787 protein-coding genes, 64 pseudogenes and 2 riboswitches (2 of these 853 cut by a window edge) are annotated in these 922,746 nt (G+C 70.8%); of the genes and pseudogenes, 392 read left to right on the top strand and 459 right to left on the bottom strand.

All coding sequences use genetic code 11. The features are described from left to right. On the top strand, positions 1-1,164 hold the 3' portion of the coding sequence (locus OG332_RS39460) for a transposase (RefSeq protein ID WP_327414540.1). It extends 459 nt beyond the left edge of the window; the window shows 1,164 of its 1,623 coding nt (coding positions 460-1,623); the start codon falls outside the window, past its left edge; the stop codon is at positions 1,162-1,164. A 152-nt stretch (positions 1,165-1,316) separates the two neighbouring features. Next, positions 1,317-2,855 carry a DUF6056 family protein gene (locus tag OG332_RS39455; RefSeq protein WP_327417950.1) on the top strand — a complete coding sequence of 513 codons (1,539 nt, stop codon included), beginning with the start codon at positions 1,317-1,319 and terminating at the stop codon, positions 2,853-2,855. A 374-nt stretch (positions 2,856-3,229) separates the two neighbouring features. On the opposite strand, the gene OG332_RS39450 is transcribed toward OG332_RS39455, so the two are convergent. Next, a complete protein-coding gene (locus tag OG332_RS39450) occupies positions 3,230-3,745 on the bottom strand; it encodes a hypothetical protein (RefSeq protein ID WP_327417949.1) in 516 nt (171 codons plus the stop codon). A 55-nt stretch (positions 3,746-3,800) separates the two neighbouring features. Beyond that, positions 3,801-4,874: an FAD-dependent oxidoreductase gene (locus OG332_RS39445; RefSeq protein ID WP_327419513.1), complete on the bottom strand. Its 1,074-nt coding sequence runs from the start codon at positions 4,872-4,874 to the stop codon at positions 3,801-3,803. 180 nt (positions 4,875-5,054) lie between these two features. Between OG332_RS39445 and OG332_RS39440 the strand changes: the two genes are divergently transcribed. Continuing rightward, positions 5,055-5,645, top strand: coding sequence for a TetR/AcrR family transcriptional regulator (locus tag OG332_RS39440; RefSeq protein ID WP_327417948.1), 591 nt, complete (start codon positions 5,055-5,057; stop codon positions 5,643-5,645). Next, on the top strand, positions 5,624-6,583 hold the full coding sequence (locus OG332_RS39435) for an ADP-ribosylglycohydrolase family protein (RefSeq protein ID WP_442816281.1): 960 nt from the start codon (positions 5,624-5,626) through the stop codon (positions 6,581-6,583). The genes OG332_RS39440 and OG332_RS39435 overlap by 22 nt, the downstream gene beginning before the upstream one ends. Here the strand turns inward: OG332_RS39435 and OG332_RS39430 are convergent. Both OG332_RS39430 and OG332_RS39425 read right to left on the bottom strand, forming a co-directional pair. Further along, positions 6,538-8,163, bottom strand: coding sequence for an ABC-F family ATP-binding cassette domain-containing protein (locus OG332_RS39430; RefSeq protein WP_327417946.1), 1,626 nt, complete (start codon positions 8,161-8,163; stop codon positions 6,538-6,540). The two genes, OG332_RS39435 and OG332_RS39430, sit on opposite strands and share 46 nt — an antisense overlap. Before the next feature lie 144 nt (positions 8,164-8,307). Then, positions 8,308-9,099 carry a glutamate racemase gene (locus OG332_RS39425; protein WP_327417945.1) on the bottom strand — a complete coding sequence of 264 codons (792 nt, stop codon included), beginning with the start codon at positions 9,097-9,099 and terminating at the stop codon, positions 8,308-8,310. A gap of 435 nt (positions 9,100-9,534) precedes the next feature. Between OG332_RS39425 and OG332_RS39420 the strand changes: the two genes are divergently transcribed. The 5 genes from OG332_RS39420 to OG332_RS39400 all read left to right on the top strand — a co-directional run bounded on the left by OG332_RS39420 (position 9,535) and on the right by OG332_RS39400 (position 15,852). Beyond that, positions 9,535-10,713 carry a glycosyltransferase gene (locus tag OG332_RS39420; protein ID WP_327417944.1) on the top strand — a complete coding sequence of 393 codons (1,179 nt, stop codon included), beginning with the start codon at positions 9,535-9,537 and terminating at the stop codon, positions 10,711-10,713. 246 nt (positions 10,714-10,959) lie between these two features. Continuing rightward, positions 10,960-11,466, top strand: coding sequence for a DUF6643 family protein (locus tag OG332_RS39415; RefSeq protein WP_327417943.1), 507 nt, complete (start codon positions 10,960-10,962; stop codon positions 11,464-11,466). A gap of 52 nt (positions 11,467-11,518) precedes the next feature. Further along, on the top strand, positions 11,519-12,343 hold the full coding sequence (locus OG332_RS39410) for an MOSC domain-containing protein (RefSeq protein WP_327417942.1): 825 nt from the start codon (positions 11,519-11,521) through the stop codon (positions 12,341-12,343). Positions 12,344-12,562: 219 nt separating this feature from the next. Beyond that, a complete protein-coding gene (locus OG332_RS39405) occupies positions 12,563-13,174 on the top strand; it encodes an Rv1733c family protein (protein ID WP_327417941.1) in 612 nt (203 codons plus the stop codon). 212 nt (positions 13,175-13,386) lie between these two features. Then, a complete protein-coding gene (locus OG332_RS39400; protein WP_327417940.1) occupies positions 13,387-15,852 on the top strand; it encodes a right-handed parallel beta-helix repeat-containing protein in 2,466 nt (821 codons plus the stop codon). On the opposite strand, the gene OG332_RS39395 is transcribed toward OG332_RS39400, so the two are convergent. After that, complete coding sequence (locus OG332_RS39395; RefSeq protein WP_327417939.1) at positions 15,794-18,202, bottom strand: hypothetical protein; 2,409 nt, start codon at positions 18,200-18,202, stop codon at positions 15,794-15,796. The two genes, OG332_RS39400 and OG332_RS39395, sit on opposite strands and share 59 nt — an antisense overlap. Positions 18,203-18,378: 176 nt before the next feature. Between OG332_RS39395 and OG332_RS39390 the strand changes: the two genes are divergently transcribed. Continuing rightward, positions 18,379-18,867, top strand: a complete 489-nt coding sequence (locus OG332_RS39390) for an SRPBCC family protein (protein ID WP_327417938.1) — start codon at positions 18,379-18,381, stop codon at positions 18,865-18,867. On the opposite strand, the gene OG332_RS39385 is transcribed toward OG332_RS39390, so the two are convergent. Further along, the gene (locus OG332_RS39385; protein ID WP_327417937.1) at positions 18,839-19,624 is read right to left on the bottom strand and encodes a hypothetical protein; all 786 of its coding nucleotides are present in this window, start codon (positions 19,622-19,624) and stop codon (positions 18,839-18,841) included. The two genes, OG332_RS39390 and OG332_RS39385, sit on opposite strands and share 29 nt — an antisense overlap. A 141-nt stretch (positions 19,625-19,765) precedes the next feature. Then, positions 19,766-20,911 carry a PLP-dependent cysteine synthase family protein gene (locus OG332_RS39380; RefSeq protein ID WP_327417936.1) on the bottom strand — a complete coding sequence of 382 codons (1,146 nt, stop codon included), beginning with the start codon at positions 20,909-20,911 and terminating at the stop codon, positions 19,766-19,768. A gap of 199 nt (positions 20,912-21,110) precedes the next feature. Here OG332_RS39380 and OG332_RS39375 point away from each other — a divergent pair, with 199 nt between their 5' ends. Then, positions 21,111-21,659, top strand: coding sequence for an ATP-binding protein (locus tag OG332_RS39375; RefSeq protein ID WP_327417935.1), 549 nt, complete (start codon positions 21,111-21,113; stop codon positions 21,657-21,659). 89 nt (positions 21,660-21,748) lie between these two features. On the opposite strand, the gene OG332_RS39370 is transcribed toward OG332_RS39375, so the two are convergent. Continuing rightward, on the bottom strand, positions 21,749-23,008 hold the full coding sequence (locus OG332_RS39370; RefSeq protein ID WP_327417934.1) for an ROK family protein: 1,260 nt from the start codon (positions 23,006-23,008) through the stop codon (positions 21,749-21,751). Between the two features lie 43 nt (positions 23,009-23,051). Beyond that, on the bottom strand, positions 23,052-23,723 hold the full coding sequence (locus OG332_RS39365) for an alpha-ketoglutarate-dependent dioxygenase AlkB family protein (RefSeq protein ID WP_327417933.1): 672 nt from the start codon (positions 23,721-23,723) through the stop codon (positions 23,052-23,054). Between the two features lie 39 nt (positions 23,724-23,762). On the opposite strand from OG332_RS39365, the gene OG332_RS39360 reads away from it, so the two are divergent. Then, the gene (locus tag OG332_RS39360) at positions 23,763-24,506 is read left to right on the top strand and encodes a maleylpyruvate isomerase family mycothiol-dependent enzyme (RefSeq protein ID WP_327417932.1); all 744 of its coding nucleotides are present in this window, start codon (positions 23,763-23,765) and stop codon (positions 24,504-24,506) included. 69 nt (positions 24,507-24,575) lie between these two features. Then, positions 24,576-24,827: a DUF6332 family protein gene (locus OG332_RS39355; protein ID WP_327417931.1), complete on the top strand. Its 252-nt coding sequence runs from the start codon at positions 24,576-24,578 to the stop codon at positions 24,825-24,827. A gap of 4 nt (positions 24,828-24,831) precedes the next feature. Here OG332_RS39355 and OG332_RS39350 read toward each other — a convergent pair whose 3' ends face one another. Together OG332_RS39350 and OG332_RS39345 are read right to left on the bottom strand one after the other, a co-directional pair. After that, complete coding sequence (locus tag OG332_RS39350; RefSeq protein ID WP_327417930.1) at positions 24,832-25,800, bottom strand: spherulation-specific family 4 protein; 969 nt, start codon at positions 25,798-25,800, stop codon at positions 24,832-24,834. A gap of 348 nt (positions 25,801-26,148) precedes the next feature. Then, positions 26,149-26,847 carry a TetR/AcrR family transcriptional regulator gene (locus OG332_RS39345; protein ID WP_327417929.1) on the bottom strand — a complete coding sequence of 233 codons (699 nt, stop codon included), beginning with the start codon at positions 26,845-26,847 and terminating at the stop codon, positions 26,149-26,151. A 157-nt stretch (positions 26,848-27,004) separates the two neighbouring features. Between OG332_RS39345 and OG332_RS39340 the strand changes: the two genes are divergently transcribed. Then, entirely contained in the window at positions 27,005-27,466 is a 462-nt protein-coding gene (locus OG332_RS39340) for a nitroreductase/quinone reductase family protein (protein ID WP_327417928.1), read from the top strand. Between the two features lie 128 nt (positions 27,467-27,594). Here the strand turns inward: OG332_RS39340 and OG332_RS39335 are convergent, their stop codons facing one another. Beyond that, positions 27,595-27,792: a hypothetical protein gene (locus OG332_RS39335; protein ID WP_327417927.1), complete on the bottom strand. Its 198-nt coding sequence runs from the start codon at positions 27,790-27,792 to the stop codon at positions 27,595-27,597. A gap of 77 nt (positions 27,793-27,869) precedes the next feature. Here OG332_RS39335 and OG332_RS39330 point away from each other — a divergent pair, with 77 nt between their 5' ends. Further along, positions 27,870-28,079 (top strand): hypothetical protein, encoded by a 210-nt coding sequence (locus tag OG332_RS39330; RefSeq protein WP_327417926.1) that lies wholly within the window; start codon positions 27,870-27,872, stop codon positions 28,077-28,079. Here OG332_RS39330 and OG332_RS39325 read toward each other — a convergent pair. Beyond that, a complete protein-coding gene (locus tag OG332_RS39325; protein WP_442816280.1) occupies positions 28,076-29,434 on the bottom strand; it encodes a geranylgeranyl reductase family protein in 1,359 nt (452 codons plus the stop codon). The genes OG332_RS39330 and OG332_RS39325 overlap by 4 nt on opposite strands. 183 nt (positions 29,435-29,617) lie before the next feature. Between OG332_RS39325 and OG332_RS39320 the strand changes: the two genes are divergently transcribed. Both OG332_RS39320 and OG332_RS39315 read left to right on the top strand, forming a co-directional pair. Continuing rightward, complete coding sequence (locus OG332_RS39320) at positions 29,618-30,982, top strand: dipeptidase (RefSeq protein ID WP_327417925.1); 1,365 nt, start codon at positions 29,618-29,620, stop codon at positions 30,980-30,982. Positions 30,983-31,089: 107 nt separating this feature from the next. After that, positions 31,090-31,788: an MBL fold metallo-hydrolase gene (locus tag OG332_RS39315; protein ID WP_327417924.1), complete on the top strand. Its 699-nt coding sequence runs from the start codon at positions 31,090-31,092 to the stop codon at positions 31,786-31,788. Between the two features lie 55 nt (positions 31,789-31,843). Here OG332_RS39315 and OG332_RS39310 read toward each other — a convergent pair whose 3' ends face one another. Beyond that, positions 31,844-32,881: an NUDIX hydrolase gene (locus OG332_RS39310; RefSeq protein WP_327417923.1), complete on the bottom strand. Its 1,038-nt coding sequence runs from the start codon at positions 32,879-32,881 to the stop codon at positions 31,844-31,846. A 188-nt stretch (positions 32,882-33,069) separates the two neighbouring features. Between OG332_RS39310 and OG332_RS39305 the strand changes: the two genes are divergently transcribed. Next, positions 33,070-34,059, top strand: coding sequence for a LacI family DNA-binding transcriptional regulator (locus OG332_RS39305; RefSeq protein WP_327419511.1), 990 nt, complete (start codon positions 33,070-33,072; stop codon positions 34,057-34,059). Here OG332_RS39305 and OG332_RS39300 read toward each other — a convergent pair. Further along, positions 34,049-34,249, bottom strand: coding sequence for a hypothetical protein (locus tag OG332_RS39300; protein ID WP_327417922.1), 201 nt, complete (start codon positions 34,247-34,249; stop codon positions 34,049-34,051). The two genes, OG332_RS39305 and OG332_RS39300, sit on opposite strands and share 11 nt — an antisense overlap. Before the next feature lie 180 nt (positions 34,250-34,429). On the opposite strand from OG332_RS39300, the gene OG332_RS39295 reads away from it, so the two are divergent. After that, positions 34,430-36,787 (top strand): WD40 repeat domain-containing protein, encoded by a 2,358-nt coding sequence (locus OG332_RS39295; protein ID WP_327417921.1) that lies wholly within the window; start codon positions 34,430-34,432, stop codon positions 36,785-36,787. A 30-nt stretch (positions 36,788-36,817) separates the two neighbouring features. Here OG332_RS39295 and OG332_RS39290 read toward each other — a convergent pair whose 3' ends face one another. From OG332_RS39290 to OG332_RS39270, 5 genes are all read right to left on the bottom strand, one after another. Further along, complete coding sequence (locus OG332_RS39290; protein WP_327417920.1) at positions 36,818-38,116, bottom strand: DUF6986 family protein; 1,299 nt, start codon at positions 38,114-38,116, stop codon at positions 36,818-36,820. Between the two features lie 174 nt (positions 38,117-38,290). Further along, positions 38,291-39,253: an electron transfer flavoprotein subunit alpha/FixB family protein gene (locus tag OG332_RS39285; protein WP_327417919.1), complete on the bottom strand. Its 963-nt coding sequence runs from the start codon at positions 39,251-39,253 to the stop codon at positions 38,291-38,293. Positions 39,254-39,313: 60 nt separating this feature from the next. Continuing rightward, a complete protein-coding gene (locus tag OG332_RS39280) occupies positions 39,314-40,099 on the bottom strand; it encodes an electron transfer flavoprotein subunit beta/FixA family protein (RefSeq protein ID WP_327417918.1) in 786 nt (261 codons plus the stop codon). 200 nt (positions 40,100-40,299) lie between these two features. Further along, complete coding sequence (locus tag OG332_RS39275) at positions 40,300-40,857, bottom strand: flavin reductase family protein (protein WP_327417917.1); 558 nt, start codon at positions 40,855-40,857, stop codon at positions 40,300-40,302. 301 nt (positions 40,858-41,158) lie between these two features. Beyond that, positions 41,159-41,458 carry a TlpA family protein disulfide reductase gene (locus OG332_RS39270; RefSeq protein WP_327419510.1) on the bottom strand — a complete coding sequence of 100 codons (300 nt, stop codon included), beginning with the start codon at positions 41,456-41,458 and terminating at the stop codon, positions 41,159-41,161. A gap of 414 nt (positions 41,459-41,872) precedes the next feature. Between OG332_RS39270 and OG332_RS39265 the strand changes: the two genes are divergently transcribed. Beyond that, positions 41,873-42,595, top strand: coding sequence for a lysophospholipid acyltransferase family protein (locus OG332_RS39265; RefSeq protein ID WP_327417916.1), 723 nt, complete (start codon positions 41,873-41,875; stop codon positions 42,593-42,595). Between the two features lie 75 nt (positions 42,596-42,670). On the opposite strand, the gene OG332_RS39260 is transcribed toward OG332_RS39265, so the two are convergent. From OG332_RS39260 to OG332_RS39225, 8 genes are all read right to left on the bottom strand, one after another. Beyond that, positions 42,671-44,950 carry a tetratricopeptide repeat protein gene (locus OG332_RS39260; protein WP_327417915.1) on the bottom strand — a complete coding sequence of 760 codons (2,280 nt, stop codon included), beginning with the start codon at positions 44,948-44,950 and terminating at the stop codon, positions 42,671-42,673. Next, the gene (locus OG332_RS39255; RefSeq protein WP_327417914.1) at positions 44,947-45,336 is read right to left on the bottom strand and encodes a hypothetical protein; all 390 of its coding nucleotides are present in this window, start codon (positions 45,334-45,336) and stop codon (positions 44,947-44,949) included. The genes OG332_RS39260 and OG332_RS39255 overlap by 4 nt, the downstream gene beginning before the upstream one ends. A gap of 40 nt (positions 45,337-45,376) precedes the next feature. Next, positions 45,377-46,576, bottom strand: a complete 1,200-nt coding sequence (locus OG332_RS39250) for an alginate lyase family protein (protein ID WP_327417913.1) — start codon at positions 46,574-46,576, stop codon at positions 45,377-45,379. A gap of 159 nt (positions 46,577-46,735) precedes the next feature. Beyond that, positions 46,736-47,311: a transglutaminase family protein gene (locus tag OG332_RS39245; protein WP_327417912.1), complete on the bottom strand. Its 576-nt coding sequence runs from the start codon at positions 47,309-47,311 to the stop codon at positions 46,736-46,738. Positions 47,312-47,388: 77 nt separating this feature from the next. Further along, positions 47,389-48,483, bottom strand: coding sequence for a threonine aldolase family protein (locus OG332_RS39240; RefSeq protein WP_442816279.1), 1,095 nt, complete (start codon positions 48,481-48,483; stop codon positions 47,389-47,391). Further along, entirely contained in the window at positions 48,462-49,223 is a 762-nt protein-coding gene (locus OG332_RS39235) for an SDR family oxidoreductase (protein ID WP_327417910.1), read from the bottom strand. The genes OG332_RS39240 and OG332_RS39235 overlap by 22 nt, the downstream gene beginning before the upstream one ends. 26 nt (positions 49,224-49,249) lie before the next feature. Then, a complete protein-coding gene (locus OG332_RS39230; RefSeq protein ID WP_327417909.1) occupies positions 49,250-50,656 on the bottom strand; it encodes a DUF6421 family protein in 1,407 nt (468 codons plus the stop codon). Positions 50,657-50,892: 236 nt separating this feature from the next. Beyond that, entirely contained in the window at positions 50,893-52,014 is a 1,122-nt protein-coding gene (locus tag OG332_RS39225; RefSeq protein WP_327417908.1) for an LLM class flavin-dependent oxidoreductase, read from the bottom strand. A gap of 49 nt (positions 52,015-52,063) precedes the next feature. On the opposite strand from OG332_RS39225, the gene OG332_RS39220 reads away from it, so the two are divergent. Both OG332_RS39220 and OG332_RS39215 read left to right on the top strand, forming a co-directional pair. Beyond that, positions 52,064-52,771, top strand: a complete 708-nt coding sequence (locus tag OG332_RS39220) for a PadR family transcriptional regulator (protein WP_327417907.1) — start codon at positions 52,064-52,066, stop codon at positions 52,769-52,771. Positions 52,772-52,961: 190 nt separating this feature from the next. Further along, positions 52,962-53,651, top strand: a complete 690-nt coding sequence (locus OG332_RS39215; protein ID WP_327417906.1) for a glycerophosphodiester phosphodiesterase — start codon at positions 52,962-52,964, stop codon at positions 53,649-53,651. Positions 53,652-53,684: 33 nt separating this feature from the next. Here OG332_RS39215 and OG332_RS39210 read toward each other — a convergent pair whose 3' ends face one another. Continuing rightward, positions 53,685-54,224 (bottom strand): GNAT family N-acetyltransferase, encoded by a 540-nt coding sequence (locus tag OG332_RS39210; RefSeq protein WP_327417905.1) that lies wholly within the window; start codon positions 54,222-54,224, stop codon positions 53,685-53,687. Positions 54,225-54,355: 131 nt separating this feature from the next. On the opposite strand from OG332_RS39210, the gene OG332_RS39205 reads away from it, so the two are divergent. From OG332_RS39205 to OG332_RS39190, 4 genes are all read left to right on the top strand, one after another. After that, a complete protein-coding gene (locus OG332_RS39205) occupies positions 54,356-54,907 on the top strand; it encodes a DUF5134 domain-containing protein (RefSeq protein ID WP_327417904.1) in 552 nt (183 codons plus the stop codon). 81 nt (positions 54,908-54,988) lie between these two features. Further along, on the top strand, positions 54,989-55,924 hold the full coding sequence (locus OG332_RS39200) for a M56 family metallopeptidase (protein WP_327417903.1): 936 nt from the start codon (positions 54,989-54,991) through the stop codon (positions 55,922-55,924). Positions 55,925-55,983: 59 nt separating this feature from the next. Continuing rightward, on the top strand, positions 55,984-56,667 hold the full coding sequence (locus OG332_RS39195; RefSeq protein ID WP_327417902.1) for a phosphatase PAP2 family protein: 684 nt from the start codon (positions 55,984-55,986) through the stop codon (positions 56,665-56,667). A gap of 103 nt (positions 56,668-56,770) precedes the next feature. Further along, positions 56,771-57,400 carry a TetR/AcrR family transcriptional regulator gene (locus OG332_RS39190; RefSeq protein ID WP_327417901.1) on the top strand — a complete coding sequence of 210 codons (630 nt, stop codon included), beginning with the start codon at positions 56,771-56,773 and terminating at the stop codon, positions 57,398-57,400. 11 nt (positions 57,401-57,411) lie between these two features. On the opposite strand, the gene OG332_RS39185 is transcribed toward OG332_RS39190, so the two are convergent. Further along, positions 57,412-58,902: an LVIVD repeat-containing protein gene (locus OG332_RS39185; RefSeq protein WP_327417900.1), complete on the bottom strand. Its 1,491-nt coding sequence runs from the start codon at positions 58,900-58,902 to the stop codon at positions 57,412-57,414. A gap of 79 nt (positions 58,903-58,981) precedes the next feature. Here OG332_RS39185 and OG332_RS39180 point away from each other — a divergent pair, with 79 nt between their 5' ends. Together OG332_RS39180 and OG332_RS39175 are read left to right on the top strand one after the other, a co-directional pair. Next, positions 58,982-59,677 (top strand): DUF305 domain-containing protein, encoded by a 696-nt coding sequence (locus OG332_RS39180; RefSeq protein ID WP_327417899.1) that lies wholly within the window; start codon positions 58,982-58,984, stop codon positions 59,675-59,677. Positions 59,678-59,729: 52 nt separating this feature from the next. Further along, positions 59,730-61,088: an FAD-dependent oxidoreductase gene (locus OG332_RS39175; protein WP_327417898.1), complete on the top strand. Its 1,359-nt coding sequence runs from the start codon at positions 59,730-59,732 to the stop codon at positions 61,086-61,088. Positions 61,089-61,129: 41 nt separating this feature from the next. On the opposite strand, the gene OG332_RS39170 is transcribed toward OG332_RS39175, so the two are convergent. Beyond that, complete coding sequence (locus OG332_RS39170) at positions 61,130-62,641, bottom strand: IS1634 family transposase (protein WP_327417896.1); 1,512 nt, start codon at positions 62,639-62,641, stop codon at positions 61,130-61,132. Between the two features lie 168 nt (positions 62,642-62,809). Here OG332_RS39170 and OG332_RS39165 point away from each other — a divergent pair, with 168 nt between their 5' ends. Further along, complete coding sequence (locus OG332_RS39165; RefSeq protein ID WP_327417895.1) at positions 62,810-63,217, top strand: hypothetical protein; 408 nt, start codon at positions 62,810-62,812, stop codon at positions 63,215-63,217. Here the strand turns inward: OG332_RS39165 and OG332_RS39160 are convergent. The 3 genes from OG332_RS39160 to OG332_RS39150 form a co-directional block, all read right to left on the bottom strand. After that, positions 63,214-63,558, bottom strand: coding sequence for an ArsR/SmtB family transcription factor (locus tag OG332_RS39160; RefSeq protein WP_327417894.1), 345 nt, complete (start codon positions 63,556-63,558; stop codon positions 63,214-63,216). The genes OG332_RS39165 and OG332_RS39160 overlap by 4 nt on opposite strands. 138 nt (positions 63,559-63,696) lie before the next feature. After that, the gene (locus OG332_RS39155; protein ID WP_327417893.1) at positions 63,697-64,806 is read right to left on the bottom strand and encodes an NADH:flavin oxidoreductase/NADH oxidase; all 1,110 of its coding nucleotides are present in this window, start codon (positions 64,804-64,806) and stop codon (positions 63,697-63,699) included. Between the two features lie 78 nt (positions 64,807-64,884). Beyond that, a complete protein-coding gene (locus tag OG332_RS39150) occupies positions 64,885-66,252 on the bottom strand; it encodes a wax ester/triacylglycerol synthase family O-acyltransferase (protein ID WP_327417892.1) in 1,368 nt (455 codons plus the stop codon). 228 nt (positions 66,253-66,480) lie between these two features. On the opposite strand from OG332_RS39150, the gene OG332_RS39145 reads away from it, so the two are divergent. Both OG332_RS39145 and OG332_RS39140 read left to right on the top strand, forming a co-directional pair. Beyond that, a complete protein-coding gene (locus OG332_RS39145; protein ID WP_327417891.1) occupies positions 66,481-67,572 on the top strand; it encodes a WD40/YVTN/BNR-like repeat-containing protein in 1,092 nt (363 codons plus the stop codon). 49 nt (positions 67,573-67,621) lie between these two features. Continuing rightward, positions 67,622-68,617, top strand: coding sequence for a MerR family transcriptional regulator (locus OG332_RS39140; RefSeq protein ID WP_327417890.1), 996 nt, complete (start codon positions 67,622-67,624; stop codon positions 68,615-68,617). Here the strand turns inward: OG332_RS39140 and OG332_RS39135 are convergent. The 4 genes and pseudogenes from OG332_RS39135 to OG332_RS39120 all read right to left on the bottom strand — a co-directional run. Further along, positions 68,612-69,238, bottom strand: a pseudogene (locus OG332_RS39135) (sigma-70 family RNA polymerase sigma factor); the annotation flags it as partial. The gene OG332_RS39140 and the pseudogene OG332_RS39135 overlap by 6 nt on opposite strands. 132 nt (positions 69,239-69,370) lie before the next feature. Then, on the bottom strand, positions 69,371-70,741 hold the full coding sequence (locus tag OG332_RS39130) for a cryptochrome/photolyase family protein (RefSeq protein WP_327417889.1): 1,371 nt from the start codon (positions 70,739-70,741) through the stop codon (positions 69,371-69,373). Positions 70,742-70,818: 77 nt separating this feature from the next. After that, positions 70,819-72,495, bottom strand: a complete 1,677-nt coding sequence (locus OG332_RS39125) for an SDR family oxidoreductase (protein WP_442816278.1) — start codon at positions 72,493-72,495, stop codon at positions 70,819-70,821. 120 nt (positions 72,496-72,615) lie between these two features. Continuing rightward, positions 72,616-73,293: a uracil-DNA glycosylase gene (locus tag OG332_RS39120; protein WP_327417887.1), complete on the bottom strand. Its 678-nt coding sequence runs from the start codon at positions 73,291-73,293 to the stop codon at positions 72,616-72,618. 153 nt (positions 73,294-73,446) lie between these two features. Between OG332_RS39120 and OG332_RS39115 the strand changes: the two genes are divergently transcribed. Beyond that, positions 73,447-74,361, top strand: coding sequence for a sirohydrochlorin chelatase (locus OG332_RS39115; RefSeq protein ID WP_327417886.1), 915 nt, complete (start codon positions 73,447-73,449; stop codon positions 74,359-74,361). Positions 74,362-74,491: 130 nt separating this feature from the next. Here the strand turns inward: OG332_RS39115 and OG332_RS39110 are convergent, their stop codons facing one another. From OG332_RS39110 to OG332_RS39100, 3 genes are all read right to left on the bottom strand, one after another. Then, positions 74,492-75,556, bottom strand: a complete 1,065-nt coding sequence (locus OG332_RS39110; RefSeq protein WP_327417885.1) for a lactonase family protein — start codon at positions 75,554-75,556, stop codon at positions 74,492-74,494. A 55-nt stretch (positions 75,557-75,611) separates the two neighbouring features. Then, positions 75,612-76,748 carry a nitric oxide synthase oxygenase gene (locus OG332_RS39105; RefSeq protein WP_327417884.1) on the bottom strand — a complete coding sequence of 379 codons (1,137 nt, stop codon included), beginning with the start codon at positions 76,746-76,748 and terminating at the stop codon, positions 75,612-75,614. A gap of 236 nt (positions 76,749-76,984) precedes the next feature. After that, positions 76,985-77,566, bottom strand: coding sequence for a GNAT family N-acetyltransferase (locus tag OG332_RS39100; protein ID WP_327417883.1), 582 nt, complete (start codon positions 77,564-77,566; stop codon positions 76,985-76,987). A 90-nt stretch (positions 77,567-77,656) separates the two neighbouring features. Between OG332_RS39100 and OG332_RS39095 the strand changes: the two are divergent. Then, positions 77,657-80,053, top strand: a pseudogene (locus OG332_RS39095) (HelD family protein). Here OG332_RS39095 and OG332_RS39090 read toward each other — a convergent pair. From OG332_RS39090 to OG332_RS39075, 4 genes are all read right to left on the bottom strand, one after another. Beyond that, positions 80,043-81,545, bottom strand: a complete 1,503-nt coding sequence (locus OG332_RS39090) for an FUSC family protein (protein WP_327417882.1) — start codon at positions 81,543-81,545, stop codon at positions 80,043-80,045. The pseudogene OG332_RS39095 and the gene OG332_RS39090 sit on opposite strands and share 11 nt — an antisense overlap. A 297-nt stretch (positions 81,546-81,842) precedes the next feature. Beyond that, entirely contained in the window at positions 81,843-82,271 is a 429-nt protein-coding gene (locus OG332_RS39085; RefSeq protein WP_327417881.1) for a universal stress protein, read from the bottom strand. A 9-nt stretch (positions 82,272-82,280) separates the two neighbouring features. Then, entirely contained in the window at positions 82,281-83,789 is a 1,509-nt protein-coding gene (locus OG332_RS39080) for an APC family permease (RefSeq protein WP_327417880.1), read from the bottom strand. Positions 83,790-83,839: 50 nt separating this feature from the next. Continuing rightward, complete coding sequence (locus OG332_RS39075; protein ID WP_327417879.1) at positions 83,840-84,433, bottom strand: histidine phosphatase family protein; 594 nt, start codon at positions 84,431-84,433, stop codon at positions 83,840-83,842. 70 nt (positions 84,434-84,503) lie between these two features. Here OG332_RS39075 and OG332_RS39070 point away from each other — a divergent pair, with 70 nt between their 5' ends. From OG332_RS39070 to OG332_RS39045, 6 genes and pseudogenes are all read left to right on the top strand, one after another. Then, positions 84,504-85,274 (top strand): YoaK family protein, encoded by a 771-nt coding sequence (locus tag OG332_RS39070; protein WP_327417878.1) that lies wholly within the window; start codon positions 84,504-84,506, stop codon positions 85,272-85,274. 25 nt (positions 85,275-85,299) lie between these two features. Beyond that, complete coding sequence (locus OG332_RS39065) at positions 85,300-85,779, top strand: Lrp/AsnC family transcriptional regulator (RefSeq protein WP_327417877.1); 480 nt, start codon at positions 85,300-85,302, stop codon at positions 85,777-85,779. A 45-nt stretch (positions 85,780-85,824) separates the two neighbouring features. Then, the gene (locus OG332_RS39060; RefSeq protein ID WP_327417876.1) at positions 85,825-86,502 is read left to right on the top strand and encodes an HAD family hydrolase; all 678 of its coding nucleotides are present in this window, start codon (positions 85,825-85,827) and stop codon (positions 86,500-86,502) included. 119 nt (positions 86,503-86,621) lie between these two features. Further along, complete coding sequence (locus tag OG332_RS39055; protein ID WP_327417875.1) at positions 86,622-87,998, top strand: cytochrome P450; 1,377 nt, start codon at positions 86,622-86,624, stop codon at positions 87,996-87,998. A gap of 77 nt (positions 87,999-88,075) precedes the next feature. After that, positions 88,076-88,358, top strand: a pseudogene (locus OG332_RS39050) (alkanesulfonate monooxygenase); the annotation flags it as partial. Between the two features lie 57 nt (positions 88,359-88,415). Beyond that, positions 88,416-89,507 (top strand): FAD-dependent oxidoreductase, encoded by a 1,092-nt coding sequence (locus tag OG332_RS39045; RefSeq protein WP_327417874.1) that lies wholly within the window; start codon positions 88,416-88,418, stop codon positions 89,505-89,507. 15 nt (positions 89,508-89,522) lie between these two features. Here the strand turns inward: OG332_RS39045 and OG332_RS39040 are convergent, their stop codons facing one another. From OG332_RS39040 to OG332_RS39030, 3 genes are all read right to left on the bottom strand, one after another. Further along, positions 89,523-90,425, bottom strand: a complete 903-nt coding sequence (locus OG332_RS39040; RefSeq protein ID WP_327417873.1) for a hypothetical protein — start codon at positions 90,423-90,425, stop codon at positions 89,523-89,525. A 93-nt stretch (positions 90,426-90,518) separates the two neighbouring features. Further along, positions 90,519-91,382, bottom strand: coding sequence for an endolytic transglycosylase MltG (mltG, locus tag OG332_RS39035; protein WP_327417872.1), 864 nt, complete (start codon positions 91,380-91,382; stop codon positions 90,519-90,521). A 63-nt stretch (positions 91,383-91,445) separates the two neighbouring features. Next, positions 91,446-93,308, bottom strand: coding sequence for an ABC transporter ATP-binding protein (locus OG332_RS39030; RefSeq protein WP_327417871.1), 1,863 nt, complete (start codon positions 93,306-93,308; stop codon positions 91,446-91,448). A gap of 145 nt (positions 93,309-93,453) precedes the next feature. Here OG332_RS39030 and OG332_RS39025 point away from each other — a divergent pair, with 145 nt between their 5' ends. From OG332_RS39025 to OG332_RS39010, 4 genes are all read left to right on the top strand, one after another. Next, positions 93,454-93,906 (top strand): MarR family winged helix-turn-helix transcriptional regulator, encoded by a 453-nt coding sequence (locus tag OG332_RS39025; RefSeq protein ID WP_327417870.1) that lies wholly within the window; start codon positions 93,454-93,456, stop codon positions 93,904-93,906. A gap of 40 nt (positions 93,907-93,946) precedes the next feature. After that, positions 93,947-96,883 carry an FAD-binding and (Fe-S)-binding domain-containing protein gene (locus OG332_RS39020; protein ID WP_327417869.1) on the top strand — a complete coding sequence of 979 codons (2,937 nt, stop codon included), beginning with the start codon at positions 93,947-93,949 and terminating at the stop codon, positions 96,881-96,883. A gap of 160 nt (positions 96,884-97,043) precedes the next feature. Beyond that, complete coding sequence (locus tag OG332_RS39015; RefSeq protein WP_327417868.1) at positions 97,044-98,933, top strand: ABC transporter ATP-binding protein; 1,890 nt, start codon at positions 97,044-97,046, stop codon at positions 98,931-98,933. Further along, positions 98,930-100,711, top strand: coding sequence for an ABC transporter ATP-binding protein (locus tag OG332_RS39010; RefSeq protein WP_327417867.1), 1,782 nt, complete (start codon positions 98,930-98,932; stop codon positions 100,709-100,711). Before OG332_RS39015 ends, OG332_RS39010 begins: the two co-directional genes overlap by 4 nt. Before the next feature lie 53 nt (positions 100,712-100,764). Here the strand turns inward: OG332_RS39010 and OG332_RS39005 are convergent, their stop codons facing one another. The 3 genes from OG332_RS39005 to OG332_RS38995 all read right to left on the bottom strand — a co-directional run bounded on the left by OG332_RS39005 (position 100,765) and on the right by OG332_RS38995 (position 104,205). Further along, a complete protein-coding gene (locus OG332_RS39005; protein WP_327417866.1) occupies positions 100,765-101,685 on the bottom strand; it encodes an AMP-binding protein in 921 nt (306 codons plus the stop codon). An 86-nt stretch (positions 101,686-101,771) separates the two neighbouring features. Further along, entirely contained in the window at positions 101,772-103,310 is a 1,539-nt protein-coding gene (locus OG332_RS39000; RefSeq protein ID WP_327417865.1) for a carboxylesterase/lipase family protein, read from the bottom strand. 103 nt (positions 103,311-103,413) lie between these two features. Beyond that, positions 103,414-104,205, bottom strand: coding sequence for a metal-dependent hydrolase (locus OG332_RS38995; RefSeq protein WP_327417864.1), 792 nt, complete (start codon positions 104,203-104,205; stop codon positions 103,414-103,416). Positions 104,206-104,350: 145 nt separating this feature from the next. Between OG332_RS38995 and OG332_RS38990 the strand changes: the two genes are divergently transcribed. From OG332_RS38990 to OG332_RS38980, 3 genes are read left to right on the top strand one after another with little or no spacing between them, the layout of a single operon-like run. Further along, positions 104,351-106,873, top strand: coding sequence for a DEAD/DEAH box helicase (locus OG332_RS38990; protein ID WP_327417863.1), 2,523 nt, complete (start codon positions 104,351-104,353; stop codon positions 106,871-106,873). A 52-nt stretch (positions 106,874-106,925) separates the two neighbouring features. Next, on the top strand, positions 106,926-107,840 hold the full coding sequence (locus OG332_RS38985) for an acyl-CoA thioesterase (RefSeq protein ID WP_327417862.1): 915 nt from the start codon (positions 106,926-106,928) through the stop codon (positions 107,838-107,840). A gap of 8 nt (positions 107,841-107,848) precedes the next feature. After that, complete coding sequence (locus tag OG332_RS38980; protein ID WP_327417861.1) at positions 107,849-108,250, top strand: YchJ family protein; 402 nt, start codon at positions 107,849-107,851, stop codon at positions 108,248-108,250. Here OG332_RS38980 and OG332_RS38975 read toward each other — a convergent pair. Then, complete coding sequence (locus OG332_RS38975) at positions 108,214-109,065, bottom strand: DUF6397 family protein (RefSeq protein WP_327417860.1); 852 nt, start codon at positions 109,063-109,065, stop codon at positions 108,214-108,216. The genes OG332_RS38980 and OG332_RS38975 overlap by 37 nt on opposite strands. Before the next feature lie 172 nt (positions 109,066-109,237). After that, on the bottom strand, positions 109,238-109,636 hold the full coding sequence (locus tag OG332_RS38970) for a roadblock/LC7 domain-containing protein (protein ID WP_030384197.1): 399 nt from the start codon (positions 109,634-109,636) through the stop codon (positions 109,238-109,240). A 105-nt stretch (positions 109,637-109,741) separates the two neighbouring features. Here OG332_RS38970 and OG332_RS38965 point away from each other — a divergent pair, with 105 nt between their 5' ends. After that, positions 109,742-110,179, top strand: a complete 438-nt coding sequence (locus tag OG332_RS38965) for a PPOX class F420-dependent oxidoreductase (protein WP_327417859.1) — start codon at positions 109,742-109,744, stop codon at positions 110,177-110,179. A gap of 28 nt (positions 110,180-110,207) precedes the next feature. Here the strand turns inward: OG332_RS38965 and OG332_RS38960 are convergent, their stop codons facing one another. The 5 genes from OG332_RS38960 to OG332_RS38940 all read right to left on the bottom strand — a co-directional run bounded on the left by OG332_RS38960 (position 110,208) and on the right by OG332_RS38940 (position 115,226). Further along, positions 110,208-110,879 carry a GTP-binding protein gene (locus OG332_RS38960; protein WP_442816277.1) on the bottom strand — a complete coding sequence of 224 codons (672 nt, stop codon included), beginning with the start codon at positions 110,877-110,879 and terminating at the stop codon, positions 110,208-110,210. After that, on the bottom strand, positions 110,879-111,259 hold the full coding sequence (locus OG332_RS38955) for a DUF742 domain-containing protein (RefSeq protein ID WP_327417858.1): 381 nt from the start codon (positions 111,257-111,259) through the stop codon (positions 110,879-110,881). The genes OG332_RS38960 and OG332_RS38955 overlap by 1 nt, the downstream gene beginning before the upstream one ends. A 17-nt stretch (positions 111,260-111,276) precedes the next feature. Continuing rightward, positions 111,277-111,726, bottom strand: a complete 450-nt coding sequence (locus OG332_RS38950) for a roadblock/LC7 domain-containing protein (RefSeq protein ID WP_327417857.1) — start codon at positions 111,724-111,726, stop codon at positions 111,277-111,279. Then, the gene (locus tag OG332_RS38945; RefSeq protein ID WP_327417856.1) at positions 111,726-114,302 is read right to left on the bottom strand and encodes a sensor histidine kinase; all 2,577 of its coding nucleotides are present in this window, start codon (positions 114,300-114,302) and stop codon (positions 111,726-111,728) included. Before OG332_RS38945 ends, OG332_RS38950 begins: the two co-directional genes overlap by 1 nt. 141 nt (positions 114,303-114,443) lie before the next feature. Next, positions 114,444-115,226, bottom strand: coding sequence for an MHYT domain-containing protein (locus OG332_RS38940; RefSeq protein WP_327419508.1), 783 nt, complete (start codon positions 115,224-115,226; stop codon positions 114,444-114,446). Positions 115,227-115,403: 177 nt separating this feature from the next. Between OG332_RS38940 and OG332_RS38935 the strand changes: the two genes are divergently transcribed. Beyond that, positions 115,404-116,003, top strand: coding sequence for a class I SAM-dependent methyltransferase (locus OG332_RS38935; RefSeq protein WP_327417855.1), 600 nt, complete (start codon positions 115,404-115,406; stop codon positions 116,001-116,003). 51 nt (positions 116,004-116,054) lie between these two features. Here the strand turns inward: OG332_RS38935 and OG332_RS38930 are convergent, their stop codons facing one another. Then, complete coding sequence (locus tag OG332_RS38930; protein WP_327417854.1) at positions 116,055-116,969, bottom strand: oxygenase MpaB family protein; 915 nt, start codon at positions 116,967-116,969, stop codon at positions 116,055-116,057. Between the two features lie 135 nt (positions 116,970-117,104). Here OG332_RS38930 and OG332_RS38925 point away from each other — a divergent pair, with 135 nt between their 5' ends. Continuing rightward, a complete protein-coding gene (locus tag OG332_RS38925; protein ID WP_327417853.1) occupies positions 117,105-117,884 on the top strand; it encodes a hypothetical protein in 780 nt (259 codons plus the stop codon). Between the two features lie 380 nt (positions 117,885-118,264). Next, entirely contained in the window at positions 118,265-119,263 is a 999-nt protein-coding gene (locus OG332_RS38920; RefSeq protein ID WP_327419507.1) for a polyprenyl synthetase family protein, read from the top strand. 190 nt (positions 119,264-119,453) lie between these two features. On the opposite strand, the gene OG332_RS38915 is transcribed toward OG332_RS38920, so the two are convergent. Further along, complete coding sequence (locus OG332_RS38915) at positions 119,454-119,636, bottom strand: hypothetical protein (protein WP_319721643.1); 183 nt, start codon at positions 119,634-119,636, stop codon at positions 119,454-119,456. Between the two features lie 189 nt (positions 119,637-119,825). Between OG332_RS38915 and OG332_RS38910 the strand changes: the two genes are divergently transcribed. From OG332_RS38910 to exaC, 4 genes are all read left to right on the top strand, one after another. Next, entirely contained in the window at positions 119,826-122,879 is a 3,054-nt protein-coding gene (locus OG332_RS38910; protein ID WP_327417852.1) for a DEAD/DEAH box helicase, read from the top strand. 3 nt (positions 122,880-122,882) lie between these two features. Then, positions 122,883-124,199, top strand: a complete 1,317-nt coding sequence (locus OG332_RS38905; RefSeq protein ID WP_327417851.1) for an SWF or SNF family helicase — start codon at positions 122,883-122,885, stop codon at positions 124,197-124,199. A 164-nt stretch (positions 124,200-124,363) separates the two neighbouring features. Beyond that, positions 124,364-125,686 (top strand): helix-turn-helix domain-containing protein, encoded by a 1,323-nt coding sequence (locus tag OG332_RS38900; protein ID WP_327417850.1) that lies wholly within the window; start codon positions 124,364-124,366, stop codon positions 125,684-125,686. 55 nt (positions 125,687-125,741) lie between these two features. Continuing rightward, positions 125,742-127,265, top strand: a complete 1,524-nt coding sequence (exaC, locus tag OG332_RS38895) for an acetaldehyde dehydrogenase ExaC (protein WP_327417849.1) — start codon at positions 125,742-125,744, stop codon at positions 127,263-127,265. Positions 127,266-127,886: 621 nt separating this feature from the next. On the opposite strand, the gene OG332_RS38890 is transcribed toward exaC, so the two are convergent. The 7 genes from OG332_RS38890 to OG332_RS38860 all read right to left on the bottom strand — a co-directional run bounded on the left by OG332_RS38890 (position 127,887) and on the right by OG332_RS38860 (position 137,193). Continuing rightward, positions 127,887-128,447, bottom strand: coding sequence for a hypothetical protein (locus tag OG332_RS38890; protein WP_327417848.1), 561 nt, complete (start codon positions 128,445-128,447; stop codon positions 127,887-127,889). A 115-nt stretch (positions 128,448-128,562) separates the two neighbouring features. Beyond that, the gene (locus OG332_RS38885) at positions 128,563-129,924 is read right to left on the bottom strand and encodes an IS110 family transposase (RefSeq protein WP_327416098.1); all 1,362 of its coding nucleotides are present in this window, start codon (positions 129,922-129,924) and stop codon (positions 128,563-128,565) included. Between the two features lie 948 nt (positions 129,925-130,872). Beyond that, positions 130,873-131,556 (bottom strand): hypothetical protein, encoded by a 684-nt coding sequence (locus OG332_RS38880; protein ID WP_327417847.1) that lies wholly within the window; start codon positions 131,554-131,556, stop codon positions 130,873-130,875. Between the two features lie 403 nt (positions 131,557-131,959). Then, positions 131,960-133,081, bottom strand: a complete 1,122-nt coding sequence (locus OG332_RS38875; protein WP_327417846.1) for an MFS transporter — start codon at positions 133,079-133,081, stop codon at positions 131,960-131,962. Between the two features lie 419 nt (positions 133,082-133,500). Further along, positions 133,501-134,733, bottom strand: a complete 1,233-nt coding sequence (locus OG332_RS38870) for a DUF5685 family protein (RefSeq protein ID WP_327417845.1) — start codon at positions 134,731-134,733, stop codon at positions 133,501-133,503. A 977-nt stretch (positions 134,734-135,710) separates the two neighbouring features. Then, the gene (locus OG332_RS38865; protein ID WP_327417844.1) at positions 135,711-136,253 is read right to left on the bottom strand and encodes an EF-hand domain-containing protein; all 543 of its coding nucleotides are present in this window, start codon (positions 136,251-136,253) and stop codon (positions 135,711-135,713) included. Positions 136,254-136,392: 139 nt separating this feature from the next. Continuing rightward, positions 136,393-137,193, bottom strand: coding sequence for a hypothetical protein (locus tag OG332_RS38860; protein ID WP_327417843.1), 801 nt, complete (start codon positions 137,191-137,193; stop codon positions 136,393-136,395). A 149-nt stretch (positions 137,194-137,342) separates the two neighbouring features. On the opposite strand from OG332_RS38860, the gene OG332_RS38855 reads away from it, so the two are divergent. Beyond that, positions 137,343-138,836 (top strand): methyltransferase domain-containing protein, encoded by a 1,494-nt coding sequence (locus OG332_RS38855; protein WP_327417842.1) that lies wholly within the window; start codon positions 137,343-137,345, stop codon positions 138,834-138,836. Positions 138,837-138,844: 8 nt separating this feature from the next. Here the strand turns inward: OG332_RS38855 and OG332_RS38850 are convergent, their stop codons facing one another. Next, entirely contained in the window at positions 138,845-140,035 is a 1,191-nt protein-coding gene (locus OG332_RS38850; RefSeq protein WP_327415308.1) for an IS110 family transposase, read from the bottom strand. 273 nt (positions 140,036-140,308) lie between these two features. Here OG332_RS38850 and OG332_RS38845 point away from each other — a divergent pair, with 273 nt between their 5' ends. Beyond that, positions 140,309-141,595: a cytochrome P450 gene (locus OG332_RS38845; RefSeq protein WP_327417841.1), complete on the top strand. Its 1,287-nt coding sequence runs from the start codon at positions 140,309-140,311 to the stop codon at positions 141,593-141,595. 76 nt (positions 141,596-141,671) lie between these two features. Then, a complete protein-coding gene (locus OG332_RS47985) occupies positions 141,672-142,826 on the top strand; it encodes a site-specific integrase (protein ID WP_442816276.1) in 1,155 nt (384 codons plus the stop codon). 191 nt (positions 142,827-143,017) lie between these two features. On the opposite strand, the gene aspA is transcribed toward OG332_RS47985, so the two are convergent. The 5 genes from aspA to OG332_RS38820 all read right to left on the bottom strand — a co-directional run bounded on the left by aspA (position 143,018) and on the right by OG332_RS38820 (position 148,578). Further along, complete coding sequence (gene aspA, locus OG332_RS38840) at positions 143,018-144,427, bottom strand: aspartate ammonia-lyase (protein ID WP_327417840.1); 1,410 nt, start codon at positions 144,425-144,427, stop codon at positions 143,018-143,020. A 56-nt stretch (positions 144,428-144,483) separates the two neighbouring features. Next, positions 144,484-145,500 (bottom strand): asparaginase, encoded by a 1,017-nt coding sequence (locus OG332_RS38835; RefSeq protein ID WP_327417839.1) that lies wholly within the window; start codon positions 145,498-145,500, stop codon positions 144,484-144,486. Between the two features lie 89 nt (positions 145,501-145,589). Beyond that, positions 145,590-147,029: an amino acid permease gene (locus OG332_RS38830; RefSeq protein ID WP_327417838.1), complete on the bottom strand. Its 1,440-nt coding sequence runs from the start codon at positions 147,027-147,029 to the stop codon at positions 145,590-145,592. Continuing rightward, a complete protein-coding gene (locus OG332_RS38825) occupies positions 147,026-147,754 on the bottom strand; it encodes a FadR/GntR family transcriptional regulator (protein ID WP_327417837.1) in 729 nt (242 codons plus the stop codon). The genes OG332_RS38830 and OG332_RS38825 overlap by 4 nt, the downstream gene beginning before the upstream one ends. Before the next feature lie 32 nt (positions 147,755-147,786). Next, the gene (locus OG332_RS38820; RefSeq protein ID WP_327417836.1) at positions 147,787-148,578 is read right to left on the bottom strand and encodes a gamma-glutamyl-gamma-aminobutyrate hydrolase family protein; all 792 of its coding nucleotides are present in this window, start codon (positions 148,576-148,578) and stop codon (positions 147,787-147,789) included. Positions 148,579-148,838: 260 nt separating this feature from the next. On the opposite strand from OG332_RS38820, the gene OG332_RS38815 reads away from it, so the two are divergent. From OG332_RS38815 to OG332_RS38790, 6 genes are all read left to right on the top strand, one after another. Then, complete coding sequence (locus OG332_RS38815; RefSeq protein WP_327417835.1) at positions 148,839-149,747, top strand: LysR family transcriptional regulator; 909 nt, start codon at positions 148,839-148,841, stop codon at positions 149,745-149,747. Positions 149,748-149,957: 210 nt separating this feature from the next. Further along, positions 149,958-150,947, top strand: a complete 990-nt coding sequence (locus tag OG332_RS38810) for a hypothetical protein (RefSeq protein WP_327417834.1) — start codon at positions 149,958-149,960, stop codon at positions 150,945-150,947. Next, on the top strand, positions 150,899-151,222 hold the full coding sequence (locus tag OG332_RS38805) for a hypothetical protein (RefSeq protein ID WP_327417833.1): 324 nt from the start codon (positions 150,899-150,901) through the stop codon (positions 151,220-151,222). The genes OG332_RS38810 and OG332_RS38805 overlap by 49 nt, the downstream gene beginning before the upstream one ends. Positions 151,223-151,750: 528 nt before the next feature. Then, a complete protein-coding gene (locus OG332_RS38800; RefSeq protein ID WP_327411484.1) occupies positions 151,751-152,992 on the top strand; it encodes an IS256 family transposase in 1,242 nt (413 codons plus the stop codon). Between the two features lie 55 nt (positions 152,993-153,047). Beyond that, positions 153,048-153,371 carry a putative quinol monooxygenase gene (locus OG332_RS38795; RefSeq protein ID WP_327417832.1) on the top strand — a complete coding sequence of 108 codons (324 nt, stop codon included), beginning with the start codon at positions 153,048-153,050 and terminating at the stop codon, positions 153,369-153,371. 827 nt (positions 153,372-154,198) lie between these two features. Continuing rightward, a complete protein-coding gene (locus OG332_RS38790) occupies positions 154,199-154,576 on the top strand; it encodes an FKBP-type peptidyl-prolyl cis-trans isomerase (protein WP_327417831.1) in 378 nt (125 codons plus the stop codon). Positions 154,577-154,685: 109 nt separating this feature from the next. On the opposite strand, the gene OG332_RS38785 is transcribed toward OG332_RS38790, so the two are convergent. From OG332_RS38785 to OG332_RS38685, 21 genes are all read right to left on the bottom strand, one after another. Then, positions 154,686-155,669, bottom strand: coding sequence for a hypothetical protein (locus OG332_RS38785; protein WP_327417830.1), 984 nt, complete (start codon positions 155,667-155,669; stop codon positions 154,686-154,688). Continuing rightward, positions 155,666-157,531, bottom strand: coding sequence for a LodA/GoxA family CTQ-dependent oxidase (locus tag OG332_RS38780; RefSeq protein ID WP_327417829.1), 1,866 nt, complete (start codon positions 157,529-157,531; stop codon positions 155,666-155,668). Before OG332_RS38780 ends, OG332_RS38785 begins: the two co-directional genes overlap by 4 nt. 10 nt (positions 157,532-157,541) lie before the next feature. Further along, positions 157,542-158,975, bottom strand: coding sequence for a radical SAM/SPASM domain-containing protein (locus OG332_RS38775; protein WP_327417828.1), 1,434 nt, complete (start codon positions 158,973-158,975; stop codon positions 157,542-157,544). Continuing rightward, the gene (locus tag OG332_RS38770; protein ID WP_327417827.1) at positions 158,972-160,315 is read right to left on the bottom strand and encodes a hypothetical protein; all 1,344 of its coding nucleotides are present in this window, start codon (positions 160,313-160,315) and stop codon (positions 158,972-158,974) included. Before OG332_RS38770 ends, OG332_RS38775 begins: the two co-directional genes overlap by 4 nt. A gap of 130 nt (positions 160,316-160,445) precedes the next feature. Continuing rightward, positions 160,446-161,981: a DUF6519 domain-containing protein gene (locus tag OG332_RS38765; RefSeq protein WP_327417826.1), complete on the bottom strand. Its 1,536-nt coding sequence runs from the start codon at positions 161,979-161,981 to the stop codon at positions 160,446-160,448. A gap of 61 nt (positions 161,982-162,042) precedes the next feature. Continuing rightward, on the bottom strand, positions 162,043-164,178 hold the full coding sequence (locus OG332_RS38760) for a hypothetical protein (protein WP_327417825.1): 2,136 nt from the start codon (positions 164,176-164,178) through the stop codon (positions 162,043-162,045). Further along, positions 164,175-167,390 (bottom strand): putative baseplate assembly protein, encoded by a 3,216-nt coding sequence (locus tag OG332_RS38755; RefSeq protein ID WP_327417824.1) that lies wholly within the window; start codon positions 167,388-167,390, stop codon positions 164,175-164,177. The genes OG332_RS38760 and OG332_RS38755 overlap by 4 nt, the downstream gene beginning before the upstream one ends. Next, positions 167,387-170,641, bottom strand: a complete 3,255-nt coding sequence (locus OG332_RS38750) for a putative baseplate assembly protein (protein ID WP_327417823.1) — start codon at positions 170,639-170,641, stop codon at positions 167,387-167,389. Before OG332_RS38750 ends, OG332_RS38755 begins: the two co-directional genes overlap by 4 nt. After that, a complete protein-coding gene (locus OG332_RS38745) occupies positions 170,638-171,000 on the bottom strand; it encodes a GPW/gp25 family protein (protein ID WP_327417822.1) in 363 nt (120 codons plus the stop codon). The genes OG332_RS38750 and OG332_RS38745 overlap by 4 nt, the downstream gene beginning before the upstream one ends. Positions 171,001-171,005: 5 nt before the next feature. After that, positions 171,006-171,347, bottom strand: coding sequence for a hypothetical protein (locus OG332_RS38740; RefSeq protein ID WP_327417821.1), 342 nt, complete (start codon positions 171,345-171,347; stop codon positions 171,006-171,008). Between the two features lie 10 nt (positions 171,348-171,357). Next, the gene (locus OG332_RS38735) at positions 171,358-171,897 is read right to left on the bottom strand and encodes a phage baseplate assembly protein V (protein ID WP_327417820.1); all 540 of its coding nucleotides are present in this window, start codon (positions 171,895-171,897) and stop codon (positions 171,358-171,360) included. Then, the gene (locus OG332_RS38730; RefSeq protein ID WP_327417819.1) at positions 171,894-173,015 is read right to left on the bottom strand and encodes a hypothetical protein; all 1,122 of its coding nucleotides are present in this window, start codon (positions 173,013-173,015) and stop codon (positions 171,894-171,896) included. Before OG332_RS38730 ends, OG332_RS38735 begins: the two co-directional genes overlap by 4 nt. Beyond that, positions 173,012-173,338 (bottom strand): LysM domain-containing protein, encoded by a 327-nt coding sequence (locus OG332_RS38725; protein WP_327417818.1) that lies wholly within the window; start codon positions 173,336-173,338, stop codon positions 173,012-173,014. Before OG332_RS38725 ends, OG332_RS38730 begins: the two co-directional genes overlap by 4 nt. Before the next feature lie 44 nt (positions 173,339-173,382). Then, entirely contained in the window at positions 173,383-174,036 is a 654-nt protein-coding gene (locus tag OG332_RS38720; RefSeq protein ID WP_327417817.1) for a hypothetical protein, read from the bottom strand. A gap of 92 nt (positions 174,037-174,128) precedes the next feature. Further along, entirely contained in the window at positions 174,129-174,380 is a 252-nt protein-coding gene (locus tag OG332_RS38715) for a hypothetical protein (RefSeq protein ID WP_327417816.1), read from the bottom strand. Beyond that, positions 174,377-176,524 (bottom strand): ATP-binding protein, encoded by a 2,148-nt coding sequence (locus OG332_RS38710; protein ID WP_327417815.1) that lies wholly within the window; start codon positions 176,522-176,524, stop codon positions 174,377-174,379. Before OG332_RS38710 ends, OG332_RS38715 begins: the two co-directional genes overlap by 4 nt. Further along, positions 176,521-177,717, bottom strand: a complete 1,197-nt coding sequence (locus tag OG332_RS38705; RefSeq protein ID WP_327417814.1) for a DUF4255 domain-containing protein — start codon at positions 177,715-177,717, stop codon at positions 176,521-176,523. The genes OG332_RS38710 and OG332_RS38705 overlap by 4 nt, the downstream gene beginning before the upstream one ends. Next, positions 177,714-177,914 carry a hypothetical protein gene (locus OG332_RS38700; RefSeq protein WP_327417813.1) on the bottom strand — a complete coding sequence of 67 codons (201 nt, stop codon included), beginning with the start codon at positions 177,912-177,914 and terminating at the stop codon, positions 177,714-177,716. The genes OG332_RS38705 and OG332_RS38700 overlap by 4 nt, the downstream gene beginning before the upstream one ends. 737 nt (positions 177,915-178,651) lie before the next feature. Continuing rightward, a complete protein-coding gene (locus OG332_RS38695) occupies positions 178,652-179,434 on the bottom strand; it encodes a hypothetical protein (protein ID WP_327417812.1) in 783 nt (260 codons plus the stop codon). 4 nt (positions 179,435-179,438) lie between these two features. After that, on the bottom strand, positions 179,439-179,963 hold the full coding sequence (locus OG332_RS38690; protein ID WP_327417811.1) for a phage tail protein: 525 nt from the start codon (positions 179,961-179,963) through the stop codon (positions 179,439-179,441). A 14-nt stretch (positions 179,964-179,977) separates the two neighbouring features. Continuing rightward, on the bottom strand, positions 179,978-181,714 hold the full coding sequence (locus tag OG332_RS38685; protein ID WP_327417810.1) for a phage tail sheath family protein: 1,737 nt from the start codon (positions 181,712-181,714) through the stop codon (positions 179,978-179,980). 361 nt (positions 181,715-182,075) lie between these two features. Here OG332_RS38685 and OG332_RS38680 point away from each other — a divergent pair, with 361 nt between their 5' ends. Next, complete coding sequence (locus OG332_RS38680) at positions 182,076-185,147, top strand: DUF4157 domain-containing protein (protein ID WP_327417809.1); 3,072 nt, start codon at positions 182,076-182,078, stop codon at positions 185,145-185,147. A 118-nt stretch (positions 185,148-185,265) separates the two neighbouring features. Here the strand turns inward: OG332_RS38680 and OG332_RS38675 are convergent, their stop codons facing one another. Genes OG332_RS38675 through OG332_RS38665 form a run of 3 tightly spaced genes read right to left on the bottom strand, consistent with a single transcriptional unit; the run spans position 185,266 to position 188,944 of the window. Next, positions 185,266-186,519, bottom strand: coding sequence for an acyltransferase family protein (locus OG332_RS38675; protein WP_327417808.1), 1,254 nt, complete (start codon positions 186,517-186,519; stop codon positions 185,266-185,268). Positions 186,520-186,521: 2 nt separating this feature from the next. Next, the gene (locus tag OG332_RS38670; RefSeq protein WP_442816403.1) at positions 186,522-188,609 is read right to left on the bottom strand and encodes a bifunctional polysaccharide deacetylase/glycosyltransferase family 2 protein; all 2,088 of its coding nucleotides are present in this window, start codon (positions 188,607-188,609) and stop codon (positions 186,522-186,524) included. Between the two features lie 26 nt (positions 188,610-188,635). Next, positions 188,636-188,944: a hypothetical protein gene (locus OG332_RS38665; protein ID WP_327417807.1), complete on the bottom strand. Its 309-nt coding sequence runs from the start codon at positions 188,942-188,944 to the stop codon at positions 188,636-188,638. A 618-nt stretch (positions 188,945-189,562) separates the two neighbouring features. Between OG332_RS38665 and OG332_RS38660 the strand changes: the two genes are divergently transcribed. Beyond that, entirely contained in the window at positions 189,563-190,501 is a 939-nt protein-coding gene (locus tag OG332_RS38660) for a glycoside hydrolase family 16 protein (protein WP_327417806.1), read from the top strand. 107 nt (positions 190,502-190,608) lie between these two features. Here OG332_RS38660 and OG332_RS38655 read toward each other — a convergent pair whose 3' ends face one another. From OG332_RS38655 to OG332_RS38625, 7 genes are all read right to left on the bottom strand, one after another. After that, positions 190,609-192,162, bottom strand: coding sequence for an alpha/beta fold hydrolase (locus tag OG332_RS38655; RefSeq protein WP_327417805.1), 1,554 nt, complete (start codon positions 192,160-192,162; stop codon positions 190,609-190,611). Positions 192,163-192,396: 234 nt separating this feature from the next. Beyond that, positions 192,397-193,737 carry a diacylglycerol/lipid kinase family protein gene (locus OG332_RS38650; RefSeq protein ID WP_327417804.1) on the bottom strand — a complete coding sequence of 447 codons (1,341 nt, stop codon included), beginning with the start codon at positions 193,735-193,737 and terminating at the stop codon, positions 192,397-192,399. A gap of 165 nt (positions 193,738-193,902) precedes the next feature. Then, positions 193,903-195,249, bottom strand: a complete 1,347-nt coding sequence (locus OG332_RS38645; RefSeq protein WP_327417803.1) for a cation:proton antiporter — start codon at positions 195,247-195,249, stop codon at positions 193,903-193,905. A 503-nt stretch (positions 195,250-195,752) separates the two neighbouring features. Then, a complete protein-coding gene (locus tag OG332_RS38640; RefSeq protein WP_327419505.1) occupies positions 195,753-196,121 on the bottom strand; it encodes an SAVMC3_10250 family protein in 369 nt (122 codons plus the stop codon). A 21-nt stretch (positions 196,122-196,142) separates the two neighbouring features. After that, the gene (locus OG332_RS38635; protein ID WP_327417802.1) at positions 196,143-200,318 is read right to left on the bottom strand and encodes a caspase family protein; all 4,176 of its coding nucleotides are present in this window, start codon (positions 200,316-200,318) and stop codon (positions 196,143-196,145) included. Next, on the bottom strand, positions 200,315-201,250 hold the full coding sequence (locus OG332_RS38630; RefSeq protein ID WP_327417801.1) for a hypothetical protein: 936 nt from the start codon (positions 201,248-201,250) through the stop codon (positions 200,315-200,317). Before OG332_RS38630 ends, OG332_RS38635 begins: the two co-directional genes overlap by 4 nt. 78 nt (positions 201,251-201,328) lie before the next feature. Further along, positions 201,329-202,090: a maleylpyruvate isomerase family mycothiol-dependent enzyme gene (locus OG332_RS38625; protein ID WP_327417800.1), complete on the bottom strand. Its 762-nt coding sequence runs from the start codon at positions 202,088-202,090 to the stop codon at positions 201,329-201,331. Between the two features lie 227 nt (positions 202,091-202,317). Here OG332_RS38625 and OG332_RS38620 point away from each other — a divergent pair, with 227 nt between their 5' ends. Further along, complete coding sequence (locus tag OG332_RS38620) at positions 202,318-202,809, top strand: helix-turn-helix domain-containing protein (RefSeq protein ID WP_442816275.1); 492 nt, start codon at positions 202,318-202,320, stop codon at positions 202,807-202,809. A gap of 31 nt (positions 202,810-202,840) precedes the next feature. Here the strand turns inward: OG332_RS38620 and OG332_RS38615 are convergent, their stop codons facing one another. From OG332_RS38615 to OG332_RS38595, 5 genes are all read right to left on the bottom strand, one after another. After that, positions 202,841-205,837, bottom strand: coding sequence for an NHLP bacteriocin export ABC transporter permease/ATPase subunit (locus OG332_RS38615; protein ID WP_442816274.1), 2,997 nt, complete (start codon positions 205,835-205,837; stop codon positions 202,841-202,843). 1 nt (position 205,838) lies between these two features. Continuing rightward, positions 205,839-208,151, bottom strand: a complete 2,313-nt coding sequence (locus OG332_RS38610; protein ID WP_327417798.1) for an NHLP family bacteriocin export ABC transporter peptidase/permease/ATPase subunit — start codon at positions 208,149-208,151, stop codon at positions 205,839-205,841. After that, a complete protein-coding gene (locus tag OG332_RS38605; RefSeq protein ID WP_327417797.1) occupies positions 208,148-208,954 on the bottom strand; it encodes an HlyD family efflux transporter periplasmic adaptor subunit in 807 nt (268 codons plus the stop codon). The genes OG332_RS38610 and OG332_RS38605 overlap by 4 nt, the downstream gene beginning before the upstream one ends. Before the next feature lie 99 nt (positions 208,955-209,053). Next, a complete protein-coding gene (locus tag OG332_RS38600; RefSeq protein WP_327417796.1) occupies positions 209,054-209,293 on the bottom strand; it encodes a hypothetical protein in 240 nt (79 codons plus the stop codon). Between the two features lie 441 nt (positions 209,294-209,734). Then, complete coding sequence (locus OG332_RS38595; protein ID WP_327417795.1) at positions 209,735-210,430, bottom strand: hypothetical protein; 696 nt, start codon at positions 210,428-210,430, stop codon at positions 209,735-209,737. 192 nt (positions 210,431-210,622) lie between these two features. Here OG332_RS38595 and OG332_RS38590 point away from each other — a divergent pair, with 192 nt between their 5' ends. After that, on the top strand, positions 210,623-210,805 hold the full coding sequence (locus OG332_RS38590) for a hypothetical protein (RefSeq protein WP_327417794.1): 183 nt from the start codon (positions 210,623-210,625) through the stop codon (positions 210,803-210,805). 37 nt (positions 210,806-210,842) lie between these two features. On the opposite strand, the gene OG332_RS38585 is transcribed toward OG332_RS38590, so the two are convergent. The 3 genes and pseudogenes from OG332_RS38585 to OG332_RS38575 form a co-directional block, all read right to left on the bottom strand. Beyond that, positions 210,843-212,912 (bottom strand): ATP-binding SpoIIE family protein phosphatase, encoded by a 2,070-nt coding sequence (locus OG332_RS38585; protein WP_327417793.1) that lies wholly within the window; start codon positions 212,910-212,912, stop codon positions 210,843-210,845. A gap of 252 nt (positions 212,913-213,164) precedes the next feature. Further along, positions 213,165-213,365 (bottom strand): annotated as a pseudogene (locus OG332_RS38580) (ATP-binding cassette domain-containing protein); the annotation flags it as partial. A 168-nt stretch (positions 213,366-213,533) separates the two neighbouring features. Further along, a complete protein-coding gene (locus OG332_RS38575) occupies positions 213,534-214,685 on the bottom strand; it encodes an agmatine deiminase family protein (RefSeq protein WP_327417792.1) in 1,152 nt (383 codons plus the stop codon). Between the two features lie 156 nt (positions 214,686-214,841). Between OG332_RS38575 and OG332_RS38570 the strand changes: the two genes are divergently transcribed. Beyond that, on the top strand, positions 214,842-215,477 hold the full coding sequence (locus OG332_RS38570; RefSeq protein ID WP_327417791.1) for a TetR/AcrR family transcriptional regulator: 636 nt from the start codon (positions 214,842-214,844) through the stop codon (positions 215,475-215,477). A 22-nt stretch (positions 215,478-215,499) separates the two neighbouring features. Here the strand turns inward: OG332_RS38570 and OG332_RS38565 are convergent, their stop codons facing one another. The 10 genes from OG332_RS38565 to OG332_RS38520 form a co-directional block, all read right to left on the bottom strand. After that, on the bottom strand, positions 215,500-216,297 hold the full coding sequence (locus OG332_RS38565; protein WP_327417790.1) for an ABC transporter ATP-binding protein: 798 nt from the start codon (positions 216,295-216,297) through the stop codon (positions 215,500-215,502). Further along, positions 216,290-217,285, bottom strand: a complete 996-nt coding sequence (locus OG332_RS38560; protein WP_327417789.1) for an ABC transporter ATP-binding protein — start codon at positions 217,283-217,285, stop codon at positions 216,290-216,292. Before OG332_RS38560 ends, OG332_RS38565 begins: the two co-directional genes overlap by 8 nt. Before the next feature lie 41 nt (positions 217,286-217,326). After that, positions 217,327-218,181 (bottom strand): ABC transporter permease, encoded by an 855-nt coding sequence (locus OG332_RS38555; RefSeq protein WP_327417788.1) that lies wholly within the window; start codon positions 218,179-218,181, stop codon positions 217,327-217,329. Further along, the gene (locus tag OG332_RS38550) at positions 218,178-219,137 is read right to left on the bottom strand and encodes an ABC transporter permease (protein ID WP_327417787.1); all 960 of its coding nucleotides are present in this window, start codon (positions 219,135-219,137) and stop codon (positions 218,178-218,180) included. Before OG332_RS38550 ends, OG332_RS38555 begins: the two co-directional genes overlap by 4 nt. Further along, the gene (locus tag OG332_RS38545; RefSeq protein ID WP_327417786.1) at positions 219,134-220,810 is read right to left on the bottom strand and encodes an ABC transporter substrate-binding protein; all 1,677 of its coding nucleotides are present in this window, start codon (positions 220,808-220,810) and stop codon (positions 219,134-219,136) included. Before OG332_RS38545 ends, OG332_RS38550 begins: the two co-directional genes overlap by 4 nt. A gap of 95 nt (positions 220,811-220,905) precedes the next feature. Continuing rightward, positions 220,906-221,940, bottom strand: a complete 1,035-nt coding sequence (locus tag OG332_RS38540; RefSeq protein WP_327417785.1) for an agmatine deiminase family protein — start codon at positions 221,938-221,940, stop codon at positions 220,906-220,908. 92 nt (positions 221,941-222,032) lie between these two features. Then, entirely contained in the window at positions 222,033-223,781 is a 1,749-nt protein-coding gene (locus OG332_RS38535) for an urease subunit alpha (RefSeq protein ID WP_327417784.1), read from the bottom strand. Beyond that, complete coding sequence (gene ureA / locus OG332_RS38530) at positions 223,778-224,482, bottom strand: urease subunit gamma (RefSeq protein ID WP_327417783.1); 705 nt, start codon at positions 224,480-224,482, stop codon at positions 223,778-223,780. The genes OG332_RS38535 and ureA overlap by 4 nt, the downstream gene beginning before the upstream one ends. A gap of 397 nt (positions 224,483-224,879) precedes the next feature. After that, positions 224,880-225,461: a TetR/AcrR family transcriptional regulator gene (locus OG332_RS38525; protein WP_327417782.1), complete on the bottom strand. Its 582-nt coding sequence runs from the start codon at positions 225,459-225,461 to the stop codon at positions 224,880-224,882. Between the two features lie 414 nt (positions 225,462-225,875). Continuing rightward, positions 225,876-226,358: a hypothetical protein gene (locus OG332_RS38520; RefSeq protein ID WP_327417781.1), complete on the bottom strand. Its 483-nt coding sequence runs from the start codon at positions 226,356-226,358 to the stop codon at positions 225,876-225,878. 111 nt (positions 226,359-226,469) lie between these two features. On the opposite strand from OG332_RS38520, the gene OG332_RS38515 reads away from it, so the two are divergent. The 4 genes from OG332_RS38515 (at position 226,470) to OG332_RS38500 (ending at position 232,826) form a co-directional block, all read left to right on the top strand. Next, complete coding sequence (locus tag OG332_RS38515; RefSeq protein WP_327417780.1) at positions 226,470-227,090, top strand: TetR/AcrR family transcriptional regulator; 621 nt, start codon at positions 226,470-226,472, stop codon at positions 227,088-227,090. A 183-nt stretch (positions 227,091-227,273) separates the two neighbouring features. After that, on the top strand, positions 227,274-228,425 hold the full coding sequence (locus OG332_RS38510; protein WP_327417779.1) for an agmatine deiminase family protein: 1,152 nt from the start codon (positions 227,274-227,276) through the stop codon (positions 228,423-228,425). A 95-nt stretch (positions 228,426-228,520) separates the two neighbouring features. Then, the gene (locus tag OG332_RS38505; RefSeq protein ID WP_327417778.1) at positions 228,521-230,002 is read left to right on the top strand and encodes a hypothetical protein; all 1,482 of its coding nucleotides are present in this window, start codon (positions 228,521-228,523) and stop codon (positions 230,000-230,002) included. A gap of 73 nt (positions 230,003-230,075) precedes the next feature. After that, positions 230,076-232,826 carry a P-loop NTPase fold protein gene (locus OG332_RS38500; protein ID WP_327417777.1) on the top strand — a complete coding sequence of 917 codons (2,751 nt, stop codon included), beginning with the start codon at positions 230,076-230,078 and terminating at the stop codon, positions 232,824-232,826. Positions 232,827-232,885: 59 nt separating this feature from the next. Here the strand turns inward: OG332_RS38500 and OG332_RS38495 are convergent, their stop codons facing one another. After that, a complete protein-coding gene (locus OG332_RS38495; RefSeq protein ID WP_327417776.1) occupies positions 232,886-233,071 on the bottom strand; it encodes a hypothetical protein in 186 nt (61 codons plus the stop codon). Positions 233,072-233,374: 303 nt separating this feature from the next. Beyond that, positions 233,375-233,601, top strand: a riboswitch (cobalamin riboswitch). Between the two features lie 370 nt (positions 233,602-233,971). On the opposite strand from OG332_RS38495, the gene OG332_RS38490 reads away from it, so the two are divergent. The 3 genes from OG332_RS38490 to OG332_RS38480 are packed head-to-tail and all read left to right on the top strand — an operon-like array spanning position 233,972 to position 236,924. Beyond that, entirely contained in the window at positions 233,972-234,961 is a 990-nt protein-coding gene (locus tag OG332_RS38490) for an ABC transporter substrate-binding protein (RefSeq protein WP_327417775.1), read from the top strand. Positions 234,962-234,984: 23 nt separating this feature from the next. Continuing rightward, a complete protein-coding gene (locus tag OG332_RS38485) occupies positions 234,985-236,079 on the top strand; it encodes a FecCD family ABC transporter permease (protein ID WP_442816402.1) in 1,095 nt (364 codons plus the stop codon). Continuing rightward, positions 236,049-236,924 (top strand): ABC transporter ATP-binding protein, encoded by an 876-nt coding sequence (locus tag OG332_RS38480; protein WP_327419502.1) that lies wholly within the window; start codon positions 236,049-236,051, stop codon positions 236,922-236,924. The genes OG332_RS38485 and OG332_RS38480 overlap by 31 nt, the downstream gene beginning before the upstream one ends. 10 nt (positions 236,925-236,934) lie before the next feature. Here OG332_RS38480 and OG332_RS38475 read toward each other — a convergent pair. Then, positions 236,935-237,663: pseudogene (locus tag OG332_RS38475) on the bottom strand (hypothetical protein). Between the two features lie 143 nt (positions 237,664-237,806). Here OG332_RS38475 and OG332_RS38470 point away from each other — a divergent pair. From OG332_RS38470 to OG332_RS38445, 6 genes are all read left to right on the top strand, one after another. Next, entirely contained in the window at positions 237,807-238,037 is a 231-nt protein-coding gene (locus OG332_RS38470) for a hypothetical protein (protein ID WP_327417774.1), read from the top strand. A gap of 53 nt (positions 238,038-238,090) precedes the next feature. Further along, positions 238,091-240,346, top strand: a complete 2,256-nt coding sequence (locus OG332_RS38465; RefSeq protein WP_442816401.1) for a heavy metal translocating P-type ATPase — start codon at positions 238,091-238,093, stop codon at positions 240,344-240,346. Next, positions 240,343-240,867 (top strand): copper chaperone PCu(A)C, encoded by a 525-nt coding sequence (locus tag OG332_RS38460; RefSeq protein WP_327417772.1) that lies wholly within the window; start codon positions 240,343-240,345, stop codon positions 240,865-240,867. Before OG332_RS38465 ends, OG332_RS38460 begins: the two co-directional genes overlap by 4 nt. A gap of 154 nt (positions 240,868-241,021) precedes the next feature. After that, complete coding sequence (locus OG332_RS38455) at positions 241,022-241,657, top strand: metal ABC transporter ATP-binding protein (protein ID WP_327417771.1); 636 nt, start codon at positions 241,022-241,024, stop codon at positions 241,655-241,657. Then, positions 241,654-242,520 carry a metal ABC transporter permease gene (locus tag OG332_RS38450; RefSeq protein ID WP_327417770.1) on the top strand — a complete coding sequence of 289 codons (867 nt, stop codon included), beginning with the start codon at positions 241,654-241,656 and terminating at the stop codon, positions 242,518-242,520. The genes OG332_RS38455 and OG332_RS38450 overlap by 4 nt, the downstream gene beginning before the upstream one ends. Further along, on the top strand, positions 242,478-243,305 hold the full coding sequence (locus OG332_RS38445) for a metal ABC transporter solute-binding protein, Zn/Mn family (RefSeq protein ID WP_327417769.1): 828 nt from the start codon (positions 242,478-242,480) through the stop codon (positions 243,303-243,305). The genes OG332_RS38450 and OG332_RS38445 overlap by 43 nt, the downstream gene beginning before the upstream one ends. 111 nt (positions 243,306-243,416) lie before the next feature. Here OG332_RS38445 and OG332_RS38440 read toward each other — a convergent pair whose 3' ends face one another. Together OG332_RS38440 and OG332_RS38435 are read right to left on the bottom strand one after the other, a co-directional pair. Beyond that, positions 243,417-245,177 carry a class I adenylate-forming enzyme family protein gene (locus OG332_RS38440; protein ID WP_327417768.1) on the bottom strand — a complete coding sequence of 587 codons (1,761 nt, stop codon included), beginning with the start codon at positions 245,175-245,177 and terminating at the stop codon, positions 243,417-243,419. Beyond that, positions 245,174-246,961, bottom strand: coding sequence for a CoA transferase (locus OG332_RS38435; protein WP_327417767.1), 1,788 nt, complete (start codon positions 246,959-246,961; stop codon positions 245,174-245,176). The genes OG332_RS38440 and OG332_RS38435 overlap by 4 nt, the downstream gene beginning before the upstream one ends. 143 nt (positions 246,962-247,104) lie before the next feature. Here OG332_RS38435 and OG332_RS38430 point away from each other — a divergent pair, with 143 nt between their 5' ends. Then, positions 247,105-248,301, top strand: coding sequence for an acyl-CoA dehydrogenase family protein (locus OG332_RS38430; protein WP_327417766.1), 1,197 nt, complete (start codon positions 247,105-247,107; stop codon positions 248,299-248,301). On the opposite strand, the gene OG332_RS38425 is transcribed toward OG332_RS38430, so the two are convergent. Together OG332_RS38425 and OG332_RS38420 are read right to left on the bottom strand one after the other, a co-directional pair. Further along, a complete protein-coding gene (locus OG332_RS38425) occupies positions 248,288-249,328 on the bottom strand; it encodes a sugar ABC transporter permease (protein ID WP_327417765.1) in 1,041 nt (346 codons plus the stop codon). The genes OG332_RS38430 and OG332_RS38425 overlap by 14 nt on opposite strands. Before the next feature lie 59 nt (positions 249,329-249,387). Continuing rightward, positions 249,388-250,566, bottom strand: coding sequence for an MFS transporter (locus OG332_RS38420; RefSeq protein WP_442816273.1), 1,179 nt, complete (start codon positions 250,564-250,566; stop codon positions 249,388-249,390). Positions 250,567-250,797: 231 nt separating this feature from the next. Here OG332_RS38420 and OG332_RS38415 point away from each other — a divergent pair, with 231 nt between their 5' ends. The 3 genes from OG332_RS38415 to OG332_RS38405 all read left to right on the top strand — a co-directional run bounded on the left by OG332_RS38415 (position 250,798) and on the right by OG332_RS38405 (position 253,686). Beyond that, a complete protein-coding gene (locus OG332_RS38415) occupies positions 250,798-251,592 on the top strand; it encodes a hypothetical protein (protein WP_327417764.1) in 795 nt (264 codons plus the stop codon). Between the two features lie 151 nt (positions 251,593-251,743). Next, positions 251,744-252,457 (top strand): sigma-70 family RNA polymerase sigma factor, encoded by a 714-nt coding sequence (locus OG332_RS38410; RefSeq protein ID WP_327417763.1) that lies wholly within the window; start codon positions 251,744-251,746, stop codon positions 252,455-252,457. A gap of 134 nt (positions 252,458-252,591) precedes the next feature. Beyond that, positions 252,592-253,686, top strand: a complete 1,095-nt coding sequence (locus OG332_RS38405; RefSeq protein WP_327417762.1) for a PI-PLC domain-containing protein — start codon at positions 252,592-252,594, stop codon at positions 253,684-253,686. Positions 253,687-253,765: 79 nt separating this feature from the next. On the opposite strand, the gene OG332_RS38400 is transcribed toward OG332_RS38405, so the two are convergent. Next, positions 253,766-254,965 (bottom strand): S8 family peptidase, encoded by a 1,200-nt coding sequence (locus OG332_RS38400; RefSeq protein ID WP_327417761.1) that lies wholly within the window; start codon positions 254,963-254,965, stop codon positions 253,766-253,768. Between the two features lie 288 nt (positions 254,966-255,253). Between OG332_RS38400 and OG332_RS38395 the strand changes: the two genes are divergently transcribed. Next, positions 255,254-255,463, top strand: a complete 210-nt coding sequence (locus tag OG332_RS38395; RefSeq protein ID WP_327417760.1) for a hypothetical protein — start codon at positions 255,254-255,256, stop codon at positions 255,461-255,463. 94 nt (positions 255,464-255,557) lie between these two features. On the opposite strand, the pseudogene OG332_RS38390 reads toward OG332_RS38395, so the two are convergent. Further along, positions 255,558-256,016, bottom strand: a pseudogene (locus tag OG332_RS38390) (pentachlorophenol monooxygenase); the annotation flags it as partial. Positions 256,017-256,165: 149 nt separating this feature from the next. On the opposite strand from OG332_RS38390, the gene OG332_RS38385 reads away from it, so the two are divergent. Both OG332_RS38385 and OG332_RS38380 read left to right on the top strand, forming a co-directional pair. After that, complete coding sequence (locus OG332_RS38385; protein WP_327417759.1) at positions 256,166-258,247, top strand: DUF4139 domain-containing protein; 2,082 nt, start codon at positions 256,166-256,168, stop codon at positions 258,245-258,247. 8 nt (positions 258,248-258,255) lie between these two features. Next, positions 258,256-259,818 carry a DUF4139 domain-containing protein gene (locus tag OG332_RS38380; RefSeq protein ID WP_327417758.1) on the top strand — a complete coding sequence of 521 codons (1,563 nt, stop codon included), beginning with the start codon at positions 258,256-258,258 and terminating at the stop codon, positions 259,816-259,818. A 36-nt stretch (positions 259,819-259,854) separates the two neighbouring features. On the opposite strand, the gene OG332_RS38375 is transcribed toward OG332_RS38380, so the two are convergent. Further along, positions 259,855-260,283, bottom strand: a complete 429-nt coding sequence (locus OG332_RS38375; protein WP_327417757.1) for a Fur family transcriptional regulator — start codon at positions 260,281-260,283, stop codon at positions 259,855-259,857. Positions 260,284-260,472: 189 nt separating this feature from the next. On the opposite strand from OG332_RS38375, the gene katG reads away from it, so the two are divergent. Together katG and OG332_RS38365 are read left to right on the top strand one after the other, a co-directional pair. After that, complete coding sequence (gene katG / locus OG332_RS38370; RefSeq protein WP_327417756.1) at positions 260,473-262,662, top strand: catalase/peroxidase HPI; 2,190 nt, start codon at positions 260,473-260,475, stop codon at positions 262,660-262,662. Positions 262,663-262,754: 92 nt separating this feature from the next. Further along, positions 262,755-263,111, top strand: coding sequence for a VOC family protein (locus OG332_RS38365; protein WP_327417755.1), 357 nt, complete (start codon positions 262,755-262,757; stop codon positions 263,109-263,111). A 25-nt stretch (positions 263,112-263,136) separates the two neighbouring features. On the opposite strand, the gene OG332_RS38360 is transcribed toward OG332_RS38365, so the two are convergent. The 3 genes from OG332_RS38360 to OG332_RS38350 all read right to left on the bottom strand — a co-directional run bounded on the left by OG332_RS38360 (position 263,137) and on the right by OG332_RS38350 (position 267,213). Beyond that, positions 263,137-265,080, bottom strand: coding sequence for a tetratricopeptide repeat protein (locus OG332_RS38360; protein ID WP_327417754.1), 1,944 nt, complete (start codon positions 265,078-265,080; stop codon positions 263,137-263,139). 109 nt (positions 265,081-265,189) lie between these two features. After that, on the bottom strand, positions 265,190-265,693 hold the full coding sequence (locus OG332_RS38355; RefSeq protein ID WP_327417753.1) for a hypothetical protein: 504 nt from the start codon (positions 265,691-265,693) through the stop codon (positions 265,190-265,192). Beyond that, on the bottom strand, positions 265,690-267,213 hold the full coding sequence (locus OG332_RS38350; protein ID WP_327417752.1) for a hypothetical protein: 1,524 nt from the start codon (positions 267,211-267,213) through the stop codon (positions 265,690-265,692). The genes OG332_RS38355 and OG332_RS38350 overlap by 4 nt, the downstream gene beginning before the upstream one ends. A gap of 100 nt (positions 267,214-267,313) precedes the next feature. On the opposite strand from OG332_RS38350, the gene OG332_RS38345 reads away from it, so the two are divergent. After that, positions 267,314-268,132: an alpha/beta fold hydrolase gene (locus OG332_RS38345; RefSeq protein WP_327417751.1), complete on the top strand. Its 819-nt coding sequence runs from the start codon at positions 267,314-267,316 to the stop codon at positions 268,130-268,132. A gap of 76 nt (positions 268,133-268,208) precedes the next feature. On the opposite strand, the gene recQ is transcribed toward OG332_RS38345, so the two are convergent. Then, the gene (gene recQ, locus OG332_RS38340; RefSeq protein ID WP_327417750.1) at positions 268,209-270,209 is read right to left on the bottom strand and encodes a DNA helicase RecQ; all 2,001 of its coding nucleotides are present in this window, start codon (positions 270,207-270,209) and stop codon (positions 268,209-268,211) included. 533 nt (positions 270,210-270,742) lie between these two features. Between recQ and OG332_RS38335 the strand changes: the two genes are divergently transcribed. From OG332_RS38335 to OG332_RS38320, 4 genes are all read left to right on the top strand, one after another. Continuing rightward, positions 270,743-270,895: a hypothetical protein gene (locus tag OG332_RS38335; protein ID WP_327417749.1), complete on the top strand. Its 153-nt coding sequence runs from the start codon at positions 270,743-270,745 to the stop codon at positions 270,893-270,895. 155 nt (positions 270,896-271,050) lie between these two features. Next, complete coding sequence (locus OG332_RS38330) at positions 271,051-272,271, top strand: MMPL family transporter (protein ID WP_327417748.1); 1,221 nt, start codon at positions 271,051-271,053, stop codon at positions 272,269-272,271. Beyond that, complete coding sequence (locus OG332_RS38325; RefSeq protein ID WP_327417747.1) at positions 272,268-276,404, top strand: type I polyketide synthase; 4,137 nt, start codon at positions 272,268-272,270, stop codon at positions 276,402-276,404. Before OG332_RS38330 ends, OG332_RS38325 begins: the two co-directional genes overlap by 4 nt. A gap of 130 nt (positions 276,405-276,534) precedes the next feature. Further along, complete coding sequence (locus OG332_RS38320) at positions 276,535-278,985, top strand: SpoIIE family protein phosphatase (protein ID WP_327417746.1); 2,451 nt, start codon at positions 276,535-276,537, stop codon at positions 278,983-278,985. A 45-nt stretch (positions 278,986-279,030) separates the two neighbouring features. Here OG332_RS38320 and OG332_RS38315 read toward each other — a convergent pair whose 3' ends face one another. The 4 genes from OG332_RS38315 to OG332_RS38300 all read right to left on the bottom strand — a co-directional run bounded on the left by OG332_RS38315 (position 279,031) and on the right by OG332_RS38300 (position 282,362). Beyond that, a complete protein-coding gene (locus OG332_RS38315; protein ID WP_327417745.1) occupies positions 279,031-280,023 on the bottom strand; it encodes a serine/threonine-protein kinase in 993 nt (330 codons plus the stop codon). Positions 280,024-280,318: 295 nt separating this feature from the next. After that, positions 280,319-280,927 (bottom strand): hypothetical protein, encoded by a 609-nt coding sequence (locus OG332_RS38310; RefSeq protein WP_327417744.1) that lies wholly within the window; start codon positions 280,925-280,927, stop codon positions 280,319-280,321. Positions 280,928-281,168: 241 nt separating this feature from the next. Continuing rightward, positions 281,169-281,654 (bottom strand): hypothetical protein, encoded by a 486-nt coding sequence (locus OG332_RS38305; protein WP_327417743.1) that lies wholly within the window; start codon positions 281,652-281,654, stop codon positions 281,169-281,171. A gap of 102 nt (positions 281,655-281,756) precedes the next feature. Then, positions 281,757-282,362, bottom strand: a complete 606-nt coding sequence (locus tag OG332_RS38300; protein WP_327417742.1) for a hypothetical protein — start codon at positions 282,360-282,362, stop codon at positions 281,757-281,759. 334 nt (positions 282,363-282,696) lie between these two features. On the opposite strand from OG332_RS38300, the gene OG332_RS38295 reads away from it, so the two are divergent. Next, complete coding sequence (locus tag OG332_RS38295) at positions 282,697-283,665, top strand: zinc-binding dehydrogenase (RefSeq protein WP_327417741.1); 969 nt, start codon at positions 282,697-282,699, stop codon at positions 283,663-283,665. A 561-nt stretch (positions 283,666-284,226) separates the two neighbouring features. On the opposite strand, the gene dacB is transcribed toward OG332_RS38295, so the two are convergent. Further along, on the bottom strand, positions 284,227-285,867 hold the full coding sequence (gene dacB / locus OG332_RS38290) for a D-alanyl-D-alanine carboxypeptidase/D-alanyl-D-alanine endopeptidase (RefSeq protein WP_327417740.1): 1,641 nt from the start codon (positions 285,865-285,867) through the stop codon (positions 284,227-284,229). Positions 285,868-286,059: 192 nt separating this feature from the next. Here dacB and OG332_RS38285 point away from each other — a divergent pair, with 192 nt between their 5' ends. From OG332_RS38285 to OG332_RS38270, 4 genes are all read left to right on the top strand, one after another. Beyond that, positions 286,060-286,785 (top strand): TetR-like C-terminal domain-containing protein, encoded by a 726-nt coding sequence (locus tag OG332_RS38285; protein ID WP_327417739.1) that lies wholly within the window; start codon positions 286,060-286,062, stop codon positions 286,783-286,785. A gap of 40 nt (positions 286,786-286,825) precedes the next feature. Continuing rightward, positions 286,826-287,986, top strand: a complete 1,161-nt coding sequence (locus OG332_RS38280; RefSeq protein ID WP_327417738.1) for an MAB_1171c family putative transporter — start codon at positions 286,826-286,828, stop codon at positions 287,984-287,986. A gap of 303 nt (positions 287,987-288,289) precedes the next feature. After that, positions 288,290-288,742 (top strand): helix-turn-helix domain-containing protein, encoded by a 453-nt coding sequence (locus OG332_RS38275; protein WP_327417737.1) that lies wholly within the window; start codon positions 288,290-288,292, stop codon positions 288,740-288,742. Continuing rightward, the gene (locus tag OG332_RS38270) at positions 288,739-289,317 is read left to right on the top strand and encodes a toxin (protein WP_327417736.1); all 579 of its coding nucleotides are present in this window, start codon (positions 288,739-288,741) and stop codon (positions 289,315-289,317) included. The genes OG332_RS38275 and OG332_RS38270 overlap by 4 nt, the downstream gene beginning before the upstream one ends. A 10-nt stretch (positions 289,318-289,327) precedes the next feature. On the opposite strand, the gene OG332_RS38265 is transcribed toward OG332_RS38270, so the two are convergent. Then, positions 289,328-292,624 carry an aminotransferase class I/II-fold pyridoxal phosphate-dependent enzyme gene (locus OG332_RS38265; protein ID WP_442816400.1) on the bottom strand — a complete coding sequence of 1,099 codons (3,297 nt, stop codon included), beginning with the start codon at positions 292,622-292,624 and terminating at the stop codon, positions 289,328-289,330. A gap of 71 nt (positions 292,625-292,695) precedes the next feature. Then, positions 292,696-293,637 (bottom strand): NAD-dependent epimerase/dehydratase family protein, encoded by a 942-nt coding sequence (locus tag OG332_RS38260; protein WP_327417734.1) that lies wholly within the window; start codon positions 293,635-293,637, stop codon positions 292,696-292,698. Positions 293,638-293,840: 203 nt separating this feature from the next. On the opposite strand from OG332_RS38260, the gene OG332_RS38255 reads away from it, so the two are divergent. Together OG332_RS38255 and OG332_RS38250 are read left to right on the top strand one after the other, a co-directional pair. Then, on the top strand, positions 293,841-296,369 hold the full coding sequence (locus OG332_RS38255; RefSeq protein ID WP_327417733.1) for a CHAT domain-containing protein: 2,529 nt from the start codon (positions 293,841-293,843) through the stop codon (positions 296,367-296,369). A gap of 21 nt (positions 296,370-296,390) precedes the next feature. After that, complete coding sequence (locus tag OG332_RS38250) at positions 296,391-296,714, top strand: hypothetical protein (protein ID WP_327417732.1); 324 nt, start codon at positions 296,391-296,393, stop codon at positions 296,712-296,714. A 66-nt stretch (positions 296,715-296,780) separates the two neighbouring features. Here OG332_RS38250 and OG332_RS38245 read toward each other — a convergent pair whose 3' ends face one another. Together OG332_RS38245 and OG332_RS38240 are read right to left on the bottom strand one after the other, a co-directional pair. Next, positions 296,781-301,832: a pentapeptide repeat-containing protein gene (locus OG332_RS38245; RefSeq protein WP_327417731.1), complete on the bottom strand. Its 5,052-nt coding sequence runs from the start codon at positions 301,830-301,832 to the stop codon at positions 296,781-296,783. Continuing rightward, positions 301,808-302,635 (bottom strand): TIR domain-containing protein, encoded by an 828-nt coding sequence (locus tag OG332_RS38240; protein ID WP_327417730.1) that lies wholly within the window; start codon positions 302,633-302,635, stop codon positions 301,808-301,810. Before OG332_RS38240 ends, OG332_RS38245 begins: the two co-directional genes overlap by 25 nt. Positions 302,636-302,732: 97 nt before the next feature. On the opposite strand from OG332_RS38240, the gene OG332_RS38235 reads away from it, so the two are divergent. Next, complete coding sequence (locus OG332_RS38235; protein WP_327417729.1) at positions 302,733-303,920, top strand: SLC13 family permease; 1,188 nt, start codon at positions 302,733-302,735, stop codon at positions 303,918-303,920. Between the two features lie 136 nt (positions 303,921-304,056). Here the strand turns inward: OG332_RS38235 and OG332_RS38230 are convergent, their stop codons facing one another. The 3 genes from OG332_RS38230 to OG332_RS38220 are packed head-to-tail and all read right to left on the bottom strand — an operon-like array spanning position 304,057 to position 306,457. Then, on the bottom strand, positions 304,057-304,890 hold the full coding sequence (locus tag OG332_RS38230) for an inositol monophosphatase family protein (protein WP_327417728.1): 834 nt from the start codon (positions 304,888-304,890) through the stop codon (positions 304,057-304,059). Beyond that, positions 304,871-305,494, bottom strand: coding sequence for a hypothetical protein (locus OG332_RS38225; RefSeq protein WP_327417727.1), 624 nt, complete (start codon positions 305,492-305,494; stop codon positions 304,871-304,873). The genes OG332_RS38230 and OG332_RS38225 overlap by 20 nt, the downstream gene beginning before the upstream one ends. Before the next feature lie 18 nt (positions 305,495-305,512). Beyond that, positions 305,513-306,457: a hypothetical protein gene (locus OG332_RS38220; RefSeq protein WP_327417726.1), complete on the bottom strand. Its 945-nt coding sequence runs from the start codon at positions 306,455-306,457 to the stop codon at positions 305,513-305,515. A 133-nt stretch (positions 306,458-306,590) separates the two neighbouring features. Between OG332_RS38220 and OG332_RS38215 the strand changes: the two genes are divergently transcribed. Further along, entirely contained in the window at positions 306,591-308,411 is a 1,821-nt protein-coding gene (locus OG332_RS38215; protein ID WP_327417725.1) for a serine/threonine protein kinase, read from the top strand. A 13-nt stretch (positions 308,412-308,424) separates the two neighbouring features. Here the strand turns inward: OG332_RS38215 and OG332_RS38210 are convergent, their stop codons facing one another. The 8 genes from OG332_RS38210 to OG332_RS38175 form a co-directional block, all read right to left on the bottom strand. Beyond that, positions 308,425-309,642, bottom strand: coding sequence for a glycosyltransferase (locus tag OG332_RS38210; protein WP_327417724.1), 1,218 nt, complete (start codon positions 309,640-309,642; stop codon positions 308,425-308,427). A gap of 206 nt (positions 309,643-309,848) precedes the next feature. After that, positions 309,849-310,817, bottom strand: a complete 969-nt coding sequence (locus OG332_RS38205; RefSeq protein WP_327417723.1) for an LLM class flavin-dependent oxidoreductase — start codon at positions 310,815-310,817, stop codon at positions 309,849-309,851. Between the two features lie 13 nt (positions 310,818-310,830). Beyond that, positions 310,831-311,349 carry a hypothetical protein gene (locus OG332_RS38200; protein ID WP_327417722.1) on the bottom strand — a complete coding sequence of 173 codons (519 nt, stop codon included), beginning with the start codon at positions 311,347-311,349 and terminating at the stop codon, positions 310,831-310,833. A gap of 86 nt (positions 311,350-311,435) precedes the next feature. Beyond that, positions 311,436-312,290: an alpha/beta hydrolase gene (locus OG332_RS38195; RefSeq protein WP_327417721.1), complete on the bottom strand. Its 855-nt coding sequence runs from the start codon at positions 312,288-312,290 to the stop codon at positions 311,436-311,438. A gap of 73 nt (positions 312,291-312,363) precedes the next feature. After that, on the bottom strand, positions 312,364-313,791 hold the full coding sequence (locus OG332_RS38190) for an MFS transporter (RefSeq protein ID WP_327417720.1): 1,428 nt from the start codon (positions 313,789-313,791) through the stop codon (positions 312,364-312,366). Positions 313,792-313,861: 70 nt separating this feature from the next. Next, entirely contained in the window at positions 313,862-314,863 is a 1,002-nt protein-coding gene (locus tag OG332_RS38185) for a ParB/RepB/Spo0J family partition protein (RefSeq protein WP_327417719.1), read from the bottom strand. A gap of 195 nt (positions 314,864-315,058) precedes the next feature. Beyond that, positions 315,059-315,964 (bottom strand): UTP--glucose-1-phosphate uridylyltransferase GalU, encoded by a 906-nt coding sequence (gene galU, locus OG332_RS38180; protein ID WP_327417718.1) that lies wholly within the window; start codon positions 315,962-315,964, stop codon positions 315,059-315,061. Between the two features lie 57 nt (positions 315,965-316,021). Next, positions 316,022-316,618 carry a helix-turn-helix domain-containing protein gene (locus OG332_RS38175; RefSeq protein WP_327419500.1) on the bottom strand — a complete coding sequence of 199 codons (597 nt, stop codon included), beginning with the start codon at positions 316,616-316,618 and terminating at the stop codon, positions 316,022-316,024. Positions 316,619-316,955: 337 nt separating this feature from the next. Between OG332_RS38175 and OG332_RS38170 the strand changes: the two genes are divergently transcribed. Next, positions 316,956-318,173, top strand: coding sequence for an IS701 family transposase (locus OG332_RS38170; RefSeq protein WP_327417717.1), 1,218 nt, complete (start codon positions 316,956-316,958; stop codon positions 318,171-318,173). A 288-nt stretch (positions 318,174-318,461) separates the two neighbouring features. Here OG332_RS38170 and OG332_RS38165 read toward each other — a convergent pair whose 3' ends face one another. From OG332_RS38165 to OG332_RS38155, 3 genes are all read right to left on the bottom strand, one after another. Further along, positions 318,462-319,829 (bottom strand): phosphomannomutase/phosphoglucomutase, encoded by a 1,368-nt coding sequence (locus tag OG332_RS38165; RefSeq protein ID WP_327417716.1) that lies wholly within the window; start codon positions 319,827-319,829, stop codon positions 318,462-318,464. Positions 319,830-319,934: 105 nt separating this feature from the next. Further along, entirely contained in the window at positions 319,935-320,888 is a 954-nt protein-coding gene (locus tag OG332_RS38160) for an NAD-dependent epimerase/dehydratase family protein (RefSeq protein ID WP_327417715.1), read from the bottom strand. Then, positions 320,885-321,562, bottom strand: coding sequence for a ScbR family autoregulator-binding transcription factor (locus OG332_RS38155; protein WP_327417714.1), 678 nt, complete (start codon positions 321,560-321,562; stop codon positions 320,885-320,887). Before OG332_RS38155 ends, OG332_RS38160 begins: the two co-directional genes overlap by 4 nt. Before the next feature lie 102 nt (positions 321,563-321,664). Between OG332_RS38155 and OG332_RS38150 the strand changes: the two genes are divergently transcribed. Beyond that, the gene (locus tag OG332_RS38150) at positions 321,665-322,636 is read left to right on the top strand and encodes a ScbA/BarX family gamma-butyrolactone biosynthesis protein (RefSeq protein ID WP_327417713.1); all 972 of its coding nucleotides are present in this window, start codon (positions 321,665-321,667) and stop codon (positions 322,634-322,636) included. A 105-nt stretch (positions 322,637-322,741) separates the two neighbouring features. Here OG332_RS38150 and OG332_RS38145 read toward each other — a convergent pair whose 3' ends face one another. Further along, a complete protein-coding gene (locus OG332_RS38145) occupies positions 322,742-323,098 on the bottom strand; it encodes a zinc ribbon domain-containing protein YjdM (protein WP_327417712.1) in 357 nt (118 codons plus the stop codon). A gap of 162 nt (positions 323,099-323,260) precedes the next feature. On the opposite strand from OG332_RS38145, the pseudogene OG332_RS38140 reads away from it, so the two are divergent. Further along, positions 323,261-324,543 (top strand): annotated as a pseudogene (locus OG332_RS38140) (AMP-binding protein). 132 nt (positions 324,544-324,675) lie between these two features. Beyond that, on the top strand, positions 324,676-325,878 hold the full coding sequence (locus OG332_RS38130) for a serine hydrolase domain-containing protein (RefSeq protein WP_327417709.1): 1,203 nt from the start codon (positions 324,676-324,678) through the stop codon (positions 325,876-325,878). A gap of 24 nt (positions 325,879-325,902) precedes the next feature. Here OG332_RS38130 and OG332_RS38125 read toward each other — a convergent pair whose 3' ends face one another. Further along, positions 325,903-326,187 (bottom strand): hypothetical protein, encoded by a 285-nt coding sequence (locus OG332_RS38125; protein WP_327417708.1) that lies wholly within the window; start codon positions 326,185-326,187, stop codon positions 325,903-325,905. A gap of 198 nt (positions 326,188-326,385) precedes the next feature. Here OG332_RS38125 and OG332_RS38120 point away from each other — a divergent pair, with 198 nt between their 5' ends. Beyond that, complete coding sequence (locus tag OG332_RS38120) at positions 326,386-326,598, top strand: hypothetical protein (protein WP_327417707.1); 213 nt, start codon at positions 326,386-326,388, stop codon at positions 326,596-326,598. Between the two features lie 65 nt (positions 326,599-326,663). Here OG332_RS38120 and OG332_RS38115 read toward each other — a convergent pair whose 3' ends face one another. After that, the gene (locus OG332_RS38115; protein WP_327417706.1) at positions 326,664-331,496 is read right to left on the bottom strand and encodes a hypothetical protein; all 4,833 of its coding nucleotides are present in this window, start codon (positions 331,494-331,496) and stop codon (positions 326,664-326,666) included. A gap of 251 nt (positions 331,497-331,747) precedes the next feature. Between OG332_RS38115 and OG332_RS38110 the strand changes: the two genes are divergently transcribed. Together OG332_RS38110 and OG332_RS38105 are read left to right on the top strand one after the other, a co-directional pair. Further along, the gene (locus tag OG332_RS38110; RefSeq protein WP_327417705.1) at positions 331,748-333,814 is read left to right on the top strand and encodes a galactose-binding domain-containing protein; all 2,067 of its coding nucleotides are present in this window, start codon (positions 331,748-331,750) and stop codon (positions 333,812-333,814) included. A 139-nt stretch (positions 333,815-333,953) separates the two neighbouring features. After that, positions 333,954-334,628 (top strand): TetR/AcrR family transcriptional regulator, encoded by a 675-nt coding sequence (locus OG332_RS38105; protein WP_327417704.1) that lies wholly within the window; start codon positions 333,954-333,956, stop codon positions 334,626-334,628. Between the two features lie 18 nt (positions 334,629-334,646). Here the strand turns inward: OG332_RS38105 and metE are convergent, their stop codons facing one another. Next, complete coding sequence (metE, locus tag OG332_RS38100) at positions 334,647-336,971, bottom strand: 5-methyltetrahydropteroyltriglutamate--homocysteine S-methyltransferase (RefSeq protein ID WP_327417703.1); 2,325 nt, start codon at positions 336,969-336,971, stop codon at positions 334,647-334,649. Between the two features lie 174 nt (positions 336,972-337,145). Beyond that, positions 337,146-337,371, bottom strand: a riboswitch (cobalamin riboswitch). Between the two features lie 112 nt (positions 337,372-337,483). Next, positions 337,484-339,199 carry an FAD-dependent oxidoreductase gene (locus OG332_RS38095; protein WP_442816272.1) on the bottom strand — a complete coding sequence of 572 codons (1,716 nt, stop codon included), beginning with the start codon at positions 339,197-339,199 and terminating at the stop codon, positions 337,484-337,486. Between the two features lie 102 nt (positions 339,200-339,301). Here OG332_RS38095 and OG332_RS38090 point away from each other — a divergent pair, with 102 nt between their 5' ends. Both OG332_RS38090 and OG332_RS38085 read left to right on the top strand, forming a co-directional pair. Continuing rightward, the gene (locus OG332_RS38090) at positions 339,302-340,492 is read left to right on the top strand and encodes a SchA/CurD-like domain-containing protein (protein ID WP_327417701.1); all 1,191 of its coding nucleotides are present in this window, start codon (positions 339,302-339,304) and stop codon (positions 340,490-340,492) included. Positions 340,493-340,505: 13 nt separating this feature from the next. Continuing rightward, positions 340,506-340,763 carry an acyl carrier protein gene (locus tag OG332_RS38085; RefSeq protein ID WP_327417700.1) on the top strand — a complete coding sequence of 86 codons (258 nt, stop codon included), beginning with the start codon at positions 340,506-340,508 and terminating at the stop codon, positions 340,761-340,763. A gap of 102 nt (positions 340,764-340,865) precedes the next feature. On the opposite strand, the gene OG332_RS38080 is transcribed toward OG332_RS38085, so the two are convergent. Next, entirely contained in the window at positions 340,866-341,930 is a 1,065-nt protein-coding gene (locus OG332_RS38080) for a methyltransferase (protein WP_327417699.1), read from the bottom strand. 34 nt (positions 341,931-341,964) lie between these two features. Continuing rightward, on the bottom strand, positions 341,965-343,113 hold the full coding sequence (locus OG332_RS38075; RefSeq protein WP_442816271.1) for a right-handed parallel beta-helix repeat-containing protein: 1,149 nt from the start codon (positions 343,111-343,113) through the stop codon (positions 341,965-341,967). A 324-nt stretch (positions 343,114-343,437) separates the two neighbouring features. On the opposite strand from OG332_RS38075, the gene OG332_RS38070 reads away from it, so the two are divergent. Further along, positions 343,438-343,800, top strand: coding sequence for a hypothetical protein (locus OG332_RS38070; protein ID WP_327417698.1), 363 nt, complete (start codon positions 343,438-343,440; stop codon positions 343,798-343,800). A gap of 147 nt (positions 343,801-343,947) precedes the next feature. Beyond that, on the top strand, positions 343,948-347,739 hold the full coding sequence (locus tag OG332_RS38065; protein ID WP_327417697.1) for an nSTAND1 domain-containing NTPase: 3,792 nt from the start codon (positions 343,948-343,950) through the stop codon (positions 347,737-347,739). Between the two features lie 157 nt (positions 347,740-347,896). Here the strand turns inward: OG332_RS38065 and OG332_RS38060 are convergent, their stop codons facing one another. After that, a complete protein-coding gene (locus OG332_RS38060) occupies positions 347,897-349,123 on the bottom strand; it encodes an MFS transporter (protein WP_327417696.1) in 1,227 nt (408 codons plus the stop codon). 637 nt (positions 349,124-349,760) lie between these two features. On the opposite strand from OG332_RS38060, the gene OG332_RS38055 reads away from it, so the two are divergent. Further along, a complete protein-coding gene (locus OG332_RS38055; RefSeq protein ID WP_327417695.1) occupies positions 349,761-351,023 on the top strand; it encodes an MFS transporter in 1,263 nt (420 codons plus the stop codon). A 149-nt stretch (positions 351,024-351,172) separates the two neighbouring features. Here OG332_RS38055 and OG332_RS38050 read toward each other — a convergent pair whose 3' ends face one another. The 5 genes and pseudogenes from OG332_RS38050 to OG332_RS38030 form a co-directional block, all read right to left on the bottom strand. Continuing rightward, positions 351,173-352,747 (bottom strand): hypothetical protein, encoded by a 1,575-nt coding sequence (locus OG332_RS38050; protein ID WP_442816270.1) that lies wholly within the window; start codon positions 352,745-352,747, stop codon positions 351,173-351,175. Between the two features lie 136 nt (positions 352,748-352,883). Further along, on the bottom strand, positions 352,884-353,078 hold the full coding sequence (locus OG332_RS38045) for a hypothetical protein (protein WP_314251510.1): 195 nt from the start codon (positions 353,076-353,078) through the stop codon (positions 352,884-352,886). Positions 353,079-353,176: 98 nt separating this feature from the next. Then, the gene (locus OG332_RS38040) at positions 353,177-353,773 is read right to left on the bottom strand and encodes an ATP-binding cassette domain-containing protein (protein WP_442816269.1); all 597 of its coding nucleotides are present in this window, start codon (positions 353,771-353,773) and stop codon (positions 353,177-353,179) included. Continuing rightward, a pseudogene (locus tag OG332_RS38035) lies at positions 353,770-353,931 on the bottom strand (ABC transporter substrate-binding protein); the annotation flags it as partial. The gene OG332_RS38040 and the pseudogene OG332_RS38035, both read right to left, overlap by 4 nt. Beyond that, entirely contained in the window at positions 353,874-354,095 is a 222-nt protein-coding gene (locus OG332_RS38030) for a hypothetical protein (RefSeq protein ID WP_327419590.1), read from the bottom strand. The pseudogene OG332_RS38035 and the gene OG332_RS38030, both read right to left, overlap by 58 nt. 181 nt (positions 354,096-354,276) lie before the next feature. On the opposite strand from OG332_RS38030, the gene OG332_RS38025 reads away from it, so the two are divergent. Together OG332_RS38025 and OG332_RS38020 are read left to right on the top strand one after the other, a co-directional pair. After that, positions 354,277-355,236 (top strand): fibronectin type III domain-containing protein, encoded by a 960-nt coding sequence (locus OG332_RS38025; protein ID WP_327417694.1) that lies wholly within the window; start codon positions 354,277-354,279, stop codon positions 355,234-355,236. Between the two features lie 63 nt (positions 355,237-355,299). Further along, positions 355,300-357,393, top strand: coding sequence for an ATP-binding protein (locus tag OG332_RS38020; RefSeq protein WP_327417693.1), 2,094 nt, complete (start codon positions 355,300-355,302; stop codon positions 357,391-357,393). Positions 357,394-357,551: 158 nt separating this feature from the next. Here the strand turns inward: OG332_RS38020 and OG332_RS38015 are convergent, their stop codons facing one another. Then, positions 357,552-357,737 carry a DUF5999 family protein gene (locus tag OG332_RS38015; RefSeq protein WP_327417692.1) on the bottom strand — a complete coding sequence of 62 codons (186 nt, stop codon included), beginning with the start codon at positions 357,735-357,737 and terminating at the stop codon, positions 357,552-357,554. Between the two features lie 156 nt (positions 357,738-357,893). On the opposite strand from OG332_RS38015, the gene OG332_RS38010 reads away from it, so the two are divergent. Together OG332_RS38010 and OG332_RS38005 are read left to right on the top strand one after the other, a co-directional pair. Next, entirely contained in the window at positions 357,894-358,331 is a 438-nt protein-coding gene (locus OG332_RS38010; protein ID WP_327417691.1) for an SRPBCC family protein, read from the top strand. A gap of 63 nt (positions 358,332-358,394) precedes the next feature. Next, complete coding sequence (locus OG332_RS38005) at positions 358,395-359,189, top strand: LppU/SCO3897 family protein (RefSeq protein ID WP_327417690.1); 795 nt, start codon at positions 358,395-358,397, stop codon at positions 359,187-359,189. Between the two features lie 48 nt (positions 359,190-359,237). Here the strand turns inward: OG332_RS38005 and OG332_RS38000 are convergent, their stop codons facing one another. Beyond that, positions 359,238-360,467 (bottom strand): acyl-CoA dehydrogenase family protein, encoded by a 1,230-nt coding sequence (locus OG332_RS38000; protein ID WP_327417689.1) that lies wholly within the window; start codon positions 360,465-360,467, stop codon positions 359,238-359,240. Positions 360,468-360,683: 216 nt separating this feature from the next. On the opposite strand from OG332_RS38000, the gene OG332_RS37995 reads away from it, so the two are divergent. Continuing rightward, positions 360,684-361,328: a TetR family transcriptional regulator gene (locus tag OG332_RS37995; RefSeq protein WP_327417688.1), complete on the top strand. Its 645-nt coding sequence runs from the start codon at positions 360,684-360,686 to the stop codon at positions 361,326-361,328. A 209-nt stretch (positions 361,329-361,537) separates the two neighbouring features. Here OG332_RS37995 and OG332_RS37990 read toward each other — a convergent pair. Further along, positions 361,538-363,118: pseudogene (locus OG332_RS37990) on the bottom strand (IS1182 family transposase). A 51-nt stretch (positions 363,119-363,169) separates the two neighbouring features. Then, on the bottom strand, positions 363,170-363,733 hold the full coding sequence (def, locus tag OG332_RS37985) for a peptide deformylase (RefSeq protein ID WP_327417687.1): 564 nt from the start codon (positions 363,731-363,733) through the stop codon (positions 363,170-363,172). Between the two features lie 123 nt (positions 363,734-363,856). Here def and OG332_RS37980 point away from each other — a divergent pair, with 123 nt between their 5' ends. From OG332_RS37980 to OG332_RS37955, 6 genes are all read left to right on the top strand, one after another. Next, complete coding sequence (locus OG332_RS37980) at positions 363,857-365,095, top strand: MurT ligase domain-containing protein (RefSeq protein ID WP_327417686.1); 1,239 nt, start codon at positions 363,857-363,859, stop codon at positions 365,093-365,095. Positions 365,096-365,123: 28 nt separating this feature from the next. After that, a complete protein-coding gene (locus OG332_RS37975; protein ID WP_030841891.1) occupies positions 365,124-365,852 on the top strand; it encodes a type 1 glutamine amidotransferase in 729 nt (242 codons plus the stop codon). Between the two features lie 215 nt (positions 365,853-366,067). Then, complete coding sequence (locus OG332_RS37970; protein WP_327417685.1) at positions 366,068-367,093, top strand: 6-phosphofructokinase; 1,026 nt, start codon at positions 366,068-366,070, stop codon at positions 367,091-367,093. 89 nt (positions 367,094-367,182) lie between these two features. Further along, entirely contained in the window at positions 367,183-368,139 is a 957-nt protein-coding gene (locus OG332_RS37965) for a cytochrome c oxidase assembly protein (RefSeq protein ID WP_327417684.1), read from the top strand. Positions 368,140-368,171: 32 nt separating this feature from the next. Next, complete coding sequence (locus OG332_RS37960) at positions 368,172-368,330, top strand: hypothetical protein (RefSeq protein WP_327417683.1); 159 nt, start codon at positions 368,172-368,174, stop codon at positions 368,328-368,330. Between the two features lie 84 nt (positions 368,331-368,414). Next, positions 368,415-369,125 (top strand): lysophospholipid acyltransferase family protein, encoded by a 711-nt coding sequence (locus OG332_RS37955; RefSeq protein WP_327417682.1) that lies wholly within the window; start codon positions 368,415-368,417, stop codon positions 369,123-369,125. A gap of 54 nt (positions 369,126-369,179) precedes the next feature. Here OG332_RS37955 and OG332_RS37950 read toward each other — a convergent pair whose 3' ends face one another. The 8 genes from OG332_RS37950 to OG332_RS37915 form a co-directional block, all read right to left on the bottom strand. Further along, positions 369,180-370,799, bottom strand: coding sequence for an IS1634 family transposase (locus OG332_RS37950; protein WP_327412294.1), 1,620 nt, complete (start codon positions 370,797-370,799; stop codon positions 369,180-369,182). A gap of 130 nt (positions 370,800-370,929) precedes the next feature. Then, positions 370,930-372,591, bottom strand: coding sequence for an alpha/beta hydrolase (locus tag OG332_RS37945; RefSeq protein WP_327417681.1), 1,662 nt, complete (start codon positions 372,589-372,591; stop codon positions 370,930-370,932). Between the two features lie 182 nt (positions 372,592-372,773). Then, positions 372,774-373,535: an urease accessory protein UreD gene (locus tag OG332_RS37940; RefSeq protein ID WP_327419496.1), complete on the bottom strand. Its 762-nt coding sequence runs from the start codon at positions 373,533-373,535 to the stop codon at positions 372,774-372,776. Positions 373,536-373,585: 50 nt separating this feature from the next. Beyond that, complete coding sequence (gene ureG, locus OG332_RS37935) at positions 373,586-374,281, bottom strand: urease accessory protein UreG (RefSeq protein WP_327417680.1); 696 nt, start codon at positions 374,279-374,281, stop codon at positions 373,586-373,588. Between the two features lie 22 nt (positions 374,282-374,303). After that, positions 374,304-374,978 carry an urease accessory protein UreF gene (locus tag OG332_RS37930; protein WP_327417679.1) on the bottom strand — a complete coding sequence of 225 codons (675 nt, stop codon included), beginning with the start codon at positions 374,976-374,978 and terminating at the stop codon, positions 374,304-374,306. Positions 374,979-375,009: 31 nt separating this feature from the next. Next, entirely contained in the window at positions 375,010-376,731 is a 1,722-nt protein-coding gene (locus OG332_RS37925; protein ID WP_327417678.1) for an urease subunit alpha, read from the bottom strand. Continuing rightward, a complete protein-coding gene (locus OG332_RS37920; protein ID WP_327417677.1) occupies positions 376,724-377,035 on the bottom strand; it encodes an urease subunit beta in 312 nt (103 codons plus the stop codon). Before OG332_RS37920 ends, OG332_RS37925 begins: the two co-directional genes overlap by 8 nt. 14 nt (positions 377,036-377,049) lie before the next feature. Further along, positions 377,050-377,352 (bottom strand): urease subunit gamma, encoded by a 303-nt coding sequence (locus OG332_RS37915; protein WP_327417676.1) that lies wholly within the window; start codon positions 377,350-377,352, stop codon positions 377,050-377,052. Positions 377,353-377,480: 128 nt separating this feature from the next. Between OG332_RS37915 and OG332_RS37910 the strand changes: the two genes are divergently transcribed. Together OG332_RS37910 and OG332_RS37905 are read left to right on the top strand one after the other, a co-directional pair. Beyond that, positions 377,481-379,166 (top strand): ISAzo13 family transposase, encoded by a 1,686-nt coding sequence (locus OG332_RS37910; protein ID WP_327417675.1) that lies wholly within the window; start codon positions 377,481-377,483, stop codon positions 379,164-379,166. A gap of 299 nt (positions 379,167-379,465) precedes the next feature. Next, entirely contained in the window at positions 379,466-379,858 is a 393-nt protein-coding gene (locus OG332_RS37905) for a VOC family protein (protein ID WP_327417674.1), read from the top strand. Between the two features lie 6 nt (positions 379,859-379,864). Here OG332_RS37905 and OG332_RS37900 read toward each other — a convergent pair whose 3' ends face one another. After that, complete coding sequence (locus OG332_RS37900) at positions 379,865-380,320, bottom strand: ATP-binding protein (protein ID WP_327417673.1); 456 nt, start codon at positions 380,318-380,320, stop codon at positions 379,865-379,867. A gap of 197 nt (positions 380,321-380,517) precedes the next feature. Here OG332_RS37900 and OG332_RS37895 point away from each other — a divergent pair, with 197 nt between their 5' ends. Continuing rightward, complete coding sequence (locus OG332_RS37895) at positions 380,518-381,402, top strand: helix-turn-helix domain-containing protein (protein WP_327417672.1); 885 nt, start codon at positions 380,518-380,520, stop codon at positions 381,400-381,402. Between the two features lie 11 nt (positions 381,403-381,413). Beyond that, entirely contained in the window at positions 381,414-381,635 is a 222-nt protein-coding gene (locus tag OG332_RS37890) for a DUF397 domain-containing protein (protein WP_327417671.1), read from the top strand. Positions 381,636-381,641: 6 nt separating this feature from the next. Here the strand turns inward: OG332_RS37890 and OG332_RS37885 are convergent, their stop codons facing one another. Further along, complete coding sequence (locus tag OG332_RS37885; RefSeq protein WP_327417670.1) at positions 381,642-382,814, bottom strand: 8-amino-7-oxononanoate synthase; 1,173 nt, start codon at positions 382,812-382,814, stop codon at positions 381,642-381,644. A gap of 157 nt (positions 382,815-382,971) precedes the next feature. Between OG332_RS37885 and bioB the strand changes: the two genes are divergently transcribed. The 4 genes from bioB (at position 382,972) to OG332_RS37865 (ending at position 387,230) form a co-directional block, all read left to right on the top strand. Next, positions 382,972-384,225, top strand: a complete 1,254-nt coding sequence (gene bioB, locus OG332_RS37880; protein ID WP_327417669.1) for a biotin synthase BioB — start codon at positions 382,972-382,974, stop codon at positions 384,223-384,225. A 106-nt stretch (positions 384,226-384,331) separates the two neighbouring features. Beyond that, the gene (locus OG332_RS37875; RefSeq protein ID WP_327419495.1) at positions 384,332-385,570 is read left to right on the top strand and encodes an adenosylmethionine--8-amino-7-oxononanoate transaminase; all 1,239 of its coding nucleotides are present in this window, start codon (positions 384,332-384,334) and stop codon (positions 385,568-385,570) included. A gap of 1 nt (position 385,571) precedes the next feature. Beyond that, positions 385,572-386,324, top strand: coding sequence for a dethiobiotin synthase (gene bioD / locus OG332_RS37870; RefSeq protein WP_327417668.1), 753 nt, complete (start codon positions 385,572-385,574; stop codon positions 386,322-386,324). Positions 386,325-386,552: 228 nt separating this feature from the next. Beyond that, positions 386,553-387,230: a class I SAM-dependent methyltransferase gene (locus OG332_RS37865; RefSeq protein WP_327417667.1), complete on the top strand. Its 678-nt coding sequence runs from the start codon at positions 386,553-386,555 to the stop codon at positions 387,228-387,230. Here OG332_RS37865 and OG332_RS37860 read toward each other — a convergent pair. Next, positions 387,202-387,636 carry a GNAT family N-acetyltransferase gene (locus OG332_RS37860; protein WP_327417666.1) on the bottom strand — a complete coding sequence of 145 codons (435 nt, stop codon included), beginning with the start codon at positions 387,634-387,636 and terminating at the stop codon, positions 387,202-387,204. The genes OG332_RS37865 and OG332_RS37860 overlap by 29 nt on opposite strands. 206 nt (positions 387,637-387,842) lie before the next feature. Between OG332_RS37860 and OG332_RS37855 the strand changes: the two genes are divergently transcribed. The 5 genes from OG332_RS37855 (at position 387,843) to mug (ending at position 393,104) form a co-directional block, all read left to right on the top strand. Beyond that, positions 387,843-389,177, top strand: a complete 1,335-nt coding sequence (locus OG332_RS37855; RefSeq protein WP_327417665.1) for a hemolysin family protein — start codon at positions 387,843-387,845, stop codon at positions 389,175-389,177. Further along, positions 389,174-390,199: a hemolysin family protein gene (locus OG332_RS37850; protein ID WP_327417664.1), complete on the top strand. Its 1,026-nt coding sequence runs from the start codon at positions 389,174-389,176 to the stop codon at positions 390,197-390,199. The genes OG332_RS37855 and OG332_RS37850 overlap by 4 nt, the downstream gene beginning before the upstream one ends. A gap of 66 nt (positions 390,200-390,265) precedes the next feature. Then, positions 390,266-391,048, top strand: a complete 783-nt coding sequence (locus OG332_RS37845; RefSeq protein WP_327417663.1) for an SGNH/GDSL hydrolase family protein — start codon at positions 390,266-390,268, stop codon at positions 391,046-391,048. Between the two features lie 71 nt (positions 391,049-391,119). Beyond that, positions 391,120-392,553: an adenylosuccinate lyase gene (purB, locus tag OG332_RS37840; protein WP_327417662.1), complete on the top strand. Its 1,434-nt coding sequence runs from the start codon at positions 391,120-391,122 to the stop codon at positions 392,551-392,553. Continuing rightward, positions 392,550-393,104 carry a G/U mismatch-specific DNA glycosylase gene (gene mug / locus OG332_RS37835; RefSeq protein ID WP_327419494.1) on the top strand — a complete coding sequence of 185 codons (555 nt, stop codon included), beginning with the start codon at positions 392,550-392,552 and terminating at the stop codon, positions 393,102-393,104. Before purB ends, mug begins: the two co-directional genes overlap by 4 nt. On the opposite strand, the gene OG332_RS37830 is transcribed toward mug, so the two are convergent. The 3 genes from OG332_RS37830 to OG332_RS37820 are packed head-to-tail and all read right to left on the bottom strand — an operon-like array spanning position 393,101 to position 395,281. Further along, positions 393,101-393,538: a hypothetical protein gene (locus OG332_RS37830; RefSeq protein WP_327417661.1), complete on the bottom strand. Its 438-nt coding sequence runs from the start codon at positions 393,536-393,538 to the stop codon at positions 393,101-393,103. The two genes, mug and OG332_RS37830, sit on opposite strands and share 4 nt — an antisense overlap. Before the next feature lie 40 nt (positions 393,539-393,578). Beyond that, on the bottom strand, positions 393,579-394,328 hold the full coding sequence (locus OG332_RS37825) for an ABC transporter permease subunit (RefSeq protein WP_327417660.1): 750 nt from the start codon (positions 394,326-394,328) through the stop codon (positions 393,579-393,581). A 41-nt stretch (positions 394,329-394,369) separates the two neighbouring features. Then, positions 394,370-395,281, bottom strand: a complete 912-nt coding sequence (locus OG332_RS37820; protein ID WP_327417659.1) for an ABC transporter ATP-binding protein — start codon at positions 395,279-395,281, stop codon at positions 394,370-394,372. A 108-nt stretch (positions 395,282-395,389) separates the two neighbouring features. Here OG332_RS37820 and OG332_RS37815 point away from each other — a divergent pair, with 108 nt between their 5' ends. The 3 genes from OG332_RS37815 (at position 395,390) to OG332_RS37805 (ending at position 398,474) form a co-directional block, all read left to right on the top strand. Further along, complete coding sequence (locus OG332_RS37815) at positions 395,390-396,565, top strand: sensor histidine kinase (protein WP_327417658.1); 1,176 nt, start codon at positions 395,390-395,392, stop codon at positions 396,563-396,565. A gap of 4 nt (positions 396,566-396,569) precedes the next feature. Beyond that, on the top strand, positions 396,570-397,220 hold the full coding sequence (locus tag OG332_RS37810) for a response regulator transcription factor (protein WP_319722585.1): 651 nt from the start codon (positions 396,570-396,572) through the stop codon (positions 397,218-397,220). A gap of 99 nt (positions 397,221-397,319) precedes the next feature. Further along, entirely contained in the window at positions 397,320-398,474 is a 1,155-nt protein-coding gene (locus tag OG332_RS37805) for an ROK family transcriptional regulator (protein ID WP_327417657.1), read from the top strand. Between the two features lie 54 nt (positions 398,475-398,528). Here OG332_RS37805 and OG332_RS37800 read toward each other — a convergent pair whose 3' ends face one another. After that, positions 398,529-399,299, bottom strand: coding sequence for a GntR family transcriptional regulator (locus OG332_RS37800; protein WP_327417656.1), 771 nt, complete (start codon positions 399,297-399,299; stop codon positions 398,529-398,531). Positions 399,300-399,587: 288 nt separating this feature from the next. Here OG332_RS37800 and OG332_RS37795 point away from each other — a divergent pair, with 288 nt between their 5' ends. The 4 genes from OG332_RS37795 (at position 399,588) to OG332_RS37780 (ending at position 405,778) form a co-directional block, all read left to right on the top strand. After that, complete coding sequence (locus OG332_RS37795) at positions 399,588-400,439, top strand: alpha/beta fold hydrolase (protein ID WP_327417655.1); 852 nt, start codon at positions 399,588-399,590, stop codon at positions 400,437-400,439. A gap of 123 nt (positions 400,440-400,562) precedes the next feature. After that, complete coding sequence (locus OG332_RS37790; protein WP_327419493.1) at positions 400,563-402,122, top strand: alkaline phosphatase D family protein; 1,560 nt, start codon at positions 400,563-400,565, stop codon at positions 402,120-402,122. Between the two features lie 213 nt (positions 402,123-402,335). Then, positions 402,336-403,802 carry a GNAT family N-acetyltransferase gene (locus tag OG332_RS37785; RefSeq protein WP_327417654.1) on the top strand — a complete coding sequence of 489 codons (1,467 nt, stop codon included), beginning with the start codon at positions 402,336-402,338 and terminating at the stop codon, positions 403,800-403,802. A gap of 272 nt (positions 403,803-404,074) precedes the next feature. Continuing rightward, positions 404,075-405,778, top strand: a complete 1,704-nt coding sequence (locus OG332_RS37780; RefSeq protein WP_327417653.1) for a DUF885 domain-containing protein — start codon at positions 404,075-404,077, stop codon at positions 405,776-405,778. Positions 405,779-405,864: 86 nt separating this feature from the next. Here the strand turns inward: OG332_RS37780 and OG332_RS37775 are convergent, their stop codons facing one another. Beyond that, positions 405,865-406,383, bottom strand: coding sequence for a rhodanese-like domain-containing protein (locus OG332_RS37775; RefSeq protein ID WP_327417652.1), 519 nt, complete (start codon positions 406,381-406,383; stop codon positions 405,865-405,867). 94 nt (positions 406,384-406,477) lie between these two features. Between OG332_RS37775 and OG332_RS37770 the strand changes: the two genes are divergently transcribed. Next, positions 406,478-406,924, top strand: coding sequence for an Lrp/AsnC family transcriptional regulator (locus OG332_RS37770; protein ID WP_030008650.1), 447 nt, complete (start codon positions 406,478-406,480; stop codon positions 406,922-406,924). On the opposite strand, the gene OG332_RS37765 is transcribed toward OG332_RS37770, so the two are convergent. From OG332_RS37765 to OG332_RS37750, 4 genes are all read right to left on the bottom strand, one after another. Next, positions 406,914-409,925: an SMC family ATPase gene (locus tag OG332_RS37765; RefSeq protein WP_327417651.1), complete on the bottom strand. Its 3,012-nt coding sequence runs from the start codon at positions 409,923-409,925 to the stop codon at positions 406,914-406,916. The genes OG332_RS37770 and OG332_RS37765 overlap by 11 nt on opposite strands. After that, positions 409,922-411,091 (bottom strand): exonuclease SbcCD subunit D, encoded by a 1,170-nt coding sequence (locus OG332_RS37760; RefSeq protein ID WP_327417650.1) that lies wholly within the window; start codon positions 411,089-411,091, stop codon positions 409,922-409,924. Before OG332_RS37760 ends, OG332_RS37765 begins: the two co-directional genes overlap by 4 nt. Before the next feature lie 22 nt (positions 411,092-411,113). Continuing rightward, the gene (locus tag OG332_RS37755) at positions 411,114-412,163 is read right to left on the bottom strand and encodes a tyrosine-type recombinase/integrase (RefSeq protein ID WP_327417649.1); all 1,050 of its coding nucleotides are present in this window, start codon (positions 412,161-412,163) and stop codon (positions 411,114-411,116) included. Positions 412,164-412,372: 209 nt separating this feature from the next. Then, entirely contained in the window at positions 412,373-412,846 is a 474-nt protein-coding gene (locus OG332_RS37750) for a helix-turn-helix domain-containing protein (protein WP_327417648.1), read from the bottom strand. Positions 412,847-413,524: 678 nt separating this feature from the next. Here OG332_RS37750 and OG332_RS37745 point away from each other — a divergent pair. Beyond that, positions 413,525-413,863 carry a hypothetical protein gene (locus tag OG332_RS37745; RefSeq protein WP_327417647.1) on the top strand — a complete coding sequence of 113 codons (339 nt, stop codon included), beginning with the start codon at positions 413,525-413,527 and terminating at the stop codon, positions 413,861-413,863. 265 nt (positions 413,864-414,128) lie between these two features. Then, positions 414,129-414,791: a hypothetical protein gene (locus OG332_RS37740; RefSeq protein WP_327417646.1), complete on the top strand. Its 663-nt coding sequence runs from the start codon at positions 414,129-414,131 to the stop codon at positions 414,789-414,791. Between the two features lie 464 nt (positions 414,792-415,255). On the opposite strand, the gene OG332_RS37735 is transcribed toward OG332_RS37740, so the two are convergent. The 5 genes from OG332_RS37735 to OG332_RS37715 all read right to left on the bottom strand — a co-directional run bounded on the left by OG332_RS37735 (position 415,256) and on the right by OG332_RS37715 (position 425,230). Then, positions 415,256-416,908, bottom strand: coding sequence for a serine/threonine-protein kinase (locus OG332_RS37735; protein ID WP_327417645.1), 1,653 nt, complete (start codon positions 416,906-416,908; stop codon positions 415,256-415,258). A gap of 75 nt (positions 416,909-416,983) precedes the next feature. Continuing rightward, positions 416,984-420,205 carry a type I restriction endonuclease subunit R gene (locus OG332_RS37730; RefSeq protein WP_327417644.1) on the bottom strand — a complete coding sequence of 1,074 codons (3,222 nt, stop codon included), beginning with the start codon at positions 420,203-420,205 and terminating at the stop codon, positions 416,984-416,986. 11 nt (positions 420,206-420,216) lie between these two features. Then, a complete protein-coding gene (locus tag OG332_RS37725; protein WP_327417643.1) occupies positions 420,217-421,467 on the bottom strand; it encodes a restriction endonuclease subunit S in 1,251 nt (416 codons plus the stop codon). Between the two features lie 5 nt (positions 421,468-421,472). Then, positions 421,473-423,503 carry a type I restriction-modification system subunit M gene (locus OG332_RS37720; protein ID WP_327417642.1) on the bottom strand — a complete coding sequence of 677 codons (2,031 nt, stop codon included), beginning with the start codon at positions 423,501-423,503 and terminating at the stop codon, positions 421,473-421,475. Beyond that, positions 423,500-425,230: an N-6 DNA methylase gene (locus tag OG332_RS37715; protein ID WP_327417641.1), complete on the bottom strand. Its 1,731-nt coding sequence runs from the start codon at positions 425,228-425,230 to the stop codon at positions 423,500-423,502. Before OG332_RS37715 ends, OG332_RS37720 begins: the two co-directional genes overlap by 4 nt. 163 nt (positions 425,231-425,393) lie before the next feature. On the opposite strand from OG332_RS37715, the gene OG332_RS37710 reads away from it, so the two are divergent. Further along, positions 425,394-425,966, top strand: coding sequence for a hypothetical protein (locus tag OG332_RS37710; protein ID WP_327417640.1), 573 nt, complete (start codon positions 425,394-425,396; stop codon positions 425,964-425,966). Positions 425,967-426,397: 431 nt separating this feature from the next. Further along, on the top strand, positions 426,398-426,976 hold the full coding sequence (locus tag OG332_RS37705; RefSeq protein WP_327417639.1) for a hypothetical protein: 579 nt from the start codon (positions 426,398-426,400) through the stop codon (positions 426,974-426,976). Between the two features lie 127 nt (positions 426,977-427,103). Here the strand turns inward: OG332_RS37705 and OG332_RS37700 are convergent, their stop codons facing one another. Then, positions 427,104-427,907, bottom strand: a complete 804-nt coding sequence (locus OG332_RS37700) for a class I SAM-dependent methyltransferase (RefSeq protein ID WP_327417638.1) — start codon at positions 427,905-427,907, stop codon at positions 427,104-427,106. Between the two features lie 818 nt (positions 427,908-428,725). Here OG332_RS37700 and OG332_RS37695 point away from each other — a divergent pair. Together OG332_RS37695 and OG332_RS37690 are read left to right on the top strand one after the other, a co-directional pair. Further along, positions 428,726-429,736, top strand: coding sequence for an AAA family ATPase (locus OG332_RS37695; protein WP_327417637.1), 1,011 nt, complete (start codon positions 428,726-428,728; stop codon positions 429,734-429,736). Further along, on the top strand, positions 429,733-430,281 hold the full coding sequence (locus OG332_RS37690) for a guanylate kinase (RefSeq protein WP_327417636.1): 549 nt from the start codon (positions 429,733-429,735) through the stop codon (positions 430,279-430,281). The genes OG332_RS37695 and OG332_RS37690 overlap by 4 nt, the downstream gene beginning before the upstream one ends. Before the next feature lie 25 nt (positions 430,282-430,306). On the opposite strand, the gene OG332_RS37685 is transcribed toward OG332_RS37690, so the two are convergent. Both OG332_RS37685 and OG332_RS37680 read right to left on the bottom strand, forming a co-directional pair. Further along, a complete protein-coding gene (locus tag OG332_RS37685; RefSeq protein WP_327417635.1) occupies positions 430,307-431,179 on the bottom strand; it encodes a DUF1932 domain-containing protein in 873 nt (290 codons plus the stop codon). A 12-nt stretch (positions 431,180-431,191) separates the two neighbouring features. Next, the gene (locus tag OG332_RS37680; protein ID WP_327417634.1) at positions 431,192-431,842 is read right to left on the bottom strand and encodes an HAD family hydrolase; all 651 of its coding nucleotides are present in this window, start codon (positions 431,840-431,842) and stop codon (positions 431,192-431,194) included. A 390-nt stretch (positions 431,843-432,232) separates the two neighbouring features. Between OG332_RS37680 and OG332_RS37675 the strand changes: the two genes are divergently transcribed. Then, on the top strand, positions 432,233-433,216 hold the full coding sequence (locus OG332_RS37675; RefSeq protein ID WP_327417633.1) for an ATP-grasp domain-containing protein: 984 nt from the start codon (positions 432,233-432,235) through the stop codon (positions 433,214-433,216). Positions 433,217-433,800: 584 nt separating this feature from the next. On the opposite strand, the gene lysX is transcribed toward OG332_RS37675, so the two are convergent. The 8 genes from lysX to OG332_RS37635 all read right to left on the bottom strand — a co-directional run bounded on the left by lysX (position 433,801) and on the right by OG332_RS37635 (position 443,554). Beyond that, positions 433,801-435,291 (bottom strand): bifunctional lysylphosphatidylglycerol synthetase/lysine--tRNA ligase LysX, encoded by a 1,491-nt coding sequence (gene lysX / locus OG332_RS37670; protein WP_327417632.1) that lies wholly within the window; start codon positions 435,289-435,291, stop codon positions 433,801-433,803. 509 nt (positions 435,292-435,800) lie between these two features. Then, entirely contained in the window at positions 435,801-437,063 is a 1,263-nt protein-coding gene (locus tag OG332_RS37665) for an aminotransferase class I/II-fold pyridoxal phosphate-dependent enzyme (protein ID WP_327417631.1), read from the bottom strand. After that, a complete protein-coding gene (locus tag OG332_RS37660) occupies positions 437,060-437,890 on the bottom strand; it encodes a hypothetical protein (RefSeq protein WP_327417630.1) in 831 nt (276 codons plus the stop codon). Before OG332_RS37660 ends, OG332_RS37665 begins: the two co-directional genes overlap by 4 nt. Then, positions 437,890-438,585, bottom strand: a complete 696-nt coding sequence (locus tag OG332_RS37655) for an SDR family oxidoreductase (protein WP_327417629.1) — start codon at positions 438,583-438,585, stop codon at positions 437,890-437,892. Before OG332_RS37655 ends, OG332_RS37660 begins: the two co-directional genes overlap by 1 nt. After that, on the bottom strand, positions 438,585-439,289 hold the full coding sequence (locus OG332_RS37650) for a hypothetical protein (RefSeq protein ID WP_327417628.1): 705 nt from the start codon (positions 439,287-439,289) through the stop codon (positions 438,585-438,587). Before OG332_RS37650 ends, OG332_RS37655 begins: the two co-directional genes overlap by 1 nt. Continuing rightward, positions 439,286-440,251 (bottom strand): radical SAM protein, encoded by a 966-nt coding sequence (locus OG332_RS37645; protein WP_327417627.1) that lies wholly within the window; start codon positions 440,249-440,251, stop codon positions 439,286-439,288. The genes OG332_RS37650 and OG332_RS37645 overlap by 4 nt, the downstream gene beginning before the upstream one ends. Further along, positions 440,248-441,096, bottom strand: a complete 849-nt coding sequence (locus OG332_RS37640; protein ID WP_327419492.1) for a phosphotransferase family protein — start codon at positions 441,094-441,096, stop codon at positions 440,248-440,250. The genes OG332_RS37645 and OG332_RS37640 overlap by 4 nt, the downstream gene beginning before the upstream one ends. A gap of 1,579 nt (positions 441,097-442,675) precedes the next feature. Then, the gene (locus OG332_RS37635; protein WP_327417626.1) at positions 442,676-443,554 is read right to left on the bottom strand and encodes a GNAT family N-acetyltransferase; all 879 of its coding nucleotides are present in this window, start codon (positions 443,552-443,554) and stop codon (positions 442,676-442,678) included. 318 nt (positions 443,555-443,872) lie between these two features. Here OG332_RS37635 and OG332_RS37630 point away from each other — a divergent pair. Together OG332_RS37630 and OG332_RS37625 are read left to right on the top strand one after the other, a co-directional pair. After that, positions 443,873-444,057, top strand: a pseudogene (locus tag OG332_RS37630) (XRE family transcriptional regulator); the annotation flags it as partial. Next, entirely contained in the window at positions 444,044-444,511 is a 468-nt protein-coding gene (locus OG332_RS37625; RefSeq protein WP_327417625.1) for an NUDIX hydrolase, read from the top strand. The pseudogene OG332_RS37630 and the gene OG332_RS37625, both read left to right, overlap by 14 nt. Here OG332_RS37625 and OG332_RS37620 read toward each other — a convergent pair. Both OG332_RS37620 and OG332_RS37615 read right to left on the bottom strand, forming a co-directional pair. Then, positions 444,499-444,996, bottom strand: a pseudogene (locus OG332_RS37620) (metal-dependent phosphohydrolase). The gene OG332_RS37625 and the pseudogene OG332_RS37620 overlap by 13 nt on opposite strands. Before the next feature lie 407 nt (positions 444,997-445,403). Then, positions 445,404-445,868 (bottom strand): SAM-dependent methyltransferase, encoded by a 465-nt coding sequence (locus OG332_RS37615; protein WP_327417624.1) that lies wholly within the window; start codon positions 445,866-445,868, stop codon positions 445,404-445,406. 44 nt (positions 445,869-445,912) lie between these two features. On the opposite strand from OG332_RS37615, the gene OG332_RS37610 reads away from it, so the two are divergent. Continuing rightward, on the top strand, positions 445,913-446,458 hold the full coding sequence (locus OG332_RS37610) for a GNAT family N-acetyltransferase (RefSeq protein WP_327417623.1): 546 nt from the start codon (positions 445,913-445,915) through the stop codon (positions 446,456-446,458). 16 nt (positions 446,459-446,474) lie between these two features. Here the strand turns inward: OG332_RS37610 and OG332_RS37605 are convergent, their stop codons facing one another. Together OG332_RS37605 and OG332_RS37600 are read right to left on the bottom strand one after the other, a co-directional pair. Further along, on the bottom strand, positions 446,475-447,209 hold the full coding sequence (locus tag OG332_RS37605; RefSeq protein WP_327417622.1) for an HAD family hydrolase: 735 nt from the start codon (positions 447,207-447,209) through the stop codon (positions 446,475-446,477). 2 nt (positions 447,210-447,211) lie between these two features. Beyond that, positions 447,212-448,528, bottom strand: coding sequence for a helix-turn-helix transcriptional regulator (locus OG332_RS37600; protein ID WP_327417621.1), 1,317 nt, complete (start codon positions 448,526-448,528; stop codon positions 447,212-447,214). Positions 448,529-449,008: 480 nt separating this feature from the next. On the opposite strand from OG332_RS37600, the gene OG332_RS37595 reads away from it, so the two are divergent. The 7 genes from OG332_RS37595 (at position 449,009) to OG332_RS37565 (ending at position 456,261) form a co-directional block, all read left to right on the top strand. Next, complete coding sequence (locus OG332_RS37595; RefSeq protein ID WP_327417620.1) at positions 449,009-449,203, top strand: hypothetical protein; 195 nt, start codon at positions 449,009-449,011, stop codon at positions 449,201-449,203. 200 nt (positions 449,204-449,403) lie between these two features. After that, complete coding sequence (locus OG332_RS37590) at positions 449,404-450,420, top strand: hypothetical protein (protein WP_327417619.1); 1,017 nt, start codon at positions 449,404-449,406, stop codon at positions 450,418-450,420. Positions 450,421-450,499: 79 nt separating this feature from the next. Continuing rightward, on the top strand, positions 450,500-452,035 hold the full coding sequence (locus OG332_RS37585) for an amino acid permease (RefSeq protein ID WP_327417618.1): 1,536 nt from the start codon (positions 450,500-450,502) through the stop codon (positions 452,033-452,035). Beyond that, positions 452,035-453,480: a glutamine synthetase family protein gene (locus OG332_RS37580; RefSeq protein ID WP_327417617.1), complete on the top strand. Its 1,446-nt coding sequence runs from the start codon at positions 452,035-452,037 to the stop codon at positions 453,478-453,480. Before OG332_RS37585 ends, OG332_RS37580 begins: the two co-directional genes overlap by 1 nt. A 105-nt stretch (positions 453,481-453,585) precedes the next feature. Further along, on the top strand, positions 453,586-454,059 hold the full coding sequence (locus OG332_RS37575; protein ID WP_327417616.1) for a LuxR C-terminal-related transcriptional regulator: 474 nt from the start codon (positions 453,586-453,588) through the stop codon (positions 454,057-454,059). Positions 454,060-454,189: 130 nt separating this feature from the next. Further along, a complete protein-coding gene (locus tag OG332_RS37570) occupies positions 454,190-455,098 on the top strand; it encodes an aminoglycoside phosphotransferase family protein (RefSeq protein ID WP_327417615.1) in 909 nt (302 codons plus the stop codon). Between the two features lie 5 nt (positions 455,099-455,103). Further along, a complete protein-coding gene (locus tag OG332_RS37565; protein WP_327417614.1) occupies positions 455,104-456,261 on the top strand; it encodes a phosphotransferase enzyme family protein in 1,158 nt (385 codons plus the stop codon). A 130-nt stretch (positions 456,262-456,391) separates the two neighbouring features. On the opposite strand, the gene OG332_RS37560 is transcribed toward OG332_RS37565, so the two are convergent. From OG332_RS37560 to OG332_RS37550, 3 genes are all read right to left on the bottom strand, one after another. After that, positions 456,392-456,859: a hypothetical protein gene (locus tag OG332_RS37560; RefSeq protein WP_267757397.1), complete on the bottom strand. Its 468-nt coding sequence runs from the start codon at positions 456,857-456,859 to the stop codon at positions 456,392-456,394. Positions 456,860-457,168: 309 nt separating this feature from the next. After that, entirely contained in the window at positions 457,169-457,600 is a 432-nt protein-coding gene (locus OG332_RS37555; protein ID WP_327417613.1) for a hypothetical protein, read from the bottom strand. Then, positions 457,597-458,427, bottom strand: a complete 831-nt coding sequence (locus OG332_RS37550) for an IS5 family transposase (protein WP_267757399.1) — start codon at positions 458,425-458,427, stop codon at positions 457,597-457,599. Before OG332_RS37550 ends, OG332_RS37555 begins: the two co-directional genes overlap by 4 nt. A 31-nt stretch (positions 458,428-458,458) precedes the next feature. Between OG332_RS37550 and OG332_RS37545 the strand changes: the two genes are divergently transcribed. The 10 genes from OG332_RS37545 (at position 458,459) to OG332_RS37500 (ending at position 465,369) form a co-directional block, all read left to right on the top strand. Continuing rightward, positions 458,459-458,770, top strand: a complete 312-nt coding sequence (locus OG332_RS37545) for a hypothetical protein (RefSeq protein ID WP_327417612.1) — start codon at positions 458,459-458,461, stop codon at positions 458,768-458,770. Beyond that, on the top strand, positions 458,767-459,453 hold the full coding sequence (locus OG332_RS37540; RefSeq protein ID WP_327417611.1) for a 3'-5' exonuclease: 687 nt from the start codon (positions 458,767-458,769) through the stop codon (positions 459,451-459,453). Before OG332_RS37545 ends, OG332_RS37540 begins: the two co-directional genes overlap by 4 nt. A gap of 258 nt (positions 459,454-459,711) precedes the next feature. After that, the gene (locus OG332_RS37535; RefSeq protein WP_327417610.1) at positions 459,712-460,545 is read left to right on the top strand and encodes an endonuclease/exonuclease/phosphatase family protein; all 834 of its coding nucleotides are present in this window, start codon (positions 459,712-459,714) and stop codon (positions 460,543-460,545) included. A gap of 38 nt (positions 460,546-460,583) precedes the next feature. After that, positions 460,584-461,222 carry a 2'-5' RNA ligase family protein gene (locus OG332_RS37530; protein WP_327417609.1) on the top strand — a complete coding sequence of 213 codons (639 nt, stop codon included), beginning with the start codon at positions 460,584-460,586 and terminating at the stop codon, positions 461,220-461,222. Further along, a complete protein-coding gene (locus OG332_RS37525; protein ID WP_327417608.1) occupies positions 461,219-461,866 on the top strand; it encodes a 2'-5' RNA ligase family protein in 648 nt (215 codons plus the stop codon). The genes OG332_RS37530 and OG332_RS37525 overlap by 4 nt, the downstream gene beginning before the upstream one ends. Before the next feature lie 67 nt (positions 461,867-461,933). Then, positions 461,934-462,725, top strand: a complete 792-nt coding sequence (locus OG332_RS37520; RefSeq protein WP_327417607.1) for a tetratricopeptide repeat protein — start codon at positions 461,934-461,936, stop codon at positions 462,723-462,725. Positions 462,726-462,812: 87 nt separating this feature from the next. Further along, positions 462,813-463,211 carry a hypothetical protein gene (locus OG332_RS37515; protein ID WP_327417606.1) on the top strand — a complete coding sequence of 133 codons (399 nt, stop codon included), beginning with the start codon at positions 462,813-462,815 and terminating at the stop codon, positions 463,209-463,211. After that, positions 463,208-463,642: a hypothetical protein gene (locus OG332_RS37510; RefSeq protein ID WP_327417605.1), complete on the top strand. Its 435-nt coding sequence runs from the start codon at positions 463,208-463,210 to the stop codon at positions 463,640-463,642. Before OG332_RS37515 ends, OG332_RS37510 begins: the two co-directional genes overlap by 4 nt. A gap of 135 nt (positions 463,643-463,777) precedes the next feature. Further along, a complete protein-coding gene (locus OG332_RS37505) occupies positions 463,778-464,554 on the top strand; it encodes a class I SAM-dependent methyltransferase (RefSeq protein ID WP_327417604.1) in 777 nt (258 codons plus the stop codon). A gap of 554 nt (positions 464,555-465,108) precedes the next feature. Next, on the top strand, positions 465,109-465,369 hold the full coding sequence (locus tag OG332_RS37500) for an HAD family hydrolase (RefSeq protein ID WP_327419491.1): 261 nt from the start codon (positions 465,109-465,111) through the stop codon (positions 465,367-465,369). Positions 465,370-465,525: 156 nt separating this feature from the next. Here the strand turns inward: OG332_RS37500 and OG332_RS37495 are convergent, their stop codons facing one another. The 8 genes from OG332_RS37495 to OG332_RS37460 all read right to left on the bottom strand — a co-directional run bounded on the left by OG332_RS37495 (position 465,526) and on the right by OG332_RS37460 (position 474,783). Continuing rightward, positions 465,526-466,431, bottom strand: a complete 906-nt coding sequence (locus tag OG332_RS37495) for a carbon-nitrogen hydrolase family protein (RefSeq protein ID WP_327417603.1) — start codon at positions 466,429-466,431, stop codon at positions 465,526-465,528. A 559-nt stretch (positions 466,432-466,990) separates the two neighbouring features. Further along, the gene (locus tag OG332_RS37490; RefSeq protein WP_327417602.1) at positions 466,991-467,845 is read right to left on the bottom strand and encodes a hypothetical protein; all 855 of its coding nucleotides are present in this window, start codon (positions 467,843-467,845) and stop codon (positions 466,991-466,993) included. Between the two features lie 235 nt (positions 467,846-468,080). Next, the gene (locus tag OG332_RS37485; RefSeq protein WP_327417601.1) at positions 468,081-468,380 is read right to left on the bottom strand and encodes a hypothetical protein; all 300 of its coding nucleotides are present in this window, start codon (positions 468,378-468,380) and stop codon (positions 468,081-468,083) included. Positions 468,381-468,632: 252 nt separating this feature from the next. Next, the gene (locus tag OG332_RS37480; RefSeq protein WP_327417600.1) at positions 468,633-469,628 is read right to left on the bottom strand and encodes an endonuclease domain-containing protein; all 996 of its coding nucleotides are present in this window, start codon (positions 469,626-469,628) and stop codon (positions 468,633-468,635) included. A gap of 367 nt (positions 469,629-469,995) precedes the next feature. Continuing rightward, positions 469,996-471,714, bottom strand: coding sequence for a hypothetical protein (locus tag OG332_RS37475; protein WP_327417599.1), 1,719 nt, complete (start codon positions 471,712-471,714; stop codon positions 469,996-469,998). 396 nt (positions 471,715-472,110) lie between these two features. Then, on the bottom strand, positions 472,111-472,740 hold the full coding sequence (locus OG332_RS37470) for an HAD-IA family hydrolase (protein ID WP_327417598.1): 630 nt from the start codon (positions 472,738-472,740) through the stop codon (positions 472,111-472,113). 214 nt (positions 472,741-472,954) lie between these two features. After that, positions 472,955-474,190, bottom strand: a complete 1,236-nt coding sequence (locus OG332_RS37465) for an MAB_1171c family putative transporter (protein ID WP_327417597.1) — start codon at positions 474,188-474,190, stop codon at positions 472,955-472,957. Positions 474,191-474,336: 146 nt separating this feature from the next. Then, positions 474,337-474,783: a hypothetical protein gene (locus OG332_RS37460; RefSeq protein ID WP_327417596.1), complete on the bottom strand. Its 447-nt coding sequence runs from the start codon at positions 474,781-474,783 to the stop codon at positions 474,337-474,339. 484 nt (positions 474,784-475,267) lie between these two features. Here OG332_RS37460 and OG332_RS37455 point away from each other — a divergent pair, with 484 nt between their 5' ends. Beyond that, complete coding sequence (locus tag OG332_RS37455) at positions 475,268-475,480, top strand: hypothetical protein (protein ID WP_327417595.1); 213 nt, start codon at positions 475,268-475,270, stop codon at positions 475,478-475,480. 3 nt (positions 475,481-475,483) lie between these two features. Continuing rightward, on the top strand, positions 475,484-475,723 hold the full coding sequence (locus OG332_RS37450) for a hypothetical protein (protein ID WP_327417594.1): 240 nt from the start codon (positions 475,484-475,486) through the stop codon (positions 475,721-475,723). A 148-nt stretch (positions 475,724-475,871) separates the two neighbouring features. On the opposite strand, the gene OG332_RS37445 is transcribed toward OG332_RS37450, so the two are convergent. Beyond that, on the bottom strand, positions 475,872-476,747 hold the full coding sequence (locus OG332_RS37445) for a helix-turn-helix domain-containing protein (RefSeq protein ID WP_327417593.1): 876 nt from the start codon (positions 476,745-476,747) through the stop codon (positions 475,872-475,874). Between the two features lie 732 nt (positions 476,748-477,479). On the opposite strand from OG332_RS37445, the gene OG332_RS37440 reads away from it, so the two are divergent. The 9 genes from OG332_RS37440 (at position 477,480) to OG332_RS37400 (ending at position 485,523) form a co-directional block, all read left to right on the top strand. Beyond that, complete coding sequence (locus tag OG332_RS37440; RefSeq protein ID WP_327417592.1) at positions 477,480-477,800, top strand: transcriptional regulator; 321 nt, start codon at positions 477,480-477,482, stop codon at positions 477,798-477,800. Then, positions 477,800-478,861, top strand: coding sequence for a hypothetical protein (locus OG332_RS37435; protein WP_327417591.1), 1,062 nt, complete (start codon positions 477,800-477,802; stop codon positions 478,859-478,861). Before OG332_RS37440 ends, OG332_RS37435 begins: the two co-directional genes overlap by 1 nt. Further along, positions 478,858-479,595, top strand: coding sequence for an ATP-binding protein (locus OG332_RS37430; protein ID WP_327417590.1), 738 nt, complete (start codon positions 478,858-478,860; stop codon positions 479,593-479,595). The genes OG332_RS37435 and OG332_RS37430 overlap by 4 nt, the downstream gene beginning before the upstream one ends. Before the next feature lie 112 nt (positions 479,596-479,707). After that, on the top strand, positions 479,708-480,328 hold the full coding sequence (locus OG332_RS37425; RefSeq protein WP_327417589.1) for a WhiB family transcriptional regulator: 621 nt from the start codon (positions 479,708-479,710) through the stop codon (positions 480,326-480,328). Beyond that, entirely contained in the window at positions 480,325-481,470 is a 1,146-nt protein-coding gene (locus tag OG332_RS37420; RefSeq protein WP_327417588.1) for a DUF2637 domain-containing protein, read from the top strand. Before OG332_RS37425 ends, OG332_RS37420 begins: the two co-directional genes overlap by 4 nt. Before the next feature lie 517 nt (positions 481,471-481,987). Next, a complete protein-coding gene (locus tag OG332_RS37415) occupies positions 481,988-482,455 on the top strand; it encodes a plasmid mobilization protein (protein ID WP_327417587.1) in 468 nt (155 codons plus the stop codon). A gap of 11 nt (positions 482,456-482,466) precedes the next feature. Beyond that, positions 482,467-484,203: a relaxase/mobilization nuclease domain-containing protein gene (locus OG332_RS37410; RefSeq protein WP_327417586.1), complete on the top strand. Its 1,737-nt coding sequence runs from the start codon at positions 482,467-482,469 to the stop codon at positions 484,201-484,203. An 80-nt stretch (positions 484,204-484,283) separates the two neighbouring features. Further along, entirely contained in the window at positions 484,284-484,745 is a 462-nt protein-coding gene (locus tag OG332_RS37405; protein WP_327417585.1) for a hypothetical protein, read from the top strand. Between the two features lie 85 nt (positions 484,746-484,830). Next, on the top strand, positions 484,831-485,523 hold the full coding sequence (locus OG332_RS37400; protein WP_327417584.1) for a hypothetical protein: 693 nt from the start codon (positions 484,831-484,833) through the stop codon (positions 485,521-485,523). 111 nt (positions 485,524-485,634) lie between these two features. Here OG332_RS37400 and OG332_RS37395 read toward each other — a convergent pair whose 3' ends face one another. The 4 genes from OG332_RS37395 to OG332_RS37380 all read right to left on the bottom strand — a co-directional run bounded on the left by OG332_RS37395 (position 485,635) and on the right by OG332_RS37380 (position 487,933). Continuing rightward, positions 485,635-486,324: a DUF317 domain-containing protein gene (locus OG332_RS37395; protein ID WP_327417583.1), complete on the bottom strand. Its 690-nt coding sequence runs from the start codon at positions 486,322-486,324 to the stop codon at positions 485,635-485,637. 67 nt (positions 486,325-486,391) lie between these two features. Next, on the bottom strand, positions 486,392-486,679 hold the full coding sequence (locus tag OG332_RS37390) for a hypothetical protein (RefSeq protein ID WP_266876231.1): 288 nt from the start codon (positions 486,677-486,679) through the stop codon (positions 486,392-486,394). Between the two features lie 57 nt (positions 486,680-486,736). Further along, the gene (locus tag OG332_RS37385) at positions 486,737-487,090 is read right to left on the bottom strand and encodes a DUF317 domain-containing protein (RefSeq protein ID WP_266876232.1); all 354 of its coding nucleotides are present in this window, start codon (positions 487,088-487,090) and stop codon (positions 486,737-486,739) included. A 306-nt stretch (positions 487,091-487,396) separates the two neighbouring features. Then, positions 487,397-487,933 (bottom strand): hypothetical protein, encoded by a 537-nt coding sequence (locus OG332_RS37380; protein ID WP_266876233.1) that lies wholly within the window; start codon positions 487,931-487,933, stop codon positions 487,397-487,399. Positions 487,934-488,086: 153 nt separating this feature from the next. Between OG332_RS37380 and OG332_RS37375 the strand changes: the two genes are divergently transcribed. Next, positions 488,087-488,407 (top strand): DUF6087 family protein, encoded by a 321-nt coding sequence (locus tag OG332_RS37375; RefSeq protein ID WP_327417582.1) that lies wholly within the window; start codon positions 488,087-488,089, stop codon positions 488,405-488,407. A 3-nt stretch (positions 488,408-488,410) separates the two neighbouring features. Then, positions 488,411-489,193, top strand: coding sequence for an aminoglycoside phosphotransferase (locus OG332_RS37370; protein ID WP_327417581.1), 783 nt, complete (start codon positions 488,411-488,413; stop codon positions 489,191-489,193). Positions 489,194-489,207: 14 nt separating this feature from the next. Here OG332_RS37370 and OG332_RS37365 read toward each other — a convergent pair whose 3' ends face one another. The 10 genes from OG332_RS37365 to OG332_RS37320 all read right to left on the bottom strand — a co-directional run bounded on the left by OG332_RS37365 (position 489,208) and on the right by OG332_RS37320 (position 497,053). Beyond that, entirely contained in the window at positions 489,208-489,639 is a 432-nt protein-coding gene (locus tag OG332_RS37365) for a hypothetical protein (protein WP_327417580.1), read from the bottom strand. A 71-nt stretch (positions 489,640-489,710) separates the two neighbouring features. Further along, positions 489,711-490,676 (bottom strand): MSCRAMM family protein, encoded by a 966-nt coding sequence (locus tag OG332_RS37360; protein WP_327417579.1) that lies wholly within the window; start codon positions 490,674-490,676, stop codon positions 489,711-489,713. Between the two features lie 122 nt (positions 490,677-490,798). Next, positions 490,799-491,284: a hypothetical protein gene (locus tag OG332_RS37355; RefSeq protein WP_327417578.1), complete on the bottom strand. Its 486-nt coding sequence runs from the start codon at positions 491,282-491,284 to the stop codon at positions 490,799-490,801. Between the two features lie 24 nt (positions 491,285-491,308). Then, positions 491,309-492,184, bottom strand: coding sequence for a DUF317 domain-containing protein (locus OG332_RS37350; protein ID WP_327417577.1), 876 nt, complete (start codon positions 492,182-492,184; stop codon positions 491,309-491,311). Then, on the bottom strand, positions 492,184-493,470 hold the full coding sequence (locus OG332_RS37345; RefSeq protein WP_327417576.1) for an ATP-grasp domain-containing protein: 1,287 nt from the start codon (positions 493,468-493,470) through the stop codon (positions 492,184-492,186). The genes OG332_RS37350 and OG332_RS37345 overlap by 1 nt, the downstream gene beginning before the upstream one ends. 91 nt (positions 493,471-493,561) lie before the next feature. After that, positions 493,562-493,918 (bottom strand): hypothetical protein, encoded by a 357-nt coding sequence (locus OG332_RS37340; protein ID WP_327417575.1) that lies wholly within the window; start codon positions 493,916-493,918, stop codon positions 493,562-493,564. Positions 493,919-493,939: 21 nt separating this feature from the next. Then, positions 493,940-495,211: an MFS transporter gene (locus OG332_RS37335; protein WP_327417574.1), complete on the bottom strand. Its 1,272-nt coding sequence runs from the start codon at positions 495,209-495,211 to the stop codon at positions 493,940-493,942. A 144-nt stretch (positions 495,212-495,355) separates the two neighbouring features. Beyond that, positions 495,356-496,033, bottom strand: a complete 678-nt coding sequence (locus OG332_RS37330; protein WP_327417573.1) for a winged helix-turn-helix transcriptional regulator — start codon at positions 496,031-496,033, stop codon at positions 495,356-495,358. Then, entirely contained in the window at positions 496,030-496,893 is an 864-nt protein-coding gene (locus OG332_RS37325) for a winged helix-turn-helix transcriptional regulator (protein WP_327417572.1), read from the bottom strand. The genes OG332_RS37330 and OG332_RS37325 overlap by 4 nt, the downstream gene beginning before the upstream one ends. A gap of 25 nt (positions 496,894-496,918) precedes the next feature. Then, positions 496,919-497,053, bottom strand: coding sequence for a hypothetical protein (locus OG332_RS37320; protein ID WP_327417571.1), 135 nt, complete (start codon positions 497,051-497,053; stop codon positions 496,919-496,921). 33 nt (positions 497,054-497,086) lie between these two features. Between OG332_RS37320 and OG332_RS37315 the strand changes: the two genes are divergently transcribed. Next, complete coding sequence (locus OG332_RS37315; RefSeq protein ID WP_327417570.1) at positions 497,087-497,362, top strand: hypothetical protein; 276 nt, start codon at positions 497,087-497,089, stop codon at positions 497,360-497,362. On the opposite strand, the gene OG332_RS37310 is transcribed toward OG332_RS37315, so the two are convergent. The 8 genes from OG332_RS37310 to OG332_RS37275 all read right to left on the bottom strand — a co-directional run bounded on the left by OG332_RS37310 (position 497,331) and on the right by OG332_RS37275 (position 502,423). Continuing rightward, positions 497,331-497,756 (bottom strand): hypothetical protein, encoded by a 426-nt coding sequence (locus OG332_RS37310; RefSeq protein ID WP_327417569.1) that lies wholly within the window; start codon positions 497,754-497,756, stop codon positions 497,331-497,333. The two genes, OG332_RS37315 and OG332_RS37310, sit on opposite strands and share 32 nt — an antisense overlap. Then, a complete protein-coding gene (locus OG332_RS37305) occupies positions 497,753-498,178 on the bottom strand; it encodes a hypothetical protein (protein ID WP_327417568.1) in 426 nt (141 codons plus the stop codon). Before OG332_RS37305 ends, OG332_RS37310 begins: the two co-directional genes overlap by 4 nt. Before the next feature lie 139 nt (positions 498,179-498,317). Then, positions 498,318-498,911, bottom strand: coding sequence for a hypothetical protein (locus tag OG332_RS37300; RefSeq protein ID WP_327417567.1), 594 nt, complete (start codon positions 498,909-498,911; stop codon positions 498,318-498,320). A 142-nt stretch (positions 498,912-499,053) separates the two neighbouring features. Next, a complete protein-coding gene (locus OG332_RS37295) occupies positions 499,054-499,728 on the bottom strand; it encodes a hypothetical protein (RefSeq protein WP_327417566.1) in 675 nt (224 codons plus the stop codon). Further along, on the bottom strand, positions 499,694-500,173 hold the full coding sequence (locus OG332_RS37290) for a GNAT family N-acetyltransferase (protein WP_327417565.1): 480 nt from the start codon (positions 500,171-500,173) through the stop codon (positions 499,694-499,696). Before OG332_RS37290 ends, OG332_RS37295 begins: the two co-directional genes overlap by 35 nt. A gap of 268 nt (positions 500,174-500,441) precedes the next feature. Next, entirely contained in the window at positions 500,442-500,867 is a 426-nt protein-coding gene (locus tag OG332_RS37285) for a hypothetical protein (protein WP_327417564.1), read from the bottom strand. 47 nt (positions 500,868-500,914) lie between these two features. Continuing rightward, positions 500,915-501,532, bottom strand: coding sequence for a DUF4913 domain-containing protein (locus tag OG332_RS37280; protein ID WP_327417563.1), 618 nt, complete (start codon positions 501,530-501,532; stop codon positions 500,915-500,917). Positions 501,533-501,667: 135 nt separating this feature from the next. Beyond that, positions 501,668-502,423, bottom strand: coding sequence for a DNA-methyltransferase (locus OG332_RS37275; RefSeq protein WP_327417562.1), 756 nt, complete (start codon positions 502,421-502,423; stop codon positions 501,668-501,670). A 472-nt stretch (positions 502,424-502,895) separates the two neighbouring features. On the opposite strand from OG332_RS37275, the gene OG332_RS37270 reads away from it, so the two are divergent. From OG332_RS37270 to OG332_RS37215, 12 genes are all read left to right on the top strand, one after another. Beyond that, a complete protein-coding gene (locus tag OG332_RS37270) occupies positions 502,896-504,029 on the top strand; it encodes a C40 family peptidase (RefSeq protein ID WP_327417561.1) in 1,134 nt (377 codons plus the stop codon). A gap of 154 nt (positions 504,030-504,183) precedes the next feature. Continuing rightward, entirely contained in the window at positions 504,184-504,492 is a 309-nt protein-coding gene (locus tag OG332_RS37265; RefSeq protein WP_327417560.1) for a DUF6112 family protein, read from the top strand. A 35-nt stretch (positions 504,493-504,527) separates the two neighbouring features. After that, positions 504,528-505,184 carry a hypothetical protein gene (locus OG332_RS37260; protein ID WP_327417559.1) on the top strand — a complete coding sequence of 219 codons (657 nt, stop codon included), beginning with the start codon at positions 504,528-504,530 and terminating at the stop codon, positions 505,182-505,184. Between the two features lie 33 nt (positions 505,185-505,217). Beyond that, positions 505,218-506,582 carry an SCO6881 family protein gene (locus OG332_RS37255; protein ID WP_327417558.1) on the top strand — a complete coding sequence of 455 codons (1,365 nt, stop codon included), beginning with the start codon at positions 505,218-505,220 and terminating at the stop codon, positions 506,580-506,582. Between the two features lie 130 nt (positions 506,583-506,712). Then, on the top strand, positions 506,713-508,155 hold the full coding sequence (locus tag OG332_RS37250; RefSeq protein ID WP_442816268.1) for an SCO6880 family protein: 1,443 nt from the start codon (positions 506,713-506,715) through the stop codon (positions 508,153-508,155). Between the two features lie 37 nt (positions 508,156-508,192). Continuing rightward, entirely contained in the window at positions 508,193-508,648 is a 456-nt protein-coding gene (locus OG332_RS37245; RefSeq protein WP_327417556.1) for a DUF6238 family protein, read from the top strand. A 34-nt stretch (positions 508,649-508,682) separates the two neighbouring features. After that, complete coding sequence (locus tag OG332_RS37240) at positions 508,683-510,197, top strand: ATP-binding protein (protein WP_327417555.1); 1,515 nt, start codon at positions 508,683-508,685, stop codon at positions 510,195-510,197. Positions 510,198-510,265: 68 nt separating this feature from the next. Beyond that, a complete protein-coding gene (locus tag OG332_RS37235) occupies positions 510,266-511,048 on the top strand; it encodes a ParB/RepB/Spo0J family partition protein (RefSeq protein ID WP_327417554.1) in 783 nt (260 codons plus the stop codon). Then, positions 511,045-511,596 carry a hypothetical protein gene (locus OG332_RS37230; protein WP_327417553.1) on the top strand — a complete coding sequence of 184 codons (552 nt, stop codon included), beginning with the start codon at positions 511,045-511,047 and terminating at the stop codon, positions 511,594-511,596. The genes OG332_RS37235 and OG332_RS37230 overlap by 4 nt, the downstream gene beginning before the upstream one ends. Then, on the top strand, positions 511,593-512,057 hold the full coding sequence (locus OG332_RS37225) for a hypothetical protein (RefSeq protein WP_327417552.1): 465 nt from the start codon (positions 511,593-511,595) through the stop codon (positions 512,055-512,057). The genes OG332_RS37230 and OG332_RS37225 overlap by 4 nt, the downstream gene beginning before the upstream one ends. A 20-nt stretch (positions 512,058-512,077) precedes the next feature. Then, on the top strand, positions 512,078-512,752 hold the full coding sequence (locus tag OG332_RS37220) for a hypothetical protein (RefSeq protein WP_327417551.1): 675 nt from the start codon (positions 512,078-512,080) through the stop codon (positions 512,750-512,752). 32 nt (positions 512,753-512,784) lie between these two features. Beyond that, complete coding sequence (locus OG332_RS37215) at positions 512,785-513,033, top strand: hypothetical protein (RefSeq protein ID WP_327417550.1); 249 nt, start codon at positions 512,785-512,787, stop codon at positions 513,031-513,033. A 363-nt stretch (positions 513,034-513,396) separates the two neighbouring features. Here OG332_RS37215 and OG332_RS37210 read toward each other — a convergent pair. Then, positions 513,397-514,756: pseudogene (locus OG332_RS37210) on the bottom strand (IS4 family transposase). 225 nt (positions 514,757-514,981) lie between these two features. Here OG332_RS37210 and OG332_RS37205 point away from each other — a divergent pair. The 7 genes from OG332_RS37205 to OG332_RS37175 all read left to right on the top strand — a co-directional run bounded on the left by OG332_RS37205 (position 514,982) and on the right by OG332_RS37175 (position 518,900). Then, positions 514,982-515,377, top strand: a complete 396-nt coding sequence (locus OG332_RS37205) for a hypothetical protein (RefSeq protein ID WP_327417549.1) — start codon at positions 514,982-514,984, stop codon at positions 515,375-515,377. Between the two features lie 122 nt (positions 515,378-515,499). Then, positions 515,500-516,009 (top strand): hypothetical protein, encoded by a 510-nt coding sequence (locus OG332_RS37200; RefSeq protein ID WP_327417548.1) that lies wholly within the window; start codon positions 515,500-515,502, stop codon positions 516,007-516,009. After that, positions 516,006-516,437, top strand: coding sequence for a hypothetical protein (locus tag OG332_RS37195; protein ID WP_327417547.1), 432 nt, complete (start codon positions 516,006-516,008; stop codon positions 516,435-516,437). The genes OG332_RS37200 and OG332_RS37195 overlap by 4 nt, the downstream gene beginning before the upstream one ends. Positions 516,438-516,506: 69 nt before the next feature. Continuing rightward, positions 516,507-516,947: a hypothetical protein gene (locus OG332_RS37190; RefSeq protein ID WP_327417546.1), complete on the top strand. Its 441-nt coding sequence runs from the start codon at positions 516,507-516,509 to the stop codon at positions 516,945-516,947. Between the two features lie 54 nt (positions 516,948-517,001). Next, positions 517,002-517,499: a hypothetical protein gene (locus OG332_RS37185; protein WP_327417545.1), complete on the top strand. Its 498-nt coding sequence runs from the start codon at positions 517,002-517,004 to the stop codon at positions 517,497-517,499. A 103-nt stretch (positions 517,500-517,602) separates the two neighbouring features. Continuing rightward, positions 517,603-518,034: a hypothetical protein gene (locus tag OG332_RS37180; protein WP_266876271.1), complete on the top strand. Its 432-nt coding sequence runs from the start codon at positions 517,603-517,605 to the stop codon at positions 518,032-518,034. Then, positions 518,031-518,900, top strand: a complete 870-nt coding sequence (locus OG332_RS37175) for a hypothetical protein (protein WP_327417544.1) — start codon at positions 518,031-518,033, stop codon at positions 518,898-518,900. The genes OG332_RS37180 and OG332_RS37175 overlap by 4 nt, the downstream gene beginning before the upstream one ends. 23 nt (positions 518,901-518,923) lie before the next feature. Here OG332_RS37175 and OG332_RS37170 read toward each other — a convergent pair whose 3' ends face one another. Next, the gene (locus OG332_RS37170) at positions 518,924-519,469 is read right to left on the bottom strand and encodes a hypothetical protein (protein WP_327417543.1); all 546 of its coding nucleotides are present in this window, start codon (positions 519,467-519,469) and stop codon (positions 518,924-518,926) included. A 148-nt stretch (positions 519,470-519,617) separates the two neighbouring features. On the opposite strand from OG332_RS37170, the gene OG332_RS37165 reads away from it, so the two are divergent. From OG332_RS37165 to OG332_RS47980, 15 genes are all read left to right on the top strand, one after another. After that, a complete protein-coding gene (locus OG332_RS37165; protein WP_327417542.1) occupies positions 519,618-520,373 on the top strand; it encodes a hypothetical protein in 756 nt (251 codons plus the stop codon). A gap of 27 nt (positions 520,374-520,400) precedes the next feature. After that, positions 520,401-520,787, top strand: a complete 387-nt coding sequence (locus OG332_RS37160; protein ID WP_327417541.1) for a hypothetical protein — start codon at positions 520,401-520,403, stop codon at positions 520,785-520,787. A 252-nt stretch (positions 520,788-521,039) separates the two neighbouring features. Then, on the top strand, positions 521,040-521,429 hold the full coding sequence (locus tag OG332_RS37155; RefSeq protein ID WP_327417540.1) for a hypothetical protein: 390 nt from the start codon (positions 521,040-521,042) through the stop codon (positions 521,427-521,429). After that, complete coding sequence (locus tag OG332_RS37150; protein ID WP_327417539.1) at positions 521,426-522,235, top strand: DUF317 domain-containing protein; 810 nt, start codon at positions 521,426-521,428, stop codon at positions 522,233-522,235. The genes OG332_RS37155 and OG332_RS37150 overlap by 4 nt, the downstream gene beginning before the upstream one ends. Before the next feature lie 21 nt (positions 522,236-522,256). Next, a complete protein-coding gene (locus OG332_RS37145; protein WP_327417538.1) occupies positions 522,257-522,604 on the top strand; it encodes a hypothetical protein in 348 nt (115 codons plus the stop codon). Then, positions 522,601-523,437: a DUF317 domain-containing protein gene (locus tag OG332_RS37140; RefSeq protein WP_327417537.1), complete on the top strand. Its 837-nt coding sequence runs from the start codon at positions 522,601-522,603 to the stop codon at positions 523,435-523,437. The genes OG332_RS37145 and OG332_RS37140 overlap by 4 nt, the downstream gene beginning before the upstream one ends. 84 nt (positions 523,438-523,521) lie before the next feature. Then, the gene (locus tag OG332_RS37135) at positions 523,522-523,950 is read left to right on the top strand and encodes a hypothetical protein (RefSeq protein ID WP_327417536.1); all 429 of its coding nucleotides are present in this window, start codon (positions 523,522-523,524) and stop codon (positions 523,948-523,950) included. Positions 523,951-524,099: 149 nt separating this feature from the next. Continuing rightward, positions 524,100-525,890, top strand: coding sequence for a type IV secretory system conjugative DNA transfer family protein (locus OG332_RS37130; RefSeq protein ID WP_327417535.1), 1,791 nt, complete (start codon positions 524,100-524,102; stop codon positions 525,888-525,890). Between the two features lie 104 nt (positions 525,891-525,994). After that, the gene (locus OG332_RS37125) at positions 525,995-526,672 is read left to right on the top strand and encodes a hypothetical protein (RefSeq protein ID WP_327417534.1); all 678 of its coding nucleotides are present in this window, start codon (positions 525,995-525,997) and stop codon (positions 526,670-526,672) included. Positions 526,673-527,044: 372 nt separating this feature from the next. Next, a complete protein-coding gene (locus OG332_RS37120; protein ID WP_327417533.1) occupies positions 527,045-527,911 on the top strand; it encodes a hypothetical protein in 867 nt (288 codons plus the stop codon). 62 nt (positions 527,912-527,973) lie between these two features. Continuing rightward, positions 527,974-528,861, top strand: a complete 888-nt coding sequence (locus tag OG332_RS37115) for a hypothetical protein (protein WP_327417532.1) — start codon at positions 527,974-527,976, stop codon at positions 528,859-528,861. 273 nt (positions 528,862-529,134) lie between these two features. Continuing rightward, positions 529,135-530,370, top strand: coding sequence for a DNA cytosine methyltransferase (locus tag OG332_RS37110; RefSeq protein ID WP_327417531.1), 1,236 nt, complete (start codon positions 529,135-529,137; stop codon positions 530,368-530,370). Further along, complete coding sequence (locus OG332_RS37105) at positions 530,370-531,488, top strand: DnaB-like helicase N-terminal domain-containing protein (protein ID WP_327417530.1); 1,119 nt, start codon at positions 530,370-530,372, stop codon at positions 531,486-531,488. Before OG332_RS37110 ends, OG332_RS37105 begins: the two co-directional genes overlap by 1 nt. 58 nt (positions 531,489-531,546) lie before the next feature. After that, entirely contained in the window at positions 531,547-532,932 is a 1,386-nt protein-coding gene (locus tag OG332_RS37100; RefSeq protein ID WP_327417529.1) for a DUF317 domain-containing protein, read from the top strand. A gap of 244 nt (positions 532,933-533,176) precedes the next feature. Further along, positions 533,177-534,261 (top strand): IS630 family transposase gene (locus OG332_RS47980; RefSeq protein WP_442816267.1). Its coding sequence is split into 2 segments (ribosomal slippage): positions 533,177-533,620 and positions 533,623-534,261, totalling 1,083 coding nucleotides; the frame shifts between segments, so codons are not numbered across the junction. Between the two features lie 72 nt (positions 534,262-534,333). Here the strand turns inward: OG332_RS47980 and OG332_RS37085 are convergent. Beyond that, positions 534,334-535,056 (bottom strand): DUF5677 domain-containing protein, encoded by a 723-nt coding sequence (locus OG332_RS37085; protein ID WP_327417527.1) that lies wholly within the window; start codon positions 535,054-535,056, stop codon positions 534,334-534,336. An 88-nt stretch (positions 535,057-535,144) separates the two neighbouring features. Beyond that, positions 535,145-535,294, bottom strand: a pseudogene (locus OG332_RS37080) (IS701 family transposase); the annotation flags it as partial. A 149-nt stretch (positions 535,295-535,443) separates the two neighbouring features. On the opposite strand from OG332_RS37080, the gene OG332_RS37075 reads away from it, so the two are divergent. Next, positions 535,444-536,232 carry a class I SAM-dependent methyltransferase gene (locus OG332_RS37075; protein ID WP_327417526.1) on the top strand — a complete coding sequence of 263 codons (789 nt, stop codon included), beginning with the start codon at positions 535,444-535,446 and terminating at the stop codon, positions 536,230-536,232. A gap of 22 nt (positions 536,233-536,254) precedes the next feature. Continuing rightward, positions 536,255-537,166: pseudogene (locus OG332_RS37070) on the top strand (IS5 family transposase). 68 nt (positions 537,167-537,234) lie between these two features. On the opposite strand, the gene OG332_RS37065 reads toward OG332_RS37070, so the two are convergent. Further along, on the bottom strand, positions 537,235-537,684 hold the full coding sequence (locus OG332_RS37065) for a hypothetical protein (protein WP_327417524.1): 450 nt from the start codon (positions 537,682-537,684) through the stop codon (positions 537,235-537,237). A 261-nt stretch (positions 537,685-537,945) separates the two neighbouring features. Here OG332_RS37065 and OG332_RS37060 point away from each other — a divergent pair, with 261 nt between their 5' ends. Continuing rightward, positions 537,946-538,857, top strand: a complete 912-nt coding sequence (locus OG332_RS37060; protein WP_327417523.1) for an ArsR/SmtB family transcription factor — start codon at positions 537,946-537,948, stop codon at positions 538,855-538,857. Here the strand turns inward: OG332_RS37060 and OG332_RS37055 are convergent. Beyond that, positions 538,854-539,765, bottom strand: a pseudogene (locus OG332_RS37055) (IS5 family transposase). The gene OG332_RS37060 and the pseudogene OG332_RS37055 sit on opposite strands and share 4 nt — an antisense overlap. A 171-nt stretch (positions 539,766-539,936) precedes the next feature. Between OG332_RS37055 and OG332_RS37050 the strand changes: the two are divergent. Further along, positions 539,937-541,193, top strand: coding sequence for an IS701 family transposase (locus OG332_RS37050; RefSeq protein ID WP_327417522.1), 1,257 nt, complete (start codon positions 539,937-539,939; stop codon positions 541,191-541,193). A gap of 321 nt (positions 541,194-541,514) precedes the next feature. On the opposite strand, the gene OG332_RS37045 is transcribed toward OG332_RS37050, so the two are convergent. Further along, positions 541,515-542,780, bottom strand: a complete 1,266-nt coding sequence (locus tag OG332_RS37045; RefSeq protein ID WP_327417521.1) for an IS701 family transposase — start codon at positions 542,778-542,780, stop codon at positions 541,515-541,517. A 121-nt stretch (positions 542,781-542,901) separates the two neighbouring features. Between OG332_RS37045 and OG332_RS37040 the strand changes: the two genes are divergently transcribed. Then, positions 542,902-544,131: an IS701 family transposase gene (locus OG332_RS37040; RefSeq protein ID WP_327419489.1), complete on the top strand. Its 1,230-nt coding sequence runs from the start codon at positions 542,902-542,904 to the stop codon at positions 544,129-544,131. Between the two features lie 120 nt (positions 544,132-544,251). Here the strand turns inward: OG332_RS37040 and OG332_RS37035 are convergent, their stop codons facing one another. From OG332_RS37035 to OG332_RS47975, 10 genes and pseudogenes are all read right to left on the bottom strand, one after another. Further along, positions 544,252-544,464, bottom strand: a complete 213-nt coding sequence (locus OG332_RS37035) for a cold-shock protein (RefSeq protein WP_327417520.1) — start codon at positions 544,462-544,464, stop codon at positions 544,252-544,254. Positions 544,465-544,922: 458 nt separating this feature from the next. Further along, a complete protein-coding gene (locus OG332_RS37030; RefSeq protein ID WP_327417519.1) occupies positions 544,923-545,669 on the bottom strand; it encodes a DUF5655 domain-containing protein in 747 nt (248 codons plus the stop codon). 77 nt (positions 545,670-545,746) lie between these two features. Continuing rightward, the gene (locus OG332_RS37025) at positions 545,747-547,018 is read right to left on the bottom strand and encodes a hypothetical protein (RefSeq protein ID WP_327417518.1); all 1,272 of its coding nucleotides are present in this window, start codon (positions 547,016-547,018) and stop codon (positions 545,747-545,749) included. Positions 547,019-547,377: 359 nt separating this feature from the next. Continuing rightward, positions 547,378-547,716 carry a helix-turn-helix domain-containing protein gene (locus tag OG332_RS37020; RefSeq protein ID WP_327417517.1) on the bottom strand — a complete coding sequence of 113 codons (339 nt, stop codon included), beginning with the start codon at positions 547,714-547,716 and terminating at the stop codon, positions 547,378-547,380. Next, positions 547,713-548,780: a tyrosine-type recombinase/integrase gene (locus OG332_RS37015; RefSeq protein WP_327417516.1), complete on the bottom strand. Its 1,068-nt coding sequence runs from the start codon at positions 548,778-548,780 to the stop codon at positions 547,713-547,715. Before OG332_RS37015 ends, OG332_RS37020 begins: the two co-directional genes overlap by 4 nt. Before the next feature lie 115 nt (positions 548,781-548,895). Then, positions 548,896-549,126: a hypothetical protein gene (locus OG332_RS37010; RefSeq protein WP_327417515.1), complete on the bottom strand. Its 231-nt coding sequence runs from the start codon at positions 549,124-549,126 to the stop codon at positions 548,896-548,898. 752 nt (positions 549,127-549,878) lie between these two features. Next, complete coding sequence (locus OG332_RS37005) at positions 549,879-550,505, bottom strand: YigZ family protein (protein WP_327417514.1); 627 nt, start codon at positions 550,503-550,505, stop codon at positions 549,879-549,881. Between the two features lie 166 nt (positions 550,506-550,671). Next, positions 550,672-551,721 (bottom strand): annotated as a pseudogene (locus OG332_RS37000) (IS701 family transposase); the annotation flags it as partial. A gap of 24 nt (positions 551,722-551,745) precedes the next feature. Continuing rightward, positions 551,746-553,365: an IS1634 family transposase gene (locus OG332_RS36995; RefSeq protein WP_327417513.1), complete on the bottom strand. Its 1,620-nt coding sequence runs from the start codon at positions 553,363-553,365 to the stop codon at positions 551,746-551,748. Positions 553,366-553,493: 128 nt separating this feature from the next. Then, positions 553,494-553,613 (bottom strand): annotated as a pseudogene (locus tag OG332_RS47975) (IS701 family transposase); the annotation flags it as partial. Between the two features lie 197 nt (positions 553,614-553,810). Here OG332_RS47975 and OG332_RS36990 point away from each other — a divergent pair. Together OG332_RS36990 and OG332_RS36985 are read left to right on the top strand one after the other, a co-directional pair. Beyond that, positions 553,811-554,653, top strand: coding sequence for an IS5 family transposase (locus tag OG332_RS36990; protein ID WP_327414200.1), 843 nt, complete (start codon positions 553,811-553,813; stop codon positions 554,651-554,653). A gap of 542 nt (positions 554,654-555,195) precedes the next feature. After that, a pseudogene (locus OG332_RS36985) lies at positions 555,196-556,484 on the top strand (IS110 family transposase). Between the two features lie 561 nt (positions 556,485-557,045). Here the strand turns inward: OG332_RS36985 and OG332_RS36980 are convergent. The 3 genes and pseudogenes from OG332_RS36980 to OG332_RS47970 all read right to left on the bottom strand — a co-directional run. Continuing rightward, positions 557,046-558,761 carry a transposase gene (locus OG332_RS36980; RefSeq protein WP_327417512.1) on the bottom strand — a complete coding sequence of 572 codons (1,716 nt, stop codon included), beginning with the start codon at positions 558,759-558,761 and terminating at the stop codon, positions 557,046-557,048. A gap of 162 nt (positions 558,762-558,923) precedes the next feature. After that, positions 558,924-559,382, bottom strand: a pseudogene (locus OG332_RS36975) (transposase domain-containing protein); the annotation flags it as partial. Between the two features lie 103 nt (positions 559,383-559,485). After that, positions 559,486-559,602 (bottom strand): annotated as a pseudogene (locus OG332_RS47970) (IS630 family transposase); the annotation flags it as partial. Between the two features lie 206 nt (positions 559,603-559,808). Between OG332_RS47970 and OG332_RS36965 the strand changes: the two are divergent. Continuing rightward, entirely contained in the window at positions 559,809-561,059 is a 1,251-nt protein-coding gene (locus tag OG332_RS36965) for an IS701 family transposase (protein ID WP_442816399.1), read from the top strand. Positions 561,060-561,315: 256 nt separating this feature from the next. Further along, a pseudogene (locus OG332_RS36960) lies at positions 561,316-562,313 on the top strand (IS5 family transposase). 128 nt (positions 562,314-562,441) lie between these two features. Here OG332_RS36960 and OG332_RS36955 read toward each other — a convergent pair. From OG332_RS36955 to OG332_RS36925, 7 genes are all read right to left on the bottom strand, one after another. Then, positions 562,442-562,891: a hypothetical protein gene (locus OG332_RS36955; RefSeq protein ID WP_327417511.1), complete on the bottom strand. Its 450-nt coding sequence runs from the start codon at positions 562,889-562,891 to the stop codon at positions 562,442-562,444. A 455-nt stretch (positions 562,892-563,346) separates the two neighbouring features. After that, complete coding sequence (locus OG332_RS36950) at positions 563,347-564,258, bottom strand: IS3 family transposase (protein WP_327417426.1); 912 nt, start codon at positions 564,256-564,258, stop codon at positions 563,347-563,349. Continuing rightward, positions 564,255-564,584, bottom strand: a complete 330-nt coding sequence (locus tag OG332_RS36945) for a transposase (protein WP_062760722.1) — start codon at positions 564,582-564,584, stop codon at positions 564,255-564,257. Before OG332_RS36945 ends, OG332_RS36950 begins: the two co-directional genes overlap by 4 nt. A 35-nt stretch (positions 564,585-564,619) precedes the next feature. Continuing rightward, positions 564,620-564,766: a hypothetical protein gene (locus OG332_RS36940; protein WP_327417510.1), complete on the bottom strand. Its 147-nt coding sequence runs from the start codon at positions 564,764-564,766 to the stop codon at positions 564,620-564,622. A gap of 10 nt (positions 564,767-564,776) precedes the next feature. Continuing rightward, a complete protein-coding gene (locus OG332_RS36935; RefSeq protein ID WP_327417509.1) occupies positions 564,777-566,123 on the bottom strand; it encodes a transposase in 1,347 nt (448 codons plus the stop codon). A gap of 79 nt (positions 566,124-566,202) precedes the next feature. After that, positions 566,203-567,087 (bottom strand): IS3 family transposase, encoded by an 885-nt coding sequence (locus OG332_RS36930; protein WP_327417508.1) that lies wholly within the window; start codon positions 567,085-567,087, stop codon positions 566,203-566,205. Between the two features lie 29 nt (positions 567,088-567,116). Beyond that, positions 567,117-567,422, bottom strand: a complete 306-nt coding sequence (locus tag OG332_RS36925) for a transposase (protein WP_327417507.1) — start codon at positions 567,420-567,422, stop codon at positions 567,117-567,119. Positions 567,423-567,609: 187 nt separating this feature from the next. Here OG332_RS36925 and OG332_RS36920 point away from each other — a divergent pair. Beyond that, a pseudogene (locus OG332_RS36920) lies at positions 567,610-568,815 on the top strand (IS4 family transposase); the annotation flags it as partial. Between the two features lie 426 nt (positions 568,816-569,241). Here the strand turns inward: OG332_RS36920 and OG332_RS36915 are convergent. The 4 genes and pseudogenes from OG332_RS36915 to OG332_RS36900 all read right to left on the bottom strand — a co-directional run bounded on the left by OG332_RS36915 (position 569,242) and on the right by OG332_RS36900 (position 571,806). Beyond that, entirely contained in the window at positions 569,242-570,054 is an 813-nt protein-coding gene (locus OG332_RS36915) for a transposase (protein WP_327417506.1), read from the bottom strand. Positions 570,055-570,404: 350 nt separating this feature from the next. After that, positions 570,405-570,915: pseudogene (locus tag OG332_RS36910) on the bottom strand (winged helix-turn-helix domain-containing protein); the annotation flags it as partial. 58 nt (positions 570,916-570,973) lie between these two features. Next, positions 570,974-571,501 carry an ATP-binding protein gene (locus tag OG332_RS36905; RefSeq protein WP_327417504.1) on the bottom strand — a complete coding sequence of 176 codons (528 nt, stop codon included), beginning with the start codon at positions 571,499-571,501 and terminating at the stop codon, positions 570,974-570,976. Further along, positions 571,498-571,806, bottom strand: a complete 309-nt coding sequence (locus tag OG332_RS36900; RefSeq protein ID WP_327417503.1) for a hypothetical protein — start codon at positions 571,804-571,806, stop codon at positions 571,498-571,500. Before OG332_RS36900 ends, OG332_RS36905 begins: the two co-directional genes overlap by 4 nt. A 254-nt stretch (positions 571,807-572,060) precedes the next feature. Here OG332_RS36900 and OG332_RS36895 point away from each other — a divergent pair, with 254 nt between their 5' ends. Further along, a complete protein-coding gene (locus OG332_RS36895; protein WP_327417502.1) occupies positions 572,061-573,176 on the top strand; it encodes a DnaB-like helicase N-terminal domain-containing protein in 1,116 nt (371 codons plus the stop codon). A 21-nt stretch (positions 573,177-573,197) separates the two neighbouring features. On the opposite strand, the gene istB (OG332_RS36890) is transcribed toward OG332_RS36895, so the two are convergent. Both istB (OG332_RS36890) and istA (OG332_RS36885) read right to left on the bottom strand, forming a co-directional pair. Beyond that, positions 573,198-573,971: an IS21-like element helper ATPase IstB gene (gene istB / locus OG332_RS36890; RefSeq protein ID WP_327411911.1), complete on the bottom strand. Its 774-nt coding sequence runs from the start codon at positions 573,969-573,971 to the stop codon at positions 573,198-573,200. Beyond that, positions 573,968-575,386 carry an IS21 family transposase gene (gene istA / locus OG332_RS36885; protein WP_327411910.1) on the bottom strand — a complete coding sequence of 473 codons (1,419 nt, stop codon included), beginning with the start codon at positions 575,384-575,386 and terminating at the stop codon, positions 573,968-573,970. The genes istB (OG332_RS36890) and istA (OG332_RS36885) overlap by 4 nt, the downstream gene beginning before the upstream one ends. Before the next feature lie 450 nt (positions 575,387-575,836). Between istA (OG332_RS36885) and OG332_RS36880 the strand changes: the two genes are divergently transcribed. Beyond that, positions 575,837-576,337 (top strand): hypothetical protein, encoded by a 501-nt coding sequence (locus OG332_RS36880; RefSeq protein WP_327417501.1) that lies wholly within the window; start codon positions 575,837-575,839, stop codon positions 576,335-576,337. A gap of 61 nt (positions 576,338-576,398) precedes the next feature. On the opposite strand, the gene OG332_RS36875 is transcribed toward OG332_RS36880, so the two are convergent. After that, complete coding sequence (locus OG332_RS36875) at positions 576,399-577,463, bottom strand: PhlD (protein ID WP_327417500.1); 1,065 nt, start codon at positions 577,461-577,463, stop codon at positions 576,399-576,401. A gap of 1,776 nt (positions 577,464-579,239) precedes the next feature. Between OG332_RS36875 and OG332_RS36870 the strand changes: the two genes are divergently transcribed. From OG332_RS36870 to OG332_RS36830, 9 genes and pseudogenes are all read left to right on the top strand, one after another. Then, on the top strand, positions 579,240-579,434 hold the full coding sequence (locus tag OG332_RS36870) for a hypothetical protein (protein WP_327417499.1): 195 nt from the start codon (positions 579,240-579,242) through the stop codon (positions 579,432-579,434). A 310-nt stretch (positions 579,435-579,744) separates the two neighbouring features. Further along, positions 579,745-581,372 (top strand): annotated as a pseudogene (locus OG332_RS36865) (IS4 family transposase). A 29-nt stretch (positions 581,373-581,401) separates the two neighbouring features. Beyond that, the gene (locus OG332_RS36860; RefSeq protein ID WP_327417498.1) at positions 581,402-581,572 is read left to right on the top strand and encodes a transposase; all 171 of its coding nucleotides are present in this window, start codon (positions 581,402-581,404) and stop codon (positions 581,570-581,572) included. A 59-nt stretch (positions 581,573-581,631) separates the two neighbouring features. Continuing rightward, a pseudogene (locus OG332_RS36855) lies at positions 581,632-582,837 on the top strand (IS4 family transposase); the annotation flags it as partial. Between the two features lie 347 nt (positions 582,838-583,184). Next, positions 583,185-584,348: an IS701 family transposase gene (locus OG332_RS36850; protein ID WP_327419487.1), complete on the top strand. Its 1,164-nt coding sequence runs from the start codon at positions 583,185-583,187 to the stop codon at positions 584,346-584,348. A 243-nt stretch (positions 584,349-584,591) separates the two neighbouring features. Beyond that, the gene (locus OG332_RS36845) at positions 584,592-585,161 is read left to right on the top strand and encodes a transposase domain-containing protein (protein ID WP_327417497.1); all 570 of its coding nucleotides are present in this window, start codon (positions 584,592-584,594) and stop codon (positions 585,159-585,161) included. A gap of 64 nt (positions 585,162-585,225) precedes the next feature. After that, entirely contained in the window at positions 585,226-585,534 is a 309-nt protein-coding gene (locus OG332_RS36840; protein WP_327417496.1) for a transposase, read from the top strand. Then, positions 585,531-586,427 (top strand): IS3 family transposase, encoded by an 897-nt coding sequence (locus OG332_RS36835; protein WP_327411458.1) that lies wholly within the window; start codon positions 585,531-585,533, stop codon positions 586,425-586,427. Before OG332_RS36840 ends, OG332_RS36835 begins: the two co-directional genes overlap by 4 nt. Before the next feature lie 7 nt (positions 586,428-586,434). Beyond that, the gene (locus OG332_RS36830) at positions 586,435-586,932 is read left to right on the top strand and encodes a hypothetical protein (RefSeq protein WP_327417495.1); all 498 of its coding nucleotides are present in this window, start codon (positions 586,435-586,437) and stop codon (positions 586,930-586,932) included. Here the strand turns inward: OG332_RS36830 and OG332_RS36825 are convergent. Continuing rightward, positions 586,929-587,183: a hypothetical protein gene (locus OG332_RS36825; RefSeq protein ID WP_327417494.1), complete on the bottom strand. Its 255-nt coding sequence runs from the start codon at positions 587,181-587,183 to the stop codon at positions 586,929-586,931. The two genes, OG332_RS36830 and OG332_RS36825, sit on opposite strands and share 4 nt — an antisense overlap. A gap of 76 nt (positions 587,184-587,259) precedes the next feature. Here OG332_RS36825 and OG332_RS36820 point away from each other — a divergent pair. Together OG332_RS36820 and recD2 are read left to right on the top strand one after the other, a co-directional pair. Then, positions 587,260-587,847, top strand: a pseudogene (locus OG332_RS36820) (NF041680 family putative transposase); the annotation flags it as partial. Between the two features lie 329 nt (positions 587,848-588,176). Then, positions 588,177-590,414, top strand: a complete 2,238-nt coding sequence (gene recD2, locus OG332_RS36815; protein WP_327417493.1) for an SF1B family DNA helicase RecD2 — start codon at positions 588,177-588,179, stop codon at positions 590,412-590,414. A gap of 97 nt (positions 590,415-590,511) precedes the next feature. Here the strand turns inward: recD2 and OG332_RS36810 are convergent, their stop codons facing one another. The 5 genes and pseudogenes from OG332_RS36810 to OG332_RS47965 all read right to left on the bottom strand — a co-directional run. Next, a complete protein-coding gene (locus OG332_RS36810; RefSeq protein ID WP_327411792.1) occupies positions 590,512-591,873 on the bottom strand; it encodes an IS110 family transposase in 1,362 nt (453 codons plus the stop codon). Positions 591,874-592,281: 408 nt separating this feature from the next. After that, positions 592,282-593,256 carry an aldo/keto reductase gene (locus tag OG332_RS36805; RefSeq protein WP_327417492.1) on the bottom strand — a complete coding sequence of 325 codons (975 nt, stop codon included), beginning with the start codon at positions 593,254-593,256 and terminating at the stop codon, positions 592,282-592,284. Further along, positions 593,253-594,785, bottom strand: coding sequence for an AMP-binding protein (locus OG332_RS36800; RefSeq protein WP_327417491.1), 1,533 nt, complete (start codon positions 594,783-594,785; stop codon positions 593,253-593,255). Before OG332_RS36800 ends, OG332_RS36805 begins: the two co-directional genes overlap by 4 nt. A gap of 870 nt (positions 594,786-595,655) precedes the next feature. Then, positions 595,656-595,850 carry a hypothetical protein gene (locus OG332_RS36795; RefSeq protein WP_327417490.1) on the bottom strand — a complete coding sequence of 65 codons (195 nt, stop codon included), beginning with the start codon at positions 595,848-595,850 and terminating at the stop codon, positions 595,656-595,658. Between the two features lie 186 nt (positions 595,851-596,036). Next, positions 596,037-596,309, bottom strand: a pseudogene (locus tag OG332_RS47965) (hypothetical protein); the annotation flags it as partial. A gap of 1,532 nt (positions 596,310-597,841) precedes the next feature. On the opposite strand from OG332_RS47965, the gene OG332_RS36790 reads away from it, so the two are divergent. From OG332_RS36790 to OG332_RS36745, 10 genes and pseudogenes are all read left to right on the top strand, one after another. Beyond that, positions 597,842-599,338, top strand: a complete 1,497-nt coding sequence (locus OG332_RS36790) for an HAL/PAL/TAL family ammonia-lyase (protein ID WP_327417489.1) — start codon at positions 597,842-597,844, stop codon at positions 599,336-599,338. A 1-nt stretch (position 599,339) separates the two neighbouring features. Further along, positions 599,340-600,179 carry a hypothetical protein gene (locus OG332_RS36785; RefSeq protein WP_327417488.1) on the top strand — a complete coding sequence of 280 codons (840 nt, stop codon included), beginning with the start codon at positions 599,340-599,342 and terminating at the stop codon, positions 600,177-600,179. Continuing rightward, positions 600,176-600,865: an O-methyltransferase gene (locus OG332_RS36780; RefSeq protein ID WP_327417487.1), complete on the top strand. Its 690-nt coding sequence runs from the start codon at positions 600,176-600,178 to the stop codon at positions 600,863-600,865. Before OG332_RS36785 ends, OG332_RS36780 begins: the two co-directional genes overlap by 4 nt. A gap of 1,319 nt (positions 600,866-602,184) precedes the next feature. Next, positions 602,185-603,366 (top strand): cytochrome P450, encoded by a 1,182-nt coding sequence (locus OG332_RS36775; protein ID WP_327417486.1) that lies wholly within the window; start codon positions 602,185-602,187, stop codon positions 603,364-603,366. A gap of 95 nt (positions 603,367-603,461) precedes the next feature. After that, positions 603,462-604,625 (top strand): cytochrome P450 family protein, encoded by a 1,164-nt coding sequence (locus tag OG332_RS36770; protein WP_327417485.1) that lies wholly within the window; start codon positions 603,462-603,464, stop codon positions 604,623-604,625. A 14-nt stretch (positions 604,626-604,639) separates the two neighbouring features. Beyond that, positions 604,640-605,065, top strand: a complete 426-nt coding sequence (locus OG332_RS36765; protein ID WP_327417484.1) for a hotdog fold thioesterase — start codon at positions 604,640-604,642, stop codon at positions 605,063-605,065. 71 nt (positions 605,066-605,136) lie between these two features. Further along, positions 605,137-605,340, top strand: coding sequence for a hypothetical protein (locus OG332_RS36760; RefSeq protein ID WP_327417483.1), 204 nt, complete (start codon positions 605,137-605,139; stop codon positions 605,338-605,340). After that, complete coding sequence (gene car / locus OG332_RS36755) at positions 605,337-608,816, top strand: carboxylic acid reductase (protein ID WP_327417482.1); 3,480 nt, start codon at positions 605,337-605,339, stop codon at positions 608,814-608,816. The genes OG332_RS36760 and car overlap by 4 nt, the downstream gene beginning before the upstream one ends. Positions 608,817-609,084: 268 nt before the next feature. Further along, positions 609,085-609,846, top strand: a pseudogene (locus OG332_RS36750) (ISAs1 family transposase); the annotation flags it as partial. Next, positions 609,843-610,112 (top strand): hypothetical protein, encoded by a 270-nt coding sequence (locus OG332_RS36745; protein ID WP_327412651.1) that lies wholly within the window; start codon positions 609,843-609,845, stop codon positions 610,110-610,112. The pseudogene OG332_RS36750 and the gene OG332_RS36745, both read left to right, overlap by 4 nt. A 126-nt stretch (positions 610,113-610,238) precedes the next feature. Here the strand turns inward: OG332_RS36745 and OG332_RS36740 are convergent, their stop codons facing one another. After that, positions 610,239-611,399: an ISAs1 family transposase gene (locus tag OG332_RS36740; protein ID WP_442816266.1), complete on the bottom strand. Its 1,161-nt coding sequence runs from the start codon at positions 611,397-611,399 to the stop codon at positions 610,239-610,241. Positions 611,400-611,616: 217 nt separating this feature from the next. Here OG332_RS36740 and OG332_RS36735 point away from each other — a divergent pair, with 217 nt between their 5' ends. The 5 genes and pseudogenes from OG332_RS36735 (at position 611,617) to OG332_RS36715 (ending at position 617,332) form a co-directional block, all read left to right on the top strand. Further along, positions 611,617-613,353, top strand: a complete 1,737-nt coding sequence (locus tag OG332_RS36735; RefSeq protein WP_327419485.1) for an IS1182 family transposase — start codon at positions 611,617-611,619, stop codon at positions 613,351-613,353. Positions 613,354-613,376: 23 nt separating this feature from the next. Then, positions 613,377-613,772: pseudogene (locus OG332_RS36730) on the top strand (IS701 family transposase); the annotation flags it as partial. Between the two features lie 1,534 nt (positions 613,773-615,306). Further along, positions 615,307-615,762, top strand: a complete 456-nt coding sequence (locus OG332_RS36725; protein WP_327417480.1) for a hypothetical protein — start codon at positions 615,307-615,309, stop codon at positions 615,760-615,762. Between the two features lie 125 nt (positions 615,763-615,887). Next, complete coding sequence (locus OG332_RS36720) at positions 615,888-616,910, top strand: SgcJ/EcaC family oxidoreductase (protein WP_327417479.1); 1,023 nt, start codon at positions 615,888-615,890, stop codon at positions 616,908-616,910. A gap of 56 nt (positions 616,911-616,966) precedes the next feature. Then, a complete protein-coding gene (locus OG332_RS36715; RefSeq protein ID WP_327417478.1) occupies positions 616,967-617,332 on the top strand; it encodes a VOC family protein in 366 nt (121 codons plus the stop codon). Between the two features lie 248 nt (positions 617,333-617,580). Here the strand turns inward: OG332_RS36715 and OG332_RS36710 are convergent, their stop codons facing one another. From OG332_RS36710 to OG332_RS36700, 3 genes are all read right to left on the bottom strand, one after another. Continuing rightward, a complete protein-coding gene (locus OG332_RS36710) occupies positions 617,581-618,144 on the bottom strand; it encodes a transposase (RefSeq protein ID WP_327417477.1) in 564 nt (187 codons plus the stop codon). A 270-nt stretch (positions 618,145-618,414) separates the two neighbouring features. Further along, the gene (locus tag OG332_RS36705) at positions 618,415-619,578 is read right to left on the bottom strand and encodes an IS701 family transposase (RefSeq protein WP_327419120.1); all 1,164 of its coding nucleotides are present in this window, start codon (positions 619,576-619,578) and stop codon (positions 618,415-618,417) included. A gap of 255 nt (positions 619,579-619,833) precedes the next feature. Further along, positions 619,834-621,225 (bottom strand): IS1380 family transposase, encoded by a 1,392-nt coding sequence (locus tag OG332_RS36700; protein WP_327417476.1) that lies wholly within the window; start codon positions 621,223-621,225, stop codon positions 619,834-619,836. A 178-nt stretch (positions 621,226-621,403) separates the two neighbouring features. Between OG332_RS36700 and OG332_RS36695 the strand changes: the two genes are divergently transcribed. Then, positions 621,404-623,089: an ISAzo13 family transposase gene (locus tag OG332_RS36695; protein WP_327417475.1), complete on the top strand. Its 1,686-nt coding sequence runs from the start codon at positions 621,404-621,406 to the stop codon at positions 623,087-623,089. Positions 623,090-623,102: 13 nt separating this feature from the next. Here OG332_RS36695 and OG332_RS36690 read toward each other — a convergent pair whose 3' ends face one another. After that, positions 623,103-623,822, bottom strand: coding sequence for a hypothetical protein (locus tag OG332_RS36690; RefSeq protein ID WP_327417474.1), 720 nt, complete (start codon positions 623,820-623,822; stop codon positions 623,103-623,105). A gap of 380 nt (positions 623,823-624,202) precedes the next feature. Here OG332_RS36690 and istA (OG332_RS36685) point away from each other — a divergent pair, with 380 nt between their 5' ends. Together istA (OG332_RS36685) and istB (OG332_RS36680) are read left to right on the top strand one after the other, a co-directional pair. After that, entirely contained in the window at positions 624,203-625,621 is a 1,419-nt protein-coding gene (istA, locus tag OG332_RS36685) for an IS21 family transposase (protein WP_327411910.1), read from the top strand. Further along, a complete protein-coding gene (gene istB / locus OG332_RS36680; protein WP_327411911.1) occupies positions 625,618-626,391 on the top strand; it encodes an IS21-like element helper ATPase IstB in 774 nt (257 codons plus the stop codon). The genes istA (OG332_RS36685) and istB (OG332_RS36680) overlap by 4 nt, the downstream gene beginning before the upstream one ends. 64 nt (positions 626,392-626,455) lie before the next feature. Here istB (OG332_RS36680) and OG332_RS36675 read toward each other — a convergent pair. The 9 genes and pseudogenes from OG332_RS36675 to OG332_RS36635 form a co-directional block, all read right to left on the bottom strand. Next, positions 626,456-627,556, bottom strand: a pseudogene (locus OG332_RS36675) (ISAzo13 family transposase); the annotation flags it as partial. An 872-nt stretch (positions 627,557-628,428) separates the two neighbouring features. After that, complete coding sequence (locus tag OG332_RS36670) at positions 628,429-629,451, bottom strand: radical SAM protein (RefSeq protein WP_327417473.1); 1,023 nt, start codon at positions 629,449-629,451, stop codon at positions 628,429-628,431. Between the two features lie 213 nt (positions 629,452-629,664). Further along, on the bottom strand, positions 629,665-629,934 hold the full coding sequence (locus OG332_RS36665) for a hypothetical protein (protein ID WP_327412651.1): 270 nt from the start codon (positions 629,932-629,934) through the stop codon (positions 629,665-629,667). Then, positions 629,931-630,815 carry an ISAs1 family transposase gene (locus OG332_RS36660; protein WP_327417472.1) on the bottom strand — a complete coding sequence of 295 codons (885 nt, stop codon included), beginning with the start codon at positions 630,813-630,815 and terminating at the stop codon, positions 629,931-629,933. The genes OG332_RS36665 and OG332_RS36660 overlap by 4 nt, the downstream gene beginning before the upstream one ends. A 407-nt stretch (positions 630,816-631,222) precedes the next feature. After that, positions 631,223-632,134 (bottom strand): IS3 family transposase, encoded by a 912-nt coding sequence (locus OG332_RS36655; RefSeq protein ID WP_327417426.1) that lies wholly within the window; start codon positions 632,132-632,134, stop codon positions 631,223-631,225. Next, on the bottom strand, positions 632,131-632,460 hold the full coding sequence (locus tag OG332_RS36650) for a transposase (protein ID WP_062760722.1): 330 nt from the start codon (positions 632,458-632,460) through the stop codon (positions 632,131-632,133). The genes OG332_RS36655 and OG332_RS36650 overlap by 4 nt, the downstream gene beginning before the upstream one ends. 162 nt (positions 632,461-632,622) lie before the next feature. Continuing rightward, a pseudogene (locus OG332_RS36645) lies at positions 632,623-632,829 on the bottom strand (IS30 family transposase); the annotation flags it as partial. Positions 632,830-633,072: 243 nt separating this feature from the next. After that, positions 633,073-633,372, bottom strand: coding sequence for a hypothetical protein (locus tag OG332_RS36640; RefSeq protein ID WP_327419589.1), 300 nt, complete (start codon positions 633,370-633,372; stop codon positions 633,073-633,075). Positions 633,373-633,522: 150 nt separating this feature from the next. Continuing rightward, positions 633,523-633,901: pseudogene (locus OG332_RS36635) on the bottom strand (ISL3 family transposase); the annotation flags it as partial. Positions 633,902-634,418: 517 nt separating this feature from the next. Between OG332_RS36635 and OG332_RS36630 the strand changes: the two are divergent. Further along, positions 634,419-634,817, top strand: a pseudogene (locus OG332_RS36630) (transposase); the annotation flags it as partial. Positions 634,818-634,848: 31 nt separating this feature from the next. On the opposite strand, the gene OG332_RS36625 reads toward OG332_RS36630, so the two are convergent. From OG332_RS36625 to OG332_RS36615, 3 genes are all read right to left on the bottom strand, one after another. Then, on the bottom strand, positions 634,849-635,166 hold the full coding sequence (locus tag OG332_RS36625) for an IS3 family transposase (RefSeq protein ID WP_327417471.1): 318 nt from the start codon (positions 635,164-635,166) through the stop codon (positions 634,849-634,851). Between the two features lie 101 nt (positions 635,167-635,267). Continuing rightward, positions 635,268-636,188: an IS3 family transposase gene (locus OG332_RS36620; RefSeq protein WP_327411594.1), complete on the bottom strand. Its 921-nt coding sequence runs from the start codon at positions 636,186-636,188 to the stop codon at positions 635,268-635,270. Beyond that, positions 636,185-636,688 (bottom strand): transposase, encoded by a 504-nt coding sequence (locus OG332_RS36615; protein ID WP_327411595.1) that lies wholly within the window; start codon positions 636,686-636,688, stop codon positions 636,185-636,187. The genes OG332_RS36620 and OG332_RS36615 overlap by 4 nt, the downstream gene beginning before the upstream one ends. On the opposite strand from OG332_RS36615, the pseudogene OG332_RS36610 reads away from it, so the two are divergent. The 4 pseudogenes from OG332_RS36610 to OG332_RS36600 form a co-directional block, all read left to right on the top strand. Continuing rightward, positions 636,614-637,342: pseudogene (locus OG332_RS36610) on the top strand (transposase domain-containing protein); the annotation flags it as partial. The gene OG332_RS36615 and the pseudogene OG332_RS36610 overlap by 75 nt on opposite strands. Positions 637,343-637,409: 67 nt before the next feature. Further along, positions 637,410-637,631: pseudogene (locus OG332_RS47960) on the top strand (transposase); the annotation flags it as partial. Between the two features lie 67 nt (positions 637,632-637,698). Then, positions 637,699-638,610: pseudogene (locus OG332_RS36605) on the top strand (IS3 family transposase); the annotation flags it as partial. A 33-nt stretch (positions 638,611-638,643) separates the two neighbouring features. Next, positions 638,644-639,545 (top strand): annotated as a pseudogene (locus OG332_RS36600) (transposase); the annotation flags it as partial. A 74-nt stretch (positions 639,546-639,619) separates the two neighbouring features. Here OG332_RS36600 and OG332_RS36595 read toward each other — a convergent pair. Together OG332_RS36595 and OG332_RS36590 are read right to left on the bottom strand one after the other, a co-directional pair. Beyond that, positions 639,620-640,186 carry an IS3 family transposase gene (locus tag OG332_RS36595; protein ID WP_327417470.1) on the bottom strand — a complete coding sequence of 189 codons (567 nt, stop codon included), beginning with the start codon at positions 640,184-640,186 and terminating at the stop codon, positions 639,620-639,622. Beyond that, positions 640,183-640,686: a transposase gene (locus OG332_RS36590; RefSeq protein WP_327411595.1), complete on the bottom strand. Its 504-nt coding sequence runs from the start codon at positions 640,684-640,686 to the stop codon at positions 640,183-640,185. The genes OG332_RS36595 and OG332_RS36590 overlap by 4 nt, the downstream gene beginning before the upstream one ends. Here OG332_RS36590 and OG332_RS36585 point away from each other — a divergent pair. The 4 genes and pseudogenes from OG332_RS36585 (at position 640,612) to OG332_RS36570 (ending at position 646,383) form a co-directional block, all read left to right on the top strand. Continuing rightward, positions 640,612-642,239 (top strand): annotated as a pseudogene (locus tag OG332_RS36585) (IS4 family transposase). The gene OG332_RS36590 and the pseudogene OG332_RS36585 sit on opposite strands and share 75 nt — an antisense overlap. Before the next feature lie 96 nt (positions 642,240-642,335). Then, a pseudogene (locus OG332_RS36580) lies at positions 642,336-643,190 on the top strand (IS256 family transposase); the annotation flags it as partial. Positions 643,191-643,213: 23 nt separating this feature from the next. Continuing rightward, positions 643,214-644,566, top strand: coding sequence for an NF041680 family putative transposase (locus OG332_RS36575; protein WP_327417469.1), 1,353 nt, complete (start codon positions 643,214-643,216; stop codon positions 644,564-644,566). Positions 644,567-644,766: 200 nt separating this feature from the next. Next, positions 644,767-646,383 (top strand): IS1182 family transposase, encoded by a 1,617-nt coding sequence (locus OG332_RS36570; protein WP_327419484.1) that lies wholly within the window; start codon positions 644,767-644,769, stop codon positions 646,381-646,383. Positions 646,384-647,204: 821 nt separating this feature from the next. On the opposite strand, the gene OG332_RS36565 is transcribed toward OG332_RS36570, so the two are convergent. Next, on the bottom strand, positions 647,205-647,342 hold the full coding sequence (locus OG332_RS36565) for a hypothetical protein (protein ID WP_327417468.1): 138 nt from the start codon (positions 647,340-647,342) through the stop codon (positions 647,205-647,207). Between the two features lie 255 nt (positions 647,343-647,597). Here OG332_RS36565 and OG332_RS36560 point away from each other — a divergent pair. Continuing rightward, a pseudogene (locus OG332_RS36560) lies at positions 647,598-648,009 on the top strand (Tn3 family transposase); the annotation flags it as partial. 124 nt (positions 648,010-648,133) lie between these two features. Further along, entirely contained in the window at positions 648,134-649,525 is a 1,392-nt protein-coding gene (locus OG332_RS36555) for an IS1380 family transposase (protein ID WP_327417467.1), read from the top strand. Positions 649,526-649,732: 207 nt separating this feature from the next. Here the strand turns inward: OG332_RS36555 and OG332_RS36550 are convergent, their stop codons facing one another. The 5 genes from OG332_RS36550 to OG332_RS36530 form a co-directional block, all read right to left on the bottom strand. Then, positions 649,733-650,740: a LacI family DNA-binding transcriptional regulator gene (locus OG332_RS36550; RefSeq protein ID WP_327417466.1), complete on the bottom strand. Its 1,008-nt coding sequence runs from the start codon at positions 650,738-650,740 to the stop codon at positions 649,733-649,735. Positions 650,741-650,907: 167 nt separating this feature from the next. Next, the gene (locus OG332_RS36545; protein WP_327417465.1) at positions 650,908-652,107 is read right to left on the bottom strand and encodes an MFS transporter; all 1,200 of its coding nucleotides are present in this window, start codon (positions 652,105-652,107) and stop codon (positions 650,908-650,910) included. A 35-nt stretch (positions 652,108-652,142) separates the two neighbouring features. Next, positions 652,143-653,090: a glycosyltransferase family 2 protein gene (locus tag OG332_RS36540; RefSeq protein ID WP_327417464.1), complete on the bottom strand. Its 948-nt coding sequence runs from the start codon at positions 653,088-653,090 to the stop codon at positions 652,143-652,145. An 11-nt stretch (positions 653,091-653,101) separates the two neighbouring features. Continuing rightward, positions 653,102-654,124: an IS3 family transposase gene (locus OG332_RS36535; protein WP_327417463.1), complete on the bottom strand. Its 1,023-nt coding sequence runs from the start codon at positions 654,122-654,124 to the stop codon at positions 653,102-653,104. Between the two features lie 285 nt (positions 654,125-654,409). Beyond that, entirely contained in the window at positions 654,410-655,255 is an 846-nt protein-coding gene (locus OG332_RS36530; RefSeq protein WP_327417462.1) for a ScbR family autoregulator-binding transcription factor, read from the bottom strand. Between the two features lie 925 nt (positions 655,256-656,180). Between OG332_RS36530 and istA (OG332_RS36525) the strand changes: the two genes are divergently transcribed. Both istA (OG332_RS36525) and OG332_RS36520 read left to right on the top strand, forming a co-directional pair. Next, positions 656,181-657,449: an IS21 family transposase gene (gene istA, locus OG332_RS36525; RefSeq protein ID WP_327417461.1), complete on the top strand. Its 1,269-nt coding sequence runs from the start codon at positions 656,181-656,183 to the stop codon at positions 657,447-657,449. An 86-nt stretch (positions 657,450-657,535) separates the two neighbouring features. Then, a pseudogene (locus OG332_RS36520) lies at positions 657,536-657,819 on the top strand (IS701 family transposase); the annotation flags it as partial. A 31-nt stretch (positions 657,820-657,850) separates the two neighbouring features. On the opposite strand, the gene OG332_RS36515 reads toward OG332_RS36520, so the two are convergent. Both OG332_RS36515 and OG332_RS36510 read right to left on the bottom strand, forming a co-directional pair. Then, positions 657,851-658,771: an IS3 family transposase gene (locus tag OG332_RS36515; RefSeq protein ID WP_327411594.1), complete on the bottom strand. Its 921-nt coding sequence runs from the start codon at positions 658,769-658,771 to the stop codon at positions 657,851-657,853. Then, complete coding sequence (locus OG332_RS36510) at positions 658,768-659,271, bottom strand: transposase (protein ID WP_327411595.1); 504 nt, start codon at positions 659,269-659,271, stop codon at positions 658,768-658,770. The genes OG332_RS36515 and OG332_RS36510 overlap by 4 nt, the downstream gene beginning before the upstream one ends. Here OG332_RS36510 and OG332_RS36505 point away from each other — a divergent pair. The 5 genes and pseudogenes from OG332_RS36505 (at position 659,197) to OG332_RS36485 (ending at position 665,011) form a co-directional block, all read left to right on the top strand. Then, positions 659,197-660,824, top strand: a pseudogene (locus OG332_RS36505) (IS4 family transposase). The gene OG332_RS36510 and the pseudogene OG332_RS36505 sit on opposite strands and share 75 nt — an antisense overlap. Positions 660,825-660,917: 93 nt before the next feature. Then, positions 660,918-661,091, top strand: a pseudogene (locus tag OG332_RS36500) (IS701 family transposase); the annotation flags it as partial. 289 nt (positions 661,092-661,380) lie between these two features. Continuing rightward, positions 661,381-662,826, top strand: a complete 1,446-nt coding sequence (locus tag OG332_RS36495) for an NF041680 family putative transposase (RefSeq protein ID WP_327417460.1) — start codon at positions 661,381-661,383, stop codon at positions 662,824-662,826. A 72-nt stretch (positions 662,827-662,898) separates the two neighbouring features. Further along, positions 662,899-664,107 carry an IS4 family transposase gene (locus tag OG332_RS36490; protein WP_327417459.1) on the top strand — a complete coding sequence of 403 codons (1,209 nt, stop codon included), beginning with the start codon at positions 662,899-662,901 and terminating at the stop codon, positions 664,105-664,107. Between the two features lie 379 nt (positions 664,108-664,486). Beyond that, positions 664,487-665,011: a hypothetical protein gene (locus tag OG332_RS36485; protein WP_327417458.1), complete on the top strand. Its 525-nt coding sequence runs from the start codon at positions 664,487-664,489 to the stop codon at positions 665,009-665,011. Here the strand turns inward: OG332_RS36485 and OG332_RS36480 are convergent. Continuing rightward, entirely contained in the window at positions 664,959-665,753 is a 795-nt protein-coding gene (locus tag OG332_RS36480) for an IS5 family transposase (RefSeq protein ID WP_327417457.1), read from the bottom strand. The genes OG332_RS36485 and OG332_RS36480 overlap by 53 nt on opposite strands. A gap of 569 nt (positions 665,754-666,322) precedes the next feature. Between OG332_RS36480 and OG332_RS47955 the strand changes: the two genes are divergently transcribed. The 5 genes from OG332_RS47955 to OG332_RS47945 all read left to right on the top strand — a co-directional run bounded on the left by OG332_RS47955 (position 666,323) and on the right by OG332_RS47945 (position 669,247). After that, the gene (locus OG332_RS47955) at positions 666,323-666,535 is read left to right on the top strand and encodes a Rieske 2Fe-2S domain-containing protein (protein WP_442816265.1); all 213 of its coding nucleotides are present in this window, start codon (positions 666,323-666,325) and stop codon (positions 666,533-666,535) included. 353 nt (positions 666,536-666,888) lie between these two features. Then, positions 666,889-667,092, top strand: coding sequence for a hypothetical protein (locus tag OG332_RS36475; protein ID WP_327417456.1), 204 nt, complete (start codon positions 666,889-666,891; stop codon positions 667,090-667,092). 291 nt (positions 667,093-667,383) lie between these two features. Next, positions 667,384-668,400 (top strand): aminotransferase class I/II-fold pyridoxal phosphate-dependent enzyme, encoded by a 1,017-nt coding sequence (locus OG332_RS36470; protein WP_327417455.1) that lies wholly within the window; start codon positions 667,384-667,386, stop codon positions 668,398-668,400. 129 nt (positions 668,401-668,529) lie between these two features. Continuing rightward, positions 668,530-668,601: a hypothetical protein gene (locus tag OG332_RS47950; protein WP_442816398.1), complete on the top strand. Its 72-nt coding sequence runs from the start codon at positions 668,530-668,532 to the stop codon at positions 668,599-668,601. 19 nt (positions 668,602-668,620) lie between these two features. Beyond that, a complete protein-coding gene (locus OG332_RS47945) occupies positions 668,621-669,247 on the top strand; it encodes a DUF3050 domain-containing protein (protein WP_442816397.1) in 627 nt (208 codons plus the stop codon). Here OG332_RS47945 and OG332_RS36460 read toward each other — a convergent pair. Beyond that, positions 669,151-670,388, bottom strand: a protein-coding gene (locus OG332_RS36460) for an IS3 family transposase (protein ID WP_442816264.1) whose coding sequence is annotated in 2 segments (ribosomal slippage) — positions 669,151-670,058 and positions 670,058-670,388 — 1,239 coding nt in all. Because the reading frame shifts where the segments join, the coding sequence is not laid out codon by codon here. The genes OG332_RS47945 and OG332_RS36460 overlap by 97 nt on opposite strands. Before the next feature lie 140 nt (positions 670,389-670,528). On the opposite strand from OG332_RS36460, the pseudogene OG332_RS36455 reads away from it, so the two are divergent. Further along, positions 670,529-671,087 (top strand): annotated as a pseudogene (locus OG332_RS36455) (transposase); the annotation flags it as partial. A gap of 57 nt (positions 671,088-671,144) precedes the next feature. On the opposite strand, the gene OG332_RS36450 reads toward OG332_RS36455, so the two are convergent. The 4 genes and pseudogenes from OG332_RS36450 to OG332_RS36435 form a co-directional block, all read right to left on the bottom strand. Continuing rightward, complete coding sequence (locus OG332_RS36450) at positions 671,145-671,615, bottom strand: hypothetical protein (protein ID WP_327417451.1); 471 nt, start codon at positions 671,613-671,615, stop codon at positions 671,145-671,147. Between the two features lie 185 nt (positions 671,616-671,800). Then, a protein-coding gene (locus tag OG332_RS36445) for an IS5 family transposase (protein WP_327417450.1) occupies positions 671,801-672,609 on the bottom strand; the annotation gives its coding sequence in 2 pieces (ribosomal slippage) (positions 671,801-672,289 and positions 672,292-672,609; 807 coding nt in all). Between the two features lie 112 nt (positions 672,610-672,721). After that, positions 672,722-673,603, bottom strand: a pseudogene (locus OG332_RS36440) (IS3 family transposase); the annotation flags it as partial. Between the two features lie 32 nt (positions 673,604-673,635). Further along, positions 673,636-673,941, bottom strand: coding sequence for a transposase (locus tag OG332_RS36435; protein ID WP_327417449.1), 306 nt, complete (start codon positions 673,939-673,941; stop codon positions 673,636-673,638). Positions 673,942-674,031: 90 nt separating this feature from the next. On the opposite strand from OG332_RS36435, the gene OG332_RS47940 reads away from it, so the two are divergent. The 16 genes and pseudogenes from OG332_RS47940 to OG332_RS36360 all read left to right on the top strand — a co-directional run bounded on the left by OG332_RS47940 (position 674,032) and on the right by OG332_RS36360 (position 691,370). Further along, positions 674,032-674,169 (top strand): WhiB family transcriptional regulator, encoded by a 138-nt coding sequence (locus OG332_RS47940; RefSeq protein ID WP_442816263.1) that lies wholly within the window; start codon positions 674,032-674,034, stop codon positions 674,167-674,169. 113 nt (positions 674,170-674,282) lie between these two features. Then, positions 674,283-674,867 (top strand): DUF6431 domain-containing protein, encoded by a 585-nt coding sequence (locus tag OG332_RS36430; RefSeq protein ID WP_327417448.1) that lies wholly within the window; start codon positions 674,283-674,285, stop codon positions 674,865-674,867. Between the two features lie 105 nt (positions 674,868-674,972). After that, positions 674,973-675,638: pseudogene (locus OG332_RS36425) on the top strand (DDE-type integrase/transposase/recombinase); the annotation flags it as partial. A 184-nt stretch (positions 675,639-675,822) separates the two neighbouring features. Continuing rightward, positions 675,823-676,899, top strand: a complete 1,077-nt coding sequence (locus OG332_RS36420) for a tyrosine-type recombinase/integrase (protein ID WP_327417447.1) — start codon at positions 675,823-675,825, stop codon at positions 676,897-676,899. Next, on the top strand, positions 676,896-677,216 hold the full coding sequence (locus OG332_RS36415; protein WP_327417446.1) for a helix-turn-helix domain-containing protein: 321 nt from the start codon (positions 676,896-676,898) through the stop codon (positions 677,214-677,216). The genes OG332_RS36420 and OG332_RS36415 overlap by 4 nt, the downstream gene beginning before the upstream one ends. Before the next feature lie 215 nt (positions 677,217-677,431). Beyond that, complete coding sequence (locus tag OG332_RS36410) at positions 677,432-678,406, top strand: hypothetical protein (protein WP_327417445.1); 975 nt, start codon at positions 677,432-677,434, stop codon at positions 678,404-678,406. Beyond that, entirely contained in the window at positions 678,345-678,728 is a 384-nt protein-coding gene (locus tag OG332_RS36405; protein WP_327417444.1) for a hypothetical protein, read from the top strand. Before OG332_RS36410 ends, OG332_RS36405 begins: the two co-directional genes overlap by 62 nt. A gap of 210 nt (positions 678,729-678,938) precedes the next feature. After that, complete coding sequence (locus tag OG332_RS36400) at positions 678,939-679,604, top strand: Mu transposase C-terminal domain-containing protein (RefSeq protein ID WP_327417443.1); 666 nt, start codon at positions 678,939-678,941, stop codon at positions 679,602-679,604. Positions 679,605-679,778: 174 nt separating this feature from the next. Next, a pseudogene (locus tag OG332_RS36395) lies at positions 679,779-682,873 on the top strand (Tn3 family transposase). A 121-nt stretch (positions 682,874-682,994) separates the two neighbouring features. Beyond that, a pseudogene (locus OG332_RS36390) lies at positions 682,995-683,992 on the top strand (IS5 family transposase). A 416-nt stretch (positions 683,993-684,408) separates the two neighbouring features. Beyond that, the gene (locus OG332_RS36385) at positions 684,409-684,915 is read left to right on the top strand and encodes a fascin domain-containing protein (protein WP_327417442.1); all 507 of its coding nucleotides are present in this window, start codon (positions 684,409-684,411) and stop codon (positions 684,913-684,915) included. A gap of 324 nt (positions 684,916-685,239) precedes the next feature. After that, on the top strand, positions 685,240-686,094 hold the full coding sequence (locus OG332_RS36380; RefSeq protein WP_327417441.1) for a recombinase family protein: 855 nt from the start codon (positions 685,240-685,242) through the stop codon (positions 686,092-686,094). 344 nt (positions 686,095-686,438) lie between these two features. Further along, complete coding sequence (locus OG332_RS36375; protein WP_327417440.1) at positions 686,439-688,142, top strand: tyrosine-type recombinase/integrase; 1,704 nt, start codon at positions 686,439-686,441, stop codon at positions 688,140-688,142. Positions 688,143-688,329: 187 nt separating this feature from the next. Next, the gene (locus OG332_RS36370) at positions 688,330-689,457 is read left to right on the top strand and encodes an IS30 family transposase (protein ID WP_327419483.1); all 1,128 of its coding nucleotides are present in this window, start codon (positions 688,330-688,332) and stop codon (positions 689,455-689,457) included. A gap of 199 nt (positions 689,458-689,656) precedes the next feature. After that, positions 689,657-690,898 carry an IS256 family transposase gene (locus OG332_RS36365; RefSeq protein WP_327411484.1) on the top strand — a complete coding sequence of 414 codons (1,242 nt, stop codon included), beginning with the start codon at positions 689,657-689,659 and terminating at the stop codon, positions 690,896-690,898. 91 nt (positions 690,899-690,989) lie between these two features. Continuing rightward, positions 690,990-691,370: a WhiB family transcriptional regulator gene (locus tag OG332_RS36360; protein ID WP_327417439.1), complete on the top strand. Its 381-nt coding sequence runs from the start codon at positions 690,990-690,992 to the stop codon at positions 691,368-691,370. 250 nt (positions 691,371-691,620) lie between these two features. Here OG332_RS36360 and OG332_RS36355 read toward each other — a convergent pair whose 3' ends face one another. From OG332_RS36355 to OG332_RS36330, 6 genes are all read right to left on the bottom strand, one after another. Continuing rightward, the gene (locus OG332_RS36355) at positions 691,621-692,673 is read right to left on the bottom strand and encodes an IS630 family transposase (RefSeq protein ID WP_442816262.1); all 1,053 of its coding nucleotides are present in this window, start codon (positions 692,671-692,673) and stop codon (positions 691,621-691,623) included. 215 nt (positions 692,674-692,888) lie between these two features. Next, the gene (locus OG332_RS36350) at positions 692,889-693,311 is read right to left on the bottom strand and encodes a hypothetical protein (protein ID WP_327417438.1); all 423 of its coding nucleotides are present in this window, start codon (positions 693,309-693,311) and stop codon (positions 692,889-692,891) included. Between the two features lie 39 nt (positions 693,312-693,350). Beyond that, entirely contained in the window at positions 693,351-694,262 is a 912-nt protein-coding gene (locus OG332_RS36345; RefSeq protein ID WP_327417426.1) for an IS3 family transposase, read from the bottom strand. Further along, positions 694,259-694,588 carry a transposase gene (locus OG332_RS36340; RefSeq protein WP_062760722.1) on the bottom strand — a complete coding sequence of 110 codons (330 nt, stop codon included), beginning with the start codon at positions 694,586-694,588 and terminating at the stop codon, positions 694,259-694,261. The genes OG332_RS36345 and OG332_RS36340 overlap by 4 nt, the downstream gene beginning before the upstream one ends. A 35-nt stretch (positions 694,589-694,623) precedes the next feature. After that, entirely contained in the window at positions 694,624-696,402 is a 1,779-nt protein-coding gene (locus OG332_RS36335; RefSeq protein ID WP_327417437.1) for a recombinase family protein, read from the bottom strand. Positions 696,403-696,534: 132 nt separating this feature from the next. Next, positions 696,535-696,882, bottom strand: a complete 348-nt coding sequence (locus tag OG332_RS36330; RefSeq protein WP_327411920.1) for a hypothetical protein — start codon at positions 696,880-696,882, stop codon at positions 696,535-696,537. Between the two features lie 114 nt (positions 696,883-696,996). Here OG332_RS36330 and OG332_RS36325 point away from each other — a divergent pair, with 114 nt between their 5' ends. From OG332_RS36325 to OG332_RS36315, 3 genes and pseudogenes are all read left to right on the top strand, one after another. Next, positions 696,997-697,383, top strand: coding sequence for a reverse transcriptase domain-containing protein (locus OG332_RS36325; protein WP_327412657.1), 387 nt, complete (start codon positions 696,997-696,999; stop codon positions 697,381-697,383). Further along, complete coding sequence (locus OG332_RS36320; protein ID WP_327417436.1) at positions 697,380-697,610, top strand: group II intron maturase-specific domain-containing protein; 231 nt, start codon at positions 697,380-697,382, stop codon at positions 697,608-697,610. The genes OG332_RS36325 and OG332_RS36320 overlap by 4 nt, the downstream gene beginning before the upstream one ends. Positions 697,611-697,723: 113 nt before the next feature. Beyond that, positions 697,724-698,278 (top strand): annotated as a pseudogene (locus OG332_RS36315) (transposase); the annotation flags it as partial. On the opposite strand, the gene OG332_RS36310 reads toward OG332_RS36315, so the two are convergent. Then, positions 698,192-699,103 (bottom strand): transposase, encoded by a 912-nt coding sequence (locus OG332_RS36310; RefSeq protein WP_327417434.1) that lies wholly within the window; start codon positions 699,101-699,103, stop codon positions 698,192-698,194. The pseudogene OG332_RS36315 and the gene OG332_RS36310 overlap by 87 nt on opposite strands. Before the next feature lie 207 nt (positions 699,104-699,310). On the opposite strand from OG332_RS36310, the pseudogene OG332_RS36305 reads away from it, so the two are divergent. Then, positions 699,311-699,553, top strand: a pseudogene (locus OG332_RS36305) (transposase); the annotation flags it as partial. Positions 699,554-699,803: 250 nt separating this feature from the next. Here OG332_RS36305 and istB (OG332_RS36300) read toward each other — a convergent pair. Both istB (OG332_RS36300) and istA (OG332_RS36295) read right to left on the bottom strand, forming a co-directional pair. Continuing rightward, on the bottom strand, positions 699,804-700,577 hold the full coding sequence (istB, locus tag OG332_RS36300) for an IS21-like element helper ATPase IstB (protein ID WP_327411911.1): 774 nt from the start codon (positions 700,575-700,577) through the stop codon (positions 699,804-699,806). Then, positions 700,574-701,992: an IS21 family transposase gene (gene istA / locus OG332_RS36295; protein ID WP_327411910.1), complete on the bottom strand. Its 1,419-nt coding sequence runs from the start codon at positions 701,990-701,992 to the stop codon at positions 700,574-700,576. The genes istB (OG332_RS36300) and istA (OG332_RS36295) overlap by 4 nt, the downstream gene beginning before the upstream one ends. A gap of 136 nt (positions 701,993-702,128) precedes the next feature. Here istA (OG332_RS36295) and OG332_RS36290 point away from each other — a divergent pair. Together OG332_RS36290 and OG332_RS36285 are read left to right on the top strand one after the other, a co-directional pair. Then, a pseudogene (locus tag OG332_RS36290) lies at positions 702,129-702,716 on the top strand (transposase family protein); the annotation flags it as partial. Between the two features lie 71 nt (positions 702,717-702,787). Then, positions 702,788-704,474: pseudogene (locus OG332_RS36285) on the top strand (ISAzo13 family transposase). Positions 704,475-704,708: 234 nt separating this feature from the next. Here OG332_RS36285 and OG332_RS36280 read toward each other — a convergent pair. After that, positions 704,709-705,923 (bottom strand): acetyl-CoA C-acetyltransferase, encoded by a 1,215-nt coding sequence (locus OG332_RS36280; RefSeq protein WP_327417432.1) that lies wholly within the window; start codon positions 705,921-705,923, stop codon positions 704,709-704,711. 204 nt (positions 705,924-706,127) lie between these two features. On the opposite strand from OG332_RS36280, the gene OG332_RS36275 reads away from it, so the two are divergent. The 9 genes and pseudogenes from OG332_RS36275 (at position 706,128) to OG332_RS36240 (ending at position 713,852) form a co-directional block, all read left to right on the top strand. Continuing rightward, positions 706,128-706,673: a transposase gene (locus OG332_RS36275; protein WP_442816261.1), complete on the top strand. Its 546-nt coding sequence runs from the start codon at positions 706,128-706,130 to the stop codon at positions 706,671-706,673. A gap of 711 nt (positions 706,674-707,384) precedes the next feature. Then, entirely contained in the window at positions 707,385-708,653 is a 1,269-nt protein-coding gene (locus OG332_RS36270; protein ID WP_327417431.1) for a Rieske 2Fe-2S domain-containing protein, read from the top strand. 215 nt (positions 708,654-708,868) lie between these two features. Next, positions 708,869-709,711 carry an SDR family NAD(P)-dependent oxidoreductase gene (locus OG332_RS36265; protein ID WP_327417430.1) on the top strand — a complete coding sequence of 281 codons (843 nt, stop codon included), beginning with the start codon at positions 708,869-708,871 and terminating at the stop codon, positions 709,709-709,711. A 90-nt stretch (positions 709,712-709,801) separates the two neighbouring features. Continuing rightward, positions 709,802-710,569 (top strand): SDR family NAD(P)-dependent oxidoreductase, encoded by a 768-nt coding sequence (locus OG332_RS36260; RefSeq protein ID WP_327417429.1) that lies wholly within the window; start codon positions 709,802-709,804, stop codon positions 710,567-710,569. 31 nt (positions 710,570-710,600) lie between these two features. After that, a pseudogene (locus OG332_RS36255) lies at positions 710,601-710,771 on the top strand (DDE-type integrase/transposase/recombinase); the annotation flags it as partial. 67 nt (positions 710,772-710,838) lie between these two features. Continuing rightward, positions 710,839-712,216: pseudogene (locus tag OG332_RS36250) on the top strand (IS30 family transposase). Positions 712,217-712,280: 64 nt separating this feature from the next. Further along, a pseudogene (locus OG332_RS47935) lies at positions 712,281-712,454 on the top strand (integrase core domain-containing protein); the annotation flags it as partial. A 292-nt stretch (positions 712,455-712,746) separates the two neighbouring features. Continuing rightward, on the top strand, positions 712,747-712,899 hold the full coding sequence (locus OG332_RS36245) for a hypothetical protein (RefSeq protein ID WP_327417428.1): 153 nt from the start codon (positions 712,747-712,749) through the stop codon (positions 712,897-712,899). Then, a complete protein-coding gene (locus OG332_RS36240; RefSeq protein ID WP_327417427.1) occupies positions 712,896-713,852 on the top strand; it encodes a flavodoxin family protein in 957 nt (318 codons plus the stop codon). The genes OG332_RS36245 and OG332_RS36240 overlap by 4 nt, the downstream gene beginning before the upstream one ends. Before the next feature lie 174 nt (positions 713,853-714,026). Here the strand turns inward: OG332_RS36240 and OG332_RS36235 are convergent, their stop codons facing one another. From OG332_RS36235 to OG332_RS36175, 13 genes and pseudogenes are all read right to left on the bottom strand, one after another. Further along, positions 714,027-714,938 carry an IS3 family transposase gene (locus OG332_RS36235; protein ID WP_327417426.1) on the bottom strand — a complete coding sequence of 304 codons (912 nt, stop codon included), beginning with the start codon at positions 714,936-714,938 and terminating at the stop codon, positions 714,027-714,029. Then, positions 714,935-715,063 (bottom strand): hypothetical protein, encoded by a 129-nt coding sequence (locus OG332_RS36230; RefSeq protein ID WP_281277985.1) that lies wholly within the window; start codon positions 715,061-715,063, stop codon positions 714,935-714,937. Before OG332_RS36230 ends, OG332_RS36235 begins: the two co-directional genes overlap by 4 nt. 91 nt (positions 715,064-715,154) lie before the next feature. Beyond that, a pseudogene (locus OG332_RS36225) lies at positions 715,155-715,268 on the bottom strand (transposase); the annotation flags it as partial. Between the two features lie 35 nt (positions 715,269-715,303). Continuing rightward, positions 715,304-715,486 carry an AAA family ATPase gene (locus tag OG332_RS36220; RefSeq protein ID WP_327417425.1) on the bottom strand — a complete coding sequence of 61 codons (183 nt, stop codon included), beginning with the start codon at positions 715,484-715,486 and terminating at the stop codon, positions 715,304-715,306. A 258-nt stretch (positions 715,487-715,744) separates the two neighbouring features. Beyond that, a complete protein-coding gene (locus OG332_RS36215) occupies positions 715,745-716,758 on the bottom strand; it encodes a TIGR03842 family LLM class F420-dependent oxidoreductase (RefSeq protein WP_327417424.1) in 1,014 nt (337 codons plus the stop codon). A gap of 39 nt (positions 716,759-716,797) precedes the next feature. After that, entirely contained in the window at positions 716,798-718,186 is a 1,389-nt protein-coding gene (hydA, locus tag OG332_RS36210) for a dihydropyrimidinase (RefSeq protein ID WP_327417423.1), read from the bottom strand. Positions 718,187-718,388: 202 nt separating this feature from the next. Then, positions 718,389-718,865 (bottom strand): annotated as a pseudogene (locus tag OG332_RS36205) (amidohydrolase family protein); the annotation flags it as partial. 10 nt (positions 718,866-718,875) lie between these two features. Continuing rightward, a complete protein-coding gene (locus tag OG332_RS36200) occupies positions 718,876-720,171 on the bottom strand; it encodes an aspartate aminotransferase family protein (RefSeq protein ID WP_327417422.1) in 1,296 nt (431 codons plus the stop codon). Then, positions 720,168-721,010, bottom strand: a complete 843-nt coding sequence (locus OG332_RS36195) for a nitrilase-related carbon-nitrogen hydrolase (RefSeq protein WP_327417421.1) — start codon at positions 721,008-721,010, stop codon at positions 720,168-720,170. Before OG332_RS36195 ends, OG332_RS36200 begins: the two co-directional genes overlap by 4 nt. Before the next feature lie 511 nt (positions 721,011-721,521). Further along, positions 721,522-723,378 carry a hypothetical protein gene (locus OG332_RS36190; protein ID WP_327417420.1) on the bottom strand — a complete coding sequence of 619 codons (1,857 nt, stop codon included), beginning with the start codon at positions 723,376-723,378 and terminating at the stop codon, positions 721,522-721,524. A 45-nt stretch (positions 723,379-723,423) separates the two neighbouring features. Then, positions 723,424-723,804: a PPOX class F420-dependent oxidoreductase gene (locus OG332_RS36185; RefSeq protein WP_327417419.1), complete on the bottom strand. Its 381-nt coding sequence runs from the start codon at positions 723,802-723,804 to the stop codon at positions 723,424-723,426. A 26-nt stretch (positions 723,805-723,830) separates the two neighbouring features. Continuing rightward, the gene (locus OG332_RS36180; protein WP_327417418.1) at positions 723,831-724,031 is read right to left on the bottom strand and encodes a hypothetical protein; all 201 of its coding nucleotides are present in this window, start codon (positions 724,029-724,031) and stop codon (positions 723,831-723,833) included. Between the two features lie 111 nt (positions 724,032-724,142). Then, positions 724,143-724,394 (bottom strand): helix-turn-helix domain-containing protein, encoded by a 252-nt coding sequence (locus OG332_RS36175; RefSeq protein ID WP_327417417.1) that lies wholly within the window; start codon positions 724,392-724,394, stop codon positions 724,143-724,145. Between the two features lie 65 nt (positions 724,395-724,459). Between OG332_RS36175 and map the strand changes: the two genes are divergently transcribed. Further along, the gene (map, locus tag OG332_RS36170) at positions 724,460-725,227 is read left to right on the top strand and encodes a type I methionyl aminopeptidase (RefSeq protein ID WP_327417416.1); all 768 of its coding nucleotides are present in this window, start codon (positions 724,460-724,462) and stop codon (positions 725,225-725,227) included. Between the two features lie 86 nt (positions 725,228-725,313). On the opposite strand, the gene ggt is transcribed toward map, so the two are convergent. After that, entirely contained in the window at positions 725,314-727,119 is a 1,806-nt protein-coding gene (ggt, locus tag OG332_RS36165; RefSeq protein WP_327417415.1) for a gamma-glutamyltransferase, read from the bottom strand. 159 nt (positions 727,120-727,278) lie between these two features. Here ggt and OG332_RS36160 point away from each other — a divergent pair, with 159 nt between their 5' ends. Then, the gene (locus OG332_RS36160; RefSeq protein WP_327417414.1) at positions 727,279-728,007 is read left to right on the top strand and encodes a hypothetical protein; all 729 of its coding nucleotides are present in this window, start codon (positions 727,279-727,281) and stop codon (positions 728,005-728,007) included. On the opposite strand, the gene OG332_RS36155 is transcribed toward OG332_RS36160, so the two are convergent. The 6 genes from OG332_RS36155 to OG332_RS36130 form a co-directional block, all read right to left on the bottom strand. After that, the gene (locus tag OG332_RS36155; RefSeq protein WP_327417413.1) at positions 727,967-729,259 is read right to left on the bottom strand and encodes a cytochrome P450; all 1,293 of its coding nucleotides are present in this window, start codon (positions 729,257-729,259) and stop codon (positions 727,967-727,969) included. The two genes, OG332_RS36160 and OG332_RS36155, sit on opposite strands and share 41 nt — an antisense overlap. 68 nt (positions 729,260-729,327) lie before the next feature. Beyond that, entirely contained in the window at positions 729,328-729,861 is a 534-nt protein-coding gene (locus tag OG332_RS36150; protein ID WP_327417412.1) for a hypothetical protein, read from the bottom strand. Continuing rightward, on the bottom strand, positions 729,858-731,303 hold the full coding sequence (locus OG332_RS36145) for a HAMP domain-containing sensor histidine kinase (RefSeq protein WP_327417411.1): 1,446 nt from the start codon (positions 731,301-731,303) through the stop codon (positions 729,858-729,860). The genes OG332_RS36150 and OG332_RS36145 overlap by 4 nt, the downstream gene beginning before the upstream one ends. 6 nt (positions 731,304-731,309) lie before the next feature. After that, positions 731,310-731,993, bottom strand: a complete 684-nt coding sequence (locus OG332_RS36140; protein ID WP_327417410.1) for a response regulator transcription factor — start codon at positions 731,991-731,993, stop codon at positions 731,310-731,312. Between the two features lie 40 nt (positions 731,994-732,033). Then, complete coding sequence (murJ, locus tag OG332_RS36135; RefSeq protein WP_442816260.1) at positions 732,034-733,701, bottom strand: murein biosynthesis integral membrane protein MurJ; 1,668 nt, start codon at positions 733,699-733,701, stop codon at positions 732,034-732,036. After that, the gene (locus OG332_RS36130; RefSeq protein ID WP_442816396.1) at positions 733,698-734,804 is read right to left on the bottom strand and encodes a lipid II:glycine glycyltransferase FemX; all 1,107 of its coding nucleotides are present in this window, start codon (positions 734,802-734,804) and stop codon (positions 733,698-733,700) included. Before OG332_RS36130 ends, murJ begins: the two co-directional genes overlap by 4 nt. 306 nt (positions 734,805-735,110) lie before the next feature. On the opposite strand from OG332_RS36130, the gene OG332_RS36125 reads away from it, so the two are divergent. Then, positions 735,111-736,280, top strand: coding sequence for a L,D-transpeptidase (locus OG332_RS36125; protein ID WP_327419481.1), 1,170 nt, complete (start codon positions 735,111-735,113; stop codon positions 736,278-736,280). Between the two features lie 133 nt (positions 736,281-736,413). Then, positions 736,414-738,009 (top strand): CocE/NonD family hydrolase, encoded by a 1,596-nt coding sequence (locus OG332_RS36120; protein WP_327417407.1) that lies wholly within the window; start codon positions 736,414-736,416, stop codon positions 738,007-738,009. Between the two features lie 21 nt (positions 738,010-738,030). On the opposite strand, the gene OG332_RS36115 is transcribed toward OG332_RS36120, so the two are convergent. The 9 genes from OG332_RS36115 to OG332_RS36075 form a co-directional block, all read right to left on the bottom strand. After that, positions 738,031-738,774, bottom strand: coding sequence for an amino acid ABC transporter ATP-binding protein (locus tag OG332_RS36115; RefSeq protein ID WP_327417406.1), 744 nt, complete (start codon positions 738,772-738,774; stop codon positions 738,031-738,033). 96 nt (positions 738,775-738,870) lie between these two features. Further along, positions 738,871-739,311, bottom strand: a complete 441-nt coding sequence (locus OG332_RS36110; protein ID WP_327417405.1) for a DUF6278 family protein — start codon at positions 739,309-739,311, stop codon at positions 738,871-738,873. A 91-nt stretch (positions 739,312-739,402) separates the two neighbouring features. Next, positions 739,403-740,188 carry an exodeoxyribonuclease III gene (locus OG332_RS36105; RefSeq protein ID WP_327417404.1) on the bottom strand — a complete coding sequence of 262 codons (786 nt, stop codon included), beginning with the start codon at positions 740,186-740,188 and terminating at the stop codon, positions 739,403-739,405. Between the two features lie 30 nt (positions 740,189-740,218). Then, positions 740,219-740,851 carry an MBL fold metallo-hydrolase gene (locus tag OG332_RS36100; protein WP_327417403.1) on the bottom strand — a complete coding sequence of 211 codons (633 nt, stop codon included), beginning with the start codon at positions 740,849-740,851 and terminating at the stop codon, positions 740,219-740,221. A 30-nt stretch (positions 740,852-740,881) separates the two neighbouring features. Beyond that, positions 740,882-741,475, bottom strand: coding sequence for a hypothetical protein (locus OG332_RS36095; RefSeq protein ID WP_327417402.1), 594 nt, complete (start codon positions 741,473-741,475; stop codon positions 740,882-740,884). Further along, complete coding sequence (locus OG332_RS36090; RefSeq protein WP_327417401.1) at positions 741,472-742,644, bottom strand: ROK family glucokinase; 1,173 nt, start codon at positions 742,642-742,644, stop codon at positions 741,472-741,474. The genes OG332_RS36095 and OG332_RS36090 overlap by 4 nt, the downstream gene beginning before the upstream one ends. Further along, the gene (locus OG332_RS36085; protein ID WP_327417400.1) at positions 742,641-743,501 is read right to left on the bottom strand and encodes an ATP-binding cassette domain-containing protein; all 861 of its coding nucleotides are present in this window, start codon (positions 743,499-743,501) and stop codon (positions 742,641-742,643) included. The genes OG332_RS36090 and OG332_RS36085 overlap by 4 nt, the downstream gene beginning before the upstream one ends. Beyond that, the gene (locus OG332_RS36080) at positions 743,498-744,532 is read right to left on the bottom strand and encodes an ABC transporter permease (protein ID WP_327417399.1); all 1,035 of its coding nucleotides are present in this window, start codon (positions 744,530-744,532) and stop codon (positions 743,498-743,500) included. The genes OG332_RS36085 and OG332_RS36080 overlap by 4 nt, the downstream gene beginning before the upstream one ends. Beyond that, the gene (locus OG332_RS36075) at positions 744,529-745,539 is read right to left on the bottom strand and encodes a substrate-binding domain-containing protein (RefSeq protein WP_442816259.1); all 1,011 of its coding nucleotides are present in this window, start codon (positions 745,537-745,539) and stop codon (positions 744,529-744,531) included. Before OG332_RS36075 ends, OG332_RS36080 begins: the two co-directional genes overlap by 4 nt. 195 nt (positions 745,540-745,734) lie before the next feature. Here OG332_RS36075 and OG332_RS36070 point away from each other — a divergent pair, with 195 nt between their 5' ends. Next, on the top strand, positions 745,735-746,748 hold the full coding sequence (locus OG332_RS36070) for a Gfo/Idh/MocA family protein (protein ID WP_327417398.1): 1,014 nt from the start codon (positions 745,735-745,737) through the stop codon (positions 746,746-746,748). Between the two features lie 33 nt (positions 746,749-746,781). Here the strand turns inward: OG332_RS36070 and OG332_RS36065 are convergent, their stop codons facing one another. Beyond that, on the bottom strand, positions 746,782-747,747 hold the full coding sequence (locus tag OG332_RS36065; protein WP_327417397.1) for a DMT family transporter: 966 nt from the start codon (positions 747,745-747,747) through the stop codon (positions 746,782-746,784). Positions 747,748-748,129: 382 nt separating this feature from the next. On the opposite strand from OG332_RS36065, the gene OG332_RS36060 reads away from it, so the two are divergent. After that, positions 748,130-748,252: a hypothetical protein gene (locus OG332_RS36060; protein ID WP_327417396.1), complete on the top strand. Its 123-nt coding sequence runs from the start codon at positions 748,130-748,132 to the stop codon at positions 748,250-748,252. 27 nt (positions 748,253-748,279) lie between these two features. On the opposite strand, the gene OG332_RS36055 is transcribed toward OG332_RS36060, so the two are convergent. Beyond that, on the bottom strand, positions 748,280-748,894 hold the full coding sequence (locus OG332_RS36055; RefSeq protein WP_327417395.1) for a dihydrofolate reductase family protein: 615 nt from the start codon (positions 748,892-748,894) through the stop codon (positions 748,280-748,282). A gap of 184 nt (positions 748,895-749,078) precedes the next feature. Here OG332_RS36055 and OG332_RS36050 point away from each other — a divergent pair, with 184 nt between their 5' ends. Beyond that, positions 749,079-749,810, top strand: coding sequence for an SDR family oxidoreductase (locus OG332_RS36050; RefSeq protein ID WP_327417394.1), 732 nt, complete (start codon positions 749,079-749,081; stop codon positions 749,808-749,810). Between the two features lie 20 nt (positions 749,811-749,830). On the opposite strand, the gene OG332_RS36045 is transcribed toward OG332_RS36050, so the two are convergent. The 4 genes from OG332_RS36045 to allB all read right to left on the bottom strand — a co-directional run bounded on the left by OG332_RS36045 (position 749,831) and on the right by allB (position 753,293). Beyond that, a complete protein-coding gene (locus OG332_RS36045; RefSeq protein WP_327417393.1) occupies positions 749,831-750,019 on the bottom strand; it encodes a hypothetical protein in 189 nt (62 codons plus the stop codon). A 152-nt stretch (positions 750,020-750,171) separates the two neighbouring features. Next, complete coding sequence (locus tag OG332_RS36040) at positions 750,172-750,648, bottom strand: pyridoxamine 5'-phosphate oxidase family protein (RefSeq protein ID WP_327417392.1); 477 nt, start codon at positions 750,646-750,648, stop codon at positions 750,172-750,174. Between the two features lie 186 nt (positions 750,649-750,834). Next, positions 750,835-751,947, bottom strand: a complete 1,113-nt coding sequence (alc, locus tag OG332_RS36035) for an allantoicase (RefSeq protein ID WP_327417391.1) — start codon at positions 751,945-751,947, stop codon at positions 750,835-750,837. A 2-nt stretch (positions 751,948-751,949) separates the two neighbouring features. Then, on the bottom strand, positions 751,950-753,293 hold the full coding sequence (allB, locus tag OG332_RS36030) for an allantoinase AllB (protein ID WP_327417390.1): 1,344 nt from the start codon (positions 753,291-753,293) through the stop codon (positions 751,950-751,952). A gap of 327 nt (positions 753,294-753,620) precedes the next feature. On the opposite strand from allB, the gene OG332_RS36025 reads away from it, so the two are divergent. Then, positions 753,621-754,424, top strand: a complete 804-nt coding sequence (locus OG332_RS36025; protein ID WP_326587139.1) for an IclR family transcriptional regulator — start codon at positions 753,621-753,623, stop codon at positions 754,422-754,424. A gap of 113 nt (positions 754,425-754,537) precedes the next feature. Here the strand turns inward: OG332_RS36025 and OG332_RS36020 are convergent, their stop codons facing one another. Together OG332_RS36020 and OG332_RS36015 are read right to left on the bottom strand one after the other, a co-directional pair. Next, positions 754,538-755,257 carry an ABC transporter ATP-binding protein gene (locus OG332_RS36020; protein ID WP_327417389.1) on the bottom strand — a complete coding sequence of 240 codons (720 nt, stop codon included), beginning with the start codon at positions 755,255-755,257 and terminating at the stop codon, positions 754,538-754,540. Beyond that, the gene (locus OG332_RS36015) at positions 755,254-756,339 is read right to left on the bottom strand and encodes an ABC transporter permease (RefSeq protein ID WP_327417388.1); all 1,086 of its coding nucleotides are present in this window, start codon (positions 756,337-756,339) and stop codon (positions 755,254-755,256) included. Before OG332_RS36015 ends, OG332_RS36020 begins: the two co-directional genes overlap by 4 nt. A gap of 134 nt (positions 756,340-756,473) precedes the next feature. Between OG332_RS36015 and OG332_RS36010 the strand changes: the two genes are divergently transcribed. The 3 genes from OG332_RS36010 to OG332_RS36000 all read left to right on the top strand — a co-directional run bounded on the left by OG332_RS36010 (position 756,474) and on the right by OG332_RS36000 (position 758,891). Beyond that, positions 756,474-757,676, top strand: coding sequence for a sensor histidine kinase (locus OG332_RS36010; protein WP_327417387.1), 1,203 nt, complete (start codon positions 756,474-756,476; stop codon positions 757,674-757,676). A gap of 2 nt (positions 757,677-757,678) precedes the next feature. Continuing rightward, positions 757,679-758,314, top strand: coding sequence for a response regulator transcription factor (locus tag OG332_RS36005; RefSeq protein WP_327417386.1), 636 nt, complete (start codon positions 757,679-757,681; stop codon positions 758,312-758,314). Between the two features lie 106 nt (positions 758,315-758,420). Beyond that, a complete protein-coding gene (locus OG332_RS36000; RefSeq protein WP_327417385.1) occupies positions 758,421-758,891 on the top strand; it encodes a hypothetical protein in 471 nt (156 codons plus the stop codon). Positions 758,892-758,906: 15 nt separating this feature from the next. Here the strand turns inward: OG332_RS36000 and yczR are convergent, their stop codons facing one another. Next, positions 758,907-760,394: a MocR-like transcription factor YczR gene (gene yczR, locus OG332_RS35995; protein ID WP_327417384.1), complete on the bottom strand. Its 1,488-nt coding sequence runs from the start codon at positions 760,392-760,394 to the stop codon at positions 758,907-758,909. Between the two features lie 88 nt (positions 760,395-760,482). Between yczR and OG332_RS35990 the strand changes: the two genes are divergently transcribed. From OG332_RS35990 to OG332_RS35975, 4 genes are all read left to right on the top strand, one after another. Continuing rightward, complete coding sequence (locus OG332_RS35990) at positions 760,483-760,665, top strand: hypothetical protein (RefSeq protein WP_327417383.1); 183 nt, start codon at positions 760,483-760,485, stop codon at positions 760,663-760,665. Then, positions 760,632-761,243, top strand: coding sequence for a nucleotidyltransferase family protein (locus OG332_RS35985; RefSeq protein WP_327417382.1), 612 nt, complete (start codon positions 760,632-760,634; stop codon positions 761,241-761,243). The genes OG332_RS35990 and OG332_RS35985 overlap by 34 nt, the downstream gene beginning before the upstream one ends. Before the next feature lie 252 nt (positions 761,244-761,495). Next, on the top strand, positions 761,496-763,115 hold the full coding sequence (gene aceB / locus OG332_RS35980) for a malate synthase A (protein WP_327417381.1): 1,620 nt from the start codon (positions 761,496-761,498) through the stop codon (positions 763,113-763,115). Positions 763,116-763,452: 337 nt separating this feature from the next. After that, positions 763,453-764,643: a GDSL-type esterase/lipase family protein gene (locus tag OG332_RS35975; protein WP_327417380.1), complete on the top strand. Its 1,191-nt coding sequence runs from the start codon at positions 763,453-763,455 to the stop codon at positions 764,641-764,643. Between the two features lie 4 nt (positions 764,644-764,647). Here the strand turns inward: OG332_RS35975 and OG332_RS35970 are convergent, their stop codons facing one another. From OG332_RS35970 to OG332_RS35930, 9 genes are all read right to left on the bottom strand, one after another. Then, positions 764,648-765,034 (bottom strand): VOC family protein, encoded by a 387-nt coding sequence (locus OG332_RS35970; protein WP_327417379.1) that lies wholly within the window; start codon positions 765,032-765,034, stop codon positions 764,648-764,650. Between the two features lie 358 nt (positions 765,035-765,392). After that, a complete protein-coding gene (locus tag OG332_RS35965) occupies positions 765,393-767,078 on the bottom strand; it encodes a hypothetical protein (protein ID WP_327417378.1) in 1,686 nt (561 codons plus the stop codon). A 272-nt stretch (positions 767,079-767,350) separates the two neighbouring features. Further along, positions 767,351-768,751 carry a nucleobase:cation symporter-2 family protein gene (locus OG332_RS35960; protein WP_442816258.1) on the bottom strand — a complete coding sequence of 467 codons (1,401 nt, stop codon included), beginning with the start codon at positions 768,749-768,751 and terminating at the stop codon, positions 767,351-767,353. Between the two features lie 378 nt (positions 768,752-769,129). Beyond that, on the bottom strand, positions 769,130-770,533 hold the full coding sequence (locus OG332_RS35955) for an 8-oxoguanine deaminase (protein WP_327417376.1): 1,404 nt from the start codon (positions 770,531-770,533) through the stop codon (positions 769,130-769,132). 190 nt (positions 770,534-770,723) lie between these two features. Next, positions 770,724-771,647 carry a factor-independent urate hydroxylase gene (gene pucL / locus OG332_RS35950; protein ID WP_254381168.1) on the bottom strand — a complete coding sequence of 308 codons (924 nt, stop codon included), beginning with the start codon at positions 771,645-771,647 and terminating at the stop codon, positions 770,724-770,726. Position 771,648: 1 nt separating this feature from the next. Next, entirely contained in the window at positions 771,649-772,044 is a 396-nt protein-coding gene (gene uraH, locus OG332_RS35945; protein WP_327417375.1) for a hydroxyisourate hydrolase, read from the bottom strand. An 8-nt stretch (positions 772,045-772,052) separates the two neighbouring features. After that, positions 772,053-772,568 carry a 2-oxo-4-hydroxy-4-carboxy-5-ureidoimidazoline decarboxylase gene (gene uraD, locus OG332_RS35940; RefSeq protein WP_327417374.1) on the bottom strand — a complete coding sequence of 172 codons (516 nt, stop codon included), beginning with the start codon at positions 772,566-772,568 and terminating at the stop codon, positions 772,053-772,055. A gap of 154 nt (positions 772,569-772,722) precedes the next feature. Continuing rightward, positions 772,723-773,118 carry a helix-turn-helix domain-containing protein gene (locus OG332_RS35935; protein ID WP_327417373.1) on the bottom strand — a complete coding sequence of 132 codons (396 nt, stop codon included), beginning with the start codon at positions 773,116-773,118 and terminating at the stop codon, positions 772,723-772,725. Then, positions 773,115-773,366 (bottom strand): thiamine-binding protein, encoded by a 252-nt coding sequence (locus OG332_RS35930; RefSeq protein ID WP_326587156.1) that lies wholly within the window; start codon positions 773,364-773,366, stop codon positions 773,115-773,117. Before OG332_RS35930 ends, OG332_RS35935 begins: the two co-directional genes overlap by 4 nt. 125 nt (positions 773,367-773,491) lie before the next feature. Between OG332_RS35930 and OG332_RS35925 the strand changes: the two genes are divergently transcribed. The 5 genes from OG332_RS35925 to OG332_RS35905 all read left to right on the top strand — a co-directional run bounded on the left by OG332_RS35925 (position 773,492) and on the right by OG332_RS35905 (position 779,704). Beyond that, positions 773,492-774,325, top strand: coding sequence for a TIM barrel protein (locus OG332_RS35925; RefSeq protein ID WP_327417372.1), 834 nt, complete (start codon positions 773,492-773,494; stop codon positions 774,323-774,325). A 75-nt stretch (positions 774,326-774,400) separates the two neighbouring features. Further along, complete coding sequence (locus tag OG332_RS35920) at positions 774,401-775,291, top strand: 2-hydroxy-3-oxopropionate reductase (RefSeq protein WP_327417371.1); 891 nt, start codon at positions 774,401-774,403, stop codon at positions 775,289-775,291. A gap of 228 nt (positions 775,292-775,519) precedes the next feature. Beyond that, positions 775,520-776,977: a catalase gene (locus OG332_RS35915; RefSeq protein ID WP_327419479.1), complete on the top strand. Its 1,458-nt coding sequence runs from the start codon at positions 775,520-775,522 to the stop codon at positions 776,975-776,977. 745 nt (positions 776,978-777,722) lie between these two features. Next, positions 777,723-778,421, top strand: a complete 699-nt coding sequence (locus OG332_RS35910; RefSeq protein ID WP_327417370.1) for a GDSL-type esterase/lipase family protein — start codon at positions 777,723-777,725, stop codon at positions 778,419-778,421. After that, positions 778,418-779,704, top strand: a complete 1,287-nt coding sequence (locus tag OG332_RS35905) for an MFS transporter (RefSeq protein ID WP_327417369.1) — start codon at positions 778,418-778,420, stop codon at positions 779,702-779,704. Before OG332_RS35910 ends, OG332_RS35905 begins: the two co-directional genes overlap by 4 nt. 319 nt (positions 779,705-780,023) lie before the next feature. On the opposite strand, the gene OG332_RS35900 is transcribed toward OG332_RS35905, so the two are convergent. From OG332_RS35900 to OG332_RS35885, 4 genes are all read right to left on the bottom strand, one after another. After that, positions 780,024-781,220 (bottom strand): macrolide family glycosyltransferase, encoded by a 1,197-nt coding sequence (locus OG332_RS35900; protein WP_327417368.1) that lies wholly within the window; start codon positions 781,218-781,220, stop codon positions 780,024-780,026. A gap of 149 nt (positions 781,221-781,369) precedes the next feature. After that, a complete protein-coding gene (locus OG332_RS35895; RefSeq protein WP_327417367.1) occupies positions 781,370-782,935 on the bottom strand; it encodes a CocE/NonD family hydrolase in 1,566 nt (521 codons plus the stop codon). A gap of 217 nt (positions 782,936-783,152) precedes the next feature. After that, entirely contained in the window at positions 783,153-784,088 is a 936-nt protein-coding gene (locus OG332_RS35890; protein ID WP_327417366.1) for a nitrilase-related carbon-nitrogen hydrolase, read from the bottom strand. Beyond that, positions 784,085-784,615, bottom strand: coding sequence for an agmatine deiminase family protein (locus tag OG332_RS35885; RefSeq protein WP_327417365.1), 531 nt, complete (start codon positions 784,613-784,615; stop codon positions 784,085-784,087). The genes OG332_RS35890 and OG332_RS35885 overlap by 4 nt, the downstream gene beginning before the upstream one ends. Positions 784,616-784,786: 171 nt before the next feature. Here OG332_RS35885 and OG332_RS35880 point away from each other — a divergent pair, with 171 nt between their 5' ends. Then, complete coding sequence (locus tag OG332_RS35880; RefSeq protein WP_327417364.1) at positions 784,787-785,368, top strand: TetR/AcrR family transcriptional regulator; 582 nt, start codon at positions 784,787-784,789, stop codon at positions 785,366-785,368. A 157-nt stretch (positions 785,369-785,525) separates the two neighbouring features. Here the strand turns inward: OG332_RS35880 and gcl are convergent, their stop codons facing one another. Next, the gene (gene gcl / locus OG332_RS35875; RefSeq protein WP_327417363.1) at positions 785,526-787,313 is read right to left on the bottom strand and encodes a glyoxylate carboligase; all 1,788 of its coding nucleotides are present in this window, start codon (positions 787,311-787,313) and stop codon (positions 785,526-785,528) included. Between the two features lie 267 nt (positions 787,314-787,580). Between gcl and OG332_RS35870 the strand changes: the two genes are divergently transcribed. Beyond that, the gene (locus OG332_RS35870; RefSeq protein ID WP_327417362.1) at positions 787,581-788,510 is read left to right on the top strand and encodes a hypothetical protein; all 930 of its coding nucleotides are present in this window, start codon (positions 787,581-787,583) and stop codon (positions 788,508-788,510) included. A 116-nt stretch (positions 788,511-788,626) separates the two neighbouring features. Further along, positions 788,627-789,115 carry a glutathione peroxidase gene (locus OG332_RS35865; RefSeq protein WP_327417361.1) on the top strand — a complete coding sequence of 163 codons (489 nt, stop codon included), beginning with the start codon at positions 788,627-788,629 and terminating at the stop codon, positions 789,113-789,115. An 83-nt stretch (positions 789,116-789,198) separates the two neighbouring features. On the opposite strand, the gene OG332_RS35860 is transcribed toward OG332_RS35865, so the two are convergent. The 3 genes from OG332_RS35860 to OG332_RS35850 all read right to left on the bottom strand — a co-directional run bounded on the left by OG332_RS35860 (position 789,199) and on the right by OG332_RS35850 (position 792,845). Then, a complete protein-coding gene (locus OG332_RS35860) occupies positions 789,199-790,890 on the bottom strand; it encodes an AMP-binding protein (RefSeq protein ID WP_327417360.1) in 1,692 nt (563 codons plus the stop codon). Positions 790,891-791,038: 148 nt separating this feature from the next. Further along, a complete protein-coding gene (locus OG332_RS35855; RefSeq protein ID WP_327417359.1) occupies positions 791,039-791,632 on the bottom strand; it encodes an O-methyltransferase in 594 nt (197 codons plus the stop codon). Between the two features lie 97 nt (positions 791,633-791,729). After that, positions 791,730-792,845, bottom strand: a complete 1,116-nt coding sequence (locus tag OG332_RS35850; protein ID WP_327417358.1) for a winged helix DNA-binding domain-containing protein — start codon at positions 792,843-792,845, stop codon at positions 791,730-791,732. A gap of 153 nt (positions 792,846-792,998) precedes the next feature. On the opposite strand from OG332_RS35850, the gene OG332_RS35845 reads away from it, so the two are divergent. The 3 genes from OG332_RS35845 to OG332_RS35835 all read left to right on the top strand — a co-directional run bounded on the left by OG332_RS35845 (position 792,999) and on the right by OG332_RS35835 (position 795,785). Next, on the top strand, positions 792,999-794,165 hold the full coding sequence (locus OG332_RS35845; protein ID WP_327417357.1) for a magnesium and cobalt transport protein CorA: 1,167 nt from the start codon (positions 792,999-793,001) through the stop codon (positions 794,163-794,165). 327 nt (positions 794,166-794,492) lie between these two features. Continuing rightward, positions 794,493-795,023 carry an SMI1/KNR4 family protein gene (locus tag OG332_RS35840; RefSeq protein ID WP_327417356.1) on the top strand — a complete coding sequence of 177 codons (531 nt, stop codon included), beginning with the start codon at positions 794,493-794,495 and terminating at the stop codon, positions 795,021-795,023. Positions 795,024-795,200: 177 nt separating this feature from the next. Further along, positions 795,201-795,785, top strand: coding sequence for a hypothetical protein (locus OG332_RS35835; protein WP_327417355.1), 585 nt, complete (start codon positions 795,201-795,203; stop codon positions 795,783-795,785). On the opposite strand, the pseudogene OG332_RS35830 reads toward OG332_RS35835, so the two are convergent. Beyond that, positions 795,770-796,072: pseudogene (locus tag OG332_RS35830) on the bottom strand (tyrosine-type recombinase/integrase); the annotation flags it as partial. The gene OG332_RS35835 and the pseudogene OG332_RS35830 overlap by 16 nt on opposite strands. Before the next feature lie 23 nt (positions 796,073-796,095). On the opposite strand from OG332_RS35830, the gene OG332_RS35825 reads away from it, so the two are divergent. After that, positions 796,096-796,317 (top strand): hypothetical protein, encoded by a 222-nt coding sequence (locus tag OG332_RS35825; protein ID WP_327417354.1) that lies wholly within the window; start codon positions 796,096-796,098, stop codon positions 796,315-796,317. Positions 796,318-796,427: 110 nt separating this feature from the next. Here OG332_RS35825 and OG332_RS35820 read toward each other — a convergent pair whose 3' ends face one another. Beyond that, the gene (locus OG332_RS35820) at positions 796,428-796,982 is read right to left on the bottom strand and encodes a flavoprotein (protein WP_327417353.1); all 555 of its coding nucleotides are present in this window, start codon (positions 796,980-796,982) and stop codon (positions 796,428-796,430) included. Next, positions 796,979-798,253 carry a helix-turn-helix domain-containing protein gene (locus tag OG332_RS35815; protein WP_442816395.1) on the bottom strand — a complete coding sequence of 425 codons (1,275 nt, stop codon included), beginning with the start codon at positions 798,251-798,253 and terminating at the stop codon, positions 796,979-796,981. The genes OG332_RS35820 and OG332_RS35815 overlap by 4 nt, the downstream gene beginning before the upstream one ends. Here OG332_RS35815 and OG332_RS35810 point away from each other — a divergent pair. The 6 genes and pseudogenes from OG332_RS35810 to OG332_RS35785 all read left to right on the top strand — a co-directional run. Continuing rightward, positions 798,228-798,827 (top strand): annotated as a pseudogene (locus OG332_RS35810) (UDP-N-acetylglucosamine 1-carboxyvinyltransferase); the annotation flags it as partial. The gene OG332_RS35815 and the pseudogene OG332_RS35810 sit on opposite strands and share 26 nt — an antisense overlap. Then, positions 798,824-800,044: a bifunctional metallophosphatase/5'-nucleotidase gene (locus tag OG332_RS35805; RefSeq protein WP_327417351.1), complete on the top strand. Its 1,221-nt coding sequence runs from the start codon at positions 798,824-798,826 to the stop codon at positions 800,042-800,044. The pseudogene OG332_RS35810 and the gene OG332_RS35805, both read left to right, overlap by 4 nt. Further along, on the top strand, positions 800,041-800,577 hold the full coding sequence (gene dcd, locus OG332_RS35800) for a dCTP deaminase (protein ID WP_327417350.1): 537 nt from the start codon (positions 800,041-800,043) through the stop codon (positions 800,575-800,577). The genes OG332_RS35805 and dcd overlap by 4 nt, the downstream gene beginning before the upstream one ends. Beyond that, the gene (locus OG332_RS35795; protein WP_327417349.1) at positions 800,574-801,110 is read left to right on the top strand and encodes a dCTP deaminase; all 537 of its coding nucleotides are present in this window, start codon (positions 800,574-800,576) and stop codon (positions 801,108-801,110) included. Before dcd ends, OG332_RS35795 begins: the two co-directional genes overlap by 4 nt. Beyond that, positions 801,107-802,204, top strand: a complete 1,098-nt coding sequence (locus OG332_RS35790; RefSeq protein ID WP_327417348.1) for a glycosyltransferase family 4 protein — start codon at positions 801,107-801,109, stop codon at positions 802,202-802,204. Before OG332_RS35795 ends, OG332_RS35790 begins: the two co-directional genes overlap by 4 nt. Before the next feature lie 87 nt (positions 802,205-802,291). Beyond that, positions 802,292-803,323 (top strand): serine hydrolase domain-containing protein, encoded by a 1,032-nt coding sequence (locus OG332_RS35785; RefSeq protein WP_327417347.1) that lies wholly within the window; start codon positions 802,292-802,294, stop codon positions 803,321-803,323. A gap of 126 nt (positions 803,324-803,449) precedes the next feature. Here the strand turns inward: OG332_RS35785 and OG332_RS35780 are convergent, their stop codons facing one another. The 6 genes from OG332_RS35780 to OG332_RS35755 form a co-directional block, all read right to left on the bottom strand. Further along, on the bottom strand, positions 803,450-803,917 hold the full coding sequence (locus OG332_RS35780) for a Pycsar system effector family protein (protein ID WP_327417346.1): 468 nt from the start codon (positions 803,915-803,917) through the stop codon (positions 803,450-803,452). A 71-nt stretch (positions 803,918-803,988) separates the two neighbouring features. Then, positions 803,989-804,642, bottom strand: a complete 654-nt coding sequence (locus tag OG332_RS35775) for a hypothetical protein (RefSeq protein WP_327417345.1) — start codon at positions 804,640-804,642, stop codon at positions 803,989-803,991. Positions 804,643-804,908: 266 nt separating this feature from the next. Continuing rightward, entirely contained in the window at positions 804,909-806,984 is a 2,076-nt protein-coding gene (locus OG332_RS35770; RefSeq protein WP_327417344.1) for a hypothetical protein, read from the bottom strand. Further along, complete coding sequence (locus OG332_RS35765) at positions 806,981-807,880, bottom strand: hypothetical protein (protein WP_327417343.1); 900 nt, start codon at positions 807,878-807,880, stop codon at positions 806,981-806,983. Before OG332_RS35765 ends, OG332_RS35770 begins: the two co-directional genes overlap by 4 nt. Positions 807,881-808,009: 129 nt before the next feature. Continuing rightward, positions 808,010-808,651: a Crp/Fnr family transcriptional regulator gene (locus OG332_RS35760; RefSeq protein ID WP_327417342.1), complete on the bottom strand. Its 642-nt coding sequence runs from the start codon at positions 808,649-808,651 to the stop codon at positions 808,010-808,012. A 195-nt stretch (positions 808,652-808,846) separates the two neighbouring features. Beyond that, positions 808,847-810,427, bottom strand: a complete 1,581-nt coding sequence (locus OG332_RS35755; protein WP_327412293.1) for an IS1182 family transposase — start codon at positions 810,425-810,427, stop codon at positions 808,847-808,849. A 963-nt stretch (positions 810,428-811,390) separates the two neighbouring features. Here OG332_RS35755 and OG332_RS35750 point away from each other — a divergent pair. From OG332_RS35750 to OG332_RS35730, 5 genes and pseudogenes are all read left to right on the top strand, one after another. Beyond that, on the top strand, positions 811,391-811,795 hold the full coding sequence (locus OG332_RS35750) for a hypothetical protein (RefSeq protein ID WP_327417341.1): 405 nt from the start codon (positions 811,391-811,393) through the stop codon (positions 811,793-811,795). 55 nt (positions 811,796-811,850) lie between these two features. After that, a complete protein-coding gene (locus tag OG332_RS35745) occupies positions 811,851-813,500 on the top strand; it encodes a DUF262 domain-containing protein (protein WP_327417340.1) in 1,650 nt (549 codons plus the stop codon). Then, the gene (locus OG332_RS35740; RefSeq protein WP_327417339.1) at positions 813,490-814,683 is read left to right on the top strand and encodes a type II toxin-antitoxin system HipA family toxin; all 1,194 of its coding nucleotides are present in this window, start codon (positions 813,490-813,492) and stop codon (positions 814,681-814,683) included. The genes OG332_RS35745 and OG332_RS35740 overlap by 11 nt, the downstream gene beginning before the upstream one ends. A gap of 471 nt (positions 814,684-815,154) precedes the next feature. Next, positions 815,155-815,340, top strand: a pseudogene (locus tag OG332_RS35735) (CorA family divalent cation transporter); the annotation flags it as partial. 226 nt (positions 815,341-815,566) lie between these two features. Beyond that, the gene (locus tag OG332_RS35730) at positions 815,567-815,689 is read left to right on the top strand and encodes a hypothetical protein (RefSeq protein WP_327417338.1); all 123 of its coding nucleotides are present in this window, start codon (positions 815,567-815,569) and stop codon (positions 815,687-815,689) included. Between the two features lie 291 nt (positions 815,690-815,980). On the opposite strand, the gene OG332_RS35725 is transcribed toward OG332_RS35730, so the two are convergent. The 7 genes from OG332_RS35725 to OG332_RS35695 all read right to left on the bottom strand — a co-directional run bounded on the left by OG332_RS35725 (position 815,981) and on the right by OG332_RS35695 (position 823,067). Then, a complete protein-coding gene (locus tag OG332_RS35725; protein ID WP_327417337.1) occupies positions 815,981-816,955 on the bottom strand; it encodes a Gfo/Idh/MocA family oxidoreductase in 975 nt (324 codons plus the stop codon). 5 nt (positions 816,956-816,960) lie between these two features. Further along, positions 816,961-818,268 carry a protocatechuate 4,5-dioxygenase subunit alpha gene (gene ligA / locus OG332_RS35720; RefSeq protein WP_327417336.1) on the bottom strand — a complete coding sequence of 436 codons (1,308 nt, stop codon included), beginning with the start codon at positions 818,266-818,268 and terminating at the stop codon, positions 816,961-816,963. Positions 818,269-818,293: 25 nt separating this feature from the next. Further along, on the bottom strand, positions 818,294-819,211 hold the full coding sequence (locus tag OG332_RS35715) for an amidohydrolase family protein (RefSeq protein ID WP_327417335.1): 918 nt from the start codon (positions 819,209-819,211) through the stop codon (positions 818,294-818,296). A 12-nt stretch (positions 819,212-819,223) separates the two neighbouring features. Next, entirely contained in the window at positions 819,224-819,913 is a 690-nt protein-coding gene (gene ligK, locus OG332_RS35710) for a 4-carboxy-4-hydroxy-2-oxoadipate aldolase/oxaloacetate decarboxylase (RefSeq protein WP_327417334.1), read from the bottom strand. Positions 819,914-819,931: 18 nt separating this feature from the next. After that, positions 819,932-820,957, bottom strand: coding sequence for an amidohydrolase family protein (locus OG332_RS35705; protein WP_327417333.1), 1,026 nt, complete (start codon positions 820,955-820,957; stop codon positions 819,932-819,934). 26 nt (positions 820,958-820,983) lie between these two features. After that, positions 820,984-822,195: a 4-hydroxybenzoate 3-monooxygenase gene (locus OG332_RS35700; RefSeq protein WP_327417332.1), complete on the bottom strand. Its 1,212-nt coding sequence runs from the start codon at positions 822,193-822,195 to the stop codon at positions 820,984-820,986. Between the two features lie 104 nt (positions 822,196-822,299). Next, complete coding sequence (locus tag OG332_RS35695; RefSeq protein WP_327417331.1) at positions 822,300-823,067, bottom strand: IclR family transcriptional regulator; 768 nt, start codon at positions 823,065-823,067, stop codon at positions 822,300-822,302. Positions 823,068-823,172: 105 nt separating this feature from the next. Between OG332_RS35695 and OG332_RS35690 the strand changes: the two genes are divergently transcribed. Continuing rightward, on the top strand, positions 823,173-823,841 hold the full coding sequence (locus tag OG332_RS35690; protein WP_327419478.1) for a substrate-binding domain-containing protein: 669 nt from the start codon (positions 823,173-823,175) through the stop codon (positions 823,839-823,841). A gap of 190 nt (positions 823,842-824,031) precedes the next feature. Here OG332_RS35690 and OG332_RS35685 read toward each other — a convergent pair whose 3' ends face one another. Genes OG332_RS35685 through OG332_RS35670 form a run of 4 tightly spaced genes read right to left on the bottom strand, consistent with a single transcriptional unit; the run spans position 824,032 to position 827,927 of the window. Next, positions 824,032-824,490 (bottom strand): MaoC family dehydratase, encoded by a 459-nt coding sequence (locus OG332_RS35685; protein WP_327417330.1) that lies wholly within the window; start codon positions 824,488-824,490, stop codon positions 824,032-824,034. Between the two features lie 54 nt (positions 824,491-824,544). After that, positions 824,545-826,098, bottom strand: a complete 1,554-nt coding sequence (locus OG332_RS35680) for an acyl-CoA synthetase (protein WP_327417329.1) — start codon at positions 826,096-826,098, stop codon at positions 824,545-824,547. A 28-nt stretch (positions 826,099-826,126) separates the two neighbouring features. Continuing rightward, a complete protein-coding gene (locus tag OG332_RS35675; RefSeq protein WP_327417328.1) occupies positions 826,127-827,014 on the bottom strand; it encodes an amidohydrolase family protein in 888 nt (295 codons plus the stop codon). Position 827,015: 1 nt separating this feature from the next. After that, on the bottom strand, positions 827,016-827,927 hold the full coding sequence (locus OG332_RS35670; RefSeq protein ID WP_327417327.1) for an SDR family oxidoreductase: 912 nt from the start codon (positions 827,925-827,927) through the stop codon (positions 827,016-827,018). 179 nt (positions 827,928-828,106) lie between these two features. On the opposite strand from OG332_RS35670, the gene OG332_RS35665 reads away from it, so the two are divergent. Further along, positions 828,107-828,520, top strand: a complete 414-nt coding sequence (locus OG332_RS35665; protein WP_327417326.1) for a MarR family winged helix-turn-helix transcriptional regulator — start codon at positions 828,107-828,109, stop codon at positions 828,518-828,520. Here OG332_RS35665 and OG332_RS35660 read toward each other — a convergent pair. The 5 genes from OG332_RS35660 to OG332_RS35640 all read right to left on the bottom strand — a co-directional run bounded on the left by OG332_RS35660 (position 828,509) and on the right by OG332_RS35640 (position 832,813). Beyond that, positions 828,509-828,769, bottom strand: a complete 261-nt coding sequence (locus OG332_RS35660) for a carboxylesterase family protein (RefSeq protein ID WP_327417325.1) — start codon at positions 828,767-828,769, stop codon at positions 828,509-828,511. The genes OG332_RS35665 and OG332_RS35660 overlap by 12 nt on opposite strands. 51 nt (positions 828,770-828,820) lie before the next feature. Continuing rightward, entirely contained in the window at positions 828,821-829,894 is a 1,074-nt protein-coding gene (gene surE, locus OG332_RS35655) for a 5'/3'-nucleotidase SurE (protein ID WP_327417324.1), read from the bottom strand. Positions 829,895-829,939: 45 nt separating this feature from the next. Further along, the gene (locus OG332_RS35650) at positions 829,940-830,224 is read right to left on the bottom strand and encodes a hypothetical protein (RefSeq protein WP_327419587.1); all 285 of its coding nucleotides are present in this window, start codon (positions 830,222-830,224) and stop codon (positions 829,940-829,942) included. Positions 830,225-830,410: 186 nt separating this feature from the next. After that, positions 830,411-831,805, bottom strand: a complete 1,395-nt coding sequence (locus OG332_RS35645; RefSeq protein ID WP_327417323.1) for an NAD(P)/FAD-dependent oxidoreductase — start codon at positions 831,803-831,805, stop codon at positions 830,411-830,413. A gap of 297 nt (positions 831,806-832,102) precedes the next feature. Then, the gene (locus OG332_RS35640; protein ID WP_327417322.1) at positions 832,103-832,813 is read right to left on the bottom strand and encodes a TetR/AcrR family transcriptional regulator; all 711 of its coding nucleotides are present in this window, start codon (positions 832,811-832,813) and stop codon (positions 832,103-832,105) included. A gap of 91 nt (positions 832,814-832,904) precedes the next feature. Here OG332_RS35640 and OG332_RS35635 point away from each other — a divergent pair, with 91 nt between their 5' ends. Continuing rightward, positions 832,905-834,542, top strand: coding sequence for an amidohydrolase (locus OG332_RS35635; RefSeq protein WP_327417321.1), 1,638 nt, complete (start codon positions 832,905-832,907; stop codon positions 834,540-834,542). Here OG332_RS35635 and OG332_RS35630 read toward each other — a convergent pair. Next, positions 834,509-835,621, bottom strand: a complete 1,113-nt coding sequence (locus OG332_RS35630) for a LacI family DNA-binding transcriptional regulator (protein WP_327417320.1) — start codon at positions 835,619-835,621, stop codon at positions 834,509-834,511. The genes OG332_RS35635 and OG332_RS35630 overlap by 34 nt on opposite strands. A gap of 131 nt (positions 835,622-835,752) precedes the next feature. On the opposite strand from OG332_RS35630, the gene OG332_RS35625 reads away from it, so the two are divergent. The 6 genes and pseudogenes from OG332_RS35625 to OG332_RS35600 form a co-directional block, all read left to right on the top strand. Beyond that, positions 835,753-837,387 carry an ABC transporter substrate-binding protein gene (locus OG332_RS35625; RefSeq protein WP_327417319.1) on the top strand — a complete coding sequence of 545 codons (1,635 nt, stop codon included), beginning with the start codon at positions 835,753-835,755 and terminating at the stop codon, positions 837,385-837,387. Continuing rightward, positions 837,384-838,337 carry an ABC transporter permease gene (locus OG332_RS35620; RefSeq protein WP_327417318.1) on the top strand — a complete coding sequence of 318 codons (954 nt, stop codon included), beginning with the start codon at positions 837,384-837,386 and terminating at the stop codon, positions 838,335-838,337. Before OG332_RS35625 ends, OG332_RS35620 begins: the two co-directional genes overlap by 4 nt. Then, entirely contained in the window at positions 838,334-839,233 is a 900-nt protein-coding gene (locus OG332_RS35615; RefSeq protein ID WP_327417317.1) for an ABC transporter permease, read from the top strand. The genes OG332_RS35620 and OG332_RS35615 overlap by 4 nt, the downstream gene beginning before the upstream one ends. Before the next feature lie 5 nt (positions 839,234-839,238). After that, positions 839,239-840,234 carry an ABC transporter ATP-binding protein gene (locus tag OG332_RS35610; RefSeq protein ID WP_327419477.1) on the top strand — a complete coding sequence of 332 codons (996 nt, stop codon included), beginning with the start codon at positions 839,239-839,241 and terminating at the stop codon, positions 840,232-840,234. Then, on the top strand, positions 840,201-841,052 hold the full coding sequence (locus tag OG332_RS35605; protein WP_327417316.1) for an ABC transporter ATP-binding protein: 852 nt from the start codon (positions 840,201-840,203) through the stop codon (positions 841,050-841,052). Before OG332_RS35610 ends, OG332_RS35605 begins: the two co-directional genes overlap by 34 nt. 372 nt (positions 841,053-841,424) lie before the next feature. Then, a pseudogene (locus OG332_RS35600) lies at positions 841,425-841,616 on the top strand (CorA family divalent cation transporter); the annotation flags it as partial. Positions 841,617-841,976: 360 nt separating this feature from the next. Here the strand turns inward: OG332_RS35600 and OG332_RS35595 are convergent. Next, positions 841,977-842,249, bottom strand: coding sequence for a hypothetical protein (locus tag OG332_RS35595; RefSeq protein ID WP_327417315.1), 273 nt, complete (start codon positions 842,247-842,249; stop codon positions 841,977-841,979). A gap of 934 nt (positions 842,250-843,183) precedes the next feature. On the opposite strand from OG332_RS35595, the gene OG332_RS35590 reads away from it, so the two are divergent. The 8 genes and pseudogenes from OG332_RS35590 to OG332_RS35555 form a co-directional block, all read left to right on the top strand. Beyond that, positions 843,184-844,431 (top strand): ATP-binding protein, encoded by a 1,248-nt coding sequence (locus OG332_RS35590; RefSeq protein ID WP_327417314.1) that lies wholly within the window; start codon positions 843,184-843,186, stop codon positions 844,429-844,431. Next, positions 844,428-845,270 (top strand): roadblock/LC7 domain-containing protein, encoded by an 843-nt coding sequence (locus tag OG332_RS35585; RefSeq protein WP_327417313.1) that lies wholly within the window; start codon positions 844,428-844,430, stop codon positions 845,268-845,270. The genes OG332_RS35590 and OG332_RS35585 overlap by 4 nt, the downstream gene beginning before the upstream one ends. After that, the gene (locus OG332_RS35580) at positions 845,263-845,658 is read left to right on the top strand and encodes a DUF742 domain-containing protein (protein ID WP_327417312.1); all 396 of its coding nucleotides are present in this window, start codon (positions 845,263-845,265) and stop codon (positions 845,656-845,658) included. Before OG332_RS35585 ends, OG332_RS35580 begins: the two co-directional genes overlap by 8 nt. Before the next feature lie 4 nt (positions 845,659-845,662). Next, positions 845,663-846,223, top strand: coding sequence for a GTP-binding protein (locus OG332_RS35575; protein WP_030237619.1), 561 nt, complete (start codon positions 845,663-845,665; stop codon positions 846,221-846,223). A 10-nt stretch (positions 846,224-846,233) separates the two neighbouring features. Beyond that, entirely contained in the window at positions 846,234-847,610 is a 1,377-nt protein-coding gene (locus OG332_RS35570; RefSeq protein WP_327417311.1) for a cytochrome P450, read from the top strand. A 104-nt stretch (positions 847,611-847,714) separates the two neighbouring features. Then, positions 847,715-848,962: a cytochrome P450 gene (locus tag OG332_RS35565; protein WP_327417310.1), complete on the top strand. Its 1,248-nt coding sequence runs from the start codon at positions 847,715-847,717 to the stop codon at positions 848,960-848,962. After that, positions 848,959-849,744, top strand: coding sequence for an enoyl-CoA hydratase/isomerase family protein (locus tag OG332_RS35560; RefSeq protein ID WP_327417309.1), 786 nt, complete (start codon positions 848,959-848,961; stop codon positions 849,742-849,744). Before OG332_RS35565 ends, OG332_RS35560 begins: the two co-directional genes overlap by 4 nt. 543 nt (positions 849,745-850,287) lie before the next feature. Beyond that, positions 850,288-850,473: pseudogene (locus OG332_RS35555) on the top strand (CorA family divalent cation transporter); the annotation flags it as partial. Between the two features lie 194 nt (positions 850,474-850,667). Here the strand turns inward: OG332_RS35555 and OG332_RS35550 are convergent. Together OG332_RS35550 and OG332_RS35545 are read right to left on the bottom strand one after the other, a co-directional pair. Next, the gene (locus tag OG332_RS35550; RefSeq protein WP_327417308.1) at positions 850,668-851,165 is read right to left on the bottom strand and encodes an RICIN domain-containing protein; all 498 of its coding nucleotides are present in this window, start codon (positions 851,163-851,165) and stop codon (positions 850,668-850,670) included. Between the two features lie 123 nt (positions 851,166-851,288). Further along, complete coding sequence (locus OG332_RS35545) at positions 851,289-851,924, bottom strand: hypothetical protein (RefSeq protein ID WP_327417307.1); 636 nt, start codon at positions 851,922-851,924, stop codon at positions 851,289-851,291. Positions 851,925-852,127: 203 nt separating this feature from the next. Between OG332_RS35545 and OG332_RS35540 the strand changes: the two genes are divergently transcribed. Next, on the top strand, positions 852,128-853,183 hold the full coding sequence (locus tag OG332_RS35540; RefSeq protein ID WP_442816257.1) for an RICIN domain-containing protein: 1,056 nt from the start codon (positions 852,128-852,130) through the stop codon (positions 853,181-853,183). 51 nt (positions 853,184-853,234) lie between these two features. Here the strand turns inward: OG332_RS35540 and OG332_RS35535 are convergent, their stop codons facing one another. Next, positions 853,235-854,218, bottom strand: a complete 984-nt coding sequence (locus tag OG332_RS35535; RefSeq protein ID WP_327417305.1) for a family 43 glycosylhydrolase — start codon at positions 854,216-854,218, stop codon at positions 853,235-853,237. 2 nt (positions 854,219-854,220) lie between these two features. Then, positions 854,221-854,676: pseudogene (locus tag OG332_RS35530) on the bottom strand (family 43 glycosylhydrolase); the annotation flags it as partial. Between the two features lie 578 nt (positions 854,677-855,254). On the opposite strand from OG332_RS35530, the pseudogene OG332_RS35525 reads away from it, so the two are divergent. Beyond that, a pseudogene (locus tag OG332_RS35525) lies at positions 855,255-855,653 on the top strand (serine hydrolase); the annotation flags it as partial. 49 nt (positions 855,654-855,702) lie between these two features. Here the strand turns inward: OG332_RS35525 and OG332_RS35520 are convergent. The 4 genes from OG332_RS35520 to OG332_RS35505 all read right to left on the bottom strand — a co-directional run bounded on the left by OG332_RS35520 (position 855,703) and on the right by OG332_RS35505 (position 859,890). After that, entirely contained in the window at positions 855,703-856,206 is a 504-nt protein-coding gene (locus tag OG332_RS35520) for a hypothetical protein (protein WP_327417304.1), read from the bottom strand. Between the two features lie 295 nt (positions 856,207-856,501). Then, positions 856,502-856,627, bottom strand: coding sequence for an ALQxL family class IV lanthipeptide (locus OG332_RS35515; RefSeq protein WP_250744215.1), 126 nt, complete (start codon positions 856,625-856,627; stop codon positions 856,502-856,504). Positions 856,628-856,715: 88 nt separating this feature from the next. Next, positions 856,716-859,583, bottom strand: a complete 2,868-nt coding sequence (lanL, locus tag OG332_RS35510) for a class IV lanthionine synthetase LanL (RefSeq protein WP_327417303.1) — start codon at positions 859,581-859,583, stop codon at positions 856,716-856,718. 109 nt (positions 859,584-859,692) lie between these two features. Continuing rightward, positions 859,693-859,890 (bottom strand): hypothetical protein, encoded by a 198-nt coding sequence (locus OG332_RS35505; protein WP_327417302.1) that lies wholly within the window; start codon positions 859,888-859,890, stop codon positions 859,693-859,695. A 212-nt stretch (positions 859,891-860,102) separates the two neighbouring features. On the opposite strand from OG332_RS35505, the gene OG332_RS35500 reads away from it, so the two are divergent. Then, positions 860,103-861,128, top strand: a complete 1,026-nt coding sequence (locus OG332_RS35500) for a hypothetical protein (protein WP_327417301.1) — start codon at positions 860,103-860,105, stop codon at positions 861,126-861,128. Positions 861,129-861,241: 113 nt separating this feature from the next. Next, on the top strand, positions 861,242-861,430 hold the full coding sequence (locus OG332_RS35495) for a hypothetical protein (protein WP_327417300.1): 189 nt from the start codon (positions 861,242-861,244) through the stop codon (positions 861,428-861,430). Positions 861,431-861,448: 18 nt separating this feature from the next. Here the strand turns inward: OG332_RS35495 and OG332_RS35490 are convergent, their stop codons facing one another. The 3 genes from OG332_RS35490 to OG332_RS35480 all read right to left on the bottom strand — a co-directional run bounded on the left by OG332_RS35490 (position 861,449) and on the right by OG332_RS35480 (position 865,538). After that, positions 861,449-862,372: a DUF6801 domain-containing protein gene (locus tag OG332_RS35490; RefSeq protein WP_327417299.1), complete on the bottom strand. Its 924-nt coding sequence runs from the start codon at positions 862,370-862,372 to the stop codon at positions 861,449-861,451. An 80-nt stretch (positions 862,373-862,452) separates the two neighbouring features. Continuing rightward, positions 862,453-865,242, bottom strand: coding sequence for a trypsin-like peptidase domain-containing protein (locus OG332_RS35485; RefSeq protein ID WP_327417298.1), 2,790 nt, complete (start codon positions 865,240-865,242; stop codon positions 862,453-862,455). After that, positions 865,239-865,538, bottom strand: a complete 300-nt coding sequence (locus OG332_RS35480) for a trypco2 family protein (protein ID WP_327417297.1) — start codon at positions 865,536-865,538, stop codon at positions 865,239-865,241. Before OG332_RS35480 ends, OG332_RS35485 begins: the two co-directional genes overlap by 4 nt. Before the next feature lie 118 nt (positions 865,539-865,656). Between OG332_RS35480 and OG332_RS35475 the strand changes: the two genes are divergently transcribed. Then, on the top strand, positions 865,657-868,548 hold the full coding sequence (locus OG332_RS35475) for an AfsR/SARP family transcriptional regulator (RefSeq protein ID WP_327417296.1): 2,892 nt from the start codon (positions 865,657-865,659) through the stop codon (positions 868,546-868,548). Between the two features lie 112 nt (positions 868,549-868,660). On the opposite strand, the gene OG332_RS35470 is transcribed toward OG332_RS35475, so the two are convergent. Both OG332_RS35470 and OG332_RS35465 read right to left on the bottom strand, forming a co-directional pair. Next, on the bottom strand, positions 868,661-872,401 hold the full coding sequence (locus OG332_RS35470; protein ID WP_327417295.1) for a HEAT repeat domain-containing protein: 3,741 nt from the start codon (positions 872,399-872,401) through the stop codon (positions 868,661-868,663). Between the two features lie 45 nt (positions 872,402-872,446). Beyond that, on the bottom strand, positions 872,447-873,340 hold the full coding sequence (locus OG332_RS35465) for a hypothetical protein (protein ID WP_327417294.1): 894 nt from the start codon (positions 873,338-873,340) through the stop codon (positions 872,447-872,449). Positions 873,341-873,600: 260 nt separating this feature from the next. Between OG332_RS35465 and OG332_RS35460 the strand changes: the two genes are divergently transcribed. Beyond that, complete coding sequence (locus tag OG332_RS35460) at positions 873,601-873,768, top strand: hypothetical protein (protein ID WP_327417293.1); 168 nt, start codon at positions 873,601-873,603, stop codon at positions 873,766-873,768. A 56-nt stretch (positions 873,769-873,824) separates the two neighbouring features. On the opposite strand, the gene OG332_RS35455 is transcribed toward OG332_RS35460, so the two are convergent. The 20 genes from OG332_RS35455 to OG332_RS35365 all read right to left on the bottom strand — a co-directional run bounded on the left by OG332_RS35455 (position 873,825) and on the right by OG332_RS35365 (position 895,459). Then, on the bottom strand, positions 873,825-874,004 hold the full coding sequence (locus OG332_RS35455) for a hypothetical protein (protein WP_327417292.1): 180 nt from the start codon (positions 874,002-874,004) through the stop codon (positions 873,825-873,827). Between the two features lie 124 nt (positions 874,005-874,128). Beyond that, entirely contained in the window at positions 874,129-874,836 is a 708-nt protein-coding gene (locus tag OG332_RS35450; RefSeq protein ID WP_327417291.1) for a hypothetical protein, read from the bottom strand. After that, positions 874,833-878,933 (bottom strand): CHAT domain-containing protein, encoded by a 4,101-nt coding sequence (locus OG332_RS35445; protein ID WP_327417290.1) that lies wholly within the window; start codon positions 878,931-878,933, stop codon positions 874,833-874,835. Before OG332_RS35445 ends, OG332_RS35450 begins: the two co-directional genes overlap by 4 nt. 285 nt (positions 878,934-879,218) lie before the next feature. Further along, positions 879,219-880,280, bottom strand: a complete 1,062-nt coding sequence (hypE, locus tag OG332_RS35440) for a hydrogenase expression/formation protein HypE (RefSeq protein WP_327417289.1) — start codon at positions 880,278-880,280, stop codon at positions 879,219-879,221. Next, positions 880,273-881,415 (bottom strand): hydrogenase formation protein HypD, encoded by a 1,143-nt coding sequence (gene hypD / locus OG332_RS35435; RefSeq protein WP_327417288.1) that lies wholly within the window; start codon positions 881,413-881,415, stop codon positions 880,273-880,275. Before hypD ends, hypE begins: the two co-directional genes overlap by 8 nt. Further along, complete coding sequence (locus tag OG332_RS35430; RefSeq protein WP_327417287.1) at positions 881,412-881,747, bottom strand: HypC/HybG/HupF family hydrogenase formation chaperone; 336 nt, start codon at positions 881,745-881,747, stop codon at positions 881,412-881,414. The genes hypD and OG332_RS35430 overlap by 4 nt, the downstream gene beginning before the upstream one ends. Further along, positions 881,716-884,136, bottom strand: a complete 2,421-nt coding sequence (gene hypF, locus OG332_RS35425; protein ID WP_327417286.1) for a carbamoyltransferase HypF — start codon at positions 884,134-884,136, stop codon at positions 881,716-881,718. Before hypF ends, OG332_RS35430 begins: the two co-directional genes overlap by 32 nt. After that, positions 884,136-884,969: a hydrogenase nickel incorporation protein HypB gene (gene hypB, locus OG332_RS35420; protein WP_327417285.1), complete on the bottom strand. Its 834-nt coding sequence runs from the start codon at positions 884,967-884,969 to the stop codon at positions 884,136-884,138. Before hypB ends, hypF begins: the two co-directional genes overlap by 1 nt. A 3-nt stretch (positions 884,970-884,972) precedes the next feature. Beyond that, complete coding sequence (locus tag OG332_RS35415; RefSeq protein ID WP_319728727.1) at positions 884,973-885,368, bottom strand: hydrogenase maturation nickel metallochaperone HypA/HybF; 396 nt, start codon at positions 885,366-885,368, stop codon at positions 884,973-884,975. A gap of 113 nt (positions 885,369-885,481) precedes the next feature. Next, the gene (locus OG332_RS47930) at positions 885,482-885,586 is read right to left on the bottom strand and encodes a DUF6893 family small protein (protein ID WP_442816256.1); all 105 of its coding nucleotides are present in this window, start codon (positions 885,584-885,586) and stop codon (positions 885,482-885,484) included. After that, positions 885,583-886,128 carry a hydrogenase maturation protease gene (locus OG332_RS35410; RefSeq protein ID WP_327417284.1) on the bottom strand — a complete coding sequence of 182 codons (546 nt, stop codon included), beginning with the start codon at positions 886,126-886,128 and terminating at the stop codon, positions 885,583-885,585. Before OG332_RS35410 ends, OG332_RS47930 begins: the two co-directional genes overlap by 4 nt. Beyond that, the gene (locus tag OG332_RS35405; RefSeq protein WP_327417283.1) at positions 886,125-887,579 is read right to left on the bottom strand and encodes a hypothetical protein; all 1,455 of its coding nucleotides are present in this window, start codon (positions 887,577-887,579) and stop codon (positions 886,125-886,127) included. Before OG332_RS35405 ends, OG332_RS35410 begins: the two co-directional genes overlap by 4 nt. Then, entirely contained in the window at positions 887,576-888,280 is a 705-nt protein-coding gene (locus OG332_RS35400) for a DUF6084 family protein (RefSeq protein ID WP_327417282.1), read from the bottom strand. Before OG332_RS35400 ends, OG332_RS35405 begins: the two co-directional genes overlap by 4 nt. Next, entirely contained in the window at positions 888,277-888,933 is a 657-nt protein-coding gene (locus OG332_RS35395; RefSeq protein ID WP_327417281.1) for a DUF5947 family protein, read from the bottom strand. The genes OG332_RS35400 and OG332_RS35395 overlap by 4 nt, the downstream gene beginning before the upstream one ends. Then, positions 888,930-889,457, bottom strand: coding sequence for a hypothetical protein (locus OG332_RS35390; RefSeq protein WP_327417280.1), 528 nt, complete (start codon positions 889,455-889,457; stop codon positions 888,930-888,932). Before OG332_RS35390 ends, OG332_RS35395 begins: the two co-directional genes overlap by 4 nt. After that, entirely contained in the window at positions 889,454-891,238 is a 1,785-nt protein-coding gene (locus tag OG332_RS35385; RefSeq protein WP_327417279.1) for a nickel-dependent hydrogenase large subunit, read from the bottom strand. Before OG332_RS35385 ends, OG332_RS35390 begins: the two co-directional genes overlap by 4 nt. An 85-nt stretch (positions 891,239-891,323) precedes the next feature. Then, on the bottom strand, positions 891,324-892,379 hold the full coding sequence (locus OG332_RS35380; RefSeq protein WP_327417278.1) for a hydrogenase expression protein HypE: 1,056 nt from the start codon (positions 892,377-892,379) through the stop codon (positions 891,324-891,326). A gap of 72 nt (positions 892,380-892,451) precedes the next feature. After that, entirely contained in the window at positions 892,452-894,293 is a 1,842-nt protein-coding gene (locus OG332_RS35375) for a hydrogenase maturation protein (protein ID WP_327417277.1), read from the bottom strand. 185 nt (positions 894,294-894,478) lie between these two features. After that, positions 894,479-894,850, bottom strand: a complete 372-nt coding sequence (locus OG332_RS35370; RefSeq protein ID WP_327417276.1) for a hypothetical protein — start codon at positions 894,848-894,850, stop codon at positions 894,479-894,481. Between the two features lie 105 nt (positions 894,851-894,955). Beyond that, positions 894,956-895,459 carry a hypothetical protein gene (locus OG332_RS35365; RefSeq protein WP_327417275.1) on the bottom strand — a complete coding sequence of 168 codons (504 nt, stop codon included), beginning with the start codon at positions 895,457-895,459 and terminating at the stop codon, positions 894,956-894,958. 202 nt (positions 895,460-895,661) lie between these two features. On the opposite strand from OG332_RS35365, the gene OG332_RS35360 reads away from it, so the two are divergent. Further along, entirely contained in the window at positions 895,662-896,516 is an 855-nt protein-coding gene (locus OG332_RS35360) for an alpha/beta hydrolase family protein (RefSeq protein WP_327417274.1), read from the top strand. A gap of 25 nt (positions 896,517-896,541) precedes the next feature. Here OG332_RS35360 and OG332_RS35355 read toward each other — a convergent pair whose 3' ends face one another. The 3 genes from OG332_RS35355 to OG332_RS35345 form a co-directional block, all read right to left on the bottom strand. Beyond that, entirely contained in the window at positions 896,542-897,555 is a 1,014-nt protein-coding gene (locus tag OG332_RS35355) for a TolB family protein (RefSeq protein ID WP_442816394.1), read from the bottom strand. A 2-nt stretch (positions 897,556-897,557) separates the two neighbouring features. After that, positions 897,558-898,898 (bottom strand): MFS transporter, encoded by a 1,341-nt coding sequence (locus OG332_RS35350; protein WP_327417272.1) that lies wholly within the window; start codon positions 898,896-898,898, stop codon positions 897,558-897,560. 123 nt (positions 898,899-899,021) lie between these two features. Next, the gene (locus OG332_RS35345) at positions 899,022-899,900 is read right to left on the bottom strand and encodes a glycosyltransferase (protein ID WP_327417271.1); all 879 of its coding nucleotides are present in this window, start codon (positions 899,898-899,900) and stop codon (positions 899,022-899,024) included. 327 nt (positions 899,901-900,227) lie between these two features. Here OG332_RS35345 and OG332_RS35340 point away from each other — a divergent pair, with 327 nt between their 5' ends. From OG332_RS35340 to OG332_RS35310, 7 genes are read left to right on the top strand one after another with little or no spacing between them, the layout of a single operon-like run. Further along, complete coding sequence (locus OG332_RS35340) at positions 900,228-901,319, top strand: Gfo/Idh/MocA family protein (protein WP_327417270.1); 1,092 nt, start codon at positions 900,228-900,230, stop codon at positions 901,317-901,319. Between the two features lie 55 nt (positions 901,320-901,374). Then, the gene (locus OG332_RS35335; protein ID WP_327417269.1) at positions 901,375-902,403 is read left to right on the top strand and encodes an NAD-dependent epimerase/dehydratase family protein; all 1,029 of its coding nucleotides are present in this window, start codon (positions 901,375-901,377) and stop codon (positions 902,401-902,403) included. Continuing rightward, the gene (locus OG332_RS35330) at positions 902,400-903,557 is read left to right on the top strand and encodes a DegT/DnrJ/EryC1/StrS family aminotransferase (protein ID WP_327417268.1); all 1,158 of its coding nucleotides are present in this window, start codon (positions 902,400-902,402) and stop codon (positions 903,555-903,557) included. The genes OG332_RS35335 and OG332_RS35330 overlap by 4 nt, the downstream gene beginning before the upstream one ends. Further along, on the top strand, positions 903,554-904,321 hold the full coding sequence (locus OG332_RS35325) for a NeuD/PglB/VioB family sugar acetyltransferase (protein WP_327417267.1): 768 nt from the start codon (positions 903,554-903,556) through the stop codon (positions 904,319-904,321). The genes OG332_RS35330 and OG332_RS35325 overlap by 4 nt, the downstream gene beginning before the upstream one ends. Then, positions 904,318-905,433, top strand: a complete 1,116-nt coding sequence (locus tag OG332_RS35320) for a DegT/DnrJ/EryC1/StrS family aminotransferase (protein WP_327417266.1) — start codon at positions 904,318-904,320, stop codon at positions 905,431-905,433. The genes OG332_RS35325 and OG332_RS35320 overlap by 4 nt, the downstream gene beginning before the upstream one ends. Before the next feature lie 34 nt (positions 905,434-905,467). Then, a complete protein-coding gene (locus tag OG332_RS35315) occupies positions 905,468-908,773 on the top strand; it encodes a DUF4082 domain-containing protein (RefSeq protein WP_327417265.1) in 3,306 nt (1,101 codons plus the stop codon). Continuing rightward, positions 908,770-909,819, top strand: a complete 1,050-nt coding sequence (locus tag OG332_RS35310) for a glycosyltransferase (RefSeq protein WP_327417264.1) — start codon at positions 908,770-908,772, stop codon at positions 909,817-909,819. The genes OG332_RS35315 and OG332_RS35310 overlap by 4 nt, the downstream gene beginning before the upstream one ends. Here OG332_RS35310 and OG332_RS35305 read toward each other — a convergent pair. Continuing rightward, positions 909,732-910,514, bottom strand: a complete 783-nt coding sequence (locus OG332_RS35305; protein ID WP_327417263.1) for a hypothetical protein — start codon at positions 910,512-910,514, stop codon at positions 909,732-909,734. The two genes, OG332_RS35310 and OG332_RS35305, sit on opposite strands and share 88 nt — an antisense overlap. A gap of 62 nt (positions 910,515-910,576) precedes the next feature. Between OG332_RS35305 and OG332_RS35300 the strand changes: the two genes are divergently transcribed. After that, positions 910,577-912,610, top strand: coding sequence for an O-antigen ligase family protein (locus tag OG332_RS35300; RefSeq protein ID WP_327417262.1), 2,034 nt, complete (start codon positions 910,577-910,579; stop codon positions 912,608-912,610). Next, entirely contained in the window at positions 912,544-913,527 is a 984-nt protein-coding gene (locus OG332_RS35295; protein ID WP_327417261.1) for a glycosyltransferase, read from the top strand. Before OG332_RS35300 ends, OG332_RS35295 begins: the two co-directional genes overlap by 67 nt. Before the next feature lie 246 nt (positions 913,528-913,773). On the opposite strand, the gene OG332_RS35290 is transcribed toward OG332_RS35295, so the two are convergent. Further along, positions 913,774-914,013: a DUF397 domain-containing protein gene (locus tag OG332_RS35290; protein WP_327417260.1), complete on the bottom strand. Its 240-nt coding sequence runs from the start codon at positions 914,011-914,013 to the stop codon at positions 913,774-913,776. Then, positions 914,010-914,699: a DUF5753 domain-containing protein gene (locus OG332_RS35285; protein ID WP_327417259.1), complete on the bottom strand. Its 690-nt coding sequence runs from the start codon at positions 914,697-914,699 to the stop codon at positions 914,010-914,012. The genes OG332_RS35290 and OG332_RS35285 overlap by 4 nt, the downstream gene beginning before the upstream one ends. A gap of 99 nt (positions 914,700-914,798) precedes the next feature. Here OG332_RS35285 and OG332_RS35280 point away from each other — a divergent pair, with 99 nt between their 5' ends. Both OG332_RS35280 and OG332_RS35275 read left to right on the top strand, forming a co-directional pair. Further along, entirely contained in the window at positions 914,799-915,527 is a 729-nt protein-coding gene (locus OG332_RS35280) for a phosphotransferase (protein WP_327417258.1), read from the top strand. Continuing rightward, positions 915,524-916,531 (top strand): sulfotransferase, encoded by a 1,008-nt coding sequence (locus OG332_RS35275; protein ID WP_327417257.1) that lies wholly within the window; start codon positions 915,524-915,526, stop codon positions 916,529-916,531. The genes OG332_RS35280 and OG332_RS35275 overlap by 4 nt, the downstream gene beginning before the upstream one ends. Positions 916,532-916,634: 103 nt before the next feature. Here the strand turns inward: OG332_RS35275 and OG332_RS35270 are convergent, their stop codons facing one another. The 6 genes in view from OG332_RS35270 to OG332_RS35245 are tightly spaced (at most 22 nt apart) and all read right to left on the bottom strand, a layout consistent with a single transcriptional unit that may run on beyond the window. After that, a complete protein-coding gene (locus tag OG332_RS35270; RefSeq protein ID WP_327417256.1) occupies positions 916,635-917,438 on the bottom strand; it encodes a glycosyltransferase family 2 protein in 804 nt (267 codons plus the stop codon). A gap of 13 nt (positions 917,439-917,451) precedes the next feature. Beyond that, entirely contained in the window at positions 917,452-918,516 is a 1,065-nt protein-coding gene (locus OG332_RS35265; RefSeq protein ID WP_327417255.1) for a hypothetical protein, read from the bottom strand. Between the two features lie 4 nt (positions 918,517-918,520). Further along, positions 918,521-919,969 (bottom strand): oligosaccharide flippase family protein, encoded by a 1,449-nt coding sequence (locus OG332_RS35260; RefSeq protein ID WP_327417254.1) that lies wholly within the window; start codon positions 919,967-919,969, stop codon positions 918,521-918,523. Next, complete coding sequence (locus OG332_RS35255; RefSeq protein WP_327417253.1) at positions 919,966-920,715, bottom strand: chain length determinant protein; 750 nt, start codon at positions 920,713-920,715, stop codon at positions 919,966-919,968. The genes OG332_RS35260 and OG332_RS35255 overlap by 4 nt, the downstream gene beginning before the upstream one ends. Positions 920,716-920,737: 22 nt before the next feature. Next, on the bottom strand, positions 920,738-921,880 hold the full coding sequence (gene wecB, locus OG332_RS35250; RefSeq protein ID WP_327417252.1) for a non-hydrolyzing UDP-N-acetylglucosamine 2-epimerase: 1,143 nt from the start codon (positions 921,878-921,880) through the stop codon (positions 920,738-920,740). A gap of 4 nt (positions 921,881-921,884) precedes the next feature. Beyond that, positions 921,885-922,746 carry the 3' portion of a nucleotide sugar dehydrogenase gene (locus OG332_RS35245; RefSeq protein ID WP_327417251.1) on the bottom strand. Its footprint extends 395 nt past the window's final position, so only the last 862 of its 1,257 coding nucleotides appear in the window; the start codon falls outside the window, past its right edge; it ends in the stop codon at positions 921,885-921,887.

Raw genomic sequence — 922,746 nt, 5'->3', positions numbered from 1 at the left:
CAGGTCCTGGAGCACCGGCTCGATGCCGCTCGCGCCGACCGGGAAGCCGGGCGCGTGCACGTGGTGCGCGGCGGGCGACGGCTCCTCAACAACCGGCACAACCTGGAGAAAACGCAGATCACCGAGGCCGAATGGCGGCAGCGGTGGGAGGCGGAGCGCTGGTTCCTGGCCGCTGACGGCGAGTCGGGCAAACGGTTGGGGAACGAGACCATCCGCGTCACCCCCGACGGCGAAGTGCCGATCAAGCTCCCGACCCCGCTCGCACACCTGGCCAACAGCAAGCACGGCCGGTACATCCTCATGTCCAGGGTGTCGTTTCAGCACCGGGGCGAGGAATGGGCCGATCGCATCGAGGACAACCGGGCCGTCGCGTACCGCATCCACCTGGATGTCTCCCGCGGGCGCTGGTACCTCAGCGCCTCCTGGCAACGTCCGGTTGTCCAGACGATCCCGCTCGCGACCGCCCGCGCAAACGGCATGGTCGGCGTGGACACCAACGCCGACCACTTCGCCGCCTACCGCCTCGACACCCACGGCAACCCAGTAGGCGAACCGCACCGTTTCTACTACGACCTGTCCGGGTCGGCCGACCACCGAGACGCGCAAATCCGCCATGCCATCACCCAGGTACTGCACTGGACCAAGAGTGCCGGGGCCAAGGCCATCGGCCTGGAAGACCTCGACTTCGCTGCGGAGAAGACCCGTGAGAAGCACGGCCGCAGGAAACGGTTCCGGCAGCTCGTTTCCGGTATGCCGACCGGCAGGCTCAAGGCCCGACTCGTGTCGATGGCCGCCGAAGCCGGTCTTGTCATCGTCGCAGTCGATCCCGCTTACACCTCGCAGTGGGGAGGCCAGCACTGGCAGAAACCGCTGGTCACCCCACGCCGCACGATGTCCCGTCACGATGCCGCCGGCATCGCGATCGGACGACGCGCCCTCGGACACCCGATCCGGCGTCGGACGGCACCGCCCCCACACGACCAGAGTGATCGTGTGGGGCATCGGACCGTCCAGGCCGAACGCGGTGTCCGAGGACGTGAGGAAACCCGCCGCCCCGTCACGGAACATGCACACGATGCACGTGCCCGGACGGGGAAACACCAGGGAACGCGGGCGACCAGTGCATCCAAAACCGTTCGGGATGCGCGCAGTGCCAGGCAGTGAGTCCAAGACTCACTCCTGCTCACTGACTAGGAACGGTTTCACTGCTCCGTACCCGTCCAGGCGCACCCGGGATGCAGGTGGCAGCGGGCCGTGCACACGATGGGTGTTCCCGGGCCCCGCGAAGAGCGGCCCCCGCTGCGAAGAGGTGGGGAATGAGCGCTGCTGCGATAGAGGACGAGGACGTCCGGGCCCCTGGTCCCGCGGCGGGCGGGGAAACGGGCCGCCGCCCCGTCCTGCGCAGGCTCCTCCCGGCGGCCGGGGCGACGCTCGTCGCCGCGGCCGGAGCCCTGATCGCCGTCGGATGCTTCCTCGGTCTCTACGTGCGGCCCACCTCCGACGACTGGTGCGCCGCGTGGAAGACCCGCGACCTGGGAGTCCTCGGCATCACGTCCGACTTCTACCGGACCCAGAACGGCAGGATCGCCAACGCCTTCCTGAGCGGCGTCGTCTACGGCGACGGACCGGCCGGGACCAAGATCGTGCCGACGGTCATCGTCGTCTGCTTCACCGCCGGACTGGTCCTGCTGGGGCGTGAGCTCGTCCGGTTCCTCGGCGGCAGGCCCCGGCTGCTGGTCCTGACCGCCTGCGCCCTGGTCGTCCAGGCCCTGGTCTACTTCGCGGGCACCCACAGCTACCAGGTACTGCTGTGGGCCCCGGCGACGATCTCGCACACCGTGCCGAGCGTCATCGGCGTGTGGGCGATCCTGCTGGCCCTGTGGACCGTCCGCCGCCCCCGGGCCCCCGCCCGCGTGGCCGGCTTCGTCTCGGCGTTCCTCCTCGCCTTCGCGCTCGGCACCCTGAGCGAGCCGTTCGCGCTCGTCAGCGCCCTGCTCGCCGGCCTGGTCGGGCTGGTCTGCGTGCCCAGGTTCGGCCTGGCGCGGAACTGGCACCCGTTCACCTGGTGCCTGCTGTGGTGCTCCGGCCTCGCCTGCGGTCTGGCCGTGCTGTACACCTCCCCCGGCGCCCGGTGGCGGCGGGCCCAGCAGCTGAACCAGGAGTCCGTGCTCTCCGCGGGCGAACTCCGGGGCGCCTTCGCGGACTGGCTGCGCGTGTGGGACGTCGTCACCGGCCAGTGGGCGTACCTCGGAGCCGCGGCCGTCGGCGTCCTGTTGGGCCTGGCGTGCTGCCTGCGCGGGCGGGCGCCCGGAAAGCGGGAGCCGCGGCGGACCGTCCCGCGCCGGGCGCTGACCGCCGCGCTGCTTCTGCCGGTGCCCGTGGTGGTGCTGGGATCGTTCGCGGTGGTGGTGGGGCTGCACAGCGGCTACGGCCCGAGCGGGTGGACCTTCGCCCGCGCCTGGACGAACTTCATCGTGCCGATGGAACTCGCGCTCTGCGGCTACGGCGCACTGCTGGGAGCCCGGGGCGGCCGGTGGCTCGCCGGCCGCCGCTCCCCCGACGCGGCTCTCGCGACCGGCGCCGTGGCGGCGGGCTGCCTGGCGCTGGCCTCGGTGACCGCGATCGTCCCGAGCGTCGTGGAACTCACCACCACGACGGTCGCCCGCTCCGTGGCCTGGGACGCCCAGAACACCCGCATCCTCACCGAGACCGCGCAGGGCGCCACGGACGTGGGCTACCAGCCCACGTACATCGGGGTCCTCTCCGAGCCCTTCTTCACGGAGGACTACGAGCGGGACTGGGTCGCCGCGTGCGTGTCGAACTGGTACGGCGTCGACCGCATCCACCGCCTCTGACGGTCGGGGAACCGCGGCGCCTGCACGAGCTGTCCTTCCTCGGCTGCTTCGGCCACGACCGGCACGCGCTGGTCGACTGCCTGCACGACTGGCCGGCCCCGGGCCCGGCGAACGGGACGTGGCCGTCCTGATCCACCGGGCGAACCTGCAGCTCGACGCAACACGAAGTGCAGGGCGAACGGCGGCCGGCCCTCGTGCGGCACGCCGTCGGCCGTTTCGAAGGGCAGCGACGTCGGAGTGGCCCTCGCGGACGGGCGCCTGACCGCGACCCTGACCGACGACGGCTCCCGGCCAGGCGCCGACCCGGCCACGGCGTTCCCTGGGCTGCCCCTTCGGCCTTGGTGGCGCCGCGGTGTGTTCCGGAAGAGGCCCGCTCAGCGGGCGAGGGCTCGCAGGTGGGTGCGGATGACGCGGACGGCGTCCTCCGCGTCGTCGACGGTGACCGTGAAGAGCTTTCCGTCGCCGAGCCGGAGTTCCAGGCCCTCGCCGCGGCGGACGATCACGGCCGTGCCCTTCTCGGGTCGCCAGCGGTAGCCCCAGCCGCCCCACTGCTGCGGGGTGATCCGCGGCAGGAACTCGGCGGAGGTCACCTCGGCGAGCCGGATCGTGCGGCGCGGCAGCCCGATGTGGCCGCAGCGCACGACCAGGGCCTCGGAATCGATGGTGACGGCGACGTGCACGAAGGCGAGCGTGCCGTAGAGGATGAGCAGCCCGGCCGCGAGGCAGCCGGCCACGGCCATGAGGAGCGGGACGAAGCCCGAGGTCCAGGCGTTGTCGACGGCGAGCTCGATCCCGAGCGCCAGACAGGCCGCACCGGCCGCTGCGAGCAGCCACTGCACGCGGTTGGAGGCCCGGCCCGTCCAGAACGGACCCGGGGGGTGAGCCGTCATGTGTAGCAGCGTACTCACGTTGCGCCGGTACGCCACTGCCGCTCGCCCAGTCGGATCAGCGCGCCGGATCAGCGCGCCCGCTGGGCCCGCCACCGGGCAGCAGGCGGACGAGCGCGTCGCGCAGAGCGGGCCGGCGGGCGGTCACGAAACGGTGCAGGTTCCGGGAGCCGAAGGCGACGCGCTGGGCGCTGCGGCGGCGCTCGGCGTCGTACGCGCGCAGGGCGCCGGGCAGCCCGGCCGGTCCGCCCACGGCGCCGATGCCGGCGACGGCGCGGGTCAGCGCCTCGGCGTCGAGCAGGGCGGTGCAGGCGCCCTGGCCGAGGTTGGGTGTCATGGCGTGGGCGGCGTCGCCGACGAGGGCGATCCGGCCGTCGGCGACGAAGGTGGGGAGCGCCGGGTAGAGGTGGCGCATCTCGTACCGGATCCAGGTGGCGGGGTCGGTCTCGGCCAGGACGCGCGGGACGGGGTCGTGCCAGTCGGCGAAGGCGTCCCGTACGTCACGGGCGGTGGTGGCCTCGGGGACGGTGGCGTACCAGTCGGTGCGGCCGGGTTCCACGGGGGTCATGCCGAAGAAGCGGCCGTCGCCCCAGGTCTCGCCGTACAGGCCCATCTCGAATCCGGCGATGCCGATCCAGGCGACCGTGCCGATCGGGCGCGGGCGGCTGCGGCGGCCGAAGTACGCCGTACGGACCGCGCTGTTGATGCCGTCGGCGCCGACGACCAGGTCGGCCGGGGCCGCGGCGAGCGCGGCCGGGTCGGTGAGGCGGTGCCCGTACGCGATCCGCACGCCGCCGAGCCGGTCGAGCTCGGCGAGCAGTGCGTCGATCAAGTAGGGCCGGGATAAGAGCAGTTCCGGCCTGCCCGCCTTGCGTTCGATCCGTTCGAGCGGGAGGGCGGCGAGCACCGTGCCGTCGGGGCGGCGGATACGGGCGCCGCGGTACGGGACCGCGCGCGCCCGCAGCGCGTCGCCGAGGCCGAGCCGGTCGAGCGCGGCCTGGGCGGTGGGGTGGATCCCGAAGGCGGTGCCGTAGCGGTCGAGTTCCGCACGACGCTCCAGGACGGTCACCGTCCAGCCAGCGCGGCGCAGGCCGATGGCGGTGGCGAGCCCGCCGACCCCCGCCCCGACCACGACGGCCGTACCCGCGCCGCGCGCCCGCCCGCTCTCAGCCCGGGCCCCTGCCCCGGTCTTGGCCTCGGTCTCGGTCTCGGTCTCGCTGCTCATGGCGCGTCCCCTCACCTGCGTCCCCGGCCGACCACCACATCCGTGGTACTACATCTGTGGTACCACGGATGTAGTTAGGGTGGCAACGTGAATCAGGACCGGAGGGACCGGCTGCGGGACGCGGCCGTCGCCGTACTGGCCGAAGCGGGCGGGCGCGGGCTGACGCACCGGGCCGTCGACGCGGCCGCCGCCGTGCCCACGGGCACGGCCAAGAACTACTTCCCGACCCGGGACGCCCTGCTGCGGGCCGTCGCCGAACGCTGCGTGGAGCAGTACCGGGCGCTGGCCGCATCCCTGGCCGGGCCCGGGCCGGGGCCGGCCGACGCGCAGCAGCTCGCGGCACTGCTCGCCGGGCTGCTGCGGGATGTCGCCGGGCCGGGCCGGCCGCGCGTCCTCGCGTACCTAGAGCTCCAGAGCGAGGGGACGCGACGGCCGTGGCTGGCCGGGCTGCTGGACCCGATCGCCGCGGCGGACTTCGCCGCGCACGCGCACCTGTTGCGCGGGGCGGGGCTGCCGGCCGGGCCGGAGCGGGCCCGCGCGCTCACCCTCGCGCTGCACGGCGCCATCCCCCACCTGCTGTCCGGCGCTCCCGCCACCCTGGCGGCGGCCGGCCTGGACGACCTCGACCGTTTCGCCCGCGCCCTGCTGGCCGCCGTATGCCCCGAGGAGATGTCGTGACCACTCGCCTCGACCGCGCCGTGGGGGCCGTCCTGGGCTCGGCGGCGGGCGACGCGCTCGGCGCGCCGTACGAGTTCGGCCCGGCGGGTCAACTGACCGCGCGCGGGGAGGAGATGTGCGGGGGCGGCGGGTGGGATCCGGGCGAGGCGACCGATGACACGCAGATGGCCGTGCTGGTCGGCGAGTCCCTGCTGGAGCAGGGCGGCCTCGAACTCCCGGACGTCTTCGCCCGGTTCCAGCGGTGGTCGGCCGGACAGCCCAAGGACATCGGCCTCCAGACGGAGGACGTGCTGACGAACGGCGAGCCGTGGAACCTCGCGGCCGCCCTGCACTTCCAGGTCAACACCCGTGCCGCGGGCAACGGTTCCCTCATGCGGGCCGCCACCTCCGCGGTGTACTTCGCCGGCGCCGGGCGGGAGCGGACCATGGACGCCGCGCGCCGGATCGCGGCGCTGACGCACGGCGACCGGGCCGCCTGGGAGGGAACGGCAGTTTTGCACGAGCTCGTCCGCGTCGCCTTGGACGGGGCGGATCCGCTCGCCGCCCTCCCGGGGACGCTCGCCGCGGTGCACCCGGACCACCGCGAGCGCTACGGCCGCGTACTCGGCCCCGACTGGCACCCCGAGATGGCCACCGAGTTCAACGGGGCGGTGTGGCCCTGCCTGGGCTCCGCGGTGTGGGCACTGCGCACCACCACCGGGTTCGCTGACGCCGTACGGGCGGCGGTGGACCTCGGCGGCGACACCGACACGGTGGCCGCCGTGACGGGAACCCTGGCCGGGGCCCGGTACGGACAGGGGGAGGTCCCGGAGGCCTGGACGGCCGCCCTGCACGTGCCGCTGCCCGGGTTCGGGGAACGGGTCCTGGACGCGGACGGCCTGCGGGCGCTGGCTCAGTGCCTCGAGGCGGCCGGCCGGCTGGTCGCCGGCTCCCGCTGAAGCTCCAGGCGGCGCCCCCGGAAGGCCGCGCGCAGCCTCCGGTCGTGCGTGACCAGGACCAGGGTCCCGCCGAAGCGGGCCAGGGCCGCCTCCAGTTCCTCCACCACGGCCGGGGCCAGGTGGTTCGTCGGCTCGTCCAGGAGCAGCAGGTCGAGCGGGCGGGCCACCAGCCGGGCCAGCTCCAGCTTGCGGCGCTGGCCGGCCGAGAGGAGGCGTACCGGCCGGATGAGGTCGTCCGGGGCGAGCAGGCCGTGCCGGGCGACCTGGTCGGTGTACTCCTCGCCGAACACCTGCACGGCTGAGCGGAGTTCGCGGGCCCATCGGTCGTCCTGCCGGAGGAGTCCCACGCGCGGTGGCGTCCGTACGAGGCCCTGTGCGGGCTCCAGTTCACCGGCCAGTAGGTGCAACAGAGTTGATTTTCCGGTCCCGTTGGGTCCGGTCAGCAGGAGCCGCTCCCCCGGCGCGAGCGTGAGCGAGACGGGTTCGAGCCGTCCCGGCACGGCCGCGCCGGCCAACTCCACCGCCCCTGCGGCACCTTCGGTGAACCGGCCGGTGAAGACGAGCGGCTGCGGGGGCGGCGGAACGGGGTTCCCGGTCAGCCGGTGCAGGCGTTCGCGGGCGGCACGGATGCGGCCGGCGGCGCCGTGGATCCGGGAGCGGGCCCGGAAGGCGCCGGCTCCGCTGAAGCCGCGGGGCAGCTTGCGGGGGATGGCGGCGAAGCGCCCGATGTTGGTGTCGGCGAGCCGCTCGGCGCTGCGGACCTCCTCGCGCCACTCCTCGTACTCCCTCTCCCAGCGGGCGCGCTCGGCGGCGCGGGCGGTCAGGAACCCGGCGTAGCCGTTGCCGTAGCGGCGGACCGTCCGGCGGTCCTGGTCCACCTCCAGAACGGCGGTCGTGACGCGGTCGAGGAAGAGCCGGTCATGGGTGACGGCGACGACGGTTCCGGGGTGGGCGCGCAGGTGCTCCTCCAGCCAGCCGACCGCTTCGTCGTCGAGGTCGTTGGTCGGTTCGTCGAGCAGCAGCAGCTCCGGTTCGGCGGCGAGGGCCGCCGCGAGCGCGAGCCGGGAGCGCTGACCGCCGGAGAGGGTGCCGAGCCGGCGGTCCGGGTCGAGCGCGTGGCGTTCGCCGAGGTGGCGCAGGGTGGTCGCGACGCGGCGTTCAACGTCGCGGCCGCCGCGGGCCTCGTAGGCGGCGAGGAGGTCCCCGTACGCGGCGAGTTCCTCGGGCCCGGCCCGGTGCAGGCGGGATTCGGCGGCGCGGATCCGGCGTTCGAGGGCGCGCAGGTCGGCGAGGGCGAGGTCGACCGCCTCGCCGACGCGGGCGGAAGGCGGGAGGTCGAGGGTCTGCGCGAGGTGCCCGAGACCGCCGAGGGCGGTGACGGTGACCTCACCGCGGTCGGGCCGTTCCCGTCCCGCGAGGAGGCGGAGCAGGGTGGACTTGCCGGAGCCGTTGTCGCCGACGACTCCGACCCGCTCGCCGGGCCGGACCGTACAGCTCACGCGGTCCAGGACGACACGGGTGCCGTAGCTCTTGGTGACCTCGGACAGGACGATCCGGGTGGAGGCGAGTGGAGCACGCAAGGGCGATCCCCCTTCGAGTGACGGGAGTGCTGAGAGAAGTCGAGCAAGACGAACCGTCTCGTCTCGTTATAACCGCAACCGTAGACGACGCTCGAACCTTACGCAAGACGGTTCGTCTCGTTGTCTCTCGTCAGCGAGCGGCTGTCAGCCGACGGGCGCGCCCTGGCCCGCCAGCAGCCGGCCCTCCGCGTATTCGAGCGCGGCTGCCGGCAGGGACCCCTCGCGCCCGCTGCGCAGTACGGTCAGCGCGCCCGTGCGGGGCAGAGCGGGCTCGGGCCGGGAACCGAGGCGGCGCAGCGCCTGGACGGCGACGGCCTCGGCGGAGCCGTGGTAGACCAGCTCGGCTCCCCCCGTCCGCGCGGCGAGGGCGGCCCTGATGGCGCTCTCGACCAGCTCGTAGTGCGTGCAGCCGAGCACCACGTCGGTGACGTCGGCCGGGGTCAGCGCGGCGGCCGCGGCCACGGCGTCCGCCACGGCGGCGTCGTCGGCGGCCTCCACGGCGTCGGCGAGCCCGGGGCAGGGCACCTCGGTGACGCGGACCCCGTCGGCGAAGTCGCGGATCAGCCCGCGCTGGTAGGCGCTGCCGGTGGTGGCGGGGGTGGCCCAGATCGCGACGCGGCCGCCGGCGGCCGCGGCGGGCTTGATCGCCGGTACGGTCCCGACGACCGGAATGACGGGCTCCAGCTCCGCGCGCAGGGCGTCCAGGGCGTGCACGGTGGCGGTGTTGCAGGCCACGATCAGCGCGTCCGGGCGAAGCGCGGCGGCGGCCCGGGCGACGGCGAGCGCCCGCTCGGTGAGGTCGGCGGGAGTCCGCGGGCCCCAGGGCATGCCGTCGGGGTCCGAGGACAGGACCAGGTCCGCGTCCGGCCGCAGCCGGCGCACCGCCGCGGCCGCCGCGAGGAGGCCGATTCCGGAGTCCATGAGCGCGATCTTCACCGGGCCACCTTAGTCGACCCCCACCCCGCCCGGGCCGCCACCACCGACACCCCGCCCCCGACCGCCGCGCACGGGGCCACCCGGCACCGAGGTCACGGGCACCACCCCGGCCACTCCGGTCCCAGCGACCGTCCCGGAACCGCGCATCCCGCTTCAGGGACCGCCCCGGGCGGCAACCCAACCACCCCGACCACCCTGCCCCCCGCCACCCCCGACCGGCTGCCGGCTGCCGGCTGCCGGCTGCCGGCTGCCGGCTGCCGGGGCCACCCGACCAGCCCGGTCACGGGGACCGACCGGCTCGGCCCGGCCGCAGGCCACGCGGGGCACGCGCCCACGGGGCACCGGCCGTGTCCCGCCCACCCGCCCGGCGAGGGCCGCCGCACCCGACGCGGGCGGATGCGCGACCCGCCCGCCGGGGCCCGGCACACTGCCGCCATGGGCCTCTTCACCGCCGCCTGCGCGGCCTACGCATCCCTCGCCGCCTGGCTCTGGCTCACGTTCGCCCAGGGCATGTTCTGGCGGACCGACGTCCGCCTCCCCCCGCGCACCGCCCCCACCCGCTGGCCGTCCGTGGCGATCGTCGTCCCCGCCCGGGACGAGGCCGAGGTGTTGCCCCTGAGCCTGCCCTCGCTCCTGTCCCAGGACTATCCCGGCGAGGCCGAGGTGATCCTCGTCGACGACGGCAGCACCGACGGCACCGGCGGCCTCGCGCTCCGGCTCGCGGCCGGCCAGCCGGGGCTCCCGCTCACCGTGGCCTCCCCCGGCGACCCCGCCCCCGGCTGGACCGGCAAGCTCTGGGCGCTGCGCCACGGCATCTCACTGGCCCGCACCGCGCACGCCACCGAGCCCGAGTTCCTCCTCCTCACCGACGCCGACATCGCGCACGAGCCCGACAGCCTGCGCGAGCTCGTCGCCGCCGCGACCTCAGCCGACCTCGACCTCGTCTCCCAGATGGCCCGCCTGCGCGTGGCGGGCTTCTGGGAACGGCTCGTCGTACCGGCCTTCGTGTACTTCTTCGCCCAGCTGTACCCCTTCCGCCGGATCAACCGGCCCTCCGCCCGGACCGCGGCGGCCGCCGGAGGCTGCGTGCTGCTGCGCACCGAGGCCGCCGTGCGGGCGGGGATCCCCGACTCCATCCGCCAGGCGGTCATCGACGACGTCTCCCTCGCCCGCGCGGTCCACCGCTCCGGCGGCCGGATCTGGCTCGGACTGGCGGAGCGGGTGGACAGCGTGCGCCCGTACCCGGCGCTCGCCGACCTGTGGCGGATGGTCTCGCGCAGCGCCTACGCGCAACTGCGCCACCAGCCCCTCCTGCTGGCCGGTACGGTCGCCGGGCTGGTGCTCGTCTACCTCGTGCCCCCGGCCGCCCTCCTGACGGGGCTCGCGACCGGACACCCCGGCGTCGCCTGGGCCGGGGGGCTCGCCTGGCTCCTGATGGCAGGCACGTACCTGCCGATGCTGCGCTACTACCGGCAGCCCGCCGCGCTCGCCCCACTGCTTCCGCTCACGGCCCTGCTGTACCTCCTGATGACCATCGACTCGGCCGTTCAGCACTACCGGGGGCGCGGTGCATCCTGGAAGGGGCGTACCTATGCCCGTCCCAGCGACGCCTGAAACGACGAACTGCTGCCCGGAAGCGAGTCATCCGAGGTCACCGCGTTGTGACGCTGCGTCAGCGCGAAGTCGGTGCAACACCCAACCGGTGAGTACGAGTAGGAACAAGGTGGGGCGGAAGTGGTGAATCGTGCACGTGAACGTGAAGTGAAAGGTGAGGCCCTGACCTGCGAAGATGCAGGTCAGGGCGGTGTTGACGGCACCTCGCTATGGACCCGGTGAAGTCGTGGGCTTAACTTAGGTCCCATGACCTCCCCCCGCTCCACTTATGGCGGCGGTTACTACTCCGCGCCCTCCTTCCCGGACACCCCCATCTACGACTCCCTCGTCGCCGAACGCGGCACCCCGCAGATCGCCCCGATCCGCGTTCCGGCCGCCTACGAGTCTCCGAGTGCCGGATATTCGAGCGGCGGGTACCTGCCGGCCCTGGCGTCGGCGCTGCCCGCGCTGCCGCCGGCCCCCCAGCAACAGCAGGCTCCGGCCTACGGATACCCGTACCAGCAGCAGGCCGCCCCGCAGCCGATGCCGCTGCAGCACGCGCCCGCCCCGTACATCCCGCAGCAGCAGCCGGTTCCGGCGCGTACCGGATACGTGCCGCAGCCCCAGCCGCAGCAGCCCCGTCCGGCGGCCATGGCCACCGGGTACGAGGCGATGCGCCCGGCCGCGCCGCGTCCGATGCAGGTGCCCGCGCCGGTGCCCGCGGCCTCGTACGAGGACCCGTACGGCCGCCAGTACCAGGGGCGTGGTTACTGACCGGGCCGCTGACCGGCGCCGGGAGGGCGGAGGGGGCTGGCAGTATTCCCCCATGTCGAAATTGCACGTCCAGGCGCTCCACGTCCATCCCGTCAAATCGGTAGCGGGGGCCGCTCCCGACGAGGCGGCCGTGGAGCCCTGGGGTCTGTCCGGAGACCGGCGGTGGGCGCTGGTCGACTCCGGGGGCACGGTCATCACCCAACGCCGCCATCCGCAGCTGACCTTGGCGGCGGCCCGTCCGATGGCCGGCGGCCGGATCGCGGTGACCGCGCCGGGCATGGCGGAGCTGGTCGTGGAGGTGCCCGAGCCGGGTCCGCTGGAGCCGGTCGTCCTGTTCGGGAAGAAGGTCGAGACCGTGGTCGCGGCGAGCGCCGCGGCCGACTGGTTCAGCACGTACCTGCAGGAGCCGGTGCGGCTGGTACATCTGGACGATCCGTCCGTACGCCGTCCCGTGGATCCGGACTACGCACTGCCCGGCGAGATGGTGAGCCTGGCCGACGGCTATCCGCTGCTGATCACCACCCTCGCCTCGCTGGACGCGCTCAACTCGCTGATCGCGCAGGGGGACCATCCCGAGGAGGGTCCGCTGCCCATGAACCGTTTCCGCCCCAATGTGGTGGTATCCGGTGCCGAGGCGTGGGCCGAGGACGGCTGGCGGCGCATCGCTATCGGCGACGCCGTCTTCCGCGGGGCACGGGAGTGCGGCCGGTGCGTCGTCACCACCACCGACCAGGCGACGGCGGAGCGGGGCAGGGAACCCCTGAAGACCCTGGGGAAGCACCGGCGGATCGGCAAGTCGCTGGCGTTCGGGCGGCTCCTCGTGCCGGTGCGGCTGGGCACGGTGCACGTCGGCGACGAGGTTCGCGTCCTGGAATGACGCAAATGATGTGAATAGCGCGAATGATGCCCCTGCCCGGGACAACACGGGTGCGCATGGCACGGATGACACGGATGCCCCGGCACTGACCAGCCGACCCGGATTGACACCTTCGGGGGGCTCCGCATCCACGCTGGAACCAACAGGCACGACCGCGCCGTTGGATCAGTCAGGACACGTGGGCAGAGGGAGACTGGCACAAGTTGGGGGAGCCGGACCGTGCGGACAGCAATGGGTGTGTGGCGTTGGCGGCGCAATCCGCTGCGCCGGCCGACCGATCTCTTCGAGGCGTGGGTGGCGTTCGCCGCGCTGGTGTGCGTGCTCGTGGTGGCTCCGGCCGTCGGATGGGTCGCGGGCCTGCGGGTGGACGGCACACTGCAGCAGGCCGCGCAGGAGCAGCGGCAGGAGCGTCATCTCGTTCCGGCCGTGGTGGTCCGGCCGGCGCCGGAGTCGGCGGCGGACGTGACCGCCGACCAGTCGGCGCAGCGGACCGCGCCGCACCGTACGCAGATCGTGGCCTCGTGGACCGCGCCGGACGGCAGCAGCCACGAGGGCACCGTGCCGGCCGCGGAGGAACCGCCTCGCGCCGGCGACCGGTTCCGGATATGGACCGATGCGCACGGCAGGCTCGTCGGGCAGCCGCTCGACCCGTCCTCGGCCGCCTTCCACGCGGGGATGGCCGGCCTGGCCGCAGCGATCGGGGTGGCCGCGCTGGGCGAGACGGTCCGGCGGCTGGTCGTACGGCGGCTCGTGCATCGGCGGTACATACGTCTGGACCGGGCCTGGGCGGCCGCCGGACCGGACTGGGGTCGAGCGGGCGCGGGGAGTTGACCTGGCACCTCTTCGGCTCCGCGCGCGCTACGGTGGGGCGGCCGGATCGATCGCTCCAGCAGCTTCGGTGGCCCCAGCCGTTCCCACGGCGCTGAACCACACGGAGCGGCTGCGGCGGATCCGGTGAGTTCAGTGGTTCCGGTGGCTTCAGACGTCAGTGGCTTCGGTCGCATCGGGCAGCGCGAGTACGAGGGTGGGGGTACGACAGCACCATGGTTCAGGGCACGGTCCAGGTGACGCACGGCGGGTCTTCGCGGTGGCGGCGCCGCTCCGGTGAATATCCGACGCTGGCCGCCGCGCTCGCCGCCGCGGGAGACGGGGACGTGCTGACCGTCGCCCCCGGCACCTACCGGGAGAACCTGGTACTGCACCACGCCGTCACCCTGCGCGGGCCCGAGGGCGGGCTGGGGTCGGTGCGCATCGCCCCGCTCGACGGGGTCGCGCTGACCGTCCGCGCCTCGGCCGTGGTCCAGGACCTGTACCTGGAGGGCCAGGACCGGGCGGCGCCCGCGCTGCTGGTGGAGGACGGCTGCCCCGAGCTCACCGATCTGCGGGTCAGCACCCACTCGGCGGCCGGCATCGAGGTACGCGGCCCCGGAGCCCGGCCCCTCGTGCGCCGGTGCACGGTGGAGAACCCGGCCGGTGTCGGAATCGCCGTGCTGGACGGCGGCGGCGGGGTGTTCGAGGAGTGCGAGGTCGTGGCCGCCGGGCAGACCGGCATCTCGGTGCGCGGCGGCGGCCGGCCCCGGCTGGAGCGCTGCCGCGTCCACCACGCCACGGGCGCGGGCATCGGGGTCACCGGCGAGGGCTCGGGCCTGGAGGCGCTGGGCTGCGAGGTGTACGAGGTCAAGGGCTCCGGGGTGCAGATCGCCGCCCGCGCCACGGCCCGGCTCACCGACTGCGCGGTGCACCGCACCTCGGCCGACGGGGTCACCCTCGACACCGACGCGGTCCTCACCCTGGCCGGCTGCGACATCCACGACATCCCGGAGAACGCCGTCGACCTGAGGTCCCGTTCGGTGCTCACCCTCAGCCGCACCACGGTCCGCCGCTTCGGCCGCAACGGGCTGTCGGTGTGGGACCCGGGCACCCGGGTGGACGCCGAGTCCTGCGAGATCCACGACAGCACGGGCGACTATCCGGCGGTGTGGATCAGTGACGGCGCCACCGTCGCCCTCGATTCCTGCCGGGTGCACGACGTGCCGGACGCGCTGTTCGTGCTGGACCGGGGCTCGCGCGTCGACGTGGTCGACAGCGACCTGTCCCAGGTGCGCAACACCGCCGTCTCGGTGAGCGACGGGGCGACCGCGCAGCTCGACGACTGCCGGATCCGCGAGGCGGCCACCGGGGCGTGGTTCCGCGACCACGGCAGCGGCGGCACGCTCGCCAACTGCACCATCGACGCCGTGCAGACCGGCGTGATCGTCACCAAGGGCGCCGATCCCGCTCTGGAGCGGTGCACGGTCACCTCCCCGGCCGAGGCCGGGTTCTACGTGTCGGCGGGCGGCCGCGGCACCTTCACGGCCTGCCGGGTGACGGGCAGTTCCGGTTTCGGCTTCCACGTCATGGACGGCTGCCGCACCACGCTGACCCGCTGCCACACCGAGCGCTGTGCCCGCGGGGGCTACGAGTTCGCGGAGGACGGGCCGCTCGCCGAGGAGTGCACGAGCGACAAGTCCGGCCCGCGCCTGGCTGCCCAGTCGGCCTCGGGCGGCGGACTCGCGGGGGCGCAGGCGGGGATCCGTACGGTCACGGCGGCACAGAGCTCCGTACCGCAGCCGGCCCGGGCGCCCGCCACCGTACCGCGGCCCGCGGCGGACCGGCCGGAGGGCGGCGCGGCGGCGGGCGTGCGGGGTTCCGGCGAGGTGCTGGGCCAGCTCGACGCCCTGGTGGGCCTGGACAGCGTCAAGCGCGAGGTGCGCGCGCTCACCGACATGATCGAGGTGGGCCGGCGGCGGCAGCAGGCGGGCCTCAAGGCGGCCTCGGTGCGCCGGCACCTGGTCTTCACCGGCTCCCCCGGCACGGGCAAGACCACCGTCGCCCGGCTGTACGGGGAGATCCTCGCCTCCCTCGGGGTACTGGAGCGCGGTCACCTGGTCGAGGTGTCCCGCGTGGACCTGGTCGGCGAGCACATCGGCTCCACGGCCATCCGCACGCAGGAGGCCTTCGAGCGGGCGCGCGGCGGGGTGCTGTTCATCGACGAGGCGTACGCGCTGGCCCCGGAGGACTCGGGCCGGGACTTCGGGCGCGAGGCGATCGACACGCTGGTGAAGCTGATGGAGGACCACCGGGATGCGGTGGTGGTGATCGTCGCCGGGTACACGGCGGAGATGGACCGCTTCCTGACCGTCAACCCCGGTGTGGCCTCGCGGTTCTCCCGGACCATCACCTTCGGCGACTACGGGCCCGGGGAACTGCTGAGGATCGTGGAGCAGCAGGCGGAGGAGCACGAGTACCGGCTCGGGGAGGGCACCTCCGAGGCCCTGCTGACCTATTTCACGGAGCTCCCCAAGGGTCCGGCCTTCGGCAACGGCCGCACCGCGCGCCAGACCTTCGAGTCGATGGTGGAGCGGCACGCGGGCCGGGTGGCCCAGTTGTCGGAGCCCAGTACGGACGAGCTCACCCTGCTGTTCCCGGCGGACCTCCCGGCCCTGCCGGCCCTGCCCGCTCCTTGCTGACGGGGGCCCGCTGAGGGGGTACGTCGCCCCGTGCGGCCGCGTCCAGCCGGGCGAGCAGGGCGTCGCGTTCGGCGGCGAAGGCCGGATCGGCCTGGTAGTCGGAGTGGCCCAGGATCGGCGCGGGCAGCGGGTGGCGGGAGCTGCGTCCGTAGGCGATCGGGTCGGCGAGCGGGCCGCGGTCCACGTCCTGCCCCGCCCCGGGAAGCGCCGGGCCGCCGATGGGGTCGGTGGCCCGCCAGAGGTTGCGCCAGCAGTCGACCTCCTGGTGCAGGGCGGCGAGCGGCCCGGGACCGAAGTAGGCGGGGAACCAGCGGCCGTAGAGGCGGCCGAGCGGGGATCCGTACGTGAGCAGGGCGACCCGGCGCCGGGCGGGCGGCGGGAGTTGCCAGACGGCCGCCGCGGCGAGCACGCTTCCCTGGGAGTGGCCGGAGATCACCAGGCGGCCGCCGGTGCGGCCGGTCCAGCCGGCCATCCTCCAGGTCAGGTCGGGGACGGCGCGCTCGGCGTAGCAGGGCGGTGCGAAGGGGTGGGCCGCGCGCGGCCAGAAGGTGCCGACGTCCCACAGGATGCCGATGGTCCGGCGGGCGGAGGGGTCCCGGTAGGCGCGGCGGCCCCAGGTGACGAAGACGGCGATGCCGAGTCCGATGAGCCAGGACCCGGCGTCCTGGGCAGCGCGGGCGGCGCCCTCCAGCAACGGCTGGGTCCCGCGGGCCGCTTCGCCCGGCACCTGTCCGCTGAGCCAGGCTCCGGCGAGGGCGCCCGCGCCGAGCACGAGGGTGATCCCGGAGACGGCCGCCACGAACCAGGGCGCGGAGTCGGTGAGCGCGGCCGCGGTCCGCGCCCCGGCGATCCGGCGGCTGCGGGCCCCGTCCGGCGCCTCTCCCGGGTACTCGGCGGCCACGGCTGCGGCGAGCCGGGCCCGGGAGCGGGCACCGCGCACCGCGAAGCAGACGGCGAGCAGGGCCAGCACGAGGAGCATGGGCGGTAACACCGCGGCCTGCCAGGACAGCAGCACCGGCGGCCCGGGCAGCGGGGTGCCGGCCATCCCGGGGGTGGCACCGCCGTCCAGCCAGTCGGCGACGCGCTGGGCGACCCCGCCGGACATCACCCCGCCGAGCGCGCAGCCGAGCATGGCGACGGCGGGCCCGCCGAGGCCGTGCAGGGCGGCCGACGGATCGGGGGCCCGTCGGTGCAGGGACCGGGCCACGGCGGCGAGGGCGAGCACGCAGCAGCCCTGCCCCAGCATGAGCAGGCCGAAGGCGAAGTCCCCGGGGAGCCGTCCGGTGGAGGCCCAGCCGGGGCGCGACCAGCAGGCGTGGAGGAGGACGGCGGCGAGGAGGGCGAGGGCGGCGCCGGGCAGCAGGGTGGCGGCGGCCCGGTCGAGCCGGTGGTCGGCCCGGACTTCGGAGCGGCCGCGCCTGCAGACGACCCAGGCCACGGTGACGGCGCCGGCGGCGAGCAGCGCCTGGATGGTCCAGCCGAGGGCTTCGAGGGCGGGGGCGCCGGCCCGCCGGTCGTAGCGGGCGGTGGGCACGGCGACGGCCACCGCCACGGTGAGCAGCCCGGCGGCGGTGTGCGCGGCGCGCAGCCGGGCCACGATCCGGCGCCCGTACCAGAATCCCGGGCGGCCGAGCGCGGGCGCCGTGTCGGAGGCGGCGTCCGGGTCGGCGGAGCCGGCGGGCGGCGGCTGGGACTCGTAGGCGCTCCAGGTGCGGTTCGAAAGGAACCAGAGCAGCCCGGTCAGTGCGGCGGGGACCAGCGCTCCGAGGGCGAGGCGGCGCCCCGGCTGGGCCCACCAGCCGCCTCCGGGCGCGAGGAAGCCGAGCCGGGAGCGGGAGCCGGTGCAGGTGCGGGAGCCCGCGCACTGCCAGGCGAACAGGTCGAGCGCGACCTCGCAGGCGGCCGCGATCAGCAGCACGGTCAGGCTGAGCGCGAGGATCCGTACGAGGACCCCGTACGTGCGCACCGCGCGCGGGGCGGGGTCGGCGGGGGGCGTGGCGGGCCGGGCCCAGTGGGCGAGGTTGGCCACCATGAAGGGCAGGAGCAGCAGCCACAGGGCGCGGGCGCCGTTGCCGGAGGTGAGCCGGGACCAGCAGTAGGCCTCGGGGACGGGCCGCCCGGCGTACCGCTCGGGGTGCGCTTCGGCGTCGGCGTCCTCGGTGCGGCGGAAGACGGCGGCGGTGGAGTCTCCGGTGACGCGGACGGTGCGCGGGTCGCCGAGCAGCTCGCCGGGGGCGGCGCCGGCGACTCCGTGGACGAGGAGTTCGAGGGCGAGGGGATGGTCTGGCGTGGGACGGTCCGGCACAGCGGCCTCCGCTCGCGGGGGGCGGGATCGGCGCGACTCCAGCATCCCGCGTGCCGCCTCCCGTGCCCAGGCCCCACGCCGCACGAATCCCCCACGCGGGGTGAAAGTGCCGAGACCGGATCCGGGACGGGAATCTGCGCGGGATCGCAGCGGACATCTCGGGGCCGCCCGGCTATGGTGACGCCCACGCAGACCCGCACCTCGTCCCAGGGGGTACCGTCATGGCTCGCCGACTCCGTCCGGTGGGGCTGGACTTCATCGACGACGCGCCGATCCGGCTGGTCTTCGCCACCGAGGCGGCGGCGCCGCCCGAGGCCGTGTACCAGGCGCTCGCCGAGGAGGTGGCGGGCTGGCCGAGCTGGTTCAAGGCGGTGACCCTGGCCCGGCCCACGCACGGCGGCGCGGGCCGCGAGGTCAGGTTGATGGGCGGGGTGCGCCTCCAGGAGACGATCATGGCCGCGGATCCCGAGCAGCGCTACGCGTACCGGGTCGACACGACCAACGCCCCCGGAGTACGGGCGCTGCTGGAGGAGTGGCGGCTGACGCCGGCCGGCTCCGGCACGCACGTCCGCTGGACCTTCGCCGCGGACGGCTCGGCCCCGTTCCGCCTCGGCCTGACCGCCGCCCGGCCGGGGCTGGGCCACTCCTTCCGCACGGCGGTCCGCACGCTGGACGGGCGGCTCACCGCCCGGCGTGCGGCGGATCAGTAGCCGGGTCCGCCACCGCGCCGGTCGCACGGTGCACTTCGGCCAGCTCTCCGTAGCCCCCCGCGCCCCAGACCGCTCTGCGGAACTCCTGCAGGGTCATCGCCGGCCCGGTGCCGAAATGGACCACGGCGCACCGTGCGCAGCACCAGCCGCGGGACCAGACCTCCTCGGCGGCGTCGCGGCCGGCCGCGATCCGGGCCCGGAACGCCCGTTGGACCCGCACGGTCGAGACGATCAGCAGAACCGCCCCCAGCAGGGCGAAACCCGAGATCCAGGCCAGGAACAGGAGCTCGGCCCCGGGCTCGGGCGCCGGGGCCCACGTCGCGCCGCCCCACAGCGTCATCGACCCGTGGTTCACTTCGGCCGCGGGCTCGTCGGCGAACCAGTGCCCGCCCTGCGCGCCGCCGGTGAACGTACCGATCGACACCAGGACCAGCAGCACTCCCAGCGCCGTCCGCCCCGCGGTCACCGGCGGCGGCGGGGCCACGGCCAACGCCTCGGCCAGCCGCGGGACGACCTCGCGGGCGCCGACGCGCCGGTCGCCATCGTCCTCCTGGTACCTGGTGTGCCCGCTCACGCAGATGGCGGGGACGGCCCGCACCTGGTCGCGGTGATGGCAGCGCGGACACTCCAGCTGCGCCGCCCGGGACTCGGCCCGGGGCCGGTCCGGCCGGTCAACCGGCTGCGGCCGCCCGGCCGCACCGGTCTGGGCCCGTGTACGCGCGTCCCGTTCCGGTCTGTTGTACTCGATGCCCGCCATGGCTCCCCCGAAGCTGCGCCGCGCTGAAAAGTCCGCACAGCGTAGCCAGCCGACTCGGCTCCGCCCAGGGCGTTTTCGTCCCCGGACGGTCACGGTCGCGCCACAGGCCGGTCGGGCCGGCCGCTCCCGCCACGGGCCCGGTCAGGCCGACGGCTCGCGCCAGACCCCGGTCGTCAGCAGGGTGTCGATGGTCTTCGTGTACGGGGCGATGTCGAGCCGCTGCGCCGCCAGCCACTCGTCGGAGTAGTACTTGTCCAGGTAGCGGTCGCCCGGGTCGCACAGCAGGGTGACGACGCTGCCGGTACGGCCCTCCGCCACCATCTCCGAGATGATCTTCAGGGCGCTCCACAGGCCGGTGCCGGTCGAGCCGCCCGCCCTGCGCCCTATCGCCGTCTCCAGCGCGCGGCAGGCGGCGACGCTCGCCGCGTCCGGGACCTTCATCATGCGGTCTATGGCGCCGGGCACGAAGCTCGGTTCCATCCGCGGCCGGCCGATGCCCTCGATGCGCGAGCCGCAATCGCTGCTCGCGTTCGGGTCGTTGTTGGTCCAGCCGTCGAAGAAGCAGGAGTTCTCCGGGTCCGGGACGCAGATCCGGGTGTCGTGCTGCATGTAGTGCACGTAGCGCGCGATGGTCGCCGAGGTGCCTCCCGTACCGGCGGTCGCCACGATCCAGGCGGGCTCGGGGAAACGTTCCAGCTTCAGCTGCTGGTACATCGATTCGGCGATGTTGTTGTTGCCGCGCCAGTCGGTGGCCCGCTCGGCGTACGTGAACTGGTCCATGTAGTGCCCGCCCGTACGCGCGGCGAGCTCCGCCGACTCCTCGTACATCTTCATCGAGTCGTCAACGAAGTGGCATTCTCCGCCGTGGAATTCGATGAGCCGGCACTTCTCCGGGCTGGTCGTGCGCGGCATGACGGCGATGAAGGGAACGCCGATCAGCTTGGCGAAGTAGGCCTCGGAGACGGCGGTGGAGCCGGACGAGGCCTCGATCACCGGGCGGCCGGGGCGGATCCAGCCGTTGCAGAGCGCGTACAGGAACAGCGAGCGCGCGAGGCGGTGCTTGAGGGAGCCCGTCGGGTGGGTGGACTCGTCCTTGAGGTAGAGGTCGATGCCCCATGCCTCGGGGAGCGGGAAGCGCAGGAGGTGGGTGTCCGCAGAGCGGTTGGCGTCGGCCTGGACCTTGCGGACCGCTTCCTTCAGCCAGGCGCGGTAGTCCGCGTCGCTGCGGTCGACGTCCACGGTGGTGACCGTCGTACCGGTGCTGCTGGTGGTGCCGGTGGTGCTCATGCGCCGCGCTCCTTCATGGGTGCAATTCGCCCCCTCCTTTCGCAATGTACCTCGCCCACCTGCACAAACGTTCGCTTTGGGTTTCCATGCACATCCCTTTCGATCGCGTTCGGTTGCACTGTGCGGCACCGTGGGTGACCCTGGTGGAGCATTACCGAGGGTGCAGCACCCGTAACACTCATGTCGGGGAGTCGCAGCCGTGATCACTCATTCCCGCAGGCACTGCGTCGTCGAACTGCAGGCCTTGCCGTCGCGGATCGGCCAAATCCGCAGAATCGTTTCAGCGCAGCTGCGCCACTGGCAGCTCGATCCGCTCATAGACCGGGCTGCGCTCGGCGTGACGGAACTGCTCACGAACGTCCATCGCCACGCGCAGCCGGACAAGACCTGCACCGTCGAGATCGAACTCCGCCTCGGGCGCCTCACCGTCTCGGTGATCGACAGCGATCCGCGGCTTCCGGTGCTCCACGAAGCGCAGGTCGGCTCGCTGGAGACCTCTGGACGGGGCCTCGCCCTCGTGGCCGCGCTCAGCGAGTCCTGGGGCGCGCGGCAGCAGTCCGACGGGCCGGGCAAGGTGGTGTGGTTCTCGCTCACGGCGGCTCCCGCCCAGGCGGCACGCCCGCAGCCGGTGCGGATCGAGACCAGGCCCGTACGAGAACCCGCGCGGACGGTGCTCGTCGCCGTCGACCCGGGGGCCGTCGGGACGGGCGTGCCGGTGGCATCCCCGGTCGGGGCCGGGCCCGGGTAGACCCACCAGCCCCGCCCCGCCCGCCAAGGCCCCGCACCCGGTGGGGTTCCGCATCCGGCAGGGTTCCGGAGGAGAGGGCCTAGGCCGGCCTAGGCCAAGGCTCCCAGCGGGTCGTCGAGCACCGGCTGCCAGGCCAGTTCCGCCGCGCCCACCAGGCTATTGTGGTCCAGGGTGCACGGCAGGATCGGCACGCCGCCGCTGCGCCCCCACAGGCTGCGGTCGGCGACCACCGCGCGCAGCCGTTCCGGGTCGGCGTGCAGCAGTTCCCGGTGCAGGCCGCCCAGGATGATCCGGTCCGGGTTCAGGATGTTCACCAGGCCGGCGAGGCCGAGCCCGAGCCGGTCGATCAGCTCCTGTGTGGCGGCCCGTACCGCGGGCTCCGCGGGTTCGTCTCGCAGCAGGTCGCGGGCCTGCTGGAGCAGCGAGACCTCGGGGCCGGGGCTGCGGCCCGCCGCGGTGAGGAAGGCCAGTGGGTCCGCCTCCACGTCCAGGCAGCCGCGCCCGCCGCAGTGGCAGGCCCTCCCCTCGGGGTTCACGGTGAGGTGACCGACCTCCAGGGCCAGGCCCGAACTGCCGCTGTGCAGGCGGCCGTCCAGCACCAGGGCCCCGCCGACCCCGCGGTGCCCGGTCGCCACGCACAGCAGGTGCTGTGCGCTGCGCCCCGCGCCGTGCCGGTGCTCCGCCAGTGCCGCGAGGTTGACGTCGTTCCCGGTCAGGGCCGGGCCGTCGATCCCGGCCGCCTTCACGCACTCCGCGAAGATGGCCCGTACGGGAGAACCGGCCGGCCAGGCCAGGTGCAGCGGGTTCAGCGCGGTGCCCTCCGGCTCCGCGACCGCCGAGGGGACCGCGAGCCCCGCGCCGACGCAGCGGCGGCCGCTGTCCGCGAGCAGTTCGGCGCCCGCCTCCACGACCGCGCCGAGCACCTGGGCCGGGTCGGCGGAGACGGTGACCTTGCCGGGGGCGGTGGCCACGATGCGGCCGCCGAGGCCGACCAGGGCCGCCCGGAAGCCGTCCGAGTGCACCTGGGCCGCGAGGGCCACCGGGCCGTCCTCGGCCACGGAGAGGCGGTGCGAGGGGCGGCCCTGGGCGCCGCCGGCCCCGCCGGGGCGGGAGTCGACGCGGATCAGCCCGAGTGCCTCCAGCTCGGCGGCGACGGCTCCGGCGGTGGCGCGGGTGACCCCGAGCTCGGCCGTCAGGACCGCGCGGGTCGGGGCGCGGCCGGTGTGGACGAGCTCCAGCGCCGGCCCGAGCGCGCCGCGACCGCGTTCCAGCCTGGTCCGCGTGGCGGCCGTGGACGCGGATGGCGTGGTCACATCCCCCACCCGCGGCGGGGCCCCGTTGCCGTTCATGGCATCGATCCTCGCATGATCGGAGGGTGCCGGACGCCGCCGCTCAGCCCAGCCCGCCGACCCGCAGTGTGATGTTCAGCCGCCCGGTCAGCCCGAGGGCCCGCGGGCCCGTGCCCGGCAGGACCTTCGGCACTCCGTGGTAGGCCAGCCGGCTCGCGCCGCCGAAGACGAAGAGATCACCGCTGTGCAGCTCCACGTCCCGGTACGGGCGGCCGCGCGAGGTGGTGTTCCCGAAGCGGAAGACGCAGGTGTCGCCGAGGCTGAGCGAGACCACCGGAGCGGCGGACTTCTCCTCGGCGTCGCGGTGCATGCCCATGCGGGAGTCGCCGCCGTAGAAGTTGATCAGCGCGATGTCGTAGGCCGCCGCCGGGTCCGGCAGGTCCGCCGTGCCCCCCGGGCCCCCGTACGCGGCGGCCACCGCCTCCCGCCCCAGCTCGGCGAGCCACCCCGGCATCGGCTTGACCGGCGCCCCGTCCCCGTCGACGGCGGTGCGGGCGTACCCGTACGGAAACCAGTGCAGCCCGAGGCACACCTGCCGGGCGGTCATCACCCCGCCGCCCGGGGTCCGTACGGTGCGCAGGCCGGCCGGCGGACGGGCCCACGCGCGGCAGGCCGCCAGCAACTCGCCCTGCCGCTCGGCCCCGAGCCAGTCGGGCACGTGCACGGCGCCGGGAGCGATCACGGCCCGCTCGCGCGGGAAGAGTTCCCCATCCATGTCCCCCATTGTCGCGGGCGGGCTGATAAGACTCCCGGTATGGAGATCACCGAACTTGTGAAGACCCTCGCACGAGAAGGCGAGCTGCTCGCCGACGTGGCCGAACAGGCCGGTACGGACGCTCCGGTCCCCACCTGCCCGGGCTGGCACGTCACCGATCTGCTGCGCCACACCGGGTCGGTGCACCGCTGGGCGGCCGGGTACGTCGCGGAGCGGCGGCTGGAGCCGGTCGGCTTCCCGGACGCGCCGGAACTGGCCGGCGGCGAACTGCTGGCGTGGTTCCGGCAGGGCCACGCGGACCTGGTGCGCACCCTGACCGAGGCCCCGGCCGACATGCAGTGCTGGACCTTCCTCCCGACGGCCCCGCCCTCGCCGCTGGCGTTCTGGGCGCGGCGGCAGGCCCACGAGACGACCGTGCACCGGATGGACGCGGAGGCCGCGCGGGGTGTGGCGTTCTCCGCGGTGGAGCCGGAGTTCGCGGAGGACGGGGTCGACGAGCTGCTGACCGGCTTCCACGCACGGCCGCGCAGCCGGGTGCGTACGCCGGAGCCCCGGGTGGTAAGGGTCCGGGCCGCCGACACGGGCGCGGTGTGGACCGTGCAGCTGTCGCCGGAGCCGGCCAGGACGGTACAGGGTGACACGGGAGAGGCGGCCGACTGCGAACTGACCGGGGAGGCGGCCTGGCTCTACGCGGCCCTGTGGAACCGGCTCCCGCTGGCGGGTCCGGGAGTGACGGGCGACCTGGCGCTGGCCCGGCTGTGGAGCGAGACGGCCGGGATCTGAGCCGGACGGCGGGAGCGGCGCGGCGCAGGCCTCCTTGTGACGGGCAGTGCGGACTGTGACACTGCACGCATGGAGCAACGTACTCAGGCGGACCGTGACGCGATCACGATCGAGATCGGCTACGCCCTCGTCAGCGCCTGCTTCGCGGCCGCCCTCGCCTTCGGCGCGGTGTACGGGCCCGCGCCGGCGTTCTCCCTGTCCCCCGCGGCCGGCCGCGCCCTGGCGGTGGCCGGAGGAATCGTGGCGGGCGCGGTGTTCCTCCTCCGGGTCACCCACGTCCTGTGGCGCTTCGCCCGCCGCCCCGAGAACGACGGCCGCTGAACCGCTAGGTCGCCGGGCCCACCGCGGCCCACCGGGCGGCCAGCCGGTCGGCCATCGCGCCGGTCCGGTGGTCGACGGGGCACCGCCGACGGAGTCCGGGTGGGCATCGGGCCGGACTGCCACCCGGCGCCGAGTGCCGCCGCCGGATGTCGACCACTGCTCCAGACGCGACTGCCTGGCCGAGGGTGGCCGCGTAGGTGGTCTGGGCGCGGTACTTCCATGTCGGGCCCGCGTTCCAGGGGTTGGGCATGACCGTGCTGGTCGCGTACGCGTAGCCCGCGCCGCGGTCGAAGGCGGTGCGCAGGGTGGCGCGCATGGCCTCGGCGTCGGGGACGTCGTGGACCAGGTGCCAGAACGCCGTTCCGCTCGGATCGAGTTCGGTTCCGGCGCGGTAGCCGGACAGGGGGTCGAAGACGTTGCCGCCGAGCCAGCCGCCGCCGGTGTACGCGGCGTAGGTGTCCTCGTAGGTGACGAAGACGTCCGCGGTGCGGCGCCCCGGCTCCAGGTAGCAGTCGGCTATGGCGGTGCCGGGGTTGTTGACGACGAGGTCGGGGGCGGCCGGGTCGGCGGCGTTCATCGTGTCCTGGACGTAGCGGCGCAGTTCCGCGTAGTGGTCGCGGGTGGTGTTGGCGGGGCCGCAGTCGCGGCTGACCACGTCGAAGAAGATGCCGTCGACGTGGAGGCGGCCGTCGGGGGTCTTGAGGTAGTTGTCGACGGAGGCCTTGACGGCGGCGATGTCGCGGATGCCGTGGTCGGTGTGGACGTAGCCGAGCACCTTGGTCTTCTCGCCGGTGGAGGTGGTGCGTTTGCGCAGCGCGTCGGCGCGGGCCCGCCAGGGGGCGCCGAACGGGGAGTCCCCGTTGCCCGGGTTCAGGACGACCACCGAGGCGGCCGGACCGGTGGCGGTGAGGTCGGTCAGCATGGCGTCGTTCGCCCAGACGTACGCGGGGATGCCGATCTCCAGGCCCCGCACGCCAGGCATCCGGGGCTTGGGGGGGCGGAGCGGGGATCGGGGCGGCGGCCGTCACCGCATCGCGCGCCGACGCGGTGACGGCCGGCGCCGGCGCGGCCAGTAAGAGGGTGGCCAGGACGGCGTACAAGGCCTTTACGGCGCGAGGCATGAACGTTCCTCCGGCGGCGGCAGGGGGGCGACCCGAGGAACACTAGACGGGCGGCCCATCGGGCAAGGCCGAACCGCCCGCATTGGTATGAGGAACAGAAGAGCGAGTCATCGCCTCATCATGTGAATCTCCGGAAGAGGCCCGCCCCGCCCACCCCGGTCCCAGCCGTCGCCCCCGCCCCCGCCCCGCCCCCGCCCCCGTCATACGGCGGGCAGGCCTACGCCGTGACCCAGTTGGGCGGCGGCGTGCGCGAAGAAGGCGGCACGGTCCTCGACTACGCGGTTGAACTGGCCGAACAGTTCGAAGGAGACGAGGCCGACCAGTTGGGCCCAGGCGGCGACGAGGGCGGCCGTGACCTGCGGGGGCAGGCCCTCGGCGAAGTCGGCGGTCATCCGGTCGGCCTCGGGACGCAGGGCCGGCGGCAGCGGCGGGAGGGCGAGGCCGCGCCCCTCGTAGGCGGCGCGCAGGATGCCGACGAGGGAGTTGCCGACCCGGGAGGCGGGGCCGATCGTGTCCATGGGTGCGCTGTAGCCGGGCACCGGCGAACCGTAGATGAGGGCGTACTCGTGCGGGTGCTCCAGCGCCCAGGCGCGGACGGCCTCGCAGACCGCGATCCAGCGGGTGCGGGGCGGGGACCCGGCGGCGAGGGCGCTGGCGTCGGCCTCCTCGGCGGCGGCGCCGATGCTGTCGTACGCGTCGATGATCAGCGCGGTGAGCAGCTCGTCGCGGCTGGGGAAGTAGCGGTAGAGGGCGGAGGAGACCATGCCCAGCTCGCGGGCCACGGCGCGCAGGGAGAGCTTGGCGGCGCCCTCGGCCGCGAGCATGCGGCGCGCCTCGTCCTTGATGGCGGCGGTGACCTCGATGCGGGCCCGTTCCCTGGCCCCTCGCACGGTGTTCATGCGGGTCAGTGTGCCACGCGTCTGGAGCACTGGCCAGAAACCGGACCTCTGCTCCATTTCGAGAGCACTGCTCTTGCTTTGATGCATCGATCCGTGCACACTGTTCTCAAGCGAGAGCAGTGCTCTCTCAAAGCGGAAAACGGCCCCGGAGGTCACCATGAACGCGACGCCCACCCCGTACTACGTACAGGCCGGCCCGCTCGCCACCCGCTTCAACTCGCTCTTCGGCAAACTGGCCCGCTTCGGCATCAGCCTCGCCGGCAGTGCGGAGATGTCGGTGCGCGGGCGCAAGTCCGGCAAGATGCAGCGGATCCCGGTCAACCCGCACATGTACGAGGGCGCCCAGTACCTGGTCTCGGCCCGCGGCCACTCCCAGTGGGTCCGCAACATGCGGGTCGCGGGCGGCGGCGAGCTGCGCGTGGGGCGCAAGGTGCGGACGTTCACGGCCACGGAGCTGACCGACCCGGTCCAGCAGGCCGCCGTCCTGCGCACCTACCTGGAGAAGTGGGGCTGGGAGGTCGACCGGTTCTTCCAGGGCGTCTCCGCGAAGTCCTCCGACGCGGAGATCCAGGCGGCCGCCGCCGACCACCCGGTCTTCCGGATCACGGTGTCGAACTGACCCGGCGGACGTGCCTCGGCGACCGCCACGACCGCCACACCCCCTCGTCCGGCCATGACCGCGACCACGACCACGACTGCGGAAGCGACGGCGACGGCGACGGCGACGGCGACGGCGACGGCGAACGCTCAGCCGAACGGTCGGCGCAGCCGCTCGACCAGCCGTTCCCACAGGTGGTGGCACCACAGCCAGAGCGGGAGCTCCCAGTGCGGCACGAAGGACCACAGGTCGTCGTCGGCCTCGTTGCCGCGGGGGCAGCGGCGCAGCAGTGCCAGGCAGCGCCGGTCAGCCGTGCGGTGGAGCCGCGCCACATGCGCCAGGGCCACCACTCCCTGCCGGCGACCTCCCGGTCCGCCGACTCCAGCGCCCTGGCGACCACGGGCAGCACGGCCGCGGGATCGGGGTGGTTGAGGGCCGGCGCGATCACCGCCACGCCGACGGACCGCTCGCCGCGTTCGAAGGCCGCGAGGACCTGCTCCGACCGCTCGACCTCGTTCAGGTCCAGGCCGCCCCACCAGTTCGGACCGCCCGCACCCGCAGCACCCTGCGCCCCGCCTGCGCCCACGCCCGCGCCCACACCCCGGACCACGCCCCCTCCCTGGTCCTTCCCTAGTCCTTGCCGCCGCTCCGGGCCGCCGCCGCCTGCCTGGCGTCCAGCATGTTCAGCGCCTTGCGGGCCAGCGGGTACGTACACACCAGGTCGGCCAGGGTCGTCGAACCCCGCGTGATGCGGGCGAAGGCCCGCCACGCCGGACGGAAGCCGGTGATCGCCGCGTGCAGCATCCGCGGCCGGGCCGCGAAAACGGTCAGCATCCGCTTGCCGACGCCCATCTCGACGCCGAGCCCGGCCTTCACCGCGAAGGCGTAGTTGAGGGCCTGCCGGCGCGCGTCCACCGCGTCCTGCGCCTCGGAGATCTTCACCGCCCACTCCCCCGCCAGCCGCCCCGAACGCAGCGCGAAGGAGATGCCCTCGCGGGTCCACGGCTCCAGCAGTCCGGCCGCGTCGCCCGCCACCAGGACCCGGCCGCGCGACAGCGGCGAATCGGGCTTGCGGCAGCGGGTCAGGTGCCCGGAGGAGACGGCCGGTTCGAAGCCGGCGAGCCCGAGCCGGGCGATGAAGTCGTCCAGGTACCGCTTGGTCGCGGCACCTTCGCCCTTGGCCGAGATGACCCCGACGGTGAGCGTGTCGCCCTTGGGGAAGACCCAGCCGTAACTGCCGGGCAGCGGGCCCCAGTCGATCAGCACCCGTCCCTTCCAGTCCTCCGCGACCGTCGCGGGAACGGGGATCTCCGCTTCCAGGCCGAGGTCCACCTGGTCCATCTCGACGCCGACGTGCGCGCCGATCCGGCTCGCGCTGCCGTCCGCGCCGACCACCGCGCGGGCCAGGACGGTCTCCCCGTCGGCGAGCACCACGGCGACGGTGCGCCGGTCGGGCACGGCGGTGCCGTGCTGTTCGACGCGGGCCACGGCCGTACCCGTACGGACGGTGGCGCCGGCCTTCTCGGCGGCGGCGACCAGGCCGGCGTCGAACTCGGGCCGGTTGATGAGCCCGAACAGCATCTGCTTCGAGCGCCGGGTGCGGGTCAGCTTCCCGTCCATCGAAAAAGTGACCGCGTGGATGCGGTCCTTGAAGGGCAGGACGAAGCCCGGGGGCAGGGCGTCGCGCGAGGGGCCGATGATGCCGCCACCGCAGGTCTTGTAGCGGGGCAGTTCGGCCTTCTCCAGCAGCAGGACGCGCCGGCCGGCCGTCGCCGCCGCGTATGCCGCCGAGGATCCGGCCGGTCCGGCCCCGACCACGACCACGTCCCACACTTCGCCGGTCCCGCCGCTCCCCCCGGCCGCCCCCTGGACGGCCTGCCCCGCGTCCACGCCTGCGTCTGCGCCCTCGCCCGGGCCCAGGCCTGCGTCTGCGCCCGCGTCCTCGCCTGCGCCCGCCCCTGCGTCGCGTACGTCGTCGTCGCTGCTCACGATGTGTTGCCGCTCCTGATCACCCGGTTGCTCCGATGCCGGGGAAATCCTACGGCGAGACGACGCACCACCCCGCTGTGCGAGGATCTGGACTGTCTTTTTCGCCGTACCCGGCATACGCACATCCCGCGGATGCGGGCGGCGTACACGGAGAACAACGTCGCACCCAAAAGGAGCGTGCCCATGTCCCAGAATCCGATCGCCGAGACCATCGCCTCGCTGATGCCCCGCGCCAAGCAGGAGCTGACCGAGCTGGTGGCCTTCCAGTCGGTGGCGGACTGGGCGCAGTTCCCCAAGAGCGAGAGCGAGGCGGCCGCGAACTGGGTGGCCGATGCCCTGCGCGTCGAGGGTTTCCGGGACGTGGCGCTGCTCGACACCCCCGACGGCACCCAGTCCGTGTACGGCTTCCTGCCCGGCCCCGAGGGCGCGCCGACCGTTCTGCTGTACGCGCACTACGACGTCCAGCCGCCGCTGGACGACGCGGCCTGGATCTCCCCCGCCTTCGAGCTGACCGAGCGCGACGGCCGCTGGTACGGGCGCGGCTCGGCCGACTGCAAGGGCGGGTTCATCATGCACCTGCTGGCGCTGCGCGCGCTGAAGGCCAACGGCGGTGTCCCGGTGGCCGTGAAGATGATCGTCGAGGGATCCGAGGAGCAGGGCACGGGAGGCCTCCAGCAGTACGCCGAGGCGCACCCGGAGCTGCTGACCGCCGACACCATCGTCATCGGTGACGCGGGCAACTTCCGTCTCGGCCTCCCGACGGTGACGGCCACGCTGCGCGGGATGTGCCTGCTCAAGGTGAAGATCGACACGCTGGGCGGCAACCTGCACTCCGGCATGTTCGGCGGCGCCGCCCCGGACGCGCTGGCCGCGCTGATCCGCGTACTCGACTCGCTGCGCGCGGCGGACGGTTCGACGACGGTGGACGGGCTCGCCTCGGACGGGGTGTGGGACGGCCTGCAGTACCCGGAGTCGGACTTCCGTGCCGACGCGAAGGTCCTCGACGGGGTCGAGCTGATCGGCGAGGGCACGGTGGCGGACCGGCTGTGGGCCCGCCCGGCCGTGACGGTGCTCGGCATCGACTGCCCGCCGGTGGTCGGCGCGACGCCTTCGGTGCACGCGAGCGCCGGCGCGCTGATCAGCCTGCGCATGCCGCCGGGCGTGGACGCCGCCGAGGCCATCAAGCTGCTGCAGGCCCACATGGAGGCGCACACTCCGTGGAAGGCGCGCCTCGAACTCGAGGTGGTCGGCCAGGGCCAGCCGTTCCAGGCGGACACCGACAGCCCGGCGTACGCGTCGATGCGGTCGGCGCTGGAGGCCGCGTACCCCGGCCAGGAGATGCAGATCAGCGGCATGGGCGGGTCGATCCCGCTGTGCAACACGCTGACGTCCCTCTACCCGGAGGCGGAGATGCTGCTGGTCGGGCTGAGCGAACCCGAGGCGCAGATCCACGCGGTCAACGAGAGCGTGTCGCCGCAGGAGCTGGAGCGCCTGTCGGTGGCGGAGGCCCTCTTCCTCGTCAACTACGCGGAGTCCAAGCGCGCCTGACCCCCGTACGGGGTGCGTGTACGCCCAGGGCGGAGTGCGCCTTGGGCGTACTCCGCTTCCGGCGAAGTCGCGTGTGCGAGCCGGGCGGCCGTGCCTACGGTCGACGCATGGATCTTGTAGAAGTACTTCCGGACCGGCTCCACATGCTCCGCTTCCCCATCGGCCAGGCATACCTCTGGCAGGACGGCGAGGCCCTCACCCTGATCGACGCGGGCAACGCCGGGTCCGCCGCCGAGATCGAGGGGGCGATACGTTCCCTCGGGCTGCTGCCCGAGCGGCTGGAGCGGATCGTCCTCACCCACTGCCACGGCGACCACATCGGCGCCGCCGGTGAGCTCGCCGCCCGCTGGGGCGCGCAGGTGCTCGCGCACCGCTTGGACGCGCCGGTGATCCGGGGAGAGCGGCCCGTTCCCGAACCGGTGCTGCTCGACTGGGAGATCCCGCTGTACGCGCGCGCCCTGACCGGAGTCCCCGAAGCCCCGCCCACCCCGGTCGACCGCGAGCTGGAGGACGGGGACGCGCTGGGCTTCGGGGACGGGGCGTACGTCGTCCACGCCCCGGGCCACACGGACGGCAGCATCGGGATCCACCTCCCGCGCCACGGCGTGCTGTTCGCCGGCGACTGCATCGCCGCCGTCGGCCCGCTGATGCTGGGCGTCTTCAACGTGGACCGGGGCCGGGCGATCGACTCCTTCCACCGCCTGGCCGGGCTCTCCCCTTCGATCGCCTGCTTCGGCCACGGCGATCCCCTGACGGCGGACACGGCGGCCGCACTGGTCAAGGCGGCCGCCGCAACCCCCGCCTGACGGCTCGGTCTCCCGTCCTCGGTCTCCCGTCCTCGGCGCCCGTCCGTCGCCGGGCTCAGCCGACCGGGGTGCCCGTCTCCAGGTAGAGGGGGCGGCCGCGCTCCCGGGCGCGCAGGGCCCAGCGCAGGCGTTCGTGACGGTGCGGCGGGAGGAGGCCGCCGGCCTCGGCCTCCGTGACGAAGCGCCAGGCCCTCAGTTCCGGGCCCGGAAGGCGGAGCCGGGCCGTCGCCTCCGGGGAGAGGCGGCCGCCGTCGAAGAGCAGGCGCAGTCCCCCGTACCCGGGGGGCTGCGGGGACTCCCAGTCGACCACGAGCAGGCCGGGCGCCCGGTCCAGTACGAGGCCCAGTTCCTCCGCGACCTCCCGTACGCCCCCGCACGCGGGTGCCTCGCCCGCTTCGACGACGCCGCCCGGGAACTCCCAGCCGGCCTTGTACGTCGGATCCACCAGCAGCACCCGGTCCTGCTCGTCGAAGAGGAGTACCCCGGCCGCCACCGTCTCCCGCGTGGGCTCCGGGGTCTGCACGATGTCGCAGACCGGGGCCGTCTCGGAGCGGACGGCCTCGGCGATGCGCTGCGCCGTCTCGCGCGGCGTCAGGCTGCTGTTGTCGATGACGTGCGCGTCGCCCGAGAGCCAGCCGAGGGCCTGCTGGTAGACCGGGATGTGGTCGTAGGCCCACTGGCGGACCCGGAGGTCCACCTCGTCCGGCTCCCCCGGCTCCTCCCGGGTCGCGATCCGCTCGCGAAGGATCGTTTCCGCAGGGGCCAGCAGCACGTGCCGCACCGGTATCCGGCGTGCCGCGAGCCCGCCGAAGATCTCGTCCCGGTACTCTTGGCGCAGCAGCGTCATCGGCACGACGAGCACTCCGCCCAGCTCCGCGAGCATCGCCGCCGCCGTGTCCACCACCAGCCGCCGCCAGCTCGGCAGGTCCTGGTAGTCGGTGACCTCCGCCAGCCGTTTGGCCGGCAGCAGCACGCGCAGCGCGTCGCCGATGAACTCCGGGTCGAACAGGGTGCTGTCCGGCAGGATTCCGGCCAGTTCGCGGGCCGTGCTGGTCTTTCCCGCGCTGAATGTGCCGTTGATCCAGACAATCACGTCTACCCCTCTCCCCATGGCTCGTCCGGAGCCCCCAGTGGCTTGCCCGCACCAGCCTGCCACGGAAACCTCACTATCGGCCGAGTGCTTATCCTCAAGGTCACAGCCCTGCCCGAGACTCCGGAGGATTCACGACCGTGCCCCACAACCGCCGCCCGTCCGATCCCCGCTACGGCAACCGGCCGACCATGAAGGACGTGGCGGCCCAGGCGGGCGTCGGCCTGAAGACGGTGTCTCGGGTGGTCAACGGCGAGCCGGGCGTCACCCCCGAGACCGAGAAGCGGGTCCAAGAGGCCATCGATGCCCTGGGGTTCCGCCGCAACGACAGCGCGCGCGTCCTGCGCAAGGGCCGTACCGCCACCGTGGGCCTGATCCTGGAGGACCTCGCCGACCCCTTCTACGGCCCGCTGAACCGGGCCGTGGAAGAAGTGGCCCGCTCGCACGGGGCTCTCCTCATCAACGGCTCCAGCGCCGAGGACCCCGATCGCGAACGGGAGTTGGCGCTCGCGCTGTGCGCCCGCCGGGTGGACGGCCTGATCGTGATCCCGGCCGGGGACGACCACCGCTACCTGGAGCCGGAGATGCGGGCCGGTGTGGCCACGGTGTTCGTGGACCGCCCGGCCGGGAGGATCGACGCGGACGTCGTGCTCTCGGACAGCTTCGGCGGCGCCCGTGGCGGAGTGGCCCACCTGATCGCGGGCGGCCACCGCCGGATCGGCTTCGTCGGCGACCACCCGCGCATCCACACGGCGGCGGAGCGCCTGCGCGGCTATCGCACCGCCATGGCCGACGCGGGTCTGCCGGTGGACGATTCCTGGGTCTCCCTCGGCTCCACCGACCCGGGCCGGGTGGCGGCGGCGACGAGGTCGATGCTCGCGGACCAGGACCCGGTCACCGCCGTCTTCGCGGGCAACAACCGCGTGACGGTCACGGTGGTACGGGTCCTCGCAGCCCTGGAGCACCCGGTGGCCCTGGTCGGCTTCGACGACTTCGAGCTGGCCGACCTGCTCCGCCCCGGCGTCACGGTGGTGGCCCAGGACCCGGCGACCCTCGGCCGAGTGGCCACGGACCGCCTCTTCCAGCGCCTGTCGGGAGCCGCCCTCCCGACGACGCGCACCGAACTCCCGACCCGACTGATCCCCCGCGGCTCGGGCGAGCTCCCCCCGTTCAGCGGATGAGGGTCCGCAGCACCGGAACGGCGCCACCGGCGGCGGTCAGCCCGGCGAGCACGCCGAGCGCGGCACCGGAACCGCCGAGGAAGGTCAGGCCGCCGGCCGTGACGCCGATCAGGATCGCGGCGAGCAGCACGACGGCGGTGTGCAGGGACAGGAACGGCTCGGGGTCCGTCGGGTTCTGAGGTGTGGTCATGGCCCGATTGCAGTCGACGGACCGGACCGTTCCCGCACGGGCGGAACGGATCCGCGGCCATCGCGATCACTACCGAACCCGCCCGGAAATCCCGGGGTGTTCGCCGCTGTTCCGGAAAGTCCGGGACTGTTCGGCGGACCGCGCCCTAGCCTGGCCTTCCGCACGGTCCAGGGGGCGCAGGTGGGTTCGAACAGTGGCTTCGAGGAGGAACTGAGCCGCCTCGCGGGCGACTTGCGCCGACTGCGGATCGAGCGCGGCAACCCCTCGTACCGGAAGCTGGAGAGCCGGGCGGCGAAGTCCCGGATCGGGATCCAACTGCCGGTGGCCACGCAGAGCGACGCGTTCCGGGGGCAGCGGCTGCTGGGCCTCGACAAGCTGATGGCCTTGGTGCGGGTCCTGTACGCGTACGACGAGTACGGGCAGGAAACGGCCGTTCCGCCGCACAACTCCCCACGGCTGGACCCCTGGCGGAGCCGCTGGCGCGCGCTGGCCGCCCTCCAGCCTCCGGCGCCGGACCGGCGCGAGGCGACCGCTCCCGAAGCCGCCCCGGCGCCCCCCGTGCCGCCCCGGATCTCCGCTCCTGCGCCCGCTTCCGTGCCCGCCCCTGCCCCTGCCCCTGCTCCTGCTCCTGCTCCTGCCCCATCGTCCGCCGCGCCCCCGCCCGCCGGTGAGACCGGGTTCTTCGTGGCCTGCCTGCTGACCGCGAACACGAACCACCCCCGCAGCGCGGCGTTCTCTCCCGACGGGCGGCTCCTGGCGACCGGCGGCGAGGGGATGGTGCAGTTGTGGGACCCCGTCCGCGGCCGGTCCGCGGGCGAGATCAAAGTCGACGTCTACAAGGTCAGCGCCATGGCGTTCTCGCCGGACGGCCGCACGCTGGCCACGGGTGCCGGCAACTGCACCGCGCGACTGTGGGACCTGTCGACCCTTGCCGCGACGGGTCCGGCCCTGCCCGGCCACGAGGAGTCCGTCGAGGTCGTGGCCTTCTCCCCCGACGGCCGCACGGTGGTCACGGCCGCCGACGACGAGAGCGTGCGCAGGTGGCACGCGACCACCGGCGAGCCCGCCGGACCACCGCTCATCGGGCACTTCGGGGAGGTCGGGGCGTTGGCCGTCCTCCCCGACGGTGGCCTGTTGGCCGCGCTGAAAGGCAAGCACGCCATCCGGGTGTGGGACCTCATCACGGGATCGAGCGTCGGCGAGCCCCTCATCGGGCACGAGGGCGAGGTACAAGGGATGGCCTTCTCCCCGGACGGCCGCCTGCTGGCCACCGCCGGCGTCGACGGGGCCCGACTGTGGGACACCTCCACCGGCGCCGCCGTCGGCGGGCCGCTCGCCGGTCCCGACCCGTTCACTTGGGGCGTGGCGTTCTCCGCGGACGGCCGCCTGCTGGCCACCGGCTGCGACGACGGGACCGTACGGCTGTGGGACCCGGCCACCGGCGCCCCCGTGGGTCCTCCCCTGACCGGGCACGAACGGCCGGTCCACAACGTCGCGTTCTCGCCGGACGGCCGCGTCCTGGCCGCCTGCGGCGAGAGCGAGGTCATGGTCGTCTACCACCTCGATCCGGACGTCGCCTCGCGGGCTCCCTCGCCGCTCGGATCCCGGGCCCTGACCGCCGCCCTGCGCCAGGGGCACGCCGTACCCCTGCCTGCCACCTCGGGCAAGGCCGGGACGCCGCTGCGCCGGCTCGCCTTCTCTCCGGACGGCGGCCGGCTCCTCGTCCACAGCGAGGACCAGAGGGTCCTGGCCTGGGATCCTGTGACGCGCGAGTCACTGCCCGACGAGCTGGCGCTGCCGGCGGACACCCCGTGGGGACTGGAGTTCCCTGTCGAGGGCGGCCCGGCCGGAGTGTGGACCCCGGGCACGGACCCGTCCACTGCGCTGGTCCGGCCCGTGTCGTTGAAGAGACGCGTCGCCTTCGCCGCCGATGGCCGGTGGGCGGCGACGATCGACGCGACCGGCCGGATCTTCTTCTGGGGGGTGGAGGCCGGTCTGTGGGCCACCCCGCGGGTGCCCGACGGGGTGTCCAGCGTCTACGCCCTCGCGGTCTCCCCCGACGGGCGCACACTGGCCGCCGCGATCGACGAGAAGGTGGCTCTCTGGGACCGCACCACCCGTGATCCGTCCAGCCTGGAGCTGGACGCCCACCGGGCCTCGATCCTCGCGCTGGCCTTCTCGCCGGACGGCCGTCTGCTGGCCACCGGTGACATCGGCGGCACCATCCGGCTCTGGCACCTGCCCGCCGGGCCGTCGCGCAGCCTGACGCTGTCCGGGCACACCGGGCAGGTGTACGACCTCGTCTTCTCCCCGGACGGCCGGCTCCTGGCCAGTGCCGGTACGGACGGCACGGTGCGGCTGTGGGACGCGCATGCGGGCGAGTCCGTCAGCGCTCTGCCGCTGACCGGGCACACCGGCGCCGTCCGGGGCGTCGCCTTCTCCCCCGACGGCAGCCTGCTCGCCTCCGCCGGAGAGGACGGCACCCTGCGGTTCTGGGTGCTTCCCGGCCCGCATGCGCCGACGGCCCGGCCCCGGTGAACCGGGGCCGGGCCGCTCGAGCCGTCCGGATCAGGCGGTCGCCGTCAGGGTCGCCGAGCGGCGGGGGATCGCGAAGGCGTCCAGTTCCGCGCGGGTCAGGCCGGTCAGGGCGGTGACCTCCTCGGGGCCCACGGCGCCGCAGTCGAGGCCGCGGACCAGGTAGCCGGCCAGGGCCTTGGCCGTGGCGGGCTCGTCCATCACGTCGCCCTCGATCTTGGCGACGTAGGCCTTGAGGCGGGCCGCCGCGGTCTCCAGGCCCTCGCGGTAGAAGGTGAAGACGGCAGCGTAGCGGGTCGGCAGGTGGCCGGGGTGCATGTCCCAGCCCTGGTAGTAGGCGCGGGCCAGGGCCCGGCGGGTGAGGCCGTAGTGCAGCTTCCAGGCCTCGTGGACCTTCTCGGTGGCGCCGATCGGCAGGACGTTCGTCGATCCGTCGGAGACGCGTACGCCGGTGCCGGCGGCCGCGACCTGCATGATCGCCTTGGCGTGGTCCGCGGCGGGGTGGTCGCTGGCCTGGTACGCGGCCGAGACGCCGACGCAGGCGCTGTAGTCGAAGGTGCCGTAGTGCAGGCCGGTGGCACGGCCCTGGGAGGCCTCGATCATGCGGGCCACGGTGGCGGTGCCGTCGGAGGCCAGGATCGACTGGCTGGTCTCGATCTGGATCTCGAAGCCGATCCGGCCCGGGCGCAGACCGCGGGAGGTCTCGAAGGCCTCCAGCAGCTTGACGAACGCGGTGACCTGCTCGGCGTACGTGACCTTGGGAAGGGTCAGGACCAGGTTGTCCGGCAGGCCGCCGTGAGCGAGCAGGCCGGAGAGGAAGACGTCCGTGGTGCGGATGCCGCGGTCGCGGACGTTGGACTCCATGCACTTCATGCGGATGCCCATGTAGGGAGCGTTGGTGCCGTTGGAGTACGCCTCGGAGATCAGGCGGGCCGCGCGGGCCGCGGCCTGGTCCTCCTCCTCGTCGGAGCGGACGCCGAAGCCGTCCTCGAAGTCGACGCGCAGGTCCTCGATGGGCTCGCGCAGCAGCTTGGCGCGGACGCGGTCGTAGACCGGTACGGCCAGCTCGCCGGAGATGCCGAGCACCTTGGCGAAGGTCGCGGCGTCCGGGGCGTGCTCGTCGAGGGCGGCGAGGGCCTGGTCGCCCCAGGAGCGGATGGTGTCGGCGGCGAAGACGTCACCGGGTACGTAGACCGTGTGGATGGGCTGCCGGGTGCCGGGGTCGCCCGGGTAGTGGCGCGCGAGCTCCGCGTCCACCGGCGCGAGGGAGGCGCTGATGCCCTCGCTGACCGCGCCTGCGAGGCTCGTCGCCACCTTCTCCTGCTGACCCATCGTGCACTCTCCTCTTTTCCGCTTCACGGAAGCTTAGATCCGCATAGCAGAATTTAGTCACGGGGTTCCGCTCCGTCAATGGTCCCTCCGACGCGTGGGACGAACGACTCGGGGCCGTGCGGTGAGAAACACCACACGGCCCCGGAGAAGTGGAGCTACGAACAGAAGCGCAGGTCAGCCCTTACGCGCCTTGATCTCGTCGGTCAGCTGCGGGACGACCGCGAAGAGGTCGCCGACCACGCCGTAGTCGACGAGGTCGAAGATCGGGGCCTCGGCGTCCTTGTTGATGGCGACGATGGTCTTCGAGGTCTGCATGCCGGCCCGGTGCTGGATCGCGCCCGAGATGCCGGAGGCGATGTAGAGCTGCGGGGAGACCGACTTGCCGGTCTGGCCGACCTGGTTGGAGTGCGGGTACCAGCCGGCGTCGACGGCGGCACGCGAGGCGCCGACGGCCGCACCGAGGGAGTCCGCGAGGTCCTCGATGATGTGGAAGTTCTCGGCACCGTTGACGCCACGGCCGCCGGAGACCACGATCGCGGCCTCGGTCAGCTCGGGGCGGCCGGTCGACTCGCGCGGGGTGCGGCCGGTGACCTTGGTGCCGGTGGCCAGGGCGCCGAAGGTGACGGCGAGCGCCTCGACGGTGCCGGCGGCCGGGGCGGCCTCGACCGGGGCCGAGTTCGGCTTCACGGTGATGACCGGGGTGCCCTTGGAGACGCGGGACCTGGTGGTGAACGACGCGGCGAAGGCGGACTGCGTCGCGACCGGGCCCTCGTCACCCGCCTCCAGGTCGATGGCGTCGGTGATGATGCCGGAGCCGATGCGGACGGCCAGGCGCGCGGCGATCTCCTTGCCCTCGGCGGAGGACGGGACCAGTACGGCGGCCGGGGAGACGGCCTCGTACGCGGCCTGGAGCGCGTCCACCTTCGGTACGACGAGGTACTCGGTGAACTCGGGGGCGTCGGCGGTGAGGACCTTGACCGCGCCGTGCTCGGCGAGCACCGCGGCGGTGGCGTCGGCACCGGCGCCCAGGGCGACGGCGACGGGCTCGCCGATGCGGCGGGCCAGCGTCAGCAGCTCGAGGGTGGGCTTGCGGACGGCGCCGTCCACGTGGTCGACGTAGACGAGAACTTCAGCCATGGGACTGCTCTCCTGCGATTGCGAAGTGTCTGGGGGCTATGGAGGGGTTGGCCGAAGCTCTTAGATGAACTTCTGGCCGGCCAGGAACTCGGCCAGCTGCTTGCCGCCCTCGCCCTCGTCCTTGACGATCGTGCCGGCGGTACGGGCCGGGCGCTGCGCCGCGGCGTCGACCGCGGTCCAGGAGCCTTCCAGACCGACCTCGTCGGCCTCGATCTCCAGCTCCTCCAGGTCCCAGGACTGAACCGGCTTCTTCTTGGCGGCCATGATGCCCTTGAAGGACGGGTAGCGGGCCTCGCCCGACTGGTCCGTCACCGAGACGAGCGCGGGGAGGGAGGCCTCCAGCTGCTCGCTCGCGGTGTCGCCGTCACGGCGGCCGGTCACGGTGCCGTCCTCGACCTTGACCTCGGAGAGCAGGGTGACCTGCGGGACGCCCAGGCGCTCGGCCAGGATCGCCGGCAGCACGCCCATGGTGCCGTCGGTCGACGCCATGCCCGTGATGACCAGGTCGTAGCCGGCCTTCTCGATGGCCTTGGCGAGCACCAGCGAGGTGCCCATGACGTCGGAGCCGTGCAGGTCGTCGTCCTCGACGTGGATGGCCTTGTCGGCGCCCATCGAGAGCGCCTTGCGCAGCGCGTCCTTGGCGTCCTCGGGGCCCACCGTCAGAACGGTGATCTCGGCGTCGTCGGCCTCTTCGGCGATCTGCAGCGCCTGCTCGACGGCGTACTCGTCGAGCTCCGACAGCAGGCCGTCGACGTCGTCACGGTTGACGGTCAAGTCCTCGGTGAACTGCCGGTCGCCAGTGGCGTCGGGCACGTACTTCACACAGACAACGATCCTCAGGCTCACGCCGGCTCTCCTACCGCATCGTCTTTTCTGGTACCGCCTTATGCAGGCAGCATAGGCGCCTTGTCGGGCGGATCCCGGTCGGGGCGGCCCGCGCTCCGAAGGGAATGTTACTCGTCAGTACACAGTGGGTCCCGCCAAGTCGCAAGGCTGGTGAACTGTGATCTGCCCAACGCCGCCCGACCCTCCCAAGCAGGGACGATTCAGTCGCGCAGCGCGTTGAAGCGTCCCTGGTGGTACAGCAGCGGGCGGCCTTCGCCGGCCGGATCCCCGGCGACCGCCGCGGCGATGATCACACGATGCTCCCCGGCGGGCACCCGTGCCACCACCCGGCAGACCAGCCAGGCCAGTACGCCGTCGAGCAGCGGGACCCCGTGCGGCCCCGGGTTCCAGCCGGTGGCCGGGCCGAAGCGGTCGGCTCCGCTGCGGGCGAACAGCCCGGCCAGCTCCCGTTGGTGCTCGCCGAGTATGTGGACGCCGAGGTACTCGCTGTCGCGCACCCCCGGCCAGGTGGAGGCCCCCGTGCCGATCGTGAAGGACAGCAGCGGCGGGTCGGCGGAGACCGAGTTGAGGGAGGTCGCGGTGAAGCCCACCGGCCGCGCGCCGTCCTTAGCGGTGATCACGGCGACTCCGGCGGCGTGCTGCCGGAAGACCGAACGCAGGAGGTCGGGCGAGCCGGGACGGCCGTCGCCGGAACGGGGAGGACGGGGGCTACGGGGGGACGGAGCGGTGTGGACCGTCGGGACCGTCGGAGCAGTCATCAGGGTTCTGCCTTCTGCCGCGGGACACGCGGGCGCTGTCGGAGATCGGGGGCCGGGGGCGTTCAGCGATTCCGACAGCGCGCGCTCGCGTATCGGACGAGGTCAACGTGGACCCGTCCGTAGAGCAGGAGTTCATACCGCATGCCGCCAGCCTGGCGATCTCCCGTGGACGCAGTCAAGCGGGAACGGGCAGATGTCAGGCGCGTCACGCTGCGTGCGGGCGCGCGCACCGGCGCGCCCGGTGCCCCGGGCCCCGAGTCAGACCCGGGCCCGGCCGCCGGGCCCCGTCGGGAACCGCCCGTCATACGGCGGCCCCCAGCGCGGCGATCACGTCCACCTTGCGCGGCATTCCGGCCGCCCGCCGGACGATCCGGCCCGCCGAGTCCAGGACGAGCACGGTCGGGGTCTTCTCGATCCCGAGGGCGCGCACCAGCCCGAGCCGTTCCTCGGCGTCGATCTCGATGTGCGCGACCCCCTCGACCATCGCCGCGACCTCGGCGAGGATCCGCCGCGTGGCCCGGCAGGGCTGGCAGAAGGCGCTGGAGAACTGCACCAGGCTGGCCCGCTCCCCCGGCTCCGCGCCCAGTTCCGCGGCGCCCAGCCGAGCCGGACCGCCGTCCGGTCCGAGCTCCGGCCCGTGCTGCGGTCCGTGCTGCGGTCCGTGCTGCGGTCCGTGCTGCGGTCCGTGCTCCGGTCCGTGCTCCGGTCCGCCGGCCCGTACGCCGGCCGGCCGGCCGTCCCGGCCGCCTTCCGGCCCTTCCCGCCCGTCCTGCCCGAGCACCCGCGCTCCCCTCGCCGCCTTCGTCCGCGTACGTCATGCTCGTACGCTCGTACGTGGATCGGAGCATCCTGGAGACGTACGACATTCCCGGCGTGACGAGAATCTCCCCGGGCACGGGCCTCTGGGCTGGCCAGCAGCCCTCGTATGGGGCACCATCCCCATGGTCGCGTACCTACGCTTCCGTAACTTCCGGCCGGGAGCACCTCCCCAGGCAGAAAGCGGGGTCTCCCCACCATGGCTGAGCTCGTCTACCCTCCGGTGATCGGCGCCGCGCACGGACTCTTCCGTGCGCTCGACATCCGAATCGACATGAAGGGCACCGAGAACATCCCCCGCAAGGGCGGTGCGGTCCTGGTGTCGAACCACATCGGATACCTCGACTTCATCTTCGCCGGCCTGACTGCGCGGCCGCAGAAGCGCCTGGTGCGCTTCATGGCGAAGGAGTCGGTGTTCCGGCACAAGATGTCCGGTCCGCTGATGCGCGCGATGAAGCACATCCCCGTCGACCGCACGCAGGGTGAGGCCGCGTACCAGCACGCCCTGGACTCGCTGCGGTCGGGCGAGATCATCGGTGTCTTCCCGGAGGCCACGATCTCCCAGTCGTTCACCCTCAAGAGCTTCAAGTCGGGTGCGGCCCGGATGGCGCAGGAGGCCGGGGTCCCGCTGATCCCGGTGGCGCTCTGGGGCACCCAGCGGCTGTGGACCAAGGGCCGCCCGAAGAACCTCAAGCGCAGCCACATCCCGGTGACGATGCGCGTGGGCGAGCCGATCGAGGCCCCCGCCGACCAGTACGCCGGCGCCATCACGCGTCGGCTGCGCGAGCGCGTGCAGGAGCTCCTGGACGCCGCCCAGCGCGCCTACCCGGCCAAGCCCAGCGGCCCCGAGGACTCCTGGTGGCTGCCGGCCCACCTGGGCGGCACCGCGCCGACCCCGGCCCAGGTCCGCGAAGCGGGCTGAGGCCCGGGCGCACTCCGCGTACGGCGACGGCCTCCAGGACCACTGACAGGTTCCGGAGGCCGTGTCGGCATGCGGTCAGCGCAGGTCCTCGAGCTGCCGCTCCGCCCTCGCCAGGGCCCCGGCGAAGCGCCCGGGATCGGCGTCGGCCAGTCGGCGCAGGACGCCGACGCGTTCCCGCGTGGTGCTGTGGGCCTCCCGCCGTCGGCCCAGCAGGGCGAGCTGGTGGGTGAGCACACCGAGCAGCTGTTCCAAGTGCTGGGCGTAGAAGGCGAAGTCCCCGGCCGCCTGCGTCCGGCGGATGTCGGTGGCCTCCCGCAGCGGTGCCAGCGACTCCTCGTGGCGCCCCAGCTCATGGAGCGCCACGCCGAGGTTCTGCAGGGCCCCGGCCAGCTCGACGTCGTCCGGGACCGAGTCGCCGTGGACGAGGCCGCGGCAGGCTTCCACCGCCTCCTGAGCCACGGTGAGGCGCTCCGCGGGACCGAGGAGCTCCCGGCCCGCGAGATTGGCCAGGGCGTAGGTCAGCCGCCGCTGGAGCCTGCCGTACACCTCAGGCTCGCCCCTGTGGCGTGCTGCCAGCTCCTGGAAGAGGCCGGCGCACGTCCTGGTGCACTCCAGGGCCCGCACGTGGTCGCCCTTGAACTCGTACATGATCCCGGCCCAGTCCAGACAAGCCGCCAGCCGCTCCACGTAGGGGTCACCCTGCCCGGCCAGTTCCTCGTGGAGCCTGATGGACTCCTCGATCCGGGTGACGGCGGCCGCGTACGCACCGATCGTGTAGAGGCGGTGGGCGAGGTCGCTGTGGATGTTCGCCAGCGCTGCCGCGTCCCCGCCCGCACGCCGTAATCGGAACGGGGTGACGTGCCGGGCGATCTCTGCGGCGCCGGCGTCGAGTTCCGGGTTCCGGAACGGCAGGCCCGACTCGATGGCGTCCAGCAGCTCCGGCGGCAGGGACCGGATCCGTACGAGCGCGGAGAGCGCGGCGGACCCGGCCCGGTGCACCAGCGTGGGCTGAGCGGTGAGCAGCGGTACGAGCTGCCGTTCGGCGACGTGGTCCCAGCGCTGGGCCGTCTCGATCAAGGTGATCAGCGCGCGCCTGGGCCAGGACAGGCCCTCGGCCGGCTCGTCGGAGAGGGCGAACAGCCGCTGAGGAGCCTGCGTGGTCCATGCCGTGCTCAGCACGGAGCGCATCGGGCCGTTCGGCAGCATCAGGGCGATGAAGTCCTCGCCGAGCCGGTCCGGGTACAGCGGTTCCAGTACGGTGTCCTGCTCGCGTGCCGGGTAGGCGACGCCGTGGTCGTCGAGGGCCAGGCCCGGATCGCCGGGGTTGACGTCGAGGCGCGTGAGCACCTCGTGCGCCTGCGGCCACGGCAGGGCGCCGGTGAGCGTGGCGGCGTACACGGTCCGGGCGAACGTGGCGGGCGGGATGGACGCCTGCCCGGCGGCCCGCAGCTGCTCCCAGTACGTCTGCTCGCGCAGGAGCAGGTACGTGGAGATCTCGGCCGGGCTGCGCGGTGGATCCTGGCCCCGGCGCAGGGAGTCCACCTCGGCCAGCGCCGCCATGTGCACCGCCAGTACGGTGGCGAACCCGTCGCCGCTCAGCTCGGGCGGTGTGCGGGGCGGGGCCGTGACGCCCAGGGCCGCGCCGAAGTGGCCGCGGGCCGCCGCGAACAGGGTGGCGCGGTCGATCTCCTCGGTCAGGGCGGGCAGTTCGCGTTCCTCGACCTGCGCGCCGAGATCCCACAGGTGCTTGGACGGCGTGCTCCACCAGCCGGTGGCCGCGCGGGCGATGAACAGCATCCGCAGCGCGGGGTCGCCCTGCCCCGTGCAGTCGGTCATGAAGTCCGTCAGGTCCCGGCCGGGCCAGCGATCGGCGTAGTCGACGATCAGCAGGAGCCCTTCGGAATCGCCGTCCGCCTCCGGTGGGGCGGACCGGGTGTGCGGGCGGGTCATGCGGTCGCTCCCGTGCCGCACCTGGAACACGGTCCAGCCCGCCTCCCGGGACTCCCGCGCCAACTCCTCGGCCACGCGCGACTTTCCCTGACCGCCCGGCCCGTGGAGCAGCAGCGCCGAGGAGGCGGCCTTGGCGCCGCGCCACTCCCGCAGGTCCCCGAGCAGCGCGGCCCGACCCACGAACTCCGGTTGCGGGTACCGGGGGTTGAGCAGCTGACTCGGGTGCTCGCGCACCTTCTCCCGGTCGATGTCGAGGGGGGCACGGGTGGCGGGCCCCAGGTGGTAGAGGGGCGGCTGATCGAAGTTCTGCACGACGGAGCTGCCGACCCGCTCGACGACCGTCATGTTGCCGTGCACCGTGACCTGCTGCCCCGGCCGGGCGAGCCAGCCGCGCCGAGGGGTCACCGCTCCTCGACCACTGACTCGCCCGCACCGTCGATCTGGACGTGGTTCCCCTCGATGCGGGAACCGGGCGTCGGCGGGGCCGGGACGGTCCGCCGGTTCCGGCCGAGTCGCCTCAGCGTCACCCGCGAGCGGCCCCGTACCCGGCGGACCGAGACCTGCGACCCGCCGACGTACTCGGAACCGGGCGCGGGCGGCGCCGTGGTGCGGTGTGCCATGATCAGGGAGAACACCTGGCCCGCCAGTCCGAGCAGGGTGACCGGCAGGCCGATGCTGCTCGCCAGTTTGTCCGCCTGGTCGAGCCCGACCGTGACGAAGTACGCGATGAGGCCCGCAGCGGTGAGCACCCAGACCACACCGCAGATCCAAGCCGTTCTCTGCCAAGTCATACGGTCAGCATGGCCGTCACCGCCCGGCGGTGAAACCCGTTCAGTTGGGGTTGTCGGCGTGGGTGAGGGTCTCCCAGGCCTCGAAGTGGTTCTCGGTGCCCGCCGGGCGACGCCCCTCGGTGAGCCTGCGGGTGTTCTCCATCGTGACGCCGAGCCGGGTGTGCAGGGCGTTGTAGCCGACCTCGGTCGCCGGACCGATGCCCTTGGTCAGGCTGCCGCCGCAGAGCCAGGAGGGGACCGCCGCGCCGAGCTCGTACGTGGCGTGGAAGCCCAGCGCGTGCCGGAACCGGTCCTTGAACTGCGGGTAGAGGTCGCGGCCCTGGATGCGTGAGGTCTCGGCGACGTGCATGGCCGCGGCGATCCCCATGCCGGTGTGGCCGAAGTCCCGGCAGGTCTCCTGCGCGAGGCCGTCCACGAAGGTGCTCTGGCCGTGCCAGTAGTCGATCAGCTCGCCGCGGGTGTCGATGGACGAGCGCGGCGGGTACGCGGGCTGCGCGCCGTCGGACGCCAGGTAGAAGTAGGCGGGGACGCGGCCGAGGTAGATGCCCATCGCCTTGTCGTAGCTCGCGCGGTCGTCGAGGTGCACGGCGATTCCGGCGGCCGCGTCCATCATGATCAGTTCCCAGTTGCCGTTGCTGTTCGGCCGCCCGTTGATCACCTCGGGCAGGTAGACGTCCCGCAGCATCGTCGCGAAGCGCCCCTGGTTCGGCCAGCCGCCCGTGTACGTGTGCTTGATGATCTCGGCGGCGCGCGGCCAGGTGGAGCCCGCCCAGCCGCTCTGCAGCGGTGCGTTGCTGTTGGTGTGGTCCTTGATCTTCGCGGACCACGCGTCCATCAACTCGATGGACTTGCGGGCGTATCTGGCGTCCCGGGTCACGTACCAGGCGAGGGCGTGGCTGTACGCGGCGATGGCGTCCTCGCGCTCGTCGGTGCAGCCGATGTTCGGGTTCGAGTACGAGCCGCACTCGACGACCTCGCGCGGCTTGGGCGTGCGCGACAGCGAGCCGTACTTGCTGGCCAGCATCTGGTCGTAGGCGGCCTTCCACGGCTGCCGGCCGGCCTGCACCTGCGTGCGTACGAAGTCCAGTTGCGCGCGGCTGTTGAGGACTCCGGGGTGGGCGAACTGCGCGGGTGCGGCCGCGGTTCGGGGTGTTTCGGCGACTGCGGCGTGGAGGGGGGCGAGGGTTGCGGCCAGGCCGAGGGCCAGGGCGGCCAGCCCGGCGGGAATTCCGTAACGCATGAAGCGCCTTCCGGTCGGAGGTGGGGGATTCCGGGATTCCGGGGTCTCCGTGGGGGGATTCCGCAACCGAATCTACTCATACCCATGCCAATCCGACAACGATGTCAGACAGGAAACCTTCCTATTAACCAAACGTCAAAGAGCCGTCGGCAGCTTCGTCTACAACTCCGGCCGGCCGACGGCCCCCCGGAGGGCGCTCAGCGCGGCCGGATGCGGGGCGGCGTACAGCTCGGGATAGTCGATCTCACCGAGCTCCGGCCGCACAGGGAAGGCCAGTTGCTCGCGGTCGAGGCTGAACTGCGCGTCCACCCCCGGCCTGTTGCCGCGGGGGTCCAGGCGGGACCAGCGGGCACTGCCCGGCAACCGGACGGCCACCAGGCCGTGGACGACCGGGTTCGATCCGTCGTCGCCGGTCAGCCGCTGGTAGCAGAGGGCCGCCGGGATGCCCTGGGCGCGCAGCAGGGCCGCGAGGGCGTGGGCCTTGGGGTAGCAGATGCCGTTGCGCGTGGCGAGGACGTCGGAGGCGCGCCAGGAGACCCGCAGGTCCCCGGAATCAGCCGAGTGCGGGATCGTGTCGCGGACGAACTCGAAGGTCGCCTTGGCGTATGAATATGCGTCGCCGATGCCAGACCAGAGGGCGTCGGCGGTTTCCTGAACGAGTGGGTGCCCATGGTCGATGGCGTCGTCCGACGCCAGATAGGCATGAATATCAGGGTTCTCCTGGATCAACTGCATGCCCCGGAGCATAGATATGCCCCCGACCGCTGATCAATAGATCTACAGTCGAGGGCATATCTATGCATACACCGGCGCTAGCGCGCCATCTCTTCCTTCAGGGCCTGCAGGAAGCCGTCCACGTCCTCTTCCCGGGTGTCGAAACCGCACATCCAGCGGACGTCGCCCGCGGCCTCGTCCCAGAAGTAGAAGCGGTAACGCTTCTGCAGTCGCCGCGAGACCTCGTGCGGCAGCCGCGCGAACACCGCGTTCGCCTGCACCGGGTAGAGGATCTCCACCCCGTCCGTCTCGCGCACGCCGGCGGCCAGCCGCTGCGCCATCGCGTTGGCGTGCCGGGCGTTGCGCAGCCACAGGTCCTTGGCGAGCAGCGCCTCCAGCTGCACCGACACGAACCGCATCTTGGACGCGAGCTGCATCGACATCTTGCGGATGTGCTTCATCTGCCGGACCGCGTCCGGGTTGAGCACCACCACGGCTTCGCCGAACATCATGCCGTTCTTGGTGCCGCCGTACGACAGCACGTCCACGCCGACGGTGTTCGTGAACGTGCGCATCGGCACGTCGAGCGAGGCCGCGGCGTTGGCTATCCGGGCACCGTCGAGGTGCACCTTCATGCCCAGGCCGTGCGCGTGCTCGCAGATGGCACGGATCTCGTCCGGCGTGTAGACCGTGCCGAGTTCGGTGTTCTGCGTGATGGAGACGACCTGCGGCATCGCCCGGTGCTCGTCCTCGAAGCCCCAGGCCTCCTGGTCGATCAGCTCGGGGGTGAGCTTGCCGTCCGGGGTGGGGACGGCGAGCAGCTTGATGCCGGCCATCCGCTCCGGCGCGCCGCCCTCGTCCACGTTGATGTGGGCGGTCTTGGCGCAGATCACGGCGCCCCACCGGTCCGTCATGGCCTGCAGGGCGACGACGTTGGCGCCCGTGCCGTTGAAGACCGGGAAGGCCTCCGCGTACGGACCGAAGTGGCTGCGGAAGATCTTCTGCAGGTGTTCGGTGTACTCGTCCTCGCCGTACGAGACCTGGTGGCCGCCGTTCGCCAGGGCGACGGCGGCGAGCACCTCGGGGTGCACCCCCGCGTAGTTGTCGCTCGCGAAACCGCGCACCGCCGGATCGTGGTGGCGCCGGGCGTCGGTCTTCCCGGCATCGGTTCTCACGGTTGCGGAGTGAGCCACAGACGCTGTCCGTTCACATCGGTGGCGGGCCGCTCCCAGACGCCGGCGATGGCCTCGGCCAGCTCCGTCACGTCGGTGAAGCCCGCGAACTTCGCATTGGGACGCTCGGCGCGCATCGCGTCGTGCACCAGTGCCTTGATGACCAGGATCGCAGCTGCCGCACCCGGGCCCTCGTCACCCCCCATCTTGCGGAAGGAGTCCGCCATCGCCAGGGTCCAGGCCTCGGCCGCCGCCTTGCCCGCGTTGTACGCGGCGTTGTTGGCGACCGGCTTGTGCGCGCCGGACTGGCTGACCAGGACGTAGCGGCCGCGGTCGCTGCGCAGCAGTCCGTCGTGGAAGGCCAGCGAGGTGTGCTGGACCGTGCGGATGAGGAGCTTCTCCAGGAAGTCCCAGTCCGCGAGGTCGACGTCGGTGAAGGTCTTGCTGCCGCGCCAACCGCCCACGAGGTGGACCAGCCCGTCGATCCGGCCGAACTCCTTCTCGGTCTGCTCGGCCCAGGCCTGGGTGGCGGCCAGGTCGAGCAGGTCCACGGTGTCACCGGTGATGGTGGCGCCGCCGTGGGCGTAGCGTGCCGCGTCCACGGCCTCCGCGAGCCGCGCCGCATTGGCGTCGGACGCGACGACCACGGCACCCGCCTCGGCGAGGCGGAGCAGGGTGGCACGGCCGGCGGGGCCACCGGCCCCGGCCACCGCCACCACCGCTCCGTGCAGCTTTCCGTTGCCGTTCCCGGAGCCGTTCATCTGTCCAGCCTCCTGTGGGCGAGCGCTCACGCGGCGACTCGCTCGGCCTGCTCTGCATTCAGGGCGGTGATGCCCTCCGTGGAGGCGATCACTCCCTTGAGCTTCTTGGCGAGCGCCTCAAAGAACATGCTGAGCGGAAACTCGTCCGGAAGCACGTCGTCCACGAGCTTGCGCGGCGGCTGCGTCATGTCGAGGGCGTCGGGACCCTTGGCCCACTTGGAACCCGGGTGCGGGGCGAGGTACGTCGAGACCAGCTCGTAGGCCTTGAACCAGTGCACCAGCTTCGGGCGGTCGATGCCGGCCCGGTAGAGGTCCTCGATCTCGGCGCACAGCTGGTTGGTGACCTGCGGGGCGCGCATCCAGTCGATCTTCAGCTTGTTGTCCGTCCAGCGCACGACGTCGTGCTTGTGAAGGTACGCGAAGAGCAGCTGGCCGCCGAGGCCGTCGTAGTTGCGGTTGCGGTCGCCGGAGACCGGGAAGCGGAACATCCGGTCGAAGAGGACGGCGTACTGCACGTCACGGCCGTGCTCGTTGCCCTCGGACTCCAGCTTCACGGCCTCCTTGAAGGCGGTGAGGTCGCAGCGCAGCTCCTCCAGGCCGTACATCCAGAACGGCTGGCGCTGCTTGATCATGAAGGGGTCGAACGGCAGGTCGCCGTGGCTGTGGGTGCGGTCGTGGACCATGTCCCACAGGACGAAGGCCTTCTCGCAGCGCTCCTGGTCAGTGACCATGGCGGCGATGTCGGCGGGCAGCTCGACGCCGAGGATGTCGACGGCGGCCGAGGTGACCTTGCGGAAGCGCGCGGCCTCGCGGTCACAGAAGATGCCGCCCCAGGTGAAGCGCTCGGGGGCCTCGCGCACGGCGATGGTCTCCGGGAAGAGCACGGCGGAGTGGGTGTCGTAGCCCGCGGTGAAGTCCTCGAAGGTGATGCCGAGGAAGAGCGGGTTGTCGTACCGGGTGCGCTCCAGCTCGGCGAGCCACTCGGGCCACACCATCTTGAGGACGACGGCCTCCAGGTTGCGGTCCGGGTTGCCGTTCTGCGTGTACATCGGGAAGACGACGAGGTGCTGGAGCCCGTCCGCGCGCTCGGCGGCCGGGTGGAAGGCCAGCAGCGAGTCGAGGAAGTCCGGCACCTGGAAGTCGCCCGCAACCCACTTGCGCAGGTCGGCGACGAGCGCCTCGTGGTACGCGGTGGCGTGCGGGAGCAGCGGGGAGAGCGTCTCGACGGCGCGGATCACGCGACCGACCGCGGCCTCGGCGGTGTGTCGGGCGGGGGCGCCCTCGGCCTCGAAGTCGATGGAGCCGTCCTTGGCCTGCCAGGGGCGGATCTCCTCCACGGCGGCCTTGAGCTCGGGCCACGCCGGGTGGTCGACCACCCGCGCCTCGGCGGTTATCACGGCGCCGCCGGTACCCGGCACAAGAGTTTCCGTCATGTCACTTCCTCCACAGGAGAACCTCACGTCAAGGCAGCGTATGCGCGTGAGGCTCTTCCGTTCAAGAGGTGGCTCGGGAAATTATCCTGTGACACCCCCCGCTTCACCGGAAGTCTTCCCGTTCGCCAGCGCGGAATCGACCACTCCGCCCAGTTGCGCCAAGGCTTCTCCCGGCCCGTGGCCGGTTCTGGCCGGACAGGGCCGGGCGGGGCCGGGGCGCGCGGCGGAGTCGGACATCACATGCCGCGGAAGTGCGGGATGACCTTCTCCCCCCACTGCCTCAGGGTCTCCAGGCAGGCCTCCTGCTCCACCGTGCCCATCTGGATCAGGCACATGATCTCGTCGGCACCCGCCTCCCTGAGCCGTTCCGCGTACGCGATGGCGTCGTCGGCGCTCCCGTAGGCGTGGTCGGCGTTGAAGGTGGCCGTCGAGGCCGGCCGGACCGGGATGTGCAGCTCGTGCAGCCGGGCCACCACCTGCTCGGCGGCCCTGCGCATCTCCGCGGCCTCGTCGGCGCCGGCGACGACGGCCTCGTCCGGGACCCCCGCGCCGCCGTACCAGTGGCCGATCGACTGGGCGAAGAACCGCTGGCCGCGGACGCCGATCCGGCGCGCCTCCTCCCGGTCGTCGAGCACGATGGTCGGGCACAGCACGGAGAAGTGGTCGTTGACCACGGTGGACACGAACCGGCTGCCGTCCCGCCCGGCGATCGCGGCGTCGTAGACGGAGCGCATCTGCGCGATCGACCCGGGTCCGGCGAAGCCCATCACCAGCGCCCCGATCCCCAGCTCGGCCGCCCGAACGAGCGTCTCGCCACGGCTGCACGCCAGGAACAGCGGCGGATGCGGGGTCTGCCGCGGCCGCGGCAGGATCGGATGCGGGTCTATGTCGATCAGCTCGCCGTGGTACTCCAGCTCCTCCTCCCGCCAGGCACTGCCGATGATCCGCAGGGCCTCCTCCACCTCCGCCGCGGTGCGCTCCCGGTCCACCCCGCACAGCGAGGTCTCCTGCTCGGTGCCGCCGCGCCCGGCTCCGAGGTCGAGCCGGCCTCCCGACAGCAGGTCGAGCATCGCGGCCCGCTCGGCGACCCGGACCGGGTGGTTGAAGTTGAAGGGCATGCACACGACGCCGTGGCCGATGCGTATGGTGCTGGTCTTGGCGGCGACCCAGCTGAGGAAGATCTCTGGGGCGGACATGTGCGCGTACCACTTCAGCGAGTGGTGCTCGACCGCCCAGATCCGGTCGAATCCCATGCGTTCGGCCAGCACGGCCTGCTCGACGCAGTCGCGGATGACCTGGTGCTCCCGCTCGACGGTCGGATCGGCCAGCTGAGCCTCGAAGATCACGGAGAATTCCACGGTGCCCCCAGGGTTGCGTCGCGTGCCCGGTCTCACTTCAATTAGTAACATGACTAGTAGTCAGGAAGCGAAGAAGCAGGAGCTTCCGCCGACCGCGTGGGCCGTGCTCGGCCTGCTCTCCTTCCCCGGCGAGCGGACCGGCTACGAGCTCAAGAAGTGGGCGGACTCCTCGCTCCGCTTCTTCTACTGGTCACCGGCCATCAGCCAGATCTACGCGGAGCTGCGCCGTTTGGAGGAACTCGGTTACGCCGCCTCCGTGCGCTCGGGACCCGAGGAGGCTCGGGCCAAACGGCGGTACGCCATCACCGACGCGGGCCGCGCGGCCCTGACCGGCTGGGCGGCCGACACCTCCGAGGCGGGACCACCGGTGCTCAAGCACGGTCTGCTGCTGCGGATCTGGCTCGGCCACCTGGCCGAGCCGGAGCGGCTGCGCGCGATGGTCGACGAGCACATGGAGCGCACGCGGGGCGAACTGGCCGCCGTACGGGAGGCCATGGAGCAGGCGGGCGGCGTACCGGAATGGGCCTTCCCCACCCTCGCCCTGCGCTGGAGCGAACGCCAGCACCTGGCCGAGCTGGAGCTGGCCGAAGCCCTGCTCACCGACCTGGCGACGCTCCCGGAGGCCGAAGCCGCAGGCAGCGCGCGGACCGGCTCCGAGCCCGGCTCAGAGGTCGGCTCAGAGGTCGGCTCCGAGCCCGGCTCAGAGGTCAACGCCGGGGGCCGTCAAGCCGACGGGGACGCGCCCACGCCCGGGTGACGCGGCGGGCCCGGCGCCGGCCGCCGCGGGGCGCACAACCCTGGCGGGAAGCGGCCCGAGTGCCCTTTCGGGGCGGTGCACGGACGGTCCCTTCGCACCTTCGGCGCACTAGCATGCGTCCTCATCGCGCGCGGCCGGTCGGGACACCGCGACCGCGCGGGGAGCCGCCGTCGACGGAAGCGAGAGAACCTTGACTTTCCTCACCATCGGTCACCGCGGGGTCATGGGTGTCGAACCGGAGAACACCCTGCGGTCGTTCGTTCGAGCGGAACGTTCCGGCATGGACGTCATCGCCCTGGATCTCCGACTGAGCAAGGACGGCGCCCTCGTCGCCCTGCACGACCCCGAGGTGGACCGGACCACCGACGGCTCGGGGGCCGTCGCCGATCTGACCCTGGCCGAGCTGCGCGAGCTGGACGCCGGTCAGGGAGAGCGGGTGCCGGTCCTCGAGGAGGTCCTGGAGGCGGTCCGGGTGCCGCTCCAGGCGTCCGTACGCGACCGGGCCGCGGCCGGCGTGCTGGCGGAGCTGATCCTGCGCCGCGACCTGACCGCCCGGGTGGAGGTGGCCTCCGCCGACGGGGCGTTGCTCGCCGAGGTGGCCCGGCTGGTGCCCGGCGTGCGGAGCACTCTGTACGCGGCCCCGGGTGGCGCCGCCGGGGGCATCGTGGACCGGGCGCTGGCCGCGGGCGCCGCGACCATCGCCGTGGACATCCACCTGCTCTCCCTGGAGACGGTGGAGTCGGCGCACGCGGCCGGGCTGCGGGTGACCGCGCTGGCGGTCAACACCCTGGACCAGCTGAGGCTGGCGCGGGCACTCGGGCTGAACGGCGCGGCCACGGACCTCCCGGAGATCCGCAGCACGGGCCGGTTCACCGCCTGACAGCCTGCGGGCCCTCACGGTCCTGACGACGAGTCAGAGCGCCTTGACGAGCAGCTCGAAGGCGAGATCGTCGCGGAGCGGGACGCCGAAGCGCTCGTCGCCGTCGGGGAAGGGGCTCAACTCGCCGGTGCGCAGGTAGCCGCGGCGCACGTAGTAGGCGATGAGCTCCTCCCGCACGTTCACCACCGTCATCCGCATCTCCTTCGCACCCCACCTCTCGCGGGCGCGGCGCTCGGCCTCGGCCAGGATCTCCTTGCCGAGGCCGGCGCCCTGGAGTCCGGGGCGGACGGCGAACATGCCGAAGTAGGCGTGGTCCCCTCGGTGTTCGAGCTGGCAGCAGGCGACGGTCTCACCCGCGCGCTCGACGACGAGCAGGACGCTGTCAGAGCTCTCGATGACGGCGCGGACCCCGTCCGGGTCCGTGCGCTGCCCGTCCAGGTAGTCGGCCTCGGTGGTCCAGCCGGCCCGGCTGGCGTCCCCGCGGTACGCGGACTCGACGAGCACCACCAATTCCGGTATGTCCGCCTCCACGGCGCTGCGGAAACTGAGGGCGGCTGACTGGGCGGTCGACATCGGGCGCTCCGTTCGGTGCGGTGGCATATGACATGCCTGGTGCGGCAGGGAGAGCGTATCCCGGGCCCGCGTGAGCGCCGTGTGAGAGGGGCATCTCTCCCCGTGACGCCGACGAACCGGGAGGTTCCGCCGTGCACGGTTCAGCCACGTCCCTTTCCTCCTCCGTTTCCGTGTCCGCCTGGCTGCTGGTGCTGCTGTGCGCGGTGAGCGGTGGGTACTGCCTCCGGCGGGTGCGCACGTCGGGCGCAGCGGCGGCCGCGGAGGCGGTGATGGGGTTCGGCATGGCGCTGATGGCCGTGCCCCTGGCCCGCGCCGACGGGTGGCGGGCTCCCGTGCTGGCGGTGGTCTTCTGCGGCGCGGCCCTGCACGCGCTGTGGCTGCTCCGGGGCGGGGTGCACCACACGCACCACCTGGTGGGCTCCCTGACGATGGTCTACATGAGCTTGGCGGCGGCCGCCGGGAACGGTCACGGGCACGGCCAGGGCGCCGGGCCGCCACTGCTGACCGGGGCGCTGCTCCTCTACTACGCCGGGTACGTGGTGCTCGGGGGCGCCCGGCTGCTCACCTCGGGGGGTCCGGCCGGGCAGCCGGTGGCCGCGGGCCGGGGCGGACCGGCCGAGTTGATCCGCGCCTGCCGACTGGCCATGGGAATGGGGATGTTGGCGATGCTGCTCACGATGTGACGGCGCCGGCGGACGTGTCCTGCGTCACCAATGCCCCGAGGCCGTACCCGCAGGTAGTCCTGCGCTCATAGGCTGGCGACCATGATGGTCCCCGCCGTTCTCCTGATGCTCGGCGCCCTGACCGCGGTGCTCGCCCCCCGTCTGCTGGCCCGGGCCCGATGGCCTGAGCGCGAGCCGGTCGTGGCGCTGTGGGCGTGGCAGTGCGTGGTCGGTGCCGTGCTCCTGTGCTTCGGACTGTCGATGCTGCTGAGTGCGGCGGCCGCCTGGCAGGCGGTCCGGGGCCGGCTCTTCGCCGCCGCCCCGCACGGGGTGGTCGACGCCTACGCCCTGGGCGCGTCCGGCGGTCCCTGGGCCGCGGCCACCGCGCTGGCGCTGGCGGGCGGTGCGCTGTGGACCGGGGCGATGCTGACCGGTGAGGTGCTGCGGGCGCGGGCCCGGCGGCGCGCGCAGGGCAGCGAACTGCTCGTGCGGGCCCCGCTGCTTCCGGGTGAGGACCCCTCCGGCGCGCGGCTCGTCGTACTGGAGGGTCCGCGGCCGGACGCCTGGTGGCTGCCGGGGACGGCCCCGCAGCTGGTGGTGACCACGGCGGCGCTGGGCCGGCTGAAGGGCAGCCAGCTGGACGCCGTACTGGCGCACGAGCAGGGGCACGCGGCGGCCCGGCACGACTGGCTGCTGCACTGTTCGCGGGCACTGGCCCGGGGATTCCCGCAGGTGCCGGTCTTCGCGGCCTTCGAGGCGGAGATGCACCGACTGGTGGAGATGGCCGCCGACGACGTGGCCTCGCGGCGGTTCGGACGGCTGACGATCGCGCTGGCGCTGGTCGGGCTCAACGAGGACCGGGGAGTGTTCGCGGCCTCCACCCAGCAGGCGCACGTCCCGCAGCGGGTGCGGAGGCTGCTCGCGGCCGCGCCCCGGCTCTCGCCGGGCCGCAGGCTGCGCCTGACGGCGCTGGCCACGCTGGTCCCGGCGATACCGCTGCTGGTGGCTTTCGTACCGGGGCTGAGCGCGCTGGCGTAGTGCGCCCTCGTGGTGCGCCCGCGGCCCGGCGACCGGCGCGCCGGTGCGAGGATCGCCCCATGCGGAACAACCCCCTTCGGTGGGCCGGCATCCTCGCCGCTCTGCTCGTGTCGGTCCTGACGGCGCTGGTGGTGGCGGGGTGGCGGCCGCTCCTCTCCTGCGACGTCCGGGTCGCCCGGGACCTGCACGCCCACGCCGTCGCCCACCCCGGGGTCACGCAGGTCATGCGGGTGTTCTCCGACTGGGTGTGGGATCCCTGGACCATGCGGACGCTGGCCGCCGTCGCGTGCGTCCTGTTGTGGTGGCGCGGCGACCGGGAGCGGGCGCTTCGGGTGGCGCTGGCCACCGTGCTGGCCACGGCGGTGCAGCAGGGACTGAAGGCACTGGCGGGTCGGGAGCGCCCGGTGTGGCCCGATCCGGTGGACTCGGCGCAGTACGCGGCCTACCCGTCCGGGCACGCGATGACGGCGGCGGTGGTGTGCGGACTGCTCCTGTGGCTGCTCCCCCGGCCGGTCTCCCCACCCCTCGCGCGGCCCCTCCCCCGTACGCTCCCGGCGTGGGCGCCGGCCGCCGCCTGGGCGGTGGCCGCGGTCTCGGTGCTCGGGGTCGGCTTCACCCGTGTCTACCTCGGGGTCCACTGGCTGTCCGACGTGGTGGCGGGCTGGCTGCTCGGCGTGGTCGTGGTGGCGCTCGCGACGTCCGGATCCGGCCGTCGGCGCGGGTCCGACGCGGCGGACCGGTGAAGGGTGTGGGGTGCCTGCTCTGGGCGATCCCCCGTTTCACCCAGAGCAGGCGACCCCGTGCGCTGAGTATATTGGCTCTGAGCCAGTCAACGCAGGAGTAAGCATGGTCCCGCGCAGCGCATCGGTCAATGAAGAATTGCGCAGACGTTCCCGGGAGCGGCTGCTCCAGTCCACGGTGGAGCTCGTCGCCGCGCGCGGCTACGAGGCCACGACCCTCGGCGACATCGCCGACCGGGCGGGCGCCGCCCGCGGCCTGGTCTCGTACTACTTCCCGGGCAAACGGCAGTTGCTGCAGTCGGCCGTGCACCGGCTGATGCACCTCACGCTGCACGCCGCGCTGGAGCGGGAGCCCCGCACCGACGACGGGCGCGAGCGGCTCGCGCGCGCCATCGACGCGATCCTCGGGCTGGCCCGGGACGAGCCGCTGCTGATGCGGACCCACATGGCGGGCATCCTCGCGGCCGAGGGCTTCGTGCAGTGTCCGGAGCAGCAGCGGCTGGCGGAGCTGCTGCGGGACACCGTCGCCCGGTACGGCTCGGCGGACGTGGACGCGGACTATCCGCTGCTGCGGGCGCTGCTGATGGGGGCGGTCGTGGCGATCCTGCTGCCGGGCGCGCCGATGCCGCAGGCCCGGTTGCGGGCCGAGCTGTTCCAGCGCTACGGACTGGACTGGGAGCTCGGCGTTCCGCCGGACGGCGGGCCGCCCGGCGGAACGTCTCCCTCACGCCCTTAGCGTCGTGGACGTCAGTGGTACTCGGGCTGGCTCTGCACGTTGAGCCGTTCCATCCAGACCCACTTGGCGCTCTCGGTGCGCCAGTCGTCGAGCCGCAGCACGTCGAGGCCCTTGGCGATGTCGTTCGAGTAGATGTGCCCGTTGTAGTAGTACGCCGACCAGGACCCGCCCAGTCCGAGCCGGTCCGTCGTCAGCGGTCCGCGCTCGAAGTACGCGATCTCCTTGGGGCGGGCGGAGTCGGTGAACTCCCATACGGACACGCCACCCTGGTACCAGGCCTGCACCATGATGTCGCGGCCGCCGCCGACCGGGATCAGCGAGCCGTTGTGGGCCACGCAGTTCTCGGTGTCCGCCTGGTGGCGCGGGATCTTGAAGTAGCTGCGGAAGACGAGCTTGCGCTGGTCCCCGCGGCCGGTGATGTCGTAGACCCCGTCGGCGCCCCGGTCGGGGCCGGTGGCCTCGTTGCAGGTGGCACCGGAACCGCCGCCGAGCTCGTCGGTGAACACCACCTTGTTCGCGCGCTCGTTGAAGGTGGCCGAGTGCCAGAACGCGAAGTTCACGTTGTCCTGCACGCGGTCGATGACCTTCGGCTGCTCGGGACTGCTGATGTCGAAGAGGATGCCGTCGCCCATACAGGCACCGGCGGCCAGCTTCTTCGAGGGCAGCACGGTGATGTCGTGGCAGCCGGTGGTCTTGGAGACGCCCGGGTTGGTGGGCCGGCCCGGGTTGCCGCCGTCCGGGAAGAGGATCGGGAAGGCGACGACCGCGGCCTTCGTCGGCGCCTTCTTCGGGACCTTCACCACGGAGATGCCGTCGTGCGGCGGCTTGCAGTCGGGGAAGGCCTCGTTCGGGGAGTACGAGGCGACGTAGAGGTAGATGTCCCGGTCGCCCGGCACCAGGGTGTGGGTGTGGGAACCGCAGGCGGTCTCGACGGACTTGATGTACTTGGGGTTCTTCTTGTCCTTGATGTCGAAGATCTTGATGCCCTCCCACGAGGACTTCTCCGTCGCGGGCTGCGAGACGCTGTTGCAGGAGTCGTCGCTGCGCGAGGAGTCGGTGGAGAGGAAGAGCAGGTCCCCGTGGACGGAGACGTCGTTCTGGCCACCGGGGCAGAGCACCTGGGAGACGGTCTTCGGCGCCTTCGGATCGGCGATGTCGTAGATCGTGAAGCCGCTGTAGCTGCCCGCGTAGGCGTACCTGCCCTGGAAGGCCAGGTCGGAGTTGATGTTCGCGGGATCGGTGCTGGGGATGTTGGCCAGGAACTTGATGTTGCGGCTGTGCACGATCTCGTCCTGGCCGGGGATGTCGCCCGGAGCCAGTTCCCTGCCCTCGACGGAGCTCGCGCTCTGCTGGTTGCCGCTGCCGCTGCCGGGTGCCAAGTCGCCCGGGTCGGGGGTGGCCGACGCCGGTCCGGCTGCCAGGAGCGTGGTGAGGAGCCCGGCCGCCGCGACGGCCACCCCCACCCTCCTGTTCCGCACTCTCCTGGTGTGTAGAGAGGTCACTGTGCCCTCCGATGGGGGAGCCCGATCGGTTCCGCCCGCTGGGGAACGGAACCAGGACCCCGGCAGTATCTTCCTTTCCATGGACATGGCAGAAGCCCTCCGGGGCCGCGAAGCGTCGACAGCGCTGCTCCGCCGCACCGCCGCGGCGATCGCCACCGCCGGCCTCCTGCTGACGCTCGCCGGCTGCCAGGGCGAGGACAAGGGGGCGGACGGGGCCGGAGAAGGGCAGCCCGTGGTCGTCGCCCCGGGCCGGCCCGGCGAGAAGGCGCGCACCCTCACCCCCGAACAGGCCGCGAAGGCGAAGCCCGACGACAGCCCGAACGCCGCCGACCACGCCTACGTGCAGCGCATGATCGAACATCACCGGCAGGCACTGACGATGAGCGCGCTGGCCCCGGAGCGGGCCTCGGCGGACGGGGTCAAGCGGCTGGCGGATCGGATCTCGGCCGCCCAGCAGCCCGAGATCGGGGCGATGGAGAAGTGGCTGACCCTGCATCCGGCCCCGGCGGGCGGCTCCGGCGGGCACGACCACGACCACGCCGCCATCGCCATGCCGGGCATGGCGACGGAGCAGCAGCTCGAGGAGCTGACCGGGGCCAGGGGCCCCGATTTCGACCGTCTCTTCCTGAAGCTGATGACCGCCCACCACGAGGGCGCCCTGAAGATGGCCGGCGAGGCGCTGACCGCGGGCAACAACGTGGCGGTCGAGGAGATGGCCACCGAGGTGGTGGCCACGCAGAGCGCCGAGATCCACCGGATGCGCGCGATGGGCTGACGGCGGAAGGGGCCGGTGTCATGCTGGGACCACCTGCGGGAGGAGCTCCGCCGTGCTTCGTGTCGCCGTCGTCGGATCGGGCCCCAGCGGGGTCTACGCGGCCCAGACGCTGGTCCAGCAGCGCGAGGTGCCCGGGGTGCGGGTCGACGTACTGGACCGGCTGCCCGCCCCGTACGGGCTCGTACGGTACGGGGTCGCCCCGGACCACGAGAAGATCAAGTCGCTGCAGGGCAGCCTGCGCACCGTCCTGGAGGACGAGCGGATCCGCTTCCTCGGGAACGTCGAGGTCGGCGGGCCGGGGCTGTCCACCGCGCGGCTCCTGGAGCTGTACCACGCGGTGGTGTACTGCGTGGGCGCGGCGCGGGACCGGCTGCTGGGGATCCCCGGCGAGGAGCTCGCCGGGGTGCACTCCGCGACGGCCTTCGTGTCCTGGTACAGCGGCCACCCCGATGCCCTCGGCGAGGTCTTCGACCTGCCGGGGGTGGAGTCGGCGGTGGTGGTCGGCGCGGGCAACGTCGCGGTGGACGTGACCCGGATCCTGGCCCGCGGCACGGCGGAACTGGCGCCGACGGACATGCCCCAGCCGGCCCTCGGCGCGCTCGCGGCCAGCGCGGTGCGCAGGGTGGCGATGGTGGCCCGGCGCGGGCCCTCGCAGGGCAAGTTCACCACCAAGGAACTGCGCGAACTGGGCACCCTGCCGGGGGTGGACACCCTGGCGGACCGCGCCGAGCTGGCGCTCGACCCCATGTACGCCGATCCGGCCGCGGCCGCCGGGCTGCCGGCGGTGGCGCGGCGGAACCTGGAAGTGCTGCGCGGCTGGGCGGAGGCGGATCCGGGCGGGGAGCCGCGCCGCATCGCGCTGCGGTTCTATCTGCGTCCGGTGGAGATCCTCGGCGGGCCCGACGGGCGGGTCACCGGTATGCGCTTCGAGCGGACCGCCCCGGACGGGCACGGCGGCGTCACCGGGACGGGCGTCCACGAGGACATCGAGGCGCAGTTGGTGCTGCGTTCGGTGGGGTACAAGGGCGTCCCACTGGCCGGGCTGCCCTTCGATCCCGAGCGGGGGACGGTCCCGCACGCGGCGGGCCGGGTGATCCGCGCGGGCCGGGCCTCGGTCGGCGAGTACGTGGCGGGCTGGATCAAGCGCGGCCCGACCGGGGTGATCGGCACGAACCGGCCGTGCGCCAAGGAGACCGCGTCCTCGCTGCTCCAGGACGCGGCGGTGCTGGCCCGGCGCGAGCTGTCCGGGGACCCGCTGGACGCCCTGCGGGCGGCGGGCCTGCATCCGGTGGAGTGGCCGGGCTGGCAGGCCATCGAAACGGCCGAGGCCGATCTGGGCCGTTCGCTGGGCCGGCGCTCCGTCAAGATCCCGGACTGGCCCGGGCTGTTGGGCGCCGCGGGGCTGGCGTAGGGGATGTCACGCACTGGACCCGTACTTCGCGGGTGACCGTTTCAGGTCTGTGGCCAGCGGGTTTGTGTGATGTCGGTGTCGAGGAGGTCGAGGATCATCCGGCCGGTGGGGCGGACGCGACGGTTGTCCGGGTAGAGGCCGGCCGTGGTCTGCTCGGGGCCGAGCGCGCGTCTGACCTGCCGTTCGATCAGGCAGAAGACGAGCAGGGCCAGGCAGATGACCTGGATCAGCGCGGCGACGCGCCGGTTGTGCTGCACGAAGACCGGTGCGACCGCGAGGGGGCCCTTGAAGTCGTGGTAACGCCGTTCGACCGCACCCTGGCCCTTGTAATGGATCAGTACCTGGGCCGGGCCGGCCTTCTGGGCCGGGACGCTGGTGATGAGCGCGTACCAGCCGTCGACGGCTGCTTCGGCCTTGAGCACGTTCTGGTCGAAGTGCCGGGCGAGGCCGGGGGTGCCGTGCTCGTCCTGGGTGATCTGCCAGCGCAGGCAGGAGGTGACGCGGCGTTTGGCCGTGACGACGCCGATCCGGGCGACGATCTTCTCCCGGGTCTTGTAGTGCCGTCCGCCCGCCGCGGCGGTGAGCTTGTCGAGGTCTTCGGTGGCTTTGGCCAGTCGTTTGGCCCGGGCCGCCTGCTGGCCGGCCGCGACGGCGGTGGAGTGGACCAGGATCCGGCGCACGGTGAGCAGCGGGTCGCTCTTGCGGCGGCCGGTCAGCGTGTGAAGGTCCTCCAGGACGCGGTAGGTCTCCCGTTCCGCCTCCGGTTTGCCCTCGTCCCGCCCGGGCACCCAGTCGACGGGCTCGGCCTGCTCAGGGTCCAGGGCCGCGTAGACGTCGTCCTTGATCTGTGCGGCCGGGACGGGCGCGGTGAACTCCACCCCGGCCTGAAGCAGGGCGGTGATGTTGGAGTAGGACACCAGCTTGGAGTCGGCGACCATCAAGAACTCGTGGGTGCCGGCCATCGCCCGCAGGTCTTTCATCGCTCCGACGACCTGGCTGACCTCGGCCGCGGCGCCGTCGAAGACCCGGGAGTACACGGGGATACCGCCGTTGGCGGACACCGCGATCCCGGCCTGGACCTGTTTCAGATCCAGGCGCCGGTCCTTGGGATGCCCGTTGCAGGCGATGAGCGGATACCGCTCGTCCTGGTCCTCGGCGGGGAAGGCGCCGTGGACGGACATGCTGGTCATGTCCCAGTGCAGCCGGGAGACGTCGATCCCGAACTCACTGATCGCCCGGGCCCCGACGGTGCCCGCGATGACCTCCAGCTTCGGAGCGATCGCGTCCAGCGCGCGGGCCAGACGGTCGTCGTTGAGCAGATCCGGTGTGATGCCGAAGACCTCCTCCACCGCCCAGGTGCGGGCCCAGTCCCCGACCCGCACCAGTGGTGCGGGCGAGGTCAGCCGGTTGGCCACCAGCGCCTCGATGACCTGCCCGTGGGTCAGATGGGAGCTCGCGCCGCCCGGACACACCTCGTCGACGATCCCGGCCACATCCAGCCGGCGCAGAAACTCGGCAGCGACGGGCAGAGCGCCCAGACGCTTCTCCACCACGGACGTCACCACAACTTCAAGGCGCTGACGCTGGGACCGTGGCCGCGGAGACCGGGAAGTCATCGACACACCCGGACCAACGCCATACGACCGGCCCGGGACACGCCCGGACCGGTCACACCATACGAATCAACGACCCGCGAAGTACGGGACTAGAGTGCTGCGGTGATGCGCGGAAGAACTCTGGTACTTGCGGTGACCGTGGCGGCCTGCGCCGCGCTGTCGGGTTGCACGGACGAGGGCGCCGACCGGGCCGCCCCGCCCGCACCGGGCCCCACCGTGACGAGTACGGTCGCTCCCCCGGACGCGGCGGCCCTCGCCGAGCGCTACCGGCAGGCGGGCGGGGACGCCGACGTGTACGGCATCGAGCAGGTGCCCGGGCCGGACGGGGCGTCACCCCTGATCGTCGTGCGCACCCACGACCCGGACACGGGCGAGGCCCGGTTCAAGCAGCAGGCGGCGTCCATCACCGCGTACCTGACGCTCAGCGAGGGCGTCATGCTGCCCCACGGCTACCGCATGGACGTCTTCGGTCCGGACGGCCGGCTGCTCCACCGCTGGGACGCCGCGGTCTAGGCGAGGCGCGCCGCCTCGGCCCCGGCCGCCCTGAGGACGCTGTCGAGGAGGCCGGGGAAGAGGGCCTCCAGGTCGTCGCGGCGCAGGGCGTTCAGCTTGGTGGTGCCGCGGTAGGTCTGGCGTACGACTCCGCTCTCCCGCAGGACGCGGAAGTGGTGGGTGGTCGTGGACTTGGTGACCGGCAGGTCGAAGTACGAGCAGGCCAGGTCCGCGGCCGAGGCGGCCAGATCCAGGACGATGGACAGCCGGACCGGGTCGGAGAGCGCGTGCAGTACGCCCTCCAGTCGGATCTCGGCCGTTTCGGGGTGGGCGAGGGTGCGGCCGGCGTCCCGTTCCGTCATGTCCCTGCTCCACTCACTCGGTTTGCTGCGGGCCCCCATCGTACGAGAGTCGTCGAAGGAGTCGGGGGTCCCGCGGAGATCGGCGGAACCGGGAGGTGCGGCTCCGCCACGGGCCGGGGCGCCGGAGCCGCACCGCCGTCACCAGGAGCGGTGGTACTGCTGGGGCGTACGGATCTCCGCGCCCAGCTCGGCGGCCGCGCGGCGGGCCCAGTACGGGTCGCGCAGCAGCTCCCGGGCGAGCAGGACCGCGTCGGCCTCCCCGTTGGCGAGGATCTTCTCGGCCTGCTCCGGTTCGGTGATCAGGCCGACGGCGGCCACGGGGAGGGTGGTCTCCTCCTTGACGCGGGCGGCGAAGGGGACCTGGTAGCCCGGGCCGACGGGGATCGACACCCCGGGGGCGAGGCCGCCGGTGGAGACGTCGAGGAGGTCCACGCCGTGCTCCTGGAGCAGCCGGGCCAGTCGCACCGTCTCGTCGGCGGTCCAGCCGTCCTCCTCCAGCCAGTCGGTGGCGGAGATCCGGAAGAGCAGCGGGAGCTCCTCGGGCCACACCGCCCGTACGGCGTCCACGACTTCGAGGGCGAAGCGGGTCCGGTTCTCGAAGGAACCGCCGTAGGAGTCGGTGCGCTTGTTGCTGTGCGGGGAGAGGAACTCCCCGATGAGGTAGCCGTGTGCGCCGTGGATCTCGACGACCTCGTAGCCCGCCGCGAGTGCGCGCTCGGCGGCGGCCGCGAACCGGGCGGTGATCTCGGCGATCTCGTCGACCGTCAGCTCGTGCGGCACGTGGCCGCCCTCGGCGAAGGGGACGGCGCTGGGGGCGACGGGCTGCCAGCCGTGCGCCTCGGGGCCTACCGCGCCGCCGCCCTTCCAGGTGCGGTCGGTGGAGGCCTTGCGGCCGGCGTGCGCGATCTGGATGCCGGGGACGGTCCCCTGGGCCTTGAGGAAGGAGGTGATCCGGCGCAGCGCCTCGACCTGGGTGTCGTTCCAGATGCCGAGGTCGTAGGGGGTGATCCGGCCTTCCGGGGAGACGGCGGTGGCCTCCTGGATGATCAGGCCGGTGCCGCCGACGGCGCGGGCGGCGTAGTGCGCGAAGTGCCAGTCGTGCGCCACGCCCGCGTTCGGGCCGAACGCCTCGGCGCTGTACTGGCACATCGCCGCCATCCACACGCGGTTCGGGACCGTGACCGAGCGAAGGGTGTAGGGGGTGAACAGGGCGGCGAAGGCGGCGGGGTCCGCGGGGGCAGCACTCATCAGGGCTCCAGATGTCACCGGGCGCGCCGGGGATCGGCGGCTAAGTTCGAGACTCACCGTACTACGAATTTCCTCGTACTACGAGACCTCTCGTACAAGCACGTCGAGCTCCGCCCTCAGCGCCCCCGCCAGGGCGTCCAGGTCCGGGACGGCCGCCGCGTCGGCGACCAGGCCGTAGTGGACGGTTCCCTTGTACGTGGACACCGCGACGGCCAGCGACTGACCGCGGGCCAGCGGGGCGAGCGGGTAGACCTCGCGGACCCGGCTGCCACCGAGGGTGAAGGTCAGTCCGGGCAGCGGGACGCTGGTCACCAGGATGTCGAAGAGCAGCCGGGCGGCCTGGGCGACGAGCGGGCCGCCGAGCCGGTGGCCCAGCGGGTGGACGTGGTCGGCGAGCAGGGCGACGGCCCCCGCACCGCGGGCGGGTCCGGCGTCCTTGTTGCGGTCCATCGCCGCCCGGATCCGGTCCAGGCGCAGCAGCGGGTCGCGCTCGGCCAGGGGCAGCCGCAGCAGGTAGCCGGACAGCCGGTTCCCGCCGCCCGCCCCGGCTCTGCCCCGGCGGGACACGGGGATCAGCGCGCGGGGACCGGGCCCGGTCGGTGCGGGATCGCCCCGCTCCTCCAGCCAGCGCCGCAGCGCCCCGGCGACCACGCAGATGAGCACGTCGTTGACGGTGCCCCCGGCGGCCTTGCGGACCAGGTTGACCTCGTCCAGGTCGAGGGCGAGACCCGCGACGGCCCGGTTCCCCTTGCCGGCCGGGTCCGCGGTGAGGGCCGCGGGGACGCCCAGCGGCAGCCCGGAGCGGGCCACGGCGGCGCCGATCTCCAGGGCCTGGCCGACGTCCTGGACCCGGGCGGCCAGCGTCCCGGGGAGCCGGCGCAGGGCGGAGCCGGCCCGCTGCTCGGGGACGGGGCGGGCGGAGGTCCGCAGGGCAGGGCCCTCGTCGAAGAGCGCGGCCGCCAGGGCCAGCGCGCCCAGGCCGTCGGCGAGGGCGTGGTGGAACTTGAAGAGCACCGCGAAGGATTCCGGGTCCGGCCCGGCCAGCACGTGGGCCTCCCAGGGCGGCAGTTCCCGGTCCAGCGGCCGGGCCATCAGCGGGCCGGCGGCGGTCTGCGGGTCCGTCTCCTCGGTACGGACGAGGAAGACGTGCCGTGCCGGGTCGAAACCGGGGTCCGGCGACCAGGCGGCCGCACCGACCGGCAGCAGCACGTCGCGGATCCGGCGGCGCAGGCCCGGCACGGCGGCGCAGCGGGTGGCGAGCAGTGCGGCGGCGCGCTCGGCGGCCCCGGAGGCGGCAGGCCCCGAGGCGGCAGATCCGGAGGCGGCAGGTCCGGCGCCGGGGGCGGCGGCATGGAAGACGGCGAGGGCGCCGAGGTGCATGGGGTGGGCGGCGGATTCGATCCGCCAGAAGGCGAGGTCGAGCGGGGACAGGTGCTCGGTGGCCACGAAGGTCCTCTCGCGTGCGACGGCAGGAGTGCTGGCCTGAAGTCAACCCATTCAGAACGCCTACGTTCAAGTAGCAACGATTTCCGCAGAGTAAATGATCGGTATTGATCAGGTACTCGGCAGCCCGGGGCCGTCTGCCGAGCCGCCGTCAGAGGGTGGGTGCAGACTGGCCGGAAAGACGCTTCAGAGGAACGCCCGCAAGGACGACGAGGTCCGGAGGTACCGGCCATGCCCGATGTACTGCTGCTCGTGGGAACCCGGAAGGGACTCTTCATCGGCCGTCGCCGAGGGGACGGCCCCTGGGAGTTCGACGGGCCGCACTTCAACGCCCAGGCCGTCTACGCGGTCGCCGTGGACCGGCGGGGTCCGGCCCCCCGGCTGCTGGTCGGCGGCGACAGCACGCACTGGGGGCCGTCCGTCTTCAGCTCCGACGACCTGGGGGCCACCTGGCGCGAGCCCGCGGCGGCCGCCGTGAAGTTCCCCCAGGACACGGGGGCCTCGCTGGAGAGGGTCTGGCAGCTGCAGCCGGCCGGGCCCGAGGCCCCGGACGTGGTGTACGCGGGGACGGAGCCCGCCGCGCTGTTCCGCTCGACGGACCGCGGCGAGTCCTTCGAGCTGGTCCGCCCGCTGTGGGAGCACCCGAGCCGCGGCAAGTGGGTCCCGGGCGGCGGCGGTGAGGGCCTGCACACGGTGATCACCGATCCCGTCGACCGGGACGCGGTGACCGTGGCCGTCTCCACCGCCGGGGTGTTCCGGACCAAGGACGGCGGGGCCAGCTGGGAACCGTCCAACGAGGGGGTCTCGGCGGTGTTCCTGCCCGATCCCCACCCCGAGTTCGGCCAGTGCGTGCACAAGATCGCCCAGGACGCCGGGGACACGGACCGGCTGTACCTGCAGAACCACTGGGGCGTCTACCGCAGCGACGACGCGGGGGCCCGGTGGACCGACATCGGCGGCGGGCTCCCCTCCGACTTCGGCTTCGCGGTGGCCGCCCATCCGCACCGGCCGGACACCGCCTACGTCTTCCCGCTCAACGCCGACTCCGACCGCGTCCCGGCCGAGCACCGGTGCCGGGTCTTCCGCACCCGGGACGCGGGCGCCAGCTGGGAGCCGCTCTCGAAGGGGCTGCCCTCCGGGGACCACTACGGCACGGTCCTGCGGGACGCGCTGTGCACGGACGACGCGGACCCGGCGGGCATCTACTTCGGCAACCGCAACGGCGAGCTGTACGCCAGCCACGACGACGGCGAGAGCTGGCAGCTGCTGGCCGAGCACCTGCCGGACGTGCTGTGCGTGCGGGCGGCGACCATCGGCGGGTAACGGCGGGGAAAAGCGATCGCGCATCGTTCGTGCGTCGTACGGTGAGGGCATGTCGGAGACCACGCACGGCATCACCACGGGGGCGGTGGCGCGCCGCTTGGGCGTGTCCCCGACCACGCTGCGGTCCTGGGACCAGCGGTACGGCATCGGTCCCGCCGCGCATGAGGGCGGGCGGCACCGCCGCTGGACCCCCGGGGACATCGCGATGCTGGAGGAGATGTGCCGGCTCACCGCCTCCGGAGTGCCGCCCGCCGAGGCCGCGCGGGCCGCGCGGGCATCCCACGGCGGGCGCTCCGGCGCGCTTGCGGATCGCGGACCCGGGGCGGGTCTTGCGGTGGGCCGGCCCGGGCCGCCCCGACCGCCGGGACCGGCCGGCGGGCCCTCTCGCCCCGGCGACGAGCGGGACGCGCTCCGGGAGAGCCGGGGGCTGGCCCGCGCCGCCGTACGCCTCGACGGCCCGGCCCTGGACGGGCTGCTCGGCGACCTCATGGCGGACCACGGGCTCGTCACGGTCTGGGAGGAGGTGATGGTGCCGACCCTGCACGCGGTGGGGCGCAAGTGGCAGTCCTCCGGCGACCGTTACGTCGAGGTGGAGCACCTGCTGTCCTGGCACGTCTCCACCGCCCTCCGGCGCGTGGCGCCCGCCCCGGAACGCCGGACCTCCACTCCCCCGGTGCTGCTGGCCTGCGTCCCGGCCGACCAGCACACCCTGCCCCTGGAGGCGCTGGCGGCGGGGCTCGGCGAGCGCGGCCTGCCGGCCCGGATGTTCGGCGCGGCGGTCCCCGCCGAAGCGCTGGACGCCGCCGTGCGGCGCACGGGACCGGCCGCCGTCGTGCTCTGGTCCCAGGCCCGCTCCACCGCCGACCACTCGCTGGCCCGGCACATCGCCGCCAGCGCCTTCGGGGTCAAGGGGGCGCGGACGCACCCCGTGATGCTGCTCGCCGGCCCGGGCTGGGCGGGCCGCGCCCCCGGACCCGGCACGCTGCGCCCCGGTGGGCTGCGGGAGGCGCTCGACCTCGTGTCCCGGCTCTACGACACCTTCTAGGGCCCGGCGCAGCCGCTGGAGTCCGCGCCGGGCATGGCTCTTGACCGTGCCCAGCGGCAGACCGGTGCGGTGGGCGATCTGGACCTGGGTCAGGTCGGCGTAGAAGGCGAGGGCCAGTACCTCGCGCTGGACGCGCGGAAGGCGCGCGAGTTCACGGGTGACGCAGAGACGGTCGAGGGCGCGCTCGCACCCGTCGGGCGCCGCGACGGCCGGCGGCAGGGCCGCCCCGGCCGCGGCGCCCAGGTCGAGCCGGCGCGTCCGGGCGGTGAGCGCGTCGGCGACCTTGCGGCGGGTGATGCCGACCAGCCACGCGGGGACGGGTCCGCGTGCGGGATCGTACCCGGCCCGGCCGGACCACGCCGCGAGGAAGACCTGCTGGGTGACGTCCTCGGCATCCCTGACGTCGCCCAGCGTGCGGGCGGCCAGGTGGTGCACGAGGCGGCCCCAGCGCCGGTGGGCCAGGGCGAAGCAGTCCGCGTCGCCCCGCCCGATCCCGCGGCCGATCTCCTCGTCCGAGAGCACGTCCTGGAAGGCACCCGAAAACCGGGCCGGGGCCCCGTCCGGAAGCGCGCCCGATGCCCCGTCCGAGAGCACGTCGGTCGTCCCGGGTGCTGCGCTCATGACGACTCCGCCTCCTCGCCGCTGCCGGAAGCTCGACGCTCCCGCCCCCTCAGGCTCCGGCGCGGCGACGCGGCGCTTCAACTCGCATCGTTCGTGCGTCGTCCTGCGCCCCGCCGCGGCCCGCGGGCAGGCTCAGTCCCGGCCCCGGGCATGGCGGAAGCGGGCCAGGCCGTCGGCGAGACCGATGATCGGGTCGGGGTAGTCGCAGGCGTCCCGTTGCACACCGGTGAGCTTCCACGGCTCGTGGATCGTCCCGGCGGGCAGGCCCGCGAGCTCGGGGACCCACCGGCGGACGTAGGCCCCGTGGGGGTCGTACCTCCGGCCCTGCAGCACGGGATTGAGGACCCGGTTGGGCCGTGTGTCGGTCCCCGTCCCCGCCACCCACTGCCAGTTGAGCTGGTTGTTCGCGACGTCGCCGTCCACGAGGAGGTCCAGGAAGTGGCGGGCGCCCTCGCGCCAGTCGACGTACAGCGTCTTCGTGAGGAAGGAGGCGGCGATCAGGCGTCCCCGGTTGTGCATCCAGCCCTCGTGGGCGAGTTGCCGCATGGCGGCGTCCACGACCGGATAGCCGGTCCGCCCCTCCCGCCAGGCGCGGAGGTCCGCCTCCGCCTCGGCGCCCCGCCGCCAGTGGTCCTGCCGGGGCCGGTAGTCGGCCACGGCCGTCTCGGGCCGGGCTGCGAGCACCTGGTGGTGGAAGTCCCGCCAGCACAGCTGCCGTACGAAGGCGGTCGCGCCCGCGCCGCCGCGGGCCCGCGCCCGGTGGACGGCCTCCGTGGCCGATAGCGCGCCGAAGTGGAGGTACGCGGACAGGTGGGAGGTGGCATCGCCCGCGAGGTCGTCGTGACGCTCCTCGTAGGCGTCGGCGAGCCGGGACAGCCAGGCACCGAGCCGGCGGCGGCCCTCCTTCTCCCCGCCCGCGGGGAGGCCCTCCGACACGTCCGCCACGGCGGCGCGCCCGGGCAGTTCCTCGGAGCGCGTCCCGCGGACCACCCGGACGGCCCGGGGGGCGGCGAGGGGGGTGCGTGGCGGCTCGGCGGCCCACCGCTTGAAGTACGGGGTGAAGACGGCGAAGTGGTCGGATCCCTGCGGGGTGACGGCGCCGGGCGGCACGGCGGTGATCACCCCGTCGTGCACGTAGAGGCGGCGGCCGTCGGACTCCAGGGCGCGCCGCAGCCGTGCCTCGCGGTCGCGGGCGAAACGGGAGCAGCCGGCCGCCATGTGCACCTCGTCCGCATCGGCCTGCCGCGCCACGGCGTGGACCTCGGTGACGGGGTCCCCGGTGCGTACGACGAGCCGCCCGCCGCGGTCGCGCAGGCCCGCGTCGAGGTCGGCCAGGCAGTCGGCGAGGAAGGCGAGCCGGTTGGGCGCGGCGAACCCCGCCCGGTCGACGGCGGCATCCCGGACGAACAGCGGCACGACGTCGTGCGCCGCCGCCAGGGCGGCGCGCAGGGGCGGGTGGTCGTGCAGGCGGAGGTCGGAGGTGAAAAGGACGACGGAGTTCATGGCGCCACTCCCGGCGATCGGCCACCCGGCGGGCGCGCGCGGCGACGGCGGGTGGGCTGCGTGCGGACTTGCCGCCCTCACTTCCGCCCGCCGCCGCCTCCCGGATGCACCATCGGCCCCGCCGTGCTCCCGTCCCCCTCCTCGGCGATGTCCTCCGCCGTCCTCTCGGCCGTTCGCGCGATGTTCCTCGCCATGCCGCCGAAGACGACGGCGTGGAACGGCGCCACGCTCCACCAGTACAGCTGTCCCGCCAGGCCGCGCGGGTGGAAGAGGGCCCGCTGGCGGTACAGCGTGCCGCCCGCGGCATCGCGCTCGACGCGCATCTCCAGCCAGGCGAGTCCGGGGAGCCTCATCTCCGCGCGCAGCCGCAGGAGGTGTCCCCTCTCGATCTCCTCGACCCGCCAGAAGTCGAGCGTGTCACCGACCCGGAGCCGTTCGGCGTCGCGCCGGCCCCGGCGCAGCCCCACCCCGCCGACGAGCCGGTCGAGCCGGCCCCGTACCGCCCAGGCCAGTGGAAAGGAGTACCAGCCGTTCGTGCCGCCCACCCCCTCGACGACCCGCCACAGCTGCTGCGGGGTCGCCGAGACGGCCTGCTCGCGCTCGTCGGTGTAGAGGCTGCCGCCCGCCCAGTCGGGGTCGGTGGGCAGCGGGTCGCTCGGTGCGCCGGGCAGCGAGGCGTTGGACCAGCGGGTCGTGACGCGCGCCTCCTTGACCCGTTCCAGGGCGAGCGCGAGAGCGCGCTCGAAGGGAACGGGCTCCCCCGGCCCGTCGGGCACGTACTGCCGGATGTCGTGCTCCGCGCAGACGACCTCGTACTTCAGTGATTCGGCGAGCGGACGCGCGAGGGCCGCCGGCACGGGCGTGACCAGGCCGATCCAGTGGCTGGACAGGCGCGGAGTGAGCATGGGGACGGGCAGGATGAGGCGCCGGGGCAGTCCGGCGACCGCCGCGTAGCGGACCATCATGTCCCGGTAGGTGAGGAGGTCGGGACCGCCGATGTCGAAGACCCGGCTGACGTGCCGCGGCATCCGCGCGCTGCCCACGAGGTAGCGCAGCACGTCCCGTACGGCGATGGGCTGCACGCGGGTGCCGACCCAGCTCGGCGTCACCATCACGGGGAGCCGTTCGGTGAGGTAGCGGAGCATCTCGAACGAGGCCGATCCGGAGCCGATGACGACGGCTGCGCGCAGTACGGTCGTGGGCACCCCGGAGCCGAGCAGGATCCGGCCCACCTCGGCCCGGGAGCGTAGGTGCGGGGAGAGTTCCTCTTCGGGGACGTCGCGCGGGGTGAGGCCGCCGAGGTAGACGATGCGGCCGACCCCGGCGGCGCGGGCCTCGGCGGCGAAGGTGGTGGCCGCGCGCCGGTCGGTCTCCTCGAACTCGCGCCCGGCTCCCAGGGAGTGCACCAGGTAGTAGGCCACGTCCACGTCCCGCAGGGCGGGACGCAGGCTCGCCGCGTCGGTGACGTCGCCGCGGACCACCTCGGCCCGGCCGGCCCACGGGTGGTCCCTGAGATGGGCCGGGGTACGGGCCAGGCAGCGCACGCGGTGGCCGGCGTCGAGCAGCTCGGGGACGAGCCGGCCGCCGATGTAGCCGCCCGCACCGGTGACCAGGCAGCGGAGTCCGGTGGCCGGGGTCGCAGACGCGGGCGGGGCCGGATTCCGGGGATACGTGCTCACGGGCTGTGCTCCGTTCGTTCCGTCCCGGGAGAGCGGCCGGCGGACGCTCCCGTTCGCCCATCCTTCCCCGTTCATCGCCGGAACGGATGCGGACACGGCCGGACACGATCAGGCATGATCAGGCACGGACGGACACAGCCGGCCACGCACGGTCCGCCCAGGACCGGCTCCGGCTCCGGAGAGCGGGGACAGGCCTTAGGGCAGTCGCCAGTCGACCGGCTGCGTCCCCTGGCGCGCCAGCAGGTCGTTGGCACGGCTGAACGGGCGCGAGCCGAAGAAGCCCCGGTCCGCCGACATCGGCGAGGGGTGCGCCGACTCGACCGCCGGCAGGTCCCCGAGCAGCGGCCGCAGGTTGCGCGCGTCGCGGCCCCACAGGATCGACACCAACGGCTTGCCGCGCGCGACGAGCGCCCGGATCGCCTGCTCGGTCACCTCTTCCCAGCCCTTGCCGCGGTGCGCGGCCGGCTTGCCGGGGGCCGTCGTCAGGGCCCGGTTGAGCAGCAGCACCCCTTGCCGGGTCCACGGGGTGAGGTCCCCGTTGGACGGCCTCGGCAGTCCGAGGTCGGAGTTCATCTCTCGGAAGATGTTCTCCAGGCTGCCCGGCAGCCTGCGCACGTCCGGCGCGACGGCGAAGCTCAGGCCGATGGCCATCCCCGGTGTGGGGTAGGGGTCCTGTCCGACGATCAGGACGCGGACGTCGTCGAACGGCTGCTGGAAGGCGCGCAGTACGTTCCCGCCGGCCGGCAGGTACGTCCGGCCCGCGGCGATCTCGCCGCGGAGGAAATTCCCCATGGCGGCGATCTGCCCGGACACAGGTTCCAGAGCCTTCGCCCAGCCTGCTTCAACGAGTTCATTCAAGGGTCGTGGTGCCACGCTGTGTCACTCTACTGGTCCAACCGGGTGGCCAGGCGCCTACCGTCGGTGAGTTGACGGTATCTGCCCTTCATCGGATAAATGCGGACAGATGCCGTCGGAGAAGGCCCTGCCCGAACACCTTGTTCCGATAAGCCAGTAGCATGCGGCGCCATGAGCTCCCCCACTGGGCCCGCAAATGGCCTGCCCGTACGAATGCCGCGACCCCGCCAGACCGGACGGCACCGCCGGCCCGAGCCCGCGGCGGCGCCCGAGGGCGCGCCCGCGCTGGTGCTCGCCGTGCCCGGTGCCCCCTCGGCCGCCTCGCGAGGGCTCGCGGAAGAGATCATCAGCATCGGCCGCTCCGAGCTGCCGGGCCTCGACGCCCGCATCGGCTTCCTCGACGGTGACGACGCCTCCGAGTTCCCGTCCCTGTCCGGCGTGCTGACCGCCGTCGCGACCGAGCGTGCCGCGCGCGCGGAGTTCGCCCGCGCCGCCGGCCACGAGGTGCCCGCGCCGACCGGCCCGGACGCCGTGGTCGTGCCCCTGCTGGCCGGTCCGGACGGAGACCTGCTCCGCCGGGTCCGCCAGGCGCTGATGGACTCCTCGGCCGCCGCCGAGCTGGCCGACGTGCTCGGCCCGCACCCGCTGCTCGCCGAGGGCCTGCACGTGCGGCTGTCCGAGGCGGGCCTGGCCCGCGCCGACCGCGCCCGGCTCTTCACCGTGACCACCGCCGCCGACGGCATCGTCCTGGCCACCACCGGTGGCGAGGAGGCCGTGCAGGCCGCCGGGATCACGGGCATGCTCCTCGCAGCCCGCCTCGCCGTGCCGGTCATGGCCGCCGCGCTCGACCAGGAGGGCTCGGTGGCCGCCGTCGCCGAGCAGCTGCGCCGCGAGGGCTCCACCCAGCTCGCGCTCGCCCCGTACCTGATCGGCCCGGAGGCGGCCGACGGCCTGCTGGACACCGCCTGCAAGGAGGCCGACTGCGCCACCGCCGAGGTGCTCGGGGCCTACCCGGCGCTCGGCAAGCTGGCCGTCGCCCAGTACTCCGCGGCGCTCGGGATCAGCCAGGGCGCCGCTGCCCACTGACCCGCCCGCCCGTGACGGAGGAGGCCCCCGGCGGCCCTGGTTTCCAGGGCCGCCGGGGGCCTCCTCCGTGGCCGCGTGCGGATGCCCGTACGCGAGTCCCGTACGCACGGCTCGTACGTCCGTACGCGGGTCAGGCGAGGACCACACAGGTGGCCGCGGGCACGGCCACCGAGCCGGCCCGGCGCGGCCGCCCGGTCAGCGGGTCCACGTCGAACCAGGTGACGTCGCCCGAGCGCTCGTTGGCCGCGTAGAGCCGACGCCTCGAGGCGTCCACGGCGAGATCGCGCGGCCAGTCGCCGCCGCAGTCCACGGCGCCGGTGGGCCGCGGCTCCTCGGGTCCGCCGGCGAGGGAGAGCGTGGTGATGGAGTCGGCGCCCCGGACCGCCACCCAGACGAACCGCCCGTCGGGCGAGACGACGATCGCCGAGGGATAGGCCCGTACGGCCCCTGAGGCGCCCGTGGAGGCGACCGGAACCTCACGGACCGGTTCCAGTTGCCCGGACCCCCCGTTCCAGCGGCAGACGGTCAGCTGCGGCTCCAGCTCGTGCAGGACGTAGACCACGGCTCCCTCCGGGTGGAAGCCGAGGTGGCGGGGCCCGGTCCCGGCGCGCAACGCCGTCTCGGAGTGGACCCGCAGCGCGCCGGTGGCCGGGTCCGGTGCGCAGACCCGTACCGAGTCGGTGCCGAGGTCCACGCTGAGCACCCAGCGGCCGGTCGGGTCGGGCAGCACCTGATGGGCGTGCGGGCGCTCCTGGCGGTCGGGGTCGGGGCCGCGGCCCTCGTGCGGGAGGACGTGGGCGGGCCCGGCCGGAGTGCCGTCGGCGGCGAGCGGGAGGCTGCTGACGCTGCCGGAGGTGTAGTTGGCGGTGAGCAGCCGGCCGGCGCTCACGCTGAGGTGGGTCGGGCCGGAGCCGCCTACGCGGACGGCCGGGCCGAGCGGGGTGAGGCCGTCGGCGGTCGGCCGGAAGGCGCTCACCGCGCCCCCCTCGGTCTCGTTCACCGCGTAGAGCACGCCGGTGTCCCGGGCGAGGGTGAGGTACGAGGGGTCCTCCGCGGCGGCGACCGAGAGCGTGGTCAGCGCTCCGGTCACCGGATCCACGGCCGCGGTGGTGATACCGCGGCCGCCCCCCGAGGTGAACGAGCCGATGTAAGCCCGGTGTTCGCCGCCATGGTCCGTACTGTCAGCGCCGCCCACGCGAGGCCCCTCTCACCGCTCTCGGATCCGTTCGGAGCCGACGGTAACAGAAGGTCTAGACCAAATCCCGCCCCTGGGCCCGTTCCTGCGCGCCGGAGTGGTGGACGTACGCCGTACTGCTCGGGCTGTCCTCGTAGGTGCGGTGGAAGACCGGGGTGGCGGAGCCGGAGATCGGCGGCACGATCCAGGACCAGTCCGCGCCCACCTCGCGCCCCTTGCGCTCCTCCCGCTCCATGTGGGACAGGAACCGCCGGGACTCGGAGTGGTGGTCGGCGATGGCGACGCCGGCGCGGTCGAAGGAGTGCAGGACCGCGCGGTTGAGCTCGACGAGCGCGCGGTCCTTCCAGAGGGAACGGTCGCTGGACGTGTCCAGACCGAGGCGGCGGGCGACAGCCGGCAGGAGGTTGTACCGGTCGGTGTCGGCGAGGTTGCGCGCGCCGATCTCGGTGCCCATGTACCAGCCGTTGAAGGGCGCGGCCGGATAGTGGATGCCGCCGATCTCCAGGCACATGTTGGAAATGGCGGGCACGGCGTGCCAGCGCAGCCTCCAGTCCGCCCAGCCGTCGCCGTCGGGGTGGTCGATCGGCACCTCCAGGACGGCGTCCGCGGGGGTGTCGAACCAGCGGGGTTTGTCGTCGACGCCCTGGACCACCAGCGGAAGCAGGTCGAAGGGGCTGCCGGAGCCGCCCGGCCAGCCGAGCCGGAGCAGGGCCTCGGTGAGCGGGGCGTTGCGGGCGTCGCCGACGGTGACGGAGGGGTGGTCGCCGTAGCCGGCGTACCTGACGAGCTGCTCGCTCCAGATCAGCGGGCCGGGACGGCCCGGGGCGTCCGGGGCGAAGACCGTGATGGTGGGTCTGATCCTGCCGCCGTTGGTCGCCTCGCGCAGGTGGTCGAAGCACTCGGCGGCTATGTCGTCGGCGTCGGTGAGCCCGCGACGGTCGCGGACCCGCAGCGAATTCCAGTAGAGCCTGCCTATGCAGCGGTTGCTGTTGCGCCAGGCCACGCGCGCCCCGTGGGCCAGTTCCCCGGGGGTGTGCACGTAGGTGCCGGTCCCGGCCAGTTCGGCCCTGACGGCGGCGAGCCGTGCGCGCGGATCGCCTGCGCCCTTGGTCTCCCGGTGGAAGAGTCGGATGAACTCCTCGGCCGCTTCCCACACCTGAGGGATGGTGGAGCGCTGTTGAAGGATTTCCATTCCGGGCGGTTACCCCCCGTCCTACCAGATCCACCCTGTACGTGCCGGATGAATGTGCAATGAACAATTACCCGTTGTACATGCCGCAGGTCAGCGGTGTGCGACAGGAGCGGCCGGAACACTCCTCTGAGTGATCTTCGACGATCGGCCTGCGGGCAGGGGGTGTCGGGGCGTACGATCCGGCGCAGGCGCGGGAGTTGACCGTGCGCGCCGGTCCGCCCGCGTACGCGGGCGGGTCAACGGCAGGGGCGGCTCATGTAGAGCGCCTGCTCGCCGGCGGCGGGCGTACCGCCGTACAGCTCGGTGTCGAGGCCGCAGAAGCCGAATCCCATGCGCCGGTAGGCGTGCACGGCCGGTGCGTTGACCGAACTGACCTCCAACCACAGGTGCTCCGCGCCGCGTTCGCGGGCGTACTCCGCCGCGTACTCCATGAGCGCACGGCCGATGCCGTGGCCCCGCCGACCGGGCGCGACCTCGATGTCCTCGATCGTGAGGCGCCGGTTCCACGCGGCGTAGCCGACGGCCGCGAAGCCGCACACCTCGCCGCCGTCCAGGGCCACGTAGGTGCGCGCGTCGCCGTCCCCGCCCGGGGCGCCGCCGAAGCCCTGCTCGTCGTGCTCCTCGGGCGGGAACACCTTGTGCACGGGCGGATCCACCGGGACCTCGCGGACCCGGAAGCCGAAGCCGTCGTCGGAGGCGGTCACCTCGAAGACCGTGGCGGTGGTGAAGGAACTGTCCAGGACCTCGATGCCACCCGCGTCCTCGGGGCGGGCGAGGCGGTAGACGATCCCGTCGGCGGAGCCGTGTGCGGTGGTCATGGGATCCACCGTACGCAAAAAATCCCCCGGCCGAATTCGGTGCCGAGGGATGCAGGAGAGTATATTTGTTGGTTCATGACTTCGCAGAAAATGAAGCCACAAAGAACCTTACGAGGACACTGTACCGCGGTGGGAGTGCAATTGTCAACCGAGGAATTCCGTAAAGAGCAGCAATTCGTCACCGGTCTCTATCGGCGCCTCGACGACCTGCGCGACCAGGCCGAACATGCGGTCGAAGGGGCATTGCGCGACGTCGGGAGCGGGTTTCAGGCGCGCCTGGAGCGCGATGTCGTGGTCGCCGAGCAGTCCGGCCTGCTTTCCGCGCTGAATGCGGGCGAGAACGGCCTCTGTTTCGGCCGTCTGGAGTTCTCCGACGGCCGTGACCACCACATCGGCCGGATCGGAATCCGCGCGGACGACGCGGAACGCACCCCGCTGGTCCTGGACTGGCGCGCGGAGGTGGCCCGGCCGTTCTACCTCGCCACCGGCCACACCCCCATGGGGCTGCGCCGCCGGCGGCACATCAGCAGCCGGGGGCGCGAGGTCACCGCCCTGCACGACGAGATCCTCGACCTGACCGACGCGGAGCGCACGGGGCACGAGGGCGCCGACGCGGACGCCGTACTGCTCGCCGCGCTCGACGCCGCCCGGACCGGCCGCATGCACGACATCGTGCGCACCATCCAGGCCGAGCAGGACCGGATCATCCGCTCCCCGCACCGCGGGGTGCTGGTCGTGGAGGGCGGTCCCGGCACCGGGAAGACCGCGGTCGCGCTGCACCGCGCCGCGTACCTCCTGTACGCCCACCGGGAACTGCTCGCCAAGCGCGGGGTGCTGATCGTCGGGCCGGGACCGGCCTTCCTCGGCTACATCGGCGAGGTGCTCCCTGCCCTCGGCGAGACGGGCGTACTGCTCGCCACCCCCGGTGAGCTCTTCCCCGGCGTGCACGCCACCGGCGCCGACCGCCCCGGGGCCGCCGCGGTGAAGGGCCGGGCCGCGATGGCGGAGGTCCTCGCCCGGGTCGTGGCGGACCGCCAGGGCCTGCCGGAGGCCGTGCCGGAGGCCGTGCCGGAGGCCGTGCCGGAGGCCGTGCCGGAGGCCGTGCCGGCGGGCACCGGGGAGGAGTACGACACGGTCCCCGAGCCCGCGCTGGAGATCGACCACGACGACTACGGGACCCTGCTGCTGGACCGCACGATGGCGTACGAGGCCCGGGACCGGGCCCGGGCGACGGGCCTGCCCCACAACCAGGCGCGCCCCGCCTTCGCCTTCCGGATCATCGACGCGCTCACCGCGCAGCTCGCCGACCGGCTGGGCGCCGATCCGTACGGCGGTCCGAACCTGCTCGGCTCGGACGACGTCGCCCAGCTCGGCAAGGAGATCGCGATGAGCCCCGCCGTGCACGCGGCGATCGACTCGCTGTGGCCCTCCCTCACCCCCGAGCAGCTGGTCGCGGACTTCCTGGCGGACCCCACGCACCTGCCCGCGCACGAGGCCGGGCTGATCCGGCGCGCGCCCTCGGCGCGGCCGGACTGGACGCCGGCGGACGTGCCGCTCCTGGACGAGGCGGCCGAGCTGCTCGGGGAGGACGACAGCGCCCGGCGCGCCGCCGAGGAACGGGAGCGGCAGCAGCGCATCGCGTACGCGCAGGGGGTACTGGAGCTGTCCGAGGGCTCGCAGTCGTACGAGTTCGAGGACGAGGAGAACGAGTTCCTCTCGGCCCACGACATCATCGACGCCGAGCGGATGGCCGAGCGCCAGGAGGAGGCCGACCACCGCAGCGCCGCCGAGCGGGCCGCGGCCGACCGGACCTGGGCCTTCGGGCACGTGATCGTGGACGAGGCGCAGGAGCTGTCGGAGATGGCGTGACGGCTGCTGATGCGGCGCTGCCCCACCCGGTCGATGACGCTGGTCGGCGATCCCGCGCAGACGGCCGACGAGGCGGGCTGCGGCTCCTGGGAGCGGATCCTCTCCCCGTACGTGGGCGAGCGCTGGGAGCTGGTCCGGCTACGGGTCAACTACCGAACGCCGGCCGAGATCATGGAGGTGGCGGCGGCCGTGCTGCGGGAGCGCGATCCCGGCTTCGAACCGCCGCGTTCGGTACGGGCGACCGGGGTGCGGCCGTGGGTGCGCGAGGCCGGGGACGCGGCGCGGGCGGTGGCGGAGGCCGTGGAGCGGGAACGGCCGGCGGAGGGGCGGCTCGCGGTGATCGCGCCACGGACGCGGCACGCGGCGCTGGCCGCCGTCCTGCCGGGGGTACGGGAGGGCGCGGAGCCGGATCTGACCCGGGAGGTCGTCCTGCTGGATCCGCGCCAGGCCAAGGGGCTGGAGTTCGACACGGTGATCGTGGTGGAGCCGGCCGAGTTCCAGCCGAGTGACCTGTACGTGGCGCTGACCCGGGCCACCCAGGCCCTCGGGGTGGTGCACTCCGCCGGCCTGCTGCCGGCCGGCCTGGCGCAGTCCCCGGAGGGGCTGGTCAGGCGCTGACGACGAACGGCGCCCGCGGGTCGGTGCCCAGCGGGGCGGCGAGCTCGACCAGCGCCCGCTCCAGGCCCTGGAGATGAGCCAGCGCGGGCTCGGAGCCGACGGTGTGCGCGACGATGTCGCGCGCCGTGTCGGGCTGGCTCGCGCCCCGCTCCTCGGCCGTCAGCGCCTCCACCGCCGCCTCGACGCGCCAGCAGGCCGCGGCGAGACGGGCGTCGTGGCTCGCGTCCGGGTCGGCGGCCACGGCCACCAGCCCGCGCACCTCGCGGGCGCAGTCGTCCAGCAGCGCGATGACCTGGCCGGCGCGGGCCTTGCGCGCGCGGAACGGGCTGAGCGGGTGGACCAGCGGCGCGAGCGCCATCCGGACCCGGGCCAGCAGCGTCTCCAGTTCGGCGGCGTGGGGTGCCGGATCGGCGGTCTCGGAGCCGGCGAGGCGGGCGGCGGCCTGGGCCGTTGCCGCGTGCACGCAGTGCAGGGCGCGCTGGATCCAGGCGTCGTTCGTCGCGTGGGTGGTGACCGGCAGTACGAGCACCACGGCCAGCGCGGCGCACACCGCGCCGACGGCCGTCTCCTCCAGGCGCAGCACGAGCAGGCCGGGGTCCAGCACGCCGAGCAGACCGTAGAGCAGCCCCGCCATGAGCGTGACGGCCAGGATCATCCAGCTGTAGGAGACCGCGGCCGTGTAGAAGATCGCGAAGACGCAGCCGGCGACCAGGACGGCGGTGGGTGCGGGCGCGCCGTTCAGCGGGATGGCGATCAGCACGCCCGCGGCCACGCCGATGACGGTGCCGAGCACCCGGCGGAAGCCCCGGACCAGCGTCTCGCCGCGCGAGGCGGTGTTGACGAAGATCCACCAGGCGGTGCCGACGGCCCAGTACCAGCGGTCCTCGGAGAGCACCTGACCGATGGCGAGCGCGACGGCGCAGGCGGCGGTGGCCTGGAAGGCCTGGCGGGTGGTGGGCCGGGCCAGGCCGCCTCCGGGCAGCGGCGCGGGGGCGGCGGGCGGCGGGGTGCGCCGCTCGATGGGCCAGAGCAGGAACCGTACGGCGCCGGAGGCGACCAGGGCCAGGGCCACGGCGGCGAACAGCTCCGGGAGCTGGGCGGGGACGGCGTGCAGGAACTGCGTGATGAAGAAGTTCATGAACGCGAAGATCCCGAGCGCGTGTCCGCGCGGGCCCCAGCGGCGGGCGTAGACCCCGCAGAAGACGACGAGGACGAAGGCCGCGTCGCGGGCGGGGGTCAGCCCGTGCAGGGCGGTGGCGAGGGCGAGGACCGGGAATCCGGCGGCCGGCAGCAGGGTGGTGGTGACGGCCTGGCGGCGCACGGTCGCGTCCGTGACGGTGAAGAGGGCGAGGAGCGCCGCCAGTCCCCCGGTGATGGAGGCGCTCAGGGAGAGACCGCACAGCTCGGCCAGGGCGACGGCGGCGGCGACGCCGATCACCGCGCGGGCCGCGTTCCTGAGTCTCATACGCCCCGGATCCGGAGCCACGAACATCCTCTTCACGGCGGTGTGCCGCCCCCCTCGTGTGGTGCGCGCCGGGCCGGCGCCGCCCGGGGGTGGTGGGCGGCGGACGGGCACGGCGAAGGCGCCGCGCTCCGGAACCGGCCTCGTTGCCGTCCGGCGCTGCGCGGCGCCGCAAGTACATGGATACACCACAGATAAGCATCCGCAGGGGCAATGGCTCAAGCGGGCCCCTGAGTACTGGACCATTGGCCCAGATACCGGCGGGGATTGTCGGCCGTCAGGAGGCCAACGGACCGGCTTTTCCGGGCGGCGGGGCGCCGCCCGCGGTCACTGCGCCGGGCCGCCTTCCGTCGGCACGCACAGGACGGGCACCGGTGACAGGTGCAGGAGCTTGTGCGGGGTGGAGCCGAGCAGGGCGCCGCGGATCGGGCTGTCGCCCCAGCTACCGACGATGATGACGCGGGCGTGGTGGCGTTCGGCGGCGTCCAGCAGGGCCTGGGCCGGCTTCTCGTCGACCACTTCGACCGTCGAGGGCACTCCGGCGGCGTCGGCCTCCTCGACGGCGTGGGCGAGGGCGCTGCGGCCCGCCTGGCGGACGGCCTCCCGGTGGGCGCGGTACTCCTCGCCGGTGGCTCCCGGGGCGGCCGCTCCGTAGACGAGGACGAGGGGCTCGCCGAAGGCGGTGGCCACCTCCAGCGCGACGTGCAGGGCCCGTTCGGCGCCGGGCGACTCGTCGTATCCGAGGACCACGGACATCGGGACTCCTCAGCGCTTCCCGGTGTGGACGAGGGCCGGGTCGACCACGCCCCGCCGCTCCTGCCAGAACCTGCCGTCCCGTACCCGCCAGAAGCACATGACGAGCACACCGACGACGGCGATCGCGATGCCGATGACCAGCGGCGGGCCGAGTCCGAACCAGGAGACGCCGCTGGCCGAGTTCTCCGGGTCGGACATGTCGCCGATCGACTCCACCAGGAGCCAGATCAGCAGGGCGGCGCCGACCACCGGGCCGACTCCGATGAGCAGGAGGTTGTGCACGCTCTCGCGCAGGTGGCGGCGGTAGTAGACGGCGCAGGCCAGGCCGGTGAGCGCGTAGTAGAAGGCGATCAGCAGGGAGAGCGCGGTGAGGGAGTCCAGGAGCGCGTTCTCGCTGATCTGGTTGACGACGAGGTACCAGCCGATGGCGATGCCGGCCACCCACCACGTGCTCACGTCCGGGGTCCGGAACCTCGGGTGGATGTGTGCCAGCGGCGGTGGCAACGCGTGCCGGCGGGCCATCGACAGCGCGGTGCGGGAGGCCGGGATGATTGTGGTCTGCGTGGAGGCGAGCGCGGAGGTGCAGACGGCGAGGAGCACCACCCAGTCCCAGCCGCCCATGACCTCGTGGGCGAGCACGGCGAAGATGGCCTCCTCCTCGGCCGCGTTCTCGGCGAGGAAGGTGGTGCCCGCGTAGCCGACGACCGCGAAGCACACGGACAGGTAGGTGACCAGGAGGATGACCGTCGACCAGATCCCGGCCTTGCCGGGCGCGGTGGCGGAGTTCTCCACCTCCTCGGTGAGGTTGACCGCGGACTCCCAGCCCCAGTACATGAACACGCCGAGCAGCAGTCCGCCGGTGAGGGCGGCGCCGCCGGCGCCGAAGGGGTTGAGCCAGGTGATGGACGGCTCGATCTCCTCGAGGGTGCTGGTGCCGGCGTAGATCCGGTAGATGGCGACCACCGCGAAGGCCAGCAGGAAGAAGACCTGGGCGAGGATGAGGATGTCCTGGAGGTGGGCCGAGAGCTCGGTGCCGATGACGCAGATCGCGGTCATGGCCAGGATCACGGCGACGGTGAGGGACTGCCGGATCCAGGCGTTGGCGGCCCAGTCGTCGAGTCCGAAGGCCAGCAGGCCGAAATTGACGGCGACGTCCGCGAGCGAGCCGATGACCAGTACGCCCGTCATGGCGATGGCCCAGCCGCCGAGCCAGCCCGCCCAGGGGCCCATGGCCCGGGTGACCCACGAGAAGGTCGTCCCGCAGTCCTGGTCCACCTTGTTCAGGTAGTAGAAGGCGGCGGCGATGAGCAGCATCGGCACGAAGGAGGCCAGCATCACGCCCGGCGCGTAGATCCCGACCAGGGCCACGATCGGGCCGAGCACGGCGGCCAGGGAGTAGGCGGGCGAGGTGGAGTTCAGGCCGATGACGAGCGCGTCGAGGAATCCGATCGCGTTGGCCTTGAGCCCCGCTCCCCCGTCGCCCGGTTCGTGCACGAGATCCGTACCGTCCTGACCCATGTACGAATGGTCACGCACCGGGCACCGGCGCGCGAGGCGGGACGGACCGGTCAGGGGCGGACGTTCCAGCCCGCGATCACCGGAAGCCCGTGTTCGGTGGAGAGCACGCTGACGGTGCCGGTGCGCAGCACGAACAGCCGGCCCTCCGCGGGCTCCAGGCCCAGGTAGCGGGCGGTGAGGACGCGCAGGAAGTGGCCGTGGGCGACGAGCACCGCGTTGCCGCCGTCCGCGCGGAGCACGGGGGCGACCCGGGCGAGGGCGCGGTCCGCGCGGGCGCCCACCTGGGCGGCGCTCTCGCCGGGGTGCGCCGGGCCGCCGGGCGGGACGCCGTCGATCCACAGGGACCAGTCCGGGGTGGTCCGCCGGATCTCCTGGGTGGTGATGCCCTCGTAGCCGCCGTAGTCCCACTCGTACAGGTCGGGGTCGGTGACCCCGCCTGCGAGTCCGGCCAGTTCGGCCGTGGCGACGGCCCGGTGCAACGGGCTCGTCAGCACCAGGGCCGGGTGCCGGTCCTGGAAGTAGGGGGCCAGCGAGATGGCCTCCTCGGCCCCGCGCGCGTTCAGCGGAACGTCGGTGCGTCCGGTGTGCCGTCCGTCAGCGCTCCAGGATGTCTCTCCGTGCCTCACCAGCACCAGGTCGCTCACCCTTCGGACCCTATGCCTTCCGGCATGTCGGCGCGGGGGGATCCGGGCGGGCGTGTCACTGTCGGGCGTCATGGACGAAAGCCGGGCGAGCGGGGAGAGCGGGGGCCCGGCGGGTGTGCGGCGGGGCCGGCCGCGGATGCCCGCGCTGCTGATCGTACTGACGGTGGTGACGGGGCTGATCGAAGCGGTGAGCCTGCTCGCGCTCGGGCCGGTGTTCACGGCGATGCAGACCGGCAACGTGCTGTTCCTGTCCTTCGGCGCCGCGCGGGCGGGGAACCTGCCGGCGCTGGTATCGGCGGTGTCCCTGGCCGCATTCGCCGTCGGCGCGGTCTGCGGGGCCCACCTGGAGTCCGTGGCGGAGGGGCGCGGGCGGCGCTGGTTCGTGATCGGCCTGCTCGCCGAGTCCGGGCTGATCCTCCTCGCCGCGGCCCTGGGATGGGGTCTGGCGCCGCGCTACGGGGTTCCGACGGCCCGGCACATGGCGGTGACGGCGGCCCTGGCGCTGGCGATGGGGATGCGCAACGCCACGATCATGCGGGCGAACGTGCCCGGCGTGCCGACGACACTGGTCACCCGGTCCATGACCGCCTTCCTGGGCGGCTCCGCCATAGGTCAGGGGAACGTCTTCGGATCGGGGAGGAGCCGCTGGGAGCTGCGCGGCCTGACCGTGCTGGCGATGTTCGCCGGTGGTTTCCTCGGGGCGCTGCTGGTGCGGGCCGAGTGGACGGTGGGGTGGCTGCTGCTGCCGGCCGCCGTGACGGTGCTGGCGGTCGGCCTGGCCTACCTGGGACAGCCCTGGCTGCACACCGGGTCCGGTACCGGCCGGGAACGATCGCGTTGAACTGGGCCATTGGTACAGTCGCGGCATGGCGGTGGACGAGCTCGACACCCGAATCCTGCGTCTGCTGATCGAGCAGCCGCGCACCAGCGTCCGCGAGTACGCCCGGATCCTCGGCGTCGCGCGCGGCACCCTGCAGGCGCGGCTGGACCGGCTGGAGCGCACGGGCGTGATCACGGGGACCGGTCCGGTGCTCTCCCCCGCCGCGCTGGGCCACCCGGTGCTGGCCTTCGTCCACATCGAGGTCACCCAGGGGCATCTGGACGACGTGGGTGATGCGCTGGCAGCCGTACCGGAGATCATCGAGGCCTTCTCGATCACCGGCGGCGGGGACCTGCTGACCCGCGTGGCGGCCCGCGACAACGGGCACTTGGAGGACGTGATCCAGCAGTTGATCCAGCTCCCCGGCGTGGTCCGCACGCGGACGGAGGTGGCCCTGCGCGAGCGGGTCCCGCACCGGTTGCTGCCGCTGGTCGAATCGGTGGGGAGGAACGCCCGCAAGACCTGACAGGATGATCGAGACAGGACAGAACCGGCAGGACGGGCACAGCGGATGATTTCCGTCATATTCGATCTCGACGGCACCCTCGTGGACAGCGAGCCGAACTACTACGAATCCGGGCGCCGCACCTTGGAGCGGCACGGAGTCCCCGATTTCACGTGGGAACAGCACTCCCGTTTCATCGGCATCGGCACCCTGGAGACGCTGGAGATCCTCAAGGACCGGTACGGCATGCAGGCGCCGGTCGAGCAGCTGCTCGCCGAGCAGAACGCCGCCTACCTGGACCTGGCCCGCACCCGGACCGAGGTGTTCCCGCAGATGCGGAAGTTCGTCGAGCGGCTGTACGCCGAAGGGGTGCCGATGGCGGTCGCCTCCGGTTCCTCGCGCGAGGCGATCGACGCCGTCCTGGCGGGCACCGGGCTGGACGCGGTGCTGACCACGGTCGTCTCCGCCGAGGAGGTCGCGCACGGCAAGCCCGCTCCGGACGTGTTCCTGGAGGCGGCCCGCCGGCTGGGCGCGCGGCCCGCCGACTGCGTGGTCGTCGAGGACGCGGCGCCGGGGGCGCAGGCCGCCCACGCCGCGGGCATGGGCTGCATGGTGATCCCGTACGCGGCGGACATCGCGGACGACCCGGCCTTCGCCACGGCCGGACTCCTCTTCCCGGGCGGGCAGCCGGAGTTCACCGCGGACGCGGCGCACGACTGGCTGACGGCGCGCCGGACGGCCTGACAGCCCGACGGGCCCGACAGCCCGGCGCGGATCACCGGGCCGCGCAAACGGGGACGGGACGCGTGAACGGCGCGGTCCGGACTCTGGTGCCCTGCGGGGGCTGCTGTCACCATGCCTGCGTGACCGCGACCCTGCCCCCGGGCACCCGCAACGGCGGACCCCGCCGGTGGCCCCTGCTCGGGAACCTGCCCGCCTTCGCCCGCGATCCCCTGGCCTTCTTCGAGTCCCTGCGCGACGAGTACGGCGACTGGGTGCCCTGGGCCCTCGGCCCACAGCGCAACGTGCTGGTCTCCCGGCCCGAGCACGCCGCTGAACTGCTCGGCGCCGTCGAGTCCACCTTCAAGCCGATGGAACTGGGCTGGGCCTTCCACCAGTTGCTGGGCGACGGGGTGGTCGTCGCCACCGGGGACGACTGGCGGCGCAAGCGGGCACTGGTCCAGCCCGCCGTGCGGCCGCGCCAGGTGCGCTCGTACGCCGCCACGATGGTGGAGTGCGCGGACGCGCTGGCCGGCGGCTGGCGCGGGGGCGAACGGATCGACGTGCACCGGGAGATGGCCGGGCTCACCCAGCGGATCGCGGTGCGCACGCTGTTCGGGAGCGACGCGGCCGGCCGGGAGGCGCCCATCAGCGCGGCGATGGCCACGGCGCAGCGGGAGCTGGGCGCGGAGTTCCGGGGGCTGACGCTGTTCCTGCCGCCGTGGGTGCGCACTCCCGGGCGGCGCCGGATGCGGGAGGCGGTGGCGGTCCTCGACCGGGAGATCGAGCACGTCATTCGGGAGCACGAGACGGCCTCGGCGGCCGGCGCGGAGCGGGACGACCTGCTGAGCCGGCTGCTCGCGGCCCGCGACGAGGACGGCGGTCCGCTCTCCCGCAAGGAGCTGCGGGACGAGTCGATCACCCTCTACATCGGCGGCCACGAGACCACTTCGACCACCTTGACCTGGGCCTGGCAGCTGCTGGCGGGCGCCCCCGACGCGCGGGCCCGGCTGACGGAGGAGCTGGACCGGGTACTCGGCGGGCGCCTGCCGACGTACGACGACTACGCGCGGCTGCCGTGGACCCGCCAGGTGGTCAAGGAGGCGCTGCGGATCTATCCGCCGATCTGGCTGATCTCGGCGGTGGCCGCGGAGGGCGCGAGCATCGGCGGGCGGGCGGTGCCGGCGGGGACGGCGGTGTGGACCAGCCCCTGGTCGATGCACCGGGACGAGCGGTGGTTCCCGGACCCGGAGGCGTTCCGCCCCGAGCGGTGGGACGCGGATGCTCCGCATCCGGCGGCCGAACACGCCTGGTTCCCCTTCGGCGGAGGCCCGCGGGCCTGCCTGGGAGCGCGGTTCGCGCTGGTGGAGGCCGCGCTCGTACTGGCCGTGCTCGGACAGCGGTTCCACTTGGACAGCGGGAGCGTACGGGCCGGGGTGTTCCCGGGCCTCACCCTGCAGCCGGTCGGACCGGTCCTGGCGACGCTGCGCCGAACCGGCCCCGGCCCGGGCGGAGTCTGAGGGACACGAGCACCTGTGTCCCGATATCGGAGACGGCCGGTCCAGGTTGCCGCCTGGCAGCGGATCACCCGGGGCCGGTGAGCCGGCAGCGGATGCTCGCCCTGCACGGCGGTTCGCGGGACGAGCCGGAGATCTCGCCGAACCTCTGGGCGGGGGTCGGACTGGTCCGCGGCGGGGCGGGCACGGCGCTGGCCGCAAGCCACGGCGACGTCGCGGACCGGACCGGACCGGGTCGAGGAGTACCACGTGCCCGGGATCGAGAACGTCGTCCTGTCGGGCTATCCGCACCTGGAAGAGGCCTACCGGTTCGGCGAGGGGGTGGCCCCGGAACTGGCCGCGCGCGGGCCGTTGGCGCCGTAGGCCCGGCCTGGGGGGAAGATCCCACAACCCTCGCGAGTTAGTAGAACCGTGAACGATATGACGCGGGGTTCGAGCGGGGACAGGGACGTGGCGGTGGACGTGGTGGTCGTCGGCGCCGGGCAGGCGGGCCTGTCCAGCGCCTACCACCTGGCGCGGGCGGGGCTCGACCACGTGGTCCTGGACCACGCGCCGCGACCCGGCGGGGCCTGGCAGTACCGCTGGCCCTCGCTCACCTACGGCAGGGTCCACGGGATGCACGCCCTGCCCGGCATGGAGCTGACGGGCGCCGACCCCCTGCGACCCTCGTCCGAGGTGATCGGGGAGTACTTCGCCTCCTACGAGGACCGCTTCGACCTGCGCGTAAGGCGTCCCGTGGACGTCTCGGCCGTGCGCGAGGGGAACGACGGCCGGCTGCGCGTCGAGACCTCGGCGGGCGTCTGGTCTGCCCGGGCCCTGATCAACGCCACGGGAACCTGGGACCGCCCGTTCCTGCCGCGCTACCCGGGCCAGGAGACCTTCCGCGGCCGCCAGCTGCACACGGCGGACTATCCCGGACCGCGGGAGTTCGCCGGGGCCCGGGTGATCGTCGTGGGCGGCGGCACATCGGCGGTGCAGCACCTGCTGGAGATCCCCGACGTGGCGGCGGAGACCACCTGGGCGACCCGGCGGCCCCCGGTCTTCCGCGACGGCGGTTTCGGGGAGGCCGAGGGCCGGGCCGCGGTGGCCCTGGTGGACGAGCGTGTCCGCCGGGGACTGCCGCCGCAGAGCGTGGTCAGCGTGACCGGGCTCCCGCTGAACGAGGCCGTCCGGGCCGGTCTGGCCTCGGGGGTCCTGGACCGCCGGCCCGTCTTCGACCGGATCACCGCCACGGGCGCCGTCTGGGCGGACGGGAGCCGCGTGGACGCGGACGTCATCCTGTGGGCCACCGGGTTCCGCGCGGCCGTCGACCACCTGGCCCCGCTGCACCTGCGCGAGCCGGGCGGCGGCATCCGGGTCGAGGGCACCAGGGCCGTGCGCGACGAGCGGATCCACCTGGTCGGCTACGGCCCGTCGGCGTCGACCATCGGCGCCAACCGCGCGGGCGGCGCCGCGGTCCGCGAGATCCGCCGGCTTCTGACCCGCGAGCGGGTCGGCTCGCCCGCGGCCTGACCCGGCCTCCGGGCCTCAGCCGGCCGGGGCGGGATCGATGGGGAACTCCCGGTCCGGCGGGTCCGCCGCGCCGGCCTCCGGGGTCGCGTACACGTAGCCCGTGCCGTTGCGCACGCGCAGGACGGGCTCGGTCCAGTTCTCGGTGTGGTCCGGGACGAAGACGCGCGTGGTGTGCCGCTCCGCGTCGTGGACCAGGAGCGAGACGATGGCGTAGAGCTGGGCGCCGATGTGGCCGAGCCCCTGCTGAGGATGGTCGTCCGGACCCTCTACGCGGATGACGAAGAAGCGTTCCTCCACCCAGAGGCCGCCCTTGTCCAGCCCCTCGCCCTCCCCCACACGCACTCCGTCCACCCACAGCCGCGCCTCGCTCGGACCGTCGCGGAACAGGAGCACCGAGCGGTGGCGGTCGCCGGCGGTGAAGGTCACGTCGATCTCGTGCCGGGTCCAGCAGTCGATGAAACCGTTGCACGCCCCGGGCACCCCTCCGTGGCGGTAACTGGCGATCCTTCCGCCCGGCGGCACGACGGGATCCAGACTGCAGGTCTCGGCGAAGCGACAGGCCCGCTCGACATCCCGGTTGCAGCCGAGCCCCATCGCCGCGACGTCGCGCGGCGCCGCCTTCGACAGCAACTCGGCCAGCCGTTCCACGTACCGGCGCTCTCCGACCAGAGCGGTCAGATCGGCTTCGTCGAACCACCAGTGCAGCAGGTCGACCCCTGCGGGGGAACGGGCCAGCCACTGCTGCCACTCGGCCCCGCTGCGGCCCCACCGTTCGGCCACCCGCTCGCGCGCTGCCCGCCCGGCGGCAGCGGCTGCCTCAGCGGCCGCGTCCACCGGCGGCGCAGGGCCCGTCGCCGCGTCGAGGGACCCACTCTTCGGCGCCCCCGCCTCGGCCTCGGCTCCGGCATTCGCCCCCACTGTCGCTTTCCATGGCCACTTCACGGCTCGCCCCCTCGGTGCACGCGTCCGGCAGGCGGCCGATCGTAGGTCCGATCCCGGGTCCGGTGCCCCTCATTTCCCGGCGGAAGCCCCCTGACCTGCGCGGGAGCCCGCGTGGGCGCGGATCCGGTTGAACTCGGCCACATGCTTCTTGTGTTCGTCGTACGTAGCCGAGAAGCGGGTGTCGCCCGGCTTCACGGTGACGAAGTACAGCCAGTCTCCGGGCGTCGGCGCGACCGCGGCCGCCATGGCCTCCAGCCCCGGGCTGTCGATCGGGGTGGGCGGCAGGCCCTGGCGTTCGTACGTGTTGAAGGGGCTGTCGATGCGGGTCTCGCTCAGCTTGGTGTCCACGGTGCTGCGGTTCAGCGCGTAGTTGATGGTGGAATCCATCTGCAGCGGCATCGACTTCGCCAGCCGGTTGTGCACCACGCGGGCGACCTTGCCCATGTCGGCACGGGTCTCGGCCTCCGCCTCGATGATGCTGGCCATCGTGGCCGTCTGATAGGGGGTCATCCCGTGGGCCTTGGCACCGTCGGCCACCGCCTTGGTGGCGAGCTTCTCGTTCGCCGTGCGCACCATGTACGCGAGGAGCGCGGCCGGCGTGGTCTTCGAGGTCACCGGGTACGTCGCCGGGAAGAGGTACCCCTCCGGGTTGCCCTTGGCCTCCGCGGGCAGGGCCAGTGCGGCGGTGGTCACCGCCGACTTCGCGGATCCGGGCGGGAGCTTCAGTTCGCGGTCCACCGCGGCGTACACCTGCGACGCGCGCCAGCCCTCGGGGATCACCAACCGGCGCGGTTTCTCCGGCTCTTCCCCACCCCGCAGTATCGGGATCAAGACTGCCGCACCGATGGCGAGCAGCATGCCGAGGAAGAGCGCCAGTCGGCCCCGGCGGGTGAGCCGGGATCGGCGCCGCGGCGGCCGGTACTCATGACTCATGCGGGAACGCTAACCCGCAAACTGTCACTTTTTCGACATCCAGCCCGTGTGCCGGTCATACGGTCACACATTCACCGGAGCCAATTGGGCTTCCCCGGGCGGCTCGGGCGCCAGCGCGGCGTCCCGGTCCCGGCGGACCAGCGCCGCGTACCGGCCGTCCGCCTTCAGGAGCTCCTCGTGCGTACCCCGCTCGGCAATGCGGCCCGCGTCCAGCACCACGATCTGGTCGGCGTCGCGGACGGTGGAGAGCCGGTGCGCGATGGTGATGGTGGTCCGGCCGGCCGAGAGGTTGTCGATGGCCTGCTGGACGGCGTGCTCGGTTCGGGTGTCCAGGGCACTGGTGGCCTCGTCGAGGATCAGCACCGGCGGGTCCCGCAGGATGGTGCGGGCGATGGCCAGCCGCTGCTTCTCACCTCCGGAGAACCGGTATCCGCGCTCGCCGACCAGGGTGTCGTACCCGTCGGGCAGGGACGCGATGTGGTCGTGGATCTGCGCCGCGCGGGCCGCCTCGATGATCTCCTCGTCGGTGGCGTCCGGCTTGGCGAAGCGCAGGTTGTCCGCGACCGAGGCGTGGAAGAGGTAGGTCTCCTGGGAGACCACGCCTATGGAACGGGCCAGCGAGTCGAAGTCGAGGTCGCGCACGTCCACCCCGTCGAGGGCGACCCGCCCGCCGGTCACGTCGTAGAGCCGGGGCACCAGGTAGCTGAGCGTGCTCTTGCCGGAGCCGGTCGGTCCGACCACGGCGAGGGAGCCGCCGGCCGGGACCGTGATGTCGATCCCGGTGAGAGTCGGTCCGTTCTTGGCGTCGTACGCGAAGTGCACGTCCTCCAGCGCGACCTCGCCCTTGGCCCGGTCGAGGCGCACCGGGTCGGCGCGCTCGGTGATGTCCACCGGCAGGTCGAGGTACTCGAAGATGCGGGCGAACAGGGCGAGCGAGGTCTGTATCTGCACACCGGTCGACAGCAGGCTCACGGCGGGCCGGAACAGGCCCTGCTGGAGGGTGACGAAGGCGACGAGGGTGCCGACGGAGAGCGAGGGGGCGCCCGTCTGGAGGGCCAGGCCGGCGGCCCAGTAGATGAGGGCGGGCATCGCGGCCATGACGATGCCGATCGTGGACATCCGCCAGCGGCCGGCCATGCTCGAACGCACTTCGAGTCCGACGAGCTTCTCGGACTCCTCGGCGAAGGCGGAGGTCAGCGACTCGGAGCGGCCCATGGTGCGGCCGAGCAGGATGCCGCTCACCGAGAGCGACTCGGTGACCGTCGCGGCCATGGCGGCCATCTGCTTCTGCCGCTTCGTGGTGATCCGCTTGCGCTCGCGTCCGACCCGGCGGCTGATCCACACGAAGACGGGGAGCAGGAGCAGCGAGACGAGGGTGAGCCGCCAGTCGAGCGCGAGCATCGCGACGACGGAGGCTATGACGGCCGTCAGGTTCGAGACGAGCGAGGTCGCGGTGGAGGTGACGGTGGCCTGCATGCCGCCGATGTCATTGGCGATGCGGGACTGCACCTCACCGGTGCGCGTGCGGGTGAAGAAGGCCAGCGGCATCCGCTGGAGCTGCCCGTAGACGGCGGTGCGCAGGTCGTGCATGACGCGCTGGCCGACGGTGGTGGAGATCAGCGTCTGGAGCACGCCGAAGACGCTGGTGACGACGGCGGTGAGGATCATGCCGAGCGCGAGCAGGCTGAGCAGACCGGTGCGACCCTGCGGGATCGCGACGTCGAGGATCTCCCGGAGCATGAACGGCGAGGCGACGCCGACCAGCGAGGAGGCGCCGACGAGCAGGCCGACGACGGCGAGCCGGCCGCGGTAGGGCCGGAAGAGCGCCACGATGCGGCGCAGCTCCCGCGGCTGCTCCGCCGGGGCGGGGCGGGCGGGGTCGAGGGGGTCTTTCGATGGGATCCACTTCGGTTCGTCGTGAGGCATGGGCACCCTCTCGGGGGTCAGGAGTCCGGGGTCTGGGGTCTGGGCCTGGTCTTCGCGGAGTCCCCTTCGGCAAGGTCGGGGCCATTGGAGCATAGGTCATTGTTACCTATGCTCACAATGAACGGCATCCTGATATTGTTCCCGCATGAGCTCCGCCTCCGACAGCGATCGACTCCTCGCCGAACAGCTCCTGCGCCTGACGCGCAGGCTCCACCGGATCCAGAAGCGGCACATGGTGCCGCTCGGGATCACTCCCGCCCAGAGTCGACTGCTGCGCCTCGTCTCGCACTACGAGGGCGAGCAGCCGCCCCGGATGGCGGACCTCGCCGCGCGCCTGGAAGTCGTCCCGCGCGCCGTGACCACCCTCGTCGACGGCCTGGAGGCGGCCGAGTGCGTGCGCCGCGCGCCCGACCCCGCCAACCGGCGCGTCATCCGGATCGAGCTCACCGACACCGGCCGCGCCACGCTGCGCCGTCTGCGCAACGCGCGAACGGACGCGGCAGAGGAGATCCTGGCTCCATTGACCGCCGACCAGCGCGAGGTGCTCGGCGGCCTGCTGAACGCCCTGTCGGACGCGCCGGCGGAGCGCACCTGCTGAGTAGGCCACACGTGGGCCGCCGTGAGGCGAGGGGTCGCACATGCCGCTGCTGGAACCGAAGCCGGGGGCCTTGCGCCCGCGCAGCATCAGCGGCCCCTCGCCCGACCGGGTCCCCGTGCACCGGGCCGCCGGCACCCCGGAGCCGCTGCGCAGCGAGCTGACCGAGCTGCTGGGCGCCGAGAAGGTGCTGTGGAAGGTGTCCGACCTGGTCCGCTACGCCTCCGACGCCTCCCCCTACCGGTTCGTGCCCCAGGTCGTCGTGATCGCCGAGGACATCGACGACGTCTCCGCAGTGCTCTCGTACGCCCACGGCCGCCGGCGCGAGGTCGTCTTCCGCGCCGCCGGGACCTCGCTCAACGGCCAGGCCCAGGGCGAGGACATCCTGGTCGACGTACGCCGCCACTGGGCCGGGATCGAGGTGCTGGAGGAGGGCCGGCGGGCCCGGATCCGGCCCGGCACCACCGTGATGCGGGCCAATGCCGCCCTCGCCCGGCACGGCCGGATCCTCGGCCCCGACCCGGCCAGCGCCCTCGCCTGCACCCTCGGCGGGGTCGTCGCCAACAACGCCTCCGGCATGACCGCGGGCACCACCCGGAACTCGTACCGCACGCTCTCCTCCCTCACCTTCGTCCTGCCCGGCGGCACCGTCGTGGACACCGCCGACCCGCTGGCCGACGAGGAGCTGGCGCGCGCCGAACCGGCCCTGTGCCACGGGCTGATGGAGATCAAGAAGGAGATCGGGGCCGACCCGGCGCTGGTCGCCCGGATCCGCGCCAAGTACGAGATCAAGAACACCACCGGCTACCGCCTCGACGCCTATCTCGACGGCAACACCCCCGTCGAGATCCTGCGGGGCCTGATGGTCGGCTCGGAGGGCACCCTCGGCTTCATCTCCGAGGTCGTCTTCGACACCCTCCCCCTCGACCGCGAGGTCTGCTCGGCCCTGCTGTTCTTCCCCTCGCTGCCCGCAGCGGCCGCGGCCGTGCCCGTCTTCAACGAGGCGGGCGCCATCGCCGTGGAGCTGATGGACGGCAACACCCTGCGCGCCTCGGTCAGCGTCAAGGGCGTTCCCGCCGACTGGGCGGACCTGCCCCGGGACACGACCGCCCTGCTCGTGGAGTTCCGGGCCCCCGACGAGGCCGGCCGGGACGCCTGCGCACGCCGGGCCGCGCGGGCCCTCGACGGACTCGACCTGATCGCCCCGGTGGCCTCGGTCACCAATGCCTTCACCAGCGACCCGAAGACCGTGGGCGGCTACTGGACGGCCCGCAAGGCCTTCGTCACCGCCGTCGGCGGAGCCCGCGCCCCCGGCACCACCCTGATCACCGAGGACTTCGCGGTACCGCCCTCCAGGCTGGCCGAAGCCTGCGAGGCGCTCCTCGAACTCCAGGCGCGGCACGGCTTCGACGCGGCCGTCGCCGGGCACGCCGCCCACGGCAACCTGCACTTCCTGCTCGCCTTCGACGCCGCTGACCCGGCCGACGTCGAGCGGTACGGGGCCTTCATGGAGGCCTTCTGCCGGCTGACCGTGGAGCGCTTCGACGGCTCCCTGAAGGCCGAGCACTCCACCGGCCGCAACATGGCCCCCTTCCTCGAACTGGAATGGGGCCCCAGGGCAGCCGGGCTGATGTGGCGCACCAAGCGGGTCGTCGATCCGGCCGGGGTGCTCGCCCCGCGCATCCTCCTCGACCGCGACCCGCGGGCCCATCTGCGCGGCCTGAAGACCATTCCGCAGGTGGAGACGGTGGCCGACCCCTGCATCGAGTGCGGCTTCTGCGAACCGACCTGCCCCAGCGAGGACCTGACGACCACTCCGCGCCAGCGGATCGTGCTGCGCCGCGAGATGATGCGCCAGCAGCCCGGCTCCCCCGTGCTGGACGGGCTGCTCGGCGCCTACGGCTACGACGCGGTGGACAGCTGCGCGGGCGACTCCACCTGCAGGCTGGCCTGCCCGGTCGGCATCGACACCGGGGCGCTGATGAGGGACTTCCGCCACCGCCGGCACAGCGCGCGCGAGGAGGCCGCCGCCGCGCTGGCCGCTCGGCGGTTCCGGACCGTCGAGGCCACCGCCCGGCTGGCGGTGGCCGCGGCCGACCGCGTCACCCATCGGGTCGGGGACCGGCTGCTCGAGGCGGTCACGGGGGCCGCGCGCAGGGCCGTACGGCCGGACCTGCTGCCGCAGTGGCTGGCGCAGATCCCCGGCGCGGCCGCGCGGAGCCTGCCCGCGACCCGGCGGGTGGGCGCCTCGGCGGTGTACTACCCGGCCTGCGTCAACCGGATCTTCGGCGGACCCGAGGGCCGTCCCGGACCCTCCCTGCCGGAGGCCGTGGTGGCCGTGTCGGAGCGCGCCGGCAAGCCGGTCTGGATCCCCCGCGACGTGAAGGGAACCTGCTGCGCGACCATCTGGCACTCCAAGGGCTACGACGCCGGCAACCGGTTGATGGCCAACCGGATCGTCGAGGCGGCCTGGGGCTGGACGGCCGGCGGGCGGCTGCCGCTCGTCGTCGACGCCTCCTCGTGCACCCTGGGGATCGCGCACGAGGTGCTCCCGTACCTGACGGAGGACAATCGGGCGCTGCACGCGGAGCTGCGGATCGTCGACTCGATCGTGTGGGCCGCGGAGGAGCTGCTGCCGCACTTGGAGGTGCGGCGCACGGTGGGCTCGGTCGTGCTCCATCCCACCTGCTCGATGCGGCACTTGGGCGACGAGGCGCAGCTGCTGGCAGTGGCCGGGGCCTGTGCCGAGGAGGTGGTGGTCCCCGACGACGCGGGCTGCTGCGCCTTCGCGGGCGACCGGGGCATGCTGCACCCGGAGTTGACGGCCTCGGCCACGGCGCGCGAGGCGGCGGAGGTGACGGCGCGGGCCTTCGACGCGCACCTGTCGGCGAACCGGATGTGCGAGGTGGGCATGGACCGGGCGACCGAGCGAAGCTACTATTCGGCGCTGCTCGAACTGGAGCACGCCACCCGCCCGTGAGCGCCGGTGTGCGCGGCCCCTCTGAACAGGCGCGAAGCCGTGCACCGGGGCCGCAGACCTCGTGGCGGAAGTACGTCGCCGACGGAAAATCGATTGCCCGGGACCGGCCCGGAAGGCGAACCTTGCACGGTTTGGACCACTCGACCAGTCATGGGGCGTCATGCAGATCAGCGATCTTCCGTATCCGGATCCGGGGGTACCCGACGCTCGCTCAGGCCCCCGTTTCCTCCTGTGGCTGGGACGCGGCCAACTCGGCGGACAGCTCAAGAGCCTGTGCTGGGGGATGCTGCACTTCTCCGGCATCGCGGGACTGCCGTACGCCGTGGGGCTGGGCGTCGACGCGGTCGTCGAACACGACGCGAACCGGCTGCTGCTCGTCGGCGCGCTGCTCGTGCTCATCGGCGTCGCCATCTCGGTCGGCGACTCCATGCTCCACCGCACCGCCGTCACCAACTGGATCACCGCCGCCGCACGCGTGCAGCAGCTGCTCGCGCGCAAGACGGCCGAACTGGGCTCCGCCCTGACCCGCCGGGTCGCCGCGGGCGAGGTCGTCGCGGTCTCCACGGGCGACGTGGAGAAGATCGGCTGGTTCGTCGAGGCGGTCTCCCGCTTCCTCGCGGCCGTCTTCGCCGTCGTCCTCGTCTGTGTCGGCCTGCTGTTCTACGCACCCGAGCTGGGCGTGGTCGTGGCCATCGGCGTGCCGCTGATCGCCCTGGCCTCGCTGCCGCTGCTGCCGCGCGCCACCAAGCGCGCCGACATCCAGCGGGAGAAGGCGGGCAAGGCCACCGAGCTGGCCTCCGACACCGTCGCGGGGCTGCGCGTGCTGCGCGGCATCGGCGGTGAGGAGCTGTTCCTCGGCCGGTACCGCGAGGCCTCGCAGGAAGTCCGCGAGGCCGCCGTGCGCAGTGCCCGGATGTGGGCGCTGATCTCCGCGATCCAGGTGCTGCTCCCGGGCGCGCTGCTGATCACGGTGGTCTGGTACGGCGCCACGCTCGTCGTGGACGGGCGCATCGCGGTGGGTGAACTCGTCGCGGCGTTCAGCGCGGTGGCGACGCTGCTCTACCCCCTGCGGCACTTCGAGGAGATCGCCATGGCGTACTCCTTCTCGCGCCCTTCCGCCAAGCGGGCCGCCCGGGTGCTGTCGCTGACCCGGACGGACGCCCCCGAACGTCCAGCCGAAGCCGCAACCGACTCCGACATCACAGTCGGGGCCGGGGCCGGCGCGGCGGTGGCACCGGCCGCCGGCGGGGACCTGTACGACCCCCGGACCGGGCTGCTGGCCCCCGCGGGCCGGTTCACCGCCGTCGTGTGCGGGGACCCGGACCTGGCGGGCCGGCTCGCGGAACGCCTCGGCGGCCATCCCATGGACGGCGACGGGACGGACGACGGAGAGGACGACGGGCCGTCGGTGCTCCTCGGCGGTGTCGCGCTGGACGAGCTCCCGCTGGACACCGCTCGCACGCTGGTCCTCGTACAGGACAAGGATCCGGTGCTGCTGTCCGAGACCCTGCGCGAGCTGTTCGACGTACCGGCCTCCGGCGCGGTCGAGTCCGGCGCGGCGCTGGCGGCCGCCCAGTGCGCGGACGTGCTGGACGCACTGCTGCAGTCGGCGCCGGACGGGGTCGAGGACCCGATGGACGCGCGGATCACCGAGCGCGGCCGGTCGCTGTCCGGCGGGCAGCGCCAGCGTCTGGCGCTGGCACGGTCCCTGGTCACCGACCCGGAGGTGCTGGTGCTCGACGAGCCGACCTCCGCGGTCGACTCGCACACCGAGGCACGGATCGCGGACGGGGTCGCAACCCTGCGCGCCGGACGCACCACGGTGGTACTGGCCTCCTCGCCTCTGCTGCTGGACCGCGCGGACCGGGTCGTGCTCATCGACGGGGGAACGGTGGCGGCGGTCGGCACCCACCGCGAGCTGCTGCACCGCGAGCCGCTGTACCGGGCGGTGGTCACCCGCGAGACGGACGAGGAGCAGCAGGAGCGCCTCGCCGGGCTGGAACTGACAGAGCTGGAAGAAGTACTCACAGAGATCGAGGAATCCGCATGATCGGCGTGGCGCCGCCGGAGTACGATCCGGCGGCCCCCCAGTCGGCCGCGACCCTGCCCGTGGGCACGTCGGCGACCGTACGGGGCTATGTGCGCGGCCTGTTCCGGCGCCACCGGCGGGCCTTCGTGCTGCTGGTGGCCGTCAACGCGGCCGCGGTGATCGCCTCCATGGTCGGTCCGTACCTGCTGGGCCGGGTCGTGGACGATCTCGCGGAGGGGGCGCGCGAGCTCCATCTGGAGCGTGTGGCGCTGCTGTTCGCACTGGCGCTCGCCGTCCAGACGTTCTTCGTTCGGCTGGTCCGGCTGCGCGGGGCGATGCTGGGCGAGGAAATGCTGGCCGATCTGCGCGAGGACTTCCTCGTACGGTCGGTGGGGCTGCCGCCCGGCGTGCTGGAGCGGGCCGGTACCGGTGACCTGCTGTCGCGGATCACCACCGACATCGACCGGCTGGCGAACGCCATGCGCGAGGCCGTGCCGCAGCTGGCGATCGGCGTCGTCTGGGCCGGGCTGCTGTTCGGCGCTCTCGCGGTGACCGCGCCGCCGCTGGCGCTCGCCGCGCTGGTGGCTCTGCCCGTGCTGGTGATCGGCTGCCGCTGGTACTTCCGGCGCGCGCCGTCGGCGTACCGCTCGGAAGCGGCCGGCTACGCGGCGGTCTCGGCCGTGCTCACCGAGACGGTGGACGCGGGTCGCACGGTCGAGGCGCACCGTCTCGGGCCGGACCGGATCGCGCTGTCGGAGCGGCGGATCAAGGAGTGGACGGCGTGGGAGCGGTACACGCTGTTCCTGCGGACGGTCCTCTTCCCCGTCATCAACGTCACGTTCGTGACGATCCTCGGCTCGGTGCTGATGATCGGCGGCTACTGCGTGATGCAGGGCTGGATGTCGGTGGGGCAGCTGACCACGGGCGCCCTGCTGGCGCAGATGCTCGTCGATCCGATCGGCCTGATCCTGCGCTGGTACGACGAGCTCCAGGTCGCCCAGGTCTCCCTGGGCCGGCTCGTGGGCGTACGGGAGATCGAACCGGACGCCGGGGACGCGAAGGTGGCTCCCGAGGGCCGGGACGTGCGGGCCGAGGAGGTCCGCTTCGGCTACCGGGAGGGCGTGGACGTCCTGCACCAGGTGTCGATGTCCGTGCCGCCGGGCACCCGGATGGCGCTCGTCGGGCCCTCGGGCGCGGGCAAGTCCACCCTGGGACGGCTGCTCGCGGGCATCTACGCGCCCCGGACCGGCGAGGTCACCCTCGGCGGCGCACGGCTGTCGCGGATGCCTGCGGAGCGGGTGCGCGAGCACGTGGCGCTGGTCAACCAGGAGCACCACGTGTTCGTGGGCTCGCTGCGCGACAATCTGCGCCTCGCGCGGACGGGTGCCGACGACGCCGAGCTGTGGGCGGCGCTGGGCGCGGTCGACGCGGACGGCTGGGCGCGGGCCATGGAGGCCGGTCTGGACGCCGAGGTCGGTTCCGGCGGCACGGCACTGACCCCGGCGCAGGCGCAGCAGATCGCGCTGGCCCGGCTGGTGCTGGCGGACCCGCACACGCTGGTGCTGGACGAGGCCACCTCGCTGCTGGACCCGCGTGCGGCGCGGCACTTGGAGCGTTCGCTCGCCCGGGTGCTGGACGGGCGCACGGTCATCGCCATCGCCCACCGGCTGCACACCGCGCACGACGCGGACGTGATCGCGGTGGTCGAGGGCGGCCGGATCAGCGAACTGGGCTCGCACGACGAGCTGGTCGCGGCCGACGGGGCGTACGCGGCGCTGTGGCGGTCCTGGCACGGGTGACCCCGGCCGGCGGTTCGCCGGGCGGCTCGGCTGCCCTGCTGCCCTGCTGCCCGTCACATGGCGGACGGATCCTCATGGTCGGCCCCCTCCTGGCCGTCCGCGAGGCGGCCGGTCACCACGAGGTTGCCGTCCTGGGTGCGCCGCGCGAGGTAGCCGGTGCGGAGGTGGCCGTCGGCGGTGAAGGAGCGCGCGTTGTGCTCGGGCGCCCGGTAGTAGCCTCGCGGGGTGTGCGGGCCCCGGGCGAGGAGCTCGCCCGGCTCCCCGTCGGGCACGTCCTTGCCGTCTGCGTCGACGAGGCGGATCTCGTCGTCGGGCGAGAGCGGACGGCCCTGCGTGGTGAGCACGGTCTCGTCCGGATCGGCGAGCCGGGTGAGGGTGAGCAGCCCCTCGGCCATGCCGAAGACCTGCTGCAGGCGACAGCCGAGTTCGGTGCCCGTCCGTTCGGCGGTCGCCCGGTCCACGGGCCCGCCGCCGATCTGCACGAGACGCAGACTGCTCACGTCCGCCCTGACCGTGGGCAGCGCGTCGAGCCAGAGCCGGGCGACGGCGGGCACCAGCGAGGTGATGGTGACCCGCTCCCGCTCGATGACCGGAAGGCCTTCCGCCGGTGCCGGATCCTCGACCGGGACGACGGTGCCGCCGGCGGAGAGGGTGCCGACGATGCCGGGGCAGCCGAAGGCGAAGTCGGGCTCGGCGGGCAGCGCGGCGAGGTACACGTCGTCCTCGGTGAGCGAGACCAGTTCGGCGGCGCCTCGCGCCTGGTGGACGTAGTCGTTGTGGGTCCGCGGAACGAGCTTGGGCTCCTCGCCGGCACCGCCGGACAGCAGGAGGAACGCCACCTGGTCGGCGCTCTGCGCGAGCGCCCGGTCGGGCGGGGAGTCGAGGGAGCCCAGCGGGAAGTAGTGGCAGCCCGACGGGTCGGTCGTGAAGCCGCCGTACGGGGACGAGGTGCCCGGCGGCTCAAGGGGGAACACCCGCCGCAGGAAGGGCCCTCGGGACGACCAAGGCGCGCCGCTGACCAGGAGGAACGGTCCGACCTGCCGGCCCGGGGCCCGGCGGCCTAGGGGCCGAGGAGCGGCAGGGCGGGGAAGACGTGGTCCTGCCAGATCAGACGGGAGGCCTCCTCCGGGTAGGCGGCGAGGGCCGGCGGGGTGCCGAAGAGCTGCGCGAGGCGCTGCCCGGTGTCGTACGCGGGCCAGCCGGGGTCGCCGTGGGCCGCGAACGCCGTCCAGGCGCCCCGCATGCGTGCGGACAGCTCCTCCGCCTCCGGGAACGGGCCCTCGCCGATCAGCACCGCGGGCCGGCCGCGCTCCAGGTTGCCGAAGACCAGCGGAACGTCGAGGCCGTGGCAGGCGCCGAGGGCGCCGCCCATGCCCGGGGCGGACCAGGTCAGCTCGTAGACGTGGGCACGGCCGCCGGCGGCGGTCTGGGCCCGGGCGAGGTGGAGCGACGGCATACGGAACAGCCAGTCGGATCCGACCAGCTCGTACAGCTCGTCCGGGCCGGCGGCCGGAAAGGCCTCGCGGTAGCGGTGTGCGGCGTCCTGACCGGGCCCGAAGACGTCCAGGGCGGTCTGCGCCTGCTCCGCAGTGACCTGGCCGAGCAGTCCGTCGAGCGCGGTGAGCAGCCGCGTTTCGTCGCGGGTGTGGCCGACGAGGAGTTCGATGTCCCGACCGGCCCCCTCGGCCAGGGCCTGCCACGGCGTGACGGGCAGGGTCTCGCCGTCGACGACGGGCGAGAAGGGGATCGCCCGGTGCGCGACGGGGCCCCAGCGATCCGCCCACCGGTCCATCTTGACGCCTACCGCGTCACCGGCGGCGGACAGCCGGGCGGGGTCCACCCCGGACAGGTCGGCCGACGTGGGTCGCAAACCCAGCTCGGCGGCGCAGGCGGAGGCGATGGCGGCGGCGAGCTCTGGCGAGAAGAAGGTGCCCTGCACGCTCTGTGCGACGGCCCGGCCGAAGAGACCGGCCGCCCGCGGCATCGCCAGCAGCGCGGCGACCGATCCGGCGCCCGCCGACTGGCCGAATACGGTGACGCGGCCCGGGTCACCGCCGAAGGCCCGGATGTTGTCGCGCACCCACTCCAGGGCGGCGACCTGGTCCAGCAGGCCGCGGTTGGCGGGCGCTCCCTCGATCTGCCCGAACCCCTCCAGGCCCACACGGTAGTTGAACGTCACCACGACGACACCGCCGTCACGCGCCAGGCGGCCGCCGTCGTACTCGGGAAGGCCCGACGTGCCGATCGAGTAGGCGCCGCCCTGGATCCACACCATCACCGGCAGCCCCGCGCCCGGACCGGGCTCGGACGTCCAGACGTTGACCGTGAGCCAGTCGTCGCCCGCCGCGTCCCGGGCCAGCGCGTCCATGCCGAAGTGGCCGCCCTGCGGGGGCGGCGGGCCGTACGACAGCGCGGCCCACACCCCGTCCCATGTCCGTACGGGCCTCGGTGCGGCGAAACGCAGCGGGCCGACCGGCGGCTCGGCGAACGGGATGCCGCGGAAGACCGCCACACCGTCCTCGCGGGTCCCGCGGACCGCCCCGGCCGTCACGCGGACCTCCGGCTGGGGCCCGGAGGCCTCGGACGCGACAACGGTCATCACAGCTCCCTCACTGGGCGGCCCGGACGTTCCGGATCATCCCGCTGCCGCATGCTGGGCGCCAGCGATTTAGGGAGCTGCCGGCGCGAGCCGGAAGGCGGATCTAGATGAACCCGAGGGCCGAGGCGCCGCCGAAGCCGCCCAGCAGGACGAAGACCGGCATGAGGACCTTGAGCTCCACCCAGCTGCCGGCACGGAAGCGCATCATCTTCGGCGGGCCTATCGGGTACCAGCGCTTGCCGGCGATCGGGATGGGCCACAGGACCGGGCAGCCGGAGACGGTCAGCGCGTCGCCGATGTCGTGGACCAGGGCGCCGAGCACGATCGGCAGGCCGAGCCAGAGGTACTCCTGGCCCGGGCCGGTGAACAGCCAGCCCGCGCCGTTGCCGGGCTGGTCGAGCACTCCGGCAAGGATCCACGCGCTGGTCGCCCCGAGCAGCCAGACCAGGACGTCGCTGGACATCCGGGCCGCCCGCCACAGCAGGCCTTCGACCGCCAGCACCAGGTGCACGAAGAGCAGGGCGAGCACGCCCCAGCGGTCGGCGGTGACGGCGAGCACGGAGGATCCGCCGCCTATCAGGACGGCCCAGAGCCACGTGTGCGTCAGCGTGCGGTGGCCGCCGGTGCGGCGGGCGTCCTTCTTGGAGCGGGTGGACTTGTAGACGGCGTAGGAGATCTTGTCGACCACCTCGCACAGGCCCCTGGAGAGCGGGCCGAAGGCGCGCGAGATCGTCGCCGACTTGTGGTCGAGGTCCGGGGCCAGGGCCGCTCCGGCGCAGATCAGCGCGCCGACGACGAGGACGGGCCACGGCATGGGGTGACCGGCTGCCGCGGTCGCCGCGCCCACCCCCAGCCAGGCCGCTGCCCCGGACAGTGAGTGCGCCGGACCCATCATGGTCGTTTCCCGCCCCGCTGGTGTTGTGGTCGGGCCCCGTCGACTGTTTCGTTCGGGCCCCATCGACGGCACAGCGTACCGTCGATGATCTTCCTTCCGTCCGCCGGTTCCCTGATCCGGGGGGAAGCCAGGCAAGATGGGGGGTGTGACCCTCATTGATCAGCTCCCGCCGAACGCCGACCCCGACGCCCTCTTCGAGGCTTTCTCCTCGTGGGCGGAGGACCAGGGCATCACCCTGTACCCGGCTCAGGAGGAGGCGCTGATCGAGGTCGTCTCCGGGGCGAACGTGATCCTGTCCACGCCGACCGGCTCCGGCAAGAGCCTCGTCGCGGCCGGCGCGCACTTCACGGCCCTGGCCCAGGACAAGGTCACCTTCTACACCGCTCCGATCAAGGCCCTGGTGTCGGAGAAGTTCTTCGACCTGTGCAAGCTCTTCGGCACCGAGAACGTCGGCATGCTGACCGGCGACGCCTCCGTGAACGCGGACGCCCCGGTGATCTGCTGCACCGCCGAGGTGCTGGCCTCCATCGCCCTGCGCGACGGGAAGCACGCCGACATCGGCCAGGTCGTGATGGACGAGTTCCACTTCTATGCCGAGCCGGACCGCGGCTGGGCCTGGCAGATCCCACTCCTGGAGCTGCCGCAGGCACAGTTCGTCCTGATGTCGGCGACCCTCGGCGACATGAAGCGGTTCGAGGAGGACCTGACCCGGCGCACGGGCCGGCCCACCTCGGTGGTCCGCTCCGCGACCCGGCCCGTCCCGCTGTCCTACGAGTACGTCACCACGCCGATCACCGACACGATCACCGAGCTGCTGGAGACCCGGCAGGCGCCGGTCTACATCGTGCACTTCACCCAGGCCCAGGCGGTCGAGCGGGCGCAGTCGCTCATGAGCATCAACATGTGCACCCGCGAGGAGAAGGACAAGATCCAGGACCTGATCGGCAACTTCCGCTTCACCACCAAGTTCGGCCAGAACCTCTCCCGCTACGTCCGGCACGGGATCGGTGTGCACCACGCCGGCATGCTGCCCAAGTACCGCCGCCTGGTGGAGAAGCTCGCCCAGGCCGGTCTGTTGAAGGTCATCTGCGGTACGGACACCCTCGGGGTCGGTGTCAACGTCCCGATCCGTACGGTGCTGTTCACCGCGCTCACCAAGTACGACGGCAACCGGGTCCGGACGCTGCGCGCCCGCGAGTTCCACCAGATCGCCGGCCGCGCCGGCCGGGCCGGCTTCGACACGGCGGGCTACGTGGTCGCGCAGGCGCCCGAGCACGTCATCGAGAACGAGAAGGCCCTCGCCAAGGCGGGCGACGACCCGAAGAAGCGCCGCAAGGTGGTGCGCAAGAAGGCCCCGGAGGGCTTCGTCGCCTGGTCGGACACCACATTCGAGAAGCTCATCGCCGCCGACCCGGAGCCGCTGACCTCGCGCTTCAAGGTCACCAACATCATGCTGCTGTCGGTCATCGCCCGCCCGGGCGATGCCTTCAAGGCGATGCGCCACCTCCTCGAGGACAACCACGAGCCCCGCAAGGCCCAGCTGCGGCACATCCGCCGGGCCATTGCGATCTACCGCTCGCTGCTGGACGGCGGTGTGGTCGAGAAGCTCGACACCCCGGACGCCGAGGGGCGCACCATCCGGCTCACCGTCGACCTCCAGCAGGACTTCGCGCTCAACCAGCCGCTGTCCACCTTCGCGCTGGCCTCCTTCGACCTGCTCGACCCGGAGTCGCCCTCCTACGCGCTGGACATGGTGTCCGTGGTGGAGTCCACGCTGGACGACCCGCGGCAGATCCTGGCCGCCCAGCAGAACAAGGAACGGGGCATCCAGGTCGGCCAGATGAAGGCCGACGGCATCGAGTACGAGGAGCGGATGGAGCGTCTCCAGGACGTCACCTATCCCAAGCCGCTCGAAGAGCTGCTCTTCCACGCCTACGACGTGTACGCCAAGAGCCACCCGTGGGTGCGCGACCACCCCGTCTCCCCGAAGTCGATCATCCGCGACATGTACGAACGCGCGATGACCTTCACCGAGTTCACCTCCTTCTACGAGCTGGCCCGCACCGAGGGCATCGTGCTGCGCTACCTGGCGAGCGCGTTCAAGGCGCTCGACCACACCATCCCCGACGACCTCAAGTCCGAGGACCTCCAGGACCTGATCGAATGGCTCGGCGAACTGGTCCGCCAGGTCGACTCCAGCCTGCTCGACGAGTGGGAGCAGCTGGCGAACCCGGAGGTGGAGACGGCGGAGCAGGCCCAGGAGAAGGCCGACCAGGTCAAGCCGGTCACCGCGAACGCGCGCGCCTTCCGCGTCCTGGTCCGCAACGCGATGTTCCGCCGGGTGGAGCTGGCCGCCCTCGACCACGTCAACGTGCTGGGCGACCTGGACGCCGATTCCGGCTGGGACGCCGACGCCTGGGGTGAGGCCATGGACGGGTACTGGGACGAGTACGACGACCTGGGCACCGGCCCGGACGCGCGCGGCCCGAAGCTGCTCCAGATCGAGGAGGACCCGGCGCACGGCCTGTGGCGCGTCCGCCAGACCTTCGCAGACCCCAACGGGGACCATGGCTGGGGCATCAGCGCCGAGGTCGACCTCGCGGCCTCCGACGAGGAGGGCCGGGCCGTCATCCGGGTCACCTCGGTCGGCGAGCTCGGCGCCCTCTGACCTGCTCCGGCATCCCGCCGGCCCGCCCGGACCCGACAGTGGAGATCCTCTGATGACGAACCCCGCCGAGAGACTGGTCGATCTGCTCGATCTGGAGCAGATCGAGGTCAACATCTTCCGCGGCGCCAGCCCGCAGGAGTCGCTCCAGCGCGTCTTCGGCGGCCAGGTCGCCGGCCAGGCGCTGGTGGCGGCGGGCCGCACCGTCGAGAGCGACCGCCCGGTCCACTCGCTGCACTCGTACTTCCTGCGCCCCGGCGTCCCCGGGGTGCCGATCGTGTACCAGGTGGAGCGGGTGCGCGACGGGCGGTCCTTCACCACGCGCCGGGTCACCGCGGTCCAGCAGGGCAAGACGATCTTCAATCTCACCGCCTCCTTCCATCAGCCGGAGGAGGGCAGCATCGAGCACCAGCTGCCTCCTCACCATGTCCCCCACCCGGACACGCTCCCCAAGGTCGCGGACGAGATCCGCGAGCACCTCGGGGCGCTGCCGGAGGCGCTGGAGCGGATGGCCCGCCGCCAGCCCTTCGACATCCGGTACGTGAACCGGCTCCGCTGGACTCCCGAGGAGCTCAAGGGCGCCGACCCCCGCAGCGCGGTGTGGATGCGCGCGGTCGGCCCGCTGGGCGACGACCCGCTCGTGCACACCTGCGCCCTGACCTACGCCAGTGACATGACCCTCCTCGATGCCGTGCGCATCCCCGTGGAGCCCCTGTGGGGCATGCGCGGTTTCGACATGGCCTCGCTCGACCACGCCATGTGGTTCCACCGGCCGTTCCGGACGGACGAGTGGTTCCTGTACGACCAGGAGTCACCCATCGCGCACGGCGGGCGCGGTCTCGCCCGGGGCCGGATCTACGACGTGGAGGGCAGGCTGCTGGTCTCCGTGGTCCAGGAGGGCCTCTTCCGTCCGTACCCAGCCAAGCCGTCCGACCAGGCCCGGCCGTCCGAGCCCGCCCCGAAGAACTGAGCACGCCCATGGCCACCTCCGCCCTCCCCTGCCCCTGCGGGCTGCCCGCCGCGTACCCGGAGTGCTGCGGCCGCTTCCACTCCGGTGCCCAGCAGGCACCCACCGCCGAGCGGCTGATGCGCTCCCGGTTCAGCGCCTTCGCCGTCGGCGACACCGCCTACCTGCTGCGCTCCTGGCACCCCTCGACCCGTCCCGCCCATCTCGACCTGGACCCCGGGCAGCGCTGGGAGCGGCTGGAGATCCTCACCACCGAGCGCGGCGGGATGTTCGAGACGGAGGGCTCGGTGGAGTTCCGCGCCCACTACCGCGAGGGCCGGCACACGGGTTCGCTGCACGAGCACAGCAGCTTCTCCCGCGAGGCCGGGGCCTGGGTCTACGTCGGCCCCCTCTCCCCCGTCGCCTTCGACTGATCCCGCGCGCCCGTCAGAGCGAAGTCCAGGCTCGTGCGGTACCAGCGGATCTCTTCCGGCGGCCCTGCCTTCAACAGCCTCAGCGCCACCGCCGCGGACGTCGGGAGCTGCGGATGCCCGTACGGCGGGGGCGGTGCGAGCGCGGCCAGGACGATCCGCTCCGCCGGGTCGGGCACGGCCTCCCGCAGCTCGTCCTCCGGAAGTACGCAGGCCAGTACGGCGGCGCGCTCCCAGGGGTCGGCGGTCCGTCTCAGCAGCAGCCCGACGTGCCGCCCGCGCCACCGGCTCGGGCGCAGGTCCGCCTTGGCCGCCATCAGCCCCCGGTCGGCCGGGGGTGCGATCCCGCTCAGCATCCCGGGCTCCCGCTCCGCGAACGTTCGCAGTTCTGCGGCCAGGTAGAGCCACACCACGGCGCGGTACCGGTTGATCCGATAGCCGACGGGGGTGACGTGCCCACAGCGCGCGAGGCGGGTGAACCGGCTCGGGCCGACCCCCAGCACCTCGGCCGCGGCCCCCGCTCCGGCCACGGCCTCGACCCGCTCGCGGAGCGCGTCCGGTCCGCCGGCGGCCGTCCTGACCCGGTCCAGCTCCGCACGTGCGTAACGCGCGGCCCCGCCCGTGGCCGGCCGCCCCGCCCGCACGATCCCCAGTTGGACGGCCCTGGCGAACTCACTGCGGCTCAGCCCCAGTTCCCCGGCGGCCTGCACGCCACCCACCAGCACATCCGTGTCACCACCGCCGCCTTCGACAGCCGCGGCCTTCTCCGCGCACGCGGTCCCCTCGGCGTCCCGCAGCGCCGTCCCCATCTGCATCATCACGGTCCTCCCCCACGAGCAGTGATTACTCTGTGTGAAGACCGTAACTCGGTGCAACGACATCCCGCGCGGCCTGTGGACAACTCTCCGAAGCGGCCCCCGCCCCGCCGGAGTCAGCCGCCGGAGTCAGCCGCCGGGCTCAGCCGACGAACTCAACGGACTCAGTCACCAGTCAGCCGCCGGTGATGCGCCGCTCCGCGACGCCCAGGTGCTCGCCCACCCGGTTGACCAGCAGCGTCATCTCATACGCGACCTGGCCGATGTCCGCCTCGGCCGCGCTCAGCACGCACAGGCTGCTGCCCGCGCCCGCCGCCATGACGAAGAGGACCCCTTCGTCGTACTCGACCATCGTCTGCCGGACCTCGCCGGCCCTGAAGTGCCGCCCGGACCCCTTCGCCAGGCTCTGCAGACCCGCCGCGACGGCCGCCAGGTGCTCGGCGTCCTCCCGCGCCAGTCCCGCGCTCGCCCCCGTCACCAGGCCGTCGTTGGACAGCACCACCGCATGCCGCACCTGCTGGACCCTGCGCGTCAGGTCGTCCAGCAGCCAGTCCAGTTGCTTGTCCAGTGCCATTCCCAGCCCCTCCCCGTTGACACGGCCTCCCGGCCGCGCCCCACCCCGCGTCCTCGTGCCGCAAGCCTTCCCCACCAGCGCCTTTCGGGCAAGGAGGATGTCCCCATGGCGAAGAAGATGACTCAAGAGGAATGGCGGGCATTCGTCTCCCATTCCACCCGCACCGGAAAGCTCTCCACCGTCCGCGAGGACGGCAGCCCGCACATCGCTCCCATCTGGTTCGTGCTCGACGGCGATTCCTTCGTGTTCAACACCGGCAAGGACACCGTCAAGGGGCGCAACCTTGCCCGCGACGGCCGGGTCGCGCTCTGCGTGGACGACGACCGGCCGCCGTTCTCGTACGTCGTGCTCCAGGGCCGCGCCGAGATCAGCGGATACGCCGACGACGCGGACGAGTTGCTCACCTGGGCGACCCGGATCGGCGCCCGCTACATGGGCGAGGAGCGCGCGGAGTCGTTCGGCCGTCGCAATGCCGTCCCGAGCGAACTCCTCGTCCGGGTCCCGATCGACAAGGTGATCGCCCTCGCCGGAATCGCGGACTGACCGATCCCGGGTGGAGCCGCAGGCCGGTTCACACGGAATCGGCCTGCGGCTCCACCGACTCCAGCAGCCGGGCGGTGTGCACCCGACCGGCGTACTCGACCAGCCTGATCAGCACTTCCTTCCCCGAGTCCTTGTCCCGCGCGTCACACAGCACCACCGGCGTCCCCTGGTCCAGGTCCAACGCCCGCGACACGTCGTGCGCCCCGTACCGCCGTGCGTCCGTGAAGCAGTTGACGGCCACCACGAAGGGGATGCGCCGGTGCTCGAAGTAGTCCACCGCCGGGAAGCAGTCCTCCAGCCGCCGCGTGTCGGCGAGCACCACCGCGCCGAGCGCACCCTGCGACAACTCGTCCCACAGGAACCAGAACCGGTCCTGCCCCGGGGTGCCGAACAAGTACAGGGCCAGCCCGGACCGGATGGTGATCCGCCCGAAGTCCATGGCCACGGTCGTCGTCGTCTTCTGGTCCACGCCGCCCGTGTCGTCCACCAGTTCACCCGCCTCGCTCAGCAACTCCTCCGTCCGCAGCGGACGGATCTCGCTCACCGCACCCACCAGTGTGGTCTTGCCGACCCCGAAGCCGCCCGCCACCAGGATCTTCAGCGCGAGCGAGGCCAGTTCGGCGTCCTCCTCGGGGCCGGGATCCACGTCAACGTCCGGGCCCGGGACCGGTCCGGCAGGTCCGTTGTCTTGCTGTCCCATCAAAGCGCTCGCAATCCCTCGATGACTTCACGCAGAATCCGCTCGTCCGGCAGCTGTGCGGGCGGTACCGGCCGGCTGACCTTGACGTGCCCGCCCTCCAGCAGGTCCCCGAGCAGGACCCGCACCACCCCCACCGGAAGGTCGGCGTCGGCGGCGAGTTCCGCCACCGACTGGGTCTCGGACCTGCAGAGTCCGAGAAGCGCCCGGTGTTCGGGGCCGAGCAGCGACTCGGCCGCCTCGTCCGCGCCCTCCGGGTCCACCACGACCAGCGCGATCAGGTCGAAGCGGACCCCGTGGGGTCCCGGCTTCGTACGCCCGCCGGTCATGGCGTACGGACGGACGAGCGGGCCCGCGTCCGCGTCGTACCACTGGCCGTTCATGTGCCGGACCGCCGCCCTCAGCTGGCAGCCGGCGGCCGCGCCGCGAACCGGGGCGGCGTGTAGAGGTGCTCGCCGACCCGCTTCACCAGCCGGGCCATCTCGTAGGCGATCAGGCCGATGTCGGCGCTGGCGGCGCTGAGCACGGCGAGGCAGGAGCCGTCTCCGGCGGCCGCGACGAAGAGGAAGCCCTCGTCCATCTCGACCATCGTCTGGCGCACGCCCCCGGCGTGGAAGTGCCGGCCCGCGCCCTTGGCCAGGCTGTGGAAGCCGGAGGCCACCGCCGCAAGGTGCTCGGCGTCCTCCCGGCTGAGCGCACTGGAGGCGCCGACCGCCAGCCCGTCGTTGGAGAGGACCACGGCGTGCCGGACCTCTCGGACACGGCGCACCATGTCGTCCAGCAACCAGTCCAGTTCGCCGGACCTGCGGACGCCGTCGAGGTCGAGGTCGAGCCTATGGTGTTCGATCATCACAGTTCTCCTTCGCTGCCTGCGTGGGGGGAGTTCTCCTGGGCGCCGCGGACCCAGCCGGCCCGGTAGGCCGCCATCCGGTCCCGGGCCTGCTCCGGGCTGCGGCCCGGGGGGTCCTCGGGGACGCGGGCACCGGCGGGGGCCTTGGGGGCCGGGGCCTCCCGGAGCTGCGGGACGAGGCTGGCCTGGCGCACCCGGCGCGGCAGTTCCGTCACCGAGGCCGAGGAGGCCGACGACGCCTGGGTACGGGCGACCGCGCCGCCGGGGGCGCGCGGCCGCAGCGGCGCCACCGGGGCCGGGCGCTGCTCCTCGGGTGCGGGGTTCCGGTCCGGGGCCGGAGCCGGGGCCGGAGCTGGATCCGGGATGCCGCACGGGTCCTCCCGTACCTCCGAGCCGCGCGCGTCCTCCCGTACGACGGTCATGGTGTGCGGCGGCTCCGCCTGCGCCACCGGCTCCGGTGACGGTGCCGCGGCCGGGTGCTCGGGGCCGGTCCCGGTGGCAGTGGCGGGTCCGGTGGCGCCGACCGTGAGGGCGCCCTGGAGCATGGAGTTCGGCAGGAGCACCACTGCGGTGGTGCCGCCGTAGGGCGACGTGCGCAGGTGCACCTTCACTCCGTGGCGGGCCGCCAGACGGCTGACCACGAAGAGCCCGAGCCGGTCGCTGTCGAAGAGGTCGAGCGCCTCGGACTGTTCGATGCGCCGGTTGGCGTCGCCGAGGGTTTCGCGGCCCATGCCGAGCCCGCGGTCCTCGACCTCCAGGACGTAGCCGGCGCCGACGGGTTCGCCGCTGACCCGGACCTTGGTGTGGGGCGGGGAGAACTGTGCGGCGTTCTCGATGAGTTCGGCGAGCAGGTGGGTGAGGTCGGCGACGGCACCCCCGACCACGGCGGCCTCGGCGAGCTGGCGGACCTCGATGCGCGGGTACTCCTCGATCTCGGAGACCGCGGCCCGTACGACGTTGGTGAGGGGGACCGGCATCCGCCAGGCCCGGCCCGGGGCCGCACCCGACAGGATGATCAGACTTTCCGCGTGCCGGCGCATCCGGGTGGTGAGGTGGTCGAGGCGGAAGAGGTCGCCGAGTTCGTTCGGGTCGTCGGCGCGCCGCTCCATCGAGTCGAGCAGGGTGAGCTGCTTGTGCACGAGGACCTGGCTGCGGCGGGCGAGGTTGACGAAGACGCCGGAGATCCCGCTGGCGAGCTCCGCCCGCTCGACGGCGGCGCTGAGCGCTGCCCGGTGGACGGTGTCGAGCGCCTCGCCGACCTGGGTGATCTCGTCGTCGGCGGGCGGCCCGGGCGGGGTCTCGGCGGTGACGTCGATGTCCTCGCCGGCGCGCAGCCGTTCCATCGCCTGCGGGAGTTTGCGGTGGGCGATCTCCAGGGCCGTGTTGCGCAGCGAGACCAGCTCCACGACCAGCGCGCGGCCGATCCGTACGGAGATGACGAGCGAGGCGGCGACGGCCGCCAGGCCCAGCAGTACGGCGGCGCCCGCCGGGCTCAGCGCCCCTTCGGCGAGCGGGTCGGCCCGGTCGGCGGCCGCGGCGTGCGCGGCCTCCTCGATCTCCAGCATCGAGGCGCCGATGCCGCTGTGGGCGGCCTCCCAGCCGGCGGGCGCCCCACGGCTGTCCTTGGAGGTGCCGGCGGCCAGCGCGCGGTCCTCGGCACCGGTGAGGTCGGCGTAGGCGGCGCTCTTGGCGACGGACTGCCAGGCGGCCTGCTGGGCGGCGGGGAGGTCGCGGGCCGCGGAGTCGGTGAGCGCACGGCGCGTCTCGATGGCGCCGGTCAGCTGCCGAAGCGTTTCGGCGCTGCGCGGGCCCGGTACGGCGAGCAGGGCGTCCTCGCGCGACAGGAGTTCCCCGGCGCGGGCGAATTCGAGCAGGACGCGGGCGTCGGGGCCGAGTTCGGCGTCCTCGCCGCCGGTCAGGGCGCCGCCCACGGCGAGGGCCGAGTCGACCACGCGGGTGTAGATCTCGTAGGCCGCCCCGGGGGTGGCGCGGCGGTCGGTGATGTCCTTGCGGGCCGCTCCCAGGGCCTCGGCGGCGACGACGAACGTGCCGACGCGGACCACGATGTCGGAGCGGTAGTCGCCGGAGTCGGCGACGGTGTGGCGGTCGCCGAGACGCAGTCGCCGGACGGCGCTGTCGGTGCGGCGGGCCTGCCGGTCCAGGGTGTCCGGGTCGGCGGCGGGGTCGGCGAGGAGGCGGATGGCGGCCCGCCGCTCGGCTTGGAGTTCGGTGACGGCGGCGGCGACGGGGGTGCGTATCTCGGCGTCGACCTGGTGGATGCGGCTGAGGCGGGCGATGTCCTGGGCGGTGTTGACGGTGGCGAAGGCCCAGAGGGCGAGGAGCGAGACGACCGGGACCATCAGCAGCGAGACGATCTTCGCGCGGACGGTGGCGGGCCGCATCCGCAGGCGGGGTCCGCGTTCGCGCGGGGCGGCCTGAGCGCCCGGGAGGGGCTGGTGGGCCTGGCGCTCCGCCGTTTCCTCGGCCGGCGGTCCGGCGTGGGCCCGGCGGCCGCGTGCCGGGGGCGCGGGCAGCCGCGGCGCCGCTGCTTCCGGTCTTCTGCGGGGTGTTCGCATGGGCTCCTCGTTCCGGGCGGTGCCTACGGGTGCGGTGGCGGGGGGGGGGCGGTTCGGTGCGGGGCCGACAGTTCTGCAGGCGGATCGGCGGGGGCGGATCAGCGGGCGGCTGCTCCGGACGGGAGGCTGCAGGAGGCCGGCTCAGTGCGCGGTCACGGTGTGCTCCCCGAGGTGCCGGGCGGCCGAAGCGGAAGCGGCCCGCTCGTCGGCCGTCGGGGAGAGCGCGACGAAGGCGGCGGTGATGAACAGGTAGGAGCCCAGGCCGACGGCGAGCGGGAAGATGAACTGCATGGCCGTGGCGCCGGGCAGGGCCGCCTCCGAGGGGCTGACGCTGACCGCGACGGCCATCATCCCGGTGTAGTGCATGCTGCTGACCGCGGCGCCCATGACGAGCGAGGCGACGGCGACGGCCACCGGCGACTTGATGTTGAGCGCGGCCCACAGGGCCGCGGTGGCCGCGACCACGGCGATGGCGACGGAGAGGCCCACGGTGAGCGGGTCGTAGGAGACCTCGCCGTGCAGGCGCAGGGCCGCCATGCCCAGGTAGTGCATGCTGGCGACGCCCAGCCCGGTGGTGAGGCCGCCCAGGACGAGCGACCGGCCGCGGTCCTTGCCGTAGCCGACGGCGAAGACCCCGGCGCCGACGACCAGCACGGCGACGAGCAGGCTGAGGATGGTGAGCGGCACGTTGTAGTGGATCTCGGTGCCGTTGACCTCGAAGCCGAGCATCGCGACGAAGTGCATCGTCCAGATGCCGGTGCCGATGGCGGAGGCCGCGGTGAGGAGCCAGTTGCGGCGGGAGGCGCCCGTCGCGGCGAGCGCGCGGACGGTGCAGCGCAGCCCGAGGGCGGCGCCGATCGACGCCATCACATATGACAGCGCGGGTGTCAGCCACCCGTAGGCGGCGTGGTCCAGATGTCCCAGGTGTCCCATGGCCAACGGACGCTAGTCCGGGTGAGAGCACGAACTGGGGGCGCATTTCGAAAGACGCTGGAACTGCTGGAATATGACAGAGCTACGTTCATCTTCGATCACACCACGTGCCACCTTGCGCACGGTCCGCAGGCACACGGGCGTACGCCGGTGCGGGATCATGGGCGCATGAGCGAAGACCACACACACGTGCAGGAGTTCTTCGGGGCGCGCGCCGCCGACTGGGACCGCAAGTTCCCGGGCGACGGCCCCGCCTTCGCCATCGCCGTGGCCGAGTTCGGGCTGCGGCGCGGGGACCGGGTGCTCGACGCGGGCTGCGGTACCGGCCGGGCGCTGACCGCGCTGCGTGCCGCCGTGGGACCCGCCGGAACGGTGCTCGGCGCCGACCTCACCCCGCAGATGCTGGCCGTCGCGCAGCGGGCCGGGCGGGGCGCCGAGGGCGCCCTGCTGCTCGCCGACGTGACCCGGCTGCCGCTGCGCGACGGGGTGCTGGACGCGGTGTTCGCCGCCGGGCTCATCGCCCACCTGCCGGACCCGGGGGCGAACCTGCGCGAGCTCGCCCGGGTGGTCCGCCCCGGCGGCCGGCTCGCACTCTTTCACCCGATCGGGCGAGCGGCCCTCGCGGCTCGCCATGGCCGCGAGCTGACCTCCGAGGACATGCGGGCCGAGCACAACCTCGGCCCGCTGCTGGCGGGTTCGGGCTGGGGGATGACCTCGTACGCCGACGAGGACGCCCGCTTCCTCGCCCTGGCCGTACGCCACCCGTGACATGCGTTCGTACGTCGGCTCCGCGCCCGGGGTCCGCGGACGCCCCCGGGATCACGCCGGAGGCTGTGCCTCCGCTCCGGCGGGCCGGCGGGGATGCGGAACGGGGCAGCCGCCCGAGCCGGGCACCGGGAACGTGCCGAGCTCGCCCACGTCGTAGCCGTCGGGGTAGCCCTTGATCTCCGGGTTCTGGCGGGCGTAGTGCGGGTCCCGGCGCGGAGGCAGCAGCCGCACCGCGCGGCCGCGCAGCCGCAGGGCGCCGCGGACCAGCCGCCGGACCCGGGGGCGCGGGGCCTCGTACCGGAAGGCGCCCAGCAGCGGCTCGTCGAGGAGGGCGAGGCTCGCGCGGCGCACGGCGGGGGCGAGCGGCGTCGGGTACCAGGAGGCCATCAGGTCGAGGGTGGAGTCGGCGACCTTGCGGGCGCCCTCGTCCCAGCCGAAGTGGGCCTCCTCGTAGGAGTTCAGGGTGTCCTCGAACGCCTCGTAGGAGTCCGGGATGTCCGTGATGCCCAGGTGGCGGCCGAGGGTGGCGTAGTAGTTCGCGCAGGCCCGGCGCTCGTGGTGGGTCAGCGGGCGCCAGCCGTAGGCGTCGAGCCAGCGCGCCGGGATCACCACGAAGGTGCAGAGGACGTAACGCATGTCTTCGTTGGAGATGTCGTAGCTGCGGTGCATCTGGTTGACGCGGCGGATCGCGGTGCGCGCGGTGTCGCTCTCGAAGCCGTGCTCGACGACCGCGTCGAGGAGCAGCGCCGTGTCGTCGTAGCGCTTCTGGGTCCGGTCGGTGAACTCGGCGGTCTCGGCCAGCAGACCGCCGATACTGGGCACGGCATATGTCCGGAAGAGGGCGAGTTCCAGGGCTCTGGTGAAGTCCCAGGGGAACTCGTAGGTGGCGGTGAGCCGGTAGATGGCGAGGAAGTCCTTGTCGGGGTCGAGACGGAGGATTTCCCTCAGCCGATCGTAACGCTGCACCGGGTGTCCCTTTCTGTGGCGGGTTCCCAACTCTACGTGCAGGTAGCAGCCTTGGAAATCGTCGCCCGCCAGCTCTCGACGCACGGGTTACCCGCTGGTTAAGGTGCGCCGACGAAAGAGCTACCAGGAGGCCAGGTGTCCGACGACGAGGGTGGCGGCTCCCTGTATGTACTGACCGCCGTGCTGCTGACGCCCGCGCAGTTCCCCAGCATCCTGGGCGACGACTTCCCCGAGGCCTGCTCCCTGCTCGGTGTGGCGCCGGGCGGGGACGGCTACGGGCTGGTGCTCGGCCAGGACGAGGAGGGCGCGCGCTGGACGGTCGTCGTGGACGACGTCTCGCTCGTGGCCACGGCCATCGCCTCCTGGGACTGCGGGATGGAGTACGACCTCTCCCCCGACGAGCGGTCGATCGTGGTCTCGCTGGCGGGCTGGCCGCTGGAACTGTCGGTGGCGGCGGCCGGGATCCCCGAGCCGCACGATCCGGAGCAGGGTGCGGACGGCACGGGGCGGGTGCCGCTGGCGCCACCCTCCGCAGAGGCCTGGGGGCCGGTGCAGCGACGGATGGGCGCGGACCAGATCGCGCGGGAGTGGTCGGACTGGCGCGAGCGCGTGGCCACGGACGGCGGGGCGGCCGCCGCCGCCCACCCCGGGCTCGCACGGGCGCTGGAGGAGGCCCTGGCGTACACGCGGACCCCGCCGCCGCCCGGCCGGGTGCGGTCCTCGTTCGCCGGCGAGGGGGCGCGGACCCTGCGGGTGGACGGGCCCGGCTGGTCGCTGGTGGGGCGGACCGGCGATGCGGCCTTCGTCCTGCTGGACGAGGAGCCGAGCGAGGTGCTCGCGGTCCCCCAGGAGGGGGATCCCGGCCTGCCGGAGCTGCTGACGGCGCTGGACCGCGTCGCGGTCCGCCCGGCATGACCCGGCCTCGCCCGGCACGATTCGGCCTCGCCCGGCGTGACGCGGTCCGGACGTCCACGGGGTGGGACCGGACGGGCTCGACGCACTCCGGCCCTCCGGCTGAAGGCGTAGGCCGGCGAGTTCGGGCCACGGGGTGAGCCGCGGCAGTCGGAGTGGGTGACGGCCTTGATCCACGGCCCTTACCGAGCAGTTCGCCGACGCCGGGCGGGCCGGCGCGACCAGCAGCAACGACCCATGATCGAAAAGAACCGGACAGGTGGGCTGAAAATCGCTCTGGATCCCCCTCCTCCGGAATGATCGAATCGGCCAGTCACGCGGCTCAAAGGGTGCACACCTCACCCCTTCAGCCCATTCCACGACGGAGGCCGCTCTTGAATTCCATGTCGTACCTGGACCTGCACCGGGAAGTCTCGCAGGACATCGATGCGGAGATCGAAACCGCTCTGGAGCGGCTCGGTCCGCTGGCGGGCACCACGCGGAACACAGTCGCCAAGCTCTTGGAGCAAAGGAAACTGAGACATCCCCTCTCGGTGCTGCCCCTGCTCGCACACGCCATAGAGACGGGAAATCCGGGGCCGGCCATTCCACTATCCGCTGTGCACCTGCTGTGGTGGACCTCGGCCTGCTATCTCGACGACCTGGCCGACGCCGACGGCGTGTCCATCTCCGGCGAGCTCACCGACAACGAGGCCCTGCTCGCCTCCGTCATCACGGGTAACGCGCTCCCCATTCAGATCATCCTGTCGCAGGAGCTTCCGGAGGCGGCTCGCAGTGCGCTGATAACGGAACTCCTGCACGGGTGGATCAATGGCGTCGACGGACAGATCGACGACATGCGAGGAGACATCTGCAGCGCCTCGCGGAAATCGGTGATCGAGACGTATCGCGGCAAATCTGGCGCGCCTTTCGGAATGATCACGGCAATGGCCGCGATCTTTTCGGGTACGACCGCCGAGAAGGTGGAGCTGTGGCGCGAATTCGGCTACGTCTTCGGCATCCTGTGGCAGATTTTCAACGACCAGGAAGACATCCTTTCCGGTCGTGACGAAGACCTGCTCAACGGCACGGTGACGTATCTCCTCGCCTCCGTGATCGAGGACGCCTCTCCCGCTTCCCGCGAGCACATGCTGGGGCTGTGCACCGCCGCCGGACGCTCGATTCCGGCCAGGGCGGAACTCGCGAGCCTCCTGCGGACACCCACCGCCCTCGACCGCTACCGGGCGGAGATCGACGGATTCCGCGCCGAGGCGTACCGCATTCTGGACGAACTGGGCGGCGACGAGACCTACTTGCAGGTGCTCCGCCACCTCGTGGACCACGCGTCGCAGATGCTGCTCGAAGCGGACCTCGCGCCGGCCGCCGCGAGCGACGCCGCCTGACCCCGCCGCCAGGGCGGGCCACCCCGAAACGCCCGCCCCGCGGCCGCACCCGCCGGGCTCCGCACCGCATCCGGAGCCCGGCCTCTCCGCAACGCGCCCGGGCACCACCGCACGGCCCGGGCCGCCGACCGGGCTGCGCGTGTCCGTGCCAGGTGCGTGGGTGCCGGGTGCGTCCGTGCCGCTGCCGCCGTCAGCGGCCGATCTGCTTCCTGGATATACCCCGCACCCGACGCCGCTGGGAGGAGTCCAGCAGGAAGTAGGCCGCAGCCGGCACACCGATCAGGACCAGCAGCCCGGCCCAGAACCCCACCGTCCAGAACAACACGATGGCTGCCACGACTCCGGCAACCGCGACTTTTCCGCTCGTGGACATCTGCGGACACCTCCTCCTGCCGTCGACCACTATCCCGTCAACGTGCCGCCGCGACCACGCGTTCCCCGACACGTGAACGGCCTTCGAAGCCGACCGGTTCACGGCCCCGCCCGCGCCGCCGCGCCGCTGGGCCGCCGCGGTGGGGTACTCTCGGCCGCCCTGCCCCCGGTAGTCAACTTTGAGGAATGCGTGCGCTCCGAGATCTCCGGCCTCCTCCACCGCTCCGCCGTCTTCCTCCCCGGCGAGCCGGCCCGCACCGGCCGGATCGCCCTCTGGCCGGTGGACGGGGAGTTCCTCGACGCCGCCCGCGCCGGTGCTGAGGCCGGTGCCGGCACCGGCACCGGCAGCGTCGAGGAGGTCACGGTCGTCACCCCCGACCTGCGCCGGACCCCCGTGACCGCGCTCGTGCTGCCGGTGGCCGAGGCCCTGCCCCTGCTCACGCGCGCCCGCGCCGCTGCGGCGGCAGCCGAGGCGGAGGCCGACACCGGCGGCTCCGGCCCCTCCGGCGCGGTGTTCTGGGGCGCCGCCGCGCTGCTGGCCCTGCGGTTCGCCGCCCACGGCCGGCTCCTGCCCGGGCTGAGCCCCGCCGGCCACGACGCCTGGCGAATCGGCCCGCTGGAGGCCGCCGACCTCGACGAGGTCCGGGAACTGGCCGCCACCATGCCGCCCGGCGCCCACTGCGTCCCGCTGGACGTGGACGGGCCGCCCCGGCTGCCCACCCCGGAGCCGCTGCTCCGCGCCTTCCTCGATGCCGTCGCCGACACCCTGCCCCGCTCCCCCGCCGCTGCCGAGGCCGCCGGCGGGCCCGCCTTCGCAGCCCGGCCGCCCCGGCTCCACCCCGACCTGCGCGACTGGGCGGCCAAGGTGGCAGCCGGCCACGACGCCGGAGTACGGATCTCCCTGCGGATCGAGCTCGACCCGACCCTCGACCAGGCCCTCGACCAGGGCAGTGGCAGAACGTCTGGCCAAGGCTCCGACCACGGCCACCGTCCCGGCCCCGACCACGGCCCCGGCCCCGGCCGAACCCCCGACGAAGCTCCCGGCCAGGCCCCCGCCGGCGGCGCGCCCTCCTTCCGCGCCGTCCTCCAGATGCACAGCCTGGGCGACTCCGCCCTGGTCGCCGATGCCGCCGACGTCTGGGCCGGATCCGGAGCCGCCGCGGCCGCCTTCCCGCCCGGCGCCAGGCTGGACGCCCTCCGCGCCCTGCGCCGCGCCGCCCGGCTGTGGCCCCCGATCGCCCCGCTGCTGGGAGCGGCCGTCCCGGACTCCGTCGAGCTCGCCGACGAGGAGGTCACCGAGCTGCTCGGCGAAGCCGCCGCCGCGCTGGCCGCCGACGGGGTCCAGGTGCACTGGCCGCGCGGACTCGCCCGCAGCCTGAGCACCCGCGCCGTCGTGGGCTCCCCCGACACCGCGGGGCCCGGCCTCCCCTCCGGTCTGCTCTCCCCCGGCGCCCTGCTCTCCTTCAGCTGGCGCCACGCCCTCGGCGGCCAGGGCGACCTCACCCGCGCCGAGCTCGACCGCCTGGCCGAGGCGAAGCGGCCCCTGGTCCGGCTGCGCGACCAGTGGGTCCTGATCGACCCGGCCGAGGCCCGCCGGGCCCGCGCCCGCCAAGACCTCGACGTGGCGGCCGCGGACGCACTGGCCGCCGTACTCACCGGGTCGGCGGAAATCGGCGGCAAGCGCGTCGACGTAGAGGCCACTGGTGCGGTGGAGCGGCTACGGGCACAACTCACCGGCGACCTGCGGGCCGCTGATGCGCAGGCGTCCGACGACCTCGCCGCACCGCCCGAGCTGCGGGCCACCCTGCGCGACTACCAGCTGCGCGGCCTGCGCTGGCTGGCCCGGATGACCTCGCTCGGCCTCGGCGCCTGCCTCGCCGACGACATGGGCCTCGGCAAGACCGTCACCCTCATCGCACTCCACCTGCACCGCAACCGGCAGGACCCCGCCACCGCCGGGCCCACCCTCGTGGTGTGCCCGGCCTCGTTGCTGGGCAACTGGCAGCGGGAGATCGAGAGATTCGCGCCCGGCACCCCCGTATGCCGCTTCCACGGTCCCGGCCGCAGCCTCGCGGGCCTCACCGGTTCCGCCGGGGGCTTCGTGCTCACCACGTACGGCACGATGCGCGTGGACGCGCCCGAACTCGCCGTCATCGGCTGGGGCATGGTCGTGGCCGACGAGGCCCAGCACGTCAAGAACCCGCATTCCTCGACCGCCAAGGCCCTGCGCACCCTCCCGGCCCGGGCGCGCGTGGCCCTGACCGGCACCCCCGTCGAGAACAACCTCTCCGAACTGTGGGCCGTCCTCGACTGGACCACACCCGGGCTCCTCGGCCGCCTCGGCACCTTCCGCTCCCGTTACGCCGAACCCGTCGAGAGCGGCCGCGACCCGCAGGCGGCGGCCCGGCTGTCCGCGCTCGTACGGCCGTTCCTGCTGCGGCGCAAGAAGTCCGACCCCGGCATCGCGCCCGAGCTGCCGCCCAAGACGGAGACCGACCACACCGTCGCCCTCAGCCGCGAACAGACCGCGCTCTACGAGGCCGTCGTGCGCGAGACCCTCGCCGCGATCTCGGAGGCGGACGGGATGGAGCGGCGCGGTCTGGTGGTCAAACTGCTGACCTCCCTCAAACAGATCTGCAACCACCCGGCCCAATTCCTGGGCGAGCACGGTCCGGGGGAGCACGGCAACCGGGGAACCGCCGGCGGCACCCGCTCCGGCAAGCTGGAGCTCCTCGACGAACTCCTCGACACGATCCTGGCCGAGGGCGGCGCGGTGCTGGTCTTCACCCAGTACGTGGCGATGGCCAGGATCCTGGAGAAGCACCTCGCCGGCCGCGGGATCGCCTCGCAGCTGCTGCACGGGGGGACTCCGGTGCCGCGCCGGGAGGAGCTCGTCGACCGTTTCCAGGCGGGCGAGGTCCCCGTCTTCCTGCTGTCCCTGAAGGCGGCGGGCACGGGCCTGAACCTCACCCGAGCCGGCCACGTCGTCCACTTCGACCGCTGGTGGAACCCGGCCGTCGAGGAACAGGCCACCGACCGCGCCTACCGCATCGGCCAGACCCAGCCCGTACAGGTCCACCGGATCATCGCCGAAGGCACCGTGGAGGACCGCATCGCCCGGCTCCTGGAGCGCAAACGCGCGCTGGCCGACGCCGTGCTCGCGGGCTGCGAGGGCGCGCTGACCGAACTGACCGATGCCGAACTGGCCGAACTCGTGGCGCTCCGCGCGCCCCAAGGGGAGTGAGCGATGGACACCCACGACCCGCACGGCAAACACCACAAGCACGAGAAGCGCGGGCAGCACGGGCAGCACGGGCAGCACGAGAAGCACGAGAAGACGTTCCCGGCGCTCCCGCCCGCCCCCGGCCGCGCCTTCGCCCGCACCTGGTGGGGCCACGCCTGGCTGCGCGCCCTGGAGGACAGCGCACTGGACGGGGAACAGGTCAGGCAGGGCCGCCGGTACGCGCGCTCGGGTGCGGTGGGCGCGGTCTCGGTGCGCCCCGGCCGGCTCACCGCGGTGGTGCGCGACCGGGACGGCACGGCGCACCGGACGGACGTACTGGTGCAGGAGTTCACGGAAGCGGAATGGGACCGGCTGCTGGGTCTGGCGGCCGCGGAGTCGGGGTACATCGCGGCGCTGCTGGACCGGGAGGTGCCGCCGGAGCTGGCCGAGGACGCAGCGGCCGCCGGGGTGGAACTGCTGCCCGGCATCGGGGACCTGGATCCGCGCTGCGACTGCGGCGAGTGGGACCACTGCCCGCACACGGCCGCGCTCTGCTACCAGGGGGCCCGGCTGCTGGACCAGGACCCCTTCGTGCTGCTGCTCCTGCGCGGGCGCGGCGAGCGCGACCTGGTGGGCGAACTGGAGGAGCGCAGCACGGCGGGCGCGCAGGCCCCGCCGGTGCCACCCGCCGACGCCGGTGTCCCGGCGGCGCAGGCGTACGCGGCGCGCCCGCTGCCGCCGCTGCCACCGCAGCCGCGGCTGCCGGACGCGCCGGGGCAGCCGCCGACGCTGGACACCGAGGGCGAGGCGGAACCGGAACTCGATGTGGACGCGGTGGAGTTCCTGGCGCAGGCGGCCGCGACCGAGGCGTTCCGGCTGCTGGCGGAGGCGGTGGCTCCGGGCCACGCCGACCGCACCGCGCCGGCCCCGCTCACGGTTGCCGAAGACGCCGTACGACTCACGGCCGAGGCCGATGACTTCCGGGTCCGCTCCCGCCTGACCGCGGCTACCGGACGCAGCCGGGCGGACATGGAACTGGCCGTACGCGCCTGGGGCTTCGGTGCGGCCCCGGGCCTGGCGGCGCTGGAGGACGACTGGACGCCGGACCGGACGACGCTGGCCCGTGCCCGGGCGGCCCTGGCCGCGGCCTGGGCGGACGAGGAGGCTCCGGTGCTCCGCCGGGTCCGCGCCCGCTGGACGGAGGCGGGCTCCGGCCGCCAGCTCCGGCTGGGCCGGGAAGGGCGCTGGTGGCCGTACCGCCGCGAGGGGGACCGGTGGATCCCGGCGGGCCCGGCGGCGCCGGACCCGGCCTCGGCGCTGGAGGCCCGTCCCGCCGGGTGAGGTTCCGGTGCGAACCGGCCGACGTGGCGCGGGATCAGTGGCCGGACCGGCCCGGGCGCCGTGGCCGACGTAGCGCGGAAGCAGTGGCCGACGTACGGCTTGCCGGGGCCCCGTGCCGGGACGACGATGGAGCGCTCCGGGTACCGCGGCACGCGGGAGGTGACATGGACGATCCGTCGGTGGCACTGCCGGGCGGAGCCGATCCGGCGGCGCGCACGCGCGAACTGCGGCGGGCGCACGCCGCGTTCACGCGGGACGGCCGGGTCGAGGCGCCGGTCCGGGCGGTCATCGCGCGGTCCTGGCGCCGGTGCGCGCGGGCCCGGCTCAGCCCGGAGTGCGCACCCCGGGTGGAGCTTGCGGAGGCGGAGCTGCGGTCGTACCGCGAGGAGCACCCGCTGGCCCGGGCGATGCCGCTGTTCCGGGACCTCGTCGGGGCGTTCGCCGCGCACGGGGCGCATCTGCTGGCGGTGTGCGACGCGCGGGGCAGCCTGCTGTGGGTGGAGGGCGAACCGGCAACGCTGCGGCGGGCGGAGCGGCTCGGTTTCGTGCCGGGTGCGCGCTGGGCGGAGACGGCGATGGGCACCAATGCGCCCGGTACGGCGGTCGCGGTGGGCGAGCCGGTACAGGTCTTCGGGGCCGAGCACTTCAGCCGCCGGGTGCACCCGTGGACCTGCGCGGCGGCCCCGGTGCGGGATCCGCGGACGGGCAGCGTGCTGGGCGCGGTGGACATCACCGGCGGCGACGGCCTCGCCCACCCCCACTCCCTCGCCTTCGTGCAGGCGGTCGCCCGGGCGGCGGAGGCCCAGCTGACGTTGCTCGCCCCCGGCCCGCCGGCCGCCGGGAACACCTTGTCGGCCCTCGGCCGGGACCATGCGCTGCTGGTCGCGAGCGGGCGCAGGGTACGGCTCGGCCGGCGGCACAGCGAGATCATGGCCCTGCTCGCGCACCATCCCGAGGGCTTGTCGGGCGAGGAGCTGGCGATCGCCCTGTACGAGGACGAGTCGGTGTCACCGGTGACGTTGCGCGCCGAGATATCCCGGCTGCGCACGCTGCTCGGCCCCGCGGCGCCGCTCTCGCGCCCCTACCGCGCGGCCGGCCCGCTGGCCGCCGATTTCACCGCGCTGACCCGGCAGTTGGCCGCCGGAGCGGTCTCCGCGGCGCTCCACCACTACCCGGGGCCGCTGCTGCCCGCCTCCACGGCGCCCGGCATCGTGCGGCTGCGCCGCCGGATCGAGGACCAGGCTCGGGCCGCCGTGATCGCCCGGGCCGATGCCGGGCTGCTGACCGACTGGGTGTGCAGCCCGTGGGGCGCGGACGACCCGGAGGCGTGGCGGGCGCTGGCGGCGGCGCTGCCGCCCGCGGACCGGTCGGCCGCGCTGGCCCGCGTACGCGCCCTGGACCGTGAGCTCGGTGCGCGGGGGGACGGCGCGGCGGCGGCGCCGCATCGCGGGCGGCGTGCAACGTATCCGCAACCTGCCCGCTCCTAGCCTCCACCCGAGCGCCGTCCGACGGTGGGCGGCGCCCGCCAAAGGGGAGGACACCATGGCCCGTTACGCTGCGCCCGGTACCGAGGGGGCGCTGATGTCGTACGCATCCCGCTACGGCCACTTCATCGGCGGCGAGTACGTCGAGCCCGCCCTCGGCCGCTACTTCGACGACCCCTCCCCCGTCAACGGGCAGCCCTTCACCGAGGTCGCGCGCGGCGGCGCCGAGGACGTGGAGCGGGCGCTGGACGCGGCCCACGCGGCCGCGCCCGCCTGGGGGCGCACCTCCATCACCGAGCGGTCGACGATCCTGCTGCGGATCGCGGACCGGATGGAGCAGAACCTGGAGTCCCTCGCCCTCGCCGAGAGCTGGGAGAACGGCAAGCCGATCCGCGAGACGCTGGCCGCCGACATCCCCCTCGCGATCGACCAGTTCCGCTACTTCGCGGGGGCGCTGCGCGCGCAGGAGGGGGCGCTCAGCCAGATCGACGAGGACACGGTCGCCTACCACTTCCACGAGCCGCTGGGCGTGGTCGGCCAGATCATCCCGTGGAACTTCCCGATCCTGATGGCGGTGTGGAAGCTGGCCCCGGCGCTGGCGGCCGGGAACACGGTGGTGCTGAAGCCGGCCGAACAGACGCCGGCGTCGGTCCACTACTGGCTGAGCCTGGTGTCCGACCTGCTGCCGGCGGGCGTGGTGAACATCGTCAACGGCTTCGGCGAGGAGGCCGGCAAGCCGCTCGCGTCCAGCCCGCGCGTGGCGAAGATCGCGTTCACCGGGGAGACCGCGACGGGGCGGCTGATCATGCGGTACGCGGCCGAGCACCTGAAGCCGGTGACCCTGGAACTCGGCGGCAAGAGCCCCAACCTCTTCTTCGACGACATCTGGTCGACGGACGACGACCTGCGCGACAAGGCCCTGGAGGGCTTCGCCATGTTCGCGCTCAATCAGGGCGAGGTGTGCACGAGCCCGTCGCGGGCCCTGATCGAGCGGGGCCGGTACGGGGACTTCCTCGATGCGGCCGTGGCCCGCACCGAACTGATCGTGCCGGGGCACCCCTTGGACACGGACACGATGATCGGCGCGCAGGCCTCGGAGGAGCAGCTGAAGAAGGTCCTGTCGTACGTGGAGATCGGCCAGCAGGAGGGCGCGAAGATCCTCACGGGCGGCGGCCTCATCGACCACGGCGGCGACCTGGCCGGCGGCTACTACGTCCAGCCGACCATCTTCGAGGGCGACAACCGCATGCGGATCTTCCAGGAGGAGATCTTCGGCCCGGTGGTGTCGGTGACCTCCTTCCAGGACTTCGACGACGCCGTGCGGATCGCCAACGACACGGCGTACGGCCTGGGCGCGGGCGTCTGGACCCGCGACATCAACACGGCCTACCGCGCGGGCCGCGCGATCCAGGCGGGCCGGGTCTGGACGAACTGCTACCACGCCTACCCGGCGCACGCTGCCTTCGGCGGCTACAAGCAGTCCGGCATCGGACGCGAAACCCACAAGATGATGCTGGAGCACTACCAGCAGACGAAGAACCTCCTGGTCTCGTACTCGCCCAAGCGCCTCGGGCTCTTCTAAACCCACGAGAAACGGCACTTGACCTGGGCTTTTGCCTGGCAGGTGCCGTCAGCTCGACCCGCTTCAAGCGATTCACGGTTGACACCGTTCCTCCCAGTTCCTCCCACCCATCTCCCGATCCCGGCCGACTCTTCCGGACCAGTCACGGACCAAACTCCCCTCACCGCACGGGTGGGACGCCCTGGCTGACACGGTTCCACTAGTCCATGGACTGCTCGATCAGGCGGTTCGCCTTCTCCTGCACGCCATCAGGACGTGGATGCTCTGGCCCGCCCCGCCGCGCACACTCCGCGGGGTCGACTCCCGAGTGGAGCCAGAACGAGATGCCGGCGTGCCGAAGGTCGTGCGGCTGCTTCGCGAGTCCAACAGCAAGCTCGGCGCCGCAATGTCTCCGCACACCATGGCGCTCCGCGCGCCTCGCCCGCCGCCACCGACCACGGCATTCACCACCGCCCGAGCCGCTCCGACCGCCGCGACCCCCGATCGGCCCCGCGGGATCCCAAAGCGATCTCGAGGCCGTATCGGATGATTCCTCTACGGCCTCTGATCTACGACTCTTTCGACTCGCGACGACAGGATTCGAACCTGCGCCCCTTCGCCAGTGCCTGAGGCTGCGGCCTGCTACCAGAGCACCCGTGCGCGGCGCTCACTGTTGAACCCAAGACCATGTCGATAGATCTCCGGCACCCAGTAGCGCCCGTCGGCCCCCTTACTGAAGACCCCGGATTCAATCAGCAGGTCCGCATCCGCCACAGTCAACTCGACCTGCTCGAGCTCGAACGGAACCAGGACAGGGTGGCCGAGCCCCTGCATGTGCACCAGCAGCCGACCGATCTCCTTGTTCTCCTCCCCCACTGAAATAATCTTGTTCCTGCTGCACTCCAGCAAAGCCTTGCGCATGGCAGTGGGGACGAGCACACGGTCGTCCACCGTGTCGTTGTACTGCTCAGAGTTCTTGGCTGCTGTTGCGAGAAACATCACTACATCTCGCGCCTGCACCGGGCCGTTGAAGTCACCCAGAGCCGCAGGGACCCACAGGTGGGAGCGCGCCTCGCGGGACTTCGCGCTGCCCATCTTCCAACCCCACACCTGAATGAGACTGTCGATCAACTCGTCCGCCGAGAGATCGGTGATCCCGGAAAGCGGAACGGATTCGGGCAGTGCATCGGCGTGCGCAGTCACCCACAAGGCAAGACGCAGGGCCTCTTCCTTGCTGAACGGAAAATCGAACCTCAGCCGGGCAGGCGGCAGCGTCCGTTCCGCGGAGCGGGACGGACGTCGGGAACGAGGAGTGCGGTCAGGCCGCAGTAGTGGGGGCGGCGAGGGTGACCTGGTGGCCGAGGGCCTGGAGCTGGCGGACGAGGTCGCGGGTCTTGCGGGCGGGGTTGAGATGTCGCTGGTGCCAGTCGGCGCCGAGTTCCTGGTAGCGGGCGTCGGGGTCGTTGATCAGGTGCCAGGTGATGACGAGTATCGAGCGGGCGACGGCGACGAGGGCTTTGGCGTGGCCGCGGCGTTTGACGATCCTGCGGTAGCGGGCGCCGAGGAAGGTGTCGGTGCGGGCGGCGGCGTTGGCGGCCTCGCCGAGGGCGCCCTTGAGCCAGGGGTTGCCTTTGCCGGCTGGGCCGGTGGTGTTCTTCGCTCCGGACTGGATCGTGCGGGGGCACAGCTTCGCCCAGGAGACCAGGTGCTCGGGGGTGGGGAAGCGGCTCATGTCCAAGCCGATCTCGGCGAGGATGATCTGGGCGGTGGCCGGTCCGATGCCGGGGACCGCGTCCAGACGCTCGGCCAGTTCCCGCGCGGTCACAGCGTCACGGGCTGACGACGTGCTGGTGTCGTCTGTGCGGGGCGGTCCGGTTCCGGTGCCGTCGTGCGGGGCCCTGGTCTGTTCCATGAGGTCGGCGATCAGCCGGTCGAGTTCCCGGACCTGCGCGGTGAGGTGGTCGATGGTGCCCAGCAACACTCCCAGCAGGCGGCCGTGATGTTCTTCGAACTGCCCGGTGAGTGCCTCGGCCAGGGCCGGCTTCTTCTTCACCAGGCTCCCCTTGGCGAGATCCGCCAGAGCTCGGGGGTTGCGTTCACCGGCGGCCAGGACGTCGAGCATGGCCCGGCCGGAGAGGCCGAAGAGGTCCGAGACAACGTCGGACAGCTTGATCTGCGCGTCCTGCAGGGCCTTGTCCACCCGGTGCTTGTGCCGGGTGCGTTCCTGGATGAAGACCGTGCGGGTGCGGGTGAGGTCCCGTAGCTGCCGGACCGGCTTGGGCGGTACGAACGAAGCGCGGACCATGCCGCGTTCGGCGAGCTTGGCCAGCCAGACCGCGTCCAGCTTGTCGGTCTTCGGCCGGCCCGGGACGTTCTTCACATCGCGGGCGTTGACCAGCCAACATTCCAGGCCACGGGCCTCCAAGAGGTAGAAGAAGGGCCGCCAGTACGAGCCCGTCGCCTCCATCACCACCCGCTGGACACCCTGGCAGACCAGCCGGTCGCCGAGCTCGAGGATCGCGTTCGTGGTGGACGCGACCGTCCAGACCTGCTGGACGCGCCGGCCTTCAATGGTGTCGTGCGGGACGCGCAGACACACCATCCCGGACGCCTTGGCGATGTCGATCGCCGCGACCCGGGCAACACTTCCGTCGTCGTGGTCCTCCCTGGACTCCTCCATCGTCTTCCTCCCCTTGCGCAAGGTGCGGGCGGGGGCTGCCCGGGAAGCCTGAGGGGAGACAGAGAAGCTGAACGGCGTGCTCGAGACGACAGTGTGCGGCCCCTCGGACGGCTCCCTCACCAGACTCCTATGCGGGCTCACAGCCCAAACATCAAGCGGCGTCGGCGGACAGCCCCCGTACCGATTTTCACGCTCGCGAGGCGTCAACCGCAGGTGAACGGCTGACTCCAATGCAGGGCGTAGTGATCGTACCGACCCAGGAGCTGGCCGCTGTTCTGCCTGGGGTGTGAGCCGGTAGCCGCCGATGAGGGGGGCGAACGGCACCATCCAGCTGCGCACATCCGAGCCGCCGAGGTGAGGGACACCGCGTGGACGCCGAAGGGAATGCTCTCCCACGGCACAACCGCTCAGACCAGTTGCCGCCACACGTCTGGCGATCCGCGCACGCGTCTCGCCCGTGGGCGTCCGGAGCACCATCGGCGTCACCGCCCTCGCCCTGCAGGCATGGGTCTCCGGCCGGTAACTCACCGCCGGCGACCTCCGCTCCGCCCCACCCGGGGACTACCAGATCTCGGACACGCGCATGGCCGTCGCGTGGAGCTTCCAGGCCATCGTCGCCACGACCGTCCTGTCCATCGGCGTCGTCCTCGTACGCCGCTGCCTCCGCGAACGAACCGTCATCTTCGACGCCGCCCTCTACTCAGGCCTCCTGCTCTCCATCTGGCACCTGGGGGCCCTACATCCCCGGCTGGCACGGCCCGGACACCGGAGGCCAACAGATCTACGAGTCCCTGGCCGGCGGCTCAGGACTGGCCTGCCCCATCGTGATGGTCTGGTACTGGCTCCAGCACAAGATCTACCAACAGATCGCCCGCCCGCCACACTGGAGCAAATGGCGTCTGTTCCTCACCGACACTGTTCGCCGGATACTGGTACCAACTCCGCCCGCTAGTCCCGCCGTGCGGGCCCGAAGGCGGATGGCCTCTGGTCGTCCCCGGCAGGGCCGACGTCGCCGCTCTTCCACTCCGGGTCGTAGGCGCAGGGCATGCTGACGCCGCCGGTGAAGTACTCCCGGTCCGGGTACCAGGTGAAGGACATCCGCTCGTCGCCGTCGTTCCGCTGGACGAACAACTCCCAGTCCCTGCCCTGCCCGCCCTCGCCGTAGGACGTGACCTTCCAGCCGTTGTCCTTGAAGAACTGGTGCAGTCGGCGGAGGCCGGGGACCGCCTGACTCGCCGGCACGTGGTCCAGTGCCCAGTTGTGGCTCATCGAGTAGGCGCCGTCGACGGTCCTGTCGTCCAGCCCCAGCAGGCCCCCGTCGTAGCAGAAGCTGGAGCCGAACGTGTTCTCCGTACTGACTCCGATGTCCTCGACTCCGGGTTCTATGGTGCGCTTGAACCCCATGACCTCGTAGGCCTTCTGGGAACGCTGGAGGGCGCGGTCCGCCATCTCCTCGGGTGCGACACGTTGAAAGTCCGTCGACCCCCATGAGCCCCATGCGAGCGTGACGACCAGAACGAGTACGCCGACGAGCGCCGCGCCACCGCATCCCAGGGCGCCGAGGAGGCAAGAGGAGGCCTTGGACTGGCTCGAGTCAGGGGTGGCGGCGCTTGGCACGGTCTCGTGGGGCATACGAGGACGCTATGCGAGCGGGATGCGCGGCGGATGGGTGCGGTTACCGGTCTCGGAGTGAGTACGCGTACTCACATGACCTGCGCTCGTACGTTCGAGGGGCGATGGCAGCACCACAGACAGGCCCTGGGATCCAGGCTGGGATTGGCCGGCGGCAGCAGGCGCCGCAGCACCGGCTCTGTCGCCGCACCCCGCCCCCCCATTCAGTACAACTGCGCGTCGAGGCGTTCCTCATGTGCGGGCCGGGTGTCGAGGGCCGAGTCGCTGCGGCTGAGTCGTCCGCGCATGCCTGCCGCCGACGGACCCGGCGCTGCTGGTCGCCGGGTACGACCGGACGAGCCATCGGCCGCAGTCGAGCCGTGCCCCCTTCGCCGCGGCGAGCACCGGGCCGATCACCAGGGCGTCAGGTGGGTGTGTGGGCGGTTTTGTTCATCGTGGTGCCCTCTTCGTCCTGGGCCTCCGACGCAGCAGGCTGTTGCGGAGCGGGCGGGGTGCGGATCAGTAACGCGACCAGCACGGCCAGGGCGCCGAGCACGGCGCCGATGCCGAATCCCCACCGAATGCCCGTGGCGAGGGCACCGGTGGCGTCGGCGCCATCGGCTGCTGCCGTGGCGGCGTGTCCCGACATGACACTGATGACCAGGGCGGTGCCGGCGGCTGCCGCGACCTGTTGGAGCGAGCCCAGGATGGCGGAGCCGTGGGGGTAGAGGGGCGGCGGCAGTACGGACAGGCCGGAGGTGAAGACGGGGGTGAAGACGAACGCCATGCCCGCACTCAGGGCCACGTGAAGGGCGAGCACCAGCCACGGCGAGGTCTGTTCGCCCGTGAGGGTGAACAGCGCGAGGCAAAGCGCTGTGAGTGCGGCTCCGGGTACGACCAGGCGTGGTGCGCCGAGTCGGTCGTAGAGCTTGCCGACCTGTGGTCCGAGCAGGCCCATGGTCAGGCCGCCGGGGATGAGGAGCAGCCCGGTCTGCAGTGAGGTCAGGCCGCACACCTCCTGCAGGTAGATCGGCAGCAGGATGAACGCACCCATGAGGGCCATGAAGGACAGGCACATCAGGCCCAGCGCCACGGAGAAGTGACGAAACGTCAGTGCGCGCAGGTCCAGCAGCGGGCTGGACGAGCGCTGCAATGCCAGTTGTCGCCATACGAACAGTCCTACGAGCACGGCGCCGGCCAGGGTGATGGCCTCCGGGGGCACGGGGGCCTGGGCCGCGTTCTCGGCACCGAGCCCGCTCAGGCCGTAGACCAGGGCGCCGAAGCCCGCTGCCGCCAGGGGGACGGACATCCAGTCGATGGGGGCGGCCTGCGGCTCGCCGATGTTGACCAGGTTGCGCCGACCGAATATGGCCATGGCTCCGGCGATGGGAAGCACGGCCAGGAACAGCAGGCGCCATGACCCCAGCTGCAGCAGCACACCGGAGACGGCGGGGCCGAGGGCAGGTGCGACGGAGATGACGAGGGTGATGTTGCCCATGACACGGCCGCGGTCGTGCGGGGGCACGAGGGTCATCAGCGTCGTCATGAGCAGCGGCATCACTGCGCGACGCCGTCAACTGGGCGGCTACCAGTTCCCTGGATCAGTCCTCGGTCGACGCCGGCTTGTCCATTCAGCCGTCCACCACCGCGCTTCCAGACTGGTCACCACCAACCGCTGAAAGCTTCATCGGGGCCGAGTCGCACGGGTGTAGGCGGTACAGCCGGTGGCGTACGCCGTCGTCGATGCACAGCGCCGAGAAGTTCGGCACCCGGTTCCCCACCGGAAGGGGAACCAGGCTCATCCGTCGTTCAGTCGCAGCAGTCGCAGCAGCACTTGCACGGATTGCAGCAGCCACCGCCACCGCAGCAACCGTCACCCGAGCCGCCGCCGGAACCACCAGAGCCACTGGACCCATGACCGCCGCCCGAACTGCCGGAGGAAGGGCCACCCGAGTTGCCGCCGCCCTAGCCGCCGAACCAGCCGTCATTCCCGGAACCATCCCTGCCGGAACCATCCCGGCTCGAGCCGCCGTTGCGATTGCCGTCGCCGAACTGCAAGGGCTCTCCGTCATCCTGGCCGGCGTCTTCGTTGCAGCGGCAGCATGTGGAGCACAACCTGCAATCGCCGCACAACCGGCCCCGCTCGCGACACCGCCGGCACTGTCCCTCCGACGGCCGGCCCGACGCCATCACCCCGCCCTCCGGGGCCGCGCCCGCAAGCTCCCCTACGCCGCGGGCCGTTCCCGTGCCGGTCCCCGACGGCGTTTCCGTCTCCGTAGGGCGTCCCAGCCAGGGCAGCATGCGCAGGCCCCGCACCTGGCGGCGGTGCTGATGGTGACGATGCCGAGGGTCGAAGACTCGATCGACGGCACGCTCCAACTCGCCGCCCAGAAGCGCCCGCACCAGTTGCCCGTCGACGAACACGGCGTCGGACAGGGCGAGTCGGATCCCACGGACGGCGTCGTCGCAGAGCCGGCGCACCTCGGCGCGGTCCGCGCCGGTCACGGCGATCGGGCTCCACGCGCCGGACGCCTCGTCCGCGTCCAAGTCCTCCACCGCGTCCAGCAGATGCGCCAGACGACCGAAAAGACGGCCGGCTTCCGCCAGCGGTTCGGCGTTGCCCGGGCGGTCCGCGAGCACTGCGGTGTACGCGAAGGCGGCTGCGGTCGCCGTCTCCGCGGGCTCCGTGACCGTCAGCAGCGAGCCACCGGGGCCGGTCGACCGCTCGACGTCCGGCTGGCGCTCGACCGCCCCGAGCAGCAGCGCGGTGTCGAAGCCGAGTCGTTCGCCGCCTGCGACGCCCGCACGGTCCCAGTTGTGGGCGATCCGGCGTGCCGCCAGCGCCACCGGGCGGCGCCCCACCAGGCCGTCGCCATCGGCCACATGGTCACGCATCTTCGCTGCGGCCAGCACCAACGACACCGTCGCCGCCAGCCGCGCACCCTCACCCTGCGCCACGTCCGCCGACCGCATCCCGCGCAGCGGGCACGGACCGGCACCCCGCCGCCAGTCCCCGGTACGCTCCGACTGCGCTTCGGTCAGCACCGAGACGATCAGGCCATCGTAGTTGGTGGCCACCCTCGCGAACTGCCCGTACTCGCTGCGCAAAGCCAGGCACAGCCCGCACAGATGCGCCATCCACTCGGTACGCAAGCCCTCGCCCAGGCGATGACGGCATGGTCTGATGATTCCGAACACAGAAGTTCTCCCCCGTAGGAACAGCTACCCGGACGCATCCGGTCGGACGGCTCACGGACGCACGACTGCACATGAGGCACGGCCCAGCGTGACGTCAACCACATGTGACATCAACGCGCGGCCGACATCCTAGATGGTCCCTTCCGAGGGGCGTCTGCGGAGTCGAGTACGACAGCGTCCGAGGTCGTTGCGTGACGAACAACCAGGAACGCCCTCGCAACAGCCTTCCAGGCGCGATCGACGACCTACTGAAGAGGCGACCGGACTTGGGCACCGCGGCGGCCGGCCGCGGGGATCGCGCCCAGGCGGTCGCCGACCTTACCGCCCGCCGGGACACCCGCGACAAGCTCCTGTCCGCCTGCCGCGACGAACGCCTCCTCGCGGCCGAGCCGATCCACCACTCGTGGCGTTCTCCGTCCGGTGCGGGGGCAGCGCGACGGGAGCAGCGGCGCCCCTGTCTCAGCCCCGTCGTGACCAAGATCCGGACCGTTCCCGGGCCGCGACATCGACCGAGAGGCCTACGAAAGGCATTTCTGCTGGTCAGCAGGTCTGCACTTCCTGTACCGCCAGTACACGAAGAACGTCTTCTGTAGCTACTTCCCCAAGAAACTTGGGTTCTTCCAGGAGCCTCAAATCGGGCGCCCGGGGCGGACATTGACCTCCAGGCACCTGCTCGACCCAAGCACTTGACGAATACGAGCAAGCACACGCTGTCACCACTCGACCCCCTGCGGCAGGGTTACCGGACCAGTCACGGACCAGATCCAACAGGGAAAGTCCTTGACGCCCCGGCCTTGAAGTCCGGGAAGCAGCCCGCGCCCGCATGCCCCGGCATCTTGACCGACAGGCGGCCGGCCACCCCACAGCGTGACCGGCGGATCACGACGGACAGAGGCTCGGCGTGAGGAGCCTGGAGGCCGGCCGCGCCCATGAGCGCGGCCGGCCCTCGTTCGCAGGTTTGCGGCGCCCTTTCAGTGTCAGTTCAGCGGGCCGAGCAGGGCAGCGCATTCGGCGTCGTCGCGGAGGAGGAAGTCCGTCCAGCCGTTCACGAACTCCTGGCAGCTGAAGCGGCCGTCGCCGTCAGAGTCGAGGAGCTCGCGGGCCGCTCGCGCCTGGGCCGGCTCCAGCCCCCATGCGGTGAGGTACACCTCGAACTGCGCCACGGTGGCGACGCCGTCGTCATCGGCGTCGATGGCGGCGAAGGACGCCTCCAGGCCCGGGGCGAGGCGCTCCTTGAGCTTGGCGTGGTCGCCGTAGGCAGCTGCCATGGCCTGCTGGAACTCCTGGCGGCTGATCTGGCCGTCGCCATTGGCGTCGGCCAGATCGCGCAGGGTGCGCCAGCAGTTGCCCCACTCCTTCACCAGGGCTTCCTCCTTGGCCGAGCCCTGCTGCACGCCGGTGGCGCGGGCGATCTTCTCGATGAGGCCGGTGAAGTCCTTCTCCTCCAGAACACCGTTCGCGTCGTTGTCGAGGAGGTCGAAGGTGCGGTCATAGCGACGGATGATCACGTTGCTGGTCATGGGTGCGTTTTCCCTTGATCGAGTGGGTTGAGCATGGTGCTGTCACCCCGCCTCCGGGTGACCGGGGGCGGGGCGCGGCGCGCCGGCCCCGTACGGTGCCCGGTGGCGGGTGGCCAGGAGGACCGCCGCGAGTCAGGTGTTATCCGTCGGCGCCGGGACCGAGGCGGTAGAGGTGGAAGTCCATGTTGGCGCCGTAGGGAAGAGCCGCGGCGGGTGTGACGCTCTGGAGGTGGAGCCACCCGGCGAAGGACCGGTCGAGGGAGTCGCGGGCGATCTGGTCGTTCGTCTTGATCGCGACGTAGCAGGGCAGCCCGTTCCGGGACCGGCGGATGTCGTCGAGGATCTCCGGCACGGGGGGTGAGGTGCGGGTGAGGTCCAGGCCGTCGGCGGTGAAGGCCGGACCCCAGGGCGGTTCGACGACGTAGGTGTCGTGGCTGCTTCGAGCGGGGAGTTTGCCGAGCAGGTCGCGGTAGTCGACCAGGTGCAGGCTGATCGCAGAGCCGATGCGGTCCAGGTTGTTCGCCGTGGTCTCGAAGACGTCGGGGTCCAGTTCGGCGGCGTGGACGGGGCGGAGCAGGCGCCGGCCGAGGTGGTAGCCGAAGTTGCCCGAGCCGCAGAACAGGTCCACGACGATCGGGGTGTCCGCGTCCGGCCCTTCGGGCGGGGTGCCGGCCTGGAGGCGGGCGAGTGCGTCGGCAACGGGGGCGGTGTAGGAGTCGACCGAGCACTCGATGGTGGTACGTCCCAGCAGGGTGATCCCCCCAGCCGCCATGTCGGGGGCGGGGATCCCGTACAGGGAGAGCCCGTCGGGCCGGCCGTAGATGAGCCGTCCCGCCTCGCACAATTGTTCACCGCTCAGGACGGTGGTGCGCAGCTCGCCCAGCAGACGGTCGCGTAAGGCGAAGTAGGCGGCGTGGGTGGAGTCGGTGGTGGCGGTCATGGGTGGGTCTCCGCTCGGGTGCGGGAGGCACGTAAGGAGGCGCGCGCCCGGCGGTACACCGGCACACTACGTTTGGTACATGGTTGCGTACGGAGTGTAATGTCACCGCTCACCCCTTGATCACCAGATCCGGAATGGAACCCTCCGCCATGACGACGCACGACGTAACGTTCCCTCTCCAGGGGGATGGATCAACCGAACAGGCGGCGCAGCCGTTCGACATCCTCGGCAAGACGTACGAAGACACCTACGGCCACCTTCCAGAGCAGTTGACGGCCATCGAATGGCTGTTGGCCCGTCTTCCCGCGGGGGCGAAGGTGATGGACATCGGTTGCGGCACCGGACGCCCGACCGCAGAGCGCATTGCGGCAGCCGGTCACCGGGTGACCGGCTGCGACATCTCGAGGACGATGGTCGAACTCGCCCGCACCCAGGTGCCGGCCGCCCGCTTCGAACTGGCCGATGTCCGGGCCCTGCCGGAGAACCCCGCACAGTGGGACGCCATCACCGCGTTCTTCCCCTTGCTGCAGATGCCGCGCGCCGACCTGGACGCCACCCTCCGTCGGATCGCCTCCTGGCTGGCGCCCGGAGGCATGTTCGTCTTCTCGACCGTCCCCTTCGACATCGAGGAGCAGGAGATCCAGTGGATGGGACAGACCATCCGCGCCACCAGCTACCCGGCCGAGGCGTACGGGCGACTGCTCCGTGAAGCCGGGCTGACTGTCGTGCACGAGCAACTCAGCGTGTTCCACCCCGACTTCCCCGGCATGGGCGCCGAGGAGCACCTTTTCCTCTACGCCCGCAAGGCCGGCGGCCCCGCCATTGCCCCGCACGCCTTGGCCGGCCCCTATCCGCACCCGGAGACCTACCGCGGGCCGCATGAGCTCAGCGAGCAGGGCTGGCTCGGGCTGGAGGCACGTTTCGAGCGCCACGACATCACCCCCGTCGTCGAGACCCTGACCGCCAACACCCGTGTCCTGGACGTCGGTGGGGGCAGCGGCGCCGTCGTGAGGGAGATCGCCGCCCGGCTCGGCTCCTGCACCACCGTGGAACCCCACGCCGCGCGCGTGGAGAGCATGCGGGAACTGGCGGCCGCCGGGGTGACCGTCCTGCCGGGCCGCGCGGAGCAACTGCCCCTGCCCGACGACAGCGTCGACGTCGTCGTGGCCACGTGGATCCTGCACTACACCGACGACCCCGTCGCGGCTGCGACGGAGATGGCCCGAGTCGTCGACCTGGCCCACCCGGAAGCAAAGATCGTCATCGTTCAAGGGGCACCCGACAACGAACTGATCAGCCTGTGGAACCGCATCTGCGCTCCGCTGACCGGTGAGGCCCCCGACCACCAGGGCTACCTGCTCACCCGTGCCGCCCGTGTCCTGGCCGAGCGCGGATTCGAGGACATCAGCCTTACCCGTGCGCGCGTGGACGTCGTCTTCCCCGAGGAGGACGCCGAGTCCCGGGCCCGCGCCGCCGCCGAGGCGCTCGCGGACTTCTGGCACACCGGCCACCCTCGTCTCGCACGGCTGCGAGAAGCACTCCTGCCCGCCCTGCGCGTCCACTTCTCCACCGGCACCGACCGCGTCAACGACGACGCCGTCATGCTCATCGCCCGCCCCCGCGCGCCCCGCACCACCTCCTAATGAGGTTGTCAAGCGGCAGCAGGAGCGGAGAGTCCATGCTCGTAGCACCGTCCGTCACGGATCAAGGCCCAGAGGACGTTGACCCGTCGCCTCGCCAACGCGAGGACGGCCTGGGTGTGCCGTTTGCCTTCGCCGCGCTTGCGTTCGTAGAAGCGCCGCGACGCGTCGCAGTTGCGGATGCTGATGAGCGCGGAGGTGTAGAAGACGCGTTGCAGGCCGCGGTGGTAACGCCGGGGCCGGTGCAGGTTGCCGCTGACGTTGCCGGAATCGCGTGGGACCGGAGCGACCCCGGCCAGGCTGGCCAGACGGCCGGAGTCTGCGTAGCGGCTCATGTCGCCGCCCGTGGCGGCCAGGAACTCGGCACCCAGCAAGGGGCCGATGCCGGGCATGCTCTCGATCACTTCGGCCAGGTCGTGTTCGCGAAACCGGGCCGCAATGAGCTTGTCGATCTCGGCGATCTGCTCATTGAGGCTCATCACCTCCTTCGCCAGGGTGTGGATCACCTGCGAGGCGATCTTCTCCCCGGGGACGGCGGTGGCCTGGCGCTCGGCAGCCTCCAGAGCGGCTGCGGCAAGGGTTTCGGGGCTGCGGACCTTGCGATTGCGCAGCCAGGTCTCCAGCCGTTTGCGGCCGACGCGCCGCAGGGCAGCCGGGGTCTGGTAGCCGGTCAGCAGGATCAGCGGGCCGACGTTGCCCAGATCAAGGACGCGTTCCAATGCCGGGAAGATGGTGTTGAGTTGACCACGCAGACGGTTGATCCGGCGGGTGCGGTCGGCGTTCAGGTCGGCTCGCCGGTTGGTGAGTATCTTCAGCTCGATGGTGAGTTCGTCTTCCGACCGCAGGACAGCCAGGTCCCTGCGCATTCGGGCCTGGTCGGCGATAACGGTGGCGTCCTTGGCGTCGGTCTTGCCCATGCCCCGGTAGCCGGCGGACGCACGGTTGACCGCGAGGCCCGGAATGTAGACGAGCCGCTGGCCGTGGTTGAGCAGCACGCTGATCCACAAAGCGGCCGTGCTGTCGGCGACATCGACGGCCCAGACCACGTCTTCGTCCAGAGCCAGGACGTCCCCGAGGAGAGAGAGAAGCTCCGGCTCGTCGTTCAGCACGCGCCGCGACAGCAGTCGCTCGCCTTCGGCGTTCAGGACCACGCAATGGTGGTGGCTCTTGCCGATGTCCGTTCCTGCCCAGATCCGGGCCACGGGTTCCTCCGGTCGCTCGATGTGCGCTTATGGTCCGGACGACCTCGCCAGCGTGGTCCTACTGAGCGATGCCCCGCAGGGCTCGCAGCTCCTAATCAGCGGCCGAGTCGTCGTGAGACGCCGGGCGGCCAGGTGGCGGTAACCATCGAGTGCAACCCGCTGAAAGCCATACCCGGCGTCTCTGGATCTCTGGACCTTACGACTGGCCCGTCCAACCCGCACAACAACGTAGGACCCGCTGACCACGACCCACCGGAAGGCACGCTCACTCCTGTGGCCCTCACCGAGCCGACCTCAGCCACGCCCCCCGCCGAAGAGTTCCCACGCTGCCCGGTGGGCCGGCCCGGCGCCATCACCGCGCACGGGGCCGGCGAACCCGGCCCGCTCTACGCACACCTGCGAACCCACCACCCCGTGTACCACGACCCCCACCTCGACGTCTGGGTCGTCTCCCGCCACCAGGACATCGACACCGTCCTGCGCGACACCACCGGCACGTTCTCCGTGGCCCTCGGATACGTCCCCCTGCACCCGGTCCGCCCGAAGGCGCAGGCCGTACTGGCGCAGAGCGGCGCCGTACCGGTTCTGTCCTCCCTCGACCCGCCCCACCATGCCCGCTTCCGCCGCGCGATGAACGCGACCTTCCCCACCACCGACCGCCGCATGGCTCCCCACCAGGACCTGCTGCGCAGCGAGACCGCCGCCGCGGCCGCCGCACTGGCCGCCCGCCCCTCCCGCACCGCCGACCTCGTCACCGACTACGCCCGCTCTCTCGCCGCCGCCCTCCTCGGCCGCCTCGCCGGAATCCCGCGCCAGGACCAGCACGCGATCTCCGTCCAGGCCACCGCCCTCTCCGGCCTCGTCTGGGGAGACCTCGACCCGCCGCAGCAACTCGCGGCCGCGCATGCCCTCGACAACCTGTGGAGCTACTGCGTCTCCCTCGTCGAACGACGAGCCCGCACCCCGGGCGAGGACCTGGTCACCGCCTGGCTCACCTACCGGGACACCGACGGCACTCGCTTCACCCACCGCGAAGTCGCCTCCACCCTGATGGAAGTCCTCATCACCAACGCCGAGATCACCCCCCGGCTGATCACCAACACCCTCTACCAGCTGCTGAAGGCCGGCACCCTGCACTCCCTCCGCAGTGCTGGACGCCTGCCCCGAGCCATCGAGGAAACTCTGCGCCACGACCCCCCGCTGACCAGCTGGCTGCGTGCCACCACCCGCGACACCCACGTCGGGGACACACCCGTCCCCGCCGGATCCCGTCTCCTGCTCCTGCTTGCCTCCGCAGCCCGCGACGAACGCCATGGCCTGCCCGACGCCGACAGCCACAACCCCGACCGAACCATCCAGCCACCCTCTCTGGCCTTCGGAGCCGGCAGCCACTACTGCCCGGGCGCCCCTTACACCCGCCAGCTCACCCACGACGCACTCACCGCCCTCGCCGATGCCCTCCCCAGCCTCACCCTCACCACTCCGGAAGCCACCAGACCAGAGAACTGGCCCCTCAACACCGCCCTCCGCGGTCCGCAACGCCTCGACGTGAACTGGTAGCCACGGCGCCCACCTCCTGAGGTCTCCGGAGGGGCCTTGGCGCGCGAACAAGGGAAACGCACTGGTCACGGCCGGTATGAGGATCGTGGTGGTCGCATGTGGTCGCACGAGACTGGAGGCGTCGGCCCTTTCCTCCGCCTCCTGGATGGAGGCGATCCCCATGCGTACCACCGGCGAGCGCGGCCGCATCTACCGAGGTGTGGCTGCCGCGACACATTGCGTCACCAGCTCGGAGCGCACTGCCCGCACCTGCTCGCTGACAGTGACCACGGGACGTGGACCTTCGCCATCGACGTCCCGACCCCACGCCCCCCGGACGACCGTGCGCAGGGGCGGCTTCGACAACCACGACGCAGCCGAGACCGCACTCCGCAGATTCCTCGAGGGCGAGGCCGGCGGGTTCAACGCAGACCCGAACCAGAGCGTCGCCGACTACCTGACGGCCTGGCTCACCGCCAAGGCGCTCGTGCTCAAGCAGACGACCACGGCGCGTTACCGGGACTACGTCCACAACGATCTCGTCCCGGCCTTCGGCACCCTGAAGCTGGACGAGCTCGGGCACCGGCACATCGCCGCGTTCGTCACCGGCGGGCTCGCCACCGGCCGCGGCCGAACCACTCTCTACCGGTGCCTGGCCACCCTCTCCAGCGCCCTCGGTGACGCGGTCCGCCAGCACCGCCTCCCCCACAACCCCGCCAGCCCCCCGACACTTCACCGGCCACCGTCGCCCGAGCGACGGATCTGGACCGCGGACGAGGCCGTCCGCTTCCTCCAGCACTGCCATCACGTAGACCCGGACATGGCCGACCTGTTCGAGTTCCTCATCGACACCGGCATGCGCAAAGGAGAGGCCCTAGCGGCACCTGGCCGCCACCATCACCATCACCGCCGGAGTCCCGCTCACCGTCGTCTCCAAGACCCTGCGGCACCCCACCCTCTCGACCACCGCCAACGTCTACAGCCACCTCACCCGACAAGCCGCCCGCGAAGCCGCCGACACCATCGACCACACCCTCACCCGGGCCCAGAAGCGAAACGACCGACGAGCCTGGCTGGAACGGCTGCGACCACCACGCGACCACATCCAGCACCTCCGCGAAGCCCTCCACCGGCTCCGCTCCCCCGCCCCGACCGGTTTCCACCCCACCGCCGACCAACCCCGAAGCTGGCGTGCGACCAGATGCGACCACCAGCATTCCGGGCACGGAAAAGGCCGCCCTCTCACGGATGAGAGAACGGCCTCCGACCTGCGTTTCCGCATGGTCGGGACGACAGGATCCGAACCTGCGACCCCTTGACCACCAGCGGCTCCCATAGGTCGCCACAGGTGGGCGCTCGGCACGGCGAACGGTGCGACAGCGTGCCGTCCGCGGCGCGGGACGGTCCAGGTGCGCGGCCGGTGAGCCGCGGCGCAGCCCCGCGTCAGGCCCCGGCCGCTCCGGCTCCCGCGATCACCTCGGGCCGCAGCAGGGCGGTGAGCCGCTCGGCCGGCAGCAGACCTCGCTCCAGGACGAGCTCGGCCACGCCCCGGCCGGTGGCGAGGGCCTCTTTGGCGATGTCGGTGGCGGCGGTGTATCCGATGTGCGGGTTCAGGGCGGTCACCAGGCCGATGGAGTTCTCAACGGTGGCCCGCAGCATCTCGGTGTTGGCGGTGATGCCGGCCACGCAGCGCTCGGCGAGGGTGAGGCAGGCCGCGCGCAGGTGGATGACGGACTTCGACAGCGAGTGCAGGATGACCGGCTCGAAGGCGTTGAGCTGGAGCTGTCCGGCTTCGGCGGCCATGGTGATGGTGATGTCGTTGCCGATCACCTCGAAGGCGACCTGGTTGACGACCTCCGGGATCACCGGGTTGACCTTGCCGGGCATGATGCTCGAGCCCGCCTGCACCGGCGGCAGGTTGATCTCGCCGAGTCCGGCGCGCGGCCCGGAGGACAGCAGGCGCAGGTCGTTGCAGGTCTTGGACAGCTTGACGGCGACGCGCTTGAGGACGCCGGACATCTGGACGAAGGCGCCGCAGTCCTGGGTGGCTTCGACCAGGTCGGCCGCGGTGACCAGGGGCAGCCCGGTGATGTCGGCGAGGTGGCGGCGGGCCGATTCGGCGTACCCGGCCGGGGCGTTGAGGCCGGTGCCGATGGCGGTGGCGCCGAGGTTGATCTCGTGGATGAGTCCGAGGGCCTCCGCGAGCCGGCTGCGGTCCTCGTCGAGCATGACGGCGAAGGCGGAGAACTCCTGCCCGAGGGTCATCGGTACGGCGTCCTGCAGCTGGGTGCGGCCCATCTTCAGCACGTCGTGGAACTCGGCGGCCTGGCGGGCGAAGGCTGCCTGCAGGACGGCCATGGCTTCGAGCAGGCCGCGCACCGCCGAGGCGGTCGCGATCCGAACGGCGGTCGGGTAGACGTCGTTGGTGGACTGGCCGAGGTTGACGTCCTCGTTGGGGTGCAGGTGCCGGTACTCGCCCCTGGCGTGGCCCAGCAGCTCCAGCGCCCGGTTGGCGATGACCTCGTTGGCGTTCATGTTGGTCGAGGTGCCGGCACCGCCCTGGATGACGTCGACGACGAACTGGTCGTGGAGCTTGCCGCCGCGTATCTCCCGGCAGGCGGCGACGATCACGGCGGCCTTCGCGGGCTCCAGCAGGCCGAGTTCCTCGTTGGCGAGGGCTGCGGCCTCCTTGACGGAAGCGAGGGCGTCGATCAGGTGCGGGTAGGCGGAGATGGGCGTGCCGGTGATGGGGAAGTTCTCGGTGGCGCGCAGGGTGTGGACGCCCCAGTAGGCGTCGGCGGGGACTTCGCGGTCTCCGAGCAGGTCGTGTTCGCTGCGGGTGGCGGCGGTCATGGGTGTGCGGCCCTCTTCCTGAGGTGGGTGGGTCAAGGTGGTGAAAGGGGATGGAGTCAGGCGGTGGCGGGGACGCTGGGCGGGTTCAGCGCCGCCACCGGCTGGATGCCGCCGACGGGCCGGCCGCCGACGGTCATCGGCTCGCCCTCGAACCCGGCGAGCAGCCGCGGCTCGACTCCTGCCCGGGCGAGGGCTGCGGCCGTCACCGGGATGCGCGCCCGGTCCGCCCCGTCGGCGATCTTCACTGCGACGGCCCGGCCGTCGGGCAGCGCGGCCACCTGGACGCCCTCGAAGCCGTCCTTGGCCAGCAGCCCGGGCACCGCGCGCATCAGCTGGGCCGTGTCTCGCCCTGTGCCGGAGGCCATCTCCGGGTGGACGCGCAGCGCGTCCGCCACCCGGCGCCCGGCGGTGTCCGGAGCGGCCGTGGCGATGCGGGCGGCGGCGCGGGCCAGGCCGTGCAGGGACACTGCGAACAGCGGGGCTCCGCAGCCGTCGACGGTGACGTTCGCGATGTGCTGGCCGGTGAGTTCCTCGACGACCTCGGCGATCGCCCTCTGAAGCGGGTGGCCCGGGTCGAGGTAGCTCTCCAGGGGCCAGCCGGCCAGCTTGCACAGGTACAGCATCGCCGCGTGCTTGCCGGAGCAGTTCTGGGCGAGCCGGGAAGGCCCGCGGCCCTCGCGCACCCAGGCATCCCGGACCGCCGGGGCGTACGGCACGTCGGGGACGTTGCGCAGGTCGTTCTCGGTGAGGCCGGCCAGTTCGAGGATCAGCCGGGTACCTGCGAGGTGGTGCTCCTCGCCGGAGTGGCTGCCCATCGAGAGGGAGAGCAGGGCGCCGTCGAGCGGCAGCCCGGCCCGCACCATGGCGAGGGCCTGGACCGGCTTGAGGGCTGAGCGCGGGTAGCAGGCGGCCTCGATGTCTCCGATGCTCAACCGGACGTCGCCATTACCGCCGAGGACGACGACGGAGCCGTAGTGGACTCCCTCGATCACGCCGCCCCGGGTGACGTGGGCGACGGGTACATGCTGGGGCTCGCGGATCGCGGGCGCGTCCGCGAGGAGACTGCTGCGCATCACTGCCTCGTTCGGTGGTGGGTTGCTGCTGACCGGGGTGGCCGGCGGCGGGCCCGGCCTGGGGGGACGGGCCGGGCCCGCCGCCCGGCTCAGCCCTCGCTCTTCGCGGCGGTGCGCGCCACGCGTCCGCGGACGGCGTACCAGCCGGCGACCAGCGCCGCGGCGATCAGCGGCACGCACAGCACGGTGGTGCGCGCCGCTCCTCCGTCGGCGTACATGAGGACCAGGACGGAGGCGAGGAAGGCCAGTGTCACGAGTTCGGTCCACGGGGAGCCGGGCAGGCGGTAGGAGGGGCGGGTCAGTTCGCCGTCACGGGTCTTCCGCCAGAAGAAGAGGTGGCAGACCATGATCATGCCCCAGGTGGCGAGGATGCCGATGGCCGCGAGGTTGAGCACGATCTCGAACGCATCCGCCGGAACCACGAAGTTGAGCCCGACGCCGAGGACGCACATGCCGCTGGTGAGCAGGATGCCGCCGTAGGGCACCTGGGTGCGGCTGAGCCGGGCGGTGAAGCGCGGGGCGGAGCCGTTGACGGCCATCGAGCGCAGGATGCGGCCCGTGGAGTAGAGGCCGGAGTTGAGCGAGGACATGGCGGCGGTGAGGACGACCAGGTTCATCACGCCGCCGGCCGCCGGCACACCGATGTGGGAGAGGACGGTCACGAACGGGCTCTGGCCGGCGCTGTAGCTGCTCCACGGCATCAGCATCGACAGCAGGACGACCGAGCCGACGTAGAAGAGGCCCACACGCCACATGATCGAGTTGATCGCCTTCGGCATGATCTCCTCGGGGTTCTCGGTCTCACCGGCCGTGACGCCGACCAGCTCGACGGAGGCGTAGGCGAAGACGACGCCCTGGGTGATCAGCAGCATGGCCAACAGGCCGTTGGGGAAGATCCCGCCGTTGCCGGTGATCAGAGCAGGGCCGGGGACGGCGCCGTCGACGGGATGCCGGGTGACCAGGAGGAAGATCCCGATCCCCATGAAGACCACCAGCGCGCCGACCTTGACGATGGCGAACCAGAACTCCAGTTCGCCGAAGATCCGCACCGAGATGAGGTTCACGGTGAGGACCACGGCCAGGGCTATGAGGGCGATCACCCACTGGGGGACATCGGAGAACAGGTGCCAGTAGTGGGTGTACGTGGCGACGGCGGTGATGTCGGCGATGCCGGTGGTCGCCCAGTTGAGGAAGTACATCCAGCCCGCGGTGTACGCGCCCTTCTCCCCGAGGAACTCCCGGGCGTACGACACGAAGGCGCCGGAGGACGGCCGGTACAGGACGAGCTCGCCGAGCGCGCGCACGACGAGGAACGCGAACACGCCGCAGACGGCGTAGGCGACGAACAGGGAGGGCCCGGCCTCGGCGAGGCGTCCGCCCGCGCCGAGGAACAGCCCGGTGCCGATCGCACCCCCGATGGCGATCATGTTGACGTGCCGGGGTTTCAAGGACTTGCTGTAGCCGGTGTCCCCGGCGTCGACATGACGGGCCGTGGGGCGCTTCTCGTCTTTGAGGAACTGCTCGCTCACGCCTCGGGTCTGCCTTCCGTGGAAGTGTCCGTGCGCTGGGGGCGCACGATGTCGGTGAGGGTCGTCTCGACCCGCAGCAGGTGGTGGGACATGGCCTCCACCGCGTCGTGCTCGGAACCGTCGACCAGCGCTTCGAGGATGGCCCGGTGCTCGCAGTTGGACTGCTCGCGCCGGCCGCCGAGTTCGTTGAGGAAGGTCGACTGACGCGCCAGCGCGTCGCGGATCTCCTCGATGACGCGGCGGAAGACGGGGTTGCGGGATGCCTCGGCCACCGCCAGGTGGAAGACGGTGTCCATCGCCACCCACGCGGTGGTGTCGATCTCCTGCTCCATCCGGTCGAGCAGGTGGCCCAGATGGTCCAGGTCCTCCGGGGTGCGGCGCAGCGCGGCGTACCCGGCGACCGGAATCTCGACGTGCCGGCGCACCTCGAGCAGGTCGCTTGCGGCGTAGTCGCCGAAGGTGGGGTCCTCGACCGTGTTCGCCAGGACGAACGTGCCCTTGCCGCTCCTGGAGACGGTCAGGCCCATGGCCTGGAGAGCTCGGAGCGCCTCCCGCAACACGGGCCGGCTGACCTCAAGGGTCCGGCACAACTCGGCTTCGGAGGGGAGCTTGTCGCCCACGGCGTACTGACCGCGCTCGATGGCGCTGCGCAGGTGGCCGAAGACCGCTTCCATCGCGCTTACGCGCCGCGGTACGCCACCTGTCTGGCTGTCTGACAGGTTCACGCTGCGATCTTGCGGGCTGCGCCAGGAGGGTGTCAAGACACCTGTGTCGGGAAAGTCTGGCCCGGCGGGCTTCGTACCGGGCGCACCTTCCGGCTGGCCACCCGAGCAGGCTCGGCGCTCGCGGCGGAACTCGCAGCCGCCACCAAGGCGTGCACGAGCGGCGCATCGACACCCATCTCCGGGTGCCACTGGACGCCCACGGCGAAGCGGTGCCGGGAGCTCTCGATCGCCTCGACGGTGCCGTCCGCCGCACGGGCGGCCACGATGAACCCGGCGCCCAGGCGATCCACCGCCTGATGATGATGCGTGGCGACCCCGCGGGTCCCCGGCAGGAGGGCGCCGATCCGGGTCCCCGGCACGGTGGTGACGGCGTGGGCGCAGAAGTGGCCCCGGTAGGGGTTGTGGCCGTCGTGGCCTACGCTGTCGGGCAGGTGCTGGATGAGGGTGCCGCCCGCGTGCACGTTCATCAGCTGCATTCCCCGGCATACTCCGAGCACGGGTATGTCGCGGGCGAGGCAGGCGACCAGCACAGCGTGTTCCCACCGGTCGCGCTCGCGGACCGGCGGCCCCGTGCGCGGGTGGGGCAGCGCACCGTACAGGGCGGGATCCAGGTCCTCACCGCCCGTCAGGACGACCGCGTCCAGACGCTCGACCACATCGGCTGCGGCCTCCGGCGCGTCCGGCGGCAGCAGAACGGCGCGGCCGCCCGCCGCCCGGAGACAGCCGACGTAGGCCGCGGGCAGCACCGCGGCGGGCAGGTCCCACTCGCCCCACTGGGCGTCGGCCAGGTAGGTGGTGAGTCCGATGAGTGGTGGCTGGGGCATACCACTTCCTTTCAGGGCATGCGAGGTGATCGTCTACGGCCGGATCCACACCCGCCCCGGCAGACGTCCCCGGCCGCGGCGGGCTGCGGCAGAAGACGGACGGGGCACTGGCGGAGGGGCACCGCGACGGCAAGGGGAGCGGCGGTCACGCCCCGGCAACGCGGGCTTGCGTTTTTCTTGCCGCGAGCAGAATCCTGCTGGCGTTCATCCGCAATCACAAGAAAACACATCTTCGCGACAGATAAGTGAGCCTTAACTCCGTGCACGGACTCGACCCCCGCCTGCTCGCCACCCTCGAAGCCGTCGTGCGGCACGGCTCCTTCAACGCCGCCGCACGCGAGCTCGGCTACAGCGCGCCCGCGGTCTCCCAGCAGATCGCCGAACTCGAACGCCGCACGGGCCTGAGAGTGCTGGAGCGCCGGCCCGTGCGCGCCACACCGGCTGGCGAAGTACTTCTCGACGCCGAGCAGGGCGTCCGCAACGCGTTGGCGACGGCATCGGTGGAACTCGACGCCATGCGCGCGGGTACGGCCGGACGGATCCGGCTCGGCGCCTTCGCCTCGGCCGCCACCAGCATCGTTCCGCAAGCGCTGGCCCAACTCCACGCGGCCTACCCTCACGTGCAGGTCAGCCTCAGCCAACTGGAACCCGAGGCCTGCCACAACCGGCTCAAGCGGGGGGACATGGACCTGGCCCTCAGCTACGACTACGACTTCATCCCCGTCCCGCCGCCCCGGATGCTGCGCCGGACGCTGGTCGCACGGGATCCGGTGGTGGCCGTGATCCCGGCACACCACCGCCTGGCCGACAGGGAGGTCATCGACCTGGCCAGCCTCGCGTCCGAGACCTGGATCGCGGCTCCGGAGGCCGCACTGCGCCTGGAACTGCTTTCCCAGATGGCCAAGACGCCTGGCTTCCAGGCCCGCCTGCAATACGAGGGGGACGACTTCAACACCGTGCTCGGCTTCGTGGCCGCAGGCCTGTGCGTGGCCGTCATGCCGCAACTCGCCCTGCCCCGCGCCAACACCCAGGTCGTGGCCCGCCCCCTGGCCGAGCCGCAGTTGACGCGCTTCATCTACGCCGTCCGCATCGACACCCGGCACGCCCCGCGCGCCGTCCTGGACCTGGAGCAGATGCTCGCCGCGCAAGCGCTGGCCGCGCTCGCATGAGGCTGCGGCGGGCGGCTACCGCAGGTGAACGGAGCGTGAACCCACGCGAAATGCGCCAAGTTGACGGCGGCCGCACGCGCGTAGACCGGGTGGTGACGCCAGGTCTCCCGGCTTGTCCGACTACCGGACGCGATGGCTGAAAGTTAAACTATTGTGTGGCGGGCGCCCTACGTTTGCGGCGGTTGACGTTCCAGCGAGAGGAAACCCCTCATGACCGCCGCCGACAGTGCGCCGCGAACGGCCCGCGTCCTCACCGGCTACCGCCCCGAGGACGGCTTCATGGCCGTGGAGCTGGACCCGCCTCCGGCCGAGTACGTATGGCACGACGAGCACGCCGAGCAGCAGGAGCAGCGCTACGGCCCGGGTGCGGGCTACCACCAGTGGCTGGCAGTGGACGCACGCGACGGCGCCGTATGGTTCGGCGACATCGACTGGCGGGCCCCGTCCGAAGACCTCGGCAGCCAGCTCCCCGGCCTCCCCCGCAGGGCACTCGGCGACGGGGCCGTCCCGGCCTCCGGAAGCATGGTGCAGCTGCTCGGCCACCTGACCCATGACGAACAGCGCGGCTGCTCCTGGCGCTTCTTCACCGCTGAGGAACTGCACGCGCTCGCCCTGCGCACACTCCCCGCCGTGCAGCGGCTCGTGGACTCCATCCACCGCATCGGACCGGACGACGAACTGGAGTGGTCGGCCGAGGCCGCCACCGCCTGGGACGACATCGAGCAGGCCGCGACCCACACCTTCGACCCCTCCGGCGATCTCCGCTGGCCCCGGCTGCGCACGACACCGATCCCTGCCTGGCGTGTCGAGGTCGGCGCGTTCCTCGCCATGAACCCCGGTCTGTGCGATCCCTCCTGGGGCCTGGCCACGGACGCGGAACTCGATGCCTACGCCGACTACAGTCCCGAGAGCGGCTACGGCGGTGTACCGGGGCGGATGTGCCGCGCCGCCGACCGGCAGATCGAGGACGGTTTCACTTTCTACGGCCACCGTGCCGCCCTGTACGCCTACCGCGCGCAGGCGTGCGGCGACCGTGTTCCGACGGACGCCCGCGTCTGGCTGGAGAGACAGAGGCGGGTCGGGGCACCTGGGAGGCGGCCAAGCCCCCCGGGGCCACCCTCGCCGACGTCCCCGACTGCGTGCTGGCGGCCTTGGCCGAAGGGTTCCAGAACTCCGCGCACGAGGAGGGTCTGGTCCTGACGGGCCTGGACGCCCATCTGCGCCGGTTGCGCGCCGAGGAACGCTCCGCCGTCGACCAGCAGCTCGTCCGCGAAGCCGAGGAAGTCGAACGCCTCGAGAACATGCTCAAGGACTTCCGCGCGGCACGGAACCGCACCGTGACACGGATCCTGGCCTGGTCCGATGGGCGCAGCGACGGGGAAATCGCCCGCCTGGCGTCCATGCCCGACGACTACGTCAGCGCCTGGCGGGCCCGCCTGACCGACGAACAGACGACGGCCACACCCGCAACCTGAAGCATGTGCGGCGAGTACAGGGCACCCGCTCCGCAGCCTCACCGCCCGGGCAGCCCGTCGAGCGCCACGGCCGTCCGTAGACCGAGGCGACGGCCCGAGGCCTTGAGCTGGTGCCGTCGGCCCGCTGCGAGTACCGCTGCGCGGGGTAGGCGGAGCCGGACCTGGCCGCTGTACCGGCGAGACGACCGGAGACGGTGCTCGTCGACGGCCTCGGGACCAAACGCACCTGGCCCGCTGCGCCCCGAGCTCCGGACTCCGGCCGCTGCGATCCGAAGCCGGAACCTCTGCGCCAAGTCTGGCGCCCTCACCGAGGAGCGATGGAAGACCCACATCCCCGACGTCCCCTACCGCAAGACGTCCTGACTCGGGGATGGCGTCCCGCCACGTGGTGTAGCCGATCAAGGGTGAGGTGTGCGCGGGCTTGCTCGCCGGGCGCACACCCGCGGAGGGCTCGCGCTCTCTGCGCATGAGGTGGGCCACCATGCAACTCTCCGTATTGAACGGCCAGTTCAACAACGGAGGTGCGAGGTGGCCCTGTCCCAGTCTGACCTATTACGCCTGCTGGAGTCACTACGCTCGGCAGACGGACTCGAACTCGTCCGCGGCATCGCCGAGCGGATGCTGCAGGAGCTGATCGAGGCCGAGGCCGCTGCCCACATCGGTGCCGGCTGGAACGAGCACACCGAGGCCCGTACCGCCTTGCGCAACGGGCACCGCGAGAAGACGCTCACCACCCAGGCCGGCGACCTGGAGCTGGCCATCCCCAAACTGCGCGCCGGAAGCTTCTTCCCCAGCCTGCTGGAGCGCCGGCGCCGGATCGACCAGGCCCTGTACGCGGTCATCGTGGAGGCCTACGTCCATGGCGTGTCCACCCGGTCGGTGGACGACTTGGTCAAGGCCCTGGGCGCGGACACCGGGATCTCCAAGAGCGAGGTCTCCCGGATCTGCGCGGACCTGGACGAGCCGCTGACCGCCTTCCGCACCCGGCCGCTGGACCACACCCGCTTCCCCTACATGTACCTGGACGCCACCTACTGCAAGGCACGCGTGAACCACCAGATCGTCTCTCGCGCCGTGGTCGTCGCCACCGGGATCACCGAGGACGGCGGCCGCGAGGTCCTGGGCGTCATGGTCGGCGACAGCGAGACCGAGGCGTTCTGGGCCGAGTTCCTGCGCTCCCTGCGCGAACGCGGCCTGACCGGGGTCCGCCTGGTCCTGTCCGACAGCCATTCCGGCCTGGTCAAGGCGATCCGCAAGGTCATGCTCGGCGCCGCGTGGCAGAGATGCCGTGTTCATTTCCTGCGAAATGTCTTCGCGGTGATTCCGAAGGAGGCGACCGAGATGGTCGCCGCAACCATCCGCACAGTCTTCGCCCAGCCCACCCAGGACGCGGTCCGCACCCAGCTCGACACCGTCGCCGAGATGCTCGGCAAGCAGTTCCCCAAGGTCAAACAGATGCTCCTGGACGCCAAGGACGACCTGACCGCCTTCGCGGCCTTCCCGGAACGGCACTGGAAGAAGATCCAGTCCACCAACCCGCTCGAACGGATCAACCGCGAGATCAAGCGCCGCACCGACGTCGTCCAGGTCTTCCCCAACGACGACGCCCTCCTGCGACTGGTCACAGCCGTGCTCTTCGAACTGCACGACGAATGGATCGCCTTCCCCCGCCGCTACCTGCCCGAGGGAAGCATGGACGAGATCTACCCCACCGAGCTCCCTAAAAGCGCCCCCGCACCACCCAACGCCACCAACGCGCCCACCGAGTGATCGGCTACACCACGAAGGGGGACATGACCGACTCGGGGGTGCCTACAATGCTCGAATGATCTTCATTGTGGTGAAATTCCCCGTCAAACCCGAATACGTCGACCAGTGGCCCGAGATGATCGCGGAGTTCACCCGCGCCACCCGTGCCGAGCCCGGCAACCTGTGGTTCGAGTGGTCCCGCAGCCTCGAGGAGCCGGACACCTACGTCCTGGTCGAGGCGTTCCAGGACGGCGCCGCAGAAGCGCACGTCACCTCCGAGCACTTCCGTACCGCGCTGGAGACCATGCGTCCCCTGGTCACCCGTACGCCCGACATCGTCAGCACCACCATCGAGGGCGCCGGCGGCTGGAGCCGGATGGGCGAGCTGCAGGTCGACTGACCGCGGCTCACGGTCGGCGGGCGCTGCGCGGTCGAGTCGATGCGGCGCGCAGCTCAGCCGCTCTTGATCGTCGGGCGGACGGTGGTCGGCCAGGTCGCGGTGTCCGGGAAGCGTTCGAGGCGATGTGGGGCAGGGTGCCGGACGGGGCCGTCGTGAGGCGCTGTATGGCGGCGCGTGGTCGAAGAGCCTCCTGCACGGAGTCTTGCACCTCGGGGGTGAGGAGCGGTTCGGTGTGGGCCCAGCGGTCGCCGCCGGCCGCGGCGAGCATCCTGACCCCGCTGTGGGTGACCGTAGTCGAACAGCCCGCCCTCGACGGTCCGGTGGGTGCGCCGGGCTTCCGCTCTGCACGCCGTGATCGTCGTGAGAGACGGCACGTCCCTGCGACACTGACCGGTGATTCCGCCTCGCCAGGGTCACGGACCGCCCTCACGGGCCACGCGCGGCAGGAGCCCGTGATGGCCGTGCAGGTGGTACACCACCTCGTCCGGGGACGTGACCATGTGTGCCTCGCGCCACGCGGTGTCGCAGGAGAGCACTCTCTTCCCCGCCGCCACAGGCGAAACGCCCGCACGCCGGTGACCGGCGCCGGCAGCACCCGCCGGAGCAGAAGACTCACCGGGCGCCCGGGGGCTCGGCGGACTCAGCTCAGGCTTCGCCGTGGCCATACCGAAGACGTAGCACGCCCGGTCACGCCACGCCGTGCTCCGTGGGGTTTGATGTACTTCGGTCGATCAGCGTTCTCGGTAGCGTGATCATCTACTGCATGGAGTGACCATGCGCCCGGCTGGTCTGTACGAGGGATTCCGGCGGAGAGCAATGAGGCGGCGATGAGTGAACTGACGAAGCCCGAGATCGAACTTCCGGGGGGTGAAGCTCCCCAGGAGCTGACGATCCGGGACCTCGTCGTCGGGGACGGGCCTGAGGCGAAGCCGGGCAGGGTGGTCCGGGTTCACTACGTCGGGGTCACCTTCGAGTCCGGAACGGAGTTCGACGCCTCCTGGGACCGGGGCGAGCCGTTCAAGTTCGCCGTGGGGGGTGGCAGGGTCATCAAGGGCTGGGACCGGGGACTCAGGGGGATGAAGGTCGGTGGTCGGCGCGAGATCATCATTCCCCCGCGCCTCGGCTACGGCAACCAGTCCCCCTCGCCGTTGATCCCGGCGGGTTCCACGCTCGTCTTCGTGGTGGACCTGCTCTCCGTAGTGTGAGGAAGGCCTGCTTCTCCCCGGCCTCTCTCTCGGAACGAAGGCCGGGCAGCCCTTGCCCGGCTGACCGCGACACCACACGCGCCTGAACCGGGAGCTCGGTAGGCGGCGCTCACGTGCTGGGTCCGCTCCCGTTCGACCACTCGGCGGGGGCTGGTCGGGCCGTTTCGTCCGACCAGGCAGGATCGGGGAAGGCCGCGGCGTAGAGCCGGTCGCAGCTGCGCAGGTGTTCCGCGAAGGCGGCGCCCAGCCGGGCCGCGTAGTGGGCGCACAGGGCCCCCGCCGGGGCACCGGCGGCGGCCGCGTCGATCACCGCGGCGGCGAGGATTCCGGTACGCAGCGCCTGGGCGGTGCCGGTGCCGCTGAGCGGGTCGCAGCGCAGCGCGCCGGCGCCCACTGTCAGAAGTCCGCCGGTCCCGTCGGCCGGCGGCCGGGCCGGTGCCGGGTGCAGCCGGGGAGCCGCCGGGATGGCGGCCGCGGTTGCCGGGGGACGGCGCAGTACGCGGTCCAGGCCGCTTTCGGCGAGGAGCCGGGCGAGCAGCGCGGCCGGGTCGCCGACCGGGCCGGGGACCATCGCCTGGACCAGGCAGCCGCCCCCGCCCAGCGGGGTGAGCTGCACCCAGCCCAGGGCCGCCGTGGCCAGCCGGGCCGTCCGATCGTCGGCGCCGGGCCGCAGCGGGGCGGTGCCGGCGAGCAGTCGGCGCCGCCCGCACTGCCGGTGGGCGGCGTCCGGGGGCGCGGCGGACACCGTCCACGCGGGCGACCCGCTCCCCCGCCGCCCCGGCCCGAGCCGGCCCCGTATCCGGGTGGCCAGCACGGCGCCGTCGACCACCCTCGCGGGTTGCGCCATGCGCGCCGCGGGCTCCTCGCCCCAGGAGACCTCCCGGTGGCTCAGCTGCCAGGTGCCGTCGAGGAGCCCGTCGCCCCACAGGGAGTGCAGCAGCTCCAGGGTGGGACCGGTCAGCAGCAGCGGCCGGGGGCCCGCAGGGGCGGCGGACTCCGGCGCGAACCGGATCCGGTGCCCTCGCCCTGCGAGCAGCCGGGCGCAGGTCAGCTCGGCCAGCCCGTACCCCGTCAGGGCGACGACCTCGCTCATGCGTCGAGCAGTGCGAGCAGGGCCTCGGTCTGCGGCTGCTGTGCGTTTACCAGGGCCCGCGCCGCCGGGTCGCCGAGGGGCCGGATGGCCTGGTGGGCGCGGATCGCGGCGAGCGCCGCCTGTCGGGTGAGCTGGCCGTCGGCCATCGGGCCGGCCTCGGCCCCGAGCTCGGCGGGCAGCGTGAAGCGGGGGCCCACGCCGCGGGAGGCGAGCAAGTGGTTCGTCTGGTGCAGGAACTCCATCACGGTGCGGGACTGGCCGATCAGCACCCCGCCCGCCCGGTCGCCGAGCGCGAAGGAACTGCGCAGCAGCCCGAGCAGGATCGCGTAGTACTGGTCGCTCAGATCGAGGAGCTGCTTCTGGAGCGGGGACCCGTCGCCCGCCCCGAGAGTGCGCAGGTACTGGGACTCGCTGAAGGGCGACAGGTGGAACTTGACGGCGGCGAAGCGCTTGAAGTGGTCCGCGCCCTCGTCGATGATCAGCTTGACCAGGTGGGCCAGCCGGTCGGCCTCCGGGAACGGCGGCGGCTGCTTGATGAGGGTCTGGTGCAGCTGGACGTACATGCCGTCCACGCCGGTGCCCGAGACCTGGCTGGGCGCCTCGACCCTGATGAACCAGTCCAGCTGGGCGGCGGTCAGCCGCCGCCGCTCGACGGTGTGCGGCCCGTCGCGATCGATCGTCGTCGCCCGGCCGACCACGGGTGCCTCACCGAGGGTGCCCAGCGCCTCGTTGACCCAGCGCAGGTGCCGCATCTCGTCGACCGCGACCTGGAAGACCTCATGGGCGGCCGCGTGGGTCTTCGCGAGGAGCGAGTCGGGTGAGGTGCCCGGGGGCAGCGCCCGGGGCGCCTTGAGCGAGTAGTGGGCGAAGAGGTACTCCATGCACAGCGCGTGCTCGACCTTGGCCAGCTTCTTCAGCTGCTCGATCACCTGCGCCCGGCTGAGCGCCGCGCCGGCCGGCGGCGCCGGGTTGCCGATGCTGTCGTTCTCGCGGTCGTTGAGGACCACGGGGAGCACGTTCCAGTCGGCGATCACGTCCGGGTAGTCCATCTCCAGGGACCGCCGGGCGTCGTCGGCGTCGTCGTCGCGGTCGGCCGCCGGGGTGCGGTCGGCGCGCAGGAAGTTCATCTGGGGGACGGCGCCGTCCGCGCTGCTGGAGACGTCCGGCTTGGACGCGGCCCAGTAGAAGCACATGCAGTCCCGGAAGTCGTACTGCCAGGGGGCGCACATGCTGCGGGTGAGGTCCCCGGGCTCGTAGACCTCCGGGTCGATCACCCCTTCCTCGTCCAGGAAACGGGCCCGGTCGGCGACCAGGACCGCAAGCCTGACCCGCCCGTTCGGGCCCCGGTCGACGAAGCTGCCGTCGGCCGTCCGGATCTGGTTGAGGTTGCCGACGGAGCCGAGCCCTGGCGAGTCGACGCCGCGGCCCGGTCCCAGCACGATGGCGATCCGCCCGGGCAGCAGGTCGTGCACGTGCCGCCAGACGTCCAGGCCGTTCTTGCCCCGGGCGTCGATGGCCGGGGCGGCCGTCTCGGGCTGGTCCACGGTCGTACGCCCGCACAGACCCCGCAGGTAGAGGGGCTGTCCGGGTCCCGTGAGGTCCGCGTCGGTGAGGCCCTGAGCCGCGGCCACGCCGCCGGTGACGGCGATGACCCGGGCGCCCTCCTGGCGGTGGAAATCCACCGTCAGGCCGGGGAAGAACCTCTTGTCCATGTTGCGCTGGTCGAACTCCAGCCCCGGGAAGCAGTTGTCGACGCCGCTCTCGGGGCGGGTGTTCGCCGGGTTGCCGTGGACGACGTGGTCGGCGCGGGCGGTCAGGTTGCGCGGGAAGATCTTCCCGGTGGGGGTCGGCAGATCGGGCACGGCGGCTCCTTCAGACGGTGCTGGCACTGGCAGCGGCAGCAGCCCCGGGCGAGGTGTGGAAGAACTCGGGTGCGGCCTGGGAGAGTTCGACGTAGGCGCGCAGGCAGAAGGCCAGCCAGCCGCGGATGTAGTCGCAGCCGGGGCGCCCCCGGCGGCTCACCTCGTGGTGGCAGCCGCCGCCGCAGAGGTAGCGGGCCCAGCAGGACCGGCAGGGCTCGGCGCGGTCCACGTGACGGTCGTTCAGATGCGCCTGCCGGGCTGCCCGGTCGCTGCCGCCGGCCACTGATCCCATGGCGAACGCGGGATCGTCCACCAGCCGGTGGCAGGCGTACAGCCCGCCCTCGGCGGAGGCGCTCAGGTACCCGGCACCGGCGCCGCAGGGATACGGCCGGTGGGTGCCCCGGTGCAGCTGGCGCAGGGCGGTCTGGAAGTTGCCGAAGGGGTAGTGCCGCCCCGCGGACAGTTCGCGCAGCGCCTTCTCGCCGCACTCCACCATCCGCTCCAGGAAGCCGCCGAAGGTCTCGGCGGTGATCTCGTACGCGGGGTCGGGCGCGCTCACCACGGCGGCGAAGCCCACCTCGTCGAAGCCCAGTCCGATGCCGTGCTCGAGCACGTCGAGCAGCCGCCCCGTGTACGGGGTGACGCTGACCCGTGCGCTGAGCTGCCGCGGCCGGCCGTGCCGGGCCAGCACCGCGAGGCCGGTGCGCAGTCGGTCGTAGGCGCTCGCCCCGCCCGGCGCCCGGCGCAGCGCGTCGTGCCCGGCCCGGTCGCCGTCCAGGCTCACGGTCACGGTGAAGGGGTGCTCGGCGAAGAGCCGGGCGTCCTCGGGGCGGACGGTGGTCAGGTTGGTGGTGAGGGCGAAGCGGACCGGGTGCCCGGCGGCGGCCCCCGCACGCTCGGCGTACCGGACCGTTTCGTGGACCAGGTCACGCGCCAGCAGCGGCTCCCCGCCCATGAACCCGACGACCACGTCCGCCCCCGGCGCCGCCTCCGCGAGCAGCCGGTCCACGGCGGCGAAGGCCGTGGACCGGGGCATCGCCCGGGCGGACCCGCCGAAGCGGCCCTCGTCGGCGTAGCAGTGGCCGCAGCTGAGGTTGCATGCCTGCATCACGTTGAGGGAGATCGAGGAGAGGGGCGGAGGCTCGGGGGGTGTCCCGTCGATGCGGCGCTCCGGCCACAGCGGCAGCGCCAGTTCCTCGGCCAGGTCGGCGAGGTCGCCCTCGGGGACGGCCGTCCACCGCTCCAGGCGGGCCGCCGTCTCCTCCGGCAGGTCGTAGACGCGGCTGCCGTCGGCGACGAACAGGTGGGCGCCGTGCGCGCTGCGGAACACACGCAGCTCGGCGGCGGGTCCGGGCGGCCCGTCGCCGGGACCGGGGGGCCGGGCGGGCTCGGGGGGCCGGGCGGGCTCGGGGGGCCGTCGGCCGATCTGGAGCAGCACGCTCACGTGCCCGCCTCCGTGTTCTCGCGCAGCGCCGCGGCCCATCGTACGAGCAGGTCGTACTGGCGGCGCGTCAGGTGCAGGGCGTTGCCGTCCGCGCCGCGCATGTCGGGGGGCATCCGGCCGTTGTACCCCCCGGCCCCCTGCGGGTCGGCGACGGGCTCCCGGACGATCTCCCGGATCAGCCCGGGGCGTTCGCGGAAGAGGTCCTCCAGCATCTCCAGCGCCACGAACCGGCGGTGCCGGCGCCGCGCCTGTTCGGTGAGGCCGAGCAGCACGCCGGTCAGGGTCTCCACCGGGGGCAGGGCCCCGAAAGCGCCGTTCTGCACGTCCAGGTTGATGTTGCCCACCGTCTCCAGGATCCGCTCGAACAGGTCGCGGATCTCCTGGGTGGTCTGCTGCTTGTCCGCGAGGTAGGCGGGCGTGCGCACATCGCCCCGCCGGACCCGGTCGGTGAGCCCGTCCGCCACGGAGACGAAGGGCCTGCGGTCGGGGGAGAACACCGGCGGGCAGGCCACCACCCGGGCGGAGGCGGTGAGTCCGCCCGGCAGCCCGACCGTGACCAGCCCGTCGCACACGTCGTCGACCAGGCCCACGGCCCGCTGGCCCTCGGCGCCCGCGAAGAGGCCCCGCGGGGCGGTCCGGACGTCGTCGCTGGGGAGCCGGAACCCGACCCACTCCGTGTCGGGGTTGAGGATCCGCCGTTCCGCCGGGATGCGGTACCGGCTGGCGTCCGTGAGGGTGGTCGGCCCGTAGACGGCGCCGGTCCCGGGGGTGAACCGCAGCCGCAGCTCGGGCAGTGCGGCGTTGGGCACGGGCACCTGCACCGCGCCGAGCGGGAGGTTCCGGCCCGCCGGGACCAGCGGCCGGGTGCCGCCCTGCGGAGAGGCGCCGGCCAGCCGGTGCTTCTGGTGGTCGTCGCCCCGGACCCGGACGGTCGCCTCGATCCGGTCGTCGTCGTTCTCGGTGAGGTGGTGCGCCTTGAGGTTGGCCACGCTGACCTGCCAGCGCACGTCCCCGAGTCCGAGCCCGAACCGGGCAAGGACCTCCTCGGTCAGCGGCCCGGTGTGGCGTTCGCCGTTCACCGTCCAGCTGCCGTGCACCTCGAAGTAGGGGCAGACGGGCCGCCAGCCGGCCTCGTCTTTGAAGCGGACCTTCTGCGGCATCCGCTCGCTGAGGGTGCCGTCCGCGGCCAGGTCGAGGGTGGGCTGCGGCTCCACCGTGGTCTTGCCGGTACCGCGCGGAGTGAGGTCGCTCCTCCCCCAGCGGTAGTTGTCGCAGGGTTTCGGGGAGGGGCCCAGCCGGGCGAAGGCGAGCGGGGGCTGGATCCAGAGCTGGTCGATCACCGGCATCTCCTAGCGGTTGGCGGCAAGATGACGGGGCGTGACCAAACGTACTGGAATGGTTACGGTGTGTCATGTCAGACACGGTGGGGCCGCGCCTGGCCTTAGGTTCCCCGCCCGATTCCTCACCCGGTCACAGCGGCGGAAGCGGCTGGGCCAGCGGGCGGAACACCTTGCGCAGGTCCTCCGGGGTCCGGGCGCCGTCGGCCCCCGCCTGCTCGACCTTGGCCAGTGGTGCGTAGTGGTAGTCGATGCCGTGCGGCGCCCTGCGCTGCGGGTCGCCGTTCGCGTCGGCCGGCCACAGGACGTCCCCGGTGACGACCCGTGCGGGAATCAGCCAGTAGTCGCCCGCCCGGTAGGACCGCTTCGGGGGTTCGGGGAGGGCGGGGGGCACGGGCGGGGCACCGGGGTCGACGGGAGCGGCAGGGGTGGCGGGGGTGGCGGGAGCCGCGGGGGCGGACTGTGGGACCGGCTCGAACAACACCTCGATCCCGTCCTCGATCGGCAGCCACCGCCCCTCCTCGATCAGCAGCGCGCCCTCGCCGGACACCGCCGTGGCGACGCTCCCGCTGCCTGCGGTGCCCCCCGCCGGCCCGGTGGCCGGCTCCGGCGGCCGGTGGTCCCAGCGGCGCAGCAGCGGGTGGCGCTCGGGAAGGGTGCCGAGCCCCGGGTGGTGGGCGTCGGCCGCCGGAGCGGCGTCCAGGACCACCCGCCGGCCGACGTGGTCCACCTCCGTGATGCGGTACAGCCGCGGAGCTCGCCCCGCCACGTCCCGGGCGGCCCGGCAGACGGAGGCGTCGTCGACGATCTCGACGGTGTCGCCGGGCTCCAGTCCGAGCTTGTTGTCCCGGCCGAGCGTGTCCAGTTCGAGCGTGGGCCCGGCGACCGACCTGATCGGGAGGACCACCGAGCCGTTCTCACGCGACCATTTGAACGTGGCCCGGCCGACCGTTCCGCCGCGGTGCACCTCCACCCGGTACAGCTGGTTCTCCGGCCCCCGGTAGCCGGAGTCGGGCGCCACGTCGCACGGGTCCGTGTCGCCCTCGGCGAGCCGGGCGCGGGCCGCGAGCTCCGCCCGGGGGCCGAAGCGGGCCGTCAGCTCCTCGGCCAGCCAGTCCTGCGCGGTCTCGGGGGCAGGGTCGGGGACGGGGTGTCCGGGGCTCAGCGGGAACCAGTCGATCTGCCACACGACCCGGGTGCGCGCCGTGGTGTCGGGGCCGTGGAGGCCGAGGGCCGGCTCCCGCAGCTCGGGCGCCTCATGGGCCGTCACCAGGCGCTCCCACACGCGCAGGTACGCCAGGAACGGGCCCTCGTGCAGCTTCCCTTCCGCCTCCTGCCGCTCCTGGTCGAGGTAGCCGTCGGGCTGGCTCCAGTACTCCGCGCCTTCCTTGCACTCGCAGAGGATGCCGTCCACGTACATGCGTCCGTGGGTCACGGTCAGCACGCCGTCGTTGACGGCGACCCGGAACCCGCCGGGGTCCGTCTCCTGCGGGCCGGCCGGACAGGCCGCCGGGCCGAGGACGTCGGCGACCAGGGTGCGCAGGTAGTACTGGAGGATCGCGGTCTGCTCGTTGATCTCGGAGTCGAGCTGCACGCGCCCCTGTTGGGACAGGACCGCGGAGAAGTGCCGGTCCCGGTCGAACGTGACCCGGGAGAAGTCGCCTTGCATCGTGGTGCGCTCCCTGACGTGAAGAGTGGCTCGTCCGCGCGCGGCCCGGGGCCGCCGCCGCTCAGGTGACGAAGAACAGGCCGCTGTCGCAGCCGGCGGGCGTGTACTCGTCGAGGCGGGTGCGCAGGTTGTCCTCCCGCAGCGGCTGGAACAGGTCGTGCAGAGCACCCGGTTCCGAGCCGTCGTCCGCGCCCCGGCGGATCTCCTCGGCGCACCCGTCGGCGAGCTGAACGTACCCCGGAGTGCCGTACCGGGTGCTGGTGAAACGCAGTGCGACGCGTCGCGGGTCGCCGGACTGCTCCGGCTCGCAGTGGAACCGGGCGGGGGTGTGGGAGTCCGGCGGCAGCCAGCAGAACCGCACGCAGCCCTCGCCCCGGTGGGAAACCCGGACCTCCCCGTCGAACAGGGAGTTCTCCAGCAGCTCCACGGCCCGCACCCGCACCGCCCCGATCACGGTCGTGCGGCGCGCGGCGAACACGGCGTGCGCGGGGCGGCCCTCCGGGCCGGTCAGCGCCGCCGCCTCGCGGCCGGTGGCGTCCAGTACGGAGTCGGCGAGGCAGACGTGGTTGGGTTCGGCTGCCGTCTCGTCCTGCCTGACGACGACGGTGCCGAGTACGGAGTGCTCGACCCGGAGCCGCGCCGGGGTGTTGACCAGCTCCAGTCCCGGCTCCTCGGGATGCTGCGGGCGGGCCCCCTCGTCCAGATCCCAGCCGGGCACCAGGGTGCAGTGCCGGACGACCACCTCGCCCACCGCCCCGTGCACCTGCACGCTGCGCCCGGCAACCAGCAGGCCGTCCAGCACGATCCGCGGCAGCGGCCCCGCGCCCCGGCCCGTGCCGGTGATCCGCAGGGCGTCGGGACGGTTGCCGGACCAGTCGAGCAGCCGCAGCACCGGCCGGACCCCGTCGGCGGCCCGCAGCGTCAGCCGGTCCCCGGGGTCGAGGTCGATCGCGAGGATCTCCTGGTAGGCGTCGTTCCCGGTGATCTCGACGACCGCCTCGGGCCGCCGCGCGCCGTGCCGCCGGCCGCCGCGCCAGCGCTCCAGCGCCTCGGTGATGCGCCGGTACGGCTCACCGGGCCCGACCCGGTAGACGTGGGCGGCCGCGCCGGCGTCCGCCGCGCCGGGGCGCGGGTACTCGCCGCCGCCCAGGTCGGCGGCGGCCCCGTGGTGGTAGGTGACCTGGACACCGCTCTCCGGCGCCTCGCGGGAGGGGAAGGCGATCCGGCCGAGGACCGGGTCGACGGCGACCTGGCCGGCCCGCGGCCGGTAGGTCCACCCCGACAGGTCGGCGGCCACGATCCGGTCGAGCGGCACCGGGTGGTCCTCCTCGGGACCGGTCCACACGCACAGGCTCTTGCCCGGTCCGTAGTAGTCGGCGAGCCGCTCGCTCAGGGCCCGTCGTCTGATCGGCGCCGGGACGTTCATCTCGTCCGCGGTGTGGCACGGGGACGGCTCGGTCACCGGTTTGGTGAACAGCGGGGTGTCGTTGCCGAGGATGCTGAAGGTGAACCGGTAAGGGGCGCGGTCGTCGCAGTAGGCCGGGGCGCGGGTGACCGCGTGGGCGAGCAGCCGCCACACGTGCAGGCCCACGCCGGGGATGCCGTACCGCCCGGCCCGGCGTGCGGATCCGGGGCGGGCGGCCTCCGCCGTACGGGCCAGTTCGTCGAAGGGCCCGGAGAGCCGGTCGAGGGCGTCCACCCGGCGCAGGTCCGGCAGCCGGCCGTGGCGCAGCCGGCGGCGGGCCCCGCGGTCGTCGGCCGGGTACCGGCGGACGGGCTGGGTGACGGCGAGCAGCCGGCGGTACTCCACGGCGCGGGCCGGCCAGCCGGCCACATCGACGGCGAGGTCCTCCAGGAGGGCGAGCGTGCCCTTGCGGCGCCGGTTGGCGACGGTGTCGGCCACCTCCCGGCGGGGGGCGGCCGCCGCAAGCCAGCGCTGTGCCTCGGCCGTGCCCGTGTCGAGCGCGGCGGCCGCCCTGGGCAGCATGCGGTGGCCGACGAGGTCGCCGAGGTACGGGACGGCCCAGTCGGCGCAGGTCTCGATGAACGAGTCGGCGTAGAGCCGCTCGATGTCGGCCTCGACCAGGTCGGCCTGTTCGGCGATGACGGCGAGGAGCGCTTTCAGCCGGCTGCCGGTCTCCTCGTCGCGCCGCCGGTGGACCGCGGGCAGCAGGCCGTACAGCTCGTCGGGGGTCATGGGATCCTCCGCAGGACAAGGGTCTCGGGGGTCGCGGGGTCGAGCACGGCGAGCTGCGCGGGCCGCAGCCCGCGCCGGACGACCAGCTGCGGGAAGGAGTCCTTCAGCCCGGCCCGGAACACGCTCTGGTCGATGCCGGGGTTGAGCCGCAGGAGCCGGCGGACCGTGAGCCCGTACTGCCGGGCCACGGAGGTGAGGGTGTCCCGGTCGGCCGTGTCGTGGCGGGTGGCCCGGTTCCCGGCGGGCCGGGCCGGCACACAGGGGCGGGCGGCGGTGAGCGTGCCGGCGAGACGGGTCAGGGCGGCGGTGCCGATGTCGTCGGGGACGCCCGTGAACAGGTCGACGTCCACGTGGTCGACGCCGGGCACGGACTGGGCGGCTCGGTAGGCCGTGCTGAGGTGGGCGGGGGCGGCGAATTCGGTGCGCGCGAACCCGAGGGCGTCGTACAGGGCGGTGCGGACCGCGGGGGCGACCGACTCCCAGGTGCGGTCGGGCTGTACCCGGATACCGGCCGCCATCAGGAGCAGGACCCGCTCGCGTACGACGACCCGTACCGGCAGATGGGGGTCGCCGTACTCGGCGAGCGCCGTCTCCAGGGCTGTGATCAGGGGCGAGCCGGGCGCCAGCGGGGCGTCGTCGACGGCGGCGACGGTGACCAGAGCGATCCGGCGGCGGCCGTCGGTGACGTGCTGCGCGCTCGCCTTGTCGATGCCGGCGAAAGCGCGGGCGAAGTCCTCGTAGTCGCGCAGCGAGACCAGCCGGTCCAGGGCCCGCAGGCGCAGCGGGACGCGGCTGCGGGTGTCGTCGACGCCGTCCGGGTCGGTGCCTCCGGTCGCGGGCAGCGGGTTGGTGACGGCGCTGACGCCCGGGGGCGTGCTGACCACCTGGTTGACCTGTCCGGCGGGCACGTTGCCCGCGCTGCCGGAGCCGATCCGGTAGCGGGCGCCGACGTTCTCCGTGCCGGTGGGCAGCCGGCTGCCGTGCCGGCCGTCGCCGAACTCCACGGCGGCGGCGCCGTCGGCGCCGGTCCGCAGCCGGTAGCCCGTGTCGGCCGGGCCCAGTTCGGTGAGGTCGTCGGCCCGCTGCCACCGCAGGTCGGCGACCCGGACGGCCAGGGTGTCGGCCGCGCCTTCGGGCGTGGCGGCGGGCAGGCAGGTGAGCGGGCCCTGGCGCAGCGGGAAGGTCTGGCGGGCCCGGCTTGCGTCGCCGCTGCCGAGGACCTCGGTGCGGGTCTCGCCCGCGGTGGCGGGGGTGACGTTGCCGTGGACGACGACGGTGTCGCGCCGGTAGCGGTAGGCGAGCCTGGCCGTCAGGAGGAGCGTGGTGCGCGCCCGTTCGCCGGGGCGCCGGCCGTGGGTCTGGCGTACGCCGCCCAGCATGACCAGCTCGGTGCCGCGTACGCCGGTGACGAAGGGCACGTCGGTGCGCTCGCCGGAGACCACCAGCCACTGGCCGGGGTGCAGCCCCTCGTAGGCGCCGTCCAGTTCGATCTCCCCGTCGGCGACGTCGTCCCGGAGCGGGGCCTCGGCCACCGGAAGAGCTTCGCCGGCCGCCCAGACCGTGGTCTGGCGCCGCCCGTCGTCGGTGAAGTACTTCGGCGGCAGCGAGGTCTCCAGGAGCAGCTGGGTCGACCTGACGGACAGGTTCCGTCCCAGAGCGGCGGGCTGGCGGACCTCCTGCACCCGGCGGACGAGCGGGTCCTTGCCGCCGCGTTCCACGACGATCCAGCTGCGCGCGACGATGGTGTCGTAGACGGCGTCGAGGGTGAGCTGGCGGAGTTCGGGGGCGACCCCGTTGTTGCGCTCCATGTTGTCCACGTCGATCAGCCGCGCGCCCCTCCTCCCGCGTTCGCGGAACGCGGTGCCGGCGGGGGCGGCCCGGACGCGCAGCCACTGCACCTCGACGAAGGAGTCGGGTGCCGCGACGGAGACGGTGTTCAGGGCGCGGTAGAGCTCTCCCGCGAGCTGGGGGCGGGCGGCTGCGAGCAGCCTGGGCAGGGCGTCGGAGTCGGCGGCGAACAGGTCGGCGACGACGGGCGGTCGCATCCGGGACCCGGTGGGCGGGCGGGATCCGGGTCCGGCCAGCGCGTCCAGGGCGGGTGCGAGGCCGAGGAGCGTCGGGGTGTCCTCGGGCACCCCGGCGGTGACGACGGCCATCCCCGGGTCGGCGAGCAGCGGCACCCCGGTCACGGTGGCGGCGGCGGCCGACACCGCCCGGCCGCGCAGGACGACCGGGGCGAGCCAGGCCTCGACGGCGGCGTCCCCGGTGGCACGGGCGACGGCCAGGTGCTCGCCGAGGCGCCGGAGCGGGTCGGCGATCTGCGACAGGTACCGGCCGATCTGCGGCTGCATGCCCGTTTCCTGGAGCGGCTCCAGCACCTGGGTCTTGATGTCGACGGCGATCTTGCTCGGCGGCACCTGGAGCACGGAGGCGCGTACACCGCTGCTCAGCCGGGCCATGGTCTCGGCGTACAGCTGTTCCCCGTTGGGGGAGGCGAAGTACACGACGGTGCAGCCCCGCGCGGGGTCGGGGCGGACCTCCCAGACGGTGCGCACCCTGGCGTCCTTGGGGGCCGAGAAGCGGAAGAGCAGGCGGTCGCCCGGCCGGATCGAGGGGTGCATGCCGGTGAGTTCGAGTTGCCTGAGGTCTCGGACACGGTCCGGGGTGAAGGCGGGCGGGGTCGTGCGGCGGACCGGGAGCTCGTTCCACTCGGCGCGCGCGGTGAGGTCCTCGGAGGTCTCGAAGGTCTGCGGCAGCCCGCCCGGCAGGGGGGCGCTCTTGACCTGGGAGCCCACCGGGATCGTCGTGCTGGTCCCCGGGTCGAGGGTGTACGCGAGGTGGGTGGCGGCCGCGAGCGCGGGCCGGGGGCGGTGCCCGACGAGCCGGCCGAGCCGGGTCAGCGAGTCCTGCTCGGTGGCGGTGCGCAGGTACCCCTCGTTGGCGATGCGCTCCTGGTAGAAGGTCAGGACGTCGGCGATGACGGCCCAGCCGTCGAGCAGGGCGATCGAGGGGTCGTCCGGCTCGCGGGTGGTCAGCGGGGCCAGTTCGGGGCGGTCGGCGGCCGAGAGCCGGGCCAGCATCGAGTCCAGGAACTGCCGGTGGGTGCCGATGCGGCGGTCCAGTGCGGGCAGGCCGGGGCGGTTCCAGACCGCGGCCGGGGTCGCGGACCGGGTGCCGACGCAGCAGCCGGGGCTGCGGGGCGAGCTGCTCATCGTCCTCCTTGCACAGTGACGGTCAGCCGCCCGTTCTCGGGGCGCGCCGGGTCGTCGTCGAGCCGGGCGATCTCGAGCGGCCGCAGCCGCAGGACGCCGGAGGCCGGTACGGCCTCGACGATGGCGGGCGCGGTCGGGGCGGGGACGGCCGCAGCGGTCGCTGTCCCGGGGGGTGCGGTCCGGGCGGGGCCGGGCGGGCCGTGCAGCCTGCGCAGGCAGGTCACCTCGACGTGCCGGACGCCGGGGACGGCCGCGGCGGCGGCGACCAGCCGGCTCACCCGCACCGGGGTTCCGAAGGTCAGCTCGTCGGGGTCGAAGAAGCCCCGCCGGCCGCCCGGCAGGCGGCCGGGCCGCAGTTCGCGCAGCACGTCCCGCCGTACGTGCCCGCCGATGTGGTCGGGCTCCGCCGTGACGGCGAGGGCGACTTCGAGCGGGACGTGCACGGCCGGGCCGGTGACCACGTCGTGCCCGATGCGGCGGTAGCGGTGCAGCTCCTGGCGGACCTCCGCCAGCAGCCGGTGCGGTACGTCGGAGCTGCCCAGGGCGTCCACCGCGATGTCCGCCTCGTACCAGCTGCCGGTCCAGCGCAGGGCCGCGGCGGCCCGCTGCACTCCGGGGCGCAGGCCCGCGAGCGCGGCGTAGTCCGCGGCGGTGACGGCGCGACGCAGGCGGCGGAAGGGTTCGCGGGGTGCGGCGAGCCGTACCGCGGCGACCGGTTCGGGGTCGGTGCCGCCGGTGGCGGGCAGCGGGTTGCACACCGTGGCGACGGCCGACAGGTCGGCGGCGCCGGCGGAGACGAGGCAGATCATGCCGGCGCCGACGTCGCCGGCCCGGCCGTTGCCGATCCGGTACTCGGCCACCAGTGCGCTGCCGGGGGGCGGTGCGGCCCCGGCGCCGCCCGAGCCGAACCGGAGGGTGAGCACGCCGTCGTCGTCGCTCTCGCCGACGAGGTGGCGGTCGCGCGGGCCGCTGGAGAGGAGGTCGCGGCGCGGGATCCAGGGCTCCCCCGACCGGTCGGCGTGGTCGGCGTGGTGGGTGCGGTCTGTGTGGTGGGAGTGGTGCGGGTTGTCGGGCCCCGTCGTCCGATGCTGCGACCGGCCGGTCTGCGCCGTCTGGGCTGTCTGTGCCGTCTGCGATGTCTGTGCCGTCTGGGCTGCCTGAGCTGTCTGGGCTGCCTGAGCCGTCTGCGCCGTCTGCGCCGTCTGGGCTGCCTGAGCCGTCTGGGACTTGCGGCCCGTCTGTTCCTTGCCCGACGGCCCGGCCGGACCTTCCGGCCTGTCCGGCCCGTCCGGCCCGTCGGGCTCCTCCTCCGGTTTCTTCCGCAGCCAGACCCTCAGGGCGGGCAGCGCCTCGCGGGGGTCGGGGAGCAGGGCCTCGCGGGCCGGACCGTGCAGGGCTTGGTTGTCCGGGGCGATCAGCCACCACGCGCCGTCGCCCCAGGTGTGGTCCAGCTCCCAGCCGGTGTCCGCCTCCTGGAGCAGGTACCCCGAACGGGCCTGCCGGGCCAGGGCATCGATGCGCCGGAGCTTCCCTTCGAGGAGCTCGTCGAAGCGATGGAGCAGGGATTCCAGCGCCGCGCGGGGATGCTCGTCGAGGCGGGCCCGCTCCAGTACGCGCGGCCCGAACAGCGTCCGCAGGAAGGCGAGGTCGGCGTCCCCGGGCCGGACCCTTCGTCTGCCGAGCTCCCGGAGCCGGTCCCGGGCCGCATCCGGCAGCCGCTCCAGCCGCCGGGCCTGTGCGGCGGCGATGTCGGCGGGCCGGGGGTGGGGCGCGGTCCGGGTGACCTGGCTGCCCCGCAGGGTATGGGGCCGGCGCCCGACGGGCGGGGGCAGGTCTTCGGCGGGGCGGCCGGCCCACGTGCTGGACAGGCCGTGCTCGACGAGCACGGCGTTGCCCCGGACGATGCCGACCTCCAGGTCCTCGCCGGCCGGGCCGCGGGTGCTGACGCAGAAGGGGAAGGTCAGGGCGTCCTCGGCGGCCCAGGAGATGTTGAGGACGGGGGTGTCGGTGAGCGGGTCGACCGTCGGCGTGACCCCGGTTAGCCGGACGGCCTGCCGGTGTGAGGGGAGGGCGTCGGCCGGGGACCCGGTGCCCGCGCCGAGCACCTCCTCGAAGACGACGACGTCGCCGGGGACCAGCCGCAGCACGCGTTGCCGCGGCCCCTCGTCCGCCGCCGTGTCGCGCAGGGTGGCCGTGGTCGTGCCCGCGGGCAGGCAGCATTCGCGGTTCTCCCACGTCCACAGGGACATCCGGTTGTGGGCGGGGTACAAGGTGATGTCCCGGTCGTGCACCGGCTGGAAGACGGGCCGCTGAACGGCGTCGACTTCCGCCGCCGCCAGGACCGGCCCGAGCGGGCCGGCGTACCGGCCGGGCGGGAGCACGGTGAAGGCCAGGTCCCCGCCCGGCAGGGTGGTCTCCTCGCGCGCCTCCAGGCAGACGAACGTGCGGGCGGCGCAGCCGTCGTGCATCGGGTAGTCGACCAGCCGGGCGTGGCGGCGGACGGAGGTGCGCAGCCGGGCGGTGTCGAGGTACGCCTCGGTGGCGACGGCGTCCTGCTGGTAGCTCAGCCGGTCGCCGACGTGCGCGAGCAGCTCGACCAGGGTGGTGCCAAGGTCGGCGGCGTGCCGCTCGGTCCACCCCGGCATCGTCAGGGAGAAGCGTTCGAGCAGCAGCCGCCGGAAGCTCGGGAAGTCCCTGGCCAGGTAGTCGATGACGGGTGCCGGTTCGGGCAGCGGCGGGCCGGGATCCACCGCGGGTGCGCAGTCCAGACCCGCCGGTGTGGGCCGGAAGCTGAAATCCCGGCTGTTGTAGCGGGAGTCGAAGCCGGGGCCCAGGGCGCACAGCCGGTAGACGGACGTGTCGCCGCAGCGGTCGAGGGTCAGTCGGAGGCAGCAGCGGTCGCCGTCCCCGTCGGGGTCGTCGTGCGCGGCGACGCCGGTGACCCGGATGCCGGTGACGCGCCGGCCGCCCTCGATGCGGAAGTCGTCCCGGTTCAGCCCGGTGGGCGGCGTCCCGAAGAACATGACGGTCAGCGTGCGCCGGTCGGCCCCGACCGAGACGTCCTCGATGCCGCCCAGGCCGTGTGCGCGCACGGCGGCCCGCCGCCGCTCGCTGTCGCAGCCCAGCGCCGGCGTCCCGGACCCGTACGCGGGCGACGGAACGTGGTCGGACACGTACGAGGTGCTGTACGAGGTGGCGTCCGCGGGTCCGTCCGCGGGTTCCTGTTTCGGACGGTGCTCCGCTCCGGTCATCGCGCGGTCCCTCCGTCGATGCGGATGCTCTGCCGCTCGCCGGTGGCGAGGAGCCGGTAGGCGACGAACACGTTCAACGCGGACTCCTCCACGGCTACTTCGAGGGTTTCGACGGTCAGCAGATCGCCGAGCCAGCGCTGCAGGGCGGCCTGGGCCGTCATTTCGACGGTGGCGGCCACCTCCCGCCCCGCCGGCCCGAAGACCAGGTCCAGCAGCCCGCAGCCGAAGTCGGGCCGGTGCACCCGTTCGCCGGGCGAGGTGAACAGCACCTGTTCCACCATGTTCCGCACGTGCTCCGCATGTCCGACGGCCGCGGTCCGGCCGCGCGCGTCGATGCGGTAGGGGAAGTCGATGTTCACGGCGCTCACATCCCCCACACGCGGATCTGGGCGGCCTGCACGAGGGGCGGCACAGGTGGCGCGGAATTGCTCAGCCCGGCGCCGGGGGACGGCGGCGGGGTGGGCTGGAGCAGGGCGGGCAGCCCGTTCACGAACACCCGGCCGGCCACGCCCAGCCACTGGATCGTGGTGCAGGGCGGGGCGGTCCCGGTCAGGAGGCAGCCGGTGACGAGGAAGGTGTCCGCGGTGGTGGCGACCGGTTGCGCCATGACCAGCACCCGCTGCTGGACGGGCACCGGGATGTTCGCCAGTCCCGGCGGATGGGCGCAGGTCATGGTCGCCCCGAAGTGGAACAGCAGTCCCGGCATCCCGTACTCCTCACTGCACCATCAGGGCGCCGTCGTTGACGATGACCTGCTTGCCCATGAGCCTGATGCTGGCCAGGCCGGGACCGCAGGACAGCTCGATGCCCTTTTCGTCGATCTTGATGAACGGCCCGGCGGGGCCGTGGAGTTGCAGGGTGATGCCGCCCAGCGGAGCGCTCTGGTCGCTGATCACCAGTGCGTTCTGGCTCGGAGTCGCCAGGACGATCTGCGGGATGCCGGGCGCGGTGAGCTTGGCGGCCGGGGGGACGTCGGCCGGACCGCCGCGCCAGAAGCCGAGGTAGACGCCCCGTTCGAGGTCGCCGCCCAGGAACTTCACCCACACCCCGGACTCGGGAGTCGGGACGACGTACATCCCGTAGCCCGGACCGGCGAGCGGGGTGAGCGGTTCCACCCAGAAGCTGGGAGAGTTGCCGAGCACCTCGGGCACGCGCACCAGGAGCCGGCCGCACTGGGTCGGGTCCACGTTGGAGACGACCACGCCCTGGTAGAGGCCGTCCCATCGCTTTGTCGCGGCGGGGGCGGTCTTGGTCATGGGATCACCACCGGTGTGTTGGAGACGAGTCCGTCCCGGCTGAGCTGGAAGCTCTGTTTGTACTCCCCGCGCCGGATGTCATGGGTGACACTGCGCACGTAGTACACCCCGTCGTACGCGAGCCCGGCGCCCCGGACACCGACCAGGTGGCGCGCGCTGAGCACGTGCCCGTAGCGCAGTACGTCGAGCTTGCCGCTGCCGCTGATCGCGTCCGCGGAAGCGGAGGTGCGGCTGAGCCCCAGCAGCAGGGCCTCGGGGATCGTGCGGCCGGTCAGGTCGGGCACCGGCTTCTCGCGCATGGCGATCGCCGGCCGGAGGGCCAGGGGCGGGCGGAGCAGGCTGACGTCCGGTACCGGCAGCTGGAACGTGATCTTGGTGTTGGGTTCGGTGAGGGGGATCGTGTACTGGGTCCGACTGAGCCCGTCGTAGCCGAAGGTGAGCGACTCGACGTTGGTCGCGGCCCCCGAGTCGACGGTGAGTGCGGGCTGGAGGATTCCGGCGCGCACTTCGGGGCCCCAGTAGGCGATGCTGAGGCCTGGCACGGGCCCCGGTTCGAGGAAGAAGACGTAACCCGCGTCGGTCGCCATGCCCCGCAGGTACTCGAGATCGGTGCACGACTGGACGGGGATCTTCTTCGTGGGATCCGGGAGGTTGCTGATCACCGTGGGCACGGCGGCCGGGATGATGCCGTACTCGGCGTAGCGGGCGCACACGGCCATCGCCCGCAGGTTGAACGGCAGGCCGGGGTACGGATGCTGGGCGTGTTTCAGGTCCATCAGGACCGTGAGGTCCTCGCCGGTCAGCGTGAGCTGCGAAGTTCCGGGCGAGGTACCGGGGTTGAGCTCTTGCCTTGTGACCACGCCGTCCGTCAGCACATGCGGGACGCCGCCGACCACCGCGACCACGATCACCCTGGTCTTCGGGTCGAGGGCCCCCGAGGGCAGCAGCACCTGCATCACCGGCGAACGCTTGGCGACGGCGAAGGTCAGCTGGAAACCGCTGGCCGATCCGCTGGAGCTGGTGACCTGGACGGACTGCAGGGCGTCCAGCAGCACGGCCGGGGCGGGCGCGGCCACCACCCGGCCCATGAGCAGCATCAGCCGCAGGTTCGCACTCATGAGGTGGCGGCTCCGGTGACCGGGATGCCGGGCAGCCCGGCGGGGAGGGTGATGCGCAGGCGCCGGCCCGCGGTGGCGGTGAGGTCGTCGGGCCGCAGCACCCGGTGGGCGTCGGCGATCCGCCAGTCCTGGTCCGGATCGCCGAAGTGCCGGGCGGCGATCAGGTCCAGCCGGTCGCCGCCCACCACGACGTGCTCGCCGAGCGGTGCGAGCTCGTCGGGCTGCGGCAGGAAGCGGCGGCGCACGTAGGTGACGGTCCGCCCGTCCGGCGCCGTCCAGGTCGCGGTCGCGAGGGCGTGGTACCGGCTGGTGGGCTCGAACATCCGCTGCCTTTCTCGGGTTTTCGGGGTGGCGTCCGGGGAGGGGGCTAGAGGGCGGTCAGGCCCACCGCCTCAGGCCCCCCGGTGCCGACGAGGTCGGCGAATCGCTCCTTGGTCTGCTGGTAGCGCAGGTACAGGACGCCCGCCTTGTGCCGGAAGCCGACGTCGTCGACGGTGAGGGTGCGCATGGAGAGCCCCACCTTGGCCCGGATCGGGTTGAGTTCGCCGTCGTACGCCTCCTCGGTGACGGTCAGGTCGACGATGCGCACGGGGACCACCCGCCGGGTGCCGAGCACCAGCACGGTCAGCGGCGCCTCCATCGGCGCGATCTCGATCATCCCGGCCGAGGCGAGGCTCTCTTCTTCGAGCAGCTGCGCGCTGGGCGGGTACACGGCGCTCTCCAGCGCCGCCAGCGCCCCGAACAATCCGGTCCGCCCCACCTCCGAGGACCGGCACCCCATCGGGTCGAGCTGGTCGGCCGCGTCGAACTCGGCGTCGAGCTTGAACGTCTCCTTCGGCGGCCCCTTGAGCCGCAGCGCCTCCAACCGCGCCCCCGCCTCGTCCCCGACCCCCTGCGCGGTGAGCGTCCGGGTCACCGTGTCCGGGTTGTACTGGAACGGCACGACACGCAGCACCCGCCCCTGCTCGGGATCGAGGAACACGATGCCGCCACGCAGCGCGGCGGGGGTGACGGGAGCCATCAGGCGTTCTCCGCTCGGGTCGAGGGGGCGTCAAGGCTGGGACGGGGCGGCGGGGGGCGGCGTGGCGGCGGTGCTCCGCGGGGCCCTCGTGCTCACCGGGCGGCCCCCGTCGGGCGGGTCAGGCCGTCGTGGACGGCTCCTGCGAGGGCGTGGCCGAAGGCCGTGGGGTCGGGGGGTGCGGGGAGGGTCGGGGGCGTGAGGCGGTGGGTGTGGTGGGGGATCGTGGGTGGGGTCTGGGCGAGGAGGTCGCCCAGGCGGGAGGTGAGGGCGGCGCGCACGGCCGGGGCGTCCGCGGGGGCGACGCCTTCCAGCACGATCCGGCCGATGTGCAGCTCGATCCTCACAGGCCCGCCCCCTTCGGCACCGGGTCCGGCCAGGTCAGCTCGTGTTCCGGCACCGGTGTCTCCGTCTTGCGCAGTTCCGCCCGTACGGCCGCCAGGACGGCCGGCATCGCGATCGCGGTGCCCGCCGCGGCGGCGGCGAAGGCGGCGTTGAGCGCGATGTTGCGGATCATGCCGCCGCTGAGCGGCAGGGCGGCCAGCCGGTCCGGGTCCAGCGGCTCGACGGGTGCGGTCGCTGGGAAGGCGCGCGCCCACATCTCGCGGCGCTCCCCGACCCCGGGGAACGCGAACGGAACGATGAACCGCAGCCGGCGCAGGAACGCCGTGTCCAGCGCCCGGCGCTGGTTGGTGGCGAGGATCGCCAGCCCCCGGTACGCCTCCATCTGCTGAAGCAGGTAGCTGACTTCGATGTTGGCGTACCGGTCGTGGGAGTCCTTGACCTCGCTGCGCTTGCCGAACAGGGCGTCGGCCTCGTCGAAGAAGAGGATCGCCCCGCCCGGCTCGGCGGCGTCGAACAGCCGCCGTAGGTTCTTCTCCGTCTCGCCGATGTACTTGCTCACCGCGGCCGACAGATCCACGCGGTACAGGTCGAGTCCCAGGTGCCCGGCGAGCACTTCGGCAGCCATGGTCTTGCCGGTGCCGCTGGGCCCGGTGAACAGGGCGCTGATGCCCAGCCCCCGGCTGACCCGCTCCCCGAAGCCCCACCGGTCGTGGACGGTGGCCCGCTGTGCCACCTGGTCGGCGATCTGCCGGAGCAGGGCCGTCTCCTCCTCCGGCAGCACGATGTCCTCCCAGCCGACGCGGGAGTCCAGCCGCTGCGCCAGGGAGCCGAGTCGCGGCCGGGTGCGCACCAGGCAGCCGCGCCAGGCCTGTTCGGGGTCGCCGCCGGCCTCGGTGGCCACCTCGTGGATGGCGGACAGGTCCAGGGTGAACTGTCCGGCCAGCCGGTCCGCTTCCGCCGGCGGCAGGACGGTGCCCCAGGCCGCGGCGCGCTCCAGGGCCGGCGGGGGCGCCACCTCGACGGCAACCGTCGGCGCGGGTACGTCGACCCGGGCCTCGCGGGTGGCCACGAAGCGGGGGCCGCCGCTGCGTTCGAGGAACCGGGCGACCTGTCCGGTCCGCTCGGGGGCCTCGCCGGCGGCCGGAGCGTCGTCCGCGTCGAGGTAGAGCGCGAGCGGCGCCAGCCGGGCCTCGCGCTGCCACAGGCGGGCGAGGGCGTCGAGCTCCTCGGCCGGGTCGGGGAGCAGCCGGGCCGGCAGCCCGTACAGCAGCAGGCCGCAGTCGGCGGCGGACTGCTCGGCCACCGTCCGCTTGCTCTCCCGGTCCGTGCCCAGCAGCTGGATCACCGGCAGGCCGTCGGCCGCGCCGGCCCCCGGGTCGAGCCAGTGGCCGAGGGCTTCCGCCACTGCCGCGTGCCGGGCGGCCGCCGGCCGGAGGCCGGTGTCCGCCGGGGCGGACCGGAGGGGGGTCAGGAGGGCGTGCAGGCGTACGTCGAGGTGGTCGAGGCCCTTGAGGTGGTTGACGATCCGCTCGTCGGCCCGCAGGGGGCTGGTCACCAGCGGCTGTCCGGGCGCCCGGTCGATGTCCACGAGCCGCCAGTAGCGCAGCCCCCGGTACGGGGACAGCACGTCCCAGGCCGGGTCGGGGAAGAGGGACAGGGCGAGGGCGAAGGTGGGGTGGGGGGCGAGCGGATTGCCCTGGGCCCGGGCGTACAGGTCGGCGATGCCGGGGGCGAACTCCGGTGCGGCGCATAGCAGGAGGGTGTCGCGTTCGAACGGGGAGAGGCCGAGCAGGTCGCCCAGGCCGACGAGCGCCGGGGGGTGCGCGTACGCCGACGGGGGCGCGTTCGACGACGGGCGCGGGGGCAGGTCGTCGGCGGTACCGGTGGGTGCTGTGGTCCCTTCGGATGCCGCGGCCCGGGTCGGGGCGGCGTCCGGGCCCCCGGCAGGGGTGGCTGTGGCGTCCGGATCCGCGGCCGGGTCCGGATGCGCGCCCGGGTCCGGATGCGCGGCCCCTTCGGCGGGTGAGCCGGCGGCCGCTGCAATGCGTTCACGCAGGAGGGCGCGCAGGCGGGCCAGGGACTCGGCCAGGTGCCGGTCGTTGTGTTCCTCCCACTCGCCCAGCGCTGTCGAGGAGTCGGCCCTCATGCCACCACCACCACCGCATCGGCCGGGAACTCCGGGCGCCCCGCCGCGTCGACGGCGGGCAGGCTCTCGACGTCGTCGACCCGCAGTCGCAGGGCGTGCCGACCGGGCCGGGCGTCCCGCCAGCGGAACCGCAGCCGGTCCGTCGTGTTCGCAAAGGCGTCCTCGGGGTCCAACGGCCTGTCTCCCACGATCAGTTGGACCCGCTGGCCGGGGTGGACCGGCGGGGCACAGCGCACCTCGAGCCGTGCCGATCCGTCGGCGCCGAGCTCCGCCGTCAGCGGCAGCGGTTCGGTGAGGCGCGGCGCGACGCCCACCTGCAGTGCCCGGGTGGCCTGTTGGGTGCCGTCTGCCGAGGTGAGCACCACCGCTGCGGACCAGGTTCCCGCGGCCAGGTCCTCGGGGAGTTCGAAGCGGGCCTCGGTGGCGCCGGCCTCTTGCGCGGGGCGGTCCACCGGTCCGCCCAGCAGCGGGTGGGTGAGGCGCAGCAGGGCGTCCCCGCCGTCGAACCGGGTTCCGGTGAGGGTCAGCGTGCCGCCGGGCCGCACGATCCCCGGGACCACGGCCGTCAGCGTCGGCAGCGCACCGGCGGTGTTCGCGGCCGCCTCGGGGCCCCGGTCCTGGTCCCCGCGCCCCAGCACGGGAAGGGGTGCCCGGCCGGGCAGCGAGCTGTCGATCAGCACGATGCGCGCCTCGTAGGCCACCGAGGTGCGGTACTGGCTCTGGAAGGCGGTCCACAGCTTGGAGATGTCGTCGGTCGACACGGCGACCGGGGTGATCCGCACCGCCTCCGGCTGGAGGTGCAGATCGCTGAAGGGCGCCGCCCGTCTGATCTCCTCCGGCCCCAGCTCGGCGTGGTCGTGCAGCGCGAGCATGGCGGCGCCGAGGATGCGGTGGGCCGTGGACTCCTGGGCGTCGCCGCTGGCGTACGGGGTGAGGAGGTAGTGCAGGACCAGGGGCAGCGCCGGTCGCCCGGTCTCGCCGGGGCGCGTGCCGACGGGGTCGAGATTGCTCCAGCTCCCGTCGACGGAGGCCCGGTACAAGAAGACGTTGAGGGCGGCGGTGGGCCGGTCGGCGGTGACCTCGTCGGGCGGGCGCGCGATGACCACGGCGCCGGGCACCTGGCGGCCGACGGCCCCCTGGAGGATCGCCCGCAGGGTGTCCGTCACGGCGGCCACGGCGAAGCTGTCGCTCACGACCGCCCCTTGAGGTATTCGTCGAGGCCGAGCCGCGGCTGCCGGCGCGGGGTGCGCGCGGGGGCCGCCGGCTGCGGGGCGGCCCGGACTTCGAGCCGGTCGATGGTGATGCGCACGACCGGCTCCGCGGCCTCGGCCGGCGCCCCGTACGGCCCGGCCGCCGGGCGGGGCGGCCCGCCGGGCAGGGTGGTGCGCACCGGGCGCACGGGGTGCCCCGGATGCCCTGGTGGTGCCGTCGGGAGTACGGGGTACGCGGGGGCCGGGCGGGCGGCGGACGGCGGGAGGGGCCCCGGGGCGGCGTCGGGCCGCGGCAACTCCCCTGTATAAAGCGGGAGTTGGGCAACCGGCGCGGCAGCCGGTGCCACGGGAGCCGGGCCGGCCGGCGGCGAGCGGTGCACCGCGCCCGGCGGCCGGGCGTCGGAGGGGCCGACGGCGGCGGGCGCGGACTCGGCCGTCGGGCCGGCCACCCGCTCGGCGGTACGGGGTGCTGGACGCCCCGCGCCCGGCGGCCGGGCGTCGGAGGGGCCGACGGCGGCGGGCGCGGACTCGGCCGTCGGGCCGGCCACCCGCTCGGCAGAACGGGGTGCTGGACGCCCCGCGCCCGCTGCCGTGCCCCGCTCCTGCGGCGCGTCCCCGGCGGACGGGGCCGCCCGCCGGGAGGCGGCCGCGGGGTCCCGGACCGGGGGGCCTGCGTGGTCTTCCGTGCCTTCGGGCGGTGCGAGGGGAAGGGGTGGCGGAGGCGGGGCCGCCGGGGGCAGCGCGTGCGGGGCCGGGTGCGGAGCCTCGTACGGCAGGGCCGGTGCCGTCTCCTCCTCCGTCACCGGAAGGGGTTCGTCCGGGGCCTGGAGCCGTGTCGCACCCGGGTCGAACAGGGTCGGCAGCTGGGGGCGCAGCCGGGGGCCCGGCGCGCCGAGCAGCCTGCCCACGAAGTCGCTCATCCGGTCGCCGCCTCCAGGTAGTACCGCCGTCGGACCGGACTCGCCCCCAGGACATCGGCCTCCGTCCACCCGTACGCACGGGCGAGCAGGTGCACCTCGTGGAGCAGTCGACGGGCGTAGGCCTCAACCTCGGCCCACAGGTATCCGGCGAGGTCGAAGGCCGCCGTCCAGCCGTGGCGGCAGTACGGGCAGGTGAGCGCCACCGCGGTGTCGGCCCCCGGGTCGAGGGCGCCCAGCCGCTCGGCCACCGCTTCGAGCACCGCATCGTTCGGCCCTTCGGGGGCCGGCGGTACGGCGCCCAGCACGCACCGGCACAGCAGGGCCCGGCGCGCCCCGGGCGCGCCGGGGTCGACGGCCAGCAGGTCTCCCCCGGTCAGGGCGCGGTAGGTCACCTCGTGCCCGTCGACGCGGACGCGGCCGGTGGCGGGTGCCCCGCCGGGCGGGGCGGTGCGGTCGCCGGGCGGGCGCAGCTCGGCGGTGGTGAGGGTGACATCGAGCTGCTCGGCACAGTGCGGGCAGTCGGCGACGCACGGAAGCGCCGTACCGAAGCAGCGTTCGCGCAGGTCGAGCAGGAGTGCGTTGCGGGCGGCCAGGGTGCGTTCGGCCACGGGCCGCGGGTCCGGCTGCGCCCCGGACTGCGGCCCCGGCTGCCCGTTCCCGGCCGGCCCGGGCAGCGCCGCCGCGGCAGCAGCGAGCAGCAGGGCGCGGGCCGGCGGTTCCTGTCCGTTGCCCGTCTCCCAGATGTCCAGGAGCCGGGCTTCGGTCAGTTCGGCCGTCACCGGGTCATCCCGAAGCCGTGTCACTGAACTGCGTCAGCTGCGGCGGCTCGGTACGCTCGCGCACCCAGCCGTGGTGTTCGAGCTTGATGTGCTCGAACGCGACCGCGTTGGCGTTGGCGTCGAGGTCCGGCAGTGCCTGGTACTCCGAGACCCAGCAGTCGTGCACGGAGTACGAGAGCACCTTCTGGCCGCCTTCGTCGAACACGTCGACGATGAGGTCCCGCCGGAAGTCCTTCAGCGAGGTCTCCAGCGATCCGGTGGCGTTGCGGAAGCTCCAGACCCGGTTGGCCCACTCCTCGAAGACGGGGTCGGTGGTGCAGCCCCGCTCCAGGGTGACGGGCTCGTACTCGGTACGGCCCGGGAGCTTGCGGCTGGTGCCGGGGCTGCCGCCGTCGCGGTGTTTGATCACCTCGGTGGTCCGCTTGAGGCCGCTGACTTTGCTGACCCCGGCGATGTACTCGGTGGACCCGCTGAACTTCACCCGGAACCGGAAATTCTTGAAGGGGTCCCTGCGCGTGATGTCCGGCATCGGACGTCCTCCTGCTAGGTCTGGATCTGGCCGGCGAGCTGCTCGATGTGGATGATCACGAACTCGGCCGGCTTCAGCGGTGCGAAGCCGACCTGGATGTTGACGATGCCCCGGTCGATGTCGTTCTGCGGGTTGTTCTCCCGGTCGCACTTGACGAGGTACGCCTCGTCGGGGGTGCGCCCCTGGAACGCGCCCTCGCGGAACAGGGAGTTCATGAACGCCCCGACGTTCAGCCGGATCGACGACCACAGGGGTTCGTCGTTGGGCTCGAACACCACCCACTGGGTGCCGCGGAACAGGCTCTCCTCCACGAAGAGCGCGAGGCGGCGGACGGGCAGGTACTTCCACTCGTCGGCGAGCCGGTCCGCACCGCGCAGGGTGCGCGCGCCCCAGGCCACCGGCCCCACCAGGGGGAGCTGACGAAGGCAGTTGACACCGAGCGGGTTCAGCAGCCCGTTCTCTCGGTCGGTGAGCACCGTGGTGAGCCCGGTGACTCCGGCGAGCGAGGCGTCCGTGCCGGCCGCCGCCTTCCAGACCCCACGCTGGGCATCGGTACGGGCCAGCACGCCGGCCATGACGCCGCAGGGCGGGAAGGCCCTGATCTTGCCGTCCTGGAGGGGGTCGGGGGCCAGGACTTCGGGGAAGTAGAGGGCGGCGTTCTTGGCGGGGTCGCCGGGGAGCACGGGGTCGTTGAGAGCGAGATCCTTGACAGCGGAGGCAGTCAGGCCGTTCCACTCTTTCGGCGGATCGACGAGGAGGATCGCGCGCCGTTCGACGCACAGCTGCAGGGCGTCGGGCAGGACCTTTTCCGGGGCCCCCGGCAGGCACAGCAGGTTGAAGATGTCCGTCTTGAGGAGCGCGTGGATGCCGGTCTGCTCGGCGGCGTTGCCCCGGTAGTCCTTCAGGGCAGGGTCGTCGTCGGAGGTCGCTCGCATCGGTCCCGGCTCCTCGTAGACAATGAACGTCTTCGGCTCGCCGCCCCGCTCGTTCCTGTTGCCGCGGCCCCTGTTGCCACGGCCGTTCCCGGCGCCCTCCTCTTCCTCCTCCTCGCCCTCTTCGCCTTCGGCCTCGCCGTGCGGCTCCTCGGGCTTGCCCTCGTCGTCGTCGGGCTTCGCCGGCACCACCTCACGCGGGCCTGCCAGGAGATCGTCGGACGAGTCCTTCGGGGTGCCGTGTTCGAGCGGTCGTTCGCCTGTTCCGGCCTGGTCGACTCGGACCAGCCGGGACTCGCTGAGCACCTTCGTCAGGTTGTAGGGGCTGTCCGGGTCGGAGCTGATGTTGGTGTAGCTCTCCTGCACACCGGTCCCCATGTCCCGGACGGTCAGGTTGTACAAGGACTTGTCCTGCGTGGGGATGTTGTCGTGGTCGACGCGGACCCGCAGGTTCTTCGCCCAGATTCCCCCACTCGCGGCCTTGAGGATGGGGCGGTTGTCGTCATCGCTCGGGGCCTTCGCGCCGACCCGGACCCTCGCCCTTTCAGTGTTCTCGGCGACCAGCCGGACGATCTCGGCGTCGGTGCCGCCGTTCAGGAAGAACTGGTAGACGGCGTGGCCCATCTCGCCGTTCGCATCGAGCCCACCGAACTGGGCCTCGTAGTCGGCCCAGCCGGTGATGTGCACGGGTCTGCCGGACGGGCCGCGCGGGGCCAGCCCGACGAATGCGGCCACCGACGTCGGAACGCCGGTGATGGTTCGCACCCGGCTCTTGACTTCATGGATGTAGACGCCGGGGAACGAGACGTTCACAGGCATGGGCAGCCCTCTCTCCAGCTGTCGGCGCGGGTTCCGGGACGGGAACGACGGGCGCCCAGCACCATAGGCAGACAGAGCGGTCCGCGTGCGGCCGCCGCTCCGCCGACCCCCGTTCGACTGCCCCGTACGGCGTACGACGCGATGAGGCGCCCAGGCCGACCGGTCCCCGCGCGAGCGGCCGGGCCGGAACCCACGGTCCTCGCGCGGGCCGCCCCCGGTGCAGCCGTCAGGCCCGGCCACCCGGCACGGCGCGGTTGCGGGCCCCCGGGCGGCGGGGGACGCTGGCAGCGAACGGATACACGAACTGCTTCGCTCACGCGGCATCGGCTGCCCGCCGGCCCACGCGCGTGCTGGAGGGACCGTGACCGCTTCCCCGGGCCCCGACGCCCGCGCAGCCCACACCGCACGAGCGGACGGCACGGTCGCCCGCCCGGGCAGCCGCGTCAGCGGCCCGACGGCCGCTTCGCGTCCACCGCAGCACGTCGACTTCCCCACGGCAGCCCGGGACGTTGCCGCCTGGCTCGATGCCGGACCCGACGCCGGGCCCGGGGCGTGGGCGGGAGGCGACTTCACGCGGATCCCCACCCGTTCCGCCCACTCCTCCGGTGGTGACGTGCGGGGGCCCTCGGGCAGCGGCAGGCCCCTGCCCGACGAGGTACGCACGCAGCACGAGGCCAGGTTCGGCGTACCGCTCGCGCACGTCCGGGTCCACGACCACCCCGCCGCCCACGCCCTGGCCCGCCGGCACCTGGCCAGGGCGTTCACGGTGGGCCCGGACATCGTCTTCGGCGAGGGCCGCTACCAGCCCGCCTCCCCGGCCGGGCGGGGCCTGCTCGTTCACGAGCTCACCCATGTCGTGCAGCAGACCGGTCGGCCGGGAGCGGCGCCCGCCGACGCCGGCCACGAGGCCGCAGCGGAGGCCGCCGCCCGCACGGCGGATGCCGGCGCCCCGGTCCGTGGCCGTCAGGTGCCCGGCGTACTGCCCGCGGCGGTCGGCATCCAGGCAGCCGCGCTGTCACAGGCGGAGATCCAGCAGCTCCTACTGCCGCAACTGATCGAACGCATCGCCGAGAACGAGCGGGAAATGAGGGTGGTGGCCCTCTCGGAGGAGTACCGCGCGGAACTCACTCGCGAGCACACCTGGCTGGTGCAGCGCCACACCGAGCTCACCAGGGGGCAGTCGCTCGCGCCACCGCCGGTGAAACCGGAGGTACCGGCCGAGATCGACACCGAGCTGGCCGAGCTCGAACCGCTCGCCGCGCGGCTCGTCGCCGCCGTTCCGGCGCACCCGCGCGACCATGCGCTGAACACGGTACGGGGCGTCGCCCGGCGCGCCGCGGCGGACCGGGACTTCCTCCGGCAGACGGTCCAGCAGGGCGGCCCGGCGGAGGCCCCCGCGAAGGCCGCCCTCGCGCGCGTCGAGCGGGTGATCACGCAGCTCACCCCGGTCGTCGCCCAGGCCGAGGCGTGGCACGCCGCGCATCCGGCGGGCAAGAGCCTCGGCATGCGCAACGAGGCGCTGGGGACCTCCCTGGCCGGCACGGCACTGTCGGACTGGAGCCGGGGCGGCTGGTACTACGTCCGGGGTGTCGCCGCCTTCATCGGCGCCGGCGGAATCGCCGTGATCGACGCGGGCGAGCAGATGCTGTCCTTCGGCTTCCACGACGCGGCCACGGCGGTGTCGGAGGCGTACACCCGCGGTGACCTCTCGTGGAACGAGGGCGAGGAGATCCTGTGGAGCGCGGCCTGGCGGGCCCTCCTCATCGCGGCCGTCACCCGCGGCGCCGGAGCGGCCACCAGCAGGCTGGGCTCGACCGCCGCGCGTGCGGTGGGACTCGCGCCGCGGTCCGTCGGGGCGGGGCTGGTCTCCGGCGGGGTGGCCGGCGGTGCCTCCGCCGCCGCGAGCCTCGGCACCCAGGCCCTGCTGACGACGGTCCTCCAGAGCCACTTCTCCAGCCCGGTCGGCCGCGAGATCTGGCAGAAGGCCCTGCCGTCGGGCGGCGAGTGGGCGCTGGCGATCCCCCTCGGGCTGCTCCTCGGGGCGGTGGGCGGGGCGCGGGCCGTCAAGCTCGGCAACGAGAAGCTGATCGGCTCCACGTTCACCACGTCGTACGGCGAGGAGCTCCGGATCGTCGCCATCACCCCGGAGGGCCAGGTGGTGGTGAAACCGGCCGCCGGCCTGAGCAGTCCGCCGGGGCCGCCCCCGGCCACGACCGTCGAGATGGTCTACGACCCGGCGCAGAAGGCCTGGCGGGCGCACCGGTCGACCGCCTCGATGACGAAGGCACCGGCGGCTCCCGCCGCGCAGGCGGCCGCCGCCCCGGCCGCCCCGGCACCGCAGGCCGCCCCGGCCGCCCCGGCACCGCAAGCCGCCCCGGCCGCCCCGGCACCGCAAGCCGCCCCGGCCGCCCCGGTACCGGCCCCGAAGGCCGCCCCCACCGTGGCGCCGCCCCGCCCCCACGTCCCCGCCCTGCCGGCCGCACCCGTACCGACGCCGGCCACCCCGCGCACCGCCGCCGCCGACCTCCGGGTGACCGAGACCCGGGCCGCCCTCTCGGCCGCCGCCCGGGACACCGCCCTGGCCCGCGCGGAGGTGGCTGCCGCCACCGGCGAGATCCGGATGGCGCAGGCGGGCCGCCGTCCCGGCGGCCCCACCGTCAAGCAGTCGGAGACGGCGCTGCGGCAGGCGGAGAACCGGCTGAACCGGCTGTCGGCCAGCGAGGGCCGGGCGCAGGGCGAGGCGGCGGCCGCGGCCCGGGCCCAGGCCGAGATCGCCCGGCTGGAGAAGGAGATCGTCAGGCTGGAGCGGGAGATCACCGCCGAGCTCAATCCCCAGGGGGAGGGCGCTCGCGCCAAGCTCAACCGCGAGAGCCGGATTCCCGGGGTGACGCCGCCCACCGGGCAGCCGAGCGGGGCCAAGTACACCTCTCTCGAAGCCGAACTCAATTCCGCGTGGAACAAGTTGACCGAGGAGGTCAGCGGGCTGGACCGGACCCTCCGGGAGCAGGTCAAGGCCGGCACGCCGCGCGAGGCCGGCCGTGCCCCCGCGCTGGGCAACGCGAACCGGCTCGACCCGGTGCTGCGGCCCGTCAACGGCGCCCCCAAGGACGTCACGACCGGCAAGCCGATGACCACCGCCGCATGGGAGACCGACCACCTCATGTCGCGCTCGGAGATCGCCGCGGATCCGCGGTTCCCACGGCTGACGCCCCTCCAGCGGGACGCCATGCTGCGTGCCGTGCCCGAGAACTATCTGCCGATGACCGAGCAGGCCAATCTCGACAAGAGCAACTGGACGGTCGCAGAGTGGATCACCCGGCGTCAGGCGGCGAAGCGCCCCCTGCCGAAGGACGTCGCCGAAGCGCTCCTCAAGGCCGACCGCCTCGCCAGGGAAGCCGTCGAGGCGAAGTTCAGGGAGTTCCTGCCCGACTAGGCCGGCGCCTTCGGACCATCGGATCGTTGGTTGATGTGTGTCGCCCACTGACGCGGTCAAGCCAAGGGGCCGTTTCGGATCGCTCTGAAACGGCCCCTTGATCCAGTCGCAGCCCCCGTCAGTCGGCGGCCCGGCGCCTGCCCCGTCGGCGGCGCGGGTACGGCAGGAGCCGCGGCGAGCGTTTGGCGGCCACGTCCTCTACCCATCCGAAGGTCAGCACCAGGAGGCCGAGCAGCGGGATCGCCACCAGCAGCGTGAACCACGGGCTGGCCAGCAGCCACTGGAGGTTCTTGTAGAAGAAGGGGACGCTCCAGAGGGGGTCGATCAGCGGGACGGCGACCACCAGCGCGATCTCGTGCCAGAGGTAGACGCTGACAGCGCGGGCGTTGAGCAGGCTGACCAGGCCGTTCCAGCGTTCCAGCGGCCTGGGCCACCGCTCCCAGGACGGGCTGATGTGGAGCAGGATGGCTACGAAGCCGAGGGACCACAGGGCCTGGGCGATCGGCCAGGACTCGATGTCGGTCGGTTCGGTCGGATCGACCGGCCGGGTCTGCAGGTACCAGAGGCCGGCCACCATGACCAGCGGCGCGATGGACGGCAGTACGTACTGCGGGATCTTCTTGAGCAGCCCCTCCTGGTGGGCCATGCCGAGGATCCAGCAGGAGCCGAACATGGTGAAGTCGTTGGCGGTCTCCCACACCCGGCTGTAGATGAACTCCTGGTCGGCGAAGAACGTGTTCATGACGATCAACAGCGCCAGGGGAGCGAACAGCGTCACCACCGGAAATCGTCGCAGTGCCCGGAGCATCAGCGGTGAGAGCAGGACGTACCACAGGTAGGCCCGGAGGTACCAGAGCGGGACGATGACCTGCGCGGCCCAGGTGTGTTCCACGAGATGATGGAAACCGGGCAGTTCGTCCGCGTACGGCGGAGTGCTCAGCGGCAGGATCCAGAACGCCAGCTTGCCCCACCACCAGGTGGGGTGGCCGTCGGAGCGGGGGCCCCAGCCGTCGAGGATCTGGAGGGCGATCATGACGGCGCCGAACAGCCACATCGGCGGCAGCAGCCGGCGCAGTCGGCCGCGGATCACGCCGAGAGGCGGGCGGCTGAGCGAGCGGGCCATCAGCGAGCCGGCCAGCGCGAACATCACGCCCATCGACGGGAAGACGAGGGGCAGCCAGAACCAGCCGAACTGGTGGTAGAGCACCACACGACCCAGCGCCAGCGCGCGCAGCAGGTCGAGATAGCGGTCCCGGCCGCCCTTGCGTTCGGACGGCGCCTCCGGTTCCGGCTCCGGCTGCTGTCGCAGAACGGCGGGGACCCTCAACTGGACGGTGTCCTGAGCGCGCCCGAAATCGATGGATGCAGTCATGGTCAGGCCTCCACCGGTACAGCGACCTCGCCGGTGCGGCGGAGCTTCTGCCAGCGCAGTCGGCCACCGGTCATCGCCGTGATCGCGGACTGCAACAGGACGATGTACATCAGCTGCCGGTAGACCAGCTGCTGGATCGGCAGGCTGATCAGATGCCAGGGCTTCTCGCGGTCGAGCCGAAAGGCGTACCAGGACAGTGCGGCCTGGAGCAGGATGAAGCCGCCCCAGCTGGTGAGGGTGATCGGGGCGTCCCCGAACAGCACGCCGTACAGCAGGAACAAGTCGACCAGCGGCGCCAGCAGCGGGGCGACCACGCCGAACAGCACGACGAGCGGCAGCCCGATTCGGCCGAAGCGCCCGGCCGGGCCGCGGGAGGTCACCGCGCCGCGGTGCTTCCACATCGCCTGCATGCTGCCGTAGCTCCAGCGGTACCTCTGGGACCAGAGCTGCTGGAGGCTGGCAGGAGCCTCGGTCCAGGCGCGGGCGTACTCGGCGTAGACGATCCGCCAGCCGTCGCAGAGCACCGCGATGGTGATGTCGGTGTCCTCGGCGAGGGTGTCGTCGCTCATCCCGCCGACCCGCTGCAGGGCCTCCTTGCGGAAGGCACCGACCGCGCCGGGGATGGTCGGGATGACGCCCAGCATGTCGTACATCCGGCGGTCCAGGTTGTGGCCGAGGACGTACTCGATGTGCTGCCAGGCGCCGATCAGGCTCTCGCGGTTGCCGACCTTGGCGTTGCCCGCGACCGCGCCCATCGCCGGGTCGCCGAAGGGCTGGATCAGCTCGCGCACGGTGGACGGCTCGAAAACGGTGTCGCCGTCCATCATCACGATGATGTCGTGCGAGGCGGCCGCGATACCGGTGTTGAGCGCGCTGGACTTGCCGCCGTTGACCTGGCGGATCAACCGGACGAAGGGCAGGTCCATCTCCTCGACGATGTCCGCGGTGCCGTCCGTGGATCCGTCGTCGATGACGATCACCTCGATCGGATGGTCACTGGCGGCCAGGGAGTGGAGGGTGTTGGCTATGCACTCGCGTTCGTTGTAGGCCGGGACCAGTACGGTGACCGGCTCGGTGACGGGCGGTCCCCAGGCGTCCCGCCGCTTGGAGCGGCGGGCGTGGATCGGTGCGAGAACGAGCATCAGCGCGAACCGGCCGAAGTTGAGGAAGCCGACGACGGCCAGCAGCCCGACCAGCACCGGCAGGGTGAGCACGGCGACGTGGGTGGCCCAGACGAATCCCTTGCCCGCCCACAGCTGGAATCCGTGCACCGGCACAGTGGCGCTGGAGGCGCCGAGTGCCTCGGAGATGGTGGTGAAGCGGTAGCCCTGGGCCTGCAGCCTGTCGATGATCTGCTCGAGCGCGGTGATGGTCTGGGTGCGGTCGCCACCCGCGTCGTGCAGCAGGATCAGCGCGCCCGCACCGGGCTTGGACGGCATCGCCGCCTTGACGATCGCCTCGACTCCGGGACGCTTCCAGTCGTCGGTGTCGCGGTCGATGAACGCGGTGAGGTAGCCGCGCGCTCCCACGTACTTGATCACCGGGTAGTTCCAGTCGTCCATCGCGGTGGCGTCGGAGGAGTACGGCGGGCGGAACAGCGCGCTGTGGACGCCCGCGACTCCGGCCAGCGCCAGCTGCGTCTGCGCCAGCTCCCAGCTGGTCCGGGCGTGGGACTGGTACACCAGGTCGGGGTGGGTGAAGGTGTGCACCCCGAGTTCGTGGCCGCCCGCGACGATCTGCCGGATCAGCTCCGGGTTGCGCGTGGTCATCGCGCCGGTCACGAAGAAGTCCGCACGGACGTCGCGGGCCGCGAGCACCTCCAGGATCTTCGGAGTCCACTCCGGTGAGGGACCGTCGTCGAAGCTCAGAACCGCGGTGCGGTCGGGGATGTGATAGCTCACGGGGTGCGCGTTCTTGGCGCCGCGCGCGTCGATGACCGGACCGCCCTTGAGCAGGTTGTCCGGCACGGTCGTCTTGTCGACCGAGATCGCGATCCGGGAGTCGTGGAACGCCTCGTTGGTGGCGAGGCCGCGCAGGACGAGGAGCGCGAGCAGGCAGGCCAGCAGGGACAGCGGCATGAAGAAGCGCAGCGGCGGCGCGGCCAGTCGGCGCGGCCTCAGCAGGGACTGCCGGCGGCGCTGGTGGCGGGACAATGACGCTCCTGGAGATGGGTGGTGCGGGTGATCAGGGGTGCTTGACCGGTGGGCCAGAAGGCTTTGCCCCGCGCGACGCGGTGGTCGTGGGCTTCGATGTGTTGGCCGTGAGCTTCGATGTGGTGACCGAGGTCTTCGGTGTGGTGGCCGAGGCCTTCGTCCGGAGTGTGGCGGACCGCGCGGCCGTCCGAGGTGAGGACGACGAAGTCGACGCGGACGACGGAGTGGGCGACCGCGACGGCTCGGGTGAGGGCGACGGGGCGGGCGGCCACGAGGGCTGCGCGGGTACGCCCATCGCCGGAGCGTCCGCCTGCACACCGATCAGGCTGCTGCCCATGGCGACCGCCAGGATCGCGCCGACCACGGAGACCGGCCAGCCGAAGCCCCGCAGCAGACGGCCGCGCAGACCCGACTGGTCGACGAAGACCGGTGCGGGCGCGGGCTCCTCAAGACTTGACTCAGACATGTCAGGCTGTGACTGGTGCGTCGATCCGCGTTCGATGGAAGTGATGACTGAGCGCACCTTGCGGGGCCTTTCAGTGCAGGGTACGTAGAGCGCGGGATCGCTGGGCGAACGCTAGTGCACCGGCCTGAGTCGACTTGGGCTCGATGTGCGCATTTGGAATGATCCGTTCAGGCCTTGTGACCGGATCGAAATGGAATCAGTGATACCGGTTAGTAGGCCTGCCCACACGGTCGCCCGGCGCTGATCGGTGCGTGTTCAGCCGGAGACGCGACCCCGGGACCGCGGGACGCGGTCGCTAAGGTCACCCCGGCGGTCACCCGGCAGTGACCCCGAACCTTAGGATGCCCCCCTCATGGGATCAGCCGTTTGATCCTCATGCACAGGGCGTGTCCAGGTACCGCCTCTACGCCCCAAGGAGCCCCGCGTGAGCCAGCCCCGCCGTACCTCTCGTCGCCGCGCGTGGACCGCGCTCACGCTGCCCGCCCTCCTGTGCGTACTCGCCGCGTGTTCCGGCGGCCCCGGTGACGATGCCGCCGCGCCCGCCCCCAGCGCCTCGCCGACCCCGTCCGGACCGCCGGGAACCCTGTTCGACGGCTTCCACTACAGCGGCCCCGACGACCCCTCGCTCACCGCCCACGGCTGGGAGGTCCGTACCGGTGGGGGTGGCCCGGGGATCAAGGACACCTGGTCCACCGCTGGTGCCGGCTTCCCCTCCGACACGACCGCCCAGGGGGGCAGGGTCCTGCAGCTGCAGTCCTCCACCGACGGCACCAAGCAGGGCACCCGGCAGGTCGAGGTGCAGAGCACCGGTACCACCCTCTTCACGGGGACCTTCGCCGCTCGGGTCCACTTCAGCGACAAGCCCACGAGCGGCCGCAACGGCGACCACGTCGTCCAGACCTTCTTTCCGATCTCCCCCTCGGATTCCTCGGCGAACTACAGCGAACTCGACCACGAGTACCTGCCGAACGGCGGCTGGGGTTCGGTGGGTCCGCAACTCGACAACGTCAGCTGGTACAAGGCCGATCCGCCGGACCGGGTCAACCACACGCTCAAGCAGCGCCTCGAGGGCTGGCACATCTTGATGATCACCGCCGTGAACGGAAAGGTCACCTACTCCCTGGACGGCAAGGAGCTGTTCACCAGCTCCGGCAAGTACGTCCCGCACGAGAAGATGGACATCCACTTCAGCAACTGGTTCATCGACCTTCCCTTCACCGGCGGTCCGCGCACATGGGACATGAAGGTCAACTGGTTCTACTACAAGGCCGATGAGGCTGTTTCCCAGGCGGACGTCCAGAAGACGGTGGACGGCTTCTACAATGCCGGCACCAACTACATCAACACCGTGCCGAAGTCCTGACCCCGGTCAGGCGGCTTCCCGGCCGCCATGCCGGCCGAAGTGGCCTGGAGTCGTCGTGCGGTGCGGAGACGGCGGGGCGCTTCGTGGCGTGCCCTCTGGCCTCCCGGTCATTTCGGGATGATCGTGAACGGTGCGGGCTCGAGGTCGTCCACGCAAGCGGTGTCGGGCGCGGTCGGGCGGACGAGGAACGAGGCCAGCACGCGCTGGGCGCAAGGCGACTGCGGGACCACCCAGTGGCCGATCCCGGGGACCTGCACGGCGGTCGAGCGGGACAGGTCGCGGGCCACGCCCTTCGCCCAACTCGCCCCGGTCTTCGCGTCGAACGTGCCGGAGATGAGGAGCGCCGGCACTGCGCTGACCGTGGCCACCCGCTGGACGGACGCGCGGTCCGGAACGTCCCAGATCCGGCACACCGGGTACTGGAAGGGAAGTTGCGGCACCTGGGCCAGGACCGTGTCCGGCCACCCGGGGAAGACCTTGCGCCCCGCCTTCAGCACGTCGGACTCCGAGTACCCCGGCGCCCACTCGCCGCACGCCACCGAGTTGGTCAGGCCGTGCGCGAACGCGCCGACGTTCTGGACCGAGCCGCCCGCGCGGGCCTGCGCGAAGCGCTCCGGATTTCCGCGGCCGAGTTCGTCGAGCGCCGCCGGGAGGTCCTTGGGCCGGGGGGTGAAGGCGACGATCAGGTTCAGCAGCGCGCCACCGTCGAGGACGACCTTGACCGGCTTTCCTCCGCTCGGCGGCGGGACGTTCAGCGTCAGGGGCTGCGCCTCCAGCCTGCGCACCTGTTCCGTCAGCGTACGGGGGAGGTCCGGGTACCGGCTCTTGCAGGCGGGCTGCGCCGCGCACGCCTCGAAGATGTTGCCGATCCCCTCAGCGGCGCTGCTCCATCCCCACGGCAGGGCCGCGGACTGGGGAGGTGTGATCGAGTCGAGCGCCACGGCGCGGATTCCCTCGGGGTGCAGGCGCAGGTACGTGAGGGCCAGGTCGCTGCCGTAGGAGTACCCGTAGACGTTCCACCGGGGAACGTCCAGCGCCTTGCGCAGGTCGGCGAAGTCGGCGGCGTTCTCCGTGGTGTTGTACGCGCTCAGGTCGATTCCGTCGGCCGTCAGGCGGCCCCGGCACTCCGTCACCGCCTTCAGCATGAGCTGCTGCGCCTGCTGTGCGTCATAGCCCAGGCCCACGGCCTGCGCGTTGAACCGGTCGATCTCGGGGCAGGCGAGGTTCGGCTGGTCGTAGAGGTTGCCGCGCTGGGCCATGACGATCAGTTCGCGGTCCTTGTTGAGGCCGGAGTCGACGAGGAACGGAATGTCGTCGAACGTGTCGCCACCGGGGCCGCCCGCCATGAACACCACAGGATCCTGTGCGGGCTTCGCCGCGTTGACGGCCGGAATGACCGCCACGGCCAGCTTGATGGTCCGGCCGCCGGGGCGGGAGCGGTTCTCGGGGACCTCGAGGAAGCCGCACCGCGCATCGCTCAGAGCCTCGATCGGCTCGGGCGGCTTCGGACAGGGACCGGGCACGAACCGGGACGGGGCTGCGGAACCGGGCCGGCCGGCGGACTGGGCGGGCGGTGACGCGCCGCTCGGTGTGGGGCCGAATGCTGTCAGGCAGAGCAGAGCGGCCGCGGCGGCCGCCGCGTGGATGCTGTGCTGGGGCATGTGGTCTCGTTCCTCTGCCGACATCGGCGGCTGCCCCGCCGGGCCGGGCCGCAGCGGTTGGGACGGAACGCTCGCTCTCGACGCTACTAGGTGGACCGTACGCGCGCACGCGGAGCGATCAGCGGCGGCCGGGGCCCGCCGGGCGGCGCCGGGCAGGCCGGGTCCGCCGTGGCCTCGGCATCGTCGGTGTCTCCGCCGGACCGGCACCAGCCATCGGTCACGCGGCAGCACGGGTCACGCGGCCTCGCGTCCTGCCGCGACCCGCCCCATCGTCAGCGCCAGACGTCGCACCCGGCGCCAGTCCATCGGCGGCGCGACGTGCGGCACGCCGGGCCGGTGCCGGGGCACGCGCACGCGCAGAGCGCCGGGGGCGAGACGGCAGCGCACCGGAGTGGGCAGCGTCAGGGCCTCACCGTCGATACCGACCGGGATGACGGGCGCGTCGGCATCGATGACGACCTCCCGGGCGGTGGCCTCGGTCAGCCCGCGGCCCTGCCCGCCGCGCAACAGGAGCTCCGTCGCTTCGGCGGCGTTGCCGACTCCGACACACAGCACCCCCAGCCGGCCGGAGTCCAGACGCCCTCGGCGTCCCAGTCCGGCCGAGTCGCCCCTCTCGTAGGGGTTGTTGCTCACGAGTACGGCCTGGGGCCCGTCCTTGGTCAGCGAGCCGGCACGGACGGTCAGTCGCGCGCCGCTGTGGTGGGTCAGCAGATCCGGCAGCATCTCCAGGATGGTGCGGGCCTTGTCGTCGCGATAGGCGGGACTCTGCACGACTTCCGCGTACACGCCGAACGAGGCGTTGTTGATGAAGACGCGTCCTTCGCTCCCGCCCGCGGGCTCTCCCGCATGGAGGTAGCCGAGGTCGATGCGCAGTTCGACGCCGTCGGTCAGCGCCTCCAGACAGGTGGAGGGATCCTGCCGGTCCAGGCCCAGGTCCATGGCGAAGTGGTTGCGGGTGCCTGCGCTGATCACCATGAAGGGAAGGTCGTGCTCTGCGGCGATACCGGCGACCAGGGCCTGCGTACCGTCGCCGCCAGCGACGCCGAGCAGGTCGGCGCCGCCCCGGACGGCCCTCCGCGCCAGCTCGGCCACATCCTGCTGCCGGGCCGGGTCCAGCACGACGACCTCGGCCCCCAGGGCCCTGGCGCGCTCCGCGAGGTGGAACTTCTCGACCTTTCCGCCGCCCGAGCGCGGATTCATGATCAGGAACGGCCGCTCGGCCCGGCCGACGGAGCGTTCCGGCATGCCGGGCGGGGTGTCTTCGGCCAGCGCGGCCTTCCCTGCGGAAACGGCCAGCGCCCACAGGCCGAGCGAGACCAGCACGACCCACAGCAGCCCGGCGGCCGCGTAGAGGATCAGGACGCCGAGCGGCGCGGCGACGACCAGCAGCACGGCCAGCACCCTGATCCAGCCGGTGTGGGTCAGCATCCACCACCCACCGGCAGCCGTGAGCACCAGGCCCGCCCACCCCACGGCCATGAGCACGAGGCTGCCGAGCCCGGCGAAGACCACCAGCACCGCAACCGCCGCCACGCCGGCCGCCAAGGCCAGACGCGCGGCCCAGCGCCTGCTCATGGGGCAACCTCCCACCGCTCCACCGGCTGCCGGCCAGGAATCTCGATCCCTGCGCACCCGGTGGGCCGTCTTCCCGTGGACGTGGACGTCCGCGGCCTCCACTTCAGGCTAGGGGCGGTCACCCCCCTGCGCAGCATGTCCACCGCCGGGCGGGGTGGCGCCGGGTCACGTCTCGGGCCGGTCCGGGAGGCCGAGCCCGCGACGCGCGGGGGGTTCGGGCACGGGGGTGCCCTCGCGCAGATCAGGGTTGGCGGCCGCGGCCTTCTCGTGCCAGCGGCCGTACCGCTCCGCGAGGGGTACGGCGGAGACGCCGTGCAGGAGGACGCTGAGGCCGACGGTGATCGCGACCACCCTTCCCACGAGTTCCACGCCCGGAACGGGTTCCTCCACGACGAGCAGCGCGAGCACCACGGACGCGAGACCGCGCGGCCCGAACCAGCCGATGTACGCGACCGTGTAGGGCCGCAGTCCGCTCCCGGCAAGTGCGAGGATCACCGGCAGCATCCTGACGACGGTGAGGCTCAGCACCGCGTACAGAACGAGCCGCCAGCTCAGATGCTCCAGTGCGGGACCGAGCAGCACCGCTCCGAAGACGAGGAGGCTGATCGCCGCCAGGAGTCCTCCGAGGGTTTCGGTGAACTCGCCCGTGCGGGCCGCGTGCTCCTGCTCGCCTGCGACCGGGGAGTGGCGCAGGGCGAACCCGCAGGCGAAGCCGGCCACCCAGGCGGCGATGAACCCGCTGCCGTCCGTCACCACGGCGAGTTCGTACGCCCCTGCCGCGACGGCCAGCGGAAAGACCTGCCGCCACTCCTGCTCGACCCACCCACGGGCCCGGGACCACTGCAGCAGCCGGCCTCCCAGCCAACCGATCAGCAGACCGATGGCGGTGCTCAGCACCAGGGCACGCCAGAAGACGCCCTCGGCGCCCTCCTGCGCGTAGTGCGTGCCGGGAATGGCCGCAAGGAAGAGGATGAAGAAGGGCAGCACCATGCCGTCGTTCAGGCCGCTCTCGACGTTCAGTCCGTGACGTACGAGCGCCGGTACCCGGGGGTGGGACATCGCGGTCTTGCCGAGGGCGGCGTCGGTCGGGGCCAGGATGGCACCGACCAGTGCGAGCTCCCACATCGTCAGTCCCGGCAGGAGGGGCCACGCAAGGAGCCAGCCTGCGCCGATGTTCAGGGGCAGTCCGATTCCGAGCAGACGGCCGGGCAGAAAGCCGCCGGTCCGAAGGTCCTGTCTGCGCACCGCCATGGCATCGGTGAACAGCACGAGCGCCAGTGTGGCTTCGAGGAGCGCCACGATCGGCGCTGCGTCCTGCTGCAGGTCGATGACGCCGAGCACGGCCGGCCCGAGGAGAACGCCGCAGCCGACGAACACGATCGCCGACGACAACGGCGTCGAGGACAGCCGACGCGAGCCGAGCGCGTACGCGGCCGTGACGGTCGCCACCGCCGCACCGGCCCAGGCGCCACTGCTCATGTGCCAGCCCTCCAGGTCCACCCGCCGCACCACGCGTGACCTCGTTCCTACACGGCGACGGAGCGGGAGGAACCGACGTCGGCAAGGACACGCCGCGTGGTGCCACCCGGGAACCGGACGGCACGACCAGCCGGGCCTCGCGACGATGGCCCTGAAGGAGAGCCATGAGCCACGAACCGCCGGATTCACCGTCGGATGGGCCGGCACCGCGGACGGCGGACGGCGGACGGCGGACGGCGGACGGCGGACGGCGGACGGCGGAGTGGAACAGCCCGGCGGCACGGCCCCGGCCACCGCCGAGCCGTCCCCCGGCTCCGGGAAGCGCCGCCAGGTGCTCCGCTTCACGCTGCCCGGCTGCTGGGGCGCGCTCTGTTCCGCGAGTTCAGCGATCAGCGCGACGCGGGGAGCCCGGTGGCCGGCGGCAGGGGCCCGGCGGGCGCGGCCACCGGCTCTCCCGTCGCAAGTCTCCTGAAACTCAACAGCTTCGAAGGCCTATTCGACGAGATGCCCTTACGGCCGGCAGCCGAAGATCAGAGCTATTGGTGGGCGAACTGTACGGTCAGCGGGCTTGCCACGAGGCAACCGGGCCCGTCACCGCTCTCTGGGAGCAGGGCGCTGACGCGCGCGTACCCCGTCATCATCGCGGACGTGTCGATGTCGCCGTTCTCGGCGTCGAGGGCTTCCAAAAGCTCTCGAACACCACGGCTGTTCAGGCGTCCCACCGACTCCGGAAGTGCTCCGCTCATGGTGGCGGGCTCGTTCTGCGCGGACAGTGCGCGCACCACCTGTCCGGCCCTCGTGACGAAGACCGGTCCGAGGCTGGAATCGTTGTCGCCTGCTTCCGATTGGGTGACGTCGACGGGCGTGGGGGTCCAGCCGCGTAGGTGGTGGACGGAACCGTGCATCACGGGCTGACGCGCCGTACCTCAGCGCTCCAGGACGATCACCTCGTAGCCGGCGCCGACGACGAGCTCGCCGCCGGGGGCGAAGGCGACGGCGCAGGGATCGATGGGCATGTGGATCTCGTGCAGGGGCGAGCCGTTGCCGAGGTCCCAGATGCGTACGGCGTCGTGGTGGGTGGTGACGGCCACCGGCGCCCCGTCCAGCCGGCCGATCTCCACATCGGACACCCAGCCGTCACCGAGCCGGCGGCGCAGTTGCCCGGTCCGCAGGTCCCACATCTGGGCTCCCAGGTGGGCGGTGGCCACCAGGACCACGGGGTTGCGTCCGTCGGTGCCGCAGGCCATGGCGTTGACCTGGTCGGTGAGGCCCTCCAAGTGGCCCACCCGGGTCCGGTCGGTGAGATCGCAGAGTGTCACCTGCCGCTCGCCCGTCCCGTGCCGGTCGTTCCCCGCGATCACGGCCAGAAGCCGTCCGTCCGCGAGAGTCGAGACCACGCCACCTTGGTATCCGGTGGACTCGAAGGTTTCACTGATCTGCAGGGTTTCCAGGTGCCACATGCCCATACGGGTCCCGTCGGGGCCTTGCTGCCCGAACAGGGCGACCGGCCCACCGCCGACGTATCCGCACGCAAGCTGTGCCGCGTAACCCGCCTCGGTCCTTCCGGTCTCCGACCCGTCCGCGAGGTTCCACATCCGCACGGTGTAGTCGTGTCCGCCGGTCACCGCGACCGGTGCGCCGGAGACCGTCGCGCAGGCCACGCTGGCCACCCAATGGGTGTGCCCTTCGAGGCGCCGCAGCTCCCGTCCGGAGGACAGGTCCCATACCCGGGCCGTGCGGTCGTGACTCGCCGACACCGCGACGGGGGCGCCGTCCAGCACGGTGCACGCGACCGCCGACACCCGGCTGGAATGGCCGGGGGGCTCGATCTCCTCGGGTTGCTCCTCCAGGTTCCACAGGCGGACGGAGCCGTCGCTGCCGGCGCTGGCGGCCACGGGTCGGCCGCACACGTTGGTGATCACGATGGAATGCACCCAGTCCGTATGGCCGTTCAGCCGGGCGAGCAACCGGCCGCTCGGCCGTTCCCTCAGCTCGATCGAGCCGTCCCCGTAGCCCACCGCCATGACCGCCCGGCCGTCGAGTTCCGTGGAGGCGATGGCCGTGATCCAGCCGTGCCCGACACGGCAGGAGACCACGACGGTGTCCGTGGCCGGGTCGCGGAACTGAATGTTCCCCTCGTGACCGCCGAGGCACACGAGCTCACGGCCGTTCTGGACGAGGACCGCCACCGCCCAGCAGTCGGCGGAGTCGTGGAGGTCGTCCCACTCCCCCGTCTCCAGATTCCACCGCCGCAGCGGGCCGGAAGGCAGACCGATCAGGGCGGTTGCCGCCTGCTGACTCCCCGGGCAGATGACGGAAAGCTCGTACCGGCTGTACCCGGTCCGCCCCGGAAGGGTCCGGCGGATCTCGCCGGACATCAGCTCCCGGCTCCAGGCCGAACCGTCCGGGGCACAGCCGACGATCAACACCTCACCCTGGACCCGGGTGCAGGCCAGGCCCGCAACCACGACCTCCCTCTCCTGTTCTTCGGCGCCGGTCCGCACCACGAACCTCCGGAGTTCGGTGCTGCGTGCGAGGTCCCAGACGCGCAGCGTTCCGTCGTGGGATGCGGTCACGACGAGCGTGACACCTGCCACCTCGATGCAGTCCATCGCCGTTACCGTGTCGGTGTGCCCGTCCAGCGTGGCCACGCAGGTCTGCTGCGCCGGATCCCATACCTGCACCGGCCCCTCGTACTGCGCACTGAGCAGCACCGGCATGCCCTGCAGCTCCGCCGCGACCAGCGGATGGGGCGACCACGAGCTCAGCTCACCCCGGAACAGGCTGCTCGTCTGGGATCCCGTCGCCCACCGCGGTGTCCACTCGAGCCGCCGCCCCAGCCTGCTCCGGTGCTCCTCCAGCCGGTACCGGGCCGCGTCCACCGCCATCACCTGGGCCCGTTCGTGGACGCACTGATCTCGGTAGTGGTGGGCCGAGGTCCGGTACATCGTGCGGACGCGCTGCGCGTCAGCGCCCCGTACGCCGTCCATCGCGGCCAGCAGCCCGTCCGGATCCGCGTGCACCAGGAACCACGGGTCCTGCAGCAGGCGTTCGAGGTCTCCCGAGGCCGCCGCGTGGCCCGCCAGGTGGGCGTGGACGTACGGGTGCGCGCGCTCCCAGTCCGGGCCGTCGCCGTCGGTCCGCGGCGGCACCGAGGCGATCAGCGCAGCCGTCATCCGGCGCTGGTCCTCGCGGCTGCGCCGCGGATCGCGCAGGTGCTCGGCCAGCGCCTCGTGGTACAGCCGGAAGACCGACCGGTCCTCGCCGGCCGGCACCTCCACCACGTACGCCCCCGCCTGCCGCCACAGCCAGTCCACATCGTCGTTGGTGCACTTCTCGCCCGACAGGGCCTCCGCCAGCGGGGCCCACAGCGAATCCCACGGCAGGCCGGAGCCCTCCGCGTACGCGAGGGGCCGCAGCAGCCGCCGTACCCGGTCCTCGTTCTCCCCGTACCGGGCCAGGTAGGCGTCGAAGGCCTGCCCGACCTCCGAGGGCAGCTCCTCCTCCCAGCCCGGCCGGGACACGTCCGGGTTCAAGTCCCCGTGCAGCAGGGCCCGTACGGCCATCCGGGCGACCAGGAAGGAGCGGCCCGCCCGTCGGGCCACCGCGGCTGCCACGGCCTCGCGGGCCGGCTCCGTCAGCCCGCCGGGCATCCCGGCCAGGGTGCGCCGCGCGTACTGCTCGATGTCGTCTCGGCCGGTGTACGCGTCGGTGTCCAGGTCGATGACCTCGACGGCCCGGCCCAGCTCGGGGATCATCGTCCGCCGGGTGCCGACCAGCAGGCGCAGGTTGTGCAGGACGGACATCGGCCGGAGCAGCTCACGGGCGATGCGCTGCGGTTCCCGCCCGCCGACGCCCGTACCCGCCTCCTCCAGCGCGTCGATCAGCACGGTCCGCAGGGGGCCGTCGTACTCGGCGAGCCGGGCCAGCAGCTGCGGCGGGCCGTCCGCCTCCACGTCCAGCGCGGCGGCCAGCCGGGCGGTGAGCCGTTCGAGGGTGGTGCCGTGCGCGTGCACGGAGAGCGTCACCGAACCGGGCGGCGGCAGCAGGTGCGCGGGGGCCTCCGGGTGGTCCGGGCGGCCCAGCGCGAGCAGCCGGCCCAGGACGGCCGATTTGCCGGACCCCGGATCCCCGGTCACCACGCGGGCCCGGGCGTCGTGGGCGGGATCGCGCAGCCAGCCCGCCAGCGCGGCCAGGGCCTGCCGGCGCCCGGTGAACCAGTCGCCCGGCTCGCTCGCGTACTCCACCCCGCGGCCCCGCGGACCGAAGTGCGCGGTCCACTCCCCCTGCGACTCCACGTCCATCGCCCCGTCGGGAAGGCCGGGCCGGTACTTCGGATTGGGCAGGAACGGCGGGACCGCATGGCCGGACACCGCGTGATAGTTGGCGCACTGATCCGGCCGGTGCTCCCGGAAATGGCCGTTGACCTGGTCGGTCACCGTGGGGATGTCCAGGTACGGCTGCCGCATCCCGGCCGTGCCCGCGCGCACCGCGGCCTCCAGTGCGGTGACGAAGGCGTGGTCGTACGCGAGCTCGCGGGAGCGGGCCGAGGCCACCAGCCACAGCCCGTCGGACCCGGCGGGCCGGTAGTCCACCAGCTGGCCGGTGACGTTCGCGATCTCGGCCGCGCCCAGTTCGGCGTAACAGGTGTCGAGCAGCAGCAGGACGTGCCCGACCCGGGTGTCGGCCAGCAGGTCGGCGAGTTCGCGGGAGGCGAGGGTGGTGCTCATCCGGTCGTGGCGGCTGTTGCGACAGGTGAGCCGGTGGGAGCGGTCGTCGCGCAGGCCGTGCCCCGCGTAGTACACGACGAGCACGTCCTCCTTGCAGCGCTCGTCCGCCTTGAGCCAGTCCTCCAACCCGGCGCGCACCTGCTGGGCATCGGGTGCGCCGGCGAGTTCCGGGAGGATCTCCGCGTACCCGAGGGAGGAGAAGAGGGCCTTGACCCGGCTCAGGTCCTCGGGCACGCCGGGCAGGTTCTCGAGGTGCGGGTCGGCGGTGAACGTGCCGGTGCCGAAGGCGAAGACGTACCGGTTGAGGCCGTCGGGGGCCGGACCGTTCGCTGCCTCCGGTGCGGGGGCGCCCGTGTGCGGGCCGTGCGTCACCGGGCCAGCCCGGTGGCGATCGCCGTCCCGGTCTCCACCGCCGTCAGGTAGGCGCGCATGCTGTGCATCTCGGAGCCGTTGTCCACGAGCAGGTCCCGGACCTCCGGGCCGAACCGGGGCGCGAGTTCGCGGACGAGGGCGACCGCGTCACCGCGGTCGGCCAGGTTGGTCCACTCCTTGACGGGGGCCGGCCAGACCCCCGAACCGTCCTGCCGCGGTGCGGGCTGCAGTCGGTCGTAGACCAGTCCGGCCAGGCCCAGCGGGGAGCCGAGGGTGACCAGGTTCAGCGGCGGCCGGTCCGGTCCGAGCGCGCACAGCGCCTCGTACGCGACCACCGAGCCGAGCGAGTGAGCCACGACCACCCGGGTCTCGGGGGTGATCAGCTCCGCGGCCCGGGCCCGTACGGCGGCACGCAGCTCGGGTTCGGTGAAGTAGCGGCGCACCTGCTTGAGGTCCGAGATGAGCAGCCGGTCGGAGACGGCGCCGAAGAAGCGGGTGCGGGTGAGGGCCTGCAGGGCGCGGCGGACCCGGTCCACGGCGAGGGGGCGGGAGGCGAGACGGCCGACGGCACCACGGGCGGCGGGGCCGGGGCCCGCGGCGTGCGGACCGGCGTTGTCCGGTCCGGGGATACGGGGGTCCAGCCGGGCGGCCTCCCGCCACCAGGCCTCCAGCAGCTCGGTCTCGAACCCCGGTTCCACGTCCTCGGCCCGGTAGTACGGCTCGCCGCGGGTGCCGGGCTGCCGGTAGAGGTCCCCGTATCCCGCGCAGGCGATGTCGCCGTCCGCGAGCCGTCCGAGCGTGGGATCGCGGCGCAGCGCCAGTGCGACGCCGCCGCGCAGTGCGGACCCCACCTCCGCCAACAGGGTCTCTGCGGTGTCGAGTTGCCGCCCCACCCCGTGCACCACGACGACCCGGCTCATGCTCCCCCTCATGCCCGTCCTGCACTCCTGTCGCGAGCATAGTCGGGGGCGGGTGCCCGGGGCGGGCCCTTCCCTTCCCCGGCCCCGCGGTCAGAAGGCCGAGTGGGCGAACCAGTGGGCGAGCAGGTCCGGGTCGCCGAGCAGGTGAAAGTCGTCGCTCCGGTGGTCCAGGCGGCCGTAGAGGAGCAACAGGAGGTCGGCGGCCGCTCCTTGGACCGTGGCGTCCGCCGCGCGGGCGGCGGTCCGGTCGGCCACCAGGGCGAAGCCGTCGGCACGCAAGGCGACCAGCCAGTCGCCGTCGCCGTCCGTGCAGCTGAAGCGAACGGTCCGGTCAGGGGCGCGCAGTTGGGCCGTCAGCGGCGCGAAGGAGGAGGCGAACGGCAGGTTGGTGAGGAACTCGTCGATGCCGTCGACCGCCAGTGCGCGGTCGACGTGCGGCGGGAGCCCGAGGGCCAGTTGGGCGTCGACCCGGTGGACGAGGGTCTCGAAGAGCATGCGCCGCACCCAGAACCGGGCGTGCTGGTCGACCCCCCAAGCCCACATCGGTGCGTCCAGGTCGGTGGCGGCGAACACCTCGGCGGCCTCCTCCGCGCTCGCCGCCAGCCAGTCGGGGAGGGCGTCGGGATGCTCCGGGAGGCGCAGGTCGACCGCACGGCTGGTCGGCGGTTGCTGGATGCGCCGGCGGAGCAGCTCGGTGAACCAGCGGTGCACGCTGCCGACGTGCCGCGTGAGGTCCTCGAGCGTCCAGCCGGGGCAGGTCGGCACCGGGGTGGAGAGGTCGGCCGCCCTGACCGCGGCGACGAATCCGGCGGTCTCGGCTGCGACGGCCGCTCCGTGCTGGGCGGGGTTCATGTCGGTGCCCTTCCTCCGATGGTGCTGCCGCAGGCGGCAAGGATGCTTAAGCATATGGATGGTTTATGTCTTTAAGTAATATGACGGTAATTCGCAACCGTTGACGATGTCAACTTTCGCTCCGCGCGGCTGTGCGCAGTGCCGCGATGACGGCGGCGTGCGTCGGATTCGCGGTCTCGGTGTGACGCGTCGCGGCGAACAGGAGGCGCAGGATCGGGCGATCCCCGATGGGCGCCGTGCGGATTCCCGGCGCGGCCGGGTCGATGGCCGTCCGGGGGACGAGTGCGGTGGCGAGGCCTGCCCGTGCGAGGGTGAGCTGCCGCTTGGCACAGCAGCTGATCGACGCCGCCGACGCCGACGCGCTGCCCCTGTTCGCGGGCTGGCGCGCACAACCCTGCCCGGGCGACGACCCGGTCGGTGCGGCCATGCAGCGCATACACGTACTGCGGGAACACCGTGGCGCCTGCCATCTGGTGGCGGTGCGCCAGTGTGGGCTGAGCGTCCGAGCGGCCGTGGTCATCAACCTGGGCGTCGAACGGGCCACCCGCCACGGCTGGCAGGAGCCACAGCCTGTCGCCGCAGCCCGGATACCCCGATGGCAGCGTGCCGAGCGGCTCACCGATGAGCTGCAGGCGCCGCTCTACGCCACGCCGACCGACGGGCAACGCGGCGAATTCGCCCAACTGGTCAACGCGTTGACCGCATCCCCTGCTCCGTGACCGCCCCCGCACGAGCAGGCCGCACGGCCCGTCAGCGCAGTTGGCGGTGGACCAGGGTGTGGAAGAGACCGGTCGTGTCGGCGAGCAGTTCGGCGGGTGGGCCCTGCTGGACGATGCGGCCCTCCGACATGGCGATCACACGGTCGGCGTCCATGATCGTGGAGAGCCGGTGGGCGATCACGATGCGGGTGGCCCGCAGGGCGCGGGTGGATTCGATGACCACGCGCTGGGCTTCGTTGTCCAGGGCGCTCGTGGCCTCGTCGAAGAACAGGATGCGCGGCTTGCGGATGAGGGCCTGGGCGATCACCAGCCGTTGGCGCTGGCCGCCCGAGACGGTGCCGCCGCCGTCGGACAGCATGGTGTGCATGCCCATCGGCATGGCCTTGATGTCCTGCGCCAGGCCCGCCATCGCGGCGGCTTCCCACGCCTCCTCCGGCGAGAACGTCCCGGCGCCGCAGATGCAGTCGAGGATCGAGCCGGTGAAGGGCTGGGCGTTCTGCAGGACGACGCCGCACTGGCGGCGCACGGCCGCCTGGTCGAGCGCCGCCAGGTCCTGGCCGTCGTACAGCACGCTGCCGGAGACGGGCTTGTCGAAGCCGATGAGCAGGCGGAGCAGGGTGGATTTGCCGCAGCCGCTGGCCCCGACGATCGCGACGAACTCGCCCGGCCGTACCTGGAAGTCGATGTCGTCGAGGACGAGCGGGCCGTCGTCGGCGTAGCGGTAGGACAGGCTCTTGGCTTCGACGGCGCCGGTCAGCTCGCCGGGCCGGGTACTGGAGCGGACCACCTCGGGGGTCTCCTGCAGGACCGGCTTGATCTGCTCGAACATCGGCAGCACGGCGGCGGCCGAGATGAGCGCACCGGTCAGCTGTGTGACCGAGGACAGCAGCATCGTCAGGGCGGCGCTGAAGGTGAGGAACTCGCTGGCGGACATGGCGCCGCGGGCCGGTCCGGCCAGCAGCACGAACATCACCAGCGTGCACAGCGGCAGGTAGACGGCGCCCAGGACCGTGATGACGTTCTGGATCCGGCCGATGCGCTGCTGCAGATCGCGGGTACGGGCGAACTCGCGTGCCCAGGCCGCGTACGCGAAGCTCTCGGCCGCTGCGACGCGGAGCTTGGGCAGGCCGCGCAGGGTCTGGAAGGCCTGGTTGTCGAGCTGGTGGCCGAGCTTGATCAGCCGGCGCTGGTAGCGCAGTTGCCACAGGCCCAGGCCCAGGAAGACGGCTGCGATGACGACCAGCATGGCGAGCGCCGCCATCGCCAGCGGCACGCTGTAGACGAGCAGCAGCACGAGGTTCATCGCGCCGACCGCGCCCGCCTGCACGCAGACCGGGCCGATGCCGGACAGCACGCGGCGGATGGTGCTGATCCCCATGGCCGCGCCGGCCAGTTCGCCCGTGGAGCGGCCGGCGAAGAACTTCGTCGGCAGCCGCAGCAGCCTGTCCCACACCGCAGGCTGCAGGGTGGCCTCGATCCGGCCCTCCATGCGCAGGAGCGAGGTGTTCTGCAGGAGCATGAAGGAGGCCGAGACGATGCCGGTCGCGATCAGTGCCAGCCCGGTCTGCACGATGAGGCCGTTCTCGCCTTGCGGAACGTACCTGCCGAGCACCTGGCCCGTGGCGATCGGCACGAGTGCGCCCAGGAACACCGCGACCAGCCCGCCCAGCAGGAGGCTGCGCAGCTCCGGGAAGGTGCCGCGCACACTGAACCGGAGCAGCGCCGGCAGGCCCACCCGTCCGTCGGGCAGGGGGCGGTACAGCATGACGGCGCGCGGTTCGAAGGCGGTCTCGTTGGTCTTGGCGACGCGCTCGCGCGTGCCGGTGGCCGGGTCGACCGCCTCGTAACCGCCGCGCCGCCACAGCAGGGCGACCGGCGTGCCGTCCCTCTCGCGACGGCCCACCAGCGGACCGCTGTTCTCCCGCCACCAGCGCCCGCCGAGCCTGACCTCGCGGGTGCGGATCCGCGAGGCGAGCGCGATGCGTTCGACGGGGTCCGTGTGCCCGGACGTGGCACCGGCCCCGCCCGGTTCGGACAGGGTGATGCGGGCCGCGCCGGCGACGAGGCGGCACACGGCGAAGGTCGCGTCGGCGCTCCCGCCGCGGTGGGGGCGGCGGCCGGAGCGGCCGATGGACGCCAGCAGCGTCCGGTCCGCCTGGGTACGGGCTGCACGGCCGGCCTCGATGCCGGCCGCCGTGCGGTCCTCGTGCGCGCGCTCCAGCTGTTCGATCCAGCCGTCCAGGGCGTAGAGCAGCCGGTACTGCTGGTCGACCATGCCCTGCCACATCGCCGCGTCGACGAGGAGGGTGCCGACCGCCTCCGTCTCGTACACGGCGCCGTACTGCACGCTGCCGGGGGTGATCTGCATCCACAGGATGTCGTCGTCGGCGCCACCGTGCCCGGTGGTGGCACTGCCGTCCAGCGGTGCCTGGTAGAGCACGCGCAGGCCGCGGCCGATGCCGCGGGCGAAGGCGTCCTCGAGGGGGCTCAGCCGTCCTGCGGCGGGGGCGCCGTGGTGCCCTTGACCGGCATACCACGGTCCGCCGTGGAACTGGCCTGCATGGAACTGGCCTGCATGGAACTGGCCTGCATGGAACTGGTCGCCGTGGAACTGGTCGCCGTACTCCGGGCGGTACAGCTCCCGCAGTTCGATGCGGCGCAGCCGGCACCCCTGCAAGGGCCGGCCGACCAGGGTGTGGTCAGGGCCCTCGGCCGGGCCCAGCAGCAGGGTGCCCTGCTCCAGCCTGCCCAGGAAGTGCCAGTGGCCGGCCTGCGCGGCGTCGACGGCGAACAGGTCCAGCTCGCCCTGCACGACGAGCCACAGGACGAGCGGGCCCTCCAGGGACAGGCTGCGCAGGCCCGTGCAGTCGACGGGCGAGCCCAGGGCGCCCAGGGCCGCGACGACCGGGTCCGGGGCCCCGTCCGGCCGGACGGCGGGGGCGGCGGTGCCCGCGGTGGCGGGGACGGCGGCGGGGACGGCGGCGGCGGGGACGGCGGCGGGGACGGCGGCGTGGTGCGCGTGCGTCACCTCAGTGCTCCTTGACCAGTGCGGCGTACGGCCCCTGCGCCGCGACCAGGTGCTCGTGCCGCCCGCGTTCCACGACCGTGCCCCGGTCGAGTACGACGATCTCGTCGCTGTCGCGCACCGTGCTCAGCCGGTGGGCGATGACCACACAGGCACAGCCGCGTCGGCGCAGGTTGTCGATGACGACCTGCTCGGTCACCGCGTCCAGGGCGCTGGTCACCTCGTCGAGGACCATGACGCTGGGGCGGCGCACCAGCGCCCGTGCGATCTCCAGCCGCTGGCGCTGGCCGCCGGAGAAGTTGCGGCCGTCCTGCTCGACGCGGCTGTGGATGCCGCCGGGCCGGCGGGCGACCACGTCGTGCACGGCGGCGTCCTCGAGCGCGGCGATGACGGCCTCGTCCGCGATGGTGGGGTCCCACAGCGTGACGTTGTCGCGGACGGTGCCTTCGAAGAGGAAGACGTCCTGGTCGACGAAGGAGACGGAAGCGGCCAGCGCGCCGCGCGGGATGTCCTCCAGGCGCATCCCGTCGATGCGGATGGCCCCCTCCCAGGGCGTGTAGAGGCCGGAGATCAGCCGGGAGACGGTGGACTTGCCGCTGCCGGAGCCGCCGACGAGCGCGACCTGCTGACCGGGGCCGACCGAGAGCGAGAAGCCCTTGAGCAGCGGGGCGTCCAGTGGGCTGTAGCCGAAGGTGACGTGGTCCAGCTCCACTTGGCCCTTGAGGCGGCGGGTGCCGGCGGCGGGCTCGCGCCGCGCGTGGACCGGTGCGACGGGAAAGTTCTCGACGTCCTTGAGACGGGCGACGTCGGCCGCGAAGTCCTGGATCCGGCCGGCGACGCCGCCCAGTCGGGAGATCGGAGCGGTGAAGCTGGTCACCAGGGCCTGGAAGGCGACGAGCAGGCCCACGGTGAGGTGCCCCTCCACCGCCCGCAGGCCGCCGATCATCAGGATCAGCGCGCTGTTGAACGCCGCCAGTGTGGGCGCCACGATCGCCAGCCACGCGCTGGGCACGCCGAGCCGCTGCTGCACGTCGAGGGTGACGGCGTGCTGGCCGGCCCAGCGGCGGAAGAAGCCGTTCTCCCCGCCCGTGGCCTTCATCGTCTCGATGAGCTGGAGACCGCTGTACGAGGTGTTGGTGAGCCGGGCGCTCTCGGCGCGCAGCTTCTGGGTACCGGTGGCCCTCAGCCGGATCACGATCCGCATCGCCAGCACGTTGAGCAGCGCCACGGCCACGCCGACGAGGGTGAGCTGCGGATCGTACGTCCACAGCAGCACCGCGTAGAGCACGACCACCACGGCGTCCACGCCCGCTGCGGCCAGGTCCCGGGCGAGGGTCTCGGCGACCGCGTCGTTGGACTGCAGGCGCTGGACCAGGTCGGCCGGGTTGCGCTGGGAGTAGAAGGCGACCGGAAGTCTGAGCAGGTGCCGGAAGAAGCGGGAACTGCCGAGGGTCGAGGAGATGATGCGCCCGCGCAGCAGATTGGCCTGCTGCAGCGCGGTGAGTGTCGCGGTGAGGACGAGGGCGACGCCCATCGAGGCGAACAGCACCCCCAGCAGGGACGTCTGCTCCCCGATGAGGAACATGTCGATGTACGTGCGGCTCAGGGCCGGCACGGACGCGCCGACGGCGACCAGGAGCAGGCTGGAGACCACGGCGGCGGCCATGGTGCCCGAAGTGCCGCGCAGACGGGCCGGCATGGCGCCCAGGACGCCCGGCTTGCGGCCGCCGCGACGGAAGCCGTCGCCGGGCTCGAAGGTGAGGACGACACCGGTGAAGCTGGTGTCGAACTCGTCCATGGGGACGAACCGGCGGCCCTTGCCGGGGTCGTTGACGTACACGCCCCTGCGGCCGAGCCGGCGGCCCGTGCCGTCGTAGACGACGTAGTGGTTGAACTCCCAGAAGAGGACGGCCGGTGCGCGCACCTCGGCGAGCGCGGCCAGGTCCATCTGCATGCCCTTGGCCTTCAGCCCGTATCCGCGGGCCGCCTTGAGGAGGTTGCTGGCGCGGGAGCCGTCGCGGGAGACGCCGCAGGCGATGCGCAGTTCCTCGAGGGGGACGAAGCGGCCGTAGTGGCCGAGCACCATGGCCAGGGCGGCGGCGCCGCACTCCACCGCTTCCATCTGCAGCACGGTGGGGGTGCGTACGGGGCGGGGCGTTTTGCCCCTGGGGGCCCCGGGGACCGTACGGGCGGACGCGGACCTGCGGCGAGAGCCGCCCCCCTTGGTCTCGGGACGGTGGCGCCGGCGTCCGGCGGGAGGGAGCTGAGGGGCCTGCGGCGGTGCCCCGGTCTGGTGCGAGGTCTGGGGCGCGGTCATGGCAGCAGCCAGTCGACGGGGCGCCGCGCGGCGAGGTGGACGGCGCCGGTGACCGGCGTCCGCGAGTCGACGGCGTACGGGGGCCCGTCCGCGGAGGACCACCGGTAGCCGGACTCGGTGGAGGAGGAGAGCTCCAGCTGTACGAGGACGGCGACCGGGTTGCCGTGGCCGGAGAACTGCTCGGCGAGGCCGCTGTCGCCGAGGAAGCCGCCGATCTGCGCCGGCGTCTGGGGCGCACGGCCGACCGCCTTGACGCGGCCGCGCAGCATGCCGAACTGCTGCTGCGGGGCGGACTGGACGCTCAGGTCGACCGGGGCGCCCACGGGGATCGCCGAGCCGCTACCGCCCGGCACGTACAGGACGGCCACGAGCGGGTCCTCCGGATCCTTCACGCGTTCCACGGTCGCCACGTCCGCGCCCGTGGCGACGACCGATCCCACCTTGGCCACCAGCGTCGTCAGCCGGCCGGCGGTCACCACGCGCACGGGGCGGTCCCCCTGGTCCGTACGGACGTTGAGCAGGGGCGCACCGGCGGCCAGTAGTTGGCCCTCCTCGGCGAGGACTCCGGTCACCTGTCCCGCGACCGGGGTCTGCAGCACGTAACTGCCCTCGGCCCGGGTGAGGATGCCGGGGGCGCTCAGCTTGGAGGACACGGTGCCCGTGAAGGCCCAGAAGCCCGCCGCGGCCATGACGACGACCGTGACGGCCAGGACGAACCGCCCCTGCGGGCGCGCAAAGCGAACGGGCAGGTCGAGTTCTTCGGGCGATTGCAGCTTGGAAAGAGCCTTTTGGCGAAACTGCACGGATCATTCCTTCCACTGCATTCGTATCGGCCGGGCAAACGGGCAGCCATGAACCCCGGAGCCGTGGGGGACGCTCCGGGGTTCATGGGGATTTTCCGATCAGAGACCGGCGCGACCGGTGTTCAGCGAAACGCCGGTGATGCCCGTGACGAGACCGGGGACGTGGGAGACGATGCCCTGCGCGGCCTGGACGGTGTGGAGGGAGCCCACGACGCCCACGACGTCGCTGACATCACTGGTCACGGCGCCGGCGAGGCCGCCGGACACGCTGATGATGCCGCCGGAGACGGCGTCCAGCTCGGTGTCGTCGATCTCACGGGTCTCGATGTCGTTACGCATGACGCGCACCTTTCATTGGGGGGAGGAATTCACAGCCGCGGCGGCCGGGCGGCCCGAAACTCGGGCGCCATTCCCGACTGCCGCAATGCGCAAGATGAAAGCATGCGAACGGGCCGCCCACCCAATCCCGTTGACCCCTCGTCACGGGCGGATGCTCACCTCTGAGGAGCGACGTGCAGCTTGATTCACGGAATGGTGACCGCTTCTTCACAAGATCGAGTAACAGATATGGGCCGCCCCTTGCTTACACAGAACCAAACGGGACAAGCCCCCACTAAGCAGATGGGACATATCCGCCGCACCGTCAGGTGAAGGAGGCCGGCGGGAGCGCTCGCGGACACGATGTGCAGGTTTCCGGAAGGAGCACGGGGTGACGGGCCCGTCACACCTGGTGTTCGCGACGGTACGAGTCCCCCGGGCGGTTCGCTTCCGATCTCGCGTTCAGCCTCGCGCCCGCGCTTCGATCAGGAACCGGTGGTCGTGCGCGGTGAATCCACCCGTGCTCCTGATGTGCCGGTCGAGTCGGCGTAGCGCGGACTCGTGGACGGACGGCTCGAATCCGGGGAACTGCCAGGGGATGGCGCGCAGCTGGAAGATCACCGCTCCGATGTCGTGGAAGGTGTAGGGGCTCGTCTCCTCTCGCGCCGTGGTCACGCGAAGGCCCGCGCCCTCCAGCGCCCGTACGGCGACGTCCAGGGTCCAACCGTCGGGATCCGCCGGTGAGGGGATGCCGACGGCTTCGTTCAGTTCCAGCTGGTTCCGGCTGCCCACTTGCCGGGTGAGGAGCCGGCCGCCCGGCGCGAGCGCGGCGCGGATGCTCGCCGCATCCAGCAGACCGTGCCGGTTGAGGATCAGGTCGAAGCGTCCGGAGGGCAGGTCCAGCCCCGACGCCCGGTGGCCTCCACCCCCGGCGGGGAGAGGCGTCGCCGGGCCAGGGGAAGGCTGGGCGCCCAGTTCTCGGTGGCCACGGAGGCGGGCGGCAGCGGGGCAAGCGAGGCGAGGAACTCGCCGCCGCCGGTGTCGATGTCCAGGAGGCTTCGCGCGCGAGAGCCGGGCGCGGGCGAGTCGTTCGTGGTCCCAGGAGGGGCCCCCGCCGTCCGCCCGGCCCGTGAGCCAGCTGAAGTCCCAGCCACGCACGGGGGCCCCTGGCGGCCTTCCTGTTCGGCGGCAAGGCCCCGTCCCGGGACTTCACCCGCCTGTCCGAGCGGCTTCGCGCCTCGTGGATCTCCTTCGCCGCCACGGGGGATCCCGGATGGACCCCGTTCACGGAGGAACGGCCGATGACCCGCACACTTCGGCGCCTGGTCGCACGCACCGTTCCTGGCGGGAATGGACACGAGGGTCAGGGACGGCCTCGCGAGGACCATGCACCGGGCGTGGATCTCGTTCATACGCACCGGCGACCCCAACCACCCGGCCGTGCCGCGCTGGGACCGGTACGACCTGCGGTCCCGCACCACCATGCGCTTCGACACCGTCACCACGGCCGTTTCCCATCCCGCGCCGCACTGACGGAGGACCACGGCACCCGGGGTCCGGTCGCGTGAACCTAGCCGAGGGACCCGTCTACGGGCTGCTCCGTCCAGATGGTCTTCCCTCTGCTGGTGAACCGGCAGCCCCACCGGTCGGTGAGCTGGGCGACGAGGAACAGGCCGCGCCCGCCCTCGTCCGTCTCCCGCGCACGGCGCAGGCGCGGCTGAGTACTACTGGGGTCGGACACCTCGCAGACGAGCACCCGGTCGCGGATCAGCCGGAGCCCGACCGGGCCGCCCGCGTAGCGGATCGCGTTCGTGACGAGTTCGCTGACGACGAGCTCCGTCACGAAGCTCAGTTCGTCCAACTGCCAACCCGACAGCTGGTCCAACACCAGCTCACGGGCGTGCGCGACGAGGGAGAGGTCGGCTTCGAGTTCCCACTCGGCGACCTGATCGGACGAGAGGGCGCGGGTGCGGGCGAGCAGCAGAGCGACGTCGTCGGCGGGCTCCTGGGGCAGCACCTTGTCGAACATGCTCCGGCTGACCTCGCCCAGGGGCCGGCTCGATCCGGCGCCGGCGAGGGAGCTCCGCAGTCTTTCCATCCCCTCCTCGATGTCGCCGCCGCGGCGCGCCACGAGTCCGTCCGTGAAGAACGCCATCGTGCTGCCGGGTGGTACGCCGAACTCCGTTACTTCGAAAGGCATTCCGCCGACGCCCAGCGGCGGTCCCGGCACCATGCCCAGGAAGAACGGCTCCTCCCCCGGGGGCAGCAGGGCCGGCGGCGGATGTCCTGCGGTCGCGGCGACGCATCGACTCGTCACCGGGTCGTAGACGGCGTACAGGCACGTCGCTCCGAGCACCGCGGGTTCCGCGCGGGATTCGCCGGTCATCTGCTCGCTGGAGAAGCCGAGCACCAGGTCGTCCAGGTGCGTGAGGAGCTCGCCCGGATCCAGATCGAGGTCGGCCAGGGTCTGCACCGCGGTCCGCAGTCGCGCCATGGCCGCGGTGGCTTCGAGGCCGTGGCCGACGACGTCCCCGACGACGAACGCCACGCGCAACGACGGCAGGGGGATCACGTCGAACCAGTCCCCGCCGACCCCGACGCCGCCGCACGCCGGCTGGTAGACCCCCGCCGTCTCCGCGGCCGCCGTGTTCACGAGGGAGTGCGGCAGCAGGCTTCGCTGCAGTGCCACCACCGACCGGTGTTCCTTCGTGAAGCGGCGCGCGTTGTCCACGCCGAGCGCGGCCCTGGAGGCGACGTCCTGCAGGAGCGCCGCGTCCTCCTCGCTGAAGGCGGACGGCAACTGGCTGCGCCAGACCGTGACGCAGCCGAGGATCAGACCTCGTGCGTACAGCGGCACCGCCACGGAGGAGTGCGCCCCGCTCGGGACGAACAGGCGCAGGGTTCCGGTGTCCACCCCGAGCGCCGCCCGCAGTACGCCGACGTCCGACACCAGCACGGGCCGTCCCGCCATGAGCGGGCGCATCACGTCCGTGTCCGGTACGGGAGGGAGTGCCTCGCCGACCGGCAGGAGGTCCTCCGCGGAAACCCCGGGGCTCTGCGCGGCGGCGGTCCGGCGCAGGCGGACCTCACCGCTGGTGTCGAGGGGCAGCGGCTCGTCGCCGACCAGCACCGGCTCGGCGAGGTCCACGGTCGCCAGGTCGGCGAAGTCGGGGACGAGCAGGTTGACGAGGACCTGGGCCATGTCCGTCACGTCCAGGGAGGCCCCGATGCTCGCGGCGGCCGCGTGGGACAGCCTCTTCCGGCGTCGCTCCGAGTCGGGCTCTACCGCCTCCGCCGCGGTGTCCTCCACGGTGACCAGGACGAGCCACTGAGCCTCGGCGTCGCGATCGCCCGGAGTGCGCGCGGCGAGGCGGACGACCGTGCAGACCAGAGGGACGTTTCGACCCGCTTCGTCGCTGCCGGGGATGGTCACCGTGCGCCCTACCGGTCCCGTCTCCGCTCCGGCACGCGGCAGCAGCCCCAGCAGGGGAGCACAGGGCCGGCCCGGTGAGCATTCCAGCAGCGTTGCCGCCCGTTCCGAACGGGCGACGACCACGCCTGCGTCGTCCAGTACGACGGCTGCCGTTTCGCTGACGGGCACCGAGGCCGGCCTCGGGCCACGCCGCTCCGGTTCACGCATGTCGCCTCCACGCACCGTGACTTTCAGTATCGTCCCGGACGGAGGACCCGGCGACCCGCGGCACGCCCCCGCCGGGCCGCTTCTCCGCCTACGGCCAGGTCAGCACGGGCCGGTGGTCAGCGCGCCTCGGCGCCCGGTGGCCGTCGCCCGCGGCCGGACCGGGCCGCCCAGCGGCCGTCGTGGCGGCCGACCTCGATCGGGCGGCCGAAGCACGTGGTGAGCGAGTCTCCGGTCAGGACGGCCGCGACCGGGCCCGTCGGTGGGGTGCACCAGGGCGCCGACGAGGCGCAGCACGGTCGTCTTGCCCGCGCCGTTCGCGCCGAGCAGCGCCCCGTGCTCACCGGAGCGCACGGTCCAGTCGATCCGGTCGAGGATCACCGGCCCGGTGGTGAAACGGCGTACGCCGACGGCGTCGAGTGCGGCGACGGTCCGAGGTTGCGCGGGCCTGTCCATGGGCGCTCCTGCCTGGCGCCGTGACGCCCAACGACGATGGCGCGCATTCCATCGCGAAAGAGTGTCGATCACCATCGATGCGCGATATCCGGGCGGAAGGGGCCCGTCGGCACTCACGGGGCGGTGGCAGGCCGGCGGCCGCGCGGGCGCCGGCCTGCCGCCGGGGGCCTACGGCACCGGCTGCTGCTGGGTGACGCAGTGGACGCCGCCGCCACCGGCACCGAGGCGGTCGATGTTGAGGCGTTCGACGACACGGCCGGGGAAGAGGCGGGTCAGCGTGGCGCGCGCCGCGGCATCGGCCCGGGTGTCGCCGAACTGACCGCTGATCACGGCGCCGTTGCACACGTAGTAGTTGGCATAGGAGGCGAGGAAGTCCGGGTTGGTGGAGCGGATCTTGTAGTAGTCGGGGCCCTGGAGCTTCTCGACCGTCATCCGGGCTCCGCCCGCGGTCGTGGCCGCGGACAGGATCTGGTACTGCCGGCGCGCGTCCTTGGCGTAGACGTCGTTGTCCGAGGCCAGTGGCATCTGGACCAGGGCCTTCCCGGGGGCGAGGAAGCGGGAGGTCGCGTCGACGTGGTCGTCGGTGATGTCCTGGCCGACCACGCCGTCGAACCAGATCACCTTGGACGCGCCGTAGGCGGTGCGCAGCGCGGCCTCGATCTGGCTCTGCGACATGGTGGGGTTGCGGTTGCGGTTCACCAGGCTGCTGCGGGTGGCCATCAGCGTGCCCGCGCCGTCCTGCTCGACCGCGCCGCCCTCGCCCACCAGCCCGGCGCCGGTGAAGGGGACGCCGAGGTGGGCGGCGACGCGGGCGGCGACCAGGGCGTCCTTGGAGTGGGCCTGCTTCCCGCCCCAGCCGTTGAAGTTCAGGCCGACCGCGTCCAGCCCGCCGGCCCCGTCCGTGCGGAAGACGGGTCCGGTGTCGCGCATCCAGCAGTCGTCCACGGGGATGGTGGTGACGACGGTGACGGTGGAACCGCACATGGAACGGGCCTTGGCGGCGCTGCCCGAGTTGGCACAGATGTAGACCGGCTCGTACTTGGCGATGGTGCGGGCGATGAGCGCGATGTCCGACTGGACGCCGCTGAGCGTGTTGCCCCAGATGGAGGTGCTGTCCGGCCAGGCCATCCAGGTGCGGGTGTGGTGGACGTCCTCGATCGGCACCCGGAACGGGCCCGCCGCGGCGGCGGGGCGGACCGCCGCCCCCGCCCGCCCCTCGGTCACCGCGAGCGCGGCGGCCGCGGCCGTGAGTCCCGCCGCCGCCAGGAATCTGCGCCTGTCCAGGCCCGCGCCGGGCGGGTTCGTCGCATGCTCGTTCATGAGGGGCTCCTTGGGGATTCAACTTCCCGCGCCGACTGCGGGGTTGACCGGAAAGCTAAAACTGGCCAAGCGCTCGGTCAATAGTCTGGACGAGGTCATTCCGGTGGATCACGGAAAGCCGCAGGTGGCAGTGCGCGGGCTCGTTAGAGTGACGCCATGGCCGCTTCCGCGAAGGACTCCCCGAACCCGCCCGTCCCTCCTGCCCGCGCGGGGCGCCCCAGGGTCTCGGCGAAGGGCGAGCAGACCCGGGCACGACTGATCGCCGCCGCACGGACCCTGCTGGCGGGCGGGATGAGCGAACGGTTCACCACCCGCAACGTGGCGGCTTTGTCCGGCGTTTCACACGGGATGTGCCACTACCACTTCCAGGACCGGACCGACCTCGTCCTGGCGGTCATCGCGGACATCCGCCCCGAGTGGATCCTCCCCCTGGAGCAGGCGGCCGCCGCTCCGGGGTCGTTCGCGGAGCGCGCCGAGCGGATGGTCGAACTGCTGGGCCGGCCCGAGGGCGCGGAACTCTCCCACCTCCACTCGGCGTTGCACTGGCACGCCCTCAACGACACGCGGGTCCGGGAGTGCCTGGAGGCGGAGTTCCGGCGCTGGCGCGGCTGTTTCGTCACCCTGTTCCAGGTCCTGGCCGAGGAACGGGACGGTGACGTCGACCCGGTCCTGCTGGGCGAAGCGGTGGCCGCCGCCGTGGACGGCCTGGCCGCGGCGGAGTCACTGGGCTCCGAGGTCGACTCAGGGCCGGTGCTGCGCACCCTGATCCGTACGCTCGCCGCCGGTGCCTGATCCGGGGACCGCGGAGCGCCCGCTACAGCGCCCGCCGGGCCGCGGCGATCGCCGCCGGATCCCAGCCGGGGCGGGGCACGGACTCCAGCAGCAGCCGGGTGTACGGATGCCCGGGCGCGGCGAGCACCTCCTGCGTGCCGCCCTGTTCGACCACGGCCCCGTGCCGCATCACGACGATCTCGTCGGTCACGCACCGCACGACCCCGAGGTCGTGGGTGATGAAGAGGAACGCGATCCCGGTCTGCTCCCTGACATCGGCCAGCAGGTTGAGGATCTGCGCCTGCACGGAGACGTCGAGCGCGGCGACGGCCTCGTCCAGGACGAGGACGGCCGGTTCGACGGCGAGGGCCCTGGCGATGGCGACGCGCTGGCGCTGACCGCCGGACAGACGGCGCGGCAGGGCGTCCGCGGCCCGGGTGCCCAGGCCCACCTGGTCGAGCAGTTCGCGTACGCGCTTCGCGTGGTCGCGGCCGGGGAAGTGCAGGCTCAGGGTCTCCCGCAGGGCCGCTTCGACGCTGGTGCGCGGGTCGAGGGAGAGGTACGGGTCCTGGAAGACCATCTGGATCTCGCGGGCACGGGCGAGGCCCGCGGCCCGGCCCCGGGCGTGCGCGGTCCGGGACCGGCCGCGGACCAGGACCTCTCCTTCGTCCGCGCGCTCCAGGCCGACGACGATGCGGGCGGCGGTCGTCTTGCCGGATCCGGACTCGCCGACGATGCCCAGCGATCCGCCTTCGGGGAGTGCGAAGGACACGTCGTCCACCGCCCTGACGGCTCCGAAGGAGCGGCTCAGCCCTTGGACCTCCAGTACGTTCTCAGGCATCGACGGCGCTCCCTTCGAGCAGGTCGCCGTGGTGACACGCGGCCCGGTGGTCCGGCCGGTCCGGGGCTGCGGACAGCAGCGGGGCCTGCTGGTCGCAGACCTCCGTGGCGAGCGGACAGCGGGCTGCGAAGGCGCAGCCGTGCAGCGGTTCCCGCAGGTCCGGCGGCCGGCCCTCGATGGCGGCGAGCCTGCCCCGGGGGCCCTCCATCCGCGGGGTGGAGGCGAGGAGGGCTGCCGTGTACGGGTGCCGGGGGCGGGAGAAGAGGACCTCGGCCCGGCCGGACTCCGCGATCCGGCCGGCGTACATGACGTAGACGCGGTCGCTGATGGCGGCGGCGAGGTCGAGGTCGTGGGTGACGAACAGCAGCCCGGTGCCGAAGCGTTCGCGGAGCGTGGTCAGGAGGGCGATGACCTCGGCCTGGCTGCTGACGTCCAGGGCCGTGGTGGGCTCGTCGGCCAGCAGGAGCACGGGGTCCCCCATCAGGGCCGCCGCGATCACGACGCGCTGGAGCATGCCGCCGGAGACCTGGCCGGGGTACGTGCGCAGGAGGGACTCGTCCAGGCCGACCGCCCGGAGGAGTTCGACCGCCCGGGCGGTGGCCTCCGTCCGGCTCATGGCCCCGGTGAGGGTGACGCTCTCGGTGAGGAAGTCGCCGATGCGCCGCAGCGGGTTGACCGCGGCGCGCGGGTCCTGGAAGACCATGGCGACCGTGCCGGCCCGTACCGCGCGCAGGCGGTCGGTGTCCATGGCGAGCACGTCCTGGCCGTCGACCCGGACCGTGCCTTCGACGACGGCGCCGGGCGGCAGCAGACGCAGTGCGCTGCGGGAGGTGATGGTCTTGCCGGATCCGGACTCGCCGACGAGGGCGACGGTCTCGCCGGCGGCGACGGTGAGGTCGACGCCGTCGAGGACGGGCCGGGCGGTGCCGGGCAGGGTGACTCTCAGCCCTTGGATGTCGAGCGTGTCGGCCGATCGCGCCGGTCGCATCGCTCGTGTCGGTCGCGTCGCTCGTGTCAGTCGCGCCTGTTTCATGGGGTTCTCCCGGCTACACGGTCGGCCCACCGCTCGCCCACCACGTTGAAGGCGACCACGGTCAGCACGATGAAGGCGCAGGGCAGGATCGCGGAGAGCGGGTAGCCGTGCTGGATGGCGGTCTGCCCGTCGAAGACCATGCGGCCCCAGTCGGGGGTGAGGGCCGGAACTCCGAGCCCGAGGAACGACAGTCCGGCGAGGTCCATCAGGGCGTAGCCGAAGTTGATGGTGGACTGGGCGAGGACGACGGGGGCGATGTTCGGCAGGACGTGGCGCAGGCAGATCTGTACGGCCGAGTGGCCCTGGACCTGATAGGCGCTCACGTACGGGCGGCTGCGCTCGGCGAGCACGAGGGAGCGGGTGAGGCGGCTGACGTAGGGCAGGTAGGCGACGGCCAGCGCGATGACGGGGGCGAGCAGGCCCTCTCCGTAGACGGAGATGATCAGGATGGCCAGCAGCATGCCGGGGAAGGCGAAGACCAGCTCCGTGCTGCGGGACAGGACGGAGTCGATCCAGCCGCCCCGCCAGGCGGCGGCCATGCCGATGGCGATGCCCGCCACGGTGGAGAAGGCGACGACGCCCAGCGGTCCGAGGAGCGAGGTGCGCGCGCCCAACAGCAGCCGGGAGAGGGTGTCGCGGCCGGCGGCGTCCACGCCGAGCGGGTGTGCGGCGGAGGGCTCGGCGAGGGCGTTGCCGAGGTCCACGGCGTTGGGGTCTTGGGGCGCCGCCCAGGGCGCGAGCAGTGCGGCGAGGACGACGAGGGCGACGAGGCCCAGGCAGAGGAGGTGGAGCGGGGAACCGGTGGCACGGATCCGGGAGAGGCCGGGGCGGCGGACGAGTACGGCGCTCACGTGGCGGCTCCCCTCGTTCCGAGGGTGACCCGGGGGTCGACCAGGGGCAGCAGCAGGTCCACGAGCAGGTTCACGATCATGAAGAGGGCGACGATGATCAGGGAGATCGCCTGGACGGTCGGGAAGTCCTTGGTGGTGGTGGACAGTTCGAGGAGCTGGCCGATGCCGCCGATGCTGAAGGCGGTCTCGACCAGGATGGTGCACACCAGGAGGGTGGAGACGATCAGTCCGCCGGTGGTCAGGACGGTCCCGAGGGAGTTGCGGAAGACGTGGCGGCGGATGACCTGGCGTTCGGGGACGCCCCGGCTGCGGGCGACGGTGACGTGCTCGCTGTCGAGGGCTTCGAGCATGGCGGAGCGGGTGACGCGGGCGAGCATGCCGATCAGGTAGAGCGCGAGGGCGACCGCGGGGAGCGCGAGGTGCCAGAGCATGTCCGCGAAGCCCTCGCCGGCGCCGCTGCTGGGGAACCACCCCAGCTGGACGGCGAACAGCCCCTGGAGCAGGACGGCCGCGACGAAGGACGGAGTGCCGACGGCGAACGTCGTGGTGACCAGGATCGCGGAATCGGTGGCCCCGCCCCGGACGGCGGCGGTCCGGCCCAGCAGCAGGCCGACCGCCACGACCACGACGAGAGCCATGGTGATCAGCAGCAGCGTCACGGGAAGCCGGTCCGCCAGGAGGCGCGAGACATCGGTGCGGTAGGTGATCGAGCGCCCGAAGTCGCCTTGGAGCACGTCCCCGAGCCAGTGGAAGTAGCGGGTGAGGAAAGGATCGTCCAGGTGGTACTGGGCGTTGATCGAGGCGAGGGCCTCCGGGGAGGCCGACCGGCCGGCGAGCAGGAAGCTCGCCGGGTTGCCCGGCGCCGTGTACATGGCGCCGAAGACCACGAACGAGGCGGCGAGGAGGGTGGCGGCCATTTCCGCCACCCGTCGTACGGCGAATCGGGCGAAGCTCACTGCGCGGCCCCCACGTCGGCGGCCCACGGGTGGTACATGTACGAGATGGTGGTGGGCGCTCCCGTGATGCGCTTGCCCTGGAACAGCGCGGTCGGCCACTCGGCGACGGGGATCCACAGCAGTTGCTCGCAGGCGTGGTGCTGGAGTTTCGCCTCGATCTCCATCCGCTGCTGGACCGGGTAGACGGCGGTGGCCTGGTCGACGAGCTGGTCGTACTGGGGGTCGCTGTAGCCGGCGAAGTTCATGTACGCGCCGGTCTTGAAGTTCGCCAGGAGGTCGAGCGGGTCGGTGATCGAGTCGTAGTAGGTGAGCGGGAACATGTCGATGCCCTCGCGCGCCCGGGGGTCGGTGAAGAGTGCGGTGAAGGCGTTGGGGGCGATGGTCTTCAGCCGGATGTCCAGGCCGATCTGCGTACCGGCCGCCTGGACCGCGGTGGCGAGGAGGGAGACGTCCTGGCCTATGGAACTGGTGGCCATGGTCAGGGTCTTGCCGGTGGCCCCGGCCTCCTGGACCAGCGCCTTGGCCTTGTCGATGTCCTGGCCGGTGGGCGGCAGCCCGTCGAGGGCGGTCTTCAGGGTGTTCTCGGGTGCGGCGGCCCAGGCGGCGCGGGTGGTCAGGGAGTTGGTGACGGTGCCCGCGCCCCCGAGTCCGGCCTTGACGAATCCGGTGCGGTCGAGCGCCAGGGACAGGGCCCTTCGGACGCGGACGTCACCGAGGGGCCCCTCCATGTTGGTGACGTTGACGTTGACCGTGCTCAGGCCCTCGCCGAAGTAGAGGGTGCCGCTGCCGCTGCCGCGCAGGCGGGCGTAGCTCTCGGTGGGGATCAGGTAGCCGCCGTCGACCTCCCCGCTGAGCATCGCGTTGGTGCGGGCGGACGGGTCGGTCAGTACGCGGAAGACGGCCTTCTTCGACTTGGCCTTGGCGCCCCAGTAGCCGTCGAAGCGGTTGAGTTCGACCGACTGGCCCTTGTTCCACGTGCCGAGTTCGAAGGGGCCGGTGCAGGCGAGCCCGCCGGTCGTGCCGTAGTCCTTGCCCGCCGCCTCGACGCCGGCCTGGGAAGCCACCGCTCCGGCAGCGGTCGCCATGTACTGCGGGAACTGGGAGTCGGGCTTCTTGAGCTTGACGGTGACCTGGAGCGGGCCGCTCTTGGTGACGGCGGAGACGTTCTGGAAGACCTGGGCCCAGGCGGCGGCGTTGTCGGGGTCCATCTGCCGGCCGAGGCTGAAGACCACGTCGTCGGCGGTCATCTCCTTGCCGTCGTGGAAGCGCACGCCGGGGCGCAGGTCGTAGACCCAGGTGGTGGGATCGGGGTTGGACGCCTTCTGGGCGAGCCCGGGCTCGGTGGTGAGCGCCGGGGTCCAGCGCATCAGGCTCTCGCACACGTTGGACAGGATGGTGTTCTGCGGGTAGTCGAACGCCACCGTGTAGTCGAGGGTCGGCGGTTCGGCGTAGACGGCCCAGCTGAAGGAGTCGATCTCGCCGCGGGCCGGGGGCGTGGAGGCGGAGAGGTGGACGTCGGTGACCTCGCCCGCGTCGCCCTTGGGCGGACCGGAGCAGGCCGCGAGCAGGGCGAGGGAGGTCAGGACGGCGCTGGTGAGGACCGCGCTGCGGCGGAGGTGGGGGCGGTGGGGGCGGTGGGGGCGTCTTGCCGTGCGGGGTGGGGAGGTGGTCATCGTCGCGCTCTCTTTTCCGTGAGGGATGCGGGGGAGGAGGGAGCGGACCGCCGGGGGGCCTCGGGTCGGTCCGCGGGGAACGGCCGGTGTCCGGGTCAGCCGGCGGCGTGCACGCCGGTGCGTGCGGCGGGGATCTGCTGGGTGATGCAGTGGACTCCGCCGCCGCCGAACGCGATGGCGAGCGCCCGTACGCCGACGACCTTGCGGCCGGGGTGGGCGGAGGCGATGACGGCGAGGGCGTCCTCGTCCTGGGCCAGCCCGGCCACCGGGACGACGACGCCGCCGTTGGCCACGTAGTAGTTCAGGTAGGACACCTCGATCTCGCCGTCGGCGAGATCGGCGAAGGCCGTCTGCGGCACGTCGATGATCTCCAGTCGGCGGCCCTGGGCGTCGGTGGCGGCTTCGAGCACCGCACGGTTGGCGCGCATCCGGGCGTAGTCGGGGTGGTTGGGGTTGTCGGGCAGGGAGACGACGACCGTGCCGGGCGCGGCGAAGGCGCAGACGCCGTCGACGTGGCCGTCGGTCTCGGTGTCGAGCAGGCCGCCGTACGGCAGCCAGATCACCTTGGTGACGCCGAGCCGGGACTTCAGCTCGGCCTCGATCTCGTCACGGCTCTTGTCGGGGTTCCGGTTGGGGTGCAGCAGGCACTGCTCGGTGGTGATCAGGGTGCCTTCGCCGTCGACGGTGATCGCACCGCCTTCGAGGATCATGTCGGAGGTGATGCGGTCGACCCCGAGGTGCTCCAGCAGCAGGGCACTGACCCGGTCGTCGGCGTCGAACGGGTGGTGCTTGCCGCCCCAGGCGTTGAAGCGGAAGTCCACGCCGGCGCGGTTGCCGTCGGCGTCGAGGACGAAGAGCGGGGCGCAGTCGCGGAACCAGGAGTCGTCGAGCGGCATCTCGATGACGGTGATGCCGGCGGTGTCCTGGCCGCAGCGGGCGCGGGCGTCCTCGCCGTGGCCGGGCGGAGCGACCACCGTCACGTGCTCGAAGGCCGCGATGGCGCGGGCGACGTTGGCGTACTCCTCCTTGACGTCGGCCAGCACGCTTCCCCACAGGTCCTCGCGGGTGGGCCAGGCCATCAGGCAGCCCTCGTGCTCTGTCCACTCGGCAGGCATGCGGTATTCGGACATCAGCTGTCTCATTTCTTTTGTGGGAGCCTTTCACCGACTGAAAATTCAGTCAAGAGTCGATCCGTGCGAGAGGGAACGGGCAGGAGGCGCCCTCAGAGGAAGTAGAGGCGGTTGAGCGAGACCTGCTGCGCCGGCTCGGAGCGCAGGGGTTCCCCGTCGAGCGTGACGAGCCCGGTGCGGGGGTCGACGTCGACCTCCCCCAGACGGGTGTTGCCGACCATGTCCTCCGGGCCGATGCCCCGGGTCCCCCGCACGGCGACCCGGCGGCGCCGGGTGCCCAGGGTGTCGTAGGGGGCTCCGAAGGAGCCCGACTCGGCCGCGGCACGGCTGACGAACGCCACGGAGAGGTCCGCGGGTGCGGCGCCGTGGGCCCCGAACAGCGGGCCCAGGACGAGCGGCTCACAGCAGTCGGTGGCGGCGTTGGGGTCGCCGGTGACTCCGTACGCGGGGAAGCCCGACTTGAGGACGAGCTGGGGCTTGGCGCCGAAGAACGGGGGGCGCCACAGCACGATGTCGGCGAGCTTGCCGACCTCGATGGAGCCGATCTCGTGGGCCAGACCGTGGGCGATGGCCGGGTTGATGGTCAGCTTGGCCATATAGCGCAGCACGCGGGCGTTGTCGTCGCCCTCGCCGTCACCGGCGAGCGGGCCGAGCTCGCCCTTCATCTTGGCGGCCATGGCGAAGGTGCGGCGGATGGTCTCCCCCGCCCGGCCCATGCCCTGCGCGTCGGAGGAGGTGATGCCGATCGCCCCGAGGTCGTGGAGCACGTCCTCCGCGCCCATCGTGCCGGCGCGGATCCGGTCACGGGCCATGGCCGCGTCACCCGGCAGGTCCGGCTTGAGGTCGTGGACGGAGACGATCATGCCGTAGTGCTCGGCCACCGCGTCCCGGCCGAAGGGCAGCGTCGGGTTCGTGGAGGAGCCGATGACGTTCGCCACGCCCGCCATCTTCAGCACGTTGGGAACGTGCCCGCCGCCGCAGCCCTCGATGTGGAAGGCGTGGATGGTCCGGCCGTCCAGCACGCGCAGGGTGTCCTCGACGGAGAGGCACTCGTTGAGGCCGTCCGAGTGCAGGGCGACCTGCACGTCGTGCTCCTCGGCCACCCGCAGGGCGGTGTCCAGGGCACGGGTGTGCGCACCCATGTCCTCGTGGACCTTGAAACCGGACGCCCCGCCCTCGGCCAGCGCCTCCACCAGCGGAGCCGCGTCCGAGGAAGAACCCCGGGCCAGGAAACCGATGTTGACGGGCCAGGCGTCGAAGGCGTTGAAGGCGTGCTTCAGCGCCCAGGGCGAGTTGACACCGACACCCCAGACCGGGCCGAACTCCTGGCCGATGACCGTGGTCACGCCCGCGGCGAGGGACGCCTCCATGATCCGCGGGGAAAGCAGGTGGACATGCGTGTCCACGGCGCCGGCGGTCGCGATCAGGCCCTCGCCGGAGACGATCGACGTGCCGGTGCCGACGACGACGTCCACGCCGTCGAGGGTGTCGGGGTTGCCGGCCCGGCCGATCGCGTGGATCCGGCCCTCACGAATACCGATCGACACCTTGCGGATGCCCAGAACGGCATCGATCACCAGGACATTGCTGATCACCACGTCACAGGTCTCGCGGACCGCGGCCGCCTTCAGGTGCAGACCGTCACGGGCCGTCTTCCCGAAACCGGCCAGGAACTCGTCACCGGGCTTCTGCGCATCGGACTCCACCCGGACGGTCAGCCCGGAGTCGCCGAGCCGGACCCGGTCCCCGGCCCGGGGGCCGAAGACGGAGGCGTACTCGTGCGGGTCGATGTGCCGGCTGCCCGGCGCACAGTGGTCGCCGTGCCGGGTCGGTCTGCTCATGACGGGGCTCCTTCTGGGGCGGCCGCGCCCAGGTAGCCGCAGGCCACGGCCTTGTGGAGGGCTTCTTCCTGCGCGCCGGGAGCGTCGAGCGGGCCGTCCACCAGGCCGGCGAAGCCGATCGCGATGCGAGCGCCGCCGATGGGGACGAGGCCCACCTCGACGGTGGAGCCCGCGTCGAAGCGGGTGGACGATCCTGCGGGGACGGCCAGGCGCATGCCGTACGCGGCTGCGCGGTCGAAGTCTAGGCGCGGATTGGCCTCGAAGAAGTGGAAGTGCGAGGTCACGCTCACCGGGACCGTCGCGGTGTTGCGCACCGCGAGGATCAGCGCCGGCGCGGCGGCCGGGGCGGTGTCCGTGGCGGGCAGTACGGCGCCCGGCGCCCCGTCGTCGCGCGGGCACCCCCCGAAGGGTTCGCTGACCGCCGCGAGCCGGGTGCCGTCCTCGAACACCGCCTCGACCATCACCTCGGTCACGATGTCCACGACGCCCGGCAGGACGTCGTCCGGGCCGAGGACGCCACGGCCGCGTGCGAGGGCATCGGCCAGGCGGAGGCCGTCGCGGGCCGCCTCGCACACCGTGTCGGCGATCACCGCGGTCGCCTCGGGAACGTTGAGCCGCAGGCCCCGCGCGTGGCGCGCCCGGGCCAGTTCGGCGGCGCTGAACAGGAGGAGTCGGTCACGTTCGGTGGGCGTCAGGTGCATGACGTCCACCGGGCGTCCGCCCAGGCAGCCGGGCGGGTACCCGGGCCTGTCGATACCTTCATGATCGTTGGCTCCTTCGGAAGGCGAGCGGGGTGGACCATCGGAGCCGGAACCCGCCGTCCCGTCCGGGTGTACGGGTGCACGGGAGGGGATGCCGGTGGCGCAGCGAGGAACGAGGCCAGACGCGACCCTTGGGGCGGTTCGGGGTCTGCGGGGCGGGCCGGAGCGGGGCCCTTCGGTTGCCGGGCGGCTCGATGCCCACTCTGGCATTGACTGAAAATTCAGTCAATAGATGGGGCAGCGAAAGGTCCCGGCCCTGAGAAGAGGGAAGGGACAGCACCCGAAACACCGGCGTCCGTCCCCGGCAGCCCCCTTCGCGGGGGCGTCGGCGGGTACGTCAGTTCTGCCGGAGCCCGGCCAGTTCGGCGTCGATGGCGCCGCGCATGAGCTCCCGCGCGTGGCCGATCTTGGTGCCACCGCTGAGCCAGCGCATACTGAGCCCCTCAAGGAGGGCGGTGAGCCGCTCGGCGGCGGCTGCGAGCGACGAGGCGGGCGCCATCGGCTGGACCTGACCCAATAGCGCGGCGACCTCCTGGACCCACACCAGGGTGGCCCTGGCGAGGTCCTCGCGGAGCACCTCGTCGAAGACGGCGCTCGCCCGCAGTTCGCCCCACGCCGAGCTGTTCTCCCGTACCTCCGCGGTGTCCTGGAGCTCCAGCAGCAAGGTTTCCTCCAGCTCTTCCCGAGGGGTGAGCGGAGGGTCGTCCGGGTCGCGGTCGGTGGTGTAGCGCTCGGCGCGGTCGTTGATGAATTCGAGGGTCTGGCGCAGGACCCCCGTGCGGTCCTTGAAGTGGTAGTAGATCAGGGCCGTGGAGACGCCGGCCTCGGCCGCGAGTTCTTCCACGCGCAGCCCGCGGACCCCGCGCCGGGCGATCACCCGTGCGGCCGCTTCGAGGATCTGAGTGCTGCGAGACGCCATGACCCGCACCTTACCGGGGCCTACCGGGGCAGGTGCACACGGCCCGTCACCGGGAGTTCGGACCGGCGCCGGCGCCGCCCCTCCGCCGGATGGGGCTTCCTCCTGCCGCTTCTGCGGCCGCCGGGGCGCGGCGGGCATCAGGCGGACGGGGCGGTCGCTCTCCTCGGGCATCCGCAGGCCTGCGGAACCTCCTTCGGGGGCGGGGGCCGCGTGCGCGGCGGAGGGGAGGGCCGGGCCGAGGGCGGCGAGCGGCACGGCCGCCGCTCCGAACCGGAGCAGCGGGTGTCCACGGGCCTCCCTGAGGGGTGAACGGACGGGATGACTCGACATCCTCACGTGAACTGAAAATTCAGTCAAGCCAGTGCGGCCACTGAGTGGGCTCCTGCGCCCGGAATCCGGCCCGCGCCCTGGGCCTCAGTTCCGTCGGTACTGGTCGACCGCGATCGTGACCGAGCCGTCGGCGGGCGCAGCGACCAGCCGCACGATGGCGATCTCGTTCCGGTCCGGACTGCGCACGCAGAACGGCCGCGCGTTCGCGAGCGCGCCGAACGGCAGCGTGGCGGCAGGACGCGACTCGATGCCCCGCACGCAGTCTGCCGGGGTCGGTGCACTGCCCTCGGCGACGAAGGCGTCCGACTCCTCGGACGGCAGGAAGGCATGACCGTCGCGGGCCAGGTACCAGGTGACCGTCTCGGCCGGGACCACCCTGCCCGCCCTCAGATCGAACTCGTAGCCGGAGTCGGGGGCGGTGAGCTGGGACTTCGCATAGCCGGGCAGATAGGCGGGGCCGGTGGGCGGCGTCGTCCCCCCGGCGGCGGGAGGTGCCGACCCGGCGTCGACGGGCGGGGTCGATCCGACGGTGGGTCCCCCATCGGGGCCCCCTGGCTGCTCGGGCATGCGGTGGCTCTTTCGACGTTGCGGCAATGACCTGCGCGCATCGTGCCGCTAACTAAACTTTCAGTCAATGTGTGACAATGCGAGACGCACACGGCCAGGAGGGATCACACAGTGACCGACCGCAGACGAGCAATCCTCACGGGCGCCGCGCGGGTCATCGCGCGCCAGGGCGTCCGGGGGTTGCGGGTGGCGGACCTGGCGGCCGAGGCCGGCGTGTCCACCGCCCTGATCTACTACCACTTCAAGGACCGGCCCGGCATCCTGCGGCACGCCCTGGCCTTCATCGGGGACCGGGCGGACCGCTACACCGCGACGGAGAACGGCCGGGCCGCGACGGAGAACAGCCAGGCCGCGGCGCATCCGTCCGGCCCGCGGCAACTCCTGGAGCAGACCCTGCTGCCGGCGTTCCAGGACCTGCCCGAGGTGCGCGAGAACAGTACGGCCTGGGGAGAGCTGCGGGCCCACTCGGTCTTCGATCCGGAGCTCCGGGACGAACTCGCCGCGGCGGGCGCGGCCTGGGCGGCGGAGGTCGCGGGCCACCTCGCCGAGCTGTGCCCGGCCGCGCCGCCCGGCGCCGTCACGGCCGCCGCGGAGCGGCTGACCGCCCTGCTGGAGGGGCTGAGCGTCCGCTGGCTCAGCGGCCTGCTCCCCGTCGGGCACGCCCGCGGACTGCTGCGCGAGGCGATCGGAGTGGAAACAGGCCGGCTGGGTTCCACACCGTCTGTGAATTGACTGAATTTCCAGTCAGTGGGACAGTGGCGCCACGAGGCCGCATCACCCACCGTGCCGAGCGGCCGTTCGCGGCGCGGCGCGCGCACTCTTGCCCATAGGGCCCGGTTTGTCGTCCTACGTCACTCTTTCGCGCCCGCCCTGGCCGGATGCGCCGCTTCCGCCAGTCCACGATCGGAGTTCCCCGTGTCCTTCCTGCCCCCCACCCGTCGGACCGTCCTTCGCACCCTCGCCGGAATCGGCGCCGTCGTCGCGGGCGCGTCGGCCTGTGGTCCCTCGGCGACCGGAGCCCCCGTCGGCTCCTCCCAGCCCGCCACGACGGGCGGCAAGCGGCGTCTCGGCGCCGAGTGGGAGAGCCACACCCGCACCTTCATGTCCTGGCCGGACCTGTCGTCGGTCTGGGAGGGAGACCTGCCCTACGTACGCGAGGACATCGCGCGGATCGCGCGGGCCGTCGGGGAGTACGAGGCGGTCGTCATGATGGCCCGGCCCGATCAGGCGGACGCGGCCCAGCGGGCCTGCGGATCACAGGTCGAGGTGATCCCGCTCGCCGTGGACGACCTGTGGGCCCGCGACACCGTTCCCGTCTTCGTCGAGGAAGGCGGAAAGGTCGTCGGCGTCGACTTCAACTTCAACGGCTGGGGCAACAAGCAGGAGCACGAGAACGACGGGATGGTCGCTCGCGCCCTGCTCCAGAAGTACGGGATCCCCCGGGCCGAGGCGCCGCTCGTCGCCGAGGGAGGTTCCTTCGAGCCCGACGGCGAGGGCACCCTGCTGATCACCGAGAGCTCGATCGTCAACGACAACCGCAACCGGGGCAAGAACCGCGACACGATCGAGGCCGAGCTCAAGCAGACCCTGGGCGTCGAGACGGTGGTGTGGCTGGCCGGCGTGCGCGGTGAGGACATCACCGACGCCCACGTCGACAGCCTGGTGCGCTTCACCGCGCCCGGTGTGGTCCTGCTGGACCGCGCGCACCCCAGCACCCCGGCGGACTCCTGGTCACGCTCCGCCGACCAGGCCAAGTCCGTCCTGTCGAAGGCGACGGACGCACGCGGGCGGCGCTTCGACGTCATCGACCTGCCGCAGCCCGACCTGAACAGGATCACGGGCGAGGGCGACGACTTCGTGTCGACCTACGCCAACTTCTACATCGCCAACGACGCCGTCTTCATGCCCAAGTTCGGCGACCGCAAGGCCGACGACAAGGCCCGCGGGATCCTGCAGGAGCACTTCCCCGAGCGGGACGTCGTGCCGGTCGCGATCGACACGATCGCCTCGGGCGGCGGCGGCATCCACTGCTCGACCCACGACCAGCCCGGGAAGCCCGCCGCCTGACCACGGGACCGAGGAGAACGACAGGCCCGCGGCAACCGTTGTCAGACCCCTCCCCCATGATGGAGAGCTTCAAGGGGGCATGGAGGAGGGGCGCATTGGAGAAGCTCACCGCGGCGGAGCTGAAGGACGTGTTCCGCCTGTCGGAGGCGGTCTGGTCACGCATCGCGACCGGCATGATCGCCCCCATCAATCCCGCATACACCGGCGGCGAGACGATGTGGTCCGGGCGCAATTTCGGCCGGTGGCTCGCCACCGAGCATCCCGGCCTCGCGGGCAAGGGTCCCGTCCTGCTGCGCCCGGCGCCTCCGGTAGAACCCCGCTACCTCGGCGGTTCGTACCGGACTCCCGAGGACGACACGGCCGTTGACAGCGATCTCTTCGCAGGCTTGTGGCGGACGCACGCGGGCGTGGTCGCCGTCGTCTATCCCCTGCACGGCATCGGCGCCGCGGGGAGCGAGCTCCTCGGCGTCCACGACGACGCCGACACCTTCGTCGTCGTCGATTACGCCTACGACCTCGACGGGCCCGGGCTGCGGGCCGTGGACCGGGACCGGCCCGAACTCGTCTATGCCCCGTCCTGGGCCCAGCTGGCCGCCCATGTGGGGACCCGCGTCCCGTGGTGGCCGCGCTCGCTGCGCCGCGAGGAGCACCTGACCGCGTGGCGGCCCGGAGACGAGCCCCGGCCGGTGGAGGTGATCACCTTCCCCTCCTGGGAGCCGCTCTACGCGCTGGCGCGGCAAGAGCCCGAAGGCTCCACGCTCCGGCACGCCTGTTTCACCATCGGCCACCGGATCCGGGCCTCGGCCGCGGACAGCGCCACCGGGGAGATGGAGCGCCTCCGCGCCTGGGAGCGGTCGGCGATGGACTCGATGGTGTTCCCGGCCGTGCCGGACACCGCTGATCCCGGCCTCGCGCAGCTCGCGACGGACGACGTCGTCGGCGCCGGACTCGCCGAGCTCTGCGCACGCACCGACGACCTGGCGGTGGAGTGTCTGGAACAGGTCAGTGGGTGGAGCGGCGCCGAGGACCTTCCGTACGGCGGCACGTTCCACTTGACGCGGACGAAGGTCACCCGATCCGCGGCCGAGTGGATCAACCGGCTGCGTGCCGTGCCGCCGACCGCACTCCATCGGGTGTGGGAGGAGGACTACGACACCGTGGGCACCTTCGTCGATCCGGCGACCGGAAGCCCCGTGGTCGCCGTCAAGGGGAGGTACCGATCCCGTGACGCCCGGGAGATCACCTACATCGGACGAGCCCCCAAGCGCCTTCCCGCCGGCTCCGTCCTCAAAGAGGTCATCCTCGACGAACCGATCTGGGTGCGCACCGGTGACGGCGTGCTGTACCCGGCCCCCGCCATGGACGCCCCCGGGCTGTCCTGGGGATACAACGGCTCGGGTCCCACGTGGCTCGCCGAGTGCGTCGGGCGGCTGCTCGACGACGGGGGCGCCCACGCCGTCACGTACGACGACGACTCGAAGGACGAACCCGGACTCGGAGAGTTGTTCCGGATCAAGCACAAGCAGGGCACGCGCATCTCTCGGCGGGAGCTCGTACGCGCGCGCAACTCGTCCTGACCGGCCCGTCCCCACCCCGCCCATCCCACCCCGGCCGTGCTGACCGGCGCCCCTCCCGAAAGGCCATGCGTCCATGCCCCGACCCCGCCCGCGCCCCGCATGGCAGGTCGCCGACTTCTTCGCCCTGGAGCAGGAAGCAGAGGTGTACCTGGCCGCGGTGGACGCCTGCGTGGCCGAGCCCGCCGCCGCACGGCGCCTGCGCGTCCGCCCGCAGGCGACCGCCGAAAGCACCCGTGCGGCCATGCTCACCGAGGCCAACGTCGCACGGGCCGTCGACCCCTGCCGGGACACCCAGGAGCGCTTCCGTTCCCAGCTCGAAGAGAGGGAACGGCTTCGTCGACGGCTCGACTACCTGCGCAACGGGACGCATCCGGCCACCGTGGTGCTCTGCTCGACCACCCTGCTGACGCTCCTGTTCCTCATCTTCGCGTCGTGGGCCACGGCCCTCGCCGGCGCCGTGATCCCGCTCCTGACCGCCACCGCGGTGTGGCGGCACCCGGTGTGGCGCATGAGCGTCCTGCTGAACCTCCGGGAATGGCGTCTGAGACCGGTCCTCCTCCTCTTGAGCAGGAGGACCGCATGGGCCGAAGCCGCCTGGAGCCGGGACCTCCAGGAGAACGGAGTGCGCCCCCTGGTCGCCCGTGTGGTGGAAGCGCTGCTCGGTGAGGACCCCGACTCGCTGCTCCTCGCCGACAGCTACGACGGCCTGCGCTCCCCGCGCAATCCGCAGTACGTGATCGACAGCCCGGCGGCCCGGAGCCTCGCTCGCAAGATCACCCAACTGGAGAGCGGCGGGACCATCGCGGTCAGCGGTTCCCGGGGCGTGGGCAAGTCGACGCTCCTGGAAACCTGCGCGAACGACGCCGAGTTCGCTGTCGTCGTGCAGGCACCGGCCACCTACTCCCCGTACGACTTCCTGCTGTCCCTCTACGTCAGGACGTGCGAGAGGTACCTCATCCATCACGGCTACGTCCCTCCCGCGTTCATCCGGCTCTCGACCTTCCGCAGGGCGGCGCGCCGGCTGTTCCCGGCCCTGCGCAACGCGCTCACCCTGCTGGCCTTCGGGATCACGGCGGGTGCGCTCGTCGTCCTCGGCCTGGCCGCGAGCACGCGCTCCCTCGCGACCCGGTACGAACGTCCCTTGCGTGCGCACGCGGCGGAGTACGGACACCGGGCGGCCGACGTGGTGGGGGACGTCTGGCGGGGCGAGCGGATCGGGACGGCCGTTCTCGTCGTCCTCGCCGGCGTCGCCCTGTGGAGCCTGCGGCGGTGGAGCCGGTGGGCGGACCTCCTCCGGGGTGGCCGATACGGGGTGGTCGCGATCGGCGGGCTGCTGGGCCTGGCCGCGTTCGTCTCGCTGTTCTTCGACACCGGTGTCCGGAGCGTCGTGGGGAACATCGGCGAAGACCCGGAGAGCCTCCTGCTGCTGCTCGTGGCGCTGGCCGCAGTGGCGAATCTGGCGCCCGAACAGCCGTGGGAGTTCCGGGGGCGTGTACTCGTCGCCACCGTCGGCCGCAGCCGGATCGCGCTCGGGGTGCTCCTCGTCTCGCTCGCGCTGCTCCTCACCCGGCCCACACCGCTGGCGGTCGCGACCGACCCCGAGAACCCCCTCCGGCTCGCCTGCGTTCTCGCGGGACTGCTGCTGGTCAAGGCGGGCTCCTGGACCCCTCCGGACCCGACACCGCCCCTCGTGACCGCCTGCCGCGACGAGCTGTACCGGCTGCAGACCATGCAGACGGCGTCCTCCGCGGTCACCGCGGGTGCTCCTCAGCTCCTCACCACGCAGACGGCCTCGCTGTCGACCCTGCCGCCGAACTTCCCCGAGCTGGTCTCCGACTTCCGTGACCTGCTCACGGACATCGCCGCCGAACAGCACCGGCAGGGGGAGCGGGTCGTGATCGCGATCGACGAGCTGGACCGGCTGGGCTCGGACACCGAGGCGCTCGCGTTCCTGAACGAGATCAAGGCCATCCTGGGCGTGCCCCACGTCCACTGCCTGATCTCCGTCGCGGAGGACGTCGGCGCCTCGTTCGTACGCCGGGGGCTCCCGCACCGCGGCGTCACCGACAGCTCGCTGGACGACATCGTGCACGTCCTGCCGTGCACGCTGGAGGAGTCCAAGAAGATCCTCGGGCGCCGGGCGTCCGGTCTCTCCGAGCCCTACAAGGTGCTCACGCACGCCCTCTCGGGCGGAATACCCAGGGACCTGATCCGCTACGGCCTGCGCCTGGACGAGATCACGTCCAAGACCCAGCTCATCGAACTCACGGACATCTCAAGCCAGTTGATCCTCGAAGAGCTCGCCGACACGCTCGCGGGCTTCCGCACGCTCCTGAGCAAGCAACAGTGGACGTCACGAACCAGCGCGCTCCTCATCGCGTTCCGGAACCTGACGGGCCATCTGCGAGCCGGCTGTCCCTGCGTCTCCCCCGAGCTCCGGCGGGCCCTGGAACACGTGGCCTTCCACGATCTCCACCGACACCTGGGCGAGGAAGCGGCTGCTGAGATTCCGGACGTGGCCCGGAATCTCATCGACGAGGCGTCGGCGTACGTCCTGTTCTCCCTGACCCTGCTCGACATCTTCGGCGCGGGTGACCTGGCCCGCCGCCGGGACGAGGCCGCGTCACGAGGCCCGGAAGGGGACCTGGACCTCCTGGGCCAGGCCCGTCAGGAGCTGGAGGTGTCCCCGTACAGCGCGCGACAGCTGATCGGCTCCATCCGAACCGCGTGGCGGCTCGCGGACGGCCCGGCCGCCGGCCTGCCGCCGACGGTCCCACCCGCCCGCAGCCCCGACTGCCCCCGCCACCCACGGCCGGCGGCCTGAGGGACGAGGCACGAGGCACGAGGCCGTCCGGAAACCCTTCCAGCCCGTCTGCGTCCTCCCTACTCCTCGGAGAGCACGCCGGTCTCCGACCGGTCCACCTCCTGAACTCCGGCCGGGGTTGCAGGCGGGGGTCCGGCGGTGCGGTGCCGGAACAACGAGACGACCCAGCCGCAGAGGGCGAGGAAGAGGGCGGCGCCGAGGCTGCCGAGGAATTCGGGCAGCGAAGCGCGAAGCAGGTCGTACATGGAGGTGTCCGGGCACGCCGCGGGGCCTCGGTGCGTGCCCGTCCTCTTTCCGTACGACGTGGGCGAAGTGGTCCGGACCGTCCCCCGAGACCACGGGACGTGAAAGCCCGCGCACCCCTCGGCCAGGACGGCGGGCCGGTCGAGAGGTGTGCGGTGGGTCCGAACACGCGTGAGGAGTATGCCCTTTGAGAGGGCGGGCTGGAGGCGGAGTTGCGGCTTCCGGCCTGGTTGCGGTAGGGCGTCCCGCCCCCGGTCGGCCCGGGGCGTGCGAGGGCGGCCTGACCGGGGGTGCCGGCCTCGCGGGTAGGCTGTGAGCGCAGCTGGTTCGCCCCCGTCAGCCGGACGGGGTGCGTCGCAAGAGGGAACCCGGTGGGAATCCGGGACTGCCCCGCAGCGGTGAGTGGGAACGACCGCCGTCATACGCACTGGGACCGGAACCGGTCCTGGGAAGCGACGGCCAGTAGGAGCCCGCCGGGAGACCGGCAGGCGCGCCCGCGAGTCCGAAGACCTGCCACTGCCCGCATGACGAAGCGTCGTGCGGGGTCCCGAGGCACGCCTGCCCGGGGCCTTTCTGCCGCGACTCGCGAAGGAGAGTTGACGTGGCCGACCAGACCGTCACCACCGCTGGGTGCGTTGAGCACGACACCGGCTTCCCCGACGTCCCCGTCGACGTCGACGTCCCGGGGCCGATCCCCTCGTAGGCGCGGGGCCGCCTGCCCGCCCCGTGAAACGCCCCGCCCCCAGGCGCCGTGACCGGCCGTACGGGGACGTCGCCTTGCCGTCCCCGCGAGCCGCAGCGCGATTCACCCCGCCCGGCCCCGTGCGCCCGTGTGCTCCTGCGCCCTGCGCCCCGACAGGGCGTGAAGAACATCCGATCCATCCGCGGTGAGAGGACCACCCATGCCCCGCAACCACCCGAGAGCCGTGCTGTCCGCACTCGCCGTCGCCCTGCTGGCATCCGGCTGCGCAGGCGGCACCACGCCCTTTGCCACACCCTCGCCGGGCACGACCGCCGAGGGCTTTCCGGTCACGGTCACCAACTGCGGCGTGACGAGCACCTATCAGCGCCCGCCGCAGCGCGCGGTATCCCTGAACCAGCACGCGACCGAGGTGATGCTGGCGCTCGGCCTGGAGAAGTCGATGGTGGGGACGGGCTATCTCGACGACAGGATCCTCCCCGAGTACCAGGCCGCCTACGACAGCGTGAAGGTCCTCTCCAAGGAGTACCCGTCCTTCGAGGCACTCCTGGAGGCCGAGCCCGACTTCGTCTACGGCGGGTGGACCTCCACCTTCGACGAGAAGGAGGGACGCAGCCGGGCCGCCTTCACCAAGGCCGGGATCAACACCCGCCTCAACACCGAGGAGTGCCCCACCGGCCCGGTGGACGTGGCCGCCGTGGACGAGGAGATCCGCACGGTCGCCAAGATCTTCGGTGTTCCCGAGCGGGCCGAGGAGCGGTTGGGGCAGCTGCACGCCACCCTCGGCAAGGTCGAGACCGGGCTCACCGGCGCCGCCCCGGTCAAGCTCTTCGTGTACGACAGCGGCGACAAGACGGCCTTCACCGCGGGCGGCAAGGGCATCGGCAACGAGATGATCCGGCGGGCCGGCGGGGTGAACCTCTTCGCCGACCTGGACAAGGCCTTCGGCGACGTCTCGTTCGAGCAGGTGGCGCAGCGGGCTCCCGAGGCCATCGTCATCTACGACTACGGCGACCGGTCCGTCGAGGACAAGAAGAAGTTCCTGCTCGCCCATCCGGCGCTGAAGGACGTGCCCGCGATCAAGAACCAGCGGTTCGCGGTCCTGCCGCTGTCTTCCACCGTGGTCGGTGTGCGGGTGCCGTCGGCCGTCGAGTCGCTGGCGCGTCAGCTCCACCCGGGCCTCGTCCGGTGACCGGGGCGAAGGCCTCGACACCCGTGGGGGCGGGCCCTCGCGAGGAGGTCCGGCCCGGCCTTCGCGAGGAAGACCGGCCCGACCCCGCGCGGCGCCCCGGGATCCCGTACGCCGTGGTGCTGGCCCTCCTGGGCGTGCTGGTGGTCGGCGCCGCCACCGCCGGCATCGCGGCCGGCTCGATCAGCGTCCCGGCCGACCAGGTGTGGGGCATCCTGCTGCACCGCGTGCACCCGTCCCTCGCCGAGCCGACGTGGACCCCGGTGCGCGAGACGATCGTCATGGACGTCCGCCTGCCCCGGGTACTGCTGGCCGGGGTGGTCGGCGCGGGCCTGTCGGTGGCCGGAATGGCGCTGCAGGCGCTGGTCCGCAATCCGCTGGCCGATCCGATGCTGCTGGGCGTGTCCTCGGGCGCGTCGGTCGGCGCGGTGCTCATCCTGGTCCTGAACCTGACGGTGTTCGGGCTGTTCACCCTGCCGGTGGCCGCGTTCTGCGGGGCCCTGGCCGCCTTGGTCGCCGTCTACTTCCTGGCCCGCTCCGGCGGGCGGATGACGACGGTGCGGCTGGTCCTGGCGGGTGTGGCCACGGCCGAGGTGCTGTCGGCGCTGGCCAGCTTCCTGATCGTCACCTCGAACGACCCGCACAAGACCCAGTCCGCACTGCGCTGGATGCTCGGCGGACTGGCCGGCACCACCTGGACGACGGTGTGGATCCCGGTGGGCGCGGTCCTGCTCGGGACGGCCGTCCTCCTCGGCGTCTGCCGTCCGCTCAACCTCCTGCTGGCCGGGGAGGAGGCCGCCGCGGCCCTCGGTCTGGACGTGCACCGGTTCCGCGGCGCCCTGTTCACGCTGGTGGCCCTGATGATCGGCACGATCGTCGCGGTGAGCGGGCAGATCGGCTTCGTCGGGCTGATCATGCCGCACGTGGTGCGGCTGCTCGTGGGCGCCGACCACCGTCGCGCGCTGCCCGCCGCGGTCCTCCTGGGGGCGGCGTTCCTGATCTCGGCCGATCTGGCCGCGCGCACGCTCATGAGCCCGGAAGAGGTACCCGTGGGCATCCTCACCGCCCTCGTCGGCGGCCCCTTCTTCCTCTGGCTGATGCGACGGAAGGCTGCCCGGTGACCAACCGACCGACCGGAGAGCCCGGTTCCCTCCGCGCCGAGGACGTCAGCGTCCTGGTGAACGGCAAGGCGCTGGTCCACCAGGCGTCCCTGCACGTGGCGCCCGGCGAGGTCGTGGGCCTGGTCGGCCCCAACGGCGCCGGCAAGTCCACCCTGCTGCGCACCTTCTACCGGGCGGTGCGGCCCACGTCGGGCCGGGTCCTCCTCGACGGCGAGGACGTCTGGCGCATGCCGGGCAAACGTCTCGCCCAACGCCTCGCGGCCGTACTGCAGGAGACGTCCGGGGACTTCGAACTGACCGTGTACGACGTGGTGGCGATGGGCCGCACCCCGCACAAACGGGCCTTCGCGGGCGATGACGCGGACGATCGCGGCATCATCACCCGGTCCCTGGCGGAGCTGCGCGTCGAGTCCCTCGCGCACGCGCCGTTCGACCGGCTGTCCGGCGGGGAGAAGCAGCGGGTCCTGATCGCCCGCGCGCTCGCCCAGCGCACGGGGACCATGGTGCTGGACGAACCGACCAATCACTTGGACCTGCGTCACCAGCTGGACGCACTGCGGCTCGTGCGGCGGCTCGGCGTCACCGCCGTCGTCGCGCTGCACGACCTGAACCTCGCCGCGGCGTTCTGCGACCGGATCTGTGTCATGACGGGCGGCCGCGTCGTCGCCACCGGGGAGCCTGCGGAGGTGCTGACGGCGCCGCTGCTGTCCGAGGTGTACGAGGTCGAGGCCGAGGTCATCGAGCATCCGCGCACCGGGGTGCCGTTCGTCAGCGTCCTGCCCGGCTACGAAGGGCCGGCCGACGGGGCGCCGGACGGGGGAGGGCCGGCCGTTCGCCGGGACTGACCGGACGCCATCACGCGACCCTCGCGGCAGTGCGGGCGACGGGGTGCAGGGCCGCGTACTCCAGCTCCAGCGGCTTGGACGGGGCGATCGAGACGTCGAGCCGCGCCGGAGCCGAGCCCGCCCGCCCGCCCGCACCAGGAGGTCACCGACGGCCGCGATCACCGCCCCGTTGTGCGACGAGCGTCCGCACTCCGTACTTCCCGCAGGCGGCCAGGGCCTCGCGGGTGAGCACGTCTGCGACGGCCTCCTGGAGGGAGGCGGCGCCGTCGGCCCGCGGGATCTCCTCGCCGCGCGTGCGGTGCTGCTCGGCCCAGCGCGCGGCGGCGGTGTTCGGCCCGGGGAAGGAGAGGGCGTACGGGGCGCCTCCGGGACGCGTGAGCGGGCGGGGGAACGCCACCGCGCAACGGTTGTCGCCGCGGGCGGCCCGGTCGATGGCCGGCCCGCCCGGACAGGGCAGGCCGCAGGCCGGGGTCTTGGCATCGGCCGGCCCGACCCGCAACGCACCCGAGAGGCCCGGTCCGGTGGTGACCGCGACGGCGTCGATGTCGGAGATCCGCGGCCCGGCCCGGTCCAGGGCCTCCCGTACGACGGGGTGGAAGGCGTGGAGGCGGACGCGGGCGGCGATCTGCGGCACCACCCCGCCGAACCGTGCGTGTTCGTCCGTGCCCGACGCCACCACGGGCGCGGGCAGCCGCCCGTCGGCCACGATCCCGGCACCGGTCTCGTCATACGACGACAGAGGACGACAGAGGGGGGGTTCGACGCGAACGGGTGCCGGCGGGAACTCGCACCGCACCACGCACGACTACCTCTCCGGCGGCTCCCGCACGGATGACCGCGACGGGCGCAGCGCCGTACACGTACCCAGGATCTGGAGAGCCGATGACCGGAAGGCAACCCGAGACCCGCAACCACCCCGCCTGGCCGCGCTGGGCGCCGCCGCCGGCCCTGGCCGGCTTCGTCGTGCTCCTGGCGGCCGTGTTCGCCCTCTCCTACGGGGTGGGATCGGCCGCCGGGCCGGTCGCTCCCGGCCTGCACCGGACCGGCACCGATGCGGGATCCGGCGGCGGTATGGGTGGCATGGGCGGTACGCATCCGGGGAGCGGGAGGTGACCGCGGACGCCGTGGGCGCCACCCTGGCCACGACCGATCTGACCGTCGGCGGTATGACGTGCGCGGCCTGCGTGAACCGGGTGGAGAAGCGGCTGGCCCGGCTCGACGGGGTGACCGCGACGGTCAACCTCGCCACCGGGAAGGCGCGGGTGAGCCATCCGCCGGCCGTGACCGTCCAGGACCTGGTCGCGGCGGTGGAGCGCGCCGGTTACACCGCCGAGCCGCCCCCGGCGCCCGCACCGCGTGAGGAGTCCCCGCCCGGGGAGCCGCCCGCTGACGGCGAAAGCGAAGGCGAACGCCTGGAGCGCGAACGGCTGTTGATCACCGTGCTGCTCTGCGTCCCGGTCCTCGTGCTGTCGATGGTGCCCGCCCTGCAGTTCCGCAACTGGCAGTGGCTGTGCCTCACTCTCGCCGCTCCGGTCGTCGTGTGGAGTGCCCTGCCCTTCCACCTGCGGGCGATACGCGGGCTGCGGCATTCGGCGGCCACCATGGACACCCTGGTCTCCCTCGGAGTCGTCGCCTCGTTCTCCTGGTCCCTGTACGCGCTGTTCCTCGGCGGCGCCGGCGATCCGGACATGCGGATGCCGTTCACATTCCTCCCCTCGGCGGGAGGGGAGGTCGCGCACGTCTACCTGGAAGCCGCCGTCGGAGTTCCGCTGTTCGTCCTGGCCGGCCGCCATCTGGAGGCGCGGGCCCGGCGCGGCACGGGCGCGGCCCTGCGCTCACTGGCCGGGCTCGCCGTCAAGGACGTGACCGTACGGGAGGACGGCGCGGAGCGGCGGATCCCGGTGGAACAGCTGCGGGTGGGGCAGGAGTTCCTCGTGCGACCCGGCGAACGGGTCGCCACCGACGGTGTGGTGGTCGCCGGCAGCTCCGCCCTGGACCTGTCCCTCGTGACCGGTGAGAGCGATCCTGTGGAGGTGGGGCCCGGCCGCAAGGTGGTGGGCGCCGCCGTCAACGCCGGCGGACTGCTCCTCGTACGGGCCACCGCGGTCGGCGCGGACACCCAGCTCGCCCGGATCACCCGCATGGTCACCGATGCCCAGGCGGGCAAGGCGCGGGCCCAGCGGCTGGCCGACCGCGTGGCGGGGGTCTTCGTGCCGGTGATCCTGGCCCTGGCGGTCACGGTGCTCGGCTTCTGGCTCGGTGCCGGGGCGGATCCGCAGGCGGCCGTGACCGCGGCGGTGGCGATCCTGGTCGTCGCCTGTCCGTGCGCGCTGGGGCTGGCGACCCCGACCGCGCTGCTGGCCGCGACCGGCCGGGGCGCGCAGCTGGGCGTGCTGGTCAGCGGTCCGCAGGCGCTGGAGGCACTGCGGCACGTGGACACCGTGATCCTGGACAAGACGGGCACGCTCACCACCGGACACATGAGCGTCGTCCACGTCACCGCGGTCAGCGGCGGCATCGGGCGCGAGACGGTCCTGCGCCTGGCCGGGGCCGTGGAACAAGGCTCGGAGCATCCGCTGGGCCGCGCCCTCGCCGCGTACGCGCAGCGCGCACTGGCCGGGGGCACGCTGCCCCCGGTCACGGATTTCCTGGCCACTGCCGGGGCGGGCGTCACCGGGTTCGTGGAGGGGCGGCGCGTCGACGTGCTCTCCCCCGACGACGGCCTGCCGAAGTCGCTGGCGCAGGCGCTGGCCGAGGCGGAAGCGTCCGTACTCACGCCCGTCCTGGTCCGGGTGGACGGCTTCGACGAGGCCCTGATCGCCCTCGGGGACGTCCTGCGGCCCGGGAGCTACCGGGCCGTGGACCGGCTGCGCCGACTGGGAGTGGAACCGGTGCTGGCCACCGGTGACCGGGATGCCACGGCTCGTGCGGTCGCCGCGCAGCTCGGCATCTCCGCGGTCCATGCCCGCTGCACTCCGGAGGGGAAGGCCGAACTGGTGACCCGCCTGAAGGAGGAGGGACGCCGGGTGGCGCTGATCGGCGACGGTGTGAACGACGCCGCCGCCCTGGCCCGCGCCGATCTCGGCATCGCCATGGGCAGCGGTACGGACGTGGCGATCGGAGCGGCCGACGTGACGCTGGTGCGCGGTGACATCGAGGCGGTGGCGGACGCCGTGCGGCTGGCCCGTCGCACCCTGGGGACGATCCGCGCCAACCTCGTCTGGGCGTTCGGCTACAACGCGGTCACCGTGCCGCTCGCCGCGGTCGGCTGGCTCAACCCGATGGTCGCCGCGGCCGCGATGTCCGCCAGCTCGCTGCTGGTGGTCGGCAACAGCCTGCGCCTGCGGGCCTGGCAGCCCTCGCCGAAGCTCCACGGCGGCGTGGCGACAACCCGTCCCGGCCGAAAGGACTTCCAGCGATGAACGGTCCCCTCTTCCCCACGTCTTCGGCCGAGGCGGGGCCCGGCAGCCGCCGGCTCCGCGAGGGGCTGGTCTCCGTGCTCGCACCGGTGACCGCCTGTCTCACGGCCCTGGTCGGGCTGACCGCGTGGACCACGGCGGGAGCGGCGGGCACTCCGGCCCGCATCGAGGTCGGCATAGGACGGGTCTTCCTGCCGTACGCCGACAAGGAGCGCACCGCCGCGTTCTTCCGGATCACGAACACGGGTGGGTCCGGCGACCAGTTGGTCTCCGTGACCTCCCCCGTCGTGGAGGCGGTGATGCTGAGCCGGCACGAGAGTGCCGCGGGCGCGGATTCCATGAGCATGGTCCCCTCGGCGGAGATCCCCGCCGGCTCGACGCTGCAGATGACCCCGAGCACACTGGACGTGATGATGACGGTCAAGGGCCGCTGGCACGTGGGTGATGCCGTGCCCTTCGTCCTGCACTTCCGCAACAGCGGGCCGGTCCAGGCCGTGGCCTTCGTCGTGCGGCCCGGCAGCTGAAGCGCCCTCCGTCGCCGATCTCTTCCCCTCTCGTGCGATCTCGTCCGATCTTTCCGTCTTCGGGAACCCGGAGCCCACGCCGTCCGACTACTGCGGCGTAAGGGGCGGACACTGCGGCGGAGTCATCCTGCTGCGGAGGATCGAGGGACGAGTGATGGGCGGGCTGGACGTCCACATGCGCGAGGTGGCCTGCCGGCACGGCCGGGTGGAGGCCGTCGCCGAGGTGGATCTGGAGATCGCGGCCGGTGAGCGGGTGGCCCTGACCGGAACGAACGGTTCGGGCAAGACCACGCTGCTGCGTGCCGTGCTCGGCCTCCACCGGCAGGTGTCGGGCTCGATCACGGTCGGCGGACGCGGCACCGGTTCGGCCGCGGAGTGGGCGTGGCGGCGCCGGGCCTGCGCCTGGATACCGCAGAAGCCGGCCGCCGGGCGCTTCCCGCTGCTCGGCGGCGAACTGCTGGCGAGCAGCGGCGCACCGGGGGACGCGGCCGAGGCCGCGGACCGGCTCGGCGTGGGCCCGCTGACCGGGCGGCCGCTGCACACCCTCTCCGGAGGCCAGTTGCAGCGCATGTACCTGGCCCGGGCGATCGGCTGTGTCGCCGCCGGGGCACAGGTGCTCCTGGCCGACGAGCCCACCGCCGCGCTCGACTTCGACGGCCAGGAGGAAGCGGCGGACGTCCTCACCTCCCTGCCGGTGACCCTCGTCGTGGTGACGCACGACCGCGCGCTGGCGGAGCGCTGCGACCGGGTGCTGGAGATGGCCGCGGGCCGGCTGCGGGAGGTCCGGTGACACTCGCCACCGCCGACCTGGGCGAACTCCTGCAGCTCCTGCCCGTGCAACGGGCGGGCATCGCGCTGCTGCTGGCCGCGGTCGGGCTGCCCGTGATCGGGGTGGTCATCGTCGGGCTCGACATCATGCCGGTGCGGTTCGCCATGATGCACGTCGCGTTGCTCGGGATCGCGGTCGGCCTGCTCACCGGGCTCGACCCCATGCTGTGCGCGCTGGCGGCCTGCGCGCTGGCAGGCGCGGGCGTCGCCCCGCTCGCCCGTACCCCGGACGGGCTGTCCGGGGCCATGGGGCTGCTGATGAGCCTCGCCATCGCGGCGGCCCTCCTCCTGCTCGCCGTGTCGGGCGTCAACGCCTCCGGCGCGTTCGCCCTGCTCTGGGGCTCGATCCTGTCGGTGGGCACCGCCGATCTCGTCGTCCTCGGGGTGCTCGCCGTCGTCGTTCCCGGACTGTTCTGGTGGCGGCGCCGCGAGATCGGCCTGCTCCTCTACGACCGCGAGCTCGCGCAGTGCTCCGGAGTCCCCGTGCGGGCGCTGACGGCGGCCCTCCTGGTGCTCGTCGCCATCGCCGTCGCCGGGGCGATCAAGCTCACCGGCGCCCTGCTCGTCGACGCGCTGACCCTGCTTCCCGCGCTCGCGGCCCGCCGCCTCGGCAGTTCGCTGCGGTCGATCACCCTGTGGGCGGTCGGCATCGGCGTCGTCGTCAACCTGACGGGGTTCCTGCTGGCCCTGTGGCTGGACTGGCCGCCCGGCCCGGTCCTCGTCCTGACGGCGGGGGCGCTCGTCCTCGCCGTGCACTTCATACCCGAACGGAGAATCAGCTCATGGCGCGCACCGGCGTCCGTATCTCTTCCTGCCTCGCACTGAGCGCGGCAGTCCTCCTCACGGCCGGTTGCGGAGGCGACGGCGACACCGGTACCGGCGCCGCCGCTGACGGCCCGGCGAAGGCCGGCGCCCCGGCCGGGAAGGACAAGCCCGTCGTGGTCGTGACCACCACCTGGGAGGGCGCGTTCGCCAAGGCCGCGGGGGCCGAGGACGTCAAGGTCATCGTCCCGCAGTCCGTGCACCACGCCCCCGACTACGACCCGAAGCCCTCGGACCTCGCCGCCGTCGCCAAGGCCGATTTCGTGCTCTACGCACCGTTCGAGCCGTACGCCGCGAAGATCAAGGAGGCCGCCGGCTCCAAGGCGAAGCTGGTCGAGGTGAACCTCGACAACGACCCCGACAAGGTCAGGGCCGAGGTCGACAAACTGGGCGCCCTCTTCGGCACGGCGGACGCCGCCACGCAGTGGAAGACCGGCTTCGACACCGAGTACGCCAAGCTGAACAAGGACGTCCAGGCGGCCTGGCCCGGCGGCAAGAGCCCCTCCGTCGTCGCCCAGGTCTTCACCGCCTGGGCCGCGAAGCTCTCGGGCGCCATCCCCGTGGGCACGTTCGGGCCCGAGGCCGTCACCCCGGCGCAGCTCGCCGAGCTCTCCGCGAAGAGGCCGGCGCTCGTCCTGGACAACGCCCACATGTCCACCGGCACGGTCCTGCCCGACTCCGGCGCCAAGCAGGTCAAGATCGTCAACTATCCGGGCGAGGACCTCGACCTGCTGCCGGTCTACCGCAACGCGGCAGCCGAGCTGAAGAAGGCCATGGGCGTCTCGTGACCGCGTGCCGCGAGGCGTAGCGACGACGGGAGGGCACGCGCTGGGGGCGTGCCCTCCCGTTCTTGCCGGGGCGGGGTCCGGCCGGCGCGGCGTCGGCCGGGCCCCGCCCTCTCATCCGGCCTGGGCGAGCGGGACGCTGCCGGTCCCCAGCTGGGGGACGCTGCCGGTCCCCAGCTGGGGGACGCTGCCGGCTCCCAGCTGCGGGACGCCGCCGGTCTCCGCCTGCGGGCGGATGTCGGTCAGGCGCGCGCGCAGGGCGCCCCGGTCTGGCTTGCCCGCCGGGGTCAGCGGGAGTTCGGCGACGACCAGGAGCCGCTCGGGGAACTTGCGCTGCTCGAGCCCGCACTCCGTGAGGTGCGCGCAGAGCTCCTCCAGGGAAGGCACGTGCGCCGTGCGGGGCACGACACAGGCCGCCAGCCGCTCCCCCATCACCGCGTCCGGAACCCCCACGCACACCACGTCCCGCACCAGCGGGTGGAAGGCCAGACGGCGTTCGACCTCGGCGGGGCTGATGTTGGCGCCGCCGCGGATGACGATGTCCTTGAGCCGTCCGACGATGTGGAGGGTGCCCGCCTCATCGAGGAAGCCGAGGTCTCCGGTACGGACCCAGCCGTCGGGGGTGCGGTAGCGGGCGTCGAGGTCCGGGGAGGCGACGTAGCACAGCGGGGTCATCGGGCCGCGCGCGATGATCTCCCCGACACTGCCGTCCGGCAGCGGCTCGTGCGTTTCGGTGTCGGCGATCCGGATGTCGGCGACCCGGGGGTCGGGGCGCCCGGCCACGACCCCCTGGCCGTCGGCGGGCGGGGTGTCGTTGCCCAGTCCGGTGTGGCAGTTGACGCCGTCGGCCGAGCCGTAGAGGTTGACGACCGGGCAGCCGAACGCGCGGGCGGCGTCCTTGGCCGTGCGCTCGTCGAGCGCGGATCCGCCCAGGACGAGGGCGGTGGGGGCGGGTAGCGCGCCGTCGTCGCCTTCGAGCCGGTCCAGCATCATCCGGACCATCGTGGGCACGCCGAGGATGTGCGTGGGCGCGTGCTCCCGCACCGCCGCGAGGGCGGCTTCCGGGTTGAACTGGTCGAGGAGGACCAGCGTGCCGCCGTGGCGGGCCAGGGTGACGGCCGTGCCGTTGGAGCCGAAGGCGGAGGCCAGCGGCACCAGGAACAGGCAGCGCGGCGCGGTCCCGTCGGGCATCAGGGAGGCGAGGAAGTTCCCGCGGCCGCCGGCGAGGGCGTTGTGCGAGTACGCGACCATCTTCGGCTCGGCCTCGGAGCCGGAGGAGACCAGGATGCGGGCCGCGCTGTCCGGGGCGGGCCGGGCCGGTACGAAGGCGCTCGCGTCGGAGCGCAGCAGGGCGGAGAAGGCGACCGTCCCCTCGGGGGCCGTCCCGGGCCCGGCCGCGATCACGTGCCGGAGTGCGGGCAGGGCCGGTGCCAGTGTGTGCAGGTCGGCGGCGTGCCGGCTGCCTCGGTGGTCGATCGCGGCGATGACGGCGACGGCCTCGGCGCGGCGCAGCAGGCATTCCGCTTCCAGGCTGCCGCGGCCGACGGGGAAGGGCAGGGCCACCGTGCCGAGGGCGGCCAGGGCCAGGTCGGCGATGACGGCGTTCCGGTGGTTGGGGAGCTGGACGCCGACCACGTCGCCCGGTCGTATGCCGAGGTCGTGCAGGCCGGTGGCCAGAGCCCGCACCTTGCGGTCCAGTGCGGTGTAACAGAGTGGGCCCTTGGCGTCGATGACGGCGGTGGCGTGCAGGTCGGCGATCTGCCGGGCCCGGAAGAGGCTGTAGAGGTCGAGATCGGGGCAGGTGCCGTCGACCACCCAGGAACGGCGGAGGTCGGCGGGCAGCAGGTCGCGCAGTACGAGCCTGTTGGCGGTCATGCGAAGCTCCAGGGGTCGGGAACGGCAGGGGCGCCGTGCGCGTCGCGGCTGATCGAGCCGGTGAAGCGCCGGTCGTGGTGCAGGTCGGCCAGTTCGGTGGTGACGGCGGTGGCCGTCAGGCCGTGCTCCCGCAGCTGCTTGAGGGCGTCCGCGGTGGCCAGTTCGCGCAGGTCGTACGCTCCCGCGGCGGCGGCGCCCTCGTCAGTCGGGGCGATCCAGCCGTCGGCCGTGGGCAGGGGGCGCCGGAATCCGGCCGGTCGCCGGGGGGCCTCGCCCCGGACCGCGCGGCGCAGGGCGGGTGCGGTCAGCGTGTCGGCGGCGCCGAGCAGGGAGGAGTCCACACGTACGCCGTGGCCGGTGCGTTCGCGCAGCAGGAGTCCGGCGAGGACCGCCTCGGTGCCGTGCAGTCCGCCGAGGACGTCGAGCAGGGTCATCAGCGAGGGGGCCGGGGCCTCGTCCTGGGGGCGGACGGCCTCGCCGACCGCGGTGCGGGCCTGGACCATGAAGTCGGTGCCCATGGGGGCGTCGTCGAGCCGGTCGGCCCAGCCGCTGGTGTACGCGTAGACGAGTGCGGGATTCACCGCCGCGAGGTCGTCGTGGTCCAGGCCGAGTTCGGCGGCCTTGCCCGGGGCCCAGTTGTGGAGGAAGACGTCGGCCTCCGCGGCCATCTCGCGCAGCCTGCGCCGGTCTCCGTCCGCCTTGATGTCGATCTCCACGGCCTGCTTGCCCCGGTTGAGGGCGAGCCAGCGCGCGGAGATCCCGGAGCAGGCGGGCGGCATGCCGCGCAGCGGGTCCCCGCCCGGCGGCTCGATCCGGATCACCTCGGCGCCGAGCAGGCCCAACAGGTCTGCGGCGAGCGGGGCCTGGATGCGGCGGCCGGCTTCCAGCACGGTCAGTCCGGCCAGCGGCCGGCCGGTGCAGGGCCCGTCGCCCCGGCCGGCCGCGGTCCTCGGACGACCGGCTTCCGGCCCGAGGAGCCGGAGCGCCCACGGAGCGGCGCCGTCGTCCTCCAAGGCCCTTTCCGCGAGGGTGCGCAGGACGCACACCTCGGCGCCGGAGAGTGCGGCAGCCCTACGGATGCCCGTCATGGGGATGGTCCGGGTGACTTCGTGGAGGGCCGGCGGGAACGGCGCGCAGGCGGTGGCGTACCGGAACTGGAAGGGCCGCCAGCCTGCCCGGATCGCATCGGCGGGCGCCTCCAGGGCCCGCCAGAAGGCGGCCCAGGCACCCGGGTCGAGGGTCTCCAGCTCGAAGAGGACTCCCTCGGCGGAGCGGAAGGGCGGGCCTCCGGCGGCGAGTTCGGAGGCTTCGCCCTCGTCGGCTCCGGCTGCGGCGAGGTGCTGGGACACCGTCAGCAGGCCCGCCCGGTCCGCGCGGGTGGTGACCTGGGCGGCCGCCCCGCCACGGGCCTGGCCTATCAGGCCGGCGAGCAGCCCCTGCACGGTCAGGACGGCGGTGGCCGTGGCCGCGTAGTCGGCGGCCAGTCCGCGCGGGGCGCCGTCCCTGCGGCCGTGCACCGCCATGATGCCGGTGGCGGCCTGGACGGTCGCCTCGTCGACGAGCCCGCTCGCGGGATCCGCCCACGTGGCGGCCGCCCGCGCCGGTGCGAAGCCGCCGCCGGTGAGCGTGATGCGGTCCGGCGGGGCCTGGCGGGGGTGGCCCCCGGTCGCGCCGAGCATGCGCAGGTGGTCGGCGACGACATCCGTGATCTGCGGGGGCCCCGAGGTGTCGAAGCGCAGTGTGTCGAGCGGCCGGACCGTCTGCGTGGTGGCTGGTGACGCCATGCCTCTCCTCTCCCGGCGCGGCGGTGGCCGTCGCCCGGTTCGTGCGGTACGCGGGAACCGGGGGGCGTTCGCACCCGACCAGTTCCACGTACAGGCAGTCGGACAACCGTTCCCACGAGTTCCCGGGAATGAGGAGGAAAACAGTGATAGATCCAGGCACGGCCACCCAACACGAGCTCCAGGGAGCCGAGTTGAAAGCCCGGGTCGGCGCGTTCGTCCGCAGCCGGGTGATCCCCCGGGAGGGCGTGCTGGACGCGGGCGGCCCGGCGGCGGCCGCAGCGCTCACCGAGCTGAGGGGGCAGGCCCGGCAAGAGGGGCTCTGGGCGCTCCCGCTCCCGGCCGAACTGGGCGGCGGCGGACTGTCCTTCGCCGCCTACGCCGCGCTGGCCGAGGCCGAGGGTGCCAGTGACCACGGGCCCGCCGCGCTCGGCTCCGCTCCCCTGCTCGACGTCACCATGCTGGCCCGCCACGGCACGCCCCGGGTCCGCGAGGAATACCTGGAACGGCTGGTCGCCGGGGAGATGCGTACCTGCTACGCGATGACCGAGCCGGACGTGCCGGGCACCGACCCGTTCTCGACCTCCACCGGAGCCGAGCGCCTGGCGGACGGCAGTTGGTGCGTCAGCGGCCGCAAGTGGTTCACCTCCGGCGCCGCGGGCGCCGACCTGGTGACCGTCCTGGCCCGCACCGGCGGAGCCGCCGGGGACCGCGAGGGGCTCTCCCTGTTCCTGGTGCCCACCGCCTCCCCCGGCTTCCGCGTGGTGCGCGAGCTCCCCGTGCTCGGTGCGGCAGGTCAGTACGAGATCGAACTCGACCGGGTCCGCGTGCCCGCCGACCACCTCCTCGGCGAGCCCGGCCATGCCCTCGCCCTCGCGGGTGAGCGGCTGCTGCTGGGCCGTACGCTGCGCTGTCTGCGCTGGCTGGGCCAGGCCCAGCGCGCCTTCGACCTCATGTGTGAACGGGCCGCCACGCGCAGCGGGTCCCGCGGGCCCCTCGCCGACCACCAGCTGGTCCAGCAGCACGTCTTCGACGCCCTGCTCGCGCTGCGCACCACCCGTCCCCTCGTCCACGAGGCGGTGGGCCTGATCGCGGCCGGGCAGGAGGCGCGTACGGAGGTGGGGCTGGCCAAGGTCGCCGCCGCCCGCATGCTCCAACAGGTCACGGACTCGGCCATCCAGGTCCACGGCGCGGCCGGGCTCGGTCCGGACACCCCCCTGCCCGGACTCTTCCGTACGGGCCGCGCCGCCCGCATCCTCGACGGTCCCGACGAGCTCCACATCACCTCCGTGGCCCGCCGGATCCTGCGCGACCACGGTGCGGGGACCGCTACGCGCGGGTGATGTCGACGAGGCCGTCGAGCGCGGCCAGCCCGAGGGCCAGGAAGAAGTCGCCCCAGATCAGCTCGTGCCGGACCGCCAGCCCCTTCGGGGCGTCGTAACAGCCGTCCAGCAGCATCCCCGGCGGGCGGCCGGAGCACGCGCCCGTCAGGTGGGCCTGCGCCAGGCGGTTCAGGATGGCCACGGCCCGGTACGAACACGCCTCCGCCCGGGGGCCGGCGACCCGCGCGAGCTTCAGCAGGGCCACCGCGGTGATCGCGGCGGCCGACGTGTCCAGGGGGCCGCCGGGCCGGGAGGCGCCGGCCGGCGGTACCAGCCGTCCGGACAGCACCTCCCCTTGCGACAGCAGCTGTTCGGCCGCCTCGTCGAGCCGGGCGCAGTCACCGCCCACGGTGTCGGGCCGGGTCAGGGCGTCGGCGACGGCCAGGAGCAGCCAGGCCTGCCCCCGGCTCCAGCCCGGCGCGGGTTCGTCGCAGCGCTGCCATCCGGCGCCCTCGTCGAACAGCCGGGCGGGCCACAGCCACGGGCGCCGCTCCCCGCCCGCGCCGAGGCAGAGGTCGAGGTGCCGGTGGAGGTGGCCGGCCGCGGCGGCCGCGCCCTCCGCCCCGGCGCCCGCCAGCAGGGGCACCATGCCCGGTACGCCGTCCACGCGGGCCAGCAGGCGGGGGCCGCCCAGCGCGTCGCCCCAGGGCACCAGGCCGAGTTCGGGATCGTAGGCCGACAGGCAGGCCCGGGCGGCTCGTTCCCGCAGCCGGGCGGCTTCGGCATCGGCTCCGGCGAGCGAGGTCCCGTACCAGAAGATCAGACCCCGGGTGGCGGTGTCGGCGTCCGCCCACGGCGCGAGCCGGGCGGTGCACGCGGCGGCGGCCCGGCGGTCGGCGTCGGTACCGGTGCAGCGGGCGCGCAGCCACAGCAGCCCCGCCCAGAAGCCGCCGGTCCACGAACCACGGCCGGTGGTCGTCCATCGCCCGTCGTCGGGCTCCGCGTGGAGCGGAAAGCGCTCGCCGACCTGGGCCTCGGTCACGCTCACGCGCCCGATGACGGCTGCGAGGGCGTTTTCGGCCCAATCCGTGCGTGCCGTCGAGCTGTTCACGAGGTGGCCTTCCGCCGGTCCCGCGCGGCCCAGGCGAAGGCGACGGCTCCCGCCGCCGCGAACTCCACGGCGACCAGCAGCCACCCGTAGCCGTACCGGCCGCTTCCGGCCAGCAGGCCGAACAGGGGCGGCCCCAGGGCGAATCCACTGAAGAACCCGGCCGCGACGAGCGCCGAGTCCTGCCCGGCCCGGCCCGGAGCGGCCCGCTGCATGACCAGCACCATGGAAACGGCGTTCCCGGAAACGGCGAACACCCCGACGGCGACCGCCCCGACCCACACCAGCGGGCCCGCGAAGAGCGCGGCGCCCAGGAACAGAGCCGCCCCGAGCGCGCCGCAGGCGAGCCATCCCGGCAGCCACTCGGCCCGCCCCGGCCGGGCCGCCTTCGACCAGCCGATCCGGCCGGCGATCCCGGCGACACCCAGTACGGCGACGAGGGCGCCGGCCTCCGTCGGCCCCATCCCCAGGCGCTGCGCCCCGAAAAGGGCCAGGTAGGTGTTGACCGAGGCGATTGCGGCCCCGAGGAACAACGAGAAGGCCGCCAGCCAGGCGACCATCCCGCGGGGAACGAGCGAGCCGCTCGGTCCGGCCGGGGGCGGCGAAGGATCGTCGGGCAACACCCGCAGGGCCCACCCCCCGGCGAGCAGGGCCGCGCCGGCCGCCGTCCACACCGCGCCCCGCCAGCCGATCCCGCCCGCCAGCACCACGAGGGGCAGTCCGGCCACGAACGCGCCCCACTGGACGCCGGACTGCTTGAGCCCCGTCACCGCACCCCGCCGGGCCGGCGGAACGACCCGCCTGATCGCCTTGTTGGTGGCGGGGTTGGCCAGCGCCTGCGGTACGCCGCCCAGTGCGACGGCGCCCAGCAGCGCACCGGCACCGGGCGCGGCGCCGATCAGAGCGAGCGCCGCGGCCGACACCAGCAGCAGGACGACCAGCGAGCGGCGCGGGCCGATCCGGTCCACGATCCGGCCGCCGGCCGGGGACAGCAGGGCGGCCGTCCCGAAGCCGAGCGTCGTCGTGAGGCCGAGGACCGCGGGCGGCACACCCAGTTCGTCGACCAGCCGCGGGCTCAGGGCGCCGAGCAGGAACAGCTGCAGCATCGAGAACGCCATGGCGCACGTGAGCAGCGCCGTCAGCCGGTGTTCCGCGGCCTCGTCCGTACGCGTCCGCACGGCCCCGGGTTCCTCCACCGCCACTGATGGCTCCCTTCCCCACGCTGCGCGCACTTCGATCCGACCGGCCATGCAGTCGGCCGGCGAGGGCCTCCGGTTCCCTCGTCCCTCTGTGTTCCGGCTCACAATGAACTGGCGCTCAAGGCGCAGCCGGGCCGGCCCCCAGAACTTGTCCAGAAGTGCGCACCCTTCTTCGAACACCCGGAAGCTGGTGCGAGGATGAGCCCCGCCATGAACCCGGGCCGATGTTCACGAGTCGTACGGGCTGCGATGTTCGCAGCCCTCTGCGTGCTGCTCGCGGCCACCGGCCACATCCTCATGTCGGGCACGGCGGTGCCCTGGTGGGCGTTGTCCGCCGCGTTCGCCGGCACGGCGGGAGCGGCCTGGTCCTTCGCCGGCCGAGAGCGCGGGCTGCTCGCCGTCACCGGCGCGGCCGTCAGCGTCCAGGCCGCGCTCCACACGGGCTTCTCCCTGGCCCAGTCCCTGGTCCGCCCCTCCCTGCCCACCGGGACCTCGTTCGCCCGCCAGTGGGCCGAGTACCTGACCTGCGGAGACGGGGCAACCGCCGCTGTCTCCCCGCGCGAGGCACTGCAGGTGGTCAACGAGGCCGGGGTCGGCGGGCTGGTCTTCCGGCCGCCGCCCGGCACCGCGCTCTCCGATGCCGCCGTTCACGGTCACCACGCCGTGCACGAGATGGCCGGCGCCGTGTCCGCCGGGGCTGCGATGCCGGGCGACGGCCACGACATGGGCGGCATGTCGCCGACCGCGATGCTCACCGCCCACCTGGTGGCCGCGGTGGTGTGCGGCCTGTGGCTGGCCTACGGAGAGCGAGCCGCCTTCCGCATCCTGCGCGCCGTCGCCGGATGGCTCTGGACGCCGCTGCGCCTGCTGCTCCGCCCGGCCGCGACTGCGCACCCGCCGCGCGTCCTCGTACGCCGTGCGCGCCGGCGCCACGCGCTGCGCCGGCTGCTCCTCGTCCACGCCATCACCTCACGGGGTCCCCCGAGGGGAGCCGCTGTCCTCTGACAGCCGGCTCCCCGAGTACGCATCGGCATCCGCGTTCGCGCACGCCCCTCGCGCCTCGGGCATCGGCCCTGCCCTCCGGCAGGCCGTACACCCCTCACCGGCCCCGCCCCCGCGCGGTGCCGGACACCCCTTCCCCGAAGGACCCGTGGCGATGACTCCTGCCCTGCCCACCCAGCACTGTCCCACCGGCGAACGGCCGGACCGGCAGACCGCCGACGCGACGGTGACCCGACTGGCCCTGGACGCCCGCGGCGGCGACCCCGCGAAGGCCGACCGCTTCGTCCGTGCGCTGCACCGCGACGTCTGGCGCTACGTCGCCTACCTCAGCGCCGACACCCAGGCCGCCGACGACCTCACGCAGGACGTGTTCCTCCGGGCCCTCGCCGCCCTCCCCCGCTTCGAAGGCCGCTCCTCGGCGCGCACCTGGCTGCTGTCCATCGCCCGCCGCACCGTCGTCGACAGCCTCCGCCACGCCGCCGCCCGGCCCCGGCTCTCGGACCGCCACGACTGGCAGACCGCCGCCGAGCAGACCCAGCCGTGCGACGTCCCCGGCTTCGACGAGGGCGTCGCGCTGGCCGAACTCCTGGCCGCGATCCCGTCCGAACGCCGGGACGCCTTCGTCCTCACCCAGCTCCTGGGCCTGCCGTACGCCGATGCGGCCGAGGCCATCGGCTGCCCCATCGGCACCGTCCGCTCCCGCGTGGCCCGCGCCCGCACCTGCCTCATCGAACTGCTGACGGACACCACGCCGTCCGCACCCGTACGGGAGCATCCGCTCGCGGGCCGGGGACACCGGTTCGCCGTGCCGGCCGCACCGACCGCGCCGGCCGTGCGGAAGGCTGCGCTCGCCCCGTCACCCGCCTGATCCGACAGCGGCGCACGGGAGAGCTCGGTGTCACCGCAGCCCTCCCGTGGCCCCCACGGGAGCGGCGGGCCCCGCGCCGACGGCGCGCGTACGAGGGCTCCGCAATCGACGGCGGGCGCGCTACCCTCCACCGCATGATTGACATGGGCATGTTAAGAACCTGGGTGCGCGGGCGCCTTCGCCGGCGTACCGGCCGGCACGCCTTCGTCGGCCTCCTCCTGCTGGCCCTGCTCGGCACGGCGACCGCCGCGGCCGCCTCGCCCCCCGGCCCGCACCCCTCCGCCTCCGCCGCCCCCTCCGCCGTCACCGTGCCGGCGGGCACGAGCGCGGCCGGCGCCGCGGCCGCCCGCTGGGGTGACCGTCGACTCGACGAGACCGCCTTCCTGACCACCCACAACGCGTTCACCAACTACGAGGACTCCCGCTGGAGTTCGGTGAATCAGGCCGAGTCGGTACGTGCCCAGCTCGACAACGGGGTCCGCGGCCTGAGCCTGGACACGCACTGGTACGAGCGCAGCACCTGGCTGTGCGTCATCAGCTTCGGCAGCGACTGCTACCCGAGCGACGTGTACCTGTGCCACGGCGACTGCAAGACCTTCGCCGGCGCCACGTACGCCCTCCCCCGGCAGTCCTTCCACGGCACGATGCAGACCGTGGTGGACTTCCTCGCCGCCCATCCGCAGGAGGTGGTGACGGTCTTCCTCGAGGACTACGTCAGCGCCGAGCAGCTGCAACAGTCCCTGGGCAGGGTCAGGGGGCTGCCCAACATGGTGTTCCGGCCCGACGAGTGGGGCGTACGCCAGCACGGCTGGCCGAAGGTGGCGGACCTCGTCACCGCCGGCAAGCGGCTGCTGATCTTCTCCGACCGCTCCGACCGCGAGCACCTGGGCGTCATGTACGACAAGTCCTGGACCGTGAGCAACTACTGGAGCCTCGGCGACCTGGGCAACGACCTCGCCTGCGTCAGCCGCTGGTCCGACGTGCCGCTGGACCGTCAGGAGCCGGGATTCCGCCGCCTGTTCACCATGAGCCACCACCGCAACGTGCCCACCGTCATGACGGCGGCCCTGGACAACGGCACCAAGCTGAGGAACCGCATCGCCGGCCAGTGCCGGACGGCCACCGGAGGCCGTGATCCGAACTTCGTCTCCGTCGACTTCCACCGCCTGTCCGACGGAAGCGGCCACACCCCCGCTTCGATCGTCGCGGAGCTCAACGCGGGCCCCTGAGGCGCACCGCCCGCACGCCGAAGCGGCCCTCCACGGTGTGGAGGGCCGCTCCCGGTAGCGGCGTTGACGCACTACCGCACTACGGCGTCACCTTCAGCAGCTTGTTCGCGGTGCCGGAGGACGGGTTCTTGATGGCCCCCTTCGTCGCGGCCCCCGTCAGCGCGGCGGCCGTGTCGGCGGGCGTCGCCGACGGGTGGGCCGCCAGGTAGAGCGCGGCGGCGCCCGCCACGTGCGGGGCGGCCATCGACGTCCCGGAGATCGTCTTGACGGCGGTGTCGCTGTCCTTCCAGGCCGACGTGATCTCCGAGCCGGGCGCATACAGGTCCACCACCGAGCCGAAGTTCGAGAAGTCCGACTGCTGGTCGCCCTCGGTGCTGGACGCGACCGTGAGGGCCTCGGGCACCCGGGAGGGCGAGCCCTGGCCGGCGTCGGAGGACTCGTTTCCGGCCGCCACGGAGAAGGTCACACCGGAGGCGACGGCCCGCTTGACGGCCGCGTCCAGCGCCTCGTCCGCGCCGCCGCCGAGGCTCATGTTGGCCACCGACGGCCCGGAGTGGTTCTTCGTCACCCAGTCGATGCCCGCCACGACCTGCTCGGTGGTGCCGGACCCGTTGTCGTCCAGCACCCGCACCGCGACGACCTTGGCCTTCTTGGCGACGCCGTGCGAGGTGCCGGCGATGGTGCCCGCCACGTGGGTGCCGTGGCCGTTGCCGTCGTCAGCGGTGTCGTCGTTGTCGATCGCGTCGAAACCGTGACCGGCCCGACCGCCGAAGTCCTTGTGCGAAATCCTGACGCCCGTGTCGATGACGTACGCCGTCACCCCCTCGCCGCCGCCGTCCGGGTACGTGTACTTGTCGTCGCCGGCCGTGGCGGCCTGGTCGATCCGGTCCAGGCCCCAGGACGGGGGCTTCTCCTGCGTCTCGTTGATGTGGAAGCGCTTGTTCTGCACGACCGTGCCGACGGCCGGGTCCGCGGCGAGCCGCTTCGCCTCCTTCACCGTCATCCCGGATGCCGAGAAGCCGTTGACCTGGGAGCCGTAGGAGCGCTCCAGCTTGCCGCCGTACTTCTTGGCCAAGTCCTCCTTGTTCGCGGATGCGTCGAGGATGACGACGAAGCTGCCGTCCACGGCGTCTGCTACGCCGAGTCCGTGCACCGTCCCTTCGGCCGGTGTGGCCGCCCCGGCAAGGGGGCTCGCAAACAGGGCCGCAGCGGCCGCAGTTGCGGCACTCGCGGCTATGGCCGAGTTGCGAAGGGCTTTGGATCGCTTGTGAGTTGCCATGTAGAGGGTTCTCCTCGTGTTGACGTGTGGGGCGTCAAACCTTCTGGAGAACCCTGTTCCGATTGACAGGAGCAAATCAAGGGCGAACCAGGGGTAAGGGCTTCTTCAACAAGGTTTCTCAATGGCCCTCCGCACCACCTCCATCTCGCACACATGTTCCCGAGAACTCCTGCACGAAATGAACACAAGATCGTTTCGGCGGCGGGAGGCCGGGGTGCGCGTGTTTGGCGGGAGCCTGACGGGTTAGGCGCCCGGTACCGGGAAATCCCGTGAGGAGTGTGAACCGTCATGGGCGGAGACAAGCGCCGGGTGCCGGGCAAGGGCCGCGAGGAGCAGATCCGCGGGCGGTCGCCGAACCCGGACCAGCTGAAGACGGGCGGCCGGCCGCGCAGTCCCGACGAGGTCGCGCACGAGCGCGGCCGCGAGGACGCGACGATGCGTGACGTGATGCACGACCTGCGTGAGGAGGACTTGGACGACATGCGCGACGACCGCTGATGCGGGCCGTCACGCCCCCTCGGCGGCGAGCCGGCCGCCGAGGCCCGGGCAGGGGGCGAATCGGGGCGCCCTGCCGCGCCGCCAAGGAGTCCGCCTACCCGGCGATCCCCGCCGCGTACGAGGCGAGGCCCTCCGTGGTCGCGCCGGCCCAGCCGACGTGGCCGTCGGGGCGGATCAGGAACAGCCCGTCCCCGTAGGCCTCGTACCCGGGGATCCGGACCGTACGGACGGCCGCGAGCCCGGGGAGTCCGGACAGGTCGGGCAGGTCCGGCAGGTCCGGAAGGTCCGAGCCGGCGCCGACGGTCAGCAGCGTCCAGTGCGTGCCCTGGAACTCCCGGAAGAGCCGGAGGCCGCCGCGCACGCCGTCCGGTGCGCGGTCACCCGCCTGGAGGGCCTCCTCGGCCAAGCCTTCGCGGGTCTCCACCGCGAGGGCCGAATCCCGGTAGCCGATGCCGAGCTGGCGGGTGGCTTCGCCGCGCCGGGCCTCGCCGCGGTGGATGCGGGTGGACAGGCCGAGCATCTCGGCGGCGACCGGCAGCCGCTCCTCCTCTTGCCGGAGCACGCGCCCCTCGTCGTCACCCTCGAAGTACTGCCAAAGGCCCCGGGCTTCGTCGTACGTACGGATCCACATCACCATGGCACCACGCTCCCACAAGGCTCGGGCGTAGGCTTCGTCCAATGGAGCGGTGGGGGGCGGAACACATGACGGCGGAAACGGCACGGACCTGGGGGGCGACCCTCGATTCGGTCGTGGTGTACGCACAGGGCGCGCTCTGCCGCCGCCTGGCCCGGGGCAGCGTGCCGCCCGACGGCCGGGTACGGGTGACGGGGCTGCCCCGCTCGCTGGATCCGGGCTCGCTGCGGGCCCGTGTCCTGGGCGCTCCCGGGGTGCGCGTCACCGAGGCCCGGGTGGAGGTCGAAGCCGAACCGCTCGGTGCGGGCACGCCCGACGGGCTGCGGCGCGAGGTCGAGCGGCTGGGCGACGCGTACGCGGCGGCGCGGGCCCGCCGGGACCGGCAGCTGAGCCTGATCGAGGAGGTCAGGGCCCTTCACCCGGTGCCGCCTCCCCGCAGGCGCGACGACCCGCACCGCCGCACCCCGGTCGACGCGTGGCTGGAGCTGGCCGACTTCGTCGACGAGCGGCTGACCGCACTGCACGCCCGCCTCGTCGAGCTGGAGGAGGCGCTGCGCGGGGCCGAGCACGAGCGCGACGTCGCCGCCGACCGGCTCGCCCGCGCCTCCACCGACGCGCCGTCGGCGCACGTGGAGACCACGGTCTGCGCGGTCCTCACGCTCGACGGCGCCGCCGAGGACGAGGTGGAACTGGAGCTGGAGTACGGGGTGCCGGGCGCCGTCTGGGTGCCGACCTACCGGCTCACTCACCGTCAGGGCGACGACAGCGGCCACCTGGTGCTGCGCGCCTCGGTCGCCCAGCGGACCGGCGAGGACTGGACCGGCGTGCGCATCGCCCTGGCCACCGCCGATCTCCGGCGCCGCACCGACCTGCCGAAGCTCCGCTCGATCCGGATCGGACGACGTCAGCCCGCCCCGGCGCCCTCCGGCTGGCGCGAGCCTCCCGCGGGGCTCGCCGGCCTGTTCGCCGGGTACGAGGCGGCCGGTCCCCGCCCCGTCGCGGCCGCCGCCCCTGTGGCTGTCGGGGCCGGGTCCCCTCCCTTGGCCGCCGGGCCTTCCCGGGGCGGCTCCGCGTCCGGTCCCGTTCCGCCGCCCCCGCCGCCCGCGCCGCAGGGCTACGGCGGCGCGATGCCCGACTTCCCGCAGACGGCCCCCGCGCCGCCGGCCCCCTCGCGGCCGGGCGCCAGGCCGCGTACCGCCGCCCGGTCCTTCGCAGGGGCCCCCGCCGCCATGCCACCCGCCGCGATGGCACCTGCGGCTCCCGCGGCTCCGGGCGGGGCCCCGCCGCCGCCCCCTCCGGAACCGGCGGCCGGCCCGCCGCAGCCGAGCGGCGCCGAGCTCGACTACGCCGCCCTCACGCTGTGCGGCCCCGACGAGCAGGGCGGTCGCCGGGGCCGGCTGTTCCCCGGCTCTCCCTCCGATCCGGTGGCGGCCGAGTGCCGCCGCCGCGCCGAAGCGGTCGCCGCGCTGCCGCTGCCCGGACGGGCCGTGCGGCCCCGCGAGTCGGCGGGTTCCTTCGACCACCGCTTCGATGCCGCCGCCCGCGCCGACGTCCCGTCGGACGGCACCTGGCACAACGTCACCGTCGCCGAGGTCCCGGTCGGCCTGCGCACCGAGTACCTGTGCGTGCCCTCCGTCGAGCAGACCGTGTACGCCACGCTGGTGCTCTCGAACGCCACCGACCAGGCGCTGCTGGCCGGCCCGGTGGAGGTCGTCGTCGACGACGAGTTCCTGCTGACCGCCGCGCTGCCCACGCTCGCCCCCGGCGGTGTCCGGCGCGTCGGGATGGGGCCCGCCGAGGGCATCCGGGTCACTCGCCGTACGAACGTGCACGAGTCGACCGCGGGCCTGCGCAACAACACCACCGTGCTCGACCACCGCGTGCACGTGGAGCTGGCCAACGGGCTGGCGAGGCCCGTCACCGTCGAAGTCCGCGAGCGGGTCCCGGTCACCTCCGATCCGGACGTCCGCATCGAGGAACGGGCCGACTGGACGGCACCCGAGGAAGGCAAGGGGCCCGAACACCATGCCCCGGGCACCCGCCTCTGGCGGCTGGACCTGCCCGCAGGCGCCACCGTCGCCCTGGGCGGCGGCTACGAGATCCGCATCCCGACCGGCAAGGCCCTGGTCGGCGGCAACCGCAGGAGCTGACGCACCCCATGTCCACGGCCCCGAAGCCGATCGCCCTCCCCGTCACCGCCGTCACCTGTCTCGAGGACCGCGCCCATGTCGAGCGCACCGTCGTGCTCGACCTGGAGGCCGGCGTGCAGCGGCTGCGGCTCGGGCCGGTCAGTGCGCTGGCCGTCGACCGGACCCTCCATGCCGAGCTGACCGCCGGCGACCCGGCGACGGTGCTCGACGTGCGGATCGTCCGCAGCTGGACGCCGCGCGGACCGCTGCCCTCCGCCGACGAGGACTCCGCCCTGCGCCTGCGCGCACACGCCCTCGAAGAGGAACGGCCGGCCCTGGAGCAGCGGCGCGACCGGCTGCGGGCCCGCCTCGACCTGCTCGGCCGCCTCGCCGCCGATCTGCTGCGGGACATCGGCGAGGGCGCCGGTGCGGGGGAGGCCGAACGGCCGCGCTGGGCCCGCGAACTGGACCGGCTGGACGCGGAGCGGGACACGTACGGCGAGCAACTGCGCACCGTGGAGGTCCGGCTGGCCGAGCTCGGCGCCGAACTCGGTTCCGTCCAGCGGGCCATGGACCTCTCCGAGGAGGAGCCCGCCGAGCTGGTCGGCCATGTGGAGCTGACGGTGGAGGCCGCGGTCGCCGGGCCGGTCGGGCTGCGCCTGAGCCATCTCACCCCGTGTGCGCTGTGGCGGCCCGCCTACCGGGCCGTGCTCGACGGGGACGCCCTGACGCTGGAGACCGAAGCCGTGGTCTGGCAGCGCACCGGTGAGGACTGGTCGGACGTACGGCTGACCCTGTCGACCGCGCGCTCGGCCCTGGCCACCGACCCGCCACGGCTGGGCGAGGACCGGCTGACGCTCAAGGACCGCTCCGCGGCGGAGCGCCGCACGGTCGACGTGGAACTGCGCGAGGAGGAGATCGGGTCCCTCGGCCCGGCCCCGGTGCTCGGCCTGCCCGGGGTGGACGACGGCGGCGAGGCGCGTGTGCTGCACTCCCCCGCGCCGGTCTCCGTGCCCGGGGACGGCCGCGCCCACCGGGTGCCGCTCTCCGTGTTCACCGCGGACGCGAGAGTTGAGTACGCCTGCTCACCGGAGGTGTCGCCGCTGGTCACCCAGGTGGTGCGGTTCGACAACCTGTCCGGCCACGTGCTGCTCGCCGGGCCGGTGGACCTGGTCCGCGGCAGCGGATTCAGTGGCCGCGGCACGCTGGACTTCACCGCTCCCGGCGCCCCCGTCGAGCTCGCCTTCGGCAGTTGCGACGACCACGGGGTGGTCCGGCAGACCGAGGAAACCCGGGATTCCGCCGGGATCATGCAGCGGACCGTGGTCACCCGAACGGTCCGGCTGCACCTGTCCCGGTTCTCCGCCCCCGGGGAGCGCGGTGACCGGGTGGTCGTGCTGCGGGAGCGGATCCCGGTCTCCGAGGTCTCGGCGGTGGAGGTACGCCTGCGCAAGGAGGCCTGCTCCCCGCCGCCGGAGGTGGTCGACGCCGACGGGATCGCGCGCTGGGACGTCGCCCTCCCGCCCGGCGGCCGGCGCACGGTCACCCTGGTCTACGAGCTGTCGGCGAGCTCCAAGGTCGCCGGACTCTGAGCCCGCCGGGCGTCGGGCCCGCCGGGCTCCGGGCACTCACCCGTGCGGCGGACCTGAAGCGCAGGAGGGGCACAGCCCCCGGTAGGTGACCTCGGCCTCGGACACCGTGAAGCCGAAGCGTTCCTCCACGGGGAGGCCGGCCAGTGGATCGCCGGTCGGGTGGACGTCGCGGATGAGGCCGCAGCCGGAGCACACCAGGTGCTGGTGGGGCTGGTGCGCGTTGGGGTCGTAGCGCTTGGCTCGGCCGTGCGCGGAGACCTCCACGACCTCCCCGAGCGAGACCAGCTCGCCGAGGGTGTGGTAGACGGTCGCGCGGGAGATCTCGGGCAGCCGCTCGGCCGCGCGGGCGTGCACCTCGTCGGCCGTGAGGTGCACGTGCTCCCCGTCGAGGACCTCCGCCACGACGCGCCGCTGGGACGTCATGCGCCAGCGACGTCCTCGCAGCCGCTCCGTCAGGTCACTCATGCCGGTTCACCTCTCCCTTGCACACCGGACCGGAAAGCAATTCCCATTCCACTTCCGCTTCCGTCACCCTCTGCGTGTTCTCGCGGCCCCGCGGTCCGCGGTGCGCGACCATACGGACGCCGATACCCGCTCGATTATCGGCGCCGTTCGTGAGCAGAGGGAAACACCGAGACAGGAAGAAGGACTGACGTGTCCGGCAGCGAAAGCGAGAACCCAGTCATCCCCTCCCCGGCCCCCACGCCGACTCGCCCCCGGGCGAACCGGGACTGGTGGCCGAATCAGCTGGACCTTCAGGTTCTCCACCAGAACTCGCCCCAATCCAATCCCATGGGTGAGGACTTCGACTACGCGGAGGAGTTCGCGTCCCTGGACCTCGACGCGCTGAAGCAGGACGTCTTCGAGGTGATGACGACCTCGCAGGACTGGTGGCCCGCCGACTACGGCCACTACGGGCCGCTGTTCATCCGGATGAGCTGGCATGCCGCGGGCACCTACCGCATCGAGGACGGCCGGGGCGGTGGCGGTTCCGGCGCCCAGCGCTTCGCCCCCCTCAACAGCTGGCCGGACAACGCGAGCCTCGACAAGGCGCGCCGTTTGCTCTGGCCGGTCAAGCAGAAGTACGGCCGGAAGATCTCATGGGCCGATCTTCTGGTGTTCGCCGGTAACTGTGCGATGGAATCGATGGGATTCAAGACGTTCGGATTCGGATTCGGACGGGAGGACATCTGGGAGCCCGAGGAGGTCTTCTGGGGGCCCGAGGACACGTGGCTCGGAGACGCGCGCTATAGCGGCGACCGGGAACTCGCCGGGCCTTTCGGCGCCGTGCAGATGGGCCTGATCTACGTCAATCCGGAGGGGCCCAACGGCAACCCGGATCCGATCGCCGCCGCCAGGGACATCCGCGAGACGTTCGCGCGCATGGCGATGAACGACGAGGAGACGGTCGCGCTCATCGTCGGCGGCCACACGTTCGGCAAGTGCCACGGCGCGGTCGGGCCCGAGTACATCGGTCCGGAACCCGAGGGCTGCCCGATCGAGCAGCAGGGCCTCGGGTGGAAGAACTCGTACGGCAGCGGCAACGGCGTCGACTCGCTCACCAGCGGGCTCGAGGGCGCATGGACCTCCGAGCCGACGAAGTGGGACAACGGCTACCTGGACAACCTGTTCCGCTACGACTGGGAGCTGACGACGAGCCCGGCCGGCGCGCAGCAGTGGACCCCCAAGGATCCCGCGGCCCAGGGCACGGTGCCCGATGCCCACGACCCGTCGAAGCGGCACGCTCCCATGATGCTGACGACGGACCTCTCGCTGAAGCTGGATCCGGTCTACGCGCCGATCTCGAAGGCCTTCCACGAGAACCCGGACCGGCTCGCCGACGCGTTCGCCAAGGCCTGGTACAAGCTGCTGCACCGTGACATGGGCCCCCTCTCGCGCTACCTCGGACCGTGGATCCCCGCGCCGCAGCTGTGGCAGGACCCCGTACCCGAGGTCGATCACGCGCTGGTCGGGGACGCGGAGATCGCCGACCTCAAAGCCCGGATCCTCGCCTCGGGGCTGTCCGTCTCCCAGCTGGTCACCACCGCCTGGGCGGCGGCCGCGAGCTTCCGCGGCACCGACAAGCGGGGCGGGGCCAACGGGGCACGGATCCGGCTCGCGCCGCAGAAGGACTGGGAGGTCAACGCCCTGCCCGAGGTGGCCGAGGTGCTGCGGGGACTGGAAGGGATCCAGCAGGACTTCAACGGCTCGCAGGCCGGGGCGGTGAAGGTGTCGCTCGCCGACCTGATCGTCCTGGGCGGGTGCGCTGCCGTCGAGCAGGCCGCGAAGAAGGCCGGGCACGCCGTCACGGTCCCGTTCGCACCGGGCCGCACGGACGCCTCGCAGGAGCAGACCGACGTCGAGTCGTTCGCCGTACTCGAACCCAGGGCGGACGGGTTCCGCAACTACCTCCCGGCGGGAGAGAAGCTGTCGCCGGAGACCCTGCTGCTGGACCGCGCCGCCATGCTGACGCTGACGGCTCCGGAGATGACGGTTCTGGTCGGCGGCATGCGGGCCTTGAACACCGGCTTCGGGGGGTCCTCCCACGGCGTCTTCACCCAGCGGCCGGGGACGTTGACCAACGACTTCTTCGTCAACCTGCTCGACATGGGTACGGAGTGGAAGGCGTCGGCCACGGCGGAGAACGTGTTCGAAGGCCAGGACGTCGCCACGGGCAAGGCCCAGTGGACCGCCACCGCCGTCGACCTCGTGTTCGGTTCGCACTCCCAGCTCCGGGCCCTCTCGGAGGTCTACGCGTCGAAGGACGCGGGAGAGAAGTTCGTACGCGATTTCGTGGCGGCCTGGGACAAGGTGATGACCCTCGACCGGTTCGACCTCGCCTGAGCCCGAGGTCCCCGGCCGGCCCCTCACCGGCCGGCCGGGGACCGGGGATCCGACCGGGTGCGTGCGCCGGCCCCGGGGCCTACGCTCGGCGCATGGCAGTGGAGTGGGAGCAGCTCGTCGTCGACGCCGCGAACCCGGCATCCCTGGGGCACTGGTGGGCGCAGGCCCTGGGATGGGTCGTCGTGAACGACGACCCGGACGAGTACGAGATCCGCCCGGCCCCCGAACGGCTGCCGGGGCTGGTCTTCGTACCGGTGCCGGACGCCAAGACGGTGAAGAACCGCCTCCACCTCGACTTCCGCCCCGACGACCAGGACGCGGAGGTACGCCGCCTCCTGGCGCACGGCGCGCGCCCGGCCGACATCGGACAGGGCCCCGAGGTGACGTGGGCCGTGCTCGCCGATCCGGAGGGCAACGAGTTCTGCGTCCTGGCCCCGCACCGCACCTGATCCAGCAGCCACCCCGCCCGACGGTTCAGCGCCCGAGGCCCCGGAGACGGTCGAGGAGGGACCGGCGCTTTCGGCTCTCCCGGCCGCCCTGCGGTGCCGGCGCCGCCGGGGGGCCCGCCCGCCGTGCGTCCATCGCGGCGGTGATCTCCGCGCGACGTCGCTCGTCTTCGTCGTCGTCCCGGACCTGTGCGTCGTACTCGGCCACCGCCGTCAGCATCTTCGCGGCCAGTTCGAGGAAGGTGGGCTCCAGCCAGGGGCATGCCTGCACGAGGCGGCACAGCGAGGCGAGGATCGTCGCGTCGCGCTGCTGCCAGGCCTTGCCCACCCCCATCATCCGGTCGGCGAGCTGGTGCCCGACGTCCCGGCGGACGGCGGGGTCGACCCAGGCGGTGGCGAGCAGCGCGAAGCCCGCGGCCTCGTTGGTCCAGTCCTCGGGGCCGAAGAGCAGGTCGAGCAGCAGGGCCCTGCGCCGGGAGCCCTCCCAGGGCTCGTCCGCGCGGTGGTGGGCCAGGCCCAGGCAGGCGAAGGTCTGCACGGCGCGGACCCACATCTCGGGCTGCCGGCCCAGCAGGTACGCGCCCTGGTCGCCCTCGCGCGGCAGCGGCGGGTGCACGCAGACCGCCAGCAGGTCCTCGGCGCTCAGGTCGGCGAGGCGTACGGCGTGGTCGTACGCGGCCCCCGGCGCGGCCCAGCTCAACGCGGCGACCTGGCGCACGCGTTCGGCGGCTTCGGGCGTCGGCGGGGCGACGGCGGGCCGGGCGTCGAGTCCCTCGGGGCCGCCGAACTCCCACAGCCGGACGCCGACCCGGCGCTGCGGCTCCCGGGGATCGGGAGCGGCCACCGCCTGGTAGGCGATCTGCGCTCGCGGGAAGCCCATGCGTACGGCGAGCCGTGTACTGGGGGCTTCCAGGTTCGAGGAGAGCAGCTGGATCTCGTGGTCGCGGGCGGCGTCGGCCTCGGCGAGCATCTGGTGCAGCACGTTGACGCTCGCCTCGGCGGCGGGATGCACGTGGCCGAGCCAGGGCTGGTCCTCGCACAGCTCGTCCAGGAGCTGGGCGGCGTAGCCGTGTTCGGGGTGGGTGCGCAGGTGGTCGGCGAGGGCCAGCAGGTGCGCGGTGCCGCCGTCGACGGCGTGGCGCAGCGCGAACACGGCCGGGGCGGCCTTCGGGTGGTCCGGTTCGGCGGCGAGGGCACGTTCGAGCCAGGCCAGGCCGGCGGCGTGGCGGCCGGTCCGCCCGTACAGCTCCGCGACGTCGACGTACAGGTCCAGGTCGGTGGGGTCGCGGGCGATCTCCGCCTCCCAGACGGCGAGGGCCTCGTCAGTCCGCCCGGCGGCGCGCAGCGCGGCGCCCAGCACGATGGCCGGCCAGTGGCCCGCTTCGGCCCGCTGGGCACGCTCGGCCCAGGCCACGGCGTCGGCCGCGTCGCCGAAGCGGCGGGCCAGGGTGGAGCCCAGCGTGTTCAGCAGGACGTGCTCCGGGTGGGCGGCGACGCAGGCCCTGACCAGTGTGTAGAAGGGCTGGACCCCTTCGCGGAGCGGCGGCGGCAGGGGTTCGGGCAGGGTGCGGGATATCCGGGCGACGGACTGGGCCACGGCGGACGGTGCGAGCCGGCCGGGCAGGGCCGGGTCGGCCAGCCAGGCGACCTCGGCCCAGGGGCGGGCGGGGTCGGCTCCGATCACCGAGGCGAGGACGCCGACGGCGGGCTCCCAGTCCCCGACGGCGGCGTGGAGCTGGGCGACGCAGGCGACCGCACCGATGGCGGGCTCGTCGTCGGCGAACAGCCGCAGCGCGGCGGCGTGACCACCGGCGGCCGCGACGAGTTCGGCGAGCGCCTCGTAGGCGTCGGGGTGGCGGGGGTCGGCGGTGAGTGCGTTGCCGAGGTGTGCCGCCGCGTGCGGCAGATCGCCGCTGTCGATGGCGAGCCGCGCCACCGCCACTTCGCCTTCGGCTTCGAGCCGCTCGTCCACAGGTCCCTCTCCCCCACGCCGGTCGTGGCTACGAAAGTACCCGTAGGAGGCGGGATCCCCCACCGGGTCCCGCCTGATCCGGCAGGACTCGGGCCGGCGCCGCCACTGGTCAGACGGACCACGGGGAGGGAACGCGCGGGTCGGGGACGTACGCGCAGTAGGTGCCGGTGCGGATCGTGCGGTCGAGGTGGTCGCCGAGCTCGGGCGCGGCTTCGCGGAGACGGCCGATGGCCTTGCGCACGGCCTGGGTGACGGCGGCCCGGGCCCGTTCGGAGGCGGAGCCGGCGCGCCGGTCGCGTCCGCCGAGCCCGACGGCCCGGGCGAGTTCGGCGATCAGGAATTCGCGTTCGAGCTCGGCCTGTTCCCGCCGGGCGATGTCGTTGTCGGCGCGGGCCTCCTCGATGTCCTCTTCGATCTCGTCGAGCCTTCGGCGGTACATGTCCTTGGCCCGGTCGTCCAGGAGGGGGCCGAGGTCGCCGGCCCGGGAGAGTCCGGCGGCCGCGTCGGGGTCGTCGCTGTCGGCGGCCACGAGGTCGAGGACGTGGAACTCCCGGCCCGGCGCGGCGAGCAGCCGGGCCAGGTGGTGCATGCCCTTGCTGTCGCGGACGCTCACCCGCCGGTCGTCGAGTACGACCTTCCAGTAGTCGCCCTCCCGGACGAAGAGGTTCGGCCCGGACGTGGCGGGAGGCGGCTCGTCGGCCGCGGGCGCGCGGGCGATCCGTTCGAGCTCCGTACGCGCCGTCTCCCGCTCCAGGTTCTCGGCCCGGAGGTTTCCGAGGACGCCCTGGGCGTCCGCGAGCCGCAGCCGCACTCGGCCGCCTCGTAGGGGGCGCCGACGTCGCTCCAGGCACGGACGGCATCGGCGAACAGCTCCGACGCGCCGGCCGCGTCGCCCTCGGCCAGCAGTACCTCGCCGCGCGCCCGTACGGCCGCCGCGGCGAGCGCGCTGCTTTCGAACCGGAGGGCGACCTCCGCGAGCTCGCGGGCCGAAACCCGTGCTGTCTCCACGTCGGCGCGGGCCAGGGCGATCCGCACCTGGGCGTCCAGCAGCGGTGCCCGCCGCAGCTCGGTGGTGGGGGGCAGCTCTTTCGACGGGACCGGCAGCGGCCGCGCCAGCGCCTCCCGGATCGCGGCGGCCGCCGTGTCGATGTCGCCTCCGGCGAGCCGGACGAGCGAGAGCCCGGGTTCGGGATCCCATCCGAGGCGGTGCGCGGCGAGCAGCGCCTCTTCGGCGCCGGTCAGATCGCCCCGCCGCAGCCGGATCCGGCCCAGCTCGGTCAGCGGCCAGCCCAGCTCGCGGCGCAGGTAGGGGCGCAGCTCGTCGCAGGCCAGCAGCACCTGCTGCTCGGCGCTCGCGCACTGGCCGCGCAGGCGCAGGATCTCCGCCCGGTGCACCCTGCACCGGCCGTGCAGGCTGCCGATCGCGTTCGTGCGCGCCCAGCGCTCCATGGCCTCGGTCCACTGTTCGGCCAGGTCGTACTGGGCCAGGCCCTGCAGGGCGCACACCAGCTCGCAGTAGACGACTCCGGTCGACAGCGGATCGAGGTCCCCGGACATCGCCGCCGTTCCGGCGTCGTCGAGGAGCTCCAGACCCCGCCCGACGTCACCGTCGAGGATCACCAGCCGGGCCTGGGCCACGCGCCCGAGCGCCGCTGCCGCCGGATCGGTGAGCGAGCCGGTCTCGACCGCCCGGCCGGCCCAGTCCCGGGCCGCGTCGAGGTCGCCGCTGAGAAGACGCTCGAAGGTGCGCACCACCGCGAACCACGCGTGCGCGGAGGTCGCAGATGCAGGATCGAGGAGGCGTTCGGCCCGCCGCAGCCACCCCCGTACCGGTGCCATGAGCGCGGTGTCGAACAGCAGGTGCATGGCGACCCGTACGGCGGCTCCGGCCGCCGCGTCGTCCTCACCGAGCCCGGCCAGCCGTGCGTGGAGCCGCTCCCAGGTCTCGACCGTCACGTCGAGGTGCCCCGCGGCATAGGCGACGCCGGCGAACTCGGCGAGCTCCGCCGGGCCCAGCCCGCCCTCCTGCTCCCGGGCCGCCAGATAGCCGCCGTACGCCTCGGCCCACGCGCCACGGGCCGCGGCGTTCCGCGCCCGCTCCAGCGCGGCACCGTCGCCGGAGGCATCAGTCATGGACGTCTTCCTTCGCCGTGCGGGACCCGGGGGGGCGATTACGGCGGTAACCGGCCCGCTTACGCCTCCATGGTGAGCCACAACCACAGTGGAGGACATCATGGACACCGTCACGGTGAACGACATCCGTCTGGAACACGAGGTCTGCGGATCCGGGGAGCCGGTCCTGCTGATCAGCCCGGTCCTCGCCGACGGGTTCGCCCCGCTCGTCGCCGAACCGGCATTGGCCGGGAGCCACCGGCTCATCCGCTATCACAAGCGGGGCTGGAGCGGCAGCACCCACACGCCCGGGCCGGTCTCCGTCGCCGACCACGCCGCCGACGCCATCGCGCTGCTCGACCGGCTCGGCATCGAGCGCGTCCACGTGGCCGGGCACTCCAGCGGCGCGGCGGTCGCCGCGCAGCTGGCCCAGGACCGCCCCGACCGCATCGCCACGGTCGCCCTGCTGGAGCTCTCCCTGCTGTCGGTGCCCGCGGGCGAGGCGTTCTTCGCCCAGGCGGGGCCGGCGTTCCAGGCGTACGCCGACGGGGACGCGGAGCGCGCCCTCGGGCTGTTCCTGTCCCTGGTCAGCGGGATGGAGCCGGAACGCTGCCGGGCCCTGCTCGACGAGCGCATGCCGGGCAGCGTCGAGCAGGCGGTCAAGGACGCCGACACCTTCTTCGGGATCGAGCTCCCCGCCCTGGCCGAGTGGCGGTTCGGGCCCGACAACGCGGCGGCGGTCCGCCGGCCGGTGCTGTCCGTACTGGGGAGCGACACCCGACCTCTGTGGGTCGAGGTCGCGGCGTTCCTCCGCTCGAACGTGCCCGACATCGAAGAGTGCGTCATCGACGGGGTGGGACACCTGCTCCACATCGAACGGTCCCGGCCCGTCGCAGAGGCCCTGGCCCGGTTCCTGGCCCGTCACCCGATCGCATCCTGACCGCGGGCGCCCGGCGGGCGACGTGCCTGCCGGGCGACGTGCCTACCGGGTGCCGGAACCGGTCACTGCGGACCGGCTACTGCCAGTCGTCCCACGGCGGTTCCTCGTCCAGGTCGAAGGGCGGCTCTTCGTCGGCCGGGCCGGCGGGGGCCGGCCGGGCGGATTCGGCGTGCGGCGCGGCGGCGGCAGGCCCGGGCCCGGCGGCAGCAGCGGCAGGACCGGCGGCGTTGCACTCCGCCAGGGCGTCCAGGACGCCCTGGGCGTACTTGGCGAGCTTGGCCTCGCCGACCCCGCCGATGGTGCCCAACTCCGCCTCGGTGGCGGGGAGTCGCGTCGCGATCTCCCGCAGCGTCGCATCGTGGAAGACGACGTACGCCGGTACGCCCTGCTCGCGCGCCGTCGCGGCCCGCCAGGCGCGCAGCGCCAGGAAGAACGGCTCGGCCCCGGCCGGCAGGTCGACCGGTACGCGGGCGCCCTTCCCGGAGCGCGACCCGGACTCCTTCTTCGCCGGGCCGGCCGGCGTCTTCTCCTTGCGCATCGGAACGCTGCGGCGCCCGCCCAGCACCTCGCCGCTGTCATCGGTCAGCACGAGCGTCCCGTAGTCGCCCTCCACCGCCAGCAGCCGCGAGGCCAGCAGCCGGCGCACGACCCCGCGCCACTCCGCGGTGCTCAGATCGGCTCCGATGCCGAACACCGAGAGCGCGTCGTGGTCGAACTGGATGACCTTGGCCGTCTTCTTGCCCTGCAGGATGTCGATGATCTGGCCGGCGCCGAACTTCTGGCGCCGTTCCCGCGCGAGCCGCCACACCGTGGACAGCAGCTTCTGCGCCGGGACCGTCCCGTCCCAGGACTCGGCCGGCGTCAGGCAGGTGTCGCAGTTGCCGCAGGGCTCGCCCGACTGCCCGAAGTACTCCAGCAGCCGCGTCCGGCGGCAGTCGACCGTCTCGCAGAGCGCGAGCATGGCGTCCAGGTGCATGCCGAGGGAGCGGCGGTGCGCCTCGTCGCCCTCGGAGCCGTCGATGAGCTTGCGCTGCTGGACCACGTCCTGCAGGCCGTAGGCCAGCCACGCCGTGGCCGGTTCCCCGTCGCGGCCGGCGCGGCCGGTCTCCTGGTAGTACCCCTCGACCGACTTCGGCAGGTCCAGGTGTGCCACGAACCGCACGTCCGGCTTGTCGATGCCCATGCCGAAGGCGATCGTGGCCACCACGACGACCCCGTCCTCCCGCAGGAAACGCGCCTGGTTCGCCGCGCGCGTACGGGCGTCCATTCCGGCGTGGTACGCCACGGCGTCGATGCCCTGCTCCGCCAGGAAGGCCGCGGTCTTCTCCACCGAAGCCCGCGAGAGGCAGTAGACGACTCCGGCGTCCCCGTCGTGCTCGGTCCGGATCAGGTCCAGCAGCTGCCGCTGCGGGTTGCTCTTCGGGACGATCCGGTACTGGATGTTCGGCCGGTCGAAGCTGGCGACGAAGTGCCGGGCGTCCTCCAGACCGAGCCGCGCCACGATCTCGGCGTGGGTGGCCTCGGTGGCCGTCGCGGTCAGCGCGATCCGCGGCACCTTCGGCCAGCGCTCGTGCAGCATGGACAGCGCGAGGTAGTCGGGCCGGAAGTCGTGGCCCCACTGGGCGACGCAGTGCGCCTCGTCGATCGCGAAGAGCGACACCTTGCCCCGGTCGAGCAGCCGCTGGGTGCCCTCGCTGCGCAGCCGCTCGGGGGCCAGGTAGAGGAGGTCCAGCTCGTCGGCGAGGAAGGCCTGCTCGACGGCCTGCCGCTCGTACGGGTCCTGTGTGGAGTTGAGGAACCCGGCCCGCACTCCGAGGGCGGTGAGCGCGTTCACCTGGTCCTGCATGAGCGCGATGAGCGGCGAGATCACTACGCCCGTGCCGTCTCTGACGAGCGCCGGGATCTGGTAGCAGAGCGATTTGCCGCCACCGGTCGGCATCAGGACGAGGGCGTCACCACCGCCGACGACCTGGTCGATGATCTCCTGCTGCTCGCCGCGGAAGGAGCTGTATCCGAAGACGCGGTGCAGCACCTGCAGGGCATCGGAGATTTCGTGGGTGGTGTCCGGAGCGGCCATTCGAGAAGCCTAGCGGCACCCGCCGACACCCCTGCTCCGCTCACCGCAACCTGTGGAAAACCTGCTGCGCGTGCGGCCACTCCTACCGGCCCACCAGCGCCGACAAGATGCTCCGCCGCAACCTCGGCCTCTACGGGGTGGGCGGTCTGATCGCCCCGTTCATCGGCATCAAGCTCATCGAGACTCGCCGAGGACATCCACTGGGCCGGTGCGCGACGTTCCGCGATCTGCACGGCCGCGCTGTTGCTCGCGGCCCTGCTCGTGCCGGACGCGGGTACCGGCGAGCTCTGCGTGCTCCGCGGCGCCCTCTGGGCGGGTCTGGCCGCGCTGCTGTTCGTGATCCTGCTGCCGCCCCGGGTCTCCGTACGGGCCGGCCGGCTGAGCACCCGCGGACTGCTGGTCGGGCGCAGTGTCCGCACCGACTCCCTGGCCTCCCTGCAGTGGTGCGACGGCGTGGCCCAGCGCCTCCTGCTCCGGGACACCGAGGGAAGCGGCGTCGAGATCGATCCGACCGTCCTGACCCTCAACCCGCGATGTGGCGCCGGCTGGACGCCGACACCCGTACCTCGGTCGAGCGCGGCACGCTGCAGCTGGGCTCCACCGCGCTGCGCGAGCCGGCCGAGCACGTCGAGCACGTCGAGCGGGAGACCGCCCGCACCGTCTTCAGGGTGTCCGGCCTGCGGTGACGGCCTCCGCCGACCGCGAGAGCGGTCCCGCCGGCCCCTGTCAAGGTACGAACAGCCGGGGCTACGACCCCGTCACTCCTCCGGGCACGGTGGAAATCGACCGTCCTGCGCCAGTGCAGGACAGGACCGATACGCCACCCGGATCGGAGGCATCCGTGTCCCGTCGCGCAGGGGTCTTCGTGACCCGCCGCCCCCGACTCGTGCTCTTCGCCGCGCTCGTGTTCCTCGTCGTGTCCGCCGTTTTCGGTGCGGGGGCGACCGGCCGGCTGAAGACCCAGGGATACGACGACCCGCGCTCCGAGTCCAGCCGCGCCGCCCACCTGGCGGCCGAGGGCCTGGGGGCGTCCCCCAACCTCGTCGTCGTCGCGCAGGCCCGCGGCGGTTCCGTGGACGACCCGGCGGCCCGCAGCGAGGGCGAGGCCCTGACCAGCCGCCTCGCCGCCCGGCCGCACGTCAGCGCCGTGACCTCGTACTGGACCGGCGGCGCGGCCGAGCTGCGCGGCCGGGACGGTGACGCGGCCATGGTGGTCGCGCACGTGGACGGCGAGGGGGAGCGGCTCGGAGCCCGGGTCAAGGAACTGAAGCGGGAACTGGCCGCCCCGGCCTCTCCAGGGACGGCCCTGGCCCTGCACGTGGGAGGGACCGCGCTCGTCGACGCCGAGCTCCAGGACCTCTCGGAGTCCGACCTCAAGCGCGCCGAGGCCGTCGTCCTGCCGGGAACCCTGATCCTGCTGGTCCTGGTGTTCGGCAGTGTGGTGGCCGCTGCTCTGCCCCTGCTGATCGGGGTTCTGGCCATTGCCGGGACACTGCTGGTCCTGAGCGTCCTCGGCTCCGTCACCGGCGTGTCCGTGTTCGCACTGAACCTCACCACCGCGCTCGGCCTGGGGCTGGGCATCGACTACGGGCTGCTGATCGTCTCGCGGTTCCGCGAGGAGCTGGCCGACGGGTACCGGCCGCGCAACGCCGCGATCCGGACCGTGCGCACGGCGGGCCACACGATCGTCTTCAGTGCCGCCACGGTCTCCGCCGCGCTCGCGACGCGTCCGCGGAGTCCTCGTACCGGCGCTCATGCGTCTGGCGGGCGGCCTGAACTGGTGGTCGCCGAAGCTGCCGAGGCGCAAGGTGCCGCGCCCGGCGTCCCGTCCGCCGCCGCTCCGGAGATGCCCGCCGGGCCGGTGCCCTCCACAGGGCCGGACCTCGGTCCGTACACCCGTCCGCCCCCACGACCGCGCCCGCGCACCCGCGCGCCGCTGACCACCGGGGCGCAGGCCGCGTACCCGGACCGCCCCGTTCCCGCACACCCCCGTTCCCGCACGTCCCCCTCCCGCAACCCCGGCCCCGTCCGGGGGATGCACGACAAGGAAGACCCGTCATGACCGACATCGCCATCACCGGACTCGGCTGCCGCTTCCCCGGCGCCCCCGACATCCGCGCCTACTGGAAGCTCCTGATGGGCGGGGAACGCCAGTTCTCCGCCGTCCCGGCGGAGCGCTGGAACCACGAGGCCTTCCACCAGCCCGGCGACCGCTCGGCCCCCAACGCCGCGTACACCGACCAGGTCTCGTTCCTGGACGACGTGGACCGCTTCGACGCCCTGCACCACGGGGTGCCGCCCGCGCGGGCCCGGTCCATGGACCCGCAGCACCGGCTGATGCTCGACATCGCCCGCGAGGCCCTCGACGACGCGGGCATGGGCCGCGGCGACTTCGACCGGGAGAACACCGGGGTCTTCTTCGGAATATCGGTGTCCGAGTACAAGGACCTGATGGCGGCCCCCCTGCGGGCGATCTGCCTGGCCGAGGGGATGCGGGGGGCGGACCGCCCCGGCGACCTCGACGCCGTCAGGGAGCAGGCGGCCGAGCTCGGCACCATCCACTCCTCCACCCTGCCCGGGAGCCTGCTCAACATGGCGTCCGGCACCGTCAGCCGGCAGTTCGACCTCGGCGGCCCCAGCTTCGCCGTCGACGCCGCCTGCTCCGGCTCACTGGTCGCCCTCGACCAGGCCGTCGCCCAGCTGCGCCAGGGCACCTGCCGGATCGCCGTCGTGGGCGGCGTGTACCTCAACCTCACCCCGGACAGCCTGGTCGGCTTCTCCAGGCTCCGCGCGCTGTCCGCCACCGGGGTGTGCCGTCCCTTCGACGAGGAGGCCGACGGCTTCGTCCTCGGCGAGGGCGCCGGCGCCGTCGTCATACGCCCGCTCGCCGACGCCCTCGCGGACGGCGACCGCGTCTACGCGGTGATCAAGGGCATCGGCTCGGCCAACGACGGAGCGTCCCCCGGACCGCTGGTCCCCACCGCCGAAGGCCAGCTGCGCGCCATGCTCCGGGCCTACGACGACGCGGGGGTCGCCCCGTCCTCCGTGAGCTTCATCGAGGCCCACGGCACCGGCACCGCCACCGGCGACCGAGCCGAAGTGGAGGCCCTGCGCCGGCTGCGCACCGAGTACCCCGACGACGACCCCTCGCTGTGCTACCTCGGCTCCGGCAAGGCCCTCATCGGGCACTCCCTGTCCGCGGCGGGCATCGCGGGCCTGATCAAGACGGCCCTGGTCGTCCACCACCGCACGATCGTGCCGCAGCCCGACACCACCCCCCATCCCGACCTGGGCATCTCCGCCGCGGGCCTGCGCTTCGCCGACACCGCACGGCCCTGGCCGAGCGCGGGCACCCCGCGACGCGCCGCCGTCAGCTCCTTCGGCTTCGGCGGCACGAACGTGCACGTGGTGCTCGAGGAGCAGCCCGCCCCCGCCCCCGGCACCTTCCCGGTCCGCGCCGAAGGGCCCCGGCCCCAGCTGCTGCTCCTCTCGGCCGGCAGCCCCGAGCTGCTGGAACAGCACATCGACGAGGTGCTCGACATGCTGGAGGAGGCCGGCCCCGTGCCGATCGCCGCGCTGGCCCACACCCTGGGCGCGCGGGAGCCGCTGAAGACGCGGCTCGCGATCGTGGCGGCCGGCACGGAGGAGTTCACCCGGCGGCTGCGCCGTGCCCGCGGGCAGCTGGCCGAAGGCGCCCGCGGCGACCTCGGTGACGGCGCCTTCGCCGCCGACGCTCCCCTGCCCGGGGCGGAGCGCCGCATCGCCTTCCTCTTCCCCGGTCAGGGCAGCCAGCGGCCGGGCATGATGCAAGACCTCTACGAACGGTTCCCGGGCTTCCGCACGGACGTCAACGTCCTCAGCGCCGTGGCCCGCCGGGACGCCGGCTTCGACCTCGCGGACCTGCTGTACGGCGAGTCCTCGGCCGCCCACGGCGACCCCGAGGAGCTCAGTCACCGGCTGACCGGCACCGATGTGTGCCAGCCGCTGCTCGGCACCGTGCAGATCGCCGCGACCCGGCTCCTCGCCCACTGCGGCATCGCGCCCGACCTCGCCCTCGGCCACAGCGTCGGGGAGTTCGCCGCCGCCGCGGCGGCCGGAGCGCTCACCGACGAGGACACCGTCCGGCTCCTGGTCCACCGGGGCGCGGCCCTCCGCCAGGCCGAGACCGGCCTCGGGGGCGGGATGCTCGCCGTCCAGACCGACAAGGAGACCTGCCGCCGGCTGATGTCCGGCATCGACGACGTGTGGCTCGCCTGCTTCAACCAGCCGCGGCAGGTCGTGGTCAGCGGTACGCCGCACGGGCTCGCCGCGGTGCGGCGGGCCTGCGCCGAGGCCGGGGTGGTCACGGTCGCGCTCGACGTGTCCAACGCCTTCCACTCGCCGCGGCTGGCCTCCGCCGAGGAGACCGTGCGCGCGGACCTCGACGCCCTGCGCATCGCCGGGCCCGTCCTGCCGTTCGTCTCGTCCGTGAGCGCGGAGGTCTGCGCCGACCCGGATGAGCTGCGCGGGCTGTGGGCCCGTCACGCGTCCGCTCCGGTCCACTTCGGCGACGCCGTCCGGACCGCCTACGACCAGGGGGCCCGCGTCTTCCTCCAGGTGACGGGCGGCAGCTCGCTCCTCACCTCGGTCCGCCGCAACCTCACGGGCCACGGCGACGTGCACGTCGTGGCCGCCGGGGAGGTGGCACCGGACGGCGGGCGCGGCTTCGTCCGGGCCCTCGCCCGGCTCGCGGTCCTGGGCGCCCCGGTCGACCCGCGGGCCCTGGTGCCCCGGGAGGACCGCCGCCTGCTGGACCTGCCGGTGGCGAAGCTCGACACCCGGTCCTACTGGGTGCCGGGCGGGCGCCCCTCCAAGAGGAAGGACGCCGGCGCCGCGGCCCTCCCGCCCGAGCCCGTAACGCCCGAGCCCGTAACGCCCGAGGAGACCCCGATGGACGCACCTGTGAACGCGGACGTGAACGACCCGACGGACGACCCGATGGGTGAACTGCTCCAGCTGGTCCGGCAGCAGGTGGCACTGATCGCCCGGGTCGCCGAGGCCCTTCCCGCGCGGAACCCGGCCGCGGAGATCACCGAGCCGGTGGAAGCCGCGCCGGTGCCCGCCGCCCCCGCCGACCCGCCCGCTTCTCGCGCGCCGGCCGAGGAGGAGCCCTCCCCGGCCGGGGAGATCGACGAGACCACCGCCGGCGTGCTCGCGCACGTGGCCCGGATCAGCGCGTTCCCGGTGAGCCACCTGCGCGTCGACCAGCTGCTGATCGACGAGCTCGGTTTCGACTCGCTGATGCTGACCGACCTGTTCACCGCCCTCACCCGGCAGTGGCCGCAGTGGACGTTCGACGAGAGCGCCGCCGACCGGCCGACCGTCGGGAAGATCGCCGCGATGATCGCGCACTCCTGCGGCGCGGACGCGGCGCCGGCCGCCGCACCGCAGGCAGTACCCGAGGCCGCACCGGACGCCGTACCCGCGGCCTTCCCCGTACAGCGGGCCGGCCACGGCGAGGAGGACCGGCCGGCGCCGCCGGCCGACCTGCCCACCGCCCCGCTGCCCGAGGAGCACACGCGGATCGAGTGCTTCCCCGAGGTCACCGCCCACGGCGAGTGCATCGCCGCGCTCAACGGGCTGGGAGTCCCCAATCCCTACTTCCTCGTCCACGAACGCGGTATGACGGACACGACCGTCATCGACGGCCGGGAACTCCTCTCGTTCTCCAGCTACAACTACCTGGGCATGGCCACGCACCCCCAGGTGAGCGAGGCGGCCCGGGACGCGATCGAGCGCTGCGGCACGTCGGTGTCCGCCAGCCGGCTGCTGTCCGGCAGCCGTCCCCTCCACCTGGAACTCGAGGCGGAACTCGCCGACCGGCTCTCGTGCGGGGCCGCGGTCACCCTGGCCAACGGGCACGCCACCAACGTCACCGTGATCGGTCACCTCGTCGGGCCCGGGGACCTCGTCATCCACGACTCCCTCGCCCACGACAGCATCCTGCAGGGATGCGCCCTGGCCGGCGCCTGGGCGCTCAAGGAAGCCGCGGTCAAGGCCGACCGGAGCAGCATCTTCGGCGCCGCCCCGCGCCTCGTCGAGGTCCTCGGCCTGCGCCCGCCCGTCCTCGGCGGCCGGCGTCGCGCGACGGTGTGGCGGGCGGGGGACGCGGTCCTCGCCCTCGTCCTCGCGCACTCCCCGCGTCCGGCGGGCTGAGCGCACCCCCCTTGCAGCACTGCGTTGGTGCTCCTTGCCCTGCCGGATGATGCTTGTCAGTGGAGCCCCTGGCCGTTCAGGTTGCCGTCGAACCGCGGCGAGGGAACGAGCGAGGGCGAGATGAGCGGCGATGGAGCAACTTCCCACCTCTCCTGGTGAGCGGCCGGAGGAGACGAACGCCTCCGACGGATCGACCTACACGGCCACGGCCACCCTCAGCGAACAGGGCATCGTGACCGAGTGGAGCGAGGACGCCCGTCGGCTGCTCGGCTACGAGCCCGCCGAGATCGTGGGACAGCCCGCCGCCCGCCTGCTCGCCGACGGCGCCCGGGACGACGGGGACGTCGACGAGAGCGCGGGGCGGATCCCCTCCGGGCAGGACCGGTGGAACGGCACCGTGGCACTGCGGCACCGGGACGGCCGGCGGGTGGAACTGAGACTGCTCGCGCACCGCTGGACGTCCACCGGCGGGAACACCAAGTGGTTCGTGGTGTCCGCCGTGCCGGGCGAGCCCCGTACACCCTGGGGCGACTCCCTGAAGGAGTGGACGTTCGCCCAGTCCCCCTGTTTCCTCGCGGTCTTCGACGCGGACCTGCGGCTGGTGCGGGCGAACGCCGGCATGGAGCGCGCGCTGTCGCTCACGGAGACCGAGATGCGCGGGCTGCGGCTGCCGGAGATCGCGCCGGATCCCGTGAGCGACGAGACCGAGCGCAGGATGCGCCTGGTGGTGGAGACGGGGGAGCCCCAGCACGTCGACGCCTTCGTCCGCCCCACGGGTACGCGGGCGGATCGCGGCCTGGCGGCCTCGCTGGCCCCCTTGCGTGACGCGGACGGCCGGGTGCGCGCCGTATGCCTGGCCGCGCACGAGAAGACCGGAACCGGCGGTGAGCGGCCGCAGCTGCTCCTGTCGGACGTCGACACCGCCGGCATCGGAACCAGCACGGACAGCGCCCGCACCGCGGAGGAGCTCGCCGACGCCGCCGTACCCCGGATCGCCGACTTCGCGGTCGTCGACCTGCTGGAGCCTCCCCCGCACGCCGACGAGCGCTCCTCCCGGCCGGCCCCGGGGCCGGTCACCGTGTCCCACACCGCCGTGCGCGCGCTCCTCGAAGGAGGCCTGGAGTCCCAGGTCCCGGTCGGCGGGACGGCCGTCTATCCGGCGCTGTCACCTCCCGTCGAGTGTCTGGCCGCGGGCCGCGGCGCCGTGTACGCGGCCTCGGACCCCAGCGTCGCCCGATGGGTGGCCCAGGACCCCGGAGCCGCCTGGATCAGTCAGTCCGGAACCCACTCGATGATGATGGTGCCGCTGCGTGCCGGAGGTACCACGCTCGGCCTGGCCGTCTTCAGCCGTCACCAGCGTCAGGAGCCCTTCCACCCGGAGGACCTGTGGCTGGCCGAGGAGCTGACGTCCAGGGCGGCCGTCAGCATCCACAACGCGCGCCGGAACAGCCGCGAGCACACCACCACCATGACGCTGCAGCGCAGCCTGCTCCCGCACTCGCTGCCCGATCACCCGGCGCTCGAGATCGCCTCCCGCTACCTGCCCGCCGGTACCGATGCCGGCGTGGGCGGCGACTGGTTCGACGTGATCCCGTTGTCCGGCGCACGGGTGGCCCTCGTGGTGGGCGACGTCGTCGGCCACGGCATCCGTGCCTCCGCCACCATGGGCCGGCTGCGCACCGCGGTGCGTACGCTGGCCGACGTGGACCTGCCGCCCGACGAGCTGCTCACCCACCTCGACGACCTGATCATCCACCTGTCCGCCGACGAGGGCGACCAGGGAGCCGCCGGGGAGGCCGCCGGCGGCATCGGCACCACCTGCCTTTACGTGGTCTACGACCCGGTCACCCGCCGCTGCACCGTCGCCCGGGCCGGCCACCCCCCGCCCGCCGTGGTCAGCCCGGAGGGCTCCGTCTACCTCCTCGACGTCCCGGCCGGGCCGCCGCTGGGCCTGGGGGGCCTGCCCTTCGAGACCCTCGAGACCGAGATTCCCGAGGGCAGCCTCCTCGCCCTGTACACCGATGGCCTGCTGCAACCCCGCGAGCGTGACATCGACGAGTCCCTGGACAGCATGTTCGCGGCCCTCGTGCTTCCCGCCTCCAACCTGGACACGGTCTGCGACCGCGTACTGGCGGCGCTGCTGACCCACCGTCCCGACGACGACGTCGCCCTGCTCGTCGCCCGGACCCGGGCCCTGCACGCCGACAAGGTGGTCGTCTGGGAGCTGCCCTCCGACCCGTCCATCGTCGCCCAGGCCCGCCGGTACACCACCGAGCAGCTGACGGCCTGGGGGCTGGACGAGGCCGCGTTCGTGACGGAGCTCGTGGTCAGCGAACTGGTGACCAACGCCATCCGTTACGGGGCGCCGCCGATCGAGCTGCGGCTGATCCACGACGACAGCACCCTGCTCTGCGAGGTCTCCGACGCGAGCAGCACCGCCCCGCACATGCGGCGTGCCCGCACCTTCGACGAGGGAGGGCGGGGCCTGCTGCTGGTCGCCCAGCTCGCCGAGCGCTGGGGCACCCGGCACTCCACGCTCGGCAAGACCATCTGGGCCGAGCAGTCGCTCGCCGGGTTCTGAGGACCCGGCTCCCCCACGCCCGGCCGCCGTACGGACCGCAGTGCCCTACGGTTCGCCGGTCGGGGCGTGGAAGACGGGCCTGGCCCAGATCGGAGGCTCCGGCGGCGGCTCCTGGGGTTTCACCCCGGACGACGGAGCGTCCTCGTGCTTGCTGCCGTTTCCGGCGGCGGCGCGCAGGGCTCCCACGAACTCCAGGCAGGAGTCGTAGCGGTCCTCCGGCACCTTCGCCAGGGCCTTGGCCAGAACCTCGTCGGCGGCGGGTGCGATCCCGGGCCGCCGCTCCGACAGGGGAGCCGGCTGGTCGTACTGGTGCGCCCACAGCAGCGCCACGTCCTCGTCGCGCACGAAGGGGGGCCCGCCGGTGAGGGTTTCGTAGACGACGCAGGCGAGGCTGTAGAGGTCGCACCTGCCGTCGACCGGCCTGCCGGTGATCTGTTCCGGTGCCATGTAGTCGAGCGTGCCCACGAACTCCCCCGCCGTGGTGAACCCGCTGAGCGACAGCGACTTCTTCGTCAGTCCGAAGTCCGTGAGGTAGATGTGCTCGGGGTGGTCGCTGTCGGTGCCCGCGGCGACCAGGATGTTGCCGGGCTTGACGTCCCGGTGCACCAGATCGTGCTCGTGGGCCGCGTCGAGCGCGGACGCCACCTGGGAGGCGATGCGCAGCGCCGTCGCGACGGGCAGCGGGCCGTCCCGGTCCAGCAGGGCCCGCAGGTCCAGCCCGGAGACGTACCGCATGGCGATGTAGAGGACGCCGTCGGTCTCACCGGCTTCGAAGATCGGCACGATGTGCGGGTGGTCGATCTTCGCGGCCACCCGCGATTCGTGCGTGAAGCGGCGCCGGAAGGTGTCGTCGCGGGCGCGCTCGGGGGCGATCAGCTTGAGCGCGACCGTACGGTCCAGGCGCAGGTCCTTCGCGGAGTAGACGACGGCCATGCCGCCGCGGCCGATCAGGCGCTCCACCCGGTAGCCCGCGATCTGCTTGCCGATCAGGCCGGACGGCCGGCCCGTGTACACGCTCAGGTCGGGTGCCGAGGCCATCAGACGCCCGCCTCACCCGGCCGGCCGGACGACGGCGCGGTGCCGAAGCGATGCCCGTGGGCGAAGGTGCCGATCATGCCGACCCCGTCCTCGATGGAGCGTCGCCCGAGGGACGACGTGGCTGAACGGGTCGCGCTCGACGCGACGGTGTCGGCCCGGGTGCGAAGGTCACGCGCCAGGCCGCTCTTCCATACCTGAAGTCTATCCAGTGATCCATACGAGTGCCCCTTCGAGACGGAACGGGTCCCCGGCACGTGGTGTGCCGGGGACCCGTGGCGTGGCGGTGGTGGTGGGGTCAGCCGATGCCGCCGGTGCCGCCGCGGCCGCCGAATCCGCTGGTCCCGCAGCCGACGCCGACGCAGAGGCCGCCGTCGCCGCCGAGGCCGCCTTCGCCACCGTCGCCGCCGGGGGACGCCGCCCCGCCGGTGCCGCCGTCGCCGCCGTTGACACTGCCGTGGCACACCCCGGCGCAGACCCCGCCCTTGCCGCCCGTCCCGCCGGTGCCGCCGCCCGGCCGGCCCGTCGTGCCGGTGCCGCCGTTGGCGCTGCCGTTGCAGAGTCCGGCGCAGATGCCGCCGCTGCCGCCCTCGGTGCCGTTGACCGAGCCGTTGCACTTGCCCGCGCAGACCTTGTCACCGACGCGGACCCCGTCCTTGTCGAGCTTGACCTTGCCGGTGAGCCGGTCACCGAACTTGCCGATCGCTCCGTTGCGGCCGAAGCGGTTCCCGCCCGTCTGGGTGTCACCGCCGCCGGGCGTCGGGACCTGCTGCTGACCGGCGGCCGCCTCGACCGTCTGGCTCGGCAGTGCCGGCGCCGCCGTGGCGACCGGTGCTATGGCACCGGCACCGATAAGGGTCGAAGAGACGAGAAGGCCGAGACGGAACTTCCAAGATCGCACGCGCATGAGATTCTCCCTTGCCTAGAAATTGATTTCCGCTACGCGGTTCGGTTGGCCGAATTCCGCGCCGTGGACGAGCCCTCCGGCGCACATGCTCGGGGCGCGCCGGCCGCATCGGGCCGGAGCGCCCCGAGGGGAATCGTCCTTGAGTCGTTTTCCGTCCCCGCCTGCCCGCCCTCGTTCCTCAGGTCCCTCAGGTCCCTCAGGTTCCTCAGGTCCCTCAGGTTCCTCAGGTCCCTCAGGTTCCTCAGGTGGGGGAGGAGAAGCCGTCTCCCATCAGGGCGAACCAGTTGCCCTCGATGTAGGCCTCCTTCAGGTCGTCGAGCTGGTCCTGCGACATGTCGTACTTCTTGGCGACCTTTTCCTTCATCTCGTCCGAGTCGTCGACCAGCAGGACCATCACGATGCGGACCTTGTCGACCACCGACAGGTCGGACTTCGACTTGTCGGGCAGGTCATCGAACCGGAAGCAGCCCACTCCGCCGGGCTTGCCGGGCTCACCCGGCTCGCCGGGCTTGCCGCCCCTTCCGCCCGCCCCGCCCTTGCCGCCCTCGCCGCCCTTGCCACCCTTGCCACCCAGCGCACAGTGCGTGGGCTGCTCGGCCGTGACCGAGGAGCTGGTGCCCGCCGGGGCCTTGAACTCCGACGCTTGCGCGGCGCAGGCCGTGCCGGTGACGAGGGCCAGGGAGGCCGCCGCCAGGATGAGCGGACGCTGCCAGGTGCACGTGAACATGGGGTACTCCGTTTCCGTAAAGCAAGAGGTTGGGGATGGGGGTTGCGGGTTGGGGGGGTGGAGGCCCGGAAGGCCTCCACCCCGTCGGATCGGGTCCGTCTTCTAGAAGATGGAGCCACCACCGGCACCGGCGTCGCCGCCGAGGCCACCGATCAGGCCGCCGAAGCCGCCGTCACCTGCGTCACCGCCGGCACCACCCTGGAAGAAGCTGAAGCCGCCCTCTCCGCCGTCGCCGCCCTTGCCGCCCTTGATCCGGCCGTCACCGCCGCCACCGCCGGCGCCACCGCCGCCGCCTTCGAGGATGCCGAAGCCGCCCTTGCCGCCCTTGCCGCCGTCGCCACCGAAGCGGCCTTCACCGCCACCGCCGCCACCGCCGCCACCGCCGCCGACGAGGAGCCCGTCGCCACCGCCACCGCCTTCGCCGCCCTTACCGCCGGTACCGGTGACGCTGCCGCCACCGCCACCGCCGGAGCCACCGCCGCCGCCGACCAGGCCGCCGCTCCCTCCCTTGCCGCCCTTGCCTCCGGCGCCTCCGTCGGTCGGGAGGAGGATGGAGTGCACGTGGTCGGGCATCGGAGCCGCCGTCGCAGCGGACGCCGGCAGGAGGATCCCTCCGGTCACCATGGCGGCCGAGGCGATCAGCGTCGCCAGGCGGAAGCCCTTGCGGTTGGGGCGGACAGTGCTGTTGGTGTACATCTTGCGGTTCATGACTTTCTCCTACCGATGAAGAGGGATATTGACCTGCCCGGATTTCCGGGACGGTGCGGCGATACTGGCGAGAGGAGGAATCCCTTTGCGAGGTTTTCCGTCTGTACCTTTCGCTTCGTTTCCTTTCCGCTCCTCAAGTAAGCCCCGGACGGCACCCCCGGGTCATGTTCCGGAATCTCGGGACTTGACAGCCATCTCAATGCCGGGTAAAAGTCCGCGCGGCCCTGCCCCGACGGGCCGGACGGCCACCGCTTGACCTCAACCGCGCTTGATATCCGAGGCTCACGGCACGGGCGCCGGAGAGACCGGAGGCCCTGGTGGAGGGGTGAGTGCCATGCGTGCGACACAGGCGATCGGGTTCGGCGGTCCGGAGGTACTGGTCCCCACAGAGGTTCCCGAGCCGGTGGCCGGCCCGGGGCAGGTGCTGATCGCCGTCGCGGCCGTGGACACGATCTTCGTGGAGACCCAGGTGCGCAGCGGGTGGGGCCGCGAGTACTTCCAGGTCACCCCGCCCTACCTGCCGGGCGGCGGCATAGCCGGTACCGTCCGCGCCACCGGCGAGGGCGTGGACCCCGCGTGGAAGGGCCGCCGCGTCGTCGCCGGCATCGACGGCGGTGGCTACGCGGAGCTGGCCCTGGCCCCGGCCGAGGGCCTGGCCCTCGTACCGGACGAGGTGTCCTTCACCGACGCGGCGGCCCTGGTGCACGACGGGGTGACGGCCGCCAGGCTGCTGGACAGCACGGCGCTGCGGCCCGGCGAGCAGGTGCTGATCCTGGGGGCCTCGGGCGGCATGGGCACCGTACTGGTCCAGCTGGCGAAGGCCGCGGGCGCCCGGGTCGTCGGCGTGGCCCGCGGCGACCACAAGACCTCCCTGGTACGGGAGTTGGGCGCGGATGCCGTCGTCGACGCGGCCCGCCCCGACTGGGTGGGCCGGGCCCGCGAGGCGCTCGGCGGCGCGGGCGCGGACGTCGTACTGGACGGGGTGGGCGGCGAGGTCGGCCTGGCCGCGTTCCCACTGGTGGCGACGGGCGGCCGGTTCTCGGCCCACGGCGCTCCGACCGGCGGCTTCGCCCCGGTCACCCCGGCGGATGCGGCGGCCCGCGGCGTCCGCCTGCTCGGCATCGCGGACGTCCGGCTGACGACCCCGGAGCGGGCCGCCCTCGCGGCGCAGGCCCTGCGGGCGGCGGCCGAGGGCACCCTGCGCCCGGTGATCGGCGCCACCTTCCCCCTGGAGCGCGCGGCAGCGGCGCACGCGGCGATCGAGTCCCGGGAGCTCGTGGGCAAGACCGTGATCACCGTGTGAGCGCTGTTCCGGTGCCGGAGGCGCCCTTCACCCTGCGGGCGGCACCTGCCGGCCGGGGGGCGCAGCCCGTCCTGCGGAGGAGAAGGCCGTACAGGATGAACGGAACGTGCTGACACCGTGTGCGCGGCGGAGCGCCGGAGGCCGGTCGGCTGGGCGCTGGACCGTCTGGCCGAGACCTGGGCCCCGTGCGCGAGGGTCGTCTGGAGGATCCGGAGCGGCTACGTACGGCTGGGCAGCGGCACCGTTTCGCGCTCCGCGGCTCTGCCGGCCGCCCAGCAGTGGAGGATCGGGGCGCTCTGGACCGGGCCGACGGGGCTGACCGCTCGGAAACGGGCACGGGGGCGCCGGCTCGCCCCCCGTGGTCCCGGATCCGGAGCTGAGCGTGCGGTGCCGGTGCCGGTGCCGGTGCTGCGACCACACGGCGCTCGCACGTGAGAGGACGGCGCGGGCCGCGGTGGTGGGCGGGGGCGAGCCGAGCGTCGTGCCCGTGCGGTCGCGGGGCTTCGCCCAGGAGGTGGCGGACGTCCTGTGTGCCGGGCGCCACGGCAGGCTGGCGCGCCATCAAGGAGAGGGCGAGGGCGCGGACGACTCCTGGAGGTAGGCGGCGATCAAGGCGAGGTCGTTGGCGATGGTCAGTACCCCGGCGCGGTCGGCGGTCGGCGTGGAGGCGCCGTTGACGCCCGCGTAGAAGGTGTCGTAGCGGCCACCGCCCTTGTCCAGGTAGCCGGCGATCGTGATGGCGCCGACGGCCAGCCGGTCGTTGAGGGCGTCGCCTCCGACGGCCGCGCCGGTCTTGGCGAAGACCTTCCCGCGCGCGGGGCAGGCACGGCAGTTGTCGGCCAGCAGCCCGTCCACGCCGAGGATCGGCAGGGCCTCCCGGAAGAGCTTCGCGTCAGGGGTCCGCTGCCAGTACGCCAGCATCTGCACCAGCACCTGAGGGGTCACGCGGTCGGCGGGGTTTCCTCCCCTGCCGTCCATGAGCTGGGCCTGCTTGCGGTCGACGCCCGCCCGGTCCAGGAAGTCGGCGAGCACCGGGAAGCCGTCCTCGCACTGGTGGCTGCCGGTCGTGACGGCCATCAGGCAGATGCCGAGGTTGGCGCCGAGGTTGTGGCTGACCTTGAGGATCAGCTTGGCGTACTGGGCGTAGGGCGGGGAGGTGTACGCGGCGACGCGCGGCCGCGACGCGTAGTCGCGCGGCAGCCGGGCGACCGGGTTGGGTCCGGCCGGGTCGGCGGTGACCCGCACGCCGGCCCGTCCGAGCGCCTCGATCAGCGCGGTGCGGCCGAAGGCGGCCGGATCGGTGATCGGTGAGGTGCGCAGCAGCGGCTCGGCGTCCGCCGCGATGGTTCCGGACAGCCGGATCCGGGCGCCGCCGTCGGCGGCCGTCACCGTGACGGCGGTCGGCTTCCCGGCCGCCACGGTCTTCACGGTGGAGGTGACCTGGTACGGAGCGACCTTCGGCCGCCAGTCCAGGCGGGCGTCCGCACCGGCCTTGCCCCCGGGGGTGGTCATCAGGTCGATCAGGTTGTCGTTGATGATCAGCGGCGTCGGAGTGGGGTCGAGGACGGGGTCGGGGAGGAAGATCCGGCTGTCGACGATCACGTCGCCGTCGAGGCGGGTGATGCCGGATTCACGGACCTGCCGGGCGAGCTGGTCGATCCCGGCGAGGGGGTTCTCCGGGGTGAGGGTCGCGCCGGGGAAGTCGTTGGCGTAGGTGTGGTCGAGATCGGTGTACGCGACGGTGCCGTCGGGGCGCGTCCTGCCGCCCATGGTGAGGTCGCCCTGGGCGACGAGGTCGAGGTCGCCGGTGAGCGTGGCGCCGCTGCGCTCGCCGACCGCGTAGAGGGGGGTCACGAAGCGGTGGTCCGCGCCGAGGGTCTGCCACGGGCCCGAGACGCTGATCAGCTTGGCGGTGGAGCCGGGGATGAAGAACTGCCCGGGGAACATGCTGTGCACCACGCGCCCGTCGTCCGGTTCGGTCTGCAGCAGGCCCCACTGGGCGTGGCTGTACTGCGGCTTCCGCATGATCTCCGTGATGCGAGGGTCGAGCGGGCCCTGCTCCGCGTCACCCGACGGCGACGGAGAGGGTTCCGCGGTGGCCGCCGTACCGGGGGCCAGTGCCACGAAGAGCAGTGCGGCGCAGGCGGTGGCCAGGCCGCGCCGCAGCGATGCGGGGCGGCCGGAGTGGATCGGACTGCTCACAGCGCGCTCCGTTCGTCGCGGCTGCCTGGTCCCCGAGGCCGTGTGAACAGGGTGGCACGGCCGGATTCGACCTGCATGTCACACCGTGTCGCAGCCCTCGCAGGCCCGCGGCGTGGCCGGATCTCGGCGCTGGGCCGCGGTGCTCCGGAGGCAGCACTGACGGGTGTTGCCGGCGGCGGGTACGGTGCGGCCATGGATTCCGCAGCAAGTTCGACCGGCGACGACGTGACGCCGAAAACGGTGGTCAAGGACACCGCGCGTCGGCAGTTGGTGAAGCTGGGTGCCGGAGGGCTGTCCCTGGACGGCGTGGCACGCGACTGCGGTCTCGCTCTCACCGATGTCGAGGCCGTGTTCGCGCACCGCGACGACCTGTTGACCGCACTGGTCATCGACGCCTACGACGCGTCGGGCGCCGCGATGGAACGGGCCGACGAGGCCGCCGTCAAAGCCGGTGCCCCGGCGGGTGCACGGCTCCTCGCGGTGACGCGCGCCCTGCGGGAGTGGTCCTTCGCCAACCCCGGCGAGTTCACGCTGATCTACGGCTCCCCCGTGCCGGGCTACCACGCCCCGCAGGACACGGTCCCGCCCGCCTCGCGCACCCCCGGGGTGCTCGCCGGCATCGTGCGGTCGGCGCTGGTGGGCGGTGAACTCGCCCCGCCCCGGCGGGCGGTGCCCGGCCCGCCGCTCCTCCTGCCGGCCGCCGTGGAGGCCTTCGGCGGCGTCCCCGAGGCTCCGTTCTCGGACATCATCGAGCGCGGCATCGTCCTGTGGAGCAATCTGATCGGGCTGCTGGTGTTCCAGGTCTTCAGCCGCACCCACGACAGCGTCAGGGACGAGGCCGCGTTCTTCGACTACTCCATCGCCGTGGCCGCCGAGAGCATCGGGCTCGTGGTCCCCTCGGGCGAGACCACCGACTGAACCGTCCGCCGCATGCGCGGCACGCGCAGAAAACCGGGACGTGAACACCACCAGAACCCTCTGCTTCGTCATAGCAGCGCTGTCGTCGTACGCGGCGCTCGTCTACCGGCTGTGCCAGGCACGCCGCAGTTGGAGGGACAGCGCCTACCGCACGCTGATCGCCACTCTGCTGCTCCAGTGCCTCACCTTCACCATGGGCGCCTTCGCCATGGGCGGCAAGAGCCTCCTGGGCGTCGGCAATCTCGCCATCCTCGTCATGCACCTGGCGGCGGTGGCCTTCTGCGTCAGCGCGCAGATCATCCTGCTCCGGTGGGCGGCCGCGGACGAGGCGACGGTGCGCAGGACGCGCTACTGGCTGGTCTGCGGCATCACCCTCGACGTGCTGCTGACGGCGCTGTTCTTCCTCGCCGACGGCCCCGGCCGGCCCGCCTCGGACTTCGACGGCACCAGCGAGCCGCTGATGCTCACGTACCTCCTGGTCTTCATCGTCTCCCAGGCGGTTCCGTGCGTCACCATCTACCGGCAGTGCGGCCCCTACGCCCGGATGACCGACAACGCCACGCTGCGGCAGGCCCTGCGGCTGCTCTCGGTGGCCTCGGTGGTCCTCTTCCTCTATTGCTCGGCGCGGACGGTCAACATCCTCACGGCGGCGGGCGGGGTCGACATCGGCGCCTGGAAGGTCGCCGCTTCGGTCTTCAGCTCGGCGGGCATCGTGCTGCTCTCGCTCAGCCTGACGAACTCCTCCTGGGGCCCCTCGGCCACCCGGCTCCTGGAGTGGTCCCGGACCTACCGGACCTACCGGGCGCTGTACCCGCTCTGGCGGGACCTGTACGAGGCCTCCCCGGACATCGCCCTGGAGCCGCCCGGCGCCTCGGTCTCGGACCTCGACTACCGACTCCACCGGCGGGTCGTCGAAATACGCGACGGATGGCGGGACTTGCGCCCGTACATCGACCGTACGGCCGGCGGCTCGGACGGGGCCGGCGGGCCGGGCGGGGAGGCGAGCGAGGAGCTGCGGCAGGCGTTCACGGAAGCGGCGCAGATCAAGCAGGCCCTGCTCGCGAAGCGGACCGGCACCGTCCCCCACGACAACAAGGACGCGGGCGACTTCGACGACCGCGACACGGACAACTTCAGTGCGGAAGTGGCCTGGCTCACCCAAGTCGCAGCCGCCTACAGTAAACTCGGCACCGCGAGTTGAGAGCTCCCGCCCGGTTTGCATCCCCCGTCAAACCGGGCGGGCATCCCCGTCTCCCCCGACTTCACGTCGGGCCGGACGGTCGGCTCCCGCCCGGACTGGCCCGGCCCATCCCCCGAGGGCCGGGCCAGTCCGATGTCGCCGGCAGCCGACTCCGCAATGCCCCCGTGAGTCGACTTAGCTGACAGCTATCGGCGAGACCCCAACGGTGGCGGATTCCAGGCCAATTGTCAACTGACTGCTAATCTGTGAGACTGACAGATAGCCAAGGGCTATGCCGAGGAGGTGACGGGAGGAAGATTCACCATGACCGGGACGGAAAGCGGGTCCGATGACCGGCCCCTGCTCGCAGTGCGCCTCGACCACCTGTTCAAGACGGTTCGTCCCAAGGGCAAGCACTGGACCAACGCCGAGGTGGCGGAGGAGCTGAAGCGCGCCAGCCCCGAACTCAAGGTCGGGGGCGTGTATCTGTCCCAGTTGCGGACGGGGAAGCGCTCCAACCCCTCACCCGACCTCCTCGCCGCCCTGGCCCGCTTCTTCGGCGTCTCGGTCGCCTACTTCTTCGACGACAAGGTCGCCGAGTCGGTGCTCAGCCAGATCGCCGCCATCGAGGCGCTGCGCCAGTCCGGGGTCCGCGCGGTGGCGATGCGCGCGGCCGGGATGAAGAAGGAGAACCTCCAGGCCATCACGGCCATCATGGACCAGTACCGGCAGATGCAGGGCCTGCCGCCGGTCACCGACTCCTCCGCACCCGAATGAGGGGCGCCTGGAAGGAGCGGTCGGCCGACCAGGACCGCCGCAGCCAGCTCAAGAAGCTCAGGAAGGCGGGCGCCCGGCGCATCGCCGAACTCGGCCTCCCCGAGGTGACCGACGTGGCCGAGCTGTGCCGCCACCTCGGCGAGGCGCGCGACCGTCCGATCACGCTCGTCCCGATGCAGATGCCCTCCACGCATCCGTGCGGCATGTGGGTCGCCGCACGCGACGAGGACCTCATCTTCTACGACGCCAACACGACCAGCGCGCATCAGGAGCACATCATCTTGCACGAGCTGGGCCACATCATCTGCTGCCATCGAGGGGCAGGCGGGCTGGACGAGGCGGCCGCCCGACTCCTCTTCCCCAACCTCGACCCCCAACTCGTACGGGACATGCTCCTGCGCGCGACCTACGACGACGTCCAGGAGCAGGAGGCGGAGATCATCGCCTATCTGCTCTCCCAGCGCATGGGCAGCGCCGGGCAACGGCACGGCGCGCCCCCGGCGGCGGACGCGGAGGAGGGCGGGGATCCCGGGAAGAGCGCCATGCTCAGCCGGATCGAACGCACCCTGATCTGAGGGGAGTCGCTCAGTGCCCGGTGGAGGCCACCTCCTCGGCCAGGACCGAGACGGCACGCCTGATGTCGTCCTCGCGGTGTTCGCTGGTGAGGAAGAACCGCAGCCTCGACAGTCCGTCCTCCACGGCGGGGTGCACGATCGGATCCGCGATGATCCCGCGGTCGAACAGCCCGCCCGCGACGCGCAGGGTCCGCGCCGAGTCGCCGAGGACGCACGGCACGATCGGGGTGTCGGCACTGGAGCCGGTGGCCAGACCGGCCGAGGCGGCCAGGCCGAGGAAGAGCCGGGCGTTGCGCCGCAGCGTGCGGACCCGGTGCGGCTCCGCTGCGATCAGCTCGGTCGCGGCCAGGGCCGCGGCCGCGTTGGCCGGGGTCGGGCCCACGCTGTAGACGAACCCCGGCAGCGTGTGGCGCAGCCAGCGCACCATCCGGGGCGAGCCCCCGAGGTAACCGCCGCAGCTGGCGAAGGCCTTGGAGAGGGTGCCCATCCACAGGTCCACGTCGGACCGGTCGACGCCGAAGAACTCGCCCACGCCCCGGCCGTGTTCGCCGACCGTGCCGATGCTGTGCGCCTCGTCCACCATCAACAGCGCACCGTAACGCTTCTTCAGCTCGATCACGGCGGGCAGGTCGACGAGGTCGCCGTCCATGCTGTAGGCGCCCTCGACGGCGATCAGCACCCGCCGGAACCGGGACCGGTTGAGCCGCAGCATGTGTTCCAGCTGGCCGATGTCGTTGTGGGCGAACGGGCGCCGCGCCGCCCCGGACAAGGCGCAGCCCTGCAGGATGCTGTCGTGGGCGAGCGCATCGTGCACCACGAGGTCCTGCGCGCCGACGAGGTGCCCTATCGCGGTCACGTTCGTGGCGTGGCCGCTCACCAGCGTCAGACAGTCGCCGACGCCGAGGAAGGCGGCCAGCGCCCGCTCCAGCCGGACCGTCAGCTCCCGTTCACCCGACAGCACCCGGCTCGCGGAGACCGAGGTCCCGTACCGGTCGACCGCTCGGCGCGCGGCCTCGTTGACCGCCGGATGTCCGGAGATCCCCAGGTAGTTGTAGCTTCCGAAGGACAGGTACGCACGCCCCCCGATCACCGTGGTGTCGCGGATGTTGCCCTCGTGGACCCGGAAGTACGGATACTGGGCCCCGCTGTCGGCGATCGCGTTCAGGCGTTCCTCGAACCGGCCCACCTCCGGGAAGTCGTCGACGCTCGCCGTCCCCGCGCCCCACTCCGGGAGTGCCTCCCGGGGCGGCGGCTGCGCGGGGGGTGCCGGCTCGGCGCGGTCCGGATCGACCAGTGCGATCAGCCGGCCGACGGTGAGGTCGGGCGAGAACAGCTCCTCGGTGCGGAAGCCGGGTACGCGCTTGCCGATGCCGACTTCCAGCTCCTGCAGCATCAGGGAGTCGAAGCCGAGATCTGTCACGAGCGTCATCCGCTCGCCCAGGTCGGAGACCGGGAAGACTCCGGTCCGCGACACCTCTTCGAGCACGACGGCCGCGGCGGACGCTCCATCGGGCCGCGGCGAGGCCACGGGCGGGACCGCGGGCGAGACGGCAGGCGCCACCCCGGGCGGGTCCACCGGTCCGGCCCGGTCCTGCAGCTCGCGGGCCGACTCGTCCACGACCCAGTGACGGCGCGGGGCGAGCGGACTCGGCGGGAGGGTGCACGGGGGCACGCGCTCGGTCGACGGACGGGGTCCCGGGCCGGGTTCTCCTCCCGGGCCGGGTTCTCCCGTACGGCCCGCCGCGACGGCCTCGGCCGCCGCGGTCAGCCGGGCGACGGCGTCGGCGGCGTCCTGCGCCACGACGTCGAGGCGTTCCGTGAGGGGCGCCCGGCGGGCCAGGGTGTCCGCCACCGCAGCCAGCGGCGGCCGGTCCTCGGTGAGGGTGTGCGCCAGTTCCCGGGCGTAGCGGGCCAGCCCGGCCCGGTCGCGGGCGCTGAGGACCAGGTGGTGCGGTCCCCCCGCCGGTGCCGGGCGATCCGGCGCGGCGCACTCCTCGACCACCACGTGCACGCCCGTGCCTCCGAAGCCGAAGGCGCTCACCCCCGCCCTGCGCGGCCGGCCGTCGTCCGGCCAGGGGGTCGGCTCCGTGGCCACGGTCAGCCGCGCGGCGTCCAGCGCGGGGCGGTCGGCCAGGTCGAACTCCGGTTGCGGCGGTATCACGCCCCGATGCACGGCCAGGACGGACTTGATGAGCCCGGCCATCCCCGCCGAGTTGAGCGAGTGTCCGATCACCGCCTTCACCGCCCCGAGGTGGGCGGGTGCGGCCCGCTCACCGCGCAGTTCGCGCAGGACGTCGAGCTCGACGGGGTCACCGACCGTCGTGCCGGTGCCGTGCGCCTCCAGGTAGCCCACCGCGTCCGGGGGCAGGTCCGCGTCCCGGTACGCGCGGCGCAGGGCCCGGAGCTGACCGGCAGCGCGGGGGTACATGCCGCCCTGCACGGTCCCGTCGTTGGCCGTCCCCACACCGCGGATCACGGCATAGACCCGGTCGGCGGCCGCCAGTGCGTCGGCCAGGGGCCGCAGCACCAGGACCCCGGCTCCCTCCCCCAGGACGAAGCCGTCGGCCCGCGCGCCGAAGGGCAGGCACCTGCCGCTGCGCGAGAGGGCGCCGATCCGGCACAGCCCCACCAGCAGGTCGGGGGCGAGTATCAGCTGGGCGCCGCCCGCGAGTGCGATGCGGGACCGGCCCGCGCGCAGGGCGTGCACGGCGTTGGCCACGGCCATGAGTCCACCCGAGCACGCCGAGTCCAGCGCGTAGCTCTCGCCGTGCAGGTCGAAGACCGAACTGATCGTGTTCGGCCCCATGTTGAGCAGCAGTCCGGCCGCGGACGTGCCGTGCAGTCCGTCGACCGCGCGGACGGTCTCCGGCCACCGGGGGTCGGCCGCCCGCGCCCCGAACTCTCCGCCGGTCAGCTGCCGCATCCGGATCTGCATGGTGCTGAGCTCGCGGTAGCCGCTCTCGGTGAGCGCCGTGATGACCGAGGTCTCCTCGCGGTCGAAGCCGTCGGCTTCCCACCCCGCGTCCTGGATCGCCTCGCGGGCGAGGTCGATCAGCAGCCGGTGCTGGGGGTCCATCGCCCTGGCCCGCCGCGGCGGGATGCCGTAGTGCGCCGCGTCGAAGTGGCCCACGTCCGGCAGCAGCGCCATGGTGTCCGTGTACGCCGACGAGGTGTCACGGAGGCTGTCGCCGAGGAAGGCGGCGGTGCGCCAGCGCGAGTCCGGGATGGTGGAGAACTGGGTCCGGGGTGCCGTCAGGAGCCGCCAGTACTGGTTCACATCGCGTGCTCCAGGGAACCTGCACGCCATCCCCACGACAGCGATGTCGTCGCGCCGCACGCCCCTTGAGTCCACCGTGGGATCCGTCCCTCTCGCAGCTGTCACCCGGTGACCGCCAGGCGCTCGCGCCACCAGTCCACGGTCTCCTTGACCTGCTGGTCGACGGGGGTGGCCCGGACCGAGAACGCCGCCTCGTAGGCACCCGAATCGACGGCGAACGGGCGGTCGAACTGGTAGCGGATCTCTTTCAGTTCGCGGATCAGCGGGGAGAAGAGCGAGGCCAGGCCAAGTGCGGCCGGCGGGATCCGGCGCACCGCGACCGGCCCCGTGCCCGCCTGGGCGGCCAGGCGGCCGACCATCTCCCGGACCGACAGCGCGGGCTCCGTCGGAACGTGCCACGGCCGGCCCCAGGCCCGCTCCTCGCCCGCGACCTCGGCCAGGGCCCTGGCCACGTCGGGGAGATAGGTCCAGCTGTGCGGGGCGTCCGGGTCCCCGAGGGTGGAGACCGGCTTGCCCCGCAGCAGGGGTGGCAGGACCCGTCCGGCCAGGTGGCCGCCGTCGGTGACGCCGGGGCCGAAGAAGTCCGAGGCCCGTACCTCGACCGCCCTGACCCGGCCCTGCTCGTGCAGCTTCCGTGCCTGCTCCCACGCGGCGGCGCGCACCCGCCCCTTGGTGCCGGTGGCGGCGAGCGGGAGGTCCTCGGTCAGGGGACCGTCCACCGGCCCGTAGCCGTAGAGGTTCCCCAGCATCACGAGGACGGCACCGGTCGCCTCGGCCGCGGCCAGGGCCGACGAGGCCAGGGGCGGCCAGGCGCGCGCCCAGTGGTGGTAGGGAGGCGCGGCGCAGTGGTAGATCGCGGCGGCGCCCCGCGCGGTCTCGGTCAGCCGCGCGCTGTCGGTCGCGTCGAACGCGAAGTGCTGGATTCCCGGTTCCGGGCTTCTGCCCGACGTGGTGACCACCCTTACGGAATGGCCCTGCTCGGCCAGAAGCCGAGCGGTGGCGGCGCCTGCAGGTCCAAAACCAATGACGACATGAGAGCTCACGTACGCACACTAGCGCGAGCCGCCCGCGCCACAGGGGCCACCGCGGCTTCCTCCCCGCCATCCGGGCGGACGGGGCTGATACTCGCCTGCGGGCTGCCGGATCACGACGTTCCGCCGGTATGAATATTCCGGTTCGCCGGTATCGGTCACGCGGGCGCGGCACCATGGCTGCTCTCAACGGGCGGGGCACGCGGGGGGCGCACATGAGGTTCACGGCGTACGAGCGCGCGCTCGTCGTGGCGGGGCGCATCGCCCGGGAGCGGAAGCTTCCCGCGCAGGGGCACCTCTCCACGCGCAGCACCCGGTGGATCGCTTCGCGCCTCGACGCCCGGCTGGACCGGCCCGACGGCCCGTCCGCACGCCGGCAGCGCGAGCTGCTCGAACTCGAAGGCTTCCTCGGCGGGCTGGGCATCGCGGACTCGAAGGACTCGGGGAACGCCGGGCACTCCTGGGTACGGGCGATGCTGATCAGGATCACCGACCATCTTCCGGAGCCGGGCGCACTGCCGCCCAAGGACCGTCATCTCGCCCGGCTCTACGAGCTGTTGGGGCGCGAGTACGTGCGCTATGCGGACTGGTCGACCGCGGCCGAGTGCTTCACCGGCGCCGCCCTCCACTGGGCGGCTCCCCGCCACGTCCGCCGTACGTACGCCCAGATGGTCGTCCTCACGATGAAGGAGGGGGACCACGCCGCCGCCAGGGACGGTCTGGAGATCATCCAGGGCGCGTCCCACGGCCCGTCCGCCGCCTTCCACCGGATCGCGGCCCGGATCCTGGACCCGGCGCCCCTGCTCGACGCGAACGCGGCCGACGGCATCGAGCGGGTCCACGACCTGGGGATCATCCCCTACACCTACCTCGTCTCCTGCCTCGCGGAACGGCTCGCCGCCGACGCGCAGCCGGAACGCGCCCTCGGCCTCCTCACCGCGGCCCGCGCCCGGCTCGCCGCGGACCGGGCCGACGACTGGCTGGTCGGGGAGCTGGAACAAGCGGCCGCGGGCATCTGGACCTCGCTGGAGCGGTACGAGGAGGCCCTGGGCGTGGCCCTGTCCGCCTGGGCGAAGCTGGACGCACAGCGGTACCGCGCGTGTTCGCACACCCAACGGCTCTCCCTCTGGAAGAACTTCGGACCCACCCGGCGCGCGGCCCTCGTCTCGGCGGTCGCCCTGGGGGACGAGCGGACGGTCGCCGAGCTGATCGAGTCGTGCCGGCTGCAGTCCCTGCTCGGCGCCGCCGTCGAGATCGAGGACGACGAGAAGCTCGCCGGCAGCGGGTTCGAGTTCACGTCGGGCCCCGCGGACGCCGATGCGGAGGATCCGGACGGCGAGAGCGCCGAGGCGCTCGCGCCGCCCGCCCAGGCCCCGCAGGAAGAGCCCGCCGCGGCCGACGGCAGCGGCCCGGTCGTGTCGTCGGCGGTCTTCACCGCGCTCAACGACGCCCTGAACTCGACGCTCCTGCACTTTCCGGAGCCCGTCTCCTACCAGGGCACGGCCCTCCTTCTGCCCCACTACCGCACCGCCCTGCCGCCCAAGGAGGCGCAGGGCCTCGCGGCGCGGCCCCTGGACGACGCGCTGCCCGAAGGCGTCTTCTGGTCGACCCACATCGAGGACGGCCTCCTCTTCTGGTTCGTCGCGCGGGACGGGCGGCCCGCCGGGTACGGCGCGCAGGACCTCCGCGAGTTCGACCGGATCAAGCCGGTCCTGCTGGGCCTGGCCGGGCATTCCCAGTCCTCCGAACGCAAGACGTGGAGCCTGTTCCCCTACAAGCGCGGCCCCGGGGACTTCTACGAGCCGTTCACCCAGCTGAGGAGCTGGCGGTCGGCGGAGGAGCAGATCGTCACCCGCACGATCGGGCAGCTCCTGCCGCCGCCGCTCGTCGAAGCGCTGCGGCGGGCCGGCGCGGACGAACCGCTCCGGCTCACGATCTCCGCGGCCCGCGAACTGACCTGTGTGCCCTGGGCGATCACCATGATCCCCGGCACGGAGGAGCGGCTGATCGAGAAGGCGGTCCTGCGGATGTGGACCTCCACGCCGACGCAGCTCAGGCGCGCGTCACGCGCCTGCGGGCTGCCGCCCGGCTCGCCCGTTCCGTTCCTGCTGGCCTGCGACAATCCGGACGGGTCGCTGCGCGAACGGACCGCGGATTCCGTGGTGAACGAGGCGGCCGTGCTCCTGACCGCCTCCGGGCCCGACGGCCCCGGGACCAAGGACGCCCTGCTGGCGGCCCTGCACAAGATCGGCCCCTCCACCCACGGGGTGTTCTTCTACCGCGGTCACGGGGTGCACGACAGCGACCCGGCCTGGTCGGCCCTGCCCCTGGCCGAGGAGACGTACGTGCAGTCGGGCGAGCTCTTCGGGGCGTTCGACGACGGCACGCCCTTCCTGCCGATGCCCACGCGGGTGATCCTGTCGTGCTGTTCCAGCTCCACCGCGTCGGCCCTGGGCGGTGAAGGCATGGGGCTCGCGGCGGGCGCGATCCACTCCGGCGCCGATCAGGTGATCGCCACCTCCCTCGACATCCGCGACGCCTCCTTCACCGAGGCCTTCGAGGACCTCCTCGTCCGGGGGATGCTCGACGGGCAGCGGACCGGCGACCACGCGGACCTGCTGCGGCGGTTGCAGCTGCGGATGCTCACCGAGTGGAAGGTCTTCTCGGTGCGCGGGGAGGACCTCGACGGTGAGGAGATCCGCGATCCCCACCCCATCATCTGGGCCTCGTTCCAGGCGTACTGAACAACCGAAAGGATCTCCTCCATGATTGCCGTAGCCATGCCGTCGGACATCGCCGATCTGCTGGTGGCAGAGGGTCTTGCCATCCGGCCGGGGGGCCGGGGCAGCACGGCCGAGATCGTCGTCGTGGGCTTCTCGGCCCTGAACGCCACCATCAGCCTCCTCCAGGGGCCCGACACCTTCCTGCGTCTCACGGAGCTCGTCCGCAACAACTTCGGGCGGTCCAGGGGGGTCACGGTCGAGATCAAGGCGAACGGCGACAGCGTGACCATCGAGATCCCCGGCGACGCGGACGTCGTGAGCGTCGCCCACCGGGTCAGGGAAGTCCTGCTCGGCGACGACGAATAGCCGCTCCCGGACGCCGGCGGCGTCCTGAACGCCGCGATCGGCGGCGCCCAGGACGCGCGGGCGAGCTCACAACTCCTCCCCCAGCGGCAGCCGGTGGATGCCCGGCAGGTACTCGTCGAGTTCCCCCGGGGTGAACCGGGACATTCCCACGACGTGCCAGAACTCACCGGCCACGTCGCCCTCGTACTTGTAGCCGCCGGACGGGGTCAGCGCCGCCCAGCCGCCCGTCATGCCCATCAGCGTCGCGCGCAGCGCCGGCGGGCCGCCGTCCGCCGGGAGGTTCCAGAGCCGTACGGTGCCGTCCTCGGCGCCGCTCGCCAGCGTCGTACCGTCCGGGGAGAAGGCGAGGGAGAGCACCCGGCCGGTGTGGCCGACGAGGTCGGTGACGTGCTCACCCGTCTCCGCGTGCCACAGGCACACCGACCGGTCGTCGCCGCCGACCGCGAGCAGCGGGCTGCTCGGGTGGGCGGCCACGGCCCAGAGCCGGCCGCCGCGTCCGCGCAGGCGCGGACCCGCCTCCCCGTCCCGCCAGACGATGGCGCTGCCGTCCCAGCTCGCGCTGGCCAGCCAGGCGCTCCCCGGCCCGTACGCGACGCCGTACACCCGGTCCGCGTGCCCGCTGCTCCCGCCGAGTTCCTCCACGAGCCGGCCGCTCCTGGCGTCCCACACCCGTACGACGCTGTCGTCGCAGCCGGTGGCCAGGACGTCGGCGTCCGGGCGGAAGTCGATCGAGCGGACCCGGCCCCGGTGCCCGGTCAGGTTCGACACGGGGGAACCGGTGGGGCGGAACCAGACGCGCACGGAGTCGTCGTCGTTGGCGGTGGCGAGCAGGGTGCCGTCGGCGTTGAAGGCCTCCGCCCAGACGTGCTCGGTCTCGGCGTCGAGTTCCCTCAGGTATTCGCCGCTCGCCGGGTCCCACAGGTACATGTCCCCGTCGTTGCTGGCCGTGGCCAGGAGGGGCTCGACGGGGCTGAACGCCGCCGAGACCAGCCGGTCTCCGCGGCCGGACAGCTCGTCCGTGCGCCGTCCCGTGCGCGTCTCCCAGAGCCGTACGACTCCGTCGTTGCCGGCCGTCGCCAGCTGCGCGCCGTCCGCACTGAAGGCCACGCCGCTGATCCGGCGGCCGTGGCCGCGCAGGATGCGCTTGCCCTGGCCGGTGGCGGAATCCCAGATCTGCGCGCCGCCGTCGTTGCCGACGGTGAGCAGCTGGCTGTCGCCGGGCCGGAAGGCGCATGCCCAGGCGGTGCCCCGGTGCTCGGCGGGCTGCTGGGGGTGGAGGGCGATCGTGTAGCCGTGCGGCCGCCCGGTGGTGACCGTCCACAGCCGGACCGCGCCGTTGCTGTCGCAGGCGGCGAGGAGCTTGCCCTCGTCGCCGAACAGCACCTGGTAGACGGCGCCCGTGCCCCGTTCGAGGGTTCCGGCGGGGGTGCCGACGACGGGGTCCCAGAGCCGTACCTGGCCGTCGGTGCAGCCGCTGGCCAGGAGGTTGCCCTCGGGGTGGAAGTCGAGGACGTACACGCGGCCGGTGTGTCCGGTGAACTCGTGCAGCAGCCGTGCGTCGGCGGTCCGCCAGATCCGCACGGTGCCGCCGCGCCCGCCCTCGCCCCGGTCCGCGGTCGCGAAGAGCGTGCCATCCGGGCTGAACCGGGCGCGGTAGACGGCGCCCTGATGGCCGTCGATCTCCCGGACGCAGTGCCCGGTGGCCAGGTCCCAGACGCGTACCTTCGCGGTCGCGTCGCCGGTGAGCAGTATGCCGCCCGGGCCGTAAACCGCGGTGTAGACGGGCGCGGTGTGGCCGGGCAGCCGGTGCACGGGCCCGCCCGTGGCCACGTCCCACACCGTGACCAGGCCCTCGCGGTCGCCCGTGGCGAGCAGGGTGCCGGCCGCGTCGAACGAGACCGGCCACACCCCGTCGGGGTGGACCGTGAGGCTGTGCCGGCACGCTCCGGTCACCGGGTCCCAGAGCCGCACCGCGCCGTCGGAGCCGCCGGTGGCGATCACGTCGGGCCGGAACTTCACGGCGTACACCCGTCCTTCGTGCCCCTGGAGGGTGCGCACCGCCCGGCCGTCGTCGGCGCCGCAGACCAGGATGGAGCCGTCCTCGCTGCCGACGGCGAGGAGTTCGCCGTCGGCGCTGTAGGCGATGGGCTCGGGGAGGCGGCTGGTGCGCATGCCGAAGCCGTAGGGGACGCCGACCGCCGACGGCCTGAACCCGGCGTCCACCGGCATCCCGGGGGCGATCGAGGCGGTCCTGAGCTCGGGGGCCGAGCGCACCGCGTCGTCCATCGTCACGTCGATGAGCGCGGCCCGGTGCCAGCGGCTGCCGGTCAGCGCGGCGCCCCGCAGATCGGCCCGGGTCAGCCGGGCCCGGCTCAGGTTCGCGCCGGTCAGGTCGGCGCGGCTCAGGTCGGCCCGGTCGAGGCGGGCGCCGGTCAGCCGGGTGCCCCGCAGCCGGGCGCCCGAGAGGTTGGCGCCGACCAGCCGCGTGTCCGTCAGATCGGCGTCGCTGAGGTCGACTCCGGAGAAGTCGCGGTGCGAGAGGTCCTCACCGGCCAGTCGGGCGCCCCGCAGGTCGGCGTTGGCGGGCACCCGGAGCCGGTCGCTGATCCGGACGGCGTTGGCGCGGGCGGCGTCGTTGATCCCGCGTCCGGGTGAGTCGAGGGCGTCGCGCACCCATCGGGCGCACCGTTCGTGGTCGGCGAGGTCGCAGAAGAACTCGACGGCGAGCTGGCTGAACGGGCGGGCGTGGAGCAGGGTGTGCCGGCCCCGGGCGAGCTGGCGTGCTGCCTCCCGTGCCACGAGCCATTCGATGACGGAGCCGTGGATGAACTGGAACACCCCGTCGTCGCTGCGCACCAGCAGGCTGCCCGCGCCGACGGCCTGGGCCCGTTCGGACGGGGTGAGCGGGGATTCGGTGAGCTCGCTGAGGGTGGTGGCCACGGTTTCGGTGAGCTCGTCGAGCCGCAGGGCGCTGCGGCCGCTCTCCCACAGCCGCCAGGCCAGCGCGGTCACCGCGGCCCACAGCTCGTCGACGGTGAGTCCGGGCGGGGCGCCGGGGCCTCCCTGGCCGCGGAGCTCCTCGTAGCCGAGCCAGGAGGTGAACACGTCCTCGTAGAGCCGGGCCGGGCTGAGCGCGCGGCCCGCTCCGGCGACCGCCCGCAGCTGGTCCTGGCTCAGGTCGGCGACGAAGGAGAGCAGCCGGGGGTTGCGGCAGAGCATCAGCAGGTCGGGGATGTTGCGCAGGAGCTGGAAGCGCTGGTTGGCCGCGCGCTCGTCGCCGTAGCTGCGGACCAGGTAGGAGCGGATCTGCGCCGGGGTGAAGCCCTCGACGGAGAGGATGCGGCGCTGCGGCAGCAGGCCGACGCGCTCGCCGAGCGCGGTGAGGACCTGGGCGTGCGACTTGAAGTGCTGGGTGCGGCTGCTGACCACGATCTTGGCGTTGTCGACGGCGGCGTCGAGGAGGACCTGGAGGTGGTCGGCGGCGCGGTCGTAGCTGACCCGGTGGACCAGTTCGTCGAAGCCGTCGAAGAGCAGGACGACGCGGCCCTGGGCGAGCATGTAGCGCAGGGCCCGCAGGTCGATCGTGTCGACGTCGTGCCCGGCCAGGTGGGCGGCGACCAGGCCCTCGAGGCTGTGCGCCCGGTCGAGGGTGTTGAGCGGGATCAGCAGCGGGGTCAGGTGGGGGAGGTGTTCGGGGATGCGGCGGGCCAGCTCGCGCAGGGCGAAGGTCTTGCCGTGTCCGAAGTCGCCGAGGAGCAGGACGAAGCGGCCGTGGTCGGACTCCAGCAGCTCCAGCAGTTCCTCGACCAGCCCGTCGCGTTCTTGGCCGGCACGGTCCTGGCCGTCGCCGCGGTCGGCGTCGCGGTAGCGCTGGGGGAGGTAGAGGCCCGGGGGGTACTGATCGCTCGCGGCGAGCCGGGCGGTCTGGGCGGCGACGTAGCCGCGCAGGTCGAGAAGGCCCTGGAACTCGATGAAGCTGCGCACCCGGACCCGGACGCCGTGGCCGGCGGCCCGCTGCCGCAGCCCGCTCGCGGGGGCGTCGCCCGCGTACACCAGGACGGCCTCGGAACCGGTGTCGGTCGCGTGCACCTGGGCGATGAAGCGGTCGATCTCGTCCTCGGTGGGGGTGCCGGGGTGGACGGCGATGCGCTGCTGCTGCACGACGCCGTCCTCCGACTCCTGCCAGGTGGCCATGATCTGCGCGATGTCGGACGGTTCGCGGCGCGGGACGTCGCGCAGCCGTACGCCCTCCCTGCGCACCCGGCAGATCTCCTTCACCCGCTCGATGAGGGAGGCGGCCGGATCCTCCAGGGGAGCCCTGCCCCGCGGGTGCTCGACGGTGATGACGGCGGGCAGTTCGGGGACGGGGAAGACGCGGCGGGTCTGCCTCCAGTCGCCGGGGAAGTGCTCGCCCTCGGCCGTGATCCGGTCGTCCCAGCGGGTGACTCCGTCCGCGGTGACCCGCAGGAGCTGGAAGCGGGCGGGGGCGGCGGAGCCGAACAGCGGCAGTTCTCCGGCGGCGCCGGGCAGTTGGGTGCGGCTGGGGACGCCGGTGAGGGTGCGCGGGCCGCCGGTCGGGCCGTGCAGCAGCAGGTGCAGCCGCGGGGCGGCCAGCCTGGCGAGGGTGTCGGCGTCCCGCAGACCGCCCGGGCCGCCGATCGCGTCGCCGGGGCGGCGGCCGTCGGTGAGCGGGTGGCGGAGCGCGCCGATGCGCAGCCAGCCCTCCTCCTCGTAGCGGCGCATGGCCTCCGCGAACCAGGCGGCCTGATCGCGGCCGATGTACCCGTACTGCTCCTCGGGGCGGTGGCTGTAGGCCATGGAGGAGTTGAACCCGGCGACGACCGTGCTCAGTTCCGGCACCGGGAAGAGGGTCCAGGGCTGATCGCTGTCGAAGACGGTGTCCAGGCCCTGGTACAGGCCGCGGAAGAGCCGGGTGTAGTGGCGCCACTTGGGCCAGTACGGCGGCTGCGGCGCGACCTCGTCGGCCTCGCAGGTGTGGAAGTAGGCCTGGGACGCGGCCTGGTTCACGTCCTGGGCGCCCGGCACCACCATCACGCGCTGGGGGGACAGGTCGAGCTGGGACCGCAGGGCGGTCAGGAAGCTGAGGCCTGGTCGCACTCGCGCGGACTGCCGGACGCGGTGAGGTCCCCGGTCACCACCATCAGGTCGGGGGCGGGAGCGCCCGCGTCCCTGAGCATGATCAGGTCGCCGCGGATCTGCCGGCTGAGCGAGTCGGGCTCCCGGCCGCGCCCGAAGTCCGGGCCGGCCAGGTGCAGGACGGTCACGGCGTCCTGGGCCCGGCCGCCGCCGGCCGCGGAGTCCTGCGGGTAGAGCGGTGCCCGGGCCGGCCGCCTGCGCCCGGCCCAGCCGGGGCCGGCGAGTGCGCTCGGCTGCGGCTGGGCCGGGTTCGGCTGCTCCGGGTGGCGGACGGGGCCGGGGCCGCTGCCGGGATAGCCGGGCCGCCGGCCCGGGCGGGCATGTCCGTCGACGGCCTGCTCGACCCGGGTCAGCAGCAGGGAGCGGGCGGCGTCGATGTCGGCCACGCCCACCAGGTCGACGTAGGTGATGGTGGCGAGCAGTCCCTCGATCGGCATCTCGTCCACCCGCACGGTCAGCAGCCGTCGTTCGGGGGACTCGGGCGATGCGCGCAGGGCGGCCTGCCATTCCATGCGTCCGTAGGTGGAGCGTTCGTAATGGCGGGACAGTACGGCGATCGCGGCCCGGGACTCGCTGACCCCGCGGTCCATGAAGTCTATGAAATTGGTTCCCGGTACGAAGTCCCAGGCCTGCACGACCGTGCGGTAGCCGGCTTCCTCCAGGGTCCAGGCGATCCATGCCGCCCACGGCTCGTCGGCCGGGGAGTAGCTGATGAAGAAGTCGAACTCTCTTGCGGGAGCGCCGAATTGCCCATCCGTCATCATGGGAACCATGGTAGGAGTCACCCCGCCCGAGCGGGCCTGTCCGGATCCATCCGGGCCATCTGACGGTCGACCGCGCGTACGTGCGAATCTGTTCGACGTGTCTCTCCTCAAGCGGCTGCATCCACTGGACTGGCTGGCCGGCGGCCTGCTCGCCCTCGGCATACTCTGCGTCGCCACGGGTCTGCTGCCCACCGCGCCCGCCGGCGAGGTGATGGAGCGCATCGGTCCGCTGCTGGTGTTCCTCGCCACGGTCATCGTCCTCGCCGAGCTGACCGGCAAGGCGCAGGTCTTCGACGTGGTCGCCACCTGGGTGGCGCGGGCCGGCCGGGGAAGCTATCCCCTGTTGTTCGTTCTGTGCGTGCTGTTCGCGTCCGTCACCACCATCGCCCTCAACCTGGACACCACGGCGGTGCTGCTGACCCCGGTGATGCTGGCGCTGGCGACCCGGGTGGGCATCGCGGCCGTGCCGCTGGCGATGACCACGGTCTGGCTGGCCAATACGGCGAGCCTGCTGCTGCCCGTGTCGAACCTGACGAACCTGCTGGCCGCGGACCGGGTCGCCCTGGCGCCGTCGGAGATGGCGGCCACCATGTGGGCCCCGCAGCTGGCCGCCATCGCGGTCACGATGGCCTGCCTGTGGGGCTTCTACTGGCGTCTGGGGCGCCGCGGGGCGCTCCGCTACGAGCCGCCGTCACCGCCGCGCCCGGCGGACCGGGTCCTGTTCCGGGTGTGCGCGGTGGCGTGCACCGGCTTCCTGCTGGCGATCCTCGCCGACGTGCCCTTGTGGTCGGCGTCGATGACGGCCGCGCTGATCGTGGTGGTGGCCTTCGCGGTGCGCGGCAGGGAGGCGCTGCGCCTCTCCCTGGTCCCCTGGCGGCTGCTCGTCCTCGTTCCCGGGATGTTCCTCGTCGTGGAGACCGTCAACGCACACGGGCTGCACGAGATCCTGGCGACGGCGATGGGGTCCGACAACGGCGTCGTCGGGATGCTGAGGTCCGCGGCGGTCGGGGCGGGCTTCTCCAACGCGCTGAACAACCTGCCGGCCTACATGGCGGGCGAGGCGGCCATCCCCGAGGCCAACCACCACCAGCTGCTCGCGCAGCTCATCGGCGTCAACGTGGGGCCGGTCGTCACCCCGTGGGCCTCCCTGGCCACCCTGCTGTGGTTCGAACGGTGCCGCTGGCACGGCACGCGGATCGGGCTGGGCCGCTTCCTCGGCACGGGGCTGGTCCTGGCGGTGACGGGCACGCTCGCGGCGACGCTGGCGCTGGCCGCCACCACGTGAGCCGCGTCCGGGCGCGGCCACGGGCCCGGGCCGGGGCACGCCACGAGCCGGGCGCGCCACGTGCCTGGTCACGCCACGCGCCTGGTCACGCCACGTGCCTGGTCACGCCACGTGCCTGGTCACGCCACGTGCCTGGTCACGGCACGTGCCTGGTCGCCTCGCCCACCTCCCGCAGCAGGTAGGCGAGGGTCTCGCCGCGCGCCGCCACATAGCTGCGCCCGCTGTCGTCCCCGGCGAAACCGGGCCGGAACGGCGCCCCGGACAGCGTGCGCAGCTCCACCCCCGTCTCGGCCGCGAGCAGCGCCCCGGTCGGCAGGTCCACGCCCTCGGCCCGGTAGCCGACGAAGGCGTCGATCGTGCCGCGTGCCAGGAGGCTCCAGCCGAGCAGCGGCGCCCACAGCTGCAGCACGCGCCGGCAGCGCAGTTCGAGCGCGGCCCGCAGCGCCACCGCCGTCGGGTCACCGCGCTCCACGGCGTACCCCTGGGTCCAGGCGACGACGGGTCCGGGGCGCGGCAGCGCGGGGGCGGGGCCGGGCAGCGCGCCGGATGCGCCGTGGGCCCCGTGCCCCCTGACCGCGTGCCAGGTCTCCCCGGTGACCGGCTCGTGCACCACGCCCATCACCGGGGCGCCGCCCAGGCACAGCCCTATGCCCACCACGTACGCGGGCAGCCCGATCGCGACGTTGTTGCTGCCGTCCAGCGGGTCGACCAGCCAGGTGCGCTCGCCCGCCGCGTCGAGGAGCCCGGCCTCCTCGGACAGGATCCGGTCGTGCGGGAAGTGGCGCTGGATCCGGCCCAGCACGAGCCGCTCGGCGGCGAGGTCGAGGTCGACCTGCACGTCCCCGGACTCGCCCTTCGTCCGCAGGCAGTACGCCGTACCGAAGCGCCGGCGCAGCAGGGCGCCCGCCTCCTCCGCCGCGGCGACGGCGACCCGCCTCTCGCGGTCGAAATCAGGCCCGCTGTTCGGCATCGATCCTCCTGAGGACGGTGTGGACGCTGCGTACGGTCTGCACGGTGTCGCACAGCCGGCGGGTCGTACGGCGCGGGCGGCCGTCCAGCGGCCCGAGCGAGAGGTCGGCCTGTCCGGGGACCGAGAATCCGTGCACCAGGGTGGCGGCGGGTTCCGGGCCCTCCAGGGCGGTGGCGTGGAACTCGCCCGCGGCCAGGGTGTAGGTCTCCCCGCCGGAGCTGACCTGGGCGGGCCCGGGCTCGCTGCGCACCAGCAGGTCGGTGGGGCGGATCTCGTCCACGCCGTCGCTCCCGCTGTGCACCTCGAACACGCGGTGGGTCGCGCCCTCTTCGCCGTCGCCCACCGCGGTCGTCCGTACGGGAAGGTTGGCCACCCGCCCGTACAGCACACGGCTGCGCAGCTCCCAGCTGTGGGCGTGCATGGGCGACGCGTCCGGCTCGGCGCGGTTGCCGGCGTCGAAGAGATGGACGCAGATCCCGCGCGGGCCCTCTCTCAGCAGCGGTAGGCAGAGGAATCCGAGTGGATGCCGAACGGCACGCAACTCCCTTTCACCGGAGGCAATCTCCTCCAGGGTGACGAGGGTCCTTTCCAGCTCGCGGTCCATGGCACGCGCCGCAGCGCATCACCTCCTGTAGGGGTCCTCCGCGTGCAGCGCCTTCTCGATGATCTTGCCGATGTCGCTGTCGGTGAAGATGCGCGGCAGCGGAAGCCGCAGGTCGTCGAAGAGCGTGCGCACCTCGTCGACGGTCGGCTCCTGGCCGAGTGGCGACGCGACGCGCAGGTCGAGCACGGTCGCCTGCTCGCGGCTCTGGTGCAGCTCGGTGACGTAGTAGTCGTAGAGCGGCTGGCCGCGTTCCACGAGCAGGTTCACCCGGGACTGGTCGTCCTGGGTGATGACGAGGCAGGTCTCGGACAGGTCGAAGCGCAGGGTCGGCACGGCGGACGACAGGTGCACGCTGATCTCGAGCGTCGTCAACTGCCGCTGGTACCAGCAGGCGGCGAGGACGGTGGCGTACGACTCCCTGCGGACCCGGTCGGTGGTCCACAGGTCGTCTCCGCGACGCTGCACGCCGAACATCTGGCGGAAGCGGGCGTACGCGGCGCAGGCCCGCTCGTCGGCCGGGTTCACGATGTCGATCTTCACGTTGAGCTGCGAGCGCTGTTCCTTCGCCGCGCGCACGCACAGCGGCAGGGTGACGGCCCGCAGGTAGGTTCCCGTACCGCCCTTGAAGTACCAGAGGTTGGTGTGCTGCCGGGCCTTGCGCAGCGCCTCGCCGACCTCGTTGCCCGACAGCGAGCGCACCATGGCGAGGTCTTCCAGGGCCCGGCGGGTCCCGCTCATCGCCTCCTGGATGCTCGCGGGCCGGCGCACCCGCTCCACGATCGACCCGGTCGCGAGCAGACCGAGGACGACCAGGGTGGCGCCGGAGGCCACGTCGTCGCTGACGACGTCGCCGAAGATGTCGAGGAAACCGACCGCCATCGCGACCAACAGGGCGACGACGACATCGGCATTGCGCAGCACCCATGCCACGAAGCGCTCCAGCCGCCCGACATGTGCCGCCATCCACGCACCCCTCCCCCCACGCGTGCCCCGATGGTAGGAGATGCTCCGGCGGCGCCACCAGAGCGCACGGGGGGAGGGACGGGGCACGGCGGGGGCACGGGACGGGGGCGGACGCCCGTTACGATCTTCCCTCGTGATCAACAAGGGGGAATGGATGTCGAACGCCGACCGTGCCGTGCTGGGCCCGCTGGGGCCGAACGATCCGCAGGAGATAGCCGGTTACCGGCTGCTCGCCAAAATCGGCGAAGGCGGCATGGGTTCCGTCTACTTCTCCCGGACCCGGGGGAACCAGCCGGTCGCGCTGAAGGTCATCCGTCGCGAGTTCGCCCAGGAGCAGGACTTCCGGGCCCGGTTCGAGCACGAGGTGCAGGCGGCCCGCCGTGTGCAGGGCTACCACATCGTGCCGGTCCTCGACCACGACACCAGTGGTGAACAGCCCTGGCTGGCCACCGCGTTCGTGCCGGGCCTGCCGCTCGACGAGGCACTCGCCTCCCACGGGCCGCTGCCGCTGCCCGCCGTGTTCCAGCTGATCGGCTGCACCGCGCAGGCGCTGCACTCCGTACACGCCGCCTCGGTGGTGCACCGCGACCTCAAGCCCAGCAACATCCTGCTCGGTTCGAACGGCCCCTGGGTGATCGACTTCGGGATCGCGCGGGCCACCGACACCACCCAGCTGACCCGCAGCGGCGGGTTCATCGGAACCCCGCAGTACATGTCGCCCGAGCACGCGCTCGGCAAGCAGGTCACCCCGGCCACCGACATCTTCGCGCTGGGTCTGATCGCCGCCGTCGTGGCCACCGGCCGGCACCCCTACGGCGACGGCGCGGGCATCTCGATCGCCGCCTCGATAGCCAACACCCCGCAGCAGGCGCCGGACCTCAGTGGTTACCCGGACGCGCTGCGGCCCCTGCTGGAGCGGTGCCTGGCCGCCGATGCCGCGCAGCGGCCGCTGCCCGCGGAAATCGCCGAGTGGTGCCGGAAGTCGGCGGGCCGGGAGCTGCGCGATTTCGCGGACTGGCTGCCCGCGCCGGTCACCGCGGAGATCGCGCGGCGCGAACAGCTGGCGCAGACTCCCCCGCAGCCCGCGTACACGCCGACCCACGCCCCCGAGCCGGCCCGGCCGGCGTACGCCCCCACGCAGGCCTCCGCCCCGGCCCACCCGGCGTACGCGCCGACGCAGGGGCCGACGGGCGGCCTGCACTCCCCCGTGTACGGCGCCCCCACCGGCCCGGCCTACGCCGCGCCCGGCTACGCCGCGCCCGGCTACGCCGCCCCCACCGGCCCGGCGGCCCCCGCCCCCGCGGCCCCGGGCGGCAAGGGCCGCGGCCGCGTCCCGCTGATCGTCGGCGCGGGGGTCCTGGCGGTGGCGCTGGTCGCGGGCGGCACCTGGTACCTCACGCGCGAGGACGGCGACGCCGGCAAGGCGACCGCGAGCGACGACAAGCAGAAGACGGCGGAGCAGCCGAAGGACGCGGCCCCGGCGGCACAGTCCAGCGGCTCCGCGGCCGCGCCCCAGTCCTCGGCCCCGGCCTACACCGCGGTCTTCAAGGACAAGCCGCTGAAGCTGCTGGCGGGCCGGGAGTTCGGTCAGCAGTACGACGTCGACCTGGACTTCCCCAAGGTGGCTCCGTTCGGGGAGATCGGCTGGAAGGACCGGGAACTGGGGATGGGCTTCAACGACATCCAGAGCGGAACCCCCTTCGGGAAGAGCAAGGGCCCCACCCCCGAACAGTGCGAGACCGGGGCGGCCACCAACCCGATCCCCGAGAAGCTGCCGAGCTCGGACCTCTCCGGCGCGGACAGTGCCATCGTCCAGGGCGACCTGCTGTGCACGGTCACGTCCAAGGGCAACCTGGCCATGGTCAAGATCGTCACGATCGAGCCGTCGCCCAGCAAGCAGTACACCATCCCGACGTACCTCACCGAAGTGACGCTCTGGAAGCGCCAGCCCTAGAGGTCCCGACGGCTCACCCGGCCGCGTCGAGGAGCAGCTTCGCGGCCACCGTCGCCCCGTCGGTGCGGAACGCGGCGGCCACGGCGGTCGCCCGGGCGCGGGTCCCGGGCGTCAGGGCCTTCTCGAGGGCGGCCGACAGCGACGCGAAGGCCGGTGTCGGACCGTCGTGGGCCGCGCCGATGCCCAGTTCGGCCACCCGGCCCGCGAAGTACGGCTGGTCCGCCCCCTGCGGTACCACCACCTGGGGCACGCCGGCCCAGGTGGCCGTCGTCGTCGTGCCCGCGCCGCCGTGGTGCACGACGGCGGCCGCCCGCCGGAACAGCGCCTGATGGTTGACCTCGCCGACGACGAAGCAGTCGTCCTGGTCGTCGATCAGGGCCAGGTCGGCCCAGCCGCGGGAGAGGACCGCGCGGCGGCCCTGCGCGCGGATCGCCTCGATGGTCGCCCGGGCGACGTCCTCCGGATCGCGCATCGGAATGCTGCCGAAGCCCACGTACACGGGCGGCGTGCCGGCGTCCAGGAAGGCCACCAGGTCGGCGGGGAGCGGGCGTTCGTCCGGCAGGACCCACGCCCCGGTCTGCACGACGTCGAGGTCGGCCGGCTGCTGCCACGGGGCCAGGACCGGGTCCGCGGCCAGCCACGGGCGGTCGGTGAAGACGTGGTCGCGGAGGTTGTCCACCGGCGGCAGGCCGACCGACGCCCGGTGGGTGTTGACCGCCTCGCCGAACACCGCCTGTGCGTCCTGGACGTCCCGGTCCCACAGCTCGCGGTTGTCGCTCACGTCCTCCGGGAGCGGCCGGCCCGGCCGCGGCATCGGCGGGTGGTGCGGCGACGGGAGGCTGACCGGCTGGTAACTCGCGTACACGTAGCGGATGCCCAGTTTCTCGGCGACGGCCCGCACACCGGCCACGGCCGGCACGAGGCCGGTCGCCACCAGCACGTCGCACCCCTCGGCCGCCGCGCTGACGTTGTCGTAGAACGCGGCGACGAGCTCGGCCGCCCGCCGGGGCACGCCCCCGGGCGAGGGCGGCGTCTTGCCGGTCACCAGTGCGCGCACCGACTGGCCCGTCGGCACCATCTCCACGCCGACCCCGGCCAGCCGCTTCGCGAACTCCTCGTCCGGCGGCGCGCACACCCGGACTTCCGCGCCGAGTTCCTGCAACCGCACCGCGAGACCCACCAGCGGCTCGACGCCCCCGCGCGAATCATAGGCCGACAGCAACACACGCATGCGCACTCTCCCGTTCCACCGTCTCTGACCACGGTTGGAGATTCTGCGGCACGACCGCGATCTTGTGGCAAGCCCCCCGGTGCGCCATATGCTGAGAGCGGCAAGGAGTGATCACTCTCCTTGCCCTTTTTCGTCTGCGGTGCCGCCCACGCCCCGGCGGACAGGGACACCACGCCCAGGATCCCCGGGGCGGACAGAGCGGGCCCCTACGAGCGGGAGGCGCCCACCGTGGCCGTCGGGCGGGATGCCGGAAGGGCGAAGGCTTCGGCCAGCAGTTCGTACGAGCGCTGCCGGTCGGACGGGTCGGACGTCAGGGTGTTGATGACGAGCTCGTCCACTCCGTGGGTCCCGGCGAGTGCCGTCAGCACGGCGTACACCTGCTCGGGAGCCCCGGAGACGAGAGCCGTACGGTGCACCTTGGCCCGCTCCAGCTCGGCGCCCGTCCACCGGTGGCGGCGCGTGCTCTCGTACGACGGCAGCGGGGCGTCCTGGCCGAGGTCCTTGCGGGCGCGCCACAGCAGCAGGCTCTGGGCGAGTTCCTCGGCGCGGCCGGCGCTGTCCGCGGTCACCACGCGCACCGCCAGCGCGCCGCCCGCCCGGCGGCCGGTGGCCGCCCGGAACTCGGCGCGGTAGTCCTCGAACGCCTCCCGGCCGCTGGCCGGGGAGAAGAAGTGCCCGAAGGCGAACTCGGTCCCCAGCAGGCCGGCCAGCCGCGCCGACTCGCGCCCGGCGCCCAGCAGCCACATCTGCGGAGGAACCGGTGCGTGCGGTACGACTCCGCCCTCGCCCAGCAGCACCCGGAGCTCCGCCAGCCGCTGCGGGAAGTCGCGCGCGGGCCCGCCCGCCCGGCCGATCCCCAGGTCGACCCGCCCGGGGTAGAGGGAGGCCAGTACGCCGAAGACCTCGGCGACCTTCGCCGGTTCGTAGCGGGGCAGCAGCACGCCGCCCGTCCCGATCCGCATCCGCGAGGTGCGGGCGAGCAGCGCCCCCGCGAGGATCTCGGGCGCGCTGCTCGCGAAGCCCGGGGAGCCGTGGTGTTCGGCGGCCCAGTACCGGGTGTAGCCGAGGTCCTCCGCGACGCGGGCCAGGTCCACGGAGGCGCGCAGCGCCTGGTCCGGGGTGTGGTCCTCGCCGACCGGGGTCTGGTCCAGCACGGACAGTCGCAGGTTCGTCATGACGGATCGCCTTTCAGTGCTGGTGGGCGGGGACACCGGTGGCCCCCGCCATGGTCGCGGGCACGATCCTGAAGTCGCGTTCGAAGACCAGGTTGTGGAGGTCGGCGGCGGCGATGGCACGCAGTGTGGGCAGCTCGGCGGCGGCCTGCGCGTCGTCGAAGACGTTCAGCGGCCACTCGGAGACCGTCGCCCCTCGCAGGTGCGGGTGGTGGAAGGAGGCGCCGTAGTGCGCGTAGAGGGTCACCGGCGGGATGTCGGCGGCCGACTGCTCGTCCCACCACAGGGTCCAGGCGTGGAAGAGGCTGCCTTCGTCGGCTCGTTGGACCCCGCCGGCGTCCACCACGCCCTGTCCGAGGAGCAGTTCGTCGTTGAGCTCGCCGAGCGCCTGGCGGGCGTACGGGTCCAGGAGTCGCGCGGCGGTGCGGAAGTGCTCCTCCTTGTCCGGGCGGGTCACGGCGCCGCCGTGGATCCCGTCGCGCAGGTCGGCGAAGTGCCGGAGCAGGGCGGTGAGGTTGGGAACGTCGGGGGTCATCTCAGCTCCTTGTGAGGTGAAGGACGGGGTGCGGGAGGGGAGGGGAGGGGAGGGGAGGGGAGGGGAGGGGAGCGGGCCGGGCGGCCTCAGGCGTCGGCGGCGTCCGGTGAGACGAGCAGGTGAAGGGCCAGCCCCAGCCAGCCGCGCAGGGACACCGTCGCGTGGCCGCCCGTGGCGCGGCCGGGCTGCAGGAACGCCCCGTGGCCGGTGTGCCGGAACTCCCGCAGTGCCACCTTCACTCCGGCCGCCCGCAGCAGGCGCCCGTAGCGGTGTACGTCGTCACCGACCGGGTCGAGGTCGCCGGCGGCCATGACGGCCGTCGCGACTCCGCGCAGGTCGGACGCTTCGAAGGGGGTGCTGTAGAGCCGTGTGCCGTCCGCGGCCACGGGCCGGCCCGGCTGCCGGTAGTCCTGCCAGGCCGCCATCAGGTAGGAGGCCGTGGGGAACATGTCGGGGAAGCGGTGGTAGGAGGCGGCGGTGCAGCCGGGGTCCAGCGGCGGATACGCGAGGATCTGTGCGGCCACGGGAAGGGCGCGGTCGCGGCAGGCGAGCGCGGCGCAGGCGGCCAGGGTGGCTCCCGCACTGTCTCCGCCGACTGCCACGGGCACGCTTCCACCGGCCCGCTCCCGGACCCAGTCGAGCGCCGCCAGGACGTCTTCGACCATGGCCGGGTGGCGTACGTCGGGAGCCAGCCGGTAGTCGACGCTCACGACGGCGAAGCCGGAGGACTGGGCGAGTTCGGCGGTCGCGCCGTGCCAGTCCTGGGCGGATCCGGCGCGCCAGCTGCCGCCGTGGGCCCACACCAGCCATCCCTGCGGGGCTGATGCCCCCGGCCGGTACACCCGGGCGGGGACCGGGCCGGACGGGGAGGGGATCTGAACCTGCTCCCAGCGGACCGCGACACGGCTGGTTCCGGCGGCCGAGTGGGTGGGTGTTGCCATCGGGGTTTCCTTCCCTCCGTGCCTGAGGCCAACGTTCGCTGCCACGGCAGGGCTGTCACAAGGCGGAGTTGCCTTAGTAGCCGGGCTGCTGCTTGTTGCGGAGGAAGAGGGCGGTGGTCAGGGTCCCGAGGACCACGATCGCGGTGTTCACGATCACCGCGGTGGTGATGCCCGCGTGGATGTCCGTGTTCGCCGCGGCGATCGCCGACATGATCGGCGTACCCATCGTGATACCGATCTGCTGCGTCATCGTCGCCAGCCCCGTCGCCATGCCCTGCTCGTGATCCGGCAGACCAGTCGTCGCCGTCACCATGAACCCGACGATCACCAGCATGTTGCCGATACCACCCGCGAACGTCGCCACCAGCAACAGCCACATCGACGACGAGGTCTCACCCAGCGCGATCAGACTCAACGTCGCGACCGCCTGGAGCACACCACCCACGATCAGCGTCGTGCGGGTACTCGTCGCACCGATCACCCGCGGAGCGATCGAACCACCGATCACCGTGCCGATACCCAGCACACCGAACGACAGCCCCGCCGTCAGCGGCGAAAAGTCCAGCACCTCCTGCAGATACAACGTCATCAGGAAGACCAGGCTCGTCTCCGTCAGGAACGCGATCAAACCCGCGATATTGCCCCACGCAACCGTCTTCTTCTTCAGCACCGACACCGGCACCAGAGGAGCCGCACTCTTCGACTCGATCGCATAGAACACGACCAGCAACACCACACCCGCCGCCAGCCAGCCCAGAGCCGAACCCGAACCCCAACCGTGCTCACCCGCCTGCGTCAACCCGTAGATCAGCGCCAGCAGACCCAACGTCACCGCCGTCGCACCCGGAAGATCCAGCCTCGGACGCACCGACGGACGCGACTCCTTGATCACCGCAGGAGCAATGAACAACACCGCAAGCGCCACCGGCACGTTGACGAAGAACGCCCACCGCCACGACAGCAGATCCGTCAGGACACCACCCAGGATCGCGCCCGTCGTGAACCCCGCAGACATCAGAGCACCGTTGAGACCCAGCGCCTTCTGACGCAGAGGGCCTTCCGGGAAGGAGGTCGTCAGCAGGGACAGGCCCGCCGGCGTCACCGCCGCCGTCGCCAGACCCTGGAACACACGGGCGATCAGCAGCATCTCCGGACTGTTCGCCAGACCACCCGCCAGCGACGACAGACCCAGCACCGCCAGACCCACCAGGAACAACCGACGACGCCCGAACAGATCCGCAACCCGCCCGAACAGCAACGTGAACCCCGCAGCACACAACGCGAACGACGTCGCGATCCACTGCAGATTCGACAACGAGAAACCAAGCCCGTCACCGATCACCGGCAGAGCCACATTCAAAATCGAGAAATCAACCGCCAGCATGAACTGCGCCACCAGCAGCACCACCAACACCAACCTCAGGCGCCCGTCCAAACGGACCGGACCCTCAGCACCACCCCCCGCGCCCGCTTCAACACGCGCACCCTCGACAACCGACATCGCCATACATCCTTTCCATCACAACGGAGGCCCTCGGCTCGGAGGGCCGTTACTGGCCGGGGAGGCCGGCTCAGGCAGAGGTCTGCGCCGAGGCCCGGCGCCGTAGTTCTTCGGACAGCTCCTGCCAGCCGCGTGCGCACTGGGCGGCCGCGGCGGCCGCGGTCTCGGCGCGGTACGGGGGTACCGCGGCGACGATCCGCTCCCACTGGCGAAACCCGCTCACCTGGAGATCGAGCATGCGCAGCAGGAGCCTCCCCGCCTCGCTCAACCTGAGCAGGGGGTCCTTGCAGAGGCCGGTGACCAGCGAGGGCAATGACTGCCCCCCGCCCCGGTCCGGTGGCCGGGGCGGGCCCGGGCTGTTGCCCGAGCGCCGCTGGACGGCCGGCACGGGATCCGCTCCCTCGCCGATCCGGCGGCGTACGTCCCGTACGGTCGAGGGCGCGATGCCCGCCTCCCGTGCGATCTGCCGCAGGGAAGCCGTGGGACGGCCGGCCAGCAGCCGGGCCGCGACCTCGCGCCCGCGGACCGGATCGGCCGGCCGTACGCGGCCGTCCTGGCCGATGCGGCCGGGTGGCGCGGGCGCCGGCCCTTCGCGGCGGCGCAGTGCCCCGATGGTCTTGGCCGCCAGCCCGGTCCGCTGCGCGATGCCGCGGTCGGACCAGTCCGGGTGGGACCGCAGGATCCGTAACGCCGCGGCGGTCCGCTCCGCGTGCGTCAGCGGGAGCCCGTGACTGATGTTGGCCTCGACCGAGAGCACGAACGCGTCCTCGGCGCTGCCGTCGAAGTACGTCACTCCCACCGTGTGCTGCCCGCGGAGTACGGCGGCCCGCAACCGGTGCGTCCCGTCGATGATCCGCATGGTCGGGCGGTGCACGAGCAGCGGCGGCAGCGCCCGCCCGGAGTGCGCAAGGTCTTGTGCGTGGCTCTCGTTCACGTGGACCGTGCGGGGGGAATCCGCCGCGAGCAGCGCGCCGACCGGCAGTTCGCACGCGGCGTCGGGGGTGTGCGCCGCGTTCGCCGAGCTGGTCGCGCTGGTCGCGGTGGTCGCGCTCCTCGTGTCCGGCGTGCCCATGAAGTTCACCTCCTTTCGTGCACTCGCTGCTTCGGACGCCGCGCTGTTCGTCGGCCCCGGGAAGAAATTACGTAACTACCGTTCGGTAATCAATCCCGCAGCCGAACCCCGTTGAGATTTGGGCAAGTTGGCGAGGTGTCGGTCCGGCGGGGTGGGCGACCGCGGAAGATCCCCGGTCGCCCGCCGGGCGGCCGCTCACACCCCTGCGAGCTGCTCGGACCGTACGAACTCCTTGAGCCAGGACAGGAATTCGGGGCCCAGATCCTCGCGCTCGCAGGCGAGCCGGACCGTCGCGCGCAGATACTCGGCACGGTCCCCGGTGTCGTAGCGCCGGCCGGAGAAGACGACCCCGTGCACGGGACGCCCCGCGTGCAGCAGGGTGCGCAGGGCGTCCGTGAGCTGGATCTCGCCGCCGCGCCCGGGGCTCGTACCCCGCAGGACCTCGAAGATCTCGGGGTCGAGGAGGTAGCGGCCGATGATCGCGAGGTTGCTGGGCGCGGTTCCCGGCTCCGGCTTCTCCACCAGCTCGGTGATGCGTACGCCGTCACCGCCCGCCGACTGCTCCACCGCGGCGCATCCGTACTGGTGGATCGCGTCCGGATCCACCTCCATGAGGGCCACCACGCTGCCGCCGAGCCGGGCGCGCACCTCGGCCATCCGGGCCAGCAGCGGGTCGCGCGGGTCGATCAGGTCGTCGGCCAGGAGCACGGCGAACGGCTCCTGGCCGACGTGCGGGGCGGCGCACAGAACGGCGTGCCCGAGCCCCTTGGGGTCGCGCTGGCGGACGTAGTGGATGTCGGCGAGCTCGGTGGAGGCACAGACGCTGTTGAGTTTGTCCTGATCACCCCGGCGCTGGAGGGCCTCCTCCAGCTCGTAGTTGCGGTCGAAGTGGTCCTCGAGCGGCCGCTTGTTGCGTCCGGTGACCATGAGGATGTCGGACATCCCCGCCGCGACCGCCTCTTCCACCACGTACTGGATGGCCGGCTTGTCGACCACCGGAAGCATTTCCTTCGGGGTGGCCTTGGTGAGCGGCAGGAATCGCGTACCGAGTCCTGCGGCGGGGATCACTGCCTTGCTTATCTGAGGGGGTGTGGAATTCATGCCGCTGACGCTAGACCGCATCGCGCCGCATTGGCCCGAATTCCCGGGCTTTTACGCCTACTTAGGCATTTCCGTTGCCGCCGGCCCCTCCGGCGGCTCCTGCGCCGGCCTCTGCACTGGCGTCGCCGCGATGCTCCGCCGGACGAGCCACCACAGCTCTCCGAGCTCGCCGGCGGCCTCACCGGGGTGCCCGCCCCGGCTGCGGCGCGCCCGCGCGACGACGCCCCCCACCAGATGCGCCGTCAGCACGGCGACCGGGCGCGGGTCGACCTCGGGATCCAGCTGCCCTTGTGCGGCGGCCCGCTCCAGCAGCTCCCTGACCTCGGGAAGCCAGCAGCAGCACCACTCGGGTCCGGCGCCGGCGCGCTCCTGGGTCAGCCGGGCGGCGGCGCGTACGGCCACGTCCGTCTCGACGAGGCGCCCCAGGGCGAGGACGAGCGCCGAGAGGGTGTCCAGCGCCGGGCCGCCGCGGGCCGTCACGCCCTCGACCACTCTGCGGGTGGCGCTCCGGCCGGCGTTCTCCACGGCCGACGCCAGCTCCCCCTTCGCCGAGAAATGAAAGGTGACGGCTCCGATCGACATGTCTGCGGAACGGCTCAGCCGGGAAAGTGATGTCCCGTCATACCCATTGCGGTCGAATTCAGCGGCGGCCACCGAGATCAGATGATTACGGGTGCGCACGGCACGCTCTTGCTTTACCACTGCACTATCACTGCCATCCAGGTCGTTCCTGACTCGCCCATGACTCCTCCGCGGAGACGGGCGACCTCCAGCGTCACCCCGGCGCCGACCCCGCACAACGGCGACTTGACGAAGAAACACCCCTGTCCCGCCGCTCGGCGGCCGCACCGCGACGGGCGCCGCCGGACCCGCTCACCAACCTGCCGAAGTCGCACCGCGGGCGCCCTGCGTTCGCTAGAAAAAAAACGAACGTTCTGTATCCTTACTCATCGACGACGCACGCCGGCGTCCGCAGTGGAGGGGGAGACAGATGACGGCACAGACGAGGACCCGAGCCCTGGTTGCCGGTGACAGGGGCCTCGACGAGTTCACGGAACGCCTCTTCGGCCACTTACCGCGCGCCGACCAGCGCCGTTGGGCCCGGGTCTACCTGCAAGGACTGCTCACGACCCCGGGCAAGAAGTCCGTACGCAGGCTCGCGGCGTCCGTCACCGAGTCGCCCACCGCCTCCCAGTCCCTGCAGCAGTTCATCAACGCGAGCCCCTGGGACTGGGATCCGGCCCGCGCCGAACTGCTGCGCTGGGCGGAGGAACGGCACACGGTGCGCGCCTGGACGATCGGGCAGGTGTGCTTCCCCAAACGCGGTGAGCACTCGGTCGGCGTGCACCGCCGCTTCGATCCGGCCGCCGGGCGCATGGTCAACTGCCAGTTCGGCTTCGGCCTGTTCCTGTCCCTGGACGGCATCAGCGTGCCGGTCGACTGGCGGCTGGTGCTTCCCGAGACCTGGACGACGGATCCCGTCCTGCGCCGCCGGGCGCGCATCTCCCCCGACGCCGTGCACCAGAGCCCAGAGTCCCTCGTGGTGGAGCTCGCCGACGGGGTCGCCGCCCGTACCTCCTCGGCGCGCGTCCCCGTGGTCGCCGACATCAGCCGCCTCGGCAGCGCCGCCGCGGTGATCGGCATGCTCGGCCGCCGGGGCCACGACTTCCTCGTGTCCGTCCCGCCGGCCCTCGGCGTCTGCGCCGCCGGTACGGTCCACAGCGGCGACCCGGCCCGCACGCCCGGACGCGAGTCCACCGCGGGCGACTTGGCCCGCCTGGGGAACACCAGCCACCCGTACACCGCGCTGCTCACCAGACCCGAGGCGCGCCCGCAGCGGCTGCGCATCCACTCGGCCCTGGTTCGCGTACCGGGAGGGGAAACGGGGGCCCCCGGGGCCCTGGGGGCGCACCAGACGTACCGGCTGTTCGGTGAACGGCGGCCGGGACCCGGGCAGCGGGGCGGCGGCCCGGTCTGGCTCACCAACATGAGCCGGCACCGGATGGACGACCTGCTCCACCTGGCCCGGCAGTCGGCGCGGGCCACCGCGACGCTCGGCAGGCTGGCGGACGAGTTCGGCCTGCTCGATTTCGAGGGCCGGTCCTTTCCCGGGTGGCACCACCACATGACCTTGATGTCAGCCGCGTATGCGTACAAGGGGGTGCCGGCCGGGGTGAGCGCGCGGCGGGAGTACGCGCGGCTCGCCTGAGCCGGGCCCTGCCGGGGTCCGTCCCCTGGGACCCCGGCTCCGCCGAGTCACCTCCGGTGCGGGCTGGAGTGTCCTCGTTGGTGCCCGCCGTGGGGAACCCGGCTCCGCCGGGCACCGGGCTCCGCCCGGACCCGCGCCTCAACCGCCGGCGGGGCTGGATTGGGCGGCCGGCGCTGAAACGCGACGGGCGCGAGGGCTGGATGTGACGGCGGAAGGCCGGGAGAGCCGGGCCGGCGCCGGCCCGCCCGAACTGCGCGGAGCGCGGTCCGGGCCGGGGCCGGAATGCGGTCAGGCGCGGATGAGGGCCAGGACCTCGTCGCGGACCTTCGCGAGGGTGGCCGCGTCACGGGCCTCCACATTCAGGCGCAGCAGGGGCTCGGTGTTGGAGGCGCGGACGTTGAACCACCAGTCCTCGCCCGTCGCCGTCAGACCGTCGAGCTCGTCCACCGTCACATCGTCACGGCCGCCGTAGGCGGCCTTCACCGCCGCCAGACGGGCCGCCTGGTCCGCGACCGTCGAGTTGATCTCACCCGAACCCGCATACCGGTCATACGAAGCCACCAGGGCCGACAGCGGACCGTCCTGACCACCCAGGGCCGCCAGCACGTGGAGCGCGGCGAGCATGCCGGTGTCCGCGTTCCAGAAGTCCTTGAAGTAGTAGTGCGCCGAATGCTCACCACCGAAGATCGCACCCGTCCTCGCCATCTCCTCCTTGATGAAGGAGTGACCGACACGGGTACGGACCGGGGTGCCGCCGTTCTCCCGCACCACCTCCGGCACCGACCAGGAGGTGATCAGATTGTGGATCACAGTGCCCGACCCGCCGTTGCGGGCCAGCTCACGCGCGGCCACCAGAGCGGTGATCGCCGACGGGGACACACCCTCGCCCCGCTCATCCACGATGAAGCAGCGGTCCGCGTCACCGTCGAACGCGATGCCCAGATCCGCACCCTCCGCCAGCACACGCGCCTGCAGATCCACGATGTTCTTCGGATCCAGCGGATTGGCCTCGTGGTTGGGGAACGTGCCGTCCAACTCGAAGTACATCGGGACCAGATCCAGCGGCAGACCCTCGAACACCGTCGGAACCGTGTGGCCGCCCATGCCGTTGCCCGCGTCCACGACCACCTTCAGCGGACGGATCCCCGTCAGGTCCACCAGACCCCGCAGGTGCGCGGAGTAGCCCGGAAGACTGTCCCGCTCCGTCACCGTGCCCGCAACCGTGCCGGCCGCGACCGCGGGAGCGCCCGCCTGCGACCACTTCTCCACCAGCTCACGGATCTGGGACAGGCCCGTGTCCTGACCCACCGGCGCCGCACCCGCCCGGCACAGCTTGATCCCGTTGTACTTCGCCGGATTGTGCGAAGCCGTGAACATCGCACCCGGAAGATCCAACGAACCCGACGCGTAATACAGCTGGTCCGTCGAGCACAGACCGATCAACGTCACATCCACACCACGCACGGCCGCACCCCGCGCGAACGCCGCCGACAAACCCGGCGACGACGGACGCATGTCATGACCGATCACGATCGCCGAAGCCCCCGTCACCTCCACGAACGCGGCACCGAACAGCTCCGCCAACGACTCGTCCCACTCGTCCGGCACGACACCACGCACGTCATACGCCTTGACGATGTTCGAAAGGTCGGGCATGTCCACTCCTTCGGGGGGTGACCGGCTGTGTTCCGGACGCTACCCGCCGCCCTCCCCGCCACAGCCCGTCCGCCCCCAACCCGCTGAGGCTTTGGCAGATCGCCTTCAGCCCGGGGCGGCGGCGCCCCTCTCCCGGTACCACTGCGCCGCCGCGCCGAGCCGGCCCAGCGGGCCGGGTCCCGGCGCGATCCCCGCGAGTCTCCATGCCTCGTCGGCGCGGTACCAGTGGTCCCGGGCCAGCAGCGTGAACTGCCGCTCGCTCACCCATCCCGGCGTCGTGGCCAGCGCGTCCAGACACCTGCGCCACGGCCAGTCGGCGGCGGGTCCCGCCGGCAGCACCCGGTGGTCGGCGAGGGCGTCCATGAGGTCGCGGTTGCGCACCGGCACCGGGTGGTGGGCGTGCAGGACGCCCACGGCCCCGGCCGCTGCACCGTCCCCGAGCGCGAACGCCGCGATGAGCCGCGCCAGGTCGTCGACGTCGACGAAGGAGGCCAGCCCCGTACCTCCTCCCCACGCCGCCGGTACGCGCCGGAAGGCGTCGACGAGAGCCGGTACGACCCAGCGGTCGCCCCTGCCCAGCACCAGCCCCGCGCGCAGGACCAGTCCCCCCGCGTCGAGCACCGGCTCCTCCCCCGCCAGCCGGCTGCTGCTGGCCGCCGACACCGGGGCGGTCGTCAGCTCGCCGACGTCCTGTCCCGTGTGCGGTCCCGGCCCGTAGACGGCGCAGGTCGACAGCTGGACGATGCGCCGTACGCCCGCCCGGCCCGCCTCGGCCATCAGGGCGGCGGTTCCCGTGGAGTTGACCGCCGTGCAGCGGTCGGCGTCCGGTCCTGTGCAGGAGGCCAGCGACAGCAGGACGTCCGCGCCGTCGCACACTCCGTGCAGGGATTCCGCGTCGGCCAGGTCCGCGCCGATCCAGCGCCCGCCGTACGCGATGGGGGGACGCGTACGGGACACCGCGTGCACCACGGCCTGCGGGTCCTGCGCGGCCAGCCGGCGCAGGACCGCCGACCCCACGAAGCCCGTCGCCCCGGTGACGACGATGTGACGGGCACTCAACCCCGCCGCCCCGGCCCGGGTTCCGGCTCCTTCGACGCCTGCGGCCGCGTCGGAGTCAGCGTCAGGCGCAGGTTCTCGCGGGTGCCCTCGGTGGCGACCGCGGGGAGCAGGTAGCGCCACAGGGAGGCGATGCGCTGGGGCAGGTCGGCCCGTCCGGTGGACGCCTGGGAGAAGAGCTGCGCTCCGGTGAAGGAGCTGACCAGTACCCACGCCAGCTCGTGGTCGTCGACGTCCGGCTGGAGCTCCCCCTTGGCCCGGGCGAAGCGCAGCTGCTGGCGGAACTCCAGCACCCAGGCCTGGTAGGCGACGTCGTCACGCAGGCCGAACTCGCCCTGTTCCACAGCTAGTCGGACGCCGGCGCGGAGTACCGGATTGTGCCGCAGCTCCTCCGCGAGGTAGAGCGTGATGTCCACCAGGTGCTGCAGCCCGTCCTCCCCTTCGGGGAAGACCAGGCCGTCGCCCTGGCCGACCATCACGGCGTAGGCGAGCTCCTCCTTGGAGCTGAAGTGGAAGTACATCCCGCCCTGGGTGACGTCCGCCCGCTTCATGATCTTGCTGATGCTGGCCCCGCTGAAGCCGAACTCGTCGAAGACCTCTGCGGCGGCACGGAGGATGGCCGCTTTGGTCTGAACTGCCCTGAGTTGAGGCGCGCGTTGCTGCTTCCGCTCTGACATGGACACCCAATCTCTCTCGATAAAAAAAACGAACATCCTTTATTTTAGGACCCAGCGCCACACAAGCACCAGCTCATGTCCGATGTCCAGGGGGGCTCAACCATGACTGTGTCAGCTGATCACTCCGCCTCGTCCGTCGCCGCACTCAGCAGCGCCTTACCGCGGGAGTACGTACACAAGAGCGCACACTCCGAAGTCCTGCTCACCGGGTGGCGCACCGTCGCGCCCGACCAGTACGTCGTCACCGCCCAGTGGCCCCGTACCCACAGCTTCTACACGCCGGACGGCGGCCACCACGACCCGCTCCTCCTCGCGGAAACGGTCCGTCAGGCCATCCCGCTCCTGAGCCACGTCGCCTACGACGTCCCCTTCGGCCACCGTCAGATCTGGGACACGTTCAGCTACTCGGCGAACCCGGAGGCCCTCGTCGTCGGCCCGGTACCGGCCGACATCGTGCTCCGCATCAGCTGCTCCGGCATCACCCGCCGGGGCCGAAGACTGGCGGGCCTCACCATGCACGTCACCGCGACCCGCGACGGGGAATTCCTCGTCACCGCCCAAGCCGGCTTCACCAACCAGCCGCAGGCCGTCTACCAGCGTCTTCGCGGTACGAACGCGGACCTCGACCAGGTGGCCGCCCGCATCATCCCGCTGCCGCCGCCGCTGACGCCCCGCCGCGTCGGCCGCGACCGCTTCCACGACGTGGTCCTCTCCCCGACCAGTTCCGTCCTGCGCGCCCAGCTCCGGGCCGACATCAACCACCCGATCCTCTTCGACCACCCCGTCGACCACGCCCCGGGCATGCTGCTCCTGGAAGCCGTGCGCCAGGCCGCGTACGCTTCCGCCTTCCCGCGGCGGGGAGTCCTCACCGACCTCGAAATGCGGTTCTTCCGCTACGCGGAGCTGAACTCGCCCTGCTGGATCGAGACGGCCCCGGCAGCCGGGGAGACGACCGCGACGGGCCGCCACCCCGTACGCGTCCTGGCCCGCCAGAACGGCGAGGACGTCTTCACCGCCACCGCGATGATCACCACCACGGCGCACGCCCCCCTCCGCGTCCACGCCACTCCCTGACCCGTCCGCCCGGGAGCAACCCGCCGGGAGAACCACGAAGGCGCCTGACCGGGTCCCCGCCAGGCAGGCGCCTTTCCCTTCCCCGCGGAGCGCGGGGCGCCGCGGTCAGACCTTCCTGACCACGCTGGACTTGAGCTGCATGGAGCCGAAGCCCTCGATCTTGCAGTCGATGTCGTGGCCGTCCACACCCTCGACGAGACGGATGTTGCGCACCTTGGTGCCGGCCTTGATGCCGGTCGGGCTGCCCTTGACCTTCAGGCCCTTGACGACCGTCACGGTGTCGCCGTCGGCCAGCACGTTGCCGACCGCGTCCTTGATCACCCGCTCCCCGGCGGCCTCACCGGGCTCGGCGGACGCGAGCGGCCACTCGTGCCCGCATTCGGGGCAGACGAGGAGCGCGCCCATCTCGTACGCGTACGTGCCGGCGCACTCGGGGCAGGGAGGCAGGGGGGTCTCAGTCACCCCGACAGTATATTTCAGGCCGTCCTCGCAGGTCGACGCATGCGTCCCTGCCCCGGCGTGTGCGTCCCTCCTCCGGCGTGTGCGAGAGTCCGGCCGGCGCGGTTCACGAGGGGACGCCGGACCGCCGGGCCCCGCTCTCGCCACCCAGTCCAGGAGGTCCATGTGTCTGCCGCATCGAGCTACGCGTCCGGGGTCTGCGAAGTGCCGCTGCTGGGCGACACGATCGGCGAGAACCTGGACCGCACCGTGCGGAGGTTCCCGGGCCGCGACGCCCTCGTCGACGTGGCCGCCGGGCGCAGCTGGACGTACGCCGAGCTGGCCGCCGACGTCGACGCCCTCGCGCTCGCGCTCGGACTGCTGGACCTGGGCATCGTCAAGGGCGACCGCGTCGGCATCTGGGCCCCCAACCGGGCGGAGCGGACGCTGGTGCAGTACGCCACCGCCCTACGCGGCCATGATCGAGGAAGTGCGGCCGCGCTGCCCGGCGCTGGAGTTCGTGGCCCTGGCCACTGCTTCGGCATGGTGATGGGCAACCTCGCGTGCACCAGCCACGGCGCGGCCATGGTGATCCCGGCGCCGTCCTTCGATCCGGCGGCCACCCTCGCCGCGGTGGAGGCGGAGTCGTGCACCTCCCTCTACGGCGCCCCCACGATGTTCATCGCCGAGCTGGCGGATCCCGGCTTCGACGCCTACGACCTGTCCAGCCTGCGGACGGGGATCATGGCTGGCTCGCCCTGTCCGGTCGAGGTGATGAAGGAGGTCATCGACCGGATGGGCATGACCGGGGTGTCCATCTGCTACGGGATGACGGAGACCTCGCCCGTGTCCACGCAGACCCGCGCCGACGACTCGGTCGAACGCCGGGTGTCCACCGTCGGCCGCGCCGGGCCGCGCCGGGCCGCACCTCGAAGTGAAGGTGGTCGATCCGCGCTCCGGCCTGACGGTGCCGCGCGGGGAAGCGGGCGAACTGTGCACCCGCGGCTACTCGGTCACGCTCGGCTACCTGGGAGGAGCCGGAGCGGACCGCCGAAGCCGTGGACGCGGCCCGCTGGATGCACACCGGCGACCTGGCCGTCATGGACGCCGACGGTTACCTGAGCATCACCGGCCGGATCAAGGACATGGTGATCCGCGGCGGCGAGAACCTCTACCCGCGCGAGATCGAGGAGTTCCTCCACACCCACCCGGACGTCCTGGACGTCCAGGTCATCGGCGTGCCCGACACGAAGTACGGGGAGGAGCTGATGGCGTGGGTGCGGATGCGCGAGGGCGCCGAGCCGCTGACGGCGGCCGCCGTGCGGGCGTACTGCGACGGCAGGCTGGCCCACTTCAAGATCCCGCGCTACGTGCACGTCGTGGAGGAGTTCCCCATGACCGTCACCGGGAAGATCCGCAAGGTGGAGATGCGCGAGGCGGCGGTGCGGCTGCTGGAACTTCCTTCGTAGTAAGCGCGTTGTCGCTCGCACCCCTGCCGGTGTCAGATGATCTCCGTGGGCCCGCGGATCGGTCGACCGAGCGATCCACGGCGCCCCGATTCCGCCCTACCGACCGACCAGAGGAACACCGTGCCCCTGCCCATGAACCGACGTCTGGCCCTCAGCGCAGCCCTGCTGGCGGTGATGGCCGCGGTGGCTCCGGCGACCAGCGCCCACGCCGCCCCCTCCCTCTCCCCCGATCTCGAGGCGGTGAGCCAGGCGCTGCGCAACACGACCGCCGCCGGAGCGCCGGGCGCCATGGCCCGCTTCAGCGGACCCCTCGGTGTCCGCACCAGGGTCGAGGGCGTACGCGACAAGACCACGGGATCGGCCATGGACACCCAGGCCCGCTTCCGGATCGGCAGCGTCAGCAAGACGTTCTCCGCCGTCGTGCTGCTGCAACTGGTGGCCGAGGGGCGGATCGAGCTGGACTCCTCCGTCAACCGCTACCTGCCCGGTCTGCTGCCCGACGACCGGATCACCGTGCGTCATCTGCTCAGCCACCGGAGCGGCCTGGCGGACTACACCGATGCCATGTTCGCGCAGACCGTGCCCGGCTTCGAGTCCGTGCGCAACAAGGTCTTCAGCTACCGGGAACTGGTGGACCTCTCCCTGCGCGAACCGCGGACGACCGTGCCCGGCGCGGCCTACAAGTACTCGAACACCAACTTCGTGGTCGTCGGCATGCTCATCGAGAAGGCCACCGGCAACGGGGTGGCCACGGAGTACGAGCGGCGCATCTTCAAGCCGCTGGGGCTGCGCAACACCTCCTACGTGCACCCCACCACGCAGATCAAGGGACTGCACGCGCGCGGCTACCTCCACCCGGACGAGGCCGGCGCGCCCCTGGTCGACTCCACCGAGCAGACGGCGTCGTGGGCCCAGACCGCCGGGGCCGTGATCTCCAGCCCCGCCGATCTGAACACCTTCACCTCCGCGCTGCTCGGCGGCCGGCTGCTGTCCGCTCCCATGCTGGACGCCATGATCACCGTGACCCCGACCGACACCACGAACACCCGGTTCTACGGGCTCGGTCTGCGCCGCTACGACCTCTCCTGCGGCACGTCGGTCTACGGGCACACGGGTACCGTGCAGGGCTTCTACACGTACGCCTTCTCCACGCGCGACGGCCGCCGCAGCCTCGCCGCCATGGCGAACACCTCGAACAAGGGCGAGGCGAACACCGCCCTCGGCGGAACCCTCGAAGCCGCGTTCTGCGGCAAGCAGCCCGCGGAGGCCACCAAGCGCGGCTTCGGCTTCGCCCCGGCCGAGATGGACCTGCCCGAGCACAACGCGGCCCGCTGACGCGCCCCGGGGGGTCCTGACCCCTCAGCCGTCGCCCGCCACGTCGTCGCAGGCGGGGCAGACCCGGCTCGCGTACCTCGGGTCGCACCACGCGGAGCCGGGCTGCCCCGCCGGCTGCCACGAGGCCCTCTGCATCGCGAACGTGTCCCTGCCGCAGAAGGTCCGCGGGCCGGGGACGGCCGTCATGCCGGGGGCGGCCGGCGCCGCGTGCACGCGGCGAACGGGCAGCTCGCCGCCCCCTGCCGGCTCACCGGAGTCGTGCGCCGTCTCCGGTGCGTCGAGCTCGTACACGACGACGAATTCGCTCATACCCCGACGGTAGGCCGCCCGCGGGCGTCCCGCGGGACCGACACCGGGAAACCGAGGCGTGAGCCGGGTGCACTCGGTTCACCTGCCGGGGGCGAGCAGCGTGTCGGGCCGCCGGCGCCGGCCGGGTTCGCCATCCTGGGCCGTGGTGCGGTACCGCAGTGGCCGCCGCCCCTCCCCCACGGCGAGAAGGAGCACGGCATGCCGACGGACGCGATCGGACGTTTCCTCGCGGCTTTGGACCCCGGCCACCGGGAGGCCGTCACCGGCCGGCCTCGCGAGGAGCAGGAGCGGCTCGCGGCCGCCTGGGAGCGGGAGCTGGCGTCGGACGACGAGCTCGACACCCTCGACGAACTGTCTCCGCCCGCGGCCGAGGCCGAGGCGGCCCGCCGCGTCATGGACCGCGAACCCTGACCCCGCCTCGGTCGTCTCTTTCGGATCTCGCCCCACCCGCGCCGACGAGATCCGAAAGAGACGATTCAGGCCGTCTCTCCGGGCCCGCCCGACAGCCGCTCCCAGGCCTCCGCGAACATCTCGTGCAGGGGCGCCGTCGGCAGCACCCGGCCGAAGGGGGCTCGGATCTCGCTCCGCCACAGCGGGCGCACCAGGTGGCTCCCCAGCTTCGCGGTCTCCAGCGGCAGGTGCGGGGCCTTCAGTTCGCTCCACTCGCCGGGCAGGAACAGGGTCCGGCCGGCCCGCGCCCGCTTGGCCTCCACCACCGCGCCGGTGGCGAGGAGTTCGGCCCGGGCCCGGGTGTGCTCCTTGGCCGACCAGCCGTTCCACCGCCGCACGTTCCGGTCGGTGGGTGTGGCCAGGGTCGCCAGCTGGAGGTACAGGGCCGAGGCGTCCGCGCCCGCGCCGAGCTCCTGGCCCACCCGCGCGACCAGTTCCGGACAGGACTGCCGCGGGTCCGCCTCGTACGTCCCGGCCGGCAGCGCTCCCGAGCGGGCCCGGAGCATCATCCGCTCCAGTCCGCCACCGGGCAGCAGTGGCGCCACCCGGTCCAGTGCCTCGGCGAGGCCGGCGATCCCGCGCAGCCGCCGCCACGCCTCGGGGCCGGCGACCGCCGCGGGCCGCAGGAAGGCGGCGCCGCCGGGCGTGCACACCACCAGCGGCCCGGAGTCGTACGCGGTCACGGTCACCGGGCCCTCCTCCGCGTAACGGCCCCTCACCACCGGCAGCCGCCCCGGCCCGAACTGCTCGGCGATCGGTGTCGAGCTGTCCTGGACCAGCCCGCCGGGCAGCTCCAGCAGCAGTTCCGGGCGGGCCAGTTCGACCCGCAGCCGCTCGTACAGGGCCATCGCCCCGGCCACCGCCGGATCGCCGACGGGCCGGTCCGTCCACGCCCACACCAGCGCGCTCGCGATCCGCCCGTGGGAGAGGCCCACCGGGGTGCCGTAGGGCAGCTCGGCTCCGGCCGGCGGCACCGCCCTCACCTCCACCTTGTTGCCGTACCGGGTCGCCGCCAGCTCCCAGCCGACCGCTTCCACCGTCGTGTCCTCGGCAGCCTCGTAGCCACCCGCCAGCCGCCGGGCCCACACCTCGGAGAGGCCGAGCTCGGCCTCCAGGACGTCGGCCGCCTCGTCGTGCACCGCGGGCTGCGCTCCGATCAGCTCGCACCACACCCCGGCCATCCGCTCCACGGCCGCCAGGACCCCGCCCGGCCGCCACAGCTCGGCCGGGTCCTCGGGCAGCGCCGCCGCCAGGACGGCCCGCCGTCCGGCGCCCCCGAGCCGCGCGCGCAGCCGCTCGTACGACTCGGTGGTCGTGGGGGTCGCCTTGTACGGGGCCTTGCGGGCCAGGGAGCGGTCCTCGTCCCGGCCGGGACGGCCGACCAGACCGGCCACCACGAGCCGGGCCACGGCCCGTCGTACGCCCGTCAGTTCGGCGAAGCGCGCGGCTGCCGGCTCCGGCAGCGGGACCGGGCCGTGCGCGTCGACCGCCTCGACCAGGGCACGGAGCCGGGCGGCGTCGTCCCGCTCCACCCGGACGCGCCGTGCCTGCGCGAGCGCCGCCGGTACCGGATCGGCGTCGGCGTCCGCGGTGGCGCCCTCGGTGGAGTCCTCCGCCGCGGGTGCGACGAACCAGCACTGCGACCCGCCGGGCCTCACCGCGGCGGACGCCACGGCCGTACCGCCCGCCCGCAGCCCGTCCAGGGTCCCGGCGTCGGCGCGGCCCACCCACCACCGGCTGCCCACACGGGCGAACGGCTGGTCGGCCCAGGTGTCCAGGAGCGCCAGCAGCGCGGCCCGGTCCGCGTCCGGGGTCGGCGCCACCGCCGCCCGCCACGCCGCGGCGTCGACCGCTCCCAGCAGCTGCGACCAGTCGTGCGGCGGTGCCGGCGGCGAGAGCCGCCGCACCTCCTCCACGATCGTCCCGGCCAGGCAGGCGCCGTCGGAGGCCAGCGCGCCCAGCGTCGCCGGCAGGGCCACGTCCCGGGTCGGCCGCTCCCCTTTGGAGACCAGCCCGAACAGCGCGGGCAGCAGCTCGGTGTCCGGCGCGGACCGCCGCGGCCGGGCCGGCGCGGCCTCGGCGAGCAGGGTGACGCGCCGGTGCAGGGCGCGCCGCCGCTCCTCCACCCGGGCCGCCCGGCCGGCCACTCCTACGACGGCCTCGGCCAGCACCGGGTCGGTGACCTCCGGCAACTCCCGGGCCACCGCCGCGCGCAGCGCCGCCGGGCCGTCGAGGGCGGCCGTCAGCAGCGTGTCCGCCGTCCGGCGTCCCACGGTCCGCAGCGCACGGGACCCGGCCGCGTCCCGGGTCCGCAGGAGGTACCAGAAGGCCGGCGGCAGAGCCACTCCGCCCGACACGGTGACCTGCCGGGCCGGCCTCACCCGCGGGTGCCGGGGCGAGTGGTGTCCGTCCAGTTCCCACAGCAGGACGCCGTCGGCGGCGTACGCGCGCACGCCCGTCCAGGTCCGCGCCTCGGCGAGGACCACGTCCTCCACCGCGCCCTCCGGCGGGGCCCACAGGGCCCAGGGCTCCTGCCCGGGCCGGTCGATGTCGAAGCGGGCCGTACGCCCGTCCACGCTCTCCACCAGATAGTGGTCGGGCGCGTGGTCGCGGTGCCGGGTGCGGAACAGCACCCGGGTCCCGACCAGCCCGTCCCGGCTGCCCAGCGGGGAGCCGTCCAGACCGTCGGGCAGCGGCGCCAGCTGCAGCGCTTCCGCGGCCAGGCTCATACCGGTCTCGGACGGCTCCGCGGCCGGATCGGCACTCGCGGGGCGGCCCGGGAAGTCCGGCAGCGGGGTCGCCCCCTGCCGCTCCCCGGTGACCGGGTCCACCACCTCCCACGGCCGCCGCACGAAGACGGCGTTGGTCCAGATCCGGGAGCCGTCGCCGAGCAGCAGCTCGTCCCCGTCGATGCCTTCGGTGCCGCCCGGTCGCAGCACGCGCGTGCCGCCGTGCCGCCCGCCCCCGTCGGCGGTCTCGAACTGGAAGCCGTAGGCCCCGTCCAGGCTGCCGGCGAACGGCACCAGGCCGCTCACCTGGTCCGGCGTGAACGGCTCCTCGGGACGGCCGGCCCAGACGGCGGTGTCGCAGTGGCAGGGGCTCTTCTTGAGGGTCCAGCTCACCAGGAAGGAACCGCCCACGTAGTGGACGGCGTACATGGTCGCCCCGTCCGGGACCGTGAAGCGGCAGGAGCCCCGCACCCCGTCCGGGGCGACGGCGACCGCCCGGTCGCGCCCGAACACCGTCAGCACCGGCCAGGTGGAGGTCACCCCGGCCACCCCGGCCACGCCCGTGGCCTCCGGCGGCGTCCCGTCCGTTCCCCCGGATCCGGCGTCCGCGGCCTCTGGCCCGGTGTCCGCCGTCCCGGTCGCGGTCCCGGCGTCCGCCGCGAACTGCGCGTACACCGACTCCAGGTCCGGCCAGGCCAGTTCCTCGGGCAGGCCGGCCGCCAGCGAGCGCCGTAGCGCGCCCGCGGCGCCGGCCCCCGCGAGCGCGTCGGCGATCCCGTCGAGCGCCGTCACCGTCGGCCGGTCCAGCAGGGTCTCCAGCTCGGCCACGGCCTCCTCGGCCCCCGCCATGCCGCCGCCCGCGACCGTGTCGACGAGTTTGCCGACCCGCCCGGCCACCTCGTGGGCGATGCCCCCGTTGCCCGGCAGCAGCGTCACCGCGGACCCGGGCCGGCGGCCGTGCGCCGCCGACCAGTGGGGCGTCAGACCCGCGTGTACGGTCCCCTCCAGACGCGGGCCGAACACCGGGTCGGCGGCCAGTGCGACGAGGTCCCGCCGGGACCCCTCGCCCCAGAAGCGCATCCGCGTCTGCGGACCCGGGTCGACGACCGCGACCCCGGCCGCCAGGCAGGCGTCCAGCACGTCCGCGTCGAAGCCCTGGTAGTGGTGCCGGGTGGTGTGCACCGTCACCGGGTCGCCCGCCACCCGCAGCCGTGGCCCCAACCGGCCCACGAGGTCGAGGAATTCCGCCGGGAGCGGCTGGCGGGCGACGCCGCCGCCGGACTGGGCCGCGTACTGGTACATGCGGACGAAGTTCCCGACCCAGTGGTGCAGTCCGCCCTCCGGCACCACCCGTCCGGCCTCCATCGCCTCCGCCACGCCGCAGCCGATCAGCATCCGCAGCCACGCCCCGCCGTCGGTCACCCCGTCCGGGAAGACCTCCACCAGCCCGGCCGCGACCGTGTCCGCCGGCCGATGGGCCGTCAGGACCTGCTCCGCGGCGGTCAGCAGCGCGTCCGGCACCGACTTCTTCCGGGTGACCGACAGGATCGCGCCCACCAGCCGCGCGACCTCCTCGTCCCCGTGCCCGGCCGCCTTCGCGGACGCCCGTACGCGGCGCACCAGATCCGCCGGCAGGTCCGCGGGCGAGCCCGCCCACGCCGTCAGGAACGCGTCCAGGGCCGCGTGCGCCGCCGCCGGCTCCAACGTCTCGGCGAGGAACCGCTGGTGAGCCCCGAACTCCTTGGCCGGCATGGCCCCGCCCGTGGCGAACAGCAGCGCGTTGGCCCGGCGGTAGCCCGGGTCCACCGGCAGTCCGTGCCGGGCCTCGGCCTCCCGTGCCGCTGCGTAGGCCCGCCCGCCGGGCCGGCTCCCGTATCCGATCAACCGGTGTCCCACGGCGTCCCAGAACCACGGCAGGTGCGCCGGCGGCAGCCGTCGCGCCCGCGCCGCCATCGTGTCGACGAACCGGCCGGGCTTGGTCCGCGAGCGGCCCAGTTCGGAGCGCATGTCCTCGACCAGGGCGCGCGCGGTCCCGGCCGCGTCCGGGTCGTGGGCGGCGACCCAGTCGGCGTAGGTGGTCGAGACGTGGGTACCCGCGGTGGGCAGCAGGGCAGCGGACGAAGCGATCATGCCTGGGATCGTCGCATGCCCCACCGACACCGCCGGCACCACGGCCCGGGATCCGATCCGGCCGGACTGACGAGCCATCAGGTCATCTGTCCCGGACTCTTGACTCTGCTGCCGCCAGTGGCGATTCTCGACCCACCGCTTGTGCGGGCCATGACAAACAAGCCACAGCCGTGCCATACGGCCGTGGCCGTCGTGCCCCCGGGCGGTTCCGGCTCCTCGACCGCGCCATCCACTGACCGAAGACGTGAGTGATGACCATTTCCCGACACACGCACCACAGGCGTAGGCCCCTCGCGGTCCTGTCATTGCTCCTCGCCGTGGTGGCCATGGTGCTCGGCCCCGTGCCCAGTTCCTCCGCCGCCGACCCCGGCTGGTGGAACCCGGTCGCCCGGCCCGCACCCGACTCCGAGATCAACGTCACCGGCGAACCCTTCAAGGGGACCGACTCCCAGGGACGCGTCCGGGGCTTCGTCGACGCGCACGACCACCTGATGTCCAACGAGGGCTTCGGCGGCCGTCTCATCTGCGGCAAGCCGTTCTCCGAGCAGGGGGTGGCCGACGCGCTCAAGGACTGCCCCGAGCACTACCCCGACGGCACGCTCGCCATCTTCGACTTCATCACCAAGGGCGGCGACGGCAAGCACGACCCGGACGGCTGGCCGACCTTCAAGGACTGGCCCGCCCACGACTCGCTGACCCACCAGCAGAACTACTACGCCTGGGTCGAACGCGCCTGGCGCGGCGGCCAGCGGGTGCTCGTCAACGACCTCGTCACCAACGGCGTCATCTGCTCGGTCTACTTCTTCAAGGACCGCGGCTGCGACGAGATGACCGCCATCCGCCTGGAGGCGCAGAAGACGTACGACATGCAGGCGTACATCGACAAGATGTACGGCGGCCCGGGCAAGGGCTGGTTCCGGATCGTCACCGACTCCGCGCAGGCCCGCGACGTCGTCAAGCAGGGCAAGCTGGCCGTCGTCCTCGGGGTCGAGACCTCCGAGCCGTTCGGCTGCAAGCAGATCCTGGACATCGCGCAGTGCAGCAAGGAGGACATCGACCGCGGCCTGGACGAGCTGCACAGGCTGGGCGTGCGCAGCATGTTCCTGTGCCACAAGTTCGACAACGCCCTGTGCGGGGTCCGCTTCGACCAGGGCGCGCTCGGCACGGCGATCAACGTGGGCCAGTTCCTGTCCACCGGCACCTTCTGGCAGACGGAGAAGTGCAAGGGCCCGCAGCACGACAACCCCATCGGTCTCGCGGCTGCGCCCGAGGCGCAGAAGCAGCTCCCGGCGGGCGTGGCGGTCCCCTCGTACGCGGCGGACGCTCAGTGCAACACCCGCGGTCTCACCGATCTCGGCGAGTACGCGGTGCGCGGCATGATGAAACGCAAGATGATGCTGGAGATCGACCACATGGGGGTCAAGGCCGCGGGCCGGGCCTTCGACATCCTCGAATCCGAGTCGTACCCCGGCGTGATCTCCTCGCACAGCTGGATGGACCTCGACTGGACGGAGCGGGTGTACCGGCTCGGCGGCTTCGTCGCCCAGTACATGGGCGGCTCCGAGGCCTTCAGTGCGGAGGCCAAGCGCACGGATGCGCTGCGCGAGAAGTACAAGGTCGGCTACGGCTACGGCACCGACATGAACGGCGTCGGAGGCTGGCCCGGCCCCCGCGGCGCGGACACCCCGAACCCGGTCCGCTACCCCTTCCGCAGCACCGACGGCGGCTCCGTGATCGACAAGCAGACCACGGGCGTGCGCACCTGGGACCTCAACACCGACGGTGCCTCGCACTACGGCCTGGTCCCGGACTGGATCGAGGACATCCGGATCACCGGCGGCCAGGACGTGGTGGACGACCTGTTCCGGGGCGCCGAGTCCTACCTCACCACCTGGGGTTCGTCCGAGAAGCACAAGGCCGGGGTGAACCTCGCCGCGGGCGCCGCCGCCTCGGCCAGCTCGTCCGAGTGGAACCCGTTCATCAGCTACGCGCCCTCGCGGGCCGTGGACGGGAACACGGGCACCCGCTGGGCGAGCGACTGGAGCGACGACCAGTGGCTCCAGATCGACCTCGGGACACCGGGCCTGGTCAAGCGCGTCACCCTCGACTGGGAACGCGCCCACGGCACGTCGTACCGGATCGAGCTCTCGGGCGACGGCACGAACTGGCAGTCCGCGTGGTCCACGACCACCGGTGACGGCGGGCTGGACACGGCGCAGTTCGCCGGCACCCCGGCCCGGTACGTACGCGTCCACGGACTGCAGCGCGGCACCCAGTGGGGGTACTCGCTCCACGAGGTCGGCGTCTACAGCAGCTGACGCCGCCCGGGCGGTGTCCGGGGCCGGGGCCGGCCGGATCCTCACCGATCCGGCCGGCCCCGGCCGCCTTCCCGCCGCCGCACGGCACCGCCCCGTATCCCACAGCACGGCACAGCAGCACGAACCGAAGGGATCGCCCATGGCACGGATGCCGTCGGCCGACCGGCGCCGGCAGCTGACCGAGGCCGCCATCCGCGCGATGACCCGCGACGGGGTCGCCCGGACGACGACCCGGTCGATCTCCGCCGAGGCGGGCGTGTCACTGAGCGTCTTCCACTACTGCTTCGACTCCAAGCAGGCCCTGCTCGAATCCGTCATGGCGGCGATCACCGAGCACAGCATCACCGTGGTGAAGGAGGCGATCCAGCCGAAGGCCACCCTCCGCGAGACCGTCCGGGCCGGCTTCCAGGCGTACTGGGACCACGTGTCCGCCCACCCCGGCGAGCACATGCTCACGTACGAACTCACGCAGTACGCCCTGCGCCGGCCCGGTTTCGAGCACCTGGCGCGACGCCAGTACCGGCTGTACGCCGACACCTACACCGAGCTCATCGAACAGCTCCGTCACCACATGGGCTTCGAACTCCGCGTCCCCGTGACCGTACTCGCCCGCTATCTCGCCGCCATGACGGACGGGCTGACGCTCAACCACCTCGTGCTCGGCGACGAGAAGATCTCCACGGACATCCTCGACACGATCACCGACCACGTGGCGGGCCTCGTCGGGGACGACTGCGCCGGCGGCTTCGGCGACCACGGCGACGGGGCCCGGCCGCCCGTCGGGGAGCGCGTCGCACCCCCGCGCTCCGACTGAGGCGGCCGGGTCCCCGGATCAGGCTCCGTCGGCGGTGACCTCGGCGCGGACCTGGCGGGCGGCCTCGACCAGGTTCTCCAGGGAGGCCCTGGTCTCCGGCCAGCCCCGGGTCTTCAGGCCGCAGTCGGGGTTGACCCACAGCCGTTCGGCCGGGATGGCCGCCAGGCCCTTGCGGAGCAGCGCCGACGCCTCGGCCACCGAGGGGATCCGCGGCGAGTGGATGTCCCAGACGCCGGGTCCGACCTCGCGCGGGTAGTCGGCGCCCGCGAGCTCGTCGGCGACCTGCATGTGCGAACGGGCCGCTTCCAGGCTGATGACGTCGGCGTCGAGGGCCTCGATCGCGTCGACGATGTCGCCGAACTCGGCGTAGCACATGTGCGTGTGGATCTGGGTGTCCGGACGGACCCCGGCGGTGGTGAGCCGGAAGGACTCGGTGGCCCACGCCAGGTAGCCGGCGTGGTCGGCGGCGCGCAGCGGGAGGGTCTCCCGCAGCGCCGGTTCGTCCACCTGGATGACGGAGGTGCCCGCCGCCTCCAGGCCGTTCACCTCGTCGCGCAGGGCCAGCGCGACCTGGCGGGCGGTGTCGCCGAGCGGCTGGTCATCGCGGACGAAGGACCAGGCGAGCATGGTGACGGGGCCGGTGAGCATGCCCTTGACGGGGCGGCCGGTCTGCGCTTGCGCGTACGTGGTCCAGCGCACGGTCATCGGGTCGGGGCGCAAGATGTCGCCGGCCAGGACGGGCGGGCGGACGTAGCGGGTGCCGTAGGACAGGACCCAGCCGTGCTGGGTGGCGAGGTAGCCGGTGAGCTGCTCGGCGAAGTACTGGACCATGTCGTTGCGCTCGGGCTCGCCGTGCACGAGGACGTCGATGCCGGCCTTCTCCTGGAAGGCCACGACCTCCCGGATCTCGGCCTCGATGCGGTCCTCGTAGCCCGCCGTGTCGATGCGGCCGGCCCGCAGGTCGGCGCGGGCCACGCGCAGTTCGTCGGTCTGCGGGAACGATCCGATGGTCGTCGTGGGCAGCAGCGGCAGGCCCAGCCGGGCGTGCTGCGCGGTCGCGCGCTCCTCGTACGGCTGGGAGCGGCGGCCGTCCGCGTCCGTGACCGCCGCGGTCCGGGCGCGCACGGCGGGGTCGCGGGTGACGGCGGAGTTGGCGCGGGAGGCCAGGTCGGCCCGGTTGGCGGCGAGTTCGGCCGCGATCGCGTCGGTGCCTCGGGCGAGGCCGCGGGCGAGCGCGGCGATCTCCGCGGTCTTCTGCCGGGCGAAGGCGAGCCAGCGCCGGACCTGCGGGTCGACGTCCCGCTCGACGGTGGCGTCCAGCGGGACGTGGAGCAGGGAGCAGGAGGCTGCCACGTCGACCCGGTCGGCGAGCCCCAGGAGGGTGCCGAGGGTGGACAGGGACTTCTCGAAGTCGTTGATCCAGATGTTGCGGCCGTTGACGACGCCGGCGACGAGGCGCTTGCCGGGCAGCCCGCCGACGGCGGCGAGGTCGGCGAGGTTCGCGGCGGCGGCGTCGGTGAAGTCCAGGGCGAGCCCGTCGACGGGGGCCTTGGCCAGCACCGGCAGGGCCTCGCCGAGCCGGTCGAAGTACGAGGCCACGAGCAGCTTCGGCCGGTCGCCCGGGGCGCCGAGCCCGCGGTACGCGCGGGCGGCGGCGTTCAGTTCGGCGGGGGTGCGGTCCTGCACGAGGGCGGGCTCGTCCAGCTGCACCCACTCGGCTCCGGCCGCGCGCAGTTCGGCCAGGACCCGGGCGTACACGGGCAGCAGGCGGTCGAGCAGGGTCAGGGGCTCGAAGTCGGCGGCGACACCGGGGGCGGGCTTGGCCAGCAGGAGGTACGTCACCGGCCCGACCAGCACCGGGCGGGCGGTGTGGCCGAGCGCCAGCGCCTCTTCGAGCTCGGCGACCTGCTTCGAGGAGTCCGCCGTGAACACGGTGTCCGGGCCGAGTTCGGGCACCAGGTAGTGGTAGTTGGTGTCGAACCACTTGGTCATCTCCAGCGGCGCCACGTCCTGGGTACCGCGCGCCATGGCGAAGTAGCCGTCGAGGGCGTCGGTCCGCACGGCGGCGCTGTGGCGTTCGGGGACGGCGCCGACCATCACGCTGGTGTCCAGCACGTGGTCGTAGTACGAGAAGTCGCCGGTCGGCACTTCGGTGATGCCGGCGTCGGCCAGCTGCTGCCAGTTGGTCCGGCGCAGGTCGCGGGCGGTCTCCCGGAGGGCGACGGCGGTGACGCGGCCCTTCCAGTAGCCCTCGACGGCCTTCTTCAGTTCGCGGCTGCCGCCCTGGCGGGGATAGCCGTACACGGTGGCCTGTACTGCCGCGGCTGCGGACTCGGTGGTCACGGAACTCTCCTTCGCGAGCGTGTCTCCATGGACCCGGTGACGGGCCTGGGCTGCGAAGGGGTGCCGGAACGGGCGGACCGCCGGATGCGCGTACGCCTGAGGTACGCGCCGGAAACGATCCGCCTGAAGCACGCCGACCCGCCCACGAGGTCACCGGGAAACCGGGCGCGGTCGTTCGCGCTCGGGCAACGGGCAGGTCTTCGGACTCGCGGGCGCGCCTGCCGGTCTCCCGGCGGGCTCCTACTGGCCGTCGCTTCCCAGGACCGGTACCGGTCCCAGTGCGTATGACGGCGGTCGTTCCCACTCACCGCTGCGGGGCAGTCCCGGATTCCCACCGGGTTCCCTCTTACGACGCACCCCGTCCGGCTGACGGGGGCGAACCAGCTGCCCTGCCAGAGTAGATGGCGTTCGTCGTCAACGGACAGGGTTGTCCAGTATCCGGATGGCGCGGCGAGACCGGGACACGGAGGATCCCCGCGCCGCCGGGGCGGCGCGGGGATCCGGGGGGAAGGTCAGTACCGGTCCAGCAGAGTGGTCAGGACCTTGTAGAGGACCGATTCCTCATCAGCCACGGCCCCCTCCGCCCTCCAGGCCACGAAGCCGTCCGGGCGGACGAGGACCGCCCCGGCCTCGGTCGTGCCGTGCGCCTCGGCCCAGTCGCCGCCGCTCGAAGGGATCAGGTCGGCCTCCGGTCCGTCGCCGATGGCGTAGGCGTCCAGGCGCACGTTCATCCGTTTGGCCACGGATCCCGCCGCCCCGCTCCACGGCGTGCCCTCGGAGCTGAGCAGGACGAAGGACCGCTCGTAGAGGTCCAGGGTGGACTTCGGCTGCTCCTCCCCCGGGGCGCGGAGCCACATGTGCGGCGCGCGCGTGCCCGGTTCGCCGCACAGACGCATCCGTTCGGGCACGACCGGCTGGTCGGGGTCGGTGCCCAGGACCGCGCCCTGGTTGTAGCGGTAGCCCATGGCCACGGACAGGACGCCGCCCTGCCGTCCGCCCCCGCCCGGGGCGGGCTCGGGCTGGGCCTCGGGGACGGTCTCGGGGTCGGGCTCGTACCCCGGGTGGCTGTGCTCGGCGGACCGGGCCGAGGCGCGCTCGCTCGTCGCCCGCGCCACCGGAAGCCGCTCGGCCTCGTAGGTCTCCAGCAGCCCGGGGCCGGCCGCGCCGTCCAGTACGGCTGCGAGCTTCCAGGCCAGGTTGTGCGCGTCCTGGATACCGGTGTTGGAGCCGAACGCCCCGGTGGGCGACATCTCGTGGGCGGAGTCACCAGCCAGGAAGACCCGGCCGGCCGCGTACCGCTGCGCGACCCGCTCGGCCGCGTGCCACGGGGCCTTCCCGGTGATCTCGACGTCCAGGTCGGGTGCGCCCACGGCCCGGCGGATGTGCTCGACGCAGCGCTCGTCGGTGAAGTCCTCCAGGGTCTCGCCGCGGTCGGGGTGCCACGGCGCGTGGAAGACCCACCGCTCGCTGTTGTCCACCGGCAGCAGGGCCCCGTCGGCGTCGGGCTTGGTCAGGTAGCACACGATGAAACGCCGATCGCCGACCACGTCCGCGAGCTTGCGGGACCGGAAGGTGACGCTCACGTTGTGGAAGAGGTCGCCGGGACCGCTCTGGCCGATCCGCAGCCCTTCCCGCACCGGGCTGCGCGGCCCGTCGGCGGCGACGAGGTAGTCCGCGCGCACCGTGCTGTGCTCCCCGGTGTCGCGGTTCTTCACGATGGCGGTCACACCGCCCGGGTCCTGTTCGAAGGAGAGGAGCTCGGTGGAGAACCGCAGGTCGGCCCCGAGCCCGGGGGTCACGGACATCAGTACCGGCTCGATGTCGTTCTGGCTGCACAGGCACCATGCCGACGGGCTGAAGCGGGCGAGTGCGCCCCCCGGGTCGATCTGCTCGAACAGCCACTCCTGGTCTTCACCGGTCAGGGAGCCGCCTTGCAGGATGCCGTGGTTGTCCGCCAGGACCGAGGCCGCCTCGCGGATCCGGTCCTCGACACAGGCGACGCGGAACAACTCCATGGTCCGTACGTTGATACCGCGTCCTCGCGGGTGCATCGAGGTACCCGCGTGCTTCTCGACCAGCATGTGGCTGATGCCGTGCCGGCCGAGGAAGAGCGAGGTGCACAGGCCCACCAGCGAGCCGCCCACGATGAGGACAGGGACGCGGTGGTCGACGTTTTCCTTCATGGCTCTTCCATGCCCTGTGCGAGGGCGCTTCCCTCGCTCGTTCACCCGGTTGGTTCTCTCCTCTCGCGCCGGGGGGATTACGGGACAACGATCGGTTCGGGTGGCGCCGCCCCGTGGCGACCGTGTGGTCTCGAAGGAGTGTGAACGATGACAACCTTGTCGGAACGGATATCCCAGTCCGCCTTCGACGACTCGAGGCTTCGGGTCGTGCTGCTGCTGGATCTGTACGACGGTGCGCAGAACCAGTTCCTGGAGGTTTACGAGCATCTCCGCAAGCAGGTGTCCTCCGTCCCCGGACACATCAGCGACGAGCTGTGCCAGTCGATCGAGAACCCCTCCCAGTGGCTCATCACCAGTGAGTGGGAGAGCGCACCGCGGTTCCTGGCCTGGGTCAACAGCGAGGAGCACGTCGCGTCGGTGCAGCCGCTCCACGGCTGCGTACGGGACACGCGCTCGCTGCGTTTCAGCGTGCTGCGGGTGACCGGCAAGGACTCCGTCCCCGCCGCCTCCCTCTCCCCCTCGTCCGCCGGCTCCGATCCCGGGTTCGGCCCCGACGCCGCTTCCGCGCACTTCGGGGACCGGTCCGGGGACCGCCTCCAGGTCGCCCCGCGGCGCGGGGACGGGGTGGTCCGCCACGCCCTCACCTTCACCGTGAAGCCGGGCAGCGAACCCGTCGTGGCGGAGCTGCTCGCCGGGTACACCTCCCCGCAGGCGCAGGTCGACGCGAACACCCGGCTGCGCCGCACCTCGCTCTTCATGCACGACAACCGGGTCGTACGGGCGGTCGAGGTGGAGGGCGACCTCCTCGCGGCGTTGCGCCACGTGGCCCTGCAGCCCGAGGTCAGGGCCCTGGAGGAGGCCATCAACCCGTACCTGGAACAGGACCGGGACCTCAGCGACCCCGGATCCGCCCGGATGTTCTTCACCCGAGCGGCGCTCCCCGCGGTGCACCACGTGGCGGGCGGTGGCCGCGAGCACGCGGACGTCAGGCGGCACGCGCTCTTCTACCCCGCCAAGAACGGGTGCGGCATGGCGCTCGCCCGGCTGCTCGCCGGCCAGGACGAGGCGGCCGTGGACGACCCGACCAGCCCCATCGAGGGCAGCACCCTGTTCCAGCGCGACGACATCGTCGTCCGGCTCCTCGACATGCGCGGCCCGCTCGACGCCCGGCCCGCCCTGACGCTCGGCGTCGAGGGCGGCCACAAGGCGGCCGTGCTGGCCCGGCTGCTCGACAGCGCCAAGGACGGCGTCCCCACCACCGACCAGGAGATCTCGCGCTTCCTCGCGCGCTCTGAAATGCGCCTGATCACCGACCGGCGTACGCCGGACCAAGCCTGAGGAGATGGCCGTCATGACCGCTCGACTGACCATGGAAGAACTGGCCGCCCTGATGAAGAAGGGGGCCGGTGTGAACGTCGACCCCGCGGCCATGGCGAGCCGCCCCGACTCGGGCTTCGACGAGTGGGGGCTCGACTCCCTGGGCCTCCTCGGCATCGTCGGCGAGCTGGAGAACCGGCACAGCCGGCCCCTGCCCGCCGACGCGGACCGGTGCAAGTCGCCGCGCGAGTTCCTGGACCTCGTCAACAACGCCCTGGCGGCCAAGGCCTGACGCGTTCGGACGGACGGGCACCGCCCGTCCGTCGTGCCGACGCCCCCGAGACCGGCTCATCGCGCCGGTCTCGAGGCGTTGTGGCGCGCGGACGGCCCGGAATCACTCGGGCACGGTGCACTCGAACGCGTGCAGGTACGGGTTGACCGGACGGATCTGGCCGATGACCAGCCCCGCGTCCCGCATCCGGGTGCAGAGGCTGTCCTTGGTGTGCTTCGCACCGCCCACGTTGAGGAGCAGCAGCAGGTCCATGGCCGTGGTGAACTTCATCGACGGGGTGTCGTCGACCAGGTTCTCGATGATGACGACCCTGGCTCCGGGGCGGGCCACGGAGACGACGTTGTGCAGGGTCCTGCGGGTGCTCTCGTCGTCCCATTCCAGGATGTTCTTGATGATGTACATGTCGGCCTCGACGGGGATGGCCTCGCGGCAGTCCCCGGGAACGATGCCGGCCCGCTCGGCGAGCGGACCGCCGTCCCGCAGCCGGGGATCCGCCTTCGCCACCACGCCCGGCAGGTCGAGCAGGACGCCGCGCACCGTCGGGTGCTTCTCCAGCAGGCTCGCCAGTACGTGCCCCTGGCCGCCGCCGATGTCCGCGACCACGGAGACCCCGGTGAGGTCCAGGAGCTCCGCGACGTCCAGCGCCGACTGCATGCTGGAGGTGGTCATGGCCCGGTTGAACACGTGGGCCGACTCGTGCGCGTCCTCGTGCAGGTAGTCGAAGAACCCCTTGCCGTAGAGGTCCTGGAAGACGCTCCCGCCGGAACGCACGGCGTCGTCGAGGCGCGGCCAGGCCTGCCACGTCCACGGTTCCGTGCACCACAGGGAGATGTAGCGCAGGCTCTGCGGATCGTCCTCGCGCAGCAGCCGCGACATCTCCGTGTGGACGAACTTCCCGTCCTCGGTCTCCTCGAAGATCCCGTAGCAGGCCAGGGCGCGGAGCAGCCGTTCCAGGGGCCGGGGCTCGGAGTCCACCGCCGCGGCGAGCGCGGCGGCGGTGGTGGGCTCCGAACCGAGGGCGTCGGCCACGCCGAGGCGGGCCGCGGCCCGTACGGCCGCGGCGCAGGCCGCCCCGAACACGAGCTCCCGCAGGCGCATGGCCGGCTGGGGGGTGTGCGGGGGTACGGGGACGGTGGCGGGCGTGGAGGTGGAACTTACCGTGGTCATACGGCCTCGATTCTTCTGATGAGGTGGAGCACGGTCAGCACATCCCGGCCGGTACGGAGGTCCCGCACCGGTTGCCTACGAACCGGTTGCCCGTTCCGGTCCCCTGGTTGGCCAGGTCGGCCGGCTGGTTGCCCCGCACCACGTTGTCCTGGATGACGTTGTCCGTGTTCGTCGCGCCCACGAAGCTCTTGAACAGCAGGATTCCGCCGGACAGGGGGGAGGCGCCGACGTTGCCGCGGATGGAGTTCCCGCGCACGACCGTCTCCTCGGCCCCGGTGAGGACGATGCCGACGCCCTGGATGTCGGGGAGGCGGCTGTTGCCCTTGCAGAACTTGTTGTTCTCGTGGATCCAGTTGCCGCGGATGGTCATGGCTCCGGCACCCGGCTCGCCCTCGTCGCCGACGACGAACACGCCGCCGCAGTTGCCGGTGAGGAGGTTGTCGCTGACGGAGAGGTTCCTGACGCGCCTGACCGTGACTCCGATCCGGTTCCCGGTCAGCGTGTTGCGCAGGACCACCGCGCCCAGGGTGTCGGTGGCGCCGCCCTCCCGCTCGACGGTGTTGGCGATGAAGATTCCCGACTCGGTGTTGTCTCGGGCGACGTTGCCGCGGAACACCCCGCGGGTGGACCGTTCCTGAGCGATCCCCCAGGTGCCGTTCTTCTCGGAGATCACCCGCTCGACGCTGAGCCGGTCGGTGTAGGCGGCCCAGATGCCGTTCCGCTTGAAGCCCGAGACGGTCAGCGCGCGGATCTTCACCTCGTTCACGCTCTGCTCGGGCGTCCCCATGACGCAGATCCCGGTGTCGGCCTGCGAGCAGGCGGTGGCCGCGCGCGCGGGAGCCGCCGGTGCGCCCGGCGCGGCCGCTGCCGCCCCGCCCGGCGCGTCGGGTGCCGCGGGTGCCGCAGGTGCTGCCGGCGCGGCCTGGATGATCGGCGGCTTGATCACCGTACGGGCGCCGAACCCCCGCAGGGTGAGCCGCTTGGTGATCAGCACGTTCTCGTAGTAGGTGCCGGGCATCACGGTGATGATGTCGCCCGGTCGTGCGGCGTTCACCGCGTCCTGGATCGAGTCGCCCGGGTGCACTCGCCGTCCGGCCGCGGCGGCGGGTGGCGCGGCCACGCCGATCCCTGCGGCCATGACGACTGCGATGCACATGAGGGACTTGATTTGTCGGTTCGTCACGATGCAGAAGTTATGGGCGATTAGAGCAGTTCGCCACATTGGGTAAGCGGACGGGTACATGCCGTGGGCAAACGGCGCAATTTGACGTCCGGAGGAGTGGATCGCGGGACTCGCCGCGACGGCCTTGCGCCGTCGCGGCGTGACACCTCGTCACCCGGAGCCGGGGACGCGGCGCGGGCCGTTGCCCCCCGCTTCGACACCGTGCTGGTCGCAGGGGGTTTCCCGGGGGCTCCGGCAAGGGGCAACGGGCAACCCGTCGACCGCCGCATCCGGCGGGGGCAGGCTGAAGTCGTCCGCAGGAGACAAGAACCACCAGGAGAAACCATGCGCAAGATGTTCCGCGGCGCCGCCGCCCTCGCGACCGCCGCCACCGCCGTCCTCGCGCTCAGCGGTTCGGTCGAGGCCAAGCCGGTCGACGCGTGGGCCGGATGCCCGGACGGGGCGGTCTGCATCTACCCTCAGAACCAGAACCCGGCCGTCAAGCCGACCCACGTCTTCTACTCGTACGGGGCCCACAACCTGAGCAACCAGTTCGGGAACCACTGGGTGCTCAACAATCAGTACGGCGGTGCGACCGCAAACCTGTGCACCGGCTCCAACGGCGCGGGCTGCGGCAGCCCCATCGCCGCCAAGACCGGTGTCTACGCCGACCTCACGCCGATCAACTCGATCCGCCTCAACCGGTAGCGCTCCCGCGGCGAGGGCTTCCGGAGCCGCCGCGCGGGCGGCTCCGGGGGTTCCTGTTCTGGTCATACCGGCTGGAGGATCCCGTCTTCCGTCGTACCCCCGCGGTAGCCTGGGCAGTGCCATCTCGCTGCCTGGGCGCGCATTGCCATGGGGGATGTTTTGGGGGATCCGGACCGCCGGCGGAAGACCGATCACCAGCACGCGTCCGACGACACGTCGGTGCACTTCCCTGCGCAGCTGAGACGTCTGCGGGTGCAACGCGGCCTGTCCCTCGCGGACCTCGCACGGCAGACGCACTACAGCAAGGGCTATCTCAGCAAGATCGAGACCGGCTCGAAGCGCGTCACCGTCGACGTCGCGCGGCGCTGCGACGACGTACTGCGGGCGGGAGGTGAACTGCTGCGGATGGTCCGGGAGACGGGAGCGCCCGAGGCCGGCGCCGAAGGCCCTGCCGACGCCGGGCCGCCGACGGACGGAGCGTGTCCGTACCGCGGTCTGCCGGCCTTCACCGCGCGGGAGGCCGAGTGGTTCTTCGGCCGGGAGCGGGCGACGGCCGAGCTGGTCGAACGGGTCTTCGGGCGGGTCGACATCGCACCGCTGATGCTGGTCGCCCCGTCGGGCGCGGGCAAGTCCTCGCTGCTCAACGCAGGTCTCGTACCGGCGTTGCGGCGCGGCGGCGGCTTCCCGATGCCCGGCGCCGACACGTGGCCGGTGATGCGGTTCACTCCCACCGCGCATCCGCTGGAGGAGCTGCTGGACTGCGCCGCGAAGGTCCTGGGCAGCGATCTCGGCATCACGGCACGGGAGTTGCGGGACCACCCGCACGCGCTGCTCGAAGCCGTCCACCGGCTGTCGCAGCGGCTGCCGTCCGGTTCCGGGGACCGGCGGCCGCCTCCGCCCCGGCCGGTGCTGCTCGTCGACCAGTTCGAGGAGCTGTTCACGCTCTGCTCCGACGAGGACGAGCGGCGCGCGTTCGTCCGGGTGCTCTGCGCCCTGGCCGCCTCCGGTCCGGCGCCGCCCGCCGGGCACGACCCCGCCGTCGTGGTGCTCGGCGTACGGGCGGACTTCTCCGGGAACTGTCTGGACCTTCCGGAGCTGGCCCCGGTCTTCACCGGCGGGCTGTTCGTACTGCCCCCGATGTCCCTCGCGGAGCTCCGGGAATCGATCACCCGGCCCGCCGAACGCGCCGGCCTCACCCTCGAACCGGGCCTGGTCCCGCTGCTGCTGCGCGATGTCGGCCTGCGCGACGACCCGCCGGACCGTACGCCCTCCGGTGCGCTGCCCCTGGTCTCCCACGCGCTGATGGCCACCTGGCGGCAGCGCGAGGGCTCCACGCTGACCGTCGCCGGGTACGAGCGCACCGGCGGCATCCAGGGGGCGATCGCCCGCACGGCCGAAGAGGTGTTCGCCCGCCTCTACCCGGCCGAGCAGAACACGCTGCGCCGCGTCCTGGTACGGCTGGTGCACGTGGCCGACGGCACGGGGGCGGCGCGGCGGCGGATGAGCCGGACCGCGCTGATGGACCAACTGGCCGACGCGGGCCCCGCCGCGGCCGCGCTCGACGCCTTCGTACGGGCCCGTCTGATCACCATGGACAGCGACACCGTCGAGATCACCCACGAGGCCCTGCTGCACGCCTGGCCACGGCTGCGCGGCTGGATCCACGCCGACCGGGCCGGGCTCCTGATCCACCAGCAGCTGGCCCACGCCGCCGCCGAATGGGAGCGCGAGGGCCGGGACCCGTCGGCGCTCTACCGCGGGACCCGGCTGGACACCGCACGCTCCTGGGCCGACGAGCTCGACGGCCGGAGCCGGCTCGGCCCCCTGGAGGCCGCCTTCCTGCGGGCCGGCCAGGAGGCGCACGACAGCCGCGAGCGGCAGGCCGGGCGCCAGGTGCGGCTGCGGCAGCGGATGCTGGCCACGCTCGTCGTCCTGCTGGTGCTCGCGGTGGGCGCCGGCGGCCTGGCCTACCAGCAGCGCGCGGGCGCACTCGGCCAGGAGCGCGTCGCCCGTTCGCGGGCGCTCGCCCTGCAGTCGGCGGCGCTGGCCGCCGGCCAGCCGGAGGCGTCGATGCTGCTCGCCGGGGAGGCCTACCGGACCGCGCCCACGAGCGAGGCCCGGGGCGCCCTGCTGAGCACCCAGTCCCAGCCGTTCATCGCCCGCCTGGGCGGGCACGGCGGGCCGGTCAACGCGGTGGCCTTCTCGCCGGGCAACGGCTGGCTGGCGACGGCCAGTTCCGACGGCACGGTGACCCTGCGGGGGGTGGCCGACCGCCGCACCCTCGCGACCTTCACCATGCCCGGACGGGTCCGCGCGGTCGCCGTGAGCCCGGACGGGCGGACCCTCGCGGCCGCCTCCACGGACGGGCCGGCGCGCCTCTGGGACACCGTGGGCCACCGTGCGACGGGAGTGCTCCCCGCGAGTACGGAGGGTGCCCGGGCCGTGGCCTTCGCCCCCGACGGGCGGACGCTGGCGGTCGCCGGCGCCGACGGGACGGTCCGGCTGTGGGAGACCGCCGGGGACCACCGGGCCGTCGCGTCCCTCGCGGGCCACACCGGGCGGGTCAACGCCCTCGCGTACGCCGCGGACGGCCGGACGCTGGTCTCGGCCGGCGCCGACCGGACCGTACGGCTGTGGGATCCGGTGGACGCGCGTCCGCTGGCCGTGCTCACCGGGCACACCGACGAGGTGCTGGGGGCGGCGTTCGCCCCGGACGGCCGCACGGTCGCCACGGGAGGCGTCGACCGGACCGTACGCCTGTGGGACGTGGCCGGCCGGCGCACGGCCGCGACGCTGGCCGGGCACAGCGACGACGTCAACGGCGTCGCCTACACCCCGGACGGAACGACCGTCGTCAGCGCGGGCGGCGACGGGACGACCCGGCTGTGGGACGTGGCCGGCGGCCGGCTGACGGCGACGCTCGCCGGGCACACGGACTACGTGCTCGGGGTGGCCGTGGACCAGCGCGGCGCGATGCTGGCCACCGCCGGTTTCGACCAGTCGGTGGTGCTGTGGGACCTGCGGGGCGCGGTGCTGGCCTCGCGGCCGTTCTCGGAGATCTGGCACGCCGCGTACAGCCCGGACGGAAAGCTGCTGGCCACCGCGGAGGCGGATCACACGGTCCGGCTGTGGGACGTGGCCGGGCGCCGGGTGCTGGCCACTTTCGAGGGTCACAGCGAGACGGTGTTCTCGGTGGCCTTCTCCCCCGACGGGCGGACCCTGGCCTCGGCCGGCTCGGACGGCACCGTACGGCTGTGGGACGTCGTGGCGGGCGGGCCGTCCGCCACGCTCGCCGGGCTGGGCGGGACCGTCTTCTCGGTGGCCTTCTCCCCCGACGGGCGGACGCTCGCCTCGGCCGGCTCGGACGGCACCGTACGGCTGTGGGACGTCGTGGCGCGCCGCCCGCTCGCCACGCTCGCCGGGCATACGGACTTCGCCAACGACGTGGCGTTCAGCCCCGACGGGCGCACCCTGGCGAGCGCCGGCGACGATCTGACGGTCCGTCTCTGGGACGTGGCCGGGCGGCGCCCGCTGGCCGCCCTCACCGGGCACACGGGTGCGGTCCGCGGGGTCGCCTTCAGCCCGGACGGGCGGACCCTCGCCAGCAGCGGCAACGACGGCACCGTACGGCTGTGGGACGCGCACCGCCACCGCTTCCGGGTGGCGCTGTCCGGCCACACCGGCTCCGCGCGGGGCATCGCCTTCTCCCCCGACGGGCGCACGCTGGCGAGCAGCGGCAACGACCGTACGGTGCGACTGTGGGACGTGGCCGGACGCCGGACGGTGGCCGTGCTGTCCGGCCATGCGAGCGCGGTGTGGGGCGTGGTCTTCGCCCCCGACGGGCGGACGGTGGCCAGCAGCAGCACCGACGGCACCGTACGGCTGTGGAACCTGGACGTCGGGGCGCGGCTGGCGGCGATCGGGCGGTTGCGGGAGTGATCCGACCGGCCCGGTCTCCCGGCCACGAGCCGCGGTCGAGGGCGCATGCGGCCCTGCCGTTCGTTCACCGGCACGGTCACGTGCGGAGCCGAGGCCGAGGTCGCGTCCCGGGACGCGGACTCGGCGCCGGAAAGCCGCAGGCCGCAGGCCACTGGGGTCAGCCCTCGCGCACGGGCTCCGGCCGCGCACGGGCGGGCGCCTCGGCCCGACGCCCCCGGCCTGCGGAAACCCTCGACAGGACGACCAGGGCCAGGGCGACCAGCTCCAGGCACCCGCCCGCCCACGCGAGGGCGGCCGGCGAGAGCCGGTCGAGCACCGCCCCGCCGACCGCACCGCCCAGGGCCACACCGAGGTACGACGCGGAGCTGTTGACGGAGATGGCCACGCTCGGGGCCGTGGGGGCCAGGTCCAGTACGCGGTGGATGGCGGTGGGGGGTTCGGCCCAGTAGACCGTTCCCCAGGCTGCCGTGGCGGCGAGGAAGACCGCCGCCACGGCAGCCGACTCGGAGGCGAAGCAGCTCGCCAGTACCGCCAACAGCGCCATGGCCGCCGTGACGCCCGACACCGAGGCGGTGAAGGTGCGTTCCGCCCCGATGCGGTCGCTGAGCCGGCCGCCGACCGCGTTGCCGACCGCGCCGGCGACACCGAACACCAGCAGGACGACGCTCACGCCGGCGTCGTCCATGCCCGTGGTGGCACGGGTGAAGGCCGCCAGGTAGGTGAAGACGGTGAAGCAGCCCGCCACCGCGAACAGGTTGGCCAGGACGGCCAGCAGGACCGGACGCTGCGCGCCGATCCGCACCCGGTCGCGCATGCTGACCACCGGTGGCTGCGGCACTGCGGGCAGCACCAGGAACAGGCCGATGAACACGGGCAGGGCCAGCACCACGACGAGTGCCAACGTCAGGCGCCAGCTGCCGAGTTGCCCGACCAGCGTGCCGCCGGGCACACCGAGCGCCGTGGCCACCGTGAGCCCGCCGATGATCAGCGACACCGCCCGGCCCCGGTACCGCTCCCCCGCGAGTGCCGTGGCGGTGGCCGCGGCGGTGTTCATGTAGAGGGCGGCACTGATCCCGGCCAGGATCCTGGCCCCCATCAGCACCCCGTAGGTGGGGGCGAGCGCGCCCAGCACGTTGGCGAGCAGGAAGGCCGGCATCGAGCCGCGCAGCATGACGCGCCGGGACAGGCCGGCGGTCAGGGTCATCAGGACCGGCGCGCTGATCGCGTAGCTGAGCGCGAAGGCCGTGACGAGCTGTCCGGCCACCGGTTCGGACACGTCCAGTTCACCGGCGATGCGCGGAAGAATACCGCTGATGACAAATCCGTCGGTGCCGACGGCAAAGGAGCCGATCGCAAGAAGCGCCAGAATCACCTTGTGGGGCATGACGCCTCCCGGGGGCCCTGGATTCCCGAGCCCGCTTTTCAAGTAGAGCCACTCTCGTGAACGGCTTTGCGACCGGGGTGTTCCGATCAACGTACCAGCAGGAAAGTCCTGGCAATAACGGAATCGACGTGAGGGTGATCACCTGGCCCGATGACTGAAAAGCATCGCCCTGTCAGCGACTTGATCGGCGAAGAAGGCCGATTTTCAGTCAAAATCCGAGCCTCACCGGCAGGTTCGGCTCATATGCGACGGGCCGGCCGTCACATTAGGACCGCTTGTCAACGCCCAATTTCGACGAAGTTCCCCGGCGGCAATCCGATCGGCATTCACTCCAGCAGTGGACTGAGTCACACGAGGAGGCGCATTCGGCCCGGAATGATTAACATCGAACACCGGTCCTTTGAGCATGCCGACGTGCACTCAATTCAGAACCGTCGATTCACCCACGAGTCATCGCAGACAGAAGAATCGGTCAGCCGGATCACCGTGCCCGAAAGGGACCGCCCCGGCCGTGCACCACGTCCAGGAGGAACACAGCAATGCCGCACGGAACGTCTCCGACCGGCACGCCGGGCCGCCACGCGGGGGAGCCGCGCCCGGCCGACGCCCTGCGCACGGACACCGGGTGGACCTTCACTTGAGTACGGACGTCCGCGCGGCGCTCGCGAAACGGCGGCTCGGCGCACCGTACGAGCTGCTGCTGTTCGCCTTCGTCGTGTCCGGACTCGGCAACTGGATCTACCGGCTGGCGCTGCCGCTGATGGTGTTCGAGCTGACCGGGTCGGCGCTGAACACCGCGGTGGTGTACGCACTGGAGTACGCGCCGCTGCTGTTGCTCTCGCTGCCGGGCGGCGTGATCGCCGACCGGCTCGAGCGGCGGCGGATCCTGGTCGTGGGCGACCTGACGGCGACGGTCCTCGCGGGGATCCTCGCGCTCATCGTGACGTCGGGGTCCTCCTCGGTGCTGCTGGTCTACCTGGCGGCGTTCCTGCTCGCGTGCGTGGAACCGCTGTACTACCCGGCCTTCCAGGGGATGGTCCCGGACCTGGTCCGCAACGAGGAACTGGAGCGCGCCAACGCCTGGATGCAGATGGGCGACAACGTGATGGGCCTCGCCGGCCCCGCCGTGGCCGGCGTGCTCGTCGCGGCCGTCGGCTACGAGGGCGCGATCTGGGCGGACGCGGGCACGTTCGCGGTGTCGGCCCTGGCCGTGCTGGCCGTCAGAACCCGGTCGGAGCCGCCCGCCGCGCGGTCGGCGGAGCCGGTACGCCGCGACCTGCGGGCGGAGGTGAGGGACTCCCTGGTCCACATCGTCCGGGACAACCGGCCCCTGCTCAGCGGGGCGGTCCTGTTCGCCCTCGCCAACCTGGGCACCTGGCTGGTGCAGGCCAACCTCGTCTACTACCTGAGCGACTACCAGGCGATGTCGCCCGCCCTGGTCGGGGTGGTCTTCGCCGCGCAGGGCGCGGGAGCGGTGCTGGGGGCCGCCGCCTGCCCGTGGCTGGGCCGCCGTCTCGCGCCCGGCCGGGTCGTCATCGCGGGGACGGTGCTCGCCGGCGCCGGGATCGTCCTGCTGATCCCGCTGCGGGACGTCGTCTGCATCTCCCTGCTCTGGGCGCTGATCTACGGCATCGGCACCGTGAACATGGTGAGCTGGTTCGTCCTGCGCCAGCGCACCGTGCCCGCGCAGATGCTGGGCCGGGTGGTGGCGACCACCCGGATGATCGCCTTCATGTCGATCCCGGTCGCCTCGGTGCTGGGCGGTGTGCTGGAGCAGCGGTGGCACAACATGTACCTGATCATCGCGATCGCGGGCGGGCTGCGTCTGCTCGTCGGCCTGGGCGCTCTGTTGTCCCCGCTCAACTCGTCGGCCGGATGGCGAGATCCGGCCGGTTCCTGACCGCGGGGCCGGGCCCGGACGTGCGTGAGCCGCCCACCGCGGAACGTCCGCACTGCGGGCGGCTCACGCGCTCGGTCGAGCGCCGGACCGGTCCTGACCGGAAGCGGTCGGATGCGCGTCGGTCCTCCCCTGCCGCCGGTCCCCCGGCGTCAGCTGTCGCGGACCGCGATGATGCCGTTGAAGACGCCGACGTACGCGGTGCCGTCGGGGCCGAGGGTGATCGGGGCCCAGTTGTTGTCGTAGAGCGGGCCGGTTCCGGTCAGCTGTCGCCAGCGGCGTTCACCGGTGCGGAAGTCCACGGCCGTGAGGTACCAGCCGTCGATGCCCCAGAAGTTGGGCTCCTTCTCGTAGAAGTAGAGCAGCCCGTTCGCGGTCGAGAGCTTCGGGACCACGGAGGGAGCCCGGATCGCGCTCTCCCACACCGTGTGGCAGCCGCTGCCGTCGGCCCGGACGTCGATGCGGGTCACGCCGCCCACGACCGACTTCCCCAGCAGGAGGGTGGTGGGGTTCTCGTAGCCGTGGTTGTTCTCGACGACGATGCTGTTGCCCCAGGTGATCAGGGAGTTGTCGGTGGTCGAGGCACCGGAGCCGAACACCGGCACCTTGCAGACCAGCCGCCGGTCGGCCGGGACGTCCGTGCCCCGCTTGTAGACCAGGACGTTCATCCGGTCGTCGGCGTTGTCGGTGATGGCGACGTAGCCGTTGCCGAAGAGGTCCGGGGTGGTTCCCGAACCCTGGTTGACGGATCCGGGCTTGGCGGCGGTCCCGCGGTCGTACGTCTGGCGCCACTGCACCTCGGGGGTGCCGTCGGCGGCGGCGCGGAAGCCGTAGAGCGCGTGGTCGGAGACGATGGAGACGCCGTCCTCGGCGACCGAGAAGGAGTTCTGTATCTCCTCGCCCGGCAGCCGGACGGAGCGGATCTGCGAGGTCGCCGGGTCCACGGTGCCGACCCGGCCCTGGCGGGTGACCCACCAGATGCGGCCGTCCCAGTCGGGCATCACGGAGGTGACCGGGTCACAGGTGCCGCTGGGCCGCAGGTTGGTCCAGGTCACGCAGTCGTGCGGGACCTGGCCGGTGAGGTCCCAGTCGTCGTCGACCGTGAACTTCCAGCTCCCGCCTGATTCGTCAGGGGTCCAGGAGTGTGCGAGGCGCAGGATGTGCTGGCGGGAGTCGGCCAGCACGGCCCGGTCCTGGTCGTCCAGGTAGAAGTAGGGGCCGCCCGAGGTGTCCTTGAAGATCTTCGCGAAGTCGAGCGAGGTGATCGCCTCGACCGCCGAAGAGCGCTGCGGGAGCTGGTACTCCGCGAGCGTGGCGAGCGTTCGCGGCTCCAGGAGCTTGACCTTGAAGCCCGAGAAGGTGCCGCACACCGTGACGAGGCGGCCGCCCGCGTCGAAGGTGGCGGTGGCGCATTCGCCGCCCAGCGCGGCGATCTTCTCGCTGGTCACCTGCAGGTTCTTGCCGAGCGGCCCCGACCAGGGGACCGTGGCGCTGCCCGCCGCGTCGGAGTGCATGCCGCTGCGGCCGTTGGGCGCGAGGTGGGGATGCTGCGGCAGCGCCTCGCCGGGCAGCGGAACGGCGGCCGCGGGGCTGCCGTCGTAGTGGCTGATCAGGCGGTGGCCGGGGGCCTTGGGTATCTCCTCGGCCTGGGCCGGCGAGCCGCCGTACATCACCGTGAAGGCGGCGACGACCGGCACCACGGCGCAGTTCAGCGCTCTTCGGGACATCCGGACTTCCTCCCTGCCTCTTCGGTCTTGTTGACATTGCGTCTGACATCGCGCCGCGGCCAGACGCTAGATCGCAGTGCCCGAGGAGTCCATGGATGCGCCGGATGATTCACGAAGGCGCAACAGTGGATCAAGGTCAGGGGTGGAGACTGGAGACCACGTTCGCGGTGGCCGTCAGTCCGTTGTGGATGGTCGCGGCCATGCTGCTGCTCGCGAGGTAGAAGCCGAGCAGTGCGCAGACCAGCGCGTGCGAGAACTTGAGCCCGCCGCTGCGCAGGAAGATCCAGGCGAGGATGAGGAGCAGGACGACCACGGAGAGGGAAATCACCATCGAAACCTCCTTACTCGCCGTCATGGTGGCGCAGGAGGGGGTGCCTTCGGGCGAAACACGTGTCCGCCGTACGGGTGTTGACCGTCCGTGACGGGCGGTCAGTCCTTGACGATCTCGCTCCAGTGGGTCGTGCGACCGCACCAGCGGCCGAGCAGCACCGGATCGTGGCCGACCGCAAGGAGTCCGGCCCCGCTCTCGGCGCGGTACTCCTCGACGACCGCGACCAGGGCCGCGGCGGTGGAGGCGTCCAGCATCGCGGTCATCTCGTCGCACACCAGCCAGCGCGGCCGCAGCACCAATGCCCGTGCCAGGCAGGCGCGTTGCAGCTGGCCGTCGCTGACCTCGTGGGGACGCCGGGCGAGCAGGTCCGCGCCGAGGCCGACCCGCTCCCCGATGACGTCGGCGACGGGCTGGCGCATGACGGACGAGGTCCCGAGGTCGCCGGTGACCGCCGAGGTGAGCCAGTCCCACCAGCGCGGGACCAGCGCCCGGTCGACGCCGAGGTTGGCACGGAGCCGGTCGAGTTCGGCCTGCGAGGCGGTGAGCCCCGCGGTGCCGGCGTAGGCCTTCACGGGGTCGAAGGGGGACAGCGCGGCGACGGCGAAGACACCGAAGGTGACGGCGAGGAGGACCGGGGCGGCGAGGAGCGTCCGCCGCCCCGCCATGCGCGCCATCGGCCCCCAGGGGAGGCTCACCTGTCCCTCGGCTTCCAGCTCTCCACGTTCCACCAGGGGCCGGAGCCGAGGCCGTGGTCGTGCGGCTCGACCTGGGTGGTGAGCCCCTCCCAGCGGTCGTTCACGACGTACAGGTGGTCGATGTGGGTGAGGAAGACGTAGCCGGGGTTCTTGACGAGCCCAGCAGCGGGCTGAGGCTCTCCGGCTCGGTCGCTATGCCGACCACCACCGAGTCGGCGCCGCCCGCGCCGGTGGCGCCGGGGCGGGAACACGCCGCCACGCCCGTGATGAGTGCGGCGGCCAGGGTCGCCCTGGCCGCTCCCCGTACCGTCCGGGCCGTCATGCTCTGCACATCCCTGTTCAAAATCATCCGCTATTGCAAAGAGCTAGCAATAGTGCCGGACAGGATCGGAAGAAGACGAACCGGGACACATCGCCGATGGCCGGGCGCAGGGGTCTTGCCGGGGCCGCTCCGGCCGTGCCATATATGTCTAGACCTTTACGGCAGCGGAGGAAGGCACCCCGTGCGACGCAGAGCCGCCCCCACGCTCGCCCTCTGCCTGGCCCTCACCGGCTTCACGGGCCTGACCGCGTGCACCTCGCCCGACACCGAACCCCCGCCCGCCCCGGCCGGACTCACCGCTCAAGCGGGCAGCGCCACCACCGTGCACGTCATGTGGAACGCGGCGGCGGACCGGGACGGGGTGACCGGCTACCGGGTCTTCGAAGGGGACCGGCTGGTCCGCGAACTCCCGTCCGGGACCACCATGGTGGACGTCACCGGCCTCGCCCCGCAGACCGGTTACGCCTTCACGGTCCGGGCCGAGGACGCCGCCGGGAACCTCTCCGAACCCGCCCCGGCCGCCCGGGCGACCACCCCTGCGGCCAAGGCCGAGGACCGCACGGCACCCACCGCCCCGGCCACGACCACCGGTCGCGCGACCGGGCCCCGGGCCGCCGCGCTGTCCTGGACGGCGGCGACGGACGACACGGGCGTGACGGCGTACGACGTCTACCAGGGCGGCGTCCGGATCCACACCGCCGGCCCCGGCGAGAGCGGCACCGTGCTGAGCGGCCTCCGGCCCGACACCGTCTACACCTTCACCGTCCGGGCCCGGGACGGGGCCGACAACTCCTCCCCCGACGGGCCGGCGGTCGACGTGACGACCCCGCCCGCCTCCGGCGACGGGCCGGGCACCGCCCCCGCCGAGTTCGGCGCGGCCGCCTCACCGGGGGCGGTCACGCTCACCTGGACCGCACCGGACACGGGCCGCGCGACCACCGAGTGCGAGCTGTACGTCAACGGACGCGCCACGACCGTCATCCAGTTCGGTGCGGGCGCCGTGCCCAGCGGCCGGGTGGAGCACCGGCTCACGGTGGCGGAGCCGACCGGCACCGAATGGGCCGTGAAACTGCGGGCCAGGCTGCCCGACGGCAACTGGGGCGCCTTCTCCGCGGAGCGGCGGATCACCCTCGTGGCGTGAAATTACGGCACCGATCCGGCCCGAACGGCACGGTCGGATAAGAAGATCACGCACAATACATCCGTGTTCGGTGAGTACTCGGTCAATGACAATCAGGCAGAATCCGCGGACGACGACCCCCCTCCGGGTTCCTGCGCGCCGGGGAACCTGCCTCCGGAACCGGCCAGCTTCGTAGGGCGGGAACGCGAACTCCGGCTCCTCGGCGACCTGTTGCATGAGCGGAGGCTGATCACGCTCACGGGGGTGGGCGGGGTCGGCAAGTCCCGGCTCGCCCTGCGGGCCGTCGCCGGTCCCCGCCAGCTCCGGCCCGACGGCGTCTGGTGGGTGGAACTGTCGCCGCTGCGCGATCCCGGCCTGCTCACCGCGACCGTCGCGCACGCCGTCGGCCTCGCCGACCACTCCCCGCGCCCGCTCGACGAGGAGTTGTGCGCGTGGATGGCCGACCGGCGGCTCCTCCTGGTCCTGGACACGTGCGAGCACCTGGTGGCCGCCTGCCGCCACCTGGTCGGCGAACTCCTGCAGTCCGCACCGGGGCTGACAATCCTGATCACCTCCCGTGAGCCGCTCGGCAGCCCGACCGAGGAGGTCGTCGAAGTGCGGCCGCTGCCCTGCGAGGGACCCGACAGCGACGCCCTCGCCCTCTTCCGGGCCCGCGCCCTCTCCGCGACCCCGCAGGCGGAGGCCGTCTTCACCGATCCCGTACGGACCGCGCTCGCGGCCAAGGTGTGCCGGCGCCTGGACGGCATCCCGCTCGCACTGGAACTCGCGGGCGCCCGGCTGCGGTTGTGGACCCTGGAGCAGACGGCCGAGCGGATCGGCGAGCGCTTCGAGGTGCTGTCGGGCGTCCGGGCCGCCGTGCCGACCCGGCACCAGACGATGCGGACCACGATCGGCTGGAGCCACGAACTGTGCGCGCCGCTGGAACGGCTGCTGTGGGCCCGGCTCTCCGTCTTCACCGGCGACTTCGACGTGGCCGCGGCCCGCGCGGTCTGTGCCGGCGGCCCGCTGCCCGCCGCCCGGGTGGAGCGGGTCCTGGCGGGACTGGCCGCCAAGTCGGTGGTCCTGCGCTCCGACGAGCGGGGGGCCGGCGCCCGCTACCGGATGCTCGACACGATCCGCGAGTACGGGCACGACTGGCTGGGCGAGCTCGGCGAGGCGCGGCTCGTGAGCGATCGCCACGCCCACTGGTACGCGGCGCTCTCCCAGGCCGCCGACCGGGGCTGGCTCGGCCCGGGGCAGGTGGACTGGTACCGCAGGATCACCGCCGAGCACGCGCAGTTGCGTACGGCCCTGGAGCACCTGCTCACCGCCGACCCGACGGCGGCCCTGGAGATGGCCGGGGCGCTGTGGTTCTACTGGTTCGCCTGCGGGCACGTGCACGAGGGCCGGGGCTTCCTGGAACGGGCGCTGCGGGCCGATCCGCCCACGGGGGCCGCGTACAACCAGGCCCAGTGGGCCCTCGGGCTCACGCTGCTGCTCCAGGGCGACATGGACGCGGCCGGGCGGATCGCCGAGGAGTGCACGCAGGACGCGGCCCGGCTCGCCGACCCCGAGCGGGAGCTGCGCGCGGCCTATCTGCAGGCGGTGGCGGTCCTCATGCCCGGCGACCCCGTCCGGGCCCTGGGGCTGGCCGGCCCACGGGCCAGGGCGGGCCACGGCGGGCGGACGAGCGGTCCGGGCTGGCTGCTGTGCAAGCTGGCCACCGGCTACGCCCTGTGCGACCAGGGGCGGTTCGAGGAGGCGACCGACGAGGCACGGGCCCTGCGGGAGGCGTGCGCGGAGCTCGGCGAGCGCTGGCTGCGGGCGTACGCGGACTACATCCTGGCGGTGGCCGCACTGGGCCTGGGCGACCACGGGGAGGCGGCCCGGCACGTACGGGCGATGCTGTCCGGCAAACGGCTGCTGGGCGACCGCTTCGGCATCGCGCTGGGCCTGGACCTGCTGGCCGCGGCGGTGGCCGGGCTGGGCGACGGGGAACTGGCGGCGCGGCTGCTGGGCACCGGGCACGCCTGGTGGCGCACGGTGGGCCGGCCTCAGATGGGCTCGCCCTCGCTGACGGCCCTGCGGGACCAGGGCGAGCGGCAGGCCCGGGCCGCGATCGGCGACGCCGCGTACGAGACGGCGTTCCTGGGCGGCGCGGCGACGTCCACCGGCTGAGCAGCGGCCGGTGGACGCTGTGCGTACTGGATCGGCTTCGTCGGGGCTCCCGTCAGTACGGGAGGGGTCTGCCCGACGGTGTGCGCAGGTCCAGGTCTCGGGGGGCGGGCTTGGGGACGGGCTTGCGGATCAGCTGCTGGCGCATGCTGCCTCCTCGCTCAGACCAGGGCCGGGCGGCGGGGTTCCACCGTGCGGCTGTCGGGGAGCAGTTCACCGGTGTCGTCGAAGATCACGACCCCGTTGCACAGCAGGCTCCAGCCCTGTTCGGGGCGGGAGGCCACGATGCGGGCGGCGTCGTGATCGGCGCTGTCGGCGGATGGGCAGGGTGGCTGGTGGGAGCACATGGCGCACCTCCTCGCAAAGTGGGGCGGGAGGGCCGGTGGTCACCCGGTCGATTCCGCGATCCACGGTGGCTGGTGAGTATTGCTGATCGCCACCCCCGGGCGGAACCCATATCCGCCGCCCAGTTCACGGTGTGTATGCCCGATTACCATGCGCTCATGCCCGGTATCCGGATCGTTCACCGTACGTCCCGGCCGCCCGCCGAGACCTGGCTGCGGCTCACCGACTGGGAGCGCCACGGCGCACAGGTCCCCTTCACGCGGACGATCATCGACACCGCGCCCCCGACGCACGCCGGAACGATCTTCACCGCGCGCACGGGTGTGGGCAGGATCACTTTCGACGATCCCATGGAGGTCGTGCTGTGGCAGCCCCCGGCGGAGGGCTCGCCGGGGCTGGTCCGGCTGGAGAAGCGCGGCCGGTCGGTGACGGGCTGGGCGGAGATCGAGACCCGGCCCCTCGCCTCGGGCGGCACGGAGGTCCACTGGCGTGAGGAACTGCGCCTGCGCGGCCTCCCCCGCGCCCTGGACCCCGTGGTCGCGGCGGCGGGCCGGTTCCTCTTCGGGCGGGCCCTCGCCCGGCTGCTGCGCTCCTGAGGACGCGGGCTAGGGTGCCGTGATCACCGCGCCGGTGATCACTACGCGACCGAGGAGATCTCCGTGGCCACTCCGCCACCGCCGCAGCAGGGCGCCGGGGGCCCGTACGGCCCGCACAACCCCTACAGCGCGCCCGCCCCGACCGTCCCGCCGGTCCCGCAGCAGCCCGGCCCGGCCCGGCCCGCGTACCAGGGAGCCCAGCCGTACGGCGCGTACGGCGCGTACGGCGCCCATCCGCAGCCCGGCCGGTACGGCTGCACCCTGTGCGGGGCCTGGCCCGCCGCGCCCGCGACCGTACGCGGCCACCAGGGCATGATCGTGCTGATGCGGTCCCTGAGCCTGCGCGGGCCGTTCTGCCGCGACTGCGGACTCGCCACCTACCGCCGCATGTCCTCGGACACCCTGTGGCAGGGCTGGTGGGGTCCGCTCTCCTTCTTCATCACGCCGGTGACCCTGCTGATGAACCTCGGCCCGCGAGCGGCCTTCCGCCGGCTCGCACCCCCGACGGGCGGCTTCCGGCCCGCGCTCGACCCGGGCAGGCCGATGTGGCGCCGGGTGCCGGTCCTGCTCTTCCTCGTACCGCTGCTGCTGCTCTTCCTCGCGGTCCCGACCCTGGTCGTGATCGGCGCGGTGGTCGGGGACGACACGCCGCGCCCGTTGACCTCCGGGCAGTGCGTGCGCAACAAGGGCGACTGGACGGACCAGAAGCTCGTCGTCACGGACTGCGCCTCCCCGGCCGCCGAGTACCGGGTGCGCCGGCCGACGGCCGCCACGGGGCCCTGCGCCTCCGGCGACTACCTGGCCCGCCCCGAGTACAGCCCCGACGGCACCCTCTACTGCCTGACGCCGCTGCGCTGAGGCGCGGGGTGCGGGGCAGCGCCCCCCACCCCGTACGGGGCCGCTCGCCTAGCGGATCGGCATGCCGGAGATCGTGCGGGCGATCACCAGCCGCTGGATCTCGCTGGTCCCCTCGAAGATGGTGTAGATCGCGCTGTCCCGGTGCATGCGCTCCACCGGGTACTCGCGGGTGAAGCCGTTGCCGCCGAGGATCTGGACCGCCTGCGCGGTGACCTTCTTGGACATCTCGCTCGCGAACAGCTTCGACATCGAACCCTCGGCCGAGTCGAACGGCCGGCCCGCGGCCGCCATCCAGGAGGCCCGCCACACCAGCAGCCGGGCCGCGTCGATCTGCGTCCGCATGTCGGCGAGCTGGAAGGCCACGCCCTGGTTGTCGATGATCGGGCGGCCGAACTGCGTACGGGTCTTCGCGTAGTCGAGGGCGACCTCGTACGCCGCGCGCGCCGTGCCCACGGCCATCGCGCCGACCGCCGGCCGGGAGGCCTCGAAGGTGGCCATGGCCGCGTTCTTCACGCGCTCCCCACCGCCGCTGCGGGCGCGCTCGTGGGCCCGCGCGAGCCGCTCGTCCAGCTTCTCCTTGCCGCCGAGCAGGCAGGAGCCGGGGATCCGTACGTCCTCCAGCACCACCTCGGCGGTGTGCGAGGCGCGGATGCCGTGCTTCTTGAACTTCTGGCCCTGGGACAGCCCCGGGGTGTTCGGCGGCACGATGAAGGAGGCGTGCCCCTTGGTGCCGAGCGCGGGGTCGACGACGGCCACGACGATGTGGACGTTGGCGATGCCGCCGTTGGTCGCCCAGGTCTTGGTGCCGCTCAGCACCCACTCGTCCTTGGCCTGGTCGTAGACCGCGCGGGTGCGCATCGAGCCGACGTCGGAGCCGGCGTCCGGCTCGGAGGAGCAGAAGGCGGCGACCTTCACGTCGTCCGGGGTGCCGTACATCTGCGGGATCCAGGTGCCGATCTGCTCCTCGGTGCCGTTGGCGACGACGCCGATGGCCGCGAGTCCGGTGCCGACGATGGACAGGGCGATGCCGGCGTCGCCCCAGAAGAGCTCCTCCATGGCCATCGGGATGCCGAGGCCCGTCGGGTCGAAGAACTGCTGGGCGTAGAAGTCCAGCGAGTAGATGCCGACCTTGGCGGCCTCCTGGATGACGGGCCAGGGAGTCTCTTCGCGCTCGTCCCATTCGGCGGCCGCGGGGCGCATCACGTCGGCGGCGAAGCCGTGGATCCAGTCCCGTACCTGCTTCTGGTCGTCGTTCAGCTCCATGGTGAACTCCGCCATGTCCCCTCCACCTGTCTGTACTCGTCCATGCGGAAGTTACTAGCGGTAACCTACGCGAAGACCACAGTCTGTTACCGGCGAGTAAGGGCTGTCAAGCACGGAAGATCCGGACAACGGCACCCGGCGGGACGGCCACCGATTCAATCGCCGGGGTGTACCGGGTGTTACGTTGCGTGGGCGTCAGGCACATCGCAAGGGCGGGGAGAGAAACACGTCATGGAGACCACTCAGCAGGCCGGCGAACCGGGAGCGGCCGAGCGCCGCCGTCGGGAGCTGCTCGAAGCCGCCGACCGGGTCGTGCTCAGGGACGGCCCGAAGGCCTCCATGAACGCCATCGCGGCGGAGGCCGGCATCACCAAGCCCATCCTGTACCGGCACTTCGGGGACAAGGCGGGCCTCTACCAGGCACTCGCCGTACGCCACACCGACGCCCTGCTCGATTCGCTGCGGGCCGCGCTCGACGCCCCCGCCGAGCGCCGCCGCCGGGTGGAGGCGACCCTCGACACGTATCTCGCCGCCATCGAGGCCCGCCCACAGGTCTACCGCTTCCTCATGCACCCGGCCGAGGACTCCCACAGCGCGGAGCGCGGCTTCGACGTCGGGCTCCACTCGGCGCCGCTGCTGCGCCGGCTCGGCGAGGAACTGGCCAAGGTGATCGGCGAGCGGGTGGACCTCGGGCGCGGCGGCGAACGGCTGGCCCGGGTCTGGGGCCACGGCATCGTCGGCATGATGCACGCGGCCGGCGACTGGTGGCTGGGCGAGCGGCCCTGCGAACGCGCCGAGCTCGTCGCGGGCCTCACGGACCTCCTCTGGGGCCGCCTCTCCTCCGCCGGCAACCGCGTGGACGGCCCGGGCTTCTGACGAACCCGCCGCCCCCTTTTCCGCCCGAGGGCACGTCAGGCTCCGCCGGGCCAAACCAGCCTCGTCAGGGTCCCCTTGGACCTTGGCCGGGAAAGCCCGGCCTCGCCGGGGCTGGGTTTGGCCCGGCGAAGCCGAAAGCGCGGGCCTAGAACGCTCCTGAAAATCTTGTCTGAGGGGCCGTCCGGTGTTGGGCTGGGTGGCTCCTCGCGTTATGCGGTGGCCGGGGTGATCGTCCAGGTGCCGCCTGTGCGGGTGAGTCCGAGGTTGATCAGGCGGCGGAGGTTGAGGGCGGCGGCGCGGTTGTGGAGCCAGGTGTTGTTCTTGATGACGCCTCGGTAGGGGACGCGGCGGTTGCCTTTGGCGACGAGCCAGGCGATGGCACGCTCGACCGGTGGTCGCCATCGGCGGTACTCGGCCTGCCAGTGGGGGTCGGTGGCGGCCTGGTCGCGGGCGGCTTTGAGCAGGTCGTACTGGGCGTGGACGCTGAAGACACGGCCGGTCTTGGAGCGGGTGCAGCGGTCCTTGAGCGGGCAGGTGGCGCACAGTTTCTTGAACTGGGCCTGGCGTGCGCCGTTGGCCAGTGGCCGGCCGAGCCGTGCGGTGTGTCCGGCGGGGCAGGTGACGTGTCCCTGTTCGGTGTCGACGGTGAACTCATCGGCGGTGAACCCGCCGGGGACCGCCGGTTTGAGCGGTGGGGGCTTCAGGACCAGGTCGTGGCCCAGGTCCTGGAGGTGTTCGCGCAGGTCGCCGGTGCCGTAGGCGGCATCGCCCAGGGCGGTGACCGGCGCGTCCTCGTCGGCGAGGAGGTCGCGGGCGACGGCTGCCTCGTGGTTGCCGGCCCCGCTGCCGGCGGTCAGCGCGACCTCGGTGAACACTCCCGCCTCGGGCTAGAAGGCCACGTGGGCGCGGAATCCTTCCTGGTGGCGGGTCCGGTTCTTGTGGATGTGACGGGCTTCGGGGTCGACCGTGGACACGGTGCGGTCGCGGACGGTGCCCCGGGCGATGCGCCAGCGCCCGTCGCGGCCGTCGGAGTCGTCGGCGGGCTCCACGTCCTGGCCCGCGACCAGGGCCAGCAGCCCGACGGCGTTCGCCGCGGCTTCCCCGAGTTCCTGCTCGGGCAGGCGGCCCAGCAGGTTCAGTGCGTCGGTGACCAGGGCGTCGACCAGGCGGGTGCGGGCCTGCTCGTCGTTCCACGCGATCTTCGGCTTGCCGGGGTCGGTGTAGTCGTGGGCGGTGCACCAGGTCGCGGCGGTCCGCTCGGCGTGGGGGACCTCGCGGATGACCCTGCGGATCGCGGCGATGAGCTGGGTGACGGTGTCCTGGGTGGCGACCGCGTCATCCAACACGGTGGAGTCCAGGGCACGGCGCTGCTTGCCTTTGAGGACGCCGGTGGCCGCGATGACCTCTCTGACCTTGTGGAACAGCCGGTTCGGGTCACTGGAGCGCTGCAGGCGGCGGCGGAAGTAGGTCAGAAGGGACGGATCGAACGCAGTGTCGTGCAAGCCGAGCCCGCAGGCGGCCTTCCACCGCAGGTCACAGCGCAGTTCCTGAACGACCTCGAAGTCGGAGAGCCCGTGCAGGCTCTGCAGCACCACCGTCACGGCCAGGACCTGCGGCGGCAGCGACGGCCGCCCGTTCGTGGACGGGTACATGTCCGCGAACATCGACCCGGGGAACAGCACCCCGCGGTGCTCGGCCAGGAACGCGAACACACCCCCGGCCGGGATCAACTCCCGGCAGGTCTCCCACACGTCCTCGCCGACGCTCTCGCCATCCCATTCCCCCTGCATACACAGCAGTCTGGCCCCGCGTCAGCACACGCGAGGCCAGAACCCAGATTTTCAGTGATCTTCTAGCCGCAGCGAGAGGGCGGACCAGGGGGCCTTGCGGATCGCCCGCCGCAGGCGACGGGCCCGCAGTCCGCTCACGCGGTCCGCGTACACGGTCCCGTCGAGGTGGTCGCATTCGTGCTGCAGGCAGCGGGCGAAGAAACCCGTACCGGAGATCCGTACGGGCGCCCCGCCCGAGGTGACCCCCTCGACGACCGCCCGGTCGAAGCGCGCCGTCCCGGCCTCCAGCCCCGGCAGGGACAGGCAGCCCTCGGGCCCGAGGAACTCGTCCCCGTCGGCCTCCACCAGCCGCGGGTTGACGATGTGCCCGACGTGGCGGACGTCCTCGTCGTCGGGGCAGTCGTAGACGAAGACCCGCTTCCCGACGCCGATCTGGTTCGCGGCGAGGCCGACGCCCTCCGCGGCGTACATCGTCGCGAACATGTCCTCGATGAGCCGGTCGAGGTCCGGTCCGAATTCGGTGACCTCCGCGCAGGCCGAGTGGAGCACCGGATCACCCAGCAGGCTCATGGTGCGGACGAGGCCGGTGGTACCGGGAATGGGGCGCTGTCGCATGGCCGTAAGCCTACGACGGGCGACTATATGAGGAGATCCGCGACGGGGCGGGGGCGCCGCGGTCAAGGCTCCGGCCGGTACTGGATAGGCTGGGGCCGACCGACGCAAGGAGGACAAGGGACGATGGCAGGCAACACGGAGCCGCTTTCGCCGCGGGCCAAGCTGGCCGTGACGGCGGGCAAGGCCGCGGCGGCGGTGTCGCGGGCCGCGGGACGCGGAAGCGGATCGGTGATCGGAGGCAAGGTCGCACTCAGGCTCGACCCCGATCTTCTCGCCGCGCTGGCGCAACACCTCGACGTCGTCCTCGTCTCCGCGACGAACGGCAAGACCACGACGACCCGGCTGATCGCCGAGGCCCTGCGGGCCAGCGGCCCCGTCGTCTCCAACGCCCTCGGGGCCAACATGCCGGCGGGCATCACCTCGGCGCTGGCCGGCGGCTCGGACGCCAAGTACGGCGTCATCGAGGTCGACGAGAAGTACCTCGCCGGAGTGGCCCGGGACGTCACCCCCAAGGTGATCGCCCTGCTCAACCTCTCCCGCGACCAGCTGGACCGCGCCGCCGAGACCCGCATGCTCGCGGAGAAGTGGCGCGAGGGCCTCCAGGGATCCAAGGCGGTCATCGTCGCGAACTGCGACGACCCGCTGATCGTCTGGTCCGCCTCCTCCTCGCAGAACGTGGTGTGGGTCGCGGCCGGCCAGGAGTGGAAGGACGACGCCTGGTCGTGCCCCTCCTGCGGTGGTGTCATGCAGCGCCCGGGCGACGACTGGTTCTGCGGCGAGTGCGGCTTCCGCCGCCCGGCGCCGACCTGGGTGCTCTCCGGAGACCACGTCCTGGACCCGCACGGTTCGGCCTGGCCGATCCACCTCCAGCTGCCGGGCCGCGCCAACAAGGCCAACGCCGCCACCTCGGCCGCCGTCGCCGCCGTCTTCGGCGTTCCGCCGCAGGTTGCGCTGGAGCGGATGTACCAGGTGCAGGCCGTCGCCGGCCGCTACGACGTGGTGACCTTCCAGGGCCGTGAGCTGCGGCTGCTGCTCGCGAAGAACCCGGCGGGCTGGCTCGAAACGTTTTCGCTGATCGACCCGCCGCCGACCCCGGTGATCCTCTCGGTGAACGCGCGCGGCGCCGACGGCACCGACACCTCCTGGCTGTGGGACGTGGACTACCCGCGCCTGGCCGGCCACCCGATCTTCGTGATCGGTGACCGCAAGCTGGACCTCGCGGTCCGGCTCGAGGTCGCGGGCCTGGACTTCCGGGTGTGCGAGACCCTCGACGAGGCCGTGCAGCTCGCGCCGCCCGGCCAGATCGAGCTGATCGCCAACTACACCGCCTTCCAGGACGTCCGCCGCCGCGTCGGCAACTAGGCCCGTCAGAAACGCAGAGGACAAGAGCATGAGCGACAACAGCCTGCGTCTGGTGTGGGTCTACCCCGACCTGCTCAGCACGTACGGAGACCAGGGCAACGCCCTCGTCGTGGAGCGCCGGGCCCGCCAGCGCGGCCTGGACGTGCAGCGCGTGGACGTGCGCAGCGACCAGCCGATCCCCACCTCGGGCGACATCTACCTGATCGGCGGCGGCGAGGACCGGCCGCAGCGCCTGGCCGCGGAGCGGCTGCTGCGCGACGGCGGCCTGGAGCGCGCCGTCTCGAACGGGGCGATCGTCTTCTCCGTCTGCGCCGGGTACCAGATCCTCGGCAAGGAGTTCGTCAACGACCAGGGCCAGCGCCAGGAGGGCCTCGGCCTGCTGGACGTCGTCACCCTGCGCGGTGAGGGCGAGCGGTGCGTCGGCGACGTCCTCGCCGACATCGACCCGCGCCTGGGCCTGCCGCAGCTGACGGGCTTCGAGAACCACCAGGGCGTCACGCACCTCGGCCCGACGGCCAAGCCGTTCGCGCGGGTGACGATGGGCCGTGGCAACGGCACCGGCGACGGCACCGAGGGCGCGTACAACGACACGGTGTTCGGTACGTACATGCACGGCCCCGTGATGGCCCGCAACCCGCAGATCGCGGACCTGCTGCTGAAGCTGGCCCTCGACGTGAACGCGCTGCCGGCCATAGACGACCGGTGGTACGAGGCGCTGCGCGCGGAGCGCATCGCGGCCGCCACGCAGCCCGCGTAGCGCCCTGCGGGCCGCTCATCGGGGCGGCCCCGCCATCATGTGTTCGGCCCGGTTTTCCCTAGGGGGAACCGGGCCGACGTGGTTTCGTACGACGAGTGCGACCAGCATGTGGAGGATGGTTCAGCCCACTGCTCCACCGCTTGTAGGGTGGCCGTAGTTCCAACCGGACGACGTGGTCCGGTCGCCGGCCCACGTTGCAAAGGTCTCTCCCTGCCATGCGCATTGGTGTGCTCACTTCCGGTGGCGACTGCCCCGGCCTCAACGCCGTCATCCGATCCGTCGTGCACCGCGCCGTCGTCGACCACGGCGACGAGGTGATCGGCTTCCTCGACGGCTGGAAGGGCCTGCTGGAGGCGGACTACCGCAAGCTCGACCTCGACGCCGTCGCCGGCATCCTGGCCCGCGGTGGCACCATCCTCGGCTCCTCCCGGGTCCAGCCCGCGCACCTGCGCGACGGCGTGGAGCGTGCCCGCGGGCACGTCGCCGACCTCGGCCTCGACGCGATCATCCCGATCGGCGGCGAGGGCACCCTGAAGGCCGCGAACCTGCTGTCGCAGGCCGGTCTGCCGATCGTCGGTGTCCCGAAGACCATCGACAACGACATCGCCTCCACCGACGTCACCTTCGGCTTCGACACCGCCGTCGGCGTGGCCACGGAGGCCCTGGACCGCCTGAAGACCACCGCCGAGTCCCACCAGCGCGTGATGGTCGTGGAGGTCATGGGCCGCCACACCGGGTGGATCGCCCTGCACTCGGGCATGGCGGCGGGCGCGCACGCGATCGTCGTACCGGAGCGCCCCTTCGACATCGAGGAGCTGACGGCGATCGTCGGCGAGCGCTTCTCCGCGGGCAAGCGGTTCGCGATCGTCGTGGTCGCCGAGGGCGCCAAGCCGCGCCCCGGGTCGATGGACCTGGCGGAGGGCGGTGTCGACATGTACGGCCACGAGCGGTTCGCCGGCATCGGCAACCGGCTCGCCGTGGAGCTGGAGCACCGCCTGGGCAAGGAGGCCCGGCCGGTGATCCTGGGCCACGTCCAGCGCGGCGGCACGCCCACCGCGTACGACCGGGTCCTGGCCACCCGCTTCGGCTGGCACGCGGTGGAGGCCGCGCACCGCGGCGAGTTCGGCATGCTGACCGCGCTGCGCGGCACGGACATCGAGATGGTGCCGCTCGCCGAGGCGACCTCGACCCTCAAGACGGTTCCTGCCCAGCGGTACGACGAGGCCCAGACGGTTCTGTAACCGTATGCCCGTTACGGCCGCCCCCGCGCGCAGGAGCGTGCGGGGGCGGCACTACTGTGGTGGGGCGCCACGGTCAAGGGAGTGAAGAGATGGATCACAGCGGGCACGGCATGGACATGAACATGGACCTGCCGCCCTTCACTCTCGGACGCGGACTGGAGTTCTCCTTCGACGCGTTCTTCCTGATCGGCTCGCTGGTGGGGCTCGCCCTGTACGCGTGGGGCGTGCTGCGGCTGCGCCGGCGCGGGGACTCCTGGCCGCTGGGCCGGACCATCGCCTTCACCGCGGGCGTGCTGACCGTGGTCCTCGTGATGTGCACCAAGCTGAACGACTACGGCATGGTCATGTTCAGCGTGCACATGGTCCAGCACATGGTGATCAGCATGGTCACCCCGATCCTGGTGCTGCTGGGCGCACCGGTGACGCTGGCGCTGCGCGCGCTGCCGCCCGCCGCCCGCGGCCACAAGGGCCCGCGCGAGCTGCTGCTGGCGCTGCTGCACAGCCGGTACATGCGGGTGGTCACCCACCCCGCCTTCACGATCCCCATGTTCATCGCGAGCCTCTACGCCCTGTACTTCACCCCGCTCTTCGACTTCCTGATGGAGAGCCGCACCGGGCACATCGCGATGATGGTCCACTTCCTCGCCGTCGGCCTCATCTTCTTCTGGCCGATCATGGGCATCGACCCGGGTCCGCACCGTCCGGGTTACGTGATGCGGATGCTGGAGCTCTTCGCCGGCATGCCCTTCCACGCCTTCTTCGGCATCGCCCTGATGATGGCGAGCCAGCCGATGATCAAGACGTACGCGAACCCGCCGGCCTCCCTCGGCATCGACCCGCTGCTCGACCAGCAGTGGGGCGGCGGCATCGCCTGGGCCTTCAGCGAGATCCCCTCGGTGCTGGTCCTGATCGCGCTGGTCTACCAGTGGTACCACTCCGAGCAGCGGGCGGCGAGGCGCTCCGACCGGGCCGAGGACCGCAACGGCGACAAGGAGCTGGAGGCGTACAACTCGTATCTCGCCTCGCTCCAAGCGCGTGGCCAGTAGCGGAACGGCACTGTCGCGCGTCACCATGGGGCATGACCGGATCCGTTAAGGCGATGGCCGTCATGACCTTCGCCGCACTGGTGGCCGTTGCCACGTACTCCGTGGCCCTCGGCAGCAACGGCTGGCTGTGGTTCGGCTGGGTGGTGCTGGGGCTGCTGACCGCCGGGATGGCCGCCTCTCGCAATGGCTGAGGAAGGTTCCCACCGCCCCCTCCAGCCCGTGGCTCACCGTCCGTAAACTGGCGGTGACAACGGGATATCGACGGGAGCGGCCTGGTGTTCTACCACTTGCTCAAGCACGTGTTGCTCGGTCCTCTGCTGCGGCTGCTGTTCCGGCCCCGGATCGAGGGGCTGGAGAACATCCCGGCGGAGGGTGCCGCGATCGTCGCGGGCAACCACCTGTCCTTCTCCGACCACTTCCTCATGCCCGCGATCCTCAAGCGGCGGATCACCTTCCTCGCGAAGGCCGAGTACTTCACCGGGCCCGGCGTCAAGGGCCGGCTCACCGCCGCGTTCTTCCGCAGCGCAGGACAGATCCCGGTGGACCGGTCGGGCAAGGACGCCGGACAGGCGGCGCTGCGCGAGGGACTGGCGGTGCTGGCCAAGGACGAACTGCTGGGCATCTACCCGGAGGGGACGCGCTCGCACGACGGGCGGCTCTACAAGGGGAAGGTGGGCGTGGCCGCGATGGCCTTGGGCGCCGGGGTGCCCGTGATCCCCTGCGCGATGGTCGGCACCTTCGAGATCCAGCCGCCCGGGCAGAAGATCCCGAACATCCGGCGGGTGACGATCCGCTTCGGCCGGCCGCTGGACTTCTCCCGGTACGCCGGAATGGAGGGCGAGCGGGCGATCCTGCGGGCGGTCACCGACGAGATCATGTACGCCATCCTCGAACTGTCCGGCCAGGAGTACGTCGACCGGTACGCGGGCGAGGTGAAGGCCGAACAGGAAGCCGAACGGAAGAAGGCCCGGCGCTCCGCGCGCTGAGCCTTCTCCCGTACGGACGGTCCGGTCTAGCTCTGTACTTCGCGGGTAGTTCGTTCAGGTCTCTGGCCAGCGGGGATGTGTGGGTTCCAGGCCGAGGAGGTCGAGGAGGTGGAGCTGGATGCCCCGGGTGATGGCGATGACGGGTGGGTCGGTGGCGCTGCCGACCCGTAGCCGCAGGTCGGACAGGTGGTAGAGGATCATCCGGCCGGTGGGCCGCACCCTCTGGTTGCCGGGGTAGAGCCCCTGCATCTTCTGGTCGCCGCCGAGGGCTCGGCGGACCTGGCGTTCGATCAGGCAGAACAGCAGCAGGGCCAGGCAGATCACTGTGATCAGTGCGGCGACGCGTTTGTTGTCCTGCACGAAGACAGGGGTGACGGCCAGGGGGCCCTTGAAGTCGCTGTATCGGCGCTCGACGGTGCCCTGGCCTTTGTGGCGGCGTAGTACTTCGCCGGGATCGGCCTGTTCGGGGGTGAGGGTGGCCAGCAGCGCGTACCAGCCGTCGACGGCGGCTTCGGCCTGGAGCACGTCCTGATCGAAGTGCCAGGACAGGGCGGGCCGTCCGGTTTCGTCGGTGGTGATCTCGGTGTGCAGGCAGCCGGAGACCCGGCGGGTGCGGGTGATCACGCCGAGGCGTGCGGCGATCTTCTCTGCGGTGCTGTAGTAGCGGCCGCCGGCAGAGTGCTGGAGCTTGTCGAGGTCTTCGCGGGCCTTGGCCAGGCGTTTCTCGCGGGCCCGCTGCTGGCCTTTGGCGTTGCCGGTGGAGTGCACCAGGATCCGGCGTACCTGGAGCGGGGGATCGCTCTTGCGGGGCCCGGTCACAAGGTGGATGTCTTCCAGGACCCGGTAGGTCTCACGCGCTGCGGCGGGGGTGTTCTCGTCGCGGGCGGGGGTGTAGTCCACGACGGTGGCCGTCTCGAGGTCGAGGGCGGCGTAGACGGCGTCGTCGACCCTGGAAGCGGGGGCCGGGGCGATGAAATCGGTCCCGGCCCCGATCAGGGCGGTGACGTTGCCGTATGAGATCAGCTTGGAGTCGGCGATCAGCAGGAACTTCTTCGGTCCGGCCATCGCGCGCAGAGCGTTCATGGTGCCGGTGATCTGGGAGATCTCCGCGGCTCCGCCGTCGATGACGCGGGACAGCAGGGGGATACCGCCGTCGCCGGTCACCGCCAGGCCGGTCTGGATCTGCTTGAGGTCGTAGCGGCGGTCCTTGGGATGGCCGTGTCTGATGCGGGGATACTCCTCGTCCTGGTCATCGGCCGGGTAGGCGCCGTAGAGCGACATGGATGTCATGTCCCAGTGGAACGTGGACACATCGATGCCGAACTCGCCGATCGCCTGGGCCCCGATGCTGTCGGTGAGCTCTCTCAGCCGCGGGGCGATGGCGTCCAGGGCCCGGCCCAGACGGTCGTCGTTGAGCAGTTCCGCCTCAATTCCGAATACTTCTTCCACCGCCCACTCCCGGGCCCAGCGGTCCACCCGCCACAGGGGTGCGGGTGCGGTCAGCCGGTTGGCCACCAGCACCTCGATGACCTGGCCGTGCGTCACATGGGCGATGTCGCGGCCCGGGCACAGCCGGTCGACGGTCCCGGCCACATCAAGCCGGCGCAGAAACTCGGCAGCGACAGGCAGAGCGCCCAGACGCTTCTCCACCACGGAGGTGACCACACATTCCATGCGCGGGCGCACCGTCCGCAGCCGTGGGGACCGGGAAGACTTCGTCACACCCGGATCAACACAGCCACCCCCGGACCGGACACGGCCAGACACCAACTCCACCTGACTCAGCCACCCGCGAAGTACGGATCTAGCGGACGGCCGGCAGCTCCTCACGGGCCGGCCACTCGCTGCCCGGTCCGTGGTCGAGCGACAGCGCGGCGACCTGGGCCGGGGCGACGGGGGCGGCGTGCGGGGCGCACGTGACGTCCTGCGCGTCGACCTTGCCGGTCAGCAGGTAGGTGTCCACCCGCGTGTTGATGCAGGGGTTCTGCAGGCTGGTGACACCGTGCGAGCCGGCGTTCTGCTCGGTGATCAGACGCGAGCCGGCGAGGCGGCGGTGCAGCTCGACCGCGCCCTTGTACGGCGTGGCCGCGTCCCGCTCGGACTGGACGATCAGGATCGGCGGCACGCGCTTGGCGCCGACCGCGATCGGGGTGCTCTGCTTGGCCTTCCAGGTCGCGCAGGGCAGGTTCATCCACGCGTTGGACCAGGTCAGGAACGGGTACTTCTCGTGGAGCGCGGTGTTGTCCCGGTCCCACTTGGCCCAGCTGGTGGGCCACTTGGCGTCGGCGCACTCGACCGCCGTGTAGACGGCGTTGCCGTTCTCCGAGGCCGCGTTGCCCTTGACGTCGGTCATGTCCGGGGCGATGGCGTCGACGAGCGCCTGCTCGTCACCGGCCACGTAGGCGGCCCAGGTCTTGGCGACCGGCACCCAGGAGGAGTCGTAGTACGGGGCGCCCTGGAAGAAGCCGATGAGCTCGGCCGGGCCGACGATGCCGCCGATCGGCTGGGCCTTCGCCTTGTTGCGCAGCTCCTGCCACTTGGCCTCGACCTTGGCGCGGGTGTCGCCGAGGTGGAAGACCCCGTCGTTCTTGGCGACCCAGTCCTGCCAGTCGTTCCAGCGCATCTGGAAGGCGACGTCCTGGCCGAGATTGGCCTCGTACCAGATGTTGTCCTGCGAGGGGTCGACCACGCTGTCGACGATCATGCGGCGCACGTGGGTCGGGAAGAGGCTCGCGTAGACCCCGCCGAGGTAGGTGCCGTAGGAGACGCCGAGGAAGTTCAGCCTCGCCTCGCCGAGGGCGGCGCGGATCACGTCCATGTCGCGGGCGCTGTTCGGCGTGGTCATGTGCGGCAGCATCTCGCCGCTGCGCTCCTTGCAGCCGTCCGCGTAGGCGGCGGCGAGCTTGCGCTGGGCGAGCTTGTCGGCCTCGCTGTCCGGGACCGGGTCGGCCTTGGGGGCCTTCACGAACTCCTGCGGGTCGATGCAGGAGATGGGCGCGGAGTGGCCGACACCGCGGGGGTCGAAGCCGACGAAGTCGTACGCCTTGGAGGCGTTGACCCACAGCGGGCTCTTGGTGGTGACCCGGCGCGGGAAGCGCATGCCGGAGCCGCCGGGACCGCCGGGGTTGTAGACGAGCGCGCCCTGGCGCTCCTGCGTGGTGCCCGTGCTGCCGATCCGGTCGACGGCGATGTCGATGGTCTTGCCGTACGGCTTCGCGTAGTCGAGCGGGACCTTCACCCAACCGCACTGGATGGGCTTCTCCAGACCCCAGTCCGCGGGGCAGTCCTTCCAGTCGATCCCGGTACGGGCGGCGCGGGCGGCGGCGATCTGAACCCCCAGCACCTCCGGCAGCTTCGGGCCGTTGTCGGCCTGGGCCGCGGCGGCCGGCGGAGCCAGCAGCAGGCTCGCCGCCAGTGTGCCGGTGATCAGTGTGGCGGCGCTCCCCAGCGTCGCGTTGCGTATCACGTGGTTGTTCCCCCTGCGTCAGGTGCCGCCGTGGGCGGCCGGGTTGGTCGGGTTCGGTCGTCGGCGTGCAGGGGGATCTTGTCGTCTGATCCGGGACCGGCGACAGAGCCGGATCGACTTCTTTGCCAACCCGATAACCGGAAAGGCGTGTACCGCTGAGCGGTGCCTGATTCCTCCCCCGTTCACCCGTGGTACGTGCGGCAGGCCTCGTCGAGCACCTCGCGCAGCCGCAGGGCGTCCGGAGCCAGGGCCGTCACGAGGACCGCCGGCCCGGCCAGCGGGGTCACCACGGCGCACTCCCCCAGCACCCGGGCCGCGGGCGGGTCCTCGGCGAAGGCGGGGTCCACGACGAGGAGCTGACCGAGCGCCCGGTGGCCGGCCAGGCCCGCCGGGCCGTCCCAGCCGCCGGGCGCACCGGGGCCGCAGGTGAGCTCCTGGTCCAGCAGCGGACGGCCGCCGCGCGTGACGGTGAGCCGGCTGCTCAGCAGCCCCGGGGCCTCGCCCGAGCGGCCGAGCACCTGCTCCTCGCGCAGCAGCAGACGGGCGGTGGGGGCCAGTGCGACCCGGGTGTGCACCCGCAGTTCGCTGCCGCGCACCGAGACCAGCGGCTCCGGCAGCCACCGCACCGACGCCCCGTCGTCCAGGGTCAGGCGTACGTCGTACCGCGCGGGCTCGCCGCCGCGGCCGGGCAGCGCCAGGGTGGCCGCGGCCGAGGCGAGGGCCAGGCGCGCGCCGGGCCCGGCGGTGGCCTCGACGGTGAGGTGGTCCCCGCCCAGCGGCGCGCTCATCGCTCCGACCAGCACGACCCGGGCCTCGGCCCCCGCCCCCCGGGTGCGGCGCAGCGCGAGCGGCCCCTCTCCGGCCAGCAGCGGCAGGGCGGTGCCGCCCCGCCCGTCGGCCACGGCGTGGATGCGGGCGGTGGCCCGGAGGCCCGACGCGGCCAGGGGGAGGGAGTCCGCAGGGACCCGGGGCGGGGAGAGGGGAGGCGCGCTGGTCACCGTACGGTCCAGGCGGCGATCCGCTCCCGCACCCAGGCGGCCACCGGGGCCACCCCTTCGGGGCCGCGCAGCGACTGGAAGGCGACGGGCAGTTCGCCGCGCTGCTCGGCGGCGTCGCGCGCCATCCGGCCGAGGTCGGAGCCGACGTACTGGGCGAGGTCGGTCTTGTTGACGACGAGCAGGTCGGCGGTGGTGACGCCGGGGCCGCCCTTGCGGGGGATGTCGTCCCCGCCGGCCACGTCGATGACGAAGATCTGGGCGTCGACGAGTCCCCGGGAGAAGGTGGCGGTGAGGTTGTCCCCGCCGGACTCGACGAGGATCAGGTCGAGCGGTCCGCTCTCCCGGAAGGCGTCCTCCAGTTCCTCGACGGCTTCCAGGTTGGCGGAGATGTCGTCGCGGATGGCGGTGTGCGGGCAGGCCCCGGTCTCGACGGCTGTGATCCGCTCGGGGGGCAGGACGGCCTCGCGGAGCAGGAACTCGGCGTCCTCACGGGTGTAGATGTCGTTGGTGACGACGGCCATGGACAGTTCGGTGCGCAGCGCGCGGCACAGGGCGGCGACGGTGGCGGTCTTGCCGGAGCCGACGGGTCCGCCGAGTCCGATGCGCAGGGCGCGCCGGGTGCCGTCGGCGCGGAGCGGATCGGCGCTGCGGGTGTGCCGGTGGGGGTAGGTGACCGCGTGGTCGAGGTGCATGGGGGGTGTCTCCTTCAGGGGGTCAGGAAGCGAACAGCCGTACGGGCCAGTCGGCATGGATCTCCGCCGAGATGTCCAGCAGCGGCGAGGAGGCCGCGGGCAGCGCCTGCGGGCCTTCCGAGCGGGCCCGCAGCGCCGCCCCGGCCGCCTGTGCGCAGACCGCGTCGAGGTCCGGGGCGAGCCGGGCCAGGACGCCGCTCGCCTCGAAGGGGTCCAGGCCGAGCAGCCGTACGGTCGCGGTCGCGGGCCCGCCGACGCTCTCGTACGCCGCCACGTGCGCGGCGTCGAGCGGCCCGAGCCCGGCCGCCCGGGCGGTGACGCCGAGCACCACGGGCTGGTGGGCGCCGCGCGGGAAGGCGGCGGCGAGTTCCTCCAGTTCGGGCCCCGGCCAGGTGGCCCGGGCGGCGCGCAGCAGCTGCCGTCCGAGCCGGCGGGCCGCGGTGCGCAGCGCGGGCGAGGGGGTGCGGGCGTCGGCGGCGGCGTCGAGCTCCGCCGGGTCGAGCCCGAGGGCGGCGGCCGCGGCGAGCCCGGCGGCGGTGAGTCCGGCGGTGTGCAGCCGGCCCCGGCAGAACTCCTCCAGGGTGGCCGCGTCGTGGATCCGGCCCGCCTTGCAGGCGGCCTCGGCCCCGCCGGAGTGGGCGTGCCCCCCGGCGGGGAAGCGGCCGTCGGCGAGGACGAGCAGCGCGGCGAGACTCATGGCAGGAGGCCTCTCATCAGGCTGCGCCCCATCAGAAGAGGAAGTACCGCTGGGCCATGGGCAGTTCCGTCGCGGGTGCCGGTTCCACGGCCTCCCCGTCGATGGTGACCGTGAAGGTGTCGGCGTCGACCTCGACCCTCGGCATGGCGTCGTTGTTGCGCATGTCGGCCTTGCTCACCTTGCGGGTGCTCTCGATGGCCGTGAACTGCTTGCCGAGTCCGAGGCGTTCGGGCAGTCCGTCGTCGAGGGCCGCCTGTGCGGTGAAGTTCAGCGAGTTCAGGGCCGGTGCGCGCCCGTGGCTGCCGAACATGGGGCGGGGCATGACGGGCTGCGGGGTGGGGATGGAGGCATTGGCGTCGCCCATCTGCGCGTAGGCGATCTGGCCGCCCTTGATGACGAGCTCGGGCTTGACCCCGAAGAAGGCGGGGTTCCACAGCACCAGGTCGGCGAGCTTGCCGGTCTCGACCGAGCCGATCTCGCGGGCGAGCCCCTGGGCCACGGCGGGGTTGATCGTGTACTTCGCGACGTAGCGGCGGGCCCGATGGTTGTCGGCGGGCCCGTCGCCGGGGAGGAAGCCGCGCCGCTTCTTCATCACGTGGGCGGTCTGCCAGGTGCGCAGCACGACCTCGCCGACCCGGCCCATGGCCTGGGAGTCGGAGGAGATGATGGAGATGGCCCCGAGGTCGTGCAGGACGTCCTCGGCGGCGATGGTCGAGGGCCGGATGCGGGATTCGGCGAAGGCGAGGTCCTCGGGGACGGCCGGGTTGAGGTGGTGGCAGACCATCAGCATGTCGAGGTGTTCCTCGACGGTGTTGACGGTGTGCGGCCTGGTGGGGTTGGTGGAGCTCGGCAGGATGTTGGGCTCGGAGACCACGGTGATGATGTCGGGGGCGTGCCCGCCGCCCGCGCCCTCGGTGTGGTAAGAGTGGATGGTCCGGCCGGCGATGGCCGCGAGGGTGTCCCCGACGAATCCGGCCTCGTTGAGGGTGTCGGTGTGGATGGCGACCTGGGCGCCGGTCTCCTCGCAGACGCTCAGGCAGGCGTCGATGACGGCCGGGGTGGATCCCCAGTCCTCGTGGAGCTTGAATCCGAGCGCGCCGCCGCGCAGTTGCGCGTGCATGGCCTCGCGGGACATGGTGTTGCCCTTGCCGAGGAGGCCGATGTTGACGGGGTAGGCCTCCAGCGCCGCGAACATCCGGGCCAGGTGCCAGGATCCCGGCGTGACGGTGGTGGCCTTGGTGCCTTCGGCAGGTCCGGTGCCCCCGCCGACCAGGGTGGTGATCCCGGAGGCCAGCGCCTCCTCGATGACCGTCGGGGAGATGAAGTGCACGTGGGCGTCGACGGCGCCGGCGGTGACGATCTTCCCGTTGCCCGCGATGATCTCGGTCTCGGGGCCGATGACGAGGGCGGGATCGACCCCGTCCATGGTGTCGGGGTTGCCGGCCTTGCCGATGCCGCAGATCCGGCCGTCGCGGATGCCGAGGTCGGCCTTGACGATGCCCCAGTGGTCGAGGACGACGACCCCGGTGATCACGGTGTCGGGTGCGCCCTCCGCCCGGGTGGTGCGGGCCTGCCCCATGGATTCGCGGATGACCTTGCCGCCGCCGAAGACGGCTTCGTCCCCGGCCCGGCCGGGTCCGCCGCTGAGGTCCTGCTCGATCTCGACGAAGAGGTCGGTGTCGGCGAGCCGGATCCGGTCGCCGGCCGTCGGCCCGAAGAGGTCGGCGTACACCTGGCGGGAGATCTCAGCCATCGAGCGGCCCTCCGGTCTCCCCGCGCAGTCCCGGTACGGTGCGCAGGCCCGCCAGCGGTACGAGTTCCACGGCGACCGGGATGCCCGGCTCGAAGCGGACGGCCGTGCCGGCGGCGATGTTGAGCCGGAGCCCGCGGGCGGCGGCGCGGTCGAAGTCGAGTCCGGGATTGGCCTCGGCGAAGTGGTAGTGGGAGCCGACCTGGACCGGGCGGTCGGCGGCGTTGAGCACGGTGAGGCGGGTGACGGGGCGGCCCTCGTTGAGGCGCACCGGCCCGTCCCCGTAGGCGATCTCGCCGGGGATCATGCGGGCACTCCTCTTCAGACGATGGGGTCGTGGACGGTGACGAGCTTGGTGCCGTCCGGGAAGGTCGCCTCGACCTGGACGTCGTGGATCATCTCGGGGATCCCCTCCATGACTTCCTCGCGGCGCAGGACGGTGCGGCCGGAGGCCATCAGCTCGGCCACGGTCCGGCCGTCGCGGGCCCCTTCGAGGATGTGCGACGTGATCAGCGCGATCGCCTCGGGGTGGTTGAGGCGGACCCCGCGCGCCCTTCGCTTCTCGGCCACGTCCGCGGCCACGTGGATGAGCAGTCTCTCCTGCTCGTGCGGTGTCAGATGCACTCGTCATCACCAAGTTTCCGGGATAAGATCAACAACGCGTCGGGGCCGACCCTAGCGGCAACGCCGTTCAGTTAGGGCTCGCAGAGGATTAACCCGTAGCTTCCCGATCTGGCGGTCGTTGGCGTGGTATGGAAGCGGCGGAAGAGATAGCGGCGGCCTTGGTGGCGAAGTTCACGGTGCTGTTCCCGCATCTGGACGAACGTCAGCGTCGTCTCCTGCTGGCGGCCGAGGCCCGGGTACTGGGCCATGGCGGGATCAGGCTGGTCGCCCGGGCGGCTGGAGTGCGAGAGGCCACGGTGTCGCTTGGTGTCACTGAACTGGACTCCGGTGAAGCCCCGTTGGGGCGGGCGCGCCGGGTCGGTGGTGGCCGCAAGCGGGTAGTGGACCTGGACCCGGGACTGCGTCCGGCACTGTTGGCCCTGGTCGAGCCGGACATGCGCGGGGACCCGATGTCGCCCCTGCGGTGGACGACGAAGTCCACCCGCCACCTCGCCGCCGAGCTCACGCGCCAAGGCCACCGGATATCCGCCGACACCGTCGCCGACGTGCTGCGCGAGGAAGGCTTCAGCCTCCAGGGCAACGCCAAAGTCATCGAAGGCCGGCAGCACCCGGACCGGGACGGCCAGTTCCGCTATATCAACGAGCAGGCCAAGGCCCACCAGGTGGCCGGCGACCCGGTGATCAGCGTCGATACGAAAAAGAAGGAAGTGGTGGGGCCGTTCAAGAACGGCGGCCGGGAATGGCGGCCCGCAGGCAACCCCGAGCGGGTCAGCACCCACGACTTCCCGGACAAGGAACTCGGGAAGGCCGTGCCCTACGGCATCTACGACCTGGCTGCGAACACCGGCTGGGTCAGCGTCGGCACCGACCACGACACCGCCGCCTTCGCCGTCGAATCCATCCGCCGCTGGTGGAATGCCCGCGGCAAGGAGGACTACCCGCAGGCCAGGCGGCTGCTGATCACCGCCGATGCCGGCGGCTCCAACGGCTACCGCACCCGCGCCTGGAAGGCCGAACTCGCCGCCCTGGCCCTGGAAACAGGCATGGAGGTCACTGTCTGTCACTTTCCTCCGGGCGCATCGAAATGGAATCGGATCGAGCACCGGCTGTTCTCACACATCACCATGAACTGGCGCGGCAGGCCGCTGACCAGCCACGAAGTCATCGTGCAGAGCATCGCCGCGACCACCACCCGCACCGGGCTGAAAGTCCACGCCGAACTCGGCACCGCTACCTACGAGACCGGGGTCCGCATCGGTGACGGGCAGATGGACGTCCTCCCCGTCACACGCCACGACTGGCACGGCGACTGGAACTACACACTCCGCCCCGAGGCATACACCCAGGTCAACGACGCACCAGACCCGTTCGATCAGCCGAGCCCCGACCTCGCCTGGCTATGCCACCCCGCCCTGACCGGACTGCCGCCCGCCGAGTGGGACACCCTCATCACCGCGCTGACCATCCTCCACGACGCCCAGCGCGAGACTCACCTGGACCAACGACGCGGCCACCGACCTCGCGTCAAGGGCGACGGCACCACCGGCCGACGCCCCGTCCTCACCCTCGCCGACCGGCTCCTAGCCACACTCCTCCACTACCGGCTCGCCCTGCCCCAAGTCGCCGTCGCCGCCCTGCTCACCGTCCACCCCGGAACAATCAACAGACGCATCCGCGACATCCGGCAGCTCCTGGAAACAGCCGGGCACCCCATCCAGCCCGCCGACGACCGACTCGCCACCCTCGACGACCTCTACGACTTCGCCAGCACCCGTGGAATCACCCTCCCAGCAGAGATCAAACCAGCGAGTTAATGATCTGCGAGCCCTAACTGAACGGCGTTGACCCTAGCGGCCGTCAACACTTCGTTGACCTGCACGTATCCGAGCCAAGCGTGTCTTGCCCAACGCAGAGGAAGGCTTTCCGTCCCGACCACCGTCGCTTTACCGGATGATGGGTGATCATTGGCGGTCGAACGTGGCCGCCACGCTAGGGGCCGCGCTTTTCCGCTGCGTTAACCCACGTTTCAGGCAGGCACCCGGTTCAACTCCGTTGCCTCAAGAACCCGGTTCCGTATACGGATTCGCATACGGAACCCCCGCCGAGGAGACACATGTTCGTCAACCCCGTCCGGCACATCACCTTCGACGCCCTCGACCCCTACCGGGTCGCCGAGTTCTGGTCGGCGGTGACCGGCTTCCCGATCCACCCCGACGACGTGGAGGGGGACGACGAGATCCTGCTGGAGCCGGCACAGCCGGGTGTGCCCGGGCTGCTGTTCATCAGGGTGCCGGACGCCAAGTCCCTGAAGAACCGGGTCCACTTGGACATCCAGCCGCCGGCCGGCACCCGGGACGAGACCGTCGAGCGGCTGATCGGGCTCGGCGCGAAGCTCGTGGACGACCGCCGCGACGAGGACGGCGTCATGGGATGGGTCGTGCTCGCCGACCCCGAGGGCAACGAGCTGTGCATCGAGCGCAGCGCGGTGGAACGCGGCACCGCCTGAGCCCGGTCAGCAGCCGGTCACGCTCTGCGCCGCCGTCGGCGCCCCGACGGTCCAGGGCAGCGCGATCCACACCGTCTTGCCGCCCTCTTCGGTCGGGGTGACCGAGAGCCGGCCGCCCGCCTCCGCGGCGAGCCAGCGGATGATGACCATGCCCCGGCCGTTGTCCTGCTGGACGGCGGCCGGGAGCCGCTTGGGCCAGCGCGGGTGGCTGTCGGTCACCCCGACGCGCAGCCACTCCTGGCGCTCCAGCCGGATGCCGACCGTGAAGGTGGGCGACTGGCCGAAAGTGTGCTGTACGGCGTTGGTGGCGAGCTCCGAGACGATCAGCCGGACGCTGTCCGCGGTCTCGGCGTCTTCGGGGAGTCCCCATTCGCTCAGCACGTCCGCCACGTAGCGGCGGGCGGCGGCGACCGAGGCGGGATCGCTCGGCAGAGTGACGGATGCTTCCTGGTGGTCTGCCATGGCGACGGTCCCTTTCCCACCGGGACGGAACCGCCCCGGATCTGTGCTGGACGCCAGAGTGCCACCCATCGTGGCGCCGCACCTGCCGTTCCCCCAAGATATGCATATATCTGTCGCTCAATGCGGTGAACTCTGCTACGGAAGAGCGTATTTGGACGACAGACTGGTGCGAGCTGTGCCGGTGGAAGGAGGCGGGTATGCAGCACGGTCCCGCGGTGCGTCGGCGCAAGCTCGGCGAGGAACTGCGTGCCCTGCGTGACCGGTCCGGACTCACCAGTGGTGAGGCCGCTCGGATCACGGGATGGCACCAGTCGAAAATCAGCCGCATCGAGACAGGCCGCAGCGGCGTGAAGCCGGAGGACATCCGGCTGCTCCTCGACGTCTACGGGGAGGTCGTGAGCCCGCAGCAACGCGCGCTGCTGGAGGCCCTGTCGGCCTCGGCCGCCGGCCCCGGTCCGGCCGGCGACACCGGGCGGGGCCGCCAGTGGTGGCACGACTACCGGGGGCTGCTGCCACAGGAGTACCGGGACTTCATCAGCCTGGAGGCGGGCGCCCGGTCGGCCCGCACCGTGGAACTGTCCGTGGTGCCGGGGCTGCTGCAGACCTCCGGGTACGCGCGGGCGGTGACCCGGGCCGCGCTGGGCGGGCTGCCGGAGCCGAAGGTGGACGCGCTGGTCGACGTGCGGCTGGCCCGGCAGTCGGTGCTGCGGGCCGATCCGCCGCTCGAGCTGAGCGCGGTGCTGGACGAGGCGGTGCTGCGCCGGCAGATCGGCGGACCCGGGGTGATGGCCGAGCAGTTGCGGCACCTGGCGGAGGTGGCCCGGCTTCCCCAAGTGTGCCTGCAGGTCCTGCCGTTCAGCGTCGGCGGCCATCTCGGCCTGACAGGACCGTTCGTCATTTTTTCATTTCCGGACATCGCTGATCTGGATGTGGTGGTACTCGACCATTTGACGAGTAGCCTCTATCTGGAGCGGAAGGAAGACCTAGAGGCGTACAGCGCCGCGTTCCGCACCATTCAGGAACACGCCCTCCCGCCCCAGGACTCGTCGGATCTCATCAGCAGCCTTGCTGACGACGCGTAAGGAGGCACCCCGTGTCCGCAACCCCCTTATCCTCCAGCGGACTTCTGATCAGCGCGCGGTGGCGGCGGAGCAGCCGCAGCACCGGAATGAACAACTGCGTGGAGGCGGCCGCCCTCGGCGGCGGCCTGCTGGCCGTCCGCGATTCCAAGCGGGCGGACGGCCCGGCCGTGCTCTTCACCGGGCCGGCCTGGAACGGCTTCCTCGCCTCCGTACGGGCGGACGCGCACGCGTAGCTCCGCCTAGCGGTTCGCGGCTCCGGCGGGCGCGGTCCGAAGGATCGTCCCGACCGCCTGGTTGATCTCCTCCCCCGTGAGATCGGCCCGGGCGGTCAGCCGCAGCCGGGAGATGCCGTCCGGCACCGACGGCGGGCGGAAGCATCCCACGGACAGACCCGCCTCGCGGCAGTCGGCGGCCCAGCGCAGTGCCGCCGACGCCGACGGGGCCCGTACCGACACCACGGCCGCGTCCGGCCGGGCCGCGGTCAGGCCGGACGCGGTGAGCCGCCCGTACAGCCGGTCGGCCACCTCGCGGGCGCGGCCCGCGCGCTCCGGTTCCCGCTGGAGCAGGCGCAGGCTCGCCAGGGCGGCGCCCGCGGCGGCCGGGGCCAGTCCGGTGTCGAAGATGAAGGTGCGCGCCGTGTTGACCAGGTGTCTGATCACCTTGGCCGGGCCGAGCACGGCCCCGCCCTGGCTGCCCAGGGACTTCGAGAGGGTCAGCGTCGCGACCACGTAGGGCGCGCCCGCGAGCCCGGCGGCGTGCAGCGCGCCGCGGCCGCCCTCGCCGAGCACGCCCAGCCCGTGGGCGTCGTCCACGACCAGGGCCGCGCCCTCGTCGCGGCAGACGGCGGCGTACCCGGCGAGCGGGGCGGCGTCCCCGTCCACGGAGAACACCGAGTCGCTCACCAGCAGCGCCCGGCCGTCGTGGGCGGCGAGGGTCTTGCGCGCGGTGTCCGGGTCGGAGTGCGGGATCACCGCGGTCTCGGCGCGCGAGAGCCGGCAGCCGTCGACGATCGAGGCGTGGTTCCCTGCGTCGGAGACGACCAGCGTCCCCCAGCCGCCGAGCGCGGTGACCGCCGCGAGATTGGCCGCGTATCCGGAGGAGAGGACCAGCGCGGCCTCGAAACCGCAGAAGGCGGCGAGCTCCCGCTCCAGCTCCGCGTGCAGCTCGGTCGTACCCGTCACGAGACGGGACCCGGTGGCCCCGGCGCCCCAGCGCTCGGCCGCCTCCCGTGCCCCGCGGATCGTCTCGGGGTGACGGGACAGGCCGAGGTAGTCGTTGCTCGCGAGGTCCAGGAGCGGCGACACCGCCGGCCGCGGGCGGAGCGTGCGGACCAGCCCCGCACGCTCCCGCTCGCTCTCCGCGGCCTCGATCCAGGCGAAGACATCCTCGGGGTCGGGGGTGTGCTGGGGCATCGGCATGTCCTCGTGTTTTGTCGGCAGTCCACAGACCTGCCCCGACCCTAGCGGCCGTGACTTGTGCGCCAGGTGTGGTGATACACACACACCCATCCGGCCATGTTGTGCGATCTCTCCTTGGCCGGGATGGGTGCTGTGGTCCAGGATCGGGTGCATGGACCTGCTGAACACCCTGGTGGACAAGGGGCTGCGGCGCGAGCTGCCGACCCGCGAAGAGGCGCTCGCCGTACTGGCGACTTCTGACGACGAACTGCTCGACGTGGTGGCCGCGGCCGGCAAGGTGCGCCGCCAGTGGTTCGGGCGTCGGGTCAAGCTGAACTACCTGGTCAACCTGAAGTCGGGCCTGTGCCCGGAGGACTGCTCGTACTGCTCCCAGCGCCTGGGGTCGAAGGCCGAGATCCTCAAGTACACGTGGCTGAAGCCGGAAGAGGCCTCCCAGGCCGCCGCCGCCGGTGTCGCGGGCGGCGCGAAGCGGGTCTGCCTGGTGGCGAGCGGCCGCGGGCCGACGGACCGGGACGTGGACCGGGTCGGCAAGACCATCGAGGCGATCAAGGAGCAGAACGAGGGCGTCGAGGTCTGCGCGTGCCTCGGCCTGCTCTCGGACGGCCAGGCGGAGCGGCTGCGCGACGCGGGCGCGGACGCCTACAACCACAACCTCAACACGTCCGAGGCGACGTATGGCGCGATCACCAAGACCCACACCTACGCGGACCGGGTCGACACCGTACAAAAGGCGCACGCCGCCGGCCTGTCCGCGTGCTCCGGTCTGATCGCGGGCATGGGCGAGACCGACGAGGACCTGGTCGACGTCGTCTTCTCGCTGCGCGAGCTGGACGCGGACTCGGTCCCGGTCAACTTCCTGATCCCCTTCGAGGGCACCCCGCTGGCCAAGGAGTGGAACCTCACCCCGCAGCGCTGTCTGCGGATCCTGGCGATGGCGCGGTTCGTCTGCCCCGACGTCGAGGTCCGCCTCGCGGGCGGGCGCGAGGTGCACCTGCGCTCGCTGCAGCCGCTGGCCCTGCACGTGGTCAACTCGATCTTCCTCGGCGACTACCTGACCAGTGAGGGCCAGGCCGGCCAGGCCGACCTCGACATGATCGCGGACGCCGGTTTCGAGGTGGAGGGCGCCGGTACGTCGACCCTTCCCGCGCACCGCTCCGACGCGGCGGCCGCGGCCGCCACCGGGGGATGCGGCTCGAACGGCGGCACCTCGGTCTGCGGTTCGGGCGCTGCCACGGGCGACGAGGCCCCGGCGGCGGGCTGCGGCTCGGCGTGCGGCGGCTGCTCCGGGCACGGACACGCGGAGGCGGCGCCCGTACCGGCCCAGGCCGAGGCCGGCGAGGTCCGGCCGGAGCTGGTGGCCGTACGCCGTCGCGGCGCGGGGACGGACATCGCGCCCAATGCCTGATCAGCTCGACGCACCGCCGTCCGGCACTCGTTCGTCCAGCACTCGTTCGTCCGGCGCGGAACTGCTCGCACTGGACCGGCAGCACGTCTGGCACCCGTACGGCCCGATGCCCGGGCGGCAGGAGCCGCTGGTCATCGCCTCCGCCTCGGGAGTGCGGCTGCGGCTCGCCGAGCCCTCCCAGGGGGAGGGCCACGAGGAGCTCGTCGACGGCATGTCCTCCTGGTGGTCGGCCATCCACGGCTACAACCACCCGGTGCTCAACGAGGCCGTGACCACGCAGCTGGGCCGCATGTCGCACGTGATGTTCGGCGGGCTCACCCACGAGCCCGCCGTCCGGCTCGCCGCGAAGCTCGTCGAGATCACCCCGCCGGGGCTGGAGCACGTCTTCCTCTCCGACTCGGGGTCGGTGTCCGTCGAGGTCGCGGTCAAGATGTGCCTGCAGTACTGGCGTTCGGTGGGGCGGACGGGCAAGACCCGGCTGCTGACCTGGCGCGGCGGCTACCACGGGGACACCTGGCAGCCGATGGCCGTCTGCGACCCCGATGGCGGCATGCACGAGCTGTGGCAGGGTCACCTGCCGCGACAGGTCTTCGCGGACGCGCCGCCCGCCGGTTTCGACACCCCGCTGGACCCGGCGTACACCGACCACCTGCGCTCCCTGATCGCCGCGCACGCCGACGAGTTGGCCGCCGTCATCGTGGAGCCGGTGGTACAGGGCGCGGGCGGCATGCGCTTCCACAACCCGGACCACCTCCGGGTGCTGCGCGAGCTGTGCGACGAGTACGGCGTCCTCCTCATCCTGGACGAGATCGCTACGGGCTTCGGCCGCACGGGCGCGCTCTTCGCGGCCGACCACGCCGGGATCACCCCGGACGTGATGTGCCTGGGCAAGTCGCTGACCGGCGGCTACCTCACCCTCGCGGCGACCCTGTGCACGGAGCGGGTCGCCGACGGGATCTCCCAGGGCGAGGTGCCCGTCCTCGCGCACGGGCCGACCTTCATGGGCAACCCGCTCGCGTCGGCGGTGGCGCTCGCGTCGATCGAACTCCTCCTCGGGCAGGACTGGGCGACCGACGTCAAGCGGATCGAGGCGGGGCTGCGCGAAGGCCTGGCGGCCGCCGCCGGGATCCCCGGCGTGCGGGACGTGCGCGTCCTGGGCGCGATCGGCGTGGTGCAGCTGGACCACGAGATCGACATGGCGGCCGCGACCCGGGCGGCGGTGCGCGAGGGCGTGTGGCTGCGCCCGTTCCGGGACCTGATCTATGTCATGCCGCCGTTCGTCACGGGCGACGCGGACGTGGCCCGTATCTGCCGCGCGGTGTGCGCGGCCGCGCAGGAAGGCTGAGATGTCCGTCGTGGTGGTGTCCGGGACGGGCACGGAAATCGGCAAGACGGTGGTCACGTCGGCGATCGCGGCAGCCGCGATCGCGGCCGGCCGCTCGGTGGCCGTGCTCAAGCCCGCGCAGACGGGTGTGGGCCCGCAGGAGCCGGGGGACGCCGCGGAAGCGGTCCGCCTGGCCGGCTCCGCGGTCACCGCGGTGGAACTGGCCCGCTACCCGGAGCCCTTGGCCCCGAACACGGCGGCCCGCCGCGCGGGGCTGCCGACCCTCTCCCCGGCGGAGATCGCGGAGGCCGCGCGGCAGTTGTCCGAGGCGCACGACCTGGTCCTGGTGGAGGGCGCGGGCGGGCTGCTCGTCCACTTCGACGACGAGGGCAACACGCTGGCCGACGCGGCCCGGCTGCTCGGCGCGCCGACCGTGATCGTCGCCGCTGCGGGCCTCGGAACCCTCAACTCCACCACCCTCACGGCGGAAGCCCTGCGGGCCCGGGACCTGACGCCGCTGGGCGTGGTGGTCGGCAGCTGGCCGCAGGACCCGGACCTGGCGGCCCGCTGCAACCTGGCGGACCTCCCGAAGTCCTCGGGCCTGCCCCTCCTGGGCGCGATCCCGGAGCGCTCGGGCACCCTCGCCCCGGACCGCTTCCGCGTCTCGGCCCCCACCTGGCTGGCCCCACCCCTCTGGGGCACCTGGTCGCCAGACTCCTTCCTCACCACGTGGTCCCCTCCGGCGTGGCACGAACCCAGCCCCGTCGGCGTTTGAGGCGCCGGGTCCGGGCGCACCAACCCCGGAGCTCGCAGCCGCGCCGGCACACCCCCAGCCCCGCCGGCGTTTGAGGCGCGGGATCCGGGGCGGAGCCCCGATCTTTCAGCCCCGCCGGCGTTTGAGGCGCAGGGCCGGGGCGGAGTCCAAGCCGCCGGCAGCAGGGATGACGGCCCGGCCAAAGGGCACGCTGGAGGTACCGGAACGTCGCCTCCCGGGAGGTCCGTCATGCCGCGCCGCCGCACCACGCACAACACCCCGCCCCACGACCCCGTCCACCACCCCGTCTTCGCCCGCTTCTACGCCCGCGCCAGCACCACCGCCGAGACCCGCGCCGGCATCGCCCCCCTCCGCCGCGAGCTGCTGCACGGCGTCTCCGGCCGCGTCATCGAGATCGGCGCCGGCAACGGCCTGAACTTCCCGCACTACCCCCGCGCCGTCTCCGAGGTCATCGCCGTCGAACCGGAGCGCACCCTGCGCAGGCTCGCGGCCTCCGCCGCCCTCCGCTGCGAGGTCCCCGTGGACGTCGTACCCGGCGCCGCCGAGGCCCTCCCGGTCAAGAGCGAGGCCTTCGACGCCGCCGTCGCCTCGCTGGTGCTGTGCACTGTACGGGACCTGCCCCGCTCCCTCGCCGAACTGCACCGCGTGCTCCGCCCCGGCGCCGAGCTGCGCTTCTTCGAGCACGGCCGCGCGCCCGGCCCCGGAATGGCCGCCGTCCAGCGCACCCTGGACCGGACCGTCTGGCCTTTCCTCTTCGGCGGCTGCCACACCGCGCGCGACCCGCTCGCCGCCATCGAGGCCGCCGGTTTCCGGATCGTCTGGCACCGCCGCCTGCGGCTGCCCGAGCTTGGTCCGGCCCTGCCGACCTCCTACTGCGTCATCGGGTCGGCCCGCCGAGAGGCTTGACCCAGCGCGTCCACTGGTCCTGGGGCCCGTAGCCCGCGGCGTCCCAGGCCAGGTGGGCCCGCTCGTTGCGGACGAGCACCATGGCGTCCGCCCGACGCCCGCCGAGCGCCACGAAGCGCTCCTCGGCGGCGGCCAGCAGTGCGGCCCCGATCCCCTGGCGCCGGTGGCCGGGGTGCACCGCGAGCCGGTACAGGTGACAGCGCCAGCCGTCGAACCCGGCGATCACGGTGCCGACGAGCTCGCCGTCGCGCCGGGCGAGCAGCAGCGCCTGCGGGTCGCGGTCGTGGAGGCGCTCGACCCCGGCGAGGTCGTCGCTGATACTCGTTCCCTCGGCGGCGGCCTTCCAGAAGTCCAGCACGGCGCCGAGATCGGCGGCCGAAGCGGGTCCGACATGAAGATCGGTCATGTCCGGATCCCATCATCCGCCCGGACTCCGCCAAAAGAATGATCCGTTCTCTTTGCCCGTCCTTTACCATGTGGGCAAAGGTCCCTCTTGAGTGAAAGGTGTGAGCGTCCGCCCATGGGCGAGCCTCCCAGTCCCCGACATACCGCTCCGCGACATCGCGCGGTCCCCCTCCTCCTGGCCGATCATGGGACGGAGGTGATCGACCGATGACCGAGGTGCTCCTGCTCGTCGTGGCACTGCTGCTCTGCGTCGCCTGCGGGGTCTTCGTCGCGGCCGAGTTCTCGCTGACGACCGTGGAGCGCAGCGAGCTCGAACGGGCCGTCGAGCGCGGTGAGCGCGGGGCCGACAGCGCCCTGGCGGCCGTCCGCACCCTGACGTTCCAGCTCTCCGGCGCCCAGCTCGGCATCACCGTGACCGGCCTGGTCATCGGCATGATCTCCAAGCCGTCGATCTCCACCCTGCTCCAGGGCCCGTTCGAGGCGATGGGCCTGTCGGCCGGCGCCGCCGCCTCCACCGCCCTGGTCCTCGGCACCGTCGTGTCGACCGTGGTGCTGATGGTCGTCGGCGAGCTGGTCCCCAAGAACTGGGCCATCTCCTCCCCGCTGGCGATCGCCAAGCGCGTGGCGACCGCGCAGCGCGTCTTCAGCCGCACCTTCAAGCCCCTGATCAGCCACCTCAACACCACCGCGAACCACATGGTGCGGCGCCTCGGCATGGAGCCGGCCGAGGAGCTGGCCTCCGCGCGCACCCCGCAGGAGCTGGTCGCCCTGGCGCGGCACTCCGCGAAGGAGGGTGCCCTGGAGAAGGACACCGCCGAGCTGTTCGTGCGGACCTTGAACCTGGCCGACCTGACCGCGGAGAACGTGATGACCCCGCGCGTCCAGGTCACCGCTCTCGACGTGCGGACCACCGCCGAGGACGTGGCGAACGCGACGCTCGCCACCGGCCTGTCCCGCTTCCCGGTCTACCGGGGAAGCCTCGACACCGTCGTCGGCACCGTCCACATCAAGGACGTACTCGCCCTGCCCGCCGAGGAGCGGCGCCGCCGTCCGGTGTCGCAGCTGCTGCGCGAGCCCCTCCTCGTACCGGAGTCGCTGACCGTGGACCGGCTGCTGGACCGGCTCTCCGGCAAGCAGACGATGGCCGTGGTCATCGACGAGTACGGCGGCACGGCCGGTGTGGCCACGCTGGAGGACATCGTCGAGGAGGTCGTCGGCGAGGTCCGCGACGAGCACGACCCGCACGAGACCCCGGACCTGGCCCCGGCCGGTACGGACGAGTCCGGGCGCCTCCTCTACTCCGCCGACGGCTCCGCGCGCACCGACCAGCTCCAGCGGATCGGCCTGCGCGTGCCGGACGGTCCGTACGAGACCCTGGCCGGCCTGATAGCGACCGAGCTGGGCCGGATCCCGGCCGTCGGCGACCAGATGGAACTGAACGGCTGGAAGCTCGACGTGGTGGACGCCAGCGGACGCCGGGCCGCGCGCGTGCTGCTGCACGCCCCGGCGGAGCCCGCCGACGGAACGGAGCAGGCCCGATGACCGCGATCCAGCTGTTGATCGGCTTGGCGACCCTGGTCGTCAACGCCTTCTTCGTCGGGGCGGAGTTCGCCCTGATCTCGGTCCGGCGCAGCCAGATCGAGCCGTACGCCGAGCAGGGCGACCGGCGGGCCCGCGCCGTCCTGTGGGGCCTGGAGCACGTGTCGGCGCTGATGGCGGCCGCGCAGCTGGGCATCACGCTGTGCACCCTGGTGCTGGGTGTCGTCGCCGAGCCGGCCATCGCGCACCTGCTGACCCCCCTTTTCGACCTCCTCGGGGTACCCGAGGGACTGACGCACGCGATCTCCTTCGTAGTGGCGCTGTCGCTTGCGACGTACCTGCACATGCTCTTCGGCGAGATGGTGCCGAAGAACGTGGCGCTGTCCGAGCCGGTGCGCACCGCGCTCGTGCTGGGGCCGCCGCTGGTGACCCTCACCCGGGCGCTGCGGCCCGTGATCTTCGCGATCAACGCCTTCGCCAACGCCCTGCTGCACCTGCTGCGGGTGGAGGTGAAGGACGAGATCGCGGCGAGCTTCTCGGACGACGAGCTGGCGCGGATGGTCAAGGACTCCAGTGACGCGGGTCTGCTCGACGACCGGGCGAGCGAGCGCCTGCACGACGCCCTGGAGCTGGGGCGGCGGCCGGTGACGGATGTGGTGCTGCCGGCGGACCGGGTGGTCTCGGCCCCTGTGGGCATCACTCCGACCGGTCTGGAGCGGCTGTCGGCCGAGTCCGGGTACTCCCGCTTCCCGGTGGTCGACGCGCAGGACCGGATCCTGGGCTACCTGCACGTGAAGGACGCCCTGGACGCGGTCGGGGAGGCGCGCAACGAGCCGTTCCCCGTGTCGGAGCTGCGTCCGATCGCCCAGGTACGCGCGGAGACCCCGCTGGACGACGTGCTGACCGCCATGCGGCGCAGCCGTACGCACCTGGCGGCGGTGCTCGGGGCGGAGGGCGCCATGACGGGCCTCGTGACCATGGAGGACGTACTGCGGGAGCTGTTCGGCAGGCCCGCGTCCGCCTGATCCGTCGGGGAGGTGTGGTCCCCGGCCCTGCGGGGCCGGGGTACCGCGCGGTAACATCACTCCGCCATGGAGATGAATGCCTCTTACACCAGTTTCGTCGCGGTCGGCGACTCCTTCACGGAGGGCATGTCGGACCTGCTTCCGGACGGCTCCTACCGGGGCTGGGCCGATCTGCTGGCCGCCCGCCTCGCCGCGCGCGATCCGGGCTTCCGCTACGCGAACCTGGCGGTCCGCGGGAAGCTGATCGGGCAGATCGCGCAGGACCAGGCCCCGGTGGCGGCGGCGATGGGGGCCGACGTGGTGGCCCTGGTGGGCGGGCTGAACGACGCTCTGCGCCCCAAGGTGGACATGGGCCGGGTCCGCGGCCACCTGGAGGCGGCCGTGGAAATCCTCGCGCCCTCCTGCAAGCGCCTCGTCCTCATGCGCTCCCCCGGGCGCAACGGTCCAGTGATGGAACGCTTCCGGCCCCGCATGGAGGAGCTCTTCGTCATCATCGAGGAGCTCGCCGCCCGGCACGACGCCCTGGTGGTGGACCTGTACGGGGCTTCCGTGCTCGGGGACCCGCGGATGTGGGACGTGGACCGGCTGCACCTGACGGCGGAGGGCCACCGCCGGGTGGCCGAGGCCGTCTGGCAGACCCTGGGCCTGCCCGCCGAGCAGGAATGGCGCACGGAGCTGCCCGCCGCCGCACCCCCCGGCTGGACGGTGCGCCGGGCCCAGGACCTGAGCTTCGCCCGGCAGCACCTGCTCCCCTGGATCGGCCGCCGCCTGACGGGCCGCTCCTCCGGGGACGGCCGCCCGGCCAAGCGCCCGGAGCTGCTGCCGTACGGGGACGCGCCGCTCTCGTAGCAAGCCACAATCACGAGCGGGGGCCCTACCTGCGTAAACGCACAGCGGCGGCCCAAGTAGAATCCCTCTACGTGACTGCCAAGCCCCGCATCCCCAATGTCCTGGCCGGCCGCTACGCCTCCGCGGAGCTCGCCGTCCTGTGGTCCCCCGAGTACAAGGTGACGCTGGAGCGGCGGCTGTGGCTCGCCGTGCTGCGCGCCCAGAAGGACCTCGGTATCGAGGTCCCGGACGCGGCCCTCGCCGACTACGAGCGCGTCCTGGAGACCGTCGACCTCGCCTCCATCGCCGAGCGCGAGAAGGTCACCCGGCACGACGTGAAGGCCCGCATCGAGGAGTTCAACGCCCTCGCCGGTCACGAGCACGTCCACAAGGGCATGACCTCGCGCGACCTCACCGAGAACGTAGAGCAGCTGCAGATCCGGCTCTCGCTGGAGCTGGCCCGCGACCGCACGGTGGCCGTCCTCGCCCGCCTCGGCAAGCTGGCCGGCGAGCACGCCGAGCTGGTCATGGCCGGCCGCTCCCACAACGTGGCCGCGCAGGCCACCACCCTGGGCAAGCGGTTCGCCACCGCGGCCGACGAGCTGCTCGTCGCCTACGACCGCCTGGAGAACCTCCTCGGCCGCTACCCGCTGCGCGGGATCAAGGGCCCGGTGGGCACCGCCCAGGACATGCTCGACCTGCTCGGCGGCGACGCCGCCAAGCTCGCCGACCTGGAGCAGCGGATCGCCTCCCACCTCGGCTTCGCCCAGGCCTTCACCTCGGTCGGCCAGGTATACCCGCGCTCGCTCGACTACGACGTGGTCACCGCGCTGGTGCAGCTGGCGGCCGCCCCGTCGTCGATCGCCAAGACGATCCGCCTGATGGCCGGCCACGAGCTGGTCACCGAGGGCTTCAAGCCCGGCCAGGTCGGCTCCTCGGCGATGCCGCACAAGATGAACACCCGCTCCTGCGAGCGCGTGAACGGCCTCATGGTCATCCTGCGCGGCTACGCCTCGATGACCGGCGAGCTGGCCGGCGACCAGTGGAACGAGGGCGACGTCTCCTGCTCCGTCGTCCGCCGGGTGGCCCTGCCGGACGCGTTCTTCGCCTTCGACGGCCTGCTCGAGACCTTCCTGACGGTCCTCGACGAGTTCGGCGCCTTCCCGGCCGTCGTCGCCCGCGAGCTGGACCGCTACCTGCCCTTCCTCGCGACCACCAAGGTCCTGATGGGCGCGGTGCGGGCCGGCGTCGGCCGCGAGGCCGCCCACGAGGTCATCAAGGAGCACGCGGTGGCCTCCGCGCTCGCCATGCGCGAGCAGGGCGCCGAGCGCAACGAGCTGCTGGACAAGCTGGCCGCCGACGACCGGATGCCGCTGGACCGGGCCCAGCTCGACGCCCTCATGGCCGACAAGCTGTCCTTCACCGGCGCCGCCGGTGACCAGGTCGCCGCTGTGGTCTCCCGGATCGAGGCGATCGCCAAGCAGCACCCGGAGGCCGCCGGGTACGCGCCGGGGTCGATCCTCTGACACCCGAGGAGCTGACCGCCGCCCGTGACCGCGTCCTCCCGGACGTGGTCGCGGGCGGTCTGCGTGTGCTGTTCTGCGGGATCAACCCCGGCCTCCTCTCCGCCGCGACGGGCCACCACTTCGCCCGCCCCGGCAACCGGTTCTGGCCCGTCCTGCACCTCTCGGGCTTCACCCCGCGCCGGCTGGCCCCCGCGGAGCAGGAGGAGCTGCTGACCTACCGCCTCGGCATCACCAACGTCGTCGCCCGTGCCACGGCCCGCGCCGACGAACTGAGCGCCGAGGAGTTCCGCGAGGGCGGCCGCATACTGACGGCCAAGGTGGAACTCCTGCGGCCCCAGTGGCTGGCGGTGGTCGGAGTGACGGCCTACCGCACGGCCTTCGGCGAGCGGAGGGCGCAGATCGGCCCCCAGGAGCGGACCATCGGCTCCACCCGCATCTGGGCCCTCCCCAACCCGAGCGGCCTCAACGCCCACTGGACCGCCGAGTCCATGGCCCAGGAGTACGCCCGCCTCCGCGCCGCCGCCGAGGCTCCCGAAGCCGCCGAGGGCTAGGGCGGATCGATCACCGTGACCCCTGCCATCAGCAGGTAGGGGTTCTCGGAGTCCCACTGCGCCACGTAGGCCACCAGCCACCGCTCCTCGGCCCGCCACAGGTGGACGTGGTCGGTGCTGCTGCTCAGCTCGTCCCACGGCTCCGGTATCTCCTCCCCGTCGAGCCCACGCTCCAGCAGCGACCCGAGGCTGAACACCTGCGGCTCTCCCCACCGGTCGGTCACCGCCTGGGTGAGCGCCCCGTACTCGGCACTGATCTGGTCGGTCGCCGCGATCCGCCCCGAACCGTCGTCATCCCAGAAGTGCTGCGTCCGGGCGAGCCGGATCAGATGAAAACCCGGGCCGCTGCTGCTTTCGACGGTCCGGACCGGCTCGGGCGGGAAATCCTTCGCCCTGAGCCTGTCGATCGTGTCGAGGTGCTCTGCCGTGGTCATACCGTCAGTATCCCGGCCACCACTGACAACTGGCCTGGCGTCACGCGTCCCGGCGGTGCACCGAGACCCACCCGCCGATGACCGCGGCGGCCGCCCACAGGGCCATCACGCCGAGTCCCGTCCAGTGGCCGACGAAGCCGCCGGCCTCCATCCGCATCATCATCTGGCCGGCCCGGTCCGGCAGAAGCTGAGCCACGCCCTCGGCGCTCGCACCGATGACGAAGGACACCAGCAGCACGAAGGGTATGAGCAGGCTCAGCACCACCGCCGCGCTCCGCAGGACGGCCGTCAGTCCCGCCGCGAACAGCGTCATCAGCGTCAGGTACATCCCGCAGCCGAAGACGGACCGGACCGTGCCGGGGTCACCCAGCTCCATGGCGTACGGCCCCATGAACGCCTGGCCGGCCACGAACGTGACGAAGGCGGTGATCTGCCCCAGCAGGAAGGCGAGTGCGCCCACCACGGCCATCTTCGAGAGGTAGAAGCGGGTGCGGTTCGGCACCGCGGCCAGCGAGGTGCGCAGGGCTCCGTTGTGGAACTCGGCGGACAGCGCGTTCGCTCCGAAGGCTATGGCCGCGATCTGGCCGAAGTTGATCCCGTAGTAGGCCGCGAGGAGGCGGTCGTCACCCATGCTCCCCTCTTCGGCCTGACCGATCGCCGTAGCGGTGAGCGCCTGGATACCGGCGGTGGCGACGAAGATGGCTATGTACGCCCCAACGGTGCCGCGGAGGGATCGCAGCTTGATCCATTCCGAGTGCAGGACGGGCATGGTGGGCAGAGTGGCGCTCATGGCGAAGCCTCCTGAGCGGGGAAAGGAAAAGGGAGGGAAAGTCAGCGGGTTGCGCTGAATTGGGCGTGGTCGGCTGTGAGGTCCAGGTAGGCCTGCTCCAGCGAGGCCCGGTCGTCGGAGAGTTCCAGTACGGGCACTCCTTCGCGGGCGGCCAGGCTGCCGATCTGATCGGCCCGTATGCCCTCGACGGTCCATCGCCCGTCGTCCGCAGTCACCAGCTCGAAGCCGTCACGGGCCAGCGCGGCCCGCAGCCGTACCGGGTCGGAAGTGCGCAGCCGCACCCTCGGGGTGCTGCGGGCGTCGATGAACTCCTCCATCGAGGTGTCGGCCAGCAGCCTGCCGTTGCCGAGCACGACCAGGTGGTCGGCGAACGCCGAGGTCTCCGACATCAGATGGCTGGAGACCAGGACCGTGCGTCCCTCGGCGGCGAGACCGCGCATCAGCTCGCGGATCCAGATGATGCCCTCGGGGTCGAGGCCGTTGGTCGGCTCGTCCAGCAGCAGCACCCCGGGGTCGCCCAGCAGCGACGCGGCTATGCCCAGGCGCTGGCGCATGCCGAGCGAGAAGGACTTGACCCGCCGCCCGGCGACGGAGGCTATCCCGGCCTGCTCCAGGACCTCGTCCACCCTGCGCATCGGGATCCGGTCCGCCGCGGCGAGGAAGCGGAGGTGGTTCCGGGCGGTGCGCCCGCCGTGCGCCGCCTGCGCGTCCAGCAGCGCGCCGACCTGGTGCAGCGGGTCGGGGAAGTCGGTGAACCGGCGCCCGCCGATCGTGGCCGTACCGGACGTGGCCCGGTCCAGGCCCAGCAGCAGGCGCATCGTGGTGGACTTGCCGGCGCCGTTGGGGCCGAGGAAACCGGTGACCCGTCCGGGCAGGACATCGAAGGTGAGGCCGTCCACCGCACGGTGGGTGCCGTATGCCTTGGTGAGTTCTCGGATCTCGATGCTGTTCATGGCTCAAGACTCGCCGCCGGCCCCACCTCTCTTCCTCCCCCATGCGAGGGTGCCGTCTCCCCCACGTGGGGGAGACGGTCGCGAGTCACCTCCTGTCACGATGAGGGCATGTACCGACTCCTCCGTGCCCCGCTCCAACCAGTGACCTGCTCACGCTGGTTGCACCTCTGCGTGCCCATCCTGCTGGTGGCGCTCTGGATGTTCGTAGGGCCCGAGGCGCCGTGGGTTCCGCTGCTCATCGCGATACCGCTCGGTCTGGTCCCCTGGGTACGGCTGGTCGAGGGGCTGCAGGCGCGGTTCCTGCTCACCCCGCACGACTGGGGCCGCACGGAGAGCACCATCAGTGCGGTCCCCTCCGCGCGGTGGAACGACCGGTGGCGGACCCTGCTGTGGCTGGAGGTGCGGCTCGTCCTCGCGGGGGGCGCCTGGGTCCCGACCGTGTGGCTCCCCGCCATGTCGGTCGAACTGGTCTCGATCGCACTCGGGCATCCGCTGGGAGGCGACCTCATGCTTCCCCTCGAGCCCCCGCGGTGGGCCGCCGCGCTGCTGGTGCCGGTGCCGCTGATCCTGCTCATCGCCATAGTGGTCGTGCTCGGGGAGCTGATCACCGCGATCGCCCAGCGGTTGCTGGGGCCTTCGGCGGCCGAGCGGCTCAGCGCGCTGGAAGCCCGGACCGAACAGCTTTTGGAGCGCAACCGGATCGCTCGCGAGCTGCACGACTCCATCGGGCACGCGCTGACGGTGGCGGTGGTGCAGGCGGGGGCCGCCCGGGCCGCCGGCGACCCGGAGTTCACTGACCGGGCGCTGTGCGCGATCGAGGAGACGGGCCGGGCCGCACTGGAGGATCTGGAACGGGTGCTGGGGGTCCTGCGGGAGTCCGGGCAGCCGCCGTCGCAGCGGCCGACCCTCGTGGAGGCGGACCGGCTGCTGGAGTCGGCCCGGGCCTCCGGGGCCGCGGTGGACGCGCAACTGACCGGCCCACTCGACAAGTTGCCGGGGCCGGTCACTCGGGAGGGGTACCGGATCCTCCAGGAGGCGCTCACGAACGTGCTGCGGCACTGCGGTCCGGTACCCGTACGGGTGCGGATCGAGATGGCCGGGGACCGGCTGGACCTGGAGGTGTCGAACCCGCTGCCGGACGGGCCGGCCCTGATGCAGCGCAGCGGGAGCGGGCTGCGCGGGATGCGGGAGCGGGCCGCACTGCTCGGCGGGGAGGCCGAGACCGGTCCGCACGAGGGCAGTTGGAGGGTGCGCGCCCGGCTTCCGCTGGAGCGAATACGCTGACCGGATGCCGGTTACCGTACTGCTCGTCGATGACGAACCCCTCGTGCGCGCGGGTCTGCGCGCCGTCCTGGACTCCCAGCCCGACATCGAGGTGGTGGGTGAGGCCGCGGACGGGGCCTCGGTGGTCCCGCTCGTCCGCCAACTGAGGCCGGACGTGGTGGCGATGGACGTGCGGATGCCGCTGCTCGACGGGATCGAGGCGACCCGTGCGGTCCTGCGCTCGGTGGACTCCCCGCCGAAGATCCTCGTGGTCACCACCTTCGAGAACGACGAGTACGTCTACCAGGCGCTGCGGGCCGGAGCGGACGGGTTCCTGCTGAAACGGGCCCGGCCTTCGGAGATCGTGCACGCGGTACGGCTGGTGGCGGAGGGCGAGACGCTGCTCTTCCCGGCCGCCGTGCGGTCCCTGGCCGCGGAGTACGGGAACCGGCAGGCACGGGCCGCGCTGGAGCGGGCCGCGCTGACCGAGCGGGAGGAGGCGGTGCTGCGGCTCATGGCCCGGGGGCTCACCAACGTGGAGATCGCGGCCGACCTGATCATCGGCACGGAGACGGTCAAGTCCCACGTCAGCGCGATCCTGGCGAAGCTGGGGGCGCGGGACCGCACCCAGGCGGTGATCACGGCGTACGAGTCGGGGTTCGTCTCGCCGGCCTGAGGAAAGGCTGATTGCGGCCGATGGGGGGCCGTTTCTCGCCGCAGCACCGGGCGCGCAGTACGATCCGGCTGACAAGCTCGCTAGCTGGGAGGACACACGTTGGGGCAGCTGACCGGCGGGGACCCCTCTCTGCTCCGGCGGATCAATTCCGCCGTCGTGCTGCGCGCGCTGCGCACGGCCGGATCGCCGACCCTCACCGACCTCACGCGGCTGACCGGACTCTCCCGGCCGACCGTCGAGGGTGTCGTGGAGGGGCTGATCGGGACCGGGCTCGTCGTCGAGGCCGAAGCAGAGGAAGGCGCGCGTCGCCAGGGTCGACCGGCGAGGCGGTTCCGGTTCCGGGCCGAGGCAGGGCACCTGCTGGGCATCGAGATCGGCTCGCACCGGATCGCAGTGCTGCTGTCCGGGCTGGACGGCCGCGTCATCGGCGCCGGCACCAAGGACGTTGCCGAGGACGCGTCCGCGGACGAACGGCTGGAGCGGGTACGGGCGGCCGTCGCCGATCTGCTGCGCCGCGCCGGAGTGCCGCGGGACTCCCTGCGGGCGGTCGGGGTCGGCAGCCCCGGGATCGTGGAGGCGGACGGCACGGTCCGCCTCGGCACGGCGCTGCCCGGCTGGACCGGGCTGCCGCTCGGGGAGCGGCTGCGCCGCTCGTTCCGCTGCCCGGTGCAGGTGGAGAACGACGCCAACGCGGCGGCGGTCGCCGAGCACTGGAAGGGCGCCGCGCGGGACACCGGCGACATGGTGTTCGTGATGGCCGGACTCAGTCCCGGCGCCGGCTCGCTGATCGGCGGGCGGCTCCACCGGGGCTTCGGCGGCGCGGCCGGCGAGATCGGCGCCCTGCACCTGCTGGGCCGCGAGGTCACGCCCGAGCGGCTGCTCTCGACCACCGGTGAGCCGCTGCACCCCCTGGACGAACCCGCCGTAGCCGAGGTCTTCGCGATGGCCAAGCGGGGCGACGAGCGCGCGGTGGCCGCCGTGGAGCGATTCCTGCAGCGGCTGGTCCACGACGTGGCGGCGCTGGTCCTGGCGATGGATCCGGAGCTGGTGGTCGTCGGCGGCTGGGCGGCCGGGCTGGACGGCGTACTGGAGCCCCTGCGCCAGGAGCTGGAACGCTACTGCCTGCGCCCGCCGCGGGTCGCCCTGTCCCTGCTCGGCGAGGCCGCCGTGGCGACCGGCGCCCTGCGGCTCGCGCTGGACCACGTCGAGGAGGAACTCTTCGCGGTGGAGAAGACGGTCACGGCCCGCCGCTGACCGCACCCCTGGGCCCCCGGGGCCGGCCGGGCCGTGACGGCCCGGCCCGCGGTGTCAGGAGGCGACGCGGGGTTCGTGGGTGATCTCGACGTTGCCCGAGTCGCCGAAGGTGAGGCGGCAGGTGTCTGCGCGGTAGGTGGCCACCGAGACGGCGGCCGTGCCCGCGGCGGTGAAGTAGCGGGTGGTGACCAGGAGGACGGGGGCGCCGGGCAGGCGGTCCAACTCCTTGGCGTCGTCGGCACGCGCGGAGCCGAGCTCCACCGAGCGGTCCTGGCCTTCGAGGGCGAGGCGCTGCAGCTCCCGCAGGACGGCGCGGGCACGGGCGGGTCCGGACGGGGCCTCGATCGCGGGAAGTCCGGGCACCGAGGCGACCGGCACGTAGAGCAGCTCGGCGGCGACGGCCTGGCCGTGCGTGACCCGGGTCCGGCGCACCGTGTGCACCGGCTGGTCGGCGGCGAAATCCCCACCGGTGCCGAGGAGCTTCAGCACCGCGGCCGGCGGCAGGCTCTCGGCCGCGTCCACCGGCTCCCAGCCGTCGACGCCCTCGCCGGGCCAGCTGTGCTGCGCGCTGCCGACGGCGACTCCCACGCGCGGCGGGGCGACGGTGGTGCCGACGCCGCGGCGGCGCTGCAGCCGGCCTTCGAGCTCCAGCTGCTCCAGCGCCTGGCGCAGGGTCGCGCGGGCGACGCCGAAACGGGCGGCGAGATCACGCTCGTTGGGCAGGACCTCACCGACGGCGAAGTCCTGGTCGAGCGCCTCGCTGAGGACGGTCTTGAGGTGCCAGTACTTCGGCTCCGGCGCCGTTTCGAGCTGCGTGGTCCCCACCCTGACTCCTCCTGCCGTCGCTGCACTAGCCGTGTGTTCCAGCGGCAGTTCCGCGCCTTTGTTTATTAAAGGTTCCTGCACTATCCCTGCGACGATAGGACGGTGCACCCCCTTGGTCAAGACCAATGCTCATCCCTTTGCCGGGCAGATCGGGCATATGTATCAAGCCGTTCACGGGATGTTCTCGTGTGCCCCGAAGGCTTGTAGTCAAGGGCTACCGGACGGTAATCATGGCGGTAGGCGTTACTGACAGCCTGTCTCGCACGCGTCCAACCGACGAGGAGCAGCATGACCGCCACGGTCTCCTTCACGATCGATACGCCGCTCGGCCCCCGCACCACCACCGTCGCCTACGAGCGCAAGGGCTCGGGCGAACCGCTTCTCCTGCTGCACGGCATCGGCCATCACCTCCAGGCCTGGCAGCCGGTGACCGACATCCTGGCCGCCGAGCACGAGGTGATCGCCGTCGACCTGCCGGGCTTCGGCGCCTCGGAGCCGCTGCCGCAAGGGGTTCCGTACACCCTGGGGACCGTGGCCCCCGCGCTCGGAGCGCTCTGCACGGCCCTCGGTGTCGAGCGCCCGCACGTCGCGGGCAACTCCCTCGGCGGGCTGCTCGCCCTCGAGATGGGCCGGAGCAAGCTCGTCCGCTCGGTCACCGCCCTCTCCCCCGCCGGGTTCTGGACGGAGGGCGAGCGCCGCTACGCCTTCGCCACCCTCCTCACGATGCGCGCCGGCGCTAAGGCCCTGCCCCTTCCCGCGGTGCGGCGGCTCTCGCGCAACGCCGTCGGCCGCGCCGCGCTCACCGGCACCATCTACGCCCGCCCGGCCCGCCGTTCGCCCGAGGCCGTGGTCGCCGAGACCCTGGCCCTGCGCGATGCCACCGGCTTCGAGGAGACCCTGGCCGCGGGCGGTTCCGTACGGTTCACCGACGACGTGCCCGGCCTGCCGGTCACCATCGCCTGGGGGACGCGCGACCGGCTGCTGCTGCGGCGCCAGGGCGTGCGCGCCAAGCACACCCTCCCCGGCGCCCGGCTGGTCCGGCTCCCGGGCTGCGGCCACGTCCCGATGAACGACGATCCGGCGCTCGTCTCCCGGGTGATCCTGGACACGGCCCGCAGTGCGAACCCCGTGGCCGCCTGAACGGATGAGCGGCTGACGGCTGTTCATCCGAGGTTCGCGTGGGCGACGCGGCCGGGCCGGGGTGCGGCGGCACGCTGGTCCGACCCGTCCTCGCCGGCCCCTGGAGACGCACCGATGGCATCGATGCCGCACACCCGACGGACCCTCATCGGCGGTTCCCTCGCCCTGTCCTCCGCACTGTTCGCCGCTCCGGCACTCGCCGCCCCCGCCTTCGCCCGCTCCGGCCGGCCGAAGGCGCTCTGGGGCGTCCAGTCCGGCGAGATCACCGCCCACTCGGCCACCGTCTGGACCCGTTCCGACCGCCTCGCGCGGATGTACGTCGAGACCTCCCCGAGCGAGGCGTTCCGCTACGCAGTACGCCGCCACCGCGGACCGCTGCTCGGCCCGTCGAGCGACTTCACCGGAACCACCGTCCTGCGCGACCTCCCGCCCGGGCAGCAGATCCACTACCGCGTGGTCCTGGCCGACCCCGACGACCCCCGCCGCACCGCCGATCCGGTCCACGGCACCTTCCGCACCACCCCCGTCTCCCGCCGCCACGACGTGCGCTTCCTCTGGTCCGGGGACCTGGCGGGCCAGGGCTGGGGCATCAACCCGGACCTCGGCGGCTACCGCGTCTTCGAGGAGATGCGGCTGCGCAACCCCGACTTCTTCCTCTTCAGCGGGGACACGATCTACGCCGACGGGCCGATCAAGGAGTCCGTGCCCCTGCGCGACGGCAGCCTCTGGCGCAACGTGACCACCGAGGAGAAGGCGAAGGTCGCCGAGACGCTCGCCGAGTTCCGCGGGAACTTCCGCTACAATCTGCTCGACCGCAACCTGACCGCCTTCAACGCCCAGGTCCCGGTCCTGGCCCAGTGGGACGACCACGAGGTGCGCAACAACTGGTACCCGGGCCAGCTGATCGACGACCCCCGCTACACCGTCAGGGAGGCCGACACCCTCGCCGCCCGCGCCCGCCAGGCCTTCGGCGAGTACTTCCCCGTCACCGACCTGCGCGGAGGCCGCGCCGAGGGCCGGATGTACCGGGTGATGCGGTACGGCCCGCTGCTCGACGTCTTCGTCCTCGACATGCGCACGTACCGTGGCGCCAACTCCCCCGGCCCCCAGACCGAGGACCCCATCGGCATCCTCGGCCCCGAGCAGCTGGCCTGGGTCAAGCGCGAGCTCTCCCGCTCACGGGCCACCTGGAAGGTCATCGCCGCCGACATGCCGCTCGGCATCGTCGTCCCCGACGGGACCGCGAACTTCGAGGCCGTCGCCCAGGGCGACCCTGGCGCTCCGCTGGGCCGCGAGCTCCAGATCGCCGAACTCCTGCGCCACATCAAGCGCCAGCGCATCACCGGCACCCTCTGGCTCACCGCTGACGTGCACTACACCGCCGCGAACCACTACGCGCCCGAGCGGGCGGCCTTCACCGACTTCGCGCCGTTCTGGGAGTTCGTGTCCGGCCCGATCGGCGCCGGCGGCTTCCCGGCCGGCCGGCTCGACGCCACCTTCGGCCCGGAGACGGCGTACGTACAGTCGGCCCCCTTCGCCAACATGTCGCCGTCCGAGAACCCTCCGTACTACGGCGAGGTCGACATCGACGGCGGCAGCGGAGAACTCACGGTCCGGCTGCGCCGCCAGGGCGGCGGCGTACTGTTCACCAGGACGCTCCAGCCCGGCCGCGTCGGCCAGTAGGGCGGTCACGCCTGCCGGGACGTCGCGCCAGTGGGGACGTCCCGCCGGTAGGGCCGGACCCGGGGGCTCACGCCGGTAGGGCGGGGCCCGGCGCTCACGCCCGCATTCCGGAAATGGCCCCGAAAACTGGATGAAATCGGCCAGATGGACACTTAACCAGTCGGTCACAGATCGTTCGTGATCACGCAACACCCCTGGGCCACAGTGGTGTGCATGACTGACCGTAGCCCCACCTCCGCCCAGCGTCCCCACCGCCACCACTGGCGCCGCGACCTCGTCGAACTCGCCGCACTGTTCTGCGCCGTAGCGGTCGCCGACGCCATCGCCAATCTCGTCGTGCACGGCCCGAGGGGCCCGATCCTGCTGGTCGCCTCGGCCGTCGCACTCCTGGTGACCGCGGCGTTCCACACCTGGTGGGCGCGGCGCCACAGCCATGCTCCGCCGCCGGGGAGCACAGCGCCCGGTGATCCGACGCCGCCCCCGGCCGAGGCGTCCGGCCCGACCGCCACGGCGACCGCCACCACCAGCCTGTGGCGGATGCGCACGACCGTGCGGGACGAGCCCGGTTCCCTGGCGGCCGTCTGCACCGCGCTCGCCCGCAGCGGCGTCGACATCCTGACCCTGCAGACGCATCCGCTCCCCGAGGGCGGCACGGTCGACGAGTTCCTGCTGCGCGCCCCGCAGCAGCTGCCCTCCGCCGGCCTCTCCCGCGCCATCTCCCGGGCCGGCGGCCACAGCACCTGGATCGAGCGCGCCGACGCCCACGACCTCGTCGACACCCCGACCCGGGTCCTGGGCCTGGCCACCCGCACCGCCCTCGACGCCGCCGAGCTCCCCCTCGCCCTGCGCCAGCTGCTCGGCCGCTGCACCATCCACTCGATCCCGGCGACCACCCTTTCCGGCCGGCCCAACTTCGGCGGGGACGCACCCGTCGAAGGGGTCCTGGAGGCCACCCTCATGCGGCTGCGCGACCCCTCGGGCGGCGCGATCACCGTGGAGCGGCCCTACCTGCCCTTCACTCCGACCGAGTTCGCCCGGGCCCGCGCCCTCGTCGAGCTCGACGCCCGGCTCGGCCCGCGCGTCCCGCGCAGCCAGGACGTGCTGACCCTCCCCGAGGGCAACGAGATCACGGTGCGCCGCGCCGACGGCTCCGACCAGGCGGCGGCCCGCGCCATGCACGACCGCTGCTCCGAGCGCACCCTCGGGCTGCGCTACCACGGGCCCGTCGCCGACGCCGACCGCTACCTCGGCCACCTGCTGAGCCCCCGCTTCGGCCGCACCCTCGCCGCCACCACCGCCTCCGGGAAGCTCGTCGCCCTCGGCCACCTGCTGTGGGACGGCGACGAGACCGAGGTCGCCCTGCTCATCGAGGACGACTGGCAGCGCCGCGGCATCGGCTCCGAACTGCTGCGCCGGCTCATCTCGATGGCCGTCGAGGCCGGCTGCGACAGCGTGTACGCCGTCACCCAGGCCGCCAACACCGGCATGGTCGCCGCCATGCGCGGTCTCGGTCTCCCCCTCGACTACCAGATCGAGGAGGGCACCCTGGTGATCACCGCCCGGCTCGACGCCACCCCGGTCGGCTCGCGCCTGCCCTACGAGCTCCCCCGCGACCTCGCCTACGAGCTCCCCCGCGAGCTGCCGCACGAACAGCAGGCCGCGCCGCGCCGCCTGCGCTGAGCCGCCCGCTCCGGACCGGCCCGCGGACCCGCCGCGGGCCGCCGGGCCGGATCGTCGGAAGCCCGCGCGAACCGCCCGCAACCGGACGTCCGGCAACCGGACGGAGAGTGCCCGGGCCCTCGGCCGCCCCACCCCCCGGGGCGTGAACTCGCCTGCTCGGACTGCCGGTTGATCTCCTCCGGCGCACACGGTGGGACCGGCCCCCGCCCACGTGGGCATGCTGACGGCAATCTGTGATGACGGGAGCCCGTCTCACATACGAAGATGGCCGCATGTCAGAGATCCTCCAGAACGGCAGCGCCCCCCGACTGCCCCGCCAGGTGGCCGACGCGTACGTCGACGCCCTCATCGCCCTCGACCCGGTCACGGGCACCTACCTCGGTGTCGCCGCGAGCTCCGGCAAGCTTCCGGATTTCTCGCCGGCGGGTCGCGCGGCCGTCGCCGAGCTGGCCCGCGACACGCTCGCCCGCCTCGACGCCGCCGAGGCGCTGCAGGGCGCCGACAGCGACGCCGAGCGCCGCTGCGCCCGTCTGCTGCGCGAGCGCCTCACCGCCGAGCTCGCGGTCCACGAGGCCGACGAGCACCTGTGCGCCGTCAGCAACATCCACGGCCCCCCGCACGAAGTCCGCGAGGTCTTCTCCCTGACCCCTTCCGACACCGAGGAGGACTGGGCGGCGATCGCCGAGCGGCTGCGCGCCGTCCCGGCCGCCTTCGCCGGCTACCGCGAGAGCCTCGGGCTCGGCCTGGAGCGCGGCCTGTACGGCGGCCCGCGCGCCACCACGACCATGATCGGCCAGCTCGGCACCTGGGCCGGCCAGGACGGCGCCGGAGCCGCCTTCTTCGAGGAGTTCGTCTGCGCCGGCCCGGACGCCCTGCGCCCGGAGCTGGACGCGGCGGCCGCCGGCGCCACCGCCGCCGTCGTCGAACTGCGCGACTGGATGATCACGGTGTACGCCCCGGCGGTCGAGGGCAAGCCGGACACCGTGGGCCGCGAGCGCTACGCCCGCTGGTCCCGCTACTTCAACGGCACGGACCTGGACCTGGACGAGGCGTACGCCTACGGCTGGGCGGAGTACCACCGGCTGCTCGCCGAGATGAAGACCGAGGCGGCCAAGATCCTCCCGGGCGCCGGCCCCTGGGAGGCGCTGAAGCACCTGGACGAGCACGGCACCCACATCGAGGGGGTGGACGAGGTCCAGGCCTGGCTGCAGGGCCTGATGGACGAGGCCATCGAGAACCTCGACGGCACCCACTTCGAACTCGCCGAGCGCGTCCGCAAGGTGGAGTCCCGGATCGCCCCGCCCGGCGGGCCCGCGGCCCCGTACTACTCCTCCCCCTCGGAGGACTTCTCCCGCCCGGGCCGCACCTGGCTGCCCACCATGGGCCAGACCCGCTTCCCCGTCTACGACCTGGTCTCCACCTGGTACCACGAGGGCGTGCCGGGCCACCACCTGCAGCTCGCGCAGTGGACGCACGTGGCGGACCAGCTCTCCCGCTACCAGGCCACCGTCGGCTGGGTCAGCGCGAACTGCGAGGGCTGGGCCCTGTACGCGGAGCGGCTGATGGACGAGCTGGGCTACCTCAAGGACGCCGAGCAGCGCCTGGGCTACCTGGACTGCCAGATGATGCGCGCGGCGCGGGTCATCGTGGACATCGGCATGCACCTCGGGCTGCGGATCCCGGACGACTCGCCGTTCCACCCGGGCGAGGAGTGGGCGGTCGACCTGGCGCAGGAGTTCTTCGGCCTGCACAGCGGCCGGCCGGCGGACTTCATCGAGAGCGAGCTGACCCGCTACCTGTCCATGCCGGGGCAGGCGATCGGCTACAAGCTCGGCGAGCGCGCCTGGCTGCTGGGCCGGGAGAACGCGCGCGCCGCGCGCGGCGAGTCCTTCGACCTGAAGGCCTGGCACATGGCGGCGCTGTCGCAGGGCTCGCTGGGGCTGGACGATCTGGTGGACGAGCTGTCGAAGCTCTGACGGAGCGTCTGCCGCTGCCGGTGAACGACCGACGGGCCGCTCCTTCCCCCCGGGGGATGAGCGGCCCGTCCGCGTGGACGGGCACCTCAGCAGCCGCAGTCGTCCGAGTCGGTCGGAGCAGTCAGCGGGTCGGCCTCGGCACGCTGCTGGTTGCCCTGCCAGGTCTCGACCTCGAAGCCCTCGCGGATCCAGTACTCGATGCCGCCGAGCATCTCCTTGACCTGGAAGCCGAGTTCGGCGAGGGCGAGGGCGGAGCGGGTGCCGCCGTTGCATCCGGGGCCCCAGCAGTACGTCACCACGGGGACGTTCTTGTCCAGGAGCCGCTCGGCCTGCTCCGGGATGAGGGCCGTGGGCAGGTGGACGGCTCCGGGCACGTGCGCCTGGTCCCAGGAGGGCGTGGAGCGGGAGTCGACGAGCTGGAAGCCCAGCTCGGCGCCCGTCTCGCGGTGGGCCTTGAAGGCGCTCGCGACGTCCGAGACGTCCGCGTGGAAGGCCAGGCTCGCGGCGAAGTACGCGGCGGCGGCGGCCGGGGAGGCCGGGGGCACCCGGAGCACGGGATTGGTGGTGGCGGCAGGGGCGGAGGAGGGCTTCTGCGTCGTCGTCATGGCAAGAAATCTACGATTTGTTGATCACCCTCGGAAGTGGTTATCCCCGGCCTTTTCATTGTCCGACCGGGGATTCCCCTGCTAGACCTGCACCATGACCGACTATTCCCCTGACGCCACCGACTGGCGCATCCTCGAAGCACTCCAGCGGGACGGCCGCGCCAGTTTCACCGAGCTCGCCCGCTCCGTGTCCATGTCCGCGAGCGCCGTCACCGAGCGGGTCCGCCGGCTGGAGGAGACCGGCATCATCACCGGCTACACGGCGGTGGTGGACCCGGAAAGGCTCGGCAAGTCGATCCTCGCCCTGGTGCGGCTCCGCTATCCGCACGGCAACTACAAGCCGTTCCACGACTTCCTGGAGGCCACCCCCGAGATCCTGGAGGCCCACCACGTCACGGGCGACGACTGCTTCGTCCTGAAGGTCGCGACCCGCTCGATGTCGCACCTGGAGGAGGTCACGGGCCGGATCGCGGGGCTCGGTTCGGTGACGACGAGCATCGTCTACTCCTCGCCGCTGCCCCGCAGGCCGCTCAGTCCGTGAGCGCCGCCGTCCGGTGGCGCACCACGGAACCGCCGCGCTGCTTGACGATCTCCAGCTGGGCCTGGACCCGGGTCCGCAGGTCGGCGACGTGGCTGACGATGCCGACGCTGCGGTCCCGCTCGCGCAGCGAGTCCAGGACGTCGAGCACCTCGTCCAGCGCCTGGTCGTCGAGGCTGCCGAAGCCCTCGTCGATGAAGAGGGTGTCGAGGCGCATCCCGCCCGCCTCGTCGGTGACCACGTCCGCGAGGCCGAGCGCCAGGGCGAGCGAGGCGAAGAAGGTCTCGCCGCCCGACAGGGTTGCGGTGTCCCGCTCGCTGCCGGTCCACGCGTCGACCACGTGCAGCCCGAGGCCGGAGCGGCCCCGTCCGCTCGCCCGCGCGTCGGAGTGGACCAGGGTGTAGCGGCCACCGGACATGCGCAGCAGCCGTACCGTCGCGGCGGCGGCCACCTGCTCCAGCCGGGCGGCCAGTACGTAGGCCTCCAGGCGCATCTTGCGCTCGTTGTCGGCGGAGGTGCCGGCGGTGAGTCCGGCCAGCCGGGCGACCCGGTCGTAGACCTCCCGCAGCGGGCCGAGCGCGCGCAGTTCCTGCTCGGCCTGCCGGGAGAGCCGGTCCAGCTCCGCGCAGCGCACCCGGGCCGCGTCGGCGGCCGACCCCGCCGTACGAAGCTTCGCCGCGGCCCCGGCCGCGTACGCCTCGGCCCGCTCCGGTTCGGCCGGGGGCAGTGCTGCCGCTTCGGCGGCGCCGGTTTCGCCGCGGCGGTCCGCGAGGAGGGCCTCCTCCGTCTGCCAGGCGTCCAGCCGGTGCTGGAGCGCGGTGCGCTCGTACTCGGGGAGCACCGCGTCGGCGGCGGCCTCGACGGTGTCGAAGCCGGCCTTGAAGGCGGCGTCGGCGAGCTGGTCGTCGGCCTCCTTCAGCCGGGCGGCGGTTCCCTCGGCGCGGCGCAGCGCTCCGGCGGCGCCCGAGACCATCCGGACCCGGTCCTCCAGGGTCCGGGCGCGGGCCGCGACGGTGGGCGCGCCGTCCCGGACGAGGGTCAGCTCGGCCTCCAGCGAGGCCTGTTCCCGGTCCAGGGCCTCGCGCCGCGAGGCCCTGGCCGCGGCCCGGGTCTCGGCGCCCTGGCGCTCGGCGCTGCGCGCGGCGTGCTCCCGTTCGGCGCGGGCGAGCCGTTCCCGGGCGGCGTGCAGTCCGGCGGCGGCGGAGTGGGCGGCGGCGTGCCGGGCACTCAGGTCAGAGGTCAGGGCGAGGAGTTCGTCGGCGGTGGCGTCCCCGGCGGCGGCCGCGGCCTCGGCGCGGGCCTCCCCGGCGGCGGCGAGCCGGCGGTCGACGGCGGTCCGGGCCTGCTCGGCCCGTTCGAAGAGGCCGTGGGCGGCGTCCTCGGCGGCGCGGTCCACGTGGCCGGGGGCCGGCCGGGCCGGAGCCGGGTGCTCCGCGGACCCGCACACGGTGCAGGCCTCCCCCGCCACCAGGGCCTCGGCGAGTTCGGCGGCGATCCCGCGCAGCCGGGCCTCCTTGAGCTCCAGCCAGCGCTCCCGGGCGGCGGCCGACTCCTCGCGCAGGGTGAGCAGTTCGCCCTCGGCGCGGTCCGCCTCCGCGGCGAACTCGTCCCTGCGGCGGGCGGCGTTCAGGCGTATCCGGGCGGGTTCCAGCCGGCCCGCGAGCTGCTCGGCCAGCGTCGCGGCCTGCTGGGCGGCGTCCACGCGCTCCTGCAGGGCGGTCCGGGTCGCCTCCCAGCGCTCCAGCCACTCGGCGGACTCCTGGTGCTGCTCCTCGGCGGCCCGGGACTCCCGTTCCAGGTCGGCCCGCTCGCGGCCGATCCCGGCGCTGCGCTGCTCGGCCCGGTGGGCGGCTCCGAGGGCGCCCAGGTCCTCGCGCAGCCGCCGTTCCACGGCGGCCAGTTGCTCGGTGCCCGCCTCCTTCAGCTGCGGCGGGAGCTCCGCGCGGGCGGCGGCTTCCGCGTGCGCGGCGGCGAGGTGCGCGGCGGAGGCGGCGCCGCGCAGTTCCAGGGCGGGGGCCACCAGCGCGCCGCGCCGGGCCCGGTCCAGCAGGCCGCGCACGCGCTCCCGCTCGGGCTCCGCCTCGGCGAGCAGGGCGGCCCGGCGGGCGGTCTCCGCGTGCCGGCGCTGCAACCGGTCGAGCTCGCGCGCGTCCTCGGCGGCCCGCCGGGCGGCGTGGTGCCGGCTCTCGACCGCGGCGAGTGCGTACTCGGCGACGTCCTGCCGCTCCCGGGCCGAGCACCGGGCGACGGCCGCCCAGGCACGGACCGCCGCGGCGAGCCCGGGGTCCCCCGGCTGGTGTCCGGGCAGCGGCCAGGCCCGCAGGTCGGCGCTGTCCCCGGCGGCCTGGGCGAGCCGCTGCGCGGTGTGCAGCACCTTCTCGTCGCCGGCCCGGACCTTGGCCTCGGCGGCCCGGCGGCGCTCGCCGAGCAGGGCCTCGACCGCGGCGAAGCGGCGGGTGTCGAAGAGCCTGCCGAGGAGCCGGCCGCGGGCCGCTTCGTCGGCCCGCAGGAACTTCGCGAACTCCCCCTGCGGCAGGAGCACGACCTGGCAGAACTGCTCGCGGCTCATGCCGAGGAGCTGCTCGATCTCCTCGCCGATCTCCTGGTGGGAGCGGCTGAGCGGCTGCCAGCCCTCACCTGTGTGCTCGCGGAGCCGGCTCTGGGCCTTGTCCTTGGTGGTGCCGGCGCCGCGCTTCTTGGGTCGCTCCTGTTCTGGGCGCCGGGTGATCTCCAGTCGGCGGCCGCCGGCGGTGAGTTCGAGGGTGACCTCGGTCGGGGTCCCGGCGGACGCGTGGTCGCTGCGCAGGCTGGTGCCGGGGGCCTGGCGGGGGCCGGGCACGGAGCCGTAGAGGGCGTAGCAGACTGCGTCGAGCACGGAGGTCTTCCCCGCCCCGGTGGGTCCGTGCAGCAGGAAGATCCCGGCGCCGGACAGGGCGTCGAAGTCGATCTCCTGGGGCTCGGCGAAGGGCCCGAAGGCGGTGACGGCGAGCCGGTGCAGCCTCATCGGTGGGTCTCCTGCCGGCTGTCGTCGGCCCGTACGTCGTCGAAGGCGCCCTGGAGGACGGCCCGTTCGGCCTCGTCCGCCCGGCCGCCGCCGCGCACGTGGGCGACGAAGTCCTCGGCGATCTCCTGGTCGCTGCGTCCCCGCAGCCGCTGGGCGTAGGAGGAGCCGGCCTCCTCCTCGCGGCCCTCGGGGTCGAAGGCGAGGCTGAGGGTGTGCGGGAAGCGGTCGGCGAGCCGGGCCATGGGGTCGTCGGGGCGCACCGGGTCGGTGAGGGTGGCCTCGACCCAGGCGTCCTCGTGCACCGCATACGCCGGCTCCGACAGCAGGTCGTCGAGGCGTCCGCGCAGCCGGGCGAGGGCACGCGGTACGGGGGTGTCGATCCGTTCGGCGTTGCCGATCTCCCCTTCCGCGCCCAGTTCGATCAGCCACATGGTCTTGCGGTGGTGGACTTCCGAGAAGGAGTAGGCGAGCGGGGAACCGGAATAGCGGACCCGTTCGTTGATGGTCTGGCAGCCGTGGAGGTGGCCGAGGGCGGCGTAGTCCACCCCGTCGAAGACGGAGGCGGGCACGGCCTCGACCCCGCCGACGGTGATGTCGCGCTCGCTGTCGCTGGCCTGCCCGCCGGTGACGAAGGCGTGTGCCAGGACGACGGAGCGGGTGCCGGCCGAGCGGGTGGCCAGGTCGGCCCGGATCCGGTCCATGGCCGCGCCCAGTACCGCCTCGTGGCTCACCTTCTCCGCGCGGAACTCGTCCTTGACCAGGGCCGGCTCCAGGTAGGGCAGCCCGTACAGCGCCACCTCGCCGTGTACGTCGGCCAGGAGGACGGGGTCGGCGCAGCCGGCCGGGTCGGTGCGCAGGTGGATCCCGGCCCGGCCGATCAGTCCGGCGCCGACGCCGAGCCGGCGTGCCGAGTCGTGGTTGCCGGAGATCATGACCGTGGGCACGCCGAGGTCGGCGAGCCGGTGCAGGGCCCGGTCGTACAGCTCGACGGCGGGCAGCGGGGGCACGGCCCGGTCGTAGACGTCACCGGCGACGAGGACGGCGTCGACCTCGCGCTCGCGGACGGTCTCGACGAGGTGGTCGACGAAGGCGGCCTGGGCTCCGAGCAGGTTCACCCGGTGGAAGGCCCGGCCGAGGTGCCAGTCCGAGGTGTGCAGAATCCTCAAGATATCGCTCCGACCTGCACGTTTACCGTTCCTCCGCCTCCGAAACCAGCACGGAACCAGCACGGGCGCCGTGGTCAGCACCAACCACGCTAACGCCAGTCAGCACCTGATCCATCACAGACCTCAGTCTGCCACCGGCGTCCGGGGTCAGGTGACCATAGATGTCAGCGGTGATCTGGATCGTGGCGTGTCCCAACCATCGGGAAACCTCCAGCAGCGACACGCCGCCGGCGATGGCGCTGCTGGCAAAGAAATGCCGCAGTGTGTGGGCCGTCCAGGATTCATCGCCGAAACCAGCCTTCTTGACCGCATTCCGGAAGTCGATCCGGTAGTTCGAATCCAGCACCTCGCCACCCTGATGGGTGTGCATGAGATAGCCGTCGCGACCGAGGCCGTGCTTGTCTACATGCCGCCTTACAGCGTCCAAGACAGAGGGAGGAACAGGCACGTCGCGCCACTCGCCCTCTTCACGAGCCTTCAGCGGCGACAGCTCGGCTACGTATACACCGGCCCGCTTAAGTCTCACGAACTGACGACGGAGCCTAACTGTCCCACCCTCGAAATCCGCATGCCGCAGGGCCAAGACTTCACCGATTCGCAGACCGCAACCCGCCATCAGCCAGATGGAGATTGCCCAGTCTGGGCGGATCTCCCCCGCAACGGACATGACCGCCTTGCCATCCGGAAGAGATTTCTCGTCAACCCGCTTGGTCTTAACCCTCGGTAGCGCGGCACGAGCCACTGGCGATTCAGGTATCCGCTTTTCGTTAACTGCGGAGTTGAATAGCGACCGCAGCGGAACCATCATCGAATGATAGACAGTTCTACGCGAGAGACCCCGCTCAACCATGGCAGTACACATAATTTCAACATCGCGGGCCGTGACGCTAATCAACGACTTCGAGCCAAGGTGAGGAATCAGGTGGAGTCTGAAGAATCGGGCATAATTCTGCTTGGTGGTATCTTTAATTGCTCGGCGCGCCAACCAATCGACCGCATACACACTGACGAGAATCTTCCCGGCATCGGGATCCAGATAGGCATGTTCACGCTTGTCATTCTCGACCTTCACACCATAATCTGCCGCCTCCCGCTTAGAAGGAAGGGTTTTCTCCCGCTGCCGCCCCGTTCGACCTCCCGGCTCCCGGTATCGAACGGTCCAGGAATGCCCACACCGCACCTTTTCGCACGGGAAATTGCGATCCTTCCCATCCACCTTGCATTTTTGGAACACCGTCGCCAAAACCTTACCCCCCATTCACCTGTGATTCAGACAGTCATTTAGCCATACCGCGAATCAAGATAAGCCACGATATCGCGCTCTCGAAACCGGAGCAGGCGCCCGACCTTTTGCGCTTTAATTCCCCAGGTTCGATATTTGTTCTTGACTGTTACCTCGCTCACTTTTAGCCATCCGGCAACCTCTGCAGGCGTGAGGAGTCGATTACTTCCTCCCGGCACATCCATCTCCAATATTCCGGGCAGCCGCAATATCCACCACCATTCATCCGACTGCCGGAGATATGCTGCACCCAAAGGGGCCATGCAACTCGCCGAACCGCCATCGAGCGATGGGAGACAAGCCTCGCCACGTCGAACATGACGCATGGATCCAACAGCAGCCGTGGGCAACCAGTCGGGTTCATGCATCCGCATGGCTCCACCGCCAAGTACAGCCGCTGCGAACAGATCCAATGATCCGGAAAATCTGGGATTTACGAATTCACGGATCGAGTGGTAGATGCCCTCAGTCACCGATTGACCGGGTGTGCCCACCGGCCTCCCCCTGCCCGCGCTCCCGCCGCGAACTACAGGTCAGGCCTGCGCGCTGCGGTGCCTCTTCCCCATCTCCGCCGCGTACGACTTCGTGGACGACCCTCCGCTCCACTCTCCGCATGCGCACGCAGCCAGGTACCGCGATCGGCCAGTGCACCCCGAGGTCAGCGGGGACCCTCCCCGCGTGTGCTCGTGAGCCGGCGGGCATACCGTTCCGTCCCCATGCAGTCCGGTGACCTTGATCCTGTGTGGCGGCATGAAGCTCCCCGTTGAACAGTCGAGATTTGCAACCTCTGACCTGCGGCTTTCCGTCAGACCATTACGTTGACATGGGTTACCGCGTGATCTCCACTCATCTGACCGGGCTGCCGGTCTGCCACCAGCGAACTCTGTATGTGCAGCAGGCTGGGTCTGCGTCTACGGCCACGAGAACCAGCGGTTCGTCCTGGGTTAGGCGGGCGACGTCCCGAGTTGCGCACCGAACCGTGACGCCCTGCACCTGAGCGGAGCGGAGCGGCGTGACACCCGGGTGCGATGCCATGTAGACCAGAACGGCTCGGTCACGCCGGTACGTGTCCCGGAGAAGGCTTTCGCAGCCGCGCGCACGCAGAGCGGAAGCGAGACAGCGACCATTACGCGGGCAGGTAAGTTGGTGGAATGGCAAGGTACTACCGGGATGAGCGGGCGGCGAAGCGTCAGCCCGCGTTGTTGCCAGTACGGTCGCAGGAGGTGGACGAGGGCTACCGTCTTGTTGGCCCTGGCGGCACGTTGTCGCCTGTCGTGGCGCACGTACAGTGGCTGGACAATCACCGGGCCGGACCAGACACGCACGTGATGATCTCGTTCGAAGACGGCACGAAAATCGAGTTCCCCTTCGATGCACTCCTTGCTGCCGTCTGGCATGACGAGCAACGCGCGATCAACGAGCCTGATCTCAGCTCTTCCGCTCCCACGGTATGGGGCAAGGCGGAGGCGTCCTGGGGAGAAGGGCCGTGATTGCCGAGCTAATCCACAAGTCTTGACAATTACTCTGGCGCAATTCCCAAAGACGGCAGATGCTGCACCCAGGGTGAACAGAATTGGGACAGCGGGATGCGTAACCGAACCGGTCTCAGTGAATGCGTACAGAGCCGATCCGCTCTTCCCGCAAGTGTTGTAGGTTGACATGCAGTGACGGAAGATTCCAGCCTTCGCGGCAACCTTCCCGTCTGCCTTGGGCCAATCAACGTCGAACGGCCCTGCCGTCGAGAAGGACATTCTGATGCAGACCCTTGAGGAGCAGTGGGAACGGTCGCTGGGCCAGCTGCAGAAGCTGGGGCAGCTCTCGACCGCGGCACATGGCCGGGCCACGGCGGCACGCGAGATGCTCGCCTCCATCGGGGCCAATCCAGAGGACCACAGCGGCTATCTCGCCGCGTATTCGGCGCTTCAGGCCCGCAGCCAGGCCTGCGACATGGCCTACCTCCGAGCCTCCACCCGCCTTGTTCACCGGGCTGCGTCGGGAGGGCGTCCGCCGGCTCGACTTCCTCGACCGTGGCTCGTCGGTCCAGCGGGCCCGTCCTGGTGGGTAGAGGCAATCCGGCGTTCCGGCGCCGTATGGCGGAGCATCCCCGAGGCCGGTCCGGAGTTGGCGCTGGGGATGCCGCTCGATCATCCGGCCGTCGCTGCCGTCACTGCCGGGGCGGAACAGTTGAGTGCGAGCGGCCGGGCCAAGGATGTCCGGGGCTCGTCGGCCCTGTACGAAATCACGAGGCCGGTCGGACCCGACGGCCGCCGAGCACCGGCCGGCGTCCGCATCCGCCCCGGCAAAGAGGAAGAGACCCGTCGGCTTCACACGGACCGGCACAAGGTCTGGGAGCGCGCCCGCGCCTACGGCGACGCGACCCAGGCCCTGCTGGCCGAATGGCGCCACACCAACACCTAGTGGTCCGTCTTCGGGGCGCCCTGCTCCGCGAGCGCAGCGGCAGTCAGCACACGGCGCAGCATCTCGGGTCCATCGTCGCCTAGACCAGACTTGTTTGCCGCGTACGTGAGCAGCTGGTTGAAGCCGTGCGTTCCGTACCCTTCAAACCACTGGTCCAGGGTGAGTTCGCCGCCGAAATTGGCGCGCTAGTCGTCCCTGTCGCGCTGCTGGACAGCTGCGATTACCTCCACCGCGTGCTGGATCGCGGCTGGGGAGACCCCATGCTGTTCAGCCTCCGCGCGCAGCTGCTCCTCGCGGGCGGACTGGTCCATGGCCGTCTCCTCGGTGTCGCGTATCTCCCGAAGCGTGATTGATTGAGGTCCCGGGAATGGGTACAGCCTTCCATACCTGTCCGCGAGGTAGTGCCATCGAGGCGAGTCTCAAGGTGCGGTCAGCGCCGGCAGACCCGGAGCCGTCACGGCCGATCAGCCCAGGTCCTGGCGAAGGCGGCGGAGATAGGCGTCGATCTGCACCAGTCCAGGCCAGTCGCTTCCCCGTAGGTGAGAGGTTTCCGACCGGAGCCGCTCTCCGACGTCCAGTGCCTTGGGGAGGCTTTCCGTCGCGGCATACAGACTCATCAGCCGTGCAAGAGCATCGAGGTGCCGGTTGACGGCGTGCTCATCGCCCTCTTCAGGCATGATCTCGCTCACGCGGTCGAAAGCTCGGATCGCGGCGGTGGCTTCGCCGAGTTCCATCCTGCACTGCCCGGCGTAGTACCAGCACAGCTGGGCTTGCTCGTCCTGGTCGCCGTAGCGGTCGGTGTAGTGGTGAGCGAGCGGCTCGAAGAGCGCGAGGGCCTCGCGGTGGCTTCCAGCCAGGAACTTCACCTGCGCGAGGCTGAACTGCATACCTTCCCTGAGCTCCGGGTCAGCGGCTCTTGCGATTGCCTCGGCCAATGCGTCGGCCGCCTGGGTGAACTGGCCCTCCTGAGCCAGCCCCGCTGCCCGGTCGGAGATCGCGTCCGCCTCCTGCTCGGTCAGTGCAGCAGGGCCTGTCTCCGGCCTCTGAGGTGCGGCTGCGGGTGGGGGCGCGAGCGGCGAGGGAACTACGACAGTGGGTGCGTACGAGGCGGCGACACTAGGGCTGTGCGCCCGGCCCCCGAAAGGTCGCAGGAACGGCAGACGGGGGTCGAGGATGCCCTCGTCGGTGGCGGGGGTGCCGGCGGAGTCGTGTACGAAGGACAGGAGGGCGTCGTAGACCTCCATCGCGTCCATGCGCTGCTCGGATTCCTTGGTGAGCATCGCCAGCAGGAGCTTCTCGATGTCGACTGGCACGTCCGGGCGCAGGGAGCGGATGGGCGGGGGCGGGGTGTGGACGTGGTGCCACATGTGGGAGCGGCTGTCGTCGGGGGTGAACGGCGGCTTTCCGGTGAGGAGTTCGTGGAGCACGCAGGCGAGAGCGTAGACGTCGGCGGCAGGGCCGACTGCGTTGGCGAGGCTCTGCTCTGGCGACATGTAGGGCGGGGTGCCTACGGTCATGCCGACCTGGGTGAGCCGGGGCAGGGTGCCGACTCCGCGCAGGGCGGCGACGCCGAAGTCGAGGACTTTGACTACGCCTCCGGGGGTGAGCATCAGGTTGGACGGTTTGATGTCGCGGTGAACGACGTCGCGATGGTGCACGGTGTCAAGGACGGAAGCGATCTGGGCGCCGACGGCCGCGGCCCAGGAGACGGGGACCGTCTCGCTTTCGTAGTCGGTCTCGTCGATGAACGTCTGTAGTTCGCGTCCCTGCAGGAGCTGCATGACGACGAACAGCCGTCCGCTGGCCTCGTCGGTTCCGGTGTCGTAGACAGCCGGCACACCCAGGTGTTCGATGCCGGCGGTGATCTGGACCTCGCGCAGGAATCGGGCGCGGCGGGTCTGCAGGGTCTCCTCGAACGCTGCGCCGTGGAACCCGGGCGGAACCGGGCTCTCGGCGAGCATCATCTTCACCGCGACCCGGCGGTCCAGGCGTTCGTCGTATGCCTGCCAGACCTCGCCCATGCCGCCCGCGCCGATGGGCGTGTGCAGCTTGTACCGGCCCGCGATCACGCGGGCCGGTACGCCGGCGTCGAAGCTCGGCGTGCCGCCCTGCACCATGCGAGGTCCCCTTCTGCGTGGGCGGGGCGTGACCACCCCGCCCGGCCTCTTACCTGACTTACTGCAGAGCACAGGCTATGCGGTCGGCGGCTCCGCCCGACGATTTCCGGTGGACTTGAGCTCGGCGGCCCGCTGTTCAGTGGCCCGGCGCTCGGCCTCGCGTCGGACCGGGCGCCGAATGAGCTGGTACGCCTGCTGGGTCGCGACCTGCTTGAACAGGCGGTTGACGTTGGTGTCGTCGAAGTAGCGGACCATCAGGGCGTCGTTGGACGCCGCCTGGTCGATGACGATCCGGTCGAGGTCCTTTTCCAGTTCCCCACCGAAGACGTCCTGGTCCTGGTGCAGGGCGATGGCCCGAAGTTCGGGGTCCTCGCTGACGGCAACCACAAGCTGGCCAAGAAGGATCTGGTCGGTAGTGGAGAGCCCGGTCCCGTACTCGTGGTTAACGGACTGGATCACCTCGGCCAGCGACATCTCCTCCGCCTCGGCCACTCCTCCGCCTGCTTCGGGTACCAGGCCAGCCAAGACCTGCGCACCCGCCGCCTCCAGGCGCAGCTCCGGGGTGCCCGTCTGAGTGATGCGCATGTGGCTCGGGGCCGCGGTCCCTATGTCGGCGCCGGCACTGCGGGCGGGCGCGGGCAGGCGGCGCAGCAGGAAGCGTCCGTACTGGTAGAGCCGTTCCAGTTCGAGGTTCTCGAATCCGATGACGTGGGAGAGCCAGCCGTACGCCTTGGTGTAGGAGTCCAGGGCACGGCGGAACTCGGAGGCGGTTTCCGGTTCGGTGGCGTTGAGGGCGTTGAAGCGGTCCAGCGCAGGCTGAAGGTAGCCATAGAGGCGGGCGTGCGCCTTCATGATGGCGGTGTCGGTGGCCGAGCCGCCCTGGAAGGCTGCGAAGTAGGCGTTTACGAAGGCGTCCATCTCGGCTTCCACCAGGAGCTGGTAGGCCATGACCTCGCGTTCGCGATCGAACAGCAGGTTGGGGTCGGTGGGCTCGCTGACCGACGCCTCGTAGTATTGCTGGAAAGCCTGCTCGATGTCCTCGGGACGGTTGGCGAAGTCGAGGATGAACAGGTCCTCGGTGGTCTTGAGCCGGTGGGTGCGGTTGAGCCGGGAAAGCGTCTGCACCGCGGCCAGCCCCACCAGGATCTTGTCCACGTACATGGTAGTCAGCAGCGGCTGATCGAAGCCGGTCTGGTACTTCTCGGCGACGACGAGGATGCGGTGCTCGGGCTTTGGCACGGAGGGCGGGTTCGGATCGTCCGCGCGGGTATAGCCAAAGCGGGTCGGCAGCTCACGTTCGGGGAAGCCGTTGAGCTTGGGCTCGGTGTACTCGATCCCGTCAAGGGTCAGTGCCCCGGAAAACGCGACCAAGGTACCGCAGTCGGTGAAGCCACGCTGGTCGATGTAGGCCCGCATGGCCTGGTACAGCCGTACGGCGTGATCACGGCCGGAGGTGACCACCATTGCCTTTGCCCGGCCACCGAGGCGCGGGCTGGAATGCGAGCGGAAGTGGTCGACGATGATCTTCGCGCGGGAGGCCATCGACGCCTCCGACATCAGCGCGGCCCTCACCAGCTTCGAGCGGGCCTTACGGGGGTCCACCTGCTGCTCAGCCTCGTCGGCGGCAGCCTCCTGGAGCTTGAAGTATGTGGCGTAGGTGATGTAGTTACCGAGCACGTCGAGGATGAAGCCCTCCTCGATGGCCTGCCGCATGGAGTAGACGTGGAACGGTCCCTTCTCCTGCTCCCCCGAGCCGGGGTTGAGGTAAGGGGTGCCGAAGAGGTCGATCGTCTTCGCCTTGGGGGTAGCCGTGAACGCGAAGAAGGACAGGTTCGGCTGCTTGCCGCGCGCCAGGGCTGCGGCCGTCAGCGGGTCGCCGTCCTCGTCTACCGCGTCCGAGCCGAGACGTCCCAGCGCCTTCTTCAGTGCCGCCGCGCTCTCCCCGCCCTGCGAGGAGTGCGCCTCGTCGATGATCACCGCGTAGCGCTGCCCACCCAGCCCAGCGACCTTGTCCAGGACGAAGGGGAACTTCTGCACCGTGGTGATCACGATTCGGGCCGTCGGCCCGGTCAGCGCGTCCGCGAGCTGCTGGGAGTTCTCGTCGATCCGTACGACCACGCCGGCCTTGTGGTCGAACTGGTAGATCGTGTCCTGAAGCTGCTTGTCCAGCACCCGCCGGTCGGTAATGACGATGACCTTGTCGAAGACCAGCTTGTTCGCCCCCAGGCCGGAGGCGAGCGCGGCGGGCGCGATCAACCCGAGGTCGTGGGAAGTGTGCAGGCTGGACAGGTGGTGCGCGAGCCAGGCGATGGTGTTGGACTTGCCCGAGCCGGCGGAGTGCTGGATCAGGTAGTTCTCTCCCGCACCGTGACGGGCCGCGTGCGCGATGAGCTTGCGCACGGCGTCCCACTGGTGGAACCGGGGGAAGATCAGCGGCTGCGTGTGCGCGCTACCCGGCTTGTGTGACGGCGCCCGCCCGGCCTTCGCGGCGGCGTCCTCCACGTGCAGGAACCGCTGGAGCAGCTCCAGCCAGTTGTCCCGCGCCCACACCTCGTCGAAGAGATAGGAGGTGGGGTACTTCCCGTCGGTCGGAGCCGGGACGTTGCCCGCGCCGCCGATCTGGCCAGGGCCGCCGGAGCCGGTGTTGAAGGGGAGAAATCGGGTCGCGTCCCCAGCCAGACGAGTCGTCAGAAATGCCAGCGTCGGATCGACCGCGAAGTGGGCCAGACTGCGCTTCGCGAAGAACGCTTCCTTCGGATCCCGCTTCCGCCGGTACTGGCGCTTGGCGTCCTCGACGGTCTGGCCGGTCAGCCCGTTCTTCAACTCTACGGAGGCGACCGGCAGCCCGTTGAGGAAAAACGCCATGTCGAGGGTGTCGGCCGGCCGCGCGGTGGAGTAGTGAAACTGGCGCACGAAGGTGAGCCGGTTGGCGTCGTACTCGGCCAAAGCGTCGGTGGCAAGGGTGTGCGCCGGGCGGAAGAACGCAAGTTTGATCTTCACGTTCCGGTCGTTCACGCCCCGACGCAGCACGTCCAACAGTCCTCGCGAGTCAATCTCCCGCGCCACGCGCTTCGCGAACCGGGCGATGGCCTGCTCTTCTTCCTCGCCGTAGGCGGCCTGGAGCGCCAGCCACGCGTCGTTCTGCGATGCGCGGAGGAACTCGGACAGCTCGGAAGCATCGATACCGAGAGCGCGGTCGTAGGTGTTCGACAGCCCGCGCTGCCAGCCGCTGCGCAGCAGCGCCGCTTCCACGGCGTTCTCGAATGCCTGTTCGGTGTATACGCGGGCGTCGTTCATCTGAATCCCCCTCAGAGATCGCGGTCGTACGTTCGGCGAGCGGTGGTGACGTCGAGCTGGCCGGTCACGGCAGCGGTGATCAGCGCCTGGCGGCGCTCGGCAAGCGTGTTAGCAAAGGACTCCAGCCTAGACTTAAGCCTCTCCTGCTCAGCCGTTTCTCTTGCCACCTGCTCTACGATTAGTTCTTGAGAATTTCGAGATGGTACGGGAATGCTCAACCCCAGGAAGGATTCGGGATACAGCCGGAGCCGAGAGGTCCAGACCCCTTTGGAGAATCTCGTCATCTCGGCTACATACTCTGGGGTTCGAACGAGGAGATCCAGGTACCTGGAATCAACGACGTCAGATGTCAAGCGGTAAACACCGTAGGCCGGACTCATGATTCCCGAGTAGCGGGAAACACCAAGAGCACCCATCCAGGCCCAAAGGGTGTTAATGACAAGATCTCCCGGCTGGCATCGCTTATACCCCACCATACTCTCAGCCAAGAACATATTGACGTCCTTTTCGGAGCGGGGCGTCACGCCAGTTAGATGCGAGACGGATAGAAGTTCTTCCTCGCCGGTTTCAGAGAGATCCATCACCTCCCTCATAAACGTCTTAATCCGCGCCGACCTCCACGCCGCAGGGATCGATCCAATCGTTGGGATGCCTGAATCGCGCCGTTCCCCCTCGCGATCACGACCGAAGACGAGGTGAGATGTCACGGCAATGCGCCGCTCTTCGAGGACATCGACCATACAAAGTTGGCGAGCCGCCAAGTGGTCGATCCGGGCGACCTCGGCATCGAGAAAGTCAGCGATGCGGCGCTGCTCATCCAGCGGAAGCATGGCAACTGGCAGATCGCGAATGAAATCATCCGGAACGCGCTGCTGTCCAGCAACGCCGTACATCTCGGCTTCACCCAGCTTGAGAAAACTATGAGTATTCACAACGTAGAAGAGGAACCGAGGATCGATCAGAGGCCCGGCCCGCAGGACATGAAGTTCAGTCGTACCGGCTCCCACTCCGTTGTGGAGGCCCCGAATTAGGACAGCCCGTCCCGCCTCGAAGGTTGGGGTGATCTTCGGGACGAGTACGTCACCTTCCTGAAACCGCGTGTATCCGGTTGCCACGGCAGCCTTGGTACGCCGACGGGAGACGTCAAGCCGCTCCCCGGGCCACACCGCTTCCATAGGGAGGAAGGTCAGCTCATCGTCATCGGAGAGACCGTCGAATACAGCACAGCGAGGGTTGACCTGTGCGAGGTGTCGCAGTCGCACGGCATTCACCCTGCCACCTCCCCAAGCAGCTCCTGAATCTCGGCCTCCAGTGACTTCAGTTCCCCATCAATTTCCGCAAGCGGCCTCGGCGCTGTATAGGTGTAGAAGTGGCGGTTGAAGGGGATCTCGTAACCTAGCTTGAGCCGCTCCGTCTCCTTAGTCTTCAAGTTTCGGGATGTCGCGATCCATGCGTCCGGAACGTAGGGCATCACCTCGCGGGTGAAGTACTCGTCGATGTCCTCGTCGAGCGGGACGTTCTCGTTGTCCCTCAAGTCAGGGTCAGGCTCGGGTTTGCCCTTGATGAGCTGGACCTCACCTTCCGGATCAGGCCGACCCACGGCATCCCGGATGGCCTTCTGGAAAGGTGCGCCAGACGGCCACAACACGCCCCCGGCCACCATCGCCGTACGCAGGGCATCCCATGCCGCAGCCTTGGTGGACCAGTGCGATCCGAGCAGCGGCTTGAGCGCCGCAAGCAGCAACTCGACCGCTGGCTCGTCCCCGACCGCCTTCTTCACAGCGGCCGACGCGCCGAGCTGCGCGAGGCTATCTTCGGTCAGCTCGAAGCGGAGCTTGAGCGGCTGGTCCACGGTGATGCGCTGGTAGCCGAAGTCCCGGTTGGCGAAGACCTTCACTCGCCCATAGTCAGGATGGGCCTCGTCGCCAGCGATACTGAGCGCGTCGCGGTAGATCGCGCAAATGCGTCCGATCTGGGACCGGGTAATCTGCTTGCGCTTCTCGCCGAGGGACCTCCGCATCTTGGTCCACTGGTCACGAGCGTCAAGCAGGACGACGTGGCCCTTGCGGTCGGCGGGCTTACGGTTCGTAACGATCCAGAAGTATGTGGAGATCCCGGTGTTGTAGAAGAGCTGGTCGGGGAGTGCGACGATCGCCTCCAGGTAGTCGTGCTCGATGATCCACCTGCGGATCTCCGACTCACCAGATCCCGCTCCACCGGTGAACAGCGGCGAGCCGTTGAAGACGATGGCTAGTCTGGTGCCACCGACCTCGTCCCCTGCCGCATCTTTCTTCAACGGCTGCATCTTGCTCATCATGTGCTGCAAGAACAGGAGCGAGCCGTCGTTGATCCGGGGTAGTCCGGCTCCGAATCGGCCGTCATATCCCCGGTCTTCGTGCTCCTGGCGGATGGTCTTCTCGACCTTCTTCCACTCCACACCGAAGGGCGGGTTGGCGAGCATGTAGTCGAAGGTCTCGCCGTCGTGGCCGTCTTGGCTGAAGGAGTTGCCGAAGCGGATGTTCTTGGCAGAGTGGCCCTTCAGCAACATGTCGGAGCGACAGATCGCGTATGACTCCGCGTTGAGCTCCTGGCCAAACAGATTGACTCGCACGCGCGGGTTGAGCTTGCGAATGTGGTCCTCCGTCGCCGAGAGCATGCCGCCGGTGCCGCAGGCCGGGTCGAGGATCTTGACGACCTGGCCCTCCCCCGTCAGCCGGTCGTCGTCTGGGGCCAGCAGCAGCTCGACCATCAGCTCGATGACTTCGCGCGGGGTGAAGTGCTCACCGGCGGTCTCGTTGGAAGCGTCAGCAAACTTGCGGATCAGCTCCTCGAATACATAGCCCATGTCGTGGTTGTCCACGGCATCGAAGGTCAGGTCCAGGCCGGCGAACTTCCGCACCACCTGGTAGAGCAGGTCGGTGTTGTCCAGACGGTCGATCTGGAGGTGAAACTCGTAGCGGTTGATGATCTCGGTGGCCTCGGAGGAGAAGCCCCGAATGTAGTCCTTGAGATTCTTCGCCACGTTGGCTGAATCGCTGCTGATCGTGTCGAAGGTCTGCTCGGAGAGGTTGTAGAACTTGAGCTTGGAGGCCGCCAGCAGCAGCCCGTCCTTGTTCTCCCCGGTGTAGGAGGCCTCCCGGTCCCACACCGCCTGGCGGGTCGGGGCCATGACGCAGTCCAGCCTGCGCAGCACCGTCAGCGGCAGGATGACCTTTCCGTACTCCGAACGCTTGTAGTCACCGCGCAGCAGGTCGGCCACCGACCAGATGAAGTCGGCAAGTTCCTGGTTCTTACTCAAAATGTCCTGTCCTCTCGCCCCACTGCGGCGTCTCCGTCAGTCATCGTGCTCTGGTGTTCAGCGTCACCGCTGCCATGGGGCAGCGGTGGATCGAGTGCGCCGCCAGTGAGGCCGTCGCGTGCGAGCCGCGCAGCCCGGTCGCCCATCCTGGCGAGTTCGGCAAGCTCAAGCTCGAACGCACCCAACGAGCGAAACGCGTCGCCGTAGCGGTGTTGTCGCTCAACGTCCATTCGGGGTAGACGTGCCGCCTGCAGGTCCGCTCGGAACGTACCCGAGGAGGACGTGCTACGACGGGCATTCGCCGCGCTACTGGCGAATCCGCGCACATAGTCGGCGTCCAACTGGTCGCTGACGGAGGTGAGCTCGTCGCCATCCAGGCTGACCAAGCCCGCGGCCAGCAGGTCGCTCACCGCGACCGGGACTCCATCGTCTAGGCCATCGTCCCCGCCTCGCGGTGGCAGCTCGGGAAGCAGCGCCTGCAGGCGGCTCAGCCGCTTGTCGAGTTCGTCGCGCAGCGTTGCGTACTCCACCGCGTAGTCGGGTTCCGGCTCGCGTACATAGCGGCTGGGCGTGAGGTCCACGTCGTTGTCCAGTAGATCGATCAGCGGCACCTCCGACTCCTGGTGCGGCTGCGGCTCCCACGGCCCGTCCGGGCTGTTGCTGCTGAGATCCACCATGCGTACGGTCCCCGTCGCCCGCCCAGGGCCCGAGGGGCGGCTCAGCAGCCACAGGTGCAGCGGAAGTGCGTGACTGGCAGCGAGGCCCGGCGGCAGAGCCACCACCGCGGCGACGCAGCCGCGACGCACCAGCTCCGCCCGGATTCTGCGACCGGAGCGGCGATGGGCGACCGACGCCGGCAGGGCCACCACGGCCCGCCCGCCGGGTGCCGTGTGGTGGTAGCAATGCTGGAGCCAGGCGAGTTCGCTCTCTCCTCGCGAGGGCACACCCGCCTCCCAGCGCGGATCGATGAGCAACTGTTCGCGGCCCCAGTCGGCCACGGCGGTCGGCGGCTCGCACACGACCAGGTCCGCGCGGAGATCGGGGAACGCGTCAGCCCGCAACGAGTCGCCCGCCACGATCTCAACCGGCGCCGCCCTGGTGGCGGCGAGGGCCGCGCGCACCCGGGCCACGCGCGTCGCGTCCGCGTGCGTGTCCTGCCCCAGCCTGCTCCCGACCGCATCACCACCCACCCCGACAAGAAGCGAGCCGATGCCGCACGCCGGGTCGAAGACGGTGCCAGAGGTCTCACCAGCGAATTCTCGGACAGCGCGAGCAAGCCGCAACGTCGAGGCCCCATCCAACGCGGCGCGCGAGGTGGACTCCAGCAGCCGGGCGACCAGAGCGTCCATCACCTCGGTGGGCATACGGTCGGCGACTAGCCCGTCCGCCACCTCGCGGGCACCCTGATCGGTCAACTCTCCTAGACCACCCCCGAGATGGTCCCCGACAGCAGCCAGCGCCCTGACCATCTCCTCGCCGTAGGTGCCACGCAGCGCCTGCCAGAGCCGGACTTCCCCACTGACCTCTCGCCCTTCGCGCTGCCCCTCCAGCCACTGCCGTACCTCGGCGAGCGAAAACAGGGGACTCGCCGTGGTGCCGCCGACGGGTGCGGGAAAGTCCGAGCGGCGCCTGCGCCAGTTGGACACCGCAGCACGCGTCACGCCCGCCAACCGTGCGATCTCCGCAGCGGTCGCCGTGATATCGGGCACCTCGTCTTCTCCGATCATGGCAAGACCGTACACCGAGAAACCACCCCGGCCAAGTTACATTCCGTTGACAGCGTCAACAGACTCCATCAGTCTGTGGCCTACGCGTGGAATCGCCCACCCGCGCAACACGCGCCCATTACCCTTTCAGTCCGTCGGAGCAGCCGAGCAGGGGGATTCGATCATGAGCCTCGATCACGTAGGCGAAGAAGAGGACGACCGCGAGAGCGTCGATAGCCTGATCAGCACCTGGGAGCACCTGCTCTCCCGACTGCGCAGGACCGGCGACGAGGTACGCGCTCTCCACGCGCGCATGACGCCCTGGCACGGCCCGGAGCCGCGGCGCGCAGCCGACTGGGATTGGATCATGGAGGCATTCGCGCGCGAGGCCGCCACCGCCAACAGGAGCGACTTCGAGAGCTTGATCCTCCAGACCACAGGGCTGCACCATCGCGGTATCGAAGTCCTCAATCCGGATCGCGGCCCTCAGCCCATCCCGTCCGCGTTCGTGCGACGCATGCCCGAGAACCAAGCCAAGATCGAGGCCGAACGCTACGAGCGCCAAGGCCGTCACGTACTCGCCTACCAGCAACACATCCGCCAGTGCCTTGAGCACTTCGTCACCGCCTGGACCGCGCTCATCGACGGCTGCTCGATCTGCGACTGGGAGATGATCGACGACGAGTTCCCCAAACTCGCTCAACTGCAGGAGGAAGCCGGTCACGCCTTCGCCATCTGGGCTGACTTCGACCGATAGCCGAGCACGGCATAGGGCCGTGCTGGTTTCGATTGCCCCCCTTGTACTGATCGCGGGAGGGAGTCACTGGCGAGCGACCTGAAGCACAGGTGTGGTCAGGTCCCTGTTTCCGGCGACTACCCGTGTTCCGACCCGTCGCGCACCCAGCGATCCGCCGCAATCGGCCAGGTGATCGGGCCAGTAGTGGCACCATGCGAGCTATGGCCGCACGCCCTCTCCTTGACATCACACACGTCTCTGCACTTGAGCCCTACCTCGAACAAACAGGCACCATCTTTCGGAGATTCATCGAGCAGGATTCCGGCTGCATCTCATACGGTCTGGTGTCGGCGGGGCAATGCTGGTTCGTGAAGGGCGCCTCGACGCCCAGCGGCGTCTCATCCTTACGGCAGGCCGTCTTGGTCCACCAAGCCGTGGCCCACCCGGCCATCGTGCCCCTGTCACACAACTTCACGACTGACGACGGCCTGGCGCTCGTCTACCCCTGGATGGCCGGCGACGTCCTCTATCACCCGACAAGGTCCCGCAAAGGGGGAAGAGCCGCCCCCGGCAGCCCGATGGCGAAATTCCGGCAGCTGCCCCTTCACCGGATTCACGCCGCCCTGCACTCCGTCTTGAGTGCCCACCTCGTCGTGGAGCAGGCCGATCTCGTAGCCGTCGACTTCTACGACGGCTGCATGCTCTACGACTTCGAAGATCACGAGATGCTTCTGTGCGACCTGGACGAGTACCGACCCGGTCCGTTCACCCTTGAGGCTGACCGGCTTCCCGGCTCCAGGCGCTACATGGCCCCGGAGGAGTTCGTGCGGGGGGCGGTCATCGACATCCGGACGACCGTGTTCGCTCTCGGCCGGGCACTCCGCCTCCTCCTCGACGCCGGCGACGAGGAGCGACAGTGGCGTGGTACCCCCGGCCAGCTGGCCGTCATCAGGAAGGCAACGGCCGCCGCCCCGGAGCGCCGGTTCCACTCCGTGCACTCTCTCGTCAACGCCTGGCATGCGGCCACCTAAGCCTTCGGAGCCCACTGCGCGGCGACGGCCGCGCAGGTTCCTCCCCAGCCGCAGAGCGCAAGATCCGGCCAGCCCCGTACCACCGTCTGTCCCTGCCCACCCGCCGGACACGAAGAGGCGGGACAGCTCAGACCGAGCCAACGACAAGAATGTGCGCCGATGCATCGTGGAATACACCGTGCTCGTCGGCGAGGCGGGCCGTCGCTATCGCATCCGCTACGAGCGCTCCCGCCTCTTCCTGGCCCGCACATCGGCCGGCCGCGACGACGTATGCCCATCCCGGGCCCTCGATCCCGTGGACGCGCACACCGCTCAGCCCGACTTCGTCGACCTCCTGCGTCAGCTCGGCAGCCGTGTGGAAATGCACAACCGTGAATCCTCTACTGCCGTCGTAGGAACCCGTACGAACCACCTGCGAGACCTCACCGGCGAGCAACTCCGGGGACAGACCCGCACTGACGGTGTAGTCCTGCATCAGGGAGTACCGGGAGATCCCTGCAGCTGCCACGACACCACCCTGCACCGCAACCCGTCGGGCCTCCCTCAGCGCCTTCAGTCGGTCCTCGCGCTCCGCCAGGTGGTACAGCGGCCCAAGGAGCAGCACCGCATCGAACGTGCGTCCCCTGAAGGCCAGGTCACGTGCGTCCCCTTGCGTGGCCAAGCATCCGGGCGCCCGCTCGCTTGCCTGCTCGACGTGTTTCGGCACGGGGTCCACCAGGTGTACCTCGTAGCCGTCTTCGACCAGCCACTGGGCATGGGCACCTGGGCCTCCACCCACGTCCAGCACGCGGGCCGGCGGTGGAGGCAGGTAGCGCCGTAACAACTCCCGGGTGCGCTCGAATTCGAGGCGGCCCGTCGCTGTGGAGTGGAGTCGTGCCGCCTCGTCGTACTCGCTGTAGAAACCCGTGATACGGGGGTCGATGCTCGTCATGCCTGACGACAGTAGAGCCCGGCAGATACTGGCGTCATCCAGATATCCCGCGCGGCCTCCATTGCAGGACTGGCCAATGGTGATGTCCGCACCGGAGGACACACCGCAATGAGAGCCGGGGGCGTGGACTCCTCATGCTGGCTGCCTGGGTCAGGAGGCTGCTTGGAGAGGTGAGGCCGTGACATGGGTAGGAACAAGCATCGGCCCTGTGAGGTCGGCGGGTGCGTTCAAGCCGTCCAGGAGCACGATGATCCGGTCGATATTCGTGAGGCGCCGCTGCCCAGACTCCAGCATCGACAGGAAAGGCTGACTCAGCCTCGTCAGGAGCGCCATGTCCTCCTGGCGAAAATGGCCGCGCTCTCGTACGAGCCGGCAGAGCCTGCCGAAGTCCCGCTGGAGTAGAGCGTCTTTGACGTCCTGGCGGGCCCAGACCTCGGGCGGTACAGAGGGGTACACCAGCTGTGCTGCTGTACCACTTCGGTTGCAGCCGGAACAGATGGTGTCGCCATTGTACCGACTTAGGCGACACCGGCAGATGGTGCACCGTCGACTGCTCCATGCGGTCGCACCTGCCTCGGTGGTTCGCGGCCCCGTCACTGTGATCGTCTCCCTTGCCGAGTGTTCGACCTTGGCTCCGGCGGCACTCCGCCCGTGTGGTTCCATCACATCTGCGTTCGGTGCCGCGGGGTATCACTCGCGCTTGGTGAAGCCGCTCAACATCGGTCAACGTGACTTTTCAACATCCGCTTACACATGCGTTCGCGCGGGGCAGACTTAGAGTCCGGATCATGGTGGGTAATGGGCAGGCGGTAGCAGTCATGGCAAAGAGCCGCGCGGGGTGGCGTCCGGACCAGCTCCGCGCGATGCGCGACGCACATGGCCTGACACTTGAGGGCGCCGGTGAGCGACTACGTGAAGTGGCGCGCGGCGCCGGACTCACAGTGCCGGCGGCGAACTTCCAGACGCTGTGGCAGCACGAGCAGGGGGAGGTGTATCCCGGCCCGCATTACCGCCGGGCATACTGCCTTCTCTACCGAGCCACCGAGCCCGAGTTGGGCTTCCGTAAGGCCCTGCCGGGTGAACAGACCCAACTCAAGCTCACCCCGTCGGAGGCAGAGCCGCTCGGCGACCACGTGCTGGCAGTTGAACGCGCGGTGCTGCAGATCGCTCCGGGCGATGCCGACAGCAGTGGACAGGAAGTTCAGCAGCGGATCATTGACGCATGGAAACGCCGCCACACAGGCGGCGACCCGAATCAGCCCACGTTGTTGCTGGTGGGCGGATTCGCCGGCAGCGGGAAGTCGGAATTCTCCCGGTTCATCTCCCGGCTCACCGGGTGGCCGGTCCTCGACAAGGACCCCATCACCCGCCCGCTCGTTGAGCGACTGCTGGTCGAGATGGGAAGCGACCCGAACGACCGCCACTCCCCGGTGTACCGGGAGAAGGTCCGGCCCTTGGAGTACCAGTGCTTGCTGGAGACCGCCTACGCCAATGTCGACTGCTCGATTAGCACGGTGCTCACCGCCCCGTTCATCGCCGAAGTGAGCGACGAGCGGTGGATGCGCCGTCTGATCAACCGGTGCGAGGCGCGAGGGGTGACCGTTGCGGTCATCTGGATCCGGTGCGACCTGGAGACGATGCACGAGTACATCGGCTTCCGCTCGGCGGCACGTGACAGCTGGAAATTGCAGAACTGGGACGAGTACGCCTCCACTTTCGACCCGGAACTACGGCCGACCGTGCCGCACTTGGTGGTTGACAACCGGCTTGGTGCTGCAATATCCCTTGCCGATCAGGTTCGACAGATCTTCGGAACGGTGTTCGCATGAGTCAGGGCATCCTGCTGTACGGTCCACCCGCATCCGGGAAGGACACCATCACCGCAGCCCTGCGCGAACTCAACCGTATTTATGGCGCGTTCGAGCGCCTCAAGATCGGCAGCGGTCGCACCCGTGGCTACCGGATGGGGACCGCCGATCGACTCGCGGAGCTCGAGGCACACGGGGACGTGATCTACCGCAACGACAGGTACGGCAATATCTACCTCGTGGACCGTCCGGGTCTTGTCCAGGCCATGCGAGACGGGCACATACCCATCTTGCATCTCGGGCAGATCACGGGCCTTGAGGCGGTGATGGACCGCCTCCCTGCCACATGGATCAGCGTGCTGTTGTGGTGTTCGCGGGAGACCACCGCAATCCGTTCCCAGGGACGCGGCGACAGCGACACCGAGGCCCGCCTGGCCGCCTGGGACGCCACGGCCCAAGACATCAAGGCCGGCTCGGACTTCGCCTGGGACCTGCGGCTCGATACTGACGCCATGTCGCCGGCAGAAGCAGCGCGGGAGATCGATCTCCTGCGCCGCGGCATCTGACCGCAGACGAACCATGCGGACGCGGCTACGATTCGCCGCGCCCCTCCTCACGTTCAGGGCCAGCCTGCAAGAGGGAGAGCGCCTCGGCCACGCTGAGCTCGCGATCGCGGGCATCCGACCACTGTTGTAGAACTCGGCTGCCTGCACGCATCAGGTCATCTGGCAGCCCGGCCTCCCGCAGCAGGGCTGCCGCATCATCCAGTTCAGGGCCCCAGCGCCAGGCGCGGGATGCCGTCTTGGGGATGTAGCCGGTCTCGGTCAGGTAGCTGCCGTCCCGCTTCCCGGCGATCTTGACGAGCTCGTCGGCAACGCCGTTGACATCGGCAACGCCGTAAGCGAGCGCCGCCAGGACGCGGGAGACCTTCTGGTAGCTCGAGTACGACAGCTTCAGCGCGGAAGCCGTACCTACCTCGGCGCCCAGGACGCGGGTCTCCACGTCGCTGCCGGCGAACAGGGCCGTGGCCTGCGAGCAGCCGCGAGGGTCTCCAGACAGATACATCGTGGGTTGCTTGCCGCCCACCGGCGGGGAGCCGACCACCGCGCCATCGATGACCACAGCGCCAGGAAGAAGTCTCCCGACATCCCTGACGCGGCGCGGCGTGATCGCGTTCGCTTCGATATACAACCGGTCCTCGAACCCGCTGGCAGCCACCTTCTGCGCGACATCCACCGCGGCGGCAGGCGGACACAGAGACAACAGCACATCAACACGGGCCACCAGCTGTCCAAGGCTCTCCACGCCTTCGAGCCCGGCGTTCTCGGCCCGAGCCCGGGAACGGCTGCTGCGGCCGTCCGTGCACCACAGCACCCGCACGTTCCGCCGTCGCAACTGGGCACCGAAGGCGGCACCCATGTTGCCGGGATGCAGCAACCCGACGGTGATCGCTTCAGAATCCATCATGGTGTCCTCTCAGCTCGCGGTGGTGAGCAGCAGATCGATCGCTTGGCGTGCATCAGTGGTGATGTGGTCTGGTGCTATGTCTCTTCCGGGCCAGAGCCTGCTACCGCTGATCCAGATGGTGCGTAGTCCGGCCGCTCTGCCGCCGCGGATATCGGTATCTGCACCGTCGCCGACCATCCAGCCGCCGAGTGCAAGATCGGTTCCGCAGGCAACGGCTGCCTTCTCAAAGATCGCCAGATCCGGCTTGCGTTCTCCGGCTGCCTCAGAAGTGCACAACGCATCAACGTGATCAGCGATGCCCGACGTCGTCGTTTTTGCAGTCTGGATCTCGGTCCCGCCGTTCGTGGCGACGGCAACCTTCCAGCCGGCATGTCGAAGCATGGACAGACCGTCGAGCACTCCGGGAAAGCAGGTGACAGAACGCGCCATGTACGCGGAATAGTCGCGCCACAGCGTCTCGGGGGCAGGCTCAAGGCCGTGCTCCGCGCGGATCACCTTGAAGGTCTCGAGACAGGCACGCTCGCGCACGAACTCAAGTAGCCGCCCTTGAGTCTGCTCGTCCAGGAAGTACTGCGCGGAGAAGGCGGTGCACCAATCAGCCAAGAGGCCTTGTCTGTCAAGGAGGGTATTGTCGAGGTCGAAGATCACCAGCCGCTGCATGCAGCAGACCCTACGGGACCCATGAGCGGCCGGGACAGACAAGCCTGCAAATGATCCCGGCTCAGTCCGCCGACGCGCGACACGGCAAGTCATGGACATATCACCGCGGTGATGTGCTCGGTCCGCTCTCATGAGTCACGGTTGGACTCCGATCGGTGACAGTCCATAGGCATCCCCCTCGTCGTCACAAGGATGGGCTCATGCAAAAGGCAGTCGGGGCGATCCAGCGGCCTGCAGTGAAGTGGAACGCGCCCCTCGGCGCTCGCCGCTGCGGGTCCATGTCTGCGGCCATCATGGAGGTTCAGGATCGTGTCTAGCAGCCATAGGGCGGCAGGAGCACCACACCCCTCGGGCACTGACAGCCCATTCGCATACCAGGTGATCGCTCGCGTGGCGCCCCGGCTGGACATTGCACTGGAACTCGAACCGTGGGGGCGCGAAGCGGCCCGGCTCGAATTCCCCAATGGCCGGATCGCCTACTTTCGGCATGGCAACCTCGACATCAACCGCTCCGGCAGCGCCGACCTCGCGCGGGACAAGCACGCGTGTGCTCACTTCCTCGCGAGTGCCGGTATCCCGGTTCCGTCGAGCGTCCCAATCCGCGCACTTGACGAGGTATTGGACGAGCAGCTTGGCAGCTTCATTGCTCAGCACTCTTGGCCGCTCGTCGTGAAGCCCAATAGCCGCTACGGCGGTCAAGGAGTCGAGAAGGTCGACAACATGTCAGCCTTGCGTTACGCCGTGAAGCGTGCGTTGCGCATGGACAAGATCGCTCTGGTTCAGCCCTTCGTCCGGGGGCAAGATGTCAGAGTCGTGGTGCTCGACGGCTCACCGATCGCAGCGTACTGCCGTGTCCCGCCGGTACTAGTTGGTGACGGCAGACGTTCGCTCCAGCTGCTCCTCGATGGCCTGTATGCCGGTGGTGAGTCTGCTGGGCCGGCAAAGCGACTCCCGGATCACGGTGAAGCCGCAGCCCGACTGGCGAGACGAGAGGGTGGACTGCGTCGTGTACCTCCCAGTGGCGAGCGCGTTCCTCTCGTGGACGCCGCCAATGTCGCGACCGGGGCGGACGTAGTCGACCTGTCTCGGGCACTACCGCCGGATGTGCTGGCCTTGGCGGTCAGCGCGGCCCAGACTGCGGGACTGCGCCTGGCAGGGGTGGATCTCCTGGTAGACCTCGGGATAGAGCCCTCCGACCTCGTTCGCTCCCCGGCCCAGCGTGATGTGACGCGCAATGGCCGTAGCGACGGACAGTGCGTCGTGTTGGAGATCAACAGTGCCCCTGAGCTCGACGGCTTTGCCTCGCTCGGCGACAGCCAGGCCGCTCTCGTTGAGCATCTGTACGAAACGATCCTGCTGGAAATAGCCAGATAGCCGGCATGCAATTCAAGATGGCGCAGGGCGATGACGTCGAGGCCTGGGGCACGGGAGCGGCCATCGCGGTCGGCCAGGACAGGCCCACCTCCTGAACGTCTGTCCGGGGCAACCCCAGGACAGGCGTCCGGGCCGGCAACGTGATTTGTTCCAAGACCGAGGCCTGGGTCGGTCAGCTTCGGCTCGCGGGTGGAGATGTGGGGCCTGAGTGCCCCCACGGACCACGGACACTTGCACGTCAGCAGGCACCACCGGTTCGGTTGGTTAGAGCAGCTGACTCAAAATCAGCGGGCAGGGGTTCGATTCGCTGGCCGCGTACTCTCGCCACGTTGCATTACCAGAAGGGCCGTTCGCCTCCTTGAGGCGAACGGCCTTTGGCGTTCCTCCCGGGGCGGTGACAGGCCGCGCGCCGGCAGCCGAGCAGTCTGGGTAGGGCCCCGGCCTCTCGACCGCGGTCGTCAGGTGCACTCGGCGGGTGCCGTCGTGCACCGTTGATCACTGAAGGCCGCGAGCTCCTCACTTCCAGGGTGCTTCAACCGGCCCCTGCGTCAGCTTCATGCAGGGGCCACATCGCCGGGGACCTGTCAGCTGGGCTTCACCAGAGGGAACAGGATGGTTTCGCGGATATTCTTGCCGGTGAAGGCCATGATCAGGCGGTCGATACCCATGCCCATGCCGCCCGTGGGGGGCATGCCGTATTCCAGGGCGCGGAGGAAGTCCTCGTCGAGTTGCATGGCTTCCAGATCGCCGCCTGCGGCTAGCAGAGACTGCTCGGTGAGGCGCCGGCGCTGCTCGACTGGGTCGACCAGCTCCGAGTAGGCGGTGCCTAGTTCGGCACCGAAGCCGATCAGGTCCCACTTCTCCGCCAGGAGCGGCTCGGAGCGGTGCTGGCGGGTCAGTGGCGAGGTCTCAACCGGATAGTCCATGACGAACGTGGGCTGCATGATCGTGTGCTCGACGAGCTCCTCGAACACCTCCTGAACGAGCTTGCCCTGACCCCACTTGGCGTCCCAGTCGACCTTGCGTGCGTCAGCGAGCTTGCGGATGGCCTCGATCGGGGTGTGCGGGGTGATCTCTTCGCCGAGGGCGTCGGAGACCAGTCCGTAGACGGTCCTCCGTGGCCACTCTGCGATGCCCAGGTCGTACTCGACGTTGTCGTGGACGATCACGGTCGTGCCCAGCGCAGCCACTGCGGCCTGCTGCACTGACCGCTGGGTGAGGTCGGCCATGTCGTGGTAGTCAAGGTAGGTGCCGTAGGTCTCGAGCATCGTGAACTCGGGGTTATGCGTGGAGTCCGCACCCTCGTTCCGGAAGTTCCGGTTGATCTCGAAGACCTTCTCGATGCCGCCGACGACGAGCCGCTTCAGGTACAGCTCGATCGCGATGCGGAGATACATATCCATGCTGTAAGCGTTGATGTGGGTCTTGAACGGCCGGGCCGCTGCGCCGCCATGGATCGGCTGGAGCATGGGCGTCTCGACCTCGAGGTAGCCCTCGGAGTGCCAGAAGTCCCGGATCGCCCGCACGGTGGCGCTACGCAGGTGGGCCATCTTGCGGGCCTCGTCGTTGACGATGAGGTCGAGATAGCGGAATCGGACGCGCGCCTCGGGATCGGTGAGCCCGGCGTGCTTCTCCGGCAGCGGTCGCAGGCACTTCGACGTGATTGCCCAGCTCTCCGCCATGATCGACAGTTCGCCGCGCTTGGACGAGATGACCTCGCCCGTCACGCCGATGTGGTCGCCGAGGTCGACGTCGCGCTTCCACGCCTTGAGCGCCTCCTCACCGACTCCCGCGAACGAGACCATGACCTGGATGTCGGCGGTCCCGTCCCGAAGAGTGGCGAAGCAGAGCTTGCCGCCGACCCGTGACAGCATGACCCGTCCCGTGATCCCGACGATTTCCCCGGTCACGGTGTCGGCTTCCAGCTCGGGGTGTTTCGCCCGGACCTCGCCGATGGTGTGCGTGCGCGGATAGGTTACCGGGTACGGTTCAATGCCGTGCTCACGGAGTCGCGCCACCTTCTCCAGACGGACGCGCATCTGCTCCGGGGCACCTGCGTAGATCTCGTCACTCATGCACCAAGGATAGAGGGAAATGACCCGCGACTCGGTCGCGATTAATGACCCGGATCGTAAGACGCAGGTCCACCGCTGCCACGAAGTCCACGTGTCCGGTTACCACCGCCAACATGGTGGACCGCACCGCGCCCAGATGGCCCCCTAGGTCCACCGGAGATGCATGCGCTGACCAGCAAGACCAGCCTCTGTGAGCCGCGTTGGCTGCAGCTTCGGCTGCTCGACGCCGCCGCACAGATCGTCACCGCCGGGCACCCATAGACGCTTGAGATTCGCCCGTCACTGGCCCTGGACCGATGTCATCACCGGCGCGATCAGGAGTCTCGATGGCCCCTGGACCCCGGCCGACCAGCAGATCCAGCCTCCCAACCAGCCGTCGGGTACGCGGAACCCTGCGGTCAACTGGCACAAGGTGAACCCAGTTTGCCCAAACTCCTTTCAAAATGCTGCGGCGGCTCACCCTTTGGACGAGTGAGCCGCCGCGAAAGATCGAGGTTGGATCTGAGCAGCTAGGCTGCATCTCCCGCATAGTTGTTTACTATTCCCTTGAATGCAGGGACCTGTGACGAAACTTCATTGATTCCTTCAAGAAGCCCGTCGATGTGCTCTCTATCATGCATGGCTGACACGGTGAGGCGGATGCGGCATGTGTCCGGAGACACGGCCGGCGGCGTGACGGCGACGCACCAGTACCCCTTATCGAGCATCAGCTCCTCGAACCTTGCCGCTGCCTGTGGTGTACCCATATGGATGGGGACGATGGGCCCATCGCCGGACGGGTGAAGCCCCATGCGGGCCAGGCCAGTTCGGAGCTGACGCACGTTGGCCCAGAGGGTGTCGCGTATTCCTGGCTCGCTTCGAAGGATGCGTAGGGCTGCGATGGTCGCTGCCGCCTGCTCTGCCGGCAGACTCGAGGTGAAGCGGTAGCCCGAGCTGAAGGTGCGGAGCATGGCGATCGTCCGCTCATCACCCAGAACTGCTCCTCCCATGCCCCCAAAGGCTTTGCTGAGCGTGGCAACTTGGAGGGGAATGCGACCGGTGAGGCCGAAGTGGTTTGCAGTACCGGATCCGTCGGCTCCGTACACGCCTGTGCCGTGAGCATCGTCCACCATGAGGACGGCTCCGTGCCCATCGCATACTTCGACCAGGCGGGGCAGGTCGGCCAGGTCCCCGTCCATGCTGAACACGCCTTCGGTGACGACGAGGGTGGCGCGCCCCCTGTACGCAGCGAGAATGTCGGCCAGATGTTCGGCATCGTTGTGTCGGAACCGAACTCGTTCGCCGGATGATTGGCGGGCGCCCATCTGGATGCTGCGGTGGCTCAGCTCGTCGTAGATCACTACTGGTCGACTGCTGGATGCCGGGGATCCGTACCAGCGGCGCGCCAGTTCACTGGCGTCGAGAATGCCGTGGACAGCTGCGATGTTGGCGAGCAGCCCGGTTGCCGTGATGAGAGCCGCTGGCTGTTTCTTGAACTCGGCGAGTTCGTGTTCGAGTTGTTCGAGTAGCCCGAGGTTGCCGCCGAGACGACGGGACTCGCTGGTGGCATGGGTGTGCTCGTGCAGCGCTTGGGCGGCCGCGGCCTTTACCTCGGGGCGGTGGTTCAAGCCGAGGTAGTTGTTCGAGCAGAAGGAGACCACGGTACTGCCGTCGTTGAGGCGTACGTGCGGTGTGGGCAGGGTCTCGTTACGACGCTCCGGCGGGAGGAGTCCCCGGCCGGACAGCCAGTCGTGGGCGGCGTGAAGGTCGGAAAATAGCGTTGGCGTGTTCATACAGCGAGCCTCAGGCTGGAGGTCACGGTGAGCAGGGGCGCGGCGTGGAAGCCGGTCTGATGCCGGTCGGCGAGGTCAGTGGTCCAGCGGAGAATCCCGTCGTGCTCGCCAACGAAAATGTCATCCCCTCGGCGTCCCAGGACTCCGCGTCCAGACAGGTCTGCTAGTGCCTGTCGGCAATGAGCAGCTTCCAGTTCGGCGAACCTGCGGTAGCCGGGATGGACGCCGAACCCACCGTTCGGATGGTCCTGGTCGAGGATGCGGGCCACGATGTCCTCCGCATGGAAGTCCCTGCCGCTGAGGTCGGGCAGGCAAAGGGCCACGACAGTGGCCCACGCCTGTCTGCGCAGTTTTGCAAGAACGTCGCTGTTGCCGACGACGTGTCGACTGAAGGCCAAGGCGCCCATCCAGGCCAGGTACCACGTGTCCTCGCTGGCGTTCCAATAGGAGTCGCCCAACTTCCGTGGAAGCATGGGCTTTCCATCGGTCACGGGGACACCGCGGCCTGCTACGGCGTCCTGCGCCTGGTCGATGGTGAAGTACTCACCGGGGTAACGGCGGTCGAGGCACATTCCATGCTGGCCATGCAGTTGGCGGTAGGCGTCGATGAAGCCGCTCAGACGGTCAAAGAGCGCGTCGTCCGGCCGTGTGCCGGCGGGAAGGATGACGTTGACGTCGATGTCGCTGTCTCCGCGGACTGCGGCTCCGTAGGGCAGGCTTCCGCTGGTGAATGCCACCACCACGTCGGGAATGTGGGAACCCACCAGCTTGCCGAGCTGATCGTGAATGCGGTCAGCCTCGTCCACGTCGACTATCTCGCCGCGCATCACAGGTCACCTACTGCATTGTTGACGAACAGCGTCTCCACGCAGGCTTGCGGAGGGAGCCGAATCGCCATGACAGTCAGCTCAGCGATGGACTCAGGGTCCATGAACTCCCTCTTCTCTTCAGGCTTCAGATGGTCGTACGAGGGAGTATCGACCGAGCCGGGCTGGACACTCGTCACCCGGATGCGACGTGGCCGGAGCTCGTCCCGCATGCTCGCGGCGAACCCCTCCAACGCATGCTTGGAGGCGCAATACAGGGACCAGTCGGAGAATCCCCTGCGGCCTGCAATGGACGAGACAAATGTGACCACTGCTTCGCCGTCACGAAGCAGAGGCGTAAACGCCTGGGTGGAAAAGATCGACCCGGCCACGTTGGTGTCGAAGAGTTCGTCGTACTGGGCGCGGCTGGCGGAGGGAAGAGGAGTTGGGTAGCCGACCCCCGCGCACAGGACCAAGGCATCTACCTGTCCGGAGGATCTCGCCACGGCATCAGCGGACTCTTTGATCGCGTCGAGGTCGCGAACATCGACATCATGTGTACGGCAGCCATCGTGATCGGCGTGAACGTAGCTGCTGGCTCGCCTGGCAAGGATGTGGACCCTCCAGCCGAGGTTGAGCAGCTGGGTGCTGATCGCCGCGCCAATGCCGAGGCTCCCTCCGGTGATAACCGCGACACGCTCGGTGGTCTGGTTCATCACTGGCCCCCGGTCAGATCCTCTTGGATGGACTGGCATAGGTCATCGATCGCAGCAGCGATGTGCTCTGGAGTGCTGGTGAACACATCACCATCGCGGTTGTGGTCCGAGATGACGAGCAGGCAACGCATCTGGTGGCCGGCGAGAGCAGCCGCCGCGAGGAGGTGGGCACTCTCCATGTCGACACAGTCAGCCACACCCGCGAGTTGGTGGTGGAGAAGAGTCGAGTCGGCTAAGCATCCGACCGTCGCAGCAACCCCAGCCGGCCCCAGCGGCTTGGCAGGATGGCTACGACGACTGTGGACCGACAAGTCTGCAAGAACGGCCGACTGGCCCACCACTGCAACAGAGGCAATGAAGGCGGACCCCAGGTCCACGGTGGTACCGATCGGTTGGTTCCGCAGGCCACCTGCCAGGCCGACGAACGTGACTCGCGTCGTTTGGGGAAGTGCGAAGACGATGTCCTTGGCGGCTGTGCCTTGAGGAACGTGTACGACGGCAGCGTCCCCGAGCAGGGAAGTACGCCACCAGCCGTCGCACTCCGTTCCGCCGCGGGCTAAGGCTGTGTGGATACTACGGAGAGGCGTCAGGACCACTTCGGGACCGAGCCAATCGCAGCCGAGCAGCGTCCTTCGTGCCCGCCGCCGCCACTGCTCGTCCGGCACCTGCACCTTGCTGGAAACCAGTCCTCCCTGCGCGATCACGACGAGATCACCGGAAGCGAGAGCACCGGAAGCGGGCAGGCTGTGGCCAATTCCCGGACCGGGCGCATCATGTCTTCCACACCCGCCAGCAGCTCGGTGAAGGACGCTTCTTCCAGGTTTCCCAGACGGAACCGGTCCTGGTCCAACTTGTAGAGCCACGAGCACGTGGCCAGGTCCCCGTTCGGCGCCACGAAGAACACCGACTGTCCCGCCGGGCACCCCTCAACATCGCTGGGCTGCGGTTTCCCGAGGCTGTGATCGATCTGCATACCGAGCTGCTTGTACTTCGCCTGGAGTCCGGTGAGCTCATCGAACAGTCTCTGCTTGCGGCCGGCAGACAGCGCCAACTCCGGGTGACGCGCCGCTCGCCCTGCGGGGAACACAGAGTTGATCACCAGCGCCTCGACGCCCATAAGTGCCATCTTGGCGCAGAACTCGGCGACGTGATCAACGTTCCCGGGGTGCGCGACGTGGGAAACCCGAACGGGAACTCCAGCAGCCAGGAGAAGTTCAACGGCAACTATGGCTCGGTCGAAAGATGTCGGCTTGAGGCGCACGAGCGCCTGAGACTCCCGATTGTGCCCGTCCACGCTCACCGTCATTCGACGCAGAGCCGTCCCGGACAGAGCTTCGGCAATTTCCTGCGTGATGAAGTAGCCATTGGTGTTGACGTACACTTCGGCCACCTTCGGGTCAATGGCGGCGATAATGTCGACGAGATCGTCTCGGGCAAACGGTTCGCCTCCGGTCAGGTAGAACTCGGTTACCCCAGAAGAGGTCATTTCCCGCACGGTGTCGAGGAAACGGGAGGTGCTGAGATCATCCGAGCGGGGGATCTGCGGCGAAGAGTTCGACAGGTAATGCTTGCACGACAGATTGCAGTAGTTGGTGACCTCCCATACAACCGTGGCACCCTCAGCAGGAGGGCGGAATCGGCAACGATCCCCCACCGTCTTGGTCATATCAGTCCCCTTTCGGATGCTTCGATTCCAAGGGTCGCGTTAATGAGAACGGCTTGCTCGAACCCGTCCGATACCGGGCGATAGCGGCGGTGCCACGCCGCGCACTGAACCGCCCAAATGGCGATAGCTCCAGCGATCCGGTCGGCCAGGGACATGTCTGTCGCCTCTTCCACCATCAGTCGCCCTTGCCGTAGGAGGTCCAGGCGCATGCTTGCCGGCAGGTCCAGGGAAGGCGTCAGGCAGAGGGCGGCAACATCGTGCAGCGGATCTCCGGGGCCGTAGAACTCGTAGTCCAACAACCACGCTCGTGGTTGCGCAGGATCGACAAGCATGTTCGGAGGCGTGGCGTCCCCATGGCAGGGCACTTGCAACGGATCCCGTATCGCCCTGTGTAGCGCCTGGGTGCTGGTTGGCGCGCGAGAGGCGAGAGCCACAGCCAACTCAGCTTGAAGCTCGCTAATTTGAGTGGGCGCGTCGTCGGGCCACGGTCCAGGAAGTCCAACGGAGGCAACCACCGTCTCCAGTACCTTCTGCATCCACTTGGAAGGATTGCCGGCCGCTGGGTCGTCGAGCCTCACGCCGGGTAGCTCTTCCAGGACCAATGTCGGTGGATTCCGGTGGTGCTCCAAGACGCGCGGGGCGAGACCGTCCGGCATCTGCTGCAACGCGCGCAACTCCCGCTCATACGGTTCCGGGGTGGCGAACCGCTTGATGTACCTTGCGGCCCCCGCTCCCAGGCTTCCCGATCTAGGTACGTGCCACAGCGAGCGCCCCGGACGGTCAACATGAACGGGTCTCCATCCGGCGGTGCCCCCTCCCCCGCTCGCAGTACCCACCGACCCCATATCCATGGGAAACTCCTTGACTCCGCATTTGATGCATGAAGGAATCCGCTGGCGCTGTTACGGTCATTTGCATGGCCGTGGTGGTTCGGCGTGCTGTCGCAACTCTGATTGATATAAGGATGGTTGGCACATCACAAACGTGATATCACCCAGGTAATATGTCCCGCCGTGAAGGCATGCGACTGCTCGGCGAGCCGCGGGCGGGCGCCGGCTTCGCTGACCCGAGCCTCGTCAGTGCATGGCCGCAAGACGAGGCAGTGAGCCCGAGTGGAGCCTGCAGGCCATTGGGCCTCGTTGCGCAGCCCATGGCGGAGCCTCTGAGTGGCTACGTCAGCCGGAACGAAGAACGGTTGTAGCTGGCCCTCAAGAACGCTCAGCGGACGCCGATGAAGGACATGTTGGTGAGTTCCACGAACGGGCTGCGGCGTGTCGGAGCCAGCCATCAGCCCCAGGTACGTTCGCAACCGGTCGGGTCGCCGCCGCCTGTCAACGCTGATGCCGGCCCAGGCTTCCGGTCTCTGATCCCAACAGCAGAGTAGGTGGCACGTAACCGCCGCCGGAGCGAGGGAGAATCCTCGTGTACTGGTGGCCGCTTCCGCTGATGATGTCGGAATGCAAGCACAGCGCGCAGCGATGCACGCCCAGTGCACCGCCGAGCTTGGGGGCGACCACACCGGTCCCGGAGCAGAGGTCATCTTCGACTATGCCTTGACCAACGGGCTGGCAGCCGTCATGTCCGCTCAGTGGGGCGAGACCGCGGCCACCGAGAAGAACGGCCGCCGGGTGAGGTCGGCTGCCGCGCTGCTCGACGTCGTCGAGGAGAAGGCCCAGGAGGACCCAGAGGAGCCAGGCGTCTTCGTGATCCCCGACCCCGCGCCCCTGCAGGCTCCAAACGAGAGCCTTCGAAGCGTGTGGCCGTGGGAGGGCGCCGACTCGATGGCCCTAGATACTCGCATCCGCGTCACCGTGCTCCGAAGCGGAATCAAGAGCACCCAACCTGTGCGGCATGCCAGCGGCAGAGGCGGCCTGCAGCACGAGCACATCGAAGCCCTGTTCGCGCTCGTCCATCGCAAGGCCCTCTGCAGCGGACCAAGTCCGACGACCGCGCCGCGCGGGCCCGGGCCTTCGCCCTCCTGCTCCGGCTCGGCGACGAAGAAGCCAGTAACCGGGCCGAGCGAGCCAGCGAACTGCATCCGCCTGCCCCGTCTGCGGATACACCACCTGCAGCCCGGACCACAGAGACCGAACAAGGCATGGGCATCGGCGTCGGCCAGTGCCTGGTCTGCCACTACGAGCGCACCGCCGACGTGGCGGCCGAGGAGGCCGAGAAGCTGATCTACCAGCTCCGGGACCGACGACTAATACGGCTGGGGTCAGGGATAGGAGTCCGGGGCCATGCCGCACAGCCGGTCGGCACACCCGTGTCGAGGGCGGCTGACCATGCACGCCGCCCGCACGCAAGCAAGCACCCTGGCGTTCACGCAACTGAGGAACATCAGTGCCCGGCAGGAGAAGATGTTCTTTCCCCTGAGCAACAGCTGTTTTTGGAACTCGCTGACAAAGCCACTCTGGGAGTTCTTCACCCTGCTGCTGGCTCACTACACGAGAAGTCGTACAGTGCGAAGTCGGCTACCGAGCGGTACCCGATCCGTTGGTAAAGGCCGTTGCTGGTGGGGTTGGCCAGGTCCGCGAAAAGTACGACCTCTGTGGCACCCGCGGCCAGCGCGGCCCGGCTCACTTCGACCGTCGCTGCTCCCGCGTAACCGCGGCCGCGTAGGTGGGCCGGGGTGTAGACAGGGGCCACTCTGACCTGGCCAGCGACCATCGGGGTCACGCCCGCCATAGACACGGGGGTACCGTCCGAGGTCTGCCAGAGCCTGACCCGCCCGTAGGCGATGCGCGCGTCGGCCCAAGAGCTCGCGTCCGAGGAGGCAACTTCGCCAATGGCTTCGACGAACTCGTCGTACCAGAGCATGAGTTGCTCACGGTCCTGCTCGCCCGCGACTCGCCCCTGGCCCTCGGGGAGCGGCTCCGGTGGCCTAAGAGCACCGAGCCTGTACAGACGCTGCCGCTCGTGGAGCAGCGGCGTCGCACCCATGTGCCGCTGCCAAGCCTCGGCGAAGGCAGTGGCAGTGTCGTGGTCCGCGCTGACCCCGGGAAGAGAGTGACCGAGGCTGGCGAGATGAGCGGCGAGGGTCTCGGCCTCCTCGGTGGTGAGCGGGGTGAGGACTAGGCGGCGGGGTGGGGTGCGGAAGAAGGCCGCGCGGACCTCGCCTCCCCGCTCCAGCCAGCCGAAGATGGGGGCCTCGGCACCATACGCGTCCGCCCCATGCTTACGCATGGACTCGGTCACCGTCAGCGGAAGGGTGTGCAGTGCGGGGCGTGACTGTAGGAACTCTCTGGCTTGGTCGAGGAAGCCGTCAAGATCTTCGGTGATGTGCCATTGCCCTGGACGCATACCTCACGATCACTCGTGCTGCCGACATGCGCCTGCGGGATTCCGCTGGTCAGGTGACACGGGCGGGCATCCGCGCCAGAGCCCTTCCCACGAACTCTGGAAGCTCCCGTATCGGGCCACGCAATGAAGATCACGACATCGGGGCCATCCCGCCAGTGCCTCGCCGCACCAGCCGAGCCAGCGAAAGTAGGTCGTTCAGGGCCTAACGGACGTGATCGCATCTATCAGCTGCTGTACGTCTTCCAGGCTCTCCAGAACAACATCGGCCCCCGCTTCCTTGAGTCCTGAGCGGAGGTCTTGGCTGAGGACACGCCAACCGACGACCTGCTGGTCAACCCACACGTCTGGGGCCAGCCCGCCAGCGCCAGTCCCTCCTGCAGCTCAAGAGAGCTGATGGCACAGGGTGGTTCGACAACTACGCTGAATGCTTCGAAGCCGTCTGGGCCGCCGCACGGCCCTGGGCTCCCAACCAGGAGGGAACCGCCGCACGTGGGCAGGACTGAGTACTACAACGACCCCGCCGCACCCAAGGCGAACACCCTCATCCCCGCCAGCAACCTGCTCGTCGTCGACGACAGCGGTGCCATCCTGCTGCAGCGTCGCCGCGACACCGGCCAGTGGGCCTTGCCCGGCGGAGCCCAGGACATCGGCGAGACCGCAGCCCAGTGCGCTGTGCGTGAATGCCTGGAGGAGACCGGCATCGAAGCCGAGATCACCGGCTTCCTCGGGGTCTACACCAACCCCCGCCACATCGTCGCCTACTCCGACGGCGAGATCCGCCAGCAGTACGAGAACACCTACATCGGCCGCCCGGTCAGCGGTGAGCCCACCATCAACGACGAGGCTGACGGCGTCCGCTTCATCCAGCCCGCCGACCTCGACCAGTACGACATCCACGCCAGCATGCGCCAGCAGATCAGTGACTACCTGGCCGGCACCTTCCCCTACCTCGGCTGAGCCACCAGCGCCGCCTCCACTCGCTTCGCTCCACAGCTGCCATAATCTGCTGCGACGCCCGACGGATGAACCGCCCCACAAGGCCGTCGGCCCCGTAACGGCCGACGATCTCCGCCACCCGCTCCCCAGCGGCCGTCCGCTCCCCATGGGGCGTCGTCGTCATGTCGCAGTACACGAGCGCGTCCACCACGAGTGGCTCGTCCAGCAACGGGAACTCAGCCTCCAGCCTCTCCCGGAGCCCACGCTCCTCGGCTTCCAACTGCGCGAAAGAATGGTTCGCCACCAAACGCACCAGCCGCTCATCAGCGCCATGCTCATCTCGAAGGAACCGCGAGCGGATGAAAGCCCGTCGCCACGAGCCGGGGCGCGTACCCCACGTCGTGCAACACCGCCGCAGCAGCCAGAAGGCCCGCGTCCCTTCCAAGAGACCCTCGACTCATCCATGGACTGCTACCTGCCCCGCAGGCTGCCGGACCAGGCCCCACAACATGAGTTCCCTCGTGATCCCCATGCGGCGGCCCATGACCCGAACGCTGCCCGCCCTGCTGCCGCTATCTGGGTGACACCGAAGCAACCAGCATCGCGGCCGCCAGCCTCTCTACTCCGGGCTGGCCTTAGGTCGGTCGTGTAGGGTCCGCGGATTCGTGAGCAGCCACGAGCTCCTGACCTGCGGCGTCGGCGGTCGTGAGCAGTGTTGGCAGCCGGGTCTGGCGGCGGATCACGAGCAATCCGGCCCGGTCGGTGCGGACTTCGCGGTCGGGCACGCCGAAGGAACCTCAGGTCAGGAGACCCATTGCTCATGAATCCGTGGAATTGCCCAGACAGTGCTCATGATCTGCCGACACTGCTCACGAATCCGCGGACCCTGCAAGTCAGGCGACGCCACCTGCCCTCAGTCCCAGTAGTCCGCCAGCATCTCGGCCGGCCAGCTCGGCTCCCGGACCTCTCCCCGCGGTCCCATCTCCTGGAAGTAGGGCGCGACGTCGTAGACGGGTGTGCCGGCGATCGCATCGAGGTCTGCGACGTGAAGGTCCAGGCCATCGACCTTCACGAGGCGGGGGAAGGACTGCGCCAGCTGGTTCGGTCGACGGTGATTGCGGTGGACGAAGGTTCCAGTAGGCGGCCAGTCCGGGTTGTTGCGGGGGCTTCGTGCGTGGAGAGCGACATCGGCCGGGGATGCCTTGTGGAAATGCCACACGACGACCAGATGAGAGAATTCCTTCAGGCCCTTGACTACGTCGGTGGGAAAACCCGGATCCAGTCGGATGATCGCGGGACCGCCCCAGTGATCGTCCGTAGGTTCGGTCCGGCCTCCGACTACGATGCCGATCGGCTTGATCTCCAGCGACTGTGCCATGAGCTTCTCCTCCACAGATCTCAGAAGTGCGCTTGACTACGCGAATGAACATCAACTCGACGGAAGTGAGTCCGTCTGCAACCGTGCAAGTCAGGCGTTTCCGCAGCGATGATTCGGTAGAGCAGCTGACTCTCCTGCTCCATCGCGCCTACGCAGACCACGCCGCTGCCGGGCGGGTCTTCTTCGCCTCCTACCAAAATTCGCAGGACACACAGCACCGCCTGAGCAAAGGCGAGTGCTGGGTCGCGATGAACGGGAACGCACTGGTCGGCACCGTCACCGTGTCAGCCCCTCACATCACTCCGGCTGGATATCCCGCGCCCGCAGGAGGGGGCTCGTTCTGGCAACTGGCTGTCGAGCCATCACAAAGAGGCACTGGGCTCGGACAGCGACTGCTGGCCTTGGCAGAGTCACGTATCGCTGTTCTCGGATCGACACAGGTCGTCATCGATACCTCTTCGCAGGCAACAGACCTCGTCGACTGGTACCGCCGGCGCGGCTACGCGCCGATCGGCACCTGGCGGTGGGACGTCACCAATTACGACAGCATCGTCCTCATGAAGAACCTCCCGACGACAACTTCTTCGTGAACGGCCGGACAGAGCCTTAAGGCTGCCCGCTCGTCGTCGTCAGCGCGGCGATGCCCTCCAGAACCCGTGCCACATCTGCGAGGGAGTCGAGTACGAGGTCGGCGCCGGCCTCGGTAAGTTCGCCGGCCGTGGTCTTGCCAGATGCGATACCGATGACGGGGGCGCCGCCCTCAAGGCCTGTTCGAACATCCTCCAGCGAGTCCCCGATGATCACTGTGTTCGAGTGGGTGAAGACCGTGCCGTACTTGGCCTGGGCGCGCTTCTGGGCGATGGCGACGAGCGCGGGCCGGTGGTGGTCGTCGGAGGCGAATCCGCCGATCTCGGTGTCGAGGAGGCCGTCGAGGTCGAAGGCTGCGAGCTTGAGCACGGCGTTCGGCTTGAGGTTCCCGGTGACGGCGGTCGCAATCAAGCCGGGATGGTCGTGCACCGCGCGCAGCGCGGCGGCGGCTCCCGGCATGAGGACGCCCTGTGTACGCAGGTCCTCTGCATGTGTGGCGAGGTGGACCGGCAGGAGATCCACCATGCGCGGCAGCAGACCGTCGACTTCGGCTTCCGGAACTCCGTTGTCGATCAGGAGCGATCGGATCGCCAGCGGCATGGTGATGCCGGTGCCGCGGGCCGGCAGGTGTTCGGCGGGACGGCCGACGACCGCGGCGAAGGTCTCGCGGTAGACCTGTCGGTCGATGTCTCCGACGTACAGCAGTGTGCGGTCGATGTCCCACAGCACGAGGACCTGCTGGGCCTGGGTCACGTTCAGCTCCTTGCACCTGTCACGAGTGCGGCACGGTCGATCAGCTCCCGAGCGTACGGGCTCCGCCGGACCGGGGCGAGCTCGCCGACCATGCCGTCGATGTGCTCGTTGAGGCGGGCCGATTGGAGCTGTTCGGCAAGGTCGAGCGCCTGGTGTGCCGTGGCGCAGCCTGCTTCGAGCTCGCCCTTCCGGAGGTAGGCGGACGCCGCGCGGGAGAGGAACAGGGCGTTGGTGCGCTGGTCTGCCGGGTTGAGGGCCTTTCGTGCCTCGGTGAAGCTGACGGCGGCGTGGGGCGCATCGTCCAGGTCGAGATAGGCGCTGCCGGACTGGCCGTGGATCTCGCCTTCGTTGATCCAGTACAGCCAGTGGGGGTCGAACTCGGAACGCCCCCGGGCGCAGAGTTCGGCGGCCTCGCCGAGCGCGATGAGTGCTGCCTGCCGTTCGCCGAGCTTGGCGTGCCCGCGTGCCTGCCGGGTCAGCAGCATCGCCTCCAGGGCGGGGGTGCCCAGGGGCCTGATCTTCTCGCGGGCGGCTCGTGCCGCAGTAACCGCGGTACGTGGCTGTCCGGTGGAGTAGCCGTGGATGGCCAGGTAGGACAGGGCGCCGGCGCCCAGGCGGTCGTCGCCGGAGACCTTGGCCGCGCGGAGTGCGGCGAGCAGGTAGCTCTGGGCGTGGTCGTGGCGCCCGGAGTCGAAGGCGAACCAGCCGGTCTGGGTAGCGGTGTCGGCGACGATGGCGGCCAGGCGGCGGCCGATGTCCTCGGTGTATGACGCCTTCTGCAGCAGGCGTTTGAGGAGTTCGAGGTGCGCGTCGCCGAGCTCGGTGAGGGTGCCGCTGCCGGCGCTGGCATCCATGATGCGCAGGTGGTCGGTGGTCGCCTGCAGGTTGTCCAGCAGTTCCGGGGCGAGCTGGCTTCCCTCCGCGGCGCGTTGAAGGGGCTCTGCCTCGGCGGTGCCCCAGTGGTGGACGAAGGCGGTGAGCGCGATGCCGCTCACCGTGAGGAATTGCCGGCGGTCAATCACGTCGCCTCCAACCGCATGGTCCAGTGCCGCCACCATACGGTCCGCGGTCCAGGGCAGGGTTGGGTCGAGATCTCCGGCCGACTGGTCCGCAGGCTGTTGAAGCGGTCTGCCCGCTGACCGTGGGAGCGGGAGCTGGACGAGCTCGGCGGGTGCGCCAATGCCTGCGACGAATTCGATGATCTTGTCGATGTTGGTGAGGCGGCGGCTGCCCGACTCCAGCATGGACAAGAACGCCTGGCTCAGTCCCGTGAGCTGGGCCATGTCCTCCTGGCGCAGCGAGCCTCGCTGCCTGATCAAACGGCTGGCCTTGCCGAAGTCAAGGGCTGCAAAGGCCTGTCGGACATCGACGTCTTGCCACACCCGCTCCGGTACGGCGGGTAACGCGGGGGCGGAAGGGATGCGAGATCGCGCGCAAGCGGAGCAGAGACCGTCCGGGTTGTACTGGCTGAGCCGGCAACCGCAGTCCTCGCACTGTCGCAGCGCCTGCTGGGCCACCTGTACCTCCCCTAACGAAAGTGCGCCGGCCGCCGACGTAGACCGCCGAAAACCGAGATCACCCCAGTGATATCACCGGCGGAATGTGCGCACCGGGCGTTTCCCGGTCAGCCTTGTGCCTCAATCAGCCTCTGCTCAGGGCCGATTGCCACTCGCAGCACGAACGCATCCGGGCCTGTGTACCTCTCGCACCGGTTCGTCGGGAATGGGCTTGGGCTCCGCTACGGGGGACTTGGGCCGGGAACGAGCCGCATCACCGACGGTTCGGAAGGGGACACATCCATGGCGGTCAGCATCTCCGCTGTCGTGCTGCTCGCGGTCCTCGTCATCCTCTTCGTCAAGAAGGGCGGACTGAAAGCCGGGCACGCCGTCGTGTGCGTGCTCCTGGGGTTCTACCTGGCCAGCTCTTCGATGGCCCCCGCGATCTCCGAGGTCGCGACGAACGTCGCGAGCCTGATCAGTGGGATCAAGTTCTAGACCGGGAGCTGGCAGTCCGGTGGCTCTCTCCGGCCGCGCAGCGATTCCTGTCCGACACAAACGTCCCTCTCTCTGCCGAGGAAGCATTCGATGACCGAGAAAAGCATGACGCAGCCCTGTGCCGCGATCGAGAGCACGAGGTTTCAGCTTTCCCGGCCCTCGACTGCGACCGGCGACCGCCCCGGTCGCGGGGCGCACTGATGCGCCCCGTTTACCACCCGGCCGGCACCGATGAAGCCCTCGGTATGGCCATGGTCGAGTTGCAGGCCGGCCGGTGGAGACCGGCGCGTGACTTGCTGGCCTCAACCGGTGGGCAGTGGGGGCTGCGGACGTCGCGTACGCAGGTGCTGGCGGTCACCGCTGCCCACTCCGATGTGATGGGCGTGTGGCTGGCGGAGGAGCCGAACAGTTACGACGCCCAGGTGATGCGTGCCCGCGTGTCGGTGGAGCGAGCCCTGCGCGCCCATCACCAGCAGCACGCAGGCGCTGCGGCATTGGAGGAGGCTGCACGGCAGGCCTCGCTGCTGATGGCGCACCGGGAGCCGCGGGATCCGGTGCCCTGGATCTGTTTGCTCACCCTCGCCCAGATCGATGGACGCCAGGTGCGCCGGGAGCATCGTGAGGTCTCGGCAGAGCCGATGCTGCCGAGCGGGCCGTGGGGGCTGCTGCACGGGATCAACCAGCGCGACCCGTACAACCGGGAGGCGTACCACCGGGTACTGCAGTTCATACTGGCCCGCCCCGTCCCACCGGCGGCCTCACTCGCCGCGGTCTTCGACTTCGGCCGATGGGTGGCCTCGTGGTCGCCGGCGGGTTCCCCGTTGCTGCTGTTGCCGCTGTACGCGCTGGTCGAGCAGTGCCGGCAGCAGTCCCTCCAGCACCGCGCCGATCCGCTGTGGCGTCGGCAGTGGGCGCAGGAGCCGACGATCACATACACGGTCAAGGCGTTCCACCACTGGTTCAAGCAGCCGGATACCGCGCCGCGCTCGGTGACAGACCTGCACCACCTGGCGTACGCCTTGTGGGCAGGCCACCGGTTCGTGGAGGCCGCCGAGGTGTTCACAGCCGTGGGCACCTACGCCTCGCGGGAGCCGTGGGCGTCCGTCCATGAGGACCCGAACTATCCCGACGGCGGCGAGGTTCTGCTGCTAAGGGCCCGTCGGGAGTCGCTGTCCTTCGCACGCACCCACGCGCCTCGCGCCGGACCGGTGCGCTGACCGTCGCGCACAGCAAAACGCGGCTTGGCATGCACCTGACTTTTCACACTCGTTCCACCCATTCCATGGAGGATGTCCAGTGTTACGAACACGCCCGACTCGCCCCGCGCCGGGAGCCCAGGCAGATGATGCGTTCCTTCGGGAACTGGGCTACGAGCCGGTGCTGGCCCGCCGCATGGGACCGTTCGGCAACTTCGCCATCAGCTTCTCGGTGATCTCCGTGCTGAGCGGCTGCATGACCCTGTACGGCTTCGGGCTCGCGACCGGGGGCCCCGCCGTGATGCTGTGGGGCTGGGTCGGCGTCGGCGCCATGGTGATGCTCGTGGGAGCCGGCCTCGCTGAGGTCACCTCCGCGTACCCCACCTCGGGAGCCCTCTACTACCAGGCCGAGCAGCTCGGCGGCCGCAAGTGGGGCTGGTACACCGGCTGGCTCAACCTGCTGGGCCTGCTCGGTGCGATCGCCGGCATCGACTACGGTGCCGCGCTGTTCACCGGCGCCTTCCTGAACCTGCAGTTCGGGTTCGTCCCGACGCCGGGCAAGATCATGGCGATCTACTTCTGCATCCTCGCACTGCACGCCACCCTCAACCTCTTCGGTGTCCGGCTGGTGAGCATCTTGAACTCGATCAGCGTGTGGTGGCACCTGGGCGGGGTCGCCGTGATCGTCGGCGCGCTGGCGATCGTGCCGTCGCACCACCAGTCGCCGTCCTTCGTCTTCGGGGAGTTCGTCAACAACACCGGCTGGTCCGGTTCGCTGTACGTGGTGCTGATCGGGCTGTTGCTCGCCCAGTACACCTTCAGCGGGTACGACGCCTCCGCGCACCTGTCGGAGGAGACCACCAACGCCCAGATCTCTGCCTCCCGCGGAATCATGCGGGCGATCGGCTGGTCGTGGCTCGCGGGGTTCGTGCTGCTGGCCGGACTGACCTTCGCCATCCAGGACTACGCCGCCACCCAGGCCAGCGCCACCGGGGTGCCGCCGGCGCAGATCTTCCTCGACGCCCTTGGCGTCGCCGGCGCGAAGGCCCTGCTGCTGGTGGTGATCGTCGCGCAGCTGTTCTGCGGCAACGCCGAGACGGCCGCCGCCAGCCGTATGGTGTTCGCCTTCTCCCGGGACGGCGCCCTTCCCGGATCGCGGCTGTGGCGTCACGTCGACGCCCGTACCGGCACCCCGACCCGCGCGGTGTGGCTGTCGGTCGCGGTGGCCGCGGTCCTGGCGCTGCCATCGCTGTACAGCCCGACCGCGTACGCCGCCGTCACCGCGATCAACGTCATCGGGATCACTCCCGCCTACGCCATCCCGATCTATCTGCGGATCCGCAACCGCCACCGCTTCCAGCCCGGCCCCTGGAACCTGGGCCGGTGGGGTGTGCCCGTCGGCATAGTCGCCGTGGCCTGGGTGGTCTTCGTGACCGTGCTGTTCTGCCTCCCCCAGTCCCGGCCCGAGTCCGGTCTCGTCTCCGTGACCACGTTCAACTACGCACCCATCGCCCTGCTGGTCGTCCTCGCCCTGGCCACCGTGTGGTGGCGTGTTGCGGGACGGGACTACAAGGTGCCGACCGCGGCAGCCGACGCGGGCTCGGGCATGGCCAGGATCCAGGAAGAGGTCGTGTGATGACCGCTCTGTCCACCCAGACCGGAGCCACGCCGCGCCCGAGCAGCCCGTCGCAGCGTGATGCCGATACTGCCTCGACCGCCCTGTGGCGGCCGGCGCGGGCGTTCAGCGTCGACGAGCTGCGCAAGGCCGTCGCAGCTGGCGTGATCGACACCGTCCTCCTGGCCGTGCCGGACCTGCAGGGCCGCCTGAAGGGCAAACGGTACGGGGCGCGGCACTTCCTCGACCGGGTACTCGACGGCGGTGCGGAGATGTGCGCCTACCTCCTGGCCACCGACGTCGACATGACGCCCGCCGACGGATTCGCCCTCACCTCCTGGGCGAGCGGGTACGAGGACATGACGGTCGTGCCGGACCCCTCGACGTTGCGAATCCTGCCGTGGATGCCGCGCACCGCGCTCGTCCTCGGCAACGCGATCGGCCTGGGTGAGGAGCCCATCGAGGTTGCGCCGCGCGAGATTCTGCGTCACCAGCTGACCCGGCTGGCCGCCCACGGGCTGCACGCCCAGGCCGGCCTGGAGACCGAGTTCTTGCTCTACCGCGGTACCTACACCCCGACCGCCGGCATCGGCCCGGGCGGACTCATGCCGGTGACCGAGGAGAACCTGGACTACGCCCTCGACCACGCGCCGGACACCGACCGGCTCTTCCGGCGGCTCCAGGGCTCACTGTCCAAGGCGGGCATGCCCGTCGAGGCGATCAAGACCGAGGGCGCCCCGGGCCAGGTGGAGGTCACCTTCCCCTACGGCGCCGCGCTGCCCGCATGCGACAACCACCTCGTCTTCAAGCACGCCGTGCGCACCCTCGCAGGACGGTCCGCCATGACGGCCACGTTTATGGCCTCGCCCCAGACCGGCATCGCCAGCGGACTCCACCTGCACGTCTCCCTCACCCGCAGCGGCAATGCCATGCTCTCCGATGCGGCCGGACGGCTGTCCGAGCCCGGCGAGCAGGCAATCGCCGGGCTGCTGACGGCGCTGCCGGGGCTCGCTCCGCTGTACGCGCCGAACGTCAATTCCTATAAGCGGTACGTGCCCGGCTCCTTCGCCCCCACTCGCATGACGTGGGGGTGGGACAACCGCACGTGCGCCGTGCGGCTCACCGGCCACGGCTCGGGCCTGCACCTGGAGATCCGCGTGCCGGGGGCGGACGCGAACCCGTACCTGGCTCTCTCCGCCGCGCTCGCTTCGATCATCCACGGCATCGAGCGGCAGCTCACCCCGCCGGCACCCTGCACGGCCAACGCCTACGAGGCCACCGACGCGGCTCTCCTGCCCCTCACCCTCGATCAGGCGCGCTCCGCGTTCCGGCACAGCCCCATCGCCCAGGAGGCGTTCGGGAAAGAGGTGGTCGAGCACTACGCCCACCTCGCGCAGCTCGAACTCGACCACCACCGCGGCATCGTCACCGACGCAGAACAGGCCCGCTGGTTCACCCGCGCCTGATCTCCGCCGCACCAAGACCAGACTCCGGCCGGGAGAGTTCCCCCCTCGGCCGGGGTCTGCCCAACCTGCACCACCACACCGCCGCCGCAACGTAAGGACCCGCTCATGCCCACACGGCCCGCCACGGCCGCCTCACATCCGACCCCGGCGCAAGTGAAGATCGCTGGAACCCTCGCCCAGGGCATGAGCACCGCCAAGGCGGCTGCCGAACTCGGCCTGTCCGAAGGCACCGTCGCGATCCAGATGTCGCACGGGAACCGGCGGGCCGGAGTACGCCACCGTCATGCCCTGGTCCACGCGTGCTACGTCACCGAGCAGCTGCCCCGGCCGGAGCCGACAGCACCACCGCCCGGCGGCGTCGACGACATCGAGACCAAGATCCTCTGGTCGCTCGCCCTGGACGGCACGTACGCCGAGATCGCAGAGCACTGCGGCCTCTCCCACACCGGGATGAAGAAACGGATCCGAGCGCTGCGGGCGCGCTGGGGCGCCGAGCACGACCCGCATCTGATCACCCTCGGCTGGATGTTCGGCGTAATCGACGCCTCCCACGGAACCGGCGGCCACCAGGTCACATAACTGCTGACCGGCCACGTTGTCAGTGGCCCTTGGCAAGCTACTCCCCCACACAGCAAGACAACACTGCGCACCCATCCCATCACGTTATGTGATCATCCTGGGTGGGCGGCCTATCGAAGGGCGCATCGGCATGACCGACATCCCCGCGAGGATCGAAGACCTGATCACCACGGTGGCCGGCACCTTCGAGCTCGTCGCCGAGCATTCATGGCCGGGCCCCGACCGCCCCCGAGTCTGGGAAGTACGCGGCAGTGACGGCCAGCGGCGGTTCGTGAAGAGGCATGCCGGCCCGAAGGGCCACCGCCGCGAGGTTGAGGCCTACCAGCGGTGGACCCACTGGCTCGGTGCTGGGCGCGCTCCCACGCTGGTCGCGGCCGACACCGATGCGCTAGCCATCGTGATCACGCCGGTCGCCGGACGCAGCGTCCGCAGCCACCCTCTGGACGGCAAGGAGGAGCTGGAGGCATACCAGCAGGCCGGCTACTTGCTAGCGCTGCTCCACTCCGCTCCAACCGGCACAGCCTCGCACTCGGCCGAGGGCGAGGGCGAGGACGAGTGGTCGGCGGCCGTGGAGAAGATGCTCAACCACGCCGCGCTGTACCTGCCGGCCGATGTCGGCGTGATGCTGCGCGACCTCACCCGGGAGCGCCCCGGCGAGCTGCCTGCGCACGTGTCCCACGCCGACTACCAGCCCAGGAACTGGCTGTGGGACAGCACCACCCGAACCTTGCGACTGATCGACTTCGAGCGGACCTGCGTCGAACCCTCCGTGAAGCGCGATCTCCCCCGCCTCGAACTGCGCATCCTCGCCTCCCGTCCCAATGTCCGCGCCGCCTTCTATGACGGCTTCGGGCGCGACCTCACTCCGGCCGAACAGCACGCATGTATGGCCTACGGCGCCCAGGACGCCGTGAGCGCCCTGCAGTGGGGTCTGGAACACCGGGACGTGGAAACCGTCGACGCGGCCCACACCATGCTCGAAAACCTCCGGGCCCACTACAACCACGGCCGCATGTACTCCTCGTCCAGGGGGCGGTGACTGTCATGGAGGAGATGAACTGGGAGGACGAGATGACAGCCGAGGTGCTGGCCGACCGGTACGGCATCGAGGCCGAGTCCGTCGAGCAAGTGCCGATGGGCACCGACACCGTCAACTGGCGCGTGGTGACATCCAGCGGCCAGCGGCTCTACGCCAAGGAGTACCCGGCGACGGCCGATCTGGAAGCGGCCCGCGCGGCATGGGATATGTCGGAGTTCTGCCGGGCCGCGCGGCTGCCGGTACCGCGGGTATGGCCAGACCGGGCAGGCAACCTGCTCAGCCTGACCGACGGCAGGCCATGGGCATTGGTCGACGAGGCACCCGGGTCGGTCGCCACCTCCGCGATGACGGTGGCCCGCGCGGAGCACGTCGGCATGGTTCTGGGACGGATGCATCGGGTCCTGGCCGCCTACCCTCTCCCCCGGCTCCGCCAGCACGCGCGGTGGCGTACCGGGTCCATCCAGGGCGCACTGGCTAGGTGCGACACGGTCCTGGACGCGGCCCGCGACCAGCAGCGCGAGAATCTCGGAGCGCTACGCAGTCAGATCGCCCAGCGACGCGAGGACCTGCACGCCCATGCCAACCGGCTGAGGGCCGCTCTGCCTGAGGAGCTGGTCGAGCAGGCTCTGCACGGGGACTTCACCCGCACCAATCAGCTGGTCCTGGGCGATGCCGTAACCGCCGTCATCGACTTCCGCGCGGCCAGAGCACTGCCGGCCTGGGAGCTCGGGCGTGCCTCATGCGACCCACGCACCATTGCCAGCTCCGAGCCATGGGCTGACTGCATCCTGGCGATGGTCGCCGCCTACCGTTCTGAGAGGGCGATATGTGACTTGATGTTCGTTTCTATGTCGCCTGATCGTGTGACTGTGGGGGCTCCCGGCCGATCGACGAGTACGCCTCTCAGGCCGACGCGGCTGGGCGTCTACGTGCGCGCCACCCTGAGCGGCGCCAAGGTCGCCGGTATCGGCAGCCCCCCGCCGCCGGGTGGACCACCTACTTCGCCGTGGACAGCGCCGACGAGGTGTCACAGCGCGTCCACGAGTGCGGCGGCACCGTCGACCTGCTGGTTGACGGCGAACCGGTGGCGGGCATCCGCTGCGGCATGGCACCGGGGTGGCCGCACTGGCAGGTGCACTTCGCCGTCACCGACGCCGACCTGACCGTACGCCAGGCCGTCGGGCAAGTCCTTGACGGCTGGAGGAGACCCCGTACGGCCGGGCGGCCCGGCTCGCCGATCCTTGGGGCGGGCGGTTCTCCGTCATCGAGGTGGGCTGACGCAGGCGCGGCCGCTCACAGCCTTGACACGATCGCGCGGGCCAGCGTTTCGAGGTGGTCGCGGATCTGACTGGAGTGCTGGTCGGGGATTCCCGGGGCAAGGGGATCAAAGGCGTAGTTGACGGCGAAGTTGACCGAGCCCTTGCGCACGTACAGATGGCCACCGATCGAGGCTTCGTCGTACAGAGCCACGTCGCCCACTCCGGCCACCGGTAGAGTGCCGGGCTTGGTGTGCTGGCTGACCTCGAAGGGCAGCAGGGCGATGAAGACGATGCGGCCCTTGGCAGCGGCGTTCACGTAGGTGCACTGCGTGCGGCCGGGCAGGACGCTGTCATCCCGCCTTCCCTTTGCCGGTTGGCCGAGGACCGCCCCGACCTCCTCCTCGGTCGCCAAAGCGCAGACGTCCAGCGCCGGTTTCGTGGGTGCGGCGTGCGCGGAGTCGCCGGAGCTGGTTGCGCAGCCACTCAGTGCGAACAGGATCACCAGGCCCAGAACTCCCGGTAAGAAGCTGAACCGTGCCGGCCTTCGGGAACGCGTCATGTCCCGTCCCCTCTCGTCGAGTCGGTCGTCGGGGCGTCGTCGGCCCGAGGCGCACCGGGCGCAGCAGACCGTTGCAGACGTCCATGTGGCGAAGCGTCATCTTCTGGTGGCGGCCAGCCTAGTGCGGCCTTAATGAAGATTTCTATGATTTACGGTTCATTCCAGCTGCCCGTAACGGCGCACACGAGTCGGTCAGCGCACCCACCGGCCTCAGCCCCGCTGGCCCTCGAAGGGGAGGGGACGTCCGGGCAGTTACGGTCGCGGCCTGGTGAACAGTCCTGGCTCGGTCTCGGCCAGGATTCCACGCCCGGTTAGGCGCTTCAGTTTGATGCGGACGTTGTTGATGTTGTTCGGCAGGAGATCCAGATCCATTACCTCGCACACGTTCCTCGCCCGTAGTGGGGTGCTGGCTTCGGCGAACACGGCCATGATCTGCTGGTACGCGGGGCCGTCCGGCAGGGCCGGAGTCGGTGTGGCCGGTGCCGGAGCCGTTTCGTCGGGCAGCTCCAGGAGCGTCTTGCGGGTGATCGTGATGTGTTCGGCGGCCTGGGCGAGTCCGTTCAGCAGCGCGGTCAGTTGCGCGATCTGCTCGTGAGCGGCCTCCGCTTCCACGGCGATCTGCCGCTCGCGGACCTCCAGGCGGGCCAGCAGGGCGCCGAGGGTCTGCTGCGGGTCGCCGCTCACGCGCCGCGCCAGGACGGGGCGGAGGTGCTCGTCAGCCGACGGGCCATTACGTCGCTTATCGCCCAGTACACCCGTGACTCGGCCGAGACCGGGCGGTGCTCGTAGTCGCGGACCAGCCTGCGGTGCAGCATCAAGATCCCGTTGGTCTGCTCGACTCTCCAGCGGATCGGTTGCGGGACGAAGCTGCGGTTGGCCGGGTTGCGCTCGACGATCTCCACCGCGATGCTCAAGCTGGCGCCGTGGTCGACCACGCTCTTCTTGAACCCCTGGTCCACCAGGGCCTTCGTCACCGTGGAGGTCCCTGCTGCGACCTTGTCCAGCAACGCGGTGCCGAAGACGTTGTCGTGCACGGAAGCGGCCAGCACCACCACGGCGATCACCAGGCCCAGCACATCGACGGCGAGCCCCCGCTTGCGGCCCGGTACCTTCTTGGCGGCGTCCCATCCGGTCGTGGCCGCGGGTACCCCGGCGGCGGCATGCAGGCTCTGGGTGTCGAGCACCACCAAGCTCGGGTCGGCTAATCGTCCCCGGCTCTCACGCACCTGCCAGCGCAGCAGATCGTGGATGACCTTGTCGGTACCGTCGTCGCGCCATTTGTAGAAGTAGTACTTCACCGCGCCGGGCGGCGGCAGGTCGTGGGGCAGGTAGTCCCATTGGCAGCCGGTCCGGGACTGGTAAAGGAGCGCGTTGACGATCTCCCGCATCTCGTAGCTGCCCTGGTGACCACTGACGGAGGGATGCTTCGCCTTCCACGCAGTGGGTACCGGCTCGATCAGCGCCCAGCGTTCGTCGGATAAGTCGCTCTTGTAGGGCTTGCGGTCGCTCACCACACCACTCCAACACGACCAAGCCCGTCGATTGGCCGGGATTCCCCGCAGTCACACGATCAAGCGACGACCGAACCGGACATCAGCTTACGTACCGCCCTCTGAGAACCCGACCCTGCCCGTTGCCGACGTACTCGCCTGCGCGCGGATCGCCGTGCTGTACATGCTTTTCAGCTTCTACGGCGCCACCACCGCCGAGTACGACCTGCCCGACGAGGCGGAGGCAGACCTTCAACGGCACTGGTCGGAGCGGCAGACCAGCATCCGGCGTCTGATCGAGAGCCTCGCGGATCTCGAAGACGCGCTGGCAACCGAAACGGCACGCCCTGGGGGCCTGTCGTGACGGCAGCGGCTTCCCCGCCGGAGGGTGGGCGTCTCGCGGACGACCCGCTGTTCCAGGACACCGACTTCGTGGTGCTCGACTTCGAGGGCACCACCCCGAGAGGTGCCCCACCCGAGCCGATCGAAGTCGCCGCGCTGGGCCTCAAGCACGAGCGCGGCCGGGGCCCGGTGCGTACCGGCTTCTCGTTCACCTCGTTCATCCGCCCTCCGGCACATGCGCCGATCACACCCTTGGGCATCGCGCAGACCGGCATCACCATGCGAGACGTCGCCGAGGCGCCGCCCGCAGCCACGGTGCTTCATGCCCTGGACGAGGCGCTGCCCGAGCTGCCCCTGCTTCTGGTCGCGCATCATGCACCGACGGAAGGGTCCATCCTCTACAACTATCGCGAGGCGTGCCCGCGGCTGGCCCAGACGCGGATCGTCGACACCCTGCTGCTCGCCAAGCACGTCGTGCCGGGCCTTGACTCCTACTCCCTCGACGCGCTGCTGGCCCACTTCGCGATCCCGCAGCCGGCCCACCGGCACCGGGCGATGGATGACGTCACCGTGACCGCGGTGCTCCTGCGCACGCTGCTGACCGAGGCCGCGGTCGGCCAAAAGATCACCAGCGTCGCGCACCTCGTACGTGTCGCGAGCCGGCCCCCGAGAGCAACTCAGCCCACCCAGCTCGAACTGTCCTGACCGGCGGACGCCCCTCCAGGAGATCTCCTGCACGACGTTCCCGGACCCCCGCTGAAACCCACGACCACGGACCCCACCCGGAACCGGAGCCGCCTATAGCTGGGAAACCCAGCCCCGGGCGCAACAGAAGTCTCGAAGTCCGAGCAGCTGCTCTTCGGCGGGCCGCTGCGGTACGCCGCCGCAACCCGCCCTCGATGACCAAGGCTGACCCTCTACGGATATCGCCACCGCCGACACGACCTGCCAGGAGAGCACCGGATGCTGTTCACCGTCCTAATTCAGAACACCTGCGAGGGCGGCCACGACCGCTGGCCGCTCCTCGCCGAGCGCATATCGGCGGCGCGACCCGACATCGCGCTGCTGCAGGAGCTGAAGGGCTGGAGCGAGACCGGCCACCGCCAGACCGTACGAGCCGAGCGGGATCTCGACATGGACGCGCTACTCGCCCCCTCCCGAAGCGGACTGGGCACCGGCGTCCTCTACCGCCGCGCGACCCTGGGCCGACGTGTCTACTGGAACACCGACTACGCGGCCGATGAAACCCACCACGGCATGGGCACCGCCGGCTTCGACATCCCCGGCCTGCCGGATCCGCTGGCCGTCACCTCCGTTCACTTCACGCCCTACTCCGCGGACAAGGCGATCACCGAGGCCGACTTCGCCGCCTCCCGGAGCTACAAACTCGGCCCGTACGCCCTCCTGGGCGGAGACATCAACTATCAGCCGCAGGACGGGCCGCAGCCCAACTACGCACAGATGCGCCCGTACAACCTCGGCTCCCGCACCCTGCTCACCGACCCCGAACACCAGGCAGACCCGCAGCCGGACCGGCGGGTGGCGTGGAAGCTGCACGCGAACGGGTTTCGTGACGCGGCCTGGGAGCTGTACCAGCGAACCAAGGACGAGACGCTGCTACGCCCCACGGGCACGGTTGACCGGATCGACCAGATCTGGGTGAGCGCCCCACTGGTCCCCGCCCTCATCTCCTACCGTCTGCTCGACGCACCGTCGGGCGCGAGTGATCACCACGGCGTGGCGATCACCCTCGACACCGATCTGATCAACACCGACCGTCCCTGGACGTACCGCTGAACTCTGGCCCACCGCCGCCGAGGCAAGGAGAAACATCTGTGCGTGACTTCTGGGAGACCCACCACTGGCCGGACGGTGAGCACCGCGCCCACTGGCACCTGACCTTCGAAGGGCAGGACGACGTCCACCGCCTCGTACGCGACCACCGGCCACTGCTCGACGAGTATCCGCAGCTGACGCCCGTGCCGGTCGAATGGCTGCACGCCACCCTCCAGTCCATCGGCCCCGTCACACCCGAGCAGGCCCTGGCGCTCACCGACGCCGCGCATGCCGCTCTCAGGGGGATGGCAGCAGCCTTCGATATCGAGGTCGGGCCCGCCCAGGCCATCCACAACGGCCTCGTCGCCTCCCTCTACCCCGAGGAAGCACTCTCCGACCTGTACTGGGCGCTGCGCGACGCCACCGAGGGCGTCCTCGGCGCCCTCGGGTCCCGGCCCCAGCGGCCGTGGCCTCATGTATCGCTCGCGTACTCGAACTGCCGGTGGCAGGACGAGGACTTCCGCAGAACCCTGGTCAAGGACGTGAGACCCAAGCGTGCCCGGATGACCGTCGCGCAGGTATCGCTCGTGGACCAGCACCAGGACTGGCGCAGCCGGTACTCCTGGACGACGATCGCGACGATCCCGCTCGGCACGGCGTCCGACCGCGGCGCCGGCGACAGCGGAGGGGGCCGGTGAAGCGGTTCACGCCCTCGTTCCAGGGGCGGCCTTGGAGCGGCGACCGGGTGCTGCATGTGTACGCACTGCCCGACCAGGACACCGACGCTGCGCTCCTCGCCCTCGCGGACGCCTGCCACGCGGCGATGACCCCGTACCCGATCCGCGCACTCGATCACGGCCAGCTCCACGTTACCGTCGAGATGGTCACGGATGCCGCCGCCGACGCGATCGGCGAATCCGAGCGATGGGTGCTCGTCGAAGCCCTGCGCGAGAAGCTGGCCGCGGCCGAACCGATCCACACCGAGATCGGCCACCCGTACAGCAACCGCGCCGGAGCCCTGTTCGACGTCTGGCCCGACCAGGACCTGCTCAACGTGCGGGCACTGGTCCGTGACGCTGTACGGGAAGTACGCGGAGACGGCGCCGTTCTCCATGACGGCGGCCGACCCCACGTGGCGCTCGGGTACAGCTGGGACACCGCCGACTCCGACCCCCTCAACAGCACCCTGCGCGCCATCACCCCGCGGCGGGTCCCGATCACCATCTCCCGCCTGCACCTGCTCGACGTGACGTTCACCCAACAGCCCCTCGCCGACGGCCACAGCTCCTGGGACATCTCCTGGACACCGATCGCCGTGCTCCCCCTCGGCCGCGGGAACTGAAACCTCACCGGCAAACAGCCCGAACCCCACAACCCGCACAAAAAACACTCACGAAGGAGCACCGCAGATGACGCTCACACCGCCTCTGGAGGAGATCCTGGTGCAGGCCGAACAAGCCCGACACCAGGGCCGGCTCAGCGAATCAGAGCGGTTATACGACAGCGTGGTCACCGCGCTCGCCGCGGTCCCGGACACCGACGAAGACGTCTGCCGGGTGCTGCACGGCTTCGCGCTGACGCTGTACGGCCTCGAACGGTACGCCGAGGGCGAGTACCACCTGCGCAGGGCTCTGACGGGCCGGGGCAAGGCACTCGGCCCGAGCGCGCCGGAGACCATCGACACTCTGGCTCGCCTAGCCGAGGCCATCGGCGAGCAGGGCCGCTGGATCGAGGCGCACGCCCTGGCCCGCGAGGCATTCCGCCTCGGCCAGAGCGCGCTCGGAGTCGGCCACGACGTCACCCGCGGGGCCCTGCTGGCGAGCGCCTGGGTGACAGTGTCCTCCGGCACCCCGCACGCGGACACTCTGGCCCGTGCCGTCGTCATGGCCCTGGACGGCTCCACCCACGCCGCCTCCGCCCGCAACCTCCTCGTCGTCGCCCTCCGCAAGAGCGGCCAGTACGAGGAAGCCGAGCGACTGGCCCGCGAGACGCTCGTCATGCGCGAGGAGCAGCTGGGCCCTGATCATCCGCACACCCTGCTCCTGCGGTCCGATCTCGCGCTCACCCTGCACGCCGCCGGCCGCACGACCGAGGCCCTGACCTTGGCGGAGGAGAACCTGGCTGCCGGCGAGCGAGCCCTGGGGCTACACGCCCCCTGCACCGCGCGGCTACGCAAGGCCCACGAGACGATCGCCGCCTGAGCCTCCGCCCGCCTTCGGTCATCGCCGGTGTCGGCCGAACTGATCGAACTCGAAGCCTGCGCGCCAGTCCGGTGGCAGACTCCCCCTATGGCCACCATCGACATAACGGGACTCGAACCTGCCGCCGTTGTTGCCGCCCTGTACAACCACGCACGGCCCGTCGGGCTGGGTGTGGAGGCCGATGGCAGTGATAGGCAGCTGGATGTCGACGAGGCGCGGCGGCTGCTCGATGAGGTGCCGACGATCTCTGTGCGGCAGGCGCCGCCCTCGGACCTGCCGTATGCCGACATCTTCGGCAACCTATTCATCAATTACCTTCGAGGCCGCCCGCTGTACGTCTCGATCACCGGCTCCGAACTGGACACCGGCGGCTACGACCGGGATCACGGCGACGGCGCTGGCGAGCGCATCGTGGAAGACCTGAAGCAGACCCGTGAAGCAACGACTTCGGCGGACTTGGACGCGGCTACGGGAGCAGAAGCATGAGGACCGGCACCCTGGCCCTCAGCCATCAAGTGGTCGTCGCCGCTTATCATTCCCTGCCCATACTCCCCACCTGGCACCCCTGCAACAAGCATCACGGGCACGACTTTCGGATCACCCTGGAATTGACCGCACCGGCCGGCCTCGTCACCGATGACGGAGCCGACCAGCTGCGAGTGGCCGCCGCCGAACTCGCCAGACCCGGCGGGCCGCTTCACACGGAAGAGCTGGGGTACCTGGACGGCGGGGAGTTCGATCCTCGCGCAGACAGCCAGTGGCTCGCGGCGTGGGTACACCGCTGGGTGACCGCGCGCCTACCGGACGCCCTGAGTACCTACCTGGTAATCCAAGTCCAGGCTCCCGCAGTTGACCGCATCCCCGTGGTCCACCGGGGCAGCGAAGACCCGGTGGACAACAACGGGCAGCCGGTCTGAAACACCCCCAGGCAAGGGCAAGGGCCGGGACTCGTATCGCCACCTCGCCCTGATCGCGCAGGCCTTGCCGAGAGGCCCAATTCGGCGACGCCGCCCCGCTCGAGAACCGAGCAGAACTGCGAGAGGATCACACCCATGGGCACCTTCGCATCCGCCGCCCCCTACTACGCCCTATTCCGGCCCGGCTACCCGGACGCCCTCTACCAACACTTACGAACGCAGTTCGGCCTCAATGGAAGCCAGCACATGCTCGACCTCGGGTGCGGGCCGGGAACCATCGCGCTGCCCCTGGCTGCGCACGTGGCCGTCGTACACGCCGTGGACCCCGAGCCGGCGATGCTCGCCGAAGGCATGCGGCTCGCCCACGAGCAGGGCGCGGCGAACATCGCCTGGCGGGCCGGGGACTCGACCATGCTGAACCGCATGGGGCTGCCGACGATCGCATTGTGCACCATGGGCAAGGCCATCCACTGGATGGACCAGCGAAAGGTCCTCGCCGATCTCGACCACGTCATCGCCCCTGAAGGCGGGCTCGCGTTCGTCTCCGGGGCTGCTCTGTACGAGCGGCCGACCTGGCTCGAGGTCATCGAGCGAGTCGGTACCAGCCACCTTGGCCCCGGTTACCGGCAGACCTATGGGCCTGCCACACATCCAGCTGACGCCCTCGACCAGTACTTGTCCGCCTCCACCTTCTCCAAGTTCTCCACGACGACCTTCGAGCAGCCCCTGGAATTCACGGTGGACGACCTGGTAGGCATGCAATTCTCCTTCTCCTACACCAGCCCTGCCGTCCTCGGCGCCCGGCAGGACGCGTACGAGAAGGATCTGCGGGCAGCCCTGGCCGAGTTCGAACCGTCCGGGGTCTTCCGCGAGGTCCGGCACATCGAGTGCACCACCGCCATCCGGACGTGACCTCCAGGGCCTGGCCGTCAGCTGATGCCGGAGGGAACCTTCTGGATGGGCCATGGTGGGGCTGTGGCGCAGACCGGAGCAAGGCCAGCGCCGCCGCGATGGACGCCGCAGCTCACGCCAGCTCGCGGCTGCCGCCGAGGCGGTGCAGAGCCGGCTCGATGGCGTGGACCCCTTCGAGATCCAGCTCGGTCCGGCCCGGGCCTCCGGCTCCGCGGGCATCGTGGAGAGGGTAGGGGCCTCCGCCCCCCAGATCTTGCCGGGGACGAAGAAGCTCTCCAACGCCATACTCCTGCCGTCTCGGGGATGCCGTTCTGGACGGTAGCGGCCCGGACTACGACGCGCGGGCAGTTCACGAAACATCGGGAATCGGAATGGCAGGGCTGTCATTCACGGTCGAGTCAGCGCAGGATGCCTCGTCCAACAGACCGGTTTGCTCCAGCTGTTGCCGCGTCGCGATCTGACGATCGGCAGTGCCGCTTTCTCGCCAACTGCGAGCCACTTCCCGGGGGCGGTCCCTCGGGCGTTAACGCAGGTAGTCAGCCTCTGGCGGGCTCCTGGCAATCGCCTCGGGCGGCGCACGCCGAGCCGTCCACGCCGGCCTCGACACCACCGGGCTACGCCCGCTGTTCACCGACGTCATCACCGGCGAAGACGCCCCGCGGGGCAAACCGGGCCCCGGGCTGTTCCTCCTCACCTCGGCCCGCCTCGCCGTCGCCCCAGCCCGTTGCCTGGTCTACGAAGACTCGATCGAAGGTGTACAAGCGGCCAAGGCCGCCGGCATGGACGTCGTGGACGTTCGTTGTTTCCGTACATAACCCAGCCGAACCAGGGTGCAGAGGGGATTTCATCGCCCGGCAGATGCGGGGGCCGGCCGCCGACAATAGCCCGGCTGCCCCAACAACTCAGAATCCGAGGGGTTCGCGGGTACAGCATGGCTGCGCGCCGCGAACACCTCGGATTCTGTCTCTGCGCTAGAAGGCCGTAGTGCGGTCTTCGCTGCGCAGGTCGGTCACCTGGTGTCCTGCGTAGACGCCCGCGCGCGACTCACGACGCCAGGGACGCGCGTAGGTCACTGATTCGACGGCGGCCTCGGAATTGTCGTCAAGGTTCACGACTGCCACCGATGGCGAACCGTCCGCGGGGCACCGCTCGAACCAGTCGCCGTTGGGGGCGATGACTCCGGACGGCGCGGTGGCGCTGTGCTGTGTCGGCACCGAGAAGCTGACCCAGTAGCTGTTGACCGCGGCATGGCCTTGGGCTTGGGCGGCGACGGCACCTGGTGAGACGCCGGTCGTGGAGAACAGGACGCAGTCGACATCCAGCTTCTCGTATTCGGCGAACAACTCTGGGTAGTGGATCTCCATGCCGAGCAGGCAGCCGAAGCGCACACCGTCCACCTCGAAGGTCACCGGTGAGATGCCCGGCGAGTACATGTACGAGACCTTCGTCTTCGACAGCAGGCGCTCGTCGTAACGCGTGACGACCTCGCCGCGATCGGAGATGACGTAGAGGCTGTTGTGCGGGCGATTCGGCTCCGTCAAGCGGTGCACCGAGGCGATCACTGTCCACAGCCGCAACTCGCGTGCCAACTTGGCGATCGCAGCCAACTCCGATTGGAGAACCGGCCACTGGCACCGATCCCAGTCCGCCGGGCCGACCGCGTCAGGGCCGTGGACGGACATGACAAGCTTGTTGGGAAAGCAGATCGCGCCTTCCGGAAAGTGCACGATCCTTGCTCCCTGAGCACTAGCCTCGCGCATCAGAGCGCGGACCTGACGGCCACTGTTGCGCAGCGCTTCAACGTCTCGGGGGTCATCGCGTACGGGGGTCTGCGCTACGGCGAGCCGCACGCTCTTGGGATTCCTTGCTTCCGACATGACGTCTCCTGATGGAGTCGGACGGAAGTGCCGGAGGGCAGACGTGTAAGACTCGCCGGTCTTAGCGGCGCGGGCACGCACTTGGTCCTTGAAGTTCCTACGGGCTGTCATCGCGGCCTTCCACGCCTTGAGCGACGGTTCCCCAGCAACTTCGCCCGAGGCGATCGGGCTGCGACAACGACCTGAGACGCTGGTCCCTTTGCCTCCGATGGAAGACCGTGCTGGGGACGGTCGCGGGAGGTTCGGCGTAGGCCACGCAATGGGTCATCATGTCGTCGCCCACGGGCTCCGTCAACCTCGCCGTCAACCTGTCGAGTGTCTTCCGCGAGGTCCGGCACATCGACTGCACCACCGCCATCTGAGCATGACCTCTAGGGCCTGGCCGCCAGCTGATGCCGGAGGGAACCTTCTGGATGGGTCAAGGGGGGTGGGGCGTAGACCGGAACAAGGCCAGCGCTGCCACGATGGACGCCGCACATCTGCGGGAGCTGACCGAGGCCCTCGCGTACGAAGTCGCAGACCAGGTGGTCCGGGAATACCGCCACGTCCTGCGGACGCGTCAGGCCGCCTGAACCTCGGCCACCAACCGCGCGGCTTCCTTCCTCGCCGGCACCAGCAGGGGATCGTCCTCGTAGGCATGGGGGCCGACGATCTTCGACAGGAAGAACAGCGCCATCAGCTTGCCGTCCCGGCTCTCCAGATCCGCCCGCCGCTCGCGGTGGACCCGGTCCGCGAGTTCCGGGACGGCAAGAGCGTTGCCCCACAACGTTGCTGCGTCCAGTCCGCGCGGAGCCATGCCCCAGTCCTCCCAGTCGATGACGCAGAACTCCGGGCCCATCACGTTCGCCCACGTCAGATCCGCGTGCGCCGCAGCCCACTGCCCGACCAGAGTGTCCTCGACCTCGGGGAATACCTCACCAATCTTCGCCGTCACCAGTTCTTGCGTCATCAGCTCGGTATCCGGGGTGGCGACACGCAGGGTGCGGTGGGCGGCAAGCGCGTCGAGGGAGGTGTTCAGCGCGGCCCACCACGTCTCGGGCAACTCAGGGTCCCTGAGGACGAGGGCGCCCTTCCCGATCGGCGGGGCGCTGATCAGCTCCAGCTCATCCGCCCGCCACATAGCCGGCTCACTCTCGTCCCGCCAGGCCAGCCCCCGGTACCACTGCGGCATCACCACACTGCCAAGGACAGCGGCGGCCTCGGTCCCGTTGCACCCCTGGACGCCGATCCGCTCGAACCCCCGCCGCTCGATCCGTACCCACGTACCCCGGTCGGTCCGGCCGCCCAGCGACCGGCGTTTACGGATCACCGCGGCCCGGTCCAGACGCACCCCCAGCCCCTGCTCCACCCGGTCCAGCACGACATCGACCGCTTCCTTACGCAGATCCACCATGCGAGCCGCAGCCAGAGCCATAAAAGCGAGGGTAGCGAGCCATCCCTGCTCAGGCAGACGATCCGGACACACCCACCGTTCGACACGCCGGGAGGGTGGGGCGGTATCGCTCCCCGGCTCGGGAGATCACCCCCGGGGTACGCAACCCGGACCGGCCAGGCCAGGCCCATGCCCGACGACTTCGAAGACCCCCTAGCAACACGCTCCGAGGCTGACGCAGACTCGTTACCCGCGCGCACCACGAAGCGTCTACTGGTCAGACGGGATCGGTGAACGAGATCGGCTTGCCGGTGGCGTGGGCGTATGCGATCTCCCTGCTCGTGGACTCGCCGATATACCCGCCTGGGTTGACGACCAGAACCCGGTCAGCCAGGTCGATCTTGCGCAGGTGGAGGGCGTCCAGCGCGGTCTTCTGCTCGTTGGTGATCAACTCGCCTGCTTCGCCTGGCGCGACGACAATGACACCTGCGAAAGTCAGATCACGGTTCGCCGTACGCATCTGGTCCACGAACCGGGTAGAGCCGCAGATGCAGACAATCTCAGGTCGGTCGGGCACGGCTCAGTCCTTCGGTCGATCGGGAAACCGTCAGTGTGCATGTTGACATCACAGACAGGCACATGAGCCAACGGTCTACGCAGCGAGATGAACACCACGCGGATGCACCGTCGCAGTCGGGAGGCGTGGACCGTACTGGGAATGGCGCTGCTCGACGGCGAAGTCTGGGGTGCTTCCGGCTCACCACCTTTCTTTAGCAACACGGCCAGGGCCGAGCGCAGCTCAGCCACGGGAGCACCACTGACATCGCGCCTACCTTGCACCTGACCTTTCATAACTACCGACGGCCAGGGACAAGCGCAACGCAGCCCGGATCCGCTCGGCTGCCTGCCACCAGCCGCGGGACTCCCCCTGTGTGAACACCGGGGCCCCGGCCTCCTGGTACGGCAGACGCAGCAAGACGTGGAGGGCTACCAAGCCGATGGGCGCCGCGGTGAGCTCCAGAGCCGAGGACCGCCCCCTCCTGGTCCAGGTCCTGCCAAGCGTGACCTTCTCCAGCAGGAGTCCCAGCACCCTCTCCAGGCGCAGTCCGAACAAACCGGGGATGACGACGGTCACTGGCTGGTGCCAAGCGGATCCCCCATCCGGCGGCACGGCCTGCTGCGGGACATCCATCCAGAAAACAGGGGTGTTCTCCGCTACCCAACGAGGACCCTCGCGAGGCATGGGCTGGCCGGGGAGGTGCAGTCCGGCCGCCAGGCGAACAGTATCGAGCAGCTCGAAGTCCGCCCGGCTGATGGACAGGCGCCACCGCGCGTCACAGTCCTTGTCGCTACACACCGCATACGAGTTCAGGTACCCGCCGGACAGATCACGAAAGACGTCTGTCCAGCTCTCCTCGATGTCCTCCCCTTCCCAGCCGCCATGGCAATAGATCTTGGTCTCTCCAGGATGGGAGAGGTCCATGACGAGCCTCAGCGTCGGACCGATGCGGGCAATGCGATTGCGCATCCTGGGGTGCCCAGCCTCCTGGCAGCCGGGGCAGCGCATCAGGTGCTGTACACCGCGATTGGTGTGCACCCAGAGGAATTCGCTGCCATTGCAACTGCGGCACAACGGGCCCCGGATCAAGCCATGGTCATGGCAATGATCCCAAAACGCAGCCTGATCCGGACACAGGTCGCACCAGTACCCGCGTGCCAGCGGCCTGTACCCCGGCCGGTAGCGGGACCCACTGTGCTGGCCAAGATGACCCTGCAATTCGTCGCCGATATCCGCACCGTCCTGGCCACCGGGTGAAGTCGTCACGCCTCTCATCATGAACGAACCCACCGACAACGCTGCGATTTGATGTGTCGCCCCGACGCAACCGCCTGCTCCCGGCTATGGCCGCTACCAGCCTGCGAACAGTGTCGCATCGCCCCCGAGAGGACGCCCCTCACCCTGCAGACTCCGCAACGCCGGCATCGCCCAAGCACCGGCCCATCGGCCGCCGCTGGACCCGTACCCCGCCGCCCCGCCGTCGGTACAGCCTCTTCCGGAGACGTTGTACGGCGACGCGATCGCCCCACCCGCACGTGACTGCCCGCCCGAGTAGGTGCAGGAGATCACGTCGGACTCTCCCGGTGCTTGGCCGGCCGCTGGCCAGGCATCTGGATCAGTGCTGGCCTCCCTGTCAGCGGCGGGTCTCGGATTCACCGCCCAGCAGCCAGAGAGTCGTCTCTGAAAGGACGTTCGGCTCCGGTGGCCACGTCGCCGACAACTTGCGTCCGGTCAGGGCCCCGGCATCCTGCACCTGGGCACCGGTGGCGCAGATGGCGGAGAGCAGTCCGGTGTACAGCCCCATCGCGTAAGCGTGTTCGGCATACTCGGCCTCCTCGGCTGGATGGGGTTTCGTGCCCCCGTTCTTCACCACGGCGTCGTCGTAGTACCCCTGGGTGATCTTCACAGCGTCAAGCAGGTCACGGCCCGTGAGGAACACGGTGAGCTTGCTGACGTCCTCGATCATGTGTGCCGGATTGCCGTAGTTGGAGATGAGGACCAGCTCGGCGTCTGCGGGGCCGTGATCGCTGACATCGTCGAGGAACGCCAGCAAAAGGTGGATTCTGCCGTTGTCGTCGATGACCACCCCGAGGCCGGGCGCGGGCATGGCCTCGGGGAGGTGTACAGGGACCCGGTCGCTGGCGGTTTCCTGAAGGCGCAGGGTGGTCAGGACGCTGTGGCGGCCGCCGCTCCGCCAGGCTCCGAGGGCGGCGATGCGATGCCCGTCCCACATCGCCTGGTCCACCGGCGCGTCGTACATCTCCACGAGCCAGGCCGCCACATGGTCACTAGGCACCCAGCACCACGGCTTCCACTGCTCGTGCTCACGGACGCGCAGCTCTTCGAGATTCTCGAAGATGCCGGGATACCTCTGGGTGGCCTGCATTTCCAGCCGGTGCCAGTGGTCTGACGCCTCGCGGTAAATGTGGGCGATGCGGCGGTTGCCGGCGTCGAGCTGGTGGTCCAGCGCGGCCTCAAAGACGCCGTGCTCAACCTTCTTGGGGGTGGCGGCGAGCTCAGGCGACGGCGCGAACATCTCGGACTGCTCGTTCACATCGCGCATCCTCTGCGCGGCCCGCTCGGTGATGGCTCGGTGTGCGGCGTCGGCTCCGCTGGTCGTGGTGACCTGCACGCCCCGCTTCTTCGCCCTCAGCTCTTTCAACGCCTGCGTGACGGCCGCGTGGGGCCGCTGTTCGGACAGTGTCGTGCTGTCCGCAGTGAGCGCGTACCAGGCGGCCACCACGGTACGGAGTGGGACAGCCGAGTAGAGCAGTCCGGATGGAAGCTCCTCGAGGCACAAGCGGGTGTCGAAGAAGGGGAGGAAGGACAGGTGCAGGTCGAAGTCCGGCACCATCGGGATCAGCCGGCCCCGCGCCGCCGCGTCCGGTTCCTGGTCCTGGTCGGGCATCGCCGCCCACCAGGTCAGGTGCACGCCTGGGGAGAACCCCTCCATGGGAGGCCCCCAAGTGACCGCGACCACGGGAGCCCCCGGGCCGACGTGCATCAACGGCTCTTCCGGAGAAAAGGCGAGCATCCCGGATGACGCGGGCAGCACGTCCGGGGTGAACGGCAGCGCAATCGACTGGTCCTGGCCGATCGCGCGGGCTGCCTGCACGAGGTCTCCGGTCATCGCGAACGTCGTGCCGTCGGAGACCCGCTTGCCCTCCGCCACGATCATGGACTCGATCTGCCGGGTCCGGGGCAGTGCCGACCACGAGGCGGGCATGATGAAGCTGTGCCCCCGGTTCATGAGCATGGCCCAGAGCTCACGGCTCACCGGGGCGCGCAAGAACGTCAGAGTCTTGGACCGCAGGGTGGCGGCCTGGTCAGCCAGCGGGTGTGCAGGGGGCATGGGACAAACCCTAGATCGCGCCCCAGCGAGCGGGAACCCGTTCCGAAAGCCTGACCAGTCTTCAGCCGACATCCGCCACCCGGAAGTACGCAAACTTCGTGAACTTCACCGAGCGATCACCTCGCGCGCGATTCGGGGCACCCAGCGGACTTGGGTCACTCGGGCCGGGGTGGCCGAAACTCCCCCCATCAGATGATGCTGCTCGTCGATGACCGCCGTACAACGCGGCGCCCGGGGCCAGGCAAGATCCGCGGGGTGCCGCAGGCACAGTCAACAACGAACTCGGGGTCGCCGAGGTCCAGACCCAGGCTTGTTCGCAAAGATGTAGTCCAGCGTCGAAAACGGACACCAGCTTGTTCCCCGCTGCCGGGTGTCGCGACGCCCGTCGGGGACTCGCTACGGCGCTGCGGTGAGGTCCACGCCGAGCAGGTTCGAGAGATCGGCCACCGTCTGCTTGGGATCCCTGTTGTGGACCCCTGCGAGGCCGACCTCCTCCGCCGCCTGAACGTACGCTTCGGTGTCGTCGACGAAGACGCACTGCTCGGCGGGCAGGTCCATGAGCTTGAGGGCGGCCTCGAAGAGCTCCGCGTCAGGCTTGCGCATCTGGTAATGCTCGGAGATCACCACGGCGTCGTACAGGGTCTCAAGCTCGTAGCCGTCGTACAGGTCCCAAGGGGCAAGGCCTACGGAGTTGGACAGGATGCCCACCTTGATCCCGGCTCGCCTCGCGGCCGCGGCAGCGTCGATCAGCAGCGGCTCAGGGCGCAGGCCGCCGAAGATCCGACCCATCAGGTTGTCGGGGGATACCCCCAGCTTCTTGCCCGCGATCTCGTTCCACTCGGTCTGGCTGACCGCCCCACGCTCCAGGTCACTAGTGATCCGGACACCCTCTTCGTCCTGGTACAGCGCGGAGATACACGCACCCTGGGGCAGCCCTTCACGCTGCTCGAAGGCGAGCACCACAGGCAACAGGGGGGTGGTGAGCACGCCTCCGAAATCGAGGATGAGGCCGGTACGGTTGGACATGCGGGAACTCCATTGCTGAGGCTTTGGACGCCTTCCAGACCGGATAGCGTCACGGACCCGGCTGCATATGGCGACGGCAGCATCTGCACGTCCCAGGCCCGGGTGAACTTACGAGGCGGAGCAAGACCTAACAGCCAGGGTCATCCACGGTACCAGTCACGCCCATACAGCCGTTAGTGCCGAATGTCACTAACGGCACTGCATCCAAGATCAATTACCGATTGGGCTCGACTTCTGTCCGCGCCGACCGCTCTAGAAGCGTTCGAGCCTGAGCCGTTGCTATGTGGGAATAGACGACACTCACTCGCGTTAGCCAAGCCGCTTCGCTATCAGTGTCGACGAACGGCTTTGGCTTCAACGGGGAAGTGGCATACCGGCTGGCTCGCCCCGTGGTGGCGGCCTGGAGCGCCGCCTTAATCCAATACGCTTCTGCGGCCGGCTCAGGGTCCGCATGAGAGGCGGTTCTGTCCTCTGCGGCGAACAGCAATTCCTTCGGAGCGTAATACCGCAGCTTTTCGCATGCATCAGCAATGTCTTGAGTCCAGCGATCCAGGCGAACATCACTGGGGACACGCATGTGGATGAGCTCTGCGAGCCGAGATCCAGGCGGGTACAGGCTGGTCCCAGGAAACGCTTCTACCAGACTGAACCAAAGCGGATAAATTCTGTAAAGGGTACGCCACGTCTTCCAGCGGACAGCGGCCGCCCGGGTAGTGGGAATGCTTGCACCGGCCGCGACGATCAGGAACAGCGCGTTCATCCATACTGCCGTCGCGTCCACGAGGAACTCCACCGTGGAGGCGCTTAGGGGGAACATCACCGCTCCCCAGAGGATTGCGACACGGGCCACGGTGTGGGCCAAACCCATCCACATCGAGAACCCCATCAAGCCCAGTCCCACGCGCATGCTGGTGCTCTCAGCCTGTCGTGCCGCCCTTGTCCACTGGTAGCCACAAACCGCAGTCGTGATCAGCGGGAAGAAGTAGAAAACGGTCATGTAGACCGCTGCACCCCATTGCCCAGCATGATCGATTAGGAAACTGTGGCTCGGCTTGGCGCGGTCCACCACAGTGAAGAATAGGACCGTGAGCAAAGCCACGCCGATCGCGCCTGTTTTATAGGAGGCGCGGGCGATCCAGCGTGAGACCGCGACATGCCGGGGCACGACGGTTTCGGAGCTCTTCCCGTAGCTGGTCGCGACGTACGTCAGAGCTGCAAGGATGGCCGCCGTGCTGGCAAAGTGTCTGAGCAGGGCACTCAGGTCGACAATGGGGATCCGTTCCACCGCCTGCATCACTGCCGGCGTGTACAGCCAAAGGGCTATGGCGAATCCGGCATAGCCGCCCCAGAGGGCCCGGCGGTGGGCGTCGGCGTACCGGACTGCGGGGAATCGCCATACAGCAATGATGGTCATTACTGCCGCAGTTAGGTATTTGAAGAGATCGAGCACGTAACCAGCGCATATCTACGGGCCGGCTGGGGTGCGCGCCAGCCCGGAAGGCTGGTTGGCCACAGCCGCGATTGACAGTGGATGGACGGCGTGGCAGCCATCACGAAGCGTGGGATTTCAGCCTCTATGATGGCCAGGCGCTACGGTTAGTATCGGCGCAGCGGTGGAGCAACGGGATGGGAGAGCGATGCCTCTAGGAGGCTGACCATGTCGTCGCCCCCGATCGACGACTGACGGCGCGCCAACCTTTTTATCAAGGACGCCGAAAGCTCCGCCTGCTTTTCCTCGGGGCTGTCGAAATTTACGCGGCCTTGGACCAGGGTCGTTGGGAAACGCCGAACAACTTCCTCGCGGATGTGTTCCGGTACGTATCGCTCGATCTCGGCAGCCGTCAGGGTGGTTCCGTGGTCCAGCCACTCATGTGCGAGCTCATGGAGGATGATGTGCTCGGTTTGGTTGCGACTTGAACGGCGGCGGTAGAGGACAATTGTGAACTCTGGCGCTTTGACCCGAAGGCCGCAGGCCGTCCCCAGGCCCCCATCGGGATCGTCCAGTGGCACCAGGCGAATCTGGCGACTCAGTGCGCGTTCCATATTTCGCACCAACGCCTCGACGCTGAATGGAACAGGGACAGGAAGGTCTGCGAGTAGCCTCTCGCATTCCCTCACGAGAGCGCGCCGAGAAGCATTCCGACGCCAACGCATAGTCACTCCCTTGAAGTGCCACTGAGGTGTCCGCTATCGAGCCCCGATCTCGATTTACGCACGTGGGGCGTTAGCAGCCAGAGGCTCGCACTTGTATGGGTGCGGGGGCCGGGAGGTGCATCCTGCCATGTCAGATCTTACAAGGGGGAAAGGGTTCGCCGTGCAGTCCGGCCGTGTTGTGAAGGTCACCTAAGCACAATGGGGTGGACCAATGCGAAGGCAAGATCAAGTTAGGCCAGTCTTGATCCACTTTGGCAGACATTGGAGATCAGACGCCCATTCTGGGATTGCAAGATCGCGTCCGTCTGGGGACTGCGCTCCGCCCGGCGAATTCCGGGATGCCGCCCCAGCCGACCGCGCGCACGCTGAAGGTATGCCTGACCGCACACACATCGTCGTCCACCCAGCCAGCCTCGATGGCAGCCGCGCGGTGACCGCGCACGTACACGGCGAAGACCGGCCCCTCGGGACCGCGTGTTCATTGCCGGCGGTCGTCGACATGTTCCGTGCAGCAGGGCTGGAGACCGCGGCCGGCTGGCCGCCTATCCGCTGGCTGGGCGGCGGACCCGAAGCATGGGGCGACTGACCCATGGACCGTGCGCCGATCCTCGTACACCGCATCTCTGCGTCAGGTGGCCGGCGCGTCGTCATCCGCGTCCACGGCGTCGACACCGTACTCGGAGTCGCCCACTCCGACGCCGATCTGATCGAGTTCCTGCGGCGGATCGACCTCCCCGACCCAGAGGACCTGGTCCACGGAGATTCGTCGGCCATTGCTTGGCAGGGCGGGAGGGCGCACGAGTACGTGGCCGACGAGGGCGAGACGTGAAGAAGCCCGACAAAAGCCGGGGACGTCACGCTTGGGCTCATCCGGTCTGCACCAGGCGCCAGGCCTGAAGAGCGAAGGTGCTGCGGAGGTCAGCCCGTATCGCCGGTTTGCCGCACACGGAGCCCAGCAGACCTGCGGGCAGGTGGTGTCACTGCCCGCCCTGCACGTCAGGCAGCTTGTCCCTCAGCTCTCCGACGATCTCGTTGATCTTGGTCATCATCTCGACGGACAGGCCCGCATCGTTGCCGCGGGCAGCCAAGCCGAGAATCTCCCGTCGGTGGAGCGACGCGAGGAAGCCGACCGATTCGAAGAAGAGCCGGGCCTTAGGGCTGAGCTCCTCGTCGTCCTGGAACAGAGCCGTGTCGACCTGGAGGGCATAGGCAAGCCCAGCGCGCACTACGTCCGAAGCGTCGGTTGTGACGCCCGTACGGAGCGCGACGATGTCGTCGGCCGTGACGGTGATCGCGCCCGCATGCTCGTTGACAGCGCGCGCAATTTCCTCATCGGATGGCGGGTCCTGACCAACGTATCCGTGCTGGAGAAGGTAGTTGATCTTTTGCTCGATCGTGCTGGGTGCGGACGTCTGCTGGTCACGGGGAGACGTCGGGCGTAGCCCGAAACTGCGGTCCTGCGCGGCCAACAGCTCGTCTTCGGTTACTCCGTAGGCCTTCGCCAGCGGCTTCACGTAGGCGTCGCTCAGCCTGCGCCTGCCGGATTCGGCGTTGCTCAGGGGCACACGGCTTGCGTTGATGATCTCGGCGGCCTGCGTGTGACTGAGGCCGGCGTCGCAGCGAAGGAGCTGCAGGTCCGGTGGGCCGTCGTGGGGGAAGAGGGCATCGAGCGACTGGTGCAGCGCCTCAGCAATCGCGGGGAGCTTCTCACCTTTGGGGAAGTCCTGGCCGCTCTCCCAGCGAGCGACGGCCGGGCCGCTGACCCCCACCATCTCGCCCAGCTGCTGTTGGCTGAGATCTTTGCCCCGTCGGACAGCGCGCACGCGGCTGCCATCGAACTGGCGTGGGGGCACATGAACTCCTGCGAGTGGCTGTCTAGACAATCTGGGCGGCGTCTAGAGCACTGTAATCGACGGCTTGATACATTCTCTCAACTAACGTACGTTCCTGTATCGCACCTGGTGCTCGGGGGCACCTGTCCTTCTATGGTGCCAGCCCTTCCACCACGTGCACCTCCCGGCCCTTCTCGCAGCTCTAAGGGGCCGAATCCCCAGCTCCGGCACAGCCTGACAACTGTTCGGCCCAGCGACCTTTCCGAGGAGACCCAATGAGTGTCGCGTCGCCACCGCCTACCTGCGCGACGAACTCCCGGATTCGGTATCCAGTTGTTGCCGGCTTTGGGGCCACGGGGCCGGCCCCAAAGCCGTGCGCGGTAGCTCTGTGCTGGTCACGGGGCTACTGCGCCGCAGTGCGTGGGTTCTAGAGCTATGTCTAGATCTTGCGCGGGGGTCCGCATAGCTTGTTGCCGAACCCGCCGGGCATGAGCCCGAACGGGATACCAAACCAGGGGGAGGGTCCGTGAGGACGCAACGCGAGCCGCGCGACAGAAGCGGCTAGGCAGACAGAAACGGCGCCGGGGAGGAGCTCCCAGACGCCGACTGTGCAGCATCGGAGAACGTCAACTCTCCTGCGCTGTCCAGCAGATCACCTCGGGCCCCGGCAAGGGCCCGACAGATCACCTACCTCACTCCGCACCGGCCCCTTTCCTTGGACAGCGGTGCGGAATCATCACGGGAGAGTGTCGCATGTCCACACCCCTGCGCGAAAGGCCGCCGACTCCGGCTCGCGCCGAAATACCGACTCTTCGCGCCCTCACGCTGGCCCAGCGGCTGGCCACGATGCTGCCGCAGGTCACCGACGTGCACATCCGACTGCAGGACGGCCGCACAAGCTGGCCCCACCTCGACGTGCGGGCGACCGGCTCCGACGGCCAAGCGGTACGGATCAGCCGGACTCAGGCACACGTCGCCGCCCGCTGGATCATCCGGACCTACCCGGAAGCCAACTGGGCAGCGCGCCGCACCTTCGACCTGCGGTCCGGTGCACTGAATGGCGGTGCCGCCTGATGGCGCGCATCCGCACGATCAAGCCGGAGGCCTTCGAGTCGGAGGACCTCGCCTCGGTCGACGTCACCGCCATGGTCACCTTCTTCGGCCTGCTCACCCAGGCCGACGACCACGGCCGCTTCCGCGACCACCCGGCGATCATCGCCGGACGGCTCTGGGCTCTCCGCGCCGACCACAACCCGGCGGACGTGGCCAGGGACCTCGACCAGCTCGCCGGCGCAGGCCTCATCTGCCGCTACACCGGATGCGACGGCGGCCAGTACCTGCACTTCGTGACCTGGGAGAAGCACCAGAAGATCGACCGCGCCTCGGCGTCGCGGCGACCGCGTTGCCCCGTGCACCAGAGCCACGGCAAGTGCAGCGAGTGCGACGGGGCCTCGTGCCCGGCCTCCTCCGCTCCGGCCACGACGGCGGCACCGACCACTCCCGCCGAGCTCTGCGGTCCCCGCCCGCAAGACTCGATGAACACTCGACGAACCCTCGATCACACCATTTCGCCGGATTCGGCGCCCTCTGCGGCCCCAGGGGCCTCCCGCGCCGACAGCAACAGCGGTCTGAAGTCGACTCCACCGGCGCTCCAGCAGGCTCTGCCCGGAAGCCCTGAGGAATCCGCAGGTCAGACGGTTCTCGATGAGGCCTCGACACAACTGCGCGAGGGCTCAGCGTCTGGATCTAGGATCCTGGATCCTGGATCTTTCCCTAAGGGGGGCGATGCCCCCGCGCCGCAGCCCGCACCCGGATCGATATCGGCAAAGGACCTGCTGGCCGAGTACGTGTCGGCCTGCTCGCAACCGGTGCCGCAGACGGTGCGCGGACTGATCGGCCGCCACGCCAAGGGGCTGCTGGAAGAAGGCTTCGACCCGGCGGTCATCCGTGCCGCCCTGGAGCGCCTACGCGTCAAGGGCCTGCACGCCAGCGTCCTCCCGAGCCTGGTCAATGAGGCACTGAACGCCTCTCCGTCAGCATCCGCCTCCGGCGCGGGGCGCTGGGCCAGCGCCCGGCCCGCCTATCAGCCCTGGCAGAACCCCACCGACAGCTCGGTCTACGAGGAGTCCCTGTGAACCGACGTACGCACACTCCCGAGCCGCTGGCGCTGGGCGAGACCAACTCGGTGAGCCGCATTCGGGCGAAGTTCGCGGCGATGGGGATCGATCCGGGCCGACCGGTGGCCGACACGCCGGCAGCGATTCCCGCGCTGGAGGCGGCGCACGAGCGGATCCCCTCGCGCTACCAGCAGGCGACGATCTCAGACCCGCGGGTCAGCCAGTGGGTGGACGAGGTCGTCGAGCGCTCCTCGGCTCCCCACACCGCCGGGCGCCGGGAGGTCGCGACGGGTCCCTCGCTGCTGCTGCTCGGAGCGACCGGGGTCGGCAAGACGCACGAGGCCTTCGCCGCGATCCGTGCCCTGATCGCCACCGGGATCGTCGTCCGGTGGGAGTCCGTCACGGCCGCCGACCTGTACGCCGAAATGCGCCCTCGACAGGGTGTCGACCCGGAGTGGATGCTGCGGCGCCTTGCGCGGATCCCGGTTCTGCACCTGGACGACCTGGGTGCTGCAACGACCACCCGGTGGACCGAGGAGCTGACGTACCGGCTGATCAACCACCGGTACAACCGCGAGCTGCCGACGCTGATCACCAGCAACCTCGCCCCCGCGCGCACCCCCTCGATGCCTGCCGAGCAGCCGGTGCTGCGCGAGCAGATCGGCGACCGGGTCGCCTCTCGCCTCGTCGGAATGTGCCAGCAGATCGCCATGACCGGACCGGATCGCCGCCGGACACGAACCTCCGCCTGACCGGCCTCCGCTCCCCCTGCCAACCCTCACCGCCTGGACCCGCCACGCCGCACTGCCCTGCTGCAGCGCCGTGGTGACCGCGTGCCGGCCGTGAAGCACAACGGAGAACACCTTGCGATACATCACCACCCACGAGAACCCCCTTGTCGGCATGCTCGGGATCACCGAGCGGAGCTGGACCGAGCGAGGAGCCTGCTACGGCATGGACGCAGCCGAAGCCGACGAGATCTTCTTCCCGACGGTCACCAACACGAAGAGCACCGAGGAAGCGAAGACGATCTGCGCAAGCTGCCCGGTCGTGCAGCAGTGCTTCGGCGGCGCCATGGACAGCGACGCCCGGAAGGGATTCCGAGCCGGACTCACTGAGGCAGAACGGCGCCCCTTCCACAACAAGGTCGCCAAGCGCCTGGACTACAACCGGGTGCACGCCGTCTTCCGGGGCCGCGACGTCGCCCTGTCCATTCCCGAGCGCAACGCTGTGGTCCGCCAGGCCTACCTTCGGGGGTGGAGCGTCGAACGTCTCGTGATGCTGCTGCAGAGCGAGTTCGACTACACCCGCCGGATGATGCGCGAGCAGGCCGAGTTGGTGACGGCCCGAGACCACGAGTGGCTCCGGCAGATGTCCCGCGCGCGCGAGGCCGGCGATCCGGCGAAGGCCACGAACGTGCCCGCGCCCGGCGCCCCTACCACCCGCGGCTTGGAGGTCCGAACGGCCTTCGGGGAGGCCGCGTGAAGGACTCCCCCTCGCACACCGTCGCCCCCATCGGGTTCTGGGACCGCCTCGCGATCATCACACTCGGCACGGCCGGCTGCGCCCTGTCGTACGACGCGCTCCAGCAGATGGCCGTGGCCATCCACGTCCGGGGATTCCTCACCTACCTGTTCCCGCTGGTGGTCGACGGATTCATCGCATACGGCGTACGGGCCCTGCTGGTGCTCGCCGAAGCTCCTCTGCGTGCCCGGCTGTACGTGTGGACGCTCTTCGGCACGGCCACCGCCTCCAGCATCTGGGCAAACGCGCTTCACGCGGTGCGTCTCAACCAGCAGGCCCTCAGTCCCAACGGACTGCAACTGGGCGACACCGTGGTGGCGATCCTGTCCACGCTCGCCCCCCTCGCGCTCGCCGGCGCGGTCCACCTGTACATCCTCATCACCCGGCACCACCCCGCGGACCACAGGCGAACCGGACCGGCGGACCAACAGGCCGCTCCGCTGGTCCGGTCCGGCACACCGCAGCAGGAGGTCACCGGACCAGACCGCCTGGTCGAGCGAACCGGTCAGACGGACCAAGAACTGGTGGACGACGGCACCGCACGTGGTTCGGACAGCGAGCCCGGCGGCCAAGCAGCCCTCCCCGGGGCGGACCAGACCGATCCCAGCTGTGCCGACAACGGCTCACCTGCAGCAGCCCAACTGCCCCGCCCGACGGAACGCCCCGCCTACGACGAGCCTGGACCCGAGCACGGCCAGTCGGGCAAAGCCGCAGGTGGCATCGCGGACCAAGCTCTCCCGCACCCCAGCGGCGAAGGTGAACCACGCCCCGCAGCGGACCAAGGTCACGACGCCGATCCTGCGCCCGAGCCTCCGGGACCCGGACCAGGCACGACCGCGGACCAGGACGACGAACAGGAGGGTGAGGGTCCGGCGGACCAGACCAACGGACCTTTCCCGGACCCGGTCCCCCTGGAGGCCCTCGTCCCGATCGCCCGCAAGGCGGCCCTGGCCGGCGGCCGAATCACCCGCAGGGTCATTGGACCGTACCTGCGCGAGCAGCACCTCACGATCAGCAACGAGCGGTTCCCGGAACTGCAAGAGGTCCTGTACGGGGACCCGGCGCTCGCCCATCTGCCTCGGCCGAAACGTCGAACCCGGTGATGCACGGACAACCACCGCGTCCTTGACCGGTCGGTCACCCATCGCAGAGCGGGGCGGCCCGGAGACAGCTCCGGACGCCCCGCTCCTCTCCTCAAGGAGCCTTCGTGTCCTCATCCGCCAGCAACCGGCCCCCGAAGCCGGTGAACCACGCTGCTGTTGCCGCCGCTTGGGCCGAAGTCCTCGTGCGCCGAGGGCACCTGCACGCAGCCCTACCTGCACCCACCGGCCAATGGCTGGTCCAGAAGGGGCCGGAATTGCCCGTACTGGTGCTGCCAGGACCCGAAGAGCTGCTGGACCTCGCAGCCCAAGTCCAGCGCCTCGACCACGCAAGCCGGGGCGCCAGTCGATGACGGATCCGCTCTCGAGCCTGCCTCACGAGACCGACTCGCTACCCATCAACTCGACGTCAGGGCGAGCAAGTTATCCCATTGGATACTCCACCGTCGGCGGAGTATCCAATGGACCCGGCCCCCAGGGGAGCCGGGAGCCCTCCTGGCACCGGGGGGCGCCAGGAGGGGTGACTGCGACCGGGGGCGGATCGCAGTCGGAGGAGCAGCCGCACACCTGCCACGACAGCGCTTGCGAGCACGTCGAGCGTGTTCACACGCGACCACGCCGCCGTCCGTACCAGCGCGGGCAGCGCCCGCACGTACGCAACGCCCGACTCAACGACGAAGAACTCGCTGCAATCACCGCCGGCGCCCAGGCTGCCGGTCTGACCGTCGCCGGATTCATCGCTCACGCCGCCCTCGCTGCGGCGCGCGACATCCACAAGACGGCAGCTGAGATCGCTTCCGAACGCGAGGTGGTCTCAGAGCTGTTCGCCGCCCGCCGGCACCTGGGCTACATCGGCAACAACATCAACCAGATCGCACGCATCCTCAACTCCGGCGGCGACACCCCCCAGACCGACGCCACCCTCGCCGCGGTCCACCGGGCCGCACGGCGCCTGGAAGCCGCCACCCAACACCTGATCGAACGCTAAGGCACCTGCGCATGATCCCCCGAGTCCACAAGCGCGGCAGCCGCACGATCGGCCTGCTCCACTACCTCTACGGCCCCGGCACCCACGAGGAACACACCGACCCCCACCTGGTCGCCGCCTGGGACAGCCTCGCCCCCGACCCCGGCCGAGACGCCGAGGCCACCTTGAAGGAACTGCAGCAGCTGCTCGACCAGCCCGTGGACGCACTTCCCTCTGGTCGGCGACCAGACCAGCACGTGTGGCACCTGTCCGTGCGCGCCGCCCCGGAAGACCCGGTGCTGACGGACGAGCAGTGGGGGGACATCGCCCGCCGCATGGTCGCCGCGACGGGCATCGCCGCAGGTGACGATCCTGCGGCCTGCCGGTGGGCGGCCGTGCGCCATGCGGAGGACCACATCCACATCATCGCCACGACCGTCCGCGAGGATGGCCGCAAGCCCCGTCTCCACAACGACGCGGCCCGTTCCCAGGCCGAGGCACGCCTCATCGAAGCCGACTACGGCCTGCGGCGTCTCAACCCAGGCGACAAGACCGCTGCTCAGCGCCCCACCAGCGCCGAGCGCCACAAGGCGGAGCGCACCGGGCGGACCCGCACCGCCCGCGAGGAGCTCCGCGAGACCGTCCGCCGTGCGGTGGCCGGGGCCGCGAACGACACCGAGTTCTTCGACCGGCTCGGCGCCTCCGGCCTCCTCGTCGTACGTCGTGTCGCGCCCAGCGGTGACCTCCTCGGCTACAAGGTCGCCCTGCCCGAGGACCGCAACAAGGACGGCGAACCGATCTTCTACGCCGGCGCCAAGCTGGCTCCCGACCTCTCCCTTCCCCGGATCCGCCAGAGATACGGGCGCGAGGGAGCTTCGGAGGAGGCCACGGTCAGCAGGGGTCCGCACAGCGGCGCGGAATGGCCGGGGCCGTCACAGGCTCGCCGTTCGGCGACCGGTGCGGTGTGGACAGCACTGCTGGTCATCGACCAGGACGATGACGGCGCGGCAGCCGCCCAGATCGCCGACGCCGGAGAAGTGCTTGACGCCCTGGCCAAGACGAGCGCCGCCCACACCAGGCGTGAACTCTCCGATGCCGCCTTCGCGTTCGAGCGGGCATCGCGCTCTCACATCCGTGCCGAACGGCAGCAGGACCGTGCCCTGCGTCAGGCAGCCCGCGACCTGGTCCGGGGCGGTCCCGCTCTGGGCCGTGGAGAGGACGGCGCCGGCACGGCCATGGTCATCGACATGCTGTTCTTCCTCGTCATCACCGCCGCGGCCTGGCATGCGAAGAAGGGCCACGCCCAGCAGGCCGCAGCGGCGCAGCAGGCGGCCGAGTACCTGCGTGCGGCGTACCGCAACGCCGCCGTGGCGCCCCTTGGGGTCTTGCGTGAACGGGGACACCGTCTGGCTCCGCCGCTCCAGCGCAGGTACGGGTCCGCCATCCGCGAGGCCGTGCCGGATCTCGCGCAACGGCTACTCGACGAAGCCGGGTGGCCGGCGCTCGCGGCGACGCTCGCCGAGGCCGAGGCAGCCGGCCACGAAGTGGTGCCGCTGCTGGCGGAGGCCGCCTCGCGCCGCGAGCTGGACACCGCGGAGTCGATGTCCGACGTGCTGGTGTGGCGCCTTCGGCGCCTGGCAGACCTTCCTGCTGCAGCTGGTACGAGCCATCGCCCCGGGGACGTCAAGACCAGCACCATCCGCTCGCAGCGGGCCTCCGTCCCAGGTCAGGACGGGCATAAGCGGGATCGTCCGACCTCGGGCCGATGATCGTTTCATTAGTAGAAGTGCGAGCCGCTGTCGGGAGAGGATTCTCCCCTGCCACCACACCTCAGGCCCGGGAGGCGCCCATGTTCCGCCGGAAGAACCGACACCACGACCAGGCGGACGAGTTCCGCGCCGACGCGGCACGGCTGATCGCTTCGGCCGCCGAACCCGCCCGTCCCGCCCCGGCGGGCGCCGAGCCGAGCCAGGTAGAGCCTGAGGGCGTGGAGCTGGAGATACCGGCGGAGCTTCACGTCCCGGCGGCCGGGGATCTGGCCGGGTCGATGATGCCCTACTGGTCACCGCTGGCCGTCGGCGGAGTCGTCGTGTCCTGCTCGGAGTGCGGCGTATACCGCGACTGGCTCGTACTGAACTCCGGCGACCGGGTGTGGGTGCGCTGTCGCTCCGGACATGAAACCCCCGTCCCCGGGCTGGATGCGGCCTGGTACGAGCGAACCGCCGGGCCGGTCGAAAGTCTCCACGCCAGCCGGGAGGACGGCGAGACCGCGTTCGGCTACGACGGAACCTTCGCGGGAGTGATCCTCTGATCGCACACCATGCGAGATGGATCTAACCCACCCGAGGTGATCGGGGTAGCGTACGGCCGCACACGAATTCTGGGGGGAATCACATATGCGAAACAGCGTCAGAAATCTACTCGGCCTCACCGCTCTCGGCGCCCTCGCGCTGACGGGCTGCTCCCAGGGCGCCACGCCCTCAGCGCCGGCCTCCTCGCTCCAGGCCGAGGCGAAGGTCGGAGTGGAACCCGGCACACCGTCGAAGCCCTTGACCAGTGCCGAACTCGGCCCGCGCTTGCTGGACCTGATCGACCTCGGCTCCGACTACCGGGTGAAGCCCGAGACGACGTCGAAGCACGACGACATGGCCGTGGTTGGATGCCCTGCCTTGGAGCAGCTCGGCTCCGGATCGGCGGACGGCTCCCTGGACTTCCCCAACCAGGCCAAGGTCTCCTTCACGTACGCGTCGAAGGATTCCGACCTGAGCGAGGAGGTCTACAGCGACACCGACGAGAAGATCGCCAGCCGGTCCCGGGAGATCTTCACCGCGATGGGCTCGTGCCCGAAGTACCAGATGGTCTCTGGAAGCACTCCCATCGAGGTCACCGTCCAGAAGGTGACCGCGCCCCAGCGCGGCGATGAGCAGTGGGGGCACATCCTGACGCTCACGGCCGGCGGACGCCCCAGCGTGATGAAGCAGATCGCCGTCCGCTCCGGCAACGTGCTGGTCGTGCTCTCCGGCAGCCCCGCCCTCGTCGACGCCCACGTGGACAAGGCGCTGGACAAGGCCCTGAAGCCCGCAGGCTGACACGCTCCGGACATACAGAAGACACTGGCCCCCAGCGAAGGATCTCGCTGGGGGCCAGTGCCTTGTTGACGGGCCGCGTAGGTCCGGTGTCCGCCACCGGCCGTCCCCTCGTTAGAGGGAGGGCCGGATCGTGAGGCGTGCTTGGGAGGATTCCGGCAGGACGCGACGCGGAACCGGTGCCTCGCAGACGAGGCCTGCGGCGAAGGCTGCGACCAAGTCGTGCGGTGTGGACGTGCTGAACGCGGCGACCCACAGGTACGGACCGCTGGCTTCCGGCTGGGACCAGGCCTGCCAGCCGGGCATGTCGGGGCGGGGGTCCTGGTCCTGGATCCCCTCCGGGAGCGGCGCCCGGGTCATGCATGCCGTGAAGGACTTGTCCCAGAGGGTGAAGGCCGGGTCGTCCACGTCCCCGTGCCAGCCTCCGGCCACCAGCGCTTCGGGAACGGCCTCGGGCCCGTCGAAGCCCCACGTCGGCTCCGTACGGCCGGCAACGGCGAGGGCGAAGGCCGCAACGGCTTCGTAGGGCACACCGCGGGTGAAGTAGGCCGTCCAGTTCACCGTGGCACGTGAGGTGTCCTCGCGTGCGGAGATCTCCCAGGCGACGGGTAGGTCGGCCAGTTCCGTGGTGAGAGCGTCGGCCATGACCCATTCGGCGCAGCGGAGTTGGTCGGGGCTCGCGTAGAAGAGCGTCCGGCGGGCCGTTACCCAGTACGACCATCCGGCGCCGACGAGTTCGTCTCCCACCTGCTCAGCCAGCGCGCTGTCGTCGCCGGCCAGGTGTCGCGGGCTGACCCAGAGCACGTCGGGACTCGGAGGGTCTGCGGGCAGTTCGGGATTCAGGGGCGCCTCCCGGGCTTTCGTGGAACGGTCACTGGACGATGGCTCCTACGCCTCGTCGGACCCTGGCCGGCAGGGTGGTGCGCGGGTGCCAGCCCAAGTCCTGGGCGGTGAGGGCCGGCAGGAAGCCCGTCTGCCCCGATTCGCCGAGGAAGACGACGGGGCGGCCGTCGTGCCCGACGCCCAAGACGATGTCTCCCAGCGTGTGGGCGAAGGGGAATTCGGGGTTGATGGCCAGGCGTACTGAGATGTCGGGGGCGAAGCGCGAGAGGTGCTCGATGATTTCGGCGACGGTGGGATCGGCGGCGATGGGGTGCATGGAGCCTCCGGGGCTGGATGCGGAAGAGGGGTGCGAAGTCGTGCTCGACGTCGGCTATCAGGCCGGACGTGAGGTGGAGATGACGGTGGCGACCGCCGAGGCGATGACATGGGCTGGGGTCTCGACACCAAAGCCGATGCTGTAGCCGGGCACGGTTGCCGTTCCCGTGATGGCCAGCCGCCATCCCTCGTCGAGTCGGCCAGGCCGGCCTTCGGGGAACCAACCGAGGTAGAGGCGCCCGTCCTTGCTGGCGATGTGCATGTCGGCCCTGTCGTCCACAACGAAGTGGAAGTCCTCGGCCGTGAACTGGTCGATCACCTGGGAGGGCTGGCCCCGCCCGAGCATCCACGTGCGGATCCGCAGGGCCTCGATGCTCGTGGAGAATCCGGGGCGGCCTACCTCGACGGTCATACGCGATCACCTCTCTGACCTGCGGTTTCGGGGAAGGGGTCAACCTTGACATGGGTCGGCCGGTCTCTCCAGAGATGTACGCGTCTTGCCCGTCTGCCGTGAGCGATGTCCGGACAGCACGAAGCGAGGGCGGTACCCCGTCAGGGGGTACCGCCCTCGCTTGGCGTTCTTCGGCTATCGGATTGATTCAGGAGTGGTGCTTCGCCGTCAGCCGTCAGGAATGCCTGCCGGGATGGGGCTCCGTGGCCGCCCCATCTCTATGGGGCGGGGGCGGCCTCGGCGTCCTCCGCAAGCGTCGCGACCTGCTCACCGGGCCGACCCCAACGGTTGGTCCAGGGCGGCGCGGGCACGCGTCTCGAACTCGCGAATTCGCTGCCAGGTCAGGTCGGACAGGCCGACAGCATCGGCCGGTCCTTGCCGGAGCACAGACTGTACGGAACGTGAGGCCGCCAGAGGATGGCCAGGATGGTATGCGCCGCTCGAGCAAGCCCAAGCTGTCAAGGCGCGCACCGCTTGGTGAGCCGCACGCGCTACGTCCTCGGGGCCCTCCACCAGAACCAGGGCGAGTGCCTTGCTGGTGGTCCGGCGCATGTCGACGACCTGGCTGTATAGCTCTGCTGCTTCGGGGCTGGGGCGGTCCTCGTCGTCGAGTGCCTGAACGATGCTGATGACTTCACCGTAATCAACCGCCGCGCCGACGAAGGCCACGTACGCCTGCCTCCGGCCGTCTCGACGCCAGTGCTCGTGTTGTGAGCGCCGCTGCATCGTTCCGTTCAGCCGTGCGGCGCCGAGCGCGCTCACTGCCCCCGAGCACGTACCGATGATTGCCGCCAGCGCCGCCACGATCCCTGGTTCCACAGATCCGCCCCCTACGAGGAACACCCCTAGCACTGTTCGACGAAGCCAGGGTCCACCTGGTTGCACGCGGGACGCTGGTGACGGCGGCCGGGTGCCGTCCGGCTTCGGTATGGTGCTGCCCTTCACGGAGGTACGACCATGACCGACGAACCCCTCGACCGATGGGCCGCGCGCCGCCAAGGGCGACTGCGCAAGCCCGGCGAGCTCAAGGCCATCACCCTCGGCGCCGGCCCGCAGCGCGCAGCACACGTGGACCCCGGCGCCCCTCGCCTGATCTTGGAGTGGGACGGCTTCGCCTGGCAGGCACTGACGACGGTGAAGAACTATGCAGAGGCCTGCCGCGTACTCGGCCGGACGCTTGAAGCCGCGAGTATCGAACAAGCCGAGACGACTGGCCCCATCACCGGACGCAATCCACTGGCCCCAGGGACCGGACGTCACCGAAAGCCCCGGCCCTGACCGATGCCGACCGTCCGCCTCCCCGAGATCCCCGCTGACGTTCTGCACCTGATCGAAGCGCGGACCGGGCCCGTCCTCGGGTACGAGACCGTCAGTGCCGGACTGAACAGTGCCGTCGCCGCCCGCGTCCGCACTGCCGACACCACGGTCTTCGTCAAAGGGATGCCCAGCGACCACCGCCACGTCTGGACCCAGCAACGCGAAGCCGACATCAACCCGAGCGTCCAACACCTCGCGCCCTCACTCCTGTGGCACGTCCAAGAGGCCGGCTGGGACCTGCTGGCCTTCACCAACGCCAACGGCCACCACGCGGACTACGCCCCCGGCTCACCCGATCTTCCGCTCGTGGCCGACGCGATGGCCCGGCTCTCCCACGTCACCGCGCCCGCCATCACCATGCGGTCGATGCCGGACCGGATGAAGGCCTACAGCGAGACGCCCGAGCTGTTCGCCGGCCCGAACCTGCTCCACACCGACTGGTTCCCCAGCAACGTCCTCATCGCCGACAACCGCACCGTCCTCGTCGACTGGGCCTGGGCCTCACGCGGGGCGGCGTGGATCGATCCAGCGCTGTGGGTGGTCTGGCTCATCAAGAGCGGCCACACCCCTCAGCACGCCGAGGAGTGGGCGGCACGCGTCCCCACCTGGACTACCGCCCCGCCTGCGGCGGCCACCGCCTTCGCGAAGGCCACCGTCGCTGTGTGGGAGGAGATCGCCGCGGGCGAGCCGGCGGGCTGGGTCCTCGACATGCTCCAGGCCGCCCGCACCTGGTACGACTCCCGCTGAGCCGGACGGGACGGTCAACTGCCACCACGGGTGGGAGGACGACGGAACGTGTCCGGCACCGCGGGCTTCGTGGCCGGTTTGGCAGTCGGGCCGATAGGACGCGGTTCCTGGACGGGCACTGCGGCAGACGGGCGGACGGGCCCCAGGGCCATGAGCCCTTGGAGTCGCTCGCCGGGGAGGGCCGGGTGGTCGGCGGTGTACATGGCGATGTACCCGGCGTTTGCCAGTTCCGCGTACGACGCAAGGTGCAGCACGGTGCTCAGCTGCGTGCTGGTCTCTCCAGGGAGAGCGAAGAGTTCCAGGTCACCGACCATGGTTGGGCGGAAGGCATGCCGTTCTAGCACCTCGATGACGGTGGGGTTGTCCTTGAGCACGGCAACCCACAGCGGATGCGAACTGCCGGGAGTCTCCCCGTACAGGACGTCGGGCTCGACGAAGTCAGTCATGCAACTCCTGGTGGAAGGGACGCCAGGGCGGCTGGCCGTCCGATTTACGTGAGGGCGTCAGTGGGCGAGCGTTAAGGGGTGGTGCGTTCTGCCCGGCGACGCAGTGCCCAGACGGCGCCGCCGCCGGCAATGATCAGAACGCCGCCCAGGAGGCCGATCCAACGGGCGGAGCCGCCACCGGTATTGGCGAGCACGCCTGTCGGCGCGGGGGAGGTGGTACTCGAAGCCGTCTCAGCGACCGTGGGAGTGGCCGACGCGGAGGCGGAGGCTGCAGCCGAAGGTGTGGACGACGTGCTCGGCTTGGGCGTGAACGGGGCAGTCGGCGAAGGGCTGCTCGGGGGCTGGGTCGGGGGGATCTTCGAGTTGGTGAACTCCGCGGTGACCGGTGCGCCCGGCTTCGCGGTGACGGTCACCGGCTTGACGGACAGCTGGTATCCGGTCGGCGCCTTCGTCTCGGTGGCGGTGTAGGCAGTGCCTGTTCGCGCGGAGACCGGCAGCTTGGCCTTGGCTGTGCCGTCGGGTCCCGTGGTCAAGGCGAGCGTCTCCCCCTTGCCGCTGGTCGGTGTCACGTTGATCACCGCGCCGGACAGGGGCTTGCCGGTCTCCTTGTCCGCCTTCTTGACGATCAGGTCGGCGGCCTTGAACGGGTCGATGATCACCATGGGCGTGACGGCATCGGTGATGATGACGTCCTGGTCGGCGACGGTGTCGTGGATCGGGCTGCCGCTGGCGGTTTCCTTGAGGCGGTAGGGGCCGGGCATGAGGCCTTCGAGGCGGAGCAGGCCGTCGGCGCCGGTCTTACCTTCGGCCGCCGGATTGCCGGAGGCGTCGAGGAGGGCAAAGGACGCGCCGGCGAGGATGTCTCCGGCCGGGTCCTTCTTCTGGATCTCGATCCCTCCGGTCGTCACGGAGCGCTCGGTCATGACCGGCGGCGGGGCGGACGGGTCGGGGCTCGTGCTGGCGTGGGCGAAGGGAATGGTGGCGGTCATCGCCGTGAGGGTGAGGACGAGGACCGGGGTTGTGCGGCGGCTGGGCAAGTGGTGGTGCTCCTGTTGATCGCAGTGGCGGGTGGTGCGGCGGCTGCTCGGCAGAGTGCTGGCCTGTCCCGCTGCGGGGACAGACCAGCGGCAGTGGGCGGCCGCTCTCCTGGGGGTGCGGTTCATCGCGTGGGGCTGGTTGCGGCCTTCGCCGGCGTGGCCTGGAGGGCTGGGGCAGGGGCTGACCTGACGGTTCCCCGGGTGCGTTTCGGGGGGAACCAGAGGTCGGCATACCTCGTGATGGCCTCCCTCAGCGGAGTCCAGTCGCCTCCTGACCAGCCGGGTCCGCCCTTGGCGGTGTTGTAGTCGGTGAACACGCCGTGCCCGCTGAGGCCCGGGTAGCTGCCGGCGGCTTGGTCGCGGCGCTGGAATGTCCGGTGGTCGGCGAAGGACAGGACCAGGTCGTCGATCGTGCCCTTGTCCTCGTGGAGGATCCGGACGCGCAGGCCCCCGTATTCGCGATGGCGGATGGTCGGATGGAAGTCGACTCGCAGGCGCAGTGGGCTCCGGGGGCTCGGCCTCGCGTAATAGCTCTGCCCGATGACCGTGCCGCCGGGGAGGCCGAGAGCGAGTTCCTGATCGAAGAACCAGCGTGGCTGTATGGACAATTCAACAACTCCAGAGGTTCCGACTCAGCGGCCCGACCGCCGGGTGGGCACGGGGAGCCGCGCGCCCGGTGCGCTGCTGGTCGACCAGCGCGGAACACTGTGTGTCCGGGCGCTGGGCAGCAGGCGGGGGCGGGCACGGGCGACATCGAGAGGCGTGGGCGCCTTCGGCGATGCCGGTCGCACCGGAGTGAGCTCGGCGCGCTCGCGCAGCGACTTCGACATCTCCTGCTCCCAGCGCAGAACCGGGGCGGGGTCCGAAATCGCGGCGGTGATCGCAGTGATGAGGCTGACGGGGGTCTCCGTGGACGCTGTCGCGTACCAGCGGTCCCATCCCTTCGGGCCACCCCACATGAACCACCTGGATTCCAGGGTGGTGAACTCCATCTCGGGGTCGAGGTCACCGGTGGTGAAGGCGACGCCTGCCAGCTTGTCGGGCGATGTCCATTCGAGGGTCCGTTCCTCGGCGCGGGTCAGTTTCCATCCGTTGTGGATCAGCGGAACGAGCCCGTCGTAGGCACTCCCCTTCATGTGGGGAAGGTAGGACTCGGGTCCTTCGGTGTAGCCCTGGGCGAGGGCTTCGGTGAAGGCGGTGACGAACTCGGTGGGCGCCTTGTCGTTGAAGCAGACGCCCCAGACCGGGGATGCGTGCGGGTCGCGGTAGGCGGAGATCCGCCAGAGGCCGTCGTCCTCGCCTTCGGGGAGGTAGCCGAGTCGGACGCGCCGGTCGGGGGAGGTCACGTAGCAGTTGCCCAGGTCGTCGTGGTCGAGCGGCCAGCCCAGGTCGCGCAGGGGCTGAAGCCCCGGGTCTCCTATGTATGTGGTTCCGGCGAGGTAGCGGGGGGTGACATAGACGTCGCCGTCGAGGTCGTCGGCGTCGAATGCGGAGGAAGCCTCGCCCATCAGCCGGTCACCTGTCCCCCGGTGCTCGCGCCTGGGGTCTCCGGTGCGGGGTAGACCACGACCGTGATGTGGTCCTGGGCTTCCTCGATTCGGGTGGCGGCCTGGGCAGCATCAGCGGCGGTCACGACGACGAGGCCGACCCGGGCGACGTCGACATCGCCCTCGGGTGGCAGAACCACTTGGTCGCCGACCTCGCTGATCCAGCTGACCTGCGTCAGCCAGTCGGCGCCGACCAGGTCGGCGTCGATGCCTCGCTCGATGACGGTGCCGGATACCTCGGGGTAGAGCAGGCGTACGGCTGCGGCCTGCCGACGGGTGGGCGTGAGGTCGGGTGCGATGCCAAGGGCGAGGTCGGCGGCGGCCCTGGGCAGGTCGATGCCGGTCGCGAGCTGGACGAGGCGGCCGATGAGGTCGCCGCCGATCCGCTGGTTGACCTCGATGATCCGCGGGCCGGTGGCAGTAAGCCGGAGCTCGACGTGGGAGATTCCGGTCGTCACCCCGAGGGCGGCGACGGCAGCCGTGGCGATCGGGCCGGTCTCGGCGAGCAGCGGGTCGGCTGCGTCCACGCTGTGGCCGATCTCCTCGAAGTAGGGCTCGAAGCCCAGTTCCTTGCGTGTGACGGCCACGGCGGTGGTCTGGCCCCGGTGGGTGATGCACTCGACGGAGATCTCCGGGCCATCGAGGTACTCCTCGACGAGGACGTCGTTGGAGTCACCGCCGTGCAGGTTCGCGCCGGCGGTCGCGAACTCGTACGCCTCGGGGAGCTGTTCGGCCTTGTCCACGCGGATCACGCCGACGCTGCCGGCCTGACCCGCCGGCTTGAGGACGGCGGGATATCCGATGGATTCCGCCGCGAGGGCGCTCTCCAGGAGGGAGGCGACCTTGATGGACTGCGCGGAGGGAACGGCATGGCGGGCGAACTGGGCCCGGCTGGTGGCCTTGTCGCGGCAGGCGTGGAGGACCTGCGGGTCGTCGGTGAGGACGCCCAGGTGCTGGGCCAGGTGGGCGGTCGCCACGAGGAGCGTTTCGTTCCAGGTGAGGACGGCGGCAACGGGGTGGCGCGAGGCGAGGAGTTCACCTGCGGTCAGCAGGGCCTCGCGGTCGTACGGGTCGGCCGTCTCGTGGTCGATGACAAGTCCGTGCTCCCAGGTGATGGGGCGCGGGGTGATGACGACGGTGTCGTAGGCGGCGGCGACCGATTCCAGGCAGTAGCCGCGGTAGAGGCGGTCGCTCGGGGCGACGACCAGGACGACCGGGCGGGAGGGGGATGGGCGAGTGGAGGACAAGGGTCGGAGGGGTTCCGTTCTAGAGGCGTTTGTTGGAGGGGCGGTGGCCCGGGTGTCGCGTCAGCGTGGGCGGGCTGCCGTGTGCTGATGGCTACTCCGGCGCCACGGAGGCCATGGGGTGGAAGAGACCGCGTCCTCGGGTGCCCGGCGAGGAAGACCGGTTCGCCAGCGTTCTGACCGGAGAGGGAACCCCGTCAAGGGTCTGCTCAGCGGCGGCCAAGTGCCGACGGAGCTCGGGCAGCGTGGCTACGGCACGGGCGTTCGCGGCTTCGACGAGCAGGCATATGTCGTTCACGAGTCCGGCCGGGACGAGGAGCGAATGGGCGAGGACTTCCGCTTCGGGCTGGGGAAGGGTGTGGAGCCGTGAGGTGAGGCTCCTTAGAAGGCTTCCGGCAGCCACGGCTTGGTCGGCGCTGAAGGACGAGGTGTTCTCGTTCGTGGACGACATGGCTTCTCCGTGAGTCGGTGTTCAGGCGGCGGCCGGTTCAAGGGACGGCCTGGTCGTCTCGTGCATGGCGGGGTCGCGTCGCAGGCGCCAGAACGCGGTGGCCAGGCCGATGGCCTGGAGCGCTGCGCAGGCGGTCATCACGTGACCGAGGGTCTCGGGCGGTGTGACGGCGACGAGTACGCCGGCGATCGGGAAGGGCAGCAGCATGATCAGGATGGTGATGCTGAGGGTGGCGCCGAAGACGTCGCGCGGGATGAGGCGGGAGCGCAGGGTGCGCAGGACCACGGTCATGGCGCCTTCGCCGGCCATCAGGACGGCGACGAGCACCAGGAACGGTGTGTAGTCGCTGGCCTGGGACACGGCGAGGCCGCCGAGCGAGGCGATCAGGGCTCCTGCTGTGCCGACGGGCCAGAGTCCGAAGCGGTCGATGGCGAACCTGGACAGGGTCGTGGCGAGGAGAGCGGCGGTCGCGGCGGCGGACCAGATCAGGCCGACGGAGGCGGTGCTGAGGCCGAAGTTCTGTACGACGATCACAGGGGCGGCGGCCTGGAGGAGGCCGGTGGCGAAGTTGCTGACGGTCAGGCCGGCGATCAGCCATCCGAGGGCGGGGAGTGCTCTGAGCGTCGACCAGCCCATCCGCAGGCCCTGGCGGACGGTCGCAGGCTCTGCGTCCGGATGGGTCCGGCGAGCCCTGGGGGAGGTGACGGCCGCGAGTAGCGAGAGCGCCCCAATCGTGATCAGCAGGGTCTGCTGGCCGGCGTACTGAAGGAGGAAGGCGCCGGCGGCGGGTCCGGCGAGGGTGGCGGACTGGTCGATGCTGAGCAGTACGGACTGCACACGGTGCTCGACTCGGCCCGGTTCCCGGCTGGCAGCGCCGCCGGCGGTCTCCGCGGCGACGTAGGAGTATTCGGTGAGGACGCCGATGACGGCGGCGAGGGCCATCACCGAGATCGTGGTGATGAGTTCGTCGTCGACGAAGGTCAGGGCCAGGACCGCCGCGGTGACGACCAGGGTCCGGATCGTGGTCGCAGTACGGAAGACTCGAGCCGCGCCATGGCGGTCAACGGCGGCTCCGGCACCGACGAAGGCGCCGATCCGAGGAATCCATTCCAGGACGAAGGCAAGGCCGGTCAGCATGGCCGAGGATGTGGTGGCCAGTACGAGCAGCGGGATCCCATAGGTGCCCAGGTTGAACGCTGCGGCGTCCATGGTTCGCGGCAGGTAGACGCGGCGGAAGATGCCGTGGTCGGGCAGGCGGGCGTGGCGGCCACCGGCGGCTCTGTGACGGGTCATGATCACTTTCAGTCGGGGTGTGGCCGATGGGTGGTGGCCGGGATACGTCAGCCCTCGCGGTCCGCGGGTATACACACCGAGGCGGCCGGCACCGTCAGTTCTGACGTGTGCGCTTGATCGCGTAGCTGGTGGAAGGCCGGGTTGCTACGCGGAGTGCCGAGGGGTCGCCCTGGGCCGGGCGGCTCCCTGCGCTACGCCGGGACCAGCCGCCCGCACCCTGACCACCGGTGGGGCGGGTCGCGTATGCCGCACGCGCTGGACGAGCGCGGTGTTCGCGGTGGCCCAGCTCTGCACGTCGGCCAGTGGCCCCCGCAGGTCGCGTCCGGCATCGGTCAAAATCCACGGACCGTGCGCGCCTTGCCGGACCAGGCCGGCGTCGACAGCTCGGGCAACCCGGCCGGCTTCGTACGGGGCGTGGGGGTTGAGCAGCAACGTCACGGTGTGCGGGTCGCGCAACAGGCCGAGGGCGGCTTCGACTCGGATCACGAAGTCGGGCTGGTCACCCGGGTAGTCGTGTTGGCGGGCCCACCGGCCGAGCCGGTCGTACACGTCCCCGAGGCCGACTCCTGGCGCCGTAAGCGTGAGCTGCTGCTCTCCGGTGGTGAGGGTCTCGCGGCGGACGAGTCCACGACGGCGCAGACCGGCCACGGCGGTATTCAAGAGGTCCACCGGGATGTCAGGGAACGTGGCCGCGAGGCTGCCTCGACGCCGAGCGACGGGGCCGTTGTCGTCGAGTTCGGTGATGATCCTTGTGGTCCACCGGTAGCTGAGAAGCGTCGCCGCGCGCACGAGGGAGTCGGCCTCGGGGTTCGGCTCGGTCATCGGACGCGGCCGCCCATGGAGGACCCGGCTCGGGGCCGATCGGGTACCCCATGGGAGAACAGGCCGGTGGAGCGCTGCGGAGTGCTCCCCGGTGTGGGCACCGCCGAGGTGGGGCTCGGGGACGGAGAGCTGTTCGCGGCCCACATGGTCGGGCGGCTGGGAGCGGGCGCGGACACCCAGAGCGGGTGCTCAGTGGCCTTGGCGCGGCCGGCTGCCCAGGTGGACAGGGCCTGGAAGGTGCCGGTAAGGGCTTCTCCCTGGCGGGAGAGCTGGTAGCTGCTGTGGCCGAGTCGGTCGACGAGGCCGTCCTTGACGAGCTGACGCAGGGGCTGGTAGATCGGGGCTGTCGAGCTGGCCTGGTCGAGGACAACGTCGGCGAGCTGTCGGCCCGAGGCGCTGCCCTGGTACCGGAGGGACCACAGCAGGGAGGTGGCGTATTTGGGGGTGATCAGCTTGAGGGTGTCCTCGGCGTTCTGGGCCGCGGGTATCCGCTCGGGCTCCAGTTCGCCTGTGATCCGGTTGGGCTTGGCGATCTTGTCCAGGTGGGTGTCGCCGTAGGTGGCCAGGGTGGCGATGACCGTCCCCAGGCTGCGTCCGCGCCCTGAGAGCTGGTAGGTGACGTGGCGGGCGGACTCCTCGTGCCGGTCGACAAGTCCATCAGCGGTCAGGGTGGTCAGCCGTGCGGAGAGCTGGGCGTCGAAGAGCATGGGCAGGCGCGTCTTGATGTCGGTGTAGCGCAGGGGCTGTTCGCCGAGGGTCATCAGGGTCCACACGCTCCAGCGGGGGCTGAGCATGTCGAGGGCCTCGGTGACGCGGGACAGGTCCTTCGCGATGGGGCGGGGCAGGCCGGGGGTAGCCACGGGAGGGTCTCCTGAGGGGTTCGGGTCAGTGGGTGCGCGAGGAGGTGCTGGACACGGCCCGGGCGGCGGACGCGACGGGCGGGGTCACGGGCGGCTCGGTGCGGCGCAGTCCCTGCAGGACGGCGGTGAGGGTCTTGGCGTGAGTCGCGTGCGCGGTCACCGCACGGTGCAGCCTCTCGGCGCTGTCGCAGATGTGGCCGGCCTCGAAAGAGCCGACGTCCCGGTCTTCGCCCGTGTACGTGCGCAGGCGGTCCAGCTGGAAGTCGATGCTGCGTTCGGCGAAGACCAGGTCACCGTGGATGGTGAGGATGGCGCCAAGGAGGGTGGAGTCGGGAGCCTGTGCGGCGGCCTGCTTGAGTTCGGTGAGCGGCTTACCGAAGAGGGTTTCGATGCGGCTGCGGAGCTCGCGGGAGGTCTGATCGGACAGGTGCGTTCCTTCAGGGGTGTCGGGACCGGGCCGCGGTTGTGACGGTGTTCGCCTTGGGTCTGGCCGTGGGGAAGCCCTGGTGACGGCCGGGGTGGGCGGCTTCGCGGCCGGGCATGCTGCGGATCAGCCGTGTGAGGGCGGTGATGATCTCGCTGCGGGAGGAGAGGGCCGCTTCCAGCCACTGGACGTCCATGCGGAAGTCAGCCGCATCGAGTTCGTTCTGGTCGCGGTCGGGCGCGGTGGCCTGGTGCATGCGGTCCCGTACCCGGTCCACGTGCGATTCGGTGACGGCGAGGAAGGAGCGGAGCTCCATCGCCCGGAACAGCGCGGGCCCTGCCTGGCCGGCGGTTGCCGTGCGGTAGAGCTCGGATACCGGCTGGCCGAACGCGGACTCGATCGCCTGGTCCTGACTACTCCGACGCGACGGGGTGTTCATCGCCCGGTGGATCGACTGGCGTTCGCCGGCGGGCGGGGCGGCAGCGCCGTGGATGCCTGCGAGATGGTCCGGCTCTGGGGCCGGTCCCCTCGCCAGACCTGACGCGCATTGGGGTCGAGCAGGTGGCGAAGGACCATGGCTCGGCCGTCTCGTGCAGCGACCGCCGTATTGACCTGGTGCGCGATGGCCATCTGGGGTGGGGTGAGTTCGCCGGGAGCCGGCCCGATGGTCGCGAGCAAGGTGTTCTCGGCCCGGTCCACCACGGTCTGGGCTTCGGCTGTCAGCCCGTACCAGTGGAGGATTCCTGTGGCGGGATGCACTCGACCGGCGGCGGCCGCTACCTGGCGGAGGTCATCGAGCGGCTGCTGAAAGGCTGCCTCTATGTGCCGGGTGAGGACACCCATGACGTCGTCGGACGACACATCTCTCCTTTCGGGAATGTGGGGGTCGGCCAGCGGGCGTGTTCCGCGTACGGCCTTTCTCCAATACTCCGGAGAATCCGGGAATTTGATAAGCACGAAAGGCCTGATACAAGGCCATCAGCGGCGAGCTGGTTATCGTTCAGCGCCGACGGGTGAGGCCCGGAATCGGTGGCTGAACCGGAGCCTGGCGGGGGGCTGCTCGGGAGGTGAGGGGTGCCGGGCGAAGGGGGGTGCCCGGACTTTCGATCCAGTCCATCGCGGCATCAAATGTGGGGAAGACGCCCTCGCGGAGGGTATGGGTGAAGGACTCCATGTCGGCGACCTCGTGCAGGAGCCGGTAGGGGTGGGGATCCTTTTCGTCGAGGGCGCGCAGAACGACAACGACGACCGGTGCTTGCGTCGAGTCGTCGGTGTCACTGTGCAGCAGCGAGAAGTGGTCGCCGTCTCCCATCAGGCGGGCTTGCAGGGCAACTGTCCGCTTGTCAGCGGGTGTTGTTCCCATGCCCTTCGGGAGGCGGATTTCCTCATGCGGACATCCTCGGGAAATCAGCCAGGACTGCGCCATCACCGGGAGAGGAAGGCTGGCGTACTCGAAGGTGAAGGTCTTGGCCTTCAGGTCTCGGTCGATGTGGAGGGCGAGGAGCTGGGGAAGTCCGGGGATTCCCCAGGTGACGGATTCATCGAAGATCACGTGGTAGCTGTGGCGGCCGTCGGGCGTGTGATGCTCGGCCATTCGGCACAGCGTGTGGAGGGTGGAGTCGATCGCGTCGTAGAAGTCCCTGTCCACGGAGTCGTCGGCGGGCTCGAAGCCGTCGAGTCGCAGGGCGGGGCGGCGTTCAGGATTTGGCACGTGCCTGCTTTCGGCAGTGGCTGGGTCAGGCCAGCGGAGAACGGGAGGGAGTTCGGGGGCCTGGCTGCGGGGGCGGGCGTGTGCCGATTGCGGGGCGCCGGCTGCCTGCGAGGACTGAGCGGCCAAGGTCGGTGACGGTGACGGGCTGGCCCGCGTGCAGGGAGTGCGAGGTATCGCGGGTGACAAGGCCGGCGTCCTCAAGGCGCTCGAAGTCGTACTGGGTGATCTTGGTTCCGGCTGCCGTAGCGACGGATAGGCGCCGCGTCATGAGGTTCTCGTGGAGCTTGGCGCCGCGGGCGATGGCGAGCAGGGCCGCGAAGTCCGGTGGTGAGATGTCGGGGCCCAGCGGCCTGGAGGGACGAGGCGTGCTCTGTTCCAGCGGTACGAGCAGGGTGAGGGCTTCGCCGAGGAGTTGGTCGCGGGTGGCGACGGCTTCCTTGAGGTGGGCGAGGCCGCGATCGATCCGGCCGAGTACAGCGCTGTCGATCTCGAACTGTCCGCTGGTCAGGCGTTGGAGCAGCGTGCGGTTGAAGGTCAGGGTGGCCTGCGCTTTAGCCAGGGCACGGTGCGCGCGGACGAGACGGGAGACGGGCTCGGTCAGCAGGTTGCTGTCATCGAGCCGCCAGAGGGCCTCGACGGAGTTCCTGGTGACGGCTTCGATCCGGTCATCGATTCCGGTCGGGTCCTTGAGGATGGGCATGAAGGTCCTGTCGGACGGGCTGGTGGGTAGTCGGCAGAACAAGGAGCGCGAGCGGGAGCCGTACTTCCAGGTGGGTACCGTCGGGCTGCTCGACCGTGGGGCCGAGTCGTCGCAGGAGGGCCAGCATCGGGCGGTTGGACCGCTCGATGTACGCGTGCAGGGTGTGGGCTCCCGCGGTCCGCGCGCGGCCTGCGGCCGTGTGGATCAGCCGGGTCCCGATGCCGCGGCGGTGGCGCGAGTCGGCGACCTGAATGCCGAGGTCAACGGTGCCGGGTTCATTGCGGACCGGTCCGATGGACGCGAGCCCGACGACGGCGCCGGCTTCCGTTGCCGCCCAGCAATGCGAGAGGGTCAACAACCGCTCCCAGTCGCGCTGCCGAACCCGGGTGTGACCCCATCGGCGGTGCAGCGACTTCTCGGTGCACCCGCGGTGGAAGGCATCCATCAGGGGCCAGTCAGCTGCGCAGGTTCGGCGGATCTGGGTCGGTCCAATGTGCTGCATGCTCAGCGCAGGGCGCTCTCCCGCGAGCACGCGGGAGCCTCCGCCCCGCAGGAGCAGCAGCAGGTGACGCGGGCACTCAGGGCCTGCAGAAGTGCAGCGAGGAGGCAGGCGCAGGTGCCGCTGGTGGTGCTCGGGGTGACGGCGTCGGTAGCCGACCGCGGGCAGGACGTCGCGGGGGTGCAAGGGGCTGCGACCGGACAGGCTCGATTACTCAAAGGGTTGCACCTCTCGGGTGGCGGGAGACGGGGAACGGGTTGGCGGGCCGGGCGAGGGGCAGGCCGGACGTGATCGGGTAGGGGTGGGCGGTGGTCTGCGGGGACCTCGCGCGGGCCGCGTGGGCGAGCGCGCTCAGGGGCCGGTGCGCGATGCCCAGGCGCTCTGCGACGACCTTGTAGATCTCGTTCTGGGCACGTGGCCTGAGCGCGACGACGAAGACCTCGCGCCGGTGGCCAGAGCCTTCCGGCGCGGGGCGCAGTCCGTAGACCATGCGCCATCGGGCCGAGTCGATGTAGACCTTCCGGAACCCGGCCAGAGTCCCGGTCAGCTCTCGGCCGTGGCGCTGACCGGTGACCGCGTCCTGGAGGCGGGAGAGCGCCACATCACGGACGTCAGCGGGCGCGGCAAGCAGGTCGTTCAAGGCCCGGGGGTCAAAGGACAGGCTGTAGACGGGCGAGGCAGGGCCGTTCACGACACCCCTTGGGGCCCGTTCGCCTCCGCGGCGGGCGTGGGAGCCTTCGGCCCCGGCAGCAGCCGGTGGGAGGGGCGGCTCGGATCGGTCATGCACGCGGAGAGGGGGCCGCCCGGGGCTCGAACGGCGGCCATGGTGTGGGTCAGGAAGTCGCGGTGCCACACGGCCGGACCGGACAGTCCCGCTTCGGGTTCCATGTGCTGCTGGTAGGCCATCCACAGGGCGTGGAGCCAGCCCACGACGTCAAGGTGCTCTTGCCACTGCTGGCACCAGGGCGCCGACGTGGTGACCTCGGCGCCGTAGACGTCGAGAAGGACGTCCTGGACCCAGTCGGTGAGGGCGTCGAGCTCGGCCTCGTACTCCTCGCCATCGAGGGCGAGGATGAAGCGCGGCTCGGGCGGTGGTTCCGGCATCGAGCGCGAGCCCGGCATCGGCATGCCGGCGAACGGGGACAGCCCCGGGAGCGGTTCGGCGGAGAGCGTGTCCAGAAGGCGGGCCTGCTCGGCCGACTGGTCCATCAGCCGGCGAACAGAGGCTTCCAGGTTGTCCAGCTCTGTGTCCGGCAGCCTGATCGGCTCCAACCGCCCCTGGGTGGGATCGATGGATTCAGACATGGAGGTCCTCCTTGACGCCGCACAAGGCGGGAGATGGGCTGCCGCTTCCAACAGCATGGGAATCCGCTGATTCCGAATTCACGGACCAGCTGCTATGTCCGACCGGGGCAGGGAGATCCCTGCCCCGGAACCCAGTCATGCGGCGAGGACGAAGTCCTCGCGGGTGAGGGTCTGGTTGAGGGTTTCGGTAAGCCGGTCGGCTGCTATGCGGCTGTACTCGGCGGTCTTCTCCACGCCGATAAAGCTGCGGCCCTCCAGCAGGGCGGCGACTCCGGTGGAACCGCTGCCGGCGCAGAAGTCGAGGACGGTGCCCTTCTCAGGGCAGATCTTCACGAGCTCCCGCATGACGGAGACCGGCTTCTGCGTGATGTGCTGACGCTCCTTGCCCGAGGGCTGCGAGGCGCTGTAGAAGCCCGGCAGATAGACCTCGTTCTGGGAGCCGTCCAGGGCGCCCTTGCTTCCCCAGATGACAAACTCCAGATTCTGGGTGAAGCGGCCCTTCTGCGGCCTGGCCTGCGGCTTATGCCAGCCCAGGACGCCGCGCCACAGCCATCCGGCCGCCTGCAGGGCATCGGTCGTGGTCGGCAGCTGCCGCCAGTCGCTGAACAGGAGCGCGGTGCCGCCCGGCTTCGTCAGGCGGTGGGCCTCGGTCATGATCTGCGTCAGCCAGAACGCATAGGACCTCTGGTCCATGTTCTCGCCGGTGAAGTCCGGCAGAGCGTGCTTGGCATCGTTCGAGGTGTACTTCTGCCGCGCCGTGCGGGACGTGCGCTCCTTCGCTGTCCGGCCGCCGCTGTTGTACGGCGGGTCGGTGATGACGGAGTCCACACAGGCGTCGGGCAGGGTGGCGAGCACGCTGAGCGCATCGCCCTGATGAAGGGAAAAGGGCAAGGGTGTACCGCGATTCTGATTGGTGAAGGGGGATGTCCCCAGCGCGACGGCGAATCCCCGGACGTCATGTAGCGCGACATCCGGCAAGAGCGGTGGCGGGGATATCGAAAAGGCTAGGGCACGATCCGGGAATGACCACGGCCGCTCAAGGCTGTTTCGAGAAGTCCGGATCGGCACTTAGTGTTTTGGATGTCCCGACCGGCACAGCCCTGTTGGACATCCCCTCCCCTGACTTTCCTGCCGGAGGCATGCCTTGATCCGAATCACCTAGACCTGTCCCGGACCCGGACGAGCGGCAACTCGACCGGACATGCCGGACTCCCCGATCACCTACCGCCGGCCGTGGCGTCTTTCCGCTCCTCAACGCGCCACGGCCTGGCCCTCACCCAAGGACCACTCCCATGGCACACCCATGCCCTGAGGCAGCTGATGCCGCCACCGAGCGGCCTCGCCCAGCGTTGAGGCGGCCCGATTGAAGGCGCTGGCCGCCGCGATAGGCCTCGTCTGCCTCTCCCCCCTCCTCCTCGCAGCCACCGCCGCCGTAGCGGCGGCGGGCTCCGCCGGACGCTCGACCACATGCACCACAGGCCCCGGCACCGACGCGGCCGCCGTGGCCAAGGCCGTCGAGGCGATCCTCGGCACCAACGGCGCTACCAGCCAGGACGTACGCGTCGAAGGCCTGGAGCTCCCCGCCGAACAGATCCCCCACGCGAAGACCATCGTCGCCACAGGCATCTCCCTGCACGTCCCCGAGCGCGGCCAGGTCGTGGCCCTGGCCACCGCCATCCAGGAATCTCGCCTGCGGAATCTGGACTACGGCGACCGCGACAGCCTGGGCTTGTTCCAGCAGCGCCCAAGCCAGGGATGGGGAACGCCCGAGCAGATCCGCGACCCCGTCTACGCGAGCACCAAGTTCTACAACGCGCTCCTCAAGGTGCCTGGTTGGGAGAGTCTGACCATCACCCAGGCCGCACAGAAGGTGCAGCTCAGCGGCTACCCGGGCGCGTACGCCCAGTGGGAGCCGCTCGCCCGGGCCCTGCAGCAGGCCATCGTGAAGGTCCTGCCCGGTGCCGGATCCGGCGGAACGCCCACCCCGGGAACACAGCCGCCGGCCGCCGGCGGATGCACGGGCGGCGGGGGCTTCGGGCCGATCCCCGAGGGCACGGTGCCCGAAGGGTACGAGATCCCCAAGGAGGTGCCGGCCAAGGTTCAGACCGCGATCCGCTGGTCCATGGGCCAGCTCGGCACGATGTACCAGTGGGGCGGCACCTGCCTCGCGTCCCACGGCCCGGACCCGATGGGCCGATGCGACTGCTCCAGCCTGACCCAGCAGTCCTACAACGCTGCCGGCATCACCCTCACACGCACCACGTACACCCAGGTCAACGAAGGTTCCAGCGTGCCGGTTTCCGGTATCAAGCCGGGCGACCTGCTGTTCACCCGCCCCGGTCCGAACGGGCCCGAGCACGTGGCCATGGCCATCGGCTCCGCGAAGGGCACGGCCCTGGCGATCGAGGCCCCGCGCACTGGCAGGCCCGTCCGGATCGTGACCCAAGCCAGTCTCGGCGACATCATCGCCGTCCGGCGGATGGTCCCCGCTCCCTGACCGCCTGACGGCCGTCTTTCCCATCCGGCTTCCCGACCCCGGATTTCCCAGCGACCGCGCGCTGCCCGAACCGGGCGCTGCCCTCGCTTTCCCCTCAGAACACGCCACCGCGCGAGGCCTAACTGCCCGTGCGTGCAAGGAGTTCAGCACAGCCATGCCCCTGATCGACCACCTTCTCTACCTCGCTTACGACCCGGGCGTCGCCCCCAAGGAAGGCGGCCTGCCGGGCCTGTCGGTCCTCAAGAGCGTCGTCTCCTCCATCAACCTGTACGGGATCATCGCCGTCGTCGGCGCCCTCTCGGTCAGCCTCGCCGTCTGGGCCTGGGGCCACTTCACCGGCGGCCACAACAGCGAGGCCAACGGAAAGAAGGGCGCGCTGGTCAGCGCGGGCGCGGCCCTTGGTCTCGGTGCCGCCAACGGCGCCGTCGCCTTCTTCTCCGCGCTCGGCACCCAGGTCAAGTAGTGGCGAAACGATCACGCAAGCGCGCGCACCCCCGCATGTACAGCCACGCAGGCCAGTGGCCGGCGAACAAGCGCATCACCTTCCTCGCCATCGGCCTGGCCATCCTCCTCGCTCTCGCCGGACTCACCGCCTGGTGGACCGGGCGCTCCGACACCGGCCGGCCCGACCTCCCCAGCGCTACCGGCGCACCGCCCGCCACTGCCCCGGCGCAGCCTCCGGCCAGCGGGACCGGCACGGTGGCCCCGCCTGCGAAGATCTCCGACCCTCTCGCGTACGGGAAGGCAGCGGCGCAGGTGCTGTGGACCTACGACACCCGCACCACCAGCCACACCCAGCACCTCGCCGGTCTGCACGGCTGGGTCACTCCGGAGTCGAAGTACGCGGACTGGCCCGGTATCCAGGCCCAGATCCCCGACCCGGTCCTGTGGACCCGGATGCACGACAACGCTCAGCACGCCACGGCCAGCGTCACAGAGTCCCGGTTCCCCAGCAGCTTCAAGCAGGCCCTGGCCGAGGATCCCGCCGCGCTGAGCACCGCGTACATCTACTTCGTCACCGTCACCGGCAAGCAGCAGATCAGCTGGAACGGCGGCGGCGCCGGGGCCGAGGACCGCTCGGTCACCCTCGCCGTCCAGTGCCGTCCGGGAGCCGACTGCTCCCTCGTCGCGATCTCGCCCCGGGTCCTTCCGTGACCTGCTCCGCCCCCGGAAAGGAGGCATCCCCGCATGGGGTTCTGTGACCTGCCCATGGCGAACAAGTTGTGCACCGCCGCCGACCTGATCGACTTCGCCAACGACCCCGGCAAGGCGATCACCGAAGGCATCGGGAACTGGATCGCGAAATCGGTCGGTGAACTGGCGATGGCCTCGGCCGACCTCGCCGTCGACGGCATCACCGCCACCACCAAGATCGACCTCAACGCGACGTGGTTCAAGGACAACTACGAGACGCTGCTGCCCATCGGCCTGGTCATGCTCGTGGCGACCATGTGCGCCCAGCTGTTGCGCGCTGCGATCAAGCGCGACGGCCAGGCCCTGACCCAGGCGTTCACCGGCACCTTCATGGGCGTGATCTTCTCGTTCAGCGCCATCGCCCTGACCACGGTCGCGATCGAAGTCGTCGATGCCCTCTCGGACGGGCTCTTCGCGGCGGCCGGGACCTCAATGGAGGAGGCCGTCCGGCGCAGCATCAAGGCCTCCGTCATCGGCGGCGTGGCCGGGCTCGGCTGGATGGTGCCCGCGTTCGTCGGGATCGGCACTGCCGTCGGCGCGTTCATGTTCTGGTGCGTGATGCTGATGCGCAAGGTCGGCATCCTGGTCCTCGTCACGCTGGCGGTCTTCGCCGGTGCCGGCGGCGGCTGGGAGGTCGCACGCCGTTGGCGGCGCGGCTGGGTCGAGGCCACCGCAACCCTCGTCGTCTCCAAGCTCCTGATGACCGTCATCTTCATCCTCGGCATCTCCGCCCTGGGCAACACCGAGGGCAAGGACGGCACCCAGGCCCTGGCCGACGTCATGGCCGGCATCGTGATCATGTGCCTGGTCTTGCTGGCCCCGTACGCGACGTTCAAGTTCGTGCACTGGGCCGCAGAAGGCACGGATGGAGAATCCATTCACCGTGCCGGTGGAGCCGGTGCACAGGTTGCCCGTCAGCACACTGAGCAGGCGGCCCGCAAGGCCGCGACCATGGCCGCGACAGGCGGAGCCGGCGGAGCGGCAGCAGGATCCGCTGCTCCCCAAGGCCCCGATTCCCTCGCGAGCGGTGGGTTTCCCGGCGACATCTCCTCCCAGTCGAGCGGTGGCGGCAGCAGGAAGGGCTCCCAGGAGGGCGGCGGCATGTCGCCCGCGATGGACGCGCTGACGAAGGCGGTCCAACCTCCGCCGACCAGCCCGCAGCCGGACACCAGCGGACAGCCCGGTGGCCCCTCCGGCCAGCAGCCCGGCGGCGGATCCCCCGCCAGCCCGGACTCCGGCGGCGCGCAGTGGTCGGGCCGCGGCACCGGTTCCCCGCCCCCGCAGGGAGCCGCCCCGTCGGCCGGCGCAGGCCAGGCGACCGGACCGGCGGCCCCGACGCCGCCGCCCGCCGGCAACTGATCCCCATCCGCTGACGGCAGGAAGCCCCGTGGGACGCGCCGCGCCCGCTCCGGCGCGTCCCACGGACCCACCCCGGCCTCCCGCCCGTACCTGAACGGCCCACCCCTTGTCAGACCTGACGCTCTCCCCCATGACGGTGAAGTTCCCCATCCGCTCCCGTCGCGGCATCCTCCTCGGCCTCACCCTCCCCCAGCTCGTCCTCGTCTCGATCACCCTCGCGCTGCTGCTCGCGACCGTCGTGACCTCCGGCCTGCTCGGCGCCCTCGCCCTGACCCCGCTCTGGGCGGCCATCGCCACCCTCACCTTCGTACGCCGCCAAGGCCGTTCCCTGATCGACTGGGCGCCGATCATCGTCCGCTACGCCCAGCGCCGCCGTACCGGGCAGACCATGTGGCTGGCCCGCGCCGTCTCCCGGCCCCGCGTGGACGGCCTGCTCCACCTCCCCGGCACCACCGCCTCTCTGCGCGTCGTCACACCGGACGGCTCCCAGGCCGCCGCCGTCCACGACCCCCAGCAGCAGACCCTGACCGCGGTCGCCCGCGTCACCTCCCGGGCGTTCGCGCTGCTCGACCCGGGCACCCAGAACGCGAACGTCGCGAACTGGGGCCGGGCGCTGGCGAGCATCGCCCGCACCGGGCACGTCGCGACCATCCAGGTCCTGGAGCGCACGGTGCCCGACTCCGGAGACGGGCTGGCCCGCCACTGGGCCCAGCACGGCAACGCCCAGACCCCCGTCGCCGGGCAGGTCTACACGGAGCTGCTGGCCTCCGCCGGACCGGCCGCCGCCCCGCACGAGGCATACATCGCGATCTCCCTGGACCTCAAGGCCGCCAAGCGCCTCATCTCCCAGGCCGGCGGCGGACTCGCCGGCGCCTTCACCGTCATGGCCACGACGACCAGCTCCGTCGCCCAGGCAGCCCGCTCCTCCGGCCTGACCGTCACCGGCTGGCTGACCGCCCGCGAGATCTCGGCCGTGATCCGCACCGCGTACGACCCGAAGGCCATGTCCGCGCTGCAGCAGTGGTCTCCCAACGGCCGTGCCGAGGCGGACCCGGCCGCCGCCGGACCCGTGGTCCAGATCGAGGAGAGCGACCGGCTCGCCACCGACTCCGCACGCCACGCCACCTACTGGGTGGAGGCCTGGCCCAGGACCGAGACGGGCGCCGGCTTCCTCCACGGGCTCCTCTTCAGCGCCGGTGTCCGGCGCAGCTTCTCCCTTATATACGCGCCGCAGGCCCTGACGGCCGCCCTGCGCGATGTCCAGCGCCGCAAGGCGACGATCATCGCCGACGTCGCCGAGCGCCGGCGCAAGGGCATGGTCGACAGCGAAGAGGACAACGTCGAGTACACGGACGTCAAGGACCGCGAGCGCCAGCTGATCGCCGGCCACGCCGACGTCGCCCTCACCGGCCTGATCACCGTCAGCGCCGAGACCGACGCTCTCCTCGACGCGGCCTGCGCACAGATCGAGACCGCCGCCGTGACCGCCCAAGTCGACCTGCGCCGACTCCTGTTCCAGCAGCCCGACGCCTTCGCCCTCGCCGCGCTGCCCCTGGCCCGCGCCGCCCTCTAGCGGCGCCGCACCATCCCTGCCCCGCAGGAAGGACTCCGTGACACCCCCCACCCCGCTCCCCGACTCACACCCCTACCTGCGCGCCGCCACCGCCGGTATCCGCCACCACACCCGCGGCACCACCACCAGCACCCCAGCACCCGCTGACCGGGCGCACCTCGACACGGTGCACGCTCACCTCACCGCGCTCCACCAGCTCCTCGACCAGCTGACCGACACCACCCGCACCACCTGGCCGACCGCCGGCCGTCACCTCGCGGGCGCCCACACCCGCCTGTGGCAGGCCGCAGCCGAAGTCCACGACGCCTTCCACACCCTCCCGGCGACCCCAGCCACCGTGCCCGGCGCGGCTGAGAAGTGCGATCCGGGCCGGCTTCCCGAAGGGCCGCCCGTGCTGACCATCTGCCAGCGCCACCTCACCGCCGGCCACGCCATCCGGCGCAAGACGACCCCTGCCGACCTGCGCGGCCACGTCACCCACTGCGGGCGATGACCACCCCCGCCCTCACGAGATCAGGCCGCCCCCGATGACCCACCGGCCCGCACGCCGCGCCCGCCGCGCCAGCGCATCCCCCCTGTTCACCCCCCACGGCACCGACCGCGCCACCCGCCGAACCGCGCGCCGCCAGCTCGCCGAAGCCCAGGCCAAGGCCCACGAGACGGCCGCCTCCCTCCCCGGCGGACACCTGCCGACCGAGGCCGAGATGCCGCTGCCGCTGTACCCGCCCTCCGGCCGGCCCGGCGCCGCATCCGCCCGCGGGAACAAGCTTCGGCTGCCCGCGCACCGCATGACCACCGCCACCGCGAGCGGCGCGTACCCCTTCCTCGCCGAGGGCGGCCTCGGCGCCGACGGCGTCTATATCGGGCGGGACGTCCACGCGGAGGCGTCGTTCACGTTCGATCCCTTCTCCCTGTACGGGAAGATCGAAGGCTTCACCAACCCGAACGTGCTGCTCGCAGGCGTCATCGGCCAGGGCAAGAGCGCCCTGGCCAAGAGCTTCGCGCTCCGCAGCATCGCCTTCGGGTACAAGGTGTACGTACCCTGCGACCCGAAGGGCGAGTGGACCCCGGTCGCCACGGCCCTCGGCGGGACCTCCATCGCCCTCGGGCCCGGCCTGCCCGGCAAGCTCAACCCGCTGGACGCCGCACCCCGCCCGCCCAGCGTCACCGAGGCGGACTGGGCGGGCGAAATCCGCAAGCGGCGCCTCCTGCTCCTCGGGTCCCTGGCCCGCACCGTCCTCGGCCGCGACCTCCAGCCGATGGAGCACACCGCTCTCGACGTCGCCCTCGACGCAGTCGTCCAGGCAGCCGCCGCAGCCGGACGCACTCCCCTGCTCGGCGACATCGCGCACACCCTCAACCAGCCCAACCTCCTCGACCAGGCCGGCGGCACCATGTCCGGCCACCTGGGCGACGCCGCCCGCGACCTCGCCCACGCCCTGCGGCGCATGGTCCACGGAGACCTGAGCGGCATGTTCGACGCCCAGTCGACCATCCGCTTCGACCCCAGCAGCCCGATGCTCACCATCGACCTCTCGCGGCTGGGAGGGTCCGGCGACGACACCGCCCTCGTACTGGCGATGACCTGCGCATCGGCCTGGATGGAGTCCGCGCTGACCGACCCGGGTGGCGGCCGGCGCTGGGTGGTCTACGACGAGGCGTGGAGATTGATGAGGCACGCGGGCCTCCTGGAGCGCATGCAGGCCCAGTGGAAGCTGAGCCGCGGCCTGGGCATCGCCAACTTGATGGTCATCCACCGGCTCTCCGACCTGCTCACCGCAGGCGACGTCGGCTCCCGAGGCCGCGCACTTGCCGAAGGTCTCCTCGCCGACTGCTCCACCCGCATCATCTACCGCCAGGAGAACGACCAGCTCGCCGCAGCCGCCGGACTCCTCGGCCTCACCAGTGTCGAGACCCAGGCCATCTCCCACCTGAACCGGGGCCGCGGGCTGTGGCGGGTCGCCGGGCGGTCCTTCATCGTCCAGCACCTCCTACACCCCCACGAAGCCGCACTCTTCGACACAGATGCCCGGATGCACTAGCTACCCGGCCAGCCCACCAACTTGAGGAACCGATCATCGAATTCCACCCCACCGCCACCATCTTCCCCATGCTCGACGAGGACGAGCTCCAGGCGCTCGCTGAGGACATCCGCCAGCTCGGCCAGCTCCAGCCCATCGTCCTGGACAGCGCAGGACGCCTTCTCGACGGACGAAACCGCCTCAAGGCCTGCGAGCTCATCGGCATCAAGCCGGTCTTCGCCACCTACGACGGCGACGATGCCGACGCGTACGCCCTCTCTGTGAACGCGCGACGACGCAACCTGACCAAGGGGCAGCTGGCCATGATCGCGGCCAAGGCCCTTTCAATCACTGAACGATCGCCCCGTTCAGCCGCTGAACAGTCCGCTCGTTCAGTCAGTGAACAGGCGGGAGTGTCCCTCGGCCGGATCGGCCAGGCCAACACCGTGCTACGCCACGCGCCCGATCTGGTCGATCCCGTCATCAACGGCGCCATCACTATCGACGAGGCCTACAAGGCGGCACGCGAAGCGAAGAACCAGGCCGAGTCGGCGGAATCGCAGCTTGCCCGGCTCCGCTCCGAGGACCACGAACTGGCCGATCGAGTGGTCGAAGGAGAACTGACCCTGGCCGGCGCCTGGGCGGAGCGGAAAGCCCGCGCGGAAGAAGAAGTACGCCAGCGCAAGGTCGCCACTCAGTTCCTGTGCGAGGTCGTCCCACCCCTCGCGCAGGCGCGCGGCACGAACACCGCCGGCAAGTTCGATCCCGAATTCGTGCTGCCGGGAAGGTCCATAACCCAGGAAGTCATCGAGAACGCCATGACCGCCCTGACGGAGATGGCCGCGACGCTGCGGGAGCGTGACCTCGCATGAGTGCCCAGTCCGACGCTCGCCTGTGGCAGATCGTCGAGGACGCCGCCGCCGCCGTCACCGACGAAACCGGCCGCTTCCGCAAGGGCGACCTCGAAGACGAACTCCGCACGCGGTTCGCCCACGAAGATCTTGAAGTACATGTCCGAGCCGCGGCAGCCGACAAACTCGTCCAGGGCCTCGTACGGGGGTTCGGCGAGCGTCGAAGCCCCAAGCCGCGCCGGCAGTCGGGGATGTTCCACCCCGAAGGCATCCTGAAGCTGGGCAACGGTATTTGGGTCTGGATGGACCGTGCCACCCGCAACGACCTCCTGGAGTGGGGCCGTCTGTCCACGCGGAACCTTGCCCGGGTCGCAACGGCCGAGATCGACCGTCAGCGCTACGTCGCCGAGCGTCTCGATGCGTTCCGTGAACACACCGGCTTCGACTTCCTCGGCGAGCTGGAAAAGACCGTCTTCGGGTACGTCGCCTCGGAGGCGGAGGACCCCTTCGGAGATGACGATCCGCTGCCGGACCCCGAAGGCCTTCTCGATGGCGGCCAGGAGCGATGACCTCCTCCGAGCGTCTGCGCCCATTGGCCCCGCTCCCGGACCATCGCAAGACCGAAGACCCCGCGTGGCAGCGGGCGTGGGCGAGCCATGCGTACCTGACGACCCCGCTCCGTGAGCGCGGCATGGTCTGCGACGTCCAGCAGGGTCTCCAGTACGGGCTCGTCTACGCCTATCCGCCCGGCCGCGACTCGGTCCTCATCATCGGCCCCGAGGATGGCGGCTGGCTGGTGACCCACCAGGCACCCGCGGAGGACTGGACCGACTTCGCCGTCGTCTACGACTCCCGCGCCGACAGCGCACCTCCAGCAGGCCCTGATGCAGAGCACGGCCGCGAGATCGGTCCGCTGCTTGCCGCCATAGACGCTCACGTCGTCCGCCTGCCCCGCGTACCAGCTGCTCCCGTTTCGACGGTGCCCCGCCAAGCAGGGCCGTCCGCAGGGAAACCGACACGCACCCGTTGACCAGACCCGATCGGATATCCATGGACCGACCACCCGAACTAAGTGACGCCGACTGGGCCGACTACCAGGCAGCCGCCCGCGATGACGCATCCATCCAGAGCGAACTCGCCGACCGAGAGGCTCAGATCGAAAGCGGGCTCATCAGCTCCTACGAGGAGTACGACTTCACCTGGGAACCGGCCGACGACCGCACCTGGCCCGGCGGCCTCGATGATCTCGCAGCCACGTTCGAGCAGGCCATGCAGAGCATCGTCCTGCTGGACACGTCCGGCAACGTGCCCAAAACTCCACTGCAGCCCCTGCTGTACCAGCAAATGCGCCAGGCCCAAGAGCTCGCCCATGCAGCCAACCGAGTGCTCGACGAGGCGGCGAGGCCCGACCAGATCCCGACGCTCCAAGGTATCGCCGCGCTCGCTCACCTTGCTTCCGCCGCTGCTCTGAGCGCAGCGGCTGTGGGCAGCCTGGCCGAGGCCCTCAAGACCGAGGCCGAACCTTCCAGGAGCCCCCGGCGCACCGTCGAATGGCGTCTGGTGATCGCTCACGCCGACGCCCGCCGAGACCTACGCCGGGCCGGCGAGGCCATCCGCTCAGCCAAGGCGCAGATCGCCCCGCCTCCCCTTGTCCTCAGTGTCGTGCGGACAACCGGCGTCGCCCAACTCCCCATGCCTGGGCCTCCTCCCCGTATCCGGCGCTGAGCCAGGACAAGCAGAACGAGAGGCCTCCCTCCGTGTACCACCCCGCCAGCATCCGCATCGGTCTGCACACAGCAGGCCCGCTGGACCAAGCCCCCAGGACGCCGCTCCAACGGCTCCTGTGGAGCCGCGGGTTCACCCACTCGCCGCGCTACAACGGCTACGTGCCGCCGCTGTCCCTCTCCGTTGGCCAGCAGATCCATCTCGTCCACGACGCCGTACACGCTGTGCACTCCCTCGGCCATCCCGTCGCGCACTTCCACCACCCCGAGGCCGGCCTGTGACGAACCCCGGCCAGAACAGGCCGACGGAGGATACGACCAAGGACACCAGCCTGTTCCTGTTCGCTCAGCAGCTGGCCGCACGCCTGGGTCCCGCCTGGGCGGCATCTGCTCGGCGGAGCCCCCACACCACCAGCAAGGTGGGGTGGGACCCGGCAGAGAAGCGCTGTTGGGACAGGGAGGAAGGCGTCGTCAGCCGAGCCCTGCGCCATGCAGTAGACAGCGAGCGAGCCGTCCTCACCCATCCGCACGGATTCCAGCTCTACCTGATCGAGCGGCCCAGACGGGCGCGGCAGATCCTTGTCGCCGGACTACTCCCCGCAGGCATCCGCGAATTCGGATCAGTTCAGGCCCAACACCGTTGCTTTAGCGCCGTGAGCGGCTGTTGAGGCCGTGCTCGAAGAACGTGATAGTGGTCTGGATGCTGTAGTTCTGGCTGGTCACGGGCTGTTGTCCGGCGTTCGGGCCGTACTTGCTGGTGGGGTTCTTGCGGGTGCGGGCTTTGATGCGTTGCCTGTGTTGGGACGGCAGCGGGGCTTCGAGGACGGCCTGACCGATCACGCCGACTCGGTCGACAGGGCCGAGTGGGGGCAGGATTCCGGTCGCGCTGATGACGGTGTCACCGGCGGTGCGGATCAGGACGGTGAAGCTGATCCGGCTCATGGTGAGGTCGGGGCGGGTCTCGATGCCGTCGGCGGCGGCGCGGAGGAGGGCCTGGTAGGTCGTGAGCAGGGCGTAGACCTCCTGGTCGAGGCCGGGCTGGGTGCGCGAGCGCAGGACGCGGCCCTCCAGGATGGTCGCCTTGATCGAGAAGTAGGTGGTTTCCACCTGCCACCTGCGGTGATAGAGCTCGGCCACTTCATCGGCGGGGTAGCGGACGGGGTCGAGGAGGCTGGTGAGCAGGCGCCACTGCTCGTGGCGGACAGTGCCGTCGTCCAGGCGGACTGTGAGGTGGGCCTCGATGACGCGGACGGTGATCAGGACGGGAATGACGCCGTAGCCGATCCGGGCCAGGTAGGAGCCGTCGGCCAGGTGCTCGGCGGGGGTGGGGATGCGTCGGGCGGAAGAGCGGATCAGGAATCGTGCCCCGCTGCCCTGGATGTCACGGAGGAATTCCACCGCATCGAAGCCGGCGTCGGCCAGCAGGAGCATCGTGTCGTCAAGAGCGCCCAACAGGCGGTTCGCGTAGGTGAGTTCACCGTCACTCTCGGGTCCGAAGGTGGCGGCGAGCAGGGCGCGGGTGCCACACTCGACCAGGACGACGAGCCGCAGCAGCGGGTAGCCGAACTCCAGCGTGTCACCGGCCCGTTTCGGGTACTTCCAGGTGAGCGTCTTCTCGTCCGGGACATGGAGGAGAGTGCCGTCGACGGCCACGCACCGCAGGCCCCGCCAGAACGTGCCCGACTGCCCGCGGACAGCGAGGGGCCCGGCCAGGATCTCGAACAGCCGCCGTAGCGGGGCGGCCCCTATCCGCCGCCTCGCCCGCGACAGCGAGGAAGCCGCCGGGACGGCCAGGGCCAGACTCGTCAGCGAGGCGGTCAGTTTGCCCCACCGCCCGGTAGGAGCAGTTCTCGAACAGTGCGAGCGCGAGGACGAAGTACACCACCACCCGCGAGGGCAGCAGCCGCAGTCGCCGCTCGACCGTGCCGGTCTCCTCAAGCACCGCGTCCACCAGTTCGAAGTCCACCGTCTGCGTCAGCTCACCCAGCTGCCCCGGCGCGAACACACCCCCAGCGACCTCGATCGTGCGCGTGATGACAGACTTCTCCCGCAACGGGACTCCTGGACTCGACGATCACCTTGCTTCAGCACAAGTTGATCTACCAGGAGTCCCGTTCCTGCTACTCATGCGGGGGTTGCCAACGACTCAAGATCCCTAACGCAACGGTGTTGAGTTCAGGCCCCGGCCGCGATCTCCGTGCCAAGGGACCCTGCGCGCGCCGTCGCGACCATGCGGAACCGAGGAGTCCTGCCGCGCTACCGGCTGGCCGCCGCCCGCGTGTCGCGAGAGACCCGCTTCAAGGGCGTTCACGAGGTCATGTTCGGCCAGGACTTCGACGGCGGCCCGCTCGTCAACGTGCTGTCGCAACACGCGGCGCGCCTCTTGCTTCACGTGGACTCCCCCTGGCTGCTCGATCCGGAATCCGGCCTGTGCCGTCCCCGTGACCCCGCCAGTGATGCAGGAGAACTCGTCCGCTCCGCCAGCGCCCTCCTGCAGGCCTTCGGCTACAGGGTCACCGTCACCTCGGGCCAACCCTGGGGCCACGCCCTCCGGCCTCCCACCGGTCCTCTTCCGCTACCTGCGCCAGGTCCCCCGCCTGGCAGGTCCGCCGGACAGACCCGCTGATAAGGCCGGCCGCCTCCCCCGCCCCTTGGCGCGCGTAGAGCGCGCCCTCTTCCCCTGGAGTCACCCTGGCAACCCGATCGACCATCGCCCGACCCACGGAGACCGGCTTCACCGGCATCTACGTGCACTGGGACGGATACCCCAGCAACCACCTGCCCCTCCTGCTCGCGGCTCATCAGCACCGCTTCGCCGGTGACACCGAGGCCCTCGCCGCGCACCTCATCGACTCGCCCGCCGTCGGATGGAACTCGCTCGGCGACGACCTCCTCGCCGGCGCACCCCAGGAACTCCGCCAGCACGTCGTCGGCCAGCACGGCGGCCCCGGGCCGAGCTCGACCATCGACAACATGTACACGCCCGACGGCAGCCCCGCGGCGCGGATGACGTGCGACGAGTCCGCAGCCGGTCAAGGGTGGCTGCAGTGGGCCTACGTCCTGCACCCGCACGGCATCGAGGTCCTCCCGCTCTCGGAGTCCGTCACCGGGTCCGTCGTTGCCTGGGACCAGGACCCGATGACGCCCTTCCCGGATGACGTACGGGCCTGGCTCCCGGGACGACGCACCCCGCCCGCGACCACCGTCCATAAGCCGGTCCCCCTGAGCACGTCTCCCGCCAAGACGGCACGCCGGTGACCAGCGGGACCGTTCCGTCCCAGGCTGATGCCGAGGACAGCACGCACCCGGAGACCGCCCCGCAGGCTTGTCCTGGGCCCGCAGGCCTTCGGCGGCAGGCTCGTCTGGAGGCAGGACCGTACCTCGCCGGCCTCGAGCTTCCCGATCCGGGCCGCGCGGTCCGCGCCTGGGCTGAGCAGGCGGCCCAGGCCCCGTCTGCGGCGGCACTCCACCTCCTAGTGGACGGCGCCACCGGAGCGGACGGTGCTCTGCACGAACTCCGTGACCTCCTTCGCGCCGCCGCTACGTGGTGCCGGGAACACGAAGAGCCGGACCTCGCCCGGCGGTACGCGCACACCAGCGATCTCTTCGACGTCGCCGACCGCCTGCTCTACCAGCTGGGTGTCGACCTGCTCACGGCCGCGCACGAGGCCCGTACCGCGCCCTGACCGCCCCGCGCAGCGCCACCGATCGCCGAGCAGGCGCCACCTCCCCACGACGAAAGGACCCTTGAGCCCTTGGAAGCCCCGCACCTCCATCTCGGCTGGCACCCCGACTACGGCTTCGTCGCCGCGTCCACCCCGCTTCTGACCGACCACCTACGCGACTGGGCCCTCGAACGTGTCCAGTTCGAACCCGTCCCCGGCACCAACCTGCACCGCCTCACCGAGCCGGGCCAGGACGGCCAGCGCCGGGCCCGTCAGGCCGTGACCGCGATCCGCGGCCTGGGCCTGGTCGTCCAGGCGGACTTCACCCTCGATCCGGAACTCAGCGCCGACCCGCCGCGGCCCACCATGAGTCGCCGCCTCGCCGAGCGCCAGGCCCGTATCGCCGGCGCGGCCACGGCCCGGTCACCTCAGCGCGCCGAATCCATCCCCAGCGCCGTCGCCTCGGCCCACCAGGCACTGCCCGTCGCGGTGCCGGCGAGCCCGGTCACCGGCCCAGCGCGAGGCCGGTAGCCCCGGCCAGGACTGCGTTCTGATTCGTCCCACTTCTCTCCAAGGAATTCCCTTTTGGCTATTCGAACCCATTGGACCGTCGAGCACCCCTGCGGCCACCAAGTCGATCACGACCTCTCGACTCGCCCTGCCGATAAGCGCGCCAGCCTCGCGCGCTGGCTCGGCACGAAGGACTGCACCGCCTGCTGGAATGCCGCCCGCGACGGCGACACCGAGAGCCGGGAAGCCTGGCTCGCCGGCAAGCGCGCCGAGGAGCAGGCCGCTGCCGCGGAGTGGGCGGCCAAGTTCTCCATGCCACCGTTGGAAGGACCCGAGCGTGCTCTGGCGTGGGGCGAACGCAGCCGGCATCAGCTGGTCACCGCCGCATATGAGGTTCTCGTGGTCGAAGGGACCTGGGACGAATCCGACTGGTTGACGCTGGAGGAGGCGATCCGTGGCATCCGCCGGGCGGGGTGGTGGATCGACCAGCGCGATGCCGAAGGGACCGACCTGCCCGAGCTCGTCGACGCCGTCTCCGAAGCCGACCGCGGCAACGAGAACCCCCACCTGTAGCCGCTTCTATCCCACATTCCGCGAATTCGATAATCCGGGATTCTCCGCATCATTGAAGTAATCCCCTTCGCCACCCGGCGCCCATTCGCGGAAGGACCCGACTATGCCCGAAGCTGTTCCCCGTCCGCCCTATGCCACTCCCGCGGACACCCTCACCCCCAACCGGGACATCACCCACGGCCACTTCGCCCCCGGCGACCGCGTGGTGGTCATCCACGGCGTGGCGGGGGACAGCCTCTACGGTGACGCCGTCACCGTTGTCGCCCCGTCCTGGCATACCCCCACCGACGAGGACGGGTGGCGGCTGCGCAACCCGCTCGGCGGGCAGCACACCTTCGTCACCGGCCACCCGCGCTACCTCATCCACCTGGACCGGCACTGCCCGGACTGCCTGATCCACATGCGGGCCCTGGAAGAACTCCTCCTGCCCCGCCTTGCCACGGAGGCCGAGAACACCGAGATCGACTGCGGGTGGTACAGCCTGACCGCGCTCGACCAGCTCGTCCACGTCGCCGACACCAAGCACGGCCAGTGATCCCCCTGGTCCGGCCTCGGCTCTTTCACGTCGAGGACGTCTTCGAGGATGCTCTCGGCCGGCCGGTACTCCACGCCGATGACCTGACCGCGTTCACCGTGGTTGCTCACGGTCCGGCCCTCACCCAGCGGCCGGTGCTGGAGGAGAACGCCCGCATGTGGAGTGCGGAGGAGTGGGTTGAGCATCTCGAAGAGCCTTTTCACGAGCACCCCTTCGCCGCCAGCCCCGGGGGTGACCGGCACGCGGTCCTGCATCTGGAGATCCGGCTCCACCCGCATGATCCCGGTCAGCATCCGGCCACGTGGGAGCAGATCGCCGGACGGATGGCACAGGCCTCGGGCGTCTCCGCACCTGCCGACGAGGTCGGGTGCCGCTGGGTGGCCTTCCTCTCGGAATCGAACACCCTGCACGTCGTCGCCAACCTCATCCGCGCCGACGGCTCTTGGACGGACGTGTCGCGCGGCCTCGCCCGCCATCTCACCGCCGAGGCACGGCGCCTCGAACTCGACTTCGGTCTCCACTCCCCGAAGACGGACGGAGCCCTTGCGGAGGCGCCCATCCACCTCGGAGGGGATACCGAGAAGCTGCTCGCGGCACTGGCGGACCCCGACCGGGGACTGCTCGCCCAGGCCACGCGCGTCAGTGCCCGAACCTCCGAGGCCTTCGCCTACCGCTTCGGGCAGACCACCGACATCAGCACCCGGATCGCGGCCGTCGCCACCCACCTGCGAGCGCTGAGCGCTGAGGTCACCACCATCGCCACCCTGGCCGACTCCGCGTGGACGAGGCCGGCCCAACCCACGACAGTCCTCCGCGTTCCGGCCGCTGCCACGCAGCCGAGCATTCCTGGCCCGCGGGGACGCTGACCCAACTGGAGCCAGCCATAGCCCTATCCGACCGCGTCGTACACATCTCCCACGATCCGCACTCCGACGAGATCATCGCCCGTGGCGGGGACGAGGAAGGCGAGTCGATCCTGCAACGCGCAGGGTTCATCGTTGTCGCCCGCGCTCATGACCGTTACCACCGTCTCCCCTACGGCCTCGACGAAGATGAACAGCTCTATTTGTCCCGACGGGCAGTCGCGCTGCTGAAGGCGGCCGGTTACGCCGTCCAGCACGATCCCGCCTTCGCCTCCGCTCAGATGGCGTTCCACGACCTGACGCTCGGCGGACAGGTCGCAAACCTGGCCCAGAGGATCCGGGCCGCCGAGCACAGTGAGGAGGCCACCGCCGTTCTGACCGAGCTGGTGGCGCCCGGAGACGGTGTCCTGCCGGCCGCTGTCGAGGTCCTCGAAGCAGCAGCAGAGTTCGTGGGCGGCCTCGGTGAAGACGCCGACCCCCATCACGCCGCCCGGATCCGCAGCCTCGCGGAGAAGATCGCGGTGGTCAGCATCGAGATCTCCGCGTATCGCAACGCTCTCGCGGACCGGCATACCGCGCACCCTCTTCGTCCGGGCTGTACCGGAGTCGAGAGCACTGAGCGCGAGGCGTCCGTCGTCTGCTCCTGCCCACCGCCCCCTCCCCCGGCTCTCGCCGTACGCCGCAGGCGCTGAACTTCCCCCATCACCCGCAAGGTTCCCCATGCCCTCGTCCCATCGGCGCGATGACCTCGCCGTCTTCGCCGCCTCCCTCGCCGCCCGCCTGCCCGGCGCGACCTGGACCAGCACGTACACCCGCCACGCCTCGTATCCCGATCAGTTCCCTACGAGCGCCGAGCTGTGGGACGTCGGTGCCCTCGGAAACGCCGCTTCCAACTTCGTCCTAGCCCACCAAGCGGTCCTCAGCCGTGCCGACGGAGCCCGCCTGCTGGTCTTCGACCGGCCGATGCGGCCCCGCCAGTTCATGATCGGGCCGATGGTTCCGGACGCCAGTCCTGACGCCTTCCACCAGGTCGCCGAGCCCAACGGCATCACCGTCCCCGCGGACCCCGTCCGCGCGGCCTCCCAGGTCTCCCGCCGGCTCCTGCCCCGGTACGAGGCGGCTCTGAACCAAGTCCGGCACAACTTGGAGCACCCCATCCCCCGGCGTCCGGCGCCGCCCGTCCTCGCCGGGCGGGTCAGCATGGCCTGGTACCCGGACGGAGCCGTAGGCGCGGTGTCGGGAGCGGAGGGCGCGGCCGAAGCCCTGTACCGGTCCGGCTTCCAGTACCACCCGTACGACCGGATGTTCGTGCTGCCCCCGTCGCAGTACGGCGACCGCGAGCAGATCACGCGCATCCACCTCGTCTCCCAGCGCCTGGACCGTCTGGGCATCGGTGTCGTCGTCCGGCCCCCGCTCATCTCCAAACCGGCACGGCCAGCCGCCCACAGCCAGGGTGCCCCTGCCCGCAGCCGGTGATCTCGCCCAACACCCCGCCCGATAGGAGTGCCCGCCCTGAACCGCGCTGACGAATTCGGCACCGACCTTGAGATCTACCGGCACTACTCCGACAAGGCCGTCTACGCCGACTCCCGCACGGGAGCCTCAGAGCGTCTGCTGAAGCTGCTGGATGCCCAGGGCTTCGAGCGGAACGTCCTGCCGCCGCTCTACGTGTGGCACCGACTCCCCGACACCCTCAGCCCTGACGAGGAACGGCAGCACGCGACCCGCTCCATGGCCGCCGGGACGAAGGCTGGCTACCGGGTCAACATCGCCCCCGAACTCTTCGACGAGGCGACCTACTCCGAGGCCATGACCGCCCGGAATAGCCCAGTGCCGCATCCGCCACGAGGCCTCCCCGCGCCGGGCGCCGCCCCACGCCGGCGTTCCTGACGTCGCTGGAGACCCGATCACCTCAACACCCCACCCCGTCCTGCCTCCTCCGATCTCCGTCCGGCGCCGACCCCGGCTCGCCTTCCTCCTCATCCGCCGCTACCTGAAGGACTGCACCTTCGGCAGCGACCACCGCCCCACCCCGAGAACGGCGAAGACCCCCTTCGACGCAGGCGGCGAGAGCCGCCGCCGCTCCCCGCGCTGCAGTCCCGGGCAGCACCCCGTACACCCCGATGCCTGAAAGGAGGCCGCTTGTTCAACGTCACCGCGCAGGATCTCAACGACGTCCGTGCCACCCTCGCCACCCTGGCTGCACAACTGGACGAAGGACTGCCCGCCGAGGACGCCGCAGCACTGCTGGCACCCGTCTTCGAGATTGACGACGGGCTGCTCTACCAGGTCGGCACCGTCCTGGGGGCGGTTAGCCGGATGGCCCAGCGCTATGCCGATGCCGGTGTCGAAGGCGCGGACATCTGGCAGGACCTCGCCGAATCCTGCGACGTCGTGTTCCGCGAGGCCGAGAATCTCGGCGGCACCGAAGCCGAGATCGCCCAGTGGCCGTCCTCCGCCCCCTCTCCGGCCCAGACCTCCAACCCCTTGCCGCCGACCCCACCGGTCCCGCCCGCTGGGAGGCGCCGATGACTCGGCAGTGGCAAGGATGGGGACCGGGGGGCGAGCTCCCTGAGCAGCACTACCTGATCGAGCCCCGGCACCTGGCCGGCGGCGGCGACATCCGGCACGTCACCGAGTACCTCCGTGCCAGCGGATGGGCCGACAGGACGCCCCGTGCCGGTACTCCGGTCGTCTTCGACAGCCCGGACCAGTCCGTCCGGATCGGGTACAACGTCGCCGCCACACCCCCGGGCTGGACGGTCTCCGGTCGAGCCACCCCGGAACAGGACGCCTGGCATGTGACCCTCACCGCGTACGTTCCCGTCGAGATCATCGCGGGGTTCACGGACGCGCTGACGCAGCCCCGCCCGGCGCACGCCCCGAACGTGTGGGCGCCGTTGGAGGAGCAGAACTGGGCGACCGCCCGCGGGAAGCACTTCACCGCGACCAGCCCGGACGGCGACGCCTGGATCCAGTTCCACCAGAACGGGCAGGGCAAGGCGCACTGGTGGGCCGGCGCCCGAACCGAACACGGACGGGCCTGGGACGCGGTGTTCTCCCAGACCACCCCGATGCACCTGGTCCAGGAGTTCGCCACCGCCCTCGCCGACCCCCAGCCCGTGATGCGGCCACGAGGTCACGTACCGGCCACCGACAGGATCCGCACCACCTCGGTGTCCGTCCTGCCCTCCGATCTCGCCGCCTGGAAGCAGGCGCGCGTCACCGCCGCCCGCTCCGCGACCTGGGCCAAGAACGCTTGGGCCGCCCGTCAGCCTCGCAAGGCCGCACCCCGCGCGCACACCTCGCGGAGCGGTGCCGCAGCCGGACGCCGTTAACCACCTCACCACAGGACGCCCATGCCCGACAGCACCACCGACATCACGCCCGAGCAGCTCCAGGAGGCCGCGAACACGCTCCTGAAGCTCACCGCAAAGCTGCGATCGGGCCCCGCCCCCGAACAGGCCCTGGACCTGGCGGCCGTCCTCCTCGACGAGGATCACGGAGTCCTCGTCCGCCTCTCCGAAGCCCTCCGCGCAACCTCCCGCTACCTGGTGCAGCAGGCACCCGTCCCGTGGAGCCCGCAGGTCGAACACACCGTCCAGTGGCTCACGCTCGCGGCCAACGACATCCAGGACTGGACGATCCTTCACCTCGACGTCAGCCGGCTGCGCACGACTCCCTTCCGGGGCCAGAGCATCCTGTGAACGAGGAACTGCGAGCCTTCATCGAAGACAAGAAGGGCAAGTTCCACTGCGAGGTCAGCCCCCGCCACCTGGCCGGTGCGGGGGACCCACGGCACATCACGCACAGCCTGCGCGCGGCGGGCTGGAAGCACGATGGTGACCGCGGTCTCCCGCAGGTCTCCCTGACGAGCCCCGACCGCTCACTGGGTCTCGTCCTCGCCCCCTTCTCACCACACCAAGCGTGGTCGGTGGGCAGCGCCCTGATGTTCGTGCCCGACTACTGGCACGCCGGGTTCACCCGCAACGCCCCGGTCGAGATCATCGCGGGACTGACCGACTCCCTCATCCGACCAGCCCCCGCCCACGCTCCACCAGACCTGTGGGAGACGCTGGCTGCCGCCGGATGGAACGCCAGCGACGGTCCCCACGGGCGCGAGGCCTCAGCACCCGGCCAGGGACTGAAGATCCAACAGTTCGGGTCGGACAGCCGGGACGACGACCGCTTCTGGTGGAGGATCCAGGCCGTCGAGGAGACCTACGGCGGCGGGGTCGAAACGGTCTGGTCTGCCGCCCTTGACCAAACCACCCCTACGCACGTCATGGCCGGCCTGATCAAGGAGCTCGCCAACCCGGCCGCCCTGCTCCGAGGTTCACACGACCAAGGCGCCCACTACCGAGCGACTGAGGGCGCCGTGTTCGCCGCCGGGCCCCAGATCGTGGAAGCCCATGTCGCACGCCTGGACGCGGCGCGCGCCGGGGCCCGAGCCCTCGCCCGAGCAGCCAAGCTGCCGTCCGCCCGGCCGTACTCGCCCGCCCCGGCCGCAACTGCCGCGGCGACGGGCCGCCGCCGGTAGCTGATCCCGGAGGGTGGCGCGGCACCCCGTGCCCGCCCCCTCCGGGAACCCCACTCCCCTGCCGTTCGAAGGACACCCCTCCCCTTGGCCTTGTCCCCCACCGATCTCCACCGGCTACGCCTCCAGCAACTGGCCGTGTACGTACGCGACAGTCGCGCCCACCTCCAACCAGCACGGGACAACCCCCGCGACAGAACCGAAGAACCATCGGTCACGAGTACCGCAGCGCACGCAGCCACGTGGCAGGCGTTCCGGAAGATTTCCTACAGCACCGGGCAGCTGGTCACCGTCGCCGAGATCCAGGCCATACGGCTGCCAGCGGATGTCCTGCCCGATTCATGGACCGCCCTCTGCGCAGGCCTGCGCGACGCAGCCCGCCGCCTGGACGAACTCCAGGCCCAGTGGTTGGTGGACCGCGAAGGGATCCTCGCCCGCGACACCGATACGCGAGCCGAGTACGAAGCAACCCTCCAGCGCCGCAACCACGCCGCCTGGCCGTACCTGTCCCTCTGATCCCGCGATGCAGAAACGATCCTCCAGCTCGACGTTCTCGCGCGCGGTCTCACCGCTCCCGCAGCCCGCATTCCCGGACTGCCCCCGCTTCCCCGCCGCCGTGCCGCACCGCCGAACCGTCCCTGAACCAACCCTCCTAGGACCTCCGCTTGCCGCCCAACCGACCCGACTCCTCCAACGACTTCACCGACCTGGCCTTCAAGGTGCTGCTCGGCGCCCTGGCCGTGGCCATCCCCTGGGCCAACCTCGCCTGGCTGGGCGCCAACAGCACCACCTGGCTGACCGGTGCAGGCGCTTGGGCCCCGTACGACCCGGCCAACGCTCTCCTCCACCCGGAACGGCTGTGGCCCACCACCGGCAGCACCGCCCTTGTGATCGGCCGTCTCATCGTCCCCGGGGTCCTCCTGGCCACGCTCGCACTCGTCGCACTCAGCCTGTGGAAGAAGCGCGCCGGCGGGGGGACGAAGAAGAAGGTCGTGGGGATGGCCAAGGCCCGGGACATCGAACCCCTTCTTGCCAAGTCCCTCAACGGCAAGGCCCGATCACTGCGTCCCAGCCTGAAGGAGGTCAAGAACCTCGCGCCCAAGGACACCGGGATCCTCCTCGGTAACATCGCCGGGAGCCGTACCGAGGTCCGGATGAACTTCGAAGACGTGGCCGTCGCGATCATGGCACCCCGGTCGGGCAAGACGACCACCCTGGCCATTCCCATGATCCTGTCCGCCCCCGGCCCAGTCCTCCTGACCTCGAACAAGGCCGCCGGCGACGCCTACACCTGTTGCCTCGACGCCCGCGGCACGGTGGGCCGGACCTGGTCGATGGACCCGCAGCAGATCGCCCACGCGGAGCGGACCATGTGGTGGAACCCGCTCGCCGACGCCGACAGCCTCGAAGGGGCCGGCCGCCTCGCCGGCCACTTCCTGACCGCCGCCGTCGATGCCAGCCAGCAGGGCGACTTCTGGTCCAAGGCCGCCTCCAACGTGCTGAGCCAGCTGTTCCTCGCGGCCGCACTCGACCAGCGCCCCATCACCGACGTCATGAGCTGGCTCGCATTCCCCGCCGACCGAACCCCGCTCGACCTCCTGCGCGACCACGGCTTCACCGCCGTCGCCTCCCAGCTCAAGGGCACCGTGGAAGGGCCGCCGGAGACACGAGACGGCATCTTCGAAACCAGCAGGCAATACGCCGCCTGCCTCCTCAACGCCGACATCGCGAAGTGGGTCACCCCACAGAAGGACGCGGACGAATTCAAGCCCCGCGACTTCGTGACCAGCACCGACACCTTGTTCCTCCTGAGCAAGGACGGCGGCGGCGGCGCCTCCGCCCTCATCGCAGCCTGCGCGGACTCCGTCATGCGCACCGCGACAGCCCAGGCCGAGCGCGCCGGCGGGCGGCTCGACCCGCCCATGATCTGCGTCCTCGACGAGGCCGCAAACGTCTGCAAAATCTCAGACTTGCCCGACCTGTACTCCCACCTCGGCAGCCGCGGCATCATCCCCATCACGATCCTGCAGTCCTACCGGCAGGGGCAGCGCGTCTGGGGTGATGCCGGTATGGACGCCATGTGGAGCGCCTCCACCATCAAGGTCATCGGCAGCGGTATCGACGACCCCGACTTCGCGGACAAGCTGTCCCGGATGATCGGCGATCACGACGTCGAGACCACCTCCACCTCGACTTCCGACTCCGGGAAGTCCACGTCGGTCTCCATGCGGCAGGAGCGGATCCTGCCGGCCGACGCCATCCGCGCCCTCCCCAAGGGGTCCGGCCTCCTCTTCGCCACCGGCATGCGCCCCGCGATGCTCGACATGCGCCCCTGGTACCTGGAGCCCGGCGCCAGCGAGCTGTCCGCCGCCTCCGCCCGCGCTTCGAAGGCCATCACCGCCCGAGCCATCGCCAAGGTGACACCGGGCCAGTCCGACTTCGGGACCGCCGCGTAACTCGGCAACTCCCCATCCAGCCCTCGTCCGCCCTGACCACACACCCCAGTCGGGACCCGGCACAGCTGCGGCTGACACGCCCGCCGGGCCCGGCACCGCCACCATTGGAGACCCTCATCACCGAAGCCAAGCACACCGTGCCGGTAAAGACCTTCCGGGAACTCACCGTGGAGGAGTACGACCAACTCTGCGAGGATCTCAGCGCCCCGCTCGGGAACTTGGCAGACCTGGGAGACGTGTTCAGGAACCTCTGCGCCGAGGTACGCGGACTCTCCTACACGGTTGATACCGACGCCCAGCGCAAGATCACCCCCCTGCTCCTCCAAGGACTGGCCCTAACGGCCGAAGCAGGCGAAATCCTCGGGGTACTGGACAGCAGCAAGTACGCGTCGATGCCCTGCCGCGACTCCGTCCTGGAAAGGGTCTCCGGGCTCGTCCGCGACTCCTCGCTGGCTACCTCCAACCTGGCCGTCGCGCTAAGCGCCAACCCGTACACGGAGATCCCCGCACCGCCCTCAAGGCCGAACGGATACCGCCCCCTTATCCGTCACTTCGAGGCGGAGTACACGATGGCGTGGCACCTTGCTGAGGGATCCAATCTGCTCGAACGCAGCGCCAACACCTGCAGTAATACCGCGGATGCCATGTCATGGGACTTGGACGTCGCCGATCAGGCACCCAATCACCAACACCTGAACATCACGGTCCATGCCAGCGCGGTAACGGCCCTACCCGCCGCGCCCCCTGCGCAGTCCGCACCGCGGCCGGCCCCCCGTCGATAGCTCCGCGCCACCGGGGATCGGGGCTCACCAGTCGCTGATCGGCCTCGCTCCGGACCACCCGGCTTCGGTGTGGTCCGGGCGCGGCGGCCAGCTCGGCTCCCGCCCGCATCCCGCACGTAGTCGTGCTTTCCTCTGCCTCCTGGAGCTGTCCTGAGTTCACCCCCTACCGAAGCCGCTCATGCCATCGAACGCCTTCGTGCCCTGTCCCGCGATTACGGCACCCTCCGTGAGGTTCTCGACAGCGCGCATCCCGTCGCTGGAACTCCGGCACTGCCAGAACTCGCCTCCTGGTACGCCACCGCCCAGGGCCATTCCACCGCCGCACTCGCACTGCTTCTGGCCGCCTCCGAGCAGCCGTACGCGCACACCACCGTGTCCGGACACCACGCTGTTGAAGCACTCGGGCAGCTCGCCAAGCGCTCGGCCGACATCACCAACCGCATCGCCGGCGCAGTCGCAATCGCCGCCGAGTACCACCGCATCGACGGCATCCCCGACCCGGTCACCGGCCAGATGTCCGCCCGGCCAGCCACCCACCGACAAGACCTCGACGGGTGGATCGCGGCCACTCTCGCGATAATCCCCGCCGCCCGCGCCGCCTGCCACAACGCCATCGCATTCACCGAGACCGCTGCGCTGCGCGAGGCGGCCCGCGCGGCCGAACCCGCGCCGCTGCCAGAACTGAACTGGGCAGAGCACCAGGCCCTGCGCCTCATCACGGAAGACCAAGTCCTCCTCTCCCACGACCGGCGCAACCACCGACGGGTCTGGACCGGCAGCGGCGACCGTATCTCCCCCGGAACCGTGGACTCGCTCACGGAGAAGCAGTTGATCTGTCTGGACGCCAGCGGCAGCCTCGCCGCCGGGCAGAGGCTGCGCCCCACCGAACGGGGACTCCAGGCCCTCGACACGGCCCGTCAACTTCCGATCACAACGAAGCTGACCAGCCCCCAGCACCGCGCCCTGCACCTCGTCCACACCAGCACCGTCACGTACTGGCAGTGGCCCGGGAAACAGCCCACCGTGACTGCCGGATCACCGGAGAACATCACCCTGCGCTCGGTGAACTCCCTCTTTGAGAAACGCCTCATCGAGCGGGACCGCAGCACCAGCCTGCACGCGGGACAGCGCCTGCACCTCACCGACGACGGACACCGCCTTCTTCACCGTCTCGGACCCGCGCCCATGCCGGCACCCCCCACCCCCTCGCGTCGTCCAGGCCCCGCCCCAACTCGCTGACTTGATCACCCCGTAGCGGAGCGCCCCACCTGACGACGGCCCTCCCCCGAAGGCCAGTGCTCTTGACCGAAGACGTCCTCTTCTCCCTCCCCGAGACACCCTCGCCGCCCGAACCCGCCCCCGCCGCCTCCCTGCCCGTCGCGGCCCCTGCCCCGCCGCCCATCCCCGACGAGCCCTCTCCAGTGGTACGTCTGCTCGCGCTGAGCGACCAGTTCACCCAGTACAACGACCACATGGCCCGGCTCCGCCCGACCTACGGTGCCGCGCGCGGGCACGTGTCCGCTCAGATCTTGGTGAGCGCGTGCCTGGAGGCTGTCCAGGCCATCGAGGACCAGCCGATGTACGCGAACGTCGCGCTGACCGAGGCCGCAGTCCGGATCAAGCAACTCGCTGTTCTCACCGGACAGGCGGTCCGGCACCTCGCCGAGGCCAAGGCCCTGCTCGGCGCACCGGCTTCGCCGTCGAAGCCGGCGTCCCGGGGCGGAGAGATCGAGCGCCAGATCCAGCTTGCCCGTGAGCTGACCGCTCTGGCTCCAGCCGCGGCCGTCGAGTCAGCGAGCGCAGTCGCCTTGGAGATGCAGCGCCGCAGGGCCCCCACGACCACGGCAGCTGACGGTCTGACTCCCGCCGAACGGACCGCACTTCACGCAACCGCGCGAGGGCACGTCGTGATCGGCCGACCGCAGGGGCGCGAGTACGTCCACAGTCGCGACGGCTCTGTGCGCGTCGACACGCTGCGCGTCCTGGAAGCCAGCGGACTCATCGCCATCGAGGCCGCCGGGGCACCTCCCGCCTTCGACGGGGGTCCTCCCCGCGACCGCGTCCGCCTCACCCTCAGCGGAGCACTGTCTGTGGCTGCCTTCCTCGGACATCACCCCCACACCTCTGCCCCAGAAACCCCGACCGCTCGGCCCGCCCGCTCCTCCGCATCACCGGCACGAGTCCGCTGACCGTGCCCTCTCTCCTGCCTACGCGCCGTGGTCAGATCCAGCGCCCGCACCACATTTGGAATCCCCCTTGGACAACCCCCGCCACCACGACCGCCCCCTCGCTGAGCCCACATCCTGGGTCGCGCCCTCCTTCGCGGAAGGGATCGCCGCTGAGGCATCCGACACCGATCTAGAAGAGCTGGAACAGGGGGCGGCCCATAGCCGCTTGTCATGGGCCTGGCGCGGCTGGAGCGTCCGCACGGAGCTCGTCCAGGGCGGCGCGGGGCTGGCGGCGTGAGGCGCTACGTCTTTGACCTCTTCGCGGGTCCGGGGGGCTGGAGCCACGCCCTGCAAGTCCTCGGCGTTCGGGACATAGGCCTGGAGTGGGACGAGTGGGCGTGCAAAACCCGTGCGCGTGCTGGGCAGGTGACGATCCGCACCGATGTGGCGATGTACCCGGTGGGGCCACTGGTCGGCCGCACCGACGGGTTCATAGCGAGCCCGCCGTGTCAGGCGTGGTCCGTGGCCGGCAGGCGGCTCGGGCTGGTGGACCAGCCGCTGGTCCACCGAGCCGTCGCGGACCTCGCCGCTGGCCGTGACACCAGGGCGAAGCTCCTGGCCGCGTGCAAGGACCCCCGGTCCCTGTTGGCCGCGGAGCCCATGCGCTATCTCCATGCCCTGAACTCGGTGGGCGAGCCGGAGTGGGTCCTCATGGAGGAAGTCCCGGACGTCCTGCCTCTGTGGCGACAGTACGCCGCCATCCTCAGGACCTGGGGCTTCTCCGCCTGGACCGGAATTCTCAACGCCGCCGACTGGGGTGTTCCGCAGACGCGGCGACGGGCGATCCTGATCGCCTCCCGGATCCGCGTGGCCGAACCGCCGACGCCGACTCATGCCCAGACTGCCGAGCCCGAGTCGTTGTTCGGCCCGGGTCGCGAGAAGTGGGTGTCCATGGCGGAGGCGCTCGGCTGGGGAGCCACCGACCGTCCCGTCCCGACGGTCTGCGCAGGCGGCGGCCCGGGCGGAGGGCCGGAGCCCTTCCCGTCCGGGGCCCGCAAGACGCTCACCGATGCCCGCGACCGCGGCACCTGGAAGCCCCCCACCTCGCGCCCCGCCGCCCAGCGGAAGCGAACGCGTCCGTCCCGCTCCGACTCTCCGGCCTGCATCTGCGGGAGGCACCCCTGGGCCTGGTCGCTCCGGAGCAACAACCAGGCCAACGCCACCATCCGCGCCATCGACGAGCCGGCCGGGACCTTGTTCTTCGGGCACCGGGCGAACGAGTGCGTGTGGGTCGCGGAACCCGCGGGCACCGCTACCGGCGGGGAGGCGACCGCTCCCGATCCCATCCGGATCACCGCCGCCGAAGCAGGGGCGCTGCAGACCTTTCCCGCGGGCTATCCGTGGGCCGGCACGAAGGGAGCGCAGTTCAGCCAGATCGGCAACGCTGTCCCGCCCCTGCTGGCCGGCCACCTCCTGGCGCCGCATCTCGGGAAGAGCCTCACTCGTGCCGACTTCATCCTGGCCGCCTGATGCCCATCGTCCCGCGGCCCGACCCGGAGTTCGGCCTGGCGGACATCCCGCCGAATCCACCCGTCTACTACGCCGAGCAGGCCCTTCTCGGCGCCCTTCTCCTCGACCCGCACCGGATCAAGACGATCGGCCCCCTCGACCCCGGTCGCTTCGCCTCCGCCAACCACCGGGCACTCTTCGCGGCGATGGCCACGCTCACCGCACCGCCCCCGGACCTCCACGTCAAGGAGCCGGTGTGGATCACAGCCGTCCTCGCCCACGCACGCCCTCACGCCCGCGGGCTGACCCCCAGCTACCTCCACGCCCTGGCTGGCGCCTGCCCCGATCCCGCCCACGCCCCCGCCTACGCGCGGATGGTCCGGTCCGACCACGCCCGACGAACCGTCCTCATGCACGCCGGCCACCTCGTCCAGGCCGCCACCGACCCCGGGCTCCCCAACCCCGCCGCCGTGACGCTGCGCCGCGCGGACGCTCTCACCGCGCTCCTCGATCACCTGGCCTCTTCTTTCCCCTCCCACCCCGGCTCACTGCCCCGCACCCCTCCGCCGGCACCGCAGGACCACCAGGAGGGCCCTGAATCCGCCGGGGAGGAGCAGCTGCTGCTGTCGACGGCCGCCGCGTATCCGGCGGCATTGGCGTCGATGCGGTGGCTTCGCCCGGAGGACTTCACCACCGCGCTGTACGGGGGGCTGTACCGGTGCCTGACCTCTCTGGCCAGCCGGGGCGAGCCGGTCGACAAGGTGACCGTGCTCTGGGAGGCACAGCAGAACGGTCTGCTCACGCCCGCGTTCGGCCCGCAGGACGTCCTAGAGCTGCTGGACACCCCGGCAGGACCGCCGGAGCACTGGGGCGAGCAGATCCTGCGACGTGCCCTCTTGCGCCACGCGTACCTCGCGGGCCTGCACGTCCAAGCCTTCGCTCAGGACCTGACGAACTCCCCACACCAGGTGATCACCGGCAGTCGTCGGGCCCTCGCCCACCTCGCCGGGGTCCGGGCCCGCTGGCAGCACGCCACAGGCCAGCCGACCGCCGCACGCCCACCAGTCCCGGCCTCCCGGGCCGGTCCTTCCCACCCGCGGACCAGCGCCCCAGCCGCCTCCCCGCGGTCTTCCCGATAAGCCCACCCCACCCGGGTCCGGCCGGCCACCCGTCGGCCGGACCCGAGAAGCGAGTCACATGCCCCACGCCACACCCGACACCCACAACGTCCGCCTGGCCCTCCACCCTGACCACAGCAGCGCCGTGATCGCCACTATCAGCACCCCCGACCGCTACCTCGCCCGCGCCGTGCTCTCCGAGTACGGATTCCGCCCGACCGGCAACGACAGCATGGTCCTGGCCCGAATCGACCACGACGAACCCCACCACGCTGAAAAGGCCGCCTTCGCCCTCCGGCAGAGCGGAGCAATCGTGGAGATCACCGCCGCCCTCCAGGAGGAGATCGACACCGAGTGGACCTACGGCAACGCCCCAACGCACTGGAAGTGGCTGACCCGGGAGGAGATCCGCGAGGCCACGGGTGAAGCCCAGCGGATCCACGACGACATCGCCTCCGGCCGCCTCGTCATCCACCTCCACGCCCGTGACAACTGGACCACCCTCGCAGTGGGCACCTACACCGGAGGCAAGAGCGTCCACCTCCACGGAGAAGACCACCTGCGCTCGGAGGAGACGGACTACGCCTCCGAGGCCGAGGCAGTGGCCGACTTCCATCGCCGCCACACCGTTGCGGTCCGCCCCGGACCAGCCCCTCTCACCGACATCGAGCAAGCCGCCAACGAAGCCCTGGGCACGGCACCGCCGTCCACAGCACCTGCAGCAGCGCCGGCGACCCCCGCGGCTGAGGAGGTGTCACAGCTGGTACCCGTGTATGCCAACGGTCCTGGCGACCACGAAGCCCTTCTCAACGACTTCTTCGCGACCCACGGGGAATGGGAGAAATGGCGCCCGCACGACGAGACCACCATCGCCAGCCACGAATCCCTCACCCTGCGCGTCGAGTTCCTTCACGGCGCAGCCCAAGGCGACAGCCTCTGGACGATCGCCGCCTACGAATCGCCCGTCGGCGAACGCCTCTGGCACGCTACCGCCACCCCAACCACCCCGGTCGAGATCATCCGCGTCCTCCTCGACGGCCTCAGCACCGAGGACTCCTGGGGCCTGGGCCCCGCCACCCCCGTCAAGGAGGAAGACCTCGCCCAAGCATCCCGCCCCCTCGAAGACACGGGCTGGCCTCTGAAATGCGGAGCCCGGCTGATCGACTGGACCGCACCCACGGCCGACGGGGCAGGTCTCCGCTTCGACACCCACGTCAAGCAAGGCAACCCGCTGCCGGCCTGGACCATCTGGGGCGGAAACACGGCCGACAACCCCACATGGGCCATCCACCTCTCCACACACGCCCCCACGTCCCTCATCCAGGACGTCACCTTTGAACTCGCTCACGGCTACAGCAACGGGCCGCCCTCACTCCGCGCCACCGGCGCAGCCCCCAGCCTCATCCATCCGCCGGTTGCGGTCCCACCCCCGGCCACATCGCACCGCCCGGCTTCCAGGCGCTGAATGGGCGCCCGCCATGGGAAGACGTCCGCCCTCACGAACCATGGCGGGCGCAACCGGAGCCGACTAAGTACCCGAGCCCTGCGCCACCATCAGCGACAGCAACTCCGCCGACCATGCAGGCCGAGACGCTCGGCTAGTGTCCTGCCCCGGAAGTTCGTGGACAGTTCCGGCATGCCTCTACTGACCTTGAAGTCGTGTTGTCGTAGGGGCTGACGGTTGGTGATCGTCGCGGTATGCCGGAGGTATGAGGTATCCGCAGGGTGGGGGTCTGACCGCGGAGAGGCAAGCATTCCGTGAGCGGGTCCGGATGGAAGCAGTCGCGATGTTCGCCGACGGGCGGGGCAGCACCGAAATCGCGAAGGAGTTACGGGTCAGTGTCCGGTCCGTCCAGAGGTGGCGGCGGGCCTGGCGGGAGGACGGCCAGGACGCGGTTCGTTCCCGTGGCCCGGCGTCGCATCCGAAGCTGAGCGATGGGCTGTTTGCCGTACTAGAGGAGGAGTTGGCCAAAGGCCCGATCGCTCACGGCTGGCCGGATCAGCGGTGGACGCTGGCCAGGATCAAGACGCTGATCGGCCGGCGGTTCCACAAGAGCATGACGTTGTCGGGCATCTCCCAGATGCTCCGGCGCCGTGGCTGGAGCCACCAGGTTCCGGCCCGTCGTGCCGTCGAGCGGGACGAGGCGGCGGTGGTCGGCTGGGTGAAGGAGGTGTGGCCGCACCTGGAACCACCGCGGCGGCGCTCGGGGCCTGGATCGTCTTCGAGGACGAGGCAGGATTCTCGATGACGCCGCCGACCATCCGCACCTGGAGCCGGCGCGGATCCACTCCGGTCATCCGGGTCCGAGGCCGTTCCCAGCGCCGTTTCTCCATCGCCGCCCTGTGCTGCTACAAACCCGGCGAACGATCCCGCCTGATCTACCGGCCCAAACGACACACCGACCACAAGAGCGGCGGCCGCAAGAGCTTCGCCTGGACCGAGTACCGCGACCTCCTCATAGCCGCCCACCAGCAGCTGGACGGGCCGATCGTCCTCATCTGGGACAACCTGAACGTCCACAAAGACCGCCGCATGCGGGCCTTCATCGACGCGCACGACTGGATCAACGCCTACCACCTGCCGCCCTACGCACCCGACTTCAACCCGGTGGAAAGCATCTGGTCGATCCTCCGCCGGACCAGCCAGGCCAACACCGCCTTCACCGATCCCGAGCACCTCATTCGCCGACTGCGATACGGGCTCCGCCAGATCCAGTACCGCAGCGACATCATCGACGGATGCCTCACCGGGACCGGACTCACACTGCCGACACCACGCCTACAACCTCAGTAACTGCCTGATCGGCGGCCGAGACTCGGCACCGGCGACGCCGCAGATCTACCGATGGATTTCCGGCGCAGGACACTAGTTGACGTGCGGCAGCACCGGGACGAGACCGAGTTCACGCGCCTTCTGCTTGAGGAACTGCTTGCGGGGCTGCCCGCTGATCAGCGAGTCAAAGGCCCGCCCGGCCCAGATCAGGCATTGGGCCATGGTGACTTCCGAGACGGGAAGTCCACTCTTCGGTTTCATGAGCAGGCCCAGCGGCTCGGTTCGGGGGTCGAGGAAGGCGAATGCGGAGTGCTCGCTGGGGTGGGTGGATCCGCTCAAGTAGCGGTAGACGGTGTACAGATCCCTCTTGGGGTCGATTGCATCGCACTGGGCTTGGAACCTCTTGAAAGTCTCCCATTCCTCGGTCTTGTCGACGGGCAGCTGCTGTGTCGCGTCCAGGACGGCCTGGGGAACGCTGAAACTTGCAGTCGTCATGTCCTTGACGAGGGCTTTCGACTGGCGGGCCCCCTCGAAGAAGACGCCTTCGGCGCCTTTATCGCCCTTCTGGCTCAGCCAGTGCAGGCTGATGGTCATTTCCCAGGCGGTACGCACGAGGACCAGCGATTCGTGGCGGTGGCCGTTATCGATCAGCGTGAGCACGGCTTCAGCGATGCGATGGATCTCTGCGCACCAGCCGTGGCCGATGAGGACGACGCGGCGCTTGCGTTCCTGGGTGGGGGCCGAGGTGGCCTTGCGGTAGTCGTCGATGATCTCGCGTATGGCTTCGCGGCACTGCTCGGGGGTCGGATCGGTCACTGTGGCGCCTCAGTCTCACTCGACGGGAGCCGCAGGCTACTTGAGGTGCCGACGGGGCGCCTAGTACTCCAGCCGTAGATCGTGATCTTCATGGCTGGGCGGCTGCTTGCCGTCGGTAGTGGCAGTCGCGGGCGCGGGCCTGATGTCGGCGTCGCCAGTGTGACCAGCGGAGTCGGTGCGCGAGGTCGTGGGCCCGGCTGGTCAGGGTGGTGAACAGGCGTTGGGTCTCGGTGCAGGTCGGTATGGACCGAGGCCGGCCTGTGGCGTCGGCCGCACCGGGCGGTGCTGGACGAACTCGGGAACGAACGGCTCGTTGGATCTCGAAGGATGTGAGGGCCGTCGGGAGCGGCCCGGAACTGAACTGGTGCAGCACACGTCTCCCGCACCATGATCTCAAGTGAGCGCCAAGAGCACGCGATCTCCACCAAGCTGGTCTCGCCGTCCGCAGTGAGTGCGGAACCGTCGAAGACCAACGACTACAACAGCTTCGCCGAGGCGTACGCGGCCGCAAACGAAACCAACCTGGTCAATGCCTACTACGAGCGGCCCGCGATGCTGGCCCTCGCTGGAGACGTGGCCGGCCGACGGATTCTCGACGCCGGCTGCGGGTCGGGGGCCCTGTTTGCCGCGCTGCGCGACCGTGGCGCCGTTGTGAGTGGCTTCGACACGAGTGCCGGGATGCTGGAGCTGGCTCGGCGGCGGCTCGGCGACGGTGCGGACCTGCAGGTGGCGGACCTGGGCAGCCCGCTTCCTTATGCTGATGACATATTCGACGATGTAACGGCGTCCCTGGTGCTGCACTATCTGGAGGACTGGGGGCCGGCGCTGGCCGAGCTGCGACGCGTACTCAGGCCCGGCGGTCGGCTGATCGCATCTGTCGACCATCCCTTTGCCATCAACCTCATACACCGCGAGGCCGGTCGCGAGGCCGAGCACAACTACTTCGACACCACCAAATGGACCGTGGAGTGGACCATTGGCGGCCATACCGCCCTGGTGAGCAGGTGGAACAGGCCGCTGCACGCGATGATCGAGGCTTTCATCGGGGCCGGTTTCCGGATTACGGTCATCAGCGAGCCGGAGCCTGATCCCGCCGCCCGCGAGATGTTCCCCGAGGCCATCGCGGCCAAGCCGCGCTTCCTGTGCTTCCTGTTCTTCGTCCTGCAGGCCGACTAAGGCCTGTCTGATAATTGATCTTGTGGCAGGTCGAGGTGAGTTGACGGACACGCCGTGGGAGCGGATAGAGCCCTTGTTGCCGCAGGTGGACGGGCGTGGCCGTCCGTGGCGTGATCACCGGCAGGTGGTCAATGGTGTGCTTTGGCGGTTGCGGACCGGGGCTCCGTGGCGAGACTTGCCGGAGCGGTATGGGCCGTGGCAGACCGTCTACGAGCGGTTCGCCCGCTGGGAGGCGGATGGCACGTGGGCAAGGTTGTTGGAGCATGTGCAGGTCCGCGACGACGCGGTGGGCCGGGTGGAGTGGACCGTCGCCGTCGACTCCACCGTCAACCGTGCCCACCAGCACGCCGCCGGCGCACGTAAAAAGGGGCCGCAGACGGGGACGAACTGGAAAATCCGGGCCGCTCGCAGACGCGCCAGGCCCTCGGCCGGTCCCGAGGCGGGCTGACCACCAAGGTCCACCTCGCCGTCGACGGCCGGGGCCTGCCCCTGTCGATCGTGCTCACGCCCGGCAACGTCAACGACGCCACCGCCTTCGGTCAGGTCCTCGACGGGATCCGCGTTCCGAGAGCCGACGCCGGCCGCCCGCGCACGAGACCCGCCCGGGTCCTGGGCGACAAGGCCTACTCCAGCCGGGCGATCCGGCACCTGTTGCGGTGCCGCGGCATCGCCGTCACGATCCCCGAGCGCCGCGACCAAGCGGCCAACCGTCGGCGCCGAGGGCGCCTCGGCGGCCGGCCGCCCGCCTTCGACAAGGAGGTCTACCGCGACCGCAACGTCGTCGAACGATGCTTCGCACGCCTCAAGCAGTTCCGCGCGATCGCGACCAGGTTCGACAAGCTCGCCGACCGCTACCGCGCCGGAGTCGTCCTGGCCTCGCTGATCCTCTGGCTCCGCGAAACCAGTCCGTGATCATTTATCAGACACCCCCTAGCGATATGGACGCCCCCGTCCTCCAATTCCGGGAGGCGGGGGCGCTGCGGTGTGCGAGGTCTGGCAGTGTCAGGTCTGGCACTGCGAGGTGGCCGCGCTGGACCAGTTCGACCAGGCTCCCCCCGCCGGCCTCACGTGGACGCGGATCGTGACTTTGGTCGTGTCACAGAGGCGGGTCGTGGAGGCGATGGCGATCGGGCCGATGGTGGAACGCCGCTCCACGATGATCCGACCGCTGCCCATTTTGTCCCAGTAGCTGCCATCCGTGGTCGAGTACGCCTCGTACTCGACCCACGAGGCGTGGGCACGGGAGTTGGTGAGGAGGGCGTGAGCGGTGATGTCGCGCCAGTAGATCCGCCCGTCGTTCCATCGTTCGGCGGAGATACAGCCCCGGGCGCCGATGTTCTGCGTCGAGACGCCGCCTCCGCAGGCAACAGCAGCGGCGTGGGCGTCCGCCGGCAATACCAACGCGGTCAGCAGGGCTGCTCCTGCTGTGGCGACAAGGCGTTTCAGTTTCATGGGTCCCTCTCGGTCGGGGTGTGACGAAGACCAGACTGCCCTCACCGTCGTGCGGAGGCGACCGCCTCAGATCGGGCAGTGAACGTTGCTGCCGTTGTCCGGTAACAGGACTCAATCACGCGTGGACCTCGCGCCGGAAAGCATTCGAGCCAGTTCAAATCCAGCGCGACGACTGCTACCGTCGGGGCGGTGCTCACTCTGCGGGTAGACGCCGACACAGTGTCCAGGACACGGCTGGCCCCTTCCCCCGCGTCGGAGTCCATGGCGTGGCTGAAACTCACTGCCGCGTCGAGACGGCACCCGGTGTTCGGACATCCCGGACCACTCGCCCGCGCGTCACTTGCCCATCCCGACGTTGCCCTGCTCGCGGACCTGTTGCCGCAGAACGGCGACACCTACATACCCGACCTGCTCACCCCTCAGCCAGGGACGGACGCACAGCGCCGTGACCTGATCGACGAGCAGATCGCGCAGATCGAGGCCACAGCGCAGGACGACCTCCTAACCCAGGTCTTCACTCACACCCGGACCCACTGGAACAGGCCGCTGCTGGCCACAACCCGCCGGATCGCGGAGTCGGGGCGTATGCAGCGGCATCTCGCCAACGGTCTCGCCCGGTTCTGGCGCGAAGCCCTGGCCGACGGCTGGCCCGAACTAAGCTCGATCCTTGATCAGGACATCGCCCACCGCGGGACGGCCATCGCCACCCAGGGCGTCGGCCGGGTGATCGGAGCACTTCATCCCGACATGGCCTGGGCAGGCGACGCGGTCACTCTCGCCACGCCGTGGGACGGTGAAATCGATGTCACCGGCCGGGACCTGGTCCTCGCCCCCAGCGTGCTCAACCGGCCCGACGTCGTCATCCAGGTCGACACCCCCGGGCAGTTCGTCCTCTACTACCCCGCCCAGCGGATCGGAGCCGACCGGGACCGCAGGTCCGGAAGGATCGCGCAGGTGGTCGGCAACACCCGAGCGGCCTTACTGGCGGAGCTCGAAACCGCCCGGTCCACCGCAGAACTCGCCGCCCGGATCGGATGCACGCCAGGGACCGTCTCCTACCACCTCAGCGCCCTGCACCGCGCACGCCTCGTCACCAAGGTCAGAGAGGGGCGCTACGTGTTGTACCGGCGGACCGCACACGCGGCAGGTCTGTTGGAAGCGGCCCGCGTCTAGGCAGTGTCTGATAAATGATCACGGACTGGTTTCGCGGAGCCAGAGGATCAGCGAGGCCAGGACGACTCCGGCGCGGTAGCGGTCGGCGAGCTTGTCGAACCTGGTCGCGATCGCGCGGAACTGCTTGAGGCGTGCGAAGCATCGTTCGACGACGTTGCGGTCGCGGTAGACCTCCTTGTCGAAGGCGGGCGGCCGGCCGCCGAGGCGCCCTCGGCGCCGACGGTTGGCCGCTTGGTCGCGGCGCTCGGGGATCGTGACGGCGATGCCGCGGCACCGCAACAGGTGCCGGATCGCCCGGCTGGAGTAGGCCTTGTCGCCCAGGACCCGGGCGGGTCTCGTGCGCGGGCGGCCGGCGTCGGCTCTCGGAACGCGGATCCCGTCGAGGACCTGACCGAAGGCGGTGGCGTCGTTGACGTTGCCGGGCGTGAGCACGATCGACAGGGGCAGGCCCCGGCCGTCGACGGCGAGGTGGACCTTGGTGGTCAGCCCGCCTCGGGACCGGCCGAGGGCCTGGCGCGTCTGCGAGCGGCCCGGATTTTCCAGTTCGTCCCCGTCTGCGGCCCCTTTTTACGTGCGCCGGCGGCGTGCTGGTGGGCACGGTTGACGGTGGAGTCGACGGCGACGGTCCACTCCACCCGGCCCACCGCGTCGTCGCGGACCTGCACATGCTCCAACAACCTTGCCCACGTGCCATCCGCCTCCCAGCGGGCGAACCGCTCGTAGACGGTCTGCCACGGCCCATACCGCTCCGGCAAGTCTCGCCACGGAGCCCCGGTCCGCAACCGCCAAAGCACACCATTGACCACCTGCCGGTGATCACGCCACGGACGGCCACGCCCGTCCACCTGCGGCAACAAGGGCTCTATCCGCTCCCACGCCGTGTCCGTCAACTCACCTCGACCTGCCACAAGATCAATTATCAGACAGGCCTTAGTACTCCAGCCGTAGGTCGTGATCTTGCTGGTCGGGGCCGGTGCGGAGACGGCTGCGGCCACCGTTGATCATCGTGAGTTGTGTCGACCAACGAAGATCAGGCAGTGGCCGCAGGTCACAGCGTAGTGCCTGCCCGGTGGCGGTCGATGTTCGACCAGCTGACGGGCCGTATCGCGGGCCGGTTCGCGCGAGTCGAACCACGCCGCCACGCAACGGCGTTGGTGCTGGGCCTGCTGGCGGACCTGCCAAGGAAGAACTGCTGGACGCTGGCCGAGCACGCGGGCGACTCCACCCCGGACGGCATGCAGCACCTGCTGCACCGCGCGAAGTGGGACGCCGACGCGGTCCGCGACGACGTACGCGCCTACGTGGTCGAGCACCTGGCCGATGACGAAGCCGTGCTGGTGGTCGACGAGACCGGCGACCTGAAGAAGGGCACCGCCACGGTCGGCGTCCAGCGCCAGTACACCGGCACGGCGGGCCGGATCGAGAACTCCCAGGTCGCCGTCTACCTCGTCTACTCCGCCGCCTGCGGGCATGCCGCGATCGACCGGGCCCTGTACGTCCCGCGCTCGTGGACCGACGACCTCGACCGCTGCCGGACCGCCGGCATCCCCGAAGACCTCACCTTCACGACCAAGCCGGTACTGGCGGCTCGGATGATCACCCGGGCCCTGGATGCGGGAACGCCCGCCCGCTGGGTCGCCGGCGACGAGGTCTACGGCGACAACCCGCACCTGCGGGCCGCGCTGGAAGACCGCCGGACCGGCTACGTCCTGGCAGTCTCCAGCACCCACCAAGTCGCCACGGTGGCGGGAAAGTTCCCGGCCAAGGCCATCGTGGCGAAGATCCCGAAACGGGCCTGGCAGCGGCGCTCGGCCGGAGCGGGCGCCAAGGGCGAGCGGTACTACGACTGGGCCCAGGCCGACATCCACGGCCCCGCCGACCGGCCCGGGCACTGGTGGCTGCTGGTCCGCCGCAACCGGAGAAGCGGCGAACTCGCCTTCTACCGCTGCTTCTCACCCCACTCCGTCCCGCTGTCCGACCTGGTGCGGGTGGCCGGACGGCGCTGGACGGTGGAGGAGACCTTCCAGGCCGGCAAGGGCTTGGCGGGGCTGGACGAGCACCAGGTCCGCCGCTGGACCTCCTGGCACCGCTGGGTCACCCTCGCGATGCTCGCCCACGCCTTCCTCGCCGTCACCGCAGCCGCCGAGCGCCGCGACCACCCCGCCCCCGACGACCTGATCCCCTTGACCTGCAACGAGATCCAACGCCTGTTCACCACCCTGACAAGCCGGGCCCACGACCTCGCGCACCGACTCCGCTGGTCACACTGGCGACGCCGACATCAGGCCCGCGCCCGCGACTGCCACTACCGACGGCAAGCAGCCGCCCAGCCATGAAGATCACGATCTACGGCTGGAGTACTAGGGACTTTCGGAGTACCCGGCCCGCCCGTACTCCGCCGAGATCACGGACGGGCCGGGGGCTAGTGTCCTGCGCCGGAAATCCATCGGTAGATCTGCGGCGCCGCCGGTGCCGAGTCTCGGCCGCCGATCAGGCAGTTCGAGGCATGCCGGAACTGTCCACGGACTTCCGGCGCAGGACACTAGTAGTGCTTGGTCAGGTTGGTGTTGGTGCGGGTATGCCGCGGTGGCAGGTGGGGCAGACGCCGGTCCATGTCGCGAGGAGGGTCTGTAGCTCGCGGACGATGCGGTAGAGACTCAGGCCGGCGCCCTGTCTTTTGGGGCTTGGGCCAGTCGTTGCAGGGTGCAGAAGGCATGGGCGACGGAGACGAGGGTGACGTGGTGGTGCCACCCGTTCCAGGTGCGGCCCTCGAAGTGGGCCAGGCCCAGGGCCTGTTTCATCTCGCGGTAGTCGTGCTCGATGCGCCAGCGGAGTTTGGCCAGGCGGACCAGGGTGGTCAGCGGGGTGTCGGCGGGCAGGTCGGACAGCCAGAACTGGACGGGTTCGGCCTGGTCGGCGGGCCACTCGGCCAGGAGCCAGCACTCGGGCAGCTCCGGGCCGTCGGCCGCCTGGCGGACCTCGCGGCCGGCGGGCCGGATCCGCATGGTCACAAACCGCGAGTAGATCCGCTTGAAGCCGCTGCGGCCGGTGCCGGGCCGGGAGCCCTCACGCCATTGCACCGGCTTCGCTGTTTTCCGGCCCGCCGCGATGACCAGCTGTTTCACCGACTGCGGCTTGTCCGGGTACTTCGCCACTGGTGGCCGTCCGTTCCCGGAGTACGGCTCGGCCGCCGGCACCGCGTGGCCGGGCTGGGCCGAGAGGGTGGTGGAGATTCCCACCACATAGTTGAGGCCGCGGGCCTGAAGGCCGTGGCGGAAGGCCGCGGCGTCACCGTATCCGGCGTCCGCGACGGCCAGCGGCACCTCAATGCCCCACGAGCGGGTCTCGTCGAGCATGTCGAGTGCCAGCTGCCACTTCTCCACATGCCCGGCGTCGTCGGGGATCTGGCAGGCGCCGCGTCGCGCGACCTTGTTCGGGTCCGCTTTCGGCGATGTGGGATCCCAGGTCTCGGGCAGGAACAGCCGCCAGTCGATGGCCACCGAGGCGTGGTCGGACGCCATGTGCAGCGAGACTCCCACCTGGCAGTTGGTGACTTTGCCCGCGGTGCCGGTGTACTGCCGCGACACACACGCCGAGGCATTGCCGTCTTTGAGGAACCCGGTGTCATCAAAGATCAAAGTGGTCGGCCGGACCGCCGTTTCCATCTTCCAGGCCAGCCTGGCCCGGATATGGGCGGGATCCCACGGGCTGGTGGTCACGAAATGGGCCAGGGCCTGCCGGTTCCCGTCCTCACCCAGCCGTGCTGCCATCGGCTCGACCGACTTGCGCTGCCCGTCGGTCAGCAAGCCCCGCAGGTAGACCTTTCCCCACCGACGCTGATCGTTCCGCGCGAAAGGCTCGAACACCTCCGCCGCGAAATCCTCCAACTCGCCACGCACTACAGCGATCTCGTCCGGAGTCATGCCCACTCAACGCAACTCCGGACCAGAAAGACACGCTCGACCACACCTCACCTGACCAAGCACTACTAGTAGTGCTTCGTTACGTCGGGTGATCTCGCCTGATGGTGGGCATCTTCCGGTTATGAGGCTTGGGGAGGTGGAACGGCTCCGGGGTGAGTTGGCGGAGTTCGTTGCTGATGTGTTCGCTTCGTTTCCGCGGCGGGATCAGCGTCGGTGGGGCGGGTGTTATCTGCGGGGTTTGATGCTGGACGGGCGGCGTAAGTCGATCCAGCCGATGGCCGAGCGGTTACCGGACGGGAACATGCAGGCCCTGCAGCAGTTCGTGAATCAGTCGCCGTGGGATCCGCTACCGGTGCGGCGGCGGATCTCCGAGCGGCTGACGAAAGCTGTCCGGCCCGAGGTGTGGGTGGTCGATGACGTGTCGTTTCCCAAGTGCGGGAGGGCGTCGGCGGGAGTGGCCCGGCAGTACTGCGGCGCTCTGGGCAAGACGGCCAACTGCCAGGTCGCGGTCAGCGTCCACGCAGCGACCGACCTCGCGTCCTGCCCGTTGGAGTGGGAGTTGTTCCTGCCCGAGGACTGGGCGGCGGACGAGGGGAAGCGGCGGAGGGCCGGGGTGCCTGAGGAGGTCGGGCATGTGTCCAAGACCTCTCTGGCTCTGGGCCTGCTCGACCGCCTCGCCACCTGGTTGCCGCGGGTGCCGGTGATCGTGGCCGATGCCGGCTACGGCCGCAGTGTCTCCTTCCGGCTCGCGCTGGAGGAACGCGGCTGGTCCTACGTGATGGCGGTCGATCCCAAAGAGGTCGCACGGCCTGCCGCCGCCGAGCCGTTCCACCCGGCTTACGGCGGGCTGGGGCCGCCCACGCTGCCCCGTTACCGCGAGGCGGCCCGGTCCCTGGCGAGTTTCATTGATGCCGACACCTGTTTCCAGGCAGTCACCTGGCGCCAGGGAAGTAAGGGCCCCATGACCTCGCGTTTCGCTGTCCTGGAAGTGCGTCCGTCGGGCAGGGAAGCCTGCCGCACCGCCCAGGAACAGGGCGGGGGCCGCAACCAGTGGGACGGAATCCTTCCCGTGCGCACGCTGCTGGTCGAACAGCCCGACGATGCCGCGGAACCGACCGGCTACTGGATGTCGAATCTGCCCGCGACCACTCCCGCCGCCGACCTGGTGAGGTGGGCGAAGATGCGCTGGCGGATCGAGCACGACTACCGCGAACTCAAGCACGGCCTGGGCCTGGACCACTTCGAAGGCCGCACCTGGCGCGGCTGGCACCACCACGTCACCCTCGTCACCGCCGCCCAGGCCTTCCTCACCCTCCGGCGGCTCGACCCAAAAGCACACACGCCGGCCTGACCCTCTACCAAGTCCTCGACGCACTCCAGGACCTGTTGAGGTGCTGGACCGGCACCTGCACCACCTGCGGCCACCCCCTGCCCCGCAACAGAACCAGACCCAGAACCTAACGAAGCACTACTAGTCCACAACCTTCAGATTGATGGCGGACGCCTTGCTGTTCTTCTGGTTCTCCTCGATCTCGAACTCGATCTCCTGGTCGTCATTGAGGGTGTTCAGACCTGCCGCCGAGACGGCGGAAATGTGGACGAAGATGTCTTGGTCACTGCCCTCCGGCTTGATGAAACCGAACCCCTTGGTGGTGTTGAACCACTTCACTCGTCCTCGCTGCATGCGCCCATACGTGCCCATGCCGACGATCATGAAACCCACTCGGATAGGTGACTGGTTGACGGGTTGGTCGCAGTCGGTCGCCCGAGGCTCGGACAGCCAACACGCAGGCCGCCACCGTCACGCCCCGATGCACACGCCGAAGAGCTACTGTCTGAGTGAGACCCCGCCGAATCCCCCCCCTCGGCGGGGTCTCACTGCGCATGCAGCGCAGCCGTCAAGCGGCGGCTACGCGTCGTCCCGGCCACTAGGCTGCGGCTCACGGACGGCCGTGCCCCGTCGAGATCCGGGTGGAGCATCGGACAGCCCGGGGCGACGGGGGCCTCCTATATCAGCGGTTTCACGAATTCCGAATTCCCGAATTCGCCGCATCATAGAAGGACACCGCCACCCCTGTTCGCACCACGAAAGGCCGACGCTGCTGCCTGAACCACAACTCGACGCCTCCGCCCGCCGTGCGGTCAGACAGCCTCGTAGGCCTGCCGCAGCAGTGGCTCCGCTCTGCGGAGATCACGGTCCGTGCGCAGCCGAACTTCGAGGTCGCCCGTGCCGTGGTGGCCAATCTCGCTGACGTCCCGGGTGAAGCCGGGGACGAGGTCAAAGTCCTTGGGCGACAGGCGGAGGGTCATGACGACTTCCTGCTGGTGGCCGTGGCTGACGCAGGCGAAGTTCCGCAGCGTCCGGTACGCCCGGTACTGCTTGCGGTCTATCCGGCTGACGTCGTCACCGAGCCCCAGGAGCAGCTCCTCCAGCGCAGCCCTCAGGTCCGGGACGCCAGCGCCGGACGGCGCCCTGTCCGCCGGCGCCACCTTGCGCTGCCGGCGGTCGGTTCGGACCGCTCCGTCGGCGACGACGGAGGCCACCGGCTCAAGGGCCAGCAGGTCGCTGCCGAAGTAGCTGTAGCGGACCAGGTCGATGCTGCGGCGGATCTCGCGTACGGCGTGGACGTCGTAGCGCGTGAAGTCCTCCGCGACGCAGATCAGCCTGGGTGCGCTCCACAGCACCTGGGCCGCGGCCGCATCCCCGAGCCGGTCGCGGACCAGGTGCTGGAACTCCGCCTTGTGGTCGACGAGCCACGACAGGTAGAAGAGCCCCTGCGTGATGACTCCGGCGTCACGTCCGCGCTTGTACTCGACGACGACGGGCGAGCCGTTCTCGTCGATACCGAGCGAGTCGATCCTGCCTCCGTGCAATCCCCGCGAGTTCACGATTTCTGAAGGTATCGAAATCTGAACTGTAGGTGCTGCTGGGGGATTTGGAGGTTCTCTGGCCGTGGGTTCGCAGGTTACCCGGTCGTCGTTTCGGTGCCTGCCGGGCTGGCCGCGCGGGTGTAGCGCAAGCTGGCCTGGGCGCTGAGGTTGAACATGGTGGAGATGCGGAGGGGATCGGGTCCGGCAGCGATCGCTTCTTCGAGGACCCGGTCCTGGCGGAGGCTGTCGGCCGTGGCGGGCAGCCCCTTGAACAGGCGCTTGAGCCAGAAGTCGCTGACTGGACCCTTCCTCTTGGCTGTCTGCTGGGTGAGGAGGAGATGAGGGTTTGCCGAGTCCGGCCAGCGGGCGTCACGGTAGCGCCGGTACTTGCGGATGGCTTCGGCGGTGAAGTCGTCGAGGGGCCGGCTGACCTCGGCCCGCCGGAGGCGCCCGGTGCTCAGCTCGATGTCGGAGTCTTGGAGCATTCTGATCTCGTGCGGGAAGAGGGCGTGGATGCCGGCAAGGGCGACGACGGCCAGGAGGGCCGGGCTCTCAGCCGCGGCTCTGGCCACTTGTTTGAGTTGGTCTTCCGCGACCGGTGTGGGCGGGTTGACGAGGGTGTTGCCGGGCCTGATGCGTCGGGCTGGGTCGGCGAAGATCAGCCGCTGTGACTTGAGCGTCTTGAACATGTCCCGGAGCGCGACGATTTCGCGCTGGACGTTGTTCCGTTTGGACAGCCAGTCAGTAATGTCCTCGGGGGTGACCTGCCTCAATGTCGAGTATCGGAGGGCACAGTACTGGGCAGTGAACGGGACGATCAGCCGCAGGTGGATGCCGACTGTGTGAGGCGACCTGGGGCGGCGGCGGGGGGCTCCGTTGCGGAGGATGTCGAAGTAGGCGGTCACCTCGACGCGTATCTGCTCGGGAAGCACTGTGAGGTGAGCTCTGACAAGTTGTTCGAGGGGGTCGGGTGCGTCGTCGAGCAGGATGTCGAGATCGTTGAGCATGTCGATGAGATGGACTGCGGGAACATCGATGTCCCGGGAGAGTGCGTGCACCGTGGTGGCTTTGATCCTTTCGGAAGGCTGGTGCAGGGCCGAGAGGATCATCAAGCCGCACTTCACGCGCTTGATGGTGCAGTGGTTCCAGCCCCGTACCGCCGCGACGTCCCTGGCCCGATCGACGAGGAAGTCCGAATATCCGGGATCTGCCGGGGTGAATCCTGTCCAGGAGCGCCCCTTCGAGCCGTTCGGGTTCCGATAGCGCCGGAAGTCCCGGACCGGCTCGAAGAGCGTGAGTTGGATGCTCTCGGGCGGCTTCAGCAGCAGGGGGTGTCTGTGCGTCGTCTCGCTCGGCAACTCAGGCACCTCCGCTGTTCTTGCGGTGAGGTGGTGGCGCCGATTCCATTTGATCAGGTCAGCGAGAAACGTCTGGTGCCCGGTTGCGGCTGCGACCGTGAGGTCCAACCGGGCCCCGTGGCCGGCTGACGGGACCTTGATACGGCCGGCGACGAATGCGGCCTGGTGACGGCAGGCCCGGCAGACTCCGTCACGCAGGGGGACGGTCGCGCCGCACGTGCCGCACGAGTCGGCAGGATACTTGTACCACCATGCCCTGCACGCATAGCAGAGGATCTTCGAGCCGCCCGGGTTAGGGTGCAGGCCCCAGGCCATGCAGACCTCGCAACTCTCAGGCGTCCCAAGCCCCTTGGCCTTCGCTTCCTTCGTCACAACGGCGGCATCAAGTTGCGGGAGGCCGGGCCGCCGCCGCTCCGACGACGGTTCTCACCAACAGCGGGACGGATGGCCGCCCTGCTCTCATCCTGCTCCGGTCGTTTCGCGCGGGCCTTCTCGGGCTCACGGACAAGCAGATCGCTGGGCTCGCATTGCAGCACCTCGCAGATCACGTCGAGATCGTCCAGGCGGATAGTCACCGGCTGTCCGGCCCACAGGTTGGACATCTTGCCCGCACTGATCACCAAGCCCGCGTCGGCCAGCATGCGCTGGAGTTCGGAGGACTTCCAGATGTCCCGCTTGGCCGCGGTCATCCGCAGGTTCCACTTCATGACGCTCCTCCGAATCGCGCCCGTCCACGCTCACCCGCACGGACCCACGCGTCCTCGACATGAGTCTGGTTGACGTGTACGTAGATCATGGTGGTGTTGATCCACTTGTGGCCAAGCAGCTCTTGGATCGCCACCACATCCATGCCCTGACGGTAGAGCTCCGAGGCAGCGAAGTGCCGAAGCGTGTGCGGCGTCAGCTTGCCTGCCTGGGAAGGAAGGTGCTGGGCGACCATTTTCTTCAGATGCAGGCGGAGCGTGTCGGTATCCACCCGCAGGCTCGAGCCGTCTGCGGCCCGCCGCTCCGAGGGGAACAACGGCGCCTCTGGCTCATCCACCCGATCGTCGCACTGCCATCGGGGGCCGTCGACCCACCACTCCAGCAGCGAACGGCTCCCGTTGATCAGCGAGACGAGCCGTTCCTTCTTCTTGCCGCGCCTCCCCTTGCCCCGCAGAAGAATCTTTCCGAACTGGCCGAGCTCCCAGTGGATGTCGTCGACGTTCGCCAGGCTCAGCTCCGAGACCCGGGGACCTATCAGACTCGCCAGCCTCATCGCGGTGTAACTCCGGACGATCGACAACGGTTTACGCGCCTGCGGCACCTCGTCACGCCAAGCCGAGAACAGATGGTCGACCTCCCCGAGCGGCGGCGGAACCCGCAACCGGGACAGGGTCGATCCACGGGGCCGGTTGATCTCATCCAACGGCGACTCGACGACATAGCCGGTTGCCCTGTGGATGGCGGGCTTGTGCCGTAGTTCAAGGAACTCGAAGTACACGCTGAGAGAGTGCGCCTTGTGGACCTTTGTGGCATGAGCCAGGCCCTGTTGATGTCGGCCGAAGAACCGGTCCAGATCGCGAGGTTCCATCTCCCACAGCGGGCGCGTGAACCATGAGCGCACTTCGACGATCACGCCGACATCGCCGGCGACCGTCCCATCGCTGATGCCGGCCGAAGCCCGGGCGAGCACGAACTCGGACAACAGGTCCTGCTCGAAGGCCGCGAGCTCCTCCGGCGTCGTCAAGCGCAGTTCCGGACGCAGGTCTCGCACGATCGCCAGGGACACGAAACCTCCAGCTCGACCATTTGGCCAACTGATCGGACTGGACGATATTATCTCAGGAATTGCGAGATTCTATCGGGATGGACAACCTCTCGCGTGGGACGGATAGACCTCCAGGTCAGGCGCACGCTGCGGCGAGACCATGCTTCGGTGTGCTTGAGGAACCCTCGGGAGGAGAGTCAACCGGCCCCGTGCTGTACTCGCTCGCCAGGAACCGGACGCCGAGCAGGAGCTCCATGTTCCCCTCGACCACGTCCTGCAGGTGGCGTTCCAGCTCCGCCGGCCTCGCGGTGATCTCCACCGCGCCCCCACCGTTAACATCGAACAGCCTCAGTCTCAGCACCCCCATGCATCGCTGTATCCAGGGGCCACAACAGCGTCGGAGACCGAATTGTTTCCGTCTCGACCTTCGGGGATGTAAAGATCCCGTGAGAGGCTGAAGGCCGGAGCCGGAAGCCCCACGCGTACCCTTGTGGCACATGTGTGGCACAGCGACACACGGCTCGTGTTCGGAAGCTGCGTTTTCGCAGGCCAGCCCCCGTAGCTCAGCGGATAGAGCAGGCGCTTTCTAAGGACCTTCTCTTCCTTCAGAAGTCCCGACACCCAGCATGTTCACCGCCTACGCAGAAACCTCCGCCCGACAGGCAGAATTGTGCCCCGATGAATGCCACTCCGGCAGAAGTCGGTTCGCATCGGTCTGTAGCGACTGGCTTCTACCGTCCACACACCGTCACCGCCCAGACCGCTGTCGCCAAGTTCGCCCGTCCGATCTTGGTTGCTCAGCTTGCCGATAACCACCGAAGGCATCGAGGCTGAGCTTGTCTAAGTCAGCACCGACCCAGCACGGTTGAGGTTCGCAGGGGTGATGACGGGTGATGAGAGGTCAGCACCAGGTCAGCACGGGGATGCAGAAGGGCCCCACCGAGAGGCGAGGCCCAAGCGCTTGACCTGCATGTTTGCGCTCAAATGAGTATTCATGATAAGGGAAGCGCCAAAAAGGTGTGCAGGAACTTCACTCGCCGGCCCCGCCGCACATGCCGTCTCCCCCTGGTCGTCTCCCGCTCGCCGAACCCCTCTACGCTAACCCGTCCCCGGGGTCGCTCAGGGCGCGTACGTCTCTCCGCCGAGGGTGAGGTCGGCGGTGCCCGCGGTGCTGTCGGCGAGCCAGGCCTCGAAGGCGGGCAGATCCGCCTCCGGGAGGGCGACCTCGATCTCCACCGCGGAGCCGTAGCGCAGGTCGACCACGGTCCGGCCGGTGGCGCGCAGGTCGTTCTGGGTCTTGCCGGCACGCTGGTGGTCGACGGTGACGGTGGCCAGCCGGTAGCGGCGCCGGGTGACGGTGCCGAGCTCGTCCAGCGCCTCGCCGACGACTCCTCCGTAGGCCCTGATCAGGCCGCCGGCGCCGAGCTTGACGCCGCCGTAGTAGCGGGTGACCACGGCGACGGCGTAACGGATGTCGCGGCGCATGAGCATCTGCAGCATCGGAACCCCGGCGGTACCGCCGGGCTCGCCGTCGTCACTGGCCTTCTGGACGGAGGCGTCGGCGCCGACCACGTAGGCGAAGCAGTTGTGCGTGGCGGTGGGGTGCTCCCTGCGGATGCGCGCGACGAACTCCTGCGCCTCCTGCTCGGTCGCGGCGGGCGCGAGCGAGCACAGGAAGCGCGAGCGGTTGATCTCGGACTCGTGCACGCCCTCACGGGCCACCGTCACGTACTGGTCTGCCTTCACCGCTCCACCCTAATCCGTGGTTAATACTGCAACCGCATGTGGGGGTCGTGGCCCCGTCGTTGGTAGTGGCAGCGGCGGGCTCGGGCTTGGCTGCGGCGTCGGAAGTGTGACCAGTGGAGACGGTGCTCGTTGGTGTGGCAGCGGGGCGTGAGGACGACGTGCCCGATCATCCGGCGGATCTCCGGGACGCTGAGGGGTATGAGGTCTTGTTCGTCATCTCCGCTGCCCCTTTTGCGGCTTCTGCGGCACGGATGGCCGTGAGGTAGGCCAGGACGGCCATGGCGAGGGTGATGTGCCGGTACCAGGCCCGGTAGAGCCGCACCTGGTAGTGGTCGAGCCCGCATTCACCCTTCGCGGTCTGGAAGCATTCCTCCACCGCCCACCTGGCTCCGGCGGTCCTGACCAGGTCTTTCAGCCGGGAAGTGACGGGGCCGTAGCAGACGTAGTAGGCGATGTCGGTGGGGTCGGACAGGTTGCGGCGGGCGAGCACCCAGTGCCCGGATCCGCCCTCCCAGGTGGGCCGGATCGCGACGCGGGCCCAGTGGTAGATCCGCTGGCCGTGGGCGCCTGCTCCGGCGGAGATCCGCTTCCATGCCTGCTTCGGCAGGGCCGCGATCAGCTCGTCGACGCGGGCGTCCCGGCCGTCGGCGGTGATCACGGTGTCGTTGACCTTGGTGGCCAGCACATACGCGGCCTGGCGTTCTTCCAGCCAGGCGCGGAAGTGCTTGACCTGCCCGTATGCCTCGTCCGCGGTCACCCAGGCGAAGGGAACAGCCGCGTCGATGGCGCGTTGCAGCATCCACTTGAGGTGCTCGATCTTCGTGGCGAACGGCACGGTGTCGTCGATCCCGGCTGCCCGGCAGCGGTCGCGGTCGTCCGTCCAGGACTTCGGGACGTAGAGTTCCCGGTCGATCAGCGCCCGCCCTTTGGCGGATGCGTAGGCGAGGAAGGTGCCGATCTGGCAGTTCTCGGTGCGGCCAGCGGTGCCGGAATACTGCCGCTGGACCCCTGCTGACCTGGTGCCCTTCTTCAGGAACCCGGTGTCGTCCCCGATGAGCACGCCATCCTTGGCGCCGATGGTCTCCACGACGAAGTCCCGGACATCGTCGCGGACCGCGTTCTCGTCCCATTCGGAGTGGTTGAGCAGGCGTTGCACACCGTCCGGGCGGAGCTGGCCGACCTGCTCGGCCAGCGTCCACCCGTTCTTCTTCTCTAGCTCTGTACTTCGCGGGTAGTTCGTTCAGGTCTCTGGCCAGCGGGGATGTGTGGGTTCCAGGCCGAGGAGGTCGAGGAGGTGGAGCTGGATGCCCCGGGTGATGGCGATGACGGGTGGGTCGGTGGCGCTGCCGACCCGTAGCCGCAGGTCGGACAGGTGGTAGAGGATCATCCGGCCGGTGGGCCGCACCCTCTGGTTGCCGGGGTAGAGCCCCTGCATCTTCTGGTCGCCGCCGAGGGCTCGGCGGACCTGGCGTTCGATCAGGCAGAACAGCAGCAGGGCCAGGCAGATCACTGTGATCAGTGCGGCGACGCGTTTGTTGTCCTGCACGAAGACAGGGGTGACGGCCAGGGGGCCCTTGAAGTCGCTGTATCGGCGCTCGACGGTGCCCTGGCCTTTGTGGCGGCGTAGTACTTCGCCGGGATCGGCCTGTTCGGGGGTGAGGGTGGTCAGCAGCGCGTACCAGCCGTCGACGGCGGCTTCGGCCTGGAGCACGTCCTGATCGAAGTGCCAGGACAGGGCGGGCCGTCCGGTTTCGTCGGTGGTGATCTCGGTGTGCAGGCAGCCGGAGACCCGGCGGGTGCGGGTGATCACGCCGAGGCGTGCGGCGATCTTCTCTGCGGTCCTGTAGTAGCGGCCGCCGGCAGAGTGCTGGAGCTTGTCGAGGTCTTCGCGGGCCTTGGCCAGGCGTTTCTCGCGGGCCCGCTGCTGGCCTTTGGCGTTGCCGGTGGAGTGCACCAGGATCCGGCGTACCTGGAGCGGGGGATCGCTCTTGCGGGGCCCGGTCACAAGGTGGATGTCTTCCAGGACCCGGTAGGTCTCACGCGCTGCGGCGGGGGTGTTCTCGTCGCGGGCGGGGGTGTAGTCCACGACGGTGGCCGTCTCGAGGTCGAGGGCGGCGTAGACGGCGTCGTCGACCCTGGAAGCGGGGGCCGGGGCGATGAAATCGGTCCCGGCCCCGATCAGGGCGGTGACGTTGCCGTATGAGATCAGCTTGGAGTCGGCGATCAGCAGGAACTTCTTCGGTCCGGCCATCGCGCGCAGAGCGTTCATGGTGCCGGTGATCTGGGAGATCTCCGCGGCTCCGCCGTCGATGACGCGGGACAGCAGGGGGATACCGCCGTCGCCGGTCACCGCCAGGCCGGTCTGGATCTGCTTGAGGTCGTAGCGGCGGTCCTTGGGATGGCCGTGTCTGATGCGGGGATACTCCTCGTCCTGGTCATCGGCCGGGTAGGCGCCGTAGAGCGACATGGATGTCATGTCCCAGTGGAACGTGGACACATCGATGCCGAACTCGCCGATCGCCTGGGCCCCGATGCTGTCGGTGAGCTCTCTCAGCCGCGGGGCGATGGCGTCCAGGGCCCGGCCCAGACGGTCGTCGTTGAGCAGTTCCGCCTCAATTCCGAATACTTCTTCCACCGCCCACTCCCGGGCCCAGCGGTCCACCCGCCACAGGGGTGCGGGTGCGGTCAGCCGGTTGGCCACCAGCACCTCGATGACCTGGCCGTGCGTCACATGGGCGATGTCGCGGCCCGGGCACAGCCGGTCGACGGTCCCGGCCACATCAAGCCGGCGCAGAAACTCGGCAGCGACAGGCAGAGCGCCCAGACGCTTCTCCACCACGGAGGTGACCACACATTCCATGCGCGGGCGCACCGTCCGCAGCCGTGGGGACCGGGAAGACTTCGTCACACCCGGATCAACACAGCCACCCCCGGACCGGACACGGCCAGACACCAACTCCACCTGACTCAGCCACCCGCGAAGTACGGATCTAGCGGCGCAAGCAGGCCCGTCATGTAGTCCAGAGCCCGATCACGTGGCTCCGACCTGCCAAAACGATGCCCGAACCGGGCATGCAACCCCGCTACACCCTCGGACCACGACTCGATCTGCTCGACCGTCAGCGTTTGATCACACAGTCACAACAACGAGCATCGACGCCAACCGTCACGCCACATGCGGTTGCAGTATTAAGACCGACCGGCAGTAGGGCCGTGGGTGTCGGTGATCGGCGGCCCGAGCGCAAGGCAGGCACGAGCCTGAGTGATCATGGAGTTCTCTACGCTCAGTGATCACCGGAGGGCTCGTGCCTGTCCTGCCATCATGCCTGCTCGAACCCCTGTGGGACCAGTTCGCGGCGCTGCTGCCCGCGCACGTGGACGGCCATCCGCTTGGCTGCCACAATCCGCGCCTCCCCGACCGGATCGTCTTCGAGCACGTGATCGCTGCCCTCGTGCACGGCTCCGGCTACGAACGCATCGCCAGTCCCGGCTGCTCCGACCGCACTATCCGACGCCGCGTCAGACACTGGGCCGACCTGGGGATATGTCAGCAACTGCACGCCTTGGCCCTGGAGGCGTACGACCGCATGATCGGCCTGGAACTCGACGAACTGTCGGTCGACGGCTGCATCACCAAGGCGCCCTGCGGCGGCGAGAAGGCCGGCCGCTCCCCGGTCGACCGCGGCAAGCAGGGCCTGAAACGCTCGGTAGCAGCCGAGGCCCGCGGTGTTCCGCTCGGCCTGGTCTCCGCCGGAGCCAACCGGCACGACTCGCCCCTGCTCATCCCCACCCTCGACGCCGTGAAAACCCAGGTCGGACCACTCCCCGAGCAGGTCAACGTCAACCTGGACCGCGGCTACGACAGCGCGAAGACCCGGACCGCGCTGGAGGAGTTCGGCTTCACCGTCGAGATCGCCCGCAAGGGTGTGCCCGCCCCAATCCAAGCCGGGAAACGCTGGGTGGTGGAGCGCGCACACTCGTGGATGAACGGCTTCGGCAAACTGCGGCGCTGCACCGAGAAGAACGGCAACGTCGTGGACTTCTACCTGCACCTCACCGCCACGATCGTCACGCTCCGCATGCTCATCCGCCGCGCGACGCTCCAATACCGCTGGGACACCCGCCCCACCACCCGACGACTCAAGTGACGCCTACTGCCGGTCGGTCTAAGAGCCGTCCGGCCGTATCAGACCTGGGCGGGCTGTTCGAGAGCGCCAGGGCTGTCACATCTGGCTCCACCCGGGCTGCGACGCCTTCCCGTAGATCGGTGGGCAGGCCTGGTGCTCGTGGTGGTGGCAGTTGCGTGGGCGCCGGGCGGACGCCTTCGGTACATCCGGGCTTGAGCCCTCGTACGAGACGGGCGGCGCTCGGCGTCTTCGCGGCCGCCACCACCGTGGAGTGCAGTGTGCTGGCGCCCGTCGCTGGGCGGATGCCGTTTCCATCCCAGGCCTGCAGGGCCTCCTGCCAAGAGCGGAGACGCCCGGCACCATCGGACGTCAACATCCATCGCTTGATCACTCGTTGGTGTTGGTGATGCGAGCCCGCCCTGCGGTGACCTCTTGATACGCCCGAGCCGTTGAGCTCCCGCGGAGACTGAGGCCCGTGGGACGAGTTGGTGCCACGAACGGCTACTGAGGTGGCGGACCGGCCCTCGCGCCGAGTCCTGGGATTAGGTCGCTGCGTGGCCCTCATGCGCTCGCAACCAGCGCGAACATCAGATACTGGGAGGGGAAGAATCTTGATCTACTGCGGTATCGACTGGGCGGAGAAGACGCACGACGTCGCCCTGGTCGACAACAGCGGCCAGTTACTGGCCAAGCGGCACATCACCGACGACGCAGCCGGCTACAAGATCCTGCTGGATCTGCTCGCCGAGTACGGCGATACCGAGGATGACCCGATCCTGGTCGCCATCGAAACCTCCCGTGGCCTGCTCGTCACCGTACTGAGGACCGGCAAGCGGCAGGTGTTCGCAATCAATCCGATGGCCGCTGCTCGCTACCGGGACCGTCACTCCGTCTCCCGGAAGAAGTCCGACCCCGGCGACGCCCTGGTCCTCGCCAACATGCTCCGGACTGACATGCATGCCCATCGGCCGCTTCCCCAGGACAGCGACCTTGCCCGCGCCGTCGCCGTCCTCGCCCGCGCTCAGCAGGACGCCACCTGGAACCGTCAGCAGATCGCCAACCAGCTCCGCTCCCTGTTGCGCGAGTACTACCCGGCCGCTCTCGCGGCCGTCGAATCCTGGAAGAACGGACTCTGCCGGCCCGAGGCCCACGAGCTGCTCAAGCTGGCCCCGACGCCGGCCAAGGCCGCTCGGCTGACCCGTACGCAGTTGCAGGCCGCGCTCAAGCGGGCCGGTCGTCAGCGGGGCATCGCAGCCGACGCCGAGCGGCTGCGTGAGGTCCTCCGGGCCGAGTGGGCCCACCAGCCGCAGCTGGTCGAGGACGCGCTCGGCAAGCAGATGCTTGCCCTCCTGGTCCAGCTGGAGGCCGCCTGCACCCCGCCGCCGACAGCCTTGCTGAGGCGGTCGAAGAGGCGTTCCCTCAGCACCCGGACGCTGAGATCATCCTCAGCTTCCCCGGCCTCGGCATCCAGCTCGGGGCCCGGGTGCTTGCCGAGATCGGGGACGACCGGCGACGGTTCGCCGACGCCCGGGGCCTGAAGGCATACGCTGGCGCCTCGCCGATCACACGGGCCTCCGGCAAGAAGTCGAGCGTCACCCGCCGTTGGGTGAAGAACGACCGTCTGAATGCCGCGGGCTACCTATGGGCGTTCTCCGCAATCACCGCCTCGCCCGGCGCCAAAGCCCACTACCGGCGACGCCGCGACAATCACGCAGACTGGCACGCCGCCGCCCAGCGCAACCTTTTCAACCGCATGATCGGCCAGCTCTACCACTGCCTCCAGAATCGAAAAGTCTTCGATGAGGAGTCCGCGTTCCCCGCACCGCCTGACGTCGCGGTCAGCGCGGCTTGACTGGCAGCACCTCGTGCACCCAGGCAGGCAGCTCAGGGTCATCGCACCAGGACGCAGTGATCGTGATGAGGGCCTCCCACGAGGCTTCGGCCCCGGATCCAGGACGACCTGTCGCAAGCTCGGCATACAGTCGACCGCATAGGTGAGAGGTGACTTCGTAGAGTGCCCCGTTGACCTCCGCCACTCGCGCCAGAGCGGATCCGGGGGCGTGAGGCGGTTCTCCATTGAGTCGGATGGTGGGGACCGCGGCCGCGTATGTCCGTCCGTGGATGAAATCCCGCAACGCGATCACTTCGTCCCGCGTTGGCAAAGGGCGCTGGGCGGGGGCCGAGTCAGTCATCCGGCAAGGCTATCCACGAGCTCACCATTGTTCGAGGGCGTGGCCCGAGACCGTCTACTGGCCGGGGGGCCGCACCCAGGGAGCGAAGCGCTGATCGGGGCCTGCATCCTCGCGCCAGTACCGCAAGACGGTTCCCTGGACGATGTCGAGCCGCTCCGCGGCGATGAGGCACGAGACCGGCTTTTGCCCGCCTGCATCGACTCTGTTGCTCAATTCCGGGGTCAGGCTGTGAGCTGGTAGCCGAGGCGAGCGAGGCGGCCGGTTCGGGGTGGGGTGTCCGTGGTGGTCCAGTGGGCGTCGAGGCGGACGATGTTGATCGCGGTGGCGGAGAACGTGTGTTGGAGGCGGACCTTCGGGAGGCCGCGGTAGCGGGCCCTGCGCAGGCCAGTGAGGTCGAGGGCCTGGTTGATGGTTCCCTCGATGCCCGAGCGCAGGGCGTACTTGTCCTTCCAGGTCCGGGACTTCTGCTCGGCGCGGGCCGTGGTCAGGGCAGCGTGGAGGTGTTCGGGGTAGAGGGTGAGCATCCGGTTGCCGCGCCGGGACCGGGTGCACAGCTTCAAGACGGGGCACTCGCGGCAGTCGGAGCGGGCGAACTCGACGACGATGGCGTCGCGTCCGTGCTGTTTCACCGGGTGCCACCCGGTGCTGGTGCGGCCTTCGGGGCAGGTGGCCTGGCGTGTCTTCCAGTCGATGCCGAAGGCGTTCTTGTCATAGCCGGCGGCCGCCTTGGCCTGGGGCGAGTGGTCCAGGAGCACGGGGGTGACCATGATGATGCCCTGCCCTGCGGCCTGGGTGATCAGGTCGGCCGAGGGGTAACCGGAGTCGAGGTAGTGCTCGGCCGGCTTCAGGCCGCGGGCGGTGAGCGCGGCCTGGACGGTGGCGGTCGCCTTCACGTCCGGGACGGTGGCCACCGTGGTCAGCACATCCGTGATCAGGTTCACCGCCCGGACCGGCTCCTGCCTCCCCACCGCCCCGGCTTCGGCTTCGGCTTCGGCTTCGGCTTCGGCTTCGGCTTCGGCTTCGGCTTCGGCTTCGGCTTCGGCTTCGGCTTCGGCTTCGGCTTCGGCTTCGGCTTCGGCGGGAGTGTCGCAGGTCTCGGTGAGGTGGACCTTGTAGCCCAGCCAGAACAGATCCTCGCCCTTGGCCGCCCAGCGCGCGTCGGCGTCATAGGGCGAGGCGAGGCGGAGATGACCGGGCGGAACGCCGTCCGTGTCGGCCTCCCGCTTCCTGACCACCTCCCGCCCGCGCGTATCGGTGCTGATCACGTACGTCTGGACCAGGACCTGCCGCAGCAGGGCGACCGGCTCGATCTCCCGCAGCCACCCGGGCGCCCCCGGTGCCCAGACCGCCCGGCACAGGGCCAGCGCATCCTGCCCGAAGACCAGCGCGAGCCGCTCCCGCTTCGTCTTCGAGGCCGGAAGCGTCCAGCCCTCAATCCGCTGCCCGTAGCGGTGGGCGAGTTCGGGCACGTCTACCACGCTGGCCAGCCAGGACGGCGCGGCCGCCGCGAGGGCTTCCAGCGCGGCCCGCACGCTCTCCCCGGCCAGCTCCAGCCGGTTCAGGTCCCGCACCGCGCTGATCACATGGGTCGCGTCCGTGCGCTGCTTCCCGCCCGCCGCCACCAGCCCCGCCTCCCGGCAGTGCTCCAGCAACTTCTCGAAGACCACCCGCTCCATGTCATGCTCGACCAGCCGGGCCCGGAACTTCGACAGCACGCTGAAGTCGAACCCCGGATCCTCCAGCTCCACCCCGAGCGCGTACTTCCAGTCGATCGCCCGCACCGCCATCACCGCGGCCTGCCGGTCGGTCAGGTTCTCCGCGAACTGCAAGACCGTGACCAGCGACAACACCCCCGGCGACAATCCCGGGGCCCCACGAACCCCGAACGCCTCGACGAACGGCTCGTCCGCGAACACCTCACCGAGCCGATCCCGCACCCGTATCGGCAGACTCCCCTTCGGGAAAGCGGCCCGGGCCACCCGCGCCGTCCGTTCCGGCACTGGCGGCAACCCGCTCGACCGCAGCGACATCCACATCACCCCCACGGCCGCACGACAGGGAAGCGACCGCACGATAGATCATCACGCACCAACCGAACCACGCAGCCGGAATTGAGCAACAGAGTCGCTGCACCCGTCAAAGGCGACTGTGCGCCAGCGGCGGTAGCAGACACCAGGGGTCTGGGGCTGTGCCAGCGGACCTGCCAGGACTTCGAACAGGGCTTTCATCGGAGCCGGCCCGAGCCGCCGGCGCAGATCACGAAGAGCCTTCTCACTCGGTCGGTGTACCTCCCGGCCGGGCAGCCCAGCAGTCAGCTTGTCCCAGACACGCAAGTACCCGAGCGACGGGAACAGGCCCAGAGCCAGGACGAAATACACCCTGACTCGTGATGGCAGACACCGCAGCCGCTGCTGAACGGTCCGGGTCTCAGCCAGCACGGCATCGACAAGCTCCACGGGAAGGTAGGTGGTCAATTCACCCAAGTGGCCTGGCAAGTAGCGACACTTGGCGTCGTCGCTGACAGCCTCGGGCGGTGGGATGGCACACTGGTCGCACAGCGGGAAGATCTTGGCAGATCCCCCAGCTCTATCCGAGGTCCCGTTCTTTCGGCAGCACAATCCGCCCGCATTCACCCTTGACGGCGCCTGCCACCCCTTAACTTCGCGGCCTTGGGGCGCGGTCGCCGGGTTTGTAGCAGCACAGGGCGGCTATGGAGAAGCGGCGCTGGGAGCGTCCGCGGACCCGGATGACCGGGGTGGTTCCGCGACGGCTCCAGGTGTGTCGGCGGCGCTTGAATCGTGACCCGCCCTGGCCGCTTGGGTTCTAGTACTCCAGCAGGATTTTGATGTCTGACCTGCGGGTTTCGTTGGGCGGCTGGAGTGTAGCGGGTTGCGGTGTGGTCAGGGGCGGTCTTCGTCGGGCCGTCCATCGATCGTGCGACAGCGCCGCAAGTAGTGGCAGCGGCGGGGCAGTTTCCTCAGGTGATCAGCGCGCGTGCTGGCGAGCAGTGGAACCTGGACCTGGACGACCTCTTCGTGACCATTGGCCATCGGTTCGGCCGGGTGGAGCTACGCCGTCGCATGCGCGACTACGTACGCGGCCTCCTCGCCCCGGTGCCCCGGAAGAACAGCTGGCAACTGGCCGAGCAGGCAGGCCACCCAACCCCCGATGGTCTGCAGCACCTACTCGCCGGAGCGAAGTGGAACTCCGACGACATCCGCGATGACCTGCAGAAATACGTCGCTGACAAGCTCGGCGAGAGCGATGGCGTCCTCATCATCGACGACACCGGGTTCATCAAGAAGGGCGCCACATCCGCCGGGGTCCAGCGCCAATACTCGGGAACCGCCGGCCGCACCGAGAACTGCCAGATCGGCGTCTTTGCCGCCTACGCCACCACCCTGGGCCGGGCCCTGGTCGACCGTGAGCTCTACCTGCCCAAGAGCTGGACCGAGGACCGCGAACGCTGCCGGGCAGCCCGCGTTCCCGACGAGCGGGAGTTCGCCACCAAGGGTGAACTGGCCCGCCGCATCGTGCTGAGGTCCCTCGCCTCACCGCTGCCCATCTCCTGGGTCACCGCGGACTCCGCCTATGGACAGGAGAGCCGCTTTCGCCGGCTGCTGGAACAGTCCGGCGTCGGCTACGTGCTGGCCGTGCCCAAGTCCCAGTTCACCGTGGGCTGCCCCCGCATCGACGGCCTGTTCGCGCAGGCCCCGGCCGAGGCATGGGAGAAGATCTCGTGCGGTGACGGCGCGAAAGGTCCTCGCGTCTACCACTGGGCGGCGGTGCGGCTGCCAGCCGTCGAGGAATTCGACTACCAGGGCGAGGCCCCCCACCGGATGCGGTGGGCACTGGCCCGCCGCAGCATCCGCAAGCCCGACGAGATCGCCTACTATCTCGCCTACGCGCCCTTGGAGACCACCGTTCAGGAGCTGGTGCGGATCGCCGGGACACGCTGGGCGATCGAGGAGTGCTTCCAGGCCGCGAAGAACGAGTGCGGCCTGGACCAGTACGAAGTCCGTCGCTACGTCGGCTGGTACCGGCACATCACCCTCGCCATGCTCGCCCACGCCTTCCTGGCCTCCACGGCGCGCGAGCTCCGGGAAAAGGGGGTGGCACCGATGAGGCAGCAGGGGCAATCGAGTTCACAGTGGCGGAGGTTCGGCGACTCCTGGCAGCTTGTCGTCCCCGGCCCCCACACCTCCGTGGCCACCGAGGACGACACCACGCGCTGAGCTGGTCGAAATGGCGCCGCCAGCGCCAAGCAGTCGCCCGCCGCTGCCACTACTTGCGGCGCTGTCGCACGATCGATGGACGGCCCGACGAAGACCGCCCCTGACCACACCGCAGCCCGCTATACTCCAGCCGCCCAACGAAACCCGCAGGTCAGACATCAAAATCCTGCTGGAGTACTAGGGCCTGTTCTGAGTTGAGATCACGGGATCGGTCATTCTCGCTTCAGGAGGGTGCTGGCCGGGGTAGACCGGTCGCATGACTCGTGATGATCTGACCGATGCCGAGTGGGAGTTGATCGAGCCGCACCTGCCGCTGGGGGCGTTCGGACCGATCCCTGACCTGCGCCGCTACTTCAGCGCGGTGATGTGGAGGTTCCGGACCGGCAGTCCCTGGCGGGATGTGCCGGAGAGCTACGGCTCCTGGTCGACGATCTACGACCGGTTCCGGATGTGGGCGCGTGACGAGGTCTTCCAGACCCTCATGGACGCGATGATCGCCGAGGCGGAGGCTCGCGACGATGTCGATCTCAGCCTGGTGAGCGTGGACTCGACCGTTGCTCGGGCGCATCACCACGCGGCGGGCATGGCGGTCGCCCCGGAGCTCCTTGAGGATCTGGAGAAGGCCGTGGCGGAGGAAAAGGGGCTGCAACAAAGGGACAAAACGACCCCGTAGGCGAGGGATCCGCGGACAGGGAGGACCCCGAGCGGGAACAGCGCCGAGCCGTGCGCCGGCGCCGCAGGGCCCGACTGCGGGCCGCCGAACTGGGCCGCTCCCGGGGCGGGCTCACCAGCAAGATCCACCTTGCCGTCGAGCGGCGCTGCCGCCCGCTGTCCATCATCCTTACCCCCGGGCAGGCCGCGGACAGCCCGCACTTCATCCCTGTCCTCAAGAAGATCAAGGTGCGCGGCCGGATCGGCCGCCCCAGGACCCGGCCGGACGCAGTGGCCGGCGACAAGGCGTACTCCTCCCGAGCCAACCGCGCCCACCTGCGCAGACGCAACATCAAGGCGGTGATCCCGGAAAAGGCCGACCAGGCTGCCAATCGCAAGAAGAAGGGACGCTCCGGCGGCCGCCCGGTCAGCCACGACGGCACGCTCTACAAAGATCGCAACACCGTCGAGCGCGCCATCAACAAGTTCAAGGAATGGCGGGGGCTGGCCACCCGCTACGACAAGACACCTGAGAGCTATGCCGCCGGGCTCCACCTGCGCGGATCCATCCTCTGGTTACGCAGCCTGCCAGCCCTCCCGTGATCTCAACTCAGAACAGGCCCTAGCCGGGTGGAGTTCCCCGTGTCCGTCGCGCTGGCCGAGCCGGTCACGGTGCTGCCGTCGGGGCATCGGACGGTGGCTTGCCCGGGATGCTGTCTACCGAGTGCGGTTCAGTCGGCCGATGTCAGCGAGGTGGCGGCCTTGCACTGGAGGCAGGGGACGGTGCGGGGTTGCAGGAGTGCCTCGAGGGCCTGGTCGAGATCGATGGGAACGCCGGGCTGGCAGCCGATGATGTGGATGAGCCGGGCGCCGGGGTGACCGGGGCGGTGGGGCAGGTTCTGTATCGTCCACGCCTGACGGGCCGCTCCGCGGCCGACTGGAGTTGCGGCTCGGGTCGGTACGCTGCTGTAGTCGCCGCCTTCGATGGGGCGGACGTGGACGGCGTCCAGCCATACGGTGTGTTCTACGGGTTCTTGGTGGCCGCTGCTTGCGGCTGTCCAGATGGTGATGGCGACGCGGTACTGCCAGCCGTCGGGTACGCGCCGCCGTTCATACAGCGAGGCCCGAAGTTCCTGGCCGTCGGGCAGGACCACGACAACCCGGGCGTTGCCTGCGGGCATCGGCTCCTCCTCACCCCTGGCCGGCATTCTATTCGGGGTTAGCCGTTAGCCTGTCGGTATGCCGGAGCTTGTCACTGAGGGTCGCACGGGCGGCCTGATCCTTCTGGGCGCAGCGGACGCTCTGTGGACCGGCTTGACGACCGGTAGCGCTGTGCCGACGGCCTCTGGGGCGTTCACCGGGTTTCCTGCCGATGCTCGGGTGGGGTACGTCCTGCTCGGCGGCCGTGTGGTGGCGACGGTGGAGACCGGCGGCCGGTGGAGTGTTCCGGAGATCGAGGTGCGTCGGGCGGCGGCAGACCTGATCGCGGTGGAGATGGACCGCCAGGACCTGGTCCGCATCGGCCCGTTCCGCCACGTGCCGCGCCAGGAACAGGACCAGGGAACACCGCTGCGATGGCGCCAGCGCATCACGGGGGAACTGCAGGTTGTCAATCCCCTCGGGCTGTGGAGATCTTTCAAGCGGCCAGCTCCACGGTGGGGTCGGCCTGGTGGTCTCGTTCGTAGTCGATCGGGCTGTGGTACTCGCATACGCTGTGTAGCCGTCGGGTGTTGTAGAAGCCGGTGATCCAGGTCGCGATCCTCAGCCGGGCCTCGGTGCGGGTGGTGAAGGTGTGCCGGTGGACGTACTCGACCTTGAGCACGCTGTTGAACGCCTCGCTGACGGCGTTGTCGAAACACGACCCGACGCGGCCCATGGACTGGGTCACGCCCAGGCGGCGACAGGCCCTGCGAAAGCGCCGGGAGACGTATTCGCTGCCGCGGTCGCTGTGAAAGATCACGCCCCTGACGTCACCGCCGCGGGTGGCCGTGGCCATGTTCAGGGAGGCGACGACGAGATCGGCGTCGTGACGGGCGCCCATCGCATAGCCGAGCAATCGACGCGAGAACAGGTCGATGACGGTGGCCAGGTAGAGCTTGCCCTCACCGGTGGTGATCTCGGTCATGTCGCCGCACCACACCTGGTCCGGAGCGTCCGCGGTGAAGTCACGGCGCACGAAGTCCGGGGCCGCCGGCCGTTTGCCGGGCCGGGTCAGCCCCCGCCGGTGGCGGACCTTCCGTCCGGCCAGGCCGAGTTCGGCCATGAGGCGGGCCACGGTGTTCACCGAGACCCGCCAGCCCGCGCGGACCAGAAGGACCCAGACCTTCGGGGAACCATAGGTGCCGCCGGAGCCCTCGAAGATCCCCGTGATCGCGTCGGCCAGCTGTCCCCGCCGGACCTCACGCGCAGTGGTGGGCTTGTCGCGCCACTTGTAGAACCAGGACTCCGAGACTTCCAGGATCTGGCAGGCCAGACGGTGCGGGACGCGATGCTCAGTCCTCTGGTTACCGATGAACGCGGCCAGGGCGGCCGGGTCCGTCCCGGTCACTTCACCCAGAGGACCATGCATCGCTTGAGGACATCACGCTCCATCTCCAGCTCGCGTATCCGCTTGTTCTTCTCCGACATCTCCCGCCGTAGCCGCTCCAGCTCGGCGCGCTCGGCTTCGCGCATCCGGCCGCCCGGCGCGGGCTCGGCCGGCCGGTCGGACGACGCCGACCCGTTGCGCCGCCATCGCGACACCCAGCTGTGCAGCGTGCCGGAGTGGACGCCGAGCTCCTCGGCGACCTCCGGGATCGGCCTGCCCGTCTCGATCACGATGCGTACAGCACCCTCACGAAACTCAGGCGTGTACGTCCGTTGCTTGGAACCCATGAACCCCAACTTCCCCTGCCATCACGGACTCCACGCTACGAGGGGAGGGACAGGTTGTTCACGGTGCAAACCTTGATGCGGCGGATCTCGCCACGGCCGTGACCGCTCTCGCGGATGCGGCTCTGGAGCGGAATCCGCTGCCAGGGAAGGGCTTTGAGCTGCTTGCGGACTCTGCTGCGCAATTGGTGAGGGTCACGCCGTGAGTTGGTAGGCGAGGCGTTCGAGACGGCTGGTGCGGGTGCGTCGGAGGGGGTTGTCGGTCCAGTACGCGTCGAGCCGGATGACGTTGAGTGCGGTGGCGGAGAAGGCGTGCTGGAGGCGGACTTTCGGTAGGCCGCGGTAGCGGGCCTGGCGGATTCCGGTGATGCCGAGGGCCTGGTTGATGGTTCCCTCGACGCCGGCGCGGAGGGCGTACTTGTTCTTCCAGGTGTCGGTCTTCTGTTCGGCGCGGGCCCGGGCGAGGTTCTCGTGGAGTTCCTGGGGCCTCAGGGTGAGCATGCGGCGTCCGGGTTTCGAGGTGGTGCACTGCTGTTGGAAGGGGCAGTCGCGGCAAGTCAGGACGCTGAAGGTGATCACGATGGCGTCCTTGCCGTGCTGTTTGACCGGGTTCCAGTGGGAGCTGGTGCGGCCGGCTGGGCAGCATACCTGGCGGGTCTTCCAGTTGATGGTGAAGGCGTTCTTCTCGAAGCCTTCGGCCGCCTTGGCCTGCGCGGAGTGGTCCAGGAGGACCGGAGTGACCATACGGATACCGTCTTGCATGGCCTTGGTGATCAGGTCGGCCGACGGGTAGCCGGAGTCGAGGTAGTGCTCAGCCGGCTTCACGCCGTGCTCAGCGAGCTTGTCCTGGATGGGGGCGGTAGCTTTCACATCCGGCACGGTCGCATCGGTGGTATGTACATCGGTGATCAGATTCGGCTTCACCCCTGCCCCTGCTTCGGTTTCGGTTTCGGTTTCGGGGAGTGTGTCGCACGTTTCGGTGAGGTGGATCTTGTAGCCCATCCAGAACAGGTCGTCGTCCTTGGCCGCCCAGCGTGCGTCCGCGTCGTAGGGGGAGGCCAGGCGGAGTTGGCCGGGCGGGACGCCGTCGTCGGCGTCCCGCTTCCTGATCACCTGCCGTCCCCGGGCATCGGTGCGGATGATGTAGGTCTGCACGAGGACCTGCCGCAGCAGGCCCACGGCCTCGATCTCACGGATCCATACCGGGGTATCACCAGCCCAGGCGGCCCGGCACAAGGCCAGGGCGTCCTGGCCGAAGATTTGGGCGAGACGGTCGCGCTTCGTCTCCGAGGACGGCATGCGCCAGCCGTCAATCCTGGGCCCGTACCGCTCGGCGAACTCCAGGACATCGATCTGTCCGGCCAGCCAGGACGGGGCCGCGGTCGCGAGTGCCTCCAGGGCGGCCCGCACACTCTCCCCGGCCAGCTCCAGGCGGTTCAAATCCCGCACCGCACTGATCACATGCGTGGAGTCGGTCCGCTGTCTGCCCCCGGCCGCCACCAGGCCGGCGTCCTTGCAGTGTTCAAGGAGCCGGTCGAACACCACCCGCTCCATGCCATGATCAGCGAGCCGGCCCCGGAACCTGGACAGCACACTGGCGTCGAAACCGGTAGCGGCGAGCTCAGCGCCGAGGGCGTACTTCCAGTCGATGGCCCGTACCGCTTTCGAGTGGGGTGACGTAGCCGTATACGGGGTGCTTGCGCAGGCGCGTGCGGTTGTATTCGACCTCGATGAAGCGGAAGACGTCGGCGCGGGCCGCTTCGCGGGACTCCCAGACGGTGGTCCCGATCTCCGCTTTCAGTAGACCGAAAAAGCTTTCGGCTGCGGCGTTATCGCAACATGAGCCCGTTCTGCCCATACTCTGTCGCGGGTTCAACTCCCGTATCAGCGTCCGGTATTCGCCTGATGTGTATTCTGATCCGCGGTCCGAGTGGGCGATGCAGCCCGGCTTGAGGGCGTTGCGGCCGGCGGCCATTTTCAGGGCGTCGGTGACGAGCTCGGCGCGGTGGTGGTCGGCCATCGCGTACCCGATTACCTCGCGAGTGGCCAGGTCGATGACGGTCGCCAGATACCACCAGCCGGCGAGCGTCGGCAGGTAGGTGATGTCCGAGACCAGCTTCGTGCCCGGCTCGGCCGCGGTGAAGTCGCGTCCGACCAGGTCCGGGGAGGGAGCCGCCTTGCGGTCTGCTTTGGTGAGGTTTTGGCGCTTGCGGCGGGTGATCCCGCGGATGTCGTGCTCGCGCATCAGCCGCTCGACCTTCTTCCGGTTGATCCTCCGGCCCTTTCGGCGCAGGGCCGCGGTGATCCTCGGGGCGCCGTAGGCGCGGCGGGATTCCTCGTGGATCTGCCGGATCTCGGCCACCAGCTCGTCCTCCTCGCGCGCTGTGACGGCGGCGGCCGGACGGGCGGCGAGGTAGGCGTAGTAGGCGGAGCGGGAGATCGTCAGGGCCCGGCACAGCAGCGACACGCTGCAGCCGTCGGGGCGGTCGGGGCCGGCCTTCTCCACGTCAACGAACGCGTAGCGTGCGGCTACGTCTACTTCGTCTTGTGGTTCGCGAAGAAGGCGGTCGCTTTCCCCAGCACATCGATGGTCTGCTCCATCTCACGGACCCTGCGGCGCAGGCGCACGAGCTCCTCGCGCTCGGCCGTGGTCAACGCTCCCGCCGACCCCTGCCCACGGTCGTTTTTGTCCCGTTTGACCCAGTTCCGCAGCCCCTCGGGGCTGACGCCGATATCCCGGGCGACCTCGGTGACCGTCTTGCCCGATGAGTGCACCAGAGCCACCGCGTCGCGCTTGAACTCGGCCGTGTACCGCTTGCTCGTATTGCTCTTCTTGCTCACTACCTGGGACTGCTTCCTCCGGGACGTCCGTCCCAGTATCAGGCTGTCCAGCTCACAGGGGGAACTTCAACCTGACGGAAGTAGCATTGATCGGTCTTGTTCGTGATGTGAGAATCTGGCTCACTTAGCCTCAATACCAGTGACTTAAGGATCTCGGCTGGTAGGGTGTTGGCCAGGAGGTGTCTGGATGCCACGCCCTGGACAGGTCAAGCCGGAGACGGACGAGCGGTTGTCGGATCGGATCGCGATCGGACTGCTGACGCGGACGTTCCCGCCGGAGCTGGTGGACCGGGTCGTGGAGGAATCCGGGAAGGCCGGGCAGCGCAACCGGCTGCTGCCTCCACGGGTGGTCGTCTACTTCGTGCTGGCGATGTGCTTGTTCTCCGGTCAGGGCTACGAAGAGGTCGCACGGCTGCTCACTCAGGGTCTGGCCTGGGCCAAGCACTGGTCGGGTTCGTGGCAGGTGCCTACGCCCGGTGCGGTTTCCCGGGCCCGGGCCAGGCTCGGGCCCGAGCCGCTCAAGGCTCTCTTCGAGCAGTCCGCCGGGCCTGTGGCGACCGAGTCCACTCCCGGTGCGTGGTACGGGTGTTGGCGTCTGATGGCGGTCGACGGGACCACGTTCGACGTGCCGGACAGTGAGGAGAACGACGCCCGGTTCGGTCGTCCCGCCACCCACCGGGGCGAGCGGACCGCGTTCCCGCAGGTGCGGGTGGTGGCGCTGGCGGAGTGCGGCACGCACGCCATCACCCGCGCGGCTCTGGGGCCGTTCACCACCGCGGAGTCCGTGATCGCGCGGGAGCTGTTCGACGCCCTTGGACCGGATGACCTGCTGATGGCCGACCGGGGCTTCGCCGGGCTGGAGCAGTGGCGAGCGGCATCGGCCGGCGGTGCGGACCTGCTCTGGCGCATCAAGTCCAACGCCGTCCTGCCCGTGCGGCGCGAGCTCCCCGACGGGTCCTACCTCTCCGACATCGTGGCGGCCAAGGACCACCGCAAACGCACCGATCCCACCGTGGTGCGGGTCATCGAGTACACCCTGGACGACCCCGGACGCCCGCAGCACGACGCCCCGTACCGGCTGATCACCACCATCCTCGACCACGAAGCCGCACCCGCGGCGGAGTTGGCGGCCCTCTACAACGAGCGATGGGAGATCGAGACCACACTGGACGAGCTGAAGACCCACCAACGCGGCCCCGCCCAGGTCCTGCGCTCCCGATCGCCCGACGGCGTCGAACAGGAGGTCTGGGCCCACCTCCTCGTCCATCACGCGATCCGCCAGCTCATGCACACCGCCGCCCGGGACACCGACACCGATACCGACCGGCTTTCCTTCACCCGCACCCTCCGCCTCGCCCGACGCCAGGTCACCGCGCAGGCGGCCTTTTCCCCTGACCGCCTGGCCACAGCCCTCACCGACGGGATACGAGAGATAGCCCGTCACCTCCTGCCACCGCGACGACAGCGGTCGAACGCCCGCGTCGTCAAACGCAAGATGTCCAACTTCGGCGTCAAGCGCACCGCACACCGGCTCTGGCCACAGCCGACACTCGACCCAGCCCGAGCCGTGGCCATCGCCCCACACCACAAAACGGCCCCGACCAACCCACCGAAGACCCCAGGCACCCCGGACCCTTAAATCACTGGTATTGCACTTAGCCTCGATCCACCGATGTGGTCTGAGGGTGATCTTCTGGCGGGCGTCTGTGCCGGTTTTGGGGCGGTGGTTGGGCATGGGCAGGTTGTAGCCGCTGGTCTGCCCAGCTTTTCCACGACTTGGTTCCGGTTGGGCCCTGGCGGGCGGGGTGGGCAGGGGGCGTCAGGCCGGGCCGGGTGGGCCGTGGACCGTGTCGAACAGGTGCGTCCAGGCGTGCTGCCAGGGCCAGTTGTGCGGTAGGTGCAGGGTGATACGGCGGGCTGAGCGGGCGATCCCGGCGTTGTAGAACTGCGAGTCCGCCCGCAGGATCCGCAGGCCGGTGCAGCCGGCCTCCCGGGCGGTGGCCAGAGCCTCGCTGACGAACTTGGGGGCGCCGCGGGCATCGGCCGCTTTGCCGCGGCGCATCCGCACCCCGGCGATCACCGGGCGGGAGTGCGGGGTGCAGATCGTGGCGAGCAGGGGGTGCAGGGTGCGGACACCCTTGAACCGGCCGTACTCGCCACCCTGCTTGGCCCGGCCGTAGACCCGTTTGTGGGTGGAGTCGACATCGATGAACGCCTTCTCGCCCGCGCCGGGCAGCAGCGGGGTATGCGCGGCCAGAGCGGCCAGGAACCCGCGGTGCACCGCGTGGAGCTGGAGCGCGTGACCATGGGTGAACGCGCGCAGAAACGTGCCCAGCGTGGACGGCGCACGGACACCTGCGAACAACACGGGCATCGCACCGTGCCGCAGGACGTGAAGGTCATCGATGCTGTCCGCACCCGCGGCCATCCCGGCCACGATGCTGGTGACCTTGGCATCCGCCGCCGCACCCGCACCGTTCTTCGCCCCGGTCAGCTTCACCTTCTCCGCGGCCAGACGGGCAAGCCCGCACCGCTCGGCCAGGCGCATCACCGGGACCAGCCCGGCATGCGCGATCAGATTCCGGTCGTCGAACGCAGCGGAGACCGCCGCCGGAGTATGGGAAGCTTTCATCTACGAGGTGCCTTGCTGATTGTGCGTGCTGGAAGCGTCAGAACTCCCATCATCGCAGGTCAGCAGGCACCTCTCTTCGGTTCTCTGTCCACAGGACACAGACCACATCGGTGGATCGAGGCTAAGAGACGTAAAGACGCCGGTTCCTCGCGTACTCCTCTCCATCCCGCTCGCCGGACCCGCACCATCCGGCAGTACTGGCACGTCCCGGCTTTGTCAGGGCCGCTCCCGCCCTCCCCGGCATCACCCGGATCAGGCTGCCCTCAGCTCCACCTCCCTGCTACGACAGGTCGGCGGTGAAAGTCTCTCACCTCCACACGAATCACAGCGCCTCACGGCGCAACTCGAAGACGAGCCATGCCCCGGACGCCGCCGCGAGGCTTTTACCCGCGGCCACACCTCCTTCTTCCACAGCTCCACCACGTGCGCGTCGCGCTCGAGTGCTCTGCGGGCAGGAGCCTGCCAGGACCAGCCCTGCCGTTTCAACAGCCGCCACACCGTCGCTACCGACAGCGTCAGACGCAGACGGCGGCGGATCACGGTCTGGACCCGGGCCAGAGTCCACCGCTCATCCTCGAAGCCGTGTGCTGACGGGCCCTTGCCGAGTTCCGCCTCGAGTACGGCGAACTGGGCATCAGTGACAGTCGGGGAGTTGGCCGGGCCCGTCGAGCGCAGGGCCTCCACGCCGCCCTCGCGCCAGGCACGACGCCAGCGTTCCACCGACCGCACACTCACCCGCAGGTCCTTCGCGATCACCGCGGTCTTCTCACCCGCCGCGAACCGCTCGCCGGCCTGGAGCCGGATCCCCTCACGAAACGCCCGACGCTCAGCGGTCAGGCCCCCACCCTCCGGATAACGCATACCACCGGCATACCGCAGGGATCATGAACCGTCACCACCCGACGACAACCTGAAATCCTCAGTAGCTGGCGTCCGCGGCCGCCGCCATCTGTTCGGCGCGGGCGCGGGTAGCAGCCAGCCGGTAGGAGTCTGTGCCGGTCTCGATGATGTTGCCGCCGAACGTCAATCGGTCGTGCATCGCCGCCTCGGTGCCCAGTGCGATGAGCAGATGGGACTTGCCGGTTCCGCTGTCGCCGATCAGACACAGCGGCAGGCCCTTCTTGACCCAGTCGCACTTGGCGAGGGTGTGGATGGCGGCCGCGTCGATGACGGGGTTGGCGTCGAAGTCGAACTGCCGGATCGACTTCTCGCGCGGAAAGCCGGCCGCCTTGATTCGGCGCTCTGAGCGCCTGCGTGCCCGGTCGTCGCATTCGGACAGCAGCAGCTCGGCCAGGAACCCGCGGTAGGTCATCTGGTCGCGGAGGGCGGCTTCGGCCAGTTCGGGGTACTGGGAGCGGATGGTGGGCAGCCGGAGCATCCGGCACGCCTGGTCCACGGCGGTGTCGGCAGCCTGTTCGGTCAGTCCGCGGTTGCGCTTGGCGGTCACGGTGCCTCTTCCTGGTATGCCTGGCCGTCGGCGGGAGGCCGACGGAATCGCAGCAGTTGGTCGTAGGCGGCCACCGATGGCAGCGGCCTGGGGTCGGGCGGCAGCGCGGCCAGGCGCCGCTCGGTCAGCGAGGTCACCGTCGCCCCGCCGTCCACCCGGCGCGGCGGGATGTCCTGGTCGGCCGGCTGGTCGGCGCCCTGGTCTGCCTCGCCCCACTTGCGGGCCTCCAGTGCGACCGCGTCGGCAGTCAGCGCGCCGGCCCGCAGCGCGGTGGCGATCCCGGCCACCACGTGCTCGTGGACCATGTGCCGGTGCAGCAGCGACTGGCTGCGGGCCGAGGACTTCGCGGACCCGTGGCGCCGTGAGATCTACCGCGTGCTGGTGGACCACCACCTCTACGCCCATCCGACGGTTCTCGCCGCACCGCCCCAGCAGCGGACCCAGGTGCTGGGGCGGCTGGTGGTGGAGGACCTGCACACGCGGGCCGTCGCCGAAGGCTGGGCGGGCACCGCCGACTGGCAGCAGGTCGCCGCCTACGTCACGGGCCTGCACCCCCAGTGTGCCCAACGCCGCCAACGCCGCCCAGTACGGGCGGGTGGTGGCCCAGTCGAGCCTGAAGCGCACCGTCGGCGTGCAGGGCGAGTTCGCGGAGCGGGCGGTGCTGGCCGCCGTCCTGGCCCGCCCGGAAGAAGGGGCGCGGCTGGCCGGCTGGCTCAAGGCTGGCGACTTCCAGGACCCGTGGCTCGGGCAGATGTACAAGGCCTTGGTCGAGGAGAAGCTGTACGCCCACCCTGCCGTCACCATGCGCCACTCCCCCGCCGAGCGGCAGGAGGTACTGGCCCGGATGCTCTACGAGCAGCTGCAGCACAAGGCCGCCGACGAGTACTGGACGGTCCCCGACTCCGCCTGGCCGGCCGTCGCACAGCAGATCCACGCCCTCACCACCACGCAGCAGGTCCCCCACCCCGAGCACGCCGCCCAGCTCGGCCAGCGGGTCTTGCAGACCAGCATCCAGCAGCAGGTCACCGAGGGCTCCTGGCGCATCGAGAACACGTTGAAGGTGCCGGGCGCGCCCGCCGCCGAGATGGAGATCAACGCCATGCTCGGCACCCTCCAGCAGCTGGAAGACCGCTGGGAGCAAGCCATGGGGCGGCCCGGCGCCGTCGGCGCGGCGCTGACGCCGCAGTCCTCCCCGCGCCCGGAGATGGTGTTCACCGAGGACGCCGTGCTGTCGTCGCTGCTGCGCTACCCAGGTCAGCTGGAGCAGGTGGGCCGCTGGCTTCGCGCCGAGGACTTCACCCAGCCGGGCCGGGCCCAGCTGTTCACCACCATCCAGGAGGCGATCACCAACCGCGGCACCGTCGACCCGGCGCTGATGGTGTGGGACGCCCACCGGCGCGGCACCGCCGGGCCCGGATCGCTCGCTCCCGATCAGGTCTGGGCGATGTACCAGAACGGCCGGCCCGGCATCGCCCACAGCGGGGGCCGCCAGCTGGTGGAGGCCAGCATCGTGCACCACGTGCACTCCGCGACGTCAGCGATCAACACCGCCGTCGGCAATCCCACCGCCGCTCCCGGCATGGTCATCGGCACCGCCCGCGGACACCTGCAGCACGCCTCCGCCCAGGCCGCCTGTCGGCGTACGGGCTGTAGTGCAGAGGTGTGTACGGGCTGATGTGCAGAGCTTGATCCTGTGTCAGCTGGCCGCAGTGATGCCGCCTTCGATGGCTGTGAGGCGGTTCTTCAGGCGGTAGCTGGCGCCGTTGATGGCGAGGATCTCGCAGTGGTGGAGTAGGCGGTCGATGATGGCAGTGGCCAGGACGTCGTCGCCGAAGACCTGACCCCACTCACTGAAACTCTTGTTCGAGGTCAGCAGGGTGGAGCCCTTCTCGTAGCGCTTGGAGAGCATCTGGAAGACGAGGTTTGCCTCGTCACGCTCCAGCGGGAGGTAGCCGACCTCGTCCACCACGAGAACGTGAGGCCGCAGGTAGGTGCGGAGTTTGCTGGCCAGGCGGCCGATGGAGTCGGCGGCCTTGAGCTGGCGGACCATGTCGTCGAGGGTGGTGAAGTAGATCGAGTAGCCGGCCCGGCAGGCGGCGACAGCCAGCGCGACGGCGATATGTGTCTTGCCGACCCCGGGCGGGCCCAGCAGCGCGACGTTGGACTTGGCCTCGACGAACGCGAGGGTGGCCAGGTCCTTGACCTTCCTGGGGTCGAGTTCGGGCTGGTAGGAGAAGTCGTACTCCTCAATCGTCTTGTGGTGTGGCAGGCGGGAGACCCGTAGCGCGTGGCGGAAGCGGCGTTCTTCACGGACGGCAAGTTCTTCTTCCAAGACCAGGTCGAGGAAGTCGAGGTAGGCCATCGACGCGGCGTCGGCCCGGCCGACGTGCTCGGCCAGGGCCTCGGTGAGGTGGGGCAGGCCGAGTTTGGTGGCGGTGGTGCGGATCCGGGCGGTGACCAGCTCGCTCAACGCATGTCCTTGGGGTCGATGGGGGCGGGGTTGAACGGGCGGGTGCCGGCGATCTGGTCGTAGAGGGCCAGCGGACGGGTGCCGACGTGGACTTGCGCGGCTCTGGCCCGGGTCAGCAGCGAGATCAGACCGCCCGGTTCCTCGGCGCCGGAGCGGGCCGGCCTGCTCACGGGTGGCGGAAGGTCGGTGGTGGTGGCGCGGGTGTGTCCGTCGGGCAGGGCCTTCCAGTGGGCCTCATCCACGATCCTCGCGCTGCGTCCGACCGCGCGGGAGTGCACGGCCAGCAGCGTGATGCCCTGCGCGTCGGGCACGGTGGAATGCAGGGCCACGGTGCCTGCGGAGGCTCTGACCTCGACGAGCTGGCGGTGGCGGACCTTGGTGGCGGGCACCGAGTAGAGGTTGGCGTCGAAGGCGACCAGGCAGTCCTTGGCCACGTGTCGCAGGTGCCGATCGGCCACGATGTAGGGCTTGGCGGGCAGCGCCCGCAGCGCGGCGTGATCCCGCTTGGCCCGCACGCCGATCACCTCGCCGTGGGTGCGGTGCGTACGCGCCCGGCGCTGGGGCACCCAGGCCATGAACGCCCCGTCCATGTCATCCAGGCTGGAGAAGGACCGCCCCGCGAGCACATGATCGCGGACGATGAGGACCTGGCGCTCGACGCGGCCCTTCCCCGTCGGCCGGTAGGCGGCCAAGACGTCGATGTCGAAGTCGTAGTGCCCGGCGAACGCCACGGCCTCCGGATGCAACGGGACCGCCTCGCCCGGGGCGACGTGACGGCGCACGACAGTCTTGGTCCGGTCGTAGACGATCACCCCGGGCGCCCCGCCGAAGTGCGCGAACGCCCGCCGGTGGCACTCGAAGAACGATGCCAGATTCTGGCTGGTGGTGAAGCAGCAGAACGGATCTCGGGAGTAGGACAAGGTCATGTGGAAGGAGTAGACCTTCGGGATGCCGACATGGGCCAGGATGTTGCCCTCGTCGCCCCAGTCGACCTGGGCCTGGGCGCCGGGCACCACCTCGAAGCGGCGGTGCAACTTCGCCAGCTCGCGCGGGGTATATCCCAACTCCTCGGCGATGCGGGGTCGGGCCTGCTGCACGTACATCTTGACGCGCTGGTAGTGGTGCGGGAAGGCATACTGCTCGACCAGACGCTCATGGATGACCGCGGCCTTCAGCAGCACCTCAGCCCGTAGCCACGCATCAATCACATGCGCCCACGGCTTGATCACCTGGTTGCCGAGATCCGAGCGCGGCGCCGGAGCCGGCGGAACCGGAGGACCGTCGCTCTCCAGATACTTCTTGACCGTACGCCAGTTCAGACCGGTCTCCCGAGCGATCTCCGAGATGCTCGCGCCCGCCTCATGCAGAGCCCGGAAACGCCGCAGCTCCAGCCACCGCCCCGGTTCCAGCAACATCCGACAGGCCCTCCTCGACGCTTCACAAGATCAGCGTCAGGCTCCTCTCATCGAGCCGGGCCCCACCCCGACACGCCGAGTCACCTCTGTAGATCAACCCGTACGCACCTCTGCATCAGAGCCCGTACGCCGACACCGCCCGCCTCACCCAGGCCACCTGGACCGGTGCACGCACCGGCCAGGGGGTGCAGTGAGGTCCACTGCCACTGCGTCGGTCAGCACACCGGACGGCCTGCTCGCTCCGTGGCGCAGCCTGCCGCGGATCGCCGGCGTCCTCGCGCAGGCCTTCGCCCCCGCCACCGCCCGCCCCGGTGGCTGCGGCGGCTGTTCGCCCCGTTCTGGCTGATCGAATGCGGCATTCAGCGGTGCTCTGGGCGGGTGCTGTGCTGCGGTGCGGCGACGCTCGTGCCGCGCCGGCCCCAGCCCTGGACGCGAACCGCGAGGCAGAGTGTGCTGCTTCTGCCCGCGACAGTGGCCGCGTTCGCGGCGCTGCTCACCCCGACCGCCCTGGCAGGGGCTTTCATCGGCGGCGCCGTCGCCGGACCGGTCGGCGGCCGGTGGGCGATGCACGGGGCGCTGCTCGTGGTCGCGGCTCTGCTGCTGTGGCAACTCGCCTCCCTCGCCCGGGCGGCCCGGGTGGGCGTGCGGCTGCGCCGTGAGGTCCGGGTGCTGTGCGAGCCGTGGGCGGAGGTGGGATCGCTGGCCGGCGGGCACGACGGGCAGGCAACCCGCGATCTGGTGCGGGCCCTGCTCACCTTCGCCGACGACAGTGGCACCGTCCTGGTGGCGGTGGCCGCCGACGAGCGGCTCGCCCGCCTTTACGGGCGCGCCGGGTTCGAGCCGCTCTCCCCCGCGTCACCGGTCCTGGTCCGCCGGCCCCGTCCGACCGGATCCTCCTGGCGTCCGGCACCACGGCCCGCGGGCGGGACCGTGCCCGCCACCGCGGTGTGAGCGCAGGCACTCGTGTCGGACCGCCCGGGAAGCACATCCCGGGCGGCCCCCTGATGAGAGGTCAGGCCTGCGGGTCGGCCCAGGTCACCAGGAGCGCACCCATTGCAACGCCCGGGCCCAGGCCGAAGACCAGGCCGCGCCCACCGTCGGCGGGAGGTGTGCGGTAGGTGCGTTCCAGAACGGAGAAGATGGTCGGCCCGCCGAGGTTGCCCTCCTCGGTGAGGACGTCGCGCGAGTGCTGGGTGAACTCCTCGTCGACGTCCAGGACGGTGGCGAGCTTGGCCAGGATCGCCGGCCCGCCCGGATGCAGGATCCCGAAGTCCAGGGGCCCGTCGGTGTTCTTCTCCAGCCATGCCAGCAGTGCTGGGGCCAGGTCGGTAACCGAGCGCAGCGAGGCCCGGGTGGAGGAGAAGTGGTCGCCGCGCTCGTCGGTCTCCTTGCGGTAGCGGTCGGTGGTGTGGGGGATCACGTACTCGAGGCTGTGGTCGATGCGCAGGCAGCCGTCGGGCCCTAGGGGGCGGGAGGAGACGACGGTGGCGGCCACCAGGTCGCCCCACAGCGCCTTGTAGATGAGGTCCTCGATCGACAGCAGCGACTGCTGGTACAGCGAGGTTAGGTACTCCCCTGCGACGACGAGCACGTTGTCGTCCGGGTAGCGGGCCAGGTACTCCTGCGCCATGATCAGCGCCTGGGCTCCGCCCGCACAGGCGAGCTGCGTCATGGGGCGGCGGCGGATGTCGGGGCGCAGCGGGAGGGTGTCCTGCAGGTGGACGTCCAGGCCCGGCATGCGGTCGCCGGTGGAGCTGGTGGTGATGATGCAGTCGATGTCGGCGGGGGTGACGCCGGCGTAATCCATGGCGACGCGGGCCGCCCGTTGAGCGGCTTCGAGGAGGACGTCGAAGACGTCGTCCTTGCGCTGGGCGGCACTGCGCTCGGCCACTATCTCCTCGTAGGGGCGCAGGTAGCGGCGGGTGCCTGGAAGGTTGGTCAGCGCCTTGCGGGCGACCTCGAGCTTGGGATGGTCGGGGTTCCAGGCGAGGATGTCGTCGCGGACCCGCGCGGCGTCGACGACGTGCTCGCCGAGGACGAGGGCGGGGCGGCTGACGTAGGCCGTGGTGGTGGTCAACTCGGTGTCCTTCGGGGTGTGGCCCGCGGCGGCGGGGCGTGGGTGCAGACGAGCCCCCGCCGGGCCCGGGCGTCCGACCTGCTGGGCAGGCGTGGGCGGCGAGGCATGGGCGGGGGCCCTGGGGTGCGCTGGCAAGGCGGCGGGAGGGCTTGGGGTGATTGATCCGGCTCAGGTGAACGGGCTGGGCGCGTCCGGACAGTCAGTCCCCAGGGACCGAGCAATTGTCAATAGTTGTGGATGGGAGGGTGCTGGGTGAGTTGCCGGGCGAGTCGTTCGGCGTTGAGGGTGCGGATGGCGGCGTTGACGGCGTCCTGGTCGTTGGGGTCGATGCCGCGGCTGGTGAGGAGTGTGGCGATTTGCTTGGCGGGGCCCCAGGCGGTGTGGTCGTCGAAGGCTTCCCGGAAGTCGGTGAGGTGGATGTCGACGGTAGCGATTCGTCAGCGACGCGTACGTGGGCAGGGCGATGCCGTGGACCACTGGTGCAGCACCAACTGGCAGGGGCTAGAGCCACGTTCCTACGAGCAGAGCCGCGCCACCGCACAACTCCAAGGCACCGATCATCTGGAACACCCGGTAGGAGAGGCCGAAGCGCGCTGCATCGGCTTGGGCTACCGGCGCTGCAGAAAGTTTCGCCACATCTTTTCCCGCTAGGGAAGTACCGAGGAAAACGGCCGGAAGAACAACCAAGAAACGCATCAGGACACCGCTTCCTCGATTGCATGGGGTCGGCATGTAGAACCCGCCTCTGATCCGGACGAGCTGACCATTGGCTGAACGTCCCGCAAGAGGGAAAATCAATTATCTCCGCATTCGAGCGATGTTCGAGTATCGGCTTGGTGGCCGCGGAGGGAAGAAGAGCCCTGTCTTGCGGGGGCCGTGAGCCAGGGCTCTTCTTCCGTGGCGCGCGTCGCGCAAGGTGCGACGTCGCTCTCACAAACGATCCTTGGGCGATGCTTCAGCGGCACTGGGGAAGTGTGCATCGCCCGAGGTTGCTTGCGAGGAGCCTTACGCTACGCCTGAGTTGGCCGAGATGGCACCCCCACGTGCGGCTTGATTTCATCTCGCATCATCGACGCGGACGGGGTCGGCTCCTACGTTTCCGCAGCGGCTCCGGGTGGGCCGCGCACGCACGACGAAGAGTCGAATGAGGGGGCAGCCCATGGGACTTGCCGGCCACCTGATCGTCCAGGTGGCCCTTCAGGAGCTGGCGCCAGCCCCCGGCTCGGATCGACGACAGCCTGGTCAACTCCTTGCCTTCGTTGTGTGGGCGACGTGATCATAGTTGCGTCGATGCCGGCCAGCGTCGCGGATGTGCGAACTGCCGTGTCCATGTTCTTGGCCGACCCGATCCGGCGCTGATCTCCCGGTTCAAGCTCGCGATGGGACCCTGACGACAGGGGTCGGACGCGGCGGGCCCCCCGCCAGGCGGGCCCCCCGCCAGGCGGGCCCCCCGCCAGGCGGGCCCAGTAAAGGGGCGCCCGGTAAAGGGGCGCCCGGTGGACCGACTTTTCATCGGCTGTTGTGGGTGGCAGGCTCTGCCGCTTGAGAGAGGGAGCTGTGCTATGTCTGATAGACTGGAGCCGGAATGTGTCGACTGCATCGAATGCTTCGCCCCGCCAGGCAGGGGCAACATACGTATCGCCTATATGAAGCCCGGCGGTCTCATCAGCGAGACCTGGCACAGTCCCGACTGTTCGAAGGCAATCATGTGGGATGAACTGCAAAGGGAAGCGAATCCAGGAGCAGGGCGCCTGGGCGAAAGGTGTTTTCCCCGCCGTGCATGAGCGGCTCCGGCAAGCTGCGGCGGCGTTGCCGGCCGAGACCTCCGCGCAGCCGTTTGTCGCCACGCTCACCGATCTCGTGCAAGAGCAGGCCGACTCCGCGGACTTCGTGAGGCTGCACCGCTGGGTAGAGATCCTGGAGCGGCACTTTCCCCCAGAGCTCCCCGACCCCGAACTCACCACCGAGTAGTCACAGCCCGGCGCGGCCGGAGTACGTGGTCCGAGGGCCGGGTGCCTGTCGCGGCAGTGCTTGCTGCTGATGGCCGCAGGGGACTGAGGTTCCCCCGAGATGCGGAAGTTGTTGACAGCAGGTCAGATGGGACTCGTGAGAGGACCAGTGACCATGGCTGCACCCCGGAAATACTCCAAGACCACGGAGTTATGGCTTGTCGGCCGCTGTCAACAGGGGCGAGGTATTTGGGAGAAGTGCCGGTCAGGGCAACGGGACTCCTGGTAGAGCGAGGAAGCCGACCAAGGTCTTCCCGCCTGAAGGAGCCCCGTTGCCCGTTCAGTGTTCCACCGTCACGCTCACGTCGTCCATCACCGTCGCCGACGGGGTCTTCGCTCCGGGGCATCTGGGCGAGCTGACCCGGCACCTGCCCTTTGAACTGGTCGATGACGTGCTGGAACGTACTGGCGGAACCCAGCGGAGGCTGAGGCTGCTGCCGTCGAGGGTGGGTGTCTACTTCGTGCTGGCACTGGTTCTCTTCCCGCAGCTGGGCTACATGCGGGTGTGGGACAAACTCACCTGCGGCCTGCGCGGGCTCCTTCCACCGCGTCCGTCGGAGAAGGCGCTGCGAGAGGTGCGCCGGCGGCTGGGCGCCGCGCCGCTGCGGCTGCTCTTCGAGACACTGGCCGGTCCCGTGGCACAGCCGATCACACCAGGGGTGCGATACAGGTGCTGGCGCACAGTCGCCTTCGACGGCTGCAGCTCCACCAAGGCCCCTGACCGGCCGCGAGTCTGCGCCTGGCTGGGCAAACACAAGCATCGTTACGGCACGGACGGATATCCGATGCTGAAGATCATGGTGCTGTGCGAGACCGGAACCCGGGCCCTGCTCGGTGCGGTCTTCGGACCGACGCCCGAGAAGGAGACCGGCTACGCCGAGCAGCTGCTACCACTGCTGGACAACAGGATGCTGCTGCTCAACGACCGGGGCTTCGACTCCGACGACTTCCTCGCGAAGGCCGCGGCCACCGGCGCCCAGCTGCTGGTACGCCTCAAGGGAACCCGGACACCCGCACGCTGGGCACTACTGCCGGACGGGTCATTCCTGACCAGGATCAACGGGACCCGGCTGAGGATCATCGATGCGCACATCGCGGTGACGACCGCCAAAGGGCTGAGGCTGGAAGGCCACTACCGACTGGCCACCGCGCTGACCGATCACCGTCGCTACCCCGCCGCAGAGCTGGTGGAGCTCTACCACGAGCGATGGGAGATCGAGTCCGCGTTCTACTCGCTTCGGCACACCCTGCAGCACGGCCTGGTGCTGCGATCCCAGGACGCGACCGGGATCCAACAAGAACTCTGGGCTCACCTGACCGTCTACCAGGCACTGCGCCGCGCGATGGCCGAGGCCGTCGAGACCCTCCCCGGCACCGACCCGGACCGCGCCTCCTTCACCGTCGCCCTGGAGACCGCAAAAGACCAGCTCATCGCCGCAGCCGACGTACTGCCCGACACCGGACCGGGACGAATCACACCGGCCCTGCTGCACGATCTGCTCCCACCCCGCCGGGCCCGCGTCAACCCACGCCGCGTCAAATGCCCGATCTCCCGCTACGCCGCCCCGCCCCACCAGGCACAAGTCCTGGGCGCATCCAGGATCACCAGCATCAGTGTCACCGTGAACCCCTCCGCTGGCCCAGGCCCCGACGGACGCCGCGACCGCACACTGCAACTCCTGCGAACCGATCCCCACCGCACCTGGCGCGCATGTGAAATCGCCCGCGGTATCGGACTGGAGGATCCCCAAGGACTACGCGCAGAACTGGGACGCTGGGTCCGCGAAGGAATCCTCCGCCGCACCGGCCGGGGCCTCTACACCCTCGACCCCGAGTGGACCACCCCAACCTCCACAAGCCCCTGTCCCCGCCCCTGTTGACAGCGCCGGACAAGCCATAACTCCGTGGTCTTGGAAATACTCGTTGGAGTTGCGTGAGCGTGCGGTGCGGATGTACCGCACCGCCGAGCCGAAGCCCCAGATCAAGAAGCTGGCTGTCGACCTCGGCGTGCATCCCGAGGCCCTGCGCGGCTGGATCCGCCAGGCCGAGACGGACGCCGGCGAACGCGATGACCGGCTCACCACTGATGAACGGGCCTAGTACCAATACCAGTGACTTAAGGATCTCGGCTGGTAGGGTGTTGGCCAGGAGGTGTCTGGATGCCACGCCCTGGACAGGTCAAGCCGGAGACGGACGAGCGGTTGTCGGATCGGATCGCGATCGGACTGCTGACGCGGACGTTCCCGCCGGAGCTGGTGGACCGGGTCGTGGAGGAATCCGGGAAGGCCGGGCAGCGCAACCGGCTGCTGCCTCCACGGGTGGTCGTCTACTTCGTGCTGGCGATGTGCTTGTTCTCCGGTCAGGGCTACGAAGAGGTCGCACGGCTGCTCACTCAGGGTCTGGCCTGGGCCAAGCACTGGTCGGGTTCGTGGCAGGTGCCTACGCCCGGTGCGGTTTCCCGGGCCCGGGCCAGGCTCGGGCCCGAGCCGCTCAAGGCTCTCTTCGAGCAGTCCGCCGGGCCTGTGGCGACCGAGTCCACTCCCGGTGCGTGGTACGGGTGTTGGCGTCTGATGGCGGTCGACGGGACCACGTTCGACGTGCCGGACAGTGAGGAGAACGACGCCCGGTTCGGTCGTCCCGCCACCCACCGGGGCGAGCGGACCGCGTTCCCGCAGGTGCGGGTGGTGGCGCTGGCGGAGTGCGGCACGCACGCCATCACCCGCGCGGCTCTGGGGCCGTTCACCACCGCGGAGTCCGTGATCGCGCGGGAGCTGTTCGACGCCCTTGGACCGGATGACCTGCTGATGGCCGACCGGGGCTTCGCCGGGCTGGAGCAGTGGCGAGCGGCATCGGCCGGCGGTGCGGACCTGCTCTGGCGCATCAAGTCCAACGCCGTCCTGCCCGTGCGGCGCGAGCTCCCCGACGGGTCCTACCTCTCCGACATCGTGGCGGCCAAGGACCACCGCAAACGCACCGATCCCACCGTGGTGCGGGTCATCGAGTACACCCTGGACGACCCCGGACGCCCGCAGCACGACGCCCCGTACCGGCTGATCACCACCATCCTCGACCACGAAGCCGCACCCGCGGCGGAGTTGGCGGCCCTCTACAACGAGCGATGGGAGATCGAGACCACACTGGACGAGCTGAAGACCCACCAACGCGGCCCCGCCCAGGTCCTGCGCTCCCGATCGCCCGACGGCGTCGAACAGGAGGTCTGGGCCCACCTCCTCGTCCATCACGCGATCCGCCAGCTCATGCACACCGCCGCCCGGGACACCGACACCGATACCGACCGGCTTTCCTTCACCCGCACCCTCCGCCTCGCCCGACGCCAGGTCACCGCGCAGGCGGCCTTTTCCCCTGACCGCCTGGCCACAGCCCTCACCGACGGGATACGAGAGATAGCCCGTCACCTCCTGCCACCGCGACGACAGCGGTCGAACGCCCGCGTCGTCAAACGCAAGATGTCCAACTTCGGCGTCAAGCGCACCGCACACCGGCTCTGGCCACAGCCGACACTCGACCCAGCCCGAGCCGTGGCCATCGCCCCACACCACAAAACGGCCCCGACCAACCCACCGAAGACCCCAGGCACCCCGGACCCTTAAATCACTGGTATTGGGCCTAGTACTGCAACCGCATGTGGCGTGACGGTCGGTGAGGTTGCTCGTTGTTGTGACTGTGTGATGAATCGCTGACGGTTGAGCAGATCGAGTCGTGGTCCGAGGGTGTAGCGGGGTTGCATGCCCGGTTCGGGCATCGTTTTGGCAGGTCGGAGCCACGTGATCGGGCTCTGGACTACATGACGGGCCTGCTTGCGCCGCTAGAGAAGAAGAACGGGTGGACGCTGGCCGAGCAGGTCGGCCAGCTCCGCCCGGACGGTGTGCAACGCCTGCTCAACCACTCCGAATGGGACGAGAACGCGGTCCGCGACGATGTCCGGGACTTCGTCGTGGAGACCATCGGCGCCAAGGATGGCGTGCTCATCGGGGACGACACCGGGTTCCTGAAGAAGGGCACCAGGTCAGCAGGGGTCCAGCGGCAGTATTCCGGCACCGCTGGCCGCACCGAGAACTGCCAGATCGGCACCTTCCTCGCCTACGCATCCGCCAAAGGGCGGGCGCTGATCGACCGGGAACTCTACGTCCCGAAGTCCTGGACGGACGACCGCGACCGCCGCCGGGCAGCCGGGATCGACGACACCGTGCCGTTCGCCACGAAGATCGAGCACCTCAAGTGGATGCTGCAACGCGCCATCGACGCGGCTGTTCCCTTCGCCTGGGTGACCGCGGACGAGGCATACGGGCAGGTCAAGCACTTCCGCGCCTGGCTGGAAGAACGCCAGGCCGCGTATGTGCTGGCCACCAAGGTCAACGACACCGTGATCACCGCCGACGGCCGGGACGCCCGCGTCGACGAGCTGATCGCGGCCCTGCCGAAGCAGGCATGGAAGCGGATCTCCGCCGGAGCAGGCGCCCACGGCCAGCGGATCTACCACTGGGCCCGCGTCGCGATCCGGCCCACCTGGGAGGGCGGATCCGGGCACTGGGTGCTCGCCCGCCGCAACCTGTCCGACCCCACCGACATCGCCTACTACGTCTGCTACGGCCCCGTCACTTCCCGGCTGAAAGACCTGGTCAGGACCGCCGGAGCCAGGTGGGCGGTGGAGGAATGCTTCCAGACCGCGAAGGGTGAATGCGGGCTCGACCACTACCAGGTGCGGCTCTACCGGGCCTGGTACCGGCACATCACCCTGGCCATGGCCGTCCTGGCCTACCTCACGGCCATCCGTGCCGCAGAAGCCGCAAAAGGGGCAGCGGAGATGACGAGCAAGACCTCATACCCCTCAGCGTCCCGGAGATCCGCCGGATGATCGGGCACGTCGTCGTCACGCCCCGCTGCCACAGCAACGAGCACCGTCTGCACTGGTCACGCTTCCGGCGCCGCAGCCAGGCCCGAGCCCGCCGCTGCCATTACCAACGCCGAGGCCACGACCCACACATGCGGTTGCAGTACTAGGGGCGGGGGCTGTTCGTCAAGGCCCGTGAACGAGGCAGCGGAGCTGCTGTAGAAGAGGTTTGTCCTCCAAGACATCCTCACCACAGGAGCTCCGCTGTTGGAACAGGCTGCCATAACAAGGCCGGGCGGGGTAGCGGCCGGGGTGTTCGCGCCAGGGCATATCGGCGAGCTGACCCAGATCGTGCCGTTCGAGATGGTCGATGAGGTGCTGGCGCAGACCGGTGCGGTACAGCGCAGGGTCCGGCTGGTGCCGGCACGGGTCACGGTCTACGTCCTGCTGGCCGGAGCGCTGTTCACCGGGCTGGGCTACCGGCAGGTCTTCGACCGGCTGTGTGCCGGGCTGGCGGGCCTGGCACTGGCCCGGCCCAGCGGCAGCGCGTTACGACAGGCCCGCCAGCGGCTGGGACCAGCACCGATGAAAGCCTTGTTCGACCTGGTCAGGGGCCCTGCGGCCACGACCGCGGCGGCTGGGTGGTGGCGGGGTCTGAGGGTCGTGGCGGTCGACGGCACCCTGCTGTCGGTCCCGGACTGTCCGGCCAACCTCGCGGTGTTCACCCGGCAGCGGCTCGGCAACGGGATCTCGGGCTACCCGCAACTGCGGCTGGCCGCGCTGGTGGCATGCGGGACCCGATCGGTGATCGGGGCCGTGTTCGGCCCGGCCGCCTGAAGCTTCCCCTTGATCGTGGACACCTGGAGACTGGGATCTGAGGTTCCAGAGGAAGTAGTGCCAGGTGGGAAGCAAGTACACGAAGCGGTACTCGGACGAGTACAAGCGGGACGCGATCGAGCTCGTGCGGTCGTCGGGCCGGACGGTGACCGAGGTCGCCCGGGAACTCGGGATCAGCTCGGAGTCCCTGCGGGGCTGGGTGAAGAAGGCCCGGGCCGCCCAGGACAACGGATCGGGACCCGGCGCCGTGCGGGCCGCCGACGACCGGGACGAGGAACTGAAGCGGCTGCGGAAGCTGACCGTAGAGCAGGCGAAGACGATCGAGATCCTGAAAAAAGCGACCTCCTTCTTCGCGAAGGAGAGCGACCGGTGAGCACGATATGCCGGTTCATCCACGCGGAGAAGGCGAACTACACGATCGTGCTGCTGTGCACGGTGATGAAGACCGCCCGGTCCACGTACTACGCGTGGGTGGCCGGAGCCGAGGCCCGCGAAGCCAGGCGACGGGCGGATGAGACCCTGGCACACGAGATCACGGTGATCTACATCGCCTCCCGGCGGAACTACGGCGTCCCGCGCGTCACCGCCGAACTGCGCCGGCAGGGCCGGGTGGTCAACCGTAAGCGGGTGGCACGGGTCATGCGGGAGAACGGCATCGCCGGGAACAGCCGGCGCACCGGACGCCGCGGCCTGACCAAGGCCGACACCAAGGCCGCCCCGTCGCCGGACCTGATCGGCCGGGACTTCACCGCCATCCGTCCCGGAACGAAAATCGTCGGGGACATCACCTACATCCCCACCGCCGAGGGCTGGCTCTACCTCGCCTCGTGGCTGGACCTGGCCACGCGCGAGGTGATCGGGTACTCGATGGCCGACCACCACCGCGCCGACCTCGTCGTCGACGCGCTGGACATGGCAGCCGCGCTGGGCCGCCTGGAACCCGGCTGTGTGATCCACAGTGACCGCGGATCGGAATACACCTCCGGTCAACTCCGCACAAAAATCAGCAAGTTGGGGCACCGGCAAAGTATGGGCCGGACCGGGAGCTGCTTCGATAACGCCGCCGCGGAGAGCTTCTGGGCCGTCCTGAAAGAAGAGATCGGCACCCGCTTCTGGCCCGACCGGGCCACCGCCCGCGCCGACATCTTCGACTTCATCGAGACCTTCTACAACAGACGCCGCCTACGCAAGCACATCCACTGGGGCTACCTCACACCCCACGAAACCCGCCTGCGATACCGGCAAGACCAGGCCCTCGCAGCGTAACAACACCGTGTCCAAGATCACGGGGAAACTTCAGGTTGCCTGCGACCCCTCACTCGGACACCCCGGGGAGCAGGCCCCCGTCGAACTGAAGGCCACCATGGCCGACGTCATCGCCGATGAGCGTATGGCGCAACTCCTGCAACGCCGCCTCGACGAAGCCCGCACGTGCTTCGCCAACGGAGCCCACATCGCGGCCGTCATCATGCTCGGTTCCCTACTCGAAGGCGTTCTCCTCACGGTCATTCAGGAACGCGACGCTTCACTGCTGAGCGGACGGGACCTCAAACGCATCAACCTCGCGGAGCTGATCGACATCTGCACACAGACACGATGGATCGACGCGGACACCAAGAGCTACAGCCACACGTTGTGCGACTACCGCAACTTCGTCCACCCCCACCGAGAGTTCCGAGAGGAGCACAAGCCTGACCGCGACACCCTCAACGTCTCATGGTGGGTCGTCAACGGGGCTCTCAACGACCTCGCGGCCAGCCACCCCCACTAATTTTCTCCTGTAGGGCTGGCAGGCGGCCTACGGGTGGGCCGCTCGTCGGAAGCCGTTGGCATTTTCGCATGGAATCTACCGGCGGGTGATTCTCCAAGCTCTGTGCCCGCTGGCGAGTACCGGCGGGCACGGAGGTGGGGTGTCAGGGCCTGTAGGTCGCCGAAGGAACGCGGCCGCAGATTCTGGACCAACTCGCGCTGCCCGGGACTCTCCAGCTGGAAGATGCCCAGGGTGTCCCCGGACGCGATCATGTCGTACGTGGCCGGGTCGCCCGCTGGTACCGCGCAGGGTCGTCCAGGTCGAGGCGCTCGCCGGTGACCCGCCCGCTACGGCAAGGCGGAGACGATGGCCTGGGACCGGATGCATCGCCGGCTCACCCATCGCGGCCCCTGGCTGGAGCACGCGGAAGAAGAACTGCCCGTCCTGCACGGCACATTGATGCGACTGAAGGTGGAGTACCTGCCGGGTGACCGCGACCCGAAGCCGGTCTGGCTGTGGTGCTCCGCCACCTCGGCCACGTCGGTGGACGTGGACCGGTGGTGGCAGGCTTTCCTCCGCCGCTTCGACCTGGAGCACACCTTCCGGCTGATGAAACAGACCCTCGGCTGGACCGCACCGAAGATCCGCCACGCCGACACCGCCGACCTGTGGACCTGGCTGATCATCGCCGCCCACACCCAGCTCTGCCTCGCCCGGCCCCTCGCCGAAGACCTCAGGCGGCCCTGGGAACCACGAACCGAACCCCATTGCCTCACCCCCGCCCGGGTCAGGCGGGGGTTTCGCAACGTCCGTACGACCGCGGCCCGCCCGGCAGCCGCGCCGAAACCGTCCCGCCCCGGCCCTGGACGGCCTCCGGGCTCGAAGAACAAGCACCAGGCCAGGCACCACAACGTCGGCAAACGATCAAACGCGCCGAGTCGATCAAGGAACACCAAGCCCGCGCAGGACAAACGCCAAGCTGAGGCCGCCCGATGGGCGGCCGCGACCGCCTATGCGGCATCGGCGAGCGCGACCAGAGCGACGGCGAAGTGCCAGCGCTCCGACCCCGGCGAATGCCCGCACCAGCCACGGACCATGCCTTCCGCCGGGCCAAGCGCAGTCGCGACCCGGCAACCCGTGCAGCGTGAACGGCGAGGACGGGCCCTCGCGGGGGCGCCCCTTGCCCCACTCCGCCTGCTGAAAGGTGCCCGTGCAACCTGCACTCCGGTCGGAGTGATGTCAGAGGCACACGGTAACTTTGGGGCATGTCCAACATGACGGTGGTCGAGGGGGTGCTCGAGCGCATCACCTACGCCAACGAGGAGAGCGGATACACGGTCGCCCGGGTCGACACCGGCCGCGGCGCCGGCGACCTGCTCACGGTCGTTGGATCCCTCCTCGGCGCCCAGCCCGGCGAATCGCTGCGCATGGAAGGCCGCTGGGGCTCCCACCCGCAGTACGGCAAGCAGTTCACCGTGGAGAACTACTCCACGATCCTGCCCGCGACCATCCAGGGCATCCGCCGCTACCTCGGGTCCGGTCTGATCAAAGGCATCGGACCGAAGATCGCCGACCGGATCGTGGAGCACTTCGGCACCGCCACCCTCGACGTCATCGAGGACGAGCCGAAGCGGCTGATCGAGGTGCCCGGCCTCGGCCCCAAGCGGACGAAGCTGATCGGCGCCGCCTGGGAGGAGCAGAAGGCCATCAAGGAGGTCATGGTCTTCCTCCAGGGCGTCGGCGTCTCCACCTCCATCGCCGTCCGCATCTACAAGAAGTACGGCGATGCCTCCATCTCGGTGGTGAAGAACCAGCCCTACCGGCTCGCCGCCGACGTCTGGGGCATCGGCTTCCTCACCGCCGACCGGATCGCCCAGGCCGTCGGCATCCCGCACGACAGCCCCGAGCGGGTGAAGGCCGGCCTCCAGTACGCCCTGTCCCAGTCCACCGACCAGGGGCACTGCTTCCTGCCCGAGGAGCGGCTCATCGCCGACGGGGTCAAGCTGCTCCAGGTGGACACCGGGCTGGTCATCGACTGCCTGGCCGAGCTCGCCGCCGACCCGGAAGGCGTCGTACGGGAACCGGTGCCGGACCCGCAGGGCGGCCCGGACCCCCTCACCGCCGTGTACCTGGTGCCGTTCCACCGCGCCGAGCTGTCCCTGGTCGGCCAGGTACGCAGGCTCCTGCACGCCGAAGAGGACCGGATGCCGGCGTTCCGGGACGTGGACTGGGACAAGGCCCTGGGCTGGCTCGCCGGCCGGACCGGGGCCTCCCTCGCCCCCGGGCAGCGGGACGCGGTCAGGCTGGCCCTCACCCGCCGGGTCGCGGTCCTCACCGGCGGGCCGGGCTGCGGCAAGTCCTTCACCGTCCGCTCGATCGTGGAGCTGGCCCGCGCCAAGAAGGCCAAGGTGGTGCTCGCCGCCCCCACCGGCCGGGCGGCGAAGCGGCTGGCCGAGCTCACGGGGGCGGAGGCCTCCACCGTGCACCGGCTCCTGGAGCTCAAGCCGGGCGGGGACGCGGCGTACGACCGGGAGCGGCCGCTGGACGCGGACCTGGTCGTCGTGGACGAGGCCTCGATGCTGGACCTGCTGCTGGCCAACAAGCTGGTCAAGGCCGTGGCGCCGGGCGCGCACCTGCTGCTGGTCGGGGACGTGGACCAGCTGCCCTCGGTCGGCGCCGGAGAGGTGCTGCGGGACCTGCTCGCCGAGGGCGGTCCGGTTCCCGCGGTCCGGCTGACCACGATCTTCCGGCAGGCCCAGCAGTCGGGCGTGGTCACCAACGCCCACCGGATCAACACCGGGCTGCCGCCGATCACCGACGGGCTGCCCGACTTCTTCCTCTTCCCCGAGGAGGACACCGAGGAGGCCGGGAAGCTGGCCGTCGACGTCGCCGCCCGACGTATTCCGGCCAGATTCGGACTCGACCCGCGGCGCGACATCCAGGTCCTCGCGCCCATGCACCGGGGCCCGGCCGGCGCCGGGAACCTCAACGGTCTGCTCCAGCAGGCCATCACCCCGGCCCGGCCGAACCTGCCCGAGAAGCGGTTCGGCGGCCGGGTCTTCCGGGTGGGCGACAAGGTCACCCAGATCCGGAACAACTACGAGAAGGGCGCCAACGGCGTCTTCAACGGCACCGTCGGCGTGGTCACCGGCCTGGACCTGGACGAACAGCGCCTGACGGTGCGCACGGACGAAGACGAAGAGGTGGCCTATGAGTTCGCCGAGCTCGACGAGCTGGCCCACGCCTACGCCGTCACCATCCACCGGTCCCAGGGGAGTGAATATCCGGCCGTCGTGATCCCGGTCACGACGGGTGCTTGGATGATGCTCCAGCGGAACTTGCTCTACACGGCGGTCACCAGGGCGAAGAAACTCGTCGTCCTCGTCGGGTCCCGCAAGGCCCTCGGCCAGGCGGTGCGTACCGTTTCCGCAGGCAGGAGGTACACGGCCGTAGCCGCCCGGCTCTCGGGACGCATACCAGTGGGAGGGCCCGTGCGGTCTTAACTTGACGTTGAAGCTGAACGGAAAATCGAACCTCAGCCGGGCAGGCGGCAGCGTCCGTTCCGCGGAGCGGGACGGACGTCGGGAACGAGGAGTGCGGTCAGGCCGCAGTAGTGGGGGCGGCGAGGGTGACCTGGTGGCCGAGGGCCTGGAGCTGGCGGACGAGGTCGCGGGTCTTGCGGGCGGGGTTGAGATGTCGCTGGTGCCAGTCGGCGCCGAGTTCCTGGTAGCGGGCGTCGGGGTCGTTGATCAGGTGCCAGGTGATGACGAGTATCGAGCGGGCGACGGCGACGAGGGCTTTGGCGTGGCCGCGGCGTTTGACGATCCTGCGGTAGCGGGCGCCGAGGAAGGTGTCGGTGCGGGCGGCGGCGTTGGCGGCCTCGCCGAGGGCGCCCTTGAGCCAGGGGTTGCCTTTGCCGGCTGGGCCGGTGGTGTTCTTCGCTCCGGACTGGATCGTGCGGGGGCACAGCTTCGCCCAGGAGACCAGGTGCTCGGGGGTGGGGAAGCGGCTCATGTCCAAGCCGATCTCGGCGAGGATGATCTGGGCGGTGGCCGGTCCGATGCCGGGGACCGCGTCCAGACGCTCGGCCAGTTCCCGCGCGGTCACAGCGTCACGGGCTGACGACGTGCTGGTGTCGTCTGTGCGGGGCGGTCCGGTTCCGGTGCCGTCGTGCGGGGCCCTGGTCTGTTCCATGAGGTCGGCGATCAGCCGGTCGAGTTCCCGGACCTGCGCGGTGAGGTGGTCGATGGTGCCCAGCAACACTCCCAGCAGGCGGCCGTGATGTTCTTCGAACTGCCCGGTGAGTGCCTCGGCCAGGGCCGGCTTCTTCTTCACCAGGCTCCCCTTGGCGAGATCCGCCAGAGCTCGGGGGTTGCGTTCACCGGCGGCCAGGGCGTCGAGCATGGCCCGGCCGGAGAGGCCGAAGAGGTCCGAGACAACGTCGGACAGCTTGATCTGCGCGTCCTGCAGGGCCTTGTCCACCCGGTGCTTGTGCCGGGTGCGTTCCTGGATGAAGACCGTGCGGGTGCGGGTGAGGTCCCGTAGCTGCCGGACCGGCTTGGGCGGTACGAACGAAGCGCGGACCATGCCGCGTTCGGCGAGCTTGGCCAGCCAGACCGCGTCCAGCTTGTCGGTCTTCGGCCGGCCCGGGACGTTCTTCACATCGCGGGCGTTGACCAGCCAACATTCCAGGCCACGGGCCTCCAAGAGGTAGAAGAAGGGCCGCCAGTACGAGCCCGTCGCCTCCATCACCACCCGCTGGACACCCTGGCAGACCAGCCGGTCGCCGAGCTCGAGGATCGCGTTCGTGGTGGACGCGACCGTCCAGACCTGCTGGACGCGCCGGCCTTCAATGGTGTCGTGCGGGACGCGCAGACACACCATCCCGGACGCCTTGGCGATGTCGATCGCCGCGACCCGGGCAACACTTCCGTCGTCGTGGTCCTCCCTGGACTCCTCCATCGTCTTCCTCCCCTTGCGCAAGGTGCGGGCGGGGGCTGCCCGGGAAGCCTGAGGGGAGACAGAGAAGCTGAACGGCGTGCTCGAGACGACAGTGTGCGGCCCCTCGGACGGCTCCCTCACCAGACTCCTATGCGGGCTCACAGCCCAAACATCAAGCGGCGTCGGCGGACAGCCCCCGTACCGATTTTCACGCTCGCGAGGCGTCAACCGCAGGTGAACGGCTGACTCCTATAGATCGTGAAGCCGGTCCCAGAGGATCACCCGACCAAGGACCCTGTTCGTCATAGATGTCCCAAGATCGATTGAGAAGGGCGGGTAGGGGCACCGCAGCCTCGGCGACAGTCCTCACCTCCTTCAAGGCCTCGATCGTGAAGCTATGTCTGCGGGGAGACCTTCGGTCGGCAGTGGCTATACCGCAATCCGCTCCGGGTACCCCAGCCGCGGAGCGGATAGTTCGTCCAAGTGCGCACGAACCTCTGGAGGAAGTGAGAAGCCGAACGCGCCCAGCGACTCCTTCAGTTGTTCGACGGTACGGGCGCCGACCAGGGGCGCCACGACCAAGGGACGGTCTCGCACCCAGCTCAGCGCCAGCACCCCAGGCGAGACCCCGAGGTTCTGGGCGTACTCAGCGGTCACTTCGACGATTTGCTGGGCCCGCCTGCTGCGCACCATCGGTTCCACGTACCACCGGTACAGCGAGCTCTTCTCCTTGCCGGGAGGTACACCGTCTCGGTACTTACCAGTGAGCACACCACGACCCAGCGGTGCCCACGGCAGCAGCCCGATGCCGAACTTCTCGGCAGCGGGGACGACCTCACGCTCGATTCCGCGCTGCACGAGTGAGTATTCGACCTCGGCTGACGCGAGCAGCGGCTCGCCCGACAGCCGCCCGATGGTCGCGGCACTTGCGGTCTGCCAGCCCGAGTAGTTGCATACCCCGACAGCGCGGGCCCGTCCGCTCGTCACCGCCTTTCGCAACGCGGACACGGTTTCCTCGATCGGCGTCTTGTCGTCCCATACGTGCATCTGCCAGAGGTCTACGTAGTCGACGCCCATCCTGCTCAGCGACCGGTCCAACTCGGCCAGCAGCCCCTTCGCGGAGGCGTCCACCGTGTAGGGCGGACGTGCGCCCACCATCCCTGCCTTGGTGGCCAGGATGATGTCGCGCCGTGCGACCGTGGTGCCCAGCAACTTGCCGATGATCAGCTCGCTTTGGCCGGAACCGTAGATGTTGGCGGTGTCCAGCAGCGTGCCCCCCGCGCGGACGAACTCCAGCAGCTGGCCGGCCGCCGCCTCCTCGTTCGTGCCATGACCCCAGGTCGATGTGCCCAGACCAATCGGGGAGACCTCTATTCCCGTTTGTGCGAGAACGCGCTTGTTCACTTTTCTCCCTCTCTGGCCGCCGCAGCGAGTTCCGCCGTCAGCACCTTGCCCATCGCCGACCGGGGAATGACGTCCATCTGCTCAATCAGGCGGATCTTCTTGTACGGGGCCACCCGGCTGGCCACGTACGACTGCAGCGATTCCAGCGGCACGTCGCTGCGGAGCACCACATATGCCTTCGGCAGCTCACCGGCTACGTCGTCCGGCTCCCCGACCACGGCTGCGTCCCGCACGTTCGGATGGGTCAGCAGCACGGCTTCCAACTCCGCTGGAGCTATCTGGTGACCCTTGTACTTGATCAGCTGCTTGAGTCGCCCGGTGATGGTGAGGTGACCGCTCGGATGTCGGGTGGCCAGATCGCCGGTCCGTAGCCAGCCGTCCTTGTCGAGCAGCTTCGCAGTGGCCTGAGGATCGCCCAGGTATCCGGGCGAGACCTGCGGACCGCGCACGATGACCTCGCCCTCCGAGCCCGGAGCCGCCTCGAGCCCGGTGTGAGCATCGACGACGCGCACCTCGCATCCCGGCAGGGGCACGCCTACGGATCCGGAGGGCCCCGGATTGCCGTCGGGCGTGATGCACGCGCATCCCAGCTCGGTCATCCCGTAGCCCTGCGCGATCGTGACGCCGAACCGGGCCGCGCAGTCCTCCGCGAGAACGGGGTCCAGCGGCGCTCCGCCGGAGAAGATCAGCCGCAGGCTGGCCAACGCCGGGCCGGCGGCGTCGGCACACCGGAACAGTTCAGCGATGGTCGTCGGGACGACGTAGGCAACGGTCACCCGGTGTTGTTCGACGACCCGGATGAAATCAGCGGCGGAGAAGGGGGTGGACACGGTGACCAGCGTTCCTCCCGCTCGCAAGGTGGGGTTCATGGCCATCTGCATGCCGTAGATGTGTCGGAACGGCGTCATGCCGAGCACGACGTCCGTCTCTTGAAGCCGGTGCAGCACATTGATCTGAGCCAGGTTCACCACGAGGTTGCTGTGGGTCAGGAGCACCTGCTTCGGCAAGCCCTCCGTTCCGCTGGAGCTGATCGCCAAAGCCGGCTGGTCCCACGACCGTGCCTGCCACCGGATCGGGGGGCTGGCATCGACGAGGATGTCGCTCCAGCGCGTCACTGATGCGTCGACTCGATCGTCTTCGGCGGACTCCGCGTCGATCGTCATGACTGCGGTGAGGTGTGCCGCAGCGTGCAGCCCCCGGAGCTTCTGCCACACATCCTTGGCGAGGATCGCGCTGCGGGGCCCCGCGGTCCGCAGCGCCCGACTCCATTCATCTGGCGTGCCGAGCGGGTCGAGCGACAGAACCAGGCCGCCCGCAGCCAGGATGCCGTGGTAGGCGGCGATCATCTCGTAACTGTTGCCAGCAGCCAACGCCACGGCGTCGCCAGGCCGCAGGCCACGGCGGCTCAACCACAATGCCGTCTGATCGATCGCCCTCCTCAGAGCGGCATATGTGTACGTACGGCCGGTGGCGTCCTCCACGAGCGCGATGCGGTCCCGGTTGGCGGCCCGGTCGGCGGTGTTCCACACATAGTCAGCGACACAGTTCGCAGTCGGTACAGAAGAGTTCACGTGAGAAGCCAATTCGCTCGATGGGGAAATGACCGAGAGGCGTGGACGGAGGCGGGGCTCCGACGACTAGAATGCGCGGCTACTTGAGGATCACCCGTAGCGTGTCGAGTCGCCGCGTGACCTTTCCCGGCCGCCAGTTCGCCAGAGCGTTCGTATCTACAACAAAAAAGTCACGACGTAAAGAGTGAGCTCCCCCGCAGGGCGAGCAGCGAGGGCCACACGTATCGTCAAATCCTATACCTGACTAACCCCTAGGACGATCCTTCGGACGCGAAAAATTCGCGCCAACCGGGCCAGGGGGATGCTCAATTGAGCGCAGGCTAGAAAAGTAGACGCTCAATCGTGCAGCGGGTCATCTGAGATGGCACATCTGTGGCAATGGCGTCAATCTCGATCTTTCGATGCGGCTGCTTTGTCGCCGTATTCTGAACACGTCTATGCGTCTCGAGCCGGAGTGGTTGCTGTTGGTCGGAGGCCTTCTCGTAGGCGATCGGAGATCGCTGGCCGAGGCGGGAGTGCTGGCGCCGGGTGTTGTATCGGGTCAGCCAGCGGAAGGTGGCGAGTCGCGCTTCACCCTCGGCTGGCCAGCCTTTCGGCCTTTGAGCGTCCGCAGCGGAATTGTCTGCCCTGGACCCGACCGCGCCATGTTCTGCCGGCCCCTGTGGACCTGCAGATATCAGTGAAGGGCTTGCTCGTGCATTGCGATCCGTGAATCGGAGTGGGTCACCGCTCCGGTCAGGCTCCCGCGGGTCCGGTCGGCTGCTGTCAGGGCGCCGGTGACGATCTAGGTGCGCACGTGGTCGGTGATGGCCCACCCGGCAGCCGTCGTCAGGCGAGGTCGATGACGGTCACGAGGTAGAGCGACTTCGAGCCTCTGACCGGCAGGTATCTGATGTCGCCGACGAACTTCACGGGCACAGGGGTCGCGGTGAACTCGCGGCCGAACAGGTCCGGCCCCTTTGCCGGGTCCGTGGTGCGGTGCCGGCGCCGCAGGCGGACGCCTCCAAGTCCGATGGTCAGCATGACCCTCGGGGCACTGTAGGTGCCGTCGGAGTCCTGCTGAACCTTGTGTATCGGGGTCGCGAGCTCGGCCCCGGCGGCCAACCGGGCAGTTCGGGCGGGCGAGGTGCGGTGCCAGCGGGGAAGCTCGAGCGAGAGATGCCCAGCAACGAGCACAGTCGCGTGCTGCCGAAACCGCGCTGGTGATCGTCAACGAACTGGCAGTGTTTCAGGAGCCCTCATTTGACCACTGCCGGGGTTGGTCTCGTTGTCGTCCTGCTCGGTCACGCGGTGCAAGGCTTCGAGTGTGCGGGGTGGGCGTGTCCTGTGGAGGATGGGGATTCTGGCGAGTTCAGGCCCAGCGAAAGCCAGAGGCTTGGCCCTCCCGGCGTGGTAGCTCGGCACGTTGCCTGTGCGGCTCATCAGTCCGGCCCCGAGTGTCAAGGTGACAGTGGGGCGACTGCGGAGCACGGCGACCAGGACAGGGTCTTTACGGTCAACGGCTTTTCCAAGATTTTCGGAGGGAGGGTGAGCTGGCGGAGGCGATGGCCTGCCCTGGAAGAACCAGCCAACGGCGTAACTCCCGATCAAGGAGGTAGCACCTGATGAGCGACGTGACTGTCTCGGTCGGGTAGTCGCTGAGAACCTAGGCGACCATACGGACCGCTCGTTTACGCAGATCAGCAGGACACGGGGGGCGTTCCAGACTCGGCCCTTTCATGGAATCAAGTCCCTGCAGACCCGCAACGATCCACCCCTTCTTCTCTATTGATCGGCTACCGATCGGGCACCAAACCCTCGCCCGCCACGAGCTTTCGGACTGGGTAAACACAACACTCGGGCGCTGCGCTCGTCTCACCTGTCGAAACGCGGTTCGAAGACGGGTCGTATCAGACATGATCCAAGCCCCGAACGGCCTGGTCCTCACCGATTGACTTCTTATACAAAGGACCTCAAGCAGGTGCTGTCGATCGATCGAGAGTGCGTGCTGTGGACGCCAAGGGCTCAGGCGAGGGGTTCTTCAAACCGCCGGAGAGGACCGTGAAGTGGACGCTGACGAGGGAGTCTGAGTGACGTCTGGACCTTTAGAGAAGAACGGCCTTCGCAGAGAGAATTCGACAGCTCTTTGTTCGGCCGTCGATCACCTCGGGCACCTTGGCGCGGACACAGTGCTCGCACCCTTCCCCGGCGTATCTGCACCTGTCGCAGAGGGTAGCCGCGGGAGCCCACTGATCCCCTGCGTACATCGCGGTAATGGCTTTTCCCGGCTGTCTCTTCGTGCTCTGGACGGATCCGCTCGGGCGCGGGCTGAAGGCCGGTCCGGCGGCTTTGAACACCGTCACGCATTCCCCGGCTCGCGAGCAGCCACAGCCTCGATCCGGTCGAGCTTGACGTGGCCGTCCTCCGGGCCACGCCGCCAGGCGATGGTGACAGGCGGCGCGAGGGTCCGAGTCGGCGCCGACCGCATCGAGCCCGGACCACGGTGAGGCACTGCACACCTCAAACAGCGAAGACCTAGTGCTGTGACGAGAGCCGGGGCCACCCAGCCACAACACAAGCAGGTACTGCCGACCACGTCTCGACGCCGCCAGCCGATGAACCGGTCCACACCGTACGCACGGGCAGCGGTACCTCCGCCGGACAGCGTGGCAAAGACCACCACGCCCCCACGCACAGGAACCAGATGCCCGTCGTACTCCTCGACCGGACCACCTCCGAGTACGGCGATGTTCGACCCCGTACCAGCTCCGCTCAACCTGTCGCGAAATCGGCGCCATTCCCACGAACACGGAACGGTTCCTGCCCAAACGTAGGCCCCTCCGTCCCGGACGCCGCAACACAGAGGGCCGGGAAGCCACCCGTACACACCACGGCCGTCCCGTCCCCGAGACCGACCCCACCTCACACGCCATGCCCAATTCACCGCCCGACCAAGTTCCTTCAGAAGCCGCCCGGACAGTTGAGCAGCGTTCGACTTCGAGAATGCCTACTAACAGCAAGGAATGAGGGCGAATATGCCTATTGTGCTCAATGTTCAAAATCCTGACGCAATGCTCACCCTGGGGATGCTCGAGCGCGCTGCGCGCCCCATCGAGGTGCGGGCCGCCGACAAAACGACTGCGCAGGTGGAGCGTGGTCACGCCTTCGTCCAGAAGATTCTGGCCGAAGGCGGGCGGCCGGTGTATGGGGCGACGACCGGGTTCGGTCCGCTGGTGGACTTCCACGGCCGGACGGCGCAGGAAGACCAGTGTGACAACGCCTTGCAGCACCTCACCGCAGGTCAGGGCCCTGACATGCCCCTGCCGGTCGTGCGGGCAGCCATGCTGGTCCGCGTCCGGTCGCTCTCGCGCGGCCTCTCCGGCATCTCGCCCGCAGCCATCGAAGCGTTGTGCGCGGCTCTAGGAACCACCTTCACCCCGGCGGTTCCGATGGTGGGGTCGGTTGGTGCCAGCGGTGACTTGGTGCCGCTGGCCTACGTCGCGCAGAGCTTGCGCGGAGTCGGTCATGCCTATGCCAACGGCGTGCGGATGCCTGCGGCGCGGGCGCTGGCTGAAGTCGGCCTGACGTCTCTCACCTTCACCGGCCGGGACGCACTGTCGCTGGTCAACGGGACCTCGGTTACCAGCGCGGCTGGCGGGCTGGCCATGGCGTCGCTGAGGCGTTCGCATGAGGTCGCCATCGCCCTGAGCGCGCTGCTCACCGACCTGCTCGGCGCGGCGCCGGCATTCCTGTCCCCGCGGCTTCTGTCGGCCTTCGGGCATCCGGAAACCACGCAGGTCGGGCAGCAGTTGTCGGGCTGGCTCGAGGGCAGTGTGCCGTCGGATACCCGCTCGCTCCAGGAGCCGTACAGTGTGCGGTGCACACCGCAGTTGCTAGGGGCGGCTCGTTCGGCGATGGACTGGGCCGACCAGGTCGTGCGGCGCGAGATCGAAGGCGTCAGCGACAACCCGTTGTTCTTCGCCGACGAGGATCTGGTCGCCCACGGTGGCAACTTTTTCGGCCAGCCCACCGCGTTTGCCGCAGACCTGCTCTCGATCGTCGCCACGCAGCTCGGCAACCTCGCCGAACGCCAGTTGGACCTGCTGGTGGATCCGAACCGCAACGCCGGCCTGCCACCCATGCTCTCCCCGCTGGCCGGTGAACATCACGCGGTCCAAGGCGTCCAGCTCGCCGCGACCGCGACAGTCGTCGCCATGCGCCGCCTGTGCGTTCCGGCGAGCATGCAGAGCATCCCGACGAACCTGCACAATCAGGACATCGTGCCGTTCGGCACGCAGGCTGCCCTGACCGCGCTGGACCAGGCGAAGTCGCTACGGTTGCTGCACGGCAGCCTGGCTGTCGGGCTTCGGCAGGCGGCACACCTCAAGCCTGGGGGGGCGTCGGCCCCGCGGTGCGCTGAACTGGTCGCGGCCCTGGCAGACGTGGTCGAGCCGATTTTGCACGACCGCCCGTTGGATGCCGACGTCCGCGCCGCCGCAGACGTGCTGGACCGGGCCGTCGGGGAGCGCTGACATGACCGACGCGATCGTGCAGAGTCCGGCGCCGTCTGATGGCGGCCGGGTGAGAGATCTGGCAGTCTTGCGACTGCCCATGGCCGAGACGCCGTTAGCCCCCTGCGACGGCTTCTCGTGCCGAGGCCAGGAAGGCCGCGCGGGAATTCCCGCTCCCCGGTTCGAGCTGGGCACGAAGACGGACGACGAAGCGCACGCATGGTACCGCTGGCTGCTCGGCCACCATGTGTCCTTCGGGGTGTGGCGGTTGATCTGCCGGTCTCTGTCCGAGGCGGCCGGGGACGCCGACCTCACCGCCGAACTGTTCGATGCGTACTCCGCGCTATTGCTCTACTCGGGGTCCTGCACACCACAGGTGTACGCCGACGCCATCCGGCCACGCATGATGTCGTGCCACCCGGCGTTCAGCGGAACCTGGTCCCGGGACTACGAGCTGGTGCGGTTACTGCTCGGTCATCCCCTGCAAGGCGAACCCCGCTCGCGACTCAATGGGGCCGTCAAGTTCAACAGACTGGTTCACGTGTTGGTCGCCAAACGCCTGGTGCCCGGCGGAAGCTCGCTGCTGCGCGACTCCGGCCGGGGCAGCGGTCTCACCACCGACGCCGAGCGCGACCTCTTCGACGCGTTCTTCAGCACGCGGCGGGTCACCACCTGTGCGTGCGAGTTCGTCGACCAGCTACTCGATCGTATCGACCTGATCCTCGCCGATCTGACCGCGCACCCGGTCACCACCCGGTACGGGCGGGACGACCTCGACCGCTTCCAGCTCGAACTGCGCGGTCGGTTCGAGCGCCTCTCCAGCACCACCAGTGAACTCATCACGAAGGGCTGTGCGGTATGACCGAGTCAGAGCAGGCAGTACTCCCGGCGGACACGATGAAAGCCGTGCCGGTCACCCCCGAACTCATCGACTACGTCCAGCAGCAGGTCGAGCCGTTGTCGGCGGTCCAGCGCCGGCTGATCGAGCAGACGCGTGCGCTGGGCCAGTCGTTCGAGATGCAGATTCCTCCGGAACAGGGCAAGTTCCTCACCCTGCTGGCCCGGTCGATCGGGGCCCGGACGATCGTCGAAGTCGGCACCTTCACCGGCTATTCGACGCTCGCGCTGGCGGCCGGACTCGAACCCGGAGGACAGGTGGTGACCTGCGACCTGTCCGACGAGTGGACGGCGATCGCGCGGGAGGCGTGGGCGGAGGCGGGGGTGGCCGACAGGATCACCCTGGAGCTGGGGCCGGCCGCTGACACCCTGCGCGCACTGTCCGCCGAGCCGATCATCGACTTGGTCTTCATCGACGCGGACAAGGTCAGCTATGTCGACTACTGGGAGCTGCTGGTGCCACGGATCCGGCCGGGCGGCCTGCTGCTGGCCGACAACGTTCTCTACTCCGGCGAGGCCGTCTCCCCAGGTGCCGTGGGCAACGCCAAGGCCATCCGAGAGTTCAACGCGCACGTCTTGGCTGACGACCGGGTCGAGTCGGTGCTGCTGACCATCGCCGACGGACTCACCATTGCCCGCAAGAAGTCCTGACCTGGCATGACTTCCCAGCTGAGCTGCGTACGAGCCGAACCGGATAGAGGTTCCGAGCCTTCCCTCGACGATCCCGGCGACGTGGGATTGGCCGAGTACGTACGTGGCGGAGCGGCATCGATGGTGGACCGGCTCCCTGTCGGAGACCGGTCCCGCGGCAGCTGGCCACGCGAGTGGATCCACCAGGCACTGACTTCGGCGGTGCAGCGGCTGGCCGCGCATTTACGTGGCAGCGGCTTGGGTCAGGAGGCCGCTGGCATGACCGAAACCAGCGTCGATTTCGTCATCGCCCATCACGGCCTGCTCGCGGCGGGAGGGGGCGTGCTGTACCTCGACCCCTTTGATAACGAAGCGGGTTGGGAGGCGGAGCTGACCGGGTTCCACTCGGCGGCCCTCGTCGCCGAAGGCGCGCTTGGGCCCGCCCCACTCCGGATGGCCAAAGGCATGGTCCGCATAGGACCGCATTGGGAGGATTCAGTGCCGTGGTCCCAGGCGATCGCGTCGCGGGAAGCGACCGGGTTCGCTCCGGGTGGCGACCGTCGCACGGTGTTGATGTCCTTCCAGCGGCACTCAGGCACTGCCGAAGAAGGTCGTCGTGGCTCATCACAACCCAACGGCTGTACTGGCCCAGATCGCGACTGTCCACCGCATCGGCGGCGGGGAAGCGGGAGCGCGGGTCGGCCCGCTGCGGCACATCTGGGGCATGTAGATGGCCATGACCCGCTGCTGCGGGTCGGCGGCACCCCCGTCATCACCGCAGCCTGCTTCCGGCTTGCCGAACCCGTCGGCCGGCCGTCTCTTCCGGAACTCCTCTGTCTGCGCCTGATCGTGTCGGGCGGCGGCGGCCCGCTGGTCGGGGCGGCCACGACCAGCTGTGCCCGGCGAACGGGTTCCCGTCGTGCAGGACTTCGACATGACCGAGGCGGGTGTTCCTCGGGCCGAATGGCAGGCTGTGCGCGGAACTCCCCACCCTGGAGAAGGCCTTCGAGCAATCCGCCCACGAGGGCGCGCAGGTGCTGTTGACCGGCTGCCGAACCCTGGCCGGGTGACAGCTCGTCGCCGCTCTCCGGATCGGCGAACGGGACTTCGGTGCCTGGCAGGATCACCCCGATGGAGCCCACGGACCCCGGTCGGTAGTCCGGGGTGCAGGACACGCGACCCCGCTGTCATCTCCGTAGTCAGCGGCCGAGCGCACATCTCAATCAGCAGCAAGGGTGCCCCGAAGAGCCGGACGACCACTCCAGGAAGCCACTGAAGGCCAAGGACCCATATAGACAAATCCGACCCTCTCGGGCCACCTAACAACTTACGGAGTGCTCATGGCCGACTCCCCGCTGAACTACCCTTTCAACGACTGCCGATCCCTTGCCGTGTCGGAGAAGTACGACCAGCTGCGCGGCTCGCGGATGCTGCCCAGGGTGCGGCTTCCGTTCGGCAAGCCCGCCTGGCTGGTCATTGACTACGAGCAGGCGCGGTTCGTCCTTGGCGATCCACGCTTCAGCCGGGCCGCCGCGAACGGGCGGGACATCCCACGCCAGTCGGACTCGCCCAACGACGCGGGTCTGCTCGCGATCGATCCGCCGGACCACACCCGGCTACGCTCCTTGATCTCCAAGGCGTTCAGCATGCGCCGAATCGAGGGGCTGCGGCCGCGGGTTCGCGCACTCGCCGAGAAGCTCATCGACGACATGAAGGCCGACGGCGGGCCAGCGGACTTGGTCGAGCAGTTCGCTCTGCCGCTCACCCTGGGCGTCATCTCCGACCTGCTCGGAATTCCGGAGGAGGATCGCGGGCGGTTCCGTGCCTGGAGTGACGCGCACTTGTCGACCAGCGTGCTGCCCGCACCGGAGATGGCCGCGCGCTCCCGGGAGCTGCATGCCTACGTTGCGGGCCTGACGGCCGCCCGGCGTGCCGATCCGGCCGACGACCTCCTGACCGACCTCCTCACGGCGCGGGACCGGGACGAACGGCTGTCCGAAGATGAACTGGTGCAGGTGGCGATCACGCTCCTGTTCGCCGGCTACGAAGCCACCTCCACCCAGATCCCCAACTTCGTTCACTTCCTCCTGGGACGACCGAACCTGTGGGATGAGCTGGCCACCCGGCCGGAGAGGATTCCGGCTGCGGTGGAGGAACTGCTCAGGTTCGTACCGCTGATGGCCGGTGCCGGAACGATGCCGCGGTACGCGCTGGCGGACACAGTGGTCGGCGAGACCGTCGTCGCCGAGGGCGAGCCCGTGATCGTGTCGTTGGGCGCGAGCAACAGGGACAGCACGTTGTTCGAAGCCCCGGGCGAGTTCTCCCTCGACCGGGGACGCAACCGCCATCTGGCCTTCGGACACGGCCCGCACCACTGCGTGGGGATGTCGCTCGCTCGCGTCGAACTGCAGGAATCCCTCGCCGCCGTCCTGCGCTTGCTTCCCGGCCTCCGGCTGGCCGGGGAGATCACCTGGAAGAACCAGGTGATGCGTGGACCCTGCACGATGCCGGTCCGCTGGTGACCCGCCAGTCCTTGAACACATGAGAGGTAGAGATGGAACCTAAGCAGCAGGACGGAGTCCCCGAGATCCTGGGCCGCATCAGGATGACGGACCTGATGGCCGACCCGTACGGCATGCTGGCCGAGATACGGGAGGCCACGCCGGCGTTCGCGATCGAGAACAACGGGTACCGGATGTGGGCAATCACTCGGTACCACGACGTCCGCAAGGTCCTGGCCGATCCCACGGTCCTGCGGGACCTCGTCGAGAACCGGCACGCGATCAACTCGCACTGCATCGTCCGCCAAGTACCGAGAGCGCATCTCCCGCATGGGTCCCGCCGCAGCTTCTTCGACCGCGACGGTGAGAACCATCACAGGCTGCGCAGCCTGGTCGGCAACGTGTTCACCCCGGTCAGACTGGCCCAGCTGCAGCCCAGGGTCGAGAGACTGGCCAATGAGCTCGCGGACACACTGCCGGTCGGTGAGCCGGTCGACCTCGCCGCGGCGTTCGCCCGTCCCATCGCGGGCACGATCATCTGCGAGCTGCTCGGTATCCCGCCCAACGAGCAGAACATGCTGGCCGCAAGCGAAAGCGAGATGATCACTTCGCCGATCATCAGCGAGATCGAGAAGGCGGTTGGGGAATTACACGTCTTCGCTACGAACCTCGCGACGGCCAAGCGCGAACGGCCGGGTGACGACCTGAGTACCCGGCTGCTGCATCTTCACGAAGACGCGAAGATGACCGAGGACGAGCTGATCTCGACCTACATCCTGCTGATGGTCGGCGGGATGGAACCGTCCAGCGCGATTGGAAATGGCGCGTTCGCCCTGCTGACGAATCCCGGCGAGCTGGCGAAGGTGCTTACCGATCCCGAGCTCTTCACCGACTGCGTTGACGAAATCGTGCGGTACGAGTCGCCGTTCCGGTTCGTCCCACCGCGCTACACCACGGCCGCGGTGGAGCTCGACGGCGTGACGATTCCGGCTGGCGAACTGCTGCTCATCTCCCTGGCCGCGGCCAACCGCGACCCGGCGCGGTTCGGCGAGCCGGACGTCTTCGACATCGAACGAAACACGACCGGACACCTGGGCTTCGGACACGGTGTCCACCGCTGCCTGGGTTCCGAACTCGGCAAGATCGAAGCAGCAACGGCGTTGCGGACGCTTTTCCAGCGGTTCCCCGGCACGCGGCTGATCGATCCGCCCGAGCAGGCGCGCTGGCGGCCGGGAAAGTTCATGCGCCGACTGGACGCGCTTCCGGTCGTCCTGCAGTGAGAAGGTCCGGTGACATGAACCAACCCCAACACGAGGCCGACCCGCAGCCCCATCCGAAGCTCGACCAGCTGGCGGTCCGGATGGGCATCCGGATCACCGAGCCGAACCGGGACCGCCTGGTGGGAACCATGCCGGTCGTCGGCAACCAGCAGGCGTCGGGACGGCTGCACGGCGGCGCCAGCGCGGTACTCGCCGAGACGCTCGGCTCGGTCGCCGCAGCCAGACACGCGGCGGACCAAGACCGCGTCGCCCTGGGCCTCGAGCTGTCCTGCTCGCACCACCGCGGCGTGTTCGAGGGTTTGGTCACCGCCGTAGTGACACCTCTACACCTGGGTCGCACGTTGTCAACCTTCGAGATCGTGATCACCGACGAACGGGGTGCCCGTATCTGCACCGCCCGACTGAGCTGCGCGTTGCGCGCCAAGGGCGGAGAAGGGTGAAGAAGCGCAAACACTCCGGCGGGGGAGGTGTCCCGGGTCGGCTTGGGTACCTCCTCGTGCACGAGGTTCTCGTGTCTGCGCGGGAGCTGGCGGTGGTCGCGCTGAGCTGGACCCGCGGCCGGCCACGGGTGGTGGCCGCGCTCGCCGGCGCGCAGACAGCCGGGAAGCTGTCCGAGTCCCACGCCTCGGGGTCCGTGGAACTGCCCGAAGAAGTCCGGTGGTGGCTGGACGAGGTTTCCGCCACGCCGATCACCTACCCGGAGCACAGGATATGAAGATCGACGGCCTTGACGGCCCGCTGGAGCGCCGTGTCGCAGAGCTGTACGCCGATGACGTCCAGTTCCGGAATGCCGAACCGCTCGAGCCGGTCACCGTGGCACAGCGGCAGCCCGGGATGGCGTTCACGAAGATCCTGGCCACGGCCATGGCGGGCTACGCGGACAGGCCGGCGCTGGGGGAACGCGCCACGGAAGTGGTCGTCGACCCGGCAACCGGGCGCTGCTCGCTGCGTCTGCTCCCGAGGTTCGAGACGACCAGCTACGGCGAGCTGTGGGATCGAGTCGGCGCGGTCACCCGCGAGTGGCACCATAACTCTTTGCGTGTGGGGGAGTTCGTCTGCATCCTGGGCTTCACCAGCTGCGACTTCACGACGATCGACCTGGCTTGTGTCCGGGCCGGAGCGATCTCTGTCGCGTTGCAGTCCAGCGCGCCGGCCGCCCAGCTGAAACCGATCATCGCGGAGACCGAACCGCGCATCCTCGCGTCCAGCATCGAACTGCTGGACACCGCCCTCGACGCGGCGGCGGAGAGCACCTCGCTGCGTCGGCTCCTCGTCTTCGACTACTGCGGAGAGATCGACGACCAGCGGGAGAAACTCGAGGCGGCACGCCGTCGCCTGACGGAGTCGGGCAGCCCGATCGTCCTCGACTTGCTGACCGACGTGATCGAGCGCGGATCGCTCCTGCCGCCCGCTCCCGACTTCGAGGCCACGCCGGACGACGACCGGCTGGCGACCCTGCTCTACACCTCCGGCAGCACCGGCACCCCCAAGGGGGCCATGTTCACCCACAAGCTGATCAGGACACTGTGGACGGAATTCTGGCCGTATGCGCGAGGCCTACCCATCATCGGGATCAACTATCTGCCGATGACTCACGCGGTGGGCCGCGCGCTGCTGATGGAAACCCTGATCTGCGGCGGCACCGGCTACTTCACGGCGAAGAGCGACCTTTCGACGCTCCTCGAGGACGTTGCGCTGGTCCGCCCGACAGAGTTGCTGCTGGTTCCGCGCGTCTGCGACGTCCTTCTGCAGCTGTACCAGAGCGAACTCCACCGCCGAGTCCGTCAGGACCGGGCCGTGGCCGAGGCGGAGGCGAAGGCCGAGCTGCGGGACAGGGTCCTCGGTGGCCGCATCGTACGGGCGGCGAGTGCGTCCGCACCGCTGTCCGCAGAGACGGCGGAGTTCGTCCAGTCATGCCTGGGGGTTCCGCTGCGCGACGGCTACGGTTCGACGGAGACCGGCCGGATAATGTACGACCGGCGGATTTCGCGGCCACCGGTGCTCGACTACAAGCTCGTCGACGTCCCCGAGCTCGGCTACTTCCGCACGGACACCCCATATCCACGGGGAGAGCTGCTAGTCAGGTCCGAAACCCTGATTCCGGGGTATTACAAGCGGCCGGAGCTCACGGCGAAGCTCTTCGATGAGGACGGTTACTACCGGACCGGCGACATCATGGCCGAGACCAGACCGAACGAACTGCTCTACGTCGATCGCCGCAACAACGTCCTGAAGCTGGCGCACGGCAAGTTCGTTGCCGTCTCGCGGCTGGAGATGCTCTTCGCCGGAAGCCCGTTGATCCAGCAGATCTTCATCCATTGCAGCAGCGAACGGTCGTACCCGCTCGCGGTGGTCGTCGCGACCCCGGAGGCGGTCGAGCGCGCGGCCACCACCGGCGAGGACCTCAAGTCGTCGATCAGTCGGTCGCTGCGGCAGATTGCGCGGGACGCTGACTTGAACTCCTATGAGAGTCCACGCGACTTCCTGGTCGAGACCACACCTTTCAGCACGGAGAACCGCCTGCTTTCCGAACTCCGCAAGCCGCTTCGCCCCAGGCTCTTGGCCCACTACGGCGCGCGGCTGGAGCGGATGTACCACGAGTTGGCCGAACAGGAAGCGCGCGAGCTGCACGAGCTGCGGCTTGCCGGTCGTCGGGGGCCGGTCTTCGATACTGTCGTGCGGACGGCGCAGGCACTGCTAGGTCATCCGGCCTCCCCCGAGGGGCGTTTCACTGAGCTGGGAGGCGATTCGCTGTCCGCACTGGTCTTTTCCCGGCTGCTCGGGGAGACCTTCGGCATCGAGGTGCCGGTTGGCGTCGTCATCAATCCCGCCAACGACTTCCAGCGGCTGGCGAACCACATAGAGAGCGCACTGGAGTCCGGGGCGAAGCCGCGCACGTTCACGACCGTCCACGGTGCTGGTCGTTCGCAGGCCCGCGCCAGTGACCTCACGCTGGAGAAGCTGATCGACGCGAAGACGCTCACCGATGCCGCGACGCTGCCGCGCCCGAGCGGTCCCGCACACACCGTTCTCATGACCGGCGCGACCGGATATCTCGGCCGGTTCTTGTGTCTGGAGTGGCTGGCCCGGATGGAGGTGACCGGGGGCAAGGTGCTCTGTCTGGTCCGGGGCGGATCTGCGGACCAGGCGCGAAAGCGACTCGAGGACGTGTTCGACAGCGGTGATCCGGAGCTGATCCGGCGCTTCCGGCGCCTGGCCGCAGACCGTCTGGAGGTTCTCGCCGGGGACATCGCGGAGCCTGCCCTTGGGCTTGACGGCCCGACCTGGCAGCGCCTGGCCGACACCGTCGACATGATCGTCCACCCGGCGGCCCTGGTCAACCACGTCCTGCCGTACGACCAGCTGTTCGGATCCAACGTTGTTGGCACTGCCGAGTTGATCCGGCTGGCGATCACGCGGCGCCTCAAGCCGTTCACGTACCTCTCGACCTTCGCCGTAGTCTCCTCGCAGTCCTCGACCGCCGACGAGGACGCAGACATCCGCGTGTCCAGCCCGGTCCGGCAGCTCGACCAGAGTTACGCCAACGGCTACACGACGAGTAAGTGGGCCGGCGAGGTTCTCCTGCGCGAAGCTCACGAGAAGTGTGGACTGCCCGTGGTCACCTTCAGGCCCAGCATGATCCTCGCTCACACTCGGTACGCCGGGCAGCTGAACGTGCCCGACATGTTCACCCGACTGCTGATCAGCGTCCTCGCTACTGGCACCGCCCCGCGTTCGTTCTACCGATCCGGCGGTGCCCACTATGACGGGCTCCCGGTGGACTTCGTCGCGGAAGCCGTTGCCACGCTGGGCGAGCAGACTGCGAAGGGGTACCAGACGTTCAACGCCCTCAACCCTCACGACGACGGCATCTCGCTGGATGTCTTCGTCGACTGGCTGATCGAGGCGGATTGCCCTATCGAACGGATCGACGACTATGAGAAGTGGTTGACGCGCCTGGAAACCACGATCCTCGCGCTGCCGCAGAAGCAAGGACGTCGTTCGTTGCTGCCGCTGCTGCACGTGTTCGCCGAGCCCGGTGAGGCCGTCCGCGGGTGCGGTCTTCCCGCCGACCGGTTCCGTGCTGCGGTGAGGGCGGCCGGGATCGGTACCGACAGGGAGATTCCCAACCTCTCGATTTCTCTCATCCGCAAGTACGTCGCCGATCTACGCCTGCTGAACCTGATTTGAATGCAGGGCTGATTCAAAGTCGTGGTCTTGACGAGAAGCGGCTGGTCACGGACGTATGACGATGCGGGAGGCGGCCGCTACGCAGGCAAAGAGGCTCCGGTTGAAGGGTGACCTTCCCAAGTCGCCCTGTACAACCGGAGCCTCGATGTGTCGTCAGTCTGCCATCGTCTGTCTGACCAAGACGCTGTCCCGTCAACACCGCGCCATCCCCGCACCGGCTGAGCGGCTCTGTCATCTGGCCGACCCCCGTGATTGACGCGGACGGCGCCACACCCTGGTCTCCGTCCTGCCAACCGCGGCCAGCGCGGTCCTGGCCGGCGCCCGCTCCTACCTGGCCGTGGGCCAGTGGGCCCGCCACGCTCCCCAGGACACCCTCGAACGCCTCGGCATCCGTCCGGGCGGGCCGTTCGCAGTGCGTCGCGCCCCCTCCGCCTCCACTCTCCGCCGCGTGCTGACCCTGGTATGCCCCGGCGCCCTGGCCGACCTGCTCGGATGCGACCCTGCGGGGGCCGCATCAGTTGCGGTGGACGGCAAGACCGTGCGCGGCTCGCGCATGGATACCGCTCCGGCCGCCCACCTGCCCTCGGCCGTCGTGTCCGGTGGACGCACCGTCAGCCAGCTGCGGGTACCGGACAAGACCACCGAGGTCACCGGCTTTACACGCCTGCTGGCACCGTTCGGCCTGACCGGCGTGGTCGTCACCGCCGACGCCCTGCACACGCACCGCGAACACGCGAAGTGGCTGGTGGAGGCGAAGAAGGCGCACTGCCTGCTGATCGTCAAGGGAAACCAGCCGGGTCTGGCCGCCGCGCTGCGTGCGCTGCCGTGGAAGGAAGTGACCTCCCGCCGCTACGACCGCGAGGCCGGACACGGCCGGCGCGAAACACGCTCGGTCCGCACGCTTACGGTCACCGATCTGGGCCTGGACTTCCCACACGCGGTCCAGGCGGCGAAGATCCTGCGGCACCGCACCGACACATCAAGACCGGCACGGTCACCCGGCAGACTGTCTACGCGATCACCGACATGACGGCCCGTGAGGCGTCGCCACAGGCCATCGGCCGGCTGGCCAGGTCGCAATGGGAAATCGAGGCCCTGCACCATGTCAGGGACGTGACGTTCACCGAGGACGCTTCGAAGATCCGGGCCGGGCACGGACCGGAGAACATGGCCACGCTGCGGAACTTCGCCATCACCACCCTGCGGGACGCGGGCCACCGCAGCATCGCCGCCGGCCTGCGGGAAACCTCCTACGCCCCCTTCACACGCCCACTGGACCTCCTCGACCCGGCCTGACCAGCAACCCAACATGATCATCTGGACTTTGAATCAGCCCTGGACTCTGTTGCTCAATTCCGGCTGCGTGGTTCGGTTGGTGCGTGATCAGGGCTCCGGCATGAAGCAGGTATGACCGTTTTTTGATCACGGAATGGCCAGGATTCGCAGGGGCCGGGTGGCGTCGCGGGCGTTTCCTCTGAGAGCTGTGGCGATGCTGCGGAGACCGGCCAGGCGAAGGGCTCCGATGGCGAGGTTGCGCCAGGTGGCCATGGCGCGGGGCGCGTTGCCGGTCCGCAGCTGTGAGGCGTCCTCGGCAAAGGTCGTGTCCCTCACGTGATGGAGCGCCTCTACCGACCAGTGGCCGCGGATCAAGGACGCGAGCTGGGCCGGATTGGCCTGCTCGGCGGTCAGGCTGGTGACCGCGTACACGGTCTTGGTGCTGACCTTGCCGGTCTTGCGGTTGACTCGGCGCCGCTTGAGTTCGATGGCCTGGGCGGCGCCGGGGAAGAGCAGGCCGGCGACAGTGCAGACCTTGATCCGGCGGATCTCGCTGCGGCCGTGGCCGGTCCCGACGGTGCGGTTCTGGAGTGGGATCTGCTTCCAGGGAAGGGACTTCATCTGCTTGCGGAGCTTCTTCTGGTTTCCCTTGACGATGACGATGTAGTGGGCGCCCCGGCCTCCCAGGTACTCGGCGTGCTCGCGTTGGGTATGCATCGCGTCGCTGGTCACGACCGCTCCGGTCAGGTCGATGGCATCCAGTAGTGGCTGGTAGCAGGTGATTTCATTCGTCTTTGTCTCAACGTCGACCTGGCCCAGGACGGCGGAAGTGGCGTGGTCGACGGCCGCCAGCAGGTGGATCTTCCGGTCGTGCGCGCGGGCGGCGCCGCGCAGGGATTTGCCGTCCACCGCGATCGCCCGCAGCAACCGCTCGCTGGGTTGCGGGCATCGGGCGGACAGCCAGCTGCCGACGGCTCGGTCGAGTACGTCACCGTCGACCTGGGCGAGTACCCGGCGGATGGTGGCCTCACCAGGGGCGTGGTGTTGGCCGGTGAAGGGGTCGCAGCGGGCACCGAGCCGGGCCAGGACCGACTGCGAGGCGTCAGCCGCCCACTCACTGATCGCCAGCAGAGAGGTCGCGCCGGTCAGGACCGCAGCGGCGCAGATGGCGAGCACGCCGACCAGGGGGTGAAGCCGGCCCCGTGGGTCACGGGGGTCCGTCACCGTCGCAAGGCAGGTCAACAGGCCCGGGCACTCCTCAACCGACAGAGACGATGCGGTGGCGAGTTGGTCAAGCGAGGCGGGCATGAGGGATGATTCGGCAACGGCAGGCACGGTCTTCCAGCAGGATCATGGGACGTAGACACTCACATGATCGCCGGTGACCGTGCCTGCCACATTTCGTCACGAACCCTCCCAGCAAGGCAAGTCGGGGTGAACACCCTCAAGTCACCTTCGTGCCGATGCCCTGGGTGCGTGATGATCTATCGTGCGGTCGCTTCCCTGTCGTGCGGCCGTGGGGGTGATGTGGATGTCGCTGCGGTCGAGCGGGTTGCCGCCAGTGCCGGAACGGACGGCGCGGGTGGCCCGGGCCGCTTTCCCGAAGGGGAGTCTGCCGATACGGGTGCGGGATCGGCTCGGTGAGGTGTTCGCGGACGAGCCGTTCGTCGAGGCGTTCGGGGTTCGTGGGGCCCCGGGATTGTCGCCGGGGGTGTTGTCGCTGGTCACGGTCTTGCAGTTCGCGGAGAACCTGACCGACCGGCAGGCCGCGGTGATGGCGGTGCGGGCGATCGACTGGAAGTACGCGCTCGGGGTGGAGCTGGAGGATCCGGGGTTCGACTTCAGCGTGCTGTCGAAGTTCCGGGCCCGGCTGGTCGAGCATGACATGGAGCGGGTGGTCTTCGAGAAGTTGCTGGAGCACTGCCGGGAGGCGGGGCTGGTGGCGGCGGGCGGGAAGCAGCGCACGGACGCGACCCATGTGATCAGCGCGGTGCGGGACCTGAACCGGCTGGAGCTGGCCGGGGAGAGCGTGCGGGCCGCGCTGGAAGCCCTCGCGGCGGCCGCGCCGTCCTGGCTGGCCAGCGTGGTAGACGTGCCCGAACTCGCCCACCGCTACGGGCAGCGGATTGAGGGCTGGACGCTTCCGGCCTCGAAGACGAAGCGGGAGCGGCTCGCGCTGGTCTTCGGGCAGGATGCGCTGGCCCTGTGCCGGGCGGTCTGGGCACCGGGGGCGCCCGGGTGGCTGCGGGAGATCGAGCCGGTCGCCCTGCTGCGGCAGGTCCTGGTCCAGACGTACGTGATCAGCACCGATACGCGCGGGCGGGAGGTGGTCAGGAAGCGGGAGGCCGACACGGACGGCGTTCCGCCCGGTCATCTCCGCCTCGCCTCGCCCTATGACGCCGACGCGCGCTGGGCGGCCAAGGGCGAGGATCTGTTCTGGCTGGGCTACAAGGTCCACCTCACCGAGACCTGCGACACTCCCGCCGAAGCCGAAGCCGAAGCCGAAGCCGGGGCGGTGGGGAGGCAGGAGCCGGTCCGGGCGGTGAACCTGATCACGGATGTGCTGACCACGGTGGCCACCGTCCCGGACGTGAAGGCGACCGCCACCGTCCAGGCCGCGCTCACCGCCCGCGGCCTGAAGCCGGCCGAGCACTACCTCGACTCCGGTTACCCCTCGGCCGACCTGATCACCCAGGCCGCAGGGCAGGGCATCATCATGGTCACCCCCGTGCTCCTGGACCACTCGCCCCAGGCCAAGGCGGCCGCCGGCTATGACAAGAACGCCTTCGGCATCGACTGGAAGACACGCCAGGCCACCTGCCCCGAAGGCCGCACCAGCACCGGGTGGCACCCGGTGAAACAGCACGGACGCGACGCCATCGTCGTCGAGTTCGCCCGCTCCGACTGCCGCGAGTGCCCCGTCTTGAAGCTGTGCACCCGGTCCCGGCGCGGCAACCGGATGCTCACCCTCTACCCCGAACACCTCCACGCTGCCCTGACCACGGCCCGCGCCGAGCAGAAGTCCCGGACCTGGAAGGACAAGTACGCCCTGCGCTCGGGCATCGAGGGAACCATCAACCAGGCCCTCGACCTCACTGGCCTGCGCAGGGCCCGCTACCGCGGCCTCCCGAAGGTCCGCCTCCAACACACGTTCTCCGCCACCGCGATCAACATCGTCCGCCTCGACGCCCACTGGACCACCACGGACACCCCACCCCGAACCGGCCGCCTCGCTCGCCTCGGCTACCAGCTCACAGCCTGACCCCGGAATTGAGCAACAGAGTCGACGAACCCACCCGGCAGCGGTGGATGCTGGCCCGCCGCAGCATCGCCAAGCCGGACGAGATCGCCTACTACCTCGCCTGCGCCCCGCTGGAGGCCACCGTCGCCGACCTGGTCCGTGTTGCCGGCTGCCGCTGGAAGATCGAGGAGTGCTTCCAGAGCGCGAAGAACGAGTGCGGCCTGGACCACTACGAGGTCCGCCGGTACGTCGGCTGGTACCGGCACATCACGCTCGCCATGCTCGCCCACATCTTCCTCGCGGCGATGGCCGTCCAGGAACGCGAAAAGGGGGTGGTGAGGCCGACACACCCGACCTCGTGGACCTCACCCCGGCCGAAATCCGTCGTCTGCTGGCAGTTGAACCTCGCCGCCGTCCTGCACCACGCGCACACGCGGTGAACTGGTCGCAATGGCGCCGCCGCCACCAAGCACGCGCCCGGCACTGTCACTACATGCGGCGTGGGCACACGTTCGCGGGACGGTCAGCCAAGACCGTCCCGCACCCATCACCGGCCCGCTACACTCCCCACACTCAAGCACTTGACCAGCGGTAATGGAGAAGTCCGGCTGGAGTACTAACGCACACCACTCGCGTCGTGGAATCAGCCCCGCGATGCTCTGGCCTGAGATTTCCTTCTACCTGTGTTGGGTAGACCTGTTTCTTGTGACGCACCACGTGGAGCGCGTGGCGACCTAGGAGTCGGTGGCGAAGGGTGCTTGACCTGCAAATCTGCGTGCGAGCGTGATGTGCGGCCTGCTCGTTACGTGCGTGGCCTGCCGCGTCCGGTGTCGCGACGCTCAGCTGAGGCTGGATGTTGCCCTGGCGGCGCCGGCGCATCCTCCGCCCGCGCTTGTTCGGCTGGGCCCAACTGCTCATCGCCGCCGCGCTCGGCGTTCAGCTGGTCGGCATCCTGGTAGTCGACGCCGCGTACGTCTGCTGCCACCATGCCGGGTGTCGTAGGTCTCCTCTTCTCCTTGATTTTGAGCACACGGGCCCAGCGTCCGCCGCGTACCCGGCAGGGCGGCTGAGAGTAGAGCTCACCGTAGGGTCCTCGGCGCCGTGGAGCCGATCCTCTGCACGGGACGGCAGCCGCGTCGGTGGCGCCCGGGCTTCCGGGCAGGACAGAGCGCGGCGGAGGCGAGCGAGGAGCATCACGGAGGAGGCGGAGCGATGTGACGGCCGGGCAGGAGCACTCCGATGGTGCGCGGACGGTTGCGGATGGGTCTACCTCGGGGCCGCCCCGGGGTGGGAAAGACGTACGCCATGCCGGAGGAGGGGTAGCGGCTTGCCGCGGCCGGTGCCGAGGTGGTCGTCGGGTTCGTCGAGCCGCACGGGCGACGGCACGCCGCCGGAAGGCGCAGTTGGTTGACGGTCCGGCTGTCGCCGCTCATCGCGGCCAAGAGGTGGGCGGCGGGCCAGGTGTGGCCGCCTTGCCGTCGAAAGACAGTCAGTCCGAGCCGGCGGGATCGGCGCCAGTCGGATCGGCCTGGCCCGCCCGGGCATGCCAGGGCGATGCCCTGAAGGAGCGTTGAGGCGTTTGGACGGGCCGGTACGCCGAGCGCGCGGACTGCTCGGGCGCCCAGACGGGCCAGAGCGTGCGGCACGTTCTCGGCCCACTGGTCGAAAGCAGCGAACGACGTGTGTCGGCAACGACCGAGGAGGCCCTGATCAGCAGTACCGGCACGACGGGGTGCCGCACCCCGCAGCGCTGCGGATCCGGCAGGAACCGCAGTCGTTTGCGATCAGGCCCCGAGGTAACGCCATGGCCCTTTGGCTGAAACTCCCCAGATTCTCCCCAGGGCTGATTGCGGACCGTGCTGCGGCCGCACTCGATCTGGCGTAGGCCTTGGAATTGAAAGGAGGGGCGCGGATCGACCTGGGAATGGAGCTGTAGAAGTAGCTCTGACTTGCCATTTGCATCCCTGCAAGCAGGTGATCCGCCCTCCCGGTATCCTCGCCCCGGGCGATCTCGGTACCTGGAGTCACCACTTCGCCAGCTACATCGGCAGCGCACCCCTGGACGCCTTCAGTGGCAACAACGTCCACCACCGGCTCAACATTGGCGAGAACATGGCCACTCTGCGGAACTCGGCGATCAACATCCTCCGTGCGGCCGGGCACCTCAGCATCGCCGCCGGCCTGCGCGAGGTCTCCTACGCGCCCTTCCCAGCCCACTGGACCTGCTCGACGTGGCCTGACCTGCACTCTGCCAAGATCACTCAGACCTTGAATCAAGCCTGCCTGGTCAAGCAGATCCGCGACTACGTCAACTCCTGGGATGAGTACGCGAATCCGTTTGTCTGGACCCGGTCCGCCGAGGAGATCCTCGCGAAGGTCCGCCTCGCCCAGACCAACGTGAAGAAACTCGTCAATAACGGTTCAAACTGACGGGCTCAGGATTACGAGACACTAGCGAATGAAGCTCGCGTAGCGTAGAAAACAAGTCAGCAGGCAAGCCTGTACGCGCAGGGGTCCTCCGATGCAGCCCGACGGGAGACATATTCATGGTTTCAATGTATGAGGAACATTTGACCCGTTGCGGGACGGTCATCCTGAGTCATCGCACATTCGAAGAGTTCCTCGCATCCGCTCAGAGTGCGTACGAGACGTGTACGCCCGGCAAGCCACCCTCCTGTTTCGCGATCCTGGTCGGCGAGATCGTTGAGGGTGAGGCTTTTGTCCACAGAGTCGAGTTCGGGCGCAATGTGCGGTCCACGGACCCAGCTGCGCTGGACGAGTTCAGTGCGACAATCGTGCCGAATTTCGGGGTCGCCTACGACAACGAGCACCGTGGGTTCTGGTGCAACTCCAGCGACCTCCTGCGCATCTATCGAAAAGCTGATGCGGATGGCCTGGAGATCATCGGGTCCATACACATGCACCCGGACTGGCACCGGATTGGGCCAGACGGCGAGCGAGGGCTCACGATCAGTGCGGCACCCACGCCGATGGACGTCTACATGTTCCGCAACACCACATGGCCGGTCAACCTGATCTGCTACCTGGAGTGCGTGAACCAAGTCGTGCGTTACAGCCTCGGGGCGTGGAGGTCTACCGGTGACGCAACCTGTGAGCCGCTGGCGATTCAGTTCACGCTTGACGACAAGCGAGCGTCCGAGGCGGATGACGACAAGGCGATCCGCGACATATTCGCGGACATGATGATCGCATGGTCCAAGGGTGACGGCAAAGATTTCACCCGTGCTTTTGCGGCAGATGCCGACTTCACATCCGTGCGCTGCGACCACATCGACGGCAGTCGTGAGATCGCAGCCGCGCACACTCGGCTGTTCCAGTCCATCTACTCCGGCACACGCCTCACGGCCACCGTGGAACGTGTGACGTATCCAAGACCGGATATAGCCATAGTTCACGTGGACACGCAGCTGGCGCGCACGGACGGCACTCCCGCTGAAGGCGTCGGAGGCAACCCGGGCAATTCCATGCACGCCCAGTCCGTCCTCGAACGCCGAGGTGGATCGTGGGAGATCATCTCATTCATGAACATGGTCCCGATGCGACCGCTTGCCGGTTAGGTAACGCCGCCTCTCATCGATATGACGACCACCCTGACATCAACAAGGAGTAAACCGTGACGAGACCGAGAATCCGCCATCTGGCGCTCTACGCCAGCAATCCAGAGGCCCTGACGGGTTTCTATCGCGAGAAATTTGGCATGGAAGTCATCATGAGTGATCCGGATGGCAACCACTTTCTGAGCGACGGGTATCTGACGCTCGCCGTGCTGAAACACCAGATGGCAGGCGAGGCGCCACTGGGCCTGAACCACTTCGGCTTCCACTTGGACGATGTGGACGGGACCCGAACGGCCCTGACCGAGGCCGGCCTTGAAGAGCCCGCACTCCGCGCGTCGAAACGGCCGTACGCCGAGTACCGGGCTATCGACCCGGAGGGCAACTGGTTCGACCTCTCGGAACACGGATACGGAATCCCTTGAACTGCTCTCCCAGCTAACCTCGCCGCTTCGGTAGGGGTGATGAGGCGTCACTGAGGGAGCGCACCGCGGCTGATCTGCGTGCACGGCCTCGATCTGACGGATCCATGCCGGGGCGTCCTCGGCCCAGGCTGCCCGGCACAAGGCCAGCGCGTCCTGGCCGAAGACCTGGGCGAGTCGGTCGCGTTTCGTCTGCGAGGGCGGCATGCGCCAGCCATCGACGCGCGGCCCGTACCGGTCGGCGAACTCCGTCACGTCGATCTGACCGGCCAGCCAGAGAGGGCCGCGACCGCGAGGGCCTCCAGGGCAGCGCGCACGCTCTCGCCGGCCAGCTCCAGGCGGTTCAAGTCCCGCACCGCGCTGATCACGTGGGTGGAGTCGGTGCGCTGCTTGCCTCCGGCCGCCACCAGCCCGGCGTCCTTGCAGTGCTCCAGGAGTCGGTCGAAGGCGACCCGCTCCATGCCGTTGTCCGCGAGCCGGGCCCTGAACTTGCTGAGCACACTGGCATCGAAGCCGGTGTCGGTGAGATCCGCTCCGAGTGCGTACTTCCAGTCGATGGCCCGCACCGCCATCGCCGCGGCCTGCCGATCGGTGAGGTCCTCGGCGAACTGCAACACCGTCACCAGCGACAACACCCCAGGCGACAGGCCCGGTGCCCCGCGCAGCCCGAACGCCTCGGAGAACGGCTCATCGGCGAAGACCTCCGCGAGGTGGTCCCGCACCCGTATCGCCAGACTCCCCTTGGGGAACGCCGCCCGCGCCACCACCACGGTCTGCTCCGGGATCTCCGGCAGACCCACCGGCCGCATCGACATCCGTACCGCCTCCACGGCCGCACGACGGAAAAACGACCTCAGGAACGATCATCGCCGACCCGCCCGCACCCCCGCAGCGAATTGGGCAGCAGAGTCACCTGTCAGACCAAAGACCGTTGCAGTACTAGTACTGCAACCGCATGTGTGGGTCGTGGCCTCGGCGTTGGTAATGGCAGCGGCGGGCTCGGGCCTGGCTGCGGCGCCGGAAGTGTGACCAGTGCAGACGGTGCTCGTTGCTGTGGCAGCGGGGCGTGACGACGACGTGCCCGATCATCCGGCGGATCTCCGGGACGCTGAGGGGTATGAGGTCTTGCTCGTCATCTCCGCTGCCCCTTTTGCGGCTTCTGCGGCACGGATGGCCGTGAGGTAGGCCAGGACGGCCATGGCGAGGGTGATGTGCCGGTACCAGGCCCGGTAGAGCCGCACCTGGTAGTGGTCGAGCCCGCATTCACCCTTCGCGGTCTGGAAGCATTCCTCCACCGCCCACCTGGCTCCGGCGGTCCTGACCAGGTCTTTCAGCCGGGAAGTGACGGGGCCGTAGCAGACGTAGTAGGCGATGTCGGTGGGGTCGGACAGGTTGCGGCGGGCGAGCACCCAGTGCCCGGATCCGCCCTCCCAGGTGGGCCGGATCGCGACGCGGGCCCAGTGGTAGATCCGCTGGCCGTGGGCGCCTGCTCCGGCGGAGATCCGCTTCCATGCCTGCTTCGGCAGGGCCGCGATCAGCTCGTCGACGCGGGCGTCCCGGCCGTCGGCGGTGATCACGGTGTCGTTGACCTTGGTGGCCAGCACATACGCGGCCTGGCGTTCTTCCAGCCAGGCGCGGAAGTGCTTGACCTGCCCGTATGCCTCGTCCGCGGTCACCCAGGCGAAGGGAACAGCCGCGTCGATGGCGCGTTGCAGCATCCACTTGAGGTGCTCGATCTTCGTGGCGAACGGCACGGTGTCGTCGATCCCGGCTGCCCGGCAGCGGTCGCGGTCGTCCGTCCAGGACTTCGGGACGTAGAGTTCCCGGTCGATCAGCGCCCGCCCTTTGGCGGATGCGTAGGCGAGGAAGGTGCCGATCTGGCAGTTCTCGGTGCGGCCAGCGGTGCCGGAATACTGCCGCTGGACCCCTGCTGACCTGGTGCCCTTCTTCAGGAACCCGGTGTCGTCCCCGATGAGCACGCCATCCTTGGCGCCGATGGTCTCCACGACGAAGTCCCGGACATCGTCGCGGACCGCGTTCTCGTCCCATTCGGAGTGGTTGAGCAGGCGTTGCACACCGTCCGGGCGGAGCTGGCCGACCTGCTCGGCCAGCGTCCACCCGTTCTTCTTCTCTAGCGGCGCAAGCAGGCCCGTCATGTAGTCCAGAGCCCGATCACGTGGCTCCGACCTGCCAAAACGATGCCCGAACCGGGCATGCAACCCCGCTACACCCTCGGACCACGACTCGATCTGCTCAACCGTCAGCGATTCATCACACAGTCACAACAACGAGCAACCTCACCGACCGTCACGCCACATGCGGTTGCAGTACTAAGCCTCGATCCACCGGCGTGGTTCGGAAGTGATCTTCTGGCGGGTTTCTGTGCCGGTTCCGGGTCGGTGCTTGTAGGTGGGCAAGTTGTAGCTGCTGGTCTGCCCAGCGTTTCCACGTGTTCGGTTCCGGTTGGGCCCTGGCGGGCGGGGGGTGGGCAGGGGCGGTTCGTGTCAGCCGGCTGGTCCGTGGACGGTGTCGAAGAGGTGTGTCCAGGCGTGCTGCCAGGGCCAGTTGTGCGGCAGGTGCAGGGTGACGCGCCGGGCGGAGCGGGCGGTCCGGGCCGGAACGTGGATCAAGTGGGTGCGGAGGGTGGCGGTGGTGGCCCTGGCGTGGAAGGCGGAGGTCAGCGCACCGGTGGCCCGCAGCAGGTTGTAGGTCATGGCCCACAGGGTCAGCCAGGCCGCGTTGGCGTTGAACTGTCCGGACGGCAGGTGGGCCAGAGCTGCGGCTTTGCTGTCGGCGATGACCTGCTCGACGACGGCGTGGTGACGGTGTTCCCGCTCGGCCTGGAGCGTTCCGGCGGGGTTGTCAGTGAAGAACGGGTGGTAGCGCCAGACGGGGAACAGCTCGCCCTGGTCACCCACGACGGTGGGTTTGGCCAGGTCACGGACGCGGCGCACGATCAGCCGGGCGGTGACCTGTTCCGCCTTCTTGCGGCCGGCGAAGGCGGTGTATGCGGGTATCTCGGCGACTTCGGCGCCGGAGATGAGCTCTCCGGTGTCGGGGTCGGGCACCGCGGTGGGATAGGTGATCTGCTGCCATGCCTGGTCGGGGATGCTGTGGATGGCCCGTTTGATGGAGGGGTTCATGCCGGTGGTGACCGAGAAGCGGGCCCCGGCCCGGCGGCAGGCGGCGATGACACCGGCGTTGTAGAACTGTGAATCCGCCCGCAGGATACGGGTCCCGGTGCAGCCGGCCTCCCGGGCGGCGGCCAGGGCTTCACTGACGAACTTGGGGGCGCCGCGGGCATCGGCCGCTTTGCCGCGGCGCATCCGCACCCCGGCGATCACCGGGCGGGAGTGCGGGGTGCAGATCGTGGCGAGCAGGGGGTGCAGGGTGCGTACGCCTTTGAACCGGCCGTACTCGGCGCCCTGCTTGGCCCGGCCGTAGACCCGTTTGTGGGTGGAGTCGACATCGATGAACGCCTTCTCGCCCGCGCCGGGCAGCAGCGGGGTATGCGCGGCCAGAGCGGCCAGGAACCTGCGGTGCACCGCGTGGAGCTGGAGTGCGTGACCGTGGGTGAACGCGCGCAGAAACGTGCCCAGCGTGGACGGCGCACGGACGCCTGCGAACAACACGGGCATCGCGCCGTGGCGCAGGACGTGAAGGTCATCGATGCTGTCCGCACCCGCGGCCATCCCGGCCACGATGCTGGTGACCTTGGCATCCGCCGCCGCACCCGCACCGTTCTTCGCCCCGGTCAGCTTCACCTTCTCCGCGGCCAGACGGGCAAGCCCGCACCGCTCGGCCAGGCGCATCACCGGGACCAGCCCGGCATGCGCGATCAGATTCCGGTCGTCGAACGCAGCGGAGACCGCCGCCGGAGTATGGGAAGCTTTCATCTACGAGGTGCCTTGCTGATTGTGCGTGCTGGAAGCGTCAGAACTCCCATCATCGCAGGTCAGCAGGCACCTCTCTTCGGTTCTCTGTCCACAGGACACAGGCCAGTCGGTGGATCGAGGCTAAGGGCTCGCAGAGGATTAACCCGTAGCTTCCCGATCTGGCGGTCGTTGGCGTGGTATGGAAGCGGCGGAAGAGATAGCGGCGGCCTTGGTGGCGAAGTTCACGGTGCTGTTCCCGCATCTGGACGAACGTCAGCGTCGTCTCCTGCTGGCGGCCGAGGCCCGGGTACTGGGCCATGGCGGGATCAGGCTGGTCGCCCGGGCGGCTGGAGTGCGAGAGGCCACGGTGTCGCTTGGTGTCACTGAACTGGACTCCGGTGAAGCCCCGTTGGGGCGGGCGCGCCGGGTCGGTGGTGGCCGCAAGCGGGTAGTGGACCTGGACCCGGGACTGCGTCCGGCACTGTTGGCCCTGGTCGAGCCGGACATGCGCGGGGACCCGATGTCGCCCCTGCGGTGGACGACGAAGTCCACCCGCCACCTCGCCGCCGAGCTCACGCGCCAAGGCCACCGGATATCCGCCGACACCGTCGCCGACGTGCTGCGCGAGGAAGGCTTCAGCCTCCAGGGCAACGCCAAAGTCATCGAAGGCCGGCAGCACCCGGACCGGGACGGCCAGTTCCGCTATATCAACGAGCAGGCCAAGGCCCACCAGGTGGCCGGCGACCCGGTGATCAGCGTCGATACGAAAAAGAAGGAAGTGGTGGGGCCGTTCAAGAACGGCGGCCGGGAATGGCGGCCCGCAGGCAACCCCGAGCGGGTCAGCACCCACGACTTCCCGGACAAGGAACTCGGGAAGGCCGTGCCCTACGGCATCTACGACCTGGCTGCGAACACCGGCTGGGTCAGCGTCGGCACCGACCACGACACCGCCGCCTTCGCCGTCGAATCCATCCGCCGCTGGTGGAATGCCCGCGGCAAGGAGGACTACCCGCAGGCCAGGCGGCTGCTGATCACCGCCGATGCCGGCGGCTCCAACGGCTACCGCACCCGCGCCTGGAAGGCCGAACTCGCCGCCCTGGCCCTGGAAACAGGCATGGAGGTCACTGTCTGCCACTTTCCTCCGGGCACATCGAAATGGAATCGGATCGAGCACCGGCTGTTCTCACACATCACCATGAACTGGCGCGGCAGGCCGCTGACCAGCCACGAAGTCATCGTGCAGAGCATCGCCGCGACCACCACCCGCACCGGGCTGAAAGTCCACGCCGAACTCGACACCGCTACCTACGAGACCGGGGTCCGCATCGGTGACGGGCAGATGGACGTCCTCCCCGTCACACGCCACGACTGGCACGGCGACTGGAACTACACACTCCGCCCCGAGGCATACACCCAGGTCAACGACGCACCAGACCCGTTCGATCAGCCGAGCCCCGACCTCGCCTGGCTATGCCACCCCGCCCTGACCGGACTGCCGCCCGCCGAGTGGGACACCCTCATCACCGCGCTGACCATCCTCCACGACGCCCAGCGCGAGACTCACCTGGACCAACGACGCGGCCACCGACCTCGCGTCAAGGGCGACGGCACCACCGGCCGACGCCCCGTCCTCACCCTCGCCGACCGGCTCCTAGCCACACTCCTCCACTACCGGCTCGCCCTGCCCCAAGTCGCCGTCGCCGCCCTGCTCACCGTCCACCCCGGAACAATCAACAGACGCATCCGCGACATCCGGCAGTTCCTGGAAACAGCCGGGCACCCCATCCAGCCCGCCGACGACCGACTCGCCACCCTCGACGACCTCTACGACTTCGCCAGCACCCGTGGAATCACCCTCCCAGCAGAGATCAAACCAGCGAGTTAATGATCTGCGAGCCCTAACTGAACGGCGTTGACCCTAGCACCCGGTGGGCAGAGATGGACACGGAGTCGGCGCCATGCTGGAATGACCAGGACGGGCCGGACGGCGCATAGCCGGCGACCATGCCACCGAGCGTCGCGTCGGTGTGCACGTAGACCCGGCCCGCCGCAGACGCGGCCAAGCGCAGCTCGGAAATATCGTCCACGGCTCCGGTCTCGGCATTGCCGCAGATGGCCAGGATGATGGCGCCGGAGTCCGGACGTCGTGCGGTGCCCGCGGCCACCGCACGACGCAACTCCACCGCGTCCATGGTGCCATCGAGCCGTGTGCCGATGGTCACCAGTTCGGCGCCGAGCGCGAGCACCGCGCCAGGGAGGCCGCACTTGGCCTGGTCGCTGAGGTAGACGGGAGCATTCGGCATCCGGTTCACGGCCGTGGCGAGGCCGAATCGGATACCTTCGGTCTCCGAGACCGAAACATGGCTGCGGGCGAAGCGCGGTGCCTGTGTCAGCTCTTTGAAGAATTCCCTTACGGAGCCCTCGAGGGAGTTGACTTGGCCCTGGACTTCGAGGGGTTCGATCGTGCTGTTCACGTTGCACAGGAACGCGGCAAGGAGCGGGGTCAGGTGTTCGACTCCGGTCTCCTGGTTGACGGGCAGGCCGAGCAAGTAGTTCTGATCTGGCCTGAGGTGTTCGAGCGCCGTCAGCAGGCGCAGGGTGTCGCTCGCGGCGGCCACGGGGTGATCCCGGATGAGGACCGTCTCGGGGGCAGCCGCTTCGGCTCGGTTTCGTGCGTCCACTGTCTGCCCCCATCGGGTCCCGGGCGGCCGCGGCCTTGCGGCCTGTCGAGTCTGCGGACGACATGCAGACCCGTTACTCCCTCGGCTACGCGGCAGCGGCAGAGAAGGTTCAGTCGCGAAGAAGTCTGCTCGATGGCGTAATTGACCCGGCTGAATTCGGCGTTGGAGGCCGGTCCGGGGGGTGTCGGCGTACGGGCTCTGATGCAGAGGTGCGTACGGGTTGATCTACAGAGGTGACTCGGCGTGTCGGGGTGGGGCCCGGCTCGATGAGAGGAGCCTGACGCTGATCTTGTGAAGCGTCGAGGAGGGCCTGTCGGATGTTGCTGGAACCGGGGCGGTGGCTGGAGCTGCGGCGTTTCCGGGCTCTGCATGAGGCGGGCGCGAGCATCTCGGAGATCGCTCGGGAGACCGGTCTGAACTGGCGTACGGTCAAGAAGTATCTGGAGAGCGACGGTCCTCCGGTTCCGCCGGCTCCGGCGCCGCGCTCGGATCTCGGCAACCAGGTGATCAAGCCGTGGGCGCATGTGATTGATGCGTGGCTACGGGCTGAGGTGCTGCTGAAGGCCGCGGTCATCCATGAGCGTCTGGTCGAGCAGTATGCCTTCCCGCACCACTACCAGCGCGTCAAGATGTACGTGCAGCAGGCCCGACCCCGCATCGCCGAGGAGTTGGGATATACCCCGCGCGAGCTGGCGAAGTTGCACCGCCGCTTCGAGGTGGTGCCCGGCGCCCAGGCCCAGGTCGACTGGGGCGACGAGGGCAACATCCTGGCCCATGTCGGCATCCCGAAGGTCTACTCCTTCCACATGACCTTGTCCTACTCCCGAGATCCGTTCTGCTGCTTCACCACCAGCCAGAATCTGGCATCGTTCTTCGAGTGCCACCGGCGGGCGTTCGCGCACTTCGGCGGGGCGCCCGGGGTGATCGTCTACGACCGGACCAAGACTGTCGTGCGCCGTCACGTCGCCCCGGGCGAGGCGGTCCCGTTGCATCCGGAGGCCGTGGCGTTCGCCGGGCACTACGACTTCGACATCGACGTCTTGGCCGCCTACCGGCCGACGGGGAAGGGCCGCGTCGAGCGCCAGGTCCTCATCGTCCGCGATCATGTGCTCGCGGGGCGGTCCTTCTCCAGCCTGGATGACATGGACGGGGCGTTCATGGCCTGGGTGCCCCAGCGCCGGGCGCGTACGCACCGCACCCACGGCGAGGTGATCGGCGTGCGGGCCAAGCGGGATCACGCCGCGCTGCGGGCGCTGCCCGCCAAGCCCTACATCGTGGCCGATCGGCACCTGCGACACGTGGCCAAGGACTGCCTGGTCGCCTTCGACGCCAACCTCTACTCGGTGCCCGCCACCAAGGTCCGCCACCGCCAGCTCGTCGAGGTCAGAGCCTCCGCAGGCACCGTGGCCCTGCATTCCACCGTGCCCGACGCGCAGGGCATCACGCTGCTGGCCGTGCACTCCCGCGCGGTCGGACGCAGCGCGAGGATCGTGGATGAGGCCCACTGGAAGGCCCTGCCCGACGGACACACCCGCGCCACCACCACCGACCTTCCGCCACCCGTGAGCAGGCCGGCCCGCTCCGGCGCCGAGGAACCGGGCGGTCTGATCTCGCTGCTGACCCGGGCCAGAGCCGCGCAAGTCCACGTCGGCACCCGTCCGCTGGCCCTCTACGACCAGATCGCCGGCACCCGCCCGTTCAACCCCGCCCCCATCGACCCCAAGGACATGCGTTGAGCGAGCTGGTCACCGCCCGGATCCGCACCACCGCCACCAAACTCGGCCTGCCCCACCTCACCGAGGCCCTGGCCGAGCACGTCGGCCGGGCCGACGCCGCGTCGATGGCCTACCTCGACTTCCTCGACCTGGTCTTGGAAGAAGAACTTGCCGTCCGTGAAGAACGCCGCTTCCGCCACGCGCTACGGGTCTCCCGCCTGCCACACCACAAGACGATTGAGGAGTACGACTTCTCCTACCAGCCCGAACTCGACCCCAGGAAGGTCAAGGACCTGGCCACCCTCGCGTTCGTCGAGGCCAAGTCCAACGTCGCGCTGCTGGGCCCGCCCGGGGTCGGCAAGACACATATCGCCGTCGCGCTGGCTGTCGCCGCCTGCCGGGCCGGCTACTCGATCTACTTCACCACCCTCGACGACATGGTCCGCCAGCTCAAGGCCGCCGACTCCATCGGCCGCCTGGCCAGCAAACTCCGCACCTACCTGCGGCCTCACGTTCTCGTGGTGGACGAGGTCGGCTACCTCCCGCTGGAGCGTGACGAGGCAAACCTCGTCTTCCAGATGCTCTCCAAGCGCTACGAGAAGGGCTCCACCCTGCTGACCTCGAACAAGAGTTTCAGTGAGTGGGGTCAGGTCTTCGGCGACGACGTCCTGGCCACTGCCATCATCGACCGCCTACTCCACCACTGCGAGATCCTCGCCATCAACGGCGCCAGCTACCGCCTGAAGAACCGCCTCACAGCCATCGAAGGCGGCATCACTGCGGCCAGCTGACACAGGATCAAGCTCTGCACATCAGCCCGTACACACCTCTGCACTACAGCCCGTACGCCGACACGGTGTCGAGTTCGGCGTGGACTTTCAGCCCGGTGCGGGTGGTGGTCGCGGCGATGCTCTGCACGATGACTTCGTGGCTGGTCAGCGGCCTGCCGCGCCAGTTCATGGTGATGTGTGAGAACAGCCGGTGCTCGATCCGATTCCATTTCGATGTGCCCGGAGGAAAGTGACAGACAGTGACCTCCATGCCTGTTTCCAGGGCCAGGGCGGCGAGTTCGGCCTTCCAGGCGCGGGTGCGGTAGCCGTTGGAGCCGCCGGCATCGGCGGTGATCAGCAGCCGCCTGGCCTGCGGGTAGTCCTCCTTGCCGCGGGCATTCCACCAGCGGCGGATGGATTCGACGGCGAAGGCGGCGGTGTCGTGGTCGGTGCCGACGCTGACCCAGCCGGTGTTCGCAGCCAGGTTGTAGATGCCGTAGGGCACGGCCTTCCCGAGTTCCTTGTCCGGGAAGTCGTGGGTGCTGACCCGCTCGGGGTTGCCTGCGGGCCGCCATTCCCGGCCGCCGTTCTTGAACGGCCCCACCACTTCCTTCTTTTTCGTATCGACGCTGATCACCGGGTCGCCGGCCACCTGGTGGGCCTTGGCCTGCTCGTTGATATAGCGGAACTGGCCGTCCCGGTCCGGGTGCTGTCGGCCTTCGATGACTTTGGCGTTGCCCTGGAGGCTGAAGCCTTCCTCGCGCAGCACGTCGGCGACGGTGTCGGCGGATATCCGGTGGCCTTGGCGCGTGAGCTCGGCGGCGAGGTGGCGGGTGGACTTCGTCGTCCACCGCAGGGGCGACATCGGGTCCCCGCGCATGTCCGGCTCGACCAGGGCCAACAGTGCCGGACGCAGTCCCGGGTCCAGGTCCACTACCCGCTTGCGGCCACCACCGACCCGGCGCGCCCGCCCCAACGGGGCTTCACCGGAGTCCAGTTCAGTGACACCAAGCGACACCGTGGCCTCTCGCACTCCAGCCGCCCGGGCGACCAGCCTGATCCCGCCATGGCCCAGTACCCGGGCCTCGGCCGCCAGCAGGAGACGACGCTGACGTTCGTCCAGATGCGGGAACAGCACCGTGAACTTCGCCACCAAGGCCGCCGCTATCTCTTCCGCCGCTTCCATACCACGCCAACGACCGCCAGATCGGGAAGCTACGGGTTAATCCTCTGCGAGCCCTAACTACCTGGCCTTGGGTCAAGGCTCGTCTCGCTGGCCCCGGCCGCCTGGGCGAGCGCTCGGATCCCACCGTGGCCCAGGATCCGAGCCTCAGCCTTTACGAACCGCGATCTTCGATTGGATCGAGAGCTGGCACAAGTTGCACCGGCTCCACAGCAGCCTCGGCCATCGCGGTCCCACTGAATACGAGACTGCCCTCGCGGCGTGACCACCACACCAAACGTGTCCGTTAAAGCGGAACAAGCTCACAAGCAGCTTGACTCGATACAGCACCCTCGGGGGTGTAGGGGTCCCATGATCCCGACCGCCGTGGAAGGTCTGTCGCGAATTCTGGCACTTCATCTACGAGGGATTGTGGGGCAGCGTTGGGCGCAAGCCCTTCGGCGCTGGCACGGGTTTCCCCGTCTCCGGTTCGCAGAAGATGCTGATCAGGGTGAACGTGGCGGCGACGGATGAACTCGCCACGGAGCTAAGAATTACGCGGAGGTCGTATGAGGTGTTTCCCACGCGCAGTAGATCGTATGTACCCCGTATAGGGAGGCCTGCCCTGACAGGTCGTGTAAAATCTGCGAGCAAGGACCTGGTCATGCTGTCCACGCCGGCCGGCGCAAGCTGCCGGATCTGTTGTTCCCAGTGCAGTTCCCGAACGCACTCCACGAGGCGGGTGATCGTGGTGTAGCCGATGCGGTCCTCTCCTGGTGCGCACCAGGACTGCGCAATGTCGAAGTACACCGCGCGACCTTCCACACACGCATAGCCGGAGTCGATTGCTGCGGCCAGGGATGTCGGCGCCCAGAGCCTTGCCTCGTTCATGGCGGCTAAACCTTGCAGGCGTTGAAGAGGATGGCCTCTTTCAGGAGGGCTCGGCTGAAGTCCTCACGGGCCTGGTAGGTGCCCCGAGGTTCGCTGAGACCCTCGGCGGAGAGACCTAGATAGACCTTCACCCCCCTTTCCGACCAGGAGCGGGCAACCCTAAGGGCGTCGGTCAAGCGAGGCGGTTGATACTGGGCACACTCGAGCGCCCTTTTCTTCCACGCTGTCCCCTCCGACAGATACATGGGGTTCAATCTGACGGTCAACGGAATCCGTCGGCGGGCGCATTCCGCAGTCAGATAGGCGATCGATTCATTGGCCTCGGAAATCGCATCGGAATCTGACATTTCCGGAGACGGCTTGAAGAGTACATATGCCGTCAGATGAGCGCCGGCTTCACCCACCTGATCCAGGCCCGAGAGGAAGAGTTCCAGCGGCTCTCGTTTCTTAAGCACATTATCGCGCAGTTCGGGACTGACCGTTTCAAATCCGGTAAGAATATCGACCCCTGCGCGAGGTGCCAAGAGGGCGATCTGTCGAATTTCATCCGCGTCGACGAATTCCAGACGGGACTCCAAGACCAGGGTCTTCACGCGCTTCAGGCGTCCCACCGCCGCGACTATGTCGAGCAACGCCTCCCGGGGCAGCGTAGTGGCGTCTAGCACCGACCCTTCATTACTCAGGGTCACGCGATCGAGGATACTCAGGGAGTGTTTGTTCTCTTTGATAACGAACCGGAACTGCGCCTTGATCGAATCCGCTTCGACAGGCGTGGCGGACGATTTATCAGGAAGATTGCAGAAGTGGCAGCGATATCGGCAGCGCTTAGTGTTGAGAATCGTGAGCAGATCATTCTCTCCGAGGAACTTACGGAGCAGGAAGAAGTGAGGAAGGTTGGAGTCCGACGCGCTTTCTCCCATCTCTTTGCTCTGGCCGTACTGTGCGTACAGATGGGCCGTGAGGTCCGCTAGGCCTTCGGGTGCTCTCTCGGAACTCGGGCGCTCAAAAATAGGAAGTTCAGACACCACGGGTACCTCCGTATGCTTGGTGTGTGCCGCGGGCGGGGTGCTCCAGCCCTGGGGAAATGAGTCTATGGACGTAAATGGAAAAAGGTGTGTTCGATCCCCCCGCCGCGCAGTCCGATTCGTGACCGATCTGTCCTCCGGTGTCCATGAAGATGAGCAGCTCCTCTTCCGGGGCAGGGCTGATTCAAAGTCCAGATGATCATGTTGGGTTGCTGGTCAGGCCGGGTCGAGGAGGTCCAGTGGGCGTGTGAAGGGGGCGTAGGAGGTTTCCCGTAGGCCGGCGGCGATGCTGCGGTGGCCCGCGTCCCGCAGGGTGGTGATGGCGAAGTTCCGCAGCGTGGCCATGTTCTCCGGTCCGTGCCCGGCCCGGATCTTCGAAGCGTCCTCGGTGAACGTCACGTCCCTGACATGGTGCAGGGCCTCGATTTCCCATTGCGACCTGGCCAGCCGGCCGATGGCCTGTGGCGACGCCTCACGGGCCGTCATGTCGGTGATCGCGTAGACAGTCTGCCGGGTGACCGTGCCGGTCTTGATGTGTCGGTGCGGTGCCGCAGGATCTTCGCCGCCTGGACCGCGTGTGGGAAGTCCAGGCCCAGATCGGTGACCGTAAGCGTGCGGACCGAGCGTGTTTCGCGCCGGCCGTGTCCGGCCTCGCGGTCGTAGCGGCGGGAGGTCACTTCCTTCCACGGCAGCGCACGCAGAGCGGCGGCCAGACCCGGCTGGTTTCCCTTGACGATCAGCAGGCAGTGCGCCTTCTTCGCCTCCACCAGCCACTTCGCGTGTTCGCGGTGCGTGTGCAGGGCGTCGGCGGTGACGACCACGCCGGTCAGGCCGAACGGTGCCAGCAGGCGTGTAAAGCCGGTGACCTCGGTGGTCTTGTCCGGTACCCGCAGCTGGCTGACGGTGCGTCCACCGGACACGACGGCCGAGGGCAGGTGGGCGGCCGGAGCGGTATCCATGCGCGAGCCGCGCACGGTCTTGCCGTCCACCGCAACTGATGCGGCCCCCGCAGGGTCGCATCCGAGCAGGTCGGCCAGGGCGCCGGGGCATACCAGGGTCAGCACGCGGCGGAGAGTGGAGGCGGAGGGGGCGCGACGCACTGCGAACGGCCCGCCCGGACGGATGCCGAGGCGTTCGAGGGTGTCCTGGGGAGCGTGGCGGGCCCACTGGCCCACGGCCAGGTAGGAGCGGGCGCCGGCCAGGACCGCGCTGGCCGCGGTTAGCAGGACGGAGACCAGGGTGTGGCGCCGTCCGCGTCGATCACGGGGGTCGGCCAGATGACAGAGCCGCTCAGCCGGTGCGGGGATGGCGCGGTGTTGACGGGACAGCGTCTTGGTCAGACAGACGATGGCAGACTGACGACACATCGAGGCTCCGGTTGTACAGGGCGACTTGGGAAGGTCACCCTTCAACCGGAGCCTCTTTGCCTGCGTAGCGGCCGCCTCCCGCATCGTCATACGTCCGTGACCAGCCGCTTCTCGTCAAGACCACGACTTTGAATCAGCCCTGCCTCAGAACCGTGCAAGCAGCTTTCACCGCACACGGCTCAAGCAAGCCCCAGAGGCTCGCGGTCAGGAGAAGGTGCGGGATTTGTCAGTCCGGCGGCTCCAATCCGTCGTCGACAAAGGGTGTGAAGGAGACGGAGCCGTTGATCGTCCGGTGAGCCGCCGTCGGGGAAGGCGATGTACTGCTTGGAGATCGCCTTCCTGATGATGGCCCGCCACGATTCCCATTCCTGGGGGCTTTGTCAATCCCCTCGGGCTGTGGAGATCTTTCAAGCGGCCAGCTCCACGGTGGGGTCGGCCTGGTGGTCTCGTTCGTAGTCGATCGGGCTGTGGTACTCGCATACGCTGTGTAGCCGTCGGGTGTTGTAGAAGCCGGTGATCCAGGTCGCGATCCTCAGCCGGGCCTCGGTGCGGGTGGTGAAGGTGTGCCGGTGGACGTACTCGACCTTGAGCACGCTGTTGAACGCCTCGCTGACGGCGTTGTCGAAACACGACCCGACGCGGCCCATGGACTGGGTCACGCCCAGGCGGCGACAGGCCCTGCGAAAGCGCCGGGAGACGTATTCGCTGCCGCGGTCGCTGTGAAAGATCACGCCCCTGACGTCACCGCCGCGGGTGGCCGTGGCCATGTTCAGGGAGGCGACGACGAGATCGGCGTCGTGACGGGCGCCCATCGCATAGCCGAGCAATCGACGCGAGAACAGGTCGATGACGGTGGCCAGGTAGAGCTTGCCCTCACCGGTGGTGATCTCGGTCATGTCGCCGCACCACACCTGGTCCGGAGCGTCCGCGGTGAAGTCACGGCGCACGAAGTCCGGGGCCGCCGGCCGTTTGCCGGGCCGGGTCAGCCCCCGCCGGTGGCGGACCTTCCGTCCGGCCAGGCCGAGTTCGGCCATGAGGCGGGCCACGGTGTTCACCGAGACCCGCCAGCCCGCGCGGACCAGAAGGACCCAGACCTTCGGGGAACCATAGGTGCCGCCGGAGCCCTCGAAGATCCCCGTGATCGCGTCGGCCAGCTGTCCCCGCCGGACCTCACGCGCAGTGGTGGGCTTGTCGCGCCACTTGTAGAACCAGGACTCCGAGACTTCCAGGATCTGGCAGGCCAGACGGTGCGGGACGCGATGCTCGGTCCTCTGGTTACCGATGAACGCGGCCAGGGCGGCCGGGTCCGTCCCGGTCACTTCACCCAGAGGACCATGCATCGCTTGAGGACATCACGCTCCATCTCCAGCTCGCGTATCCGCTTGTTCTTCTCCGACATCTCCCGCCGTAGCCGCTCCAGCTCGGCGCGCTCGGCTTCGCGCATCCGGCCGCCCGGCGCGGGCTCGGCCGGCCGGTCGGACGACGCCGACCCGTTGCGCCGCCATCGCGACACCCAGCTGTGCAGCGTGCCGGAGTGGACGCCGAGCTCCTCGGCGACCTCCGGGATCGGCCTGCCCGTCTCGATCACGATGCGTACAGCACCCTCACGAAACTCAGGCGTGTACGTCCGTTGCTTGGAACCCATGAACCCCAACTTCCCCTGCCATCACGGACTCCACGCTACGAGGGGAGGGACAGTGGGGACGGGTCATACGGACACGGACCCGTGACTGCACCTACGGCTTCATCATCAGCCGCCTCTCCCATCGGTCAGTCCACTCAAATTCGTGCAACTTCGTGTCGCACGGTCGCCTTCCCAGTGGCCCGGGACGGCACGGTCCTCGGCCTCGGCCGGCCGCTCGCTGATCAGCACATCGGCGGTCACATGCCCGCGGACGCTCTGCCTGGAGCGTTCCCGCGGGACGCGCAGTGACCGTCCAGTACGCAGGCAGGCGACCAGCTCACGCTTGAGCGCCCCTCGGCCCTGGATATAAAGGGCCTGGTAGATCGCTTCCGGGGCACCTGCCCGCGATACGCCCGCACCGCCCGCTGCCGATTCCCCACACCCATCACAAACCTCCAGCTCACAGAGGTGTTGCGACGACCGATTGAATCCGCCGCGGCTGAGCGAAGCGGGTCCTGGCAACAGGACTCACTCCAACTCAGTCTTTAGGAACGGTTCAGCGCCAGGCCACCGGGTCAGAGGAGCACCGCCACCGCACTTCCGAACGCCGCGCGGTGGGCCAGCCGGGCCCCCTCAGATCCCGCCACCGGCGCCCTGCCGCGATCCCATGCGCTCACGGCACACGTACTTCGTCGCCTCGACCATGCTGCGGGCCAGGGCGACGGAGTCGTACAGGAGATCGGTCCGGGTGTCGTTCCCGTCCATGAATTCCTGGTGCGTCCGCAGTAGGTGGGCCGCGCAGGTGAGCGCGTCGCAGGCGGCGCTGATCTCCGCCGGGATGCGCTTCCGGCCCGGGTCGCGCAGTTCCAGGGCCAGCCTTTCCAGGTCCTGCACAACCGTCGTGAGGTCGGTTGTCTCTTGGACGACACGCACGGAAGACTCCCTTCTTCCCCCGCCAACGGGACAGTGGCTCATCAGGGGAACGAGATCATCATGCAGCCTGGTCCGTCTACGTGACCAGGTATTTACCCAGCACAAGGTAGTCGATCTCGGTTCCGTGTCAGCTTCCTGGCCCGATTCCGTGGCGGCCTCACGGTAGGGCAGCACGTCGATGCGCTCACCGGTGTCGGCGTCGATGATGACTGCGGCTCAACGCTGCCGGCGGCGCAGGGCGAAGTCGTCGACCCCTACCGCCCTCGGGCTCGGCACCGCCGTTACGAGGATGCACCGGAGCAGACAGTCCGGGGACCTGTTCACCGAATTTCTCCCAGGAGGCCCCGGCCTTCAGGACTCCGTTGGGGAGGGGAGGATTCAAGGAAGGTCTGCTGCCGACAACCCAGAACGTGGCAGACCAAGCGTCGCACCTGGACGTGGGAACGACCGTCCGGCCGCCGACCGGCACATCCGCGATGGTCCGGCTGTGGTACTCGCTCGTCTTCCCTGCCAGCACCCCGCACACCGGTCTCGCCAGGCTGGTTGCGCACGCCAGGCCGGGTGGTTGATCCGTACAACGACTTTTCGCCACTCACCATTTGGCCTGGCGGCAGCACCACACAGGCAATTCCTTCGGGCGGCGGGAAGGCCTGAGCTTGGCGTTTAACGTCGCTGGTCACTCGACCTGCTGAGATCACCGGAACCTGGGCGCACGAGACGCGGCCGTTCTTCACGCTTCGAGATGTCGAGTAACGAAGTGCGAGAGAACGGCCGCTGCCTGTGAGTCTGCCCGCCGTCGTGCCTGCAGGTGAGGCATTGGAGTTGTTGTCCCGCTTTCGGGTCGAGTTCTACGAGAGCCTCTACGCCCGGGGCGACGCGCTCTTCGAGATGGCGTCCCGCCACGTGGTGTAGCCGATCAAGGGTGAGGTGTGCGCGGGCTTGCTCGCCGGGCGCACACCCGCGGAGGGCTCGCGCTCTCTGCGCATGAGGTGGGCCACCATGCAACTCTCCGTATTGAACGGCCAGTTCAACAACGGAGGTGCGAGGTGGCCCTGTCCCAGTCTGACCTATTACGCCTGCTGGAGTCACTACGCTCGGCAGACGGACTCGAACTCGTCCGCGGCATCGCCGAGCGGATGCTGCAGGAGCTGATCGAGGCCGAGGCCGCTGCCCACATCGGTGCCGGCTGGAACGAGCACACCGAGGCCCGTACCGCCTTGCGCAACGGGCACCGCGAGAAGACGCTCACCACCCAGGCCGGCGACCTGGAGCTGGCCATCCCCAAACTGCGCGCCGGAAGCTTCTTCCCCAGCCTGCTGGAGCGCCGGCGCCGGATCGACCAGGCCCTGTACGCGGTCATCGTGGAGGCCTACGTCCATGGCGTGTCCACCCGGTCGGTGGACGACTTGGTCAAGGCCCTGGGCGCGGACACCGGGATCTCCAAGTGAGGTTCCCCCGCACTGCGGGAGGGGCTGACTAGCTGGTCAGGGTGGGTTGACGTGGTTTCAGGTTCACTTGTTCGGTCGCTGCCTGGTTGGCGTAGTGCTTCTCCTCGTACTCGATGGGGCTGAGGTAGCCGAGCCGTTTCTGGATGCGGCGGGGGTTGTAGAAGCCGTCGATGTACTCGAAGAGCGCGAGGTTCGCCTCGGCCCTGGTGGCGAAGACGCGGCCGCGGATGCACTCGGTCTTGATGACCATCCACAGGTTCTCCGCGAGGGCGTTGTCGTACGAGTCGCCGACCGAGCCCATGGAAGCCTGGATCCCGGCCCTGACCAGGCGTGTTGTGAGCTTCACGGACGTGTATTGACAGCCGTGGTCGGCGTGGTGAATAAGCTCTCCGGGGGCGACCTCGCGGCTGGCCAGGTGAGGTTCCCCCGCACTGCGGGAGGGGCTGACTAGCTGGTCAGGGTGGGTTGACGTGGTTTCAGGTTCACTTGTTCGGTCGCTGCCTGGTTGGCGTAGTGCTTCTCCTCGTACTCGATGGGGCTGAGGTAGCCGAGCCGTTTCTGGATGCGGCGGGGGTTGTAGAAGCCGTCGATGTACTCGAAGAGCGCGAGGTTCGCCTCGGCCCTGGTGGCGAAGACGCGGCCGCGGATGCACTCGGTCTTGATGACCATCCACAGGTTCTCCGCGAGGGCGTTGTCGTACGAGTCGCCGACCGAGCCCATGGAAGCCTGGATCCCGGCCCTGACCAGGCGTGTTGTGAGCTTCACGGACGTGTATTGACAGCCGTGGTCGGCGTGGTGAATAAGCTCTCCGGGGGCGACCTCGCGGCTGGCCAGGGCGTATTCCAGCGAGGTCAGGACCAGATCGGCGTCGGCGCGGGCGGAGGTCTCCCAGGCCACCACCCGGCGGGAGAACGCGTCGCGGATCGCGGACAGCCACAACGGCCCCTCCCCGGTGGGGATCATGGTCAGGTCGGTAACCCACAGCCGGTTCGGCCCGGCCGCGGTGAAGTCGCGTTGCACCAGGTCAGGGGCCAGATCGGCGTCCGGGTCACGGCGAGTGAAACCCTTGCCCCGGCGGGGACTGATCCCGGCCAGGCCGGCCTGGCGCATGAGCCGCTCGACGCGCTTCCTGCCGACGTGGACGCCCTCACGCTTGAGGACGGCGTGCACGCGGGGTGAGCCGTAGATCCCGCCGGACTCCTCGTGGACCTGCCGGATCCTGCTGGTCAGCTCGGCATCCCGGCGGCGCCGTTCGCACGGTTCGGTCTCGGCCTGGCGCCACCGGTAGTAGGTGGAGGAGGGGATGTTCAGTTCCCGGAGTACGGGCTCGACCCCCAGATACGGGTGCTCGTCAACGAGCGCCGTCACCTGGGCCGGGTCGGGTCGAGCTGGGCCGCGAAAAAAGCCGAGGCCGTCCGCAGGACCTCATTCGCACGCTTGAGCTGTGCATTCTCCTTCCGCAGGGCGGCAAGCTCCTCCCGCTCGCCAGTGGTGAGCACGTCGTCGCGTTCGCCGGCGTCGGCCTCTGCCTGCCGGATCCAGTTGCGCAGAGCCTCGTGGTGCACGCCGAGTTCCTCGGCCATGCGGCGGATCACGGGCTTCGGCTCGGCGGTCCGGTACATCCGTACCGCACGCTCACGCAACTCCAGCGGATACTTCCAAGACCACGGAGTTATGGCTTGTCGGCCGCTGTCAACAGGGGCGAGGTATTTGGGAGAAGTGCCGGTCAGGGCAACGGGACTCCTGGTAGAGCGAGGAAGCCGACCAAGGTCTTCCCGCCTGAAGGAGCCCCGTTGCCCGTTCAGTGTTCCACCGTCACGCTCACGTCGTCCATCACCGTCGCCGACGGGGTCTTCGCTCCGGGGCATCTGGGCGAGCTGACCCGGCACCTGCCCTTTGAACTGGTCGATGACGTGCTGGAACGTACTGGCGGAACCCAGCGGAGGCTGAGGCTGCTGCCGTCGAGGGTGGGTGTCTACTTCGTGCTGGCACTGGTTCTCTTCCCGCAGCTGGGCTACATGCGGGTGTGGGACAAACTCACCTGCGGCCTGCGCGGGCTCCTTCCACCGCGTCCGTCGGAGAAGGCGCTGCGAGAGGTGCGCCGGCGGCTGGGCGCCGCGCCGCTGCGGCTGCTCTTCGAGACACTGGCCGGTCCCGTGGCACAGCCGATCACACCAGGGGTGCGATACAGGTGCTGGCGCACAGTCGCCTTCGACGGCTGCAGCTCCACCAAGGCCCCTGACCGGCCGCGAGTCTGCGCCTGGCTGGGCAAACACAAGCATCGTTACGGCACGGACGGATATCCGATGCTGAAGATCATGGTGCTGTGCGAGACCGGAACCCGGGCCCTGCTCGGTGCGGTCTTCGGACCGACGCCCGAGAAGGAGACCGGCTACGCCGAGCAGCTGCTACCACTGCTGGACAACAGGATGCTGCTGCTCAACGACCGGGGCTTCGACTCCGACGACTTCCTCGCGAAGGCCGCGGCCACCGGCGCCCAGCTGCTGGTACGCCTCAAGGGATGAAGCTTCCCCTTGATCGTGGACACCTGGAGACTGGGATCTGAGGTTCCAGAGGAAGTAGTGCCAGGTGGGAAGCAAGTACACGAAGCGGTACTCGGACGAGTACAAGCGGGACGCGATCGAGCTCGTGCGGTCGTCGGGCCGGACGGTGACCGAGGTCGCCCGGGAACTCGGGATCAGCTCGGAGTCCCTGCGGGGCTGGGTGAAGAAGGCCCGGGCCGCCCAGGACAACGGATCGGGACCCGGCGCCGTGCGGGCCGCCGACGACCGGGACGAGGAACTGAAGCGGCTGCGGAAGCTGACCGTAGAGCAGGCGAAGACGATCGAGATCCTGAAAAAGCGACCGCCTTCTTCGCGAAGGAGAGCGACCGGTGAGCACGATATGCCGGTTCATCCACGCGGAGAAGGCGAACTACACGATCGTGCTGCTGTGCACGGTGATGAAGACCGCCCGGTCCACGTACTACGCGTGGGTGGCCGGAGCCGAGGCCCGCGAAGCCAGGCGACGGGCGGATGAGACCCTGGCACACGAGATCACGGTGATCTACATCGCCTCCCGGCGGAACTACGGCGTCCCGCGCGTCACCGCCGAACTGCGCCGGCAGGGCCGGGTGGTCAACCGTAAGCGGGTGGCACGGGTCATGCGGGAGAACGGCATCGCCGGGAACAGCCGGCGCACCGGACGCCGCGGCCTGACCAAGGCCGACACCAAGGCCGCCCCGTCGCCGGACCTGATCGGCCGGGACTTCACCGCCATCCGTCCCGGAACGAAAATCGTCGGGGACATCACCTACATCCCCACCGCCGAGGGCTGGCTCTACCTCGCCTCGTGGCTGGACCTGGCCACGCGCGAGGTGATCGGGTACTCGATGGCCGACCACCACCGCGCCGACCTCGTCGTCGACGCGCTGGACATGGCAGCCGCGCTGGGCCGCCTGGAACCCGGCTGTGTGATCCACAGTGACCGCGGATCGGAATACACCTCCGGTCAACTCCGCACAAAAATCAGCAAGTTGGGGCACCGGCAAAGTATGGGCCGGACCGGGAGCTGCTTCGATAACGCCGCCGCGGAGAGCTTCTGGGCCGTCCTGAAAGAAGAGATCGGCACCCGCTTCTGGCCCGACCGGGCCACCGCCCGCGCCGACATCTTCGACTTCATCGAGACCTTCTACAACAGACGCCGCCTACGCAAGCACATCCACTGGGGCTACCTCACACCCCACGAAACCCGCCTGCGATACCGGCAAGACCAGGCCCTCGCAGCGTAACAACACCGTGTCCAAGATCACGGGGAAACTTCAGGAACCCGGACACCCGCACGCTGGGCACTACTGCCGGACGGGTCATTCCTGACCAGGATCAACGGGACCCGGCTGAGGATCATCGATGCGCACATCGCGGTGACGACCGCCAAAGGGCTGAGGCTGGAAGGCCACTACCGACTGGCCACCACGCTGACCGATCACCGTCGCTACCCCGCCGCAGAGCTGGTGGAGCTCTACCACGAGCGATGGGAGATCGAGTCCGCGTTCTACTCGCTTCGGCACACCCTGCAGCACGGCCTGGTGCTGCGATCCCAGGACGCGACCGGGATCCAACAAGAACTCTGGGCTCACCTGACCGTCTACCAGGCACTGCGCCGCGCGATGGCCGAGGCCGTCGAGACCCTCCCCGGCACCGACCCGGACCGCGCCTCCTTCACCGTCGCCCTGGAGACCGCAAAAGACCAGCTCATCGCCGCAGCCGACGTACTGCCCGACACCGGACCGGGACGAATCACACCGGCCCTGCTGCACGATCTGCTCCCACCCCGCCGGGCCCGCGTCAACCCACGCCGCGTCAAATGCCCGATCTCCCGCTACGCCGCCCCGCCCCACCAGGCACAAGTCCTGGGCGCATCCAGGATCACCAGCATCAGTGTCACCGTGAACCCCTCCGCTGGCCCAGGCCCCGACGGACGCCGCGACCGCACACTGCAACTCCTGCGAACCGATCCCCACCGCACCTGGCGCGCATGTGAAATCGCCCGCGGTATCGGACTGGAGGATCCCCAAGGACTACGCGCAGAACTGGGACGCTGGGTCCGCGAAGGAATCCTCCGCCGCACCGGCCGGGGCCTCTACACCCTCGACCCCGAGTGGACCACCCCAACCTCCACAAGCCCCTGTCCCCGCCCCTGTTGACAGCGCCGGACAAGCCATAACTCCGTGGTCTTGGGATACTTCCTCGGCGCAGGCATCGTCTGGGCTCCTCTCATGAGACCCATCTGACCCTCTGTCACCCATCCCCGCATCTCGGGGGAAGCTCAAGGGCGTATTCCAGCGAGGTCAGGACCAGATCGGCGTCGGCGCGGGCGGAGGTCTCCCAGGCCACCACCCGGCGGGAGAACGCGTCGCGGATCGCGGACAGCCACAACGGCCCCTCCCCGGTGGGGATCATGGTCAGGTCGGTAACCCACAGCCGGTTCGGCCCGGCCGCGGTGAAGTCGCGTTGCACCAGGTCAGGGGCCAGATCGGCGTCCGGGTCACGGCGAGTGAAACCCTTGCCCCGGCGGGGACTGATCCCGGCCAGGCCGGCCTGGCGCATGAGCCGCTCGACGCGCTTCCTGCCGACGTGGACGCCCTCACGCTTGAGGACGGCGTGCACGCGGGGTGAGCCGTAGATCCCGCCGGACTCCTCGTGGACCTGCCGGATCCTGCTGGTCAGCTCGGCATCCCGGCGGCGCCGTTCGCACGGTTCGGTCTCGGCCTGGCGCCACCGGTAGTAGGTGGAGGAGGGGATGTTCAGTTCCCGGAGTACGGGCTCGACCCCCAGATACGGGTGCTCGTCAACGAGCGCCGTCACCTGGGCCGGGTCGGGTCGAGCTGGGCCGCGAAAAAAGCCGAGGCCGTCCGCAGGACCTCATTCGCACGCTTGAGCTGTGCATTCTCCTTCCGCAGGGCGGCAAGCTCCTCCCGCTCGCCAGTGGTGAGCACGTCGTCGCGTTCGCCGGCGTCGGCCTCTGCCTGCCGGATCCAGTTGCGCAGAGCCTCGTGGTGCACGCCGAGTTCCTCGGCCATGCGGCGGATCACGGGCTTCGGCTCGGCGGTCCGGTACATCCGTACCGCACGCTCACGCAACTCCAGCGGATACTTCCAAGACCACGGAGTTATGGCTTGTCGGCCGCTGTCAACAGGGGCGAGGTATTTGGGAGAAGTGCCGGTCAGGGCAACGGGACTCCTGGTAGAGCGAGGAAGCCGACCAAGGTCTTCCCGCCTGAAGGAGCCCCGTTGCCCGTTCAGTGTTCCACCGTCACGCTCACGTCGTCCATCACCGTCGCCGACGGGGTCTTCGCTCCGGGGCATCTGGGCGAGCTGACCCGGCACCTGCCCTTTGAACTGGTCGATGACGTGCTGGAACGTACTGGCGGAACCCAGCGGAGGCTGAGGCTGCTGCCGTCGAGGGTGGGTGTCTACTTCGTGCTGGCACTGGTTCTCTTCCCGCAGCTGGGCTACATGCGGGTGTGGGACAAACTCACCTGCGGCCTGCGCGGGCTCCTTCCACCGCGTCCGTCGGAGAAGGCGCTGCGAGAGGTGCGCCGGCGGCTGGGCGCCGCGCCGCTGCGGCTGCTCTTCGAGACACTGGCCGGTCCCGTGGCACAGCCGATCACACCAGGGGTGCGATACAGGTGCTGGCGCACAGTCGCCTTCGACGGCTGCAGCTCCACCAAGGCCCCTGACCGGCCGCGAGTCTGCGCCTGGCTGGGCAAACACAAGCATCGTTACGGCACGGACGGATATCCGATGCTGAAGATCATGGTGCTGTGCGAGACCGGAACCCGGGCCCTGCTCGGTGCGGTCTTCGGACCGACGCCCGAGAAGGAGACCGGCTACGCCGAGCAGCTGCTACCACTGCTGGACAACAGGATGCTGCTGCTCAACGACCGGGGCTTCGACTCCGACGACTTCCTCGCGAAGGCCGCGGCCACCGGCGCCCAGCTGCTGGTACGCCTCAAGGGAACCCGGACACCCGCACGCTGGGCACTACTGCCGGACGGGTCATTCCTGACCAGGATCAACGGGACCCGGCTGAGGATCATCGATGCGCACATCGCGGTGACGACCGCCAAAGGGCTGAGGCTGGAAGGCCACTACCGACTGGCCACCACGCTGACCGATCACCGTCGCTACCCCGCCGCAGAGCTGGTGGAGCTCTACCACGAGCGATGGGAGATCGAGTCCGCGTTCTACTCGCTTCGGCACACCCTGCAGCACGGCCTGGTGCTGCGATCCCAGGACGCGACCGGGATCCAACAAGAACTCTGGGCTCACCTGACCGTCTACCAGGCACTGCGCCGCGCGATGGCCGAGGCCGTCGAGACCCTCCCCGGCACCGACCCGGACCGCGCCTCCTTCACCGTCGCCCTGGAGACCGCAAAAGACCAGCTCATCGCCGCAGCCGACGTACTGCCCGACACCGGACCGGGACGAATCACACCGGCCCTGCTGCACGATCTGCTCCCACCCCGCCGGGCCCGCGTCAACCCACGCCGCGTCAAATGCCCGATCTCCCGCTACGCCGCCCCGCCCCACCAGGCACAAGTCCTGGGCGCATCCAGGATCACCAGCATCAGTGTCACCGTGAACCCCTCCGCTGGCCCAGGCCCCGACGGACGCCGCGACCGCACACTGCAACTCCTGCGAACCGATCCCCACCGCACCTGGCGCGCATGTGAAATCGCCCGCGGTATCGGACTGGAGGATCCCCAAGGACTACGCGCAGAACTGGGACGCTGGGTCCGCGAAGGAATCCTCCGCCGCACCGGCCGGGGCCTCTACACCCTCGACCCCGAGTGGACCACCCCAACCTCCACAAGCCCCTGTCCCCGCCCCTGTTGACAGCGCCGGACAAGCCATAACTCCGTGGTCTTGGGATACTTCCTCGGCGCAGGCATCGTCTGGGCTCCTCTCATGAGACCCATCTGACCCTCTGTCACCCATCCCCGCATCTCGGGGGAAGCTCAAAGAGCGAGGTCTCCCGGATCTGCGCGGACCTGGACGAGCCGCTGACCGCCTTCCGCACCCGGCCGCTGGACCACACCCGCTTCCCCTACATGTACCTGGACGCCACCTACTGCAAGGCACGCGTGAACCACCAGATCGTCTCTCGCGCCGTGGTCGTCGCCACCGGGATCACCGAGGACGGCGGCCGCGAGGTCCTGGGCGTCATGGTCGGCGACAGCGAGACCGAGGCGTTCTGGGCCGAGTTCCTGCGCTCCCTGCGCGAACGCGGCCTGACCGGGGTCCGCCTGGTCCTGTCCGACAGCCATTCCGGCCTGGTCAAGGCGATCCGCAAGGTCATGCTCGGCGCCGCGTGGCAGAGATGCCGTGTTCATTTTCTGCGAAATGTCTTCGCGGTGATTCCGAAGGAGGCGACCGAGATGGTCGCCGCAACCATCCGCACAGTCTTCGCCCAGCCCACCCAGGACGCGGTCCGCACCCAGCTCGACACCGTCGCCGAGATGCTCGGCAAGCAGTTCCCCAAGGTCAAACAGATGCTCCTGGACGCCAAGGACGACCTGACCGCCTTCGCGGCCTTCCCGGAACGGCACTGGAAGAAGATCCAGTCCACCAACCCGCTCGAACGGATCAACCGCGAGATCAAGCGCCGCACCGACGTCGTCCAGGTCTTCCCCAACGACGACGCCCTCCTGCGACTGGTCACAGCCGTGCTCTTCGAACTGCACGACGAATGGATCGCCTTCCCCCGCCGCTACCTGCCCGAGGGAAGCATGGACGAGATCTACCCCACCGAGCTCCCTAAAAGCGCCCCCGCACCACCCAACGCCACCAACGCGCCCACCGAGTGATCGGCTACACCACGAAGGGGGACATGACCCTCTTCGAGCTCACCGACGCGGTGCTGTGTGCGGACGGGCCGGTGGACACCCTGGTCGAGCTGTCGCTGACGGCCGAGCACCAGCGCGGACACGGCGCCTTGTACTCGGCGCTGGACCGAGGCTGGATCGAACCGACGCGTCTGCGTCGTGCCCTGGCAGACCTACCTCTGCCGAAGGCGGCCGACGGGCGGATCGTACTGGCCGTGGACGTGAGCAACTGGCTCCGCCCCGACGCTCCCACCAGCGACGACCGGCTGTTCTGCCACGTCTACGGACGCGGAGACCGCAGCGCGGACCAGCTCATCCCGGGCTGGCCCTACTCCTTCGTCGCCGCGCTGGAGCCCGGCCGCACCTCCTGGTGCCAACTCCTTGACGCCGTGCGCCTCGGGCCTGCGGACGACGCCACGCTCGTGACCGCCGCCCAACTGCGCGAGGTCGTAGAACGCCTGGTCAGCGCCAGCCACTGGAAGCCCGGTGACCCCGAGATCCTGATCGTGATGGACTCCGGCTACGACGTCGCCTACCTCTCCCACGCATTGAGGGACCTGCCCGTCGCGCTGCTCGGACGACTGCGCTCGGACCGCGTCATGCTCCGCGACCCGGGCCCCGCCCGCTCGGGACCGAAGGGCGGGCGACCCCGCAGGCACGGCGGCGTCCTGTCCTTCCCCAAGCCCGACACCTGGCACGAGCCCGACGTCACCACCGCCACGGACACCACCCGCTACGGCAAGGCGGAGGCGACGGCATGGGACCGGATGCATCCCAGGCTCACCCACCGTGGCCCCTGGCTGGAGCACGCGGAAGAGGAACTGCCCGTCCTGCACGGCACGTTGGTGCGGCTGCAGGTTGAGTACCTGCCGGGCGATCGCGATCCGAAGCCGGTCTGGCTGTGGTGCTCCGCCACCTCGGCCGCGCCGACAGATGTGGACCGGTGGTGGCAGTCGTTCCTCCGCCGCTTCGACCTGGAGCACACCTTCCGACTGATGAAGCAGACCCTCGGCTGGACCGCGCCGAAGGTCCGCCGCGCGGACACAGCCGACCTGTGGACCTGGCTGATCATCGCCGCCCACACCCAGCTCCGCCTCGCTCGCCCCCTCGCCGAGGACCTCCGGCGTCCCTGGGAGCGGCGAGTCGAACCCCGCCGCCTCACCCCCGCCCGAGTGAGGCGGGGGTTTCGCAACGTCCGAGCGACGGCGGTCCGCCCGGCGGCCGCACCGAAACCGTCTCGCCCGGGCCCTGGACGACCCCCGGGCTCGAAGAACAAGCACCAGGCCAGGCACCACAACGTCGGCAAGACGGTCAAACGCGCCGAATCGATCAAGGAACACCAAGCCCAGCGACGTTAAACGTCAAGCTCAGCTTGACTCTGTCGGGGATCTTGGGGTTTCCCGGCGCGACAGCGTGATCAGGAGGCAAGCTCGGGTCGTTCCGTTGACCGATGCAGTTGTCGAGGTGCCCGTTGTCGCTCCGTCCCCGTTCCGGTGAGCAAGTCCCGTCTCTGACCTCGCAGATCGCGCGGGCGAGCAACCCGGGCGGTACGACGGCGATGTGGGTGAGAGACCGGCTGGACGGGCTGTGGTGCGATGAGGACTTCGCGGGCTGGTACCCGCGCGACGGACGCCCCGGCATCTCGCCCGCCCAACTGGCCACCGTCTGTGTGCTGCAGTTCCTGCTTGGTCTGTCGGACCGGCAGGCAGCGGAAGCGGTCCGGTGCCGCATCGATTTCAAGTACGCGCTGGCCATGGATCTGGACGATCCCGGCTTCCACCACAGCGTGCTGGCCGACTTCCGCGAGCGCCTCGCCCAGGACGACCGCGCCGACCGTCTGCTCGACCTCGCGCTCGCCCGCCTGAAGGAGGCCGGACTCGTACGCGAGCGCACCACGCAGCGCACCGACTCCACCCACGTCCTGGCCGCGATGCGCGACCTGACCCGGCTGGAACTGGTCACCGAGGCCGTCCGTGCCGTGCTGGAAGAAGTCGCCCGCACCGCCGGGCACCTGCTGGACGATCTGGTCGATGAGGAATGGGGGCGCCGCTACGGCCGCCCGGTCCGCCTGGGCAAGAACCCCACCCGCCCCAAGACCAGGATCCTCGCCACCGGCAACGACGCTCTCCGGCTCCTGGAACGCCTCTACCAGCACGGGGCAGACCGAGCGTCCGGCCCCCGCGTCCAGGCCCTGCGCCAGATCATGGTGCAGAACTACTACCGCGACGCCGCAGGCCGCCTGCTCTGGCGCACCGACGAGGACGGCGGGCCCGGGCTGCCGCCCTCGTCCCGGGCGATCGTCTCTCCCTACGACACCTCGGCCCGCTACGCACGCCACGGACACATCATCAGCTGGAAAGGGTTCTCCGCTCACCTGACCGAGACCTGTGCCCCCGACGCCCCCAACGTGATCACGGACGTGGCCACCACCGCGGCCACCACGCACGACAGCCAGGTCCTGCCCGGCATCCACACCCGCCTGCACCACCGCGGCCTGCTGCCTGCCGAGCACCTCGTCGACAGCGGCTACACCTCCCTGGTCCACCTGGACCAGGCCGCCCGACAGCACGAGGTCACCGTCACCGGGCCGCTGCCGGGCAACCCCACCCGCCAGCACCGAAGGAACGAAGGCTTCAGCCGGGACGACTTCCACATCGACTTCGACCGCCGACAGGTGACCTGCCCCCAGGGCCAGGTCAGCCGGGGCTGGCACGGCCCCTACCCGACCTCCTCGCCCACCGCGGCCCCGCTGATCGTGGCACGGTTCACCAAGGGCCAGTGCCGGCCCTGCCCGGTCCGCGCCCAGTGCACCACCTCCCGAGAAAGCGCCCGCAACGTCGGCTTTCCCCCACGCGCACTCCGCGACCTGCAACTCCGCGTCCGCACCGAGCAACAGACGCCCGAGTGGAAGACCCGCTACGCGGTGCGCTCCGGAGTGGAAGGCACGGTCAACGAGTTCGTCCACGGCCACGGCATGCGACGCTGCCGCTACCGAGGACAGGGCAAGGCCCACCTTCAGCACGTTCTGACTGCCATCGCCGTCAACATCGAGCGCCTCAGCGGACTGCCACCGACCGGGGAAACACACCCACCCCGCCAGCCGACCGCCTTCCAGAACTACCTCGATCAGCACGAGATCCCCCGGCTGAAGTCCTGGCGAACCCTCGGCAGCTGACCTCGGAAACTCCAAGATCCCCGACAGAGTCAAGCTGATGGGGAAGACCGCCCGAATCAGGTCAGACCGGTGAGGTGTCGTACACCCAGGACCAGTTGATCTCCACCGAGAATCCCGGTACGAACTCATCCGGAGCAAGGCGCTGGTCCAGAGCGCGCGCGATCTCCAAGAGCTCACGTGCCTCCGCCTCAGCGGCCGGTCCTGGATCCCAGGACGCGACTCTGCGGGCCCATCGCAACCAGGCGACGCACTCGGGCGAGCAGCACGGGCGGGGTCGAGAGGTTTTGTTCACTGTCCGTCCGCGCGCGAACCGGCATCCAGGGCGCCGACACCGTCTGTCGATCACGGTTACCTCCATTCGAAGGCGCCGCCAGCCAACAACTCGCTTGCCATGTCTTCGAGTTAGCGGCTCACAATGGGTGGTGATTTCGACGTACCGTACCAAGGCTCACCACAGCCCAGCCCCCACGGCCTTCAATTTCATTTGAAATCATGGTGGCAAGACAGTTCCCGCCGGCGGCGCGGTGTTCCGACGACCATGGTGTGCCTCGACCTGCGCCCCCACGGACTGGGGTGCATCCCACCGGTGACGACGAGGCCTGCGGTAGCGCGCTGGGATGCGAGAACCCCGGCTATTGAGAGAGCCCGGACGACCAGACCTCCTCGCCGTCAGCCCCGACCATTATGAGCCTGCCGTGGTTGCCGAGCAACGCGCGTTGGACATCCTGCCCCTGAGTACCGCTGCTCCATAGTCCGCCGTCGTGCCCCCGTACACGGGGTCGTCCACCTCGGTTCTGTACTGCAGGTTCAAAAGCACCTGCTCAGCCTTCGGGCCGGTTCCAGGTGTGGGGCATGGAGCTGTGGTGTTCCACCGGATCCTCCGTGCCGAAGCGGGCCCAGAGGAGGAAGCCGCCGAGACCCATGGCCAGCAGGCCGCCTGTGGCCAAGATCCGCACCACGCTGCGCTCCTCCTACCGCTCGTACTACCGGCAGATACTGCCCCGCCGCTGAATAGGCTGGGCTTCAAGTGCAACAACACCGCCTACCGGCCGGTGATGGACGGCATGAAGCTGCTGAAGAAGTATGCCGACGCCGACGGCAAGACCCGCTTCTAGGACGCCACGGACGCCGCGCCGCTGGATGGCGTGGTGCGCAGGGGCTGGCGCCAGGCGGTCATCGACGACAAGGGCAAGGTCGAGCGCATCCCGTACGAGCTGTGCGAGTATCACGCCCGCTACGGCGGCAACGGCATGACGATCTACTGGCACGTCGAGCGCAAGAACGTCTGCATCTACTCCGCTCAAGAGCTGTTCCTCCTCCGAGGTCGCGGCGATGATCGAGGGCCTTCTGCGGCACTACACGGACGCAGATCGAGTCCAACTTTCGCCTGCTGCCGAGGCTGAAGAACATCGGCAGCATCCGCCTGTACCGGCCGAACGACACCCCGCCGGGCCGGCCCGCGCTCGATGCCTCCCTGACGCGGCCGATCCGCTGGGAGCTGATCGAGCAGCAGTACGACGAGATGGTCAAGTACGCCACCACGCTCCGGCTCGGCACCGCCGAGGCGGAGCAGGTGCTGCGGCGCTTCACCTGCGGCGGATCCAACACCTCGCCTACCAGGCCCTCTTAGCCTCGATCCACCGACTGGCCTGTGTCCTGTGGACAGAGAACCGAAGAGAGGTGCCTGCTGACCTGCGATGATGGGAGTTCTGACGCTTCCAGCACGCACAATCAGCAAGGCACCTCGTAGATGAAAGCTTCCCATACTCCGGCGGCGGTCTCCGCTGCGTTCGACGACCGGAATCTGATCGCGCATGCCGGGCTGGTCCCGGTGATGCGCCTGGCCGAGCGGTGCGGGCTTGCCCGTCTGGCCGCGGAGAAGGTGAAGCTGACCGGGGCGAAGAACGGTGCGGGTGCGGCGGCGGATGCCAAGGTCACCAGCATCGTGGCCGGGATGGCCGCGGGTGCGGACAGCATCGATGACCTTCACGTCCTGCGCCACGGCGCGATGCCCGTGTTGTTCGCAGGCGTCCGTGCGCCGTCCACGCTGGGCACGTTTCTGCGCGCGTTCACCCACGGTCACGCACTCCAGCTCCACGCGGTGCACCGCAGGTTCCTGGCCGCTCTGGCCGCGCATACCCCGCTGCTGCCCGGCGCGGGCGAGAAGGCGTTCATCGATGTCGACTCCACCCACAAACGGGTCTACGGCCGGGCCAAGCAGGGCGCCGAGTACGGCCGGTTCAAAGGCGTACGCACCCTGCACCCCCTGCTCGCCACGATCTGCACCCCGCACTCCCGCCCGGTGATCGCCGGGGTGCGGATGCGCCGCGGCAAAGCGGCCGATGCCCGCGGCGCCCCCAAGTTCGTCAGTGAAGCCCTGGCCGCCGCCCGGGAGGCCGGCTGCACCGGGACCCGTATCCTGCGGGCGGATTCACAGTTCTACAACGCCGGTGTCATCGCCGCCTGCCGCCGGGCCGGGGCCCGCTTCTCGGTCACCACCGGCATGAACCCCTCCATCAAACGGGCCATCCACATCATCCCCGACCAGGCATGGCAGCAGATCACCTATCCCACCGCGGTGCCCGACCCCGACACCGGAGAGCTCATCTCCGGCGCCGAAGTCGCCGAGATACCCGCATACACCGCCTTCGCCGGCCGCAAGAAGGCGGAACAGGTCACCGCCCGGCTGATCGTGCGCCGCGTCCGTGACCTGGCCAAACCCACCGTCGTGGGTGACCAGGGCGAGCTGTTCCCCGTCTGGCGCTACCACCCGTTCTTCACTGACAACCCCGCCGGAACGCTCCAGGCCGAGCGGGAACACCGTCACCACGCCGTCGTCGAGCAGGTCATCGCCGACAGCAAAGCCGCAGCTCTGGCCCACCTGCCGTCCGGACAGTTCAACGCCAACGCGGCCTGGCTGACCCTGTGGGCCATGACCTACAACCTGCTGCGGGCCACCGGTGCGCTGACCTCCGCCTTCCACGCCAGGGCCACCACCGCCACCCTCCGCACCCACTTGATCCACGTTCCGGCCCGGACCGCCCGCTCCGCCCGGCGCGTCACCCTGCACCTGCCGCACAACTGGCCCTGGCAGCACGCCTGGACACACCTCTTCGACACCGTCCACGGACCAGCCGGCTGACACGAACCGCCCCTGCCCACCCCCCGCCCGCCAGGGCCCAACCGGAACCGAACACGTGGAAACGCTGGGCAGACCAGCAGCTACAACCTGCCCACCTACAAGCACCGACCCGGAACCGGCACAGAAACCCGCCAGAAGATCACTTCCGAACCACGCCGGTGGATCGAGGCTAAGGCAGCAACCCGCCAGCTCGGTGCTGGTGCGACGTCAGGACGACTCGCGTACCACCAAGTGAGGCTTGAGGACGACGATCGGCTGCGCCACCGGCTCGCCAATGATCCGGGCGATCAGCAGTCGTGCCATCTCCCGCCCCATCTGCTCGAGCGGCTGGTGAACCGATGTGAGCGGTGGATCGCTGAGCCGGGCAATCGACGAGTCGTCGAAACCAACGACGGCCACGTCATCGGGAACACGGCGTCCCTGCTCTTTCAGCTCGCGCATGGCACCGACAGCCATGCTGTCCGAGGCGGCGCAGACCGCGTCGATGTCCGGGGCAAGGAGGAGCAGTTCCCTCATGGCCCGGGCACCGGAAGCGGCGGTGAAGTCGCCGTACGCAACAAGGTCGGACGCCATGTGGGCGTCCTCCAGCGCATCGTGGAATCCGTCGAGGCATTGGACTCCGGCTCGCGTGTCCTGCGGCCCGGTAATGGTAGCGATCCGGCGCCTGCCCCGGCTCACCAGGTGGATCACGGCACGCCGAGCGGCGGCGCGGTTGTCCACGTCCACCCGGTAGGCCGGTTCGAACCCGGTCGGGGCTCCGACAACGACCGTGGGCACACCGCTGGCCTCCAGGTCGCGCGGCAAGGGATCGTCCCCGTGCAGGGAGGTCAGCAAGACGCCGTCGACGTGCTGCGCGGTCAGATAATGCGTCAACTGCTTATGCTCCTGCTCCGACTGCGGTATAACCAGCAGTAGTTGAAGTCCAGTCGTGGCGAGGCCTGCCTTGACACCCCGGACGAGGACTGAGAAATACGGTTCGTCCCAGACGCGGTCCTCCGAGACCGCCATCACCAGAGCAACCGTGTCGGTTCGCCGTCGCACCAGTGCCCGTGCCAGGTTGTTCGGCACGTAGTGGAGCTCGTCGATCGCCTGGAGCACCGCCTCGCGCGCTTTCGCGCTGACCCTCGAGGAACCGTTGATCACCCGTGAGACAGTGCCCCGCCCAACACCCGCGTGAGCGGCGACGGCCTCCAGAGTCGGCCGTTGGCCCCGCATGCGTTCGTCCCTTCTTCAGCCGGCCACGCCGACTTCGTTCCGAATCCGCCAGAGGATCCGACTTGCCCGGCGGCCATGCGCAAGGCTTGCAGATTACCCCTGTGCAGCCTGCGAGTTGGGCCCGTCGGCATGAAGCACGTCTTCCTCGACCCCATCCACCGCTGTGACTACCTGCCCGGAGCGGAGACGTCACCGAACCGCCCGGTACCTCCGGACACGGCGTGCTGAACGCCGTGCCATCGGGCGACGATCCGGGAGGCAAGTGCGACCGGGATCATCAACAGCGCCAGCAGCCCCAGGGCCGACGGAAGTCCGACGGCATGGGCGATCAGTCCGATCGTCGGCGGACCGGTGAGGAGGCCCGCATACCCAAGGGTTGCGACGCTCGCCACCGCGCTTCCGGTGGACGCCGGGAACTGCTCCCCCACTGTCTTGTACATCTGCGGTGTGATGCAGGACAGGCCCGCACCAAAGACGCCCAGCCCAAGCAGGGCGCCGGACTGCTGGTTGCTCAGTAGGCCGACGCCGAGGCCCGTACCTGAGACGACTGCGGACCAGGCGACCAGTCGCATGGAGCCGACCGCAGCTGCCAGACGGTCCCCGAGGATGCGTCCGACCGCCATGGCGACGGAGAAGACCGTGAAGCCTGTCGGCGCGATCGCTGCTGCCACTCCGACGTCGTTCCGAAGGTACACCGAGCTCCAGTCCGCGATCGCGCCCTCTACCAGCAGGCAGACAAAGCAGCACGCACCGAGGAGCGCGATGCGCGGGTTGAGCACGCGAGCCTTTGCTCCGCCATCCTTCTGCGGCCTCGACGAGCGCGGATCGGTGGGGACATCCGGACAGCGGCCGCACATCCAGGAACCGACTGCGAGCACCCCCGCTATCACCGGGAAAGCTGCGTCTGGTCCGATGTGAAACCGGACAGCCAGAATTCCCAGGCCTGATCCCACCAGGCCGCCGACGCTGTATGCAGCGTGGAACGATGTGATGATATCTCGGCCGTACACCCTGTCGAGGGCGAGGGCCTGGGCGTTCATCGCGACGTTGTACGCACCGCCCGCGAGACCGAAGAACAGCAGTGCCGCCATGAGCAGGAACACATTTGACGCCAAGCCGGGACCGATCAGTCCGACCGCCACCGCGAGAGCGGCTGCCCTACTGATCACCTGGCCGCCGAAACGGTCGACGAACCGCCCGACGGTGGACAGCCCCACTACTGTGCCGGTTGCGGCGACCAAAAGAGCCAGACCCAGCATGCCGTCACCGAGGTGGAGCCCCTGCTTGATGTCGGGAATCCGGGCGACCCAGGAGGAGAAAGCGATGCCGTTGATGAAGAAGTAGCCGGAAACCGCCCAGCGAGTCATCCGAAGACGCTGCGTCGGTGGGGCCCACTCTGGTGTCATGAGGGCGGTCGACCGCCAGAGACGGACTCGGTCGACCGCGTCGAGAGCTGCCGGGCCACGGCCTGCTGGCCCTCCCGCTCCATGGTGAGCGCCAGACGCCGGAGGAAGGCGTTCTTCAGGTCCTGCACCTCGGAGAACCGGATGGTCTCCCGCTCAAGCGCGATGGAGATCGCCTCGAAGAAGCCGTCCGTGTCGACCTCGGCTTTGAGCTGGTAGTAGTCGGATCCTATGCGGGCGCGATCGGACGAACCCGTGACTGCCTGCGGTACCCGGTAGAGGCACGGGACTGACGGCAGATAGGCGAGGGACCTGCCGCCCGCGGCCATCCGAAACCAGGCGTGCGCGTCCTCAGAGGCCCGCACATGGGGGAAAGGGTAGGCGGCAGCGATTTCCGAACGTACCGCGACCGTGGAGGTGAGCGTCGTGTAGCCCGTCTCGATGCCCATCCGGATCCACGCGTTAGGACCCTCGACCGGGGCGTGCACGTGTGACTGGAGGATCTCCCGGAGCGAAGGCGTCAGTCGGCTCTCCGGCACCGTGGCGCCGTTCTCGTCTATGACGGTGAACGTCGAGTAAACGAAGTCGACTTCGGGACGCTCGGCAAACGTTCGACGCGTCACCTCGAGCCGACTGGGGTGCGCGACGTCGTCCGCGTCCTGGAAGAGCACGATCTCCGAACCCTGCTCCCGTGCCCAACGGATCCCGACGTTCCGGCAGAACCCCTGCCCCCGGTTCACCTGCTGTTGCAGGACCGTGATGCGCCCGGGGTTGGCCTGGCTCAGTGCCCGGAGCCGCTCGCGATCCTGCGGATCCGGTGAGGCGTCATCGATGATGACGAGGTGCCAGTCCTGGTCCGTCTGGTTGAACAGGCTCCGCACCGCCTGGCTCAGGTACTCGGCCGCACCGGGGCAATCGGCGTAATGCGGCATAACAAATGCCGCCAAGGATGGGAATGTCATTTGTTTTCCTTATTCTTCGTTTGGATTGACGTGAGGTATCGTCGATGGATCATTCTGTGACGCACTGCTACTGCTCCTGCGATATTTTCAGGCAAGCGCCCACGGCATAGGCTCCAGTTCACCGAATTTTCGGCGAGGGCGACGGCCCGCTGGTCGCGGACCTCCTCGGTGGTGCCGAAGTGGACGGAAACGGGGGTGTGCAGGCCGATCCCGGAGTGCTTGTGCTCGTGGTTGTAGTACGCGATGAACGAGTCCATCCACTCCCGGGCATGGGCCAGCGAATCGAACCGTTCCGGGTAGTCGGCGGCGTACTTCGTGGTCCTGAACTGGCTTTCCGAGTACGGATTGTCGTTGCTCACCTTGGGGCGTGAGTGACTCCTGGTGACGCCGAGGTCGATCAGCAGCCGGGAGACCCTCTTGCTGGTCATCGAGGTGCCGCGATCCGCGTGCACGGTCTCGGGGACGATGCCGTTGTGCTCGATGGTCTCGCGGATCAACTCCTCGGCCCGTTCCACCGATTCGGCCAGCTCGACGGTGTGGCCGACGACGTAGCGGCTGAAGATGTCGATGATCACGTAGGCGCGGTACCAGATGCCCTTGTCCGGGCCGGGCAGCTTGGTGATGTCCCAGGTGAAGACCTGCGACGGACCGGTTGCCACCAGCTCGGGGACGGTCCTGGCCGGGTGCGTGGCCTGACGGCGGCGTTCCCCGTTCTGCCCGGCGGCGGACAGGATCCGGTACATCGTCCGCTCCGAACACCAGTAGTTCCCCGCGTCCAGCTCACGCGCCCAGACCTGCGCGGGTGGCAGGTCGGCGTACTCCGGCTGGTTCAGCAGTGCCAGGATCTCGGCCCGTTCGGCCGACGAGAGAGCCGAGGCGGGTGCGGCTCTCGGGGCGGGCTCGGGTTTGGGCTTCGGATTGAGGCGGCGGTAGTGGGTGGCGCGCGAGCGTCCGGTCAGCCGGCAGGCCACCGTGATCCCCAACTGCCCCTGGACGCCCGCGAACGCCTCGTCGATCACGGGCGCGGCGGCGTCCTTCAGTCCGCGCTCTCGGAGAGCAGTTCCAAGAGCGCGTTGGCTTTTCCCATGACCTCCAGGGCGGCGTCCCGGCGGGCCAGGTCCTTCTCCAGTCGCGCGACCTTCTTGCGCAGCCTTTCCACCTCGGCCTGCTCGGCGGCCTTCTTCGGTCGCACCGCCGATGTCCGCCGGTCGGTCAGGGCGTCCAGCGCGCCGGCCTCGCGGGCCTGGCGCCACTCGACGACGTGCGAGTGGTACAGCCGCTCGCGCCGCAGGATCGCGCCCTTCTCACCGGAAGGCGCGGCGTCGTACTCGGCGACGATCCGCAGTTTGCATTCCGCGGGGAACGTCCGCCGCTTCGGCTTCGGCGCCGGATCGGCGCTGGAGGCGGGTATCGGGGTGGTGCTGGCCATGCTGAGGGGTCTCCTGTCTCACCCCTCCAGACTGACCCGACAAACAGGGCGTCTCAGCCGAGACTGTCAGAGTGGGCGGCGCAAGGACGAGAATTTTCGATCTGCTTGATGCCCCATCTTCGGCCTCGATCCTGCCAAGGACCTCCCACGAGGCGAGGGAAGGCAGTAGCAGTTCCCAGAACTGCGCGACCGTACGGGGCGAGAGCCAGGTGGGATCCCGGGTGCCCAGCGCCTCGAACCCCGCGATCGTACCCACCACGGCGGTCACAGCGCCCTCCGGCGCCACGCCCGGACGCAGCTCCCCCTCGGCCCAGGCATGGCCCACCTCCTCCTCGACCCAGCGGTGCAAGTACGCGCGCAGGTCAGTGCGGCGCGGACGGGCCGCGTCACCGCTCAGCTTGAAGCCGGCCCGCAGCACGATGTCGCCCCGCAACTCCCGGGCGAGCCCGTGGGTCACGCCGACCAGGTGCTGCAGGTAGCTCGAACCGTCCGGGGACGCCTTCTCGGTGACAGCCCGCAGCCTCAGCAGCGCGGCGTCTTCAACAGCGTCTGCCAAGGCCGCCTTGGAGGCGAAGTGGAAGTGAATGGCACCGTTGCTCACCCCGGCCTGTGTGCTGATCTTGGTGAGCGACGCGTTCGTGAAGCCCTCGCGGTCGAATGTCTCGGCCGCACACTGGACCAAGGTCTCCCGGGTCCGTAGTGCGCGTTCCTGCTTGGCCATCAAATGCTCCGTTACTATAGGTGAGTGCCGTGTTTGCGGAACGCTGTATTAGCAAGGTGCGTTCCGGCAGCGTTGCAACGGACGCGGTCGGCCGGGTCGAAGCCATCGTCGATTTCCTCTTCGGAGACGCGTGGGCGCATGCTTCCTCAGCCGAATGGACGGAATCATCGGCGTCCGAATCGTCATGCGACGTTTCGCCTGACAATACGGCTCGGCCCCGTAAAGCGGTGATTCAGGCATGCTGTCACCCTTTCCCCGTGGAGATAAATAATCATAACGGTCGAACGCGGCCATCGACGTTTCCGATTCAGTCGCCACGGGCGACCGATTTCTGTTTGCTTTCGACTCGCGGGCCATGTATGGACCACGAGCGGGGCAGAGCCCGATCGGCTACATGGACAGTGGGGCATCTTGAACCTGTTCGCTACCGCCCACCTGCCATTCCCGCAGGACCCGGGACTGCAAATCGTTCGGCTCTGGCACGATGTCGGTGGTGACACCGTCGCGGTAGTCCAGCAGAGCTGGGTCCTCTGGCGGAGGAAGGGAAGGTTCCTCGACCGAAGCACCTCCCGTTTGAGCATTTTGATCTTGTTATTGATGCCCGGTCGGGCCGTTGCTGAGGGCCGGGTCAGTCCGTTGACGACGGCGTCGAGGCAGGCCTCATTCGTTTGGCCAGGATTTTCGCCCGTGTAGGATCTCCGTTGTCGAGCTGGCGTTGAAGGATTGGCGGAGGTTTTGTCCGCGCCTCCGCGAGAACCCTGACCTCCACGCCCTCCAGGGCTGATTCAAAGTCCAGATGATCATGTTGGGTTGCTGGTCAGGTCTCGGCGACGGGTGAAAACTGACCGCTGAACGGCGGATCAACGGTGACCCACCTCGCGATCGTCTGATCATCCTGATCTTCATTGAGGGTCAGGAGGAGAGGGTGATTTCCGTGGAGGACTGGGCTGAGATCCGGCGACTGCACCGGGCCGAGCACATGCCGATCCGGGCGATCGCCCGGCATCTGGGCATCTCGAAGAACACGGTGAAACGCGCCCTGGCCACCGACCGGCCGCCCGTCTACCAGCGTCCGCTGAAGGGCTCGGCGGTGGACGCGTTCGAGCCCGCCATCCGCGAGCTGCTGAAACAGACCCCGACGATGCCCGCCACCGTCATCGCCGAGCGGATCGGCTGGGAGCGCGGGCTGACGATCCTCAAGGAGCGCGTGCGCGAGCTCCGGCCGTCCTACCTGCCGGTCGACCCGGTCTCGCGGACGGTCTACCAGCCCGGCGAGCTCGCCCAGTGCGACCTGTGGTTCCCACCGGTGGACATCCCGCTCGGCTACGGTCAGTCCGGCCGGCCTCCGGTCCTGGTCATCGTCTCGGGGTATTCGCGGGTGATCACGGCCCGGATGCTGCCCTCCCGGCAGACCGGCGACCTGATCGATGGACACTGGCGCCTGCTGGCCGACGGCTGGGGAGCCGTCCCGAAGATGCTGGTCTGGGACAACGAAGCCGGGATCGGCAAGGGCAGGCTGACCAGCGAGTTCGCCGCGTTCGCCGGACTTCTCGCCGTGAAGGTTCACCTCTGCCGGCCCCGCGACCCGGAGGCGAAGGGCCTGGTCGAGCGGGCGAACGGCTACCTGGAGACCAGCTTTCTGCCCGGGCGGACCTTCACCGGCCCGGACGGCTTCAACACCCAGTTGACCGCCTGGCTGCAGATCGCCAACCGGCGCCAGCACCGCGTCATCGCCGCCCGGCCGGTGGACCGCTGGGAGGCCGACCGCGCGGCGATGCTCGCCATCCCGCCGGTCACCCCGCCGCACTGGTGGCGTTTCCACACCCGTATCGGCCGAGACCACTACATCCGCGTCGACACCAACGACTACTCCGTCCACCCCGGCGCCATCGGCAAGAGGGTCATGGTCCGCGCCGACAACGAGGAGGTCACCGTCATCGCCGGCAGCGACATCGTGGCCCGACACGCCCGCTGCTGGGCCAAACACCAGTCGATCACCGACCCCGACCACGCCGCCGCGGCCCAAGTTCTGCGCGGCGAAGTGATCCACCAGCGGGCGGCCCGCGCGGCCGCCGCCCGGGCCGCGGTCCTGGCCCCGGACAGCCTCGGCATCGAGGTCGAGCAACGCGAACTGGGCACCTTCGACCGCATGTTCACCCTCATCGAGGGCGGCGCCGGAAAGGAGGACACCTGATGACCCGCACCGCCACGAAGACCACGGCCGACAGGGCGAGGACGGACGGCCAGGCGACCCGAACCGGCCGGCAGACCGCCGCCGACGGGCTGCCGAGGCAGAAGTGGAAGCGTCGTTCCTGTGGCAACGGCGCCCACGGCCCGCGGGTCTGTGACTGGGGAGGGTCGAGGTGAGGCCCTGGCATCGCGAGGACCGCCGGCACTGGGTGATCGCCCGCAGAAGTGTCCGCCGGCCGGAGGAGATCTCCTACTACATCGCCTACTGCCCGGCCGAGACCACACTGGACGAGCTAATCCGCGTGGCCGGCAGCCGGTGGGCGGTCGAGGAATGCTTCCAGACCGCGAAGCAGGAGTGCGGCCTGGACGACTACTGAGGTTCCCCCGCACTGCGGGAGGGGCTGACTAGCTGGTCAGGGTGGGTTGACGTGGTTTCAGGTTCACTTGTTCGGTCGCTGCCTGGTTGGCGTAGTGCTTCTCCTCGTACTCGATGGGGCTGAGGTAGCCGAGCCGTTTCTGGATGCGGCGGGGGTTGTAGAAGCCGTCGATGTACTCGAAGAGCGCGAGGTTCGCCTCGGCCCTGGTGGCGAAGACGCGGCCGCGGATGCACTCGGTCTTGATGACCATCCACAGGTTCTCCGCGAGGGCGTTGTCGTACGAGTCGCCGACCGAGCCCATGGAAGCCTGGATCCCGGCCCTGACCAGGCGTGTTGTGAGCTTCACGGACGTGTATTGACAGCCGTGGTCGGCGTGGTGAATAAGCTCTCCGGGGGCGACCTCGCGGCTGGCCAGGGCGTATTCCAGCGAGGTCAGGACCAGATCGGCGTCGGCGCGGGCGGAGGTCTCCCAGGCCACCACCCGGCGGGAGAACGCGTCGCGGATCGCGGACAGCCACAACGGCCCCTCCCCGGTGGGGATCATGGTCAGGTCGGTAACCCACAGCCGGTTCGGCCCGGCCGCGGTGAAGTCGCGTTGCACCAGGTCAGGGGCCAGATCGGCGTCCGGGTCACGGCGAGTGAAACCCTTGCCCCGGCGGGGACTGATCCCGGCCAGGCCGGCCTGGCGCATGAGCCGCTCGACGCGCTTCCTGCCGACGTGGACGCCCTCACGCTTGAGGACGGCGTGCACGCGGGGTGAGCCGTAGATCCCGCCGGACTCCTCGTGGACCTGCCGGATCCTGCTGGTCAGCTCGGCATCCCGGCGGCGCCGTTCGCACGGTTCGGTCTCGGCCTGGCGCCACCGGTAGTAGGTGGAGGAGGGGATGTTCAGTTCCCGGAGTACGGGCTCGACCCCCAGATACGGGTGCTCGTCAACGAGCGCCGTCACCTGGGCCGGGTCGGGTCGAGCTGGGCCGCGAAAAAAGCCGAGGCCGTCCGCAGGACCTCATTCGCACGCTTGAGCTGTGCATTCTCCTTCCGCAGGGCGGCAAGCTCCTCCCGCTCGCCAGTGGTGAGCACGTCGTCGCGTTCGCCGGCGTCGGCCTCTGCCTGCCGGATCCAGTTGCGCAGAGCCTCGTGGTGCACGCCGAGTTCCTCGGCCATGCGGCGGATCACGGGCTTCGGCTCGGCGGTCCGGTACATCCGTACCGCACGCTCACGCAACTCCAGCGGATACTTCCAAGACCACGGAGTTATGGCTTGTCGGCCGCTGTCAACAGGGGCGAGGTATTTGGGAGAAGTGCCGGTCAGGGCAACGGGACTCCTGGTAGAGCGAGGAAGCCGACCAAGGTCTTCCCGCCTGAAGGAGCCCCGTTGCCCGTTCAGTGTTCCACCGTCACGCTCACGTCGTCCATCACCGTCGCCGACGGGGTCTTCGCTCCGGGGCATCTGGGCGAGCTGACCCGGCACCTGCCCTTTGAACTGGTCGATGACGTGCTGGAACGTACTGGCGGAACCCAGCGGAGGCTGAGGCTGCTGCCGTCGAGGGTGGGTGTCTACTTCGTGCTGGCACTGGTTCTCTTCCCGCAGCTGGGCTACATGCGGGTGTGGGACAAACTCACCTGCGGCCTGCGCGGGCTCCTTCCACCGCGTCCGTCGGAGAAGGCGCTGCGAGAGGTGCGCCGGCGGCTGGGCGCCGCGCCGCTGCGGCTGCTCTTCGAGACACTGGCCGGTCCCGTGGCACAGCCGATCACACCAGGGGTGCGATACAGGTGCTGGCGCACAGTCGCCTTCGACGGCTGCAGCTCCACCAAGGCCCCTGACCGGCCGCGAGTCTGCGCCTGGCTGGGCAAACACAAGCATCGTTACGGCACGGACGGATATCCGATGCTGAAGATCATGGTGCTGTGCGAGACCGGAACCCGGGCCCTGCTCGGTGCGGTCTTCGGACCGACGCCCGAGAAGGAGACCGGCTACGCCGAGCAGCTGCTACCACTGCTGGACAACAGGATGCTGCTGCTCAACGACCGGGGCTTCGACTCCGACGACTTCCTCGCGAAGGCCGCGGCCACCGGCGCCCAGCTGCTGGTACGCCTCAAGGGAACCCGGACACCCGCACGCTGGGCACTACTGCCGGACGGGTCATTCCTGACCAGGATCAACGGGACCCGGCTGAGGATCATCGATGCGCACATCGCGGTGACGACCGCCAAAGGGCTGAGGCTGGAAGGCCACTACCGACTGGCCACCGCGCTGACCGATCACCGTCGCTACCCCGCCGCAGAGCTGGTGGAGCTCTACCACGAGCGATGGGAGATCGAGTCCGCGTTCTACTCGCTTCGGCACACCCTGCAGCACGGCCTGGTGCTGCGATCCCAGGACGCGACCGGGATCCAACAAGAACTCTGGGCTCACCTGACCGTCTACCAGGCACTGCGCCGCGCGATGGCCGAGGCCGTCGAGACCCTCCCCGGCACCGACCCGGACCGCGCCTCCTTCACCGTCGCCCTGGAGACCGCAAAAGACCAGCTCATCGCCGCAGCCGACGTACTGCCCGACACCGGACCGGGACGAATCACACCGGCCCTGCTGCACGATCTGCTCCCACCCCGCCGGGCCCGCGTCAACCCACGCCGCGTCAAATGCCCGATCTCCCGCTACGCCGCCCCGCCCCACCAGGCACAAGTCCTGGGCGCATCCAGGATCACCAGCATCAGTGTCACTGTGAACCCCTCCGCTGGCCCAGGCCCCGACGGACGCCGCGACCGCACACTGCAACTCCTGCGAACCGATCCCCACCGCACCTGGCGCGCATGTGAAATCGCCCGCGGTATCGGACTGGAGGATCCCCAAGGACTACGCGCAGAACTGGGACGCTGGGTCCGCGAAGGAATCCTCCGCCGCACCGGCCGGGGCCTCTACACCCTCGACCCCGAGTGGACCACCCCAACCTCCACAAGCCCCTGTCCCCGCCCCTGTTGACAGCGCCGGACAAGCCATAACTCCGTGGTCTTGGGATACTTCCTCGGCGCAGGCATCGTCTGGGCTCCTCTCATGAGACCCATCTGACCCTCTGTCACCCATCCCCGCATCTCGGGGGAAGCTCATACCAGGTCCGCCGCTTCGACGGCTGGCACCGCCACATGACCCTGGCCATGGCCGCACACGCCTGCCTCACCGTCCTGCGGGCCCGCGAACTCGACACCGGGAAAGCAGAAACGGATCCTCCCAGCTCATACCCCTCACCCTCCCCGAACTCCGGCGCCTGATCAGCCGCCTCACCCGGCCCCGCCCGAGCATCGACCACGTCCTGCACTGGTCACACTGGCGCCGCAGACGACAACACCAAGCCCGCACCAGCCACTACAAACGACGCGCCCACACACCACCAGAAGCCAACAAACCATCACAGCAAAGACCGTTGCAATATTAGCTTGGCGTTTATCCTCGCTCGTCACCCGACCTGCTGATCTGCGGTGTTTCCCGGGACAGCGGAGGCAGCCGTTCTCCACGCTTCGAGATGTCGAGTAACGAAGCATCAGAGAACGGCCGCTGTGTATGAGTCTCCCTGCCGACGTGTCCGGATGCGAGGCGTTGGATGTGTTGTCCCGCTTTCGTGTGGAGTTCTACGACTGCCTGTATGCCCGGACCGACGCGCTCTTCGAGCTCACCGACGCGGTGCTGTGTGCGGACGGGCCGGTGAACACCCTGGTCGAGCTGTCTCTGGCAGCCGAGCACCGGCGCGGTCACGGCGCCTTGTACTCGGGGCTAGACCGTGGCTGGATCGAACCGACGCGTCTGCGTCGCTCTCTGGCCGGGTTGCCGCTGCCAAAGGCGGCCGACGGGCGGATCGTGCTGGCCGTGGACGTGAGCAACTGGCTCCGCCCCGACGCTCCTACCAGCGACAACCGGCTGTTCTGCCACGTCTACGGACGTGGCGACCGCAAGACGGACCAGTTCATCCCGGGCTGGCCGTACTCCTTCGTCGCCGCACTGGAAACAGGCCGCACCTCCTGGTGCCGGCTCCTGGACGCCCTGCGGCTCGGACCCGCGGACGACGCGACACTCGTCACCGCCGCCCAGCTCCGTGAGGTCGTGGAGCGCCTGGCCGACGCGGGGCACTGGAAGCCGGGCGACCCCGAGATCCTGATCGTAATGGACGCCGGCTACGACGTCGCCTACCTCGCCCACGCCCTGAAGGACCTGCCTGTCGTGCTGCTCGGACGACTGCGCTCGGACCGCGTCATGCTCCGCGACCCGGGCCCCGCCGTCTCCGGACCGAGGGGCGGGCGGCCCCGCCGGCACGGCGGCGTCCTCTCCTTCGCCAAGCCCGACACCTGGCACCAGCCTGACGTCGCCACCGCCACGGACACCACCCGCTACGGCAAGGCGGAGACGATGGCCTGGGACCGGATGCACCCCCGGCTCACTCACCGCGGCCCCTGGCTGGAACACGCAGAAGAGGAACTGCCCGTCCTGCACGGCACATTGATGCGACTGAAAGTGGAGTACCTGCCGGGCGACCGCGACCCGAAACCGGTCTGGCTGTGGTGCTCCGCAACCTCAGCTGCGTCGGCCGACGTGGACTGGTGGTGGCAGTCCTTCCTCCGCCGTTTCGACCTGGAGCACACCTTCCGGCTGATGAAACAGACGCTCGGCTGGACCGCGCCGAAGATCCGCCGCGCCGACACCGCCGACCTGTGGACCTGGCTGATCATCGCCGCCCACACCCAGCTCTGCCTCGCCCGGCCCCTCGCCGAAGACCTAAGGCGGCCCTGGGAACGACGAACCGAACCCCGCCGCCTCACCCCTGCCCGGGTCAGGCGGGGGTTTCGCAACGTCCGTGCGACCGCGGCCCGCCCGGCAGCCGCACCGAAACCGTCCCGACCCGGCCCCGGACGACCCCCGGGCACGAAGAACAAGCAACGAGCCGAGCACCACAACGTCGGCAAAACCGTCAAACGCGCCGAATCGATCAAGGAACACCAAGCCCGCAGAGATTAAATTTCAAGATTAGAAGCAATACCAGTGACTTAAGGATCTCGGCTGGTAGGGTGTTGGCCAGGAGGTGTCTGGATGCCACGCCCTGGACAGGTCAAGCCGGAGACGGACGAGCGGTTGTCGGATCGGATCGCGATCGGACTGCTGACGCGGACGTTCCCGCCGGAGCTGGTGGACCGGGTCGTGGAGGAATCCGGGAAGGCCGGGCAGCGCAACCGGCTGCTGCCTCCACGGGTGGTCGTCTACTTCGTGCTGGCGATGTGCTTGTTCTCCGGTCAGGGCTACGAAGAGGTCGCACGGCTGCTCACTCAGGGTCTGGCCTGGGCCAAGCACTGGTCGGGTTCGTGGCAGGTGCCTACGCCCGGTGCGGTTTCCCGGGCCCGGGCCAGGCTCGGGCCCGAGCCGCTCAAGGCTCTCTTCGAGCAGTCCGCCGGGCCTGTGGCGACCGAGTCCACTCCCGGTGCGTGGTACGGGTGTTGGCGTCTGATGGCGGTCGACGGGACCACGTTCGACGTGCCGGACAGTGAGGAGAACGACGCCCGGTTCGGTCGTCCCGCCACCCACCGGGGCGAGCGGACCGCGTTCCCGCAGGTGCGGGTGGTGGCGCTGGCGGAGTGCGGCACGCACGCCATCACCCGCGCGGCTCTGGGGCCGTTCACCACCGCGGAGTCCGTGATCGCGCGGGAGCTGTTCGACGCCCTTGGACCGGATGACCTGCTGATGGCCGACCGGGGCTTCGCCGGGCTGGAGCAGTGGCGAGCGGCATCGGCCGGCGGTGCGGACCTGCTCTGGCGCATCAAGTCCAACGCCGTCCTGCCCGTGCGGCGCGAGCTCCCCGACGGGTCCTACCTCTCCGACATCGTGGCGGCCAAGGACCACCGCAAACGCACCGATCCCACCGTGGTGCGGGTCATCGAGTACACCCTGGACGACCCCGGACGCCCGCAGCACGACGCCCCGTACCGGCTGATCACCACCATCCTCGACCACGAAGCCGCACCCGCGGCGGAGTTGGCGGCCCTCTACAACGAGCGATGGGAGATCGAGACCACACTGGACGAGCTGAAGACCCACCAACGCGGCCCCGCCCAGGTCCTGCGCTCCCGATCGCCCGACGGCGTCGAACAGGAGGTCTGGGCCCACCTCCTCGTCCATCACGCGATCCGCCAGCTCATGCACACCGCCGCCCGGGACACCGACACCGATACCGACCGGCTTTCCTTCACCCGCACCCTCCGCCTCGCCCTACGCCAGGTCACCGCGCAGGCGGCCTTTTCCCCCTGACCGCCTGGCCACAGCCCTCACCGACGGGATACGAGAGATAGCCCGTCACCTCCTGCCACCGCGACGACAGCGGTCGAACGCCCGCGTCGTCAAACGCAAGATGTCCAACTTCGGCGTCAAGCGCACCGCACACCGGCTCTGGCCACAGCCGACACTCGACCCAGCCCGAGCCGTGGCCATCGCCCCACACCACAAAACGGCCCCGACCAACCCACCGAAGACCCCAGGCACCCCGGACCCTTAAATCACTGGTATTGAGATTAGAAGCCGTATCTCAACCGAACTTGATCGTTTGATTCCTGCTGGTCAGGCATGGTTTCGCTCGGGGTGAGGGAGGCATCCGACGTCTTGTTTCCGCTTCGTGGTCGAGGGGTGCGCGGTGGCGTCGGTGCTGGGAGTGCTGGAGGGACGAGAGGCGGCTGCCCGCGTGCGGGTGGAGGGCCTGCGGGAGGAAGCCGCACGGGTTGCCGAGATGTCGGAGGCAGCCGAGATCGAGCTGGACCGGAGGGTGATTGCGCGGGAGGAGCTGGTCGAGGCCCTGGCGGACTGCGCGGCCGAGACCGTAGCCGTGACGGCGGAGGAGGAAGCGGCAGCCTCGTTCGCGCCGGTGGCGGGCTCGGTGGTGCCGCCCTGGCGGGACGGGCTGCCGGTGACGGTTCTGGCACCGGACTATCAGCGGATTCTGGGCGTGTTGGAAGAGCGACGAGGAACGGGACGAGGGCCGCTCCGGGCCAAGGAGATCACGGTGGAGTTGGGCCTTGCCACGACATCGGCGAAGGTCGAGGGGGTGCGGTCGAAGGCCAGGCGGTTGGCGGAACGCGGGTGGCTGCTCCGGGAGACGTCGGGGGCGTTCAGCGCCGGCCGGCGGCCTGTGGCCGTGCCAGACGCCGGCTCATCCGTGTGACCATCGACCACTGGATCATCGCCTCGCTGGTCGCGGGCAGTGTCTCGTAGTCCCGGGCCAGACGGCGGGAGTTCATCAGCCACGCGAACGTGCGCTCTACCACCCACCGCCTCGGCAGCACCACGAATCCCTCCATGTCGTCGGTGCGTTTGACGATCTCCAAGGTCAGGGCGAGTTTCTGGCGGCACCAGTCGACGATGAGGCCGGTGTAACCGCCGTCGGCCCAGACAAGGGTGATGTCGCGGTGCAGGCGACGCAGCCGCGAAAGCAGGCCCACGGCAGCGTCCCGGTCGCCGATGTTCGCGGCCGTGACCGCGACGGCCAGGAGCAGTCCGAGCGTGTCGGTCACGATGTGCCGCTTGCGGCCCGGCACCTTCTTCCCGCCGTCGTAGCCGCGTGACCCGGACGGCACCGAGCCCGCAGCCCGCACCGACTGCGCGTCGATGATGCCTGCCGAAGGCTCCGCCTGGCGGCCCTCGCGCTCCCTCACCCGGCCGCGCAGCCGGTCGTGGAACTCGGCAATCAGTCCGTGCTCGCGCCACCGGCGGAAGAAGGCGTAGACCCGGCCCCAGGCGGGGAAGTCCGCGGGCATCGCCCGCCAGGAGATCCCGCCTGCGACCAGGTAGCGGATCGCGTCCAACATCTGGCGGTGGCAGTAGCCCTCGGGCTGCCCGCCCCGGCCCTGAAGCCACGCCGGCACCGGCAGCAGGGGGCGGATGGCCGCCCACTCCGCGTCCGTCATGTCCGACGGATACCAGCGTTCCCGGTCCGGATGATCAGCCACGTTGCCGTACACGTGCGCGAGGCAATCACACGACACGGCGGACGAGTTGAACTCGGTAGGCGCGGGCGAGTACAACAACGACAACAGGGCCTCCCGGCATCGCTCGGTCAGGTTCGCATCCCCGAGCTACCGAGAGGCCCTGCCTTCATGCACGTACAGCCGGAAGATCACCCGACCAGGAACACTGTTCGACCTGCACGTTCCATGATCGGTTGAGATACGGCTTCTCAACAACACCCCGCCCGGCACAAGCCGTCTCTCTCACCTCGCCCGCCTCGACCTTGCCGCATGACCAGGCCGGGAGGCTCGAAACACACATTCCCCAACGGAATCCTCCAGGGAGGGGAGGATTCAAACGCTTGGTGGCGTGGCGCGTGCCGCCGTGGATGTGCACGGCGTAGGTGATTGGGTACATGAGCGGGACCTGATCGGACGAGGCGAGGACGGGGCGTACTGCCCTGGCCTCGCCTCGTCCGGTCGAGCAGTGCGCTGCCTGCCGGTCGACTGATGAGCTTCCCGGCAAGGTATTGGGGGAAGCTTTCTGGACAGCCGTGTGGTCGTCTTTACGGGGCACCGACGGTGTGGCCCAGGCGCTGAGTGCCTACTGCCCGCATCTAAACACGGACCTTGGGGCCGGGACGGGCGTGGATGACCCGATGGTGTGTCCGCTACGCCGCTGGCCGTTCGACCGGGCGGGCGTGTGCACGCAGACCGGGACCGGTTGTACGGTCCGCGGCTGACGGCAGCGCAGTTGTGCCGGTTACCCACCGCCGAGCGGTTCGGTCTGATCTGTGCCTCCAACAGGGTTGAGTCGCTGTAGGAGCTGCCGGACCTGGAGTTCCCGGATGACGAGCTGGTGTTCCACGTGGGTGAGCTCGGCGAAATCGTGAACATCGACACGTAGGTCTCTGCCGCAACACTGCCGACCTGCAACACCTGGAAACCCTGCACGACATCAGCTACGATTTTCAGACACTAGCTACGAGTTTCAGACACTCCTCTCTCCGGCGACATCTTTGCCAACGCCGAGTACTCGGCGTTCACCCACCCGGACGGTGATCGGCGAGACGCCCCCAGTTTCTACAACTACGGGGTGTGGGGCACGATCTTCTTCACCCTCAGCTCGGATATCAGCGACCGCTGGTACGCCATCATCGACGCTCTGGCGATGCCTGCTCCCGGCAAGCCCCGCACCATCGTCATCGGCACCGCACGCAAGACCCGCGATGTCCTGGCTGACGCGCTGCAGGCCGCCGCCTCCGGCCCGGGCCTCAGACGAAGAGCGACCGGTCCGTAGCCAGGTTCTACTAGCACCTGCGCCGCGACAGGGCCCACCCCGCCCCCGAATTCATCAACTGACCGTCCGCGCATCCACCCAAGTGGCACATCTGCATCATTCGGGGTGCTCTGGCCTCCTCGATGCCCGGCCGTCCGTGATCCGTGTACCGGCCCAGACCACTGGAGAGGTTCCATGGCTCCCTCATCGCCCGAACCCGTCGCAGTGCCCCGGCCGTCCGGGGCGCGGCCAACCCTGCTGCCGTCCCCGTTCTCGGTAGACAAGATCATTGTTCCTACGCAGTTCCGTTCGGTGGAAACGCAGCCCACCAAACGGTGCAACCTCGCCGGCTGCGAGAACGACCGGCCCTCACCGCGCGCGCTTGCCGCCGTCCAGACCCCGACCGCCGAGATGCTCACCGACCACTGGAACCCGCAGGACGCCAGGCTGCGCGGTGACCTCGCCGCCCTGCACGGCGTCGATCCGGACCTGGTGTTCCTGACCTCCGGAGCGATGGGCGCCGTTCGCTATGCGTTTGAGGTCTTCGGCGTCTCGGCCCAGCACATCGGCCTGCTCCGCCCGGACTGGCCGGGATTCCGGTACTTCGCCGACCGGGTCGGCGTGCGCACCTCCTGGCTGGAACACACACGATTCCCCTTCCAGTTCGAGGTCGACGACGTAGTCCGGTTCGTCCAATATCAGGGGATCGACTTCGTGATCATCTCCAACCCCAGCGCCGTCACCGGGCGTTTCTGGAGGCGAGACGAGGTCGATCAGCTGGCGAACGCCTGCCCTCAGACCATGTTCGTGGTCGACGAAGCCGACACCATCTACCCGCACCTGTCCTCGGCCTCACTGGCCAACGACCACCGCAACGTGCTGTTCCTGGAGAGCTTCTCCAAATTCTTCGGCTTGTCCGGCCTACGCATCGGCTACCTGGTCACACCGGCGGCCTACGTCGACGACTTCGACCGAACGATCGACCCGATCGAACTGACCAGCCTGGCCATCATCGCTGCCCGCGAATCCCTCACCGATACCGCCTACCAGCACACCACCCAGCGCGAGGTCGAAGACAACCTGGCCAAGGTGACCGCCGCAGTTGCTCAGACCCCCTACCGGCTGGCGCCGCGCAGCCAGTGCTTCGCCGCCTACCTCTACGGCGACGAGACCGTCACCGACCCCTGGATCGCTCTTGGCGAACGCGGCGTGGACCTGGTGCCCGCCTCATGGTTCAACCTCGACCGCGGGGGCCGCCTGAACCTGCGCAACCCCAACTCCATCGACCGGCTCGTCGCCGCCCTGCAGCGGCTGCCCACCAGTGCGTGACCACGCACCAGCAAGGAGATTCTCCATGTCTCGCTATGCCTGGGAAACCGCCCATCCCGCCCTGGAGCAGCTCCGCACGGACATCGCACCCACCCGGGACCGAGTCCTGCGCCACCCAAGTATGGGCAGTTGACCACCCTTCCCGCCGTACGCACCTTCATGGAGCACCACGTCTACGCCGTGTGGACTTCATGTCTTTGATGAAGTCCTCCAGCAGTCGCTGCCCGGTGTCCGTACTGCGTGGATCCCGGTCGGCGACCCGACAACCCGCCGGCTGATCAACGAGATCAGCCTGATCGAGGAGAGCGACGAGTACGGGGACAGCTTCATCAGCCACTTCGAGCTGTACGTGAGGGGCATGACCAATGCCGGCGCCGACTCTTCCGGTATCGAAGAATTCCTCCGCCACGTCGAGTGCGTCAGAGCCCCGGACCTGGCTGTCGTCCTGGAGGGCGTCCCCGAGGCATCCAGCCGCTTCATGAAAACCACCTGGGAGGTTATCCGCACCCAGCCGATCCACTGTCGCGCCGCCGCGTTCGCCTTCGGCCGCGAGGATCTCACCCCCGAAATGTTCGAGCATGTGGTGTCCATCGACGACCACGGGGGCGGGCTCGGCACCTTCGTCGACTACCTGTCTCGGCGCATAGAGGTCGACGGGGAGCAGCACACCCCAATGGCCATGCTGATGCTCGTCACTCTCTGCGGCGACGACGGGGCCTTCCCCCGTGAAGGTGGGCACGCGGTTATTGATCACGCGGCGAGCGTGAGTTTAGCTGTGTGGTGTCGGCGTTCGTATGCGTTGGGGCTGAGGTGGCCGTTGGCGGAGTGTCGGCGGCGGGTGTTGTAGCGGGTCAGCCAGGCGAAGACGGTCCGGCGGCAGGTGTCGGCGTCGCCGTAGTCGTGGGCGCCCTGGAGGGTTTCGCGTTTCAGGGACGCGTGGAAGCTTTCGCAGGCCGCGTTGTCGGCGCTGGTGCCGACCGCGCCCATCGACCGGGTGACCCCGAGTTGGTCGCAGAGGCTGGCGAAGGCCCTCGATCCGTATTGCGCCCCGTGGTCGGAGTGGAACACGGCGCCGTTCAGGCGGCCGCGGGTCGAGGCGGCCATCCGCAGTGCGTCGGCGACCAGGCTGGTGCGCATGTGGTTAGCGATGGACCAGCCGGCGACCTTGCGGCTGAAACAGTCCAGCACGGTCGCGAGATAGAGGAACTCTCCGCTTGCGAGCGGGAGATAGGTGATGTCGCCCATGTACTTCAGCCCAGGCTCGGTGGCGGTGAAGTCTCGCTGGAACAGGTCTGGAACCGGTGAGGCTGCCGGGTCCGGGACGGTGGTGTGGACGCGTCTGCGCAGGTGGATGCCGGTGATGGAGAACGTCCGCATGATCCGGGCGACCCTCTTCTCGTTGACCCGCCGCCCTTTCTCGCGGAGCTCGGCGGTCACCCGCGGGGAGCCGTAGGCGCCGCCGGACTCGGCGTGGACCCCACGGATCTCCTCGGCCAGGATCCGGTCCTCCCGCTGCCGGGCGGCCCGGGCCTCGGCGCCGGCGAGCCACTTGTAGTAGCTGGACCGGTTCACGTTCAGGACTTGGCAAAGCCGCTTCACCTCGTAGGTGTTCCGGTGGTCGTCAACGAACTGGAAGCGGCTCCTCACCAGTTCGTCTCTCCGGCGAAATACTTGGCCGCCTTGCGGAGTATGTCCCGCTCCGTGGCGAGCTTGCGCTCACTTGCCTCGAGCTCGGCAACCCGAGCCTCCAGCTGCCGGACCCGCTCGTCCGGATCAGCGGACGGTACCGCCCCCCGAGGCTGGGCGAACGGCTTCCGAGCCGCGGCGGTGACGCCACGGCGTTCGCGGTCCCTCAGCACCCACTCACGCAGGGTTGCCCGGTTGACGCCCAGGTCAGTGGCGATGCTCTTGTAGGTCGCCCCTGGGGTGGACTCGTACAGGGCCACAGCATCGGCCTTGAACTCGTCCGAATAGTCCTTCATCGCCATCGGCGGTCTTCTCGCTTCCTCCGGATCAAGCAGATCCAGTATCAGCGTGTCCACCACTCAGAGGGGAGGCCCGACGACCGGCTGTGGACGGAGTGCCGCGACACCATCGATCTCGTCCTGCGTGCACGGATCGCACTTGCTTCGAGGACGAAGCCGGTTTCACCCGATGGCCGCCCCGGGGACGGACCTGGGGCCGGCGGGGCCGCACCCCGGTCGTGACGGTCAGCGGCCGGCGTTCGGGACGGCTGTCGGTGGCCGGGCTGATCGCGGTGCGGCCGGGTTCCCGAACCCGGCTGTGTCACCGCTTTCGGACCCACCCTGCAGGCAAGGGAACACGTCGCAGCATGAGCGAGCGGGACTTCATCGCACTCATCGACGGAACCCATCACCTGGTCAGAGCGCCGATCGTGCTGGTCTGGGACCGCCTGAACACCCACGTCTCCCGCAGGATGCAGGTGCTCGTCGCCGAACGCGACTGGCTGACAGTCTTCCTGCTGCCCGCCTACTCACCCGACCTGAACCCTGTCGAAGGTGTGTGGGCACACGTCAAATGCAGCCTCGCCAACCTCGCTGTCATGGCCCTCGACCGACTCGAAACCCTGGTCCCCAACCGCCACAAACGCCTACAATACCGGCCCACACCCTCGACGGCTTCATGCCGGCACCGGCCTCGCCCTCGACACCCCAGCCTCACCGTGACAAGCCGAAGTCAGTAACCAACTCATTCCAGAATGAAAATCGGGAGAAAGGGAACTCTCACGCCTGCTCGGGCACCGGCAAGTGGAGGACGGAACCGGTTCCCGTGAAGGATCCATCGCCTACGGAGAACGACATCTTGTAGTACATGCCGTTGCCGACCTTTCGGCGCAGAGTGATGTCCAGGTCGCAGATGAACTCAGGGCTGAAAACCTGCTGGTGGAAAGTGAATGACATGTCCCGCAGGAGTACCTCACCGGTCTTGACCCGCATGCCCTGATCGATGTGGGCGGAGACTATCGCGAGTTGAGAGGAGAGAACTGTCGCGGAAACGAAGGAGAGGTGAAACCGCCCGAAGGCGTCGGTCGCCCCTCCGGCCACAGCGCACTCGGCCGTGAAGTGATCTCCCCTGCACCGCACGTTCTTCAGCCGCAGCGCCTCGGCTCGATACTCGCCCGTCAGGTATCTGGAGCACAGCGGAGACAACTCGTCCTCGCTCCAGATCATCTGCTCACCGGAATGGATAATCATTCGGGAACCTCCGCTTGTTCGTCATCGGATTGCGTTGCATCCAGCGGTCTGCGAACTGACCGGTGCACGCATCCTTCGGGCGCGGGCGGGCCGGCGGCAGGACGGGTTGTGGGGGACCGCGGAGCCGCTGATCCCGCCCTCACAACACCGTGATTCTCTGCGAGCCCTTAGAGCTCGTAACACGATCATGATCGGTGTTTCTTGAGCCGCCTCCAGCAGATGAGGGCGCAGGCGAGGGAGACGAACGCGTCGTGGAGCTCGGTGCGGCGTTCCCATCGGACGGCGAGTCGTTTGAACTGGTGGAGCAGGGCGAAGGTCTGCTCGACAACGTAGCGGAGCTTGCCCATACCCTTGATGTTCGGGGATCTCTTGCGGGAGATGACGGGCAGGATCCGGCGTTTGCGCAGTTCATCGCGGTTGGGGTTGGAGTCGTAGCCCTTGTCTCCGAGCAGGGCCTCGGGACGTCGGCGGGGCCGGCCGGGACGACCTGCGACCGGTGGGATGCCGTCGACCAGGGCGAGGGTCTGGGTGACGTCGTTGACGTTGGCCGCGGTCGTGATGACTTTGAGCGGGGTGCCGCGTCCGTCGCAGATCAGGTGGTGTTTGCTGCCTGTCTTCCGCCGGTCGACCGGCGACGGACCGGTGTCGGCGCCCCCTTTTTCGCCCGGATGTGGGATCCGTCCACGCAGGCCCTGGACCAGTCGAGGCGGCCGGCCGCGTTCAGCTCTGCGAGCAGAATGCGGTGCAGCTGGTCGAAGACCCCTGCCTGCTGCCACCGCTCCAGTCTGCGCCAGCAGGTCTGTCCGGAGCCGAACCCCAGCTCAGGGGGCAGGAGTTGCCAGGCGATGTCGTTGCAGAGGACGTACAGGATGCCTTGCAGACACAGTCGGTCCGCCACCGGCCGAGGGCCTGGCGACCGCTCCGGCCAGGGCGGCAGCAGAGGCTCGATCAGTGCCCACAAGTCGTCATCCACGATCCACGGCCGAGTACTCACACCACCACGAACGGCCGAATCGTCACACCGGTCACGGTCGACCAGGACATCTCACCGAGATCCTGTTACGAGCTCTTAGTGAAGTTCCCCCCTGAACCTGGACAGCGGGTGGTTACGCTGCGGGGGTGAGGTCGTGGGTCGTCAGGGCTCTGGTTTCGAGTGGGGTGACGTAGCCGTACACGGGGTGCTTGCGCAGGCGGGTGCGGTTGTATTCGACCTCGATGAAGCGGAAGACGTCGGCGCGGGCCGCTTCGTGGGACTCCCAGACGGTGGTCCCGATCTCCGCATTCAGCAATCCGAAAAAGCTTTCGGCTGCGGTGTTATCGCAACATGAGCCGATTCTGCCCATACTCTGCCTCAGGCTCAACTCCCGTATCAGTGTGCGGTATTCGCCTGATGTGTATTCCGATCCGCGGTCCGAGTGGGCGATGCAGCCCGGCTTGAGGGCGCTGCGGCCGACGGCCATTTTCAGGGCGTCGGTGACGAGCTCGGCGCGGTGGTGGTCGGCCATCGCGTACCCGATCACCTCGCGAGTGGCCAGGTCGATGACGGTCGCCAGATACCACCAGCCGGCGAGCGTCGGCAGATACGTGATGTCCGAGACCAGCTTCGTGCCCGGCTCGGCCGCGGTGAAGTCGCGTCCGACCAGGTCCGGGGAGGGTGCCGCCTTGCTGTCTGCCTTGGTGAGGTTTCGGCGCTTGCGGCGGGTGATCCCGCGGATGTCGTGCTCGCGCATCAGCCGCTCGACCTTCTTCCGGTTGATCCTCCGGCCCTTCCGGCGCAGGGCGGCTGTGATCCTCGGCGCCCCGTAGGCATGGCGTGAGGCGGTGTGGATCTGCCGGATCTCCGCGACCAGCGTGCCCTCCTCGCGCTCCTTGTCCTCGGCGGACGGGCGGGCGGCGAGGTAGGCGTAGTAAGCGGAACGGGAGATCTTCAGGGCCCGGCACAGCAGCGAGATGCTGTAGCCGTCGGGGCGGCCGGATTCGGCCTTCTCCGCGTCGACGAACGCGTAGCGCGCGGCTACGTCTACTTCGTCTTGTGGTTCGCGAAGAAGGCGGTCGCTTTTCCCAGCACCTCGATGGTCTGTTCCATCTCACGGACCTTGCGGCGCAGGCGCACCAGTTCTTCGCGCTCCGCCGTGGTCAACGCTCCCGCCGGCCCCTGCCCACGGTCGGTCTTGTCCTGATTGACCCAGTTCCGCAGCCCTTCTGGGCTGACGCCGATGTCCCGGGCGACCTCGGTGACGGTCTTGCCCGACGAGTGCACCAACGCGACCGCGTCCCGTTTGAACTCGGCCGTGTACCGCTTGCTTGTGTTGCTCTTCTTGCTCACTACCTGGGACTGCTTTCTCCGGGACGTCCGTCCCAGTATCAGGCTGTCCAGCTCAGAGGGGGAACTTCACCGGCGGCCTCGCCCCAGACCATGGGCACTGCTGCCTGCACCTCGGCAGACCCAGCGCTGTTCTTCCCGGACCATGCGACCACGCGCGGAGAGGAGCAGACAAAGGCGGCCAAGGACATCTGCGGCGGCTGCCCAGTTGTTGGACGACTCTCTGCGTGAGCATGAAGCGGGGGGTTGGCGACACTCGCGGTGGACATAAGTGCTGATCTTGATGGGCAGTCTGATCTCGTTTCGTGCACGACGACACGGTGTGCACGAGGTGGAGGTAGCGAGTGCTCATCGTCGACGCCGATGTCGTCCAGGTGGAACGCGGGCTGCGGGCCGGCGAACTGACATGTCCCTCGTGCGGGGCCGTGCTCGCGCCGTGGGGTCATGGCAGGTCGCGGGAGATCCGTGGTGATCTCGGGGCCCGGCTGTTCGTACGTCCTCGGCGTTCGCGCTGTACGGGTTGCCAGGTCACGCACGTCTTGCTGCCGGAGGTGGTCTGGCCGCGGCGAACGGATGCGGCCGAGGTGATCGGGGCCGGGCTGGAGATAGCGGCCCTGGGCATGGGGCACCGCCGGATCGCGGCCCATCTCGGCCTGGCCGAGGGAACGGTCCGTGGCTGGATCCGCCGGTTCCGCCGCAGGTCGGAGGATGTGCGTCGGTACTTCACCGTCGCCCTGGTCGCGCTCGCGGACGATCCGGTGATGCCCGAGGCGGCAGCCTCGCCGCTGTCGGACGCGGTCTTGGTGATCGCGGCCGCCCACCGGGCAGCCGCGATGAAGTGGCCGGCCATCAACACCGTGTCGCCGTGGGCCTTCGCTGGGCGGGCGATAGGCGGGCGGGTCCTGACCTGCACTTTGTCAGCTAGTTGATCAACACGGGCCGCCCCTGGGCGGCGATTGGAGGAGCCGGAAGTCTTGATCGTGCCCGCCTCAGGTGAGGGCGGGCATTGATCGAGATGCGAGGAGAGTCCGCGCATGGCATCGAGCGAGAACGAGGACCGCCGCCGAGCGGAGAAGGCCCGGCAAGTCGGTCTGTTCCGCTATTCCCTGATCCAGGACCTGCTGGATCAGAACCTGACGACCCGCGAACGCGGCCGCCTGGCACGGGAAGTGGCTTCGAGGGAACACACCGACCGGTTCGGGCAGCAGGTGAAAGTGTCCCGGGGCACGATTGACCGGTGGACCAGGCACTTCCGCAGCGGCGGGTTCGCCGCCTTGGTCCCAGAGCCGCGCAAGGCAGTCCCCAGGACTCCGCCGGAGGTGCTCGACCTGGCGGCCGCGCTGAAGCGGGAGAATCCCGGCCGGACGGCCGCGCAGATCCAGCGGATCCTGCGGACTACACAAGGCTGGTCACCGACCGAGCGGACGCTCCAGCGGCACTTCGCTGACGCAGGCCTGACCGGCCCCATCGGCGAGAAGAGCGTGTTCGGCCGGTTCGAGGCCACCTGCGGAAATGAGCTGTGGACCGGGGACGCCCTTCACGGACCAAGGATCGGCGGGCGGAAGACGTACTTGTTCGCTTTCATCGACGACCACAGCAGGGCAATCGTGGGCCACCGGTTCGGGTTCGCCGAGGACACCGTCCGCCTGGCCGCCGCCTTGCGGCCGGCCCTGTCAGCCCGCGGGGTTCCCGAGTCGATCTTGTGGGATACCACGCGTGTTCGCAGTGGTCCCGGCAGGCTTGCCTCGGGCCCTTCCCTGCCTGACCAGGCGACCCCTGGGTTCCTCAGCTCCAGGGGCCGAGTTGATGGATTCTCGGGATTTCTGAAGTCTGCTCGTTCTACGCTCAGTTCGTTCGCGTTGGTCGAGCCTGCGGAGGGGCAGCGTGGCACTCGCGGTCGTACGGGATCTCAGCGCGGTACGCGGTCCGGCGAGCCCGGAGGAACTGGAGGCGTTCGAGACCGACGTCCTCGCGGGCTTCGTGCTCGCCCGTGCTTCCGCCGGACTGGCCGACGGAACGATCCGTGGCGACATGTCTCACCTCGAGCAGATCCGCAGCTGGTTCGGGCGGCCGCTGTGGGACATGCGGCCGGCGGACGCGGACGCGTACTTCGGGCGGGTGGTACGGTCCGCCTCGCAGGGCACGCGGCTGGCATACGCCCAGTCCTTGTCGACGTTCTTCGACTTCCTGGAGATACGCCATCGCGCCGAGCTCCATGCGATGACCGGCGCGGTGATCACCTGCCCGCTCGACGAGATGAACCGCCCGCGTGGCCGCGGAGAGATCGGGCTGCGCATCCCGCCGACGGATCCCGAGGTCGAAACGCTGTTCGCAGGCTGGCGCGAGGACCTGGCAAGCTGCCGGAAATTCGCCCCGACGGCACGCAACTACACCGCCGCGAAGCTGATCTCCCTCGTGGGCCTGCGCATCAACGAAGTCCGCTGCCTGGACCTGGACGATGTCCGCTGGGAACTGGGCCGGTTCGGCAAGCTGCACGTCCGCTTCGGCAAGGGCACACAGGGATCCGGGCCACGCCAGCGAGTGGTGCCGCTGATCAACGGGGCGGACCGGTTGCTGCGCTGGTACATCGAGGACGTGTGGGGGTACTTCGATGACGACCACACCCGTCCTGGTGCACCGTTGTTCCCCTCCGAACGCCACCACGCCGACGGCTCCGCCGCCCGCGCGGGCGCCGACTCCTTTCGCCGGGGCCTTGGTCATGCCGTCCGTAGTCACCTCCCGACGTGGGAAGACCGGCTCACGCCGCATGTCCTGCGGCACTTCTGCGCCTCCCAGCTTTACCGCCACGGCATGGATCTCCTCGCGATCCAAGAGGTGCTCGGGCACTGGTGGGTGGCGACCACGATGCGGTACGTCCATGTGCTGCAAACTCACGTCGAGGATGCTTGGATCGCCGGTCAGGATCGCGCCGCCGTCCGTCTGAAGGGGCTCGCGCGATGAGGTGGAACCTCCGGCTGACCGCCGCGAACCGCGGTATCTGGAAGGCCAGCGAACTGCAGCGGATGCTCGCTGAAAGGGGCCTGGTGATCTCGGCCGGCAAGATGTCCGGCCTGTGGTCCGGTCAGCCGATCAGCGTCAAGCTCGCGGACCTGGACGTGATCTGCGCAGTGCTCAGCTGCGGGATCGAGGAACTGCTGATCCCGCAGCCCGAGACGGTCATCGCTCCGCTCGCCGAGGAAGCCCCACGGCAAGCCTCCGGGCAGACATCTGGAGTCACACCACGGGCTCCGAGGGGCCGCTCGCTGCCGCCGGCATGACAGCGCCGTCATTACCTGCGGGCAGTTGCCGCTACTGCCTGGCCTGGGGCGTGATCATCCGCAATGGCATGTGCGGCGAGTGCATCAACTGGCGGGTCTGGCACCGGCAGCGATGCGCCGGGTGCCGGCGCCAGGTTCCGCTCAAGCATGACTACTGCCGCCTCTGCCACCGACAGGCACTGCGGCAACTGGGCCGCATGGTGATCCGGGAAACGATGCCCGAGATCGACCTCGATTCCTGGCAGCTCTTCCTCACCTTCGCGCTCGGCACCCGTCGTGCCCGGGGTCGCCCGCGCAAGCCGCCAGCCGTCACTCCCACCCCGGTGACCTGGCAGATTCCCGGACAGTTGGCGCTGTTCCCCGCCCGCCCCGATTACCTGCGCTTCACCCGGGCCCGCCACGCCAACCCGGACAATCCCACGCTGGTTGACGCGAGGCAGGTCGCCCAACGCCTCGCCGAGAACCGCGGATGGGCCTGGTGGATCCTGCGTGAAATCAACGACGGACTCCTCGTCCTGCTCTCCGGACACGCGCCCGGCGACATCATCGCCTACAGCGACATCGTCCCGATCGACCAACTTGGCCACAACGTCGCTCACACCGCCGAGGTCCTCGACCTCCTCGGCATCCTCGACGACGACCGCACCCCCACCTTCGACGCCTGGCTGCAGCGCAAGCTCACCCTCCTCACCCCGACCCTGGCCAGCGAGATCGAACTGTGGGCGACCACCCTGCGGGACGGCGGCCCTCGCACCCTGCAGCGATCCACCGACACCGTCCGCAACTACCTCGATGCCGCCCTGCCCACTCTGATCGACTGGTCCACCCGCTACCAGCACCTGCGCGAGGTCACCCGCCAGGACATCAAAGACGCCACCACCGGCATGACCGGTCTCAAGCGCAAGCGGGCACTGGTCGGCCTCCGGTCGATCTTCCAGTTCCACAAGGGAGCCGGCCACCTCTTCAAGGACCCCACCACCCGCATCAATACCGGCAGCATCGCCACCAGCCTGCCGGCGCCGCTCCGCCCCGAACAGCTCGAAGCCCTCGTCAAGCATGCCACCACGCCCCTACGCCGGCTCGTCCTCGCGCTCACCGCCGTGCACGCCGCGAGGCCCACAACCCTGCGTGGCCTCCTGCCTGCGCGACCGCACGATCACCATCGCCGACCACCCACGTCGGCTCGATGACCTGACCGCGCAGGTCATCACCCAGTACCTCCTCTACCGCCACCGACGGTGGCCGCACACCATCAACCCCCACCTGATCATCTCCGAGCACACCGCCCAGAACGAGAAGCCCGTCAGCCCGCACTGGCTCGGTGACCAGTTCCGCGAGGTCGGCGTGACGCTCAACCAGATCAGGATGGACCGGCAACTCGAAGAGGCCCTCACCCACGGGCCCGATGCCCTTCACCTGACTGCCGTCTTCGGCATCAGCGAACGCGCCGCGATCCGCTACGCGAACGCAGCGAAGGCATTCCTCGAGTCCTCGCTCGAACAGAACCAGTAGCTCCAGCCGACCTCGGCGGCCGGCCCACGGGGCTGCTGATCACCCCACCCCACACCGATAGGCCATGCCCCCATGCACCACCCTGCCCTGAAACACCCGAACCCGCGGCCTTACCCCCAGAGATCCGACACCCGCACCCGCAAGTTCACCGCGAGAAGGCTTCAGAAATCGCGAACTTGCGGCGGAGATGTCGACAACGGATCGGCGTTCGTGGACAGCTGGCTGCTGCGGGCCTGCGCGTCCCTGGCGATCCGGCTGACCCACTCCAAGCCCGGACGCCCGCAGGGCCGCGGGAAAATCGAACGGTTCTTCCGGACGGTGAGGGATCAGTTCCTCGTCGAACTCGACGAGGAACGTGTCGGCCAGATCGAGCATCTCACCGAGCTGAACAGGCTTTTCACCGCGTGGGTGGAGACGGTCTATCACCGCACGGTGCACTCGGAGACCGGGCAGCCTCCGATTGAACGCTGGCTGGGTTCGATTCCCCGGCCGCTGCCGCTGCGCAGCCCCGCTGATCTTCGGGAGGCGTTTCTGTGGTCGGAGTTCCGGACGGTGACGAAGACCGCGACGGTCAGTCTGCACGGCAACACCTACGAGGTCGATCCGATGCTGACCGGGATGAAGGTCGAGCTGGTCTTCGACCCGTTCGATCTGACCGAGATCGAGGTGAGGGCGTCAGGCAGGACGGCGGGGAAGGCGGTTCCGCACCGGGTGGGCCGTCACACACACCCGAAGGCCAGTCCGGAGACACCGCCGGAGCCGGCCCAGCCGACTGGAATCGACTACCTGAAGATCCTCGACGAGACACACAAGGCGAACACCGCGAAGGGCATCAACTACTCGTCTCTGATGGACGACGGGCGGGGACCGCGATGATCGACCGTGTTCAGGGGTACTTCAGGTTCACCCGTGTCCCCTTCCGGCCTTGGTACATCGGTACAGCGGTTGGCGCTGAGAACGATCATGGTCGGCTAGCACACTGGCTGGTGGCTCTGCTGGGGTTCGCGGAAAGATCGCCGGGCGGGTGCCGGGGCTGGTTACGGTCCGCTCGTGCCGGTGGAGTTTCTGACTGATGAGGTAAAGGCCGAGGCGTACGGGACGTTCGCCGAGGAGCCGGCGAGGCCCGAGTTGGAGCGGCCTCTCTTCCTGGACGACGTGACCGGGACCTGATCGCTCTGGGCCGGACGAAGCACCACCGGCTCGGGTTCGCGCTCCAGATGCGCACGGTGCGCTACATCGGCCGGTTCCTCCCGGACGACCCGCTGGATGCGCCGTGGCCGGTGGTCGAGCATCTGGCCGCGCAGCTCGGCATCGAGGACCCGTCGGTGGTGAAGCGGTACACCGAGCGGCCGAAGACGGCGTACGAGCACGCGTGGGAGATCCGGGACGCCTACGACTACCACGAGTACGAGGATGCGGAGTGGTCGCGACGGTTTCGTACCTTCCTGCACGGCCGGGCCTGGACGCACGCCGAGGGCCCGAATGCGCTGTTCGACCACGCGGTGGGCCGGCTGCGCCGCAACCGCGTACTGCTGCCGGGCGTCTCGGTGCTGGCCCGGCAGGTGTCGGAGGTACGGAAGGTCGCGGACAAGCGGCTGCACGCCACCGTCGCGGGCGCTGCCCGCCGCGCGGACCCGGCGCTGCCCGGGGATCTGGTGGCGACGCTGAAGACGCCGGAGGGCTCGCGGTTCTCGGAGCTGGAGCGGCTGCGCCGGCCGCCGACGCGGACGACGGGCACGGCGTTCGCCCGCGCGCTGGAGCGGGTGGACGAGATCGGCGCGTACCGGCTCGGCAGGCTGAGGCTGTCGCAGATCCCGCCGAACCGGATGGCGGCGCTGGCCCGGTACGCGCTGGGGTCGAAGGCGCCGCTGCTGGAGCGGGCGGCGGAACCGAAGCGCACGGCGATGCTCACCGCGGTGATGCGGCACCTGGAGGCGAAGGCGATTGATGAGGCCCTGGACCTGTTCCAGGTCCTGATGGCCACCCTGCTGCTGAGCACGGCGAAGCGGAAGACGGAGAAGGAGCGGCTGTCCACGCTGCCGCAGTTGGAGAAGGCGTCACGGGTGCTCGCGCGGGCGGCGAAGGTGCTGTTCGAGGAGCTGGAGCTGCTCGAGGAGCAGGAGGCGGACCTGGACGTGGCCGCACTGTGGGCGGCGGTGGAGGAAGTCGCCCCGCGCGCCGCCGTGATGACCGCAGCGGCCACGGTGGTCTCGCTGGTGCCCGAGGACGAGAACTCGGCCGAGGTCGCCATGCGGGCCGCGCTCGCGACCCGGTACGCCACGGTGCGCCCGTTCCTCGCGTTGCTGGGTGAGTCGAAGGCGCTGGACGCGGCGAGCGCGCGCAAGCGGGTCCTGGCCGGGGTGCGCGGCCTGCCGGCGTTGGCGCGGCGGAAGGTGGGGGTCAAGCCGCTGCTGCCGCGCGAGGTGGACGACAAGCTCGTGCCGCCCGCGTGGCGCAAGGCGGTGTATGCCAACCCCGGTCTGCCGCAGGGCGCGGTGGACCGGGACGCGTACGTGGTGTGCGCGCTGGAGCAGGTGCACCGGGCCCTGAACAACCGCGACGTCTTCGCCGCCCCGTCGCACCGCTGGTCCAACCCGCGCGCCCGCCTGCTGGACGGGCCCGACTGGGCCGCGGTCGAGGAGGACGTGCTGGCCGGGCTGAGCCTGGACATGCCCGTGGAGGAGCATCTGGCGGAGCTGGTGCGGGGCCTGGACGCCGGATGGAAGCAGCTCGCCGAACGCCTGGAAGAGGCGGGGCCGGCGGCGAAGGTCTCCATCGAGGTGCAGGACGACGGGCGGGTGAAGCTGAATGTCGACGAGCTCGGCGCGCTCGGCGAGCCGAAGTCCCTGACCTGGCTGCGCCAGCGGGTCGAGAAGATGCTCCCGAAGATCGACCTGCCGGACCTGCTGTTCGAGGTGAACGCCTGGACCGGGTTCCTCGACGCCTTCGTGCACCTCGGAGACGGCGCGACCCGGATGAAGGACCTGTCCACCTCGGGGGTCGCGCTGTTGGTGTCGGAGGCGTGCAACATCGGCCTGGCCCCGGTGGTGAACCCCGGCTACGAGGCCCTGACCCGGGCCCGGCTCGTACACGTCGACCAGTACTACCTGCGCGCGGACACCATCGCCGCGGCGAACGCCGCGCTGATCGCCGCCCAGGCCGAGGTGCCCATCGTGAAGTTCTGGGGCGACGGGCTGCTCGCCTCGGTGGACGGGCTGCGGTTCGTCGTTCCCGTCCGCACCATCAGCGCGGCGCCGTCGCCGAAGTACTTCGGGTTCAAGCGCGGCATCACCTGGCTCAACGCTGTCAATGACCAGGTCGCGGGCGTCGGACAGATGGTCGTACCCGGCACCCCGCGCGACTCCCTGCACATCCTCGACGCACTGCTGAACCTGGACGGCGGCGTGAAGCCGGAGATGGTGGCCACCGACAACGCCTCGTACTCCGACATTGTGTTCGGCCTGTTCAAGATCCTCGGCTACAACTTCAGCCCCAGATTCCGCGACTTGGACGACCAGCGGTTCTGGCGGGCCACGATGCCCGGCGTCGAGACGGGCACGTACGGCGCGGTCGAGGACCTGGCCCGCAACCGGGTGAACCTGAACAAGGTGATCACGCACTGGCCGGACATGCTGAAGGTCGCCGGTTCCCTGGTCACCAACCAGGTCCGCGCCTACGACCTGCTGCGCATGTTCGGACGCGACGGCCGCCCGACCCCGCTGGGTGCGGCGTTCGCCGAGTACGGGCGGATCGCCAAGACCGAGCACCTGCTGCGCGTGGTCGACCCGGTGGACGACACCTACCGTCGTCAGATGAACCGGCAGCTCACCGTGCAGGAGTCCCGCCACAAGCTCGTGAGGGACGTGTGCCACGGCAAGCGCGGCACCATCCACCAGGCGTACCGGGAGGGGATGGAGGACCAGCTCGGCGCGCTCGGCCTGGTCCTCAACGCCATCGTCCTCTGGACCACGAAGTACATCGACGCCGCCGTCGCCCAGCTCCAGGCCGAGGGCCACGAGCTCCGCGAGGAGGACATGGCCCGCCTGTCCCCGCTCAAGCACCGCAACCTCAACCTGCTCGGCCGCTACAGCTTCACCGCCTCCACCCCGGGCCGCCGGCGCCCTGCGCCCACTGCGCGACCCTGACGCGCCGGAACTGGACGAGGACGACGACGGGGGCGAGCCGGACTAGGGCCTGTTCTGAGTTGAGATCACGGGATCGGTCATTCTCGCTTCAGGAGGGTGCTGGCCGGGGTAGACCGGTCGCATGACTCGTGATGATCTGACCGATGCCGAGTGGGAGTTGATCGAGCCGCACCTGCCGCTGGGGGCGTTCGGACCGATCCCTGACCTGCGCCGCTACTTCAGCGCGGTGATGTGGAGGTTCCGGACCGGCAGTCCCTGGCGGGATGTGCCGGAGAGCTACGGCTCCTGGTCGACGATCTACGACCGGTTCCGGATGTGGGCGCGTGACGAGGTCTTCCAGACCCTCATGGACGCGATGATCGCCGAGGCGGAGGCTCGCGACGATGTCGATCTCAGCCTGGTGAGCGTGGACTCGACCGTTGCTCGGGCGCATCACCACGCGGCGGGCATGGCGGTCGCCCCGGAGCTCCTTGAGGATCTGGAGAAGGCCGTGGCGGAGGAAAAGGGGCTGCAACAAAGGGACAAAACGACCCCGTAGGCGAGGGATCCGCGGACAGGGAGGACCCCGAGCGGGAACAGCGCCGAGCCGTGCGCCGGCGCCGCAGGGCCCGACTGCGGGCCGCCGAACTGGGCCGCTCCCGGGGCGGGCTCACCAGCAAGATCCACCTTGCCGTCGAGCGGCGCTGCCGCCCGCTGTCCATCATCCTTACCCCCGGGCAGGCCGCGGACAGCCCGCACTTCATCCCTGTCCTCAAGAAGATCAAGGTGCGCGGCCGGATCGGCCGCCCCAGGACCCGGCCGGACGCAGTGGCCGGCGACAAGGCGTACTCCTCCCGAGCCAACCGCGCCCACCTGCGCAGACGCAACATCAAGGCGGTGATCCCGGAAAAGGCCGACCAGGCTGCCAATCGCAAGAAGAAGGGACGCTCCGGCGGCCGCCCGGTCAGCCACGACGGCACGCTCTACAAAGATCGCAACACCGTCGAGCGCGCCATCAACAAGTTCAAGGAATGGCGGGGGCTGGCCACCCGCTACGACAAGACACCTGAGAGCTATGCCGCCGGGCTCCACCTGCGCGGATCCATCCTCTGGTTACGCAGCCTGCCAGCCCTCCCGTGATCTCAACTCAGAACAGGCCCTAGTCGTGGCCGACCAGCGTGGTGATGAGCTTGCGGGCCCTCGCCTTGGTCAGCCGCTTCACGGCCGTCGCGCAACGCTGCCGGAGAGCACGCGGAGCGATGTCGCTGCCCTTGATCACCCTGGCGAACTCCGCGTCGAACCGCTCCTTGCCGACCTTCTCCGCGAGCGTGGTCAGATACTTCAGCTGCGCGGGCGTGGTGGGGGCGCGGCTGGACCCTCTACGTCAGTGCTGAACCACGACGATGACCAGGGTGAGCTGGCTGGCACCACACCCCTCCGAAGCACCAGGGGTAGACAGACTGTGCCCGCCCTCATACAGTCCGTAGCTGGGCCTGCTGCCACAGGAAAAAGGAGCAACTCGTCCGCGATATCTCCAGACGGAAGGAACGGCCAGCATGGCTTTATCGGAAGCCGACCTCGCGAAGCTCGGAGACACTCCGATCACGATCCAGTCGACGCACTACCCGAACGTGTACCTGCGTATGGACGGGACTGGCGTGACCGCCCCCAGCGATCCCGGTGGCGGTAAGGTCAACTGTCAGTACGGCACCGGCGCCTGGACAACGTTCAAGGTCCGGCCGCAGGCCGACGGCTCGTACGCGTTCGAGTCGGTGGCCTTCCCCAGCGTGTTCCTGCGCATGGACGGCACCGGGGTCCCCACCGACATGAGCGGCGGGGGTACGGTCAACTGCCAGTCCTTCATCGGCCCCTACGAGAAGTTTCGTGCGCGCGCTCAGGCCGACGGTTCGTTCTCATTCGAGTCGGCGACCTTCACAAACATCTTCCTGCGCATGGTGACCGGCAACGGGGTCACCACCGCCACCGGCCCCGGCGGAACGGTGAACTGCCAGTACAACGCCACCGGCGGCGGCGACGAGAAGTTTTTCCTCGACAAGGCATAGCTTGCAGAACGTTGCCGCGGCCGAGCTCACCCTCACCGCCGACGACCTCGCCCGCATCGCCGAGATCGCCCCCGACGGCGGCTCGGCGGCCGCCTGAACTGACACTCGCCGCGCCCAAGGCCCGCCCTCGCTCTCAGGCAGGGCGGGCCCAGCCACTCCATCGCTGTCGACAAACGATCGTTTGACGACAGGTGGGTGGCGCGTCCAATGAACCCGTGCAATCCGGGGGCTCTCGGCGGCGCGAATCCATTCAGATCCGATGGTGATTGCTGACAGGGTTTGACGACAGATAGGGTCCGATCCTTCGTACGGAAGGGGCCCTCGGTGGCGAACCTGGTCTACAAGCGGGTCTCGACCGACCAGCAGTCGACTGCCCGGCAGAACCTCGTCCTTCACGAGGCCGGGATCGAGGACCCGGTCGTCTTCGAGGAGGACCCGGGCACCTCCAGCCGCCTCCACCCCCTCCAGCGCCCGAAGTTCCGCGAACTGCTCACCTACGCGCAGCCGGGCGACACCGTGCACATCTCCGAGATGTTCCGCCTCGTCCGCGGCACCGGCCACATCCTCGACGTGCTTGACATCTTCCACCGCGACCGCCTCGCCCTGCGCATCCACGACGGCGCGTTCTCCGCGATGGACCTCACCGCCCGCCACCCACGCACCCGCGAGCTGCTGTCCACCGTGAAGTTCATGGTGCAGACGCTCGCCGCTGCCGGCGAACTCCAGTGCGACCTCCAGCGCGAGCTGACCTACGACGGGCTGCGCGCCGCCGAGGCCAAGGGCAGCAAGGGCGGGCGCCGCCCCGCCGTGTCGGCCGCGCAGACCGGAGACGTCCGCACCGCGCACCTGGAAGGCCGCTCCATCGCCGCCCTCGCCCGCGACCACGGCGTCAGCCGCGGCGCAATCCGCACCGCCGTCGCCGACCTCCTGCCCGACCACGCCGCCATCGGGGAGGACTCCCCGGCTCCGGAGCTGCCGGTCACCCTCGACATGCCGGGCAAAGTCGCCGACTGCCTCCGCGCCGGCGAGACTGGATCCCGCCGAGCGGACGGCTCTCGACCAGGGCGTGACCGTACGACGCGGCCAGGGCTACACCCTGCGCGTGACCGCCGTCCCCGCGGTCCACCACCAGCTCCTCGCCCGCTGGCAGCCGCTCGACGGCGCTCAGGGCATCCCTGAGGTTCCGGCTCAGCGCAAGGCCCGCCGCGAGTACGAGAACCGGGTCAGCGCACTCACTTCCTCACCATGATCGTTCTCAGCGCCAACGGCTGTACCGATGTTCCAAGCGCCGCCAATTGCATTGGACGCGAACTGGCGACGGTTTGCGCATCGGCGCCCGCGGAGGCTCATACGGCCTCGCTGAACAGGGGCGTTAGGTGCCTGCGCGTCGCGTGACCGTAGCGGCCAGTGGGGCGTGATCGCTAGCTGCCATCACTCGTCCGGATGGACAGCCTGCAGATTCACCACCGACTCGCATCAGATGCGGTCTTCTCGCATTGGATGCGAGCTACGGAGAGTGGTGGATGGTGAGGTTCAACGGGACGGTTCCGGGGGCAGCGAGACTGCACCTGACGGACGGAGTCGCACTGCTGCGACCGGAGGAGCAGGTCTTCTCAGCGATTCTGGGAGGGTTCGCCAACCAGCAGCTGGCGCGAAACCTTGCCCGCTCGACCGTCGAGGGCCGGGAGAACACGGTGAAGGCGTTCACCACCTACGTGAATGCCTTTCCCTGGCAGTGGACACCGGCCATGGTGGACGAATGGCTCGGTGACCTGCGCTCATTGCGTGACCTCAAGCGCTCGACGATCCGCTCGTACTCCGAAGCCATCCGCTCCTTCTGCCGCTTCGCCACCGACCCCCTCTACGAGTGGACGGCCACGTGTGAAGAGCGGTTCGGTGCCCACCCGATCCAGATCGTGCACGAGTGGAACACCGCGGTGCACGTCCAGGACAACGAGTCCGACGCGAAGAAGCGCGCTTTCACCAAGGCCGAGCTGCATGCCTTCTTCGCTCACTGTGACGATGAAGTGGCCCGCATCAGGGCGTTCGGCCGTAAGGGCTGGCTGCCGGCATTTCGCGACGCGACGTTGTTCAAGACTGCGTACGCCTTTGGCACGCGACGCAACGAGACACGGATGCTGGACGCCGCAGACTTCGGCCGCAACCCTCACGGAGCCGAGTACGGTGAGTTCGGTCTCTGCCGCGTTCGGTTCGGCAAAGCCAAGAAGGGCTCACCGCCCAAGCGCCGCACAGTACTGACTGTCTGGGACTGGGCCCCCGACATCCTGGATGAGTGGTTCACCGAGGTCCGGCCACTGTTCGGAAGTGAAGGAAACCCGGCCGCCTGGCCCTCCGAACGCGGACTGCGGATCGGCTGCCAGCGCCTCAATTCCCGTTTCATCACTTATCGCCAGGCCCTGGGCCTGGACGAAGGACTGGACTTCCACTCCTTCCGCAGGTCCTACGTCACTCACCTGATCGAGGGCGGTAGGGACCCGCGCTTCGTCCAGGAACAGGTCGGTCACGATCACGCAAGCACGACCGCGATCTACACCTGCGTGAGCTCAGACTTCCGCTCCGGCAAGACGGTCGCCCTCAAGGGCGCCGTCGCCTCACTGGATCCAGCCCGGTTCACGGTGATCTACCAGCCCAATCCCGAGGTCGGCATGCGCGGCCTCTACGGCCGCATCGTCACCAGCCTGGGCGGGACTCCCAAGTTCCACCTGGCCGCTCTCGCCACCCAGGCATCCGCCGCGCTGGCCGCTGAAGTCGACGAGCGCGGGCGGACCCCGGCCGTCGTGATCGACGAGTCGCACCTGCTCGACCACCACGAGCTGGACGCGATCCGCATGCTGACCAACTACGACATGGACTCCACGACGCCGTTCGCGGTGTTGCTGATCGGCCAGCCCACCCTGCGCAAACGGATGAAACACGGCGTTCTGGCGGCCCTGGACCAGCGCATCTCGGTCAGCTACCAGATGCCCACCATGAGCAAGGAGGAGACCGCCAGTTACATCAAGCACCACCTCACGATCGCCGGACGGCAGGACACCCTGTTCTCCGACGACGCCGTCGAACTGATCCACCTCACCAGCCGCGGCCTGCCCCGCTCGGTCAACAACATCGCCTGGCAGTCCCTCATCGCAGCCTTCACCGAGGAGAAGGGCATCGTCGACGAGCCCTCCACCCGGACCGCCATCACCGAGACACACGCGACAGAGTGACCACGAAGCCGACACCGTGTTCACGACGACCCCGGCGGCCTGGGAGGACCCTGAGTTCTAGTGATCGTCGCAACACCCCAGCTCAAGGGGTGCCATGGGCTCCAAGCTTCGAGAGTCCCGGGGCGTCGGCGGGCACAAGAAGCTCCGTAAGGAGCGGGAGCAATACTTGCTGCTCGTGGGCCAAGAGATGAGCAACCGAGAAGCATGCAAGATCACTGGTATCAACGAACGGACAGGTCGAGAGTGGCGTAACGGCCGGCTTGATCCGAAGCGATTTCGGGCGCCCGCGCGATCAGAGCAGGCACCCGATTCATCGCCGTCCCGGTACTTGCGCGAGGCTGAACGCATCCACATCGCCGACCGCCTACGGGAGAAGGCGACAGTCCGCGCCATCGCCGCCGAGCTGGGCCGCAGCCCGTCCACGATCAGCCGTGAGATACGCCGCAACCGCACGCCGGGCACCGGCAAGAAGTGGTTCTACCGGCCCTACGCGGCTCAGGCCCGTGCCGAGGGCCGCCGGCCTCGCCCGAAGCCGAGCAAGATCGGGCAGAGCCCAGAGCTTCGCGAATACATCCAAGAACGCCTGGGCAGGCGCTGGAGCCCGGAACAAATAGTCCACCAACTCCGCCGGGACTTCCCCGACTGTCCGGAGATGCACGTGGTGCACGAGACGATCTACCAGGCCCTCTACCTCCAGGGCCGCGGAGAACTACGCCGCGAGCCCGCCCGGGCCCTGCGGACCGGCCGGATCGCACGCAAACCGCACCGGCTGGCAACCTCCCACCACCCGCGCTACACCCACCCCATGGTCATGATCAGCGATCGACCCACGGAAGTGGCCGACCGCGCGGTCCCCGGCCACTGGGAAGGCGACCTCATTATCGGCCGCGAAGGCCGCTCAGCCATCGGCACGCTGGTCGAACGCAGCACGCGCTACCTCATGCTGGTGCACCTACCCGAAGACCACGGCGCCATCAGCGTCCGTGACGCCCTGGCCGAGACCGTGAAGGGCCTGCCCCCTCAGTTGAAACGGTCGTTGACCTGGGACCAAGGCGCGGAAATGGGCCGCCACCACGAGTTCGCGATGTCCTCGAACATGCCGGTCTACTTCTGCAACCCGGCCAGCCCCTGGCAGCGCGGCTCCAACGAGAACACCAACGGCCTGCTCCGCCAGTACTTCCCCAAGGGCACCGACCTGGCCCTCCACAACCGCGACGCCCTCGAAACCGTCGCGGCCGAACTCAACTCCAGACCGCGCAAAACGCTCGACTGGGAAACCCCAGCTGAGCGGCTGAATAGACTGCTCGCCATCTGACACAACGATCACGTGTTGCAACGATCGCTAGAATTCGCCGGATGGCGTCCCGCCACGTGGTGTAGCCGATCAAGGGTGAGGTGTGCGCGGGCTTGCTCGCCGGGCGCACACCCGCGGAGGGCTCGCGCTCTCTGCGCATGAGGTGGGCCACCATGCAACTCTCCGTATTGAACGGCCAGTTCAACAACGGAGGTGCGAGGTGGCCCTGTCCCAGTCTGACCTATTACGCCTGCTGGAGTCACTACGCTCGGCAGACGGACTCGAACTCGTCCGCGGCATCGCCGAGCGGATGCTGCAGGAGCTGATCGAGGCCGAGGCCGCTGCCCACATCGGTGCCGGCTGGAACGAGCACACCGAGGCCCGTACCGCCTTGCGCAACGGGCACCGCGAGAAGACGCTCACCACCCAGGCCGGCGACCTGGAGCTGGCCATCCCCAAACTGCGCGCCGGAAGCTTCTTCCCCAGCCTGCTGGAGCGCCGGCGCCGGATCGACCAGGCCCTGTACGCGGTCATCGTGGAGGCCTACGTCCATGGCGTGTCCACCCGGTCGGTGGACGACTTGGTCAAGGCCCTGGGCGCGGACACCGGGATCTCCAAGAGCGAGGTCTCCCGGATCTGCGCGGACCTGGACGAGCCGCTGACCGCCTTCCGCACCCGGCCGCTGGACCACACCCGCTTCCCCTACATGTACCTGGACGCCACCTACTGCAAGGCACGCGTGAACCACCAGATCGTCTCTCGCGCCGTGGTCGTCGCCACCGGGATCACCGAGGACGGCGGCCGCGAGGTCCTGGGCGTCATGGTCGGCGACAGCGAGACCGAGGCGTTCTGGGCCGAGTTCCTGCGCTCCCTGCGCGAACGCGGCCTGACCGGGGTCCGCCTGGTCCTGTCCGACAGCCATTCCGGCCTGGTCAAGGCGATCCGCAAGGTCATGCTCGGCGCCGCGTGGCAGAGATGCCGTGTTCATTTCCTGCGAAATGTCTTCGCGGTGATTCCGAAGGAGGCGACCGAGATGGTCGCCGCAACCATCCGCACAGTCTTCGCCCAGCCCACCCAGGACGCGGTCCGCACCCAGCTCGACACCGTCGCCGAGATGCTCGGCAAGCAGTTCCCCAAGGTCAAACAGATGCTCCTGGACGCCAAGGACGACCTGACCGCCTTCGCGGCCTTCCCGGAACGGCACTGGAAGAAGATCCAGTCCACCAACCCGCTCGAACGGATCAACCGCGAGATCAAGCGCCGCACCGACGTCGTCCAGGTCTTCCCCAACGACGACGCCCTCCTGCGACTGGTCACAGCCGTGCTCTTCGAACTGCACGACGAATGGATCGCCTTCCCCCGCCGCTACCTGCCCGAGGGAAGCATGGACGAGATCTACCCCACCGAGCTCCCTAAAAGCGCCCCCGCACCACCCAACGCCACCAACGCGCCCACCGAGTGATCGGCTACACCACGAAGGGGGACATGACCATTCGCCGACGGCCGCCGGGGTCGTTTCACCTCACCCCGTCGACAACCAACACGTCGCCTTCATGCACATCTTCAGCGTCGCTCAACACCCAGTGCGCCTGGACTGCCTGGTCGATGCGCTGCACCACGAGGGAACCGACGGAATCTGGGGCGGCTTCACCGCCCGGGAACGCAGCAAACTGCGTCAGCACGCCGCACGGCTGCGCGAAGTTCACGAGAAGGACATGCACGAGGTCGACGAGGCGGGAGGCAGGCGCGTCCCGCTGCGCTACCGACCCGCCGTGGTGTACCGGCTACACACCCTGGGCTGGGACAGTGGGCGCATCGCCGGTGCACTCCACTTGCCACTGCAGGCGGTGCTGGACGCCAAGCGGACCGCGGAGCGGGCGGTGTTCTACGCGCAGGCGCAAAAGCTCGCGGAGCGGACGCGGACGGCGGCCTGACACCCTGCCCGAACCAGGCGCTGGCATCGTCTCCTCCGACGGTGGTGTGCCCACCCGGTCGGCGAAAGCGAGGCCGCTCACATCGGCACGCTGACCCGCGCGTCCTGGCCCCTCATCGCCTGCGGCTAGCGGTCATCGATGACACCTGCCGCTTCCCGGCAGGCGCCACAGGCGTTCTCCCGCTCCGGCAGCCACCAGTGGTCGGACGGCGACATGCCGGCTTCCTGGATTCCGCATACTGATCAGAAACTCATGGGTTCTCGTTCAGGATGTAGCGGACGTGCGGGCCGCCGAAGTAGCTGCGGACGATGTGCGGCTGACGCTGGCGTCTGTGGAAGAAGCGACGGGTCTCGGTGGCGAGTTCGGCCTGGTTACGGGCCCGGTGCTGCTTGGGCAGGCTGTGCTTGAGGTCGGCGTTGACCAGCTCGTCAGGGTTCAGCTCGGGCGAGTACGGGGGCAGGAAGTGCAGCTCGACGTCGTCGGGGTGGGCAGTGAGCCAGTCGCGGACCTTCTTGGAGCGGTGGGCGGAGTGCCCGTCGACCACGAGATGGACCTTGCGGTCGAAGTGGCCGGCCAGCCGGTCCGGGAAGCGGCACATCACCTCGGCGGTGAAGCTCTCGGCGAAGACCATGAAGTGCATCCGGCCCTTGGTACTGATCGCCGACATCGCGTTCACCGAGAACCGATTGCCAGTCCGCCGCACGACGGGAGTCTTCCCCTTCTCTCCCCAGGTACGGCCGGTGACCTGGTCGGAGCGGATGCCGACCTGGTCGGCGAACAGGACCTCGCCGCCGTCCTTCTTCGCCTTCGCCCAGATCGCCGGCCAGGTCTCCTCATGCCAGCGGCGCACGGCCTCCTGGTCCTGCTCCACGGCCCGCTTGTCCGGACGCTGGAAGGTCAGCCCCCACCGCCTCAGATACTTGCCCACCCCCGGTTCGGTCAGCCGCAGCCGGTACAGCCTCGCGATCAGCTCGCCCACCAGCCGCCGCGTCCACAACTGCCCGCTCAGCCCCACGTCGCAGGGCCGGTGATCGAGGACGGCCTGCCGCACAGCGGCCTGCTCCGCTTCCCCGAGCAGCTGATGCACCCCGACCGGTTTGCCGCGAGGCCGCATGACCAGCGCTTCCCGCCCGCTGGCCTGCCACTTTGCCCACCACGTGTCGACCGCCTTCACCGATACCCCGAAGACCGCCGCCACGTCCTCACGGTCCCGCTCCGCCACCAACGCGGCCACCGCCCGCAGCCGCAGGGCCTCCTGCGCCGACGGCGACAGATGCCGCGCGTCCCCCACCAGATCGCTCACACCCCTCCAACGACCCAGAACCCAAATTGTTTCTGATCAATAGCGTCCTGCCGAAGACGCCAAAGGCGTGGGACACGTCGGCGGGAAGGCCGGCCGCGACGGCCCTCTCCTAACGAATCTCCACGGCCAAGTACGGCGGCTGCGAGACCTCGAACCACTCGCCGCCCACATGCGTGGCGGCGGGGCTGCACGCTCAGCTACGCGTCACGGCACCCCTAGATCGTCCGCGTGGCAGGTGGGCCGAGCGTGGTCGTAAGGCCCACCTGGTTCTTGACATGTTCAAGCTCGCTGAGCAGCCGGGCATACGCCTCCAGCCGCTCGGAGGTGGTGCTGGCGTCGTCAGCGGCTCGGCGTTCGGCATCGAGCCGTGCAGCGAGTGCGTGGAGGTCGCTGCGCTGATCACCAGTACTGCGCAGTGGTACCGGCACGATGTCGCTGCGCAGGCCGGTCGCCAGGGAGCGGGCCTCGTGGGCCGCGACGCGTATGTCGATCGTCCCGAGCGTCGCAGTCTGGTCGTTCATGGTATAGGAGAGCCCGAAGTTCTGGGCGATGTCGAGTACCTCGTGCAGGGTGTGATAGGCCAGCGGTGTGGTGTGGTCGTAGTGCAGCCGCCAGAAGGCGGCTGCACCATAGGCCACCGCGCCGATCTGTCAATCCCCTCGGGCTGTGGAGATCTTTCAAGCGGCCAGCTCCACGGTGGGGTCGGCCTGGTGGTCTCGTTCGTAGTCGATCGGGCTGTGGTACTCGCATACGCTGTGTAGCCGTCGGGTGTTGTAGAAGCCGGTGATCCAGGTCGCGATCCTCAGCCGGGCCTCGGTGCGGGTGGTGAAGGTGTGCCGGTGGACGTACTCGACCTTGAGCACGCTGTTGAACGCCTCGCTGACGGCGTTGTCGAAACACGACCCGACGCGGCCCATGGACTGGGTCACGCCCAGGCGGCGACAGGCCCTGCGAAAGCGCCGGGAGACGTATTCGCTGCCGCGGTCGCTGTGAAAGATCACGCCCCTGACGTCACCGCCGCGGGTGGCCGTGGCCATGTTCAGGGAGGCGACGACGAGATCGGCGTCGTGACGGGCGCCCATCGCATAGCCGAGCAATCGACGCGAGAACAGGTCGATGACGGTGGCCAGGTAGAGCTTGCCCTCACCGGTGGTGATCTCGGTCATGTCGCCGCACCACACCTGGTCCGGAGCGTCCGCGGTGAAGTCACGGCGCACGAAGTCCGGGGCCGCCGGCCGTTTGCCGGGCCGGGTCAGCCCCCGCCGGTGGCGGACCTTCCGTCCGGCCAGGCCGAGTTCGGCCATGAGGCGGGCCACGGTGTTCACCGAGACCCGCCAGCCCGCGCGGACCAGAAGGACCCAGACCTTCGGGGAACCATAGGTGCCGCCGGAGCCCTCGAAGATCCCCGTGATCGCGTCGGCCAGCTGTCCCCGCCGGACCTCACGCGCAGTGGTGGGCTTGTCGCGCCACTTGTAGAACCAGGACTCCGAGACTTCCAGGATCTGGCAGGCCAGACGGTGCGGGACGCGATGCTCAGTCCTCTGGTTACCGATGAACGCGGCCAGGGCGGCCGGGTCCGTCCCGGTCACTTCACCCAGAGGACCATGCATCGCTTGAGGACATCACGCTCCATCTCCAGCTCGCGTATCCGCTTGTTCTTCTCCGACATCTCCCGCCGTAGCCGCTCCAGCTCGGCGCGCTCGGCTTCGCGCATCCGGCCGCCCGGCGCGGGCTCGGCCGGCCGGTCGGACGACGCCGACCCGTTGCGCCGCCATCGCGACACCCAGCTGTGCAGCGTGCCGGAGTGGACGCCGAGCTCCTCGGCGACCTCCGGGATCGGCCTGCCCGTCTCGATCACGATGCGTACAGCACCCTCACGAAACTCAGGCGTGTACGTCCGTTGCTTGGAACCCATGAACCCCAACTTCCCCTGCCATCACGGACTCCACGCTACGAGGGGAGGGACACAAACGAGTACTGGCACTGGTGAAGGCATTCCTGAAGTCCGGCCTCCTCACGGAGCTCGGAGAACATCAGAAGACGTTCACCGGTACGCCACAAGGGGGCATCATCACGCCCCCAACGCAATGGGTAACTCGGGCATGAGTCACCCTCCGTAGCGTCTTGATCTTGATGCTGGTCGTCGGCGGTGCGCTCACGCACGGGTATGCGGTGCCGGATGGTGATTTTCTCGGGTCCGACGAGGACGTCTTTGACGAGGAGCCGCAGGACGCGCTGGCGCTCGGGGACCTCGGCTGTCCCAGCGTTCTCTCGGAGCTGGGCGAGGAAGCCTTCGAGGTCGTCAGCGAGCTTGAGGTAGGCGTCGCGGTCGGCGAGCTGGGCGTCCAGCGCGTCGAGTTGGCCGCGCAGGTTGCTCTCCCGGGCCCGCAGGCCGGGCATCCGGGCCCGCAGTTCGTCGATGGTGACCAGCTGTTCCTGGAACGCTTCGATCATGCGTGTGATCGCTGCGGTGGCCTTGGCCAGGGCCAGTTCGAGACGGCTGCGCTGACGGGTGGCGGGGTCGGAGGTGCGGGCGCGGTCCAGCCGCTTGTCGATCTCGGAACGGATCAGGTGCGGGTCGGCGGTCATGCCGATGATGTGGTCCCAGACGACGGTGTCGAGGTAGTCGGCGCGGACGGGCTTGTTGGTGCAGACCCGGCCGCCCGCGTAGCGGTAGTCGTCGGAGCCCAGGCACCGGTAGTAGTAGATCTTCTTGCCGGAGGAAGTAGTGGTCGAGGTGCGGTAGTAGCCGTATCCGCAGCTCACGCAGGCCGACAACCCCTGAAGCAGGGAGGGGACCTTGCTGTTGCGCGAAGCGAAGCGCTTGTTGTCGGCGAGCCGCTGGGCGGCGCGTTCGAAGGTGGCCGGGGTGACGAGCGCGGGAACGGGGATGGTGATCCACTCCTCGCGGGGGCGGTCGGTGGTCTTGACGGCGCGCGGAGTGCTGCGGCCCTCCAGGCGGGCCCGGCGGTTGAGGCCCGGGGACTCGTGGAGGATCTGGGTCTTGCCGAAGGCTGCCTGCCCTGCGTAGGCGGGGTTGCGGAGCATGCCCCAGATGACGCTTCGGTCCCAGCGGGTCTTGCCGGTGCGGGTGGGAGTGCCGCTGCCGGTGAGCCAGCGGGTCAGGTCCGCGATGGAGGCCCCGTCGTCGGTGTAGCGGCGGAACAGCTCGACCACCAGCGCCGCCTCGGACTCGACGATCTCGTAGGTGGCCCCGCACTCGGGGGTCTTGCGCAGGTAGCGGTAACCGAACGGGGCTCCGCCCAGCACGTTCACTGCCCCCGAGCGCGCCCGGTAGGTCTTCCCGCGCCGGTAGCGTTCCATCAGCTGGGCCTTCTCGTACTCGGCGAACATGCCCTGGAACTGGACCATCAGCTGGTCCTCGGGAGTGTCGCCGCGTGGGCCGCGCACGAACTCCACCCGGGTGCCGGCCCGGGCGAACTCCTCGATCAGCAGGGCCTGGTAAGCGAACTTGCGGGCGAGGCGGTCGGGCGCGTAGCACAGCACCACATCCACGCCGACCTGGGCGACCAGGTCGCGCAGCCGCTCCAGCGCGGGCCGCACCAAGGTCGCCCCGGAGTGCCCCTCGTCCTCGAACACCCACTCCTCGGGCAGCTCAAGATGCGCGGTGGCGGCGTGCGCGCGCAGGGCCGCGGTCTGCGAGCCGATCGTCTGGTCCTTCTTCTGCCGGGCCGAGGACACCCGGGCGTAGATCGCCACGCTGGTCATCGCTCACTCCTGCCTGCTCCAGGCGATCCCGTATCCGGGCTCGCCGCTGCGGAACCAACGCCGCGTAGGCCGCGGACAAGTCCGCCGCCGCATGACGGTCGAAGACCGCCTCCACCTCCACCGGCCGGCCGCTCACCTGCCTGGCCGCCCCTCCGGGGCACCCCGCTCAAGGAACTCGGCCAGGGCCTGGGCCACCACCGCGGAGATCGCCCGGTCACTCTCGTGGGCACGGGCGCGGATCTGTCCTGCCAGCGATTCCGGCAGCTTGACAGTGAACACCACGCTTGACTCGGGGACTTCGAGATGTCCAGCGGCCATGGCCTGCTCCAGATACCGGCGTGCCTGACGCACCGACACCCCGTACCTACTTGCCAACGTGCGGGCGGCTGCGGCCACGGGCACACCCGCCCCGACCAGATCCGCGGCGGCGTTGACCCGCCGGGCGTACTCGACGCTATCGACACGATCACCACGCACCATGTCACAAACCTACTACCCATTGTGACACCCCTTACCCTCCGCTCGAGGAGTGAGTTCCAAGCGCCGGTAGCCGAGCGTCACCTCGAAGCAGAAGTTGCCCATTGCGTTGGGAGCGTGATCTCCCCGCTCCTGGCGAACATCGCCCTGTCGGCGCTCGACGAGCACCTGCACCGGCCATGGGAACCGGACGGGGAACTGTCCACCAGCAGTCGGCGTGAACGACGGGGTGCCAAGGGCCTGCCCTCGTGGCGGCTGGTCCGCTACGCGGACGACTTCGTCGTCATGGTCAAAGGGACCAGACAGGACGCCGAGGCACTGCGCGAGGAAGTCGCCCAGGTCCTCGCCCCGATCGGGTTGCGGCTCTCGGAAGCCAAGACCCAACTGGTGCACCTGAGCGAGGGTTCGACTTCCTGGGGTTCCACATCCAGTGGCGCCGCAAACGCGGAACGGACAAGTGGTACGTCTACACCTTCATCGCCGACCGGCCCGTCCGGTCGGTGAAGGCGAAGATCCGTACCCTCACCCACAGAACGTCGCAGCAGGACCTGGCCGTGGTCCTGGTGAACCTCAACCAGGTCACCCACGGATGGGCCAACTACTTCAGGCATGCCGTCGCGAAGCGCACCTTCAGCAACCTGGACAACCTCGTCTGGTGGCGAGTCATCCGGCTGCTGCAAGAGCGGCATCACAACAGGATCCCCACCCCCTGGACCCCTGCAACAACCTGACGGCAGAGACCGTGGAGAGCCCGTTGCCTAGTAATAGGCACGGCGGGTTCGGCGAGAGGTCCGGGGAAACGGACCGGGAGCAATCCCGGCACCGCGCCCCGGGCCTACTCAGCGACGAGGCCGGATTCTCCATGACGCCGCCCCGTGCCCGGACCTGGGGCCGGCGCGGACACACCCCCGTCATCCGCGTCCGCGGCCGCTCCCGCCGCCGGACCTCGGTCGCCGCCCTGTGCTGCTACAAACCCGGCGAGAGGAGCCGCCTCATCCACCGGCCCCGCAACCATCTTCTTCTCAAGGGTGCACGCAAGAGCTTCTCCTGGAAGGACTACCGCGACCTGCTGGTCCGCGCACACATCCAGCTCGGCGGCCCCATCGTGGTGGTCTGGGACAACCTCAACACGCACCTGGCCGCCGGGCTGAAGCGGTATGAGGCCGAGCACGACTGGCTCACCACCATCCGACTGCCGCCGTATGCGCCAGACCTGAACCCGGTTGAAGCCGTCTGGTCACTCGTGCGCAGAGCGATGGCCAACACCGCCTTCGACACCCCCGATGACCTCGACCGCACACTCCGCCGCGAGTTACGCAGAATCCAGCTCCGACCCCACCTCATCGACGGCTGCCTCACCGTCACCGGCCTGGCTATCAACCCACCGACCCCACCCTGAAATCCTCAGTAGGCGAGCGGAGAACCCCTTCCAGCTGATGATGTGTCCGTGCCGTGCGTAGCGGGCCGAGGTGTCGTAGGGAGAGACGACCGCTCGGGACGAAGACGGCAGCCCGGGCCCGCCTTCCTTCTCGGCGGTGCGCCAGCGCAGGTGTCCTACGGCGTCGCGGTGGTAGTTCTGCAGCATGATCTGGCGCAGGGCCTGGATACGAGGGCCGGACGTGCGGTCCGCTCCGTGCCGGTAGAGGTGCTCCAGGAGCCGGACGGCGTCGTTTCCGGTGGCAAGGATCCTGGTCTTGGGCTTGGTGGGGTTCTTGCCCAGGCGGACCGGTCGGCCGTAGCGGCGCCCCCAGTCCTCATCGACCAGCTCGTCCAGCAGGTAAGGGGATGTGCCGGCGACTTCTTCCAGTGCGGCGCGGACCGCCTCGGTGATCAGCTCCAGGCGGGTCAGGTCACGCACTGCGGCCAGGACATGGGTGGAGTCGGTGCGCTGGGTGGTGCGCTCGTGCACCAGGCCGGCCTCCTTGAGGCGGGCCAGCGCGAGGTCGAGGAGGCGGTCAGCACGGTCGCCTTCGGCGAGACGGTCGCGGAAATCGGCCAGCACGCTGTGGTGGAACCCGGGGTCATCCAGTTCCATGGCCATCGAGTACTTGAAGTCGATGCGGCATCGGACCGCCTCGGCGGCCTGCCGGTCCGACAGGCCGAGCAGGAACTGCAGCACACAGACGGTAGCCAGTTGGGCAGGCGAGAGACCCGGACGCCCGTCACGCGGGTACCAGTCGGCGAAGTCCTCGTCACACCACAGCCCGTCCAGCCGGTCGCGCACCCATATCGCCGTCGTGCCGCCCGGGTTACTCGCCCGCGCGACCTGCGCAGTCAGAGGCGGGACCTGCTCACCGGAACGTGGGCGGAGGGACAACGGGCACCTCGACAGCTGCATCGGTCATCGGAACTACCCGAGCATGCCCGTTGACCACGCTGCCGCACCGCGAAACTCCAAGATCCCCGACAGAGTCAAGCTAAGGACCGCCGCATGCGGGCCTTCATCGACGCACAGGACTGGATCACGGCCTATCACCTTCCGCCCTACGCACCCGATCTCAACCCAGTGGAAGGCATCTGGTCGATCCTCCGCCGCACCACCCAGGCCAACACCGCCTTCACCGACCCCGACCACCTCATCCGCCGGCTACGGCACGGCCTCCGCCAGATCCAGTACCGCAGCCACCTCATCGACGGATGCCTCACCGGAACCGGACTCACACCGACGACACCACGACTACAAGCTCAGTTGTGGGGGGTTCAGCCGCGGGCGGCTGAGAGCCGGCCGTCGACGGTGATGTCGAAGGCGTTCAATGCTGCCTTCCATCGCTGGGTCCAGCGTTTGCGTCCCTGGCCAGTGGGGCTCGCCGGCCCGCCGCAGGGACTCCTTCCAGCGTACGAAGACCTGGAAGGAGTCCCCCTGTCGGCGTACGGGCTGTAGTGCAGAGGTGTGTACGGGCTGATGTGCAGAGCTTGATCCTGTGTCAGCTGGCCGCAGTGATGCCGCCTTCGATGGCTGTGAGGCGGTTCTTCAGGCGGTAGCTGGCGCCGTTGATGGCGAGGATCTCGCAGTGGTGGAGTAGGCGGTCGATGATGGCAGTGGCCAGGACGTCGTCGCCGAAGACCTGACCCCACTCACTGAAACTCTTGTTCGAGGTCAGCAGGGTGGAGCCCTTCTCGTAGCGCTTGGAGAGCATCTGGAAGACGAGGTTTGCCTCGTCACGCTCCAGCGGGAGGTAGCCGACCTCGTCCACCACGAGAACGTGAGGCCGCAGGTAGGTGCGGAGTTTGCTGGCCAGGCGGCCGATGGAGTCGGCGGCCTTGAGCTGGCGGACCATGTCGTCGAGGGTGGTGAAGTAGATCGAGTAGCCGGCCCGGCAGGCGGCGACAGCCAGCGCGACGGCGATATGTGTCTTGCCGACCCCGGGCGGGCCCAGCAGCGCGACGTTGGACTTGGCCTCGACGAACGCGAGGGTGGCCAGGTCCTTGACCTTCCTGGGGTCGAGTTCGGGCTGGTAGGAGAAGTCGTACTCCTCAATCGTCTTGTGGTGTGGCAGGCGGGAGACCCGTAGCGCGTGGCGGAAGCGGCGTTCTTCACGGACGGCAAGTTCTTCTTCCAAGACCAGGTCGAGGAAGTCGAGGTAGGCCATCGACGCGGCGTCGGCCCGGCCGACGTGCTCGGCCAGGGCCTCGGTGAGGTGGGGCAGGCCGAGTTTGGTGGCGGTGGTGCGGATCCGGGCGGTGACCAGCTCGCTCAACGCATGTCCTTGGGGTCGATGGGGGCGGGGTTGAACGGGCGGGTGCCGGCGATCTGGTCGTAGAGGGCCAGCGGACGGGTGCCGACGTGGACTTGCGCGGCTCTGGCCCGGGTCAGCAGCGAGATCAGACCGCCCGGTTCCTCGGCGCCGGAGCGGGCCGGCCTGCTCACGGGTGGCGGAAGGTCGGTGGTGGTGGCGCGGGTGTGTCCGTCGGGCAGGGCCTTCCAGTGGGCCTCATCCACGATCCTCGCGCTGCGTCCGACCGCGCGGGAGTGCACGGCCAGCAGCGTGATGCCCTGCGCGTCGGGCACGGTGGAATGCAGGGCCACGGTGCCTGCGGAGGCTCTGACCTCGACGAGCTGGCGGTGGCGGACCTTGGTGGCGGGCACCGAGTAGAGGTTGGCGTCGAAGGCGACCAGGCAGTCCTTGGCCACGTGTCGCAGGTGCCGATCGGCCACGATGTAGGGCTTGGCGGGCAGCGCCCGCAGCGCGGCGTGATCCCGCTTGGCCCGCACGCCGATCACCTCGCCGTGGGTGCGGTGCGTACGCGCCCGGCGCTGGGGCACCCAGGCCATGAACGCCCCGTCCATGTCATCCAGGCTGGAGAAGGACCGCCCCGCGAGCACATGATCGCGGACGATGAGGACCTGGCGCTCGACGCGGCCCTTCCCCGTCGGCCGGTAGGCGGCCAAGACGTCGATGTCGAAGTCGTAGTGCCCGGCGAACGCCACGGCCTCCGGATGCAACGGGACCGCCTCGCCCGGGGCGACGTGACGGCGCACGACAGTCTTGGTCCGGTCGTAGACGATCACCCCGGGCGCCCCGCCGAAGTGCGCGAACGCCCGCCGGTGGCACTCGAAGAACGATGCCAGATTCTGGCTGGTGGTGAAGCAGCAGAACGGATCTCGGGAGTAGGACAAGGTCATGTGGAAGGAGTAGACCTTCGGGATGCCGACATGGGCCAGGATGTTGCCCTCGTCGCCCCAGTCGACCTGGGCCTGGGCGCCGGGCACCACCTCGAAGCGGCGGTGCAACTTCGCCAGCTCGCGCGGGGTATATCCCAACTCCTCGGCGATGCGGGGTCGGGCCTGCTGCACGTACATCTTGACGCGCTGGTAGTGGTGCGGGAAGGCATACTGCTCGACCAGACGCTCATGGATGACCGCGGCCTTCAGCAGCACCTCAGCCCGTAGCCACGCATCAATCACATGCGCCCACGGCTTGATCACCTGGTTGCCGAGATCCGAGCGCGGCGCCGGAGCCGGCGGAACCGGAGGACCGTCGCTCTCCAGATACTTCTTGACCGTACGCCAGTTCAGACCGGTCTCCCGAGCGATCTCCGAGATGCTCGCGCCCGCCTCATGCAGAGCCCGGAAACGCCGCAGCTCCAGCCACCGCCCCGGTTCCAGCAACATCCGACAGGCCCTCCTCGACGCTTCACAAGATCAGCGTCAGGCTCCTCTCATCGAGCCGGGCCCCACCCCGACACGCCGAGTCACCTCTGTAGATCAACCCGTACGCACCTCTGCATCAGAGCCCGTACGCCGACACACCGCTACCTACGAGACCGGGGTCCGCATCGGTGACGGGCAGATGGACGTCCTCCCCGTCACACGCCACGACTGGCACGGCGACTGGAACTACACACTCCGCCCCGAGGCATACACCCAGGTCAACGACGCACCAGACCCGTTCGATCAGCCGAGCCCCGACCTCGCCTGGCTATGCCACCCCGCCCTGACCGGACTGCCGCCCGCCGAGTGGGACACCCTCATCACCGCGCTGACCATCCTCCACGACGCCCAGCGCGAGACTCACCTGGACCAACGACGCGGCCACCGACCTCGCGTCAAGGGCGACGGCACCACCGGCCGACGCCCCGTCCTCACCCTCGCCGACCGGCTCCTAGCCACACTCCTCCACTACCGGCTCGCCCTGCCCCAAGTCGCCGTCGCCGCCCTGCTCACCGTCCACCCCGGAACAATCAACAGACGCATCCGCGACATCCGGCAGCTCCTGGAAACAGCCGGGCACCCCATCCAGCCCGCCGACGACCGACTCGCCACCCTCGACGACCTCTACGACTTCGCCAGCACCCGTGGAATCACCCTCCCAGCAGAGATCAAACCAGCGAGTTAATGATCTGCGAGCCCTTAGGGCTCGCAGAGGATTAACCCGTAGCTTCCCGATCTGGCGGTCGTTGGCGTGGTATGGAAGCGGCGGAAGAGATAGCGGCGGCCTTGGTGGCGAAGTTCACGGTGCTGTTCCCGCATCTGGACGAACGTCAGCGTCGTCTCCTGCTGGCGGCCGAGGCCCGGGTACTGGGCCATGGCGGGATCAGGCTGGTCGCCCGGGCGGCTGGAGTGCGAGAGGCCACGGTGTCGCTTGGTGTCACTGAACTGGACTCCGGTGAAGCCCCGTTGGGGCGGGCGCGCCGGGTCGGTGGTGGCCGCAAGCGGGTAGTGGACCTGGACCCGGGACTGCGTCCGGCACTGTTGGCCCTGGTCGAGCCGGACATGCGCGGGGACCCGATGTCGCCCCTGCGGTGGACGACGAAGTCCACCCGCCACCTCGCCGCCGAGCTCACGCGCCAAGGCCACCGGATATCCGCCGACACCGTCGCCGACGTGCTGCGCGAGGAAGGCTTCAGCCTCCAGGGCAACGCCAAAGTCATCGAAGGCCGAGCAGCACCCGGACCGGGACGGCCAGTTCCGCTATATCAACGAGCAGGCCAAGGCCCACCAGGTGGCCGGCGACCCGGTGATCAGCGTCGATACGAAAAAGAAGGAAGTGGTGGGGCCGTTCAAGAACGGCGGCCGGGAATGGCGGCCCGCAGGCAACCCCGAGCGGGTCAGCACCCACGACTTCCCGGACAAGGAACTCGGGAAGGCCGTGCCCTACGGCATCTACGACCTGGCTGCGAACACCGGCTGGGTCAGCGTCGGCACCGACCACGACACCGCCGCCTTCGCCGTCGAATCCATCCGCCGCTGGTGGAATGCCCGCGGCAAGGAGGACTACCCGCAGGCCAGGCGGCTGCTGATCACCGCCGATGCCGGCGGCTCCAACGGCTACCGCACCCGCGCCTGGAAGGCCGAACTCGCCGCCCTGGCCCTGGAAACAGGCATGGAGGTCACTGTCTGTCACTTTCCTCCGGGCGCATCGAAATGGAATCGGATCGAGCACCGGCTGTTCTCACACATCACCATGAACTGGCGCGGCAGGCCGCTGACCAGCCACGAAGTCATCGTGCAGAGCATCGCCGCGACCACCACCCGCACCGGGCTGAAAGTCCACGCCGAACTCGACACCGCTACCTACGAGACCGGGGTCCGCATCGGTGACGGGCAGATGGACGTCCTCCCCGTCACACGCCACGACTGGCACGGCGACTGGAACTACACACTCCGCCCCGAGGCATACACCCAGGTCAACGACGCACCAGACCCGTTCGATCAGCCGAGCCCCGACCTCGCCTGGCTATGCCACCCCGCCCTGACCGGACTGCCGCCCGCCGAGTGGGACACCCTCATCACCGCGCTGACCATCCTCCACGACGCCCAGCGCGAGACTCACCTGGACCAACGACGCGGCCACCGACCTCGCGTCAAGGGCGACGGCACCACCGGCCGACGCCCCGTCCTCACCCTCGCCGACCGGCTCCTAGCCACACTCCTCCACTACCGGCTCGCCCTGCCCCAAGTCGCCGTCGCCGCCCTGCTCACCGTCCACCCCGGAACAATCAACAGACGCATCCGCGACATCCGGCAGCTCCTGGAAACAGCCGGGCACCCCATCCAGCCCGCCGACGACCGACTCGCCACCCTCGACGACCTCTACGACTTCGCCAGCACCCGTGGAATCACCCTCCCAGCAGAGATCAAACCAGCGAGTTAATGATCTGCGAGCCCTAACTACCTGACCTTGGGTCAAGGCCCGAGCCTACGCTGACCCCGACCAACTCATCCGCCGATCACGACACGGCCTCAGCCAGATCCAGTACCGCAGCGACATCATCAACGGACGCCTCACCGCGACCGGCCTCACATCGACGACACCATGCCTACAACTCAGTGGTACGGGTCTCACTCGCGTTCGCCACCTCCGTGTCAGGGGTGGGATCAGGACGGATCAGATGCGTTCGACGACGGTCGCGATGCCCATGCCGCCGCCGACGCAGAGGGTGACGAGCCCGTAGCGCCTGTCCTGGCGCTCCAGCTCGTCGACGATCGTGCCGAGGATCATCGCGCCGGTGGCGCCGATCGGGTGGCCCAGTGCGATGGCCCCGCCGTTGACGTTGACCTTGTCGAGGGGGACGCCCATGTCCTTGGCGAAGCGGAGCACGACGCCGGCGAAGGCCTCGTTGATCTCGATCAGGTCGATGTCGTCGATGGTCAGCCCGGCCTTGGCGAGGGCCTTGCGGGTGGCCGGGGCGGGGCCGGTGAGCATGATGGTGGAATCGGAGCCGGAAACTGCGGCCGAAACGATCCGGGCGCGCGGGGTCAGTCCGTTGCGTTCGCCCGCCTCGCGGGAGCCGATCGCGACGAGGGAGGCGCCGTCGACGATGCCGGAGGAGTTGCCCGCGTGGTGGACGTGGTCGATCTTCTCGACCCAGTGATACTTCTGCAGGGCGACGGCATCGAAGCCGCCGAGCTCGCCGATGTCCGCGAAGGACGGCTTCAGCCTGGCTAGGATGTCGGCGGTGGTATCGGGGCGGACGAACTCGTCGTGGTCGAGGACGACCAGGCCGTTGCGGTCGGTGACCGGGACCACGGACTTGGCGAAACGCCCGTCCTTGATTGCCGCCGCGGCTCGCTCCTGGGACAGGGCCGCGTACTCGTCCACGTCCCGTCGGGAGAATCCCTCGATCGTGGCGATCAGGTCGGCGCCGATGCCCTGTGGGACGAAGCCGGCGACCCAGTTGGTCATCGGGTCGGCGAACCAGGCGCCGCCGTCAGAGCCCATGTGAACGCGGGACATGGATTCCACGCCGCCCGCGAGGACCAGGTCCTCCCAGCCGGAGCGGACCTTGGCCGCGGCCAAGTTGACGGCCTCCAGGCCGGAGGCGCAGAAGCGGTTCTCCTGTACGCCGGCCACGGTGTCCGGGAGCCCGGCCGCGATGGCCGCGATCCGCGCGATGTCGGATCCCTGATCGCCGACCGGGCCGGCGACGCCGAGCACGATGTCGTCGATGGCCGCCGGGTCCAGGCCGGGGTTGCGCTCGCGCAGGGCGTGGATGAGGCCGACGACCAGGTCGATCGGCTTGGTGCCGTGCAGGGAGCCATTGGCCTTGCCGCGTCCGCGCGGCGTGCGGATCGCGTCGTATACGTAAGCCTCGGTGCTCATTGGAAGACCCCCTCTTGTGCGGCGCTGGACAGGATCGTGACCTCTCAGTCCTGGCGGGTAAAAATCGCTATAAATTTGCCTTATGGGACATTCGCTCTGAGTTACGCCGCCCGTCGGACCCTCGCCTGAGGAACTCATGGACGCGCCCCGGTAAGGCCGCTCATGGGCTTTTGGCAGACGTCGCTGCCGCCGGGTAGATCCTCCGTGCGCGACGTCGTCGGCCACACCGTCGAGAAGGCCGAATCCGCCGAACGGGCCGAGGAGTTGATCCGCGAGACCATCGAGCGCAACGGCCTGATGCCCGAGACCGTGCACGCCGACCGCGGCACCTCGATGACCAGCAAGAAAGTCTCCCAGCTACTGATCGACCTCGGGGTCACCAGAAGTCACTCACGGCCCAAGGTCTCCAACGACAACCCCTACTCGGAGGCCCAGTTCAAGACCACCAAGCACGTACCCGACTACCCCGAGCGGTTCGATTCGCTGACCCACCCCCTCGAATGGTTCGACGCGTTCACCTCGTACTACAACCACGAGCACCGGCATTCCGGCATCGGCTACCACACCCCGGCCAGCGTCCACTTCGGCACCGCCGACGAGGTCCGTGACCAGCGAGCCACCACCCTCACCGAGGCATACGCCCGACACCCCGAACGCTTCGGCCACCGCCCCAGACCACCCCAGATCCCCCAGCGAGCGTGGATCAACGACCCAGCCAAGCGCCGGGAACCCGCACTACAAACCCCATAGCGACACAACCGTCTTACTTGACTTGAAATCTTCCGCTAACCCGACAAAGCGGGATGTCTCACCCAAGACTGACAGAGAGGGCGGCGGCACGTCGTTTCGGAGCGCCACATGTGACTTCGGCAACTCGCCGGCGACATCATGACGCAGTCGGACAAGACTCCATGCCACAAACGGCGTGCCCGGGACCTACCGGACAGAAGGACACTTGCCGGAGCCGGTGATCCGCTGCCGTGAAGCAAAGCAGCGGGGTGCGAGCCTGTCAATCGACACCCACGGACTCAGTCCAAGGAGCTGAGCAGGGCTGGAAGGGTCATATCTAGGTGCTGAACTCCCTGATGCAGGTATGACCACGAGTAACCCAGGTAGGGGCTACGGTTGTCGGCTACCGGCGCATCACGGCAGCCTTGGAGCTAACGGTAGGACAGCGTCGGAACCTTGCGTCTGAGGTTCGACCCCCCTCAATCTCCTCCCCCGGTATGACAGCGCCACCATCCCGGCTGCGCAGGCCGGATCGAGAAGCGTCATACCGAGTGCCTTTGCCGCATGCACTACCGGCCACGTTCAGGCCTGGTCAACCGTGGGCTCTACCTGCTCAATTCCTGGACCGAAGGCCGAGAGCTCTGCCAGACGGCGGCCTGCGTTCCCGATGAACGTGTCTTCGCTGCGAAGAAAAATCCGACAGACGACGCATCACCGACGTGGAGGTGACCGATGCTGAGCCACAAGGACAATGAGTATCTTTGCCGGGTGGGCCCAGGGACTCCGATGGGCGCTCTTCTGCGCCGGTACTGGACTCCGATCACGCGGTCCGTGGACGTTCCCGAACCGGACGGCCCGCCCGTCCGGGCGCGGCTTTTCGGCGAAGACTTTGTCGTCTTCCGCGACACGAGCGGCGCGGTCGGGGTGCTCGATGAGCTCTGCATGCACCGAGGCGCCTCGCTGGCGCTGGGCCGGGTCGAGGGATGCGGGATCCGATGTCTGTACCACGGATGGAAGTTCGGGGCGGACGGCACGATCATGGAGACGCCCAATCAGCCAGACCCTCGGTTCAGGGAGAGGTGGCGGGCGCCCGCCTACCCGGTGCGCGAGGTGGGCGGCCTGATCTGGGTCTATCTCGGCCCCCCTGACAAGCAGCCGGAGTTGCCCCGCTATTCGTGCATGGTGGAGCGGCCGGAGGGTGAGCCCCGAAGGCCGCCGATCCGAGTGGGGTATCGGCACAACTGGTTGCAGGGACTCGAAGGCGTCGTCGACTCCTCACACGTGGGGATCCTGCACCAGAGCGAGGTGCAGGAAGCCAAGGATGGCGACTACGCGAGCGTCAGGATTATCCAGGACAAGTTTCCTACTGCCGACGACGCGCCGGCCCTCGAGGTCAGGGACACCGACTTTGGGTTCCACTACGCCGCGATCCGCCAGGCCGAAACTGCCGGTGACGAGCGATACGTCCGCGTCACGGCGTTCATACTGCCGTTCACGGTCTCCATCCCGCCGGGGACCAGCATGCTCATCTGGGTGCCTATCGACGACTACCACACAGTGCAGTACGCCGTTGACGACGGCGTGCCCTTGGACGAGGAGACCGAGCGGAGTTTCCTCCGTTGGCTCGGTTTGGACCAGAACATCCTTGACCCGGACGGCTTTTTCATCGCTCCGGGGCAGGACCGCGCAGCGATGGCCGAGGGCCGGAGCTTCTCCGGCTACCAGGGCCTGATCACACAAGACGCGGTCGTGACTACCTCGATGGGCCCGATGTACGACCGGTCGACCGAGCACGTCGTGCCCGCCGACGCGGCGGTACTGCGGATGCGTCGGCTGCTGATCAAGGCGGCCCGCACGGTTGCCGCGGGCGGTGCCCCGATCGGCCTGGACCGATACGTCTCGACCGAGAAGATTTCAGGAGCCTCAGGTGTCGTACATGCGAACAGCGACTGGAAGGACCTCGTGCCAGGTCACGTCGAGCTGACGGGCGGTCGGCCATAAAGGCAGCGGACTCGCGCACGGAGGCGCCGTAGCGGGCAGGGCCTCGGACCAATCGAGCCGCACCTTCACACAGGCCGGATCCTGCACGAGACGGAACGTCAACCCCATGGGGCGAGGCGCCCGGGGGAACCGAAGTACCTGGTCGGTCTACCGGACCCACCATAGCGCTGGGCGGATCGTAGTACCGCCGAACGATAGGAAATTGAGGAAAAATCATGCAGACGTTCACCGGAAAGGTGGCCGTGGTGACCGGCGCCGGTAGCGGCATCGGACGCGCTTTCGCCGAGCGGTTCGCAGGCGAAGGGATGAAGGTCGTTCTCGCCGATGTCGAGGAGGCTGCCCTGCATTCGGCGGTCGCCGAGCTGCGCGAGAAGGATCACGACGTCATCGGCGTCGTGACCGACGTGTCGAGCCGGGATTCGATGCTGCGGCTCGCTGACGCTGCCCTGGCGGCCTACGGCAAGGTGCACGTGGTGTGCAACAACGCTGGCGTGGAGGGGTACCTGGACGGGCCGGTCTGGGCGGCCACCGAGAAGGACTGGCAGTGGACGCTCGGCGTCAACTTCTACGGCGTGCTTCACGGGGTGCAGACCTTCCTGCCAATCCTGCTCCAACAGCAGGAGGAGGCCCACATGGTCAACACCGCTTCCATGTTGTCACTCGTCCGTTCGCCGAACATCTACGGCGTGACCAAGCAGGCCGTGCTGGCACTGTCAGAGACGGTGTATGGCGACCTGAAGGCGATGGAGGCCCAGGTAGGGATTACCGTCCTCATCCCCGGCACAATCGCGACGAATCTCTTCCATGGCAGCCGGAACCGCCCCGACGAGCTGCGGGCCGGCGTCGACCTGGCCGCGACGGGGAAGGGCCGCATGCTTCGGGACCGTATGCACGGCATCCTGGCCGAGGGAATGCCGCCCGATGAGGTCGCCGACATCGCCGTCTGGGCCATCAGGGAGAAGGCGTTCTACGTCCTGACCGACCACGAATGGGACGAGCAGATAAGGCGGCGTACGGATGACGTCCTCTTGGGTCGGCTGCCGCGAATAGCGCCTTAGCTAAAGAGACTGCGTTCGATGAGAGATCCGAATACGGGGACTGGATCGGCAGCACGCAGCACGCAGCACGACGCACATGGAGGTACAAAAATGAGTGAAGGCCGGTTCGCAGATCAAGTGGCCATCGTCACCGGCGGCGCTGCGGGTATCGGTAAGGCGGTCGCCACCCGCCTCGCCACGGACGGAGCGCACGTGGTCCTGGTCGACCGCGACGAGGCACAGCTAGAGAAGACGGTCACCACCCTGGGCACGGCCACCGCGATCGTGGCCGACGTCCGCGATGAGGCGGCTGTGGCGGATTACGTTCGAAGGACTGTCGCTGACTACGGACGGGTGGACCTGTTCTTTAACAACGCAGGGATCGAGGGCCCCAGAACCTCGATCATCGATCTCGACACCACTGACTTTGATCGAGTGATGTCGGTCAACGTGCGCGGCGTCTTCCTCGGTCTCCGTGAAGTCATGCGTGCCTTCCGCAGCCAGGGCGGCGGCGGAGCGATCGTCAACACCGCCTCGATGGCCGGGATACGTGGCAGCCGGAGGTTCAGCCCGTACGTCGCATCGAAGCACGCCGTTGTGGGCCTGACCCGTTGCGCTGCCTTGGATGGGGCGGAATTCGGGATCAGGGTGAACGCCGTCGCACCCGGACTCATCGACACGCGGATGCTCAGAGCTATCGCCGAGCAGGATGCCCCCAGTCATCCTGAAGAGCTGATATCGCAGATGGCCCAGGACACCCCGCTGAAACGGTCTGGCACCGCCGATGAGGTAGCGAATATGGTGACCTGGCTGCTCAGTTCTGAGGCGAGCTACATCACGGGAACCATCAACCTCATTGACGCCGGGCTCAACGCCTGATCCCGGCCCGCAGCCCGTGCTGCCGATGCCCGGCGATCCGCTCTATCTCGCGACCCTCATCGACCTCGCCTCACGCCGGCTGGCCGGATGGACGATCGCAGGTCACATGCGCACCGGGCTCGTCATCAACGCACTCGTGGCAGCCGAGCGGACCCGCGGGAGCCTGGCCGGATCGATCATGCACACGGATCACGGGTCGCAAGGTGGATTCAACTGATCGTCGCAACACCTCGTTCATGGAGGTGTTGATGGGTAGGCCAGCGGGCTGGATGACGGAGCTGACCGGCAGGTCGCCAATGAAGGCGCCGGGCAAGCCGTCACTGCGGCGGGACACGGAACGGTCGTCCTGGCATGAGATCGGCAAGGGGCTGACCAGCGAGGAAGCCGCGGTCGCGGTCGGCGCGTCACCGGCGGCCGGCAGCCGCTGGTTCCGGGACCGTGGCGGGATGCCGACATTCCTGCGTGTTCCTGTCTCGGGTCGCTTCCTGTCATTTGAAGAGCGCGAGGACATCGCCCTGCCGAGGGCTCAGGGTGCCGGGGTGAGGGAGATCGCCCGACGGCTCGGCCGCCATCCCTCGACCGTCTCCCGGGAACTCCGCCGCAGTTGCGGCCACCCGCGGCGGCAGCCTCGAGTATCGCGCCTCTGTCGCGCAGTGGAAGGCCGAACTGATGGCGCAACGTCCCAAGGCGGCCAAGCTGCTCGGGAATGACCGGCTCCGCGAGTACGTGCAAGTACGGCTCGCCTGGGATGTCCGGCGTCCGGACGGAACCCGGGTCGCCGGGCCGAGCACGCCGCGGTGGAAGGGAAGGAACAAGCCCCACCGTCAGGACCGCCGGTGGGCGACGGCATGGAGTCCGGAGCCGATCGCGGGCAGGCTCAAGACCGACTTCCCCGATGATGGCTCCATGCGCATCTCGCACGAAGCGATCTACCAGGCGCTTTACGTCCAAGGACGCGGAGCCCTCAAGCGCGAGCTGGTCGGCTGTCTGCGGACCGGACGTGCACTGCGGGTTCCCCGCGCCCGCGCCCGACGACGGGTGAACGGGCATGTCACACCTGAGGTGATGATCAGCCAAAGGCCGGCCGAGGCGGAGGACCGGGCGGTGCCGGGACACTGGGAAGGCGATCTCATCATCGGCACCGGAAAGTCCGCGATCCGCACGCTGGTCGAGCGCACGACCCGGTTCACCATGCTGCTGCACCTGCCCCGGATGGAGGGCTTCGGCACCGAGCCAAGAGTGAAGAACGGACCGGCACTGGCCGGTCTGGGCGCCGAGGCCGTCAGAGACGCGATCACCGCGACGATCACCACGTTTGCCCGAGCAGCTCCGTCGCTCGTTGACTTGGGACCGCAGCAAGGAGCTGGCACAGCATGCCCGTCTCCGCGTCGACACCGGCCTCGAGATCTACTTCGCGGACCCGCACAGCCCATGGCAACGAGGCACGAACGAGAACACGAACGGGCTGCTGCGGCAGTACTCTCCGAAGGCACGGACCTGTCCCGATGGCAAGCAGACGACCTCGAGGCCGTTGCACTCGCCCTCAACAGCCGCCCCCGCAAAACCCTCGGATGGAAGACACCCGCCGAAGCCCTCAACGAACGCCTACTCTTGACCCAAGAAGCCGGTGTTGCGACGACCGATTGAGTCCGAGCAATACACGAGCGGGGCCTTCGCTGAAATCTGCAGGTCAGCAGCGGTTCGGCAGAGCATGCGGGAGATCGGGTCCAGCGCGGACAACGCCGCCGCAGAAAGCTTCAACGCCGCCTTCGAAAGGGAGACGCTCAAGGGCCGGAAAGCCTGTTCGAGCGAACGTGAGGCCAGGCGAGACGCCTTCCGCTGGCTGACCCGACACAACACCCGCCGCCGGCACTCCCGCCTCGCCCAGCTGTCCCCGACTGTCTACGAGAACGACGTCCAACCAGCAGCAACTACCCTGGCCCAAGCCGCATGGGCGTACTCAAAATCCGGGGTCAAGGCCCTTGCACGACACCGCGCAGAACCAGATCTGGCTGGAGATCGTCCAGATCGCCCTCGGCCTGTCGGCCATCAAGCACAGAACGCGAAACGGTCCACCGACTCCGTCGGCGGACCGTCGCGAAAGATCGTGGCTAAATTCGAAGACCCGAGTTGACAGAAGTCCAACAGGCGACTTCTCGTTCCTATACTCTACATGTATGCATTGTTTCCCTTCCCCCGTCGCGATCGCCGCCTACGAGGCGGACATGCGCGCCGCGACCTATCCGATCACGGGGCTCGCCGCCGACCACAGCCGCGTCGGCGGCGGTGGCCTGCGCTGGCACGACGAGCCGCGCGAGGTCCCCGTATGACCATCCTCGGCCTGAGCGCTGGCAACCCGGACGGCAGCGCGGAGATCCTGCTCAAGCGCGCCCTCCGCGCGGCGCTCGAACGTGGCGCCGACGCGTCCCTTGTGCGTCTCGACGACCTCGAACTGCCCATGCGCCCGGTCGGTCCGGGCCAGGACGCCGGGGCCGACGATGGCCCGTGGCTGTGGGACCGGCTGATGGAGTGCGACGGCCTCATCGTGGCGTCGCCGATCTACTCGCGGACGATTCCCGGCAAGCTCAAGCTCGTCGCCGACCGGCTATCCGGGCCGGCGGCCGACGTGGCCTTCGCCGAGAAGATGCGCGCGACGCTCGCGGCTGGCGAGACCCCGGCTGTCAGGTTCCCGTACGACGAGCGCGTGTTCCGCCCGCGTGTCGCCGCCTTCATCGCTGTCGGCGGCGCGAACACATCGCAGTGGAAGTCACTCGCGCTGCCGCTGATGCACCAGATGACGTTCTCGGCGCACATCGCGGTGGCCGACCAGCTGCTCGTCGGCGGCTGCGGGATGCCTCGCTCGGTGGTACTCGACGAGGACGCGCTCGTGGGGGCCGATCGTGTTGGCCGCAGTGTCGCCGATCAGCTCGGCCGCGCGTTCGACGCCGTCGAGTACCGCGGCGAGCCGGGGCTTTGCCCAATGTGCCACCTGTCGATGGTCGTGATCGACGGCACTTGCGTGGAATGCGCGACCTGCGGGGCGCGGGGCACGCTCGAGGTGCGCGACGGCGCGGCTGTCGTCTGCTTCGACGATCCCGCTGCGCGGGAGCACTCGCTCGTCACGCTGGCCGAGAAGCGGGCCCATGCCGTCGAAGTGCAGCAGACCGCAGCCGTGCAGGGCGCGCAGGCCGCGAAGATCGAGCGCCGGGCCGCGCCCTACGCCGAGATCGACCTGCGCGTCACGCCGGGCACGGCCAGGCCCGGCCGGAGTCGTCGTTCGTGACGACGTACACCGTCGAACCACCCGATCCGTCGTCCTTGACCTGCGTCACACTCACCTCCTCCAGCCCCAGAAATCGCGTGGCCGCCTCGTAGATCCCGGTATCATCGATGTCCAAGTCCGTCGGGTTTCATGATCGGTTGCGTGGTGTCAATCCCCTCGGGCTGTGGAGATCTTTCAAGCGGCCAGCTCCACGGTGGGGTCGGCCTGGTGGTCTCGTTCGTAGTCGATCGGGCTGTGGTACTCGCATACGCTGTGTAGCCGTCGGGTGTTGTAGAAGCCGGTGATCCAGGTCGCGATCCTCAGCCGGGCCTCGGTGCGGGTGGTGAAGGTGTGCCGGTGGACGTACTCGACCTTGAGCACGCTGTTGAACGCCTCGCTGACGGCGTTGTCGAAACACGACCCGACGCGGCCCATGGACTGGGTCACGCCCAGGCGGCGACAGGCCCTGCGAAAGCGCCGGGAGACGTATTCGCTGCCGCGGTCGCTGTGAAAGATCACGCCCCTGACGTCACCGCCGCGGGTGGCCGTGGCCATGTTCAGGGAGGCGACGACGAGATCGGCGTCGTGACGGGCGCCCATCGCATAGCCGAGCAATCGACGCGAGAACAGGTCGATGACGGTGGCCAGGTAGAGCTTGCCCTCACCGGTGGTGATCTCGGTCATGTCGCCGCACCACACCTGGTCCGGAGCGTCCGCGGTGAAGTCACGGCGCACGAAGTCCGGGGCCGCCGGCCGTTTGCCGGGCCGGGTCAGCCCCCGCCGGTGGCGGACCTTCCGTCCGGCCAGGCCGAGTTCGGCCATGAGGCGGGCCACGGTGTTCACCGAGACCCGCCAGCCCGCGCGGACCAGAAGGACCCAGACCTTCGGGGAACCATAGGTGCCGCCGGAGCCCTCGAAGATCCCCGTGATCGCGTCGGCCAGCTGTCCCCGCCGGACCTCACGCGCAGTGGTGGGCTTGTCGCGCCACTTGTAGAACCAGGACTCCGAGACTTCCAGGATCTGGCAGGCCAGACGGTGCGGGACGCGATGCTCAGTCCTCTGGTTACCGATGAACGCGGCCAGGGCGGCCGGGTCCGTCCCGGTCACTTCACCCAGAGGACCATGCATCGCTTGAGGACATCACGCTCCATCTCCAGCTCGCGTATCCGCTTGTTCTTCTCCGACATCTCCCGCCGTAGCCGCTCCAGCTCGGCGCGCTCGGCTTCGCGCATCCGGCCGCCCGGCGCGGGCTCGGCCGGCCGGTCGGTCGGACGACGCCGACCCGTTGCGCCGCCATCGCGACACCCAGCTGTGCAGCGTGCCGGAGTGGACGCCGAGCTCCTCGGCGACCTCCGGGATCGGCCTGCCCGTCTCGATCACGATGCGTACAGCACCCTCACGAAACTCAGGCGTGTACGTCCGTTGCTTGGAACCCATGAACCCCAACTTCCCCTGCCATCACAGACTCCACGCTACGAGGGGAGGGACAGGCGCATCGCGTCGACGATCGCGGTCTTCCCGCTGTCGTTCTCCCCCACCAGGACATTGGTCCCACGGCTGAACGAGATGTCCAGCGACTCGTCCGGCCCGCCACTCTCCGATGCCGCCGCGCCGAAAATCCTGAAGTTCTCGGCACGCAGTCGGGCCAGATACATGGCCGCCCCCCATCGAAGGGGCCTGCACCCGAGTCGGCGCAGGCAAGGTGAACCGCCTCAAGTGCCCCACCCCAAGCGGATTACCCGCCGATCATATGCTCAGCCGTGTAGCTGGTGAGGGGAGAGCCCGGCCCAACGTACGGCGGGAAGTCGCAGCCTGCGGGATCGAGATCGGGGCGAAAGAAGTGTCCGCACGAAAGCCGCCGGCAACCTGTTGCGGGGCCGACCTCCTGGTCGGCCCCGAGCCGCTCGCGAAAGTCAGCGGAACGACGGAATGACGTCAGAGCCGTACGCGTCGATGGTCGCTTCCCGGGCGTCGTGCATGTTGTAGAGCGCGAACTGGTCAACGCCGAGATCCCGCAGGGCGCGGAGCTTCTCGATGTGGGCCTCGGCCGGGCCCAGGAGGCAGAAGCGGTCGACGATCTCGTCGGGGACGAAGTCGGCGGAGGGGTTCCCGGTGCGGCCGTGGTGGCTGTAGTCGTAGCCCTGCCGGGACTTGACATACTCCGTCAGCTCGTACGGGACCATCGAGGAGTGCTCGCCGTAGCGGGAGACGAGATCGGCGACGTGGTTGCCGACCATGCCGCCGAACCAGCGGCACTGGTCACGGGCGTGGGCCAGTGCCTGTGCCGAGTCGTCAGCCGTGACGTACGCCGGGGCCGCCACGCAGATGGTGATCGCGGCTGGGTCACGGCCGGTCTCCACGGCAGCCTGGCGGACTGCCTTGATCATCCACTCGGTGAGGTAGAGGTCCGCGAGCTGCAGGATGAACCCGTCCGCCTTCTGCCCGGCCAGGGCCAGGGCCTTCGGCCCGTACGCCGCCATCCAGACGGGCAGCTTTCCGTCCCGGATCCACGGGATCTGCAGCGGTTTGCCGTCGACCTGGGCCTCACGCCCTTCCGCCAGGTCGCGGATGACGTCGATGGCCTCGCCGAGCCGGGCGAGCGTGTTCGGGGCCCGGCCGGCGACCCGCATCGCCGAGTCCCCGCGCCCGATCCCGCAGACCGTGCGGTTGCCGTACATGTCGTTGAGGGTGGCGAAGGTGGAGGCGGTGACCTCCCAGGTGCGGGTGCCCGGGTTGGTGACCATCGGCCCGACGTGCATGCGCTGCGTGTTGGCCAGGATCTGGCTGTAGATGACGAAGGGTTCCTGCCAGAGGACCGCCGAGTCGAAGGTCCAGCCGTAGCGGAAGCCGTTGCGTTCGGCACGCTTCATGAGGCTGACGACCTGCGAGGCCGGAGGGTCGGTTTGCAGGACGAGGCCGAAGTCCATGCATGGCTCCTTGCTGCTGCTGTATGCGGGCGTGCGGCTTTACAGATACTGACAGGTGGAGCGGTGGACGAACGCCCCGTGGCCGGCTCGCCCCGAGTACTCCCGCCGGTCGATGACCACCTCGCCACGGGCGAGGACCGTGTCGACGCGTCCGGTGATCCGCCTGCCCTCGTACGCCGAGTAGTCCACGTTCATGTGGTGCGTCTCGGCGGAGATGACCTGCTCGGCGTGCGGATCGTAGAGGACGATGTCGGCGTCGGAACCCGGCGCGATCGTGCCCTTCTGCGGATAGAGGCCGAACATCCGGGCCGGGGTCGCACACGCGATCTCGATCCAGCGACGGCGGCTGATGTGCCCGTCCAGGACCGCCTGGTGGAGGAGGTCCATGCGGTTCTCCACCCCCGGCAGCCCGTTCGGGATCTTCGAGAAGTCCCCCCGGCCCAGCTCCTTCTGCCCCCGGAAGCAGAACGGACAGTGGTCGGTGGACACCACCTGCAGGTCATTGGTCCACAGACCCCGCCACAACGCCGCCTGGTGCTTGCGCGGCCGCAGCGGCGTGGAGCAGACATACTTCGCGCCCTGGAAGTCCGGCTCCTCCAGGTTGTCCGTGGAGAGGAAGAGGTACTGCGGACAGGTCTCACCGAAGACCGGCAGACCCTTGTCGCGGGCGGCCGCCAGCTCCGCGACCGCTTCCTCCGCCGAGACGTGGACCACGTACAGCGGGGATCCGGCCACCCGCGCGAGCTGGATGGCGCGGTGGGTCGCCTCCGCCTCCAGGAGGACCTTGCGGACCTCGCCGTGGTGGCGGGGGTCCGTCTCCCCGCGCGCCAGCGCCTGCTCCACGAGGACGTCGATCGCGATGCCGTTCTCCGCGTGCATCATGATCAGCCCGCCGTTGCCCGACGCCCGCTGCATGGCGCGCAGGATCTGCCCGTCATCCGAATAAAACACGCCCGGATACGCCATAAACAATTTGAACGAACTTACGCCCTCTTCGACGAGTCCATCCATTTCCTTGAGGGAGTGCTCATTGACGTCGGACACGATCATGTGGAATGCATAGTCGATCGCACATTTGCCGTCGGCCTTCGCGTACCAAGCGTCCAAGCCCTCCCGGAGCGAGTGGCCTGGTGTCTGCACCGCGAAGTCGACGATCGTCGTCGTCCCGCCCCAGGCCGCGGCCCGCGTTCCGGTCTCGAACGTGTCCGACGCGAAGGTGCCACCGAACGGCAGCTCCATATGCGTGTGCGCATCGACCCCGCCCGGGATCACATACTTCCGCGAGGCGTCAATCACCCGGTCAGCGGTCCACTGCTGGCTGCCTGCTGTCGCCATCGCCACGACATGGCCGTCCTCGATCAGAACATCCGCATGCAACTCATCGGAAGCCGTAATTACAAGGCCACCGGTAATGAGAGTTCTAGTCATGCCCGAGAAATCCCTTCGCCTTGCAATTCCGAACAAAGAGGGCCGCCGACCGGAACACCGCAATGAAGGCAATGCTCCGGTCGGCGGTACAACCAGTTACGACGCCGACGACCCGCACCGCTGGGCCTCGCGTCGTTCAGCACGAGGCATCCGCACCCACTAGGTCACCGAGCCACCGTGGAAATTCCTGGTCACGCGAGCCAACGAAACTCTTGAAGGAGGTGACGCCCTCCCCGACGAGGAGGTCCATCTCCTTCAGGGTCCCCTCGTTGACGTCCGAGAGGATCATGTGGAAGGCGTAGTCGACGGCGCAGTTGCCGTCGGCCTTGGCGTACCAGGTGTCGAGTCCCTCGCGCAGGGAATGGCCCACGCTCTGCACGGCGAAGTCGACGATGGTGGTGGTGCCGCCCCAGGCGGTGGCCCGGGTTCCGGTCTCGAAGGTGTCCGAGGCGGAGGTGCCGCCGAAGGGGAGCTCCATGTGGGTGTGCGCGTCGACCCCGCCCGGGATCACGTACTTCCCGCTCGCGTCGATCGTACGGTCGGCCGTCCAGGCGTCGGCTGCCGCCGAGCCGTGGGCGGCGAGGGCCGCCACGCGGCCGTCCTCGATCAGGACGTCCGCGTGCAGTTCGTCGGCGGCGGTGATGACGAGGCCGCCGCGGATCAGGGTGCGGATGCTCATGGGAGTCCCCCTACTCGATGCTGCGCAAGGCCTGTTCGAGGATCTCGGCGCCCTCTTCCGCCTCGGCGACGGTGAGGGACAGGGGCGGCGCGATGCGCAGCACGCTGGTGTTGTACCCGCCCCCCTTGCCGAGCAGCAGGCCGCCTTCGCGGGCCGCCTCCAGGACGGCGGAGGCCGCGTCCGGGTCGGCCTCGTCGGTGCCCGGCTTCGTCAGCTCCAGCCCTGCCATCAGGCCGCGGCCGCGGACCTCCCGTACGGCCGGCGCGTGTGCGGCGATGCCGCGCAGCCGCTCCAGGAGCAGTCCGCCGACGCGGCGGGCGTTGCCCTGGAGGTCGTGCTCCAGCAGGTACCCGAGGTTGGCGACGCCCGCCGCCATGGTGATCGGGGAGCCGCCGAAGGTGGAGATGGAGTTGGAGTCGATGCAGTTCATCACCTCTGCGCGGGCCACCACGCCGCCGATGGACATGCCGTTGCCGATGCCCTTGGCGAAGGTGAGGATGTCGGGCGGGCCGTTCTGGGCGTGCGCCTGCCAGCCCCAGAAGTGCTCGCCGGTACGGCCCCAGCCGGTCTGCACCTCGTCGCTGATCCACAGGATGCCGTGGCGGTCCAGGACCTCCCGGAAGGCCCCGTAGAGGCCGTCCGGCGGGGAGGTGAACCCGCCGACGCCCTGGATCGGCTCGGCGATGAGCGCGGCCACTCCCCCGCGCGCCTGGCCGAGCACGTCGTCCAGGTCGGCGACCGCGGCGGCGGTGAAGGCTGCGTCGTCGAGGTGGGCGAAGGGGCCGCGGGAGCGGACCGCGCCGTGCACGTAGTACGTCTGCAGCGGCGAGAGGCTGGTCGGGGACCAGCCGCGGTTGCCGGTGATGGAGACGGTGGAGAAGGACCGGCCGTGGTAGCTGTTGCGCATCGCCAGGATCTGGTTGGAGCGGCGGTACGTCGTCGCGAGCAGCAGGGCGGTGTCGTTGGCCTCGGTGCCGGAGGTGGTGAAGAAGACCCGGGCGTCGGGGATGCCGGACAGCGCGGCGACCCGCTCGGCCAGCTCGATCATCGGCCGGTTCAGGTAGAGGGTGGAGGAGTGGATGATCCGCCCGGCCTGTTCGGAGACGGCCTTGGTGACCTCGGGCAGGGCATGGGCGGTCATCGTGGTGAGGATGCCGCCGAAGAAGTCGAGGTAGCGCTTGCCGTCGGCGTCCCAGACGTGGCGGCCCTCGCCGTGGGTGAGCTCGATGGGGTGCTTGTAGTAGAGCGCGAGCCAGTCGGGCAGGACGGCGGCGTGGCGGCTGTGCAGGGGGATCGGGTTGGTCACGGCTGTACGAGCCCTCCGTAGGCGTCGGGGCGGCGGTCGCGGTAGAAGGCCCACTGGTCGCGGACCTCCTTGATCAGGTCGAAGTCGAGGTCGCGGACGAGGAGTTCCTCCTCCTTGTCGCTGGCGACCTCGCCGACGAACTGGCCGCGCGGGTCGACGAAGTAGCTGGTGCCGTAGAAGTCGTTGTCGCCGTACTCCTCCTGGCCCACACGGTTGATGGCGGCGATGAAGTACTCGTTGGCGACGGCGGAGGCGGGCTGCTCCAGCTGCCACAGGTAGGAGGACAGGCCCCGGTGTGTGGCGGAGGGGTTGTAGACCAGCTGGGCCCCTGCCAGGCCCAGGGCGCGCCAGCCCTCGGGGAAGTGGCGGTCGTAGCAGATGTAGACCCCGACCTTCCCGACGGCGGTGTCGAAGACGGGCCAGCCGAGGTTGCCCGGGCGGAAGTAGTACTTCTCCCAGAATCCCTTGACCTGGGGGATGTGGTGCTTGCGGTACTTGCCCAGGTAGCTGCCGTCCGCGTCGATGACGGCGGCGGTGTTGTAGTAGAAGCCCTCGTTCTCCAGCTCGAAGACCGGGACGACGATGACCATGCCGGTCTCGCGGGCGAGCTCCTGCATGCGGCGGACGGTCGGGCCGTCCGGGACGGCCTCGGCCCAGCGGTAGTGCTCGGGCTCCTGGACCTGGCAGAAGTAGGGGGCGTTGAACACTTCCTGGAAGCCGATGATCTTCGCCCCTTGGGCGGCGGCCCGGCGGGCGTGCGCCTCGTGTTTGGCGATCATCGATTCGGTGTCTCCGGTCCAGGTGGCCTGGACCAGCGCGGCGCGGACGACTTGGGCCATGAGCTGCTCCTCGCGACGGGAACGCCGAGTTCTACGCACGTAGATGATGTCCGTAGGGAGTAGAACGTAGGCCCCGTCACAGCGTGGGGCAAGACCGCCGTGCGCTGTTGGAGTAGTCGATCAGGTTACGTCGCCCCGCGGTCGATTGCGGTCAGCAGACGGGCGGGTTAGGGGGAGCTTGTCGGATCTCCGCAGCGGGCCCGGGCGGTGGTCCGCCGGCTCCGCCAGGGTCGCTAGTAGCCGAAGCGCTCCCCACAGGACGCCCCTGGCCTCGCCGGCCGGAACACAGCAGCCCGGAGCCGGCGGCGCCCGCCGCTTCCGCCAAGGTCGGGTGTGTGCCAGGGCGCTCCCCCGCAGGGCGCCGAACGCCATCCCCTCGGCCCCTCCGACCCCCCGCCACGTTCGGCGTCCGAGGAGACGCCCCGGCGCGCGCCCGGCCCCGGCCGCACCATCGAAGCCTGCCACCCCGCCCCCACCCAAGCAGCGCAGCCAACCTCACAGGGCAATACACCTAGCCCGCTCCGATGCCGGCCACCCGCAGGGCGTGGACGAGGTCGCGGTGCCGGGAGCCGGGCAGGGCGCGGGCCGCCAGGAGCAGGCGCGGGGCGAACCACTGTGGGTCGCGCCGGGCCAGCCCGGCCGCCTCCTCGGCGGTGCGGACCCTGACGAACACGCCGAGCAGGGCGTCGGCCTCGCGGACGCGGCCTGCGTCACCGAGGGCGAGCGCGGCCTCCGCGACCTCCGCGGCGGGGCGGGCCACGCCTTGGCGCAGCAGGGCGTCGCAGTCGGCCTCCCGGCCGGCGTCACCGAGGGCGGCCGCGGCCGCGGCGAGCTGTCCGGGCGGGAGCGAGCCCGCCTCCCACAACAGAGTGGCCCAGTCGGCCGCGAGCCCTGCGCGGGCCAGCTCGGCGGCCAGCCCGGGCAGCCGCTCGGCGGGCCCGGCCGCGGCCTCGCACAGCAGGGCGTGCGCCTCACCGCTGCGGCCCTGTGCGCGCAGCGCGAGCAGTTCGGCGGCGACGGCCCGCGCAGGCCCGGCCGGGGCCGTGGGGTGGGGCGCGGCCTCGCCGACCGCCGCCGGGGCCGCCTCACGGAGTGTCACGGGCTCGGGCCGGGGCCGGCCGAACCGGACGCCACGGGGCAGCGGATCCTGCGGGGGCCCGAAGCGCGCTCCGCGCGGGGCGGGCCGGCCGTGCTCCGGGCCGAGGCCGTCGGACCCCGGCAGCCCCGTGCCCGGCTGCCCCGGCGGCGGGGTGAAGGCCGGCACGTCAGGAGCCGCCGATCCGGCGTACCGGGCGCCCCCCGAACGCCGCCCCCCACGGAGCCACCGCCCCTCGGCCCGCCCCACCGGACCCTGCCCACCCGACGCCCCAGCCCCGTCGGCCGACTGGCCGCCCCGCGCGGGCGGACCCTCGGTCCACCCGTCCGGCGCTTCGGCCGGTTCGGTCGACGGCTGGGCCCCGTCGGCCCGTTGCGGCGCCCAACCGGACGATGCTCCCGTCCGGCCGTCCGACGCCTCGGCCCAGCCGGCCGGGTGGCCGGGCCGCTCGGGTGACGCTCCGGCCGCATCAGCCGACTGGCTACCCCGCGCGGGCAGAACTCCGGTCCACCCCTCCGACGCTTCGGCCCGCTCGGCCGACGACTGGGCTTCGGCCCAGCCGGCCGGGTGGCCGGGACGCTCGGGTGACGCTCCGGCCCCCTCGGACGACTGGCGGAACCACCCGGCCGGCGTTTCGGACCAGTCGGCCGGCGCTTCGGTCCAGCTGGCCGGTTGGTGAGGCCGGCCCGGCGCAGTGTGGGTCCGGTCGGCCGGCTGGTGGGGGTGTTCGGGTGGCGTGGTCCGCTGGCGGGGGACGCCTGGTAAGGGCGTGGTCCGCAGGGACGTCAGGCGGGCCGCGAGGTCCTCGTGGCGGGCCGCGGCGCGGGCCACGTCGTCCTGGGTCCAGGAGAGTTCGCGGGTCAGGGCGTCCGTCTCCGCCGGGCCGACGGCCCCGCCGAGCCGCGCCGTCAGGTTCCGCAGGGCCGACTCCGCCTCGGCCCGCTGGGCGGCCGACGCCGCGAGCAGGGTCCGCAGTTCCTCCTCGCCGCCCGGCAGCCGGTCCCACGCGGTGACGGCCGCCGCCCGAAGCCGCGCCGCGTATACGGTCTCCCGCGCCGCGAACTCCGTACCGCGCGCCCCCTCCAGGTCCCGCAGCAGCGACTCCACCACGTCCCACGGCGGCATCGCGGCGCCCTCCAGACAGGCCCGTATGCCCTCCGGATCCCGGCGCAGGAACTCCCCGTACCAGCCTGCCCCCGGATCCAGCCTCTGGGTCAACCCCCGCAAATATCCCGAGAGTTGACTGATCGCCAGCGAAGTCGCGGTCTCCATGACCGCATTGGATCCCATCCGTGTTACGGGCGGGCTACGGGAGTCTCAAAGCTTGACGGCGATCGCGGTGTGCGGCCGCTTCCCGCGCCGCGCCACGGTGGCGGGCACGTCCACCGCCCAGAACTGCCACGTGTACTTGCGCGACATCAGTTTCCTGACCCGCTGCAGCCCCGCCTCGTCCAGCAGCACGGCCCGGCCCTCGCGTACGGCGGCCCCTTCCACGACACGCCCCCGCACGTCGCACGCGGTGACGGTGACCCGCCCGTCGTTGCGTATGCGCTTGACCTTCCACGAGTCGCTGCGCGTCCACACGTACAGCTCACCCCCGTCGACCACCGCCCATACAGGCGTCGCCACGGGCGTGCCGTCCTTGCGGAAGGTGGTGAGACTGACGTACCGGGCCCTGCCGAGTTCCTCGAGATCCATGCCCCGACCCTAGACCCGACCCCGCCTCACGGTGTGGGCGCAGGCGGCTCCGGCAGCCGGCCGTTCGCCGGGCCGGGACCGCGGGCCGCCTTCGAAGGGGCGCGGCTCGCGTCGTCGGCGCGTGTCCGGCCGTCGGGGGCGGCGCACGCCGCGAGCAGCAGGCCGCCCGCGAGGAGGGCGCCGAGGATTCCGAAACCGAGTCGCTGGGATGCGTTCGTGGCTGGCACGTCTTCACGCTTGCCCCGCGCCCCGGTGCTCCCACCGCCGATTGGGCCGTTCGGCGGGCCGGACCCGCCCGGACGGACCGGCCAGGCCGGACCCGACAGGACGGACCGGCCTCAGACGCGAACGACGGCGCAGCGCGTCAGCAGGTCGTCCAGCGAGAGCCCGAGCGCCCCGGCGAGCGCGGCGACCGTGAAGAAGGCGGGGGTGGGCGCCCGGCCGGTCTCGATCTTGCGGAGGGTCTCGGCGGAGAGCCCCGCGCCGGCCGCGACCTCGACCATGCTGCGGCCGCCGCGGGCCTCGCGCAACAGCGCGCCGAGCCGCTCGCCGCGCTCGCGCTCTTCAGGGGTGAGGGGGGTACGGACCATGCGCCCATCCTACCCCCGGACACCAATAACTATCCCGTCATTGTTATACCGGTATAGTTATTGGCATGGTGGAACTGAAGACGGACCGAGAGATCGACGAGATGCGTGCCGCGGGCCGGGTGGTCGCCCGCGCCCTGGCCGCCGTACGGGAGGCGGCGCGCGTCGGGGTGTCCCTGCTGGACCTGGACGGGGTGGCCCGCGGGGTGCTCCGCGAGGCCGGCGCGACCTCGCCCTTCCTGGGCTACCGGCCGCAGTTCGCGCCGGTGCCCTTCCCGGGCGTGGTGTGCGCCTCGGTCAACGACGCGATCGTGCACGGCATCCCCGACGGGTACCGGCTGCGCGACGGAGACCTGGTCAGCATGGACTGCGGGGCGAAGCTCGGCGGCTGGGTCGGGGACGCGGCGGTGAGCTTCACCGTCGGCCGGGCCCGCCCGGCCGACCTGCGGCTGATCGAGGCCTCCGAGGCGGCCCTCGCCGCCGGGATCGCCGCCGCCGTGCCCGGCAACAGGATCGGGGACATCGCCCACGCCGTCGGCACGGTCTGCCGCGCCGCCGGGTACGGCGTCCCGGACGGCTTCGGCGGTCACGGCGTCGGCCGCAGCATGCACGAGGACCCGGGCGTGCCCAACGAGGGCCCGCCGGGACGCGGCATGAAGCTGCGCCCCGGCATGGTCCTCGCCATCGAGCCGATGCTGATCGCGGGCGGTACGGACGACTACCAGTGCGACGGGGACGGCTGGACGCTGCGCACCGTCGACGGCAGCCGCGCCGCACACTCGGAGCACACGGTCGCGATCACCGCCGACGGCCCGAGGATCCTCACCGCGCCGTAGCGGCCCCGCCGCCGGAGGCCGCGGCGGGCACGGGAGAGCGGGGGCGCGGGCCCCCGCCGCGCACTCCCCCGGCCCGCCGCGAGGCGCTACGGCCTGCCGTGCGGGTGGACGACCATGGCCGAGCCGCCGCCGCGGCGGGTGGTCTCGGCCGCCGCCAGCCAGCGACCGTCGGGCAGCCTCTGGACACCGGTGGCGGCGCCGATCTCGGGGTTCTGGCGGAAGCCCTGGCCGAGTGCCTCCAAAGAGGCGCGGAGCGGGCTGTTCCACAGGCCCGGCTCCAGCTCGGTGGTGGTTTGGTTGCGCTGGCTGGCGCGCGGCGCGGCGATCGCGTCGACCAGCGGCAGGCCCCGGTCCAGGTGTTCGGTGAGGGTCTGCAGGACGGTGGTGATGATCGTGGCGCCGCCCGGGGAGCCCACGGCGAGTACCGGCCGGCCCTCCTCCAGCACGATCGTCGGGGACATGGACGAGCGCGGCCGCTTGCCCGGGCCGGGCAGGTTCGGGTCCGGGACTCCGGGCGCGGCCGGGGCGAAGGAGAAGTCGGTGAGCTCGTTGTTGAGCAGGAACCCGCGGCCCGGCACGGTGATCGCGCTGCCGCCGGTGGACTCGATCGTCAGGGTGTAGGAGACCACGTTGCCCCAGCGGTCGGCGACCGTCAGGTGGGTGGTGTTCTCCCCCTCGTACGTGGTGGGGGCGGCCTGGCCGGTGGTGGCGCACGGCACCGGGTTGCGCGGGTCACCGGGGGCGAGCGGGCTGGTCAGCGTACGGTCCGGCTTGATCAGGCAGGCGCGCGAGTCGGCGAACCGCTGTGAGAGCAGCTCGCGCGTCGGCACACGGACGGCGGCCGGGTCGCCGACCCAGCGGCCCCGGTCGGCGAAGGAGATCCGCGAGGCCTCGATGAAGTGGTGCAGGTACTGCGTCTCGGAGAGCTTCGAGAGGTCGGTGCGCTCCAGGATGTTGAGGGCCTCGCCGACGGTGGTGCCGCCGGAGGAGGAGGGCGCCATGCCGTAGACGTCCAGGCCGCGGTAGCCCACCCGGGTCGGGTCCTGCCGCTTGGTCGCGTACGCGCGCAGGTCGCGGGTGGTCAGGTCGCCGGAGCGGACGATCCGTGTCGCGGCCGGGTCCACCGGGGGCGTGCGGACGGTCCGGACGATCTCCTCGGCGATCGGGCCCCGGTAGAGCGCGCCCGTGCCCTTGCGGGCCAGTTCGGCGTAGGTGGCGGCCAGGTCCGGGTTCTTGAAGGTGGAGCCGACCACCGGCAGGGCGCCGCCGGGCAGGAAGAGCTTCGAGGTGTCGGGGAAGTCCCTGAACCGGGCCTCGTTGAGCTCGGTCTGGGCCCGGAAGGTGCTGTCCACCGTGAAGCCGTCGCGGGCCAGCTTCTCGGCGGGCTTGAGGAGCTGGGGCAGCCGGCGGGTGCCCCAGGCGTCGAGGGCGCTCGTCCAGGTGGCGGGGGTGCCGGGGACTCCGACGCCGAGGCCGCTGGTCTGGCCCTCGGCGAAGGGGATGGGGACGCCGTTCTCCTGGAAGAGGGTGGCGGTGGCCGAGGCCGGCGCGGTTTCCCGGCCGTCGATGGTGTGCACGCGTCGCGACGTGGCGTCGTAGTAGACGAAGTAACCGCCTCCGCCGATGCCCGCCGAGTAGGGCTCGGTGACGCCGAGCGCGGCGGCGGTGGCGACGGCGGCGTCCACCGCGTTGCCCCCGGAGCGCAGGACGCCGATCCCCACCGCCGAGGCGTCGGCGTCGACACTGGCGACGGCCCCGCCGTAGCCCGCGGCGACCGGGACCTTCGCCGGCGGGGCCGGGGCCCCGGCGGCGGACGGCGGTGCGGCGCCGGTCGAGACGAGTGCGGCGACGACGGCCAGCAGCGGTAACGTGCGGGCGACGGGACGGTGCATCCGGACCTCCAGTGGCAGCGTGGCGCCGAGCCTAGCGCCGAGCCCGGCGTCCCGTCAGGACGTCCTGTGGCGCGCGCCGTTGGACGGGGCCGGAGCGGTGCAGGTGATCTCCCGCACCGGGTGTCCCGGTGCCGCGGTCACGGCGCTAGCATCCCGCGCATGAACGACGACGTGCGCAACATCCTGCTCGGGCTGATAGCCACCGCCCTCAGCGGCGGGCTCGGCTGGTTCGCCCGCACCTACCTCTGGCGGCGCGCGCTCCGCCGCAAGCAGGCCTTCTTCGGCCTGCCGACCGGCGCCGACTGTCTGTTCGTGGTCAACCGGCAGATGGGCGGCACCGATGCCTCCCTGCACCGCAACGACGCCTTCGCCCTGCTGGAGATCTCCTCCCTGATCAAGGACTGCGGGGCGACCGTCCAGATCGTCACCCACGACACGGCCCGGCAGGGCTTCGGCGAGCGCGCCGAGTTCTGCGTCGGCGGGCCGACCTCCAATGTCCGGACGACCGCCCACCTGGCCTCGATGCTGCCGGGGGTGCAGACCGACGTCGGCCTCCCGTCGGGCCATCCGGACCGTGCGGCCATCCGGATCGGCGGGGAGGCGTACCGCTGGGTGAAGGGCGAGGTCGAGCACGTCCTGCTGGCGCGGCTGACGACCGGGCAGGGCTCCCGGCCGGTGTTCCTGCTGTCGGGTCAGACCGCCATCAGCAACCAGGCCGCGGCCCGGTACCTGGCCAGGCACCACGAGCGGCTGGCCCGCAAGTACGGCAACGGGTCGTTCTGCCTCATGCTGAAGGTGATCAACTCCGACGCCTACGGTCCCGACGTCACGGGGCTGTTGGCGGACGTCACCGGGCCGGCCCGGACACCCGCACCGGCAGCCGTGTGATCCCGTTGATGAAGTTCGACACCAACCGCCCGGGCGGGCCCGTGAGTTCCGGCACGGGCATGGCCGCGCACCACTCCTCGTAGAGGGTGCGCAGCTGGAGCCGGGCGAAGTGGGCGCCGAGGCAGACGTGGGGGCCGTCCCCGAAGGAGACGTGCGGATTGGGCGTCCGGCCGAGGTCGAGGCAGCGGGGGGCGGTGAAGACCCGCTCGTCGTGGTTGGCCGAGGCGTGGAAGACCACCACCTTGTCCCCGGCCCGGATGGGCTGCCCGGCCAGTTCGGTGTCGACGGCGGCGGTGCGGCGGAAGCTGAGCACCGGCGGGTGGACGCGCAGGAGTTCGTCGACGGCCCGGTCCACGGGGACCCGTCCGTCCGCGAGCCGCCGGTAGGCGTCCGGGGCGTGGGCGAGGGCGAGCAGGCCGCCGGGGGCGGCGCTGCGCACGGTGTCGTTGCCGGCGACGGTCAGCAGGAAGAAGAACATCTCCAGTTCGGCCGGGTCGAGCCCGGCCTGGGCCAGGGCGGTCATCACGTCGTCGCCGGGGTGCGCGCGCTTGTGGGCGGCCAGTTCGCGGGCGTACGCGAACATCTCGCCGAGCAGCGCCGGGGAGCGCGGGTTGAGGGGCTTGCCGTCCTGGCCGAGTACGGGGGCCGGGGCGTCGTCGGGGTCCTGGTAGCCGATGATCCGTACGGTCCACTCCAGCAGCAGGGCGCGGTCGGAGGCCGGGACGCCGAGCAGGTCGGTGAGGTTCAGCAGCGCGTATTCGTCGGTGACGGTGCGCACGAGGTCGGCGGCGCCGTCCTCGGCGCCCTCCCGCGCGGCGGTCAGCAGGGCGCGGGCGCGTTCCCGTGCCCGGGCGGCGAAGGCGTCGACGCGGGCCGGGGTGAAGGCGCGGGAGACGAGCCGGCGCAGGCGGCCGTGCGGGGCGGGGCTCTCCCCCGGCCCGCAGGGCCTCGGGAAGGGGTCCTGGTTGAGCATGGTGCGCCGCAGGAACGGCAGGTCGGCCGGGTCGGGGTCGCGGATCTGGGTGGCGCCGATCCAGGAGGAGTACGTGCGGTGGTCGCGCAGGACGCGGACGACGTCGGCGTGCCGGGTGACGGCCCAGAAGCCGGGACCGGCGGGCCAGCCCAGGATCTGCGGCTCCGGCTGCCAGGCGACGGGATGGTGCTCGCGCAGCAGCCGGTAGCCGTCGTGCGGGAGGCCCTCGGCGTAGATCCGGGGGTCGAAGACGTCCGGGACGTCCGCGGCGTGATCCATGGGGCCACCGTGACGGGAGCGCGGCCTTGCCCGCAAGGGTGCGGCCGGCTCCGGGCCGGCCGCACCCGTCAGCGCCCCCGCTCGCACTCCGCGGACGGGAGGGTGGTGTCGGTGCCCTGCAGGGTGACCGGGCTGATGACGTCCGGCACGGCGGAGACGCCGACGGTGCACACCAGCTGGCTGCGGGCCAGGTCCGACAGGGTGCCCACGGCGAACGGCAGACGGACCGTCAGCCCCTTGTCCGGTGTGTGCGCGCTCACGATCAGCGCCTCCGCCCCGTCGGCCAGCCGGGGGAGGGCCGTGGTGAGCCCGGCCTCCTGGGCCGGACCGCTGGGGCCGTTCATCAGCAGCCGCAGGAGCGGCAAGGGCGCGAGGGTGTAGTCGGCGCTGATCGTGAACGGGACCGGGACGAGCCGGTCGCCCTCCTTGGAGACGAAGTAGAGGACGGCGGCGCTCTTGGCCCCGGGGACCTTGACGGTGGCGGCGTGGCCGCTCTCGATCACCCCCGTGCGTTTGATCCCGCATCCGGCGAGCAGGAGGGCGCAGCCCGCCAGCGCCGCCGTGGCCGCCGCGGCCCGGGCTCTCGTCTTGCGCCCTGTCATTCGCGGGCCTCCAGCGGCATGTCGAGGGTGAAGAGGGCTCCCCCGGAGGGCCCGTTGCCCGCCCGGAGGGTGCCGCCGTGCAGGCGGACGTTCTCCAGGGTGATGGCGAGTCCGAGGCCGCTGCCGGCGGAGCGGGTCCTGGCCGCGTCGGCCTTGAAGAAGCGGTCGAAGATGTGCGGCAGCACCTCTGGGGCGATGCCGGGCCCGCTGTCGGCGACGTCGATGAGCAGCCGCTCGCCGTCCCCGCCCGGTGCGGTCCGTACGGTGACGTGTACGGGGGCGCCGCCGTGCCGCAGGGCGTTGCCGACGAGGTTGGCGAGGACCACGTCGAAGCGGCGCGGGTCAAGTCGGGCGCGTACCCCGTCCGGCAGCCGGGTGACGACGCGCTCGTCGTCCCAGTGGCGTCGTTCGAGGGTCTTGCGCACGGCTTCGGCGATGTCCACGTCGTCGAGGTTGAGCTCGGCGGCCCGGGCGTCGAAGCGGGAGATCTCCATCAGGTCCTCGACGAGGACGGCGAGTTTGCCGGTCTCGGCGCTCACCAGGCGCAGGGCCTTGGCCGTGTCGGCGTCGAGGCGCGCGGCGTCCTCGTCGAGGACCTCGGTCACGGCGAGCATCCCGGCGAGCGGGGTGCGCAGTTCGTGGGAGACGTCGGAGGCGAACCGGCGGGCGCGGGTCTCCGCGTCCTGCAGCTCGCGCACCGACTGCTCCAGGGCGCGGGCCGTCTCGTTGAAGGTACGGGCGAGTCCCGCGAGTTCGTCGGCGCCCCGGACCTCGATGCGGGTGTCGAGGCGGCCCCGGCCCAGCCGCTGGGCGGCGCGCCGCATGTCGCGGACCGGCCGCAGCACGCTGCGTGCGGCCAGCAGCGCGGGGATGATGGCGATGGCCAGCCCCGGGACGGCGCCCTGCTGGGCGGCCTCGACCATGGCCTCGACGGTCTGCTTCTCGGTGGAGAGCGGGACGCAGGCGAAGAAGACGAGCCCGGTGGATTCGGTGGAGCCGTTGTGCTCGAAGAGGGCGGGGACGCCGACCGTGAGGTACGGGGTGCCGCGCTGGTCCTCGACCCGCTGGAAGGCCGTGTACCGGCTGTTGAGGACCTTGTCGCGCAGGTCGGCGGTGACCACGGTGGAGGTGGGTGAGGCGGGGTTGGTGGAGGCGCGCAGGCCGCCGTACTCGGCGAAGAGGATCCACGGGTGGGGCTTGCCGCGCTTGCCGAGGTCGATGACGATGCGCTGGAGCTCCTGCTGGGTCAGGGGCAGCCGGATCTCCTGCTGCTCGACCTGGTCGCGCAGGGTGCTGATGGCGGTGTCCTGGGTCTGCTTCAGGATGGCGTTGCGCGCCTGCTGGTAGGTGAGGGCGGCCGTGCTGACCGCGCTGACCGCGGCGACCAGCAGGAAGGCCGCTATCAGCCGGGTGCGCAGCCCGAGCGGTGCTATGCGTCGCACCGCGGCCTACAGGGGGCCGAAGCGGTAGCCGAAGCCGCGCACGGTCTGTATGTAGCGGGGGCTGCCGGCGGGGTCCTCGATCTTGTGGCGCAGGCGGCGGACGCAGGCGTCCACGAGCCGGGAGTCGGCGTGGTAGCTGTGGTCCCAGACGTACTCGAGGAGCTGCTGGCGGGAGAAGACCTGCTCGGGCGAGGCCGACAGGTGCAGCAGGAGCTTGATCTCGCTGGGGGCGAGGGCGACGCGCTCGCCGTTCTTGGCGACGGTCAGCCCGGCGCGGTCGATGGCGAGTTCGCCGTGGATCGCGATCTCGGGGCGGGCACCCACGGGGTCGCTGAGCCGGCGCAGTACGGCCTTGATGCGGGCTTCTATGACCTCGGTACGGGCGGGTTTCACGATGTAGTCGTCGGCGCCGGCCTCCAGGCCGATGACCACGTCGAAGTCGTCGCCGCGCGCGGTGAGCATGATGATCGGCACCTCGCTGTTCTCGCGTATGCGATGGCAGACCTGCACACCGTTCATGCCGGGCAGCATCAGGTCGAGGAGGACGAGTTCGGGGCGGAAGCCCGCCATCAGGGCGAGCCCCTCCTCGCCGGTCTCGGCGGAGCTCACTTCGTGGCCGCGGCGGCGCAGGCCCAGACCCACGCCCTCCCGGATGGACGGGTCGTCCTCGATCAGCAGTACACGTGGCATCCGGCCAGTATGCCAAGTCGTTCTGTTGCGCTTCCTCCTGCTATCGACCGACCTTGCAGCGCAGGGAGTCCAGCAGGTCGGTGATCTCCGTCAGGCGCAGCGGCCGGGCAAGGAGGACGACGACGAGGGCGAGGGCCGCGGTTCCCGCCCCGACCGCCGCGAAGTCGCCGAAGCGCTCGGCGCTTCGGGCGGCACCGTACGCCGCGGCGGCCGCCGGGACCGAGGCGGCCAGGAGCCGCAGGTGGGTCCGTACGGCCGTGGCGCGCCGTTCCTTACGGGTCCCCGCGCGCGGGCCGAGCCGGCGGGAGAGGGTGTACGCGGTCGCGGCGGCGCCCGCGAGGAAGGCGAGGGAGGAGGCCGCGGCCATGCCGGTGACCGCCCAGCGGGGGGACAGCAGGAAGTAGGCGGCGGCGGACAGCCCGGCGTTCAGCGCGGCGATGACCAGGTTCAGGAAGAAGGGGGTCCGGGTATCGGACAGGGCGTAGAAGCCGCGCGAGAGCACGTACTGCGCGGAGAAGGCGATCAGGCCGGGCGCGAAGGCCATGAGCATGCCCGCCATGACCTCGATGTCTGCGTCGTCGGTGAGGCCGTACTCGAAGACGCTGCCCATCACCCAGGGGGCGAGGGCGGCGAAGAGCGCGGCGGCGGGGACGACCAGGGCGGCGCTGGAGCGCAGCGCGTAGGAGATGTCCCCGCGCAGGGTGGCGAGTTCGCCGTCGGAGGCGGCCGCGCTCATCCGGGGCATCAGGGCGGTCACGAGGGAGACGGTGATGATGCCCTGCGGGACGATCCACAGTTGGTAGGCGTTGCTGTAGGCGGTGTAGCCGGCGCCCGGGAGACCGGCCAGGTCCGCCTCGTAACCGGCGGTGGTGGAGAGCCGGGTGACGACCCAGTACGCGATCTGGTTGGTGAGGACGAGCATGACCAGCCAGCCCGCGTTGCGCAGGGGACGGCCGAGGCCGCTGCCGCGCCAGTCGAAGCGGGGGCGCCAGCGGAAGCGGGCGGCGCGCAGCGAGGGGATCAGGGCGAGGGCCTGGAGGACGATGCCGGCGGTGGTGCCGAGGCCCAGGAGCCGGGTCTCGGCGGCGGTCAGGCCGTCCGCAGCGTCGTGCGAGACGTAGAGGAAGAGCCCGAACACGGCGATGATCACGAAGTTGTTGAGGACCGGGGTCCACATCATCGCGCCGAACCGGCCGCGCGCGTTCAGCACCTGGCCGAGCAGGGTGAAGAGCCCGTAGAAGAGGATCTGGGGCAGGCAGTAGCGGGCCAGGGCGACGGTGGTGCTCTCCTGGGCCCCGCTGTAGCCGGTGTACACCGAGACGATCAGCGGGGCGGCGAGGACGGCCGCGGCGGTGAGCACGACGAGCGCCGCCGTGCAGGCGGTCAGCAGCCGGTCGGTGTAGGCGGCGCCGCCGTCAGCGTGTTCCTTGGCGGCCCGGACCAGTTCGGGTACGAAGACGGCGTTGAGCGCGCCGCCGATGAGCAGCATGTAGATGATGTTCGGGACCGTGTTGGCCACCGCGTAGCCGTCGCCGAGCATGCCGATGCCCAGGGCGGCGACGACGACGGCGGAGCGGATGAAGCCGGTGGCGCGGGAGACGATCGAACCGGCCGCCATGAGCGCGCCGCTGCGCAGCACCGAGGTCTTGCCCGGTGCCGGGCCGCCGCCGGCCGGGGCGGCGTTGTGCCTGGTGTCGGTGGCCGTCACCGGCGGGCCAGGTAGGCCTGGAAGGCCTTGTAGAGCGCCGTGTTGGCCACTCCGTCCATCGGGGTCTCCCATTCGCCGAGCGTTTCGACGACCTGCCCGCCGGTGCCGAGCTTCCAGCGCAGCAGCCCGAAAGAACGTTCGTCGGGGTCAAGGGTGGAGGGTACCCCGCGCATGTCGTACTCCTCCGCCCCGAGGGCGTGTGCGTCGCACATCATGCGCCACTGCAGGGCGTTGCTGGGCCGCACCTCGCGCCGGTGGTCGGCGGAGGCGCCGGTCTGGTACCAGACCCGCTTCCCGGCGACGATCATCGTGTGGGCGGCGAGGATCTCGCCGCGGTGGATGCCCAGGTAGAGGCGCATACGGCCGGGCTGCTCGGCGTTCAGGACCCGGTACTGCTGCTCGTAGTACGCGAGGGAGCGGCCGAGCCGGAAGCCGTCGCGCTCTTCGGTGATGCGCAACAGCCGGTAGAACTCGGGCAGGTCGGCGGAGGTGCCGAGGACCGTCTCCACACCGGCCTTCGCGGCCTTGCGGACGTTGCGCCGCCACTCCTGGTTCAGGCCCGACCACAGGTCGTCCAGGGAGCGGCCGGCCAGCGGCACGCGGAAGACGTGGCGGGGCTGGGCGTCGCCGTCGTCCTCACCGCCGCAGCGCTTCCAGCCGCGGGTGCGCAGCCGGTCGGCGAGGGCGGCGCCCACCGGGTCGACCTCGGTGGCGATCACGTCGGATATCTGGCGGCCGGTCCCGGACTTGGCGGTGGCCGCGTCCCAGCGGCGGTAGGCGGGAGTGGGGCCGATGCGGACGGCGAAGGCACCGGAGGCGCGCATGTGGCGCATGAGGGGGTTGAGCCAGCGGTCGATGCGCGGGTCGGACCAGTCCGCGACGGGGCCCTCGGGAAGGTAGGCGAAATATTTACGGGTGCCGGGGAATTGGCGGTAGAGAACGAGTCCGGCACCCTCTATTTCGCCGCCGGGATAGTGCCATCCGACCTTTTCCGAGCGCCAGAGGTCCTTTACCGCGGCCCAGGACGGGTACTGGAGGAAACTGGCCCGCCCGTGCCGGGAAAGGAACGCCTGGTATTCGAGGTCGGACAGGGTGCGCACCATCAGCTCCCGGTCCTGGTCGTGTTGCCGGGCGGGGGTCACGAGCAGTGCACACATGGCTGATCGGCCTTCCTGTACGTCGGTGGCGGGGCCGGGGACCGGGATGCACAGGACTCTCACAGCCGCCCATGACCGGACGGCGCGGCGATTGTGACCGGACGGTGACCGTTTTGCTGCGGTCCATGTCACAGCCGACGGGACGACATTTTCCGCGGATTGCGCAACCTAGAGTCGACCTGTTCGCATCTAGGTTTGCGAACGGTTAATTCTTGGGAGGGGTTTACGTTGAGCCGCACACGCCGCACCGCCATGGCCGGTACCGCACTTCTGGCCGCCGCGCTCACCGCCTGCTCGGGCGGAAGCGATGGCGGGGGCGGTGCGAACGGCAATGCCGAGCTGAAGCCGAAGGCCGACATGGCCGTCTCGGTGAACCTCACGGGCGATCAGGTCAAGGCGGGCCAGCCCGTCACGGTGACCGTCGCCGAAGGCAAGCTGGCGCAGGTGAAGGTGACCGACGCCAAGGGCGCGGAGCTGCCGGGGAAGATAGCCGACGACGGCAGGACCTGGACCTCGGAGCGCAACGCCGCCCCCGGTGCGGAGTACAAGGTCGAGGCCCAGAACACCGAGAGCCAGAGCGCCTCCACGCAGTTCAAGACCAGCCCCGCCGACAAGGTGAACAAGGTCTCGATCAACATACCCAAGGGCAGCACGGTGGGCGTGGCGATGCCGGTGTCGCTCGTCTTCGACAACCCGGTGACGAACAAGGCAGAGGTGGAGAAGCAGCTCAAGGTCACCACCTCGAACAACACCGAGGGCTCCTGGGGCTGGATCAAGGACTACTCCGGCAACGACCGCGTCGACTGGCGGCCGAAGGAGTACTGGAAGTCCGGCACGGACGTGAAGGTCGAGATGAACCTGAACGGCGTGGACTCCGGCAAGGGCGGCGGTCTCTTCGCCCGGGACTACAACACCGAGTTCAAGATCGGTAAGGACCGCCGGATCGAGGTCAGTCTCGACACCAAGAAGATGTCGGTGACCGAGGACGGCCAGGCGCAGAAGACGATCCCGATCTCGGCCGGCACTCCGGGCGGCAAGAAGGCGTCCTGGTCGGGGAAGATGGTGATCATGACGAAGGAAGGCACCATCCGGATGGACTCCCAGACGGTGGGCCTGGACGACGCCTACGACAAGATGGTCGACTACTCGATGCGGCTCACCTGGTCCGGCATGTACGCGCACGCCGCACCGTGGAACTCCGGCAACTTCGGCCGCACCAACAGCAGTTCCGGCTGCGTGGGGATGAGCGACGCCGACGCCAGGGACCTCTTCGCCCAGTCCCAGATCGGCGACCCCTTCGAGGTCGTGGGCTCGGGCTCCAAGGGCAACGCCGACATCGGCAACGGATACGGCGAGTGGAACCTGACCTGGGACGCCTGGAAGGCCAAGAGCGCCGCGAACGGGACCCCGCAGAGCGGCTGAGCGCCAACCGCCCGCCGACTGACTCTCGTTCAATTGTTACCACCACGTAACTTACTCATGGGTTACCTCCAGTAATCCCCTCCCGTTACCGTCGGGTCACCTTGACAACCCCGGCGTACGCGAGGAGCGATTGATGGAACGCACCACCACCGCCGCAGCCGTGGCAGCCCTGCTGGCGGCAGCCGCCCTGGGCCTGGCCCCCCACCAGGCCCAGGCGGCTCCCGCCCCCGTCGCGGCAGTCGCCGCCGACGCCCCGGCGGCCTCGCCGGAACTGCGCTTCCACGACATCCCCGGCTCCGGCGGCATCACCCTCAAGGGCAACGTCTTCACCCCGGCCGGAGCCGTGAGCGGCCGGAAGTACCCGCTGATCGTGCTTCCCTCCAGCTGGGGCATGCCCCAGATCGAATACATCGCCCAGGCCAGGAAGCTCGCCGACTCCGGCTATGTCGTGGTCAGTTACACCTCCCGCGGCTTCTGGCTCTCCGGCGGGCAGATCGAGGTGGCCGGCCCGCCGGACATCGCCGACGTCAGCGCCGTCATCGACTGGGCCCTGGCCAACTCCCCCGCCGACGCGGGCCACATCGGCCTCGGCGGCGTCTCGTACGGCGCCGGCATCAGCCTGCTGGCCTCCGCCCACGACCCGCGCATCAAGGCCGTGGTCGCGATGAGCGGCTGGGCCGACCTCATCGAGTCCATCTACTCCGGCCGCACCCAGCACCTCCAGGCCGCCGGGGTACTCGGCGCCGCCGGCTACCTCACCGGCCGCCCCGGACCCGAACTCCAGTCGATCCTGGGCGACTTCCTCGGGTCCCGGCTGGACCGGGAGCAGCAGATGATCGAGTGGGGCAGGAAGCGTTCGGCCGCCGAACAGGTGGACCGGATCAATGCCAACGGCACCGCGATCATGCTCGGCAACGCCTGGGGCGACACGATCTTCCCGCCCAATCAGTACGCGAAGTTCTACGAGCGGCTGACCGGCCCCAAGCGCCTGGAGTTCCGGCCCGGGGACCACGCAACCGCCGAGGGCACCGGCCTGCTCGGCCTGCCCAACGACACCTGGACCAACGCCCACCGCTGGTTCGACCGCTACCTGAAGGGCGAGCGCAACGGCGTCGACACCGAGGCCCCGGTACAGGTCAAGTCCCGCAGCAACGACGGCTACGAGGGCTACGCGGACTGGAAGTCGGTCGGCTCGGGCGGCACCGAGAAGCTCGCGCTCTCCGACAGCGAGCACCTCTTCGCCAATGTCGACTCCGGCGCCAACGGCGGCATCGTCTTCCTCTCCAGCATCCTCGACCAGTTCGTCAAGGCGCCCCCGACCGCGTCCCTACCGCTGCTCCCCCGCGCCTTCGCCGCCGTCTGGCAGTCGGAGCGCTACGACACCGCGCGCCGGGTCCGCGGCACCGTCGCACTGCACACCACCGTCACTCCCACCAGGGCCGACGGCACCTTCGTCGCGTACCTCTACGACGTCGGCCCGCTCGGCATCGGCAAGCTCGTCAGCAACGCCCCGTACACCTTCCACGGCCGCACGCCGGGCCGGGCGTTCGGGGTGGACCTGGAGCTCTTCTCCACCGCCTACGACGTGCCCGCGGGCCACCGGCTCGCCCTCGTCATCGACACCGTCGACCCGCTCTACATCGAGCACAACCCCACGGGGGCGCAGCTGACCTTCTCCTCGCCGCGCTCCGACCCCTCGTACGTCTCGGTACCGCTGCGCGAGCAGTGACCGACGGCCGCCGCCGGTCCCTCAGTGCTTGAGGATCTTGGAGAGGAAGTCCCTGGCCCGGTCGCTCTCCGGAGCGGTGAAGAACTGCTCCGGAGTGCGGTCCTCGATGATGCGCCCGTCGGCCATGAAGACCACCCGGTTCGCGGCGGAGCGGGCGAAGCCCATCTCGTGGGTGACCACGACCATGGTCATGCCCTCGCGCGCGAGCTGCTGCATGACCTCCAGCACCTCGTTGATCATTTCCGGGTCGAGCGCGGAGGTGGGCTCGTCGAAGAGCAGGGCCTTGGGGTCCATGGCCAGGGCCCGGGCGATGGCCACGCGCTGCTGCTGGCCGCCGGAAAGCTGGGCGGGGAACTTCTCCGCCTGGTCGGCGAGGCCGACGCGGTCCAGGAGCTGCCGGGAGCGCTGGTCCGCCTCGCCCTTCTTGCGCCCGCGGACCTTGACCTGCGCGAGCGAGACGTTGGCGAGGACGGTCTTGTGCGCGAAGAGGTTGAAGGACTGGAAGACCATCCCGACCTCGGCGCGCAGCCGGGCCAGCTCCTTGCCCTCGGCGGGCAGCGGCTCCCCGTCCAGCAGGATCGTGCCCGACTCGACGGTCTCCAGCCGGTTGATCGCCCGGCACAGGGTGGACTTCCCGGACCCGGAGGGGCCGATGACCACCACCACCTCGCCGCGGCCGACGGTGAGGTTGATGTCCCGCAGGACGTGCAGCTGTCCGAAGTGCTTGTTGACGTCCCGCAGCTCGATCAACGGATCGACGGTCATGCGCTGCCCTGCTCACTCGGTGTCGGTGTCGGTGTGTCGAGGTCAGCGCAAACTATCCAGCCGCGGAAGGGCACTTCGCTCCGACACGCCGGGGCATCAGCCCTCGGAGGCCTCGGCGTACGCCTGGCTGAGTTCGGGGGATCCGGTCATCGCCCAGGACACCCCCGACTCGATCACGTTCAGCTCGCGGCCCGAGGCCAGCCGGATCACCGGCTGGCCGTTGGGCCACACGCGCCAGCCGGCCCCCGGGACGGTCCGGACGATCACGGTCCCGAGGTAGAAACCCGCGTCGTTGCCGAGCCAGGGCACCGCCTCGGGGTCCCGCCGCCAGCGCGGCATCAGCTGGTCCAGGGCTTCCAAGGAGCCCTGGCTCTCGTCGAGTTCGAGGCCGGCCGCCCGTGCCTGGACGCGCAGCATCTCGCACTCCGAGAACAGCTCGGCGACGCCCTCGGGATCGTCCGCGAGGGCGGCGGCGAGTCCCGCACCCTGTTCCGTTTCACGCCGGTTCAGCCAGTTGTCCAGGAAAGGGATGTTCATACCGCCCAGCGTCGCACCAGGATCCGCCGCTGGCCACAGGGCGCGCCTGGATCGGCCGGCCCGGATGGCGGCCGGCGGGTGCCGTCCGGCACTACCGGTCGAGGTCCAGGTCCACGACGACCGGCGCGTGGTCGGACGCGCCCTTGCCCTTGCGCTCCTCGCGGTCGACGTAGGCGTCGGTGACGGCCTTGGTGAAGGGCTCGTTCCCGTACACCAGGTCGATGCGCATGCCGCGGTTCTTGGGGAAGGCGAGCTGCCGGTAGTCCCAGTACGTGTACGGGCGGTCGTACTTGAGGGGGCGCGGCAGCACGTCGGAGAGCCCGGCGGCCCGCAGTGCCTCCAGGGCGGCCCGCTCGGCGGGCGTGACGTGGGTGAGGCCCGCGAAGACGGCCGGGTCGTAGACGTCCTCGTCGGTCGGGGCCACGTTGAAGTCGCCGAGCACCGCGAAGGGGCGCGGGCCGGCCGCGTCCTGCGCGACGGCCGTGGCCAGGGAGCGGAACCAGTCCAGCTTGTAGCCGTAGTGGTCGTGCTCGACCTCGCGGCCGTTGGGCACGTACACCGACCAGACCCGGACCCCGCCGCAGGTCGCGGAGATCGCGCGGGGCTCCTGGACGCCTTCGTAGTCGGGCCCGCCGGGCAGCCCGAGGACCACGTCGTCCAGGCCCACCTTGGAGAGCAGGGCCACGCCGTTCCACCGGCCGGTGGCGTTGACGGCCGATTCGTAGCCCAGCTCGCGCAGCTCGGCGTCCGGGAACTGCTCCGCCGAGCACTTGGTCTCCTGGATGCACAGGACATCGGTGCCGGAGCTCTCCAGCCAGGCCAGCAGGCGCGGCAGCCTGGCGGTGATGGAGTTGACGTTGAAGGTGGCGATACGCATGCGTTCCAACCTACCTCCAGCCACCGACACTCACAGGTCGGTGCTGTCCCCCGCGGTGAGTCGGCCGTGGTCGGTGCCGCCGAGGGCGTCCAGGGCGAAGTCGTAGACCGGCCGGGCGATGTCGGAGAGGTAGGCGTCGTGGATGTCGAGGGCCCGGCGCGGCTTGACCTCGCGGAGGTAGTCGATCACCTCGGAGACCTTGTTCCAGGGGGCGTGCACCGGGACCATCAGGGTCTCCACCGGCACCCCGGGCACGGTCAGGGCGTCCCCGGGGTGGAAGAGGGAACCCTCCACGAGGTAGCCGACGTTCGTGACCCGCGGGATGTCCGGGTGGATCTCCGCGTGCAGTTCCCCCTGCGCCTGGACCTCGAACCCGGCGGCGGTGAAGGCGTCGCCGTGGCCGACGGTGTGCACCCGGCCCGGATAGGCGGGGGCGAGCTTCTCCGCGACGCTGCGCAGGGTCCACAGCTCGGCCGCCGGGTTCGCGTCGAGGGCGGCCCGCAGCCGGCCCTCCTCGAAGTGGTCGGGGTGTTCGTGCGTGACCAGCAGGGCGTCCGCCCCCAGGCCCGCGTCCGGTTCACTGAAGGCGCCCGGGTCGATGACGAGCGTGCGCCCGTCCTTCTCCAACTGGACGCAGGAGTGCAGCCGCTTGGTGAGCTTCATGATCCCAGGCTAGCGGGGGACGGGCCCCGGTCAGGGGGTGGTCATGGAGACCACGTAGACCTTGGGCTTCCCGGGGTCGGTGAGGTCCACCGTGATGTCCCGGCTGGGGCGCGGGTCCGGCTGTTCCACGGTGGCCCCGTACCAGGTGGCCTCCGGGCTCCAGCTCCAGCCGGCGACCTCGGAGTCGTGCGGGGAGACCGAGACCTCGCCCTGCTTCAGCCCGGCCCGGCTGGTGCCGACGGCGGCGAGGAAGGCGTCCAGGTCCTCCGGGGTCACCGCGAACTGGGTGAACAGCCGGCTGGTGCGCCAGTTGTTGGTCTCCAGGAACCCGACCCGCCAGGCCTTCGGCGGGATCGGGACCTCGTAGATGCTCCGCTGCACCTTGGAGGGCCAGCCGGGGCGCACCTCGGACGCGCCGATCCGGGCGGCCTTGTCCCTGCCGCTCTCGCGGCTCTGCTGGGTGGAGATGGCGAGATAGCCCGCGGGTACGCCGACCAGCAGCAGGATGATGATCGCGGTGATCCAGCGGCGCTTGACGACGTGCCTGCGGTCCTCGGCGGTGGGCGGGGGCGTGTCGTCCGCGTCGGGGGCGGAGGCCTGGTGGGGCAGGGAGGGCGGTGTCACTGTTTTTCCTGGTCCTCGGGTACGGCGGGGTCGCGTCGGCCCAGCTGCTGCGCGTAGCGCTCGTACCGTTCGTAGCGCTCGACCCGCCGGCGGGTGGCGCGGCGGAAGCGCCGGGCGACGAGCCGGGCGAGGTCTGCGGCGCCGACCATGCCGGCCTCGGGGCCGAGCTGGGCCTTGGCGATGCGGGCCTCCGGCCGGTAGCCGCGGCCGGTGAGGTGGCGGCGGAAGGCGTCCCGGGCGGGGCCGATCAGCAGGTCGTCGGCGGCGCTGACGCCGCCGCCGATGACGAAGCAGGAGGGGTCGAGGGCGGCGGCGAGGTTCGCGATGCCGACGCCGAGCCACTGGCCGATGTCCTGGAGCAGCTCGACGCACATGGCGTCGCCCTCGCGGGCCAGCTCGGTGATGAGCGGCCCGGTGATCTCGTTGACGTTGCCGCCGACCCTGGCGATGATGTTGTACGCGACCGGGGAGTCGGCGGCGGCCAGCTCGCGGGCCTCGCGGACCAGGGCGTTGCCGGAGCTGTACTGCTCCCAGCAGCCCCGGTTGCCGCAGGGGCAGCGGTGGCCGCCGGGGACGACCTGCATGTGGCCGAATTCGCCGGCGACCCCGTAGCGGCCGCGCTTGACCTGGCCGCCTTCGAGGATGGCCCCGCCGATGCCGGTGCCGAGCGTGATCATGACGAGGTGGTCCTCGCCGCGTCCGGCGCCGAAGCGCCACTCGGCCCAGGCGGCGGTGTTCGCGTCGTTGTCGACCATGACGGGGACGGCGAGCCGGGACTGGAGCGCGTCGCGCAGCGGCTCGTCCCGCCAGGCCAGGTGGGGTGCGAACAGGACCCGGGAGCGGTCGGCGTCCACCCAGCCGGCGGCCCCGATGCCGACCGCGTGCACGTCGTGCCGGTCGGAGAGGTCGAGCACCAGCTCGACGATGGTGTCCTCGACGACCTTGGGGCTCTTGGACTTGTCCGGGGTCTCGGTGCGGATCTTCTCCAGGATGATGCCGTTGGCGTCGACGACCCCCGCCATCACCTTGGTGCCGCCGATGTCGATGCCGACGGTCGGGACGCGCGGGGCGGTCAGGTGCGACCGGCGCTCACGGGTGCCGATGGTCCGCAGGACGGTGCCTCGCGCCGACCCCCGGTGGGAGAGCGTGAAGTCCCGGTACGTGCTCATCGAGTCGTGTCGTCCCTCGTCGGTGGGGTGGTGCGGGAAGCCGGGTCGGCTGCGCCGGGTGGGGCGTCTGCCCCTGATTCTGCCACTCGCTCCAGTTCGTGGCTCAGTTCGTCCAGCTCGGAGCCGCCCGCCATCTGCCGGGTGAGCTCGTCGAGCGTGATCGAATCGCGGGTGTGGCTGCCCGCCATGGTGCCGCGCTTGAGGAGCACGAAACGGTCTCCCACCAGGTACGCGTGGTGCGGGTTGTGGGTGATCAGGACCACGCCCAGGCCCGCGTCGCGGGCGGCGGCGACGTACTTGAGGACCACGCCGGACTGCTTCACGCCGAGGGCCGCGGTGGGCTCGTCGAGGACGAGGACCTTGGCGCCGAAGTACACGGCGCGGGCGATGGCCACGCACTGGCGCTCACCGCCGGACAGGGTGCCGATGGGCTGGTCCACGTCGCGCAGGTCGATGCCCATGCGCAGCAGCTCGGCGCGGGTGGTCTCGCGCATGAGGTCCACGTCGAGGCGGCGCAGGGGCCCGCGGCCCTTGGTGGGCTCGGAGCCGAGGAAGAAGTTGCGCCACACGGGCATGAGCGGGACGACGGCGAGGTCCTGGTAGACGGTGGCGATGCCGCGGTCCAGGGCCGCGCGCGGGTTGGCGAGCACGGTCTCCTCGCCCTCGATCTCGAAGGTGCCCGCGTCGTGCCGGTGCAGCCCTGCGATGATCTTGATGAGGGTGGACTTGCCGGCGCCGTTGTCGCCGAGGACGCAGGTGATCTCGCCCGCCGAGACCTCCAGGGAGACCCCCTGGAGGGCGCGGATGTTGCCGTAGTACTTGCTGACGTCGGTCAGCTTCACGAGTGCCGTGGTCATGCCCGTGCCTCCGCCCGCTTGCGGACCCATGCGTTGAGCAGCGTGGCCAGCAGGAGCATCGCGCCGAGGAAGAACTTGAACCAGTCCGGGTTCCACTGGGCGTAGACGATGCCGTTGCTGGTCATGCCGAAGATGAAGGCGCCGACCGCCGAGCCGATGGCGGAGCCGTAGCCGCCGGTCATCAGGCAGCCGCCGATGACGGCCGCGATGATGTAGAGGAACTCGTTGCCGACGCCCTCGCCCGACTGGACCACGTCGAACGAGAAGAGGATGTGCTGTCCGGAGATCCAGGCGCACAGGGCGACGCCCATGTAGAGGCCGATACGGGTCTTCACGACGGGCACGCCGGTCGCGCGGGCCGCGTCGGCCCCGCCGCCCACGGCGAAGATCCAGTTGCCGGCGCGGGTGCGCAGCAGGATCCAGGTGGCCACGGCGACGATGGCGAACCACCACAGGATGGTGACCTTGAGGGTGACCGAGCCGATGTTCCACTGCGAGGCGAACAGGGCCCGCGCGGAGGAGAAGCCCTCCATGTCGGCGATCGTCTTGGTGGAGACCGAACCGCTGATCAGCTTGGTGAAGCCGAGGTTCAGGCCGGTCAGCATCAGGAAGGTGCCGAGCGTGATGATGAAGCTGGGCAGCTTGGTGCGGGTCAGCATGAAGCCGTTGAAGAAGCCGATGGCCAGTGTGACCAGCAGGGACACCGCGACGCCGACCCAGACGTTGGCGGTCATCTGGTAGCTGAACATCGAGCTCACCAGCGCGGAGGTCGTGACCATGACACCGGCGGAGAGGTCGAACTCGCCGCCGATCATCAGCAGGGCCACCGGAGCGGCCATGATCCCGATGGTGGAGGCCGAGTACAGGACCGTGCTGAGGCTGGAGGCCTGCAGGAAGCTGGGCGCGACGATGGAGAAGAAGACGAAGACGGCGGCGGCGCCGACCACCGAGCCCAGCTCCGGGCGGGCGAGCAGCTTGCGCACCACGGAGGTCGGCGCGAGCCGTTCGTCGACGGCGGCGTGCGTGCTCATCGGCTGCCCCGCTTGATGAACTCCTCCAGCTTGGAGGCCTCGGCGGCGGTGACGATCTGCGGTCCGGTGAGCACCGGGCGGCCGCCGCCGAGCACGTTCGCGTTGTAGCGGTACAGCCAGAGCAGGTCGATGGCCTCGTAGCCCTGGAGGTAGGGCTGCTGGTCGACGGCGAAGCCGAGGGCGCCGGACCTGAGGTCCCGGGCCACGGACGCGTTGAGGTCGAAGGTGTCGACCTCGGCCTTGCTGGCCGCCGCGTCCTTCGCCTTGATCGCGGTCGGGGCGAAGGGGGCGCCGAGGGTGACGATCGCGTCGACGGACGGGTCGGCCTGGAGCTTCGCCTGGATGGACGCCTGGACGGAGGGCATGTTGGTGCCCTCGACGTACAGGTTCTCCATCGTGCCGCTGAAGGTCTTCTTGGCCCCGGCGCAGCGCTGCTCGTGGCCGACGTTGCCCTGCTCGTGCAGGACGCAGACGGCCTTCTTGCGGCCGCGCTCGCTCAGCTCGGTGCCGACCGCCTCGCCGGCGATCTCCTCGTCCTGGCCGATGTGGGTCAGCGCGCCGTACTCGGCGGACTGGGCGGAGCCGGAATTGACCGTGACCACCGGGATGCCGGCCTTCACGGCCTTGGCGATGACGTCCTTGAGCGCCTCCGGCTTGGCGAGGCTGACGACGATCCCGTCGACCTTCTGGTCGATGGCGTTCTGCACGAACTGCGCCTGCTGCTGAGCCTGGTCGTCGTGGGCGTAGACGAAGTTGATGTTGTCCTTCGCCGCGGCCTCCTTGGCGCCCTTCTGGACGATGTCCCAGAAGGTGTCGCCGTCGCCCGCGTGCGTGACCATCGCGAAGGTCCAGCGCGGGGTGGAGACGGCGGGCCGGCCCGCCGCGGCGGCCTTCGCCCTCTCCTCGGCGCGCTTGCCACCCGTACTGCTGCAGCCCGCGAGCGAGGCCCCCAGTGCCGCCGCGAGCACCGCGCCCACGACGCGCACCCCTGTCCGAACCCTAGCCACGTCGCCGCGCCCTTCCCTCGTCATCGATTCGGTCCGTCGTCGAGCCGGTCACCAATCCGGTCATTCCGGCTCCATTCCGGTCCAGCCGCTCAGTATCCGCCACAGTCGACCACGAAGGGTCATCGGGGCACGCACGGGCAGGTTGACATGCGCGGGCGGATTGACAGGTTCCGCCGGCGGGGCCAGGTTGAGTGCATGCGCATCGGGCTGATCGGAACGGGCCGGATCGGGTCCTTCCACGCGGCGGTACTGGCCCGCCACCGGGAAGCCGGCTCGCTCCTGCTGGCGGACGCCGATCCCGCGCGGGCGGCGCGCCTCGCCGACCGGCTCGGGGCCACCGCCGCGCCCTCCGTGGAGCAGGTCTTCACCTGGGGCGTGGACGCCGTGGTGATCGCGTCCGCGACCGAGGCGCACGCGGACCTCGTCGTACGGGCCGTGCGCGGCGGGCTGCCGGTGTTCTGCGAGAAACCGCTGGCCCCGGACCTGAACCGGACCCTGGCGGCGCTGCGGGAGGTCGCGGCCGCGGGCGGGCTGCTCCAGGTGGGCTTCATGCGCCGCTTCGACGCGGGCTACGGCACGGCCCGCGAGCTGGTCCGTTCGGGCGCCCTCGGGCGGCTGCACACCGTCCGGACGATGACGGCCGATCCGGCGCCGCCGGCGGCCGCGTACCTGGCGACCTCCGGCGGGCTCTACCGGGACTGCCTGGTGCACGACTTCGACATGGTCCGCTGGGTGACCGGGCGCGAGGTGGTCGAGGTGTACGCGGCCGGGTCGGACGCGGGACCCGCCCTGTTCCGGGAGGCGGGCGACATCGACACGGCGGCGGCCGTGCTGACACTGGACGACGGAACCCTCGTCACGGCCACCGGCACGCGGTGCAACGGCGCCGGGTACGACGTGCGGATGGAGCTGGCCGGGGAGCTGGACCAGGTCTCGGTGGGGCTGGACGACCGGACTCCGATCGCCTCCACCGAACCGCACGGCCCGCCCCCGGCGAGCAAGCCGTGGACCGGCTTCCTGGAACGTTTCGCCCCGGCGTACGAGGCCGAGCTGGCGGCTTTCGTCCACCTGGTACGGGGCGAGGGGGTCAACCCGTGCGACGGCCGGGAGGCACTGGCGGCGTTCCGGATCGCGGAGGCCTGCGAGCTCTCGCGCCGGGAGCGGCGCCGGGTACGGCTGGAGGAGCTCCCGGACCTGCCGGTTCTGTAAGCGCACGGGCATTGGGCCACCCTAAGGCGGCGATCACCCGTGGCTGCGTCGTTTTCCGGACACGTGCTCGGACACCCTCCAGGCGGCCGGGGCGACGGCGCGGCGGCCCCACGCGGTGCCGGCGAGCACCAGGGCGGCGCCCGCGTAGCCGAGGGGGCCGAGGTACTCGCCGCCGATCGCGATGCCGGCGACCGCCGCCCACAGGGGTTCGGTGCCGAGCAGCAGGCTGACCCGGGAGGGCGAGGTGCGGCGCACGGCCCACATCTGCACGAAGAAGGCGAAGAGGGTGCAGAAGACGGAGAGGAAGGCCAGCCCGGCCCACTCCGCGGTCCCGAAATCGGCGGCGGCGGCCCAGGGGCTCGCCCCGGTCCCGGGCACGGCGGCCAGCAGCGCGAAGACGAGTACGGCCCCGCCGAGCTGCACGGTGGTCAGGGACAGTGCGTCGGCGTCCTGGACGGCTTCGATCCGGGCCATGAGCAGGACGTGCAGGGTCCGGGCGAGGGCGGCGCCGAGGATGAGCAGGTCACCGAGGCCGGGCGCGGTGAATCCGGCCCCCTGGGTGAGCAGTACGACGCCGACGACGGAGACGGCCGCGGCCCCGAGGAATCCGGTGGAGGGCGCCTGCCGCCGCACCGCGGCCTCGGCCAGCGGGGTGAAGATCATGGTCAGGCTGATGATCAGCCCGGCGTTGGTGGCGGAGGTGTGGACGACCCCGTAGGTCTCCAGGAGGAAGATCCCGCCGAGTACGAGTCCCAGCAGCCCGGCGGAGCGCAGCTGAGCGGCGCTCAGCGCGCGCAGCCGTGACCATCCGGCGACCGCCAGGACGGGCAGGACCAGGGCGAACCGCAGCACGAGCACGGCGATGACGGTGTGCGAGGTGGTGATGCCCTTGGCGGCGAGGTAGCTGCCGCCCCAGACGACGGCGACGGCCAGGACCGGAAGGTCGGCGAGCCAGGCCCGGCGGGGGGCGGCTTCGAGGGCCGGCGAGATCACGGTCATCGGAGGTCTCCAACGTCACGGAAGAAGTGGAGGCTTCGGCGGCTCGCACGGGTGCAGGGGGCACGCTACCGGAGCCGATCATGCCGGGCGACCTGTTTCCGGACCGTCCGCGCGGGGCCCGTAGCATCGGATGCATGGCTGATCTCTACGCCCTGGACCTGGCGTTCGACCTGCTCGACAGCACGCCGGACACCGTACTCGCGGAAGTCCGGCGCCAACTGGCACCGGACACCGGTCTCCTCTGCGCCCGCGGACCCGCGTGGCGCGTCCGGGGCGTGCTCGTCGGGGAATTCGCCCCGACCGAACACGGCGGCTGGGCGCTGACGGCCCGCCAGGAGATCCACGCGGAACAGCTCCCGGACCTGGAGGACTTCCTGCTGTCGTGGCCCCCCACATCCGCCCGCCGGGCCCGGTCGGCCGCATCCGCCACTACGAGCACGAGGCCCCGGACCTGCTGGTCCTGCGCGAGGGCCGCGTGGTCCAGCTCGCCCTCGACCCGCGCTAGACGGCCCGGCGGCCTACGCGGCCCGGTTCAGCCGACCGTGCCGAAGGTGGCCCGCCCCGTCGGCCGGTAGGTGTGGATGGCGGTTCCGGCCGACGTCGTACGGGATTGCGTCACCTCGAAGGCGGTCGGCAGCCCACCGGTCGAGAACAGCTTCCGCCCCGCGCCCAGGAACACGGGGAAGACCAGCAGGTTCAGCTCGTCCACGAGGTCCCGGGCCAGCAGCCACTGCGCGAGCTGCCCGCTGCCGTGCACCTGCAGCTCCCCCTCCAGCACGTCCTTGACCCGGACGATCTCGCTCTGCAGGTGCTCGCCGTCGAGCACGGTGGCCGGGCCCCAGGCCGGATCCTTGAGCGTGGTGGAGGCCACGTACTTCGGCAGCCGGTTCAGGTTGCCCGCGATGGGGTCGGCCGGATCGTCGTGGTGCGGCCAGTACCCGGCGAAGATCTCGTAGGTGCGCCGCCCGAGCAGGAAAGCCCCGGTCCGCCCGAAGACCTCCTTGACGAACTCCAGCATCCCCTCGTCGGCGAACGGCGCCAGCCAACCGCCGTACTCGAACCCGCCGCTGCGATCCTCCTCCGGCCCCCCGGGTGCCTGCATCACGCCGTCGAGGGTCACGAAGGTGGTCAGGGTCAGCTTTCCCATGGCTCTGCGCTCCTAGCTCGGTCGTCCCTACACGAGTGCAGACTCCCCGACCCCCGCATGCTCATCGCGACGCCACGCACGCCCCCGCAGGAACGCGGGGTCGGATTCCTGCCAGCGCCGTCGACCCCCCCGGGAGTTTGATTGAACTCGCAACCAACTGGCGGGCAATCGAGGGAGGAACGTCATGGACGGCAAGGTGGCACTGGTGACGGGTGGCAGCAGGGGGATCGGGGCCGCGACGGTCTTGCGTCTGGCCGAGGAGGGCGCGGATGTCGTGTTCACCTACGCGAGCAGCGAGGAGGCCGCGGCCGAGGTGGCGGGCAAGGTCGAGGCGCTCGGGCGGCGGGCGCTGGCGGTGCGGGCCGACGCCGGGGATCCGGGGGCCGGCGCCCTCGCGGTGGGGCGGGCCGTGCGGGAGTTCGGGCGGCTCGACGTCCTGGTCAACAACGCGGGCGTGGGCGTGCTCGGGCCGCTGGAGGCGCTGACCGCGGCCGACGTGGAGCGGGTGCTCGCGGTCAACGTCCGCGGGGTGTTCACCACCACCCAGGCCGCGGCCGCCGAACTGGGGCGCGGCGGGCGGATCATCACCATCGGCAGCTGCATCACCCAGCGGGTCCCGGGCCCCGGCGGAACGCTCTACGCGATGAGCAAGTCGGCGCTGACCGGGCTGACGAAGGCCCTCGCCCGGGAGCTGGGCGGGCGCGGGATCACCGCGAACATCGTTCACCCGGGGCCGGTGGACACCGACATGAACCCGGCGGACGGGCCCCACGCGGGGCCGCAGGCGGCGATGACCGCCCTGGGGCGCTTCGGCACACCGGGCGAGGCGGCCGCCATGGTGGCCTTCCTGGCCGGGCCCGGGGCGGCGTACGTCACCGGGGCGGAGTTCGCCGTCGACGGCGGACACGCCGCGTAGGGGAACTCCTGAGGCGTGCTCTACCAGCCCATGTCCCTGGCCACCTCTTCCCGGGCTGCGGCGACCTCTTCCGCGGTGGACTCGACGACGTCCACGTCCTCCAGGCGCGCCAGCAGGTCTGCGAGAGCCTGCTTCTGAGCCGGATGCGTGATCGGTACGGCGTTCAGGTCGGTGTTCAGGTCGGTGTTCATCAGCCAGTCGAACAGCACGATGGCATCGGATCGCCACAGGCAGAGATCGACGGTTGGCGTGGATCCCCACGGGAAACCGTTTTCCATCAGGGCATCATGCCAGGCCGGCGGCGTGCCGGGCGTCGCAGCTCAACTCAGGGCAGGCCCTGGTGGGCGGGCGCGGCGCCCGGTCAGGGGAGCCAGCGGCCGTCCGTCATCAGCTGACGGCCCGCCATCTCGTTGACCTCGCGCCACGCCTGGATCCACACCGGCGTGATCCGGAAGTACGGGTAGGGCGTCGCGAAACCGCTCGGGTCGAAGCCCGTGTGGGCCGCGAAGGCCTCCCGTACGGCCGGCGCGAGGTCGGCCGCCTCCACCGTCTTCGCGGTGCCCTCCACCAGGACCACGTCCCGGGTGACGCCGAAGGCCAGCCGGACGCGGCCGTTCGCGATCAGGTTGCGGGCGGTGGGGTTGGTCCGCTGGGTGGAGACGAGGAAGGTCTCGCCGTCCCGGAGGAAGGAGAGCGGGACCATGCAGGGGACGCCGTCCGCATCGGCGGTGGCCACCCACACGTCCACGTCGTTCTCGAAGCGGGCCAGGGTGTCCTTGAGGCGCTCCTCGTGCGTGCGCGGCTGCGCGGGGATGGTCTGGATGGTCTGCTCCGTCATGCGGGCACGCTCCTGTCCGTACCGGTCGGCCCCCGGGCGGAGCCGCCGCGCCCCACTGTGCCCCACGCGCAAGGGAGTTCGTACGGGAGGGCTCATGCCGAGGGGGCGCACCGCGTCGCGGTGCGCCCCCTCGGACCGGGCCCGACCCCGGGAGTGTCGGCTCCCGGGGCGGTCGAACGGGTGGCGTCAGCCGCCCAGCTCCTGGTGGCGGGCGGTCAGCGCGGCCTCGCCGGCCTCCGTCAGGGAGCCGTACAGGCGCAGGCGGGAGAAGCCGCCGTCCGGGAAGATGTCGATCCGGACGTGCGTGCCGACCGCAGGGGCGTCCAGCACGAAGCGGTGGTTGGTGTCGGGCTGCAGGCGGGTGCGCGGCAGGAACTCCGTCCACTCGCCCTCCTCGCCCGTCCTGACGGAGAGGGAGGCCCAGCCGGCCGAGTTGCCCTTGAGGTACGCGGTGTCGATCTCGACGGCGCGGATCTCGGACTCGGTGACGAGCTGGTAGCGGATCCAGTCGTTGCCGTTGTCGCGGCGGCGCGCGGTCTCCCAGCCGTCGTCCATCTTGCGGGAGCGGCCCGGGTTGATGGTGTTGGTCGGCGGGGAGTAGAAGCGGTTGGAGGCGTCCTGGACGGAGCCGCCGTTCTCCAGGGCCACCACGTCGAAGGAGCCGAGCGCGGCGAGCCACTTCGGGTCGGGCAGGACCTCGCCGTAGACGCGCAGGCGGGCGATGCCGCCGTCCGGGTGCTGGTTGACGCGCAGGTGCGTGAAGCGCTGCTCGGCGCTCACCTCGAAGCCGTTGGCCGCGTGGCCGCCGACCGCCGTGCGCGGGACCAGGGTGGTCCACTTCACGTCGTCGCCGAGGAGCTCCTCGGGGGTCGGCGCGCCGTCGACCGAGGCGCCCTCGATGGAGACGGCCTGCGGCATGTTGCCGCGGAAGTGGGCGGTGTCGACGACGATGCCGCGGATGACGCCGGGGGCGCCCAGGCGGACGAGCGCCCAGTCGTGGTCCTCGGCGGTCGGCCAGGGCCGGGTGGCGGAGACACCGCGGCGGCGGCGGGTCTCCCAGCCGTCCATGATCTTGCCCTTGTGGCCGAAGTGCTCGGGGTCGAAGTGCGCGGCCTCGGCGATGAGGAGGTTCTCGCGCTGGGCGAAGAACTCGTCGTTGGCAGCGATGACGCCGGCGCCCAGCTCACGGGCGGCGAGGTTCGCGTACTGGGTGAACGGGAAGTCCGCGGTGCGGTAGTCCGCGTACGGGTCGCCGCCTCCGTACGGGTTCGCGTTGCCGGTGAAAGAAGGAATCGCCACTGTCAGTTCTGCCTTTCGAGGAGGAGGCCCGTGGGCTCGGTCGGGGTCCCGCGGTCGGCGATCTGCGCACCGCGCAGCCAGGTGGACTTCACGACGCCGTGCAGGGTCTTGCCCGCGTACGCCGTGACCTGGTTGCGGTGGTGGAGCTCGGCCGGGTCCACAGTGAACGTTTCTTCGGGGGCGAGCACGGCGAAGTCGGCGTCGCGGCCGGCCTCGATCGCGCCCTTCTGCGCCAGGCCGGCCAGCGCGGCCGGGGCCGCGGACATCCAGCGGACCACGTCCTCCAGGGTCCGGCCGCGGCGGCGCGCCTCGGTCCAGATGGCGGGCAGGCCCAGCTGGAGGGAGGAGATGCCGCCCCACGCGGTGGAGAAGTCGCTGGTCTTCAGGTCCGCGGTGGAGGGCGAGTGGTCGGAGACGATGCAGTCGATGGTGCCGTCGGCGAGCGCGTCCCACAGGAGGTCCTGGTTGGCGGCCTCGCGGATCGGCGGGCAGCACTTGAACTCGCTGGCGCCGTCCGGCACTTCCTCGGCCGTGAGGGTGAGGTAGTGCGGGCAGGACTCGACGGTGATCTTGACGCCCTCGGCCTTGGCGGCGGCGATCAGCGGCAGCGCGTCGGAGGACGACAGGTGCAGTACGTGGACGCGCGCGTTCAGCCGCTTCGCCTGGGCGATCAGGTTGCCGATCGCGGTGTTCTCGGCGTCGCGCGGGCGGGAGGCGAGGAAGTCGGCGTACTTGGGGCCGGGGACGACCGGGGCGGCGTCGAGGTGGCGCGGGTCCTCGGCGTGCACGATCAGCAGGCCGCCGAAGCCGGTGATCTCGGCGAGGGAGGTGGCCAGCTGCTCCTGGTCGAGCTCGGGGAACTCGTCCACGCCCGAGGGCGACAGGAAGCACTTGAAGCCGTAGACGCCGGCGTCGTGCAGCGGGCGCAGGTCCTTGACGTTGTCGGGCAGGGCGCCGCCCCAGAAGCCGACGTCCACGTGCGCCTTGGCACGGGCGACCTCCTGCTTGACGCGCAGGTTGTCGGTCGTGGTGGTCGGCGGCAGGGAGTTCAGCGGCATGTCGAGGATCGTGGTGATGCCGCCGGCCGCCGCGGCGCGGGTGGCCGTCCAGAAGCCCTCCCACTCGGTGCGGCCCGGGTCGTTCACGTGGACGTGGGTGTCGACCAGGCCGGGGAGCAGGACGTCGTCGCCGAAGTCCTCCAGCCGGGCTCCGGCCGGTACCTCCGCCTCGTACGCCAGCACGGCCGTGATCTTCCCGCCGGCGACGGCCACCGAAGCGGCACGCGTCCCCTCGGGGGTGATGACGCGCGTCGAGCGCAGTACCAGTTCCACAGCCGCGTCGGCCACCGGAACCTCCCCATCTACTTCCACAGAGCGAAATTCAACGTTCTGTTGACGGAGTCTTCCCGGCGATCCCGGAGCAGTCAAGGGCGCCCGGACGGACCACTGACACACCAGGACTGCAATTGGATGTTTCCACAGGATGGAATTAGGATTTCACTATCCAGAATGTAGCTACCACTACCGGGAACCGGGCAGGTAACTTCCCGAGGACGTCCGCCACCAGGACAAACCGCCTCTGACCGGCGGCGACGGTCCCCACCCAGCACTGGGACCGACGCCGACCGCCGGGTAGGCTGCTCCCTTGCCTGCCAGCACCGAAAGGACCGCGCCGTGCCGACGTCCAGCGCCAGCACCACCGACGCTTCCTCAAAGACCCCTGCCGCCAGCGGTGGCGTCCAGTCCCTTGAGCGCGCCTTCGATCTGCTCGAACGTATGGCCGATGCCGGGGGGGAGGTCGGCCTGAGCGAGCTCTCCGCCGCCAGCGGTCTGCCCCTGCCCACGATCCACCGCCTGATGCGCACCCTGGTGGCGTGCGGTTACGTCCGCCAGCAGCCCAACCGACGGTACTCCCTCGGCCCGCGTCTGATCCGCCTCGGCGAGTCCGCGTCGCGGCTGCTGGGCACCTGGGCGCGCCCCTACCTCGCCCGCCTGGTCGAGGAGACCGGGGAGACGGCGAACATGGCCCTGCTCGACGGCGACGAGATCGTCTACGTCGCCCAGGTGCCGTCCAAGCACTCCATGCGCATGTTCACCGAGGTCGGGCGCCGGGTGCTCCCGCACTCCACCGGCGTGGGCAAGGCGCTCCTCGCCTACACCCCCGCCGACGAGGTACGGGCCCTCCTCGCGCGCACCGGCATGCCGGCGGCGACCGAGAAGACCATCACCACGCCCGAGGGCTTCCTCGACGCGCTGGAGCAGGTCCGCAAGGTGGGCTACGCGGTCGACGACAACGAGCAGGAGATAGGAGTCCGCTGCCTCGCCGTCTCCGTGCCGAACTCGCCGACCGCCGCCGCGATCTCCATCTCGGGTCCGGCGGGCCGGGTCACCGAGGCCGTGGCCGAGTCCTTCGTGCCGATCCTGCAGGGCGTCGCCGCCGAGCTGTCGGTGGCCCTGTCCAACCAGACCCCCGCCTAGGACTTGTCCGGCGGCGCAGCACACGGTCGCACGAAGGCCCCGGTCGTCCCTCGGAGCGAGGGACGACCGGGGCCTTTTCGTACGGGCCCTCGCAGGCCTCTCGGGGCGCCCGCTCAGGAGGCCCGTACGCCGCTCAGGACGCCGGGACCGGTGCCCGGCTCCGGGCTCTGCGTCAGGCGGCCGTCGGCCATCATGGCCGTACGGTCCATCCGCTCCAGGTGGGCGTGGTCGTGGGTGACCACGACCGTGGCGGTGGACCGCTCTCGGGTCAGGGTGACCAGCAGGTCCAGCACGGCGGCGCCGCGCTCGTGGTCCAGGGCGCTGGTCGGCTCGTCGACCAGCAGCACGGCGGGCTCGTTCATCAGGGCACGGGCGATGTTGATCCGCTGGCGCTGGCCGCCGGAGAGCTGGTGCGGCCGCTTGCCGGCCTTGTCCGCCAGGCCCACCGCGTCCAGCAGCTCCAGCGCGCGGCGGCGCAGGGCCTTGGAGGGCCGGCCGGAGAGGTGCGCCATGACCTGGAGCTGTTCGGCGGCGGTCAGCGAGGCCAGCAGGTTCGGCTGCTGGAAGACGATGCCGATCTTCTCCCGGCGCAGGGCCGCCTTCTCGGCGGCGCTGAGCCCCGCCGTGTCCCGGCCCGCGACGACGACCCGGCCGGAGTCCGGGGTGACCAGGGTGGCGGCGACCGCGAGCAGGCTGGACTTGCCGGATCCGGAGGGTCCGATCACGGCCGTCAGCATGCCGGCGGGCACCTCCAGACCGACCGCGTCGAGGGCGGTCAGCCGGCTCTCGCCGTCGGGGTAGGTGAGCGTGACGTCGTGGACGAGCAGGGTCATCGGGCGCTCCCGAGGGCGGTCAGCGGGTCGACGGCGGTGATCCGCCGGATGGACAGGGCCGCGCCCAGCGCGCCGAGCACGATCATGATCGCGGCGGGGACGAGGACCGTGGCGGCGTCGAGCACGAAGGGGACGTTCCCGCCGCTGATCAGCGCGCCGAAGCCGGCGGCCAGCGCCGTGCCCAGCCCGGTGCCGATGGCGAGCATCACCACGGCCTGGCCGAGGGCGTCCTTCAGCAGGTACGGGGTGGAGGCACCCAGTGCCTTCAGGACGGCGATGTCGCCGCTGCGCTGGATCGTCCACACCGTGAAGAAGGCCCCTATCACCAGGGCGGAGATGACGAAGAGGAAGCCGCGCATCAGCTGGAGCGAACCGTTCTCGGCCTGGTACGAGCCTATGGCGCCCAGGGCCTCGTCGACGGTCTGGGCCCTGGTGGCGGCCGCCTCGTCCGCGGCGGCGAAGTCGATGCCGCTGCCGGAGACGGCGACGACGGTGGCGAGGGTGTCGATGGAGGTACCGGGGTTGCCGATGCGCTGCCAGTCGTTGAGGTCCATCCAGACGACCGGGGTGTGGCTGTAGGCGGCGGTTCCGGAGACGGCGGCCACGGTCAGTTCGAGCGGGCCGATCTTGAGCTTGGCGCCGGCGGTGAGGCCGCCGAGCTCCTTGGCGGCCTTCTCGGCGAGGACCACCCGGCCCTGGGCGAGGCCGGTCCGCTGCGGCCCTAGCCGGCCGGCGGGGTCCACGCCGAAGACCGAGACGGCGGCGGTGCGCTCACCCGAGACGGCGTTGGTGGTACGGATGCCGAGCGGCTCCGCCGACGTCACCCCGGGCTGTTTGCGCCAGGCCAGCCAGGCGGATTCGGGGATTTGGGAGTTGGTGAAGGACACCTTCTGGTCCCCGGTGGGCGCGGCGAAGGCCAGGTGTGAGGCGGGCAGGCCGGTGAGGGCCGAGATGTTCTCCCGGGCCAGGCCGGACGTGAGCCCGGACAGCAGGCCGACCAGCAGCGTGATCAGCAGGACGACCGAGCCCATGAGGGCGAAGCGTCCCTTGGCGAACCGTAGATCTCTCCATGCGACGAACATGTTCCCCACCTTGGTCTTCCGCGTGGACACAAGGCATCGCGCCACAGTAGTGATCCTCGTATCGAAAGGCGCACCGGGACATCAAACTTTCGGTTGACCGGGGCGGGCCGGGCCCGACTTACGCTGGTCCGGCCATGACTGCTCCCGCTGCCCCCCTTCCCCCCGTTGCCCGCGCCCTCACCCCGGTGTCGAAAGTGCTGCGGCTGTGCCTGCACGCGCTGCTCTTCGGGCTGCTCGCACTCGCCGCCGGCCGGGCCGTGGCCGACTCCGCGCCCCGGGCCGCCTGGGTGATCGCCGCCTGCGCGGTACTGGCCGCCGTCTACGCGGCCGGCGTACGAGCCCCCGCCGTGCACAGCTCGCCGCGCGCCGGGGCGGTGTGGCTGGCCGGGCTCGGCGCGGCCTGGGCGGCGCTGCTGGCGCTCTCCCCCGACGGGCTCTGGATCGCCTTCCCGCTGTACTTCCTGGAGCTGCACCTGCTGCGGCTGCGCTGGGGCGTCGCGGCCGTCGCGGTGACCGCCTGCGCGGCCATCGGCGGGTTCCTCGCGCACAGCAGCACGGTGACCCCCGGGGCCTTCCTGGGGCCGCTGCTGGGCGGCGCCGTGGCGGTGGCGACCGTGCTGGGCTACCAGGCGCTGTACCGCGAGAGCGAGCGCCGCCGCGAGCTGATCGAGGAGCTCATCACCACCCGGGCCGAGCTGGCCGCGGCCGAGCGGGGCGCCGGGATCCTGGCCGAGCGGGAGCGGCTCGCCCGGGAGATCCACGACACCCTCGCCCAGGGCCTGTCCTCCATCCAGCTGCTGCTGAGGGCCGCCGAGCGGGCGCTGCCGCAGGAGGCTCCGGCGCTGGAACACATCGCCCGGGCCCGGGAGGCCGCCCAGGAGAACCTCGCCGAGGCGCGCCGCTTCGTACGGGCCCTCACCCCGCCGGACCTGGAGCACGGGTCGCTCGCCGCCGCGCTGGAGCGGCTGTGCGCGGGGGTGCCGGGGCCGAGGGTGCGGTTCTCGCTGAGCGGCAGCCCGCGGGTGCTGCCCACCCCGTACGAGGTGGCCCTGCTGCGGATCGCGCAGTCGGCGCTGGCCAATGTGGTGCGGCACGCGCGGGCCGGGCGCGCCGAGATCACCCTGACCTTCATGGACGCCTCGGTCACGCTGGACATCGTCGACGACGGACGCGGCTTCGACCCCTCCTCGGCAGCGTCGGGTTCCGGCGACGGCGGCTTCGGGCTGCCCGCGATGCGCTCGCGCGCCGAGACGCTGGGCGGGCTGTTCACCGTGGAGTCCGACCCGGGCCAGGGCACCGCCGTGGCCGTCACCCTGCCGCTGCCCCTGGAGGCCTGACGATGACGATCCGGCTGCTGCTCGCCGACGACCATCCGGTGCTCCGGGCGGGGCTGCGCGCGGTCCTGGACACCGAGGCGGACTTCGCGGTGGTGGCCGAGGCCGCGACCGCCGAGCGGGCGGTGGAGCTGGCTGCGTCCGAGCCGGTGGACGTGGTCCTGATGGACCTCCAGTTCGGGCCCGGCCCCGGCATGCACGGCTCCGAGGCGACGGCCCTGATCACCGCCCGCCCGGGCTCCCCCCGGGTGCTGGTCCTGACGACGTACGACACGGACGCGGACATCCTGGCGGCGGTGGAGGCGGGCGCCTCCGGCTATCTGCTCAAGGACGCCCCGCCGGAGGAACTGGCGGCGGCGGTGCGTACGGCCGCGGCGGGCCAGTCGGCACTGGCCCCGGCGGTGGCGCTGCGGCTGATGGACCGGATGCGGACCCCGGCGGAGGCGCTGACGAAGCGGGAGCTGGAGGTGCTGCAGCTGGTCGCGGACGGCCTGTCCAACCAGCAGATCTCGAAGAAGCTCTTCCTGAGCCAGGCCACGGTCAAGTCCCACCTGGTGCACATCTACGCCAAGCTCGGCGTCGACTCCCGCACCTCGGCGGTCGCGGCGGCCGCCACCCGACGGCTGATCCGCACGCCGTAGGGGGGCCAGCCCCCGGGCGGACACACCGGGCCACCGGCGCGTGCGGGACCCGGGTCCGGCGGGAGCATCGGGGTGTCGAGACCCCTTACCCGAGAGCGAGCCTCCGATGCCTGCCACGTCCGCCGCCGCACACCGTTCCGTACCGCACCGCACCCCCGGCCCGCCGCCCGCCCCCGTCCGGGCCGCCTTCGCGCTGTGGGTCACTGCCGTGGCCGCCGGCGCCTTCGAGACCGCCCTGATGGTCGGCCGCGATCCGGCCGAGGGGTTCGGCGCGGGCCTGGCGGTACGGCTGGCCGTGTTCACCGCTGCCGTGCTGGTCGCCGTACGCATGCGCCGCGGGGCCGGCTGGGCCCGGATCACCCTCGCCATCGGCCTCGGCGTCCTCGGTATTGCCTCGCTGGTCGTCGAGCCGCTCGGATACCTCCTCGACGGCGGGTCGCCCGCCGACGCGCTGACGCGCGCGGACGCCCTGGAGTGGGTCTTCGGCGCCAGCCGGACCGTCCACCTGGCGGCCGTGCTGACGGCGGTGGCCCTGATGTTCCGCCCGGCGGCGAACGCGTACTTCCGCAGGGCCTGACCGGGGCCGGAAGGCCTACGCCACCCAGTGCGGGCGGTCCACCGCCGACGGCAGCGGGACCCCGTCGTGGAAGGCGCTCGCGAGGCGGCGGACGCCCTCCTCCAGGCGGTCGGCGGAGAGCGTGTACGGGATCCGGAGGCGGTGTTCGAAGGTTCCCGGGTCCACGCCGAAGCGGGCGCCCCGGCCGATGTGGACGCCGGCGGCCGCGGCCCGCTCGGCCAGGGCGGAGCTGACCGCCTCGCCCAGGTCGACCCAGAGCGAGAGCCCGCCCGGCGGGATGCGCCAGGACCATTCCGGCGTGTGCCGCTGGAGCGACTGCACCAGGGCCTCGCGCTGGATCCGCAGCTGCGCGAGCCGTGCGGGCAGGGTCCGGTCCATGTCGTCCATCAGCGGGAGCGCGACCAGCTGGTCGAGGACCGAGCCGGTCATGTCGGCCGAGACCCGTACGGCCGTCAGCTCGGCGATCATCTTCGCGGTGGCCCGGATCCAGCCCACGCGCAGGCCGCCCCAGTGCGTCTTGCTGAGCGAGCCGATGGTGATCACGTGCTCGGCGCCGCCGCGCGGCGCGAGGGAGGCCAGTGGCGCGGGCGCTGGCACGTCCAGCGCGATGTCCGCGATGGTCTCGTCGACGACCAGCCAGGTCCCGGTCGCACGGGTCGCCGCGAGCAGCCGCAGCCGCTGCTCCGGCGGCATCAGCGCGCCCGTCGGGTTGTGGAAGTCGGGGATCACGTACGCCATCCTCGGTACGGTCTGGCGCAGTGTGGACTCGGCTATCTCCATGTCCCAGCCCGCGTCGGAGACCGCGATGGAACCGGTGCGCAGCCGTGCATGGCGCAGCGCGTCGAGGGCGTTGGCGTAGGTGGGGTTCTCGGTCACGACCCGGTCCCCGGCCCGGCAGAGCAGGCTGACGACCACGCTGAAGGCCTGCTGGGCGCCGGACGTGAGCAGGATCTGCTCGGGGCGCGTGGGCAGCCCGCGCGCGCTGAACCGCTCGGCGACGGCCGTGCGCAGGTCGGGCAGGCCGAAGGGGTGGTAGCCGGGGCTGCGGGCGAGCTGGGGCAGGCGCGGTGCGGCCCAGGCGAAGGCCTCGGCGAGGCTGCCCTCGGGGGCGCCCATGGCGGCGATGGCGAGGTCGATGCCCGGTTCGCCGTCCGCGCGGCCGCCGATCCCCCCGACGATGGCGTGTGCGCCGACCGGGCGGTGGCCGTCGGGGAGTTCGGTCCAGGTGCCGGAGCCGCGCCGGCTGCGGACGTAGCCGCTCTCGCGCAGCAGGTCGTAGGCGCCGGTGACGGTGGCCCGGCTGGCGCCGACGGCCTCGGCTAGCTCGCGTTCGGCGGGCAGCCGGACGTGCAGGGCGATCCGGCCGTCGAGGATCAGGGTGCGGACGGCGTCGGCGAGCGCCCGGTAGCCGGGGCGGGCCAGGACCTCCGCGGGCAGCAGGGCGGCGAGCTGTCGGCTGCCGATCGTTCTGTCCGCTGTCTGGACCACTCGCCCGTTTGCCATGCCAACCTCCCCTGATTGGCTCTGACGGCCAGGCCAATCGAGGACCAGACTCGCCGTATTGGCCCCCGATTGGCAAGGAGAAGCCCCCATGCTGACCGACCGTGACGAACGCGCCCTGCTGGCTGCCGCCGAGAACCGGATCTCCCGGCCGGTGCGCGTCGGGGCCGTGCTGGACTCCGTACGACGCACGCTGGCGCGGCGCTCACGGGATGGCGTGCAGGAGCGAGAATCGGTGACATGCCAGCCAACTCCCACTCCGATGCACCAGTGATCGCGGGCCTGCTCCTGGCGGCCGGCGGCGGCCGCCGACTCGGCGGGCGGCCCAAGGCCCTGCTCCCCTACCGCGGCCGCCCGCTGGTCGAGAACGCCGTACGGGTCCTGCGCGAGGCGGGCTGCGGTCCGGTGCACGTGGTGCTCGGCGCCTCGGCGTCCGAGGTCCGCGAGCAGGCCGATCTGGCCGGCTGCGTGGTCGTGGACAACCCGGACTGGGCGGAGGGGATGGGCTCCTCGCTGCGGGTCGGCCTCACCTCGCTGGCCGGTACGGACGCCCGCGCGGCCCTGGTCTCGCTGGTGGACCAGCCGGGCATCGGCCCGGCGGCCGTGGCCCGGGTCCGGGAGGCCTACCGCTCCCCCGCGAGCCTGGTGGCGGCGGCGTACGACGGGGAGCGCGGCCACCCGGTGCTGTTCGGGGCGGACCGCTGGGCGGACATCGCGGCGACGGCGACGGGCGACAAGGGCGCGCGCGTGCACCTTGCACGACATGCCGGAGAGCTCATGCTGGTGGAGTGCTCGGACATCGCGGAGGCGTTCGACATCGACACGCCGCCCGACCTGGTGCGTCTGCTCTGAGCACGGCGTGACGGCCCTGGCACTGAGGGCCACCGGAGAGTGGAATCTGTCGACTCAGAGAATCTCGACATCAACAAACCATTGAACTTCCACCATGAGGAAATTACTATCCACTGGTCAGAAGCGCCCTGAACCCCCAGACGGCGCCCGCGACCGTATTCCGGAACTCTCCACACCCGACGGCACTGCGTGCCGTCTCGCGCGAGCATTCCCCCGCGGCCGCCAGGCACCGCCGCTGAAGGAGTGACAGATATGTCCGCACCAGCGCCGTCCCCGCTGGCCATCGTCGACGCCGAGCCCCTGCCCCGGCAGGACGAAGTCCTCACCGAAGCGGCACTCGCCTTCGTGGCCGAGCTGCACCGGCGGTTCGCCCCCCGCCGCGCCGAGCTCCTCGCCCGCCGCGCCGAGCGCCGCGCCGAGATCGCCCGGACCTCCACCCTCGACTTCCTCCCGGACACCGCACAGGTCCGCGAGGGCGACTGGAAGGTGGCGTCGGCCCCGGCCGCGCTGAACGACCGTCGTGTGGAGATCACCGGTCCGACGGACCGCAAGATGACCATCAACGCCCTGAACTCGGGCGCCAAGGTCTGGCTCGCCGACTTCGAGGACGCCTCCGCTCCCACCTGGGAGAACGTCGTCCTCGGCCAGCTCAACCTCATCGACGCCTACGAGCGCCGCATCGACTTCACCGACCCGCGCACGGGCAAGGCGTACGCCCTGAAGCCCGCCGACCAGCTCGCCACCGTCGTGATGCGGCCGCGCGGCTGGCACCTGGAGGAGCGCCACCTGCGGTTCGAGGGCGGCCCGGCCTCCGGCTCGCTCGTGGACTTCGGCCTGTACTTCTTCCACAACGCGAAGCGCCTGATCGACCTCGGCAAGGGCCCGTACTTCTACCTGCCGAAGACGGAATCGCACCTGGAGGCACGCCTCTGGAACGAGATCTTCGTCTTCGCCCAGGACTACGTCGGCATCCCGCAGGGCACCGTCCGCGCCACCGTCCTCATCGAGACGATCACCGCCGCGTACGAGATGGAGGAGATCCTCTTCGAGCTGAAGGACCACGCGGCGGGCCTGAACGCGGGCCGCTGGGACTACCTCTTCTCCATCGTGAAGAACTTCCGCGACGGCGGCGAGAAGTTCGTCCTGCCGGACCGCAACGCGGTGACGATGACCGCCCCGTTCATGCGGGCGTACACCGAACTGCTGGTCCGCACCTGCCACAAGCGCGGCGCGCACGCCATCGGCGGCATGGCGGCCTTCATCCCGTCCCGCAAGGACGCCGAGGTCAACAAGGTCGCCTTCGAGAAGGTCAAGGCCGACAAGGACCGCGAGGCCGGCGACGGCTTCGACGGCTCCTGGGTCGCCCACCCCGACCTGGTGCCGATCGCGATGGCCTCCTTCGACGCGGTGCTCGGCGAGAAGCCGAACCAGAAGGACCGGCTGCGCGAGGACGTCTCGGTGGCCCCGGGCGAACTCATCGCGATCGACTCCCTGGACGCGAAGCCGACGTACGAGGGCCTGCGCAACGCGGTCCAGGTCGGCATCCGCTACATCGAGGCGTGGCTGCGCGGCCTCGGCGCCGTCGGCATCTTCGGCCTGATGGAGGACGCGGCCACCGCCGAGATCTCCCGTTCGCAGATCTGGCAGTGGATCAATGCCGGCGTCGTGTTCGAGAACGGCGAGACGGCCACGGCCGACCTGACCCGCAAGATCGCGGCCGAGGAACTGACCGCCATCCGCGCCGAGGTCGGCGAGGAGGCCTTCGCGGCCGGCAAGTGGCAGCAGGCCCACGACCTCCTCCTCCAGGTCTCCCTGGACGCGGACTACGCGGACTTCCTCACGCTCCCCGCGTACGAGCAGCTGGACGGCTGATCCCCGGATCCGGCTGAAACGCACAGCAGCCGAACCCGCCGGCTCCGCCCCCGTCGCCTTCACGGCACGGGGGCGGAGCCGTTTGCGTTCCGCAACGAACCGCCTGGAGTCCCCGTCCCCGGACCCGGCATCCGCCCTGCGGAAGCAGATCTTCCCTACGCCGGGGCGCCGAACGACCGGTCGGTTGTTACTTGTTCGCAACTTGCCTGTACCTAGCGGTAACAAGCGGGCCCGTGTCACCTTTCCGATGCCACCGGCCGACGGTACCCCCACTTTCCCAGCCACGCAACGGAGTCGTTGCCGACTTCGGCGTGGCCGAAAACGCAGGAGTTCCGCAGTGATCGGATTCCGCAACGTCAGCAAGGACCGGGACCGCAGTCGGGTGCGACGACTGGCCGGGGCCGGATTGGTTCTGCCGCTCGCCGTCGGCGCGCTCGTGACCGGCGGCGCCGGGACCTCCGCGGCAAGTCCCGGGACGGGCCCCACCGCCGTGGTGTCCATGGGCGACAGCTACATCTCCGGCGAGGCCGGGCGCTGGAAGGGCAACACCCTCACCAACACCGGGAGCAGGAACGGGACCGACCGGGGCTGGGTCAGCGGCAGCACCTACGATCCCGGCAAGGTCTACGGGACCACCGCCGGCGGGTGTCACCGCTCCGACTCCGCCGAAGTGCGCAGCGCCGGGGCGATCGCCGACGTCGCCGTGAACCTGGCCTGCTCCGGGGCGACTTCCGACAACGTGTTCCGCGCCTCCAACGGCGGCGTCGCCTTCAAGGGCGAGGCACCGCAGGCGGATCAGCTCGCCGCGGTGGCCGCCAGCCACAACGTCAAGGTCATCGCCCTGTCCATCGGCGGGAACGACCTGGGCTTCGCCGACATCATCAAGGACTGCGCGCTCGACTTCGTCATCTGGAACTCGTACTGCTACGACGACCAGCAGTACGGGGTCGACCAGAAGATCGACGCGGTCATGGGCAACGTCGGCAAGTCCGTGGACGAGGTGCGGGCCGTGATGCGCGCGGCCGGGTACGCCGACTCCTCGTACCGGATCGTGCTGCAGTCCTACCCGTCGCCGATCCCGCGGGGCGCGGAGAACCGGTACACCCAGAGCGACTGGAGCCGGCTCAACACGGGCGGCTGCCCCTTCTGGAACCGCGACTCGGACTGGGCGCGGGACTCGCTCGTGCCGCAGATAGCCGACCGGATCAAGGCAGTCGCGGCGGCCAAGGGCGTGCAGTTCCTGGACCTGCGGGACATGCTCCAGGGCCGCGAGGTGTGCGCCAAGGCGAGCAAGCAGGTGAGCTCCACCGTGCCGGCCTCGGCGAAGACGAGCGAGTGGGCGCGCTGGATCGACAACAACGAGTCGCAGGGCCTGATCCAGGAGTCCATGCACCCGAACTACTTCGGCCAGCTGGCGGCCGGACGCTGCCTCGCGCTGGTCGTCGCCCAGCCCGCGAGCTCCGGCTTCAGCTGCAAGAACACCGCGGGCGGGGACCAGACCGGGATGTTCCTGACCCCGGCCTCCTAGCGGCTCAGAGGGATCCGTCCAGCACGGAGAGGACGTTGCCCGCCGGATCCTTGAACCAGGCGATGGTCGGCTCCTTCCCCTTCGGCCGGACGATTCCCTTGTCGTCCATGTCGAACCCGTCGTAGCGCTCGAACCGGACACCGCGCGCGGTGAGCTCGTCGACGGCCCGGTCGACGTCGTCGACGGGGAAGTTGAGGATCGTGAAGCTCGCGGCCTCGTGGTTGTCCTTCTGGTAGAGCATGACTGTGGTGTCGCCCGCCAGGTGCAGCGACAGCGTGCCCATGTCCGTGTCCTGCGAGACACGCAGGCCGAGGGTTTCGCCGTAGAACTCCTTGGCCTTGGCCAGGTCGTCGACCGAGAATCCGCTGAATGCCCTGGTGTCTGCGAACATGACCCGTTCCTTCGCTGCGAGGCTCCCCCGCTTCCCATCCTCCCCCCGCCCGCATCGGCCGTCGACCGGCCGCCGGAGGCACGGGCCGTCCGCAGTCGGCCACCGTGCGTGGGCCCGCGTAAATCCGGGTGAACGGCGCGGTGCGGGCTGGCATGCTCTCGCGCATGGCAGCCCGTACCGCACGTCCCAGTCTCTACATCTCCGTCGACGTCGAGGCTTTGGCTGGACCGCAACCGGCTGGACCGGGAGGGCGCCGATCGGGAGGTGGCCATGGTCGAGTTTCCGCACCTGGGTGCGGGAGGTGTTCGCGGGGGCGCAGCCGGTGATGTGCGGCTACCGTTCCTAGCAATGTCGGCCGCTATCGGCCGAATCGCTGTACACCGGACTGGCCGGTTTGTCTCCCCGAACGGTCTTGGGAGACCGGGAACAGCGCGAGCTGGTCGCTTCGGTCCCGACAGGTCTTGCTGCCCCGATGGGGTGTGCCTGTGGTCCTCGGCGGGCTCGTGGTCCCGCGTGCCCTCGGGCGGGGGAGGGCCTGGCCGGTAGCTCTCCGCGCCACGATCCTCTGGTCGTGTGCGGTCACACCTGGCCGACGCCGTATCCCGTAGCCGAGGGCGCGCCTGCCGATCGCCACAGCGGCCGCGTGGTGGCCTGTGACGACGGCGGTCTTGGATTGCTGCTGGAGCGGGTCTTGCCAGTGCTGGCCGCCCCAGCGAGAGGTGTAGGCCGGATCCACTGCGACGATGACGAGTCCGCGGTGGTGGGCCATGCCGCGCAGCCGTTCGCGGAACTTCGAGGTGGGGAGTCCGGCGACGGTACGACGGAACGCCTTGCCCCGCTTGCCCCGGCCCATAGTCTCGCGGCCGGTGGCACGGGCATCGGCGAAGCCGAGGTTCTCGATGGCCAGACCGGCGCAGCCGTTCGCCTTGGCCAGGTCGATGAGTTCGCTGATCGCGGCCCGCAGGCGCCCGTCGCGCTGCGATGTAGGTCCGGTCAGGTCGGTTGTCACTGTGATGGGCTGGCCGACCGGGTTGCCGTATGTGTCGACGACGCAGGCGGCGAGGTGGCCTGCGTTGAGATCCACAGCGAGCAGGCGCGAACCGGTGGCGGCCAGCTCGCCGGGTGTGGGCAAGACGGCCTTCGCAGTGGACCAGGATGCGTCCAGGTACCATCGGCCGCGTTCGGGGTCACACACGATGTCGTAGCGCACGGCCCGGTTGGCCGTGACCCGGTCCAGCCATTCTTCGCGCCGGTGGCTGAAGGTGACGGTACAGGCGAGCCGGTAGCGGCCACGCGGCGCGTTCGCCAGGTGCCGCAATGGTTCGGGCAGGACGATCACGACCGTGCCATCCACTGGGTCCACGCTGACCGTGTAGTTCCCGTACGGAGCCCCAGACTCCCCGTCAGCGGTCAGGAACATGCGGGCCGCATCCCACCGCTCCCGCCACCCGGTCACGGTGAGGCTGGCGTCGGCGAGGTTGTGGCGCACCTTCGCCAGCCGACGGCCGCCAACGACGATCGCCGGATGCCCCACCTCGATACGCCACTCCACCTCAGCCAGGCGAGCGGTCAGTGCCTGCAGCCGGTTCTGCTTCTGCGCACGCTCGGCCCGGCTCGGGTATCCGCGAACACCACCCACACACTGGCCGCACGGCACCGCCAGACGCTTACCGATCCTTGCGACGGCCCGGCGCAGAGACGCCCGCTCATCGAAAGGGCATCGCAGGGAGAGCTGGTACTGATCCTCGGACGCACGAGTGATGGCACCCGCCCACCGCGACGAAGACACCTTCGTCAACGCGCGTTTGCGATCCGCCCGCCGACTCTCCTTCCCCGGAACCATCCCGATCCGCACCCGCTCAACCAGGTCAGCGCGGACGTGCCCGCCGAGATGCTCGCCAACGACCCGCAGGACCTCGGCATCGCAGGTGGAAAGGCGCAGGCGATCCCGGATACTCGCACCCGTGGGAGCCGACACGGTGAACGGACCGGCCAGCGTGCGCAGTGCACGCTTAAGCTTCCGATTCCCCACACCGCGTGCCACGAGCCACCCCCTCCCCATCCCCTACAGCAGCACGGACGTTCTCCACTGAGACTGACGTCTCTGCGAAGCCCGCGTGCCCGTACCACCCCCGTTCACCCATACGAGGTACCCGATGGCCAACCCCGGCCAACAACAATCAACAGGTGGCGACTCCGGCACCGGGGGCGAGGCAGCGTCCTGAGCGAGGTGGTGGAGGCGTACGGACACGGCGGTGCGCACGTCACGCCCGCAGTGGGTGACGTGCGCACCGCCGTACGGTCCGGCAGCGCCGGTCAGTGCACCGGTACCGGATCCGGCGCGGCCCCCGAGGCCGCGCCCTTCCTGGCGCCGAGGTGGTTGAAGGCCAGGTTCAGCAGGATGGCCACGACGCAGCCGGTGCTGATGCCGGAGTCGAGGACGACCAGCAGGTCCTTCGGGAAGGCGTGGTAGAACTCCGGCGCGGCGATCGGGATCAGGCCGATGCCCACGGAGGCGGCCACGATCAGGGCGTTCTCGCCCTTCTCCATGGCCGCGCCGGCCAGGGTCTGGATGCCGCTGGCCGCGACCGACCCGAAGAGGACGATGCCGGCGCCGCCGAGGACCGGCAGCGGGACCACGCCGATGACGGAGGCGGCCACCGGGCACAGGCCCAGCAGGATCAGGATGCCGCCGCCCGCGGCGACGACGAACCGGCTGCGGACCTTGGTCATGGCGACCAACCCGATGTTCTGGGCGAAGGCGCTGCACATGAAGCCGTTGAAGAGCGGGCTGAGCGCGCTGCCGAGGGTGTCGGCGCGCAGGCCTCCCTCGATGGTCTTCGCGTCCGCCGGGCGGCCGACGATCTTGCCGAGGGCCAGGATGTCGGCGGTGGACTCGGTCATGCAGACGAGCATGACGATGCACATCGAGATGATCGCGGCGACCTGGAACTGGGGGGCGCCGAAGTGGAACGGGGTCGGGAAGCCCACCACGGAAGCGTTCTTGACGGCGTCGAAGCCGGTCATGCCGAGCGGCAGGGCGATGAGCGTGCCCGCGACCAGGCCGAGCAGGATGGAGATCTGCTGGAGGAAGCCGCGCAGGAACTTGCGCATCAGCAGGACGATGACCAGGGTGACGGCGGCCATGCCGATGTTCTTCATCGAGCCGTAGTCGGCGGCGGTGCTGTTCCCGCCCTGCGACCAGTTGAAGGCCACGGGCAGGAGCGAGACGCCGATGAGGGTGATGACCGTACCCGTCACGACCGGCGGGAAGAAGCGGACGAGTCTGCCGAAGTAGGGGGCGGCGAAGAAGCCGAGGACTCCGGCGACGATGATCGCGCCGAAGATGACGGGGACGGCGTTGTCCCCCTCCCCCTTGCCGATCGCGATCATCGGGGTCACACCGGCGAAGGAAACGCCGTTGACGAAGGGGAGTTTGGCGCCGATCTTCCAGAACCCGAGGGTCTGGAGGAGGGTGGCGAGGCCGGCGGTGAAGAGCGAGGCGCCCATCAGGACGGCGGTCTCGGTGGCGGAGAGCCCCACGGCAGGGCCGACGATCATGGGCGGGGCGACGACACCCGCGTACATGGCGGCCACGTGCTGGAGACCGCTCGTGAACATTTTCAGCGGAGGCAGGGTCTCGTCGACCGGGTGTTTCTCCCCGGAGACCTGCGGTACTGCGACTGCGTCTTTGCGAAACCTGGGCATTGCCGCCACGGCTTCCTCCGGTCGGGTAACACGTCGGCAGGGACGTGGGTGTCTTGGAGGTGGTGCGAAAGGAGTGCGAGTCGAGCCTGTATGGAGTTGTGGGTGGTGCGACTACGTGTCCCAAGGGATGCAGAAACGATTCGCCCAAAAACCGGTTCCGCGCTGTGGTTCCAGCCCCGGGGCTGGAGGTGCCGTGGCCGTGGCGCGATGCGCGCGCGGCAGCACAAGTGGCACGAGTCACCGCCCCCGGGAGGCGCCTTCGGTTTTCCTCGGGCGCTACCCGGGAACGGCTGCCGCGGACCCCGCTCGGGTCCGCGGCCGCCGGCCGGAGGCCGTCCCCCCCGGCCGGACTTCTTGGGGCCCCTCCCAGCGGTAGCCGGGGGGAGATCAGGCCTGCGCGGAGATCCGCGCCAGGCGCTGGGCCTCTTCCCGGGTGGACACCGCGATGGCGTCCTCGTCCGCGAAGAGCAGGCGGTTGTTCTCGACGATCTGCTTGCCGTTGACGAACGACGCGGTCACCGGGGCGGCCGCACCGAAGACCAGCGCGGTGACCGGGTCGGCGATCGAGGAGTGCAGGAAGGTGCTCAGGTTCCACAGCACCAGGTCGGCGCACTTGCCGACCTCCAGCGAGCCGATGTTGTCGGCGCGGCCGAGGACCTGGGCGCCGCCGTAGGTACCGAGGCGCAGGGCCTGGCGCGCGTTCAGGGCGCGCTCGCGGTGGACCGGGTTCAGGCGGTTGATGAGGAGCGCGTTGCGCAGCTCGGTGTGCAGCTCACCGGACTCGTTGGAGGCGGTGCCGTCCACGCCGAGGCCGACCGGGACGCCGGCGGCGAGCATGTCCGGGACGCGGGCGATGCCGGCAGCCAGACGGGCGTTGGAGGACGGGCAGTGCGCGACACCGGTCTTGGTACGGGCGAACGCGGCGATGTCGGAGTCGTTCATGTGGACGCTGTGCGCCATCCACACGTCCTCGCCGAGCCAGCCGGTCGACTCGAAGTAGTCGGTCGGGCCCATGCCGAACAGTTCCTTGCAGAACTGCTCTTCCTCGACGGTCTCGGAGCCGTGCGTGTGCATGCGCACGCCCAGGCGCCGGGCCAGCTCGGCGCCCTGCTTCAGCAGCTCGGTGGAGACCGAGAAGGGGGAGCACGGGGCGACGGCGACCTGGGTCATCGCGTCGAAGGAGGCGTCGTGGTACTTCTTCACGGTCGCCTCGGTGTCGGCGAGCGCACCCTCGAGGGTCTCGACGGCGTGGTCCGGCGGCAGGCCGCCGTCCTTCTCGCTGCGGTCCATCGAGCCGCGGGCGAGGGTGAACCGTACGCCCATCTCGGAAGCGGCGCGGATGATCGAGCCGGAGAGGTCGCCGGAGCCCTTGGGGTAGACGTAGTGGTGGTCCATCGCGGTGGTGACGCCACCCTTGGCCATCGCGGCGAGGGAGCCCTGCGCGGCCGCGTACGTCATCTGCTCGTCGATGCGCGCCCACGTCGGGTACAGCGCGACCAGCCAGTTGAAGAGGTTGTGGTCGGTGGCCAGGCCACGCGTGATCCACTGGTAGAAGTGGTGGTGCGTGTTGACCAGACCGGGGGTCACGAGGTGCCCGGTGCCGTCGATGCGACGTACGACGTTCTCGAGGTTCTCGGGGGCTTTGCCCGCACCGATCGACTCGATCTTGTTGCCGGCGACGACGACGTGACCCGAGGCGTACTCGGTGTCGTTCGCGTCGACGGTCGCGATCGCACAGTTCTCGATGACGATGCGCTCGACCGCGCTGTCAGGGGCTGCCGATGCTGCCATGGGACTTCCTCGTGCTTTCAGTGGCGGTATGGGCACGGCAAGGCCCAGGAGATTTGAGTGCCGGAGCCGGGGGCCTTGACAGCTGACAGTACTGCCGCCCCGAGTGATGCGTCCGGGTGCCGATTCACGAAGCTGAAGGGTGTCGCGCGGTCCCGGGGCCACTGCGGAGCCCCGGGACGCGCGTGCCGCATCAGAGGTTGGTCATGTCCACGGGGATACGGGCGTCGACGCCGTCCCGGAGAACAGTGGCCTCGATCAGACCGTACGGGCGGTCCGCGGCGAAGTAGACCTCGTTGTCGTTCTTGAGGCCGAAGGGCTCAAGGTCCACGAGGAAGTGGTGCTTGTTCGGGAGCGAGAAGCGGACCTCGTCGATCTCCGAACGGTGGTTGATGATGCGCGAACCCATCTGGTACAGGGTCTGCTGCAGCGACAGGGAGTAGGTCTCCGCGAAGGCCTGGAGCATGTGCTTCCGGGTCTCGGCGTAGGACTTCTCCCAGTTGGGCATCCGCTGGTCGTCGTCCGACCAGCTGAAGCGCCAACGGGCCGACACCTGGGTGGCGAGGATGCGGTCGTACGCTTCCTTCAGGGTCGTGTACTTGTCCTTCACGTAGCCCCAGAACTCGGAGTTCGTGGAGTTCATGACGACCAGGTCCTTGAGGCCGGAGATGACCTCCCAGTTCTTGCCGTCGTACGTGATCTGGGTGACCCGGGTCTCGCCGCCGTTGCGGACGAACGAGTGGTTCACCTCGTCGGAGCCGATGAACTTGGAGTTGGCGTCCGAGGTGGCGATCCGGGACCAGGAGTACTCCTCGATCCGGATGCGCGCCTTCTGGATCGGCTCCTGGCTGTTGACGAACCAGCGCGCCAGGTGGATGCCGAACTGCTCGGCGGACTCGATGCCGTACTCCTTGGCGAACGCGTACACCGTGTTCTTGGTGGTGTCCGTCGGCAGGACGTTGGCGTTCGAGCCGGAGTAGTGGACGTCGTCCATGTCGCCGGAGAGGGCGACCGAGACGTTCAGGTCCTTGATGTGGTGCGTGTCGCCGTCCCGCGTGATCTTGACGACGCGGTTCTCTGCTTTGCCGTACTGGTTCTGGCCCAGAATCGTGGCCATGCTAGCTCCCTCGGTAAACGGAGTAGCCGAACGGGTTGAGCAGCAGCGGTACGTGGTAATGCTCGCCGGGAGTGACCGCGAACGTGATCGTCACTTCCGGGAAAAACGCACCGCTGTCCCTTACGCGGGGGGCGTCCTGCTGCGCCTCGGCTTGCTTCTTCTTATTAAGGAAGTACGTCTCGGTCTCGAAGTCGAGACGTACGTGCGTGGTGCCCTCCGGCAGCGCCGGCAGGTCCTTGCAGCGCCCGTCCGCGTCGGTGGCGGAGCCGCCCAGGGCCGCCCACTCGCCGTCCAGACCCGTACGGGCCGACAGGGAGATGGCGACGCCCTCGGCGGGCTTGCCGATGCTGGTGTCCAGGATGTGCGTGGACACCGACGCGGTGGTCTCGGTGCTCATGATCGGGCTCACTCTCCTTCAACGGGTTCGACGAGGCGGGTCAGGCGGATCTTGTTGATCTTGACGAGCTCGCCGCGGGCGATTTCCCGCTCCCGCTCCGGCGAGTTGTCGATCCGGACCTTGACCGCGTCCCGCATGAACGCACCGGTCGCACCGGTGGCGCAGATGAGGAAGACGTGGCCGAACTTCTCCTGGTACGCCAGGTTCAGTTCGAGGAGCTCGTTCTTGAGCTCCTCCGAGGCACCGGCCATGCCGCGCTGCTCGCGGGCGGAGGTCGGGTCTCCCGGCTTCGGCCGGCCGATCGGCGCGTGGCCTCCCATCGCTTCGCCCAGGTCCTCCGCGGTGAGCTCCGCCATGGCGGCTTCGTTCGCGGCGAACAGGGACTCTGCGGTGGCGAAGGGGCGCTGGGCGAGCAGCTTGCTCCCCCATGCCGAACTGGCGCACACCTCGTGCAGCTCGGCCGTGGCCGCGCTGTCGTCCAAGGCGTTGAACCGGGTGAGACCCGGGGTCGGACTCGAAGTCACGGTAGGCCTCCGTGGCCTGTTGTTGCTTTGACGGGCTGCGCATAGCTAACGCTCTCCACAACACGGCGTCAACACTTTGTTGAAACTTCCCGTACACAAAAGCCGCCGCCCGGGTGAATTGGGCGGCGGCTCGTCACTGCGGGTCAGCAGTATTTCACTCTTGGGTGCGCTTGGCGGTGCCTTTGGGGCCGGAGTCCCGGTTCAAGTAGTTGTAGACGGTGAAACGGCTTACGCCCAGGGCGCCCGCGACCGTCTCCACGCCGTGCCGCACGGAGAAGGCGCCCCGCGCCTCCAGTATCCGCACCACGTCCTGCTTGGACTTCCGGTCGAGCTGCGACAGCGGTACGCCGTGCCGGCGCTCCAGGGCCGCCAGGATGTGGTCGAGCGAATCCGAGAGCTGCGGCAGGCGCACGGCCAGCAGGTCCTGACCCTCCCAGCTGAGCACGACATCGTCGGGCTGCGCCAGGGCCGGATCCATCAGCTCGCCGCCCATGGCGTCCACCAGCGGCTTGACCGCGGCGACGAAGGGGTGGTCGCGGGGCTCGGTCATGGGGTGTCCTCCCCGATCACGTTGACCTGGAGCGAGACGCGCGTGGCTCCGGCCTCCAGGGAATCGCGCAGCAGCGCGCCCACCGCCGCCAGTACCCGGTCGGCCTCGCCCTCGGCGGTGTTGCCGAACGGACCGACGTCCACCGCGTCCAGCTGGGCCTTCTGGATGACCTCACGCGCGGCCACGGCATGGGCAGGAGCCTCTTCGAGGTCGAAGGGCTCGGTCGTGAACTCCACTCTCAATCGCACGCGGTCAAGCTACCCCGCGGTCACGATTTTCCGGCAGTCCGTACTTGACATCCGGGACAAGCCCGATGCAGTCTTCCATCAAGCAGAAACTAACTTCCGCAATACGGAAGGAGCGCACACCCCTCATGGGATACACGGACCAGCGCTTCGATGTAAACCTTTCGATCCTCTTCACGGAACTCCCGCTTCTGGAGCGTCCCGCGGCTGCCGCCGCGGCGGGCTTCACGGCGGTCGAGCTGTGGTGGCCCTGGATCGAGACCCCCACCCCCGCACAGACGGAGCTCGACGCCCTCAAGAAGGCTCTTGAGGACGCCGGCACCCAGCTGGTGGGACTGAACTTCTACGCCGGCCGGCTGCCGGGCCCGGACCGCGGTGCGGTCTCGGTTCCCGGTGCGGAGTCGGAGCGCTTCAACGCCAACATCAACGTGGCCGCCGACTTCGCGGCCTCGGTCGGCTGCAAGGCGCTCAACGCCCTGTACGGCAACCGCGTCGAAGGCGTGGAGCCGGCCGTTCAGGACGAGCTCGCGCTGAAGAACCTGGTCGTGGCGGCTCAGGCCGCGGACCGCGTCGGCGCGATCCTCCTGATCGAGACCCTCAACAAGCCCGAGTCGCCGCTCTACCCCCTGGTGAGCGCCCCGGCCGGCATCGAGGTAGTGGACAAGGTGAACGAGGCCACCGGCCTCGGCAACGCCAAGTTCCTGCTCGACCTGTACCACCTGGCGATGAACGATGAGGACCTCTCCGAGGTCATCGAAAAGTACGCCGCCAAGACCGGGCACGTCCAGATCGCGGACAAGCCCGGACGAGGTGCCCCCGGCACCGGCGAGCTGCCCCTCGAGGAGCTGCTCGACCAGCTGAAGAAGGCCGGATACGAGGGCTACGTAGGCCTGGAGTACAAGGCCGCCGACGCTGCCGCGTCCTTCGCATGGCTGCCGGCCGGGGCCCGCGCCGCGAAGTAGGCGGACCAAGTCCAGGCGATCAGCCAGGCACGTCACGAACTTTTCGTACACAGCATTAAGAGAAGGACCCTCATCATGAGCAACCTCCCCAAGATCGCATGGATCGGGCTCGGCATCATGGGCTCCCCCATGGCCGAGAACCTCCTGAAGGCCGGCTACTCGGTCACCGGCTTCACCCTGGAGCAGGACAAGCTGGACCGCCTGGCCGCCGCCGGCGGCTCCGCGGCCGGCTCGATCGCCGAGGCCGTCAAGGGCGCCGACGTCATCATCACGATGGTGCCCGCCTCCCCGCAGGTCGAGGCCATCTCCTACGGTGAGAACGGCATCCTCGAGAACGCGAAGTCCGGCGCGCTGATCATCGACATGTCGTCGATCACCCCGCAGACCTCGGTCGACCTCGCGAAGAACGCCGCCGCCAAGGGCATCCGCGTCATCGACGCCCCGGTGTCCGGCGGCGAGGCCGGCGCCATCGAGGCCGTCCTGTCGATCATGGTGGGTGGCGAGCAGGCCGACTTCGACGCCGCCCTGCCGATCCTCGAGGCCCTCGGCAAGGTCATCGTCCTGTGCGGTCCGCACGGCTCCGGCCAGACGGTGAAGGCCGCCAACCAGCTCATCGTCGCGGTGAACATCCAGGCGTGCGCCGAGGCCGTCGTCTTCCTCGAGAAGTCCGGCGTGAACCTCCAGGCCGCCCTGGACGTCCTGGGCGGCGGTCTGGCCGGCTCCACGGTCCTGACCCGCAAGAAGGACAACTTCCTGAACCGCGACTTCAAGCCCGGTTTCCGGATCGACCTGCACCACAAGGACATGGGCATCGTCACCGACGCCGCCCGCAACGTCGGTGCGGCGCTCCCGGTCGGCGCGGTCGTCGCCCAGCTGGTCGCCTCGCTGCGCGCCCAGGGCGACGGCGGCCTGGACCACTCCGCCCTGCTCCGTGCGGTCGAGCGCCTCTCCGGCGCTCAGATCTGAGCCCGCGGCCCGCATCCCGGGCCGCACCTCCCCCTGACGGGGGCCCGAGTCTCCGGATGGCGCCGGTGCTGACACCTGTCCTGTCGCGCCCAAGTGCCGGCGCCGTCCGGATCACCTCTCCTCAAACTTCGTTCAACAAACTGTTGACGTTTAGTTCTCGCCGAAATTAGGCTGTTCCGCATGACGGAAGACGCTTTCCGTCAGCAGTTACCCGTACGGAAGGTCACCATGTCGAAGCGCACGCTGACGACCGAGTCCGGCGCCCCGGTCGCCGACAATCAGAACTCCGCCACCGCCGGCGTCGGTGGCCCGCTCCTGGTCCAGGACCAGCAGCTCCTCGAGAAGCTTGCCCGCTTCAACCGCGAGCGCATACCGGAGCGCGTGGTGCACGCCCGCGGCTCGGCCGCGTACGGCTACTTCGAGGTGACCGACGACGTCACCGCGTACTCCAGCGCCGCGTTCCTGAACACGGTCGGCAAGAAGACCGAGACCTTCCTGCGGTTCTCCACCGTCGCCGACTCGCTGGGCGGTGCGGACGCGGTCCGCGACCCGCGCGGCTTCGCGCTGAAGTTCTACACCGAAGAGGGCAACTACGACCTCGTCGGCAACAACACCCCGGTGTTCTTCATCAAGGACCCGATCAAGTTCCCCGACTTCATCCACTCCCAGAAGCGCGACCCCTTCACGGGCAAGCAGGAGCCGGACAACGTCTGGGACTTCTGGGCGCACGCCCCCGAGGCGACGCACCAGATCACCTGGCTCATGGGTGACCGCGGCATCCCGGCGTCGTACCGCCACATGAACGGCTACGGCTCCCACACGTACCAGTGGACGAACGAGCAGGGCGAGGCCTTCTTCGTCAAGTACCACTTCAAGACGAACCAGGGCATCCGCTGCCTGTCGGGCGAGCAGGCCGCCGAGCTCGTCGGCAAGGACGCGAACTCGCACCAGACCGACCTGCTCCAGGCGATCGAGCGCGGTGTGAACCCGAGCTGGACCCTCTACGTCCAGATCATGCCCGCCGCCGAGGCCGCGGACTACCGCTTCAACCCGTTCGACCTCACCAAGGTGTGGCCGCACAGCGACTACCCGCTGCAGCGCGTGGGCCGCCTGGTCCTCGACCGCAACCCGGACAACGTCTTCGCCGAGGTCGAGCAGTCCGCCTTCTCCCCGAACAACTTCGTCCCGGGCATCACCGCCTCGCCGGACAAGATGCTCCAGGGCCGTCTCTTCGCGTACGCCGACGCCCAGCGCTACCGCCTCGGCGTGAACCACACCGTGCTGCCGGTCAACGCCCCGAAGGCGACGAAGGCCGACAACTACGGCCGCGACGGTGTCATGGCGCTGCGCAACGGTTCGCGCCACGACAAGAACTACGAGCCCAACTCGTACCAGGGTCCGGCCGAGACCGGTCTGGCGCTGGGCGCCCCCAAGGCCGTCTCCGGCTACACGGGCACCCACGAGGCCCCGGCCCACACCAAGGACGACGACTTCTTCCAGGCCGGTGAGCTCTACCGCCTGATGTCGGAGGCCGAAAAGCAGCGTCTGGTGGCGAACATCGCCGACGGCCTGTCTCAGGTCACCCTCGAGGACGTCATCGAGAAGAACCTGGCTCACTTCCACGCCGCCGACGCCGACTACGGCCGTCGCGTCGAGGAGGCCGTGCGCGCCCTGCGCGACGCCTGAGCCGCACAGCTGTACCGGGGGCCTGACGGGAGGTCAGGCCCCGGGTGCTGAGCCCGACCCGTGGACCCGGATGAGGGGTGGTACGCGGCGAGGGCAGGACGAGGACCGTGGCGGGCGTGCGAGCCAGTGCGGTGGTAATGGGTTCCGAGGCCCGTCTCTTGACCTGAGGGGGACGAAGCCGGAGTTCTCGTCGCCGACCGCCACGGTCCCAGCCAATCCTCTCCGTACAGGGGCTGCGCACAGAGCCCCCTGCACGCGGAGGAACCCGCCTCCCCACACACTCCGCCCGGCGGTGCGAACGTCCTGTCGCGCCAGCCTCGCACCGTCGGGCGGCAACAAACCAGAGCGCCGAGTCACGGACGGTCCCGTGGCCCGGCGCTTTGCCGTTCCCGCCCGCTCTTCGCCACCGCGGATTCACGGACCATCCCAAATGGGGTATTTCGTCACTATTCATGTCTCCCTCGATCCTTGATCGTTTAACGGAAGTCCGCTGCCTACGCGCCTTGCCGAGCGATTCGCCTGCCCGGGGCGGTGGGCTTCGAACGATCTGGGGCCGACTGCCGTCGGCGAGATGGGGCTTGTGATGCGTTGCGATGTGTCGGCGGAGGCGCGGAAGAGAGTGCGCCGCCGTCTGCTGAAGTCTTTGGTGAAGCGGTATGCGGCCGTGTTGCTGCGTGAACCCCTGTGGGACGGGCGTGGGGTGGTGTCGCCCAGTGGCCGTTACGGTCGCGGCAGCGGGTCGGCCATGCCGTTCGTACTGCTGGGGGACTCGTCCGCGATGACCGTGGGCGTGTTGGAGCGCCAGGCCACCATCGGTGCGCAGCTGGCCGGGATGCTGGCCTCGAGGCTGGAGTGCGCGGTGGAGCTGGAGGTGCTGGCCCGGGCGGGGGCGACGACGGCGGGGCTGGGCCGGCAGGTCGGGTCGGTGACCGGCCGGACCACACCGGGCGTGGCGTTCATCCTCATCGGCGGGAACGACGTGATGCTGCCGGCCCCTGTGAGCCGGTCCGCTGTTCGTCTGGGCCGATGCGTTCGCGAGTTGCGCGGCGCCGGGTGGGAAGTGGTCGTGGGGGCGTGCGCGGACATCGGTGCGGCTCCCTCCCTGCGCCGCGCCGCAGCGGTGGTGGCCTCCGTTCGCTCTCGTGGGCTGGCCCGACTCCAGTCGGCTGCCGTGCTGGCTGCCGGCGGACGGGTCGTCGCGCTGGAGACCGACGCCTTCCGGCGCCGTCCGGCACAGCTCTACTGCCCCGACGGCTTTCATCCGTCGGCCGAGGGCTACCGCGTCTACCTCCGGCTGGCCGACTCCGCGGTGGCCGGGGCGGGCGAGGCCTGGTTGCGGCGGTCGGCCGCCGAAAGCCGCGCCGGCGCACCGGCCCCGGGGGCCCGGAGGGGCGAACCGCTCGATGCGGCCGTGCCGGCCGGGGCCGGGCGGACACCGGTATGACCGCGGGTCGGTACACGGTCTGGCCGGCTTGTGCGGTGACGGGGCTGGCGGTGTTCCTGTGCGGGCTGGACCACCTGGTGCTGCTCACCGCGCTCACCGCGATCCGCTCCGACCTCGGCCGGGACGCCGATGCGGCGGCGGCCGGCTGGTTCGTCAACGCCTACCTCGTCCCGGTCGCCGTCCTGCCGCCGCTGGTGACCAGGCTCGCCGCACGGGTCGGGCAGCGGCGGCTGTTCACCACCGCTCTGGTCGTCTTCACCGCCGGTTCCGCGGCGGCGGCGTGCTCGGCCACCACGGGTTGGCTGACGACGGCTCGCCTGGTGCAGGGAACGGGTGCCGCGGCGATCACGCCGCTGAGCCTCACGCTCGTGGCCGCCGCCGTGCCGGCCCACCGGCGGCCTGCGCTGCTGGGCGTCTGGGGAGCCCTTGGCGGACTGGCCGTGGCCGTCGGTCCGCTGGCGGGCGGCGCCGTCGTCCAGTGGGGCGGCTGGCAGTACGTCTTCTGGATCAATGTGCCGCTCGGCTGCCTCCTCGCAGCGGCGGCGCGGATGTTCCTGCGCGAGCCGCCGAGCTCCCCGGCCCCGGCCTCTACGGGGCCGCAGGCCGGGTCCGGCCTCTCCCGCGGTCTCCTCGCGGTGCACGCCTGCGGGTTCCTGATGCACGCCGGTGTATTCGGGACGGTGTTCTGGCTGGCCCAGTTCCCCCAGGCCGTCCAGGGCCACAGCCCGTGGGACGCGGGCCTGCGGATCCTGCCCTGGACGGCCATGCCGCTGGTGGTGGCCCCCTTGGCCGGGCTGATGATGGGCCGTACCGGCGCGCGGCCCGTCCTCGTGGCCGGCTTCCTGCTGACCGCGGCGAGTTCGGGGTGGTTCGCGCTTCTTCTCGCCCCGCAGTCCCCCTATGCGGTGCAGCTGCCGGGTCTGCTGGCCGGCGGGACGGGGATGGCCCTCTTCTTCGCCGCAGCGCCCGAAGCCCTGTTGGCGAACGCCTCGGACCGGTGCGCGTCCGCCGCGTCGGGGGTCAACAGCTGCGTCCGGGAGGTCGGCGCGCTGGTGGGGGTCGGCGCGTCCACGGTCCTCTTCACGCATGCCGGCTCCACGGCGGGTCCGGTCGTGTTCACGCACGGACTGGCAGCGGTCTTGTGGGCCGGGGCGGCCACCGCCGGGCTCGGACTCCTCGCGGCGGCCGCGACCGGCCCGGCTCGCATCCGCGTCCCCGCCGGAAAGCCCGCCGGCCCCGTCGCCTCAGAGGTGGCCGCGACAGCGCGGTCGGCAATGCTCTGACCGGCGCGCCCGGGGTCGGCCGGCGGCGGCGGAGCGCACACCCGCCTCCGCCCCGTCCCCCTCTACGGCCGGCCCCCTGCGGCGGGGCACTCGGCGGGTGCTGCGCCGACCGAGTGCCCCGCCGACGCGGCCTCGCCGACCGGCCGGCGCGTGGCGCATGAGGGGCGGTGCCCGCGGCGGTCCCGTCCTTGCCCACCTCACCGTGGCGAACGTGCAGCGCGCCGGGCTCCGATGCCCCGAACTGCCCCTGACGGCCGCCAGGCCGACCCGGGCCGGACCTCAGTCCGAAGACGAAGCCCGCCGGGGCCGGGCGCTGGGGTCAGGCCGTCACCATCGGGATGTCCGCCAGGACCTTCTCGATCACATCAGCCGCGGCCGCGGCGCCCCCGGCCTCGCCGATCTCCCGCCGCAGCCCTGCCACGGCGCCGGCGATCCGTTCGTCGCCCGCGACCGCCCGCACCGCCTCACGCAGGGTCTGCGCCGTGGCCCGCTCCCGTGGCAGATGGCGGCCCACGCCCAGCGCCTCGACCTGAGCGGCGTTGACCCGCTGCTCCGCCATCTGCGGCACCACGACGACGGGCACGCCCAGCGAGAGCGCCTCCATGAGACTGCCCATCCCGCCGTGGGTGACGAACACCGAGGCGGAGGCCAGGACATCGAGCTGGGGCACGCTCGCGTGCACCTCGAACCCGTCTCCCACGGAGCCGAGCCCGGCCGCCGCGACCTTGGCTCCCACACTCATCACGACGTGCCATCCCAGGCCCTCGAACGCGTCCAGGCAGGACCGGTAGAACTCCGGCCGCGTGTTGAACTGCGAGCCCAACGACACGTACAGGACCGGCTTGCCGTTGTCCGGCCGCTGCCAGTGCCCCTGGAAGGACCGGTCGGAGATGGCAGGGCCCACCCAGTGCGCCTCTCCCGCCCGCACCGTCTGCGGCAGCCGCTGGAAGGAGCGGGGGAAGAACGCGATCGTTCGCGGGGGCGCCAGAGTCAGTGCGTGGACCCCGCCCGGCACACCGAACTGCTCCAGTGCGCCTGCGAGTTCGGGGAAGCCGGGGATCTGCGCGATGTCGTCGAGCCCGAAGAACTCCTGCACCAGACCGTCGTAGGGGATGTGCGTGGGAGCCAGCTGGACGGCCGGCACTCCCCAGCGAGCCGCGAGCAACGGCCCCGCCCAGGCGTATACGTCGGACAGCACCACGTCCGGCACGTCCTGCCCGAACGCCTCCTCCAGCTGTGGCAGCGCAGCGACGTTCACCACGACCGCCCCGGTCACACCTTCCGCCATGTCCTCGGGCGCCTCACCCGTATCGGGTGCGTCATAGAGCACGGGCAGCGCGCCCGCCGCCCGTACGTCGTCCGCGAACTCGGCGGTGACCGCGTAGCTCACCCGGTGACCGCGGCCCACCAGTTCCCGTACGACGGCGAGGGTGGGGATCACGTGGCCGTGCATCGGCACGTTGAACACGGCCACGTGACGCGCACGTCCCCCGCCGCCGGCCAGAACATCCCTCATGACCATCACTCCAGACTCAGCTGTGCGGCACCTGCCGCCCCGAAACGAACCTGCCGCCTCCCCAACGCCGGTCCCGCACCCGCCGACACCGCTTCCCGCCCCCGTTCACCTCCGCGTGAGGGCGAACACTCCAGCGGCCGATGCCGCCGTCATCCGGTGCGGGCAGGAACGATGAGGTGCGTGTCGTCCGCGGAGAAGGCCATGGAGGACCCGAGGGGGCTGACGCTGGTGTAACGGTGGTCTCCGCCGTCCACGACGAACGCCAGCCGATGTCCCGGCGCCACGTCCCACGCCACGGCGGGCAACAGCAGGTCGACCTCGACCGGTGTGCCGGGCGCCACGCCCGTGAACGTGTACGGGGCGTGGCTGATCAGCCGGGCCACACCCAGCGCGTCGACGTCGTACAGGTGGGCCGCGAAGGTGCCCCGGTCGGCGGTGGAGGTCACGCGGGTACGCACCCGGGGTGATCCGCGCAGCGCCCACGGGGAGCTCAGCGGAGCGCTGCTCCAGACGGCCGCGAGCGGCGGAAGCAGCAGCGGGGCCGCGGTGACGGGTGGCAATCCGAGCGAGTCGGCGAGTCCCGCGACGGGGAACAGGCCCGAATCGGCGGGAGAGTCCACGCCCGCGAACAGGCGTGGTGAGCGACCGCCCGCACTCGTCCGCACGGGCACGGCGAGGGGTGAGCGCTCCAGCGCGGACCAGCTCGGATAGGTCTCCAGCCGGTCGGCGTTGCGCGGTCGGACCATGAGCGGCGCAAGACGGTCCGCGCCGTTGCCACGGCCGAGGAGGAAGCGGTCGAGCCAACGTTTCGCATGGTCGCGGACCGGGTTCCGCGGCTGCAGCAAGGGGGCTTCCCGTGAACTGGAGTCGCCGTGTCCGCCCGGGCTCATCCACAACTGCTTCGGACCGCTGAGCTGGTCCAGCAGCCTGCCGGTCTGCCCGGCCGGGACCAGCGGGTCACTCCACTCCCCCGCCATGAACACCGGAGTCCGGCGTGCGTTGAGCGCGTGGACCAGGGCGCGCGGCGAACGTTCGAGCGCCCAGGCGCGCACACCGGCCGTGTCCGTGCCGCTCTTGAGGTTCGTGAATGCCTGACGCGTGCGAGGACTCATCCGGCCGTTGAGCGCTCCGATCGCCGCCTGGAACGTGGCGATCGTCCCGGCGTAGGTGCCATTGCGCACGAACGAGTCGAACAGGTCGGTCCACGGGCACAGGGCAGCGACCGCCGTGATCCGGGCATCGCGCGCGGCCGCGTTCAGGCTCACCGCCGCACCGTAGGAGGAGGAGTACAGCCCCACCCTCCGCTCGTCCGCCGGAGTGTGGGCCAGTGCCCACGTGATGACGTCGGAGACGTCCGCCGCGTCCAGGGGGCCTGCCATGTCGATCGCCCCGCCCGATCGGCGCAGCCCGCGGGGGTCGTAGGAGACGACGACGTAGCCGGCCTCGGCCAGCTGCTTCTTGTCGTCGAGCAGGACGTCCTGCGGCATGGCCCACCAGGCGCCGGGCATCACGATCAGCGGATGCGGGCCGGCTGCCGCGGGAACGTACACGTCGGCGGCGATGCGCGTGCCGTCCCTCACCGTGAGGGTGGCGGTGGAGACCGAGGCGGGTTCGCCGTCCCGCGTGGCGCTGCCCGCCGTGGGGCCGCTGCCCTGGCCCGCGACCGCGGGCTCAGCCGTGCCGTGGGCTGCCAGGACGGAAAGCAGCAGTGCCACCGAGGCGGTACACCGCCGGCTACGCGACCCACGCATGTCACTCACGAGGCGCCCACAGCGCCACCGAAGACCGATTCGAGCATCTTTTTGATCATGAATGATCCAACGAGACCGGCTCCGGTCCGTTACGCCGAGCCGTCGCTGCCCGCACCCCCCGGCAGCAGGGGGCGGGCCGCGGCGGGAGGGGATCGGTGTGCACGCTCCTCGGCGGGGGCTTCTAGCGGGTGAGGGGCTCCGTGAGCCGGCCGTAGAGCTCGGGGCGGCGGGTCTGCAGCAGGCCGAACTCCAGCCAGTCGCGGCGCTGGTCGAGGTCGAGGTCGGCGACGAGGACGGCGGGCCGGTCGCGGGGTGCGCGCAGGATGACCCGGCCGTAGGGGTCGGAGATGAAAGAAGAACCGTAGAAGGTGGAGCGGCCCTCGGTGCCGGTGCGGTTGGGCACGATCATGAAGAGCGCGTTGGCGAGGCCGTTGGCACTGACGGCGTGTTCCCACATCGGCCGGGTGTCGAAGTCCGGCAGGCCGGCCTCGGAGCCGATGGCGGTGGGGTGGACGAGGATCTCGGCGCCGTTCAGCGCGTAGGCGCGGGCCAGTTCGGGGAACCACTCGTCCCAGCAGGTGGGGAAGCCGAAGCGGGCGCCCTGGTGGGAGACGACCGGGAAGCCGCTGTCGCCGGGGCGGAAGCAGAGGTCCTCGCGGTAGCCGGGGAAGGCGGGGATGTGGTTCTTGCGGGTCCGGGCGATCAGCTTGCCGTCGGCGGCCACGCAGACGGCGGTGTTGTATCCGAGGCCGCCGTCGTCGGCGCGTTCGTAGAGCGAGGCGTGCACGGTGATGCCGAGGCCGGTGGCGAGCTCGGCCGCCAGGCGGACGGTCGGGCCGTCCTCCACGTCTTCGAGGTGGCGGGCGGCTCCGTGCGCCATCGGCTCGTCGGTGGTGCAGAAGTACGGGCTGCGGGTGAGCTCGGGGAGGCAGACCACGGTGGCCCCCTCGGCGGCCGCCAGGGCCACGCCCTCGCGGAGCCGGTCGTCGTGCTCGTCCTCGTCGGCGTACCAGCGCATCTGGACGAGGCCGACGCGCAGGGGGACGCGCTCGGCGGGCTCGGTGCGGGCCGGGGAGCCGAGCGGGGAGCCGTAGGAGGTGAGGAGTGCGTAGCTCATGCCGTCAGGTCCTCTCGCTCCGTGGGGAGTTGCTGGGTGATGCAGTGGACACCGCCGCCGCCGTACGCGAGGACCGGGGTCGGTACGCCGACCACCTTGCGGCCGGGGAGTGCGGAGGCGAACTTGTCGTCGGCGGTCCGGGGGTGGTGCTTCTCTCCCCATGCGTTGAAGCGGAAGTCGACGCCGACCCGGTCGCCGCGTTCGTCGTAGGCGAAGATCGGGCCGGAGTCGCGCAGCCAGGAGTCGTCGGCCGGCAGTTCGACGACCTCGATGGGGTGGCCGCCGCCGGTGTCGCTCGCGGTGGCTCCGCCGCATGCGGCGCGGGCCTCGTCGGCCAGGCCGGGCGCGGCGATCACGATCACGGGCTCGAAGTCGGCGATGGCGCGGGCCACGGCCGCGTACTCGCGCTTGGCCGCCTCGAAGGCCGGCCCCCACAGGGCGGCGCGGGTCGGCCAGACCATCAGGCAGGCCTCGTGCGCGGCCCACTCGGCGGGCACGCGCGGATTGCACGGAGTCAGCGGACTCATCGGGGGTGCTCCTTCGGTACGGGACTGAGCTGTTCAACGACGGCGCATTGACTGAATCTTTAGTCAGGATGGAAGGGACTGAAAATCGAGTCAGGGTGTCGGGTTGAAGCTATCGTGGGGCCTGACTGAAAGGTCAGTCAAGGGTTTCCCGACCGGAAGGTGCGAGCAAGAGTGGCCGATCGCCAGGCGTTGATCTTGGAAGCGGCCGTACGCGTCATCGCGCGCAACGGCGTCAGAGGACTGCGCGTCGAGGAACTGGCCGCCGAGGCGGGGGTCTCCACCGCGCTGATCTACTACCATTTCAAGGACCGCGCCGGCCTGGTCCAGCGCACCCTCGCCTTCATCAGCGACCGCGCCACCGGCTACACCGACGAGGCCCTCAAGGACACCGAGGACGCCCGCGCCGTTCTCCTGCAGCTGCTGCTGAGCGAGCTCCAGGACACTCCCCGGGTCCGCGAGAACAGCACCGCCTGGGGCGAGCTGCGGGCCAGCGCCATCTTCGACGCCGACCTGCGCGAGACCCTGGCCGCGTCCACCCGCTCCTGGTCCCAGGACACCGCGGACGCCATCTCGGACGCGCAGGCGGCCGGACTCGCCGATCTGCACGTCACGCCGCTGGACGCCGCCGAGCGGCTCACCGCCCTGGTGGAGGGCCTCAGCGAGCGCTGGCTGAGCGGCTCCCTGTCCCTGGAACGGGCCCGCGAGCTGCTGACCGGCGCGGTGGACGCGGAGCTCGGCCCCGTCCCCCTCTAAGGGCACGCCCCCTCTGAGGGCACGCCCCCCCTGAGGGCACGCCCCCGCGCAAGGGCACGCCCCCCGTACGGGCACGCGCACATCTCCCGGACGCGGAACGACCCCCGCTCCTCCTGACGGAGGGGCGGGGGTCGCCGCGTACTGCCCGGGTTGCCGATCAGACCTTGAAGGCCTTGATCGCGGTCGGGGCGTGGCCCGGCTCGGTCGCGAGCTCCTCGAACTCGGTGACGTCGCTCATGTCGACCGTCTTGCTCATCGCGATGTTGGTGATGCGCTCCAGGATGGCCTCGACGACGACCGGGACCTGGAACTCCTGGGCCAGCTTCTTGGCCTCCTCGAAGGCCTCGCCCAGCTTGTCCGGGTCGGTGACGCGGATGGCCTTGACGCCCAGGCCCTCGGCGACCTTGACGTGGTCGACGCCGTAGACGCCCAGCTCGGGGGTGTTGATGTTCTCGAACTCGAGGTTGACCTCGAAGTTGATGCCCAGGCCGCCCTGCGCCTGACGGATCAGACCGAGGTAGGCGTTGTTCACGAGGACGTGGACGTAGGGGACCTTGTGCTGGGCGGCGACCGCCAGCTCCTCGATCATGAACTGGAAGTCGTAGTCGCCCGAGAGCGCGACGATCGGGGTCTCCGGCTCCGCGGTGGCGGCACCGATGGCGGCCGGGATGGTCCAGCCGAGCGGGCCGGCCTGGCCGCAGTTGATCCAGTTGCGCGGCCGGTAGACGTGCAGGAACTGCGCGGCGGCGATCTGGGAGAGACCGATGGTCGTGACGTAGCGGGTCTCCGGGCCGAAGGCCTTGTTCATCTCCTCGTAGACGCGCTGCGGCTTCAGGGGGATGTTGTCGAAGTGCGTACGGCGCTGCAGGGTCGCCTTGCGGTCCTGCGCGGAGGCGGTCCAGGCGGAGAAGTCCGGCAGCTTGCCCTCGGCCTTGAGCTCCTTGGCGATCTCGATGAAGAGCTCCAGCGCGGCCTTGGCGTCGGAGGCGATGCCGAAGTCCGGGGCGAAGATCTTGCCGAGCTGGGTGGGCTCGATGTCGACGTGGACGAACTTGCGGCCCTTGGTGTACGCGTCGAGGTTGTAACCGGTGTGACGGTTGGCCCAGCGGTTGCCGATGCCGAAGACGAAGTCCGACTCGAGGAACGTGGCGTTGCCGTAGCGGTGCGCGGTCTGCACACCGACCATGCCGGCGGCCAGCTCGTGGTCGTCCGGGATGGTGCCCCAGCCCATCAGGGTGGAGATGACGGGGACGTTCACCAGCTCGGCGAACTCGACCAGCAGGTCGGAGGCATCGGCGTTGATGATGCCGCCACCGGCGACGATCAGCGGGCGCTCCGACTCCAGCAGGAACTGCAGGGCCTTGGCGGCCTGGGCGCGGGTGGCCTGCGGCTTGTAGACCGGCAGCGGCGCGTAGGTGGCCGGGTCGAACTCGATCTCGGTCAGCTGGACGTCGATCGGGAGGTCGATCAGGACCGGGCCCGGACGGCCGGAGCGCATCAGGTGGAAGGCCTCCTGGAACACGCCCGGGACCTGCGCGGCCTCCAGGACGGTCGTGGCCTTCTTGGTGACGGGCTTGGCGATCGAGGCGATGTCGACGGCCTGGAAGTCCTCCTTGTGGAGCTTCGAGACCGGGGCCTGACCGGTGATGCACAGGATCGGGATCGAGTCCGCGATGGCCGAGTACAGGCCGGTGATCATGTCGGTGCCGGCCGGGCCCGACGTACCGATGCAGACACCGATGTTGCCCGCCTTGGCGCGGGTGTAGCCCTCGGCCATGTGCGACGCGCCCTCGACGTGGCGAGCCAGGGTGTGCGCGATGCCGCCCACGTTCTTGAGCTCTCGGTAGAACGGGTTGATCGCAGCACCGGGGACACCGAACGCTTGTTCGACACCCTCGAGCTTGAGGATCTCCACTGCAGCGGCGGCGGCTGTCATACGAGGCATCGAGTTCTCCTGCGGGTCTGGCGGTCAGGCTTTTCCGTAATCCGGAAGTCTTGTTCTGCTATACGGAACAAGCTAAGCGGCGGCTCCTTCGACGTCAAGGCGGTACGGGACCCCGGAAGCCACCAAAAGCCGCATCCCGCTCGGCGACTTGTACAAATCACTGATCCGTCGGCGGGAATCCCCCGGAAATGGAGCGCACCCTCCCCCCGGCGGTCGCCGGTGGTGGAGCATGGACCTACGCACAGCGACAAAGGGGGTCCAGGTCTCATGGCGGAAGCGGTACCGGTGCGCTGCCCGGCGTGCCTGCGCGACAACGGCTACACCGCGCCGGTCTTCCCCTGCGCCTGCGGAAGCCCGGTGAATCCCCCGCTGGACCTGGCGGCGCCCCCGGTGCCGCTGACCCATCGCACCTGGTCGGACAGCTGGGTGGCGGTGCGGTGCACGGCCTGCGGGCGGGAGAGCGAGTGGCCGCAGCCCGAGCTGGGATGCGGCTCGTGCGGGACGGTGGTGCGGATCCCGGTGCACCCGCTGGAGCGGGTGGACTCCGGCGACGGCGACGGCGCCGGCGCACGTGACGAGCGCGGGCCGGGGCAGGCCGGCGGGGGGATACGGAGGGACGGCGCGGGCGCGGGTACGGGCGCGGGTACGGTGCGGGGCGCGGGCCAGGGCGGCCCGGACCGCCGCCGGTCCGGCGCGCGGCCGGATCCGAGCGGCGCAGGGCCCGACCCGCACGGCGACGGGTCCGCCGACCGCCCCGCCGTCGGGCAGCCGGCTCATGCGCCGCTGCCGCCGCCGGCCGCTCCGCTGCCTCGGCCCGCCTTCCGGCCGGTGACCATCCGTACGGCCCGCGACGCGGTGGCCACGGCCGCGCTGTACCTTCGCTGGCTCGGCTTCCAGGACGTACGGCAGCCCGACGCGCGCCCGATCCCCTCGGCGGCCGTGGACCTCCGGGCTCCGGGGCTGGTCGCCCAGGTGGACCCGACCACCGCACCGGCCGGGCTGCGGGCGGTGGAGTGCGTCTGGCTCAACGGACTCACATCTTCCGCGACCAGCGTCTACTTCGCCCTCGCCGGATACACGGAGGACGCCCGCACCCGCGCGGACGATCTGGGGATACCGCTGTTCGTGATGGACCTCACCGGTATGCCGCAGCCGGTCAACGACCCGGCGGACGAGCTGGTCGGATCGGGGGATTAGGCGTCGGCATGATCCGCAGGAGAAGCGCTTAGGCTCGTAGGCGTTGCTTGCCTACTTCCTTACCGTCTGCCGGCCGCCTGCCGCCGGCCGCCGCCCTTCCTGCCGAGGAGAGCCCGATGAGCCTGTACGACATCCCGCTGACCACCCTGTCCGACGAGCCCACGAGCCTGGCGGCGTACAAGGGCAAGGCGATCCTCCTGGTGAACACCGCCTCCCAGTGCGGGCTCACCCCGCAGTACTCGGGGCTGGCCCGTCTGCAGTTCGCGTACGAGGAGAAGGGCTTCACGGTCATCGGCGTGCCCTGCAACCAGTTCGGCGAGCAGGAGCCCGGCAACGCCGAGGACATCCAGACCTTCTGCGCGGCCGGATTCGGCGTCACCTTCCCGATCCTGGAGAAGTCCGAGGTCAACGGCGAGAACCGGCACCCGCTCTACCAGGAGCTGGTGAAGGCCCCGGACGCGGACGGCGAGGCGGGGGACATCCAGTGGAACTTCGAGAAGTTCCTGATCTCCCCCGCCGGTGAGGTCGTCGCGCGCTTCCGCCCGCGTACCGAGCCCGAGGCCCCCGAGGTCGTCGCCGCGATCGAGGCGCACCTCCCGGCGTAAGGCCTCGGCCGCGGGTTCCCGTACGGGCCGGGTTCCCGTACGGGCCGCTGCGCGGGCCGCGCGGCAGCCCGTATCCGCTCGGCTCAGCCCAGGTCGACCTCGTCGTACTCCTGCGTCGAGCCGGCCGCGGTGAGTTCCCGCAGCTCGACCCGGCGGATCTTTCCGGACACGGTCTTCGGGAGCTCGCCGAACTCGATGCGGCGGATCCGCTTGTACGGGGACAGCACCGCGCGGGAGTGCTCGAACAGCACCCGGGCCGTCTCCGGCCCGGGTTCCCAACCGTTCGCGAGCGTGACGTACGCCTTCGGGACCGCCAGCCGCAGCGCGTCGGGGGCCGGCACGACGGCGGCCTCGGCGACCGCCTCGTGCTCCAGCAGGGCGCTCTCCAGCTCGAACGGACTGATCTTGTAGTCGGAGGCCTTGAAGACGTCGTCGGAGCGCCCGACGTAGGTGAGGTACCCGTCGGCGTCGCGCGCGGCGATGTCGCCGGTGCGGTAGAGCCCGTCCGCCATGGCCTCGGCGGTGCGCTCCGGGTCGTCGCGGTAGCCGGTGGTCACGCCGGCGGGCCGGGCGCGCAGGTTCACGCAGATTTCGCCCTCGTCCGGGGACTCCTTCCCGGTGACGGGGTCCACCAGGACGATCTCGTAGCCGGGTGCCGGGCGGCCCATGGAGCCGGGCTTGACGGGCACCCCGGGGAAGTTGCCGACCTGGAGGGTGGTCTCGGTCTGGCCGAAGCCGTCGCGGATGGTGACGCCCCAGGCCTCGCGGACCTTTTCGATGACCTCGGGGTTGAGCGGCTCACCTGCGGCGACGGCCTCGCGCGGCGGCCTGGCCAGCTTGGTGAGGTCGGACTGGATCAGCATGCGCCACACGGTGGGCGGTGCGCAGAAGGTGGTCACGCCGTGCCGGTCCATCTCTGCGAGCAGCCGCTCGGGGTCGAAGCGGGTGTAGTTGTGGACGAATACGGTGGCGCCCGCGTTCCAGGGGGCGAAGAGGTTGGACCAGGCGTGCTTGGCCCAGCCGGGCGAGGCGATGTTGAGGTGCACGTCGCCGGGGCGCAGGCCGAGCCAGTACATGGTGGAGAGGTGCCCGATGGGGTACGAGGCGTGCGTGTGCTCGACGAGCTTGGGGCGGTCGGTGGTGCCGGAGGTGAAGTACAGCATCAGCGGGTCGGTGGCGAGGGTCTCCCCTCCGGGGGTGAAGGCGGTGTCCGCGGTCCCCATGTCCGCGAGCCGGCGCCAGCCCGCCGGGATCTGCTGCCCGGCGGCGATCCGGGTGTAACCGCCCGGCACCTCGTCGAACTTGGCCGTGTCCTCGGCGCGCGCGATGACGTGGCGTACGAGGCCGCGCTCGACCCGGTCGCGCAGGTCGGCCGGGCCGAGCAGGGGGGTGGCGGGGATGACGACGGCGCGCAGCTTCATCGCGCCGAGCATCACCTCCCACAGCTCGCGCTGGTTGCCGAGCATGACGAGGATCCGGTCGCCCGTCGCGATGCCCTGCTCGCGCAGCCAGTTGGCGGCCGCGCCGGAGCGGGCGGCCAGCTCGGCGAAGGTGAGCGCCTCGCTGGTGCCGTCCTCCTCGACGATGCGCAGGGCGTCGGCGCCGTTCCCGGCGGCGATGTGGTCGAACCAGTCCAGGGCCCAGTTGAAGCGGCGCGGGCGGGGCCAGGTGAATCCGGTGTGGGCGGCCGCGTAGTCACCGCGGCGCTCCAGCAGGAAGTCCCGCGCTGCGAGGAACTGGGCGGTGGCACTGTTCTGCGAACTTTCGGTCGTCATGGCAGGTATCGTGCCGCGTCCGCTGTACGGACCACCAGTGCGACGCCCGACGGGAGTTGACCGTCGGCGGCCGTACGGTCGGACGCCGGCCGGAACCGGCCCGAACTGACCGGAACCGACCGGATCGCCGGCTACCGGCCCGGCCGGATCACCACCTGCCGCTGGGAGCCGTTCGCACGGCCATCAGGTGGCCGCTCGCCCAGGCCATGCGGACGGTACGGAAGTCCGCCCGCTCTTCGAGCTCGGTCAGCAGGCGTCGGACCGATGCACCGTGGCCCTCCGGCCAGCCGGGCTGCGGGAGGAGGTCGTCGATCAGGTAGGTCCCGCCGGGGGCCACGAGCGCCAGGGCCCGGTCCAGGTGGGTGAACTTGCCGGGCCAGGTGTCCGCGAAGACCAGGTCGAACGCCTCCCCCTCGTATTCCTCCAGCCACGCGCCGCCGTCCGCGGCCACGAAGGCCACCCGCGGATCGGAACGGAACTGCTCGCGGGCGACCTTCTGCACGGCCTCGTCCAGTTCGACGGTGACCAGACGGGAGGCGGCGTCCATTCCGCTGAGGAGCCAGGCGGTTCCTGCGCCCACGCCCGTGCCGAGTTCGAGGATGCGGCCGCCGGGGCGGGTGGCCGCGAGCAGGGCCAGCAGGCTGCCGGTGCGCTCCTCGCAGGACAGGGTGAAGCCCGCTCGGCGCGCCGCGGCGCGCAGGGCCGGCAGGGAATCCGGGATCCGTCTCGGCATGTCGTCCATCCCGGGATGATGCGGTCGGCGAGCCCTCCGTACAACTCCTTTACCCGGTTACCCGGTTATCCAGTTACCTGGTGATTTGGTTACCTGGTTACCCGGTTCAGACTTGACGCGTCGCCCCGAACCGCACGGAAGCCCCGGCGGCAGACCCGGCCCCGTCCCCCATGTCGGCGATCACCCGCTCCCCTTCGGCGACGATCTCCTCCTCCTGTGCCTTCGAGACCCGGCCGAACAGCTCCACGGTGAGCACCGCCCCCTCCAGCTTCCACAGCCCGGCGACGAACCCGTCGACGAGCAGGGTGCAGTGGGCCTGGTTCCCGGTCCAGGTACGGCCCTTGATCTCGGGGGCGACCACGCGGGTACGGTCGGCGTGCGAGAGCAGGAGGTTGTCGAACTCCGGGAGGAAGCGGGGCGGCGCCGGGGTGTCCGGGTCGGGGCGGGGCGCGTCCGGGAGGTCGAAGAGCTCGACGCCGTTCTCGTCCCGGAAGGCGACCAGGCCCGGCCGCAGCCGCTCGAAGGCGTCGCGCAGCCGGGTCAGTCCGGCCCAGATCTGCATGTCCTTGACGGAGGCGGGCCCGAAGGCGGCGAGGTAGCGCAGTACGACGTCGTCGACGGGCTGCGCCGCCCCGGCGGGCCGGCCGAGCCAGTTCTCGGCGGTGGTGAGCCGGACCTGCCCGCTGCGCCCCCACACCCCGCGCGGGGTGACCTGGACCAGCGGCAGCCGGCACCGCGCGGCGACGGACAGGGACTGCGGCTCGGCGTCGGGCCACTCTCGGAGCAGCTCCTCGCGGATCTCGCCCATGGTGCGCGGCGCACTCTCGACGAAGCCGCGGGCCCGTTCCGCCAGCCGGTCCAGATCCACTCCCACGAGCCCCTTCCGGAAGTAGTTGACCTCCCGGTCGCGGGCGGGCTGGACGAGGGGGCGCAGGGTCAGGGCGTCGTGCGCGGTGTGGGTGTGGATGGTGGAGCGCATGGTGACCATCCGGACCACCTCGCGGGACTCCATGAGCCCCGCCAGTTCGGCGGGCCGGAAGCCGGCGAGCCGGGCGTGCAGCTGGAAGTAGGGCGGCTTGACGTTCTGGGCCTGCAGTCCGAGCAGGTGGGTGACGGCGCCCTCTGCGGACATCTCGGCGCGGCTGAGCAGCAGCTGGCGGGCGAGCGTGGCACGGTTCAGAGCACGGGTGCCGAGTACGGGATGCGTCGTCGTGGAGGCCATGACAACAAGCTAGCCCCCCTTGCGGACACCTTCTGTCCGCAACTTCCAGCCGAAACCCACCTCACATCCCGCCCCCTCACCCCGTGACGCCGCTTTCCCCCGATAGCCTGCCCCTTGCCCGCAATGAAGACCCGCCACGGGAGCTGACCTGCGATGTCGGAGCGCCCAGACCATCGCCCCTCGCCGCCGCCCGCCGGGAAGCGCCCGGGGTGGCGCCGCGCCGCCCCGGCCGCAGCACCCCCGACGGGGCCACCGGCCGCCCCGCAGCCCGCACCGCCGACCCTCACTCCCCCGAACCACCGCAGCGTGATCGACTCGGCCGTCTACCGCGACGGCCGCCGGGTCGCCTCCCCCGCCACCCTGGCCGAGACCTTCAGGCAGCTGCGCGAGGAGCCCGACGGGATGGCCTGGATCGGCCTCCACCGACCCACGGAACCCGAGCTCCACTCCCTCGCAACCGAGTTCAACCTGCACGAACTCGCCGTCGAGGATGCCCTGGAAGCTCACCAGCGCCCCAAGCTGGAGCGTTACGGCGACACCCTCTTCGTCGTCCTGCGCGCCGCCCGCTACCTCGACGTCCAGGAGGAGGTCGACTTCAGCGAGCTCCACATCTTCGTCGGCCCGGACTTCCTGATCACGGTCCGCCACGGCGGCGCCCCGGACCTCTCCTCCGTCCGCCGCCGCATGGAGGACAACCCGGAACTCCTCTCACTCGGCCCGGAGGCCGCCCTGTACGCCATCCTCGACGCGGTGGTCGACGGCTACGCCCCGGTCGTCGAGGGCGTCCAGACCGACATCGACGAGATCGAGACGGAGGTCTTCCGCGGCGACCCGGCGGTCTCCCGCCGCATCTACGAACTCTCCCGCGAAATGGTCGAGTTCCAACGCGCCACCCGCCCCCTGGTGGGCATGCTCCACAACCTGATGGCCGGCTTCGCGAAGTACGGCACGGACGAGGAACTCCAGCGCTACCTCCGCGACGTCGCCGACCACGTCACGCACACAAGCGAACGCGTGGACGCCTTCCGCCAGGCCCTCACCGACATCCTGACGGTCAACGCCACCCTGGTCTCCCAACAACAGAACGCAGAAATGCGCGCCCTCGCCGAAGCCGGCTTCGAACAGAACGAGGAGATCAAGAAGATCTCCTCCTGGGCGGCCATCCTCTTTGCACCCACGTTGGTGGGAACCATCTACGGCATGAACTTCGAGACCATGCCGGAACTACGGTGGGCGGCCGGCTACCCCTTCGCGATCCTGCTGATGGCGGTGGTGTGCGTCAGCCTGTACGTCATCTTCAAGAAGCGCGACTGGCTGTAGACCGCGCACCAGTGCCGTTGATCAACTTAGCTCTTGCGAACGTCTGAAAGTGGCCCGCAGGGCCCCCTGGGGAGAATCTGGGGAGAATCCGCTGCCCGCCCGTGCCGGGTACTCCCCCGCACCTTGGGACTGGCCCTCCCGCACCGCCGACCACCTTCGACCGCACGCGGTTGCGGAGGGTAACGAAAGCGGGTGGCACAGCATCTGCTGTGCCACCCGTTGTCGCGACCAGGTCTGTTCTGTCTCCCCCGACGACCTACAAACCGGAGTCGTCCAACAACCCGGCCCGTGAGCGTCGATGTCCGACCCCCTGGCTAGCCTGTCCCCGTGACGCCCACCGATGACCGACAGTTCCCCGCCGCGCTGGCCACTGCGATGGCCGTTCGATTCGACTACGCAGACGGGAAAACCGGGGTCGACTTCGAGCCCTTCCCTGCCTTCCTGTCCGCTGCCGAGACCACCGACTGGTTCCAGGCATGGACCGGGAACAGCGAACTGGACGGCAGCGACTTCCGCGTGTTCGGACAGGACGGCACGGGCGGGTACTCGGCGTTGTGGCTCATCCGCCCGAGCCGACCACTGGCCGAGCAGCCCGTCGTCTTCCTCGGGTCCGAGGGAGAGACCGGTGTCGTCGCCCGCGACCTGGGCGACTTCCTGTGGCTCCTGGCCGACGGCTTCGGCCCCTGGGAAGCCGCCACCTCGTACGAGCCCGGCTGGAAGGCGCGCCCCAATCCGGAGTTGGCAGCCATCGCCGAAGGATTCGCACCGCACCAGCGCCGGTCGGCGGCAGCCGTGATCGAGCTGGCGGCCCAGGAGTTCCCCGACTTCGACGACACCATCATGGAGCTCTGCCGCTGAACCCAGCGTCGTCACATGCACGACCGGCCGGAATCACTGGACAAGCCTCGATCGGACGTGAGTGTTCACCGCCGAACTCGCCGCTTCGGCACGGTCCCGACGGCAGGCGAATGAAGGCCGCTCACTCAAGTCAGCACGCTCCTCTGTCGCGTTCGAGCATCGCTGTAGCCTCTGGCCATGAATCATGGGGAAGGCGAGGACGCGCTGGTTCTGGAGGCTCGCGAGATGCTGGCCACCGGACAGGGCGAGGAGGAGGTCTTCGCCGGAATGGCCGCGCGCACCGGTGAGTGGGACGCCTGCGCGTTGGCCTTATGTCTGGCCCTGGGAGTGCCCCGGCCGGACGCCGAAGTCCGGATCCGCGAGGTTCGGCCCCTCTTCGACGAGTTCGAGGTGGGAGAGGAAGACCTCGTCGCCATGTTTCTCGCCTGTGGGCATGTGTTCGTCGTGGACCGGGTGCTGGACGGTCGCGGTGAGCGGATCCGCGACCTCTTGTGGACTGCCGCCTGCGCCCGCGGAGGCTTTCCTGGCGGCATGATCCCCTGGTTTCGTACCGGGGAGCTCACGAAGATCTTCCTGCTCTTCGCGCAGACCCGGTTCCGGGACGGGCGGGGCTCACGTCCCGAGTTCTGGGCGGCCATGGTTACGGCCGGGGAACTACTGGCGACCGGGGACGGCTCGGACCAGGCAGAGGTGACGGCGGGCCTGGAACACTGCCGGGCGCAGGCGGCCTCCTTCGGTACGGGATCTCAGATGCGGCCGTGAGAGGAGACCAGGGCCTCAGGTACGTACTCGGGCACCATGCCGAGCAGTGCGTCGATGGCCGCGCGACCCTTGCCGCCGGCCTCAGGCATGAAGTGGGCATAGTGGTCCAGGGTGATGGTCGGGCTTGAGTGACCGAGCCACCGGGCGAGCGTGACGATGGACTCGCCCGCTTCGAGGAGGACCGAGGCGTAAGTGTGCCGGAGCACGTGAAACCCGTCCTTGCGTGAAGCCTTCCACCGCGCACCCTTCTCCCGCACGGGAATGACTCCGGCCGACCGCCCTCCAGGCCACGCGCGCCGAACTCGAAGCCGTGGCAGCACTGAGCGCCCGCAACGCCGCGGCCGCCCTCGAACAGGACGAGGCCGTGGAGGCCCTCACCGAGCTCGTGCTCTCGTACTTCGCCCGGCACCCCGAAGCCCGCATGGTCATGGACGTACTCCCGCACATGACCGAGGAAGACCGCGCCGAGTACGAGCGCCTGCGCGCCATAGCCGCTCCGGACGGCGGCATATACCTCCCCTACGAGGACTGACAGGCCCCGGAACAGCACCCTGCGCCCGGTGACCGGGCACTTCCCGGCTACCGGGCGGCGGCGTTCCTCATCTGGAAACACTCCAGGCCCTACCCACTGGCAGTCGCAGATCAGGGGCCTGCGTCGCCTGCCGCGAGGAACGGAGCCAGGAGGTCGACGGCTTCCTCCCAGCGGAAGCGGTCGGCGCCGCCGCCGGACTTCGGGCGGTGCGGCTCGTAGGTGCCGACCAGAACGCCCATCTCGCGGAGCTCGGCGAGGCTCCGCTGGTACGCGCGGTGGGCCGCGAGGGCGGTGTTCACGTAGGGCAGGACGGCGGTGGGGATGCCCATGCCCGGGGCCTCGCAGAGGATGCCGAGGGCGAGGTTGTCCGCGAATCCGGCCGCCCACTTGTTGACCGTGTTGAAGGTGGCCGGGGCGACTGCGACCGCATCGGCGGGTGGGAAGGACCGTGCGTCCCCGGGCGCGCGCCAGGCGGAGCGGACGGGGTAACCCGTCCGCTCCTCGATCTCGGATACGTCGAGGAAAGGAAGCCCCTGCGGGGTGGCGACGACGCCGACGTCCCAGCTCCACTCGTGCGCGGCGTCGATCAGCTTGCCGACGTCGCCCGCGATCCCGGCCGCGCAGACGACGACGTACAGGAAGGGCTTGGGCTGCGGCTCGGTCACGCGGGTACTCCCAGTCGGCGGCTGAAGTGGTGGAGCTCTGGCAGCGTACGCCGACGGTCGCGCGCCGCCATGTCGGCGACCAGGTCCCGGACGGCTGGGCGTCGTACGTCCTGGGCTGCGCAGGTCTCCGCGATCCGCAGGGCCTGGTAGCCGTCGGCGAGGCGGCCCTGCTGCGCGTAGGCACGGGCGGCTTCCACCCACAGGGCGGCCCGGCGCTCGGGAACCGGGATGTGGCGGCGCATGAGCGGACGGGCGATGTCAATGGCGACGCCCGCGTCACCGAAGGACACGGCCGCGCTGACCTCGTGGAGGGCCACGTTGGTGGGGCTGAAGTTGGCCCAGGCGTCGGGGTGGTCCAGGGCGACGTACTTCGCCACCTCCTTGGCCTCGGCCAGGAACTCTGCGGTGGCGGCGCGGTCCCCGGCCCTGCTGGCAACCGTGACTCCCCGCAGTAGCAGCAACCCGAGCACGGAGAGGTGGTGACGGGGCTGCCGGTCGTACGCACCGGTGAGTTGTGAGGCCGTGTGCTTGATCAGTGTGACGGCCTGGCCGGCGTGCTGTTCACGGACCAGGACGTGCGCGTGGAGGCGGACACTGGCGGCGAGGACGAGTGGATCACCTGAGCGTTCGGCCTCGGCCATCGCGCGCCCGACGGCGAGCCACGCCGTGCCGGGGTCTCCCTGCTTGAGCAGGAGGCTGGCCGAGGTCTGGTAGGCCGTGGCCAGGAAGCGAGGAAGCTCCTCGGCCTGCGGGGAGTCGGCGATGCAGCGGCGAAGATCGGCGATCAGGCCGGGAAGGGTCCGCTCCAACTCCGCGTAGTCGCAAGTGCTCCAGAGGCGCCGGATGGCCGTGGCCCGGTTTCGCAGTTGCCCGGACTCCGGCGCTTCCGTCGTCGGAGTCGTCGGCATCCCGGGCAGGAGTGCCTGGACGAGCGCGGGGTGCGCAGCCGTCGGCGCGACCGAGGCTGTGAGCGCGGTGACGCTGGCGGCAAGGAAGGTACGGCGGCGCAGCATTTCCTCTGTCTCCGGATCGTGGGGATCGGCTTCCGGGGCGGCCTCCGCCAGACCGAGTCGGGCCGGAGGAATGCGCAGGATGCGTGCGACGTCGCGCAGGACTCGGATGTCGTCCGTTCCGCGTCCGCCCTCCAGTCGGCTGATCTTCGACTGGTGATACCCCAGCTCGCCGGCCACGTCCGCTTGCGAGCGGCCCTGTAAGACCCGAGCCCGACGGATCAGTTCACCGATCCGGTGGCTCGTACCAGGCGACAAGATCGAGGCAGGCACCCTGGCTTGCGCCGTCGCCGCCACCGGTGGGACCGCGCGCATCGAAGGCGTCCAAGGTCGGGATGTCGTGCCCTTGCAGGCAGCCCTGCAGCAGCTGGGCATCCCCACCGCGGTACGGGAGGACGTCCTCCTGGTCGACGGGAGCGCCGCCCGGCCGACGGGCCGTCCCCTTCGAGCCATCGCCACGCTCGCCGTCGGCGGCCTGGACGCCGATTTCGAACCTCCCCTGATGGCACTGGCCCTCGGCCAGCCCGGGACACACCTGTTCGCCGACTCCATCAACCCCGGCCGCCACGGTAACCTGCTGCCCCAGCTGGCCCGACTCTGCGCGAAGATCGAGGAGATCTCCCCCACCGAATGCCAGCTGACCGGCCCGCAACGCCTCACCGGAGCCGGGGTCGAGGCCACCGACATCCGCACCGGCTCCGCGCTCATGGTCGCCGCGCTGACCGCCCGCGGCATCACCACCCTCGGCGGAGTCGACCAGCTCCGCCGTGGCCACGCCGACCTGCCCGGCAAGCTCCTCCACCTCGGCGCCGACATCTGCGAGGTCGCGCCATGACCGCGGCCCGTTCCCTACGACAGATCATGGCCACCACCGACGTCCACTCCGCCCTCGGTGCCGGCGGCCCGCTGCTCGGGCACCTCCACCAGGCACGCACGGACAGCCTGCTGGTGGACTGCGGCGACTTCTTCGAGGGCACCGGGTACTACCGCCTCGGCCGGGGCGCACTCGAACGGGACATCCTGCTCGCCCTGTACGACGTCGTCGCTCCCGGGAACCACGGCTGGCCGCACTACTTCGAGCCGGGCCTCCACCAGCGGACCGTATGCGCCAACGTCATCGAGGACTCCAGCGGAAACGTGCTCTTCCGCCGTCTGCGCATCGTGGACATCGCAGGCCGACGGACGGCCGTCACGGCCGTGATCGGCCAGCAGGCATTCAAGTCGATCCCGGTCGGGCAGCGTTCCGGCCACCGCGTCACCGATCCCGTCCAGGCCCTGCGCGAGCTGATGCTCGCGCACCACCACGAGGTCGACTCCTGGGTCCTCCTCAGCCACTCCGGCTTCGAGCAGGACCTCCAGCTCGCCGAGGCGTGCCCCTTCCTGGACGTGGTCTTCGCCGGCCACTGCCACAGCGAACACACCGGACCCGAACGGGTCGGCGGCACCCTCGTGCTCAAGGGCCAGGAACTCGCCGTCGGCTACGCAATCGCCGAGCGCTCCCCCGAAGGCTGGGTCGGACGAACCGCCCGCTTCCCTGAAACCTGGGAATCCGTCCTGCCGACCGAGCTCGACTCCGTCCGTGAACAGATCGCCTCCATCGACGCACAGCTGGCCGAGCCGCTGGGCCGTCTCGCCTCTCCCCATCGGAACAAGCCGCTCGACCGCCGCGTCCTGCTCCGCGAACTGGCCGACCAGCTACGCAGCGGACTGGGCTGCGAGGCTGTCGTCCTCAACGAGACCGCTGTGCGCACGACGCTGCTGGGCGAAGTCCTCACCACCGGAGACCTGCTGGCCATCGAGCCGTTCGACAACAGCCTGGTCGAGGCCCAAGTCACGCTGGCCTTCCGGAATGACCCCGCTGCCCTGCTCGCCCATCTCACCGAGCGAGCAGGACCCCTGATCACCTCCCCCGATCAGCTCCCCGCCGGTCTGACGAGCGTGCTGACCACCGACTACCTCGCCGACACCTGTCTCGGCAGCCGAGCCCACCCCGTCGGCCTCAGCCTCGGCTCGGCGATCAGGAGCATCCTGACCAACGGAGACGACCAGTGATCCTCACCGGACCCGAGATCACCACCGCCTCGAAGGACGGACGACTGCGGATCTCCCCCTTCACGCCGACCCAGGTCAACCCGAACAGCTACAACGTCCGCCTGGGCGGGACCCTGCTCACCTACACCAACGATGTACTCGACGCCCACCGCCCGAACCCCACCCGCCACACAGAGATCGGCGACGACGGCCACGTCCTGCAACCCGGCGAGCTGTACCTCGGCCACACCCTGGAGGAAGTGGGATCCGACCTCTTTGTCCCCCTGCTCTTCAGCCGGTCCTCCGTCGGCCGATTGGGGCTCTTCGTAGAGATCACCGCACCCATCGGTGACATCGGCTTCCACGGCCAGTGGACTCTGATGCTCACCCCCACCCGCCCCGTGCGCGTCTACGCCGGGATGAAGATCGGGCAGATCATGTTCTTCGTCTCCGAAGGCGGCATCGACCTGTACGAGGGCAAGTACCAGGCGGCCTCAGGGCCCCAGCCCTCCTCGTACTGGCGCGACCTCGACGGCACGGCGGTGACCTCGTGATCCTCACCGGACCGGCCATCGCCGCCGCCCGCGAGGCGGGCCTCATCACCATCGACCCGTACGACCCGGACCGCCTGTCCCCCAACGCGTACGACTGGCGCCTGGGCAGCACGCTCCACGTCTGCGAGGGCGACCTCGACGCCGCCAGTCCCACCGCCTTCTCCGAACTCCCCCTACCCGACGACGGGTACGTCCTGGAGCCCGGGAACCTCTACCTCGGCCACACCCTGGAGCGCACGGGCTCCGAGGCCTACGCCCAGCTCCTCAATGGCGACCGAACTAGCGGCTCCCTCGGCATCTGGGTCCACGTCTCCGCGCCGCTCGGGCACCAGGGCCACGCGATCCGCTGGACCCTGGAGATCCGAGCCACCCGCCCCGTACGCGTCCGGCCCGGCATGACCTTCGGCAAGCTCGTCTTCCTCCGCACCCACGGCTCCCCCGCCAGCTACCAGCGGCACGGCCTCAAGTACCGCACCAGCATGGGCATCGAGACATCACGCCTCTACGAGGAGAACCCCGGAGGCCGCCGGTGAACCGCGTTGTCGCCACCGCCCTCGACCTGCCGTTCCCCAGTCCCGGCGGAAGCGTCGAACTGTTCCTCGACCTCTACGCCGGCACCCAGCCCGCCATCCCCTCCCGCGCCTTCATGCTCGCCCCCGACGGCCCCCGCCCCCGCCCCCCGGCCGGCATCGACCTGCTGCACGCGTCCGGCAAGTGCCTCGACGGCCACGCCTTCAGCCGGTACGTCACCAACCTGCGCCTCGCCATGACGGCCGCCATCGACCCGCGTCAGATCAGCGTGCTGCACCTGCACCACCTGACTTTCGGCGCTCCCCCCGCCCTCCTGCGAGCCCTCCCCGCCCACCCCCGGATCGCCTTCGTCCACGGCACCGACCTCCTGCACGCCGAGAACCACACCACACAGCTGCGCGTTCTCCGCGAGACCGCCTCCGCTGCCGACGCGATCGTCGTCCCCACCGGCGCCATGGCCGACCGCCTGCTCAAGCTCGCCCCCAAGACGGACAGGCGCAAGATCGAGAAGATCCCCTGGGGCATCCCCGACCGCCTCCTGACCAGCCCACCGCCCCGCCCCGCCCGACGTCCCACCAGCCACCTGCGGATCCTCTTCGCAGGCCGCCTCAGTTCCGAGAAGGGCCTCGAACCCCTCCTCCAAGCCGTCGCGGCCACCCGCTCGGTCGAGCTGAGCATCTCGGCCCCGCGCGCCCAGTTCGTCGACCTCGCCCCGGTCATCCGCCAGCTCGGCGTCCACGTCCGCTACCTCGGCTGGTTCCGCCGCCCCCAACTGTGGAAGGCCTTCGCCGACCACGACGTACTCGCCGTGCCCTCCACCACCCTGGAGGCCATGGGCCTCGTCGCCCTCGAAGCCCAGGCCTGCGGACTCCCCGTCCTCTACCAACCCGTCCCCGGCCTCAGCGAAGCCCTCTCCGGCACCGCCCTGGCCACCGACTTCACCAACCCCACCACCGCCGCCCACGGCCTCCACCGCCTGCGCACCACCCCCGGCCTCCTGGAGATGCTCCGGGCATCCGGCCGCACCAACGCCGCCCGCTTCCCCCTCAGTGCCACCGCCACGGCCATCACCGACCTCGGCCGGCGGCTCGCCTGACACCACCCGTGGCGCAGTCGGCACCGCCCGGGCCGCGTCACTAACCTGGCCAGTGGACCACCCGCGGCCCACGACGATCGGGAGACCATGACCTACACCACCGACCGGATCGAAGACCTCCTCCAGACCGGCGTACGCGACGAGGTCTACCCCGGCGCGGTGTGGGCGGTCGGGAACGCCGACGGCATCGAGGCCAGCGGAGCCGTCGGCCTTCTCGACCCCGACCACCCGGACGAGCCGATGCGGCTGGACACCGTCTTCGACGTGGCCAGCCTCACCAAGATCCTCGCCGTCTGGTCCACGATCGGCACCCTGGTCGAAGAGGGCAAGCTCCAGCTCCACACCCTCCTGGGCGCCTTCTGGGACGAAGTCGCAGGGCACCCCCTAGCCCGGGCCACGGCCCACCACCTGCTCACCCATACCGCCGGCCTGCCGCTGCGCGCCAACCTGAAGAACCTCTACGGCACCGACCCCCAGGACATCCGCGACGGGGTTCTCCACGAGGCCCTCCACCGCCCGCCGGGCGAAGCCGTCGAATACACCGACCGCGCCGCCCTCGTCCTCGGCTACCTCGCCGAACATCTCTCGGGCCAACCCCTGGACCAGCTCGCCACCGACCGCATCTGGCACCCCCTGGGCATGACGCAAACCCGCTTCGGCCCGCTCCCCGATGCCGAGGAGGCCCGCTGCGCCCCCACCGAGTACGACGAGACCAAGGGCACGCACCTCAAGGGCACCGCCCACGACTTCTCCGCCCGCCTCCTCGACGGCGTCTGCGGCATCGCCGGCACCTTCTCGGTCCTCGACGACCTGGCCCGCTTCCTCCGACACATGCTCGCCCCCACTCGAGCAGCCTTCGGGCCCGCGTGGATCAAGGAATCCCTTCGCATCCAAACTGGCGACTTCGCCCCCGCCCGCGGCCTCTTCTGGCACCCTGCACCGGGCACTGCACCTGAGCAGGACATCTGGGTCCACTACGGCTTCACCGGCACCGGCATGTGGGTCAGCCCAGCACGGAGCTGCTGGGCTGTCCTGCTCACCAACAAGGTCTACTTCACCCGCGACCGCGGACCCTTGACCGAGATTCGCAACACGTTCAGAGCCACTCTGCTCACCTAGCCAAGTCCCTTGGCGCGCCGCGCTACAGTCCCCCCGCAACGCAATCACGGCTATGCCGAACGACGTAGCCGAACAACGCCTTGCGGGTCCAGGTACAGCAGCACCGGACCTCCCACTCGAGGCTGGTCAGCGTCCGAGCGCAACGGCCAGGAAGGCCGCGGTGATCGCCGGTAGCAACATGACAATGGCGTACCGCACGCAGCGGTTCTTGGCTCGGGCGATCCTGCTCGTCTCCCTCAGCGCACGAAGTAGCCGGGGCTGGGGATCTGAGCCGTCCCGCCTGAGCCCAGCCGACAAGTCGGCGCGCGTCTCTGCACGCACCACGTCTTCGTAGTATGCGAGGAGGCCGTGCCTCTCGCTGGCTCGTGCCCCACGGCGCGGGGCGAGAGCCAGGAGCAGGAAGACCAACGCCCCGGTCGTGGTGGCCGCTGCCGTCCACCACAACGGGACGGCCCACAAGACATCGAGGGGACGTCGTACGAGAAGGAGCCCGAAGAGTGTTCCCCCAGTAGCCAGAAGGATGGCTGCCTTGCCGTCAGCCCGGCCGATCTCCAAGTAGTTCTGCGCGATGAGTTCTCGCGACAGAACCACCACGTGGTCCGCGTCCGAGGAATGGCGTTCGGGCCGGGTTCTCAAATGGGCGAGGCGAGACGGTAGAGCCCACATCACGGCGCCCCTCCGTGGAAGCCGTTCATGCCGCTGTGCGGTACGCCCGCGTCACCCATCCTGCGCAAGACCTCATCGCCCTGGGGTACGCCGACTTCGCTGAGGAGGCGCGCCAGGTTCACCCCGACGAAACCCCGGTCCTCCTTCGTCAGTCCCTGGAGCGTTGCGGCCAGCGTCCGCTCCCATCCGTCCCGCTCGGTGAGCAGCTTGTCGTGTGCGACCGTCCAGTCGAGCACCTCTCTGGCCTGGTCGGGATGGTGGAGCAGCCAGAGCGCCGCCAGACCGACCGGCCCACCAGCCACCACCTCGCGGTAGAAGCGGTACGCCTCGCGGTGGGCCTCGCCGAAGCCCGGCGGAAGGAGGAGCTCGGCAGGATGGTTTGAAGCCGGTAGGAGGCCGGCTGGAGGGTCCAGGAACCAGTAGGTCAGGCCCGCCCCGTCGATGTTCCGCGGCTGACCGGGGGGCTCGACCTGAGCGGTCCCGTACAGGATCGGCGGCTGTCGAAGGGGATCAGAAGCACCCGGCAGTCCGGCACTTCCACGGATGGCCTGGTCGATCAGCCGACGCGCGGCGTCCTCCGTCAGACCGCTGCGTGCCGCGACCACCGGATTGCTGACGTTCCAGGCGACTTCGTAGCGTGCTCGCGAAGGCATTGATGTCGCAGGACCCCGGCGTGGCACCTCCACCACGGTCCGGCGTTCTGCCAGCGAGACCCACCCGATCGAGTCGAACTCCCGTCGGAAGGCCGCCCCGATCGACGGTCGGGGGTATCCCCAGATGTCTCCGCCCCGGGGCGGCTCGAGGCGGTCCTCTTCCTGATCCGAGAGGAAGACGAGCGCGCGATCCGAAGACGATCCGAACCGTTGCCGCAGCAGCTGCCGAACTGGTGAAGAACTGAACGACGTAAACAGTGGCCTGCTCATGACGCACTCCTCCTTCGCGATGTGTTCGTGTGATCTCGGTGGCGCCCAAGTAGGAAGCGGATGACTCCCCGACGATGGCGAGCGGTACGGGAGAGCTCGCTTACCACGAGGTCGAAGGCCGTCCTCTGGAACGTGTCCGGGTCGGCTTCAACCCGCCCAAGCCCTTGGGCCACCGCTTCGTACGTGGCCGGATCGTCAAGACCCAGCACGACGAGGGCAAAACCCTGAGCCGGGTGGCACTCCAGAATGCGGGCCAGGCTCATCCGGACCGCACCCGGTGTACCCGGCTGAGGGAACGTCGAGAGGGACATGGAGTGGATCACGTGCACCGCCAGCGTGTGACGTGGTGTTCCCCGGCCGTCTCCCAGCCACCTCGTCACCGCCGCCAGGACCTCGATGTGGTTCGCCTGCTCGGTGAGGAGGGCGCCCAGCGCGAAGGAGACGGCGGAACGCAGTTTCGCGTCCAACTCGGGAGAGGAGCCACCGAGGACGTTGTCCAGGAGTTTGAGTGCCGCGGCCGGCCGGGCGAGACCGTAGCTCCCCCCGCAGGTCTCGGCAACCGTGCAGCGGAGAACTACGGATGACCGGCTGCTCCACCGACGCATCTGCTCCTTGACCACACCGGAAACCAAGGGGTACTGGACGAGCTCTCCCAACGCCACCGCGACCAGCCGTCGGCGCCAGCGGTCCTCCGAGGAGGCGAATCGGTCCAGCTGAGTCAGCAAGCCGGGGCCGGTGGCATGCGCGAGCACCCGGCCGATCGCCTTTCCAGCTGCCAGATCGAGGCCCGGCTGATAGTTCAGCTGCTCCAGAGCTCCCCACAGCGCCGCCGGCATGCCTTCGAAGTCCAGCCAAAGGTGGCGAAGAAGTGTCGCCGAGCGGTGCCTGCCCGAGAAGACGATCGGCTGCACCGGGTATCGAAACCGGTCCGCGGGAGAACTGCGTGGTGTCTCCGGGCGTGCGCCGATGGCTTCGAGCCGGTCCTCGAACGAGGGGCCGAGGACATCCGGCAACTGATCGTCCGGGGCCTGGCTCTGCCCCGTCTTGGCAGCACGTGCACCGAGCAATGGCCGCATCGCGGTGGCGAACTGCTCGATCACCGTGCGGTCCTGTCCCGGGAGCAGAGCGACGGCCGCCATCAAGGAGACCTTGTCGGCACTGTGCCGAGCCTGAGCGAGCGCGGACCGGGCGGCGGCCTCGGTGCCGGTCAGGAGTTCTTCGAGCACGGACCCGATCGGTGCCGACGTCTCCGCGGACTGCCGCAGCCCCTCAGCCAGGTCGACGGCGTCACCGGGCAGTGGATGGGTCGAGAGGTAGTCAGTGGACTCGGGGGAGGCCAGGTGCTCCAGTGCGGCGTCGAGTTGCGGGCTATCGAGCCCCCCTTTGGCAGCCACGAGCCGTAGTCGCCTCTCTGCGACCTCGTGCGGTCCGGGTGCGGCATGTGCCTCTTCCCACCGGCTGGCGTCTGGCGGCAACCGGGCATCCTGCGCCATGGTGACGACCAGGTGAGCCCCAGCGCCGTGCAGAGCCTCGGCCAGGCCCGTCAGCCGCACTTCGTCGAGCGCCCGGGCCGAAGCCGCCGGCAACCCCTGTAGGAGGTACCCGCGGCTGGCCTTCGGCCGCCATGCCGACAGATCCGCCATCGCATCCAGGCCCGTGACACCGTCCTCGCCGTGCCTTTCAGCAAGAAGGGCGAACGCCGCCGTGCCGGCACCCGTTCCGGCCCTCGCCCTGAGCAGCACAATCCGGCTGTCCAGCGCCTTCCGGCAGCGTACGTATGACGGCGGTTCGACGAATCCGTGCAGCCGGTCGCGCACCTCTTCCGCCGGATAAGGCCCCTCGCGCAGGCGCGGTTTGAGGATTCCCTCGATGGCTTCGTCGTTCGACGCGGCGATGTGCAGGAAGTTGAAGTCGCCTCCCACGTTCCCCATGAACGCAACTCCGCTGTCCACCCGTTGGTGGCCCTGCCGGAGGGAGCTCTGTTGCCCGGTCCCCGGTCCAACCGACGGATCGGGCTGATCGACGTCCGGCTGGTCGTCTGGCTCGGCGGCCGGTGCAGCTCCGGCGTTCATCGGTGGTCTCCGTCACCGGTCCGCTTGTCACCCGCAACGTTGTCTCCGCTGCCCCAGTGCTGGTTGGTACCGCGGTACGTGGTCGCGGGCGCGGTATAGGTGAAGTCACGACCGACGTTGCCCATCACTGCGGCTCCTTCCCCGACGTGCTGGGAGTTTCCGCGATACTCCGTTCCGGAACCCTTGTCCGGTGCCACGGCGGGCTCCGTCGGCACCGCAGCTACGGGTTCCTCACGCGGCCGGATGCCCGCCCGCACGAGGTTCCCGGAGGGCGAAGGAACGTACAGCCAGGCCCGCTGCGAGAAGTTCTTGCCTTCGACGGTGGCCGACACTTCGACACACCGGTCGGGGTGGAGCCCCGTGTAGGCGCCCAACACGACGTCCCCGTAGACCCGTTCCGAGACGATTGCGGCGAGGTGGGTCACCTCCTCGCTCGCCGCGGCGAGGATCGCCTTGACCGGACGTGAATCCAGGAGTCGGTGCATGTCATTGCGGGCCGTGCCGTTGCCGTCCCCGGGCTCGCCCCCGTCGGGCAGCGGGCCGACGTGGATGCTGGCCCGGAGCCTGATCCGCGGACCAACGGCCTGCCGGTTGTACGAACCGAGCACGTCGTCCAGAACGCCCAGGAACGGCCAGAGCACGAAGGGCAGGTGCACCGGATCGAACCCGAAGACGACGCCGTCCCCCGTATTGGCGGGAAAACGCTGGGCATCGCGCAGCTGGTGCAGGCCGGCCCGCTCCAGGGCCTGGTCCACCAGCTGGGGAATGAGCTGGCTGACCGGGCCGTGTTGAGCGGCCGGCAGGCCGGTGAAGTCCTTCGCGTCAACGGCGAACAGGGCTCGGTAGGGCGGGAGCGGTCGGCTTTCGGCGTACGGAACAGGCACGGGTACAGACATGCGGGGTCTCCTCACGGATGGTCCGGTAAGTAGCCGTAGTCGGGCTGCTTCGAGGTTCCATCCGCGCCGCTCCGCCGAGTGCACAGCGCTGGGCGCACAGGATGTGTCCCGGGTCACAGACCGCCGTCCTCAGTCGGCCGCCGCCCAGCGCTGCAGGGCCTCCACGTCCCTGATGACGATCACCCGCCGCGCCGTTTCGACCAGCCCGACGGCCCGCAGCTGCCCCAACCCGCTGATGACCGCATTGCGTGTGACGCCGATCGCCTGCGCGACCTCTTCCTGGTTCAGCCCCGTCAGCCGGACGGCGTTGCTCCCGGCCATCTGATCGGTGAGCACGGCCAGCCTCAGCAACGTGCGCGCCAGCCGCACGACCAATGGCAAGGTCTGCAGTTCGGCTCGGTGGATGTCGGACTCGCGCATCCTGGCGAGTGCCTGGCGCATCAGATGCATGACCAGTCCACGCTCCTCGACGAACTGGACGAAGCGCTGTGCGTCCAGAACGACTGCAGCGCAAGGCGTCAGTGCAACGACGTCCGCCGTCCGTGAGGTCCCGTTGAAGACGGAGACTTCTCCGAGGAGGTCCCCCGGCCCTCGAAACGCGAGCCACGTCCTGGCGCCGTTCGGTTCTCGGCAAACCACCTTGGCCAAACCGGAGGTGAGAGCGAGGAGGTGCGTCCCCGGGGATCCCTGCCGCAGCATCACGCTGCGCTCGGAGTACATCCTGGTCACGCCTTGACTGCGCAGGTCGCGCCAGACTTCATCGGACAGCACGCGTCGCCTTCCCATCACGCCCGCACCGGTGCACATCGGACCCACGAGTTGTACGCCGATGTTGCAGGCGGCATCGACGATCAGGTGACGTTGACCGAAAGCGATCGTGGCGATCCGGCTCAGCTCGCCGTCTAGAACGCTCCTGAAAATCTTGTCTGAGGGGCCGTCCGGTGTTGGGCTGGGTGGCTCCTCGCGTTATGCGGTGGCCGGGGTGATCGTCCAGGTGCCGCCTGTGCGGGTGAGTCCGAGGTTGATCAGGCGGCGGAGGTTGAGGGCGGCGGCGCGGTTGTGGAGCCAGGTGTTGTTCTTGATGACGCCTCGGTAGGGGACGCGGCGGTTGCCTTTGGCGACGAGCCAGGCGATGGCACGCTCGACCGGTGGTCGCCATCGGCGGTACTCGGCCTGCCAGTGGGGGTCGGTGGCGGCCTGGTCGCGGGCGGCTTTGAGCAGGTCGTACTGGGCGTGGACGCTGAAGACACGGCCGGTCTTGGAGCGGGTGCAGCGGTCCTTGAGCGGGCAGGTGGCGCACAGTTTCTTGAACTGGGCCTGGCGTGCGCCGTTGGCCAGTGGCCGGCCGAGCCGTGCGGTGTGTCCGGCGGGGCAGGTGACGTGTCCCTGTTCGGTGTCGACGGTGAACTCATCGGCGGTGAACCCGCCGGGGACCGCCGGTTTGAGCGGTGGGGGCTTCAGGACCAGGTCGTGGCCCAGGTCCTGGAGGTGTTCGCGCAGGTCGCCGGTGCCGTAGGCGGCATCGCCCAGGGCGGTGACCGGCGCGTCCTCGTCGGCGAGGAGGTCGCGGGCGACGGCTGCCTCGTGGTTGCCGGCCCCGCTGCCGGCGGTCAGCGCGACCTCGGTGAACACTCCCGCCTCGGGCTCGAAGGCCACGTGGGCGCGGAATCCTTCCTGGTGGCGGGTCCGGTTCTTGTGGATGTGACGGGCTTCGGGGTCGACCGTGGACACGGTGCGGTCGCGGACGGTGCCCCGGGCGATGCGCCAGCGCCCGTCGCGGCCGTCGGAGTCGTCGGCGGGCTCCACGTCCTGGCCCGCGACCAGGGCCAGCAGCCCGACGGCGTTCGCCGCGGCTTCCCCGAGTTCCTGCTCGGGCAGGCGGCCCAGCAGGTTCAGTGCGTCGGTGACCAGGGCGTCGACCAGGCGGGTGCGGGCCTGCTCGTCGTTCCACGCGATCTTCGGCTTGCCGGGGTCGGTGTAGTCGTGGGCGGTGCACCAGGTCGCGGCGGTCCGCTCGGCGTGGGGGACCTCGCGGATGACCCTGCGGATCGCGGCGATGAGCTGGGTGACGGTGTCCTGGGTGGCGACCGCGTCATCCAACACGGTGGAGTCCAGGGCACGGCGCTGCTTGCCTTTGAGGACGCCGGTGGCCGCGATGACCTCTCTGACCTTGTGGAACAGCCGGTTCGGGTCACTGGAGCGCTGCAGGCGGCGGCGGAAGTAGGTCAGAAGGGACGGATCGAACGCAGTGTCGTGCAAGCCGAGCCCGCAGGCGGCCTTCCACCGCAGGTCACAGCGCAGTTCCTGAACGACCTCGAAGTCGGAGAGCCCGTGCAGGCTCTGCAGCACCACCGTCACGGCCAGGACCTGCGGCGGCAGCGACGGCCGCCCGTTCGTGGACGGGTACATGTCCGCGAACATCGACCCGGGGAACAGCACCCCGCGGTGCTCGGCCAGGAACGCGAACACACCCCCGGCCGGGATCAACTCCCGGCAGGTCTCCCACACGTCCTCGCCGACGCTCTCGCCATCCCATTCCCCCTGCATACACAGCAGTCTGGCCCCGCGTCAGCACACGCGAGGCCAGAACCCAGATTTTCAGTGATCTTCTAGCCGCGAGCGCTGGCCCCTGCCCTTGGTGGAGATGGGCAGTGGCTCGTCGTAGCCTTTGGCGATTCGGCCAAGCACCCGAAGAGGACGCGAGGCTTTCGCCATTGCGCCGGCGATGGTGGCCGAACGCAGCGGAGACACGGCGACAGATATCGGTTCGCGGCATGCCGTGCACACATGTGGGATCCCAAAACCGCGAACCTTCCCATCCCTGGTATGCCACGCCCGCCGTGCTGACGTCACCCCCAGGAGATGGCACACGTATGCGCGGCGCGGAAGAGTGGACGATTCATCCCCTTTATGTCGATCGGCCGTTAGAACAGTCTCGCGGGCGCCGAACGGCGGGCAGACGTGGCGGGATATGAACTGGGCGCGCTCCGGTGACCTGCGGCCCGGGTCGGGGCGGGTGGGTCCGGGAACAGCCTGGGATCTCGGTGCAGTGCATATGGGAAGTACAGGACTTGTGTGCCGCGTGGAGTACGGACACATCCCGGGTGGGCGGCCTGGCCCGCGAGCATCGACACCGCGTGCAAACGCAGCGCGCCTCGTTCACCCGTCCGATGAGGTGCAGGTCAGACGGACGTTCGGCAGTAACCGGCCGGCCGCCGAGGATGCGGTCGATCTCACCACGGACCTGCCCGTCGAGGTCCGAGTCGGTCGCGAGTTCATTGACGACCCACATGCGAGTGGTCGCCATGTTCTCTGCGGTAGCGAGGAGGAAGGTGAACACCTGGTCGGGGACCCGTACCGGGACCCGCTAATCGGAACGGATCCCCGGTATCCATTCCCCTCCCAGCGGGCTTTCGCCGACAGACAACCACCCGAATCTGCTGTACGCGCGATTCCAGCCTTGCTAGCTTTCCACTGTCACAGTCTCGCCAGGAGAAAGGTAAAGTGGCAATGAGCCCCACGATCCGGGTGGACGACGAGGTCTACGAAGAGCTGCAGAACCGGGCGAAGCCCTTCGTCGACACTCCGAACAGCACCCTGCGCCGGGTCCTCGGCCTCCCAGAGAGAGCGTCGCAATCCGGGGGCACAACCACGGAGTCCCCATCACCAGAGGCCGCACTTCGCCCTCTTCTGACGGACCGGCGACTTCGCCCCGGGCAGCGGCTGGTGTGGCGGCGGCGCAACCTCAACCAGGTGCACTACGTGGAAGTGCTCGCGAGCGGGGCGCTCCAGCTCGAGGACGGTTCCGTGCACGGCACCCCCTCGGGCGCGGCGACTGCACTCGCAGGCAACTCCCAGAACGGCTGGACAGCCTTCACCACCGAGGACGGCATCCTGTTGAGGGACCTGCGGTGAGCACGGGCAGCGCGGTTCCCCGGACCTACGATGTCACGACTACCGGAGGTGGATCATGTCAGGCGTAACCAAGCCGAAGGTCGGTCGTGTAGCTCCGCTGGAGCTGGTCGAATGGGCCCAGAGCGGGCGCATCCGAATCCCGCGCTTCCAGCGTTCGTACCGCTGGGAGGCCTCCGACTCCGAACGGCTCTTCGACAGCATCCTGCGCGGCTACCCCATCGGCAACCTGCTGATGTGGCGCAAGCCCGCCCCCGCCGCCGAGATCACCTTGGGGGAGCTCCGGTTCGACGCCCCCGAACGATCCGACGCGTTGTGGGTGGTCGATGGACAGCAGCGGCTGACCACGCTCATCGGAGCGCTCACGGCATCCGAGCATACGGTGGACCGTCGGTTCCGGATCTTCTACGACCTACGGGAGAGCGACGCCCGCAAACGGTTCCTGTCGGCGCCGCACTCCCAGAACCCGCGTGATCACTGGCTCCCGGTCTGGGTCGCCGGCGACAACCGGCGACTAATCGCCTGGCAGCGTGAACGGCCGTGGCTAACCAGCGAGGAGTACGACCTCTGCGATTCAGTGGCCACTGCCATCCGTACGTACGAGATCCCCATGTATGAGATCGAAGGTGACGACGAGCAGGCGCTGCGAGAGATCTTCGACCGGATGAACACCTTCGGCAAAACCCTGAAGAGAGCCGAGATCTTCCAGGCACTACATTCCACTCCACTCGACGTGCAGCCGTCCGACCTCGACGCACTGCGTGATCGCGTCACAGCCCTCGACTTCGGAGACTTCAGCCCCCAGATGCTCATGCAAAGTGTCATGGCAGTGCGTGGAGGGCAGGTGGACCGGGACTTCCGGCAGGAGTTCAAGGACGACGAGGACCGGCAGCAGGCCTTCGGCTGGACCGAGAAGGCTCTGCGCCTTGTGGTCGACTGGCTGCGCAACGAGGCCGGAATTCCGCACCTGCGCCTGCTCCCCTACGCCCTCTACGTGCCCGTGCTCACCCGCTACGCCGCCCTGTTCGGGCGCCCGGACGGACGAGGCGGAGAGCTCTTGCGCCGATGGGTCTGGCGGGGCGCCGTGGTCGGCGCGGCCCCGCAGGGGAACACTGTGGCCTTGCGGCGCAACGCCAGCGCCGTCCATGACGACCCTGTCGCCAGTGCCACGCGGATACTGAAACTACTGCCGGTCGGTGGAGAGCTCTGGAAACCGGATCTGACCCAGACAGCCCTGAACAGGGCCCAGGCGAAGATCAACGTACTTGGTCTCCTGTCAGCTCATCCTGTCCTCCTGGCGCAGGCCGTGGATTCCGACGGCAACCACTACCCAGCGGGCACTCGGCTCGACGACTCCCGCCTGTTGATGGACATGCTCAATAGCGGGGGCTCCCCACTGCAGTCCCTCGTATCCGGTGACCGGACCATGGCAGGCAAGCTGCTGCATCCGGCGAACAAGACGGGGTTCGGCTTCTTCTCCGAGGCTTGGGACGAATCAGTCCTTCGGTCGCATTGCATGGACGAACGGTGTGCAGAACTGCTCGACTTGGAAGATGTCGACGGGTTCCTGGCACGCCGCGCAGCGATCACCGCCAGGCTCATCTCCGATCACGTGCAGCGCATGGCCTTGTTCGGATTTTCCGACGGGCCCGCGGCCGAGGCCCTGTTCGACGAAAACCTGTGGGGAGACACCACCGATGCAGCGTGATGTGACCGCAACGGTCTTCCTGGGAGACCGCCGCATCGGCGTGCTGGGCTACCACAAGGGCAACACGTGGTTCGAGTACACGGACCTGACAGCCGTTCACCCGGTCTTCGGACAAGGCTTCGAACGCGATCCACGCAAGCGCCGGACAGCGAGTGGCAGCGTGCCGGAATGGTTCGCGAACCTGCTCCCAGAACAGGGCAGCGGGCTCCGTCGGCTGGTGGCCACCGAGCTGGGGAAGCAGCGAATTCACGACTTCGTACTGCTGAACCATCTCGGCGAGGATCTGCCCGGAGCGGTACGCGTAGTGCCGGACACGCCGCTAGACGGCCTCCCCGACCACGATCAGCCCGAGATGTGCAGCCATGACCATGCGCTGCGCTTCTCGCTGGCCGGCGTGCAGCCCAAGTTCTCGATGCGTTTCGAGGGCAAGGCCCTAGTGCTTCCCACCACCGGTAGTGGCGGAGACTGGATCGTGAAACTCCCTGACGAGCGCTTCCCGTCCGTCCCTGCCAATGAATTCGCCATGCTGCACTGGGCGGCTCTGTCAGGCATTGATGTGCCTGAGGCTTCCCTTGTACCCGGCTCAGAGGTCAACAATCTGCCCGATGGGTTGGCCGATCCCTCGGAGCCCGTGCTCGCAGTTCGCCGCTTCGATCGGACAGGCGAGGGCCGAGTCCATCAGGAAGACTTCGCGCAGGTGCGCGAGGTAGCCACCGACTCCAAATACGACCGGGCCAATTACGAGGGCCTCGGCCGTGTCGTCAGCGCAGTCTGCCCGACCGAGGACGTCGTCGAGTATGTGCGGCGGCTCGTAGCCATGATTGCAATGGGCAATGCGGACGCACACCTAAAGAACTGGACATTGCGATACCCGGGCGGCAGGCAGGCCCGGCTCTCACCGGCATACGACCTGGTCTGCATCGCCGCATACCCGAGGGCTGACCAGAAGTTGGCCTTCCCCCTGGGCGGAACCACAAGTTCCGACCTCATCACACTCGACAGTTTTCGCGCCATGTCGCAGTCACTCAGGCTTCCCGCGGAACAGATCGCCTCGACGGTACAGGAAACCGTCGAGGCCCTGGCCACCGCCTGGCCTCAAGTCAAGCGGGATTGCCCCGTTCCTGGCATGGTCAGCGAGGCAATCGACGAACGCCTTGCGGTGCTGCCCCTGATGCACTCCTGACGTGGATGAACTATGAAGCCGAGCGGCGCCGAAGGTCGATGCCCTTGTTCCAGGCCTTGTTGCCTCCGCCCGTCGGCACTGTGTGTTACTGGGGCCCGTTAGGTGCAGACGTAGGCGAGTTTGTGCAGCCCATCGGTGTCGATCGATCCGATCTCCGGCTCCTCGGGGGCTCCTGGAGTTCCGTAAGACAGGACCTGCCTGCGACGACGGTCAGCGCCCCACCACCGCGCATCCACTACGTCGCGCAGCACGACCCGCTGCCTGGATCGGGCTCCCCACAGCGGCGACTTACCTTCGGAGGAAGCCGCGGCTGGGGAGAATCTGGGGAGGATGAAGCCCCGTTGGGGAGCGGCTGGGGAGGATCGGGCGCATCAACGGGCACCACGGCGAAAGGGCCGGAAAGACGGATCGCCGCAGGTCAGGGCAGCTCTCCGGTCGATTTCCGCAGGTCAGCGGCGTGAGGGTGACGACTTCAAGAAGATCTCCTCCTGGGCCGCCATCCTGTTTGCACCCACACTCGTGGGAACCATCTACGGCATGAACTTTGAGTCCATGCCTGAGTTGGGTTGGAGCTTCGGATACCCCCTTGCGATCTGCCTCATGGGGATGGTTTGCATCAGTTTGTACGTGATTTTCAAGCGTCGGGACTGGCTCTAAGTACCCCTCGCATCACACTCAGCCATCATTCGCACTTCGCTTTCGCGTCACTCACAGATCGCCCAGAAACGGCCGTGGGGAGTGCCTGGGGGGAATAGATGCGGGTGATCTCCTCGCCCTCCTCCTCACGAGGCCCTGACCAGCAGTTTTGGGTACCCAAGGAGCGTTGGGGGGTCCGGGCCTTCGATTCCCGACACATCGGTGGGCTGGCGCGGCGAGCCGCCGCGTGCTGCTGACACCGATGAACACGCTCCGCCGCCACTCCTCGAAACACCAGGCCGGAGCCACCCCGTTCGACGCAGAGAAGATGACCCTGCTGCACGACCCCACCGGGACAGCCGGACGGTGAGTTGTCAGAGTTTGAGCAGATCGTCTTCTACGGGCTGGCCGAACTGCCCGGCCGCAGCTGATGCTCAGCGCCCGCGCCTGTCATCGCACGCTGGGTACCGAAGCCGAGTTCGCCGCCTACCTGGCTGTTCTGTGCGCCGACCAGAAGCGCAAGAGGAAGCTGATGGCCGTTCTCGACCAGCACGAGCGCTGGGCGTGCTGGCGCCCGGCGCATCATCGCGTACGTGCACCAGGATCTCGAACCGCCCGATCGGGCGGTTCATCGGGCCCGGGCCTGCCGCCGGTGCCGTGGTCACGGGACCGGGATGGCGTCGAGCTGTTCCTCGAGGGCCGCCAGCGTCCGGTAGCAGGGCATCACCTGGGCGATGGAGGCGTTCGGCTCGCGGCCCTCGCGGATGGCGGCGACGAACTCGCGGTCCTGCAGTTCGATGCCGTCCATCGAGACGTCGACCCCGCTCACGTCGATCGGCTCGTCCTTGCCGGTGGCCAGGTCGTCGTAGCGCGCGACGTAGGTGCCGGTGTCGCCGATGTAGCGGAAGAACGTGCCGAGCGGCCCGTCGTTGTTGAACGACAGTGACAGGGTGCAGATGGCGCCGCTTTCCGCGCGCAGCTGGATCGACATGTCCATCGCGATGCCGAGCTCGGGGTGGATCGGACCCTGGACCACGTTGGCCTGCACGATCGGCGAGCCGGTCTGGTACGCGAACAGGTCGACGGTGTGCGCGGCGTGGTGCCACAGCAGGTGGTCGGTCCAGGAGCGCGGCTGGCCGAGGGCGTTGAGGTTGGTGCGGCGGAAGAAGTAGGTCTGTACGTCCATCTGCTGGATGTTGAAGTCTCCAGCCTGGACCCGCCGCCGTACCCACTGGTGGCTCGGGTTGAAGCGCCGCGTGTGCCCCACCATCGCAACCAGTCCGGTGCGCTGTTGTGCCTCCAGGCACGCCTCGGCGTCGGTGAGGGAGGCGGCCAGCGGGATCTCGGTCTGGACGTGTTTGCCCGCTTCGAGGCAGGCCAGCGTCTGCGCGGCGTGCAGGGGGCTGGGCGTGGCGAGGATGACGGCGTCGATGTCGTCCATCGCCAGTACCTCCTCCAATGTCGCGACGCCTCGGCCGATGCCCTGCTCCGCGGCGAAGTTCCGGGCGCTTTCGAGGGTGCTGCTCACGACGGCAGCCACCTCCACGCCCTTGATCCGCCTGAGCGCGGCCGCGTGCTTGGCTCCGAAGGCGCCTCCTCCGGCCAGGGCGATCCGGATGGTCTGGTCGTCGGTCATGTCGGTCACTCCTTCTCAGCGGGCTTCTGGGCCCGCGGGTGGTTCTCCAGGATCAGGTGGCCGACGGCGGTGTTGGACGCCGGCACGTGGTAAAAGCGGTGCTTGAGCTCGGTCTGTCCGGACCCGTCGAGGTCGCTCATCGCACCGCGGGCGATCAGCCACATGACCAGCTCGATGCCCTCCGAGCCCGCCTCCTCCACGTACTCCAGGTGCGGGACCTGCGACAACCCGACCGGGTCCGCGATCAGTTTGTCGAGGAAGGCGTTGTCCCATTCCCGGTTGATGAGGCCGGCGCGGGGTCCCTGCAACTGGTGGCTCATGCCGCCGGTGCCCCACACCTGGACCTTCAGCGACTGGTCGTAGGACTCGATCGCCTTGCGCAGCGCCTGGCCAAGCCGGAAGCACCTGTCACCCGAGGGCACGGGGTACTGCACCACGTTGACGTGAAACGGGATCACCTTGCACGGCCACTCCTCGACGTCCCCGAACATCAGCGACAGCGGGACGGTCAGGCCGTGGTCGACGGTCATCTCGTTGACAAGGGTGAGGTCGAAGTCGTCCCTGATGAGCGAGTGCGCGATGTGCGCGGCCAGGTCAGGGTCGCCCTTGATGCCCGGCACCGGGCGGGGTCCGTAGCCTTCGTCGGCGGTGGAGTAGGCCGCTCCGGTGCCGAGCGCGAAGGTCGGGATCAGCGACTGGTCGAACGTGGTGGCGTGGTCGTTGTAGACCAGGAAGACCACGTCGGGCAGGTTCTCCTTCTCCCACTGCTTGGAGAACTCGTAGCCCTCGAAGACCGGCACCCAATAGGGGTCGTCGGTTTTGTGGTGGTCGATCGCCGCGCCGATTGCCGGCACGTGCGAGGTGAAAACCGCGCCGGTGATCGTGGCGTGCCCGGCGGGGGGCGTCGGGTCGGCGTGTGCCGCTTCGAGGACGGCGTGGTCGATCCGGTTCCCCTCGACGGAGCGGCCGCCGCCGACCATCATGCCGCGGTACTCCTGCTCGGTCATGCCGGTCATCGATCCCGCCATCTGCTGGAACGACAGCCCGAGCGTCGCGCCCCACTTGGCGAGAAAGTAGATGTTGCCGCCCTCGCCTATGGCGGCGTTGAGGTCGCGGTCGAGCAGCGCCTGCTTCTGTTCCTCCCGCAGTGGCCATGCGTCCAGGCAGGCGCGCTCGTCTGCGAGGTAGAGCTCGCGGTTCTCCGCCGTCATCAGCGACATGCAGAACTGGTTGAGGTGGTATCCCCTGGCGGACTGCTCGGCGTCGAAGATGGTCGTCCCCGGAACCAGTTTGTAGGTCTTGTCCAGTGACATGGTGAGCCTCCAATCGTGCGGTGGGTCAGTCGGCGTCCGGCCAGTACAGGCGCATCGGGTTGTCGACGAGGAGCCCGCGTTGCAACTGTGGCGTCGGCGCGATGTGCGGGATGAAGTCGACGAGCAGACCGTCATCGGGCATGTGGCCGGTGAGGTTCGGGTGCGGCCAGTCGGTGCCCCACAGCACCCGGTCGGGGAACTCCTCGACCACGCGGCGGGCGAAGGGGGCGGCGTCACGGTATGCATCCTGCTCGCCGTCGAGGGCCGGCGGGCCGCTCATCGACAGCCGCTCCGGGCAGGTCACCTTGCACCAGGTATCCGGCCGTGCCCGCATGAAGTTCAAGAGCGCCTCGAACTCCGGGCCGTGCGGGTCCTTGGTGACATCGGGCCGGCCCATGTGGTCGATGACCAGCGGTACCGGGATCGAGAGGAAGAAGTCGCGCAGGTCGGCGAGGTCCGCCGCCTCGAAGTAGACCACGACGTGCCAGCCGTAGGGCGCGATCCGCTCTACGACGTCCCACAGGCCCTGCCGTGGCGCCGCCTCGACGAGCCGCTTGACGAAGTTGAACCGCACGCCGCGGACTCCCGCCTCGTGCAGCTCCCGCACCTGCGCGTCCGAGATGTCCGGCCGCAACGTCGCGACCCCCCGGGCCAGGCCTCCCGACGCCCGCAGGGCGTCGAGCATGGCGCTGTTGTCGGCGCCGTGGCAGGTCGCCTGCACCACGATGTTCCGGGCGAAGCCCAGGTAGTCGCGCAGCTCGAAGAGCTGGTCCTTGGACGCGTCGCAGGGGGTGTACTTCCGCTCGGGGGCGTACGGGAACTCCGCGCCCGGGCCGAAGACGTGGCAGTGCGCGTCGACGGCGCCCTCGGGCACCTGGAACCGCGGCCGGCTCGGATCGGCGCACCAGTCCAGCCAGCCGGGGGTCTTCCGATAGGTCGTCATCCTCGGTCCTCCTCAGTCCTCGTAGCGCAGCCCGAGCCCGGCCAGCGGGCCGCGCATGCCGTACAGGTCCAGGCCGAGTTCGCCCGCGCGGAACCGCGCGCGCTTGTTCGCCTCGCCGGCCTCGCGCGCGGCCGACGCCTCGGCGACCTCTGCCGCCCGCTCGCGCGGCACCACCACTACACCGTCACGGTCCGCCACGACGACGTCGCCGGGCCTGACCAGTGCATTGCCGCATACCACCGGTACGTTGACCGAACCGAGCGTGGCCTTGACCGTGCCTTTGGCGTTGATCGCCCGGGAGAAGACCGGGAAGTCCATCTCCTCCAGGTCCGCCACGTCCCGCACACCGCCGTCGACGACCAGGCCCTGGCAGCCCCGGGCGCGGAACGAGGTGGCGAGCAGGTCGCCGAAGAAGCCGTCCTCGCTCTCGGTGGTGCAGGCCGCGACCACGACGTCGCCTTCGCGGATCTGCTCGGCGGCGACGTGGAACATCCAGTTGTCACCGGGCTGCAGCAGCACGGTCACCGCGGTACCGCACATACGGGCCTTGGGATAGACGGGACGCAGGTAAGGGCGCATCAGGCCCACCCGGCCCATGGCCTCGTGGATCGTCGCGACTCCGAAGGCCGACAGTGCGGCGACGGCCTGGGGATCGGCGCGGGTGATCGATGTGTGGACGACACCTATCTCGGTGTGTTCCATGCGTTCTTCTCCTGGGTTTCAGTGGCCGGCCGCGGCGAGGCGAGCGGCGAGGCGGGGGTACACGCGCAGGGCGTTGCCGCTGTAGACGGCGGCGCGTTCCTCGTCGGAGAGGTGCGCGGTGGCCTCGACGTACCGCTTCGTGTCGTCGAAGTGGTGACCGGTGCTCGGGTCGATGTCGCGGACCGCGCCGATCATCTCGCTGGCGAACAGGACGGACCGGCTGGGTACCACCTGCATGAGCAGGTCGATGCCGGGCTGGTGGTAGACGCAGGTGTCGAAGAAGACGTTGTCCAGCAGCGTCTCGGGGTCCGGCCTGCCCAGCGCCATCGCCAGGCCGCGGAAGCGGCCCCAGTGGTAGGGCACCGCGCCGCCGCCGTGCGGGATCACGAACCGCAGCGTCGGGAAGTCGGCGAACAGGTCTCCCTGGACCAGCTGCATGAACGCCGTGGTGTCGGCGTTGAGGTAGTGGGCGCCGGTGGTGTGGAAGGCCGGGTTGCACGACGTACTGACGTGGATCATGGCGGGTATGTCGTACTCGGCCATCGCCTCGTAGAGCGGGTACCAGCTGCGGTCGGTCAGCGCCGGCGCGGTCCATTTGCCACCCGACGGGTCGGGGTTGAGGTTGACCGTCACCGCGCCGAGCTCCTCGACCGCACGGCGCAGTTCGGGCAGGCAGGTCGCGGGTTCGACGCCCGGTGACTGCGGCAGCATCGCGCCCATGGCGAAGCGGTCGGGGTAGAGCGTGCAGACCCGGTGGATCAGGTCGTTGCAGATCCGCGCCCACACCGAGGAGACCTCGAAGTCGCCGATGTGGTGGGCCATGAAGCTGGCGCGCGGGGAGAAGATCGTCAGGTCGCTGCCGCGTTCGTCCATGAGCCGCAGCTGGTTGCTCTCGATCGCGTGACGCAGGTCGTCGTCGGTGATGACCAGGTCGTCCGGATCGGGCGCGTGCCCGGCGGCGCCGATCGCGGCCACCTGGCGGTCCCGCCACTGTGCCAACCGCGGGGGCGCGGTGGTGAAGTGACCGTGACAGTCGATGATCATGTGTTCTCTCCTGCTGGCCGTCGGGGTCAGCCGTGGGAGCCGGCGGGCCAGCCGGTGTATTGCTCGGCGAGGTAGGCGCGCCCGGCGCGGATGCCCACCACGTTGTCGAGCTCGCCGAGCTGGCGCCGCAGGTCGAACGGAGCGCCGCCGGGCGCGGTGTGCAGCAGCTGGGTCATCCAGTAGGAGAAGTTCTGCGCCCGCCAGACCCGCTGCAGGGCGCGCGGCTGGTAGTCGTCCAGCACGGCCTCGCCCGCGCTGCCGAGTGCTCGCACCAGGACAGGGGCGAGCACCTTCACGTCGTGCAGTGCGAGGTTGAGCCCGCGGGCGCCGGTCGGCGGCACCGTGTGTGCGGCGTCGCCCGCGAGCACCATCGAGCCCCAGCGCATCGGCTCCTGCACGAACGAGCGGAACCGCAGCACCGTCTTCTCGAGGATCGGCCCCTCATGGAGACGGAAGCCGTCCTGACCGGCCACCCGGACCTGGAGCGTCTCCCAGATGCGGTCGTCCTGCCAGGCGTCGACGGACTCGTCGGGGTCGCACTGGAAGTACATCCGCTGAACGGTCTCGGTGCGCTGGCTGATCAGCGCGAACCCGTGCTCGGAGTGGGCGTAAACCAGCTCGGGCGCGCTCGTCGGCGCCTCGGCCATGATGCCGAACCACGCGAAGGGGTACTCCTTGCCGTAGCGCACCCTGCGGTCCTCGGGCACCAGATCGCGGCACATGCTGCGCGAGCCGTCCGCGCCGACCACGTACCGCGCCCGGATCTCGTGGCGGGACCCGTCGGGCGCCGTGTAGCGGACCCGGGGAGCGTCGGTCGTGATGTCGAGGACCTCGGTGTCCTTGACGCCGAAGTGGACCGTGCCGCCGTCGCGGTCCCGGGCGTCGGCCAGGTCGGTGAACACGTCGGTCTGCGGGTAGAGCCACACCGACTGGCCGACCAGCTCCTTGAAGTTGATGCGGTGCGGGCGACCACCGACCCGGATCTCGACGCCCTCGTGCTCGTGACCCTCCCGCAGGACCCGGTCGGACACGCCGGTCTCGACCAGGTCCCGGGCTGCGTCGGCCTCGAGGATGCCGGCCCGCTGCGTCGTTTCGATCTCGCGTCGGGAGCGGGTGTCGATCACGATCGTCTCGACCCCCGCTCGCCCGAGCCGGTGGGCCAGCATCAAGCCAGCCGGACCACCACCGATGATGGCGACGGGAACCGAGGCAACGGTGTCGACGGTGGCGTCGGCCATGGCATCTCCTGAGCAACTGCGAACGTTCGGAACACCCCGAACGTTGGCACCCGGAGCCGCCGCCGGTCGCCGGTGTTTCCGTCAGGCGGAAGTCCGTTCGAAGGTCAGACCGTCGCGTGGGCGCGCCGGCCGAGCTCGTCGGAGATCCCGTGGACGGCCCTCAGAAGGGGCTCGCGCAGCCCGCGCGCATTGCTCGCACCGCTCGCCGCGACGACGATCCCCAAAGTGGCGCTGACAGGCCCGGTCCGGCCGATCCGTACAGGCGCTGCCACCGCGACCGTGTCCTCGGAGAGCTGCCGGTCGCTGATGAAGACCTGCTCGCGGCGGATACGGTCCAGTTGCGCGCGCAGCGTCTTCGGGTCGGTGACGGTGTGCGGGGTCCAGGCGCGCAGCGGCGATTCGAGGACCTCCTCCTGAATGTCCCGTGGTGCGTGCGCGAGCAGCACCCGGCCCATCCCGGTGGAGCCGACGGGGAACCGGGTCCCGACCGCGGTCAACAGCTGCACCGATCGATGACCGGTGATACGTTCGACGAACACGAGCTCTGTGCCCTCGCGCACCGCGAGCTGAATGTTCTCGTGGGTCGCCTCGTAGAGGTCCTGCATGAACGGCAAGGCCGCGTCACGCAGGATCTGGGTACGGGGGCATCCCGAGGTGATCTCCCAGAGCCTCAGCCCGACGTGCCACGACCCGTCCTCGTCCCGCTCCAGCGCTCCCCATTCCGCCAGCTCCGCGACCACTCGGTGCGTGGTGCTCAAGGCCAGACCTGTGCGCTGGGCGATCTGCGACAGTGTCTGCGACGGGTGTTCGCGGTCGAAGGCCGAGAGGACCTTGAGGACCTTTCCAGCCGCGGTGCTCCGGGTTGTGCTCACACGCGCAGTCTCGCAGAGTGGCGCCCCGCTGCCCGAACGGGCGCCGTAGCATCTGCCGGACACCAAGGAGACAATGTGAACCAAGAGATCTCTGGGCTGTCCTCGATGGCGACGCGGCCGATAGTGGGCGAGCTTTCCGAACACATCCGACTCGCTCACGGGATTCCGGTGCGTTTCGGGTCTGCCGGCGGGGTGGAGATCGCACGGCGGGTGCGCGAGGGCGCCGAAGCAGACCTGCTCGTGCTCGCCGACGGAGCACTGGCCGCGTTGGAGAAGGAAGGGCGCCTCCTCGGGGGTACGGTGCGCCCACTGTGGGTCTCCCAGGTCGCCGCCGCCGTGCCGGAGGGAACACCGGTTCCGGCACTCGGCTCGGAATCCGATCTGCGAGCCGCTCTTCTGTCCGCGAAGAGGATCGCCTACTCCACAGGCCCCAGCGGTACGTCCCTCATCGACCTGATCACCCGTCTGGATCTCGCCTACACGCTCGGGGACCGGCTTGTCCAAGCCCCGCCGGGGGTGCCCGCGGGCAGCCTGCTGTCGTCCGGCCAAGCCGACCTGGCCTTTCAACAGCACAGCGAGCTCATGGACCTGCCGGGCGTCGTCGTCATCGGCCCGCTGCCGGGCGAAGCCGCCATCAGCTCGGTGTTCAGCGGGGCCGTACTGGCCGCGTCCACCCAGCCGCACCGCGCCCGCGAGGTCCTCGACCTTCTCGGTTCCGACGCGGCGTCGAGGATCGCCCGCGGAAGGGGCATGCGGGCGGCCCGGGGCTACTGACCCGGGTGGGTCGGGGTTTCCGCCTGGGCATCAGGCTCCGGGGCCCGTCCTGCTCGCCCACGGGCGTGCCGAGGACCGCACGCGCGATCCGGGGCTCGGCCTCGAATGCGTGCGGTCCACCCGTGGTCCGGGAAAGGGCCTCCCTCGTGCGGCGGCGGACGCGGCAACGGCCCTGCGTGAGTTGGGACGATCAGGCGTAGTGGCGGTAGACGGCGTGGGCCACGCAGGCCGGCTTATCGCTGCCCTCGACCTCCACGGTGAACGTCAGCGACATCTGGACGCCGTTGCCCTTGACCTCCTCCACAGTCCCGACGGCGCCGTGCAGTCGGATCTTCACGCCGACCGGGACGGGGCTGGGGAAACGGACCTTGTCCAGGCCGTAGTTGACGCTCATGGAGACGCCGGTGATGGTGAGCAGCTCACCGAAGAGCGGAATGATGAGGGAGAGGGTGAGGTAGCCGTGGGCGATGGGGCCGCCGAAGGGGCCGCCCTTCGCCTTCTCTGGGTCGGTGTGGATCCACTGGTGGTCGTCGGTGGCGTCGGCGAAGGTGTTCACCCGCTTCTGGGTGATGTCGAGCCATTCGGTGCGGCCGAGGTCGGCTCCGCTGAGGGCTTTGAGTTCGTCGAGGCCGTTGGCGATGGTCGGCATGGAGGGACCTTTCGGTGGCGCAGGCAGCGCTGAGTGCGGCCTGCGAGCGGGGCTTCAGCGGTGGGGGTGGTCTGCGGGACCGCCCGCGTGGGTGTCGCGCACGGCGGGCTTGATGATCTTTCCGGAGGCCGTGCGGGGCAGGGTGTCCGTGAGGACCACGGACTTGGGGATCTTGTACTTGGCGAGCCTTCCGTGCAGGTGGCCGAGGATGCCGTGCTCGTCGGCGCGAGCTCCGGGCCTGAGGATGACGACGGCGCGGCCGACTTCGCCCCAGACCGGGTCGGGCACCCCGATGACCGCGCATTCGGCGACGGCCGGGTGGGTGAGGAGCGCATCCTCGACCTCGGCCGGGTACACGTTCTCGCCGCCCGAGACGAACATGTCCTTGACCCGGTCGACGATGTAGGCGTACCCGTCGCAGTCGGTCCGGGCGACGTCGCCGGTGCGCAGCCAGTGGCCTTCGCCGCCGGCGGCGAAGGCTGCCTCGGTGTCCTCCGGCCGGCCCCAGTAGCCGGTCATGACGTTGGGGCCCTGGACGAGGACCTCACCACGCTGTCCGGGTTCGGCGTCCCGGCCGTCGGGCAGGACCACGCGGATGTCGGTGAAGAAGTGCGGCACGCCCGCGGAGCCGGCCTTGGCCGAGGTCTGCTCCCTGTCCAGGAAGAGGACTCCGGGAGACGCCTCGGTCATGCCGTAGCCCTGGCTGAAGGCGAGGCCGCGGGCGAGGTACGTGGCGATGGTGCGTGCGGGAACGGGTGCGCCGCCGCAGTTGAGGGTGCGCAGGCTGGACAGGTCCGTCGTCGCCCAGCGGGGCCGGGCGGCCATGGCGTCGTACATCGTGGGGACGCCGAACATGTACGTCACACGCTGGTTCTCGATGGTCTCCAGTACGCGTTCGGCATCGAAGGCACCGAGCAGCACCACCCGGCCGCCCTTGAGGAGAGTGGGCAGGCAGGTCATGTTGAGGCCTGCGGTGTGGAACAGGGGGGCGACGACCAGGGTCACCTCGTCGCCGGTGAGGTCGGTGTCGACGAGGACGTTGACGCTGTTCCAGATGATGTTGTGGTGGGAGAGGACGGCGCCCTTGGGGCGGCCCGTGGTCCCGGAGGTGTACATGATCACGCAGGTGTCCTGCGGCGCCACGCTCTCGTCCAGGGGCACGGCAGCTCCGCCGGCGAGGAACTCCTCGTAGCCGAGGACCCCCTCGTCGGGCCCGTCGAGCGCGATCCGGTGCCGCACTGCGGCCTCGTCGGCCGCCGCGCGTGCGGCCCGGGCCTGCTCCGGCGCGTGGACAAGGACGACGCTGCCCGAGTCGGACAGGTTGTACGTCAGTTCCGGGGCGGCCAGACGGGTGTTGAGCGGGACGAAGACCGCCCCGAGCAGGCCGGCGGCGAACAGCGTCTCCAGGAAGGCGGGGTGGTTGGGGCCGAGGTACGCGATCCGGTCACCCCGGGCCACTCCCAGCTCCCGCAGGGAGTGTGCGAGGCGCAGGACGCGCTGGTGGAGCTCGCGGTAGGTCCAGGAGCGGTCCTCGTGGACGAGGGCGACCCGGTCCGGGGTCTTGCGGGCCCGGCGCGTGGGCCAAGAACCGATGCCTTGGTTCAACACGGCGACTCCTTCGGTTTCTTCAGTTCCTTCAGTCCCTGAGCAGGCCGAGCAGGCGGGCCGCGTTCTCCTTGAAGATCTTCGGCCGGACCTCGGGCTTGATGTCGAGCTTCTCGAAGTCGGCCAGCCACCGGTCGGGGGTGATGACGGGGTAGTCGGAGCCGAAGAGGACCTTGTCCTTGAGCAGGGTGTTGGCATAACGGACGAGCTGTGGAGGGAAGTACTTCGGGGACCAGCCGGACAGGTCGATGTACACGTGCGGTTTGTGGGTGGCCACCGCCAGGGCCTCGTCCTGCCAGGGGAAGGAGGGGTGGGCAAGGATGATTCGCAGTTCGGGGAAGTCGACGGCTACGTCGTCGACCAGCATCGGGTTCGAGTACTTCAGCCGGATGCCGCCGCCGCCCGGGACGCCTGCGCCGATGCCGGTCTGGCCGGTGTGGAACAATGCGGGCACATCGAGTTCCTCGATGGCCTCGTACAGCGGATAGGCCATCCGGTCGTTCGGGGCGAACGCCTGGATGCTGGGGTGGAACTTGAAGCCGCGGACGCCATGTTCCTCCACCAGGCGCCGCGCCTCGCGCGCGCCCGCGCGGCCCTTGTGCGGGTCGATGCTTGCGAAGGGGATGAGCGCGTCCGCATGGGCGGCGCAGCTCTCCGCGATCTCCTCGTTGGAGATCCGCGGGTGCCCCGTGGCGTGTTCGGCGTCGACGGTGAACACCACAGCGGCCATGCGCCGTTCGCGGTAGTGGGCGGCCATCTCCTCGATGGTCGGCTGCCGGTGGCCGTGGGCCTTGAAATACTTCTCGGAGGCGCCGAACAGTTCGGGACTCAGCGCCCCGTGGCCGTCCTTGGAGACCTCGGCGTGCGTGTGCACGTCGATGGCCGTCAGCCGGTCCAGGTCGAGCGTGAGGTCACCCATCTCATGCCACCGGAGCCTGGGGCGCCGGAATGCCAAAGGTCTCCGCCTCGGCCCCTACACCGCCCGGCCAGAGGGCGGCGATCATGTCGGCGCTCCAGCCCCCGTCGGCGAAGGCGACCGCCTTCTCCTTGGGGTGCGCCCACAGTGCCAGCCGGTCGCCGCCGATGCCGATCGCCTGCCCGGTCACTCCGTCGGAGGCGTCCGAGGCCAGGAAGGTGATCAGGCCGGCGACATCCTCGACGGTGCCGAGGCCCTTGTCCTTGCGCAGCCAGTCGGGCAGGGGGCTGCCCGTGCGCTCGGCCTCCTCGATGACCGGCGCGAAGGCCGGGATGGTCTTGGTCATCTCGGTGGCGGCGACGGGGACGACAGCATTGACGGTGATGCCGGCGCGGCCCAGCTCCATGGCCCAGGTGCGGGCCATGGAGACGACGCCCGCCTTGGCGGCGGCGTAGTTGGTCTGGCCGAAGTTGCCGCGCTGACCCGCCGGCGAGGAGATGAGGACGAGCCGGCCGCCGGCGCCCTGCTCCCGCATACGGACGGCGGCCGCGCGGGCGCAGGTGAAGGTGCCGCGCAGGTGCACGCGGACGACGTCGTCGAAGTCTTCGTCGGTCATCTTCCACAACACGCGGTCTCGCAGAATGCCGGCGTTGGTGACGAGCACGTCCAGGCGCCCGAACTCCCGCACCGCCGTGTCCACCAGTTCCTCGGCCGCCGCACTGTCGCCCACCGCCGCCACGACGCCGACCACCCTGCCTCCCGCGGCCGTGATCGTGGCGACGGCGGCGTCGACCGCGTTCTGGTCGACGTCGTTGACGACGACGGCGGCTCCGGCCGCGGCGAGGGCCTGGGCGTATCCCAGCCCGAGGCCGCGCCCGCTGCCGGTGACGACGGCGACTTTCCCGTGCAGATCCATGGAGGGTGCCTTTCGTGAGCAAGGTAGGGGATGCCGAAGGCGCCGGCAACGAGCCGGGATCGACAGGAATCCTGATGAACGGCAGTCTGGGCAATCAACAGGATTCCTGTCAATGCTCTAGAGTGGTACGCGTCGCCGTCCCGGCGGCACCCGACCGGCCGTCACCATGGAGGACGAACGTGAGCACCTCGCTGCTCTACCTGGTCAAAAGGACCGAGCTGGCGGTGCGGGCCCGCCTGGAGGAGCTGCTCAAGCCCGCCGGCATCACGGCGCTGCAGTACACCGCGCTCACCGTGCTGGAGCGGCACGACGGCATTTCCGCCGCGCAGCTCGCCCGCGACTCCTTCGTCACCGCCCAGTCCATGGCGGACATGGTCCGCGCGCTGGAGAGCCGCGGCCTGATCCATCGCGAACCCAACCCCGCCAACCGCCGTGAGCGCCTCATCCTGCTCGCCGACGCGGGGCGCCGACTGCTCGAGGAGTACGCCGAGCCGGCTCGCGGACTCGAAGGGCGCATGGTCGCCGACCTGACCGATGAGGAGGTCGAGCAGTTCCGGGAGGCGTTGAACCGCACGTGGCGATCACTCGCCTGACTCCGAAAATGAGCTGATGGGCTCGGGGATGGTCGTGACCTCGGCGAACGGGCGGCGCTGGGCCGTCGGGCCGTACGCGGTGGCGTCCAGCGGCTCGGTCCAGGGCACAGGGGGCACGGGGGTGGCAAAGCGGAGCTCGCCGACCGGGGGGCGGGCGTACGGGATGCCGAGGAAGCGGAGGCTTCCGTCCGCGCGGCGTTCGCCTCGCACCGGTCCGTGGCCGGTGCGGACGAGGGGATCGCCGGTCATGGGATCTCCTGTCGGGGTAGGTGCTCGGGAAGGGAAGGTTCGGCGGCCGGGTCAGCGGCGCGGCGCGGCGTCCTCGACGTGGCGGCGGATCTTCTGCAGCGTCGCCGGGTGCGGGATCTTCGCTCCGTACGTGCGGTCGGAGGTCAGCGGTGTCACGGAGATCCGGCCGTCCCGGAAGAGGGCCGAGGAGTCGGCATCCCAGACGCTCTCGCTGCACGGGTCGCCGGGCCGCTCCTCGCAGAAGCCGAGGCCGATGGCGAAGGAGTCCTCGCCCACCTGCTCGTAGGCGTGCCAGACGACCTTGCCGTGCCCGACGCTCGTCCAGCGCGGCGGGCCGGCGGGCGTACCGGTACTGATGTCCGGGTAGTCGACCTTGAGCGCGAACTCGGAGGTCAGCAGGCCCCGCTGCTCCAGGCCCGCGACGAGACCGGCACCGAACCCGGCGGCCGCGCGGTAGTTCTCCTGGGGGAAGAAGGTGTTGCTCTCGTCGCCCTCGGAGGAGAAGGCGATGGACGGAACGCCCTCGTCGATCGCGGCGATCGCGGCTCCGACCGTTCCAGAGTCGTTGACCTGGGCGCTCACGTTGGGGCCGGAGTTGATTCCGGTGAGGACGAGATCGGGGGCTCGGTCCCAGCCGGTCTTGGCCTTCAGGGCTCCGCGCAGGGCGAGTTTGACCGTGTCGGCGGGGGTGGCGCTCGGGGAGTCGCCACCGCAGGGGCCTTCGGAAAGGCAGACCTCGAAGACCGCGCCCTTGGCGGGCGCGCCCGTGCAGTCGTTCTCGTAGCCGACGGGGAGCGCGGTGCGGCGCTGAGCGGTGAGGACCCCTCCATTGGTGACGGCGGTGCCCTTGCCGGACTGGACCTGCCACGGGGCGATGACGACCACGTCCGCGCCGGCCGCGCACATCGCGCGGCGCAGTTCGTACAGGCCGAGTCCGTCGGAATTGCTCTTCTTGGCCGCCTGCATGGAGTCGTCGTTGGAGATCAGGACGCGCAGGCCGGCGAGGGGCCGGGCGCCCGGTGCGGGCGCCCCGTGGCCGGGTGCGGCATAGGCGGTCACGCCCGAGGCGGCGAGCAGTGCGGCCCCGGTGGTGGCGACGGCGAGTCTGCGGCGGGTGGAGGGCATGAACGGTGTCCCTTCGGCTCGGAGAGGTACGCCGGGCGGCGCTGGTCAGGTCACGCCGCCCGGCGTCGCGGTCCCGGCAGGACCGCGGCTGGACCCGGGGGCAGGTACCGGCCCGTGGGGGCCGGTACCGGTCACCCGGTGGTTCAACGGGGCGCCGGTCTCCCCCGGGGCGTACTCCTCGTCCTCCAGCGCCGTGATGCTGTGGAACATCAGTCCGGCCTTCTCCTCCGGCGTCATCCGCGCAAGGAGGTCGGCGACTCGCTCGTCCACGGGTCGGGCGGGGTCCTGGTAGGGGTGGCCGTCGTTGCGGGGCGGGGAGATCGAGCTCATGGCTGTATGTGCTCCGGAAGAGGGGTGGGGTGGTGGTTCGTGCCCCGGCCCTCAGCGGACCGTCTTGATGGGGATCACCGAGGCGGCGCCGAGCAGCTTGATCAACGCGGCGACGATGTACAGGCCGTCGTAGCCGACCGCTCCGACGAGGAGGGCCGCACGGGGAACGGGCAGTGCGGCGGAGCGTCAGCTGTCGAAGCCGAGGCCGAAGCGGTCGAGGCTGCGCAGCCACAAATTGCGGTGGCCCTGGTTGAGGTCGGCGCGGGCCATGGACCACTTGGTGATGCCGATGCCGAGGGACCGGACCGGCTCGGGCGGGAACGGCAGGGGCTTGCGTCGGACCATCTCCAGGTCGGTGCGCTCGGTGCGCTCGCCCGCCAGGAGGTCGAGCATCACCTCGGCGCCGAAGCGGCTGGCGCCGACGCCGAGGCCGGTGAACCCGGCGGCGTAGGAGACCTTCCCTTGGTGACTCGTGTCAAAGAACACGCAGAAACGGGTGCTGGTGTCGATGGCTCCGCCCCAGCTGTGGGTGAAGCGCACACCCTCCAACTGCGGGAACGTCGTGAAGAAGTGGCGGGCGAGAGTGGCGAAGGTCTCGGGCCGCCGGTCGTGTTCGGCGCGGACGCGGCCGCCGTAGCGGTAGACGGCGTCGTATCCGCCCCACAGGATGCGGTTGTCCGCGGAGAGCCGGACGTAGTGGAACTGGTTCGCGCTGTCCGCGAAGCCCTGGCGGCGCGTCCAGCCGACGGAGGCGAGCTGCTCTGAGGTCAGCGGCTCGGTCATCAGCGCGTAGTCGTACACGGGGACGGTGTACGGGCGGTGGCGCCGGACCAGGGAGGGGTAGGCGTTGGTGGCGAGCGCGACGCGACGCGCGGTGATCCGGCCGTAGGGGGTACGGACGCCGATCACGGCCCCGTGCTCGGCGAGCGAGGTGGCCGCGGTGTGCTCGTGGATCCGCACACCCAGGGCGAGGCAGGCACTCTTGAGTCCCCAGGCGAGCCTTGCCGGATTGACCATGGCGGTGTCGTGCTGGTTCCACATGCCGCCCAGGAAGGTCGGGGAGTCGATCTCGGCCCGGACGGCCTCGCCGTCGAGCAGGACGGGCTTGCCCCCGTAGCGGGCGGCGGCCTCGGCCTCCTCCACGAGGCCGGCGAGCTGGTAGGGCTCGGTGGCCACCACGATGGAGCCGGTGCGCTCCCAGTCGCAGTCGATCCCGTAGCGGTCTACGGCGTCCTCGATGGCCTGGAGGTTCTCCCGCCCGAGCCGTTCCAGGAGGTCGATCTCCCCGGGCCAGCGCTGGAGGCCGTTGTGCAGGCCGTGGGTGAGGCTGGACTCGCAGAAGCCGCCGTTGCGGCCGGAGGCGGCGCCGCCGGTCTCGTCCGCCTCGATGAGCACCACGTCGGCGGAGGGGTCGCGCTCCTTGGCGAGGAGGGCGGTCCACAGGCCGGTGTAACCGCCCCCGACGACGAGCAGGTCGCAGGTGGTGGCCCCGACGAGGGCGGGGGCGGCCTGCGGGCGGCGGGGGTCGTCGAGCCAGAACGGGCGGGGCTCGGCGTCCCTGAGCGAGGTGAGGTGGTCCATGGGGGTTCCTTCGGATCGCGGAGGCGTCCGAGCGCACGGACCCTCCGAGGTGCCGCCCATGAGACCCTTCGGCACGCAACAAGGTCAATGGTGTTGACATAAACTGGCCCCAGCGCGCCGGAGCCAGGCGGCCCCTGCTCTCCGGGCGCCCCCTGCGCCTCCCAGTTGTCGAGGATCTCCTGCGCGGTCCGCCGCGCCCTGGGTTCGAAACGTGCGGCGAGCCCGCTGATCAGCGCCTCTGCGCGTGCGGCGGGCCACCGTTCGGGCAGGTGCTCGGCGTTCGGCCGAGGCCACCGGTCAGCCGCCGTCCGCCGCCGGGCGGAGCGCCGCCGCCGCGCCGAGCATCAGATCCAGTGCGAAGGGGTAACCGCTGTCGCGCATGTCGGCGGCGAGCAGCGGGAAGGTCGCCGCGATGTTCGGGTGGGTCTCGGGCGACAGCCTGCCGTACACCGCGTGCCAGACCTCCTCGTCCGACTCCCGCGCCGCCTCCGGCAGGGCGAGCGCGGCAGCGTCCTGGGCGGCGAAGGCCAGGGCCTGGTCGACGAAGGCGTGGTAGATCCGCACGGCGAGGGCGTCCGGGAAACCTCCGGAACGCAGGATGCCGAGGATCGCCTCCACGGCCCGCGTCTCGTGGGGGCGCCCTGTCGTGCGGTGGGCCGTGAGGAGCGCGGCCTGGGGGTTGGACTGGTAGGAGGCGTGGATGCGCAGCCCGATGGCCCGCAGGTCGCTCCGCCAGTCACCAGTGGCCGACCAGCCCTCCTGCGCACGGCCGATCAGCTCGTCGGAGAGGGCGAGGAGCAGGGCGTCGGTGTTGCGGAAGTAGCGGTAGAGGGCGCTGGGATCCGCGCCGAGCGCCGCGCCGAGCCTGCGCGCCGAGAGCGCCACCGCGCCGTGCTGCGCGACCAGGCGCAGGGCTGTGTCGATGATCAGCCGTTCCGAGAGTACGGCGCCCTGCTTGGTAGGTCGGTGACGCCGACGCCCGCCTTCTGGAATCACTCGTTCGGCCATGGCCGGACCTTACGTCAACACCATTGACGTGTAAACGGCCGTCCCGCTTCCATGTCTCCACCAACCGTCGCCTCATGCACTGGAGCTCCGTATGGACAAGGCCGATCTGGTCTTCACCCGCGGCCCCGTCTTCACCGTCGATCCGGCCCGCACCCGGGCGACCTCGCTCGCCGTCGTCGGCGACCGGATCGCGGCCGTCGGCCAAGACGAGGTCCGGGAGCTCATCGGCCCCCGCACCGAGGTCGTCGACCTGACGGGCAAGCTGCTGATCCCGGGGTTCCAGGACGCCCACATCCACGCCGTCTACGGCGGTACGGAGCTGGCCGAATGCGATCTGACGGGGACGGTCGGCGTCGCGGAGTACCTGACCCGGATCCGGGCGTACGCGGACGCCCACCCGGACCACGCGTGGATCACCGGCGGCGGCTGGTCGATGGAGAGCTTCGACGGAGGCCTGCCCACCCGCCAACTGCTGGACTCCGTACTCCCGGACCGGCCGGTGTTCCTCGTCAACCGGGACCACCACGGCGCCTGGGCCAACACCCGGGCGCTCGAGCTCGCCGGGATCACCGCCGAGACCCCCGATCCGGCCGACGGCCGCATCGAACGGGAGCCGGACGGCGGTCCCAGTGGAGTGCTCCAGGAGGGCGCCACCGCACTGGTCTCACGGCTTGTGCCCGCGGGCACCCCCGCCGACCGGCTGGTCGGCCTCCTGCGAGCCCAGGAACTGCTGCACTCGCTCGGCATCACCGGCTGGCAGGACGCGCTGCTCGGCGTATTCGGCGGCAAGCCCGATCCCTCGGACGCCTACGTGAGCGCCGCCCGGGACGGATCGCTCACCGCCCGGGTGACCGGCGCGCTCTGGTGGGACCGGGACCGCGGCGCCGAGCAGATCGAGGAACTGGTCGCGCTGCGGGAGAAGCTGAGCCACGGCCGCTTCCGGGCCGGCTCCGTGAAGATCATGCAGGACGGGATCGCCGAGAACTTCACGGCCGCCATGACCGCCCCGTACCTGGACGGCTGCGGCTGCGCGACGGCCAACACCGGCCTCAGCTTCGTCGAGCCGATGGCGCTGCGCGGGTATGCCGCCGAACTAGACGCCCTCGGATTCCAGATCCACTTCCACGCCCTGGGCGACCGGGCCGTCCGCGAGGCCCTCGACGCACTCGAAGCCGCCGTCGCCGCCAACGGCCCGCGCGGCAACCGCCACCACCTCGCCCACCTCCAGGTCGTGCACCCCGACGACCTCCCCCGCTTCGCCCGGCTCGGCGCCATCGCCAACATCCAGCCGCTCTGGGCCGCGCACGAACCGCAGATGGACGAGTTGACCATCCCCTTCCTCGGCCCCGAACGCGCCGCCTGGCAGTACCCCTTCGGCGATCTGGTGCGGGCCGGCGCCACCCTGGCCGCCGGGAGCGACTGGCCCGTCAGTAGCCCCGACCCCCTTGAGGGCATCCACGTCGCCGTCAACCGCAAGGATCCCGAGGCCACCGCCGACAACCGGGTCTTCCTGCCCGAACAGCGCCTCGACCTCGCGACCGCGCTGGCCGCCTACACGGCCGGCTCCGCCCATGTGAACGGCCTCGACGATGCGGGCAGCCTGCGCCCAGGCCACCTCGCCGACCTGGTCGTACTGGACCGCGACATCTTCGCGGCGCCCCCGGAGGAGATCGCCGAGGCCCGGGTGGAGCGAACCTACGTCGGCGGCAGGCTCGTCCACTCCGTCTGAAGGTGCGGCACCGCCTGAGGGCGCCGCACCGAGGATGCCCGTACGTCGAGCCGGGTCGGCACGAGCACCCCGGCCGACTCCCGGCGCCCGTCCTCCAGGACCGCCACGAGGAGTTCGATGCCGGCCACCGCGATCGCCTCGGGCCGCAAGCTCAGCGTCGTCACCGGCGGCTCGGTGTGCTCCGCCGTCACGTCCTCGCTGACACAGACGAGCAGCAGATCGCCAGGGACCTCATAGCCCTGGCGGCGCGCCGCCGCCAGGACGAGGGGCGGGCTCGCTTCGGCCACGACGAAGAGGGCGTCGGGGCGCACGCGGTCCGGCCCCTCACCGTCACCCGCCAGGGCGGTCTCGACCGCCCTTACGACCGGACCGTTGCCCGGGTCCCCGGCGTGTACGACCCGCTCCGCCACGCCGTGCGCGGCGCACCAGTCGCGGTAGGCGGCGAGCACCCCCGTATGGAACCGGGTCGCGCTGTCGGGCAGCACCAGCGCAGGCCGCCGAGCCCCTTGTTCCAGGAGGTGGTCCATGGTCCCGCACACGGCCGTCCCGGCCTCGACGTCCACCCAGTACGCACCCGGCCGCCCCTCGACGGAGCGGTCGCTGAACACCGGGATCCGGGCGGCGAGCAGGTCGTCGACGACCGGGTCGGCCACGACCGGGTCGGCCACGACCACCGCGTCCAGCGGCAGGCCGGCCCACTCGCTCTGCAGGGAGCCGGCGGGCAGCAGCACCACGGCGTATCCACGCTTCAGCGCGGTCGCGGCGGTGGCTCCGGTCAGCCTGGCGAAGTACGGAGATTCCAGGAAGGACCAAGGGGTGTCGGCAAGCTCCCCGACCATGTATCCGATCAGCCGGGCCCGCCCCGTGCGCAGTTGGCGCGCGGTGGCGTTGGGCCGGTAGCCCATGACGCGCGCGGTCTCGCGGGCCTTCTCCCGTACCTCGTCGGAGAGCCGTCCGGTGCCGTTGAGCGCCGCCGAGACAGTCGTCTTGGACAGTCCCGCCTCGCGGGCCACGTCGACGAGCCGGACGCGCTGGGCGGGCTGCGAGGGGGCCCCGTCATACCGTGAAACATCGGTCATGGGGGTGATGCTGCCACCCTCGCGACCTCTGCAAAACCGTTCCCGCAAAGTCTTGTGCGGGAACGTTCCCGCATCAATACTCGCTCCATCCCCCAGCGCCCGTCACTACACCCGTAAAGGGGTGGGTCTGCATGCGCACGCCCAGGATCATCACTCTTCTCGCCTGTACCGCCGCACTCGCGGCCACCACCAGCGCCTGCTCCGGCGCCTCCACCCACCAAACCGCCGACGGCGGCAGCTACCAGGTCACCGCCACCTCGCCGCCCGCGCAGGGCTCCCTGGACTCCTTCACCTGGTCCCTGTACGCCGAGCCCTACACGCTCGACTACGCCCTCGCCTACGACTACCCGCCGAACACCGTGCTCGCCAACGTCTGCGACCAGCTCCTGCGGGTCACGCCCGACATGAAGATCGAACCCGGTCTCGCGGTCAAGTACGCCCAGCCGGACCCCCGGACGCTGGTCTACACCCTGCGGCCCGACGTGAAGTTCCACGATGGGACGACGATGACCGCCGACGACGTGGTCGCCTCCCTGAAGCGCCAGATGGACCCGGCGACCGGATCGCCCTGGGGCTCGGCGTTCAAGAACGTCACCGCCATCGAGAAGACCGGCCCCCTGGAAGTGACCCTCCGGCTCTCCCGGCCGGACGTCCTCCTGAACGAACTCATGGCCGCCTCGCCCGGCACCATCGAGAGCGCGGCCACCCTGGCCAAGGCCGGCAAGGACTACGGCACGCCCAAGGGCACGGTCAACTGCACCGGCCCGTTCGCCCTCGACCAGTGGGCCCAGGGCGAGAGCATCACCCTCAAGAAGAACCCCGACTACTGGGACCGGTCGCTCATCCCCAAGTCCGAGCAGGTGAAGTTCACCTTCATCGAGGACCCGGCCGCCCGGGCCAACGCTTTCCTCTCCGACACGGCCGACGGCGGATACATGGTGCCCTCCGCCTCCCTCGCCAAGCTGCGCTCCAGCGGCAAGGGGAGCGTGCTGTTCGGCCCCAACAACGCCGCGTCCAACCTGGCCGTCCTCAACTTCCAGGGCACGCTCGGTGACCTCAAGGTCCGCCAGGCCCTGTCCATGGCGCTCGACCGGAAGAACATAGTCAAGGCCGCCGCCGCCGGCATCGGCGTACCCGCCAAGGCCCCCGCCGCACGCGGCGCCTGGGCACTGGCCCCGGAGAAGACCGCCCCGCTCTACGACACCCTGCCCGAGCCGGTGTACGACGTCGCGGCCGCGAAGAAGCTCGTCCAGGAGGCCGGAGCGACCGGCCGCACGATCACCCTGGCCACCAGCACGCTCGCGCCCGAGATCAGCGTCGTCGCCAACGCCGTCCAGGCCGCGGGGCGCCAGATCGGCCTCGACGTCCAGCTCAAGGTCGTCGCCCCCGACGCGTACAGCAGCATCTTCGTCGACCCGAACGCGCGCGCCGGCCTCGACCTGGTCATCACCAACGGATACGACAACACCCCCGACCCGCTGGAGTTCTACCAGTACCTGCGCACCGGGGACTTCGGTAACTACGGCAGCTGGACGAACGCCGAGTACGACGCCGCCTTCGACCGGGCCAACGCGGAGCCCGACCCCGCCGCGCGCGCGGACGGGACCGCCGAGCTCCAGCGGATCGCGCTGCGCGAACTGCCGATCATCCCCGTGTACGAGGCGCCCTACTCGGTCTTCCTCAGCAACCGGGTGACCGGCGCGCCGACCGGGATCGTGCAGCTGTACTACCCGTGGGCCGCGTCGATCGGGGCGGCGAAGCGATGACCCGCTACCTCGTCGGACGGCTCCTCGGCCTGGTGACGGTGCTGTTCGTGACCTCTCTCGTGGTCTTCGGCTCCATCCACCTGGCCCCCGGCGACCCGGTGTCGTTCCTGCTCCACGGCCGCCCCGCGACCCCTGAGGCCGTGGCGGCCCTGCGCGCCCAGTACCACCTGAACGACCCGCTGCCAGTGCAGTACGTGAAGTGGCTGGGCGGTGTCCTGCGCGGCGACTTCGGCCGCTCCGCGCAGTTCCACCAGGACGTCACCGAACTCATCGGCTCCCGGCTGCCCGGGACCGCCGTGCTCGTCGGGTACGCGGCCCTGCTGGTCGCCGTTCTCGGTGTGGCGGGCGGCATCCTCGCAGCGCTGCGGCCCGGCGTGCTGGACCGCGCGGTGCTCGTCGTCACCGGCGTGGCCACGGCGACCCCCTCGTTCGTCACCGCCATCGGGCTCGTATCACTCTTCGCCGTCCAATTGGGCTGGTTCCCGGGGCCGGGCGGCACTCCCGTGGGCTTCTCGGACCGGCTGTACCACCTGACGCTGCCGGCCTTCGCCCTGGCGCTGACCTTCGCGGGTCTGCTCGCCCGGGTGACCCGCTCGGCGATGCTCGACGAGCTCGGCCGCGAGCACGTCGAGGTGTCCCACGCCCGCGGTGTCGCACCGCGGACCGTGGTCCGCAAGCACGTGCTGCGCAACGCCCTGGGTCCGGTCGTCACCGTCGGCGGCACGATGCTCGCCGGGCTGCTCATCAGCACCTCGATCGTCGAGACCGCTTTCGACGTGCCCGGGCTCGGCTCCCTGCTCGTGCAGTCGGTGACCGCCAAGGACTTCGCCGTCGTCCAGGCGATCACGCTGCTCAGCGTGACGGCCTTCGTCCTGGTGAACCTCGCCGTGGACCTGCTCGCTCCCCTCATCGATCCCCGGCTGTCCCTCCACGGGGAAGGCTCCTCATGACCCTCACCACACCCTCCGCGGCCTCCCCGGCCGGCGCGGCGCCCACGCCGCTGCGCCGTCGGCCGAGCCTGCGCTTCCTGCGCAGGCTCGGCCAGGGCCCGATGTTCACGGCCTCGGTCGCGGTGCTCGCCGCACTCGTCCTGGTCGCCGTGCTCGCCCCCGTCCTCTCCCCGTACGACCCCGAGGTCCTCGACCTCACCTCGCCGCTAGCCGGAACCTCCGCCGAGCACCTGCTCGGCACCGACCAGTCCGGGCGGGACGTCCTGTCCCGGCTGATCCACGGCGCCCGCACCGGATTGCTCGGCCCGCTGCTCGTCGTCGTGGTCTCCACCCTCCTCGGCACCCTGCTCGGCGTCGTGGCGTCCTGGCGCGGCGGCTGGGCGGACTCGGTCCTGTCCCGCTCGATGGACATGGCCTTCGCGATCCCCGGCCTGCTGCTCGCGATCCTGCTCGTGTCCGCCGTCGGCTCCGGCATGACCGCACCGGTGATCGCCATGTCGGTGGCCTACACGCCGTACGTGGGACGGCTGGTGCGCGGGATCGCACGCCAGGAGAAGGCCCGCCCGTACATCGAGTCGTACCGGGTGCAGGGCTTCTCCGGCTGGAACGTCTGCCTGCGCCACCTGCTGCCGAACATCGCCCCGACCGTCTTCGCCCAGTCCGCGATGAACTTCGGATACGCGCTGATGGACCTGGCGGCGCTCTCCTTCCTCGGCTTCGGCGTGCAACCGCCGACCGCCGACTGGGGAGCCATGATCAACGAAGGCCAGTCGGCCGTCCAGCAGGGGGCGATGCTGCCCGCCCTGGCCCCCTCGGCGTGCATCGTGCTCGCCGTGGTGGCGTTCGGCATCGTCGGCGAGGGACTCGCCGACCGGATCGCGAGGCGTGAACGGTGAACACCATGACCGAGGAGAAGACACCGGCCGGCGGTCCGCCCGTCCTGGAGATCGACGGGCTCGGCATCCGCCTGCCGGACGACAAGGCGGCCCGGCCGATCCTGGACGGGGTCAGCCTGCGGGTACTGCCCGGCGAGACGGTCGGCCTGGTCGGCGAGTCCGGCTCCGGCAAGTCGGTGGCCTGCCGCAGCGTTCTCGGGCTGCTGCCCGCCGGCGCCCGCACCAGCGGACAGGTCCGGGTCGCCGGCCGGGACGTGCTCGCCATGAACCGCACCGAGCGGACCGCGCTGCGGGCTCGGCAGGTTGCGATGGTCTTCCAGGACCCGCGGGCCTCCGTCAACCCCCTGCGCCGGGTGGGCGACTTCCTCACCGAGGGACTGCGCGCCGCCGGAACCCCCGCCGCCGAGGCCACCGCCCGGGCCGAGGAACTCCTCGACGCGGTCGGCATCCGGGACCCGCGGGGCGCACTGCGCCGCCGTCCGCACGAGTTCTCCGGCGGCATGCTCCAGCGGGTGGTCATCGCCGCGGCGCTCGCGGCCGAACCCGCCCTGCTCGTGGCCGACGAGCCGACCACGGCCCTGGACGTCACGACCCAGGCGGAGATCATCGCGATTCTCACCCGGCTACGGGCCGAGCGCGGCACGGGCCTCCTCTTCGTCACCCACGACCTGGAACTGGCCTCCGCCATCTGCGACCGCGTGTACGTGATGTACGCGGGTCGGATCGTCGAGACGCGGGGCACGGACGATCTCTTCGACCGGCCGCGCCATCCGTACACGGCGGGGCTGCTCGCCTGCACCCCACGCATCGAACGGGGCTCACCGGCCCCCCGGCCGATCCCCGGCCGCCCCGTCTCGCTCTCCGAGGCGCCGCCCGGCTGCGCCTTCGCCGCGCGCTGCGCCCACGCGCTGCCGCGCTGCTCCGAGGAAACACCCGCACTTGCGCGGTACGGCGACGGGCTCGCCGCATGCCACCGCGCCGACGAAGGGATCACGCTGTGACCGTCGGAACCGTCGCGACGCAGGGACTCGTCGTCGAGGGGCTGTGCAAGCGGTACGGGAACCACGCAGCCGTCGACGACGTGTCGTTCACCCTGGCACCGGGAACCTCCCTCGCCCTCGTCGGGGAGTCCGGCAGCGGCAAAACCACGACGGTCCGCATGCTCGTCGGCCTGGAGCGCCCGGACGCCGGCACGGTACGCCTCGGCGGCCGGGACCGTTCGGCGCGGGTCCGCACCCGAGCCGAACGCCTCTCCCGGGCCCGGGAGATCCAGATGGTCTTCCAGGACCCGTACCTTTCGCTGGACCCGCGGGTCACGGCGGCCGGATGCGTGGACGAGGTCCTACGGCTCCACACCCAGCTGGACACCACCGCCCGCGGGGCCCGGGTCGCCGAGCTCCTGGAGCAGGTCGGCCTCGGCGAGCGCGAGGGTTCGGCACTGCCTCGGCGCCTCTCCGGCGGGCAGCGCCAGCGTGTGGCCATCGCGCGCGCCCTCGCGGTGGAGCCCAGCGTCCTCGTCCTCGACGAGGCGGTCGCGGCGCTCGACGTCTCCATCCAGGCGCAGATCCTCGAACTGCTCTCCACGATCCGCCGCGAGGCGGGCATCGGCTATCTCTTCGTCACCCACGATCTGGCAGTGGTCCGGCACATCGCGGACGAGGTGCTGGTGCTCAAGTCGGGGAGGGTCGTGGAATCGGGCCCGACCGGCCACGTACTGGACGCACCGCAACACCCGTACACGCGCCTGCTGCTCGACTCCGTACCCCGGCGCGGCTGGGATCCGGCCGCCTCGGTGTCGGAGCCCCGAACGCTCGGCTGACCGGCACCGGACCGCCGTCGACGGCATCGGCAACAGGTCGCTGAGACCCTTCGGCCAGAGACACCACAGCCTCCTCAGTCAACCTGGATGCGGAGATGAGCAGCGACGTCCGCGATCGTCAGGTCATGCTGCTCCCGGTCCCTGCGCCGCGTAGCCCTTCACGTCGCCCGGAGCACGGTCCCGGTCAGCCGCAATCCTCCATCAAAGCCAGCCTCTGCTGGGGGGAATCTGGGGGGAACGAGACCCCGCTGGGGAACAGCTGGGGGGAATCGGCTGCATGAGCGGGCAGCAAGGCGAAAGGGACGGAAAGTTGGATCGCCACAGGCCGGACCCCCTATACCGTCGATTTCCGCAGGTCAGCAGCCTGCGGGCGACGACTTCAAGAAGATCTCTGCCTGGGCAGCAATTCTCTTTGCGCCCACGCTCGTTGGCACCATCTACGGCATGAACTTCGATTCCATGCCGGAACTGGGTTGGAGCTTCGGATACCCCTTCGCGGTTGGCTTGATGGGGATGGTTTGCGTAAGTTTGTACGTAATTTTCAAGCGTCGGGACTGGCTCTAAGTGGAGGCTCACCCCTTTCACCCAGCACGCACGATTTACGCCCGCGCCTCCCGCACAAACCGCCCATTTGGGACTCTGGGGAGTCCCTGGAGAGAAGTAATGCGGACAATCTCCTCGTCCTGCCCTTTACGAGCCCCTGACCTGGGCTTTTTGGCATCCAACGAGCGGTGGGGAGAATCGACTGGCCTCACGAGCCTGTCGGCCGCACGCCGGAGCAACGCGGGTTACCGATAGGCGGCGTCTACCAAACCTGACGGCGCCGGGCCACATCACGGACAGTGAGAACAGCCGCTGCGCTCAGCGGGGCCCAAGGCCAGCCAGGCCGAAGCCGCCCGCGCCGCCCGCGTCCTGGTCAAGACCTCACCCGGCTCCCTCGACGAACGCGTCTGGCGCGCCTTCGAACCCCACACCGCGCCCCCGCGCGGCGGCCTGGAGACGATCGCAGCTCTCCGCGCCGCCGGTGTGCCCGCAGGCGTACTCATCGCCCCCGTCATCTCGCATGCCGGCGACCAGCCCCAGGCGCTCGACGCCGTCGTCGACGCCTACGCCGACGCCGGAGCCGTCACTCTTTACCCCGACGTCATGCGCATCAGCCCCGGCGCCCGCCACTGGGTTCCTCACCCAGTCCGCCACCCATCTCCCACCCCGCCTCCACCAGCGCCTCGCCGCCTCCTACGGCAACAACCGCTCGATGCACGCCTCATACGTCCGCCAGGTCACCCGACCGCATCCACACCCGCGCCACCCACCACGGCCTCCCCCGCTGGGACGACTACACCCACGCCACCGTTGCCGGCAGCCCATGAACAGGCGGCCGTGCCGGGACCGCCGGCATCCGGGAGGGGCGTGGCACCCGCCGCACACCGACACATTGCGTAGCCCGCCCCGACGCCTGGACCGCGCCCTGACCGGCGACGATTAGGCTTCGGAGGCCGGATTGGCTGGGAAGAATCCGGGGAGAATGCACATCCCGACCCCACAGGGATTCGAATGACCCCGCGCGTGGATTTCGCCCCGTTATATCCGGGAACTATGCGACCGGATTCAGGCCACCTGACCCGATCGAGCCTTGTTCGAACCCGCCTGGGCTGATGCGGCCGAGCGGCTCCTCCCCATTGGTGCAAAGCCCAACACTCGCCCGGCACCAATGAACTGGGCGCCGCGGCCACGCCGCCGCCACCTGCCGATGAAGCCCGCCCAAGGTTCGATTGACGGCCTCTCGGATTGATGTGAGGGATTGCCGCTCCTCTCGTGAAGAACTGTTTGACGGATCAACGGAGAAAGGGGTGACCGATGGCAGATGCGGGGTCGAAAGGCCCATGTCAACCTGCTGCTGTGACGGCCGGGTTGAGCGGATGCGGCCCCATGGCAGGCGTCCGAGGGAGCGAAGATCCGGTGATAGCATCCCGGCATCTGTGATTTTGATCCGTTTTTACGCAGATACCGATTGTGATCGGCGTCACGTTCTCCGCATAACAGCAGGTGAACCGTGCTGATCAGCTGTGCTGCGGGGCCTCGCGAGGTGTATCTGCAGCCGTCCGCATGTCATGCGCCGGGAAAGGTTTCCATGAATCGAGACGCACTTGTGTGGTGCTTGGTTGCGGTGGCGGCGATATCCGTCGTCGCGGTCGTGGCACTCGTCGCCCGCAACAGAGCGCTGGAGGCGAAGAAGGAGCACACCGAGGCCGAACTGAGGCACCAGCTGCTCGCGGCGGACAGCCACCTGCACTCGTCACGCGCCGAGCTGCAGGCCTTCCGGAACGAGCAGGACGCCACGCTCCGCGAGGCCAAGGAAGCGGCGGAGGAGAACACCAAGTCCGTCCTCAAGGGCGCCGCCAGTCTCCTGCAGAGCCTCGCCGCCGAGCAGACGACGCTGCTGGACGCCATCCAGCGCAAGTACGGCGGACATGCCGTCCTCAGCGACCTGTTGGACGTCAACCACGCCAACGCCCAGATGGCGCGCAAGGCCCAGGGCATCGCCGTCATGTGCGGTGCGCCGCTCGGCCGGCGCAACCGGCCCGCCAGCGTCTACGACGTGGTGCGCAGCGCCCAGGGTCAGATCCGCAACTTCCACCGGGTCGCGATCATGCAGCAGACCGGTCTCGCCCTCAAGGCGTCCGCGGTCGCGCCCGTGGCGCTCGCCGTGGCGGAACTCCTCGACAACGCCGCCAGCTTCTCGCAGCACGACGCGCCGATCGAGGTGACGTTCCAGCGCGTCCAGAACAACCTGTGCATCGTCATCGACGACGCCGGCGTCAGCATGAACGACGAGGACCGGCAGCGGGCGACCGCGCTGCTCTCCGGGGAAATCACTCCCCGCCTGTCGCAGCTCGGCACCCAGCCCAAGTTCGGCCTCCCGGTCATCGGACTGATCGCACGTCAGCACGGCTTCAAGGTGGACGTCACCGGAGTCTCCCGGTACGGCGGCGTCAGGGCCGTCGTCCTCTTGCCCGAGGAGCTGTGGACCATGGAGGAGATACCGCCCGTCCAGGAGGCTCCGGTCAGCAACATCCGGCGCACCTCCGAGAATCGGCCCCACAGTGCGCCCCACGGTGCGCCCCACAGTGCGCCCCAGAGCACGCCGCAGAGCGCCCCGTCGCGCACGATGCACGGTCTGCCCAAGCGCGGCGCGCGCCAGGCGCCCATCGCCAGCGTCCCCGATCCCGACCCCCGCCCCGACACCAGCTGGGCGGCGCCACGGAGCCCGGAAGAGACGGGCCGCGCTTCCGGGCGCAGCCTGGGGGCCTTCCAACGCGGCACGCTCTCCGGCCGCAACCTTGACGCCACCTCGTTCGAAGGGCCCGAAGACGCATGACCGCAGACCTGTCGTGGATGCTAGAGGACATCGTGGACAACGTGCCCCGGGCACGTCACGCCGTCCTGCTGTCCGCGGACGGCCTCCCTCGCGGTGCGACGGCAGGCCTGGCCGAGAACGATGTGCGCACCATCTCCGCCGCCATGGCCGGAATGCAGTCGCTCAGCCGGGCGACGGCCCACTTCGCCGGACCGGAGAAGGACCGGCAGTGGAACCAGACCATCATCGAGTTCTCGCACGGCTGGAACTTCCTGATCGGGGCGGGGCAGGGCTCGTACCTCGCCGCCGCGGCCGCGCCTGATGTGGACATGCAGCAGATCTCCTTCCGCATGCACCGCCTCGTGGCCCGGCTGGGCAACAACCTCACCTCGCCGCCGCGGGTGGGCCACGAGGACGCCGGAGGGGCGCGGGGGAACGCGCCCCGGCAGCAGAGCCCCGGTGACGCGAAGTTCGTCCTCGGCGAGCTCGACCGGGCGGTGTCCGAGGTCAAGGGCGCCCGGCACGCGGTGCTGCTGGGGTCGGACGGCCTTCCCCGCGGGGCGACCACCGGAATGAGCCGCGATCTGGCGGACACCATCTCCGCGGCCATGACGGGCATCCACGCCTACAGCCGGGTCACCTCCCAGTTCGCGGGGGTCGCCGAGGACGCGGAATGGCGTCAGACGGTCATCGAGTTCCAGCACGGCTGGATCTTCCTGCTGGCCGCCGGCCCCGACGCCTTCCTGGCGGCCGCCGCCGAACAGGCCTGTGACATTGAGGAGTTCACCACCCGGCTGCACTCGGTGGTTCCCAGACTGACCGCGACGGCGACACCGGCGAAGGGGACAGGACATGCCTGAGGGGTCCGGACAGGACGAAGAGCTGGAACTGACGTCTCCGTTAGTCCCCCTCTTCGTGATCACGAACGGACGAGCGCTGCCCCCGGACCACGAGTACGAGCACACGACGCTCGTGACGGCGACAGGGGCGGAGAACGGACAGGTCGCGGCACGCACGCTGTCGCCGGAAGCGGGGCGGGTCATGGACCTGGTCGCGGACGGATTCCTGTCCGTGGCCGAGGTGGCGGGGCACACGCACCTGCCCTTGGGCGTCGTCCGCATCCTGCTGGCGCAGCTGGAGGAAGACGGCCTCATCCTCGCGAGGACACCGATACCGCGCGCCGAACGTGTCGACAGAGAACTGGTCAGTGCCGTGCTCGAAGGCCTGAAGAATCGATTCGGAGCGTAAACGCGTGTACCTGGATCCAGATGTCTCCCACGCGGTGAAGATCCTCATTGTGGGGCACTTCGGGGTCGGCAAGACCACCTGCATCGGCAGCCTCTCCGAGATCGAGCCCCTGCGGACCGAGGAAGAGATCACCGAGGCCAGCGTGGGCTTCGATGACCTGTCGGGCACGCCCGACAAGACGACCACCACCGTCGCCATGGACTTCGGCCGGCTGACCCTCAGCGACACCCTGGTGCTCTACCTCTTCGGTACGCCCGGCCAGGAACGTTTCAAGGAGATGTGGGAGGAGCTCTCCCGGGGCGCCCTGGGCGCACTCGTCCTGGTCGATCCGGAGCGGCTGCACGAGTCCTTCCCCGTCCTGGACCTCGTCGAGCGCTTCGGCCTGACGTACGCCATCGCCGTGAACCACTTCGAGGGCACCACGCACTACCCACTCGACGAGGTGCGCGAAGCGCTGAACCTCACCGACGAGACCCCTGTCGTGGAGTGCGACGTACGGGATGAGAACTCCTCGGCGCAGGCCCTCATCACCCTCGTGAAACACCTCATGTCCCAACTCGGCTAGGAGCGCAGGAATGCAACAGCCACGTGAACCGATGGAGATACCCCCCGGCTGCCCCGCGCACGGGAACGTCCAGATGTACGGTCCCTCGTTCGGAGCCGACCCCGACAGCCACTACGCGCAGCTGCGCCACTACGGACCCAGTGCGCCCGTGGACATCGCCCCCGACGTCCAGGCCGAGCTCGTCACCAGCTACGACGCCGCCCTGTACGTCCTGCAGAACCCCGCCTCCTTCGTGCGCGACTCCCGCCGCTGGAACGCCCTCAACGAAGGGCGCGTCCCGGCCGGCAGCCCGGCCCTGCCCATGATGGGCTACCGCCCCAACGCCCTCTTCAGCGACGGCGCGGCGCACGCCCGGCTGCGCGGGGCGGTGACCGACAGTCTCGCGACCGTCAACGAGCACCAGCTCATCCGGCAGACGCAGCAGTCCGCCAACTACCTGATCAGCCAGTTCAGTACCGACATCCGCGGCCAGGCGGAGCTGATGGCCGAATACGCCCAGCCGCTGCCCCTGCTGGTCTTCAGTGAACTGTTCGGCTGCCCGCCCGAGATCGGCGACCGCGTGATCGCCGGGATCAGCGGCATCTTCGAGGGGACCCCCGGGGCCGACGAGGTGCTCGGCGGGGCGCTCACGGAGCTGATCGCCCTCAAGCGGCGCCGTCCGAAGGACGACCTGACGACGCGTCTGATGGAGCACCCGGCCCAGCTGAGCGACGAGGAGGTCCTGCACCAGCTCGTCACCCTGCTCTCCGGCGGCACCGCGCCGCTGGCCGCGGCCATCGGCACCAGCAGCGCCCTGTACCTCGGGGAGGACTGGCAGGTCGGCCTCCCGGTCGAGGACGCGGTCTCCCAGACCCTCTGGAACTACGCGCCGATCGCCAACTACGCGGCCCACTACCCGACGCACGACGTCGAGCTCGGCGACAGGGTGGTCCGGGCCAACGACCCGGTCCTCATCTCGTTCGCCGCGGCCAACACGGACCCGAAGCTGACCGAACACCGCGAACAGCTCAGCGCCAAGGCGCACCTGGCGTTCGGGGCGGGCCCGCACGCCTGTCCCGCCAAGGACCCGGCTTTCATGATCACCGTGACGGCCGTGGAGACGCTGCTCAACCAGCTCCTCGACGTGGAGATGCGCGTCCCGTTCAAGGCGCTCACCTGGGCTCCGAGCCCGTGGAGCCGCACCCTGGTCACCCTCCCGATCCGCTTCACCCCGAAGGCCGCCCCCCAGGCGTCCAAGCCGGCCGGATCGAACGCGGGCCAGGCCTCGCAGCAGCAGGCGGCGGTCTCCTCGCCCGCCGCCGGCCCCTCGCGCACGAGCACTGGTGCCGCGCCACAGCCCAAGGGCGGCCTGTTCAGCCGCTTCCTGGCCTGGACCAGGGGCGAGTGAGCCGAGTGTGATTCTAGTAACCTCCTGCGTACTCAGTGGTAGTGGATGCTCTAACGATCATGTGGGTAGGCATGGCGGCTGGTTCTCAGAAAGGAGCCGCCGTCATGGGGGTTACCACAACTCCGTCGTACGACCGCCGGGCGTCCGCCTCCCTCTTCTCCCGTCTGCGAACGGCAAGAGGGCAGGCCGACCCCTTCCCGATATACGCCGAGCTCCTCGCGCGGGGTGAGGTGGTCCCCGCCCCCTGGGGCGGCTTCGCCGTGACCGGCTTCGCCGCCTGCGACCAGGTCCTGCGCAGTCGTCAATGGCTGGAGCCCGACCGGGAATGGCGGGAGCGCCAGGGGCCCGGGACGCGCTGGAACGCGCCTTCCTCGCGCGAGATGAGCAATACCCTCGCCGCGCTCAACGCCCCCGACCACACCAGGGTGCGCCGGGCGGCGGGCACGTTCGACCGGTCCACCGTCGAGCGCATCGGCCACAATGTGGAACGGACCGCGGATCGGCTCCTCGACGCCTTCACCGAGCGAATACACACCGGCGAGGCGGACTTCTCGGAGCTCGTCTGCGAGGAGCTGCCGGTCGCCACCATAGGTGACTGGCTCGGGCTGCCGCGGGCCGACTGGTCCACGCTCCGCCAGTTGACGCACGATCAGGTCTTCACCCAGGAGCTGCTGCCGTCGGCCAGCCAGCTGGCCCTGTCCGACACGGCCACCGCCGAACTCCGGGCCTATTTCATGGAGCTGGTGCGCGACCGGCGCTCCCACCCCGGGAACGACCCCGTCACCGGATGGATCCGGACGTGGGACGCGATCGAACCCGACCGGGACAAGGCCGACGAGGCGGTCTACTTCCTGGTGCTGTTCGTCCTGCTGGCCGCCCTGGAGACCACAGCGACCCTCCTCTCGACGATGACGTTGCGGCTCGTCGAGAGCCCCGAGCGCTGGGACATGGTCGCGGACAACCCGGACCTCGTACCCGGGTTCGCTGAAGAAACGCTTCGCCACGACCCGCCCACCCACGTGATCAGCCGGGTCGCCCCGGAGGACACCGTGCTGGGAGGCTTCGAGATCCGCCGCGACGAGATGGTCCACCTCATGGTCGCCGCGGCGCACCGGGACCCGGCCAGGCACGGCGACCCGGACCGGTTCGACCCCGCACGCGTGCCCGGCCACCTCGCCTTCAGCGGCGGCATCCACTACTGCCTCGGCGCGCCACTGGCCCGCCTCGAAGCCCAGACCCTGCTCCGCCGGCTGATCCGGCGCCTTCCCCGTCTCACTCTCGTACGCCCCCCGTCGATGGCGCCGCGTGTGGCGTTCCGGCGCCTCCTCAACCTGGACGTGGCACTCGCATGACCGAATGGACCCCCTCCCCCGTGCGCACCCGGACCGCGCCCAAGGCGATCCGTGCCGAGCAGGACGGCCCCGTCCTGCACGTCCGCCTCAACCCCTGGGGGCAGGACGACACGCTGGACACCGCGGTCCTCGACGACCTCATCGCCCTGCTCGACGACCTCCACGAGAGACCCGACGTCCGGATCCTGACGCTGTCGTCGCTGGGTCCGGACTTCTGCCTGGGTGCCGACCGCGACGAGTACCGGGAGGCGCTGGCCGACGATCCGTCGGGGGCGGGCCTGCGGCGCATCGCCGACAAGGCGCACCGCCTGTGCCAGGCCCTGGAGAACACCCACGCGGTCACCATCGCCCGGCTACACGGGCGGGTCATCGGCGCGGGCCTGGCCCTCGCCGCCTTCTGCGATCTGCGCGCCGGTGCCGACACCAGCCGCTTTCGCATGCCGGAGGTCGGCATCGGGCTACCGCCGGCGTGGGGCGGGGCGATGGGACGCCTGGTCTCCGAGGCCGGCGCCTCCAGGATTCGCGAGCTCATGCTCACCTGCGACGTCTTCGACGCCGACACCGCCCACCGTATCGGTCTGCTTCACCGGACCGCCCCGCTCGACCAGCTGGACAAGGTGATCGACTCCTGGACCAGGCCCCTCGTCCGACGCTCGCCCGAAGCACTCGTCCTGACCAAACGGATGCTGGCCAGCTACGCACGGGCGGACAGGACGGCAGACGTCTCCGTGCTCGACTCCCATCTCCTGGCAGCTGCTCTCCACCAGCAAGCAAGGGGCTGACCCCTCCCAGGCGGATGCGGGCGCCCGGCCCGCCACGGGCCGCCGAGACAGGGGACGGCCGGGCGCCTGGCCCGTACGACGGGCACGGTCCGCGCGGCGAGGTGCCTGACCACTCGCGATCGGATCGGACACCTCGCGCCGGGCCCGCAGCCCCAGCGGCCGGTACTCCAGCTGGACCTCGGTGTATGTCCTGGCCAACGGCTTGAGCGTGGGGATTCTGCCGGAACTATCCCGGGTGAGAGGCGGGTTCGCCGTGTGTAGTGACAGCGGCGGGCCCGGGCCTGGTCTGCCCGATGGCACCGTCATGGCACTGCGCCGTCTCCGCCTCCGCTGATCTCTGTACCAGCGAGGTCTTCGGGGAGCCGTGCGCAAGCGACCGCGACTGGGGAGGATCTGGGGAGAACGAAGCCTCGTTGGGGCGCGGCTGGGGAGGATCAGCCGTACAAACGGGCAGCACGGCGAAAGGGCCGGAAAGGCGGATCGCCGCAGGTCGGCGTGCCTCTCCGGGCGCTTTCCGCAGGTCAGCGGTGTGAGGGTGACGACTTCAAGAAGATCTCCTCGTGGGCCGCCACCCTCTTCGCCCCCACCCTGGTCGGCACGATCTACGGCATGAACTTCGAGGTCATGCCGGAACTCCACTGGGCAGCCGGCTACCCGTTCGCCGTCCTCCTGATGGCGGTGGTCTGCGTCAGCCTGTACGTCATCTTCAAGAAGCGCGACTGGCTGTAGGCCAGGGCCCACCAGGCCGACCGGATTTCCGATTGCCGACGCATTCGAGAGGCCGCTCCAGCCCCGCGGGTGGCGCTTCCATGCCAGCCGCGTGTCCAGACGGATACGATCCTGGCCGCCGCAAGGCCGGCGTACGGCCTGGCCTGGCCTGGCCAGCGGCGCCCCCGCTGCCAGGATCGCTGCCGCCTACCCGCTCAGCGCCAGGTCTGGTACGGGCTCTTCTGGCTGTGGGTCCCGCACGGGAAGGTACGGAGGTGGTGGGCCGGGCTGTCGTCCAGGCACAGGCCGGTCTGCTGGTTCTTCAACTCGACAGCCCCGTCGGGGTAGCGGTGCACGATCCAGCTCTGGTCCTTGGCCTTGTCGCACGGATAGGGCGTGACCTTGCCCCCGGGGCTGTCGGTCAAGCACCTGCCCGTCTTGATGTTCCGCAGTTCACGGGTGCCGTCGGCCCACCGGTGGACGTTCCACTTCTGGTGGTCGTTGCCCAGGCAGGTGTACGTCCGGATCCCGTGCTCGCTGTCGTCCAGGCAGGCCGACGTCGCATCGTTGCGGAAGCTCTGGACGCTGTCGAGCGCGCTCGTCGGGGCCGCGTCGGCCTCGTGGGTGGCGCTGGCCGTAGCCAGGCCCGCGGCGAGCAGCACGCACGCGACGGTTGCCCGGAGCCTCTTCGTTGTCGTCGAAACGGTGTTCATGACTCTCCTCGGTCGATGGGGAGGGGGTACTACGGATGGCTGCGCGGGGCGGGGCACCGCCCCGCCCCGTGCGAACGGACGGATGGACGGACGGACGGATGGACGGATGGACGGATGGACGGATCAGCCCACGATGTTGACGGGCCGGTAGGCGTGGTAGCCGTCACGGCCGTTCACCCCGTAGGAGTGCTGCTTCCAGCGGGTACCGACCCCGCCCGCCTGCTCGTAGGACTTGTAGACGGTGTGGGCGTTGTTGGCCCAGCCGTCGAAGATGACCACGTGGCGGTTGTCGGGGTTGTTGCTGTTGGCCTTGATGACCAGGTCGCCGGGGGCCAGGTCCTTCATTGAGATCCGGCGCGTGAACCCGTCGTTCTTCAGCGAGACGGTGTTGGGGCCGGGCTTCGAGAGCCCCAGCGCCATCGAGACGTAACCGGAGCAGTCCTGCCGGTATCCGTCCTTCCACCGCTTGTTCTGGCTGTAGGGGACGGGGCGGCCGTTGTTCGCGGTCAGCCAGGTCTTCGCCCGTGCCAGCACCTGGGCGCGGGTGATACGGGGAGCCGCCTGGACCGCAGGGGCCGATCCGGCCTGATCGGCCCAGGGCGCGAGGGCACCGCCCACCTCGGCGGTCGCCCACGCCGCGGACGCCGCGGATACGGAAGGAGCCGCGGGCGCGGACGGCGCAGTCAGGGCGACGGACCCGGCGCACAGGACCGCTGTCAACGCTGCCACACCCCAACGGCGGGTGGTCTTCTTGGACATGTGGATTCTCCTGTTTCTGTGTTCTCGCTTGTGGCGGATGGAGGCGCCGGTCCACGCGGCCGGGCAAGGGCGTCAGGACTCCAGGCCGACACGGGAGCCGATACGGGCCGTGGCGGTGAAGGCTGCGAAGCCCTGGAGTCTGGGGGGGGGAGGGACGGTTCGGTCGTCCTCGGTGACACCCGTGCCGGAGATGCGAGGCCGCGATGCGGCGCTTGCACGGGCTGCGGGGCCGGACGAGAAGGAGTCTGCGGGCGGCGATGCGGCCAGGGCAAGGCTGTCCCGTTTGCTTCACCGATGTCGGGATCCCTAAGGTTCTGACCTGCTGGGACATGACCATCCCGGGACATGAAGCGGCCTGCGAAGCATCAGTGTGCGGCCGTCGGAAAGGGGCGAACGTGACAGGCCTCGACGAACCACACGGCAGTGCGGCGCAGCAGTTGGGGAGTGCGCTGAAGGCTTTGCAGCGGCGATCCGGTCGCACGCTGCGTTCACTGGAATCCGAGGTGATGACCAGTGATTCGTCGCTGTCGCGCTACTTGCGGGGCAGCACGGTCCCGCCGTGGTCGACCGTCCACGACCTGTGCCGGGCCTTGGGCGCGGACCCCTCTGAGTACCGCGCCCTGTGGGAGGCGGCGGACCGGTGCCAGCCGAAACCGCCCGCGGGCGCGGGCCCGTCCGCCGCTACGGAGGGCCGGTGGCGCCGTTGGCGGCGTACGGCAGGTCGGTGGGTATCGCACCGCTGGGTGTGGGCCGCGGGCGGTGCGTGCGCCGGCCTGTTGTGCGGCGGCGCTCTGGCGTTGTTCGGTCCGTGGCCGTCGGGTTCAGCACCCGGGCAAGGCGCACCGGGTCGGCAGGCGGCGTCCCCCAAGGCGGTCGGAAAGGCCGGACCGCAGCTCGACGACCACAGCCGGATCTTCGTCAACCGGGTCACGGGCAACTGTCTGGACCACAGCCTCGACAAGGGCCTGCGTTCCTTCGCGCCCAACGGAATGAGCTACCAGAGGTGGACGGTCCACCCGTATCCCGACGGCACCAGCGAACTGCGCAACCACGCCACCGGCGCCTGTTTGGACAGCGGCGACTCCGCGCTGCAGGGGGCGTCCTGCAGCAAGGCCGCCACACAGAAGTGGGTGGTCACACCCCTGACCGACGCATCGGTAGAGATCAAGAGCCGGACCACCGGAGCCTGTCTGGACGACAGCGGCCAAGGGCTGCGGGCCGTGCCCTGCGACGGCTCGAATCACCAGAAGTGGGGCTGACGCTGTGGAGGGTCCGCCGCGGACCCTCCACCCGCACCAGCTGAGGCAGCCTCAGGCCACTTCCACGGAGTCGAGTTCCGCGTAGTAATCGCCCTTGGTCAGGCGTACGGTGTTCCAGCCCCGACGCAAGGAGACAGGCACGCTCGCCTGCTGCCAGTTGTCCCATCCGGTGTACGGATAGTCCACCCGTCCGTCGGCCGGAGCCTGCCCGTTGACGGTGAGGCTGTGGGAGGCCGGTACCGGCCCGTCGGCGCCGTCCCGGGAACCGTTGCCGTACCGGACCGTCAGCGTGTGCGGTCCCGCCGAGGCGGCGAAGACGGAGAACTCGACGAAGCTGTCCGGGTGGTCGATCCCGCCGACCGCCCGACCGTCGAGGGCCTCTGCCGCATCACGGACGACCGCCCGGTGCACCCGTGCGCTCTCCGCCTGATGGAGTACCTTGCTGCCGCGAACGACCGGACGGCCGTCCGCGAAGCCGAGGTCCGCCGCGTACAGGAAGCGTCGCTCGGGGCCGTCATGACTCCAGCCGTGGAAGAGGATCCGGTCCTGCCCGTCCGGACCGGTCACGACATCCTGCCCTCCGGGGCCGCGGACCGTGCCGCTGAAGGACTCGGTGGACATCAGCGGCGTCGTCGCCTTGACGTAGGGGCCCGTCAGCCGAGTGGCCACCGCGTAGCTCGTCTTGTAGTGGTGGTCACCGTAGAAGTCGGCCGAGTAGAACAGCACGTAGCGGCCGTCACGCCGCACGAGGGTCGGGGCCTCGACAAGTTTCCCCTCCCATTCGCGGTCCTGCCCGATCAAAGCGACGGGCTCTCCCGTCGTACGGGTTCCGTCCCAGGAGACCGGCTGCAGGTAGATCCGGGTGGCCAGCTCGCAGCAGTTCCCGTCGTTCTTCCAGAGCAGGTACCGCCGGCCGTCCTCCGTATGGCTCGCGGCGTCGATGGCGCCCCCTGCTCGGCCGGGCAGACCAGTGGTCCCTTGCCGGTGGGCAGGAACGGGCCGTCGGGTGAGGACGACAGGGCGACGCCGATGCACTGCTTGCCGCTGGCCCGGTCGCGAGCGGTGTAATGCATGGTGAATCCGTGTCCGTTGGCGAATACCTCCGGCGCCCATACGAGAGAACGCGTCGGCTCCGCCCAGTCCCCGAGGCGGGGCAGGGGGTCCGTCTCGGCCGGGGACCAGTGGACCAGGTCCGTGGACGTGGCGTGCTGGATGTTCGCCGCCTCACCGTTGGTCGCGTAGGCGTGGTAGGTGCGGCCCACCCTCACGACATCCGGATCGGGAAAGTTCCGGCCCAACACCGGCCCCGCCGTGTCGGCTCCGGCGGGCGGTGCAGCGAGGAGGCCTGCGGCGAGCACTCCGGTGGCCGCGACGGCTACCGACCGCCAGAACCGGCGTTCGATTGTGGGGAACACCTGTCTTCTCCTTGAGCTCGAGGAGTTGCATGCGAGGAGGCTGCGCCGTCCGTTTCGATGGACTAACGCCCTGAACATCGACCGGTTGCGGCAGCCCGGGGAGTTGGCCGCTTGGCGATTTCGGATGCGCAAGCGAAGCCCTCGCCCCCTTGCCGCCTGCCTCGGGCCATGAAGTGGGCGTAGTGGTCGAGGGTGATGGTCGGGCTGGAGTGGCCGAGCCAGGTCCACGAGGACCGCGAGGTTCCTGCGAGCCTTCGACAGAGGAACGTCGGTGATCTCCTTGAGCGCGTACACCCCTGTCGCCGTCACGAGCCGCCAGTTCCGGTTCATCAGGCCATGGGCAAGGAACCGCCGATCACTCACCGCGCCCAGCCCGAATGCGTCGGACAGAGCGGGCAGCACTGCCGCCAGACCATCTTCTCGAGTCGTATCCGTCACCCCGAGCACGGTACTCCGGCGCCGAATCCCGCACCCGAATTCGTCACCCAGGTCCCCACAGAGAGTCGGAGGAAGAAGCGAGCCGGAATCGCCGTCCCCCACCGGCTCGCCTGACTCCGCCCGTGGCGGAGCCGGAACCGCCCCGGCGGCCTCACTACCCTGACCGACGGACCACCCGCGGCCTTACGACGATCGGGAGACCTATGACGACGCCCTCCGCCGCCCGAATCGAAGACCTCCTGCAGACCGGCGTTCGCGAAGAGGTCTACCCCGGCGCGGTGTGGGCGGTCGGGGACGCCGACGGCATCCGCGCGAGCGGAGCCGTCGGCCTCCCCGACCCCGACCGGCCCGACGAACCCATGCGGCTGGACACCGTCTTCGACGTAGCCAGCCTCACCAAGATCCTCGCCGTCTGGTCCACGATCGGCACGCTCGCCGAAGAGGGCAAACTCGACCTCCACACCCCTCTGGGCACTTTCTGGGACGAGGTCGTCGGCCACCCCCTGGCCCGAGCCGTAGCCCACCACCACCTGACCCACACCGCGGGCCTGCCCCTGCGCGCCAACCTGAAGAACCTCTACGGCACCGACCCCCAGGACATCCGCGACGGCGTTCTGGTGATGCGGGCACGGCGCGGGCGCCGAACTGCGGCGGCCCCGCAAGCGGTCACCTCGTACGTACCGGCGCCCGCAGGCTGACGCTCCACACGTCCCCGTGCCCCGCGTGGTAGCCCCGCTGCTCCTCCTCGTCGTCCACGACGATCACGGAGACGTTGGACGCCGCCGCCCGGTATTCGAGGAAGCCGCCCTGGTCGGTGACCGTGAGTTCCGGGGCTCCGGGGACGCGTGCGAGTTCCTCCCGCACGTCCTCCCAGGCGATGTAGCGGGGGAACGCGACCCCCGTGGCCCGGGCCCACTCCGTCGCCATGCCGTCGCCGGACGCGAGCCGGTGCAGCTCAATCGACCCGCCGGACATCACCCACGCGTCACCGGGGTTGAAGCAGAACTCGACGAACCCGTAATCGCGGCGCACCGACTGGCCGCCCTCGCCGATGACATCGAAGAAGCGGTGGCGGAAGGCCCGGTCGACCTCACCGAAGGTGGAGCCGATGCCGATCCCGTGCAGGCGTCCGGTCCTGAGGAACGAGGCGAGGAATTCGATGCCGGTCACGGCCAGTTCTCCCATGTGTCGATCAGGGCTTGCATGTCCGCTTGTTCACGGAGTCCACGGCCGCCGGCCCCCCTGTCCGCCGGCCGGCCGCCTCGAGCCTGATGGCGGCACCGGTGATGTTGCCGTCCTCGGGTCGGCGGCGAGGGCCGACGGTGCGGGTCGGGGCGGAGCGGCTCCACGTCGCGGTCGTGCCCGCGCCCGGGCCGCGCGGGGCATGCCTGAGGGAGGGGACCGGCTCAGGGCTCCGGTCCCCTCCCGGGGGCGGCGCAGGGGTCGCCGCCGGTTCAGCCGGCGATCAGCAGCCGCTGGTGTGCCAGCGGCAGGCCGTGATCAGCGCGGCGGCGTGCTCTTCGCCACGGGCGTCCTCGGTACGGAGGTCCTCGGGCAGGACCTGGAGGGCATCGATGTCGAACTCCGCCATGGCGGTCTCCTTCTGTACGAATGGAACTGCGGGTGGAACGCCGGACCCGGGCGGGCCCGGCAGCCGGTGGCCGACGGCCACCGGAGACTCAGGGGCGGGCGGATTCGCCCTCGGGCAGCCAGGCTCGCGGGCCGCCGTACCGCAGGCGCAGCAGTAGTGAGAGGCTCCCGGCCAGACCGGTGGCGTACTCGGCCAGCACGGTCTTGCGGTTCTCGTCGGGCACGAGCAGCCGGCCGTCGCGCAGGACCGCCTGGGCCGCCATGTGCTCGACGAGCAGCTCGGCTCCGTCGCGGTGGCGCGCATCGCCCGTCAGCTCGGCGGCGTCGAGCAGGAACTCGGCGTTGCCCGCGAGCCCGTGGCAGGTGGCGGGCGAGTCGGTCACCCTGCCCGCCCGGACGGCGGCGGCCGCGCCCTCCACCAGCTCGGCCAGGCCCTCGTCGCGGGTACCGGTGACCGACATGAGGCGGACCAGGAAGGTGCCCACTCCGGAGGAGCCGCTGCACCAGTGCCGGGCCAGGTCCGGGGAGTCCGACAGGTGCCGGGCCCGGTCCACCGGCCACAGGGTGCCCGCCGGTCCGCGGCGGGCGGCCTCGGCGAGGGTCGTTCCCGCCGCCACGGCCGCGGCGCGAAGCCGCTCGTCGCCCGTGACCTGCCCGGCGAGGAGCAGGAAGGTGCCCACCCCGGCCACGCCGTGTGCGAATCCGTAGTGCCAGGCGCCCGCCAGACCGGAGTCGAAGTCCTCGGGCACCGGCCAGAAGACGCCCTCGGGCGTACGCCGGGCCGCTGCCAACAGCCCTTCGGCGGCGTGCGCGGCACGGTCGAGGAAGCGCGGGTCCCCGGTGGTGCGCCAGAAGTGCAGCTGGGTCAGGCCGGCGCCGGCCGCGCCGTGGCAGACATCGGGGTTGGGCCACTCCACGGGCAGCGCCAGGGCGAGCGCGACAGCGCGTTCGGTGAGCGCCGGGTCGTCCAGCGCCCGGGCGGCGTCGAGCAGGGCCCAGGCCGTGCCCGAACGGCCGAAGTGGAGTCCGGGCAGGTTGCCGGGCAGCGCCTCCTGCCGGTCCGCCGTCCAGACCGCGGCCGTACGCAGCCCCGTACGCAGGGCGTTCGGGGTGACCGGCGGCCCGTACGGCGACCCGCAGGAGGTCCCGTACGGCAACCCGGCCGCGAGGTCGTCGGCGTGGCGCAGGGCCCTGGCGAGCACGCTCACCCCGCCCGCCGAGCCGTGCTGGAGGGCCACCGGGTCGCACGTCTCGCCGAAGGAGTCCGTGGCCCAGAGCCGGTCGGGGTCCGCCGGTCGCATGGTGGCCAGCAGGTGGGCGATGCCGTCGTGCAGCAGTCGTGCGCGCACCTCCGCCGGTCCCGTGGGCCCCGTAGACCCCGAAGTGCCGGCGCGTGCGGCAGGTGCCGTCGGCGCCGCGCCGCCGGTGAGGGCCCCCCGGGCCCGTTCCAGGGTCCAGCGGTCAGCGGGCTCGTCCCGCATCAGCCCCCGGACCAGCGGCCCGAATCGCCGTACGAGCGGCTGGTCTCGGGCCAGCAGCTCCAGGAGCCGGGACAGTCGCTCCTCGTCCGGGCGGGCCCCCGTCGCGGGCCGGTCCGCCGCGAAGAGCGGATCGGCGCCGGTCAGGGTGTGCAGGATAGTGGCGCCCAGGGCGTAGAGGTCCACGCCGGGCCCGAACGCAGGGGCCACCGGGTCCGCGGCGCGCAGTTCGGGGGCGGTGTAGCCGGGGGTGGCGCCGAGCACCCAGCGTTCGCCCTCCCGGGCGGCCATCTCCAGGTCGATCAGCCGGAGCCGCCCGTCGGGGGTGACCATGACGTTGTTGGGGTTGAAGTCGTGCAGGGTGAGGCCGAGTTCGTGGGCGGTACCGACCAGTTCGAGCAGCTGCCGGACGAGGGATTCCGCGGTCTCGCCGGAGCAGGCGGCGCCCTCCCGGACCAGCCGCTCGGCGACGGTCCGGCGCAGGGTCGCCCCGGGCACCGACTCGGCGACCAGGAAGGCGCTGCCCTGCTGCTCGAACAACTCGACGAGCCGGGGAACGCGGTCGGCGAACCGCTTGCCGAAACGTTCCAGCAGCGCCGCCTCCCGGCGCAGCAGGTCCCGTACGTCCAGCCCTTCGAGTCCCGCGCCCACATGCGGACGGGCCTGCTTGACGACCACCTGGGCGCCGGTGGCGGTGTCCTCCGCCCGGAACACGCCCCCCTTGCTGGAGTGCTGGATCGCGCCGCGCACGAGGTAGCGCTCGTGCAGCAGCACCGGCTTCGCGGTGGCCGTGCTGCGGGCCGGGGCGAGCGGGCGGCCCGGGAACGGGTCGCCCGCCCAGGACGGCGGGCTGTACCAGGCGTTGCGCTCGTCGGGGACCGGCCGGCCCTCGGGGTCGGTCAGGCGGGCGGCGAAGGCGCCGTCGGAGGTGAGCTCGGGGGGCGCCGCGAACACCCCGTAGCGGTAGTAGACCTGACTGTCCGGCAGATATCGCCGGTCGGAGAGCACCGCGGGTCCGGGCAGCCCCACGGTGGCCCGGTGCAACTCCTCGGCGAGCAGCCGGAACTGCGCGTCGTCCGCCGGGTAGACCGTGATGAACTTGCCGCCGCCTCCCCGGGCGAAGCGCCCCGAGACCAGGGCGGCGACCCGCGCGGGGCTCGCCGCGAACTTGAACGGCACCCGGTGGGCGGTCAGCACCTCGGCGGCCCGGGCCAGCACCAGCGGGGCCGAGAGCGGGGTCGCCGAGACGTGGAGCTTCCACCCCTGGGTGCGGCGGACGACACCCCCGGGCCGTACGTGGCACCAGAACTCGCCCGGCTCCACGGCCCAGTCCCCCGCCGCCCCGGGCCGTCCGGCCCCGGCCCGCGCGAGGGCGGCGCGTACCAGGTCGGGCAGCAGCGCCCGGTCCGCGGGACCCTCGGCGCGCGTCCGCCGCGGCCCGGTGAGGGACCGTAACGGAGTCTCGGGCAGTGATGACACGCTCTGCGACCTCGCATTTCGAGCTTCGGGCCGGGGACTTCGAACTCCGGACTTCGGACTTCGGACTTCGGAGCCGGGGGGTGAGGCGGACGGGAGGGACCAACCGGCCCTAGAGGGGCGGCCGGATGTGGTCGTCACCCCAGCTCGTGTCGAGAATCTCCCCGGCGCGGACCGCGGTCGCCCCGCCCCCCGCACCCCCGTGGCGCCCGGCGGCCGCCCCGGGCCCTGCCTCCGGTTCGGCGGCGACGGAGGCTCCGCCGGCCAGCAGGACCGCGAGGAGGAGCAGACAGCGGAGGGCTCGGGACATGGGACGGCTCCTGGATGGGGAGAGTGTGGATCGGGCGGCGAACGCCCGCGTCGGGCGGTTCACGCCCTGTGTCGACATATCGGCCTGGTGGGGCGTGGTGTGGCCCGGCCGGAACTCAAGGCTCATATGGGTGTGCCCCCTTGGTCCAGCCTTGCGAGCTGGCAATAGCCTGCATGGCACGGAAGTAGCACGGCCGCATTGCAGGGGAAATCATGACCATCCAGACAAACTCCATGGAACTGCCGCGGTTGGACGCCCGGGCCGTCGCAGTCTTCGCGTACGCCCTGTCGCAGGGCAGCCTCAAGAGGTGCCCGCCCGACGTGCCCGAAGCCCTCGGCATGAGCCCGGAGGACGTCGAAGGGGCCTGCCGAACCCTGCTGACGCTCCGGCTGCTGCGCCCGGCACCCGACAGCCCCGAGGAGCTGATACCGGTCAGCCCGGACGCGGCCGCGGCCGAGGCGGTCGGCCCGCTCGAGGCCCGGGTCGCGCAGGCCGCCGCGCACGCCCAGTCCGTACGCGAGGACCTGCGCTCCCTGATGCCCCACTACCGCGCCGCCCAACGCGAACGCGACCACCGGCAGGGTGTGGACGTCCTGCCCGATCTGGCGGCCGCCTCGGCGATGCTCACCCAGGAGTCGGCCCGCTGCCGGGAGGAGGTGTTCAGCATCCAGCCGGGCGGCGGCCGGGCCCCGCACCGCCTCGGGGACGCCATCGAGCGGGACCTCGCGATGCTGCGCCGCGGGGTCGTGATGCGCACCCTCTACCAGCACTCGGCGCGCGCCAGCCTCTCCACCCAGGGGTACGTGGAGACCCTTACGGAGGCCGGCGCCGAGTACCGCACCGCGGCCGAACTGCCTTACCGGGTCGTGGTGTTCGACCGCTCGGTGGCCTTCCTGCCCCGGCGCGGCGACGGCGGCCCGGGCGAGGGGGCGGTACTGGTCCGGGACCCGGACGTGGTGGCGTACCTGTGCCGGGTCTTCGACCAGCACTGGTCCGGCGCGACCCCGTTCCACGGCAGCAGCGAGGCCGCGTACAAGGAGGTCGGCCCGAGCCTGCGCCGGGCGCTGGTCGGGCTGCTGGCCGAGGGCGCCAAGGACGAGGTGATCGCCCGGCGGATGGGCATGTCCCTGCGCACCTGCCGCCGCCACATCGCGGACCTGCTGGAGGAGCTGGGCGCGGAGAGCCGGTTCCAGGGCGGCGCCCTCGCCGAACGCGCCGGACTCACCACGGCGGAATAGAGCGCGGCCAGGGAAGACCCGGCCGGCGGCCGCGCACCTTCGGAGACAGCCGTGGCCGGGGAGAACCCGGGGAGAACGGAGCCTCGTCGGAGAGCGGCTGGGGAGGATCGGCCGTGCCGACGCGCAGCACGGTGAAAGGGCCGGACACCGCGGCGAGCGAGCAGCCTCGCCGCGGCGCTGCCGGCGAGGCCGGCTCCGAAGACGACGACGTCGTCGTCTTCGTCTTCGTCTTCGTCGTCTTCGTATCGGGTGGCGATCGCCCGGCGTGGGTTCCTGCGCCTGCCGATCCACTGCGGACGTGAATCAGCCTGGTCGCCCGGTCAGGGAGCGGCGCCATCGCCGACGCCGTCATCCGCACGGGTTCGTCGTGCGGCGACGAGGGTGACCGCACCGGCAGCCAGCAGCACGCCCGCACCGGCGAGCAGCCACAGGTCGGGGTGGGCTCCGGTCTCGGGGAGCGCTGCCCGCGGTGTGGAATCGGTGGCACCTGACGCGGTCCGGCCGGCTGCGGGTGCGCCGGGAGCGGCTGCCGTACCGGCAGGGCCTGCCGCCCCGGACGACGCGGCCCGGCCCGTGTCCTTCCCGGTCTCGGCCCCGGTCTCGACCCCGGCCCCGGCCCCGGCCCCGATGATGCGGAACGAGGCCAAGACGTTGTTCTGCCCGGCATCCGGCGTGCACCGCGCGTCGATCGCGCCCGGGTAGACGACGCCGCCCCTCGCGTCCTTGAGGGTGAGGTGCGCGACGAGGTCACCGACGGTGATCCGCGCGCTGCCCGCCTGCCTGAAGGTGAGCACCGGCGCGGAACCGGACGCCTCGATGCGGAAGGACCCGGCCGCCGGGATGCCGGCCTTCACCGCGACCGGCATCCTCACCCGGCTGTCCCCCTCCGGCGCCGCCACACGGGCCTGCGCCTCCACCGTGCCCTCGACGGTCGTCACACCGAGCCCGCCCAGCGCCTTCGCAGCCTCCGCGGGCACCGGCACCGTAGCGCTGACGGGAAAGGCCGGGGTGGGCTTACCGACCTCGGCCGACTCGGGGACGTCCGAGTGGATCCCCACCGTGACCGGCAGATTCCCGATCAACCCGGTCGAGCACGTGTACCGCAGCGTGAGCGACACCGGGTCCGCGGCGGCGGGTCCGGTTCCTGCGAGTCCCAGGACCCCGCCCGCAACCGCTGCAACCGTCGCCAGTCGAAGCGGGCTGCGTGGCACCGGAGGGTTCTGGGTGTGCTTGCCGGTCCTCATGCTGGCCCCCGTCAGGGTGTTGTGATCTCTCGGACGCATACGCAGTGCAGTGGTGTGCCGGTCACGGCCGGTCCGGCCCGTCACCGGCCGACCACCTGGCCCGGCCGGGCCAGGTGGTCCTGGAGTTGAGCGTGCCGGAACTGATAGACCGCGCCGGCCTGGCGCAGTACGTCCCGCTCGCACGCGTCGTCGAGGAAAGCGACCAGCCGCCAGGGCAACCGCCCCGTGAGCGGCAGCCAGATGCGCGCGAGGGCCACCCACTGGCCCCAAGCGGTGAAAGCGAGTCCGTACGCGAGTCCGCCCGCGAAGGCAGCTTCGATCCCGAAGGCGAGCCCCAGCAGGAGTCCCCACACGGGCCCGGCCGTGAATGCGTTGGCGCATCCGGCTCCCGTCCCGAACACGAGCGCCCAGACCAGCAAATGGAAGAGCACGTTCCTGCGGTCTTGGCCGAGCAGCTCCGAGGAACTGACACCCGATCTGATGTCGACGGGAACTTCCAGCCAGGCCATGAGCCCGAACACCGACCCGACTCCGAGCCCGAGCATGGGCACGAACACGAGGCCCCCCACGAGCCCGCCGTCCAGGCCGTCCCCGAGCCCCAGGGACTCGACCACGACCCTGTCCAGGAACAACAGCACGAGCGCGGCCAGGACCCCGCACACGAGCCCCAGCCGGAACCTGGGGAGGACCCCCGTACGCCCGTGCCCGGTCCTGCCGAAGACCTGGATGCGTACGCGCGACGGCTCTGCCGCACCCTTCGACACGAATCCGTACACGAGCCCGAAGAACAGTCCGTTCACCAGCGCGTGCAGGAACCCGACCACGAGCCCCCGCACGACCGCGAACCTGAGTCCGAACGATGTCGCGACCAAGTCCACGGGAACGTTCCCGACGGCCGTCGTCACCCCGAGGGCCAGTGCGGCCAGGAATCCGATCACGAGCATGCGCGAGCGACGGCTCATCGTGGTGCCCAGCTGCCACCAGGCGAGGTCACGAGCCGGGACGCCCGTGCCCGCCCTGCCCAGTCGGTCCAGGTGCACGGCAAGGTAGCCGAGCCACTGCTGCGCACGGTCGGGGTTCCAGTCCTGCCGCCGCCGACGGCTGCCGCCGTCGGTTGGCGAGGGTTCGTACGCGGCCGGGGTGAACGCCGCCAGGAGATGTCTCTGCAGGGCCTCCGGGGAGGCGAACGCGGCGGTGTCCAGGAGCCGTACGGGGTCGGACCCGCGGGCGTCGCCGTAGACGGCACGGGCCATGGCGACCATCAGCGGGGTGACGAGCACCCTGGCCAGGTTCTCCGCGCCCGGGCTGCGCTGTTGCCTGCGCAGCTCGTCCAGTACGGGTTCCCACACGGTGCTGCGCATACCGCCGTCCTTACCCGGACGGCTGGTGAGGGGCAGGTAGAGGGCGACGTCGTCCACGGTCAGGTCGTCCAGCTCGACGACGGCGGCCTTCGGGAACGGGCGGGCCGCCACGGCCTCGGCGTACTCCCCGGGCCGGCTGGTGAGGAGCAGCGGGGTGGTGGTGCGGTCGAGCTCTTTGAGCGCTGCGCGCCGCAGGCCGCCGGCGATCTCGTCGAACCCGTCCATGACGGGCAGGATCCAGCCGGTGTCGACCAGCGCGCCGGCCAGAGTCCCTCCGTGTGCGGCGGGAACGGCGAGGCCGTGGTCGCGTACCAGCTGGTGGCACATCCAGTCGCGCAGGGAGACGGTGGTCGGGTCCCATGATCCCAGGCTGAAGATCACCGGTACGGGCTCGTCCGGCGTACGGGCGCCCAGCCAGTCGAGGACGAAGCGCAGGGTCAGGATCGTCTTGCCCGCCCCGGCCCCGCCGAGCACCACCAGCCGGCGGGACGGGATGGACCGGTAGACCTCCACGATCCGGTCGATGCGGCCGGCCAGTTCGAGCGGCGCCGGATCCGCCCCGGGTGGTGCGTCGCAGATCTTGGCCCAGTGATCGAGCAGGCACGCGTCGGCATTCCGGAAGCGCACGGGGAGCGGGAACGGGTCGTGCACGTGCCGCCGCCGCTCCTCCTTCCGCCACTGTCCGGCCACCCTGGAGGCGAGCAGCCCGGCCGCCTCCCGCAGCTCCGGCGCACCGGGGAGCGGCGCCGCCCGGGGAAGCTCCTCCAGTCGGCCGGGATGCGCCGGCAACCCGATCAACGAGCTCAGTTCGTCGATCTCCTGCGGACTCGCCCGCCGGTACCAGCGCTCCACCGGGCTCGCCGCGAGCGTGCCGAGCCCGTCGGAGCGGTAGTGCCTGGTGATCACCCCGATCACGTACCCGCCGCTCCACACCGGGGCCCCCGACATACCCTCCCAAGGTGAACGGCCCCGCTCGGGATCGTGCTCCGGGGAGGACTTCAGGGTGATCTCCAGACTGCCCTCACGCTGGTTCGACAACGGGGTGGTCTCACCGCGTGCATGATGGGAATCCCGATACCTCACGGCCGCGCCGCCGTCCGGCGACGCGGCCTTGGCCCGCAGTCTGAACCTCGGGAATCCCAGTGCTTCGCACTCCACCGGCTTCGAGACACGGGCGAACCGAACCGGCGGAACCGCAGCGCCCGCCGGGCTGCCCGCCCCCGGGCCGGCGGCCGCGTCCGCGAGGGCGATCAGCGCGACGTCCGAGTCGGAGTCCACCCAGAACGGCTTGCCCTGCACCTCCCGCGTACCGCCGTCCTCGGTGAGAAAACGCACCTGTACGGTCGCCGCGCCGCACACCACGTGCGCGGCCGTGAGCACCAGGTTCCCGGCCACCTGGTAACCCGACCCGCGGCCTCCGGCGCCCGCGCCGCACGTGGTGACGAGCTGGACCGCCCGCCGCCGGTCGAGCCCGGCCGGCTCCGTCGCCCCGCCCACGGCGGCGCTCACTGCTCGTCTGCGTCGGCGCGGCCGGAGATGAACGGCGGTTTGTCCGTCCCCGCCAAGGCCGGCTGCAGCGCCAGTGAGATGCGCTGGGCCGACACGGTGCCCACCGCCGCCTCCGCGCCGGACTCCACCACCCAGAACCGCACTTTCGCCCCCGCCTGCCCGGACCGCTCCAGCGCGACCGACAGCTCCAGCTCGATCGGTCCCAGCTCGAAGCGCAGCGCCTCGCCCTCCGCCGCGGCGATCGCCCGGCCCAGCTCCTCCCGTAGATCCCTGATCACGCTCGTCAACTCGATCACGCCGTGCCCCTTGCGCTCCCTGGCTTCTCAGCCGTTCTCAGTCGCATCTCTGCAACCATGACCGGACAGGCTGCAGAGCAGATGAAATTCCGATGATGTGCGAAAGCGGGGCTTCTCCATGGACAGCGAACCTCCCGAGCAGCTCCGGATCGCGGTGCTCGGGCCGTTACGGGCGTGCCGGGGCGGAGCACCGCTGGATCTGGGGCCCGTCAAACGGCAGGCCGTGCTGGCCGCGTTGCTGCTCAGCCGGGGGGCCGTGGTGGGCCACGAGCAGCTGATGCACGGAGTGTGGGGGTCGGAGCCACCCGCATCCGGCCACAAAGTGCTGGCCAGTCACGTCAACCCGCTGCGCCGGGCGCTCGACGCGGATGGCACCCGCCATACGGAGTCGGTGATCCGCAGCGGAAAGGGCTGGTACCGCTTCGTCGTCGACGGGGTCCGGCTCGATGTGGCGGACCTGACCGAGCGGGGCGTCGAGGCGCGGCGTACGAAGGCGTCCGGCGAGCTGGCCAGGGCCGTCGCCCAGCTGTCCTCGGCACTCGCCCTGTTCCGGGGCGAGCCCCTGGCCGGCCTGCCGGGACCGTTCGCGCAGGCCGAGCGGGAACGGCTGTCGGAGCGCCGGCGAGGGCTACGGCTGGACAGGCTCGAGTGCCTGGTCCTGCTCGGCCGGTTCGGTGACGCTCTGGACGACCTCACGGTCCTGTCCCCGTCCGACCGGTACGACGAGTCGCTGCTGGCGCTGCGGATGCGGGCCCTGTACGGCTGTGACCGCCAGGCGGAAGCGCTGAACGCCTACCAGGGCATGCGCGTTCGGCTGCGTGACGAGCTCGGCGTCGATCCGGGGGAAGAGCTCCGCCGGCTGCACGAAGCGGTGCTGCGCCGCGACGACGCACACCTGCTCGGTCCGGCCGCTGCGCGCTCCGCCGCACAGCCCGCCCGGCCCCGGACCCGCCGGACCGTCAATGAACTGCCGGGCGACGCCGGCCGCCTCGTCGGCCGTGAGGCCGAGCTCGCCCAGCTGACCGAGGCCTGTGCGCCCGGATCCGTGTCGATCGTGACGGTGGACGGTACGGCCGGCGTCGGCAAGACCGCTCTCGTCGTGCGCGCGGCCCGTGAGCTCAGCGACCGGTACCCGGACGGCAGCCTGTTCGTGGACCTGCGCGCGCACAGCACGCAGCGGCGGCAGACCCCCGAGCAGGCCCTGCAGCGCCTGCTGCGCTCCCTGGGCGCGGCCAAAGGCGAGTTGCCGAGCGACCTCGATGAACTCACCGCCGCCTGGCGCGCGGCGACCAGCCCGCTACGGCTGCTCCTCGTGCTGGACGACGTCCTGGACGCCGACCAGGTGCGACCGCTGCTGCCCGCAGGGGCGGGAAGCAGCGTGCTGGTGGCCGGCCGCCGACGGCTGCCCGAACTGGACGCCGACCGACGGGTCACGCTGGAGCCGCTGAGGAGCGGGGGTGCGGTGCTGCTGATCACGCACATCATCGGGGAGGAGCGCGCGGGCCGCGAGCCGGAGGCGACGCGCCGGCTGGTCGGGCTGTGCGACGGGCTGCCGCTGGCCCTGCGCATCGCCGGGTCCCGGCTGCAGAACCGCCGCACCTGGACGGTGGAGTACCTGGTGGGCCGCATGGCGGGCGACGAACACCGACTCGGCGAACTGAGCATCGGGGACCGCAGCGTCGAGGCGGCCTTCCGGCTGTCGTACGACCAGCTCCCACCCGACCAGCAGCTCGGATTCCGCGCCCTGGGCCAGGCACCGACGGTCGAGTTCGACGTGCTGGCGCCGGCGGCCATGCTCGGTCGGCCGCCCCACGAGACCGAGCAGATCCTGGAGAGCCTGGTCGACGCGAACCTCCTGCAACAGCCGCGTCCGGGCCACTACCGGTTGCACGATCTGGTCCGCGTGCACGCGCGGCGCCTCGCGGAAGCCCTGCCCGACGAGGCCGCCGCCACACGCACGGCCGCCCTGCGCCTCTACCTCGACGCCGCCCGGATCGCCAGTGACTGGGGCCTCCCCACCGGTTTCCCCACCGGACCCCAACCCTCCGGAGCGCCGTTCGCGAACTGGAAGGAAGCGGAGATCTGGCTCGACGCGGCCGGTGGAGAGCTCGTCGACGTCGTCGGTCACGCCGTGGCCCTCGGCGAAGTCGACTACGCGTGCTGGATCGCCGAGGCGCTGGTCGACTACTTCACGCGGCAGGGCCGCTACCACGAGTCCCAGACCGCTCTCGAGATCGCACTCGCGCACGTGGACGAGGCCACCGACCCGCGGATGGCGCTCGCCCTGCGGAACTGCCTTGCCTACACCGCCGTGTACCAACGCCGGTACGCGCAGTCGCGGGCCGTGTTCACCGAGGCGCTCCACCTCAGCCGGCGCGACCTCGACCCGATCGAAGAGACCCGGGCCCTCATCGGGCTGGCGTCCGTAGACGTGAGTGTGGGCGAGGCCGACCGGGCGATCTCCCGTGTCACCGAGGGGCTGCGCCTGTCCCGGCCGCCGCACAACGACTGGGTCGCCTCGATCGCTTTCGTCATCCAAGGCCTCGCCCACCAGTTGGAGGGACGTAACGAGGAGGCGCTGGCCTCCTTCGCCGAGGCCCGTACCCACGCCGACGGCAGCCGCAGACCGCGCCTGCTCGGCAGGGTCCTGAGCTTCGCCGCCGACATCCACCTCCGCCTCGGCCGGTACGCCGAGGCCAAGGGCCTGCTCCGCCAGGCGGTCCACCTGGTCGAGGAGGCCGGGGACGTCTTCCTCTGCGCTCGCGGCCTGACCCGGCTGGGTACGGCGGAGCAGGGCGAGGGAGATCCGGGCGCGGCCGTGGCCCTCCATCACCAGGCCCTGCTCCAGCACCGGCTGCTGTCCCCGCTCACCGAACCCGCGTACGACTGGCTGGAGATGGACATACGCTCGCGGCTGGGCCGCGCCTACCTGGCGACGGGCCGCATCCACGAGGCGCTCGGGCAGTTCCAGGCCGTGCTCGAGGCGCGGGACGCGCGTGGGGACCGCTGACCGCGCACCGGCGGCCGAGGAGCTCGAAGCCCGCGAAGCCTGCGGGGCCCGGTAGGGGTTGCGCCCGTCGGCACCATGCTTCTGATGGCGGTGGCCCGCGCGAGGCCGTACGTCATCTCCGGGAAGCGCGACCGGCTGTAGGGGACCCGCCCGTACCCTGTTCGGCTGCGGTGGTCGTGATCTGGTCGAGGACCTCTGTGTAGAGGGGGCGTTTGTCGGGGCGGGTGTGGGTGGCGGCGTGTCTAAGGGCGGGGATCGCCGGTCTGCCCATGGCGATGAGGCCCTCGGTCGCGGTTCTGCGGACGGTGGGGTGGGGGTGCTCCAGCATTTCGGTCACGGCGGGGATCGCGGGCGTCCAGGTGGCGTGGCAGAGGATTCTGATCGCCGTGCGTACCAGGTCCGGCTGGGGGTCGGTCAGCAAGAGCGACGTGTGGTGCAGGTAGCTCTGGCGGTCCAGCACGGCCCGCGAGGTGCGATGGGCGTGCAGGCGGACCTTGGGCTTGGGGTGACGCAGCAGCTCGCCGATCAGGTCGCGCAGGCCGGGGTCCTGGTCTGCGGACGGGCCTGTGTGTCGTTCGGCGAGTTGTTTGAGTGCCTGGTGTACCGCCGCAGGGTCGCCGGTGCGGGCCAGGTCCAACAGCTCCTGGCGGGACTGGAGTGGTGAGGTGCCCGACGGGGTGGGCGGGGTGCGGTCGCGGAGTGCTGCCAGGGCGGCGGCGTCCTGCTCGGCGGAGTCCGGGCGGCGCAGCGGACCTTCTACGAGGAGCAGTCCGTCCGCGAGGTCGTCGCGTCCTTCGGCACGCAGCCGCCGGCGGGTCCGCGTCAGTGCGGGGGTGCGCAGCAGGGAGCGTCCGGAGAGCAGGTCGAGGAATCCCCAGGCGCCGGCGTCGAGGCGGTCGGCAAGGCACTCCGCCAGCGCGTCGGCGGGGAACCGGAGCAGCGCCCGCCCGGCTGCGGAGTTGCTGGACGGCGGGTCGTGCTCCCACCATTCGAGCAGCAGCGGGACCAGTGGTTCCAGGTCCCACGGGTCGAGCCGGACGGCCACGAGCGCGACCCTGTCGTGGAGGATGCCGTCCGCGCGGAGTTCGCTCTCGCCGATGGCACTCAGGCTGCGGGCCAGGCCGGCGCTGACGGGTACGTCGACGCGGCCTCGCAGGAACGCGCGGAGCACGGGAACCGCGGCCTCGGGCTCGGGCCACTCCAGGAGCGCCAGGGCCGCGGCGTGCCGGCGGTCCGGGGCGGACGCCTGCAGCATGGCCAGCAGGCGCTCCCGCAGGGCGTTCGAACGGGGCTGGTCGAGGTCGTCGACGTGCACGGTCCGCGGCCGCGGCGCCGCCGCGCGGGTGGTCTCGGCGAGGGTCCAGGGCGGTGCGTCCAGGGGCTGGATGTCGGTCATCCAGTCGATGAGGGCGGCGCGGACCTCGGGACCGGCGGAGGCGTAGACGTCGATCAGTGCGGTCAGACGGTCCCGGGAGTCCGGGATGTCGTCGTGAGGGAGGGAAGGGAGGGGATGGAGGGGATGGAGGGAGAGCCGGCGGAAATCCTCCAGGGCGTCGGGTGTGCGTGCCGCGGCGACCAGCGCCGTCCGCCACCCCCCGGCCTTGGCCGGCGTGGCGGGCGGGGCGGCGAACGCGTCCCGCAGTACGGCGGTTTCGGCCTGCCGGGGGTCGGCGTCGAGCCGGGCCGAGGCGAGTGTCCGTTCGAGGTCGGCGCGGACCAGCACCACGTCGAGGCTGCGGAGCAGTGGCAGTGTGGACCGGTGCCCGGCGGGTACGGGGGGCAGCGCGCGTACCGCTTCGGCGACAGCCGGCCTCTCGGCCGCCGACAGGGTCGGTGCGACGGCCTCGAGTACGGCGATGAGGTCGGGGCGGTCTGCGGTCGCGGCCTCGGTGAGGGCGTCGAGCAGGACGGTGGTGGACCGGGAGAAGGCGGTCAGTTCCTCGGTCGTCCACGGTGCGGGGCAGAGCCGGAGCGTGAGGCGCAGGACGCGGCCCCGGGAGGCGGGTTCGGAGCCGGCCAGGCGAAGCCAGTCCGCCAGCATGGGCCGTAGCGCCCGCAGCCGGGTGGGGTGCGGCAGCTCGTGCCGTTCGGCGATGCGCAGGGCGACCGACGGATTCCAGGCCCCGGCCGTCAGCGAGTCGACGTCGAGGTCCGCTCCGGTCCCGCCCGCCGACCGCGGCGCGGCGGGCGTGGTGATCCCGTGCCTGGCCATGGCCGTCGACAGGTCGTCGGCCGTCCCGGCAGCGAGGCCGACCCGGCCGGTCGCCACCAGGGCCAGCAGGGCCGGTGCGACCCGTGAGGCCTGATCGTCCAGTGCGAGGACCGAGCGGGCCGGAAGGGTGCCGTCGAGGCCTTGCAGCAGCAGTTCGCGGGTGCGGGCGTCTTCGCCGTGTTCGGCAGCGGCGAGGACGGTGGCCGGGTAGGCGCCGCCGAGGATGGCGCGCAGCGCCTCGACGAGCCGGGCGCGCAGGCCCCGGTTGTCGTGATGGCCGAGCCGGAAGAGCAGTTCCGGTACCGCCGTGGGCGTGCCCGCGTGGACCAGTACCTCGGCGGCGGTCTTCTTGATGTTCATGTTCGGATGGCCGAGACATGCGGCGATCGCGGTGGAGGCCCAGCGGGCCCGCGCGTGGCCGAGGGCGAGCAGCGCCTGTCGAACGGTCTGGATGTCCTGGGCGGCGGTCAGCGCGATCAGGGTCGCCGACAACGCCTGCGCGTCGTTCCCCGTGGCGTCGCGGGCGAGCAACGCGATCACGTGCTTGCGCACGTGCCGGTCGGGGTGCCGCAGCAGGCGGTGCGTCCGCGCACGGGTGCGCGCACAGGGGGCTCGGAGCAGGAGTTCGAGCAGGATCGTCTGCTCGCCGCCCGACAGTCCGGGCCGGTCCAGCAGATCCAGCGCCATGGACGCGACGAGTGCGTGTCCGGCCTCTTGTGCGGTTGCCGCGTCGAGCAGGCAGGACGGCCTGATCCGTCCCCTCTCGTGGAGCCGACGTCCCAGACCGTGTACGGCGTCCAGGATCTCCTGGGGCACCACGGGCTCCCCGGACGGCTGTCCGTGCGCGGGTTGCGGGGGGACCGCGCCCGGCTGCGAGGACGCCGCCAGGTCGGCCACGACGCGCAGGAGCAGGTCCGCGATGACCGGCAGCGTGCCGGCGCTGCCGTGCGTGGCCAGTCTGCACAGTGCCGCCACCGGCTCGTCCGGGTCCAGGTGGGAACCGAGGAGGGCCAGTTCCCGCTCGTCCGGGCCACCGAGATCCGCCGCGATGCGAGCCGGCAGATCGGCGGGATCGAGCCGGACGAGCAGGGCACGCCGCCGTGACGGATCGTCGGTCAGATGCCACAGCACTTCCAGGGCGCGGTTGCGCACCGCGCGGAGATGCGGCGCGATCACGCCCGCGCCCTCCTCCGTGTCGAGGCCGAGCCCCTCCCCCAGCACGGTCACCGTCCGGTCCCCGCCGATGGCCTCCAGGGCGTCCAGGGCCGCTGCGGGCGCCGAAGGCAGGAGGGCGATCACGGCCTCCTCGGCCGGCGCATGGCGCACCGCACGGATCGCGTCGAGGAACGGCCCCGGCACGGGAGCCGAGGGCAGCACCCTCGTGATCGCGTCCCCGATGGGAAGCTCCCCCGTCCCCTGTCCGGCCAGGGCGACCAGCAGCGCGAGCCGCCGCGGCCAGCTCGGATCGTCGGCGTCGGCGTCCACCAGCTCACGGAACATCACCTGACGGCAGGTGAACAGGATCGTGGCGACCTCGTGGGGCGCGATCGTGTGGTCGGCCAGGGCCAGGCCGATGATGGACGGGACGTGCGTACCGTCCGGGAAGTGCCCGCGCCGGTGCAGCCCCCGCAGGCTCGTCACCGCCGGCCCGCCGAACAGCAGCGGGTCCGCTGCGGCGACGGCCGTCTACGCCCCGACGTCACGGCGGTCCGCCAGGTCACCGAGCAGTTCCATCCCGCGCCGGCGAAGACCCGGCGGCAGATCCGGATCGTCGACGACCTGCCACAGCAGACCACCGTGCCCGTGCCGGGCCGCGGCCGCGAGTGCGGCATCGGCCGCCTCGGGGCGTGCGATCACGGACTCGGCGGTGAGAAAGGGAGACAGGCGTTCCGGCGCCAAGGGGTCCAACGCCGTCCACGGTTCGCCGAGTTCGCCCAGTGCGCCGGCGACGACGTCCGCACTGCCGGCACCGAGCAGGCTCGTCACGTGTGCGCGAACCAGTGCGGGAGCCAGCAGACCGGCGTGCAGCCCCTGCCGGGCCAGCCGCAGGGCCGCGGCCTGCAACACCGGGTCGCCGCTGTCCACCAGCTCGTCGACGAGCCGCTCGGGCCGGTGTGCGCACGTGGCGGTCGTCTCCTGCACGGCCTGGTACAGCAGTTCGCCCGGAGGCTCCTTCCGGATCACCGCCGGCTCGTTCAGAAGCTCGGCGCGCAGCCAGGCGATCCGTACGCGCACCGGCAGCCCGGCCGTACGCCACGACGGCCAGCGGAGCCCCGGGAGGTACGGCGCCAGCCGTTCGTAGAGCCGCGCCAGGACGAGCACGGTTTCCGGCGGTCCCTCCACCGACACCGGCAGCAGCCCCGCGAGCTCGGCCATCTCCGGCTCGTCGCCGGTCCGGCCCGACGTGACGCGCTCGGTCAGCAGGACCAACCCCAGGTGCCGCAGGCGGGGATCCTCGTGCCGGATGAGACGTCCGAAGACGGCCGGCGGGCAGAGCCGCGCGTCGAGACGGCCGGCCGGCCGGCCGGCGTCCGCCCGGCGCACCGCATCGTGGAAGGGCTCGTCCGTGGGCGTCGTCATCGTCGGATGCTAACCGGGACGTTCCCGGCCTCACCAGCAGGATTCCCCGATGTGTGCCGCACCGCGTCGAGACCGCCCCCGCAGCAACGAGAGGGGACCTGTCCCACCTCCCCGGTCCTCAGGACACGCGGCGCCCTGGCTCGGTACGCTCAACTCCACCTGCTGATCGCATAGTTGCCGATCGGGTGCGAGGGGTTGCGGAGGGCCGGAGCCGGGGGGCCTCCCCGGCCCGTGCATCACCCTCTTCCGAAAGGCGCTCTATGGAACTGGCAGGTTGGGTGACCGTTGCCGTGACCTCGGTCGCGGGAGGTGTTGCCGTCGTGGGGCATCTCTTCGACCAGGTACCGGCGCTGTCCCAGAAGATGATCACGGCGATTCGTTCTGTTCGAGCGGTCCGCGATGAGGTCAAGCGGAGCGGCGCCAAGTGATCGCACGGCCGCGCCGGGCCCTCTCCTCAGCCCGGCGCGGCCGTGATCTCCGAACCTCAGGCGCCGGTGCCGGTGCGCACCGCGGAGATCGACACCGTGGCGTAGTTCATGGCGAAGCCGCCGCCCATCGCGTCGATGGCGGTACCGGCACCGTCGAGCACCTCGGCCATCGCGTCCGGGGGCAGCCGGGTGAAGGCGCCCAGCGTGGGCATCTGGTCCAGAGCGCCCGCCCTCACGCTGATCGGATCCGGCCACCTGCTGTTCGCCGGCCGCGGGGGCGTCGCGCCCGAGGTCGCCGACGTCCGCAAGGTCGTGAGCTCGGTCGTCGCCGGCGCCGCCGCGCGTCCGCAGTCCCGTCGGTCACCGTCGGCGTACGTCGATGGTGCGCAGGGCAGGGGGGAGTTCGGCGCGGTACGGGATCAGGCCGAGGCGGCGCTGTCTGACGGTCGCGGCCACCGTGACGTGCGCGCGCGTGGGGGTGCCGGCCGGGGTGCGGACGATGAGGGCGAGCGACTCGTCGCCGACCAGGGGGGTGCCGGGGGTGGCCGTGAACCTCCACTCGGGATCGCTGTCGCGTTCCCCCATGCCGACCACGAACAGCTTCTCCTGTCCGCCCTGGTGCGGCGTGAACTCCACCCCCGCGTCGACGAGCATGAGGTTGGCGGTCAGCGTCAGCGAGCCGGAAGGGGGCACGGGGACGGCCCGCCGCTTCGGCGAGATGGACCACGCGATGGGCTGCCGGTCCGCCGGCTCGTCCGGCGCCTCCAGCCGGATGCCGATGCCCGCGTCCGTGAACGGAGCCCCGTCGGAGGCGGGGCGGAACGAACACACGAGACTGAGGAGCAGGTAGTCGTACCGGTCCGCCTGCGACTCCAGGAAGGCTCCCCAGTCGCCGTCGCCCTCGGCGGCCTGTACGCCGGTGAGCGGACGCACGACCGGGGCGCCCAGCGAGATCCGCCCGGTCAGCCGGGGCTGCGGGGTGGGCGTCTGGAGGAGGAGCGTCGGCACCAGGGTGAGGTCGTGGGAGGTCGCTGCCTTCGCCTCGGCCGGCCGGGCGGGAGGGATCATTCGGTGGCTCCGTGTGGGTGGTCGGTGGTGGTGCGCCAGTCCCCGATGAAGCAGAAGGCACCCCAGTCCCGGTAGGCGGGGTGGCGGGCGCGGGTCGTGGACTGGGCCGTGCGGAACGCCGTACGCCGGTCCCGGGTGAGGGCGAGCTGTTCGTAGAGGGTGCCGAAGAACGCGGTGGCCACGTCGGGGGCCACCGGCCACAGGCAGCCGACGATGGCGGCGGCGCCGGCCTGGAGGAAGGCGGCGGGCAGGCCGTGCAGATTGTCGTTGATGTCGAATCGGCCGAGGGCCGACTCGCAGGCGCTCATGGTGACGAGTTCGACGCCGCGCAGGTCGGTCCTGAGGACGTCGTGGGCGAAGACCCGCCCGTCGTCGCCCCGTTCCGGATCGGGTGACAGGTACAGGCACTGGTGCCAGGGCGCCCACTCGTTGTGCGAGCCGTGGGCCGCCACGTGGACGTAGCGGGCCCCGGACAGTGCTTCGAGGAAACGGCGCGGGGTGGCGGCCGCCCCCAGAACCGGGGCGGCGCTGCCCATCGAGGCCGCGATCCGCGCGGTGTGGGCCTCCAGGGTGTCCGTGCCCCCGCTGTCGAAGGCGAAGGCGGCAAGCCCGCGGTGGGGTGACGGAGGCGGTGCGGGGCGGCTGAGGAAGGAGAGGCTGGGCACCTGGGTGACGGTCCAGTCGTCGGCCAGCGGGCGGCCACCGGCGCGGAGGAGGTGGAAGGGGAGGTAGTGCAGGGGGCCGTTCGGCCAGACGCAGAGATGGGTCTTGCCCCGGCTGAGCCAGGACGGCAGGGAATCGGCGAACCCGGCCAGGTAGGAGGGGGAATCCTCGGCGAGCAACCGCGCCGCCGTGCGCGCGGCTTCGCGGTGCAGGGGGTCGGCGGTGATCTCCTCGCGCAGCCCCGCGACCTGCGGCGCGGCGGGTGACACGTTGAGCGTGTGGCCGGCCTTGGACATCCGGAACAGCGCGCCCTCGTACGCCGGGAAGGCCATGGTGCGGTGGAAGGTCTCCTCGCGCGTCATCGCCATCCCCTGCAGGGCCATGACGGGGTTGGCGCAGGACCGGTGGCGGACCTGGCCCAGGAAGAGCGAGAGCAGCACGGTGTCCGGCGCAAGGAGCGCCTGGACCTCGTCGACCTGCAGCAGCGGGAACCAGGTGGAGCCGCGCGCCAAGCGCAGTTCCCCGCTGATCCAGCGGTCGGCGGCCCGCTGCAGGTTGCGCACCTCGGCCTCGGCGTCGCCGTCCGGTTCCGCCTCGCCCGAACCCAGGTAGTAGAGCATGGCCGTCTCGGCCCCGCCGGGCAGGTCGAAGTCGGGCAGCGGTCCCGGCAGGTCGGCCTCGGCGCGCCGTGCGCGCTCGAGGATCCCGTCCAGGCCGCGCGAGAACTCCAGCGCGCCCGGGCGTCCCGCCGAGATGGTGAAGTCCATGCCCTTGGCGGCCTGGTGGATGCCGGACATCACCGACAGGTTGACGGTGGGGCCGCTCATCTTGAAGGCCAGCGACTGGTAGAGGTCGCGCAGCTTCCAGTCGACCGTCTCGTCCGGTCCCTGGCGCAGGAACACGGAAGCCGGGATCAGCGCGGCCGCCGCCCCGTTGGCCGCCGGCCCCTCGGCCTCGTGCGCACACCCCAGCCCGGCGTCGAGGGCCGCGAGGGCGAGGTCGGTCTGCCGGCACAGCGCGAAGGCGAAGGCGGCGGAGGCGAAATGGCGTGCGGCGGCGTCCGGCTGCTGCTGCGCCCTGGCCTGCACGCCCATGTCGTGGGCGAGTACGGCTTCGAGGTGGTCGACCGCGTCGGCGTGCCGCCGTACGAGGGCGGGCGCCAGCCGCCGTGCCTCGTCGACGAGTGCGCGGCCGGCCTCGCCGTCCCGCGCCGGGTCGGCGTGCGCCGCGAGGTGGAGGAGCGTCGCCGCGCGTTCCCCGGCGGGCCACCCGCCGGCCTGTGCGCAGGACCGTACCCGGTCGGCGAGCGGGCCCACCGCCATCGGCTCCGGCGCGCAGTGCAGGTGGTCCCCGGCGAGGCAGTGCACCTCGCACGACCAGCGCAGCCTGCGCTGGGAGTCCGTCGAGAGGCGCGGCAGATCGCGGTCCGCCGCCGCGAGCAGGCGGGCCTGCAGGTCGACGCGGTGGGCCTCCTGGGCGAGGGTGAGCGCTTCGGCGAAGACGCAGGACGCCTCGTGGTCCCCCTGCCGTTCCCTGACGGCGGCCAGGGGTACGGGGAGCAGCCCGGGCAGGCCGGCGGGCAGGGCCAGTTCGCCGAAGCGGTACAGGAGGCGCAGGACGTACAGCCAGCCCAGCGGATCGCGTCGCGGATCGAGGACGTCGAACGCCTTCCGGGCGGCGAGCAGGATCTCGCCGTCGTAGGAGCGCTCCCGCATCCCGGCGAGGAAGGACAGCGCTTCGGCCAGGGCCTTGAGCACCCGCCCCAGCTCGTGACCGGACGCCAGGACGGCGGCGTCCATGAGGTAGGCGACGGCGCCGTCGGCCGCGTCCGCGGGGGACGGCATGTCCGGGCCGGCGGCGTGGGCGGGGTCGTCCGGGTGGAGGGACCGGTGCCGCTTGCCGCGTTCCTCCCGGAGGGCGAGCGCGCCGGCGAAGTCCAGTCCGGGAAGTTCGCCGAAGTACGGGCTGAGGTGGAGCAGTCCGGCGGCGAAGAGGGTCTCGGCGAGTTCGTCCTTCGCATCCGCCCCGGGGGATGCGCGCAGGGCGTCGATCTGGATCCGTACGGTGTCGTGCGCGCGCCGGAACAGCAGTCCGTCGGGACGTGTGACCAGGCTGAGCCGCACGGCCTCGACGTACACGTCGGCAGCCTGCCACCAGGGGCTCTCCGGCCCCGTTCCCCAACGCGTGGAGGCCGCCTCCAGTACGAGGGTGAGGACCGGCACCGCGTCCTGGGGCGCTCCGGAGCCGACGAGTCGCGCGGCGCCGGTCACCACGGAGGTGACGGCCTCCTTCGAGAGCGCGAAGGCCGGGTCGACGACCCGCCGTACGGCTTCGGCCTCCGGAAGGACGCGCGCGATGACCTTCGAGCCGAGCCCGGCGAGGTCGCGCGCCTGGCGCACGGTGTCCGGCGACGCGACCGGCCGGGCTGCGCCCGCCACCTCCCCCGCTCCCCCTTCCCCTTCCCCCTCTCCGTGTTCCGCAGGTTCCCGCTCGGGTGGCGCAGCCGTGCGGTCGAGGAGCAGTCCCATCGCCCTGCGCAGGTTCGCCCGGTCCGGCTCCCGTCCGGAGGCCGCCGAGAGGTCCACCCCCAGGCGCAGCCATGCGACGGCTTCCCGCAGCAGGCCGGTGTCTCCCGGGAGGGCGCCCGCCTCGGCACGCCGGCCGAGGTACGTCCCGATGCTCGCCGCCGCGTCCGCCCGCACGGCCGAGCCCTCCGGGGCCTCGGAGAACGCCGCACGTGCGGCGCACTCCGCCGCGGCGAGGTCACCCCGGTCGGCGCAGAGCACGAACCGCTGGTCGTGCGCCTCGGCGAGGGTGAGCCGCCGGCGGGCCCGCCGGGCGGGCGACTCCTCGGCGAGCGCGGCCACGCGCGCGTGCAGATCGACGGCCGCGTCGGCGTCGGCCAGGCGGTCGGCCGCCGGGCGGGCGGGGTCCGCCGCCCGATGACGGAGGGCGAGGCCGAGCGTGGTGTCGCGGTAGGGGCCGGCCGGCGCGTCCTGGAGGAGGGCCACCGCTTCGTCGAGTACGGCCGGACCACCGCCTTCCTCCACGTCCAGTACGAGGTCGCCCGCGTGGTCCACCGGGTCCTGCCACGGGTCGTGGCCCGTCGCCTCGGTGAGCCGGGACCAGAGCGCGCGGGGCACGCGCCGGTGGTCGGCGAGGTACAGCAGGCCGAAGACGTCCATCGCCCTCGTGTGGTCGGCGGCCGACAGCGCGGCGTCGGAGTGGGCGAGGGACCGTGCCCAGTGATACGCGGCGACCGTGTGCAGGATGTCGGTGTCCACCGTCCGGGGGTCGCCCCGCTCCAGGCCCGCGAGCGTCAGCAACCGCGCGGCGGCCCTCGCCCCCGCCTCGTCGAGCACGGCATCCGGGGCCGAGCCGTCTCCGAAGTCCCGGATCCTGTCGGTCAGTTCCCTGAGCAGCGCGTCCTTCAACCCCGTACCCCCTGAGGCCCAGAATAGGCCAGCCGGCGCCGGCCGGCAGGCGCTTGTGAGGTCAGGGACGGCGCCAGAGGTCCCGGAGCAGCCGGCCCAGGACGGCCGAGGCCCGGAAGCAGCCCAGCTGCCGGGAATCCGGGCTCTGTTCGGGGGTGTCGCCGATGAGCACGAGCCTCCGGAGCCGTTGCCGTCACGGGCGAAGCCCCTGGCGCAGACGGGGGTTCTCGGTCGAGAACCCGTCCCACCAGGGGCTTCGTCGTACGGTGAGGACTCCGGCCGGAGCTAGCAGATGCGCGGCAGCTGCTCCCCGAGCGGGAGGTCGACCACGCGGGTGCCGCCGAGGGCGGTGCGGGAGACGACCATGCCGGGGTGGGCGTCGACGGCCTCGCCGATCACCGTGGCGTGGCGGCCCAGGGGGTGGGCGCGCATGGCGTCGAGGACGGCGTCGGCGTGTTCGCGGGGGACGAAGGCGACCAGCTTGCCCTCGTTGGCCACGTAGAGCGGGTCGAGGCCGAGGATCGAGCAGGCGTTCGCGACGGCCGGCGGGACCGGGACACGGCTCTCGGTGATCACGACGCCGGTGCCCGAGGCGGCCGCGATCTCGTTGAGCGAGGCCGCCAGGCCGCCGCGGGTGGGGTCGCGCAGGACGTGCAGGTCCGGGGTGACGGCGAGCATGCTCTGCACGAGGCCGCCCAGGGCCGCGCAGTCGCTCTCGATGTCCACGCCGAATTCCAGGCCTTCGCGAACGCTCATGATCGCCACCCCGTGGAGGCCGATCTCGCCGCTCACGATGACGACGTCGCCGGGCACCACGCGCTGCGGGCGCAGGTCCACCCCGTCGGGGATGATCCCGATGCCCGTGGTGTTGATGTAGATGCCGTCCCCGTGGCCCACTTCGACCACCTTGGTGTCGCCCGTGGCCACCTCCACGCCCGCGGCCCGCGCGGCTGCGCCCATGGCCTCGGCCACGCGGGCCACGGCGGACATCTCGACGCCCTCCTCCAGGATGAAGCCGCAGGAGAGGTAGGCCGCCCGGGCCCCGCTCATGGCCAGGTCGTTCACCGTGCCGTTGACCGCGAGGTCGCCGATGGTGCCGCCGGGGAAGAAGAGCGGCCGCACCACGTAGGAGTCGGTGGAGATGGCCAGCCGGACTCCCCCGAGGGAGACGGCCGCGAAGTCCCCGAGCTGGGCCAGCGCCTCGCCGCCGAAGGCGGGGGCGAAGAGGTGCTGGACCAGTTCGGCGGAGAGCGCTCCCCCGCCGCCGTGGCCCATCACCACGCGGGGGTGGTCGCGCAGCGGGGCCGGGCAGGTCCAGCCCGTGATGTCGAGTGCGGTGTCAGACAACGGGGCTCGCCTCCAGCGGTGCGGTCGGGGCGGCGGGCACGGTCTTCAGTTCCAGCCGCCGGTAGAGGTAGTACGCGGCGCAGGCTCCCTCGCTGGACACCATGGTGGCGCCGAGCGGGCTGCGGGGGGTGCACAGCGTGCCGAAGGCCTCGCACTCGTGCGGCTTGAGGAGCCCCTGGAGCACCTCGCCGCTGCGGCACGCGGCCGGCTCGCGGGTGTTGATGCCGGTGACCGAGAAGCGGTGTTCGGCGTCGAACTCCCGGTAGCGGGCGGACAGCCGCCAGCCGCTGCCGGGGATGACGCCGATGCCGCGCCAGGCCCGGTCGGTGACTTCGAAGACGTCCTCCAGCATGGCGAGGGCGGCCGGGTTGCCCTCGGGGCGGACGGCCCGCGCGTACGCGTTGTCGACGGTGTGCTCGCCGCGTTCCAGCTGCCGCACCGCCCGCCGTACGCCCTCCAGGATGTCCAGCGGCTCGAATCCCGTCACCACGATCGGCACGCGGTGGCGCGCGGCCAGCTCGGGGTACTCGCCCACGCCCATCACGCTGCACACGTGCCCGGCGGCGAGGAAGCCCTGGACCCGGCAGCTCGGCGACCGCATGATCGCCTCGATCGCCGGGGGCACCCGGACGTGGGACACGAGCAGGCTGAAGTTGCGGATGCCCAGCTTCTTCGCCTGGTGGACCGTCATGGCGTTGGGCGGGGCAGTGGTCTCGAAGCCGATGCCGAAGAACACCACCTGCCGGTCCGGGTTCTCCTGGGCGATCCTCAGGGCGTCGAGCGGGGAGTAGACCACGCGTACGTCGCCGCCCTCGCTCCGCACCCGGAACAGGTCACGGCCGGTCCCGGGCACCCGGAGCATGTCCCCGAAGGAACAGAAGATCACGTCGGAGCGGGAGGCGATCTCCAGCGCCTTGTCGATGACCTCCAGCGGGGTGACGCACACCGGACAGCCCGGACCGTGGATCAACTCCACCTGATCGGGAAGCAGTTGGTCGATGCCGTGCCGGATGATGGTGTGGGTCTGGCCGCCGCAGACCTCCATCAGCGCCCAGGGGCGGGTCACGGTGGCGTGGATGTCGTCGAGCAGCCGGCGGGCGAGCTCGGGGTCCTGGAACTCGTCGATGTACCTCACGGCGTGACCTCCCCTTGAGGTGCGGCGGCGGCCGGTTCCTCGGCGAAGGGCCAGGGTTCGCCGCCGGCTTCGGCGGCCTGTTCCCACGGATCGCCGAACTCCTCCTGGAGCATGCCGAGTTCCGCGAAGAGTTCGAGGGTCTGGCGCGCCGACTCCTCGTCGAGGCGCTGCAGGGCGAAGCCCACGTGGACGATGGCGTACTCGCCCACCTGGAGGTCCGGCAGGTACTCCAGGCACACCTCCTTCTGCACGCCGCCGAAGTCGACGGTAGCCATGCGGGTGCCGTCCTTCTCCCCGATGTCAAGCACTCTGCCGGGTACCGCCAGGCACATGGGCTTCTCCTTGCTGTGGGTGGTGTGCGGTGTCGGCGGCGGCCGCCACCACGAGCTGGCCGAGGGACAACCCGCCGTCGTTCGGGGGGACCCTGCCGTGACGCAGGACGGTGAACCCGCTCGCGCGCAGGGTCCGGGCGCACGCGGACGACAGCAGGGTGTTGGCGAAGACCCCGCCGGTCAGGGCGACGGTGTCCAGGCCGTGCTGCTCGCGCGCGAGCGCGCAGAGCGTGCCGACGAGGACGCCGACGGAGGTGTGGAAACGTGCGGCGATCAGCCCCGGGGGCGTGCCCGCGCGCAGGTCGGCCAGCACGGCGGCCAGAACGGGCGCGGGATCGGCGGTGACCGGGGCCCCGGCCGGGCCGGGCGGGACCCGCAGGCCGAAGGCGTAGCCGGGGCCGGCCGCGCCCGCCCCGAGCGCCGCGCCCTCCAGCTCGATCGCGGCCTGCGCCTCGTACCCCGCCTGGTGGCAGACGCCGGCCAGGGAGGAGACGGCGTCGAAGAGCCGGCCCATGCTGGAGGTCGGTACGCAGTTCAGGCCGCGTTCCAACTGACGCTCCAGGAGCAGGAGTTCATCCGGCGGGCAGGCGGCGACGCAGGGCAGGTCCGGGCTCCATCCGATGCCCGCGGCCCGCAGGTGGGACAGCGCCATGCGGTACGGACGCTGCACGGCCGTGTCGCCGCCCGGCAGCGGGACGTATCCGAGGTGGGCGAAACGGGTGTACCCGGCGTAGTCGGCGAGGAGGACCTCGCCGCCCCACACGGCCCCGTCGTCGCCGTAGCCGGTGCCGTCGAAGGCGATGCCGATGACCGGCCGGCCGCCGTCCAGGCCGTGCTCCGCCATGGCGGAGGCGATGTGCGCGTGGTGGTGCTGGACGCGTACGAGCGGCCGGGCGCCCGCGGCGCGCCGCGCCCAGCGGGTGGAGCGGTAGCCGGGGTGCCGGTCGGCGGCGAGGCGCAGGGGGCCGACGCCGGTGATGGACTCCAGCTGGCGCTCGGCGCGTTCGAAGGCGTACTGGGTGGCGAGGTCGTCCATGTCGCCCACGTGGGCGGACAGCCAGGCCTGGCGCCCTTCGCCGAGGCAGAAGGCGTTCTTCAGGTCCCCGCCCACGGCGAGGGTCGGGGGGACCGGCAGCGGCAGCGTCAGCGGGAGCGGGGCGTATCCGCGGGAGCGCCGCAGGGTCAGCGTCTCGCCGTCGCAGACCCGCACCACGGAGTCGTCGCACGGCACGTGGATGGGGCGGTCGTGGGTGAGCCAGGCGTCGGCGAGGCCGGCGAGCCGGTCCAGGGCCTCGTCGTCGTCGGTGACGATGGGCTCCCCGGCGAGGTTCCCGCTGGTCATGACGAGCAGGCGGGGGCCCGGCGGGTCGCCGGGCAGGCCCAGCAGCAGGTGGTGGACCGGGGTGTACGGGAGCATCACGCCGAGGTCGGGACAGCGCAGGGCGACCCCGTCGGCCAGGGCGCCCGGGGTGCCCGGGGTGCCCGGACCCGCCGTGCCGCCCTCGCGGCGGCGCAGCAGCACGATGGGCCGCACTCCTCCTTCCAGCAGCTTCCGCTCCTCGGGGCCGATGTGCGCGAAGCGCTCGGCGTCGGAGAGGTCCCGGGCCATCAGGGCGAAGGGCTTGTCACCGCGGTTCTTGCGGCGGCGCAGCTCGGCCACGGCGCCGGGGTGGGTGGCATCGCAGGCCAGGTGGTAGCCGCCCAGGCCCTTCACGGCCAGGATCGCCCCGGCCGCCAGCAGCCGCCGGGCCTCGGCGACCGGGTCGGGGCCGTCCGGGCCGGGACCGGCGCTCTCGCGGGGCGGCTGCCCGGTGAGCAGCCTCAGCCGGGGGCCGCAGGCCGGGCAGGCGACCGGCTGGGCGTGGAAGCGGCGGTCGGCGGGGTCGCCGTACTCGCGGGCGCAGTCGGGGCACATGGGGAAGCGGGCCATGGTGGTGTGGGCGCGGTCGTACGGCAGCCCGGTGACGATGGTGAACCGCGGCCCGCAGTGGGTGCAGGTGATGAAGGGGTGCCGGTGGCGCCGGTCGGCCGGGTCCGCCAGTTCGGTGCGGCAGTCGGCGCAGGTGGCCACGTCCGGGGAGACCAGGGTGCGGGCGGGCCCGCCGGTCCGGGAGGCGATGATGGTGAATCCGGCGCCGCCCGAGACCGGGACCTCGCAGTGGTCGACGGCGTCCACGACGGCCAGCGGGGGCGCGTCCGCGGCGAGCCGCTCGCAGAACCGGTGGACCGCCGCCGGCGCGCCCTCGACCTCGGCGACGACGCCCTCGGGGGTGTTGGTGACGTGCCCGGCGAGGCCGAGCCCGGTCGCACGGGTGTAGACGTAGGGCCGGAAGCCGACGCCCTGGACCACGCCGCGGACGGTGACGCGGCGGCGCTGCACGGCCTCCATCAGCGGGTCTGCGCGGCGGAACGCACGTGATCGTGGTGGTGGTCGTCCCCATGGCCGTGGCCGTGGCCTTGGCCGTCGCCGTGGACGTGCCCGTGCCCGTGGTCGCGCCCGTCACCGTGGTCGTGGTCATGGCCGTGCGACCGCTGCCGGCCGGCCATGACCGGGGTGTGCGCCCCGGCGCCCGCCCCCGCCGCCAGCGCCCGGTCGAGCAGGAGGCCCAGCCCCTCACCCGCGCGGGCCGAGGTGAGGACCACCTCCACACCGGGATTGACCTGCTCGACGTGGGCGCGGAAGGCGGCCTCGTCGAATGCGACGGCCCGCGCGATGTCGGTCTTGGTGACCACCACCAGCTGGGCCAGTCCGAAGGCGGTCGGATACTTCAGCGGCTTGTCCTCGCCCTCCGTCACGGACGCCAGGACCACGCGCAGCGATTCCCCGAGGTCGTACGAGGCCGGGCAGACCAGGTTGCCCACGTTCTCCACGAAGAGCAGCCGGGTGTCCTCGGGCAGCCAGCCGTCCAGGTGCCGGCCGAGCATCCCGGCCTCCAGGTGGCACAGTCCGTCGGTGAGCACCTGCTTGACCGGTACGCCCGAACGGGCCAGCCGCGTCGCGTCGTTCTCGGTGGCCAGGTCCGCGGTCAGCGCGGCCACGGCCACGCCCCGCTCACGGGCGAGGAGCAGTTCGCGTTCCAGCAGCGCCGTCTTCCCGCTGCCGGGGCTGGAGAGCAGATTGACCACCGTCGTTCCGCGGGCGGTGAGTTCGGCGCGCAGGACCTGGGCCGCCATGTCGTTCTTGGCGAGTACCGCCTGCCGCAGATCGACCACTCGGCACATGGTTCAGGCCTCCTCGGGAATCGGTTCGCGGGTACGGGCACCGGCGGGGCCGTCCTCCCAGCGCACGCTGAGGATCTCCAGCTCACGGCCCGACAGCAGTTCCACGTCCGTGGCCCTGCCGCATCCGGGGCAGCACAGTTCGGGGGGCATCCCGACGGCCCAGGTGCCGGGGCAGGAGGCGCAGCGGGCGCGGGCCGGGACGGACTCGGTGACGAGCTCGGCGCCGTCGAGGACCGTTCCGGCACAGGCCAGTTCGAAACAGAAGGCCAGCGCGTCGGGGACCACCCCCGCCAGCTCGCCGACCTGCAGCCGTACGGAGGTGACGGCGCGCGCGCCGCCCGCCCGGGCCGCCTCTTCCACCTGGCCCACTACGGCCATGGCGATGGACATCTCGTGCATGGGACTCCGTCCTGCCGGGGCTCATTACACCGGCGGGACGGGGTCGTCGCGGTCGGGCACGCCGGTGCGCGGCGCGCCCCGTACGCCATTCGGGCGCGGCAGGGGCAGCGTCGTCACATCCTGCGGATGCGCAGGTAGCGCCTGAGGTCGGGCAGGAGCACGGCCAGGACCGCGGCGAGGGCGGCGGCCGCGGCCCCGCCGATGACGGCGTTCTTCATGGGGTTCTCCTCAGTTCGCGGCGGAGGCCGCCGGTTTCGTCGGGGGCCGGACCGCGGATCAGGTCCAGGGCCATGCGTACGGCTTCGGGGACGGCGGCGGTCACGGGTGCGCTGAGCCCGATGCCCTCTTCGACGCAGGCGGGTTCGCAGCCGAGGACCAGCGTGCGCCGCGGAGGGGTGGTGCCGGTGCCGGCGCACAGGGTGCCGAGCAGCGCGAGGACGGTGTCGGGTGACATGTGGTGGCCGTCGAGGACGGGGCCGCCGGGCGCGGGGCCCGCGGCGCCCGGATCCGCGCTCCCGTCGGCCTCGATGAGGTAGAGCGTGCCCGGCTCGCCGCCCCGTGCGGTGGCGTCGATCAGCAGGAGCGTGTCGTAGCCGTCGAGGATCTGGTAGGCGAGGTGGACCCCGCGTACGCCGAAGTCCACCACCTCGACCCCGTCGGGCAGCGGGTGCGAGGACAGCGCCCGCACGGTCTCGACGCCGAAGCCGTCGTCGCCGAGGAAGACGTTGCCGATGCCCGCGATCAGGACCCTGCCGCTCACGCGTCCTCCAGGGGGGTGACCTCGTCGGGCTGGAAGTACAGGAACCTGCCCTGCTCCCGGCGGATGTCCGCGCCCGGGTCCTCCTCGACGGTGACGGCGAGGTGGACCCCGCCGTCGACGTCGTGCAGGACCGCCTCGACCAGCGCGGCACGGCCCTGGAGGAACAGGTCCTGGGCGTCGGTGCGGCGCAGTCCGGGGCGCAGCAGGACGCGGCTGCCCGGTCCCACCGAGGCGCCCCCGATCGCGATCCGGTCGCGGGCCGGGTCCGCGGTCTGCGCCCGGGCCGGGTCCCACCAGGGGGTGTCCGGTGTGAACACCGCGTCCACGTCGGGGAGTTCCGTCAGCAGGGGCGGCTGGTCCGGGCCGGTGATCTCCCGCAGGCCGCGCACCGCGCCGTGCAGGCGTTCCAGCACCTCGGGGGGCATGGAGTCGGCGAGGTCGATCACGGCGGCCGCCCGGGCGTCCGTACCGCGCGCCTCGCGCTTCTCCCGGTCGGTCAGGGCCGCCGTGCGCAGGGCGAGGATCTCATCGATCTCGGTGGAGTCGTACATCGCGCCCGCGCTCTCGGGGGCGATGGCCGGGTGGTCCTCCAGGATGATCGGGGAGGACAGGACCACGTCGGCGCGGCCGGGTTCGCCCGCGAGCACCGGCCAGGTGTGGCGGTTGACGCACGCCGCCACCGCCTCCCGGGCCCATTCGGGCGGGTCGGTCATGGAGAGGAAGGAGCCCGAGTCGAGGCCCAGCAGGAGGTGGGCGGCGACCAGCGCGTGCGGCAGGGCGGCCTCACGGTCGGCGGACCCGTTCCCGGACTGGTTCCCTGAGCCGGCCGCCGGGGCCCACGGGCTGGTGTTCTCCACCACCGCGCGGAGCCTGAACACGCGGTAGGCGCCGTCGAGTTCGGTGGCCAGGAGTCTGAGGCGGCCTTCGACCTCCTCGGTACGCCGCACCATGCGGCCGACCGTCCGCCCGTCGGCGTCGAGGACGGTCTCGGTGTCGTCGCGGGCGGGGCGGCGGAAGGGGACGGTCACTTCGCCGGCCGCCAGCTCGGCGACGGGGACGGACAGCTCGACCCGCTCCTCCACGCCCTCGTCCCAGGGGACCAGGACGCGGTCGGCCAGGTGCAGCTCGGCCACTTCCGCGAAGCGGCCGTCTTCCAGGGCCTGTTGGACGGTTCGCCGCTGCGCCCGCAGGAACCTCAGCTCCAGGGTGAGCGTCGCCCCGCCGCGCGGCTCCATCAGGATCTCGGTCTGCTGGAAGGCGTGCTCGTCGTGCGCGCGGCCCCACGCCGGGGGGACGAGCACGCCGAATTGCCAGCGCAGCCGGTTCTTGGCCGCCGAGGCCCGGTACGGGTAGAGCACGTACCCCTCGAGGAGGACGGCGTCGGCCACCTGCCGGGCGACGGCGAAGCGGGACTCCGCGGCGGCGGTCGTCGTGGTCGGGGAGCCGGTCACGGGGCCGTCCTCTCGGTGCGGCGGGGCAGGACCGCGCCCAGCCGGACCGCCCCCGGCGGTGGCGGCTGCGGTGGCGGGGCGGCCGCGTCCAGCAGGGCCCGTACGGTCGCCTCCCACGAGGCGAGCGCGTGGCGGGAGCGGAAGGCGAGCAGCTCGTCCATGGTGTCGCGGGGCAGCCGGAGCCAGCCGCAGCCGGGGAAGTGCTGCTCGACCATCTCGCGCCACACGGCCACGGGCATCCGGTACGCGGCTTCGCGGTCCCAGGGCACCGGCTCGACCCGGAAGCCGCCGTCACCGGTGAAGGCGGTGCCGGAGAACAGCATCAGCAGCGGTACCTCCCCGTTCTCCAGGGCTTCGAAGTAGCGGGTCGCGGCGATGTCCATGTCGTAGGTGCACGGCACGACCAGGTCCGTCTCGGTCTCCCCGGTGAAGCTCGGGACCATGGCCTGGACCTGGGCGAACTGCACGGGCTTGAGCGTGGTGCCCCAGCGGGCACGTTCCCCGAACAGGTCGGCCAGTCCTTCGGCCTCGGCGGGACCGTAGCCGCGCCGGGCCGGTTCGATGCGGATCTGGCAGCGCAGGGCGAGGGCGTGCACCCGGGCTCCCCCGGCGGCGGTGATGCGCAGCCGGAAGACGAGGGTGGGGCCGGCGGCGTAGGGGTCGGCGCGCACCCCGGTGCAGGTGAAGGAGAACTCCGTCATCGGCCTTCCTCCGCCAGGACCCTGGCCCGCCGCTCCACCTGCGCGAAGAACTCGCGCAGTGCGGCCCGGGCCTCCGCCCCGCCGTCGAAGCCCTGCCACAGCAGCCGCATGCGCCCCACCAGCTCGTAGCAGATGTCGATGGGCACCAGGTAGCACTCGGTGCGGCCCTCCGAGCGGCGCAGCAGCAGCGCCTCCACGTCCGGTTCGAGCAGCGCGGCGAGCCGGCCCGTGCCCAGCACGGTCTGCCAGGTCTCCGGGGCGAGTTCGCTCTCGGTGGCTCCGGCCGGGCTGGGGTAGAGGGCGACGAGCCGGTCGAGGGCGGCGTTGCGGAAGAAGAACGCGACCCCGACCGGGATCTGGAGGAGTTCCCACGCGCCCTCGTCGAGCCGGTGGCCCGGGTCGGTGAGGTAGCGGTCGGGGACGGCCCGCAGGCGTCCGGTGGCCGCGCCCGGCCGGTCGAACAGCAGGGCGCAGGCGGTGCAGGCGCAGACCAGCGTCCGCTTCTCGGTCTCCACCAGGTGGCGGTGGGACTCCCCGGGCACGATCACCCCGCACAGTTCGCAGGTCTCGGGCCGGGGCGGGCGCGGGCCCGCGAACCTGCGCAGCCCGCGCGGCGCGCGCGGGCCGTCCGTACGGATTCCGGCGCCGGTCACGACACCCGCGCCGGGCTGGGGGGCCGGGTGCCGATCTGGAGGAGGGCGGGCGGCGGGGCCGCGGCGGGTTCCACCTCCACGCTCGTCACCTCGGGCGCGAAGCAGGCGAGGGTGTCCTCCAGGGTCCGCCGGGCGTCGTCCTGACCGCCGCTGCCGCAGCCGCAGCCGCCGGTCGCGGCCCCGGGGCGCAGCCGCAGGACGCCGGTGCTCTCGTCGAAGCCGACCAGCTCCACCGGCTCGTCCACCGAGTCCAGGGCGCGCGCGATCCGGGTGCGCGCGTCCTCGGGGTGCAGGCCGTGCAGGGAGAGCAGGCTCGCCACGAGTTCGTCGTCGAGCACCGCGTCGAGCGGGCCGTGCCCCAGCCCCTCGACGATCCGGGCGAGCCCGGCGCCGTAGAAGTCCATGAGGACGCGCACCAGTTCCTCGGCGGCCGCGCACGCCGCCCGGTCGCCCGTGGCGGCGATCCGGTCGAGCACCTCCTCGACCCTGCGCCCCGCCTGGGCGGCGTCGAGCACCGCGCTCATCCGCCCAGTCCGCTCAGGCCGGTGGGCACGTGCATGGTCTTCACCGTCTTGCCGCCGCCGACGTACATGTGGACGCCGCAGGGCAGGCAGGGGTCGAAGCTGCGCACCGCGCGCATGATGTCGATGCCCTTGAAGTTCTCCGGGCTGTTCTCCTCGAAAATCGGGGTGTTCTGCACGGCGTCCTCGTACGGTCCCGGCGTGCCGTAGCTGTCACGGACGCTGGCGTTCCAGGGCGTCGGCGGGTACGGGTGGTAGTTGGCGATCTTCCCGTCGCGGATCACCATGTGGTGCGACAGGACGCCCCGTACGGCCTCGGTGAAGCCCACTCCGATGGACTCGTCCGGCACCTCGAACTTCTCCCAGGTCTGCGTGCGTCCCGCACGCACCTCGGCGAGGCCCTTCTCGGCGCAGTGCAGGGCGATGGCGGCAGCGTACGCCTGGAAGTAGGTGCGGGCGCGGTTGCGCTCCAGCGCGTTGCTCCACTTCGGGATCTTCCACTCGAAGCGGGTCTCGGGCTTGGTCATCGTGCGCGGCAGGGTGATGACGACGCTGTTCCCGGTGGCCTGGACGTAGTCGGTGTGGACCAGCCCGGACAGGGCGGTGGACCACAGGCGGGCGATGGGGCCGCCGCCGGTGTCGAGCGCGAGGTGGTCCTTGCCGTCGAACCAGCGGGGCGACATCACCCAGCTGTACTTGTCGTCGAAGTTCCGCTTCTGCGGGGCGGGGATGGTGTGCTGGTTCCACGGGTGGCGGGGGTCGACCGGGTTGCCGAGCGGGTCGTGGGTGACGAACTGCTCCTGGCCCTGCCAGTCGTCGTAGTACGAGCTGCCGAGCAGGATGCGGATGCCGAGGTTGATCTCGGTGAGGTCGTTGGTGACCAGTTTGCCGTCGACGACCACGCCCGGGGTGACGAACATCTTCCGTCCCCAGTCGGTCATGTTGGCGTACGTGAAGTCGCAGTACTCGGGGTCGTTGAGGGCGCCCCAGCAGCCGAGCAGGACGCGCCGGCGGCCGACCTCCTCGTACCCGGGCAGGGCCTCGTAGAAGAAGTCGAAGAGGTCGTCGTGGAGGGGGACGACCTTCTTCATGAACTCGCAGTACCGCATGAGGCGGCTCATGTAGTCCGTGAAGAGCTGGACGGAGGCGATGGTGCCGACGCCGCCCGGGTAGAGCGTGGAGGGGTGCACGTGGCGCCCCTCCATCAGGCAGAACATCTCGCGCGTGTAGCGGCTGACCTGGAGGGCCTCGCGGTAGAACTCGCCCTCGATGGGGTTGAGGGAGCGCATGATGTCGGCGATGGTCTTGTAGCCGTGCTCCCCGGCGTGCGGGGACGGCGTGCGCTCGGCGAGCTCCAGGACACCGGGGTTGGTCTCGCGGACCATCTTCTCGCAGTAGTCGACCCCGACCAGGTTCTCCTGGAAGATGTTGTGGTCGAACATGTACTCCGCCGACTCGCCGAGGTTGATGATCCACTCGGCGAGGTGGGGCGGCTTCACCCCGTAGGCCATGTTCTGCGCGTACACGGAACAGGTGGCGTGGTTGTCACCGCAGATCCCGCAGATGCGGCTGGTGATGAAGTGCGCGTCGCGGGGGTCCTTGCCGCGCATGAAGACGCTGTAGCCGCGGAAGACCGACGAGGTGCTGTAGCACTCCGCCACCCGCTTCTGCTTGAAGTCGATCTTCGTGTGAATGCCGAGACTGCCCACGATCCGGGTGATCGGATCCCAGGCCATCTCCACCAGGCCGCTGCCGTCGCCGGCCGCCTTCGTGTTCGGTGCCATCGTGTCTGCCGTGACCCTTCTTCGGTGCGGGGAGCGGAGTTGCTGCGGGTGCGCTTGCGCTACGGGGAGAGGGTGGAGCGGGCCGTCACCAGGGCGGGCGGTAGCCCGTGGTCAGGCTGCGGCCGCCGTGCCTCCACTTCGGTTCCTCGTCGACGGTGTGGGCGGTGACCGCACGGAGCTTGCGGACCAGGGCGCCGTACGCGCCGCTGGCCTTCGTGGAGACCTTGGCGCCGGGGGGCTCGTCCATGAACGGCATGAACTTGTCGGGGAAGCCGGGCATCGTGCAGGCGATGCAGATGCCGCCGACGTTGGGGCAGCCGCCGATGCCGTTCATCCAGCCGCGCTTGGGGACGTTGCACTTGACGACGGGGCCCCAGCAGCCGAGCTTGACGAGGCACTCGGGCGAGTCGTAGGTCTGGGCGAACTGGCCCTGCTCGTAGTAGCCGGCGCGGTCGCAGCCCTCGTGGACGGTGGCGCCGAACAGCCAGGTGGGGCGCAGCTTGTCGTCGAGGGGGATCATCGGGGCGGAGCCGGCCGCCTGGTAGAGCAGGTAGGTCAGAGTCTCCGAGAAGTTGTCCGGCTGGATCGGGCAGCCCGGCACGCACACGATCGGGATGCCGGCCTTCGAGGTCCAGTCCCAGCCCAGGTAGTCGGGCACGCCCATGGCGCCCGTCGGATTGCCCTCCATGGCGTGGATGCCGCCGTACGTGGCACAGGTGCCGATGGCGACGACCGCGAGGGCCTTGGGGGCCAGCCGGTCGATCCACTCGCTGGTGGTGATGGGCTGTCCGGTCTCCGGATCGTCGCCGAAGCCGCACCAGTAGCCCTCGGGCTTGATCTTCTCGTTGGGGATCGACCCCTCGACGACCAGGACGAACGGATCGATCTCGCCCCGCTCGCCCTTGAAGAACCACTCGATGAACGTGTCGGCGCCGCCGACCGGTCCGCATTCGAAGTCGATCAGCGGCCAGTGCACGGCGATCTTGGGCAGACCGGGCAGCACGCCGGTCACGATCTCCTCGATGCTCGGCTGCATCGCGGCCGTCAAGGACACGGAGTCGCCGTCGCAGCTCAGGCCCGCGTTGATCCAGAGGATGTGGATCGGCGGGTCTTCGACCGGGTCCTTCGTCACTGCGGCCATGGGATGCCTCCTCGGGGAGGGGGTCGGGAAGGGGGTGCGGAGAGGCGGCCTGTCTCGTCCTCACCCTTCTTGCTAACAGCAGGCCGGTCCGGGCGCCGCGTCAGGTGCGGCCAGTCCAGTGACATCGCGCTGCCGGATGGCCGAGCGGGACACGGCGGCGGGCGGGGCGGCGGCGGGCGGGTCGGCGGCCTGCCGGGCGGCCTGCGGCGCGCGTGCGGCGGCGGGAGCCCGGTCCGTCGTGGCGCGGGTGAGGTGGGGCGGGGTGGCGACCGCGCGCTCCTTGCGCACGAAGGCGCGGCGCAGGGCGTGGTAGGGGGCGTCCGGGTCGAAGAAGGTCCGCCGCATCCGGGCCAGCTCGGCCTCGCGGTAGGCGGCCAGCGGCCGGACCGCCTCGTCGCGCTCGCGGGCCGCCTTCTTGGCGGCGATCCGGGCCGCGGTGGCGGGCAGGGCGGCGAGGCGGGCCGCGAGCCGTTCCGTCTCCGCGGTGAACTCCTGGGGCGCGCAGGGCACCGTACGGTCGACCAGGCCCAGCCGCCCCGCCGCGGCGGCGCTCAGCGGCAGGGCCTCGGCGGTGAGGCGCTCCGCGAGGCCGGGGCCGACGCGGCGCGGCAGGGTGTACGTCCAGTACTCGGAGCCGTACAGCCCCATCAGGCGGTAGTGCGGGTTCAGGACGACGCCCGAGCGGCACCAGACCTCGTCGGCCGCGAGGGCGAGCACGGCCCCGCCGGCGGCGGCGTTGCCGCCCAGTGCGCTGACCACGAGGCGGTCGGTGGTGGTCAGCACCGCCTCGACGAGGTCGTCCATGGCGTTGATGTTGGCCCAGGACTCCTCGGCCGGGTCGGCGGCGGCCTCGATGACGCCCAGGTGGATGCCGTTGGAGAAGAAGTCGCGGCCGCCGCCCAGGACCAGCACGGAGGTGGGGCGGGTGCAGGCGGTCCGGTACGCGTCCAGCAGGCGTCGGCAGTGCGCGGTGCTCATCGCGCCGCCGGGGAAGGAGAAGCTCAGGAAGCCGGCCTGCCCCTCCTCGTGGTAGCCGATGTCGGACCAGGTGGGGCGGTGCGGGCCGGCGTCCGGGGGCGCGGGCACCTCGGGCAGCGGGGGCAGCCGGTCCGCCAGGGCCGCCGTCGCGGGCAGCTTGGGTTCGGCCGGCCGGCCCGGCAGGCGCCGGGCGCGCAGTTCCGGGATCCAGACGGCGCCGTCGGCGGTGGCCCGGCAGACCGCGCCGGCCCGGGTGGCCAGCAGCTCGCCGGGGCGGCCGCGCAGCTGTTCCTCGCGGTGCCCTCCGTGCAGGAACCACTCGCCGCCGAGCAGGTCGTCCCGTACGCCGGGCTGCGAGTCGGCGGCGCGCAGCACGCGCAGGACCTGCTCGGTGCCGTCCGCCTCCCAGTCGATCCGGCGCTCCTCCTGGCGCAGGAGCGGCCGGGCCCGGCCGCCGGTCTGCGGTCGCGGGACGTAGGTGCCGGAGGCGAAGCGTTCCACCGCGAGGAGGACGGCCTCCAGGGCCGCGTCGGCGATCTCGCCGCGGTAGAGGTCGCTCTTGCCGACCGGCGGCACCGGGCACTCGACGCTCGCCCAGACGTCGCCGGCGTCCATCTCCGCGTTGGCCTGCAGGACCGTGACCCCCCACCGGGTCTCCCGGTCCTGGATCGCGCGGTCGAGGGAGGAGGGGCCGCGGTCGCCGACCGGTCCCGGGTGGACGATCAGGCAGGTGTGGGCGGACCACACCTCCTCGGGGACGGCCGTGCGCAGCATCGGCGCGAGCACGAGGTCGGGCCGGTGCCCGCGTACGGCATCGGCCAGGGAGGTGTCGGGCAGGGCGAGTTCGACCGCGACGTGGTGGCCGTGGTCGCGCAGCTCGGCGTGGACTCGCTGCGTGAGGCTGTTGAACGCGCTCGCGACGAGCAGGACGTACACGTGATCTCCCAGCGGCGGCCCGGAGCCGCGGTACGGCGGTGCCCGGCCCGACCGGCCGTGCGCGTCCGGAACATGACCGGCCGCCTGAGATGGTCGAGGACGCCGGGGCGCCCGCGGCAGAGGCCGCGCGGGTCGTCACTCGAAAGCGCCCGTCGCGGGGTCCGCTCGGCCCAAGGGAGGGTCCGCTACGCGCCGTCCTCGATCCCGATGGCCTTGGCCAGGTCCCGGTGCGCGGGGCCCCGCTCGCCCTGATGCTGCTCCAGGAGGGCGGCGGCGATGGCGTCGAGCTTGACCTGGATCGCGTGCTCGGCCCTGCGCTCGGAATTCTTCAGCAGGGCGAGGAGCAGCAGGGCGACCGCGCCCATCGCGTCGCCGAGCAGGTGCTGCCAGCTCACGTCCAGGTGAGCCAGGTGGACCGCGACGAAGCCGGCGACCAGCAGGACGCAGAACAGGGAGAAGGCAGGGGAGCTGGTGAAGTTCGAAGCCAGCTCCGCCAGCTTCTCGAAGCGGCCGAGCCGCCCTTGGTCGCCCTTTTCCGCGGGATGTTCGAGGGCCATGGTCGCCACGGTGCCCGCTCACGCCGCGCCCAATCCCATCGGCCCGGTCAAGCACCCGGCCGGCCCATGCCGGCGTGGTCCGGGGCCGCTACCGGCTCCGGACGCTCACCTCGCCCGGACGGGCGCCCACAGGCTGACGCTCCACACGTCCCCGTGCCCCGCGTGGCAGCCCCGCTGCTCCTCCTCGTCGTCCACGACGATCACGGAGACGTTGGACGCCGCCGCCCGGTATTCGAGGAAGCCGCCCTGGTCGGTGACCGTGAGTTCCGGGGCTCCGGGGACGCGTGCGAGTTCCTCCCGCACGTCCTCCCAGGCGACGTGGCGGGGGAACTCGACCCCCGTGGCCCGGGCCCACTCCGTCGCCATGTCCTGGCCGGACGCGAGCCGGTGCAGCTCGATGGAGCCACCGGACATCACCCACGCGTCACCGGGGTTGAAGCAGAACTCGACGAATCCGTAGTCGCGGCGCAGTGACTCGCCGCCCTCGCCTATGACGTCGACGAAGCGGTGGCGGAAGGCCCGGTCGACCTCGCCGAGGGTGGAGCCGATGCCGATCCCGTGCAGGCGTCCGGTCCTGAGGAACGAGGCGAGGAATTCGATGCCGGTCACGGCCGGTTCTCCCATGTGTCGATCGGGGCTTGCATGTCCGCGAAGCGATTCTCGCTGCTGAGGTACCGGGCCGTCCCGGGGCCGGAGTGCTGGCCCGGGAGGCGCAGCCGGACGGCCGGGCGGGATCCGGCTGTTGAACGTGCTCCGCGCAACGCGCAGGATGGCCCACGAGCGAGGGAGGCCTGTGATTCCGTCCACCGAAGTGACCACGCGGACCGTGCGCGCCGAGGACGGCGCCACGGCCCGAATCCGGTTCCACCGAAGGCCCGACGATCCCTCGGCCCCCGTGCTGGTGTGCATGCCCGCCATGGGCACCAGGGCCGCCGCCTACACCCCCCTGGCGGAGGCCCTCGCCCGGGCCGGGTTCCAGGTGGTCCTCGGTGAGCTGCGGGGGCAGGGGACGAGCTCCGTACGGGTGCGGCGCGGAGTGCGCTACGGCTACCACGAGATGGTGACGTACGACTGCCCCGCGCTGTTCCGGGCGGTCGCCGCCGCCTTCCCCGAGGCGCCGCGCCACCTCCTGGGGCACAGCCTCGGCGGGCAGCTCGGCACGCTCTACCTCAGCCAGGAGCCGCACATGGCCGCGGGTGCGGTCCTGGTGGGCGCCCCCTCCTGCCACTACCGCGGCTGGCCGTTCCCGCAGAGCCTCGGGATGCTCGCGGGGTTCCAGCTCGCGGCCGCGTTCTCGTCCGTGTACGGGTACTTCCCCGGCCGGCGCTTCGGCGTGCTGGGGAACGACTCCGCGCAGATCCTGCGGGCCATGGCCGCCCAGGTCCGGACGGGCCGCTACCACGTGCCGTCCTCCCCCGTGGACTTCGAGCCCCGGCTGGCCGAGCTGGACCTGCCGGTGCTCGCGGTGACCGTCAAGGGCGACGGCATGGCCCCGCCCGGAGGGGTGCGGGGGCTCAGCGACAAGCTCACGAGCGCGCGGGTGACGCACTGGGAGCTGGTCCTCGGCGACGGGGTGCGGGGCAGCCGGCACTACGGGTGGATCCGGGACCACGCCTCGCTCGTCGACCGGGTGAGGACCTTCGTGGACCAGGCCCGACCGGCTTGAGGCGACGGGCCCGTGCCGGGGGCCGTCAGCCCAGGCGGGACGGGGAGGAGGCGCCGGGTGTCAGCAGCCGGGGGGCGCCGGTGCCGTCGGCGGGCACGGTCCACAGGTCCGTGCTGTCGGCGGCGCCGTCGGTGGGCAGGGCGTAGGCGAGGGTCCGGTCGTCGAGCCAGGCGGCCTGGTCGTCCACGCTGTGTTTCTCGGCGAGCGCGTGCTCGCGGAGCGTGCCCAGGTCCATGACGTGCTCGCGCCACAGCGAGGCTCCGGCCCGCACCCGCTTCTTGTACGCGATGCGGGTCTCGTCCGGCGACAGGGAGGGGCATTCGACGTTCTGCGCGAGGGTGGTGACGCTGCGCCGGGAGATCGAACCCCTGACCAGATGGGTCTGGCCGGCGGTGGCGAGCGTGGCGTAGAAGGTGTCGTCGTCCTTGGAGAAGGTGACGCCCCAGAAGTTCACGTCCTGCGCGCGGTAGTCCCGGCCGTCCATGAAGACGGCGAACTCCTCCAGACTGGATTCGAGCTTGCCGGTGCGGGTGTCCAGGATCGCGGTGCGCGTGGAGAAGAACGCGGAGCCGTAGGACTCGCCGGAGACGAAGACGGTCCAGGCGACGAACCGGCCACTGGGCGAGACGCGGGCACGGCTGGGGGTGCCCGCCAGGGGGAGGCTGCGCACCGTGCGCAGGTCGGCGTCGACGATCAGGGCCTGGTTGTCCTGGGCGAGCGCGCCCGGCGAGGAGCGCAGGCACACGCCGGTGCCCGCGGCCGCGTAGAAGCGCTGGCAGCCGAGGTCGGAGGCGGTGCGCGCGGACCGGGGCGCACCGGCCGGGACCGACGCGAGGGCTCCGCGGTGGGGGCCCCGTCCGCTGTTGAGGAAGGCCAGTTCTCCCTGCCGGGTGAGGTTGACACCGCCCGCGGTGATCTCCGGGCCGCCCGTACGCGGCCGGTCGGCGCGGTCGGCGGCGCGTACCACCAGCGCGGCGGCGAGGCCTCCGAGCAGCAGCACCGCCGCCGCGAGGACGAGCAGGCGGCGTGACAACGTCAGCGTCATACGGGGGGCCTCACGGGCTTCGGGTCGGGGTCGGGGTCGGGGAGAGCGGGGCTGTCGGCGGGGGCCGCCGGACGCAGGACGACGCCGGCGACGGCCGCGCAGCACAGCAGTCCGGCCGCTGCGGCGGCGAGAGCCGGGCCGGTGCCCCACAGGCTCCACGCCGCGCCGAAGGCCAGCGAGCAGCCGAAGCGGGCCAGCGCCTGGCCGGTGCCGACCAGGGCCAGGCCGGTGGCGCGCAGCCGACCGGGGACGGTGGCCGCCACGGCGGCGGGCAGCACGCCGTCGGTGGCGGCGTAGAACATGCCGTGCAGCGCGAGGACGAGGTAGGGCAGCGGCGGCCAGTCGGGGGCCCACAGGAGCAGCCCGTAACCGGCCAGCAGGAGGGCGTGCCCGGTGAGGAACACGGTGCGCCGGCCGATCCGGTCGGCGAGGGCCCCGGCGGGGACGGCCAGCAGCAGGAACACGGCGGCGGTGCCCAGCGGCAGGAGCGGGAACCACTGCTCGCCGATGCCGGTGCGGCGCTGCAGCAGCAGGTAGACGAAGGCGTCGCTGACCGTCGTGAGCCCCAGCAGGACGGCGCAGAGCGTCAGGGCGCGCAGCCGGGGCAGCCGCAGCAGGGCCGTCGCGTCGCGCAGCCGTACGGGGTCCGGGCGGGCCGCGCCGCAGCCGTCGGCCGGCCGGGCCGGGACCGCCTCGCCGCCGCCGGACGGGACGAACAGCACGAGCACCACGACGCCGAGCACCGCGACGCACGCGCTGACGCCGAAGACGGCGTCGTACCCGTCGACCGCCACGCTCAGGACGAGGAACGCGGCGAGCGGGCCGAGCAGCGCCCCGGTGGTGTCCATGGCCCGGTGCACGCCGAAGGCGCGGCCTTGTGACTCGGCCGGTGTGGAGAGGGAGATCATGGCGTCGCGCGGGGCGGTGCGCAGGCCCTTGCCGGTGCGTTCCAGCGCGAGGATCACGCTGATCGGGCCGAGGCTGTGGGCGAACAGCAGCAGCGGCTTGCACAGGGCGGACAGTCCGTAGCCGATGCCGGCGATCAGCTTGTGGTTGCGGACCCGGTCGGCGAGGTGGCCGCCGGTCAGCTGCACCAGGGCGCTGACTCCGTTGTAGAGGCCGTCGAGCGCGCCGAAACCGAGCGGGCTCAGGCCCAGCCCGGCGATCAGGTACAGGGGCAGGACGGCGGTGACCATCTCGGAGGAGACGTCGGTGATCAGGCTGACCGTGCCCAGGGCCAGGACGGCCGAGGTGACGGCGGGGGTCCGTAAGGATCCCCGGTCCGGCGGGGCCCCCGTGTCCGCGGGCGAGGGCGCGGAGCGGTCCGCGAGGTACATGCGCTGGAGCTCCCGGTGCCGACGGTCTGAGTCACTCGAACGTGCGAGTGAAACCCTAGTGGTTGTACGGGCCAACGGTGGGGCGCACGGCCCGATTCGGCCGCACGCCGCCGGTCGCCGCGCTCACCCCTGCCGGCTGCTCTCGTCCCGCAGCCACGTGGAGAAGTCCTGGTTCCGGATGGCCTTGCGGGACCCCCTGCGGGCGGCGAGCGCGGCCAGGACGAAGACCACCACCCCGGGGAGCAGCCTCGGCTGGGCCCGCAGGAGGGCGCGCAGGTCGGACGAGCCCGTACGGGCGGACGGCGCGGCCGCACCGGCCCGTTGCGAGGCCTGGTAGCGCTCGAACTCGGCGGAGGAGGTCGCCGCGCGGATCCGCCGGCGGACGAGGTCGGACCAGGTGCGCGGCGGGTGCACGACGACCCGGGCCGCCTCGACCACGCGCCGCTCCCCCGGCCCGAAGGCCAGGGACGCGGCCAGGTCGTCGGCCATCAGCGGGGGCAGTGCGGCGATCCGCGCGTGCCCCGGCTCGGTCACCGCGATGACCCCCCGGCCGAACAGGCCCTCGCGGACGGCCGGCAGCCGCTGCCACACCCGGTAGTACGCCCGGACCGGCCAGGCGCAGCCGGCCAGCGGGATGTCACGGCCGGGGGCGGCGGCGAGCAGGGCCGGACTTGCGGCGAGCGCGCCCGTCAGGGCCCGTACGTCGGCGGCCCCGACGACGACGTCGGCGTCCACGTAGAGACGGGGGAAGCCCCGCGCGTGCTCGTCCCCGACCCGGAGTGCCGTGTGTTTGGAGGGAGTCGGGATCTCCACCACCCGTACGCGGGAGCCGCGCGCGCCCGCCACCCGGGCGGTGTCGTCCGTACAGCCGTTGCACACGACGACGATGTCGGGCCCGTCCGCCGGTGTGCCGGTGTTGTTGTCGGCGTCGGCCAGGAGCGCGTCGAGGAGCCGGCCGATGACCCTGCCCTCGTTGTGGGCCGGTATCACGATGCTGGTCACCCGGGCAGTATGCACGGTCGACCACCCGCGCCGGGCGATTCCGTCAACTCTGCCCGGGGGTACGCCCGGTGGACTAGATTGAGCGGCGCCGAGCGGTTTCGGCAGGAGGTACGGGTTCGGCTGCTTGGGGGAACATGCAGCCGGCCGGGGGGTAGTACGCGGAATCACGCAAAGCATCGGTTGTGGGGGGCCATCACCGTTGAGCTGGTCATGCACGGGTCGCGCAGGCGTCCGGCCTGCCCTCGACGGCCTACCCCTCCATCCCACGCGCCCCGGCCATGAGGTGTCGGCACGCCGGTCGGCGTGCGCGGAAGGAAGGGGAACGCTGTGAAGCCCAACACTGTGAAGGACGGCGGCTCGAAGGCCGCCGGGCGAGCGGAGCCGTTAGGCGTCGCCGTGGTCGGTGCGGGCTACTGGGGCCCCAATCTCGTCCGCAACTTCCAGTCCAGTCCGCAGTTCCGGCTGCGCTGGCTCTGTGATCTGAACGTCGACCGGGCCCGGCAGGTGCTCGGCGGGTACTCCACCGTCCAGGCGACCTCGGACTACGCGGCGGTCCTCGCCGATCCGGACGTCGACGCGGTCGCCGTGGCCACCCCGGCCGGAACCCACCTGGACGTCGCGCTGGCCGCCCTGCGCGCCGGCAAGCACGTCCTGGTGGAGAAGCCCCTCGCCGCCACGTACGAGGACGGGCTCCGACTGGTCAACGAGGCCGAGGAACGCGGTCTCACGCTGATGTGCGACCACACGTACTGCTACACCCCGGCGGTGGGCCGCATCCGGGAGATGGTCCGCTCCGGCGAACTCGGCGAGATCCACTTCGTCGACTCAGTACGGATCAACCTGGGGCTCGTCCAGAAGGACGTCGACGTCCTGTGGGACCTGGCCCCCCACGATCTGTCGGTCCTCGACTTCATCCTCCCGGACCACGTCCGGCCCGTCGCCGTCGCCGCGCACGGAGCCGATCCGATCGGGGCCGGGCAGTCCTGCGTGGCCTATCTGACGCTCCAGCTGAGCACCGGTGCCATCGCCCACGTGCACGTCAACTGGCTGTCCCCGACGAAGGTGCGCACCACCATGGTCGGCGGGTCCAAGCGCACCCTGGTGTGGGACGACCTCAACCCCTCCCAGCGCGTGGCCGTGTTCGACCGCGGCGTGGAGCTGAGCACCCCGCAGGAGATCGGTGCGGACGAGCGCCGCGACATGCTCGTCTCCTACCGGACCGGCGACATGGTGGCGCCCGCGATCGGGGAGAAGGAGGCGCTGCGCAGCATGGTCGAGGAGTTCGCCGCGGCGATCGGCTCGGGGCGGCCGGCCCTGACCGACGGCCGGGCGGGCCTGAAGGTGCTGGACATCCTGGAAGCGGCCTCCCGGAGCCTGGAGTTCAAGGGCGCGGTCGTCGGACTGCGCACCGGGCGCTGACCGTTCGCGGATCCGTGACACGAATGACTATGAACGACTCAGTGGGGGCAGGGCGTTGAGCAGCGTACGAGGCAAGAGGATTCTGGTCACCGGCGGAGCGGGCACCATCGGCTCGCACCTGGTGGACCTGCTGGTGGACAACGGGGCACGCGAGGTCGTGGTGCTCGACAACTTCGTGCGGGGACGGACCGCCAACCTGGCCCGCGCCCTGCCGAGCGGTGTGGTGGAGGTCGTCGAGGGGGACATCCGCGACCTGGCCGCGGTGCGCAAGGTGACGGAGGGCGCCGAGCTGGTGTTCCACCTGGCGGCCATCCGGATCACCCAGTGCGCGGAGGAGCCGCGGCTGGCGAACGAGGTGATGGTGGACGGCACGTTCAACGTGCTGGAGGCGGCGGCCGCCGCCGGCGTGGGCAAGGTGATCGCCTCGTCCTCGGCCTCGGTCTACGGACTGGCCGAGGCCTTCCCGACGACCGAGCGCCACCACCCGTACAACAACGACACCTTCTACGGCGCCGCGAAGGCCTTCAACGAGGGGATGCTGCGCAGCTTCCACTCCATGTACGGGCTGGACTACGTCGCCCTGCGCTACTTCAACGTGTACGGGCCGCGGATGGACATCCACGGGCTCTACACCGAGGTGCTGATCCGCTGGATGGAGCGGATCGCCTCGGGCGAGCCGCCGCTGATCCTCGGAGACGGCCTCCAGACCATGGACTTCGTCGACGTGCGGGACATCGCGCGCGCCAACCTGCTGGCCGCCGAATCGGACCTGACCGACGAGGTGTTCAACATCGCGAGCGGGACCGAGACCAGCCTGCTGGAGCTGGCGAACGGCCTGCTGGAGGCGATGGGCGCGGACGGCCTGGTGCCGGAGCACGGTCCGGCCCGCGCCGTGAACGGCGTGACCCGCCGGCTCGCGGACACCGCGCAGGCCGCGGAGCGACTCGGCTTCACCGCCGGGATCGACCTGCGCAGCGGGCTGCGGGACCTGGTGGACTGGTGGCGGACCGAGCGCGCCGCCGACGCCGCGGCGGCATCGGCGGCGGCAGCAGCGGACACCGCGGCCGCAGAGGCCGGCCGATGAGCGCGCAGGATCCCGTACCGCCCGCCCGCGTCCCGGTCATGGTGCCGTGGCTGGGCGAGGAGGAGGCGAAGGCCGCCGCCGACGCGGTGCTCTCCGGCTGGGTGGCGCAGGGCCCGCGGGTCGCCGCGTTCGAGCGTGCCTTCGCGGAGCGCGTGGGCGCCGAGCACGCCATCGCGGTGAGTTCGTGCACCACCGCCCTGCACCTGGCCCTCATCGCGCTGGACCTGGGCCCGGGCGACGAGGTGATCGTCCCCTCCCTGTCCTTCATCGCCACGGCCAACGCGGTCCGCTACGTGGGCGCGCAACCGGTGTTCGCGGACGTCGAGGAGGCCACCGGCAACCTCACCCCGGCCACCGTGGACGCGGTCCGCACGCCCCGTACGAAAGCGGTGCTCGCCGTCCACCAGGGCGGGGTGCCCGCGGACGTGCACGCGCTGCGCGCGGCGTGCGCCGACTGGGACGTCGCCCTGGTGGAGGACGCCGCCTGCGGCATCGGCGCGACGGTCGGCGGCAAGTCCGTCGGTCACGGCGCCCTGCTCGCCGCCTGGTCCTTCCATCCCCGCAAGGTGATCACCACCGGCGAGGGCGGCATGCTGACCACGGACGACGCGCAGTGGGCCGAGCGGCTGCGGCGGCTGCGCGAGCACGGGATGAACGTGTCCGCCGCGCAGCGCCACGCGAGCAGCAAGCCGATCGTCGAGAGCTATCTGGAGGTCGGCTACAACTACCGGATGACCGACATCCAGGCCGCGGTCGGCCTGGTGCAGCTCGGCAGACTGGACGAGATCGTGGCCCGGCGCCGGCGGCTCGCCGCCCGGTACGCGCAGCTGCTGCGCGGCGTGCCGGGGCTCACCCCGGTCCGCGACCCCGATCACGGCCAGGGCAACTTCCAGTCGTACTGGGTGCTGCTGGCCGAGGACTTCCCGATCGGCCGGGACGAGCTGCTCGCGGTGCTCTCCGAGGCGGGGATCTCGGCCCGGCGCGGGATCATGGCCTCACACCTGGAGCCGGCGTACGCCGGCCACGGCGCGTCGCCGCTGCCGGTCACCGAGCGGATCAGCCGCGATTCGCTGATCCTGCCGCTGTTCCACACGATGACGGACGACCAGCAGGACCGGGTGGTGACGGTGCTGCGGGAACAGGCCGGCGCATGAACGGGCCACGGGGCACCGAGGACCTGCTGATCGTCGGTGCGGGCGGGTTCGCCCGGGAGACCGCCCAGGCGGTCCGGGACGTGGCCGCCGCCGACGTGGCACGGGGCCTCCCGCCGCGGTGGCGACTCATCGGACACCTCGACGACGACCCGGCCCTGGAGGGCCGGGACGTGGACGGGGTGCCGGTGCTGGGCGGCAGCGAACGGGTGCACGAGCTGCGGGCCGCCCGGGTGGTGGTCTGCGTGGGCAGCCCGCGCGACTACGCCGTACGCGCCCGCGTGGTGCGGCGCCTGGGGCTGCCCGTGAACCGCTACGCGACCGTGGTCCACCCGACGGCGGTGGTGTCGGGGTCCTCGATGCTCGGCGCGGGCTCGGTGCTGCTCGCGCACTGCGTGCTGACCGCCGCCGTCCGGGTGGGGTCGCACGTGGCGGTGATGCCGCAGGTGGTCCTCACCCACGACGACGCGGTCGGGGACTTCGCCACGCTCGCCTCGGGGGTGCGCCTCGGCGGCGGGGTGCGGCTGGGGCGGGGGGCTTATGTGGGTGCGGGCTCGCTGGTCCGCGAGTACACGACGGTCGGCGCCTGGTCGCTGACCGGTATGGGAAGCACGGTCCTGGCCGATGTGCCGCCCGGCGAGGTGTGGGCCGGGAGCCCGGCCCGCCGGCTGCGCGCGGCGGACGCCCCGGCGCTCGACGAGCTGCGGACCGATGGGGAGATGACCGGCCGGTGGCCGGGGACACGGATGGGGAGCCCAGTCGCATGAACCAGATACCGCTCGTGGACCTGAAGGCGGCGCACGCCGAGGTCGCCGGGGAATTACGGGCCGGATTCGACCGTGTCCTCGCGAACACCGCCTTCATCGGCGGTGAGGAGGTCCGCGCGTTCGAGCGCGAGTACGCCGACTTCGCCGGGGTCGGGCACTGCGTGGGCGTCGCCAACGGCACCGACGCCCTCGAACTGGCGCTGCGGGCCCGTGGGGTCGGGGTGGGCGACGAGGTGGTCCTGCCGGCCAACACCTTCATCGCCACCGCGGGCGCCGTCGCCCGCATCGGCGCCCGGCCGGTCCTGGTCGACTGCCTCCCCGACACGCTGCTGATGGACCCGCGGGCCGCGCTGGACGCGGTCGGGAAGGCCACCCGCGCGGTGGTCCCGGTGCACCTGTACGGGCAGTGCGCCGCCACCGCGGAGCTGAGCGCGCAGCTGCCGGCGCACGTACGGATCGTCGAGGACGCCGCGCAGAGCCAGGGCGCGACCCGCGACGGCCGCTCCCCCGGCAGCGGCGGGATCGCCGCGACCAGCTTCTACCCGGGCAAGAACCTGGGCGCGTACGGTGACGCGGGCGCGGTGGTGACCGACGACGAGGAGAGCGCGGACCTGGTCCGGGCCCTGGCCAATCACGGCGGCATCGCCAAGTACCGGCACGACGTGGCCGGTTTCAACAGCCGGCTGGACGGGCTGCAGGCCGTGGTCCTGCGGGCGAAGCTGGCCCGGCTGGCGGAGGGGAACGCGGCCCGCCGGGCCGCGGCCGCCCGCTACGACGGCCTGCTCGGCGAGCTCGCGGCGGCCGGCCGGGTCACCCTGCCGGTCACGGCGGAGGGCAACGTCCACGTGTGGCACCTGTACGTCGTACGGGTCGCCGCAGCGGACCGTGACGCCGTCGTCGGCAAGCTCAACGCGGAGGGCATCGGAGCGGGCGTGCACTATCCGGCCCCGGTCCACCTCACCCCGGCCTTCGCCCACCTCGGTCAGGGCCGCGGCGCCTTCCCGCACGCCGAAGAGGCCGCGGACCGGATGCTCTCGCTCCCCCTCTTCCCGCAGATCACCGCCGCCCAGCAGCAGCGGGTCGCGGACGCGCTCAGCGGCGCCCTGCGCTGACGCCTCCCGGTTCACGCAAACAAATGAGGTACAGATGAACAAGCGGAGAAGGCTGCTCCGGTTTCGGTACGGCCTTTTCACCGTGGTCGCCACCCTGGTGGCCACGGTTCTCTCGCCGGCCTCGGTAGCCGGTGCCGCCGACCCCTGCGGTCCGACGTCGAACGCCGTCGTCTGCGAGAACTCCAAGCCGGGCACACCGATGTCGGACTGGTTCGCGCCCAGCGCCTGGGGCGACATCAAGGGCTTCAGCGCCCAGATGAGCGTCCAGGCCGGCGACACCGTGCAGTTCAAGGTCCAGTCCCCCTCCCCCTACCGCGTCTCGGTCTACCGGCTGGGCCACTACGGGGGCAACGGCGCCCGGCTGCTGTCGACGCAGGCCCAGGCCGCCCAGACCTACCCGGCCAACTATGCCCAGGGCGGGAATCCGAAGACCTGCACGACCAAGGCGTCGACCGGTCTGGTCGACTGCGGCAACTGGCCCGTGACGGCAACGTGGAGCGTGCCGTCCGACGCCGTCTCCGGGCTGTACATCGCCAACTTCGACCAGGCGGACGGCAACGGCCTGATGCCGTACCCGTTCGTCGTCCGCAACGACTCCAGCCACTCCGACATCCTGGTGCAGACGAGCGACCAGACCTGGCAGGCGTACAACAACTACGGCGGGCAGGACCTCTACGACGGCGGCGGTCCCGCACCGGACGGGCGTGCGTACGAGGTGAGTTACAACCGTCCGATGGACATCGGCGGGGAGAACGGGATCTACGGCTCCGAGTACCAGATGATCTCGTGGCTGGAGCGCAACGGCTACGACGTCAGCTACATGTCCGGGATCGACATGTCGGTGCGCGGCGCCTCCCTGATGCAGAACCACAAGGTGTTCATGTCCTCGGGGCACGACGAGTACTGGACGCAGGAGCAGTTCACCAACGCCCTGAACGCCCGGCGTGCCGGTCAGCACCAGACGTACTTCGCCGGCAACGAGATCTTCTGGAAGACCCGGCTGGCACCGAGCATCGACGGCGCCGACACCGCCAACCGGACACTGGTCTGCTACAAGGAGACCAAGCTGTCCTTCCCCGTGCCCAACGGCGTTCCCGACCCGAGCGGCACCTGGACGGGCACCTTCATGGACCCGGCCAGCGCCACCAACGGGCGTCCGTACCAGCCCCAGAACCAGCTGACCGGAACGCTGTTCACGGTGAACGGCTACCGGGCGGACGCGATCACCGTACCGGGTGCGTTCGCCAAGATGCGGCTGTGGCGCAACACCACCGTCGCGAGCCTGACCCCCTCGCAGACCGCGACCTTCCCGACCGGAACGCTCGGCTACGAGTGGGACTCCGACATCGAGGACGCGGCGCGGCCGCCGGGGCAGATCAAGATGTCCTCCACCACCGTGGACATCGAGGACGGCAAGTACCGGCTGGACTACGGCAACACCTACGGAAACGGCACCGCGACGCACAGCCTGGTCGCCTTCCGCGACCAGACCTCGCACGCCCTGGTCTTCGGCACGGGCACGGTGCAGTGGTCGTGGGGCCTGACCAACATGCCGACGGGCAACCCGGACGACATGGTGGTCACCGAGGACAAGCGGATGCAGCAGGCCACCGTCAACGTCTTCGCGGACATGGGGGTGCAGCCCAAGAGCCTGCAGGGCAACCTGGTCCCGGCCACCGCGTCCACCGACGCCACCGGGCCGGCCGTCAGCGTGACGAGCCCCGCGGCCGGCGCCACCGTGCCGGCCCTGCGGCCCGTGACCGTCACCGGCACGGCGGCCGACAGCGGTGGCGGCGTGGTGGCCCGCGTGGAGGTCTCCACGGACGGCGGAACCACCTGGAAGGCGACCACCGGCGTCGGAACCTGGAGCTACACCTGGACGCCGACCGCTCCCGGCCCCGTGCAGATCAAGGTCCGCGCGGTGGACGACAGCGTCAACATCGGCGCCGTCACCACGGTGCCGCTGACCGTCGGCCCCCAGCAGTGCCCCTGCACCGTCTGGCCCGCGGCCGCGGTACCGGGGACCGTCAACGCGGGTGACGGCAGCTCGGTGGAGCTCGGTGTGAAGATCCGCACCACGGCGGCCGGTTCGATCACGGGCGTCCGCTTCTACAAGTCCCCGGCCAACACGGGCACGCACACCGGCAGCCTGTGGAGCGCCACCGGTCAGCGCCTGGCCACGGGCACGTTCACCAACGAGACGGCTTCGGGCTGGCAGCAGCTGAACTTCGCCACTCCGGTGCCGGTCAAGGCCAACACCACGTACGTCGCCTCCTACTTCGCTCCGCACGGCGGGTACTCCTTCGACAACACCTTCGCCTCCGGCTCCGCGGGTCTCGCCCCGCTCACCGCGCTCAAGAGCGGTACCGACGGCGGCAACGGCGTCTACCGCTACAGCGCGACGGGCGGCTTCCCGAACACGGCCGCGAGCGGCAGCAACTACTGGGTCGACGCGGTCCTGGACACCTCGGCCGCGAGCACCACACCGCCCACCGTCACCTCCACCTCGCCGCAGTCCGCGGCGACCGGCACACAGATCACGGCCACGGCGACGGCGACCTTCTCCACGGCCATCGACTCCGACACCCTGGTGTTCACCCTGAAGGACTCCGGGGGAGCCAACGTCCCGGGTACGAAGGTGATGGGCGCGGCCAACAGCGCGACCTTCTCGCCTTCCAGCGAACTCGCTCTGAACTCGACCTACACCCTGTCGGTCCAGGCGAGCGACCTGTGGGGCAACGCGATGACCGCACCGGTCACGTGGAACTTCACCACCAGCCCCAACCCGCCCACCGTGAACTGCCCCTGCGGCCTCTGGCCGAACACCGCCACGCCGAGCACCACCAACGTGGTGGACGACACCAACTCCGTCGAGCTGGGCACCCGCTTCCAGTCCGCGGCGAACGGCTTCATCACCGGTGTCACCTTCTACAAGGGCCCCGGCAACACCGGTACCCACACCGGTAGCCTCTGGGCCGCCGACGGTACCCTGCTCGCCACCGGAACCTTCGGCAGCGAGACCCTGACCGGCTGGCAACAGCTCAAGTTCGCCACCCCGGTCCCCGTCACCGCCGGCACCTCGTACGTGGCCTCCTACCACGCGCCGAACGGCAACTACTCGGTGGACGGGAGCTACTTCACCGGGGCACACCGCTCCTACCCGCTGGTCGCACCGGCCGACGGATCGGGCGGCGCCAACGGCCTCTACAAGTACGGCGCGACCACCACGTTCCCCACGAACACCTTCGGCTCCGTGAACTACTGGGTCGGGCCGGTCTTCACCACCACCCTGCCGAACGGCATCCAGTCGGACGGCTCCACGGAGGTGGCCGGCCAGTGAGCACGGTCAGCGTGGTGATCCCCTGCTACAAGTACGGCCACTTCCTGGCCGACTGCGTCAAGAGCGTCCTGGACGAGCAGGAGGGCGTCGACGTCCGGGTACTGATCATCGACGACGCGTCCCCCGACGACTCGGCGGAGGTCGCGCGCGCCCTGGCGGCCGCCGACCCGCGGATCGAGGTCCGGGTCCACGAGCAGAACCGGGGGCACATCGCCACGTACAACGAGGGCCTGCTGGAGTGGGCCGACGGGGACTACGTCGCCCTGCTCTCGGCCGACGACCGGCTGGTCCCCGGGGCCCTGGTGCGCGCCGCCACCCTGCTCGACGCGCATCCGGAAGCCGGTTTCGCCTACGGCCGGCCGCTGCGCTTCCGGCACGGCGGCCCGCTCCCCGTGGCCCGCACCCACAGCACGGGGTCGGTCGTCTACCCCGGGCAGTGGTGGCTGGAGCGGCGGTTCCGGGAGGGCACCGGATGCATCACCTCACCCGAGGTGGTCGTCCGCACCAGCCTCCAGCGCAAGGTCGGCGGCTACGATCCCGAGCTGCCGCACGCCGGTGACATCGAGATGTGGATGCGGCTCGCGGCCCACGCCGACGTGGGCTACGTCCAGGGGGCCGACCAGGCCTTCTACCGGGTCCACGGCAACAACATGTCCACCACGGACTTCGGTGGACAGCTCGACGACCTGCGCCAGCGCCTGGTCGCCTTCGACTCGGTGCTCGACAAGTGCGCCGGCCTGCTGCCCGGTGCCGACCGGCTGGCGCTGGCGGCGCGCACCAGGCTCGCCCGGTACGCGCTGCGGCGCGCCTACCGGGCGTACGACCGGGGACGCACGGCGGTGGTACCGGTCGACGAGCTCGAGGAGTTCGCCGCCGAGTGCCTGCCCGGCGGCTACACGTCGCTCGCCGAGTACCGGGCGCTGCGCAGGCGTCGGCGGATCGGTCCGCGCATGATGCCCTACCTCCAGCCGCTGGTGCTGTCGGCCGTCGCCGACCGGGGGCGCGAGTGGCTGTGGTGGCGGTCCTGGAAGCGCCGAGGGATCTGATGCCCCGTCTCCACCGGTTCGCCCGGCGGGTCCTGCGGACCGGCGTCGGCGCTCTCGCGCCGGCGCCGGTTCCGGCGTGTCAGGAGCCGGTCGGTCCACAGGGCCGCGGCCACACCGCCGACCGCGGCCAGCAGGGCCACTCCGGCCAGGCCGCGCACCCGGTCGCCGGTCCGCGCGACCGCGTGCGGCTGCACCAGGAGGTACACGCTCATCCGTGCCCCGGCCGGGATGCCCTGCTGCGTCTGGAGTTCGGTCAGGTGTCGGGTGTAGGCCTCGATGATCTTCCGTACGGAGGCGTCGGCCGCCGCGGGGTCGGAGTGCTCCACCTGGATCTGGAGCGAGGGGATCAGGTGGCGCGGGGTGACGCTGGTACCGCTGTTGCGCGGTGTCATCCGGTAGGTGCCGGTGACTCCGGCGGCCTTGAGCTCGACTGCTCCGGCGGGCGAGCCGAGCTGCTGCACCACCCCGTACGAGACGGCCGCGAGCGGCGGTTGGAGGTTCGCGAGCTGGTTCGGCTGGGTGCTGGTCACCGGCGGTTTGAGCACCACGATCGCCGAGCTGGAGTAGACCGGTTCGGGCCGCAGCACCGCCGCCCCTCCCGCGGCCGCGAGCAGCACCGCCACGACCAGCACGTACCAGCGCCGACGCAGCGCACGGACCAACTCACCAGGCGACACGGGGATCCCTTCCTTCATGACCGATCTTTGCAGGACCCGGGTAGGTCCGCCATCAAATCCGGTACCCGGCAGGGGTGTTCGTGAGCATTCGTGAAATGGCCGCGGTGCTGCGCCGGCGCTGGTACGTGATCGTGCCGGCGATCCTCCTCAGCCTGCTGGCGGCGCTGCACCTGTACCGGTCGGTGCCGGTGGCGTACCAGTCGCAGAGCTCGGTGGCGCTGCTCGACTCCAACGCGGCCTCCCAGCTGCCGCCCGCCTTCGGCAATCCCATATCCAACGCGGGCGGCACCCTGGTCGTGACGGCGGACGTGCTGATCAGGACGCTGTCCGGGGCCGACGCCGCCCGCGAACTGCACAGCCTGGGCGTGACCGACCCGTACACCGTCGGGTTCGCCGCGAACACCTCGGGCCCGCTGCTGACGCTGACGGTCACGGGCACCGACCGCGGGAAGGTGCTGGAGGAGACGAACACGCTGACGGCCTTCGCCGGTGAGCAGCTCAACGCGCTCCAGGCGGCGGCCAAGGTCCAGCCCGCCTACTTCGTCCAGAGCACGCCGGTGGTGCTGCCGCAGACCCCGGTGGCGCAGCTCAAGAGCCGCTACCAGCAGGTGCTGGGGGTCCTCATCCTCGGTGTCAGCAGCGGGTTCACCCTCTCCTTCGTGGCGGACGCCCTGCTGGCGGCGCGCCGCCGCCGGCGGGAGAGCTCCGCCGGGGCCACCGCGCGCGGGCGGGTCGGGCGCCGCAGGTCCCGGGGCCGCCACGCGGACGCCACCGCGCTGCTGACCGGGTATCTGGCGCTGGCCTTCTTCATCCCGTCGAACCTGACGCTGCCGGGCCTGGGCGGGGTGGGCACCCCGGCCAACGTGTTCGCCCTGCTGGCGCTGTTCTGGTACCTCGCGACCTGGCTCACCGGCCGGATCCGGCCGGCTCCCGGGACCCGGCTGCCCCGGGTGGCCATGTGGCTGCTGGCCGTGTCGGTGCTGGCCTCGTACATCGCGAACGCGGGCCGCGGGAGCGTGCGCAAGGAGCTGCTCGGCGCGGACCGCGGACTGATCGCCCTGCTGGTGTGGGTGTCGCTGGTGGTGCTGGTCTCCGCCGGCGTCCAGGACCGGGCCCGTCTCGACGTGCTGCTGCGCCGGGCCGTGGTGATGGGGACGATCGTGGCCGCCATCGGGTTCTACGACTTCTTCACGGCGACGAACATCGCCGACAGCATCAGCATTCCGGGGCTGCAGTCGAGCGTCCCGCAGATCGCGACCCTGGACCGCGGGGCGTTCACCCGGCCCCGGTCCACCACGGCGCAGCCGCTGGAGTTCGGCGGGATGCTGGCGCTGCTGCTGCCCTTCGCCGTGCAGCAGGCCTTCGATCCGGTACGGAGGCACCTGCGGGCGTGGCGCCGCTGGGGGCCGGTGGTGCTGATGGGCGGGGCGCTGCCGCTGACGGTGTCGCGCACCTCGATCATCGGGGCGCTGATCGTGATCCTGGTGATGGTGCCGCGCTGGAAGCCGCAGCGGAGGTGGAGCGCGATCGGTGTGCTGCTGGGCGCGGTGTCCTGCTTCAAGGTCATCATCCCGGGGCTGATCGGCACCATCACCGCACTGTTCGCGTCCTTCCTGACGAACTCCGACAGCAGCACCCAGGCCCGTACGGTCAAGTACAGCGCGATCGTCCCCTACCTGGACGAGCGCCCGTTCGCCGGGCGGGGTCTGGGCACCTTCATTCCCGAGCTGTACTTCTTCACCGACAACCAGTACATGCTGACCCTCGCCGAGATGGGCTTCCTGGGGCTGTTCGTGCTCCTGTTCCTCTTCCTCACCGGCATCCACCAGGGCGGGGCGATCCGCCGGCTGGCCGCCGGCGAGTCCGACCGGGAGCTCGGGCAGGCGTTCTTCGCCTCCGCCGTCGTCGCCCTGGTCGTCAGCGCCACCTTCGACGCCCTCAGCTTCCCGATGTTCGCCGGGATGTTCTTCCTGACGATCGCCGCCGGAGGCAGCTACCTCGGCTTCATCCGGCGCGCGGCGCCCGAGCCCCGATCCGTGGAGTTCCCATGTCTTCCCGCCGACCAGCCTCCCCTCAGCCCCTCCCCGGCTCCGGATCCGGCTCCGGCCCGGTAGCCGTCCTCGTCGTCACCTGGAACAGCGCTGCGGTGCTCCCCGCGTTCCTGGCCTCGCTGCCGGAGGGGATGGCCGGGCTCGACTGGCGCCTGGTCGTCGCCGACAACGACTCGGCCGACAGCACCGTGGACCTGATCCGCTCCCTGGCCCCGGAGGCGACGGTCGTCCAGACCGGCCGCAACGCCGGGTACGCGGCCGGGGTGAACGCCGCTCTCGGCGCCGCCGCCGCGTGGGAGGGCGGCTTCCGGGCGGCCCTGGTGTGCAATCCGGACGTCCGGATGCGGCAGGGCTGCGCCGCGCTGCTCCTGGACGCGCTCGGCGCGGCGGCGCCCGGCGGCGGCCGGGTCGGCATCAGCGTCCCGCTGCTGTACGAGGAGGACGGCCGGACGCTCCTGCACTCGCTGCGCCGCGAGTCGCGCGTGACCCGGGCGCTCGGCGAGGCGGTGATCGGCAACCGCCGGGCCGGACGGTTCCCGCGCTGGAGCGAACTGGTCACCGACCCGACCGCGTACGAGCGGGCGACGGTCGCCGACTGGGCCACCGGCGCGCTGATGGCCCTGTCCCGGGAGTGCCTCGACGCCTGCGGGGCCTGGGACGAGTCCTTCTTCCTGTACTCGGAGGAGACCGAGTACTGCCTGCGGGCCCGGGACCGCGGTTTCGTCACCCGGCTGGAGCCGGCGGCCGCGGCAACCCATCTCGGCGGGGACTCGCAGGTCTCGCCGCGCCTGTGGACCCTGCTGACCCTCAACCGGGTGAGGCTCTACGGGCGCCGGCACGGGGCGGTGGCGACGGCCGCCTTCCGGACTGCGGTCCTGCTGCGGGAGGCCTCACGTGCCGTCCTCGGCCGCCCCGCCAGCCTGGCGGCCGCCCGCGCCCTGGCCAGCCCGTCCGCGCTGCGCGCCACTCCGGGGCCCTAGATCGGGCCAATGGAACACCCCTGACCAGATCACTCATCTCCGGGCCCGGGGCCTGCACACGCACGGGCGACCATGGGAAGGGGCGTGCCCGGGGTACTGCGCGGGGCTGTGGGCGCTGCTGCGCAATGCGTCGTTGGACGCGGCAGTAGGCATCCTCGCAGATGGGTACGGGTGGACTAGCTAGATAGGCCCGACCTCCCCGCTGTCGACTGGGGGAGCGGGCCCATCTGCTTTGATGCGCACTGATCAGGCGCTGAAGTTACCTCCGACAACGCTCTCGATGAGAGCAGCGAATGAGGACGGAGCCATCATCAGGGCCGGACCGTCCGGCACTTTCGAGTCCCGAACGGCGATGCCGGCGTGAGTCCGCCGGACATCGGCGACCTCGACACACTGGCCTTCGTTGGAGCCGGAGTGCGACGATTTCATCCACACCGCGCCGGGGATGCTCGACGCCATAGGTACGTGCGTACGCTGCTGAATCACTTGTGCAGTCCTTCCAGGTGCTCGACGAGCACATCCCGTGACCGATCCACGGAATGCGCAATGGTCGCCGTCTGCTCGAATACGGCTTCCAGGTAGGCGACCTGATCCTTGTCCTCGGAGTGGTCGCCGCCCATCGGATTGTCGATGCTGACCACCGGCGCCCACGGATGCTGGAACGTCAGGATCGTCATTGCGCCGTTGGACACGAACGCGGGGTGGGCGTTGAGCGGGATGATCTGGAGCGTCACATTCGGCAGTTCGGCCACGTCGAGCAGCTTGCGGATCTGTTCCTTCATGACGACCGGCGCCGTGTCGAACTCCGCGTGCAGTGCGGACTGGGGAATCAGCGCGTGCAGCTGCACTGGCTTGTCCGGGCGGTAGAGGACTTCCTGCCGCGCCATCCGGATCGACACCAGCTGCTCTGCTCGCCGCTCGGCTCCCGCGTTGGCCGACCTGGTGATGATCTCCCGTGCGTAGCCGTGGGTCTGGACAGGGCCGGGGATGACCACTGGGTTGACGATCCGGATCTTCTCCGCATCAGCCTCCAGTTCCACGAAGTCCCGATATGCCTGGGCCACCGGGTAGGACGACCACCACCCCGTACCCGGCGGCTCCGCTGCCGCCGCCGCGACCTCCGCTATGGCGGCCTCGTCGGTCACCCCGTACTTGGCGGCGAGATCCCGCACTTCATCAGGAGAGACCCGGTAGAGACCGCGCTCGGGTCCTGTCGAGACCGGTTCGGTAGTCAGCTACCTCACCGCGACCCTCCGGGCCGGGGGGTGATCGTGGGCTTCGCCAAGCAGTACCGAACGGCAGAAGCCGCGTCCCGGGCCGTCGCCCAGCACGCCTGGCTCGACGCCCTGGGAATGCCCGTCCCCGACCTGATCGCCCACCATCCGCAGGTGCTGGAGTTCCAGTACCTGCCCGGCCGGCACGCCCTCCCGGACGACGTGCCCGCCGTTGCCCGCCTACTGGGGCAGACGCACGCGGCTGCCCACCAGGTGGCACTTCACTCCGTGCGTCTCGACCAGGGCTTCGACCTTCCCGGCATCGGCAGAATGAGCGCTTTCACCGCCAGCCGCATAGCCCGTGTCCGGCACAACATGGGCGCGGCCATGGTGCCCGGCCCGGCCTTGAGCATCGACCGGGCCGTCCACATCATCGAGGCATCAGCCGATGAACCGGCCGCCTTCTACAAGGACTCCAACCCACGGAACTTCCTGATCACGCCGACCACGATCACCGCCGTCGACTTCGACGACCTGACGCCCGCCCCGTTCGCGTACGACCTGGCCAAGCTGCTCGTCACCACGGCGATGACCCACGGCCCCCTGCCGGCAGGGCTCTCCGCAAAGGCACTGGCCGCGTACAACGTGGAAACCCCGTACCGGTGCAGCCCTGATCGCCTGGCCGACTGGATGGAGATCCACCACATCCTCACCAGCCCCTACCTCGGACGGAACGGCTACACCCACAGCTGGCACACCCTGCGCCGCAACGAGAGGACAGAGTGAAGCCCGACACCTTCACCGAGCAGCTGGCATCGCCCCACCCCGTCGGCGCGATGGTCGCCCTCTACCGAACCCGCGTCTACCGGTTCAGCAACGACCCCCGCCACTACGTCCTCGCCGAGACACTGGAGGAGCGGTACGCGCAGGGAATCGCGCCAGCCTCCACGAGTCTGGCGTACGTGAAGGCGGTACTCGACCAGATCCGCAGCACTGGACAGCCGCTCCCCTTCAACCCGGACATCGCGGTCCGCGAAAATATCGATATTCAGCAGGAGCTCGACGCACGAACCCGGTACGCACCCAAGCCCATGCCCGAACACAGCCCCACCACAACCGTGTTCATCATCGGCGCACCACGCTCCGGGACCAGCCACCTCTACAACTGCCTTGCCTACACCGGCCGGTACTCCTACTTCACTACAGCGTCATGCTGGGCCTGGCCCGTCCGCAATCTGACCCACACAGCCCGCCGATCCTTCGAGACCATGGGCGACCAGGTCCTCTCCGTGGACAACAAGAACACCCGGATCATCCCCGGCTTGGTCATGCCCTACGAAGCCGAAGACCTGTACGCGCGGGCCATACCCGCCTACCAGCACCTGGGGGGTCACACGTACAACCTCACCCCGGCACAGACCAAGGACGCTCCGCTGCTCACCGCCAACGTGCAGGCGCACTGCCGCCACTTCAACCGCAGAGCCTTCCTCACCAAGTCACCGTTCAACTCGCTGCGCATCCCCCAGCTCGATGCGGCCACCGGCCACCGCGCCCTGTTCGTCAACATCACCCGGGACCAGGCAGGGACAGCGGACTCCATGCGGCGCAACCGCTTCCGCTTCCACCGCGACGGGCGACCCCTCACCGAAGAAGCCGCATGGGGCGTGTTCACCACCACCATCGCCAGGGACACGCCGTCTTCCCGGACGATCACCATCAAGCACAGAGACCTCCTGGCCAACGGGCGCGTCGAACTTGACCGCGTCCGAAGGTGGATCGCAGAAGCCTGATCCGCTGCCGAAGTCGACATGAACGGTCAGTCCGGCGAGGGGAATGCGGTGCGGCGACCGTGCCCGCCAGGGCTCGCAACGCCGCGGAGATCCGACACGCACCCTAGGGAATCGGGCCGTCCCAGGCGGTCCAGAAGCTGTCCGGGTTGACCAGGTAACGGACGGTGGGGCGGGGCAGGTGGCGGACCTCGTGGCGGCGGGCGTAGCGGCGGACGAGCTCCCAGTCCTCGCGGGGCAGCACCTCGGGGGTGCGGCGCAGTCGGCTGAAGTACAGGGACCGGTTGCGCCGCGCCACGAAGGCGTTGGTGTCCAGGAAGGCCTCGTGGGCGGCGCGGCGGCGGTCGAAGGGCACCGACAGGACGTCCCGTTCGGTGCCGTCGGGCAGCACCCTGCGCAGCGCGGTGTAGACGGCGTCGGGGCCGCCGGAGGGCTCCAGCACCGCCAGGGCCTGCTCCAGGTGGTCGGGCTCCCAGAGGTTGTCGTCGTCCAGGAAGGCCACGTACCGGGAGCGGGTGAGCCGGATGCCCACGTTGCGGACGATGCCGGCGGTGGCGGTGTTGCGGGCCAGGGAGACCGCGAACAGCCGGGGGTCTGCCGGCAGTTCGGGCAGTCCGGCGCCGTCGTCGACGACGATGACCACCTGGTCGGTGACGGTCTGCGCCAGCGCCGAGCGGACCGCCGCGCCCAGTCCCCCGGGGCGCCGGTGGGTGGGGATGACGGTGGCGACGAGCGCGGCCGGGGGCCGGCCCAGGAGGGCGGCGAGGCGGGCGGCCTCGGCGTCCTCGAAGCGGCGCAGCCGCACGGCGGAGGGGAAGAGCAGGAGCTTGTTGCGGGCCTCGAAGAGCACCAGCCAGCCGAAGGCCCGCTTGAGGAGCTCCCAGGGGGCCCGTGCGATCCGGCGCATCATGGACTCTCCGTCGTCAACTGGTGGGTTCGGGGGTGACGGGCCGGCCGTCGGACATGCGGTTGCCCTTCCACACGTTTCCGGCGCCGCCCGCATTCCAGGCGGCGACCGGGCCGTAGGCTCCGGCGCCCGGGTGGTACTGGGTGGAGAAGACGTTGTCGGTGACCTGGATGCCGGTGGCGCCCGGGCCGCCGCCGTAGAGCGCGTACGCTCCCCCGGCCAGCCAGTTGCCGTCGACGACGACGGAGGAGACGACCCCGGTGTCGGCGAACAGGCCGACGGCCGCGGTGGCTCCCCGGTCCACCGGGGTGGAGTTCAGCAGGGTGTTGTGGCGCAGGATCAGCCGGCCCTTGTTGCCGCCCCCGCTGATGACGGCGTCGGTGTGCTGCCATTCGCCGCCCTGGTTGCGGAACGCGACGAGGTCGTGCACGTAGTTGTCATGCAGGTCCCCCTGGCCCATGGACAGGGCGTTGCCGAAGACCGAGATGTCGCACCAGCCGACCTCGACGGAGCTGCCGCCCATGTTGGAGACGGCGTAGTTCACCCCGCCGTTGTCGGGGCCCTTGCCCGGCACGGCGGTGATGGTGGTGTGCAGGACCTTCAGTCCGCTGAAGCCGGGGCGCAGGTTGATCCCCCACCAGTTGGTGGAGGTGATCCTGCTGTCGATGACGGTCACGTCGTTGGCGTAGATGTCGAGCGAGCCGCGGATGTCCCAGCCCTTGATGACCGTGCCGTCCTTCTTGACCGACATGTTCCCCGTGTCGTGCCGCTCCAGGGCGATCCGCGGGCCGGTGCTGCCCGCGTCGGGGAATCCGCAGGCGCCGGGCGAGGCGCAGGCGGAGCCGGAGGGCGACGGTTCGGCCGTGCCCGGTGGCGGCGTCGGGGAGGGTGTGGCCGAGGGGCTCGGCGGGGCGGTGGGCGCGGGCGCGTCCGTCCCCGAGGGGGCCGCGGCCGGTGTCGCGGACGGCGCGGCCGAGTGCTCGCCCACGCCGGTGCGGTCCGCCTGGCAGAGGGTCAGGACGACGGCCAGCACGACGCCGGCGAGCAGCCACGCCCCCAGCCGCCTTCGGTGCTGTGTCACGGTGCTACCCCCGGAGTAACGAGCGGCTGGGCAGGACGCACAGCCCGTAGACGAGCGTGCCGGCGATCCCGGTCGCCAGGAGCGCGAGCACCCCGTCGCCGAGGAACCGCTCCAGTCCGAGGACCACCGCCGCCATCACCGCCCCGCCCAGGAACGGCCAGGCGCAGGCCCGGGCGACGGTCCCCAGGCGGATGCCGCCGCGGTGCAGGGCGAGGAGGAACACCGGCACCACGACGGCGCCGGCGACCAGGACGTGCCCCTGGGCCACCCCCACGATCCCGCCGGTGCGGGCGCCGACCACGAGGGCCGGGATCAGGAGGACGAGCCACAGCCCCTGGACCCCGATGAGCGAGCGGCGCCGGCCGACGGCGACCAGGCAGTCGTAGGCGAGTTCGCAGCCGATGCGGACCAGGCCGAGCGCCATCAGCCAGGGCAGCGCGCGGGCGGCGGGCAGCCAGCGCGCGCCGTAGATCAGCTCGACGAGCGGTGCGGCGAGGGCTGCGAGCAGCACGCAGAGCGGGACGGTGCCCGTCATCACGACGCCGAGGGCGCGGCCGAATCCGGCGGCCAGCGCCTGCGGCGACTGCGCCAGCCGGGAGAAGCCGGCGAAGGAGACGCGGCGGGCCGCTTCGGAGATGATGCGGACGGGCCAGCCGGAGATGTTGAAGGCGAGCACGTAGAAGCCCAGGGCCAGGGCGTCCAGGGTCGATCCGACGACCATGGTGTCCACGTTGACCACGCCGAGGGCGAGCATGCTGGCCCCGGCGAGCGGGAGTCCGAACCGCAGCAGGGCCTTCGCCTGGCTCCGGTCCCAGCCGAACCTCAGGGTGCCGGGCGCGGCGAGGCAGCAGCCGATGAGCGCGGCCACGTTCCCGACGACGGAGCCCCAGGCGAAGCTCATGGCGCCCCAGCCCTGGACGGCCAGCAGCAGGGTGACGGCGGTGCTGAGGACGAAGTTGAGGGCGTCGACGGCCATCCGCCGGCCCTGGGCGAACTCCCGGGTGAGGAAGCCGGCGGGCACCTGGGAGAGGCCGTCGAGGACCACGCACAGGCACATGACCCGCAGGACGCCGGAGGCTTCGGGCGAGCCGAGTACGTCGGCCACGGCGGGGGCCGCCGCGAACAGCACCGCGTACAGCAGGCAGCTGGACAGGGCGCTCAGGGTGAGGACGGTCGGGGCGAAGCGGCGGGGATCGCCCTCCCAGCGGATGATCGCGAGCGAGACGCCGAGTTCGTTCGCGGAGAGCAGGACCAGCAGCACCGTCTGCGCGATCCCGTACACGCCCCAGGCCTCGGGCCCGAGGAAGAAGCGGGCCAGGATGATCCCGGTCACGAAGTTGCCGAGGCGCATGACCACGGTGTTGATCAGGCTCCACCGGGCGGCCGAGCCGACCTTCCGCCCGAGCGACGGCGCCGCCGGGGCGGTCTCGGTGTCCGCTGCGGCGCCGGTCACGGCGATCCGGCCGAACGGGAGCCGGCCGCGCCGGAGCCGGCCGGGTGGGCGACGGTCATGCGCAGGGTGGCCGTCGGGTCACCGGCGTCGTCCGCGGCCGGTCCGCCGGCCTCGCCGGGGGCGGGCCGGTGCTTGGCGGGCGACGACCGCTGCCTCGTGCGGGCCTCCACGAAGAAGGTGGCCACCAGGCTGAGTACGAAGCCCAGCGCGCCCGCCATGACGAGGAACTGGAGCCTGGCCTTGGTCTGTGCCTCCGGCTTCTGGGGAGGCACGATCGTCGACATCCGGATCATGGCATTGGGTGCCACCGACTGCTGGCTCTGGAACTCCAGCAGCCGCTTCTCCGCGTAGGTGGTGAGGATCTCGTCCGACTTCAGCACGGCGGCCCGGTCGGTCCCGACGACGCTCAGCCACATGTAGGGGCCGAGCGCGTTGTCGGCGATCTTCGCCTCGTGCACGCCGGTGACGCCCAGGGACTTGAGGTCGGCCTTGGCGCCGTCGGAGTTGAGGTTGCGGGCCAGACCGTCGGCCATCCCGGTGAGCGAGGCCTGGGTGCTCAGGAAGGGGTTGCCGTCGAAGGCCACCGTGGCCTTCTCCGAGTTCAGCAGCGTCACCGTGCTCTGCGAGCGGTACTCCACCGGGACCAGCAGGTACACGGCGGCGGTGAGCGCCGCCGTGATCAGCAGTCCGGGCAGCAGCACGTACCAGCGTCTGCGCATGACCCGCCAGATCTCCGCGAGATCCATGGTCTTCCCCTTCGAATTGCGTTTACAGCACGTGCTGTTGATCGGCGGCGGCCCCGCGCGGGACGAGGTCGGTCGGGCGCGGCCGGGTGTGCGCGGGCGGGCCGTCGAGCAGGACCGCGGCGATGCGCTCGCTCGCCCGGCCGTCCCAGAGTTCGGGGCAGCGCGGGGCGGGCGGATGGTCGAGCACCCGGTTCACGGTGGCCGTGATGCGGTCCGGATCCGTGCCCGCGAGGACGTTGGTGCCCTCCTCGACGGTGATGGGGCGCTCGGTGTTCTCCCGGAGGGTCACACAGGGCACGCCCAGGGCGGTGGTCTCCTCCTGGACGCCCCCGGAGTCGGTGAGCACCAGCCGCGCGGAGTCCTGCAGGGCGATGAAGTCGAGGTATCCGGCGGCCGGTACGAGCCTGATCCCGCCGGGCACGCCCAGTTCGGCGAGCCGTTCGGCGGCCCGCGGGTGCACGGGCAGCAGCAGCGGGCACCGGTCGGCGATCTCGCCCAGCGCCTTGAGCAGGCCGCGCAGGGCGGCGGGGTCGTCGACGTTGGCCGGCCGGTGCAGGGTGACCAGGCCGTATCCGCCGCGGGTGAGTCCGTAGCGGTCCAGGACGTCGGACGTCCTCGCCCGGTCCAGATTGGCGAGGAGGGTGTCGATCATGACGTTGCCCACGACGTGGATCTGGTCCTCCCGGTAGCCCTCCGCCCGCAGGTTCGCGGCCGCGTCGGGCGAGGGGGCCAGCAGGTAGTCGCTGAGCCGGTCGGTGGCGACCCGGTTGACCTCCTCCGGCATGCTCCAGTCCCGGCTGCGCAGGCCGGACTCCACGTGGGCCAGCAGCGGGCCGGCCTTCGCGGTGACCAGGGCGCAGGCGAGGGTGGAGTTGATGTCGCCGACCACCACCACCGCGTCCGGGGCCAGTTCGTCGAGCAGCGGCTCGAAGGCGGCCATCACCCGCCCGGTCTGCTGGGCGTGGGTGCCGGATCCGGCCCCCAGGTACCGGTCGGGCGGGCGGATGCCGAGGTCGCGGAAGAACACGTCGTTCATGGACTCGTCGTAGTGCTGTCCGGTGTGGACGAGGATCACCTCGGCGCCGCGGCGCTCCAGTGCGTCCATCACCGGTTTGATCTTCATGTAGTTGGGCCGGGCCCCGGCCACGCAGACGATCCTGGTCATGGGGTCAGAGCACCTCCACCTTCGGTCCGGTCATGCGGTTGCGGGTGTCGAGGACGAAGGACGCGTGCTCCGCGATCATCTGGTAGTCGAAGGAGTCGTGGTCGGTGAGCAGGACGACCACGTCGGCGGCCGCCACTTCCTTGCGGGTCGGCTCGACCCGGACGAGCCGGGCGTCGACCTTGATGCTCTCCACGACGTGGGGGTCGACGGCGCGGACCTTGGCTCCCATGTCGAGGAGCAGTTCGGCGATGCGGACGGCGGGCGACTCCCGCGCGTCGCCGGTGTTCTTCTTGTACGCGAGCCCCAGCAGCAGGACCTTGGAGCCGTTGACCGAGCGGCGCTTGGCGTTGAGCGCGTCGATCACGCGGCGGGTCACGTACTCGGGCATGTGGTTGTTGATGTCGTTGGCGAGTTCGACGAAGCGGAAGTTCTGGCCGAGTTCGCGCTGCACCCGCCAGTTCAGGTACGAGGGGTCGATCGGCAGGCAGTGGCCGCCGACGCCCGGGCCGGGGGTGAACTTCATGAAGCCGAAGGGTTTGCTGGAGGCCGCTTCGATGGCCTGCCAGACGTCGATGTCGAGGTGGCGGGCGAACATGGCTATCTCGTTGACCAGCGCGATGTTCACGTGCCGGAAGGTGTTCTCCAGCAGTTTCGCCAGCTCGGCCTCCTTGGGCGAGCGGACCGGGACCGTGGTGTCGACGAGTTCCCCGTAGAAGGCCTCGACGGCCTTGAGGGAGCGGGCGTCGACTCCGGAGACCACCTTGGGGGTCTGCTGGAAGCCCCAGACGGTGTTGCCGGGGTCGATGCGCTCGGGGCTGTAGCCGAGGTGGAAGTCCTCCCCCGCGGTGAGCCCGGAGCCGTCCTCC

Origin of the sequence: Streptomyces sp. NBC_01233 (assembly GCF_035989305.1) — a bacterium.
GTDB lineage: Bacteria > Actinomycetota > Actinomycetes > Streptomycetales > Streptomycetaceae > Streptomyces.
Note: the sequence above shows the minus strand (reverse complement) of the source record. Positions and strands in the feature narration are given on the sequence as shown.

Bases quoted from the DNA above. Each gene is read 5' to 3' on its own strand.
- OG332_RS39455 (WP_327417950.1), top strand. From the start codon at position 1,317: ATGAGCGCTGCTGCGATAGAGGACGAGGACGTCCGGGCCCCTGGTCCC.
- OG332_RS39450 (WP_327417949.1), bottom strand. From the start codon at position 3,745: ATGACGGCTCACCCCCCGGGTCCGTTCTGGACGGGCCGGGCCTCCAAC.
- OG332_RS39435 (WP_442816281.1), top strand. From the start codon at position 5,624: ATGCCCCGAGGAGATGTCGTGACCACTCGCCTCGACCGCGCCGTGGGG.
- OG332_RS39420 (WP_327417944.1), top strand. From the start codon at position 9,535: ATGGGCCTCTTCACCGCCGCCTGCGCGGCCTACGCATCCCTCGCCGCC.
- OG332_RS39415 (WP_327417943.1), top strand. From the start codon at position 10,960: ATGACCTCCCCCCGCTCCACTTATGGCGGCGGTTACTACTCCGCGCCC.
- OG332_RS39410 (WP_327417942.1), top strand. From the start codon at position 11,519: ATGTCGAAATTGCACGTCCAGGCGCTCCACGTCCATCCCGTCAAATCG.
- OG332_RS39400 (WP_327417940.1), top strand. From the start codon at position 13,387: ATGGTTCAGGGCACGGTCCAGGTGACGCACGGCGGGTCTTCGCGGTGG.
- OG332_RS39395 (WP_327417939.1), bottom strand. From the start codon at position 18,202: ATGCTGGAGTCGCGCCGATCCCGCCCCCCGCGAGCGGAGGCCGCTGTG.
- OG332_RS39390 (WP_327417938.1), top strand. From the start codon at position 18,379: ATGGCTCGCCGACTCCGTCCGGTGGGGCTGGACTTCATCGACGACGCG.
- OG332_RS39385 (WP_327417937.1), bottom strand. From the start codon at position 19,624: ATGGCGGGCATCGAGTACAACAGACCGGAACGGGACGCGCGTACACGG.
- OG332_RS39380 (WP_327417936.1), bottom strand. From the start codon at position 20,911: ATGAGCACCACCGGCACCACCAGCAGCACCGGTACGACGGTCACCACC.
- OG332_RS39370 (WP_327417934.1), bottom strand. From the start codon at position 23,008: ATGAACGGCAACGGGGCCCCGCCGCGGGTGGGGGATGTGACCACGCCA.
- OG332_RS39365 (WP_327417933.1), bottom strand. From the start codon at position 23,723: ATGGATGGGGAACTCTTCCCGCGCGAGCGGGCCGTGATCGCTCCCGGC.
- OG332_RS39360 (WP_327417932.1), top strand. From the start codon at position 23,763: ATGGAGATCACCGAACTTGTGAAGACCCTCGCACGAGAAGGCGAGCTG.
- OG332_RS39355 (WP_327417931.1), top strand. From the start codon at position 24,576: ATGGAGCAACGTACTCAGGCGGACCGTGACGCGATCACGATCGAGATC.
- OG332_RS39345 (WP_327417929.1), bottom strand. From the start codon at position 26,847: ATGAACACCGTGCGAGGGGCCAGGGAACGGGCCCGCATCGAGGTCACC.
- OG332_RS39340 (WP_327417928.1), top strand. From the start codon at position 27,005: ATGAACGCGACGCCCACCCCGTACTACGTACAGGCCGGCCCGCTCGCC.
- OG332_RS39320 (WP_327417925.1), top strand. From the start codon at position 29,618: ATGTCCCAGAATCCGATCGCCGAGACCATCGCCTCGCTGATGCCCCGC.
- OG332_RS39315 (WP_327417924.1), top strand. From the start codon at position 31,090: ATGGATCTTGTAGAAGTACTTCCGGACCGGCTCCACATGCTCCGCTTC.
- OG332_RS39305 (WP_327419511.1), top strand. From the start codon at position 33,070: ATGAAGGACGTGGCGGCCCAGGCGGGCGTCGGCCTGAAGACGGTGTCT.
- OG332_RS39300 (WP_327417922.1), bottom strand. From the start codon at position 34,249: ATGACCACACCTCAGAACCCGACGGACCCCGAGCCGTTCCTGTCCCTG.
- OG332_RS39290 (WP_327417920.1), bottom strand. From the start codon at position 38,116: ATGGGTCAGCAGGAGAAGGTGGCGACGAGCCTCGCAGGCGCGGTCAGC.
- OG332_RS39285 (WP_327417919.1), bottom strand. From the start codon at position 39,253: ATGGCTGAAGTTCTCGTCTACGTCGACCACGTGGACGGCGCCGTCCGC.
- OG332_RS39275 (WP_327417917.1), bottom strand. From the start codon at position 40,857: ATGACTGCTCCGACGGTCCCGACGGTCCACACCGCTCCGTCCCCCCGT.
- OG332_RS39265 (WP_327417916.1), top strand. From the start codon at position 41,873: ATGGCTGAGCTCGTCTACCCTCCGGTGATCGGCGCCGCGCACGGACTC.
- OG332_RS39255 (WP_327417914.1), bottom strand. From the start codon at position 45,336: ATGACTTGGCAGAGAACGGCTTGGATCTGCGGTGTGGTCTGGGTGCTC.
- OG332_RS39250 (WP_327417913.1), bottom strand. From the start codon at position 46,576: ATGCGTTACGGAATTCCCGCCGGGCTGGCCGCCCTGGCCCTCGGCCTG.
- OG332_RS39245 (WP_327417912.1), bottom strand. From the start codon at position 47,311: ATGCAGTTGATCCAGGAGAACCCTGATATTCATGCCTATCTGGCGTCG.
- OG332_RS39235 (WP_327417910.1), bottom strand. From the start codon at position 49,223: ATGAACGGCTCCGGGAACGGCAACGGAAAGCTGCACGGAGCGGTGGTG.
- OG332_RS39230 (WP_327417909.1), bottom strand. From the start codon at position 50,656: ATGACGGAAACTCTTGTGCCGGGTACCGGCGGCGCCGTGATAACCGCC.
- OG332_RS39220 (WP_327417907.1), top strand. From the start codon at position 52,064: ATGACTAGTAGTCAGGAAGCGAAGAAGCAGGAGCTTCCGCCGACCGCG.
- OG332_RS39210 (WP_327417905.1), bottom strand. From the start codon at position 54,224: ATGTCGACCGCCCAGTCAGCCGCCCTCAGTTTCCGCAGCGCCGTGGAG.
- OG332_RS39200 (WP_327417903.1), top strand. From the start codon at position 54,989: ATGATGGTCCCCGCCGTTCTCCTGATGCTCGGCGCCCTGACCGCGGTG.
- OG332_RS39195 (WP_327417902.1), top strand. From the start codon at position 55,984: ATGCGGAACAACCCCCTTCGGTGGGCCGGCATCCTCGCCGCTCTGCTC.
- OG332_RS39190 (WP_327417901.1), top strand. From the start codon at position 56,771: ATGGTCCCGCGCAGCGCATCGGTCAATGAAGAATTGCGCAGACGTTCC.
- OG332_RS39180 (WP_327417899.1), top strand. From the start codon at position 58,982: ATGGACATGGCAGAAGCCCTCCGGGGCCGCGAAGCGTCGACAGCGCTG.
- OG332_RS39165 (WP_327417895.1), top strand. From the start codon at position 62,810: ATGCGCGGAAGAACTCTGGTACTTGCGGTGACCGTGGCGGCCTGCGCC.
- OG332_RS39160 (WP_327417894.1), bottom strand. From the start codon at position 63,558: ATGACGGAACGGGACGCCGGCCGCACCCTCGCCCACCCCGAAACGGCC.
- OG332_RS39155 (WP_327417893.1), bottom strand. From the start codon at position 64,806: ATGAGTGCTGCCCCCGCGGACCCCGCCGCCTTCGCCGCCCTGTTCACC.
- OG332_RS39145 (WP_327417891.1), top strand. From the start codon at position 66,481: ATGCCCGATGTACTGCTGCTCGTGGGAACCCGGAAGGGACTCTTCATC.
- OG332_RS39140 (WP_327417890.1), top strand. From the start codon at position 67,622: ATGTCGGAGACCACGCACGGCATCACCACGGGGGCGGTGGCGCGCCGC.
- OG332_RS39130 (WP_327417889.1), bottom strand. From the start codon at position 70,741: ATGAACTCCGTCGTCCTTTTCACCTCCGACCTCCGCCTGCACGACCAC.
- OG332_RS39125 (WP_442816278.1), bottom strand. From the start codon at position 72,495: ATGAACGGGGAAGGATGGGCGAACGGGAGCGTCCGCCGGCCGCTCTCC.
- OG332_RS39115 (WP_327417886.1), top strand. From the start codon at position 73,447: ATGAGCTCCCCCACTGGGCCCGCAAATGGCCTGCCCGTACGAATGCCG.
- OG332_RS39105 (WP_327417884.1), bottom strand. From the start codon at position 76,748: ATGGAAATCCTTCAACAGCGCTCCACCATCCCTCAGGTGTGGGAAGCG.
- OG332_RS39100 (WP_327417883.1), bottom strand. From the start codon at position 77,566: ATGACCACCGCACACGGCTCCGCCGACGGGATCGTCTACCGCCTCGCC.
- OG332_RS39090 (WP_327417882.1), bottom strand. From the start codon at position 81,545: ATGTTCGTGGCTCCGGATCCGGGGCGTATGAGACTCAGGAACGCGGCC.
- OG332_RS39085 (WP_327417881.1), bottom strand. From the start codon at position 82,271: ATGTCCGTGGTCCTCGGATACGACGAGTCGCCCGGCGCCGAACGGGCC.
- OG332_RS39080 (WP_327417880.1), bottom strand. From the start codon at position 83,789: ATGGGTCAGGACGGTACGGATCTCGTGCACGAACCGGGCGACGGGGGA.
- OG332_RS39070 (WP_327417878.1), top strand. From the start codon at position 84,504: ATGGACGAAAGCCGGGCGAGCGGGGAGAGCGGGGGCCCGGCGGGTGTG.
- OG332_RS39065 (WP_327417877.1), top strand. From the start codon at position 85,300: ATGGCGGTGGACGAGCTCGACACCCGAATCCTGCGTCTGCTGATCGAG.
- OG332_RS39060 (WP_327417876.1), top strand. From the start codon at position 85,825: ATGATTTCCGTCATATTCGATCTCGACGGCACCCTCGTGGACAGCGAG.
- OG332_RS39045 (WP_327417874.1), top strand. From the start codon at position 88,416: ATGACGCGGGGTTCGAGCGGGGACAGGGACGTGGCGGTGGACGTGGTG.
- mltG (WP_327417872.1), bottom strand. From the start codon at position 91,382: ATGAGTCATGAGTACCGGCCGCCGCGGCGCCGATCCCGGCTCACCCGC.
- OG332_RS39030 (WP_327417871.1), bottom strand. From the start codon at position 93,308: ATGCCTCACGACGAACCGAAGTGGATCCCATCGAAAGACCCCCTCGAC.
- OG332_RS39025 (WP_327417870.1), top strand. From the start codon at position 93,454: ATGAGCTCCGCCTCCGACAGCGATCGACTCCTCGCCGAACAGCTCCTG.
- OG332_RS39020 (WP_327417869.1), top strand. From the start codon at position 93,947: ATGCCGCTGCTGGAACCGAAGCCGGGGGCCTTGCGCCCGCGCAGCATC.
- OG332_RS39015 (WP_327417868.1), top strand. From the start codon at position 97,044: ATGCAGATCAGCGATCTTCCGTATCCGGATCCGGGGGTACCCGACGCT.
- OG332_RS39010 (WP_327417867.1), top strand. From the start codon at position 98,930: ATGATCGGCGTGGCGCCGCCGGAGTACGATCCGGCGGCCCCCCAGTCG.
- OG332_RS39000 (WP_327417865.1), bottom strand. From the start codon at position 103,310: ATGACCGTTGTCGCGTCCGAGGCCTCCGGGCCCCAGCCGGAGGTCCGC.
- OG332_RS38995 (WP_327417864.1), bottom strand. From the start codon at position 104,205: ATGATGGGTCCGGCGCACTCACTGTCCGGGGCAGCGGCCTGGCTGGGG.
- OG332_RS38985 (WP_327417862.1), top strand. From the start codon at position 106,926: ATGACGAACCCCGCCGAGAGACTGGTCGATCTGCTCGATCTGGAGCAG.
- OG332_RS38980 (WP_327417861.1), top strand. From the start codon at position 107,849: ATGGCCACCTCCGCCCTCCCCTGCCCCTGCGGGCTGCCCGCCGCGTAC.
- OG332_RS38975 (WP_327417860.1), bottom strand. From the start codon at position 109,065: ATGATGCAGATGGGGACGGCGCTGCGGGACGCCGAGGGGACCGCGTGC.
- OG332_RS38970 (WP_030384197.1), bottom strand. From the start codon at position 109,636: ATGGCACTGGACAAGCAACTGGACTGGCTGCTGGACGACCTGACGCGC.
- OG332_RS38965 (WP_327417859.1), top strand. From the start codon at position 109,742: ATGGCGAAGAAGATGACTCAAGAGGAATGGCGGGCATTCGTCTCCCAT.
- OG332_RS38960 (WP_442816277.1), bottom strand. From the start codon at position 110,879: ATGGGACAGCAAGACAACGGACCTGCCGGACCGGTCCCGGGCCCGGAC.
- OG332_RS38955 (WP_327417858.1), bottom strand. From the start codon at position 111,259: ATGAACGGCCAGTGGTACGACGCGGACGCGGGCCCGCTCGTCCGTCCG.
- OG332_RS38950 (WP_327417857.1), bottom strand. From the start codon at position 111,726: ATGATCGAACACCATAGGCTCGACCTCGACCTCGACGGCGTCCGCAGG.
- OG332_RS38945 (WP_327417856.1), bottom strand. From the start codon at position 114,302: ATGCGAACACCCCGCAGAAGACCGGAAGCAGCGGCGCCGCGGCTGCCC.
- OG332_RS38935 (WP_327417855.1), top strand. From the start codon at position 115,404: ATGAGCGAAGACCACACACACGTGCAGGAGTTCTTCGGGGCGCGCGCC.
- OG332_RS38920 (WP_327419507.1), top strand. From the start codon at position 118,265: ATGTCGTACCTGGACCTGCACCGGGAAGTCTCGCAGGACATCGATGCG.
- OG332_RS38915 (WP_319721643.1), bottom strand. From the start codon at position 119,636: ATGTCCACGAGCGGAAAAGTCGCGGTTGCCGGAGTCGTGGCAGCCATC.
- OG332_RS38905 (WP_327417851.1), top strand. From the start codon at position 122,883: ATGGACACCCACGACCCGCACGGCAAACACCACAAGCACGAGAAGCGC.
- OG332_RS38900 (WP_327417850.1), top strand. From the start codon at position 124,364: ATGGACGATCCGTCGGTGGCACTGCCGGGCGGAGCCGATCCGGCGGCG.
- exaC (WP_327417849.1), top strand. From the start codon at position 125,742: ATGGCCCGTTACGCTGCGCCCGGTACCGAGGGGGCGCTGATGTCGTAC.
- OG332_RS38885 (WP_327416098.1), bottom strand. From the start codon at position 129,924: ATGGAGGAGTCCAGGGAGGACCACGACGACGGAAGTGTTGCCCGGGTC.
- OG332_RS38880 (WP_327417847.1), bottom strand. From the start codon at position 131,556: ATGCCCCACGAGACCGTGCCAAGCGCCGCCACCCCTGACTCGAGCCAG.
- OG332_RS38875 (WP_327417846.1), bottom strand. From the start codon at position 133,081: ATGACGACGCTGATGACCCTCGTGCCCCCGCACGACCGCGGCCGTGTC.
- OG332_RS38865 (WP_327417844.1), bottom strand. From the start codon at position 136,253: ATGACCAGCAACGTGATCATCCGTCGCTATGACCGCACCTTCGACCTC.
- OG332_RS38860 (WP_327417843.1), bottom strand. From the start codon at position 137,193: ATGACCGCCACCACCGACTCCACCCACGCCGCCTACTTCGCCTTACGC.
- OG332_RS38855 (WP_327417842.1), top strand. From the start codon at position 137,343: ATGACGACGCACGACGTAACGTTCCCTCTCCAGGGGGATGGATCAACC.
- OG332_RS47985 (WP_442816276.1), top strand. From the start codon at position 141,672: ATGAGGATCGTGGTGGTCGCATGTGGTCGCACGAGACTGGAGGCGTCG.
- aspA (WP_327417840.1), bottom strand. From the start codon at position 144,427: ATGACCGCCGCCACCCGCAGCGAACACGACCTGCTCGGAGACCGCGAA.
- OG332_RS38835 (WP_327417839.1), bottom strand. From the start codon at position 145,500: ATGCGCAGCAGTCTCCTCGCGGACGCGCCCGCGATCCGCGAGCCCCAG.
- OG332_RS38820 (WP_327417836.1), bottom strand. From the start codon at position 148,578: ATGCCCCAGCCACCACTCATCGGACTCACCACCTACCTGGCCGACGCC.
- OG332_RS38810 (WP_327417834.1), top strand. From the start codon at position 149,958: ATGACCGCCGCCGACAGTGCGCCGCGAACGGCCCGCGTCCTCACCGGC.
- OG332_RS38795 (WP_327417832.1), top strand. From the start codon at position 153,048: ATGATCTTCATTGTGGTGAAATTCCCCGTCAAACCCGAATACGTCGAC.
- OG332_RS38790 (WP_327417831.1), top strand. From the start codon at position 154,199: ATGAGTGAACTGACGAAGCCCGAGATCGAACTTCCGGGGGGTGAAGCT.
- OG332_RS38785 (WP_327417830.1), bottom strand. From the start codon at position 155,669: ATGAGCGAGGTCGTCGCCCTGACGGGGTACGGGCTGGCCGAGCTGACC.
- OG332_RS38765 (WP_327417826.1), bottom strand. From the start codon at position 161,981: ATGCAAGGCGACTTCTCCCGGGTCACGTTCGACCGGGACCGGCACTTC.
- OG332_RS38760 (WP_327417825.1), bottom strand. From the start codon at position 164,178: ATGACCCCCGACGAGCTGTACGGCCTGCTGCCCGCGGTCCACCGGCGG.
- OG332_RS38755 (WP_327417824.1), bottom strand. From the start codon at position 167,390: ATGAGCAGCTCGCCCCGCAGCCCCGGCTGCTGCGTCGGCACCCGGTCC.
- OG332_RS38750 (WP_327417823.1), bottom strand. From the start codon at position 170,641: ATGACCGGAGCGGAGCACCGTCCGAAACAGGAACCCGCGGACGGACCC.
- OG332_RS38740 (WP_327417821.1), bottom strand. From the start codon at position 171,347: ATGCCGGGACTGCTGTTCCACTTCGGGGCGACCATGACCTGCGCCCAT.
- OG332_RS38735 (WP_327417820.1), bottom strand. From the start codon at position 171,897: ATGACCAAGACCGCCCCCGCCGCGACAAAGCGATGGGACGGCCTCTAC.
- OG332_RS38730 (WP_327417819.1), bottom strand. From the start codon at position 173,015: ATGAGTGCGAACCTGCGGCTGATGCTGCTCATGGGCCGGGTGGTGGCC.
- OG332_RS38725 (WP_327417818.1), bottom strand. From the start codon at position 173,338: ATGTTCGAGCCCACCAGCCGGTACCACGCCCTCGCGACCGCGACCTGG.
- OG332_RS38720 (WP_327417817.1), bottom strand. From the start codon at position 174,036: ATGGCTCCCGTCACCCCCGCCGCGCTGCGTGGCGGCATCGTGTTCCTC.
- OG332_RS38710 (WP_327417815.1), bottom strand. From the start codon at position 176,524: ATGAGGGCCGACTCCTCGACAGCGCTGGGCGAGTGGGAGGAACACAAC.
- OG332_RS38690 (WP_327417811.1), bottom strand. From the start codon at position 179,963: ATGCCGGACATCACGCGCAGGGACCCCTTCAAGAATTTCCGGTTCCGG.
- OG332_RS38685 (WP_327417810.1), bottom strand. From the start codon at position 181,714: ATGCCTGTGAACGTCTCGTTCCCCGGCGTCTACATCCATGAAGTCAAG.
- OG332_RS38675 (WP_327417808.1), bottom strand. From the start codon at position 186,519: ATGACTGCATCCATCGATTTCGGGCGCGCTCAGGACACCGTCCAGTTG.
- OG332_RS38655 (WP_327417805.1), bottom strand. From the start codon at position 192,162: ATGCCCCAGCACAGCATCCACGCGGCGGCCGCCGCGGCCGCTCTGCTC.
- OG332_RS38650 (WP_327417804.1), bottom strand. From the start codon at position 193,737: ATGAGCAGGCGCTGGGCCGCGCGTCTGGCCTTGGCGGCCGGCGTGGCG.
- OG332_RS38640 (WP_327419505.1), bottom strand. From the start codon at position 196,121: ATGCACGGTTCCGTCCACCACCTACGCGGCTGGACCCCCACGCCCGTC.
- OG332_RS38630 (WP_327417801.1), bottom strand. From the start codon at position 201,250: ATGAGGGGGAGCATGAGCCGGGTCGTCGTGGTGCACGGGGTGGGGCGG.
- OG332_RS38625 (WP_327417800.1), bottom strand. From the start codon at position 202,090: ATGAACCCCGCCCAGCACGGAGCGGCCGTCGCAGCCGAGACCGCCGGA.
- OG332_RS38620 (WP_442816275.1), top strand. From the start codon at position 202,318: ATGGGCGCCGTGCGGATTCCCGGCGCGGCCGGGTCGATGGCCGTCCGG.
- OG332_RS38610 (WP_327417798.1), bottom strand. From the start codon at position 208,151: ATGACCGCGCCCCAGACCTCGCACCAGACCGGGGCACCGCCGCAGGCC.
- OG332_RS38600 (WP_327417796.1), bottom strand. From the start codon at position 209,293: ATGCGTAACGACATCGAGACCCGTGAGATCGACGACACCGAGCTGGAC.
- OG332_RS38590 (WP_327417794.1), top strand. From the start codon at position 210,623: ATGGACACGAGGGTCAGGGACGGCCTCGCGAGGACCATGCACCGGGCG.
- OG332_RS38585 (WP_327417793.1), bottom strand. From the start codon at position 212,912: ATGCGTGAACCGGAGCGGCGTGGCCCGAGGCCGGCCTCGGTGCCCGTC.
- OG332_RS38575 (WP_327417792.1), bottom strand. From the start codon at position 214,685: ATGAACGAGCATGCGACGAACCCGCCCGGCGCGGGCCTGGACAGGCGC.
- OG332_RS38570 (WP_327417791.1), top strand. From the start codon at position 214,842: ATGGCCGCTTCCGCGAAGGACTCCCCGAACCCGCCCGTCCCTCCTGCC.
- OG332_RS38565 (WP_327417790.1), bottom strand. From the start codon at position 216,297: ATGCCTGAGAACGTACTGGAGGTCCAAGGGCTGAGCCGCTCCTTCGGA.
- OG332_RS38560 (WP_327417789.1), bottom strand. From the start codon at position 217,285: ATGCGACCGGCGCGATCGGCCGACACGCTCGACATCCAAGGGCTGAGA.
- OG332_RS38545 (WP_327417786.1), bottom strand. From the start codon at position 220,810: ATGACCACCTCCCCACCCCGCACGGCAAGACGCCCCCACCGCCCCCAC.
- OG332_RS38540 (WP_327417785.1), bottom strand. From the start codon at position 221,940: ATGTCCGAATACCGCATGCCTGCCGAGTGGACAGAGCACGAGGGCTGC.
- OG332_RS38535 (WP_327417784.1), bottom strand. From the start codon at position 223,781: ATGAGCAGACCGACCCGGCACGGCGACCACTGTGCGCCGGGCAGCCGG.
- ureA (WP_327417783.1), bottom strand. From the start codon at position 224,482: ATGCACCTGACGCCCACCGAACGTGACCGACTCCTCCTGTTCAGCGCC.
- OG332_RS38525 (WP_327417782.1), bottom strand. From the start codon at position 225,461: ATGGCGTCTCGCAGCACTCAGATCCTCGAAGCGGCCGCACGGGTGATC.
- OG332_RS38520 (WP_327417781.1), bottom strand. From the start codon at position 226,358: ATGCCCGAGCAGCCAGGGGGCCCCGATGGGGGACCCACCGTCGGATCG.
- OG332_RS38500 (WP_327417777.1), top strand. From the start codon at position 230,076: ATGCCCCGACCCCGCCCGCGCCCCGCATGGCAGGTCGCCGACTTCTTC.
- OG332_RS38495 (WP_327417776.1), bottom strand. From the start codon at position 233,071: ATGTACGACCTGCTTCGCGCTTCGCTGCCCGAATTCCTCGGCAGCCTC.
- OG332_RS38490 (WP_327417775.1), top strand. From the start codon at position 233,972: ATGCCCCGCAACCACCCGAGAGCCGTGCTGTCCGCACTCGCCGTCGCC.
- OG332_RS38470 (WP_327417774.1), top strand. From the start codon at position 237,807: ATGACCGGAAGGCAACCCGAGACCCGCAACCACCCCGCCTGGCCGCGC.
- OG332_RS38465 (WP_442816401.1), top strand. From the start codon at position 238,091: ATGACGTGCGCGGCCTGCGTGAACCGGGTGGAGAAGCGGCTGGCCCGG.
- OG332_RS38460 (WP_327417772.1), top strand. From the start codon at position 240,343: ATGAACGGTCCCCTCTTCCCCACGTCTTCGGCCGAGGCGGGGCCCGGC.
- OG332_RS38455 (WP_327417771.1), top strand. From the start codon at position 241,022: ATGGGCGGGCTGGACGTCCACATGCGCGAGGTGGCCTGCCGGCACGGC.
- OG332_RS38445 (WP_327417769.1), top strand. From the start codon at position 242,478: ATGGCGCGCACCGGCGTCCGTATCTCTTCCTGCCTCGCACTGAGCGCG.
- OG332_RS38440 (WP_327417768.1), bottom strand. From the start codon at position 245,177: ATGACCGCCAACAGGCTCGTACTGCGCGACCTGCTGCCCGCCGACCTC.
- OG332_RS38435 (WP_327417767.1), bottom strand. From the start codon at position 246,961: ATGGCGTCACCAGCCACCACGCAGACGGTCCGGCCGCTCGACACACTG.
- OG332_RS38415 (WP_327417764.1), top strand. From the start codon at position 250,798: ATGAACCCGGGCCGATGTTCACGAGTCGTACGGGCTGCGATGTTCGCA.
- OG332_RS38410 (WP_327417763.1), top strand. From the start codon at position 251,744: ATGACTCCTGCCCTGCCCACCCAGCACTGTCCCACCGGCGAACGGCCG.
- OG332_RS38405 (WP_327417762.1), top strand. From the start codon at position 252,592: ATGATTGACATGGGCATGTTAAGAACCTGGGTGCGCGGGCGCCTTCGC.
- OG332_RS38400 (WP_327417761.1), bottom strand. From the start codon at position 254,965: ATGGCAACTCACAAGCGATCCAAAGCCCTTCGCAACTCGGCCATAGCC.
- OG332_RS38395 (WP_327417760.1), top strand. From the start codon at position 255,254: ATGGGCGGAGACAAGCGCCGGGTGCCGGGCAAGGGCCGCGAGGAGCAG.
- OG332_RS38385 (WP_327417759.1), top strand. From the start codon at position 256,166: ATGACGGCGGAAACGGCACGGACCTGGGGGGCGACCCTCGATTCGGTC.
- OG332_RS38380 (WP_327417758.1), top strand. From the start codon at position 258,256: ATGTCCACGGCCCCGAAGCCGATCGCCCTCCCCGTCACCGCCGTCACC.
- OG332_RS38375 (WP_327417757.1), bottom strand. From the start codon at position 260,283: ATGAGTGACCTGACGGAGCGGCTGCGAGGACGTCGCTGGCGCATGACG.
- OG332_RS38365 (WP_327417755.1), top strand. From the start codon at position 262,755: ATGGCAGTGGAGTGGGAGCAGCTCGTCGTCGACGCCGCGAACCCGGCA.
- OG332_RS38350 (WP_327417752.1), bottom strand. From the start codon at position 267,213: ATGACTGATGCCTCCGGCGACGGTGCCGCGCTGGAGCGGGCGCGGAAC.
- OG332_RS38345 (WP_327417751.1), top strand. From the start codon at position 267,314: ATGGACACCGTCACGGTGAACGACATCCGTCTGGAACACGAGGTCTGC.
- recQ (WP_327417750.1), bottom strand. From the start codon at position 270,209: ATGGCCGCTCCGGACACCACCCACGAAATCTCCGATGCCCTGCAGGTG.
- OG332_RS38335 (WP_327417749.1), top strand. From the start codon at position 270,743: ATGTGGCGCCGGCTGGACGCCGACACCCGTACCTCGGTCGAGCGCGGC.
- OG332_RS38325 (WP_327417747.1), top strand. From the start codon at position 272,268: ATGACCGACATCGCCATCACCGGACTCGGCTGCCGCTTCCCCGGCGCC.
- OG332_RS38320 (WP_327417746.1), top strand. From the start codon at position 276,535: ATGGAGCAACTTCCCACCTCTCCTGGTGAGCGGCCGGAGGAGACGAAC.
- OG332_RS38315 (WP_327417745.1), bottom strand. From the start codon at position 280,023: ATGGCCTCGGCACCCGACCTGAGCGTGTACACGGGCCGGCCGTCCGGC.
- OG332_RS38310 (WP_327417744.1), bottom strand. From the start codon at position 280,927: ATGCGCGTGCGATCTTGGAAGTTCCGTCTCGGCCTTCTCGTCTCTTCG.
- OG332_RS38305 (WP_327417743.1), bottom strand. From the start codon at position 281,654: ATGTTCACGTGCACCTGGCAGCGTCCGCTCATCCTGGCGGCGGCCTCC.
- OG332_RS38300 (WP_327417742.1), bottom strand. From the start codon at position 282,362: ATGAACCGCAAGATGTACACCAACAGCACTGTCCGCCCCAACCGCAAG.
- OG332_RS38295 (WP_327417741.1), top strand. From the start codon at position 282,697: ATGCGTGCGACACAGGCGATCGGGTTCGGCGGTCCGGAGGTACTGGTC.
- OG332_RS38285 (WP_327417739.1), top strand. From the start codon at position 286,060: ATGGATTCCGCAGCAAGTTCGACCGGCGACGACGTGACGCCGAAAACG.
- OG332_RS38275 (WP_327417737.1), top strand. From the start codon at position 288,290: ATGACCGGGACGGAAAGCGGGTCCGATGACCGGCCCCTGCTCGCAGTG.
- OG332_RS38270 (WP_327417736.1), top strand. From the start codon at position 288,739: ATGAGGGGCGCCTGGAAGGAGCGGTCGGCCGACCAGGACCGCCGCAGC.
- OG332_RS38265 (WP_442816400.1), bottom strand. From the start codon at position 292,624: ATGGCGTGCAGGTTCCCTGGAGCACGCGATGTGAACCAGTACTGGCGG.
- OG332_RS38255 (WP_327417733.1), top strand. From the start codon at position 293,841: ATGAGGTTCACGGCGTACGAGCGCGCGCTCGTCGTGGCGGGGCGCATC.
- OG332_RS38250 (WP_327417732.1), top strand. From the start codon at position 296,391: ATGATTGCCGTAGCCATGCCGTCGGACATCGCCGATCTGCTGGTGGCA.
- OG332_RS38240 (WP_327417730.1), bottom strand. From the start codon at position 302,635: ATGATGACGGATGGGCAATTCGGCGCTCCCGCAAGAGAGTTCGACTTC.
- OG332_RS38230 (WP_327417728.1), bottom strand. From the start codon at position 304,890: ATGCCGAACAGCGGGCCTGATTTCGACCGCGAGAGGCGGGTCGCCGTC.
- OG332_RS38225 (WP_327417727.1), bottom strand. From the start codon at position 305,494: ATGGACCGCGAGCTGGAAAGGACCCTCGTCACCCTGGAGGAGATTGCC.
- OG332_RS38220 (WP_327417726.1), bottom strand. From the start codon at position 306,457: ATGGCGGCACATGTCGGGCGGCTGGAGCGCTTCGTGGCATGGGTGCTG.
- OG332_RS38210 (WP_327417724.1), bottom strand. From the start codon at position 309,642: ATGCGTGTGTTGCTGTCGGCCTATGATTCGCGCGGGGGCGTCGAGCCG.
- OG332_RS38205 (WP_327417723.1), bottom strand. From the start codon at position 310,817: ATGACGAACCTGCGACTGTCCGTGCTGGACCAGACCCCGGTCGGCGAG.
- OG332_RS38200 (WP_327417722.1), bottom strand. From the start codon at position 311,349: ATGACCCCCGACGTTCCCAACCTCACCGCCCTGCTCCGGCACTTCGCC.
- OG332_RS38195 (WP_327417721.1), bottom strand. From the start codon at position 312,290: ATGGCAACACCCACCCACTCGGCCGCCGGAACCAGCCGTGTCGCGGTC.
- OG332_RS38190 (WP_327417720.1), bottom strand. From the start codon at position 313,791: ATGTCGGTTGTCGAGGGTGCGCGTGTTGAAGCGGGCGCGGGGGGTGGT.
- OG332_RS38185 (WP_327417719.1), bottom strand. From the start codon at position 314,863: ATGGGCACGCCGGACACGAGGAGCGCGACCACCGCGACCAGCGCGACC.
- galU (WP_327417718.1), bottom strand. From the start codon at position 315,964: ATGAATTCCACACCCCCTCAGATAAGCAAGGCAGTGATCCCCGCCGCA.
- OG332_RS38170 (WP_327417717.1), top strand. From the start codon at position 316,956: ATGACGGCACAGACGAGGACCCGAGCCCTGGTTGCCGGTGACAGGGGC.
- OG332_RS38165 (WP_327417716.1), bottom strand. From the start codon at position 319,829: ATGCCCGACCTTTCGAACATCGTCAAGGCGTATGACGTGCGTGGTGTC.
- OG332_RS38155 (WP_327417714.1), bottom strand. From the start codon at position 321,562: ATGTCAGAGCGGAAGCAGCAACGCGCGCCTCAACTCAGGGCAGTTCAG.
- OG332_RS38150 (WP_327417713.1), top strand. From the start codon at position 321,665: ATGACTGTGTCAGCTGATCACTCCGCCTCGTCCGTCGCCGCACTCAGC.
- OG332_RS38130 (WP_327417709.1), top strand. From the start codon at position 324,676: ATGAACCGACGTCTGGCCCTCAGCGCAGCCCTGCTGGCGGTGATGGCC.
- OG332_RS38125 (WP_327417708.1), bottom strand. From the start codon at position 326,187: ATGAGCGAATTCGTCGTCGTGTACGAGCTCGACGCACCGGAGACGGCG.
- OG332_RS38120 (WP_327417707.1), top strand. From the start codon at position 326,386: ATGCCGACGGACGCGATCGGACGTTTCCTCGCGGCTTTGGACCCCGGC.
- OG332_RS38115 (WP_327417706.1), bottom strand. From the start codon at position 331,496: ATGATCGCTTCGTCCGCTGCCCTGCTGCCCACCGCGGGTACCCACGTC.
- OG332_RS38110 (WP_327417705.1), top strand. From the start codon at position 331,748: ATGACCATTTCCCGACACACGCACCACAGGCGTAGGCCCCTCGCGGTC.
- OG332_RS38105 (WP_327417704.1), top strand. From the start codon at position 333,954: ATGGCACGGATGCCGTCGGCCGACCGGCGCCGGCAGCTGACCGAGGCC.
- OG332_RS38090 (WP_327417701.1), top strand. From the start codon at position 339,302: ATGACAACCTTGTCGGAACGGATATCCCAGTCCGCCTTCGACGACTCG.
- OG332_RS38085 (WP_327417700.1), top strand. From the start codon at position 340,506: ATGACCGCTCGACTGACCATGGAAGAACTGGCCGCCCTGATGAAGAAG.
- OG332_RS38080 (WP_327417699.1), bottom strand. From the start codon at position 341,930: ATGACCACGGTAAGTTCCACCTCCACGCCCGCCACCGTCCCCGTACCC.
- OG332_RS38070 (WP_327417698.1), top strand. From the start codon at position 343,438: ATGCGCAAGATGTTCCGCGGCGCCGCCGCCCTCGCGACCGCCGCCACC.
- OG332_RS38065 (WP_327417697.1), top strand. From the start codon at position 343,948: ATGGGGGATGTTTTGGGGGATCCGGACCGCCGGCGGAAGACCGATCAC.
- OG332_RS38060 (WP_327417696.1), bottom strand. From the start codon at position 349,123: ATGCCCCACAAGGTGATTCTGGCGCTTCTTGCGATCGGCTCCTTTGCC.
- OG332_RS38050 (WP_442816270.1), bottom strand. From the start codon at position 352,747: ATGTCCCGAAGAGCGCTGAACTGCGCCGTGGTGCCGGTCGTCGCCGCC.
- OG332_RS38045 (WP_314251510.1), bottom strand. From the start codon at position 353,078: ATGGTGATTTCCCTCTCCGTGGTCGTCCTGCTCCTCATCCTCGCCTGG.
- OG332_RS38030 (WP_327419590.1), bottom strand. From the start codon at position 354,095: ATGACGGCCCGGACGGTACGGGGAGCGGCCAGGGCGACCCTGGCCGCC.
- OG332_RS38015 (WP_327417692.1), bottom strand. From the start codon at position 357,737: ATGTGCTCCCACCAGCCACCCTGCCCATCCGCCGACAGCGCCGATCAC.
- OG332_RS38010 (WP_327417691.1), top strand. From the start codon at position 357,894: ATGCCCGGTATCCGGATCGTTCACCGTACGTCCCGGCCGCCCGCCGAG.
- OG332_RS38000 (WP_327417689.1), bottom strand. From the start codon at position 360,467: ATGGCGGAGTTCACCATGGAGCTGAACGACGACCAGAAGCAGGTACGG.
- OG332_RS37995 (WP_327417688.1), top strand. From the start codon at position 360,684: ATGGAGACCACTCAGCAGGCCGGCGAACCGGGAGCGGCCGAGCGCCGC.
- def (WP_327417687.1), bottom strand. From the start codon at position 363,733: ATGCGACAGCGCCCCATTCCCGGTACCACCGGCCTCGTCCGCACCATG.
- OG332_RS37980 (WP_327417686.1), top strand. From the start codon at position 363,857: ATGGCAGGCAACACGGAGCCGCTTTCGCCGCGGGCCAAGCTGGCCGTG.
- OG332_RS37975 (WP_030841891.1), top strand. From the start codon at position 365,124: ATGAGCGACAACAGCCTGCGTCTGGTGTGGGTCTACCCCGACCTGCTC.
- OG332_RS37970 (WP_327417685.1), top strand. From the start codon at position 366,068: ATGCGCATTGGTGTGCTCACTTCCGGTGGCGACTGCCCCGGCCTCAAC.
- OG332_RS37965 (WP_327417684.1), top strand. From the start codon at position 367,183: ATGGATCACAGCGGGCACGGCATGGACATGAACATGGACCTGCCGCCC.
- OG332_RS37960 (WP_327417683.1), top strand. From the start codon at position 368,172: ATGACCGGATCCGTTAAGGCGATGGCCGTCATGACCTTCGCCGCACTG.
- OG332_RS37950 (WP_327412294.1), bottom strand. From the start codon at position 370,799: ATGGAATGTGTGGTCACCTCCGTGGTGGAGAAGCGTCTGGGCGCTCTG.
- ureG (WP_327417680.1), bottom strand. From the start codon at position 374,281: ATGCACCTCGACCACGCGGTCACCTACCCCCACCGGCACACCCGCAGC.
- OG332_RS37930 (WP_327417679.1), bottom strand. From the start codon at position 374,978: ATGAGTCTCGCCGCGCTGCTCGTCCTCGCCGACGGCCGCTTCCCCGCC.
- OG332_RS37925 (WP_327417678.1), bottom strand. From the start codon at position 376,731: ATGGCTGAGATCTCCCGCCAGGTGTACGCCGACCTCTTCGGGCCGACG.
- OG332_RS37920 (WP_327417677.1), bottom strand. From the start codon at position 377,035: ATGATCCCCGGCGAGATCGCCTACGGGGACGGGCCGGTGCGCCTCAAC.
- OG332_RS37910 (WP_327417675.1), top strand. From the start codon at position 377,481: ATGGAAGCGGCGGAAGAGATAGCGGCGGCCTTGGTGGCGAAGTTCACG.
- OG332_RS37905 (WP_327417674.1), top strand. From the start codon at position 379,466: ATGTTCGTCAACCCCGTCCGGCACATCACCTTCGACGCCCTCGACCCC.
- OG332_RS37900 (WP_327417673.1), bottom strand. From the start codon at position 380,320: ATGGCAGACCACCAGGAAGCATCCGTCACTCTGCCGAGCGATCCCGCC.
- OG332_RS37895 (WP_327417672.1), top strand. From the start codon at position 380,518: ATGCAGCACGGTCCCGCGGTGCGTCGGCGCAAGCTCGGCGAGGAACTG.
- OG332_RS37885 (WP_327417670.1), bottom strand. From the start codon at position 382,814: ATGCCCCAGCACACCCCCGACCCCGAGGATGTCTTCGCCTGGATCGAG.
- bioB (WP_327417669.1), top strand. From the start codon at position 382,972: ATGGACCTGCTGAACACCCTGGTGGACAAGGGGCTGCGGCGCGAGCTG.
- OG332_RS37875 (WP_327419495.1), top strand. From the start codon at position 384,332: ATGCCCGGGCGGCAGGAGCCGCTGGTCATCGCCTCCGCCTCGGGAGTG.
- bioD (WP_327417668.1), top strand. From the start codon at position 385,572: ATGTCCGTCGTGGTGGTGTCCGGGACGGGCACGGAAATCGGCAAGACG.
- OG332_RS37865 (WP_327417667.1), top strand. From the start codon at position 386,553: ATGCCGCGCCGCCGCACCACGCACAACACCCCGCCCCACGACCCCGTC.
- OG332_RS37860 (WP_327417666.1), bottom strand. From the start codon at position 387,636: ATGACCGATCTTCATGTCGGACCCGCTTCGGCCGCCGATCTCGGCGCC.
- OG332_RS37855 (WP_327417665.1), top strand. From the start codon at position 387,843: ATGACCGAGGTGCTCCTGCTCGTCGTGGCACTGCTGCTCTGCGTCGCC.
- OG332_RS37850 (WP_327417664.1), top strand. From the start codon at position 389,174: ATGACCGCGATCCAGCTGTTGATCGGCTTGGCGACCCTGGTCGTCAAC.
- OG332_RS37845 (WP_327417663.1), top strand. From the start codon at position 390,266: ATGGAGATGAATGCCTCTTACACCAGTTTCGTCGCGGTCGGCGACTCC.
- OG332_RS37830 (WP_327417661.1), bottom strand. From the start codon at position 393,538: ATGACCACGGCAGAGCACCTCGACACGATCGACAGGCTCAGGGCGAAG.
- OG332_RS37825 (WP_327417660.1), bottom strand. From the start codon at position 394,328: ATGAGCGCCACTCTGCCCACCATGCCCGTCCTGCACTCGGAATGGATC.
- OG332_RS37820 (WP_327417659.1), bottom strand. From the start codon at position 395,281: ATGAACAGCATCGAGATCCGAGAACTCACCAAGGCATACGGCACCCAC.
- OG332_RS37815 (WP_327417658.1), top strand. From the start codon at position 395,390: ATGTACCGACTCCTCCGTGCCCCGCTCCAACCAGTGACCTGCTCACGC.
- OG332_RS37810 (WP_319722585.1), top strand. From the start codon at position 396,570: ATGCCGGTTACCGTACTGCTCGTCGATGACGAACCCCTCGTGCGCGCG.
- OG332_RS37795 (WP_327417655.1), top strand. From the start codon at position 399,588: ATGACCGCCACGGTCTCCTTCACGATCGATACGCCGCTCGGCCCCCGC.
- OG332_RS37790 (WP_327419493.1), top strand. From the start codon at position 400,563: ATGCCGCACACCCGACGGACCCTCATCGGCGGTTCCCTCGCCCTGTCC.
- OG332_RS37785 (WP_327417654.1), top strand. From the start codon at position 402,336: ATGACTGACCGTAGCCCCACCTCCGCCCAGCGTCCCCACCGCCACCAC.
- OG332_RS37780 (WP_327417653.1), top strand. From the start codon at position 404,075: ATGTCAGAGATCCTCCAGAACGGCAGCGCCCCCCGACTGCCCCGCCAG.
- OG332_RS37775 (WP_327417652.1), bottom strand. From the start codon at position 406,383: ATGACGACGACGCAGAAGCCCTCCTCCGCCCCTGCCGCCACCACCAAT.
- OG332_RS37770 (WP_030008650.1), top strand. From the start codon at position 406,478: ATGACCGACTATTCCCCTGACGCCACCGACTGGCGCATCCTCGAAGCA.
- OG332_RS37765 (WP_327417651.1), bottom strand. From the start codon at position 409,925: ATGAGGCTGCACCGGCTCGCCGTCACCGCCTTCGGGCCCTTCGCCGAG.
- OG332_RS37745 (WP_327417647.1), top strand. From the start codon at position 413,525: ATGGCAAGGTACTACCGGGATGAGCGGGCGGCGAAGCGTCAGCCCGCG.
- OG332_RS37740 (WP_327417646.1), top strand. From the start codon at position 414,129: ATGCAGACCCTTGAGGAGCAGTGGGAACGGTCGCTGGGCCAGCTGCAG.
- OG332_RS37735 (WP_327417645.1), bottom strand. From the start codon at position 416,908: ATGGTGCAGGGCGGCACGCCGAGCTTCGACGCCGGCGTACCGGCCCGC.
- OG332_RS37730 (WP_327417644.1), bottom strand. From the start codon at position 420,205: ATGAACGACGCCCGCGTATACACCGAACAGGCATTCGAGAACGCCGTG.
- OG332_RS37715 (WP_327417641.1), bottom strand. From the start codon at position 425,230: ATGATCGGAGAAGACGAGGTGCCCGATATCACGGCGACCGCTGCGGAG.
- OG332_RS37710 (WP_327417640.1), top strand. From the start codon at position 425,394: ATGAGCCTCGATCACGTAGGCGAAGAAGAGGACGACCGCGAGAGCGTC.
- OG332_RS37700 (WP_327417638.1), bottom strand. From the start codon at position 427,907: ATGACGAGCATCGACCCCCGTATCACGGGTTTCTACAGCGAGTACGAC.
- OG332_RS37695 (WP_327417637.1), top strand. From the start codon at position 428,726: ATGGCAAAGAGCCGCGCGGGGTGGCGTCCGGACCAGCTCCGCGCGATG.
- OG332_RS37690 (WP_327417636.1), top strand. From the start codon at position 429,733: ATGAGTCAGGGCATCCTGCTGTACGGTCCACCCGCATCCGGGAAGGAC.
- OG332_RS37685 (WP_327417635.1), bottom strand. From the start codon at position 431,179: ATGGATTCTGAAGCGATCACCGTCGGGTTGCTGCATCCCGGCAACATG.
- OG332_RS37680 (WP_327417634.1), bottom strand. From the start codon at position 431,842: ATGCAGCGGCTGGTGATCTTCGACCTCGACAATACCCTCCTTGACAGA.
- lysX (WP_327417632.1), bottom strand. From the start codon at position 435,291: ATGAGTGACGAGATCTACGCAGGTGCCCCGGAGCAGATGCGCGTCCGT.
- OG332_RS37665 (WP_327417631.1), bottom strand. From the start codon at position 437,063: ATGAACACGCCAACGCTATTTTCCGACCTTCACGCCGCCCACGACTGG.
- OG332_RS37660 (WP_327417630.1), bottom strand. From the start codon at position 437,890: ATGCGCGGCGAGATAGTCGACGTGGACGAGGCTGACCGCATTCACGAT.
- OG332_RS37655 (WP_327417629.1), bottom strand. From the start codon at position 438,585: ATGAACCAGACCACCGAGCGTGTCGCGGTTATCACCGGAGGGAGCCTC.
- OG332_RS37645 (WP_327417627.1), bottom strand. From the start codon at position 440,251: ATGACCAAGACGGTGGGGGATCGTTGCCGATTCCGCCCTCCTGCTGAG.
- OG332_RS37640 (WP_327419492.1), bottom strand. From the start codon at position 441,096: ATGGGGTCGGTGGGTACTGCGAGCGGGGGAGGGGGCACCGCCGGATGG.
- OG332_RS37635 (WP_327417626.1), bottom strand. From the start codon at position 443,554: ATGCGTCCAGGGCAATGGCACATCACCGAAGATCTTGACGGCTTCCTC.
- OG332_RS37615 (WP_327417624.1), bottom strand. From the start codon at position 445,868: ATGGCACAGTCGCTGGAGATCAAGCCGATCGGCATCGTAGTCGGAGGC.
- OG332_RS37610 (WP_327417623.1), top strand. From the start codon at position 445,913: ATGAACATCAACTCGACGGAAGTGAGTCCGTCTGCAACCGTGCAAGTC.
- OG332_RS37595 (WP_327417620.1), top strand. From the start codon at position 449,009: ATGGCGGTCAGCATCTCCGCTGTCGTGCTGCTCGCGGTCCTCGTCATC.
- OG332_RS37590 (WP_327417619.1), top strand. From the start codon at position 449,404: ATGCGCCCCGTTTACCACCCGGCCGGCACCGATGAAGCCCTCGGTATG.
- OG332_RS37580 (WP_327417617.1), top strand. From the start codon at position 452,035: ATGACCGCTCTGTCCACCCAGACCGGAGCCACGCCGCGCCCGAGCAGC.
- OG332_RS37575 (WP_327417616.1), top strand. From the start codon at position 453,586: ATGCCCACACGGCCCGCCACGGCCGCCTCACATCCGACCCCGGCGCAA.
- OG332_RS37570 (WP_327417615.1), top strand. From the start codon at position 454,190: ATGACCGACATCCCCGCGAGGATCGAAGACCTGATCACCACGGTGGCC.
- OG332_RS37565 (WP_327417614.1), top strand. From the start codon at position 455,104: ATGGAGGAGATGAACTGGGAGGACGAGATGACAGCCGAGGTGCTGGCC.
- OG332_RS37535 (WP_327417610.1), top strand. From the start codon at position 459,712: ATGCTGTTCACCGTCCTAATTCAGAACACCTGCGAGGGCGGCCACGAC.
- OG332_RS37520 (WP_327417607.1), top strand. From the start codon at position 461,934: ATGACGCTCACACCGCCTCTGGAGGAGATCCTGGTGCAGGCCGAACAA.
- OG332_RS37515 (WP_327417606.1), top strand. From the start codon at position 462,813: ATGGCCACCATCGACATAACGGGACTCGAACCTGCCGCCGTTGTTGCC.
- OG332_RS37510 (WP_327417605.1), top strand. From the start codon at position 463,208: ATGAGGACCGGCACCCTGGCCCTCAGCCATCAAGTGGTCGTCGCCGCT.
- OG332_RS37505 (WP_327417604.1), top strand. From the start codon at position 463,778: ATGGGCACCTTCGCATCCGCCGCCCCCTACTACGCCCTATTCCGGCCC.
- OG332_RS37495 (WP_327417603.1), bottom strand. From the start codon at position 466,431: ATGTCGGAAGCAAGGAATCCCAAGAGCGTGCGGCTCGCCGTAGCGCAG.
- OG332_RS37490 (WP_327417602.1), bottom strand. From the start codon at position 467,845: ATGGCTCTGGCTGCGGCTCGCATGGTGGATCTGCGTAAGGAAGCGGTC.
- OG332_RS37475 (WP_327417599.1), bottom strand. From the start codon at position 471,714: ATGCCCCCTGCACACCCGCTGGCTGACCAGGCCGCCACCCTGCGGTCC.
- OG332_RS37470 (WP_327417598.1), bottom strand. From the start codon at position 472,740: ATGTCCAACCGTACCGGCCTCATCCTCGATTTCGGAGGCGTGCTCACC.
- OG332_RS37460 (WP_327417596.1), bottom strand. From the start codon at position 474,783: ATGGAACGCGCACTGAGTCGCCAGATTCGCCTGGTGCCACTGGACGAT.
- OG332_RS37455 (WP_327417595.1), top strand. From the start codon at position 475,268: ATGCCTGACCGCACACACATCGTCGTCCACCCAGCCAGCCTCGATGGC.
- OG332_RS37450 (WP_327417594.1), top strand. From the start codon at position 475,484: ATGGACCGTGCGCCGATCCTCGTACACCGCATCTCTGCGTCAGGTGGC.
- OG332_RS37440 (WP_327417592.1), top strand. From the start codon at position 477,480: ATGTCCACACCCCTGCGCGAAAGGCCGCCGACTCCGGCTCGCGCCGAA.
- OG332_RS37435 (WP_327417591.1), top strand. From the start codon at position 477,800: ATGGCGCGCATCCGCACGATCAAGCCGGAGGCCTTCGAGTCGGAGGAC.
- OG332_RS37410 (WP_327417586.1), top strand. From the start codon at position 482,467: ATGATCCCCCGAGTCCACAAGCGCGGCAGCCGCACGATCGGCCTGCTC.
- OG332_RS37405 (WP_327417585.1), top strand. From the start codon at position 484,284: ATGTTCCGCCGGAAGAACCGACACCACGACCAGGCGGACGAGTTCCGC.
- OG332_RS37400 (WP_327417584.1), top strand. From the start codon at position 484,831: ATGCGAAACAGCGTCAGAAATCTACTCGGCCTCACCGCTCTCGGCGCC.
- OG332_RS37390 (WP_266876231.1), bottom strand. From the start codon at position 486,679: ATGCACCCCATCGCCGCCGATCCCACCGTCGCCGAAATCATCGAGCAC.
- OG332_RS37385 (WP_266876232.1), bottom strand. From the start codon at position 487,090: ATGACCGTCGAGGTAGGCCGCCCCGGATTCTCCACGAGCATCGAGGCC.
- OG332_RS37375 (WP_327417582.1), top strand. From the start codon at position 488,087: ATGACCGACGAACCCCTCGACCGATGGGCCGCGCGCCGCCAAGGGCGA.
- OG332_RS37370 (WP_327417581.1), top strand. From the start codon at position 488,411: ATGCCGACCGTCCGCCTCCCCGAGATCCCCGCTGACGTTCTGCACCTG.
- OG332_RS37365 (WP_327417580.1), bottom strand. From the start codon at position 489,639: ATGACTGACTTCGTCGAGCCCGACGTCCTGTACGGGGAGACTCCCGGC.
- OG332_RS37350 (WP_327417577.1), bottom strand. From the start codon at position 492,184: ATGGGCGAGGCTTCCTCCGCATTCGACGCCGACGACCTCGACGGCGAC.
- OG332_RS37340 (WP_327417575.1), bottom strand. From the start codon at position 493,918: ATGTCGTCCACGAACGAGAACACCTCGTCCTTCAGCGCCGACCAAGCC.
- OG332_RS37335 (WP_327417574.1), bottom strand. From the start codon at position 495,211: ATGACCCGTCACAGAGCCGCCGGTGGCCGCCACGCCCGCCTGCCCGAC.
- OG332_RS37330 (WP_327417573.1), bottom strand. From the start codon at position 496,033: ATGACCGAGCCGAACCCCGAGGCCGACTCCCTCGTGCGCGCGGCGACG.
- OG332_RS37310 (WP_327417569.1), bottom strand. From the start codon at position 497,756: ATGAACACCCCGTCGCGTCGGAGTAGTCAGGACCAGGCGATCGAGTCC.
- OG332_RS37300 (WP_327417567.1), bottom strand. From the start codon at position 498,911: ATGGCCGAGCATCACACGCCCGACGGCCGCCACAGCTACCACGTGATC.
- OG332_RS37295 (WP_327417566.1), bottom strand. From the start codon at position 499,728: ATGCCCATCCTCAAGGACCCGACCGGAATCGATGACCGGATCGAAGCC.
- OG332_RS37290 (WP_327417565.1), bottom strand. From the start codon at position 500,173: ATGGATGCCTTCCACCGCGGGTGCACCGAGAAGTCGCTGCACCGCCGA.
- OG332_RS37280 (WP_327417563.1), bottom strand. From the start codon at position 501,532: ATGTCTGAATCCATCGATCCCACCCAGGGGCGGTTGGAGCCGATCAGG.
- OG332_RS37265 (WP_327417560.1), top strand. From the start codon at position 504,184: ATGCCCCTGATCGACCACCTTCTCTACCTCGCTTACGACCCGGGCGTC.
- OG332_RS37260 (WP_327417559.1), top strand. From the start codon at position 504,528: ATGTACAGCCACGCAGGCCAGTGGCCGGCGAACAAGCGCATCACCTTC.
- OG332_RS37255 (WP_327417558.1), top strand. From the start codon at position 505,218: ATGGGGTTCTGTGACCTGCCCATGGCGAACAAGTTGTGCACCGCCGCC.
- OG332_RS37250 (WP_442816268.1), top strand. From the start codon at position 506,713: ATGACGGTGAAGTTCCCCATCCGCTCCCGTCGCGGCATCCTCCTCGGC.
- OG332_RS37240 (WP_327417555.1), top strand. From the start codon at position 508,683: ATGACCCACCGGCCCGCACGCCGCGCCCGCCGCGCCAGCGCATCCCCC.
- OG332_RS37235 (WP_327417554.1), top strand. From the start codon at position 510,266: ATGCTCGACGAGGACGAGCTCCAGGCGCTCGCTGAGGACATCCGCCAG.
- OG332_RS37230 (WP_327417553.1), top strand. From the start codon at position 511,045: ATGAGTGCCCAGTCCGACGCTCGCCTGTGGCAGATCGTCGAGGACGCC.
- OG332_RS37225 (WP_327417552.1), top strand. From the start codon at position 511,593: ATGACCTCCTCCGAGCGTCTGCGCCCATTGGCCCCGCTCCCGGACCAT.
- OG332_RS37220 (WP_327417551.1), top strand. From the start codon at position 512,078: ATGGACCGACCACCCGAACTAAGTGACGCCGACTGGGCCGACTACCAG.
- OG332_RS37205 (WP_327417549.1), top strand. From the start codon at position 514,982: ATGCGGAACCGAGGAGTCCTGCCGCGCTACCGGCTGGCCGCCGCCCGC.
- OG332_RS37180 (WP_266876271.1), top strand. From the start codon at position 517,603: ATGCCCGAAGCTGTTCCCCGTCCGCCCTATGCCACTCCCGCGGACACC.
- OG332_RS37170 (WP_327417543.1), bottom strand. From the start codon at position 519,469: ATGCCGGTCCGCGAGAGCGTTGCGATACGCGGAGATCTCGATGCTGAC.
- OG332_RS37165 (WP_327417542.1), top strand. From the start codon at position 519,618: ATGCCCTCGTCCCATCGGCGCGATGACCTCGCCGTCTTCGCCGCCTCC.
- OG332_RS37150 (WP_327417539.1), top strand. From the start codon at position 521,426: ATGACTCGGCAGTGGCAAGGATGGGGACCGGGGGGCGAGCTCCCTGAG.
- OG332_RS37145 (WP_327417538.1), top strand. From the start codon at position 522,257: ATGCCCGACAGCACCACCGACATCACGCCCGAGCAGCTCCAGGAGGCC.
- OG332_RS37105 (WP_327417530.1), top strand. From the start codon at position 530,370: ATGCCCATCGTCCCGCGGCCCGACCCGGAGTTCGGCCTGGCGGACATC.
- OG332_RS37100 (WP_327417529.1), top strand. From the start codon at position 531,547: ATGCCCCACGCCACACCCGACACCCACAACGTCCGCCTGGCCCTCCAC.
- OG332_RS37075 (WP_327417526.1), top strand. From the start codon at position 535,444: ATGATCTCAAGTGAGCGCCAAGAGCACGCGATCTCCACCAAGCTGGTC.
- OG332_RS37065 (WP_327417524.1), bottom strand. From the start codon at position 537,684: ATGAAACTGAAACGCCTTGTCGCCACAGCAGGAGCAGCCCTGCTGACC.
- OG332_RS37060 (WP_327417523.1), top strand. From the start codon at position 537,946: ATGGCGTGGCTGAAACTCACTGCCGCGTCGAGACGGCACCCGGTGTTC.
- OG332_RS37050 (WP_327417522.1), top strand. From the start codon at position 539,937: ATGTTCGACCAGCTGACGGGCCGTATCGCGGGCCGGTTCGCGCGAGTC.
- OG332_RS37045 (WP_327417521.1), bottom strand. From the start codon at position 542,780: ATGACTCCGGACGAGATCGCTGTAGTGCGTGGCGAGTTGGAGGATTTC.
- OG332_RS37040 (WP_327419489.1), top strand. From the start codon at position 542,902: ATGAGGCTTGGGGAGGTGGAACGGCTCCGGGGTGAGTTGGCGGAGTTC.
- OG332_RS37035 (WP_327417520.1), bottom strand. From the start codon at position 544,464: ATGCAGCGAGGACGAGTGAAGTGGTTCAACACCACCAAGGGGTTCGGT.
- OG332_RS37020 (WP_327417517.1), bottom strand. From the start codon at position 547,716: ATGAAGTGGAACCTGCGGATGACCGCGGCCAAGCGGGACATCTGGAAG.
- OG332_RS37010 (WP_327417515.1), bottom strand. From the start codon at position 549,126: ATGGGGGTGCTGAGACTGAGGCTGTTCGATGTTAACGGTGGGGGCGCG.
- OG332_RS36995 (WP_327417513.1), bottom strand. From the start codon at position 553,365: ATGGAATGTGTGGTCACCTCCGTGGTGGAGAAGCGTCTGGGCGCTCTG.
- OG332_RS36955 (WP_327417511.1), bottom strand. From the start codon at position 562,891: ATGCCCGCAGGCAACGCCCGGGTTGTCGTGGTCCTGCCCGACGGCCAG.
- OG332_RS36945 (WP_062760722.1), bottom strand. From the start codon at position 564,584: ATGGGTTCCAAGCAACGGACGTACACGCCTGAGTTTCGTGAGGGTGCT.
- OG332_RS36915 (WP_327417506.1), bottom strand. From the start codon at position 570,054: ATGAAAGCTTCCCATACTCCGGCGGCGGTCTCCGCTGCGTTCGACGAC.
- OG332_RS36900 (WP_327417503.1), bottom strand. From the start codon at position 571,806: ATGGTCCACGAGCACGTGGTGGCCGGGATCGCCACCGCGCTGCGGGCC.
- istA (WP_327411910.1), bottom strand. From the start codon at position 575,386: ATGTTGCTGGAACCGGGGCGGTGGCTGGAGCTGCGGCGTTTCCGGGCT.
- OG332_RS36825 (WP_327417494.1), bottom strand. From the start codon at position 587,183: ATGATCGCGTCCGGGGACACCCTGGGCATCTTCCAGCTGGAGAGTCCC.
- recD2 (WP_327417493.1), top strand. From the start codon at position 588,177: ATGTCCAACATGACGGTGGTCGAGGGGGTGCTCGAGCGCATCACCTAC.
- OG332_RS36810 (WP_327411792.1), bottom strand. From the start codon at position 591,873: ATGGAGGAGTCCAGGGAGGACCACGACGACGGAAGTGTTGCCCGGGTC.
- OG332_RS36795 (WP_327417490.1), bottom strand. From the start codon at position 595,850: ATGCTGACCATCGGACTTGGAGGCGTCCGCCTGCGGCGCCGGCACCGC.
- OG332_RS36790 (WP_327417489.1), top strand. From the start codon at position 597,842: ATGCCTATTGTGCTCAATGTTCAAAATCCTGACGCAATGCTCACCCTG.
- OG332_RS36785 (WP_327417488.1), top strand. From the start codon at position 599,340: ATGACCGACGCGATCGTGCAGAGTCCGGCGCCGTCTGATGGCGGCCGG.
- OG332_RS36780 (WP_327417487.1), top strand. From the start codon at position 600,176: ATGACCGAGTCAGAGCAGGCAGTACTCCCGGCGGACACGATGAAAGCC.
- OG332_RS36775 (WP_327417486.1), top strand. From the start codon at position 602,185: ATGGCCGACTCCCCGCTGAACTACCCTTTCAACGACTGCCGATCCCTT.
- OG332_RS36770 (WP_327417485.1), top strand. From the start codon at position 603,462: ATGGCCGACCCGTACGGCATGCTGGCCGAGATACGGGAGGCCACGCCG.
- OG332_RS36765 (WP_327417484.1), top strand. From the start codon at position 604,640: ATGAACCAACCCCAACACGAGGCCGACCCGCAGCCCCATCCGAAGCTC.
- car (WP_327417482.1), top strand. From the start codon at position 605,337: ATGAAGATCGACGGCCTTGACGGCCCGCTGGAGCGCCGTGTCGCAGAG.
- OG332_RS36745 (WP_327412651.1), top strand. From the start codon at position 609,843: ATGACGGCCCGTGAGGCGTCGCCACAGGCCATCGGCCGGCTGGCCAGG.
- OG332_RS36740 (WP_442816266.1), bottom strand. From the start codon at position 611,399: ATGCCCGCCTCGCTTGACCAACTCGCCACCGCATCGTCTCTGTCGGTT.
- OG332_RS36735 (WP_327419485.1), top strand. From the start codon at position 611,617: ATGTGGATGTCGCTGCGGTCGAGCGGGTTGCCGCCAGTGCCGGAACGG.
- OG332_RS36720 (WP_327417479.1), top strand. From the start codon at position 615,888: ATGTATGAGGAACATTTGACCCGTTGCGGGACGGTCATCCTGAGTCAT.
- OG332_RS36710 (WP_327417477.1), bottom strand. From the start codon at position 618,144: ATGTCGATGCGGCCGGTGGGTCTGCCGGAGATCCCGGAGCAGACCGTG.
- OG332_RS36700 (WP_327417476.1), bottom strand. From the start codon at position 621,225: ATGAAAGCTTCCCATACTCCGGCGGCGGTCTCCGCTGCGTTCGACGAC.
- OG332_RS36695 (WP_327417475.1), top strand. From the start codon at position 621,404: ATGGAAGCGGCGGAAGAGATAGCGGCGGCCTTGGTGGCGAAGTTCACG.
- istA (WP_327411910.1), top strand. From the start codon at position 624,203: ATGTTGCTGGAACCGGGGCGGTGGCTGGAGCTGCGGCGTTTCCGGGCT.
- OG332_RS36665 (WP_327412651.1), bottom strand. From the start codon at position 629,934: ATGACGGCCCGTGAGGCGTCGCCACAGGCCATCGGCCGGCTGGCCAGG.
- OG332_RS36660 (WP_327417472.1), bottom strand. From the start codon at position 630,815: ATGTGTCGTCAGTCTGCCATCGTCTGTCTGACCAAGACGCTGTCCCGT.
- OG332_RS36650 (WP_062760722.1), bottom strand. From the start codon at position 632,460: ATGGGTTCCAAGCAACGGACGTACACGCCTGAGTTTCGTGAGGGTGCT.
- OG332_RS36615 (WP_327411595.1), bottom strand. From the start codon at position 636,688: ATGCCCCGGAGCGAAGACCCCGTCGGCGACGGTGATGGACGACGTGAG.
- OG332_RS36590 (WP_327411595.1), bottom strand. From the start codon at position 640,686: ATGCCCCGGAGCGAAGACCCCGTCGGCGACGGTGATGGACGACGTGAG.
- OG332_RS36575 (WP_327417469.1), top strand. From the start codon at position 643,214: ATGACCCTCTTCGAGCTCACCGACGCGGTGCTGTGTGCGGACGGGCCG.
- OG332_RS36570 (WP_327419484.1), top strand. From the start codon at position 644,767: ATGTGGGTGAGAGACCGGCTGGACGGGCTGTGGTGCGATGAGGACTTC.
- OG332_RS36555 (WP_327417467.1), top strand. From the start codon at position 648,134: ATGAAAGCTTCCCATACTCCGGCGGCGGTCTCCGCTGCGTTCGACGAC.
- OG332_RS36550 (WP_327417466.1), bottom strand. From the start codon at position 650,740: ATGCGGGGCCAACGGCCGACTCTGGAGGCCGTCGCCGCTCACGCGGGT.
- OG332_RS36545 (WP_327417465.1), bottom strand. From the start codon at position 652,107: ATGACTCGCTGGGCGGTTTCCGGCTACTTCTTCATCAACGGCATCGCT.
- OG332_RS36530 (WP_327417462.1), bottom strand. From the start codon at position 655,255: ATGGCCAAGCAGGAACGCGCACTACGGACCCGGGAGACCTTGGTCCAG.
- OG332_RS36510 (WP_327411595.1), bottom strand. From the start codon at position 659,271: ATGCCCCGGAGCGAAGACCCCGTCGGCGACGGTGATGGACGACGTGAG.
- OG332_RS36495 (WP_327417460.1), top strand. From the start codon at position 661,381: ATGAGTCTCCCTGCCGACGTGTCCGGATGCGAGGCGTTGGATGTGTTG.
- OG332_RS36490 (WP_327417459.1), top strand. From the start codon at position 662,899: ATGCCACGCCCTGGACAGGTCAAGCCGGAGACGGACGAGCGGTTGTCG.
- OG332_RS36480 (WP_327417457.1), bottom strand. From the start codon at position 665,753: ATGACGGACGCGGAGTGGGCGGCCATCCGCCCCCTGCTGCCGGTGCCG.
- OG332_RS36450 (WP_327417451.1), bottom strand. From the start codon at position 671,615: ATGATTATCCATTCCGGTGAGCAGATGATCTGGAGCGAGGACGAGTTG.
- OG332_RS47940 (WP_442816263.1), top strand. From the start codon at position 674,032: ATGGGCACTGCTGCCTGCACCTCGGCAGACCCAGCGCTGTTCTTCCCG.
- OG332_RS36415 (WP_327417446.1), top strand. From the start codon at position 676,896: ATGAGGTGGAACCTCCGGCTGACCGCCGCGAACCGCGGTATCTGGAAG.
- OG332_RS36410 (WP_327417445.1), top strand. From the start codon at position 677,432: ATGCCCGAGATCGACCTCGATTCCTGGCAGCTCTTCCTCACCTTCGCG.
- OG332_RS36385 (WP_327417442.1), top strand. From the start codon at position 684,409: ATGGCTTTATCGGAAGCCGACCTCGCGAAGCTCGGAGACACTCCGATC.
- OG332_RS36375 (WP_327417440.1), top strand. From the start codon at position 686,439: ATGGTGAGGTTCAACGGGACGGTTCCGGGGGCAGCGAGACTGCACCTG.
- OG332_RS36370 (WP_327419483.1), top strand. From the start codon at position 688,330: ATGAGCAACCGAGAAGCATGCAAGATCACTGGTATCAACGAACGGACA.
- OG332_RS36360 (WP_327417439.1), top strand. From the start codon at position 690,990: ATGCACATCTTCAGCGTCGCTCAACACCCAGTGCGCCTGGACTGCCTG.
- OG332_RS36340 (WP_062760722.1), bottom strand. From the start codon at position 694,588: ATGGGTTCCAAGCAACGGACGTACACGCCTGAGTTTCGTGAGGGTGCT.
- OG332_RS36335 (WP_327417437.1), bottom strand. From the start codon at position 696,402: ATGACCAGCGTGGCGATCTACGCCCGGGTGTCCTCGGCCCGGCAGAAG.
- OG332_RS36330 (WP_327411920.1), bottom strand. From the start codon at position 696,882: ATGGTGCGTGGTGATCGTGTCGATAGCGTCGAGTACGCCCGGCGGGTC.
- istA (WP_327411910.1), bottom strand. From the start codon at position 701,992: ATGTTGCTGGAACCGGGGCGGTGGCTGGAGCTGCGGCGTTTCCGGGCT.
- OG332_RS36280 (WP_327417432.1), bottom strand. From the start codon at position 705,923: ATGAGCACCGAGGCTTACGTATACGACGCGATCCGCACGCCGCGCGGA.
- OG332_RS36270 (WP_327417431.1), top strand. From the start codon at position 707,385: ATGCTGAGCCACAAGGACAATGAGTATCTTTGCCGGGTGGGCCCAGGG.
- OG332_RS36265 (WP_327417430.1), top strand. From the start codon at position 708,869: ATGCAGACGTTCACCGGAAAGGTGGCCGTGGTGACCGGCGCCGGTAGC.
- OG332_RS36260 (WP_327417429.1), top strand. From the start codon at position 709,802: ATGAGTGAAGGCCGGTTCGCAGATCAAGTGGCCATCGTCACCGGCGGC.
- OG332_RS36245 (WP_327417428.1), top strand. From the start codon at position 712,747: ATGCATTGTTTCCCTTCCCCCGTCGCGATCGCCGCCTACGAGGCGGAC.
- OG332_RS36240 (WP_327417427.1), top strand. From the start codon at position 712,896: ATGACCATCCTCGGCCTGAGCGCTGGCAACCCGGACGGCAGCGCGGAG.
- OG332_RS36230 (WP_281277985.1), bottom strand. From the start codon at position 715,063: ATGCGCGAAGCCGAGCGCGCCGAGCTGGAGCGGCTACGGCGGGAGATG.
- OG332_RS36220 (WP_327417425.1), bottom strand. From the start codon at position 715,486: ATGTATCTGGCCCGACTGCGTGCCGAGAACTTCAGGATTTTCGGCGCG.
- OG332_RS36215 (WP_327417424.1), bottom strand. From the start codon at position 716,758: ATGGACTTCGGCCTCGTCCTGCAAACCGACCCTCCGGCCTCGCAGGTC.
- hydA (WP_327417423.1), bottom strand. From the start codon at position 718,186: ATGACTAGAACTCTCATTACCGGTGGCCTTGTAATTACGGCTTCCGAT.
- OG332_RS36195 (WP_327417421.1), bottom strand. From the start codon at position 721,010: ATGGCCCAAGTCGTCCGCGCCGCGCTGGTCCAGGCCACCTGGACCGGA.
- OG332_RS36190 (WP_327417420.1), bottom strand. From the start codon at position 723,378: ATGGAGACCGCGACTTCGCTGGCGATCAGTCAACTCTCGGGATATTTG.
- OG332_RS36185 (WP_327417419.1), bottom strand. From the start codon at position 723,804: ATGGATCTCGAGGAACTCGGCAGGGCCCGGTACGTCAGTCTCACCACC.
- OG332_RS36175 (WP_327417417.1), bottom strand. From the start codon at position 724,394: ATGGTCCGTACCCCCCTCACCCCTGAAGAGCGCGAGCGCGGCGAGCGG.
- map (WP_327417416.1), top strand. From the start codon at position 724,460: ATGGTGGAACTGAAGACGGACCGAGAGATCGACGAGATGCGTGCCGCG.
- ggt (WP_327417415.1), bottom strand. From the start codon at position 727,119: ATGCACCGTCCCGTCGCCCGCACGTTACCGCTGCTGGCCGTCGTCGCC.
- OG332_RS36160 (WP_327417414.1), top strand. From the start codon at position 727,279: ATGAACGACGACGTGCGCAACATCCTGCTCGGGCTGATAGCCACCGCC.
- OG332_RS36155 (WP_327417413.1), bottom strand. From the start codon at position 729,259: ATGGATCACGCCGCGGACGTCCCGGACGTCTTCGACCCCCGGATCTAC.
- OG332_RS36150 (WP_327417412.1), bottom strand. From the start codon at position 729,861: ATGACAGGGCGCAAGACGAGAGCCCGGGCCGCGGCGGCCACGGCGGCG.
- OG332_RS36140 (WP_327417410.1), bottom strand. From the start codon at position 731,993: ATGCCACGTGTACTGCTGATCGAGGACGACCCGTCCATCCGGGAGGGC.
- OG332_RS36130 (WP_442816396.1), bottom strand. From the start codon at position 734,804: ATGGTGCGCACCCTGTCCGACCTCGAATACCAGGCGTTCCTTTCCCGG.
- OG332_RS36125 (WP_327419481.1), top strand. From the start codon at position 735,111: ATGGCCGGTACCGCACTTCTGGCCGCCGCGCTCACCGCCTGCTCGGGC.
- OG332_RS36120 (WP_327417407.1), top strand. From the start codon at position 736,414: ATGGAACGCACCACCACCGCCGCAGCCGTGGCAGCCCTGCTGGCGGCA.
- OG332_RS36115 (WP_327417406.1), bottom strand. From the start codon at position 738,774: ATGACCGTCGATCCGTTGATCGAGCTGCGGGACGTCAACAAGCACTTC.
- OG332_RS36110 (WP_327417405.1), bottom strand. From the start codon at position 739,311: ATGAACATCCCTTTCCTGGACAACTGGCTGAACCGGCGTGAAACGGAA.
- OG332_RS36105 (WP_327417404.1), bottom strand. From the start codon at position 740,188: ATGCGTATCGCCACCTTCAACGTCAACTCCATCACCGCCAGGCTGCCG.
- OG332_RS36100 (WP_327417403.1), bottom strand. From the start codon at position 740,851: ATGAAGCTCACCAAGCGGCTGCACTCCTGCGTCCAGTTGGAGAAGGAC.
- OG332_RS36090 (WP_327417401.1), bottom strand. From the start codon at position 742,644: ATGAGCACGTACCGGGACTTCACGCTCTCCCACCGGGGGTCGGCGCGA.
- OG332_RS36085 (WP_327417400.1), bottom strand. From the start codon at position 743,501: ATGACCACGGCACTCGTGAAGCTGACCGACGTCAGCAAGTACTACGGC.
- OG332_RS36080 (WP_327417399.1), bottom strand. From the start codon at position 744,532: ATGAGCACGCACGCCGCCGTCGACGAACGGCTCGCGCCGACCTCCGTG.
- OG332_RS36070 (WP_327417398.1), top strand. From the start codon at position 745,735: ATGCGCATCGGGCTGATCGGAACGGGCCGGATCGGGTCCTTCCACGCG.
- OG332_RS36065 (WP_327417397.1), bottom strand. From the start codon at position 747,747: ATGACCGTGATCTCGCCGGCCCTCGAAGCCGCCCCCCGCCGGGCCTGG.
- OG332_RS36055 (WP_327417395.1), bottom strand. From the start codon at position 748,894: ATGGGAAAGCTGACCCTGACCACCTTCGTGACCCTCGACGGCGTGATG.
- OG332_RS36050 (WP_327417394.1), top strand. From the start codon at position 749,079: ATGGACGGCAAGGTGGCACTGGTGACGGGTGGCAGCAGGGGGATCGGG.
- OG332_RS36040 (WP_327417392.1), bottom strand. From the start codon at position 750,648: ATGACGGAGCAGACCATCCAGACCATCCCCGCGCAGCCGCGCACGCAC.
- OG332_RS36020 (WP_327417389.1), bottom strand. From the start codon at position 755,257: ATGACCCTGCTCGTCCACGACGTCACGCTCACCTACCCCGACGGCGAG.
- OG332_RS36015 (WP_327417388.1), bottom strand. From the start codon at position 756,339: ATGTTCGTCGCATGGAGAGATCTACGGTTCGCCAAGGGACGCTTCGCC.
- OG332_RS36010 (WP_327417387.1), top strand. From the start codon at position 756,474: ATGACTGCTCCCGCTGCCCCCCTTCCCCCCGTTGCCCGCGCCCTCACC.
- OG332_RS36005 (WP_327417386.1), top strand. From the start codon at position 757,679: ATGACGATCCGGCTGCTGCTCGCCGACGACCATCCGGTGCTCCGGGCG.
- OG332_RS36000 (WP_327417385.1), top strand. From the start codon at position 758,421: ATGCCTGCCACGTCCGCCGCCGCACACCGTTCCGTACCGCACCGCACC.
- yczR (WP_327417384.1), bottom strand. From the start codon at position 760,394: ATGGCAAACGGGCGAGTGGTCCAGACAGCGGACAGAACGATCGGCAGC.
- OG332_RS35990 (WP_327417383.1), top strand. From the start codon at position 760,483: ATGCTGACCGACCGTGACGAACGCGCCCTGCTGGCTGCCGCCGAGAAC.
- OG332_RS35985 (WP_327417382.1), top strand. From the start codon at position 760,632: ATGCCAGCCAACTCCCACTCCGATGCACCAGTGATCGCGGGCCTGCTC.
- aceB (WP_327417381.1), top strand. From the start codon at position 761,496: ATGTCCGCACCAGCGCCGTCCCCGCTGGCCATCGTCGACGCCGAGCCC.
- OG332_RS35970 (WP_327417379.1), bottom strand. From the start codon at position 765,034: ATGTTCGCAGACACCAGGGCATTCAGCGGATTCTCGGTCGACGACCTG.
- OG332_RS35955 (WP_327417376.1), bottom strand. From the start codon at position 770,533: ATGGCAGCATCGGCAGCCCCTGACAGCGCGGTCGAGCGCATCGTCATC.
- pucL (WP_254381168.1), bottom strand. From the start codon at position 771,647: ATGGCCACGATTCTGGGCCAGAACCAGTACGGCAAAGCAGAGAACCGC.
- uraH (WP_327417375.1), bottom strand. From the start codon at position 772,044: ATGAGCACCGAGACCACCGCGTCGGTGTCCACGCACATCCTGGACACC.
- OG332_RS35935 (WP_327417373.1), bottom strand. From the start codon at position 773,118: ATGACCGAGCCCCGCGACCACCCCTTCGTCGCCGCGGTCAAGCCGCTG.
- OG332_RS35925 (WP_327417372.1), top strand. From the start codon at position 773,492: ATGGGATACACGGACCAGCGCTTCGATGTAAACCTTTCGATCCTCTTC.
- OG332_RS35920 (WP_327417371.1), top strand. From the start codon at position 774,401: ATGAGCAACCTCCCCAAGATCGCATGGATCGGGCTCGGCATCATGGGC.
- OG332_RS35915 (WP_327419479.1), top strand. From the start codon at position 775,520: ATGTCGAAGCGCACGCTGACGACCGAGTCCGGCGCCCCGGTCGCCGAC.
- OG332_RS35910 (WP_327417370.1), top strand. From the start codon at position 777,723: ATGCCGTTCGTACTGCTGGGGGACTCGTCCGCGATGACCGTGGGCGTG.
- OG332_RS35905 (WP_327417369.1), top strand. From the start codon at position 778,418: ATGACCGCGGGTCGGTACACGGTCTGGCCGGCTTGTGCGGTGACGGGG.
- OG332_RS35900 (WP_327417368.1), bottom strand. From the start codon at position 781,220: ATGAGGGATGTTCTGGCCGGCGGCGGGGGACGTGCGCGTCACGTGGCC.
- OG332_RS35890 (WP_327417366.1), bottom strand. From the start codon at position 784,088: ATGAGCTACGCACTCCTCACCTCCTACGGCTCCCCGCTCGGCTCCCCG.
- OG332_RS35885 (WP_327417365.1), bottom strand. From the start codon at position 784,615: ATGAGTCCGCTGACTCCGTGCAATCCGCGCGTGCCCGCCGAGTGGGCC.
- gcl (WP_327417363.1), bottom strand. From the start codon at position 787,313: ATGCCTCGTATGACAGCCGCCGCCGCTGCAGTGGAGATCCTCAAGCTC.
- OG332_RS35870 (WP_327417362.1), top strand. From the start codon at position 787,581: ATGGCGGAAGCGGTACCGGTGCGCTGCCCGGCGTGCCTGCGCGACAAC.
- OG332_RS35865 (WP_327417361.1), top strand. From the start codon at position 788,627: ATGAGCCTGTACGACATCCCGCTGACCACCCTGTCCGACGAGCCCACG.
- OG332_RS35860 (WP_327417360.1), bottom strand. From the start codon at position 790,890: ATGACGACCGAAAGTTCGCAGAACAGTGCCACCGCCCAGTTCCTCGCA.
- OG332_RS35855 (WP_327417359.1), bottom strand. From the start codon at position 791,632: ATGGACGACATGCCGAGACGGATCCCGGATTCCCTGCCGGCCCTGCGC.
- OG332_RS35850 (WP_327417358.1), bottom strand. From the start codon at position 792,845: ATGGCCTCCACGACGACGCATCCCGTACTCGGCACCCGTGCTCTGAAC.
- OG332_RS35845 (WP_327417357.1), top strand. From the start codon at position 792,999: ATGTCGGAGCGCCCAGACCATCGCCCCTCGCCGCCGCCCGCCGGGAAG.
- OG332_RS35835 (WP_327417355.1), top strand. From the start codon at position 795,201: ATGAATCATGGGGAAGGCGAGGACGCGCTGGTTCTGGAGGCTCGCGAG.
- OG332_RS35805 (WP_327417351.1), top strand. From the start codon at position 798,824: ATGACCGCGGCCCGTTCCCTACGACAGATCATGGCCACCACCGACGTC.
- OG332_RS35785 (WP_327417347.1), top strand. From the start codon at position 802,292: ATGACCTACACCACCGACCGGATCGAAGACCTCCTCCAGACCGGCGTA.
- OG332_RS35775 (WP_327417345.1), bottom strand. From the start codon at position 804,642: ATGCCTTCGCGAGCACGCTACGAAGTCGCCTGGAACGTCAGCAATCCG.
- OG332_RS35770 (WP_327417344.1), bottom strand. From the start codon at position 806,984: ATGAACGCCGGAGCTGCACCGGCCGCCGAGCCAGACGACCAGCCGGAC.
- OG332_RS35765 (WP_327417343.1), bottom strand. From the start codon at position 807,880: ATGTCTGTACCCGTGCCTGTTCCGTACGCCGAAAGCCGACCGCTCCCG.
- OG332_RS35755 (WP_327412293.1), bottom strand. From the start codon at position 810,427: ATGCAGGGGGAATGGGATGGCGAGAGCGTCGGCGAGGACGTGTGGGAG.
- OG332_RS35750 (WP_327417341.1), top strand. From the start codon at position 811,391: ATGAGCCCCACGATCCGGGTGGACGACGAGGTCTACGAAGAGCTGCAG.
- OG332_RS35745 (WP_327417340.1), top strand. From the start codon at position 811,851: ATGTCAGGCGTAACCAAGCCGAAGGTCGGTCGTGTAGCTCCGCTGGAG.
- OG332_RS35740 (WP_327417339.1), top strand. From the start codon at position 813,490: ATGCAGCGTGATGTGACCGCAACGGTCTTCCTGGGAGACCGCCGCATC.
- OG332_RS35725 (WP_327417337.1), bottom strand. From the start codon at position 816,955: ATGACCGACGACCAGACCATCCGGATCGCCCTGGCCGGAGGAGGCGCC.
- ligA (WP_327417336.1), bottom strand. From the start codon at position 818,268: ATGTCACTGGACAAGACCTACAAACTGGTTCCGGGGACGACCATCTTC.
- OG332_RS35715 (WP_327417335.1), bottom strand. From the start codon at position 819,211: ATGACGACCTATCGGAAGACCCCCGGCTGGCTGGACTGGTGCGCCGAT.
- ligK (WP_327417334.1), bottom strand. From the start codon at position 819,913: ATGGAACACACCGAGATAGGTGTCGTCCACACATCGATCACCCGCGCC.
- OG332_RS35705 (WP_327417333.1), bottom strand. From the start codon at position 820,957: ATGATCATCGACTGTCACGGTCACTTCACCACCGCGCCCCCGCGGTTG.
- OG332_RS35700 (WP_327417332.1), bottom strand. From the start codon at position 822,195: ATGGCCGACGCCACCGTCGACACCGTTGCCTCGGTTCCCGTCGCCATC.
- OG332_RS35690 (WP_327419478.1), top strand. From the start codon at position 823,173: ATGGCGACGCGGCCGATAGTGGGCGAGCTTTCCGAACACATCCGACTC.
- OG332_RS35685 (WP_327417330.1), bottom strand. From the start codon at position 824,490: ATGCCGACCATCGCCAACGGCCTCGACGAACTCAAAGCCCTCAGCGGA.
- OG332_RS35675 (WP_327417328.1), bottom strand. From the start codon at position 827,014: ATGGGTGACCTCACGCTCGACCTGGACCGGCTGACGGCCATCGACGTG.
- OG332_RS35670 (WP_327417327.1), bottom strand. From the start codon at position 827,927: ATGGATCTGCACGGGAAAGTCGCCGTCGTCACCGGCAGCGGGCGCGGC.
- OG332_RS35660 (WP_327417325.1), bottom strand. From the start codon at position 828,769: ATGACCGGCGATCCCCTCGTCCGCACCGGCCACGGACCGGTGCGAGGC.
- surE (WP_327417324.1), bottom strand. From the start codon at position 829,894: ATGCCCTCCACCCGCCGCAGACTCGCCGTCGCCACCACCGGGGCCGCA.
- OG332_RS35650 (WP_327419587.1), bottom strand. From the start codon at position 830,224: ATGAGCTCGATCTCCCCGCCCCGCAACGACGGCCACCCCTACCAGGAC.
- OG332_RS35645 (WP_327417323.1), bottom strand. From the start codon at position 831,805: ATGGACCACCTCACCTCGCTCAGGGACGCCGAGCCCCGCCCGTTCTGG.
- OG332_RS35640 (WP_327417322.1), bottom strand. From the start codon at position 832,813: ATGGCCGAACGAGTGATTCCAGAAGGCGGGCGTCGGCGTCACCGACCT.
- OG332_RS35635 (WP_327417321.1), top strand. From the start codon at position 832,905: ATGGACAAGGCCGATCTGGTCTTCACCCGCGGCCCCGTCTTCACCGTC.
- OG332_RS35630 (WP_327417320.1), bottom strand. From the start codon at position 835,621: ATGACCGATGTTTCACGGTATGACGGGGCCCCCTCGCAGCCCGCCCAG.
- OG332_RS35625 (WP_327417319.1), top strand. From the start codon at position 835,753: ATGCGCACGCCCAGGATCATCACTCTTCTCGCCTGTACCGCCGCACTC.
- OG332_RS35620 (WP_327417318.1), top strand. From the start codon at position 837,384: ATGACCCGCTACCTCGTCGGACGGCTCCTCGGCCTGGTGACGGTGCTG.
- OG332_RS35615 (WP_327417317.1), top strand. From the start codon at position 838,334: ATGACCCTCACCACACCCTCCGCGGCCTCCCCGGCCGGCGCGGCGCCC.
- OG332_RS35610 (WP_327419477.1), top strand. From the start codon at position 839,239: ATGACCGAGGAGAAGACACCGGCCGGCGGTCCGCCCGTCCTGGAGATC.
- OG332_RS35605 (WP_327417316.1), top strand. From the start codon at position 840,201: ATGCCACCGCGCCGACGAAGGGATCACGCTGTGACCGTCGGAACCGTC.
- OG332_RS35590 (WP_327417314.1), top strand. From the start codon at position 843,184: ATGAATCGAGACGCACTTGTGTGGTGCTTGGTTGCGGTGGCGGCGATA.
- OG332_RS35585 (WP_327417313.1), top strand. From the start codon at position 844,428: ATGACCGCAGACCTGTCGTGGATGCTAGAGGACATCGTGGACAACGTG.
- OG332_RS35580 (WP_327417312.1), top strand. From the start codon at position 845,263: ATGCCTGAGGGGTCCGGACAGGACGAAGAGCTGGAACTGACGTCTCCG.
- OG332_RS35570 (WP_327417311.1), top strand. From the start codon at position 846,234: ATGCAACAGCCACGTGAACCGATGGAGATACCCCCCGGCTGCCCCGCG.
- OG332_RS35565 (WP_327417310.1), top strand. From the start codon at position 847,715: ATGGGGGTTACCACAACTCCGTCGTACGACCGCCGGGCGTCCGCCTCC.
- OG332_RS35560 (WP_327417309.1), top strand. From the start codon at position 848,959: ATGACCGAATGGACCCCCTCCCCCGTGCGCACCCGGACCGCGCCCAAG.
- OG332_RS35550 (WP_327417308.1), bottom strand. From the start codon at position 851,165: ATGAACACCGTTTCGACGACAACGAAGAGGCTCCGGGCAACCGTCGCG.
- OG332_RS35545 (WP_327417307.1), bottom strand. From the start codon at position 851,924: ATGTCCAAGAAGACCACCCGCCGTTGGGGTGTGGCAGCGTTGACAGCG.
- OG332_RS35540 (WP_442816257.1), top strand. From the start codon at position 852,128: ATGCGGCGCTTGCACGGGCTGCGGGGCCGGACGAGAAGGAGTCTGCGG.
- OG332_RS35515 (WP_250744215.1), bottom strand. From the start codon at position 856,627: ATGGCGGAGTTCGACATCGATGCCCTCCAGGTCCTGCCCGAGGACCTC.
- OG332_RS35505 (WP_327417302.1), bottom strand. From the start codon at position 859,890: ATGTCCCGAGCCCTCCGCTGTCTGCTCCTCCTCGCGGTCCTGCTGGCC.
- OG332_RS35500 (WP_327417301.1), top strand. From the start codon at position 860,103: ATGACCATCCAGACAAACTCCATGGAACTGCCGCGGTTGGACGCCCGG.
- OG332_RS35490 (WP_327417299.1), bottom strand. From the start codon at position 862,372: ATGAGGACCGGCAAGCACACCCAGAACCCTCCGGTGCCACGCAGCCCG.
- OG332_RS35475 (WP_327417296.1), top strand. From the start codon at position 865,657: ATGGACAGCGAACCTCCCGAGCAGCTCCGGATCGCGGTGCTCGGGCCG.
- OG332_RS35465 (WP_327417294.1), bottom strand. From the start codon at position 873,340: ATGACGACGCCCACGGACGAGCCCTTCCACGATGCGGTGCGCCGGGCG.
- OG332_RS35460 (WP_327417293.1), top strand. From the start codon at position 873,601: ATGGAACTGGCAGGTTGGGTGACCGTTGCCGTGACCTCGGTCGCGGGA.
- OG332_RS35450 (WP_327417291.1), bottom strand. From the start codon at position 874,836: ATGATCCCTCCCGCCCGGCCGGCCGAGGCGAAGGCAGCGACCTCCCAC.
- OG332_RS35430 (WP_327417287.1), bottom strand. From the start codon at position 881,747: ATGTGCCTGGCGGTACCCGGCAGAGTGCTTGACATCGGGGAGAAGGAC.
- hypF (WP_327417286.1), bottom strand. From the start codon at position 884,136: ATGGAGGCCGTGCAGCGCCGCCGCGTCACCGTCCGCGGCGTGGTCCAG.
- hypB (WP_327417285.1), bottom strand. From the start codon at position 884,969: ATGTGCCGAGTGGTCGATCTGCGGCAGGCGGTACTCGCCAAGAACGAC.
- OG332_RS35415 (WP_319728727.1), bottom strand. From the start codon at position 885,368: ATGCACGAGATGTCCATCGCCATGGCCGTAGTGGGCCAGGTGGAAGAG.
- OG332_RS47930 (WP_442816256.1), bottom strand. From the start codon at position 885,586: ATGAAGAACGCCGTCATCGGCGGGGCCGCGGCCGCCGCCCTCGCCGCG.
- OG332_RS35400 (WP_327417282.1), bottom strand. From the start codon at position 888,280: ATGACGGAGTTCTCCTTCACCTGCACCGGGGTGCGCGCCGACCCCTAC.
- OG332_RS35390 (WP_327417280.1), bottom strand. From the start codon at position 889,457: ATGAGCGCGGTGCTCGACGCCGCCCAGGCGGGGCGCAGGGTCGAGGAG.
- OG332_RS35385 (WP_327417279.1), bottom strand. From the start codon at position 891,238: ATGGCACCGAACACGAAGGCGGCCGGCGACGGCAGCGGCCTGGTGGAG.
- OG332_RS35380 (WP_327417278.1), bottom strand. From the start codon at position 892,379: ATGGCCGCAGTGACGAAGGACCCGGTCGAAGACCCGCCGATCCACATC.
- OG332_RS35370 (WP_327417276.1), bottom strand. From the start codon at position 894,850: ATGGCCCTCGAACATCCCGCGGAAAAGGGCGACCAAGGGCGGCTCGGC.
- OG332_RS35350 (WP_327417272.1), bottom strand. From the start codon at position 898,898: ATGTACCTCGCGGACCGCTCCGCGCCCTCGCCCGCGGACACGGGGGCC.
- OG332_RS35330 (WP_327417268.1), top strand. From the start codon at position 902,400: ATGAGCGCGCAGGATCCCGTACCGCCCGCCCGCGTCCCGGTCATGGTG.
- OG332_RS35325 (WP_327417267.1), top strand. From the start codon at position 903,554: ATGAACGGGCCACGGGGCACCGAGGACCTGCTGATCGTCGGTGCGGGC.
- OG332_RS35320 (WP_327417266.1), top strand. From the start codon at position 904,318: ATGAACCAGATACCGCTCGTGGACCTGAAGGCGGCGCACGCCGAGGTC.
- OG332_RS35315 (WP_327417265.1), top strand. From the start codon at position 905,468: ATGAACAAGCGGAGAAGGCTGCTCCGGTTTCGGTACGGCCTTTTCACC.
- OG332_RS35305 (WP_327417263.1), bottom strand. From the start codon at position 910,514: ATGAAGGAAGGGATCCCCGTGTCGCCTGGTGAGTTGGTCCGTGCGCTG.
- OG332_RS35295 (WP_327417261.1), top strand. From the start codon at position 912,544: ATGTCTTCCCGCCGACCAGCCTCCCCTCAGCCCCTCCCCGGCTCCGGA.
- OG332_RS35270 (WP_327417256.1), bottom strand. From the start codon at position 917,438: ATGATGCGCCGGATCGCACGGGCCCCCTGGGAGCTCCTCAAGCGGGCC.
- OG332_RS35255 (WP_327417253.1), bottom strand. From the start codon at position 920,715: ATGGATCTCGCGGAGATCTGGCGGGTCATGCGCAGACGCTGGTACGTG.
- wecB (WP_327417252.1), bottom strand. From the start codon at position 921,880: ATGACCAGGATCGTCTGCGTGGCCGGGGCCCGGCCCAACTACATGAAG.